The 917,831-nt window shown below is 61.3% G+C and carries 818 protein-coding genes, 6 tRNA genes, 1 other RNA gene, 3 pseudogenes and 1 riboswitch (2 of these 829 running past the window's edge); of the genes and pseudogenes, 378 read left to right on the plus strand and 450 right to left on the minus strand.

The features are described from left to right. Together J3P91_RS15500 and J3P91_RS15505 are read right to left on the minus strand one after the other, a co-directional pair. On the minus strand, window positions 1–759 hold the 5' portion of the coding sequence (locus J3P91_RS15500) for an alpha/beta hydrolase family protein (protein ID WP_434573861.1). 279 nt of this gene lie to the left of the window's left edge; 759 of the gene's 1,038 nt are visible here — the first part of the coding sequence; the start codon lies at window positions 757–759; its stop codon lies beyond the left edge, outside the window. A gap of 183 nt (window positions 760–942) precedes the next feature. Then, the gene (locus J3P91_RS15505) at window positions 943–1,551 is read right to left on the minus strand and encodes an FMN-dependent NADH-azoreductase (protein ID WP_305500692.1); all 609 of its coding nucleotides are present in this window, start codon (window positions 1,549–1,551) and stop codon (window positions 943–945) included. 128 nt (window positions 1,552–1,679) lie between these two features. Between J3P91_RS15505 and J3P91_RS15510 the strand changes: the two genes are divergently transcribed. After that, complete coding sequence (locus J3P91_RS15510) at window positions 1,680–2,588, plus strand: LysR substrate-binding domain-containing protein (RefSeq protein WP_434600960.1); 909 nt, start codon at window positions 1,680–1,682, stop codon at window positions 2,586–2,588. Further along, window positions 2,585–2,935, plus strand: a complete 351-nt coding sequence (locus tag J3P91_RS15515) for an MmcQ/YjbR family DNA-binding protein (RefSeq protein WP_434600961.1) — start codon at window positions 2,585–2,587, stop codon at window positions 2,933–2,935. Before J3P91_RS15510 ends, J3P91_RS15515 begins: the two co-directional genes overlap by 4 nt. 138 nt (window positions 2,936–3,073) lie before the next feature. On the opposite strand, the pseudogene J3P91_RS15520 reads toward J3P91_RS15515, so the two are convergent. Continuing rightward, window positions 3,074–3,495, minus strand: a pseudogene (locus J3P91_RS15520) (DUF1294 domain-containing protein). Beyond that, window positions 3,492–4,322 (minus strand): undecaprenyl-diphosphate phosphatase, encoded by an 831-nt coding sequence (locus J3P91_RS15525; RefSeq protein WP_434600962.1) that lies wholly within the window; start codon window positions 4,320–4,322, stop codon window positions 3,492–3,494. The pseudogene J3P91_RS15520 and the gene J3P91_RS15525 overlap by 4 nt, the downstream one beginning before the upstream one ends. Before the next feature lie 269 nt (window positions 4,323–4,591). On the opposite strand from J3P91_RS15525, the gene J3P91_RS15530 reads away from it, so the two are divergent. The 9 genes from J3P91_RS15530 to J3P91_RS15570 all read left to right on the plus strand — a co-directional run bounded on the left by J3P91_RS15530 (window position 4,592) and on the right by J3P91_RS15570 (window position 12,942). Beyond that, complete coding sequence (locus J3P91_RS15530) at window positions 4,592–6,226, plus strand: methyl-accepting chemotaxis protein (RefSeq protein WP_434600963.1); 1,635 nt, start codon at window positions 4,592–4,594, stop codon at window positions 6,224–6,226. Window positions 6,227–6,536: 310 nt separating this feature from the next. Beyond that, the gene (pnuC, locus tag J3P91_RS15535; protein WP_305500684.1) at window positions 6,537–7,100 is read left to right on the plus strand and encodes a nicotinamide riboside transporter PnuC; all 564 of its coding nucleotides are present in this window, start codon (window positions 6,537–6,539) and stop codon (window positions 7,098–7,100) included. Then, entirely contained in the window at window positions 7,097–7,624 is a 528-nt protein-coding gene (locus J3P91_RS15540) for an AAA family ATPase (protein ID WP_434600964.1), read from the plus strand. The genes pnuC and J3P91_RS15540 overlap by 4 nt, the downstream gene beginning before the upstream one ends. Window positions 7,625–7,930: 306 nt before the next feature. Beyond that, on the plus strand, window positions 7,931–8,377 hold the full coding sequence (locus J3P91_RS15545; RefSeq protein WP_434600965.1) for a hypothetical protein: 447 nt from the start codon (window positions 7,931–7,933) through the stop codon (window positions 8,375–8,377). A 1-nt stretch (window position 8,378) separates the two neighbouring features. Then, window positions 8,379–8,957, plus strand: coding sequence for an adhesin (locus J3P91_RS15550; protein ID WP_434600966.1), 579 nt, complete (start codon window positions 8,379–8,381; stop codon window positions 8,955–8,957). Window positions 8,958–9,017: 60 nt separating this feature from the next. Next, window positions 9,018–9,989 (plus strand): heme utilization protein, encoded by a 972-nt coding sequence (locus J3P91_RS15555; protein WP_305500678.1) that lies wholly within the window; start codon window positions 9,018–9,020, stop codon window positions 9,987–9,989. Window positions 9,990–10,126: 137 nt separating this feature from the next. Then, complete coding sequence (locus tag J3P91_RS15560) at window positions 10,127–10,807, plus strand: C39 family peptidase (protein ID WP_434600967.1); 681 nt, start codon at window positions 10,127–10,129, stop codon at window positions 10,805–10,807. A 57-nt stretch (window positions 10,808–10,864) separates the two neighbouring features. Further along, window positions 10,865–11,611, plus strand: coding sequence for a hypothetical protein (locus tag J3P91_RS15565; protein ID WP_434600968.1), 747 nt, complete (start codon window positions 10,865–10,867; stop codon window positions 11,609–11,611). A gap of 47 nt (window positions 11,612–11,658) precedes the next feature. Then, window positions 11,659–12,942: a hypothetical protein gene (locus J3P91_RS15570; RefSeq protein WP_434573842.1), complete on the plus strand. Its 1,284-nt coding sequence runs from the start codon at window positions 11,659–11,661 to the stop codon at window positions 12,940–12,942. 121 nt (window positions 12,943–13,063) lie between these two features. Here J3P91_RS15570 and J3P91_RS15575 read toward each other — a convergent pair whose 3' ends face one another. Continuing rightward, on the minus strand, window positions 13,064–14,389 hold the full coding sequence (locus tag J3P91_RS15575; protein WP_434573840.1) for a sigma 54-interacting transcriptional regulator: 1,326 nt from the start codon (window positions 14,387–14,389) through the stop codon (window positions 13,064–13,066). A gap of 341 nt (window positions 14,390–14,730) precedes the next feature. Between J3P91_RS15575 and J3P91_RS15580 the strand changes: the two genes are divergently transcribed. From J3P91_RS15580 to nhaB, 3 genes are all read left to right on the plus strand, one after another. Next, a complete protein-coding gene (locus J3P91_RS15580; protein ID WP_030142711.1) occupies window positions 14,731–14,997 on the plus strand; it encodes a hypothetical protein in 267 nt (88 codons plus the stop codon). A 188-nt stretch (window positions 14,998–15,185) separates the two neighbouring features. Continuing rightward, entirely contained in the window at window positions 15,186–16,475 is a 1,290-nt protein-coding gene (locus J3P91_RS15585; RefSeq protein ID WP_434600969.1) for a hypothetical protein, read from the plus strand. Between the two features lie 94 nt (window positions 16,476–16,569). Further along, a complete protein-coding gene (gene nhaB / locus J3P91_RS15590) occupies window positions 16,570–18,072 on the plus strand; it encodes a sodium/proton antiporter NhaB (RefSeq protein ID WP_434600970.1) in 1,503 nt (500 codons plus the stop codon). 133 nt (window positions 18,073–18,205) lie between these two features. Here the strand turns inward: nhaB and J3P91_RS15595 are convergent, their stop codons facing one another. The 3 genes from J3P91_RS15595 to gnd are packed head-to-tail and all read right to left on the minus strand — an operon-like array spanning window position 18,206 to window position 21,521. Beyond that, the gene (locus tag J3P91_RS15595; RefSeq protein WP_434600971.1) at window positions 18,206–19,027 is read right to left on the minus strand and encodes an HAD family hydrolase; all 822 of its coding nucleotides are present in this window, start codon (window positions 19,025–19,027) and stop codon (window positions 18,206–18,208) included. Continuing rightward, the gene (gene zwf / locus J3P91_RS15600) at window positions 19,024–20,544 is read right to left on the minus strand and encodes a glucose-6-phosphate dehydrogenase (RefSeq protein ID WP_434573833.1); all 1,521 of its coding nucleotides are present in this window, start codon (window positions 20,542–20,544) and stop codon (window positions 19,024–19,026) included. The genes J3P91_RS15595 and zwf overlap by 4 nt, the downstream gene beginning before the upstream one ends. After that, complete coding sequence (gene gnd, locus J3P91_RS15605; RefSeq protein WP_305500662.1) at window positions 20,541–21,521, minus strand: phosphogluconate dehydrogenase (NAD(+)-dependent, decarboxylating); 981 nt, start codon at window positions 21,519–21,521, stop codon at window positions 20,541–20,543. Before gnd ends, zwf begins: the two co-directional genes overlap by 4 nt. Before the next feature lie 273 nt (window positions 21,522–21,794). Here gnd and J3P91_RS15610 point away from each other — a divergent pair, with 273 nt between their 5' ends. Together J3P91_RS15610 and J3P91_RS15615 are read left to right on the plus strand one after the other, a co-directional pair. Next, the gene (locus tag J3P91_RS15610) at window positions 21,795–21,968 is read left to right on the plus strand and encodes a DUF6026 family protein (protein WP_305500661.1); all 174 of its coding nucleotides are present in this window, start codon (window positions 21,795–21,797) and stop codon (window positions 21,966–21,968) included. Between the two features lie 323 nt (window positions 21,969–22,291). Further along, the gene (locus J3P91_RS15615; RefSeq protein WP_434600972.1) at window positions 22,292–24,031 is read left to right on the plus strand and encodes a phosphoethanolamine transferase CptA; all 1,740 of its coding nucleotides are present in this window, start codon (window positions 22,292–22,294) and stop codon (window positions 24,029–24,031) included. Between the two features lie 212 nt (window positions 24,032–24,243). Here J3P91_RS15615 and J3P91_RS15620 read toward each other — a convergent pair whose 3' ends face one another. The 4 genes from J3P91_RS15620 to J3P91_RS15635 all read right to left on the minus strand — a co-directional run bounded on the left by J3P91_RS15620 (window position 24,244) and on the right by J3P91_RS15635 (window position 27,203). Next, window positions 24,244–24,738 (minus strand): GNAT family N-acetyltransferase, encoded by a 495-nt coding sequence (locus J3P91_RS15620; RefSeq protein ID WP_434573829.1) that lies wholly within the window; start codon window positions 24,736–24,738, stop codon window positions 24,244–24,246. 53 nt (window positions 24,739–24,791) lie between these two features. Further along, entirely contained in the window at window positions 24,792–25,913 is a 1,122-nt protein-coding gene (zapE, locus tag J3P91_RS15625) for a cell division protein ZapE (RefSeq protein WP_434600973.1), read from the minus strand. Between the two features lie 179 nt (window positions 25,914–26,092). Further along, on the minus strand, window positions 26,093–26,434 hold the full coding sequence (locus tag J3P91_RS15630; RefSeq protein WP_434573825.1) for a nuclear transport factor 2 family protein: 342 nt from the start codon (window positions 26,432–26,434) through the stop codon (window positions 26,093–26,095). A 52-nt stretch (window positions 26,435–26,486) separates the two neighbouring features. Further along, complete coding sequence (locus J3P91_RS15635) at window positions 26,487–27,203, minus strand: helix-turn-helix transcriptional regulator (protein ID WP_434573823.1); 717 nt, start codon at window positions 27,201–27,203, stop codon at window positions 26,487–26,489. A gap of 240 nt (window positions 27,204–27,443) precedes the next feature. Here J3P91_RS15635 and J3P91_RS15640 point away from each other — a divergent pair, with 240 nt between their 5' ends. Then, window positions 27,444–27,914, plus strand: a complete 471-nt coding sequence (locus J3P91_RS15640) for an LEA type 2 family protein (protein WP_434600974.1) — start codon at window positions 27,444–27,446, stop codon at window positions 27,912–27,914. A gap of 1 nt (window position 27,915) precedes the next feature. Here the strand turns inward: J3P91_RS15640 and J3P91_RS15645 are convergent, their stop codons facing one another. Then, window positions 27,916–28,839: a carbon-nitrogen hydrolase family protein gene (locus J3P91_RS15645; protein WP_434600975.1), complete on the minus strand. Its 924-nt coding sequence runs from the start codon at window positions 28,837–28,839 to the stop codon at window positions 27,916–27,918. An 84-nt stretch (window positions 28,840–28,923) separates the two neighbouring features. On the opposite strand from J3P91_RS15645, the gene J3P91_RS15650 reads away from it, so the two are divergent. Beyond that, on the plus strand, window positions 28,924–29,832 hold the full coding sequence (locus tag J3P91_RS15650) for a LysR substrate-binding domain-containing protein (protein WP_434600976.1): 909 nt from the start codon (window positions 28,924–28,926) through the stop codon (window positions 29,830–29,832). Window positions 29,833–29,835: 3 nt separating this feature from the next. On the opposite strand, the gene J3P91_RS15655 is transcribed toward J3P91_RS15650, so the two are convergent. After that, window positions 29,836–30,090: a hypothetical protein gene (locus J3P91_RS15655; RefSeq protein WP_003181187.1), complete on the minus strand. Its 255-nt coding sequence runs from the start codon at window positions 30,088–30,090 to the stop codon at window positions 29,836–29,838. A 161-nt stretch (window positions 30,091–30,251) separates the two neighbouring features. Here J3P91_RS15655 and J3P91_RS15660 point away from each other — a divergent pair, with 161 nt between their 5' ends. Next, window positions 30,252–30,569 (plus strand): DUF883 family protein, encoded by a 318-nt coding sequence (locus tag J3P91_RS15660; RefSeq protein ID WP_434573816.1) that lies wholly within the window; start codon window positions 30,252–30,254, stop codon window positions 30,567–30,569. Window positions 30,570–30,586: 17 nt separating this feature from the next. On the opposite strand, the gene J3P91_RS15665 is transcribed toward J3P91_RS15660, so the two are convergent. Next, window positions 30,587–31,618 (minus strand): Ldh family oxidoreductase, encoded by a 1,032-nt coding sequence (locus J3P91_RS15665; RefSeq protein WP_434600977.1) that lies wholly within the window; start codon window positions 31,616–31,618, stop codon window positions 30,587–30,589. A 225-nt stretch (window positions 31,619–31,843) separates the two neighbouring features. Here J3P91_RS15665 and J3P91_RS15670 point away from each other — a divergent pair, with 225 nt between their 5' ends. Next, window positions 31,844–36,646, plus strand: a complete 4,803-nt coding sequence (locus J3P91_RS15670; protein WP_434600978.1) for a dermonecrotic toxin domain-containing protein — start codon at window positions 31,844–31,846, stop codon at window positions 36,644–36,646. 191 nt (window positions 36,647–36,837) lie between these two features. Next, window positions 36,838–37,839, plus strand: coding sequence for a FecR family protein (locus J3P91_RS15675; protein WP_434600979.1), 1,002 nt, complete (start codon window positions 36,838–36,840; stop codon window positions 37,837–37,839). A 49-nt stretch (window positions 37,840–37,888) separates the two neighbouring features. Here the strand turns inward: J3P91_RS15675 and pvdQ are convergent, their stop codons facing one another. Further along, complete coding sequence (gene pvdQ, locus J3P91_RS15680; RefSeq protein WP_434600980.1) at window positions 37,889–40,237, minus strand: bifunctional acylase PvdQ; 2,349 nt, start codon at window positions 40,235–40,237, stop codon at window positions 37,889–37,891. 215 nt (window positions 40,238–40,452) lie between these two features. On the opposite strand from pvdQ, the gene J3P91_RS15685 reads away from it, so the two are divergent. After that, window positions 40,453–40,833 carry a fe2+ zn2+ uptake regulation protein gene (locus tag J3P91_RS15685; protein WP_434600981.1) on the plus strand — a complete coding sequence of 127 codons (381 nt, stop codon included), beginning with the start codon at window positions 40,453–40,455 and terminating at the stop codon, window positions 40,831–40,833. 7 nt (window positions 40,834–40,840) lie between these two features. On the opposite strand, the gene J3P91_RS15690 is transcribed toward J3P91_RS15685, so the two are convergent. Further along, window positions 40,841–41,029, minus strand: coding sequence for a hypothetical protein (locus tag J3P91_RS15690; protein WP_186631798.1), 189 nt, complete (start codon window positions 41,027–41,029; stop codon window positions 40,841–40,843). 246 nt (window positions 41,030–41,275) lie between these two features. On the opposite strand from J3P91_RS15690, the gene J3P91_RS15695 reads away from it, so the two are divergent. The 12 genes from J3P91_RS15695 to J3P91_RS15750 all read left to right on the plus strand — a co-directional run bounded on the left by J3P91_RS15695 (window position 41,276) and on the right by J3P91_RS15750 (window position 59,031). Further along, window positions 41,276–43,270: a methyl-accepting chemotaxis protein gene (locus tag J3P91_RS15695; RefSeq protein WP_434600982.1), complete on the plus strand. Its 1,995-nt coding sequence runs from the start codon at window positions 41,276–41,278 to the stop codon at window positions 43,268–43,270. 242 nt (window positions 43,271–43,512) lie between these two features. Further along, window positions 43,513–43,959, plus strand: a complete 447-nt coding sequence (locus tag J3P91_RS15700; protein WP_305500630.1) for a DUF411 domain-containing protein — start codon at window positions 43,513–43,515, stop codon at window positions 43,957–43,959. Next, window positions 43,959–44,393 (plus strand): YqaA family protein, encoded by a 435-nt coding sequence (locus J3P91_RS15705; protein ID WP_434600983.1) that lies wholly within the window; start codon window positions 43,959–43,961, stop codon window positions 44,391–44,393. The genes J3P91_RS15700 and J3P91_RS15705 overlap by 1 nt, the downstream gene beginning before the upstream one ends. A gap of 86 nt (window positions 44,394–44,479) precedes the next feature. After that, window positions 44,480–45,511 (plus strand): alpha/beta fold hydrolase, encoded by a 1,032-nt coding sequence (locus tag J3P91_RS15710; protein WP_434600984.1) that lies wholly within the window; start codon window positions 44,480–44,482, stop codon window positions 45,509–45,511. Between the two features lie 12 nt (window positions 45,512–45,523). Further along, window positions 45,524–46,486, plus strand: coding sequence for a D-2-hydroxyacid dehydrogenase family protein (locus J3P91_RS15715; protein ID WP_434600985.1), 963 nt, complete (start codon window positions 45,524–45,526; stop codon window positions 46,484–46,486). Between the two features lie 613 nt (window positions 46,487–47,099). Further along, window positions 47,100–48,671 carry a glycogen synthase GlgA gene (gene glgA, locus J3P91_RS15720; RefSeq protein WP_434573798.1) on the plus strand — a complete coding sequence of 524 codons (1,572 nt, stop codon included), beginning with the start codon at window positions 47,100–47,102 and terminating at the stop codon, window positions 48,669–48,671. An 8-nt stretch (window positions 48,672–48,679) separates the two neighbouring features. Continuing rightward, window positions 48,680–50,482 carry a malto-oligosyltrehalose trehalohydrolase gene (gene treZ / locus J3P91_RS15725; RefSeq protein WP_434600986.1) on the plus strand — a complete coding sequence of 601 codons (1,803 nt, stop codon included), beginning with the start codon at window positions 48,680–48,682 and terminating at the stop codon, window positions 50,480–50,482. Next, window positions 50,479–52,557, plus strand: a complete 2,079-nt coding sequence (gene malQ, locus J3P91_RS15730; protein WP_434600987.1) for a 4-alpha-glucanotransferase — start codon at window positions 50,479–50,481, stop codon at window positions 52,555–52,557. The genes treZ and malQ overlap by 4 nt, the downstream gene beginning before the upstream one ends. Further along, the gene (locus tag J3P91_RS15735) at window positions 52,554–55,340 is read left to right on the plus strand and encodes a malto-oligosyltrehalose synthase (protein ID WP_434600988.1); all 2,787 of its coding nucleotides are present in this window, start codon (window positions 52,554–52,556) and stop codon (window positions 55,338–55,340) included. The genes malQ and J3P91_RS15735 overlap by 4 nt, the downstream gene beginning before the upstream one ends. Window positions 55,341–55,360: 20 nt before the next feature. After that, a complete protein-coding gene (locus J3P91_RS15740; RefSeq protein ID WP_305500620.1) occupies window positions 55,361–55,714 on the plus strand; it encodes a DUF2934 domain-containing protein in 354 nt (117 codons plus the stop codon). Window positions 55,715–55,860: 146 nt separating this feature from the next. Next, window positions 55,861–58,020: a glycogen debranching protein GlgX gene (gene glgX, locus J3P91_RS15745; RefSeq protein ID WP_434600989.1), complete on the plus strand. Its 2,160-nt coding sequence runs from the start codon at window positions 55,861–55,863 to the stop codon at window positions 58,018–58,020. Between the two features lie 246 nt (window positions 58,021–58,266). Beyond that, window positions 58,267–59,031 (plus strand): PIG-L deacetylase family protein, encoded by a 765-nt coding sequence (locus J3P91_RS15750; protein ID WP_434573788.1) that lies wholly within the window; start codon window positions 58,267–58,269, stop codon window positions 59,029–59,031. 295 nt (window positions 59,032–59,326) lie between these two features. On the opposite strand, the gene J3P91_RS15755 is transcribed toward J3P91_RS15750, so the two are convergent. Further along, window positions 59,327–59,674 carry a hypothetical protein gene (locus J3P91_RS15755; RefSeq protein WP_434600990.1) on the minus strand — a complete coding sequence of 116 codons (348 nt, stop codon included), beginning with the start codon at window positions 59,672–59,674 and terminating at the stop codon, window positions 59,327–59,329. A 69-nt stretch (window positions 59,675–59,743) separates the two neighbouring features. On the opposite strand from J3P91_RS15755, the gene J3P91_RS15760 reads away from it, so the two are divergent. From J3P91_RS15760 to J3P91_RS15775, 4 genes are all read left to right on the plus strand, one after another. Continuing rightward, window positions 59,744–60,544, plus strand: coding sequence for an endonuclease/exonuclease/phosphatase family protein (locus J3P91_RS15760; RefSeq protein WP_434600991.1), 801 nt, complete (start codon window positions 59,744–59,746; stop codon window positions 60,542–60,544). 165 nt (window positions 60,545–60,709) lie between these two features. Continuing rightward, window positions 60,710–63,133: an autotransporter outer membrane beta-barrel domain-containing protein gene (locus tag J3P91_RS15765; RefSeq protein ID WP_434600992.1), complete on the plus strand. Its 2,424-nt coding sequence runs from the start codon at window positions 60,710–60,712 to the stop codon at window positions 63,131–63,133. 292 nt (window positions 63,134–63,425) lie between these two features. Next, the gene (locus tag J3P91_RS15770; RefSeq protein ID WP_434600993.1) at window positions 63,426–64,325 is read left to right on the plus strand and encodes an autotransporter domain-containing protein; all 900 of its coding nucleotides are present in this window, start codon (window positions 63,426–63,428) and stop codon (window positions 64,323–64,325) included. Between the two features lie 195 nt (window positions 64,326–64,520). Further along, window positions 64,521–66,146: an NADP-dependent glyceraldehyde-3-phosphate dehydrogenase gene (locus tag J3P91_RS15775; RefSeq protein ID WP_434573779.1), complete on the plus strand. Its 1,626-nt coding sequence runs from the start codon at window positions 64,521–64,523 to the stop codon at window positions 66,144–66,146. Between the two features lie 13 nt (window positions 66,147–66,159). Here J3P91_RS15775 and J3P91_RS15780 read toward each other — a convergent pair whose 3' ends face one another. After that, window positions 66,160–67,053, minus strand: coding sequence for a DMT family transporter (locus J3P91_RS15780; protein ID WP_434573777.1), 894 nt, complete (start codon window positions 67,051–67,053; stop codon window positions 66,160–66,162). 133 nt (window positions 67,054–67,186) lie between these two features. Here J3P91_RS15780 and J3P91_RS15785 point away from each other — a divergent pair, with 133 nt between their 5' ends. Further along, window positions 67,187–67,624, plus strand: a complete 438-nt coding sequence (locus J3P91_RS15785; protein WP_434600994.1) for an Lrp/AsnC family transcriptional regulator — start codon at window positions 67,187–67,189, stop codon at window positions 67,622–67,624. A gap of 215 nt (window positions 67,625–67,839) precedes the next feature. On the opposite strand, the gene J3P91_RS15790 is transcribed toward J3P91_RS15785, so the two are convergent. Beyond that, window positions 67,840–68,511, minus strand: coding sequence for a Bax inhibitor-1/YccA family protein (locus J3P91_RS15790; RefSeq protein ID WP_434600996.1), 672 nt, complete (start codon window positions 68,509–68,511; stop codon window positions 67,840–67,842). A gap of 124 nt (window positions 68,512–68,635) precedes the next feature. Here J3P91_RS15790 and J3P91_RS15795 point away from each other — a divergent pair. The 3 genes from J3P91_RS15795 to J3P91_RS15805 all read left to right on the plus strand — a co-directional run bounded on the left by J3P91_RS15795 (window position 68,636) and on the right by J3P91_RS15805 (window position 71,664). Further along, window positions 68,636–68,723, plus strand: a tRNA-Ser gene (locus J3P91_RS15795). Window positions 68,724–68,845: 122 nt separating this feature from the next. After that, window positions 68,846–69,703 carry an SPFH domain-containing protein gene (locus J3P91_RS15800; protein ID WP_305501228.1) on the plus strand — a complete coding sequence of 286 codons (858 nt, stop codon included), beginning with the start codon at window positions 68,846–68,848 and terminating at the stop codon, window positions 69,701–69,703. Between the two features lie 134 nt (window positions 69,704–69,837). Further along, window positions 69,838–71,664, plus strand: coding sequence for a DAHL domain-containing protein (locus J3P91_RS15805; protein ID WP_434600997.1), 1,827 nt, complete (start codon window positions 69,838–69,840; stop codon window positions 71,662–71,664). A gap of 58 nt (window positions 71,665–71,722) precedes the next feature. On the opposite strand, the gene J3P91_RS15810 is transcribed toward J3P91_RS15805, so the two are convergent. After that, window positions 71,723–71,914, minus strand: a complete 192-nt coding sequence (locus tag J3P91_RS15810; protein WP_434600998.1) for a DUF2188 domain-containing protein — start codon at window positions 71,912–71,914, stop codon at window positions 71,723–71,725. Window positions 71,915–72,015: 101 nt separating this feature from the next. Continuing rightward, a complete protein-coding gene (locus J3P91_RS15815; protein ID WP_434573770.1) occupies window positions 72,016–72,915 on the minus strand; it encodes a polysaccharide deacetylase family protein in 900 nt (299 codons plus the stop codon). Window positions 72,916–73,152: 237 nt separating this feature from the next. Here J3P91_RS15815 and J3P91_RS15820 point away from each other — a divergent pair, with 237 nt between their 5' ends. The 3 genes from J3P91_RS15820 (at window position 73,153) to J3P91_RS15830 (ending at window position 74,336) form a co-directional block, all read left to right on the plus strand. Further along, a complete protein-coding gene (locus J3P91_RS15820) occupies window positions 73,153–73,407 on the plus strand; it encodes a DUF6555 family protein (RefSeq protein WP_305500602.1) in 255 nt (84 codons plus the stop codon). Window positions 73,408–73,560: 153 nt separating this feature from the next. Further along, complete coding sequence (locus J3P91_RS15825; RefSeq protein WP_305500600.1) at window positions 73,561–73,791, plus strand: hypothetical protein; 231 nt, start codon at window positions 73,561–73,563, stop codon at window positions 73,789–73,791. Between the two features lie 119 nt (window positions 73,792–73,910). Further along, on the plus strand, window positions 73,911–74,336 hold the full coding sequence (locus J3P91_RS15830; protein WP_434600999.1) for a hypothetical protein: 426 nt from the start codon (window positions 73,911–73,913) through the stop codon (window positions 74,334–74,336). A 25-nt stretch (window positions 74,337–74,361) separates the two neighbouring features. Here J3P91_RS15830 and J3P91_RS15835 read toward each other — a convergent pair whose 3' ends face one another. Then, window positions 74,362–74,589, minus strand: coding sequence for a PLD nuclease N-terminal domain-containing protein (locus J3P91_RS15835; protein ID WP_434601000.1), 228 nt, complete (start codon window positions 74,587–74,589; stop codon window positions 74,362–74,364). Window positions 74,590–74,682: 93 nt separating this feature from the next. Further along, complete coding sequence (locus J3P91_RS15840) at window positions 74,683–74,868, minus strand: hypothetical protein (RefSeq protein ID WP_305500594.1); 186 nt, start codon at window positions 74,866–74,868, stop codon at window positions 74,683–74,685. A gap of 260 nt (window positions 74,869–75,128) precedes the next feature. On the opposite strand from J3P91_RS15840, the gene J3P91_RS15845 reads away from it, so the two are divergent. Beyond that, window positions 75,129–75,491, plus strand: coding sequence for an NUDIX hydrolase (locus J3P91_RS15845; protein WP_434573765.1), 363 nt, complete (start codon window positions 75,129–75,131; stop codon window positions 75,489–75,491). Window positions 75,492–75,533: 42 nt separating this feature from the next. Here the strand turns inward: J3P91_RS15845 and J3P91_RS15850 are convergent, their stop codons facing one another. From J3P91_RS15850 to J3P91_RS15860, 3 genes are all read right to left on the minus strand, one after another. Next, window positions 75,534–75,749, minus strand: a complete 216-nt coding sequence (locus J3P91_RS15850; protein ID WP_305500591.1) for a hypothetical protein — start codon at window positions 75,747–75,749, stop codon at window positions 75,534–75,536. A 378-nt stretch (window positions 75,750–76,127) separates the two neighbouring features. Continuing rightward, window positions 76,128–76,214: transfer RNA gene (locus J3P91_RS15855), tRNA-Leu, on the minus strand. A 193-nt stretch (window positions 76,215–76,407) separates the two neighbouring features. Then, window positions 76,408–76,481: transfer RNA gene (locus tag J3P91_RS15860), tRNA-Cys, on the minus strand. 12 nt (window positions 76,482–76,493) lie between these two features. Between J3P91_RS15860 and J3P91_RS15865 the strand changes: the two genes are divergently transcribed. The 11 genes from J3P91_RS15865 (at window position 76,494) to J3P91_RS15915 (ending at window position 89,384) form a co-directional block, all read left to right on the plus strand. Continuing rightward, window positions 76,494–76,808 carry a hypothetical protein gene (locus tag J3P91_RS15865; RefSeq protein ID WP_434601001.1) on the plus strand — a complete coding sequence of 105 codons (315 nt, stop codon included), beginning with the start codon at window positions 76,494–76,496 and terminating at the stop codon, window positions 76,806–76,808. A gap of 12 nt (window positions 76,809–76,820) precedes the next feature. Continuing rightward, the gene (locus J3P91_RS15870; protein ID WP_434573758.1) at window positions 76,821–77,660 is read left to right on the plus strand and encodes an SRPBCC family protein; all 840 of its coding nucleotides are present in this window, start codon (window positions 76,821–76,823) and stop codon (window positions 77,658–77,660) included. Further along, window positions 77,660–78,832 carry a zinc-dependent alcohol dehydrogenase gene (locus tag J3P91_RS15875; RefSeq protein ID WP_434601002.1) on the plus strand — a complete coding sequence of 391 codons (1,173 nt, stop codon included), beginning with the start codon at window positions 77,660–77,662 and terminating at the stop codon, window positions 78,830–78,832. Before J3P91_RS15870 ends, J3P91_RS15875 begins: the two co-directional genes overlap by 1 nt. 243 nt (window positions 78,833–79,075) lie before the next feature. Continuing rightward, window positions 79,076–80,299, plus strand: a complete 1,224-nt coding sequence (locus J3P91_RS15880; protein WP_434601003.1) for an MFS transporter — start codon at window positions 79,076–79,078, stop codon at window positions 80,297–80,299. 99 nt (window positions 80,300–80,398) lie between these two features. Then, window positions 80,399–80,914, plus strand: coding sequence for a sigma-70 family RNA polymerase sigma factor (locus J3P91_RS15885; RefSeq protein WP_305500585.1), 516 nt, complete (start codon window positions 80,399–80,401; stop codon window positions 80,912–80,914). Beyond that, window positions 80,915–81,880: a FecR domain-containing protein gene (locus J3P91_RS15890; RefSeq protein ID WP_434601004.1), complete on the plus strand. Its 966-nt coding sequence runs from the start codon at window positions 80,915–80,917 to the stop codon at window positions 81,878–81,880. A gap of 88 nt (window positions 81,881–81,968) precedes the next feature. Then, the gene (locus J3P91_RS15895) at window positions 81,969–84,404 is read left to right on the plus strand and encodes a TonB-dependent siderophore receptor (protein ID WP_434601006.1); all 2,436 of its coding nucleotides are present in this window, start codon (window positions 81,969–81,971) and stop codon (window positions 84,402–84,404) included. 63 nt (window positions 84,405–84,467) lie between these two features. Next, entirely contained in the window at window positions 84,468–85,640 is a 1,173-nt protein-coding gene (locus tag J3P91_RS15900) for an ABC transporter substrate-binding protein (protein ID WP_434601007.1), read from the plus strand. Continuing rightward, a complete protein-coding gene (locus tag J3P91_RS15905; RefSeq protein ID WP_434601009.1) occupies window positions 85,637–86,695 on the plus strand; it encodes a FecCD family ABC transporter permease in 1,059 nt (352 codons plus the stop codon). Before J3P91_RS15900 ends, J3P91_RS15905 begins: the two co-directional genes overlap by 4 nt. Further along, window positions 86,689–87,444 carry an ABC transporter ATP-binding protein gene (locus J3P91_RS15910; protein ID WP_434601010.1) on the plus strand — a complete coding sequence of 252 codons (756 nt, stop codon included), beginning with the start codon at window positions 86,689–86,691 and terminating at the stop codon, window positions 87,442–87,444. Before J3P91_RS15905 ends, J3P91_RS15910 begins: the two co-directional genes overlap by 7 nt. Before the next feature lie 1,160 nt (window positions 87,445–88,604). After that, complete coding sequence (locus J3P91_RS15915; RefSeq protein ID WP_305500574.1) at window positions 88,605–89,384, plus strand: TSUP family transporter; 780 nt, start codon at window positions 88,605–88,607, stop codon at window positions 89,382–89,384. Here the strand turns inward: J3P91_RS15915 and nudC are convergent. The 12 genes from nudC to J3P91_RS15975 all read right to left on the minus strand — a co-directional run bounded on the left by nudC (window position 89,352) and on the right by J3P91_RS15975 (window position 105,961). Beyond that, window positions 89,352–90,182, minus strand: a complete 831-nt coding sequence (gene nudC, locus J3P91_RS15920; protein ID WP_434601011.1) for an NAD(+) diphosphatase — start codon at window positions 90,180–90,182, stop codon at window positions 89,352–89,354. The two genes, J3P91_RS15915 and nudC, sit on opposite strands and share 33 nt — an antisense overlap. 6 nt (window positions 90,183–90,188) lie before the next feature. Then, the gene (locus tag J3P91_RS15925; protein ID WP_434601012.1) at window positions 90,189–91,001 is read right to left on the minus strand and encodes a crotonase/enoyl-CoA hydratase family protein; all 813 of its coding nucleotides are present in this window, start codon (window positions 90,999–91,001) and stop codon (window positions 90,189–90,191) included. Between the two features lie 214 nt (window positions 91,002–91,215). After that, window positions 91,216–92,706: an efflux transporter outer membrane subunit gene (locus J3P91_RS15930; protein WP_434601013.1), complete on the minus strand. Its 1,491-nt coding sequence runs from the start codon at window positions 92,704–92,706 to the stop codon at window positions 91,216–91,218. Continuing rightward, window positions 92,703–95,807, minus strand: a complete 3,105-nt coding sequence (locus J3P91_RS15935) for an efflux RND transporter permease subunit (protein WP_434601014.1) — start codon at window positions 95,805–95,807, stop codon at window positions 92,703–92,705. Before J3P91_RS15935 ends, J3P91_RS15930 begins: the two co-directional genes overlap by 4 nt. A 148-nt stretch (window positions 95,808–95,955) precedes the next feature. Then, window positions 95,956–99,051: an MdtB/MuxB family multidrug efflux RND transporter permease subunit gene (locus J3P91_RS15940; protein WP_434601015.1), complete on the minus strand. Its 3,096-nt coding sequence runs from the start codon at window positions 99,049–99,051 to the stop codon at window positions 95,956–95,958. Beyond that, window positions 99,048–100,364 carry an MdtA/MuxA family multidrug efflux RND transporter periplasmic adaptor subunit gene (locus tag J3P91_RS15945; RefSeq protein WP_434601016.1) on the minus strand — a complete coding sequence of 439 codons (1,317 nt, stop codon included), beginning with the start codon at window positions 100,362–100,364 and terminating at the stop codon, window positions 99,048–99,050. Before J3P91_RS15945 ends, J3P91_RS15940 begins: the two co-directional genes overlap by 4 nt. A gap of 190 nt (window positions 100,365–100,554) precedes the next feature. After that, window positions 100,555–101,055, minus strand: a complete 501-nt coding sequence (tpx, locus tag J3P91_RS15950; protein ID WP_434601017.1) for a thiol peroxidase — start codon at window positions 101,053–101,055, stop codon at window positions 100,555–100,557. A gap of 106 nt (window positions 101,056–101,161) precedes the next feature. After that, complete coding sequence (locus J3P91_RS15955; RefSeq protein WP_305500564.1) at window positions 101,162–101,833, minus strand: DUF3313 domain-containing protein; 672 nt, start codon at window positions 101,831–101,833, stop codon at window positions 101,162–101,164. A gap of 84 nt (window positions 101,834–101,917) precedes the next feature. Then, window positions 101,918–102,412 (minus strand): hypothetical protein, encoded by a 495-nt coding sequence (locus tag J3P91_RS15960; protein WP_434573732.1) that lies wholly within the window; start codon window positions 102,410–102,412, stop codon window positions 101,918–101,920. Window positions 102,413–102,803: 391 nt separating this feature from the next. Then, window positions 102,804–103,601 (minus strand): transglutaminase family protein, encoded by a 798-nt coding sequence (locus tag J3P91_RS15965; protein ID WP_434601019.1) that lies wholly within the window; start codon window positions 103,599–103,601, stop codon window positions 102,804–102,806. Continuing rightward, on the minus strand, window positions 103,598–104,548 hold the full coding sequence (locus J3P91_RS15970; protein WP_305500558.1) for an alpha-E domain-containing protein: 951 nt from the start codon (window positions 104,546–104,548) through the stop codon (window positions 103,598–103,600). The genes J3P91_RS15965 and J3P91_RS15970 overlap by 4 nt, the downstream gene beginning before the upstream one ends. A 3-nt stretch (window positions 104,549–104,551) precedes the next feature. Further along, the gene (locus tag J3P91_RS15975) at window positions 104,552–105,961 is read right to left on the minus strand and encodes a circularly permuted type 2 ATP-grasp protein (RefSeq protein WP_305500557.1); all 1,410 of its coding nucleotides are present in this window, start codon (window positions 105,959–105,961) and stop codon (window positions 104,552–104,554) included. A gap of 685 nt (window positions 105,962–106,646) precedes the next feature. On the opposite strand from J3P91_RS15975, the gene J3P91_RS15980 reads away from it, so the two are divergent. From J3P91_RS15980 to J3P91_RS16010, 7 genes are all read left to right on the plus strand, one after another. Next, window positions 106,647–107,237, plus strand: a complete 591-nt coding sequence (locus J3P91_RS15980; RefSeq protein WP_434573727.1) for an amino acid synthesis family protein — start codon at window positions 106,647–106,649, stop codon at window positions 107,235–107,237. A gap of 45 nt (window positions 107,238–107,282) precedes the next feature. Continuing rightward, window positions 107,283–108,116 carry an alpha/beta fold hydrolase gene (locus J3P91_RS15985; RefSeq protein ID WP_434573725.1) on the plus strand — a complete coding sequence of 278 codons (834 nt, stop codon included), beginning with the start codon at window positions 107,283–107,285 and terminating at the stop codon, window positions 108,114–108,116. Then, complete coding sequence (locus J3P91_RS15990) at window positions 108,113–109,594, plus strand: aldehyde dehydrogenase (protein WP_434573723.1); 1,482 nt, start codon at window positions 108,113–108,115, stop codon at window positions 109,592–109,594. The genes J3P91_RS15985 and J3P91_RS15990 overlap by 4 nt, the downstream gene beginning before the upstream one ends. 12 nt (window positions 109,595–109,606) lie before the next feature. After that, the gene (locus tag J3P91_RS15995) at window positions 109,607–110,092 is read left to right on the plus strand and encodes a flavin reductase family protein (protein WP_434573721.1); all 486 of its coding nucleotides are present in this window, start codon (window positions 109,607–109,609) and stop codon (window positions 110,090–110,092) included. Between the two features lie 134 nt (window positions 110,093–110,226). Continuing rightward, the gene (locus J3P91_RS16000) at window positions 110,227–110,631 is read left to right on the plus strand and encodes a carboxymuconolactone decarboxylase family protein (protein ID WP_305500549.1); all 405 of its coding nucleotides are present in this window, start codon (window positions 110,227–110,229) and stop codon (window positions 110,629–110,631) included. Window positions 110,632–110,692: 61 nt separating this feature from the next. Beyond that, entirely contained in the window at window positions 110,693–111,445 is a 753-nt protein-coding gene (locus tag J3P91_RS16005; protein ID WP_305500548.1) for a GntR family transcriptional regulator, read from the plus strand. Between the two features lie 2 nt (window positions 111,446–111,447). Further along, entirely contained in the window at window positions 111,448–112,011 is a 564-nt protein-coding gene (locus J3P91_RS16010; protein ID WP_305500547.1) for an NUDIX hydrolase, read from the plus strand. A gap of 9 nt (window positions 112,012–112,020) precedes the next feature. Here the strand turns inward: J3P91_RS16010 and J3P91_RS16015 are convergent, their stop codons facing one another. After that, a complete protein-coding gene (locus J3P91_RS16015) occupies window positions 112,021–112,314 on the minus strand; it encodes a DUF1330 domain-containing protein (RefSeq protein ID WP_434601020.1) in 294 nt (97 codons plus the stop codon). An 81-nt stretch (window positions 112,315–112,395) separates the two neighbouring features. Here J3P91_RS16015 and ribBA point away from each other — a divergent pair, with 81 nt between their 5' ends. The 7 genes from ribBA (at window position 112,396) to J3P91_RS16050 (ending at window position 119,356) form a co-directional block, all read left to right on the plus strand. Then, window positions 112,396–113,505, plus strand: a complete 1,110-nt coding sequence (gene ribBA, locus J3P91_RS16020) for a bifunctional 3,4-dihydroxy-2-butanone-4-phosphate synthase/GTP cyclohydrolase II (protein ID WP_434601021.1) — start codon at window positions 112,396–112,398, stop codon at window positions 113,503–113,505. Between the two features lie 320 nt (window positions 113,506–113,825). Further along, the gene (locus tag J3P91_RS16025; protein ID WP_434601022.1) at window positions 113,826–114,851 is read left to right on the plus strand and encodes an ABC transporter substrate-binding protein; all 1,026 of its coding nucleotides are present in this window, start codon (window positions 113,826–113,828) and stop codon (window positions 114,849–114,851) included. Beyond that, a complete protein-coding gene (locus tag J3P91_RS16030; protein ID WP_434605159.1) occupies window positions 114,848–115,771 on the plus strand; it encodes an ABC transporter permease in 924 nt (307 codons plus the stop codon). The genes J3P91_RS16025 and J3P91_RS16030 overlap by 4 nt, the downstream gene beginning before the upstream one ends. A gap of 6 nt (window positions 115,772–115,777) precedes the next feature. Continuing rightward, window positions 115,778–116,587: an ABC transporter permease gene (locus J3P91_RS16035; protein WP_434601024.1), complete on the plus strand. Its 810-nt coding sequence runs from the start codon at window positions 115,778–115,780 to the stop codon at window positions 116,585–116,587. Window positions 116,588–116,604: 17 nt separating this feature from the next. After that, on the plus strand, window positions 116,605–117,756 hold the full coding sequence (locus tag J3P91_RS16040; protein WP_434601026.1) for an ABC transporter ATP-binding protein: 1,152 nt from the start codon (window positions 116,605–116,607) through the stop codon (window positions 117,754–117,756). 40 nt (window positions 117,757–117,796) lie between these two features. Next, window positions 117,797–118,282 (plus strand): flavin reductase family protein, encoded by a 486-nt coding sequence (locus tag J3P91_RS16045; RefSeq protein ID WP_434601027.1) that lies wholly within the window; start codon window positions 117,797–117,799, stop codon window positions 118,280–118,282. A 30-nt stretch (window positions 118,283–118,312) separates the two neighbouring features. Further along, on the plus strand, window positions 118,313–119,356 hold the full coding sequence (locus J3P91_RS16050) for an LLM class flavin-dependent oxidoreductase (protein WP_434601029.1): 1,044 nt from the start codon (window positions 118,313–118,315) through the stop codon (window positions 119,354–119,356). A 209-nt stretch (window positions 119,357–119,565) separates the two neighbouring features. Here the strand turns inward: J3P91_RS16050 and J3P91_RS16055 are convergent, their stop codons facing one another. Then, window positions 119,566–121,617, minus strand: coding sequence for a TonB-dependent siderophore receptor (locus tag J3P91_RS16055; protein WP_434601030.1), 2,052 nt, complete (start codon window positions 121,615–121,617; stop codon window positions 119,566–119,568). A gap of 354 nt (window positions 121,618–121,971) precedes the next feature. Here J3P91_RS16055 and J3P91_RS16060 point away from each other — a divergent pair, with 354 nt between their 5' ends. After that, complete coding sequence (locus J3P91_RS16060) at window positions 121,972–123,768, plus strand: methyl-accepting chemotaxis protein (protein ID WP_305500532.1); 1,797 nt, start codon at window positions 121,972–121,974, stop codon at window positions 123,766–123,768. 293 nt (window positions 123,769–124,061) lie between these two features. On the opposite strand, the gene J3P91_RS16065 is transcribed toward J3P91_RS16060, so the two are convergent. Both J3P91_RS16065 and J3P91_RS16070 read right to left on the minus strand, forming a co-directional pair. After that, on the minus strand, window positions 124,062–124,259 hold the full coding sequence (locus tag J3P91_RS16065) for a YbdD/YjiX family protein (protein WP_003201656.1): 198 nt from the start codon (window positions 124,257–124,259) through the stop codon (window positions 124,062–124,064). Between the two features lie 15 nt (window positions 124,260–124,274). Continuing rightward, window positions 124,275–126,335, minus strand: a complete 2,061-nt coding sequence (locus tag J3P91_RS16070; RefSeq protein WP_434573701.1) for a carbon starvation CstA family protein — start codon at window positions 126,333–126,335, stop codon at window positions 124,275–124,277. Between the two features lie 329 nt (window positions 126,336–126,664). Between J3P91_RS16070 and J3P91_RS16075 the strand changes: the two genes are divergently transcribed. Further along, window positions 126,665–128,026, plus strand: a complete 1,362-nt coding sequence (locus J3P91_RS16075) for a cache domain-containing protein (protein WP_434601032.1) — start codon at window positions 126,665–126,667, stop codon at window positions 128,024–128,026. A gap of 31 nt (window positions 128,027–128,057) precedes the next feature. Next, window positions 128,058–128,690 (plus strand): response regulator, encoded by a 633-nt coding sequence (locus tag J3P91_RS16080; RefSeq protein WP_305500528.1) that lies wholly within the window; start codon window positions 128,058–128,060, stop codon window positions 128,688–128,690. On the opposite strand, the gene J3P91_RS16085 is transcribed toward J3P91_RS16080, so the two are convergent. Further along, window positions 128,687–129,910, minus strand: a complete 1,224-nt coding sequence (locus J3P91_RS16085; protein ID WP_434601033.1) for an arabinose transporter — start codon at window positions 129,908–129,910, stop codon at window positions 128,687–128,689. The two genes, J3P91_RS16080 and J3P91_RS16085, sit on opposite strands and share 4 nt — an antisense overlap. Before the next feature lie 141 nt (window positions 129,911–130,051). Between J3P91_RS16085 and J3P91_RS16090 the strand changes: the two genes are divergently transcribed. Both J3P91_RS16090 and J3P91_RS16095 read left to right on the plus strand, forming a co-directional pair. After that, on the plus strand, window positions 130,052–130,705 hold the full coding sequence (locus tag J3P91_RS16090) for a TetR family transcriptional regulator (protein ID WP_434601034.1): 654 nt from the start codon (window positions 130,052–130,054) through the stop codon (window positions 130,703–130,705). A gap of 88 nt (window positions 130,706–130,793) precedes the next feature. Next, complete coding sequence (locus J3P91_RS16095; RefSeq protein ID WP_434601035.1) at window positions 130,794–131,585, plus strand: transporter substrate-binding domain-containing protein; 792 nt, start codon at window positions 130,794–130,796, stop codon at window positions 131,583–131,585. A gap of 537 nt (window positions 131,586–132,122) precedes the next feature. Here J3P91_RS16095 and J3P91_RS16100 read toward each other — a convergent pair. Genes J3P91_RS16100 through J3P91_RS16110 form a run of 3 tightly spaced genes read right to left on the minus strand, consistent with a single transcriptional unit; the run spans window position 132,123 to window position 135,021 of the window. After that, complete coding sequence (locus J3P91_RS16100) at window positions 132,123–133,142, minus strand: TRAP transporter substrate-binding protein (protein ID WP_434601036.1); 1,020 nt, start codon at window positions 133,140–133,142, stop codon at window positions 132,123–132,125. Window positions 133,143–133,198: 56 nt separating this feature from the next. After that, complete coding sequence (locus tag J3P91_RS16105) at window positions 133,199–134,479, minus strand: TRAP transporter large permease subunit (protein ID WP_434601037.1); 1,281 nt, start codon at window positions 134,477–134,479, stop codon at window positions 133,199–133,201. After that, complete coding sequence (locus J3P91_RS16110; RefSeq protein WP_434601039.1) at window positions 134,476–135,021, minus strand: TRAP transporter small permease; 546 nt, start codon at window positions 135,019–135,021, stop codon at window positions 134,476–134,478. Before J3P91_RS16110 ends, J3P91_RS16105 begins: the two co-directional genes overlap by 4 nt. A 499-nt stretch (window positions 135,022–135,520) precedes the next feature. Between J3P91_RS16110 and J3P91_RS16115 the strand changes: the two genes are divergently transcribed. Beyond that, on the plus strand, window positions 135,521–135,736 hold the full coding sequence (locus J3P91_RS16115) for a phage infection protein (RefSeq protein WP_434601040.1): 216 nt from the start codon (window positions 135,521–135,523) through the stop codon (window positions 135,734–135,736). 162 nt (window positions 135,737–135,898) lie between these two features. Here the strand turns inward: J3P91_RS16115 and hpaR (J3P91_RS16120) are convergent, their stop codons facing one another. Together hpaR (J3P91_RS16120) and hpaA are read right to left on the minus strand one after the other, a co-directional pair. Next, entirely contained in the window at window positions 135,899–136,321 is a 423-nt protein-coding gene (hpaR, locus tag J3P91_RS16120) for a homoprotocatechuate degradation operon regulator HpaR (protein WP_305500516.1), read from the minus strand. A gap of 111 nt (window positions 136,322–136,432) precedes the next feature. Then, complete coding sequence (gene hpaA, locus J3P91_RS16125; RefSeq protein ID WP_434601042.1) at window positions 136,433–137,344, minus strand: 4-hydroxyphenylacetate catabolism regulatory protein HpaA; 912 nt, start codon at window positions 137,342–137,344, stop codon at window positions 136,433–136,435. A 184-nt stretch (window positions 137,345–137,528) separates the two neighbouring features. Between hpaA and J3P91_RS16130 the strand changes: the two genes are divergently transcribed. From J3P91_RS16130 to hpaI, 8 genes are all read left to right on the plus strand, one after another. After that, complete coding sequence (locus J3P91_RS16130) at window positions 137,529–138,206, plus strand: fumarylacetoacetate hydrolase family protein (RefSeq protein ID WP_434601044.1); 678 nt, start codon at window positions 137,529–137,531, stop codon at window positions 138,204–138,206. Continuing rightward, entirely contained in the window at window positions 138,203–138,973 is a 771-nt protein-coding gene (locus J3P91_RS16135) for a fumarylacetoacetate hydrolase family protein (RefSeq protein WP_434573680.1), read from the plus strand. The genes J3P91_RS16130 and J3P91_RS16135 overlap by 4 nt, the downstream gene beginning before the upstream one ends. Before the next feature lie 5 nt (window positions 138,974–138,978). Beyond that, window positions 138,979–140,439: a 5-carboxymethyl-2-hydroxymuconate semialdehyde dehydrogenase gene (hpaE, locus tag J3P91_RS16140; protein WP_434601046.1), complete on the plus strand. Its 1,461-nt coding sequence runs from the start codon at window positions 138,979–138,981 to the stop codon at window positions 140,437–140,439. A 104-nt stretch (window positions 140,440–140,543) separates the two neighbouring features. Beyond that, entirely contained in the window at window positions 140,544–141,401 is an 858-nt protein-coding gene (gene hpaD, locus J3P91_RS16145) for a 3,4-dihydroxyphenylacetate 2,3-dioxygenase (protein ID WP_434601047.1), read from the plus strand. Between the two features lie 82 nt (window positions 141,402–141,483). Beyond that, window positions 141,484–141,876: a 5-carboxymethyl-2-hydroxymuconate isomerase gene (locus tag J3P91_RS16150; protein ID WP_434601048.1), complete on the plus strand. Its 393-nt coding sequence runs from the start codon at window positions 141,484–141,486 to the stop codon at window positions 141,874–141,876. A gap of 42 nt (window positions 141,877–141,918) precedes the next feature. Beyond that, the gene (locus J3P91_RS16155) at window positions 141,919–143,223 is read left to right on the plus strand and encodes an MFS transporter (protein ID WP_434601049.1); all 1,305 of its coding nucleotides are present in this window, start codon (window positions 141,919–141,921) and stop codon (window positions 143,221–143,223) included. 11 nt (window positions 143,224–143,234) lie between these two features. After that, a complete protein-coding gene (gene hpaH, locus J3P91_RS16160) occupies window positions 143,235–144,038 on the plus strand; it encodes a 2-oxo-hept-4-ene-1,7-dioate hydratase (RefSeq protein ID WP_434573671.1) in 804 nt (267 codons plus the stop codon). A gap of 13 nt (window positions 144,039–144,051) precedes the next feature. Then, entirely contained in the window at window positions 144,052–144,849 is a 798-nt protein-coding gene (gene hpaI, locus J3P91_RS16165; RefSeq protein WP_434601051.1) for a 4-hydroxy-2-oxoheptanedioate aldolase, read from the plus strand. 171 nt (window positions 144,850–145,020) lie between these two features. On the opposite strand, the gene hpaR (J3P91_RS16170) is transcribed toward hpaI, so the two are convergent. Beyond that, entirely contained in the window at window positions 145,021–145,443 is a 423-nt protein-coding gene (hpaR, locus tag J3P91_RS16170) for a homoprotocatechuate degradation operon regulator HpaR (RefSeq protein WP_434573669.1), read from the minus strand. A 145-nt stretch (window positions 145,444–145,588) separates the two neighbouring features. Continuing rightward, a complete protein-coding gene (locus J3P91_RS16175; protein ID WP_434601053.1) occupies window positions 145,589–150,457 on the minus strand; it encodes an NAD-glutamate dehydrogenase in 4,869 nt (1,622 codons plus the stop codon). Window positions 150,458–150,888: 431 nt separating this feature from the next. Here J3P91_RS16175 and J3P91_RS16180 point away from each other — a divergent pair, with 431 nt between their 5' ends. Beyond that, window positions 150,889–151,242, plus strand: coding sequence for a hypothetical protein (locus J3P91_RS16180; RefSeq protein WP_434601054.1), 354 nt, complete (start codon window positions 150,889–150,891; stop codon window positions 151,240–151,242). A 154-nt stretch (window positions 151,243–151,396) separates the two neighbouring features. Here the strand turns inward: J3P91_RS16180 and J3P91_RS16185 are convergent, their stop codons facing one another. Next, entirely contained in the window at window positions 151,397–153,550 is a 2,154-nt protein-coding gene (locus tag J3P91_RS16185) for a WG repeat-containing protein (RefSeq protein ID WP_434601056.1), read from the minus strand. A 243-nt stretch (window positions 153,551–153,793) separates the two neighbouring features. Here J3P91_RS16185 and J3P91_RS16190 point away from each other — a divergent pair, with 243 nt between their 5' ends. The 15 genes from J3P91_RS16190 (at window position 153,794) to J3P91_RS16260 (ending at window position 174,575) form a co-directional block, all read left to right on the plus strand. Then, window positions 153,794–154,822, plus strand: coding sequence for a LacI family DNA-binding transcriptional regulator (locus tag J3P91_RS16190; protein WP_434601057.1), 1,029 nt, complete (start codon window positions 153,794–153,796; stop codon window positions 154,820–154,822). Window positions 154,823–154,967: 145 nt separating this feature from the next. Beyond that, window positions 154,968–155,750: a sugar phosphate isomerase/epimerase family protein gene (locus J3P91_RS16195; protein WP_434601059.1), complete on the plus strand. Its 783-nt coding sequence runs from the start codon at window positions 154,968–154,970 to the stop codon at window positions 155,748–155,750. Then, on the plus strand, window positions 155,743–156,723 hold the full coding sequence (locus tag J3P91_RS16200; protein ID WP_434601060.1) for a sugar kinase: 981 nt from the start codon (window positions 155,743–155,745) through the stop codon (window positions 156,721–156,723). Before J3P91_RS16195 ends, J3P91_RS16200 begins: the two co-directional genes overlap by 8 nt. Window positions 156,724–156,805: 82 nt before the next feature. Continuing rightward, window positions 156,806–158,101 (plus strand): MFS transporter, encoded by a 1,296-nt coding sequence (locus J3P91_RS16205; protein ID WP_434601062.1) that lies wholly within the window; start codon window positions 156,806–156,808, stop codon window positions 158,099–158,101. A 16-nt stretch (window positions 158,102–158,117) separates the two neighbouring features. Continuing rightward, window positions 158,118–159,095, plus strand: coding sequence for a 2-hydroxyacid dehydrogenase (locus J3P91_RS16210; RefSeq protein WP_434601063.1), 978 nt, complete (start codon window positions 158,118–158,120; stop codon window positions 159,093–159,095). 465 nt (window positions 159,096–159,560) lie between these two features. Further along, on the plus strand, window positions 159,561–161,267 hold the full coding sequence (locus J3P91_RS16215) for an ATP-binding cassette domain-containing protein (protein WP_434601065.1): 1,707 nt from the start codon (window positions 159,561–159,563) through the stop codon (window positions 161,265–161,267). A 732-nt stretch (window positions 161,268–161,999) separates the two neighbouring features. Beyond that, window positions 162,000–162,959, plus strand: a complete 960-nt coding sequence (locus tag J3P91_RS16220) for an AAA family ATPase (RefSeq protein WP_039589986.1) — start codon at window positions 162,000–162,002, stop codon at window positions 162,957–162,959. A gap of 9 nt (window positions 162,960–162,968) precedes the next feature. Continuing rightward, complete coding sequence (locus J3P91_RS16225) at window positions 162,969–163,913, plus strand: DUF58 domain-containing protein (protein WP_434573652.1); 945 nt, start codon at window positions 162,969–162,971, stop codon at window positions 163,911–163,913. Further along, entirely contained in the window at window positions 163,910–164,404 is a 495-nt protein-coding gene (locus J3P91_RS16230; RefSeq protein WP_434601066.1) for a DUF4381 domain-containing protein, read from the plus strand. Before J3P91_RS16225 ends, J3P91_RS16230 begins: the two co-directional genes overlap by 4 nt. After that, window positions 164,397–165,476: a vWA domain-containing protein gene (locus tag J3P91_RS16235; protein ID WP_434601068.1), complete on the plus strand. Its 1,080-nt coding sequence runs from the start codon at window positions 164,397–164,399 to the stop codon at window positions 165,474–165,476. Before J3P91_RS16230 ends, J3P91_RS16235 begins: the two co-directional genes overlap by 8 nt. After that, the gene (locus J3P91_RS16240) at window positions 165,473–167,206 is read left to right on the plus strand and encodes a tetratricopeptide repeat protein (protein WP_434601069.1); all 1,734 of its coding nucleotides are present in this window, start codon (window positions 165,473–165,475) and stop codon (window positions 167,204–167,206) included. Before J3P91_RS16235 ends, J3P91_RS16240 begins: the two co-directional genes overlap by 4 nt. After that, window positions 167,203–168,840, plus strand: a complete 1,638-nt coding sequence (locus tag J3P91_RS16245) for a BatD family protein (protein WP_434573645.1) — start codon at window positions 167,203–167,205, stop codon at window positions 168,838–168,840. Before J3P91_RS16240 ends, J3P91_RS16245 begins: the two co-directional genes overlap by 4 nt. A 253-nt stretch (window positions 168,841–169,093) precedes the next feature. Further along, entirely contained in the window at window positions 169,094–170,338 is a 1,245-nt protein-coding gene (locus J3P91_RS16250) for an exonuclease SbcCD subunit D C-terminal domain-containing protein (protein ID WP_434573643.1), read from the plus strand. After that, window positions 170,335–173,976: an AAA family ATPase gene (locus J3P91_RS16255; RefSeq protein ID WP_434601071.1), complete on the plus strand. Its 3,642-nt coding sequence runs from the start codon at window positions 170,335–170,337 to the stop codon at window positions 173,974–173,976. Before J3P91_RS16250 ends, J3P91_RS16255 begins: the two co-directional genes overlap by 4 nt. Then, on the plus strand, window positions 173,973–174,575 hold the full coding sequence (locus J3P91_RS16260) for a glutathione S-transferase (protein WP_434601073.1): 603 nt from the start codon (window positions 173,973–173,975) through the stop codon (window positions 174,573–174,575). Before J3P91_RS16255 ends, J3P91_RS16260 begins: the two co-directional genes overlap by 4 nt. A 134-nt stretch (window positions 174,576–174,709) precedes the next feature. On the opposite strand, the gene J3P91_RS16265 is transcribed toward J3P91_RS16260, so the two are convergent. From J3P91_RS16265 to J3P91_RS16305, 9 genes are all read right to left on the minus strand, one after another. Next, complete coding sequence (locus J3P91_RS16265) at window positions 174,710–174,967, minus strand: hypothetical protein (protein ID WP_434601075.1); 258 nt, start codon at window positions 174,965–174,967, stop codon at window positions 174,710–174,712. Beyond that, the gene (locus J3P91_RS16270) at window positions 174,964–175,149 is read right to left on the minus strand and encodes a hypothetical protein (protein ID WP_434573635.1); all 186 of its coding nucleotides are present in this window, start codon (window positions 175,147–175,149) and stop codon (window positions 174,964–174,966) included. Before J3P91_RS16270 ends, J3P91_RS16265 begins: the two co-directional genes overlap by 4 nt. Before the next feature lie 114 nt (window positions 175,150–175,263). Further along, window positions 175,264–175,389: a hypothetical protein gene (locus J3P91_RS16275; RefSeq protein ID WP_305500469.1), complete on the minus strand. Its 126-nt coding sequence runs from the start codon at window positions 175,387–175,389 to the stop codon at window positions 175,264–175,266. Between the two features lie 170 nt (window positions 175,390–175,559). Continuing rightward, window positions 175,560–175,739 (minus strand): hypothetical protein, encoded by a 180-nt coding sequence (locus tag J3P91_RS16280; protein ID WP_018611529.1) that lies wholly within the window; start codon window positions 175,737–175,739, stop codon window positions 175,560–175,562. 156 nt (window positions 175,740–175,895) lie between these two features. Further along, on the minus strand, window positions 175,896–177,071 hold the full coding sequence (locus tag J3P91_RS16285; RefSeq protein WP_434601076.1) for a lactonase family protein: 1,176 nt from the start codon (window positions 177,069–177,071) through the stop codon (window positions 175,896–175,898). Next, window positions 177,058–177,354, minus strand: a complete 297-nt coding sequence (locus J3P91_RS16290) for a DUF5629 family protein (RefSeq protein WP_434601077.1) — start codon at window positions 177,352–177,354, stop codon at window positions 177,058–177,060. Before J3P91_RS16290 ends, J3P91_RS16285 begins: the two co-directional genes overlap by 14 nt. Window positions 177,355–177,587: 233 nt before the next feature. Continuing rightward, window positions 177,588–179,168: an aldehyde dehydrogenase (NADP(+)) gene (locus J3P91_RS16295; protein WP_434601079.1), complete on the minus strand. Its 1,581-nt coding sequence runs from the start codon at window positions 179,166–179,168 to the stop codon at window positions 177,588–177,590. A 13-nt stretch (window positions 179,169–179,181) separates the two neighbouring features. Beyond that, window positions 179,182–180,174 carry an AraD1 family protein gene (gene araD1 / locus J3P91_RS16300; protein WP_434601081.1) on the minus strand — a complete coding sequence of 331 codons (993 nt, stop codon included), beginning with the start codon at window positions 180,172–180,174 and terminating at the stop codon, window positions 179,182–179,184. 204 nt (window positions 180,175–180,378) lie between these two features. Then, window positions 180,379–181,701 (minus strand): MFS transporter, encoded by a 1,323-nt coding sequence (locus tag J3P91_RS16305; RefSeq protein WP_434573625.1) that lies wholly within the window; start codon window positions 181,699–181,701, stop codon window positions 180,379–180,381. Window positions 181,702–181,894: 193 nt separating this feature from the next. On the opposite strand from J3P91_RS16305, the gene J3P91_RS16310 reads away from it, so the two are divergent. Beyond that, a complete protein-coding gene (locus J3P91_RS16310) occupies window positions 181,895–183,631 on the plus strand; it encodes an IlvD/Edd family dehydratase (protein ID WP_434601082.1) in 1,737 nt (578 codons plus the stop codon). Window positions 183,632–183,835: 204 nt separating this feature from the next. Beyond that, entirely contained in the window at window positions 183,836–184,555 is a 720-nt protein-coding gene (locus tag J3P91_RS16315) for a FadR/GntR family transcriptional regulator (RefSeq protein ID WP_305500458.1), read from the plus strand. Between the two features lie 61 nt (window positions 184,556–184,616). Here J3P91_RS16315 and J3P91_RS16320 read toward each other — a convergent pair whose 3' ends face one another. From J3P91_RS16320 to J3P91_RS16355, 8 genes are all read right to left on the minus strand, one after another. After that, window positions 184,617–186,992 carry an efflux RND transporter permease subunit gene (locus J3P91_RS16320; RefSeq protein WP_434573619.1) on the minus strand — a complete coding sequence of 792 codons (2,376 nt, stop codon included), beginning with the start codon at window positions 186,990–186,992 and terminating at the stop codon, window positions 184,617–184,619. 43 nt (window positions 186,993–187,035) lie between these two features. Then, complete coding sequence (locus J3P91_RS16325; protein ID WP_434601084.1) at window positions 187,036–188,088, minus strand: WD40/YVTN/BNR-like repeat-containing protein; 1,053 nt, start codon at window positions 188,086–188,088, stop codon at window positions 187,036–187,038. Between the two features lie 359 nt (window positions 188,089–188,447). Continuing rightward, a complete protein-coding gene (gene pepN, locus J3P91_RS16330) occupies window positions 188,448–191,105 on the minus strand; it encodes an aminopeptidase N (RefSeq protein ID WP_434601086.1) in 2,658 nt (885 codons plus the stop codon). A 13-nt stretch (window positions 191,106–191,118) separates the two neighbouring features. Further along, window positions 191,119–191,949 carry a DUF2797 domain-containing protein gene (locus J3P91_RS16335; protein ID WP_434601088.1) on the minus strand — a complete coding sequence of 277 codons (831 nt, stop codon included), beginning with the start codon at window positions 191,947–191,949 and terminating at the stop codon, window positions 191,119–191,121. Then, window positions 191,946–192,206 carry a YeaC family protein gene (locus J3P91_RS16340; RefSeq protein WP_305500450.1) on the minus strand — a complete coding sequence of 87 codons (261 nt, stop codon included), beginning with the start codon at window positions 192,204–192,206 and terminating at the stop codon, window positions 191,946–191,948. The genes J3P91_RS16335 and J3P91_RS16340 overlap by 4 nt, the downstream gene beginning before the upstream one ends. A 45-nt stretch (window positions 192,207–192,251) precedes the next feature. Continuing rightward, complete coding sequence (locus J3P91_RS16345; RefSeq protein WP_434601090.1) at window positions 192,252–193,124, minus strand: rhomboid family intramembrane serine protease; 873 nt, start codon at window positions 193,122–193,124, stop codon at window positions 192,252–192,254. Then, window positions 193,121–194,095: a metallophosphoesterase gene (locus J3P91_RS16350; RefSeq protein WP_434605161.1), complete on the minus strand. Its 975-nt coding sequence runs from the start codon at window positions 194,093–194,095 to the stop codon at window positions 193,121–193,123. Before J3P91_RS16350 ends, J3P91_RS16345 begins: the two co-directional genes overlap by 4 nt. Next, on the minus strand, window positions 194,092–194,982 hold the full coding sequence (locus J3P91_RS16355; RefSeq protein ID WP_003180647.1) for an NAD(+) kinase: 891 nt from the start codon (window positions 194,980–194,982) through the stop codon (window positions 194,092–194,094). Before J3P91_RS16355 ends, J3P91_RS16350 begins: the two co-directional genes overlap by 4 nt. A 104-nt stretch (window positions 194,983–195,086) precedes the next feature. On the opposite strand from J3P91_RS16355, the gene J3P91_RS16360 reads away from it, so the two are divergent. Further along, entirely contained in the window at window positions 195,087–196,037 is a 951-nt protein-coding gene (locus J3P91_RS16360) for a DUF1853 family protein (RefSeq protein ID WP_434601092.1), read from the plus strand. A 123-nt stretch (window positions 196,038–196,160) separates the two neighbouring features. On the opposite strand, the gene J3P91_RS16365 is transcribed toward J3P91_RS16360, so the two are convergent. Further along, entirely contained in the window at window positions 196,161–197,444 is a 1,284-nt protein-coding gene (locus tag J3P91_RS16365; RefSeq protein WP_434601094.1) for an arsenic transporter, read from the minus strand. A gap of 176 nt (window positions 197,445–197,620) precedes the next feature. Next, on the minus strand, window positions 197,621–198,178 hold the full coding sequence (locus J3P91_RS16370; protein ID WP_305500446.1) for an NADPH-dependent FMN reductase: 558 nt from the start codon (window positions 198,176–198,178) through the stop codon (window positions 197,621–197,623). A gap of 186 nt (window positions 198,179–198,364) precedes the next feature. On the opposite strand from J3P91_RS16370, the gene J3P91_RS16375 reads away from it, so the two are divergent. Then, complete coding sequence (locus J3P91_RS16375) at window positions 198,365–198,625, plus strand: hypothetical protein (protein ID WP_305500444.1); 261 nt, start codon at window positions 198,365–198,367, stop codon at window positions 198,623–198,625. Between the two features lie 85 nt (window positions 198,626–198,710). Then, window positions 198,711–199,604 carry a LysR substrate-binding domain-containing protein gene (locus J3P91_RS16380; RefSeq protein WP_434601096.1) on the plus strand — a complete coding sequence of 298 codons (894 nt, stop codon included), beginning with the start codon at window positions 198,711–198,713 and terminating at the stop codon, window positions 199,602–199,604. Here the strand turns inward: J3P91_RS16380 and J3P91_RS16385 are convergent. From J3P91_RS16385 to J3P91_RS16400, 4 genes are all read right to left on the minus strand, one after another. After that, a complete protein-coding gene (locus tag J3P91_RS16385) occupies window positions 199,570–200,184 on the minus strand; it encodes a GNAT family N-acetyltransferase (protein ID WP_305500442.1) in 615 nt (204 codons plus the stop codon). The genes J3P91_RS16380 and J3P91_RS16385 overlap by 35 nt on opposite strands. A gap of 258 nt (window positions 200,185–200,442) precedes the next feature. Beyond that, window positions 200,443–201,204, minus strand: coding sequence for a DNA polymerase III subunit epsilon (gene dnaQ / locus J3P91_RS16390; protein WP_434601099.1), 762 nt, complete (start codon window positions 201,202–201,204; stop codon window positions 200,443–200,445). Between the two features lie 87 nt (window positions 201,205–201,291). After that, a complete protein-coding gene (rnhA, locus tag J3P91_RS16395; RefSeq protein ID WP_030142629.1) occupies window positions 201,292–201,744 on the minus strand; it encodes a ribonuclease HI in 453 nt (150 codons plus the stop codon). Between the two features lie 92 nt (window positions 201,745–201,836). After that, complete coding sequence (locus J3P91_RS16400; RefSeq protein WP_434573601.1) at window positions 201,837–202,595, minus strand: class I SAM-dependent methyltransferase; 759 nt, start codon at window positions 202,593–202,595, stop codon at window positions 201,837–201,839. A gap of 65 nt (window positions 202,596–202,660) precedes the next feature. Here J3P91_RS16400 and gloB point away from each other — a divergent pair, with 65 nt between their 5' ends. From gloB to fabI, 8 genes are all read left to right on the plus strand, one after another. Continuing rightward, on the plus strand, window positions 202,661–203,428 hold the full coding sequence (gene gloB, locus J3P91_RS16405) for a hydroxyacylglutathione hydrolase (RefSeq protein WP_434601101.1): 768 nt from the start codon (window positions 202,661–202,663) through the stop codon (window positions 203,426–203,428). Window positions 203,429–203,527: 99 nt separating this feature from the next. Further along, entirely contained in the window at window positions 203,528–204,985 is a 1,458-nt protein-coding gene (locus J3P91_RS16410) for a transglycosylase SLT domain-containing protein (RefSeq protein WP_434601103.1), read from the plus strand. 265 nt (window positions 204,986–205,250) lie between these two features. Then, complete coding sequence (locus J3P91_RS16415; protein ID WP_434601105.1) at window positions 205,251–207,083, plus strand: extracellular solute-binding protein; 1,833 nt, start codon at window positions 205,251–205,253, stop codon at window positions 207,081–207,083. After that, window positions 207,080–208,933 carry an extracellular solute-binding protein gene (locus J3P91_RS16420; protein ID WP_434601107.1) on the plus strand — a complete coding sequence of 618 codons (1,854 nt, stop codon included), beginning with the start codon at window positions 207,080–207,082 and terminating at the stop codon, window positions 208,931–208,933. The genes J3P91_RS16415 and J3P91_RS16420 overlap by 4 nt, the downstream gene beginning before the upstream one ends. A gap of 4 nt (window positions 208,934–208,937) precedes the next feature. Next, on the plus strand, window positions 208,938–210,011 hold the full coding sequence (locus J3P91_RS16425) for a microcin C ABC transporter permease YejB (RefSeq protein WP_434601108.1): 1,074 nt from the start codon (window positions 208,938–208,940) through the stop codon (window positions 210,009–210,011). Between the two features lies 1 nt (window position 210,012). Next, window positions 210,013–211,032 (plus strand): ABC transporter permease, encoded by a 1,020-nt coding sequence (locus J3P91_RS16430; protein ID WP_434601109.1) that lies wholly within the window; start codon window positions 210,013–210,015, stop codon window positions 211,030–211,032. A gap of 1 nt (window position 211,033) precedes the next feature. Continuing rightward, a complete protein-coding gene (locus J3P91_RS16435; protein WP_434601110.1) occupies window positions 211,034–212,644 on the plus strand; it encodes an ABC transporter ATP-binding protein in 1,611 nt (536 codons plus the stop codon). 19 nt (window positions 212,645–212,663) lie between these two features. Next, complete coding sequence (gene fabI / locus J3P91_RS16440) at window positions 212,664–213,458, plus strand: enoyl-ACP reductase FabI (RefSeq protein ID WP_003202751.1); 795 nt, start codon at window positions 212,664–212,666, stop codon at window positions 213,456–213,458. 673 nt (window positions 213,459–214,131) lie between these two features. On the opposite strand, the gene J3P91_RS16445 is transcribed toward fabI, so the two are convergent. Then, a complete protein-coding gene (locus J3P91_RS16445) occupies window positions 214,132–215,103 on the minus strand; it encodes a sensor domain-containing diguanylate cyclase (protein WP_434601111.1) in 972 nt (323 codons plus the stop codon). 119 nt (window positions 215,104–215,222) lie between these two features. Between J3P91_RS16445 and J3P91_RS16450 the strand changes: the two genes are divergently transcribed. Beyond that, window positions 215,223–216,047, plus strand: a complete 825-nt coding sequence (locus tag J3P91_RS16450; RefSeq protein ID WP_434601112.1) for an AraC family transcriptional regulator — start codon at window positions 215,223–215,225, stop codon at window positions 216,045–216,047. Window positions 216,048–216,188: 141 nt separating this feature from the next. Here J3P91_RS16450 and J3P91_RS16455 read toward each other — a convergent pair whose 3' ends face one another. Beyond that, window positions 216,189–216,776, minus strand: coding sequence for a LysE family translocator (locus J3P91_RS16455; protein ID WP_434601113.1), 588 nt, complete (start codon window positions 216,774–216,776; stop codon window positions 216,189–216,191). Window positions 216,777–216,952: 176 nt separating this feature from the next. Here J3P91_RS16455 and J3P91_RS16460 point away from each other — a divergent pair, with 176 nt between their 5' ends. Continuing rightward, the gene (locus J3P91_RS16460; RefSeq protein ID WP_434573580.1) at window positions 216,953–218,407 is read left to right on the plus strand and encodes a TrkH family potassium uptake protein; all 1,455 of its coding nucleotides are present in this window, start codon (window positions 216,953–216,955) and stop codon (window positions 218,405–218,407) included. Window positions 218,408–218,484: 77 nt separating this feature from the next. On the opposite strand, the gene J3P91_RS16465 is transcribed toward J3P91_RS16460, so the two are convergent. Beyond that, a complete protein-coding gene (locus tag J3P91_RS16465; protein ID WP_434601114.1) occupies window positions 218,485–218,976 on the minus strand; it encodes a hypothetical protein in 492 nt (163 codons plus the stop codon). 144 nt (window positions 218,977–219,120) lie between these two features. On the opposite strand from J3P91_RS16465, the gene J3P91_RS16470 reads away from it, so the two are divergent. The 3 genes from J3P91_RS16470 (at window position 219,121) to J3P91_RS16480 (ending at window position 221,494) form a co-directional block, all read left to right on the plus strand. Further along, on the plus strand, window positions 219,121–220,203 hold the full coding sequence (locus J3P91_RS16470) for a bifunctional transcriptional activator/DNA repair enzyme AdaA (protein WP_434601115.1): 1,083 nt from the start codon (window positions 219,121–219,123) through the stop codon (window positions 220,201–220,203). A gap of 3 nt (window positions 220,204–220,206) precedes the next feature. Further along, on the plus strand, window positions 220,207–220,821 hold the full coding sequence (locus tag J3P91_RS16475; protein WP_434601116.1) for a DNA-3-methyladenine glycosylase family protein: 615 nt from the start codon (window positions 220,207–220,209) through the stop codon (window positions 220,819–220,821). Window positions 220,822–221,005: 184 nt separating this feature from the next. Next, window positions 221,006–221,494 (plus strand): GFA family protein, encoded by a 489-nt coding sequence (locus tag J3P91_RS16480; protein ID WP_434601117.1) that lies wholly within the window; start codon window positions 221,006–221,008, stop codon window positions 221,492–221,494. A gap of 141 nt (window positions 221,495–221,635) precedes the next feature. Here the strand turns inward: J3P91_RS16480 and J3P91_RS16485 are convergent, their stop codons facing one another. Next, entirely contained in the window at window positions 221,636–222,241 is a 606-nt protein-coding gene (locus J3P91_RS16485) for a tRNA-(ms[2]io[6]A)-hydroxylase (protein WP_434601118.1), read from the minus strand. Window positions 222,242–222,400: 159 nt separating this feature from the next. Here J3P91_RS16485 and J3P91_RS16490 point away from each other — a divergent pair, with 159 nt between their 5' ends. Beyond that, the gene (locus J3P91_RS16490; RefSeq protein ID WP_434573569.1) at window positions 222,401–223,264 is read left to right on the plus strand and encodes a universal stress protein; all 864 of its coding nucleotides are present in this window, start codon (window positions 222,401–222,403) and stop codon (window positions 223,262–223,264) included. Between the two features lie 190 nt (window positions 223,265–223,454). Here J3P91_RS16490 and J3P91_RS16495 read toward each other — a convergent pair whose 3' ends face one another. Then, complete coding sequence (locus J3P91_RS16495) at window positions 223,455–223,925, minus strand: DUF1289 domain-containing protein (RefSeq protein WP_434601119.1); 471 nt, start codon at window positions 223,923–223,925, stop codon at window positions 223,455–223,457. 407 nt (window positions 223,926–224,332) lie between these two features. On the opposite strand from J3P91_RS16495, the gene acnB reads away from it, so the two are divergent. Next, window positions 224,333–226,933: a bifunctional aconitate hydratase 2/2-methylisocitrate dehydratase gene (gene acnB, locus J3P91_RS16500; protein ID WP_305501222.1), complete on the plus strand. Its 2,601-nt coding sequence runs from the start codon at window positions 224,333–224,335 to the stop codon at window positions 226,931–226,933. 235 nt (window positions 226,934–227,168) lie between these two features. On the opposite strand, the gene J3P91_RS16505 is transcribed toward acnB, so the two are convergent. After that, window positions 227,169–228,449, minus strand: a complete 1,281-nt coding sequence (locus tag J3P91_RS16505; protein ID WP_434601120.1) for a serine/threonine transporter — start codon at window positions 228,447–228,449, stop codon at window positions 227,169–227,171. A 381-nt stretch (window positions 228,450–228,830) separates the two neighbouring features. Between J3P91_RS16505 and J3P91_RS16510 the strand changes: the two genes are divergently transcribed. After that, on the plus strand, window positions 228,831–229,784 hold the full coding sequence (locus tag J3P91_RS16510) for a 2-hydroxyacid dehydrogenase (protein ID WP_434601121.1): 954 nt from the start codon (window positions 228,831–228,833) through the stop codon (window positions 229,782–229,784). Here the strand turns inward: J3P91_RS16510 and tssA are convergent. Genes tssA through J3P91_RS16535 form a run of 5 tightly spaced genes read right to left on the minus strand, consistent with a single transcriptional unit; the run spans window position 229,781 to window position 237,300 of the window. Continuing rightward, window positions 229,781–230,863 carry a type VI secretion system protein TssA gene (tssA, locus tag J3P91_RS16515; protein WP_434573563.1) on the minus strand — a complete coding sequence of 361 codons (1,083 nt, stop codon included), beginning with the start codon at window positions 230,861–230,863 and terminating at the stop codon, window positions 229,781–229,783. The two genes, J3P91_RS16510 and tssA, sit on opposite strands and share 4 nt — an antisense overlap. Then, a complete protein-coding gene (locus J3P91_RS16520; protein ID WP_434601122.1) occupies window positions 230,860–234,684 on the minus strand; it encodes a type VI secretion system protein in 3,825 nt (1,274 codons plus the stop codon). The genes tssA and J3P91_RS16520 overlap by 4 nt, the downstream gene beginning before the upstream one ends. Next, complete coding sequence (locus J3P91_RS16525; protein ID WP_434601123.1) at window positions 234,681–235,442, minus strand: DotU family type IV/VI secretion system protein; 762 nt, start codon at window positions 235,440–235,442, stop codon at window positions 234,681–234,683. Before J3P91_RS16525 ends, J3P91_RS16520 begins: the two co-directional genes overlap by 4 nt. Before the next feature lie 18 nt (window positions 235,443–235,460). Beyond that, entirely contained in the window at window positions 235,461–236,792 is a 1,332-nt protein-coding gene (gene tssK, locus J3P91_RS16530; protein ID WP_434601124.1) for a type VI secretion system baseplate subunit TssK, read from the minus strand. 49 nt (window positions 236,793–236,841) lie between these two features. Then, window positions 236,842–237,300, minus strand: coding sequence for a type VI secretion protein (locus tag J3P91_RS16535; RefSeq protein WP_434573556.1), 459 nt, complete (start codon window positions 237,298–237,300; stop codon window positions 236,842–236,844). A gap of 224 nt (window positions 237,301–237,524) precedes the next feature. On the opposite strand from J3P91_RS16535, the gene tssB reads away from it, so the two are divergent. From tssB to J3P91_RS16585, 10 genes are all read left to right on the plus strand, one after another. Then, entirely contained in the window at window positions 237,525–238,085 is a 561-nt protein-coding gene (tssB, locus tag J3P91_RS16540) for a type VI secretion system contractile sheath small subunit (RefSeq protein ID WP_030142659.1), read from the plus strand. A gap of 30 nt (window positions 238,086–238,115) precedes the next feature. Continuing rightward, window positions 238,116–239,597, plus strand: a complete 1,482-nt coding sequence (gene tssC, locus J3P91_RS16545; RefSeq protein ID WP_434573555.1) for a type VI secretion system contractile sheath large subunit — start codon at window positions 238,116–238,118, stop codon at window positions 239,595–239,597. Window positions 239,598–239,881: 284 nt separating this feature from the next. Further along, complete coding sequence (locus tag J3P91_RS16550; RefSeq protein ID WP_186704839.1) at window positions 239,882–240,379, plus strand: Hcp family type VI secretion system effector; 498 nt, start codon at window positions 239,882–239,884, stop codon at window positions 240,377–240,379. A gap of 12 nt (window positions 240,380–240,391) precedes the next feature. Further along, window positions 240,392–240,835 (plus strand): type VI secretion system baseplate subunit TssE, encoded by a 444-nt coding sequence (gene tssE / locus J3P91_RS16555; RefSeq protein WP_434601125.1) that lies wholly within the window; start codon window positions 240,392–240,394, stop codon window positions 240,833–240,835. Continuing rightward, complete coding sequence (gene tssF, locus J3P91_RS16560) at window positions 240,819–242,609, plus strand: type VI secretion system baseplate subunit TssF (RefSeq protein ID WP_434601126.1); 1,791 nt, start codon at window positions 240,819–240,821, stop codon at window positions 242,607–242,609. Before tssE ends, tssF begins: the two co-directional genes overlap by 17 nt. Beyond that, entirely contained in the window at window positions 242,573–243,598 is a 1,026-nt protein-coding gene (gene tssG, locus J3P91_RS16565; protein WP_434601127.1) for a type VI secretion system baseplate subunit TssG, read from the plus strand. Before tssF ends, tssG begins: the two co-directional genes overlap by 37 nt. Before the next feature lies 1 nt (window position 243,599). After that, the gene (gene tssH / locus J3P91_RS16570; RefSeq protein WP_434601128.1) at window positions 243,600–246,143 is read left to right on the plus strand and encodes a type VI secretion system ATPase TssH; all 2,544 of its coding nucleotides are present in this window, start codon (window positions 243,600–243,602) and stop codon (window positions 246,141–246,143) included. A 33-nt stretch (window positions 246,144–246,176) separates the two neighbouring features. After that, window positions 246,177–246,590, plus strand: a complete 414-nt coding sequence (locus J3P91_RS16575) for a hypothetical protein (RefSeq protein WP_434573545.1) — start codon at window positions 246,177–246,179, stop codon at window positions 246,588–246,590. Between the two features lie 42 nt (window positions 246,591–246,632). Continuing rightward, window positions 246,633–248,642 (plus strand): type VI secretion system tip protein TssI/VgrG, encoded by a 2,010-nt coding sequence (gene tssI / locus J3P91_RS16580; RefSeq protein WP_434601129.1) that lies wholly within the window; start codon window positions 246,633–246,635, stop codon window positions 248,640–248,642. Between the two features lie 10 nt (window positions 248,643–248,652). Continuing rightward, on the plus strand, window positions 248,653–249,195 hold the full coding sequence (locus tag J3P91_RS16585; RefSeq protein ID WP_434601130.1) for a toxin-antitoxin system YwqK family antitoxin: 543 nt from the start codon (window positions 248,653–248,655) through the stop codon (window positions 249,193–249,195). A gap of 135 nt (window positions 249,196–249,330) precedes the next feature. Here J3P91_RS16585 and J3P91_RS16590 read toward each other — a convergent pair whose 3' ends face one another. After that, window positions 249,331–249,726, minus strand: a complete 396-nt coding sequence (locus tag J3P91_RS16590) for a DUF4280 domain-containing protein (protein WP_109755997.1) — start codon at window positions 249,724–249,726, stop codon at window positions 249,331–249,333. 197 nt (window positions 249,727–249,923) lie between these two features. On the opposite strand from J3P91_RS16590, the gene J3P91_RS16595 reads away from it, so the two are divergent. The 3 genes from J3P91_RS16595 to J3P91_RS16605 all read left to right on the plus strand — a co-directional run bounded on the left by J3P91_RS16595 (window position 249,924) and on the right by J3P91_RS16605 (window position 253,108). Continuing rightward, a complete protein-coding gene (locus tag J3P91_RS16595) occupies window positions 249,924–250,991 on the plus strand; it encodes a phosphotransferase family protein (protein WP_434573537.1) in 1,068 nt (355 codons plus the stop codon). Window positions 250,992–251,015: 24 nt separating this feature from the next. Next, window positions 251,016–251,783 (plus strand): SDR family oxidoreductase, encoded by a 768-nt coding sequence (locus J3P91_RS16600; RefSeq protein WP_003180553.1) that lies wholly within the window; start codon window positions 251,016–251,018, stop codon window positions 251,781–251,783. Between the two features lie 209 nt (window positions 251,784–251,992). Further along, window positions 251,993–253,108, plus strand: a complete 1,116-nt coding sequence (locus tag J3P91_RS16605) for a Gfo/Idh/MocA family protein (protein WP_434601131.1) — start codon at window positions 251,993–251,995, stop codon at window positions 253,106–253,108. Window positions 253,109–253,255: 147 nt separating this feature from the next. Here the strand turns inward: J3P91_RS16605 and J3P91_RS16610 are convergent, their stop codons facing one another. Both J3P91_RS16610 and J3P91_RS16615 read right to left on the minus strand, forming a co-directional pair. Continuing rightward, window positions 253,256–254,686, minus strand: a complete 1,431-nt coding sequence (locus tag J3P91_RS16610; protein ID WP_434601132.1) for an FAD/NAD(P)-binding protein — start codon at window positions 254,684–254,686, stop codon at window positions 253,256–253,258. Between the two features lie 151 nt (window positions 254,687–254,837). Then, complete coding sequence (locus J3P91_RS16615; RefSeq protein ID WP_434601133.1) at window positions 254,838–255,401, minus strand: helix-turn-helix domain-containing protein; 564 nt, start codon at window positions 255,399–255,401, stop codon at window positions 254,838–254,840. 91 nt (window positions 255,402–255,492) lie between these two features. On the opposite strand from J3P91_RS16615, the gene J3P91_RS16620 reads away from it, so the two are divergent. The 7 genes from J3P91_RS16620 (at window position 255,493) to J3P91_RS16650 (ending at window position 262,696) form a co-directional block, all read left to right on the plus strand. Next, the gene (locus J3P91_RS16620; protein WP_434601134.1) at window positions 255,493–256,425 is read left to right on the plus strand and encodes a DMT family transporter; all 933 of its coding nucleotides are present in this window, start codon (window positions 255,493–255,495) and stop codon (window positions 256,423–256,425) included. A gap of 210 nt (window positions 256,426–256,635) precedes the next feature. After that, complete coding sequence (locus tag J3P91_RS16625; protein ID WP_434601135.1) at window positions 256,636–259,560, plus strand: monovalent cation/H+ antiporter subunit A; 2,925 nt, start codon at window positions 256,636–256,638, stop codon at window positions 259,558–259,560. Then, complete coding sequence (locus J3P91_RS16630; protein WP_003202835.1) at window positions 259,560–259,904, plus strand: Na+/H+ antiporter subunit C; 345 nt, start codon at window positions 259,560–259,562, stop codon at window positions 259,902–259,904. Before J3P91_RS16625 ends, J3P91_RS16630 begins: the two co-directional genes overlap by 1 nt. After that, the gene (locus J3P91_RS16635; protein ID WP_434601136.1) at window positions 259,901–261,586 is read left to right on the plus strand and encodes a monovalent cation/H+ antiporter subunit D; all 1,686 of its coding nucleotides are present in this window, start codon (window positions 259,901–259,903) and stop codon (window positions 261,584–261,586) included. The genes J3P91_RS16630 and J3P91_RS16635 overlap by 4 nt, the downstream gene beginning before the upstream one ends. Further along, window positions 261,583–262,071, plus strand: coding sequence for a Na+/H+ antiporter subunit E (locus J3P91_RS16640; protein ID WP_434601137.1), 489 nt, complete (start codon window positions 261,583–261,585; stop codon window positions 262,069–262,071). The genes J3P91_RS16635 and J3P91_RS16640 overlap by 4 nt, the downstream gene beginning before the upstream one ends. Further along, entirely contained in the window at window positions 262,068–262,346 is a 279-nt protein-coding gene (locus J3P91_RS16645) for a K+/H+ antiporter subunit F (RefSeq protein ID WP_186615355.1), read from the plus strand. Before J3P91_RS16640 ends, J3P91_RS16645 begins: the two co-directional genes overlap by 4 nt. After that, entirely contained in the window at window positions 262,343–262,696 is a 354-nt protein-coding gene (locus tag J3P91_RS16650) for a Na+/H+ antiporter subunit G (RefSeq protein ID WP_434573511.1), read from the plus strand. The genes J3P91_RS16645 and J3P91_RS16650 overlap by 4 nt, the downstream gene beginning before the upstream one ends. A gap of 163 nt (window positions 262,697–262,859) precedes the next feature. On the opposite strand, the gene J3P91_RS16655 is transcribed toward J3P91_RS16650, so the two are convergent. The 3 genes from J3P91_RS16655 to J3P91_RS16665 form a co-directional block, all read right to left on the minus strand. Beyond that, window positions 262,860–263,297: a DUF3995 domain-containing protein gene (locus tag J3P91_RS16655; RefSeq protein WP_305500389.1), complete on the minus strand. Its 438-nt coding sequence runs from the start codon at window positions 263,295–263,297 to the stop codon at window positions 262,860–262,862. Window positions 263,298–263,435: 138 nt separating this feature from the next. Next, the gene (locus J3P91_RS16660; protein WP_434601138.1) at window positions 263,436–264,452 is read right to left on the minus strand and encodes an ABC transporter substrate-binding protein; all 1,017 of its coding nucleotides are present in this window, start codon (window positions 264,450–264,452) and stop codon (window positions 263,436–263,438) included. 188 nt (window positions 264,453–264,640) lie between these two features. Further along, window positions 264,641–265,090, minus strand: a complete 450-nt coding sequence (locus tag J3P91_RS16665; protein ID WP_305500385.1) for a hypothetical protein — start codon at window positions 265,088–265,090, stop codon at window positions 264,641–264,643. 778 nt (window positions 265,091–265,868) lie between these two features. On the opposite strand from J3P91_RS16665, the gene J3P91_RS16670 reads away from it, so the two are divergent. Continuing rightward, window positions 265,869–266,099: a hypothetical protein gene (locus J3P91_RS16670; protein ID WP_434573507.1), complete on the plus strand. Its 231-nt coding sequence runs from the start codon at window positions 265,869–265,871 to the stop codon at window positions 266,097–266,099. A gap of 90 nt (window positions 266,100–266,189) precedes the next feature. Then, entirely contained in the window at window positions 266,190–266,426 is a 237-nt protein-coding gene (locus J3P91_RS16675; RefSeq protein WP_434573505.1) for a DUF2789 family protein, read from the plus strand. A 146-nt stretch (window positions 266,427–266,572) separates the two neighbouring features. Here the strand turns inward: J3P91_RS16675 and J3P91_RS16680 are convergent, their stop codons facing one another. The 14 genes from J3P91_RS16680 to J3P91_RS16745 form a co-directional block, all read right to left on the minus strand. Then, window positions 266,573–268,180, minus strand: coding sequence for a methyl-accepting chemotaxis protein (locus tag J3P91_RS16680; protein WP_434601139.1), 1,608 nt, complete (start codon window positions 268,178–268,180; stop codon window positions 266,573–266,575). 173 nt (window positions 268,181–268,353) lie between these two features. Next, window positions 268,354–268,758, minus strand: coding sequence for a TraR/DksA family transcriptional regulator (locus tag J3P91_RS16685; RefSeq protein ID WP_434557518.1), 405 nt, complete (start codon window positions 268,756–268,758; stop codon window positions 268,354–268,356). 371 nt (window positions 268,759–269,129) lie between these two features. Next, complete coding sequence (locus tag J3P91_RS16690) at window positions 269,130–270,152, minus strand: ABC transporter permease (RefSeq protein ID WP_003180516.1); 1,023 nt, start codon at window positions 270,150–270,152, stop codon at window positions 269,130–269,132. 35 nt (window positions 270,153–270,187) lie between these two features. Further along, on the minus strand, window positions 270,188–271,741 hold the full coding sequence (locus J3P91_RS16695) for a sugar ABC transporter ATP-binding protein (RefSeq protein WP_434601140.1): 1,554 nt from the start codon (window positions 271,739–271,741) through the stop codon (window positions 270,188–270,190). Window positions 271,742–271,814: 73 nt separating this feature from the next. After that, a complete protein-coding gene (locus J3P91_RS16700) occupies window positions 271,815–272,738 on the minus strand; it encodes a sugar ABC transporter substrate-binding protein (protein ID WP_434573498.1) in 924 nt (307 codons plus the stop codon). Between the two features lie 53 nt (window positions 272,739–272,791). Beyond that, entirely contained in the window at window positions 272,792–272,998 is a 207-nt protein-coding gene (locus J3P91_RS16705) for a hypothetical protein (protein ID WP_434601141.1), read from the minus strand. A gap of 94 nt (window positions 272,999–273,092) precedes the next feature. Continuing rightward, window positions 273,093–274,145, minus strand: coding sequence for a Gfo/Idh/MocA family protein (locus J3P91_RS16710; RefSeq protein ID WP_434601142.1), 1,053 nt, complete (start codon window positions 274,143–274,145; stop codon window positions 273,093–273,095). Window positions 274,146–274,422: 277 nt separating this feature from the next. Next, entirely contained in the window at window positions 274,423–275,433 is a 1,011-nt protein-coding gene (locus J3P91_RS16715; RefSeq protein ID WP_434601143.1) for a Gfo/Idh/MocA family protein, read from the minus strand. Between the two features lie 29 nt (window positions 275,434–275,462). Further along, complete coding sequence (iolD, locus tag J3P91_RS16720) at window positions 275,463–277,394, minus strand: 3D-(3,5/4)-trihydroxycyclohexane-1,2-dione acylhydrolase (decyclizing) (protein WP_434601144.1); 1,932 nt, start codon at window positions 277,392–277,394, stop codon at window positions 275,463–275,465. A 149-nt stretch (window positions 277,395–277,543) separates the two neighbouring features. Beyond that, on the minus strand, window positions 277,544–278,365 hold the full coding sequence (locus J3P91_RS16725) for a TIM barrel protein (RefSeq protein ID WP_434601145.1): 822 nt from the start codon (window positions 278,363–278,365) through the stop codon (window positions 277,544–277,546). Window positions 278,366–278,398: 33 nt separating this feature from the next. Next, window positions 278,399–279,901, minus strand: a complete 1,503-nt coding sequence (locus tag J3P91_RS16730; protein ID WP_434601146.1) for a CoA-acylating methylmalonate-semialdehyde dehydrogenase — start codon at window positions 279,899–279,901, stop codon at window positions 278,399–278,401. Between the two features lie 29 nt (window positions 279,902–279,930). Further along, window positions 279,931–280,740 (minus strand): 5-deoxy-glucuronate isomerase, encoded by an 810-nt coding sequence (gene iolB, locus J3P91_RS16735; RefSeq protein WP_434601147.1) that lies wholly within the window; start codon window positions 280,738–280,740, stop codon window positions 279,931–279,933. Beyond that, window positions 280,737–281,630: a myo-inosose-2 dehydratase gene (iolE, locus tag J3P91_RS16740; protein WP_434601148.1), complete on the minus strand. Its 894-nt coding sequence runs from the start codon at window positions 281,628–281,630 to the stop codon at window positions 280,737–280,739. The genes iolB and iolE overlap by 4 nt, the downstream gene beginning before the upstream one ends. A gap of 190 nt (window positions 281,631–281,820) precedes the next feature. Beyond that, window positions 281,821–283,758, minus strand: a complete 1,938-nt coding sequence (locus J3P91_RS16745) for a bifunctional 5-dehydro-2-deoxygluconokinase/5-dehydro-2-deoxyphosphogluconate aldolase (protein WP_434601149.1) — start codon at window positions 283,756–283,758, stop codon at window positions 281,821–281,823. 312 nt (window positions 283,759–284,070) lie between these two features. On the opposite strand from J3P91_RS16745, the gene J3P91_RS16750 reads away from it, so the two are divergent. Together J3P91_RS16750 and J3P91_RS16755 are read left to right on the plus strand one after the other, a co-directional pair. After that, the gene (locus tag J3P91_RS16750) at window positions 284,071–284,994 is read left to right on the plus strand and encodes a MurR/RpiR family transcriptional regulator (protein WP_434573478.1); all 924 of its coding nucleotides are present in this window, start codon (window positions 284,071–284,073) and stop codon (window positions 284,992–284,994) included. 34 nt (window positions 284,995–285,028) lie between these two features. After that, window positions 285,029–285,640 (plus strand): glutathione S-transferase N-terminal domain-containing protein, encoded by a 612-nt coding sequence (locus J3P91_RS16755; protein ID WP_434601150.1) that lies wholly within the window; start codon window positions 285,029–285,031, stop codon window positions 285,638–285,640. 395 nt (window positions 285,641–286,035) lie between these two features. Here the strand turns inward: J3P91_RS16755 and hcnC are convergent, their stop codons facing one another. The 3 genes from hcnC to hcnA are packed head-to-tail and all read right to left on the minus strand — an operon-like array spanning window position 286,036 to window position 289,020. Continuing rightward, complete coding sequence (gene hcnC / locus J3P91_RS16760) at window positions 286,036–287,295, minus strand: cyanide-forming glycine dehydrogenase subunit HcnC (RefSeq protein ID WP_434601151.1); 1,260 nt, start codon at window positions 287,293–287,295, stop codon at window positions 286,036–286,038. Next, window positions 287,279–288,697, minus strand: a complete 1,419-nt coding sequence (gene hcnB / locus J3P91_RS16765; RefSeq protein ID WP_434601152.1) for a cyanide-forming glycine dehydrogenase subunit HcnB — start codon at window positions 288,695–288,697, stop codon at window positions 287,279–287,281. Before hcnB ends, hcnC begins: the two co-directional genes overlap by 17 nt. Further along, complete coding sequence (gene hcnA / locus J3P91_RS16770; RefSeq protein WP_434601153.1) at window positions 288,694–289,020, minus strand: cyanide-forming glycine dehydrogenase subunit HcnA; 327 nt, start codon at window positions 289,018–289,020, stop codon at window positions 288,694–288,696. Before hcnA ends, hcnB begins: the two co-directional genes overlap by 4 nt. A gap of 273 nt (window positions 289,021–289,293) precedes the next feature. On the opposite strand from hcnA, the gene J3P91_RS16775 reads away from it, so the two are divergent. Together J3P91_RS16775 and J3P91_RS16780 are read left to right on the plus strand one after the other, a co-directional pair. Continuing rightward, a complete protein-coding gene (locus J3P91_RS16775) occupies window positions 289,294–289,977 on the plus strand; it encodes a response regulator transcription factor (RefSeq protein ID WP_305500352.1) in 684 nt (227 codons plus the stop codon). Beyond that, entirely contained in the window at window positions 289,955–291,340 is a 1,386-nt protein-coding gene (locus J3P91_RS16780) for a sensor histidine kinase (RefSeq protein WP_434601154.1), read from the plus strand. The genes J3P91_RS16775 and J3P91_RS16780 overlap by 23 nt, the downstream gene beginning before the upstream one ends. Window positions 291,341–291,525: 185 nt before the next feature. Here the strand turns inward: J3P91_RS16780 and J3P91_RS16785 are convergent, their stop codons facing one another. The 5 genes from J3P91_RS16785 to J3P91_RS16805 form a co-directional block, all read right to left on the minus strand. Continuing rightward, window positions 291,526–291,774 (minus strand): DUF1652 domain-containing protein, encoded by a 249-nt coding sequence (locus tag J3P91_RS16785; RefSeq protein WP_305500349.1) that lies wholly within the window; start codon window positions 291,772–291,774, stop codon window positions 291,526–291,528. Window positions 291,775–292,007: 233 nt separating this feature from the next. Further along, window positions 292,008–293,492 carry a PAS domain S-box protein gene (locus J3P91_RS16790; protein ID WP_434601155.1) on the minus strand — a complete coding sequence of 495 codons (1,485 nt, stop codon included), beginning with the start codon at window positions 293,490–293,492 and terminating at the stop codon, window positions 292,008–292,010. Window positions 293,493–293,583: 91 nt separating this feature from the next. Further along, the gene (locus tag J3P91_RS16795; protein WP_434601156.1) at window positions 293,584–294,717 is read right to left on the minus strand and encodes an HlyD family secretion protein; all 1,134 of its coding nucleotides are present in this window, start codon (window positions 294,715–294,717) and stop codon (window positions 293,584–293,586) included. Next, window positions 294,714–296,375: an MFS transporter gene (locus J3P91_RS16800; RefSeq protein WP_434601157.1), complete on the minus strand. Its 1,662-nt coding sequence runs from the start codon at window positions 296,373–296,375 to the stop codon at window positions 294,714–294,716. The genes J3P91_RS16795 and J3P91_RS16800 overlap by 4 nt, the downstream gene beginning before the upstream one ends. A gap of 236 nt (window positions 296,376–296,611) precedes the next feature. After that, window positions 296,612–296,890, minus strand: a complete 279-nt coding sequence (locus J3P91_RS16805; protein WP_434601158.1) for a hypothetical protein — start codon at window positions 296,888–296,890, stop codon at window positions 296,612–296,614. A 422-nt stretch (window positions 296,891–297,312) separates the two neighbouring features. Between J3P91_RS16805 and J3P91_RS16810 the strand changes: the two genes are divergently transcribed. The 7 genes from J3P91_RS16810 (at window position 297,313) to J3P91_RS16840 (ending at window position 304,492) form a co-directional block, all read left to right on the plus strand. Then, window positions 297,313–298,611, plus strand: a complete 1,299-nt coding sequence (locus J3P91_RS16810; protein WP_434601159.1) for an OprD family porin — start codon at window positions 297,313–297,315, stop codon at window positions 298,609–298,611. A 170-nt stretch (window positions 298,612–298,781) separates the two neighbouring features. Further along, a complete protein-coding gene (locus tag J3P91_RS16815) occupies window positions 298,782–299,603 on the plus strand; it encodes an NAD-dependent epimerase/dehydratase family protein (protein WP_434601160.1) in 822 nt (273 codons plus the stop codon). Between the two features lie 41 nt (window positions 299,604–299,644). Continuing rightward, on the plus strand, window positions 299,645–300,550 hold the full coding sequence (locus J3P91_RS16820; protein ID WP_434601161.1) for an SMP-30/gluconolactonase/LRE family protein: 906 nt from the start codon (window positions 299,645–299,647) through the stop codon (window positions 300,548–300,550). A 56-nt stretch (window positions 300,551–300,606) separates the two neighbouring features. Next, complete coding sequence (locus J3P91_RS16825) at window positions 300,607–301,578, plus strand: TRAP transporter substrate-binding protein (RefSeq protein WP_434601162.1); 972 nt, start codon at window positions 300,607–300,609, stop codon at window positions 301,576–301,578. A gap of 77 nt (window positions 301,579–301,655) precedes the next feature. Continuing rightward, window positions 301,656–302,183 carry a TRAP transporter small permease gene (locus tag J3P91_RS16830; RefSeq protein WP_434601163.1) on the plus strand — a complete coding sequence of 176 codons (528 nt, stop codon included), beginning with the start codon at window positions 301,656–301,658 and terminating at the stop codon, window positions 302,181–302,183. Further along, window positions 302,183–303,463: a TRAP transporter large permease gene (locus J3P91_RS16835; protein ID WP_434601164.1), complete on the plus strand. Its 1,281-nt coding sequence runs from the start codon at window positions 302,183–302,185 to the stop codon at window positions 303,461–303,463. The genes J3P91_RS16830 and J3P91_RS16835 overlap by 1 nt, the downstream gene beginning before the upstream one ends. 159 nt (window positions 303,464–303,622) lie before the next feature. After that, window positions 303,623–304,492, plus strand: coding sequence for an aldose 1-epimerase (locus tag J3P91_RS16840; protein ID WP_434601165.1), 870 nt, complete (start codon window positions 303,623–303,625; stop codon window positions 304,490–304,492). 132 nt (window positions 304,493–304,624) lie between these two features. On the opposite strand, the gene J3P91_RS16845 is transcribed toward J3P91_RS16840, so the two are convergent. Beyond that, window positions 304,625–305,425 carry a sulfite exporter TauE/SafE family protein gene (locus J3P91_RS16845; RefSeq protein ID WP_434601166.1) on the minus strand — a complete coding sequence of 267 codons (801 nt, stop codon included), beginning with the start codon at window positions 305,423–305,425 and terminating at the stop codon, window positions 304,625–304,627. A gap of 207 nt (window positions 305,426–305,632) precedes the next feature. Here J3P91_RS16845 and J3P91_RS16850 point away from each other — a divergent pair, with 207 nt between their 5' ends. Next, a complete protein-coding gene (locus J3P91_RS16850) occupies window positions 305,633–306,496 on the plus strand; it encodes an MBL fold metallo-hydrolase (protein WP_434601167.1) in 864 nt (287 codons plus the stop codon). A 142-nt stretch (window positions 306,497–306,638) separates the two neighbouring features. On the opposite strand, the gene bkdR is transcribed toward J3P91_RS16850, so the two are convergent. Continuing rightward, complete coding sequence (bkdR, locus tag J3P91_RS16855) at window positions 306,639–307,127, minus strand: Bkd operon transcriptional regulator BkdR (RefSeq protein WP_003202929.1); 489 nt, start codon at window positions 307,125–307,127, stop codon at window positions 306,639–306,641. A gap of 194 nt (window positions 307,128–307,321) precedes the next feature. On the opposite strand from bkdR, the gene J3P91_RS16860 reads away from it, so the two are divergent. The 5 genes from J3P91_RS16860 to J3P91_RS16880 all read left to right on the plus strand — a co-directional run bounded on the left by J3P91_RS16860 (window position 307,322) and on the right by J3P91_RS16880 (window position 313,574). Beyond that, window positions 307,322–308,557 carry a 3-methyl-2-oxobutanoate dehydrogenase (2-methylpropanoyl-transferring) subunit alpha gene (locus J3P91_RS16860; RefSeq protein ID WP_434573443.1) on the plus strand — a complete coding sequence of 412 codons (1,236 nt, stop codon included), beginning with the start codon at window positions 307,322–307,324 and terminating at the stop codon, window positions 308,555–308,557. Window position 308,558: 1 nt separating this feature from the next. Beyond that, window positions 308,559–309,617: an alpha-ketoacid dehydrogenase subunit beta gene (locus J3P91_RS16865; RefSeq protein WP_305500321.1), complete on the plus strand. Its 1,059-nt coding sequence runs from the start codon at window positions 308,559–308,561 to the stop codon at window positions 309,615–309,617. Then, complete coding sequence (locus J3P91_RS16870; protein WP_434601168.1) at window positions 309,618–310,898, plus strand: dihydrolipoamide acetyltransferase family protein; 1,281 nt, start codon at window positions 309,618–309,620, stop codon at window positions 310,896–310,898. It begins immediately after the preceding gene. Window positions 310,899–310,916: 18 nt separating this feature from the next. Next, window positions 310,917–312,299 (plus strand): dihydrolipoyl dehydrogenase, encoded by a 1,383-nt coding sequence (lpdA, locus tag J3P91_RS16875; protein WP_434601169.1) that lies wholly within the window; start codon window positions 310,917–310,919, stop codon window positions 312,297–312,299. A gap of 255 nt (window positions 312,300–312,554) precedes the next feature. Beyond that, window positions 312,555–313,574, plus strand: a complete 1,020-nt coding sequence (locus J3P91_RS16880) for a branched-chain amino acid aminotransferase (RefSeq protein ID WP_305500317.1) — start codon at window positions 312,555–312,557, stop codon at window positions 313,572–313,574. Between the two features lie 146 nt (window positions 313,575–313,720). Here J3P91_RS16880 and J3P91_RS16885 read toward each other — a convergent pair whose 3' ends face one another. Next, window positions 313,721–314,476, minus strand: coding sequence for an ArsR/SmtB family transcription factor (locus J3P91_RS16885; RefSeq protein ID WP_434601170.1), 756 nt, complete (start codon window positions 314,474–314,476; stop codon window positions 313,721–313,723). An 82-nt stretch (window positions 314,477–314,558) separates the two neighbouring features. Here J3P91_RS16885 and J3P91_RS16890 point away from each other — a divergent pair, with 82 nt between their 5' ends. After that, the gene (locus J3P91_RS16890) at window positions 314,559–315,677 is read left to right on the plus strand and encodes a cytochrome P450 (RefSeq protein ID WP_434601171.1); all 1,119 of its coding nucleotides are present in this window, start codon (window positions 314,559–314,561) and stop codon (window positions 315,675–315,677) included. 11 nt (window positions 315,678–315,688) lie between these two features. Here J3P91_RS16890 and J3P91_RS16895 read toward each other — a convergent pair whose 3' ends face one another. Beyond that, on the minus strand, window positions 315,689–316,030 hold the full coding sequence (locus J3P91_RS16895) for an FKBP-type peptidyl-prolyl cis-trans isomerase (RefSeq protein WP_434601172.1): 342 nt from the start codon (window positions 316,028–316,030) through the stop codon (window positions 315,689–315,691). Between the two features lie 141 nt (window positions 316,031–316,171). Between J3P91_RS16895 and J3P91_RS16900 the strand changes: the two genes are divergently transcribed. Both J3P91_RS16900 and J3P91_RS16905 read left to right on the plus strand, forming a co-directional pair. Beyond that, window positions 316,172–317,236 carry a M4 family metallopeptidase gene (locus J3P91_RS16900; RefSeq protein ID WP_434573430.1) on the plus strand — a complete coding sequence of 355 codons (1,065 nt, stop codon included), beginning with the start codon at window positions 316,172–316,174 and terminating at the stop codon, window positions 317,234–317,236. Further along, window positions 317,233–317,556 carry a protealysin inhibitor emfourin gene (locus J3P91_RS16905; protein WP_305500309.1) on the plus strand — a complete coding sequence of 108 codons (324 nt, stop codon included), beginning with the start codon at window positions 317,233–317,235 and terminating at the stop codon, window positions 317,554–317,556. The genes J3P91_RS16900 and J3P91_RS16905 overlap by 4 nt, the downstream gene beginning before the upstream one ends. A 4-nt stretch (window positions 317,557–317,560) precedes the next feature. Here J3P91_RS16905 and J3P91_RS16910 read toward each other — a convergent pair whose 3' ends face one another. Further along, the gene (locus J3P91_RS16910; RefSeq protein WP_434573428.1) at window positions 317,561–317,869 is read right to left on the minus strand and encodes an RcnB family protein; all 309 of its coding nucleotides are present in this window, start codon (window positions 317,867–317,869) and stop codon (window positions 317,561–317,563) included. A 258-nt stretch (window positions 317,870–318,127) separates the two neighbouring features. Between J3P91_RS16910 and J3P91_RS16915 the strand changes: the two genes are divergently transcribed. Beyond that, window positions 318,128–319,222, plus strand: coding sequence for a DNA alkylation repair protein (locus J3P91_RS16915; protein WP_434601173.1), 1,095 nt, complete (start codon window positions 318,128–318,130; stop codon window positions 319,220–319,222). 9 nt (window positions 319,223–319,231) lie between these two features. Here J3P91_RS16915 and J3P91_RS16920 read toward each other — a convergent pair whose 3' ends face one another. After that, a complete protein-coding gene (locus J3P91_RS16920; protein WP_434601174.1) occupies window positions 319,232–321,310 on the minus strand; it encodes a putative bifunctional diguanylate cyclase/phosphodiesterase in 2,079 nt (692 codons plus the stop codon). A 96-nt stretch (window positions 321,311–321,406) separates the two neighbouring features. Further along, complete coding sequence (locus J3P91_RS16925) at window positions 321,407–321,571, minus strand: hypothetical protein (RefSeq protein WP_434601175.1); 165 nt, start codon at window positions 321,569–321,571, stop codon at window positions 321,407–321,409. A 34-nt stretch (window positions 321,572–321,605) separates the two neighbouring features. On the opposite strand from J3P91_RS16925, the gene J3P91_RS16930 reads away from it, so the two are divergent. Continuing rightward, window positions 321,606–322,247, plus strand: a complete 642-nt coding sequence (locus J3P91_RS16930; RefSeq protein WP_305500305.1) for a DUF1345 domain-containing protein — start codon at window positions 321,606–321,608, stop codon at window positions 322,245–322,247. A 54-nt stretch (window positions 322,248–322,301) separates the two neighbouring features. On the opposite strand, the gene J3P91_RS16935 is transcribed toward J3P91_RS16930, so the two are convergent. From J3P91_RS16935 to J3P91_RS16955, 5 genes and pseudogenes are all read right to left on the minus strand, one after another. Next, window positions 322,302–323,603: an ATP-binding protein gene (locus J3P91_RS16935; protein WP_434601176.1), complete on the minus strand. Its 1,302-nt coding sequence runs from the start codon at window positions 323,601–323,603 to the stop codon at window positions 322,302–322,304. A gap of 3 nt (window positions 323,604–323,606) precedes the next feature. After that, complete coding sequence (locus tag J3P91_RS16940; RefSeq protein WP_434573417.1) at window positions 323,607–324,308, minus strand: response regulator; 702 nt, start codon at window positions 324,306–324,308, stop codon at window positions 323,607–323,609. 217 nt (window positions 324,309–324,525) lie between these two features. Then, a complete protein-coding gene (locus tag J3P91_RS16945) occupies window positions 324,526–325,710 on the minus strand; it encodes a pyridoxal phosphate-dependent aminotransferase (RefSeq protein WP_434601177.1) in 1,185 nt (394 codons plus the stop codon). A 41-nt stretch (window positions 325,711–325,751) separates the two neighbouring features. Then, the gene (locus J3P91_RS16950; protein WP_434605163.1) at window positions 325,752–326,615 is read right to left on the minus strand and encodes a methyl-accepting chemotaxis protein; all 864 of its coding nucleotides are present in this window, start codon (window positions 326,613–326,615) and stop codon (window positions 325,752–325,754) included. Between the two features lie 39 nt (window positions 326,616–326,654). Next, window positions 326,655–327,377, minus strand: a pseudogene (locus J3P91_RS16955) (MCP four helix bundle domain-containing protein); the annotation flags it as partial. A gap of 178 nt (window positions 327,378–327,555) precedes the next feature. After that, window positions 327,556–327,776, plus strand: a riboswitch (cobalamin riboswitch). A gap of 97 nt (window positions 327,777–327,873) precedes the next feature. On the opposite strand from J3P91_RS16955, the gene J3P91_RS16960 reads away from it, so the two are divergent. From J3P91_RS16960 to cobM, 4 genes are all read left to right on the plus strand, one after another. Further along, on the plus strand, window positions 327,874–328,062 hold the full coding sequence (locus J3P91_RS16960; RefSeq protein WP_420764493.1) for a CbtB domain-containing protein: 189 nt from the start codon (window positions 327,874–327,876) through the stop codon (window positions 328,060–328,062). Window positions 328,063–328,073: 11 nt separating this feature from the next. Next, entirely contained in the window at window positions 328,074–328,769 is a 696-nt protein-coding gene (locus tag J3P91_RS16965) for a CbtA family protein (RefSeq protein ID WP_434601178.1), read from the plus strand. Further along, the gene (locus J3P91_RS16970; protein WP_434573410.1) at window positions 328,766–329,170 is read left to right on the plus strand and encodes a cobalamin biosynthesis protein; all 405 of its coding nucleotides are present in this window, start codon (window positions 328,766–328,768) and stop codon (window positions 329,168–329,170) included. Before J3P91_RS16965 ends, J3P91_RS16970 begins: the two co-directional genes overlap by 4 nt. A 67-nt stretch (window positions 329,171–329,237) precedes the next feature. Then, window positions 329,238–329,984: a precorrin-4 C(11)-methyltransferase gene (gene cobM, locus J3P91_RS16975; protein ID WP_434601179.1), complete on the plus strand. Its 747-nt coding sequence runs from the start codon at window positions 329,238–329,240 to the stop codon at window positions 329,982–329,984. 320 nt (window positions 329,985–330,304) lie between these two features. Here cobM and nfuA read toward each other — a convergent pair whose 3' ends face one another. Then, the gene (gene nfuA, locus J3P91_RS16980; protein ID WP_003182850.1) at window positions 330,305–330,889 is read right to left on the minus strand and encodes a Fe-S biogenesis protein NfuA; all 585 of its coding nucleotides are present in this window, start codon (window positions 330,887–330,889) and stop codon (window positions 330,305–330,307) included. A gap of 116 nt (window positions 330,890–331,005) precedes the next feature. After that, on the minus strand, window positions 331,006–333,297 hold the full coding sequence (locus J3P91_RS16985) for a fatty acid cis/trans isomerase (RefSeq protein WP_434601180.1): 2,292 nt from the start codon (window positions 333,295–333,297) through the stop codon (window positions 331,006–331,008). 155 nt (window positions 333,298–333,452) lie between these two features. On the opposite strand from J3P91_RS16985, the gene metH reads away from it, so the two are divergent. From metH to J3P91_RS17005, 4 genes are all read left to right on the plus strand, one after another. Beyond that, window positions 333,453–337,163 (plus strand): methionine synthase, encoded by a 3,711-nt coding sequence (gene metH, locus J3P91_RS16990; protein ID WP_434601181.1) that lies wholly within the window; start codon window positions 333,453–333,455, stop codon window positions 337,161–337,163. A gap of 96 nt (window positions 337,164–337,259) precedes the next feature. Continuing rightward, window positions 337,260–337,478, plus strand: a complete 219-nt coding sequence (locus J3P91_RS16995) for a DUF2970 domain-containing protein (protein ID WP_024781254.1) — start codon at window positions 337,260–337,262, stop codon at window positions 337,476–337,478. Between the two features lie 542 nt (window positions 337,479–338,020). After that, window positions 338,021–339,679, plus strand: coding sequence for a nitrite/sulfite reductase (locus tag J3P91_RS17000; RefSeq protein ID WP_434573404.1), 1,659 nt, complete (start codon window positions 338,021–338,023; stop codon window positions 339,677–339,679). Further along, window positions 339,663–340,157: a DUF934 domain-containing protein gene (locus J3P91_RS17005; RefSeq protein WP_305500286.1), complete on the plus strand. Its 495-nt coding sequence runs from the start codon at window positions 339,663–339,665 to the stop codon at window positions 340,155–340,157. The genes J3P91_RS17000 and J3P91_RS17005 overlap by 17 nt, the downstream gene beginning before the upstream one ends. 194 nt (window positions 340,158–340,351) lie before the next feature. On the opposite strand, the gene sohB is transcribed toward J3P91_RS17005, so the two are convergent. After that, the gene (gene sohB / locus J3P91_RS17010; protein WP_434601182.1) at window positions 340,352–341,383 is read right to left on the minus strand and encodes a protease SohB; all 1,032 of its coding nucleotides are present in this window, start codon (window positions 341,381–341,383) and stop codon (window positions 340,352–340,354) included. Window positions 341,384–341,609: 226 nt separating this feature from the next. On the opposite strand from sohB, the gene J3P91_RS17015 reads away from it, so the two are divergent. The 3 genes from J3P91_RS17015 to J3P91_RS17025 all read left to right on the plus strand — a co-directional run bounded on the left by J3P91_RS17015 (window position 341,610) and on the right by J3P91_RS17025 (window position 343,704). Beyond that, window positions 341,610–342,320 carry a histidine phosphatase family protein gene (locus J3P91_RS17015; RefSeq protein WP_434601183.1) on the plus strand — a complete coding sequence of 237 codons (711 nt, stop codon included), beginning with the start codon at window positions 341,610–341,612 and terminating at the stop codon, window positions 342,318–342,320. Between the two features lie 52 nt (window positions 342,321–342,372). Then, window positions 342,373–342,690, plus strand: coding sequence for an SCP2 sterol-binding domain-containing protein (locus J3P91_RS17020; protein ID WP_434573401.1), 318 nt, complete (start codon window positions 342,373–342,375; stop codon window positions 342,688–342,690). Window positions 342,691–342,840: 150 nt separating this feature from the next. Further along, window positions 342,841–343,704, plus strand: a complete 864-nt coding sequence (locus J3P91_RS17025) for a LysR family transcriptional regulator (RefSeq protein ID WP_305501220.1) — start codon at window positions 342,841–342,843, stop codon at window positions 343,702–343,704. A 113-nt stretch (window positions 343,705–343,817) separates the two neighbouring features. Here the strand turns inward: J3P91_RS17025 and J3P91_RS17030 are convergent, their stop codons facing one another. Continuing rightward, window positions 343,818–344,051: a YdcH family protein gene (locus J3P91_RS17030; protein ID WP_434573399.1), complete on the minus strand. Its 234-nt coding sequence runs from the start codon at window positions 344,049–344,051 to the stop codon at window positions 343,818–343,820. Window positions 344,052–344,268: 217 nt separating this feature from the next. Between J3P91_RS17030 and J3P91_RS17035 the strand changes: the two genes are divergently transcribed. After that, complete coding sequence (locus J3P91_RS17035) at window positions 344,269–344,790, plus strand: DUF4142 domain-containing protein (RefSeq protein ID WP_434573397.1); 522 nt, start codon at window positions 344,269–344,271, stop codon at window positions 344,788–344,790. Between the two features lie 48 nt (window positions 344,791–344,838). On the opposite strand, the gene J3P91_RS17040 is transcribed toward J3P91_RS17035, so the two are convergent. The 18 genes and pseudogenes from J3P91_RS17040 to J3P91_RS17125 all read right to left on the minus strand — a co-directional run bounded on the left by J3P91_RS17040 (window position 344,839) and on the right by J3P91_RS17125 (window position 363,962). Further along, the gene (locus J3P91_RS17040) at window positions 344,839–345,105 is read right to left on the minus strand and encodes a hypothetical protein (RefSeq protein ID WP_434573395.1); all 267 of its coding nucleotides are present in this window, start codon (window positions 345,103–345,105) and stop codon (window positions 344,839–344,841) included. Window positions 345,106–345,198: 93 nt separating this feature from the next. Beyond that, complete coding sequence (locus J3P91_RS17045; protein WP_434601184.1) at window positions 345,199–347,310, minus strand: ATP-binding protein; 2,112 nt, start codon at window positions 347,308–347,310, stop codon at window positions 345,199–345,201. A gap of 159 nt (window positions 347,311–347,469) precedes the next feature. Further along, complete coding sequence (locus tag J3P91_RS17050) at window positions 347,470–350,547, minus strand: error-prone DNA polymerase (RefSeq protein WP_434601185.1); 3,078 nt, start codon at window positions 350,545–350,547, stop codon at window positions 347,470–347,472. Further along, window positions 350,544–351,965, minus strand: a complete 1,422-nt coding sequence (locus J3P91_RS17055; RefSeq protein WP_434601186.1) for a Y-family DNA polymerase — start codon at window positions 351,963–351,965, stop codon at window positions 350,544–350,546. The genes J3P91_RS17050 and J3P91_RS17055 overlap by 4 nt, the downstream gene beginning before the upstream one ends. Window positions 351,966–351,972: 7 nt before the next feature. Beyond that, window positions 351,973–352,596 (minus strand): translesion DNA synthesis-associated protein ImuA, encoded by a 624-nt coding sequence (gene imuA, locus J3P91_RS17060; RefSeq protein ID WP_434573376.1) that lies wholly within the window; start codon window positions 352,594–352,596, stop codon window positions 351,973–351,975. After that, on the minus strand, window positions 352,596–353,213 hold the full coding sequence (lexA, locus tag J3P91_RS17065; protein ID WP_305500270.1) for a transcriptional repressor LexA: 618 nt from the start codon (window positions 353,211–353,213) through the stop codon (window positions 352,596–352,598). Before lexA (J3P91_RS17065) ends, imuA begins: the two co-directional genes overlap by 1 nt. Window positions 353,214–353,370: 157 nt before the next feature. Then, a complete protein-coding gene (locus J3P91_RS17070) occupies window positions 353,371–353,847 on the minus strand; it encodes a hypothetical protein (protein ID WP_434605246.1) in 477 nt (158 codons plus the stop codon). A gap of 231 nt (window positions 353,848–354,078) precedes the next feature. Then, a complete protein-coding gene (locus J3P91_RS17075) occupies window positions 354,079–354,351 on the minus strand; it encodes a DUF971 domain-containing protein (protein WP_434601187.1) in 273 nt (90 codons plus the stop codon). Continuing rightward, window positions 354,348–355,310, minus strand: coding sequence for a HEAT repeat domain-containing protein (locus J3P91_RS17080; protein WP_434601188.1), 963 nt, complete (start codon window positions 355,308–355,310; stop codon window positions 354,348–354,350). Before J3P91_RS17080 ends, J3P91_RS17075 begins: the two co-directional genes overlap by 4 nt. Then, window positions 355,307–356,155 carry an ABC transporter ATP-binding protein gene (locus J3P91_RS17085; RefSeq protein WP_434601189.1) on the minus strand — a complete coding sequence of 283 codons (849 nt, stop codon included), beginning with the start codon at window positions 356,153–356,155 and terminating at the stop codon, window positions 355,307–355,309. Before J3P91_RS17085 ends, J3P91_RS17080 begins: the two co-directional genes overlap by 4 nt. Next, complete coding sequence (locus J3P91_RS17090; protein WP_434601190.1) at window positions 356,155–356,937, minus strand: ABC transporter permease; 783 nt, start codon at window positions 356,935–356,937, stop codon at window positions 356,155–356,157. The genes J3P91_RS17085 and J3P91_RS17090 overlap by 1 nt, the downstream gene beginning before the upstream one ends. Window positions 356,938–357,066: 129 nt before the next feature. Further along, entirely contained in the window at window positions 357,067–358,473 is a 1,407-nt protein-coding gene (locus J3P91_RS17095) for an ABC transporter substrate-binding protein (protein WP_434601191.1), read from the minus strand. A gap of 235 nt (window positions 358,474–358,708) precedes the next feature. After that, entirely contained in the window at window positions 358,709–358,954 is a 246-nt protein-coding gene (locus tag J3P91_RS17100) for a 4Fe-4S dicluster domain-containing protein (protein WP_003180418.1), read from the minus strand. A gap of 24 nt (window positions 358,955–358,978) precedes the next feature. Then, window positions 358,979–360,718 (minus strand): fumarate reductase/succinate dehydrogenase flavoprotein subunit, encoded by a 1,740-nt coding sequence (locus J3P91_RS17105; protein WP_434601192.1) that lies wholly within the window; start codon window positions 360,716–360,718, stop codon window positions 358,979–358,981. After that, entirely contained in the window at window positions 360,715–361,467 is a 753-nt protein-coding gene (locus J3P91_RS17110) for a GntR family transcriptional regulator (protein ID WP_434601193.1), read from the minus strand. Before J3P91_RS17110 ends, J3P91_RS17105 begins: the two co-directional genes overlap by 4 nt. 105 nt (window positions 361,468–361,572) lie before the next feature. Further along, complete coding sequence (locus tag J3P91_RS17115) at window positions 361,573–362,544, minus strand: Gfo/Idh/MocA family protein (RefSeq protein WP_434601194.1); 972 nt, start codon at window positions 362,542–362,544, stop codon at window positions 361,573–361,575. 92 nt (window positions 362,545–362,636) lie between these two features. Next, window positions 362,637–362,723: pseudogene (locus tag J3P91_RS17120) on the minus strand (AraC family transcriptional regulator); the annotation flags it as partial. A 354-nt stretch (window positions 362,724–363,077) separates the two neighbouring features. Continuing rightward, window positions 363,078–363,962: a LysR family transcriptional regulator gene (locus tag J3P91_RS17125; protein ID WP_434601195.1), complete on the minus strand. Its 885-nt coding sequence runs from the start codon at window positions 363,960–363,962 to the stop codon at window positions 363,078–363,080. Between the two features lie 129 nt (window positions 363,963–364,091). Here J3P91_RS17125 and J3P91_RS17130 point away from each other — a divergent pair, with 129 nt between their 5' ends. After that, on the plus strand, window positions 364,092–365,735 hold the full coding sequence (locus J3P91_RS17130) for a GMC family oxidoreductase (protein WP_434601196.1): 1,644 nt from the start codon (window positions 364,092–364,094) through the stop codon (window positions 365,733–365,735). A gap of 205 nt (window positions 365,736–365,940) precedes the next feature. Continuing rightward, complete coding sequence (locus J3P91_RS17135) at window positions 365,941–367,563, plus strand: MFS transporter (RefSeq protein WP_434601197.1); 1,623 nt, start codon at window positions 365,941–365,943, stop codon at window positions 367,561–367,563. 63 nt (window positions 367,564–367,626) lie between these two features. Here J3P91_RS17135 and J3P91_RS17140 read toward each other — a convergent pair whose 3' ends face one another. Then, window positions 367,627–368,034: a response regulator gene (locus J3P91_RS17140; RefSeq protein ID WP_305500247.1), complete on the minus strand. Its 408-nt coding sequence runs from the start codon at window positions 368,032–368,034 to the stop codon at window positions 367,627–367,629. A 241-nt stretch (window positions 368,035–368,275) separates the two neighbouring features. Between J3P91_RS17140 and J3P91_RS17145 the strand changes: the two genes are divergently transcribed. Beyond that, entirely contained in the window at window positions 368,276–370,222 is a 1,947-nt protein-coding gene (locus tag J3P91_RS17145) for a DNA topoisomerase III (protein WP_434601198.1), read from the plus strand. 561 nt (window positions 370,223–370,783) lie between these two features. After that, complete coding sequence (locus J3P91_RS17150) at window positions 370,784–371,113, plus strand: hypothetical protein (RefSeq protein WP_305500244.1); 330 nt, start codon at window positions 370,784–370,786, stop codon at window positions 371,111–371,113. 58 nt (window positions 371,114–371,171) lie between these two features. Here J3P91_RS17150 and glsB read toward each other — a convergent pair whose 3' ends face one another. Then, window positions 371,172–372,080 (minus strand): glutaminase B, encoded by a 909-nt coding sequence (glsB, locus tag J3P91_RS17155; protein ID WP_434573347.1) that lies wholly within the window; start codon window positions 372,078–372,080, stop codon window positions 371,172–371,174. Between the two features lie 203 nt (window positions 372,081–372,283). On the opposite strand from glsB, the gene J3P91_RS17160 reads away from it, so the two are divergent. Continuing rightward, on the plus strand, window positions 372,284–372,478 hold the full coding sequence (locus J3P91_RS17160; RefSeq protein ID WP_434573346.1) for a hypothetical protein: 195 nt from the start codon (window positions 372,284–372,286) through the stop codon (window positions 372,476–372,478). Window positions 372,479–372,484: 6 nt separating this feature from the next. On the opposite strand, the gene J3P91_RS17165 is transcribed toward J3P91_RS17160, so the two are convergent. The 12 genes from J3P91_RS17165 to J3P91_RS17220 form a co-directional block, all read right to left on the minus strand. Then, window positions 372,485–373,504 carry a hypothetical protein gene (locus tag J3P91_RS17165; protein ID WP_434601199.1) on the minus strand — a complete coding sequence of 340 codons (1,020 nt, stop codon included), beginning with the start codon at window positions 373,502–373,504 and terminating at the stop codon, window positions 372,485–372,487. A 193-nt stretch (window positions 373,505–373,697) separates the two neighbouring features. Further along, window positions 373,698–375,104, minus strand: coding sequence for a saccharopine dehydrogenase C-terminal domain-containing protein (locus J3P91_RS17170; protein ID WP_434601200.1), 1,407 nt, complete (start codon window positions 375,102–375,104; stop codon window positions 373,698–373,700). A 94-nt stretch (window positions 375,105–375,198) separates the two neighbouring features. After that, the gene (locus J3P91_RS17175) at window positions 375,199–376,008 is read right to left on the minus strand and encodes a DUF3618 domain-containing protein (protein WP_434601201.1); all 810 of its coding nucleotides are present in this window, start codon (window positions 376,006–376,008) and stop codon (window positions 375,199–375,201) included. Beyond that, window positions 376,005–376,436, minus strand: coding sequence for a phage holin family protein (locus tag J3P91_RS17180; RefSeq protein WP_434601202.1), 432 nt, complete (start codon window positions 376,434–376,436; stop codon window positions 376,005–376,007). Before J3P91_RS17180 ends, J3P91_RS17175 begins: the two co-directional genes overlap by 4 nt. Beyond that, window positions 376,436–377,101, minus strand: a complete 666-nt coding sequence (locus J3P91_RS17185) for a hypothetical protein (RefSeq protein ID WP_434601203.1) — start codon at window positions 377,099–377,101, stop codon at window positions 376,436–376,438. Before J3P91_RS17185 ends, J3P91_RS17180 begins: the two co-directional genes overlap by 1 nt. 352 nt (window positions 377,102–377,453) lie before the next feature. Then, a complete protein-coding gene (locus J3P91_RS17190; protein WP_434601204.1) occupies window positions 377,454–377,954 on the minus strand; it encodes a ferritin-like domain-containing protein in 501 nt (166 codons plus the stop codon). A gap of 126 nt (window positions 377,955–378,080) precedes the next feature. Beyond that, entirely contained in the window at window positions 378,081–379,010 is a 930-nt protein-coding gene (locus J3P91_RS17195) for a ZIP family metal transporter (RefSeq protein WP_434573336.1), read from the minus strand. Window positions 379,011–379,118: 108 nt separating this feature from the next. Further along, window positions 379,119–380,000 (minus strand): manganese catalase family protein, encoded by an 882-nt coding sequence (locus tag J3P91_RS17200; protein WP_434557679.1) that lies wholly within the window; start codon window positions 379,998–380,000, stop codon window positions 379,119–379,121. A gap of 260 nt (window positions 380,001–380,260) precedes the next feature. Continuing rightward, window positions 380,261–380,638 carry a general stress protein gene (locus J3P91_RS17205; protein WP_039589227.1) on the minus strand — a complete coding sequence of 126 codons (378 nt, stop codon included), beginning with the start codon at window positions 380,636–380,638 and terminating at the stop codon, window positions 380,261–380,263. A 513-nt stretch (window positions 380,639–381,151) separates the two neighbouring features. Further along, a complete protein-coding gene (locus J3P91_RS17210) occupies window positions 381,152–381,400 on the minus strand; it encodes a metallothionein (protein WP_434601205.1) in 249 nt (82 codons plus the stop codon). A 26-nt stretch (window positions 381,401–381,426) separates the two neighbouring features. Then, window positions 381,427–381,696: a hypothetical protein gene (locus J3P91_RS17215; protein WP_434573334.1), complete on the minus strand. Its 270-nt coding sequence runs from the start codon at window positions 381,694–381,696 to the stop codon at window positions 381,427–381,429. Between the two features lie 72 nt (window positions 381,697–381,768). After that, window positions 381,769–382,278: a ferritin-like domain-containing protein gene (locus tag J3P91_RS17220; RefSeq protein WP_305500226.1), complete on the minus strand. Its 510-nt coding sequence runs from the start codon at window positions 382,276–382,278 to the stop codon at window positions 381,769–381,771. A 180-nt stretch (window positions 382,279–382,458) separates the two neighbouring features. On the opposite strand from J3P91_RS17220, the gene J3P91_RS17225 reads away from it, so the two are divergent. Beyond that, the gene (locus J3P91_RS17225) at window positions 382,459–383,286 is read left to right on the plus strand and encodes an NAD-dependent protein deacetylase (protein ID WP_434601206.1); all 828 of its coding nucleotides are present in this window, start codon (window positions 382,459–382,461) and stop codon (window positions 383,284–383,286) included. 111 nt (window positions 383,287–383,397) lie between these two features. Here the strand turns inward: J3P91_RS17225 and J3P91_RS17230 are convergent, their stop codons facing one another. Further along, window positions 383,398–384,300 carry a LysR substrate-binding domain-containing protein gene (locus tag J3P91_RS17230; protein WP_434601207.1) on the minus strand — a complete coding sequence of 301 codons (903 nt, stop codon included), beginning with the start codon at window positions 384,298–384,300 and terminating at the stop codon, window positions 383,398–383,400. Window positions 384,301–384,467: 167 nt separating this feature from the next. Here J3P91_RS17230 and J3P91_RS17235 point away from each other — a divergent pair, with 167 nt between their 5' ends. The 3 genes from J3P91_RS17235 to J3P91_RS17245 are packed head-to-tail and all read left to right on the plus strand — an operon-like array spanning window position 384,468 to window position 387,060. Then, entirely contained in the window at window positions 384,468–385,166 is a 699-nt protein-coding gene (locus J3P91_RS17235; protein ID WP_434601208.1) for a CoA transferase subunit A, read from the plus strand. Window positions 385,167–385,201: 35 nt separating this feature from the next. Continuing rightward, window positions 385,202–385,867 (plus strand): CoA transferase subunit B, encoded by a 666-nt coding sequence (locus J3P91_RS17240; protein WP_003180355.1) that lies wholly within the window; start codon window positions 385,202–385,204, stop codon window positions 385,865–385,867. A gap of 11 nt (window positions 385,868–385,878) precedes the next feature. Beyond that, on the plus strand, window positions 385,879–387,060 hold the full coding sequence (locus J3P91_RS17245; RefSeq protein WP_434601209.1) for an acetyl-CoA C-acetyltransferase: 1,182 nt from the start codon (window positions 385,879–385,881) through the stop codon (window positions 387,058–387,060). Window positions 387,061–387,294: 234 nt separating this feature from the next. Here the strand turns inward: J3P91_RS17245 and J3P91_RS17250 are convergent, their stop codons facing one another. Then, window positions 387,295–388,008 carry a FadR/GntR family transcriptional regulator gene (locus J3P91_RS17250; protein WP_434601210.1) on the minus strand — a complete coding sequence of 238 codons (714 nt, stop codon included), beginning with the start codon at window positions 388,006–388,008 and terminating at the stop codon, window positions 387,295–387,297. 327 nt (window positions 388,009–388,335) lie between these two features. Between J3P91_RS17250 and J3P91_RS17255 the strand changes: the two genes are divergently transcribed. Together J3P91_RS17255 and gudD are read left to right on the plus strand one after the other, a co-directional pair. After that, window positions 388,336–389,682: an MFS transporter gene (locus J3P91_RS17255; protein WP_434601211.1), complete on the plus strand. Its 1,347-nt coding sequence runs from the start codon at window positions 388,336–388,338 to the stop codon at window positions 389,680–389,682. A 30-nt stretch (window positions 389,683–389,712) separates the two neighbouring features. After that, a complete protein-coding gene (gene gudD / locus J3P91_RS17260; RefSeq protein WP_434601212.1) occupies window positions 389,713–391,056 on the plus strand; it encodes a glucarate dehydratase in 1,344 nt (447 codons plus the stop codon). Window positions 391,057–391,202: 146 nt separating this feature from the next. Here the strand turns inward: gudD and glgB are convergent, their stop codons facing one another. The 3 genes from glgB to J3P91_RS17275 form a co-directional block, all read right to left on the minus strand. Further along, window positions 391,203–393,437: a 1,4-alpha-glucan branching protein GlgB gene (gene glgB, locus J3P91_RS17265; RefSeq protein ID WP_434601213.1), complete on the minus strand. Its 2,235-nt coding sequence runs from the start codon at window positions 393,435–393,437 to the stop codon at window positions 391,203–391,205. Window positions 393,438–393,448: 11 nt separating this feature from the next. Beyond that, the gene (gene treS / locus J3P91_RS17270; RefSeq protein ID WP_434601214.1) at window positions 393,449–396,793 is read right to left on the minus strand and encodes a maltose alpha-D-glucosyltransferase; all 3,345 of its coding nucleotides are present in this window, start codon (window positions 396,791–396,793) and stop codon (window positions 393,449–393,451) included. Window positions 396,794–396,955: 162 nt separating this feature from the next. After that, complete coding sequence (locus J3P91_RS17275) at window positions 396,956–398,953, minus strand: alpha-1,4-glucan--maltose-1-phosphate maltosyltransferase (protein ID WP_434601215.1); 1,998 nt, start codon at window positions 398,951–398,953, stop codon at window positions 396,956–396,958. Window positions 398,954–399,161: 208 nt separating this feature from the next. On the opposite strand from J3P91_RS17275, the gene J3P91_RS17280 reads away from it, so the two are divergent. Further along, on the plus strand, window positions 399,162–399,326 hold the full coding sequence (locus J3P91_RS17280; RefSeq protein ID WP_434573316.1) for a hypothetical protein: 165 nt from the start codon (window positions 399,162–399,164) through the stop codon (window positions 399,324–399,326). 139 nt (window positions 399,327–399,465) lie between these two features. Here the strand turns inward: J3P91_RS17280 and J3P91_RS17285 are convergent, their stop codons facing one another. Next, window positions 399,466–399,966, minus strand: coding sequence for an MgtC/SapB family protein (locus J3P91_RS17285; protein WP_434573314.1), 501 nt, complete (start codon window positions 399,964–399,966; stop codon window positions 399,466–399,468). A 136-nt stretch (window positions 399,967–400,102) separates the two neighbouring features. On the opposite strand from J3P91_RS17285, the gene J3P91_RS17290 reads away from it, so the two are divergent. From J3P91_RS17290 to mapR, 3 genes are all read left to right on the plus strand, one after another. Beyond that, window positions 400,103–400,339 carry a DUF3203 family protein gene (locus J3P91_RS17290; protein ID WP_434601216.1) on the plus strand — a complete coding sequence of 79 codons (237 nt, stop codon included), beginning with the start codon at window positions 400,103–400,105 and terminating at the stop codon, window positions 400,337–400,339. A gap of 192 nt (window positions 400,340–400,531) precedes the next feature. Next, window positions 400,532–401,944 (plus strand): cytochrome c oxidase accessory protein CcoG, encoded by a 1,413-nt coding sequence (ccoG, locus tag J3P91_RS17295; RefSeq protein ID WP_434601217.1) that lies wholly within the window; start codon window positions 400,532–400,534, stop codon window positions 401,942–401,944. 137 nt (window positions 401,945–402,081) lie between these two features. Further along, window positions 402,082–403,491 carry a GntR family transcriptional regulator MpaR gene (gene mapR / locus J3P91_RS17300; RefSeq protein ID WP_305500207.1) on the plus strand — a complete coding sequence of 470 codons (1,410 nt, stop codon included), beginning with the start codon at window positions 402,082–402,084 and terminating at the stop codon, window positions 403,489–403,491. Window positions 403,492–403,604: 113 nt separating this feature from the next. On the opposite strand, the gene J3P91_RS17305 is transcribed toward mapR, so the two are convergent. Next, on the minus strand, window positions 403,605–404,351 hold the full coding sequence (locus tag J3P91_RS17305; RefSeq protein WP_305500206.1) for an SDR family oxidoreductase: 747 nt from the start codon (window positions 404,349–404,351) through the stop codon (window positions 403,605–403,607). Window positions 404,352–404,449: 98 nt separating this feature from the next. Next, the gene (locus J3P91_RS17310; protein WP_434601218.1) at window positions 404,450–405,328 is read right to left on the minus strand and encodes a Dyp-type peroxidase; all 879 of its coding nucleotides are present in this window, start codon (window positions 405,326–405,328) and stop codon (window positions 404,450–404,452) included. Between the two features lie 224 nt (window positions 405,329–405,552). Here J3P91_RS17310 and ampC point away from each other — a divergent pair, with 224 nt between their 5' ends. Next, entirely contained in the window at window positions 405,553–406,701 is a 1,149-nt protein-coding gene (gene ampC / locus J3P91_RS17315) for a class C beta-lactamase (RefSeq protein ID WP_434601219.1), read from the plus strand. A 150-nt stretch (window positions 406,702–406,851) separates the two neighbouring features. Here ampC and J3P91_RS17320 read toward each other — a convergent pair whose 3' ends face one another. The 4 genes from J3P91_RS17320 to J3P91_RS17335 all read right to left on the minus strand — a co-directional run bounded on the left by J3P91_RS17320 (window position 406,852) and on the right by J3P91_RS17335 (window position 410,610). Continuing rightward, window positions 406,852–407,400, minus strand: a complete 549-nt coding sequence (locus tag J3P91_RS17320) for a DUF4174 domain-containing protein (protein WP_434601220.1) — start codon at window positions 407,398–407,400, stop codon at window positions 406,852–406,854. A 136-nt stretch (window positions 407,401–407,536) separates the two neighbouring features. After that, window positions 407,537–408,895 carry an erythromycin esterase family protein gene (locus J3P91_RS17325; protein ID WP_434601221.1) on the minus strand — a complete coding sequence of 453 codons (1,359 nt, stop codon included), beginning with the start codon at window positions 408,893–408,895 and terminating at the stop codon, window positions 407,537–407,539. A gap of 69 nt (window positions 408,896–408,964) precedes the next feature. Further along, window positions 408,965–409,750, minus strand: a complete 786-nt coding sequence (locus tag J3P91_RS17330; RefSeq protein ID WP_045156451.1) for a sulfite exporter TauE/SafE family protein — start codon at window positions 409,748–409,750, stop codon at window positions 408,965–408,967. A 110-nt stretch (window positions 409,751–409,860) separates the two neighbouring features. After that, window positions 409,861–410,610 (minus strand): hypothetical protein, encoded by a 750-nt coding sequence (locus J3P91_RS17335; protein WP_434601222.1) that lies wholly within the window; start codon window positions 410,608–410,610, stop codon window positions 409,861–409,863. A gap of 298 nt (window positions 410,611–410,908) precedes the next feature. Here J3P91_RS17335 and J3P91_RS17340 point away from each other — a divergent pair, with 298 nt between their 5' ends. Both J3P91_RS17340 and J3P91_RS17345 read left to right on the plus strand, forming a co-directional pair. Further along, on the plus strand, window positions 410,909–412,057 hold the full coding sequence (locus J3P91_RS17340) for an aldose epimerase family protein (RefSeq protein ID WP_434573298.1): 1,149 nt from the start codon (window positions 410,909–410,911) through the stop codon (window positions 412,055–412,057). A 111-nt stretch (window positions 412,058–412,168) separates the two neighbouring features. Beyond that, window positions 412,169–412,990, plus strand: coding sequence for an aldo/keto reductase (locus J3P91_RS17345; protein ID WP_305500194.1), 822 nt, complete (start codon window positions 412,169–412,171; stop codon window positions 412,988–412,990). Window positions 412,991–413,165: 175 nt separating this feature from the next. Here the strand turns inward: J3P91_RS17345 and J3P91_RS17350 are convergent, their stop codons facing one another. After that, a complete protein-coding gene (locus J3P91_RS17350) occupies window positions 413,166–415,529 on the minus strand; it encodes a DNA polymerase II (protein ID WP_434601223.1) in 2,364 nt (787 codons plus the stop codon). Window positions 415,530–415,757: 228 nt separating this feature from the next. Between J3P91_RS17350 and J3P91_RS17355 the strand changes: the two genes are divergently transcribed. From J3P91_RS17355 to J3P91_RS17375, 5 genes are all read left to right on the plus strand, one after another. After that, a complete protein-coding gene (locus J3P91_RS17355) occupies window positions 415,758–416,198 on the plus strand; it encodes a CBS domain-containing protein (protein WP_305500192.1) in 441 nt (146 codons plus the stop codon). 70 nt (window positions 416,199–416,268) lie between these two features. Then, entirely contained in the window at window positions 416,269–416,865 is a 597-nt protein-coding gene (locus J3P91_RS17360; RefSeq protein ID WP_434573292.1) for a paraquat-inducible protein A, read from the plus strand. Beyond that, window positions 416,862–417,521 (plus strand): paraquat-inducible protein A, encoded by a 660-nt coding sequence (locus J3P91_RS17365; protein ID WP_305500190.1) that lies wholly within the window; start codon window positions 416,862–416,864, stop codon window positions 417,519–417,521. The genes J3P91_RS17360 and J3P91_RS17365 overlap by 4 nt, the downstream gene beginning before the upstream one ends. Beyond that, window positions 417,502–419,157 carry an intermembrane transport protein PqiB gene (locus J3P91_RS17370; RefSeq protein WP_305500189.1) on the plus strand — a complete coding sequence of 552 codons (1,656 nt, stop codon included), beginning with the start codon at window positions 417,502–417,504 and terminating at the stop codon, window positions 419,155–419,157. Before J3P91_RS17365 ends, J3P91_RS17370 begins: the two co-directional genes overlap by 20 nt. Before the next feature lie 17 nt (window positions 419,158–419,174). Then, entirely contained in the window at window positions 419,175–419,711 is a 537-nt protein-coding gene (locus J3P91_RS17375) for a PqiC family protein (RefSeq protein ID WP_434573287.1), read from the plus strand. A gap of 1 nt (window position 419,712) precedes the next feature. On the opposite strand, the gene J3P91_RS17380 is transcribed toward J3P91_RS17375, so the two are convergent. After that, window positions 419,713–420,342, minus strand: coding sequence for a glutathione S-transferase family protein (locus J3P91_RS17380; protein ID WP_434601224.1), 630 nt, complete (start codon window positions 420,340–420,342; stop codon window positions 419,713–419,715). 195 nt (window positions 420,343–420,537) lie between these two features. On the opposite strand from J3P91_RS17380, the gene J3P91_RS17385 reads away from it, so the two are divergent. Continuing rightward, entirely contained in the window at window positions 420,538–420,972 is a 435-nt protein-coding gene (locus tag J3P91_RS17385) for a phage infection protein (RefSeq protein ID WP_434601225.1), read from the plus strand. Between the two features lie 85 nt (window positions 420,973–421,057). Here the strand turns inward: J3P91_RS17385 and J3P91_RS17390 are convergent, their stop codons facing one another. From J3P91_RS17390 to J3P91_RS17400, 3 genes are all read right to left on the minus strand, one after another. After that, window positions 421,058–422,152: a DUF1615 domain-containing protein gene (locus tag J3P91_RS17390; protein ID WP_434601226.1), complete on the minus strand. Its 1,095-nt coding sequence runs from the start codon at window positions 422,150–422,152 to the stop codon at window positions 421,058–421,060. A gap of 187 nt (window positions 422,153–422,339) precedes the next feature. Beyond that, on the minus strand, window positions 422,340–423,314 hold the full coding sequence (gene hemB / locus J3P91_RS17395; protein ID WP_434601227.1) for a porphobilinogen synthase: 975 nt from the start codon (window positions 423,312–423,314) through the stop codon (window positions 422,340–422,342). A 152-nt stretch (window positions 423,315–423,466) separates the two neighbouring features. After that, window positions 423,467–424,165, minus strand: coding sequence for a glutathione binding-like protein (locus J3P91_RS17400; protein ID WP_434573278.1), 699 nt, complete (start codon window positions 424,163–424,165; stop codon window positions 423,467–423,469). 340 nt (window positions 424,166–424,505) lie between these two features. Here J3P91_RS17400 and J3P91_RS17405 point away from each other — a divergent pair, with 340 nt between their 5' ends. Next, on the plus strand, window positions 424,506–425,177 hold the full coding sequence (locus J3P91_RS17405) for a histidine phosphatase family protein (protein WP_434573276.1): 672 nt from the start codon (window positions 424,506–424,508) through the stop codon (window positions 425,175–425,177). A gap of 533 nt (window positions 425,178–425,710) precedes the next feature. Here J3P91_RS17405 and mnmH read toward each other — a convergent pair. Together mnmH and selD are read right to left on the minus strand one after the other, a co-directional pair. Continuing rightward, complete coding sequence (gene mnmH / locus J3P91_RS17410; protein ID WP_434601228.1) at window positions 425,711–426,814, minus strand: tRNA 2-selenouridine(34) synthase MnmH; 1,104 nt, start codon at window positions 426,812–426,814, stop codon at window positions 425,711–425,713. Then, window positions 426,814–427,848 (minus strand): selenide, water dikinase SelD, encoded by a 1,035-nt coding sequence (gene selD, locus J3P91_RS17415; protein WP_434601229.1) that lies wholly within the window; start codon window positions 427,846–427,848, stop codon window positions 426,814–426,816. Before selD ends, mnmH begins: the two co-directional genes overlap by 1 nt. Window positions 427,849–428,002: 154 nt before the next feature. Here selD and J3P91_RS17420 point away from each other — a divergent pair, with 154 nt between their 5' ends. Beyond that, on the plus strand, window positions 428,003–428,281 hold the full coding sequence (locus J3P91_RS17420; RefSeq protein WP_305500172.1) for a hypothetical protein: 279 nt from the start codon (window positions 428,003–428,005) through the stop codon (window positions 428,279–428,281). A gap of 5 nt (window positions 428,282–428,286) precedes the next feature. On the opposite strand, the gene J3P91_RS17425 is transcribed toward J3P91_RS17420, so the two are convergent. Beyond that, window positions 428,287–428,739, minus strand: a complete 453-nt coding sequence (locus J3P91_RS17425; protein WP_434573271.1) for a DMT family transporter — start codon at window positions 428,737–428,739, stop codon at window positions 428,287–428,289. Window position 428,740: 1 nt separating this feature from the next. Further along, window positions 428,741–429,238: a DMT family transporter gene (locus J3P91_RS17430; RefSeq protein WP_434573269.1), complete on the minus strand. Its 498-nt coding sequence runs from the start codon at window positions 429,236–429,238 to the stop codon at window positions 428,741–428,743. A gap of 109 nt (window positions 429,239–429,347) precedes the next feature. On the opposite strand from J3P91_RS17430, the gene J3P91_RS17435 reads away from it, so the two are divergent. After that, entirely contained in the window at window positions 429,348–430,283 is a 936-nt protein-coding gene (locus J3P91_RS17435; protein WP_434601230.1) for a LysR family transcriptional regulator, read from the plus strand. 14 nt (window positions 430,284–430,297) lie between these two features. Here J3P91_RS17435 and J3P91_RS17440 read toward each other — a convergent pair whose 3' ends face one another. After that, window positions 430,298–430,900, minus strand: a complete 603-nt coding sequence (locus tag J3P91_RS17440) for an NADPH-dependent F420 reductase (RefSeq protein ID WP_434573267.1) — start codon at window positions 430,898–430,900, stop codon at window positions 430,298–430,300. A gap of 133 nt (window positions 430,901–431,033) precedes the next feature. Here J3P91_RS17440 and J3P91_RS17445 point away from each other — a divergent pair, with 133 nt between their 5' ends. Both J3P91_RS17445 and J3P91_RS17450 read left to right on the plus strand, forming a co-directional pair. Beyond that, on the plus strand, window positions 431,034–431,978 hold the full coding sequence (locus J3P91_RS17445; RefSeq protein ID WP_434601231.1) for a LysR family transcriptional regulator: 945 nt from the start codon (window positions 431,034–431,036) through the stop codon (window positions 431,976–431,978). Window positions 431,979–432,034: 56 nt separating this feature from the next. Further along, window positions 432,035–432,625 carry a hypothetical protein gene (locus tag J3P91_RS17450; protein WP_434601232.1) on the plus strand — a complete coding sequence of 197 codons (591 nt, stop codon included), beginning with the start codon at window positions 432,035–432,037 and terminating at the stop codon, window positions 432,623–432,625. A 146-nt stretch (window positions 432,626–432,771) separates the two neighbouring features. Here J3P91_RS17450 and J3P91_RS17455 read toward each other — a convergent pair whose 3' ends face one another. From J3P91_RS17455 to J3P91_RS17470, 4 genes are all read right to left on the minus strand, one after another. Further along, window positions 432,772–433,488, minus strand: a complete 717-nt coding sequence (locus tag J3P91_RS17455; protein WP_434573263.1) for an alpha/beta hydrolase — start codon at window positions 433,486–433,488, stop codon at window positions 432,772–432,774. Window positions 433,489–433,552: 64 nt separating this feature from the next. Then, a complete protein-coding gene (locus J3P91_RS17460) occupies window positions 433,553–434,665 on the minus strand; it encodes a succinylglutamate desuccinylase/aspartoacylase family protein (protein WP_434601233.1) in 1,113 nt (370 codons plus the stop codon). 103 nt (window positions 434,666–434,768) lie between these two features. Next, window positions 434,769–435,548, minus strand: a complete 780-nt coding sequence (locus J3P91_RS17465) for an ABC transporter substrate-binding protein (RefSeq protein ID WP_434601234.1) — start codon at window positions 435,546–435,548, stop codon at window positions 434,769–434,771. 222 nt (window positions 435,549–435,770) lie between these two features. Continuing rightward, the gene (locus J3P91_RS17470; RefSeq protein ID WP_434601235.1) at window positions 435,771–436,205 is read right to left on the minus strand and encodes a rhodanese-like domain-containing protein; all 435 of its coding nucleotides are present in this window, start codon (window positions 436,203–436,205) and stop codon (window positions 435,771–435,773) included. Between the two features lie 102 nt (window positions 436,206–436,307). Between J3P91_RS17470 and ftrA the strand changes: the two genes are divergently transcribed. After that, entirely contained in the window at window positions 436,308–437,267 is a 960-nt protein-coding gene (gene ftrA / locus J3P91_RS17475; RefSeq protein ID WP_434601236.1) for a transcriptional regulator FtrA, read from the plus strand. 144 nt (window positions 437,268–437,411) lie between these two features. On the opposite strand, the gene cobF is transcribed toward ftrA, so the two are convergent. Together cobF and J3P91_RS17485 are read right to left on the minus strand one after the other, a co-directional pair. Beyond that, a complete protein-coding gene (gene cobF / locus J3P91_RS17480; RefSeq protein ID WP_434601237.1) occupies window positions 437,412–438,167 on the minus strand; it encodes a precorrin-6A synthase (deacetylating) in 756 nt (251 codons plus the stop codon). Continuing rightward, on the minus strand, window positions 438,164–438,742 hold the full coding sequence (locus J3P91_RS17485) for a histidine phosphatase family protein (RefSeq protein WP_434601238.1): 579 nt from the start codon (window positions 438,740–438,742) through the stop codon (window positions 438,164–438,166). The genes cobF and J3P91_RS17485 overlap by 4 nt, the downstream gene beginning before the upstream one ends. Before the next feature lie 436 nt (window positions 438,743–439,178). Here J3P91_RS17485 and J3P91_RS17490 point away from each other — a divergent pair, with 436 nt between their 5' ends. From J3P91_RS17490 to J3P91_RS17505, 4 genes are all read left to right on the plus strand, one after another. Beyond that, on the plus strand, window positions 439,179–439,931 hold the full coding sequence (locus tag J3P91_RS17490; RefSeq protein WP_434601239.1) for an N-formylglutamate amidohydrolase: 753 nt from the start codon (window positions 439,179–439,181) through the stop codon (window positions 439,929–439,931). A 105-nt stretch (window positions 439,932–440,036) separates the two neighbouring features. Beyond that, entirely contained in the window at window positions 440,037–441,053 is a 1,017-nt protein-coding gene (locus J3P91_RS17495; protein ID WP_434601240.1) for an arginine N-succinyltransferase, read from the plus strand. Window positions 441,054–441,114: 61 nt separating this feature from the next. Beyond that, window positions 441,115–442,149: an arginine N-succinyltransferase gene (gene astA / locus J3P91_RS17500; RefSeq protein ID WP_434573247.1), complete on the plus strand. Its 1,035-nt coding sequence runs from the start codon at window positions 441,115–441,117 to the stop codon at window positions 442,147–442,149. Between the two features lie 152 nt (window positions 442,150–442,301). Next, complete coding sequence (locus J3P91_RS17505) at window positions 442,302–443,171, plus strand: isocitrate lyase/PEP mutase family protein (RefSeq protein WP_434601241.1); 870 nt, start codon at window positions 442,302–442,304, stop codon at window positions 443,169–443,171. A gap of 141 nt (window positions 443,172–443,312) precedes the next feature. Here J3P91_RS17505 and J3P91_RS17510 read toward each other — a convergent pair whose 3' ends face one another. Then, complete coding sequence (locus J3P91_RS17510) at window positions 443,313–444,542, minus strand: acyl-CoA dehydrogenase (protein ID WP_434601242.1); 1,230 nt, start codon at window positions 444,540–444,542, stop codon at window positions 443,313–443,315. A 178-nt stretch (window positions 444,543–444,720) separates the two neighbouring features. Here J3P91_RS17510 and J3P91_RS17515 point away from each other — a divergent pair, with 178 nt between their 5' ends. The 3 genes from J3P91_RS17515 to J3P91_RS17525 all read left to right on the plus strand — a co-directional run bounded on the left by J3P91_RS17515 (window position 444,721) and on the right by J3P91_RS17525 (window position 447,302). After that, complete coding sequence (locus tag J3P91_RS17515) at window positions 444,721–445,650, plus strand: LysR family transcriptional regulator (RefSeq protein WP_434573242.1); 930 nt, start codon at window positions 444,721–444,723, stop codon at window positions 445,648–445,650. A 195-nt stretch (window positions 445,651–445,845) separates the two neighbouring features. Next, a complete protein-coding gene (locus J3P91_RS17520; RefSeq protein ID WP_305500139.1) occupies window positions 445,846–446,247 on the plus strand; it encodes a MerR family transcriptional regulator in 402 nt (133 codons plus the stop codon). Between the two features lie 155 nt (window positions 446,248–446,402). Beyond that, window positions 446,403–447,302 (plus strand): hydroxymethylglutaryl-CoA lyase, encoded by a 900-nt coding sequence (locus J3P91_RS17525; protein ID WP_434601243.1) that lies wholly within the window; start codon window positions 446,403–446,405, stop codon window positions 447,300–447,302. A 631-nt stretch (window positions 447,303–447,933) separates the two neighbouring features. On the opposite strand, the gene J3P91_RS17530 is transcribed toward J3P91_RS17525, so the two are convergent. Further along, window positions 447,934–449,643: an AMP-binding protein gene (locus J3P91_RS17530; protein WP_434601244.1), complete on the minus strand. Its 1,710-nt coding sequence runs from the start codon at window positions 449,641–449,643 to the stop codon at window positions 447,934–447,936. Between the two features lie 201 nt (window positions 449,644–449,844). Between J3P91_RS17530 and J3P91_RS17535 the strand changes: the two genes are divergently transcribed. The 4 genes from J3P91_RS17535 to J3P91_RS17550 are packed head-to-tail and all read left to right on the plus strand — an operon-like array spanning window position 449,845 to window position 455,405. Next, a complete protein-coding gene (locus J3P91_RS17535; RefSeq protein ID WP_434601245.1) occupies window positions 449,845–451,008 on the plus strand; it encodes an isovaleryl-CoA dehydrogenase in 1,164 nt (387 codons plus the stop codon). 11 nt (window positions 451,009–451,019) lie between these two features. Continuing rightward, on the plus strand, window positions 451,020–452,627 hold the full coding sequence (locus J3P91_RS17540; RefSeq protein WP_434601246.1) for a carboxyl transferase domain-containing protein: 1,608 nt from the start codon (window positions 451,020–451,022) through the stop codon (window positions 452,625–452,627). 13 nt (window positions 452,628–452,640) lie between these two features. Beyond that, window positions 452,641–453,459, plus strand: a complete 819-nt coding sequence (locus J3P91_RS17545; protein ID WP_434601247.1) for a gamma-carboxygeranoyl-CoA hydratase — start codon at window positions 452,641–452,643, stop codon at window positions 453,457–453,459. Beyond that, window positions 453,456–455,405 (plus strand): acetyl/propionyl/methylcrotonyl-CoA carboxylase subunit alpha, encoded by a 1,950-nt coding sequence (locus J3P91_RS17550; RefSeq protein ID WP_434601248.1) that lies wholly within the window; start codon window positions 453,456–453,458, stop codon window positions 455,403–455,405. Before J3P91_RS17545 ends, J3P91_RS17550 begins: the two co-directional genes overlap by 4 nt. Window positions 455,406–455,435: 30 nt before the next feature. Here the strand turns inward: J3P91_RS17550 and J3P91_RS17555 are convergent, their stop codons facing one another. Then, window positions 455,436–456,083, minus strand: a complete 648-nt coding sequence (locus J3P91_RS17555; RefSeq protein WP_434601249.1) for a LexA family protein — start codon at window positions 456,081–456,083, stop codon at window positions 455,436–455,438. A gap of 129 nt (window positions 456,084–456,212) precedes the next feature. On the opposite strand from J3P91_RS17555, the gene J3P91_RS17560 reads away from it, so the two are divergent. Beyond that, window positions 456,213–456,554 carry a DUF6124 family protein gene (locus tag J3P91_RS17560; RefSeq protein ID WP_434573229.1) on the plus strand — a complete coding sequence of 114 codons (342 nt, stop codon included), beginning with the start codon at window positions 456,213–456,215 and terminating at the stop codon, window positions 456,552–456,554. Window positions 456,555–457,042: 488 nt separating this feature from the next. Then, window positions 457,043–458,194, plus strand: a complete 1,152-nt coding sequence (locus tag J3P91_RS17565) for a M14 family metallopeptidase (RefSeq protein ID WP_434601250.1) — start codon at window positions 457,043–457,045, stop codon at window positions 458,192–458,194. A 163-nt stretch (window positions 458,195–458,357) separates the two neighbouring features. Here the strand turns inward: J3P91_RS17565 and J3P91_RS17570 are convergent, their stop codons facing one another. Continuing rightward, complete coding sequence (locus J3P91_RS17570) at window positions 458,358–458,894, minus strand: cytochrome b (protein WP_434601251.1); 537 nt, start codon at window positions 458,892–458,894, stop codon at window positions 458,358–458,360. After that, window positions 458,891–459,973: a catalase family peroxidase gene (locus J3P91_RS17575; RefSeq protein WP_434601252.1), complete on the minus strand. Its 1,083-nt coding sequence runs from the start codon at window positions 459,971–459,973 to the stop codon at window positions 458,891–458,893. The genes J3P91_RS17570 and J3P91_RS17575 overlap by 4 nt, the downstream gene beginning before the upstream one ends. A 167-nt stretch (window positions 459,974–460,140) precedes the next feature. Here J3P91_RS17575 and J3P91_RS17580 point away from each other — a divergent pair, with 167 nt between their 5' ends. Beyond that, on the plus strand, window positions 460,141–460,647 hold the full coding sequence (locus J3P91_RS17580; RefSeq protein ID WP_434573222.1) for a sigma-70 family RNA polymerase sigma factor: 507 nt from the start codon (window positions 460,141–460,143) through the stop codon (window positions 460,645–460,647). Then, window positions 460,644–461,396, plus strand: a complete 753-nt coding sequence (locus J3P91_RS17585) for an anti-sigma factor family protein (protein ID WP_434601253.1) — start codon at window positions 460,644–460,646, stop codon at window positions 461,394–461,396. Before J3P91_RS17580 ends, J3P91_RS17585 begins: the two co-directional genes overlap by 4 nt. Before the next feature lie 132 nt (window positions 461,397–461,528). On the opposite strand, the gene J3P91_RS17590 is transcribed toward J3P91_RS17585, so the two are convergent. Continuing rightward, the gene (locus J3P91_RS17590) at window positions 461,529–462,365 is read right to left on the minus strand and encodes an IclR family transcriptional regulator (protein ID WP_434601254.1); all 837 of its coding nucleotides are present in this window, start codon (window positions 462,363–462,365) and stop codon (window positions 461,529–461,531) included. A 245-nt stretch (window positions 462,366–462,610) separates the two neighbouring features. Here J3P91_RS17590 and J3P91_RS17595 point away from each other — a divergent pair, with 245 nt between their 5' ends. From J3P91_RS17595 to J3P91_RS17630, 8 genes are all read left to right on the plus strand, one after another. After that, on the plus strand, window positions 462,611–463,636 hold the full coding sequence (locus J3P91_RS17595; protein ID WP_434601255.1) for an ABC transporter ATP-binding protein: 1,026 nt from the start codon (window positions 462,611–462,613) through the stop codon (window positions 463,634–463,636). Next, entirely contained in the window at window positions 463,633–464,502 is an 870-nt protein-coding gene (locus J3P91_RS17600) for an ABC transporter permease (protein ID WP_434573215.1), read from the plus strand. The genes J3P91_RS17595 and J3P91_RS17600 overlap by 4 nt, the downstream gene beginning before the upstream one ends. 6 nt (window positions 464,503–464,508) lie before the next feature. After that, the gene (locus J3P91_RS17605; protein WP_434573214.1) at window positions 464,509–465,303 is read left to right on the plus strand and encodes an ABC transporter permease; all 795 of its coding nucleotides are present in this window, start codon (window positions 464,509–464,511) and stop codon (window positions 465,301–465,303) included. Between the two features lie 7 nt (window positions 465,304–465,310). Next, window positions 465,311–465,601 (plus strand): (2Fe-2S)-binding protein, encoded by a 291-nt coding sequence (locus tag J3P91_RS17610; protein ID WP_434573212.1) that lies wholly within the window; start codon window positions 465,311–465,313, stop codon window positions 465,599–465,601. Between the two features lie 148 nt (window positions 465,602–465,749). Further along, window positions 465,750–467,105: an FAD-dependent oxidoreductase gene (locus J3P91_RS17615; protein ID WP_434601256.1), complete on the plus strand. Its 1,356-nt coding sequence runs from the start codon at window positions 465,750–465,752 to the stop codon at window positions 467,103–467,105. Continuing rightward, a complete protein-coding gene (locus tag J3P91_RS17620) occupies window positions 467,102–468,217 on the plus strand; it encodes an NAD(P)/FAD-dependent oxidoreductase (RefSeq protein WP_434601257.1) in 1,116 nt (371 codons plus the stop codon). The genes J3P91_RS17615 and J3P91_RS17620 overlap by 4 nt, the downstream gene beginning before the upstream one ends. An 18-nt stretch (window positions 468,218–468,235) precedes the next feature. Further along, entirely contained in the window at window positions 468,236–469,297 is a 1,062-nt protein-coding gene (locus tag J3P91_RS17625; protein ID WP_434601258.1) for an ABC transporter substrate-binding protein, read from the plus strand. A 255-nt stretch (window positions 469,298–469,552) separates the two neighbouring features. Further along, window positions 469,553–470,896 (plus strand): leucine-rich repeat-containing protein kinase family protein, encoded by a 1,344-nt coding sequence (locus J3P91_RS17630; RefSeq protein ID WP_434601259.1) that lies wholly within the window; start codon window positions 469,553–469,555, stop codon window positions 470,894–470,896. Window positions 470,897–470,901: 5 nt separating this feature from the next. On the opposite strand, the gene J3P91_RS17635 is transcribed toward J3P91_RS17630, so the two are convergent. Beyond that, window positions 470,902–471,606 (minus strand): YebC/PmpR family DNA-binding transcriptional regulator, encoded by a 705-nt coding sequence (locus tag J3P91_RS17635; protein ID WP_305500095.1) that lies wholly within the window; start codon window positions 471,604–471,606, stop codon window positions 470,902–470,904. 219 nt (window positions 471,607–471,825) lie between these two features. On the opposite strand from J3P91_RS17635, the gene J3P91_RS17640 reads away from it, so the two are divergent. After that, complete coding sequence (locus tag J3P91_RS17640) at window positions 471,826–473,217, plus strand: type VI secretion system Vgr family protein (protein WP_434601260.1); 1,392 nt, start codon at window positions 471,826–471,828, stop codon at window positions 473,215–473,217. Between the two features lie 92 nt (window positions 473,218–473,309). On the opposite strand, the gene J3P91_RS17645 is transcribed toward J3P91_RS17640, so the two are convergent. The 3 genes from J3P91_RS17645 to J3P91_RS17655 all read right to left on the minus strand — a co-directional run bounded on the left by J3P91_RS17645 (window position 473,310) and on the right by J3P91_RS17655 (window position 477,206). Beyond that, window positions 473,310–473,606 carry a T-complex 10 C-terminal domain-containing protein gene (locus J3P91_RS17645; protein ID WP_434601261.1) on the minus strand — a complete coding sequence of 99 codons (297 nt, stop codon included), beginning with the start codon at window positions 473,604–473,606 and terminating at the stop codon, window positions 473,310–473,312. Between the two features lie 518 nt (window positions 473,607–474,124). Further along, window positions 474,125–475,033, minus strand: a complete 909-nt coding sequence (locus tag J3P91_RS17650; protein ID WP_434573200.1) for a 1-aminocyclopropane-1-carboxylate deaminase/D-cysteine desulfhydrase — start codon at window positions 475,031–475,033, stop codon at window positions 474,125–474,127. 133 nt (window positions 475,034–475,166) lie between these two features. Next, a complete protein-coding gene (locus J3P91_RS17655; RefSeq protein WP_434601262.1) occupies window positions 475,167–477,206 on the minus strand; it encodes an FAD-dependent oxidoreductase in 2,040 nt (679 codons plus the stop codon). A gap of 260 nt (window positions 477,207–477,466) precedes the next feature. On the opposite strand from J3P91_RS17655, the gene J3P91_RS17660 reads away from it, so the two are divergent. Together J3P91_RS17660 and J3P91_RS17665 are read left to right on the plus strand one after the other, a co-directional pair. Continuing rightward, window positions 477,467–478,597, plus strand: coding sequence for a carbon-nitrogen hydrolase family protein (locus J3P91_RS17660; protein ID WP_434601263.1), 1,131 nt, complete (start codon window positions 477,467–477,469; stop codon window positions 478,595–478,597). Window positions 478,598–478,599: 2 nt separating this feature from the next. Next, window positions 478,600–479,634, plus strand: a complete 1,035-nt coding sequence (locus J3P91_RS17665) for an AraC family transcriptional regulator (protein WP_434601264.1) — start codon at window positions 478,600–478,602, stop codon at window positions 479,632–479,634. Between the two features lie 37 nt (window positions 479,635–479,671). Here the strand turns inward: J3P91_RS17665 and J3P91_RS17670 are convergent, their stop codons facing one another. The 11 genes from J3P91_RS17670 to J3P91_RS17720 all read right to left on the minus strand — a co-directional run bounded on the left by J3P91_RS17670 (window position 479,672) and on the right by J3P91_RS17720 (window position 490,286). Next, the gene (locus J3P91_RS17670) at window positions 479,672–479,815 is read right to left on the minus strand and encodes a hypothetical protein (protein ID WP_434601265.1); all 144 of its coding nucleotides are present in this window, start codon (window positions 479,813–479,815) and stop codon (window positions 479,672–479,674) included. A 113-nt stretch (window positions 479,816–479,928) separates the two neighbouring features. After that, entirely contained in the window at window positions 479,929–480,804 is an 876-nt protein-coding gene (locus J3P91_RS17675) for a DUF2242 domain-containing protein (RefSeq protein WP_434573191.1), read from the minus strand. 218 nt (window positions 480,805–481,022) lie between these two features. Further along, on the minus strand, window positions 481,023–482,894 hold the full coding sequence (locus J3P91_RS17680; protein ID WP_434573189.1) for a SurA N-terminal domain-containing protein: 1,872 nt from the start codon (window positions 482,892–482,894) through the stop codon (window positions 481,023–481,025). Between the two features lie 223 nt (window positions 482,895–483,117). Beyond that, the gene (locus J3P91_RS17685) at window positions 483,118–483,390 is read right to left on the minus strand and encodes an HU family DNA-binding protein (RefSeq protein ID WP_008077714.1); all 273 of its coding nucleotides are present in this window, start codon (window positions 483,388–483,390) and stop codon (window positions 483,118–483,120) included. Between the two features lie 148 nt (window positions 483,391–483,538). Further along, entirely contained in the window at window positions 483,539–485,935 is a 2,397-nt protein-coding gene (gene lon, locus J3P91_RS17690) for an endopeptidase La (RefSeq protein ID WP_305500081.1), read from the minus strand. 161 nt (window positions 485,936–486,096) lie between these two features. Continuing rightward, complete coding sequence (gene clpX / locus J3P91_RS17695; RefSeq protein WP_024778305.1) at window positions 486,097–487,380, minus strand: ATP-dependent Clp protease ATP-binding subunit ClpX; 1,284 nt, start codon at window positions 487,378–487,380, stop codon at window positions 486,097–486,099. A 112-nt stretch (window positions 487,381–487,492) separates the two neighbouring features. Next, on the minus strand, window positions 487,493–488,128 hold the full coding sequence (clpP, locus tag J3P91_RS17700) for an ATP-dependent Clp endopeptidase proteolytic subunit ClpP (RefSeq protein ID WP_030140021.1): 636 nt from the start codon (window positions 488,126–488,128) through the stop codon (window positions 487,493–487,495). 92 nt (window positions 488,129–488,220) lie between these two features. After that, on the minus strand, window positions 488,221–489,531 hold the full coding sequence (gene tig, locus J3P91_RS17705) for a trigger factor (RefSeq protein WP_420764630.1): 1,311 nt from the start codon (window positions 489,529–489,531) through the stop codon (window positions 488,221–488,223). Between the two features lie 418 nt (window positions 489,532–489,949). Beyond that, window positions 489,950–490,034 (minus strand) — tRNA-Leu (locus tag J3P91_RS17710). A 58-nt stretch (window positions 490,035–490,092) separates the two neighbouring features. Further along, window positions 490,093–490,168 (minus strand) — tRNA-His (locus tag J3P91_RS17715). Between the two features lie 41 nt (window positions 490,169–490,209). Beyond that, window positions 490,210–490,286, minus strand: a tRNA-Arg gene (locus J3P91_RS17720). Between the two features lie 281 nt (window positions 490,287–490,567). Here J3P91_RS17720 and folD point away from each other — a divergent pair. Together folD and pbpG are read left to right on the plus strand one after the other, a co-directional pair. Continuing rightward, on the plus strand, window positions 490,568–491,422 hold the full coding sequence (gene folD / locus J3P91_RS17725; RefSeq protein ID WP_039589132.1) for a bifunctional methylenetetrahydrofolate dehydrogenase/methenyltetrahydrofolate cyclohydrolase FolD: 855 nt from the start codon (window positions 490,568–490,570) through the stop codon (window positions 491,420–491,422). A 358-nt stretch (window positions 491,423–491,780) separates the two neighbouring features. Beyond that, the gene (gene pbpG, locus J3P91_RS17730) at window positions 491,781–492,719 is read left to right on the plus strand and encodes a D-alanyl-D-alanine endopeptidase (RefSeq protein ID WP_434601266.1); all 939 of its coding nucleotides are present in this window, start codon (window positions 491,781–491,783) and stop codon (window positions 492,717–492,719) included. A gap of 48 nt (window positions 492,720–492,767) precedes the next feature. On the opposite strand, the gene J3P91_RS17735 is transcribed toward pbpG, so the two are convergent. Next, entirely contained in the window at window positions 492,768–492,971 is a 204-nt protein-coding gene (locus J3P91_RS17735) for a DUF6021 family protein (protein WP_305500075.1), read from the minus strand. A 100-nt stretch (window positions 492,972–493,071) separates the two neighbouring features. Continuing rightward, window positions 493,072–493,749, minus strand: coding sequence for a peptidase C39 family protein (locus J3P91_RS17740; RefSeq protein ID WP_434601267.1), 678 nt, complete (start codon window positions 493,747–493,749; stop codon window positions 493,072–493,074). A gap of 225 nt (window positions 493,750–493,974) precedes the next feature. Between J3P91_RS17740 and J3P91_RS17745 the strand changes: the two genes are divergently transcribed. Next, on the plus strand, window positions 493,975–494,139 hold the full coding sequence (locus J3P91_RS17745) for a hypothetical protein (RefSeq protein ID WP_434601268.1): 165 nt from the start codon (window positions 493,975–493,977) through the stop codon (window positions 494,137–494,139). A 65-nt stretch (window positions 494,140–494,204) separates the two neighbouring features. On the opposite strand, the gene J3P91_RS17750 is transcribed toward J3P91_RS17745, so the two are convergent. Continuing rightward, complete coding sequence (locus tag J3P91_RS17750) at window positions 494,205–494,954, minus strand: TerC family protein (RefSeq protein ID WP_434573180.1); 750 nt, start codon at window positions 494,952–494,954, stop codon at window positions 494,205–494,207. Between the two features lie 28 nt (window positions 494,955–494,982). Continuing rightward, window positions 494,983–495,246, minus strand: coding sequence for a hypothetical protein (locus tag J3P91_RS17755; RefSeq protein ID WP_305500071.1), 264 nt, complete (start codon window positions 495,244–495,246; stop codon window positions 494,983–494,985). Between the two features lie 136 nt (window positions 495,247–495,382). Here J3P91_RS17755 and nhaR point away from each other — a divergent pair, with 136 nt between their 5' ends. Further along, entirely contained in the window at window positions 495,383–496,279 is an 897-nt protein-coding gene (nhaR, locus tag J3P91_RS17760; RefSeq protein ID WP_434601269.1) for a transcriptional activator NhaR, read from the plus strand. Here nhaR and J3P91_RS17765 read toward each other — a convergent pair. Then, window positions 496,276–497,436, minus strand: coding sequence for an MFS transporter (locus J3P91_RS17765; protein ID WP_434601270.1), 1,161 nt, complete (start codon window positions 497,434–497,436; stop codon window positions 496,276–496,278). The genes nhaR and J3P91_RS17765 overlap by 4 nt on opposite strands. 144 nt (window positions 497,437–497,580) lie before the next feature. Beyond that, complete coding sequence (locus tag J3P91_RS17770) at window positions 497,581–497,718, minus strand: hypothetical protein (protein WP_434601271.1); 138 nt, start codon at window positions 497,716–497,718, stop codon at window positions 497,581–497,583. On the opposite strand from J3P91_RS17770, the gene sstT reads away from it, so the two are divergent. Next, window positions 497,717–498,949: a serine/threonine transporter SstT gene (gene sstT, locus J3P91_RS17775; RefSeq protein WP_434601272.1), complete on the plus strand. Its 1,233-nt coding sequence runs from the start codon at window positions 497,717–497,719 to the stop codon at window positions 498,947–498,949. The genes J3P91_RS17770 and sstT overlap by 2 nt on opposite strands. Before the next feature lie 186 nt (window positions 498,950–499,135). Here the strand turns inward: sstT and J3P91_RS17780 are convergent, their stop codons facing one another. After that, window positions 499,136–499,645: a DUF1993 domain-containing protein gene (locus J3P91_RS17780; RefSeq protein ID WP_434573173.1), complete on the minus strand. Its 510-nt coding sequence runs from the start codon at window positions 499,643–499,645 to the stop codon at window positions 499,136–499,138. Window positions 499,646–499,775: 130 nt separating this feature from the next. On the opposite strand from J3P91_RS17780, the gene J3P91_RS17785 reads away from it, so the two are divergent. Continuing rightward, entirely contained in the window at window positions 499,776–500,426 is a 651-nt protein-coding gene (locus J3P91_RS17785; protein WP_434573171.1) for a YceH family protein, read from the plus strand. On the opposite strand, the gene J3P91_RS17790 is transcribed toward J3P91_RS17785, so the two are convergent. Next, window positions 500,427–501,245 carry a shikimate 5-dehydrogenase gene (locus J3P91_RS17790; RefSeq protein WP_434573170.1) on the minus strand — a complete coding sequence of 273 codons (819 nt, stop codon included), beginning with the start codon at window positions 501,243–501,245 and terminating at the stop codon, window positions 500,427–500,429. It abuts the gene before it with no gap. Between the two features lie 248 nt (window positions 501,246–501,493). Between J3P91_RS17790 and J3P91_RS17795 the strand changes: the two genes are divergently transcribed. Continuing rightward, a complete protein-coding gene (locus tag J3P91_RS17795; protein ID WP_434601273.1) occupies window positions 501,494–501,862 on the plus strand; it encodes a hypothetical protein in 369 nt (122 codons plus the stop codon). A 76-nt stretch (window positions 501,863–501,938) separates the two neighbouring features. Here the strand turns inward: J3P91_RS17795 and J3P91_RS17800 are convergent, their stop codons facing one another. The 5 genes from J3P91_RS17800 to J3P91_RS17820 all read right to left on the minus strand — a co-directional run bounded on the left by J3P91_RS17800 (window position 501,939) and on the right by J3P91_RS17820 (window position 509,730). Then, window positions 501,939–503,459: a nucleobase:cation symporter-2 family protein gene (locus J3P91_RS17800; protein WP_434601274.1), complete on the minus strand. Its 1,521-nt coding sequence runs from the start codon at window positions 503,457–503,459 to the stop codon at window positions 501,939–501,941. A gap of 131 nt (window positions 503,460–503,590) precedes the next feature. Further along, window positions 503,591–504,418, minus strand: a complete 828-nt coding sequence (locus J3P91_RS17805) for an arylamine N-acetyltransferase family protein (protein WP_434601275.1) — start codon at window positions 504,416–504,418, stop codon at window positions 503,591–503,593. Between the two features lie 99 nt (window positions 504,419–504,517). Further along, window positions 504,518–505,312 (minus strand): exodeoxyribonuclease III, encoded by a 795-nt coding sequence (xth, locus tag J3P91_RS17810; RefSeq protein WP_434601276.1) that lies wholly within the window; start codon window positions 505,310–505,312, stop codon window positions 504,518–504,520. A 70-nt stretch (window positions 505,313–505,382) separates the two neighbouring features. After that, a complete protein-coding gene (locus J3P91_RS17815; protein ID WP_434601277.1) occupies window positions 505,383–507,959 on the minus strand; it encodes a bifunctional diguanylate cyclase/phosphodiesterase in 2,577 nt (858 codons plus the stop codon). 199 nt (window positions 507,960–508,158) lie between these two features. Continuing rightward, entirely contained in the window at window positions 508,159–509,730 is a 1,572-nt protein-coding gene (locus tag J3P91_RS17820; protein WP_434601278.1) for a diguanylate cyclase, read from the minus strand. A gap of 261 nt (window positions 509,731–509,991) precedes the next feature. Here J3P91_RS17820 and chrA point away from each other — a divergent pair, with 261 nt between their 5' ends. The 4 genes from chrA to J3P91_RS17840 all read left to right on the plus strand — a co-directional run bounded on the left by chrA (window position 509,992) and on the right by J3P91_RS17840 (window position 513,854). Then, entirely contained in the window at window positions 509,992–511,350 is a 1,359-nt protein-coding gene (gene chrA / locus J3P91_RS17825) for a chromate efflux transporter (protein WP_434601279.1), read from the plus strand. 155 nt (window positions 511,351–511,505) lie between these two features. Further along, window positions 511,506–512,657 (plus strand): mechanosensitive ion channel family protein, encoded by a 1,152-nt coding sequence (locus J3P91_RS17830; RefSeq protein ID WP_434601280.1) that lies wholly within the window; start codon window positions 511,506–511,508, stop codon window positions 512,655–512,657. A 283-nt stretch (window positions 512,658–512,940) separates the two neighbouring features. Continuing rightward, the gene (locus J3P91_RS17835; RefSeq protein WP_434601281.1) at window positions 512,941–513,228 is read left to right on the plus strand and encodes a helix-turn-helix domain-containing protein; all 288 of its coding nucleotides are present in this window, start codon (window positions 512,941–512,943) and stop codon (window positions 513,226–513,228) included. Window positions 513,229–513,377: 149 nt separating this feature from the next. Beyond that, window positions 513,378–513,854: a hypothetical protein gene (locus J3P91_RS17840; protein ID WP_434601282.1), complete on the plus strand. Its 477-nt coding sequence runs from the start codon at window positions 513,378–513,380 to the stop codon at window positions 513,852–513,854. 47 nt (window positions 513,855–513,901) lie between these two features. On the opposite strand, the gene J3P91_RS17845 is transcribed toward J3P91_RS17840, so the two are convergent. Together J3P91_RS17845 and J3P91_RS17850 are read right to left on the minus strand one after the other, a co-directional pair. Then, a complete protein-coding gene (locus J3P91_RS17845; protein ID WP_434601283.1) occupies window positions 513,902–514,177 on the minus strand; it encodes a hypothetical protein in 276 nt (91 codons plus the stop codon). 160 nt (window positions 514,178–514,337) lie between these two features. Further along, window positions 514,338–515,570 (minus strand): MFS transporter, encoded by a 1,233-nt coding sequence (locus tag J3P91_RS17850; RefSeq protein WP_434601284.1) that lies wholly within the window; start codon window positions 515,568–515,570, stop codon window positions 514,338–514,340. On the opposite strand from J3P91_RS17850, the gene J3P91_RS17855 reads away from it, so the two are divergent. Further along, window positions 515,569–515,712, plus strand: coding sequence for a hypothetical protein (locus J3P91_RS17855; RefSeq protein ID WP_434573148.1), 144 nt, complete (start codon window positions 515,569–515,571; stop codon window positions 515,710–515,712). The genes J3P91_RS17850 and J3P91_RS17855 overlap by 2 nt on opposite strands. A gap of 18 nt (window positions 515,713–515,730) precedes the next feature. Here the strand turns inward: J3P91_RS17855 and J3P91_RS17860 are convergent, their stop codons facing one another. Continuing rightward, window positions 515,731–516,780 (minus strand): NAD(P)-dependent alcohol dehydrogenase, encoded by a 1,050-nt coding sequence (locus J3P91_RS17860; RefSeq protein ID WP_434601285.1) that lies wholly within the window; start codon window positions 516,778–516,780, stop codon window positions 515,731–515,733. A 180-nt stretch (window positions 516,781–516,960) separates the two neighbouring features. Between J3P91_RS17860 and J3P91_RS17865 the strand changes: the two genes are divergently transcribed. Next, the gene (locus J3P91_RS17865; protein WP_434601286.1) at window positions 516,961–517,878 is read left to right on the plus strand and encodes an AraC family transcriptional regulator N-terminal domain-containing protein; all 918 of its coding nucleotides are present in this window, start codon (window positions 516,961–516,963) and stop codon (window positions 517,876–517,878) included. Window positions 517,879–517,909: 31 nt separating this feature from the next. On the opposite strand, the gene J3P91_RS17870 is transcribed toward J3P91_RS17865, so the two are convergent. Then, window positions 517,910–518,761 carry a TIGR03915 family putative DNA repair protein gene (locus J3P91_RS17870; RefSeq protein WP_434601287.1) on the minus strand — a complete coding sequence of 284 codons (852 nt, stop codon included), beginning with the start codon at window positions 518,759–518,761 and terminating at the stop codon, window positions 517,910–517,912. Next, window positions 518,758–519,978, minus strand: a complete 1,221-nt coding sequence (locus J3P91_RS17875) for a putative DNA modification/repair radical SAM protein (protein WP_434573140.1) — start codon at window positions 519,976–519,978, stop codon at window positions 518,758–518,760. The genes J3P91_RS17870 and J3P91_RS17875 overlap by 4 nt, the downstream gene beginning before the upstream one ends. 169 nt (window positions 519,979–520,147) lie before the next feature. On the opposite strand from J3P91_RS17875, the gene J3P91_RS17880 reads away from it, so the two are divergent. From J3P91_RS17880 to J3P91_RS17890, 3 genes are all read left to right on the plus strand, one after another. After that, entirely contained in the window at window positions 520,148–520,318 is a 171-nt protein-coding gene (locus J3P91_RS17880; protein WP_434601288.1) for a YhfG family protein, read from the plus strand. Beyond that, on the plus strand, window positions 520,318–520,917 hold the full coding sequence (locus J3P91_RS17885; protein ID WP_434601289.1) for a putative adenosine monophosphate-protein transferase Fic: 600 nt from the start codon (window positions 520,318–520,320) through the stop codon (window positions 520,915–520,917). The genes J3P91_RS17880 and J3P91_RS17885 overlap by 1 nt, the downstream gene beginning before the upstream one ends. 281 nt (window positions 520,918–521,198) lie before the next feature. Beyond that, window positions 521,199–523,064, plus strand: a complete 1,866-nt coding sequence (locus J3P91_RS17890) for a DUF4209 domain-containing protein (RefSeq protein WP_434601290.1) — start codon at window positions 521,199–521,201, stop codon at window positions 523,062–523,064. 185 nt (window positions 523,065–523,249) lie between these two features. Here J3P91_RS17890 and J3P91_RS17895 read toward each other — a convergent pair whose 3' ends face one another. Together J3P91_RS17895 and J3P91_RS17900 are read right to left on the minus strand one after the other, a co-directional pair. Continuing rightward, window positions 523,250–523,558, minus strand: coding sequence for a BrnA antitoxin family protein (locus tag J3P91_RS17895; protein ID WP_434601291.1), 309 nt, complete (start codon window positions 523,556–523,558; stop codon window positions 523,250–523,252). Further along, a complete protein-coding gene (locus J3P91_RS17900) occupies window positions 523,536–523,811 on the minus strand; it encodes a BrnT family toxin (RefSeq protein ID WP_434601292.1) in 276 nt (91 codons plus the stop codon). Before J3P91_RS17900 ends, J3P91_RS17895 begins: the two co-directional genes overlap by 23 nt. 176 nt (window positions 523,812–523,987) lie before the next feature. Between J3P91_RS17900 and dusA the strand changes: the two genes are divergently transcribed. Next, on the plus strand, window positions 523,988–524,974 hold the full coding sequence (gene dusA, locus J3P91_RS17905) for a tRNA dihydrouridine(20/20a) synthase DusA (protein WP_434601293.1): 987 nt from the start codon (window positions 523,988–523,990) through the stop codon (window positions 524,972–524,974). A 178-nt stretch (window positions 524,975–525,152) separates the two neighbouring features. Continuing rightward, window positions 525,153–526,079, plus strand: coding sequence for a transaldolase (gene tal, locus J3P91_RS17910; protein ID WP_305500037.1), 927 nt, complete (start codon window positions 525,153–525,155; stop codon window positions 526,077–526,079). A 162-nt stretch (window positions 526,080–526,241) separates the two neighbouring features. Here the strand turns inward: tal and rssC are convergent, their stop codons facing one another. The 3 genes from rssC to J3P91_RS17925 all read right to left on the minus strand — a co-directional run bounded on the left by rssC (window position 526,242) and on the right by J3P91_RS17925 (window position 528,941). Further along, the gene (gene rssC / locus J3P91_RS17915; protein ID WP_305500035.1) at window positions 526,242–526,724 is read right to left on the minus strand and encodes an anti-sigma factor antagonist RssC; all 483 of its coding nucleotides are present in this window, start codon (window positions 526,722–526,724) and stop codon (window positions 526,242–526,244) included. After that, window positions 526,724–527,905 (minus strand): two-component system response regulator RssB, encoded by a 1,182-nt coding sequence (rssB, locus tag J3P91_RS17920; protein ID WP_434573055.1) that lies wholly within the window; start codon window positions 527,903–527,905, stop codon window positions 526,724–526,726. Before rssB ends, rssC begins: the two co-directional genes overlap by 1 nt. Before the next feature lie 346 nt (window positions 527,906–528,251). Next, window positions 528,252–528,941 (minus strand): MlaA family lipoprotein, encoded by a 690-nt coding sequence (locus J3P91_RS17925; RefSeq protein WP_305500032.1) that lies wholly within the window; start codon window positions 528,939–528,941, stop codon window positions 528,252–528,254. Between the two features lie 201 nt (window positions 528,942–529,142). On the opposite strand from J3P91_RS17925, the gene J3P91_RS17930 reads away from it, so the two are divergent. Together J3P91_RS17930 and J3P91_RS17935 are read left to right on the plus strand one after the other, a co-directional pair. Further along, entirely contained in the window at window positions 529,143–529,763 is a 621-nt protein-coding gene (locus tag J3P91_RS17930; protein WP_434601294.1) for an HAD family phosphatase, read from the plus strand. A gap of 109 nt (window positions 529,764–529,872) precedes the next feature. Further along, window positions 529,873–530,139 carry a DUF4404 family protein gene (locus J3P91_RS17935; RefSeq protein ID WP_434573051.1) on the plus strand — a complete coding sequence of 89 codons (267 nt, stop codon included), beginning with the start codon at window positions 529,873–529,875 and terminating at the stop codon, window positions 530,137–530,139. Between the two features lie 213 nt (window positions 530,140–530,352). Here J3P91_RS17935 and queF read toward each other — a convergent pair whose 3' ends face one another. Next, window positions 530,353–531,183, minus strand: a complete 831-nt coding sequence (queF, locus tag J3P91_RS17940; RefSeq protein ID WP_434601295.1) for an NADPH-dependent 7-cyano-7-deazaguanine reductase QueF — start codon at window positions 531,181–531,183, stop codon at window positions 530,353–530,355. Between the two features lie 168 nt (window positions 531,184–531,351). On the opposite strand from queF, the gene J3P91_RS17945 reads away from it, so the two are divergent. Both J3P91_RS17945 and J3P91_RS17950 read left to right on the plus strand, forming a co-directional pair. Then, window positions 531,352–532,032, plus strand: coding sequence for a heavy metal response regulator transcription factor (locus J3P91_RS17945; protein WP_434601296.1), 681 nt, complete (start codon window positions 531,352–531,354; stop codon window positions 532,030–532,032). Further along, on the plus strand, window positions 532,029–533,381 hold the full coding sequence (locus J3P91_RS17950; RefSeq protein ID WP_434601297.1) for a heavy metal sensor histidine kinase: 1,353 nt from the start codon (window positions 532,029–532,031) through the stop codon (window positions 533,379–533,381). Before J3P91_RS17945 ends, J3P91_RS17950 begins: the two co-directional genes overlap by 4 nt. 160 nt (window positions 533,382–533,541) lie before the next feature. On the opposite strand, the gene J3P91_RS17955 is transcribed toward J3P91_RS17950, so the two are convergent. The 3 genes from J3P91_RS17955 to J3P91_RS17965 all read right to left on the minus strand — a co-directional run bounded on the left by J3P91_RS17955 (window position 533,542) and on the right by J3P91_RS17965 (window position 536,791). After that, window positions 533,542–534,786 carry a lipoprotein-releasing ABC transporter permease subunit gene (locus J3P91_RS17955; protein WP_434601298.1) on the minus strand — a complete coding sequence of 415 codons (1,245 nt, stop codon included), beginning with the start codon at window positions 534,784–534,786 and terminating at the stop codon, window positions 533,542–533,544. A 63-nt stretch (window positions 534,787–534,849) separates the two neighbouring features. Then, window positions 534,850–535,533, minus strand: coding sequence for a lipoprotein-releasing ABC transporter ATP-binding protein LolD (gene lolD / locus J3P91_RS17960; RefSeq protein ID WP_162843734.1), 684 nt, complete (start codon window positions 535,531–535,533; stop codon window positions 534,850–534,852). Window positions 535,534–535,540: 7 nt separating this feature from the next. Next, window positions 535,541–536,791, minus strand: a complete 1,251-nt coding sequence (locus J3P91_RS17965; protein WP_305500020.1) for a lipoprotein-releasing ABC transporter permease subunit — start codon at window positions 536,789–536,791, stop codon at window positions 535,541–535,543. Window positions 536,792–536,885: 94 nt separating this feature from the next. Between J3P91_RS17965 and J3P91_RS17970 the strand changes: the two genes are divergently transcribed. Next, the gene (locus J3P91_RS17970; RefSeq protein WP_305500019.1) at window positions 536,886–537,476 is read left to right on the plus strand and encodes a PilZ domain-containing protein; all 591 of its coding nucleotides are present in this window, start codon (window positions 536,886–536,888) and stop codon (window positions 537,474–537,476) included. A gap of 2 nt (window positions 537,477–537,478) precedes the next feature. Further along, the gene (locus J3P91_RS17975; RefSeq protein WP_434601299.1) at window positions 537,479–538,201 is read left to right on the plus strand and encodes a glycerophosphodiester phosphodiesterase; all 723 of its coding nucleotides are present in this window, start codon (window positions 537,479–537,481) and stop codon (window positions 538,199–538,201) included. 42 nt (window positions 538,202–538,243) lie between these two features. Here the strand turns inward: J3P91_RS17975 and sthA are convergent, their stop codons facing one another. Next, window positions 538,244–539,638: a Si-specific NAD(P)(+) transhydrogenase gene (gene sthA, locus J3P91_RS17980; protein WP_245142796.1), complete on the minus strand. Its 1,395-nt coding sequence runs from the start codon at window positions 539,636–539,638 to the stop codon at window positions 538,244–538,246. Window positions 539,639–540,005: 367 nt separating this feature from the next. After that, window positions 540,006–540,992, minus strand: a complete 987-nt coding sequence (locus J3P91_RS17985; protein ID WP_434601300.1) for an FAD:protein FMN transferase — start codon at window positions 540,990–540,992, stop codon at window positions 540,006–540,008. A gap of 142 nt (window positions 540,993–541,134) precedes the next feature. Between J3P91_RS17985 and J3P91_RS17990 the strand changes: the two genes are divergently transcribed. Further along, entirely contained in the window at window positions 541,135–542,433 is a 1,299-nt protein-coding gene (locus tag J3P91_RS17990) for an MFS transporter (RefSeq protein ID WP_434601301.1), read from the plus strand. 174 nt (window positions 542,434–542,607) lie between these two features. On the opposite strand, the gene J3P91_RS17995 is transcribed toward J3P91_RS17990, so the two are convergent. Further along, window positions 542,608–544,071 carry a glyceraldehyde-3-phosphate dehydrogenase gene (locus J3P91_RS17995; protein WP_305500011.1) on the minus strand — a complete coding sequence of 488 codons (1,464 nt, stop codon included), beginning with the start codon at window positions 544,069–544,071 and terminating at the stop codon, window positions 542,608–542,610. A gap of 168 nt (window positions 544,072–544,239) precedes the next feature. Here J3P91_RS17995 and mfd point away from each other — a divergent pair, with 168 nt between their 5' ends. Genes mfd through J3P91_RS18010 form a run of 3 tightly spaced genes read left to right on the plus strand, consistent with a single transcriptional unit; the run spans window position 544,240 to window position 550,971 of the window. Next, complete coding sequence (gene mfd / locus J3P91_RS18000) at window positions 544,240–547,689, plus strand: transcription-repair coupling factor (protein ID WP_434601302.1); 3,450 nt, start codon at window positions 544,240–544,242, stop codon at window positions 547,687–547,689. Between the two features lie 10 nt (window positions 547,690–547,699). Further along, window positions 547,700–548,266: a CsiV family protein gene (locus tag J3P91_RS18005; RefSeq protein ID WP_434601303.1), complete on the plus strand. Its 567-nt coding sequence runs from the start codon at window positions 547,700–547,702 to the stop codon at window positions 548,264–548,266. An 11-nt stretch (window positions 548,267–548,277) separates the two neighbouring features. Beyond that, window positions 548,278–550,971: a DEAD/DEAH box helicase gene (locus J3P91_RS18010; protein ID WP_434601304.1), complete on the plus strand. Its 2,694-nt coding sequence runs from the start codon at window positions 548,278–548,280 to the stop codon at window positions 550,969–550,971. 120 nt (window positions 550,972–551,091) lie between these two features. On the opposite strand, the gene J3P91_RS18015 is transcribed toward J3P91_RS18010, so the two are convergent. The 3 genes from J3P91_RS18015 to J3P91_RS18025 all read right to left on the minus strand — a co-directional run bounded on the left by J3P91_RS18015 (window position 551,092) and on the right by J3P91_RS18025 (window position 553,732). Beyond that, window positions 551,092–551,832: an S-methyl-5'-thioinosine phosphorylase gene (locus J3P91_RS18015; RefSeq protein WP_434601305.1), complete on the minus strand. Its 741-nt coding sequence runs from the start codon at window positions 551,830–551,832 to the stop codon at window positions 551,092–551,094. Between the two features lie 10 nt (window positions 551,833–551,842). Further along, window positions 551,843–552,853, minus strand: a complete 1,011-nt coding sequence (gene nagZ, locus J3P91_RS18020; protein WP_434573031.1) for a beta-N-acetylhexosaminidase — start codon at window positions 552,851–552,853, stop codon at window positions 551,843–551,845. 171 nt (window positions 552,854–553,024) lie between these two features. Further along, the gene (locus J3P91_RS18025) at window positions 553,025–553,732 is read right to left on the minus strand and encodes a TetR family transcriptional regulator (protein WP_434573029.1); all 708 of its coding nucleotides are present in this window, start codon (window positions 553,730–553,732) and stop codon (window positions 553,025–553,027) included. Between the two features lie 241 nt (window positions 553,733–553,973). Here J3P91_RS18025 and lexA (J3P91_RS18030) point away from each other — a divergent pair, with 241 nt between their 5' ends. Together lexA (J3P91_RS18030) and sulA are read left to right on the plus strand one after the other, a co-directional pair. Then, the gene (gene lexA, locus J3P91_RS18030) at window positions 553,974–554,582 is read left to right on the plus strand and encodes a transcriptional repressor LexA (RefSeq protein ID WP_434573027.1); all 609 of its coding nucleotides are present in this window, start codon (window positions 553,974–553,976) and stop codon (window positions 554,580–554,582) included. A gap of 10 nt (window positions 554,583–554,592) precedes the next feature. Further along, window positions 554,593–555,066, plus strand: coding sequence for an SOS-induced cell division inhibitor SulA (gene sulA / locus J3P91_RS18035; RefSeq protein WP_434573025.1), 474 nt, complete (start codon window positions 554,593–554,595; stop codon window positions 555,064–555,066). 72 nt (window positions 555,067–555,138) lie between these two features. Here the strand turns inward: sulA and J3P91_RS18040 are convergent, their stop codons facing one another. From J3P91_RS18040 to J3P91_RS18070, 7 genes are all read right to left on the minus strand, one after another. Continuing rightward, complete coding sequence (locus tag J3P91_RS18040; RefSeq protein WP_003183419.1) at window positions 555,139–555,372, minus strand: hypothetical protein; 234 nt, start codon at window positions 555,370–555,372, stop codon at window positions 555,139–555,141. Window positions 555,373–555,477: 105 nt separating this feature from the next. Further along, window positions 555,478–556,002 carry a DUF6586 family protein gene (locus J3P91_RS18045; protein WP_305499996.1) on the minus strand — a complete coding sequence of 175 codons (525 nt, stop codon included), beginning with the start codon at window positions 556,000–556,002 and terminating at the stop codon, window positions 555,478–555,480. A gap of 207 nt (window positions 556,003–556,209) precedes the next feature. After that, complete coding sequence (gene topA, locus J3P91_RS18050; RefSeq protein WP_434601306.1) at window positions 556,210–558,822, minus strand: type I DNA topoisomerase; 2,613 nt, start codon at window positions 558,820–558,822, stop codon at window positions 556,210–556,212. Between the two features lie 115 nt (window positions 558,823–558,937). Beyond that, window positions 558,938–559,174, minus strand: a complete 237-nt coding sequence (locus J3P91_RS18055) for a DUF1653 domain-containing protein (protein ID WP_072389007.1) — start codon at window positions 559,172–559,174, stop codon at window positions 558,938–558,940. Between the two features lie 109 nt (window positions 559,175–559,283). After that, a complete protein-coding gene (gene fadA, locus J3P91_RS18060) occupies window positions 559,284–560,459 on the minus strand; it encodes an acetyl-CoA C-acyltransferase FadA (protein ID WP_434601307.1) in 1,176 nt (391 codons plus the stop codon). Window positions 560,460–560,489: 30 nt separating this feature from the next. Then, window positions 560,490–562,637 (minus strand): fatty acid oxidation complex subunit alpha FadB, encoded by a 2,148-nt coding sequence (fadB, locus tag J3P91_RS18065; protein WP_434573018.1) that lies wholly within the window; start codon window positions 562,635–562,637, stop codon window positions 560,490–560,492. A gap of 484 nt (window positions 562,638–563,121) precedes the next feature. After that, window positions 563,122–563,559 carry a hypothetical protein gene (locus J3P91_RS18070; protein ID WP_305499990.1) on the minus strand — a complete coding sequence of 146 codons (438 nt, stop codon included), beginning with the start codon at window positions 563,557–563,559 and terminating at the stop codon, window positions 563,122–563,124. Between the two features lie 102 nt (window positions 563,560–563,661). Here J3P91_RS18070 and J3P91_RS18075 point away from each other — a divergent pair, with 102 nt between their 5' ends. Beyond that, the gene (locus tag J3P91_RS18075) at window positions 563,662–564,102 is read left to right on the plus strand and encodes a universal stress protein (RefSeq protein WP_305499988.1); all 441 of its coding nucleotides are present in this window, start codon (window positions 563,662–563,664) and stop codon (window positions 564,100–564,102) included. 168 nt (window positions 564,103–564,270) lie between these two features. On the opposite strand, the gene J3P91_RS18080 is transcribed toward J3P91_RS18075, so the two are convergent. Then, window positions 564,271–566,190: an ATP-binding cassette domain-containing protein gene (locus J3P91_RS18080; protein ID WP_434601308.1), complete on the minus strand. Its 1,920-nt coding sequence runs from the start codon at window positions 566,188–566,190 to the stop codon at window positions 564,271–564,273. 214 nt (window positions 566,191–566,404) lie between these two features. Here J3P91_RS18080 and J3P91_RS18085 point away from each other — a divergent pair, with 214 nt between their 5' ends. After that, a complete protein-coding gene (locus tag J3P91_RS18085; RefSeq protein ID WP_434601309.1) occupies window positions 566,405–568,333 on the plus strand; it encodes a transglycosylase SLT domain-containing protein in 1,929 nt (642 codons plus the stop codon). Window positions 568,334–568,578: 245 nt separating this feature from the next. Here J3P91_RS18085 and J3P91_RS18090 read toward each other — a convergent pair whose 3' ends face one another. Continuing rightward, on the minus strand, window positions 568,579–570,360 hold the full coding sequence (locus J3P91_RS18090) for an ABC transporter transmembrane domain-containing protein (RefSeq protein WP_434601310.1): 1,782 nt from the start codon (window positions 570,358–570,360) through the stop codon (window positions 568,579–568,581). 249 nt (window positions 570,361–570,609) lie between these two features. Between J3P91_RS18090 and J3P91_RS18095 the strand changes: the two genes are divergently transcribed. Next, window positions 570,610–570,789, plus strand: a complete 180-nt coding sequence (locus J3P91_RS18095; protein WP_123341965.1) for a PA1571 family protein — start codon at window positions 570,610–570,612, stop codon at window positions 570,787–570,789. Between the two features lie 165 nt (window positions 570,790–570,954). Here J3P91_RS18095 and pdxB read toward each other — a convergent pair whose 3' ends face one another. Next, window positions 570,955–572,097, minus strand: a complete 1,143-nt coding sequence (gene pdxB, locus J3P91_RS18100) for a 4-phosphoerythronate dehydrogenase PdxB (protein ID WP_434601311.1) — start codon at window positions 572,095–572,097, stop codon at window positions 570,955–570,957. Window positions 572,098–572,380: 283 nt separating this feature from the next. Here pdxB and J3P91_RS18105 point away from each other — a divergent pair, with 283 nt between their 5' ends. Further along, window positions 572,381–573,784: an MATE family efflux transporter gene (locus tag J3P91_RS18105; protein ID WP_434601312.1), complete on the plus strand. Its 1,404-nt coding sequence runs from the start codon at window positions 572,381–572,383 to the stop codon at window positions 573,782–573,784. Here J3P91_RS18105 and tusA read toward each other — a convergent pair. Next, the gene (gene tusA, locus J3P91_RS18110; protein WP_305499973.1) at window positions 573,781–574,032 is read right to left on the minus strand and encodes a sulfurtransferase TusA; all 252 of its coding nucleotides are present in this window, start codon (window positions 574,030–574,032) and stop codon (window positions 573,781–573,783) included. The genes J3P91_RS18105 and tusA overlap by 4 nt on opposite strands. A gap of 198 nt (window positions 574,033–574,230) precedes the next feature. Continuing rightward, window positions 574,231–575,304: a 23S rRNA (cytidine(2498)-2'-O)-methyltransferase RlmM gene (gene rlmM / locus J3P91_RS18115; RefSeq protein ID WP_434601313.1), complete on the minus strand. Its 1,074-nt coding sequence runs from the start codon at window positions 575,302–575,304 to the stop codon at window positions 574,231–574,233. A 172-nt stretch (window positions 575,305–575,476) separates the two neighbouring features. On the opposite strand from rlmM, the gene acnA reads away from it, so the two are divergent. After that, window positions 575,477–578,218, plus strand: a complete 2,742-nt coding sequence (gene acnA / locus J3P91_RS18120; protein ID WP_434601314.1) for an aconitate hydratase AcnA — start codon at window positions 575,477–575,479, stop codon at window positions 578,216–578,218. Window positions 578,219–578,402: 184 nt separating this feature from the next. On the opposite strand, the gene J3P91_RS18125 is transcribed toward acnA, so the two are convergent. Next, complete coding sequence (locus tag J3P91_RS18125; RefSeq protein WP_434601315.1) at window positions 578,403–580,382, minus strand: fibronectin type III domain-containing protein; 1,980 nt, start codon at window positions 580,380–580,382, stop codon at window positions 578,403–578,405. A 372-nt stretch (window positions 580,383–580,754) separates the two neighbouring features. On the opposite strand from J3P91_RS18125, the gene J3P91_RS18130 reads away from it, so the two are divergent. From J3P91_RS18130 to J3P91_RS18175, 10 genes are all read left to right on the plus strand, one after another. Beyond that, window positions 580,755–581,546 carry a lysostaphin resistance A-like protein gene (locus J3P91_RS18130; RefSeq protein ID WP_434601316.1) on the plus strand — a complete coding sequence of 264 codons (792 nt, stop codon included), beginning with the start codon at window positions 580,755–580,757 and terminating at the stop codon, window positions 581,544–581,546. A 509-nt stretch (window positions 581,547–582,055) separates the two neighbouring features. After that, window positions 582,056–583,210, plus strand: coding sequence for a non-hydrolyzing UDP-N-acetylglucosamine 2-epimerase (gene wecB, locus J3P91_RS18135; protein WP_434601317.1), 1,155 nt, complete (start codon window positions 582,056–582,058; stop codon window positions 583,208–583,210). Beyond that, complete coding sequence (gene wecC, locus J3P91_RS18140) at window positions 583,207–584,469, plus strand: UDP-N-acetyl-D-mannosamine dehydrogenase (protein ID WP_434601318.1); 1,263 nt, start codon at window positions 583,207–583,209, stop codon at window positions 584,467–584,469. The genes wecB and wecC overlap by 4 nt, the downstream gene beginning before the upstream one ends. A gap of 16 nt (window positions 584,470–584,485) precedes the next feature. Further along, complete coding sequence (locus J3P91_RS18145) at window positions 584,486–589,648, plus strand: methyltransferase domain-containing protein (protein ID WP_434601319.1); 5,163 nt, start codon at window positions 584,486–584,488, stop codon at window positions 589,646–589,648. Continuing rightward, a complete protein-coding gene (locus tag J3P91_RS18150; RefSeq protein WP_434601320.1) occupies window positions 589,641–591,341 on the plus strand; it encodes a DUF6270 domain-containing protein in 1,701 nt (566 codons plus the stop codon). Before J3P91_RS18145 ends, J3P91_RS18150 begins: the two co-directional genes overlap by 8 nt. A 34-nt stretch (window positions 591,342–591,375) precedes the next feature. Next, a complete protein-coding gene (locus J3P91_RS18155) occupies window positions 591,376–591,792 on the plus strand; it encodes a hypothetical protein (RefSeq protein ID WP_434601321.1) in 417 nt (138 codons plus the stop codon). 80 nt (window positions 591,793–591,872) lie between these two features. Then, a complete protein-coding gene (locus J3P91_RS18160; protein ID WP_434601322.1) occupies window positions 591,873–593,621 on the plus strand; it encodes a hypothetical protein in 1,749 nt (582 codons plus the stop codon). Then, the gene (locus J3P91_RS18165) at window positions 593,618–594,859 is read left to right on the plus strand and encodes a glycosyltransferase family 4 protein (protein WP_434601323.1); all 1,242 of its coding nucleotides are present in this window, start codon (window positions 593,618–593,620) and stop codon (window positions 594,857–594,859) included. Before J3P91_RS18160 ends, J3P91_RS18165 begins: the two co-directional genes overlap by 4 nt. Continuing rightward, complete coding sequence (locus J3P91_RS18170) at window positions 594,856–596,163, plus strand: glycosyltransferase family 4 protein (protein ID WP_434601324.1); 1,308 nt, start codon at window positions 594,856–594,858, stop codon at window positions 596,161–596,163. Before J3P91_RS18165 ends, J3P91_RS18170 begins: the two co-directional genes overlap by 4 nt. Before the next feature lie 128 nt (window positions 596,164–596,291). After that, complete coding sequence (locus tag J3P91_RS18175) at window positions 596,292–597,857, plus strand: methyl-accepting chemotaxis protein (RefSeq protein WP_434573002.1); 1,566 nt, start codon at window positions 596,292–596,294, stop codon at window positions 597,855–597,857. 160 nt (window positions 597,858–598,017) lie between these two features. Here J3P91_RS18175 and J3P91_RS18180 read toward each other — a convergent pair whose 3' ends face one another. Then, window positions 598,018–598,710: an alpha/beta family hydrolase gene (locus tag J3P91_RS18180; RefSeq protein ID WP_434601325.1), complete on the minus strand. Its 693-nt coding sequence runs from the start codon at window positions 598,708–598,710 to the stop codon at window positions 598,018–598,020. Between the two features lie 94 nt (window positions 598,711–598,804). On the opposite strand from J3P91_RS18180, the gene ccoN (J3P91_RS18185) reads away from it, so the two are divergent. The 18 genes from ccoN (J3P91_RS18185) to J3P91_RS18270 all read left to right on the plus strand — a co-directional run bounded on the left by ccoN (J3P91_RS18185) (window position 598,805) and on the right by J3P91_RS18270 (window position 615,365). Next, the gene (ccoN, locus tag J3P91_RS18185; protein ID WP_305499963.1) at window positions 598,805–600,229 is read left to right on the plus strand and encodes a cytochrome-c oxidase, cbb3-type subunit I; all 1,425 of its coding nucleotides are present in this window, start codon (window positions 598,805–598,807) and stop codon (window positions 600,227–600,229) included. Between the two features lie 10 nt (window positions 600,230–600,239). After that, window positions 600,240–600,848 carry a cytochrome-c oxidase, cbb3-type subunit II gene (gene ccoO / locus J3P91_RS18190; RefSeq protein WP_434601326.1) on the plus strand — a complete coding sequence of 203 codons (609 nt, stop codon included), beginning with the start codon at window positions 600,240–600,242 and terminating at the stop codon, window positions 600,846–600,848. A gap of 5 nt (window positions 600,849–600,853) precedes the next feature. Continuing rightward, window positions 600,854–601,054: a cbb3-type cytochrome oxidase subunit 3 gene (locus J3P91_RS18195; RefSeq protein ID WP_305499961.1), complete on the plus strand. Its 201-nt coding sequence runs from the start codon at window positions 600,854–600,856 to the stop codon at window positions 601,052–601,054. Then, window positions 601,051–602,004, plus strand: coding sequence for a cytochrome-c oxidase, cbb3-type subunit III (ccoP, locus tag J3P91_RS18200; protein ID WP_434572996.1), 954 nt, complete (start codon window positions 601,051–601,053; stop codon window positions 602,002–602,004). The genes J3P91_RS18195 and ccoP (J3P91_RS18200) overlap by 4 nt, the downstream gene beginning before the upstream one ends. 481 nt (window positions 602,005–602,485) lie before the next feature. Then, the gene (gene ccoN / locus J3P91_RS18205; protein WP_186636610.1) at window positions 602,486–603,928 is read left to right on the plus strand and encodes a cytochrome-c oxidase, cbb3-type subunit I; all 1,443 of its coding nucleotides are present in this window, start codon (window positions 602,486–602,488) and stop codon (window positions 603,926–603,928) included. Beyond that, window positions 603,928–604,536 (plus strand): cytochrome-c oxidase, cbb3-type subunit II, encoded by a 609-nt coding sequence (ccoO, locus tag J3P91_RS18210; protein WP_305499959.1) that lies wholly within the window; start codon window positions 603,928–603,930, stop codon window positions 604,534–604,536. The genes ccoN (J3P91_RS18205) and ccoO (J3P91_RS18210) overlap by 1 nt, the downstream gene beginning before the upstream one ends. A gap of 5 nt (window positions 604,537–604,541) precedes the next feature. After that, the gene (locus J3P91_RS18215) at window positions 604,542–604,727 is read left to right on the plus strand and encodes a CcoQ/FixQ family Cbb3-type cytochrome c oxidase assembly chaperone (protein WP_003175465.1); all 186 of its coding nucleotides are present in this window, start codon (window positions 604,542–604,544) and stop codon (window positions 604,725–604,727) included. Then, window positions 604,724–605,707, plus strand: a complete 984-nt coding sequence (gene ccoP, locus J3P91_RS18220) for a cytochrome-c oxidase, cbb3-type subunit III (protein ID WP_434601327.1) — start codon at window positions 604,724–604,726, stop codon at window positions 605,705–605,707. The genes J3P91_RS18215 and ccoP (J3P91_RS18220) overlap by 4 nt, the downstream gene beginning before the upstream one ends. Window positions 605,708–605,854: 147 nt before the next feature. Next, entirely contained in the window at window positions 605,855–606,109 is a 255-nt protein-coding gene (locus J3P91_RS18225) for a type II toxin-antitoxin system Phd/YefM family antitoxin (protein WP_434572991.1), read from the plus strand. After that, window positions 606,110–606,520, plus strand: a complete 411-nt coding sequence (locus tag J3P91_RS18230; RefSeq protein ID WP_434601328.1) for a type II toxin-antitoxin system VapC family toxin — start codon at window positions 606,110–606,112, stop codon at window positions 606,518–606,520. It abuts the gene before it with no gap. Between the two features lie 229 nt (window positions 606,521–606,749). Further along, complete coding sequence (gene ccoG, locus J3P91_RS18235; protein ID WP_434601329.1) at window positions 606,750–608,165, plus strand: cytochrome c oxidase accessory protein CcoG; 1,416 nt, start codon at window positions 606,750–606,752, stop codon at window positions 608,163–608,165. 11 nt (window positions 608,166–608,176) lie between these two features. Continuing rightward, window positions 608,177–608,716, plus strand: a complete 540-nt coding sequence (locus J3P91_RS18240) for a FixH family protein (protein WP_434572987.1) — start codon at window positions 608,177–608,179, stop codon at window positions 608,714–608,716. Window positions 608,717–608,877: 161 nt separating this feature from the next. Then, entirely contained in the window at window positions 608,878–611,328 is a 2,451-nt protein-coding gene (locus J3P91_RS18245) for a heavy metal translocating P-type ATPase (protein WP_434601330.1), read from the plus strand. A gap of 24 nt (window positions 611,329–611,352) precedes the next feature. After that, window positions 611,353–611,571 (plus strand): cbb3-type cytochrome oxidase assembly protein CcoS, encoded by a 219-nt coding sequence (gene ccoS, locus J3P91_RS18250; protein WP_434572984.1) that lies wholly within the window; start codon window positions 611,353–611,355, stop codon window positions 611,569–611,571. Beyond that, a complete protein-coding gene (locus J3P91_RS18255) occupies window positions 611,564–612,247 on the plus strand; it encodes a sulfite exporter TauE/SafE family protein (protein ID WP_434601331.1) in 684 nt (227 codons plus the stop codon). Before ccoS ends, J3P91_RS18255 begins: the two co-directional genes overlap by 8 nt. Window positions 612,248–612,528: 281 nt before the next feature. Then, window positions 612,529–613,911: an oxygen-independent coproporphyrinogen III oxidase gene (gene hemN, locus J3P91_RS18260; RefSeq protein WP_434601332.1), complete on the plus strand. Its 1,383-nt coding sequence runs from the start codon at window positions 612,529–612,531 to the stop codon at window positions 613,909–613,911. A 94-nt stretch (window positions 613,912–614,005) separates the two neighbouring features. Further along, window positions 614,006–614,740, plus strand: coding sequence for a fumarate/nitrate reduction transcriptional regulator Fnr (gene fnr / locus J3P91_RS18265; RefSeq protein ID WP_305499946.1), 735 nt, complete (start codon window positions 614,006–614,008; stop codon window positions 614,738–614,740). Window positions 614,741–614,816: 76 nt separating this feature from the next. Beyond that, window positions 614,817–615,365, plus strand: coding sequence for an adenine phosphoribosyltransferase (locus J3P91_RS18270; RefSeq protein ID WP_434572978.1), 549 nt, complete (start codon window positions 614,817–614,819; stop codon window positions 615,363–615,365). A 143-nt stretch (window positions 615,366–615,508) separates the two neighbouring features. On the opposite strand, the gene recR is transcribed toward J3P91_RS18270, so the two are convergent. The 4 genes from recR to dnaX form a co-directional block, all read right to left on the minus strand. Beyond that, window positions 615,509–616,111, minus strand: coding sequence for a recombination mediator RecR (gene recR / locus J3P91_RS18275; RefSeq protein ID WP_305499942.1), 603 nt, complete (start codon window positions 616,109–616,111; stop codon window positions 615,509–615,511). Between the two features lie 66 nt (window positions 616,112–616,177). Beyond that, window positions 616,178–617,206: an NADP-dependent oxidoreductase gene (locus J3P91_RS18280; protein WP_434601333.1), complete on the minus strand. Its 1,029-nt coding sequence runs from the start codon at window positions 617,204–617,206 to the stop codon at window positions 616,178–616,180. 288 nt (window positions 617,207–617,494) lie between these two features. Next, window positions 617,495–617,833, minus strand: a complete 339-nt coding sequence (locus tag J3P91_RS18285) for a YbaB/EbfC family nucleoid-associated protein (RefSeq protein WP_003183512.1) — start codon at window positions 617,831–617,833, stop codon at window positions 617,495–617,497. 62 nt (window positions 617,834–617,895) lie between these two features. Next, window positions 617,896–619,977: a DNA polymerase III subunit gamma/tau gene (gene dnaX / locus J3P91_RS18290; protein WP_434601334.1), complete on the minus strand. Its 2,082-nt coding sequence runs from the start codon at window positions 619,975–619,977 to the stop codon at window positions 617,896–617,898. Window positions 619,978–620,119: 142 nt separating this feature from the next. Between dnaX and J3P91_RS18295 the strand changes: the two genes are divergently transcribed. Beyond that, the gene (locus tag J3P91_RS18295; RefSeq protein ID WP_434601335.1) at window positions 620,120–620,881 is read left to right on the plus strand and encodes a substrate-binding periplasmic protein; all 762 of its coding nucleotides are present in this window, start codon (window positions 620,120–620,122) and stop codon (window positions 620,879–620,881) included. Here J3P91_RS18295 and J3P91_RS18300 read toward each other — a convergent pair. Beyond that, complete coding sequence (locus J3P91_RS18300; RefSeq protein ID WP_434601336.1) at window positions 620,839–622,575, minus strand: putative bifunctional diguanylate cyclase/phosphodiesterase; 1,737 nt, start codon at window positions 622,573–622,575, stop codon at window positions 620,839–620,841. The two genes, J3P91_RS18295 and J3P91_RS18300, sit on opposite strands and share 43 nt — an antisense overlap. Before the next feature lie 336 nt (window positions 622,576–622,911). Here J3P91_RS18300 and J3P91_RS18305 point away from each other — a divergent pair, with 336 nt between their 5' ends. Beyond that, complete coding sequence (locus J3P91_RS18305) at window positions 622,912–623,226, plus strand: helix-turn-helix domain-containing protein (protein WP_434601337.1); 315 nt, start codon at window positions 622,912–622,914, stop codon at window positions 623,224–623,226. A gap of 183 nt (window positions 623,227–623,409) precedes the next feature. On the opposite strand, the gene ffs is transcribed toward J3P91_RS18305, so the two are convergent. From ffs to J3P91_RS18335, 6 genes are all read right to left on the minus strand, one after another. Next, an RNA gene (gene ffs, locus J3P91_RS18310) (signal recognition particle sRNA small type) lies at window positions 623,410–623,506 on the minus strand. Window positions 623,507–623,811: 305 nt separating this feature from the next. Then, window positions 623,812–624,972: a zinc-binding metallopeptidase family protein gene (locus J3P91_RS18315; protein WP_434601338.1), complete on the minus strand. Its 1,161-nt coding sequence runs from the start codon at window positions 624,970–624,972 to the stop codon at window positions 623,812–623,814. 227 nt (window positions 624,973–625,199) lie between these two features. After that, window positions 625,200–627,557: an NAD-dependent DNA ligase LigA gene (gene ligA / locus J3P91_RS18320; protein ID WP_434601339.1), complete on the minus strand. Its 2,358-nt coding sequence runs from the start codon at window positions 627,555–627,557 to the stop codon at window positions 625,200–625,202. 149 nt (window positions 627,558–627,706) lie between these two features. Further along, window positions 627,707–628,558 (minus strand): cell division protein ZipA, encoded by an 852-nt coding sequence (gene zipA, locus J3P91_RS18325; RefSeq protein WP_434572960.1) that lies wholly within the window; start codon window positions 628,556–628,558, stop codon window positions 627,707–627,709. A gap of 257 nt (window positions 628,559–628,815) precedes the next feature. Next, on the minus strand, window positions 628,816–632,304 hold the full coding sequence (gene smc / locus J3P91_RS18330; RefSeq protein WP_434601340.1) for a chromosome segregation protein SMC: 3,489 nt from the start codon (window positions 632,302–632,304) through the stop codon (window positions 628,816–628,818). Window position 632,305: 1 nt separating this feature from the next. Next, window positions 632,306–632,965 carry a GntR family transcriptional regulator gene (locus J3P91_RS18335; protein ID WP_305499923.1) on the minus strand — a complete coding sequence of 220 codons (660 nt, stop codon included), beginning with the start codon at window positions 632,963–632,965 and terminating at the stop codon, window positions 632,306–632,308. 368 nt (window positions 632,966–633,333) lie between these two features. Here J3P91_RS18335 and xdhA point away from each other — a divergent pair, with 368 nt between their 5' ends. From xdhA to guaD, 4 genes are all read left to right on the plus strand, one after another. Continuing rightward, on the plus strand, window positions 633,334–634,788 hold the full coding sequence (gene xdhA, locus J3P91_RS18340) for a xanthine dehydrogenase small subunit (RefSeq protein ID WP_434601341.1): 1,455 nt from the start codon (window positions 633,334–633,336) through the stop codon (window positions 634,786–634,788). Then, window positions 634,781–637,180 (plus strand): xanthine dehydrogenase molybdopterin binding subunit, encoded by a 2,400-nt coding sequence (xdhB, locus tag J3P91_RS18345; protein WP_434601342.1) that lies wholly within the window; start codon window positions 634,781–634,783, stop codon window positions 637,178–637,180. Before xdhA ends, xdhB begins: the two co-directional genes overlap by 8 nt. A gap of 123 nt (window positions 637,181–637,303) precedes the next feature. After that, complete coding sequence (xdhC, locus tag J3P91_RS18350; protein WP_434601343.1) at window positions 637,304–638,140, plus strand: xanthine dehydrogenase accessory protein XdhC; 837 nt, start codon at window positions 637,304–637,306, stop codon at window positions 638,138–638,140. A 20-nt stretch (window positions 638,141–638,160) separates the two neighbouring features. Continuing rightward, window positions 638,161–639,465, plus strand: a complete 1,305-nt coding sequence (gene guaD / locus J3P91_RS18355; RefSeq protein WP_434601344.1) for a guanine deaminase — start codon at window positions 638,161–638,163, stop codon at window positions 639,463–639,465. Between the two features lie 184 nt (window positions 639,466–639,649). Here guaD and J3P91_RS18360 read toward each other — a convergent pair whose 3' ends face one another. Further along, window positions 639,650–640,414 (minus strand): GntR family transcriptional regulator, encoded by a 765-nt coding sequence (locus tag J3P91_RS18360; protein WP_305499918.1) that lies wholly within the window; start codon window positions 640,412–640,414, stop codon window positions 639,650–639,652. A gap of 242 nt (window positions 640,415–640,656) precedes the next feature. On the opposite strand from J3P91_RS18360, the gene J3P91_RS18365 reads away from it, so the two are divergent. Then, window positions 640,657–641,847: a benzoate/H(+) symporter BenE family transporter gene (locus J3P91_RS18365; RefSeq protein WP_434601345.1), complete on the plus strand. Its 1,191-nt coding sequence runs from the start codon at window positions 640,657–640,659 to the stop codon at window positions 641,845–641,847. A gap of 165 nt (window positions 641,848–642,012) precedes the next feature. Here the strand turns inward: J3P91_RS18365 and J3P91_RS18370 are convergent, their stop codons facing one another. Next, a complete protein-coding gene (locus J3P91_RS18370) occupies window positions 642,013–642,354 on the minus strand; it encodes a YggL family protein (protein WP_434572947.1) in 342 nt (113 codons plus the stop codon). Between the two features lie 234 nt (window positions 642,355–642,588). Between J3P91_RS18370 and dacB the strand changes: the two genes are divergently transcribed. Beyond that, window positions 642,589–644,055 carry a D-alanyl-D-alanine carboxypeptidase/D-alanyl-D-alanine endopeptidase gene (dacB, locus tag J3P91_RS18375; protein WP_434601346.1) on the plus strand — a complete coding sequence of 489 codons (1,467 nt, stop codon included), beginning with the start codon at window positions 642,589–642,591 and terminating at the stop codon, window positions 644,053–644,055. A 44-nt stretch (window positions 644,056–644,099) separates the two neighbouring features. On the opposite strand, the gene J3P91_RS18380 is transcribed toward dacB, so the two are convergent. Both J3P91_RS18380 and rlmKL read right to left on the minus strand, forming a co-directional pair. Then, window positions 644,100–646,484 (minus strand): sensor domain-containing diguanylate cyclase, encoded by a 2,385-nt coding sequence (locus tag J3P91_RS18380; protein ID WP_434601347.1) that lies wholly within the window; start codon window positions 646,482–646,484, stop codon window positions 644,100–644,102. Between the two features lie 142 nt (window positions 646,485–646,626). Next, window positions 646,627–648,897: a bifunctional 23S rRNA (guanine(2069)-N(7))-methyltransferase RlmK/23S rRNA (guanine(2445)-N(2))-methyltransferase RlmL gene (rlmKL, locus tag J3P91_RS18385; protein ID WP_434601348.1), complete on the minus strand. Its 2,271-nt coding sequence runs from the start codon at window positions 648,895–648,897 to the stop codon at window positions 646,627–646,629. Window positions 648,898–649,428: 531 nt separating this feature from the next. On the opposite strand from rlmKL, the gene rmf reads away from it, so the two are divergent. Beyond that, window positions 649,429–649,644 (plus strand): ribosome modulation factor, encoded by a 216-nt coding sequence (gene rmf / locus J3P91_RS18390; protein WP_003223300.1) that lies wholly within the window; start codon window positions 649,429–649,431, stop codon window positions 649,642–649,644. A 299-nt stretch (window positions 649,645–649,943) separates the two neighbouring features. Here the strand turns inward: rmf and J3P91_RS18395 are convergent, their stop codons facing one another. Beyond that, entirely contained in the window at window positions 649,944–650,963 is a 1,020-nt protein-coding gene (locus J3P91_RS18395; RefSeq protein WP_434601349.1) for a quinone-dependent dihydroorotate dehydrogenase, read from the minus strand. Between the two features lie 171 nt (window positions 650,964–651,134). Here J3P91_RS18395 and J3P91_RS18400 point away from each other — a divergent pair, with 171 nt between their 5' ends. Further along, on the plus strand, window positions 651,135–652,658 hold the full coding sequence (locus J3P91_RS18400; protein WP_434601350.1) for a hypothetical protein: 1,524 nt from the start codon (window positions 651,135–651,137) through the stop codon (window positions 652,656–652,658). A gap of 54 nt (window positions 652,659–652,712) precedes the next feature. On the opposite strand, the gene J3P91_RS18405 is transcribed toward J3P91_RS18400, so the two are convergent. The 27 genes from J3P91_RS18405 to J3P91_RS18535 form a co-directional block, all read right to left on the minus strand. Continuing rightward, window positions 652,713–653,150, minus strand: coding sequence for a hypothetical protein (locus J3P91_RS18405; RefSeq protein WP_434601351.1), 438 nt, complete (start codon window positions 653,148–653,150; stop codon window positions 652,713–652,715). Continuing rightward, entirely contained in the window at window positions 653,140–653,862 is a 723-nt protein-coding gene (locus J3P91_RS18410; protein ID WP_434601352.1) for an oxygen-regulated invasion protein OrgB, read from the minus strand. The genes J3P91_RS18405 and J3P91_RS18410 overlap by 11 nt, the downstream gene beginning before the upstream one ends. Further along, the gene (locus J3P91_RS18415; RefSeq protein WP_434601353.1) at window positions 653,834–654,403 is read right to left on the minus strand and encodes a secretion system protein; all 570 of its coding nucleotides are present in this window, start codon (window positions 654,401–654,403) and stop codon (window positions 653,834–653,836) included. Before J3P91_RS18415 ends, J3P91_RS18410 begins: the two co-directional genes overlap by 29 nt. After that, window positions 654,403–655,113, minus strand: a complete 711-nt coding sequence (locus J3P91_RS18420; protein ID WP_434601354.1) for an EscJ/YscJ/HrcJ family type III secretion inner membrane ring protein — start codon at window positions 655,111–655,113, stop codon at window positions 654,403–654,405. Before J3P91_RS18420 ends, J3P91_RS18415 begins: the two co-directional genes overlap by 1 nt. Continuing rightward, complete coding sequence (gene sctI, locus J3P91_RS18425; protein ID WP_434601355.1) at window positions 655,110–655,418, minus strand: type III secretion system inner rod subunit SctI; 309 nt, start codon at window positions 655,416–655,418, stop codon at window positions 655,110–655,112. Before sctI ends, J3P91_RS18420 begins: the two co-directional genes overlap by 4 nt. A 61-nt stretch (window positions 655,419–655,479) precedes the next feature. Continuing rightward, on the minus strand, window positions 655,480–655,746 hold the full coding sequence (gene sctF, locus J3P91_RS18430; RefSeq protein ID WP_434601356.1) for a type III secretion system needle filament subunit SctF: 267 nt from the start codon (window positions 655,744–655,746) through the stop codon (window positions 655,480–655,482). Beyond that, complete coding sequence (locus J3P91_RS18435) at window positions 655,743–656,930, minus strand: PrgH/EprH family type III secretion apparatus protein (RefSeq protein ID WP_434601357.1); 1,188 nt, start codon at window positions 656,928–656,930, stop codon at window positions 655,743–655,745. The genes sctF and J3P91_RS18435 overlap by 4 nt, the downstream gene beginning before the upstream one ends. 129 nt (window positions 656,931–657,059) lie before the next feature. Continuing rightward, the gene (locus J3P91_RS18440) at window positions 657,060–657,464 is read right to left on the minus strand and encodes a transglycosylase SLT domain-containing protein (RefSeq protein WP_434601358.1); all 405 of its coding nucleotides are present in this window, start codon (window positions 657,462–657,464) and stop codon (window positions 657,060–657,062) included. 56 nt (window positions 657,465–657,520) lie between these two features. Further along, window positions 657,521–658,756: a winged helix-turn-helix domain-containing protein gene (locus J3P91_RS18445; protein WP_434601359.1), complete on the minus strand. Its 1,236-nt coding sequence runs from the start codon at window positions 658,754–658,756 to the stop codon at window positions 657,521–657,523. A 335-nt stretch (window positions 658,757–659,091) separates the two neighbouring features. Beyond that, entirely contained in the window at window positions 659,092–660,255 is a 1,164-nt protein-coding gene (locus J3P91_RS18450; RefSeq protein WP_434601360.1) for a hypothetical protein, read from the minus strand. 64 nt (window positions 660,256–660,319) lie between these two features. Continuing rightward, on the minus strand, window positions 660,320–661,321 hold the full coding sequence (locus tag J3P91_RS18455; RefSeq protein ID WP_434601361.1) for an IpaD/SipD/SspD family type III secretion system needle tip protein: 1,002 nt from the start codon (window positions 661,319–661,321) through the stop codon (window positions 660,320–660,322). Between the two features lie 11 nt (window positions 661,322–661,332). Beyond that, window positions 661,333–662,412, minus strand: coding sequence for a cell invasion protein (locus J3P91_RS18460; RefSeq protein WP_434601362.1), 1,080 nt, complete (start codon window positions 662,410–662,412; stop codon window positions 661,333–661,335). A gap of 24 nt (window positions 662,413–662,436) precedes the next feature. After that, window positions 662,437–664,206, minus strand: coding sequence for a type III secretion system translocon subunit SctE (sctE, locus tag J3P91_RS18465; protein ID WP_434601363.1), 1,770 nt, complete (start codon window positions 664,204–664,206; stop codon window positions 662,437–662,439). Then, window positions 664,203–664,694 (minus strand): type III secretion system translocator chaperone SicA, encoded by a 492-nt coding sequence (gene sicA / locus J3P91_RS18470; RefSeq protein ID WP_434601364.1) that lies wholly within the window; start codon window positions 664,692–664,694, stop codon window positions 664,203–664,205. The genes sctE and sicA overlap by 4 nt, the downstream gene beginning before the upstream one ends. A 294-nt stretch (window positions 664,695–664,988) precedes the next feature. Next, the gene (locus J3P91_RS18475; RefSeq protein WP_434601365.1) at window positions 664,989–666,023 is read right to left on the minus strand and encodes an EscU/YscU/HrcU family type III secretion system export apparatus switch protein; all 1,035 of its coding nucleotides are present in this window, start codon (window positions 666,021–666,023) and stop codon (window positions 664,989–664,991) included. Beyond that, window positions 665,998–666,801, minus strand: a complete 804-nt coding sequence (gene sctT, locus J3P91_RS18480) for a type III secretion system export apparatus subunit SctT (RefSeq protein WP_434572911.1) — start codon at window positions 666,799–666,801, stop codon at window positions 665,998–666,000. Before sctT ends, J3P91_RS18475 begins: the two co-directional genes overlap by 26 nt. A 2-nt stretch (window positions 666,802–666,803) precedes the next feature. After that, the gene (locus J3P91_RS18485) at window positions 666,804–667,058 is read right to left on the minus strand and encodes an EscS/YscS/HrcS family type III secretion system export apparatus protein (RefSeq protein WP_434601366.1); all 255 of its coding nucleotides are present in this window, start codon (window positions 667,056–667,058) and stop codon (window positions 666,804–666,806) included. Window positions 667,059–667,066: 8 nt separating this feature from the next. Then, the gene (locus tag J3P91_RS18490; protein ID WP_434601367.1) at window positions 667,067–667,726 is read right to left on the minus strand and encodes an EscR/YscR/HrcR family type III secretion system export apparatus protein; all 660 of its coding nucleotides are present in this window, start codon (window positions 667,724–667,726) and stop codon (window positions 667,067–667,069) included. Then, window positions 667,719–668,642 carry a FliM/FliN family flagellar motor switch protein gene (locus tag J3P91_RS18495; protein WP_434601368.1) on the minus strand — a complete coding sequence of 308 codons (924 nt, stop codon included), beginning with the start codon at window positions 668,640–668,642 and terminating at the stop codon, window positions 667,719–667,721. Before J3P91_RS18495 ends, J3P91_RS18490 begins: the two co-directional genes overlap by 8 nt. Beyond that, window positions 668,639–669,514 carry a SpaN/EivJ family type III secretion system needle length determinant gene (locus J3P91_RS18500; protein ID WP_434601369.1) on the minus strand — a complete coding sequence of 292 codons (876 nt, stop codon included), beginning with the start codon at window positions 669,512–669,514 and terminating at the stop codon, window positions 668,639–668,641. The genes J3P91_RS18495 and J3P91_RS18500 overlap by 4 nt, the downstream gene beginning before the upstream one ends. Continuing rightward, the gene (locus J3P91_RS18505) at window positions 669,511–669,966 is read right to left on the minus strand and encodes a type III secretion protein (protein WP_434601370.1); all 456 of its coding nucleotides are present in this window, start codon (window positions 669,964–669,966) and stop codon (window positions 669,511–669,513) included. Before J3P91_RS18505 ends, J3P91_RS18500 begins: the two co-directional genes overlap by 4 nt. Next, window positions 669,950–671,236, minus strand: a complete 1,287-nt coding sequence (gene sctN / locus J3P91_RS18510) for a type III secretion system ATPase SctN (protein ID WP_434605165.1) — start codon at window positions 671,234–671,236, stop codon at window positions 669,950–669,952. The genes J3P91_RS18505 and sctN overlap by 17 nt, the downstream gene beginning before the upstream one ends. Further along, window positions 671,236–671,640, minus strand: coding sequence for an Invasion protein B family (locus tag J3P91_RS18515; protein WP_434601371.1), 405 nt, complete (start codon window positions 671,638–671,640; stop codon window positions 671,236–671,238). Before J3P91_RS18515 ends, sctN begins: the two co-directional genes overlap by 1 nt. Window positions 671,641–671,652: 12 nt before the next feature. Continuing rightward, entirely contained in the window at window positions 671,653–673,704 is a 2,052-nt protein-coding gene (locus tag J3P91_RS18520; protein WP_434605167.1) for an EscV/YscV/HrcV family type III secretion system export apparatus protein, read from the minus strand. A 23-nt stretch (window positions 673,705–673,727) separates the two neighbouring features. Next, window positions 673,728–674,834, minus strand: a complete 1,107-nt coding sequence (gene sctW / locus J3P91_RS18525) for a type III secretion system gatekeeper subunit SctW (RefSeq protein WP_434601372.1) — start codon at window positions 674,832–674,834, stop codon at window positions 673,728–673,730. Further along, entirely contained in the window at window positions 674,831–676,483 is a 1,653-nt protein-coding gene (sctC, locus tag J3P91_RS18530; RefSeq protein ID WP_434601373.1) for a type III secretion system outer membrane ring subunit SctC, read from the minus strand. Before sctC ends, sctW begins: the two co-directional genes overlap by 4 nt. Next, window positions 676,480–677,220 carry a helix-turn-helix domain-containing protein gene (locus J3P91_RS18535; RefSeq protein ID WP_434572898.1) on the minus strand — a complete coding sequence of 247 codons (741 nt, stop codon included), beginning with the start codon at window positions 677,218–677,220 and terminating at the stop codon, window positions 676,480–676,482. The genes sctC and J3P91_RS18535 overlap by 4 nt, the downstream gene beginning before the upstream one ends. A 242-nt stretch (window positions 677,221–677,462) precedes the next feature. Here J3P91_RS18535 and J3P91_RS18540 point away from each other — a divergent pair, with 242 nt between their 5' ends. The 8 genes from J3P91_RS18540 to cobA all read left to right on the plus strand — a co-directional run bounded on the left by J3P91_RS18540 (window position 677,463) and on the right by cobA (window position 689,221). Continuing rightward, complete coding sequence (locus J3P91_RS18540) at window positions 677,463–678,674, plus strand: CmpA/NrtA family ABC transporter substrate-binding protein (RefSeq protein WP_434601374.1); 1,212 nt, start codon at window positions 677,463–677,465, stop codon at window positions 678,672–678,674. Window positions 678,675–678,688: 14 nt separating this feature from the next. Continuing rightward, the gene (locus J3P91_RS18545) at window positions 678,689–679,264 is read left to right on the plus strand and encodes an ANTAR domain-containing response regulator (protein ID WP_434601375.1); all 576 of its coding nucleotides are present in this window, start codon (window positions 678,689–678,691) and stop codon (window positions 679,262–679,264) included. 378 nt (window positions 679,265–679,642) lie between these two features. Continuing rightward, window positions 679,643–680,854, plus strand: coding sequence for a nitrate/nitrite transporter (locus tag J3P91_RS18550; protein WP_305499861.1), 1,212 nt, complete (start codon window positions 679,643–679,645; stop codon window positions 680,852–680,854). Window positions 680,855–680,863: 9 nt separating this feature from the next. Then, window positions 680,864–682,534, plus strand: coding sequence for a protein kinase domain-containing protein (locus J3P91_RS18555; protein ID WP_434601376.1), 1,671 nt, complete (start codon window positions 680,864–680,866; stop codon window positions 682,532–682,534). Window positions 682,535–682,970: 436 nt separating this feature from the next. Then, a complete protein-coding gene (gene nirB / locus J3P91_RS18560; protein ID WP_434601377.1) occupies window positions 682,971–685,424 on the plus strand; it encodes a nitrite reductase large subunit NirB in 2,454 nt (817 codons plus the stop codon). Next, window positions 685,421–685,738, plus strand: a complete 318-nt coding sequence (nirD, locus tag J3P91_RS18565; RefSeq protein ID WP_434572891.1) for a nitrite reductase small subunit NirD — start codon at window positions 685,421–685,423, stop codon at window positions 685,736–685,738. The genes nirB and nirD overlap by 4 nt, the downstream gene beginning before the upstream one ends. Beyond that, complete coding sequence (locus tag J3P91_RS18570) at window positions 685,738–688,455, plus strand: nitrate reductase (protein ID WP_434601378.1); 2,718 nt, start codon at window positions 685,738–685,740, stop codon at window positions 688,453–688,455. Before nirD ends, J3P91_RS18570 begins: the two co-directional genes overlap by 1 nt. 10 nt (window positions 688,456–688,465) lie before the next feature. After that, window positions 688,466–689,221 (plus strand): uroporphyrinogen-III C-methyltransferase, encoded by a 756-nt coding sequence (gene cobA / locus J3P91_RS18575; protein WP_434601379.1) that lies wholly within the window; start codon window positions 688,466–688,468, stop codon window positions 689,219–689,221. A 145-nt stretch (window positions 689,222–689,366) separates the two neighbouring features. Here cobA and J3P91_RS18580 read toward each other — a convergent pair whose 3' ends face one another. The 12 genes from J3P91_RS18580 to ppsA form a co-directional block, all read right to left on the minus strand. Further along, window positions 689,367–689,654, minus strand: coding sequence for a hypothetical protein (locus J3P91_RS18580; RefSeq protein ID WP_434605248.1), 288 nt, complete (start codon window positions 689,652–689,654; stop codon window positions 689,367–689,369). Between the two features lie 295 nt (window positions 689,655–689,949). Then, window positions 689,950–690,141, minus strand: a complete 192-nt coding sequence (locus J3P91_RS18585) for a nucleoid-structuring protein H-NS (RefSeq protein WP_434605250.1) — start codon at window positions 690,139–690,141, stop codon at window positions 689,950–689,952. A gap of 295 nt (window positions 690,142–690,436) precedes the next feature. Next, entirely contained in the window at window positions 690,437–690,667 is a 231-nt protein-coding gene (locus J3P91_RS18590; RefSeq protein WP_434605252.1) for a nucleoid-structuring protein H-NS, read from the minus strand. A 261-nt stretch (window positions 690,668–690,928) separates the two neighbouring features. Next, complete coding sequence (locus J3P91_RS18595) at window positions 690,929–691,120, minus strand: nucleoid-structuring protein H-NS (RefSeq protein ID WP_434605253.1); 192 nt, start codon at window positions 691,118–691,120, stop codon at window positions 690,929–690,931. A gap of 352 nt (window positions 691,121–691,472) precedes the next feature. Then, entirely contained in the window at window positions 691,473–692,507 is a 1,035-nt protein-coding gene (locus J3P91_RS18600; protein ID WP_058542369.1) for an OmpA family protein, read from the minus strand. A gap of 107 nt (window positions 692,508–692,614) precedes the next feature. Further along, the gene (gene sigX / locus J3P91_RS18605) at window positions 692,615–693,205 is read right to left on the minus strand and encodes an RNA polymerase sigma factor SigX (RefSeq protein ID WP_025212681.1); all 591 of its coding nucleotides are present in this window, start codon (window positions 693,203–693,205) and stop codon (window positions 692,615–692,617) included. A gap of 91 nt (window positions 693,206–693,296) precedes the next feature. Then, the gene (locus J3P91_RS18610; RefSeq protein WP_305499852.1) at window positions 693,297–694,121 is read right to left on the minus strand and encodes a mechanosensitive ion channel family protein; all 825 of its coding nucleotides are present in this window, start codon (window positions 694,119–694,121) and stop codon (window positions 693,297–693,299) included. A 2-nt stretch (window positions 694,122–694,123) separates the two neighbouring features. Further along, window positions 694,124–694,369: a hypothetical protein gene (locus tag J3P91_RS18615; RefSeq protein ID WP_014337331.1), complete on the minus strand. Its 246-nt coding sequence runs from the start codon at window positions 694,367–694,369 to the stop codon at window positions 694,124–694,126. A gap of 65 nt (window positions 694,370–694,434) precedes the next feature. Further along, complete coding sequence (locus J3P91_RS18620; RefSeq protein ID WP_434572885.1) at window positions 694,435–695,430, minus strand: zinc transporter ZntB; 996 nt, start codon at window positions 695,428–695,430, stop codon at window positions 694,435–694,437. Between the two features lie 25 nt (window positions 695,431–695,455). Beyond that, entirely contained in the window at window positions 695,456–695,947 is a 492-nt protein-coding gene (gene rraA / locus J3P91_RS18625) for a ribonuclease E activity regulator RraA (protein ID WP_305499847.1), read from the minus strand. Between the two features lie 126 nt (window positions 695,948–696,073). After that, window positions 696,074–697,063 (minus strand): alpha/beta fold hydrolase, encoded by a 990-nt coding sequence (locus J3P91_RS18630; protein WP_434601380.1) that lies wholly within the window; start codon window positions 697,061–697,063, stop codon window positions 696,074–696,076. A gap of 220 nt (window positions 697,064–697,283) precedes the next feature. Further along, window positions 697,284–699,659: a phosphoenolpyruvate synthase gene (gene ppsA, locus J3P91_RS18635; RefSeq protein WP_305501211.1), complete on the minus strand. Its 2,376-nt coding sequence runs from the start codon at window positions 699,657–699,659 to the stop codon at window positions 697,284–697,286. A gap of 182 nt (window positions 699,660–699,841) precedes the next feature. Here ppsA and ppsR point away from each other — a divergent pair, with 182 nt between their 5' ends. Further along, entirely contained in the window at window positions 699,842–700,660 is an 819-nt protein-coding gene (gene ppsR, locus J3P91_RS18640) for a posphoenolpyruvate synthetase regulatory kinase/phosphorylase PpsR (RefSeq protein ID WP_434572879.1), read from the plus strand. A 135-nt stretch (window positions 700,661–700,795) separates the two neighbouring features. On the opposite strand, the gene J3P91_RS18645 is transcribed toward ppsR, so the two are convergent. The 4 genes from J3P91_RS18645 to J3P91_RS18660 all read right to left on the minus strand — a co-directional run bounded on the left by J3P91_RS18645 (window position 700,796) and on the right by J3P91_RS18660 (window position 704,791). Continuing rightward, window positions 700,796–701,023 (minus strand): MbtH family protein, encoded by a 228-nt coding sequence (locus J3P91_RS18645; protein WP_305499843.1) that lies wholly within the window; start codon window positions 701,021–701,023, stop codon window positions 700,796–700,798. Between the two features lie 84 nt (window positions 701,024–701,107). Next, window positions 701,108–702,520, minus strand: a complete 1,413-nt coding sequence (locus tag J3P91_RS18650; RefSeq protein ID WP_434605169.1) for an aspartate aminotransferase family protein — start codon at window positions 702,518–702,520, stop codon at window positions 701,108–701,110. 259 nt (window positions 702,521–702,779) lie between these two features. Further along, window positions 702,780–704,114: an ATP-binding protein gene (locus J3P91_RS18655; RefSeq protein WP_434601381.1), complete on the minus strand. Its 1,335-nt coding sequence runs from the start codon at window positions 704,112–704,114 to the stop codon at window positions 702,780–702,782. Continuing rightward, window positions 704,111–704,791 (minus strand): response regulator, encoded by a 681-nt coding sequence (locus J3P91_RS18660; protein ID WP_305499838.1) that lies wholly within the window; start codon window positions 704,789–704,791, stop codon window positions 704,111–704,113. Before J3P91_RS18660 ends, J3P91_RS18655 begins: the two co-directional genes overlap by 4 nt. Window positions 704,792–704,966: 175 nt before the next feature. Here J3P91_RS18660 and dsbD point away from each other — a divergent pair, with 175 nt between their 5' ends. Genes dsbD through dsbG form a run of 3 tightly spaced genes read left to right on the plus strand, consistent with a single transcriptional unit; the run spans window position 704,967 to window position 708,306 of the window. Next, window positions 704,967–706,694 (plus strand): protein-disulfide reductase DsbD, encoded by a 1,728-nt coding sequence (gene dsbD / locus J3P91_RS18665; RefSeq protein ID WP_434572870.1) that lies wholly within the window; start codon window positions 704,967–704,969, stop codon window positions 706,692–706,694. After that, window positions 706,694–707,563, plus strand: a complete 870-nt coding sequence (locus J3P91_RS18670; protein WP_434601382.1) for a TlpA family protein disulfide reductase — start codon at window positions 706,694–706,696, stop codon at window positions 707,561–707,563. Before dsbD ends, J3P91_RS18670 begins: the two co-directional genes overlap by 1 nt. Continuing rightward, entirely contained in the window at window positions 707,539–708,306 is a 768-nt protein-coding gene (dsbG, locus tag J3P91_RS18675) for a thiol:disulfide interchange protein DsbG (protein WP_305499833.1), read from the plus strand. The genes J3P91_RS18670 and dsbG overlap by 25 nt, the downstream gene beginning before the upstream one ends. Window positions 708,307–708,465: 159 nt before the next feature. Here dsbG and J3P91_RS18680 read toward each other — a convergent pair whose 3' ends face one another. Together J3P91_RS18680 and J3P91_RS18685 are read right to left on the minus strand one after the other, a co-directional pair. After that, a complete protein-coding gene (locus tag J3P91_RS18680) occupies window positions 708,466–709,278 on the minus strand; it encodes an alpha/beta fold hydrolase (protein WP_434601383.1) in 813 nt (270 codons plus the stop codon). Between the two features lie 192 nt (window positions 709,279–709,470). Beyond that, on the minus strand, window positions 709,471–722,454 hold the full coding sequence (locus J3P91_RS18685) for a non-ribosomal peptide synthetase (protein WP_434601384.1): 12,984 nt from the start codon (window positions 722,452–722,454) through the stop codon (window positions 709,471–709,473). Window positions 722,455–722,735: 281 nt separating this feature from the next. Here J3P91_RS18685 and J3P91_RS18690 point away from each other — a divergent pair, with 281 nt between their 5' ends. Then, on the plus strand, window positions 722,736–723,284 hold the full coding sequence (locus J3P91_RS18690) for an RNA polymerase factor sigma-70 (protein WP_025212663.1): 549 nt from the start codon (window positions 722,736–722,738) through the stop codon (window positions 723,282–723,284). Between the two features lie 102 nt (window positions 723,285–723,386). Here the strand turns inward: J3P91_RS18690 and J3P91_RS18695 are convergent, their stop codons facing one another. Together J3P91_RS18695 and J3P91_RS18700 are read right to left on the minus strand one after the other, a co-directional pair. Continuing rightward, window positions 723,387–724,400 carry a GNAT family N-acetyltransferase gene (locus J3P91_RS18695; RefSeq protein WP_434601385.1) on the minus strand — a complete coding sequence of 338 codons (1,014 nt, stop codon included), beginning with the start codon at window positions 724,398–724,400 and terminating at the stop codon, window positions 723,387–723,389. A gap of 68 nt (window positions 724,401–724,468) precedes the next feature. Continuing rightward, complete coding sequence (locus J3P91_RS18700) at window positions 724,469–725,245, minus strand: substrate-binding periplasmic protein (protein ID WP_434601386.1); 777 nt, start codon at window positions 725,243–725,245, stop codon at window positions 724,469–724,471. Window positions 725,246–725,567: 322 nt separating this feature from the next. Between J3P91_RS18700 and J3P91_RS18705 the strand changes: the two genes are divergently transcribed. Continuing rightward, on the plus strand, window positions 725,568–726,110 hold the full coding sequence (locus tag J3P91_RS18705) for an exonuclease domain-containing protein (protein WP_305499825.1): 543 nt from the start codon (window positions 725,568–725,570) through the stop codon (window positions 726,108–726,110). 86 nt (window positions 726,111–726,196) lie between these two features. Then, window positions 726,197–726,481, plus strand: a complete 285-nt coding sequence (locus J3P91_RS18710) for a pyrimidine/purine nucleoside phosphorylase (RefSeq protein ID WP_003183665.1) — start codon at window positions 726,197–726,199, stop codon at window positions 726,479–726,481. A gap of 100 nt (window positions 726,482–726,581) precedes the next feature. Here the strand turns inward: J3P91_RS18710 and J3P91_RS18715 are convergent, their stop codons facing one another. Together J3P91_RS18715 and J3P91_RS18720 are read right to left on the minus strand one after the other, a co-directional pair. After that, window positions 726,582–727,391 (minus strand): MOSC domain-containing protein, encoded by an 810-nt coding sequence (locus J3P91_RS18715; RefSeq protein ID WP_434601387.1) that lies wholly within the window; start codon window positions 727,389–727,391, stop codon window positions 726,582–726,584. 72 nt (window positions 727,392–727,463) lie between these two features. Then, the gene (locus J3P91_RS18720) at window positions 727,464–728,387 is read right to left on the minus strand and encodes a chemotaxis protein CheV (protein WP_214999118.1); all 924 of its coding nucleotides are present in this window, start codon (window positions 728,385–728,387) and stop codon (window positions 727,464–727,466) included. Window positions 728,388–728,847: 460 nt separating this feature from the next. Here J3P91_RS18720 and J3P91_RS18725 point away from each other — a divergent pair, with 460 nt between their 5' ends. From J3P91_RS18725 to J3P91_RS18735, 3 genes are all read left to right on the plus strand, one after another. After that, on the plus strand, window positions 728,848–729,318 hold the full coding sequence (locus J3P91_RS18725) for a hypothetical protein (protein ID WP_434601388.1): 471 nt from the start codon (window positions 728,848–728,850) through the stop codon (window positions 729,316–729,318). A gap of 233 nt (window positions 729,319–729,551) precedes the next feature. Continuing rightward, on the plus strand, window positions 729,552–730,445 hold the full coding sequence (locus tag J3P91_RS18730) for a sensor histidine kinase (protein ID WP_434574144.1): 894 nt from the start codon (window positions 729,552–729,554) through the stop codon (window positions 730,443–730,445). After that, window positions 730,442–731,101 carry a response regulator gene (locus J3P91_RS18735; RefSeq protein WP_305499816.1) on the plus strand — a complete coding sequence of 220 codons (660 nt, stop codon included), beginning with the start codon at window positions 730,442–730,444 and terminating at the stop codon, window positions 731,099–731,101. The genes J3P91_RS18730 and J3P91_RS18735 overlap by 4 nt, the downstream gene beginning before the upstream one ends. Here J3P91_RS18735 and yegS read toward each other — a convergent pair. Next, complete coding sequence (gene yegS, locus J3P91_RS18740; RefSeq protein ID WP_305499814.1) at window positions 731,085–732,002, minus strand: lipid kinase YegS; 918 nt, start codon at window positions 732,000–732,002, stop codon at window positions 731,085–731,087. The two genes, J3P91_RS18735 and yegS, sit on opposite strands and share 17 nt — an antisense overlap. A 30-nt stretch (window positions 732,003–732,032) precedes the next feature. Here yegS and J3P91_RS18745 point away from each other — a divergent pair, with 30 nt between their 5' ends. Both J3P91_RS18745 and J3P91_RS18750 read left to right on the plus strand, forming a co-directional pair. After that, on the plus strand, window positions 732,033–732,227 hold the full coding sequence (locus J3P91_RS18745) for a hypothetical protein (RefSeq protein WP_434601389.1): 195 nt from the start codon (window positions 732,033–732,035) through the stop codon (window positions 732,225–732,227). Window positions 732,228–732,340: 113 nt separating this feature from the next. After that, entirely contained in the window at window positions 732,341–732,649 is a 309-nt protein-coding gene (locus J3P91_RS18750) for a hypothetical protein (RefSeq protein ID WP_305499812.1), read from the plus strand. Between the two features lie 50 nt (window positions 732,650–732,699). Here J3P91_RS18750 and J3P91_RS18755 read toward each other — a convergent pair whose 3' ends face one another. Next, on the minus strand, window positions 732,700–733,887 hold the full coding sequence (locus J3P91_RS18755; protein ID WP_434605171.1) for a molybdopterin molybdotransferase MoeA: 1,188 nt from the start codon (window positions 733,885–733,887) through the stop codon (window positions 732,700–732,702). Window positions 733,888–733,909: 22 nt separating this feature from the next. Next, entirely contained in the window at window positions 733,910–734,449 is a 540-nt protein-coding gene (gene moaB / locus J3P91_RS18760; protein ID WP_434572850.1) for a molybdenum cofactor biosynthesis protein B, read from the minus strand. A gap of 78 nt (window positions 734,450–734,527) precedes the next feature. On the opposite strand from moaB, the gene mobA reads away from it, so the two are divergent. Together mobA and J3P91_RS18770 are read left to right on the plus strand one after the other, a co-directional pair. Beyond that, window positions 734,528–735,130, plus strand: a complete 603-nt coding sequence (gene mobA, locus J3P91_RS18765; protein WP_434572848.1) for a molybdenum cofactor guanylyltransferase MobA — start codon at window positions 734,528–734,530, stop codon at window positions 735,128–735,130. A 75-nt stretch (window positions 735,131–735,205) separates the two neighbouring features. Then, complete coding sequence (locus tag J3P91_RS18770) at window positions 735,206–735,427, plus strand: YgdI/YgdR family lipoprotein (RefSeq protein WP_025212647.1); 222 nt, start codon at window positions 735,206–735,208, stop codon at window positions 735,425–735,427. A gap of 77 nt (window positions 735,428–735,504) precedes the next feature. Here J3P91_RS18770 and J3P91_RS18775 read toward each other — a convergent pair whose 3' ends face one another. The 3 genes from J3P91_RS18775 to J3P91_RS18785 form a co-directional block, all read right to left on the minus strand. Further along, window positions 735,505–736,395, minus strand: coding sequence for a pseudouridine synthase (locus J3P91_RS18775; protein WP_434601390.1), 891 nt, complete (start codon window positions 736,393–736,395; stop codon window positions 735,505–735,507). 70 nt (window positions 736,396–736,465) lie between these two features. Next, window positions 736,466–736,786: a transcriptional regulator gene (locus J3P91_RS18780; protein ID WP_434572844.1), complete on the minus strand. Its 321-nt coding sequence runs from the start codon at window positions 736,784–736,786 to the stop codon at window positions 736,466–736,468. 91 nt (window positions 736,787–736,877) lie between these two features. Further along, entirely contained in the window at window positions 736,878–737,117 is a 240-nt protein-coding gene (locus J3P91_RS18785; RefSeq protein WP_434574141.1) for a glutaredoxin family protein, read from the minus strand. Window positions 737,118–737,305: 188 nt separating this feature from the next. Here J3P91_RS18785 and J3P91_RS18790 point away from each other — a divergent pair, with 188 nt between their 5' ends. After that, window positions 737,306–739,018, plus strand: a complete 1,713-nt coding sequence (locus J3P91_RS18790) for a cation:proton antiporter (protein ID WP_434601391.1) — start codon at window positions 737,306–737,308, stop codon at window positions 739,016–739,018. A gap of 8 nt (window positions 739,019–739,026) precedes the next feature. Here the strand turns inward: J3P91_RS18790 and J3P91_RS18795 are convergent, their stop codons facing one another. Then, complete coding sequence (locus J3P91_RS18795; protein ID WP_434601392.1) at window positions 739,027–740,235, minus strand: ammonium transporter; 1,209 nt, start codon at window positions 740,233–740,235, stop codon at window positions 739,027–739,029. A 326-nt stretch (window positions 740,236–740,561) separates the two neighbouring features. Here J3P91_RS18795 and J3P91_RS18800 point away from each other — a divergent pair, with 326 nt between their 5' ends. The 7 genes from J3P91_RS18800 to J3P91_RS18830 all read left to right on the plus strand — a co-directional run bounded on the left by J3P91_RS18800 (window position 740,562) and on the right by J3P91_RS18830 (window position 750,702). Continuing rightward, entirely contained in the window at window positions 740,562–740,876 is a 315-nt protein-coding gene (locus J3P91_RS18800) for a DUF883 family protein (protein ID WP_434572838.1), read from the plus strand. Window positions 740,877–740,878: 2 nt separating this feature from the next. Beyond that, a complete protein-coding gene (locus tag J3P91_RS18805) occupies window positions 740,879–741,268 on the plus strand; it encodes a phage holin family protein (protein WP_305499799.1) in 390 nt (129 codons plus the stop codon). Beyond that, entirely contained in the window at window positions 741,265–741,600 is a 336-nt protein-coding gene (locus J3P91_RS18810; protein ID WP_434572837.1) for a hypothetical protein, read from the plus strand. The genes J3P91_RS18805 and J3P91_RS18810 overlap by 4 nt, the downstream gene beginning before the upstream one ends. A gap of 165 nt (window positions 741,601–741,765) precedes the next feature. Next, a complete protein-coding gene (locus J3P91_RS18815; protein WP_305499797.1) occupies window positions 741,766–743,094 on the plus strand; it encodes a deoxyguanosinetriphosphate triphosphohydrolase in 1,329 nt (442 codons plus the stop codon). Window positions 743,095–743,417: 323 nt separating this feature from the next. Further along, window positions 743,418–744,044 carry a response regulator transcription factor gene (locus tag J3P91_RS18820; RefSeq protein ID WP_305499795.1) on the plus strand — a complete coding sequence of 209 codons (627 nt, stop codon included), beginning with the start codon at window positions 743,418–743,420 and terminating at the stop codon, window positions 744,042–744,044. Window positions 744,045–744,055: 11 nt separating this feature from the next. Further along, a complete protein-coding gene (locus tag J3P91_RS18825) occupies window positions 744,056–747,676 on the plus strand; it encodes a transporter substrate-binding domain-containing protein (RefSeq protein ID WP_434601393.1) in 3,621 nt (1,206 codons plus the stop codon). A 77-nt stretch (window positions 747,677–747,753) separates the two neighbouring features. After that, complete coding sequence (locus J3P91_RS18830) at window positions 747,754–750,702, plus strand: HD domain-containing phosphohydrolase (RefSeq protein ID WP_434601394.1); 2,949 nt, start codon at window positions 747,754–747,756, stop codon at window positions 750,700–750,702. Here J3P91_RS18830 and J3P91_RS18835 read toward each other — a convergent pair whose 3' ends face one another. Both J3P91_RS18835 and J3P91_RS18840 read right to left on the minus strand, forming a co-directional pair. Continuing rightward, complete coding sequence (locus J3P91_RS18835; protein WP_434572830.1) at window positions 750,703–751,185, minus strand: GAF domain-containing protein; 483 nt, start codon at window positions 751,183–751,185, stop codon at window positions 750,703–750,705. Then, window positions 751,182–752,072 (minus strand): ATP-binding protein, encoded by an 891-nt coding sequence (locus tag J3P91_RS18840; protein ID WP_434601395.1) that lies wholly within the window; start codon window positions 752,070–752,072, stop codon window positions 751,182–751,184. The genes J3P91_RS18835 and J3P91_RS18840 overlap by 4 nt, the downstream gene beginning before the upstream one ends. A 163-nt stretch (window positions 752,073–752,235) precedes the next feature. Between J3P91_RS18840 and J3P91_RS18845 the strand changes: the two genes are divergently transcribed. Then, entirely contained in the window at window positions 752,236–754,557 is a 2,322-nt protein-coding gene (locus J3P91_RS18845) for a response regulator (protein ID WP_434572826.1), read from the plus strand. Here J3P91_RS18845 and J3P91_RS18850 read toward each other — a convergent pair. The 3 genes from J3P91_RS18850 to msrB form a co-directional block, all read right to left on the minus strand. Next, window positions 754,541–755,002, minus strand: a complete 462-nt coding sequence (locus J3P91_RS18850) for a MarR family winged helix-turn-helix transcriptional regulator (RefSeq protein ID WP_434572825.1) — start codon at window positions 755,000–755,002, stop codon at window positions 754,541–754,543. The two genes, J3P91_RS18845 and J3P91_RS18850, sit on opposite strands and share 17 nt — an antisense overlap. Then, the gene (locus J3P91_RS18855; protein WP_434601396.1) at window positions 754,999–755,484 is read right to left on the minus strand and encodes a glutathione peroxidase; all 486 of its coding nucleotides are present in this window, start codon (window positions 755,482–755,484) and stop codon (window positions 754,999–755,001) included. The genes J3P91_RS18850 and J3P91_RS18855 overlap by 4 nt, the downstream gene beginning before the upstream one ends. Before the next feature lie 241 nt (window positions 755,485–755,725). After that, window positions 755,726–756,121 (minus strand): peptide-methionine (R)-S-oxide reductase MsrB, encoded by a 396-nt coding sequence (gene msrB / locus J3P91_RS18860; RefSeq protein WP_434601397.1) that lies wholly within the window; start codon window positions 756,119–756,121, stop codon window positions 755,726–755,728. A gap of 220 nt (window positions 756,122–756,341) precedes the next feature. On the opposite strand from msrB, the gene J3P91_RS18865 reads away from it, so the two are divergent. Together J3P91_RS18865 and htpX are read left to right on the plus strand one after the other, a co-directional pair. Then, window positions 756,342–757,553 carry a pyridoxal phosphate-dependent aminotransferase gene (locus J3P91_RS18865; protein WP_018603142.1) on the plus strand — a complete coding sequence of 404 codons (1,212 nt, stop codon included), beginning with the start codon at window positions 756,342–756,344 and terminating at the stop codon, window positions 757,551–757,553. 299 nt (window positions 757,554–757,852) lie between these two features. After that, a complete protein-coding gene (gene htpX / locus J3P91_RS18870) occupies window positions 757,853–758,740 on the plus strand; it encodes a protease HtpX (RefSeq protein WP_003183732.1) in 888 nt (295 codons plus the stop codon). Between the two features lie 51 nt (window positions 758,741–758,791). Here the strand turns inward: htpX and J3P91_RS18875 are convergent, their stop codons facing one another. After that, window positions 758,792–759,496 (minus strand): thiopurine S-methyltransferase, encoded by a 705-nt coding sequence (locus tag J3P91_RS18875; RefSeq protein ID WP_434601398.1) that lies wholly within the window; start codon window positions 759,494–759,496, stop codon window positions 758,792–758,794. A 105-nt stretch (window positions 759,497–759,601) separates the two neighbouring features. On the opposite strand from J3P91_RS18875, the gene J3P91_RS18880 reads away from it, so the two are divergent. Continuing rightward, window positions 759,602–760,369 (plus strand): DODA-type extradiol aromatic ring-opening family dioxygenase, encoded by a 768-nt coding sequence (locus J3P91_RS18880; RefSeq protein ID WP_434601399.1) that lies wholly within the window; start codon window positions 759,602–759,604, stop codon window positions 760,367–760,369. A gap of 203 nt (window positions 760,370–760,572) precedes the next feature. On the opposite strand, the gene J3P91_RS18885 is transcribed toward J3P91_RS18880, so the two are convergent. Both J3P91_RS18885 and J3P91_RS18890 read right to left on the minus strand, forming a co-directional pair. Then, window positions 760,573–762,246 (minus strand): DEAD/DEAH box helicase, encoded by a 1,674-nt coding sequence (locus J3P91_RS18885; RefSeq protein ID WP_305499776.1) that lies wholly within the window; start codon window positions 762,244–762,246, stop codon window positions 760,573–760,575. 498 nt (window positions 762,247–762,744) lie between these two features. Next, the gene (locus J3P91_RS18890) at window positions 762,745–763,500 is read right to left on the minus strand and encodes a spermidine synthase (protein ID WP_305499774.1); all 756 of its coding nucleotides are present in this window, start codon (window positions 763,498–763,500) and stop codon (window positions 762,745–762,747) included. A gap of 141 nt (window positions 763,501–763,641) precedes the next feature. Between J3P91_RS18890 and J3P91_RS18895 the strand changes: the two genes are divergently transcribed. Then, window positions 763,642–764,988: a class II 3-deoxy-7-phosphoheptulonate synthase gene (locus J3P91_RS18895; protein WP_434605173.1), complete on the plus strand. Its 1,347-nt coding sequence runs from the start codon at window positions 763,642–763,644 to the stop codon at window positions 764,986–764,988. Between the two features lie 134 nt (window positions 764,989–765,122). On the opposite strand, the gene J3P91_RS18900 is transcribed toward J3P91_RS18895, so the two are convergent. Together J3P91_RS18900 and J3P91_RS18905 are read right to left on the minus strand one after the other, a co-directional pair. Next, window positions 765,123–766,352, minus strand: a complete 1,230-nt coding sequence (locus J3P91_RS18900) for a winged helix-turn-helix domain-containing protein (protein ID WP_434601400.1) — start codon at window positions 766,350–766,352, stop codon at window positions 765,123–765,125. Between the two features lie 64 nt (window positions 766,353–766,416). Continuing rightward, the gene (locus J3P91_RS18905) at window positions 766,417–766,638 is read right to left on the minus strand and encodes a DUF1127 domain-containing protein (RefSeq protein WP_305499769.1); all 222 of its coding nucleotides are present in this window, start codon (window positions 766,636–766,638) and stop codon (window positions 766,417–766,419) included. A 97-nt stretch (window positions 766,639–766,735) separates the two neighbouring features. On the opposite strand from J3P91_RS18905, the gene J3P91_RS18910 reads away from it, so the two are divergent. Beyond that, window positions 766,736–767,590 carry a LysR substrate-binding domain-containing protein gene (locus J3P91_RS18910; protein ID WP_420764840.1) on the plus strand — a complete coding sequence of 285 codons (855 nt, stop codon included), beginning with the start codon at window positions 766,736–766,738 and terminating at the stop codon, window positions 767,588–767,590. Here the strand turns inward: J3P91_RS18910 and J3P91_RS18915 are convergent. Then, window positions 767,580–768,317, minus strand: a complete 738-nt coding sequence (locus J3P91_RS18915) for a sulfite exporter TauE/SafE family protein (protein ID WP_434605175.1) — start codon at window positions 768,315–768,317, stop codon at window positions 767,580–767,582. The genes J3P91_RS18910 and J3P91_RS18915 overlap by 11 nt on opposite strands. 159 nt (window positions 768,318–768,476) lie before the next feature. On the opposite strand from J3P91_RS18915, the gene J3P91_RS18920 reads away from it, so the two are divergent. The 3 genes from J3P91_RS18920 (at window position 768,477) to J3P91_RS18930 (ending at window position 771,072) form a co-directional block, all read left to right on the plus strand. Beyond that, window positions 768,477–768,938 (plus strand): MarR family winged helix-turn-helix transcriptional regulator, encoded by a 462-nt coding sequence (locus J3P91_RS18920; RefSeq protein WP_434572811.1) that lies wholly within the window; start codon window positions 768,477–768,479, stop codon window positions 768,936–768,938. 665 nt (window positions 768,939–769,603) lie between these two features. Beyond that, entirely contained in the window at window positions 769,604–770,023 is a 420-nt protein-coding gene (locus J3P91_RS18925; RefSeq protein ID WP_305499765.1) for an organic hydroperoxide resistance protein, read from the plus strand. A gap of 35 nt (window positions 770,024–770,058) precedes the next feature. After that, window positions 770,059–771,072 carry an alpha/beta hydrolase gene (locus J3P91_RS18930; RefSeq protein ID WP_434601401.1) on the plus strand — a complete coding sequence of 338 codons (1,014 nt, stop codon included), beginning with the start codon at window positions 770,059–770,061 and terminating at the stop codon, window positions 771,070–771,072. A gap of 89 nt (window positions 771,073–771,161) precedes the next feature. Here J3P91_RS18930 and J3P91_RS18935 read toward each other — a convergent pair whose 3' ends face one another. Continuing rightward, window positions 771,162–771,731 carry an elongation factor P gene (locus J3P91_RS18935; RefSeq protein WP_003226785.1) on the minus strand — a complete coding sequence of 190 codons (570 nt, stop codon included), beginning with the start codon at window positions 771,729–771,731 and terminating at the stop codon, window positions 771,162–771,164. A 48-nt stretch (window positions 771,732–771,779) separates the two neighbouring features. Continuing rightward, a complete protein-coding gene (gene earP / locus J3P91_RS18940; RefSeq protein WP_434601402.1) occupies window positions 771,780–772,913 on the minus strand; it encodes an elongation factor P maturation arginine rhamnosyltransferase EarP in 1,134 nt (377 codons plus the stop codon). A gap of 123 nt (window positions 772,914–773,036) precedes the next feature. On the opposite strand from earP, the gene J3P91_RS18945 reads away from it, so the two are divergent. Both J3P91_RS18945 and J3P91_RS18950 read left to right on the plus strand, forming a co-directional pair. Then, entirely contained in the window at window positions 773,037–773,429 is a 393-nt protein-coding gene (locus tag J3P91_RS18945) for a hypothetical protein (RefSeq protein ID WP_434601403.1), read from the plus strand. 2 nt (window positions 773,430–773,431) lie between these two features. Then, the gene (locus J3P91_RS18950) at window positions 773,432–773,914 is read left to right on the plus strand and encodes a GreA/GreB family elongation factor (protein WP_305499756.1); all 483 of its coding nucleotides are present in this window, start codon (window positions 773,432–773,434) and stop codon (window positions 773,912–773,914) included. An 8-nt stretch (window positions 773,915–773,922) separates the two neighbouring features. Here J3P91_RS18950 and cysB read toward each other — a convergent pair whose 3' ends face one another. The 4 genes from cysB to J3P91_RS18970 all read right to left on the minus strand — a co-directional run bounded on the left by cysB (window position 773,923) and on the right by J3P91_RS18970 (window position 777,457). Continuing rightward, window positions 773,923–774,897 carry an HTH-type transcriptional regulator CysB gene (cysB, locus tag J3P91_RS18955; RefSeq protein WP_003183769.1) on the minus strand — a complete coding sequence of 325 codons (975 nt, stop codon included), beginning with the start codon at window positions 774,895–774,897 and terminating at the stop codon, window positions 773,923–773,925. Between the two features lie 112 nt (window positions 774,898–775,009). Next, window positions 775,010–775,510, minus strand: a complete 501-nt coding sequence (locus J3P91_RS18960) for a universal stress protein (RefSeq protein ID WP_305499752.1) — start codon at window positions 775,508–775,510, stop codon at window positions 775,010–775,012. A gap of 67 nt (window positions 775,511–775,577) precedes the next feature. Next, window positions 775,578–776,483, minus strand: a complete 906-nt coding sequence (locus J3P91_RS18965) for a 5'-nucleotidase (protein WP_434572801.1) — start codon at window positions 776,481–776,483, stop codon at window positions 775,578–775,580. A gap of 20 nt (window positions 776,484–776,503) precedes the next feature. Next, window positions 776,504–777,457, minus strand: a complete 954-nt coding sequence (locus J3P91_RS18970) for a putative 2-dehydropantoate 2-reductase (protein ID WP_434601404.1) — start codon at window positions 777,455–777,457, stop codon at window positions 776,504–776,506. A 265-nt stretch (window positions 777,458–777,722) separates the two neighbouring features. Here J3P91_RS18970 and J3P91_RS18975 point away from each other — a divergent pair, with 265 nt between their 5' ends. Further along, window positions 777,723–778,799: a 3-deoxy-7-phosphoheptulonate synthase gene (locus tag J3P91_RS18975; protein WP_305499748.1), complete on the plus strand. Its 1,077-nt coding sequence runs from the start codon at window positions 777,723–777,725 to the stop codon at window positions 778,797–778,799. An 81-nt stretch (window positions 778,800–778,880) separates the two neighbouring features. Here the strand turns inward: J3P91_RS18975 and J3P91_RS18980 are convergent, their stop codons facing one another. Continuing rightward, window positions 778,881–779,162, minus strand: a complete 282-nt coding sequence (locus tag J3P91_RS18980; RefSeq protein WP_186610534.1) for a GNAT family N-acetyltransferase — start codon at window positions 779,160–779,162, stop codon at window positions 778,881–778,883. Between the two features lie 636 nt (window positions 779,163–779,798). On the opposite strand from J3P91_RS18980, the gene oprI reads away from it, so the two are divergent. Then, window positions 779,799–780,050 carry an outer membrane lipoprotei OprI gene (gene oprI / locus J3P91_RS18985; RefSeq protein ID WP_011335311.1) on the plus strand — a complete coding sequence of 84 codons (252 nt, stop codon included), beginning with the start codon at window positions 779,799–779,801 and terminating at the stop codon, window positions 780,048–780,050. A gap of 128 nt (window positions 780,051–780,178) precedes the next feature. Here the strand turns inward: oprI and J3P91_RS18990 are convergent, their stop codons facing one another. The 3 genes from J3P91_RS18990 to J3P91_RS19000 all read right to left on the minus strand — a co-directional run bounded on the left by J3P91_RS18990 (window position 780,179) and on the right by J3P91_RS19000 (window position 782,332). Further along, window positions 780,179–781,150, minus strand: coding sequence for a L,D-transpeptidase family protein (locus tag J3P91_RS18990; protein WP_305499745.1), 972 nt, complete (start codon window positions 781,148–781,150; stop codon window positions 780,179–780,181). Between the two features lie 226 nt (window positions 781,151–781,376). Continuing rightward, a complete protein-coding gene (locus J3P91_RS18995; RefSeq protein ID WP_024776677.1) occupies window positions 781,377–781,670 on the minus strand; it encodes a hypothetical protein in 294 nt (97 codons plus the stop codon). Between the two features lie 56 nt (window positions 781,671–781,726). Continuing rightward, a complete protein-coding gene (locus tag J3P91_RS19000) occupies window positions 781,727–782,332 on the minus strand; it encodes an arylesterase (protein WP_434601405.1) in 606 nt (201 codons plus the stop codon). A gap of 10 nt (window positions 782,333–782,342) precedes the next feature. Between J3P91_RS19000 and J3P91_RS19005 the strand changes: the two genes are divergently transcribed. The 3 genes from J3P91_RS19005 to greB are packed head-to-tail and all read left to right on the plus strand — an operon-like array spanning window position 782,343 to window position 786,062. After that, a complete protein-coding gene (locus J3P91_RS19005; RefSeq protein WP_305499741.1) occupies window positions 782,343–783,026 on the plus strand; it encodes an ABC transporter ATP-binding protein in 684 nt (227 codons plus the stop codon). Further along, window positions 783,026–785,530, plus strand: coding sequence for an ABC transporter permease (locus J3P91_RS19010; protein ID WP_434601406.1), 2,505 nt, complete (start codon window positions 783,026–783,028; stop codon window positions 785,528–785,530). The genes J3P91_RS19005 and J3P91_RS19010 overlap by 1 nt, the downstream gene beginning before the upstream one ends. A gap of 34 nt (window positions 785,531–785,564) precedes the next feature. Then, the gene (gene greB / locus J3P91_RS19015; protein WP_434572793.1) at window positions 785,565–786,062 is read left to right on the plus strand and encodes a transcription elongation factor GreB; all 498 of its coding nucleotides are present in this window, start codon (window positions 785,565–785,567) and stop codon (window positions 786,060–786,062) included. 11 nt (window positions 786,063–786,073) lie between these two features. On the opposite strand, the gene J3P91_RS19020 is transcribed toward greB, so the two are convergent. The 3 genes from J3P91_RS19020 to J3P91_RS19030 all read right to left on the minus strand — a co-directional run bounded on the left by J3P91_RS19020 (window position 786,074) and on the right by J3P91_RS19030 (window position 788,589). Continuing rightward, complete coding sequence (locus J3P91_RS19020; RefSeq protein WP_434572791.1) at window positions 786,074–786,382, minus strand: class I SAM-dependent methyltransferase; 309 nt, start codon at window positions 786,380–786,382, stop codon at window positions 786,074–786,076. 247 nt (window positions 786,383–786,629) lie between these two features. Further along, on the minus strand, window positions 786,630–787,067 hold the full coding sequence (locus tag J3P91_RS19025) for a DoxX family protein (RefSeq protein ID WP_434572789.1): 438 nt from the start codon (window positions 787,065–787,067) through the stop codon (window positions 786,630–786,632). A gap of 100 nt (window positions 787,068–787,167) precedes the next feature. Continuing rightward, window positions 787,168–788,589, minus strand: coding sequence for a transglycosylase SLT domain-containing protein (locus J3P91_RS19030; RefSeq protein WP_434601407.1), 1,422 nt, complete (start codon window positions 788,587–788,589; stop codon window positions 787,168–787,170). A gap of 235 nt (window positions 788,590–788,824) precedes the next feature. Here J3P91_RS19030 and J3P91_RS19035 point away from each other — a divergent pair, with 235 nt between their 5' ends. The 3 genes from J3P91_RS19035 to J3P91_RS19045 all read left to right on the plus strand — a co-directional run bounded on the left by J3P91_RS19035 (window position 788,825) and on the right by J3P91_RS19045 (window position 791,705). Further along, window positions 788,825–789,631 carry a TatD family hydrolase gene (locus J3P91_RS19035; RefSeq protein ID WP_434601408.1) on the plus strand — a complete coding sequence of 269 codons (807 nt, stop codon included), beginning with the start codon at window positions 788,825–788,827 and terminating at the stop codon, window positions 789,629–789,631. Window positions 789,632–789,837: 206 nt separating this feature from the next. Beyond that, window positions 789,838–791,055 carry a methyl-accepting chemotaxis protein gene (locus J3P91_RS19040; RefSeq protein ID WP_434601409.1) on the plus strand — a complete coding sequence of 406 codons (1,218 nt, stop codon included), beginning with the start codon at window positions 789,838–789,840 and terminating at the stop codon, window positions 791,053–791,055. A 287-nt stretch (window positions 791,056–791,342) separates the two neighbouring features. After that, the gene (locus J3P91_RS19045) at window positions 791,343–791,705 is read left to right on the plus strand and encodes a terminase (RefSeq protein WP_434601410.1); all 363 of its coding nucleotides are present in this window, start codon (window positions 791,343–791,345) and stop codon (window positions 791,703–791,705) included. A gap of 14 nt (window positions 791,706–791,719) precedes the next feature. Here J3P91_RS19045 and J3P91_RS19050 read toward each other — a convergent pair whose 3' ends face one another. From J3P91_RS19050 to J3P91_RS19060, 3 genes are all read right to left on the minus strand, one after another. Beyond that, on the minus strand, window positions 791,720–792,517 hold the full coding sequence (locus tag J3P91_RS19050) for an acyl-CoA thioesterase (RefSeq protein ID WP_434572781.1): 798 nt from the start codon (window positions 792,515–792,517) through the stop codon (window positions 791,720–791,722). Between the two features lie 230 nt (window positions 792,518–792,747). Further along, entirely contained in the window at window positions 792,748–793,509 is a 762-nt protein-coding gene (locus J3P91_RS19055) for a CHAD domain-containing protein (RefSeq protein WP_434601411.1), read from the minus strand. Window positions 793,510–793,604: 95 nt separating this feature from the next. Continuing rightward, entirely contained in the window at window positions 793,605–793,895 is a 291-nt protein-coding gene (locus tag J3P91_RS19060; RefSeq protein WP_014337256.1) for a hypothetical protein, read from the minus strand. 207 nt (window positions 793,896–794,102) lie between these two features. Here J3P91_RS19060 and J3P91_RS19065 point away from each other — a divergent pair, with 207 nt between their 5' ends. Next, a complete protein-coding gene (locus tag J3P91_RS19065; protein WP_305499728.1) occupies window positions 794,103–795,140 on the plus strand; it encodes a patatin-like phospholipase family protein in 1,038 nt (345 codons plus the stop codon). Window positions 795,141–795,309: 169 nt separating this feature from the next. Here J3P91_RS19065 and J3P91_RS19070 read toward each other — a convergent pair whose 3' ends face one another. From J3P91_RS19070 to kdpF, 6 genes are read right to left on the minus strand one after another with little or no spacing between them, the layout of a single operon-like run. Beyond that, window positions 795,310–796,008: a response regulator gene (locus J3P91_RS19070; RefSeq protein ID WP_305499726.1), complete on the minus strand. Its 699-nt coding sequence runs from the start codon at window positions 796,006–796,008 to the stop codon at window positions 795,310–795,312. 48 nt (window positions 796,009–796,056) lie between these two features. Further along, on the minus strand, window positions 796,057–798,708 hold the full coding sequence (locus J3P91_RS19075; RefSeq protein ID WP_434601412.1) for a DUF4118 domain-containing protein: 2,652 nt from the start codon (window positions 798,706–798,708) through the stop codon (window positions 796,057–796,059). 35 nt (window positions 798,709–798,743) lie between these two features. Next, on the minus strand, window positions 798,744–799,289 hold the full coding sequence (gene kdpC, locus J3P91_RS19080) for a potassium-transporting ATPase subunit KdpC (RefSeq protein WP_434601413.1): 546 nt from the start codon (window positions 799,287–799,289) through the stop codon (window positions 798,744–798,746). A gap of 46 nt (window positions 799,290–799,335) precedes the next feature. Next, a complete protein-coding gene (gene kdpB, locus J3P91_RS19085; RefSeq protein ID WP_434605176.1) occupies window positions 799,336–801,390 on the minus strand; it encodes a potassium-transporting ATPase subunit KdpB in 2,055 nt (684 codons plus the stop codon). Between the two features lie 10 nt (window positions 801,391–801,400). Next, complete coding sequence (gene kdpA, locus J3P91_RS19090; protein WP_434601414.1) at window positions 801,401–803,095, minus strand: potassium-transporting ATPase subunit KdpA; 1,695 nt, start codon at window positions 803,093–803,095, stop codon at window positions 801,401–801,403. A gap of 8 nt (window positions 803,096–803,103) precedes the next feature. Continuing rightward, window positions 803,104–803,193: a K(+)-transporting ATPase subunit F gene (gene kdpF, locus J3P91_RS19095; protein ID WP_003218754.1), complete on the minus strand. Its 90-nt coding sequence runs from the start codon at window positions 803,191–803,193 to the stop codon at window positions 803,104–803,106. 283 nt (window positions 803,194–803,476) lie between these two features. Between kdpF and rfbB the strand changes: the two genes are divergently transcribed. From rfbB to J3P91_RS19120, 5 genes are all read left to right on the plus strand, one after another. After that, window positions 803,477–804,559 carry a dTDP-glucose 4,6-dehydratase gene (gene rfbB, locus J3P91_RS19100; RefSeq protein WP_434601415.1) on the plus strand — a complete coding sequence of 361 codons (1,083 nt, stop codon included), beginning with the start codon at window positions 803,477–803,479 and terminating at the stop codon, window positions 804,557–804,559. After that, complete coding sequence (rfbA, locus tag J3P91_RS19105) at window positions 804,556–805,452, plus strand: glucose-1-phosphate thymidylyltransferase RfbA (protein ID WP_434574140.1); 897 nt, start codon at window positions 804,556–804,558, stop codon at window positions 805,450–805,452. The genes rfbB and rfbA overlap by 4 nt, the downstream gene beginning before the upstream one ends. After that, window positions 805,449–806,342 carry a dTDP-4-dehydrorhamnose reductase gene (rfbD, locus tag J3P91_RS19110; protein ID WP_434601416.1) on the plus strand — a complete coding sequence of 298 codons (894 nt, stop codon included), beginning with the start codon at window positions 805,449–805,451 and terminating at the stop codon, window positions 806,340–806,342. Before rfbA ends, rfbD begins: the two co-directional genes overlap by 4 nt. A 205-nt stretch (window positions 806,343–806,547) precedes the next feature. Then, entirely contained in the window at window positions 806,548–807,912 is a 1,365-nt protein-coding gene (eat, locus tag J3P91_RS19115; RefSeq protein ID WP_434601417.1) for an ethanolamine permease, read from the plus strand. A 118-nt stretch (window positions 807,913–808,030) separates the two neighbouring features. Further along, window positions 808,031–808,198, plus strand: a complete 168-nt coding sequence (locus J3P91_RS19120; protein WP_003183831.1) for a DUF2897 family protein — start codon at window positions 808,031–808,033, stop codon at window positions 808,196–808,198. Between the two features lie 160 nt (window positions 808,199–808,358). Here J3P91_RS19120 and J3P91_RS19125 read toward each other — a convergent pair whose 3' ends face one another. The 4 genes from J3P91_RS19125 to J3P91_RS19140 form a co-directional block, all read right to left on the minus strand. Further along, entirely contained in the window at window positions 808,359–809,210 is an 852-nt protein-coding gene (locus J3P91_RS19125; protein WP_434601418.1) for an urea carboxylase-associated family protein, read from the minus strand. A 15-nt stretch (window positions 809,211–809,225) separates the two neighbouring features. Continuing rightward, window positions 809,226–809,879, minus strand: coding sequence for a GntR family transcriptional regulator (locus J3P91_RS19130; RefSeq protein ID WP_434601419.1), 654 nt, complete (start codon window positions 809,877–809,879; stop codon window positions 809,226–809,228). Between the two features lie 111 nt (window positions 809,880–809,990). Then, window positions 809,991–810,326: a ComEA family DNA-binding protein gene (locus J3P91_RS19135; RefSeq protein WP_434601420.1), complete on the minus strand. Its 336-nt coding sequence runs from the start codon at window positions 810,324–810,326 to the stop codon at window positions 809,991–809,993. A 562-nt stretch (window positions 810,327–810,888) separates the two neighbouring features. Then, on the minus strand, window positions 810,889–811,935 hold the full coding sequence (locus J3P91_RS19140; RefSeq protein ID WP_434601421.1) for an acyltransferase: 1,047 nt from the start codon (window positions 811,933–811,935) through the stop codon (window positions 810,889–810,891). Window positions 811,936–812,328: 393 nt separating this feature from the next. Here J3P91_RS19140 and J3P91_RS19145 point away from each other — a divergent pair, with 393 nt between their 5' ends. Then, window positions 812,329–813,465, plus strand: coding sequence for an acyltransferase family protein (locus tag J3P91_RS19145; protein WP_434601422.1), 1,137 nt, complete (start codon window positions 812,329–812,331; stop codon window positions 813,463–813,465). Window positions 813,466–813,546: 81 nt separating this feature from the next. Here J3P91_RS19145 and J3P91_RS19150 read toward each other — a convergent pair whose 3' ends face one another. The 20 genes from J3P91_RS19150 to mtnA form a co-directional block, all read right to left on the minus strand. Next, on the minus strand, window positions 813,547–815,541 hold the full coding sequence (locus tag J3P91_RS19150) for a polysaccharide biosynthesis protein (protein WP_434601423.1): 1,995 nt from the start codon (window positions 815,539–815,541) through the stop codon (window positions 813,547–813,549). Between the two features lie 78 nt (window positions 815,542–815,619). Next, window positions 815,620–816,636 (minus strand): MraY family glycosyltransferase, encoded by a 1,017-nt coding sequence (locus J3P91_RS19155; RefSeq protein ID WP_434601424.1) that lies wholly within the window; start codon window positions 816,634–816,636, stop codon window positions 815,620–815,622. Next, on the minus strand, window positions 816,633–817,610 hold the full coding sequence (locus J3P91_RS19160; RefSeq protein WP_434601425.1) for a UDP-glucose 4-epimerase family protein: 978 nt from the start codon (window positions 817,608–817,610) through the stop codon (window positions 816,633–816,635). The genes J3P91_RS19155 and J3P91_RS19160 overlap by 4 nt, the downstream gene beginning before the upstream one ends. Before the next feature lie 31 nt (window positions 817,611–817,641). Then, window positions 817,642–818,763 carry a glycosyltransferase family 4 protein gene (locus J3P91_RS19165; RefSeq protein WP_434601426.1) on the minus strand — a complete coding sequence of 374 codons (1,122 nt, stop codon included), beginning with the start codon at window positions 818,761–818,763 and terminating at the stop codon, window positions 817,642–817,644. Window positions 818,764–818,925: 162 nt separating this feature from the next. Further along, complete coding sequence (locus tag J3P91_RS19170; protein WP_434601427.1) at window positions 818,926–820,014, minus strand: glycosyltransferase; 1,089 nt, start codon at window positions 820,012–820,014, stop codon at window positions 818,926–818,928. Further along, complete coding sequence (locus J3P91_RS19175) at window positions 820,011–820,796, minus strand: glycosyltransferase family A protein (protein WP_434601428.1); 786 nt, start codon at window positions 820,794–820,796, stop codon at window positions 820,011–820,013. The genes J3P91_RS19170 and J3P91_RS19175 overlap by 4 nt, the downstream gene beginning before the upstream one ends. Next, the gene (locus J3P91_RS19180; protein ID WP_434601429.1) at window positions 820,793–822,037 is read right to left on the minus strand and encodes an oligosaccharide flippase family protein; all 1,245 of its coding nucleotides are present in this window, start codon (window positions 822,035–822,037) and stop codon (window positions 820,793–820,795) included. Before J3P91_RS19180 ends, J3P91_RS19175 begins: the two co-directional genes overlap by 4 nt. Window positions 822,038–822,039: 2 nt before the next feature. Next, window positions 822,040–823,284: a hypothetical protein gene (locus J3P91_RS19185; protein WP_434601430.1), complete on the minus strand. Its 1,245-nt coding sequence runs from the start codon at window positions 823,282–823,284 to the stop codon at window positions 822,040–822,042. A gap of 184 nt (window positions 823,285–823,468) precedes the next feature. Continuing rightward, window positions 823,469–824,569 carry an LPS O-antigen chain length determinant protein WzzB gene (locus J3P91_RS19190; RefSeq protein ID WP_434601431.1) on the minus strand — a complete coding sequence of 367 codons (1,101 nt, stop codon included), beginning with the start codon at window positions 824,567–824,569 and terminating at the stop codon, window positions 823,469–823,471. 104 nt (window positions 824,570–824,673) lie between these two features. Next, a complete protein-coding gene (locus J3P91_RS19195; RefSeq protein WP_434601432.1) occupies window positions 824,674–824,961 on the minus strand; it encodes a lipopolysaccharide assembly protein LapA domain-containing protein in 288 nt (95 codons plus the stop codon). Beyond that, window positions 824,945–825,232: an integration host factor subunit beta gene (ihfB, locus tag J3P91_RS19200; protein ID WP_434601433.1), complete on the minus strand. Its 288-nt coding sequence runs from the start codon at window positions 825,230–825,232 to the stop codon at window positions 824,945–824,947. The genes J3P91_RS19195 and ihfB overlap by 17 nt, the downstream gene beginning before the upstream one ends. Before the next feature lie 145 nt (window positions 825,233–825,377). After that, window positions 825,378–825,656 (minus strand): hypothetical protein, encoded by a 279-nt coding sequence (locus tag J3P91_RS19205; protein WP_434601434.1) that lies wholly within the window; start codon window positions 825,654–825,656, stop codon window positions 825,378–825,380. A gap of 202 nt (window positions 825,657–825,858) precedes the next feature. Then, complete coding sequence (gene rpsA / locus J3P91_RS19210) at window positions 825,859–827,547, minus strand: 30S ribosomal protein S1 (protein WP_186704721.1); 1,689 nt, start codon at window positions 827,545–827,547, stop codon at window positions 825,859–825,861. A 119-nt stretch (window positions 827,548–827,666) separates the two neighbouring features. Continuing rightward, window positions 827,667–828,356 carry a (d)CMP kinase gene (gene cmk, locus J3P91_RS19215; RefSeq protein ID WP_434572729.1) on the minus strand — a complete coding sequence of 230 codons (690 nt, stop codon included), beginning with the start codon at window positions 828,354–828,356 and terminating at the stop codon, window positions 827,667–827,669. Next, window positions 828,353–830,560 (minus strand): bifunctional prephenate dehydrogenase/3-phosphoshikimate 1-carboxyvinyltransferase, encoded by a 2,208-nt coding sequence (locus J3P91_RS19220; protein WP_305501208.1) that lies wholly within the window; start codon window positions 830,558–830,560, stop codon window positions 828,353–828,355. Before J3P91_RS19220 ends, cmk begins: the two co-directional genes overlap by 4 nt. 28 nt (window positions 830,561–830,588) lie before the next feature. Then, on the minus strand, window positions 830,589–831,701 hold the full coding sequence (hisC, locus tag J3P91_RS19225) for a histidinol-phosphate transaminase (protein ID WP_434601435.1): 1,113 nt from the start codon (window positions 831,699–831,701) through the stop codon (window positions 830,589–830,591). A gap of 12 nt (window positions 831,702–831,713) precedes the next feature. Beyond that, complete coding sequence (gene pheA, locus J3P91_RS19230) at window positions 831,714–832,808, minus strand: prephenate dehydratase (RefSeq protein WP_305499689.1); 1,095 nt, start codon at window positions 832,806–832,808, stop codon at window positions 831,714–831,716. After that, a complete protein-coding gene (serC, locus tag J3P91_RS19235; RefSeq protein WP_434601436.1) occupies window positions 832,808–833,893 on the minus strand; it encodes a 3-phosphoserine/phosphohydroxythreonine transaminase in 1,086 nt (361 codons plus the stop codon). The genes pheA and serC overlap by 1 nt, the downstream gene beginning before the upstream one ends. A 301-nt stretch (window positions 833,894–834,194) precedes the next feature. After that, the gene (gyrA, locus tag J3P91_RS19240; RefSeq protein ID WP_434572723.1) at window positions 834,195–836,858 is read right to left on the minus strand and encodes a DNA gyrase subunit A; all 2,664 of its coding nucleotides are present in this window, start codon (window positions 836,856–836,858) and stop codon (window positions 834,195–834,197) included. A 422-nt stretch (window positions 836,859–837,280) separates the two neighbouring features. Further along, entirely contained in the window at window positions 837,281–838,357 is a 1,077-nt protein-coding gene (mtnA, locus tag J3P91_RS19245; protein WP_305499687.1) for an S-methyl-5-thioribose-1-phosphate isomerase, read from the minus strand. Window positions 838,358–838,463: 106 nt separating this feature from the next. Here mtnA and J3P91_RS19250 point away from each other — a divergent pair, with 106 nt between their 5' ends. The 5 genes from J3P91_RS19250 (at window position 838,464) to J3P91_RS19270 (ending at window position 843,428) form a co-directional block, all read left to right on the plus strand. Further along, window positions 838,464–839,795, plus strand: a complete 1,332-nt coding sequence (locus J3P91_RS19250; protein ID WP_434601437.1) for a TRZ/ATZ family hydrolase — start codon at window positions 838,464–838,466, stop codon at window positions 839,793–839,795. 60 nt (window positions 839,796–839,855) lie between these two features. Further along, entirely contained in the window at window positions 839,856–840,554 is a 699-nt protein-coding gene (ubiG, locus tag J3P91_RS19255) for a bifunctional 2-polyprenyl-6-hydroxyphenol methylase/3-demethylubiquinol 3-O-methyltransferase UbiG (RefSeq protein WP_305499685.1), read from the plus strand. 4 nt (window positions 840,555–840,558) lie between these two features. Continuing rightward, window positions 840,559–841,230 carry an N-acetylmuramic acid 6-phosphate phosphatase MupP gene (gene mupP / locus J3P91_RS19260; RefSeq protein WP_434601438.1) on the plus strand — a complete coding sequence of 224 codons (672 nt, stop codon included), beginning with the start codon at window positions 840,559–840,561 and terminating at the stop codon, window positions 841,228–841,230. Between the two features lie 177 nt (window positions 841,231–841,407). Beyond that, complete coding sequence (locus J3P91_RS19265; protein WP_434601439.1) at window positions 841,408–842,148, plus strand: YciK family oxidoreductase; 741 nt, start codon at window positions 841,408–841,410, stop codon at window positions 842,146–842,148. 353 nt (window positions 842,149–842,501) lie between these two features. Continuing rightward, on the plus strand, window positions 842,502–843,428 hold the full coding sequence (locus tag J3P91_RS19270) for a GGDEF domain-containing protein (RefSeq protein ID WP_434601440.1): 927 nt from the start codon (window positions 842,502–842,504) through the stop codon (window positions 843,426–843,428). Between the two features lie 180 nt (window positions 843,429–843,608). Here the strand turns inward: J3P91_RS19270 and J3P91_RS19275 are convergent, their stop codons facing one another. The 7 genes from J3P91_RS19275 to J3P91_RS19305 all read right to left on the minus strand — a co-directional run bounded on the left by J3P91_RS19275 (window position 843,609) and on the right by J3P91_RS19305 (window position 851,623). Next, window positions 843,609–844,379, minus strand: coding sequence for a TenA family transcriptional regulator (locus tag J3P91_RS19275; RefSeq protein ID WP_434605177.1), 771 nt, complete (start codon window positions 844,377–844,379; stop codon window positions 843,609–843,611). A gap of 79 nt (window positions 844,380–844,458) precedes the next feature. Next, complete coding sequence (locus tag J3P91_RS19280) at window positions 844,459–846,918, minus strand: EAL domain-containing protein (RefSeq protein WP_434572712.1); 2,460 nt, start codon at window positions 846,916–846,918, stop codon at window positions 844,459–844,461. A gap of 191 nt (window positions 846,919–847,109) precedes the next feature. Next, window positions 847,110–848,939 (minus strand): ABC transporter ATP-binding protein, encoded by a 1,830-nt coding sequence (locus J3P91_RS19285; protein WP_434601441.1) that lies wholly within the window; start codon window positions 848,937–848,939, stop codon window positions 847,110–847,112. Next, a complete protein-coding gene (locus tag J3P91_RS19290; RefSeq protein WP_434572708.1) occupies window positions 848,932–849,567 on the minus strand; it encodes a DsbA family protein in 636 nt (211 codons plus the stop codon). The genes J3P91_RS19285 and J3P91_RS19290 overlap by 8 nt, the downstream gene beginning before the upstream one ends. A 3-nt stretch (window positions 849,568–849,570) precedes the next feature. Continuing rightward, window positions 849,571–850,512, minus strand: a complete 942-nt coding sequence (locus J3P91_RS19295) for a rhodanese-related sulfurtransferase (protein WP_434601442.1) — start codon at window positions 850,510–850,512, stop codon at window positions 849,571–849,573. 276 nt (window positions 850,513–850,788) lie between these two features. Continuing rightward, a complete protein-coding gene (locus tag J3P91_RS19300; protein WP_434601443.1) occupies window positions 850,789–851,088 on the minus strand; it encodes a BolA family protein in 300 nt (99 codons plus the stop codon). A 13-nt stretch (window positions 851,089–851,101) separates the two neighbouring features. Then, on the minus strand, window positions 851,102–851,623 hold the full coding sequence (locus J3P91_RS19305) for a DUF2059 domain-containing protein (protein ID WP_434601444.1): 522 nt from the start codon (window positions 851,621–851,623) through the stop codon (window positions 851,102–851,104). Between the two features lie 190 nt (window positions 851,624–851,813). On the opposite strand from J3P91_RS19305, the gene J3P91_RS19310 reads away from it, so the two are divergent. Continuing rightward, complete coding sequence (locus J3P91_RS19310; protein WP_305499673.1) at window positions 851,814–853,208, plus strand: class II fumarate hydratase; 1,395 nt, start codon at window positions 851,814–851,816, stop codon at window positions 853,206–853,208. Between the two features lie 168 nt (window positions 853,209–853,376). Here J3P91_RS19310 and J3P91_RS19315 read toward each other — a convergent pair whose 3' ends face one another. After that, window positions 853,377–854,339: a DMT family transporter gene (locus J3P91_RS19315; RefSeq protein WP_305499672.1), complete on the minus strand. Its 963-nt coding sequence runs from the start codon at window positions 854,337–854,339 to the stop codon at window positions 853,377–853,379. Between the two features lie 188 nt (window positions 854,340–854,527). Between J3P91_RS19315 and J3P91_RS19320 the strand changes: the two genes are divergently transcribed. Further along, window positions 854,528–854,731: a DUF6316 family protein gene (locus tag J3P91_RS19320; protein WP_305499671.1), complete on the plus strand. Its 204-nt coding sequence runs from the start codon at window positions 854,528–854,530 to the stop codon at window positions 854,729–854,731. 134 nt (window positions 854,732–854,865) lie between these two features. Here J3P91_RS19320 and J3P91_RS19325 read toward each other — a convergent pair whose 3' ends face one another. Then, window positions 854,866–856,050, minus strand: coding sequence for a thiolase family protein (locus J3P91_RS19325; protein ID WP_434572700.1), 1,185 nt, complete (start codon window positions 856,048–856,050; stop codon window positions 854,866–854,868). Between the two features lie 106 nt (window positions 856,051–856,156). Beyond that, entirely contained in the window at window positions 856,157–857,668 is a 1,512-nt protein-coding gene (pap, locus tag J3P91_RS19330) for a polyphosphate:AMP phosphotransferase (RefSeq protein ID WP_434601445.1), read from the minus strand. Window positions 857,669–857,818: 150 nt separating this feature from the next. On the opposite strand from pap, the gene mnmC reads away from it, so the two are divergent. The 5 genes from mnmC (at window position 857,819) to J3P91_RS19355 (ending at window position 865,355) form a co-directional block, all read left to right on the plus strand. Further along, on the plus strand, window positions 857,819–859,804 hold the full coding sequence (gene mnmC / locus J3P91_RS19335; RefSeq protein WP_434601446.1) for a bifunctional tRNA (5-methylaminomethyl-2-thiouridine)(34)-methyltransferase MnmD/FAD-dependent 5-carboxymethylaminomethyl-2-thiouridine(34) oxidoreductase MnmC: 1,986 nt from the start codon (window positions 857,819–857,821) through the stop codon (window positions 859,802–859,804). A gap of 266 nt (window positions 859,805–860,070) precedes the next feature. Continuing rightward, complete coding sequence (locus J3P91_RS19340; protein ID WP_434601447.1) at window positions 860,071–861,843, plus strand: N-acetylglutaminylglutamine amidotransferase; 1,773 nt, start codon at window positions 860,071–860,073, stop codon at window positions 861,841–861,843. Window positions 861,844–861,846: 3 nt separating this feature from the next. Further along, window positions 861,847–863,592, plus strand: coding sequence for an N-acetylglutaminylglutamine synthetase (ngg, locus tag J3P91_RS19345; protein ID WP_434601448.1), 1,746 nt, complete (start codon window positions 861,847–861,849; stop codon window positions 863,590–863,592). A 163-nt stretch (window positions 863,593–863,755) separates the two neighbouring features. Then, window positions 863,756–864,946: an osmoprotectant NAGGN system M42 family peptidase gene (locus J3P91_RS19350; RefSeq protein ID WP_434572690.1), complete on the plus strand. Its 1,191-nt coding sequence runs from the start codon at window positions 863,756–863,758 to the stop codon at window positions 864,944–864,946. Window positions 864,947–865,127: 181 nt separating this feature from the next. Then, the gene (locus tag J3P91_RS19355) at window positions 865,128–865,355 is read left to right on the plus strand and encodes a YheU family protein (protein WP_305499664.1); all 228 of its coding nucleotides are present in this window, start codon (window positions 865,128–865,130) and stop codon (window positions 865,353–865,355) included. Here J3P91_RS19355 and csrA read toward each other — a convergent pair. The 3 genes from csrA to J3P91_RS19370 form a co-directional block, all read right to left on the minus strand. Continuing rightward, the gene (gene csrA, locus J3P91_RS19360) at window positions 865,352–865,543 is read right to left on the minus strand and encodes a carbon storage regulator CsrA (RefSeq protein WP_434572688.1); all 192 of its coding nucleotides are present in this window, start codon (window positions 865,541–865,543) and stop codon (window positions 865,352–865,354) included. The genes J3P91_RS19355 and csrA overlap by 4 nt on opposite strands. Before the next feature lie 146 nt (window positions 865,544–865,689). Next, window positions 865,690–866,022 carry a YnfA family protein gene (locus tag J3P91_RS19365; RefSeq protein ID WP_434601449.1) on the minus strand — a complete coding sequence of 111 codons (333 nt, stop codon included), beginning with the start codon at window positions 866,020–866,022 and terminating at the stop codon, window positions 865,690–865,692. 63 nt (window positions 866,023–866,085) lie between these two features. Continuing rightward, entirely contained in the window at window positions 866,086–866,895 is an 810-nt protein-coding gene (locus J3P91_RS19370; protein ID WP_434601450.1) for an SDR family oxidoreductase, read from the minus strand. A gap of 412 nt (window positions 866,896–867,307) precedes the next feature. On the opposite strand from J3P91_RS19370, the gene J3P91_RS19375 reads away from it, so the two are divergent. Beyond that, entirely contained in the window at window positions 867,308–867,460 is a 153-nt protein-coding gene (locus J3P91_RS19375; protein WP_018606531.1) for a DUF3309 family protein, read from the plus strand. A gap of 57 nt (window positions 867,461–867,517) precedes the next feature. Here the strand turns inward: J3P91_RS19375 and J3P91_RS19380 are convergent, their stop codons facing one another. The 12 genes from J3P91_RS19380 to ccmA all read right to left on the minus strand — a co-directional run bounded on the left by J3P91_RS19380 (window position 867,518) and on the right by ccmA (window position 878,395). Then, window positions 867,518–869,611: an LTA synthase family protein gene (locus tag J3P91_RS19380; protein WP_434601451.1), complete on the minus strand. Its 2,094-nt coding sequence runs from the start codon at window positions 869,609–869,611 to the stop codon at window positions 867,518–867,520. A 382-nt stretch (window positions 869,612–869,993) separates the two neighbouring features. Then, the gene (gene speE / locus J3P91_RS19385; RefSeq protein ID WP_434601452.1) at window positions 869,994–870,869 is read right to left on the minus strand and encodes a polyamine aminopropyltransferase; all 876 of its coding nucleotides are present in this window, start codon (window positions 870,867–870,869) and stop codon (window positions 869,994–869,996) included. A 131-nt stretch (window positions 870,870–871,000) separates the two neighbouring features. Then, window positions 871,001–871,408 carry a hypothetical protein gene (locus tag J3P91_RS19390; RefSeq protein ID WP_305499657.1) on the minus strand — a complete coding sequence of 136 codons (408 nt, stop codon included), beginning with the start codon at window positions 871,406–871,408 and terminating at the stop codon, window positions 871,001–871,003. Window positions 871,409–871,422: 14 nt separating this feature from the next. Continuing rightward, entirely contained in the window at window positions 871,423–872,625 is a 1,203-nt protein-coding gene (ccmI, locus tag J3P91_RS19395) for a c-type cytochrome biogenesis protein CcmI (protein ID WP_434601453.1), read from the minus strand. Continuing rightward, entirely contained in the window at window positions 872,618–873,091 is a 474-nt protein-coding gene (locus J3P91_RS19400) for a cytochrome c-type biogenesis protein (protein WP_434601454.1), read from the minus strand. The genes ccmI and J3P91_RS19400 overlap by 8 nt, the downstream gene beginning before the upstream one ends. Further along, window positions 873,088–873,624, minus strand: a complete 537-nt coding sequence (locus tag J3P91_RS19405; RefSeq protein ID WP_095963989.1) for a DsbE family thiol:disulfide interchange protein — start codon at window positions 873,622–873,624, stop codon at window positions 873,088–873,090. Before J3P91_RS19405 ends, J3P91_RS19400 begins: the two co-directional genes overlap by 4 nt. Beyond that, entirely contained in the window at window positions 873,621–875,609 is a 1,989-nt protein-coding gene (locus J3P91_RS19410) for a heme lyase CcmF/NrfE family subunit (protein WP_434601455.1), read from the minus strand. Before J3P91_RS19410 ends, J3P91_RS19405 begins: the two co-directional genes overlap by 4 nt. 3 nt (window positions 875,610–875,612) lie before the next feature. Next, entirely contained in the window at window positions 875,613–876,074 is a 462-nt protein-coding gene (ccmE, locus tag J3P91_RS19415) for a cytochrome c maturation protein CcmE (protein WP_434572675.1), read from the minus strand. Beyond that, entirely contained in the window at window positions 876,071–876,247 is a 177-nt protein-coding gene (gene ccmD, locus J3P91_RS19420) for a heme exporter protein CcmD (RefSeq protein WP_007939192.1), read from the minus strand. The genes ccmE and ccmD overlap by 4 nt, the downstream gene beginning before the upstream one ends. After that, window positions 876,244–876,999 carry a heme ABC transporter permease gene (locus J3P91_RS19425; RefSeq protein ID WP_434601456.1) on the minus strand — a complete coding sequence of 252 codons (756 nt, stop codon included), beginning with the start codon at window positions 876,997–876,999 and terminating at the stop codon, window positions 876,244–876,246. The genes ccmD and J3P91_RS19425 overlap by 4 nt, the downstream gene beginning before the upstream one ends. 95 nt (window positions 877,000–877,094) lie before the next feature. Next, window positions 877,095–877,763: a heme exporter protein CcmB gene (gene ccmB, locus J3P91_RS19430; RefSeq protein ID WP_434572671.1), complete on the minus strand. Its 669-nt coding sequence runs from the start codon at window positions 877,761–877,763 to the stop codon at window positions 877,095–877,097. Continuing rightward, window positions 877,760–878,395 (minus strand): cytochrome c biogenesis heme-transporting ATPase CcmA, encoded by a 636-nt coding sequence (ccmA, locus tag J3P91_RS19435; RefSeq protein WP_434601457.1) that lies wholly within the window; start codon window positions 878,393–878,395, stop codon window positions 877,760–877,762. The genes ccmB and ccmA overlap by 4 nt, the downstream gene beginning before the upstream one ends. Before the next feature lie 198 nt (window positions 878,396–878,593). On the opposite strand from ccmA, the gene J3P91_RS19440 reads away from it, so the two are divergent. Beyond that, window positions 878,594–880,165: a flagellar hook-length control protein FliK gene (locus tag J3P91_RS19440; protein ID WP_434601458.1), complete on the plus strand. Its 1,572-nt coding sequence runs from the start codon at window positions 878,594–878,596 to the stop codon at window positions 880,163–880,165. Next, window positions 880,162–880,491, plus strand: coding sequence for an EscU/YscU/HrcU family type III secretion system export apparatus switch protein (locus tag J3P91_RS19445; RefSeq protein WP_434572665.1), 330 nt, complete (start codon window positions 880,162–880,164; stop codon window positions 880,489–880,491). Before J3P91_RS19440 ends, J3P91_RS19445 begins: the two co-directional genes overlap by 4 nt. A 1,151-nt stretch (window positions 880,492–881,642) precedes the next feature. Here the strand turns inward: J3P91_RS19445 and J3P91_RS19450 are convergent. The 38 genes from J3P91_RS19450 to fliD form a co-directional block, all read right to left on the minus strand. Then, a complete protein-coding gene (locus tag J3P91_RS19450; RefSeq protein WP_434601459.1) occupies window positions 881,643–882,038 on the minus strand; it encodes a DUF2802 domain-containing protein in 396 nt (131 codons plus the stop codon). A gap of 1 nt (window position 882,039) precedes the next feature. Further along, window positions 882,040–882,525: a chemotaxis protein CheW gene (locus tag J3P91_RS19455; RefSeq protein WP_003199144.1), complete on the minus strand. Its 486-nt coding sequence runs from the start codon at window positions 882,523–882,525 to the stop codon at window positions 882,040–882,042. A gap of 72 nt (window positions 882,526–882,597) precedes the next feature. Further along, window positions 882,598–883,482 (minus strand): chemotaxis protein CheW, encoded by an 885-nt coding sequence (locus tag J3P91_RS19460; protein WP_434572663.1) that lies wholly within the window; start codon window positions 883,480–883,482, stop codon window positions 882,598–882,600. Between the two features lie 96 nt (window positions 883,483–883,578). Then, window positions 883,579–884,370, minus strand: coding sequence for a ParA family protein (locus J3P91_RS19465; RefSeq protein WP_434572661.1), 792 nt, complete (start codon window positions 884,368–884,370; stop codon window positions 883,579–883,581). 49 nt (window positions 884,371–884,419) lie between these two features. Next, complete coding sequence (gene motD, locus J3P91_RS19470; protein WP_434572659.1) at window positions 884,420–885,304, minus strand: flagellar motor protein MotD; 885 nt, start codon at window positions 885,302–885,304, stop codon at window positions 884,420–884,422. A 15-nt stretch (window positions 885,305–885,319) separates the two neighbouring features. Further along, window positions 885,320–886,060 (minus strand): flagellar motor protein, encoded by a 741-nt coding sequence (locus J3P91_RS19475; protein ID WP_305499634.1) that lies wholly within the window; start codon window positions 886,058–886,060, stop codon window positions 885,320–885,322. Next, window positions 886,060–887,196 (minus strand): protein-glutamate methylesterase/protein-glutamine glutaminase, encoded by a 1,137-nt coding sequence (locus tag J3P91_RS19480; RefSeq protein ID WP_434572655.1) that lies wholly within the window; start codon window positions 887,194–887,196, stop codon window positions 886,060–886,062. The genes J3P91_RS19475 and J3P91_RS19480 overlap by 1 nt, the downstream gene beginning before the upstream one ends. Before the next feature lie 48 nt (window positions 887,197–887,244). Continuing rightward, window positions 887,245–889,503, minus strand: coding sequence for a chemotaxis protein CheA (locus J3P91_RS19485; RefSeq protein WP_434601460.1), 2,259 nt, complete (start codon window positions 889,501–889,503; stop codon window positions 887,245–887,247). A gap of 30 nt (window positions 889,504–889,533) precedes the next feature. Beyond that, window positions 889,534–890,319, minus strand: coding sequence for a protein phosphatase CheZ (locus J3P91_RS19490; RefSeq protein ID WP_305499630.1), 786 nt, complete (start codon window positions 890,317–890,319; stop codon window positions 889,534–889,536). Between the two features lie 18 nt (window positions 890,320–890,337). Further along, entirely contained in the window at window positions 890,338–890,709 is a 372-nt protein-coding gene (locus tag J3P91_RS19495) for a chemotaxis response regulator CheY (protein ID WP_003183998.1), read from the minus strand. A 167-nt stretch (window positions 890,710–890,876) separates the two neighbouring features. After that, window positions 890,877–891,620, minus strand: coding sequence for an RNA polymerase sigma factor FliA (fliA, locus tag J3P91_RS19500; RefSeq protein ID WP_014337177.1), 744 nt, complete (start codon window positions 891,618–891,620; stop codon window positions 890,877–890,879). Next, window positions 891,617–892,447, minus strand: coding sequence for a flagellar synthesis regulator FleN (gene fleN / locus J3P91_RS19505; RefSeq protein ID WP_003184001.1), 831 nt, complete (start codon window positions 892,445–892,447; stop codon window positions 891,617–891,619). The genes fliA and fleN overlap by 4 nt, the downstream gene beginning before the upstream one ends. 116 nt (window positions 892,448–892,563) lie before the next feature. Further along, on the minus strand, window positions 892,564–893,913 hold the full coding sequence (flhF, locus tag J3P91_RS19510; protein WP_434572648.1) for a flagellar biosynthesis protein FlhF: 1,350 nt from the start codon (window positions 893,911–893,913) through the stop codon (window positions 892,564–892,566). An 11-nt stretch (window positions 893,914–893,924) separates the two neighbouring features. Then, window positions 893,925–896,054 carry a flagellar biosynthesis protein FlhA gene (gene flhA / locus J3P91_RS19515; protein ID WP_434572646.1) on the minus strand — a complete coding sequence of 710 codons (2,130 nt, stop codon included), beginning with the start codon at window positions 896,052–896,054 and terminating at the stop codon, window positions 893,925–893,927. A gap of 417 nt (window positions 896,055–896,471) precedes the next feature. Beyond that, entirely contained in the window at window positions 896,472–897,608 is a 1,137-nt protein-coding gene (gene flhB, locus J3P91_RS19520) for a flagellar biosynthesis protein FlhB (protein WP_305499626.1), read from the minus strand. A 3-nt stretch (window positions 897,609–897,611) separates the two neighbouring features. Beyond that, window positions 897,612–898,388, minus strand: a complete 777-nt coding sequence (gene fliR / locus J3P91_RS19525) for a flagellar biosynthetic protein FliR (protein ID WP_370871115.1) — start codon at window positions 898,386–898,388, stop codon at window positions 897,612–897,614. 10 nt (window positions 898,389–898,398) lie between these two features. After that, entirely contained in the window at window positions 898,399–898,668 is a 270-nt protein-coding gene (fliQ, locus tag J3P91_RS19530) for a flagellar biosynthesis protein FliQ (RefSeq protein ID WP_003184009.1), read from the minus strand. 23 nt (window positions 898,669–898,691) lie between these two features. Further along, complete coding sequence (fliP, locus tag J3P91_RS19535; protein WP_434572641.1) at window positions 898,692–899,441, minus strand: flagellar type III secretion system pore protein FliP; 750 nt, start codon at window positions 899,439–899,441, stop codon at window positions 898,692–898,694. After that, complete coding sequence (gene fliO / locus J3P91_RS19540; RefSeq protein WP_305499621.1) at window positions 899,441–899,878, minus strand: flagellar biosynthetic protein FliO; 438 nt, start codon at window positions 899,876–899,878, stop codon at window positions 899,441–899,443. Before fliO ends, fliP begins: the two co-directional genes overlap by 1 nt. Then, window positions 899,879–900,337 carry a flagellar motor switch protein FliN gene (gene fliN, locus J3P91_RS19545; RefSeq protein WP_305499620.1) on the minus strand — a complete coding sequence of 153 codons (459 nt, stop codon included), beginning with the start codon at window positions 900,335–900,337 and terminating at the stop codon, window positions 899,879–899,881. It lies immediately after the preceding gene. Window positions 900,338–900,408: 71 nt separating this feature from the next. Beyond that, a complete protein-coding gene (gene fliM / locus J3P91_RS19550; protein WP_053120288.1) occupies window positions 900,409–901,377 on the minus strand; it encodes a flagellar motor switch protein FliM in 969 nt (322 codons plus the stop codon). Between the two features lie 9 nt (window positions 901,378–901,386). Continuing rightward, a complete protein-coding gene (gene fliL, locus J3P91_RS19555) occupies window positions 901,387–901,890 on the minus strand; it encodes a flagellar basal body-associated protein FliL (RefSeq protein ID WP_434601461.1) in 504 nt (167 codons plus the stop codon). 232 nt (window positions 901,891–902,122) lie between these two features. Continuing rightward, on the minus strand, window positions 902,123–903,493 hold the full coding sequence (locus tag J3P91_RS19560) for a flagellar hook-length control protein FliK (RefSeq protein WP_434601462.1): 1,371 nt from the start codon (window positions 903,491–903,493) through the stop codon (window positions 902,123–902,125). 87 nt (window positions 903,494–903,580) lie between these two features. Further along, entirely contained in the window at window positions 903,581–903,925 is a 345-nt protein-coding gene (locus tag J3P91_RS19565) for an Hpt domain-containing protein (protein WP_434572634.1), read from the minus strand. Between the two features lie 31 nt (window positions 903,926–903,956). Then, window positions 903,957–905,663, minus strand: a complete 1,707-nt coding sequence (locus J3P91_RS19570; protein WP_434601463.1) for an ATP-binding SpoIIE family protein phosphatase — start codon at window positions 905,661–905,663, stop codon at window positions 903,957–903,959. A gap of 5 nt (window positions 905,664–905,668) precedes the next feature. Continuing rightward, window positions 905,669–905,974, minus strand: coding sequence for an STAS domain-containing protein (locus tag J3P91_RS19575; protein ID WP_434601464.1), 306 nt, complete (start codon window positions 905,972–905,974; stop codon window positions 905,669–905,671). 102 nt (window positions 905,975–906,076) lie between these two features. Beyond that, complete coding sequence (gene fliJ / locus J3P91_RS19580; RefSeq protein WP_198797723.1) at window positions 906,077–906,526, minus strand: flagellar export protein FliJ; 450 nt, start codon at window positions 906,524–906,526, stop codon at window positions 906,077–906,079. A 6-nt stretch (window positions 906,527–906,532) separates the two neighbouring features. Next, complete coding sequence (gene fliI, locus J3P91_RS19585; RefSeq protein WP_434572630.1) at window positions 906,533–907,891, minus strand: flagellar protein export ATPase FliI; 1,359 nt, start codon at window positions 907,889–907,891, stop codon at window positions 906,533–906,535. Beyond that, complete coding sequence (fliH, locus tag J3P91_RS19590; protein ID WP_434601465.1) at window positions 907,881–908,711, minus strand: flagellar assembly protein FliH; 831 nt, start codon at window positions 908,709–908,711, stop codon at window positions 907,881–907,883. The genes fliI and fliH overlap by 11 nt, the downstream gene beginning before the upstream one ends. A gap of 7 nt (window positions 908,712–908,718) precedes the next feature. Continuing rightward, complete coding sequence (fliG, locus tag J3P91_RS19595) at window positions 908,719–909,738, minus strand: flagellar motor switch protein FliG (protein WP_007958288.1); 1,020 nt, start codon at window positions 909,736–909,738, stop codon at window positions 908,719–908,721. Next, complete coding sequence (gene fliF, locus J3P91_RS19600; protein ID WP_305499605.1) at window positions 909,731–911,515, minus strand: flagellar basal-body MS-ring/collar protein FliF; 1,785 nt, start codon at window positions 911,513–911,515, stop codon at window positions 909,731–909,733. The genes fliG and fliF overlap by 8 nt, the downstream gene beginning before the upstream one ends. Before the next feature lie 15 nt (window positions 911,516–911,530). Continuing rightward, window positions 911,531–911,857, minus strand: coding sequence for a flagellar hook-basal body complex protein FliE (fliE, locus tag J3P91_RS19605; RefSeq protein WP_305499603.1), 327 nt, complete (start codon window positions 911,855–911,857; stop codon window positions 911,531–911,533). A 232-nt stretch (window positions 911,858–912,089) separates the two neighbouring features. Next, window positions 912,090–913,478 (minus strand): sigma-54-dependent response regulator transcription factor FleR, encoded by a 1,389-nt coding sequence (fleR, locus tag J3P91_RS19610; RefSeq protein ID WP_305499601.1) that lies wholly within the window; start codon window positions 913,476–913,478, stop codon window positions 912,090–912,092. 4 nt (window positions 913,479–913,482) lie between these two features. Then, window positions 913,483–914,691, minus strand: a complete 1,209-nt coding sequence (locus J3P91_RS19615; RefSeq protein ID WP_434601466.1) for a sensor histidine kinase — start codon at window positions 914,689–914,691, stop codon at window positions 913,483–913,485. A 110-nt stretch (window positions 914,692–914,801) separates the two neighbouring features. Then, window positions 914,802–916,277, minus strand: coding sequence for a sigma-54 dependent transcriptional regulator (locus J3P91_RS19620; RefSeq protein WP_305499600.1), 1,476 nt, complete (start codon window positions 916,275–916,277; stop codon window positions 914,802–914,804). A gap of 174 nt (window positions 916,278–916,451) precedes the next feature. Beyond that, window positions 916,452–916,748 (minus strand): flagellar protein FliT, encoded by a 297-nt coding sequence (locus J3P91_RS19625; protein ID WP_434601467.1) that lies wholly within the window; start codon window positions 916,746–916,748, stop codon window positions 916,452–916,454. 11 nt (window positions 916,749–916,759) lie between these two features. Then, on the minus strand, window positions 916,760–917,155 hold the full coding sequence (gene fliS, locus J3P91_RS19630) for a flagellar export chaperone FliS (protein ID WP_434601468.1): 396 nt from the start codon (window positions 917,153–917,155) through the stop codon (window positions 916,760–916,762). Window positions 917,156–917,289: 134 nt separating this feature from the next. After that, window positions 917,290–917,831, minus strand: the 3' portion of a protein-coding gene (gene fliD, locus J3P91_RS19635) for a flagellar filament capping protein FliD (RefSeq protein WP_434601469.1). It continues 889 nt past the right edge of the window; only the last 542 of its 1,431 coding nucleotides appear in the window; its start codon lies off the right edge, out of view — the gene reads right to left on this strand; its stop codon occupies window positions 917,290–917,292.

Here is a 917,831-nt window from a genome sequence, read left to right on the forward strand (position 1 = left end):
GCCGCTATAGAGCAGCACCGGCACATGGACATCGGCCAACGTGTGCCGACCGAACTTCAAACTCAACGGCGCCATCAGCAACAGCGCGCGGACCCTGGGATCGGCCACCGGATACAGGTCATCACGGTCGGCAATCAGCTCACCCTGGGTATTGCAGGCGTCACGGTCATCCGGTCGCTCCTGGCAATAACGGCGCAGGCGATTGAGGTCCGGCGTGGCCCCAGACAGGATCAACGCGGTTTCGCCACCGGCCGAATAGCCGATCACCCCCACCTGCCCGGCGTTGACGAAGGGCGCCAGCATCGGGTCGTTCAGCGTCGCGGTGATGGCTTCGGATATCTGGATCGGCCGCCCGTACAAGTTGCTCAGCGTACCGAGCCGGCTGTGATCCTGGGCGTTATCGCCGGGGTGAATCACCGCCACCACGACGAAGCCCTTGCGGGCCAGCGACGTGGCCAGATCGTGCAGGGCCAGCGGCGTGCCGGTATTGCCGTGGGACAGCATCAGCAGCGGAAACCGCCCGATGGCGATCTGTGCATCCGCCGCCGCATCGATCTGATAGCCGCCCAACAGACTGGATTGCTCCTTCGCGGTGGAGGGGTAAAACGCGATGGCATGCATCGGCTGGTGGTCCAGCGGATCAGGAAAATCCAGCTCATGAAAGCCCGCGCTCCAATGCGGATGTGGCGCCGGCGCGGCCTGCACCGAACCGAGACCGCTCACCCAGCAAAACAGCAGCAGCGCACCAAGACGCATCATCGAATAGTCCACCTTCACCCACCCACCAGGAGCCACGTCGCTCGCCGCTCCGGCCATGCACGACCTGCGCCATGTTTCCCAGCGCCAAATGCAGGAAAACCCTGCACCCCAGCCATCCGATGACGACGAGAATACAGGGTTTTCCGGAGGTTGCCCGTAGAGCTTGATGCCTCGATGCAAGCCTTACGCAGCGGCGAACTGCTGGCTGATCTGCAGCTTGGCCTCGCTGATGGCCTTGGTGCGCATGTCGTCACCGTAAGCCAGGCCTTCTGCGCGAACAAATTCGATGTCGGTGATGCCGAGAAAACCGAACATCAACCTCAGGTATTGTTCATGCCCCACACTGCTCGGTTGACCGGCGTGCAGGCCGCCCGAGGTGGAAACGATGACCAGCTTCTTGTCGCCACACAGGCCTTCCGGGCCGGCTTCGGTGTAGCGGAAGGTCTGGCCGGCCACGGCGATACGGTCGATCCAGGCTTTGAGTTGGGTCGGGATGCTGAAGTTGTACATCGGTGCTGCGATCACCACCGCGTCGGCGGCGAGGAACTCGGCCAGGGTCGACGCGCTGAGGTCAGCTTCGTGCTGTTGAGCGGCATCGCGCAATTCGGCGCTGGTGCCGGCAGCGACCAGGGTCTGCGCGGAAAAATGGCTGATGGCGTCAGCGGCCAGGTCACGATAGGTGACGTTGATAGCTGGCTCGGCGGCTTTCCAGGCTTGCACCAGTTCACGGCTCAGTTGGCGCGAAGCGGAGTTGTCGCCGAGGATGCTCGAATCGATGTGCAACAGTTTCATGTGAATGCTCTCCAAGTGTGGATCGCAACCAGGCGATCAATTGAGAACAATCCTATCGATGAAGCCAATCCGAGATAAGTCTGCAAGAATGTGATGGTTCGTTCCACTGACAGGACAATCGATTCGACATGCAAGACCTTAATGACCTGTATTACTTTGCCAAGGTGGTTGAAGCCGGTGGCTTCGCGGCCGCCGGGCGCTTGCTGGGTATCCCCAAGTCACGCTTGTCACGGCGAATCGCCGAGCTCGAAGAGCGCCTTGACGCCCGACTGCTGCAACGCACCACCCGCCAGTTGAAGCTGACCGCCGTGGGTGAACGTTACCTGCGTCATTGCCAGGCCATGTTGCTGGAAGCGGAGATGGCCGACGAAGCGGTGGCGAGCATGTCCAGCGAGCCCCGTGGGCGTTTGCGGGTGTCGAGCCCGGTGGGCCTGGCGCACCAGTTCCTGCCGGTGATCATCGAAAGCTTCCTGGCAAAATATCCGCAGGTGCAGTTGGAGATGATCCTGCTCAACCGGCGCGTGGATCTGATCAGCGAGGGCATCGACGTGGCGTTGCGCGTCCGTGACCTGGGCGACGAAGACCCGCTGCTGATGACCCGGCGCTTGCGCCAGGCCCGCCTGACCCTGGTTGCCAGCCCGGTGCTCATTGAAGGAAGGCGGATCGAAACTCCGGACGACCTCAGGCAATTGCCGGTGCTGGGAGCGCTGGAGGCGGACCGTCTGGTGCATGTGCGCCTGCTCAGTACCGCAGGGCAAAGCGTCGAGCTGGCCCTGGAGGCGCGCCTGGGCATCGACGACTTTATCGTGCGCCGCGCCTGCACCCTGACAGGTCTGGGCTTTACCCTGTTGCCGAGCATGTATTGCGAAGAAGAACTGCGCGACGGTCGACTGGTGGAGCTGTTGCCTGGATGGTCATCACCGGATGGCTGGCTCCAGGCGGTCTATCCTCACCGGCGCGGCATGCTGCCGGCGGTGCGTGCGTGGATCGATCATCTGGTGGAAGCTTTTGCACAATGTGGAGACAGGACGATATGAGCTTGAGCGAAGGGGACGTCGCGCAATTCTGCCTGGGCTTGCCGGGCGCCCGGGAAGACTATAAATGGGGCGGCGTGCGAGTATTCTCGATCGCCGGCAACAAGATGTTCGCCTTGCAGAACCTGCGGGGGGATTCGTTGGCGTTCAAGGTCGACAAGGACCTGTTTCTCGGCCATTGCGACCGCCCCGGCATTCATCCGGCGCCGTACCTGGCCAGGGCCCAATGGGTCATCATGCAAGCGCCCTACCCGCTGGGCGATGAGGAGCTGCGCAGTTTGTTGCGGCGTTCCCATCAGCTGGTGGTCAGCAAGTTGCCCAAGCGCACGCAGGTTGGGTTGTTGCTGTAGCGGCTCAGCCGGGTTGCAGCCGCTGCATACCAATGTGGGAGCGAGCTTGCTCGCGATAGCGGTGCCACAGCCAGTGAAGATGTTGGATGTACCGGCGTCATCGCGAGCAAGCTCGCTCCCACAGGGAACGCATACCGATCAGAACAACGCCAACAGATGGCCACCCAGGAACAACTGTCGATCCAGAATCCCTGGTGCAACACCACGATGAACCAGAACACCACTTGAAACGACACTTTGCGGGTCTTGTGGCGAAACATCTGCTGGGCCAGCAGTGCGCCTGGCCAGCCACCGGCGAGTTCGACCGCGTGCAGGATGTTCTCCGGCGTGCGCCAGGCATCGGCGCGTGCCTTGCGCTTGTCGCTCCAGTAAAGCAGGAACGCCACGGCACTGACGACTCCGTAAGCCGTCGTGGGCACCCACGACTCGCCCCGCAATCCGAGCAGCAGCGAGCCAAAAAGCGGCAACGCGCAAAGAATCGCAAATACCGTCAACTTGAGGCGCAGGTTCTGCACGGCCCCGCCGGTGTTACGTGCGACTCGCCTGGCCGATTCGTTCAAGGCTGGGCAGCCGTCCAGTCGACCCAGCCGAATTGCCAAGTCGCCAGGATCAACAGGCCGAACGCAATCCGGTACCAGGCGAACACCGCATAACTGTGGCTGGCGATGAAGCGCAGCAGGCCCTTGACCGCGATCATGGCGAAGATGAACGCGGTGATGAAACCGATGGCAAACACCGGGAAATCCGCCGGGACAAACAGCTCGCGGTATTTATAACCCGAGTAGACCGCCGCGCCGACCATGGTTGGCATGGCCAGGAAGAACGAGAATTCGGTGGCGGTCTTGCGCGACAGGCCGAACAGCAGGCCGCCAATGATGGTTGCGCCGGAGCGAGATGTGCCGGGAATCATCGCGATGCACTGGGCCAGGCCGACTTTCAGCGCATCCTTCCAGGTCATGTCATCCACGGTTTCGGCATGCACCCTGTGCTGGCGCCTCTCGGCCCAGAGCATCACCAGACCACCCAATACCAGTGCGGTGGCGACCGTGATCGGGTTGAACAGGTAATGGTGGATCCAGTCGGCAAGCAGTACGCCCAGTATCACGGCAGGGAAAAACGCGATCAGCAGGTTGGCGGTAAATCGGCGAGCGCCGGGCTGGGTCGGCAGGCCCAGCACCACGTCGAAGATCTTGCGCCGAAACTCCCAGACCACCGCCAGGATCGCACCGAGCTGGATGATGATGTTGAACGCCATCGAGCGTTCCCCACCGAATTCGAGCAAGTCGGCGACGACGATCTGGTGCCCCGTACTGGAAATCGGCAGGAACTCCGTCAGCCCTTCTACCACGCCAAGAATCAATGCCGAAAAGGCCGTCCACAAATCCATTCATCCCCCAAAAAAGCCTGTCGTTTCAGGCCTTGTCGCTATTCAAATGTTACGCAGGTGCACGCAGCGGCTGCACGATAACCGCGACCTTGCAAAAAAAACCAATGAAAAATCAGAAGCGACTCAGGTTTTGCGCTGCGGGGCCGAAATCCTATCAGACAAGCCCTGATAACGCTGCCGCGTTATGACCCAGGTCAATCGCGCGTAGACGTCGAGCGTTAAAGTGCCGCCGTCGTTAATGACAAGAATAAAAACCGGAGTGACAGCGTATGAATAGCTTGCGCAGTGTATCGATCAGCCGACGCCTGTGGCTCATCCTGGTCGTGGCCATCGTGATGTTGTTCACGCTGGGCGCGTTCATGCTAAAGCAGATCCACATCGATCTGTATCAGGCCAAGGTGCAGAAAACCCAACATGTAGTGCAGACCGCCAGCGGCGTACTGAGCTATTACCATGGCCTGGAGACCGCCGGTACCCTGACGCGCGAGGCGGCGCAGAAGCAGGCGCTCAGCGCGGTGCGCGGCCTGCGTTATGACCACAATGACTACTTCTGGATCAATGACCTGGCGCCGGTCATGGTCATGCACCCGACCAACCCGAAACTTGAAGGGCAGAACCTTTCGGCCATCCGCGATCCGAACGGTTTTGCCCTGTTCAACGAAATGGTCACCATCGCCAAGGCCAAGGGCGCCGGCATGGTCGATTACCTTTGGCCCAAGCCGGGCGCCGAGGCACCGGTGGGGAAAACGTCCTATGTGAAGCTGTTCGAGCCTTGGGGCTGGATCATCGGTTCGGGCGTGTACGTGGATGATGTACAGGCGGAATTCCAGTCCCAGTTGATCAAGGCTTCCTTGATCGGCTTGGCGATCACCTTGTTCATGGGCCTGCTGTTGACCCTGATTGTACGCAGCATCGTCCGGCCCTTGCAGGAGACAGTCAATGCCATGGCCAACATCGCCAGCGGCGAGAGTGACCTGACTCGCACCCTCGATACCCATGGCCAGGACGAAGTCACGCAATTGGCCAGGCACTTCAATGCCTTCACCGCCAAGCTGCGCCAGGTGGTGGGTCAGTTGCAGGTCTCAGCCAGCGAGTTGGGGCAATCGTCCAGCGACCTGGGCAACGACGCCGCCCAGGCCCAGCAGCGCAGCCAGCAGCAATCGCAACAGATGGAGCTGGTGGCCACCGCCATCAACGAAGTGACTTATGGCGTGCAGGATGTGGCGAAGAATGCCGAACACGCCGCCAGCGAAATGCGCGACGCCGAATCCCAGGCCCAGCAGGGCCAGGTGAACATCGACGGCAGCCTGCAGCAGATCGACCGGCTCTCCCAGACCATCGACCAGGCCGTGGAAGTGATCCGCACCCTGGCCAGCGAAAGCACCCAGATCGGCAGCGTGCTGGAAGTGATCCGCTCGATTGCCGAGCAGACCAACCTGCTGGCGCTCAACGCCGCCATTGAAGCCGCCCGCGCCGGCGAGCAAGGTCGCGGTTTTGCCGTTGTGGCCGACGAGGTGCGCCTGCTGGCCCAGCGTACGCAGAAGTCCACCGCTGAGATCCAGGCGATGATCGAACGCCTGCAAAATCATTCCGAAGCCGCGGTGAAAGTCATCAGCGACAGCAGCCGTGCCTCGCAACTGACCATCGAGCAGGCCGGACTGGCCGGCGCCAGCCTCAACGCCATCGGCCAGGCCCTGCGCAACCTCAACAGCCTGAACGCCTCCATCGCCAGCGCCACCCTGCAACAGGCGCATGTGGTGGAAGACATCAACCAGAATGTCACCCAGGCTGCCGGGCTGTCCCACAGCACCGCCATGGCCGCGGAACAGTCCAGCGTGGCAAGCGCCCGCCTCAAAGGCCTGAGCGAACAACTGAACGGCCTGCTCAAGCAGTTTCGGGTCTGAGGCTGGTGGTCCCACAGGGGTTTGTGTTGGCCCCAGATTTGGTGCCCACCACAAAACGCCCTGTGGGAGCGAGCCTGCTCGCGAATGCAATAGCACATTCAGCACTGATACAAGCTGACCCGCCGCCTTCGCGAGCAGGCTCGCTCCCACATTGGTTTTTGTGTTGGCCCTGGATTTAGTGCCCACCGCAAATCCCCTGTGGGAGCGAGCCTGCTCGCGAAGGCGGTAGCACAGCCAGCACCAGGATTGGAGCTCCGCCCGCCATAACGTTTACAATCCCCGCCCTCTTCGTCTTCCCCAAGGAACCGCCATGTCCGGGCTTGAACTGTTTGCCGCAGCCCTCGGCGTGATCGCTGTCTGGTTGACCGTCAAGCAGAATCCCTGGTGCTGGCCGATCGGCCTGGTCATGGTGCTGCTGTACAGCTGGTTCTTCTTCGACGTGAAGTTGTACTCCGACATGCTCTTGCAGATGGTCTACGCCGTCCTGCAACTGTATGGCTGGTGGCAGTGGACCCGCGCCGGACACAATCACCATGGTCGGCAGGTGACGTACCTGGGTACGCCCTCAGTGCTGCTCAGCCTCGCCATCGGTGCGACGGGCAGTCTGATGCTCGGGGCGGCCATGGCGCATTGGACCGACGCCGCCCAACCCTGGCTCGACGCGGCGCTGACCGGTTTCAGCCTGGTGGCCCAGTGGTGGATGGCGCAAAAGCGTGTGCAGTGCTGGCCGCTGTGGATCGTCCTGGATGTGATTTTTGTCGGCCTGTTCGTCTACAAGGGCCTGTACCTGACCGCCGCGCTTTATGCGCTGTTCACTCTGCTGGCGGTGCAAGGCTGGCGGGAATGGCGCGCCGACCCGGCCCTGCGCACATGAAAGTAGTGGTACTGACCGGCCCGGAATCCAGCGGCAAGAGCTGGCTGGCCGGGCAACTGCAGGCGCATTTCGGTGGTTTGCGGGTGGACGAATACGTGCGCCACTTCATGGAGCAAACCCAGCGTGATACCTGCCTGGCCGACATCACCGATATCGCCACCGGGCAACTCGCCTGGGAAGACGCGGCTCGCGCCCGGCAGCCGGCGCTGCTGATCCTCGATACCCATCTGTTGAGCAATATCCTCTGGAGCCAGACCCTGTTCGATGATTGCCCGGATTGGCTCGAACCCGCCTTACTGGCGCGCCATTACGATTTGCATCTGCTGCTCAGCCCCGAGCAGGTCGAATGGGTCGGCGATGGCCTGCGCTGCCAGCCAGCGCTGACGGAACGGCTGGCGTTTTTCGAGGCGATCGAGCACTGGCTGATGCGCCATCGGCAAGCGTTCCTCAAAGTCGAGGGCGACTGGGCGCAGCGGCGCGAGCAGGTGTTTGCAGCGGTTTCGCAGCTCCTCCAGGCTCGATGATGTTTCATCCCTGAAACATCACGACTGCCTCAAACCCGGATCCAGGGCCACCTCGCGGCGTTCCGGCCCTGACTGTCAAGTCACTGAAACACCGTGCCCCAGGGCTCAAATCATAGCCAAACGACAGCAGATGGCCCTTTGCAGCCCATGAGGCTGTCTCAACGATGAAACAGGTTTCGCCATGGAAACCTTACCCATCAGCCAATCCATTGAATCCATTGGTTTTCCAGAATCCGGCACAACACCTGCTCTTTCCCTTCGCAACGCTGACTAGGGCCAGCGTCCAGTGAACAAGGAAATGATGTCATGGGGACTTTCAACAGAAGCTTGACCTGTCTGTTAGTGATTGGCTGCGCCGCCGGTGCGACGCTCAGCTTACCGGTGCAGGCCGAGGGTAACGGTGTCATCGTACTCGACCGTGACGTGCAACCGGTTCATTTCGGTCGCAATGGCGGCAAAGACCCCTACCCGACCACCGTCAATGCCAATCCGTCCGTCCGGATCAACCAGGCGACCGCCAGTACCGAGCTCAGCGACAGCGAATTTGCCGGTGTCGCCAGCGGCTCGACAATCCGCAACACCATCACCCCGAACACCGGCGTGCAGGGCGTCAATGTCGTGACCAACCCCAACGGGATGCCGGGCATGAGTGCCGGCCACGGTGGCGGCAGCGGTGGCGCCATCTCGGGCACCATCAACCGCTCGCTGAGTTCCGGCCTGGCCCCTCTGGGTCGGTTGGCGGGAGGCCAGTGAGATGAATCCAACCTGGCTCATGGTTGCCCTGCTCGGCAGCTCCACCGTGCTCGCCGCCCCGGGCGTGGCGGTGGTCAACCAGGCCGACCTGGAAAATTCCGGCGGTCGTTACACCGGTAATTTCAACGTCAACCAGGCGGCCGGCGACCAGACGCAGCAGACCAACACCCGCGCCATCGCCATCGGCACCGATGCCCACGCAAGCACCGTCGTGCACCAGCGCCTCGATACGCCGGCCAACCCGTCGATGAACGCGAGCGCGCGTATCGGCGGCAATTCTTTCACCAACGGCAACGGCGTGCTGGGCGTCAACCAGTCCGCCGGGGCCAACAACCAGATGGCCAATGTCATGCGAGTGGGTATCAGCGCCCACCCGCAGAGCATGGACGACAGTGCCCTTTCCCAACAGAACGTGGCGCTGGTACCGAACTCGGGAGCAACTGACACCCCAACCGGCAGTCGCCAGGTCGCCACCAGCGACCAGGCCTTCACCGGCAGCCGAGGGGTGATCCAGGTGAACCAGAGTGCCGGGGTGGGGAACCGCATGGCCAACACCCTGAGCATCCGGGTCGCAGACTGACCCGGCGCAGTGGATAAGAACGTACCGACACTTAACCAACGACACGCAAGGAGAAACACCATGAAACCTACAATGGCGCTCAAACCATTGGTTTTCGCTCTCGCCGCTGTCATGGCAATGGCTGCGCAGGCCGGCGGAAACGGTAACGGCCACGGCAACGGTCATGGCAACCACGGCCCTCAAGGGCCAACGCTGGATCAATTGCTGTCCATCAGCGCCGGCGCTGGGGCCACGGTGCTGGACGAGCAGAACAGCGATGGCAACGTGGTGACCAACCAGGCCACCCGCAACACCGCTGAAGCCACTGATTCGCTCAACGGCAGCAACGGCAACATGGGCGCCAACATCGCCGCCGGCGACGGCAACCAGCAAGACAATGCCGCCGCCCTGGCCACCGCCGACGAAAGCTTCATCTTCGGCTCGGCTGTCGCAGCGTCCAGCGCCACACAAGTCAATAACAACAACTATGTGAAGAACAACTCGACGCAGAACAACGCCTCGCTCACCAGCGCGGGCAACAACGGCTCCGGCAACATCGGCATCAACGTGACCGCCGGCAACTTCAACCAGCAGAAAAACAACCTGGCCATCGCCGTATCGGGCGGTCGTGTCGCCCAGGCTTCCGCCGCGGCCGACCAGTCGTCCACCGGCCTTGTCGTCGACAACAAAGGCGTGCGGACCTACAAGACCGACACCCTCACCAGCACCTCTGAGGCTTCCGGCACCTTCAAGGCCAAAGGCACCGGTACCGTCGAGGATGACGGCGGCTGGGGCAACAAGGGCGGTTACGGTGGTGGTCACGATGACGACAAGTTCAAGTTCTCCGCCGTGGGCACTTTCGAACTTGCCGGCAGCAATACCCAACAGGTGCTGACTCGCGACGGCTGGAAAAATCCGGTCTACAACAACGCCACCATGACCAACTCCATGAACGGCTTCTCCGGTAACGGCGGCGCCAACGTGTCGGCGGGCGTGGGCAACCAGCAAAGCAACTCGCTGTCGATCGCTGCCGGCTGCAAGGCTTGCATGTAAAAAAGTACCACTGTGGGAGCGAGCCCTGCTCGCGAAGGCATTGGATCAGTGACCTTTGTGTTGCCTGACACACTGCTATCGCGATCAGGCCCGCTCCCACAGGGGCTTTTCCCTGGGTATCACTAGGCGTATCGACCATGCGTGCAACTGCCCTTTGCCTATTGGTTTTGCTTGCCGGCTTGACCGAAGCCGCGCAGATGCCGGTCGCCGCCCTGCCTGGCGGCATGCTGGTGTACAAACCCGTGCAAAGCGTACGCGAGCGCAAGTTCAGCGACATCGTCGAGCAGAAGACCGATTTCAGTTGTGGCGCCGCGGCGCTGGCCACTGTGTTGCGCCAGGCCTATTGGCTGGACGTCGACGAAGAACATGTCATCAAGGGCATGCTGGTCAATGCCGACCAGGATCTGGTCCGCACCCAGGGTTTTTCCATGCTGGACATGAAGCGCTACGTGGAAACCATCGGCATGCGCGCCCGCGGCTATCGGATACCACCGGAAAAACTCGCCGCGGTGACGATCCCGGTCGTGGTCCTGATGGAAATTCGTGGCTACAAGCACTTCGTGGTATTGCAGCGGGCGGACAAGCGATGGGTGTATATCGCCGACCCGGTGCTTGGCCACAAACGCTACGCCCATGACGAATTCGTAAAAGGCTGGAACGGCATTGTCTTCGCCATCGTCGGCCCCGGCTATGACAAGACCAACGCCTTGCGCAGCCCTCCGCAACCTCTGACAGCGCGCAACAAGCTGGACGGTTTTAATCCGGTCAAGGACGCGGAACTGATGGATTTCGGCTTCATCCAGAGCGACTTTTTCTAATCGCCGAACAACTGCCAATAAAAATACAAAAGGAGCAGGACGCTCCGGGAGCAACAGATGAAACGCTCATACTGGCTCACGCTGGCCTGCCTGGCCGCAACGACGTCGGGTCTTGCCCACGCCGGTTTCAAACCCATCGAAGTCCAGGACCAGGAGCTCGCCGAGCTGCGCGGTCGCTACGTCATGCCCGGACGAGTCATCAGTTTTGGCATCGTCATGAGCAGCACCTGGCGCAACGCCAGTGGCGACCTGATCGGCGCTTCCAGTTCCATGCAGATCCAGGCTGCAACGGTCAAACCGCAGTTCTACGTCTCCACGATCAAGCAGATCGGCAACGGCAGCGCCCCGGAACAGGGTGGCGGCACGATCACCGGCGGCGCCGGTCTCGGCTCGGGCCAGGGCGTAACCCAGAGCGTGCGCGCCGCGGGCGACAGCAACAGCGCGTACAACGATGTCAGCATCAACGTGAAAGAAAGCAGCCAGGCACCTGCCCTGGCGCCCGCCCAAGGCCAATTGCTCGACAAAGGCCAGACCATCAGCGGCAGCAACGCCGCCGGCAGCGTGGCGGTCACCGCCACCGGCAGCGGCGTGCAGATGGCAATCCAGGCCAACCACAACCAGGGGAGCACCCTGCAACAGGTGGCCCAGGGCGGCTTGCTGCAAAACACCCGCCTGCTGGGCAACGGCAACCTGGTCAACAACATGACCCAGCTCAACGTGGTGCTGAACAGCAACGGCCCCAGCGCCGGGGCATTGGACTGCAACCTGACGCAGCTGCGTGGCCTTCGAAACCTCGGATATTGAACTACGCTGATCTCCGATCATTGGGCTAACTAGGGACGGCATATTTCATGTATCGATCCGTATCGTTGCGCGCTGTGATGTGTTTAAGCACGATGTTTCCGGCGACCGTGCTGCAAGCGGCACCCGACGCGGACATCGAGGCCCTGAAGCAAGAACTTCTCGAGCTCAAGCAACGCTACGAGGTCCAGCAAAAAGCCCTGGCGGTACTCGAACAGCGAGTCCGCCAGGTTGAGGATCAACCCGCCGCCCCGCCGCCCAAGCGCCTGGCCAAATCTCCCGCCGACATGAAAGGCAACCAAGGCGTGGCCGGCAGCGGCGCGGCAACGGCGGGTGGCAGCGGCTACGGGCAGTCCCTGGCTGACGACTCGCAACCGGCCCAGAGCGTCTCCAACCTGTATGACGAAGCCAGCGGCTTTTTCGGCGGCGGCAAATTCAGCTTCGAAACCGGCGTGACCTACTCGCGCTACGACACCCGGCAACTGATCCTCAACGGCTTCCTGGCCCTGGATTCGATTTTCCTGGGCAACATCAACCTCGACCGGATCAAGGCGGACACCTGGACCCTGGACCTTACCGGTCGCTACAACTTCGACAATCGCTGGCAGTTCGACCTCAACGTGCCGGTGATCTACCGCGAGTCCACCTACCAGTCCGGTGGCGCCAACCAGGGCGCGGCCGGCGTCACCAGCGAAGAAACGGTGACCCGCGACCCCACGATAGGCGACGTCAATTTCGGCATTGCGTACAAGTTCATGGATGAATCGGTCAACAGCCCGGACGCGGTGGTGACCCTGCGCGTCAAGGCACCCACCGGCAAGGACCCGTTCGGCATCAAGCTGCGCCAGTCCCAGGCCAACACCAACCTGTTCGTGCCGGAAGACCTGCCCACCGGTAACGGCGTGTGGTCGATCACGCCCGGGATATCCCTGGTCAAGACCTTCGACCCGGCAGTACTGTTCGGCAGCCTGTCCTACACCCACAACTTCGAAGAGTCGTTCGACGACATCAGTTCCACCGTCAACCAGGAAGTGCCAGGCAAGGTGCGTATCGGCGACAGCTTCCAGATCGGCGCCGGCATCGCCTTTGCCTTGAACGAGAAGATGAGCATGTCGTTCTCGGTCTCGGACCTGATCCAGAAGAAAAGCAAGCTCAAGCAGGACGGCGGGGACTGGGAATCGGTGGTCTCCAGCGACGCCAACGCCGGATACTTCAACATCGGCATGACGGTGGCCGCCAGCGACAACCTGACCATCGTGCCCAACCTGTCCATCGGGCTGACCGACGATGCGCCGGACTTCACCTTCAGCCTGAAATTGCCGTATTACTTTTAAGGCAGGTCCCATGTGGGAGCGAGCTTGCTCGCGATGAAGCCCTCTCAGCCAGCATTAATGTTGACTGGAGGACCGCTATCGCGAGCAAGCTCGCTCCCACAGGTTTTGCGCAGGCGCGGCTCTAACGAATCTGATGCTTGTGCAACAACCGATAGAACGTCGGCCGCGACACGCCCAGCACGCGGGCCGCCACGCTGAGGTTATCGCTGTGGCGGTTGAGCACATCGCTCAACGCCTGGCGCTCGGCGCGGGTCTTGTAGTCTTCCAGGGTACCCATCGGTGCGGCGACGCCCTGCTGGCCTACAAGGCCAAGGTCGCGGGCCTCGATCTGCCGCCCTTCGGCCAGCACCAGGCCGCGACGGACGCGGTTGGCCAGCTCCCGCACATTGCCGGGCCAGTCGTGCATGCCCATCGCTACTAGCGCGTCCTCGCTGAAACTGCGCGGCCGGCGACCGGTTTCGTGGCTGTAGAAATGGGCAAAGTGGCTGGCCAGCATCGACAGGTCGCCATGGCGTTCGCGCAGCGGTGCCATGACCACCTGCAAGACGTTGAGGCGGTAATACAGGTCCTCACGAAAACGCCGATGCTCGATGGCCGCCTCCAGGTCGACATGCGTCGCCGCCAGCACCCTCACATCGACGGCAATCGGTTGGCTGCCGCCTACACGCTCGATGTGCTTTTCCTGCAAAAAGCGCAGCAGGTTGGCCTGCAGCTCCAACGGCAGATCGCCGATCTCATCGAGAAACAACGTGCCGCCATGAGCGGCTTCGATCCGTCCGATCTTGCGTTGATGAGCGCCGGTGAAAGCACCCTTCTCGTGGCCGAACAGCTCGGACTGGATCAGGTGCTCGGGGATCGCGCCACAATTTATGGCAATGAACGGCTTGTTACGCCGGTGCGATTGGCAATGCAGGGTGCGCGCGACCAGCTCCTTGCCCGTGCCGCTTTCACCACGAATCAATACCGGCGACTCGGCGGGGGCCAGCTTGCCCAATAATTTGCGCAGTTCGCGAATCGGCTTGCTGTCGCCCAGCAGCTCATGTTCAGGCTGATTGATGTGAACCGCGCCCCGCCCCCTCAACCGCGCCATGCCGAACGCCCGGCCCAATGTCACCTGGACGCGGGAGACATCGAACGGCAAGGTATGGAAGTCAAAAAACCATTCGCAGACAAAATCGCCGACGTTTTGCAGGCGCAGCACTTCCTGACTGAGGACGGCGATCCACTCGGCGCCGCTGCGGCGAATCAATTCCTTGACGGCCTCGGGACGCTCCAGGTGAAAAGGCTGCAGGCGCAACAAGCCGACGTCACACGTCCGGTCGCTGGCGTGTTCCAGGGAGCAGCTGTCGACGTCCCAACCGATTTCGCGCAGGCCCGGTAACAGGCGATAGCAATCATCGCAGGGATCGACCACGAGCAGACGACGCAACGCACTGGTTTCAATCACGACTGATCCTTGGCGCCAAAATAAGGAAATATGATTAGAAACAGGCGTTTGGCGAACCTGCATGTAACAGTAGCAAGAACTTGACACTTGCTTGTATCGATTAGTTATCAGGACATCAGAGAACCGGTTATAAGCGGGCGTTTCGTTAGTTCACCTCGCGGCGAATCTTTCATCCCCCTTTCAAACAAAAGTCCGAAAGCCTGGTCTGAAAGAAAATCGAAATTTATTCATCGATTGTGTGACCTGCTCCCGGGTTCGGGACATCAGTACAAGTAACCAGCCGCACGGTACGCCCAACCGACGGCAGATCATTTGATTGGGCACTATTGAGAGATAACGCCATGAACGCCCCGCTCCGTATCAACGAAGCTCTTTTGATTGCCGACCGCGCATTCCGTCCTTTCCAATGCGTGGCCTGGGCCCCACAAGACGGTAACGGCGAACTGAGCCTGACCGTCATCGACCGCACCAACACCCACATCGGCCGGACCCAGATCCCCAGCAGTGCCTATACGGACCCGGCGCAACTTGCCGACCTGTTGAAGCAGGCCCGTGCCGAGTTGAGCCAGGAAGGTTACAAGCTGCAATCGTGGTCCATGCCTGAATAATGCCCTGACAAGCCGGTTGTTTATTTGCCGGCTTGGCATTGGATTGCAAAGCCATTGTTCAGGCACGAATAGTCTTCGTGCCTGCAGGACCTGACAGTTGTGCACTGTCTGTTTCATGGATTGAATGTTGCTCTCATGCTAACACCGCCTCTTTATCCAGGCCGGTCGATGCGCAAGGAGAGCCACGCATGCCCGTTCAATCCGCATTTGCACTCCCTATACCCCGGGCTCAGGCCGGGTGCCTCGATACAGGCTTTGCCGACGGTGGTAAAGCCTGGGTTCGTTTTCCAGGAAATACCTCGACACTCACCACCGGATTGGCCGTTGACCATGCCGGCCGAATTTTATTGGCGGCGCGGGTCATGACCGCTCAAGGCAGTCGTTTCGGTCTTGCCCGGCTTACCCCGAACGGCATGATCGACAGGGACTTTGGCATCAACGGCTACGTGATCGACGCGTTTGCGCCGGGCTGCGTAGCCACCGCGGGCAAGGTCACCGAGCTGCGCGACGGTAATATCCTGTTATCCGGCCTGCACTACGAAAGCGCCGACAATACCCTCCCTGCCCTGGCGCTGTTCGATCCCCACGGTCATGCCGTCCATGGTTTTGGCGATGCCGGGCGACAAGTCGTGCGACTTTGCGGCAACCTTTCCCAGGGCATGCGCGATCCTTGGCTACCGCCCGGCGTGTCTGGGGTCGAAGCCTGTGACATGCGCGTACAGGCCGATGGCAGGATATTCATCCTGGCCAACCATCACTTCCGGACGTCCGATCACGTTGGCGTGTTGATTCGATTATTGCCGGACGGCTCATTGGATGACTCGTTCAACCATCGTGGTTTCGTGATGGTTCGGCGATTGTTGAAAAACAGCTGGCTGAGCTGCCTGGCCCTGCAGGCCGACGGCCACATCGTCGTAGGCGGTGCCATCGATTGGCCCCAGCGCGGCCTGATGGCTCGCTACGACGCCTGCGGCCAACTCGACGAGCGCTTCGGCGACGGCGGTTTCCTGTCCTTCACGGCCCAGGGACGCAGCGTGATGGTCAGCCAGGTCGTTGAAAACGCCAACGGCGATCTGCATGCTTTTGGCGGCAGTCGCGACCCCAAGCATTGTCTGTCGGTGTGCATTCCCAGGGACGGCCAACCGACGCCGGACAACGCCGAAAACCAATGCCGCCTCCTGGCAATCGGCAACCATGCCAGCCAGTGGACGGCCGCCCAGCTGCAGGCAGATGGAAAAGTCGTGACGGCCGGCGCAACCATCGGCGGCATCGACGCCGACTTCATCCTGGCTCGACACCTGCCGGACGGCAATCTTGATCCGGCGTTCGGCCAGGGCCAGGGTTGGCTGCGCACCCGACTGGGTTACAGCCTCGATACCGCGACGGCCGTGGCGGTGCAGGCCGACGAAAAAATACTGGTGGGTGGGCATTCATTACAGGGCACCTCCAGGGCCGTGTTGACGCGGTACAGCGCCTGATTTCCGACCTTTCGGCTAGCGGTAACAAGTCCTACGCTTGATATTCCTCATGGCTTACGGCAAGTTGCGCGCTTCTAAATAAAAGGAGCAGCCAATGTCCGGTCAAATGGCTCAAGCTTTTGCGCACAACTTCCTGGGGCATTCTCCACGCTGGTACAAAGCGTGCATCATCATTTTCCTGATTCTCAATGCGTTGGCGTTCTTTACGCTGGGCCCGGTCGTCGCCGGTTGGATGCTGGTCCTGGAGTTCATTTTCACGCTGGCCATGGCCTTGAAATGCTACCCGCTGATGCCTGGCGGGCTGTTGGTCCTGCAAGCCGTGGCGCTGGGCATGACCACGCCAAAAGCGCTATACGACGAACTGGTCCACAACTTCCCGGTCATCCTGTTGTTGATGTTCATGGTGGCCGGTATCTACTTCATGAAGGACCTGCTGCTGTTCCTGTTCTCGCGCCTGCTGTTGGGTGTGCGGTCCAAGGCGGTATTGGCCTTGATGTTCTGCTTCCTCTCGGCGTTCCTGTCGGCATTCCTCGATGCGCTGACCGTGACGGCGGTGATTATCAGCGCCGCGGTGGGTTTCTATGCGGTGTACCATCGCGTGGCCTCGGGCAATGACCCGCGCCAGGACAGCAGCGTAGATGAAGACCATAACCTGCCGTCACTGCACCATCAGGACCTGGAACAGTTCCGGGCCTTCCTGCGCAGCCTGCTGATGCATGGCGCCGTGGGCACCGCGTTGGGCGGCGTATGCACCTTGGTGGGCGAGCCGCAGAACCTGCTGATCGGCCATGAAATGGGCTGGCACTTCGTCGACTTCTTCATCAAGGTCGCGCCAGTGTCGCTACCGGTGCTCGTGGCCGGGCTGGCGACTTGCGTGGTGCTGGAGAAACTGCGCTGGTTCGGCTATGGCACGCTGCTGCCAGATAATGTCCGGGCGGTATTGGCCGATTATGCCGAGGAAGACAACCGTGAGCGCACCGCACGCCAGCGTGCTGCCCTCATCGTCCAGGGCCTCGCGGCGCTGCTCCTGATCGTCGCCCTGGCCCTGCACATTGCCGAGGTCGGCCTGATCGGCCTGGCAGTGATCGTCCTGATCACCGCCTTTACCGGAATCACTGACGAGCACCGACTCGGCAGCTCATTCAAGGACGCCATGCCGTTCACTGCGCTGCTGGTGGTGTTCTTTGCGGTGGTCGCGGTCATTCATGACCAGCAGCTGTTTACACCGCTGATCCAATGGGTCCTGGCCCTGCCGGCCGATCAGCAGCCCGGCATGCTGTTCATCGCCAATGGCCTGTTGTCGGCCATCAGCGACAACGTCTTCGTCGCCACCATCTATATCACCGAAGTGAAACAGGCCTTTGTTGCCGGCCACATGAGCCGCGAGCAGTTCGAGACCCTGGCGGTCGCCATCAACACCGGCACCAACCTGCCCAGCGTCGCCACGCCCAACGGCCAGGCGGCGTTCCTGTTCCTGCTGACGTCGGCCATTGCCCCGCTGGTTCGCCTGTCCTATGGCCGCATGGTCTGGATGGCGCTGCCTTATACCGTGGTGATGGGTAGCCTGGGCTGGTATGCGGTGACCTATTGGCTATAGAGCTATCGCTCGATACCGGTGATTTTTGTGGCGAGGGAGCTTGTTCCCGCTCGGCCGGGAAGCAACCGCCAGAGTGGGACCGCTACGCGGTCCAGCGGGAGCAAGCTCCCTCGCCACGAGAGCGCATGGCAGCCTAGCGCGACAGCATGTACCGCTCGATCGCCAATGCCGCACCGTCCTCGGTGTTGGCTGCAGTAACGACATCCGCCTGACGCTTGATCGCCTCTTCCGCCTGCCCCATGGCAATCGACAGCCCCGCGCGATGGAACATCGCCGGGTCGTTGCCACCGTCCCCCATGGCGGCGGTCTGTTCCAGCGGCACGCCCAGAAAATCCGCCAGGGTCGACAGTGCCTCGCCCTTGTTCGCCTTCATCGCCGTCACATCCAGGTAAATCGGTTGCGAACGCGACACCTGGGCCTGGCCCTTGAGCAGCGGATGCAAGCGCGCCTCCAGCTCCACCAGCAGATCCGTGTTGGCGCTGGTCGCAACGATCTTGTCGATGCGCTCAAGGTAAGGCTCGAAACTCTCCACTTCCACCGGCGGATACCCCAGGCCGCGGGTTTCAACCGGCACCATCGGTCCGTTGGCGTCGCGCACCAGCCAGTCGCCGTCGGCAAACACCCACACTTCGATGCCGGGCTGATCGGCGTACAGCGCCAACGTAGTCAGTGCCGCCTCGGGCGGCAAGTAGTGAACAGCCAGGAAGGTCCCGTCCGGGTGCACCAGCGTGCCGCCGTTGAACGCCGCCGTGGGCAGGTCGACGCCTAGGGCTTCGATCTGCTGCAACATCGCCCGGGGCGGACGCCCGGTGGCGAGACTGAACAGCACGCCGGCCTCGCGCAAGGAGCGGACGGCTTCGATAGTGCGCTGGTTGAGGCTGTGGTCAGGAAGCAACAAAGTGCCGTCCATGTCACTGAGCAGGAAGCGGATGGGACGTTTCAACTGTTCAGTCATCCGAGGCCATGCCAGACGCGACCATCGCGAGTCAGCAATTCGTCGGCGGCCGCCGGGCCATCCTCACCGGCCTGGTACGGCTGTACCGTTGCGTCTTCCCGCCAGGCATCGAGGAACGGCTGCACCGCGCGCCAACCGTTTTCGATGTTGTCGGCACGCTGGAACAAGGTCTGGTCGCCCGTCAGGCAATCGTAGATCAGGGTTTCGTAACCCGTTGATGGCTGCATTTCAAAGAAGTCCTTGTAGGCAAAGCCCAGCTCGATATTCGCCATGTCGAGTGCCGGCCCGGGCCGCTTGGCCAGCAGGTCGAACCACATGCCTTCGTTGGGCTGAATCTGGATTCTCAGGTACGTAGGTTGCAGTTCGTCGACCTCGGTGTCACGAAACTGCGCATACGGTGCCGGCTTGAAGCAAATGACGATTTCCGTGTCGCGCACGCTCATGCGCTTGCCGGTGCGCAGGTAGAACGGCACGCCTACCCACCGCCAGTTATCGATCATGACCTTGAGCGCAACGTAGGTTTCGGTGCTGCTGTCGGGCGCGACATTGGTTTCCTCGCGGTAACCGCTGACAGGGTTGCCGTTGATCTCACCCGCTGTGTACTGGCCGCGCACCGAATTGGCTCGAGCCTGCTCGACCGACCAGGGCCGGATTGCGCCCACCACCTTGGCCTTTTCGCCTCGCACCGCGTCGGCGCCGAACGCGGCCGGCGGCTCCATGGCAACCATTGCCAGCAACTGGAACAGGTGATTGGGCACCATGTCCCGCAGAGCACCGGTATGTTCGTAAAAGCTGCCGCGGGTTTCCACGCCGACGGTCTCGGCGGCGGTAATCTGCACGTGGTCGATGTAATGATTGTTCCAGAACGCCTCGAACAGGCTGTTGGAGAAACGGCTGACGAGAATGTTCTGCACCGTTTCCTTGCCCAGGTAATGGTCGATCCGGTAGATCTGCTTTTCACTCATCACCTTGAGTAGGCAGGCATTGAGCGCCTCGGCGGTTTGCAGGTCGGAGCCGAACGGCTTCTCGATCACCACGCGCCGGAAGGCGTCATCCTGCTCTTGAAGCAGCCCGGCCGCGCCAAGGCGGCGGACCACTTCACTGAAAAAGCGTGGCGCGGTCGCCAGGTAGAAGACCGCATTGCCGGTGCCGCTGGCGGCGATCTTCGCCGCCAGCGCTTCGTAGGTACTGTCATCGAGAAAATCACCCTGGACGTAACTGATGCCCCGGGCCAGGCTGGCCCAAAGCACCGGATCGAGCGCCTGGTCGGGGTCGCCGCCCTTGCTCGCCGCTTCGTTACGGATGAAATCCTCGAGTTTTTTTGCAAAATCCACATCGCTGATAGCGTTGTGGTCGACACCAATGATCTGCAGGCCATCCCCCAACAACCCGTCACGACTCAGGTGGTAGAGCGCCGGCATGAGCAAACGCTTGACCAGGTCTCCATGAGCACCGAACAGGAACAACGTGGTCGGTGGTGCCGGTTCTGCCTTGGATTTCCTGCCGATCGAGGTCATTTTTTCGGCGTCTCCACATGGCCGCCAAAGCCGAAGCGCATGGCCGAGAGCATCTTGTCGCCATAAGTGGCTTGCTGGCGGGAACGGAAACGGGCGAACAGCGAACTGGACAGCACCGGCACCGGCACCGCTTGCTCGATGGCCGCTTCGATGGTCCAACGGCCTTCCCCGCTGTCGGCGACCTCGCCGGAGAAGCCATCGAGCTTCGGATCGCTGGCCAACGCATCAGCGGTCAGGTCCAGCAGCCAGGACGAAACCACGCTGCCACGTCGCCAGACTTCGGCGATATCGGCCAGGTTGAGGTCGAAACGCTGCTCCGGCGGCAGACTTTCGCTGGATTTGGTCTTGAGGATGTCGAAGCCCTCGGCGAAGGCCTGCATCATTCCGTATTCGATACCGTTGTGGATCATCTTGACGAAATGACCGGAACCGGCCGGGCCCGCATGGATGTAGCCACGTTCGGCGCGGTCGTCGTCAGACTTGCGGTCACGGGTACGCGGGATATCGCCGATGCCCGGCGCGAGGCTCTCGAACAACGGGTCCAGGCGCCGCACGACTTCAGTGTCGCCGCCGATCATCATGCAATAGCCGCGCTCAAGCCCCCAGACGCCGCCGGAGGTACCGACGTCGATGTAGTTCAAGCCTTTTTCCGACAGCGCCTGGGCGCGCCGGATGTCGTCCTTGTAGTACGTGTTGCCGCCATCAATGATGACGTCCCCTGGCTCGAGCAGGTCGCTGAGCACGTTGATGGTGTCTTCGGTGGGTGCGCCGGCCGGCAGCATGACCCAGACAGCCCGAGGCTTCTCCAGGCCTGCGACCAGCGCCGGCAGGTCCGCGACGCCCGTCGCGCCTTCCTGGCTCAGGTTTTCGACAAAAGCGGCATTGCGGTCATAGACGACGGTGGTGTGCCCATTGAGCATCAGGCGCCGCGCAATATTGCCGCCCATGCGGCCCAGTCCAATGATCCCGAGTTGCATGTGCTGATGCTCCCTACTACAAATAAAGGTGTGTCAAAGGTTTAGCTCAAGGTGACTTGTGGAGGTTAGTCCAGAGCATTGCCGCATAGTTTCCGGGTAAATCGCCCGATCACAAAGGATAACGTTCAAAAACCGGCCGAAGACACGCGGACCATGAAAAATAAAAAAGTTCCATCAACGGGCAAAAGTATTCAGAATTGGTGCCGATAAAGAATTGTCGCCAAGAAACTGACGACATCTCTCTAGTTGATGTAGCCATTTGCGAGGTGAGCAATGGGCCCTGTCGTTACCGCACGTCCTCCACAAACCCTTTATGTGACCATTCGTCGCGACGAATTACGCCTGCTGAAGGAAGAGCGTGATCTGCTGCTTGATGAAGTGACGCAGTTGCGCATGCAGTTGCAACACGCACAGCTCTCACACCAGGGCCAGGCTTTGGCTCGCTGATCCTGTCCTCCGGGCAAGACACTTTGGTGACGCCGGGCAAACCGGTGTCACGACGTAAGGACACCGCAGACCCTGTGGCGAGGGAGCTTGCCCCCCCTGGGGTGCGCAGAGCCCCCTAAAAATTGGCGGTCGCTGCGCAACCGAACGGGAGCAAGCTCCCTCGCCACCAGCCCTCCAGCAGTTCCGGATGCATGGATCGCGAAAAACTCACGAAGTTTTCACACCTGGTCCGTAATAATCCCGCAATCACAAATAGTTACGGCGACGGCCCGTGCGCACCAGTCCGGTGCCGGCAGTCTCGTCGGTGAACGCTGGAGCGCTTGATGAGTGTGTTCAAACGCAGCAAAACGACTGCGAAAGGTTTCGATTGGGCCGGGTTCGGTTGGCTGTTTCTGTTCTTCTGGTATTTTTCCGGCATCACCCAACTGCTGATCCTGTCGAGCGGCACTGCCGGGTTCGCCGGGTTTCGCCAGGCCTTCGTGATGAGTGCGTTGTGGTTGGCACCGCTGCTGCTCTTCCCTGCCCGCACCCGCCTGCTTGCCGCGATCATCGGGATCGTGCTCTGGGCTTGCTCCATGGCCAGCCTGGGCTATTTCTTCATTTACCAGCAGGAATTTTCCCAAAGCGTCATCTTCATCATGTTCGAGTCGAACGTGTCCGAAGCTGGCGAATACATGACCCAGTATTTTGCCTGGTGGATGGTGCCGGCGTTCCTGGCGCATACCCTGGTCGGTTACTTCCTCTGGACGCGCCTTCGCCCGGTCTACCTGCCACGCAGCCAGGCCTGGGCGGCAGCGCTGGTCATCATGGTGGCCGTGGTCGGCTACCCGCTGACCAAGCAGACCCTGCGCACCGGCACCCTGGCCAAGGGCTTCGAGAAGTTCGAGAGCCGCGTCGAGCCGGCGGTGCCCTGGCAGATGCTGGTAGCGTACCGCCGCTACACCGAACAGCTGGAAAACATGCAGGGCATGCTCCACAGCACCAGCAAGATTGCGCCCCTGCGCAACCTTCAGGACACCATGGCCAACGAGCCGGCCACCCTGGTGCTGGTCATCGGCGAATCGACCAACCGCCAGCGCATGAGCCTGTACGGCTATCCGAGAGAAACCACCCCGGAACTGGACAAGCTCAAGGATCAGCTCTCGGTCTTTGACAATGTCATTACCCCGCGCCCCTATACCATCGAGGCGCTGCAGCAGGTACTGACTTTCGCCGACGAGGAGAATCCGGACCTTTATCTCAGCACACCATCGCTGGTAAGCATGATGAAACAGGCTGGCTACAAGACGTTCTGGATCACCAACCAGCAGACCATGACCAAGCGCAACACCATGCTCACGACGTTTTCGCAACAGGCCGATGAGCAGGTCTACCTGAACAACAACCGCAACCAGAACGCCGCACAATACGACGGCGACGTGATCGAGCCCTTCAACAAAGCCCTGGCCGACACCGCGCCGCGCAAGCTGATCGTGGTGCACCTGCTCGGCACCCACATGAGTTATCAGTACCGGTATCCACCGACCTTCAACAAATTCACCGACCGCCAGGGCGTGCCTGCCGGGGTGCGTGACGATCAGGTGCCGACCTACAACAGTTACGACAACGCGGTGCTGTACAACGACTTCGTGGTGTCCAGCCTGATCAAGGACTACGCCAAGAGCGACCCCAACGGCTTCCTGCTGTATCTGTCGGACCACGGCGAAGACGTCTTCGATTCACCGGGCCATGGCACCCTGGGCCGCAACGAGGCCAAGCCGACAGCGCCGATGTACACCATCCCGTTCATGGCGTGGGCCTCGCCGAAGTGGCGCGAAACCCATGACTGGAACTTCGCCGGCGACCTGTCGCGGCCCTACAGCAGCTCGCACCTGATTCACACCTGGGCGGACATGGCGGGCTTGAGCTTTGATGAGCTCGATCGCAGCAAGAGCCTGGTCAGCGATGACTTCAAGTCGCGGCCGCTGTTGATCGGCAACCCCTACCAGGACCAGCGCAAGGGGCTGATCGATTTCAGCCTGATGCAGCCCAAGGGCCCCGCGGGCCAGGTCGTACAAAAGTAGTCGAAAAGCCACAGCCCGCATCTGGAGTAATGCGGTTCACTTGACGCAATCCCGTGGCGAGGGAGCTTGCTCCCGCTGGGCCGCAAAGCGGCCCCAAAACCAGCCAAATGCAGAGCATCAGACACACCGCACCCGCCGGTTTACGACTGCTTCGCAGCCGAGCGGGAGCAAGCTCCCTCGCCACGGGTTCTTAAGTGAACCTCATGACGCCCCTAGAGGGGCTTGATCCAGAACAGCATGCGCCCGTGGGCCGGGTCGAACATGCCGGCGGCAAAGCCGAACTTGGCATAACTGGCCTGGGCCACGGCGTTGCCTTCCAGCACTTCCAGGGTGATCTTGCAGCACCCGCGCTGGCGGGCGATGTCTTCGACTTTCTGCAGCATCTTCTGGCTCAGGCCAAGCCCACGAAACGCCGGCATCACGGCTACATCGTGGACATTCACCAGAGGCCGGCAAGCGAAGGTCGAAAACCCCTCGAAACAGTTGACCAACCCCGCCGGTTCGCCATTGACGAATGCCAGCACACTGAAAGCGTGGGAACGCTTGGCCAGCTCTTCAGGCAGATGGGCCAGCACCTCGGCCGGCAACGAGTGCCCACCGCCCATCGGGTCCTCGGCATACCCGTTGAGCACATGGCAGATCGCTTCAGCGTGGACCGGGTTGGTGTAGCTGGCTTGCAGTACAAGGATATCCTTGGCTTCTTCCATGATCTTCCATCTCGTTTCGATAAGGCCGACGGCTTGGCGTCGGCAGGGTCGGGTCAGACGGGCTGACCAAAACGTTGCAGTTGCATTTCCTGAAGGCGACTGAGAGTACGGCGAAACGGGAATTGCAGATAGCCCTGCGTGTACAACTGGTCCATCGGCACTTGGGCCGACAGGTACAACGGCACTTTTCGGTCATAACATTCGTCGACCAAAGCAATGAAACGCCGTACGCCGTCGTCATGAATCGACAGCTGCGGCAGCTCGCGATCAGCGGCCTCGACCCGCTCGACCCCGTCTTCGGTGCCTCGGGCAATACGCCCTTCGCGTTGTTCGGCGCTCAGGCAGGGTACGTCACTGAGAAGAATGGCCTTGAAACGATCGCACAGCGCCATGAAATCCAGCGCCGAGAACGGTTGCTCGCAAAGATCGGGGTAACGGCTCCAAAGCACTGTATCGCTGGCCTGGACCGGAACGATCTGGCGATGGCCGACCTCGAGCGCCTGGTTGCAGGTTTTCTGTCCGGCGCTCAACTGGGCGAAAACCTCCGCCAACGGATCAGGCTGGGCCGGGTCACGCAGCCAATAACGCTGCTGCAAGGCACCCGGGTGCTGGCGATGATCCTGCCAGCCATTCACCGGCACGACCTGCATGTACTGCTTGATGGCCGTTATGGTCGGCAGGAAGCGCTCACGGTTGTGACCGCTGGCGTACAGCTCATCCGGCGGCAGGTTGGACGTGCTGACCACCACCATGCCCAGCTCGAACATCACCTGGAACAGGCGGCCGAGGATGATCGCATCGCCGATGTCGGTCACGAACAACTCGTCGAAGCACAACACCCGCACCTCTCGGCTCAGCTCCCGAGCCAGGGCCTGCAACGGATCTGGCGTGCCGGTGAGCTGGAACGAGCGCTGATGCACCCAGGCCATGAAATGATGAAAATGCTGGCGACGGGCCGGAACCTCGAGGCTTTCATAAAAGCGATCCATGAGCCACGTCTTGCCCCGCCCGACCGGCCCCCACAAGTAAACGCCCTTGATTGTTTTGCGGCCTTCGTGCAATGCCTGGTGGCACTGCTCCAATGCCATGATTGCCAGCTCCTGGGCTTCGTCCTGGACGAAGCCGTGGTGTTCGATGGCATGCTGCCAGGCGCTCAAGGGGGAAGTGAAAGTCATGCGACCCGGGTCCGGAAGGCGAAGGTCTGGAGTATGCCATGCAGCAGGATCCGAGAAGTATTTCATGATTCACCACAAATCCCGTGGCGAGGGAGCTTGCTCCCGCTGGGTTGCGTAGCAGCCCCAAGCTTTGCGGTCGCTGCGCAACCCAGCGGGAGCAAGCTCCCTCGCCACAAAAGTCAGGCGGAAATATCCAGCCGACTGATCTTCCCCTGCTCATCGAGCCGGAAGGTATAGCGCAACTCCAGTGGACTGCCGGGAAAGGTTCCGGAGATCAGGTTATGGACCAGCACCTTTCCGGTGCGTTGCTGCACGTTGAGGACTTCCACCCGCGGTTGGTAACGGCGCGCGGTATCTTCCATCCATTGGGCGATGGCCTGGGTGCCGACCCGGTGGTTGCCTTCATCGAACACATTGGCATCCTCGGCGAAGAAACGCGTCACCGCCGAGCTGTCGCGCGCATTCGCGGCAGCGATGTAGCCGGCAATGGCCGGGGCCAGGGAAGAGACGGGATTGGACATGTCAGGGGCTCCTTGTTGTATCGATCCGGAGCCATCCTAGAACAGCGCGGTGTCAGTTTTTGTCAGGAGTAAAACGCCCCGCCTCATCGAGATTCATCAGCGCCAACCAGGCTCGCAGCAAGTCGCTGCGCCTGCCGGGGTAGCGCTCGCCCTGGACGCTGGCTGAGGCAATCCGGTCGGTACGAAACGTCCGATAGGCACCGCGTAGCTCGCACCAGGCCACGACCACCCGCGCCTCATTGAAAAAGCCCAGGGCCAGCGGCCAGATCAACCGCTGGGTGGGGGTCTTGTTGACGTCGGCGTAATCGATATGCAACTTGGCTTGAGTGCGAATGGCCTGGCGGTAGACATTCAGCTCGACGGCGTTCTGCGGATAACCGTAACCCGGTGGGCCGGGCAATACCGTGGGGTTGTGCAAGGCATCGCGCAAACCAGGGGCCAACACCGCCTCGACCTTTGCCAAAGCGTCGGCGGCGGCCTTGCCCAGTACCTCATCGCCACGCTGGTCGACGTAGCGCAAGCCCAGCACTATGGCTTCGATTTCATCGGCGGTGAACATCAGCGGCGGGAGAAACAGGCCGCTGCGCAGCACATAACCTATGCCCGCCTCGCCCTGGATCGGCGCGCCCAGGGCAGTCAGTTCGGCTATATCGCGATAAAGCGTGCGCTCGGACACCTTCAGCTCGGACGCCAGCGTCGCGGCGGTAACCGGGCAGCGCTTGCCCCGCAAGACTTGCAACAAAGTCAGCAGCCGAGTGGTTCGCGACACGATGGCGGATCCAGGGAAAAGATGAAGCAGATTAGCAGAGGCTGGTGTCAGAAACTGTCAGCAGCCGTACCGCCGTGACATCAATCCCTGTGACGAGGGAGCTTGCTCCCGCTCGGTTGCGCAGCAGCCGCAAAAAACCGGGGCCGCTGCGCAGCCCAGCGGGAGCAAGCTCCCTCGCCACGGACTCATGCGTCGCCAGGTGATAGGGTTGTAACCAATAATCCACATGCGAGAACGTCCATGCGCAGAATCCTCGGCTTGCCCCTCATCCTCTTACTGCTCAGCCTGAGCGCCTGCGCCCTCTTCCCGCACCGCGACCCGCTGAATATCAACGTGGTCGGTATCGAGCCACTGCCCAGCGAGGGTCTGGAGATGCGCTTCGCGGTGAAACTGCGCTTGCAGAATCCCAACGAAACTGCCATCGACTACAGCGGTGCGGCATTGGATCTGGAAGTCAACGGCCGCACATTGGCGACCGGCGTCAGTGACCAGAGCGGCTCGATACCACGCTTTTCCGAAGCAATCCTGAGCATACCGGTGAGCATCTCGGCGTTTTCAGTGATCCGCCAGACCCTCGGCCTGAGCCAGACCCAGAGCCTGGACAACCTGCCCTATGTGCTCAAGGGCAAACTCGCCGGCGGCTTGTTCGGCACCCTGCGCTTCGTCGATCACGGAACCCTTGATCTACCAAATTCCGCGGCCACCTGGTGAATCATGCAATAAAGCGCACGCCCGGCTTGGCTCGCTCATCCACCACCAGCTCGAATACATCGGGCCGGGCGTAGTGCCCGACCACGTCATAGTCGTAACGCGCCCGCACCAGCTCATCGGTATCGATTTCAGCAGTCAGCAATCCGACGGAGCCCCTCAACGGCCCGGCCAGCACGTCGCCCATGGGCCCGACAATCACGCTGCCGCCAGCGATCAAGGGCCGCTCCGCCGGCCAGTTCGCCACCTCGATACCCAGCTCTGCCGGCGAGGCCTGGACCTGGCAGGCACTGACCACAAAGCAACGCCCTTCATGAGCGATATGCCGCATGCTCACCTGCCACATCTCCCGCTCATCCACCGTCGGCGCGCACCAGACGTCTATACCCTTGGCATACATCGCGGTGCGCAGCAGCGGCATCATGTTTTCCCAGCACACCGCCGCGCCCATGCGCCCGACCTGGCTGTCGATCACCGGTAACGTCGAACCGTCGCCCTTGCCCCAGATCAGCCGCTCAGTGCCGGTGGGCATCAGTTTGCGATGCCTGGCGACCAGGCCGGCGTCCGGTTCGAAGTACAGCGCGGTGCAGTACAGCGTATTGCCGGCGCGCTCGATGACGCCCAGCACCAGGCTTGCCCCGGTTCGCGCCGAAAGACCCGCCAGCGCCTCGGTTTCCGCACCGGGCACGTCGATGGCGTTGGCGAAGTAGCGGGCGAACGCTTCGCGCCCTTCCGGTAGCCGATAGCCGAGCTGGGTGCCAAAAGTCTCGCCCTTGGGGTAACCGCCCAGCAGCGCCTCGGGCATGACCACCAGGCGTGCACCGGCATCACGAATGGCATCTTCGTAGGAAAGAATCTGCGTGAGGGTTTCGCCTTTGCCGCCTGGCAGCGAGCCGATCTGCAGGGCAGCCACAATGGATTTGGGCATGGTCTTCAACTCCGTGATTTCAAGTGTTGCTGATTCTCAGGCGCCGACGGATCATGAATAAAGCCCTGTCCGCTGCTAAAAGATATGAAGCAAATGAATATCGCTGATGTAGACCTGAACCTGCTGAAGACCTTCGAAGCCCTGCACGACGAATCCAGTGCAAGCCGCGCCGCACTGCGCCTGGGCGTCACTCAATCGGCCATCAGCGCCGCGCTGCGCAGGCTGCGAGGCGTGTACGACGATCAATTGTTCGTGCGCACCGGCCGCGGCCTGGCGCCGACATTGCGGGCCAACCAACTGAAACCGGTGATCAGCGAAGCGTTGGACAAATGCCGCCAGAGCCTGGCGATGATCGATCCGGGCGCCAGCCACTACGAGGGCCGTTCAGTCATCGTCGGGCTGTCGGATGATTTTGAAATTGCCTATGGCCGGCGATTGATCGAGGAAGTTGCGCGACGAGCGCCGGGGCTGCGCTTGATCTTTCGCCAGACCCACAGCCAGATCGTCGGTCGCGCCTTGATGGAGCGCAGCCTGGACCTGGCGATCACAGCGGGGGGATTTACCGAACGGCTATTGAGTCGCCAGGTTCTCGGCGAAGGCGGCTACGCCTGCCTGGTCGACCCTGCCAGCCTGACGGAGGGCCAGCAGGGCCTGGGTATGGAAGCGTTCGTGACGCGGGAGCATCTGTTGGTTTCATCGGGCGGTTTCATCGGCATCACTGATGAAGGACTGGCCGCACTCGGTCTGCGCCGGCGGGTGAGCGCCTCGACCACTCACTTCGCCGCGCTGCCCTTCCTGCTCAAGGGCAGCCAGGCCGTGGCGACCATTCCAGACCATGCCGCCAAGGCCATCGCGGCGCTCAGCAGCCTGTCGTTGTTGCCCTGCCCGCTGGCGTTGCCGCGCTACCCGATCGAGCTAGGGTGGCGGACCCATGCGCAGCGGGACCCTGCCGCGGACAAAGTGCGCGAGGCGATCATTAAAACGTTCAGTTGAGGTTTATTTGTTCGCGGCCATCAGCCGATTGACCTCGCTGCGCACCATGTTGGCGTACTCCGGAGGCGACATGCCGTCCAGCTCGGCGCGCACCCACTCGGCCCATTTGCCCTTGCGCTTGGAGCGTTCGCCAAACAACCGCGCAGCGTCACCCTTGGCCTTGCCCAGGTTGTTTTGCCACAGCTCGAAAAGTCGGGATTTTTCATCTTCCAGCGCCGCGCGCTCGGCCAGGGGCTTGTCAGCCAGATTGAAACTCATGGGGAATTTCCTGTTGCGTAAATAGGCGCCATCTTACACCTTGCATAGAAACGTCTTAACCATGATTTTTGCCAGCGCCCCCGGGCCACGCCAACTGCTGCAACTTTTGCCCAAGCGCAACACTCCATTGTTCACTGCCATCAACCTCAAGGAGTACTTCAATGGCTCGCACAAGCGCCGCGCAAGCGAACGGAGAGCAAATCAAGGATCAAGCCTTCAGCGAACTGAAAGCGTTGATCGAAGAGTCGGAGAAGCTGCTCAAGAGCGGTGCCGCCCTGGTTGGCGAAGACGCGGAGAACCTGCGCGAGCAGATTTCACAGAAACTGCGCCAAGCCCTGGATTCGGTCGCCAGCGCTCGGGAGCGCACGCGCCCGATGGTCGACGCCACGCAGGCTTACATCGGCGGCCATCCCTGGCAGACAGTAGCGATTTCCGCGGGTTTCGGGCTCGTGGTGGGCTTGTTGCTAGGACGCCGTTAAGCCCCAGGTAAAAAAGCCTATAGCCCCGCCAACTCGCGCAGTTGGCCCAGCGTCTGCTCGTCCAGCACAATCCCTTGTTCGCTGGACTTGCTGCGCTCACGGTGTCGGCGATCCCCTGGCAACCGACGCAATCCGACACCGTGCATCTGCCTGACCAATTCTTCGCTGCGTGAAGCGAAATCCTGGCCGGCGGCCTTGCTCGGATCGATCACGATCAACAACTGTCCGGTCCAGGGAGTCTTGGCTCCCGGATGGTTGTGCCAGTCGAACTCGAACGAAAAGTTGCCCCCCGTCAGCGCGGCCGCCAGCAGTTCCACCATCATCGACAAGGCCGACCCCTTGTGACCGCCAAACGGCAGTAGCGCGCCGCCCTCCAGAATCGCCTTCGGATCACAGGTCGGCTGACCGAGGCTGTCCACTCCCATGCCGGGAGGCAATCGCTCACCTTTGCGCGCGGCAATCTGCACGTCGCCATGGGCGATGGCGCTGGTAGCGAGGTCAAAAACGATCGGCTCGCCGCCGTTGCGTGGGGCGGCGAAAGCAATGGGATTGGTACCGAACAATGGCCGATCCGCACCATGGGGCACCACACAGGTCATGCTGTTGACCACGCTCAAGGCCACCAGGCCTTCATAGGCGAACGGCTCGACATCCGGCCACAGCGCGGCGAAGTGGTGAGAGTTGCGTATCGCCAGCACCGCAATACCGGCGCTGCGAGCCTTTTCCACCAGCAATGGGCGGGCGGCGGCCAGGGCGGGCTGGGCAAAGCCGTTGCAGGCATCGACCCGGACGAACCCGGACGCAACATCCTCGACGATCGGCACGGCCTGGCCGTTGACCCAGCCGCTGTTCAACGTCGAAACATACCCGGGCATGCGAAACACCCCATGGCTGTGAGCACCATCACGCTCGGCGCCGGCGCAGTTCTCGGCCAAGGTGCGAGCGACGTCGTTCGAGGTGCCATGGCGCAGGAAAATCTGCTCCAGCAAGCTCACCAAAGCGTCAAAGGACAAGCTGCCAGAACCGGCATGATTGGATGGTGCGGACATCTGAAGCTCCATAGTGATTGTTGGAGGTAGCAACAGCGTGAAGAGGCAAGCTCGCTGATTACCGCTTCACGGCAACCATGTCAACCGCCCAAGCCCGCATCATGGTTCGACAGACTTGCAGCTTGCGTGCGGTAACTATGTACCACCTTTCTTCGTTCCATGTTGCCTAGTCTGGCGCCTCACTGACGGCTGTATCGCCTTGAGGCGCCTGATCGAGAAGCAACGATGACTATTGCAAAAACGCCCCTGCTGTTCCCCGAAATATTCAAAGCCCAGCGCCTGGATGAATTGACCATGCCCCACGGGTTGACCCAGGCAGATCTTGACTGGCTGCATCACGCTGCCCTGCCCAACTACACGCAACGCGGCGAGCAGTCACCCGCAATGACGATCGAAACGATCACCCTGGATGTCCAGGGCAAACCCTTGATCCCGCTCGCCGGATGCCTGGTGCTCAGCGCGCCGGGCGATTACCCGGCATTCCTCTATACACCGTACGGCGGCATCGCAAAGTTCGATAGCCCGGAAACCCTCGAGCACAAGCTTGATGAAATGCTGGCGACACCGCTGGAACGCAATGAGCTGTTTCGCCTCCTTTCGCTCTCCCAGCGCAACGAACTCAATGACGCATCCTTCCAGAAAACCCGCCGAACAGTCTACGGAGATCCGCTCGAGACACGATTGGCATCGATCCGAAATGCCCAGGAACTCAACGCCCGGGCAATGGTGCATGAGTTGCTCCAGGTTCCGTCGCTGGCAGCGATGCTCGACCAGATATTGCAGGAGCTGTTGGACAACTTCGATCATAAGCAGGCACGCGTCTCGCTTAGCCTCATCAAGGGCGCGGACGTCCCGTTACAGCAGTGGACCCGGAACATGCCACTGAGTGATGCAGTGCTGATCTACTTCCATCATCAAGGCTGGCCTGACGGATACGAGGCGGCTTTCACTCACCCCGCCACCGAGGAGTCGCCCGCAAACGCCTTGCACTGGCAAACCATGGTAAAGCTCACCGCAAGGAATCTGGTGCGCCATCTCACTGATCGTCTCGAGGCCTACTGGGACGCTGCGAGTCCCCTGAACATTTCACGGCGACAGTTCCTGTCCCGTGTCATCGACGACAAGCTGCGGTCAGCGATCGTTATCGAACGCGAAAAAGGCTACCTGACAGAAGCACAAAGCAGCGAGCTGCATCGCCTGTTTCGGCCATCTCGCCAGGACGAGAGGTTGATGTTCATCGAAACGGTTCGCCTCTGGGACCATGCAACCCACAGCGTCGAACTGGCGGGCTCGTTGATGATCAGCGCGAATGGCCACTACCTTTACACCCCTGGCAAAGGCATTCAGAAAGTTGACCATCATCTGGACTTCAGGGATACGTTGCTGGGCCCGCCCACCGCGGCCCCGCAAATGGACGCCCTCTATGGGCTGCTGAGCCTTGAAGAACGCAACCGTTTTCTGCGCTTCGATGCTCCGCAGGTTTCCGGCAAAGAGGTGGGCTTGCCCGTAGCCGAGTCCCTGGGCCAGGCGATCATTGCCAAACAGCTGGACAATATTCACTTCGCGCTGGAAATGTCCCGCCAGGGCGAGTTTGACACCCATGCGCTGGTGGACAAGGCGCTGGACATACGCACCCTGATCGACAACAGCCTGCTTGACCAGAAGGTAGACGGGCACTGGGGCGCGCGGCCGGCGTTTTATGGAAACCTGCGCCCCTCCAATTTCATCGCCGATGTGCTGCAAAGAAAGCTCAAGACCTATGCCAGCGTGCAAGACGCTATTGATACCGAGTTCCGGCTGTTACCCCATTCAAGCGAATCAGAGCTGCTGGGTAGCGAGCTGAGTAAGCTGCTTTCCAAGCTGTGCAGTGCTTTTTCCCTGGGCATCCGAGAGGAGGCCGAGCTGCGGCAGCTCAACGGGACGCTGTCGACCGACGTCCACAAGCTGATCAACAGCGTGTTTGCCTTCGACGCAAACTACCCCGACCGTGAACAACGCCCAAGCGTCAAAGGTTTCCGCCCGGACGTATATTCGCTGAAGTTGACCTGCACAACGGAAGGCGCCACGACCGCCGTTTCTCCGGCCAGTTGCTTCCTGCTGACCGAGCGTGGCGGGCTGGATACGCCTTTTTCCGGCACGGCAATCCTGTGGATCCCCATTTGCGGACTCAAGGTTTTTCCGTCCGTCGCCCTTGCCAGCCAACAGTTGAATCAATACCTGTCCGACTCCCGGTCGCGTTTCGATGTGCTGTCCAATCTCACGCCCGCGCAACGTAATCCCCACGCCAGCTACCAGCTCGAGGCGTTTGAACTGATCGAAGGCAACGTGCTGATGAATCGGATGACTTCGTTCAGCGAACACTTCGCGGCCGAACACGCGTATCTGCGTGCTTTAAAGATAGGGGACTGGCGACTGGCCGAGCCGGCATTGCTCGAAGGTTTGAAAGCGCTGCTGGAAAAAGGCGCCCCGACCAACCTGTCAAACGCCGAGCGCATCGCCCACTCCAACAGGTTTCAGCAAAAGCTTCCCGCCTGGCTGGGCGCCGCCTCGCTCGAGGATCAACGCCTGCATATCGAGTTGCTTGAACAATATCGAAACAGCGTAACCGAGGACAAGGACTACCTGGACGGTATAGAACCGCTACGCGCCTACGTCGAAAGAACCTTGAAAGCGCTGCTGAAAACGCGCTTCCCCGGCATCGATCTTGACCCCGCCACGCTGCTGATTTCGCCCCATCTTGCGCTGGCAGGCCCGGCAAGCAGCCTGACCGAGTTCGCGTTGAATCATCTCGACAGTCGTCAGCGACCCGGCTTCAAGATTTCATCGATGTCACAACAAAAACTCCCCGACAACTTGACCGAGACCGCCGTCAGGCAAACGCTGCTATCGCTGGGTACTTCAACCCACTACAGGGCGCATGTGCTGGAAAAGCTCTCCGACAGCGTTGCTGACATCCAGCAAAGGAAAAGCCGATTTTATCGACAACTACCCTGGCAACTGCTGCAACACGCCCACGCGCGATATTTGCAACAGGGTCTCTCTCCTGTTGCTTTCAGGCTGATCAGCCAAGTGTTCGATATGCCGGACAGCATCGCCCGGCTGGCAACGGAGGGGGGCGAGGCAACCATTCGCCCGATTGAGCTGATCAAGACGCAAGGCGCCGAAGCCGTCAAGGCGACAGGGCTTTATCTGATCGGGTCGAGCGTCGACGCAAAAGCCCCCCATATCCTGTATTCGCCTTACCATGAAGGCGACGTCTTCACCGAGCTCGCGAGCGAAGCGAGCGTCATCGCCGCTTTCAACCGGCCAGGGTCGCTTCAGGACATGCTGATTCACCGGCTTCCGGAAAGCCAGCAGGCCACGTTCCGGAACCTCTTCGCGTCCACGGCTGGAGAACTCTCGGAAATAACCCTGGCTTCGAACCCGATCTCCAGCCTCCTCAATACGTTGTTCAACGACAACAACTCATTGCTGGCAGGCATGCTGAAAACCCAAACCGATGAGACACGCCAATTCGACTGGCAAACCGTCGGGCATCTTTTCAGCACCGGCATCAAGGCCCTTGGTCGGGTATTGCCGGGCAAACTCGCCTTGATCGAGACACTCATGGACGCCTATGAAGATTTCAAAGCCTCCTCCGAGGCCTTCAAGCAACATGACTGGGGAGCAGGCTTGCATAACTTCATTTCCGGCGCGGCGGAAATGGTCTCCCTGGGCTGGCTCAATCGGGACGATACCTTCGGCCTGCTCGATCCGGTCGGTCCCGCTGCCCTGCCGCACCCTGCGCTAAAAAAACCAACTGATTGGCAGCGCCTGACCGGTGCAGCGCGGACCGACCTGCAGGCTTTCGTAGATCTCAAGGTCAGCCTGGCCGACCTGAAGAAACATGCAAGCGACGGTACTCATGAGGCCCTGGCGTCCGGCAAGCGCTACGCCCCGGTGTTCGGCAAGGTTTTTCAGGTAGCAAAGGCTGCCCACGATTGGCGCATCGTCCACCAGAATGGAGAAGGGCCGATACTCAAGCGCTCGCCCGAGTCCGGGCGGTGGACCATTGATCCAGACTCGCAGCACATCCGCTACGGCAAAGTGATGTCGACGCTGACCGATGTGTATAGCGACTTCAACGCGAAGGAGGTCCTCAATATTGAAGCACGGGGCATGAAGCAGATACGGCGGATATCCCCCTCCCGCGCCAACATGATCGAGCAAGCCCTGGAGACGGCACGGCATTACTCCTGCAACGCGCTGCAAAATCTTGAACAGGTCAAAGGCGGCGTGCCTGCGGGTTCTCGACTGGACACGTTCCTGAAGTTTTTCCTCGGTGTCAGGGCAATCGACGCTGGCCTTGTAAAAAAAATCCACAGCGCTGTCGCCCCCATCTGCCAGACGTTAGCAGATCCGTTGTGGTTGCGGCAGAACGGCAGTCGCATCGTAATCGGCATCACCAAAAGCGCCCACTATGATGCGAGTGCCTTCGTATTAGAGGGCGGCAAGGGCGGCAGGATTTATCTCACCCAAGAGTTTTTCGCCATGGTGCCGGATTGGTACAGCAGTGCCGTGCCCGATACATTCAATGTCGACGCGCACGCCCAAGGCGCAACCTTCATTCATGAACTGTCCCATCTGCTGCGCGACACACTGGATATCGTCTACCTGGCAGCCTACTTACCATTCCACGACCTCATTTTAACAGTGACTCCATTGGCACAAGAAAAAGCCGCTGAACAAAAGGACCTGCAACTCAACGGTTTTTCGTGGACCACGCCGCGCGCACGCCTGTTCACGGATTGGGACCGTGCAACCCACTCGCTCAAGAGTCTCGACCTCCTGCCCTGGCACAAAGACACCGTCAAAACAATTCTGCAGATCACCCGCACTGCAAATCTGGAGCAAGCCCGCGACGCATTCCTGAACCTGAACTCAGCGGATCGACGGATCGACGTCATATTTAAAAATGCCGACTCTATAACGCTGCTCATTTGTGAGCTGGGGCGACAATTGGATCCGCCTCCGGTGGCTACGCCATAGTGGGTACACCCTTCCTGGAATGCGGGTCGATTTGATCTTTTTTTCACGCCGCTTGTGGGACGGTATGGCTCCAGGGGGCAGCAGCGGGCTTTATCACATGAAAAACAAGGGTATTTGATGCTTAATCGCCATGTCGGTTGTTCTCGGCAGCTGCCGTCGAAGGTTAGAATGCGGCAAACCAGGAACAGCCAATGACCGAACGAATACTCTCGGAAGCCGAATACGACGCCATCAGCGATGCGGCCGCGCATTGGTGCATGCGTTTGCACGCTGATGACTGCACCGATGCCGACCGATTGGCGTTCAAGCAATGGCATGACGCCGACCCTCTGCACGCTTTCGAATACCAGGCCATGCTGGAAATCTGGGGCGTGGCCGAGCATCTGCCGCGTGTCGAATCCGCGCCGACCCCGCCAGCCCGGCGGCCACGGCCGCGTTGGAGCCGTCTGGCTGTCGCCGCCGCGGTGATCGCGCTGGGCTTGCCCCTGGCCGCGTTTACCGGTTGGAACATGGGTTGGCTGCCTGACTCGTACCAGCGCCTGGAAGCCGGCGCGAGCGTACGTCATGTCACGCTGGGCGATGGCAGCCAGGTGGAGCTCAATCTTGGCAGCGAACTGGTGTTCGCCAACTACAAGCATGAGCGTCGGGTCACGCTGAAAAAAGGCGAGGCGTTCTTCGATGTCAGTCACGACACCCGGCATCCTTTCGTCGTTCGGGCGGGCCAGGGCAAGGTGCGTGTGACAGGCACCCGTTTCAACGTGTGGATGTATCAGGACCAGGTTCGGGTCACACTGGTGGAAGGCTCGGTATGGGTGACCAGCAACATGAACGCCACTGCGGGCGGCTCGCAACTGTCACCGGGGATGCAGGCAAGCTACAAGGCGGGCGATTTCCAGCCGCAGGTACGCGAGATCGAACCCGGCGACAGCTCCCTGGCCTGGCGCAACGGCAAGCTGGTGCTGAATGACCTGGCCCTTTCCGACGCAATGCCATTGATCAATCGCTACCTCGAACGTCCCGTCATGCTGGCCGACCATGCTACCGGCACCCTGCGTGTCGGCGGCATCTACAACCTCAACGAAGTGAAGAACCTCGTGCCCTCGCTGCCCAAGGTCCTGCCGATCTATCTGACCCAGAACCAGGACGGCAACCTGGTCCTCAATTCCATCGGTCATCATCCGGCCAAACATTAAAAAAGCCGCGCCCATTCGGGTCGCGGCTTTTCTTCACGACAAAGCTGCCTTACTGCGTCGCGACCCTGCCCGCCTCATCACGCTCGCGGATGACCTTGGCCTGGTAGTTCGGATCGGCCTTGATCTGCTGTTCGGTAAAGGGCAGCGTGCTCCACTGCCGCTTCGAGAACGCCTGGGTCTGGTCCGCCGAGTAAGGCGAGGCCGGGTCACTGGAAATGGAAAACGCCAGCAGTCCCTGGGCCTGGGGGCCGCTGCCATCGAATGTCACCACTTGCAGATAGCTGGTGCCGCTGACCACTTCCCGCTTGCCGTTCGCCCCCGGCACACTCTGGATCGCGTTATAGATTCCCAGCTCCGCCGGGCCGCCGTGGATCGGCGTCTGGCGACCGCCCTGGCTGGCAACCTGGACGTCCCGCCAGCGGCTGTCCGCCGCCAGCCCTGCCGATTTCACCGACTCCAGTGAAGCCAGCATGGCCTGGCGCAGCGCCTCGGCCACCGCAGGCCGCTCGATTGCCAGGCCCCGCGGAGTGTGTTGCGGATCTTTCGGATCGAACGCGACGCGCCAGGTATCAGGCACGGCTTGCAGCGTCTTCATGATCTGCTGGAAATGCACGAAGCCGACGCCGCTGTCCAGGCTCGCCGTGCGATCCCAGGCCTTCAGGCGGGTGCATACTTCGGTCAGAGCTGCGGCATCAGCCTTCAGGTCCCCGGCGCAGAAGGCCAGCAGGTCCGGCATCAACTGGTCCGCCAGGTAAACCTTGTCGTCCATGACCATGCGCTGCAGCTCATCCACTTGCACCGGCCCGTCTTTGCCCAACTGGCCCAGTCGATCCAGCGCGAAACGTGCGCGCAACCCCAGCGGTTGATCCTGCTGGCTGATCAGTGGCGAATAACCGGACAAGGGCTGAGCGGGATTGACCATCCAGGCCGAATCGTTGGAGTTCTGCACGTAATCACGACGCGACAACTGCGGCAGTTTGTCGGCGGCGTAGATGCCCTTCTGCGCGGCCTTGGGGTCCACGCTCCAGTTGCATTCGCTGCGCGAGCCATCCAGCACGATCAGTTTCAGCCCGGCCCTCGGATCACTGCACCGCGCCAGCTTGGCCGCGTCAACGTTGGGCACCACCGAAACGTTCATGTAGAGACTTTGTCCCTGGTCGTCCACCGCCAGGGTATTGACCCAGGGAATCCCGTGGATCCGCTGGACCGACGCCTGCAGATCCTTGAGCGTGACCGCCTGATTCATGGCGTACCACTGCGCCAGCACCCGATCGTTCTCCAGGTTCGCATCCCGCAGGCTGTAGGCGAAGCGGTTGTCCCAGTCCAGCTTGCCGGGCCATTGCACCACCGGCCCGAATTGCGAGCCGTACACCACCCGCGAAACCGGCTTGATCTGCCCGTCGGCCTGCTTGACGTCCACCGTGACCACCTGCTGGCTCATCGGCACTGACTTGCCATCCAGCAGATAGCGGGTCGGGTCCTTCGGGTCGAGCTGCAGGCGGTACAGGGTGAAATGCTTGGAGGTGTCGACGGTGTGGGTCCAGGCCAGGTGCTGGCTGAAACCGATATTGATCATCGGCAAGCCGGGCAACGCGGCGCCCATGACATCCAGCTTGCCGGGAATGGTCAGGTGCATCTGATAAAAGCGCATGCCGCCCACCCAGGGGAAATGGGGATTGGCGAGTAACATGCCGCGACCGTTGAACGAACGTTCGCTGCCGATTGCCACGGCATTGCTGCCGCGGTCGAGGGCGAAGCGCTGCTGGCGGGTCGCGGCGACCTCGAAGCCGGACATCGAGGTGTCGGCCTGTGTGGTCGCCTTGGGCGGCTGCGCGCCCGCCACGGCCTCGGCGAACTGGCCGACGCCGCCTTCCACCAACAGGCGCCGGGTCAGTTTGACCAGGTCCAGCGCAGTGATTGGCCTCACCCATTCGCTGGCGCACTGTGCGGGCAAGCCCTGTGCCTTGCGCTCGGCCAGTGCGCGGTTGTAACCGGCCACGTAGCCTTCGACCAGTTGCTGCACCTGGGGCGTCTGGGCCTGCCAGAAACCGGATACGGCCTGAGGCGTGTTGAGCCAGCTGAAAAACAGGTCGCTGGCCCGGTTGGACCGCTGCTCCAGGGTGACCTGTTCGGGGCCGAAGTAACGCGAGCGCTGGCCGTTGACCGTCACAATCTCGTTGGCCAACAGGCAAAGATTATCCTGGGCATACGCGTACCCGATGCCGTAGCCCAATCCACGCTCATCCTGGGCGCGTATGTGCGGCACGCCAAAACTGGTGCGGCGAATCTCGGCGGTGGCCTGCTCCACCTCTCCTCGCGCGCTGACAACGGTACTGACACCCAGGGCCATCCCCAGCAACGCACCCGCAAGGCAAAACCTCGATAACTGCCCGGACATTCTCACGCTCACTCCTGATCAAAAACCAATACGCCTCCCTTGGGAACGAACCGGATGAAAAAAATTTAACCGCGGACAACCGCCTGACTGCGGGGCTTTGCTGATTTCCAGGCATTTTTTTCACATCGCCGCCTTCATGATTGGCCCTCCTCGTTCGTCTTATAGAGGAGAGCATTTCATGACCTTTTCTGATCAGGCTGTTAAGGAGTCTTTACATGCATAACGCACCAATGCCCATGGAGGGCAAGCCAGGATCGGCACGTATGTCAATGAGCACCACCAACAACGTCTTCGCCAAACCAACGGAACGCGGCGGCAATGACCACATCAGGCGCCTGCTCAAGAGCTACGGGCTGCGAACAAGCCTGATCCGCCTGAAGGTGATCGATGCGCTGGTCAAGGCCGCCGAAGAGAATCGGCAACTGGGGGTGCGGGGTGTGCATAGCCAGTTGCTGGGGCTGGACATTCCGTTGTCCTTCCTCAGTGTGCGCGAGGTGCTCAAGCGCCTGTGCAGCGAGGGGGTCGTAAGCCTCCATCCGGATAAAAGCTACAGCTTGCACCCGAGTGCGGTGGCCGTGCTCAACGCCAAGCAGTAGCCGGGACTCAAGGCTTGACCTTGCGCCTCATCACCCCGTTGATCACCACCACGATGACCGCCACGGCAATAGCAATGTATTGAAACAGCTGCTCGCTGATCATGCCTTTACCTTGCATCCATGACAGCCCGAGCATGATTGCCAGGACAACGAGGACCACCAGGATCGAGTATTTCAAACGTTGCGAATGAGTCATTTGCCAATTTCCTGAATATATTCGTGCTGTTTCCGCGCGCCTGCCAGGCTCGTGCCCGGTGCGATGACGAGGCCGCAAACGGATGCCCATGGTACAGCCGTCGGAGCGTTTTTGGCGCAGTTACGACAGGTCCTGAACCAACAATGTGCGCCATGGAGTTCAAGACCGCTGGCGATAGGCCGATAAAGACAAGTACGTCCGTTCCACTTGTCTCTAGAAAGCCGCCATCGTGCAAGGAATCTCTACATGCCCGCATTCCGCACCATTCAAGCCCGCTATACGCTGTTCCTGGTTCTGTTCATCCTGGTGCTGTCCATCCTGACGGTGGTCGGTATCAGCTATCTGGTCGCGCCAAAGCTGCGCCAGACCGAGGAGCAAGTGGCGCTGAACCGCATTGAAGAGGTCGCGGAACAGATCCAGGGCGAGCTGAACAAGGTGCAGGCGCAGCAGCGGAGCATCACCCAGACCATCCCGCTGCTCGACAGCGACGCCATCGACAAGGTATTGCCTGGCCTGGTGGATCAATACGGCGAATTGAAGGTGTTCGGCGGCGGGATCTGGCCACTGCCCAACCAGCGCGCCGAGGGTCGCAGCAAGTTCAGCACGTTCTGGCACCGCGACGCATCCGGCAAACTGGCGGTCAACACCTTCTGGAACAGCGACGCTGCGCCGAACTATTTCGAACAGCCGTGGCACAAGGGCGGCATGGCCACCCCTCCCGGCAAATGCGCCTGGGCCGCTGCCTACAAGGACGACGCCAGCGCCGAGCCTCGGACCAACTGCGCCATGGCGATCCAGAAGAACGGCGCGCCTTACGGCGTTTCCACCGTTGACGTGACCTTGGGCTTTTTCAACGATCTGATCGCGCGCAAGGAAGCGGAACTGAGCGCCGAGATGTTGATCGTCGAAGCCGACGGCAAGATCATCAGCAACAGCTCGCGTATCAGCGGGCCGATCGTGCTGAAGAACATCAGCGAGCTGGCGGCTACCTCGCCGTTCGCCGCCCAGGTCAAGGCCGGCCTGGCCAACCGTGACCAGCCGTTGCAACGGCTCGAGTTCGACAACAAGGGTGAGGCCAGCACGTTTTTCATGCGCCCCATCGAAGGCTCCCCATGGTTCCTCGCCACTGCCCTGCCGACCCGCCTGATCACCGCCCAGCGTGACGACGTGTTGAGCACGCTGAGCCTGCTGCAGATTCCGCTGGTGATCCTGTTGGTGCTGATGCAGTTGTACGCCATCCGCCAACTGACCCACCGCATGAAGGTCCTCAAAGGCAATATTGACGCGCTGTCCACTGGCGATGCCGACCTGACCCGACGCATCACCATCCGTGCCGAAGACGAACTGGGCGCCATTGGCCATTCGGTCAACCGGTTCATCGCCTATCTGCAAGACATGATCGGCGAAGTCACCCAGGCCACCGGCGCCATGGCCTCGGGCCTGGACAGCCTGCAGCGGAGTTCGGCCCACACCAGCGAAATCCTGATGCGCCACGCCTCGGAAACCGACCAGACCGTGACAGCCATCACCGAGATGAGCTCCACCGCTGAAAGCGTGGCGCAAAACGCCGCCGAGACGGCAGCATTCACCCAGCGCGCCAATGAGCATGCCGATCGTTCGCGGGTCGTGGTCGGTGAAGCGTCCAACAGCGTCGTGGCGCTGATCGATGAAGTCGCCAGCGCCACGCGCAAAGTCGAAGACATGCAGCAGGACGCGCAACGCATCACCGAGATTCTCGGCGTGATCGGCGCCATCGCCGGGCAGACCAACCTGTTGGCCCTCAATGCCGCCATCGAAGCGGCCCGGGCCGGCGAGCAGGGCCGTGGCTTCGCGGTAGTCGCCGACGAAGTCCGCGCCCTCGCCGCCCGCACCCAGGCCAGCACCTCGGAAATCAATGAAATGCTGACCCGCCTGACCCAGGGCGTAACCTCGTCGGTCGCGGCCATGGAAAACACCCAGGCCAGTTGCCAATCGGCGGCCGACGCCACGTCCCGGGTCAACTCGGGCCTGGATGAAATGGCCGGCTCCGTCAGCCAGATCAACAGCCTGAGCACCCAGATCGCCACCGCTGCCGAACAGCAGAGCGCAGTGACCGAGGAAATCAACCGCAGCATGGTGCAGATCCGCCATATGGTCGAGGAACTGGTGGAAAGCGGCCTGGCCAGCCAGAACAACACCCGCCAGCTGCTGGAAGCCAACAGCCGGGTGAATGCGATCATGGGGCGGTTCAAGGTTCGCTAAGAGGCATTCACCAATAACTGTGGGAGCGAGCTTGCTCGCGATAGCGGCGGCATAACCAGCATTATCGTAGCTGACCCTCCGCCATCGCGAGCAAGCTCGCTCCCACAAAAGGCACCGGCATCCCCCCGGCCACCTGCTTTGGCAAAGCTGACAATTCTGTAATCCGCGCCTCAGCCTCGTGTCAGCCGCTCGCCGCTACTCTGTTATCCTCCTTCCAAACTGTTCGCTACGAGACCATACACATGGCCCATCCCCTGCACCTGCTCGCCTTGAGTACCTTGCTCATTTCCGCCCTGGCCCAGGCCGCCGAACCGGCGACCATCGATGTGCACCGCGACGCCAATTGCGGTTGCTGCAAGAAGTGGATATCCCACTTGCAGGAGAACGGTTTCAAGGTCAACGACCATGTCGAGGCCGACATGAGCGCGGTCAAGCAACGCCTCGGCGTCGCGCCCAACCTGCGTTCCTGCCACACCGCCGAAATCAACGGCAAATTCGTCGAGGGCCACGTTCCGGCCGAGCAGGTGCTGGCATTGAGCAAACGCGACGACCTGCTTGGCGTGGCCGCGCCCGGCATGCCGATGGGCTCGCCAGGCATGGAAATGGACGGCATGAGCGATGCCTACCAGGTGATCGGGCTGAAAAAAGACGGGACGCAAACCGTGGTGGCGGACTATCCGGCCCATTGATGGGCGAGGCGTATATCGGGCTGTTCTTTGCAGCGTTTGGCGCGGCGACCCTGTTGCCGTTGCAATCCGAGGCGCTGCTGGTGGGCCTGCTACTCAGCGAACGTTACGCCATTTGGCTGCTGGTGGCAGTGGCAACCTTGGGCAACGTCCTCGGTTCCCTGGTGAACTGGTGGCTGGGTACACGCCTGGAACAGTTCAAGGATCGCCGCTGGTTTCCGGTCAGCCCGTCCCACCTGGACAAGGCCCGTCGGCACTATCAACGGTATGGCTACTGGTCGCTGCTGCTCAGTTGGCTGCCCATCATCGGCGATCCGCTGACCTTGATCGCAGGCGTGATGGGTGAGCCCTGGCGGCGCTTCCTGTTGATCGTGACGCTCGCCAAAGGCTTGCGTTATGGCGTGCTCACCTGGGCGACCCTCGGCTGGATGGGTTGAACGTTCCTGCGCTTGGGTTGCCTGTGGTTAATGTCGCCATAATCGAGCCGTTCCAGGATCGGCCGGTTGCCTCAAGGAGATTGCTCATGTCGCGTTTGACCGCCCGCTGGCTGCCCAGCCTGTTCCTCACCGCTGCCTTGCCAATGCTCGCCCAGGCCGCGAACCCACCTGAAGGCCCGGCCTATGGCCCGCAGCTTGAGGGTTTCGAGTACCCCTATACGCTCAAGCATTTTGCCTTGCAGTCCCAGGGTAAATCGCTGCAGATGGGCTATATGGACGTGCCCGCCCAAGGCAAGGCCAACGGCCGGACGGTGGTGCTGATGCATGGCAAGAATTTCTGCGCCGCCACCTGGGGCGATTCGATCAAGGTGCTCAGTGACGCCGGTTACCGGGTCATCGCCCCGGACCAGATCGGTTTTTGCACGTCGAGCAAGCCGGACCATTACCAGTACAGTTTCCAGCAGTTGGCGATCAACACCCAGGCCCTGCTCAAGGCCCTCGGCGTACAGAAGGCCATCGTGCTGGGCCACTCCACCGGTGGCATGCTTGCCACCCGCTATGCCTTGCAGTTCCCCGACCAGGTCGAACGCCTGGCGATGGTCAACCCCATCGGCCTCGAGGACTGGAAAGCCCTTGGCGTGCCTTACCGCACCGTGGACCAATGGTACGAGCGCGAGCTGAAACTCAGCGCCGAGGGCATTCGCAACTACGAGCGCAACACCTATTACGGCGGACGCTGGAAACCGGAGTTCGAGCGTTGGGTTGACATGCTCGCCGGCTTGAACAAGGGCCCGGGACATACACAAGTGGCGTGGAATTCGGCGCTGATCTACGACATGATCTTCACCCAGCCGGTCTATTACGAGTTCAAGGACCTGAAGGTCCCCACGCTGCTGTTGATCGGGACGTCCGACACCACCGCCATCGGCAGTGACATTGCCCCTCCGGCCGTGAAAGCCCGGCTGGGCCGTTACGAGGTGCTGGGCAAACAGGTCGCCGGACTGATTCCGCAGTCGACCCTGGTGGAATTCCCCAACCTGGGGCACGCGCCGCAAATGGAAGAGCCGGCGCGGTTCCACCAGGCCCTGCTCGGCTGGCTGGACAAACCCATTCCCTGATAGAGGTGTTCCATGGCGGTGCAAATAGCGGTCATCGACGATTGGCAAGACGTCGCCAAGGACGTGGTGGACTGGTCGGTGCTCGATAGCATTGGTGAAGTGGCCTTCCTGCACGATTACCCCGCCGACCGCGACACCCTCGCCGAGCGCCTGCAACGCTTCGACGTCATCTGCGTGATGCGCGAGCGCACCCGCTTCGACGAAGAGCTGCTGCGCCGCCTGCCCAACCTGAAGCTATTGCTGACCGGCGGCATGCGCAACGCCGCCCTCGACCTCAAGGCTGCCGCGACACTTGGCATCCAGGTCTGCGGCACCGAGAGCTACAAGCACGCTGCGCCGGAACTGACCTGGGCGCTGATCATGGCCCTGAGCCGCAATCTTGTACCGGAAGCCAACGCCCTGCGCGCCGGGCTGTGGCAACAGGGCCTGGGCGGTGACTTGCACGGCAAGACCCTGGCGATCCTGGGCCTGGGCAGCATCGGCACGCGCGTGGCGCAGTTCGGCCAGGTGTTCGGCATGCGTGTGATCGCCTGGAGCGAGAACCTGACCGCCGAGCGAGCCGCCGCAGCCGGCGTGCAATACGTGAGCAAACAAGCGCTGTTCGAGCAGGCCGATATCCTCTCGATCCACCTGGTGCTCAGCGAGCGCAGCCGGGGCCTGGTGGACGCCCAGACCCTGGGCTGGATGAAACCCGAGGCGCTGCTGGTCAATACCGCGCGCGGGCCGATTGTCGACGAGGCGGCCCTGATCGACGCACTCCGGCACAAACGCCTGGCAGGCGCCGCGCTGGACGTATTCGCCGAGGAACCGTTGCCGCCCGAGCACCCGTTCCGAACCCTCGACAACGTGTTGGCCACACCTCACGTGGGTTATGTGAGCCGGCAGAATTATCAGCAGTTCTACGGCCAGATGATCGAGGACCTGCAGGCCTGGGCGGCTGGCAAGCCGATCCGGGTACTGACCGCGGCTGATTGAATATCCCCTCCACTGTGGGAGCGAGCTTGCTCGCGATGGCGGTAGATCAGTTGCAGTTGTATGGCTGACACACCGCTATCGCGAGCAAGCTCGCTCCCACATTAGGCATATGAACGGCCTCTTATAGGCCATCAAAACGCCTCCATCCAGCCCGCCCCCTTATGGTGCGAAGCGCTGTTGAACCGCGCACGCGATTGAACCGTCGCGCCCTTCCTACACCCTGAATGTTTCAAACAACCTGCACTTCGTCGGTTCGTATTCCCCTGCTTCGTGTAAGACATTGCCGACAATCGACGTGATTGTCGGACAATTCGACGAACCGAACCGCAGCGCTCTAGCTTCTGACCTAGACTGCCTTTCCGTGGGGAAAACCGACCGGTCATCCGAAGGAAAAAAAGTCGAAACTTTTCACAACGGCGACAGGTCAGGTTAGAGGAAGGGCAACAACTGCTGGAGCATTCCTTGCAACGGCCCCCTCACCTGATTCGCTTCGCCGCATTGGGCAGCGCTTTGCTCTCCTTGCGTAGCGCTCGTGCGCCTGGCCGCAGGATTCGGCCAATGAAACAACAGCTCTGGCGCTTGCCGGAAACAGATCGAGAAATAGGAGTTATTTATGATCAGTGCTGCCTTGGAACCACAGCAAGTCCGCTCTCAATTACCGCCGGCGGCTGAATCGCCGACGGCACCGGTGCTGGCCACCGGAGGCAAGGCACTGCTCCCTGTCGTTCGACAGAACCCCAACCGCAAGAAGATCCTGTTCGTGACCTCGGAAATCGCCGACCTGGTCAAGACCGGTGGCCTGGGCGACGTTTCTTCCGCCCTGCCCCGGGCCATGGCCGGCCTGCATGATGTCCGGGTGCTGATCCCCGGGTATCCGCAAGTCATGAACAGCGGCAATCCGATCCATATCATCGGTGAACTGGGCGGCCACGCAGCGCTGCCGCCGTGCAAGATCGGCCGCATGGACATGGCCGACGGTCTGGTGATCTACGTCCTGATCTGTCCCGAACTGTATGCCCGCGAAGGCTCGCCCTACGGCGCCAACAATGGCCGCGACTGGCCGGACAACCACATCCGCTTCGCCCGCCTGGGCCTGGCCGCAGCCGACATCGCCGCCAACCTGGCGCAGATCCACTGGTGCCCCGACCTGGTCCATGCCCACGACTGGCCGGCCGGCCTGGCCCCCGCCTATATGCACTGGCGCGGCCAACGTACCCCGACCCTGTTCACCATCCACAACCTGGCGTACCAGGGCGTGGTCAGCCTGGCTTCCTGCCCGGAGCTGGGCATCCCGGAGCACGCGCTGCAACAGGAAGGCATGGAGTTCTACGGCAAGCTGTCGTTCCTCAAGGCCGGCATGGCCTATTCCAGCCACATCACCACGGTCAGCGCTACCTACGCCCAGGAAATCACCACCCCGGCGTTCGGCTGCGGGCTTGACGGGTTCCTCGCCGCCAAAACCCAACAAGGCCTGCTCAGCGGGATCCCCAACGGCATTGACGAGAGCTGGGATTCGGCGACCGACTCACATCTCCAGCGCCAGTTCTCCATTGGCGATTGGGAAGGCAAGGCGGTCAACGCTGCCCACGTACGCAACCTGTTCGGCCTGGATGACACCACCGGCCCGCTGTTCGCCGTGGTATCGCGCCTGGTGTATCAGAAAGGCCTGGACCTGACCGAGGCCGTCGCCGAATTCATCGTCGAGTCCGGCGGGCAGATCGCGATCATTGGCCGCGGCGAACCGGAAGAAGAACAGGCCATGCGTGAACTGGCGCTGCGCTTCCCCGGCAAGATCGGCGTGCGCATCGGCTTCAACGAAACCGATGCCCGGCGGATGTTCGCTGGCAGCGATTTCCTGCTGATGCCATCGCGCTACGAGCCGTGCGGCTTGAGCCAGATGTACGCCCAGCGCTTCGGCTCGCTGCCGGTGGCGCGCAATACCGGCGGCCTGGCGGACACCATCGAGGATGGCATCACCGGGTTCCTGTTCGACGAATCCACCGTGGAAAGCTACAAGCAGGCCCTGAGCCGGGCTTTCAAGGTATTCGAGTTTCCCGAGTTGCTCAATGCCATGCGTTGCCGGGCGATGTCGGCCCCCTTCAACTGGTCCAAGGCCGTAGAGCCCTATGCCGAACTTTATGAACAACTGGTAGCTAAATCGCTGGGAAAATCGGCCAGACAATGAGGTAACCGATGCCGTCAAGGACGCCTGAAACCTGGACCCACGGCGCGGTCTTGCTCGATTCCGAGCACACCCGCTTCGCGCTATGGGCCCCGGATGCCTTTTACGTCAGTGTCGAACTCGACACTGGAGAATCCATACCGATGCTGCCTCAGGCCAACGGCTGGTTCATGATCCAGGCCCGTTGCCCCGCTGGCACTCGTTACCGCTTCAACATCGATGGCGAGCTGGAGGTGCCCGATCCAGCCTCCCGCGCCCAGGACGGTGATATCGATCGCCACAGCGTGGTGGTCGACCCTCACGCCTACCAATGGCGACACACCAGCTGGTCCGGTCGCCCCTGGTACGACGCGGTCATTTACGAACTGCACGTTGGCGCCCTCGGTGGCTTCGAAGGCGTCGAGCAGCAACTGGCACGCCTGGCCGGGCTTGGCGTGACCGCCATCGAACTGATGCCCCTGGCGCAGTTTCCCGGCGATCGCAACTGGGGCTACGACGGTGTATTGCCCTACGCTCCCCAGGCCTCCTATGGCACGCCGGACCAGCTCAAGCATCTGATCGACAGCGCCCATGGTCATGGCTTGGCGGTCATTATCGATGTGGTCTACAACCACTTCGGCCCCGATGGCAACTACCTGCACCGCTACGCCAAGGGTTTCTTTCGCGAAGACAAGCACACACCCTGGGGCGCAGCGATCGACTTCCGGCGCCGCGAGGTCCGCGATTTCTTCATCGAAAACGCCCTGATGTGGTTGCTCGAATACCGTTTCGACGGCCTGCGCCTGGACGCCGTGCATGCGATCGAAGACCCGGACTTCCTCCAGGAGCTCGCCACCACGGTGCGCCAACAGGTCGACCCGACGCGCTACGTCTGGTTGACCGTCGAGAACGAACACAACCAGGCCAGCCTGCTGGAGCACGGCTACGATGCCCAGTGGAACGATGACGGGCACAACGCCTTGCACGTGCTGCTGACCGGCGAGACCGATGCCTATTACGCCGACTATGCCGAGCAGACCACGGAAAAGCTGGCGCGCTGCCTGAGCCAGGGGTTTGTTTTCCAGGGCCATACCAACCGCCACGGTGAATCCCGCGGCGAGCCCAGCGGCCACCTGCCGCCCAGCGCTTTCGTCTTGTTCCTGCAAAACCACGACCAGATCGGCAACCGGGCCTTGGGCGAGCGCCTGCACCAGCTGGCCCCGCCACAGGCGCTGCAAGCCGCGACCGCCTTGTTACTGCTGTCACCGATGATCCCGCTGATGTTCATGGGCGATGAAGTGGTCGCCGAACAACCGTTCCTGTTTTTCACCAGCCACCATGGCGAACTGGCGGAGTTGGTGCGCGAAGGTCGACGCAACGAGTTCAAGGCCTTTGCAGCCTTTGCCGACCCCGAGAAACGCGAGCGGATTCCCGACCCGAACGCGGCCGGCACGTTCGACGCTTCACGGCCCAACCTGGAAGCCCATCAACCGGAACAACTGGCCTGCGAAACCCTGTATCGCCAGTTATTGAAGATCCGCCGTGAGGAAATCGTCCCGCGCCTGCCCGCCGCCCATGCCCTGGGCGCGGATGTGCTGGGCCATGGCGCCGTCAGCGCGCGCTGGCAGATGGGCGACGGCAGCGTGTTGCGCATCGACCTGAACCTCAGCGACAAACCGGTCGGACACAGCGCACCGCAAGATGCGCAGATTCTTTTCGAACATCCATCGCAGGCCATGGGTCTGTTGCAACAAGGGGTCCTCACGCCCCACAGCGCGCTGGTCAGTCTGACGCAAGCGACAACCTTGCCCAATATCACTGGAGAGCGCCTATGAGCGATGCGCAACTGGAAATCCTCGCTGGCCGAGCGGGCCTGGCGGTGGACTGGATCGATGCCAATGGCCGGGCCCAGAAAGTTACACCCGCGGTGTTGCGCTCGGTCCTCACCGGCCTGGGGCATCCCGCCGGCACTGCCCAGGAAATCGACGCCAGCCTGTTGCAGTTGCAGGAAGACCAACAGAACCACCGCCTGCCGCCGCTGCTTACCGCAGACGCAGGCGTGAATGTCGACCTGAGCCGCTATTTCGAACCCGCGACCCCGTGCGAGATCCAGCTTGAAGATGGCGCGACGCTGAATCTGAAACTTGACGCCGACGCGACGCTCCCGGGGATCGTCCCGGTGGGCTATCAGCAGGTCAGCATCCAGGGCCAGCATTTCACCCTGGCGGTGGCGCCCGCCCGTTGCTACAGCGTGGCGGATGCGGTGGACGACCCGATCCCCAGGGTCTGGGGCCTGAGCGCGCAACTCTATTCCCTGCGCCGCCCCGGCGATGGCGGCTTCGGCGACACCCAGGCCCTGGAAGAACTGGCCCGGGTGGCCGGCGAACGTGGTGCCGACGCCCTGGCCATCAGTCCGATGCATGCGATGTTCAGCAGCGATACCGGGCGCTACAGCCCATATTCGCCCTCCAGCCGGCTTTTTCTCAACAGCCTGTACGCCGCGCCCGGCACCATCCTTGGCGAGCGTGCGTTGCGCACGGCCATCGACGCCACCGGCTTGACCAACCAGTTGCGCAGCCTCGAAGAGCAGCCGCTGATCGACTGGCCGGTGGCTGCCGAAGCCAAGCAGCGGGTTCTTCGCGCGCTGTACGAGGGCTTCAGCCAGGGCGAACATCCGCTGCATGAGGATTTCAGCAGTTTCCGCCACAGCAGCGGCGAGGCCCTGGAAAACCATTGCCGCTTCGAAGCCCTCCAGGCCGATCGCGCCGCTCGGGGCGAAAGCCTCGACTGGCGCCAGTGGCCGCAAGAATGGCGCGATCCGCGCAGCGCCGCGCTGGCCCGTTTCGCCGAAGAGAACGCAGATGAAATCGGCTTCTACGCCTTCTGCCAATGGTTGATTGCCCGCTGCCTGGAGCGTGCCCAGAGCGCGGCGAAGTCCAGTGGAATGGGCATCGGCCTGATCGCCGATCTCGCCGTGGGCGCTGATGGTGCCGGCAGTCAGGCCTGGAGCCGCCAGGATGAATTGCTCGCCTCGCTCACCGTCGGCGCACCGCCGGACATCCTCAACCGCTCCGGCCAGGGCTGGGGTATCTCGGCGTTCTCGCCAGAGGGGCTGGTACGCAACGGTTTCCGCGCGTTCATAGAAATGTTGCGGGCCAATTTCGCCCACGCCGGCGGCTTGCGCATCGACCACATCATGGGTCTGCAACGATTGTGGGTGATCCCCAACGACGCCCCGCCCACCGATGGCGCCTACCTCTATTACCCGATCGATGATCTGCTGCGGCTGCTGGCCCTGGAATCCCATCGCCACCGGGCCATCGTGCTCGGCGAGGACCTTGGCACCGTGCCCGAAGGCCTGCGGGAAAAACTCGCGGCCCGCGCCATCCTCGGCATGCGTGTGCTGTTGTTCGAACAGGACAATACCCACTTCAAGCCGATCCTCGATTGGCCGGATGACGCCCTGGCCACCACCAGTACCCATGACCTGCCGACCCTGAACGGTTGGTGGCACGGTCACGACATCGACTGGAACGCCCGGCTGGACCTGATCGACTCCCACACCGAGATGGACTGGCGCCGGCACCGCCAACGCGAGCGTGACGGGTTACGCAATGCATTGAACCAGGACCCGCAGAATTTTCGCGAAGAACACCGCGAAACCGACCAGGTGCTGGACGCCAGCGTGCGCTTCCTCGGCCATACCCGCGCGCCGCTGGTGCTGCTGCCCCTGGAAGATGCCCTGGGTATCGACGAACAGGCCAACCTGCCCGGCACCACCGACACCCACCCCAACTGGCGGCGGCGCCTGGCTTTGGAAAGCCGCGCGCTGCTGGATGACCCGGACGCCGCACGGCGTCTGGAAATACTCGCCTGTGCGAGACTTCAGGCGAACGAGCGTGACCGATGAACCAGACACTGATCCAACCGCTGCAGGCCACCTTGCGCCTGCAATTTCATAAAGGCTTCACCCTCGACGATGCGGTAGCGCAAGTGCCCTATTTCGCAGCGCTGGGCATCAGCCACATCTATGCGTCTCCCCTGCTCAAGGCACGGGCCGGGTCCATGCACGGCTACGACGTGGTCGACCCGACCCAGGTCAACCCGGAGCTCGGCGGAGAGGCTGCGCTAAAGCGCCTGGTCGCCACTTTGCGTGAGCACCGGATGGGCCTGATTCTCGACATCGTGTCCAACCACATGGCCGTTGGCGGCAACGACAACCCCTGGTGGCTGGACCTGCTGGAGTGGGGACGCTTGAGCCCTTATGGCGAATTCTTCGATATCCAGTGGCATTCCCCCGACCCGCTGATGGAAGGCCAGCTGCTGTTGCCATTCCTGGGCAGCGACTATGGCGTGGCGCTGCAGGAAGGCACGTTGAAACTGCGTTTTGATTCCGCGCAAGGCAGCTTCCATGTCGAGCATTACGAGCACCGTTTCCCTATCTGCCCGATGCAATACGGTGAGCTGCTCAAGCCTGCGGACGCTCTGGAGCCCGAGCAGGTCGACGCGCTCAAGGCGCTGGCCGAGCGCTTCACCACGCTGAACTACCAGACCGACGCCCACTCCCTCGCCCGCCCGCTCCAGCAAGAGCTGCGCGACCTTGCCAAACAAACGAACATCCTCAGCGCCATCGAAGACAACCTGCGCGGCTACGATTCCACCGAGCCCGCGGGGTTCGAGCGCCTGCACCAACTGCTCGAGCGCCAGAGCTACCGGCTCGCCAGCTGGCGCACGGCGGCGGACGATATCAACTGGCGGCGCTTCTTTGATGTCAACGAACTGGGCGGCCTGCGGGTCGAGCGTCCGGCGGTGTTCGAGGCGACCCACGCCAAGATCTTCGAGCTGATCGCCGCGGGGCTGGTGGACGGCCTGCGGATCGACCACATCGACGGCCTGGCCGACCCTCGCGGTTACTGCCGCAAGCTGCGCCGTCGCGTGGACTCGCTTTCGCCCTCGCGGCACCTGCCGATTTTCGTCGAGAAAATCCTCGGCGACGGCGAAACCCTGCGCCGCGACTGGACCATCGATGGCAGCACCGGTTACGAGTTCATGAACCAGATTTCGCTGTTGCAACACGACCCGGCCGGCGCCGAGCCCCTCGCCGAGTTCTGGAGCCGGCACAGCGAGCGCCCGGCGCACTTCATCGAAGAGGCCCGCCTGGCCCGCCAGCAGATTCTCAACGGCTCCCTCGCCGGGGATTTCGAAAGCGTGGCACAGGCCCTGCTGCAAGTCGCGCGGGACGATGTGATGACCCGCGATTTGACTCTGGGGGCGATTCGTCGGGCGTTGCAGGAGTTGATCGTGCATTTCCCGGTGTATCGCACGTACATCAATCCTTTGGGGCGCTCCGCCGAGGATGAAGTGTTTTTCCAGAAAGCGCTGGAAGGCGCCCGGCAGACCCTGAGCGAAGCCGATTGGCCGGTGCTCGACTGCCTGGCCGACTGGCTCGGTGGCATGCCGTGGCGCAGGCGGCCTCGCGGCAGTGAGCGCAAACGCCTGCGCCATGCCTGCGTACGCTTCCAGCAACTGACCTCGCCGGCAGCGGCCAAGGCTGTCGAGGACACCGCACTGTATCGCTCGGCGGTACTGCTTTCACGCAATGACGTGGGCTACAACACCGAGCGCTTCAGTGCCCCGGCCGAGGAATTCCATGAAGCGTGCCGGGAACGGCTCGAACACTTTCCCGACAACCTCGTCACCACCGCGACCCACGACCACAAGCGCGGCGAAGACACCCGAGCCCGGCTGGCAGTGATCAGCGAACGCCCGGATTGGTACACCGCGTGCGTGGAGCAATGGCGCATCCTCTCGCCGTCCCTGCACAGCGACCCGGCGGCCCCATCGGCCGGTGATGAACTGATCCTCTACCAGGCCCTGCTCGGCAGCTGGCCGCTGGACCTCGACCTGCAGGACCCCAAAGCCTTGGCCGAATACAGCGAACGCCTGTGGCAATGGCAACGCAAGGCCCTGCGCGAAGCCAAGCTGCAAAGCAGCTGGGCGGCGGTCAACGATGCCTATGAGCAAGCCACCCAGATGTTCCTTGAGCGGTTGCTGCTGTGCGACGAGGGCCTGCCGTTGCGCAGCGCCATCGCCGAGGCGGTCCAGGCCATCGCTCCGGCGGGCGCTCTCAACAGTCTGGCGCAAACCTTGCTGCGCATGACCGTACCCGGCGTCCCGGACCTGTACCAGGGCAACGAGTTCTGGGATTTCAGCCTGGTGGATCCGGACAACCGTCGCCCGGTGGATTTTAATGCTCGCCGTGAGGCGATACAGGGCGACAGCTCACCGGCGACGCTGGTACGCGACTGGCGCGACGGTCGGGTCAAGCAGGCACTGATAGCGCGGACGCTGGCCTTGCGCGCCGAATACCCGCAGCTGTTTCGCCAAGGCAGCTATCAACCGCTGCCGGTGCTTGGCGAACACGCCGGGCGGGTGCTGGCATTCATGCGCGAATACCAGCAGCAGCGGGCGATTGTGGTGGTCCCGGTGCACGCCGCCCGCCTGCTGGAAAACGGTGCCTTGCCCCACGTGGCTGCATCGGACTGGGGCGATACCCGGGTGTCGTTACCGTTCGCCGCCGAGGATGGAAAACTGAAGGGACTTTTTGCAAGCGCAGCAGTCACACCCCAAAGGGAGCTGATGGTCAGCGCCGCGCTGGGGGATTTCCCGGTCAATGTCTTTATTGAATCTTGAGTTTAGTCAGGAGCACTGCGATGAGTACCGACGATAAACGCATTCGTGAATTTGCCTATCAGATCTGGGAGTCGGAGGGTAAGCCCGCCGGGCAGGAAAAACGTCACTGGGAAATGGCGCGCAAACTGGCTGAAGCCGAGGCACTGGCGCCTAGCAAGCCGCCAAAAGCAGCGAGCAAGACCGCCGCCAGCAAGACTGACGGCACCAAGCCGGCACCCGCCAAGAGCGCTGCGACCAAGACCGCTGCGAAGAACACCACGCCCAAGGCCAAGCCTGCGGCCAAACCCTCCGCGGCGACCGCCGCGGTGGTCCCGCCCGCCGACAAGGCTGCCGCGAAGAAGCCACGAGCGGTGCGCAAACCACCGGCGGTCTGATCCAGCGAACTCATCGTTCTCAAGCCTGTGCTCCTTCCAACGAAGGGGCCTGCCTGTGGCATGGCGCTTTATCGTCTCGCCACAAGCGCAAGGCACGCAGTCCTGCGTGCGTCGCATCACCGAATCTGTCTTTTGCAGGAGCAACTATGACCCGTCCAAAAAAAACCACGCCGCCGCCGGTTATCGAGGCTTCGCGGATTCGTGAAGGGCTGCCGTTTCCGCTTGGCGCGACCTGGGATGGCCTGGGGGTCAATTTCGCGTTGTTCTCAGCCAACGCCACCAAGGTCGAACTGTGTATTTTTGATGACACCGGCGAAGTCGAACTCGAACGCATCGAGTTGCCGGAGTACACCGACGAGATCTACCACGGCTATCTGCCCGATGCCCATCCGGGGCTGATCTATGGCTACCGTGTCTATGGTCCTTACGATCCGGAGAATGGCCACCGCTTCAACCCCAACAAACTGCTGATCGATCCCTACGCGAAACAGCTGGTGGGAGAACTGAAATGGTCCGAGGCCTTGTTCGGCTACACCATTGGTCACCCCGACGGCGACCTCAGTTTCGATGAACGCGACAGCGCCCCTTTCGTGCCCAAGTGCAAGGTCATCGACCCGGCCCACACCTGGGGCAACGACCATCGCGTCAGCGTGCCGTGGGACAAGACCATCCTCTACGAGACCCATGTGCGCGGCATCACCATGCGCCATCCCGCAGTGCCTGAGAACCTGCGTGGCACCTTCGGCGGCCTGATGGTCGACGATGTACTCGAACATATCCGCAAGCTGGGGGTTTCTTCGGTCGAACTGATGCCCGTTCATGCGTTCGTCAATGACCAGCACCTGCTGCACAAAGGCATGACCAATTACTGGGGCTACAACAGCATCGCCTTTTTCGCCCCGGACCCGCGTTACCTGGCCAGCGGCAAGATCGCCGAGTTCAAGGAAATGGTCGCGCACATGCACGAGGCCAATCTTGAAGTGATCCTCGACGTGGTCTACAACCACACCGCCGAGGGCAACGAACAGGGCCCGACCCTGTCCATGCGCGGGATCGACAATGCCTCGTACTACCGGCTCATGCCCGACGACAAGCGCTATTACATCAACGACTCGGGCACCGGCAACACCCTCGATCTGAGCCACCCGTGTGTGCTGCAGATGGTCACTGACTCCCTGCGCTACTGGGCCACCGAAATGCACGTCGATGGCTTCCGCTTCGACCTGGCGACGATCCTGGGTCGCTACCATGACGGTTTCGATGAACGCCACAGCTTCCTCGTCGCCTGTCGCCAGGATCCGGTGCTGCGCCAGGTGAAACTGATCGCCGAGCCTTGGGATTGCGGGCCTGGAGGTTACCAGGTCGGAGGGTTCCCGCCGGGGTGGGTCGAATGGAACGACAAATTCCGCGATACCGTGCGCGCCTTCTGGAAAGGCGACGACGGCCAACTCGCCGACTTCGCCAGCCGCATGACCGCTTCGGGCGAAATGTTCAACCAGCGCGGTCGACGCCCTTATGCCTCGGTGAACTTCGTCACCGCCCACGACGGTTTTACCTTGCACGACCTGGTGTCGTACAACGACAAGCACAACGAAGCCAACGACGAAAACAACCAGGACGGCAGCAACAACAACCTGTCCTGGAACCATGGCGTCGAAGGTCCGACGGATGATCCCGAGATCAACGCGCTGCGCCACCGGCAGATGCGTAACTTCTTCGCAACGCTGTTGCTCGCCCAAGGCACGCCAATGATTGTCGCGGGCGACGAGTTCGCCCGCACCCAGCATGGCAACAACAATGCCTACTGCCAGGACAGCGAGATCGGCTGGGTCAACTGGGACCTGAGCGAGGATGGCGCGGCGCTGCTCAAGTTCGTCAAGCGCCTGATCAAGCTGCGTCTGACTTACCCGATCCTGCGGCGCGGACGCTTCCTGGTGGGCAATTACAACGAGGACATCGGCGTCAAGGATGTCACCTGGTTGGCCCCGGATGGCAACGAGATGACCGTTGAACACTGGCAGGACGGCCAGAACCGCTGCCTGGGCATGCTGATGGACGGGCGCGCCCAGGAAACCGGTATCCGCCGCAAAGGGGGCGACGCTACCTTGTTGCTGGTGGTCAACGCACACCATGACATCGTCAATTTCCGCTTGCCGGAGGTGCCGGAAGGCAGTTTCTGGACATGCATGGTGGACACCAACCAGCCGACGGTGCGCGGCCAGGAGCGCTTCGATTTTGATGCCGAATACTCCGTGACCGGCCGCTCGTTGCTGTTGTTCGAGCTGCAACGCGACGAAGAGGAATAAGACGGCAAATCGACAAAACCGCAGGGACGCGGTTTTTCTGGTCGCTCACACGACGCAGTTCGAACAAAAAAAAGCGGTTCAGATACGCAATCTGACGCGACGAAACCGCCAGCATAGTCAATACTTCCCGTACGGCGGTTCCAGGACTCGGAGCGCCGCGAATCACAGTCAGCCCTGCGGGGCGACGCCGGGCAGTCGGTCCGGTGCATGACTGAACGATTGAACAGCACAAGGACGTAGCCTCATATGAAACCCGCCTCCCGCTTGCAAGGCCGGCAGCATCCCCAGATATGGAACAGCGCGCCGCAACTGGCCGACATTCCCATCATCAGCACCCAGACACTCATACCCGCCGGCTCCCGCGCGGTCATCCTTGCCCCGCACCCGGGCGACGAGGTCGGTGCCTGCGGCGGACTGCTCCAGTTGTTGAGCAACCTGGACCATCCCATGCTACTGATCTCCGTCACCGACGGCAGCCTCGGCCATCCGGGTTCGCCATTATGGAACGATGAGCGGCTGCGCACGTTCCGCCCCCACCCTCAGGAAAGCGTCGACGCCCTGCATCGCCTGGGTGTGCCTCCCAACGGCCTGCAATGGGTGCGCGGCGGCTTTCCAGAAAAGAGCCTGGCCGAGCACGAGGAGCCACTGGCCGCGTTCATCGGTCATCATCTTCGTCCCGGTGATGTGATATTCAGCACCTGGCGCCAGGACGGCGACAGCGATCACGACACTGTCGGACGCGCCGGGGCCCAGGCAGCCGAAGCGATCGGCGCGGTGTTCAACGAACTGCCGGTATGGGCGTGGCATTGGCCCGTCCGCGAACAGAAGAGGATCCCCTGGCATCGGGCTCGCAAACTGCGTCTGGATGTCTGGACCACCGCTCGCAAGCGCCACGCCATGCATGCCTACTCCAGCCAGCTCAACGGTGAACCCGCCAACGGTATCGCGCCGCTGGTACCGCGGGTGATTCTCGACCGCATGGGCATGCCGTACGAAATCGTTTTCATCTGATCAGTTCCCCGTCCTGTGGCTAGGGCCTGTTTATCCCGGGCACCACAACCTTGTGGGAGCGAGCTTGCTCGCGATGACGGGCTGACGGCTGCGGGGATTGTTGGGTACATATCCTTTGCTGCGGTAATGGCCACTTAGGGTTCCGCCCTTACGGCGGGTCACTTTTGGAAAGAGCGCCAAAAGTAACCAAAAACGCTCTGCCCCACCACTCGGCACCTCGCCAAGGCTCGGTGTGCCCTCACTCCGGCATTGCTCCGTGGGCCCGCCGCGAAGGGCCATCCATGGCCCAGCGCGGCTAACCCGGCATCCATGCCGGGTTGCCCACTGCGCAATGCCTGCGTTCGGCCAGCGTGGTTAACGGGGCGTTCCAGATCAAGATCAGATCAAGATCAAGATCAAGATCAAGATCAAGATCAAGATCAAGATCAAGATCAAGATCAAGATCAAGATCAAGATCAAGATCAAGATCAAGGTCTAAAGCGATGCTCCTGATGGCGCAGCTCCACTGTGGGTGCGAGCCTGCTCGCGAAGAGGCCAGTCCATTCAGCATCTTCATCGCCTGAAACACCGCCATCGCGCGCAGGCTCGCTCCTACAGGATTTTGTGTTGTGCCTGGGTGCTCCGGATGGCCCGGACTCGACATTCAACAAATCCGGAACTGCCGCAGCCGTCGTCAGTCGCATGAACACATACGTCTGATTCAGGAGTGAACGTGACTGGCGATTCCAACTGGCAGGCCGAGCAACCCGCGGCGGTGGGTGCATCTGCGGCGGTTCATCGGCTGCGGGTCCTGACGGTCAATACGCATAAGGGGTTTACCGCCCTCAACCGCCGCTTCATCCTGCCCGAACTGCGCGAAGCGGTACGCAGCACGGGGGCCGACCTGGTATTTCTCCAGGAAGTGCTGGGTGAACACGACCGCCACGCGTCACGCTATGACAATTGGCCCCAGACCTCGCAGTACGAGTTCCTCGCCGACAGCATGTGGAGCGATTTCGCCTATGGCCGGAATGCGGTCTACCCCGACGGCCACCATGGCAATGCCCTGCTCTCGAAATATCCGATCCGCCAGTTCCGCAATCTGGACGTGTCCATCACCGGCCCGGAGCGGCGCGGATTGCTGCACTGTGTACTGGACGTGCCAGGGCACGCGGAAGTCCATGGGATCTGCGTTCACCTGAGCCTGCTCGAAAGCCATCGCCAACTGCAGCTTCAATTGCTCTGCAAGCTACTCGATTCGCTGCCCGAAAACGCGCCCGTCATCATTGCGGGGGATTTCAATGACTGGCAGCTGCGCGGCAACACCACCCTCGCCCGCCGCCGCTACCTGCACGAAGCCTTCGAACACCACCATGGCCGCCCGGCCAGGACCTATCCGGCGCGTTTTCCCCTGCTGCGCCTGGACCGGATCTATCTGCGCAACGCTACCAGCCATGCTCCGCAGATTCTCGGCAACCGACCTTGGACACACCTGAGCGACCATTTGCCGCTGTCGGTGGAGGTGCACCTGTAGCCGCGGTCACCGACGCTGACCTGTAAGATCTGACAGTAGCGCCCCTCATCACCCGTTGTTAGCGTGCCCCACATACAGCAAGCGTTGCGAGGCCCGTGAGCCTTCTGTAGAGCAACCGAGGCTGGATTGCGGCATGCCACGGATGCCGATGCTGAGGGAAAGCAGATGAGCTTGCGCAATCATGGCGTCAACCGGCTGTTCAATGCCTTGTGGCTGACTACACCGCTGTTGCTGGACGCATCGCCCGTCATGGCGGCATGCACCCTGACGCCGACGGCAGGCAATGACAGCTATGTCTGCGACAGCGGCACCAGCCCCGGATTGAGCGACCTGTCGGGAGATAACCGCCTGACGATGCCGGCCAATGGCAGCGGTGTGATCCAGGGAGACATCACCTTCGGCGCCGGAGCCGATTACGTCGAGATCAATCCCGACGGCATCGTGGCAGGCGACGTGCAACAAGGCTCGGGCACCGATGATTTTGTCATGCGCGGCGGCAGCATCCAGTCACTGGCCCAGGGCGATGGGCTCGATACGTTCCTGATGACCGGCGGCACCATCGTCGGCGCGTTCGAAGACGGAGACCAGGCGACAATGACCGGCGGCACCATCGGCCGGGTCGACATGAAACTCGACGATAATATTTTCGACATGTCAGGTGGGCAGATTCTTGGCAATCTGGTGACCGGCTTTGGGCGGGACACCATTATCGTTAGCGCGGGACGCATCGGCGCAAACGTCAGTGTCAGTGGCGGTGACGACCGGATTGCCGTGAGCGGGGGCGAGATCGTCGGCGAGGTTCGAGCCAGTTTCGGTAATGACCAGTTGCAGTGGAGCGGCGGCCTCATCCGCTCCGCCATCCTCATGGGCGAAGGCAACGACACGGCGCTGTTGAGCAACCTGGATAAAACCCTGCTCGCCACCACACCCAGCCTGGATGGGGGGTTGGGCCAGGACACACTGGCTTTTGTGGCCAGCACGACCGGCGATGGCGCCCGTTACCTCAACTGGGAATCGGTCAGCGTCACCCAAGGCTCGCGCCTGGACTTGGGCGACACGCTGGTCTTGGGCGACGGTATCACCGGCACCGGCACGCTGAACATCGACGCAAGCAGCCTGTTGACGGCCAGCCAGGGCAGCATTCGCCCGTTCACCGCCGGCCAGATGGCGACGCTTGAAAATGCCGGAACCATCGACCTCGGTGCAGGCAACACCCGCACCAGCGACACCCTTACCGTACAAGGCAACTACGTCGGCAATGACGGCCAGTTGCGCCTGCAGACGCTGCTTGATGCAGACGACTCGCCGAGCGACAAGCTGATCGTCAATGCCGGCACGCTTGGCGGCAGCACGGCCATCACCGTCACGAACATCGGCGGTGCCGGTGCCTTGACTGCCCGCGACGGTATCGAGCTGGTCCAGGCTCAGGGCGGCGCCGTCAGCGACAGCGGGGCTTTTTCATTGGCGCGATCGGTGTCGGCCGGCGCGTTCGATTACCGTTTGTTCAAGGGCGGCGTGACCGGTAATGAAAACAGTTGGTATCTGCGTTCGACCGTGGTCGCCGGTCCGATCGCCGTGGCCAGCCCCACGCTGCCGCCCTTGCCCGTCGCCGTGCCGGGCGCAGCGCCCATTGCGCTGTACCGTCCGGAAGTACCCGTCTGGTCGGCGTTGCCTCCCGTCGCCGCCCAACTGACCCTGATGGCCCTGGGCACGTTCCATGATCGCCAGGGCGACCAACGCCTGCTGACGGAAACCGGCGCCTTCGGGGCCGGTTGGGGTCGAGTCTATGGCAAGGACCTCGATCAGACCTGGGCCGGCACGGTGACACCGAGGTTCGACGGCTCCATCAAGGGTTTCCAGGTCGGCAACGACCTTTACAGCGCGCCGGTCTTCGACGGCCAGACCCAGCGCATCGGCTTTTTCGTTGGCCATAGCGAATTGAATGGCAACGTCGACGGCTACAACCTGGGGTTCGAAGGGCGGCGCGCCGGCAAGGTTGAACTCGACGGCGACAGTTATGGCTTGTACTGGACGCTGACCGCTCCCTCCGGTGGTTACATCGACACGGTGGTCATGGGCACCCGGTTGAATGGGGACAACCGCTCCGAACGCGGCCTCAAGCTGGATAATCGCGGGCATGCGCTGACCCTTTCGGCGGAAGCCGGCTACCCATTTGCCGTGGGCAGTGGCTGGGTCGTCGAGCCACAAGCACAGATCATCCATCAGAAGATCTCCCTGGACACCCAGGATGATGGGATTTCCAGAGTCGAATTCGATTCCGACAGCGCCTGGACCGGCCGGCTCGGTGCCCGTCTCAAGGGTCGCTACCTGATCAGCGACACGCCGGTAGAGCCGTACCTGAGGGCCAATGTCTGGCACACGTTTTCCGGCACCGACACGGTGACATTCGACGACGCCCAACGGATCGAGACCCAACAACGCAGCTCAACCGCCGACCTGGGCGCGGGCGTCATCGTCAGCCTTGCGCCTATGGTCAGCGCCTACGCCGGAGTGGACTACGGCAATAACCTCGACAGCAACCAGCAACGCAGCGTGGCCGGAAATGTCGGCGTGCGAATCAGTTGGTGATCGAGGATGGCGACTAATTGACGCCTGATAAGAGTCAAAAATAACCAACTGTAATCAGTTATTTACTGGCCACTGATTTCAGCGTGCCACTGGTCGGCCATTTTCTTGACGCACCCGCATCAGTCCTCTTGACTACAACGTACTACCCCCGGAAACACAGTCAGGGGCAGGCCTCTGGAACCCCGTTACGACGGGCTGCCAGAGGCTTGCCCCAACCCATTCGGTCGCCCCTCATTCGGGGTAGGAGAGACGCCCTGAGCGAGAGATACATGCGATTGCAAGGCAGGCCCCCATGAAAACGTCCCAGCGCCCCCAAGCTCTTCAAACTACCCTCTGCACCGTCTCCACTTCGTTATTGCTGTGCTCCTCCATGGAGCTCCAGGCCGAGCCTGCCGAGCGGCCGGCTTCCCTTTGGTATGACCGAATGCCAGCCGATGGCCAGACGGACAACGACGCCGTAACGGGCAGGAGCCCCGCCCTGCTTACCCTGCGAAGCGACAGCGGTCACACCCAACGGATGGGTTTGATCAGCGCTCGACACCAAATCACTGCCAACCATGGCGGACTGCTGGTGACACCGGCCATGAGCGATCCCGGCAAGGATGCGCTGAACCTGCAGGGCCCCAGCCTCGGCGCCTACTGGAGCCTGACCGGTCCGGCAGGCTGGCACCTGGATTTGAGCGCGAGCGGCGGACGCGTCAATGGTTACAGCCTGACCGAACAAGGCCAGCGCCAGGCCACCGAGGGCAACGCCGTCACGCTGTCGGTCGAGGGCGGATTTCCCATCGGCATCAGCGATAACTGGATCGTCGAACCCCAGGCCCAATTGATCAACCAGCGCATCACACTCGACACACCGAATGCCGGCAATGGCAACAACAAACTCAACAGCTGGAGCGGCCGCGTCGGCGCCCAACTCAAAGGTACGTACCAGGTCAACGGCCTGGGCGTGGAGCCTTACGTGCGCACGAACCTGTGGCACACGGTCCAGAGCGCCGACACCCTGAGCCTGGACAAGGTCGAAAAAATCAGCAGCAGCCGTAAGTCTTCTACCGTTGAGGTGGGCCTGGGGCTGGTGGCCCGGGTGACGCCGGTGGTGAGCCTCTATGTCAGCGCTGACTACAGCAGCGACGTCGACGACAACGACCTCAATGGCGTCATTGCCAGCCTCGGCGTGCGGATGCGCTGGTAAGTGCTCGCCGTTCACACCCGCTCCCTCGTGGCGAGAAACCGGCATCTTCGCCACGCGGGCATTGCGCTCGGCGGAGTGAATGGCATGGCCTCGCGTCCCGGCACACTTAAAAAACACCTCCATTAAGGCGTATAACGCTAAAAGCGATTCATGCCTGCCGCAGCCCATGGCTCATTTCATTGATGGAGTAACGACATGACCACAGCCACCTTCCTCGCCAATCTGTTCCCCGGTGCCGCCGACATCCCGCCAGCCTACCGCCTCGAAGGCCAGGTGGAGCAGCGTGAATACCTGGTCGATGGCGTCCTGAAGACCTGGCAGGGTCCGCTCGCCACGGTGCGCAGCCCGGTGTACCTGGCCGGCGCCGATGGCGATGAACAGGTCATTCTCGGCAGCACGCCATTGCTGGATGCCGAGACCGCCCTCACGGCCCTTGACGCTGCCGTCCGGGCCTATGATCGCGGGCAGGGCCAATGGCCGACCATGCGCGTCGCTGAACGCATCCGTCATGTCGAGACTTTCCTGGCGCGGATGCGCGAGCAGCGTGAGGCGGTGGTCAAGCTGCTGATGTGGGAGATCGGCAAAAACCTCAAGGATTCCCAGAAGGAATTCGACCGCACCTGCGACTACATCGTCGACACCATCAATGCCCTCAAGGAACTGGACCGTCGATCCAGCCGCTTCGAGCTGGAACAGGACACCCTCGGACAGATCCGTCGCGTGCCATTGGGCGTGGCCCTGTGCATGGGCCCTTACAACTATCCGCTGAACGAAACCTTCACCACGCTGATTCCCGCGCTGATCATGGGCAACACGGTGGTGTTCAAGCCGGCCAAGCTTGGCGTACTGCTGGTACGGCCACTGCTGGAAGCCTTTCGCGACAGCTTCCCCGCCGGCGTGATCAACGTGATCTACGGCAGCGGCCGGGAAACCGTCAGCGCCCTGATGGCCAGCGGCAAGATCGACATATTCGCCTTCATCGGCACCAACAAGGCCGCCAGCGACCTGAAGAAACTCCATCCGCGCCCGCATCGCCTGCGCGCCGCGCTGGGGCTGGACGCGAAGAATCCTGGCCTGGTCCTGCCCGACGTCGACCTGGACAATGCCGTCAGCGAGGCGCTGACCGGTTCGCTGTCCTTCAACGGCCAGCGCTGCACCGCGTTGAAGATCCTCTTCGTCCACGAAGACATCGCTCCGGCGTTCATCGAGAAATTCAACGCAAAGCTTGCTGCGCTGAAACCCGGTATGCCATGGGAAGACGGCGTAGCACTGACGCCATTGCCCGAAGCGGGCAAGGTCGATTACCTGCATTCGCTGGTGGCCGATGCCGTTGCCAAGGGTGCCGGCGTCATGAACCAGCACGGCGGCGAGTCCCGGGCTTCGTTTTTCTACCCGGCGGTACTCTATCCGGTGAACACCGCCATGCGGGTCTATCACGAAGAACAGTTCGGCCCGGTGGTGCCCATCGTGCCGTACCGCGACGTCAATACCGTGATCGATTACGTCCTCGAGTCCGACTTTGGCCAGCAACTGAGCATTTTCGGCACCCACCCGGCCGAAGTCGGCAGGCTGGTGGACACCTTCGCCAACCAGGTCGGACGCATCAATATCAACGCCCAATGCCAGCGTGGCCCGGACACCTTCCCGTTCAATGGCCGGAAAAACTCCGCGGAGGGCACATTGTCGGTTCACGACGCACTGCGGACCTTTTCGATCCGCACCCTGGTCGCGACCAAGTTCCAGGACAACAACAAGGCGCTGATCAGCGACATCATTCGTGAGCGGGATTCGAACTTCCTGACCACCGATTACATCTTCTGATCAGCACCGACCCTCAACTCAGGGCTGGGCGGCGCGACTTGATGCCCCAGCCCTGCTGCATGCCGGCAGCCGCCAGCAGGATCGCCGCCACACCCAGCCATTGCAGCGGCTCGAGGCGATGGCCGAAGGCAAACCAGTCAACGAAGATCGCCGCGATCGGGTAAATAAAGGATAGAGCGCCCGTCACGGCAGTCGGCAACCGTTGGATCGCGCTGTACAGCAGTACGTACATCACGCCGGTGTGAATCATGCCGAGGGTCAGCAGGCTGGCCCAGGCCTCGGGTTGCTGCGGCAAGGCCGAAAAATTCGCCCACGGCGCCAACAAGAGGATACCGGTGGCGACCTGGATCAACGCGATCAAGTGCGGCGGCGTGCCGGTCAGGCGCTTGATGATCAACGCCGCCACGGCGTACAGGAATGCCGCCCCCAGCGCCAGGGCGATGCCCACCAGGTAATCCTCACCTCCCTGCCCCTGCTCGCCGTGGGCGCTGACAATGGCCAACATCCCGAGAAACGACACCGCCAGCCAGAACAGCTTCTGCGCAGTGATCTTCTCTCCCAGGAACAGCGCGGCCAGCCCCACCAGCATGAAGGGCTGGACGTTGTATACGGCGGTGCCGATGGCGATCGAAGCGCGGGAGTATGAAGCGAACAACAACACCCAGTTACCGACGATCGCAACACCACTGAGCACCGCCAGCAGGAAAGTCGTGCGGGTCAGGATATCCCGGCGCAGGAAACCGAAACCGGCGCAGATCAGCAACAACGTGCCGGCGCCAAACACGCAGCGCCAGAACACCACATCCAGCACCGGCAGGCCGGACACCAGCACGAACCAGCCGATGGTTCCGGAAATCAGCATGGCGGCGGTCATTTCGAGCGAACCGCGGCGTAGGGTCTTGTCCATCTTCAGGCTCCTTCAGTGAATGGACACAGTATGCCGACCCGCCTGGGTGCTTCTCCATGGTTTGAAAAAGGCTAGACTGGCTTTCGACCTTTTTTATCAAGGCAACTTCGAGCATTTGCCTAACGGAGCGAAAATGACTGACGACATCGACCAGATCCTCATCAGCGCCTTGATGGAAGACTCACGACGTTCCCTGAAGGCCTTGGCGAGCCTGAGCGGCCTTTCCTCCCCCAGCGTTGCCGAACGCCTGCGCCGGCTGGAGGAACGTGGCGTGCTCAAGGGCTACACCGTCGAGGTCGATCCAAAGTGCTTCGGTTATCAACTTCAGGCCATCGTGCGCATCCGTCCGTTACCGGGGCAGTTGCAGGAAGTGGAGCGGCAGATCCAGGCCATCGGCGAATTCACCGAATGCGACAAGGTGACGGGGGAAGACTGTTTCATTGCGCGACTGCACGTGCGCTCGATGGAGCAGTTGGATGTGCTGTTGGACAAGTTGAATGTGCTTGCCGAAACCAATACGGCGATCGTCAAGAAGACACCGGTCAAGCGGCGCTTGCCGCCGATGGAGTGAGGGCTTTTGAAGTGACCGCATTTCTGTGAAAGCGAGCCTGCTCGCGAAAGCAATATCACAGTCGATGAAGATGTTGGATGTGCTGGCCTCTTCGCGAGCAGGCTCGCTCCCACAGGGGCCGGTATCCGAATACAAAAAAAACGGCGCCTTCCCTTTCGGGAAAGCGCCGTTTTTTTAATTGAACAGCTCAGGCCATGACAGCCGTCACCGCCCTATCAGTCGTCGCGACTCATCAACCCGAACAGTTGCAGCAGGCTGACGAACAGGTTGTAGATCGATACATACAGGCTGATGGTTGCCATGATGTAGTTGCGCTCGCCGCCATGGATGATGGCGCTGGTCTGGTAGAGGATGCAGACCGACGAGAACAGCACGAAGCCGGCGCTGATCGCCAGTTGCAGGCCGCTGATCTGGAAGAAGAAGCTGGCCACTACCGCACCCAGCAACACGAAGAAACCGGCGGTGATGAAACCGCTCAGGAAGCTCATGTCCTTGCGCGAGATCAGCACGTAGGCCGACAGACCACCGAACACCAACGCCGTCATGGCGAAAGCCGAGCTGACCACTTCGGCGCCGCCCTGCATGCCCAGGTAGCGGTTGAGGATCGGGCCGAGCAAAAAGCCCATGAAACCGGTCAGGGCGAAGGCCGAAACCAGGCCCCAGGCCGAATCGCGGAGCTTGTTGGTGAGAAAGAAAAGGCCGTAGAAACCGATCAGCACGACAAAGATGTTCGGGTAACCGACACGCATCTGTTGTGCGACGAAGGCCATCACACCGCTGAAAGCAAGCGTGAGAGCCAGCAAGCCATAAGTGTTGCGCAGGACGCGGCTAACCTCTAGCTGCTCAGCCTGCACGCTGTTGTTCACTGCGTAATCCTGTTCGCGCATGGCGACACTCCTCCGGGTTTGAAACATTCAGTGGCAAGGATAATAACAGACGCTCTGTAACAAGCTACGTAGAGAGTTTGACAGTGTGTTTCATTCGGGTATTATGGCGCCCGCAACGCAGTACGGAGGTGTGGCCGAGTGGTTTAAGGCAACGGTCTTGAAAACCGTCGACTGTAACAGGTCCATGAGTTCGAATCCCATCGCCTCCGCCATCTTCTAACGTCAAAGCCCTGATCATTCAGGGCTTTTTCGTGTCTGGCGTTTGAAAAAACAGTGACGGTCTTCACAAAGGAAACAGTGCATGCCATCCCCTACCCCACTCAAGGAAAGTAAAGTGACCAGCAAAACCATCGGTTCGATCGTCGCGGCAATTATCGGCGTGGTCCTGTTATGCGTGTTCTTTGGCAGCTGGTACACGGTTGATGAAACCGAGCGTGGCGTGCTTTTGCGCAACGGCGCGCTGGTTGGGGTGGTTGAGCCGGGCCTGTCGTTCAAGACGCCTTTCATCGAGTCGGTCCGCCTGATCAGCACACAGAGCCAGGTGACGTCCTATGACGACCTGCAGGCGTACAGCAAGGACCAGCAATCGGCCGAGCTCAAGGTGTCCGTGTCCTGGCATATCGCGCCTTCCGATGTGGCGAAGGTCTATACCCAGTTCAAGGACCTGGAAGGCATTCGCGACCGGATGATCAGCCGCCAGGTGCCGACTCAGGTGGAAAACGTGTTCGGCAAGTTCAACGCCGTCGCCGCCGTGCAGAACCGCGTGCAACTGGTCAATGATATTTCGGCGGCGATCAAGGCAACGATCACCGGGCCGGTGATCATCGACAGCGTCCAGGTTGAAAACATCGATTTCAGCGACGCCTACGAAAAAGCCATCGAAGCGCGCATGGCCGCTGAAGTGCAGGTCAAGACGCGTGAGCAGCAGCTCGCCACCGAGCAGGTCCAGGCTCAGATTCGGGTGACCCAGGCCCAGGCGGAAGCCGATTCGCAAGTTGCCCAGGCCAAGGCCGACGCGCTGGCCACCGAGCTGCGCGGCAAGGCTGAAGCCGAGGCGATCAAGGCGCGCGCCCAGGCGCTGGCCAGCAACCAGAATCTGGTTGAGCTGACCAAGGCCGAGCGTTGGAACGGCGAGCTGCCCACCACCATGCTGCCCAACACCGCGCTGCCCTTCATCGATCTCAACAAGTAATGCCCCTCGGCGCGGCCAGTTCTGGCCGCGCCTCCTCGCAGCACAGTGTGCCCGGAGCACATCCGTCCGCCTCGTTGACGCTACACTTTGCTCACTGACGCATCCGACGTTTGAACGTTAGCAGGGAGCTCTACGTGTACCCAGGCCAAAGCAGCTCGAAGAAACACCCCGTCTCCCTTATCAAAAAATACAAATGGCCCGCCCTGTTGGCCACCGCGCTGGTTGTGTTTTCAGCCCTGATATTCTTCCTAATCAAGTCCTACACGGGCGACACCGCGACCTTCTTCGAGTCACGCGACTTCATCCGTCAGCTCAAACAAGCCGACGCCAACTGGAACGTGAAGATTCTCAGGAAAAAAATAGGCGTCAGCAACAACTTGTCACTCGCTCCGCCAGCCGACGCGCAAAGCCGATGGGAGCAATTGGAGCAACTGAACAGTTCCGGTCCACTGGCTGCACTTTGGGCGTCGAGACGCAACGGTTACAGGGACGCGGTCAGGAACAAGACCCTGTTGGTGGAACAGTTCGAGCAGCACAATGCCAGTCTGCGCGCCTCTCTGGATGCACTTCCGACGGTAGAGGATGAAATTCAGACGCTGCTGCAACAGATGAAGGATGACGGAGAAATCGCTCGGCTAACGGCAGCCTCCAGCGTTCTCGACCTGGCGCTGACCACACTGGAATACGCGCTTTATGTCACCTCGGACAAAGCCAGCGAACTGCAAGAACAGCTAAGCGAACTCGAACATCGGATCGACCAGTTGCCCTCGCCCTATCGGCCGGCTTTCACCTCACTGACCCGGCACGTCAAGACCGTTATCCAGGAACAGCCAGTGGTCAACGATCTGCTGGATCGCATCAGCGTCATCCCCGTCGCCCAGGAACTGGACAGCATCAACGAGCTGCTCAACGAAACGCAGCGCAGGACGGCCGCGACCGATCGCAAATACCATATGTACCTGGCCGTCTGCGCCAGTCTGATGGCGCTCTTGATGATCTACCTCGCCGTACGGCTGGTGCGCAGTTCTTCGCTCATCAACCAGATCAACCATGAGCTGCAAACGTCCAACGACAAGCTGGAGCAACGCGTGCAGGAGCGTACGCGCGAGTTGAAGGAGGCCGAGCGTGAGCTGGTGGACGCGGCGCGCATGGCAGGCATGGCCGAGATCGCCACGAACGTGTTGCACAACGTTGGCAACGTCCTCAACAGCGTCAACATCTCAGCGGAGCTGGTGACGCGCAAGTTGAAGAACAGCAAGACGCAAGGGCTGGGCAAAGCGGTAAGGATGATGAATGAACATGCCACGGACCTGGGTCAGTTCATCACCGAGGATGAAAAAGGCAGGTTGTTGCCCCGGTATTTCAATGAACTGGTGGATTCCATCGCCACCGAACAGGGGTTGCTGATTGAAGAACTCGCGCAACTGACCAAAAGCATCGACCATATCAAGGAGATCGTCACGACTCAGCAGACCTATGCCGGGGCTGCGCGGCTGATCGAGCTGCTGAATGTGGCCGACCTGTTCGAAGATGCATTGCGCATGAATTCGGGTGCGCTCAGCCGACACCAGGTCACCGTGATCAAGGATTATCAGGACATTCCGATGATCATGGGCGACAAGCATCGCCTGCTGCTGATCCTGATCAATCTGATCAGCAATGCCAAGGCCGCCATGTCCAACGTCGAGCCGCCAAGGGAAATGACCCTGGGGGTCCGCATCGTCGATCAGACAACGCTCTGCGTCAGCGTCAGGGATCGTGGCGAAGGGATCGCGCCTGAAAATCAGGCGAGGATCTTCAACCACGGATTCACCACCCGCAAGGATGGCCACGGTTTTGGCCTGCACAGCTGTGCCCTGGCGGCGGTGGAGATGAACGGTCGCCTGCAGGTTGAAAGCGACGGACCGGGGCAAGGCGCCCTGTTCACTTTGGAAATCCCGTTGGAACTGGCAATTTCCTGAGACAGGTTGACTTCGCGGCGAGCGTTTATTCCCGCCGCGAAGTCAACGGAACGTCTGTCTACCTGACGTTCGCGGACGCAGCGCTGCGGCGTCTCCTGGCGGGCAACGCGGCGGCATAGGCCAACGCTTCTTCGCGCGAGGCAAAGGAACCCAACCGGTCCGCCTGGGTGCAGACCCTCCAGGGCCCGCTGTTCACGCTGAGCACGTCATAGCCGTTGATGTGCACTTTGGTCAGCATCGCAGTACTCATGATCGTCACCTCCTCAAGAAAACGGGGTTACCGCGCCTACCTTACTCCCGGTGCGCCCATAAGGGCCAACCGAGCGTCGCCATGCTGGCTCGTCAATGCCGTCAGTCAGGATCGCGCTTCCATAACCAATCCCACAGACCGGGCAGGCGCACCGGCTGGGTGGCGTCCTTGAGGGTCCGGGCCATCGCTGCGCGCTCTAGCGCCTGGCGATCGTCATAGAAAGGTTTCGCGTAGGTCTTCAATCCGGTGGCCTGGGCGCTGTCGATCAGGATCTGCAGATACTCCCGCGCATGACGGGCGGTATAGCGGTTGAGGTCATGGAAGGTCACCACCACCGGAATCACTCCATCCACCGCAGGCAACTGCCCGGCCGCGATGCGCTCACGCACCTCCGAGAGCTGGCGTAGCAGGTTTATCCGCCGGCGAGGACTCAGGGTAATGCCCCAGACCTTGCCGTCGTTGGCGCTCAGGTCAGTCAGCAAAACATGCATGCCATGCCGTTGATAGGCGGCGAAGGTGCGCTGGTCATAGCTCCAGAATGGCGGCCGGACCAGGGTCGGGGGTGCCCCGGTAACCGCGGCGATGTCGGCTGCACCGTGGGTAAGCGAAAGCTCCAGTTCATCGGGATCGAGAGATCGATGGTTGGTGTGCCAATGGGTGGCCGTGTGAAAACCCAGGACATGCCCCTCGCGCTGCTCACGTTGCAGCACCGAACGACCGATGTCGCTGCCACCGGCCCGTGGCGCGCGCGTCTGGACAAAAAACAGCGCCTTGATTCCCGGCTGCACCGGGTTGTCTGCAAGGGCGTCGAGCACGTCCAGGCTCGGGTTCCAGAAGGATGAGGCGCTGGGACCGTCATCGAATGTCAGGAGGAAACGGATCGGCGGTTGGACGCGCAAGCGTTGCTCGGTTTGCGCGGTCAGCTCGATGGGCGAGCCGATGCATCCCGACAGGCCGTTGGCAAGCAGCACCACAAGCAGTGCCTTGGCGATCTTATTCATGTCCTGCCTTTATTCAGTGCCAAACCTGCGTCGCCTTCGATCCCTGGCACCGGTGTTGAAGCCCACCTTGGAGAAGGTTAACCGGGTTTGGTTCCTCACCATAAGCGCCTTCATTCACGGCGTGTGATACATCTCACGCGGCAGCCCTGCCCGCCCCGATTTTGACCGTCCGGAAATTCGATGGAATTTTCCGAACGCCTCCGTATCCATCCGTATAGGATCAATTAGGGAGGATTTATGGGCGGTCCATCGCTTTACATCATCGACTACGTGCTCCATGGCGAGCCCAAGTCTTTCATCATTCGTGCAGAAGTGATGAATAACTCCGAAGCTTGGCACTGGGCCAGTTGCGATGCGGGTGTCGGACGTATACCCAAATTCGGCAGGGAAAAGGTCAAGCGGGTCTCCAAACCCATGGCAGAAAAATATGGCATTACCGATGTGCGCTGGCGAGCTTCCGTCGCGCCGTCATGGGTCAGGGAGTCAGGCTGAAACAGACATGAACACGTCCGGCGTACCGATTGTCCAGTCGTGCGCCGGATATCGTCCGATCAGAAATATCTCAACTACGCTTTACTGCAGCATGGCCCGCCGTCACTGGCGGATTTTGTGCTGCCCCATCCTGACCTTTAACGGAGGTGTGACATGTCTGAAAAAGAGTCCATCACCACCCTGCTGACCTTATTGGAATCGCGCCAGGCGCGGCTGACAGCCGCCTGCAAGGAAATTGCCGACTGGGTCGACCACCAGGGCGGGCACCCCGCCGCCGTAAGAATCCGCGACCGACTCAATGATATCGAGAAGGACGCCCCCACCATCCAGAGCGCGCTGTCCTCATTGAAGCCCGCGGAACCGCCACTGCCGAAGTTCCGTTAGCCATCGCCCCAGGCAGGCCTCCCCTGTTCCACGGTTGCAAAACCAATGGAACGAGCACGTCTTTTGCGCCTCGATATCGTTAGGTATCGGTGCAAAATCGTCTTGAAAGGGAGAACATCATGAATGCCAAGGTCCTGCTTCTGATCGCCTGCGCCAGCCCTGCGACTGTCCTGGCGCAAGGTTGTGAAGTCACCACCCGGTCCCAGAGCCAAGCGGTGCCGGAAATCGAAACCCGCAGTTGTTATGAGTACAAGGGTGTTCCTGCCGAAGCCATCGGCTGGTCGTGCAGTAACGAAAGCAAGGGCACGCTCAGCACCGAGAAGAAACCCGTCGAACGCTGCGCCGAGGGTTATGTAGCCACCTGCCAGGCGAGGCTGACCCAGGAGGCCCTGGCCAATCCACGTTCCACCAGCAAGGACCGCAGTGGCAGCTCGGCGAATCTTCCGGACAATGCCCAGGTCACCCGGTACTACTACGGCGCAGAACAGCTTCAGCAAGCGAAAAAGGACTGCGAAACCACCGGCGGCGAATGGAAAAACCATTGACCGGGGTGGCCCGCATGTCCCGATGTCAGCCCTTGCTGTGCTCGGGCGACGAAGGCGGATTCTTCATGCCTCGCGGCCCGGCCACACCCCAGATAATCAAGCCCAGCACCGGCAGGATGACCAGCAGCAGTGCCCAGCCTGCCTTGGTCCCGGCCGATTTGTCGCTGCGAAAGACGCTGACGATCGCCCACAGATCCAATAGCAACACGATTACCGCAACCGCGATCCAGAAATAACTGGCTAGTTCAGACATGGCCTTATCCTCTTGTCAGTCTATGGATTAGGCATGACCGCTGCGGGACCGTTCAAAGAATCTGCCTGTTACCTGCGGAGAGAGGCGATGCAGCTACGAGCGTTCATTCAGATAGGCGACCCATTGCTCATAGGCCTCATGTTGGCGCCGGACGGCCTCATCCCAGGCAGTCCCGGACATTTGATGGACACAGATCAGCGCCATCATTTCTGAGGTCGCTGTGTCGAGCTCGACTAAAAGTTCGTGGGATTTGATTTTGAAGTCTTCAACGGTGGTCATCTCTTCTCGCTCCCCCATTACCGGGACCGGATCGTCCACCCAACATTGATACGTTTTTCCGGCGCTGATTCATTTTTTGCGATGACCGGTCGATGCCGCGCAACACCGATAGCCATTGGTGAAATAAACGCAGCCTTTCATGGCTGCCCACGGTCCCAGCGGTATGAGCCGAAATACTTTTTTGAACGTGCGGATGGCGCAAGGCTCAAATATTGCAGTTATATTGCAATTTAATGACAGTCAGTAATTGGGCAACGTTTATGAAGATACGAGCGACCGTCATTTGCGAAGAAAACCGCCACATCCTCCTAGTCCGTAAGCCCAAAAGCCGCTGGGCCTTGCCTGGCGGCACCGTCGAGCGTGGCGAGACGCATGCCGATGCTGCCCTGAGAGAACTGGCGGAAGAAACCGGACTGAGCGCCGAAAACCTGCTCTACCTGATGCGGGTCAGCGATGGCGACACCGAACACCACGTCTTTGAGGCTTCGGTCAACGACTCGAAGGGCGCCAGGCCGCAGAATGAAATCAGCGACTGCCTGTGGCACCCCTTGGATGCCCTCGCCCAATTGCAGATGAAAAAGGGCATGCGGGAAATTCTCGAGGCGTTTCGGCGCAGGTTGTAAAAACCCGGCACAGCGGCCGGGTTTTGTGAAGCCCTTTGCAAACTACTTCGCCCCGCCATTCTGGCGGTTCGTCTGGGCGTCCTGATCGGAACCGGGGTTTCCCGGCGGTGGATTCCAGTCTTCCGGCCTCTCGCCAGTGCCCTGCTTTGGCTCGGATTCAGCCTGTTCAAGGCCAGAATCATGACCTTCGCCAGTCTCAGGCGTTTTTTCATCAGGTCCCGGGTATGGCGCTTCTGGACCGTTGTTGTCGATTACCATGATGTTCTCCCGTATAGAGCGCAGGATCTGCGCATACCTTTGAGAGGGTTTGCTCGGGCGGGAGGTGCTATGGCGTCGACGAGCGGACCAAAAACGGCTGGTGGCCCTGGTGCTGCTCACTTAAGAGAAACGACAAACCCGTGGCGAGGGAGCTTGCTCCCGCTCGGCTGCGAAGCAGTCGTAAACCAGCGGATGCGGTGTGTCTGATGCTCGGTGTTCAGCAGGTTTTGGGGCCGCTTCGCGACCCAGCGGGAGCAAGCTCCCTCGCCACGGGTCTGTGGTGAACAGCCATGGCTGATCAGCCGGGCTGCTTTTTACAGTTCCCGGAAACGAAAAAGGGCTTGCCTCAGCTTTCGCTCACAAACCCTTGATCTTGAATGGTGCCCGAAGCCGGAATCGAACCGGCACGCCCTTACGAGCGGGGGATTTTAAGTCCCATGCGTCTACCAGTTTCGCCATTCGGGCGGTAGCGCGGTCAAGCCGTGTGGAACTGTCAAATGTGCATCTGACAGGATCAAGGCTGGTGCAACAGAGCGGGAAATATATACATCCCTCCCCTGTGAAGCAAGGTTGGCATCGGCCTTTTCAAGACAAAACCTTTCCTTGCCTGGAAATAAAAAAGCTCTGTAGATCAATAATCTACAGAGCTTTTAAAAAGTGGAGGCCGAAGTCGGAATCGAACCGGCGTAGGTGGATTTGCAATCCACTGCATAACCATTTTGCTATTCGGCCTCAAGACGCCTGATGCACTACAACCACATCAACCGCATACAAACTGTATCGGAGCCCAGTTCGCTTACAGCGCGCTATCTCCTTGAAAACATTGAAGTTTTTTACGCTCCGATGCATTCGATGGGCGCAATTATGTACTCATTTGCCCAGGCTGACAACCCCTTGATTTCAAAAAAAAATTACCTGACGGCCAGGCCAAAGCGGCTTTTCCACGGGGTAGCGCAACGAGCTGGACCCTTGTCTCCTGCTCATCGGGAAACCATCGATTTAAACGGAACAACCTCCTTCACCCTCGGTTCATTCGTTATGTCGTCCTTGAATCAGTAAAGGAGAACCATCATGACTGAACGCCCACAACTGGTGGCGAGCCGGGCTCCGGTGCCGACGCCTTCGCATCCCAATCTCGGCAAGCCGGAGCGGCTGATGTCGCTGGCGGCCGGTTCATTGTTGATCGCCAACGGCCTGCGCCAAGGCGGCCTCAAGGGCTGGCCTCAGGTATTGCTTGGCGCGTGTGCTGCCTGGCGTGCCTATTCCGGCACGTGCCGGGTAAAACGGGCGCTGACGCATAGTCCGTTCGAGCAGACCTTCGAACAGGATCGTGACTGGGGCGGCAGCAAGGTGATTTCCCGCAGCATCACGGTTGGCAAGCCCAGGGAGGAAGTGTTCGCGTTCTGTCGCGACCCCGCCAATCTGGGTGCGCTGATGCCTTGGATCGACGCCATCGAGCAGACCGGCGAACGCACTTATCGCTGGGTCGCCCATGGCCCGATGGACAAGACGTTGCACTGCGACCTCGAACAGTGCGAGCCCAAGGAAGACCGCAAGCTGCACTGGATCGCCGGGCCGGACACACGATTCAAGCACGATATCCAGATGCATTTCAGCGATGCCCCGGGCGGGCGCGGTACGCAGATCAAAGTCATTGTCGCTTGCCAGACGCCGCTCGGCGCGGCTGGCTACGCGCTGGCGGCGGCGATTTCCCGGTTCTCGGACAAAGCCTTGTTGAATGTGCTGCGCAGCATCAAGCAGCAGCTTGAAACCGGAGAAGTCAGCACGAACAGGATGCGCCCGGAACAGACGCAGGATTTCCTCTTCGTGCACCCTGCCACACGCGCGACTCAGGCACCCGCCAATGACTCATCCACTGCAAAATCCGAACTCAACGGAGGAACCGTCTGATGCGCGCATTGACTTGGCAAGGCCCCAACAAGCTTCAGGTCGAGACGGTCGCCGACCCCTCCATCCTCAACCCTCGTGACGCCATCGTGCGGGTGATCCTGTCCTCGGTGTGCGGCTCGGATTTGCACTTGCTGGGCGGTTACGTACCGACCATGCAGGCCGGTGACATCATTGGTCACGAGTTCATGGGCGAGGTAGTGGAGACCGGCTCGGCCGTCACGCAATTCAAAAAGGGCGACCGGGTTGTCACGGTGTCGATTGTCGGCTGTGGAGAATGCGAGCACTGTCAGCGCTCGGACTTTTCCTGCTGTGACAATTCCAACCCGAACCCCACGGCGACAGACATTGCCTACGGCCAACCGGCGTGCGGCATCATCGGCTACAGCCATGCCTTCGGTGGTTATGCCGGCAGCCATGCGACCTATATCCGCGTGCCCTACGCCGACGTCAATCTATTCAGCATTCCCGAAGGCGTCAGCGATGAGCAGGCAGTGTTTGTCTCCGACGCAGTGCCTACCGGCTATTTCGCCGCCGACAACGCCGACATTCAGCGCGGCGATACGGTAGCCGTCTGGGGCTGCGGCGGCGTCGGGCTGATGGCGATCACCAGCGCCTACCTGCTGGGCGCCGAACGGGTGATCGCCATCGACCGCTTTGCCGATCGATTGCGCCTGGCCGAGGAAAAAGCCGGGGCCATCGCCCTCAACTACGAGACCACCGATGTGCATGCCGCCTTGCTGGAGCTGACCGGCGGTCGTGGGCCGGATCGCTGCATCGATTGCGTTGGCATGGAGGCCCACGGCACCGAGGTCGATTATTTCTACGACAAGACCAAGCAGATGCTGCGCCTGCACACCGAGCGCGGAACGGTGCTGCGCCAGTCGATCCGCGCCTGCCGCAAAGGCGGGACGGTGTCGGTGGTCGGGGTCTATGGCGGCCTGCTGGACAAATTCCCGATGGGCGCGATCGTCAACAAATCCCTGACCCTGCGTTCTGGCCAGCAACCGGGGCAGCGCTACGTGAAGCGCTTGTTCGAACACATTCAGAACGGCGAGCTGGACCCCTCCTACCTGCTGACCCATCCCATGGGGCTTGAGCAGTCGGTGGAAGGCTATGGGATGTTCAAGGAAAAACGCCAGGATTGTCTGCGGGCGGTATTTCGGCCGGAGTGAAGCTCGTGGCGAGGGAGCTTGCTCCCGCTCGGCTGCGCAGCAGTCGTAGATCGGCGGGCGCGGTTTGCCTGATGCACCGTGTCGGGCCATCTGGGGCCGCTGCGCAGCCCAGCGGGAGCAAGCTCCCTCGCCACGAGAGCGAGTGCGCGCCAGCGGCGGGATTGATTGTCGGCGCATTTTCCCCTTGCCCGGATCGACGCACTGGTGGATAAGACACAGCTTTGTCGCCCTGCGAATGTTTCCATGCCCCGTATAGGTCTCCCCCAGGCTTCAAGTGTCCGCCTGCTCGTCTTCCTGCTGTTCTCCATCCAGCTGGTTTCCATGGGCGCGATGGAAATGAGCGGGCCGTTCTGGCCTGTGCATTTGCGCCAGCTGACCACCAACGACGCGCTGTTCAGCTTTGCCAGCACGGCGGTGTACGTCGGCCCGATGCTGGGTATCATCCTGACCAGTGCCTTCTGGGGCCGGATCGGTGATCGTTACGGCCACAAGCTGATGATGATTCGCGCGCTGGCGGGGCTCTCGTTGACCCAGCTCGGGCTGGCATTGAGCAGCGATATCTGGACGATCCTGGTCCTGCGTTTCCTGCAAGGCGCCTTTGCCGGTTATATCGCCCCGGCCCAGGCCTATGGGGTGAGCATCGAGGCACCGTCGCGGCGGGCCAGGCTGTTTGCGCTCCTGCAGATTTCCACGAACGTCGGTTCGTTGCTCGGGGCGGTGGTCGGCGGGCTGATTCTCGATCATGCGACGTTTTTCTGGATCAACATCGTGGCCTCGGGCCTCTGCGCCGTATGTACCGTTGTCGCGGCGCTGGCGTTGCCCAACGTGGCACCAGTAAAAAAAGCACCGCTGGCAGGCAAGCCTCCCCTGCCGCCCAGGCTGTTCGACCCGGCGATCAATTGGCTGCTGGGCATCATGGGCCTGCTGCTGCTGGCGCGAATGCTGCCACAGACTTCGTTTTCCTTGTACGTGGGGACGACCTTCGAGGTCAGCAATGCCATGGTCGGGCTTTGCTACGGCTTGCTAGCCCTGGGCTTCATTCTTTGTGCGACGTCCTGGTCGCGCTACTTCGAACGGCGCAATCCGGCGCAAACGCTGCAGGCCATGGCGAGCATTGTCCTCGGCCTGGTCATCGTCACCGCCGTGGCCGGCCTGACGCGCCAGCCGGTCGTCTTCGCCCTCGCCTATTTCATCTGGGGCCTGCTGTTGGGCGCAACCACGCCAGTGCTGACGGCGCTTATCTCCAGAAGTGTCGACAACAGTCGCCAAGGCCAGGTGCTGGGGTTGGCCCAGGGCGTTTCACAGACGGCATCGATCATTGGCATCTCCCTTGGCGCATTGCTCAGCCAGGTGTATGGCCTGGAGCACATTTTCCTTTATGTCGGCCTCGCCTACGCAATCGCACTGGTGCCCTTGATGCTACTGCGCCACAAACCACTCGGAATCGCCGACAGGGCTGGCGAATAGCGACACAAACCGAAAATGCCCGTCTATCAACCTTGCGCGGCACTGAGCGCCTCCACTACTATTGGGAATAATTCTCACTATCAAAAAAATACAACAGCCATGAGCGATCCAGGGTCAGCGGTCAACGATTGTCACCTGCGCACCGTCGCAGACCTCTACAGCGGACACCATGGCTGGTTGTACGCCAGGCTTTATCGAAAACTGGGCAATGCGCTGGACGCCGCCGACCTGGCCCATGACACGTTCATTCGCATCCTCGCCTCGAAGGTGGCGGTGATCGAGGAACCGCGTGCGTACCTGAGCTGCGTCGCCGGGGGCATCCTGGTCAACTGGTTCCAGCGCAAGGCACTCGAACGCGCCTACCTCCAGGCACTGGCGACATTGCCCGAGCCCGAAGCGCCATCACCCGAACGACGCTTGCTGGTGCTCGAGACACTGCATGAAATCGACGCCATGCTCGACACCCTGCCACCCTTGGTAAAGCGTGCGTTCCTGCTGTCGCAGATCAACGGCCTGAAATATGACGACATCGCCACGCAACTCGGCGTTTCGCTGATCACCGTCAAGCGCTACATGAAACAGGCTTTCCTGCACTGCCTGATGCTGGTGGACTGAATGTCCGCCCATGACCGCCACGCCCTCGACCCGGCCATTCTCAACGAAGCCGCCGATTGGCTGATGCGCCTGAGCGAAGGCAGCGTCAACGACGCCGAACGCCTGGAGTGGGAACGCTGGCGTACCAGCAGCCCGGCCCACCGCCAGGCCTGGGCGCGGGCCGAACTGCTGCTGAGCAAGCTGCAAGGCTTGCCGCCCGCGCTGGCGATGCCGGCGCTGGACCGCCCGAGCAATCCGGCGCGGCGTGCCGCCATGGGCAAGCTGGCCGCCCTGCTCGCCCTGGCGCCATTGGCCTGGGGCAGCTGGAAGCTCAACGACTGGCAACAGTGGACCGCCGATTACCGCGCTCCGGTGGGCGAGCGGCGCGACCTGACCCTGACCGACGGCACCCGCCTGACGTTGAACACCGACACCGCAATCGATGTGTTTTTCGACGAACACCAGCGCCTGCTGCTGTTGCGCCGAGGCGAAATACTGGTCCAGACCGCAGCAGACCCATCAGCGCTCGCCCGACCGTTCCGGGTGCAGACCGACGAAGGCCGGATGCAGGCGCTCGGGACGCGCTTCAGCGTTCGCGAAGACACCGGCCATACTCGCCTCGTCGTGCTGGAAGGCGCGGTGCGCATCGAGGTCAAGGGCATCGGCGAGCAAGTGGTCGGGGCTGGCCAGAGCAGCGGTTTTACCGCCCGGGGCATCGACGCCCTGAAACCTGTCGACAAGTCGGTGCTGGCCTGGACTCAGGGCATGCTGATGGCGGACAACATGCGCCTGGCGGATTTCGTCAACGAACTGAGCCGTTATCGCAACGGCGTCCTGCGTTGCGACCCGGCGATCGCCAACCTACGGATATCCGGCGCCTTTCCCCTGAACGACAGCCGGCAGACCCTGAACATGCTCGCCCGAACCTACCCCATCCGCGTCACATCCCGCCTGGGCGATTACTGGGTCATGCTGGCGCCGGCTTGAGCCCTGAAAAAATAATCGGGCGGGGCTGATACTTTTTTCAATCCTGGCTGGCTTAGAGAGCAAACCCTCTGCACAGGATCATCCCGCCATGCCCGTTGCCCGCCCCCTGCGTTCGGATTGCAAGCTGAATCTGGCGATTCGCAGTGCCATGCTCAGCGTTGCACTTTCCACCTTGAGCCCGTGCACCTGGGCGGCACCGGACGCGCCGCTGGACAACGTTGCCAGCCAGTCCTACAACATCCAGCCAGGTCCCTTGGGTGCCACGTTGTCGGCGTTCGCCGTGCAGGCCGGCATCGCATTATCGTTTGAACCCTCCCTGACCCAAGGCTTGAACAGCCCGGGCCTTTCAGGGCAGTTCACCGCGCGTGAAGCATTTACCCGATTGTTGGCCGGCAGCGGCCTGGAACTGGTCGCCCGCGACGATGGCAGCTACACCCTGGAAAAATCCGCCGGCGACGGGGGGCTGGCCCTGGCGCCAACCACCATCAATGCCGCCGAGGTGCGCCCCGGGGATTTGCCGGCGACCTACAGCGGTGGCCAGGTGGCCCGTGGCGGCCGGGTTGGCCTGCTGGGTAACAAGGACCTGATGGACACGCCATTCAGCGTCAGCAACTACACCTCGACCCTGATGAAGGACCAGCAGGCCGTGACCGCCGCCGACGTGCTGGAGCGCGACTCCTCGGTGCGCTCTACCGGCCAGACCGGCGGCATCGTCGATTCGTTCTTCATTCGCGGTTTCCCGGTGGGCGAAGGCAACCTGGGTGAGCTGGCGTTCGACGGTGTGTACGGCGTGGCACCCAACTACCGGGTGTTCACTGAATACGCCGAGCGCATCGAGGTCATCAAGGGCCCGGCTGCGCTGCTGTACGGCATGTCGCCCAACAGCGGCGTCGGTGGCGTGATCAACATCGTGCCCAAGCGCTCGCTGGACCAGGACCTGACTCGCGTTACCGCCAGCTACGCCATGGACACCCAGGCAGGCGGGCATGTCGACATCAGCCGCCGCTTCGGCGAGGAACGCCGCTTCGGTGTGCGCATCAACGGCAGCCTGCAGGGTGGCGACACCGCGATCGACAAGCAGTCCCGGGATGTCGGCATCGGTGCGATCTCCCTGGATTACCAGGGCGACCGGTTCAGGACCAGCCTGGACCTGATCAGCCAGGAAGAACAGTGGGACGCACCCTCCCGGCCGTTTGCCATCGCCAGCGGTGTCGAGGTGCCTTCGGCGGCCAACGGGCGCAGCAACGTGACCCAGGAATGGGGCTGGTCCGAAACCCGCGACAAGTCGGCGCTGCTCAGTGGTGAATATGACCTGAGCGACAACCTGACGGTATTCGGCCACGCCGGGGGCGGCAGGTCCGATGTGGCACGACTGTCGGACCAGACCCCGACGATTCTCAACAGCGCCGGCGACACCCGCTCGATACCGGGCTACTACAAGTTCGAGGTAGAGCGCTACACGGTCGATGCCGGTGCCCGTGCCCGCTTCGAAACCGGTCCGGTCAGCCACAGCGCCACCTTGCAGGCCAGCCGCTATCGCGATGAATTGCGCCGAGGAATCAATTCTGGCGCCCCGGTCTTTTCGAATATCTATCACCCGGTGGCGCGCGACAAACCGTCCATCGCGTCGCCCGATGTGGCGAAGGTCTCGGATACCGAACTGTCCGGCGTGGCCCTGGCCGATACCTTGTCGATCCTCGATGAACGGGTCCAGGTAACGCTTGGCCTGCGCAAGCAGAGCATTAAATCAAACAACTACAACACTCTCGGGAATGTCACCAGCGCCTATGACGAAAGCGAAACCACGCCTTTGTTCGGCGCGGTGGTCAAGCCCTGGGAACATGTGTCGTTCTACTACAACTACATCGAAGGCCTGAGCAAGGGCGACACCGCGCCGGCCACTGCGAGCAACTCGGGCGAAATCTTCAAGCCCTACATCTCTCGCCAGCAGGAGGTCGGGGTCAAGGTCGACTACGGCACGTTCACCTCGACCCTGGCGCTGTTCCAGATCAAGAAGCCCGCCGGCGAATTGACCAACGGCACGGCCGGTGGCGTGTATTCGGTCCAGGGCGAGCAGCGCAACCGCGGCATCGAACTGAACATGTTCGGCGAACTGCGCGAGGGTACGCGCCTGCTCGGTGGCGTCACCTTGCTCGACGGCGAACTCACCAAAAGCGGGACCGCCGCCAATCGCGGCAACAAACCGGTGGGCGTGCCCGAAGTGCAGGCCAACCTCTGGGCCGAATGGGACACCCCCTGGGTCCAGGGCCTGACGTTGACCAGTGGAGCGATCTACACCGGCAGCCAATACGTCAACCAGGCCAATACCCAAGAGCTCGATCCGTGGACACGCTTTGATGCCGGCGCCCGCTACAGCACGGTACTCGATGGCCGGCCGACCACGCTGCGCGCCACGGTGCAGAACGTATTCGACCGCGAATACTGGTCCGGCGTGGCCTCCTACGGCGCGTTCTCCCAAGGCGCGCCACGCACCCTGTTGCTTTCAGCGACGGTCGACTTCTGATTGCGCCTCGCCCCGAACAGCGCGTGCACCGCTGGCGGGGCGATCCCTGACAAGGTTCCAACCATGCAGATTCCACTTCTGACGCGCTCATCGCTCACCGCCTGGCTGCTGGGTGCTGCCGCCCTGTTGCTGAGCGGCCTGTGTTTTTCAGGCACCTCGCCTGTCACCACAACCACCGTCACCGACTTGCTCGGCCGCCAGGTCCAGGTGCGCATTCCGGTGCAACGGGTCATCCTCGGCGAAGGTCGCCAGTTGTACCTCGTCGCGGCACTCGACACCGACAACCCGATCCGCCGCATCGTCGGCTGGCGCAAGGACCTGATCCAGTCCGACCCGGACACCTACGGCGCCTACCTGCGGCGGTATCCGGCAATTGCCCGGATTCCGACCTTCGGCGGTTTCGAAGACGGCACCTTCGACATCGAGCAAGCGATCAGCCAGCAACCGGACGTGATCGTCCTCAACATCGAGGCCCAGCACGCCACCGAAGACGCACGCTACATCGAGAAACTCGATGCGCTGGGCATTCCGGTGGTCTACGTCGACTTTCGCAACAACCCGATGCAGAACACCGAACCGACCATGCGCCTGTTTGGCCAGCTGTTCGGCGAAGAGGCACGCGCCGAGGCGTTCATCGCCTTTCGCAACCAGCAGATCCGTCGCGTCACCGATGTGATCCAGGCCCGCCAGCCGCCCCGCCCGAAAGTGTTCATCGAACGCATCGGTGGCTACACCGACGATTGCTGCCTGAGTTTCGGCAACGAAAATTTCGGCCGTTTCGTCGAGCTGGCCGGGGGCCGCAACATTGCCAGCGCAATCATTCCCAACACCTTTGGCCAGTTGAACGCGGAACAGGTGATCGTCGCCAACCCGGAACAGGTGGTGGTCACCAGCGCCAACTGGGAGGCCTTTGCGCCGGGCGGGCACTGGGTCGGTGTCGGGCCCGGTGCCGATCTGGCCGAGGCGCGGCGCAAATTGCAGTGGTACACCGCCCGCCCGGCCTATGCCGGGATCAAGGCTCAGCAAACCCAGGGCTTTCATGCCATCTGGCACCAGTTCTACAACAGCCCCTACCAGTTCATCGCCATCCAGCAACTGGCCAAGTGGTTCCATCCGGAGCTGTTCACCGACCTGGACCCCGACGCGACGTTTCGCGAGTTCCACCAGCGCTTCTTGCCTGTGCCCTATGAGCCAGGCTATTTCGTCAGCCTCAAGCCCGCGCAGGCCCAACCATGAATGGCCGTATCGAGGGGATCGCCCTGGGCACGATTTACCGCGAGCAGGTCTGGCGCAAACGCTTGATCCTGCTCGGCCTGGCCCTGTTGCTGCTGTTCAGCGTGCTGCTCGACCTGGCGCTCGGCCCGGCCAGCTACAGCCTGGATGAAGTGCTGGGCGCGCTGTTCTCTCCCGATGCCGCGGCGCCCCAGGTGCGGGTGGTGATGTGGGATATTCGCCTGCCGGTGGCGCTGATGGCCGTGGCCGTGGGCGCCGCGTTGTCCCTGGCCGGCGCGCAGATGCAGACCATCCTCAACAACCCGCTGGCGAGCCCATTCACCTTGGGCATCTCGGCGGCTGCCAGTTTCGGCGCGGCCCTGGGCTTGGCATTCGGCGTGGCCCTGGTGCCGGTGATCGCCCAATACATGGTGCCGCTCAATGCCTTTATCATGGCGATGCTCTCGGCGCTGCTGATCCATGTCTTGAGCCTGCGCCGGGGCATGACCAGCGAAACCATCGTGCTGCTCGGTATCGCCCTGGTGTTCACCTTCAATGCGCTGTTGGCGCTGGTGCAGTTCTTCGCCACCGAGCAGGCCGTGGCCGCCGTGGTGTTCTGGACCATGGGCAGCCTGACCAAGGCCACCTGGCCGAAACTCGGCGTGATCTGCCTGGTAATCCTCGTCACCTTGCCGATTTTTGCCCGCCGCGCCTGGGCCATGACCGCCCTGCGCCTGGGGGATGAAAAAGCCGCGAGTTTCGGCATCAACGTGCGCAAATTGCGCTTGCAGACCCTGGTCATGGTCAGCCTGCTGGCCGCGTTTCCAGTGGCATTTGTCGGCACCATCGGCTTCATCGGCCTGGTGGGGCCGCACATCGCCAGGATGCTGATCGGCGAAGACCAGCGTTTCTTCCTGCCGGCCTCGCTGCTGACCGGCGCGCTGATCCTGTCGGCCAGTTCGGTGGTGAGCAAGACCCTGATACCCGGGGCGATCTTCCCGATCGGCGTGGTCACGTCGCTGATCGGCGTGCCGTTCTTCATTTCTCTCATTCTGGGCGGCAGGAAACAGTCATGGTGACGATCGAGCTGCAAGGTGTCGGCGCTCGTTATGGTCGTCGGTCGATACTGGACGGGATCACTACGCCGCTGCTCACGGGTGGCGAGGTCGTGGCGGTGGTGGGCCCCAACGCGGCCGGAAAATCGACCTTGTTCAAACGCATCGCCGGCCTCATCGACGGCCCCGGCCATGTTCGCCTGGAAGGCTCGCTCCGGGGCCAGCAGGGCATTTGCTACATGCCGCAGAACCTCAACGCCAACGCCCGGCTGACGGTCTACGAATCGGTGCTGCTCGCGCGCAAACAGCAGGCGCCCGGCTGGACAGTACAAGCTGATGAGCTGGAAGTGGTGGACCGCATCCTCGCGTCGTTGGGCATCAGTGATTTGTCGTTTCGCAACCTCGGTGAACTGAGCGGTGGGCAACAACAACTGGTGTCGATCGCCCAGACGCTGGTGCGCGAGCCCGAAGTCCTGTTGATGGACGAACCCACCAGCGCCCTGGACATGCACCGCCAGGTCCAGGTCCTGAGCTTCATGCGCGCCCTCGCCCGCCAACATTCGATCATCGTGTTCATTGCCATTCACGACCTGAACCAGGCGTTGCGCTTTGCCGACCAGGTGCTGGTCATCGCCGAGGGCACCCTGCAAGGCTGCGGTCGAAGTGAAGAAGTGATCACCGAGCAGATGCTGCGCAACGTGTATCGGGTCCAGGCCCGGATCGAACTCTGTTCAAGGGATGAGCGGCACATCATCGTGGACGACGTGGTTTGAGTGGGTAGCGTGGCGAGGGAGCTTGCTCCCGCTCGGCTGCGCAGCAGTCGTAGACCGGCGGGCGCGGTTTGCCTGATACACCGTGTGCAGCAATTGGGGCCGCTGCGCAGCCCAGCGGGAGCAAGCTCCCTCGCCACGAGAGCGGGTGTGCACCCGTGTATCTTCGCAGCTTCGCCGCCGCTGTTATTTGCAGGATCAAATTCGCTACAGTCGATCCGCGCTGGCAAATACAACGCATCACCGTGGCGAGGGAGCTTGCTCCCGCTCGGCTGCGCAGCAGTCGTAGACAGGCGGGTCCGGTTTGCCTGATATGCCGTGTGCAGCAATTGGGGCTGCTGCGCAGCCCAGCGGGAGCAAGCTCCCTCGCCACGAAAGCGGGTGTGCACCCGTGTATCTTCGCAGCTTCGCCGCCGCTGTTATTTGCAGGATCAAATTCGCTACAGTCGATCCGCGCTGGCAAATACAACGCATCACCGTGGCGAGGGAGCTTGCTCCCGCTCGGCTGCGCAGCAGTCGTAGACAGGCGGGTCCGGTTTGCCTGATATGCCGTGTGCAGCAATTGGGGCCGCTGCGCAGCCCAGCGGGAGCAAGCTCCCTCGCCACGAAAGCGGGTGTGCACCCGTGTATCTTCGCAGCTTCGCCGCCGCTGTTATTTGCAGGATCAAATTCGCTACAGTCGATCCGCGCTGGCAAATACAACGCATCACCGTGGCGAGGGAGCTTGCTCCCGCTCGGCTGCGCAGCAGTCGTAGACAGGCGGGTCCGGTTTGCCTGATATGCCGTGTGCAGCAATTGGGGCCGCTGCGCAGCCCAGCGGGAGCAAGCTCCCTCGCCACGAAAGCGGGTGTGCACCCGTGTATCTTCGCAGCTTCGCCGCCGCTGTTATTTGCAGGATCAAATTCGCTACAGTCGATCCGCGCTGGCAAATACAACGCATCACCGTGGCGAGGGAGCTTGCTCCCGCTCGGCTGCGCAGCAGTCGTAGACCGGCGGGCGCGGTTTGCCTGATACACCGTGTGCGGCAATTGGGGCCGCTGCGCAGCCCAGCGGGAGCAAGCTCCCTCGCCACGATTTGAGGCAGTCGCGGCCCGGCGTTGTTATGGGTAACATAGCGGCCTTTCCCGCAGTCTTTCTGCGCCCTGCCGAATAAGCCCCATTCCATGCCTTTTGAACTCAGCGTCGACCTCTCCACCCTCGCTATCCTTGCCGTCGTCGCGTTCATCGCCGGCTTCATCGACGCCATCGCCGGCGGTGGCGGGCTGCTGACCACGCCGGCGCTATTGACCGCCGGCCTGCCACCGCACCTGGTGCTGGGCACCAACAAGCTCAGCTCGACCTTTGGCTCAGCCACGGCGAGTTTTACCTTTTACAAGCGCAAGCTGTTTCACCCACGGCAATGGACCCACGCCCTCGTCGGCACGCTGGTCGGTGCCTTGGTCGGCGCCGTCGTTGCTCATTACCTGCCCGCCGAGTGGCTGAACAAGATGCTGCCGGTGATTGTCTTTGCCTGTGGCCTGTACCTGTTGTTCGGCGGCACGCCCAAGGCGCCGCTGGACAGCAATGCGCCGATCAAGAAGACGTGGCAGTCATCCCAGGGTTTCACCTTGGGTTTCTACGACGGCGTGGCCGGCCCGGGCACCGGTGCGTTCTGGACCGTCAGCAGCCTGCTGCTCTACCCCATCGACCTGGTCAAGGCCAGCGGCGTGGCCCGCAGCATGAACTTCGTCAGTAACATTGCGGCGCTGTCGGTGTTCATCTTTTCGGGCCAGGTGGATTGGATCATCGGCCTGAGCATGGGCCTGTCGGTGATGGTCGGCGCGTTCTTCGGCGCGCGCACCGCCATCAGCGGCGGCGCGAAGTTCATCCGCCCGGTGTTCATCACCGTGGTGCTGGGCCTGACCGTGCGCCTAGCCTGGCAGCACTGGTTCAGCGTGGCCTAGACGTCGGGCGACATACAGGTCGATCAGGTAGCGGGCGATGGAGCGCGAGGCCGGCAACGGCGGCAGGTCATGGACGCTGAACCATTGGGCGTCCTCGATCTCGTCTTCCTGAGGCACGATCTCACCGCCGGCATACTCGGCATGAAAACCCAGCATCATCGAATGGGGAAACGGCCAGCACTGGCTGCCCACGTATTGGATGTTCTTCACTTCGATGCTGACCTCCTCGCGTACCTCCCGGACCAGGCAATCCTCGGCCGACTCGCCCGGCTCGGCAAACCCGGCCAGGGTGCTGTAGACACCGGTGACAAAGCGCGGCGAACGCGCCAGCAAGACCTCATCGCCACGGGTAATCAGCACGATCATGCTCGGCGAGATTCGCGGGTAATGCCGCAGATCGCATGCCTCACAGTACATCGCCCGCTCTCGCGGCACCTGTATCATGCGCTGGCCGCAACTGCCACAAAAGCGATGTTCGCGAGCCCAGGTGCCGATCTGCGCCGCATAACCCAGCACCTTGAACAGCGTGTGGTCGTCCTCGAGCATGAAGGCCCGCAGGCCTTTCCAGTTGCAGCCGGGAATCTCCAGCGAGCTATGCAGTTCCAGCAGGTAGACCGGCTCGCCGTCGAGATAGCCAATGCCGTGCTCGGCGAGAATCGACACATCCTGGCGCTTGAGCCACTCGCGGGGAAACAGTGCGCCGTTGTCGTCGTAGAGAAAGCCCTCCGGGCTGCGGGCCACGGCCCAGCCGCCCGCGAGGTCGGTGTCGAGTACTGCGGTGGTCCAGCGTGAAATCATGATCGATCAATCCAGAAATTCGGGTTTCTGTTTGCTCATATGGGCGGCCATGGCCACGCGCAGGTCATTCGATTGCAACATGGCGGCATTCCACGTGGCGACGTATTCCAGCCCGTCGTCGATGCCGTGATCACGCATGTAGCCAATCATTTCCTTGGTGCCGGCTATGGCGATCGGCGACTTGGCGGCGATCTCCCGGGCGATGCCCATCACTCCGTCAAGCAGGCTGGCGGTATCGCTGTAGACACGATTGACCAGACCAATGCTGCGCGCTTCGTCGGCACCAAAGGTGCGCCCCGTATAAGCGAGTTCACGCAGCATGCCGTCCCCGATGATCCGGGGCAAGCGTTGCAATGTGCCAACATCGGCCGCCATGCCGATGTCGATTTCCTTGATGGAGAATTGCGCATCCTCGGCCGCGTAGCGCATGTCGCAGGCAGAAATCAGGTCGATGGCACCGCCCAGGCAATAACCCTGGATCGCCGCGAGAACCGGTTTGCGGCAATTGTCCACGGCGTTGAACGAGGCTTGCAGTTCGAGGATCTTGCGCCGCAGCACACGGGCATTGCGACCGACGTCCTTGCCCAGTTCGTTCGCCACGCCGGCCAGCATCATCAGATCGATACCCGACGAAAAATGCTTGCCGGCACCGCTCAGGACCACCACCCGCACTTCGTCGGTATCGTCGATCCACTGGAAGATCTCGATGATCTCGCTCCAGAACGCGGCGTTCATGGCATTGATCTTGTCGGGGCGATTGATCTGCACATGGGCGATTTTGTCTGCAAGTTCGACGTGGAACGCTTGGTATTGCGACATGGCAGTGATCCTTTACCGGTTGAAAAGAGGCCTGAACTATACCAAGCCATCGCCAAGGGACGTAGGCAGCGCATCGGCCAAAAGCGGGACTGGCTTCGCCGAAAGCCACTGTGGGAGCGAGCTTGCTCGCGATAGCGGTGGTTCAGCCAAGGAGATGTCGCCTGGGCTGCCGCCATCGCGAGCAAGCTCGCTCCCACATGGATAGCGCTGGGTATCAGTCCGCTGCTGGCTGTTCGCTCGCCTGCAACTGCCCATCCCACCCGCCGCCCAGCGCCGCGATCAGTTGCACGCTGGCGATCAACCGGCTCTGTTGCAGGCTCAGCATGCTGCGTTCGTTGCTCAGGGCGGTGGCCTGGACGGTTACCACGTCGAGATAGCCGATCAAGCCGGCCCGGTACTGGTTCTGGGTCAGGCGCAGGGACTCGCGGGCGGCGTCCAGGGCTTCCTGGCGCACGCGGGCTTCGTCTTCGAGCACCTTGAGCTGGATCATGTAGTTCTCGACTTCGCGAAAACCGTCGAGCACGGTCTGCCGATAGGTCGCCACGGTCTGGTCGTACGCCGCGACGCTGCGGTCGACTTCCGCCGAGCGCTGGCCGCCGTCGAACAGCGTCATCGCCAGCTGTGGCCCGACCGACCAGAAGCGGTTCGGCACACTTATCCAGTTATCATAGGTACTGCTGTTGTAGCCGCCACTCAGGCTCAGGGTCAGGTCCGGATAATAGGCCGCCTTCGCCACGCCGATGTTGGCGTTGGCGGCCATCACCGAGCGTTCCGCCGAAGCGATGTCCGGACGTCGTTCGAGCAATTGCGAGGGCACCGCCACCGGGACCTGCGGCAGCGCCGGGACGTCCTCGGTTTCGGCCAGGCTGAATTCGGCCGGAGGCAGGCCGATCAGCACGGCGATGGCATTTTCGAACTGGGCCCGCTGCCAGATCAGGTCGATCAAGTCGCCCTGGGTGGTCTTGAGCTGGTTCTGCGCCTGGGCCACCGCGTCCTTGCCCGACACCCCTGCGCGGTACTGGTTTTCGGTCATTTTTAATGAGCGCTGATAGTTATCGACCGTGGTCTGCAACAAGCGCTTCTGTTGGTCGATGACCCGTAACTGCAAGTAGTTCTGCACCAGCTCGGACTGCTGGCTCAGGCGCATCGCCGCCAGGTCGGCAAAGCTGGCTTGCGCGCTGGCTTCATCGGCTTCCAGGGTGCGGCGCAACTTGCCCCAGACATCCGCTTCCCAACTCACCCCGGCCTGGGCGCTGTAGGTGTCGCGAATGCCGCTGGAAGAACTGCTCAGGCTCGAACTGCTGCTGCCGGTGCCTTGGCTGGAGCGGTTCTTGCCGACGGTAAGGTCGACCGTTGGGAAAAAAGCTCCCCGCGCACTGCGCGCCAACGCCTGGGCCTGACGATACTGGGCTTCGGCCTGGGCCACGGTCTGGTTGGATGCGTTGAGCTTTGCCACCAGCTCATTCAGCCGGGCGTCGCTGTACAGCTCCCACCAGGCGCCCCGGGCCAAGGCGTCGCCGGGGTTGGCCTGGCGCCACCCTTGGGCTTCCTTGTACTGCACCGGCGCAGCGGCCTCCGGGCGCTGGTAATCCGGGCCGATCGCGCAAGCACTGAGCAGCGCAACGCACAGCGCCAGGCTCAATACCCGCGAGCCACGGGCGGCTGCCAGCGGTGCGGCAAGGTTGAAAAGCGAACGGTCGGTCATAGCGGAGTTTCCAGGGCAGCATCGGTGCGCACCCCACGCCAGCGGTTGAAGCGGTGGCGCAGGTTATCGAGATAAAGGTAAACCACCGGCGTGGTGTAAAGCGTCAGGACCTGGCTGAACACCAGGCCGCCGATGATGGTCAGGCCCAGCGGCTGGCGCATCTCCGAACCTTCGGCACCGCCGAGCAACAGCGGCAAGGCACCGAGGATCGCCGCCACCGTCGTCATCAGGATCGGCCGCAAGCGCAACAGGCAGGCGCTGCGGATCGACTCCAACGGCGTCTGGCCGGCGCGCTCCAGTTGCAGCGCGAGGTCGATCATCAGGATCGCGTTTTTCTTCACCACGCCAATCAGCAGGAACAGACCCAGCAGCGAGATCAGGCTGAACTCGCTGCCCAGCACGTAGATCGACAGCAACGCGCCAACGCCGGCCGAAGGCAACGTGGACAGGATGGTCAACGGGTGGATGTAGCTTTCATACAGCACGCCCAGAACCAGATACACCGCCAGCAGCGCCCCGAGCACCATGAACGGCTGGCTTTTCTGGGTGGCGGCGAAAGCGTCGGCGGTCCCGGCCATTTTCGCGATGACGTCTTCGGGCATCCCCAGCTTGGCAATCGCCCGTTCAATGGCGGCCGTGCCCTGCTCCACGGTCACGCCTTCGGCCATGTCGAAGGAGATGCCCTCGGAAGCGAACTGGCCTTCGTGGCTGACCCGGTCGTCTTCCAGGCTGTTCTCGTAATGGGCAATTGCGGACAGCGGGACCCGCGCGCCATCGGCGGTAATCACCTGGACCTGTTCGAGGGTATTGGGGTCCCGGGCGTATTTGGGATTGACCTCCATGACTACCTGATACTGGTTGAGGCTGTCGTAGATGGTTGATATCTGCCGCTGGCTGTAGGCGTTGTTCAATACCGATGTGACCATGTCCATGTCGATGCCCAGGCGCTTGGCCTGGTCGCGGTCCACAATCAGGGTTACCTGCTGTGCCCCGCCACCGTCACGGGCATCGATGGCGGTAAGCTCCGGCAAGGCGCGGAACGCCGCGACGACCTTGGGGTACCACTCGCGCAGCGACGCCAGGTCGGCGCTCTGCAGGATGTAGGAATATTGCGAGGTGGTCTGCTCGCGGCCGCCACCAAATTGCAGGTCCTGGTCGGCCATCAGCATCAACTGGCCGCCGGGCACCTTGGGCATCTCCTTGCGCAGGCGCTCGATGACTTTCTGCGCGGAAATGCGGCGCTCGTTGATCGGCTTGAGGCGCACCAGCATGAAGGCATTGTTGGTGCCGTTGTTGCCGCCGATAAAACCGGCCACGCTCTGTACGGCCTCGTCCTTGAGCACCGCGCGACGGAAGATTTCCATCTTCGGTTGCATCACGTTGAACGACAGCCCGTCGTCACCGCGCACGAAGCCGATCAACTGGCCGGTGTCCTGCTGGGGCATGAAGGTTTTCGGCACCACTACATACAACGCGATGTTCACGCCAATGGTCACCAGCAGGCTGAGCAAGGTCAGGCGTCGATGGCGCAGTACCCAGTCCAGCGTGCGCGCATAGCCACGGACCATTCTTTCGTTGGCGCCCTGGCTCCAACGCTGCAAGCGGTTCTCCTGCCCTGGCACGTGAGGCTTGAGCCAGCGCGCACAGAGCATCGGCGTGAGCGTGAGGGACACGATAAGCGAGACGACGATGGCCGCCGCCAGGGTGATGGAAAACTCACGGAACAGGCTCTCGACGATCCCGCCCATGAACAGGATCGACAGGAACACCGCCACCAGCGAGGCGTTCATCGACAGCAGCGTGAAGCCCACCTCCTCGGCCCCCATATACGCGGCCTTCAGCGGCGGCACGCCCTCATCGATGTGCCGGGAGATGTTTTCCAGCACCACGATGGCATCGTCCACCACCAGCCCGGTGGCGAGGATCAACGCCATCAGCGACAGATTGTTCAGCGAGAAACCGTACAGGTACATCACCGCGAACGTGCCCACCAGCGACACCGGCACCGCCAGGGTCGGGATCAGCGAAGCGCGGAAATTGCCGAGAAACAGGAACACCACCAGTACCACCAGGGCGACGGCGATCAGCAAGGTCATTTCCGCTTCGTGCAGGGTCGCCTTGATCACCGGCGAGCGATCCATCGCCAGGTTCAGCTTGACGCTGGCGGGCAACACGGCCTGCAAGGCCGGCAACTGGGCCTTGATCTCGTTGACGGTCTCTATGATGTTGGCGCCGGCCTGGCGATTGATCACCAGCAACACGGCGGCATCGTCGTTGAAGAAACCGCTGTTGTAGCGGTCCTCGACGCCGTCGCTGACCTTGGCCACGTCCTTGAGCCGCAATACCGAGCCATCCTGGTAGCGGATGATCAGTGTTTCGTAATCCTTGGCCTTTTCCAGTTGGTCGTTGGCCTGGACTTGCCACATCCGCTGGTCGTCCTCGACCGAGCCCTTGGGCCGGCGCACGTTGCTGTTGGCAATCGCCGTTCGCACGTCGTCCAGCGCCACGCCGTACTGATTGAGCAATTGCGGCTCCAGTTCGATGCGCACCGCCGGCAGCGAACTGCCGCCGATCTGCACCTCGCCCACGCCCGACACCTGGGACAGGCTCTGGGACAGAATGGTCGAGGCCAGGTCGTAGAGCTGGCCTTTCTCCAGCACATCCGAGGTCAGCGACAGCACCATGATCGGCGCCTGGGACGGGTTGACCTTCTTGTAGGTCGGCATGCTGCGCATCCCGCTGGGCAGCAGGTTGCGCGAGGCGTTGATGGCCGCCTGCACCTCCCGGGCCGCACCGTTGATGTCGCGGTCCAGGTCGAATTGCAGGATCACCCGGGTCGAACCCTGGCTGGACCGACTGCTCATGGTGTTGACCCCGGCGATCGCGCCGAAGGAACGCTCCAGCGGCGTCGCCACGGTAGAAGCCATTACCTCGGGACTCGCCCCCGGCAGGTTGGCCTGGACCACGATCACCGGGAAATCCATCTGCGGCAGCGGCGACACCGGCAGCAAGCCAAAGCACACACCGCCGAGCAGCATGATGGCGAAGCTCAGCAGCATGGTCGCCACGGGGCGGCGGATGAAGGGGCCGGAGAGGTTCACTGGTCGCCGCTCCAGCTTTCAACCAACAGGCTCTTGTGGCGAGGGAGCTTGCTCCCGCTGGGTCGCGCAGCGGCCCCTTTTGTGAGCGCTGCACACTCAAGCGGGAGCAAGCTCCCTCGCCACGGAAAGCACCCATGGAGTCCGGACGTCATACCCGCACCTCTTTCTCCTCAGGCCGGGCAAACCGACGGCCCAGACGATCGAAGTACAGGTAGATCACCGGAGTGGTGAACAAGGTCAACACCTGGCTCACCAGCAACCCACCCACCATCACCAGGCCCAACGGCTGGCGCAACTCGGCGCCGGAGCCGGTGGCGAGCATCAGGGGCACCGCGCCAAACAGCGCCGCCAGCGTGGTCATCAGGATTGGCCGGAAGCGCAGCAACGCGGCCTGATAGATGGCCGTCTGCGGATCCAGGCCCTGGTTGCGTTCGGCATCCAGGGCGAAGTCGATCATCATGATCGCGTTTTTCTTGACGATGCCGATCAGCAGGATGATGCCAATGATCGCGATCATGCCCAGGTCATTGCCGGTGAGGATCAACGCCAGCAAAGCGCCGATGGCCGCCGAGGGCAAGGTGGACAGGATGGTGATCGGATGGATGTAACTTTCGTACAAGACCCCCAGCACGATGTACATGGTCACCACCGCAGCCAGGATCAACAGCAAAGTGCTCGACAACGATGCCTGGAACGCCTGCGCCGCGCCCTGGAACTCGGTCTGCACGCCCACTGGCATGCCGATGTCCTGCTGGACCTTTTCGATCACCTCTACCGCATGCCCGAGGGCCACGCCCGGCGCCAGGTTGAACGACATCATCACCGCCGGGAACTGGCCGATGTGGGCGATTGCCAGTTGCGCCTGACGCTCTTCGACACGGGCCAGGCTCGACAATCGGACCTGGCCGCCGTCGGTGGTCTTGACGTGGATCTGGTCCAGCGCCTGCGGCCCGATCCTTTCCCCGGCCTGGGCCTGCAGCACCACACGGTACTGGCTGGCCTGGGTATAGATGGTGGAGATTTGCCGCTGGCCGAAAGCGTCGTACAGCGCATCGGTGATGTTCGACACCGACACGCCCAGGCGTGAGGCGGCGTCGCGATCGATGACCAGGTAGACCTGCAAGCCCTTGTCCTGCAGGTCACTGGCGACATCGGTCAGTTCCGGCTGTTGGGCCAGGGCCTCGACCAGACGGCCGCTCCAGAGGCTGAGCAACTCGGCGTCCGGCGATGACAGGCTGAACTGGTACTGGGTGCGGCTGACGCGGTCTTCGATGGTCAGGTCCTGCACCGGCTGCATGAACAGGCGAATGCCCACCAGCCGGTCGAGCTGCGGTTGCAGGCGGGTGATGATCTCGCTGGCGCTGTCGTCCCGCTCGCTGTGGGGCTTGAGGTTGATCAGCAGGCGTCCGCTGTTGAGCGTGGCGTTGTCGCCGTCGACACCGATGTAAGAGGACAGGCTCTGCACCGCCGGGTCGGCGAGGATGACCTTGGCCAACTGCTGCTGGCGCTCGCTCATGGCGGCGAAGGAAATCGACTGCGGCGCTTCGGAAATGCCCTGGATCACGCCCGTGTCCTGCACCGGGAAAAAGCCCTTGGGCACGGCCAGGTACAACACCACCGTCAGCACCAGGCTGCCCACCGCCACCAGCAGGGTCAGCGGCTGATGCTTGAGCACCCATTGCAACTTGCGCCCATAGGCAGCGATCAACCAGTCGATCCAGGCACCGCTGGCCCGGTAGAAGCGGCCCTGCTGCTCTTCCTTGGGCTCGCGCTTGAGCAAGCGGGCGCACATCATCGGCGTCAGGGTCAGGGACACCACCAAAGAAATCAGGATCGCCACCGCGAGGGTGATGGCGAACTCACGGAACAATCGTCCGACCACGTCCGCCATGAACAACAGCGGGATCAGCACCGCGATCAACGACAGCGTCAGGGAAATCAGCGTGAAACCGATCTGCCTGGCGCCCTTGAGCGCGGCTTGCATCGGGCTGTCGCCCTCCTCGATGAAACGCGCAATGTTCTCCAGCATGACGATGGCATCGTCCACCACAAAACCGGTGGCGATGGTTAGCGCCATCAGGGTCAGGTTGTTGACGGAAAACCCGGCGAGGTACATCACGCCGAATGTACCGATCAACGACAGCGGCACGGCCACCGACGGAATGATCGTGGCGCTGACCCGCCGCAGGAACAGGAACGTCACCATCACCACCAGGGCAATCGCGATCAGCAATTCGTGCTGCACATCGGTGACGGAGGCGCGGATGGTCTGGGTGCGGTCGGTCAGCACGGTCACGTCGAGGCCGGCCGGCAGGTTATCGGTGATGCTCGGCAGCAGCGCCTTGATCCGGTCCACCACCTCGATGACGTTGGCCCCGGGCTGGCGCTGGATGTTCAGCAGCACGGCCTGGTTTTCGTTGGCCCAGGCGGCGAGGCGTTCGTTCTCCGCGCCGTCGACGATCTGTGCCACGTCCTTGAGCCGCAATGGCGCGCCGTTGGCGTAGGCCAGGATCAGTTCGGCGTAGTCCTTGGGCGAGGTCAGCTGATCGTTGGCGTCGAGCATCGAGACCCGCGTCGGGCCGTCGAAGTTGCCCTTGGGCTGGTTGACGTTGGAAGCGCCGATCAGGGTCCGTACATCGGCCAGGTTCAGCCCGGCGGCCGCAAGTGCCTCCGGGTTGACCTTGATCCGCACGGCCTGGCGCTGGCCGCCGGCGATGGTCACCATGCCAACGCCGCTGATCTGGGCGATCTTCTGCGCCATGCGCGTGTCCACCAGGTCATTGAGCTTGGGCAGCAGCATGGTCTTGGAGGTGATCGCCAGCGTCAGCACCGGGGTGTCCGCCGGGTTGACCTTGTTGTACACCGGCGGCGCCGGCAGATCGGTGGGCAACAGATTGGTCGCGGCGTTGATCGCGGCCTGCACCTGCTGCTCAGCGACATCCATGTTGATGTCCAGATTGAAACGCAGGGTAATCACCGACGCCCCGCCGGAACTGGTGGAAGCCATCTGGGTGAGGCCCGGCATCTGCCCGAACTGCCGCTCCAGGGGCGCGGTCACGGCGCTGGTCATGACGTCGGGACTGGCCCCCGGGTACAGCGTCATCACGCGGATGGTCGGGTAGTCGACCTGGGGCAGTGCCGACACCGGCAGCAGCCGATAGGCAATCAGGCCGGCCAGGACAATCGCCAGCATGCTCAACGTGGTGGCGACCGGGCGAAGGATGAACAGCCGCGAAAGATTCATGCGCCGCCCTTTTTCGCCTTGTCGGCCGCGGTCGGCTCAGTCGGGGCCGCGGCCGTCTTGCCTTGCAGGTGTTCGGTCGGCGTGGTCGGCACCTCCTGGCTGTCGTTGACCACTTCCACCTCGCTGCCCTCCTTCAAGCGGTCGGTGCCTTCGAGCACCACCCTGTCGCCAGCGGCGAGGCCCTCGGTGACAATGGTTTTTTCGCCATCGCTGGCACCGATCTTGAGCTTCCTGATGGTGACTTTCTTGTCGCCATCAAGGGCGTAGACGAAGGTGCCGTTGGTGCCGAACTGGATGGCTGCGGTCGGCGCCAGGACCACGCCCTTGAGGGTGTCGGCCAGCAGGCGCACGTTGACGAACTGGTTGGGAAACAGCGACTGGTCGCGGTTTTCGTAGCGCGCCTTGAATTTCAAGGTGCCGGTGGTGACGTCGATCTGGTTGTCCAGGCTTTGCAGAACACCGCTGGCCTGGAGTTTCACATCGCCACGGTCCCAGGCCTCGACCGGCAGCTTCGCCCCGCTGCGATAGCGGGCGAGCACGGTTTCGAGGTTGTTTTCCGGCAGGGTGAACACGACGCTGATGGGCTGGGTCTGGGTGATGACGGCCAGGGCCGTGGTGTCGTTGGCCGCTACCAGGTTGCCGATATCCAGTTGACGCAGACCTACGCGGCCGCTGATCGGCGCGCGGATCCTGGTGAATTCCAGGTTGAGCTTGGCGTCGTTGACCGCCGCCTGGTTGGTCTTGACCGTCCCCTGGTACTGGCCCACCAGCGCAGCGGCAGTATCGAGGGTCTGCTTGGCGATACTGTCTTCGGCGTACAGGCCGCGATAGCGCTCCAGGTCGACCTGGGCATTTTTCAGTTGGGCCTGGTTTTGCAGCAGCGTGCCTTCGGCCTGGAGCAAGGCATTCTGGTAAGGACGTGGGTCGATTTCCGCCAGCAGGTCGCCGGCCTTGACCATCTGCCCTTCTTCAAAGGCGATCTTCACCAACTCGCCGCCGACCCGGCTGCGAACGTTGATCGTATTGAGCGCGGTGACCGTGCCCAGCGCCTTGTAATACAGGGGAAAATCCCCGGTGACCGCTGGCGCCACCCGAACCGGAATCGGCCCCGTAGCCCCGCCAAACCCTGGCCGCATGCCACCCGAGCGCCCCGCGTGTCCAGCCGCGGCTTTCTGCTCTGCGCCGTTTTTCGGGTCGGTACTGGCGGGCCAGAACTTCCAGGCCAGCAGCGCGATGACCAGTACGACAAACAGGCCGAACAGCCAGCGACGGGATTTGCGGGAAACAGAGGATTGCATGGAGTGGTCAACCATTGGGCGCGTGAGCTTCTTTTACAGGAGGCTGAACGATAAGCACTGGCGGATATTTAGCAAAGCGCCTTTACCGGCAATTTACCTTGGGCTTACATTCCGCCCGGTTAGCTAAAGCCTTGAAACACAAATGAAAACGGCCTGGTCAGGCCAGGCCGTTAACAATTGTAATAAATACTTTATTTCAGAGCAGTTATTTCAAAGCAGCGAGTGCAGCGTCGTAGTTCGGCTCTTCAGCGATTTCCTTGACCAGCTCGCTGTGCAGCACGATGTCGTTTTCATCCAGCACCACCACGGCACGGGCGGTCAGGCCTTTGAGCGGGCCGTCGGCAATCGCAACGCCGTAGTTCTCAATGAACTCGGCACCGCGCAGGGTCGACAGGTTCTGCACGTTTTCCAGGCCTTCGGCACCACAGAAACGGGCCTGGGCGAACGGCAGGTCGGCGGAGATGCACAGCACTACGGTGTTGTTCAGATCGTTGGCCTGGGCGTTGAACTTGCGCACGGAAGTGGCGCAGGTCGGCGTGTCGACGCTTGGGAAAATATTCAGCACTTTGCGCTTGCCGGCGAAATCCTTCAGGGAAACGTCCGACAGATTGCCGGCAACCAGGGAAAAGGCTGGCGCCTTGGAACCGGCTTGGGGCAACTGGCCGTTGACTTGGACAGGGTTGCCTTTGAGAGTGACTTGAGCCATGAACGGATTCCTTCTGACAGGTTTGAAAATGGTGAGGCCGGAGTTAACCATGAAATGGTGCTCCGACCTATGCCTGCACACAAAAAGTCACGAGTGACCGGGCCTGCTATTTAGCCTTGAGCTGCAAATATGACTGATGCAGATCCGCCGCCCAGCCATCGATGACCCCTTTGACATCATCGGGCTTCATGACCTGGGACTCGTTCGACAACGGTTTACCCGTGCCCTTGCGCACCACCTGGGCGATTACCGCATTATTGCCACCGTCGAGAAACACCGCTTCGGTGCCCAGGGTGGTTTCCTGGTCACGAATGCCGCTGGCGGTACTGACCGCGGCGGCCACCAGGGCGATCGGAATCACTTCGTAGGGTTTCAGGCCCTCGGTCTTGCTGCTGACCGCGGTGATCGCCGCCCGCACCACCAGGACACCCGGGCCAGGGCTGGTCGCCAGCGGCAGGGACTTGCCAGCTTCACGCTTGAGCGCCTGGTCGTAGTAGCTGGTGATGCCGGCCAACGTTGCCGACGGGATCTTCACCGTCGCTTGCGGCTTGGGGTACAGCTGGGTCGGTTCGATATAGATGCGGGAGTACTTCGCCAGATCGATCTTCGGATCGACCCAGCGCATCACCTCGGCCCCCGACGGCGATTTTTCTTCCTTGAGCCGGCTGTAGTCCCCCAGGAATCCGGAATACTCGTCCGGCTGGGTGACTTTGCTGGAGCAGCCAGCGAGCGCGAGCGAGGCAATGCAAACGGTGCCGATCATGGAGGCGAACTTCATGCTGTTACTCCTGTAAGCCACACCCGACGGGGGGCGGAACTACAGGTATAGCCAATGCGCGGGGTTTTGCCCGGCCAAGCGTATTCAGCTTCGCTCGCGCGGTATAAGACTCTGCAACTGCTGAGCGAGGAAATTTGCATCGAAGACGTAGGTGTCCGGATCCTTCAACCCGTTGGTCCTGCGCCATTGCCACTGCGTTGATGGCGGCTGGCAAACCAGGGAAATGCTGCCGTGGCGAGTGGCGGTCAGGCCGATGATGGACAAGGAAATCAACCCGCCCGCGCCCATCACATCCGGCACAAACTCAACCGGTTTACCGGTAATGGACAAGGTCAGTTTTTCCGTCTTGAAAGTCGACGTCTCGGCAGGAACACTCGGCCCATGGGCGACATACGCGCCACGGCTCAACTCCAGCAGGTTCGGCGCCAGGACCGGTGCCAACCATTGCTCGATCTGCCCGTACAACGCCTCGATCCGCTCAGCCCATACCGCCGAGTGAGCCTGGTGCTGCTGCTTCTTGTGCGCTTCGCTGTCGGCGTAGTGACGGAGCATCTCGCCCAATTGCTGTACATCGTCCATGGCGCTGTTCCTTTATAAGGGGGTGTTGCGAAGCGCGATGATGACAGGTTCGCACGGCTGCGTACGCAAAAGAACCGTGCAGCCGCCTTCGCGAGCAGGCTCGCTCCCACAATGGACCGAAGGCACCAAGGATCCTGCTCCCCAGCCTCAATTGCCCCACCAGCACAGCTTTTGTGGCGAGGGAGCTTGCTCCCGCTGGGTTGCGCAGCAACCCCAAATCGTCGAATGCGTTCTGCCTGATGCACCGAGGTGCTTGGTTTCAGGGCTGCTGCGCAGCCCAGCGGGAGCAAGCTCCCTCGCCACGGTTTTGGGACGGCTGCGGAGTACGTGACTCCGTGAACCCGTGGGAGCGAGCCTGCTCGCGAAGGGGCCTCAGGCTTTATTGGATCAATTACTGATGCTGCACCTGCACCATTGAGCTCACCTGCACCCGCGCGTGCATCTGCTCCGCCCCGCCGCCCCGGCGCATGCCGCGCACCGGGCAGGCGTCGAGATAGTCCAGGCCGATCGCCAGTTTCAGGTGGCGATCGGGACGGGTCAGGCGATTGGTTACGTCGAAACTGTACCAGCCATCCCCCAGCCAGGCTTCAGCCCAGGCATGGCTCGCCAGGTGGTTTTCGTCTTCGGTGCACAGGTAGCCGGACACATACCGCGCCGGCACGCCGAGGCTGCGGGCACACGCCACGAACGCATGGGCGTGGTCCTGGCAGACGCCGGCACCGCCGGCAAACGCCTCGGCCGCCGTGCTGCTGACCGCAGTGGTGCCCGGAAGGTAGGCCATGCGATCGGCAAGGCCATTCATCAAGTCGGCCAGCGCCGAACGGTCACGCCGTGCCCCGCACCGGGCCACGGCGAAAGCGCTGAGGCTCTCATCGGCCTGGCTGAGACGGCTGGTGCGCAGGAACGGCAGCGGTGATTGGCTGTCAGGCTCCATCTCGACGGTCTGGTCGATCTGTACTTCACCGTAAGCGGTCAGTACCAGAGCCCCATGCGGCTCGTCCATGGTCATGACATGCAGGATGTTGCCGTAAGGATCGAGCTGGCTGCGCACCAGGCGTGGCAACTCCAGGTGCCATTGCAGAATGCGCTGGCGCGGGCTGTCCTTGGGCGTCAGGCGCAGGAACTGGATGCTGGTGCAGACTTCGTCGGCATAGCTGTAGGTCGTGTCGTGGCGAATGGACAATTTCATACCACCTCCAGGTAGGCATCGTGGACGGTCTGGCCCAGGTGGCGGATCTGGCCGATGAGTTCGGTCAGCCATTGATGCAGGCCCGACGCGAGGATCTCGTCGATGCCGGAATAACGCAGGCGCGCATTCAATTCCGCGGCCAGGCGCTGGGCCGGACGACCGTTGTTGCCAGGCAGGCTGGCGAGGATATGGTCCAGTTCTTCGATGCACGCATGCAGCGAGCGCGGCACGTCGGCCCGCAGCAGCAACATCTCCGAGACCTGCTCGGCGTTGGGTGCGTTACGGTAGATCTCGTTGAACGCCTCGAACGAAGACAGCGCCCGCAACAAGGCACTCCATTGGTAATAGCCGCGCGCCGAGTTGTCGCTGACCTCCTCCGACTCCTCGCCGAACATCTCGTAGCGCGCGTCCAGCAGGCGCAAGGTGTTGTCCGCGCGCTCGATGAAGGTTCCCAGGCGAATGAAACTGTAGGCGTCGTTGCGCATGATCGTGCCCGACGTCGCGCCGCGGAACAGGTGCGAACGCTCCTTGACCCATTCGCAGAAATGGCTGATGCCGTAGCGGCCCAGGCCGTTACTGGCGATGTTGCGCATCTCCAGCCAGGTGGCGTTGATGTTTTCCCACATGTCGGCGGTGATGCGTCCGCGCACGGCGTGGGCATTGGTGCGCGCGGCACGCAGGCAGCTATAGATACTGCCGGGGTTGGCTTCATCCAGAGCAAAGAAATGCAGCATGCGCTCGCTGTTGAGCGCGTCATAACGGGCGTTGTAATCGTCCAGCGTACCGGCCGCCAGCAGCGACATCGCCAGCTCGGCATGCCCGTCGCTGCGCCCGGCCTGGGGCATCAGCGACAGCGAATAACTGACTTCGAGCATGCGCGCCAGGTTCTCGGCGCGCTCCAGGTAGCGGGACATCCAATAGAGGTCCGAAGCGGTTCTTGAAAGCATGTCTTAGTCCTCCACTACCCAAGTGTCCTTGGTGCCGCCACCCTGGGACGAGTTCACCACCAGCGAGCCTTCGCGCAGCGCCACGCGGGTCAGGCCGCCCGGTACCAGGCGGGTTTCCTTGCCGGACAGCACGAAGGGACGCAGGTCGATGTGGCGCGGGGCGATGCCGCTTTCGACAAAAGTCGGGCACGTGGACAGGCTCAAGGTCGGCTGGGCGATGTAGGCCTCCGGCCGGGCCTTGAGACGGGCACGAAAATCCTCGATTTCCGCTGCGGTGGCGGCCGGCCCCACCAGCATGCCGTAGCCGCCGGAACCCTGGGTTTCCTTGACCACCAGGTCGGGCAGGTTCGCCAGCACATGGGACAGGTCCTGGGGTTTGCGGCACTGCCAGGTGGGCACGTTCTTCAGGATCGGTTCTTCGGTGAGGTAGAAGCGGATCATCTCGTCGACATAGGGGTAGATCGACTTGTCGTCCGCCACGCCAGTGCCGACGGCGTTTGCCAGCACCACGTTGCCGGAACGATAGACCGCGACCAGCCCGGGCACGCCGAGCATCGAATCGGGATTGAACGACAGCGGATCGAGATAGGCGTCGTCAAGGCGACGGTAAATCACATCCACCTGCTGGGGGCCGGCGGTGGTGCGCATATAAACGTGGTCGTCACGCACGAACAGGTCGGCGCCCTCCACCAGCTCCACGCCCATTTCCCGGGCCAGGAACGCATGTTCGAAATAGGCACTGTTGAAACGCCCCGGGGTCAGCACCACGGCGGTAGGGTTGTCGAGTGGACTTGAGCTCTTGAGGGTATCGAGCAGCAGATTCGGATAGTGGTCGATGGGCGCCACGCGCTGGGCGGCGAACAATTCTGGGAACAGGCGCATCATCATCTTGCGGTCTTCGAGCATGTAGCTCACGCCGCTGGGCGTGCGCAGGTTGTCTTCCAGCACGTAGTAGCTGCCGTCGCCGTCGCGAACCAGGTCGACACCGGCAATGTGCGCGTAGATGCCACGGTGCAGGTCCAGTCCCTGCATTGCGATCTGGTAGCCCTCGTTAGCCAGCACTTGCTCGGCCGGGATGATGCCTTCCTTGAGGATGCGTTGCCCGTGGTAGATATCGGCCAGGAACATGTTCAGGGCCTGGACCCGCTGGATGCAGCCACGCTCGACCGTCTGCCATTCGCTGGCCTTGATGCTGCGGGGGATGATGTCGAAGGGGATCAGGCGCTCGGTGCCCTGCTCGTCGCCGTAGAGGGTGAACGTGATGCCCGCGCGATGAAACAGCAGGTCGGCTTCGCGGCGGCGTTGTTCCAACAGCTCCAGCGGCGTATCCGCCAGCCAGCGCGAGAAGGCTTGGTAATGCGGGCGGCAGTCACCCTGTGCGTCGTACATTTCATTGAAAAAAGCGTGGGGCATAGCCAACTCCCAGCCGTGTCGTACACGGCATTTCTTATGACTTCGTCATTTCACCAGTCTGGCCTTGCCTTGTTTGATGAGCCTGTTCCTTGGAGCACCTCTTGGTTCTTGCGTCTTTGAGCCGTAGCAAACGCTGTGCCTAAGCGCGGGGGCATCCACACAATGCTGGAAAAAACGGCGCGCAACGCTGAAAAAGCGAAATTTCTTTTCTATTTGACGGCAAAAATCGGTTTGCAGGCTGAAACGTTTATTTCAATGCCCGGCGTCGATGCCACAAACGGGTCGAATCGGTGCAGTCGGGCGGGAAGTTGGCCCCGGATGCCCTGAAAAGGGGAAATTTATACCCACCGGCAAAAAATGGCCGGGTTTACCCAACGATAGCTCAAGCGCCGAGATTTCGCGGGAAAGCACATCGTGGCGAGGGAGCTTGCTCCCGCTGGGGCGCGAAGCGGCCCCATCATCGGCAACCATTTCACCTGTTACACCCAGTGGACTCCTTTGCTGCGACTGCGTCGCCGAGCGGGAGCAAGCTCCCTCGCCACGGGGTTCCCTGGCATCCTCAAGACCTCCTGCCCGCCCCCAGCCTTCCGTCGCCTCCCCTCGCACAAATCCTAAGTCGCCACTTGCACCAACAGTATTATGGTATACCATCATACGCACAGACACTTCCCCCACGGAGCAGCTCATGAGTTTCGAAATTCGCAAGATCGTCAGCTATGTCGAAGAAACCTTCATCGAAGGTGGCAAGGCTACCGACAAGCCGGTGACCATGGTCGGGCTGGCGGTGGTCATGAAGAACCCTTGGCTGGGCCGTGGTTTTGTCGAAGACCTGAAACCGGAAATCCGCGCCAATTGCTCCGATCTCGGCGCGCTGATGGTCGAGCGCCTGGTGGGCATCATTGGCGGTGCGCAAAAGATCGAAGCCTATGGCAAGGCCGCGGTCGTCGGCGCCGATGGCGAGATCGAGCACGCCTCCGCCGTGATCCATACCCTGCGCTTCGGCAACCACTACCGCGAAGCGGTCAAGGCCAAGAGCTACCTGAGCTTCACCAACAAGCGCGGCGGCCCCGGCACCTCGATCCAGATCCCGATGATGCACAAGGACGACGAAGGCCTGCGCTCGCACTACATCACCCTGGAAATGCAGATCGAAGACGCACCGCGCGCCGACGAAATCGTCGTGGTGCTGGGCTGCGCCGATGGCGGTCGCCTGCATCCACGCATCGGCAATCGTTACATCGACCTGGAAGAGCTGGCCGCCGAAAAGGCCCAGTGAACCCGCCGGGGCAACCACAATAAAAAAGGCATGCAGGAGCGCTCCATGATTCGGCTCACCGCTGAACTCACCCCGGCCGGCACCAGTTACCTGGCGACCGGCCAAGGCCAGCCCGTGGTCCTGATCCACGGCGTGGGCCTGAACAAAGAAATGTGGGGCGGCCAGGTCGTTGGCCTGGCCACGAAGTATCGCGTCATCGCCTACGACATGCTCGGCCATGGCGCCAGCCCGCGCCCTGCCACTGGCACCGGACTGCTCGGGTACGCCGATCAGCTGTTGGAGTTGCTGGACCACTTGCAACTGCCCCAGGCCAGCGTGATCGGCTTTTCCATGGGTGGCCTGGTGGCACGCGCCTTCGCCTTGCACTATCCGCAACGCCTGCAAGGCCTGGTGGTGCTCAACAGCGTGTTCAACCGCAGCGCCGAACAACGCGCGGGGGTCATCGCCCGCACCGCCCAGGCCGCCGAGCATGGCCCGGACGCGAACGCCGAAGCCGCGCTGTCGCGCTGGTTCAGCCGCGAATACCAGGCGGCCAATCCGGCGCAGATCGCCGCGCTGCGCCAGACCCTGGCGCAGAACGATCCCCAGGGTTACCTGACCACCTATGAGCTGTTCGCCACCCAGGACATGTACCGCGCCGACGACCTGGGCAGCATCCAGGTGCCGACGTTGATTGCCACCGGCGAACTGGACCCCGGCTCGACCCCGGAAATGGCCCGGCAACTGGCCGAGCGGATTCCCGGCGCCACGGTTGCCGTGCTCGCCGAGCAACGGCATATGATGCCGGTAGAGTCGCCGCGCCTGGTCAACCAGTTGCTGCTGGAATTCCTCGACACGGCCAACACCCGACAAAATCCAATAAAGGGGATCGTTGCATGACACTCGCACGCTTTTCGATGTGCATCGGCGGTGAATGGGTCGATGCGCTGTCCGGCAAGACCTTCGAGAGCCTGAACCCGGCGCTGGCCGAGCCCTGGGCCGAGCTGCCCGATGCCGACGAAGCCGATGTCGATCGCGCCGTACAAGCCGCACAAACAGCTTTTGACAGCCCGGCCTGGCGCGGACTGACCGCCACTGCTCGGGGCAAACTGCTGCGCCGTCTCGGTGACCTGATCGCCGAAAACAAGGAAAAGCTGGCCCAGCTCGAAAGCCGCGACAACGGCAAGCTGATCCGTGAAACCCGTGGCCAGGTCGGCTATCTGCCGGAGTTTTTCCACTACACCGCAGGCCTCGCCGACAAGCTCGAAGGCGGCACCCTGCCCCTCGACAAGCCGGACCTGTTCGCCTACACCGTGCACGAAGCCATGGGTGTGGTCGCCGCGATCATCCCCTGGAACAGCCCGCTGTACCTGACCGCCATCAAGCTCGCCCCGGCGCTGGCGGCCGGCAACACCATCGTGATCAAGCCGTCCGAGCACGCCTCGGCGACGATCCTGGAGCTCGCTCGCCTGGCCCTTGAAGCCGGAATCCCGCCGGGCGTGGTCAACGTCATCACCGGCTACGGCCCGAGCACCGGCGCCGCCCTCACCCGCCATCCGCTGGTACGCAAGATCGCCTTCACCGGCGGCGCGGCCACGGCCCGGCATGTGGTGCGCAGCAGCGCCGAGAACTTCGCCAAGCTGTCATTGGAGCTGGGCGGCAAGTCGCCCAACATCATCTTTGCCGACGCCGACCTCGACAGCGCCATCAACGGTGCGATTGCCGGCATCTACGCCGCCTCCGGCCAGAGCTGCGTGTCCGGATCGCGGTTGCTGGTACAGGACGAAATCTACGACGAGTTTGTCTCGCGACTGGTGGAGCGCGCCCAGCGCATTCGCATCGGCAACCCTCAGGAGGACGCCAGCGAAATGGGCCCCATGGCCACCGCACAGCAACTGGCCGTAGTCGAGGGCCTGGTGGCCGACGCGATTGCCGAAGGCGCGCGCCTGCGCCTGGGCGGCAAGCGCCCGCCGAACCTGGGAGACGGCTGGTTCTACGAGCCGACCCTGTTCGAGTGCGATCGCAATTCGATGAAAATCATGCAGGAAGAAGTCTTCGGCCCGGTGGCGTCGGTCATTCGTTTCAAGGACGAAGCCGAAGCCCTGGCGATCGCCAACGACTCGCAGTTCGGCCTCGCCGCCGGCATCTGGACCCGTGACCTGGGCCGCGCCCATCGCCTGGCCCGGGACGTGCGATCCGGGATCATCTGGGTCAACACCTACCGCGCGGTCTCGGCCATGGCGCCGATCGGCGGGTTCAAGAACAGTGGCTACGGACGCGAAAGCGGCATCGATTCAGTGCTGGCCTATACCGAGCTGAAAACGGTGTGGATCAACCTTTCCCAGGCGCCCATGCCTGACCCGTTCGTGATGCGCTAGGAGTCCTGAGAAATGATCGAACCCGGCATCTACAAAGAAGTCATGAGCTCGTTCCCGTCCGGCGTCACGGTGGTTACCACCCTGGACCCGGAGGGCAATATCGTCGGCATTACCGCCAGCGCTTTCAGCGCCTTGTCCATCGACCCGGCGCTGGTGCTGTTCTGCCCCAACTATGCCTCCGATACCTACCCGATCCTGCGCGACAGCAAGCAGTTCGCGATCCACTTGCTGTCCGCCGACCAGACCGCCGAAGCCTACGCCTTCGCCGGCAAAGGCAAGGACAAGGCCAAAGGCATCGACTGGCACCTGAGCGATTTGGGTAATCCGTTGCTGGGTAAAGCCACGGCAATCATCGAGTGCGAGCTGTGGCGCGAATACGACGGTGGCGATCACGCGATCATCGTCGGCGCGGTGAAGAACCTGATCCTGCCCGCGCAACCGGTCACGCCGATGATCTACCACAAAGGCAAGCTGGGCCCGCTGCCCGTGCTCGCTTGAAGGCTGCACATATCCCCTTGTGGGAGCGAGCCTGCTCGCGAAGGCGGTGGATCAGCTGGCGATGACGCGTCTGACACAGCGCTTTCGCGAGCAGGCTCGCTCCCACAGGTCCATCACTATTTTCAGGGATTCGTATGAGCAACGAAAAATACCAGCAAGGCCTGAAGATCCGCACCCAGGTACTGGGCCAGGACTACGTCAACCGCGCCATCGAGAACGCCGACGATTTCACCCGGCCGCTGCAGGAAATGGTCACGGAATATTGCTGGGGCCATGTCTGGGGCCGCGAGGGTTTGTCGCTCAAGGAGCGCAGCATGATCAACCTGGCGATGATCTCGGCGCTCAATCGTCCGCACGAACTCAAGCTGCATGTGCGCGGCGCCTTGCGTAACGGACTGAGTCGTGAGCAAATACGCGAAATTCTGCTTCAGGTCGGCATTTATTGCGGCGTCCCCGCTGCCGTAGACAGTTTCCGGCTTGCCCGCGAAGCCTTCGCCGAAGCCGACGCCGAGGCCTCCAGTCAACCCTCGGCTGTTTGAACTGAACGAGCATGGATGTTTGCCCGTTTTGCATGGACAGCCACATAACAGAGCGGACCCCATGAAACGCCTGCCACTCGACGACAGCTTCAAGGTCAATCGCAACCCCGTTACCCTGCGCGAAATCGTGCTGGATAAACTGCGAAGCGCCATCATGAACTTCCAGCTGCTGCCGGGCGATCGCCTGGTCGAACGCGACCTGTGCGACCGCCTGGGCGTGAGCCGTACGTCGGTGCGTGAAGCCCTGCGTCACCTCGAATCCGAAGGCCTGGTGGAGTTCGCCGATGCCAAGGGTCCACGGGTGGCGATCATCACCCTGGCCGACGCTGGTGACATCTATGAGCTGCGGTGCGTGCTCGAAGGCCTGATTGTCCAGTTGTTCACCCTGCGGGCCAAGGCCAAGGACATCAAGGCCCTGGAAAAAGCCCTCGAGGAAAACCGCAAGGCTCTCAAGGACGGCGAGCTGCAGCAGGTGCTGGATTCGGTCCAGGGTTTCTACGACGTACTGCTTGAAGGTTCCGGCAATCATGTTGCCGCCACCCAGTTGCGCCAGTTGCAGGCGCGCATCAGCTACCTGCGGGCGACGTCGGTGTCCCAGGAAAACCGCCGTGGCAGCAGCAACCAGGAAATGGAACGCATGGTCGAGGCGATCAAGAGTGGCGATCCGCTGGTGGCCCATCAGGCCTGCGTCGATCACGTACGCGCCGCCGCCAAGGTTGCGCTGGAATACCTCAAGCGCCAGCAGGAAGAGACCGGCAACATCCCGGAAATCACCGCACCCATCGCGTTGAAAGAACCGCGCATAGGACGCTGATCATGTTCAGCCCGAGCTTTTGTCCAAAGTGTGGCGGCACTGACTTGAGCCAGCGCCTGCCAGCGGGCGATACCCATGAGCGGCTGATGTGCGGCGGCTGCGGCTACATCCACTACGTGAACCCGAAGATCATCGCCGGCTGCATCATCGAACAGGACGGCAAGTACCTGCTGTGCCAACGCGCCATCCCGCCGCGCCCCGGCACCTGGACACTGCCGGCCGGCTTCATGGAAGGCAACGAGACCACCGAGCAGGCGGCCCTGCGCGAGGTCTGGGAAGAGACCGGCGTGCGCGCCGAAATCATCTCGCCCTACTCGATTTTCAGCGTGCCGAAAATCAGCGAGGTGTACATCATCTTCCGCGCCATCGCGCTGGAGATCACCGGCGAGTTCGGCGCGGAAACCCTCGCCTGCCAATTCTTCGCTGCCGAAGACATTCCGTGGGACAGCATCTATTACCCGGCCATCCGGCAGATCCTCGAACGTTACATAGAGGAACGCCAGGCCGGGGTCTACGGCATCTACATGGGCAACGACGACAGCGGCAAGATTCACTTCATCCGCTGACGCCTGCGATCAGGGCGCCACGCCCTCGACGATGATCACCTCGGCCCGCGCCACACCCTCACGTTGCTTCTTCGCCTGCTGATACTCCTCGCAGTGATAGCAGGCCAGCGCCTGTTCGTAGGAATCGAATTCGATCACCACGCTGCGCTGCGGCGTGGCCCTGCCTTCCATCGCTTCGCTGCGTCCGCCCCGGGCGAGCATCCGTCCGCCATACAAGGCAAACGCCGCTGGCGCGCGCTGGGTGTATTGGCTGTATTGATCGGGGTCGCTGACATCCACATGAGCAATCCAGTACGCCTTCATAGTGACCTCTGTGTTTGTTTTGTATTATGGTATACCACAAGCTGCTTCCATCCTGCACCTTCAAAACAAAGAGAGCCCGCCATGGCCTTTAACAGCATTGAGGAAATCATCGAAGACTACCGCCTGGGCAAGATGGTGTTGCTGGTGGATGACGAAGATCGGGAAAACGAAGGCGACTTGCTGCTCGCCGCCGATTGTTGCAATGCCCAGGCGATCAGCTTCATGGCCCGCGAAGCACGCGGGCTGATCTGCCTGACCCTGACCGATGAGCACTGCCAACGCCTGGGCCTCGAACAGATGGTGCCGAGCAACGGCAGTGTGTTCAGCACCGCGTTCACGGTGTCCATCGAGGCCGCCACGGGCGTGACCACCGGTATCTCCGCCGCTGACCGGGCGCGCACCGTCGCCGCCGCTGTTGCTCATGACGCGGGGCCGGCCGACATTGTGCAACCGGGGCATATCTTCCCGCTGCGGGCCAAGGAAGGCGGCGTGCTGACCCGCGCCGGGCATACCGAAGCCGGTTGCGACCTGGCGCGCCTGGCAGGCTTCACGCCGGCGTCGGTGATCGTCGAAGTCATGAACGATGACGGCACCATGGCGCGCCGGCCGGACCTGGAAATTTTCGCCCGCAGGCACGGCATCAAGATCGGCACCATCGCCGACCTGATCCATTACCGCCTGAGCACCGAGCACACCGTCGTGCGCATCGGCGAACGGGAACTGCCGACGGTGCACGGTACCTTCCGCCTGTTCACCTTTGAAGATCGCATCGAAGGCGGCGTGCACATGGCGATGGTCATGGGCGACATCCGCCGGGAAGAACCGACGCTGGTGCGCGTGCATGTGATCGATCCACTGCGCGACCTGGTGGGTGCCGAGTACAACGGCCCGTCCAACTGGACGTTGTGGGCGGCCCTGCAGAGGGTGGCGGAGGAAGGTTGTGGCGTGGTGGTGGTGCTGGCCAACCACGAGTCGTCCCAGGCGCTGCTTGAGCGTGTGCCGCAACTGACCCAGCCGCCACGGCAGTTCAGCCGCTCCCAATCGCGCATCTATTCTGAAGTAGGCACTGGCGCGCAGATTCTGCAGGACCTGGGTGTTGGCAAGCTGCGGCATTTGGGGCCACCGCTCAAGTATGCCGGGTTGACCGGGTACGACCTGGAGGTGGTGGAGAGCATTCCTTTTACCGGGTAGGCCTGCGCGCCATTCCCTGTGGGAGCGAGCTTGCTCGCGATGACAATAGACCTGTCGACATCCATGGCGACTGACAAACCGCTATCGCGAGCAAGCTCGCTCCCACAAGGTTCATGGACATAGAAAAAATCCGCTCCAGGCAGATAGCCGGTACGGCAAAACCCTTGCAGAAAGTTTGGAATACCATAATATGATATTCCATCGACCGAACGCTTCTGCCTACCCTGGCGCGGTCACTTGCAAGACCTGCTTGACCCAAAGCTCCCGATAAGTGGGCGAACAGAAGCCCACTCAATAAACACAACAATGAGGGCGTGAACATGGTGTTGAAGAAAAGTGCAGCCGCAGTTCTTTTTGCCGGCCTGCTGAGTGTCACCAGCCAGGCGACGATGGCCGCTGAAAGCGTCAACTTCGTCAGTTGGGGCGGCAGCACCCAGGACGCGCAGAAGCAGGCCTGGGCCGATCCGTTCAGCAAGGCCAGCGGCATCACCGTGGTCCAGGATGGCCCGACCGACTACGGCAAACTCAAGGCCATGGTCGAAAGCGGCAACGTGCAATGGGACGTGGTCGATGTCGAGGCCGACTTTGCCCTGCGCGCCGCCGCCGAAGGCCTGCTCGAACCTCTCGATTTCTCGGTCATTCAGCGCGACAAGATCGACCCGCGCTTCGTCTCCGACCACGGTGTCGGCTCGTTCTATTTCTCCTTCGTGCTCGGCTACAACGAAGGCAAGCTCGGTTCGGGCAAGCCAACGGATTGGTCCGCGCTGTTCGACACCAAGACCTACCCCGGCAAACGCGCCCTCTACAAATGGCCAAGCCCTGGCGTGCTGGAACTGGCCCTGCTGGCCGATGGCGTGGCGCAGGACAAGCTCTATCCGCTGGACCTGGACCGCGCCTTCAAGAAACTCGACACCATCAAGAAAGACATCGTCTGGTGGGGCGGCGGCGCCCAGTCCCAGCAGTTGCTGGCGTCCGGCGAAGCCAGCATCGGCCAGTTCTGGAACGGTCGGATCTATGCCTTGCAACAGGACGGCGCGCCCGTCGGCGTGAGCTGGAAGCAGAATCTGGTCATGGCCGACATCCTGGTTATCCCGAAAGGTGCGAAAAACAAGGCCGCCGCCATGAAATTCCTGGCTAACGCCAGCAGCGCCAAGGGCCAGGCTGATTTCTCCAACCTGACCGCCTACGCCCCCGTCAACGTTGATAGCATCGCGCGCCTGGACTCGGTGCTCGCCCCCAACCTGCCGACCGCCTACGCCAAGGATCAGATCACGCTGGATTTTGCGTACTGGGCCAAGAACGGTCAGGACATCGCGACACGGTGGAATGAATGGCTGGTCAAATGAAAATGGCGGCAGCGGCAACCCCTCGCACCGGGAGCGCCGTCGGCGCTGCCGGTCCGGCCGTGGCGCGCAAGCAGACGCCGTCGTTGATGCAACGCTGGCGCGGCGCCGGCAACCTGATTCCTGCGCTGCTGTTCCTCGGCCTGTTCTTCCTGGCGCCACTGATCGGCCTGCTGCTGCGCGGCGTGCTGGAACCCGTGCCGGGCCTGGGCAACTACGAGCAGCTGTTCGCCAACTCGGCTTACGCCCGGGTGCTGTTCAACACCTTTTCGGTGGCCGGGCTAGTGACGTTGTTCAGCCTGCTGCTGGGCTTCCCGCTGGCCTGGGCCATCACCCTGGTGCCCCGTGGCTGGGGCCGCTGGATGTTGAACATCGTGCTGCTGTCGATGTGGACCAGCCTGCTGGCGCGCACCTATTCCTGGCTGGTGCTGTTGCAGGCCTCGGGCGTGGTGAACAAGGCATTGATCGCCCTGGGCATCATCGACCAGCCGCTGGAAATGGTGCACAACCTCACCGGCGTGGTGATCGGCATGAGCTACATCATGATCCCGTTCATCGTCCTGCCGCTGCAGGCGACCATGCAGGCCATCGACCCGATGATCCTGCAGGCCGGTTCCATCTGCGGCGCCAGCCCCTGGACCAACTTCTTCCGGGTGTTCCTGCCGCTGTGCCGGCCGGGGCTGTTTTCCGGCGGGCTGATGGTCTTCGTGATGTCTCTCGGTTACTACGTGACCCCGGCGCTGCTGGGCGGCGCGCAGAACATGATGCTGCCGGAATTCATCATCCAACAGGTGCAGTCGTTCCTCAATTGGGGCCTGGCCAGCGCCGGCGCCGCACTGTTGGTGGCGATCACCCTGGTGTTGTTCTACTTCTACCTGAAGCTCCAGCCGGAATCCCCGGTGGGCGCCAGCAACGCGAGGTAAGCCGCCATGCTCCTGACTCCCAATGCCATGAGCCGACGCATGCGGTTCGGCCTGTACTTCACCACCGGTGTGATCGCCTTGTTCCTGCTGCTGCCGATCGTGTTCATCGTGCTGCTGTCGTTCGGCTCGTCGCAGTGGCTGGTCTTTCCACCGCCGGGCTGGACCTTCAAATGGTACGGCCAGTTCTTCTCCAACCCGGACTGGATGAGCGCCGCGCTGACCAGCCTCAAGGTCGCGGTGCTGACCACCGTCTGCGCCGTAGCCCTGGGCTTGCCCACCGCGTTTGCCCTGGTGCGCGGGCGTTTTCCGGGCCGGGAAATGCTCTACGGCCTGTTCACCCTGCCGATGATCGTGCCGCTGGTGATCATCGCCGTGGCGGTCTACGCGCTGTTCCTGAAACTCGGCTACACCGGGACGATGTTTGCCTTCGTGGTCAGCCATGTGATCGTCGCGCTGCCGTTCACCATCATCTCGATCATCAACTCGCTCAAACTGTTTGACCAATCCATCGAGGACGCGGCGGTGATCTGCGGCGCCTCGCGCCTGCAAGCGGTGTTCAAGGTGACGTTTCCGGCCATTCGCCCGGGCATGGTCGCCGGCGCCTTGTTCGCATTCCTGGTGTCGTGGGACGAGGTGGTGCTGAGCGTGATGATGGCCAGCCCGACCCTGCAGACCTTGCCGGTAAAAATGTGGACCACTTTGCGCCAGGACCTGACGCCTGTGATCGCCGTCGCTTCGACGCTGCTGATCGGCCTCTCGCTGCTGGTAATGGTGATCGCCGCCGCCCTGCGCCGGCGCAACGAAATCAGCGCCTGAGCGCCTAGGAGAATACGATGAGTGCCGTCAAAGACCCCGCACAGCAGAACAACAAGACCCTGGTCAGCCTGCGCAACCTGAACAAGCACTACGGCGATTTTGCCGCCGTGGACGATATATCCCTGGAGATCCAGGACGGTGAATTCCTGACCTTCCTCGGCTCCAGCGGCTCGGGCAAGAGCACCACCCTGTCAATGCTGGCCGGCTTCGAAACCCCCAGCAGCGGCGAGATCCTGGTGGATGGCAAATCCCTGGTCAACGTGCCGCCGCACAAGCGCGACATCGGCATGGTGTTCCAGCGCTATTCGTTGTTTCCTCATCTGTCGGTGCGCGACAACATCGCCTTCCCGCTGGCGATCCGCAAACTGGCCAGCGCCGAGCGCGAGCGCCGGGTCGACGCCATGCTCAAGCTGGTGCAATTGGGAGAGTTCGCCCATCGGCGCCCTTCGCAACTGTCCGGCGGACAACAACAGCGCGTGGCAATTGCCCGGGCGCTGGTCTATGAACCGCGCATCCTGCTGATGGACGAACCTCTCGGCGCGCTGGACAAAAAGCTGCGCGAAGATTTGCAGGACGAACTGCGCCAGTTGCACCGCCGGCTGGGCATCACCATCGTCTACGTCACCCACGACCAGGAAGAAGCCATGCGCCTGTCCCAGCGCATCGCGATCTTCAGCCACGGCAAGATCGTCGGCCTGGGCAGTGGCTACGACCTCTACCAGAATCCACCGAACGCCTTTGTCGCCTCGTTCCTGGGCAACTCCAACTTCCTCAAGCTCAAGGCCCAGGGCAATGCCGCGGCGACCTTCGAAGGCCAGTCACTGTCGATCCGCCTGACCACCGGCCTGCAAACCGACCAGGACGTGCTGCTGATGGTCCGCCCGGAAAAAGCCCTGGCCTTGAGTGTCGAGCAGGCGACCCAGGACACCCTGCCGGCCGGCTGGAACGAAGTCTCGGCCAAGGTCGTGGAGGTGCTCTTTCTTGGCGAAAGCCAGACCTGCAGCGTGGTCACCTCCGGCGGCACCCAGATGACCGTCAAGGCGCTGTCCGCCGCCGGCATGCCGCTCAAGGCCGGCGACCCGGTGCGGGTGCGCTGGGCCGCGGCCGATGCCTGCGTCTACACCCAATGGGCCGAGAGCGACCTGAACAAGGCCGCCGGCGCCCACTGAGAACACTGCGTCATAACCGCCTGCGTGCGAGGACTGCGAAATGATCGATGCCAACCTCTACAAACAAGTCATGGGTTCGTTCCCGTCCGGCGTGACGGTGATAACCACGCTGGACGATGACGGGCAAATCGTCGGGCTGACCGCCAGCGCCTTCAGTTCATTGTCGATGGACCCGGCCCTGGTGCTGTTCTGCCCCAACTACAGCTCCGATTCCTATCCGGTGCTGATCAGGAACAAACGCTTCGCCATCCACGTGCTTTCCGGCGGCCAGCAGAACGAAGCCTACGCGTTCGCCCGCAAAGGCAAGGACAAGGCCCAGGGCATCGAATGGACCTTGAGCGCGCTGGGCAATCCGTTGTTGAACAACGCTACCGCCATCATCGAATGCGAACTGTGGCGTGAATACGAGGGTGGCGACCACGCCATCATGGTCGGCGCCGTGAAGAACCTGATCGTGCCGCAACACACACCGGGGCCGCTGGTTTATTGCCACGGCAAGATGGGCGCCCTGCCCGTCCCCGCCTGAACCGATCGTCAACAATAAAGAGAAAGCGCCATGAAATTTTCCCTGTTCGTACACATGGAGCGCTGGGACGAAAGCGTCAGCCATCGCCAGTTGTTCGAAGACCTCAGCGAGCTGACGCTGATGGCCGAAGCCGGCGGTTTCAGTACCGTGTGGATCGGCGAACACCACGCCATGGAATACACCATTTCACCAAGCCCGATGCCGCTGCTGGCGTACCTGGCCGGCAAGACCACGACCATTCACCTCGGCGCCGGCACCATCATTGCGCCGTTCTGGCACCCGCTACGGGTGGCTGGCGAATGCGCATTGCTCGACGTTATCAGCAACGGCCGCATGGAAGTCGGGCTGGCCCGGGGCGCCTATCAGGTGGAATTCGACCGCATGGCCGGCGGCATGCCAGCTTCTTCCGGCGGCCAGGCATTGCGGGAAATGGTCCCGGTGGTGCGCGCCCTGTGGCAAGGCGACTACGCCCACGACGGCGAGATCTGGAAATTCCCCACTTCCACCTGCGTGCCCAAGCCCATCCGCAAGCCTCATCCACCGATGTGGATCGCCGCCCGTGACCCTGACTCGCACAACTTCGCCGTCGCCAATGGTTGCAACGTGATGGTCACGCCTTTAATGAAAGGCGATGAAGAAGTCCTCGACCTGAAGAACAAATTCCAGGCCGCCCTGGACAACAATCCCGACGTGCCACGTCCGCAATTGATGGTGCTGCGCCACACCCATGTACACGCCGAGGACGATCCCGAGGGCTGGAAGATCGGCGCCCAGGCAATCTCGAAGTTCTATCGCACCTTCGACGCCTGGTTCGGCAACAAGCAGGTGCCGGTCAATGGCTTCCTGGCGCCAAGCCCGGAAGAAAAATTCGCCGAGCGCCCGGAGTTTCAGCTGGAGAACATCCGCAAGAACACTATGATCGGCACCCCGAAGGAAATCATCGAGCGGATCAAGTACTACCAGGAACTGGGCGTGGACGAGTTCAGTTTCTGGTGCGACAACAGCTTGCCGCATGCCGAGAAGAAAAAATCCCTGGAGTTGTTCATCCAGCAGGTGGTGCCGGCGTTTCGCTGATCCTGTGGGAGCGGGCTTGCTCGCGAAAGCATAGTGTCAGTCAGCATTAATGTTGAATGTGCCACCGTCTTCGCGAGCAGGCTCGCTCCCACAGGGTCTGGAACACCCGCAGCCTATGTGGGAGCGAGCCTGCTCGCGAAGGCGGATTGAAGCTGAAAAAAAATGCCCGGACATTTGGATGCCCGGGCATTTTTATTCAAGCACTGCGATCAGAACGTCACGCTGGCGCTCAATCTGGCAGTACGCGGCTCGCCGACGTTGACCTGCAACTGGCTGCCGGTAGACGACGGGTAGTACTGCTTGTCGAAGAGATTGTCGACGTTCAACTGCAACGAAGTCTTTTGCCCGAACATCGGCGACTCCCAGCGCAGGAACGCGTCGGCGACGGTGTAGCTGCTGAGCCAGAAATCGTTGGCGTTGTTGGCGGCGCGTTCGCCGACATACCGCGCTCCGGCCCCGGCGTGCCAGGCGCCGAATTCGGCCGGCACGTTCAGATGGTGGCTCAGGTACAGGCTGGCGGTGTGCTTGGGAGCATCGGCCAGACGGTGACCTTCGTTTCTTGGATCATCCAGTATTTCGGTGTGGGTGTAGGCGTAAGTGCCGATCAAGTCCCAGCGGTCGGCGAGGCGGCCCGTGATGTCGAGTTCCAGACCCTGGGAACCTACCTTGCCGGCGGCTTCCGCCAGCGTCACGCCATTGACCGTGGTGGACGTCACGACGTTTTTCTTCACGATGTCGAACAGCGCAACGTTGATATTCAAGCCTGGGAGCGGATCGTACTTGGCGCCGATTTCATAGCTGCGGCCCTCTTCCGGATCGAAGGTATTGCCGGCGTCGTCAACGTCGTCGTTCGGCTTGAAGGAACGGCTGTAGTTGCCATACAGCGACAGGCTATCGGTGGCTTTGTAGACCAGGCCGAGAAATGGCACGAAGGCGTCGCCGTTGTCATCGCGATTGAGTTCGTAATCGCTACCTACACCTTGATCGCTGTATTGGTCGTAATGTTGATAACGACCACCGACTACAAAAATCCAGCGGTCATCCAAATGCCAGTTGTCTTTGAGGTACACGGAACTGGAGTTCAATTGGTTGCGCAGGTCACTGTCGGTAGTGCTGACCAAACTCGGCTCTGGCAGGTTGCCGTAAACCGGTGAAGTTATGTTGAAGCCGGGCTGGGGGTTGCCACGATAGGTCTTGCCCCGGAATTGATCCGATACCTGATTATCGATGCCGAGCAACAGGTCATGACGCTGTCCGAGCAGCTCTTGCTTACCCATGAAATCCCAACTGGCGTAACGGGTCTCATCATCGTAATGGGCGCCATTGGCCCTGCGGCGCAGAACATTTCCTGTGAGCGTAGCGGGCTGGGCAATCGCAAGACTGTAGCGGTCATTGTTCCAGCCGTAGGTCACCCGGGTTTTCCACGCTTCGCTCAACTCGTACTCGAACCGCGCGGTGGCCGTCTCGCGGATCCCGACGCTCTTGGCCCAAGGCTCGTCCAGGCGCTTGTCATAGTCGATGTCGGCCGGATGCCCATTCTTGAACACCGTGCCACGGTCAAACGGGTTGGAATATTCGTTGTACTCGTAGCTCAGGTTCAACGAAGCACGCTCACCGGTCCAGGCCAGCGATGGCGCCACCAGCGTGCTCTCATTGACGCCGTAGTTGCGCCAGTAATCCTCATGGCCGCGTTCGGCGATCAGGCGATAGGCCAACCCGGTGTCGCCCAACGGCCCGGTGGTGTCCAGGGCCATGGTGCCGCCGCCCTCGCTGTAGGCGGAGCCGCTCAGCGTGGTGCTCTGGGTGTATTCGGGCTTCTTGCTGATAACGTTGATCAGGCCACCCGGTTCCAGCGCGCCGTACAACATAGAGGCCGGGCCTTTTAGCACTTCGACTCGCTCAGTGGTGGCGCTGAAGTTGTGGCCCAGGTTCGAACGCACACCATCGCGCAGGATCGAACCGTCATCGTTGGTGCCAAAACCGCGCTTGACCAGCGAGTCCCGGGATCCCCCCAGGGTGTTGCCCTGGCTGACGCCGCTGACGAACTTCATCGCGTCGTCCAGCGAGCGCACCTGGTAGTCCGCCAGGGTCTGCTGGGTCACCACGTTGATCGACTGCGCCTCTTCCTTGATCGGTACATCGCTCTTGCTCGCCGTGCTGGCTTGCGTCGCCGTGTAGCCTTCGTCCTGAATGATCCGACTGCCTTGCACATCCGTGGTGGGCAGTTCAAGGGTGTCCTGGGCCTTCAAGGGGCTTGCCATGAAACAGCAGGACAGCGCGGGTAAAACACATTTGACGAGGGCATTGCGGTAAGCGAGGGGGGTGGAACGATTCAAGACGCTGCACTCATGGGGGGATGTGAATGAGAGCGAATATACTTTGAGAATCATTCCCAGTAAATCTTTTGTATCAAATTGATAGCGCTCTACACCCTGTAGGAGCGAGCCTGCTCGCGAAAGCGGTGGGTCTGCCAGCATTGATGTTGGCTGTACCTGCGCCTTCGCGAGCAAGCTCGCTCCCACAAAGTGATATCAAATCGCCCTGCTACCCTAAAGCTTTGGCGTCAGCGGTCGAATGTATTCCATTCAGTGATTTTTTTGCCCAGGAGCAGCGGCATGCAGACGTTAAAGGCCTTGTACGAGTCTATCGAGATGCAATTCTTCGATACCCTCACCAAAAAGCTTTCAAGCCTTTTCCTGCTGGTCGTCGTCAGTGGCCTGCTGTACTGGGTCGCCGTCAGTGCCCGGGCCGATATTCTCGTGCAGTTGCGCACGGCCCAACTGGACGCCGCGCTGCTGGGCCAGATCGAAGATCGCCTCGACAGCCTCACCCATGCCCTGCTCTTCGGCGCGCTCCTGACGTTCGGCATGATCAGCTTCATGGTCTGGTATTTCCGCCACCTCATCGTGCGCCCCGTCACTGTGATGACCAAGGCGCTGGAAGAGATCGCCAACGGCGAAGGTGACTTGTCCAAGGACTTGCCGCTGGTCACCCATGACGAGATCCGCACGCTGGCCGCCACCTGCAACCGCTTCCTGGCCAAGCAGCGCGAGATCATCAGCAACGTCCAGGCCTTGACGGTGCACATTGCCGTGGAGTCGGCCCGTTCATTGAAGAACATCAGCGACTCCAGCGACAGCGCGACCCACCAGGCGCGCTTCGCCAAGGAAGTGATGGACCAGAGCAACACCGCCGTGGGCCGTATCGAAGAAGTCTCGCGCCAGACCCAGGGCATCTCCAGCACCACCGCGCAGAACCTGAACATGGCCCGCGATTCCTATGCCGAGCTGCTGGAAGTGACTGGCAACATCAGCGAGATTTCCAGCAGCCTGGGTGAATTCGCCACGCTGGTGGACGCGCTGAACCAGCGTTCGTCGAGCATCAAATCCATCGTCGGGCTGATCCAGCAGATTTCCGCCCAGACCAACCTGCTGGCGCTCAACGCCGCCATCGAAGCGGCGCGCGCCGGGGAAAGTGGCCGTGGCTTCGCCGTGGTCGCCGATGAAGTGCGCACCCTGGCGCAAAACGTCAGCCGGGCTACCGACGATATTTCGCGCAACATCGACGCGATGCTCCAGGAGGTCAGCTCCACCCACGAGCAGACCACCCAGATCAGCCACAGCGCCCGGGAAACCCAGAAGGTAGTGGAACGCGCCTCTGGCCATTTCGAGAGCATGATCGTCGACTTCGAGTCCACCAACGGCAAACTGGCGGATATCGCCGACCACATCCAGCAGTTCGCCGACTCCAACACCGGTATCAACGAACGCGTCACCCAGATCCATGCCGACAGCCAGTCGATCGACCAGCGCATGCAGCAGTCGGCGACCGCCACCCGCGATCTGTCCGGTGTTGCCGAGAAGGTCCAGACGCTGCTGGGCCGCTTCGTGCTCGGCCACGGCAAGCTGGACGCCGCCATCACCCGCGCCAGCGAATGCCGCGACACGCTCCAGGTTCAGCTGCAGGCGCTGCAGGAAGAAGGCGTCAACCTGTTCGACCAGAATTACCAGTTGATCCCGGGCACCGATCCCAAGCAATACATGACCAGCTACACCGAACGCTTCGCCCGGGTCTGCCAGGAGGAATGCGACAAGCTGACCCGCAGCACGCCGGGCGGCAAGGTCTCGTTCATCGTCGATACGAAGGGCTATTGCCCGGTCAACAACAGCTGGGTGTCCAAGCAACCCACTGGCGACCGCGCGGTCGACCTGCCGGTGTGCCGCAACAAGCGGATCTTCAACGACCCGATTGGCCTGCGCGCGGCGGGCAACGTCCAGCGCTTCCTGCTCCAGACCTACCTGCGCGACACCGGGGAAATCATGACCGAGATCGACGTACCGTTCTTCTTTGGCGGCCGTCACTGGGGCAACCTGCGGGTGGGGTTTGATGCGGCGGTGTTGCTGGCTGACTGATCAAAGGATCAAGCCAGACAACTGTGGCGAGGGAGCTTGCTCCCGCTCGGCTGCGCAGCAGTCGCAAGACGGGTGATGCGGTCAGCCTGAAGAACCGCCGGGGCCTGCTGCGCACGCCAGCGGGAGCAAGCTCCCTCGCCACATTGGCCTTTCTGCGCACATACAATCCTGAATTCACCCCAAACAACTGTGGGAGCGAGCTTGCTCGCGAAGGCGTCAGGTCAGTCGACATCGTCCTTGACTGACACTCCGCTTTCGCGAGCAGGCTCGCTCCCACAGGGGATTACTTCAGTTCAACAGCATTTGGGGCCACCCTTGCCACCGTAGCGGGCTTCCTGGCGTTCTCGGAAGAACGCCTCGTAGTCCATCAGCGGCTTGTCGGGGTGCTTGGTTTGCATGTGCTCGACGTAGTTGTCGTAGTCGGGCATGCCGACCATCAGGCGGGCGGCCTGACCGAGGTATTTACCGAGGCGACTCAAGTCATTGAACATCGTTGCAATCCCCTATCAAGCGTCCGGCAGGGCCTGGAATGGTGCTTCTTTGTCCGTGCGTTCTTTCGTGCCCCAGGCGGCGATGCCAACCTTGAGCGCATAGAACAGGATGCTGAAGACCACGAACAGGAACAACACCGTCAGCGTTGCGTTGGTGTAGGCGTTGAACACCACGTGCTGCATCTGCTCGATGCTCTTGGCCGGGGCCAGGATCTGGCCGGCGGCCAGGGCATCGTTGTACTTGCGCGCCAAGGCCAGGAAGCCGATCGCCGGGTTGGCGTCGAACAGCTTGATCAGGCCCGCGGTGGTGGTGCAGATCAGCAGCCAGCTGGCCGGCAGCAGCGTGACCCAGACGTAGCGCTGGCGCTTCATCTTGATCAGCACCACTGTGGCGAGCATCAGCGCGATACCGGCCAGCATCTGGTTGGAGATGCCGAACAGCGGCCACAAGGTGTTGATGCCGCCCAGCGGATCGATCACGCCCTGGTACAGCAGGTAGCCCCACAGCGCGACGCAGCCGGCGGTGGCGATCAGGTTGGCGGTCCACGATTCGGTGCGCTTGAGGGCCGGCACGAACGAGCCGAGCAGGTCCTGCAGCATGAACCGCCCGGCACGGGTGCCGGCGTCTACCGCGGTGAGGATGAACAGCGCTTCGAACAGGATCGCGAAGTGGTACCAGAACGCCATGGTGTTCTCACCCGGCAGCACCGAGTGAAGGATCTGCGCGATACCCACCGCCAGGGTCGGCGCACCGCCGGCACGGGCCAGGATGGTGGTCTCGCCGATGTCCTTGGCCACCGCTTGCAGCGCGTCGGGGGTGATTGCAAAACCCCAGCTGCTGACGGTCTGGGCCACAGCCACCACGTCGGTGCCGACGATCGCCGCCGGGCTGTTCATGGCGAAGTACACGCCCGGCTCGATCACCGAGGCCGCGACCATCGCCATGATCGCCACGAACGACTCCATCAGCATGCCGCCGTAACCGATGTAGCGGGCGTTGGTTTCGTTATCCAGCAGCTTGGGCGTGGTGCCCGAGGAGATCAGCGCGTGGAAACCCGAGACCGCGCCGCAGGCGATGGTGATGAACAGGAACGGAAACAGACCGCCCTTCCACACCGGCCCGGTGCCGTCGGTGAACTGGGTCAGCGCCGGCATTTTCAGCTCGGGCATGGTCACCAGGATGCCGATCGCCAGGGCGATGATGGTGCCGATCTTGAGGAAGGTGGACAGGTAGTCCCGTGGCGCCAGGATCAGCCACACCGGCAGCACCGCGGCGACAAAACCGTAGCCGATCAGCATCCAGGTGATCTGGATCCCGGTGAAGGTGAAGGCCTTGGCCCAGACCGGGTCGGCGGCAATCTGCCCGCCCAGCCAGATCGAACCGAGCAGCAACAGCACGCCGATGAGCGAGATTTCACCGATGCGGCCCGGGCGGATATAGCGCATGTAGATGCCCATGAACATCGCGATCGGGATGGTCGCCATCACCGTGAAGATGCCCCACGGGCTCTCGGCCAGGGCCTTGACCACGATCAGCGCCAGCACCGCGAGGATGATGATCATGATCAGGAAGCAGCCGAACAGCGCGATGGTGCCGGGGATGCGGCCCATTTCCTCGCGCACCATGTCGCCCAGGGAGCGACCGTTGCGGCGGGTCGACAGGAACAGGACCATGAAGTCCTGCACCGCACCGGCCAGCACCACGCCGGCGATCAGCCAGAGCGTGCCGGGCAGATAGCCCATCTGCGCCGCCAGCACCGGCCCGACCAGCGGCCCCGCGCCGGCAATGGCCGCGAAGTGGTGGCCGAAGAGGATGTGTTTGTTGGTCGGGACGTAGTCCAGGCCATCGTTGTTGAGCACGGCGGGCGTGGCCCGGCGCGCATCGAGTTGCATCACGTTGTTGGCGATGAAGAGGCTGTAGTAGCGGTAGGCGACCAGGTAGATGGCCACGGCTGCGACGACGATCCAGAGGGCGTTGATCGGCTCTCCGCGGCGCAGGGCCACGACGCTCAGCGCACACGCTCCCAGAACAGCCACGGCAAACCAGGCGAGGTGTTTAACCAGACGGGTTGTCATTGCATGTCTCCTGCCGATATCCAATGGATTGCGGCGATTGTTTTTATAGTGTGGCCCCGGCAATTCGGAGCTGGCCCAATATCCCTGCTGGCCGTCAATAAATAAATCCGTAGTACTACGTAGATGCCCCTTCCTCCTGTGTCCCCCTGTGGGAGCGAGCCTGCTCGCGAAGGCGTCGGATCACTCAGCATTGTCGTTACCTGACACACCGCCTTCGCGAGCAGGCTCGCTCCCACACAGGCTCGCTCCCACAGGTTTTATGTTTCACCCATGGGTTTGGCATATGATGCCGCCATTCGCCTCCCCGCCGGATCCGGACAGGAGTACAGATGCTGCTCAAACACAAGATCGTCGCTCTCGGGATCCTGCCGCTGGTCCTGGCGATTGCCGTTATTGGTGCCTTGGTCATCTCGCTCAATCGCCAGTTGGGTGACCAACAGGCGCAGCTGATCGAAGACAGTATCCTGGCCAGTAAACGCGCCGAGCTGAAGAACTACGTAGAGATGGCGCAGAGCCTGATCGCCCCGTTGTACAACGACGGCCAGGGAGATGCGCGGGCACAACAGCAGGTACTGGAAGAACTGCGCAAGCTCAGCTTTGGCATCAACGGTTATTTTTTCGTCTACGACCGCCAGGGTCGCAGCCTGATGCATGCCCGCCAGTCGGAGCTGGTGGGGCAATATCTCTGGGACATGAAGGATCCTCAGGGCCTGCCCGTCATCCAGGCCTTGCTCAAGAGCGCCGAATCAGGCGAAGGCTTTCAGCGCTATGCCTGGAACAAGCCCTCCTCCGGTCAGGTAACCGACAAGCTCGCCTACGTCGTGATGCTCGATCGTTGGGGCTGGATGCTGGGCACCGGGATCTACCTGGAAGACGTCGAACGCGCCACCCAGCAGGCTCGCGCCGAAGTGGCCCAGGGCATCCACACCACCATGCAGGCCATCGCCGCCATCGCGTTGGTCGCGGTGCTGCTGGTGTTTGCCGGCGGCATCACCCTCAATGTCAGCGAGCATCGCCTGGCCGACAAGAAACTGCAGCGCTTGAACCAGCGTATCGTCAGCTTGCAGGAGGAAGAGCGCTCGCGGGTGTCTCGCGAACTCCACGACGGCATCAGCCAGCTGTTGGTTTCGATCAAGTTCCAGTTCGAACTGGCCAGCCATGTGATCGAGAACGGCCAGGAAAATGGCCTCGGCATCTTGAAGAATGCCACCGATCGACTGGGCGAAGCGATCGGTGAAATCCGCAGTATTTCCCATGATCTGCGTTCCTCGTTGCTCGATACCCTGGGCCTGCCCGCCGCCATCGGCCAACTCGCGGCCGAATTCGAACAGCGCAGTGGCCTGGAAGTGTCCTACCGAAGCAACGAATTCGACTGTCGCCTGGAAAACGGCGCCCCGGTCTCGCTGTTCCGGATTGCCCAGGAGGCGCTGACCAACATCGAGCGACACGCCGGGGCGAAACGAGTCGCCATCACCCTGTTCGGTTCGGGCCAATCCCTGCGCCTGACCGTGGTGGATGACGGGATGGGCTTCAACGTCCCGCAGGTCGAGCGTGGTCACACCGGCATCGGCCTGCGTAATATCCGCGAACGGGTCGAGCATTTTGGCGGGCGGCTGGAAATGACCTCGGTTCCGGGACGAAGCGAACTGGATATCCTGTTGCCCATGACCCTGTCGGCCACGGAAAGTTGATGCGCGTTCATTTCCACAAGAGCACCTGCCCATGACCCTGCCCCCCGCCATACGCGTCGCCCTGGTCGACGATCACTCGCTGGTTCGTGACGGCATTCGCGCGCTGCTGTCCGTCATGCCCCGCCTGGACGTGGTCGGCGAAGCGGAGAACGGCGCGCAAGCGATCGACATGGTCGGGCGCTGCCAGCCGGACCTGCTGCTGATGGACATCGGCCTGAAGGACATGAACGGCCTCGAGCTGACCCGGCTGCTGGGCAAGCAATACCCCGGCTTGAAGATCCTCATCCTGAGCATGTACGACAATCATGAGTACATCAGTGAATCCGTGCGCGCCGGTGCCAGCGGTTACGTGCTGAAGAATTCACCTTCCAAGGAGATCATTGCCGCCATCGAAGCCATCATCGGCGGCGGCACCTTCTACAGCGCCGAGATCGCCCAGCGCCTCGCCACCGACCCGAACACCGACAGCGAACTGACGCCGCGCGAGAGCCAGGTCCTGGCGAAAATGGTCGAGGGGCTCAACAACAAGGAAATGGCCCGTGAACTGGACATCAGCGTACGCACCGTCGAAACCCACCGCCTGAGCATCCGCCGCAAACTCAATATCGACAAGCCTGCGGCACTGGTGAAATACGCGATCGATCACGGACTTGTTTCCCGCTAGCGAGGGAGCTTGCCTGGCTGCCTTCCGAGCAACACCAAAGCCACTACAAACGACAGCGCCACGGCGATGGCGCCGCCCAGGTAAACCGCACCAATGCCCCAGCCACTCGCCAACAGGCCGGCCAGCGGGCTGGTGATGCCCAAGGCAATATCGAGAAAGGCGACATAGGCGCCCATGGCGAGACCGCGAGCCTGTGGTGGCGTACGCCGCACCGCCTCCACGCCAAAGCCGGGAAACGCCAGGGAATAACCGAAACCGGTGAGTGCCGCCCCCAGGTAGGCGCTGGTCGCGCTGTCGGCGCTCCAGATCAGCAGCAGCCCAACGCTTTCGATCAATACACAAACCAGTGCCACACGGGCGCCGCCAATCTTGTCCGGAAGGTGCCCGAACAGCAGGCGCGCACCGATGAACGCCACGCCGAACGCGGTGAACGCCAACGAAGCGTTGCCCCACTCCCGGGCCGCGAACAACAGGGCGATAAACGCCGTGAGAACACCAAAACCGACGCTGCAGAACGCCAACCCCAAGCCAGGAACCCAGACGGCGCCGAGCATCTTGTAGAACGGTGTACGCCGGGTCGCCGTAGGGGCGACGGCGCGCACGCCGGCGACAATCGGCAATGCCAGGAGCGGCACGAACATCGAGGCCAGGACGATGCCCACGAAGCCCCAACCGGCATTCAACCCAACACCGAGCGGCGCCCCTAGTGCGTAGGCGCCGTACATGGCGATGCCGTTCCAGGCCATGACCTTGCCGGCATGCTGCGGCCCCACCAGGCCGATGCCCCAGCCCATCGCTCCGGTGACGATGAGGCTTTCTCCGATCGCCAGCAGCACGCGGCCGCCCGACAAAAGCCAGACCGACGTAGCCGGCGCGGCAACGAACGCCAGGGAAAGCAGATAGACCAGCCCAGAAACGGCGGCCGTCACCAGCCCGGCCATGACCGCGCGCTTGCCGCCACGCAGGTCGGCAAAATTGCCGGCCCAGGCCCGTGACAGCAGCGCCGCGGCGAACTGTGCCCCGACCACCAGGCCAATCACCAGCGTGCCCATGCCCAGCGTGTCATGCAGGTGCAGCGGCAAGACCGGCAATTGCATGCCGATGGTGAGGAAACCGACGAACACGGTCAGTGTGAGCGGCAACAGCATGAGCGCCGGATTGGCCTCGACGGTTGCCCCGAGCGCCGATGCGGCGCCGTGATGAAGATTTTCTTGAGTCATGACCCTACCCATGGAAAGGAAGCGAAGTGAAGTTGAACGGCGTCTGTGCAGCCGACTAGAATGCGATCAATTAGTCGCATTCAAGATACGAATAATCCGTCGCATTGCCTATTCGCATTCCTTTCGAGGTGCATGACCTTCATGTCCGAACGCCCAAGCCCGCAAATTTCCTCGCGCAAACAGCCGAAACAGGCCCGCTCCACCGAACTCGTGGCGGCCGTCCTGGAGGCGGCTGTTCAGGTTCTGGCAAGCCACGGCGCCCCGCGTTTCACCGTGGCTCGTGTGGCGGAGCGCGCGGGTGTCAGCGTCGGGTCGGTGTATCAATACTTCCCGAACAAGGCGGCGATCCTGTTCCGGTTGCAGAGTGACGAGTGGCAACAAACCACCGCCATGCTGCGGGACATCCTCGAGGACCAGGGCAAGCCGCCTCTGCAGCGATTGAGGGATCTGGTGCAGGCGTTCATCCAGTCCGAATGCGACGAGGCGCAGATACGCATCGCCCTCAATGACGCCGCCCCGCTCTACCGCGATGCCCCCGAACATCAGACGGCGCGAACCTCGGTGCAGCAATCGGTGGACGCTTTCATGCAACAAGTGCTGCCGGAAGCCAGCGCGCAGAGCCGCGCCCTGGCCGGTGACCTGATCATCACCACGCTCGGTTCCGTGGGTAAGCGATTTTCGGCAACGCCACGCTCCGGCGAGGAAATCCGAGCCTATGCCGATGCCATGGCCGATATGTTCTGTGCCTATCTGGAGAGTCTGCGGCAGAAAGCCGTCGAGATCGCGCCAGGCTGACTGCTCGTCCCGACGATCCGGTGACAGCCCGCCGACACTTTTACTACACTCGCCCGTCTTGTCCCTCCCTTTGCGAGACGTCCGATCCATGAAAACCATAACAAGCACGATGACGTTCTGTGGCCTGCTGGCGTTCTGCGGCAGCGCCCTGGCCGAGCCAACCCCTTCGCATCTGGACAAGGTCCTGCAACAAGGTGAACTGCGGGTGTGCACGACGGGCGACTACAAGCCCTATACCTACAAGGCCGCATCGGGTGAATACGAGGGCATCGACATCGACATGGCCCGTTCCCTCGCCAGCAGCCTCGGCGTCAAGGTGCAATGGGTCCAGACCACCTGGAAAACCCTGATGCCAGACATGTTGGCCGGCAAATGTGACATCGGCATGGGCGGGATTTCGGTAACCCTGGAACGGCAGAAAAAAGCCTATTTCAGCAGCACCCTGGACGTTGACGGCAAGATCCCCCTGGTGCGTTGCGAAGACCAGTCGCGCTACCAGACCATCGAGCAGATGAACCAGCCTTCGGTGCGTCTTGTCGAGCCGGCCGGCGGCACCAACGAAGCCTTCGTGCGGGCATTCCTGCCCAAGGGCCAGCTGGCTTTCCAGGACAACGTGACCATCTTCCAGGAACTCCTGGAAAAACGCGCCGACGTAATGATCACCGATGCCTCCGAAGCGCTCTACCAGCAGAAACTCAAACCGGGCCTATGCGCGGTCAACCCGACCCAGTACCTGCAATACGGCGAGAAGGCCTACCTGCTGCCGCGCGATGACCACACCTGGAAAATGTACGTCGACCAGTGGCTGCACCTGAGCAAGGCCAATGGCAGCTACCAGAAAGTGATCGGACAGTGGCTGGCCGTCCCCGGCGCCCAGTGATGTATCTGCGAATATAAAACCTGTGGGAGCGAGCCTGCTCGCGATGGCGCCAGATCAGTCGACATTTTCCATTGACTGACACACCGCTTTCGCGAGCAGGCTCGCTCCCACAAGAACATCTTTGGCGCATGCAGATCCTGACCCAAAACAAACTGTGGGAGCGAGCTTGCTCGCGAAGGCGCCAGATCAGTCGACATTTTCATCAACTGACACACCGCTATCGCGAGCAAGCTCGCTCCCACAAGAACATCTGTGGCGCACGCAGATCCTGAGTCCCACCCAAAACCACTGTGGGAGCGAGCCTGCTCGCGAAGGCGCCAGATCAGTCGACATCTTCATCGACTGACACACCGCTTTCGCGAGCAGGCTCGCTCCCACAAGAACATCTGTGGCGCACGCAGATCCTGAGCCCAACCCAAAATTACTGTGGGAGCGAGCCTGCTCGCGAAGGAGCCAGATCAGTCGACATTTTCATCAACTGACACACCGCTATCGCGAGCAAGCTCGCTCCCACAGTCCAGGGTCTCTAAAGGGGTCTCACTGCCCCGCCCGCACCTTGGCGATTTCGGCGTACATCATCTTTACCAGCTCACCGTCCAGGGATTTGGCGAATTTATCGATCACCGGCTGCACGCGTTCGCGGAAACGATCTTTCTCGGCCGGGGTGATTTCGTTGACGGTCATGGCGCCCGCCAGCGTCGCCTTGGCCTTGTCCATGCTCGCCGCGGTGACTTCACGCTGGAACTTCTGCGCCTCGCTCGCGGCCTCGCGGATCAGCGCCTTTTCATCGTCGTTGAGGCGGTTCCAGGTTTTCTGGCTGATGATCAACGACTGCGGATTGAAGATGTGGCCCGTCACCGAAAGGTACTTCTGCACCTCGTAGAATTTGTTGCCTTCGATCACCGTGAACGGGTTTTCCTGACCATCAATGGTGTGTTGCTCCAGGCCGGTATAGACCTCCGGGAAAGCCATCGGCACCGGGTTGGCGCCCAGGGCACTGAAGGTTTCCAGATAGATCGGCGACTGGATGACGCGCACCTTCAAGCCCTGCATGTCTTCAAGTTTCGCCACCGGATGCTTGCTGTTGGTCAGGTGACGGAACCCCAGGTCCCAGTAACCCAGGCCGACCAGGCCCTTGCTGTCCAACTGCGCCGCGAGTTTCTGGCCGACCGACCCGTCGATGACCGCGTGGGCTTCCTCGGCGTTGTTGAACAGGAACGGGAAATCGAGCATGGCGAAATCCGCGGCCTGGGCAGCGAGGATGCCGGAGTTCAGCACCGTGATATCCAGCGTGCCGCCTTGCAGGGCCGAGACGGTCTGCACATCGCCGCCCAGGGTTCCGCCAGGGAACAGACGAACCTTGAGCTTGCCGCCGCTCTTTTCACTGAGCAGGTCGGCAAACTTCTGCGCGCCCTGCCCTTGCGGATGTTCCTTGACGTTCTGGAAGGCAAAACGCAGGGTGCGCTCGCGGATCTCAGCGGCGTGGCCGGCCACGCTGCCGAGCAGCAAGCCTGTTGCGCAGGCCCCGGCCAGCAAGGTTTTCATCAGTTTTTGCATGTCAGTCTCCGATCTTTATTGTTGTTGGTTTCGAGCTGCTACGGATTGCACCGGCATCAACCGGTGAAGAATTTCAACGGTCCCAGGACAAGCTGAGGGAACAGCACCAGCAGGAACAGCACCGCAAATTGCGCAAGCATGAACGGCCACACGCCACGCACGATTTCCTCGAATTCCAGCTTCGCCACGCCACAGACCACGTTGAGCACCGTGCCCACGGGCGGCGTGATCAGGCCAATCGCGGTGTTGATCAGAAACAGCACGCCGAAGTACACCGGGTCGATGCCCGCCTGGATCACCGCGGGCATCAGCACCGGCGTGAGGATGAGGATGGTCGGGGTCATGTCCATCACCGTGCCGACCAGGATGATCAGCGCCATCATCACCAGCAGCAGGAGGGTCTGGTTGTCCATGAACGGCGCCAGCAGGTCGGCCAACTGGCCCGGCAGGTCGGCGATGGTCACCAGCCAAGACGAGACCATCGCGGCCGCCACCAGCAACATCACCACCGAGGTGGTCCTGGCCGATGACAGGATCACTTCGTACAGCTGGCTGATCTTCATTTCCCGGTAGATCACCAACGACACGAACAGCGAATAGACCGCCGCGACCACCGCCGCTTCCGTGGGGGTGAAGATGCCGAACTTGAGGCCGAGGATGATGATCAGCGGCAGGCCCATCGCCCAACTGCCGTCCAGCAATGTGCGCAGTACCTCGGCACGGGAGCGCTTGGGCGCCGTCTCGACATTCTCGCGGCGGGAGATGAACCACCAGGCGATGGCGAGCCCGGCACCGAGCATGAGCCCGGGCACAATTCCGGCCAGGAACAGCTTGGAGATCGATACCCCGGAGGCCACGCCAAAAACGATGAAACCTATGCTCGGCGGAATGACCGGCGCGATGGTGCTGCCAGCGGCGATCAGCCCGGCCGAACGTCCTCGGTTGTGCCCGGCCAGCACCATCATCGGCACCAGCAGCGCTGCCAGTGCCGCGGCATCAGCCACCGCCGAACCGGATAGCGACGCCAACAGGCAGGAGGCGATGATCGCGACATAACCCAGGCCTCCGCGCTTGTGCCCCACCAGCGCCATGGCAATGTTGACGATACGCTTGGACAGGCCGCCGACATTCATGACCTCACCGGCAAGCATGAAGAACGGCACGGCCATCAACGGAAAGCTATCAGCGCCATTGAGCAGGTTCTGCGCGATGATCTGGGCATCGAACAGGTCCAGGTAGAACATCAGCGCGACGCTGACCACCAGCAAGGCAAAGGCAATCGGCATACCCAGCGCCATGCTGCCCATCAACGACCCGAGGAAAATGGCCAAGGTCATGGGCGGCTACCTTTGAGGGTGTCGTGGTTGGTTGCCGAAGCATCGCTGGCTTCGACCATCACCAGCTCGTCATCCGCGAGTTTACCGAACAGCGCCAGGTACAGTTCATACAGCAGAATGACGGTGGCGCTGACGCCGAACACCAGGCCGGCGGCGTAGAACAACGCCATCGACAGACCCGAAGCCGGCGCGACCACGTCCAGGTTGATCACCGCCTGTTGCCAGCTGCCGCTGACGATCAAGCCGCAGATATACAGCATCAGCAGATGGCTGATGACCAGGCAGGCACGCTTGCCGGCGGGCGGCAAGCGCTTGACCAGGCTGTTCATGCCCAGATGGGCGCGGTCCTTGAGCGCCACCAGGGCGCCGAGGAAAATCATCCAGACGAAGAACCAGCGCGACAGTTCTTCCGAAACGCTGATGCCGGAGTTGAACGCATAGCGCAGCACGACGTTGCCAAACACCAGCACGATCATCGCGACCATGCACAGGACAATCAGCAGCTTCAGCAGCTTGAAATACAAATCGACGACTTTTGTCATCTTGAAGACCTCACAGGTTGACCGAGCGCCGACATGCATCCGGCGCGACAGAGCGCAAACGCGTGCGCTATCGGATCGAAGCTGAAACGTCCCGGCAGATACCGGAACTGGAGGCGTGGGACGGGGCGAAAGCCATTGGACGGGAGCGCATGAGGACCTCTGTTTTTTATTATGGCCTTGCCCGGGCATGGCGAGGCTGAGTGCCAGCTAAAATGTACTACCCAGTTAATCCGGTCAATAACCTTGCGGGGCCTGAGCACGAATCAAGACGGAACTAGCGTGCGATTATCGGTCACTGGTCAGTGGATTACGGGTCTAACCCGCTGGTCACGGGGGATTTGTATCGCTGTGTATATGGGCAGCGAATTGATACGAATTCGCCGATTTCACGCCTTCCCGGCACACATCGCCGATACACCTGCGCGTTCAACTGCACACACCGGACAGCAGCACACAGGCGCTGCCACGGCCCACTCAATAACGCGCAAGGAGAATCACCATGTTCAATTTCTCGAAACTTTCATCCCTCGCAATTGCCCTGACGCTGGTTGGCGGTGTCGGCTTGTCGACGACGGCCTCGGCCAAGAGCTCCCTTTCCCATGGCCAGGCTGCGCAGCAGCTGGCTGAGGGTGGCTCTGATCGTCTGATTCAGAATCGCGTGGCTGAAGGCGGGGCTGATCGGTTGCAGGAGCTGCGTGAACGCAGCACCGCATGAAAGCGCTGTTGTGGCGAGGGAGCTTGCTCCCGCTCGGCTGCGCAGCAGTCGTCAACCTGCCAGCCGGTTTTTCCTGGAGAACCGGGTTGAATGGTTTTGGGGCTGCTGCGCAGCCCAGCGGGAGCAAGCTCCCTCGCCACGAAAAGCTCTAAGGGCAAAGGCTCAAGGCTTGATGTTTTTCAACTCATTGAGCAAACCCAGCAGTTGCTGCATTTTTTCTTCGCCGAACTGTTCCTCGATCCGCCGGTAGTTGCTTTCCATGCCTTCGCTCATGGACACAAAACACTGCTGGCCGCGCTCGGTCAGGCCAACAAAAACCCGACGCTGGTCCTGGCTGGATTTCTGCCGCCGCACCAGCCCGTCGCGCTCCAGGCGAGTGAGCACGCCGGTCATGCTGGGCTTGAGAATGCAGGCCTGATGGGCGAGCTGGTGGCTCTCCAACTCACCCTGCTGGTGCAGAATGCGGATCACTCGCCACTGCTGCTCCGTAAGATCATGCTGATTCAGCGCCGGACGAAAAAAAGCCATCGCCGCTTCGCGGGCTTGCAGCAGAGTCAGCGTCAGTGAGGGTCTCGGGTTGGCCATGTTCTAACTGTATGGATGGGCGAGTCGGCAGCTTAGTGTCGCCGGCAGGCTGCTGCAAGCGCCTCGCTTTTGTGGCGAGGGAGCTTGCTCCCTCGCCACGGGTCCATCGGTCTATTTGAACAACATGCCCGACTGCCGTTGCCGATACTCCCCCGGTGTCAGCCTGGCGTAACGCTGGAAAAACCGGCTGAAATACGCGGGGTCCTTGAAGCCGAGTTGGTAGCAGATTTCATTGGCCGAGCTGCCGGTGAACAACAGCAGCCGCTTGGCCTCCTGCATCAGGCGCTCCATGATCAAGCGCTTGGAAGGCAGGTCGGCGATTCGTCGACACACGTCGTTGAGGCGCGCCTCGGTCACGCCAATGTCCGCGGCATAACGCGACAGGGGCCAGTGCTGGAAATAATGCGCTTCGATCAACTCATTAAAACGGTGGAAGATCTTCAAGTCTTCATGCCGCGCCGGCCTGGCTTCCAGGGAGTTGGAGCACAGCCGCAGCAGGCTGATCATGATCAGCCGCGTCAAGCCGTCCAGCGCCGCGCTGCGCCCCGGCCGCCCGGCCGTCACCTCTTCGCTCAATTCCTCGAACAGGCAGTCCAGCCGCCGCACCTCCCCCGTCTGCTCCGGCCCCAACTGCGCCAGCGCGACGCAGGACGCCGGCATCTGCACGCCCGCCGGCGCCAGGCTCGGATCGGCATCGATCAATTGCCACACCAGTTGCTGACGCACCGTCAGTACGTGTCCGTCGCTGTCGGCTTCGGTAACAAAAGCGTGGGGGATGGTCGGCGGCGTGAGAAAAAACATCGGCCCTGATTCGACGTATTGCCGATCATCCAGATACACCCGCACGGTGCCGCTCTTGACGTAATGAACCTGGAAGAACCGGTCATGCCGATGGACCGGCATGTTGCGCCCAAAAAAGCCGGCCAGGTTGGCGAGCCGGTCGTAATGCACTTCGGCATCGCTGTAGCGCTGGTCGTACACCTGGCCAATGTTGATGTTCGGGATCGGCTGCCGGTCGGTCATCACGCATTACTCGTTTTTATTCTGATTCAGGCCACTGCCTGCGCTCATGCTGCGCCGAAATCGGCAGGGCAACCAGTGTCGGAAGATTCTGCCACGCTTGACGATAGTTAACATCTTAATTATAACTGTTAACACATTAACAATATCCGCAGAGCACTGGTCTCTGCCATCCCAGGAGACAAGCATGAGCCGTGCCCTGCATGACGTCGCGACCGGCACCCTGTTCGGGGTCGCGCTGAACTACCAGGGGCTGCTGAAGCAGCGCCTCGCCGAGTTCGAGCAAGCGCCTTACCAGAAGCCGCCGCTCAAGCCCGTGCTGTTCATCAAGACGCCGAACACCCGCAACCAGCACGAGGCCGAGGTGATTCATCCAGGCCAGGGCGAGCGCTTGCAACCCGGGCCGGCCTTGGGTGTAGTGATGGGCAAGTCCGCCAGCCGCGTCAGCGCCGACGAGGCGTTGAACTACGTGGCCGGCTACACGGTGGTCAATGAATTCAGCCTGCCGGAGGACAGCTACTACCGTCCCGCCGTCAAGGCCAAGTGCCGGGATGGCTTTTGCACCATCGGTCCCGACCTGGTGCCCAGCGCCAACGTTGCCGACCCCCACAGCCTGGCGGTCACGCTGTACGTCAACGGCGAGGTTCGCCAGCAGAACAACACGGTCAACTTCGTTCGTGACATCCCCCGCTTGATCGCCGAGATCAGCGAGTTCATGACCCTGCATGCCGGCGATGTCTTGATCACCGGCACGCCCGAGGGCCGGGTCGATGTACTGCCCGGCGATCGCGTCGAAGTGGACATCAGCGGCATCGGCCGACTCGTCAATACCATCGTGGCCGAGGAAACAGGAGCCGCCTCATGAAACGCGCACGCATTCACTTTGAAGGCCGGGTCCACGCCGTCACGGTCGAGCACGATAACGCCGTGCGCCTGGCCGACGGTCGGCTGCTGGCGGAAAACCAGGTGCAGTGGCTGCCCCCGGCCACCGGCAGCATGTTCGCCCTGGGCCTGAACTATGCCGATCACGCTGCGGAGTTGGCGTTCAAGCCGCCGACCGAACCGCTGGCCTTCATCAAGTCCCCCGGCACCTACACCGGCCACAACCAGATCACCTGGCGCCCCGACAACGTTGCCTACATGCACTACGAGTGCGAGCTGGTGGCGGTCATCGGCAAACCGGCGCGCAACGTCAAGCGTGAGGACGCGCTGGACTACCTGGCCGGCTACACCGTCTGCAACGACTACGCGATCCGCGACTACCTGGAAAACTACTACCGCCCCAACCTGCGGGTGAAGAACCGTGACGCCACGACACCGGTCGGTCCGTACATCGTCGACGTTGCCGATGTAGCCGACCCCGGCAACCTGACCTTGCGCACCTGGATCAATGGCGAGTTGCGCCAGCAAGGCAGCACCAAGGACATGATCTTCGATATTCCCTACCTCATCGAATACCTGTCCAGCTTCATGACCCTGCAACCCGGCGACATGATCGCCACCGGCACGCCCGAAGGCCTGGCCGATGTGGTGCCGGGCGATGAAGTGGTCGTGGAAGTGGAAGGCGTCGGTCGCCTGGTCAACACAATCGTCAGCGAAGCCGAGTTCTTCGCGTCCCGGAAAGAGGCTTGAGCAGCATGATCAAACACTGGATCGATGGCCGTGAGGTCGAGAGCAAAGACGTCTTCGTCAACTACAACCCCGCCACCGGCGAGGCCATTGGCGAAGTCGCCAGCGGCGGCGCCGAGGAAGTCGCCCAGGCTGTCGCGGCGGCCAAGGCAGCGTTTCCGAAATGGGCCAACACCCCGGCGAAAGAACGGGCCCGGCTGATGCGCAAGCTCGGCGAGCTGATCGAACAGAACGTGCCGAAACTGGCCGAACTGGAAACCCTCGACACCGGCTTGCCGATCCACCAGACCAGGAACGTGCTGATCCCAAGGGCCTCGCACAACTTCGATTTCTTCGCCGAAGTCTGCACCCGGATGGACGGTCACACCTACCCGGTCGACGACCAGATGCTCAACTACACCCTGTACCAGCCGGTGGGTGTCTGCGCCTTGGTGTCGCCGTGGAACGTGCCGTTCATGACCGCAACCTGGAAGACCGCGCCATGCCTGGCACTGGGCAATACCGCCGTGCTGAAAATGTCCGAGCTGTCGCCGCTGACCGCCAACGAACTCGGGCGCCTGGCCGTCGAGGCCGGCATTCCCAACGGGGTGCTCAACGTGATCCAGGGCTACGGCGCCACGGCCGGCGATGCGTTGGTGCGTCACCCGGACGTGCGGGCGATTTCTTTCACCGGCGGCACCGCCACCGGCAAGAAAATCATGCAGACCGCGGGCCTTAAAAAGTACTCGATGGAACTGGGCGGCAAGTCACCGGTACTGATTTTCGAAGACGCCGATCTTGACCGTGCCCTCGACGCGGCACTGTTCACCATCTTCTCGTTGAACGGCGAGCGCTGCACCGCCGGCAGCCGGATCTTCATCCAGGAAAGTGTCTACCCCCAATTCGTAGCCGAGTTCGCCGCCCGCGCCAGACGCCTGATCGTCGGCGACCCGCAGGACCCCAAGACCCAGGTCGGCTCGATGATCACCCAGGCCCATTATGACAAGGTCACCGGCTACATCAGGATCGGTCTCGAAGAAGGCGCCACCCTGCTCGCTGGTGGCCTGGAGCGTCCGGCCAATCTGCCGGCGCATCTGAGTCGCGGCCAGTTCATCCAGCCGACGGTGTTCGCCGACGTGAACAACAACATGCGCATCGCCCAGGAAGAAATCTTCGGCCCGGTGGTGTGCCTGATTCCGTTCAAGGACGAGGCCGAGGCGTTGCGGTTGGCCAACGCTACCGAATATGGCCTGGCCTCCTATATCTGGACCCAGGACATTGGCAAGGCCCATCGCCTGGCTCATGGCATCGAGGCCGGCATGGTGTTCATCAACAGCCAGAACGTGCGCGACCTGCGCCAGCCTTTCGGTGGCGTAAAGGGTTCCGGAACCGGCCGCGAAGGCGGACAGTACAGCTTCGAAGTATTCGCCGAGATCAAGAACGTGTGCATCTCCATGGGCAGCCATCACATTCCGCGCTGGGGGGTGTAGCCCAAGCCTCCTTGGCGACGATGGCGCCGTGGCGAGGGAGCCATCGGCAAGACCTGATTCAGCGTTTTGAAGATCAACAAGAACAACATTTCAGGAGAATCATCATGGGCGAAGTCGTCCTGGCTGCGAAAATCTGCCACGTTCCCTCGATGTACCTGTCCGAGCTGCCCGGCAAGCATCATGGCTGCCGCGCGGCAGCGATTGCCGGGCACAAGGAAATCGGCCGTCGCGCCCGTGAACTCGGCGCCGATACCGCCGTGGTGTTCGACGTGCACTGGCTCGTCAATAGCGCTTATCACGTCAACAGCGGCGCGCATTTCAAAGGCATCTACACCAGCAACGAACTGCCGCACTTCATCAAGAACATGGAGTACGAATACCCGGGTTGTCCGGAGCTGGGCGAGTTGATCGCCGCCGAGGCCAATGCCGCCGATATAAGAACCCTGGCCCACAACATCCCCAGCCTCGAGCTGGAATACGGCACCTTGGTGCCGATGCGCTACATGCACATGGATGTACCGGCGGAGCAGAAATTCAACGTGGTGTCGATTGCCGCCTGGTGCGCCTGGCACCGCCTGCAAGACAGCTTTGCCTTCGGCGCCGCCGTGCGCCGGGCCATCGAGAAGAGCGACCGCAAGGTCCTGGTCCTGGCCTCCGGCTCGCTGTCCCACCGTTTCTCCGACGACCGCAACGCCGAAGCCAACATCCACAACTGGACGCGGGAATTCGACAAGCAGGTCGATCTGCACGTCGTGAAGTTGTGGCGCGAAGGCCGCTGGAAAGAGTTCTGCGCCATGCTGCCGGACTACGCCGAACACTGCTTCGGCGAAGGCAAGATGCACGACACGGCGATGCTGCTGGGGCTGCTCGGCGGGCCGGACTACGCCAAACCCGCCGAAATCATCACCGAGCCCTTCGGCAGCTCCGGCACCGGCCAGATCAACGCGATTTTCCCAGTCTGAACAACAGCCGCAAGCTCAAGCTGATCGCCTCAACTTGCCGCTTGCCGCTTACAACTCGAAGCTGCCGACGCAGGAGGCCCCCATGCCCCATTTCATCGCGGAATACACCGATAACATCGAGCAGCAGGCCGACCTGCCCGGCCTGTTTGAAAAGGTCCACCTGTTGCTAGGCGACAGCGGCGTGTTTCCCTTGGGCGGCATCCGCAGCCGTGGCGTGCGCCTGGACACCTGGCGCATGGCCGACGGCAAGCACGACTACGCCTTCGTCCATATGACGCTCAAGGTCGGCCATGGTCGCGACCTGGCTACCCGGCAAAAGATCGCGGAAAAACTCTTCGAACTGATCACCACGCACTTCGCCGACTTGCAGGCCCAACGCCTGCTGGCGTTGTCGTTCGAGATGATCGAGCTGCACGAGCAGCTCAACTTCAAGGCCAACAACCTCCACGCCTTTCTCAAGGGCCAGCCCAGCTAGCCCGTCCGCCCCATCGGCCTCTCAGACAAAAAGTACAAGATAATGAGCACAGCCAATACTGCCGACACCGCCGGCACCCTCGCGCACGACCGCACCCATGCCAGCATCACCTGGCGGCTGATGCCGCTGTTGCTGGTCTGCTACCTCTTTGCCCACCTGGACCGCATCAACATCGGCTTCGCCAAGATGCAGATGAGCGCCGACCTGCAATTCAGCGACACGGTCTATGGCTTCGGCGCCGGCCTGTTCTTCATTGCCTATGCGCTGTTCGGCGTGCCGAGCAACATGGCCCTGGACCGGGTCGGCCCGCGTCGCTGGATCGCCACGCTGATGGTGGTCTGGGGCGCGTTGTCGACCGGCATGTTCCTCATCGAAAGCGCCAGCGGATTCTACGTGTTGCGCTTTCTGCTGGGCGTGGCCGAGGCCGGGTTTTTCCCGGGCATCCTGGTTTTTCTCAACCGTTGGTACCCGGCGCGGCGCCGGGCCCAGGTCACGGCGCTGTTTGCCATTGCGGTGCCGATGGCGGGCGTTATCGGCGGGCCGTTGTCAGGCGGCATACTGGAACATTTCCATGACTTCGGCAGCCTGCGCGGCTGGCAATGGATGTTCATCATCGAAGGCTTGCCGGTGATCCTGCTCGGCCTGGTGGTGCTCAAGTGCCTGCCCGACAGCTTCGAGACGGTCAACTGGCTCAGCGCCGACGCCAAGCAGCAACTGCGTGAGCAACTGAGCCACGAAGAACAGCGCAAATCCATTACCTCGTTCTCGGCCATTCTCGGCAACCCGCAGGTCTGGCTGCTGGTGGCGGTGTATTTCGCGGTGATGCTGGCGGTCAACACCCTGGCGTTCTGGATGCCCACCCTGATCCATGGCGCCGGCATCGGCAGCGATGGCAAGGTCGGGCTGCTCAGCGCCGTGCCTTACCTGGCCGGCTGTTTCTTCATGATCGGCTGCGGACGCTCCTCCGATCACCACCGCGAACGCCGCTGGCACCTGTGCGTGCCGCTGTTGATGGCGGCGACTGGCATTGCCGTCGCCGGGCTTTCCCCGGCCAATCCGACCCTGGTGCTGGGCGGCCTGATTCTCGCCGGCATGGGCGCCAGTGCCGCGTTGCCGATGTTCTGGCAACTGCCACCGGCGTTCCTGTCCAACAGCACCCAGGCCGCCGGCATCGCACTGATCAGTTCCTTCGGCAGCATCGCTTCGTTCTTCGCGCCCTACCTGATCGGCTGGATGCGCGACACCACCCAGAGCGCCAGCCTGGCCCTTTACGTCCTGGCACTGCTCATCGCCCTGGGTGGCCTGTTGGTGCTGCGCACCCGGGCAGCCATCGTCAATCCACAATAGAGACCCTTGTCATGCTCGATCAAAGCCTCATCCAGCAAGCCGCCGCGCGCCTTGACCAAGCCGAACGCTCCCGTGAACAGGTGCGGCAATTTTCCCTCGACCATCCAGGCATCACCATCGATGACGCCTACGCTATCCAGCGCGCCTGGGTCGCGCAAAAAATCAACGACGGGCGCAAGCTGGTCGGCCACAAGATCGGCCTGACTTCCCGCGCGATGCAGGTCTCGTCGAATATCACCGAACCGGATTATGGCGCGCTGCTGGACGACATGTTTTTCGATGAAGGCAGCGACATTCCGTTCGAACGCTTCATCGTGCCGCGCGTGGAAGTCGAGCTGGCGTTCATTCTCGGCAAGCCGCTCAAAGGCCCGAACGTGACCCTGTTCGACGTGCTTGATGCCACCGAATGGGTGATTCCGGCGCTGGAAATCATCGATGCGCGTATCCAGCAGATCGACCCGCAGACCAAGGTCACCCGCAAAGTCTTCGATACCATCTCCGACAACGCCGCCAATGCCGGCGTGGTCATGGGCGGCCGTGCCGTGCGGCCCACCGAGATCGACCTGCGCAAAGTGCCGGCAGTGCTCTATCGCAACGGCGTGATCGAAGAGTCCGGCGTGTCGGCGGCGGTGCTCAATCACCCGGCCAAGGGCGTGGCCTGGCTGGCGAACAAACTGGCGGCCTACGACGTCACGCTGCAGCCGGGCCAGATCATCCTGGGCGGCTCTTTCACCCGCCCGGTGGCGGCCAATCCGGGCGATACCTTCCATGTCGACTACGACATGCTCGGCTCCATCGCTTGCCGTTTCGTCTGACCGGAGACTTCTCATGGACATGCCCGTCAATACCTTCAAGCAACGCCTGCGCAGCGGTGAAGCACAAATCGGCCTGTGGCTGGGCCTGGCCGACGCCTACTGCGCGGAGCTGGCAGCCAACGCCGGATTCGATTGGTTGCTGATCGACGGTGAACACGCGCCCAACGACCTGCGCACCGTGCTCGGCCAGCTCCAGGCCATCGCGCCCTACCCCGGCCAACCGGTGATTCGCCCGGTTATAGGCGACACGGCGCTGATCAAGCAACTGCTCGATATCGGCGCGCAAACGCTGCTGGTGCCGATGGTGGAAAGCGCCGCCCAAGCCAGCGAACTGGTGCGCGCCATGCATTACCCGCCCCACGGTGTACGCGGCGTCGGCAGCGCACTGGCCCGGGCCTCGCGCTGGAACAGCATTGCCGGCTACCTCGACCACGCCGATGAGCAGATGTGCCTGCTGGTGCAAATCGAGAGCTGCGAGGGACTCGCCAACCTGGACGCCATCGCCGCCGTCGAGGGCGTCGACGGGGTGTTCATCGGCCCAGCGGACTTGAGCGCATCGATGGGCCATCGCGGCAATCCCGGCCACCCGCAAGTGCAAGCTGCCATCGAGGACGCCATCGCGCACATTCGCCAGGCGGGCAAAGCGGCCGGGATCCTCAGTGCCGACGAGACACTCGCCCGACGCTACATCGAACTCGGCGCAGCCTTTGTCGCCGTGGGCGTGGACACGACGGTGCTGATGCGCGGGTTACAAACCTTGGCCGCGACGTTCAAGAACACCCCAAGACCATCGACCGGCGGTGTCTATTGATCCAATGTTCCCCCCCGTGGCGAGGGAGCTTGCTCCCGCCAGGCTGCGCAGCGGCCTCTGGATCAGCTACCAGGATGAACCAGACACTCCGGGTCGGCAGTTCGAGGGGACTGCTGCGCAGTCCAGCGGGAGCAAGCTCCCTCGCCACAAAAGCACATCCACTCGCGGCTTCTAGCGTTTGATTGTCTTGAGGTCATCAAGCAACCCCAACAACGTCTGCAATTTCTCCTCCCCCAACCGCCCCTGCAGACGCTGGTAATTTTCCTCCATGCTCTGGCTCATCGAGTCGAAGCATGCCTGGCCCTGGGGTGCCAGGCGCACCAGCACGCGGCGCTGGTCCTGCTCGGCCTTGCGCCGCACGACCATGCCCGCTGCTTCCATGCGTACCAGTACGCCGGTCATGCTCGGCTTGAGGATGCAGGCCAGTTCGGCGAGGCGATTGATTTCCAGCTCGTCATGCTGGCTGAGGATGCGGATGACCCGCCACTGTTGCTCGGTCAACCCATGCTGGTTCAGCGATGGACGGAAAAAAGCCATGGCTGCTTCACGGGCCTGCAGCAGGGTCAAGGTCAGGGATTGCCGGGGTTTGGGCATGACATGTTTTCGCGGAAAAATAGTTAATGAGTTAACCAAATCTTATCAGCTTCACGCTGGAACACTCAGCTTTGTGCGAACTGTTTGAAAACCAATAAAAAAGCCCCGCTTCTCTCGAGGCGGGGCTTCTTCATTCAGCGGTGTATCAGTTGGCCGTGACGACCGCCTGACCGCTCAACGCCAGGTCGAGCAGTTCGCGGTTGGCGACTGCGTACATGGCGTAGTCGGTACCACTGGCGGCACGGATGTCCACCAGCATGGCGCGCCAGCGTTCGACCATCTCGTGGTGCTGCTCCAGCCACAGCGCCAGACGGGTTTCCACGTCTTGGCTACCGTCGCCTTCCTGCAGGACCGAGATGGTGATCGCCCGCTGCTGCCAGTCGATGTCATCGCGGAACGCTTCACGGGCCAGGGCCTGCCAGTTGTTTTCAACCGGCAAGGCGCTGATCTGTTGCAGGTACCAGGTGATGTCCAGCGCACTGCCCACGGCGAAGTAGGCCTTGGCCACATCGGCGGCGTTCTGGCCGGTGACGTCGGACGCCTCGATGATCGGCAGCAAGGTGTACAGGTGCGTGGTGCCGGCAACCATGCGCGCCAGCAACTCCGGCACGCCAGCGGCCACGTAGGCCTGGTAGCGGGTCTGCCAGCCTTCGCGGGTCGGGCCTTCCAGCAGTTCGTCGAGCTTGAGGCCCAACGCCGCCAGGTGCGGACCGAAGTGAGCGACGTCACGGGCAGCATTCTGCTCGTTGCGGCGGCTGCGCAGGAACCAGCGCGTGGCGCGACGGCCCAGGCGCATCAGCTCGTCCATCAGCTCCAGTTGCACGTCGGCGGAAACTTGGTGGTCCAAGGCTTCAATCTGACGGAACCAGTGCGGGAGATGGAAGATGTCCCGAACGATTACATAAGCACCGGCCACGTTCGCCGGGCTCATGCCGGTCGACTCTTTCAACCGCTGGACGAACGTGATGCCCATGTGGTTGACCAGGTCGTTGGCGATCTGGGTGCTGACAATCTCGCGCTTCAGGCGATGGCGACGCATCGCTTCGGAGAACTTGCTCACCAGCGTTGGCGGGAAAGCCGTCTCCATGTCGCGGGTCAGGTAGTCATCGTCCGGCACCAGGGAGTTGAGCAGCGCTTCCTTGAGGTCGATCTTGCTGTAGGAGATCAGTACCGAAAGCTCGGCACGGGTCAGGCCCTGGCCTGCCGCGACACGTTCGGCCAGTTGGTCTTCGGTCGGCAGGAACTCGATGGCACGGTCCAGCTTGCCACGGGCTTCCAGATCGTTCATCAGACGCTTGTATTCGGCGATCCGCACAAAGGCGCGACGCGCCGCCAGGGACAGGGCCTGGGTCTGCTTGTAGTTGTTGCCCAACACCAGGCCGCCGACTTCGTCGGTCATGCTCGCCAGCAACTGGTTGCGTTGCTTGTCGGTCATGTCGCCGGCCTGCACCACTTCGTTGAGCAGGATCTTGATGTTCACTTCGTGGTCGGAGCAGTCCACGCCACCGGCGTTATCGATGAAGTCGGTGTTGGTGGCACCGCCATGCAGGCCGAACTCGACGCGACCGAGCTGGGTCATGCCCAGATTGCCGCCCTCGCCCACCACTTTGCAGCGCAGCTCGTTACCGTTCACGCGCAGCGCATCGTTGGCCTTGTCGCCGACATCGGCGTGGCTTTCGGTGCTGGCCTTGACGTAGGTGCCGATACCACCGTTCCACAACAGGTCCACCGGCGCCTTGAGCAAGGCGTTCAGCAGTTCGGTCGGGGTCAGCTTGTCGGCCTTGATGTCGAAGCGCTCTTTCATCTGCGGCGAAATCGCGATGCTCTTCGCGCTACGCGAGAAGATACCGCCACCTTCGGACATGATGCTGGTGTCGTAGTCGGTCCAGGCCGAACGCGGCAGATCGAACAGACGCTTGCGCTCGGCGAAACTGCTGGCAGGCGTAGGGTTCGGGTCGATGAAGATGTGCAGGTGGTTGAAGGCCGCGACCAGTTGCAGCTTGTCGGACATCAGCAAGCCGTTGCCGAACACGTCGCCGGCCATGTCGCCGACGCCCACCACGGTGATGCTGTCTTCCTGCACGTTGATGCCGCGCTCGCGGAAGTGACGCTGTACGCCAACCCACGCGCCTTTGGCGGTGATGCCCATTTTCTTGTGGTCGTAGCCGGCCGAACCGCCGGAGGCGAACGCGTCACCCAGCCAGAAGCCGTAGTCGATGGCGATGCCGTTGGCGATGTCGGAGAAGGTCGCGGTGCCTTTGTCCGCCGCCACCACCAGGTACGGGTCATCATCGTCATGCCGCACGACGTTGGCCGGCGGCACCAGGGCGCCGTCCTTCAGGTTGTCGGTGATGTCCAGCAGACCCGAAATGAAGATGCGGTAGCAGGCGATGCCCTCGGCCGCGATCTCGTCCCGGCTGCCACCCAGTGGCAGGCGACGCGGCAGGAAACCGCCCTTGGCGCCCACGGGCACGATCACCGAGTTCTTCACTTGCTGGGCTTTTACCAGGCCGAGCACTTCGGTGCGGTAGTCTTCCTCGCGGTCGGACCAGCGCAGGCCACCGCGAGCGACGTTGCCGAAACGCAAGTGCACGCCTTCGACCCGTGGCGAGTAGACGAAGATCTCGAACTTGGGCACCGGCTTCGGCAGTTCCGGAATCAGGTGCGGGTTGAACTTGAAGCTGAAATACGACTTGTTCTGGCCGTTGGCGTCGGTCTGGTAGAAGTTGGTCCGCAGGGTCGCCTTGATCAGGTCCAGGTAACGACGCAGGATGCGGTCTTCATTGAGCACCTGCACATCGTCGAGGGCCGTGAGGATCGCCTGTTCCAGACGCTGTTGCTTGTCTTCCAGGTCATCGCCGCTGAGCTTGCGCGCCAGGTAGAAACGCGTCTTGAACAACCGGGTCAGCTCGCGCGCGATATCGGTGTGGTTGTTCAGGGTGCTGGCGATGTAGCCGAGGTCGAAGCCCAGGCGGATCTGCTTCAGGTAACGGGCGTAGGCACGCAGCAACGCCACGTCGCGCCATGGCAGGCCGGCAGTCAGCACCAGGCGGTTGAACGCATCGTTCTCGGCATCGCCACGGACGATGTGGACAAAGGCGTCCTGCAGGGTGTCGTTGAGCTGCTGGATGTCGAGGTCGAGGCCTTCGGCGGCGGTGAACGCGAAATCGTGAATCCAGAACTCGCGGCCGTTGGTGTGGCGCAGGCGATACGGGAATTCGCCCAGCACGCGCAGGCCGAGGTTTTCCAGGATTGGCAGCACGTCGGACAGCGCCAGCGGCGTGTCGGCGTGATACAGCTTGCAGTGCAGCTCACGCTGGCCGGACACCTGGCCCAACGGCTGGTAGAAGCTCATCACCAGCGGATTGGTTTCATTCAGGCTCAGCAGGTGTTGCATGTCCACTACGGCCGAGTGCGCGGCAAAACGCTCGCGGTAGCCGGCCGGGAAGCCTTTCGGGAAGTCCGACAGCACGTTGGTGCCCTGGGCTTCGCCGAAGCTCTCGATCACCAGGCTGGCGTAGTCGTCCTTCCAGCTGCGGCAGGCCTGCACGACTTCTTTTTCCAGCAGGACCGGGTCGATGTCGAGACGGTTTTTCGGGTCCACGCGCAGGATCAGTTGCACGCGAGCCAGTACGGATTCGGAGAAGAACGTCCAGAACTCGCAGTCCGAGGCTTTCAGGCGATCCATCAGCACTTGCTGGATCTTCTGGCGCACTTCGGTAGAGTAGATGTCACGCGGCACATAGGCCAGGCAGTAGCAGAAACGACCGTACGGGTCCTTGCGCAGGAACACACGGATCTTGTTGCGTTCCTGGATCTGCACGATCGACATCACCGTGCTGAACAGCTCGTCCACCGGGGTCTGGAACAGGTCGTCACGGGGCAGCACTTCGACCACCTGGGCCAGTTCCTTACCCAGGTGCGCCTTGGCCTGGAAGCCCGAACGACGTTCGATTTCCTCGACCTTGCGACGGATATACGGAATGACCCGCACGCTTTCGCCGTACACCGAAGAGGTGTACAGGCCCATGAAACGGCATTCCTTGATGACCTTGCCGTTGGCGTCGATTTCACGGATCGACACGTAGTCCGGGTAGGCCGGACGGTGCACGCGGCTTGGATGCGCGGCCTTGGCGAACGACAACACGGTCGGTTCGCGCAGGTAATTGACCGCGTAGTCTTCGATGCGCAGGTCTTCGGCGGTCAGGCCGGCGCGCAGCAATTTGGTCAGGCCGAGGAACGATTCAGGATCGTATTCGATGTGGCCGCCGTCGGCTTCATCGCGAACCACGAACTCTTCGTAGCCGAGGAAAGTGAAGTGGTTGCCCACCAGCCATTCCAGGAAGCTCTTGATTTCGGCTTTTTCGTCGGCATCGGTGGTGTAGGCGCTGTTGTCCAGGTTCGCGAGGATTTCCCGGACCTTGGCTTTCATCGGCTCGAAATCGGCCACGGCCACGCGCACTTCGCCCAGCACCTGCTCAAGTTCCTTGCTCAGTACATTGAGTTCAGCGGCATTGGCGCAGCGGTCGATCTCCAGGTACATCAACGACTCTTGCAGCACGTCGTCGCCCTGGGTGCCTTTGGGCAGGATTTCCAGCAACTCGCCCTTGCTGCCGCGACGCACGCTCAGGACGGTGGTTTGCAGGGTATGGATGCTGTAGCCGCGACGGTTCAGCTCGGTGCGGACCGAGTCCACCAGAAATGGCAGGTCGTGGTGCAGCACTTCGACGGCGGTGTGGGTCGACTGCCAGCCGTGACGTTCATAATCGGGGTTGTAGACACGCACCTGCGGTTGCGCGTGATCAAAGCGCTCAAGCAGGCGCCAGGCGGACAGGGTGCAGCCGGCGAGGTCGGACAACCGGCGCTGGGTAAGTTCATCGAGGGAAATGATGCCGAAGAATTGTTCAGCGAACAGCGCCACTTGTGGCAGTGCCTGTTCACTGATGTGCTGCGCCAGTGCCGCTTGCAGTTGGTGCTGGAAGTCGGCTTTGCTGGCTGCGGTGAAGAACGCCATCTGTGGTACTCCGCTTGGGCTTGTTATTGATGGTAGCGTCGCGTGCAACCCCTTTCGGGGCCGTCGGCCATCCTGTTCCTGATTCTCGGGCAGAGGAAACAGGATGACAGGTGGGTGAAGCTGGACGAGACCCGCAGGTCACATCCTTTTCCATGTAATTCCATGTCATGGACACCTGCAAAAAACACCCTCGGGTGGCCTTTGCAGGTGCACATCCGTTGCGCAGCTTAACGAGTGCGACAATGTGCCTGCTTGCAACGCTGCGACATATTCGGTCATCGGCAAGCGTTATGACCGCTCCGCATCGAACAACCCTAGCAGCCTGGAGCCCAAACGGCACCCGAAGGTGGTAATCCTGCAGAAAATCGTCCGGACTGGCAGAATTCCCTTTTTCGCCCCCGCAAGGCTCATCGAGCCAGGAGCCCTCCCCCATGCAAATGACCACCGCCCTGCTGATCGCCAACCCGTGCGACGAAGAAGAGGACAACATGGCCATGCTGTGCTGCCACAGCAACCAGGGCGACATGTTCCTGATGACCCGCTATCCCGACGAAGACGAACTGGAGATCACCCTCGACGGCGAGCCTTCGACGTTGGAAGGCGTCAAGGTCACCCTCAGCCCAACCTTGTTGAAAATCGAAATCGCCGCGGCGGATGCCGATGCACTCAACGGTGATGACGTGCTGGAGATAACCTACGACGCAAACGTGACGGATCTGGCGGAAGTCGAACTGACATTGCAGAACATCCTGAAGGGAACCGGTACTTACATCAGCCAGCTCTGAGCTCCCCGTGGCGAGGGAGCTTGCTCCCGCTGGGTTGCGCAGCAACCCCAAAACCAGCTATCACAAATCTGCCAGGGAACCCGCATCGGCCGACTTGCGACTGCTGCGCAGCCGAGCGGGAGCAAGCTCCCTCGCCACAGGGGGGGGGACGGCTTTATTCGCCGTCTTTCACCAGATTGCCATCCGCGTCATACACCAGATATTCATCGCTATCACCCGGTCCCCTTACATAATAACGGGCGTCATTGCCGTTATCCGGCACCTTCATGCTGGTATAGGAGCCCAGTTTCTTGAACAGTTTGTTGTCTTGACTGATCAACACCAGGGCAGAACCACCACCGGCCCGGGTGGCGGCTGCGTAGCGGGTCTGGAAGGCGTTGAGCCGGTCGTACTCCAGCGGAACCTTCAGCGTGCCGGCCAGGTCGATGGCACCGTAGCTGCCATCGCGCCCGACCACCGCCATGCCGTTGGAAAACGGCTCCACCTCGTCATAGGGCAACTTGATAGGCAGTCGCGCGCCCTGGCGATTGATAAACGCGAACTTCTTGCTTTTAACCTCCTGCACGAGCAGCGGTTGCTGCCCCACGAAGCGACCTGACGTGTTGTATCCCTCGGGGTTGATCCGCTTGCCGTCCAGGTTGTAGACATCCTGCCGGCTTCGATCGGCGGAGCTGGCGTAGAGGTAACCCTCGCTGTGCTCGATGCCGGAAAACTGCGCTGGCAGGATTTCCTTACCCTCCAGGGTATAGGCGCCGTAAAGGCCTTCCATGAGATCGGTGCGTTTGCCGAGACGGGCAATGAACACCTTGCCGGCCACGGTGGGGTTGACGAATTTCATCGGCAAGATGAAACGATGCTTCCTGGCATCGTAGAGCCCATAAGGGCCGTTGGTTTCTCGCTCCACCAGCAGCAGGCCATCGCTCAATGCCTCGGCGATGTACTCGAATGGCAGATCGACGAGCTTGTTGCCGCCCGCGGGGAAATAGGCGAACTGGCTGCGCAACGCCTGCCCGTCCGACTCCGGGTCGCTGGGCTTAGCGGCTGAAAACAACGTGTAGGCATCCGCCATCAGGCTGTCCTGTATCTGTACCCAACGGGGCTTGATGAGCCACTGGCCGGCCTCATCGATAAAGCCGTAGCGCTCGGTGTCTCGGTCAAGCGCGATGTAACGCGCCTGTGGCGCAAGGACGTTGTTGACCTGGCCGAATTCAACGCTGTTGTCTTCCAGCGGCTCGAGCACATGAATGACGATACGTTGCGGGGTGGCCTCGAACTGGTACTCGACCTCGGTGTTTTTCAACGGCCCCACCTGGGCGACAAGCGCTTCGGTCAGGCGCTCCAGCTGTTGTTGCACCGCCTGGCCGGTCTTGAGTTGCTTGAGATCATCCTTGGTCTGCTGCAGCGCTTGGTAATAATCCTGCAACGCTGCGATATCGCTCTCGGAGGGAAACGTCCGCGAACTGCTGCCGTTGCTGTAGAGCGCCTTGCCCGTCCCGTCCAGGCCCTGCACGACGAAGGTCGACGACTTCGGCGTGCTCAAGCGCACGGAGGCGCTCGCGTCGCCCAAGGCGGTGAGCTGGAAGGATTGACCGTCGTCCAGCGTCACTTTCGGCTGATCCTTGTCCAGTTGCACTTTCCTGAACGCCGGATAGCTGCGGTAAGCAACCGTCAGGCCGATACTCGCCAATGGCTTGTTGACATCGATCAGGAAGGCGTCATGGGACGCGATCATGTCGTCAGACTCAATTTCGGGGGGTGCCTTGAGTTCGGCGAAGGCTTTTTCGCTGCCATCACGAAAGCGCAGGCGTTGCGGCAGGTACCGCTCGGCCACTGGCTCGTCCGGGGTGCCGGCGCGCTTCCAGAGCGGATCGAGGCTGCTGGTGTCGAGCCTTGCTTCGGAGCCATCGGCAAACAGCCTCTGGGCAAAACGCAGGCCTTGGATCGTCGCCAGTTCAGCTTTCAGCTGCGCGCTGGTGAACGGGACAAACAGCGGCTCGTATTGCAACGACTGCTCGCCGGCAGACTCGCTCGTTTCGATGGACAAGCTCAGTTGCGCATCGCTCACCAACTCCAGGGACCGCAGGGTTTGCCCGGTGTCCTGAAGCAAATAATTGAGGCGCTTTTCCACCTCGGGCAACGCCAGCGTGCCGATGTCTTCCACGCCCCCTTCGTTGAGTTCCCCGGCGACAAAACCTTCGTCTTGCGGCGCGCCGCTGTGACGAAACAGGGTGTAGGACGTACCGCCTACCACCAATACGATCACACTCAATATCGACAGCAATCTCAAACGAGGCTGGGTAAGGTTCATGGTGGCTTCGGCAGTCAAGGGGCTGGGAACGTCAGGCAGCTAAACACAAGGCCTGGCGCGCTGCAAATCGCCTGCCTGGCCCGGTTCTGACAAGACCTGCCTGAAGCGCCGCCACGGCCCCGCGGCTGCGAAGCACCGTTGGTCGCTCCTGTGACGCGCCGCCCTTGACGCCCGATGAGCTTCTGGTGTCTCCTGAAACCGGTTTCAGAACCGCTAATAAATCCAATAAGCAGGTTTAAATCCGTGACTTCTTTCTCCGCCGCCCAGCGCAGCCGCGTGACCATGCTTGATGTCGCCGAGCGCGCCGGGGTCTCCAAGGCCAGTGTCTCGCGCTTCATTGGCGAAGACCGCGCCCTGCTCTCCGAAGCCATCGCCCGGCGCATCGAGCAGGCGATCGACGAGCTGGGCTACCGGCCCAACCAGATGGCCCGCGGCCTCAAGCGCGGGCGCACCCGCCTGATCGGCATGCTCGTGGCCGATATCCGCAACCCTTATTCGATTGCCGTGATGCATGGCGTGGAAACCGCTTGCCGTCGCCACGGCTACAGCCTGGTGGTGTGCAACACCGACCGTGATGACGAGCAGGAACGCCAGCACCTGGCGTTGTTGCGCGCCTACAACATCGAAGGGCTGATCGTGAACACCCTGGGTCATCACCGCGACGAACTGTTCGAGCTGCGCAGCGAAATGCCCATGGTGCTGGTGGATCGCAAGGTCGACCGGCTCGACACCGACCTGGTCGGGCTGGACAACCCGGCGACCGTCGAGATGGCCCTCGATCACCTTGACCAGCGAGGCTACCGCGACCTGCTCCTGGTGACCGAGCCATTCGATGGCACGAGCTCGCGGATCGAACGGGTCGAGAGTTTCAAGACCGGCATCCAACGGCGTCCAGCCCTGGCCGGGGCCGTGGTGGAAACCGGCGATCAACTCCTCCCGCGCATCAAGACCTTTCTCGCCCAGCCGGACCGGGGCCCCAAGGCGCTGTTCTGCGCCAACGGCATCGCCGCGCTGGCCGCCACTCAGGTATTGCGCGACCTCGGTTGCCATTTGTTCAACGACATCGGCCTGATCGCCCTGGATGACCTGGATTGGTACCCGTTGGTGGGCAGCGGCATCACCGCCCTCGCCCAACCCACCGCTGAAATCGGCGCCCGTGCATTCGAATGCCTGCTCAAGCGCTTGCGCGGTGACAACGGGCCGGTGCAGACCCTGGATTTTGCGGCGCGGTTGATTGAGCGCGGGTCGACGCTGAGGAATGGTCGGTGTTGAGGGCGCTATCGCGAGCAAGCTCGCTCCCACAGGAGATTTGCAGGTGTGCTAGATCCAGTGTGGGAGCGAGCTTGCTCGCGATGAGGCCCTCAATGCCCCCCTTTTTTTGAACAAAACTGAAACCGGTTTCAGAGGTACAACAACAATGACCAGACCACACGTTTCCATCAGCCTATCCAGCTTCGGCGCCGACCTCGTGCGCCAACGCGGCCAAGGCAGCTTCGTCGAACTGCTGGCCGCCGCCGGTGCCTCGCGCATCGAATGGCGAGAGGAACTGTTCACCCACGAACAGCCCGACGAGCTGGCTGCTGGCGCCCGGGCTCAAGGGCTGGCAAGCATCTATTCATCGCCGCTCGAACTTTGGCTGCTCGGCCAACCCAGGCCCAATCCAGCTTTGCTGATCGCCTTGCAACGTTGCGAGGCGTTCGGCTCGTCCTGGCTGAAAGTGTCCCTCGGCCACTTCACCGATTCCCATGACCTCTCGGCCCTGGCGCCAATATTGGCGACAAGCCCGGTGCAACTGCTGGTGGAAAACGACCAGACCCTGCAGGGCGGACGGATCGAACCCCTGCAGCGTTTTTTCACGGCAGTTGAAGCACAGGGGTTGCCCGTCGCCATGACCTTCGACATCGGCAACTGGCAGTGGCAGGACCAATCGGCCACCGTGGCGGCGCGCCAACTCGGGCGGCATGTGGCCTATGTGCACTGCAAGGCCGTGGCCAGACGTGACGACGGCAAGCTGATCGCCGTGCCCCCGGCGCTGGCAGACCTGCACCTGTGGGAACAATTGCTCAAGCACATGCCCGTCGGGGTGATGCGCGCCGCCGAGTATCCGCTGCAAGGCGACGACCTGGCGCAACTGACCGCTGAACATGTCGCCACCCTGTCCCGCCTCGGACAATCGCGCCGGGAGACTGTCCATGCCTGAGTTCGATGTATTGTCGTTCGGCGAAACCATGGCGATGCTGGTGGCCGACCAGACCGGCGACCTGGCCAGCGTCGACCAGTTTCACAAACGCATCGCCGGGGCCGACAGCAATGTCGCCATCGGCTTGGCGCGGCTGGGTTTCCAGGTGGCCTGGCTCAGCCGGGTCGGCGCCGACTCCCTGGGACGCTTCGTGGTGCAGACGCTGGAGAAAGAAGGCCTGGATTGCCGCCACGTGGCGGTCGATCCGGCGCACCCCACCGGATTCCAGTTCAAGTCCCGCACCGATGACGGCAGCGATCCGCAGGTCGAGTATTTCCGTCGCGGCTCGGCGGCCAGTCACCTGTCGATCGATTCCATCGCACCGCCCCTGCTCCGCGCCCGTCATCTGCACGCTACCGGCATCGTCCCGGCGCTGTCGGACACAGCCCGCGCGATGTCCTTCGAATTGATGAGCCGCATGCGCGAGGCCGGCCGCAGCCTGTCGTTCGACCCCAACCTGCGCCCGAGCCTGTGGGCCAGCGAAGCGTTGATGATCAGCGAGATCAACCGCCATGCCGCCCTCGCCCACTGGGTCTTGCCGGGCCTCGGCGAAGGTCGGTTGCTGAGCGGTTTTGACGACCCGGCCGACATTGCTGCCTTTTACCTGGACCAAGGTGCCGAAGTCGTGGTGATCAAGCTTGGCCCGGACGGCGCCTACTACCGCACCCAGCTGGACCAGGGATTTGTCGCCGGCGTGCCGGTGTCCAGAGTAGTGGACACGGTGGGCGCCGGCGATGGTTTTGCCGTCGGCCTGATCAGCGCGTTGCTCGAAGGCCGCGACGTCAGCGAGGCGGTACAGCGCGCCAACTGGATCGGCAGCCGCGCGGTACAGAGCCGCGGGGACATGGAAGGCTTGCCGACGCGCCAAGAATTATTGGCTGGATTTGAAACTGCCGATCGCGAGCAGGCTCGCTCCCACAAGAGCCGCCGCTGACCCTGTGGGAGCGAGCCCGCTCGCGAAAAAGCCACCGCAAACGCACCTGCTGAACAAAAACAACAAGCTCAGGAGTCACAACATGCAAACGCTCAATCTCGCCACCCGCCGCTGGTGGTACATCATGCCCATCGTGTTCATCACCTACAGCCTGGCCTACCTCGACCGCGCCAACTATGGCTTCGCCGCCGCGTCGGGCATGGCCGAGGATCTGATGATCACCCCGGGGCTTTCCTCGTTGCTCGGCGCACTGTTTTTCCTCGGCTATTTTTTCTTCCAGGTGCCGGGAGCGATCTACGCGCAAAAGCACAGCGTCAAGAAGCTGATCTTCGTCAGCCTGATCCTCTGGGGCTCGCTGGCGACCCTCACTGGTGTGGTGTCCAACGCGTACTGGCTGATCGTGATCCGCTTCATGCTCGGCGTGGTGGAAGCCGCCGTGATGCCGGCGATGCTAGTCTATCTGTGTCACTGGTTCACCCGGGCCGAACGCTCGCGCGCCAACACTTTCCTGATCCTCGGCAACCCGGTGACCATGTTGTGGATGTCAGTGGTCTCAGGCTATCTGGTGGAGCAATTCGACTGGCGCTGGATGTTCATCATCGAGGGACTGCCGGCGGTGCTCTGGGCCTTTGTCTGGTGGCGCCTGGCCGATGATCGCCCGGCCCAGGCCAAGTGGCTCAGCGACCAGGAAAAACAAGACCTGGAAACCGTGCTGGCGGCCGAACAGGTCGGCATCAAGGCAGTGAAAAACTATGCCGAGGCCTTCCGCTCGCCCATGGTGATCATCCTGGCCCTGCAGTTTTTCTGCTGGAGCATCGGCGTCTACGGGTTTGTGCTGTGGTTGCCGTCGATCCTCAAGGCCGGCCTGAAAATGAACATGGTCGAGGCCGGGTGGCTGTCATCGCTGCCTTATCTGGCGGCGGTGATCGCCATGCTGATCGTCTCATGGGCGTCGGACAAGGTGCAGAAGCGCAAGCGTTTTGTCTGGCCGCCGCTGCTGATCGCCTCCATCGCCTTCTACGCCTCCTATTTGCTCGGGGCGGAACATTTCTGGTGGTCCTACGCCTTGCTGGTGCTTGCCGGCGCGTGCATGTACGCGCCCTACGGTCCGTTTTTCGCCATTGTTCCGGAAATCCTCCCGGCCAACGTCGCCGGCGGCGCCATGGCGCTGATCAACAGCATGGGCGCGCTGGGCTCGTTCGGCGGCTCGTACCTGGTGGGTTACCTCAACGGCTCCACCGGCTCCACCGGCATGTCCTTCCTGCTGATGAGTGGCGCGTTGCTGCTGTCGGTGGTGCTGACCCTCGCCCTCAAGCCCGGCGCCAGTGACCGGGTCGTGTCCAAAACCGCGACGCCTCAGCCGGCGCCTGTCCGTTAACGAATCGGAAATCCCCATGAAAAAGCACGTGGTGTTGTACAAGAAACTGTCAGCGCAACTGATGGATCGCCTGCAAGCCCAGGCCCAGGTCACTCTCATCGAACACCTCGACGCCCAGGGCCTGGCGCAACTGCGCGACGCCCTGCCCAGCGCCCATGCCTTATTGGGCGCAAGCCTCAAGCTCGATGCCTCGTTGCTTGATCTGGCGCCGAATCTTGAGGCCATCGCCAGCGTTTCGGTCGGGGTCGACAACTACGACATCGATTACCTGAGCGAACGTCGGATCCTGCTTACCAACACGCCGGATGTACTGACCGAAACCACCGCCGATACCGGGTTTGCCTTGATCCTGGCTACGGCCCGACGCGTCGTCGAACTGGCCAATCTGGTTCGGGCCGGCCAATGGCAGCAAAGCATCGGCCCACGGCATTTCGGCAGTGATGTCCATGGCAAGACCCTGGGCATCGTCGGCATGGGCCGCATTGGCGAAGCCCTGGCCCAGCGCGGCCACTTCGGCTTTGGCATGCCGGTGCTCTATCACAGTCACTCGCCCAAGCCTGCGGTGGAACAACGTTTTAATGCGCGCTACTGCGAACTCGACACACTGCTGCAACAAGCGGATTTCATTTGCCTGACCTTGCCCCTGACTGCTGAGACCCAAGGGCTGATCGATGCACGGGCATTCGCGCAGATGCGCCCTGAGAGCATCTTCATCAATATCTCCCGGGGCAAAGTCGTCGACGAAACGGCAATGATCGACGCCCTGCGCAACGGGCAGATCCGTGGCGCCGGGCTGGACGTTTTTGAACGCGAGCCCCTGAATGCGGACTCGCCGCTGTTGCAGATGGATAACGTAGTGGCGACGCCGCACATGGGCTCGGCGACCCACGAGACCCGGGAAGCGATGGCGCGTTGTGCGGTGGACAATCTGCTGGCGGCGTTGGTGGGTGAGCGGCCGATGAATCTGGTGAACTCGGGGGCGTGGAAGGGCTGAGCGGTTTTTTCCACGTGGCGAGGCGCTCGTTTCCTCGCCACCGTTCCACCTACCGATTATTGACGCCTGACTGGCAATCTCCAGGCTTAAATCACGCTTGTTACTCTCGCGCCCTCTCCTTTCAAGAATGAGTAAACATCTCAAGCCGTTGAATTGGATAAGCAAAAAGGACAGTTTCAGCAGAGAGCTCGTTTTCCCACAGGCGCGTCCTACTGTTCACCAAGACCAAACCTACGCAAGCATCGGAAGTTGCACCCTAGCCCATCCATAAGCCTACTGTTATTAATTTTGCACTTGCACATAACCGTGCAAGTCAGGTGATCGCGACGCGACACTAAACAGAGGAATAAAATATCTGGGCAGCAAATGCTCTGACAAAACACCCTATGCAATTCCGACAAGAAAATTGCGCAACTGCTGATCCTCGAACCCTCTAAACAACCCGCAGATGGTCGTACGCACCCTATGCAAACATTTATTAGAACAGCCCGCAAAAAACATACGACACTTCTGTTAACGACCATCGCAACAATAATAACCCTCAAGTTAGTAGCGCTCGCCCCGCCCCTGCTTCTAGGGACCATCATCGACACGTTATATGGCAAAAGTGATGCAACGGCGAACACATTACTCATGCTAACGGCGGGCCTTGTCGCCACCGGATGCGCCCAAGCGATTATCAGCCCACTGCAAATCCATTTTCTATCAAAACTGGTTCAACAGGTTGTCATGGCCGCGTCTATTGAGTGGCTGACAAACCTGATGCGAAAGGAGTTTGCTCGATTCAACTCATGGCGAATAGGCCACTTCATAAAATCAGTCGAGCGTGGGATTAACGCTCACGAGCAACTATTGACATTTTTTGTCACCGTGGGACTGCCGTTGTGCCTGGAATTCCTGATTGTTGGCGGTGCGTTTTTTTACATGGGTGGCAGTGAAGTTTTTGCGGGAATGACCGGTTTAGGAATCATCTACCTAGCTGCTACCCACAGGATTATCAGATGGCGCAGAAAACACATTGATGCCGTCAACGAGCAGGAAGATGAATTGAGCGCTCATTTGTACAACACCCTCAATGCCGGCAAAGCAATAAAGCTGGAAAATGCCGAGCCCACCGCGATACAACCGTTAAACGAGGCTTTTAAAGGCTACGCCGACGCTGCGGTGGGCGCGGCAACCTCGGGTGGTTTTCTGAGTGCCGCCAAGATTCTGTTCGTTAGCCTCTCCACGGGTGGATTGCTGGCATGGGGGGTTATTGATCAGCTTTCGATCCAGCCCAGTATCAGTGTCGGTCAACTGGTCGCCATCTTTTCAATCGCCGGCAGCTATTTATTGAATATCGCAGCCTTGACGGACGGCTATCGAGTAACGGATCAGTTTCTTGCCGATCAGCGTCGACTTCAGAGCCTGCTTTCGCTCCCAAACTTTGACCATTGCGATCGGAAATCGGAGGTCTCTTTTCGGGAGACATCGACACTGACTCTGCTGCCATGCGGACTCACCGAAAACGACGACGTACGCCTGTCGATTACGCAAGCGCTGACTTTCATTCAGAATCAATCAGTGGCAATCATCGGTCAGAGCGGTGCAGGCAAGTCTACGTTATTGGAAGTTCTTGCCGGTCTGGACCTGGAAACGCGAAATCAGCTCAGTATCGATGGCACCCCGATTTCCCTATTGAACCCTCGCGTTCATTTGAATGCGTTGAGGTACTGCCCTCAACAACCGCGTTTTTTGGAAGGTCCCTTTGAACGCTCCGTTCTATTCGGCGCTAAATCGTCGCCTCGCCTCGACCGGGCAATACGGCGACTGCAGCTTCAAACAATCGTTTCTGACCGGACCATCGGTGAGCACGCATCGAATATTTCCGGAGGTGAAGCCAAGCGTCTGTCGCTGCTGCGTCTTATCAACAAGCCTGGACGATTCAACTTGTTCGACGAGCCTAGTGCATCAATCGAGCCCGGGCTGACCAATGCCTTATGGGACCTGCTGTTTGATATTTTCTCAAAACGCGGCTTGATCTGTGTCACCCATGATCTTGATCATCTGTTGCGCTTTGATCGGGTGATTGTCCTGCACAACGGTGCAATCGTTGACGACGGACACTGGCGGGAGCTGGTCAACAGGCCAGCAATCAAATTGTTGCTTGATGACATCAAGACCGGACCCTAGCCGAAATACGGGAAATAGACCTGAACTCCAGCTTTCTCTAGAAGCTCGGCTCCCTCGTATTAGCGGTGGATCAGGCGACATGGAGGCTGAATGGTCGGCCGTCTTCGCGAGCAAGCTCGCTCCCACATTGGGATTGGAACATAGCCGAGAGACAGGTCGGCCCTAAGGCCGCCTCGCGGTGGACGTTGATTTCGGCGCCCCGTTAACCACGCTGGCCGAACGCAGGCGTTGCGCAGTGGGCATCCCGGCATGGATGCCGGGATAGCCGCGCTGGGCCAGGGACGGCCCTTCGCGGCGGCCCACGGAGCAATGCCGGAGTGAGGGCTCACCGAGCCTGAGCGAGGTGCCGAGTGGTGGGGCAAAAGCGTTTTGCTTACTTTTGACTGGGCCGGCTTCCGGGCTTCATAAAAGTGAGCGCTGTAAAAGCGGAACCATAAGCAGCCATTACCGCAGCAACGGATATGTTCCCAGTCGACAAACCCCAGGCCAGCTGTCAGACCGCCATCGCGAGCAGGCTCGCTCCCACAATAGGATCGAAGTATGCCGTGAGAAACAGGCCGGCTGAATAAACCATCCAGGGTAGTTGTTTCCACACCACACCGAAGCCGATCACAAATCCGCACGCTCCATCAAAATCCCGTTAGTCGCCACCCCCCGCCATGCATTAAAGTATCGCCCCCAGCCCCGGCGTTATCCGAACGCCTGGGCCACCCTTTCCAGGAACAGTCACCGATGGAACATCGTGAAGCGCTGCTGGCGCTGCGAACCTTTCTTTCAACGCAGATTCTCGGCCAGGAAAAACTCATCGAGCGCCTGCTCATCGCCCTGCTCGCCGACGGCCACATGCTGGTGGAAGGCGCCCCCGGGCTGGCCAAGACCAAGGCGATCAAAGAGCTGGCCGAGGGCATCGAAGCGCAGTTCCATCGCATCCAGTTCACCCCCGACCTGTTACCTGCCGACATCACCGGCACCGAGATCTATCGCCCGGAAACCGGCAGCTTCGTGTTCCAGCAAGGGCCGATCTTCCACAACCTGGTGCTGGCGGACGAAATCAACCGTGCCCCGGCCAAGGTCCAGTCGGCCCTTCTCGAAGCGATGGCCGAGCGGCAGGTCAGCGTCGGGCGCAGTACTTATGAGCTGTCGCCGCTGTTCCTGGTGATGGCCACGCAGAACCCGATCGAGCAGGAAGGCACCTACCCGCTGCCCGAAGCACAGCTCGACCGGTTCCTGATGCACGTCAAGATCGGGTTTCCGGACGCCGCGGTCGAGCGCCGTATCCTGCAGCAGGCACGCGGAGAAGCGTTGAATGGCGAAACCAAGCCCGAGCGTCGCGTCAGCCAGCAGGCAATTTTTTCTGCCCGTAAGGAGATCCTCGGGTTGTACATGGCGGACGCCGTGGAGGAATACCTGGTGCAACTGATCATGGCCACTCGCAACCCGGCCAAGTTTGACCCGGAGATGGCCGAGTGGATCGCCTACGGCGCCAGCCCGCGGGGCTCGATTGCCCTGGACCGCTGCGCCCGGGCCCACGCCTGGCTGGCCGGACGCGACTTCGTCAGCCCGGAAGACATCCAGGCCGTGCTGTTCGACGTGCTGCGCCATCGCATCATTCTGTCGTTCGAAGCCGAAGCCGCCGGCATCGACCAGGATCGGGTCGTGCAGCGGATTCTCGACGTCGTCGCTGTCGCTTGAGCATGAATCATGAATAACCCACTGGCGCCCGTCCCGGGCATCCGCGTCAGCCTCTCGGAGCTGATCGAGATGCGCCATCGCGTGCGCGAAGTGCAGTTGTTCTCCACCCCTGGCCAGCGCAGCCCGCTGATCGGCCTGCACCATTCCAAGCTGCGCGGGCGCGGAGTGGACTTCGATCAGGTGCGGGTCTACCAGGCCGGCGACGACGTGCGGACCATCGACTGGCGCGTCACCGCCCGAACCCAGGAGCCCCACACCAAACTGTTCCATGAGGAACGCGAACGGCCGATCTTCATCATGATCGAGCAAAGCCACCGCCTGTTCTTCGGTTCCGGGCAGGTCTTCAAGTCGGTGCTCGCCGCCCAGGCCGCCAGCCTGATCGGCTGGGCCGCGCTGGGGCACAACGACCGGGTCGGCGGTCTGGTGTTCGGCAATAACAGCCACTACGAGGTCAAGCCTCGGCGCAGCAAACAAAGCCTGCTGCAGCTGCTCAACCGCCTGGTGCGCGTCAATCAGTCGTTGCACACCGAAGGCGAGTCGGACCGCGATTCCTTCGGTGTCGCCTTGCGCCGGGCCCGGGAAGTCCTGCGGCCCGGCAGCCTGGCGATCGTGATCTGTGACGAGCGCGCCCTCTCCGACGGTGCCGAGCAGCAGTTGAGCCTGCTGTCGCGTCATTGCGACCTGCTGTTGCTGCCGCTGTCCGACCCGCTGGACCACGCCCTGCCTGCCGCCGGCCTGCTGCGGTTTGCCCAGCGCGGTGAGCAATTGGAGCTCGACACGCTGAACCTGGAACTGCGCCAGACCTACCGCGCCCAGGCCGAGGCGCGCCTGGAGCGCTGGGAAATGCTGGCGCAGAAGCTGCGGATCCTGATGCTGCCCTTGAGCACTCAAGGCGACATGGTCGAACAACTGCGCGAGTACCTGAACCCCAAGCGCCCAGGGAAAACCCGATGAGCAACCTCGATCAGCTGCAGCCGCTGATGGCGCCGCCGCCCATCGGTTTCTGGCCGCCCGCGCCGGGCTGGTGGATGTTGTTGGTGTTATTGCCATTGCTGGGCCTGGGCTTGTGGCAGTTGCGCCGTTTCATTCCCGCCAAGCGCACTGACGACCGCGCCGAACAACCCCTGGATCCGGTGCGCCTGGCCGCGCTGGCCGAGCTGGCGCGGTTGCCCAAGCCCTACGACGGCGCGCCGGCCGGCGCCTGGCTGCAGCAACTCAACGGGCTGCTCAAGCGCCTGTGCCGCAACCATTATCCCTACAGCCAGAGCCATACTCTCAACGGGCGCAAATGGCTGGCCTTCCTCGACAACCGCTGCCCGGCCGCCGGCCTGACCCGCTGGATGATCCTTGTAGAAGGTGCCTACAAGCCCGAATGCAAGCTTGACGACAAAGCCATCGCCGGCCTGACGCAAGCGGTCGAGACGTGGATTCGCAAACATGTTTGAGTTCGCCTGGCCGTGGATTTTCGCCCTGCTGCCGCTGCCCTGGCTGATGCGAATGGTGCTGCCCGCAGCGGACAGTGGCGAACCGGCACTCAAAGTGAGTTTCCTCGAGGACCTCGAAGGGCTGGTCGGGCGCCGGGCCCGGGCCAATCTGCCGACATGGCGCCAGCAGGCGCCTTTCATCCTGCTTTGGTTGTTGCTGCTGATCGCCGCCGCCCGCCCGCAGTGGCTGGGCGAGCCGTTGCCGATTGCCGCCAGCGGTCGCGACCTGCTGGTGGCGGTGGATGTCTCCGGGTCCATGGATTTTCCTGACATGCAGTGGAAAGACGAGGACATCAGTCGCCTGGCGCTGGTCCAGCACATGCTCGGGGATTTTCTCGAAGGTCGGGAAGGTGACCGGGTCGGCCTGATTCTGTTTGGCAGCCAGGCCTACCTGCAGGCGCCGCTGACCTTCGACCGCCGCACCGTACGCCACTGGCTCGACGAGGCGCGCATCGGCATTGCCGGCAAAAACACGGCGATCGGCGATGCGATTGGCCTGGCCCTCAAACGCCTGCGGCAACGCCCGGCCAACAGCCGCGTGCTGATCCTGGTGACCGATGGCGCCAATAACGGCGGCGAAATCGACCCGCTGACGGCCGCCCAGCTGGCTGCCGACGAAAGCGTGAAAATCTACCCGATCGGCGTGGGTGCCGATCCGGAGCAAAGTGGCACGACCGGCTTTCTCGGTGTCAACCCAAGCCTGGATCTCGATGAAGCGACACTCAGGGAAATCGCCCAGGTCACCGGCGGCCGGTATTTCCGCGCCCAGGATGGCGAGCAGTTGCTGGCGATCAAGACCACCCTCGACCAACTCGAACCGGTGACCCAGCAGCCGACCCAGGCCCGTCCCGCCCAGGCGCTTTATCATTGGCCGCTGGCCGTTGCCTTGCTGTTGAGCATGTTGCTGGTGGTTCGTGAGCGCTGGCCGGACAACCCCTTGCAACGCCTGTTCACCCAGCCGCTGTTTCAACCCTCGCAAACCTCTGAATGGCGCCAGCGGCTCAAGCGCCTGCGACTGCGGAGGCGTCGATGATCGCGCTCTGGCCGCATTGGCTGCGTCCCGCTTTTATCTTGCTGCTGCCCCTGTTGGGCTGGCTGCTCTGGCAACTGTGGCACCGACAGAAACGCGTGGGCCGCTGGCAGATGATCCTGCCGCCGGCGTTCCATGCCGTGCTGCTCACCGGTGGCAGTGGTCGCGAAAGCAAGCTGCCGTGGATCGCCCTCGGGCTGGGCTGGCTGCTGGTGGTGCTGGCCTTGCTCGGCCCCAGCTGGACGCGGGTCGAACAGACCAGCCAGAAACCCGCCGATCCGCTGGTGGTGATTCTCGAACTGACGCCAGAGATGCTCGCCACCGACGTCCCGCCTACGCGCCTGGAACAGGCCCGGCGCAAAGTGCTCGACGTGCTGCAGAACCGCAGCGACGCGCAGACCGCGATCATCGTCTATGCCGGCAGCGCCCATACGCTGGTGCCGCTGTCCGACGACCTGGCCACCAGCGCCAACCTGCTCGAAGCCCTGGCGCCATCGATCATGCCGCAAGGCGGCCACCGTGCCGACCTGGCCGTCAACAAGGCCATGGCGCTGCTGGACCAGGCCGGGCTCGGCCACGGCCGGATCCTCTTGATCGGTTCATCCCTGAACGAGCAGGAACGCCTTGGCATAAGCCAGAGACTCGACGGTTCCGCCACTCGTTTGCTGATGCTCGGCATCGGTACGCGTGAAGGTGCGCCCGTGGCCCAGGAAGACGGCAGTTACCTGAAGGATGCCCAAGGCGCGATCCTGGTGCCGCGCCTGGACAGCCCAAGCCTCAAGTCATTTCTCGATGAGCTGGACGGCCGTTACCGTCCCGCGCACCTGGACGACAGCGACCTGCGCAGCCTGGGCCTGCTGGACGGTCCGCGCCGTCTGCGCAGCGATGGCGAGAAACTGCGCCTGGACACCTGGGCCGACCAGGGTTATTGGCTGCTGTTGCCGCTCCTGCTGCTGGCCGCCTGCGCCGGGCGTCGGGGCTGGCTGTTCTGCCTGCCGCTGCTGTTTGCGCTGCCGCAGACCAGCCATGCCTTTGAATTCGAGGACCTGTGGCTGCGCCCCGATCAACAGGGCCAGCACCTGCTCAAGCAGAAACGCCCAGCCGAGGCCGCCACCCGCTTCGAGGACAGCCAATGGCAAGGTGTCGCCCTCTACGAGGCCGGCCAGTACAGCGAGGCCGCCCGGCGTTTCGCTGAAGGCAACGATGCCCGCGCACATTACAATCGCGGCAATGCCCTGGCCCGCAGCGGCGAACTGGAGGCCGCGATCGATGCCTATGAGCAAGCGCTGGAATTGCAGCCGGACCTGCGCCCGGCGCAGACCAACAAGGCCTTGGTGGAAAGCCTGCTGAAAGAGCAGGCTGCGCCACCGGACACCGCCAAGCCCGACGAAAACCAGGACCCCGCGCCCACCGAGCAATCGCCGGATAGCGATACCCCGAACCAGTCGTCCGAGCCGGGCCAGCCTTCTTCCGAGGCGCCAGCGACGCCGGAGCAATCCCCGGCGTCCCAGGCGCCACCGACCCGCGCCGAGGACGTGCCCGGCAGCGAACTGCCCGACGAGCAGACCACCACCCCGCCACTGCGCCCGGCCGCGGGCCAGCGCAATGCCGAAGAGCAGCGCCAGGCACTGGAACAATGGCTGCGCCAGATCCCGGACAACCCGGGCGAACTGCTCAGGCGAAAATTCTGGTATGAACAGCAAAGCCACCAGGCTCAGGAAAAACACCAATGACCCGCTTCACCGCCTATCTCCTCGTCTTGCTGCTCTGGGCTGCCGGGTCCCAGGCCGCGCAGCTGACTGCCAGCGTGGACCGCAGTCGCCTGAACTCCGGGGAGACCGTCGAGCTGACGCTGGAGTCCAACGATGCCACGCTGTTCGGCAAACCTGACCTGAGCCCGCTCCAGGCACTGTTTGATGTGCGCGGTACCCGCCAGGTCAACCAGTTGACCACCCTTGACGGCGAGAATCGCGCCACTACCCGCTGGATCGTCACGCTGCTGCCGCGTCAAAGCGGCACGGTGGTGATCCCGCCGCTGCAACTGGGCGAAGTCAGCAGCCAGCCGATCACTTTGCAGGTGATCGAAAGCGAAACCCGCAACGCCTCTGGCACCCTCGCGCCGGTGTTCATCGAAGCCAGCCTCGACCAGCGCGAGGTGTACGTGCAGGCCCAGGCCATCCTGACGCTGCGCATCTACCATTCGGTATCGCTGTACGACGACAGCAGCCTGACACCGCTGCACATTCCCGATGCGCGCACCGAGCAACTGGGCGAATCGCGCACCTACGAAAAAGTCATCAACGATGTGCGCCACGGCGTCATCGAATTGCGTTACGGCATCTACCCGCAGCGCAGCGGCGAACTGGCGATCCCGGCCCAGACCTTCAGCGCCACGCTGGTTGAACCCACGGCCCAGGGCACCGCAGCACCGGGCGCCAAACCCGGCCAGTTGATGCGCGTCAGTTCCACGCAACTGCAACTGACCGTCAAGCCCAAGCCCGCCAGCTACCCGGCAGACCTCCCCTGGCTGCCGGCGCGCAGCTTGTCCTTGAGCGAAAGCTGGAGCCCGGAACCGACTCACAGCCAGGTCGGCGATTCGCTCACCCGCAGCCTGACCCTGGAGGCGGAAGGCTTGACCAGCGCCCAGTTGCCGCCGCTTCCGCCTACCGAAATCAATGGCCTGCGGCGCTACCCCGACCAGCCGGTGCTGAGCAGCCGCAGCAGCGAGCGCGGCCTGGTTGGCAGCCGCGAAGACCGCGAAGCCCTGGTGCCCAATCGTAGCGGCACCATCGAGCTGCCGCCCGTGGAAGTGGTCTGGTGGAACACCCTGGAAGACCACCTGGACCGCACCAGCCTGCCGGCCCGGACCCTGCAAGTGGCGAACAACCCGAGCCTGATGGTCGACACGCCGGCAGGCACCACTCAGATCGTCACCACTGTCGACAGCGAAACCCTTTGGTACTGGCAACTCAGTACGTTGATCCTGGCCTGCACGACGTTGCTCGGCTTCGGCCTGTGGTGGCGCGCGCGCTGGCAACCGGCGATCCTGCGTTCGGCCCAGGCCGGGCCGAGCCCACGCACACTGCTGGATGACCTCAAGCGCGCCTGCCTGGCCAACGACTCGCACGCCACCCGTCAGGCACTGGACGCCTGGGCTCGACAGCAGCCGGAAACCCTGGCCGACATGGCGGCGCGTTTCGTGCCACTGTCCGACGCCCTTGATGGCTTGAACGGCGCGCTCTACAGCGAAACCGGCCAGTATTGGCAAGGGGAAGACCTGTGGCGGGCGATCCGGACCATTCCGCCTCTGGAAGGAACGCCGGACGCTGCCAGTGATTCCAGCCTGCCGCCGCTCTATCCCAAATAACCCCGTTTTTGTCGCAGGACTTTTGTGGCGAGGGAGCTTGCTCCCGCTCGGTTGCGCAGCGACCGCAAAAAGCTGAGGGCTGCTGCGCACTGGAGCGCAAGCATGGCCCAGCGGGAGCAAGCTCCCTCGCCACAACAGCCGCGCCGGTCCATCCGACAAAGTTGGGCAGCCCCTGCCCCGCGTTTCCCAGTAAACTCTGCATTTTTGCGCCGCCTCTCCTCCCGCGGCCATCGTCTGTATTCTGGAGTCCGCCTTGCGTCTGTTTCACACCTCCGACTGGCACCTGGGGCAAAACCTCCACGGCCAGGATCGTGACTTCGAACACGCCTGTTTCCTCGACTGGCTGCTGCGTCAACTGGGCAGCGAAAAGCCCGATGTGCTGCTGATTGCCGGCGATATCTTCGACACCGTCAACCCACCGGTCAAAGCCCAGGAACGGCTGTACGACTTCATCGTCAGCGCCCACGAACAAAACGCCAACCTGACCATCGTCATGATTGCCGGCAACCACGACTCCGGCTCACGCATCGAACTGCCAGCGCCGTTGATGCGACGCTTGCGCACCCATGCCCTGGGCCGGGTGCTGTGGCTGGATGATGGACAACTGGACGTCGAGCGCCTGTTGCTGCCATTGCCCGACACCAAGGGCAAGGTCCGCGCCTGGTGCCTGGCGCTGCCGTTCCTGCGGCCGGCGGAAGTCACTGGCGCGCAGTTGGGGGATGACTACCTGCGCGGCATCGGCCAGGTCCATGAATGGCTGATCACCGCTGCCAACGACAAGCGCAAGAAAGGCCAGGCACTGATCGCCGTCAGCCATGCGCACATGGCCGGCGGCTCGGTATCGGAGGACTCCGAGCGCAGCCTGATCATCGGCAATGCCGAAGCGCTGCCCGCCAGCCTCTTCGGCCCGAGCATCAGCTACGTTGCCCTCGGCCACCTGCACAAGCCGCAGAAGGTCAACGGTGAAGAGCGCATCCGCTACAGCGGCTCGCCGATCCCGCTGTCGTTCTCCGAGATCGGCTATCGGCACCAGATCCTCGACGTCACCCTGGACGGCGAAACCCTGGTAAACGTCGAACCCCGACTGATTCCCCGCGCCGTCAACCTGCAACGCCTGGGCCCGGCGCCGCTGGCCGATATTCTGCTGCAACTGAAAGACCTGCCGGACATCGACCTGCTGGCGGACGTGCAGCGCCAGCCCTGGCTGGAGGTTCGAGTGCGCCTCGACGAGCCGCAGCCCGACTTGCGCCATCAAGTGGAGACGGCGTTGCAAGGCAAAGCCGTGCGGCTGGTGCGCATCGCCGCCGAGTACGCCGGCAACGGCAGCTCCAGCGGCGTCGAGGACGGCACCGCGCTGGTCGAACTGGACCAGTTGAGCCCGCAGGAATTGTTCAGCCGTGCCTGGCAGGACACCTACGGCAACGAAGTGGACGAACAGACCCTCAAGGATTTTGCCGTGCTGTTGCAAGACGTGCAGATGGAGAGCGAGCAGCCATGAAAATCCTCGCGATTCGCCTGAAGAACCTCGCCTCCCTCGCCGGGCCGTTTGAAATCGATTTCACCGCCGAGCCGTTGGCCAGCGCCGGCTTGTTCGCCATCACCGGCCCCACCGGCGCCGGCAAGAGCACGCTGCTCGATGCCTTGTGCCTGGCGCTTTTTGGTGCGGTGCCGCGCCTGAACAACACCGGTCGTGACGCCAAGGTGCCTGACGCCGACGGCGAGATCGCCACGGGCGATCCGCGCACGCTGCTGCGCCGTGGCACCGGCGACGGTTATGCCGAAGTGGATTTTCGCGGTATCGACGGGCGCCGCTACCGCGCTCGCTGGGAGGCCAATCGCGCCCGGGAAAAGGCCGGCGGCAAATTGCAGGCCAGCCGCCAGAGCCTGCGCGACCTGGACAATGACCAACTGCTGGCCAGCCAGAAAGGCGAATACAAGACCCAGCTCGAAACCGCCTTGGGCCTGAATTTCGAGCAGTTCACCCGCGCCGTGCTGCTGGCCCAGAGCGAGTTCAGCGCCTTTCTCAAGGCCGACGACAACGACCGCAGCGAGTTGCTGGAAAAGCTCACCGACACGGCCCTGTATACGCGTCTGGGCCGCCGCGCCTTCGACAAGGCCAAGCAGGCCAGGGAAATCCACAAGCAGTTGCAGGACCAGGCCACCGGCGTCACGCCGCTGGCCGCCGAAGCCCGCGCCGAGCTGGACCAACGCTTTAACGACGCCCAGCAACTGCTCAAGACCCAGCAGGCACAGCTCAAGCAATTGGAACAGCAGCACACTTGGCTCAGGGACCTGCGCCAATTGCAGGACGAACAGGCCAGCGCCGCCGAACAACTGCAACGGGCCCAGGCCGATTGGGCTGCGCTGGCCGACGAACGCCTGAAACTGACACGCCTGGAACAACTGGCGCCCCAGCGGCACCAATTCATCCGCCAAGCGGAATTGGATCGTCAGCTGGAGCCGCTGGCAGTCAGGATCCAGCAACTGACCCAGCAGCAAGTCGAGTTGCATGAGCAACAGGCCGAACTGGAAAAAGGCCTGGGCGTGGCGCAATTGGCCCTGGCCGCCGCCCGCCAGCAGAGTGCGGATAACGCACCGCTGCTACGCCAGGCATTCGACGAACAAAGCAGCCTCGCTCGCCTGGCCAGGGAAGCCGGCCAAGGCGCCGAACAGTTGCAACAGGTCCAGCAGGCTTGCACCGACGGCCAGCGCAGCATCGACACCCTGCTCGAACAGCAACGGCAGGTTGATGAGCGCCTGCAAAGGATCGCCGGCGAACTGGAACAAAGTACCGATCTCGCACCGCTGGGCGATGCCTGGTCCGCCTACCGCGATCGCCTGCAACAGTTGATGTTGATCGGCAACCGGCTGAACAAGGGCCAGGACGAACTCGCGCTGCTGGAACAAAGCGCCACTCGCGCCGCCGATGACCTGGCAACCCGCCGGCAAAACCTCGAAGTGCTCTACAAGGAAGCCGGGGCCGAACCGCAAGCGGTGGCGGAACAGATCCAGTTGCTCGGCAACCTGCTGCAAGACAATCGCAAGCAACTGCGTGCATTCGAGGAACTGACTCGGCTTTGGGCCAGCCAACAAGACCTGGACAAACGCAGCGCGGAGCTGGAGCGACGCCAGCAGCAAGCCTTGCAGGAGCGCGACCGGCTGGTGTCCGAAGGCGGCGAAGCCAAGGCCGAGCTGACCATTGCCGAACAGACCCTGACTGTCACCCGTGAACTGCTGGAACGCCAGCGCCTGGCTCGCAGCGAAAGCGTCGAGCAACTGCGCGAACAGTTGCAGGACAACCAGCCGTGCCCGGTCTGCGGCAGCGTCGAACACCCGTACCATCAGCCCGAAGCGCTGCTGCAAAGCCTCGGCCGATTCGATGAAAGCGAAGAGGCCAATGCGCGCAGAGCCGTCGACCTGCTCAATGAAAAAGTCATCGATCTGCGAGCGCAATACAGTGGGGTCATTGCCCAGCTCAAGGAATTCAAACAGCAGCAGGAACAACTCGCCGCCCAGCAACAAGGCCTCGCGCCAAGCCTCGAAGCCCATCCGTTGTCGGAGCAGTTGCTGGCTCAGGCGCCAGACCAGCGCGACGCCTGGCTTGCCCAGCAAAACAGCCAGTTGAACCTGCGCATCAGCCAGGACGAACAACGCCAGGCCGCCCTGCTCACCCTGCAACAGGACGCCGCGCGCCTGGCGCAGCAACTGCGCGAAGCGGAAACCGCCAGCCAGCAGGCGTCACTGCACCTGGGCAACCAGCAACAGGAAATGGCCCACGACCGCCAGCGCCTGGACGAAGAGCTCGGGCATTTCAGTGCGCTGCTGCCGGCCGATACCTTGCAGGCCCTGCGCAGCGATCCCGCCGCGACGTTCATGCGACTCGACCAGCAGATCACCCAGCGCCTGGCGCAACTGGAACAGCAACGCGAAGAGCTCGGCGAACAACTTCAACGCCAGCAAGCCCTGGAGAAAGAGCAGGACCGCCAGCAGACCCGTGTGCAACAACTCGAAGCGGCGCAGCAGCAATTCAACGCACTGAATGAACAACAGCAGACCTGCCAGCAAAAGCTCACGCAACTGCTGGGCGAACATTCCAGTGCCGAACAATGGCAGCAACAACTCGACCAGGCCCTGGAACAGGCCCGCCATGCCGAGACAGCGGCCGGTCAGCAGTTACAGGAGTTGCGCAATACCCTTGTGCAACTGGCTGCCGAGCTCCAGGCCCGGCATGAGCAGGCCCAGTTGCTTGAGGCCGAACAGCAGACGCTCGCCGCCGGCATCGCCCAATGGCGCGCTTCTCATCCGGAACTCGACGACGCCGCGCTCGATGCCCTGCTCGGCCTCGACGAGCAACAGGTCAGTCAACTGCGGCAACGCCTGCTCACCAGCGAAAAAGCCATCGAGCAGGCCCGCGTCCTGCTCACCGAACGCGAGCAGCGCCTGCACAACCACCAGGCCCAACACAACGGCAACCTGCCGCCTGAAGAATTGACCCAAGCCTTGGCGGTACTGCAGGAGCAGTTTGCCGCCAGCGAACAACGCTGCGCCGAGTTGCGCGCCGAACAGGCTGAAGACCAGCGTCGGCAGCACGCCAACCAGGTCCTGGCCCGACAGATCGAGCAGGCCTATGCCGAATACCAGCGCTGGGCGCGCCTCGACGCCTTGATTGGCTCGGCCACCGGCGACCGCTTTCGCAAACTGGCCCAGGCGTACAACCTCGACTTGCTGGTCCACCACGCCAACGCCCAGTTGCGCCAACTGGTTCGCCGTTACCGGCTCAAGCGCGGCGGCAGCATGCTTGGCCTGCTGGTAATGGACACGGAAATGGGCGATGAACTGCGCTCGGTACATTCGTTGTCCGGCGGCGAGACCTTCCTGGTCTCCCTTGCCCTGGCGTTGGGCCTGGCTTCGATGGCGTCCAGCACGCTGAGAATCGAATCGTTGTTCATCGACGAAGGCTTCGGCAGCCTCGACCCCGAATCGCTGCAACTGGCGATGGACGCCCTCGACGGCTTGCAGGCCCAGGGGCGCAAGGTCGCGGTCATCTCCCATGTGCAGGAAATGCACGAGCGAATCCCGGTGCAGATCCAGGTCCGTCGCCAGGGCAATGGGCTGAGCACGCTGGAGGTGAAATGAGCCGTGCCACGCTGTACTCCTTCCGCCGCTGCCCCTATGCCATGCGTGCACGCATGGCGTTGCGTTACAGCGCGGTCGAACTGACGATCGTCGAAGTCAGCCTGAAGGCCAAGCCCGCCGAGATGCTTGCACTCTCGAGCAAAGGCACGGTGCCGGTGTTGCAGGTCGATGGCCGAGTGATCGACGAAAGCCTGGAGATCATCAACTGGGCCTTGGCCCAACACGATCCGCAGGACTGGCAGCTACGGGACGATGCCAAGGCCCAGGCATTGACGGCAGCGTTGATCGAGGAAAACGACCAGGTATTCAAGCTTCACCTGAACCGCTACAAATACCCGGAGCGACATCCCGAATACACGCAGGAACACTACCGCAGCGAAGGCGAAGTTTTTCTGCGCAAGCTGGAAGGACTGCTTGAAACCCGGCCGTTCCTGGCGGCCAAACATCAGAGCCTGGCCGACGTGGCGGTGATGCCCTTCGTACGCCAGTTCGCCCATGTCGATCGCGACTGGTTTGCCGAGGCGCCCTATCCGCGATTGCAAGGTTGGTTGCAGAAATTCCTGGATTCCGAGCTGTTCGTAGCGATCATGGCCAAGTGAGCTACGTCGCCGTCGTGGCGAGGGAGCTTGCTCCCGCTGGCCTGCGCAGCAGGCCCATTCGGTCTACACCCAAGGCGTCTGCTGCGCAGCCGAGCGGGAGCAAGCTCCCTCGCCACAAAAGCCCGTAGATCCCTTCAAGCGGCGACGGTGCACATGCGCACCAGCGCGCAATCAACCTGAAACGGCCCAAACTCAGCCACCCTCGGCGCCGACGGCGGATTACCCACCAACACCCCCAATGCCCTGGAGGTGAGAATGTTATGGGCGATGTTGTGGTTGCACTCGATCGTCCGCGCCAACGACCCCGCCGACGCCTGCCCCAATCCAAGCAACGAAAACCCGTTGGTGATAAACGCCAGGAAGGCAATCACCCAGAACTTGCATCTGCTCATGCGCCGACAGCCCCTTTGCCTGCGCCGCGTTCGGCGGCGACAGTGGCAACCGACGCATGCAGCGACGAATCAACGAAGCCTTGGTATTGGGCGCCGACGCTGACCACCAGCACCAATGCGACGTAAAGGCCGATGGCGATGTAAGCGCCGTGTCTGGCGGAAGAAAGGATTGCGCGGGCCATGGGGTTCTCCGTGGGCATGTTTCGATGCCCACAGAATCAATCAAATAAACCGTTATGAATAGCGACGATTATGCATAGTCACCATCAGGTTTATTGATTGATGAAACCCTGAAATCAGTCGTTGACCAAGCTCAACAATCGCTCGCGAGCCACTTCCAGCTCTCCAGGAATTGGCTGGGCCGCCGAGACAATCGGAGTGGAGTAGAGAAACAGCAGCATCACTGCCAGACGCATCGCCATGGTGTCGATCCTTATTGGTAAGGAGTCAATTAACTAGCGTCAAATTTAAACACATGGCTATGTGATATCACAACGGGATTTTCTGCCCACGCACGAAGCCTGCGATCTTTTCTCTCCGCTGGCATCCAGCAGGAAATGAAAAGATCGCAGGCTTCAGGGGTCAGCGTGATTCAGTGTTGGGTCTTGTGATCCAGTGCGGCGTAGAAGTTGGCGCTCTGTTGCAGGTATTTCTCGGTGTAGCTCTGGGTGCGGTTTTTCTTGTCGCTGATTTCGATGCTGGCACTGGCTGGCAATGCCACGGTGGCAGAGATAGCGGAAGCGGCAATAACGGAGAAGAGATTCAGATTCATGGCGGTAGTCCTCGGATTCAGTTCGCTGATTTGCCCGGTGGGGCCGTGAAGCAAACTTACGCGCCGAGGCGTCTCGTCTTGAAATGCTTTGTAATACTAGCGACTATCAGTCTGGTTGATACAACGGCGAAGGCCCCGTGAGCCGGGGCCTTCAGCTTATTGACGAACCATGAATTTCAAGTCGCTCGGCGCATCCATTGCCAGCTTCTGGACGGTTTTACCCAGCAGGCCGGTCTTCGGATCACGCTCGATGACGACGATCTGGTTGCTCTTCTGGTTGGCCACCAGGACAAATTTTTCACTCGGGTCGAGGCTGAATTCCCGAGGATGGTCGCCCTCGACAGAGCGCCGCTGAAGTTCTTTCAGCGTGCCAGCCGCCGGGTCGATGGCAAACACCACCAGTTCGTTGGTGGTGCCCCGATTACTGACGTACAGGAACTTGCCGTCTCTGGACGCATGCAGCGCTGCCGCCGCTTTACCCGGCTGGGGCTTGCCGGCGGCGAGGTCGACCAGTTGACGCTGGGTAAGGCGGCCATCCTGGTAGTCGAACACCGCAACCTGGGCGGTCATCTCCATGGTCAGCCAGGCGTGCTTGCCATCGTTGCTGAACAGCAGGTGACGCGGCCCGCTGCCCGGCGGCAACTGCACGAATGCCGGATCGGCAGGCGTCAGCGGCAGCTCGGGGTTGGCTTTCGGGTCGTAGCGGTAGACAAATACCTTGTCCGCCCCCAGGTCGTTGGCAAACACATACTTGCCGTCCGGCGAAGGCACCGCCGAATGCACATGCCCCGACTTCTGCCGCTCAGGGTTGACCCGACTCGGCTGATGGCTGCCCGACTGCACCACCGGCGCGAGCTTGCCGTCCGCCCCCACTGGCAGCACGACCAAGGTACCGCCCGGGTTCTCCAGAACGGAATAATTACTCACCAGCAGATGCTGGCCGTCATGGCTCAGGCTGGAATGAGTCGGCTCGTTGCCCAGGGACTGGACCTGATTGATCAGGCTCAGTTCATGGGTCTGGGGGTTAACGGCGTAACTGCTGACCTTGCCCACCGGGTCTTTCTGGCCCGGGCCGTTTTCGTTGACCACGAACAGCCGGCTCAGGTCCTTGGAAAGGGTCAACCAAGAGGGGTTGTCCGTCTTGATCACCTGCAGTGGCTTGGCGTCGAGCTGGCCGGTCCGGCTGTCGAACTGCATGCGGTAGATGCCCTGGCTCTGGTCCGCCGTGTAGGAGCCCACCAGCAATTGATAGTGCTCGGTGGTTTCTGCCTGGACGCCCATGGCGCCCACGCTGCCGGCCATCAGCAATGGCCAGAAACTACGCATCTTCATGCTCGGAGTCCTCGTCGTCGTGGCCGCTGGTCGCCTCCACGCATTCCAGATGGTGATCGCCCGAATCACTGGTGATGACCCAATGTTTCGAGGCTGTGTCGAAAGTCGCGGCCTGCATCTGTGCCGGCGTGAAGCGCCAATGCTCGAGGGTGCGGCCGTTCATGCATTCGACGTGCAGTTGGTCCTGCTCGTCGAGGGAAAAATCGAAAGCGTGCAGCCCGTCGATGATCAGCATGTCGCAGTGTTCGAGGGCGTGCAGCAGAGTGTTGGTCGGGGCAGTCATGGCGATCAGTCAGTCATTGGGAAAGGCGGCATGATAACCCAATGTCAGAGTGGGGCTTGGGCCATAAGGTTCGAAAGCGCTTTTGGCCAGACTATCGCCATCGCGAGCAAGCTCGCTCCCACAGTGGAGATTTTCAGTGAACACAAATTTTGTATTCGCAATAGATTCCCTGTGGGAGCGAGCTTGCTCGCGATGGCGTCGGCCCATCAAACCTCAATGGAACGGTCGAAACCTCAGAGCGCCTCGCGCCCCGGCACGCCATCCACCAGCCGCAGGATCCCCAGCGGGTTGGCGTTCTTCAACGGCTCTGGCAACAGGTTGTCGGGGTAGTTCTGGAAGCACACCGGACGCAAGAACCGATCGATCGCCAGCGTGCCGACCGAAGTGCCACGCGCATCGGACGTCGCCGGGTAAGGCCCGCCATGGACCATCGAATCGCAGACCTCCACACCGGTTGGATAACCGTTGAGCAAGATGCGGCCGACTTTCTGCTCCAGCAACGGCGTCAGTTCACCGAACCGTTCGAAGTCCGCCGGTTCGCCAATGATCGTGGCGGTGAGCTGGCCGTGCAGGCCATGCAGCGCAGCGCTCAATTGCGCCTGGTCCGCCACTTCGACAAACACCGTGGTCGGGCCGAAGACCTCTTCCTGCAACGCCTCGTCACCGTTGATCAACAGGCTGGCGTCAGCCTTGAACAATTGCGGTTGCGCCTGGTTGCCTTGCTGCTCGCGACCGGCCAGGTGTTCGATGCCTGGGTGGGCCAGCAGTTTCTGCAGGCCTTTGCCGTAGCTTTGCAGCGTGCCGGCGTTGAGCATGGTTTGCGGTGCCTGGTCGCCAATCAGCGCAGCCACCTGCTGGGTGAAGGCAGTGAACTCAGGTGAGCGTAGACCGATCACCAGGCCAGGGTTGGTGCAGAACTGACCGCAGCCTTGCACCACCGAAGCAGTCAGGTCGCGAGCGACACTTTCGGCGCGCGCTTGCAACGCCTGCGGGAGGACGATCACAGGGTTGATGCTCGACATCTCGGCGAAGACCGGGATCGGCTGGGGCCGCGCGGCCGCCATGTCGCACAGGGCACGCCCGCCTTTCAGGGAACCGGTGAAGCCGACGGCCTGGATCGCCGGGTGCTTGACCAGCCATTCGCCGACGCCACCGCCGTAGATCATGTTGAACACACCGGCCGGCATCGAAGTCTTTTCAGCCGCGCGAATGATCGCATCGGCCACATGCTCGGCGGTGGCCATGTGGCCACTGTGGGCCTTGAATACCACCGGGCAACCGGCGGCCAGCGCGGCAGCGGTGTCACCGCCAGCGGTGGAGAATGCCAAGGGGAAATTGCTGGCGCCAAACACGGCCACCGGGCCGAGGCCGATGCGGTACTGGCGCAGGTCCGGGCGCGGCAGCGGCGTACGCTCCGGCAAGGCCCGGTCGATGCGCGCGCCGTAGAAATCGCCACGGCGCAAGACCTTGGCGAACAGGCGCATCTGCCCGCTGGTGCGGCCGCGCTCGCCCTGGATTCGTGCGGCTGGCAACGCGGTTTCGCGGCAGACCACGGCGACGAACTCATCACCCAAGGCGTCCAGCTCATCGGCGATGGCATCGAGAAATTCGGCCCGGCGCGCCGCGCTCAGGCTGCGGTAGGCTGGATAAGCCGCCGCGGCGGCCTTGGCGGCGGCGTCGACTTCTTCCGCCGTGGCCTGGACGAAATCATGCGGCAAGGCCTCGCCGGTGCTGGCGTCGAAACTTTGCAGGCGAGTCTGGCCGGCCGCGCTGCGGGCGCCGCCGATGTAGTTGTGGCCAAGGATCTGGTTCATCGCAAGTCTCCTTTTAAAGTGTGCCGATAGTACCTGGGTTGAACACCGCGTCTACCGGAGCAATGCCGTTGATCAGCGGTGCGCCGAATTCGGCCTGGCTGATTTCGAACACGTCCCCCGGCTGGGTGCGGATGCCGTCGGCGAACGACAGCGTCGCGGTGCCGAAGAAGTGAACGTGCACGTCCCCGGGGCGCAGGAACTGACTGTACTTGAAATGGTGGAACTCGAGGTTCTCGAGGCTGTGGCACATGTTCGCCTCGCCGCTGAGGAATTCGTTCTGCCACAGCACTTCGCCGTTGCGCAGGATACGACTGGTCCCGGACAGATGTTGAGGCAGTTCGCCCACGCGAAGTTCCGGGCCGAAGCTGCAACTGCGCAGTTTCGAATGGGCCAGGTACAGATAATTCTTGCGTTCCATGACGTGATCGGAAAATTCGTTGCCCACCGCGAAGCCCAGCCGATATGGCTTGCCGTCGTGACCGATGACATACAGGCCGCTGATTTCCGGCTCCTCGCCAGCGTCTTCGGCAAAGGGCGGCAGCGGGAACGGATGGCCGGGACGGACGACGATGCTGCCGTCGCCCTTGTAGAACCATTCCGGCTGAACGCCAGCCTGCCCGGCGGCGGGTTTGCCGCCCTCCACGCCCCATTTGAAGATGCGCATGGTGTCGGTCATGGCGCTCTCGTCGCCAGCCTGTTGGTGCATCTTGTCCCGGGCCGAGGCGCTGCCCAGGTGAGTCAGGCCGGTACCGCTGACCAGCAGGTGAGCCGGGTCCGGGTGATCCAGCGGCGGCAGGATGCGCAATTCGCTCAGCAGTTGCGCATAGTCATGGCTCGCTCCCAGGCCCAGGCCGTCGACCTGTTGCTCAAGCTTGACGCCCGCCTCGATGGCGGTCAGCGCCAGGTCGCGCACCGTCGTGGCGCCCTGCACTTCGCGCACCTGCTCGCCGTCAACTACACCGACGCGGCGTCCGCCGTTACTCAATTCGAACTGAACTAAACGCATGGGTTTCTCCCTGTAAACAAAACTTGAATATGAACGCCGAATCGCTTTGCAGGCTTTTTGTGGCGAGGGAGCTTGCTCCCGCTGGGGGGCGAAGCCCCCCTACTTTCAGGCACCGAATTCATTCAGGCAAAACACATCGCCCATATTGCGACTGCTGCGCAGTCGAGCGGGAGCAAGCTCCCTCGCCACAAAAGCTGCAACAACTCAGCTACGCGTCGCCCCGCGGGCGCTTGCCGCGAACTGGTCAGCCGGCAACACGTGCTTGCGTTCGAGCAAGCGATAGACCACGCCGGTCAACACCAGGCCGAACACCATCACGCACGACAGGAAGTACAGCCCGGACGCCAGGTTACCGGTGTATTCCTTCAAGGCGCCGATCACGAACGGGCCGATGTAGCCGCCCAGGTTGCCTACCGAGTTGATCAAGGCAATGCCCGCCGCCGCGCTGGCACCGGCGAAAAACCGCCCCGGCAAGGTCCAGAACACCGCCGTGCAGGAAAACAGTGCAAACGCCACCAGGCACAACGCCGCCAGTTGCAGCACCGGCACGGTCAACCAGGCGCTGAGGAACAGACCGATGGCGCCCAATACATACAACACGGCCAGGTGACCGTAACGGTCGTTCAGGCGGTCGGAGCTGCGAGGAATGATCAGCAGGCCAATGATGCCGAAGATATACGGCACGGAAGAGACAAAGCCGGTCACCAGGTCACTGCCGCCGAACTGCTTGATCAGCGTCGGCAGCCACAGCCCCAGGCCGTAGATGCTCAGGGTCACCGGCAGGTAGAACAGCGCCAGCAGCAGGACGCGCTTGTCCTTGAGCGCATGCAGCGGGTTGCCATGACGGGTCTGGCCGTATTCCTCCAGGTCCTTTTTCAGCTCACCGGTCAGCCAGTCCTTCTCGGACTGGTCCATCCATTTGACCTGTTGCGGGCCGTCCGGCAGATAACGCAGCACCGGCCAGGTCAACAACACCGCCGGCAGGCCGATGACGATGAACAACCACTGCCAGCCGTGCAGGCCGAGGATGCCGTCCATGCCCAGCAAGCCACCGGACACGGGGCCGGTGATCATCATCGCAATGGGTTGGGAAAGAATGAACAGCCCGAGGATCTTGCCGCGATGGCGCACCGGGAACCACTGGGTGATGTAATACAGCACGCCCGGAAAGAACCCGGCTTCGGCCGCGCCCAACAGAAAGCGCATCACGTAGAAACTATAAGGCCCCTGCACAAAAGCCATGCCGATGGTGATTGCGCCCCAGGTGATCATGATCCGGGCAAACCAGCGCCGCGCACCGAAGCGTTCCAGCATCAGGTTGCTGGGAATCTCCAGGAGGAAATAACCGATGAAGAACAGGCCCGCGCCGAGGCCGTAGGCGGCGTCGCCGATGCCGATGTCCGCGCCCATGTGCAGCTTGGCAAAGCCCACGGCGGAGCGATCCACGTACGCGATCAGGTAAAGCAGGATCAGGAAGGGAATCAGTTTGAGTGTGATGCGACGTATAAGCCGCAATTCCTGGCTCATGGGACCGGTCTCCGATTGTTGTTGTTATAGAACCTCGGGGGATTTCTCTCGCGAATGACCGCCAGGACAACCCCTCCGTTAAATCGGACTATATAGTAATACTATTTACCCAACAACACTTCCAAACGGCGTAAATTGCGCTTATGTTACGCTTCAGCTCGAACAATATAGTCATACAATAAGAGAATCGATCATGTCTGATAAGAAACCCTCCCTGCGCTCGGCCCAATGGTTTGGCACCGCCGACAAAAACGGCTTCATGTACCGCAGCTGGATGAAAAATCAGGGCATCGCCGACCACCAGTTCCATGGCAAGCCGATCATCGGTATCTGCAACACCTGGTCGGAGCTGACACCGTGCAACGCGCATTTCCGGCAGATCGCCGAGCACGTCAAGCGCGGCGTGATCGAGGCCGGGGGCTTTCCGGTGGAATTCCCGGTGTTCTCCAACGGCGAATCGAACCTGCGCCCCACCGCCATGCTGACCCGCAACCTGGCGAGCATGGACGTGGAAGAGGCGATTCGCGGCAACCCGATTGATGGCGTGGTATTGCTCACCGGTTGCGACAAGACCACTCCGGCCCTGCTGATGGGCGCCGCCAGTTGCGACGTGCCGGCCATCGTCGTCACCGGCGGGCCGATGCTCAACGGCAAGCACAAGGGCCAGGACATCGGCTCGGGCACCGTGGTCTGGCAACTGAGCGAACAGGTCAAGGCCGGCACCATCACCATCGACGACTTCCTCGCGGCCGAGGGCGGCATGTCCCGCTCGGCTGGCACCTGCAACACCATGGGCACGGCGTCGACCATGGCCTGCATGGCCGAAGCCCTCGGCACCTCCCTGCCCCACAACGCGGCGATTCCGGCCGTGGACGCACGCCGTTATGTGCTGGCCCACATGTCGGGCATGCGTGCCGTAGAAATGGTCCGTGAAGACCTGAAGCTGTCGAAGATCCTGACCAAGGAAGCCTTCGAAAACGCCATCCGCGTCAACGCTGCCATCGGCGGTTCGACCAACGCGGTGATTCACCTCAAGGCCATCGCCGGGCGCATCGGCGTGCAGCTGGACCTGGACGATTGGACCCGCATCGGGCGCGGCATGCCGACCATCGTCGACTTGCAGCCGTCCGGGCGCTTCCTGATGGAAGAGTTCTATTACGCCGGTGGCCTGCCCGCCGTGCTCCGTCGTCTCGGCGAAGCGAACCTGATCCCCCACCCGAACGCACTGACGGTGAACGGCAAGAGCCTCGGCGAAAACACCAAGGACGCGCCGATCTACGGCCAGGACGAAGTCATTCGCACCCTCGACAACCCGATCCGCGCCGACGGCGGCATCTGCGTACTGCGCGGCAACCTGGCGCCATTGGGCGCAGTGCTCAAGCCGTCCGCGGCCACCGCCGAACTGATGCAGCATCGCGGTCGCGCGGTGGTGTTCGAGAACTTCGACGAGTACAAGGCGCGGATCAACGATCCGGAGCTCGACGTGGATGCCGACTCGATCCTGGTCATGAAGAACTGCGGGCCGAAGGGTTATCCGGGCATGGCCGAAGTCGGCAACATGGGCTTGCCAGCCAAACTGCTGGCCCAGGGCGTGACGGACATGGTGCGTATTTCCGACGCGCGCATGAGCGGCACCGCCTACGGCACCGTGGTGCTGCATGTGGCACCGGAAGCGGCGGCCGGTGGGCCTTTGGCCGCGGTGAAAGAAGGTGACTGGATCGAACTCGATTGCGCCAGCGGCCACTTGCACCTGGACATCCCCGACGCCGAACTCGCCGCGCGCCTGGCCGACCTGGCGCCACCGCAGCAATTGCTGGTCGGTGGCTACCGCCAGCTTTACATTGACCATGTGCTGCAAGCCGACCAGGGTTGCGACTTCGACTTCCTGGTGGGCTGCCGCGGCGCCGAGGTGCCGCGTCACTCCCATTGACGCCCCATCCCCCGGTGGGAGCGAGCCTGCTCGCGAAAGCGTTGGACCAGCGGCATTCATGTCGCCTGACCCACCGCCTTCGCGAGCAGGCTCGCTCCCACAAGAAGTCTGCACTGACCTTAAGAAATCGCACTTAGCGACCCGCCCTCGCCGAGCCTGCTATCATGCGCAGCACCCCTCGCACACAGGATCGCGCCGCTCCCCATGGATTACCGCAAACCCTCCGACCGCAAGAGCATGCACGCGCGCATCGTCCAGGAACTGGGCATGCAGATCGTCTCTGGCCGCTTCAAGCCCGACGACAAACTGCCCGCCGAAGCCTTGCTGTGCGAAGAATATGCCGTCAGCCGCCCGGTGCTGCGCGAAGCCACGCGCGTGCTGGTCGCCAAGGGCCTGGTGTATTCGCGGCCGCGAGTGGGCACGGTGGTCAAGCCGCGTCGGGAATGGCACATGCTCGACCCCGATGTGCTGCACTGGCTGATGCAGAGCAGTCCGCAGAACGAGTTCTTCGGACTGCTCACCAGCGTGCGCAGCATCATCGAGCCGGCCGCCGCCGCCCTCGCCGCGCAATTCGCCACCGACGCCGACATCGCCGCCATCAGCGAAGCCTACCAGCGCATGGAAGCCGCCCCGACCCCGGAAGCCCTCCTGCAACCGGACCTGGACTTTCACAGCCGCATCGCCGACGCCACCCACAACGACCTGCTCGCCAACCTGTGCAACATGCTGTCGGTGGCCATCGCCGAAGCCCTCAAGCACTCCAACCAACGGCCCAACCTGCACGAGCTGGCGATGCCACGGCACAAGGCGATCCTCACCGCCATCGAGAACCGCGATGCCCTCGGCGCCCGCCATGCCACGCTGGTGCAACTGGACGATGCTCGCAGCGCGCTGAATGTGGTGCTGGGTACCGACCCTTCCTGAAGCACAGCCCAAATAAAAAAGCCGCAACCTCAGGTTGCGGCTTTTTTATTTCTGCCAGGCTTCAGTGAGCAAACAACGAATTGCCCTTCTGCCCCGCCAGCTTCTCCGGCTTGATCAGGAATCGCGCCAGCGCGGGCAGCAGCCACAGCGCACCGAACATGTTCCACAACAACATGAACGTCAGCATCAGGCCCATGTCCGCCTGGAACTTGATCGCCGAGAAGATCCAGGTGCAGACGCCGATGGCCAGGCACAAGCCGGTGAACAGCACCGCCTTGCCAGTGGATTTCAGCGTCTGGTAATACGCCTCCTGCAACGGCAATCCGGCCCGCAGGAAACTTTCCAGGCGGCTGTAGATGTAGATGCCGTAGTCCACGCCGATCCCTACGCCGAGGGCTACCACCGGCAATGTCGCGACTTTCACGCCGATGCCCATGAACGCCATCAGAGCGTTGCCCAGCACCGAGGTCAGCACCAGTGGCAGCACGATGCACAGCGTCGCTGCCCAGGAACGGAAGGTGATCATGCACATCGTCGCCACGCAGATATACACGAGGATCAGGATGGTCAGTTCCGACTCCTTGATCACCTCGTTGGTGGCCGCCTCGATCCCGGCGTTACCGGCGGCGAGGATGAACTCCAGGCCATCGCGGTTGTGCTCCTTGGCGAAGTCCTGCACCGCCGTCACGGCGCGGTCGAGCGTCTCGGCCTTGTGGTCGTTGAGGAACACCAGCACCGGCGCCAGGGAACAGCTGTTGTTGTACAGGCCGTCGGCCCGGGCAATGGAGCTGTTCAGTACATCAGGGTTGCGCGACAGGGTTTCCCATTTCAGGTTGCCCTCGTTCATGCCCTTGATCATCTGCTTGGACACAGTCACCAGGGAAATAGCCGACTGCACGCCCTCGGTGTTCTGCATCTTCCACATCAGCTCGTCGATAGGCGCCATGGCTTCGTAGCGCGAACAGCCTTCGGCCTTGGTCTTGACCATCACCACCAGCACATCGGAGCTGGTGGAATAGTTGCTGATGATGAAGTTGTTGTCCTGGTTGTAGCGCGAGTCCGGACGCAGTTCCGGCGCGCCCTGGTCGAGGTCGCCGATCTTCAGGTTCTGGCTGTACCAGAGGCCGCCGCCAAACGCGAGCACGGCCAGGGCAATCGATACCGGCGCGACCTTGGCGCTGGCAAAGTTCGACAGCAGGCGCCAGAACGGATGTTCGCGGGTCGCGTCTTTCTTGCTGCGCTCGACCGCGCGCTTGCTGATACCGACGTAGGAAATCGCCACCGGCAGCAGGATCAGGTTGGTGAACACAATCACCGCCACGCCGATGGACGCGCCGATGGCCAGTTCGCGAATCACGCCGATGTCGATGATCAGCAAGGTGATGAAGCCGACGGCATCGGCCAGGATCGCGATCATCCCTGGCAGGAATAATTGGCGGAAGGTCCGCCGCGCCGCCGTCAAGGCGTTGTCCGCCTCGCTGGACTGCAAGGCGATGCCGTTGATTTTCTGTACGCCGTGGGAAATGCCGATGGCGAAGATCAGGAAAGGCACCAGCATCGAATACGGATCCAGGCCGAAACCGGCCGCGTGCATCAACCCCAGCTGCCAGACCACCGCCACCAGGGTGGTGCTCAATACCGCAACGGTGCTGCGCATGCAGTTGGTGAACCAGTACAGCAGGATCAGGGTGATGACGAAGGCCACGCCGAAGAACAGCACCACCATGACCAGGCCGTCGATCAGGTCGCCGACCTTCTTGGCGAAGCCGACGATGTGAATCTGCACATTCGGGTTCTGCGCTTCGAACTTGTTGCGGATCTTGTCTTCAAGCTCGTGGGAAAACTTCCGATAATCGAGGGCGAGCAATTTGCCTTGGTCTTGTGGGTCGGGATAGGACTCCAGCAGCGGGATATCGATGATGCTCGATTTGAAATCGTTCGCCACCAGGCGCCCGACCTGGCCGGACTTGAGCACGTTGTTGCGCAGCAGGTCGAGGCTGTCGGCCGAACCGTTGTAACTTTGCGGGATCACCTCGCCACCGGCGAAGCCCTCCTCCGTCACTTCGGTCCAGCGCACGCTCGGGCTCCACAGCGACTTCAGGCCGGAGCGGTCGACGCCGGAGATGTAGAAGACCTCGTCGTGGATCTGGCGCAGGGTCTCCATGTACTCCTTGGAGAAAATATCGCCGTTGGTAGCTTCCACGGAAATCCGTACCGTGTTGCCCAGGTTCGCCAGGTCATTGCGGTGTTCGAGCATCTTCTCGATGAACGGATGCTCGAGGGGAATCATTTTTTCGAAACTGGTGGACGGCCGAATCAGCGTGGCCTGCCAGAACAGGAAAATGCTGACCAGCAGGCAAATGATGATCACTGCCGGGCGGTTGTTGAAAATCAGGCGCTCGAGGAACGTCGCCTTGTCTTGGTGATGACTGCTCATGGGGTCCGCCTTCTTGTTATTGTGCCCGTCTGACAGGCCCGGCTCATTTGCTCAGTTCGGCGCCAGTGGGCGTGGTAGCGCGAACGCCGCCCTGTCCCGCCAGGATCAGGTTGCCGTTGCCCGCCGCCGTGACGGCCGCCACGGAAATGCGATCCGGACGGTTGAACACGCTGAAGGTCACGCCATCGTCGGTGCTGCGAATCACGCTGCCGCCGTTGCCGACGATCACGATCGAGCCATCCGGCAACAGCGTCGCCCCCGACAAGCCGAATTCCAGCGCGCCACGGGCCGCCTTCAGCTCGACCTGCTCCCAGCTGTCGCCGAAATCCGTGGAGCGATAGAGATTGCCGCGAAGGCCGTAGGCCAACAGGGTCGAAGGCTGGGCGGTGCCGATGGCGCCAAACAGCGAACCTTCGTACGGACCTTCGAGTTTTTCCCAGGTCTGCCCCCAGTCGGCGGAGCGGAACATGCTGCCGGCCTCGCCGACGATGAACAGCCCGGCGTCCTTTACCGCGGCGATAGCGTTGAGGTGATATTGGTCTTCATTCTCGAGGCGGTCGCTGGCCTGCTCCCAGTGCTTGCCGCCATCGGTGGTCGCGTACAGCGCACCGTAGGCGCCCACCGCCAGGCCACTGCTGGCGTCCTTGAACCAGACGTCGAGCAGCGGTGCTTCACGGGTGAGGTCCTCGAACTGCTTGGTCCAGGTGGTGCCGCCGTCCTCGCTGGCGAGGATCTGCGCGTCGTGCCCCACGGCCCAACCGTGCTTGTCATCGACAAAGAAGACCGCAGTGAGCAGTTGGCGCGTCGGCACCTTGGCCTGGGTCCAGGATTTGCCCTGGTCATCGGAAAAGACGATATGCCCACGGTCACCGACCGCGACCAGGCGCTGGCCGGCATGGACCACATCGAGCATGAGGGTTTTGCTGGCCTTGGCCGATTCGACGGAATAGATGACATCAGCCGTCGACGCCGCAACCGCCAGCACCGGCGCCGACAAAACGGCAGAGCCCAGCAGCGCGAGCGCCGAGACCAGCAGCGCAACTCTGCGCAGCACTGGCGGGCGGCAGCGGCCCACAGCCATGACAGGCTCATTCATAGACCTTTCCCCCATTTATTATTGTTATGGCTTGGTACGTTGCAGTCCTGAAGCATAGTCCTGAAACCTGCAATCTAGAGCCACTTCGCAAGCTGGACCTATCCTATCGGGCTTTCGAAAGGTCTGACAATCGACGCCACGTTATCTTTTGTTAACCGTGGGGGATATCGGCCAAGGGTGAATCAGAAGACATTCGCGAGGGTGATGGATGTGGCGAGGGAGCTTGCTCCCGCTGGCCTGCGAAGCAGGCCTGATCTTGATTCGTTTCGCCAGTGAAGGCAGGTAAACCAAGAAAAGGGAGTCCTTCGGCCTCCAGCGGGAGCAAGCTCCCTCGCCACAAAAGGCAATGCGAAGCCTGGTCAAGCCAGGCTCTTGCTCACCACTTCAAACACATCGGCCGACAGCCCACCGGACGCCAGGATGCGCTCCAGCTCGCCCTTCATCAGGGCCTGGCGGGCGCTGTCGTATTTGCGCCAGCGGGTCAGTGGCGCCAGTTGCCGCGAGGCGATTTGCGGGTTGAAGGCGTTGAGCTGGATCACCAGGTCCGCCAGGAAGCGATAACCGGAACCGTCGGCGGCGTGGAAGTTGATCAGGTTCTGCCCGGCGAACGCGCCGACCAGTGCCCGCACCTTGTTCGGGTTCTTGATGTTGAACGCCGGGTGCTCCATCAACGCCTTGACCCGCGCCAGCCCGCCCGGCAGCAGGCTGCCGGCCTGGACGCTGAACCATTGGTCCATGACCAGCGGGTTGCCCTTGAAGTTCTCCGCGAACACTTCCAGGGCCTTGGCCTTTTCGGTCTCGAACGGCGAGTTGACCAGCACCGCCAGCGCCGTGAGGCGCTCGGTCATGTTGTCGGCGGTGTCGAATTGTTCAAGCGTGGCGCTCAACACTTCAGGCTTGTCGGTCAGCATCAGGTAGGACAGCGCGATGTTCTGCAACGCACGCCGCGCGAAGTGCTCGGCCTCGGCCACGTACGGCGTGCGCCGGGACAGGTCGCGGTTGGCCTCGTAGCGCAGCCACAGGGCTTCGAACAGGTTTTCGGCCAACTGCCGGCGAGCGAACTCGCGGGCGGCGTGGATCGCCTCGACGTCCGCCACTTCGCTGATTTCGGTCAGGTAGGCTTCGCTTGGCAGCGAGAGCATTTCCGCGACCATCGCCTGATCCAGGGATTCATCCGACAGCACGCTGCGCAACGCGCTGACCAGCCGAGGGTCAAGCACCAGGCTTTCGCCTTTCTGGTGCTGGCCGATCAATTCCTGCAAGACCTGCACCGACAATTGCTGGCCGGCGTCCCAACGGTTGAAGCCGTCGCTGTCGTGTTGCATGAGGAACATCAGTTGATCACGGTCGTACGGGAAGCTCAGCTTCACCGGCGCCGAGAAGCCGCGCAGCAACGAAGGCAGGGGCTTTTCAGCGATATCGACGAAGGTGAAGGTCTGCTCGGCCTCGGTCACCGAGATCACCCGGGACGTGCCGCTCGCCGCCGCTTCGCCGCTCAGGCGCAGTGGAATTTCGGCGCCATTGCTGTCCAGCAGGCCCAACTCGACCGGAATCACGAAGGGCAGTTTCTCGGCCTTGTCCGGCGTCGGTGGGCAGCTTTGGCGGAACGTCAGGCTGTAAGTCTTCGCCGCGGCGTCGTAAGACTCGCTCACCGCCAGCCGTGGCGTACCGGCCTGGCTGTACCAGCGTTTGAACTGGCTCAGGTCGACGCCATTGGCATCCTCCATGGCCTTGATGAAATCGTCGCAGGTCACGGCCTGGCCATCGTGGCGCTCGAAGTACAGGTCGCTGCCCTTGCGGAAGCCTTCGGCGCCCGACAGGGTATGGATCATGCCGACCACTTCCGAGCCCTTTTCGTACACGGTCAGGGTGTAGAAGTTGGAAATCTCGATGAAGCTGTCCGGGCGCACCGGGTGAGCCATCGGGCCGGCGTCTTCAGCGAACTGGTGGGTACGCAGGTACGCCACGTCCTGGATGCGCTTGACCGTGGCCGAGTTCATGTCCGCCGAGAACCCGGCGTCGCGGAACACCGTGAAGCCTTCCTTGAGCGACAGCTGGAACCAGTCGCGGCAGGTCACGCGGTTGCCCGACCAGTTATGGAAGTATTCGTGGGCGACGATCGCCTCGACCCGCTGGTGCGCGGCGTCGGTGGCGGTTTCGGCGCGGGCCAGCACGGCGCTGGAGTTGAAGATGTTGAGGCCCTTGTTCTCCATCGCCCCCATGTTGAAATCGTTGACCGCGACAATCATGAAGATGTCCAGGTCGTATTCGCGCCCGTACACCTCTTCGTCCCAGCGCATCGACTTCTTCAGGCTGGTCATGGCGTGCTGGCACTTGTCGATGTTTTCCGGCTCGACGTAGATGCGCAGCGCCACGGTGCGCTCGGTCATGGTGGTGAAGGTGTCTTCGACGCACCACAGGTCACCGGCCACCAGGGCGAACAGGTAGGCCGGCTTCTTGAACGGGTCTTCCCAGGTCGCCCAGTGCCGGCCGTCTTCCCCAGGGCCGCTGGCAATCGGGTTGCCGTTGGAGAGCAGCACCGGGTAGCTGTGCTGTTCGGCGACCACGGTGGTGGTGAACTTGCTCATCACGTCGGGGCGGTCGAGGTAATAGGTGATCTTGCGAAAGCCTTCGGCCTCGCACTGGGTGCAGAACATGCTGCCGGATTTGTACAGGCCTTCCAGGGCCGTGTTGGTTTCCGGATGGATGCGCACTGTGGTATCGACGGTGAACGCCTGGGCCTTGGGCTGCAAGGTCAGGTGGCTGTCATCCAGTTGGTAGTCGCCCTGCCCCAGGTCGGCGTCGTCGAGCTTGATCGAGAGCAATTCCAACTGCTGGCCATCGAGCACCAGCGGCGGCAATCCGGCGCCGCGCTCGGGGTTGCGGCGCAGCACCAGTTGCGCATGGACCAGGCTGTGGTCCTCGAACAACTCGAAGGTCAGGTGCGTCTCGTCGATCAGGTATTCGGGAGCCTGATAGTCCTTCAGGTAGATCATCTTCGGTTGTTCGGTGCGCATGGGTCGAATCCTTCTACTGATGCACGGCGAGCTGGTAGGCCGTGTATTTACGAATATTGATCACGCCGGTGTCGAAAATCAGGTATTGGCCCTTGATTCCCAGCAGCGTACCTTCGGCGATCGGGTCCTTGTCCAGATTGAAGCTGACGATCTTCGCCGGGTACTGCTGCACCGGATAACGGATCTCGATCGGTTCGACGTCCGCTATGGTCTGGATCGCCTGCAAGCCGAATCGTTCCTGCAAACCCTGCAGGCCCTGGGCGCAGCTTTCAAACAGTGAATCACGGATCTGCCGCAAGTCCACCGCCGCAGCGTCACCCTTGAGCAAGGCGCGCCAGTTGGTCTTGTCCGCCACCTGGCTGCGGAACAGGTCCTCGACGAAACCCGACTGCTGCCGGGTGGCGACCCGCAGGATCGGCAGCGCCTGGCTCGCGCCCTGGTCGAGCCAGCGGGTCGGCAGTTGCGTGGCGCGGGTGATGCCGACTTTCACGCCCGATGAGTTGGCCAGGTAGACCACATGATCGGTCATGCAGAACTGCTCGCCCCAGGCCGGGTCGCGACAGGTACCCGCCTCGAAATGGCAACGCTCGGGGCTCATGATGCAGAGGTCGCATTGCGCCAGTCTGGTCATGCAGGGGTAGCAATAACCCTGGCTGAAACTGGTCTTGGTCCGCCGTCCGCAATGGGTACAGTGGATCGCACCGAGGTATTCCAGGCGGATCCTGCTGCCGATCAACGGATTGACCGGCACCTCGACATCGCCCAGGCGAAAGGCGTATTGAACGGTCGGCCCGTCAAGGCGTGCCGACATCTTGCTGATTGCACCGCGGCCAATCTCGATCAATGGATGGCGTCCGACTTGAACAGGATATTCGGCACGACGGTGGCTTTCGACTGGCATTCCTGCGGGCCCATATAGCCGGTGCGCTCTTCTTCGGGCAGGTTCTGGATTTCCCAGGCGATCATCGCTTGCAGCGACAACTCGCGCTGCTCGGCGGTGAGCTTGTTGCCGTCGGCCCATTTACCGATTTCCACGGCCAGTTTCAGGCTGCGGTAGATGTCGGGGGTGATGTTGTTGATCATTTCGTTGAAGGAAGACATGGGTTCTCCGCGCAATTGCGCATTCTCAAAAGGCACAGGCGCCGGTCAAAGGGCCATTTTACGGCGAGCGAACAGCCCGCCCAACAAGCCCGTGAAGCAACCGACGAGCAACCCGCCGACGTGGGCCGCGTTGGCGATCTCGCCGAAACCGATCAGCGAAACCAGCCCGGACAGGCACAACAGCAACCACACCAGCATCATCACCAGCACCCCACGGGGCAAGTGATAGGCCGGGTTCGGCGCGAGCAGCTGGTAGATCCAGCAATGCCCCAGCAGGCCGTACAGCACTCCGGACAGCCCGCCGAACAGGGTCGCGCCGCTGAACAGGTACTGGGCGAAATTGGACACGAGGCTGAACAGCAGCGTCAGCCCCAGCAGGTTGATCCCGCCCTGGCGCGCTTCGATCCGGCGTCCCAGTTCCCAGTACCACATGCCATTCATGGCGATGTGCAGGAAGCCGAAGTGAACCAGCATCGGCGTCACCAGCCGCCACCACTGCCCCGCCGCGAGGCTGTCGGCCAACGGCGTGAACTGGATGTAGTCGCCGACGACGCGAAACTCGAGGAAGGTCAACCAGCGCAGGGTTTGAAGATTTTCCCCCAGCAGGGTCACGGCACTGACGATCAGGCTCAGCAGCAATATCAGGGCCGTCACCGGACTGCGGGCCAGTTGCTGGACGAACCCTGCCCGCCGGGACGTGCTGCCGGTGTCAGGCAGTTCCAGCTGTTGCTCGGGATCGCCGGCGGGAAAACGCTCGTACAACGAACGCACGTTTTCGCTGATTTCATCCGGCACCCAGAGCACCTGCTCGCCCGCCTCTTCGCTGACGCGATGAGGCACCTGCATACGCTGCAGCAGCTTGACGAAACCGCTCAGGTCCACTGCCAGGGGCAGTCGCAGGACGGCGACGACGCTCATCGCCCCATCTCCGGCCGCTCGACATCGACCCAGACGAACTTGTGCGGGTCCAGACGGGTTTCCTGGTCGAGCCGATAGGCGACCAGCTTGCCGTAGAGCACCGCGCTGTAGTCCAGGCAGGCCAGGTTCGGGCGGATCGGCGCCGGTTTGCCGCTGCGCCAATAGTGGCCGACGAACAACATCGGCTCATCGACGCCATACCGCAGCAGGTTGTTTTTTTCGTCCGGTGACAACGGTGTGCGGGCCACCGGCTCCGGCAATGCGTCGGGCTGGAAGACGATGTCGCCGTAGGTCTGCGGGTTGTCTTCCCAGAATTTGGTGCGGAAGAACGCGCGGGTCAGGCCGTCGCCGCCCGTCAGGGTCATGCCATGAGGCAGGCGCATGTCGGTGCCGCGCAACAGGCGATCGAACACTGTGCAGGCAAAACTGCCCGATTCGGCCGAAGCCTGGAGAAAATGCTCGTCGATGCAGCCTTCCGGGAACAAGCCGCGCAATGGCTCGATCAGGCCCGCGTCCCAGCAGGCGTGGACGACCCGGAAGCGCCCGGCGTCGACAAACAGCGGCAGCTCGTAGAACCACTTGAGGAAATCACTCCATTCACCCGGGTGCTGCTCGAACTGGGTCAGGGTTTCGTTGAGCAAGCGGGCATGGCGCGGCGTGTGTTCACGTACGTAGCGCTGGCCGCTGCCCGGCAATGCCGGGGTGCTCCAGCCCAAGGCATTGAACTCGTGGTTGCCCATGATGCACAGCGCCTGGCCGGCCGCGACCATGTCGTGGACGATGTGCAGCGCCTCGCGAATCCGCGGGCCCCGGTCGATGATGTCGCCGAGGAACACCGCCATGCGCGAGGGATGTCGCCAGACCCCGGCCTGCTTGCGGTAACCGAGTCGGTCGAGCAGGTGTTCCAGGGTCAAGGCGCATCCGTGCACATCGCCGATCAGATCGTAACTGCGCGCGGGATCGAGCATCAGTCGCCTCCACCCCCCAAACGACTGCCCCAGCCGAGCTTGGTCCGGCAGACTTCGTAGTAGTTGTGATCCAGCGGATGGATCAGGCGCAGCTTTTGCGCCTTCTTGCTGACGGTGATGGTGTCACCCGGCGCGCAGGTGAAATGGTTCTGGCCGTCACAGGACACTTGCGGGTAGATCTGCATATCCTTGGACACGACGATTTTCAGCTCACTGTTGCCATCGACCACGATGGGTCGCCCAGACAAGGTATGGGGGTACATGGGCACAATCACAATAGCGTCGAGCTTGGGATGCATGATCGGGCCACCGGCCGACAGCGCGTAGGCCGTGGAACCGGTCGGGGTGGCGACGATCAAGCCGTCGGCCTTCTGGCTGCAGACGAACTGGCCGTCGATGTACAGCTCGAATTCGATCATGCGCGTGGATTTGCCAGGGTGCAGCACCACGTCGTTGAGCGCATCGCCCTGGCCGATGGCCTCGGCGTGACGGCGCACCTCGGCTTGCAGCAGGAAGCGGTTTTCCACCAGGTAATGGCCGTCCAGCACCTCGGCGACCTTGATTTCAAGCTCGTCAGGGCGGATATCGGTGAGGAAGCCCAGGCTGCCACGGTTGATCCCCAGCACTGGAATGTTGTGCCGCGCCAGGGCCCGGGCGGCGCCCAGCAGGCTGCCGTCGCCACCGACCACGATGACCATGTCGCAGACCTCGCCGAGCATCTTGCGCGACGACGTCTGCAGGCCGTGGCCCGGCAGCACTTCGGCGATGGTATCTTCGAGGATCACGTGCAGGTGCCGCTCCAGGAGGAAGCGCTTGAGACGGCGAACGGTGTCCAACACCTGGGAACTGCCCAGGCGACCGATGATGCCGATATTGCGAAATTGCTCCATGAGGCTCCTGCGAGGTCTGCGACGGGCGAAAAACCCGATTATGGGCGAAACCGCGCCGTAGACAAAATCCTTTAAGCCTTCAGCGCAACGGCTATGCTCGCAACATGATCCTGTTTCCCGAATTGCTCGACCTGCCCCGCCGCCTGCGCCATCCCGAAGTAAGGGACCTGGCGTGGGTGATCGTCGCCCCGCCGATGCTCATCGACACGCCCTGGCCCCAGCGTCATCCGCTGGCGGGCAGCGGCTGGGCGCAGCAGCCCCATCGCCTGGAACACTGGTTGCGCGAACTGGACCGCGACAGCTATCCGTTGTTGCAGTGCCTGTCCCAGGGGCGCACGCGGCGCCTGGGACTGTATTACGAAAGGCTCTGGCAATTTGCCGTGCAGCATGCGCCGGGCATCGAACTGATCGCGGCGAACCTGCCAATCCGGCGCGACGGCCATACGCTGGGCGAATTGGACCTGTTGCTACGCGATAATGAAGGCGTGCATCACCTGGAGCTGGCGATCAAGTTGTACCTGGGCCCGCAGCAAGGCAACGGGCTGGATACCGCGCAATGGCTTGGGCCCGGCTGCCATGACCGACTCGACCGCAAGCTGACGCATCTGCATGAGCACCAACTGCCGATCTCGGCACGCCCGGAAAGTCGCGAGGCCTTGGCAGCGCTGGGCATCGAGTCGTTTCGCTCGCACCTTTGGCTCGGCGGCTATCTGCTCTATCCCTGGCCGGGCGAGGCCGAACCGCCGAGCGGTGCGCACCCTCGGCATTTGCGCGGCCGCTGGTTGCACCAGCGGGACTGGCCCGGATTCGTCACCCAGCGCCCGCCAGGGCGCTGGCAGCCCCTGCCCCGCGCGGCCTGGCTGGCCCCGGCCCATTACCCGGTTGACCAGGTCTGGACTGCCGGACAACTGGAGGCCTGGCGAACCGCCCTTGATCCCATGGCACCGGCGCAACTGATGGTGCGCCTGGCCGAAAATGCCGAGGGTGAATGGGAAGAAGCCGAGCGGGCGTTCCTGGTGGCGGATCTTTGGCCGGATGTGCCGGGTAATAGCTGAGGGTTGGGGTGCTTCTCAAGGCCCCATCGCGAGCAAGCTCGCTCCCACAGGGGAACGTATTGCCAGAGGAAGCTGCACTTCCAATGTGGGAGCGAGCTTGCTCGCGATTGAAGCCGACTCGGTCTAGATGGATAAGCGCACAGCCAGCGCCGCCAACGTCACCAGCAGCACCGGCACCGTCAGCACAATCCCGACCTTGAAGTAATAACCCCAGCCGATGCGGATATCCTTGCGCGCCAGCACATGCAGCCAAAGCAAGGTTGCCAGGCTGCCGATCGGAGTGATTTTCGGCCCCAGGTCACTGCCGATGACGTTGGCGTAGATCATCGCCTCCTTGACCACGCCAGTGGCCTGGCTGGCATCGATGGACAAAGCGCCGATCAGCACCGTCGGCAGATTGTTCATCACCGATGAAAGCAGCGCGGTCAACAGCCCGGTCCCCATGGCCGCGCCCCACACCCCGTAACCGGCGAAGCCATCGAGCCAGGCGGCGAGGTAGCCGGTGAGGCCGGCGTTGCGCAGGCCATAGACCACCAGGTACATGCCGAGGGAAAAGATCACGATCTGCCAGGGCGCTTCTTTCATCGCCTTGCGCGTGGATATCTTGTGTCCTCGAGCCGCCACCGCCAACAGCAGTGCAGCGCAGACCGCCGAAATCGCGCTGATGGGAATGCCCAGCGGCTCCAGGGCAAAGCAGCCCAGCAAAAGGATCGCCAACACCACCCAACCGGCATAAAAAGTTGCCGTATCGTGGATGGCGCTTGCCGGGTCTTCCAGCTGCTGCGGGTCATAGTCGCGCGGGATATCGCGACGAAACATCCACAGCAGTATCGCCAGGCTGGCCGCAACGCTGACCAGGTTCACCGGCACCATGACCGACGCGTAGCGGTTGAAGCCGATGCCGAAGAAATCCGCGGAAACGATGTTCACCAGGTTCGATACCACCAGAGGCAGGCTGGCGGTATCGGCGATGAAACCGGCACCCATCACGAACGCCAGGGTCGCCGCCGGCGAGAACCGCAGGGCCAGCAACATGGAAATCACGATAGGCGTCAGGATCAGCGCCGCTCCGTCGTTGGCGAACAATGCCGAGACCAGCGCCCCGAGCAACACCATGAACGCAAACAGCTTGCGGCCGCTGCCTCGCCCCCAACGGGCCACATGCAACGCGGCCCAGGCAAAGAACCCGGCCTCGTCCAGCAACAGGCTGATGATGATCAACGCGACGAACGTACCGGTGGCATTCCAGATGATCTGCCACACCAGGGCAATGTCCCCGACCTGTACCACGCCGCTCAGCAAGGCCAACAGCGCACCAAGGGTGGCACTCCAGCCGACGCCCAACCCCTTGGGCTGCCAGATCACCAGCGTTATGGTCAGCAGGAAAATCAATGACGCGATGAGCATGCGTTACAGCCTTGAAAGGAAAAGAAAAAACCAGCAGCAGGACGCCACTGCGCCAGCGAACGGCGAAGATAGGGAGTTTCGGATATTCGGTAAAGCAGGAATTGAACGGCTTATGCGGTCATGGATGCACTTGTGGCGAGGGAGCAAGCTCCCTGGCCACGGGTTTCACGGTGATATCAAACCTTCTTATGCTGCTCCACCCACTTGCCATAGGCATCGATGAACTTCTGCAAAAACGGCCGCACCGATTCCGACAGGTTGCCCGCCTCGTCGAACGCCGTTCCCGCACCGCTCAGGTAGGCTTCAGGTTGTTGCATGCAAGGCACGTCGAGAAAAACCAGGGATTGGCGCAAATGGTGGTTGGCGCCAAAACCGCCGATGGCACCGGGTGAGGCGCTGATCACTGCGCCCGGCTTGCCGCTCAGGCAACTCTGACCGTAGGGGCGCGAGCCGACATCAATGGCGTTCTTCAGCGGGGCCGGCACCGAGCGGTTGTATTCCGGTGTCACGAACAACAACGCATCCGCCGCGCCGACCTTCTGGCGAAACGCGGTATAGGCCGCCGGCGGCGAGACGTCGATGTCTTCGTTATAGAGCGGCAGCTCGCCGATTTCGACGATCTCCAGTTTCAGGTTGGACGGCGCCAGGTCCGCCAGGGCCAACGCGACCTTTCGGTTGATCGACGCCTTGCGCAGGCTGCCCACTAAAACCGCCACTGTGTAGACATTACTCATGAGAGGCTTCTCGACTATCGGCTCAAAGGGAGCCTGTAGTTATAGATGATCGGCACCACAATTGGACCAGTGGATCACCCAAAACCTGCCAACCGGACTATTTTTTTACTGTAGGAAAACTTACCGCACTTGACCAAGGTCTACAGAACCGCAAATCGAGTGATCTATTTTCAGAGGTTCCAAGCAATGGCAGCAGTACTTGTCGGACAATTTCACGCACGGGACGCCGAAGGTCGCGTCTATTCGGTGCATGAATTCCAAGAATCAGACCCGTCACAAGACGGCATTGGCAAGGATGTCATCACTTATAAGCTGGCCATTGGAGATCGGGTCAACAAAGTCGACGAGGACACGTTCCTGCTGGTGCAATCCGGCATCCACCTGACCCGCGAGCCTGAAACGCCACGGCAGCCTCAGGCGCCAGTCGAAACGCAGATCGCTCTATAACTGTTTGCATGAGCAGAAGTCGCACCCGTAATTGGGTTAGGATTCAGCCACTCAATGGCTTACCTGCCTAATACGGACCTCTTGCATGCGTTTACGCCACATCGAAGTGATCCAGGCGCTGCTGCAGACTGGCCACCTGGGTACCGCGGCCGAATGGCTGCAATTGCCGGTGGCCGAAGTCGAGTCGATCCTGCGCGATGCGGAGGCCCAGCTCGGTTTCATGCTGTTCGCCAGCGTGCGCGGACGCTTGCAGGCGACGCGGGAAACCCTGGAATTACGCGAAGGCATCACGCGGCTGTACGACACCCTCGAACCGATACAGCGAATGGCCGCCAGCCTGAAGCATTATCAGGCGCCGCCCCTGCGCATCATCTGCACCCCACCACTGGCCCAACAGCTGTTACCCCTGAGCATTGCCGCCCTGCGTCGGCGCCATCCGGATGCGCCGTGCACCCTGCTCAGCCAGCCGACCCGGGAAATCGTCAAGAGCCTGCTGCTGCGTGAAAGCGATTTGGGCCTGAGCCTGCACGATCCCGAACACCCCGACATCGATTGCCAGATGATCGCCCAAGGCAAACTGCAGCTGCTGGCGCCCCATGGCTGGCTGCAACCACGACAGAAATACGTGTCGGTTCAGGATCTTGCGGGCCAGTCGCTGGTCGGGCTGGAGGGGCATGATCCGCTGAGCCCGGCGTTCGACCATAAGCTTGGCGCACTGCGCCCGGCGCCGGTGGTGCAGATACGCGTGCAGACTCATCAGATGATGCGGGCAATGGTCGAGGCCGGCGAAGGCCTGGCGATTGTCGACCCGTTTACCGCCTCGGGGGCCAGGGGCGGCGACCTGGACATCTGTCCGGTATCGCCGGCCGTGCCCATCTGCCTCTATGCATTGAGCCTGAACGGTGCCACGCCTTCACCGGCGATCCAGTCGTTGCTGGAACGGATCACGGAACAAGCCGAGGCGTTGCTGAACCACTGACCGTCATGCCCAGCGGATCGTCGAACAACCGGTACCAGAACAGCGCCACCTCGGCGGTGTGCCGGTCAATGCCGCGATAACGCAGGTGATCGATGCCGCCGAGCACATAGCCGCAGCGCTCGTAAAGCCGACAGGCGCCCAGGTTGTTGTTCTGGGTTTCCAACATGATGCCCGGCAGTTTTTTCTTGCGGCTCCAGAACTGGGCCACGTCGAGCAAGGCCTTGGCCACCCCATGCCGGCGAGCCGGTGCATGCACCGCCAGCTCGTCGATATGGGCATACCCGTTCCAATTGGTGCTGACGACCAGATGGCCGACCGGTTGATCGTCCAGGTAGGCCATGAAGATTTCGCTGTCCGGGGCATCGCGAAAACTGCTGAACTCTTCAGGGTCGATGCCGTAGCACTTGCGGTAGGGAACGATCGGCGTCACCGGCCACTGGCTCACCGGCCGGCCGATCTGCGCCGTGCCATAGACGCTGACTTCGAAACTGAAATCGCTGCCCCAGATATAAGCGGCGAAGCCGTCATCGGCGACGCGCACCGACAGGCCGGGGTGCTTGGGATTCATGACCGGTTGCATACTGGGGAAGGTCCTCATTCCTTGAGACAACCAACGGCGCGAAGCCATCCATTGCCCTTGCTTGTCGAATCTTCACACGTCACGCGGATAACCATGGCCTGCCTTTACTTTAAATTGGAAAGTATTGGCGATTGCGCCGAAAACTGCATGAGGAAAGCTCTTGTGGGAGCGAGCCTGCTCGCGAAGGCGTAGGCACATTCGACAGTTGCCAATTGACCCAGCGCTTTCGCGAGCAGGCTCGCTCCCACAGATATCTCATCAACTCGCGGCAGCCTGCGCCTCGACCAATTGCGTCCACAATGCCGGGGCACCGGCGGACTTGGCGATGGCTTCCAGACGCGCGGCATGTTCGGCCAGGTCGCTTTCGCTGGCGCGGATGATCCGGGCCGGCTTGCGGTCTGCCGGCAAACGCCGGATCTCGCTCGCCTGGTTACCCGAACCTTCGCCGGTGCCATTGCCGTCAGACGCATTGCCGGCCAGGGACAGACTGGTCTGACCGCCAGTCATGGTCAGGTAGACGTCGGCGAGGATCTCGGAGTCGAGCAAGGCGCCGTGCAGCTCACGACCGGAGTTGTCGACCCCGTAGCGCTTGCACAAGGCATCAAGGCTGTTGCGCTGGCCCGGATGCCGCTCCCGCGCCATCATCAAGGTATCGAGGATAGTGCAATGCCGGGTGATGTCGGCCCGGTCGTGCTGGCCCATCAGGGCGAATTCATTGTTGATGAACCCGACGTCGAACGCCGCGTTATGGATGATCAACTGCGCGCCCTGGATGAATTCGAAGAACTCATCGGCTACCTCGGCGAAACGCGGCTTGCCTACCAGGAATTCGTTGGTGATGCCGTGCACGCCAATGGCACCCTCGTCGCTTTCGCGGTCCGGTTGCAGGTAGACGTGGAAATGACGACCGGTCAGGCGTCGACCGATCAGCTCGACACAGCCGATTTCGATAATCCGGTGACCGTCGGTCACCGGCATGCCGGTGGTTTCGGTATCCAGTACTACAGATCTGTTGGCCATCAGTGTTCAGCTCTCAAACGGGCAGTCTTGCAAAAGCGCGAATGTTAGCACGCTATTCGGTGGGATAAGCCCGGGACCGCTTTTGGATCAAGCCTGCTTATACCCCCGTACCTCATCGACCCCACGATTGGCCAACTGGTCGGCCCGCTCGTTGCCGTGGTGGCCGATGTGCCCGCGCACCCATTTCCAGGTGACGTTGTGGCGGTTGACCTGCTCGTCCAGCAGCTTCCAGAGATCAGCGTTCTTGACCGGTTCCTTCGCCGCCGTTTTCCAGCCGCGCTTCTTCCAGTTGGCCATCCACTCGTTGATGCCTTTCATTACATATTGCGAGTCGGTCACCAGCAGCACATCGCATGGCCGCTTGAGTTCTTCCAGGCCGCGAATGGCGCCCATCAGTTCCATGCGATTGTTGGTGGTATTGGCTTCGCCGCCCCAGAGCTCCTTTTCCACGCCCTTGCACACCAGCAACGCACCCCAGCCACCCGGGCCCGGATTGCCCTTGCAGGCGCCATCAGTGAAAAGTTCTACGCTATCGCTCATGCCAATCTATCCAGAAAAAATGCAAAGGCCCACCGGCCGGGACCGCTCGACGCCCGAAACCGAATGCCGGCCAGGACCATTGGAAATAAAAGTTACGGCTCGATGTGACGGCGATTGACCTTGGCCATCGGCAAGGGAATCAGCTTGCCCACCGGCTCGCGCCGCGCCTGGCGTACCGGGCGCAAGCCGACCACGATCTTGCGCGCCACCAACAGATAGAAGCCGCCGCCGGACAATTGCCAGTCACTGGCCTTGCGCTCCCAGCCGGCCAGACGGGCCTGCCACTTGGGCGACGCAAGCGGCGGACGATAGCACCCGAAGCGGCGTTTCTCCAGCGCGAAGCCCAGCAGGTTGAGCCAGTCGCCCACTCGCGAAGCCGAGATGCAACGGGCCTGGCGCAGCGCGTCGCCGGCGAATACATGACGCAGCCCCCAACTGCTCCAGGGGTTGATGCCGATAATCAACAAATGGCCACCGGGACGCACGCTGCTGGCGGCCTCGCGCAACAGGCCATGGGGCGACAGGCAGAAATCCAGGCCGTGCTGCATGACCACCACGTCGGCGGCATGCTCGCTCAATGGCCAGGCCTGCTCCTCGCAGACGATCTCCACGCCAGGCAACGGCGCGCCCAGGCGTACGTTGCGCTGCACCTGCGGGGCCGACGGTGGGGTCTGTGCCGAGGGGCCATAATGCACCAGGTAGCCGCCGAAGAACCGGCCCAACTCGTCTTCGAGCATGCGCCGTTCTTCTTCCAGCAGGAATTGCCCGACAGGGCCGGACAGCCATTCACGGGCGGAACTGATCAATGCCAGCCATTCAGGATCAGCCTGAGCGAACGCTTCATCGGTCATTGCATTCTCCAACGCGCCAGGAAGTTCTAAGATGCGCCTTTGTTTTGAGCTTGGCGAATTCAGCGATGATACAGATCAGTGCCCTGCCCGCGTTTACCGATAACTACATCTGGTTGTTACAGGATCACTCGACCCAGCGCTGCGCCGTGGTCGACCCGGGCGACGCCGCCCCCGTACGGGCCTGGCTCGACGCCCATCCGGGCTGGGTCCTGAGCGACATCCTGGTCACTCATCACCACCATGACCATGTCGGCGGTGTCGCGGCGCTGAAAAGCGCGACAAACGCCACCGTCTACGGGCCGGCCAGCGAAAACATCCCGGCGCGGGACATCGCCCTGGAGGACAACGCCAAGGTCAACGTGCTGGGCCTGGACTTCGATATTCACGCCGTGCCCGGACACACCCTTGGGCATATCGCCTACTACCATCGCGGCCTGCTGTTCTGCGGCGACACGCTGTTCGCCGCCGGTTGCGGCCGGCTCTTCGAGGGCACGCCCGAGCAGATGCACCACTCCTTGAGCCGCCTCGCCGCACTGCCCGACGATACGCTCGTCTACTGCACCCATGAATATACCCTGAGCAACCTGAAGTTTGCCGTCGCGGTCGAGCCGGCCAACCCGGACATTGCCGCGCGCCTGGAGAAAGTCACCGAGCAGCGCAGCCAGGGTGTCATCACCCTGCCGTCGACCCTGGCCCTGGAAAAGCTCACCAATCCGTTTTTGCGCACCTCTGAAACATCCGTTAAAGAAAAAGCAGACGAACGGAACGGCCAGCGTAACCAGACGGCGAGTGAGGTTTTTGCAGCCTTGAGGGCCTGGAAAGATAAGTTCTAAGCCCGCTATCAATTGATACAAAAATTCTGAATGGTTGACCTGTTGGGGTGCGCTTCCTAGAATCGGCCGACATTTTTGCCCGGAACTTACTTCCAGCCAATGTCGTCATCTATTCGCAGGTCCGTCCAGTCAGACACATTGACCCGCTTGGCTCAAGCCATCGCGGTGGCTGTGTCCGCCACGCTGGCCGGCTGCCAGAGCACCAGCCAGGTGCCGCAGGCCGATGTCGCGCATACGCCGAATATCGCCGCGCGAGCCAAGCAAAAACCCGTCTGGCTGACGGAAAAACCCAGCCCGCAAGTGCCCCAGGACGTCTGGGAACGCATGCGCCAGGGATTCCAGCTGCAGGAAACCGCCGGGGTCAACCCGCGCATCGAGCAGCAGCGCCTGTGGTTCGCCAGCAATCCTTCCTTCCTGGAAAACGCCGGCGAGCGCGGCAGCCTGTACATCCATTACATCGTCGAGCGCCTGGAAGAGCGCAACATGCCGCTGGAGCTGGCGCTGTTGCCGGTGATTGAAAGCGCCTACAACCCGATGGCCTATTCCCGCGCCAACGCGGTGGGCCTGTGGCAGTTCATCCCCTCCACCGGGCGTTATTTCAACCTGCGCCAGACGCGTTTCTACGACGGACGTCGCGACATCACAGCGTCGACCACGGCCGCCATGGATTACCTGACGCGCCTGCATGACATGTTCAACGGTGACTGGCTGCTGGCGCTGGCGGCCTACAACGCCGGTGAAGGCACGGTCAGCCGGGCCATCGAGCGCAACGAAAAGCTCGGCCTGCCCACCGACTACTGGAACCTGCCTCTGCCCAGCGAAACCCAGGCCTACGTGCCGAAGCTGCTGGCGCTGTCCCAGGTGGTACTGGCCCCCGATGCCTACGGCGTGAACCTCAACCCGATCGCCAACGAACCCTACTTCCAGGTCGTCGAGATCAACCAGCGCATGGACCTTTCAAAAGTCGCAGCGGTGGCGAACATCGACGAAGACGAGCTGTTCCAGCTCAACCCGGCGTTCAAGCAACGCACCACCGTCGACGGCCCACAACACCTGCTGGTCCCGACCTCCAAGGCACAGTTGCTGACCGCCAGCCTGTCAACCATGCGCCCGGAAGAACTGATCAGCCCGCGCTCGCTCAAGCCGGTCTTCGAAAACGCCGATGACAGCGAAGTGGAAGGTGTACGGCGCAGCTACCGGGTCAAGCGCGGCGACAACCTGGCCCAGATCGCCAAGGCCAACAATGTCCAGACCAAGGACCTGCAACGCTGGAACAAGCTCAGCGGCAATAAGCTCAAGGTCGGCCAGACCCTGGTCATGCAAGACGTCAAGGCCACCAAGGCAACCAAGGCCAGCGGCAAACGCATCAACACTGTCGTAGCCGCCAAGGGCAAGGAACAGAAGAAGCAGACCCAATACAAGGTCAAGCAAGGCGACTCGCTTTACGTCGTTGCCAAGCGCTTCAACGTCGAAATGCAGCACCTCAAGCGCTGGAACCCGCGCATGGGCAAGGCGCTCAAGCCTGGACAGATGCTGACGGTCTATTCCCCGCATTAACAGCGGAGCTCCCGTGGCGAGGGAGCTTGCTCCCGCTGGGCTGCACAGCAGCCCCAAAAGCAGCGACTCAATTCACCTGTCACACCGAGGTGCCAGGTTCACGGGTTGCTTCGCAACCCAGCGGGAGCAAGCTCCCTCGCCACAAAGGCACTCTCGCCATGGATCCAGGTAATCCAGCGCTTTGAGCCCCCGCCTTTTTCCTGCCGATACAAGCTGTTACTGTACAGGCCATAAAAGCCCAAGCCGCCTGGATCGGATCTCAGACTTGATACGTCCCCTCCTCCTGTTCCTGATCAGCCTGGCCTTGAGCTCCCCCGCCGGCGCCACCATCAGCGAAAGCCATGGCTATGCGCAGTTCGGCACGCTCAAGTACCCGGCCAGATTCACCCACTTCGACTGGGTCAACCCGCAAGCGCCCAAGGGCGGCACCTTGCGGGTCATGGCATTTGGCACCTTCGACACACTCAATCCGTATACCTTCAAGGGCAGCAGCCCGGTTTCAACGGCAAATTTCCTGCAATACGGCATCAATGAATTGAACGAGCCGTTGATGGTTGGCACCGGCCAGTACGCACCGTCCGGCGACGAACCGACGTCGAGCTACGGCTTGATCGCCCGATCCGTGGAATACAGCGAGGACCGTAGCTGGGTGGTGTTCAACCTGCGGCCGGAGGCGCGGTTCCATGACGGCGTGCCCATCACCGCTTATGACGTGGCGTTTTCCTACAGGACGCTGCTCAAGGAAGGTCATCCGCAATACCGCACCAACCTGCAGGAAGTGCTGCGGGTCGATATCCTCAACCCGCTGAAAATCCGCTTTGTCTTCAAGCGTGCGGGCAATCCCTTGCTGATCCTGCGCCTGGGGGAACTGCCGGTGCTGCCCCAGCACTACTGGAAAGACCGCGACTTCAAGGCGACCACCTTCGAGCCTCCCCTGGGCAGTGGCCCTTATCGCATCACCAAGGTGCAGCCCGGTCGCCAACTGGTCTTCGAACGGGTCAAGGACTACTGGGGCAAGGACCTGCCGGTCAATCGCGGCAAATACAACTACGACCGCATGGTCGTCGAGTTCTACCGCGACAGCGAGGTGGCCTTCGAAGCGTTCAAGGCCGGTGAATTCGATATCTACATCGAACACCAGGCCAAGAACTGGGCCAACGGCTACAACTTTCCGGCGATCAACCGTGGCGATGTGATCAAGGCGCAGATTCCCCATCAGATTCCGACCCAGACCCAGGGCCTGTTCATGAACACCCGGCGCAGCACCTTCGCCGAGGTCAAGATGCGCGAAGCCCTGGGATTGATGTTCGATTTCGAATGGACCAACCGCACGTTGTTCAGCGGTGCCTACAAACGCACACTCAGCTATTACCCCAACAGTGAATTTTCGGCCACGGGCCTGCCCGTGGGGCACGAATGGCTGCTGCTCAAGCCCTATCGCGAACAATTGCCGCCCCGGTTGCTGACCGAACCCTTCAGCCTGCCTCGCACCGACGGTCGCGGCGTTCCGCGCGAGACACTGCGCAAGGCCCTGGGCCTGTTGAAAGAAGCCGGATGGACCCTCCACGGCCAGCACTTGCTGAACGCCGACAAGCAGCCCCTACGCTTTGAAATCCTGTTGGTGAACCCGAACCTGGAGCGCATCCTCCAGCCCTACGTCGAGAACCTCGCCAGCATCGGCGTCCAGGCCCGTCTGCGCACGGTGGACCGCGCCCAGTACAAGCAGCGCCTGGACCAGTTCGATTTCGACATGATCCTGCTGACCCTGAGCCAGACCCTCAGCCCGGGCCTTGAGCAATGGCAGTACTTCCACTCCAGCCAGGTCGGGATCAAGGGCAGTAAAAACTATGCGGGCATCGCCAACCCCGTGGTCGATCACCTGCTGGAGAAGCTGCTCGCCGCCCAGACTCGCGACGAACAGGTCGCCGCCGGCAAGGCCCTGGACCGCGTGCTGCTATGGCAGCATTACTGCATTCCCAACTGGTATCTCAATTATCATCGCCTGGCGTACCGCAACCGGTTCGCCTTCGTCACTACGCCGCCCTATACCCTGGGCCTTAGCGCATGGTGGCTGAAATCTTCGGAGAAAGATCAATGAAGCCTTTACGCGCCCTGCTCCTGCAGGCCAGCGGCCTGTTATTCGCCGGACTGGCCTGTGCCGCGCCGCAACACGCCTTGACGTTGTACAACGAACCGCCGAAGTACCCGGCCGACTTCAAGCATTTCGATTATGTAAATCCGGATGCCCCCAAGGGCGGGTTATTCCGTCAGGGCGGGTTTGGCGGCTTCGACAGCCTCAACCCATTTATCAGCAAGGGCGTACCGGCCGATGATATCGGCCTGATCTACGACACCCTGGCCAAGCAAGGCCTCGACGAGCCCTTTACCGAGTACGGCCTGATCGCAGAAAAGATCGAGAAGGCCCCGGACAATGGCTGGGTGCGCTTCTACCTGCGCCCCGATGCCCGCTTCAACGACGGCCATCCGGTGCGCGCCGAAGACGTCGTGTTCAGCTTCGAGACCCTGACCAGGGACGGCGCACCGATGTTTCGCGGTTATTACAACGACGTCGCCGAAGTCGTCGCCGAGACGCCACTCAAGGTCCTGTTCAAGTTCAAGCACACCAATAACCGCGAACTACCGTTGATCCTCGGCCAATTGCCGGTGTTACCCAAGCACTGGTGGGCCAACCGCGACTTCAACAAGGGCAACCTGGAGATCCCCCTCGGCAGCGGCCCCTACCGGGTCACCGAAGTGAAGGCGGGGCGTTCGATCCGCTACGAGCGCGTCAAGGATTACTGGGGCAAGGACCTGGCGGTCAACCGCGGCTTCTACAATTTCGACGTACTGACCACCGATTACTACCGCGACAACACCGTGGCCGTAGAGGCGTTGAAAGCCGGGCAATTCGATTTCTGGCTGGAGATGGCTGCCAAGAACTGGGCCAACGCCTACAACATTCCCGCCGTCAGCGAAGGCCGCCTGATCAAGGAACAGATCCCCAACGGCAACCCCACCGGCATGCAGGGTTTTGTCTACAACCTGCGCCGCCCGATCTTCCAGGACGTGCGGGTGCGCCAGGCGTTGAGCCTGTTGCTGGACTTCGAATGGACCAACAAGCAGTTGTTCCACGGTGCCTACGCCCGCACCCGCAGCTATTTCGAGAACTCGGAAATGGCCGCGACCGGCCTGCCCGGCGAAGACGAATTGAAGATTCTCGAACCGCTGCGCGGCAAGATTCCGGAACAGGTCTTCACTGAAACCTTCCAGCCTACGGTCTGCGATGGCAGCGGCATGATCCGCGACCAGCAGCGCAAGGCCTATCAATTGCTGCAGGAGGCCGGCTGGCGCATCGTCGACGACAAGATGGTCGACGCCCAGGGCAAACCGGTGGTGCTGGAATTCCTCCTGGCCCAGACCGAATTCGAGCGGGTGCTGCTGCCTTTCAAGCGCAACCTGAGCGACCTGGGCATCGAGCTGGTGATTCGCCGCGTCGACGTGTCCCAGTACATCAACCGCGTGCGCTCCCGGGACTTCGATCTGGTGGTGGGCAGCTTCCCGCAGTCCAGCTCGCCGGGTAACGAGCAGCGCGAGTTCTGGATGTCGGCTGCCGCGGACAAGCCTGGCAGCCGCAATACCATGGGCCTGAAGGACCCGGCCGTCGACCAATTGGTGGAACAGTTGATCAACGCCGATTCGCGCAAGAGCCTGGTAGCCCATGCCCGGGCGCTGGACCGGGTGCTGCAGTGGGGCTACTACGTGATCCCCAACTGGCACATCAAGACCTGGCGCGTGGCCTACTGGAACCATATCGGCCACCCGAAAGTCACCCCGACCTACGACATCGGCACCACCACATGGTGGGTGAAGCCGGACGTCAAACCGGCCGACGAAGTGGAAAAACAAGTGATCGAGCAGCAAGTCGCCGCCCCTGTGAGCGTGGAGTAACCCGATGCTGGCTTATATTTTTCGGCGCCTGCTGCTCATCATCCCGACCCTGTTCGGCATCCTTCTGATCAACTTCGTGATCATCCAGGCCGCGCCCGGTGGGCCGGTGGAGCAGATGATCGCCAAGCTCGAAGGTTTCGAAGGCGCTACCAGCCGCATCGCCGGCGGCGGCGCGGAAGTGTCGGTGGCCGGCTCCTCCTACCGCGGCGCCCAAGGCCTGGATCCGGCACTGGTCAAGGAAATCGAGCGCATGTACGGCTTCGACAAGTCGGCCCCCGAACGCCTGTGGATCATGATCAAGAACTACGCCCGCCTGGACTTTGGCGACAGCTTTTTCCGCGACGCCAAGGTCATCGACCTGATCAAGGAAAAGATGCCGGTGTCGATCTCCCTCGGACTGTGGAGCACGCTGATCATGTACCTGGTGTCGATCCCGCTGGGGATCGCCAAGGCCACGCGGCACGGCAGCCATTTCGACGTGTGGACCAGTTCGGCGATCATCATCGGTTACGCGATCCCGTCGTTCCTGTTCGCCATCCTGCTGATCGTGGTGTTTGCCGGCGGCAGTTATTTCGACTGGTTTCCGTTAAGGGGCCTGACGTCGAACAATTTCGAGGAGCTGAGCCTGGGCGGCAAGATCCTCGATTACTTCTGGCACCTGGCCTTGCCTGTCACCGCCCTGGTGATCGGCAACTTCGCCACCATGACGCTGCTGACCAAGAACAGCTTCCTCGATGAAATCAACAAGCAGTACGTGGTCACCGCCAAGGCCAAGGGGCTGACGCGCAACCGGGTGCTCTACGGGCATGTATTTCGCAACGCCATGCTGCTGGTGATTGCCGGTTTCCCTTCGGCGTTCATCGGGATCTTCTTTACCGGCTCGCTGCTGGTGGAAGTGATCTTCTCCCTCGACGGCCTCGGCTTGATGAGCTTCGAAGCCGCCATCAACCGTGATTATCCGGTGGTCTTCGGCACACTGTTCATCTTTACCCTGCTGGGGCTGGTAGTGAAACTGATCGGCGACCTGACCTATACCTTCGTCGATCCGCGTATCGACTTCGAAAGCCGGGAGCATTGAGATGAACCTCTCCCCTCTCAATCGTCGCCGTTTCGAACTGTTCAAGGCCAACAAGCGTGGCTGGTGGTCGTTGTGGCTGTTTCTGTTCTTGTTCGTCCTCAGCCTGGGCGCCGAGCTTATTGCCAACGACAAGCCACTGGTGGTGCACTACGACGGCGGCTGGTACTTCCCGGCCCTGAAGCGTTACCCGGAAACGACGTTCGGCGGCGAATTCCCGCTGGAGGCCAACTACAAGAGCCCGTATATCCGCGAGTTGCTCGCCGCAAAGGACGCCTGGGTCGTGTGGGCACCGATTCCATTCAGCTACCAGAGCATCAATTACGACTTGAAGGTCCCGGCCCCGGCACCGCCCTCGGTGGTGAACTGGCTGGGCACCGATGACCAGGGCCGCGACGTGCTGGCGCGGGTCATCTATGGCTTCCGCATCTCGGTGCTGTTCGCGCTCACGCTGACGGTGCTCAGCTCGATCATCGGGGTGATTGCCGGTGCGTTGCAGGGCTTCTATGGCGGCTGGGTAGACCTGGCCGGCCAGCGCTTCCTGGAAATCTGGTCCGGGCTGCCGGTACTCTACCTGCTGATCATCCTCGCCAGCTTCGTCCAGCCGAACTTCTGGTGGCTGCTGGGCATCATGCTGCTGTTTTCCTGGATGAGCCTGGTGGATGTGGTGCGCGCCGAGTTCCTGCGCGGGCGCAACCTCGAATACGTGCGCGCCGCGCGAGCGCTGGGCATGCAGAATGGCGCGATCATGTTCCGCCACATCCTGCCCAACGCCATGGTCTCGACCATGACTTTCATGCCGTTCATCCTCACCGGCGCCATCGGCACCCTCACCGCCCTGGATTTTCTCGGTTTCGGCCTGCCGGCCGGAGCGCCATCCCTCGGCGAGCTGGTGGCCCAGGGCAAGTCCAACCTGCAGGCGCCCTGGCTGGGCATCAGCGCATTCGCCGTGCTGGCGATCATGCTGAGCCTGTTGGTGTTCATCGGCGAGTCCGCTCGCGATGCCTTCGATCCGAGGAAGTGAAATGAACCAGGACAATCTGATCGAAGTACGCGACCTGGCGGTGGAGTTCATCGTTGGCGAACGCCGCCAGCGCGTGGTCGAGGGCATCAGCTTCGACATCAAGCGCGGCGAAACCCTCGCCCTGGTGGGTGAAAGCGGCTCGGGCAAGTCGGTGACGGCCCATTCGATCCTGCGCTTGCTGCCCTACCCGCTGGCCCACCACCCGACCGGGACCATCCAGTACGCCGGCCAGAATCTGCTGGGCCTGAAGGAAAAGACCATCCGCCATATCCGTGGCAACCGGATCGCGATGATCTTCCAGGAGCCGATGACTTCCCTGAACCCGCTGCACTGCATTGAAAAACAGCTCAATGAAGTGCTCGGCATCCACAAGGGCCTGACCGGCAAGGTCGCCACCCGTCGCTCCCTCGAGCTGCTGGAACTGGTCGGCATCCCCGAACCGCACAAACGGCTCAAGGCGTTGCCCCACGAACTGTCCGGTGGCCAGCGTCAGCGGGTGATGATCGCCATGGCCCTGGCCAACGAGCCGGAACTGCTGATAGCCGACGAACCGACCACCGCGCTGGACGTCACCGTGCAGTTGAAAATCCTCGATCTGCTCAAGGATTTGCAGGCGCGCCTGGGCATGTCGCTGCTGCTGATCAGCCACGATTTGAACCTGGTGCGAAGAATTGCGCATCGTGTATGTGTCATGCAGCGCGGTTGCATCGTCGAACAGGCATCGTGCGCAGAGTTGTTCCGCGCGCCGCAACATCCGTACACTCGGGAATTGCTCGCCGCCGAGCCCAGCGGCAACCCGGCGACCAACGTGGTCGGCCCGCCGCTGCTGGAGGTCGAGGACCTGAAAGTCTGGTTCCCGATCAAGAAAGGCCTGTTCAAGCGCACGACGGATTACATCAAGGCGGTGGACGGAATCCGCTTCAGCCTGCCCCAGGGCCAGACCTTGGGCATCGTCGGCGAGAGCGGTTCCGGCAAGTCCACGCTGGGGCTGGCGATCTTGCGGTTGATCGGCAGCCAGGGCGGGATCCGCTTCGAGGGCAAGCAGCTCGACAGCCTGTCGCAGCAGCAGGTCCGGCCGTTGCGCCGGGAGATGCAAGTGGTGTTTCAGGACCCGTTTGGCAGCCTGAGCCCGCGGATGTGTGTGAGCCAGATCGTCGGCGAAGGACTGCGGATCCACAAGATCGGCACCGAAGCCGAACAGGAACAAGCGATAATTGCGGCATTAAAGGAGGTAGGCCTGGACCCGGAAACCCGGAACCGCTACCCCCACGAATTTTCCGGAGGGCAACGGCAGCGCATCGCCATTGCCCGGGCCCTGGTGCTCAAGCCGGCGTTGATTCTGCTGGACGAACCAACGTCGGCCCTGGACCGTACCGTGCAACGCCAGGTGGTGGAGCTGTTGCGGTCATTGCAAACCAAGTACAACCTGACGTACCTGTTTATCAGCCATGACCTGGCTGTCGTCAAAGCGCTGAGCCACCAGTTGATGGTGGTCAAGCATGGCCAAGTGGTCGAACAAGGTGATGCCCGCAGCATATTCGCCGCGCCGCAACACCCCTATACACAGCAGTTGCTGGAGGCCGCTTTCCTGGCCCCGACAACTGCCGAATAACCTGAAAGAGGAGCAACACATGGGTTTTCTCGCCGGTAAGCGCGTACTGATCGTCGGTGTCGCCAGCAAGCTGTCCATCGCATCCGGCATCGCTGCCGCCATGCATCGCGAGGGCGCTGAGCTTGCCTTCACTTATCAGAACGACAAACTCAAGGGTCGTGTCGAAGAGTTCGCGCAAGGCTGGGGTTCGAGCCCTGAGCTGTGCTTCCCGTGCGACGTGGCCAGCGATGAAGAAATCGCCAAGGTCTTCGAAGAACTGAGCAAGAAGTGGGATGGCCTGGACTGCATCGTGCACTCCGTGGGCTTCGCCCCGGGCGACCAACTGGATGGCGATTTCACCGAAGCCACCACCCGTGAAGGTTTCCGCATTGCCCACGACATCAGCGCCTACAGCTTCGTGGCCCTGGCCAAGGCCGGTCGCGAGATGATGAAAGGCCGCAACGGCAGCCTGCTGACCCTGTCGTACCTGGGCGCCGAGCGCACCATGCCGAACTACAACGTCATGGGCATGGCCAAGGCCTCCCTGGAAGCTGGCGTTCGCTACTTGGCCGGCTCCCTGGGCCCGGACGGCACCCGCGTGAACTGCGTATCGGCCGGTCCGATCCGCACCCTCGCCGCTTCCGGCATCAAGAACTTCCGCAAGATGCTGGCCGCCAACGAAGCGCAAACCCCGCTGCGTCGCAACGTCACCATCGAAGAAGTCGGCAACGCCGGCGCCTTCCTGTGCTCGGACCTCGCGTCGGGCATCAGCGGTGAAATCATGTACGTGGATGGCGGCTTCAACACCACCGCCATGGGCAACATCGAAGAGTAAATCTTCACGTTGCAATAAAACGCCGCTTGCCCTGGAAAGGCCAAGCGGCGTTTTTTTATGCCCTGCAAAATCACCTGTGGGAGCGAGCCTGCTCGCGAAGGCGGTGTTTCAGTCGCCATAGATGCTGAATGGGCTGGCCTCTTCGCGAGCAAGCTCGCTCCCACAGTGGTTCTGCGCCATCCGGAGTGTCAGGCACAACACAAAATCCGTGGGAGCGAGCTTGCTCGCGATAGCGGTGCATCAGTCGACGGGGATGCTGAATGGGCTGGCCTCTTCGCGAGCAAGCTCGCTCCCACAATGGAGCTGCGCCACTAGGAGCATCCAGGCACAACACAAAATCCTGTGGGAGCGAGCTTGCTCGCGATAGCGGTGTTTCAGTCGACGGGGATGCTGAATGGGCTGGCCTCTTCGCGAGCAAGCTCGCTCCCACAATGGAGCTGCGCCACTAGGAGCATCCAGGCACAACACAAAATCCTGTGGGAGCGAGCCTGCTCGCGAAGGCGGTGTTTCAGTCGCCATTGATGCTGAATGGGCTGGCCTCTTCGCGAGCAGGCTCGCTCCCACAGTGGTTCTGCGCCATCCGGAGTGTCAGGCACAACTCGAGACCGTGTGGGAGCGAGCCTGCTCGCGAAGACGGTGGGTCAGTTGAGGGTGATGTCGGGGGGCAGCTCAATCAGTTTGGGCTATTGCGCCGTCCCTGCTTCTGCGCATACATCGCCGCATCCGCCTCTGCCAGCAGGCTGTCGATCGACTCATGCCGCTCGGGGTCGTATTCGATCTGGCCCACGCTGAAATCGATGTCATAGCCGCGCTGCAACGTTATGTTGCGCTCGTCGAGCATTTCCCTGAGCCGTGCCATGATCGCCGTCGTCTCGACATGGGAAGCGCCGGTGAGCAAGGCGACGAACTCGTCTCCGCCCATGCGACCGATTACGTCGCTTTCACGAAAGGCAATGCGCAATACGTCGGCGAATGTCTTCAGCGCGCCGTCACCCTCGGCATGCCCGAAGCGATCGTTGATCGGCTTGAAGTCGTTGAGATCGAAAAACAGCAGTGTCGCCGGCCGCGAAAGACGGCTGCAGACACTCAGCGCGTGCTGGGCCAGCGTCATGAAGCCGCGCCGATTGGACAGCAGCGTCAATTCATCCATGCTGGCCATCTGCACGGCCACCAGCTCCTGCTCGGCCATGCTCGCCAGATCGCGCAGCAGCTCGCGCTCGTCGTCGTTGAGGGTGCGCGGCCGGGTGTCCAACAAGCACAGGGTGCCCATCTTGCTGCCATCATCCAGCCCCAGCGGATGCCCGGCATAGAAGCGGATGCCAGGTTGGCCCTTGACCAACGGATTATCGTGGAACCGCACGTCCTGTTCCGCGTCGCAAATCTCCAGGATCTCGTCCTGCAAGATCGCATGCCCGCAGAACGACACCTCGCGCGGGGTCTCACTGGCTTCCAGGCCGGCGCTTGACTTGAACCATTGCCGATTGGCGTCCACCAGCGACACCAGGGCGATCGGCACGTTGAACAGACGCCGGGCAAGACGGGTCAGGCGGTCAAACCGCTCCTCCGGTGGGGTATCGAGCAGCTTGAGCGACTGCAATTGTTTGAGGCGAACGGCTTCGTTGTCAGGTTTGCCTGGCGCAAGCATCGGTAACTCCGTTGGCGGAACTCATCAGAGTCTAGCCCAGACCGGAGCAAACTCGAACGGGCATTTTCCGGCACGGACGCATACACTCAGGCACTGCCAATAAAACAGGACATTGCCTGATGAAGCCCGCCAACCACGACGCCGCCCCACGTTTCTGGCGCGACGCGGCGCTGCCTTTCATCGAGGCCCGGGCCATCGCCGATGGGCGCAAGGTCTGTTATTCGCGTCATTCCCATGATCACTTTTCCATCGGCGCGATCACCGCCGGACGTAGCACCTACCTGCACGAACAATCGCGGTTTCAGGTCCAGAGCGGCACGGTAGTGCTGATGAATCCCGGCGACGTCCATGCTTGCAATCCGATCGACGATCAGCCTTGGTCTTATGTGATGCTGTATGTCAACACCCAATGGCTGCGGGATCTGCAACGCCGTATCGGCTTTGACCCCTCGCTGGACTTCCAGGCATTCGGCACAACCCATAGCCGTGATGTCGCGCTTTTCTCCGGCCTGTGCGGGCTCTACGAAACGCTGGTGGCTGAACATATCGATACCAGTGGCAAGCAAGTCGCCGCCGAAGTGTTTTTCACCGATCTCCAGCATCGCCTCAACCCGGCCGGACGTCCGGAGCGTGGCAGCCACCCGGCGCTGATGCGGGCGGCGCAGTTCATTCACGACCATTGCACCGAAGCCCTCAAGCTCGAGGATATCTGCGCCTTCGCGCAGCTTTCTCCATCCTATTTGAGCCGGGCTTTCAAGCGCCACTACGGCATGACACCGCATGCCTTCCTGATCAACCGGCGCATCCAGTTCGCCCGCCGTCAACTGCGCGAGGGCAAGCTGATTGCCGATGTGGCGCTGGACAGCGGGTTTGCCGATCAGGCGCACTTCCAACGGGCGTTCAAGCAACACCTGGCGGCTACACCCGGGCAATACCGCGGCTGACGTAGCCACTTGACTCCGTGGCGAGGGAGCTTGCTCCCGCTGGGCTACGCAGTAGCCCCAAAACCTGGCGACTGCTGCGCAGTCGAGCGGGAGCAAGCTCCCTCGCCACAAAAGCTCTGCCAGTTGGACACCTCGTCAGACTCAAGGCAACAACAGATACACCGCGCTCGCCACCAACAACGCCGCCATCAGTCGATTGAACAGGCGCATGGTCGCCGGGTTACCCAGCCACGTGCGCAGAAAGCTGCCCGCATAGGCCCAGCAACCCACCGAGACATAGCAGATGACCAGGTAGATCGCCGCAAACTGCCACACCAGCCGCGCCTCGCCGTCGGCCACGAAGGCGCCCATCCCCGCCACGCAAGCCAGCCACGCCTTGGGGTTGAGCCACTGCATCAACGCGCCATGGAACATCGAAGGCGCGCGCCCCTCGTCCCGGTCACCCAGCTCGCCGTTGTCCACCGCCAGTTTCCAGGCCATGTACAACAGGAACGCCACACCAGCCAGTTGCACCACACGCGTGAGCCCAGGCCAGCGCTGCAATACTTCATGCAACCCCAATCCCATCAAGACCAGCAGCAGGACGAACCCGAGGGTGGCGCCGGCGACATGGCGCAAGGTTGCGCGAAATCCATATCGGGCACCGGAGCTGAGGGCGACGATATTGACCGGGCCCGGAGTAATGGAAGCCACCAGGGCAAAGGTGGCCATGGAAAATATCAAGCTCATCACATATCTTCTTCAGTTCAGGAAAGAGGCCCCAAGGTAAAGGGGCCGCCTGCTCGGGTATTGAAGAAAACTGCCTTTGTCGTCTAGCACTTCCGCTTCATTTTTTTACGCAAATTTTACGCGGTAAGCGATTCACCAAATCGATACTGGGCAGCTATTTGAATCAGGCGTCATCCATGTCTATAGCGGTTCTGCGTCTCATCGGTTTCATCCTCGGGATTTTCCTGATCACCCTTGCGATCAGCATGGCGATTCCGCTGTTTACGCTGATGTTCTACGAGCGCAACGATGACTTGTCGGCGTTTCTATGGTCGAGCCTGATCACCTTCGTCTGCGGTGTGGCACTGGTGGCCCGTGGAAGGCCGGACCACGTCCAGATGCGTCCCAGGGAAATGTACCTGCTCACCACCGCCAGTTGGGTAATTGTCTGCGCATTCGCCGCCCTGCCGATGGTGTTCATCCAGCACATCAGCTACACCGATGCATTTTTCGAGACCATGTCGGGCATCACCACCACCGGCTCGACCATCCTGACCGGGTTGGATAGCGCATCGCCCGGCCTGTTGATCTGGCGGTCGATGTTGCACTGGCTCGGCGGAATCGGCTTTATCGGCATGGCCGTGGCGGTCCTGCCGCTGCTGCGGGTCGGCGGCATGCGGCTGTTCCAGACCGAATCTTCGGACTGGTCGGAGAAAGTCACGCCGCGCTCTCACGTCGCGGCCAATTACATCCTGTGGATCTACATCGGCTTGACCGCCCTCTCGACGTTGGGGCTGTGGCTTGCGGGAATGACGCCTTTCGAGGCGATCAACCATGCGATGTCGCTGATTTCCACCGGAGGCTTTTCCACCTCCGATTCATCCCTGGCGCACTGGCCGCAACCGGCGGTTCATTGGGTGTCAGTGGTCGTCATGATGGCCGGATCGCTGCCCTTCACGCTGTATGTCGCGACATTGCGGGGCCATCGGCGCGCCCTGCTCAAGGACCAGCAAGTCAGGGGCTTCATCGGCTTTCTGGTCGTTACATGGCTGCTGGTGGGTACCTGGCTGAGCCTTAACAGCGATCACGCGTGGTGGGACGCGGTTCGCATCGTGGCGGTCAACGTTACCTCTGTCGTCACGACCACTGGCGTGGCGCTGGGTGACTACACGCTGTGGGGCAGCTTTGCCCTGCTGCTGTTCTTCTACCTGACGTTCGTCGGCGGCTGTTCGGGATCCACGGCCGGGGGCCTGAAGATTTTTCGCTTTCAAGTCGCCAGAGTGCTGCTGATGGGCAGTTTGAAGCAGCTGATCCATCCCCGGGCGGTGATCCAGAAGAAATACAACAACCATCCCATCGACGAGGAAATCGTTCGTTCGCTGCTGACGTTCTCGTTCTTCTTCACCATCACGATCGGCGCCATCGCCCTGGGTCTGGCCCTGATCGGCCTGGACTGGACGACCGCCTTGACCGGTGCCGCCACTGCCGTCTGCAACGTGGGTCCGGGCTTGGGCAACATCATCGGCCCCGCCGGCAACTTCTCGACCTTGCCGGATGCGGCAAAATGGCTGCTGACCATCGGCATGCTGCTGGGACGGCTGGAAATCCTGACGGTGCTGGTGCTGTTCACGCCGGTGTTCTGGAAGTACTGACTCGTCGAACAGGACTGAACGGCAGACGAAAAAAATCGCGAGGCCCGGAAACAGGCCTCGCGATTTCATTCAAGCAATCAGCGGTCGTTCTTCATCGATGAACGGGTCGCGTTGCTCAAGCCCTTGGTGTTATGGGTGCCCGGCGTAGCGGCGGAAATCGCCGAGGCCTTGGTCAAGCCGCGAGTATCACGGTCCTTGGCAATGGCGGAAGTCGCCGACGCCTTGCTGGTGCGATCGGTGCGGGTGGTACCAGTGTGCTTACCGCTCAGGCCATGATCGCGAGTCCGAGTCCCGGCGTGATTACTGGCCAGTCCTTTGCCGTGGCCGCTGGAGTCGCTGGACTTGCCACCGTTGCCATTGCCTTGCCCACCGCCCACGCCGCCACCGTGGCCGCCGCCATTCCCTCCGCCATTGCCGCCACCGCCTCCATTACCGCCGCCACCGCCGTTGCCACCGCCCGCGGCATAGCTCGAACCGATAGGTGACAGGTCGGCGGGCAACAAAGCCGAGGCGCCGAACGCCAAGGCACAGACAGCTACGGCGATGAGGGATTTTTTGTGTTTGGACATGATGTCTCCGAAAGACAAAAACAGCGGGTGAACCTCTAAGACTTGAAGGTTCAATCTTTGTTCGCGGGCATCCGACCAAATGACCATGAATTCATTGTCGATTTTTCGGTGGAGTCGTCCCGGCCACGGTTCTATGCTCTGCCCATGAACCTACATCACTCGCTGCTTCCGCCCCACGCCGAGATGGTCCGCGCCATGCTCGAACGAGACACCACCTACGAGGGGGTGTTCTTCACCGCGGTCAAGACCACCGGTATTTTCTGCCGCCCTAGTTGCACCGCGCGCAAGCCGAAACCGGAGAACGTCGAGTTCTTTGCCCACGCCGACGAGGCGATGTCCGCCGGTTATCGGGCCTGCCTGCGTTGCAAGCCGCTGGATGCCGCCGCCATTGCCCCGGACTGGATCCAGGCATTGCTCAAAGCCGTCGACGCCGAGCCAGACCTGCGCTGGACCGACGCCCTGCTGCTGGAACAAGGTATCGAACCGCTGAAATTACGCCGCTGGTTCAAACAGCATTTCGGCATGACCTTCCACGCCTACCTGCGCACCCGGCGCCTGGGCATCGCCCTGGGCGGGATAAAGGAAGGCGCCTCGATCGACAATGCGGCGTTCGACTCCGGCTATGAATCGCTGAGCGGGTTTCGTGATGCCTTCGTCAAATCCTTCCACATCACCCCCGGCCGCGCCGGCCTCAGCGAACCCTTGCTGTTTACTCGCCTGACCACGCCATTGGGGCCGATGCTGGCCATGGCCGAGCGTCGCGGCCTGGTACTGTTGGAGTTTCTCGATCGCCCGGCCTTGACCAAGGAGCTGGAGGAACTGCAGCAACGCTACGGCTATACGGTTGCGCCGGGCCACAACGCGCATCTGCAACAGATCGAAAGCGAGCTGGCCGACTATTTCGCCGGCAAGCTCACGGTTTTCAACGTCCCGTTGCACATGCCTGGCAACGCCTTCGCGGCCAGGGTCTGGGCCGAGCTGCAGAAAATCCCCTACGGCGAAACCCGCAGCTACGGCGCCGTCGCCAACGCACTGGGCAGCCCTGGCGGCAGCCGCGCCGTGGGCCTGGCCAATGGACAGAACCGCTTGGCCATCGTCATCCCTTGTCACCGGGTGATTGGGGCGGATGGCTCCTTGACCGGCTATGGCGGCGGTCAGCCGCGCAAGGCGTTTCTATTACGGTTGGAGCGAGCCGCGGTGCAGGTTTCGTTGCCTTTGGCGTTTTGACTGATGGCGGCGTCTTATCAGCAAGCGAGCACTTTCCTGGCAGGCCTGGACGAAGACTGGCGGCGCCATATCGAGTCGATCGGTCCTTGCCTTCTGCAACCCAAACCGGCCCGGGATCCGTATGAGGCGCTGATGCGGGCGATTGCCTATCAGCAACTGCACGCCAAGGCCGGGGATGCGATCATTGGCCGGCTGCTCGGGCTGTACCCATCGGGGACGTTTCCCGGGCCTGAGCAGATACTGGCAACTGATGCAGCGCAATTGCGCGGTTGTGGATTTTCAGCCAGCAAGATCGCCACTCTCCAGGGTATCGCCCAGGCCACGCTGGACGGCATCGTGCCGGATTACGCCACGGCGCAGGCCATGGACGACGAAGCATTGATCAAGCGCCTGGTCACACTGCGCGGCGTCGGACGCTGGACCGTGGAGATGCTGTTGATCTATAGCCTGGAACGGCCGGATATCCTGCCTGCGGATGATTTTGGGGTTCGCGAGGGTTATCGGCGGCTCAAAGGGCAGGAAACCCAACCGAGCTCCAGACAGATGAGCGAAATCGGCCGGGCCTGGAGTCCCTACCGGACGGTGGCGGCGTGGTACCTGTGGCGGGTGCCCAAGTAATGCTGGCTGTACCAACGCCTTCGCGAGCAGGCTCGCTCCCATAGCGGACTTGTGAATCTCCCGATTCCAATGTGGGAGCGAGCTTGCTCGCGAAGGCGTCCGCACATTCAACATAAATCCAACCGGCAATAAACGCCGACCGTCTAGGCTGTACTGAACCATTTCCAATCCACCGGAGGCTCCCATGCACCTCGAAGGATCCTGCCACTGCGGCGCCGTATCGCTCAGCCTGGACAGCAGTCACCCCTACCCTTACCAACGTTGCTACTGCTCGATCTGCCGCAAGACCCAGGGCGGCGGCGGTTTTGCGATCAACCTGGGGGGAGATGCCACGAGCCTGAAGGTGCAGGGTCGCAAGCACATCTCGATCTACCATGCGCGGCTCAAGGACGAGGGCGACAAACGCGCCCACCGCAGCAGCGCCGAGCGGCATTTCTGCTCGCTGTGCGGCTCCGGATTATGGTTGTTCAGCCCTGAATGGCCGGAATTGATCCACCCTTTTGCTTCCGCCATCGACACGCCGCTGCCGGTGCCGCCGGAACGTACCCATCTGATGCTGGGTTCCAAGGCGCCATGGGTAGAGGTCGAGGCGCGCTCGGGTGACCAGCAGTTCGACCTGTATCCCGAAGAATCGATTGCCCAGTGGCATGAACGCCTGGGTTTGACCCGTTGAGATGCAGCGCGGCTTGGGGCCCTATCGCGAGCAAGCTCGCTCCCACAGGGGATTCGGGATGGACTCAGGATTTGTGTTCAAAGAGAGTCCAATGTGGGAGCGAGCTTGCTCGCGATGGCGCCGTCATGAACACCACAGTTCCTAAAGCGCAGGCACACCACTGTGGAACCGAAACTCCACATCCACTGATTCGATCAACTCGCGCTCCGCCTCGCGGACCCTCTCAATGACCTGGGCAATATCCTTGGCGTCGCCATACTGGTAGGCCAGTTTCAGGTAACCCTGAAAATGTCGGGCCTCGCTTTTCAGCAGGCCGAAATAGAACTTGCCCAGCTCCTCGTCCAGATGCGGCACCAGGGCCTCGAAACGCTCACAACTGCGGGCTTCGATAAAAGCGCCGACCACCAGGGTGTCCACCAGTTTCACCGGTTCGTGGCTGCGCACCACTTTACGCAGGCCCGAAGCGTAGCGCCCGGCGGAGAGCTGGCGCAGGGCGACCTTGCGTTTTTTCATCAGGCGCATGACCTGCTCGTGATGCACCAGTTCTTCCCGGGCCAGGCGCGACATCATATTGATCAGGTCGACATGGGAGTGATATTTGGCAATCAGACTCAAGGCAGTGCTGGCGGCCTTGAATTCACAGTTCTTGTGGTCGATCAGCAACGTTTCCTGGTCGGCCAGCGCCGCCTGGACCCAGGCATCGGGGGTGCGGCAGCCGAGGAATTCGTGGATTTCGGGAAGGATCATGAGACTCACGGGCAAAGGTAGTCGAGCGAAGGGCGCCGATTATACCGGCCTGCCCCCAGACCACCAGCCACCGCCGTTGATATGCATCAAGTCGACGGGCCGTCCAGAACAACTATAGTTGAGCAACGCCGTGCCTTTACATTGCTGGAGACGCCGATCATGCAAGCCATTCGCAGCATCCTCGTGGTCATCGAACCCGAACATTCGGAAAGCCTGGCACTCAAGCGCGCCAAACTGATCGCCGGCGTGACCCAGGCCCATTTGCACTTGCTGGTCTGCGACAAACACCATGACCATGCCGGGATGCTCAGCGTCCTGAAGGCCGCACTGGCGGCCGACGGCTACAGCGTGACCACCGAGCAGGCCTGGAACGAAAGTCTCTACGAAACCATCATCGACGTGCAGCAGGCCGAAGGCTGTGGCCTGGTCATCAAGCAGCACTTCCCCGACAGCCCCTTGAAAAAAGCCCTGCTGACCCCGGCCGACTGGAAGCTGCTGCGCCATTGCCCGACTCCGGTGCTGCTGGTCAAGACGTCGGGGTCCTGGAAAGACCGGGTGATCCTGGCCGCCGTCGACGTGGGCAATGCCGATGGCGAGCACCGCCACTTGCACTCGACGATTATCGACCATGGCTACGACATCGCCCTCCTCGCCAAGGCGCACCTGCATGTCATCAGCGCCCACCCGTCGCCGATGCTCTCGTCCGCCGACCCGACCTACCAGCTCAAGGAAACCATCGAGGCGCGCTACCGTGAGCAATGCCGGGCGTTCCAGGCCGAATTCGACATTGATGACGAGCACCTGCATATCCAGGAAGGCCCGGCGGACGTCTTGATTCCCTACATGGCCCACAAGCTCCAGGCCGCTGTCACCGTGATTGGCACCGTGGCCCGCTCGGGTTTGTCAGGGGTGCTGATCGGCAACACCGCCGAAGCCGTGCTCGATACGCTGGAAAGCGATGTGCTGGTGCTCAAGCCGCAGGAGGTGGAGGACCATCTGGTGGAGATGGCGGCAAAAGAATAAAAACCTTGGGCGATCAAGCTCTTGTGGCGAGGGAGCTTGCTCCCGCTCGGCTGCGCAGCAGACGCCTGGGTTTTTCAGGTTCAAAATTATCCGGATCAAGAGCGAGGGTCGCTTCGCAACCCAGCGGGAGCAAGCTCCCTCGCCACAAGAGCTACTGGGTACAAAGCAACTTGCCACCGATGAGGGCCTGTCAGCCGCCAATCGCATCCTTCAAGAACCCCGGCGCGATGTAGCGCTGGTAATGCGCTTCGGACAGGAGGAAAAATTCCCGATCAATGGCATCGCGCAGTTCGGGCAGCTCCCAGTCGCGAAATTCCGGCAGCAGCACCATTCCGTACGCTTCCAGGTTATTGATCACCCGTGCGCCCCGGGCGATCAACTGATAGGCCCAGCAATATTCCGACTGATGCGGCACGAAGCGGACCTTGCGCGATTCCAGTTGCTGGCGCAGCAGCTGCGGGTCGAAAACCTCGAGCTTGGCCACCATCACCTGCACCAGCAGCTGCTCGAGCCGCAACCACACCGCGCGCTTCTCCTCTTCGTTGTAGCCGTTCCAGTGAATCACTTCATGGTGGAACCGCTTGCAGCCACGGCACACCAGGTCGCCGTAGACAGTGGAACAGAGGCCGACGCAGGGGGTCTTGATGAGCTGGTTGGGCATAAGGCAACGCACACGCAAAAACAGGACAGGCCGGCATGTTAGCCCTTTGTCTAAGATTGATCACCCCTCAAACTTCCAGGCTCAACTTACCTTTAATTTTTTTTTCCCGTAGAATCAGCCAGCCTTTTAAGGCGCCAATGTCCGTTAGAAGCTGTTTTCAAAGCGTCACGAGCACAGTCGTTCCTTCAGAGCGGTGTTGGCGAAGGGTCTTTCCAGCGGGGAAAGCCCAACGCCAACCCTCATCAGCTCCCGTTCTGCAGGCGTAAAACTTTGAAAGCAGCTTCTGTGAGGAACTCCGGCAATTCTGGCGTGGAGGCCCAAAAAGCCCCCTGACGCGCATGAGTGCCGTGAGTTTCTGGATGAGCGTCCCGGACACCCATTTGGGACCACTGATGAGGGTAATAACTGTGCTTGAAGCCTACCGCAAACATATCGAAGAGCGCGCCGCACTGGGTATCGTTCCCCAGCCGCTTAACGCCGAACAAACCGCAGGCCTGATCGAGCTGCTGAAGAATCCCCCGGCTGGCGAAGAAGCTTTCCTCGTTGACCTGATCACCAATCGCGTTCCGCCTGGAGTCGACGAAGCCGCCTACGTCAAGGCCGGTTTCCTGTCCGCCCTGGCCAAGGGCGAAGCCCAATCCCCTCTGATCGACAAGAAGCGCGCTGTAGAACTGCTCGGCACCATGCAGGGCGGCTACAACATCGTGACCCTGGTAGACCTGCTGGACGACGCCGAGCTGGCTCCGGTCGCCGCCGAAGAACTCAAGCACACGCTGCTGATGTTCGATGCCTTCCACGATGTGGCGGAAAAAGCCAAGAACGGCAACGTCCACGCCAAGGCCGTCCTGCAATCCTGGGCCGACGGCGAGTGGTTCAAGAACCGCCCGGTGCTGGCCGACAAGATCAGCCTGCGGGTCTTCAAGGTCACCGGCGAAACCAACACCGACGACCTGTCCCCTGCCCCTGACGCCTGGTCCCGCCCGGACATCCCGCTGCACGCCCTGGCCATGCTGAAAATGGCTCGCGACGGCATCGTGCCCGATGAGCAAGGCAAGACCGGCCCGATGAAGCAGATCGAAGAGATGCGTGGCCAAGGTTTCCCGATCGCCTACGTCGGTGACGTGGTCGGTACCGGTTCCTCGCGTAAATCCGCCACCAACTCGGTGCTGTGGTTCTTCGGCGACGACGTCCCGTATGTGCCGAACAAGCGCGCCGGTGGTTTCTGCTTCGGCAGCAAGATCGCGCCGATTTTCTACAACACCATGGAAGACGCCGGCGCCCTGCCGATCGAATTCGATGTGTCGAACATGCACATGGGCGACGTGATCGACCTGTACCCGCATGCCGGCAAAGTCTGCAAGCACGGCACCGATGAAGTCCTGACCACCTTCGAAATGAAGACGCCGGTCCTGCTTGACGAAGTCCGTGCCGGCGGTCGTATTCCGCTGATCATCGGCCGTGGCCTGACCGAAAAAGCCCGCGCCGAGCTGGGCCTGCCGCCTTCGGACCTGTTCAAGAAGCCTGAAGCGCCGGCCGAAAGCACCAAGGGCTTCACCCTGGCGCAGAAAATGGTCGGCAAGGCTTGCGGCGTGACCGGCGTTCGCCCGGGCACCTACTGCGAGCCGAAGATGACCACCGTAGGCTCCCAGGACACCACCGGTCCGATGACCCGTGACGAACTGAAAGACCTGGCGTGCCTGGGCTTCTCGACCGACCTGGTGATGCAGTCCTTCTGCCACACCGCGGCGTATCCGAAGCCGATCGACGTGACCACCCACCACACCCTGCCAGACTTCATCATGACCCGTGGCGGCGTGTCCCTGCGTCCGGGCGACGGCATCATCCACAGCTGGCTGAACCGCATGCTGCTGCCGGACACCGTCGGCACCGGTGGTGACTCCCACACCCGTTTCCCGATCGGCATCTCGTTCCCGGCCGGTTCCGGCCTGGTCGCCTTCGCCGCCGCCACCGGCGTGATGCCGCTGGACATGCCCGAGTCGATCCTGGTGCGTTTCAAGGGCAAGCTGCAACCGGGCGTCACCCTGCGCGACCTGGTCCATGCGATCCCTTACTACGCGATCCAGAAAGGCTTGTTGACTGTCGAGAAGAAAGGCAAGAAAAACGCCTTCTCCGGCCGCATCCTGGAAATCGAAGGCCTGGAAACCCTGACCGTCGAGCAGGCTTTCGAACTGTCCGATGCCTCGGCAGAACGTTCGGCCGCAGGTTGCACCATCAAGCTGTCCAAGGAATCGATTGCCGAGTACCTGAAGTCGAACATCACCCTGCTGCGCTGGATGATCGGCGAAGGCTACGGCGATGCCCGCACCCTGGAGCGTCGTGCCCAGGCGATGGAAGCCTGGCTGGCCAACCCGGAACTGCTGGAAGCCGACAAGGACGCCGAGTACGCGGAAATCATCGAAATCGACCTGGCCGACGTCAAGGAGCCTGTGCTCTGCGCGCCGAACGACCCGGACGACGCCCGCCTGCTCTCCAGCGTTGCTGGCGAGAAGATCGACGAAGTGTTCATCGGTTCCTGCATGACCAACATCGGTCACTTCCGCGCTGCCGGCAAGTTGCTCGACCAGGTCAAGGGCCAACTGCCAACCCGTCTGTGGCTGTCGCCGCCGACCAAGATGGACGCTCACCAGCTTACCGAAGAAGGCTACTACGGCATCTATGGCAAGGCCGGTGCACGGATGGAAATGCCGGGCTGCTCGCTGTGCATGGGTAACCAGGCACGCGTGGAACCGAACTCCACCGTGGTCTCCACTTCGACCCGTAACTTCCCGAACCGTCTGGGTGACGGCGCGAATGTCTACCTGGCTTCGGCTGAGCTGGCATCCGTGGCGTCGATCCTGGGTCGCCTGCCGACCGTCGAGGAGTACATGGAATACGCCGGCAAGATCGACAGCATGGCAGCGGACGTATACCGCTACCTGAGCTTCGACCAGATCGCCGAGTTCCGTGAAGCGGCTGCCAACGCCAACATCCCGGTCGTTCAAGCGTAAAGCTTAAAGCGCACCACTGAAACGCCGCCCTTCTTGCGAGGGGCGGCGTTTTTTTATGCCTGGGGATTTGATGCAAGCTGACAGACCGCCATCGCGAGCAGGCTCGCTCCCACAGGGTTTTATGCCGGACGCAATGCCATAAACACCCAAAACCAATGTGGGAGCGAGCCTGCTCGCGAAGACGGCGGCACAGCCAACATCCCTGCCAACTGAGCCACCTTCCCACCCTGGGCTATCAGGCCAGGAGGGAATAGACCAACGCAGTGATCGCCACCAAGCCCACCGACACCACAAAGACATTCGACGCCTGGCCACGATAGCGGGCCATGGCTGGGACTTTGCGGATCGCGTACATCGGCATCAGAAACAGGATGGCCGCGATGACCGGGCCGCCCAGGGTTTCGATCATGCCCAGGATGCTCGGGTTAAGGGTAGCAACGACCCAGCACACCACCAGCATGAACGCCGCCGTCAGGCGATCGAGGGTTTCCGGCGCCGGGCGCCGGCCGCTCTTGACGATCAGGCCCTTGAGGCCTTCGCTGGCGCCGATGTAGTGCCCCAGGAATGACTTGGAGATGGCGACAAACGCGATCAGCGGCGCCGCAAACGCGATGGTCGGGTTGCTGAAATGGTTGGCCAGGTACGACAGGATCGACAGGTTCTGCGCCTTGGCCTCGGCCAGTTGTGCCGGGGACAGGGTCAGCACGCAACTGAACACGAAGAACAGCACCATCACCACCATCAGCACATGCGCGCGCGACAGGATCTGTGAGCTGCGCTCTTCAGCGTTATCGCCGTAGCGACGTTTCTGGTCCACCGCAAATGCCGAAATGATCGGCGAATGGTTGAACGAAAACACCATTACCGGAATTGCCAGCCACAAGGTATGCAGCAATGCCGAAGGCTCCGGCAGCGTCGACGCAGTGGTCAGGATCCCGCCGTTCCAATGGGGCATTAGGAACACCGCAAGGAACAGCAGCGCCACGATGAACGGGTAAACCATCAGGCTCATGGCCTTGACGATCGCCTGCTCGCCGCAACGCACCACGGCCAGCAGGCCGAGAATGAGCATCAGCGACAACACAATCCGAGGAGGCGGCTGCACGTGCAGCTGATGTTCCAGGAAACTGCCCACCGTATTGGTCAGCGCCACGCTGTAGATCAGCAGGATCGGAAAGATCGCAAAGAAGTACAACAGGGTGATCAACGCGCCGGCCTTGATGCCGAAATGCTCTTCCACCACCTCGGTGATGTCTGCCCCGTCGCGACCGGACAGCACGAAACGAGTCAGGCCCCGGTGCGCATAGAACGTCATGGGGAACGCCAGCAGCGCCAGGATCAGCAGCGGCCAGAAACCGCCGAGGCCGGCGTTGATCGGTAGAAACAGCGTGCCAGCGCCAATGGCGGTACCAAAAAGGCCCAGCATCCACGTCGTGTCGTGGCGACTCCATTGACTGAGGGTGGCTGGGGCTGTCGTTTCAAAGCGCTCTTCGACGCTGTTGGCCTGATCATTCATCCGGTCGGATCTCCGCTTTCCGGTCACATGCACCCGGCCAGGACGAGTCGGAAAACCCCGACAGGCAGCGCCCTGGCCGAAACAGGGGCGCGATTGTCCGGGATTCATGAACAGAAGCAAAGACTTAGCTGAGGAGTGGTTATCCGGAGCAGATCATGGACAGAAAAATTGTCCCCACATTCCTTGTGGGAGCGAGCCTGCTCGCGAAGAGGCCCTTCCTGTAACACCTCGCTGCCTGAACCAGCGTCTTCGCGAGCAGGCTCGCTCCCACAGGGAAATGTGCCAGCCAAAAATGAAATACAAAAAGCCCAAGCTACACCTCCCTGCGGCCCCTACAATCAGGTTGAATATCAAAATCGCCCGCGCCCACAGGAGCACAGCATGACTGCAACCGTTCTGGTACTGGTTGAAACCGTTAACGAATACCTGCCGATCCTGGAGCGCCAAGGCTATCACTTGGAACTCGCGCCCACGCCCGCCGAACGCAAGGCAGCGGTTTTCGAACACGGTGAACGGTTCAGCGCGGTGTTGACGCGCGGCCCCTTGGGCTTGACCGCCGAGGAAATGGCCGCCCTGCCCAACCTGAAGATCATCTGCGTGATCGGCGCCGGTTATGAACAAGTGGACCTGCAAGCCGCCAGCGACCGAGGCATCGTCGTCACCAACGGTGCCGGGGTCAACGCTTCATCGGTGGCCGACCATGCCATGGCGCTGTTATTGGCGTTGGTGCGCGATGTGCCTCGATCCGACGCAGCCCTGCGCCGGGGCGAATGGCCGCGAAGCACGCGCCCTTCCCTCGCTGGCAAGCACTTGGGCGTGCTGGGACTCGGCGCCGTGGGCATGGCGATTGCCAAGCGGGCCGCCCTCGGTTTCGACATGAACATCAGCTACCACAATCGCCGCGTACGCAGCGACGTGCCCTACGCCTTCTGCGCAACGCCCACCGAACTGGCCAGGGTCTCGGATTTTCTGATTATCGCCACGCCCGGAGGGCTGGACACCCGCCAGTTGATCAACAAGCAAGCCCTCGACGCCCTGGGTCCCAACGGATTCCTGGTCAACATTGCCCGCGGCAGCGTGGTCGCCACGACCGAGCTGATCTACGCCCTCGAACATCGGCGAATTGCCGGGGCTGCGCTGGATGTATTCGACCATGAACCCGAAGTACCCGACGCCCTGAAGCATTTGTCCAACGTCGTGCTGACACCTCACGTGGCTGGCCTGTCGCCGGAAGCGACACGCGCCATGGTGGAGTTGGTCGGCGATAACCTGAACGCGTTTTTTTCCGGCAAACCGGTGCTGACGCCAGTGGAGCTACCCGACGCGCAGCATTAGAGGACCCCGAGTAACGTCCACAGCCGTCGGGACTCGGCATCGGCACTGATCAGTTCTCCCAGCAGCTCGCTCAGCGGCTTGTTGCCCCACTCCACACCGCGCCGGATCAGATAAGGCACGGGACTGTGGGGTTCGGTGCGCGCCAGGTAACCGGCGATGACCAGCAATTGTCGATAGGCCTCCTCACGATTGGCCGGTTCCTGGAAGACCTGGGCAGGTGCCGCCGTCGGCGGGGAGGTCGGCGTCGTTGCCACCGTGGGCGTTTGCGCGGGCACGACGGCGGGTTGCTGTGGATGCATCGCGATGAACTCCTTTACCAATGCCAACATGGCTTGCATCACGTCCTGCAAGGATTTGTAGCCCGGCGCCAGGTTACCCAGGTAGGCGTCGCTCCAGGCTTCGAGCCGTTGCAAGTGTTGCAGGCTCAACATCAGGCTGCCCTGGCGGTGCAACCAAAACGACAACGGGGTGTTGCGAATCAGTTCGCTGAGCTTCTTTTGTTCGTTGCGCGCCGCCTCCGCCGAGGCCTTGGCATTCTTGCTGTCGTTGCCCAGCACTTGCTGGCGCTGCAGGCGCTGCCAATCGTCCAGGCTGAAACCCGCGAAGGCTGGGTCACGACCATCAAGCAACGGCACCCGCGTCAGCAGCACTTCGCTGTAGCGACGGGCCAGCCATTCCAGCGGAATCACCCGCCACGATTGATCGCCATCCTCGGCAAGGGGATGCAGGTGTTCCGGATAGCGCTCGCACAGCCCCGCCACCAGTGCCAGGCTGCCGGGCAAACCTTCCAGCCCGGCCAGGTGCAGCCAGGCCTCCCCCAGCCAGGCGCTGATCATTAGGTCCTTGCTGCGCTCAAGCAGCAACGTGGTCGCGAGCCGCTCCAGGTCCGGCCAAAGCGCGCGCTTGATCGAAGACTGCCACACGCCGGTAGGCAGGCTGGTGTCGTCTTCCCTACGCAATTCGCGTAGCTGGTCGTACTCCGTTTCGTAACGCAGATCCTGGCCACAGGGCGACTCGGCGCTGATCGGTTCGAGCAGTTGGCTGACCAATTCGGGCAACGGGGTTATCGGCAAACTCACAGGCCCTCCTCACGGGTGGCAATGGCAGGCCTCGACGCAGGCGCGAGGAAAGGTGACCGCGGCGCCTGTGTCGGCAACGGCGGGATCGACAGCGGCAATTTGGAACCCTGGCTCATCAGCGACAGGCGCACGAACATCAAGGTCTGTTGCGCCGTGCGGGCTTGGGTCTGGGCGGTCACCGGCAGTTGCAGGGCCAGGGGAAAATCGGTGTAGTCGACATTCGGCTGGCGTTGGACCGAGCCCAGCGAACGCACCAGGCGCAGCAACGACCATGGCCCTTGGTATTCCCAGCCGGCTTCGAGGTCGCGCACCACCAGGTTCGGTTGCAACGGGTCGTTGGCCGGGCGCTGGTAGCCGTTGCGGGCCCAACGCAAGGTCAGACGCACGGGCTGGCCGACCATCCAGCGCAGGTTCTGCTGGCCCTCACCGGGGTAGTTGATCTGCTGGTTGCCGGCGTCCAGGCTCCAGGCGATGACCTGGTCGGCGCCGCGCTCTTCCTCGCGGTCGGTGCGCCAGCGCACGTCCATCTCCACGCCCAGGATGCCGCTCTTGTCCCGCACGAACAGCGGCCCGAGCCAGACACCGGCCTGCTTCAAGCGGTTGAGGAAATCCTCGGCCGCCAACCGCTCCGGCGTCTGGCTCAGCGTCAGCCCGGCCTGGGCCAGGGGCACGCGTGTCTCGATCAATTCCAACAGGTGCCGGACCCGTGCCGGGTCGGCATCACTGGCCCGCACGTCCTGGGAAAACGGGAAGCGACCCGCCAGGTACTGGTCGAAATAATTGGCCAGGTCATTCCAGGCCATTGCCGCCTGGTTCTGTTGCAGGTACAGGCAACGCTGCAGCGCCCCCTGCTGCAATGCGACCGTGCGCCGAGCCAGGTCGCCGCGCCCACCGGACAGGCTGGAGGTCTGCAAGATCTGCGCGCAGGACGCGGTGTCCATCGCATTGAAATCCCGACTTACCAATTGCTCCAACTGGGCAGCCGAACTGGCCGGGTTCTGATTCTTGTACTTGAGCAGTTCGTCGTTGAGGGCCATGAACCGCGCCACCTGGTCATGCTCCAGGGCGGACAGGTCGTCCTGCTGGACGATCAGCCATTCCAGTGCAGGCATGCGCTGTTCGGCGATCTGCAGCATGGCACTGAATTGCTGGTTCAGGTTCAGCTTCAGTTCCTGTGGATCGTTGGCGCCATACAGCTGCAAGCCGAAGTTCTTCGAACCGTCCCAACGCTCGATATCGGCGCGCTGGCTGAATAACGGCTGGGCATCGATTTCGGCCAGGCCATTGTTGATCTGCGCCAATGCCCGGCGATTGAGCAGGCGCTGGAAACGTATCGCCAGGTCGCCCCGGTGCACGTCCATGAAGGCTTTCTGCAGCGCCACGGCTTGGGCGGTCTGTACGTTGAAGCCCAGGCCCGGCGACGGCTCGTCGCTTTCATCCAGGCTCAACCACATGGCCCGTGCCGCGGCGCTTTCGGCGGCCTGCATCAGCGCGTCACGGTAATCCGGCGGGATCCGCGACAGCTCTTCGCTGGCATAGCTCTTGTAGCTGGCGAAATAATTCAGGGCGACGCTGAAATCATCACTGCCATCGCCCTGGCCTATTGAATCCGGATTGCCGGTCGACGGATCCTTCTGCATCGCCAACGCCACGAAATCCCGTTTGAACAGCGCTTGCACCGCGCCGTCCAACGCCGTGACATGGTCCTGCAACACCAGCAAGCCACTGCCCTGCTGCACCAGCAGATTGTCCCGGGAACCACTCTGGACGATCCACTGGTCGCGAAAACTTTGCTGCAACTTCGCCGCCTGGCTCTCCAAGTCCTGTGTGATATCCGGGCCAAGCAAAGTGCTGTGGCTGACCTTGTCCAGCATCTGGGTGTAGCCAGGCACGAGGTCCTGGCCCTTGCCCCGCCCCCAGGCGGAGTTGGTCAGGCTGACCAGCGTCTGCAGGTCATCGATCAGCGCCATCAGGTCTTCCAGCTCACTCAAGGAGTTGCCGCTGCCTGCCTCCAGTCCTTGCAGGTGCAACTTGAGATAACCGGCCTGGCGAACGAAGTTGTCCGCCAGGAAGTAATGGTCCAGCCAGCGTTGCATCAGGCCGGTGAAATTATCGGTAATCACAGGGCGCGCGGCGTTCAGGTCCAGCCCTTGCAAATCACTGTTTCGCGCATCGAACAGGACCCGGTTGTAAAACTGTGGGCGACTCAAAGTCCCGGTGTTCAGGCCCAAGGACAACGCGGCGTTGCTCAACTGCACCAGTTCGTCCAGTGGCGCCTTGGGGTCGTTCACCACTTGGCTGAACATCTGGTTGTGCTGCTCGAGGCGTGCCGCCAGATCCACCAGCGCCTTGGCCTTCAGGTAGCTTTGCCACTGCGCCGGATCGTCGTTCTCGACGTTGCCCCGCCGCTCGGTGTTGCGGATGGACTTGAGCTGTTCCAGGTCGGAATCGAGCAAGTCTCGCAGCGGTAGTATCCAATGGTGCCGGGCGGTCAGGCGCAAGCCATCCTCCAGCTGCGTGTCCACGGAGGAAAACCAGGAAGTAGGGAAGACGACCGAGACATAACGCCAGCGCGGGGCTTTCTCCAAGACGTTCCAGTAGTTCTGCACGTTATGCCGGGTCGGCTCCAGTTGCGGCTGGTCCGGGTCAACGACAATGTGGTTCTTGTGGGCACTGAGGACCAACCGTGACAGTCCCTCGGCGTTTTCCACCGAATCGCGCCAGACCCAGACCATGCCTCCCAACCAGACCAGGCCCACCACCAACGCCACCGCGCCGGCCAGCCGATGACCACGTTGGCGCACGCGCAGCAAGCGAGGCACCGGCTGGGCCAGGCCGCGTTCGGCCATAAGACGTCGCGACCACAATTGCCGGGCAAACACCGTTTGCCGCTGGCCATCGTGATGGGCGGCCAAACTGTCGCCGCTGACGGCCGGTGCCTGACTGGCGGTGAAGTACACGCCGCGAAATCGCGGCGCTTCGCCTTGGGCGTTGCCCTGGAATACCGGCTCCAACAATATCTGCAAGGTTCGTCGCAAGCCTTCGAAGCGTTCCGGCAAGCCATAAAGATCGGTGCTCAGCTGTCCCGACAACGCACCGATCTCGATGATCGATTGCGCCAGTGCGGCGTTGATCTCATCCAGCGCCTGGTCACTCCAGTGCGACTGCCACGCCGCATCCGGCAAATAAGGCGACGACCAACCCAGCATCGACTCCCGCGCCTTGGCAGGCAGCGCGCTGACCAATTCCTGGAACCCGGGCAACTCTTCCATCCCGGTGATCACCACGTAAACCGGCAGGCTCAGGCCAAACCGTTGCAGCAAATCGATAAAAACCCGTCGGACCTTGAGGCTCAGCTCAGTGGTGTGCTCGATGTCATCGAACTTGCTGAACGGTACTGTCCAGATCACCCCGTCCAATGGCCGCTTGCTGCGCAGCCGCAACAGCAGGCCCAGCAGTCTCCACCAGTTGCCCCGTTGCCGGTTCATGCCTTCATCGGGCAGGAACAACGCCTGGGGCACTACCAGCAAGGCGCCTTCGGCATCGCAAAACCAGCGCCCGAACCAGCCCGCCTTATCCGTGGGTTGCAAACGCCATTGGCTGCACAGCTGGGCGCCGTCGGTTTCGTTGCCGAGCATCATCAGCCAAGGCGTCTGATAGCGGTCGCGGGTGCCCTGCTCCTGCTCCATCTGGCGCACCGCCCCGTAGAAATTGCGGACCGCCGCGCCGCCCTGGGTTCGCAACCACCAGACCGCTGCCGCGATCACCAGCACCACGACAATGGCGAGCAGCACCAAGGCGACGATGCTCAGGGTGTTCATGAATCCTGCTCCTGGACTGACGACTCGTTCAGTTGCAATACCGGTTCGAGCTCCAGGCGGATGTCACGCCAGAAGACCTGCCCCAGGCCAGTCAACAACAGCACCATCGCCACGATCGCCAACCCCAGGCGAAAGCCGTCCGGCAAGGATTGCTGCGCGGGCATACGCGCGGGCGTCGCCGCCGCAGACATCGCCAGGCGCTGGCTGACGTCGACGTAATCGGGTTCGTGCTGCCAGGCAAAGGTGAACAACGCCACGCGCCATTTTTCGTGCTGGACCTGGCCAGGCTCGCCGCGCAAGCGCCCTTGGAATCCCAGGATCAGGCATTGCAGGTAGACATTCGCCAGGTCCCGAGTGCCCGGCATCTGCTCATCCAGCAGTTTCTTGATCGCTGCGGGCAAGCGCTCGCCGGCCTGGCGGCTGGCGTACATGCGTGACTCGAGGGGATGCTGCTGCCAGGCCAGTTGGCCGGGCCAGGTGCTGAACAGCAAGGTCTCGTCCACCAGCGCGACGAAGGCATAGACCAGTGCCTTGACCTGCTCGGAAGCGGCATCGCCGACGGTGGCATAGGCCACCCGCCAGAGACGCTGGGCGCCGCGACCGGAAAACTCCACGACCCGATTGACCAGCACCGCAGGGTCGCTGTCCTTGGGCAAGTCTTGCCATTCCTGGGACCACTTCAACCAGGCTTGACGAAACGCACTGCTCAGCGGCGCCTCGTGCAGACTCCGAACCACCCCGCCACTTCCGTCAGGCATACGACTCCCCTTTTGCGATCAGGCATTTTCACTGGCTTGCGCCACGAACAACACCACTTGCCACGGGCTGCTGGCCTGGGCTGAGGCCGGCGCCACGATGTGCAGCGGCAATTGCCCGTCGAACCATTGCCCGCTCGCGGCCACCACAAACAAACGGGTGTCGTCACCGACGCTGTAGGCCACCTGCTCGTTGCGGCTCATGGCCTGGTGCGGCAAACCACTCATGCGCTGGCGGCTCAGCAGCGCAATGTGGGGCGCCGACGCGATGATCGCGCCGCGCAACCATTCCGCCGCCGCTTGTTCGCCGGCGCCGTTGGGCATGCGCAAACCGATCACCAGGCGTTGATTGGGCTGGTCATCAGGCAACTGGATCGAGAAGACCTGCTCGTTGCGCTCGAATGCCAGGCTGCGGTAGCCGGCGCGGACCAATTCCAGGGTGGTTTCCAGCCAGTCGAGCAGCGGCTCGTAGCCGCGCTGCAAATCGAGAAAATCCAACGGCGCGAAAGCCGGGACGCCCGCCAACGGGTCCAGCGCCGACCAACTCCCGGCCAGCCCCAGCAGCAAACCGTAGAGCGCCTGGGGCGTCGCCACCCGGGTATTCAGCATCCCTTCGAGCTCCGGCAAGCGCGCCCACAGGGCCGTCAATTGCCGACGGATCTCCATGGCATCGTCCTGGTTGCCAGCCGCCTGGGCCTGACGCAAGCGACCGGCGAGAAACATGCACTTTTCCCTGGCCCTCGCGCACACCCCGGCCACCCGCCGACCAAGGGCCGACTCCGGCAGCAGGATCGGCGTTGGCGGCGTATACGGCACGCGCCAGAAACCGCCGCCTTCCTTGCGGATGCGCAGCAATGGCAAGCAGATCGAATCAGCCTTGCTCAATTGCGTGCACAACCTCGGGTTGGGCCGCCAGACGGTGATCGACTCGGGAAATTCGCCGCTGGTGAGGTCTGGCAAAGCCTCGCCGACCACCGATTGCAAACGTCCCTTGAGCGGCAGCAACTGCCCGGCACGCCACAGCGGGCTGACCGCCAGGTACACGGTCACGGTGGCGTCGTCGGTCTTGTCGATCGCCTCGCTGACGTCCAGTTCCAGGGTTGGCCCGACACCGGCCAGCAAATTGACCGGCAAGCCGTCCGGCAAGGTGCCTTGCAATTGCAGCAGGCGTACCTGGCCGGCACTCAGGGCCGAAGGATCGACTTCCAACTGGCTGACGCCCCAGAACCAAGGGTTGCAAGCCCCGGCAAAATGCGCGGCGAGGGCCTCGGCGCGCAGTCCTTGCAACTGAAAATGCTGGGGCAACAGTTGCATGCCCTCGTGCCAGCACACCGCGTCAGGTAACAGGCTCATACGACTCCCTTCGACATCCCAAATTGCCGCGCGAGGCGGCCGCGGTCACTCAAGGCTGCTTGTGCCGATCATCATTCACGAGGGTCATCTCGCGACTGTCGAACTTCAGCCAGGCCTCGTGCTGATCGTCCAGCCGAAGCCGGTGGGCTCCCGGAGTGTTATAGCTGGCGAAGACCAAAAGTCCAGCGGCGCGCCGGCCCTCCAGCGGGAAGGGTTGGCGGTCGATGAATTGCCCCGGGACCAGCTCCAGCCCCCACACCGACATGAGCTGACGATAGTCACGCTGGAACTGTTCGCGCTCGGCAAACCACTGGCTAGCGGTGATGCCCGAGAGTTGCTTGAGCAGGTCCGGGTCGTTTACCGCAATGAAATCCACGGCGATCGGCGTGTCGTCGTTGGCCCGAGGCGCGACGTCCAGGGTCAGGCTGTCGAGGTCGACGCTGGGGGCAAAGAGCGAGCAACCGGTGAGTGCCAGGCTCAAAAAAAATCCATGAAAAAACCCACGCAAAATGAATCTTCCTTTTCTCAGCGGTCAAAAATTGTTTTTGCTTGCATTTTTATAGACCTGTTCTAGCGTCTTGGATAGTTCGACCCACACAGTCGAATGGACCAGGTTCGTCAAGGGAATGACAGGTTTTCTGCCGTCCATTTGCAACCTGCGGATCAGCAAGGGAATGCGATGAGCGGGACTCCCGATGCATTGCTTCCACACCTGCATCGGAGTCGGCCACCATGGCAGAAAGTACCCAGCACAAGCTCGACAGAGTCCGTCCTCCCCGCGTCCAGATCACCTACGACGTGGAAATCGGCAACGCCATCGAGAAAAAAGAACTGCCACTGGTCGTCGGCATTCTGGCCGACCTCTCGGGCAAGCCACTGGAGCCGCTGCCCAAGCTCAACGAGCGGCGCTTCACCGAGATCGATCGGGATAATTTCAACGAGGTGCTCGCCTCCATCTCCCCCCGCGCCACGCTGCAGGTGAACAACACCCTCAGCGGCGACGACAGCAAGCTCAATATCGAACTCAACTTCCGGCACATCGACGATTTCGACCCGGTAAAGGTCGTCGAGCAGGTCACGCCGCTGCGCCGCTTGTTCGAAGCCCGGCAGCGCCTGCGGGACCTGTTGACCAAGCTCGACGGCAACGATGACCTGGACAAGCTGCTGCGTGACGTGATCGCCAACACCGAAGGCCTGCAGGAGATCAAGTCGGCCCGGCCCCAGGACGCGACGCAAGAACTGCCCACCGTAGCCGCCAACGATGACCCTGCCCCGGCCGAACCACAGGCCTGATCGCGCGCCTCATTCAAGGGAGATAAAGCCATGCCTGCTTCATCCAGCGCTCAAACCAGCGAGAGCACGACCCAGACCCTGTCCTTGCTGGACAAGATCATCGCCGAAGGCCGCATGGCCCACGACGACAGCCAGCAAGACTACGCCCGCGACATGCTGGCGGAGTTCGCCACCCAGGTCCTCGACGAAGGCATGGCCATCGACAAGGACACCGTGGCCATGATCAACGACCGCATCAGCCAGATCGACGAGCTGATCAGCGCCCAGCTCAACGAAGTCCTGCACCATCCCGACCTGCAAAAACTCGAGGCCTCCTGGCGCGGCCTGCACCTGCTGGTGCAGAACACCGAAACCAGTACCCGGCTCAAGTTGCGCCTGCTCAACGTCACACAGAAAGAACTGCAGAACGACCTGGAGAAAGCCGTCGAATTCGACCAGAGCGCGTTGTTCAAGAAGATCTACGAGGAAGAGTACGGCACCTTCGGCGGGCACCCGTTCAGCCTTCTGGTGGGCGACTACACCTTTGGCCGGCATCCGCAGGACATCGGCCTGCTGGAAAAACTCTCGAACGTCGCCGCCGCCGCGCACGCGCCGTTCATTGCCGCCGCCAGCCCGCGGCTGTTCGACATGACCAGCTTCACCGAACTGGCGATCCCCCGGGACCTGTCGAAAATTTTCGAAAGCCAGGAGCTGATCAAGTGGCGCGCCTTCCGCGAAAGCGAAGACTCGCGTTATGTGTCCCTGGTGTTGCCGCAGTTCCTGCTGCGCCTGCCGTACGGCCCGGACACGCTGCCGGTGGAAGGCATCAATTACGTCGAGGACGTCAACGGCACCGACCACAGCAAATACCTGTGGGGTAACGCCGCCTGGGCACTGTCGCAACGCATCACCGAGGCCTTTGCCAAATACGGTTGGTGCGCGGCGATTCGCGGGGCCGAGGGCGGTGGTGCGGTCGAAGGCCTGCCGGCCCATACCTTCCGCACCAGCTCCGGGGACCTGTCGCTCAAATGCCCGACCGAGGTGGCGATCACCGACCGTCGCGAGAAAGAACTCAATGACCTCGGCTTCATCGCCCTGTGCCACAAGAAAAACAGTGACGTGGCGGTGTTCTTCGGTGGCCAGAGCACCAACAAGGCCAAGGTCTACAACACCAACGAGGCCAACGCCAACGCACGGATCTCGGCGATGTTGCCGTATGTGCTGGCGGCCTCGCGTTTCGCCCATTACCTGAAGGTGATCATGCGCGACAAGGTCGGCAGCTTCATGACCCGCGACAACGTGCAGACCTACCTCAACAACTGGATCGCCGACTACGTGCTGATCAACGACAACGCGCCGCAGGAGATCAAGGCGCAGTACCCGTTGCGCGAGGCCCGGGTGGACGTGACCGAGGTGGCTGGCAAGCCCGGGGCCTATAAAGCGACGGTGTTCCTGCGGCCGCACTTCCAACTGGAGGAACTGACCGCCTCGATCCGCCTGGTGGCGACGCTGCCGCCGCCGGTAGCTGCCTGACCACGGCGTGGCTGTGTGACTGTGTGGCTGTGTGGCTGGAGAGCTTTTGTGGCGAGGGAGCTTGCTCCCGCTGGGGCGCGAAGCGGCCCTGTTTTTTGGGACTGCTGCGCAGTCCAGCGGGAGCAAGCTCCCTCGCCACAAAAAGCTCCATTGCCACAAAAGCGCTCCAGCCACAAAAAGCGCTCCAGCTACAAAAGCTATCTAGCCACAGCAAGCACCTTGGCCACGGTTAATTCATCGGTATCGGGCACTACCTCATTCGTCTTCTTCAGGAGTTCCAAACAATGGACGCAATCATTCTCGACCTCGGCGGCGACATCAAGGGCGACAGCCTGCTGGAGGGTTTCACGGACAAGATCGAGGTCATGTCCTACAGCCACAACGTGGCGATGCAGGTCACCAACGACGTCAGCAACTCGGAGCGCACCTCCGGCCGCCCGCACATCGGCGAGTTCACCCTGACCAAATTCATCGACAGCTCAACTCCGTCGCTCAACGAATATTGCTGCGCCGGTAAGCCGATCCCGCAAGCCGTCGTCACCATCGGCCGCAACGCCGCCGAAGGCAGCGGCCAGATCATGCCGTTCATCGTCTACACCCTGACCAACGTCGTGCTGTCCAACGTCAGTGTCAGCGGTGGTACCGGTGGCAAACCGGTGGAAACCCTGTCGCTGAACTTCACCAAGATCAAATGGGAGCTCACCGCCCAGAAAGATGACGGCACCAAGGAAGGCACGGCCGGCACGACCTGGGATTTGGCCGCCAACAAAATGACCAAGTAGGGACGCCGCGCCATGGCTGGCTTCGGGCTGCGCCCGCCCCTGTTCGAACGTTTGGCAAGCCCGGCAGACGATGCCGGGCGGGTGTTCGATCGACAGGCATTGCAGGACTCGGTGCATGCCGAACTGTCACGCCTGTTCAATACCCGGCGCGGCCTACGGGCGCTGACCGAACCACCGAGCATCCTGGACTACGGCATCGCCGACTGGACCGCGCTGCAACAGCAGCGCAGCGATGACCGTCGTCAACTGACCCGGGAAATTCGCCAGGCCATCACCCACTTCGAACCGCGCCTGCGCCTGGGCGAGGTAGAAGTCTGCCCGGTGCCGGGCCATCCGCAGCAACTGTGCATACGGCTGTCGGGCGAACTGCGTGGGGACCCGCACCCGTGGCCCGTGGCGTTTGTAATCGAGCACGCCGGCGACGGCCTTGAGGTGCGCCATGAGCGACTCGATTGACCCGCAACTGTTGGATTACTACCAACGCGAATTGACTTGGCTGCGCCATGCCGGAAGCCTTTTCGCCGAGCGTTACCCCAAGGTTGCCCGGCGCCTGGAATTGTCCCCCGGTGAATGTCCCGATCCCCACGTCGAACGACTATTGGAAGGCTTCGCGCTGCTGGCCGCGCGCTTGCAACGCCGGCTGGATGACGACTACGCCGAATTCAGTGATGCCCTGCTCGAACAACTTTACCCGTTGGCCATGCGACCCTTGCCATCGTGCGCCATCGTGCAGTTCGAGCCCGACCCGAGCAAAGGCAACTTGAACGAGGGCTATCCCCTGCCCCGCGACACGCCATTGTTCGTCACCACGGACAAAGGCCAGAGCATTCATTTCCGCACCACTGCTGCAGTGCATCTATGGCCACTGCAAGTGAGCGAAGCGTTGCTGCTGGGCAGTGACGAGGCCCAGGCGTTGACCGGAGTAGTCCAGGCACGCTCGGCCTTGCGCCTGGAGTTGCGTTGCCTGGGAAAAAGCCAATGGTCGACGCTGGGCATCGATTCGCTGCGGGTGCACCTGGCGGCGTCACCGATGATCAACGCCGGGCTGTACGATCTGCTGGGCGCTCACGCCATCAAGGTCTTGGCCGGCGCGCCGGGAAGCGTGCCGGAACCGTTGGCGGGTTTGCCACGCATCGTCGGTTTCGCCAGCGACCAAGCCTTGCTGCCGGACGAGGACGGCGTGCACCCAGGCATGCGCCTGTTGGCGGAGTATTTCGCCTTTGCGGACAAATTCGGCTTTTTCGACCTGCCGCTGGCCGGCGCCCACAGCGACAACGCTTCTTTATACCTGTACATCGCGTTCGACCGGGCACCAACCAGCCGCTTGCCGCTCCAGGCCAGCGACATCGCCCTGGGCTGCGCTCCGGTGATCAATCTGTTTCCCCGGACCTCCGAGCCGCTGCGCCCGGACGGCACTCGCAGCGAGTATCGGCTGGTGGCCGACAGTCATCGGGAAAACAGCGTCGAGATCCACAGCATCCGGGGCATGCGCGCCATCTCCAGCCAGGGCGTGCGCAAAGTGCCGGCCTATTACGGCAGCCAGCATGGCAACGAGCAAACTTGCTACTGGCATGCGCGCCGGGTCAGCGGCATGAGCCCGAACCGACTGGGCACTGACGTGATGGTCAGCCTGGTGGACACCCGCTTCGACCCACTGGCCGAATCCCGGGATTACAGCCTCACCGCCGAGCTGCTGTGCACCAACCGCCACCTGGCCCAGAGCCTGCCGGCCGGCACGCCATTGGGTTTCGAGCGCCCCGGACCGGTGGCCTGGGCGCGCCTGCGCAATCCTCCCAGCCCGCAGAGCCTGCCGCGCCTGGACGGTGAGTCGCGCTGGCGACTGGTGTCGCAACTGACCCTCAATCATCTTTCACTGGTGGAAGGTCACCAGGCGCTGGACGCATTGCGCGAGATTCTCGAATTGCACAACCTGCGGGACGAGGCCAGCGCGCGCCGCCAGATCGAAGGCGTATCCGGACTGACCTGTGAGCGGGTCATCGCCCATGTTGGCGAGGATGCCTGGCGCGGGTGGCGCAACGGCTTGGAGGTGCGCCTGCAACTGGATCCGCATCACTTCGTCGGCAGCAGCGCCGTGCTGTTCTCCGGCGTGCTGGCGCAATTCTTTTCTTTGTATGCCACCGCCAATCGATTTGTGCGCACCGTGCTGGTCCAGTCCGACAAGGAGGTGAAGACATGGCAACCCCAAGCCGGCAAACCCCTCGCGCTCTGAACCTGGGCGAACGACTGCGGCGCGACCCACAACGCTTCGAATGGCTCCAGGCCCTGTTGCTGCTCGAACGCGAACATCCCCAGGCCGAGCCCCTGGGCAGCGGCACCGCGCCACAGGCCGAGGCCGTGCGTCTGCGTGGACCGCTGACGCCACTGTTCGCCGCCAGTGAGGTCGAAAGCCTGGGCCAGGAACCCGGCCTGCCGCCCACGTTGACCACGCCGATCTTTGGCCTCGGCGGCCCGGACGGCCCGCTGCCCTACGCCTACCAGGAATGGCTGCAACAACGGGCGCGGGCGAAGGACCATGCCCCGGCGGAATTCCTCGACCTGTTCCAGCACCGCCTGCTCAGCCTGCTGTACAAGGTGATGCGCAAACATCGCATCGCCCTCGGTTTCACGGCGCCAGGCGCGTCCGCCGTACACGCGCAACTGCGCGCGTTGACCGGCCTGCTGCCCAAGGCCTTGCAGGAACGCCAGGCCGCACCCGACTCGGCGGTCCTTGCCTGCACCGCGCTGTATGCCGATGGCCGGCGCTCCCTGGAGGGGTTCGCGGCGATTGTCCGTGAACAGTTCGGCTTGCCTGTGGAGCTGAGCGGTTATGAAGGTGGCTGGCGTGAAATCCCGCCGGCCAGCCGCAGTTGCTTGCAGCCGGACGGACGCAACCTGCGCCTGGGCCGCAACGCAGTCGCCGGCACTCGGGTCTGGGACGAACATGCCGGCGTGCGCCTGACGCTGGGACCGCTGAGCGCGCCCCAAGCCAGCGACTTGCTGCCCACTGGCGAAATCCATCCGCTGCTCGCCAGCCTTTATGCGCTGTATTTCGGCCCGGACCTGGATTGCACATTGGTCCTGCTGGTTCGTGGTGCCGGCCCGTTGCAGTTGAGTCGCCAGACTGCGCCACGGCTGAATTGGAACGGTGGCCTGCAACGCCAGCCGAGCCTGGCCGTGCAACGCATCGAAACCCGCCTTCGCCAGCCGGAGATCGCCTGAAATGGAACTGGCCAGCCTGATCGGACGCCTCAATCCGGACAATCGCCGAGCCCTGGAACGGGCCGCGCAACGCTGCCTGCAACGCAGCCACCACTACGTCGAAATTGAACACCTGCTGTTGGAACTGCTCGACATCGAAGGCGGTGACTTCGCCTGCCTGCTGCCGCGTTTCGGCCTGGAGCGTGACGCGGTGGCCGCCGAAACCAATAAGGCCCTGGACCTGTTCAAATCCGGCAGCACCCGCACGCCCGCCCTGTCGGCACAAACCATCGGCCTGCTGGAGGACGCCGTGGTCCAGGCCAGCGTGTTGGGCCTGGACAGCATTCGCTCCGGGCTATTGTTGCTGGCGTTGTTGGACCGTGACGAACGTCGCAGCCTGCTGCTCAACAGCGCCTCGTCCCTGCTGCGCATTCCCCGCGATGCCCTGCGCGCCCATCTGTTGGAATGGACCGAAAGCTCCCGCGAGCATGTCGGCGGCGTGCGCCCGGCCAAACCCGGCGAAGCACCACCGAAACAGGACCCGGTGCTGGACCAGTACACCCAGGACCTGACCGCCGATGCCCGGGACGGCCGCATCGACCCTATCGTCGGCCGTGACGGCGAGATCCGCCAGTGCATCGATATCCTGCTCCGACGCCGGCAGAACAACCCGATCCTGGTGGGCGCACCGGGCGTCGGCAAGACTGCTGTAGTGGAAGGCCTCGCCCTGCGCATCGCCGCCGGGGATGTGCCGCCGTCCTTGCAGGAAGTCACCCTGCGCGTGCTTGACCTGGGCCTGTTGCAGGCCGGCGCGGGCGTCAAGGGCGAGTTCGAACAGCGCCTCAAGGGCGTCATCGACGCGGTACGCAGCGCGGAAAAACCGATCATCCTGTTCATCGACGAAGCCCATACGTTGATCGGCGCCGGTGGTGCGGAAGGCGGCAGCGACGCGGCCAATCTGCTCAAGCCAGCCCTGGCCCGGGGCGAACTGCGCACCCTGGCCGCCACCACCTGGCTGGAATACAAGAAATACTTCGAGAAAGACCCGGCCCTGGCTCGGCGGTTCCAGTTGGTGCAGGTCGAGGAGCCGGACGAGCTCACCGCCGTGGAAATGCTCCGGGGCGTGGCGAGCAAACTGGAGCAGCACCACGGCGTGCAGGTGTTGGATGCTGCCATCCACGAGGCGGTGAAGCTGTCCCACCGCTACATCTCCGGACGACAGTTGCCGGACAAAGCCATCAGCGTGCTCGACACCGCCTGCGCCCGGGTCGCCCTCGGCCAGCACGACGTACCACCGCCGCTGGAAAGCCTGCGCCACCGGCAGAACAGCCTCAAGGATGAAGTCGAACGGCTACGCCGGGAACAGGCCACCGGGCTGGATCATCGCGAGCGCATCACCTTGCTGGAAAGCGAATCGACCAGCAACGTGCAGGCCATCCGCGAGCTGGAAACCCGCTGGGGCGAAGAGCGCGAAGCCGTGCGCGAACTGCTCGACACCCGGCGCGAACTGCTCGCCTTGAGCGAACGTGCCGACAGCGAAAAAGCCGACACCGAGATCGATAATCGCATCGACCACCTGGCCGCCGAACTGCTGCGCCTGGAGGCGGGCCTGGATGCCATTCGCCAGGACGATCCGCTGGTGCCCGAACAGGTCGACAGCAAGACCGTCGCCGCCGTGATCGCCGGCTGGACCGGCATCCCGGTGGGCAAGATGCTCGCCGATGAAGCCCATGCCGTGCGCACCCTCGGCCAACGCATGGGGCAGCGGGTCATGGGCCAGGGCACCGCGCTGAACACCATCGCCCAACGCCTGCAAGCCTACCGCGCCGGCCTTACCGACCCGCAGAAACCGGTCGGCGTGTTCCTGCTGGTGGGCCCAACTGGCGTGGGCAAGACCGAAACCGCCTACGCCCTGGCCGATGCCTTGTATGGCGGTGAGCGCAACCTGATCAGCATCAACCTCTCGGAGTACCAGGAAGCCCACACCGTCAGCCAACTCAAGGGCGCCCCGCCCGGCTACGTCGGCTACGGCAGCGGCGGCGTGCTCACCGAAGCGGTGCGCCGCAAGCCCTATTCCGTGGTGTTGCTGGATGAAATTGAAAAAGCCCACCCGGACGTGCTCGAGGCCTTCTACAACGTCTTCGACAAAGGCCTGATGGAAGACGGTACCGGCCTGGTGGTGGACTTCAAGAACACCGTGATGCTCGCCACCAGCAACGTCGGCGCCGAACTGCTTTTGGACACGCCAGTGGCGCAACTGGGCAGCGACGCCTTCAACGACGCCTTGCACAAGGTCCTGCTGCAAGCGTTCCGCCCGGCGTTTTTGGCGCGCATGACGGTGGTGGCGTACCGGCCGCTGGATGAAGCGACGCTGGAAGGGATTGTGTTGGCGAAGTTGGAGAAATTGCGCGGGCGCTATAAGGCCGCGACTGGAAAGCAATTCGAATTCGATGCAGGGATCGTCAAGGCTGTGTTGGCCAAGTGCAGCGCGGCGGGGGCACGGGATGTCGAGAATGTGTTGATGACGCAGGTGACGGGGAAATTGGCGGAGTGGGTGTTGGAATGAACATACCTGAGCGGCAGCAACCGGAGAATTAAAATGATATCGGATGAAGTAAAACAAAAAGTGCGAGTCGAATTACTTAGAAGGGAAAGGGCTTACCAGCATACCGCTGCCGCGGGCATTGTATTGTATGACGACGATAACTATGGCGAGATTCATTTTGGTCACAGTGGCTACATCCCCCCCGGCAAACACAACTTTACGGTTTACGACCATCGGTACCTTGCTGGAAAAAGCAAAAATGACGCCGAGGTGACTGTATTCAATGAAGCCGGCTGGGAAATCATCTACTGGAAGCAACGGAAGATCAAACCGAGTGAGATGTATATCTACATCGTGGGCCCTCATGACATGTGCAAACAATGCAAAGCACTCAAGTCCAAATTCGCCATGTCATTCGGAATAAAGTTTGGATCTATAAAAAAAGAGTACGCACAAAAAACAAACTGACCGCATCAACCCGATATCCCGCGATTTATATCCAGGTATTTTATGCCCCGCTCCACTGACAGCAACACCACCCTCTCCCTCACCGCCACCTCGCTGTCGGCGCTGTATCCCGATTCGCTGTCCGGCGAAGAACGCCTCAATGCCTTGGGCTCGCACATCCTCAACGGCATCAACGACGGCGCCTCGCTGGACCTCACCACAGCCGTCGCCAGCCACGTGACCACCACGCTGCACAAGGACGCCTTGCTGCGCCCGCTGGATTGGCTGGTGGCCGAGATCCGCCAACTGCCGGCCGACGCCACCGCCGAGCGCTATCAACTTTTACTGCGGCCGTGGCTTTGGTGGTTGAGCCTTGCCAGCAACAACCGGGTGTTCCAGAACCTCGCCACCTCGGACATCGTCACCACGATTTTCAAGGCCCACGGTTTCACCGATTTCCAGCTCAAGCTCAGCGGCAGCTACACGCCGCGCGAGTACTGTGTGCAATACGGCGAAACCGACTTGGCATTCATTTCCCGTCTGTTGGAAGAAGACGGGATCTTCTGGTTCTTCAGCCACGAACAAGGCAAGCACACGCTGGTACTGGCTGACAGCAACGACGCCTTCGCGCCCATCCCCAATGGGCCGACGGTGAATTATCTTGGGCAGAAACTGGGCGAGCGCGAACTGCACGGCATCCGCTCAGGGCAGGTATGCCTGCAAGCGGTGGCCGGGGTGTACCAGGCCACCGATTATGAGTTCACCACACCGACCACCTCGCTCTTCAGCCAGGCCGAAGCCGTGGCCGGGCCGAGTTCGATGTATGAGCACCCGGGCGGCTACACCGCCAAGGCCCAGGGCGACGCGCTGACCAAACAGCGGGTGGACGGGCTGCGCAGCCAGGAGAAACGTTTCGTTGGCGAAAGCGATTGCCGCTGGCTGGTCCCGGGGTATTGGTTCACCCTCGCCGGCCATGAAGACACGACGTTGAATATCGATTGGGTGGTGACGTCGGTCAGCCATGAAGCTAGCCACGACAGCTATCGCAACCGCTTCGAAGCGATCCCCAAGGCCACCGCCTACCGACCGGCTCGCATTACGCCCAAACCACGCATGCATACCCAGACGGCACTGGTGGTGGGCAAGGCCGGCGAAGAAATCTGGACCGATGAGTACGGCCGGATCAAGTTGCAGTTCCCCTGGGACCGCACCGGCAAGAACGACGAGACCTCCTCCTGCTGGGTGCGTGTGGTCTTGCCCTGGAGCGGCAAGGGCTTCGGCATGCAGTTCGTGCCGCGCATCGGCCAGGAAGTCATCGTGACCTTCATCGACGGCGACCCGGATCGGCCCCTGGTCACCGGTTGCGTCTACAACGGCGACAATGCCCTGCCCTATGCGCTACCGGCGAACCAGACCCAATCCGGGATCAAGACCAACTCGTCCAAGGGCGGCGGCGGTTTCAACGAGTTGCGCTTCGAAGACAAGAAAGACGCCGAGGAGGTGTTTCTCCAAGCGCAAAAGGACTTCAACATCAACGTGCTCAACGACACCACCGCCACCGTCGGCCACGATGAAACCCTCACGGTGCAGAACGCCCGCACGCGCACGGTGAAGGACGGCGACGAAACCGTTACCCTTGAGAAAGGGAAGCGCAGCGTGACCATCCAGACCGGCAGCGACAGTCTCGACGTGAAGGACGCACGCACCGTCACCGTGGGCTCGGACCAGACCCACAGTACCGGCGGCAATTACGATCACAAGGTCACCGGCAATTACAGCCTGACGGTGGACGGCAACCTGACCATCAAGGTCAGCGGCACCCTGACCCTGCAAAGCGGCGGCAGCTTCGCCATCAAGAGCGGCGCGGACCTGGCCGCCCAGGCCAGCACGTCCATCAGCCAGAAGGCCGGCACCGCCTTGAGCAATCAGGCGGGTACTTCGCTGGAAAACAAGGCCGGCACCACCCTGACCAACGATGCTGGCATCAGCCTGGTGAACAAGGCGGCCGCCGAACAGACCGTGGACGGCGGCGGCATGCTGACCATCAAGGGCGGCCTGGTGAAGGTCAACTGAGGAAGCGGCCATGGCCTCGAAAAAACTGGACGTCGAGCGTGGTGACAGTCAACTGAATGGGCAACTGATCGATGGCAAGCTCGACGGCCCCTTGCAGATTGAAGAAGCGCAGCGCCCACAAGCGAAACTCAACTACAGCCAGGGTGAACTGGAAGGCACCAGCACGTTGTATCACCCCAATGGCAAGGTCTCGGCCGTGTTGCCGTTCGTCAAAGGCAAACTCCAGGGAATGGCAAGCTTCTACGCGGCCGAAGGCGGCTTGCAACGCCAGGCCAGTTACTGCCGCGGGTTGCTGCACGGTGAGGCGAACAATTATTTTCCCGACGGGAAACTGGCCGAAGCCGAGTTCTATCGCGACGGCGTGCGTGACGGCCATTATCGGCGCCTGCACCCCAACGGCAGCCCGGCAGTCGAGGCCCGCTACCTCAACGGCCAACTGCTGGAACCGGCCCAGGCCTACGCCGAAGACGGCCGGCCACTGGACGCCGAGGGCAAGCCGATCTCCCGGGTGCGCTGGTGGTTCAGGCGCTGGAATGACCCGGCGCAGGCCTGAGTTTTCTGCCTTACCCCTTTCCCTTGTGGGAGCGAGCCTGCTCGCGAAGACAACAGTTCAGTCAACATCGAGCCCAACCGAGTTGGCACTTTCGCGAGCAGGCTCGCTCCCACAAGAGTCATCTTTTTAGCGCTATCAAGGAATCAACATCTGCACCTGCCCCGGCACGACGATCTTGATCACCCCGGCCCAGGTACACATCAACGTGCTGTTGGCGTCGATAGCCGGCATGTTGCCGAGCAACAGGGTCGGTGCGCCGCCGGGGATCCACGGGGTCGCGGTGGCCGGAATGCATGGCATGGGCGTCAGCACGCCCAACGCCGCCGCAGTGGCCGCGGCCACCGTCGGATTCGCCAGGCTCTGGCACATGCCGAACGTGGTGATGTTCACCAAGGGAATATGATCCATGATATTGGCCGCCGGCATCCCGCCGGTCAGCAGACGATTGACCGGCAGCACATTGAGCACCGCCGGCGCCACGCCGAAGCTGCATTGCAGGGTCGCGGTACCACAGACTTGCGGACATCCCATCGCGGTTGCTCCTTGGAGGCGACAGTCTCCAAACCTTAGCTCGCAAGCGCCCGCTGCGCACGGACGCCATGCATCAAGGCCGCTGATTATCCAGCAACACGCTAACCTATAAGACCCCGGCGTGCTTGTGACGCCTCCCACGCGCCATTAGATTAGCCAATGATCGATGGCCTCCAAAATAAGCAGAAGGGATAAGCATGGCAGTGACTGATCAGTCCACCCGCGTGCGCGACGGTGAAGAACTCGATGCCAACCTGATCGACCCGTACCTCAAGGCCCACATTCCTGGCTTGACCGGCACGCCGGTGATCAGCCAGTTTCCCGGTGGCGCGTCGAACCTGACGTACCTGCTGGAATATCCCGAGCAGGAGTTCGTCCTGCGGCGTCCGCCGTTCGGCCACAAGGCCAAGTCGGCCCACGACATGGGCCGTGAGTTCCGCATCCTCAATCAGTTGCGCGAAGGTTTCCCGTACTGCCCGAAAGCCTACGTGCATTGCACCGACGAGGCGGTGATGGGTGCCGAGTTCTACGTGATGGAACGGGTCAAGGGCATTATCCTGCGCGCCGAGCTGCCACCGGAACTGGGCTTCGACGCCGCCCGCACCGAAGCACTGTGCAAGAGCTTCATCGACCGGCTCGTCGAGCTGCACCGCGTCGATTACAACGCTTGCGGCCTGGCCGACCTGGGCAAACCCGAAGGCTACGTGGCGCGGCAGATCCGTGGCTGGAGCGAGCGCTACGAAAAAGCCCTGACCCCGGATGCGCCCAAGTGGGAGACGGTCAAGGCATGGCTCAACGACAAGATGCCTGCCGACCATCCAACGTCGAGCATCGTCCACAACGACTACCGCTTCGACAACGTGATCCTCGACCCGGACAACCCGATGCAGATCATCGGGGTGCTGGACTGGGAGCTGACCACCCTTGGCGACCCGTTGATGGATTTGGGCAACAGCCTCGCCTACTGGATCGAGGCCGGCGATCCAGCACCGGTGCAATTGATGCGCCGTCAGCCAAGCCACGCGCCGGGCATGCTGACTCGCCGCGAATTCGTCGATTACTACGCCGAGCGCGCCGGGATCCGCATCGACAACTTCGACTTCTACTACACCTACGGGCTGTTCCGCCTGGCCGGCATTGTCCAGCAGATCTACTACCGCTTCTTCCATGGCCAGACCCAGGACAAACGCTTCGCGCAGTTCGTTCAGATGAACAAACTGCTGGAGCAGATGAGCCTGCAGGTCATCAGCAAATCCACGCTCTGAGCGCACCTATAACAAGGAAACAGCATGTCCAAGACCCAGTTGTTCGACCTCGACGGTAAGATCGCTTTCGTTTCCGGCGCCAGCCGCGGCATCGGCGAAGCTATCGCTAAACTGCTGGCCCAGCAAGGCGCCCACGTGATCGTTTCGAGCCGCAAGCTCGACGGCTGCCAGCACGTCGCCGATGCGATCATCGCCGCTGGCGGCAAGGCCACCGCGATCGCTTGCCACATCGGCGAAATGGAGCAGATCAGCCAGGTGTTCGCCGGGATTCGCGAGCAATTCGGGCGCCTGGACATCCTGGTGAACAACGCCGCCACCAACCCGCAGTTCTGCAATGTGCTGGATACTGACCTGGGCGCGTTCCAGAAAACCGTCGATGTGAACATCCGCGGCTATTTCTTCATGTCGGTGGAAGCCGGCAAGCTGATGCGCGAGAACGGCGGCGGCAGCATCATCAATGTCGCGTCGATCAATGGCATCTCGCCGGGGATCTTCCAGGGCATCTATTCGGTAACCAAGGCCGCGGTGATCAACATGACCAAGGTCTTCGCCAAGGAGTGCGCGCAGTTCGGCATTCGTTGCAATGCCCTGTTGCCGGGCCTGACCGACACCAAGTTCGCCTCGGCACTGGTCAAGAACGACGCCATCCTGAAGACCGCCCTGGCGCAGATCCCCCTCAAGCGCGTGGCCGACCCGAGCGAAATGGCCGGCGCGGTGTTGTACCTGGCCAGCGATGCGTCGAGCTACACCACGGGTGTGGCGTTGAATGTGGATGGTGGGTTCTTGTCCTGAGGATATTTCCCTTGTGGGAGCGAGCCTGCTCGCGAAGGCGTCAGGTCAGTCGACCTCAATGTTGACTGAACTATTGTCTTCGCGAGCAGGCTCGCTCCCACAGGAATCAGTACCGAGAACAAAATGAATATTTATTCCATGATTTGCAATTAGCGAATATTTATTCCATAAAGAGCCTTCTGAAAATAACAATTCAAAGGGCTCTTCTCATGCGCGAACTCGGCATCGGTCTGATTGGCACCGGCTTCATGGGCCGTGCCCATGCCTTGGCATTCCACAATGCCAAGGCAGTGTTCGACCTCCCCCTGAACCTGACACTGGCCGCCCTGGCCGACGCCGATCCGCAACGTGCGCGCCAATGCGCTCGGAGCTGGGGATTCGAAACGGCCCACAGCGACTGGCAACGGTTGATCGACGACCCGAAGGTTCATCTGGTCGCCATCACCACCCCCAACCATCTGCACTTCCCGATGGCCATGGCCGCGCTGGCTGCGGGCAAACCGGTGTATTGCGAAAAGCCCCTTGCGGTGTCCCTGGAACAGGCCGAGCAGATGCACCAGGCGGCCAAGGCTGCTGGCGTGGTGACACGCGTCGGCTACAACTATCAGCACAACCCGATCATCCGGTTGGCGCGGGAAATGATCCAGCGCGGCGAGCTGGGGCAGATCGTCAGCTTCCAGGGGGAATTCAGCGAGGACTTCATGGCCGACCCGACCTCGCCATGGTCCTGGCGCTGCGAAGCCGAGCATGCCGGCGGCGCCCTGGCTGACCTGGGCAGCCATTTGCTGGCCATGGCTCGTTACCTGCTGGGCGCTGTCGATTCGGTGTGTGCCGACAGCCAGACCGTCCACAACCGGCGTCCGGCCAGCGCCGGCGCGATCGAACAACGGGTCATTGCGGTTGACGATCAGGTCCAGGCGCTGCTGCGCTTCACCAGCGGCGCCCGGGGCACGGTGAGCAGCAGTTGGCTCAAGCACGGCTACAAGAACCACTTGAGCTTCGAGATCAGCGGCACCCTCGGGACGCTGGCCTTCGATCAGGAACGACTGAATGAATTGCGCCTGTGCCGCGCCGGCCAGGCAGGTTTCCAGCGACTATTGGCCGGCCCCGACCTGCCGGGCTACGCCGCCTTCAGCCCGGCGGCCGGGCACCAACTGGGGTACAACGAATTGAAGACATTGGAAGTCCAGGAGCTGGTCATGGCCCTCGCGGGCGATGGCGGCAACGGGACGGATTTCGAAGAAGCCTGGGAAGTGGAACGACTGGCGGCGGCAATACGCGTGGCGGCGCGGGAGGAGCGTTGGGTACAAATGCAGTCGCAATGAAACTCGCTTCTGTGGCAAGGGAGCTTGCTCCCGCTGGGTTGCGCAGCAACCCCAGAGAATTGGGAGGTAGTTGACCTGACACACCGAGGTGAATGGTTTTAGCGCTACTTCGTAGCCCAGCGGGAGCAAGCTCCCTCGCCACGGTGCTCAGTTTTGAGCTTTTAGTTCAACCAACCGCGCGGCCAGCGTCTTGGCCTGGCTCGCGACATCCGTCACGGCGGTGCTTTCCCACCACATGCCGCGCAATGGCGGGCCCATGGCGAACAGGCGCTCGGCGGGGTTGCCTTGAGCGTCCAACACCGCGCCGTCTGCACGCGCGGCGATGCCCAGTGCCAAGGGACCGGGCTGGACCAAACCTCGTGCCAATAACTGCTGCGGCAACGGTCGCGCAACCCGGCGCCAGTCGTATTCGATACCACTGGAGTTGATCAACGCGGCGCCCTGCACCACTTCCAGTCCAGCCTCGCCCCGTCGGCGAATGTTGATTGCCACTGATCCTTCGCCAGCCGATACCAGCCCCTTGTACGACGCCGCCTGAATCCGCAACCGCCCTTCCCCATGCAGACGCGCCACCAGTTCCGCGCTCAACGGTGGCGAACGATGGTGGTGGCTTTCCCACCACGGCCGCACATGCCGGACGAACTGTCGACGTTGCACGTCGCTGGCCTGGTTCCACAAACGCCCGATGTGCGCGCGCACGGTATCCAGCGGCGCCTGCCAATCGATCCCCTCGGCCTCGGCTTTACGGCACTGCTCGCGCAGCGCACGCATCAACTGCAATGGCGAACGCAAGCTGTGATCTTCGGCGAGGAAATCCACCCAGGCCGGTGGCTGGCGACGCACGTGAGGCAACAGGCCATGGCGGGAAAACACTTCGATCGGCCCACGGTGCCCGGCCTGCTCCAAAGACACCACGGCATCGACCATGGTCAGGCCCGAGCCGATGACCAGCACTGTGGACTGCGGATCGAGCTGGCGCATCGCGGCCACGTCCCAAGGATCCAGCGCCGCGGCATTCAAGCCGCTCGATTCAGTCTGCGGGGTGCGCGCCGCCGGGAACATGCCGGTGGCCAGCACCGCAAAACGGCCATGCAAGACCTGGCCGTCGCCCAGCGCCACCATCACGCCACCGTCGGCAAGCCGCAGGTCCACGGCTTCCCCGCGCACATGCTCGGCGGTCGAACCGTGTTGTGCGCCCGACTCGCGCGCTTCGGCAAGGCGTTGCTGCGCGTAAAGGCCGAATATGCCGCGAGGCGGGAACAACTCACTAATGGGCACGTGTTGCTGATCCGACTCGGGCCAGCCGCCGGCTTCGATGAACGTGGTGAGCCATTGGGTCAAATCGTCGGCGTTGTCCGGGTCGACACTCATGCGCGCCGCGTTACCGTTCAAGGTGTGGCCCAGCTCCACCGCGCTGTAGGCCTCGCCCCGGCCCAACTCGCTGCGCGGCTCGACAATCAACACCTCGCGCCGGCCCGGCAGCCGCAGCAGCTGCGCCGCGAGCATGGCACCGCTCAGGCCACCGCCGATGATCAGCACATCGGCGGAACGGGAAATCGAGGTTGGCACGTCAGTCATCGAACGCTTCCGTCATGAAAACAGCGGTTATCGTTCGCGGCTCAAGGCCCTGACGGGGCGCCGAAGCAACGGAACGACGAGATGCTACCTTACTGCCATCGCCTGATGCTCCGGAAGCGTTCTTTGGTAGCACTCGCGATGCAACGGAAGTTCAGATCACCACATTGCGCACAAACCGCGCCGCCACCAAATCGTTGTTGCGATAGGCATGGGGCTGGTTGCTGGCAAACATGAAAAATTCACCGGCCTCGATTCGACGCTCCTCGCTGCCCAGCAGTAGCGTCAGACACCCTTCGAATACATAAAGCTGCTCGCTCCAGCCGTCCGCGTCGGGCTCCGAGACATAATGCTCGCCGGGCTCCAGGCGCCATTCCCAAAGTTCCACTTCGCGATTGGCGGTGGCCTTGGCCAACAGTACAGCTTTGCTGCCTGGAATCACGCCGGCCCAGGCCAGCTCATTGATACGGCTCGGGTCGCGGGCATCGGGAGCCTGGATCAAATCGCTGAAAGCCACTTCCAGCGCTTCGGCGACGCGGTCCAGGGTGGTCAGGCTGACATTTTTTTCGCCAGCTTCGATGGCGACCAGCATCCGTCGACTGACCCCGGAACGTTCTGCGAGCGCGGTCTGGCTGAGCTGCGCGGCGTGCCTCAGGCGTCGGACGTTCTGGCTGACGTGTTGCAGGACCGATGCCCGCTGGCTGTTTTCTTTGTGCACTATATTGCTCATCTGCCGGGGTTGCGCATTATACTGCCCAACATATTCGTTCGGGCGCATTGTGCGTCCACCTCAAGTGGCGCGCAAGATCATGGCATTGGTGAACTCCCCGCAAGCTTCCTCCCGTTTCTCACGGTTCAGCAAGGCCGAATGCGTGCTGGTGCTGATCACCATGATCTGGGGCGGAACGTTCCTTTTGGTGCAGCACGCCATGACCGTCAGCGGACCGATGTTTTTCGTCGGCCTGCGCTTTGCCGCTGCGGCGGCATTCGTTGCGCTGTTCTCCTGGCGGCACCTGCGCGACCTGACCTGGTTCGAACTCAAGGCCGGAGCCTTCATCGGTGTGGCGATCATGCTCGGCTATGGCCTGCAGACGGTCGGCCTGCAAACCATCCCCAGCAGCCAATCGGCCTTCATCACCGCCCTCTACGTACCCTTCGTGCCGTTGTTGCAATGGCTGGTGCTGGGCCGCCGGCCAGGGTTGATGCCGAGCATCGGGATCATGCTCGCGTTCACCGGGCTGATGCTGGTGTCCGGCCCGGCCGGCGCGTCACTGAATTTCAGTCCGGGGGAAATCGCCACCCTGATCAGCGCCATCGCGATCGCCGCCGAGATCATCCTGATCAGCGCCTATGCCGGCCAGGTCGATGTGCGCCGGGTGACCGTGGTGCAACTGGCAAGCACGGCGGTGCTGGCGTTCCTGATGGTGGTGCCGACCCAGGAAGCGATCCCGGATTTTTCCATGTTGCTGCTGGCCAGCGCCGTGGGCCTGGGCGCCGCCAGCGCGGCGATCCAGGTGGCAATGAACTGGGCACAGAAAAGCGTCTCGCCGACCCGCGCCACACTGATCTATGCCGGCGAGCCGGTGTGGGCCGGTATTGCCGGGCGCCTGGCCGGCGAGCGGTTGCCGGCGATTGCCCTGGTGGGCGCCGGGTTGATTGTGGCGGCGGTGATCGTCAGTGAGCTGAAGACTCGAAGCAAAGCCGTTGTCGAAGTGGGCAAGGTGCTTGAGCGCGAGCAATAGGTATTCCTCACAACCGACTGATGCAGATCGAGCAAAATCCCGTGGCGAGGGAGCTTGCTCCCGCTGGGCTGCGCAGCAGCCCCAAAAGCCCCACCTGAAACAACGCTAGGATATTTCCGCCTACCTTGTAGGATTCTGCGACACCCTGGCGGTTGGTGATCGGGAATACGCCACGTATGATCCCGGACAACCTTTGCCGAATAGAAGCCTATGTCACTGATAGTTCTATTGCTTTTGCCCTTTATCGGCAGCTGTGTCGCGGCGCTGTTACCGCATAACGCCCGTAACGCCGAATCGCTGCTGGCCGGCCTCGTAGCCTTGGCCGGCACTGTTCAGGTGGCCTTGTGGTACCCGCAGATTGCCGATGGCGGCGTAATCCGTGAACAATATGATTGGCTGCCGAGCCTGGGCCTGAATTTCGTGCTGCGCCTGGACGGTTTTGCCTGGCTGTTCTCGTTGCTGGTGCTGGGCATCGGCACGCTGGTGTCGTTGTATGCCCGCTATTACATGTCGCCGGACGATCCGGTGCCGCGTTTCTTCGCGTTTTTCCTGGCGTTCATGGGCGCGATGCTCGGGCTGGTGATCTCCGGCAACCTGATCCAGATGGTGTTCTTCTGGGAACTGACCAGTCTGTTCTCGTTCTTGCTGATCGGCTATTGGCATCACCGCGCCGACGCCCGACGCGGTGCCTACATGGCGTTGATGGTGACCGGTGCCGGCGGGCTGTGCCTGTTGGCCGGGGTGATGCTGCTCGGCCATGTGGTGGGCAGCTATGACCTGGACAGGGTCCTGGCCGCCGGCAACCTGATTCGTGACCACGCCCTCTACCCGATCCTGCTGCCGCTGATCCTGATCGGCGCCTTGAGCAAAAGTGCTCAGTTCCCCTTCCACTTCTGGCTTCCCCACGCCATGGCCGCACCCACACCGGTATCGGCGTACCTGCACTCGGCAACCATGGTCAAGGCCGGTGTCTTCCTGTTGGCGCGGCTGTGGCCGTCATTGTCGGGCAGCGAGCAATGGTTCTATATCGTCGGCGGCGCGGGGGCCTGCACCCTGGTGCTGGGCGCCTACTGCGCGATGTTCCAGAACGACCTCAAGGGCCTGCTCGCCTACTCGACCATCAGCCACCTCGGGCTGATCACCCTGCTGCTGGGTCTCAACAGTCCGCTGGCGGCGGTGGCGGCGGTGTTTCATATCCTCAACCACGCCACGTTCAAGGCCTCGCTGTTCATGGCCGCCGGAATCATCGACCACGAAAGCGGCACCCGGGACATCCGCAGGCTCAGCGGCCTGGTGCGACTGATTCCGTTCACCGCCACCCTGGCGATGGTCGCCAGCGCGGCGATGGCCGGGGTGCCGTTGCTCAATGGTTTCCTGTCCAAGGAGATGTTCTTCGCCGAGACGGTGTTTATCTCGGCCACCGCCTGGGTCGAACTGGCGTTGCCGATCATCGCGACCATCGCCGGCACCTTCAGCGTCGCCTACTCCCTGCGCTTTACCGTGGACGTGTTCTTCGGCCCCACCGCCACCGACCTGCCTCACACGCCCCATGAACCGCCACGCTGGATGCGCGCGCCAGTCGAGCTGCTGGTATTCACCTGCCTGTTGGTGGGGATTTTCCCGGCCCAGGTGGTCGGCTCGTTGCTGGCCGCCGCCGCACTCCCCGTGGTGGGCGGCCCGCTGCCCGAATACAGCCTGGCGATCTGGCATGGGCTGAACGCGCCCATGCTCATGAGCCTGGTGGCGATGGCCGCGGGCATCGTCCTGTACCTGCTGCTGCGCAAGCAATTCAAGCAAGGCCAAATCAAGCATCCGCCGCTGATCGGCCGCCTCAGCGGCAAGCGCCTGTTCGAACGCTGCCTGGTGCTGATGATGCGCCACGGCCGTCGGCTGGAGCGCAAGATCAGCACTCGACGCCTGCAGGCGCAACTGTTCCTGCTGGTGCTGGCGGCGCTCCTGGCCGGGTTGATCCCGATGCTGCACAGCACGCTGGTCTGGGGCGATCGGCCGAAGATTCCCGGCTCCGTGGTGTTCGTCACCCTGTGGGTACTGGCAATCGCCTGCGCCCTGGGCGCGGCCTGGCAAGCCAAGTATCACCGTCTCGCGGCGCTGACGATGGTCAGCGTCTGCGGCCTGATGACCTGCGTGACCTTCGTCTGGTTCTCGGCACCGGACCTGGCCTTGACGCAACTGGTGGTGGAGGTGGTCACCACGGTGCTGATCCTGCTGGGGCTGCGCTGGTTGCCCCGACGGATCGAGGACGTATCGCCCCGGCCCAACAGCGAACGGCGCGCGCGCATCCGACGCCTGCGGGACCTGCTGCTGTCCGGCGCGGTGGGCGGCGGCATGGCGCTGCTGTCCTATGCCATGCTGACGCGCCAGACCCCCAACGACATTTCCTCGTTCTACCTCAGCCGCGCGCTGCCTGAAGGCGGCGGCAGCAACGTGGTGAACGTCATGCTGGTGGACTTCCGCGGCTTCGACACCCTGGGGGAAATCACCGTGCTGGCGGCGGTGGCCCTGGCGGTGTTCGCCCTGCTGCGGCGCTTCCGTCCACCGAAGGAAAGCATGCAACTGCCGGCACAACAGCGGCTGCTGGCGCCGGACGTGGTCACCGACCTGGTCAACCCGCGCCACGCCAGCGATACCGCGCTGGGCTTCATGATGGTGCCGTCGGTGCTGGTTCGCCTGTTGCTGCCGATTGCCCTGGTGGTGTCGTTCTATCTGTTCATGCGCGGCCACAATCAACCCGGCGGCGGCTTCGTGGCCGGGCTGGTGATGTCGGTGGCGTTCATCCTGCAATACATGGTCGCTGGCACCCAGTGGGTCGAGGCGCAGATGAGTCTGCGACCGCTGCGCTGGATGGGCACCGGGCTGCTGTTCGCCAGCGCCACGGGGTTGGGGGCGCTGGCGGCGGGTTATCCGTTCCTGACCACGCACACCTGGCATTTCGAATTGCCGCTGCTGGGGGATATTCACCTGGCCAGCGCGCTGTTCTTCGACATCGGCGTCTATGCCGTGGTGGTCGGTTCGACCCTGCTGATTCTCACTGCCCTGGCCCACCAGTCAGTGCGCGCCCACAAGCCGGGCCTGCACGCCAAACCCGTCGCCCCTCTCAAAGGAGCCAACGCCTGATGGAAGAAGTCATCGCAATCGCAATCGGCGTATTGGCCGCCTCCGGTGTCTGGCTGGTGCTACGGCCGCGGACCTTTCAAGTGGTCATGGGCCTGTGCCTGCTGTCGTATGGCGTCAACCTGTTCATCTTCAGCATGGGCAGCCTGTTCATCGGCAAGGAGCCGATCATCAAGGACGGCGTGCCCCAGGACCTGCTGCACTACACCGATCCGTTGCCCCAGGCCCTGGTGCTGACCGCCATCGTGATCAGCTTCGCCATGACTGCCTTGTTCCTGGTAGTCCTGCTCGCGTCCCGGGGACTGACCGGCACCGACCATGTGGACGGCCGGGAGCCGAAGGAATGACGTTGACGCCACACTTGATCGCCGCGCCCATCCTGCTTCCGTTGCTGACCGCCGCGGTGATGCTGATGCTCGGCGAGAAGCACCGCCCGCTCAAGGCGCGGATCAATCTGTTCTCCAGCCTGCTGGGCCTGGGCATCGCCGTGCTGTTGTTGCGCTGGACCCAGGAGCAGGCGCTGCCCGCGTCCATTGGCGTCTATCTGCCCGGTAATTGGCAGGCGCCGTTCGGCATCGTGCTGGTGGTCGATCGACTGTCAGCGCTGATGCTGGTGCTGACCGGGATCATCGGCGTCTGCGCGCTGCTGTTCGCCATGGCCCGTTGGGACCGGGCCGGGGCGAGTTTCCATGCGTTGTTCCAGATTCAGCTGATGGGGCTTTATGGGGCCTTCCTCACGGCGGACCTGTTCAACCTGTTCGTATTTTTCGAGGTGCTGCTGGCGGCGTCCTACGGCTTGATGTTGCATGGATCGGGCCGGGCGCGGGTGTCGTCGGGGCTGCACTACATTTCCATCAACCTGCTGGCCTCGTCGCTGTTCCTGATTGGCGCAGCCCTGATCTACGGCGTTACAGGGACCCTGAATATGGCCGACCTGGCCCTGAAGGTGCCCCTCGTGCCGGAAGCCGACCGCGGCCTGCTGCACGCCGGCGCGGCGATCCTGGCGGTGGCGTTCCTGGCCAAGGCCGGCATGTGGCCGCTGAATTTCTGGCTGGTGCCGGCCTACAGTGCAGCCAGTGCACCGGTGGCGGCACTGTTTGCGATCATGACCAAGGTCGGCGTCTACACCATCCTGCGGCTGTGGACCTTGCTGTTTTCCGGGCAGGCCGGCGCCTCGGCCTATTTTGCCGCTGACTGGCTGGTCTACGGCGGCCTGGCGACTATCGCCTGCGCGGCCATCGCCATCCTCGCCGCCCAACGCCTGGAGCGCATGGCCAGCCTGAGTATTCTGGTCTCGGCCGGCATCCTGTTGTCAGCCATCGGCTTTGCCCAGCCAAACCTGGTGGGGGCTGCGCTGTTCTATCTGGTGAGCTCGACCCTGGCGCTGTGCGCGCTGTTCTTGCTGGCCGAGTTGATCGAGCGTTCACGCTCGGCCAATGATCTGCCGCTGGAAGACGATCTCGACAGCCTGCCGCGCCCACTGGAATCGCTGCAACCGCCCAAAGGCATCAACCTCGACGACGAACAGAAAGCCGTAGTCGGCCAAGTGATCCCCTGGACCATGGCCTTCCTCGGCCTGAGCTTCATCGCCTGTGCGCTGCTGATTATCGGCATGCCACCGCTTTCGGGCTTCATCGCAAAACTCGGGCTGCTCAACGCGTTGCTCAACCCCCAAGGACTCGGAGCAAGTACCGACAGGCCCGTCTCTGCCGCCGCCTGGGGCCTGTTGGCGCTGTTGATCCTGTCCGGGCTCGCCGCGCTGATCGCCTTCTCGCGCCTGGGCATCCAGCGCTTCTGGACGCCACAGGAGCGGCCGTCGCCACTGTTGCGGCCGTTCGAATGCGTGCCGATCATCGCGCTGCTCGGCCTCGGAATCGCCCTGACCTTCAAGGCCGAGCCGCTGCTGCGCTACACCCAGTCCGCCGCCGATGCCCTGAACACACCTGAACATTATGTGATGGCGGTGCTTGGCACCCGCGCCGTACCCAACCCGCAAGTCGACACCGCAGTGCAGGCGGTGCAGCCATGAAGCGGCTGTTTCCCGCACCCTGGTTGTCACTGGCGTTGTGGCTGCTCTGGCTGCTGTTGAACCTGTCCGTCAGCGCCGGCCACCTGCTGCTGGGCGCGGCGCTGGGCTTCCTGGCGCCACTGATGATGCGTCCACTGCGGCCGCGGCCCATTCGCATCCGCCGGCCCTGGGTCATGCTGCGGCTGTTCCTGCTGGTGGGGCGCGATGTGCTGGTATCCAACCTGGCCGTCGCCTGGGGCGTACTGAATGCCGGACGCCGCCCGCCTCGCTCGCGTTTCGTCAAGGTGCCGCTGGACCTGCACGACGCCAATGGCCTGGCGGTGCTTTCAATGATCACCACGGTGATTCCCGGGACGGTCTGGTCGGAGCTGGCGCTGGACCGCAGCATCCTGTTGATGCACGTGTTCGATCTGGAGGACGAAGGCGCATTCATAGCGCACTTCAAGGCCACCTACGAGCGCCCGTTGATGGAGATTTTCGAATGAGCCCGTTGCTGTCCAATGCCATCCTGCTGAGCCTGTTCCTGTTCTCCCTGACCATGGTCCTGACCCTGGTGCGCCTGTTCAAAGGCCCCTCGGCGCAGGACCGGGTCCTGGCCCTCGACTACCTGTACATCGTCGCGATGCTGATGATGCTGGTGCTCGGCATCCGTTATGCCAGTGACACCTACTTCGAGGCCGCGCTGCTGATCGCCCTGTTCGGCTTTGTCGGCTCGTTTGCCCTGGCCAAGTTCCTCTTGCGTGGCGAGGTGATCGAATGAACGTCGAGCTGTCAATGTGGGTGGAAATCTCAGTGGCGATCTTGCTGGTGGCCAGCAGCCTGTTCGCCCTGCTCGGGGCAATCGGGCTGGTACGGTTGAAGGATTATTTCCAGCGCATGCACCCCCCTGCCCTGGCGTCGACGCTGGGCGCCTGGTGCGTTGCCCTTGCCTCGATCATCTACTTTTCCGCGATCAAGTCCGGGCCGGTGCTGCATGCGTGGTTGATACCGATCCTGCTGTCCATCACGATGCCGGTGACCACCCTGCTGCTGGCCCGGGCGGCACTGTTCCGCAAGCGTATGGCCGGCGATGACGTGCCGGCGGAGGTAAGTAGTCGCAAGAACGACTGACAAACCGGCTTTTTGTGGCGAGGGAGCTTGCTCCCGCTGGGGTGCGCAGCAGCCCCTGGATCTGTCACTTCGGTGAGTCAGGCTGATTGGTGTTCAGTCTTTTTTGGGGCTGCTGCGCAGCCCAGCGGGAGCAAGCTCCCTCGCCGCGGGGTTGTGGTTGTATTCAAGCCCACGCCACCGTCAGCAACCCCGCCCCCAGCACGACACACAACGGTGAATAGACCCAGGTGTCGAGCCGGGCAAACGTCGAGCCCTTGACCTCCTTGAAGAAGCCCACCAGGTTCGACTCGCCAATGGCCCGGGCGAACATCAGCAAGGCAATCGCACTGATCAGCCATTGCAAGGCGCGATGAGTGACGGGCGGCGAAATCAGCCCGACCCGCAGGCACACCAGCAGCGCAATCATCAACAGCGCCAGGGCCACCAGCAGCGTCAGCCATCCTGACGGGTTGAACGCCGGTCGCAGCGTGTCGCCCTGCTTCACCGGAACCTGCGGTACCACCGCCAGGGCTGCCCAGCGCCCACCCAGGGCCCAATACAAATGAAACAAGCTGATGGTCGCAAACACTGCGACCAGCGACCGAGCCAATAAAAGCGTCATTCGCCAGCCTCCTGAAAAAGGTTGAACAATCATCCTAGCTTGAATCTGACATTTCGCTGGACGGGCTCAGGTTGCCAGGTTCCAGCGAATGACGATTTGCCCGGGATCAACCGTTCAACAGGCTGGCATCACCAAGTTCTACAGCCCCGCCGCGACTTTGTCGGCGACGTCCTTGGGCAACCAGGCCTGCCAGACCTGTGGGTGGGCCTTGAGGAACGCCTCCGCGGCTTCGCGGGGCGGCGTGCGTTTCTCGCTCATGTCGGCCAGGGCCTTGTTCAGCGGCTCGATAGGCAGGTCCACCTTGCTGAAGAACTCGGCGATGTCCGGGTGCTGCTTCTGGAACGGCACGGACACACCGATCGACAGCTTCGAGGCCAGGGAGCGAGTCGGTTTCGGGTTCGGATTGTCGGCGTCGGTCAGGGTCTTCCAGGCCTCGGCATCGAATGCCGGTTCTTGCAGTTGCACCAGCTTGAAACGCCCCAGCAACGGCGTGGGCGACCAGTAGTAAAACAGGATCGGCTTGCCACGGCGGATCGAAGAAGTAATTTCCGCATCAAGCGCGGCCCCGGAACCGCTGCGGAAATTCACGTAGCTGTCGGAAAGACCATAAGCCTTGAGTTTCTGCTTGTTGACGACTTCGGACGTCCAGCCGATGGGGCTGTTGAGGAAGCGCCCCTTGTCGGGGCTTTCAGGATCCTTGAACACATGTTTGTAGCGCGCCAGGTCCTCGACGCTGCGCAGGTCCGGGGCCAGCGGCTTGATCCCCTTGGCCGGGTCGCCCTTGATGACGTATTCCGGCACCCACCAACCTTCGGTCGCGCCCTTGACCGTATCGCCCAGGGCAACCACCTTGCCCTCGGCCTCGGCCTTGACCCACACCGGGCTGCGCCCCGCCCACTCTTCACCGATCACCTGGATATCGTTGTTGGCCAGGGCGGTTTCCAGGGTAATGGTGGTGCCCGGTAACGTGTCGGTCGATAACCCGTAGCCTTTTTCGACGATGATCCGCAGGATGTCGGTGATCAGGCTGCCACTTTCCCAGTTCAGGTCGGCAAAGTGGATCGGCGCCGAAGCAGCAGCGGATGCCGGAAGTGGCGAAACCAACACAGCGAGGGTAGTGGCGCAGCCAGCCAGCCACTGTCGAACTCGTTTCATGCTTGATACCTCATGCCGGACACAGCAATAACCGAACGGCGTTGCGAAGCGAACGCAAGCCTGTGAATAGTTCAGTCATTTGACTGTAGCCAAGGTTCCAGCAACAGCCTTTTAAAAACTGTTAAAGGTATGAGGAAGGCAGAAAAAGATTCAGACCCATGCGCCATTTCCCAATGGGCGCGGACTGACTATTCGCTGGCCTTGAACGTCACGAGTTCGCCCTTGCGCCATTTGGCGGCCTTGGCGGTGACCGCTTTCAGCGTCTTGGTCAAACCTTCCTGCAACTGTTCGTGAGCCGCGAAGACGGTCAACACGCTGTGGCCTTCCTTGAACAGAATCGCATGGCCATCGGCAGTCGTGACGAAGGCATAGTCACCGAGGCCATAGACCGTCAACTTGATTTCACGAAAACGGATTTCAAACTTGCCACCCTCGCGACTTGGCAATACCGCCGCGCGAAAATGATCACCGACCTTGAGTTCAAGCCGAGGCTTGTCATCAACCACCAGCGCCGATTCCGTATCGAGCTCGGCAACATAGATGCCCTCGGCGGTTTGTTCGGTGATATAGACAAAACGTGACTGGAATTGCTTGACCAGCTTTGCCCGAAGGTCACCCAGTACAAATAACGCGTGCATGTCGAGATTACTTACTGCCAAGGAAACATCCCCATCTTTGAATGGCCCACCCTGAAAGACGGACCACGAGAACCCGCAAGGTCGCAATGACCTGAAGTTGAATTCGAATTGAACGACGCGCCCAGACCCAAGCGAGAGAAGACTAATGGATTGCCACTCTCGCTGCCTTTCCCCGTGATCGTCAGAGGCTGAAGGAAAACGCCACTCTGCGCATCGGAAAAGGTGGGACTACTAACTTTAGGGAAATTTCTCAGTTAAAAAAGCATTTTTCTGACATCGAGTGCAAAAAAAATTGCTTTAGATAGGCACAGCCGTCCACACGGCGCCGTCGATTCTAGAGCAGCCGATGGCGCGCAGACTACTCGAAACAACCGGCAATTCGTCGGTAAACCATGAAAAGGAATTCACATGGGTACTTCCCCAACGTTGCTCCGCCCCCTTGATTCGCGTACTGCCCAAGCATATGAGCGCCCTGGTGCCGAGAACCACCTCGCAACGGCCCTGATCCTGCCACGATACCGAGTCGTGCTGGCCGGGACGTGTTTTTTCCATATCGAAGAAACGGCGACCGGACGTGTAAGAGGTTTCCGCGCCGATCATAACGAAGCCTGCTACCTGGCCAGGCGCCTCGAACAGAGCGCTTGCGTTTTATCCGCACCCCGTCCATGACTTAACTCAGCCGCCGACCGGCAACTGCTGCCATACTGGCCGCCCAGCGCAGGCCGCCATCCATTGGCGGCCTGCGCACAATAAAATGACTTTGAAGGGAAGGCGCGACGTGACGGAATTGGATATCGGCGAATTTTTCATCCGGGGCGAAGCCAGAGAGGTCGAAGGCGAGTTCCAGGCCGTCATTGTGATGCGCGCCAAATCACCTTCCAACGCTGTCACTTACCACCAGGTGGAGAAGGATCGCTGGTTCAAGACTACGGAAATTGCTGCCGAAGCCGCCAGGGATGCGGCAAGGGCATTGAAGCTCGCCGTGGATGAAGGTGCGTTGAAAGCTTGAAATTGATCGAACTCCTGACGACTGCCTGGCCTCAGATAAGGGAAGCAACCGAGGCGCCATGACGGCGGCAGTCCAGAGGAGTCCTGCAACATGGAACAACCATCACACGAGCTCAAAACCCTGTTTGATCAATTGGGCCTGCCTTCGGAAGGCAGTGCCATCGACGACTTCATCATGGCACACCCGCTGGATCCGAACACCAAGTTGGTCGATGCGCCTTTCTGGTCGGACCAGCAAAGAGACCTGCTGCGTGAATGGCTACTCGCCGACGGTGAGGAAGCAGTGCTGGTGGATCAACTGAATGTGCGCTTGCACGACGGTAAATAACCCAAGAGCATCGCCAGACCGCTTTCGTGGCGAGGGAGCTTGCTCCCGCTGGCCTGCGCAGCAGGCCCATGATTTGCGACTGCTGCGCAGCCGAGCGGGAGCAAGCTCCCTCGCCACAAGAGCTCTTCGCACCGTTGCGTTGAGGCTCAGCGCGGCTTCTCAGGCTTGTAGCCCAACCGCAATCCCCCCCAGTGACGCCCCTTGAGCATGATCGGTACCGACAGGTCATGCATCAGTTCCCCGGTGTCACGCGTATAGGTTTGCAGCAACACCGGCTGTTGGTGGCTGCCGCAGCGAATCCCGGTGCGATCGGAAAACTTGCGCTTGGTGCGGTTGCTCAGCGTGTCCACCTGGGGATCGCCGGTCAGTGGCTGGCAGAAGGCGTTGTTGTGGGTCGGCACGTAGCCTTGCTGGGTACAGGCGATTGCAAACACCAGGCCTTCATGCCGGGCGAGTAGCGGTTCCTGGATGGCCGGCAGTACCTGATCGGTGTAGCGGTCAAAACGGGTCTGGAACTTGGCCGGGTGGGTATTGGGGATGGGCTGGTAGTTGCGGTCGAACAGGTCTTCGAGGCTGATACGGCCCTGATCGACATCCGCTTCGAACTGCGCGGCAATCCGGCTCGCGCCTTCGCGGGCCAGGTCATAGACCCGCTGGTGGTAATCATCGAGGCCCACCTCGGCCAAACGCTCGCTGATGGTTTCGGCCTGGCCTTCCATCTGTACGGCAGCCTCGGCCAGGCGCTGGGTCTGTTGATCGCTGATCGCCAGATCGCTGCGCATCTGCTCGATGGCATGGAACAGACTGTCGAGCTGCTCGCGGTTGGTATCGGTGCCTTGGGCGATAGCGCTGACCTGGGTTTCGACACCCGCGGCGAGCCGGGCAATGTTCTCCAGGTGTTGGCCGGTGTGCTCGACTTGCTGCACGCCGCTGTCCAAGTCGCCAGCCAGTTGTCGGATCTGTTCAACCACCTGCGCAGTGCGCTGCTGGATATCCGCCACCATCACCCCGACCTCGCCGGTTGCCGCGGCAGTGCGCCCGGCCAGGCCGCGGACCTCGTCGGCCACTACCGCGAATCCGCGGCCATGCTCACCGGCCCGGGCCGCTTCGATGGCGGCATTGAGCGCCAACAGGTTGGTCTGGCTGGCGATCGATTGAATCACCAGGCTCACGCGCTGGATTTCGTCGCTGCGCACGCTCAGCGCTTCGATCAACTCACGGCTGTCATTGGCGCGCTGGCTGAGCTGATGCATGCGGCTGATGGATTCCACCAGTTCGCTGCGCCCGGCGACACTGCTGCGATGGGCCTCGCTGGCCGCGCCCAGCGCCTGCTGGCTGAGGTGCGAGGTGGCCTGCTCGGTCGCGATCATCGCCTCGGCATTGCTGACGATCTGCGCCGCGGCGCCCAGCTGCGACTGGACCTTGCCGGCCAATTGCTTGACCGAATAGGCCACCCCCGCCGCCGACAGAGCGTTATGGCTGGTGGTGTAGGAAAGATCGCGGGTCAGCTCGGCCAGGCTGTCGCTCGCCGCTGGCGCGGGAGTACTGGCCAGGCGTGAGCGCAGACGTGGCAACCAGACGATGAGCAGCGCCAGCGGCAGGCCCAGATACAACGACCAACCGCCCAATGTCATGCCGCAAAGCAGCAAAACCAGCGCGACGCTTTGCAAAGTCGGCGCAACCCAGCGCGCCGTGCCACCCGCCGCGGGCACCGAGGCCGACGCTGCCGCCGCCAGAGATCCGTCTGTCGCCATGTTTGTCACCCACATTTATCATTGTTATGCACGCATTAAACGCCACTACAAGGCCATTATCCATGGTCCATTAGTCGTGTTTTTTGCATCAGCTCAATGAGCATAGGCGAACAGGCGAAAGCAAAAAGATCGCAGCCTCCGAAAGAAGGCTGCGATCTTTTTCTGGAACGGAATCAGGCCTGACGCTGGTGCTTGTCGATCTGTTCGTGACGTTCCTGGGCTTCGATGCAGTACTTGGTGGTCGGGCTGATCAGCAGGCGCTTGAGGCCGATCGGCTCGCCGCTGTCGTCGCACCAGCCGAAGCTTTGGTCGTTGATGCGGTCCAGGGCCTGCTCCAGTTGCGGCAGCATGCGTTGGTCGCGATCGATGGCGTTGACCAGCCAGGTGCGCTCTTCTTCCACGGAAGCGGCGTCCGCCGGGTCGGCCGGGGTGTCCAGGCTCTCAATGGCGATTCGGTTCTGTTCGATGCGCTCGTGGGTTTCGACCTTCATGTTCTGCAACAGCTTGGTGAAGTAAGCCAGTTGCTCGGCATTCATGTAGTCATCCGCCGGCATGGCCAGCAACTTTTCCTTTGTCATTGATATCTCTATAAAAAAACGTGCATTAAGGCGAATTATGGAGCGTCCCGCACCGGACTTGGTACGAAAGGCGCCTGCGTGACTTCTCGTACCCGTCCTGAGCCGCCACGCTCACCGGGAAGGCGCCGTTTATTCCAAGCGCCACCCGGCACTCAATTTACGAGGGGCGGCAGTCTAAGGCCGAGTTGGGGTGTCAGCAACCGAAAACATGGGGAAAATGTCCGACAACCGCTTCAAATGCTGCCTCGACAGGCTTCTACCGGCCATCGGAGTGCGTTTATAACAAGAAATTCGCTTCAATGGCTGTATTAAGAAGACAAATGGCAACGCCACGCGGGTCAGGCGTGGCGCTTTGTCGCATCGGCAGTGACCTAGCGCTTGAGTTTGCGCTTGTTGCGGTATTGGTCGATGACCACCGCGACCACGATGATCAGCCCCTTGATGATGTCCTGGATATAGGCGTCGACACCGACAAAGGTGAAGCCGCTGGCCATCACCCCGAGGATCAGCGCGCCGATCACCGTCCCGGTGATGCGCCCCACCCCGCCAGCCAGGCTGGTGCCGCCGATCACCGCCGCGGCAATCGCGTCCAGCTCATAAGACATGCCCATGCCCGCCTGCCCGGTCGCCGCACGCGCCGAAGCCACCACGCCGGCGAGTCCCGCCAGCAGCCCGGCGATGCTGTAGACGATCACCAGATGACGCTTGACGTTGATGCCCGAGGTCCGCGCCGCCTGCATGTTGCCGCCGATGGCGTAGGTGTATTTGCCGTACTTGGTGTAGCGCAAGGCGATGTGAAAGATCACCGCCACCACCAGGAAGATGATCACCGGCATCGCGCCATGACCGATGGCCGTGTACGAATCAGACAGCATGCTCACCGGCTGGCCTTCGGTGTAGTAACGCGCCAGGCCACGGGCCGAGACCATCATGCCGAGGGTGGCGATGAACGGTGGGATGCCGGTAAGGGCGATGATGCTGCCGTTGATTGCGCCGGCCAGCAAACCGACCCCCAGCCCCGCCACCACCGGGATCCACACCGGCAGGTCGGTCAGGGAAGGAAACACCGCCCGGGCGAAATCCGAAGTCTGGGCCAGGCTGGCGGCAATCATCGCCGACAGCGCCAGTACCGAGCCGGACGACAGGTCGATGCCGGTGGTGATGATCACCTGGGTCACGCCGATGGCCAGCAGGCCGATGATCGACACTTGCAGGATCATCAGCACCAGGCGTTGCGAATTCATCAGGAAACTCTGGTCGCGCATGATCCAGCCGAACATCTCGAACACCAGCCCGATGCCGATCAGCACCAGGAAAATGCTCAGTTCCGTCGGCAACCGTCGACGCGTCCTGGCCGGTGCGGCCGCGGGTTTGTTTTCCAGTATCGCGTTCATAGCCATTTACCTTCGTTATCTGGGCGGACGGGCAATCAGGACAGGCCCGACGCCAGTTGCATGACTCGTTCCTGGGTCGCTTCGCTACGGTCGAGGGTGCCCATCAGGTCACCTTCGTGCATCACCATGACCCGGTCGCTCATGCCGAGCACCTCGGGCAGTTCCGAGGAAATCATGATGACCGCCATGCCTTCGCTGGCGAGGTAGGAAATGAGTCGGTAGATTTCCGCCTTGGCGCCAACATCGATGCCGCGGGTCGGCTCGTCGAGGATCAGGATGCGCGGGTTGGTCATCAGCCAGCGGGCCAGCAACGCTTTCTGCTGGTTGCCGCCGGACAAGGTGTCGATGCACTGCTCGAGGGACGGCGTCTTGACCCGCAATTTCTTGCACATTTCTTCGCACAGCGCGCGCAGGGCTTTTTGCTGGATGAAGCCGTTGCCGACGTAATGGGGCAACACCGCCATCTCCATGTTTTCCAGCACCGACAGGCAGGGAAACAGGCCGCTGAGCTTGCGGTCTTCGGTCAACAGGGCGAAGCCCTTCTCGATCGCCATGTGCGGATCGGTGATGCGCACCGGCTCGCCGTCCAGCTGGATCTCGCCGCCGGTGGCCGGGGTCACGCCAAAGATCGCCTCGGCGACATTGGTCCGGCCCGAGCCCATCAACCCGGCGATGCCGAGGATCTCGCCGGCATGCAGGTCGAACGACACGCCTTTGAAGATACCGTCCAGGCTCAGGTCGCGTACCGACAGCACCTTATCGCCGATGGGCTTGTCCCGCTCGGGAAACAACTGGCTCAACTCGCGCCCGACCATCATCGAAATCAGGCTGTCGCCGTCCATGCTGTCGGCCCGTTGCAGACCGATGTAGGCACCGTCACGGAACACCGCCACCTCATCGGCGATGGCGAACACTTCATTCATCTTGTGGGTGATATAGATGATGCCCTTACCCTGGGCCTTGAGGTCGGCGATGATCGAAAACAGATGCGCGACTTCCGTCTCGGTGATGGCCGAGGTCGGTTCGTCCATGATCAGGATGTCCGAGTCATACGAAACGGCCTTGGCGATCTCCACCATCTGCCGCTCGGCGATGCTCAGGTTGCCCACCTGCTCCTCGGGGTCGAGCTTGATTCGCAGGCGCTCCAGCAAGCGCGCGGTGCAGCGGTGCATCTCACCGTGGTCGATCATGTGCAGGCCGTTGAGCTGCTCACGGCCGATCCAGATGTTCTCGGCGATGCTCATGTGCGGCATCAGGTTCAATTCCTGGTGGATCATCGCGATCCCGGCCTGCAAGGCCGCCAGCGGGGTGTCGAAAGTGATCGGCTTGCCGCGCAGGCGCAGCTCACCGGCATCCGGCTGGTAGATGCCGGCGATGATTTTCATCAGCGTGGACTTGCCTGCGCCGTTTTCGCCCATCAAGGCCAGCACCGAGCCGGGGCGCACCCGCAGTTGCACGTCGGACAGGGCCACCACGCCGGGAAAACCCTTGCTGACGTTGACGACTTCCAACAGGTACGGTTCGTCAGGTAATGCGCCCGGCTGGAAAGTCGCCGCCGGGGCGCTCGTAGCAGTCGCTGATGCGAACATGGTCAGGTACTCCCTCGGCAAGATCGGCGCGGCGACCTTGCCTGTTTATTGTTGTGATGGAACGGGTGGGACGTCACTTGAACTGATCGACGTTCTCCGGCGTGATCAGGCGATAGGGCACCACGACGGATTGCATCTTCTCGCCCTTGGCCATTTTCACCGCCGTGTCGATGGAGCCATCGGCCTGGCCCTTGGCGTCCTGGAACACCGAGACCGCCATCTCGCCTTTCTTGATGGCGTTCAAGCCATCCGGCGTGCCATCGACCCCGGCAATCAGGACGCTGCCCTTCTCTTTGCCAGCGCCCTTGAGCGCCATGGCAGCGCCGATGGCCATCTCGTCGTTGTTGGACACCACGGCCTGGAAGTCGCGGCCCTGGGTCAGCCAATCGTTGACCAGGGTCATACCCTTGTCCCGCGACCAGGTGCCGGTCTGTTCCTGTTCGATCTTGATGCCCGGGTACTTGGCCAGCACTTCCTTGACGCCCTTGGTGCGGTTAGTGGTGGAATTGTTGGCCAGGTCGCCCAGCAAGATCACGATGTCGCCCTTGCCGCCCATCTTGTCGGCCAGGTATTGCATCTGCATGCGCCCGGCTTCCAGGTCATCGGAGGCCACGGTGACCACCCCTTCCGGTAATTTCAGATCGTCCGGGCGGCGGTTGACATACACCAGCGGGATGCCGGCGGCGACCGCGGCCTTGGTGATGCGCTGGGTCGCGGCGGTGTCCACGGGGTTGACGATGAGCGCATCGACCTTCTGGCTGATGAAGCTTTCCACCTGGCTGAGCTGCTTGACTACGTCACTGCGGGCATCTTCGAATTGCAGGGTAACGCCGTCCGGCAGGGACTTGGCTTTCTTGTCCATGGATTCGCGCAGGTAGGTCAACCAGGTGTCATCGAACTGGGACATGCTGACGCCGATCTTCAGGTCCGCCAGGGCAACGCCGCTGGCGAACATCAACGACAGGGCCAGCGAGGCAATACGGGTCTTGGTCTTCATGAACGGTCTTTCTCCACATTTTTGTTGGTCTTATGGATAAGGCGTGACGGACTTCAGGAACGCGGCAAACGAACGATCGGTGCGCCGGGCATGCAGCACACCACGGCACCCTTGCGCTGGATGCACAGGGATTCGAAAAAAGGAAGGATTGCGGACAGGCGCAAGGGCAGTGGCAGTGGCAGGTGAAACGTAGAGCGGTTGAAGGTTTTCATCGACGGTACCTGGCTGTGTTTCTTGTTTTTGTTTAGTTCGTCGTTCATTCAAGCCGAGCCTGGATAAACGCGAACAGGGTTGTCGGTCACCTGGAATCGACTTTATTGGAAAATATTTTCCATATCAACATATTTTAGAATTTTATTCGTTTTTTGTTCCATGTCCTACGGGGGTGGATAAACACACCACCACGCCTTGCTCAGCACTTTGCCTGGCAGCGTCCAGAACGCGCGTCGTGGCCAAGGCATCGCGGGCCGCCACCGGCAATGGGCCGTTGCCCTGCAACGCGGCTTGGAGGCGCTGGTAGAATTCCAGCCAGCATCCCCGCTCCGAGGCGACCCGCTCGCGCTCTGCGTCGTGTTCGAACCAGCCCCAGCGGCGGTGCTCCTCTGCGCCCCAGCGTTCGCCTTCGGTAGCCGGGCTCAACCCCGCCAATGCCAAGGCTTCCTGCCCGTCGAGGCCTTCGACGGTATAGCAGCCTTCGCTGCCGCTGACCCGGAAACGTGGGCGTGGAGCGTTTTGCACGCAATTGCCGCTCAAGTGGGAAATGACGCCACCGACATGGGTCAGTGACATGAAGAAACCGTTATCGAACGCGTGGCCCGGCTGTCGATAATCGAGCTCGGCGTAAACCCGCATCACCGGACCAAACAATTGCAGCGCCTGGTCCACCAGATGGCTGCCCAGGTCCCGCAGGAATCCCCCGCCACTGCCCTTACCCACCGAGGTCGGCGAGTAACGCTCGACGCTGGACTCGAAGCGAATCACCTGCCCGAGGGCGCCGGACGCGAGCAATTTGCGTACCGTGAGGAAATCCGAATCCCAGCGCCGGTTCTGGTAGACGCTCAACGGCACGTTGCGGCGTTCGGCGGCCAGCACCATCGCTTCGGCCTGTGCGGCGTCTAAGGCAAAAGGCTTATCGCTGACCACCGCCACGCCGTGCTCGATCACCTGCATCACGATGGCCGGGCGACCGTCCAAAGGGATAGACACGACCACCGCCTCGACACCCGCCGCCACCAACTGTTCGAGAGTGTCGAACGCCTGGACCTTCGGGTAATCGCTGGCCAGCTGCTGGCGCCGCTCGGCGGAGCGGGTCACCACGCCGATGAAGGTAGCCCCCGGCAGGCTGCTGATCAGCGGCGCATGGAAAAAACGCCCGCCCTTGCCGTAGCCTACTAATCCGATTCGCATGAAAGCTCCTTATCTGTATAGGGCGCCGGCGCCTGTGGGAGCGAGCCTGCTCGCGAAAGCGTCAGGCCCGCCAGCATCAATATCGCCTGACCCACCGCCATCGCGAGCAAGCTCGCTCCCACAAATTTGACCGAGTACTCTTGGGATAACACAGTCGACCGTGGGAGCGAGCTTGCTCGCGATAGCGTCGGGTCAAGCTGGATTGTGTGACCTGACACACCGCCTTCGCGAGCAGGCTCGCTCCCACAGTTTGATTGCATGCCCAAAGGGCATGTGCTCAGCCGTAGAACCGAGGCCGTTCGGGCAGCTCGACCTTGACGATCTGCCCGCTCTGCTGCGCTTCAATACACGCGTCCGCCGCCACCGCCGCGGCGAACCCATCCCAGGCCGAGGGGCCGCCCACCTGGCCGGCGCGCACGCCGTCGATGAAGGCCTGCAGTTCGACGTCGTAAGCGCCGATGAACCGGTCTTTCCAGTCCATCAGGATCGCATTGGAAAGCTTGGCGCCGCTGCGCAGTTGCACCTGGGACGGTTCTGGCAGCCTGGCGATGCCGGTCTCCCCCACCACTTCACACTGGATGTCGTAGCCGTACTGGCAATTGACGAACACTTCGACGTCGATGCGCGTGCCCTTGGCGGTTTCCAGCAGGACGATCTGTGGATCGCGCAAGTGCACCAGGGCCTTGCTGGTCTTGCGTGGAAACACGACCTGCACCGAGACGTAGTCGTCGGCGAGCAACCAGCGCAACACGTCCAGCTCGTGAATCAAGGTGTCGGTGATGGCCATGTCGGTCTTGTAGTTTTCGCCCACGCTGGGGTTGCGGTGGGCACAGTGCAGCATCAACGGCTCGCCGATCTGCCCGCTGTCGATCACCGCCTTGAGCGCCCGATAACCTTCGTCGTAGGGGCGCATGAACCCGACCTGTACCAGGCGCTTGCCTTGGGCCACTTCGGCTTCGACAATCCGGCGACAACCTTCGGCGGTAACGGCCAACGGCTTTTCACAGAACACCGGCTTGCCGGCCGCGATGGCCGCCAGCACGAATTCTTCATGACTTGGCCCCCAGGACGTAACGAGGATCGCCTCGACGTCCGGCGCCTTGATCAATGCATGGCCGTCGGGATAGACCTCGGCGGTCAACTTCAGGTCGGCCACCACTTTCGCCGCTTGCACCAGGTTGATGTCGGTCACCGCGACGACCTGGCTGTTGAGCAACGTCTGGCTGCAACGACGGATATGGTCCTGGCCGATGGCCCCGGTGCCGATGACGCCCAGCTTCAAAGACATGTGGAACTCCTTTCGTAGGGTTGGGGCAATCAGTATTGACGGGCCTTGGCCAGTCGTTCGTTGAGGGTCTTGGCGACGGCATCGGTGCGGGCGCTGGTTGAGACTTGCGCCACGCCGACCCGCCACCACGACAGGTACTTGTGGATCATGGTCTTGGGCAGGACCTTGATGTCGATCAGCGTCGAGACCGTCTGGAGTCGGGCGTCGGCCAGCGCGGCGTGCAGCTCCTCCAGTGTCTTGACCTTGTAGGTCTTGCAACCGTAGGCCGACGCGCTCATGGCGAAATCCACCGGCACGAAGGCGCCGTCGAGCCTGCCCGTCTCGGGGTTGCGGAAGCGGAACTCGGTGCCGAAGCTGTCCATGCCGTGTTCCATCTGCAGGTTGTTGATGCATCCGAACGTCATGTTGTCCAGTAGCACCACATTGATCTTGCGGCGCTCCTGGATCGAGGTGGCAAGTTCGGAGTGCAGCATCATGTAGGAGCCATCGCCCACCAGCGCGTAGACCTCTTTGTCCGGCTCGGCGAGCTTCACGCCCAGGGCGGCATTGACCTCGTAGCCCATGCACGAATAGCCATATTCGACGTGGTAGGTATTCACGCCCTTGCTGCGCCAACTGCGCTGCAAATCACCCGGCAGGCTGCCGGCGGCGGCGACAATGACGGCATCATCGGCCAGGGTTTCGTTGAGGGTGCCGAGCACGCGGCTCTGGGTCAGGCAGGATCCGGTGAGCTCGATGAACTCGCGAAACACCGCCGGGTCCATGTGGTCGTTGATTTCCGGGACGAAATCCTTGGCCTGGTAATCCGCCTGGTAGACCCGGTCCACTTCGGCGTCGAGTTGGGCCTTGGCATCGGCGATCTGCCCGCCCCATTCGGCGCGATAATCCCCCATCGCGGCCGACAAGGCCTCCAGGCCCGAACGGGCGTCGGCCAACAGTTGCACGCCGTCGAGTTTCAAGGCATCGCACGGGCTGATGTTGAGGTTGAGAAACTGCACCTCGGGATGCTGGAATAGCCATTTCGACGCGGTGGTGAAATCACTGTAGCGGGTGCCAATGCCGATGATCAGGTCCGCTTCCTTGGCCAGCAGGTTCGCCGCCAGGCAACCGGTTTCGCCGACGCCGCCGACGTTCAATGGATGACTGGAGACCACGGCGCTTTTGCCCGCCTGGGTTTCGGCGAAGGGGATGTCGAAACGCTCGGCAAAGGCCTGCAACGCGGCGTTGGCCCCCGAATACCTGACGCCACCACCGCAGATGACCAACGGCCGGCGCTTGCCCTTGAGCAGCGCCAGGGCATCGCCGAGCATCGCCTCGGTGGCCGGGCGACGGTCGATGCGGTGGACACGTTTTTGCAGGAAATAATCCGGGTAATCGTAGGCCTCGGCCTGTACATCCTGGGGCAGCGCCAGCGTCACCGCGCCGGTTTCAGCCGGGTCGGTCAGCACGCGCATCGCCTGGATCGCGGCGGTCATCAATTGCTCAGGACGGTTGATGCGGTCCCAGTATTTACTCACGGCCTTGAAGGCATCGTTGGTGCTGATGCTCAGGTCGTGGAACTGCTCAATCTGTTGCAACACCGGGTCCGGCTGGCGACTGGCATAGACGTCGCCGGGCAACAGCAACAAGGGAATGCGATTGGCCGTGGCGGTGGCCGCGGCGGTCAGCATGTTCGCCGCGCCAGGGCCGACCGAGGAACTGCAGGCGTAGATCCTGCGCCGCAGATGCTGCTTGGCAAACCCGATGGCGGCATGGGCCATGCCCTGCTCGTTGCGGCCCTGATGGACCACCAGGTCGCCGCTGTCCTGCTCCAGCGCCTGGCCCAGGCCCAGCACGTTGCCGTGGCCGAAAATGGTAAAGACCCCGGCGACGAACTTGCTCTGGACGCCATCGACCTCGATGTACTGGTTATCGAGGAATTTCACCAGGGCCTGGGCCATGGTCAGTCGTGTTGTGGTCATGCTTGCACCTTTTCAAACGCAACTCGGTCAAGTGTGGGAGCGAGCTTGCTCGCGATAGCGGTGTATCAGGCAACTGATATGTTGAATGGGCTGATGTCATCGCGAGCAAGCTCGCTCCCACAGGGGTTCCCCATCGTTTTGAGATCAGGTCAGGCCTGTGAGCTTTGCAGGTGGCTCATACTCGCCCCCAGCGCCTGGCGGATATCGGCCAGGTCATGGACGCTCTCGGCAAACGGCTCGAAGGACAGGTAGCCTTCATAACCGCCCGCGCGCAGCGCCTCGATCTGCGCGGCATTGCCGAGAATGTCAGCCTCGCCCACCAGCACTCGATGACCGTCGCGAATACTCGCCAACGGCGCCTGCGCATCCTCGACGCCGGAGATGTGCACCAGCCCGGTCAGTTCGGGGAAGAACTCCTGCTCGCCGGCCAGATGATGGTGGAAGGTGTCGTGCACCAGGCGGAACACATCCAGCCCGCCAATGCTCTTGATCGCTTCCACCGCCGTGCGCTTGCGCCGCAGCGAGCACTCCTCGAACCCCAGGGGTTCGATAAAACCGTAGATACCGAAGGCCCGCAGGATCGGCGCCAGTTCACTGAGGGCGGTACGCAGCCCCGCCGCACGCTCGGCTTCGCTGCGCGGGTCGGCGCGATCGTTGAGCGGGCACATCACCAGCCCCTCGGCGCCACACTCGCGGGCGTAGTCGGCCAGGCGCACGGCCTGGGCGCGGCGCTCCTCGTTCCAGACATCGAAGGGGTACAGGGCGTTGATCGACAGCACCTTGATACCGCGGGCCTCGCACAACTCACGGACGCGGGCCGGCGGCATGCCGTCTTCGATCTCGACCCCCTCGAGGTCGTTGCGGATCTCGATGGCATCGGTTTTCAACGCCAGGGCCAAGTCGATGAATGCGGGCAGTGACAGGCGTGGGGCAACCATTCGGTTCAAGGCAAAACGCAGGGGCTTGTTCATTGTTGTTCTCCCTCCGGCATTCATGGAAATGGATTATTGAGCAGTGGGCATGCTGAATTCGGGACCCTTGGCGATGCTGTCCGGCCAGCGCTGCATCACGCTCTTGTAGCGACTGTAGAAGCGCAGGCCTTCTTCGCCATAGGCATGGTGGTCGCCGAACAACGAGCGCTTCCAGCCGCCAAAGGAATGCCAGGCCATGGGCACCGGAATCGGCACGTTGATGCCCACCATGCCGACCTTGATGCTGTGGGCGAACGCCCGGGCGATGCCGCCGTCGCGGGTGAAGCACGACACACCGTTGCCAAACTCATGGGCGTTGATCAGCGCCACCGCCGTGGCGAAATCCGGCACACGGACGATCCCCAGCACCGGGCCGAAAATCTCTTGCTGGTAAATGCTCATCTCGGCAGTGACCTGATCGAACAGCGTCGCCCCGACAAAGAACCCCTGCTCCGCCCCCGGCACTTTGAAACCACGGCCATCGACGATCAAGCGAGCGCCCTCGGCCACGCCGGCATCGATGAACCCTTCGACCTTGGCCTTGTGCTCGGCGGTGACCAGCGGCCCCATGTCAGTTCCGGGCTGTTGGCCGTTGCCGACCTGCAACTGGTCGATGCGCGGCAGCAGGCGAGCGATCAGTTCGTCGCCGACCTCGCCCACCGCCACGGCAATGGAAATCGCCATGCAGCGCTCGCCGGCCGAGCCGTAGGCCGCTCCGATCAAAGCGTCCGCCGCCTGGTCGAGGTCGGCATCGGGCATGACGATCATGTGGTTCTTCGCCCCGCCCAGGGCCTGGACGCGCTTGCCGTTCGCGGTGCCCTGCTGGTGGATGTATTCGGCGATGGGCGTAGAGCCGACAAAGGAGATCGCCTCGATGTCCGGGTGTTGCAACAGCGCATCCACCGCCACTTTGTCACCCTGGACCACGTTGAACACGCCGTCCGGCAGGCCGGCTTCCGTCAACAAGCGGGCCATCAGCAAACTGGCGGACGGGTCGCGCTCCGAAGGTTTGAGGATGAAGCAGTTACCGGCGACCAGCGCCAGGGGAATCATCCACAGCGGCACCATCACCGGGAAGTTGAACGGCGTGACCCCGGCACAGACGCCCAGGGGCTGGCGCAGGTTCCAGTTGTCGATGCCACCGCCGATGTTGTCGCTGAAATCGGTCTTGAGCAGGCTCGGCGCACCGCAGGCGTACTCGACGATCTCGATGCCCCGGGTGACTTCGCCGTGGGCGTCGGAGAGTACCTTGCCGTGCTCGCGGCTGATGATCTGCGCCAACTCGTCGTGGTGACGGTCAAGCAGTTCCTTGAACTTGAACATCACCCGGGAACGGCGCAACGACGACTGCTCGGACCAGCTGGGAAAGGCCGCCAGCGCCGAAGCCACCGCTGCCTCGACGGTACCCGGTTCGGCCAGCGCCACCCGGGCCTGTACCGTGCCGGTAGCGGGATTGAAGACGTTGCTGAACCGCGCGGAGTCGTTGCTGTGCACCTGACCGTTGATGTAATGGCCTATTACCGGGGTGTCGCTCATTGTCCTGGTCTCCGTTGGAATGTTCGAATTCAGAGGTCGAGCAGCCAGCTATGCTGCGGATCGTTATGGAATTGCCAGACCCGCTTCGGACCGGCCATGACGTTCAGGTAATACGACTCGTACCCGTAGGGCACGCTGACCGGGTGGTAACCCTTGGGCACCACGACCAGATCGCTGTTTTCCACGGCCATGGCCTGGTCGATGCTGCGATCGTCGGTGTAGACCCGTTGGAACACGAAGCCCTGGGAAGGGTTGACCTGGTGGTAATAGGTCTCTTCGAGGAAGCTCTGGTGCGGCAAATCGTCGGTGTCGTGCTTGTGCGGCGGATAGCTGGACGAATGTCCCGACGGCGTGCGCACTTCCACCACCAGCAGCGAATGGGCCGGCTCGCTGTCCGGCAGGATGTCGCAGACGTAGCGGGTATTGGCGCCCTTGCCGCGCACGCTGCGCTTCATGCTCTCGGGACGGATCAGCCGTGGGCCGTACGCATTCGGCGCGCCGCCCGGCGCGGCGCACACCGCCACTTGCACATCGCTCAACGCGGTGATCTGGGCCTGGCTGCCGGGCGGCAGATACGCGGCGTAAGGGGATTTATCCTCGAATACCGACTGGCGATCGCCGAGGTTGTCCCAATCGAAGGCGCCCTGCCCCGGTGCTTCGCCCTTGAGGTTGATGCGGCCGCTGAGCAGTACCACGCACAATTCCCGCTCTGCGGCGGCCACCGGCAGGCTTTCGCCAAGGCTCAAGCGGTAGGCGGCAAAACCGACGTATTCCAGCGCGTCGCGCGGCAGTTCAACCATGGTCCGGTCGCTGGGATTGCTCTTGATTAGCAGGCTCATGGCGCAGTTCTCTCCTGCAACAGGGCACGCAAGGTGTCGTAGCCCTTCTTGGCATAGATATAACTCGGCGCCACCGCCGGGTCCTGCTCGGCTTCCACCACCAGCCAGCCCTGATAATCGGCAGCCAGCAGGACATCGAGCAACGCGGCGAAGTCGATATCGCCATCTCCAGGCACGGTGAACGTGCCGTTGATGATGCAGTCGGGAAAGCTCCAGAGGTTGTTGCGCGCCAACTGCACCACGGGTTTGCGCACGTCCTTGAAGTGCACATGGCAGATGCGCTCGATGTGTTTGCGCAGCACCTGCAGCGGTTCGCCGCCGCCCATGTAGCAATGGCCCGAATCGAACAACAGGCCGACCTCGCTGCCGGTCAGCGCCATCAGCTTGTCGATGTCCGAAGGCGATTCAACGTAGGCGCCCATGTGGTGGTGGTAGGCCAGGCGCACGCCTTGGGACAAGGTGAAGCGGGCCAGCTCGGTGAGCTTGTCGGCATAGGCCTGCCAGGCCTCGTCAGTGTGAAAGCGTGGCCGCTCGATCAACGGAATGCGCTGGCCCTGGATCGAATCGGCCACTTCGCCATAGACCAGCACCGTTGCGCCGTTCTGCGCCAACAGCTCGACATGGCTGGCGATGGCGTCGATCTCCTCGGCCGCCGAACGACGCGCCAAGCGACTCGAATACCAGCCGGAGACCAGCGCCAGGTCGTAAGGGCGCAACACGTCGCCGACGCCCTTGGCGTCCTTGGGAAACTTGCCATTGAGCTCGAAACCTTCATAGCCGATTTCCTTGCCTTCGCTCAACGCCGTGCTCAACGGCGTCTCGCCGCCTAACGATGGCAAGTCGTCGTTGCTCCAGGAAATCGGGTTGATGCCAATTCGAATAGCGGGCATGGCTGCACCTTTTATTGTTGTCTCTAATGTTCAACCGATCACCTGTGGCGAGGGAGCTTGCTCCCGCTCGGCTGCGAAGCAGACGCAAAAACCAGTGGCTACGGTTTACCTGTCGCATCGGGGTAGCTGACTTCGGGACTGCTTCGCAGTCCAGCGGGAGCAAGCTCCCTCGCCACAAAAGCCCTGTATCTCAGGCACGCGCAGCACGCCAGGCCTCGATCAATTCCACAAACCGGTCCTGCACATCCCGGATCAGCGTTTCATCATCGATCTCCCCGGCCAGCCAGGCCCGGCTCGGTTCCTGGAAGATCGTGCGGCCCACGGCGAACCCACGGCAGGTGGTGCTCCGACGGGCCTGGCGAAAGCCTTCGGCCAACGCGGCGGCAGGGGCGTTGAGGCCCAGCAGCACCACGCCACGGCAATACGGGTCGCGCTGTTGAATCAGCTCGTCGAGCTGCTGCCACTCCTCCGCGCCCTGGGCTTCGATCTTCCACCACGCCGGGAAGATACCCAGGTTGTAGAGGCGCTTGAGGGCACGATAGAGCACGTCCGGGTGCGGTGATGGATGATCCTTGGGCGGTATGACTTCCAGCAACAACTCATGGCCGCTGGCCTGGGAGGCCTTGTACAACCCCATCAATTGCGCCTCTTGCTCCAGGCGCAGCAGCGGTTCGTCGTCAGGATGAAATTGCACCAGGCATTTGATGATCTGCTCTTGTGGCCAGGCAATCAGGTTGCTGCCGATGGAACGGCCGTGTTCGAACGCCAGCGGCCGTGAACCTTGCACCTCCACCGGTCGCGCCACCCACCAGCCGCGCCCGGTGGCAGCGTTCAGCGAATCCTGGCCGAAACGCTGGTCGGCCAGCAGACCGACGTCGGCCTCGATGCCCTGGTGCCGCAGGTCGGCTTCGACCCGCGCCACGGCCTGGATGAATAATTGCTTGAGCTCGCCAATGCTGCTCAACTCGCGACCGCCCTTCTGGGCCAGCTCCACCAATTGTCCGCGATGGTCGAAGGCAAAGATGAACAACTGTTTCCAGGCCTTGCGGGGCACGCTGACCTGGTGCAGCCGTTGCAGCACGGCATCCTGATCGGGCCGGGTGATCGGCACCGGGCTTTGAAATAGATAGTCGAGCTCGGCCCGGGTCGGCATCGCCGGGGCGCAGGCATGGCGCGACACCACCAGGCCGCCGCAGGCATTGGCCAACTGGCAGCAGCGTTCATCGCTGGCATCTTCCAGCCAGCCGGCAAGAAAGCCCGACATGAACGCATCACCGGCGCCCAGTACGTTCAAGACTTCGACTCGAACACCCGGGTAAATCGCACCGTCTTCGAGCCGGGCCGGGATGGCGCCATGGATCACCGTGCAGCCCTGGGGGCCGAGCTTGACCACCAGGGTCGCCGCCGTCAGCGAGCGTACGGTGCGCAGCGCGGTCAGCAGGTCTTCGCTACCGCCGGCAATGAGGAATTCTTCTTCGGTGCCAACGATCAGGTCGAAACGCGGCAGGATGCCTTGCACATGCTGGCTGACCTTCTGGTCGGCCACGAACCGGGTCTCTCCGTCAGCCTTGGCCGCCAGGCCCCAGAGCACCGGCCGATAGTCGATGTCGAGGACGCGCTTGACCTGGTGCTTTTGCGCGTAGTCCAGGGCCTGGATACTGGCCTGGTAGACGCCATCGGTGGAGAAATGCGTGCCGGTGATCAGCAGGGCCTTGCTGGCGGCAATGAAGGTTTCGTCGATGTCTTCGGCGCGCAGCGCCATGTCGGCGCAATTTTCCCGGTAGAACACCAGGGGAAAGGTTTCCCGGTCCTTGATACCCAGCAGGACCATGGCCGTCAGGCGTTCGGGATCGACCTTGATGCCACTGACATCGCAGCCTTCGCGGGCGAGGGACTCCACCAGGAAGCGCCCCATGTGGTCGTCCCCGACCCGGCTCAGCATCGCCGACCGGAGCCCCAGGCGTGCCGTGCCGAAGGCGATGTTGGCAGAGGAACCGCCCAGGTACTTGGCGAAGCTCGAAACATCTTCCAGGCGCGCGCCGACTTGCTGCGCATAGAGGTCGACGCCCAGGCGCCCCAGGCAGATCACATCCAATTGACGCCCACTGGCAAAACGAGTCTGGCCCATGCTGGCTCCTGTTATTTTTATCAGCCTGCGTTTGTCGCCGACACCGGCGCCAACGCTGTTGGTGAATGCAGACTAAAACGAGCCGAGGGCAATAATCAATAATTATTCTATAAATTTTTTACGTGGAATATTTTTTCCAATACGCTACAACCCAGGCGAACCAGACACAGTGCATCGTTTCAGCACTGCTGCAACATTTGTTCGCCCATGATTTTCCCCGCGCCTACGCTGTAGACTGCGACCAGCCAACCTATTGTCGAGGGCCGGCCTTTTTCCGGGCCGCCCTATAAGAACAAGCCAGAAGGATTTTCTATGACCCGCCCCGATGATCTGCCGGCGCCGACCGAGAGCGCGTCCGAACCCGCCCTCCCGAGCCCGCCGATCAATGCCGAGCGCCTGTTGCAACTGATCACCGATGAATACGAAAGCCTGCCGCGCCAGCTCAAACGCATCGCCAGCTACATGAGCCAGCAGAGCGACCGGATCATGGTCGATCGCATCAGCGACATCGCTCGGGAATGCGAAGTGCACCCTTCGGCCATCGTGCGGTTTTCCCAGCGCTTCGGCTTCAGCGGGTTCAGCGAAATGCAGGCGCTGTTTCGCGAGGCGTATACCCACAAGACCACCCCGGTGCAGAACTACCAGCAACGCATTCGCAGCATGATCGCCAACAAGTCGCAGAAGGCCAGCGCCGGCGATCTCGCTCGAGAATGCGTCAACGCCACCCTGTCGGGCATCGAGCGCCTGGGGCTGGAACTCGACGACGAGGCGTTCGAAAAAGCCGTCGACCTGGTGGTCAACGCCGACAACATCTACGTCGTTGGTGTGCGGCGCTCGTTCGCGGTGGCCGATTACCTGGTCTATAACCTTCAGCACACCAACAAGCGTATTCACCTCGTGTCGGGCCTGGGCGGCAGTTATCGCGAGCAGATGCGCAGCGTCCGGGCCAATGATCTGGTGATCGCCATCAGCTTTACCCCGTACGGCAAGGAAACCCAGCACTGCCTGCGCATCGCCCAGCATCACCAGGCCAAGACGCTGATCATCACCGACAGCAACCTGTCGCCCCTGGCCAAGCGGGCCAATGCGGTGCTGCTGGTGAACGAAGGCAGCTCGTTCGCCTTTCGCTCGTTGAGCGCCACCCTGTGCCTGTGCCAGGCGCTGTTCATCGCCGTGGCCTACCGGCTTGAACTCAAGGTTGATGAAATCCACGAACAGGTCGGATTCGAAGATTGAGCCCGGCCTGAAACAAACCGCTGAAGGAGAAGCCATGAAGCTGATCGGCATGCTGGACTCGCCCTATGTACGACGCGTCGCCATTACCGCCAAGCGCCTGGGCATCGCCCTGGAACACCAATCGGTTTCGGTGTTCAGGCATTTCGAGCAATTCCAGGGCATCAACCCGGTGGTCAAGGCCCCGACCCTGGTGCTGGATGATGGCTCGGTGTTGATGGACTCGACCTTGATCATCGATTACCTGGAAACCTTGGCCGGGCCCGGGAAGAGCCTGATGCCGAGCGATCCGGGGCAACGGTTGCAATCGTTGCAACTGATCGGGTTGGCATTGGCGGCGTGCGAAAAATCGGTGCAGATCTATTACGAACGCACTTTGCGCCCAGCACAAATCCAGCATGAGCCGTGGCTCGCGCGGGTGTCGGGCCAGTTGCTGGCGGCATATGGCGAGTTGGAAAAGGCATTGGTGAAACAACCATTGCCCACCGATGGCTCGCTCGACCAGGCCGGCATCAGCGTCGCGGTGGCATGGACTTTCACCAACCTGTTGGTGGCCGATCAGGTGCAAGGCAAGGCTTTCCCGCAGATCAGCGCGTTTACCGCTTATGCCGAAGGCCTGGAAGCGTTTGTCAGTACACCGGTGGAGTAACCTCCCATAGTACAAAACCTGTGGGAGCGAGCTTGCTCGCGATGACGGCACACCAGTCACCATCGATGTCGACTGTCCTGATGCTATCGCGAGCAAGCTCGCTCCCACAAAGGACTTGTGCTTGACGAAAAACCTGCGACCAGCCGAAAAACAATGTGGGAGCGAGCTTGCTCGCGATGGCGCCAGCGCATCAACATTGATGTCGACTGACACGCCGCTTTCGCCAGCAGGCTCGCTCCCACACAGGACTTGTGCTTGACGAAAAACCTGCGACCAGCCGAAAAACAATGTGGGAGCAAGCCTGCTCGCGAAGGCGCCAGTGCATCGACATTGGCATCGACTGACACGCCGCTTTCGCGAGCAGGCTCGCTCCCACACTGGGTTCGACCCGGCTCTCAGGCCGGTTGCATTTTCCTCGGTTCTGCAACCGCCGCCACTTCAAACCGGTCCGCCAGGAACGGTGTGATGTCCAGCGGCAACGGCTCGTCGTTCACCAGTTTGTCCAGCAGCACCCCGGTGATGGCCGAGGTCAGGATGCCGGTGCGAAAATGCCCGCAGGCGTTGAGGTAGCCCTCCACGCCGCGCATCGGCCCAAGGATCGGCAACTCATCCGGTGAGCCGGGACGCAGGCCGGCCCAGGTGCGTTTCAGGTTGATGTCGGCCAGTTGCGGGATACACCGCACCGCGCCTTGCACCAATCCCTCGATTTCAGGGTAGGTGGTGGTCACGTCGAACCCTTTGTCTTCCGTGGTGCTGCCGATCAGGATCTCGCCGTTGTCCTTCTGCGCCACATAACAATCGCTGGTGGTCAGGCATCCGCTGAGGATTTTCGGCATGCGCTCGGTCAGCAGGATCTGCCCCTTGACCGGTTTGACCGGAATCCGCACGCCCGTCGCCTGCTCGCTCAAGTCCGCCGCCCAGGCGCCGGCAGCATTGATCAACGTCCGGCAGTTGAAGTTGCCGGCTTCGGCGGTTTTCACCCCTGTCACCCGACTGCCATTACGCAACACGTCAGTCACATCGGTGTTGAAGAACAGATCAACACCATTCTGCCGCGCGCCCTCGGTGTAGGCGTCGGCCAGGCGGAATGGGCTGACCTGGTGGTCGCAGAGAAACTCCAGCGCGCCCAAGGCCTCATGGCTGACACTCGGCTCGGCCTCGCGCAACGCCGCCTGGTCGAGCCAGCGCACCTGATCAGCCAGGTGGGGAATGCAGGCGACAATGTGTTCGGCGTAGGAGCGGTCCTCATCGTCATAGATCACGAACTTGAGCCCGGTCTCTTCAAACTTGAAATCCATGCCGTGACGCTCGATCAGTTCCCTGTGCAATTGCGGATACATCGCATTGGACTGCAAGGCGAAATCGAAAAACGAGTCGGGCAGGATATGCGGCGTGCTGGCATCCACCGCCACGGCGGCGCCTTGGGCCTGGCGCTTGCGGTTGGCCGACATCATGCGGAAAAAAATCACCCCACAGCCCAGCCCCACCGATTCGCCGATGGCCCACAGGCCGCCGGCGGACGCGCGGGTGGCGTTGCCTGGACGCTTGGCATCGATCAGGGCGATCTTCAGGTGCTTGCGCTTGGACAGTTGATAGGCGCAGGACGCCCCGATCACCCCACCACCGGCGATCACTACGTCATAGTGCCTGATCATGGGATAGCGCCTCCGGGTCGTCGTTCTGGAACGCAGAGAAAGGAATCGGATCGATCGGAAAACGTGGCCGTAGCCAGCCCACATCGGTCCGTCCGGTAGCTTCGCGCAGGCGGTCGCTGCAGTAGCCGACACACAGGCGACCCTGGCAATCGCCCATGCTCACCCGGGTGCGCATTTTCAGGCTGGCCATGTCTTGCACGCCCTGTTCAAGGGCGCGGTCGATGTCCGCGCGGGTGGCGTGTTCGCAACGGCAGATCACCGTATCGGCGGCTGGCAGCGCGGTTTGCCCGGCGCCGCGCCGGGTGTAGCGATCAACGGCGGCGCGAAAGCGAATGATCCGGTCCAATTGGACCTGATAGCGCCTGCGGCGCCCTAGCGCCGTGGCCTCATCCAGGACATTACGCTGCAGCAGGACCGACAACGCCGCGATGCGCCCGCTCAACATGGCCGCTTCACCGCCGCGGATCCCGCCCATGTCGCCCGCCAGGTGGATATGCGCTTCGCTGCTGCGCTGCCAGGCATCGGACACGGCGCGCAGGTAGCCGTCCTCGCTGAAGCCATGGTCAAGCCCCATCTGCTGGCTCAACTGCGTGCGCGGAATAAACCCGTAGCCGACCGCCAGCGTCTCGGCCGACAGCTGTTCGGCCTGTCCGAGGTCCGGCTTCCAATCGGCGGAGTAAGGCGCAACGGTCACGCTGCTCAGTTCACCCGCGCCCTCGGCGCGCACCACGCCCCAACCATAGCGCACCCGGATGCGGTGCCGCTTGAGGTACGCCAGCATGCCCAGGCCATCGAGAAACAATTGCGGTTTGTTCAATAACGCCAGGCTTTCCTTGGCGATCCTGCCGAAGGCACAGGCTTCGTAGACACCCGCCACGGTGACGCCCGAGGCGTGCAGCTGGCAGGCTACCAAGGGCAGCAACGGGCCGGTGCCGGCAATCACCACCGGGCTCGGCGGCTTGACCACGCCACTCTTGATCTGCAATTGCAGGCCACCGAGCATCATCACCCCCGGCAGTGTCCAGCCGGGGAACGGCACACTACGTTCATGACAACCGGCTGCCAGGATCAACTGGGAATAGGCCACTTCCCGCAAGCGCTCGTCGCCGTCCAGCAGCATCAGGGCCCGGACGCCCTCGGCACCGATGACCCGACTGCCCAGTCGCACATCAATCAGGCCGGCGTTGCGCTGGAATTCCCCATGGAGCTTTGCCAGGGCCTCACTGTAGCGCGCCCCGAGGTAGTCCAGGCTCACCCCATCGCGCAACGGCCCGCGGTACACCACGCCGCCCACGCGTGGCGCTTCTTCGAGCAGCGTGCAACGCAGACCATTGGCGGCCAGCTCGATGGCCGCCGCCATACCCGCCGGCCCGCCGCCGACAATCACCGGATCGAGGTTCATGGCGCCTCCGTTGCGGCGATGCGATTGACCCGGGTTTCGATCTGCATGCCCGGTCGCACCAGCGTCTGGCAGGCCCGTCGCTTGTGGCGGCCATCGATCCTGACGAGGCAGCATTGGCAAATGCCCATGCCGCAGTAGGCACCGCTCACCTGGCCGTGGTCGTTGCGGGCCACCTGGCGTTGGCCCATGGCCTGGATGACGGTGAGTACGGTCTCACCCTCGGCGGCGTCGACAGTCTGGCCGTCCAGGCGAACGCTCATGTCGGCCCGTTTCAGCGGTTGAATATCGAATTTACGGCGTAGAACATTCTGGGAGTTGATCATGCGACTCATCCTTAAGGTTCAGTAGGTCTCGGCTCCTTGCGCCACTTGCCACCAGCTTCTCGTCAGTGCCCGCCAGCGACAGCGCGGCGGAACACAGCGAGGGACGCAGCATGATGGTGCGTGCCGGAATATGTTAGGGATTATTTGTGACGAAGTATTGATCCAGGCCAGGGAATGCATTTGCCGGCGCCCATGAACTTTTTTTCAGAAAGCCGACAGGTAATCTTTGGCAGAATGCTGCGCAATGGCTCCACTTCCCAACCGGTAACGCCCATGAACCGTATCCTGACCATCGAAGACGACGCCGTGACCGCCCGTGAAATCGTCGCCGAACTGACCCGCAACGGCCTGGACGTCGACTGGGTCGACAACGGCCGCGAGGGCCTGGAGCGGGCGGTCAGCGGTGACTATGACCTGATCACCCTCGACCGCATGCTGCCTGAACTCGACGGCCTGGTGATCGTCACCCAGCTGCGCAGCATGGGCGTGGCCACGCCGATCCTGATGATCAGCGCCCTCTCCGATGTCGACGAGCGGGTGCGTGGCTTGCGGGCCGGTGGCGACGATTACCTGACCAAGCCGTTCGCCACCGACGAAATGGCCGCCCGGGTCGAAGTGCTGCTGCGCCGCAACAACGGCGCCCGCGAGCCGGAAACCGTGCTGCGGGTGGCGGACCTGGAGCTGAATCTGATCAGCCGCGAGGCCAGCCGCAACGGCCAGTTACTGAGCCTGCTGCCCACCGAATACAAGTTGCTGGAATTTCTGATGCGCAACAGTGGCCAGATCCTCTCGCGCATGATGATTTTCGAAGAAGTCTGGGGTTATCACTTCGACCCGGGCACCAACCTGATCGACGTCCACATCGGTCGCCTGCGCAAGAAGATCGACCCGCCGGGCCTGGAACCGCTGATTCGCACGGTACGAGGCTCCGGCTATGTCATTGCTGAACCCCGCTAAGGGCTGGCGCTCCTCCAGCAGCCGCCTGCTGGCGCTGTACAGTTCGCTGTTCGTGATCTGGAGCGCGATCCTGATGGGGGTCATGTATTACGAGGTGTTCGGCTACCTCGACAGCCTCGCCAAGCATTCCCTGATGCAGCGCCAGCACCTGTTCGCGCGCATCCATGGCGAACAGCTGGAAGACGCGCTCATGGCCAGCCTGTCGCTGGATGAACGCGGCGTCGACGCCTACGGCCTGTTCGACCCGCAGCTGCGCCATCTGAGCGGACCGATCCAGCGCATCCCCGCCGACCTGCCGCTGGACGGCAAGATCCATATGCTCGGTGGCTGCGTCGACTCCGACGACCCGATGATCCCCTCCGACAGTTGCGACGCGGTCGCGACCCGGACCCAGGACGGCCGCTGGCTGGTATTGGCGCGGGACAACGGCTCGCTGTTCGCCGTGACCCGCATCATCCTGCACGCGCTGCTCTGGGGGGTCTCGTTGACTATCCTGCCGGGCATCGCCGGCTGGCACCTGTTGCGACGTCGACCGCTGCGGCGTATCCGCGCCTTGCAGGCCAGCGCGGAAGCCATCGTCGCCGGCGACCTGACCCATCGCCTGCCGCTGTCGAGCCGTCGCGATGAACTGGACATGCTGGCAGCCATCGTCAATGCCATGCTCGATCGCATCGAACGGCTGATGAATGAGGTCAAGGGCGTCTGCGACAACATCGCCCATGACTTGCGCACCCCGCTGACGCGCCTGCGTGCCCAGCTTTATCGCATCCAGCAGGAGGCCGCGGACGGCTCCCCGGAAGCGTTGCAGATGGATCAGGTGATCGCCGAGACCGATACGCTGATGGCGCGGTTTCGCGGTCTGTTGCGGATTTCGGAACTGGAGGACCAGCAGCGCCGCTCCGGTTTCGTGCGTCTGGATCCGTTGCAGTTGTTGCACGAACTGCATGACTTCTATCTGCCGCTGGCCGAGGAACGCGAGCTGGTGTTCAAGCTGGAAGTGCCCGACACCCTGCCCTTGCTCAACGGTGACCGGGCATTGTTGTTCGAGGCGGTGTCGAACCTGTTGAGCAACTCGATCAAGTTCACCCCATCGGGCGGCGAGGTGATCCTGCGGGGCGTCGACCAGGGCGACAGCAGCCGCATCGAAGTGCTCGACTCAGGCCCTGGCATTCCCGAGGCGGAACGCAAGGCGGTGTTCCGGCGCTTCTACCGCGCCGAGGGCAGCAGCCAGCACGGCGGCTTCGGCCTGGGCCTGTCGATCGTCGCGGCGATTGTCACGCTGCACGGGTTTACGCTGGAGGTGGATCGCAGCGAGCTGGGCGGGGCGCGGTTGGCGCTCGATTGTCGGGCGACGCTGCTTTGATTACGCAGTCCCATTGATGACGCGGTCTCCGTGGCGAGGGAGCTTGCTCCCGCTCGGCTGCGCAGCAGTCGCAAGCTGTTAAACGCGATGTGCCTGGGGACTGCCGATTCGACAGGTTTGGGATCGCTGCGCGGTCCAGCGGGAGCAAGCTCCCTCGCCACGGGGGATCGCGTCGGGCTTAAGAATCAGGCCGGATCGCTGCGATGCAGCGGCGTGTTGTACAGCTCATAACGCAGTTCATCGATCAGCTTGTTCAAGCCTTCCTCGGAGCGGATGCTGTCGACGCTCATGCCGCTCACCACCAGGTCGACCTCGCCGCTTTCCTGGCGGTACAGGCGAATGGTCAGGGTGCCGTCGCCGTTGAGGCTGCATTCACAGGCCAGTGGCGCAAAGCTTTGCTCGAGACGGGTACGTAACGGAGCCAGATGGGTCATCTGTGTACCTCAGCTTCGAAGTCGCAAATGACCGGTGGCCGGCCTCCTGGCTCCCATAGACGTCCTGTGGATCTCACACTTGAAGGGTTTGCTGCACATCGGGGCGTATTCCTTGACTGTTTCGTGGGGACGCGGCGTTCAACAGCAATGCCGCACCCCTCCAGCCTAGGGAGGTTATAGCCTGCGCAGAACCTGAATTTGCACCAGAATACCAGGTGCATTTGCACTGGCTATCATGGTGCCTTTATCCGCCATTCGTTCGCGAACAAGCCCCGCTCCCGCGCCCAGACAATCGCCTCGCTACGACTATGAACGTCGAGTTTCGAATACAGCGTCGCCACGTGATTGCGCACGGTGTTGGGGGCCAGTTTCAAGCGCGCGGCGATTTCCTTGTCGGCCAGGCCCTCGCAAATCAGCCCCAGTACGTCACGTTCGCGGGCGGTCAGCTCAGTGAACGACGTCGTGGGGGTCTGCGCATTGATACTCTTCACGTTGGCCAGTTTTTCGATCAGCGTACGGCTGAACCACGACGCGTCCTTCATCACTTCTTCGATGGCCGCTACCAGCTCCAGCTCCGAGCGCTTGCGTTCGGTGATATTCATCAGCACCAGCAGGAAACATGGCTTGCCCTGGATGATGACGGTATCGGCCGCCACTTCGCAGTCGATCTGCTCCCCGCCTTTCTTGTGCACCTTGACGTCGACCCTGGACACGGTGGCAGTCTTTTCCAGGCGCCCGAACAACGTCGCCGCCGCTTCCTTCTCGAGGAAGCCGATCTCCTCCACGGTCTTGCCCAACAGCTCTTCGCTGGCATAACCCGTCGCCTGGAGGAAGGCCTCGTTGATTTCCGCCAGTTGCAGCTCGGCGCTACAGATCAGCGTCGGCACCGGTGACAGCCGGAACGACTTGGCAAAACGCTCCTCGCTCTGGCGCAGCGCCGTTTCGGCCTTGCGCCGCGGCTCCATGTCCATGAACGAAAACAGCATGCAGTCTTCATCGTGGAGGTCCAGCGGCTGGCCAGCGACGATCACCTGTTTGTTGGTGCCATCGGGCAAGCGCAGTTCGGCCTGCATCTGCGGGATGGTCGCGCCCTGCCCCAGGCGCTCGACGGCCAGATCGCGCTTTTCGGCAGCCTCGAGCACATCCAGTTCATACACCGAACGCCCGATCACCTCTTCGCGGCTGTAGCCAGTCATTTCCAGGAAACCCGCGTTGACCTTGATATAGCGCAAATCGCTGAGACGGCAGATCACCGCTGGTGCCGGGTTGGCGCCGAAGGTTTTCTCGAAGCGCTGTTCGGCGCTGGCCCATTCCGTGGCATCGCTGAGAATCAGCACCAGGTATTCCGGCTCGTCGTTGCGGTCGGTCAGCACCATGCTGCGGATGCGGTGCACCCAGGTGCGGTCCGGATCGGCCACGGGCGTGACCTCCACCAGCACATCGCTGAATTCGTCGCCGCGAGCGACGCGGGCGATGGGATAGTTGTCTTCGGGGAGCGAATGGTTGTTGCGATAACGCAAATTGAAACGCCGGGCGTACTCCTTGGCGTTGGCGCCCAACTCGCCAAGCTCCTCGACTCCGTGCATGGTCAAGGCCGCTTCGTTGGCCCAGGCAATCGTCTGGTCGACTTCGATCAGCATCACGCCATCCGATAGCCCGGCGATGATCTGCAGCAGTTGGCGGCGATTGGTATCGGTGCTCGGGACTTCCAGATTCATTGGATCTCCGTGGGGGTCAGAAACGCATGGAGGTTACGACTCCTGCACGAGTGACGCGTTCCCTGTGCAGGAAACGGCTTTCTTCTGCGGGTCATTGCTGTTCGGCGGCCGTGTCGATGCTCACCACCACCGACATCCCCGGCCGCAGGCGTTCACTTTCGGGCTGGTCCGGATCCACGGTGATGCGAACCGGAACGCGCTGGGCAATCTTGACGAAATTGCCGGTGGCGTTGTCGGCCTGCAGCAGGCTGAACTCGGAACCGGTGGCCGGGGAAATGCGTTCGACATGCCCCTGGAAGCGGCGATGGCCGAGGGCATCCACGGTGAAGCTTGCCGGCTGACCGACCCGTACCTTGTCCATCTGGGTTTCCTTGAGGTTGGCGATCACCCACTTCTGGTTCGGCACCAGCGCCATCAACTGCGCTCCGGAATTGACGTAGGCGCCCAGGCGCACGCCGATCTGCCCCAGCTGACCGTCCCGTGGCGCCAACACGCGCGTGTTGGACAGGTCAATGCGCGCCAGTTGCACCGCCGCCTCGGCGCTGGCGACAGCCGCTTCCAGGGAGCCGCGGTTGACGATGACGGTTTGCCGGTCCTGACGGGCAATTTCCAGGCTGGCCTGGGCCTGGGCGACGGCCGCGGTGGCTTGGGCGCTGGCGGCGCGACTGATATCCAGTTCACGCCTGGACACCGAACCGTCCTTTATCAACGCCTCGTTGCGGCGCAGGTCGGCGGCGGCTTTGTGGGCCTGGGCCTGGCTGTCGGCCAGCGCGGCCTGGCGCAGCTTGATGCTCGCCTCGGCGCTGTTGCGCTGCTGTACGACGTTGGCCAGGGCCGCCTGTTGCACCGCCAGCTGCGCCAGCGCCTGGTCGAGCCGTTGCCGGTAGATGCGGTCATCCAGGCGCACCAGCAGATCGCCGGCCTTGACGAACTGGAAGTCCTGCACCGGGACTTCATGGACGTAACCACTGAGCTGCGGCCCGATAATCGTCACCTGCCCGCGCACCAGAGCATTCTCGGTGGTTTCCACGGCGCTGCTGAACGGCGGCAATTGCCAGGCATAAAGCACCACCAGCACGCCGACAATCGCCACTGCGGCGAATCCGAGGGATGAAAGCACCCGCACTCGCAGAGAGCGCGGTTTTGTCGCCGGAGCGGCAGGAGGCGCCTGGTCTTCCGGCGTATCGGCGATGGCGTTGGTGGTCGTGGTGGTCGGCTCGGTCATGGAGAAGTGGCACCGCTGGGTTGTGTCGAAGGGGCAGGCGCTGCGGCGGCGGGCTGGGTGGTGCTCATCAGCCACAGGGCACGAATGGAAATCCAGATCATGGTCAGCACGGCGATCACCGCGATCAGCATGAACACGTCGTTATAGGCAAGTATGTTGGCTTCGCGGGTAGCGGCCGTGGCGAGGCTGCGAAGGCCTTGCAGGTGACGCAGGCCCGGATCGGCAATCAGCGAACCCACCGCCGAACCGCCGCTGTCCACCCGCGCGGCGACGCGAGGGTCGAACTGACTCAGGTTCTCCACCAGATGGCTGGAATGGAATTTCTCGCGTACCACCTGGAACGTGCCGAGCACCGCGGCCCCCACCAGGCCGCCGAGGCTCTGGCAGATCCCGAACAGCACGGAAAAACTCACCAGGTTTCGCGGGTTGGTCAGCACATTGCGCACACCCAGGATCATCGTCGGCCCGAGGAAGAACGTGCTGCCGAATGCCAGCAGGAACTGGCTGAAATACATGTTTTGCGGACGGCTCAGGTTGTTCGAATAACTGTCCATCACCGACCCCGTGGCCATCAACGCCAGGGAAATGATCAGCGGCATGAACAGGTGCGCCGGGTTGATCGTCAGCGCACTGGTCACCAGCCCGGCGATACTGCCGATCAGCATCACCACATAAAGGCTGTGCATCTGCTGGCTGCTCATGTTCAGCGCTTGCAGGAAACCCACCGCCCCGGTGGACTGTTCCGAGGTCACCATGCGGATCAGAATCACCGCCAGGGCCAGGCGGATCATCACCCCGCTGCCGAGCCAACGCGTCATCAGCATCGGGTTGCTGCGGTTATGTTCGATCGCCAGGCCTGCCATGATCAGCACGATGGAAGCCGCCGAGGCCACGCCGATCCATGGCGCTTCCAACCACCAGTCGATGCGCCCCAGCGACAACACCGCGCACAGCAAGGCGACGCCGCTGGCGAGCACGGTGAAGGTCAGGAAGTCGAGTTTTTCAAAGGTCTTGAAGCGATCACCCGGCGGCAACTTGAGCAGCAGCACGCAGCCCAGCGACAGCAGCGCCATGCCCAGCTCGAACAGGTACAAGCCGCGCCATTCGGCGGTTTGCAGCAGGTCTTCAGAGAACAGCCGGGCCATTGGCAGCGCCAGCTGCGAAGTGCCCAAGCCCAACACCAGCGCCTTGAGCCGCCACTTGGCCGGGAAAGCCTGGACCATGTAATACAGGCCCAGGGAGCTGAGGGCCGCACCCACCATGCCATGGGCCGCACGCACGGCGATCGCCGAGTTCAGGTCGTTGACGAACAGATGGCCGAAGGTCACCAGGGCGTAGAGCGCCAGGAACACTTCGGTGAACGCGCGCAAGCCGAACTGCTGGCGGAACTTCACCAGCAGCAGGTTCATCGAGACGTTAGTCATGACGTAGGCCGCGGGCAACCAGGCCATCTCCGCCGTGGTGGCGCCCAGGGACCCTTGCAGATAGGGCAGATTGGCGATCACCAGCGAATTGCCCAAGCCCCCGGTCAATGCCACCAGCACGCCCACCAGCGCGTAGGCAAGCCGCTTGGGCGTGGGATGCAACGGCGTCGAGGGCGAACCGGGCAGCGTCGGCCGTTCGTGCGGCTGCCAGGCGCGCGGGGTGTAGTGATCCATTCAAAAACCTTGCGGGAACATAGCGATAATAGGCCGCTGGAAACTTTCCAGATGCCTGTTCGACGACAAGGACCGCCAAGAAGTGCCGCAGTCGCTTTCGTGGCGAGGGAGCTTGCTCCGGCTGGGCTGCGCAGCAGCCCAATCACTGGCAACTTGGCGACAATGATGCAAGGTGTTCAAGAGGGGCTGCTACGCAGCCAGCGGGAGCAAGCTCCCTCGCCACGGATCGTGATGGTTCAGGCGTCGCTAGCAGGGCCCGCCGCCTTCGAGCGGGCGCGATCCTTGGCGGCCTTGGCCTCGGCGGCCAGGCACTCCAGGCAGAACTGCTCGGCGTAAGACATGAGGATTTCGGTGGTGTCGCCCTTGATCGTGCGCGAGCCCGCAAGAATGTAGCGCATGCGTTTTTCAGTGATGCCGATGCGCAAGGCAATCCAGGCCGGCGTCTGGCCGATGCGGTCGACGAGTTTGTTGGCATATTCGGTGGAATGGTTGTAACGCTCGGCGTTGGGAAACATGAGGAGGGTCCATGGAAGGGAATCAAAGCAGGGCGGCAGGTTACTCCTTTTTGCGCTGGCAGCCTGTTTTTGTGCCTGTTCGATGACTGGAAACGCCGCCGATGCTTTGTGGCGAGGGAGCTTGCTCCCTCGCCACAAAAGCTTTATAGGCAGGCCCATTCGACTAATGTCTTAGACCAGTCATCGCACAACCCGATCTGCTCGCAGCTATTCTTCAGACCGCGGCATGCCTCACAGCGAAGCCCTTCCAGCCTAAGGTGCGCCCATAACCCCACGAGATGCCCACCCATCAGCGGCTATCGGGAAGCAAAATTCGCAGTAATGGCCAGTTGACAAGAATCACCCGCCACCAAATAATCCCTGCCATGTTGTACGACGACGTATAACAGATAAAAACAACAAAAAAGCAAGGGAGCGTCAGAGTGAGCACACGTGTCCGTTTTTCGCCCAACAACCGTCCAACCCGTCCTTTTTCCCCATCGAATGTCGCCCTGGGCCTGATCAGTTGCAGCAGCCTGGCCATGTTCCTGCCCATGACCGCCAGCGCCGCAGGTTTTGTCGATGACGCCAAAGCCACGCTGAATCTGCGCAACGCCTATTTCAACCGCAACTTCGTCAACGGCGCCGCCGCCCAAGGCAAAGCCGAGGAATGGACTCAAAGCTTCATCCTCGACGCCAAGTCCGGTTTCACCCAAGGCACGGTCGGCTTCGGCGTGGACGTGCTCGGCCTGTACTCGGTCAAGCTCGACGGCGGTCGCGGCACCGCCGGTACCCAGCTGCTGCCGGTGCACGACGACGGTCGCCCGGCCGATGACTTCGGCCGGTTGGGCGTGGCCCTCAAGGCCAAGGTCTCGAAGACTGAATTGAAAGTCGGCGAGTGGATGCCGGTGCTGCCAATCCTGCGTTCCGACGATGGCCGCTCCCTGCCGCAAACCTTTCAGGGCGGCCAGGTCACTTCCACCGAGATCAACGGCCTGAGCCTCTATGGCGGCCAGTTCCGTGGCAACAGCCCGCGTAACGACGCGAGCATGGAAGACATGTCGATGAACGGCCGCGGTGCCTTCACTTCCGACCGTTTCAACTTCGGCGGCGGCGAATATGCCTTCAACGAAAAACGCACCCAGGTCGGTGTCTGGTACGCGGAACTGTCCGACATCTACCAGCAGCAATATTTCAACCTGACCCACAGCCAACCCATGGGCGACTGGACCCTGGGCGCCAACCTGGGCTACTTCACCGGCAAGGAAGACGGCAGCGCCCTGGCCGGCGACCTGGATAACAAGACCGCGTTCGCCATGCTCTCGGCCAAATACGGTGGCAACACCTTCTATGTCGGCCTGCAGAAAGTCGGCGGCGATGATGCCTGGATGCGCGTCAACGGCACCAGCGGCGGCACCCTGGCGAACGACAGCTACAACTCCAGCTATGACAACGCCAAGGAAAAATCCTGGCAACTGCGCCACGACTTCAACTTCGCCGCTGTCGGCGTGCCGGGCCTGACCCTGATGAACCGCTACATCAGCGGTGACAACGTGCACACCGCTACCGTCGACGATGGCAAGGAATGGGGCCGCGAGACTGAGCTGGCGTATACCGTGCAGAGCGGTGCGCTGAAGAGCCTTAACGTAAAATGGCGTAACGCATCGATTCGTCGCGACTTCAGCACCAACGAATTCGACGAGAACCGGATCTTCATCAGCTACCCGATTTCGCTGCTGTAACGGAAGGATTCAGCCTGGGCGCATCCCATGGCAATCTACGGCAAGGACGCCGTTCCAGAGCGGTTCGTCGATCAAACGTTGACAAGGCAGCAGAAGGATAAGGATATTCGCCCTCGGTCGTACGACAACTTATAACAACTGTACCTCTCACTGTTTGCTCAGGTAATGCCATGACCACGACACAGATTCGCCACCCTTTCAATCGCTTGCTGTTGACCGGCGCCGCCGGCGGCCTTGGCAAAGTCTTGCGCGAACGCCTCAAGCCTTACGCCCGCCATATTCGCCTGTCGGACATCGCCAACATGGCATCGGCCATCGACGAAAGCGAAGAAGTGGTGCCCTGCGACCTGTCGGATAAACAGGCCGTGCACCAATTGGTGGAAGGCGTCGACGCCATCCTGCATTTTGGCGGTGTGTCGGTCGAGCGTCCGTTCGAAGAGATCCTCGGCGCCAACATCAGCGGCGTGTTCCATATTTATGAAGCGGCGCGCAAGCACGGCGTCAAGCGCGTGATCTTCGCCAGTTCCAACCACGTCATCGGCTTCTACAAGCAGGACCGGACCCTCGACGCCCTCTCCCCTCGCCGTCCGGATGGCTACTACGGCCTGTCCAAGTCCTACGGCGAAGACATGGCCAGCTTCTACTTCGATCGCTACGGCATCGAGACCGTGAGCATCCGCATCGGCTCGTCATTCCCGGAACCACAGAACCGCCGGATGATGAGCACCTGGCTGAGCTTCGACGACCTCACCCAACTGATCGAATGCTCGCTCTACACCCCGAAGGTCGGCCACACCGTGGTCTACGGCATGTCCGCCAACCGCGACGTCTGGTGGGACAACAGCCATGCCGCGCACCTGGGCTACCAGCCCAAGGATACGTCGGAAATCTTCCGCGCCAAAGTCGAAGCCCAGCCGATGCCGGCCGAGGATGACCCGGCCAGGATCTACCAGGGCGGCGCCTTTGTTGCTGCCGGCCCGTTCGACAACTGATTCGCCTGTTTCATGGGATACACACGAACCAAGGAATCGCCATGCAAGCCGAATTGATTGTCGACGCACGCAATGCCGTCGGGGAAAGCCCCGTGTGGGTCCCCGAGGAAAATGCCCTCTATTGGGTGAACATCCCCAGCGGCGGCCTGCAACGCTGGAACGCCAGCACTGGAAAAATCCAGGGCTGGGAAGCACCGGAAATGCTCGCCTGCATTGCCCGTCACCAGGACGGCGGCTGGGTCGCGGGCATGGAAAGCGGTTTCTTCCGTCTGCAGCCCAATGACGATGGCAGCCTGGACAGCGAGCTGTGCGCCAGCGTCGAGCACAGCCGTACCGACATGCGCCTCAACGATGGCCGCTGTGATCGCCAGGGCCGTTTCTGGGCCGGCAGCATGGTGCTGAACATGGGCGCCAACGCCGACGAAGGCCGGATGTACCGTTTTGACGCCGGGCAAAGCAGCCCGGTCGAGCCACAGCTCAGCGGTTTCATCGTGCCCAACGGCTTGGGTTTCAGCCCCGACGGACGGACGATGTACCTCTCCGATTCGCACCCGTTGATCCAGCAGATCTGGGCCTTCGACTACGACATCGACAGCGGCACCCCGTCCAACCGGCGCCTGTTCGTCGACATGATGCCCCTGGCCGGTCGCCCGGACGGCGCGGCGGTGGATGCCGACGGTTGCTACTGGATCTGCGCCAATGACGCCGGGCTGATTCACCGTTTCACCCCGGACGGACGCCTCGACCGTTCGCTGGAAGTGCCGGTGAAAAAACCGACCATGTGCGCCTTCGGCGGCAGCCAGCTCGACACCCTCTTCGTCACCTCGATCCGCCCGGGTGACGACAATGATCCGCAATCCCTGGCCGGTGGCGTGTTCGCCCTCAACCCCGGCATCAAGGGCCTGGCTGAACCGGCTTTCGGAGGATGGAAACACGCCGCGAACTGATCTGCTTTGCCGCTTCACATCGATAGACATAAAAACAACAACACTGGAGATTGACCATGAATTTCAAACGCACGCTTTTGATCGCGGCCTTGCCCTTGGCCTTTCTGGCCCAGGCGGCACACGCTGAACTTACCCTGAAAATCGCCGACATCCACCCCAAGGGCTACCCGACCGTAGTCGCCGAGGAGTCCATGGGTAAAGCCCTGGAAGCCGAGAGCAAGGGCGAACTGAAGTTCAAGTTTTTCCCAGGTGGCGTACTGGGTTCCGAAAAAGAAGTCATCGAGCAAATGCAAGCCGGCGCGATCCAGATGTCCCGGGTCAGCCTGGGCATTGTCGGCCCTGTGGTGCCGGACGTGAACGTCTTCAACATGCCGTTCATCTTCCGCGACCAGGCGCACATGCGCGCCGTCATCGACGGCGACGTGGGCGACGCGATCCTCGACCGGATCACCAACTCCGAATTCGGCCTGGTGGCCCTGGCCTGGATGGACGGCGGCACCCGCAACCTCTACACCAAGAAACCGGTGCGCAAGCTCGAAGATCTGAAGGGCATGAAGATTCGCGTCCAAGGCAACCCGATGTTCATCGAGACCTTCAACGCCATGGGCGCCAACGGTATCGCCATGGACACCGGCGAGATCTTCAGCGCCCTGCAGACCGGCGTGATCGACGGCGCGGAAAACAACCCGCCGACCATGCTTGAGCACAACCACTACCAGAACGCCAAGTTCTACAGCCTGACCGGCCACCTGATCCTGCCAGAGCCGATCGTGATGTCGAAAATCACCTGGAACAAGCTCACGCCGGAGCAACAGGACATGGTGAAAAAAGCCGCCAAGGCAGCCCAGGCTGAAGAGCGCGTGCTGTGGGACAAGAAGTCCGCCGCCAGTGAAGAAAAACTCAAGGCCGCCGGCGTCGAGTTCATCACCGTCGACAAAAAACCCTTCTATGACGCCACCGCGCCGATCCGGGCCAAATACGGTGCTCCGTACGCCGATCTGATCAAGCGCATCGAGGCTGTCCAGTAAGACCCTCTTAATCTGTACTCATGAAAAGGCTGGGCGCGCCTGCGGTTAAAAGGCGCGCCCAGTTACGGTGGAACCCGATGAAGAATTTGCTGCTGCGTATCAACGACACGATTTACATGACTTGCATCTGGGTGGCCGGCCTCTCTGTCCTGGCAGTTGCGCTGATGATTCCCTGGGGTGTGTTTGCCCGTTACGTGCTCGGCTCAGGCTCGAGCTGGCCGGAGCCCACCGCGATCTTGCTGATGATCGTATTTACCTTCATTGGTGCTGCTGCCAGCTACCGCTCCGGCTCGCACATGGCCGTGGACATGGTCACCAGCCGCATGCCCCCGCACTTGCAAACCCTGGCTTCGGTGTTCACCCAGCTGTTGATGGCGGCGGTATGCATTTTCATGACTGTCTGGGGCGCCAAGCTGTGCATGACCACCTGGAACCAGTTCATGAGCGCCATCCCCACCCTGCGCGTCGGCATCACCTACATGCCGATCCCGATCGGTGGTTTCCTGACCCTGATTTTTGTCCTGGAAAAACTCTTGCTGGGTGATCAAAGCAAGCGTCGGGTCGTGCAGTTCGACCTGGTTGAAGAAAACGAAGGTGCCGCTTAATGGACGCTCTGATTCTGCTGGGCAGTTTTTTGTTGTTGATCCTGATCGGCATGCCGGTCGCCTACGCGCTGGGCGCTGCCGCCCTGATCGGGGCGTGGTGGATCGATATTCCGTTCCAGGCCATGATGATTCAGGTAACGGGCGGGGTGAATAAATTCTCGTTGCTGGCCATTCCGTTCTTCGTCCTGGCCGGCGCGATCATGGCCGAGGGCGGCATGTCCCGCCGATTGGTGGCATTCGCCAGTGTGTTGGTAGGCTTCGTGCGCGGTGGCCTGTCTTTGGTCAACCTCGTGGCCTCGAGTTTTTTTGGCGCGATCTCCGGCTCCTCGGTGGCCGATACCGCCTCGGTCGGCTCGGTGCTGATCCCGGAAATGACACGCCGGGGCTATCCGCGTGAATACGCCACCGCCGTCACCGTCAGTGGTTCGGTACAAGCGCTGCTGACGCCGCCCAGCCACAACGCGGTGCTGTACTCCCTCGCCGCTGGCGGCACCGTCTCCATTGGTTCGCTGTTCATGGCCGGCATCGTCCCCGGCATCATGATGAACCTGTGCCTAATGGCGCTGTGCCTGGTTTTTGCGAAAAAGCGCAATTACCCCAAGGGCGAAGTGATTCCGCTCAAGCAAGCGTTGAAGATCTGCAAGGAAGCCATGTGGGGCATGATGACCCTGTTCATCATCCTTGGCGGCATTCTCTCGGGTGTGTTCACCGCCACCGAATCGGCCGCGATTGCCGTGGTGTGGGCATTCTTCGTCACCATGTGTATCTATCGCGACTACAAGTGGAGCGAGTTGCCGAAACTGATGCACCGTACGGTACGCACCATCTCCATCGTGATGATCCTGATCGGCTTCGCCGCCAGCTTCGGCTACATCATGACGCTGATGGAGATTCCGGCGAAGATCACCACCGCGTTCCTGACACTGTCGGACAACCGCTACGTGATCCTGATGTGCATCAACGTGATGTTGCTGCTGTTGGGCACCGTGATGGACATGGCGCCGCTGATCCTGATCCTGACGCCAATCCTGATGCCAGTGATCGTGGGCATCGGTGTGGACCCGGTGCAGTTCGGCATGATCATGCTGGTGAACCTCGGTATCGGCCTGATCACGCCACCGGTGGGCGCGGTGTTGTTCGTCGGTTCCGCCATCGGCAAGGTCAGCATTGAAAGTACCGTGAAGGCGCTGCTGCCGTTCTACGCCATGCTGTTCCTGGTGCTGATGCTGGTGACCTACGTTCCTGCCATTTCGTTGTGGCTGCCGCATCTGGTGTTGTAACCCCAACAGTGAGCAAGCCCTCTTGTGGCGAGGGAGCTTGCTCCCGCTGGACTGCGCAGCAGGCCCCTCCGGTGTCAATCGGGGCGTCTGCTTCGCAGCCGAGCGGGAGCAAGCTCCCTCGCCACAAAAGCTTTCAGCCCTTACAAAAAAGACGCCGCCATGACACCACCTCTCCTTCATCTCGAAGACGAACTCACCCGCCTCACCCTGGCTCCGCACCTGGGCGCCAGTCTCGTTGAATGGACATTGCGCAGCACCGGTGCGCCGTTGCTGCGCCCGCCCGCACCGCAAGCACTGGAAAACCGCCTCCCGGGAAAACTCGGCTGCTTCCCGTTGATCCCCTGGTCGAACCGGATCGCCCAAGGCGGTTTCGACTGCCCGGGCGGCTGGCTCGCCCTGGAAGCCAATAGCCCCAACGACCCCTTTCCGATCCATGGCAGTGCCTGGCAGCAGCCCTGGCAGATTACCGAACGAACTGATCAGGAAGTCTTGCTGCAGCTGGACAGCCAAACCCCGTTCGCCTATTGCGCCAGCCTGCGGATCCGCTTGAGCGGCGGCCAACTCCAAATCGCCCTGCACGTCACCCACATGGCCGAACAGGCCGCCTGGCACGGGTTGGGCTTGCATCCATATTTGCCACGCACCGCCGGCACTCGCCTGCAAACTCGTGCCAGCGAAGTCTGGATGTGCGACGTCTCGAAACTGCCAACGGAACTGAGGGATATTCCCTCGGAGTGGGATTTCCAGCAACTTCGGTCATTGCCCGACACCCTCGTCGACAACGGCTTCGGCGGCTGGGACGGACGATGCCTGATCCAGCAACCTGACTTGGGCTACGAACTGGAATGTCGCGCCAGCGGCAGCGAATATTTCCTGCTGTACTGCCCCGTCGGTCTGGATTTCTTCTGCATCGAACCGGTCAGCCATCCGGTCAACGCTCATCATCTGCCAGGACGGCCGGGGTTGCGCTTGCTGGAGCAAGGGCAGTCGGTGGCGTTGGGGTTTTCGATGCAATGCCGAGAACTATAGGCGCGCCAATCCCCGTGGCGAGGGAGCTTGCTCCCGCTGGACTGCGCAGCAGGCCCCTGCGGTGTCAATCGGGGCGTCTGCTTCGCAGCCGAGCGGGAGCAAGCTCCCTCGCCACAAAAGCCTTCTCCTGCGCTAAGCCCGCAACAACATGAACCCCGCCACGGCCAGACACACCCCGGCAAACCCCACCTGCAACCCCCGCGCCGGAAGCTTCGCGGAGAATCGTCGCCCCAAAGTCATTCCGACGATGCTCGCCGCAATGAACGCCGCCCCTACCCGGTCGATGCTGACCCCGGCATGAAACGCGCCCACCACGCCGATCAACGAAATCAGGCTGATGACCATCAAGGAGGTGGCGACAATGCCGCGCATCTGCACGTCGGTCAGTTGCTTGAACGCCGGGACTATCAGGAAACCGCCACCCACGCCCAGCAGGCCCGAAACCATGCCCGTGACCGCGCCCAACGCCGACAGCGTGGCGGTGCAGCGGGCGGTCCAGGCCAGGCGCCCGGTCTGCTGATCCAGCATGCAGTTTTTCTGGCCCCAACTGGCTGCGCCGTGGTCGCTGGGTCCCGGCTGCGGGGTTTCCCGGCGCAGCATGCGCGCCGCCACCAGCACCATCAGCAAGCTGAACAGAATCATCAGGATTTTTTCCGTGAGCTGGTGGGCGAAATAGACACCCACCGGCGAGAACACCGCGCCCAGCAGCGCAATGAGCAACGCAGCGCGGTAACGCACCAGCCCATGGCGCAACCCATCGATGGCGCCGACAGCTGCGGCGCTGCCCACCGCAAACAACGCCACCGGCGCGGCCTGGGTCATGCTCCAACCCAGGCCCAACACCAACGCCGGCACGGCCAGAATTCCACCGCCCGCCCCTGTCAGGCCAAGGATCAGGCCCATGATCACACCAAAAAAACTTGCCAGTAACATAACCGTCTCTCAAGCCGCGCACACCTGTTGTCAGGTGTGATCGCATTTGCAGGACGCGGTGGCCCTCACTTAAGCTGCGGACCATATGTTGTAAGTCCCAAGCGTTGCAACCCGCTATTCATAGATTGGTATAGGAAGAGCGAGCTTGCTCCCGCTGGGCCGCGTAGCAGCCCCTTTCATGAGTTCTTCCCGCACAGGTTCGTTGTCATGCCCGCGCAGATCCAAAGCTTCCTCGACCCCGCTTCAAAGACCTATACCTACGTGGTTTATGAACACGCTGGCGGGTCCTGTGCGGTGGTCGACCCGGTGCTCGACTACGACCCGGCGTCAGGCCGCAGCGGCACGGAGCAGGCCGATCGGGTGATCGCTTTCGTGGCTGAACACCAGTTGACAGTGCAATGGCTGCTGGAAACCCACGCCCATGCCGATCACTTGTCCGCCGCTCCTTACCTGCGGGGGAAACTGGGCGGCAAGATCGCCATCGGCGAATCCATCCATCAGGTACAGAGTGTCTTCAAGACGCTGTTCAATCTCGAAGCGCAATTTGCCGTGGATGGTTCACAGTTCGATCACCTGTTCGCGGCCGACGAATCTTTTTTTATCGGCAACCTCAAGGCCACCGCGCTGCACGTTCCCGGCCACACCCCGGCGGACATGGCCTACCTGATTGATGGCGATGTGATCCTGGTGGGTGACACGCTGTTCATGCCTGACGTGGGCACTGCCCGCTGCGACTTCCCTGGCGGCGATGCCCGTCAGCTCTACGCTTCGATCCGCAAGCTGTTGGCCTTTCCTGCCGGCGTTCGACTCTACGTTTGCCACGATTATCCGCCGGAGGGCCGCGAGCCCCAGTGCATGAGCACCGTGGGCGAGCAGCGCCAGCACAACATCCATGTTCGCGACGGCATCGACGAGACCGCGTTCGTGGCCATGCGCACCCAGCGCGACAAGACCCTGGGCATGCCGACGCTGCTGTTGCCGGCGATCCAGGTGAATGTGCGGGCAGGCCACTTGCCGCCGGCGGAGGGTAATGGCGTGACCTATCTGAAGATTCCGATCAATCAGCTTTAGCAGCTTGGGGCCGCTGCGCCCGAGGCGTCGGACCGGCCCAGCGGGAGCAAGCTCCCTCGCCACGGTGGTGGGTCTGCTTGTCAGATGCTGAATGTGCCGACGCCTTCGCGAGCAGGCTCGCTCCCACAGGGATTGGGGTGACTCAGGTACCCAGCGTCAGCCCGTTGGCCGGAAGCGGCAACGCGGTCTTGTAGCGCACCTGCTTGAGGGCGAAGCTTGAGCGGATGTTTGCCACCCCGGGGACTTTGGTCAGGAAATCCATCATGAACCGCTCCAGCGACTGGATGGTCGGCACCAGCACACGGATCAGGTAATCCGGGTCGCCCGCCATCAGGTAGCACTCCATCACTTCCGGCCGGTCGGAGATCGCTTCTTCGAAATGCTGCAGCGCCTCTTCCACCTGTTTCTCCAGGCTGACATGGATAAACACGTTGACGTGCAGGCCCAGCAGGTCGGCATCCAGCAGGGTGACCTGCTCGCGAATCACTCCCAGCTCCTCCATCGCCCGGACCCGATTGAAGCACGGCGTCGGCGACAGGTTGACCGAACGGGCAAGGTCGGCATTGGTGATGCGGGCGTTTTCCTGAAGGCTGTTGAGAATGCCGATGTCGGTGCGATCCAATTTGCGCATGAGACAAAATTTCCTGTTTCTTATCGTTGTGCAGATTTTTTATCTGCAAATCATCTAAACAGCAAGCTAACAGAGAAAAAAATTCTCCTACGTCGAGCCTATGATTGTTGTAGGACAATTTCCCACCTACCCAGGGAAATTCGTCAGCTAGCGCGCCCACTACAAGAAATTCACAAGATCGAGCGTAGAAAGCCATGAACCCAGCGTACGAACCGCTACGCCTGCACGTCCCCGAACCTTCGGGCCGTCCCGGCTGCAAGACCGACTTCTCCTACCTGCATCTGACCGATGCCGGCACGGTGCGCAAACCTCCCATCGACGTCGAACCCGCCGACACCGCCGACCTGGCGCGCAGCCTGATCCGCGTGCTCGACGACCAGGGCAACGCCTTGGGCGAATGGGCTGAAAACGTCCCCGTCGAGATCATGCGCAAGGGCATGCGCGCCATGCTCAAGACACGCATCTACGACAACCGCATGGTCGTCGCCCAGCGCCAGAAAAAGATGTCGTTCTACATGCAGAGCCTTGGCGAGGAAGCCATCGGCAGCGCCCAGGCCCTGGCCCTGAACATCGACGACATGTGCTTCCCGACCTACCGCCAGCAAAGCATCCTCATGGCCCGCGACGTGCCGCTGGTGGACCTGATCTGCCAACTGTTGTCCAACGAGCGCGATCCGCTCAAGGGCCGGCAGTTGCCGATCATGTATTCGGTGAAGGACGCCGGTTTCTTCACCATTTCCGGCAACCTCGCCACCCAGTTCATCCAAGGCGTGGGCTGGGGCATGGCCTCGGCGATCAAGGGCGACACCAAGATCGCCTCGGCCTGGATCGGCGACGGCGCCACCGCCGAGTCGGACTTCCACACCGCCCTCACCTTCGCCCACGTCTACCGCGCCCCGGTGATCCTCAACGTGGTCAACAATCAGTGGGCGATTTCCACCTTCCAGGCAATTGCCGGCGGTGAAGCCACCACTTTCGCCGGACGCGGCGTCGGCTGCGGCATCGCCTCCCTGCGGGTCGATGGCAACGATTTCATCGCCGTCTACGCCGCGTCGCGCTGGGCCGCCGAACGGGCCCGCCGCAACCTCGGCCCGGCCCTGATCGAATGGGTCACCTACCGCGCCGGCCCGCACTCCACATCTGACGATCCTTCGAAATACCGCCCCGCCGATGACTGGAGCCACTTCCCGTTGGGCGACCCGATCGCGCGCCTCAAGCAGCACTTGGTGAAGATCGGCCAATGGTCCGAAGAGGAACACGCCGCCGTCACCGCCGAACTCGAAGCCGAGGTGATCGCCGCGCAGAAAGAAGCCGAGCAGTACGGCACCCTCGCCGGCGGGCAGATTCCGAGCGCCGCGACCATGTTCGAGGACGTCTACAAAGAGATGCCGGAGCACTTGAAGCGCCAGCGTCAGCAGTTGGGGATCTGACATGAACGATCACAACAACAATATTGCGTTGGACACCGCCATGACCACTACCACCATGACCATGATCCAGGCGCTGCGCTCGGCCATGGACGTGATGCTCGAGCGCGACGACAACGTCGTGGTGTTCGGCCAGGACGTCGGTTACTTCGGCGGCGTGTTCCGCTGCACCGAAGGCCTGCAGAACAAGTACGGCACCTCGCGGGTATTCGACGCGCCGATTTCCGAAAGCGGCATCGTCGGCGTGGCCGTGGGCATGGGCGCCTATGGGCTGCGGCCGGTGGCCGAGATCCAATTCGCCGACTACGTCTACCCGGCGTCGGACCAAATCATTTCCGAAGCCGCGCGCCTGCGCTATCGCTCGGCCGGCGAGTTCACCGCGCCGATGACCCTGCGCATGCCCTGCGGCGGCGGCATCTATGGCGGCCAGACCCACAGCCAGAGCATCGAGGCGATGTTCACCCAGGTCTGCGGGCTGCGCACAGTCATGCCGTCCAACCCCTACGACGCCAAGGGCCTGCTGATCGCTTCCATCGAAAACGATGACCCGGTGATCTTCCTTGAACCCAAGCGCCTGTATAACGGCCCGTTCGACGGTCACCATGACCGCCCGGTAACGCCGTGGTCCAAACACCCGCAGGCGCAAGTGCCCGACGGCTACTACACCGTGCCGCTGGACGTCGCCGCCATCACCCGTCCGGGCAAGGACGTGACGGTGCTCACCTACGGCACAACGGTCTACGTCTCCCAGGTAGCAGCCGAAGAAACCGGGATCGACGCCGAAGTCATCGACCTGCGCAGCCTGTGGCCGCTGGACCTGGACACCATCGTCAAATCCGTGAAGAAGACCGGCCGCTGCGTGGTGGTCCACGAAGCCACCCGCACCTGCGGTTTCGGCGCCGAACTGGTTTCGCTGGTGCAAGAACACTGCTTCCACCACCTGGAAGCGCCCATCGAGCGTGTCACCGGTTGGGACACCCCCTACCCGCACGCGCAGGAGTGGGCGTATTTCCCTGGGCCGTCCCGTGTGGGCGCGGCGTTGAAACGGGTCATGGAGGTCTGAATGGGCACGCACGTTATCAAGATGCCGGACATCGGCGAAGGCATCGCGGAAGTTGAACTGTCGGTGTGGCACGTCAAGGTTGGCGACATGGTGGTCGAGGACCAGGTGTTGGCCGATGTCATGACTGACAAGGCGATGGTGGATATCCCTTCGCCGGTGCATGGCCGGGTCATCGCGCTGGGTGGCGAGCCGGGTGAAGTCATGGCGGTGGGCAGCGAGCTGATCCGCATTGAAGTGGAAGGCGCCGGCAACCTGAAGGAATCGGCGCAATCGGCGGCACCGGTGGCCAAGCCTGAGCCCGTCGCGAAGCCTGCACAGGCTTCCAGACCCGAGCCTGTGACGGAAAAACCCGTCGCCGCGCCCCGCCCGGCCCAAGCGGCACAGGCGCCGGTGGCCCGCGATCCCGACGAGCGCCCGCTAGCCTCGCCGGCCGTGCGCAAACACGCTCTGGACCTGGGTATCCAGCTGCGCCTGGTCCAGGGCAGCGGCCCCGCCGGGCGGATTCTGCACGAAGACCTGGAGGCTTATCTGGCCCAGGGCCCATCGTCCCAGGCCAAGGGCGGTTCGGGTTATGCCGAACGTCACGACGAGCAGCAGATCCCGGTGATCGGCATGCGCCGCAAGATCGCCCAGCGCATGCAGGAAGCGACCCAGCGCGCCGCCCATTTCAGCTACGTCGAGGAAATCGACGTCACCGCCCTGGAAGAATTGCGTGTTCACCTGAATGAAAAACACGGTTCCAGTCGCGGCAAGTTGACGTTGCTGCCGTTCCTCGTGCGCGCCCTGGTCGTGGCGCTGCGTGATTTCCCGCAAATGAACGCCCGTTACGATGATGAAGCCCAGGTCATTCACCGCTCCGGCGCCGTGCATGTCGGCGTCGCCACTCAGAGTGACGTCGGCCTGATGGTGCCGGTGGTGCGCCACGCCGAGGCCCGCAGCCTTTGGGACAGCGCGGCGGAAATCTCGCGCCTGGCGACAGCGGCCCGCAACGGCAAGGCCAGTCGCGACGAATTGTCCGGTTCGACCATCACCCTGACCAGCCTCGGCGCGTTGGGCGGCATCGTCAGCACGCCGGTGCTGAACCTGCCTGAAGTGGCGATCGTCGGCGTCAACAAAATCGTTGAGCGGCCCGTGGTGATCAAGGGCCAGATCGTGATCCGCAAGATGATGAACCTTTCCAGCTCCTTCGATCACCGGGTGGTCGACGGCATGGACGCGGCGCAATTCATCCAAGCCCTGCGTGGCCTGCTCGAACAACCCGCCACTTTGTTTTTGGACTAATCATCAATGGAGCAGGCAATGCGGACTCAGAACACCAAGCTGCTGATCATCGGCGGCGGTCCTGGCGGTTACGTGGCGGCGATCCGCGCCGGCCAACTGGGCATTGAAACGATCCTGGTGGAAGGCCAGGCGTTGGGCGGGACTTGCCTGAACATCGGCTGCATTCCGTCCAAGGCGTTGATCCATGTCGCCGAACAGTTCCACCAGACCCGCCACCACAGCCAGGGCTCGGCCTTGGGTATCTCGGTGTCGGCGCCAACCCTGGACATCGGCAAGAGTGTGGAATGGAAGGATGGCATCGTCGACCGCCTGACCACGGGCGTCGCGGCGTTGTTGAAGAAGAATAAGGTCCAGGTCATTCGTGGCTGGGCCAAGGTCATCGATGGCAAGACCGTTGAGGTCGGTGATACGCGCATCCAGTGCGAACACCTGCTGCTGGCCACCGGCTCGAAAAGTGTCGAGCTGCCGATGCTGCCGATTGGCGGGCCGATCATCTCATCGACCGAAGCCCTCGCCCCCACCTCGGTGCCCAAGCATCTGGTGGTGGTCGGCGGCGGCTACATAGGCCTGGAGCTGGGCATCGCCTATCGCAAGCTCGGCGCCGAAGTGAGCGTGGTCGAGGCCCAGGAGCGGGTCCTGCCGGCCTACGACGGCGAGCTGACGCAACCGGTGCACGAGGCGCTCAAGCAAATGGGCGTGAAGCTGTACCTCAAGCACAGCGTCGAAGGCTTCGATGCCCAGGCCAGCACCTTGCAAGTGCGCGATCCCGACGGCGACACGCTGAACCTGGAGACCGACCGCGTGCTGGTGGCGGTCGGACGCAAGCCCAACACCCAGGGCTGGAACCTCGAAGCGCTGGACCTGGCGATGAATGGCTCGGCGCTGAAAATCGACAACCGGTGCCAGACCAGCATGCGTAATGTCTGGGCCATCGGTGACCTGAGCGGCGAACCGATGCTCGCTCACCGGGCCATGGCCCAGGGCGAAATGGTCGCCGAGCTGATTGCCGGCGAGCATCGGGAATTCAACCCGATGGCCATCGCGGCAGTGTGCTTCACCGATCCGGAGGTGGTCGTGGTCGGCAAGACGCCGGACGAGGCCAAGGCCGCCGGAGTCGATTGCATCGTGTCGAGCTTCCCGTTCGCCGCCAATGGCCGGGCCATGACTCTGGAATCGAAAAGCGGTTTCGTCCGGGTCGTGGCCCGCCGGGACAATCATCTGATTATCGGTTGGCAAGCGGTCGGTGTCGGCGTGTCGGAGCTGTCCACGGCGTTTGGCCAATCCCTGGAGATGGGCGCGCGGCTGGAAGACATCGCCGGCACCATCCACGCCCACCCGACGCTGGGCGAGGCCGTGCAGGAAGCGGCGTTGCGGGCATTGGGGCATGCGTTGCATCTGTGACTCAGGAGAATTGATGGTGTGAGCGAGGGCCCCTTCGCGAGCAAGCTCGCTCCCACATGGAATTGCGTTCGCATGAACGACCGAGATCACCTGTGGGAGCGAGCTTGCTCGCGATTTTCAAGAGCACCATCATTTATCTGTCTGCCCCTTATCGAGCGGGCTGCGAAACACCCCCGGAATGAAGTATTGTTGTCCCCATTAAAAACGTCAGAAGCCTTGAACCGTTTCGACGGTTGTCAGGAAATAGAGGGTGTCATGGGTAACGAGAGCATCAATTGGGACAAACTGGGCTTTGACTACATCAAGACCGACAAACGCTATCTGTCGCACTGGCGCGACGGCGCCTGGGACGCGGGCACCCTGACCGACGACAATGTGCTGCACATCAGCGAGGGTTCCACTGCCCTGCACTACGGCCAGCAATGCTTCGAAGGCCTGAAGGCCTATCGTTGCAAGGACGGTTCGATCAACCTGTTCCGCCCGGACCAGAACGCCGCCCGCATGCAACGCAGCTGCGCCCGCCTGCTGATGCCACATGTCGACACCGAGCAGTTCGTCGAAGCCTGCAAGCAAGTGGTCCGCGCCAACGAGCGCTTCATCCCGCCGTATGGCACCGGCGGTGCGCTGTACCTGCGCCCGTTCGTGATCGGCGTGGGTGACAACATCGGCGTGCGCACCGCGCCCGAGTTTATCTTCTCGATCTTCTGCATCCCGGTAGGCGCTTATTTCAAGGGCGGCCTGACCCCACACAACTTCCTGATCTCCAGCTTCGACCGCGCGGCCCCGCAAGGCACCGGCGCGGCCAAGGTCGGTGGCAACTACGCCGCCAGCCTGATGCCCGGCTCCCAGGCCAAGAAGGCCAGTTTCGCCGACTGCATCTACCTGGACCCGCTGACCCATTCGAAAATCGAGGAAGTCGGCTCGGCCAACTTCTTCGGCATCACCCACGACAACAAATTCATCACCCCCAACTCCCCTTCGGTATTGCCGGGCATCACCCGCCTGTCGCTGATCGAACTGGCCAAATCGCGCCTGGGCCTGGAAGTGATCGAAGGCGACGTGTTCATCGACAAGCTGTCGGAGTTCAAGGAAGCCGGCGCCTGCGGTACCGCAGCCGTGATCACGCCGATCGGTGGGATCAGCTACAAGGACAAGCTGCATGTGTTCCATAGCGAAACCGAAGTCGGCCCGATCACCCAGAAGCTCTACAAAGAGCTGACCGGCGTACAGACCGGCGACGTGGAAGCACCCGCGGGCTGGATCGTCAAAGTCTGACCCGAACACCTCGGTAGCAAAGGCTTGTGTAAGAGCGAGCCCGCTCGCGAAAGCGGTGGGTCAGCTTGCAGATATGTTGGATTTGCAGGCCCCTTCGCGAGCAGGCTCGCTCCCACAGGGATTGCCGGTGTCCAGAAATCCTGAATTCACCTCAAATCCACTGTGGGAGCGAGCTTGCTCGCGATGGCGCCTGTGGGTACGACATCGACTTCCGCATTGACCCCGAACCGCCCCGCCATTTCCCTGCGTCCGCAGGCCGTCAATGTCAGGGCCCGGCTGTCCAGGTCCTGCCGTACCCATTTGCGCTTGATCGCCAGTTGCAGCAACGCCGCGCCCAGGGCTCCGCCCAGATGCGGTCGGCGCATGCTCCAGTCCAGGCACGGGCAGGCGAACCGGCGGCGTTGAAGCATCAGCGTAGAAACGTCCATGCCCAGCCCTTCAAACAGCGCTTCGCCGGATTCACTGAGCCGATAGCCCCGCCCTTCCACCTCCACCAGCCACCCGGCTTCCAGCAAGCGATCATGCAACCGCACCGCCAGCGTACCGGCCATGTGGTCGTAGCAAGTGCGGGCGAACTGCAAGCGATCCGGCGTGCGCGGCGTGAAGGTCGGCCTGGCGCCCTGGCCAATCATCATCAACGCCTCCAGAGCCTCGGCTACGCGCTGGTCGGCGAGGCTGTAGTAACGATGGCGCCCCTGGACGTGCAAACGCACCAAGGCAAGGTCCTTGAGCTTCGCCAAGTGCGCACTGGCGGTGGAAGCGCTGACCTCGGCAATCGCCGCCAACTCCGTGCTGGTGCGGGCGTGGCCGTCCATCAGCGCGCAGAGCATTCGGGTACGGGCCGGTTCGGCAATCGCTGCGGCCACCTGGGACACGCCCATGTCATGGTGTTCTGCGTTCATATTTCGCTCCCGGACGAATCAAGCCATGCATCGACTGGAGATAGTAGCAACACTTTCTCCACCACGAACGAGGCTGCGCTTCATGGACCCGATCACCGCCGCGACTCACGCTGATCCCTACCCTTACTACGCCAGCCTGCAAGACAACGGAGGATTCGGTTTCGACGCGCATCTGAAACTCTGGGTCGCCAGCAGCGCCGAGGCGGTGTGCGCGGTACTGCATCATCCCGATTGCCATGTGCGCCCTGCTGACGAGCCGGTGCCCAAGGCAATTGCCGATGGCCCCGCCGGCCAAGTGTTCGCACACCTGATGCGGATGAACGAAGGCGAACGGCAGCGCTGCCCGAGGGCGGCGATCGCGCCGCGGTTGCAGGACATCGATCCGCGCCAGGTCGAGGCATTGGTCAGGGCACGCTTGCTCAGGGAGGGCGCCGCAGGTCTGCACCAGGCGCAGTTCGTCGGGCCGGCCAGCGTGGTGGCGGCATTGCTGGGTTTCAACCCGGCGGAGAGCCGCCTGATCAGCGAATTGACCGCAGACTTCGTTGCCTGCCTGTCACCCCTGAGCCAGGCGAAGCAGCTTGAAGCCGCGCACCGGGCCAGCGAGCAATTGACGAGCCTTTTCCAGGAACGGATCGAGGCGCAGGACACTCCCTTGCTGAGCCTCATATGCCAGGACTTCGAAGGCGCCGCCCCGGACAGCCGGATCGCCAACCTGATCGGCCTGCTCTCGCAAACCTACGAAGCCACGGCGGGCTTGATCGGCAATGGGCTATTGGCGTTAGCTCGCGACCCCGCTTTACATCAACAGGTTCGGGACGATCCCAAACTGATCGGCGCGTTGCTGGCTGAAGTGCAGCGCTTCGACCCGGCGGTGCAGAACACCCGGCGCTTCATCGCCATGCCCTGCGAAATCCTTGGCACTGCGCTAGAACCGAGAGATGTGGTACTGGTCCTGCTGGCTTCAGCCAACCGCGACCCGCAGCTCAACCCGCAACCGGACGCGTTGCTGTTGGATCGCGCCAACCGCCGCAGTTTCAGCTTTGGCAGCGGCCGCCATGAATGCCCTGGCCAAGACTTGGCCATGAATATCGCTCGGGCCACCGTGGAAACAATCCTTGAGCACAATCCACGCCTGGACCGGTTGGCCTGGAGCTATCGCCCCTCGATCAACGGACGCACCCCGCTATTCAGCGACCGCTAAACACGGCGCCATCAATCATCGCGGGTCAGCACTTCCAGCAGCTCGATTTCAAAAACCAGGTTGCTGTTAGGCTTGATGTGAGCGCCCATGGAGCGCTCACCATAGGCCAGATGGGCCGGCACCAGCAGCTTGCGCTTGCCGCCGACTTTCATCCCCATCAGGCCGATATCCCAGCCCTTGATCACGCGACCGGTACCGATCACGCATTGAAAGGGCTTGCCACGACTGTAGGACGAATCGAACTCGGTGCCGTCCTCGAGGGTGCCGCGATATTGAGTGGTAATCAGCGCTCCTTTGACTACGCTTTTGCCGTCGCCCGGTTCCAGGTCGGTGATTTGCAGCTCTTCATTCATGGCGTTATTCCCGTGTGATCCAGGCGCGGGGTTTTCGCAGAAATCCGCGCGACAGGCAACCTTTTGCGGCAAAGGGGAACCGCAACGGCCACTTCGGTTCACATGGGTATCGACCCTGCATTTTCAGATAAGGACCTTCTGATGATCGACTCTCGTCCGCTCCACGGTTTCATTCCGCCTTATATCCTCAATCGCATCATTGCCCATGGCTCCGAACAGCAACGTTCCAGCGCCCTGGGCACCCTGACCCACGTCAAGAATCTGCGCCACAACCCTGGCCCGCCGAGCAATCCACCCGCCACGGCGAAACTGCCCAGACCCGGCAAGGCCGGTCATCCACAGCGCAGCGTGCACGACGCGCAGAACACCATGGAGTTGCCCGGCCAGCCGGTACGCCTGGAAGGCCAGGCGGCCAGCGGCGACCCGGCGGTGGACGAAGCGTATGACGCCCTCGGCGCCACCTATGAGTTTTTCTGGAAAGTGCTCGGGCGCGACTCCATCGATAACAAGGGCTTTGCATTGGTCGGCAGCGTGCATTACGGCCAAGGTTATGAGAATGCCTTCTGGAACGGCGCGCAGATGGTGTTCGGTGACGGTGATGGCGAGATCTTCCAGCGTTTCACCCGCTCCCTGGACGTGGTGGCTCATGAACTGGCCCATGGCGTCACCGAAAGCGAAGCCGGCCTGATCTATGCCAACCAGTCCGGAGCGTTGAACGAGTCGATCTCCGACGTGTTCGGCGTGTTGGTCAAGCAATTCGTATTGGGCCAGACCGCCGACCAGGCCGACTGGCTGATCGGCGCCGACCTGCTCACCGACAGGATCAACGGTGACGGCCTGCGCAGCATGTCCAACCCTGGTACCGCCTACGATGACCCGCTGCTGGGCAAGGATCCGCAACCGGGGCATATGCGCGAATTCGTCATCACCCGTGAAGACAACGGCGGCGTGCACATCAATTCCGGCATTCCCAACCGGGCCTTTTATCTGGTGGCAACAACCCTGGGCGGATTTGCCTGGGAAAAGGCCGGGCGGATCTGGTATGACACCTTGTGCGACAGACAATTGGCCAACGACGCCTCCTTCAGTGCGTTCGCCCGCCTGACCGTCGAGCATGCCCGCCAGCGTTTCGGTGAGCGGGAAGTGCAAGCGGTGCAGGATGGCTGGGCCCAGGTGGGCGTCGACCTGAACGAGGAGAACGGATGAAAACCCTTCCAGACCTTGACGATAAAGCCGTGGTCAAGCTGTCACGCCAAGGTGGCGTGGCGGCCATCCATGCCCTGACCCGCCCCCGGGAAATCGAATTCGCCCAGTGCGATATCAACCAGCGCTCGCGCATCTGCTCGGTGCTGGAGGGCTGCCTGCCGCTCACGTCCTCCACGCCGGGTCGGGGCGACCAAAGGTATTTCCAGATCGAGGTACGTTATCGGGCGAACGATCAGGATGACGAGATGGTGCTTCAGGTGCCCGAGGACCGGGCACCTGGCGAGCTTGTCCACTTGTGGGACAAGGGCGAAGTGCTTTGAGGGTCTAGCGTGTAGCGGGAACGATCTTGACGATGGCGCCGGACACGGTTTCGATCAGCAGGTACTTGTCGTCGATCTGCACCCATTGCTGCTCGTCGGTCGGCTGTTCGAGTTTCTTCTGTTTCCAGTCCTTCATGGCCCTGTCCGCGCGCTGATAGTCTGCCGGTACCCGGTCATTTTCCACCAGCCGGCGGCCATTGCTCGGCGAATGCTCAAGGGCGTCGCCGGTTTTCTCGACCGCTTGCGCAACGGGCCCAAAGGCTCCGAGGCCGGCGATCAGGACCAGGCTGGCGATCAAGGTTGGTTTACGCATAAAAAACTCCAGTTATTCAAGGTACTGAATCTGGGACTGCATTGGCGGCGAATCATTCCTTTTTCCATGAACCGCATCCCCGTGGCGAGGGAGCTTGCTCCCGCTGGGTTGCGTAGCAGCCCCAATCCAGACGGCGCGGTCGTTCAATGACATTGCATTTACCGCGCTTACGACTGCTGCGCAGCCGAGCGGGAGCAAGCTCCCTCGCCACGGGTCCGCCATGGCATAGTGGCGAACTCCTGGACCACGGACCTCGCCATGACCTCTTCAGCCCCCGCCCTCAAGGAAATCTTCAACGCCGCGCGCCTTGAACACATCGCCAGCGAAATGCGCGCGGTGTACCCGGCCTTCGATGCCAAGGCGTTCTTGAACCTGGCCAACGACGGATTGGCCGAATTGTCGGTCATGCAGCGCATGGCGCGGGTCAGCGAGTGCCTGCATGAGGTCCTGCCGCTGAGTTACGAAGCCTCGCTGGAGGTGTTGCGGGCCGTGGCCCCGCGTGTGAACAGCATGTTCGTCAGCATGTTCCTGCCGCACTATGTCGCCTCCTACGGTCGGCAAACCTTCGAGCTGTCGATGGACGCGCTCAAGTATTTCACCCGGTTTGGCTCCGCTGAGTTTGCCGTGCGGCATTTCCTGCGCGACGACCTGACGCGCACCCTCGGGGTCATGCATGACTGGGCGCTGGACGCCAACGAGCACGTCCGCCGCCTTGCCAGCGAAGGCTGCCGGCCGCGCTTGCCTTGGTCGTTTCACCTGGAGCCGATCCAGGCCAACCCGGAACTCGCCGCAGGAATCCTTGATGCGCTCAAGGCCGACGACAGCCTGTACGTGCGCAAATCCGTCGCCAATCACCTGAACGACGTGACCAAGCAGCATCCCGATTGGGTCCTGAAGCGGATCGAAGGCTGGCCATTACACGATCGCCATAGCGCATGGATTGCCCGACACGCGCTGCGCAGCCTGATCAAGCAAGGCAATCTGCGGGCGCTGGCGGTTATCGGCGCTGGCGCCAGGGCGCAGGTGGAAGTTTCCGAGCTGCAAGTGACGCCAGCGGTGATTCGCCTGGGCGAGCCCATCACCTTGTCGTTCAAGGTGCAGTCCACGGCCGGACAAAGCCAGCGCCTGGTGATCGATTACGCGATCGACTATGTGAAAGCATCCGGCGGCACGTCAGCCAAAGTGTTCAAGCTCAAGACGTTCGACCTGCCCGCCCTGGCTTCTGCCAGTCTCAGCCGTTCCCAGCAGATTCGCGAGCTGACCACCCGCCGGCACTACGCGGGCCGGCATGCGGTCCATCTGCTGATCAATGGCGAACGGCTGGGCAGTACCGCGTTCGAGATCGTTCCCTGAACGATCGCCTCAGGCCATCTCGACGCGTCGGGCCTGACGAATGTCCTTCAGGAAGTGTTCGGCCGGCTGCGGATGCCCCAGCAGATACCCCTGCAGCGAATCGCAGCCCAACTGGGTGAGGAAGTCCTGTTGCACATCGGTCTCCACGCCTTCGGCAACGATCCGCAAGCCCAAGGCCTGGCCGAGGGCGACGATGGCCGAGACGATAGCCGCGTCGTCACTGTCGTGCTCAAGGTCTCGCACGAAACCGCGGTCGATCTTCAGCTCGTTGGCCGGCAGGCGCTTGAGGTACATCAGGCTCGAATAACCGGTGCCGAAGTCGTCGATGGACAGGTCCACACCCATGTCCGACAGCTGTTGCAGCACCGTCATGCTCGCGTCCGCGTCGCTCATGGCAGTGGTCTCGGTGATTTCCAGGGTCAGGCTGTTCGCCGGCAGATGGTGCGTCTCCAATGCCTTGGCCACGCTCTGCACCAGGCCCGTATGGCAGAACTGCAACGCTGACAGGTTCACCGCGATACGCCAATCGGTGTAGCCCAACACGTACCATTCACGCATCTGCCGGCAGGCTTCGTTCAGCACCCATTCGCCGATCGGGATAATCAGCCCGGTCTTTTCCGCCAGGTCGATGAAAGTGTCGGGCATCAGCAGGCCCTGGGTCGGATGGTTCCAGCGCAGCAGTGCTTCGGCGCCCACCGGGCGGCCGTTCGCCGCATCGAACTTGGGCTGGTAATGGAGGCTGAACTGGCGCTGTTCGACCGCGATGCGCAAATCCTGCAGCAGTTGCAGTTGTCGGCGGGCGTTGCTGTTCATCGAGGCGTCGAAAAAGCTGTAGCCATTCTTGCCGGCACCCTTGGCGTGGTACATCGCCGCATCGGCATTCATCAGCAATTCATCGGCGCTCTGGCCATTGCCAGGGTACAGCGCGATGCCGACGCTGGCGGAAATCTGCAGGTCATGGTCGGCGACCCGGAACGTGCGACCGATCAGCCCGACCTGACGCGCGGCCAGGCGCAAGGCGTCGTCCGGCTCGGCCAGTTGCACCAGCAGGACAAACTCGTCACCACCGATCCGCGCCAGGGTGTCCTGGCTGCGCAGGTCTTCACGCAGGCGCAGCGCGACGTCCCGCAGCAACAAGTCACCCATGTGGTGGCCAAAGGCATCGTTGACCGGTTTGAAGCCGTCCAGATCGATGAACATCAGGGCGAAACAACCGCCCTGCTCTTGCACCCGGTGCATCGCCTGGCCGATGCGATCCGCCAGCAAGACCCGGTTGGGCAGGCCGGTCAGGGGGTCGTGCAGGGCCAGTTGGGTCAGTTCGCGATTGGCCTGGGTCAAGGACCTGGCCAGTTCCGCGGTACGGGCTTCCAGGCGTGCATCGAGGATCGAAGTCAGCAAGGCAATCGCCAGCACCGCCAAGGTGGTGATCAGCACCAGGTTATCCAGGCCCTTACCGCTCAAACCGTCCAGGGAACCGCAGAAACTGCCTTCGCTGAACTGCGCCGCGGCCATGCCGGTGTAATGCATGCCGACGATGGCAGCGCCCATCACCACGGCGGCACCGGCGCGAGCGAGACGTACATGAGGCGTGTTCTGGCGCAGGTGAAAGGCGATCCATAACGCCGCCGCGCACGCCACCACGGCTATTACCAATGAGGCGCCGAACAGCGTCGGGTCATAATCGATACCCGGCTGCATCCGCAAGGCCGCCATACCGGTGTAGTGCATGGCGCTGATGCCAGTGCCCATCACCAGCGCGCCGAACACCAGCTGCCAGGCCCGCAGTTGTGGCTGGCTGACCAGCCAGAGGGCAAAGCCGCTGGAAAGGATGGCGATCAGCAGCGACAACGCAGTAATCGCCACATCGTAGCCAAGCTCCACCGGCAAGCTGAACGCGAGCATGCCGATGAAATGCATGGACCAGATGCCCACCCCCATCGCCAAGGCACCACCCGCCATCCAGAAATGCACGGCCCGACCCTGGGCAGTGGTTATGCGTCCGGTCAGGTCCAGCGCGGTATAGGACGCCAGGATCGCGACAAACAGGGAAATCGAAACAAGGGCGGGGGAATAGCTGCCGATGAGCATGGATTTTTCTCGTGGCCAAAAGGCCGAACTGCTTCCATGCCTGGTTGAAAAGTCGGCGATTGTACACAATTGGTACGGCGGTGCACGAACCAAGCATCAAAAAGCCATCATCGGCGGAATATTTGCGACGAAAGACACCTCGTCATCACGATCAAGCTCGTCCATACACAAATTCATGTGGGAGCGAGCCTGCTCGCGAAGGCGGCAGTCGCCGCAAATGAAGAACCCGAGCCTGACTGCTTCGGCTAAGATCTGATTCATACTCCCCGGCATCCCCCCGCCACAGTGAGCTCCCATGCCTCGCCTCACCCGCACTCACCCGCGTCTTTCCTGCGCCACGGTCATCGGCCTGGCGGCGGGCCTGCTGATCCCCGCGGATTCGATCATCGGCAAGGTCCTGATCGGCTGGAACGTCGGGGTCTGGACCTACCTGGCGCTGATGTTCTGGCTGACGGTGCGAGCCAAGGCACCTGACGTCAAGCGCATCGCCGAAATCGAAGACGAGAACGCCGGGCTGGTCCTGCTGATGGTCTGCATCGCGGCCTTGGCGAGCCTGGCAACCATCACCTTCGAACTGGCCGGCAGCCGCGACCTGCAAACCGCAGGCAAGCTGCTGCATTACGGTTTCACTGCATTGACCGTGATCGGTTCATGGCTACTGATCGGGGTAATTTTCAGCGTGCACTACGCGCGCCTGTATTACACCTGGTCCGGCAAGGAGCCCGCCCTGCGTTTTGCCGAGGGACTGACCACGCCGAACTACTGGGACTTCCTGTACTTCTCTTTCACCATCGGCGTGGCGGTGCAGACTTCGGACGTGGGTGTTGCGACGCGGCAGCTGCGCAAGATCGTGTTGGCGCAGTCGTTGATCGGGTTTGTATTCAACACGGCGATCCTGGGGTTTTCGATCAATATTGCGGCGGGGTTGTTTGGCTGAAGGGGGGCCACTTTGTGGCCCAGCGGGAGCAAGCTCCCTCGCCACAGGAGGGGATCAGCAGGTTGGGGGTAGCCAGAGCCGGAAGCGTGCCCCGCCCAGCGGCGAGGCTTCGACCGTCAGGGTGCCGCCCTGGGCTTGCAGGGCGCGGCGGCTGATCGCCAGGCCGAGGCCGAAGCCGCCCGTGGCGCGATCACGGCTGCGGTCCAGCCGGTAGAACGGCTCGAATACCCGCTCACGCTCGCTGTCGGGAATGCCGATGCCGTCATCGTCGACCCAGATTTCGCAGCCTTGCTCGCTGACCAGCACCCCCACCTGGATGCGTTTTTCGCAATAGCGCATCGCATTGCGCAGCAGGTTCTGCAAGGCCCGGGCGGTGAGGCGCGGGTCGAGCTCGAAATGCTCCAGCGCCCCGTGCAGCAAAACGTCGATCACCACCTCCGGCGCCGCCAGGTCCTCATCGAGGCTGCCGAGGATGCTGTCGATGAACTCGTCCAGCGGCACTTCGACCCGCTCCGGCAGGCGCTCGGGGTTCTGCAGGCGGCTATAGGACAACAGCTCCAGCACCAACTCATCCAACTCACGAATGTGCGCCACCAGCCCTTGCAGACGCTCGCGGCTGGGCGCCGGCAAATCCTCGGACAAGGCCAGCGCCAGGCCGAAATCGAGCCGGGTCAAAGGCGTGCGCAGCTCATGGGATACGGCATTGAGCAGGTCGCGCTGCTGATTGAGCAGGTTCTCGATATCGCCCGCCATGGTGTCGAACACATGGGCCAGGCTGCCGATGTTGGAGCGCGGCGCGATATGCGTGCGCTCACCCAGGTGGCCCTTGCCGAAACGCTCGGCGGTGCGCTTGAGCCGCTCCAGGTCGCGCCAGTGCGGCCGCAGCCAGAGCAGCAGGCAGCCGAGCATCGTCGCGCCGATCAGCACGTTGATGCTCCAGTACAGCCAGCTGACATCAGCCGGATCCGGGGGAACGATCATCTTGACCGCGGTGCGCCCATCCAGCGGCGCGGCCGCCAGGGTTCGCCAACCCCAGTCGCCGATGCGCACCACATTCTCACCGCGCTGCAGACGCGCCTGCTCGGCGGCGGTGAAATCCGCATCATCGGTGGCGGCGAGCTCGATGTGCAGCGGCTCGAACTCCTTGTCCATCTGCGCTGCCAGCGCCGGCCATTGCGCGCTGGGCACGGCGCGAAACTGCTTGGCCATCAAAGTTTGCAGGCCACGGGAATAGTCGAGGTTGTAAGTCTGGAAGCGCTCATGGAACAGGCGGATCACCAGTTCCGGCATCAGGTAGATCGCCGCGCTGTAGGAGACGATGGTCACAAGATAGAGGCGAATCAGCAGTTTCCACATCGATCAGCATTCCCACTCGGAACGGCTGAACAGGTAACCCTTGCCCCACACGGTCTTGATCTTGCGCGCCTCGCCGGCGTTGTCGTCGAATTTGCGCCGCAATTTGGAAATGGCCACGTCCACCGAGCGATCGGTGCCGTTGAATTCGATGCCGCGCAAGCGCTGCAAAATCTGGTCGCGGCTGAGCACCTCGCCGGAATGCCGGGCCAGCACCACCAGCAGGTTGTACTCGCCGCTGGACAGCTCCACCGGCTGCCCGCGCCAGGTGACGGTGCGCTCGGACAGATCGATGCACAGGTTGCCCATGACAATACGGTCGTTGACCGTTTGCGGTTCAGCGAGGCTACTGCGCCGCAGCAGGGTGCGTACCCGCGCCAGCAATACCCGCGGCTCGCAGGGCTTGGTGACGTAGTCATCGGCGCCCATTTCCAGGCCCAGCACCTGGTCGTGGCTGTCATCCCGAGCGGTGAGCATCAGGATCGGCAGGGTCGCCGAATCGGCGCGCAGCAGACGGCAGACCTGCAAGCCATCCAGGCCCGGCAGCATCAGGTCGAGGATCACCAGGTCCGGCGGATTGGCCCGTGCCCGCTCGCGGACGTGATCGCCACGGTTGAGGACGCTGACCTGATAGCCGTTGCGCTCCAGGTAGCTGGAGATCAGTTCGCAAAGGGCGGCGTCGTCTTCGACGAGGAGGATGTTGGGCATGGGGTGGTCCAGAAAATACGGTGGCGCCTGGGCGGGACTCATTGCGAGCAGGCTCGCTCCCACAGGGGTTTCGGTACGCAGCAAAAACCGTGTGGGAGCGAGCTTGCTCGCGATGGCGGTCCCACAGGCGCAAGAAATCTCAAGCCACCTAGGATATACGCCGGCGCCCGTGGTCGAGCAAAACCCTTACACAATTTCACATAGCGTCTACAAAACTTCACCAATCGACCTGCAGCAAGGCCGCCGCACACTCGACGATCCGGAGGCACGCATCCGCCAATTGCACTTGGTCGACCACCAGGCCGATCCGGATATGCCCTGCCGCGCTCGGCCCGAACGCCTCGCCCGCCAGCACCGACACGCCGTAGTCGTCCAGCAGGCGCTCGGCAAATGCCTGGGCGGCGAGACCCGTCTGGCGCACGTCGACCATCACGAACATCCCGCCATCAGGCCGTACCGGCCTGAGGCCCGCACGCCCCTCCAGCGCCGCGCATACCAGGTCACGGCGCTGGCGATATTCCTCGCGCATCCGCGCCACTTCAGGCAGATCCCGCTCAAGGGCAACCTGGGCGGCGCGCTGGACGAAGTCCGGCAGGCCGAACAGCATGCACAGCGACAGGTTCGCCAGATGCCCGGCAAGGGACTCGGGGCCGATGGCCCAGCCGATGCGCCAGCCTGTCATGGCGTGGGATTTGGACAGGCTGTTGAGGGTGGCGGTGCGCTCGGCCATGCCCGGCAGGCTGGCCGGGCTGATATGTTCGCCGTCGTAGAGCAAGTCGCTGTAGACCTCATCGCTGATAAGCCACAGGTCATGCTCGATGCACAGTTGCGCCAACGCTTGCCAGGTGGCCAGCGGCAGGCTGGCGCCGGAGGGATTGTTGGGGCTGTTGAGCAGCATCACGCGGGTACGCGGCGTGATCAGCTGGGCCACGTCGGCCGGCTCTACCCGAAAAGCGTTTTCCGGACGCACCGTCACCGGGACCACTTTCGCCCCGCAGGCGCCAAAGACCGCTTCGTAGGTGACGTACATCGGTTCGGCGACAATCACCTCGTCGCCGGGGTCGAGCAGGCACTGCGCGACCGCGAAGACCGCACACTGGGCGCCGGGCAGCACCGTAACGTGCCCGGCGCCCACCGGCTGGCCGCAACGTTGCTGGTGGCGCCGGGCGATGCTGGCGCGCAACGCATGCAGTCCACGGGTATCCGAGTAATGCGTGTCCCCCGCCCGCAGGCTCGCGACGGCGGCCTCGACAATGGCCGGAGGCGTGTCGAAATCCGGATCGCCCACCGACAGCAACAGCACCTCCCTGCCCTGTTCGCGCATGGCCAGCGCCCGGTCATGGATCTGCCAGGCGGCGGCACCGTCGCCGGTGATGCGTTGGGTCAAGGCTGAAAAGCGCATGCATTGCTCCTGTTCGCGCGGTATCCAGCTTCAACCCTATCTCAAATAACGAAGCGCGCCACCGTCGCATTCAAACCCACCGCCAGGCGCGACAGTTCGTGAGTGGCGTCGCTGGTCTGTTGCGCGCCGCTGGCCGATTGGGTCGCCAGGTCACGGATGTTCATCAGGTTGCGGTCCACTTCGCGGGAGACCTGGGCCTGTTCTTCGGATGCGCTGGCAATGACCAGGTTGCGCTCGTTGATCTGGTGGATCGACTGGGTGATCTGTTCCAGCGCCACGCCGGCACCACGGGCCAGTTCCAGGGTGCTTTGGGTGCGCTGGTTGCTTTGCTGCATCGACTGCACGGCCTCGCCGGTGCCGTTCTGGATGCCGGCCACCATTTTTTCGATTTCCTGGGTCGATTGCGCGGTGCGATGGGCCAAGGCACGGACTTCGTCGGCCACCACCGCGAAACCACGTCCGGCCTCCCCGGCCCGGGCCGCTTCGATGGCCGCGTTGAGGGCCAGCAGGTTGGTCTGTTCGGCGATGGCGCGGATCACGTCCAGCACCTTGCCGATGTCGCGCCCCTGGACCGCCAGGCCCTCGACCATCGCGGCGGTGGCTTGTACGTCATGGGTCATGGTCTGGATCGCATCGACGGTCTCCACCACTCGCGTGCGCCCTTCCCGGGCCGCCTGGGTTGACTGGTTCGAGGCTTCGGAAGTGGACACCGCGTTGCGGGCAACCTCCTCGACCGCGGCGGTCATCTCATTGACGGCGGTGGCCGCCTGCTCGATTTCGCTGTGCTGCCTTTGCAAGCCGCGGGAAGACTCCTGGGTGACGGCACTCAACTCTTCAGCGGCGGCGCCCAGTTGGGTGGCGGAACCGGCAATCTGCTCGATGGTCTGGCGCAGGCTGCCCTGCATGGCGCCCAAGGCCTGGAGCAATCGCGCAGGTTCGTCCTTGCCGTCGTCGATGATGACGGTGACCAGATTGCCGCCGGCTATGGTCCGGGCTGCTTCGAGCGCCCGATTCAGGGGGGTGACAATACTGCGGGTCAGGAGCAAGGCCAGCAGCACGGTTGCCAGCGCGGCGATGACCGAGACGACGATAATGCCGGTGATGGCGCTGCTGTAGTAGCCGTCAGCCTTGGCCGATGCTTCGCCGGCGCTGGCCACGTTGAACTCGATGAGTTTGTTGAGCTGTTCGCCCATCAGGTCGGTGCCTTCCTTGATCCGCGTATTGATATGGGCGCGCAGTTGATCAAGCTTGTCCTGACGCGACAGCTGGAGCATTTCCTGCTGGGCCTCGAGATACTTTGCAAGCGTCGCGGAAAAAGTCTTGTACAGCTCGGCCTCTTGCGGGGTGGCTGGCAGCGCCGCATAGCTGTTATTGGCCTTGTGCAGTTTTTCCACCAGCACACCGATGCGCCCGTCGGCCTCGTTCAGGCTGGCCGGGTCACGGTTCACCAGTATGCGAAACGAGAGGATCCGCATACGCAAGACGCTTTCCATCACACTGGCCAGATGGCTGACGCTGGGCACCTGGGTCTGTTCCATGTCCACCGAAGCCTGGCGAATGACGGACATGCGATTGGCGGCGAACACGCCGAGGACGACGACAAGCAGTGCGATGACAGTGAAGCCGAGAAAGGCTCGGGGGGCGATATTCAAACTGCGTAGGGACATGGGGAAGCCTCGGGTGATGGTCGAGCCTCCATGCCGCCAGCGTATCGTTTGGGATAATTGTGTGTACGCCTACCTCGTTATCGGCCTGACTTGCGGCTTTTGCAGGGCGAGATGAAAAATAATCCACCGCATCGGTGGCGCGAAGCCGCGATTGACGCCCCGGCCTCGCCCATGGTCTCCTGTCGGCCTAGTTACGGGTGCCCTTCACAGGGTGAAACGGGAAACCGGTGAATCGTGTGCTTTACTCCAAGGCCACGTCAGTCCGGTGCTGCCCCCGCAACGGTAAGCGAGCGAAGCGTCGAATCCACTGTGCCTTGGCATGGGAAGGTGACGCTTGCAGGCAAGGCTTTGGCCCAGCCCCTCGCGAGCCCGGAGACCGGCCCATGACTCAAGCTCAACAAACCCGCGGTGGGCGGGCGCTGTTCGAATTCTGGCGAGCCCTCGCCCGGGTTTTCATTGCGCTCGCTTCCCCGCCGACAAACCCGAGGGAAGCGCCATGTCGACCATCAGCAGCACCGCCCGCACCACCAGCAGCACTGTCACCCTGAGCCAGCGCCTGAGCGCGGCGGTCCTCGCCTCGATCCTCGGTGCGGGCCTGGTCTACTTCGCCGGTTTCTCCCACATCGAAGCGGTGCACAACGCGGCCCACGACACCCGGCACAGCGCCGCGTTCCCGTGCCACTGAGACCTGACGACATGATCAAGCGTATCGCCCGGACTGCCGGTTTCAGCGGGCTGCTGGCCGCCCTGCTGTTGACTCTTCTACAAAGCCTGTGGGTCTCGCCGCTGATTCAGCAAGCCGAAACCTACGAAAAGGCCCCGGCCAGCGAAGTCCATGAGCATGCTTCGGGCGCTGCCCACAGCCACGACGCCGAAGCCTGGGAACCGCAAGACGGCTGGCAACGCCTGCTCGCCACCACCGGCGGCAACCTGGTGGTCGCGGTGGGTTTCGCCCTGATGCTGGCGGGCCTGTACACCTTGCGCGAGCCGACGCGTACGTCCCAGGGCTTGCTTTGGGGCCTGGCCGGTTACGCCACCTTCGTCCTCGCGCCAACGCTTGGCCTGCCACCGGAACTGCCTGGTACGGCGGCGGCTGAGCTGGCCCAGCGGCAGATGTGGTGGATCGGCACGGCGGCGTCCACGGCGGTAGGCATCGCCCTGATTGCCTTCGGCCGGCAGTGGCTGCTGAAGCTGCTGGGTGTTGCGACGTTGCTGGTGCCTCACGTCATCGGCGCGCCGCAGCCTGAAGTCCATTCGATGCTGGCCCCCGAGGCGCTGGAAAGCCAGTTCAAGATCGCCGCGCAACTGACCAATGTCGCGTTCTGGCTCGCCCTGGGCCTGATCAGCGCCTGGCTGTTTCGCCGTGGCGCCCAGGCTCGCCACGACGCATGAATAGCGGGCCGATCCTGGTGGTCGGCCTGGGCTGCCAACGCGGTTGCCCGGCCAGTGCATTGCGGGCATTGCTTGAGCAGACGCTGCTGGCCCATGGCATTGCGCTCGATAATGTACAGGCCTTGGCCAGTATCGATCTCAAGCACGACGAACCGGGCCTGCTGGAGCTGGCCGAGCAATTGGCGCTGCCACTGACCTGCTTCACTGCCGAGCAGTTGGCGGGTTATCAAACCCAGCTCAGCCAGCGTTCCCGGGTCGCCTTCGAGCGTACGGGCTGCCACGGCGTCGCCGAAAGCGCCGCCCTTGCCCTGGCCGATCAACTGGGCGATTCGCCCGCGAGACTGCTGATTACCCGTCAGAAAAGTGCGCAAGCCACTCTGGCATTGGCGGCAGCTTCGTAACCCTCGATAATCGCCGCCGGAATCATGAGCGCTGCTCATGCAAGGCCCTTTTCTACAGGAACCGGTCATGACCGTTTACTTCATCGGTGCCGGCCCCGGCGACCCGGAACTGATCACCGTGAAAGGCCAGCGCCTGATCCACCGTTGCCCGGTGATCATCTACGCCGGCTCCCTGGTGCCGGCGGCCGTGCTCGAAGGCCACAGCGCCGAACAGGTGGTCAACAGCGCAGAGCTGCACCTGGAACAGATCGTCGAACTGATCAGGATCGCGCATCTGAACGGCCAGGACGTGGCCCGGGTGCACTCCGGCGATCCAAGTCTGTATGGCGCGATCGGCGAGCAGATCCGCTGCCTGCGGGAACTGGACATCCCTTTCGAAATCGTTCCGGGCGTCACCGCCACCTCAGCCTGCGCGGCCCTGCTCGGCGCCGAGCTGACGCTACCGGACGTGTCCCAGAGCGTGATCCTGACCCGCTACGCGGACAAGACCGCGATGCCCGCCGGGGAAGAACTCGCCAGCCTGGCGCAGCATGGCGCAACCATGGCAATTCACCTGGGCGTCAATCACCTGGAAAAAATAGTCGCGGAACTGCTGCCCCACTACGGCGCGGATTGTCCGATCGCAGTGATTCACCGGGCCACGTGGCCGGATCAGGATTGGGTGGTGGGTACGCTGGAGGATATCGCCGGGAAGGTCCAAGCCAAGGGCTTTCGACGTACGGCGCTGATACTGGTGGGGCGTGTATTGGGCAATGATGTGTTCAGCGAATCATCGCTGTATCGCGCCGGGCATGCGCATCTGTACAGGCCCTGACTCGTCGATATGGCTCAGTCGGAATCCCTTGTGGGAGCGAGCCTGCTCGTGAAAGCGGTGGATCAGCCGGCAACGATGTCGAATGTGCCGGCCCCTTCGCGAGCAGGCTCGCTCCCACAGGGATCGGCGGCGCCTCTAAGATGGCATGCTGACCCTAGAAGCTTTTGTGGCGAGGGAGCTTGCTCCCGCTGGACCGCGAAGCGGTCCCTTGGCGACTCACGCGTCAATCACGGAAGACGCGCGGGTTGCCTTGCGATTGCTACGCAATCGAGCGGGAGCAAGCTCCCTCGCCACAGTGTTCTGCGCGCAACTGGCACCTATCAGTAGTAGGCGTTTTCTTTCTGCGTGTGGTCGGTCACGTCGCGTACGCCCTTGAGTTCCGGGATGCGCTCGAGCAAGGTGCGCTCGATGCCTTCCTTCAAGGTCACGTCAGCCTGGCCGCAGCCCTGGCAACCGCCGCCGAACTGGAGCACGGCGATGCCGTCTTCCACCACGTCGATCAGCGACACCTGGCCGCCGTGGCTGGCCAGCCCCGGGTTGATCTCGGTTTGCAGGTAATAGTTGATGCGCTCGTTGACCGGACTGTCGGCGTTGACCATCGGTACCTTGGCGTTCGGCGCCTTGATGGTCAGCTGGCCGCCCATGCGGTCGGTGGCGTAGTCGACCACCGCATCGTCCAGGAAAGCTTCGCTGAACGAGTCGATGTACGCGGTGAAGCTCTTGAGCCCCAGCGCGGTATCTTCGGGTTTTTCTTCTCCCGGCTTGCAGTAGGCAATGCACGTCTCTGCGTACTGGGTGCCGGGCTGGGTGATGAAGATGCGGATCCCGATACCCGGGGTGTTCTGCTTGGACAGCAGGTCGGCCAGGTAATCGTGGGCGGCATCGGTAATGGTAATGGCGGTCATGGAAACTCCTCGCAGGCTTGCCGGCAGTTTACGCCAATCATCGCGCCGGACAAAGTCCCAGTATTTTTGTCAGGAAAGCAGCCGACCGCGCAAGGGCGCTCCGTCGGCTACTTTGCTCAGAGGTTCTGATAACGATTCATGTCCAGCACGCCCGCTTCCAAGGGGTCGGTTTGCTCGATGTATCGGCTCAGATCGTGGAAATACCGCCAGAACTGCGGATGACTGCGGCGAATCCCCCAGCGCTCGACGATTCGCTCGAAAGCCGCCGCATCCTGCGCGTTCTCCATGGCATCGACAAACGCCGGCACTTGCCCCGCCGGGATATCGAAAATGAAATTCGGATAGCTGCTGAGCACGCCCGGATAAACGGTCAGGGTGTCCAGCCCTGGCTGGTAGCGCAGCGCTTCACCCAGCAGGAACGCCACGTTGCTGTGGGCGCGGTTGCGCAGCAGGCTATAGACCTCGCGCCGACCGTCCAGGGTTTCGACGCGTAGCATCGTCGCTTCCGGCAGTTGGTCGATGACCCTGAGACCCGCCGCCGGACGCGACACCAGGCGACTCAAAGCCTGCTCGGCATCCTGCAGCGCCGGATCGATATTGGGACGCGAGCAATACGCTCCCGCACAGCGGTTGATCGGGTCGGGGCGCGCGTTCAGCTCGCCATAGCGAAGCAGCAACTGCCGGGCGAAGTCGCGCTTGGGGTCTGCTTCGTCGAGCTTGAGCGCAGTCGGCTTGTCGTCGTCGATGGCCTCGTAATCCAGCCACATCTTGAATTTCCCACCGGCCTGGTACCAGTCGTCGAGGTAACCTTCGCGGGAATCGGCCGGCATCAGGCGCAGGAAGTTCTGTTCCGCGCCGTTGCGGATCAGGTCGAAATACAGCCGGGTCTGGGCCTGGTGGGAGACATTGCCGAACACGTCGAAATTCACCGCCAGTTGATAATAGGTGCGCTCCAGCAGCGGGAAATCGAACAGCCACAGCGTCTGCGGCACCTCGCCAATCAGGCCCTTGGTGACCGCGGCGCTGTCGAAATGCCGGAAGATGCTCAGCAGCGCATTGTCATTTCCCGCCCACAGCGTCGACCAGCCCGGAGCCGGGAGCTCGGCGTAGCTGTCGCGGCGCAGGGCTTCGTACGCGTTGCGCTTGTCGCGGTAATCGAGCCACAGGCTGACGACGCTGCCGACGTCATCGTTCTGGCCCGGCATCGCCAGCAACGGCGTCGCCTGGCCGCGATAGTTGGGGTCGGTGATGTACAAGTCGTGCTCGGGTGCCTGGAACAACGCCCAGAAGTTATCGCGAATGACGTCCGTGGCGATCTGGCCCCGGCACACCGAGCCACGGATGAACGTGCGCACGAAATACTCGGCGTTATCGAGCATGAACTGATAGCGGGCCTGGGCCGGAATCGCCTCGAAGGTGGAAAACGGATTGGCCCGACGCTCCGGCCCGTAGCCCGGCAATGAGCTGACCTGCCAGTTACCGCTGTAAAACAGACTCTTGATCCGCGCAATCTTCGCCGCGCTCAAGCCGTAAGTGATGTGGGTCTTGTGGACGATCACCCCCTGCACCGGCCAGAGCCGGTAATAGATGCGGGTGCCGGGGTCGTCATTCGGACGGCGAGTGTTGATCAGGTCGATCGGCTGGCCGGTCGGCGTGCGCGAGCGCACCCACTGGAAGAAATGCCCCGGCTCGCCGCCCTTGAAATAGATGTGGGCCAGGAAGAGGTGCTCGAACAGCCAGCGACCGACCAGGCTTTCCCGGGCGCCGGGGGCATTGAGCAGGTTTTCCCACTGCACCACCTGCAAGGCTTCGGCGGCGCTTGGCGCCAGGGCCTGCTGGTCGATGGGCGCGCCGGCGGCCAGCCAGCGCTGTAGCGTCTGGTATTGCTGGTCGGTCAGGCCGGTGACGGCCAGAGGCATGCCTTCCTTGGGATGAACAGCCGCGTAGGCGTCGAATTGGTCCGGCGTCGGGCAACTGTTGTCGCGGCTCAAGCCCAGTACGATGTCTTCCGGCAGCTTGGCGTTGGGCTGCAAGGGCGTGTTGTGTCCCAGCTCGAGCATTTGCGCCATCAGTGCCGCCTGGCTGCCCTGGGCATCGATGACCGAGTAAAAGCCCTTGCGCTGCCAGGCCCGTTGGCCGGAGGCATCATAGAACAGGCGGGTCGGGTCGGCGGCCTGGCGGCGCTCGCCGTCGTACACCGGCAGCTTGCTCGCCCCCCGCAGCGCACCTTCGCCGCTGCCCAGGTTCAACTGGCAGGCGGAGTCGTAACAGGCATGGCAGGCCACACACTTTTCCGTGAAGATCGGCTGGATGTCACGAGTGTAGGAGATCGCGGGAGCGGGATTCCCGGCGGCTGCGCTAGAAGACAACAGCAGCAACAGACTGCCGAACAAGACGCGGTACGGCATGTCTCGGGTTCCTGGAAAATTATCCGGCGATTCTACCGGGCCAGCATGGCCTTGCAAACATGAGCGATATTCATGCAAAAGCCCTCCATGATCAAATCCTGCACAGGTTTGCTATCATTCCGGCCTTCGTAATGGTCTTTTTTCCAGGTAGTCCTATGTCTGATCGCAGCGCTCGCCTTTATCTTCTCCAGCAGGCCCTCAAGGAACGCATCCTGATCCTCGACGGCGGCATGGGCACGATGATCCAGAGCTACAAGCTGGAAGAGCAGGACTACCGTGGCAAACGCTTCGCCGACTGGCCGAGCGACGTCAAGGGCAACAACGACTTGCTCGTGCTGACCCGCCCCGACGTGATTGGCGCTATCGAAAAGGCCTACCTGGATGCCGGCGCCGACATCCTCGAAACCAACACCTTCAACGCCACCCAGGTGTCCCAGGCCGACTACGGCATGCAGGGCCTGGCCTACGAGCTGAACCTGGAAGGCGCGCGCCTGGCCCGCAAGGTGGCCGACGCCAAGACCCTCGAAACCCCGGACAAGCCGCGCTTCGTCGCCGGCGTGCTCGGCCCGACCAGCCGCACCTGCTCGCTGTCGCCGGATGTGAACAACCCCGGCTACCGCAACGTGACCTTCGACGAGCTGGTGGAGAACTACACCGAAGCCACCAAGGGCCTGATCGAAGGCGGCGCCGACCTGATCCTGATCGAGACCATTTTCGACACGCTCAATGCCAAGGCCGCGATCTTCGCCGTGCAAGGCGTCTATGAAGAGCTGGGCCTCGAGTTGCCGATCATGATTTCCGGCACCATCACCGACGCCTCCGGCCGCACCCTCTCCGGCCAGACCACCGAAGCCTTCTGGAACTCGGTGGCCCACGCCAAGCCGATCTCCGTCGGCCTGAACTGCGCCCTCGGTGCCAGCGAACTGCGCCCGTACCTGGAAGAACTGTCGAACAAGGCCAGCACCCATGTGTCGGCGCACCCCAACGCCGGCCTGCCCAACGAATTCGGCGAATACGACGAGCTGCCGGTGGACACCGCCAAGGTCATTGAAGAATTCGCCCAGAGCGGCTTCCTCAATATCGTCGGGGGTTGCTGCGGCACCACCCCGGCGCACATCGAAGCTATCGCCAAGGCCGTCGCTGGCTATGCTCCACGGCAGATTCCCGAGATTCCCCGGGCGTGCCGCCTGTCGGGCCTGGAACCGTTCACCATCGATCGCAGCTCGTTGTTCGTCAACGTCGGCGAGCGGACCAACATCACCGGCTCCGCCAAATTCGCCCGGCTGATCCGCGAAGACAACTACACCGAAGCCCTGGAAGTGGCGCTGCAACAGGTCGAGGCCGGCGCCCAGGTGATCGACATCAACATGGACGAGGGCATGCTCGATTCGAAGAAGGCCATGGTGACCTTCCTCAATCTGATCGCCGGCGAACCGGACATTTCCCGCGTGCCGATCATGATCGACTCCTCCAAGTGGGAAGTCATCGAAGCGGGCCTCAAGTGCATCCAGGGCAAGGGCATCGTCAACTCCATCAGCATGAAGGAAGGCGTCGAGCAGTTCATCCATCACGCCAAGCTGTGCAAGCGCTACGGCGCCGCCGTGGTGGTGATGGCCTTCGACGAAGCCGGCCAGGCCGACACCGAGGCGCGCAAGAAGGAAATCTGCAAGCGCTCCTACGATATCCTGGTCAACGAGGTTGGCTTCCCGCCGGAAGACATCATCTTCGACCCGAACATCTTCGCCGTCGCCACCGGTATCGAAGAGCACAACAACTATGCCGTGGACTTCATCAACGCCTGCGCCTACATCCGCGATGAACTGCCCTACGCGCTGACCTCCGGTGGCGTGTCCAACGTGTCGTTCTCGTTCCGCGGCAACAACCCGGTGCGCGAGGCGATCCACTCGGTGTTCCTGCTGCATGCGATCCGCGCGGGCCTGACCATGGGCATCGTCAACGCCGGCCAACTGGAGATCTACGACCAGATCCCGGTGGAACTGCGCGACGCGGTGGAAGACGTGATCCTCAACCGTACACCCGAAGGCACCGACGCCCTCCTCGCGATCGCCGACAAGTACAAGGGCGACGGCAGCGTCAAGGAAGCGGAAACCGAAGAATGGCGCGGATGGGAAGTGAACAAGCGCCTGGAGCACGCGCTGGTCAAGGGCATCACCACCCACATCGTCGAGGACACCGAGGAATCGCGCCTGTCCTTCGCCCGCCCGATCGAAGTGATCGAAGGCCCGTTGATGGCCGGCATGAACATCGTCGGCGACCTGTTTGGCGCCGGCAAGATGTTCCTGCCCCAGGTGGTCAAGTCCGCCCGCGTGATGAAGCAGGCCGTGGCGCACCTGATTCCGTTCATCGAAGCGGAAAAAGGCGACAAGCCAGAGGCCAAGGGCAAGATCCTGATGGCCACGGTCAAGGGCGACGTCCACGACATCGGCAAGAACATCGTCGGCGTGGTGCTGGGGTGCAACGGCTACGACGTGGTCGACCTCGGCGTGATGGTGCCGGCGGAGAAAATCCTTCAGGTGGCCAAAGATGAGAAGTGCGACATCATCGGCCTGTCCGGCCTGATCACACCGTCCCTGGATGAAATGGTGCATGTGGCGCGGGAGATGCAGCGCCAGGACTTCCACCTGCCGCTGATGATCGGTGGCGCCACGACCTCCAAGGCCCATACCGCCGTGAAGATCGAACCCAAGTACAGCAATGATGCAGTGATTTACGTCACCGACGCCTCCCGCGCCGTGGGCGTGGCGACGCAGTTGCTGTCCAAGGAGCTCAAGCCGGCGTTTGTCGAGAAGACCCGCCTGGACTACATAGACGTGCGCGAGCGCACCTCCAACCGCAGCGCCCGCACCGAGCGCCTGAGCTACCCGGCGGCCGTGGCGAAGAAGCCGCAGTTCGACTGGAGCAGCTACCAGCCCGTCAAGCCGACTTTCACCGGCGCACGGGTGCTGGACGATATCGACCTGAACGTCCTGGCCGAGTACATCGATTGGACGCCGTTTTTCATTTCCTGGGACCTGGCCGGCAAATACCCGCGCATCCTCACCGACGAAGTGGTCGGCGAAGCGGCCACCGCGCTGTACGCCGATGCCCGGGCGATGCTGCGCAAGCTGATCGACGAGAAACTCATCAGCGCCCGTGCCGTGTTCGGCTTCTGGCCGGCCAACCAGGTGCATGACGACGACCTGGAAGTCTATGGCGACGACGGCAAGCCACTGGCGCGCCTGCATCACCTGCGCCAGCAGATCATCAAGACCGACGGCAAGCCGAACTTCTCCCTGGCCGACTTCGTCGCACCCAAGGACAGCGGCGTGACCGACTATGTCGGTGGCTTCATCACCACCGCCGGCATCGGTGCCGAAGAAGTCGCCAAGGCCTACCAGAACGCCGGCGACGACTACAACTCGATCATGGTCAAGGCCCTGGCCGACCGATTGGCCGAAGCTTGCGCCGAATGGCTGCACCAGCAGGTGCGCAAGGAGTATTGGGGCTATGCCAAGGATGAGCGCCTGGACAACGAGGCGCTGATCAAGGAGCAATACACCGGCATCCGCCCTGCCCCCGGTTACCCGGCCTGCCCGGATCACACCGAGAAAGCCACCCTGTTCCGCCTGCTCGACCCCGAGGCCAGCGAACTGAAAGCCGGACGCAGCGGCGTGTTCCTCACCGAACACTACGCGATGTTCCCGGCGGCGGCGGTCAGCGGCTGGTACTTCGCCCATCCCCAGGCGCAGTATTTCGCCGTGGGCAAGATCGACAAGGACCAGGTCCAGAGCTACACCGCGCGCAAGGGCCAGGACCTGAGCGTGACCGAACGCTGGCTGGCGCCGAACCTGGGCTACGACAACTGATCAGGCGCCTCTGAAAAGATCGCAGCCGAGGCGCGCTGCGATCTTTTCCCCGGGGTTGTCTATGCTTGTCCCAAACCCATGGCAGACGAGGGATTTATGGACGATCCAGTCGACAACAAGCCGCCGACCCTGTTGCAGATGATGCACAGCGTGCTGGCCGCCGCTTTCGGCGTGCAGAGCGGCAAGAACCGCGCCCGGGATTTCACCCACGGCAAGCCGAGTCACTTCGTGATACTGGGAATCGCGTTCACGGTGATCTTCGCCTTGACCCTGTTTGGCATCGTCAAGCTGGTGGTGCATCTGGCGGGGTTGTAAAAATAGCCAACGGCACCCCGCCCCATGTGGGAGCGAGCTTGCTCGCGATGGCGATGTGTCAGTCGACCTCATGGTGACTGAACCACCGCCATCGCGAGCAAGCTCGCTCCCACAGTTTTCACCACCAGGGCTACCGTTTATTGATGACTGACCCAGAACACCGCCGTGCCCACCACCAGGATAATCAGGAACAGAATGGCCCAGGCATCAACGGTACTGTCGCTTTTCCTTGCTTTGGTCGGATTACTCATTGCATCGCCTCTTGTCGGTTTTGTAGGTGATTGCATAGGGACTCGACCACAGTTAAGACGATGATTGCCCGTACGACAAATGTGGGTTAGCCAATAATCGAAGGCATTAGTCGATTTGGTTCTTTACATATACTCAAACATCACTTTTGCGCATAACTCAAAACAGGTATCTTGCACCGGCTCCTCTAGGAGTGCGCGGCCGTGCGCGCAGAATTGCCGAGGCAGAACCCGATTTCAGCGAGCCAACCTGCAGCTGTTTCTGATCGGCCCAAGCCTGAGAACGAGACTTATATGTACGTATATGACGAGTACGATCAGCGGATCATCGAGGACCGCGTCAAGCAGTTCCGTGATCAGACCCGACGCTATCTGGCAGGCGAGCTGAGCGAAGAAGAATTCCGCCCTCTGCGCTTGCAGAATGGCCTGTATATCCAGCGCTTCGCCCCGATGCTGCGCGTGGCGGTGCCTTATGGCCAACTGACCTCGCGCCAGGTGCGCAAGCTGGCCCAGATTGCCCGCGACTATGACAAGGGCTATGCCCATATCAGTACCCGGCAGAACGTCCAGTACAACTGGCCTGCCCTGGAAGACGTGCCCGAGATCCTGGCGGAACTGGCCACCGTGCAGATGCACGCGATCCAGACCAGCGGCAACTGCCTGCGCAACGTGACCACCGACCAGTTTGCCGGCGTCGCGGCCGACGAACTGATCGACCCGCGCCCATGGTGCGAGATCGTTCGCCAATGGACCACGTTCCACCCGGAATTCGCCTACCTGCCGCGCAAGTTCAAGATCGCCATCAATGGCTCGACCTCGGACCGCGCGGCCATCGAAGTCCATGACATTGGCCTCGAAGCGGTCTACAACGCCGCCGGCGAGCTGGGCTTCCGCGTGCTGGTGGGCGGCGGCCTGGGGCGTACGCCGGTGGTCGGCGCGTTCATCAACGAGTTCCTGCCATGGCAGGACCTGCTGAGCTACCTCGACGCCATCCTGCGGGTGTACAACCGCTACGGGCGTCGCGACAACAAATACAAGGCGCGGATCAAGATCCTGGTCAAGGCCCTGACGCCTGAAGTGTTCGCCGAAAAGGTCGAGGCCGAAATGGTCCACCTGCGTGGCGGCCAGACCACCCTGACCGAAGCCGAAGTCCATCGCGTGGCCAAGCATTTCGTCGACCCGGCCTACAAGGCGCTGGACAACCAGGACGCCGAACTGGCCGCCCTCGACAAGGAACACCCGGGCTTCGCGCGCTGGCGGACACGCAACACCCTCAAGCACAAGAAACCGGGCTACGTCGCGGTGACCCTGTCGCTGAAGCCGACCGGTGTCGCACCGGGCGATATCACCGACAAGCAGATGGACGCCGTGGCCGACCTGGCCGACCGCTACAGCTTTGGCCAGCTGCGCACGTCCCATGAGCAGAACATCATCCTGGCGGACGTTGAACAGAGCCAGTTGTTCACCCTGTGGGGCGAGCTGCGCGAGCAAGGCTTCGCCACGCCGAACATCGGCCTGCTGACCGACATGATCTGCTGCCCGGGCGGGGATTTCTGCTCGCTGGCGAACGCCAAATCGATCCCGATCGCCGAATCGATCCAGCGCCGCTTCGACGACCTCGACTACCTGTTCGACATCGGCGAGCTGGACCTGAACATTTCCGGCTGCATGAATGCCTGCGGTCACCACCACGTCGGTCATATCGGCATCCTCGGCGTGGACAAGAAAGGCGAGGAGTTCTACCAGGTCTCCCTCGGTGGCAGCGGCAGCCGCGACGCCAGCCTGGGCAAGATCCTCGGCCCGTCGTTTGCACAGGACGACATGCCGGATGTGATCGAGAAGCTGATCGACGTGTACATCGAACAACGTACCGAAGACGAGCGTTTCATCGACACTTATCAACGTATCGGCATCGACCTCTTCAAGGAACGCGTCTATGCAGCGAATCATTAAGAACAACGAGGTCATCGACGAAACCTGGCACTTGCTGCCCAAGGACGCGACCTTCGATGGCATTTCCAACTGCGACGACCTGATCGTGCCTCTCGCCCTTTGGCGCGACCATGCCCATGCGCTCAAAGCCCGTGATGGCGGCCTGGGCGTGTGGCTGGATGCCGACGAAGAAGCGGAAGAAATCGGCGATGACGCCAATCAGCTCCAAGTCATTGCACTGAACTTCCCGGCCTTCACCGACGGGCGCAGCTACTCCAACGCACGCCTGTTGCGCGAACGGTATGGCTTCAAGGGCGAATTGCGCGCCATTGGCGATGTGCTGCGCGACCAGTTGTTCTACATGCGCCGCTGCGGTTTCGACGCCTTTGCCCTGCGTGCCGACAAAGACCCCTATGAAGCCCTCGAAAGCCTCAAGGACTTTTCGGTGACCTACCAGGCGGCCACTGACGAACCGTTGCCACTGTTTCGTCGTCGCTGATAGTTGAAGTATGAAAAAGCCCTGATCCGGGTGTACCGGGTCAGGGCTTTTTGTTGGTCTCGACTTCGAAACCTCTGTGGGAGCGAGCCTGCTCGCGAAAGCGGTGGATCAGCTTGCATCCATGGCGAATGCACCGCCGTCTTCGCGAGCAGGCTCGCTCCCACAGGGGACAATGTTGGTGCGACTTCAGTGGATTACCAGAACCGCTGCTGCGTCAGGCGGCCCCACCAGCTCAGCAGCACCCGGTCCACCGAACCGCTGGCCGCCATGCCGATGCGCTCCTGCAGGCTTTTGCGTTCGGCATAGTGCAGGTGATAGAGCTCGGCACCCTTGGCCCGTTCGGCCAGGTATTCATCGCTGGTCTTGAGCTCGTCCACCAGCTGTTTCTCCAGCGCGGCGACACCGAGCCAGACCTCGCCGGTTGCCACTTCATCGATAGCCAGCTGCGGGCGGTAGTTGGACACGAAGTTCTTGAACAATTCATGGGTGATGTCCAGGTCTTCCTGGAATTTTTCCCGGCCCTTCTCGGTATTCTCACCAAACACCGTCAATGTGCGTTTGTACTCGCCGGCGGTCAGCACTTCGAAATCGATGTCGTGTTTCTTCAGCAGGCGATTGACGTTGGGCAATTGGGCCACGACGCCGATGGAGCCGAGGATTGCGAACGGGGCGCTAATGATCTTCTCGCCGATGCACGCCATCATGTAGCCGCCGCTGGCTGCAACCTTGTCGATGCACACCGTCAGCGGCACGCCGGCCTGGCGGATCCGCGCCAGTTGCGACGAGGCCAGGCCGTAGCTGTGGACCATGCCGCCACCGCTTTCCAGGCGCAGGACCACTTCGTCCTTCGGGGTCGCCAGGGTCAGCAGCGCGGTAATTTCGTGACGCAGGCTCTCGGTGGCGGAAGCCTTGATATCGCCATCGAAGTCCAGCACGAATACCCGGGGCTTGGCCGCCGGTTTGTCTTTCTGTTTCTTCCCAGCCTTCTCGGCCTTGCCTTCGCTCTTGCGCAGCGCCTTGAGCTGGTCCTTGTCCAGCAGCGTCTGCTCCAGACGCTCACGCAAGCCCTTGTAGAAATCGTTGAGCTTGCTGACTTGCAACTGCCCGGCCGACTTGCGCCGTCCCTTGCTGCGCAACGCAGCAAAACTGGCCATGACCACCAGAATGGCGATCACCAGCGTCACCGTCTTGGCCAGAAAACCGGCGTATTCGACAAAAAACTCCACAGCGACTCCTTAAATGCAATGCGCCACTGAACGCAGGCGCGTAACGGTCCCAGCATACCCATGCGCCTGCCCCGCTGCCAGCCATGAAACCTGCTGTTACCGTAACGCGGGTGAGTCCGGACGGGCCTGTAACGGTCATTTCAAACGAGCGTATGTTTTTTCGTTGACAGCCCTCCGCCATCCTCATAACCTCGCCAAACCTTCAACGTACCGGGATGACGCGGACGTGGGCAGCATTTATCTGATACGACATGGCCAGGCCTCCTTTGGTGCGGATGACTACGATGTCCTTTCGCCCAATGGCATACGCCAGGCCCAAGTGCTCGGCGGCCACCTGGCGGAGCTCGGCATCGTGTTCGATCGCTGCCTCTCGGGCGACCTGCGTCGCCAGCAGGACACCGCTATCGGCACGCTGGGCGCGATGTCCGCTGTCGGGCTGCCGGTTCCCGAGGTGGAAATCGACGCGGCGTTCAACGAATTCGATGCCGACGCGGTGATCCGCGCGCTGCTCCCGGACATGCTGCCCCAGGAGCCCGAAGCGCTGCATATCCTGCGCAACGCGGCGCAGAACCGCGGAGAGTTCCAGCGCATTTTTGCGTTGATCGTCGAACGCTGGCTCAGCGGCCAGTATGACCCGCCCGGGCTGGAGAGCTGGCTGGGTTTTGTCGAGCGGGTCCAGGCCGGCCTGCACCGCATCCTCGAAAAGGCCGACAAGACCCACAAGATCGCCGTGTTCACCTCCGGCGGGACCATCACCGCCCTGCTTCACCTGATCACCCAGATGCCTGCCCGGCAAGCTTTTGAGCTGAACTGGCAGATCGTCAACACCTCGCTCAACCAACTGAAATTCAGAGGCCGCGAGGTGGCCCTGGCTTCCTTCAACAGTCATGCGCATCTGCAACTGCTGAAGACCCCGGACCTCATCACCTTCCGCTGAGGCCGGATTACTTGCAGACCCTTGCTGTACCACTCAAATAAGGATCGAAACAATGACCTCCGTAGCCGACGCCGTAAAAGCCATGCAAGCCAAGTTCAACCCAGCCGCCGCTGCCGGCCTGGACCTGGTATTTGGTTTCAATATCACTGACGAAGACAAGCAGTACGCCCTGATCGTCAAGGATGGCACCTGCGACATCCAGGAAGGCGCGAACCCCGACGCCAACTGCACGCTGGTCCTGGATAGCCAAACCCTCAAGGATATCGTCAGCGGCGAAACCGACGGCATGCAAGCCTTCATGGGCGGCAAGCTGCGCGTTGAAGGCGACATGATGCTGTCGATGAAGCTGTCCGAGCTGTTCCCTTCCTGAGATCGGGTCGCGCCCTGGCTGTAACCAGATCCCGCCCTTGTGGCGGGATTTTTGTTTTTCGCGAGCAGGCTCGCTCCCACAGGGATGAGGATGGTATCGGATAGCTGGGCCAGCTCTTACAATGCCCGCTCCACCCGCTTCGGCCCGACCATGGACATCGACCTCGCCCGTACCTTCCTGGAAATCGTCCGCCACGGCAGCCTCGCCGCTGCGGCGCAAAAACTGCACGTCACCCAGACGGCGATAACCGCCCGGGTCCAGAAGCTCGAAAGCCAGCTCGGCTGCGCGCTGTTCGTGCGTAACCGTGCCGGTGCGCGACTGACCGCCGATGGCGAAGCCTTCGTGGTCTACGCCAACCAGCTCGTACAGACGTGGGAGGCCGCCCGCCGCGACTTGCCGTTGCCTGAGGGTTATCGCAATGTCTTGCATCTCGGTGGCGAGGTCAGTTTGTGCAATCCCCTGATGCTTGCCTGGGCGGGGGAGCTGCGCCAGAAAATCCCTGGCCATGCCCTGCGCATGGACATCCGCGACGGTGAAAAACTCTTGCAGCAACTGGAGCTGGGTCTGCTGGATGCGGCGGTGGTCTATCAGCCTGAGTACTGGCCGCGATTGCAGGTGGAGCAGTTGCTGGAGGAAAAACTCATCCTGGTGCGCCTGGCCGCTCGCCCCGAGCCCTACGTGTACATCGACTGGAGCGCGGACTTCCGGCGCCAGCACGACACGGCGCTTCCGGACAAGGCCAAGGCCGCCGTGACCTTCAATCTCGGTCCACTGGCGTTGCAATATATTCTGGAAAACGGCGGTAGCGGCTACTTCCGCACCCGGGTCGTGCAGAGCTACCTGGACAGCGGCATTCTGGAGCGGGTGCCCAAGGCGCCGGAGTTCAACTACCCGACCTACCTGGTGTATTCCAGGGACCGCGATTCGGCGGCATTGCAGCAGGCGTTCGAGGTGCTGCGGGGGATCGTCAAGGCTGGCAGTGACTGGTCCCAGCGTTGGGATCCGCTGGGCTGACAGATCAGGATGGGGCCGCTTCGCGGCCCAGCGGGAGCAAGCTCCCTCGCCACACAAGCGCTTACTGTCAGAAGGCCCTTTGCAGAACAAAGGGCCCGTACAACCTGGTTGGACTACGCCCGCATCAATTCGGCGATCTTGTCCTTGGTCTGCAAGCGTTCTTTCTTGAGTGTCTCCAAAGCAGGATCGGACAGCGTGACGGGCGGCTTCTCGGCATTCACGACCTCGGCGTCGATTCGCGCATACTTCTTGAGCAATTCGTCGAGCGTCGGATCCTCGCTACGCTTTTGCTGGATGTGGTCTTTTGTGCAATCAAGATCCTGGCAAAGATCATGGGACACCGGCATGGAGCACCTCCTTTGGTTGGTTCGGTGGCGAGTGCTTTTCATGGCACTGCCTGTCACCAGCATGGCCTTGCCGGTCGGCTTCTGTCGACCGCCAATCCGACCAGCGGCGACCGTTCGTCGTGCCGCGCCGCGCTCCGATCAAACCTTCGGCCCCTTCCCGCTCTCCATTGAACAGTGACCACAAGAACACTCGTACAACCTGTGTGGAGACTTACCTATGGACAGATTTACCCTGCGTCAACTCGGCCTGGCAGTTGCCTTGAGTACCAGCATGGGCATGGCATGGGCCGCGACGTCCAACGACTTTGTCGATAACGCGGCGGCCAATGGCATAGCGGAAATCGAAACCAGCAAACTGGCGCTGCAAAAAAGCCAATCGGCGGACATCAAGGAGTTCGCCAACAAGATGATCACCGACCACACCAAAGCCAACGAAGAGCTGAAGGCGCTGGCGCAAAAACACGACATCGAAGTACCGGATGACACCACGCTGATGAAAAAGGCCAAGGCCAAGATTCTCGATGTGCGTGACGAGTCCTTCGACCCAGCCTTCGCCAATAACCAGGTGATGGCCCATGAAGAAACCATCGCCCTGTTCAAGAAGGAAGCCGAGACCGTCACCGACGATAAGAAGCCCGGCAATACCGAACTCAAGGCGTTTGCCCAGAAAATGCTGCCCGACCTGCAGCATCACCTGGAAATGGCCAAGAAGCTCCAGGCCGCGCATCCTAGTAAATAATGCAGCACGCATGAAAAAGCCCGACCATCGAGTCGGGCTTTTTGTTGGCTAGCTGTCGGCGGTATCGATGTCGGCGTCGGTCTTGTCGCCGGGGCCAGGTCGATCCGGCTCTGGCTTGAAGCCAGGGCTGTAGGTGTTGTCGTTGTCCTGGTGATGTTGTTTCTGATCGACCTCGCTGGCAGCGCTGTGAGCCTGGTGCGTTCCAGCCGGACCGGCGGGCGGGTTGCCCGGCGCTTGGGGATCGACGGCCGGATCGTTACGCGAAGACTGGGTCTGCGTCTGGCCTTGTTGCTGGGTATTTGCAGGATCGCTCATTGGACACCTCGTTCATGACAGGGCCGGTTCAATCGACGGCCTTGGTTATTCGAAGGTGGCAAGGCGGCTGGGTTCCATTCTTTTGCAGCATGCTCAGCCGCCCAGTACCGACCTGACCATCCGGGTCAGCGCATCCGGGCTATAGGGTTTACTCAGCAGATGGGTGTCAGGACTCAACTGATGATTGCGCGAGATGATGTCGCGGGTGTGCCCTGACGTGAACAACACCGGCACCGGCGGGGACTGGACCTTGGCCCAGGCGGCCAGGTCGGAGCTCTTGATCAGCCCGGGCATGACCACGTCGGTGAAGATCAGGTCGACCGAGATGCCCTCCAGTAACAGTTTCATGGCCTCGTCGCCATTCGCTGCGGTCAGGGTCCGATAACCCGACAGCTCGAGCAATTCCACCGAGGCACTGCGCACGTCATCGTTGTCCTCGACCACCAGGACGGTTTCCTGCAAGCCCGACTGATGCGTGCGGTGGTGCGTCTGCTCCTCCGACTCGGGCCTATGGCTGCGCGGGAAGTACATGTGCACCTGGGTGCCTTCTCCCGGATGGCTGGAAATCTCGATATGGCCGCCGCTCTGCTTGACGAACCCGAACACCATGCTCAACCCGAGTCCGGTACCGTGGCCGTCGGTCTTGGTGGTGAAGAACGGCTCGAAAACCTGCTTGAGGACTTCAGGCGCCATGCCCGCGCCACAATCGGTCACCGACAGCCGTACGTAATCGCCAGCCGCAACACCTTTACCGGCGCATGATGACTCATCCAGTGCGATATTCTCGCCAATCAGGCAGATAGTCCCTTCGCCGCCCATGGCATCGCGGGCGTTGATCGCCAGGTTCAACAGGGCATTTTCCAATTGGTTGCGGTCGACATGGATGCACCAAGGCTCATCCGGCAACGCCACCTCGATCCGGATGGTTTCCCCCAGTGCCCGTTGCAACAATTCGCCCAGGCCATCGTAGATGCGCCGTGGGTTGTAGACGGCCGGGGACAAGGGCTGGCGCCGGGCAAAAGCCAATAGTTGCGATGACAGCTTGGCGCCTCGCTCCACGGCTTCGATGGACGCCCCGACCCGCCGTTGCACGTTGGGATTGTCGGGTTCGTGGCGAGCCAGCAAATGCAGGTTTCCACCGATCACCTGGAGCAGATTGTTGAAGTCGTGGGCCACGCCCCCCGTAAGCCCGCCGATGGCCTCGAGCTTCTGCGATTGGCGCAACTGTTCTTCAGCCGCCAGCCGCGCCTGTACTTCATCGGCGACGCGTTGTTCCAGCTCGCGGGTGAACTTGAGCAACGACGCTTCGGCAGTCTTGCGCTCATTGATGTCGATCAGCACACCGGGAAAACGCAGGGGCTTGCCCAACGCATCGAACTCGCAGCGGCCGCTGGCCAGCACCCAGAGGTATTCGCCCTCACCACGGCGCACACGGTATTCAGCGCTGTAGGGCGCGCCCGTGCGCACCGTCAGGTCGACACGTTGCTCCACGTCGGCAAGATCATCCGGATGGATGCGCTGGCGAGCGATCTCGATGGGCAGTGCATCCAGCGAACATTCGGACGGATAGCCGAACGTACGGGCGAAACGCTCGTCGCCGGACAGTGTGTCGGCCGGGATATCCCAGACAAACGAGCCCAGCAACGGCCCGGCCGAAAGCGCCAACTGAATACGCTCGTTGACCGCACGGTAGCTGCGTTCCGCCTCTTGTCGGGCCCGCTCGCTGAGCACCAGTTCGGTGGTTTCCACGACGATCGCCAGGACGCCAGCCGGCGAATGATCATCGTCGGGCACCGGGCTGTAATAGAGGTCCATCCAGACGTCTTCGGGCTTGCCGTCGCGCAGCAATACCAGTTCCTTGCTGCGGTAGGACAAGGTGCCGCCAGCCAGGCACACGTCGAGTACATGGCGATTGAATTCAGCGACTTCCGGCCAACCCAGCTCCACCGCGCGCCCCAACAGGTACGGGTGACGGCCACCGGCAAACTCGGCATAGGCATCGTTATAAATCATGAAGCCCTGGCGGCCCCACAACATGACCATCGGCAAGGGCGAAGCCAGCATCAACTGAACAGCGCTGCGCAGGCTGGCGGACCAGTGCTCGATCGCGCCCAGATCGGTGCGACTCCAATCGTAGGCCCGGATACGTCGGGCCATCTCACCGTCCCAACCGGGACACCCGTTACTCTGGGATAAGAACTTCATGGAACGACTCTCACCTCAAACTACCAGCAGGGAAGCGGCATACCACAAGTCCCTTGTGCTAGTGCTTCGAGCGCGGGGTGGGCAATTGGTTCATGCAGAAGCCTCTGCGCCGGTCCTGTCTGGTCCGGGGGACAGGGTGAACACTAAGGGTGTGGGTGTTCAGCGGAAATCGCGGCTGCGCACATTGATGCCCGCCAGCAATCCAGTCAGGTCGCTCAGGCGCCCGGCGATCAGGTGCCGAACCTCGCCGACACTCTCCCAGCGCCCGTCCACCCGAAGCAATTGCGAACCCACCAGAACCTTGCGTTGACGCTCGGCCAGGTCGCGCCAGACCACCACGTTGAGATTGCCGAATTCATCTTCCAGGGTGACGAAGGTCACGCCACTGGCCGTGCCCGGGCGCTGGCGGCCGGTGACCAGCCCGGCAACGCTGACGTTGCGACCGTGTTCCACCGCTTGCAATTCCCGCGAACTGCGGCAGCGCCGGGCGCGCAACTCAGGACGCAACAAGGCCAGCGGATGCGGCCCCAGCGTGGTGCCCAACGTGGCGTAGTCGGCGAACAGGTTCTCCCCCACCGTGGGCGTCGGCAAGACCACGGGCGGTTCCTCCTCGCTGGGCAAACCGGCGAACAGGCCCAGTTGTTTTTGCACCCCGGCGATTTCCCAGCGGGCACGGTGACGATCGCCGGCCATACCGCGCAACGCGCCGGCGTCGGCCAGTTGTTCCATGGCCCGGGCATCGAGTCGAGCCCGTTCGGCAAGGTCCGCCACATCGCTGAAAGGCCGCTGTCTGCGAGCCGCCTCGATACGGCGGGCATCGTCTTCACGAAAGCTCTTGATCAGGCGCAAGCCCATGCGGATCGCCGGCTGCCGGCCCTCCAGGGGTTCGAGGCTGGATTCCCAGTCGCTGGCGCGCACGTCCGTTGCACGGATCTGCAACTGATGCCGGCGGGCATCCTGGAGGATCTGGTCCGGGCTATAGAAACCCATGGGCCAACTGTTGATCAGGGCGCAGGCGAACGCCGCCGGTTCGTGGCATTTGAGCCAACTGCTGGCGTAGGTCAGCAAGGCGAAACTGGCGGCATGGGATTCCGGAAAGCCGTAGTTGCCGAAGCCCTTGATCTGCTCGAAGATCTGCGCGGCGAACTCGGGCGTGTAGCCGTTGTTCTTCATACCTTCCGCCAGGCGCTCGCGATGCGGCTCAAGGCCGCCGTGACGTTTCCACGCGGCCATCGAGCGACGCAACTGGTCCGCCTCGCCGGGCGTGTAGTCCGCCGCGACAATGGCGATCTGCATTACCTGTTCCTGGAACAACGGAATGCCCAAGGTGCGACCCAGCACTTTTTTCAGTTTTTCCGAAGGATAAGTGACGGGCTCTTCGCCATTTCGTCGCCGTAGATACGGATGCACCATGCCGCCCTGGATCGGTCCCGGCCGTACGATCGCCACCTCGATCACCAGGTCGTAATACTCCTTGGGCTTGAGCCGGGGCAACATCGCCATCTGCGCTCGGGATTCGATCTGGAACACGCCGATGGTGTCGGCGCGGCTGATCATCTCGAACGTCGCCCGATCGTCCTTGGGCAATGACGCCAATGTATACCGCACACCCCGGTAATGCGCGATCAGGTCGAAACAGCGGCGGATCGCGCTGAGCATGCCCAGGGCGAGAATGTCCACCTTGAGCAACCCGACCGCATCAAGGTCGTCCTTGTCCCACTGGATGATGGTGCGCTCGGCCATCGCGGCGTTTTCCACCGGCACCAGGGTGTCCAGCGGTTGCTGGGAAATCACGAAACCGCCGGGGTGTTGGGACAGGTGTCGGGGGAAGCCGATCAGTTGCCGGGTCAGGCTCAGCACCCGGCGCAACACCGGGCTGTCCGGGTCGAAACCACCCTCGCGCAAGCGGTCCAGGGGCGGCGCTTCATCGCTCCAGCGCCCGCAGCAATCGGCCAGCGCATTGACCTGGTCCGGCGGCAGGCCCAAGGCCTTGGCCACATCGCGCACCGCCCCGGCGCCATGGTAACTGCTGACCACCGCCGTCAACGCCGCGCGATGCCGGCCGTAACGCTGGAACACATACTGCAAGACTTCTTCACGGCGCTCGTGTTCGAAATCGACATCGATGTCCGGCGGCTCATTGCGCTCGCGGGACAGGAAGCGTTCGAACAACATGTCCGTCCGGCTCGGATCGATTTCGGTGATGCCCAGGGCGTAGCACACCGCCGAGTTGGCCGCCGAGCCTCGACCCTGGCAAAGAATGTGGCGGCTACGGGCGAAACTGACAATGTCCTGCACGGTGAGGAAGTAGCTGTCGTAGCCCAACTCGGCGATCAGCTCCAATTCCTTGTCGATCTGCACGCGCACTTTGTCTGTCGCGCCGTTCTCCCAGCGCTCGCGCAGGCCGCGCTCGGTCAATTCCCGCAGCCAGGACGCCGGATCGTGGCCATCAGGCACCAGCTCGCGAGGGTATTCGTAGCGCAACTGGCCGAGGTCGAACGTACAACGCCGGGCGATTTCCAGGGTTTCGTCGAGCAAGGCGCGTGGGTAGAGATCGGCCAGGGCCTGCAAGCTGCGCAGATGGCGTTCGCCGTTGGGGTGCAGGCGCTGGCCGGCCTCGGCCACGGTGACGTGGTGACGGATGGCGGTCATGGTGTCTTGCAAGGCACGCCGACCACGCACATGCATGTGCACATCCCCCGTGGCGACGGCGGGAAGGCCCAGGTGTCCGGCCAATGCGAGCAAGTCCGCCAGCCGCTGGCGATCGTCCTGGCCGCAATGCAACTGCACGGCCAGCCATAGTCGCCTGTTGAAAACCTGTTGGAGCCAGCGCCCCTGCTCCTCGGGCGCCTTGCCTTCGGGGATCCACAGCGCCAGCAAACCCGGCAGAGGTTCGTCGAAGTCTTCCCGGACGATGCGATAACAGCCTTTCTCGCTACGCCGCCGGGCGCGGGTGATCAGCCGGCACAAGGTCTGGTAACCCTCGAGGTTTTCCACCAGCAACACCAGTTTCGGACCGTCCTCGACCTGGATTTCGCTGCCGACGATCAGTTGCAGTCCAAGCTCCCTGGCCGCCTGCCAGGCCCGGACGATCCCGGCCAGGGTGCATTCATCGGTAATCGCCAGGGCCGCATAACCCTGCTCCTTGGCGCGGCGACACAATTCCAGGGCGCTGGAGGCGCCGCGCTGGAAACTGAAGTTCGACAGGCAATGCAGCTCGGCGTATTCGATGCTCATGCGAACCAGCCCTGCAGCCACAACGGCCCGCCCTCGCCCACCGGTCGGTAGGCCCAGCCGCGTTGCCCGGCGCGGGTTTCGATCAGGTAATAATCGCGGCGCACGTCGGCTCCGTCCCACCAGCCGGACTCGATGCGCTCCGGCCCCATGAGGATTCGCGCCTGGCCCTCAGGTAACGCCTGGGGCTCGCCGAGCAGCCAGCCGGGACGCTGGATTTCCTCGCGCAGCGGGCATGCCTGTTGCCGCGGCTGGGGAATCATCTGCCAGGCGCACTCGGGTCGATGATCGTCTCCGAATCCCAGCCCCAGCACGGCGTCATCCCCCAGGCGCGCCCGCAGCCGTTCGCGCAGTTGTTCCCAGGGCAAGGACTGTTGGGGACGCTCGTCGAACAACTCCAGGCGCTGGGGCACGAAGCTCGGCAGGTTGTCGGCACACAAGCGAAATCCGCGCACTGGCGCCTCGACCTGTACCTGTTCAAGACGACCACGGGCCAGTTCGAACAGCATCGAAGGCTCCCGCTCGGCGCTGAGCAGACCGACCTTGATCACCGTGTCCGGCAGACCGGCGTGTTCCAGATGCAAGTCGAAGCGCTGTACACCGCTGTCGCGCCCACACAGGAAAGCCGACAGGTCACCGGTCAACCGGCGCAGCGGAAACAGCAGTGCCTGATGGGACTGCACGTCGTAATTGAGTTCGATGCGCACATCAAAACGGTCCGGAGGCAGGTAGAACGACAGCGCCAGGGTACGACTGCCCGTCAGCGCGTCGAGGTGCTTGAGCACATCGGCCTCGAAGCGCCGCGCCAGGGTGTGCCGAGGCAAGGCCCGGATCTGATCCAGGCGGCGCAGGCCCATGCGCGACAGTGCCGTGGCGACGTCGGCGGCCAGACCGATGCGGTCCACCGGCATTTGCCCCAGGTACGCTTGCAAAGTTTCGCCATCGGGCACGACCAGAGCGTCATGGGCATTGGCCAACATCCGCGCCGCCACGGGGTTGGGGGCGGCGACGATGCGATGACGGAAGCCCAGTTCAGTCAGCTCGGCCCGCAACCGAGCCTCGAACACCGGCCAGGGCCCGAAGAGCCCCAGGCTCGATTCGATCTCGAACAGCACCGTGCGCGGGTAATGCACGCTGACCTGGGAACTGAAGCGGTAGGCCCAGGCCGCCAGGAATTGTTGCCAGTGCTCGATCTGCGCCGCGTCGTATTCGGCCGTGGCGAACCCTTTGCTCAGGGCCTGGGCGGCGGTCATGGTCTGGCCGGGCCGCAAGCCCAGGGCGCGCGCCGGCTCATTGACCGCTTGCAACACCCGGCGCTGGGCCGGACCGGTCAACAGCGCCAGGGGCTCGTCGGGATCGGGGCGCTGGCGCAGCGCGGCGTCCAGCGCCAATTGCGGGAAGAGGATACAGACCCAGCGCATTGCAACCTCAATGCCCCGTGTGCGTGGTGAACGCAATCGGCGCCGAACGGGCCAGTCCACCCCGGGACTTGAGCACCCGCAATTGTGCCGGGCGGGCATCGATGGCGATGCGCAAGGCCGCCGGGGATGGGTTGATCGCTTCCTGGATCGAGCGCCAGGCGAACGCCAGGGTCTGGCCGGTTTCCGCCGCGACCTGCAAGCGACGCAGAGCCCGGTCATCCGCCTGGCGCGGCCAGCACAGCACCGCGCCGCAACTGCCCGAACGCAGGCATTGTTCGGTGGCCCACAAGGCATCCCGTGGGTCGGCCTGGATGATCGACAACTGGCGCAGGTCCACCCCGGCATTTCGCCAGGCCTGGGGATAGGGCACGAACGGCGGCGCCACCAGCACGATGCGTTCCCCCGCCGCCGACAGCCGCGCCAGGGTCGGCCACACCAGTTGCAACTCGCCCACGCCCGGCGCGCCGATGAGGATTTCCGTCAACGCCGCGTCCGGCCAGCCACCACTGGGCAATGCCGCGTCCAACGCTGCATGACCGGTGGGCTGCGGGCTGGCGGCCGGCGGCGCAGGCCGGCCCCTCCAGACCTGGCCGCCATTGAACAGCGTGTCCAGCGCAACGACGGCGCCCATCAGCCTTGTCTCACCAGGCCACAGAACACGCCTTCGATCGCCAGGTCCTGGTCGGCTTCGACGATGATCGGCTGGTAGGCCGGGTTGCGTGGCAACAGGCGCACGCGCTCGCCGACTCGCTCGAAGCGCTTGATGGTCACTTCACCGTCCAGGCGTGCCACGACGATCTGCCCGTTGGCGGCCTGGGGCGTACGTTGTACACCGACCAGATCGCCATCGAGGATACCGTCCTCGATCATCGAATCGCCCTGGACCCGCAACAGGTAATCCGGCGCCTTGGTGAAAATCGCCGGGTCCAGCAACAAGCGGCTGTGGACCTCGGCATCGGCGCCAATCGGCAGGCCGGCGGCCACCCGACCCAACACCGGCACGTCCAGCAGCTCGGGGCGCGGCGGCTGGTTCAACAGCCGGATGCCTCGGGCCTGGTGCGGATTGACTTCGATGAAACCGGCTTCGGTCAACGCCAGCACATGCTTGCGCGCCACGCTGCGGGAGGCAAAACCGAACGCCTCGCTGATTTCAGCGAGGCTGGGAGGCTGGCCCTGCTCGGCGATGCGTTCGCGGATGAAGGTCAGAATGGCGGTACGGCGGGGAGTGAGAGTCGTCATGGAGTACATTTGTACTCCTGTCGGTTTTGCCTGACAAGCGCCGCCAGTCAGTTCATGGGGTGGCTGACGAGCCTGATTCTGGTGGGTTTTGCATTTCCCTGTGGGAGCGAGCCTGCTCGCGAAGGCGGTGGGTCAGCTTGCATGGATGTTTGAAGGTGAACACCTTTCACAAGGAAATACTCTTTCCCCAAGAAAAGGATAAACCCGTGGCGAGGGAGCTTGCTCCCGCTCGGCTGCGCAGCAGTCGTAAAAAACCTGCTGTTGTCCGGATGAATCCTGCTGAATGGTTTTGGGGCTGCTGCGCAGCCCAGCGGGAGCAAGCTCCCTCGCCACGGGGTTCATCGTCGTCTTTGAACAACATTCCTCCCGAGTAGGAGAATTTTTGCGAGGGCTTCAACACATTCAACATCCATGCGAGCAGTCCCACCGCCTTCGCGAGCAGGCTCGCTCCCACAGTTAGATCGGGGTATAGCTGAAGAGATGCCGCCTCGCTTTTGATCTTGATCTTGATCTTGATCTTGATCTTGATCTGGGGCGCCCCGTTAACCACGCTGGCCGAACGCAGGCATTGCGCAGTGGGCACCTCGGCATGGATGCCGAGGTAGCCGCGCTGGGCCAGGGACGGCCCTTCGCGGCGGCCCACGGAGCAATGCCGGAGTGAGGGCACACCGAGCCTAAGCGAGGTGCCGAGTGGTGGGGCAGAGCGTTTTTGGTTACTTTTGGCGCTCTTCCAAAAGTGACCCGCTGTAAGAGCGGAACCATACGCGGCCGTTACCAAAAAAAATGGAATATGTACCCAATCAGACCGCCTTCGCGAGCAGGCTCGCTCCCACAACGAATCTCCTACAAAAAATCTGCGAACAGTTGGATTCAACTAAAAACCCGCCAGATAAGCCCAGGGAAAAATCCCCCGCTCGTGCCCATCACTGAACACCAGCTGAACCCCATACCCCTGGTCATTGACCTCAACCACCCGCACCCGGGCATCGACCTGAACCGTCAGCCCTTGCAGGCGAAACGCCCGGCATTGGGCGCATGGGCATTGCCTGCGTAGCTCGACATGGTCCAGCCGTTGCTCGCGACCATCGGGCCAACTCAGCCGCAACTGGCCCTTGTCCCGGGAATTGCCGATCGTCAACGGACTCATTGCAACTGGCCCAAGGCGATGCGAACGGCCTTGCGCACTTCAGGGTCGCCATCGTCCCGGGCTGCCTGCAAGGCGGGGATCGCTCCCGAATTGTCCAACTCGCCCAACGCCAACGCCGCTTCCTTGCGCAGATTGCTGATCCGATGGCCCAGGGTTTCGATCAGTGCCGGCAACGCCTGGACATAACGCAAGCGGCCAAGACTGCGGGTGGCGCGCAGGCGCACTTGCCAGTAATCATCATCCAGGGCATCGATCAGGGCCGGGCCGGCGTCGGCGTGACCCACTTTGCCCAGCGTGGTGGCGGCCTCTTCACGCACCGTCCAGGCCGGGTCGCGCAAGGCCTGGCGCAGCGCCGGCAAGACTTGCGCATCCGCAGCCAGGCCCAGGGCGCCGGTGGCCGCGCGGCGCACTTCGCTGTCCGGATCGGCGCTGGCGAGCCGGGCCAGGGCCGGCAGAGCCTCAAGCTGCTTGAGCCAGCCCAGCACGCCAACCGCCTCGCGACGCACGCCGGCATCGGCGTCGACCAGGGCCGCGATCGCAGCCGGTGCGGCAGCGCCCAGGCGCAACTCGCGCAAGGCCCGGAACGCAGCGATGCGCACGCGGGCATCTGCGTGGGTGGTCCAAGGCAATATCACCTCCCCCGCCGCCTCGCCCTTGAGCAGGCTCAGGCTCTGGGCAGCCGCGGCCTGCACGGTCGGGGAGGGATCGGTCAGGGCCTGGCACAGGGCCGCGACCACCGGTGCGTCCTCCCAGGCTTCGAGCAAGCGCGCGGCTTCGGCCCGCACCTCGGCGCTGGGATCCTCGGCCAAACGGTCGACGAGCCACAGCAGGCCTTCGGGTTCCTCCAGGTCAGCCAGTTCGATCAGGGCGATGCGGCGCACCCCCGCGTCGTCGTCCGTCAGGCGTGGTTGCAGGGCAAGAATGTCATCGTTGTCGGTGTTTTCGAATAGAGAAGTCATAGGGCAAATCGCGGCAAGGAGGTTTCAGGAGGAAGCCCGAGGGGATTGAGGCGCGGCAATTGCCGGCCGTCTTCATGGCGCAGCAGCTCGAGGCAATGGCGTTTCAATCGGGAAAACTCAGGGCGGGTGACCAGGTCGGTGGTTCGTGGCCGGGGGAAATCAAGGCGCAGGTCCTCGATGATCCGGCCCGGGCGCGGGCTCATCACCAGCAAGCGATCAGCAAGGAACAACGCCTCGTCGATGTCGTGGGTGACGAAGACAACGGTGGTGCGGATGCGCGTCCAGATGTCCAGCAGCAGCTCCTGCATGTTCAACCGGGTCAATGCATCCAGCGCGCCGAAGGGTTCGTCCATCAGCAACAAACGCGGGCGGTTGACCAGCACCCGGGCGATCTCCACCCGTTGCTGCATGCCGCCGGACAGTTGGTCCGGCCAGTGTCCGGCGAAACCTTCCAGGCCCACCAGGGCAAGGATTTCATCGGCAGCCCGGTATCGTTCAAGCTTGCCCTGGCCGCGCATCTTCAAGCCGAAAGCGACGTTGTCGCGCACACTGCGCCACGGAAACAGGGTGTGCTGTTGGAACACCATGCCGCGCTGGGGCGACGGCCCGGCCACCGGCAGCGCATCGACATTCAGCGTGCCGGCACTGGGTCGCAGGTGCCCGGCGAGCGCGCCGAGCAACGTCGATTTGCCGCAGCCGGACGGCCCGAGGATGCAGACGAACTGGCCGGCCTCGATCTGGCAATCCAGCCCCTGCACTGCTTCGAAAGCCTGGGCGCCCTGGCCCAGGACAATGGATAACTGGCGGATATCGATCCGCCCTTCAGGGGTTTGCATCGCGCTCATCAGGCTTTTCCTCGGGGTCGGTGCCAAGGCGTGAACAGCCCGCCCAGGCGCTTGATCAACAAACTGCTGCCCATGCCCAGCACGCCGATCAGCAACATACCGACGACGATGTCGGGGTAGTTCTGCACGGTGTATGACGCCCAGGTGTAGTAGCCGATGCCGTACTGGCCGGCGATCATTTCCGCCGTCACCAGGCAGAACCAGGACGTCCCCATGCCGATGGCGAGGCCGGTGATGATGCTCGGCGCCGCGCCCGGCAGGATCACCTCCAGCAGGATCGCCCGGCGCCCTGCCCCCAGGCTTTTCGCCGATGCGACCAGTCGCCGGTCCACTCCTTCGACGCCGTGCACGGTGTTGAGCAGGATCGGGAACAGCGCACCGGTGAAGGTGATGAACACCATCGACAGTTCCGACGAGGGAAACATCAGGATCGCCAGCGGGATCCAGGCCACCGCCGGAATCGGCCGCAGCACTTCCAGCGGTGGCAGCAACAGGTCTTCGGCCCACCGGGAACGGCCGATGGCCAGGCCCAGCGCCACGCCCACCAGCAACGCCGCGCCATACCCGGCAAAGACCCGGCCCAGGCTGCTGCCCAAGTGCCGAACGAGATTGCCCGACTCGCCCAGGCCGAGCGCGGCCTCGATCACCGCCAGCGGGGCCGGGACGTTGGCGAATGTCACCAGGCCGAGGTCCCAATGGCCGTTGGCGGCGAGCTGCCAGAACAGCAGGCAGAGCAACAAGGAAGCGGCTCGCAGGAGCCAGCGTTTGGGTGATGGGTACACAAATCTATCCTCCGCAATGGACCCTGTGGGAGCGAGCTTGCTCGCGATAGCGGTATATCAGGCACTTCAACTTCAACTGACCTGACGCCATCGCGAGCAAGCTCGCTCCCACAGGGGTCGGTGTCAGGTTTATCGGGCGGCGACTGCCTGGGTGGTGGCTTCGGTAAAATCCAAGACCTTGCCGCCCTCGGCCGTGGCAAATTGCTCAGCCTGCCCTTTCAACAGGAACGCGCTGAGTTGGCCCTTGGCATCGCTGGCGAACCACGCCTGCTCGGCCAGCAGCTTGATCCCGCTGTCGCTGGCCTGGGCGTAAACGGCGCGGATGCCCTTGCCTTCCTGTTTGAGATTCGCCAGCGCGGTGAAGGCCGATTGCGCCGAGGCGTAATGACGCACTGTCGGCTCGCCGCGTACCCAGATCTGCGCCACATGGCGGGGATCGGTAATGGGCTGGCCGGTCAAGGCATCGGGGTTGCCAAGGGGCGTCTGGGCGTAGTTGCCCAGTTGCGCGGCGTAATCGAGGTTCGACGCCTTGAACGCGGCGCGGATGTACTGATCGTCGATGAAGGTGTTGAGGTCCAGGCCGCGATCAGCTTTCTTCAGCAATTTGAGGGTGTCGATCGCGGTGCCGACGGCTTGCCGGTATTCGGGTTTCCAGGTCAGGTCGCGGGTCTGTACGCCCAGCGGCCCGTGGAACAGGTAATTGACCTCGGCATCCACCCCGGTGACCTTGGCGATCAGCTCGCTGTATTTCTCAGGCTCGGCGGCCAGCAATTGATTGGCCTCGATGGTCGCGCGCAAATAAGCGACGACGATTTCCGGGTACTTTCTGGCATAGGCCTGATCCACCAGCGCGCCGTGGAAAGTCGGCGTCCTGGCCTGGGCACCGTCGTAGATCTTGCGGGCGAAACCGCGGCTGGGGAACAGTTCGGCGAACGGTACAAAATCGGCGTGGGCGTCGATCTTGCCAGCTTGCAGCGCCGAGCCGGCGACCTCCGGCGGCTGGGCGATGATGTTCACGTCCTTGAGCGGATCCCAGCCCTGGGCCGCGACGGCTCGCAGCAACATGCCATGGGCGGTGGAAGCAAACGGTACGGAAATCGTCTTGCCCTTGAGCTCGGCGAGGGACTGCACGCTCGAGGCGCTGGGCACGACAATGCCGTTGCCGCTGCCCTGGGTGCTGCCCGACAGCACGCTGATGAACAGGCTGTGCTTGCCGGCGGTCTCGAACGCCACGCCGTTGAACGCCCCAGGGAAGTCGGCCATGGCGCCGAAGTCGAGTTTGCCGGCGACCATCTCGTTGGTCAGCGGCGCGCCGCTGGTGAAATTTTTCCACTGGATGTCGTACTCGGCGTCCTTGTACGCGCCGTCGTGGGGCAGGTATTTGTCCAGCAGGCCGAGCTCGCGGATCAACAACCCGCCGGCGGCGCAGTTGATGGTGGTGTCCTGGGTACCGATGGCAATGCGGATGGTTTCTGCCTGGGCAGGCAAGGTCAATGAAGCCAGTACCAGACCGGCCAGCGCTGCACGCAATAACATGGGTGTGTCCCCTCGAATCATTGATTGGATGTTCGTCTCCGCCACGATCAGGGCGCGGTGGGAAACGAGGGGTGTTCTGAATGGTGCGTCCGGGGGTGACCGGATGGCTTTTGTGGTGCTAGGGCGGGCCTCATCGCGAGCAAGCTCGCTCCCACAGGTTCAGGGTGTACATAGCAACCGCGACTGGCCTCGATCCCCAGTGGGAGCGAGCCTGCTCGCGAAGGCGTCTATTCAGTCACCGCAGCAAATAAGGAATCTCCACTTTCACCGCCCCCGTCGGGCAGTCCTTTTCACAGGGCATGCAATACCAGCATTCATCGAACGCCATGTAGGCCTTCTGGGTGGCCGGGTTGATCGCCAACAGGTCCATCGGGCAGACATCAACGCAGACCGTGCAGCCCTTGTGGGCGATGCATTTGTCCTCGTCCACGGTGACGGGGGCATTGGAGCGGAAGAAGATTTCCTGGGGTTGATAGGCCATGGGCGTTCTCTCTGGGTGTAGGGCTCACGCCGCGTCGGCACCGAGCCGAAGCCGGTCGTAGGCCTGCAGTTCGTCGGCATCGAGGGCGATGATGTAGGGCTCGACGGCTTTCTTGAACGAGGTCATCGCGCCGTCCTCGCCTTTCTTTAAATGGCAATGGCAGAACCAGTCGCTGTCGTTGCGTTGCGGATGATCGACCCGGTAGTGGTACAACCCCCAACGGCTTTCGGCGCGAAACAGCGAGGCGCGGGCGGCCATCTCGGCGCAATCGCGGATCACGCTGACTTCCATGGCGCGCATCAATTCGTGGGCGTTGTGGGCCTTGAGCTGATCAAGGTCGCGCTGAATATCGCTGAAGCGTTGCAGGCCGATCTGCATTTTTTTGCTGACCTTCGGCGGTTGCAGGTAATCGTTGACGAAGCGGCGCAGCTTGTATTCCACCTGGGCCGGCGGCAGGCCATGCGCACGGTCGAGCGGCGCGTAGACGCGGTTTTTTTCCTGCTCGATCTGCTGAGTATCCAGTGCCGAAAAATCCTTGCCAGCGATAAAGTCCGCCGCGTTCTGGCCGGCAAACCAGCCGTAGGTGAACGCGCCGAGCATGTAGTTGTGCGGCACTGCCGCCATGTCGCCCGCCGAGTACAAACCCTTGACCGAGGTCTCGGCCCGCTCGTTGACCCACACTCCAGAGGCCGAATGACCGCTGCAGAAGCCGATCTCGGAAATGTGCATCTCCACCATCTGCGTGCGGTAATCGGTGCCCCGATTGGCGTGGAACTGCCCGCGACTGGGGCGCTCGTTGCTGTGCAGGATTTCCTCGATGTTCTGGATGGTTTCCTCGGCCAGATGATCGAGCTTGAGGAACACCGGACCGTTGCCGCCTTCGAGCTCCTGATGGAACTCCCACATCATCTGCCCGCTCCAGTAGTCGCATTCGATAAAGCGCTCGCCCTTGTTGTTAGCGGTGTAGCCGCCCAGCGGGCCGGTGACGTAGGCGCACGCCGGGCCGTTGTAATCCTTGATCAAGGGATTGATCTGGAAGCACTCCAGGTTCGCCAGCTCGGCCCCGGCGTGATAGGCCATCGCATAACCGTCGCCGGCATTGGTCGGGTTCTCATAGGTGCCCATCAGGTAGCCGGAGGCCGGCAACCCCAGGCGCCCCGCCGCGCCGCAGCAGAGGATGACGGCCTTGGCCTTGATCACATGGAAGTCGGCGGTGCGGCAGTCAAAACCCATCACACCGTTCACCGCGCCCTCCCCATCGGTCAGCAACCGGGTGCAGACCAGCCGGTTGGTGATGCTGACTCGCGCCCGTTTCAACTGGCGATAGAGGACTTTCTTGATGTCGTGACCTTCCGGCATCGGCAGCACATAAGCGCCCATGTGGTGAACCTTTTTCACCGCGTAATCGCCGGTTTCGTCCTTCTCGAACTTCACGCCCCAGCGGTCCAGTTGCTCGATCGTTTCGAAGCTGTGGGTGGCGTAGGCGTACACCGCCGCCTGGTTGACGATGCCGTCGTTGGCGATGGTGATTTCCTTGGTGTACTGCTCGGGCGTCGAATGGCCCGGGATAATCGCGTTGTTGAGCCCGTCCATGCCCATGCTGATGGCGCCGCTGCGCTTGACGTTGGCCTTGTCGACCAGCAACACCCGTAGGTCGCGGTTGCGCTCCTTGGCCTTGATCGCCGCCATGGGGCCGGCGGTGCCGCCGCCGATGACGACGATGTCGTATTCCTGTTCGAGGATATTCCTGGAGCTCTGGGTCATGCCTGCGTCCCTTTTTGCCGGTCGATCCGCAAGCGATACTGGAAGGCATCGCCACGGTAGTAGAGGTATTCGAAATCCAGCGGCTGGCCGCCGGCGTCATGGGTCAGCCGTTCGATGCGCATGACCGGCGAGCCGGGCTCGACGTCGAGTGCCTGGCACAAGTCGCTGTCGGCCAGCACCGCATCGATGGCAAGGTCGGCGTGACCGAGGGCCAGGCCACAATCGTTTTCCAGGATCAGGAAGATGTCGCGGGTCACCAGGTCGGCTTTTTCCAGACGCTCGCCGAGGGCCTTGGGCAGGTAGGTGATTTCCAGGGATACCGGCTCGCGGTTGATCAACCGCACCCGTTTGATCTGCGCGACCATTTCCCCTTCGGTCAACTTCAGGCGCTCGGCCACGATTTTGTCGGCCGCGATGAACTGGAAACTGAGCAAGCGGTTGATCACCTCAAAACCGCGACCGGTCATGGACTCGGCCAGGCCCTGCAGTGTGCTGACGTTCTGGAAGGTCTTGGGCTTGGCGACGAACGTGCCTTTGCCGTGGATCTTGAAAATCAGCCCTTCCTTTTGCAGATCGCCCAAGGCCTGGCGCACGGTGATGCGACTGACGCGAAACAGCGCGCCGAGCTCGCTTTCCGAGGGCATCTGGCTGCCTTGCGGGTATTCACCGTCAAGAATGCGCGCGCGCAGCACGTCGCGCAGTTGGGTGTGCAGCGGCACGCTGCTGAGGGAAAGAACGTTGTCGGACATGGCCCCGATCACTTGTCATAACGAGCTATGACAAGATCTTAAGAAAACTGTCCGACGCTTGGGAAATACTCTTTGAGCATTAGGTTATGCCCGCGTGGGCTCGCTTCAGCAGCGCTGGAGGATGCGGTCCATCACCCAGTCGGTCTTCAAGGCCTGTTCGGCAACGGCCGGATGCTGCGATTCGCCACGGATATGAGCATTCATGCCGAGTACATGGTGCCACTGAATATGCTCAGGATGATGAGGAATGTCGAGGCTGACGGAGGTGTCCGTACACAGTTGCAGCGGCTGATCATCGAACACCGAAAAACTGATCCGCCCTTGACTGCCGATCACTTCCACACGGTCCTCACGTCGGTCAGCAACGAAATTCCAACAGCCCATGCCCGTGGCACCGGAGGCGAAACGCCAATTGGCCACGACCGCATCTTCCGCCTGGTACAAGCCGTTCTGGCGAGCGGCGAAACCCGTTACCTCGACAATGTCCCCCAACAGGAACTGGAACAGGTCCAGGCCATGGCAGGCCAGATCAGTGAAATAACCTCCCCCTGCAATCGCCGGATCGGTACGCCAATTGACCGCTCCGTTGATATCCACCGACGACGCGGGCTTGGTCAGTGTCCAGGTCAAATGCCGGATGTTACCGATGCAGCCTTGCTCGATCCATTGCTGCACTTTGCGAAAACGCGGCAGTGAGCGCCGGTAATACGACACAAACAGATGCACCCCTGCGGCGTTGAAGACTCGCTGCATTTCCCGGCTCTGCGCGACATTGAGGGCCATGGGTTTTTCAACGCAGCAATGCTTGCCTGCGGCCGCCACCAGCAGGCTATAGCTGAAATGGCTGTCGGGCGGCGTCGCAATGTATACCGCATCGACATCGGGATCATCGACCAATGCCTGCGCGTCGGTGTAGAACCTGGCGATACCGTGGCGTTCAGCATAATCGGACACGGCCTCTAAACGTCGCCCCATCACCGCAACCAGTGCAGAACCGGGCGCCTTGTAGAAGGCCGGCCCACTCTTGCGCTCCGTCACGCTGCCACAACCGATCATGCCCCAGCGTACCGTTTTCATCGTTTGACTCATGGAATCGAGGCCACCGGGCTCCGCAATGAAGCCCCTCACAAAAGGCAGGAGTTTAATCAGACTCGGCCTGAATGTCGTGGCTACAACGTTTGCCCCTCATTGCGAAACGCACTCGGGCTCATGCCGGTCCAGCGTCGGAACGCCCGGCGGAAACTGCGCACATCGCTGATGTCATTGCCGACATGGGGCCCTCTTGGCTGCGCCTTTCTTGTTGTAGGGCAACACTAAGGCACGCCAGCGCGTCGGCTTGAGGTCATTGGGGGCCATAAAAGGGGGCTTGGGCGGCCAGCCCATTCGCTAAGCCCCCCTGTGGCGAGGGAGCTTGCTCCCGCTGGGGTGCGAAGCAGCACTGAGCCTGCCGCCCGGAAAACGGCCGATCGAGATTGAGCAACCAGCACTGCCCTTTGTGGGAACGAGCTTGCTCGCGATAGCGGTCTGTCCGTCACCTATGTGTTGAGTGTGCCGACGTCATCGCGAGCAAGCTCGCTCCCACAGTTTTTTTGGGGGGCTGTTGCATGAGCTCAGGGAAGCAACAACACCTGCTCGCGCTCGCACAACTGCACCACGTAATCCCACAACACCCGCAACCGGACGGACTTGTGCAGCTCGCGGCGAGTGCTGATCCAATAGCTGCGGCGGATGGTTTCGTCCGGCAGCAGCGGCACCAGCGTCGGATCGCTGCTGGCCATGTAGCACGGCAGCACGGCGATCCCCAAGCCCGAGCGCGCAGCCTGTTGCTGGGCAATGACGCTGGTGCTGTGGAACACCACGCGAGGGTTTCGGCAAAAGCTGTTGAGGAACATCAGCTCCTGGCTGAACAGTAGGTCATCGACGTAGCCGATCCAGGCATGGCGGGCCAGATCCTCGCGACTGCGTAACGGTGGCGAACGGTCCAGGTAAGCCCGGCTGGCGTAGAGCGCCAGGCTGTAGTCGGTGAGCTTGCGGGTCACCAGCAGGTCGGCCGCCGGGCGTTCGAGGTGAATGCTGATTTCCGCCTCGCGGTTGAGGATGCTGACAAACCGCGGCACGGCCACCAGTTCCACTTCAAGCCCCGGATAGCGCTGGAACAAGCCGTCCATGCGACTGGCGAGGAACATGATGCCCAGCCCTTCCGTCACGCCGAGGCGGATCTTGCCGAGGGGCGCGCTGGATTGGGTGATGTCTTCCTGGGCGAGCAACGCGACGTTCTCCATGGCCTCGGCATGCTTGAGCAGCGCTTCTCCGGCCGGAGTCAATTCATACCCTTGGGCGTGCTGGACAAACAACGCAGTGCCGAGGCTTTTCTCGATCGCCTCGATGTGCCGCGCCACCGTGGCATGGGTGGTGTTGAGCCGTCGCGCGGCCGTCAGCAGGCGGCCGCTGCGTTGCAGTTCGAGGAAGTAGCGCAGGTCATTCCAGTCGAACATGAGCCATCCTTGAATCGCCTGAAGTCATGACTGTTCATAAACGCACAGCCGCTGCGCAAAAACTAACATTCTTTTGACGAAAACTAACAACTAGGATGAATCCCACAAGAACAAAAAATGAGGTCGCGAATGCAACCTGTCGTCGATGAATACGATTACGTAATCGTGGGCGCCGGCCCTGCCGGCTGTCTGCTGGCGAACCGGCTTTCGGCCAGTCCGCAACACCGGGTGCTGTTGCTCGAAGCCGGCGGGCGGGACAATTATCCGTGGATCCACATCCCGGTCGGCTACCTGTTCTGCATCGGTAACCCACGCACCGACTGGTGCTTCAAGACCGAAGCGCAACCCGGCCTGCAAGGGCGCGCCTTGAGTTATCCGCGCGGCAAGGTGTTGGGCGGCTGTTCGTCCATCAACGGCATGATCTACATGCGTGGCCAGGCGGCGGACTACGACGGCTGGGCCGCCGAAGGCAATGTCGGCTGGGGCTGGAAGGATGTGTTGCCGCTGTTCCGGCAGAGCGAAAATCACTTCGCGGGGGATTCCGAGCTTCACGGCGCAGCCGGGGAATGGCGAGTCGAACGCCAGCGCCTGTCATGGCCGATTCTCGATGCCTTCCGCACCGCCGCCGAACAGAGCGGCATCCCCAGCGTCGAGGATTTCAACGGTGGCGACAATGAAGGTTGCGGCTACTTCCAGGTCAACCAGAAAGCCGGGGTGCGCTGGAACGCGGCCAAGGCCTTCCTCAAACCGATTGGCAATCGCCCCAACCTGACGGTGCTGACCGACGTCGAGGTTGATCGGGTGTTGCTGTGTGACAACCGCGCCGACGCCGTCAGCGCCCGCTGGCAGGGCAAGAACATGAGCTTCAGGGCGCGCAAGGAAATCGTCCTGTGCGCCGGCGCCGTCGGCTCGCCGGGCATCTTGCAGCGCTCCGGGATCGGCCCGCGCAACCTGTTGCAGCGTCTGGGCATCGGCGTTGTGCATGAACTGCCCGGCGTCGGTGGCAACTTGCAGGACCACTTGCAACTGCGGCTGATCTACCAGCTGGAAAACGCCCGCACCCTGAACCAGATCGCCGGCACCCTGTGGGGCAAGATGGGCATGGGCCTGCGTTACCTGTACGACCGCAGTGGCCCGCTGTCCATGGCCCCCAGCCAACTCGGCGCGTTCGCCCGTTCAGGACCGGAACAGGCCTCGGCCAACCTCGAATACCACGTACAACCGTTGTCCCTGGAACGTTTCGGCGAACCGCTGCACAGCTTCCCGGCGTTCACCGCGTCGGTGTGTGACCTGCGCCCGATGAGCCGTGGTCGCGTGGACATCCGCTCGGCCGATCCTCATGAGGCGCCGTCGATCCAACCCAATTACCTGAGCCATCCCGAGGACCTGCGGGTCGCCGCCGACGCCATCCGCCTGACCCGCAGAATTGTCGCCGCGCCGGCCCTGAGTGCTTTCAAACCGGTGGAATATCTGCCAGGCCCGAGCCTGCAGACCGAGGAAGAACTGCATCAGGCCGCCGCCCGCATCGGCACGACGATTTTTCATCCGGTGGGCACCTGTCGCATGGGCCAGGACGGCGAGGCGGTGGTGGATGCGCAACTGCGCGTCCACGGCATCAAGGGCCTGCGCATCGCCGACGCCTCGATCATGCCGCGCATCACCTCGGGCAACACCTGCTCGCCGACGCTGATGATCGCCGAGAAGGCCGCACGGATGATGCTTGAGCCGGCCACCGTGGGCGCTACGCTGCAGAAGGAGCCCGCCACGGTCTGAAAATCGCCGAGTTCCATGTGGGAGCGAGCTTGCTCGCGATAGCGGCGGAACATTCACCACATCGGTGACAGACAGACCGCCATCGCGAGCAAGCTCGCTCCCACAGGGGAAATGAGTAGGCCAAGGAAGTGCGTCAAATCAGGAGACGCCCCAACCCGGCGTCGACAGTGGAACAACAAAAACAATCACTGTGAGGGATACCGCTATGTCTGAACATGTTCAGCCCCTGGAAGCCACGCGCAGCGCAGGCACCAGTCAGGAAACCCAGAAAGTCATCTTCGCCTCGTCCCTGGGGACGGTGTTCGAGTGGTACGACTTTTTCCTCTACGGCGCCCTCGCGGCGGTGATCAGCAAGCAATTCTTCGCCGGGGTGAACGACACCACGGCGTTCATTTTCGCCCTGATGGCTTTCGCCGCCGGTTTCATCGTGCGGCCCTTCGGGGCGCTGGTGTTTGGTCGGCTGGGGGACATGATCGGGCGCAAGTACACGTTCCTGGCAACCATCGTGCTCATGGGCCTGGCGACCTTCTGCGTCGGCCTGCTACCCAACTACGCGAGCATCGGCATCGCCGCGCCGATCATCCTGGTAGTATTGCGCATGCTCCAGGGTCTGGCCCTGGGCGGTGAATACGGCGGCGCGGCGACCTATGTGGCCGAGCATGCACCGATGGGCAAGCGCGGCTTTCATACCAGCTGGATTCAGTCCACCGCGACACTGGGCCTGTTGCTCTCGCTGCTGGTGGTGCTCGGTTGCCGTTACTTCACCGGTGACCAGTTCGAAGTCTGGGGCTGGCGCATTCCGTTCCTGCTGTCGATCCTGCTGCTGGGCATCTCCACCTGGATCCGCCTGAGCCTGCACGAGTCGCCGGCCTTCCTGAAGATGAAAGAAGAAGGCAAGTGCTGCAAAGCGCCGATCCGCGAGTCCTTCGGCAAATGGGAAAACCTGAAGGTGGTGCTGATCGCCCTGTTCAGCATCAATGCCGGGCAAGCGGTGACCTTCTACGCCGCGCAATTCTACGTGCTGTTCTTCCTCACCCAGTTTCTCAAGATGGACCCGGCCCTTGCCAATAGCCTGCTGATTGTCAGCGTGGTGATCGGCGCGCCGTTCTTCATCTTCTTCGGCTGGCTGTCGGACAAGGTCGGGCGCAAACCGGTGCTGATGATCGGCCTGCTGCTGGCGACGGCGTTGTACTTTCCGATCTTCAAGACGCTCGCCCATTACGCCAACCCGGCCATCGACCTGGCGAGCCGCCAGGCGCCGATCACCGTCGTCGCCGACCCGGCCACCTGCACCTTCCAGTTCGACCCGGTGGGCAAGGCGCGTTTCGACAGCCCTTGCGACAAGGTCAAGACCTTCCTGGTCAAGCAAGGCCTGCCCTACACCAGCGTCGCGGCACCGGCCGGCAGCACCGTGCAGGTCAGCGTCGGCGACGTGAAACTTGAAGGCTACGACGAAGCCGCCCTGCGCGGCGCGGTGACCCTGGCGGGCTACCCGCAACAAGCCGATGCCCAGCAGATCAACCGGCCGATGATCGTCGCCCTGATCGTGGCGCTGATCATCATTTCGGCGATGTGCTACGGCCCGCTGGCGGCGCTGATGGTCGAACTGTTCCCGACCCGCATTCGCTATACGTCGATGTCCCTTCCGTACCACATCGGCAACGGCTGGTTCGGCGGTTTCCTGCCAACCGTGTCGTTCGCCCTGGTGGTCTACACCGGGGATATTTTCTACGGCCTGTGGTACCCGGTGGTGATCACCGGCGTGAGCCTGGTGGTGGGGATGATCTGCCTGCGGGAAACTCGCAACGTGGACCTCGATACCAACTGAGCACCCATTGGACCCTTTGTGCCGAGGGGGTCTATCCCCTCGCCACAGGTGCTGTGGTCACTTTCAGTGTACCGAGTGGCTCTTGACCGTGCTCTCCACCAGATCGAGCATCTGTCCCAGCGCCCACGGCTTGGCGATGAACGAGGCCTGGTGCTTGATCCCCGCGCTTTCCGGCGTCTCGAAGCCCGACATGATCAGCAGCGGTATCTGTGGCCAGCGGTCCCCGGTCAGGTTGGCCAGGTCCGCTCCATCCATCGCCCCGGGCATGGTGATATCGGTCAGCAGCAGGTCCACATAGTCGGCGCTCTCCTCCAGGAACGTCAGCGCCGAATCTGCGCTTTCCCGAGGCTCGACGACAAACCCTTCCTCTTCCAGGATTTCGCACAGAAACTCCAGGATGGTCGGATCATCCTCAACGACGAGAATCAAACGTGTGGTCGCCTGTCCGTTGCCCTTCGGCATCGAATTCATGAAAGTGACTCTCCTTGATTCCATTAGCTTGCTTTGCGGTTTCAGCCGCTCTGCAAGTTATGAGCGACGCCCTTGCGAGAAATTCATTCTGCTTGTGCAGACAACCGCCGGGCGTTGCGCCAAACGGCCCGTTGCAACGCAGCGCAACGTTTTATCTGTATATCCATACAGATAAAGCTTGCCGCGACGCCGATCCCTGACCATGCTAGCGCCCCATGAAACCTGCTTAGGAAGAGGCGTTATGCGGCTGTACCTGTGTGAAAAACCGTCCCAGGCCAAGGATATCGCCGCGGTACTGGGCGCCACGCGACGCGGCGACGGCTGCTGGCTGGGCGCGAACGTCACGGTCACCTGGTGCATCGGTCACCTCCTGGAGACGGCCCCGCCCGACGCCTACGATGCCCGCTACAAGCGCTGGGTGCTGGCCGACCTGCCCATCGTGCCGGCGCAATGGAAGATGACCGTCAAACCGAAAACCGCCGGCCAGTACAAAGCGGTCAAGCGCTTGCTGGGCGAGGCAACCGAACTGATCATCGCCACCGACGCCGACCGCGAGGGCGAAATGATCGCCCGCGAGCTGGTCGAGCATTGCCGCTATCGTGGGCCCATCCAGCGCCTGTGGCTGTCGGCGCTGGACGAAGCATCGATCCGCAAGGCCCTGGCCGCCCTCAAGCCCGGAGCGGAAACCTTCAACCTCTACCACTCGGCCTTGGGCCGCTCTCGGGCCGACTGGCTGATCGGCATGAACCTGAGTCGCCTGTTCACGCTCCTTGGGCGTCAGTCCGGCTATCAGGGCGTGCTGCCGGTAGGCCGCGTGCAGACACCGACTTTGCGGCTGGTGGTAGACCGCGACCGTAGCATTGCCGATTTCGTCCCGGTCGCCTACTGGGCCATCGACGTGCGACTGAGCCACGCCGGCACGGCCTTCACCGCCCAGTGGCGCGCCGATCCGGATGCCTGCGACGACCAGGAGCGCTGCCTGAACCAGGCCCTCGCTCGCGATGCGGCACAAGCCATGGGCAATGCCGCTACCGCCAGGGTGATCAAGGTCCGCACCGAACGGCTGCGTGAGGCCGCGCCGCTGCCGTTCGACCTGGGCACGCTGCAGGAGGTCTGCTCGAAGAAGCTCGGCCTTGGCGCCCAGGAAACCCTGGACATTGCCCAGTCGCTCTACGAAACCTACAAGCTCATCACCTATCCGCGCAGCGATTGCGGTTTCCTGCCCTTGAGCCAGCACGGCGAAGCACCCGCCATTCTCGCCGCCCTCGCCCAGGCCGACCCGGGCCTCGCGCCGCTGCGCGAGCACCTGCAACCGCAACGCAAATCCCGCGCCTGGAACGATGCCAAGGTCAGCGCGCACCACGGTATCATTCCCACGGCCGCGGCGAAGAACCTCGACAAGCTCGCCGGCAAGCAACGGGCCGTCTATACGCTGATTCGCGCGCGCTACCTGGCGCAGTTCCTGCCCAACCATGAATACGACCGGACCCAGGCCGACTTCGATTGTGCCGGCCAGGCCCTGCGAGCCGTCGGCAAGCAGATCATCGACCCCGGCTGGAAACGCGCCCTGCCCGAAGCACTGGCGCCCGCACGCGGCCGCGAAGCCCCCGCGCCACAAACCCTGCCGCCGCTGGCCGAAGGCCGCGATTGCAATGTGGACGAGGTGATCCCCAAGGATCTGTGGACCCAGCCGCCCAAGCCGTTTACCGAGGGCGACCTGATCAAGGCGATGAAAAATGTCGCCAAGCTGGTGGAGGACCCGCTGCTCAAGCAGAAGCTCAAGGACACCACCGGCATCGGCACCGAAGCAACCCGAGCCTCGATCATCCAAGGTCTGCTCGATCGTGGTTACCTGGTAAAAAACGGCAAGGCCCTATCCGCCACTCCAGCGGCGTTCAGCCTGATCGACGCGGTGCCTCGGGCGATCGCCGACCCCGGCACCACAGCCATCTGGGAACAGGCCCTGGACATGGTGCAGAGCGGTGAGATGAGCCTGGAAGAATTCGTCACGCGACAAGCCGCCTGGATGAGCAAGCACGTCGCCCGCTGCCAAGGCATGAGCCTGACCATCAATGGCCCGGCCAGCCCCGCCGGACGTGGCTCGGCGCCGTGGAAGAAAAAACGCAAACCAGCCAAGCGCAAGGCTGACGGCGCACCGCGCAAAGCGGGCAAGGCCAAGGCCACCTGAACCCACTGAGTCCCTTCGTGGCGAGGGAGCTTGCTCCCTCGCCACGGCAAACCAATCTCAGCCGGTTTTTCATACCCAAACCATTTTGTCCGACAATATGTAGTGACCAAAGATAATCACTACAAAACCGTTGACGCCTCCGATTTGCCCTTGCATGATGCAGACGTCTCCCCGATCGGGAGTACGGTAAATGTTTGAGCAAGCTCGTCTGACCGCCGAGCTGTTTTTTTGATAAGGGACTGCCCACAAGGCAGATTGAAGGTGCTGACCTGGCAAGACCGTCCGGTAACAAGGACGAGAAACGCTGGCGATCAATCCTCATGACGCATGGGCTCGACTGTCAAAAGTCGACACTGACCTGAAGATTCTTCGCTGTTTCTCATCGTTGTAGCGCATTTGCGTAGCAGCCCTTCGATAACACTACACAACCGATGCACGACCCCGTCGGATTCGACGGACGAGCGCTGACGACCTGTTTTCGGTAGCAGGCAGGCAATTTACCGAACAGCGAAGTTTTGCGAACCACCAGACAGATCAACCAAATGGTCAAGGGGCTTACACATGAATCTGAATAATCAACCATCTATTGATGAACTGGCTCGCATGTTCGCAGCACACAAGGACACCCTGGATAGCCATATCCTGTGGATCAGCAAGACTGGCCAGGTCCATATGGACTGCCTCTCGCCTTTCACCCAGGAAGAAGAATTCGAGAAAAGCCAGGAAGACCTGTGCGCCCGGCTGAAGATGTACCGTCGCGGCCAAGGCTACGTCGGCAAGAAAGCCGCCGCCGACAAGGACTTCATGGGCCGCGTGCTGCAAACGCTGACCCAGGCCTGGCAGTCGGTGCAGAACTCTGCCGAGGTCCGGGTCATCGACCGCCTCTGCTGACATTCCACTAACACAAAGGGCCCGCTCCTGCGTCAGGAGCGGGCCCTTTTTTTGGCTTCTAGAAAACCGACCAGCCGATCCGTTGGCTGAGCAGTTCCAGCGCGGCCATGCCGGCCAGGGAGTTGCCAGCGGTATTGAGTTCCGGCGACCAGACGCAGACGCTGAACTGCCCGGGCACCACCGCCACAATCCCGCCGCCCACGCCGCTCTTGCCAGGCAGGCCAACGCGATAGGCGAAGTTGCCGGCCTCATCGTACAAGCCGCTGGTGGCCATGATGGAGTTGACTTGCTGGGTCTGGCGAGCGCTAAGGATCTGCTCACCGCTGTGCTTGCAAAAACCATCGTTGGCCAGGAAGCAGAACGCGCGGGCCAGGTCGATGCAGTTCATTCGCAGCGCGCAATGGCTGAAATAGCTGCGCAATACCGCTTCCACGTCGTTATGGAAATTGCCGAAGGACTGCATCAGATAAGCCATCGCTGCGTTGCGGGCGCGGTGCTGGTATTCCGACTCGGCAACCTTGCCGTCTACCATCACCTGGGGATTGCCCGACAACCGTCGGACGAAATCGCGCATCGACAACGCCGGGGCGGCGAAGCGTGACTGGTTGATATCGCAAATCACCAAGGCACCGGCGTTGATGAACGGATTACGCGGCCGGCCGCGCTCGAATTCCAGTTGCACCAGGGAATTGAAGGGCTGGCCAGACGGCTCATGGCCCAAGCGCTCCCAGATGGCTTCGCCGGAATGCTCGATGGCCTGCACCAGGCTGAAAACCTTGGAAATACTCTGCACCGAGAACGGCGTCTCGGCATCGCCCGCGCAATAGATCTCGCCATCGTTGCTGTACACGGCAATGCCGAGTTGATTGGCCGCCACGGTGCCGAGGGCAGGAATATAGTCGGCCACCTTGCCCTGACCAATCAGGGGGCGAACCGCATCGAGGATCTCGTTCAACAGTGCTTGCATGTGCGCAGGGGTCCGGTCATTCCCCGTTCGAGTGCGGGGATACAGACGCTAGACGCTGGTGGGTGGGGTCAGAGCACACTGAGTTGCCCGAAAAAAACCGTGGCCAGGAGCAAGCTCCCTCGCCACAAAAGCAATGATGCGAGGGCGCTTGTGGTGAAATCCTGCGGTCTATAGTCAAGAATCAATCCGCAGGGAGGTAACCGATGCGCCAGATTATGCAAAAGGAACCCTGGTGGGCCGCGCCGCCCCGGCCTGGGCAGGATGAAAGTGAATTGGAATGGGGCTGGCTGGTGGTCTACAGCGAAGGCGAGCCGCGTTTCGAGTTCATCAAGGAGCGTCCCACGGACGAACAGATCCGTCAGCGCAAAGGCTGCCGGGTCACACTCGGGTCCGAGTGACCGCGCTCATGGTTCGATGACAGGCAGGAACACCGGTCGGTTGCTCAGGTCTGCCGCCACCAGGCTATCGTCGATTTGCCCAGCCAGGTAGTACACCGCCGCCATGACGCCGTTGAGGGGATGCTTGAGCGATTCGAACCACGCTTCGTCGAACGCCGCGCTCAGGCTTTGACGGATCTGCGCTTCCATTTCCGGCCGTTCGCCCTCATGGATGATTGCCCGGATGCCCGCCACGCCTACCGAAATCAGCGCCCCTGCCGCCTCCCCGGCGACAGCCGCCGCCGCACCGGTCGCTCCTCGCGTGGCGAACTGCGCCTCGATTTTTTCACTGGTACGTTGCGCCACCGTGGCAATCACGGCGTCCGACGGACCGGAACCGGTGTCGGCGGCTTTGTCGACATGATCGATCAGCGCCGCATAGGCCGGCAGTGTATTGAGCGGTTCGGTGTGGACCATTTCGTACAACGTTGCGTTGCGCGTCGCTGGCGGTCCCAGGTTGATGGCCGTAATTGCGTGCAGGCGCCGGTTCATCAGTTCGGGCGGGATTCGGTGCCGTTGCGCAATGACCTGGACCTGTTGGTTGAGCAGGCGCAGGTAATAGCCCGTCGCGTTGGCCCGGATCGCCTCGGGATCGATTTCCACCGCCACCGGTTCCAGCACCTGCTCGCGATATTGTTCCTGCAGGTAACCCGCCAGGCGCCTGGACGACGAGTCCGCATCGCCCTTGGCGCTTGCCGAATACCAACTGACCTTCACGGCCAGCCACTCCTGGGTCCAGTAGCTACTGAACCAGGGGATGAATGCAGCCTCGGTGCGCTCGTAGACCAGCACTCGCCAATGTTCCATCGATCCGCGCGCATAGAGTTCGGCTTGCTCGGTGGCGCTTTTCGACGCGGCGATGATCTGCCGGTCCGCCTGCCGCCAGGTGTCCGGCGCAATCACCACCGGGGCGACCTGTTGGCCGCGCTGCGACGTGGCGCACCCCGCCAGAACGAGCATCACGGCCAGCATCAGCGAACGCCGCACGATTGCGCCACCTTGGATTTTTCTCAACCATGACTGAGTGTAGGCCGTCAGACAAATCAATGTGGGAGCGAGCTTGCTCGCGATGGCGGCGTATCAGTCGATGTCAACTTTGCTGACACACCGCTATCGCGAGCAAGCTCGCTCCCACAGGGTCTGCCACAAGCTCCCTCGCCACGAATCGCGGTCGTGTCAGTTAAAACCGGGTGAAGTGCTCGAATTGCCAAGCATCCGCCGCGCCGTCCTCGGACGGTTTATGCGAAGTGCCACTCGGCGTCCAGTCGGTGCGCTGCCCCACCAGAGTGCCGAGGTAGGGCCTGGCGACCTCCAGCGCCCGCTCATGGTCCAGCTGTTCCGGCTCGACGATGCCACGATCCGGATGCTCAACCGCCCAGACGATGCCAGACAGCACGCCTGCCGCCACCTGCAGGGTGGTGGCACTGTTGAAAGGCACCAGCGCGCGAGCTTCGTCAATGCTCAGCACCGAGCCAAACCAGTAGGCATTCAGCTCATGCCCCATGAACAACACCCCCAGCGCATCTGCCCCGCCGCTGTCGATTTCGCCGTTGAGGATGCGCTGCCGGGCTTGGGTTTGCCAGCCGCGACCGATCAGCTCGTGGACCGAGAGCAAGGCGTCATTGCAGGGGTGATAGGCGTAATGCAGGGTCGGGCGATAGATCAGTCGACGCTGGTCCTTCACGGTAAGCAGGTCGGCTGTGGAAGCGGTTTCATGATGGGTGATCATCAGCCCCAGGCATGGCCCGCCCAACGGCGTCCAGGTCTTGACCAGCATGCTGGCGCTCTGGCGTGCCAGGTAGATCGCATTGCGACTGCCGAAGCGATGGCGCCGGGCAGACGCTGGCCAGGTTCGCTCATGGCTGCCCCATGCCAGCTCCGCCGGTTGGCTGCCTTCACTGATGAAGCCCTCCACTGACCAGGTGTTGACGAACTCGTCGTCCTCCTTGGGTTGCCGGGAACGCTGGGTATCACGCTCGGCAAAATGAATCACCTTGATCCCCAATTCCATGCATAACCTGGCCCAATCGACACCGGCGCGGCGCTGAGGTATCGGATGCCCCAACTGCACCGCCAGCTCCACCAGGCCGGCCTTCAGCAAGTGGGTGATCAAGCCCGGATTGGCCCCGTGAGCGACCACCGCCGTCGGCCCTCCGGCCAATTTCTTGCGCAGGCTCAGGACCTGATAACGCAGCGCGTAATTGGTGCGATGGGAAAAATCCAGGTGCGGATCGTCGTATCCGCCGGTCCACGGTTCGACGCAGGTATCCAGGTACAGGGCGCCCTTGGCGCAGGCATATTCGATAATTGCCAGGGAGCTGACTTCCACCGAAAGATTGACGATGAAGTCACCGGGTTTGACCCAGCGATCCAGCGTCTGCGCGAAGGTTTGCTCGGTCAATGCCTTGCGGACAAAACGGATCCCCCGATCCTTGAACCAGAGGTTCTGGTCGATCACCGGCGCGATCACGGTGATTTGCCTGACCTCTATATGGTCCTGCCCCAGTACCAATGGCAAAGTGGCCCGGGCGATGGAGCCGAAACCGATGAAGACCATGTGGCCGCTGAACGCAACCTGATGGTTCATGTGCCGCCTCCTTGACGGTATAACCGGACGAACAAGGCTGCCGCCACTCTCGACAGATAAGGCGCGGGCCACCCCGCGCCGTATCATTGCCCGTTTACGAGGTACCCAGGCCGCCAGACAGATCCGCGCCGGAATGCGCATGCCCGGTGGCCGGCGCAGCGCTTGGCTCGTCACGGTGCTCGGTGGTCTTGCTCACCGTATCACGGACCGTTTCGTAGCCGTCGCGGGCCTTTTGCTTGGCCTTGTCGGCCAGGCCGGCACTGGTCTTGCCCATTACCCGCTGTTCGGTCGACGTGCTGGGTAGGGCTGCTCCGAGCATGGCGCCCAAGGCGATACCCGCTGCCGCCATCATCAGCGGTTGCTCCTTGAGCAGGCGGCTGAACTGATCGCCCAGATCCTGGGAACCGTGGGCCAGGCGGTCGCCTGTCTGCGTGGCGCTATGCCGTGCATTACGGGCGCTCGCCCCCAGGCCATCAGCCAGATGCGACGCCTTGTCCTTGAGCTGATGAAACCCTTCGCGCAAGGAGTTGGTGGTGTCATGCAGATGACCGCGGGCGCTGTCCAGGCCACCGGACAACCCCTCGCTCCAGCCATTAGTGTCCTGGTCGGGCCCAACGCGATAGCCGACCCGGGGCGGGTGGTTCTGGCCGAGCATCAGCCAGCACAAGCCAACCGTGGTCAGCACGGTTGGCACCGGATTGTTGCGCACCGTCGTGCCCAGGTTGCCGAAAAATTCGGCGCCATTGCCTTTCACCAGGCCCAGGGCCTGATCAAGCATCTGCCCTGGCGTGAACTTGCTGCCCAAGGCATCGACGATGTGGCTGATATGGGCGCGCTGTTCGTCGATCTCGCGCTCGATGGTCTCCGGGCTCTTCTCCGCTTCAGTCTTCAATTCATCCTTCATGAGGCTTTCCTCCGCAGGGCTTCCTGGTCTTTGTGCATGGCATCGAGCGTTCGGTCAGGCTTGAAATGGGAAGGCTCGAATTGCTTCTTGCCGGACTGGACCATGACAAAACCGATGATCATCACCACCACGCCGACAATCAGTGCGGCCAGCCAGGGCGCCATCATCGTGCTCAGGCCATACACCACCGCCATCAGGAGGATGATGAAGCCGGCCATCAGCACCATCGCGCCCCCGGCCACCCCGGCGATACCTGCCTTCAGGGTGTTGAGGCTCGCCTGGAATTCAGCCTTGGCCAGCGCCAGCTCCTTGGTAAAGAGCGAGGGGACTTCGTGGGTCAGTTGCCGCAGCAAGCCCATGACCGAGGCATCGTTTTCGGGCGTCGAGGCGCCGGCGGGACGCTGGATATCCGGGTCTGGTCGATTCATCACAATTCTCCTCTGGTATTGGCCGAGCCCGGCAGCGAGCCGGTGGCGGAATCACTGGGATGGTCCTGAACGCTGGGTGAAGTCGGGGTTACGCCGGTGGCGAGGCCGCCGCTTGTTGCTGCTCCCGGACCGATGGGATCAGGCACGGGGTCAAAGGGTTGCGCGTCGAAGGGCTGGGCGCCGAAACCTTCGGCGGCTGGATCCGACTCCGTGGAGGCAGGGCTTTGCACTTCGGTGGTGATCGGCGAAGTGCCGGCCTTTAGGAAACGCGAAAGCCCGAACCCCACCGCAATACTGCCGGCGAGGAACAGGCCGGGGTTATCCCGCGCCAGGCGAGAGCCATCGTGCAGCAGCTCTTCAGCGCTCTTGTTGCGCAGTTTGCTGGCCAGGCCGCTCATGCTGTCGGCCATGTCCGCCAGATAATGCGACAAGCCAAGGGTGTCGTTGGCTTCAAGCTCGGACATCGCGGACTTCGCGCCACGCGCCAGTGCATCGATCTGGTCCGCCGCGGTATCGCGGTACTGGCCGAAATGCGCATCGGCCTTTTCGCGGGCGCTGCCGATGGCTTCGTTAACGTCCTCCTTGATGTGGTTCAGGGATTCTTCAGGTCGTCCCTGGTTTGCGTTACCGCTTTGTCGCTCGGTGTTGTTGTCCGGGATAGTCATGTCTGTCCATCGCCTCCGTGATGAAAAACTCAACATCAGGCAAGCGCCGAAACGTTGCCTGGATAAGTGCCTCTCAGAACAAGTGACGGGACGCGCGGGAGCGTAGTTCCAACGAGTTTTATTGTCAGACGCTGTGCGGTCGTTGGGGGCGTTTGGCTGGGTTTCGCTTAAAAAAAAGGCATTGGGGATGAACTCCAATGCCCGATTCAACACTGCACCCGTGGCGAGGGAGCTTGCTCCCGCTGGGTTGCGCAGCGGCCCTGAAAACTCCTGCGTCTATACAAAAACCTGGGCCTGCTGCGCAGTCCAGCGGGAGCAAGCTCCCTCGCCACGATAGCTCGTCAGTTCGGCCTCAGGTTTCCATCGTCGCCGCCTGGTTGCCGCCCTGCTCGGCGATTTTCGAAAGTTTCTCGTCGGTGGCTTTCTCTTCCTTGAGCGTCGCCAGCAACAAACCGACCACTTCGTCGCCCAGGTTCAAGTGCTTGGCCATGGCGATCAGCGTGCCGTAGCTGGCGATTTCGTAGTGCTCGATCTTCTGCTGGGCACCGATCAGCCCTGCATCGAGCACTGCGCCTTTTTCGATTTCTTCGATCAGCTCCTTGGACTCTTCCACCAGCCCTTCCATGGCAATGCATTTCATGCGCTTGAGCTTGATACCCGCCACTTCGACAAGGGTGTCGATGCGTTCGATCTGGCCTTGGGTTTCTTCAAGGTGATCGTTGAAGGCTTGCGCCAGCAAGGGGTTGGTGGTGGCTCGGGCCATGCGTGGCAAGGCACGAGTGATCTGCTTTTCGGCGCTGTAGACATCGGACAGTTCGTGAATGAACAGGTCCGTCACGGTTTTTCTGGCCATCTCGGCATCCTCCTTCGGGTTGAAGTGGTGAAGCGCCGCTTCACCTGTCATCAACACTGACCCGGAGCAAAATGCGGATGTTCAAGAAAATCCGTGCACGCCTGGACAGAGGGTTCCGGGTGCGCTTTAACCCAGCGCGGTATCGAGGAACATCATCACCGCAAAGCCCATCATCAGGCCCAGGGTCGCGGGTGTCTCGTGACCGTTGCGATGGGTTTCCGGAATGACTTCATGGGACACCACGAAGATCATCGCCCCCGCCGCCAGCCCGAGGCTGATGGGGTAAGCCACGGCCACGCCCGAGGACATGCCCAGGCCGATCACCGCGCCCAGCGGCTCCATCAATCCCGAACCGACCGCGATAAGCGCGGCCCGCAGGGTGCTGATCCCGGTCACACGCAGCGCCATGGCAATGGCCAGGCCTTCGGGGATGTCCTGGATCGCGATAGCGGTGGTCAGGGGCAGGCCGACCTTGAGGTCGCCATTGGCAAAGCTGACGCCGATGGCCATGCCCTCCGGCAGGTTGTGCAGGGTGATCGCGAGGACAAACAACCACACCCGGTTGATGCGCTTGGCCTCGGGACCGCGGCGCCCACTCAGCTCATGTTCGTGGGGCACGAAGCGGTCGAGCCCGACCATCAGCGCGACGCCCAGCGCCAGGCCGATAACGACCACCAAGGCAGCAAGCAACTGGTTGCCGCAAATGATCTGCGCAGCCTCGATCCCCGGCAATATCAGCGAAAAAGAGCTGGCCGCGAGCATCATCCCGGCAGCGAAACCGAGCATGATGTCCTGGGTACGCGACGAGATATCGCGTAGCACCACCGCCATCATCGCCCCCAGCGCGGTAGCGGCAAAACCGGATATCCCACCCAATGCCGCATAGCCGAGGTGTTGGCGATCGGCCCCCACCAAGGCGTTGTAGCCGCTATACAGCAGCAGTACGGCGACCAGTGCCAATCCCAGCCAGAAGCTCACGCCCAGCAGCAGGTTGTTTTGCACAGGATCAAGCCAGGTACGCCAGGGCGATCGGATCCGGGAGGTGGGCTGGTCCATCAAAGGTCCTTGTTGATTTGGCCGTGCAATACCCGACCGCCGAGCGCATTGGCAGAACGATCAGGCGGAATTTTCGGGCGGGGGGGGCAAGGCCCCCTCGCCAACTTCTTACAGTTTGTCACCTTGCATCCCCGAACCCAAGTCGGCGCCCGTGGTGGGATTGCTTTCAGGATTGGACATCGTCCGCGCCTTCATGTCCATCAACAGTGCCTCGTCCTTTTCACTCAACTGCACGCTGGCCAGGCCATCGCCGCCGTCGACCGCTGGCGTCGGATTCTCGACGTATTCCCAATCGTCGCCCTGGTTCCATGGGCCGCGCACGGTAGGTTCACCCTGGGACATGTTGAAATACACGTTGGTGAACTCCGGCATGCCTGGCAGCTTACCTTGCGGGAAGTTGGGCTGGATGGAATGCAGGGCTTTTTCGAACGACAGCTGGTGGGCGATTTCCCGGGTCATCAAGAAGCCCAGGGCTTCTTTCACACCAGGATCATCCGTGACGTTCATCAGCCGCTCGTAAACGATTTTCGCCCGGGCCTCGGCGGCGATATTCGAACGCATGTCCGCCGTCGGTTCGCCGATCGTATCGATGTAGGCGGCGGTCCATGGCACACCGGCCGAGTTGGTCAACGGCGAGCCGGCGCCATACAGCACACTGGTGATGTGCGAGTCATTGCCGGCCCCGTTGATTTCCCGGTACAGCTGGCCCTCCTGCTCGACGCCTTCAGCCATTTTGCCCTTGGCACCCTTGTTCAGCATGACGATGATCGAACCGATCACCTCCAGATGGCTGAGCTCTTCGGTGGCAATGTCCATCAGCAGGTCCTTGCGGCCCGGATCATCTTCGGACAAGGCCTGGGTAAAATAGCGCGACGCCGCCGCCAACTCGCCCTGGGCGCCGCCAAACTGTTCAAGCAACAGATTGGCCAGTCCTGGATTGGGCTCAGCGACACGCACGGTATATTGCAGTCGTTTGTTATGTACGAACATGGTAGAACTCCTCGATCAGGACACTCATGAGAACACTGCCGGCGGCAGGCCCATGAAAGTCAGAAGAAGTTAAACGGATAAGATTTGTTTTTTATTCAAGGCAGAAGACGAATGGTAGTTTCAATCAACAGAAACTCATCCACGTCTTAATATAAGTGAACAAACGGAGCCGGGCATGACATGACCGACGCTATTTAAATCGATAGTGGCCGGAACAGACCCCATGCCAACGGCATGGGGCCTGCAGAGACCACGGGACATTACGATTTGCGACCGCCACCGTGGCTGTTTTCACCGCCTTTCTTACCGGCTTCAGAAGCTTTTTCCCGGTCGTTGGCAAAGTTGCCACCCGACGCCTGGCCACCTTTGCGGCCCGCTTCAGAAGCCCGTTCAGGGTCATTGGCAAAGTTGCCACCCGAGGCTTGACCACCTTTGCGGCCGGCCTCTGCGGCACGTTCCGGATCGTTGGCAAAATTGCCACCCGACATATGGCCACCCTTACGGCCGGCCTCGGCTGCGCGTTCCGGATCGTTGGCGAAGTTGCCACCCGATGCCTGGCCGCCTTTCTTGCCGGCTTCCGATGCTTTCTCACGATCGTTAGCGAAATTGCCAGGGTTGTTATTGCCTGTATTTGCCATTTCATTCACCTCGTTAGTTGCTATTTGCGAACCCCGTTGGCTCGTACTTATTCGGAAAACCTGAACCGCTCAAGGTTTTAAGAAAGTGCTTCAAACGGCGACGAACGGTCATCGTCTTATTTATATACCGCTGCGCTTGGCATGTATTGAAATCGGCTATCGCACAAGCGGCGGTCAATTAGCACAAGTAAATACTTTACTTCCAGAAACCTTATGTAGGAGCGAGCTTGCTCGCGATAGCGATATACCAGTCAATCCAGATTGAATGGCCTGACACGATCGCGAGCAAGCTCGCTCCCACATTTGATTGCCATAAAAACAGTGCGTGTCTTTCCACGCTGTCCGCCAAAGGCCGGATGGCGCCAGCACCCCATTGCACCGGTCTCGTCACCCAGGCCGCGCGCCGTTCCAGGAAGCCAAAACTCGCGAGCTGCCGGTGTTGTCTTGCACCACCGCACTGACCGGCTTGCGGTGTCCGGGCACCCTGTCGCCGATGCCCGGATAAAGCGATGTTCAAGGTGAAATCGGATCGCTGGCCGGGAACGTTTCCTCCAGCGCTTCATCCAGTTGGTTATTGGTAATGTCCCGCTCGCCGACCTTGCCACTTTGTTCGCAATGACAATCCGCCGCCGGACATGGCTCGCCATTCGGGTGTTGTTCCGCGCAGGCCTGGCTGCAATAGGCCTCGCCGTCATGATTGAACACCCGCTCGGGATCTACCTGGCAATGGCAGCCGGGGCAGCCACACTGCAGTTCGCTCATGTTTGTCCTCCTGGGGTCCGCTGTCGTCAGGATCCCACCAGTAATTGAACTTCAAGGTTGGCCGCCGCGACCCCGTGCTTCGCTACATACACTTCGTCGGTCCAGCCTTTGGTCAGGTTGCGATAAGTCTGCGTGCCAAGGGCCGCTCCGCTGTTCCATTCAATGACATCGCCAATGTCGACATCATTGGCGGGCCCAAGCTCAAGTACCGTATGGCCGTCTTCTTCCGCCACATAGACGCCCACCCTGGCACTCTGTCGATTGATGGCCCTAACCTCACCGGTGGTCTGCTTCATACCTGTCCTCTTTGCGGTTGATGGCAGGTTTGGCGCGGCCGAACCGTGCCGGGCCGCGCCTCGCATTGCACCTCAGCGCTTGGCTTCGGTATGCGGATTGGCCGAACGCTCAAGGAACGCCTGGGTGATTTCCGGCAGATGATCGCGCAGCCATTCAGCCATGGCGATTTCCTGCGGCAGAATCTGCTCGCAGGCCTTTTGCGTTTCCACATCGCCGGCCACTTTCGCCGCTTCGATCAGCACCGTGTACGAAGCAATTTCCAGGTTCTCGAAGACGTAGCCACTCATGGCGCCCTTGACCACTTCGTCGCTCATCGCCATGCCACCCATGGCTTGACCGAACGCCATCAGCTTGCCGGCCATGTCCTTGAGCATCGACGGGCTACCGCCCAGGCGCTGGATGCATTGTTCCACCAGCTTCTGCTGGCCGAGCGTCTCTTCGATGTGCTGTTCGATCCGCGCCTTGAGCACCGGGTAGTGCTCCAGCCGCTCGGCCTGGGCCTTGAGCATCTTCTCCGCTTGCTGTTCCATGGCATGAGCGTCGTTGAGCCAATCCAGCAGGTTCTCTTTAGGGGTTGCCATTTACCTTCTCCTTAATCAGTGTTCGTCGACGCACCGCAGTGCGAGAGCGCTGAAATACCGCACATAAGGTGGATGTCGCGCGCGTCGGGAAAGTTTGAACAATCACCTTCGGCGGGCGACGAAAGGCGCTTGGCGAAGCCGATGCTACCCTCAAGGAATCCAGGCCAGCGGAGTACACCCATGCCCGACGATCTACACCGTGACCCCGTCGAACAATTGCAGGAATACCTGACCGGGCGGCGCTTCCTGGTGCTGACCGGAGCGGGCATCAGCACGCCGTCCGGCATACCCGATTACCGGGACAGCGACGGCGTGCGACGGGGCAGGCAACCGATGATGTACCAGGAATTCCTCGCCAGGCCAGAAGCGCGACGGCGCTACTGGGCGCGAGCGATGCTGGGCTGGCCACGCTTGCGCCAGGCACGGCCGAACCAGGCCCATGAGGCCTTGGCGGCCTTGCAGGGCCAGGCGCGCATCAGCGGCTTGATCACCCAGAATGTCGACGCCTTGCATGACCGGGCCGGGAGCCGCGATGTCATCGAACTGCACGGGAGCCTGCATCGGGTGCAGTGCCTGGACTGCGGCCAGCCGAGCGAACGGCAGCAGATCCAGTTGTTGATGGAGGACCAGAACCCGTACCTGGCCGGTGTCGATGCGGTGCAAGCGCCCGACGGCGATACCTTGCTGGACCCGGCCTTCGAGGCCCGCTTTCAAATCCCCCGTTGCCCGCATTGCGATGGCGAACGCTTGAAACCCGACGTGGTGTTCTTTGGTGAAAACGTCGCCGCCGCTACCGCGACTCGCGCCACCGAGGCAGTCGGGCAGGCGGATGGATTGCTGGTGGTGGGTTCATCGCTGATGGCGTATTCGGCCTTTCGCCTATGTCGGGCGATCAAGGATCAGGGCAAGCCGCTGCTGGCGATCAACCGCGGCAAGACCCGCGCCGATGAGCTGTTGGATCTGAAGGTTGAAGTGGCTTGCGAAGACTTGTTGCCATTGCTGATCTAACACCGCCATCCACTGTGGGAGCGAGCTTGCTCGCGATAGCATTGGATCAGTTGCATCAATGTTGGCAGACACACCGCTATCGCGAGCAAGCTCGCTCCCACAGGGATTGGGTTATGCCGAAGGTAACTGCGCGCCCATATCCTGATCCCTGAGCATATCGAACATCGCCTGCGCCGCCGCCGACAATTCATGACCCGGCTTGGTCAGCACGCCGATGGCCCGCTCTATTACCGGATCGCTGAGGGTGATGCAGCGAGCGCCCAGCTCGTGCATCTGGCCGACACACAGGGCCGGTACGGCGCTCACGCCCAGGCCGCTGGCAACCATCCGCCCGACTGTCGCCAATTGATGGCTTTCAAACTCGACCGGCAATTTCATGCCGCGAGCCTGCAGATGCTCTTCGAGCATCACCCGTACCGTCGAGGGTCGTTGCAAGGTGATGAACGGCTGCTCCAGCAGCATTTGCCACCGGATCTCGCCGAGCTTGGCCAACGGCGAATCCAGCGGCACCACCGCGACGAAGCGATCGAGGTACAACGGCGTGAACGCCAGCGATGAACTTTGCATCGGCTCGAACGCAACGCCCAGTTCCACGTGACGATCACGGACCATTTCCAGCACCTGTTCGTTGATCACGTCGTTGACCGTGACGTTGACATTCGGGAACCGGGCGCGGAAGGTCTTGAGGATCGGCGGCAGCAGGTTTCCGGCAAACGAGGGCATCGCCGCCAGCGTCACGCGACCGCGCTGCAAGGTGAAGCGCTGGCGCATTTCATCCTCGGCGTTTTCCCAGTCGGCCACCAGGCGGCGTGCCAATGGCAGCAGTGATTCACCTTCGGGCGTCAACGCTACGTTACGGGTGTTACGACTGAACAGGCGACCGCCGAGCCCTTCCTCCAGGGCCTTGATCGTCAGGCTCAGGGCCGATTGGGACAGATGCAGCCGCTCGCCGGCGACGGCGAAGCTCAGGCTCTGGGCCACGGCGAGGAAGGCGCGGATTTGCTTGAGGGTCATGGTCGCTGCGCTCCCAGGGGCAAGCAGTGAGTTCCAAGCTGCAAGTGAAGGGCAGCAACTATTGAGTTTTATCAATCAATCACACGTAAAAATCAACTTAACAAATATATGACTTGGCGCAACACTGCATTTCATTGCGACCCCACTCAAGAATAAAAGAGGTGTCTATGGCAGGTTTCGACAAACGCGTGAGCTCCTATGAGGAAGCGCTTGAGGGCTTGAAGGACGGCATGACTGTCATTGCCGGCGGCTTCGGCCTGTGTGGTATCCCGGAAAACCTGATCGCCGAGATCAAGCGCAAGGGCACCCGCGATCTCACCGTGGTTTCCAACAACTGCGGCGTCGACGGTTTCGGCCTCGGCGTGCTGCTGGAAGACCGGCAGATCCGCAAGGTAGTCGCCTCCTACGTGGGCGAAAACGCCCTGTTCGAGCGGCAGCTGTTGAGTGGCGAAATCGAAGTCGTGCTCACCCCCCAAGGCACCCTCGCGGAAAAAATGCGTGCGGGTGGCGCGGGCATCCCGGCCTTCTTCACCGCCACTGGCGTCGGCACGCCAGTGGCGGAAGGCAAGGAAGTGCGTGAGTTCCATGGCCGCCAGTACCTGATGGAAGAGTCCATCACCGGTGACTTTGCCATCGTCAAAGGCTGGAAGGCAGACCATTTCGGTAATGTGGTCTATCGCCATACCGCGCAGAACTTCAATCCGCTGGCCGCCACGGCGGGCAAGATCACCGTGGTCGAAGTCGAGGAAATCGTCGAGCCCGGCGAGTTGGACCCGGCGCACATCCATACGCCCGGCATCTACGTCGACCGGGTCATTTGCGGCACGTTCGAAAAGCGCATCGAACAGCGCACCGTGCGTAAGTGATCCCCTGCCCCCGGCCCGAATGAAGGAATAACACCATGGCACTTTCCCGCGAACAAATGGCTCAGCGCGTCGCCCGCGAAATGCAGGACGGCTACTACGTGAACCTCGGCATCGGCATCCCGACCCTGGTCGCCAATTACATTCCCGAAGGCATGGAAGTCATGCTGCAATCGGAAAACGGCTTGCTCGGCATGGGCGCGTTCCCCACCGAAGCCGAAGTCGATGCGGACATGATCAACGCCGGCAAACAGACGGTCACCGCGCGCATCGGCGCTTCGATCTTTTCTTCGGCCGAATCCTTCGCCATGATCCGTGGCGGCCACATCGACCTGACCGTACTCGGCGCGTTCGAAGTCGACGTCGAGGGCAACATCGCGTCGTGGATGATTCCCGGCAAGCTGGTCAAGGGCATGGGTGGCGCGATGGACCTGGTGGCCGGTGCCGAGAACATCATCGTCACCATGACCCATGCGTCCAAGGACGGTGAGTCGAAACTGCTGCCGCGCTGCAGCCTGCCGCTGACCGGCGCCGGTTGCATCAAGCGCGTACTGACTGACCTCGCCTATCTGGAAATCCAGGACGGCGCCTTTATTCTCAAGGAACGTGCCCCAGGCGTAAGCGTCGAGGAAATCGTCGCCAAGACCGCCGGTAAGCTGATCGTGCCGGACCACGTACCTGAAATGCAGTTCGCTGCCCAGTGAGGAGAGATTCGATGCAAGAAGTCGTGATTGTCGCCGCTACCCGTACCGCCATCGGCAGCTTCCAGGGTTCGCTGGCTGCCATTCCCGCGCCGGAACTTGGCGCCGCGGTGATCCGTCGCTTGCTGGAACAGACCGGTCTTTCCGGCGAGCAGGTCGATGAAGTGATCCTCGGCCAGGTATTGACTGCTGGTTCCGGACAGAACCCGGCGCGCCAGGCGTCGATCCTCGCCGGCCTGCCCCATGCCGTACCAGCACTGACCCTGAACAAGGTCTGCGGCTCGGGTCTCAAGGCGCTGCACCTGGGCGCCCAGGCGATTCGCTGCGGCGATGCCGAAGTCATCATCGCCGGCGGCATGGAGAACATGAGCCTGGCCCCGTACGTGTTGCCAGCGGCCCGCACCGGTTTGCGCATGGGGCACGCGAAGATGATCGACAGCATGATCACCGATGGCCTGTGGGACGCGTTCAACGATTACCACATGGGCATCACCGCCGAGAACCTGGTGGACAAATACGGCATCAGCCGCGAGGCGCAGGATGCTTTCGCCGCGGCGTCCCAACAGAAAGCCGTCGCCGCCATCGAAGGTGGGCGTTTCGGCGATGAGATCACGCCGATCCTAATTCCCCAGCGCAAGGGCGATCCGGTGGCCTTTGCTACTGACGAACAGCCCCGCGCCGGTACTACCGCTGAATCCTTGGGCAAGCTCAAGCCGGCGTTCAAGAAAGACGGCAGCGTCACTGCGGGCAATGCGTCCTCGCTCAACGACGGCGCCGCCGCCGTGATCTTGATGAGCGCGGAAAAAGCCAAGGCGCTGGGCTTGCCGGTACTGGCAAAGATCAGTGCCTACGCCAACGCCGGTGTCGACCCGGCCATCATGGGCATCGGCCCGGTCTCGGCCACCCGTCGCTGCCTGGAGAAGGCCGGCTGGTCGCTGGATCAACTTGACCTGATCGAAGCCAACGAAGCCTTCGCCGCCCAATCCCTGGCTGTCGCCAAGGAACTGCAATGGGACATGGACAAGGTCAACGTCAACGGCGGCGCCATTGCCCTGGGCCATCCGATCGGGGCATCGGGTTGCCGGGTGCTGGTGACGCTGTTGCATGAAATGATCAAGCGCGACGCCAGGAAAGGCCTCGCGACACTGTGTATCGGCGGTGGCCAGGGCGTAGCTCTCGCGCTGGAACGGGCGTAACCGGCAACAGGCAAAACGGTGGCTGCGCGGACCCACGATATCCGCGTGACCACTGGCAGCAGACCGGCGCAACTTTGGTTGCGCCGGTTTTTTTTGCCTGCACCGGCCCCGTGGCGAGGGAGCTTGCTCCCTCGCCACGGGGGATTCGCCATGGCGCCGAATTCGGCAGCGCCTGCGATCGAATGTGGGAGCGAGCCTGCTCGCGAAGGCGACAGACCAGGCGACGCGGATCTTTCAGGTCCCCGCGCCAAACCGGTCGCGGCTGTTGGTCAGGTGCAGCCACATGGCGGCGCGGGCGGCGTCGGGGTCCTGGCGCTTGATGGCGTTGAAAATCGCCTCGTGCTCCAGGTTCGCAAACTGCGCCAGCTTGCCCAGGTCCGCCTGGCCGCGTTCGGCCATGTTCACCCGGGTGCGGGGGATCATCGCGCTGCCCAGGTGCTGCATGATTTCGACAAAACAGCTGTTATCCGTGGCTTCGGAAATCAGCAAATGAAAACGCCGGTCAGCCTCGACGCAGCTGTCGTTGTTGTTGAGCAAGCGCTGGTAGTCGTCCAGCGCCTGGCGCATCTGCTGCAATTGCTCCTCACTGCGGCGCTGGGCCGCCAGCGCCGCAGCCTGGGTTTCCAGGCCCAGGCGCAATTCGAGAATCCCGCGCACGCCCGCTGCAGTATCGACGTTGAGCCTCAGCCCCTGCTCTCCCGTCTGCTGCAGCACAAAAGTACCGATGCCATGGCGAGTCTCCACCAGTCCCGAGGCCTGCAATTTGGAGATCGCCTCGCGCACCACCGTGCGGCTGACCCCATGCTCGCGCACGAAAGCACCCTCCGACGGCAATTTCTCTCCGGGCTTCAACTGCCCCAGCAGGATGCTCTGGCTCAACTTCGCCACCAGGTCATGGGCCAGGTTGTGGGTGCGCTTGCGCAGAGGCGTTTGAGTGTCTTGCTGCATGTGCCACGGGTTCCTTGAAAACAGGCTCGTCGATCCTACCATCCGCCGCGTCGGAGTTGTTTGTCGATGCAAGCCAACTTGTATGACAACACTAAATATCACGCTGATTTAATCCTGGAAAGCTCACCAGGCATTTGTTGTCTCAACGCCTGACCAATCCGGCATAACCTCGTCAAAGCCAACAAACACAGCATAAGGATCGACCACACCCAATCCAATCGTGCTCAAAAACTGCTTGTCAGACAAAAAAATCAACTTGTATGATGTCCATCAACATCGGCACCTGCACGATGCCCCGCATAAAAATAAACAGTGGGAGAAAATCCAGTGAACTCATCCAGCCTCAAGGCAGATGCCGGCGCGGATCCGGTGCTGTCCTCGGCCATATCCAAGGTCAAGCGCCACATCCTGCCGCTGTTCGTCATCATGTTCATCGTCAACTACATCGACCGTGTGAACATCGGCTTCGTCCGTTCCCATATGGAGCACGACCTGGGCATCGGCGCAGCCGCCTATGGTTTTGGCGCCGGCCTGTTCTTCATCGGCTACGCGCTGTTCGAAGTCCCGTCCAACATCCTCCTGCAACGCATCGGCGCCCGTATCTGGTTGACCCGCATCATGCTCACCTGGGGCCTGGTGGCGGCAGGCATGGCCTTCATCCAGAACGAAACCCACTTCTACATTCTGCGTTTCCTGCTGGGTGTGGCCGAAGCCGGTTTCTTTCCCGGCGTGATCTACTACTTCACGCGGTGGCTGCCCGGCGTCGAGCGCGGCAAGGCCATCGCGATTTTCCTCAGCGGCTCGGCGATCGCTTCGCTGATATCCGGCCCGCTGTCGGGGCTGCTTTTGCAGATCAACGGCCTGGGCATGCACGGCTGGCAGTGGATGTACTTCATCGAGGGGATGTTTTCGGTCTGCCTCTGTGTGTTCGTCTGGTTCTGGCTGGACTCCAAGCCTCACGACGCCAAGTGGCTCAGTCGCGACGAGCAGGATGCGCTGGTCAAGGCCATCGACGATGAACAGGCGGCCCGTGAAGCGGCGACGCCGATCAAACTGTCGATCGGCCAATTGCTCAAGGACCGCCAGATCATCCTGTTCTGCCTGATCTATTTCTTTATCCAACTGACCATCTACGCGGCGACCTTCTGGCTGCCGAGCATCATCAAGAAGATGGGCGAGCTCAGCGACCTTCAGGTCGGGCTGTTCAATTCGATTCCCTGGTTGCTGTCGATCGTCGGCATGTACGCCTTCGCCTCGCTGTCGGCCAAATGGAAGTTCCAGCAGGCCTGGGTTGCCGCTGCCCTGTTGATCGCTGCGGCAGGCATGTTCATGTCCACCACTGGCGGGCCTATCTTCGCCTTCGTCGCGATCTGCTTCGCGGCCCTGGGTTTCAAGTCCGCCTCTTCGCTGTTCTGGCCGATCCCCCAGGCCTACCTGGACGCACGGATCGCCGCCGGCGTCATCGCACTGATCAACTCGGTGGGCAACCTCGGCGGATTCGTCGCCCCGACTACTTTCGGCCTGCTTGAGCAGCACACCGGCTCGATCCAGGGCGGGCTCTATGGCCTGGCGGCCACATCGATCATTGCCGCGATCATCGTGTTTGCCGCGCGCAATACGCCCAGGCCGATAACCATCAAGCCTTCCACCGACCCGGCTACCAGTCACGCCTGACCACAACAATAACTCAAGGATCCGTACACGATGACTACCCAAGAAACCAGCAAAGCCCCGATCATCACCAGCATGCAAGTAGTGCCCGTGGCTGGCCACGACGGCATGTTGCTCAACCTCAGCGGTGCCCACGGCCCGTTTTTCACCCGCAACATCGTGATTCTCAAGGACAACGCCGGGCATACTGGCGTGGGCGAAGTGCCCGGCGGTGAGCGCATTCGCCAGACCCTCGAAGACGCTCGCTCACTGGTGGTCGGCAGCCCCATCGGCACCTACCAGAAAATCCTCAACAGCGTACGCCAGGCCTTTGCCGATCGTGATGCCGGCGGTCGCGGCCTGCAGACCTTCGACCTGCGTATCACCATCCACGCCGTCACCGGCCTGGAAGCTGCGTTGCTCGACCTGCTCGGCCAGCACCTGGATGTGCCGGTCGCCGCCCTGCTCGGCGAAGGCCAGCAGCGCGATGAAGTGAAGATGCTCGGCTACCTGTTCTACGTCGGTGATCGCCAGCAGACCGACCTGCCCTACCGCAGCGAACCGCAGGCTGAAAATGACTGGTTCCGCGTACGCCACGAAAAAGCCCTGGATGCGGACGCGGTGGTACGTCTGGCCGAGGCGGCCCACGCGCACTATGGCTTCGAGGATTTCAAGCTCAAGGGCGGCGTGCTCAGGGGCGATGAAGAGATCGAAGCGGTGACGGCGTTGGCCGAGCGTTTCCCCCAGGCGCGCATCACCCTGGACCCGAACGGCGCCTGGTCACTCAAGGAGGCCATCCGCCTGTGCCGTGATCAGCACAAGGTACTGGCCTATGCCGAAGACCCTTGCGGTGCCGAGAATGGTTATTCGGGTCGTGAAGTCATGGCCGAATTCCGTCGCGCCACAGGCCTCAAGACCGCCACCAACATGATTGCCACCGACTGGCGCGAAATGGGTCACGCGATTACGTTGCAGTCGGTCGACATTCCCTTGGCGGACCCGCATTTCTGGACGATGCAGGGTTCGGTGCGGGTGGCGCAAATGTGCAATGAATGGGGCCTGACCTGGGGCTCTCACTCCAACAATCACTTCGATATTTCCCTGGCGATGTTTACCCACGTCGCGGCCGCCGCACCGGGCGACATCACCGCCATCGACACTCACTGGATCTGGCAGGATGGCCAACGGCTGACCAAGGCGCCCTTGCAGATCCGCGGTGGCTGCGTGCAGGTGCCGAAGAAACCGGGGCTGGGGATCGAGCTGGACATGGACCAGTTGGCCAAGGCTCATGAGTTGTACAAAGGCATGGGACTTGGCGCGCGGGATGATTCGTTGGCGATGCAGTATCTGATCCCAGGCTGGACATTCAACAACAAGCAGCCGTGCCTGGTTCGCTGAGAGGCTGAGGACTTTTAGCTCAGCACTGTGGGAGCGAGCCTGCTCGCGATAGCGGAGTGTCTGTCAGCACTTTTGTGACTGACTGACCGCCATCGCGAGCAAGCTCGCTCCCACATTGGATCAATGTGATCCAAATGAATCCGGGCCTATCCCTCCGGTCGCAGGATCAGCACCGCCAGCGGCGGCAGGTTCAGTACCAGCGACAGCGCCTGGCCATGGCTGGGGATCGCCTCGGTGGAGGCGCCGCCGCCATTGCCATAGTTGGAACCGGCATAGGTGTCGGCGTCGCTGTTGAGCAATTCCACCCAGCGTCCGCCAAACGGCACGCCGACCCGATACGCCTCGCGCGGCACCGGCGTGAAGTTGGCGACCACCAGCACCGGCCGGCCATCCTTGCTCCAGCGCAGCCATGCATAGACACTGTTGACCGCATCGTCACCGATCAGCCATTGGAAGCCTTGCGGCGCATCGTCCTGGTCATGCAGCGCCGGTTCTTCGCGATAGAGCCGGTTCAGGTCGCTCACCAATTTCTGCACGCCCCGGTGCTCGGGGTATTGCAGCAGGTACCAGTCCAGTTGCTGGTCGTGGTTCCACTCGCGCCATTGGCCAAACTCGCAGCCCATAAACAACAGTTTCTTGCCGGGATGGCCCCACATGAAGCTCAGGTAGGCGCGCAGGTTGGCGAATTTTTGCCAGCGATCACCGGGCATCTTGTCGATCAGCGAGCGTTTGCCGTGGACCACTTCGTCATGGGAAATCGGCAAGACAAAACGCTCGGACCAGGCGTAAACCAGGCCGAAGCTCAGTTCGTTGTGGTGATGAGCGCGGTACACCGGGTCCTGCTGGATGTAATGCAGCGAATCGTGCATCCAGCCCATGTTCCATTTGTAGGCGAAACCCAGGCCGCCCTGCTGCGTGCTCTGGCTGACACCCGGCCACGCCGTGGACTCCTCGGCAATCACCAGCGCGCCGGGCGTCTCCAGTGCAACCACGTCGTTGAGGTGGCGCAGGAAGTCGATGGCTTCCAGGTTCTCCCGTCCGCCGTGGCGATTGGGTACCCACTCGCCGGCCTTGCGCGAATAGTCGCGATACAGCATCGAGGCCACCGCATCCACCCGAAGGCCGTCGACGTGGAAATGCTTGAGCCAATGCAACGCCGAGGCCAGCATGAACCCATGGACTTCGGTGCGCCCGAGGTTGTAGATCAGCGTGTCCCAATCCTGGTGGAAGCCTTCCAGCGGGTTGCCGTATTCATACAGCGCGGTCCCGTCGAACTGGGCCAGGCCGTGGGTATCGGTCGGGAAATGCGCCGGCACCCAATCGAGGATCACGCCGATATTGGCCTGGTGGCAGGCGTTGACGAACGCGGCGAAATCATCAGGCGAACCAAAGCGCGCCGTCGGCGCGAATTGCGAAAGGGGTTGATAGCCCCACGAGCCGCCAAACGGGTGTTCCATGATCGGCATCAGTTCGATGTGGGTGAAGCCCAGGTCCTTGACGTAGGGAATCAACCGCTCGGCCATTTCATGCCAGTTGTACTGCCGGGAAACCTCCCCCGCCTCGTCGATTTCGCACTGCCAGGAACCGGCGTGCAACTCGTAGATCGACAGCGGCGCGCCTGGTAACTGACGCTCGCGTCGGCTTTGCATCCACTCGTCGTCTTGCCACTCGATTTTCAACGGCGCGGCGACCTTCGATGCCGTGTCCGGCGGCATCTGGGTGGCCAGGGCCACCGGGTCGGCCTTGAGCGGCAGGATACCGTGGGCGCCAAGGATTTCGTATTTGTAGCCTTCGCCCGGACCGAGCCGCGGGATGAAGATCTCCCACACGCCGGACGGATAACGGATGCGCATTGGATGCCGGCGCCCGTCCCAGACGTTGAAGTCCCCCACCACCGACACACGGCGCGCGTTCGGCGCCCAGACCGCGAAGCGCACACCGTCGACGCCATCGACCGTCTTCAGTTGCGCACCGAGGCACGCGCTGAGGTCGCGGTGATTGCCCTCGGCGAACAGGTAAAGATCCATCTCCCCCAGCAGCGGGCCGAAGCTGTAGGGGTCTTCGGCAACCTGCTCGCCGCCCGCCCAACGGGTGCGCAGCAGGTACGGCTGTGCGCGGTCGAAATGGCCGACGAACAGGCCCGGCGTTTCGGTGGCCTGCAATTCGCCCAGCTCCTCGCCGCCGTCACGGGCGAGCACATTCACGCTCAACGCACCGGGCAGGTACGCGCGGATAAATTGCCCGCCCGCCCCGTCGCCATGCGGGCCCAGGATCGAGAACGGATCGTGGTGTTCGGCGCGCACCAGCGCGTCGATGTCGTGGGGGGCCGGCAACAATGCCTCTTTGGCCTGCCCCTGGGTTTCCTTGTTCGAGACGCTCATGATTCTCTCCACTAAATCGGTCCGGCTAAATCGGAAAAGGGTTGCAGCCCACTCAACAGCCCGTACAGACCGTGCAACGGCACGGGCAGCCAGGCGGGGCGATTCTCGGCTTCATAAGCCACTTCATAGGCCGCCTTCTCCAGGCCGAACAACGCCAGCGCGGCGTCCTCGCCTTCAGGATCCTTCCACTCATGGGCAAGACTAGCTGCCGCCAGCCGATACGCCTCGACAAATGCCTGGCGGGCCTCAATCAAATAGCGGTCGGCAACCCGTTTGCGCGCCGCATCGGCGTCGGCCGTGGTGTCCACGGTGTGCAGTTGGACTGCCATCGCTGCCGCGTAATCGAAGGAACGCAGCACGCCGCTGACGTCTTTGTACGGGCTGTGCTTGCCACGCCGCTCATGCAACGGCCGCGCCGGCTCACCCTCGAAGTCGATCAGGTAGGCGTCGCCCTTGATCACCAGCACCTGCCCCAGGTGCAGGTCGCCATGCACCCGGATACGCAAGCCACCGGCGGCCTTGCCGGCCAGCTCCTGGACATGGGCCAGCACGGTTTTCCTGTGTTCCAGCAAGCGTGCGACCATGGCTTGGTCCGCCGGGTTCAATTGCCCCTGGTTCTGCTTGAGCAGACGCAAGGCATTTTCCACCTGGGCGACGACGTCCTTGCCGATCGCCTGGGCCTCTTTGGCGCTGGTGGCCTGCGGCGCGAAGTCCGGGTTGTCGGTGGACTGGGCGAGCACCTTGTGCATTTCCCCCAGGCGCTGGCCGAGCATGCCGGCGAAGTCCTTCAGCTCGCCCAGGGCGTTGTAGTGCTGTTCCTGTTCGGACACCGCGTCCGCCAGTTCGTCGCGCAAGGCGCGCTCGAGGTTGTTCTGGGTCCATTCCCACGCATCACCCTGATTGCTCAGGTAACCCTGGGCGATCATCAGCAGCGCATCCTCGCCCCTCGCGTCGCGGCGAATCACCGAACCCAGCAGCGGCGAAATATTGCTGAAGCCGGCAGCGGTCAGGTAAGCACTCATCTCCAGTTCCGGGTGCACGCCCGACGCAACCTTGCGGATCAGCTTGAGTACCAGGCTGCCGCCAACCACCACCGAACTGTTGGACTGCTCGGCGGACAGGTAGCGCACCTCCGGCTCGGCGCCAAGGTTCAGCGCCGCCAGGCCTGCGGTGGGTTCAAAACGCAACTCGCCATCGGCGCACGGCAATACCGTGTTGGCCTGGATGCCTTGCATCACGGCTCGCACGAAGCTCTCCAGGGTGAACGCATCGGTAATCAGCCCGACCTGACGCCCCCGGCGGACCCGCGACAAGGCCAGTTGCTGGGGCAGCGCCGCGCCCACCTGGTCCTCGGCCAACAGACCGAATGGCAGTTGATAGCGCAGCGTCTGACCGGCGCTGGTCACGTCGATTTCGCTCAGCAGGACAGGGCGTTGCGGATCACCGAAACGCACGCCGTAGACGATATCGACTTTCTCGATGGCGCTGTCCTTGCCGGCGAACCAGCGACGGTTCTGCAGCCAGCTTGGCAGAATGCTCTGCTCCAACGTCGTGCGTGACGGCGCCTCAAGCAATTCTTCCAGGCGCTTTTTCAGTACCAGCGTGGTGAAGTCCGGCAGGCTCTGGGCAGGTTCCACATGCCAGCTCGGCATCTGGTTTTCCGCCGCCAGGGCGAACCAGTAGAAGCCGTACGGCGCCAGTGTCAGGAGAAAATTCAACTGGCCGATGGGCGGGAAGGCATTACCCCCGAGCATCTCCACCGGGACCATGCCGGCATAGGCCGACAGGTCCAGCTCCGCCGCCTGGGCGCTACGTGAAACGTTGGCCACGCAGAGGATGATTTCATGCTTGCCATCCGGGCCGGTGTATTCCCGGGTGTAGGCAAGGATCCGGCGGTTGCTCGGCGACAGCATTTTCAGCGTGCCCCGGCCGAAGGCCTTGGACTGCTTGCGCACCGCGAGCATCCGGCGGGTCCAGTTGAGCAGCGAATGCGGATCGCCGGCCTGGGTCTCGACGTTCACCGAGAGGTAGCCGTACTGCGGATCCATGATCGGCGGCAGCACCAGGCTCGCCGGGTCGGCGCGGGAGAAACCGCCGTTGCGGTCGATGGACCACTGCATCGGCGTGCGCACGCCATCGCGGTCACCGAGGTAGATGTTGTCGCCCATGCCGATTTCATCGCCGTAGTACAAAGTCGGCGTACCGGGCATCGACAGCAGCAAACTGTTGAGCAGTTCCACACGGCGACGGTCGCGCTCCATCAGCGGCGCCAGGCGACGGCGAATGCCCAGGTTGATCCGCGCCCGGCGATCGGCCGCGTAGTAGTTCCACAGGTAGTCGCGCTCCTTGTCGGTGACCATTTCCAGGGTCAGCTCATCGTGGTTGCGCAAGAAAATCGCCCATTGGCAATTGGCTGGAATCTCCGGAGTCTGGCGCAGGATGTCAGTGATCGGGAAACGATCCTCCTGGGCCAGCGCCATGTACATGCGCGGCATCAACGGGAAGTGAAACGCCATGTGGCATTCGTCGCCATTGAGGCCTTGAGCGTCGACATCGCCAAAATACAGCTGGGTGTCTTCCGGCCACTGATTGGCCTCGGCCAGCAGCATGCGGTCGGGGTAATTGGCGTCGATCTCGGCGCGGATCAACTTGAGGACATCATGGGTCTCGGGCAGATTCTCGTTGTTGGTGCCGTCGCGCTCGATCAGGTACGGAATCGCGTCCAGGCGCAGGCCATCGATGCCCATGTCGAGCCAGTAGCGCATCACCGACAACACGGCCTTGATGACCTGCGGGTTGTCGAAGTTGAGGTCCGGCTGGTGAGAATAGAAGCGGTGCCAGAAGTACTGGCCGGCCACCGGATCCCAGGTCCAGTTGGACTTCTCGGTATCGAGGAAAATGATCCGCGTGCCGTCGTACTTGTGATCGTCATCCGACCAGACGTAAAAGTCCCGCGCCTTCGAGCCTTTCTTGGCCTTGCGCGCGCGCTGGAACCAGGGGTGCTGGTCCGAGGTGTGGTTGATGACCAGCTCGGTGATGACCCGCAGGTTGCGCTTGTGGGCCTCGGCAATGAAGCGCCGCGCATCGGCCATGGTGCCGTAGTCGGGGCTGACGCCACGGTACTCGGCGATATCATAACCGTCATCGCGCCGGGGCGAAGGATAGAACGGCAGCAGCCAGATGGTGTTGACGCCCAGGTCGGCAATGTAGTCCAGCTTCTCGATCAGCCCGGGAAAGTCGCCGATCCCGTCATTGTTGGAGTCGAAATAGGATTTGACGTGAACCTGATAGATGACCGCGTCCTTGTACCAGAGCGGGTCGTTGATAAAGGTGGCAGACCGGGGTTTCTTGGCCATTTGCAACTCCTGAAAATTCGATAAAACCGCTGGACTGGCTGGCGATATCTACGTGGCGAGGGAGCTTGCTCCCGCTGGGCTGCGTAGCGGCCCTCTGAGATCACGACTGCTGCGCAGCCGAGCGGGAGCAAGCTCCCTCGCCACGAAAGCCGTTCTCGCGCCTCACGCCACGCTGATCCGCCAGATCCCGAACGGCTGGTATGCCGGGTCAATCCGCATGAACTGGTACTTGCCGTACCAGGTCCAGCGGTGGCCGTTCATCAAATCCTCGCCCTGGGTCTGGGCATCGTCCGGCAGGCCCATCTCCCACAACGGCAACTCGAAATTGGCTTCCTGGACGTTGTGCGGATCGAGGCTTACCGCCACCAGGATGAAGTTGCTGCCATCCGGCGTGCGCTTGCCGAAGTACAGGATGTTGTCGTTCCAGGCGTTGTAGATCTTCAGGCCCAGGTGCGTATGCAGCGCCGGGTTCTGGCGGCGGATACGGTTGAGCTGAGCGATCTCGGCGATGATGTTGCCCGGCGCGGTGAAATCCCGTGGCCGGATTTCGTACTTCTCCGAATCGAGGTATTCCTCCTTGCCTGGCACCGCTGCTGATTCGCAAAGCTCGAAGCCCGAATACATGCCCCACAGGCCCGACCCCATGGTCGCCAGCGCGGCGCGAATCAGAAAACCGGCGCGCCCCGACTCGTGGAGGAACGCCGGGTTGATATCCGGTGTATTGACGAAAAAATTCGGCCGATAGCATTCGCGCAAGGGCGACTCATTGAGCTCGGTGAAATAGGTCGCCAGTTCGGCCTTGGTGTTGCGCCAGGTGAAATAGGTGTAGCTCTGGGAATAACCGACCTTGCCCAGCCGCGCCATCATCGCCGGCGTGGTGAAGGCTTCCGCCAGGAACATCACGTCTGGGTACTGCGCGCGCACATCGGCGATCAGCCACTGCCAGAACGGCAACGGCTTGGTGTGGGGATTGTCGACGCGGAATATCTTCACGCCCTCGTTGACCCAGCCCACCACAATGTCGCGCAGCTCGGTCCACAGGCTCGGTATCGCATCGGCGGCGTAGAAATCGACGTTGACGATGTCCTGGTATTTTTTCGGCGGGTTCTCCGCGTATTTGATCGTGCCGTCCGGCCGCCAGCTGAACCAGCCCGGATGCTGCTTGAGCCAGGGGTGGTCCTGGGAACACTGGATGGCGAAGTCGAGGGCGATTTCCAGGCCGTGATCGGCTGCGGCGGCCACCAGGCGGCGGAAATCCTCGCGAGTGCCCAACTGCGGGTGAATCGCCTCGTGCCCGCCCTCCTCGCTGCCAATGGCGTAAGGGCTGCCCGGATCGTCGGGGCCGGCGGTCAGGGAGTTGTTCGGACCTTTGCGGAAACTGCGCCCGATCGGGTGGATCGGCGGGAAGTACAGCACGTCGAAGCCCATGTCCTGGATCACCGCCAGGCGCGAATGCACGTCGTTGAACGTGCCGTGGCGGCTGGGATCATCGGTGATCGAGCGAGGGAACAACTCATACCAGCTTGCGAACTCGGCCCGTTCGCGTTCCACGTCCAGCGGATATTCGGGACTGATGCTCAGGTAAGGCCGATGGTCGGCCAGCGACATCAGGTCCGCGCTGCGTGGTTCAAGGAACAGCGCGACCTGTTCTTCCGGCAACAGACTCGAAAGCTGCTGGTGCAACTCGGCCAGCTGTTCGCTCAATTCCCCATCGCTGCGCTCGGCAGCCTGTTGCACATGATTGCGCCCTTCCTGCAGCTCCAGGCTGATGGGGACCCCGGCGGCGAATTTTTTTTCCAGCTCGTAGCGGAAGCTGGCGAACTGATCAAACCAGGCCTCGATGCAAAACACGTAGCGGCCGACGGCCGGTACGTTAAATTGACCGCGCCAGCTGTTGTTGCCCAGCTCGGTCATCACTTTGCTGTTCCAGATATCGTCTTCCAGCGCACGCCAGCGGATCCGCACAGCCAACTTATCGTGGCCATCGGCAAACACCTTGCTGGTCACCGTCACGTCCTGCCCCGCCAGGGCCTTGGCGGCAAACTGCCCGCCATCGATCACCGGCATGGTGTTTTCAATCGCAATACGTGGCAATAACAACGCCTGGGACAACGGCAGATGCGGGTTGTACGCCAGGTCATTTGGCTGTTCGGCAGTCATCGAGCATCGCTCCTTCTACGCCCCATGGACGCACTTGTGGCGGTAAAGGCCCAATGGGTCCCTGATTTAACTCACTTAAGCTCCGAACCGGACCGGCGACCAAAAGTTCAGCACGATTTACTGGCCGGCACCGGGGAATCAAACCCGTCGGGCCATGGTCAACCAGACAAGCACGACTCAAGCCACATCCACCCGGAGGCCCGATCGAATGACCATTCCCATCCCGGCCGAAACACCCGATCCGAACATCGACGACCCAACCCTGCCGCCACCCGGTCCGGATCCCGAGCCGATTCCAGAGAAGGACCCACCGCTGGACCCGCAACCGCCTTTGGGAGATCCGCCGAGCGAGGCGCCGCCGGAGCGGGTTTGACTCGACAGATCAGTGATAAACCTGTGGGAGCGAGCCTGCTCGCGAAAGCGGTGTGTCAGTCAGCATAGGTGGTGCTGATTACTCCGCCTTCGCGAGCAGGCTCGCTCCCACAGAATTCCATGCCCAGTCCGGCGAATGGTTACAACTTTTCGTCCTTTTCCAGCGCCCGAACAATCATCGGCATCACACTGAAAATCGCCAGCGCCAGCACCGTACTGAGCAACGCTGTCGCTTCCCGGCCCAATCCGGCGGCAACGCCGATGGCGGCGGTCATCCACAGGCCGGCGGCGGTGGTCAGGCCTTTTACGTGGCTTTCGTCGCCATTGTCGTTTTTCAGGATGGTGCCGGCGCCGAGGAAGCCGATGCCAGCGACGACGCCCTGAATCACCCGGCTCATCGCGTCGGCCTGGGAGCCGGACATCTGCGGCACCAACACGAACAGCGCGGCGCCCAGCGCCACCAGCATATGGGTGCGCACGCCGGCGGCCTTGCCCTTGTGCTCACGCTCGAACCCAAGGATGCCCCCCAGCAGTGCAGCCATTACCAGGCGCACCGTCACCCGTGTCATCTGCTCGGTATCGGTGATGTCGGCGAATTCAGCTTGCAGGGTTATCCAGACTTCATCCCACCACGATTCCATGGACCTTCCTCTCTTCACTCGATAAATGATGGACCACAAGCGATGCGAGACGTGCGACCGACCGCTGATCAGCCGCAACGAACCCTGCCGGCGGCACGCCACCTAACGTTCAGACATTGAAGGAAGGAGCATCAACATGACTGTACGAATCGATGACAACCGGACCTGCCACTTCGACACCCCCAACGGCCAGGAACAGCGACCGGCGAGCGAGTTGACGATCATTACCGACCCGGACAAGGCCATGTCAGCCGTGGAGCTCAATGGCGGGCGGGTCTACCTGACCGAGGCGGAAGTGGACGCCCTGACCGTGGCCGGAGCGGCTGACGGACGGCGGAACCTGAAGGCGACTGACAGCGACTCAGTGATCTGACTCCACGCTGGCGAGGGAGCTTGCTCCCTTGCCACTGAGCGTTGTTCGGTCATTGCCGGGTGCATCAAAGTGTCGCAGGGCCGGGGGCGCGGGGCATCTGATCCGGTTTTTATCCCGCTACCTGAGTCTGTTATGCAAACAGTTCGATGGTCATAGTGCGCCGGCCAGATAGCGGCTGATGAGCGACCGACCATGAGCGAAAGAATCCCCGCCCAGTTGATACAGACCTTCGACCCCGCACCCACGAGAATCAGGGCCAGGACTACCGACAACCTGATCCACACCCGTAGCTTCAGCGGTTTGTTTCGTACCCTGCGCATCAGCGGTGCCGGCGTCCTGTTCCTGCTGTTCTTCGGCACGGTTTGGCTGGACTGGAACGGTCGCCAGGCAGTGCTCTGGGATCTTTCCGAGAGCAAATTCCATATTTTCGGCGCGACCTTCTGGCCCCAGGACTTCATCCTGCTCTCGGCGTTGTTGATCATTGCCGCGTTCGGCCTGTTTGCGATTACCGTGTTCGCCGGGCGTGTGTGGTGCGGCTACACCTGTCCTCAGAGCTCATGGACCTGGATCTTCATGTGGGTCGAGAAGATCACCGAAGGTGAGCGCAACCAGCGGATCAAGCTGCAAGCCGCGCCGTGGGGCGTGAACAAACTGCTGCGACGCTTGGCCAAACATACGTTGTGGCTGGCCATCAGCCTGCTCACCGGCCTGACGTTCGTAGGCTACTTCACCCCGATCCGGCCGCTGGCGGAAGAGCTGCTGACCCTGCAAATGGCTGGCGTCAGCCTGTTCTGGGTGGTTTTTTTCACCGGGGCCACTTACCTCAACGCCGGCTGGCTGCGCGAAGCCGTGTGCATGCACATGTGCCCTTATGCGCGATTTCAAAGCGTGATGTTCGACAAGGACACGCTGGCCATTTCCTACGACGTGGCCCGTGGCGAAATTCGCGGCCCGCGCAAACGCGATGCGGTCCCGGCCAACATCGGGCTGGGCGACTGCATTGACTGCCAGATGTGCGTACAGGTCTGCCCGACCGGCATCGATATTCGCGACGGTCTGCAAATGGAGTGCATCGGCTGCGCGGCCTGCATCGACGCCTGCGATTCGATCATGGACAAGATGGGCTACGCCCGTGGCCTGATCAAATACACCTCCGAACGTCAGCTGCAAGGCGGCAAGACTCACCTGCTGCGACCACGGCTGGTCGGCTACACGGCGGTACTGATGGTCATGATCGCTGCGCTGGCCCTGGCACTGGTGGAGCGGCCAATGGTGTCGCTGGATGTGAGCAAGGACCGTGGCCTGTTCCGTGAGAACAGCCAGGGCCAGATCGAAAACATCTACAGCCTGAAGATCATCAACAAGACCCAGCAAAGCCAGGCGTACCAACTGTCGCTGGTGGACAGCGACGGTTTCGTCCTGCAAGGCAAGACCCAGTTGAGCCTGGCACCCGGAGAAATCGTCGACGTGCCGGTGTCGGTGGCGATGCTCAGCGAACGGCCCCGGAGCGGGTCCCAGGAACTGACATTCAAGGTCGCCGACAGTGATGAGCCCGATATTTACAGCGAAGCAAAAAGCCGTTTTGTAGCACCGATGAATCGGTGAAGCCTTAAGATGTGCCTTGTGATCGCGATGGCGGAACGCCAGACGACCTCAGCGTTGAATGTGCCGGCCTCATCGCGAGCAAGCTCGCTCCCACATTTAAAAACGCGAACCACGCGTTATTCCAAACCGGGCCTGCCATGAAACGCTACGAAAAATTTGCCGACGATATCGCCGAACTGATCCGCTCCGGCATGCTCGGGCCGGGCCAACGGGTGCCGTCGGTGCGCTACGCCAGCCAGACCTACGGCGTCAGTCCGTCCACCGTGTTCCAGGCCTATTACCTGCTGGAGCGACGTGGTCTGATCCGTGCCCGGCCGCGCTCCGGCTACTTCGTCAATCATCACGCGCCGAGCCCGTTCTGCGAGCCGGTCGCCAGCAGCCAGGTCCACGAGTCCACCGAGGTCGACGTCAGCGAACTGGTATTTTCGGTGCTCGACTCGATCAAGGATCCGACGACCGTACCGTTCGGCTCGGCATTCCCCAGCCCGACGCTGTTTCCCCTGCAACGCCTGTCCCGCTCGTTGTCCAGCGCCACGCGGGACATGGATCCGCGCGTAGTGGTCACCGACATGTCGCCGGGCAACCCTCAACTGCGCCGCCAGATCGCCCTGCGCTATATGGTCGGCGGGCTGATGCTGCCCATGGAGGAACTGCTCGTCACCAACGGCGCCCTGGAAGCATTGAACCTGTGCCTGCAAGCCGTGACCGAGCCGGGCGACCTGGTGGCAATCGAGGCGCCCGCGTTCTATGCCAGCCTGCAAGTGCTCGAACGGCTGAAACTCAAGGCCGTGGAAATCCCCGTCCACCCACGCGACGGCATTGATCTCGATGTGCTGGAACAGACGCTGGCGCGCCATCCGGTCAAGGCCTGCTGGTGCATGACCAGCTTCCAGAACCCGATTGGGGCGACCATGCCCGAAGCGCGCAAACAGGCCCTGGTCGAACTGTTGCGTCGCTACCAGGTGCCGTTGATCGAGGACGATGTCTATGCCGAACTCTACTACGGCCAGCAGGCTCCCAAGCCGGCGAAAGCGTTCGACACCGAAGGCCTGGTGATGCACTGCGGCTCATTCGCCAAGAGTCTGGCCCCGGGCTACCGCATCGGCTGGGTCGCCGCCGGGCGCTACGCCCGCAAGATCGAGCGGCTCAAGCTGATGACTTCACTGTGCGCCTCGATGCCGGCCCAGGCCGCCATCGCCGATTACCTGCAACATGGAGGCTACGACCGTCACCTGCGCAAGTTGCGCTACGCCCTGGAAGAACAGCAAAGCGCCATGCTCGCCGCCATAGCCCGGTATTTTCCGGCGCAGACTCGGGTGAGCCAGCCGGCGGGTGGGTACTTCTTGTGGCTGGAGCTGCCGGAGCAGATTGATTCGCTGAAACTGTTCCAGATGGCTCTGGCGCAAGGCATCAGTATCGCACCGGGGCCGATCTTTTCAGCGACCCGGCGCTTCAGGAACTGTATTCGCCTGAACTATGGCGGGCCCTGGACCGATGTGTCGGAAAAGGCCATGGAAACGTTGGGGCGGATTATTCGATCGTTCTGAGTGCGATGTTGCCCTTAGGATTGCTATCGCGAGCAAGCTCGCTCCCACAGGGGATCGCATTCCAATGTGGGAGCGAGCTTGCTCGCGATGGCGCCAGAACAGGCAACCCAGGATCAGCGCCCGCCCCCCAGCTCCACAAACGTCCCGGTCGCATACGAAGCCTTGTCCGACAGCAGCCAGATAATCGCCTCGGCCACTTCGTCCGGACGTCCGCCCCGGGCCATGGGGATCGCCGATTCCAGCTTGCTGACCCGCTCCGGATCGCCGCTGAGGGCATGGAAATCGGTGTAGATGTAGCCCGGGCGGACCGCATTGACGCGAATACCTTCGCCAGCGACCTCCTTGGAAAGGCCGACCGTGAAGGTGTCCAACGCGCCCTTGGAGGCCGCGTAGTCGACATATTCACCCGGTGCGCCCAAGCGGGCGGCAACCGAGGAAACGTTGACGATGCTGCCGCCCTGCCCGCCATGCCGGGGCGACATGCGCAGCACCGCCTGCTTGGCGCACAACATCGGCCCGAGCACGTTGGTCTTCAGGATCTTGAGCATGCGGAACTCGGACATTTCATCGAGTCGGGACTTGTGGGCAACCGTACCGGCGTTGTTCACCAGGGCGGTGACGCGGCCCAGCTCGGTGTCCACGCGGTTGAACAGGCCGACCACTTCGTCCTCGATGCTCACGTCGGCCCGCACCGCAATGGCCTGCGCGCCCTTGGCACGGATCTGGGCGAGCACATCCTGGGCAGCGTTTTCATCCGACTGGTAGTTGATGCAGATCCGATAGCCCAGGTCGGCCGCCAACAACGCCGTGGCCGCCCCGATCCCACGCCCGCCACCGGTGATGACGATGACTTTATCCACGCTTGCTCTCCCGTTTCCAGGCAAATACGTCGGGCCCAAGGATAGCGTTGACTCGACGATTTGCACAACGCGACCGGCCTGTCGGGGCGGGACGCTGCTTAGCGGGCGAGAGCCCGCAGGTCCAGGCGCCCGTCCAACTGCGGCGGGCACCAGTAGTAACCACCGGTAATCGGCCGGCTCATGCGATACAGGCCATCGGTAATACCGTCCTCCAGACCGCTCATGCGCCGCAATTGCGCCTCGAAGGCGTCCAGGGAAAAACCGAACGCCAGGAACATCAGGCCAGCGCGGTCACCTTCGATCCAGGGCATGGAACGGCGTACGACAAAAGCCTCCGGAGCAAAGCTTTCCTGGGCCGTGCGCTTGACGTGGGCAGACTCAGGCGCATCTTCAAGCTCTTCGTTATCGCTCAGGCGCCGGCCCATGATGTTGTCTCGCTCATGGGGCTGCATCGAGGCGAAACCGTCCAGGTCATGCTGCCATTGCTGGATCGCAGCAAAACTGCCACCGCGCAGCCCGTCGTTGCCCTGGGCCAGGGCGGCGGCCACGGCCGCTTCGTCGTGAGGGTTTTCGGTGCCATCTTCGTAGCCGGTCAGGTCGTGGCCGGTCATGTGCCGAAAGGTTTCGTTCATCTGCACCAGACGCAGTGCCGGCGCCAATGCCGATTCGATGGCGCGACTGCGGTGCATCAGCTCGCCGCGATCTTCGCCATGCAACCAGCACCAGAGCGCGTGCTGGGTCGACGGGTTGTCCACGCCGACGCCCGCCAGCGCCGGGAACGCGCGCAAGCCCTCGACCTTGGCGCCCAGCGCCTGGACCAGCGACTCGCCAAAGCCGACTACCACGCGGCCATCCAGTTGCAGCAACAGCTTGTCGATCGCAGCCGGCAGTGCCTCGACCGATTCCAGGGCAAAAAACAGATGACGGGCCTGAGGCGGAACAGGGGTGGCGAGAATGCCGGGCTGGTAGTAACTCATGGGAACTCCTTTGGAAAGAGCCGCGAGTTTACCCGGCGGCCGCCGCTTTGTGTGGTTTGGCTTGAGGCCGGTCGCGTCAGGCCGCCGGGCTTTTTGTAGGAATGCTCCCGCATCCTTGTGGGACCATTCTGAACCTGGCCTCTACTCGATGGCCTCGGATTGCCCGACAGCGGAAAACGTCCTAGATTGACCGCCCTCAAGGAGAGCTAACGAGAGCGGTCCAGATGCACATTGCCAAATCGATACTCGCCGGGACTTTTGTCCTGGCCTGCGGGACGACCCCGGGCTTCGCCCAGGAGCGCATTGAAGACACGGTCAATGCCGTTATCCAACCCTTGATGAAAGAGCAGGACATCGCGGGCATGGCCGTGGCGATCACGCACAACGGCCAGCGCCGGTTCTTCAATTATGGCGTTGCCTCCAAAGATACGAAAAAAGCCGTCACCGAGCAGACCCTGTTCGAAGTCGGCTCGATCAGCAAGACCTTTACCGCGACACTCGGCGCCTACGCCCAGGCCCAGGGCAAACTGCAGCTGTCAGACCTCGCCGGTCGCTATGCCCCCGAATTGCGTGGCAGTGCCCTTGAAAACGCCCGCCTGCTCGATCTCGCCACCTATAGCGTGGGCGGCCTGCCGTTGCAGTTTCCCGACGATGCCGACCATCCCGACCGGATGTTCGGCTACTACAAATCCTGGAAACCGCTCTACCCGGCCGGCACCCAGCGGCTCTATTCGAACCCGAGCATCGGCTTGTTCGGCTTCCTGGCGGCCCGCAGCCTGGGTCGACCGTTTGATGAGGTGATGGAACAGACGCTGATGCCCGGGCTGGGCCTCAAGCACAGCTACGTACAAGTGCCACAAGATCAAATGGGAACCTACGCCCAAGGCTACGCCAAGGATGGCAAGCCTGTGCGGGTCGGGCCTGGCGCGCTGGCCTCCGAAGCCTATGGGGTGAAGATCAGCTCAGCGGACCTGATCCGGTTTGTCGAGGTCAATCTGCAACCCGGGAAACTGGACGCGGACCTGCAGCGAGCCATTGCTACGACACAAACAGGTTTCTACAAGGTTGGAGGGATGCACCAGGGGCTGGGCTGGGAGTTCTACCTACCTCCGCTCACCCTCGATGGCCTGCTCGCCGGCAACAGTCCACAGATGGCTTTGACGCCGCAAAAGGCCGAGCCGCTCACCCCGCCGCGCCCCGCGCCCGACGGCGCCTGGATCAACAAGACAGGGTCGACTAACGGTTTCGGCGCATACGCAGCGTTCGTCGCTGGAGAGGACTTGGGAATCGTGATGCTGGCGAACAAGAACTACCCGATTGAAGAACGGGTGAGAGCCGCGCACCAGATCCTGATGGCATTAGAAGCGCGCTGAGGTGCTTTTGTGGCGAGGGAGCTTGCTCCCGCTGGGTCGCGAAGCGGCCCCAAATCTGTCAGACGATGAGCCCGGAAAAAGCATAGGGCTGCTGCGCAGCCCAGCGGGAGCAAGCTCCCTCGCCACGGGGGCTCTCATCGCTTTCAGGAATCAGTCATCCAACGGTTTCGGCGCAGCCGCAGGCTTTGTTGCCTTGCCCGGCTTGGTGCCTTTGGCGTCCTTGGCCGGCTCGGGTTCCGGCGCTGGCGGTGGGGTTGGCGCCGTGGCTTGTTTTTCCGTCTCAGGCAGCTTGTCGACGGTATCGAACAGCGCCTTCAATTCGATCGCGCCGGAATGCTCAAGCTTCTTTTCCCCGTCCTTGCCTACCAGGATGATCTTGGTCTGCGCTCCCGCTCCCAGCTTGAGGGAACGGATCAACGCCATGGTGCTTTGCGGGTCGAGGTCTTTGGCATCACGCTGGCCGATGGTATTGAGCACGGTATAGAGCACCATGTTGCGCTCCGAGAAACCCTGCTTGCCCGCCGGCTCGTCCAAGGCTTTTTTCAGGCTGACCCACGCAGGATCGACAGAGCTGGGCGCGATGACAATCACGGGCCGGGACTTGCCCACCTCCGCCACCAGGGGTGAGTCGCCATCTGCAGCGAACAACGGGCCGGCGATGGCCAGCAAGGTAGCGAAGGTCAACGACCGAATAAGCATGCGCCTCTCCTTTTGATAATTACGCTGTACTGATTGCACATGGCGGCGATTGTTCCGCGAGAGTCGCCCGATACCGCTATTGCCTGCCCTGAAGCTTAGGCCAACGGACTCATAGCGCAACCACTGCAGGCCGGCTTCAGAGGCCAAACGGGAAGGTGTCTTCCTCGCGCTCCAGCGTGTGCGGCGTGGGCAGCGGAGTGACGGCTTCGGTCTGCTCGAACCAGAGCCAGGCATCAAATTGCTCGGCCAGTACCGCTTCGAAATAATGACTCTGGCGTTCGGTTTCAGGGCGGTAGATCACCCCGATAGCGCGTTCGAGCAGCGGCTCGGACAGCACGTCCAACAGCGCTTCGTCCGGGTCGGTCCGCCAGTCCGTAAGCGATGCGCGCACACCCGCCAGTGAAAACTCCCGCTCCCAACTGCCGGCCAGCGCCGGCACCACCTGCTTGATTTTCATCGGCGCGTCCCAGTCATCGGCTGCCGCCACGCTGCCACGGTCGGTGCCCATGCCCAGCAATACCGCGTCGCGGCCATAAGCCATGCGGCACAACTGGCCGATGTTGAACTCACCCTCCCAGCCCATTCGTGTCGCGGCGGCGTTGCCGATGTGGGAGTTATGCGCCCAGACGATCGCTTTCGCATCGGGCCCGCGATGCTCCAGCAGGCTTTGCAGGGTGTCGAACATGTGCCGGTCGCGCAGGTTCCAGGACGACTTGCCGCCGCGATACATGGCGCGGTAGTACTGTTCGGCGGCGCGCACGACGCGGGCGTTCTGCACCGCGCTGAAGAAGCTCTCGTCATCCTCGATCAACGGATCAAGGCGCTCGGCGAGCAGCGTGTTGAGCTGTTCGACCACGGCGTCTTCGCATGTCGCCAGGTTGCCGCGCTCGGTGAAATGGCCATACAGCGCCGGGTCGTCGTGCCAGGGAGTCAGACAGCCATAACGATGGCGGGCGTCACGGGCCAGGTGGGGATGGCTCTTGTCGAGGTAATCGAGTACCTCGTCGATGGAATGGCGCAGGCTGTAGACGTCCAACCCGCGAAACTCCACGCGATGAGCGTCAGGCTGGCCGAGATTGTAGCCGCGCAACCAACGGACAAAGTCCTGGACATCGGTGTTGCGCCACATCCAGCTGGGAAACCGGGCGAACGCATGCTGTTTCCAGGCCGAAGGCCCCAGGTCGCGCACGCAGCGGTCGATCTGTCCGGCATCGGGCCAGTCGGCTTCGACCGCGACAATGCCGAAGCCGTGACGCTCGATCAGGTGCCGGGTAATAGCAGCGCGGGTGCGGTAGAAATCATGGGTGCCGTGGCTGGCTTCGCCAATCAGCACGACCTTGGCATCGGCGAAGCGATCAAACATTTCGCCAAAGCTCGGGCTGTCCTCGGCAGGCAGCGGTTCGGCGTGACGGCGCAGGATGTCGGCGATGTCGGTGCGCGGTTCGGCGCGACGACGGCGCAGGCGTTGCAGCAGATCTCTGGCTGGGCTGTTCATGGATCGAGGCCTCATCAGTACCTTGTTTACAGGTATGACTATGCCGAGGCAGCCATGACTCCGACCAAATCAGAACGCGAGTTTGAAACCGATCATGGCCAACATCACCGCCAGGCAAGGGCGCAGGAGCTCGTCGGAAATGCGTCCCGACAAGTGGCTGCCCAGATAGATGCCCGGCAACGAACCGATCAGCAGAAAGCCGAGGATGTGCCAGTCCATGTTGCCCATGCTTGCGTGGCCAAGGCCCGCGACCAGGGTCAACGGCACGGCATGGGCGATTTCGGTGCCAACCAGGCGCTTGGTGACCAGGAACGGATAGAGGATGAACAGCGCGACGGTGCCCAGGGCGCCGGCGCCGATGGAAGTCAATGCGACCATCGTGCCCAGCACCAGGCCGGTGATGACAGTCAACAGGTTGAGCCGCGAGCCACTGGGGTTGTAATGGCCGCCGGCGCGGTCATGGGCAAACTGCAGCAGGCGCTTCTTGAACAGGATTGCCAGGGCGGTGGCGAACAGCACAAAGCCCAGGGCTTGCTTGATGACTGCGTTCATCGCGTCGGGAGAACTGTTCAGGCTGCTGAGAAACCACAGGGTCAGCCCAACCGCCGGCACACTGCCCAAAGTCAGCCAACCGGTGATGGCCCAGTCGATATTGCGGTTTTTCGCATGGACCAGAACGCCGCCGGATTTGGTAATGGCGGCGTACAGCAGGTCAGTCCCCACCGCCGTCGCGGGGTTGATGCCGAACCACAATAAAATGGGCGTCATCAGCGATCCGCCGCCAACGCCGGTCATCCCGACGATGAAACCGACCACCAGTCCCGCTACGACTAAACCGACATTACCGAAATCCATCAAACCCGTCTCAGCGCGACCGCATGAAAAATCTGGCCGCGAGCATAGCGATTTTTCTTATAACTCCCTATATCGATGTGATCTATGTTTATTCCATTTGCACGACGCAGCTACTGAACAGGCAGGAAATTGAGAAACAGCAGACTCTGCGCATAATTCAAGCCGATTCGCCGATAGCGCTCGTCCAGCATCTGGGTCAGCAGGTCGAGGCGCGCGACGATCTTCCCGAACTCCACGGCAAAGCTCAGGTTGCTGCCCTCCTCCGAGATTTCATTGGAGAACAGCATCGGCGTGCCGTCCTTGTTCTGCCGCTGGCCCAACAGCCACGTGGCTTTCTCGATGTTGCGCGCCGCGTTGCTGACGAAGCGCGGATCGATGGTGTCGGTCATGTAGAACTCGAGACGGTTGCCATGAGCCGTCACCAGCATGCTGCCAATGGCATAGATGAACGCTCCGACCCGGTCACCGAGAAACTCGGGACTCATCGCATAGCTCAGGGCTGCCAGGTCCTTCCTGTTGCCCAGGGCCGGCAACGGTTGCTGCTGTTCAATCGCCTCGCGCACTTGCTTGACGGCGATACGGGCATCGAGAAAGCCGGATTTGCGCAGTTCTTCCGGGTTGCGCAGGTAGAGCTTGTGCATCAGCAGGTAAAGGCTCTGCAGGTTGTCATGCATCGACAGCGTGGCCATGCGGTCGACGCTGGTCTGCAAGAACTCCTGGGGCCTGGCATTGCTGAACTGGGTAACCATGTCCCGGCCTTGCTGATGGCTGCATCCGCCGCTGAGCATCAGCAACAGGCTCGCCAGCAGCAAGCCGCAGCGACGTGGCAAGACCCTCACGGAATGTAAGACAGCGGCCATCGAATCTCGGTCTGGGCATGGGGAAGCGGTGGGGAATCGCCGTTTCCTGGCCATGGATAGAGCGGCAAAAACCGTAAAAGTGCGGTAACGGCCGTGAGAGTACACGTTTGGCCAAGGTTCGCTCCGCTCAATTAGTCTTACTTTTTAATTGATAAATCTCAATTTATAGCTATAAATCCCTTCTCTACCCTCAAATAGAAAGACTACTGAACAGAAAAACCTTCATCGCTGTCCGACAGGTAACGGACTCGACCACGTTAAAAACAACAACAAAACAACAGGAAAGGAAGGTCACACCATGCTTGAATCCAGACATCTGCTCACGGCCCTCGGAGTCTCTCTGATGATTGCCACCTCTGCCCAGGCCGCCGGCCTGACCAATGAACGCGTTGCCTTCGGCAAGACCAACGACGGCACGCCGGTTGAAAAATACGTACTGCGCAACAGCCACGGCGTCGAGGCGACCGTCATCACTTACGGCGGGATCCTCCAGTCACTGATCGTGCCGGACAAAAACGGCATGACTGCCGACATCGTGCTCGGCTTCGACGATGTGCAGGGTTACCAGAAGAACGGCAACGTGTATTTCGGCGCGACCATCGGTCGCTTCGGCAACCGTCTGGCCGGTGGTGCGTTCGAGCTGGATGGCAAACGCTACCAGGTGCCGCAGAACGACAAGGACAACTCCTTGCACGGTGGGCCGCAAGGCTTCGACAAGCGTGTCTGGAAGGCCGAGCCGAGCAACGGCAAGGACTCGGTAGGCGTGACCCTGACGTATCTGTCGGCGGACGGTGAAATGGGCTTTCCCGGCAACCTGAAGACCGACGTCACCTACAGCCTCAACGACCAGAACGAATTGCGCATCGACTACAAGGCCAGCACCGACAAGCCGACCGTGCTGAACCTGACCAACCACAGCTATTTCAACCTGGCCGGCGCCGGTAATGGCGACATCCTCAAGCAAGTCGCGACGCTGCACGCGTCCCGCTACACACCAGTGACCGCCAAGCTGATCCCCACCGGCGAGCTGGCGCCAGTAGCCGGCACCCCGATGGATTTCACCAAGCCCACGCCCATTGGCACGCATATCAAGGCTGATCATCCGCAGCTGAAATTTGCCGAACCGAAACAAGGCGGCTTCGATTTCAACTGGGTACTCGACGCCAAGGGCGACGTGAACAAACTCGCCGCCGAGGTCCAGGATCCGCAGTCCGGACGGCGCCTGCAGCTCTACACCAGCGAGCCGGGCGTGCAGTTCTACACCAGCAACTTCCTCGACGGCACGATCAAGGGCAAGCAAGGCAAGGTCTACCCGCACTGGAGCGCGTTTACCCTGGAAACCCAGCATTATCCCGATTCGCCAAACCAGCCGTCCTTCCCTACCACGCGACTTGATCCGGGCCAGACCTACACCCAGACCATGGTGCTGAAGTTCTCTGCCGAGTAATCCTGCCACCAACCGATCGTTCCTGCCTTTTGCGCGGGAACGATCAAGGTTGGAACGCCTGGTCTATCCTGCTGCCACACGCTGTATCGACCAGCACGACAGGAGATGTGCATGAGAACTGTGGAATTGGCCGGCGTATCCGTACCGGTAATCGGCCAGGGCACCTGGCGGATGGGTGAGGAACCGTCCCATCACAAGAAAGAAGTAGCTGCCCTGCGCCTGGGCATCGAACTGGGTATGAGCCTGATCGACACGGCCGAAATGTATGCCGAGGGCGGCGCCGAGCAGGTCGTTGGCGAAGCGATCACCGGGCTACGCGACCAGGTGTTCCTGGTGAGCAAGGTCTACCCGCACAATGCCAGCCGCAAAGGCATTCCGTTGGCCTGCGAGCGCAGCTTGCGGCGCCTCGACACCGATTATATCGACCTCTATTTGCTGCACTGGCGCGGCCAGTACCCACTGGAGGAAACCGTCGAAGCGTTTGAGCGCCTGCGCGAAGAAGGCAAGATCGGCCGCTGGGGCGTGTCGAACTTTGACGTCGACGATCTGGAGGAGCTGGCCTCGCCGGTCTGCGCTACCAATCAAGTGTTGTACAACCTGCAAGAACGCGGCATCGAATTCGACCTGCTGCCCTGGAGCCAGCAACAGCGTATGCCGATCATGGCCTATTGTCCGGTCGGCCAGGGCGGGCATTTGCTCAAGGACCACACCCTGCAACAGATCGCCGAACGCCACCGCGCGACGCCGGCACAGATCGCCCTCGCCTGGCTGCTGCGCCAGGACAACGTCATCGCCATCCCCAAGGCTGTGCAAGCTGAACACGTGCGCCTGAACGCCGAAGCGGCGAATCTGCAGCTTGAGCCTCAGGATCTGGCGGCATTGGACCTGGTGTTCCCGCAGCCACAGGGCAAGCAGCGGTTGGCGATGGTCTAGTCCACTCGACCGCCGTGGTGATGAGCGCGCCCTTATTCCAGAGGCGCGCTCTTGTGGCGAGGGAGCTTGCTCCCGCTCGGTTGCGCAGCAGCCGCCAGAAACTCAGGGCCGCTACGCAGCCCAGCGGGAGCAAGCTCCCTCGCCACAAGGGCATCCCTGCGGCCAATAATGTCGATCAGAACAACCCCATCTGCCCACCGATCAACGTTGAAAAATCATCATCCACAAACGGCAGGATCGCATCCGCCACCGGCTGCAGCTGCTTCGTCACGTAGTGGTCATAGTCAATCGGCGCGCTACGGGTTTCCAGCGGCTCGGGGCCGGCGACGGTGATGACGTAGCTGATCCAGCCGCCATTCTGGTATTGCCGTGGCCGGCCCTGGCGCTCGTTGAACTCGTCGGCCAGCCGCGCGGCCCGCACATGTGGCGGCACGTTGCGCTCGTAGTCGTCCAACGGACGACGCAAGCGCTTGCGGTAGACCAGGCGTTCGTCGAACGCGCCGGCCAGGGTCTGCTGGACATAATCGCGAACGTAATCCTGATAGGGCTGGCGATGGAAGATCCGTCCATACAGTTCCTGCTGGAACTGCCGGGCCAGGGGCGACCAGTCGGTGCGCACGGTCTCCAGGCCCTTGTAAATGATCTCGTCGCTGCCGTCGGCACGGGTCACCAAACCGGCGTAGCGCTTCTTGCTGCCCTCCTCCGCGCCGCGGATGGTCGGCATCAGGAAACGCTTGAAGTAGGTTTCGAATTGCAGCTCCAGCGCGCTTTCCAGCTCGAACTCTTCACGTACGTGATCACGCCACCATTGGTTGACGTGAGCGACCAGCTCCCGGCCGATCGCCGCGGCTTCTTCCTGGCCGCGGGGGCGGCGTAACCAGACGAAGGTCGAATCGGTATCGCCATAGATCACCACATGGCCCCGCGCTTCGATCAGTTGCCGGGTACGCTGCATGATCTGGTGGCCGCGCAAGGTGATGGACGACGCCAGGCGCGAATCGAAGAAACGACAGCCACTGGAGCCAAGCACGCCGTAGAACGCGTTCATGATGATTTTCAGTGCCTGGGACAGCGGCGCGTTGTGTTCGCGCTTGGCGGTTTCCCGGCCGTCGGCAACCCGCGCCACGATGGCCGGCAGGCAGTGCCCGGTGCGCGAGAACCGCGCCCCGCGAAAACCTGGCACCGACTCGGTGTCGTCCGGGTGGCGCAGGCCTTCGATCAAGCCCACCGGGTCGATGAGAAAGGTGCGGATGATCGATGGATACAGACTCTTGTAGTCCAGCACCAACACCGATTCGTAGAGCCCCGGCTGGGAATCCATCACAAACCCGCCAGGGCTGGCCTCCGGCGGACGCTGGCCGAGGTTCGGCGCGACGAAACCCTGGCGATGCATCAGCGGCATGTACAGATGCGTGAACGCCGCCACCGAGCCGCCGCTGCGATCCGCCGGCAGGCCGGTGACGCTGGCCCGTTCCAGCAAGAACTTGAGCAGCTCGGTCTTGGCGAAGATGCGCGTGACCAACTCGCAATCCTTGAGGTTGTAGCGAGCCAGGGCCGGTTTATCCTCGGCGAACATGCGGTTGATTTCGTCCATGCGCTGGTACGGGTTGTCGATGGACTTGCCCTCGCCCAACAGGGTCTGGGCGACGTTTTCCAGGCTGAACGAAGGAAAACTCCAGGTCGCCGAGCGCAAGGACTCGATCCCATCGATGATCAACCGGCCAGCCGCCGAGGCAAAAAAATGGTTGTTGCGCGCGCCGTGCTCGCGCCATTGCATTTCTTCCCCGCCACGGCCAAGACGCAGCGGCACGGCCAGGCGGCGGGCGTGTTCATGCAACACGCGCAGATCGAACTGCACCAGGTTCCAACCGATGATCGCGTCGGGATCGAAGCGGGCGAACCACTCGTTGAGTTTCTTCAACAGCGCCGCGCGGGACTCGCAGTATTCCAGCTGGAAATCCACCTCACGATCATCGCCATTGGGCGGCCCGAGCATATAGACCTGGCGCTCGCCGCAGCCCTCCAGGGCAATCGAATACAAATCGCCCTGGGCGGTGGTTTCGATGTCCAGGGACACCAGCCGCAGCGGTGGCCGGTAGTCGGGCGCGGGTTTCATTTGGGCATCCAGGAGCAAGCCATCGGTTGAGGGCGTGCCGCCGAACCAGACCGGTGCGGTGATGAAGCGCTCCATCAGGTAGCGTTCCGGCGGCCGGATGTCGGCCTCGAATACATCCACGCCAGCCCGCCGCAATGTCGTGTCCAGCCGCATCAGTTGCGCATGTTGCCGACAATACAGGCCGAGCACCGGGCGGTGCTCGAAATCCAGCAGGTCCAGGGGCCGCAACTCGACATCCTTCTCGCCCTGCAACAGCGCCTCGACCTGGCCACGCTGGATCTGCGGCACGAACGCCACCGACGTCTGCACCGGCAGGCGCACGCGCCGGGGACCGGCATCCGTCGCCAGCCAGAACTCGACTTCGGTGCCCGCCGGGGTATCGCGCCAATGCCGGGTCAGGACGAAGCCCTGCTGTAGATCCACCGCTGAAACCTCGAATTTTGCGTGTTACGCATTCTACCTGACCTGGGGACTTCACCTGCCCTTGGATCTGCTTTCGTGGCGAGCCACGACAGCGCGCCACAATAAAATCTGTGGTTTTTCACCATCCATGACGGTTTTGGACGGCTGACTGCCGCTTTACCGCTTGCTCTGCGCCGTTGGGTCTACGATTCTTGAACCACCCGCACAAACAACACCCGAGGCTTCCCCATGAAAACCGTCGCGCAGTTGCTCCGGATAAAAGACGAGAAAAACCAGCAAGTGCACACCATTTCCCCGGACGACATGGTCTTGCAGGCCCTGATGCGCATGGCCGAGAAAAATGTCGGTGCCTTGCTGGTGGTCAAGAACGATGAAGTGCTGGGCATCATCAGCGAGCGCGACTATGCGCGCAAAATGGTCCTGCACGGGCGCTCTTCGGTGGGCACGAAAGTCAGCGACATCATGGTTTCGCCCGTGATCACGATCGATCCACACCAGAACGTCGAGACCTGCCTGAGCATCATGACCGAGAAACACCTGCGGCATTTGCCCGTGGTGGAAAACGGCAAGCTGGTCGGCCTGTTGTCCATCGGTGACCTGGTCAAGGAAGCCATTGCCGAGCAGGCGGACCTGATCAGACAACTGGAGCAATACATTCGCGGCGAATGATTGGCTCGGGCGGGTTGCTCATTCTCGACTCACTTCTATATTGAAGGAGTTGCCCCCGCCGAGCATCCTCATGGCCGTTACCGACCGACTGATCATTTGTGAGCATTGCGATGCAGTGTACGAGCCGGTTGCGCTCGCCCCGCATCAAAAAGCCTCGTGCGTGCAATGCCATGCAGTGATCCAGCGCTACAACGGCCTGACCATCGAACAGCGCCTGGCCCTGACCATCACGGCAGCGGTGCTGTGGGCCTTCGCCAATGTCTATCCGGTGATGAGCATCCGCCTCCAGGGCCTGAGCAACAGCGCGACCCTGTGGGATTCGGTCGTGGCCCTGAGCCAGGGACCCATCACCTTCATCGCCCTGGTGGCCGCGGTCGCGATCATCATCGCTCCGGCGTTCCAGTTGGCGCTGCTGCTCTGGGTGCTGGGCTACGCCCATTCCAACCGACGCGCCCCGGCCTTCAACCTGTGCATGCGCAGCCTGGAAACCCTGCGCCCGTGGAGCATGCTGGAGGTGTGCTTGCTGGGAGCCCTGGTGGCTGTCATCAAGCTTGCCGGGTTGCTGGATGTGCTTCCCGGTATCGGTCTGTTCGCCCTGGCGGCCTTGAGTCTGTTGATGATCCGCATTGCCGGTCGCGATGTGCGCGACCTGTGGAACACCCTGTGAACGCCGCAACGCCGGGCAATCCGCCCCGCGCCAGCGATCTGAACCTGTGCCTGTGCCACAGCTGCGGCCTGGCTTGCGACATGACCGACGAACCCGACACCTGCCCACGCTGCGATGCCGCCCTGCACCGGCGCAAACCCGATACCCTGACTCGCACCTGGGCCTACATGCTGGCGGCACTGGTGTTCTACATCCCGGCCAACCTGCTCCCGGTCATGAACACGCAGATGCTCGGCGACGGTGCGGACAGCACCATCATCAGCGGTGTTCTCGAGTTCTGGCAGAGTGGTGCCTGGGACATCGCGCTGATCATCTTCATCGCCAGCATCGCGGTGCCGGGGATCAAGTTCGTCGTGTTGACGTTGCTGCTGGTGACCGTGCAACGGCGCAGTACCTGGGCCCAGGTGCAGCGCGCCAAGCTGTATCGGCTGGTTGAAGTCATCGGCTACTGGTCGATGCTTGACGTGCTGGTCGTGGCCCTTGTGGCGGCACTGGTCAAGTTCCAGGCCTTGAGCGACATCGAACCGCGACCGGGGATCCTGTTCTTCGGCCTCGTGGTGCTCTTTACCATGCTGTCGGCCATGAGTTTCGACCCGCGGCTGATCTGGGACACCCAACCATCCGAGGAGGTCATGGATGAAGTCACAAGCCACTGACGGACAACCCGCACCGGGCCGTGCCCATGTCTCCACCCGCCGCTGGACCGTGTCGCTGGTGTGGATCGTGCCGATCATCGCGGTGCTGGTGGGCGTGTCCCTGGTGGTCAACAACTGGCTGCAGGAAGGCCCGACCATCACCATCACCTTCAAGACAGGCGAAGGCCTGACCGCCAACAAGACCCCGGTCAAATACCGCAATGTGGTCATTGGCCAGGTCACCGACGTGCAACTGAGCGACGATCAGAAAAACGTGACCGCCACGGTCAAGCTCGCCAAGACCGCCGACACCTTCACTCATGAAGATTCGGTGTTCTGGGTGGTCCGGCCGCGGATTGGCGCGGGCGGGATCTCCGGGATCGACACCTTGCTGTCGGGAGACTTCATCGGCGCCGACGCCGGTCATTCGAAAGTGCGCGCCAAGTCCTTCACCGGCCTGGAGGCTCCGCCACCGATCACCTACGGCGAACCGGGCAAGCGCTTCACCCTGCATTCCCAGGACCTCGGTTCGCTGGACATCGGCTCGCCGGTGTATTTGCGCAAGATTCCGGTGGGCCAGGTGGTGTCCTACGCATTGGACGCCGATGGCAAAGGCGTCAATATCGAGGTGTTCATCAACGCGCCAAATGACGCCTACGTCACCGAGAACACCCGGTTCTGGAACGTCAGCGGCGTCGACGTGAACGTCGGCGCCAACGGTTTTGCGGTCAAGACCGAGTCGCTGTCCGCCCTGCTCGTCGGCGGCATTGCATTCCGGGCCCCGGAATACAGCCCCAACGACACGCCCGCGGCCGAAGACAAGGATTTCGAACTGTTCGCCGACCAGCAAAGCGCCCTGGCCCCGCCCAGTGGCAAGGCGCAGTACCTGGCCTTGCGCTTCGACCAGGCCTTGCGCGGATTGCGCGTCGGCGCCCCGGTGGAATTCCTCGGGATCGAGATCGGCCGGGTGGTCTCCATGAACCTGGACTTCGACGAAAAGCAGCGCACGTTCCCGGTCAACGTAGGAATCGTGATCTACCCGCAACTGCTCGGCAAGGCCCACGAGAAACTGCTCAAGTCATTGAACTATGACCCGGAAGACGAAGCCGCCGCCGCGCGCCTGGTCGGCAGCTTCGTCGAACGCGGCCTGCGCGCCCAGGCCCGCAGCGGCAACCTGCTGACCGGGCAGTTGTACATTTCCCTGGATTTCTACCCCAAGGCCGAGAAAGTCGCGTTCGACCTCGCCGCGCGCCCCCTGCGGATCCCGACTATCCCGGGCAGCCTCCAGCAGTTGCAGGAACAATTGCAGACGGTAGTCGAGCGCATCAACAAGCTGCCGCTGGAAAGCATCGCCAGCAACCTGGACGGTAACCTCGTGGAGCTGCGCAAGGGCCTGTCGCAATTCAACAGCAAGACCCTCCCGGGCGTGCAAAGCACCTTGCAGGACGTAAGCAAGACCTTGCAGTCGGCGAACTCGACCCTGGCGGAAGATTCGCCGCAGCGCGAACAATTGACCCAGACGCTGGATGACCTGGGCCGAATGTCGCGTTCGCTGCGCGAGCTGTCCGATTACCTGAGCCGACACCCTGAGTCGCTGCTTCGTGGTCGTCCGAAAGATGCTCCGGCGCAGAACCTTACCTTTCCGGTGAAAGAATGATCACAGGAGCACGCCCGATGCCGCTGATGCTGAAATGTTCGTTGATCGCCCTGGCGCTGCTGCTCGGTGCCTGTCGCAGCGATCCCATTCACTACCACACCCTGAGCCCGGTCCAGCCGGCGGGTCAGGCGCGTGCAGGGGTGGATATCCAGATCGAACAACTCAGCGTCCCGCCGCAAGTGGATCGCACCCAGATGGTGATTCGTCAGGGCGACAGCGGTCTGGCGATCCTGGAAACCGAATGGTGGGGCTCAAGCCTGGCGGATGAACTACGCAGCAGCCTGGACGAGCAATTGAGCAACCCCGGGGCCCCCAGGCGGCTGTTGCGGGTGGAGGTGCAACGCTTCGACTCAATCCCAGGCCGCTATGCGCGCATGGACGTGCAATGGCGCTTGCGTAGCCATGGCAACGAAGCTCAGGCCCTTACCTGCCGCAGCAGCCTGCAGACACCGGCCGGCGGCAGTATTGACGACCTGGTGAAAGGCCATCAGCAGAACGTTCGACAGCTTGCAGAACTCGTCCGCCAGGCCGCCTCGCGCAATGCGTGTCCCTGATTCATTCGGGCCAGTGCAATGAAAGCACTGGCGCGACTCGCGGATGGCGGTCGATGCGCTCCAGCAGGGCGTAGAACTCAGGACGGGCACTGCGCATCGCTTCGCGGGTTTCGACCCACTTGGTAATCACCGCCGCCAGGATATCCAATGCACCGGGCTCGGCACCGCCGAGGAAAGGGCTCGCAGGAAACTGGTCGGCAAACAACGCCCAGTTGCGATACAGACGTTGCTTGGTGCCCGCCACCAATCGCTCCCGAGCAGCGTCGTCGGCGTCGGGCAGCCAGCGCTGCGGAAAATCGATGATGCCGATCGGTGTATAGCAATTGGCGGCGATATACACCAGGCCGCGTATGACCTGCGCACGTTGGGCCGGATCATCCGGCAGCAGTTTCGATTCCGGAAAAGACAGCCCCAGGTGAATCAGGATCGCCGCCGCCTCGGTGAGCACCGAGCCGTCCGGCAATTGCAGGGTCGGGACCTGCTTCTGTGGATTCAGGGCTTCGAGTTCCTTCGCCGCATCGTTGTCCTCGGTCGAATAGGTATCTACCCGGCGGTAAGGCACGCCGCAAACATCCAAGGCGACCTCCACGGCAGAGGAACCGGATTGGCTGTGGCCGAATAACTGATACATGGACTGGCCTCCTTCAAAAGGGATTCAGGTCGGTAGAGCGCACCGGTGCCCCAGTGTTCCATCAACCTGGCTGACACCAACCCGGCGAGCTATCACCGCCATCGATGTTCACCATCACGTCAATGAAGTTCTCACGATCGGTGCCCGGCGCAACAATGGCCCCACACAAACCAACGCACCCCGGAGCACACCATCATGAAACGCCAAATCATCCTCAGCCTCGCTTTCTCCGTTCTGGCAGCCAACGTATTCGCCGCCACTTCCCAGCCCGTCGTTGCCGAAGGCGGCTCTGACCGACTGATCGAAAACCGTGTTGCCGAAGGCGGTGCCGATCGCCTGCTGGAACGCCGCGTTGCCGAAGGTGGCTCCGACAAGCTGATCGAAAACCGTGTTGCCGAAGGCGGTGCTGACCGTCTGCTGGAACGCCGCGTCGCCGAAGGTGGCTCCGACAAGCTGATCGAAAACCGTGTTGCCGAAGGCGGTGCTGACCGTCTGCTGGAACGCCGCGTTGCCGAAGGTGGCTCCGACAAGCTGATCGAAAACCGTGTTGCCGAAGGCGGTGCCGACCGTCTGCTGGAACGCCGCGTTGCCGAAGGTGGCTCCGATAATCTGACCAAGAACCGCGCATGAATTGTTACCACCGTGCTGCAAGATCCTTCAAGCCATCACAGTAGAAGCCCGGCCTCATCCGCCGGGCTTTTTCATGGCCGAAGATTCAGCGCCCCGAAGCCCGCGTCATGCACCGCTGATACCGCTCGTCCACGCGCTTGGCAAACCATGCAGTGGTCAGCTTGCGAGTGATTTTCGGACTCTTGAGCACGATGCCCGGCAACACCGCCCGAGGTAGCGGCTTGCCCTCGGCCTTCTCAGCTAGTTCGAACACCCGCTTGTAGAGCTTGCTGTCCTCGAACGCCAGGCTGTCGCCCAGTTCCAGCTGATCGCGGATGGTCGGGTTGCGCATGCCCAATGACTTGCCCAACGTGCGCACCGCCAGCTCCGTGCTGCCGGGCATGATCGAATCAGGCAGGATCAAATCACCGTCCAGGGCCAGCGTAATGCCCGAAGCGCGACTCACCGCATGCTGGAAGGCCGCGTTGCGACTGGCATACCAGCCAGCATTAAAATCGGCGAAACGGTACAGCGGCTCGGTATAACTGACGGGATACCCCAACAAATGCGCGATGCCGAAATACATCCCTCCGCGACGACTGAACACTTCCCGACGAATCGAGCCATCCACCGTGTAGGGATAATCGCGCGCATTGGCTTGGGCAAAGGCGATGCTGACCTGCATCGGCCCGCCCGTATGCACCGGGTTGAACCCATCGAACAGGGTTTTGCCGAGCGGCACCATGCCGATGAAATCATCAAAAATTGCGCTGAGTTCCTTCTCGCTGCGCGCCGCGTTGAGGCGGTCGCTGTAGCTTTTGCCATTGGACGAGCGCACCTGGAGGGCGCCGCTCACCAGAAACCCGGGGATGCGTAGCTTCGCCGCCCGGCGATCGATTTCCTGCCGGGCGATCTTGCCCAGCCCCGGCACGGCGGGATCGGCCTGGAAGGTCGACTCCTGCTCAGTCACCGCCAGCACTGAACAGATGTTCTGGGTCGTTGGCGGGATCTGCTGCGCCGCAAAGGCCACGTAGATGTCCGTGGCCCAACCTTCCCGATCGGCGGTCTTGGCCGGCAATAAGCGCGCGATCTGCGCCTTGACTTCGGCAGGCTGGCGCTCAGGCTCCTGGGCCTGACGGCTGCCGCAGCCGGCCAGGGCCAGCAATGCGGCAAGAGTGATCATCAATCGAGTGAAATGCATGGTGCTCCATCAGTTCCCTTGTTCGGGAGCAACCATACGATCAAAAACCTGTGGAGGCTACTGATGCAAAGCGAGCACAACCTTGTGGGAGCGAGCTTGCTCGCGATGGCGGTGTGTCAATCACCCCAAATGCTCGATGATGGACCGCTATCGCGAGCAGGCTCGCTCCCACAGGAGTAGTGCTGGGTCAGATCCCGCTCAGCGCCAGATCCATCGCGAAGTAAGTGAAGATCAGGTCCGCCCCTGCCCGCTTGATCGCGCCGAGGCTTTCTCGCACGACTCGGGCTTCGTCGATGGCGCCGGCCTGTGCGGCGAACTTGATCATCGCGTACTCGCCGCTGACCTGGTAGGCCGACAATGGCAGGTTCGAGGCCTCGCGGATGTCGCGGATGATGTCAAGATAGGCCCCGGCCGGCTTGACCATCAGCCCATCGGCGCCCTCCTGCTCGTCGAGCAGCGACTCGCGCAAGGCTTCGCGGCGATTCATCGGGTTCATCTGGTAGCTCTTGCGATCGCCTTTCAACGCGCTGCCGCCGGCCTCGCGGAACGGCCCGTAGAGCGCGGAGGCGAACTTGGTAGAATAGGCCATGATCGCCGTCTGGCTGAAGCCCGCATCATCGAGCGCCCTGCGAATGGCCTGGACTTGCCCGTCCATGGCCGCCGACGGCGCGATGACATCCGCGCCGGCGCGTGCCGCCGCTACCGCTTGTTTGCCCAGGTTGATCAGGGTTCGGTCGTTATCGACTTCGTGACCGTGCAGCACCCCGCAGTGGCCATGATCGGTGTACTCACAAAAACAGGTATCGGACATCACGATCATTTCCGGCACGGCGTCCTTGCAGATTCCGGCCATGCGCGAAACCAGGCCACGCTCGCTCCACGTGTCGCTGCCGTCGCTGTCCAGATGATGGGACACACCAAAGGTCATCACCGCCTTGATACCGGCACGAGCATACCGCTCGATTTCCCCGGCCAGCTTCGATTCCGGGATACGCACCACGCCGGGCATGCTCTTGATCGGCACGAAATCGTCGATTTCCTCTTCGACGAAAATCGGCAGTACCAGATCATTCAAGGCCAATTCGGTTTCCTGGAACAGGTTGCGCAGGCTTGCATTGCGACGCAGACGGCGTGGACGGGCTGCGGGGAACTGACTGGACATGGGACTCCGGAGGCGAAATGGGACACCAGATAAAGCTTATGCCCTGACCAGGCAGGGCACAAACGCCGACTCATGAACAGAGTGTTACCGGACAGGCAATAATCCACTCACAACGTCAGCGAGCCGTTGCTGCACGTCACCCGATTAGCGGGTCATTCCGGAATCTTCAAGCCGCGCGCCACCGCCGGCCGCGCCAGGAAACGTTCCAGCACCCGCGTCACGTTCGGGAAGTTCTGGATACCCACCAGATCACCGGCCTCATAAAAACCAAGCAGGTTGCGCACCCATGGGAACGTGGCGATATCGGCGATGGTGTAGCGCTCGCCCATGATCCAGTCGCGTCCTTCCAGACGGCCATCGAGTACCTTGAGCAGGCGTTTGCTTTCCTCGACGTATCGGTCGCGCGGCCGTTTGTCCTCGTAATCCTTGCCGGCGAACTTGTTGAAGAAACCCAGCTGACCGAACATCGGACCGATGCCGCCCATCTGGAACATCAGCCACTGGATCGTCTCGTAGCGCGCCGCCGATTCCTGCGCGAGCAGCTGGCCGCTCTTGTCGGCCAGATAAATCAGGATTGCTCCCGATTCGAACAACGCCAACGGCCGATCTCCCGGCCCGTGGGGGTCAAGGATCGCCGGGATCTTGTTGTTGGGGTTGAGCGAGAGGAACTCGGGGGACAGTTGGTCATTGTTGCCAAAGTCCACCTTGTGCGCCTCGTAGGGCAGACCGATCTCCTCCAGCATGATCGACACCTTCACGCCGTTGGGGGTCGGCAGGGAATAGAGCTGGAGCCATTCAGGGAACTGGGCGGGCCATTTCTGGGTGATGGGGAAAGGGGTCAGGTCGGGCATGGCATGGGTTCCATGGATCAGTCGGAAAGCCCAAGCATAAATCAGCTGAGCAGGCTTTGGGGCCTTTGAACACAAGCCTTGGCTCTTGAGGGACAGCGCCTCTTTCTTAATTCCGCAACATCCTGTCGCTAACATTCGCTGCGTCCCTTGGCGGGACGCCGCTACAGTGCCCGGCATCAACCAGGATCGCCCCCAGGATCGAACCAAAGAAGCAGCGGGGACTCTGAGAGATGCCCCGAGCAATCAAAGCGGCCATAACGACAGGGAAAACACCCGGAGCCAGAGGCTTTGCGGTGCCGGGGTTTGTCAGCCTGAATCGAGAAGACAAAGACGTATATCGATGATCAACCCACTGAAGTTCGCCCAGTTGAAACGCCGTCCGTGGCTACTGCTACCGACGCTGCTCGTGACCTGTGGGCTGGTGCTGTCGCTGGAATCCAGCGTCAGCAGTGCCCAGCCCGTCGACGGCGTGCAGACGCTGGTGTTCCTGCGCCACGCGGAAAAACCGGTCGGTGGCCTCGGCCAACTCAATTGCCAGGGGCTGAACCGCGCCATCGACCTGGCCACCCTGCTGCCAGAAAGATTCGGTGAAGCCGACTACGTGTTCGCGGCCAATCCGACCCGTAACGTTGAAGAGGGTGAGCTGGATAACTCCTACAGCTACATTCGCCCCTTGATGACGATCAGCCCCAGCGCCATCAAGCTCGGCCTGCCGGTAAACATCGAGTATTCAGCCAACGACACCAGTGACCTGGCTGATGAATTGATGCAGGACAAATACCACAACTCCACGATCTACACGGCCTGGTCCCACGGCTACCTGCCTGAACTGATCAACAAGGTCGCGGGTGAAGCGGTGGGCAAGCGGCAGACCATCACCGACGACTGGGCATCGAGCGATTTCGACTCCCTGTACGTACTGACCCTGACCTGGCACAACGGCAAGGCCAGCCTCACCAGCCAGAGCTACAAGCAAGGCCTGGATAACGGGCAGAAGACCTGCCCGACGTAATCTGCCAAGGATTACTGTGGGAGCGAGCCTGCTCGCGAAGACGGCAGCACATGCAACATTCCCGTCAACTGACCCAGCGCTTTCGCGAGCAAGCTCGCTCCCACAAGAAATCGGTGGTGGACGCAGAATCTGTGAGCAGCCGCAGATCCATGTGGGAGCGAGCCTGCTCGCGAAGACGGCAGCACATGCAACATTCCCGTCAACTGACCCAGCGCTTTCGCGAGCAAGCTCGCTCCCACAAGAAATCGGTGGTGGACGCAGAATCTGTGAGCAGCCGCAGATCCATGTGGGAGCGAGCTTGCTCGCGATGGCGGCGTCACGGACGAAGAAGATGTTGAATATGCTGGCCTCTTCGCGAGCAGGCTCGCTCCCACAGGAAATCGGTGGTGGACGCAGAATTTGTGAGCAGCCGCGAGCCCTTGTGGGAGCGAGCCTGCTCGCGAAAGCGGTGCATCAGTCAATGATGATGTGACTGACTGGATGTCTTCGCGGGCAAGCCCGCTCCCACAGGTTCTTTGCTCAAGACTTGAGTTTTATCCTTCCCGAGCGGCGCGTTCACGCAGATATTCCAATACCGCCGCCTGCTCCCCGACAAACTCGATGCGCCCGCCCTTCTTTTCCCGCTGGAATACATACATCGGGTCGTAGTACTCGCGCAGCAAGCCTTCGATCCAAGCGCGATGCAGGTCGACGGCGCCGCTGGCGGCCTGTTCGGCCAGGGCGGCTTCCATGATGCCCAGCAATCGCCGATGGCGATCGCCACCCAGGCGTTTGTGGATGTTGTCCAGGCTCGCCAGCAATCGTTCGCCAAACAGCGAAAACCCTTCGTCGCCATGGACCTCGACAAACTCGGCGCAGAGGTTGATCACGTAGTCGCGCAGGATCCGCTCGACCCGCCGCTCCAGGCGGTCTTCCAGCCAGACCATCGGCACCTGCTGCATGCGCTGGTACAACGGCAACGGCAAGGCGCAACTGCCGACCATGCGGCTTTCATCCTCCAGCACGAATTGCTCGATGCCGGCGGCACGCTTTTTCAGCACATCCACCGCCAGCAGGTTTTCGAAATCGATATTGGAAGGCTGCCCGGTCGCCCGCTTGCCGAAGCTCGAACCGCGATGATTGGCATAGCCTTCCAGGTCCAGGCCGTTATTGAGTTGCGTCAACACCTCGGTCTTGCCGGTGCCGGTCATGCCGCCCAGCAGGACCAGGTCGCACTGAGCGACCGCCTGGTCGATAGTGCCGAAGAGGAACGTACGCATCGCCTTGTAGCCCCCGCCGACTCGGGGATATTCGATGCCCGCCTCGTCCTTGAGCCATTGCTGGACGATCTGTGAGCGCAAGCCACCGCGAAAGCAGTACAGCAGGCCATCAGGATGGGCCTGGGCAAATTCGGCCCAGGCCTGGATGCGTTGGGCCTTGGTCTCGCCGCTGACCAGTTGATGCCCCAGGACAATGGCGGCCTGTTGCCCCTGCTGCTTGTAGCAGGTCCCGACGCGTTGCCGCTCGATGTCAGTCATCAACGGCAGGTTGACCACGCCGGGAAACGCGCCCTTGAGAAATTCCACCGGCGCGCGAGTGTCCATCATCGGGCGATCATTGAGGAAAATATCGCGGTAATCGGTGATGTCGTTGGGCATCAAGACACCTCGACCGCGTGGTTCTGTCGCTCGACCAATTCACCAATCGGTTCCAGCGCCAGACCCAGTTCAACGGCGACCCGCAGGAACTCGCTCTCCCCTTCGGGTGTGACGGCAATCAGCAGGCCGCCACTGGTCTGCGGGTCGCACAGCACCCGCTTGTGCAGCTCCTGGACGCGACCGACCTTGCTGGCGTAGCTGTCATAGTTGCGCAATGTGCCGCCCGGTACGCAGCCTTGATCGAGGTAGTACTCGACGCCTGGCAGGCGCGGCACCGCGTCGTAGCGGATACGCGCGGTCAGTTGGCTGCCATCGGCCATTTCCACCAAATGCCCGAGCAAGCCGAAACCGGTGACATCGGTCATCGCCGTCACGCCATCGAGCTTGCCGAAACGGCTGCCGGGCTTGTTCAGCGTGCACATCCAGTCTCGGGCCAGGCCCACGTCGGCGGCGCGCAGCTTGCCTTTCTTTTCCGCCGTCGTGAGGATGCCGATGCCCAGGGGTTTGGTCAGGTACAACCGGCAGCCCGCGGTGGCGGTGTCGTTGCGTTTCATGTGGCGCTTTTGCACAAGGCCCGTCACTGCCAGACCGAAAATCGGCTCGGGCGCATCGATCGAGTGCCCGCCCGCCAGGGGGATGCCTGCCTCGTCGCACACCGAGCGGCCACCGCGAATCACCTCGCGCGCGATTTCCGGGGCGAGCACGTTGACTGGCCAGCCGAGGATCGCAATCGCCATCAGCGGATCACCGCCCATGGCATAGATATCACTGATGGCATTGGTCGCGGCGATGCGACCGAAGTCGAACGGATCGTCAACGATCGGCATGAAGAAATCGGTGGTCGAGACCACGCCGCGCTCCTCATCGATGGCATAGACCGCCGCATCGTCCCGGGAAGCGTTCCCGACCCACAGGTTGGGATCAAGGTTTTGCGCACCGCTGCCGGCCAGGATCACTTCCAGCACCTGGGGCGAAATCTTGCAGCCGCAACCGGCACCGTGGCTGTACTGAGTCAGGCGAATCGGCTCGCTCATGGGCATACCTCTCGTAAGTCAAGGTGGCCGATTCTAGCAGCAACGCCAGCCGTTCACTGCCGGTCACGACCAGTCGGCACTCATCCGACGGAATTTTTCTGTTGCCAACAGACTCACTTGTTCAATAGCCGAGCCTTCATCCGGGAGATTGCCGATGGACTTGAACCCACGCGTGGACACCCACCTTGATTACGGCCTCGACACGCTGTTCGGACGCGAAACCAAAAGCGTCGACTGCCAGTTCGATGTCAAGCGCCTCGACGACGGCGAGCCGCCATGGTTCGCCCTGCATGTACGCCCACCGCTGCCCGAAGACCTGGCAAAAGCCCAGATCGTGGTGTTCAGCGTCGAAGGCCGGCGCATCAGCGGCATTGTCCGACGTACCGAGCGCCTGGCTGATGACAGCCTGCAACTGGACGTCGAACCGGACTGAGCCGTTCAGCTCTGCCGCGTACTGCTGCGATACATGAACACCAGCGCCAGTGCCAGGCAGGCCATGGCCAACAAGCGGCTGGCGGACAGTTCGACGGGGGGATTGCCCAGCCAGCCAAAGTTGTCGATCAGCATGCCCATGGCAAGTTGCCCGACGATGACCGCGACAGTTGCCACGGCTGTGCCGACTCTCGGCACCGCGCCGACCATCACGATCATGTACACCACACCAAACAATGCGCCGCTGAGCTGCCATTTCGGCACGTCCAACAGGCTTACCGCATGGGCCGGCTCGAAAAACACGATCAACAGACCGGTCACCACCGTGCCTACCGCAAAGGTCAGCAGACTGCTGCGCAGTACGCCGACCGTCTCGCCCAGACGCCCGTTGATGGCAGCCTGGACGCTCAATACCGCGCCGGCGGCGACAACCACCAGCAATAACAGGATTACGCTCATATCAACCTCGGGCAATCAGGACAAGGGCCACGACAATCAACGCCAACGCCAGCCAGCGCTCGCGGTTGACACGCTTGCGGCTCGCGCCGAACCAGCCGAAATGGTCGATCAGCACGCTTTTGCCGACCTGTCCGGAGAGAATCGCGATCATGGTCATGGCAATGCCGATGTGCGGGGTGGCGAGCGTCAATACCACCACGTAGATCGGCCCCAGGAAGCCACCGATCAATTGCCAGCGCGGCAACTCATTCAGAGCCGGGCCTCGTTGCGGACCGCTGAGCAACAACAGCAGGAACAACAGCGCCGCGCCAACGCCAAAGATGCTTAACGTTGCCCACAGATGCCCGACCTGGAGACCGAGCGGCCCGAGCAGACCGGCCTCCACCGATAGCCCCATGCCCGCCACGATCACCAGGGGTAGCAGGAGCCAGCGCAGGAAAGTCCGGGGTGGCGCGGCATCCGCTACCGCTGCGGCGGAGGGGGTGGATGTTGATTGCATGAGATAAACCTGCCTGAAAAGAAACGACGGGCATTATCGGCTGGCGCTGTTGTGCGATAAATGGGAGCATTCTGACAACTCTTTTGCGTAACACGCACAGCGGATTCCCATGCACGGTCTTGATGAACTGGGTTTCAAGGCACTCCGATTGTTCGTCGCGGTGCTCGATCACGGCAGCTTCTCGGAAGTCGCGCGGCGCGAGGGGTTGGCGCCCTCATCGATTTCCCGGCAGATCCAACTGATGGAGCAGGCGCTGAACCAGCAGTTGCTGTATCGCCATACCCGCGCCGTTTCGCCCACCGAAGCCGGCCGCCTGCTCGGGCACCATGCACGCTTGCTGCTGGTGCAATTGGAGGAAGCCGAACAAGCCTTGCAGGAACAGCGCAGCGAACCGGCCGGACTCGTGCGGATCAACGCCCCGGTAGTCTTCGGACAGCGCCACCTGACGCCCTGGCTGGGACAACTGTGCGAGCGCTACCCGAAGCTGCAGTTGGATCTCCAGCAGACCGACAGTTACGTCGACCCGCTGCAGGAAGGTGCCGATCTGCTCTTTCGCATCGGCTCGTTGCACGATTCGAGCATGCAGGCGCGGATCATCGCTCCACACCGTTTCCAGATCGCGGCCAGCCCCGCCTACCTGGCCCGCCACGGCGCTCCACACAAACCCGAAGACCTGGCGGCCCATCAGTGCCTGGCCTACAAAGGCGTAGCCGGGCAACAGCGCTGGTTTTTCCGCAAGCCAGGTCAAGCCTGGATACGCTACAGCGTGAGCGGGCCGATCACCGGCAACCACGCCGACACCCTGACCCAGGCCGCCGAACAAGGCCTGGGCCTGGTGATGTTTCCGTCATGGCTGATCGGCGAAGCCGTGCGCAACGGCACGCTGGTACCGGTCCTGGGCGATTACGAAGCGTCCAACAGCCTCGAACCCCAGCAAATCGCCATCCTCTGGCCCGGCAGCCGACGCCTGTCAGTGAAAGTGCGCACGGTGATCGATTTTTTCCTTGAGTGTTTCGGCGAAGTGCCCTACTGGGATCGTCCTTGATCGCCCGGGGTGGCTCAGTCGAACTTGACCAGATTCAGCACCGGCAACGGGCCGCCGGGGAATTGCGTCAGGTGCGCTCCGGCGCTCAGCGGGCCGAGGTCCACGGCGAAGAATCCCAGCCGCTCGATCAACCCGGCCACTTCCACACGCGCCTGTTGGTCATCGCCGGTCAGGAACAGCACACGCTTGCCACCCTCGGCAGCCGGATCAGCCTCGAGCAATTTCGCCAGCATGTGGTTGAATGCCTTGACCACCCGCGCGCCGGGCACCCACTCGCTGAACACCTCGGTGGAGGTCCGCCCGTGCAGATCGATGGCCTGGAATTCCGGCACCTTGATGGCATTGTTGGCGTCGATCACGATCCGCCCGGCGAAATCCGGCAAACCTGCCAGGGCTTGCGGCAACTTCTGCCAGTTGACGGCCACCAGCACCATGGGTTGCGCGGCAGCTTCCTGCACGGTGCCGGCACGTACGGTCGGGCCCAGTTCGGCGACCAGCTCGGTCAGGCTTTCCGGCCCGCGACTGTTGGAAATGACCACGTTGATGTCTTGGCGAGCCAGGGCCCGGGCGAATGCGCTGCCGATGGCGCCAGCGCCGATAATGCCGATGGTGTTCATGTGATGTCCTCAATGGTTGGAAAAACCGTGCGGTGATGTCCGCCGTTGAGGTGCATATTGCGCTTGCCATTGCACCCTGATTAGTCGGTAATGGCTTGAATTATCTTCAAGCATTACTATCAGGTCCCATCAAATGGAAACCCTCGCCAACCTCGAATGTTTCGTGCGCAGTGCCGAGACCGGCAGTTTTTCCGCTGCCGCCAGGCTGCTGGCGCTGACGCCCGCCGCCGTCAGCCGCAACGTGGCGATGCTGGAGCGAAACCTGGGTGTACGCCTGTTCCAGCGTTCGACCCGCAAGCTTTCCCTGACCGAAACCGGCGAACATTTCCTCGCCAGCATCGGCGGCAACCTTCAAGCCCTGCAGGTTGCGATTGGCGCGGTGAGCGCCGAACGTGGCGAGCCGGCCGGCCTGTTGCGGGTCAGCCTCTCCCCCAGCTTTGGCATGGCTCACGTCTTGCCGTTAATGCCTGCTTTCCTCGGTCGATATCCCCTGATCCGGCCGGAATGGCATTTCGAAAATCGTCGGGTCGACTTGATTGCCGAGGGTTTCGACGCGGCGATTGGAGGCGGTTTCGAATTGACTCCCGGCGTGGTGTCCCGGACTTTGGCGCCAGCCCACCTGATTGCCGTCGCCAGCCCGCAGTACCTGGCCGTTCATGCCCAGCCCCAGCATCCGGAGCAATTGGCCGATCACGCTAACATCGTCCTGCGCTCCAGCCTGACCGGCCGTGTGCGCCAACCGATGATGCGCAACAGCGCCGGGCTCGAGTGCGCGGTGTCGTTGCCGGAGTCGATCACCTTCAACGATCCGGTCGCGATGCGTGAATCTGCCTTGCTGGGCCTGGGCGTTGCGCTGTTGACGGTGCCGGATGTCTTGCCCTGGCTGGAGCGCGGCGAGCTGGTGCGGCTGCTGCCGCAATGGTATGTCGACCTTGGCGCGATCTCGCTCTATTACCCGAGTCGTACGCTGATGCCCGCCAAGACCCGCGTCTTTGTCGACTTCATTACCGAGCACTTCGAACGTCGGGCGCTGGCGCGGCGCTTCAGTGCCGTCGGTGTTAACGTATCGAACCCATGACCGACAAGGACGACTCGTGTTCCAGTTTCAAGCCAACCAGCCCATGGAGCGTTTTAATGTCATTGCTGAGTAAACCAGCTGCCGCCCTGCTACTGGCAGCGATCACCAGCCTGGTCGCATCCCCGGCCCTTGCCGCCCAGCCCAAGAAACCCGTGGCGCAAGCACCGGCCCAGAAGGTTTCGCTGCTGGGCGGCAAGTTCAGCTTCACCCTCCCCCCGGGCTTCACGGCGACGCCCTTGTTCGCAGGGGACGTGGCGCAGGGAACCGCCGGGGCGAGCGGTACGATGTACAGCAATGCCACCCGCAAAACGGTGGTGATCACGGCGGAGAACACCCTGGTCGACGGGGCGAATGTAAACGATAACGACGCGGCCTTCCTGGACACGACCTTCGCCGATTTCGCCGTCCAGAAGACCAAGGCCCTGCCGGATGCCAAAATCCTCGGGGAAAAGAGCCTGACCCTGAAAGCCACCGGCCTCGGCCTGCGCCAGCTCGACACCCGGGCCACCCAAGGTGGCGGGCCCACGTTGGACACTACCCTGATAGGGGCTTCCGGCACACGCATGGCCGTGGTGCAGATCATCTCCAGGGCGAGCGACCAGGCCGGTCATGAGGCATTGGTCAAGCAGATCGCCAGCGGAAAGTGATGGGCCTGTGCGGTGTGCCTGGTGGACCCCATTGCTGCATTCGCGAGCAGGCTCGCTCCCACAGAGAAATTTGGCGTACTCGAAAACAGAGGCTCACCGCCATCGAAGTATAGGAGCAGGCTCGCTCCCACAGGGATCCGGCTGGATCAAGGGTTGAGCCGCTCCAGCCAGGCCCGCAGGTCCTTCACCTCCTGCGCGCTGATGTTGTGACCAAGCCCCGGATACGCGTGGAATTCCGGTTCCAGGGCCAGGGTCTTGAGGAACGTGTCAGCGTCGGTGCCGTCGTGGTAGGGAATGATCGGGTCCACCGTGCCGTGGCCTATGAACACCGCCAGATCCCGGCGCGATTCATCGGGCGTCAGTTCGGCGCGCAACACCGAAAGAACTCGCCCGCCCATCGCGGCAATGCCGCCGACGGCTTCGGGGTGTCTCAGGGCTACCTCGTAGCTCATCATCGCGCCTTGACTGAAACCCACCAGATAGACGTTGCTCGCATCGGTCGGGTATTTGGCCCGAGCCTTCTCGATGAATTCCAGGAGCATCTGGCCGCTGGCCTTCAGGTCTGACGTGTCACCTTCATAGGCGCCCTCGCCTTTCCTGGCAAACCATTGGTAGCGCCCCGGCTCCATCGACTTGGGTGCCCGCACCGAAAGGTAGTTGTAGTGCTTGGGCAGTTCGTCGGCGAGCGTCAGCAGGTCTTCTTCGTTGCTGCCCGAACCGTGCAGGAAAATCACCAGTGGCCGGTTCCTGGCCTGTTCATCGGCGCGGGCCAGGTAGTTGAGTGGCAAGTCGGTATGCAGCGACGGTTGGGCCTGCGCTCCGGCAGACACCAGCAGCAGAAACAGGGCGAACGCTTTGAACATCGGTCTTCCTCCAGCATTGGATAACCGCACGGTGACGACCGTGCGGTGAGGTAGACAGCACTTATCAGTCGTTGATCAATTTCCCCGCCCGAATCGGCTCACGCCCGGCGACTTTCGCCTGCCAGATGCCCGGCTGGGTATAGCGCCCGCGATCCAGGGCGAACAATACGCCGCTGGTGCCGGCGTGGACCGTGGTCACTCGGTCGTTCAACGGATCGACCACTTCGAACAAAGCATCGCCCCGCTCCACCCACTCGCCAGCGTCGCGCAGGAAGCTCACCACGCCATGGTGCGGGGCAAACAGGTATTCGGTGCCTTCGAATGGAAAACCCTCGCAGCATTGCGCCGGCGCGGCCGGCCAGTCACCGCCGATGAGTCCCTGTTCGGCGAGAAATCCGAGGATGGCCTCGCAACTGGCCCGGGCCTGCTCCACCCGGGTGTCGCCCATGCTGCCCAGTTCCAGCGTCGTCGCCAGGTTGGCCGCCGGAATGGCCGCTTGCGGAAAGATCCTCGCCAGGCGCAACCAGGGCGTGGAACAGGACTCATCGAACGAGCTGCCGCCGGAATCCTCGCACAACAACGCCACACCGGCCCTCAGCCGCGCGGCCAGCGAGCGCCACTGCGGCCATTGTTGCGGCAACGCGTACAAGTGAATGGCGGCCTCGAAATCGCAGTGCAGGTCGAGAGTGACGTCGGCGTCGCAGGCATGGCGAAGCAACAGCCGATGCATGGCTTCGAGTTGCGAAGGTGGCGCGGGTAGTTCGTCGAGCACCTCGGCCATGGTTTGCCGGATCAAGGTGACGTTGGCAGCCGGATCGTCGCCCAGACGAGCCCCGATGCGCTGCGCCACCGGGGCGCTGAGTTCGACGAAGGAACGGTTGAAATTTTTCCCGCTGCCCAGCTCGAAACGCCCCATGTGGGCACTCTGCAGATGCTGGTCCAGGCCGATGGGATTGGCCACCGGCACCAGTTCGATCACGCCTTTGAGCAGGCCGCGGGACTCAAGGTCGCTGAGCCGCTGTTTCAGTTCCCATGCCGTGCGCATGCCCGGTAGTTCATCGGCGTGCAGGCTGGCCTGGATGTAGGCCTTGCGCGGGCCATGGCCGAAACGAAACACGCTGAGCCGGCGCTCCGTGCCCAGGTGGCTCCACGGCAGGGTATGGTCGATGCGTTGCATTGGCACTCCAGATATCGGTTCTCGACAGGCTCAGGGTAAAACAATCGCCCATGAAAAAGGTGGCCGGCCGGGTCAGCGGCGGGCCACCTGTTTCCTTCAGCGATTAATGCCCATAGACGTCAAAAGCGAAATATTTGTCCTGCACTTTCTTGTAGGTGCCATTGGCGCGGATTTCGCTGATGGCGGCGTTGAACTGGTCCGCCAGGGCCTTGTCACCCTTGCGCACCGCGATGCCGGCGCCGCCGCCGAAATACTTGGCGTCTTCATAGGTTGGCCCGACGAAGGCAAAGCCTTTGCCGGCGGCGGTTTTCAGGAAACCTTCGTCGAGGTTGACCGAGTCGGCCAGCATGGCGTCGAGGCGACCGGCGACCATGTCCAGGTTGGCTTCCTGCTGGGAGCTGTAGCGCACCAGGTTGATTCCCGCCGGCACCAGCACTTCGGTCGCGAAGCGGTCATGGGTACTGGCGCGCAACACGCCGACTTTCTTGCCCTTGAGTTCGGTCAGCGGGTCCTTGACGTCCGTACCTTCCTTCATCACGAAACGCGCCGGGGTGTGGTAGTACTTGATGGTGAAGTCGACGTTTTTCTTGCGGTCATCAGTGATGGTCATCGACGACAGGACCGCGTCGATCTTCCTCACCTTCAGTGCCGGAATCAGCCCGTCGAACTCTTGCTCGACCCAGGTGCATTTGACCTTCATCTGCGCGCACAGCGCGTCGCCGATATCCACATCGAAGCCGGTCAGCTTGCCATCAGGGGTTTTCATCGAAAAAGGTGGATAACCGGCCTCGATCCCGAGGCGGATCGGCTTGGCGTCTTCGGCCACGGCCGACAGGGAGAGTACGGACAGTGCCAGGGCACCGAACATGACAAGCTTCTTCATTTTTGCTCCTGAGTGCGCAGGTTTTTTTGATCGTTATGGGCAGATTCGGAAACAGCGTTCGATCAGCGAGAACCGAAGTGAGCGGGAGTCTAGAGGGGCACTCGGGAGCGGAATTGCGTATAGGCGACAAATAGTTATAAAGATGGAAAGCATTTGCAAAACCGAAAGCAATCAGCCCTTGTGGCGAGGGAGCTTGTTCTCACCACAAGGAGGACGCACCGTTCAACAATCGCAGCTGACCGCCTGCTCCGTCACGCGCTCCACGGAACCGGTCAGGCGGAAACCTTCGTCGAGCCAGCCCATGACACCACCGATCATTTCCTTGACCGGGTACCCCAGGGTCGCCAGGCGCACCGCAGCCTTGTTGGCGCCGTTGCAATGCGGCCCCGCGCAATAGACCACGAACAGGGTGGCCTGGGGATAGGCCGCAAGCGCCTCGGCGGTCAGCGTGCGGGTCGGCAGGTTGATCGCCCCGGGCACGTGCCCGCGTGCGTAGGCTTGCGGCCCGCGCACATCAACGAGGACAAAATCGATCTCAGCGGCGTCCTGGCTGGCACGTACGTCGGAACAATCGGTTTCGAACATCAGGCGCCGGCTGAAATGCTGCAGGGCAATGTCGGACGGGGCGGCAGGCACTTCGCGAACAGGGCTGGTCATCGTTTTTACTCCAGGGACGGATAAGGGCTTGGAGAGACTTTATCCACCCGCCGCCAACCGCTACAGTGGCGTACAAGACACTCTGTGGGAATTTTCCGCCAAATGCAGCCTACCCCTGGCCTCGTCGCGATTCTCGCCTACGACGGGCTGTGCACGTTCGAATTCGGCGTCGCCGTCGAGATATTCGGACTGGCACGGCCCGAGTTTGATTTTCCCTGGTATGAACACCGCATCGTCGCTGTCGACGACGGCCCGATGCGCGCAATGGGCGGCTTCCGGGTATTGGCCGATGGCGGCATGGAGCTGCTCGACAGCGCGCGAACCATTATCGTGCCGGGCTGGCGCAGTCGCAGCGAACCGCCCTCCGATGCCCTGCTCAAGGCCTTGCGACGAGCCCATGCCCGTGGCGCTCGCCTGTTGTCGATCTGCTCGGGGGCTTTTGTCCTGGCGGCCACCGGGCTGCTCGACGGCTTGGGCGCCACCACGCATTGGCGCTACACCGACGAACTCGCCGACAGCTACCCGACCATCGAAGTCGATCCCGACGTCCTTTACGTCGACTCCGGCCAGATCATCACCTCGGCTGGCAGCGCGGCCGGCATCGATGCCTGCCTGCATCTGGTGGCGCGGGATTTCGGCGCCCAGGTCGCCAATGCCGTGGCGCGCCGGCTGGTCATGCCGACCCAGCGCACCGGTGGCCAGGCGCAGTTCATTCCCTCGCCGGTCAGCCGCACGCCGCGCAGCGATTTGTCCGGCGTCATGCAATGGGCCCGGGAACGTCTCCACGAGCCGCTGGGAGTGCGCGACCTGGCCAGTCACGCCGCCATGAGCGAACGGACCTTCCTGCGTCGCTTCACCCAGGCTTGCGGCCTGTCGCCCAAGGCCTGGCTGCAACATGAGCGCCTGGCACGGGCGCGGGAATTGCTGGAAAGCACGCAAGACAACACCGACAACATTGCCCAGCTGTGTGGCTATCGTTCGGTGGAAAGTTTCCGGGTAGCGTTTCGCAACGTGGTAGGGCTGGCGCCGTCGGTGTACCGGGAGCGGTTTGGGCGAGGGTGACGACGTCTTCGAGGTCCTCCGTGGCGAGGGAGCTTGCTCCCGCTGGGTTGCGCAGCAACCCCGATGCACAAGATGGCTAATGTCTTGCGCCTGCTTCGCAGTCGAGCGGGAGCAAGCTCCCTCGCCACGGGTTGATCCGCACCATCAGGGTTTGCGCAACAAATACGTATCCATGATCCACCCGTTCGCCTGTCGCGCCGCCTTGCGGGTGCGTTCGATGTCGTCGGCCACGTCCCCCAGCCGTCCGGCAATGAGCAATTCATCCGCCATTCCCACGTAGGCGCCCCAATAGATCTGCGTATCAGGATCGCTGACCTGGCGATACGCATCCTCGGCATCAAGCATCACCACCGTGCTCGCCGCATCGCCAACCTGCCCCGCCGCCAGCCTGCGCCCCGTGGTGATCTCCAGCGAGCCGCCGATACTGTTCAACGGCACCTTGTGTCGCGCCGCGAGGGCCTGGACGCTGGTGATCCCCGGAACGACATCGAACTCGAAGACGCAGCGCCCCGAATCAAGGATCGCCTGCAGGATGCGCAGGGTGCTGTCGTACAGCGATGGGTCGCCCCACACCAGGAAACCGCCACGCTGCCCGTCAGACAATTGCTCATTGATCAATCTTTCGAACGTTGCCTGCTTCGCCCGGTTAAGTGCCTCGACACTGGCCGTGTAGTCCAGATCCTCGCGCTGGCGCTCGGGACTGCCGGCTTCGACAAAACGGTAGGTGCGATCAGTGATGTAGCGGCGACAGATGTCGCGACGCAGGTCCAACAGCGCGTCCTTGCCGGGCCCTTTGTCCATCAGGAAAAACACATCGACCTGATTCAGGGCCTTCACTGCTTGCATCGTCAGGTGATCGGGATCACCGGCACCGATGCCTATCACCGACAATCTCTTCATGCTTGCGGCTCCCGGCCAGGCCCCTGGGTGCGAAATCGCCACACCCCGTTGAAACGCAACTCAGTGACGGAAAGCGATTCGATGTCGATCCGGTGGAACATGCCCAGCGGGCAACCGAGTACGTTCAGCAGGGCAGCGCGAATCACGAACGGATGGGTAACGGCCAGCCAATGGCCCGGAGTGTGTTGCAGCGTCGTCAGCCAGTCGCCGACCCGGCGACATACCCCGCTGACGGACTCGCCGCCGTGGGGCGCGGCGTCCGGGTCGTCACGCCAGGCTTGAAGGCATTCCGGCTCCGTCTTGAGCAACTCATCGACAGACATCCCGCGCCAACGCCCGAAATCACAATCGGCCAACGCCTGGACCACCTGCGGATCGTCGCCCAACAGCGCCGCGGTCTGGCGGGTGCGCAGCTCTGGCCCGCAAAGCAGGCGGCGGACGTTCCGGTATTCATGGCCGATCTCGGCACGCGTCGCCAGCCAGCCGGCGTCCAGCGGTTCGTCCAAGCCGAAACGTGCATCTTTCTGGGCGGCGGTGCGGGCATGGCAGATCAGGGTCAGGCGAGTGGCTTGCACGTTGGATACTCAGGCTGTCGGACGGCTCAACACAGCAACCCTCCCGTATTTTCTTGTACAACACCTTATATGAAATCAAATAACCCGGACAAAAAGGCGGTATGTCTGACACAGACGGGAGCGATAGCTGACATACATTGGCGTTCCAACCAAACCCTTGCCCTACAAGGCCTCTACATGACTTGAGGCTTTTTAAACGGAAAGTAAAAACCTCTGGACACGCGGCACCTGCTGCCCAAATACTATTTTCGGCGCTAGAAAAGAAACCAGCACTCATCCCGGCAAGGAGCACGGATGCCTCTCTTCAGAGACCCGATCACTGATCCATGCCTGGCTATGATGCTTTCGGTACACAAGATCATATGTGCCCTGTATGGCCGGGCGCCGCCCGACGCCTTGCCCCAGGCGCTGTCACCAGCCGAACTTTGTGAGCACTATGCGTGAATCCATTGAATGTGCCGAATCGGGCCTCTATACCAAGCCTGCTTTCCGGTTGCTGCGTGAAGACTCCGAGCATCCATTGTTGCTGGTTTGCGAGCATGCCAGCCGCTACATTCCTGATGCACTGAAAGACCTGGGCCTGGATGAAACCGCCGCCCAGGAACATATTGCCTGGGACATCGGTGCGCTGGCCCTGGCCGAGCGGCTGTCCGAAACCCTCGGCGCCACCTTGCTGTCGGCCAACTATTCAAGGCTGTTGATCGACCTGAACCGTCCGCTTCACGTCGCCGACAGCATTCCGGCGCAAAGCGAGATCTACCAGATTCCTGACAACCAGTCCTTGGATGAAGCTACGCGCGCGTATCGCCAACGGTACCTCTTCCATCCATTCCATGATCAATTGCGCGCCTTGATCGACCGACGCCTGGCCGACAACCGGACCGTGCGAGTGGTCGGCATCCACAGTTTCACCCCGGTGTTCTACGGCCAGCCGCGGGCCCTTGAGGCCGGGGTATTGTTTGGCGAAGCCCGGGAATATGCCCAGCGCATCGTCGACGGGTTGGCGCGCCATTCGCTGCGGGCCGCCGGCAATCAGCCCTATAAGGTCAGCCCGTTGAGTGACATGACGGTTCCAGTCCACGGCGACGGCCGCGGCCTGGATTCGGTGCTGATCGAAGTACGCAACGACCTGTTGCGCAGTCCCGAATCGGTGCGGACCTGGAGTGCCTATCTCGCGCCGCTGCTGTAACGCGACAGTGTCAAATCTCTGCTACAAGCTTCAACGCGTGGACATCGACAGTGATCGTCAGGCCCGGCACCTCTCGGCGGGCTCTTTGAAACAGGAGTGTTATCCATGCTGGCTTTACGTCCAGTTCAGTTAACCGATTTGCCGCAGTTGCAGCAGCTGGCCCGCGACAGCCTGGTGGGCGTCACCTCGCTTCCCGACGACACTGATCGCCTGCGGGACAGAATCCTCAGCTCATGCGCCTCGTTCGAAACCGACGTGCAACGCCCCGGTGCCCAGAATTACTTTTTTGTCCTGCAGGACCTGGGGTCGGGCCGCCTGCTGGGCTGCTCGGAAATCGTTGCGGCCACCGGTTGCGACGGGCCGTTCTACAGCCTGCGCAACCGGCCGTTTTCCAGCGAGTCCCGGGAATTGAACATCCAGCATGGCGTACCGGCACTGTCGCTGTGCCAGGACCTGAATGGCCAGACGCTGCTGCGCGGCTTTCATATCGACGCCGCACACGTGCACACGGCGCAATCGCAATTGTTGTCCCGCGCCCGGCTGATGTTTATCGGCGCCCATCCCCAACGCTTTGCCGACTCGGTGATCACAGAGATCGTCGGGTACAGCAGCGAGGAAGGCCAGTCGCCCTTCTGGGATGCCATCGGCCAGCACTTTTTCGACCTGCCCTACACCGAAGCCGAACGACTGTGCGGCCTGCAGAGTCGGACCTTTCTCGCTGACCTGATGCCGCAGTACCCGATCTATGTCCCTATGTTGCCGCCCCAGGCCCAGGCTTGTATCGGCCGGATCCACCCCGACGGCCAGGAAGCCTTCGACATTCTCGAACGCGAGGGTTTCGAAACCAATAATTACGTGGACATCTTTGACGGCGGGCCGACGATGCATGCCCGGGTCGCGAACATCCGCTCGATCATTCATAGCCGCTCGGCCGTCGTGCGTCCGAGCCAGCAGGTTGACGCCACGGGGCGCTACCTGGTGAGTAATGATGGCCTGGGTAATTACCGGGCCATCATCGCCGACCTGGACCTTGACGCCGAAGGCTTCGTGCGCCTGTCCCCTGACATGCTGGCAGCGCTAGACGTTGCCGACGGTGACCGGATTCGGATGGTCAGCTTATGAGCTGCATACGATCCCGCATCGTGCGGCAGCGTCCCGCCCGGCCTGTAGAAGGAGGCGCTTCGTGGTAGTCCGCCCGGTTGCCCTGACCGACTTGCCCGCATTGATGGACCTCGCCCGTTGCGCCGGCCCTGGGTTCACCAGCCTGCCGGCCAACGAGGAGCGCCTGGCGCACCGGGTACGCTGGGCCCAGCGCACCTTCGCCGGACAGGTCGAACGGGCGGACGCCGACTATCTGTTCGTGCTCGAAGACGACGACCGTCAGGTAGTGGGTATCAGCGCTCTCACTGGCGCAATCGGACTGCGCGAGCCCTGGTACAACTATCGGCTCGGGGTCACGGTCAGCTCGGCGCCCGAGCTGGGCATCCAGCGGCATATTCCGACGCTGTTCCTCAGTAACGAGATGACCGGGCAGTCGGAAATCTGCTCGTTGTTTCTTCATCCCCAGCACCGTCGCGGCCATAACGGGCGGCTGCTGTCCCTGGCGCGCCTGCTGTTCGTGGCGGAGTTTTCCGGGCTGTTTGGCGATAAGCTGATCGCGGAATTACGCGGCCACGCCGATGAACAAGGTTGCTCGCCGTTCTGGGACAGCCTGGGACGACACTTTTTCCAGAAGGACTTCAGCCACGCCGACCAGTTGTCCAGCATGGGCAACAAATCCTTCATCGCCGAGCTGATGCCCCGCCAACCGCTGTACACCTGCCTGCTCACCGAACAGGCCCAGGCCGTGATCGGCAAGGCTCACCCCAACACCGAGCCGGCCTTGAAGATCCTTGGCGATGAGGGTTTTGCCCATAAAGGGTACGTGGATATCTTCGACGCCGGCCCGGTGATCGAAGCGCCGGTATCGAACATCCGCAGCGTCCGCGACAGCCAGTCGCTGACGCTGACCATAGGCACCCCGGACGAACGGGCGCCGGTCTGGCTGATTCATAACCGGCGCCTGGAAAACTGCCGCGTCACCAGCGCCCGGGGGCACCTGCACGGCCAGGGCCTGGTGGTCGATCGCCTGACCGCCAAGCGCCTGCAAGTACAACCGGGTGACACGGTGCGCGCCGTGCTGCTGTTCAAACAGGATCGCCAGGCGGTGGCGGCATAGCGGCGCGGCGCCTGCCATATCTCATGGGATCGACTTCGGCCAGCCTGTCCCTGTAAATTCGTCATCATCCTTGGCCGTCCCGCGTGATAGCTTTCCATCCTTAGGCGTTGACACTTTTGCTCAAGCCCTTCCATTCCATTGGTGGAACTCATATGTCCAGGCTTTCCCATCAAGATTTGCGTCGAAATTTCCGCCAATTGCTGGCTTCCACAAATTGCTACCACACAGCTTCAGTGTTCGATCCGATGTCGGCGCGCATTGCCGCCGACCTGGGTTTCGAGGTAGGCATCCTTGGAGGCTCGGTGGCGTCACTGCAAGTATTGGGCGCGCCGGATTTTGCCCTGATCACCCTCAGCGAATTTGCCGAGCAGGCCACCCGCATCGGACGTGTCGCGCAACTGCCGGTGATCGCCGACGCCGACCACGGCTACGGCAACGCACTGAACGTGATGCGTACCATTATCGAGCTCGAACGCGCCGGCGTGGCGGCGTTGACGATTGAAGACACCTTGCTGCCGGCGCAATTTGGCCGAAAGTCCACCGACCTGATCAGCGTGGCCGAAGGCGTCGGCAAGATTCGCGCGGCTCTGGAGGCGCGGGTCGACTCGGAAATGGCCATCGTCGCCCGCACGAACGCGGGGATTCTGCCGGTCCAGGAGATCATCAGTCGCACCCGGCAATACGAGCGCGCCGGCGCGGACGGCATTTGCATGGTAGGCGTGCAGGATTTCGAGCATCTGGAGCAAATCAGCGAGAACCTGAACGTACCGCTGATGCTCGTGACTTATGGCAACCCGCTGCTGCGCGACGATAAACGCCTGGCTGAACTGGGCGTGAGGATCACGATTGACGGCCACGGCGCGTATTTCGCCGCGATCAAGGCTACCTACGACAGTCTGCGGGAACAGCGTCAGATCTTCACCCAGGCGTCAGACCTCAGCGCCACGGAACTGACCCACACCTACACCCAGCCCGAGGAATATATCCGTTGGGCCGAGGAGTATATGAGCGTCAAGGAGTGAGCTGATTCGTTGACCTGGAGGCCGCCATCGCGAGCAAGCTTGCTCCCATAGGGGCTTGCGGTGAGCGCCAATAATGCGCCCACCGATGAACCTCTGTGGGAGCGGGCCTGCTCGCGATAGCAGTCTCAGCGTGAACGAGCTTCAGCGCCCGCTACGCAACATCTCCTTCGGCACATATTTGCCGATCTCGAACTTGCCGATAGCCGCCCGGTGGACCTCATCCGGACCATCAGCCAGGCGCAGCGTGCGCTGCATGGCATACATGTAGGCCAGCGGGAAATCGTTGGAAACCCCGGCCCCGCCGTGGATCTGGATCGCCCTATCAATGACTTTCAAGGCCACGTTCGGCGCGACGACCTTGATCTGGGCGATTTCGCTTTTGGCCACTTTATTGCCGACCGTATCCATCATGTACGCCGCCTTCAAGGTCAGCAGGCGCGCCATGTCGATTTCCATTCGCGAGTCGGCGATCTTGTCGATGTTGCCACCCAGGCGCGCCAGCGGCTGGCCAAACGCGGTGCGACTGATGGCGCGCTGGCACATCAATTCCAATGCGCGCTCGGCCATGCCGATGGAGCGCATGCAGTGGTGAATCCGGCCCGGCCCGAGGCGACCCTGGGCAATTTCAAAGCCGCGTCCTTCGCCCAGCAAGACGTTTTCGTACGGCACCCGCACGTTATCGAACAGCACTTCGGCGTGGCCGTGAGGTGCATCGTCATAGCCGAACACCGGTAGCGGCCGGACAATTTTTACCCCGGGGGTGTCCACCGGCACCAGGATCATTGAGTGCTGGGCGTGACGAGGTGCGTCGGGATTGCTCAGGCCCATGAAGATCAGGATCTTGCAGCGTGGGTCACAGGCGCCTGAGGTCCACCATTTCTTGCCGTTGATGACCCATTGATCGCCGTCACGCTCGGCACGGGCAGCCATGTTGGTGGCGTCCGACGAAGCAACGTCCGGTTCGGTCATGGCAAAGGCCGAACGAATCTCGCCCCGCAGCAGCGGTTCGAGCCAGCGCTGCTTTTGTTCCTCGTTGGCGTAACGCACCAGCACTTCCATGTTGCCGGTGTCCGGCGCCGAACAGTTGAACGGCTCCGGGCCCAGCAGCGAACGCCCCATGATCTCCGCCAGCGGTGCATATTCCAGGTTGGTCAGGCCGGCCCCCAACTCGGACTCGGGCAGGAACAGATTCCACAACCCTTCGGCTTTGGCCTTGGCCTTGAGCTCCTCCATGATCGCAGTCGGCTGCCAACGGTCGCCTTCAGCCACTTGCCGTTCGAACACGGCCTCGGCCGGGTAGACATAGGCATCCATGAACGCCGTGACGCGCTCACGCAGTTCCTGAACCTTGGGGGAGTAGGCAAAATCCATGGGCAGCACCTTCTTGGCAGAGGTTGTTTTTAGGTCATGAAATCGATGCTAGTTCAGCTACGAAAATTTACCTAACCTATTCTCGGCGTGTATTAACATTCATCACCGATATATGGTTCACTGATTCGCATCGCCTTCCGGCACCTCACAACAAGCCCAAGAACAAGAGTGCAGCGCCATGAATCTGAGCAAGGTCGACCTCAACCTTTTCATTGTCTTTGATGCGATCTACACCGAAGCCAACCTGACCCGGGCCGGGCAGATCGTCGGCATCACTCAACCTGCGGTGTCCAACGCCCTGGCGCGTTTGCGCGAGACGTTCAACGACCCGCTGTTCGTGCGTACTGCCCAAGGCATGGTGCCCACGCCGATGGCCCAGAATATTATCGGACCGGTGCGCAACGCCCTGTCGCTGCTCCGGGTGTCGGTGCAGGAAAGCCGGATCTTCAACCCGCTGCAAGCCGTCAAGACCTATCGCATCAGCATGACCGACCTCACCGAGGGCGTGATCCTGCCGCCGCTGTTCCAGCGCCTGCGCCGCCTGGCGCCGACCGTGGCCATCGAGAGTTTCCTGTCCAAGCGTCGGGAAACCACCAAGGAGCTGGCCGCCGGGCGCCTGGATTTCGCGGTTGATGCTCCACTCAATACCGATCCGCAGGTGCGCCACGTCAAGCTGATGGAAGATCGCTACGTGTGTGCCATGCGCAAGGGCCACCCGTTGGCGGGCAAGGAAAAACTCAGCCTGGATGATTACCTGGCGCAGACCCATGTACATATCTCCAGCCGCCGCAACGGCCTCGGTTATGTCGACCTGGCATTGGGCAAGATGGGCATCCAGCGCAAGATCGCCCTGCGCTCGCAGCATTATCTGATGGCTTCCCAGGTGCTCCAGCAGACCGACATGGTCATGACCGTTCCCGAACGTTTCGCCCGTCGCCACGATCTGCATGCGTTCCTGTTGCCCGTCAATGATGTGCCGCCGGTGGAAACCCATCTCTACTGGCACGAAAGCACCGACCAGGACCCGGCCAACCGCTGGATGCGCGAGCAGATGATCGAGCTGTGCCAGCAGGTGACGGCGCATGAGAAGAAGCTTGATAAGGTTTAGCCGATCAAACGGGTCTGATCCCAAATTGTGGGAGCGAGCTTGCTCGCGATGGCGGCGGTTCATTCAACATTGATGCAAGCTGATCCACTGCTATCGCGAGCAAGCTCGCTCCCACAGGTTTGCAGGGGGCCTGCTTGACGTGAACGTTAACCTGCCATTAGCTTAGCGCCAACCCCTTTCGTTTCGAGCGCTTCCATGAGCAGCCAGACCTACAGCATCTCCGACCTCGCCCGCGAATTGGATATCACCACCCGCGCCATCCGCTTCTATGAAGAACAGGGTCTGTTGCGCCCGGAGCGCCGTGGTCAGGAACGTATCTACTCGCCGCGAGACAAGGTCAGCCTGAAACTGATCCTGCGAGGCAAGCGCATCGGTTTCTCTCTCGCCGAGTGCCGTGAGTTGATCGAACTCTACGACCCCAGCAGCGGCAATCAGAAACAACTGCACAGCATGCTGGCGAAAATCGCCGAACGGCGCGAACAGCTCGAACAGCAGTTGCTGGATATCGAACAGATGAAGCTGGAGCTCGACACCGCCGAAGAACGTTGCATCCAGGCGCTGGAGCAGACGATCAAAGGCGAGGAAGTCGTCCAGTAATACGACACGTCCCCTGTGGGAGCGAGCCTGCTCGCGATGGCGATATGACTGGCAACATCGAATTGACTGTCATACCGCTATCGCGAGCAGGCTCGCTCCCACAAGGGTTCGTCATTGGTCCCGGATAGTTGGCAACTCACCACAGGTCAATCCCCATGTCCCTCCCCTCCTTTGTACGTTTGATCGAAGTCGGCCCCCGCGACGGCCTGCAGAATGAATCCCAACCCATCAGCGTGGCGGACAAGGTGCGTCTGGTTGACGCCCTGAGCGATGCGGGCCTGGGTTACATCGAAGTCGGCAGTTTTGTCTCGCCCAAGTGGGTGCCGCAGATGGCCGGTTCGGCCGAGGTATTTGCGCAGATCCAGCGCAAGCCCGGCGTGATCTATGGCGCCCTGGCACCGAACCTGCGGGGTTTCGAGGACGCACTGGCGGCGGGGGTCAAGGAGGTCGCTGTATTCGCCGCGGCGTCCGAAGCGTTTTCCCAGCGCAACATCAATTGTTCGATCAAGGAAAGCCTGGAACGCTTCGCACCGATCATGGAGGCGGCGAAGCACAGCGGCGTCAGCGTGCGCGGCTATGTGTCCTGCGTGCTGGGCTGCCCCTATGAGGGCGAGGTCAAGCCCGAGCAGGTCGCGTGGGTCGCACGGGAGCTGTACGCCATGGGCTGTTACGAGGTGTCCCTCGGCGACACCATCGGCACAGGCACCGCCGGTGCAACGCGCAGGATGTTCGAGGTAGTCGGCGCGGACGTGCCCCGGGAAAAACTGGCGGGACATTTCCATGACACCTATGGCCAGGCCATGGCCAACGTCTACGCCAGCTTGCTGGAAGGTGTCGCCGTGTTCGACAGCTCAATCGCCGGCCTGGGCGGCTGCCCTTATGCCAAGGGCGCCAGCGGTAACGTCGCCACGGAAGACGTGCTGTACCTGCTCAACGGCCTCGGCATCGAGACCGGCATTAATCTGGATGCACTCGTCGCCGCGGGCCGGCAGATCTGCGACGTGCTGGGTCGCTCGACCGGTTCGCGCGTGGCCAAGGCGCGCTTGGCGCGATGAGGTGTTACCGCCCCGCTTGTAACGGGGGCGAAACGAGTAACACGGAAACAATTTGTCTGGAATCGTCGTGCCGAGTTTTCAGCCAAATAACCTAATCCATTGATTTAAAAGGATTTCTAAAAGTTGGCACGGCACCTGCTATATCTCCAGTACAACAAGAATAAAAAAAAGCGACAAACCCAATAAAAACAAGACGAAACGACTCTGACATAACAAAAACAACACGGCAGAGACGCAGCTAACAGATTTTTTTGGAGAAGATGTGCTTTTCAGGGTGCTTCCAGGAGCAACCCGCAACCGGGCAGAGAATAATAAAACTACCTCCAGGTAGCTCCCGAATCGGTTGGATCGCAAGGCGAAAAAGCAGATCAGCGCTCAAAAAAATACGTTTGCTCTTGATCCCGGATGGGGATCGCCAAAAACAGCGGTAAAGGGTCACGGCTGCCAAAAACAACAACAGGCCGCCCCTCAATAATAAAAAAAGAGCACGCGACGACAAAATTAAAGGGGAGCTTCGGCTCCCCTTTGTGCTGTCTGGGGTTTGGTTTCCTTCCATGGGCTCAGAAGGCGATGTGTCACACCATGGCAGCTTGAATGACACACCGCTTTCGCGAGCAGGCTCGCTCCCACACTAGGATTGTGGTTGGCCCTGGTAATTGCGCAGCTCTTCGATGCTGATTTCGCGCATGCGAAATTTCTGGATCTTGCCGGTAACCGTCATCGGGAACTGCTCGACAAATTTGAAATGACGCGGTGTCTTGAAGTGAGCGATGCGTTCCTTGCACCACGCTTGCAACTGCTCCTCGGTGACGCTGTGGCCGGGATGGAGTTTGATCCAGGCCACGATCTCTTCACCGTAGCGCGGGCATGGAATGCCGATCACCTGCACATCTGCCACTGCGGGATGGGTGAAAAAGAACTCCTCCAGCTCCCGGGGATAAACATTCTCGCCGCCACGGATGATCATGTCCTTGTTCCGTCCGACGATACAGACGTAACCCTGCTCATCCATGCTCGCCAGGTCGCCGGTGTGCATCCAGCCCTGCGCATCGATCGCCTCGGCCGTGCCCTTGGGGTTGTTCCAGTAGCCGAGCATCACGCTGTAACCGCGCGTGCACAATTCGCCGATGGTGCCGCGAGGGACAACCTCGCCGTTCCCGTCGATGATCTTGCTCTCCAGTTGCGGCTGGGTACGCCCAACGGTGGTGACGCGCAACTCCAGTTCATCCGTGGGACCGGTCTGCAACGACACCGGGCTGGTTTCCGTCATGCCGTAGGCAATCTGCACTTGGGCCATGTGCATCTCGCTGATGACCCGCCGCATCACCTCGATCGGACAGGTGGCTCCGGCCATGATCCCGGTGCGCAGGCTGGACAGGTCGAAATCCCCGCGCTGCGGCTGGTCCAGCATGGCGATGAACATGGTGGGGACGCCGTACAGCGCGGTGGCTCTTTCTTCGGCCACGGTCCGTAGCGTCAGCAACGGATCGAAGGCATCGTTGGGGTAGATCATGGTACTGCCGTGGGTCATGCACCCCAGGTTACCCATGACCATGCCGAAGCAGTGATACAACGGCACCGGGATCACCAGACGATCGTCGGCGGTCAGGCCGAGGCTTTCACCGACCATGTAACCGTTGTTGAGAATGTTCCGGTGACTGAGGGTCGCGCCCTTGGGAAATCCGGTGGTGCCGGAGGTGTACTGGATATTCACCGGCTGCTCGAAATGCAGGCTGCCCTGGCGCTCGGCCAATTGCCCAGGCGAGATGGCTGCACCGAGGTCGGCCAGCTGCGACCAGGGCAGGAAGCCTGAAGGCGGCTGGGAATCGAGGCTGATCACGCCGCGCAGATCCGGCAAGCATTCGCTTCGCAGTTGGCCGATCGATTGCTCTGCCAGTTCCGGCGCCAATGCCTGCAACATGGCGTGGTAATCCGAAGTCTTGAAAGCCCCCGCACACACCAGCCAGCGGCATCCGGACTGCTTGAGCACATACTCCAGTTCCGAGGCCCGATAGGCCGGGTTGATGTTGACGAGGATCACGCCGATCTTCGCGCTGGCAAACTGGGTAATGCACCACTGCGCGCAATTGGGTGCCCATATGCCTAGCCGATCGCCGGTTTCCAAACCCAGCGCGAGCATGGCCCGGGCGTGCAAATCGACCGCCGCGGCCAATTCGCGCCAGCTGTAGCGCAATGATTGGTGGCGAACCACCAGCGCTTCGCCGTCAGGAAAGTCGGTCACCGTCTGGTCAAACGCCTCGCCGATGGTTTGGGCCAGCAAGGCCTTGGCCTGGGAACCGCAGGTATAGCTGAGTTGCGTATGCGAACCGGGTTGATCCATGACGCCCCCTGTTGTCTTTATTAGTGGGTGTATCGGTGGAATCTCACGACTTCGAAAGCTGTTCAAGCGGCCTTACTCTGGCCCAAGTTGACGTTAACGTAAAGAGCGATTGACAGCCATGGGTCGCGCGCTTACGTTAACGTAAAGGTGAGAGCGCTCCCGCCGCTCCCCGCACCCGACAAAAAATCCAAAAGGTGTCCCATGACCTACCCATCCCTGAATTTTGCCCTCGGCGAAACTATCGATATGTTGCGCGACCAGGTGCAATCCTTCGTCAAGGCAGAGTTGGCGCCTCGGGCGGCGCAGATCGACATCGACAATCTGTTCCCCGCCGATATGTGGCGCAAGTTCGGCGACATGGGCCTGCTGGGCATCACCGTCCCGGAAGAATATGGCGGCGCTGGCCTGGGTTATCTGGCCCATGTGGTGGCGATGGAAGAAATCAGCCGCGGCTCGGCCTCGGTCGCCCTCTCCTACGGCGCCCACTCCAACCTGTGCGTCAACCAGATCAATCGCAACGGCAACCATGAGCAGAAAACCAGATACCTGCCCAAGCTGATCAGCGGCGAACACATCGGCGCCCTGGCCATGAGCGAACCGAACGCCGGCTCCGATGTGGTCTCGATGAAACTGCGCGCAGACAAACGCGGCGACCGCTACGTTCTCAACGGCAGCAAGACCTGGATCACCAACGGGCCTGACGCCAACACCTATGTGATCTACGCCAAGACCGACCTGGAAAAAGGCGCCCACGGCATTACCGCGTTCATCGTCGAACGCGACTGGAAAGGCTTCAGCCGCAGCAACAAGTTCGACAAGCTCGGCATGCGCGGCTCCAACACCTGTGAGCTGTTTTTCGACGACGTCGAGGTGCCGGAAGAAAACATCCTCGGCGTACTCAATGGTGGCGTGAAGGTCCTGATGAGTGGCCTCGATTATGAACGCGTGGTCTTGTCCGGCGGCCCGACCGGAATCATGCAGGCCTGCATGGACCTGATCGTGCCCTATATCCATGATCGCAAGCAGTTCGGCCAGAGCATTGGCGAATTCCAGCTGATCCAGGGCAAGGTTGCGGATATGTACACCCAGCTCAACGCCAGCCGCGCCTACCTGTATGCGGTGGCCCAGGCCTGCGAGCGCGGCGAAACCACGCGCAAGGACGCCGCCGGGGTGATTCTCTACAGCGCCGAACGCGCGACGCAAATGGCCCTCGATGCCATCCAGATCCTGGGCGGCAATGGCTATATCAATGAATTCCCGGCCGGGCGCCTGCTTCGTGACGCCAAGCTGTATGAAATCGGCGCCGGCACCAGTGAGATCCGACGGATGCTGATCGGCCGCGAACTGTTCAACGAAACCCGCTAACGGAGCTGACCATGGCCACGCTGCACACTCAGCTCAACCCACGCTCACCGGAATTCAGCGCCAACCGCAACGCAATGCTCGGCCAGGTCGAGGCGCTGCGTACCTTGCTCGCCCACGTCCAGCAAGGCGGCGGAGCCAAGGCCCAGGAACGGCATACCTCACGGGGCAAATTGTTGCCCAGGGAACGCATCAATCGCTTGCTCGACCCGGGTTCGCCGTTCCTGGAGATCAGTCCGCTGGCGGCTTACGAGGTGTACGGCGAAGACGTTCCGGCCGCCGGCGTGATCGCCGGGATCGGCCGCGTGGAAGGCGTCGAATGCATGATTGTCGCCAACGACGCGACCGTCAAAGGTGGTTCGTATTACCCGCTGACGGTGAAAAAACACCTGCGCGCCCAGACCATCGCCCAACAGAACCGCCTGCCCTGCATCTACCTGGTGGATTCCGGCGGTGCCAACCTGCCGCGACAGGACGAGGTGTTCCCCGACCGTGAGCATTTTGGCCGGATCTTCTTCAACCAGGCCAACATGAGTGCCCAGGGCATCCCGCAAATTGCCGTGGTCATGGGTTCCTGCACCGCTGGCGGCGCGTACGTGCCGGCGATGGCGGACGAGGCGATCATGGTCCGCCAGCAGGCAACGATTTTCCTCGCCGGCCCGCCGTTGGTAAAAGCGGCGACTGGAGAGGTGGTCAGTGCCGAGGACCTGGGCGGCGCCGACGTGCACTGCAAGATTTCCGGTGTCGCCGACCATTACGCCGACAGCGACGAACACGCCCTGGCGCTGGCCCGTCGCAGCGTGGCCAACCTCAACTGGCGCAAGCTCGGTGATGTGCAGCAACGCGCGCCCATCGCCCCGCTGTATTCGAGTGAGGAGCTGTACGGCGTGGTTTCGGCCGACGCGAAGCAGCCATTCGACGTGCGGGAAGTGATCGCACGTCTGGTGGACGGCTCGGTGTTCGACGAGTTCAAAGCCCTGTTCGGAACGACCCTGGTGTGCGGTTTCGCCCACTTGCACGGTTACCCGGTCGCCATCCTGGCCAACAACGGCATCCTGTTCGCCGAGGCCGCACAAAAAGGCGCGCACTTCATCGAACTGGCCTGCCAGCGCGGCATACCGCTGTTGTTCCTGCAGAACATCACCGGCTTCATGGTCGGTCAGAAATACGAAGCCGGCGGCATCGCCAAACACGGCGCAAAACTGGTGACCGCGGTGGCCTGCGCCCGAGTGCCGAAATTCACCGTGATCATCGGCGGCAGTTTCGGCGCCGGTAACTACGGCATGTGCGGCCGCGCCTATGACCCGCGCTTTTTGTGGATGTGGCCGAATGCGCGGATCGGCGTGATGGGCGCCGAACAGGCGGCCGGCGTGCTGGTGCAGGTCAAACGCGAACAGGCCGAACGCAGCGGCCAGCCGTTCAGCGCAGTTCAGGAGGTCGAGATCAAGCAACCGATCCTCGACCAGTACGAAGAACAGGGGCATCCCTACTATTCCAGCGCGCGGCTGTGGGATGACGGCGTCATTGACCCGGCGCAGACGCGCGATGTGCTGGGCCTGGCCTTGTCCGCGTCGCTGAACGCGCCCATCGAACCGAGCCGCTTCGGCGTGTTCAGGATGTAACCGGGGAACGCCCATGAATCATTACAACACGCTCCAATTGCAGATGGACCCGCGCGGCTTCGCCACCTTGTGGCTCGACCGCGAGTCGAAAAACAACGCGTTCAACGCCGAGATGATCCGCGAGCTGATCCTCGCCCTGGACCAGGTCGGCAGCGATCCGACCCTGCGCTTCCTGCTGATCCGTGGTCGTGGCAAACACTTCAGCGCCGGCGCCGACCTGACCTGGATGCAGCAATCGGCCGAACTCGATTACCACACCAACCTCGACGACGCTCGGGAACTGGCGGAGCTGATGTACAACCTGGCCAAGCTGAAGATCCCGACACTCGCCGTTGTCCAGGGCGCGGCATTCGGCGGCGCGCTGGGTTTGATCAGCGCCTGTGACATGGCCATCGGTGCCGATGATGCGCAGTTCTGCCTGTCCGAAGTACGCATCGGCCTGGCGCCGGCCGTGATCAGCCCATTCGTGGTGCAGGCCATCGGCGAACGGGCGGCACGGCGTTACGCCCTGACGGCTGAACGTTTCGGTGGGCAACGGGCGAAGGAAATCGGTTTGCTGGCGGACAGTTACCCGGCCGAGACCCTGGATGATCAGCTCGGCAAGTGGATCGACAACCTGCTGCTCAACAGTCCGGCGGCCATGCGCGCCAGCAAGGAACTGCTGCGCGAAGTCGGCAACGGTGCGTTGACCCCGGCGTTGCGGCGCTACACCGAAAATGCCATCGCGCGGATACGGGTCAGCCCCGAAGGCCAGGAAGGCCTGCGGGCGTTCCTGCAAAAACGACCGCCGAGCTGGCAAGCCGAGTCCAACCACAAGGAGCCGCGTCGATGAGCGCCCCTGCCCTCACTACCCTGTTGGTCGCCAACCGCGGCGAAATCGCCTGCCGCGTCATGCGCACGGCCAAGGCCATGGGCCTGACCACCGTTGCGGTGCACAGCGCCACCGACCGTGACGCGCGTCATAGCCGGGAAGCCGACGTGCGTGTCGATCTGGGCGGCAGCAAGGCCGCCGACAGCTATTTGCAAATCGACAAACTGATCGCTGCGGCGCAAGCCAGTGGCGCCCAGGCTATCCACCCAGGCTACGGTTTTCTTTCCGAGAATGCCGGGTTCGCCAGGGCCATCGAAAATGCCGGGTTGATCTTTCTCGGCCCACCCGCCTCGGCCATCGAAGCCATGGGCAGCAAGTCCGCCGCCAAGGCCTTGATGGAAACCGCCGGCGTGCCGCTGGTACCCGGCTATCACGGTGAAGCCCAGGATCTGGAGACGTTCCGCGCCGCCGCCGAGCGCATCGGTTATCCGGTGCTGCTCAAGGCCACGGCAGGCGGCGGCGGCAAGGGCATGAAGGTCGTCGAGGAGGTCAGCCAACTGGCCGAGGCATTGGCCTCCGCGCAGCGCGAGGCGCAGTCCTCGTTCAGCGATGCGCGAATGCTGGTGGAAAAATACCTGCTCAAGCCACGCCACGTGGAAATCCAGGTGTTCGCCGACCGGCACGGCAACTGCCTGTATCTCAACGAACGCGACTGCTCGATCCAGCGTCGCCATCAGAAGGTCGTGGAGGAGGCATCGGCGCCGGGCCTGAGCCAGGAATTGCGCCGGGCGATGGGCGAAGCCGCCGTACGGGCGGCCAAGGCGATCGGCTATGTCGGCGCGGGTACGGTGGAGTTTCTGCTGGATTCGCGAGGCGAATTCTTCTTCATGGAAATGAATACCCGGCTGCAGGTCGAGCATCCGGTGACCGAAGCGATTACCGGGCTCGACCTGGTAGCCTGGCAAATCCGCGTCGCCCAGGGCGAGCCATTGCCGATCACCCAGGAGCAGGTGCCGCTGCTGGGTCACGCCATCGAAGTACGTCTGTACGCCGAAGATCCGGCCAATGATTTTCTTCCCGCCACGGGGCGCTTGTCGCTGTATCGCGAGTCGGCCGAAGGCCCAGGTCGCCGGGTAGACAGTGGTGTTGACGAAGGCGATGAGATCTCGCCCTTCTACGACCCGATGCTCGGCAAGTTGATTGCCTGGGGGGAAAACCGTGAACAGGCACGTTTGCGGTTGTTGGCCATGCTCGATGAGTTCGCCATCGGCGGGCTGAAAACCAACATCGGTTTTCTCCGCCGTATCATCGCTCACCCCGCCTTCGCGGCGGCGGAACTGGACACCGGTTTCATCCCGCGTTACCAGGCGCAATTGTTGCCGGAGCCGGGCGAACTGGACGACGATTTCTGGCGCGCTGCGGCCCAGGGTTTCGCCTTGAACCTGACGCCACGTGTCCGCGCCGATGACAGCAACTCGCCATGGGCCGCTACCGCCGGGCTGCGCCTGGGGCTGCCAGCGGAAATCACCCTGCACCTGAGTTGCGATGGCCAGGACCGCGCCGTGACGCTGGATGTTGCTGGTCGCGGCGCCGAGCTCAGGGGCGAGCACTTGATCATCGAGCACAACGGTGTGCGCCGCGAACATCGAGCCATTCGCCACGGCGACAGTCTCTACTTGCAATGGAAGGGCGATCTGTATCGAGTCGACTCCTACGACCCGCTGGCGGCGGCCGAGGCCAGCCACAGCCAGCAGGGCGGCCTGGTCGCCCCCATCAATGGAAGCATCGTTCGGGTGCTGGTGAGCGCTGGCCAGGCGGTGGAAGCCGGCGCGCAACTGGTGGTGCTGGAGGCGATGAAAATGGAGCACAGCATCCGCGCGCCCAAGGCTGGCGTGATCAAGGCGGTGTATTGCCAGGAGGGAGAGATGGTCAGCGAGGGCAGCGCGCTGGTGGAACTGGAAGAATAGACATTCGGCCCGGTTTCCGGGCCGATCCAGTCAGAATCTGATGGTTGCCTGTACGACCACGCCGATGATGCGGCATTGGTCGGTAAACAGGGTTTTCGGATAAGTCGGATTGAGCGGAACCAGGTAACGCTGCCCGCTCTCTTCCATCAACTTGCGGAAAGTCGCTTCGCTGCTGCCTGGCAATCGGGCAATCACCAGTTTGCCGGGCACCGCTTCGATCGCCTGATCCACCAGGATCGACATGCCCTCGGGAATGCTCAAGCCGCTTGGCGCCGTCATCGCATCCCCCATCACCACCAGCCAGAACGCGTCGCCCCGTGCATGGTAATCCGTCAGCTCATAGCGCGGCTGGCCGTAGTCCGCGACATTCTCTTCGCGAACGAGACCGATGTCGCGCCAGTCACTGACCGGGTAGCGAAAGTACGGGTTGTACTTCTGCGCCAGGGCCATCCCCTCGTCGGTGGAAGTGTCCGGCTCGCGGATCACCATTGCCACCTCGAGGAACTCCAGCCCCAGCTCCTGCAGCACCCGGTTCATGTCTCCAAGACTGGGTTGTCGGCGCTTGGTCAGCCAATGGCCGACCCCACCCTGAGACATCCCCAGACGCTCTGCGAGCACCACTTGCGTGATGTGCTGCTCCTTCATCCTGGCCTTGACCAACTCTATCCATTTATCCATGAGCGGCACGATACGTGGCTGACGCCGTCCAGCAAAACACAAGTTGTAGTATTTAAATTATCGTCACAATTACGCCGAGTACTAAGCTGGGATCAGGATTTCCAAACCCGCACGGAGAAACTCGACATCATGGACAAGCCCAACAACGATGAGCCCGCAGCCCCCTCGAACAACCCATTTTCGTCGCTTCAGGATTGTCCGGCGGCCAAACGCGCCCTGGACCACTACCTGAAACCGGATATTGCCGACAACCCGGCGGAACATCGCTTCTTCGACGTCAACCGAAACATCAGTGGGGAGGAAGCCCTGGTTCATGCTTGCGACCTGCTACGTTGTGCAGCCGCTACCGCCCACGAATCCGCCAGCCGATTGAACGGCCCGAGCCGTGACCTGGCATTTTCGGTGGTGCATATGATCGACCTGGTCAAGGTCATGCTCGACCGGACCCTGGACGGCTACCCGGCACGCTAGCCGCAACGCTTGAAATGACGCCGCGAACGCGGGCCACGAGAAATAATTTCCAATTGAGGCAATAAAAACATTTGACTTGCAAATGATAATGATTATTATTGCATCAGCTGGTCGCGAGATCAGTCGATAGCCCAGAGGACCTTAGGTCGGACCTCTGGAATATCTCCTCATCAGGCTAATCACGGTTTTTGACCCGGCTTTTTGCCGGGTCTTTTTTTGCCGATTTTTCGGCTTATGGCTTCAGGCTAATGAAGTCTTTGGATGCTGCTGATTCGATGACGGCGATGATAGCAAACGCACTTCGCTCGCCAAAGCATCTGCGCTGCAACAGAGTAAATGAACGACAGTCAGCACTTGAGAATCATTCAGCGACTGTCTAATCTGCTTCTGCGTCCAGGGAGGGCGCCCCCTTCTTTTCATGGCGCTAATCGTCCCGGTTCGCCCGTCCTGCGTGTAAAGTAACGGCCACAAGATCCTCTACCGGAACCGTGACCGTGGCTAAATCTTCCTTTGATATCAGCGCCAACTTCGACAGTGGCAATATTGACGTCGTGGACATCAGCAGCCCGTTGCAGTCGCTGCTGAAAATCAGGCCAGACACCCGAAGCGCGCATTTCCAATGGTTTCATTTCAAGGCCAGTGGCCTGCACGTCGGCCAGGAATATTCCTTCCGCCTGCTCAACGCCAGCCAATCGTCCTACAACAAGGCGTGGACAGGCTACCAAGCCGTAGCGTCCTACGATCACGTCAACTGGTTCCGTATTCCTACGCAATTCGAGGGCGATGCCCTGCGCTTTCATCTGGAAGCCGAACAGCCCCACGCCTGGTTTGCCTATTTCGAACCCTACAGCCGCGGCCGTCACGACTGGCTGATCGAACAGGCGCAGCACAAGGCCGGTACCGAACTGCTGGCGACCGGCAAAAGCGTCGAGGGCCGTGATATTCAATTGCTGCGCAAAGGCAGCGGTGCCGAGGGCCGACGCAAGATCTGGATCATTGCGCAGCAGCACCCCGGCGAGCACATGGCCGAGTGGTTCATGGAGGGAGTAATCGAACGTCTCCAGCACCAGGACGACGCCCAGCTGAACCGTTTGCTCGCCAAGGCCGATCTGTACCTGGTGCCGAACATGAATCCGGATGGCGCGTTCCACGGGCACCTGCGCACCAACGCGATGGGCCAGGACCTCAACCGGGCCTGGCAGAGCGCCAGTCCGCAAATCAGCCCCGAGGTCTATTTCGTACAGCAGCAGATGGAAAAGTACGGCGTCGATCTGTTCCTCGATGTCCACGGTGACGAAGAGATACCCCACGTCTTCACCGCCGGTTGCGAAGGCAACCCTGGTTATACGCCACGCATCGCCGAACTCGAAGAGCGCTTTCGCAGCCGCCTCAAGCACCAGACCAAGGACTTCCAGACCGCCCATGGCTACACCCGCGACGAACCGGGCCAGGCCAACATGACCTTGGCCTGCAACGCCGTCGGGCAAAAATATGATTGCCTGTCCCTGACCCTGGAAATGCCGTTCAAGGACCACGACGACCACCCGAACCCACGCACGGGCTGGTCCGGCAAACGCTCAATGCAACTGGGCAAGGACGTGCTGAGCACGGTCGAGGACATCATCGACGAATTGCGCTGAGATTCCCCGGCGCCCCGCTCCCCGTGGCGAGGGAGCTTGCTCCCGCTGGGTGGCGTAGCCACCCCGAATGGCTCGATGCAGTTTTTCAGACATATCGCGTCAGCCGGTTTTACGACGGCTGCGCCGCCGAGCGGGAGCAAGCTCCCTCGCCACGGGTTATGCGTCATTCCTTGCCGCGCAACATGCTGCCCAACACCTCATCCCGGCGCACCCACCCATGGAACAGCGCCGCCGCCAGATGCACCAGCACGGTCAGGAACAACAGATAGGCCAGGTAGCCATGGGCCTTGCGCAGCCACGCAAAAGTCTGGGCATCCGCTGGCAGGATGGAGGGCAACCGCAGCGATTCGCTAAGCATCACCGGGTCGCCTGCTGCCGAAATCATGCTCCAGCCCAACAGCGGCAGGATCAGCATCAAGGCGTACAGCAAGACATGCGAGGCCTTGGCCGCCAATACCTGCCACCCCGGCAGATCGGCTGGCAGCGGCGGCGTACGGCGAGTGAAGCGCACCACCAGGCGCACGATCACCAGCAACAGAATCGCGATGCCCAGAGGTTTGTGCAGCTGGAGCAACCATTCGTGGCGCTCGGACACCGAGGCGACCATGCCTGCGCCGATAAACAGCATGGCGATGATCATCAGGGCCATCAGCCAGTGCAGCAGCCGGGCCAGCGGTGCGAAGTGTCGAGGGGCGTTCATTGACGGGACTCCTGGGTAGCGGGCAATTGGCTGACTTCGCTGGTGCGCCGCAGATAGGAACTGGCATAGGCTGCCGAGCGGGCGGCCAGCAGCGGATCATCCGAGCCTTCGATGCCACTGGGCAGGATCAGCGGGTCATAGTTGATGTCGCGGCAATCCCCGTTGTCCTGCGCCTGGGCGCGCTCCAGTACCAGGGTACCGGCGTTGAGCACCTTGCGGTCGCCGGGCCAGGCCTTGCTGGCGTCGTTGACCGGGTCGCCCGGATTGGCCAGGGTAATGTTCAGCTGCCAGCGCAGTGGCCCGGCAGCCAGGCGTTTCGTCAGGTCCTGCTCAAGGAAGTCAGCGCCTTGGGGCGGCGTGGTCTGAGCCGCGTCCTGGCGCGTTGGTACTACCGCCCAGCGCACCGCCTGGCGCTCCCCCGAGGGGTTCACCAGATAGAACGCGTTAATCCCGTTATAAGTTTCGGTGGCATAGCTGGCCGACGGTTTTGCGGTCTTGATCCAATGCAGGAACGGCATCGCCTCGGGATGCGCGGCAAAAAATGCCGGCATCGCCGCGGGGTTCGGTTTACCCGTGGCCGGATCCGGCGACTGGGCCTGTTGGAGCTGGAAGAACGCCTCGGGCGTCCCCACCGGGAAAACCGGCATGCTGTTCATGCCCGTGCGCCATTGCTGGCCATCGGACTGGGTAAAACGCAACGCCAGGCTGCGGATCGGCACGCTGCCATCGGGTGCGTAGGGGTTGCCGCTGGGCAGTGCAAAACGGCCCACCACCGGCGTCCGCGCATCGTTGAACACCTGCGCGCTGGAGTAGGCTCGCGCCTCGCCGCTGTTCTCAAAATAGCCCGCAACACAGACACCTTTGGAGTGATTGCGCCGAAAACCCGGATGAACCCCGTTATTGGTTTCCAGCACGTTGACCAAGGCCTTGGGCGTCAGCCGTTGCGGGTCCAGGGTACCGTTCACGTAAGCGAATGCCCCGGCCAGCGCCGCGACGACCGCGGCGATGCCGGTCAGGCGCAACGCCAGGCTGGCAGCGCTCAACGGCGGCCGACTCGATTCAGAAGAAGGGTCAACCATTTGCAGACTCCAGGGCTCACGGCCATCTGTGAAAAGGACCTGTCAGACGAAAGCCCGACGGGTTTATTCCCACGTCGCGTATTTAATTTTCCTGCGCTGGAATAATCTCGTTCCCGGGTCGTCTTTCCAGTCCCAACTCAGCGATTGCCCAACGAAGCTGCCCGCCCATGAACGAACTCGACGACCAGTTGCGCCTGCTCATCCCACGGCTACGACGTTTTGCCGTGTCGCTGACTCGCAACCCCAGCAATGCCGATGACCTGGTGCAGGCGTGCCTGGAGCGGGCCTTGTCGAAATGGACCGACAAGCGCCCGGACGGCGACCTGCGGGCCTGGCTGTTTTCGATTCTCTACCGGCAGTTCCTCGACGCCCATCGCCGCTCCCGACGTTATGCGCGGATGCTCGAACTGTTCACCGGCCGCGACGATGCGCACCCTTCGGCCGAACGCAGTGTCATCGCCCAATCGTCACTCCAGGCCTTCGATCAACTGCCCACCGAGCAACGCGCGCTGCTGTTATGGGTCTCGGTGGAAGGCTTGAGCTACCAGCAAGTGGCCGACATCCTGGACGTGCCGACGGGCACCGTGATGTCGCGTCTGTCCCGTGCGCGCCAAGCGTTGCGTCAACTCAGCGAAGGCGAAATCGCCCGCCCTGCCCTGCGGATACTCAAATGATCAGCATGCCCCCCAGCGACAGCGACCTGCACGCCTATGTCGATCGACAGCTCAGCGAAGACGACCAACGCCAGGTGCAGATCTACCTCGACAGCCATCCCGATGTCGCCGCGCGGGTCCGCGGATGGCAGCAAGACACCCAGCATTTGCGCGCGGCCATGAGCGCGGCCCTGCAGCAATCACACAACCCTGGCCTGGATCCAGCGATCATCCGGCAACGCCTCAGGCATCGGTCCCGACGCCAGCTGGCCAGTGCGGCGGTGCTGGTGCTGGCGGTCGGGGTCGGCGGATTTGGCGGATGGCAGGCACGGCAGATGACCCTGCTCAGCGCCGCAGCACCCATGGCTGATGCGCTGCAGGCCTACCGCTTGATTGCCCAGCAGGGCGTCCTGCCCGCCGACTACCAGACGGGCGACGAGCAAAGCATGCAAGGCTGGCTCGACCGCTACTTCACCCAGGCCGACCGCCTGCCGGATCTCTCGGCGGCGGGCTTCAAGCCGGTCAGCGGACGATTGCTCAGTACTGACCAAGGCGCCGCGGCGATGGTGGTCTATCAGGACCCGAGCGGCCTGAAGATCAGTTTCTACGTGCGCCCACCTGGCCCGAAAAACTACCTGCTGCCCCGTGGCAGCCGGCGCGACGGTGAATTGCAGGCCGAATACTGGTCCGGGCCGGGATACAACTATGCGATGGTCATCCCGAGTGATATGCCGGCGGCGCAGAAGCTCAAGCAAACCCTGAAATTCTAACAGCGCCAACCCCTGTGGGAGCGAGCTTGCTCGCGATGGCGGTGGTTCAGTTGGAAATAATCTCGACTGACCCACCGTTATCGCGAGCAAGCTCGCTCCCACAAAGGATATAGGCCGTTCTTGGGTTTGTACTCACCCCTGCCTGAACACCTGCGAAGGCCTGCGCAGCAGCGGGTCGAACGGGTTGATGCGCGGACCGATCGCCGCGGCTTCGCGCTTGAGCATCTCCACCACCGTCGGCAGGCGATCCGGCCCGAGCCGGTCGCTGATGGTCGCCACGCTCAGCGCTGCGACGGCCCGGCCTTCACGATCGAGAATGGGCACCGCGACCCCGGCCATGCCTTGCAACACACCGGTGTTGCGTCCGGCGTAGCCGAGTGTCCGCACGTTCTCGACCTCGGTGCGCAGGAAGACTTCATCGTACAAATGAAAATCCTTGAGCCGCGGCAGGTTGTAATGGATCACCGTGTCGCGCTCTTCCTCTGGCAGGAATGCCAGGATCGCCAGGCTGCCCTGTCCCACGCCCAGTGCCACGCGACCGCCGATGTCGCCGGTGAACGTGCGAATCGGAAACGGCCCCTCGCTGCGATCCAGGCAGATGGCATCGAAACCGCAGCGCGCCAGCAGAAACAGCGAATCCCCCAGCGACGCCGACAGCCGCAACATGGCGGGCCTGGCCAGTTCACGCAGGTTACCGGTATTGCCGGCGCGGGCAGCCAGGGCAAAGAAGTCCAGGCTGAGCCGATAGCGTTTGCTGCGCGCATCCTGCTCGACCATGCCCTCGTCCATCAGGTTGCGCAGCAAGCGGTGCGTGGTCGGCTGGGACAGGCCGATGCGCTGGGCCAGTTGCGTCACGCGCTCACCGCCTTCAACGGTCTCGCCCAGGCTGCGCAGCACCGCGAACAGCCGTGAGACCGAGCCGACCCCAACTTCACCTTTATCTATATTCCGCTGAGTGGAATCAGGCATGTCATTTCTCTTCAGATAATTTACTCACCGGATGAAACTGAAAATAGTCGCCGTCTCAGTGAAATAGTCCATTGAGCCCATCCTATTCTTCGTCCTACTCTGCGTCCATACAGGGGCGATTCGAACAACAGCGGCAGCCGACTTGATCTCGAGCGCCAACGCACCCCGCGACATCCTTTCGTATCTGCCCATACAAAAAAGCGCGCCTCGCGGCGACGCATAACAATCTCAGGTGGAGCGCAGTCATGGCTTTCGTGCAACTTGAAAACTTGAGCAAACGTTACGGCGACCTCGACGCTGTGGTCGCCACCAACCTCTCGGTGGAAAAAGGCGAGTTCGTCTCCCTGCTGGGGCCTTCAGGTTGCGGCAAGACCACGACCCTGCAAATGATCGCCGGCTTCGTCGAAGCCAGCAGCGGGCGCATCCTCCTCGACGGTCGCGACATCACTCACGCCAAGCCGGCCAGCCGGGGCCTGGGCGTGGTGTTCCAGAGCTACGCGCTGTTTCCCCACATGACCGTCAAGGACAACGTTGCCTTCGGCTTGCGTATGCGCAAAGTGCCGAGCACCGAATTGCAGACACGGGTCGATCGGGTACTCAAGCTGGTGCGCCTCGACCAGCACGCCGAGCGCTACCCGCGGGAACTCTCCGGCGGCCAGCGCCAGCGTGTGGCTTTGGCCCGGGCGCTGGTGATCGAACCGCCAGTGCTGCTACTCGACGAACCGTTGTCCAACCTCGACGCCAACTTGCGCGAGGAGATGCAGTTCGAGATCCGCCGCATCCAGCGCGAGGTCGGCATCACTACGTTGATGGTGACGCATGACCAATCCGAGGCGCTGTCGATCAGCGACCGGGTGGTGGTGATGCAGGCCGGGCGCATCACCCAGATCGACGCGCCCTACACGCTTTATGAACATCCGCGCACCGAGTTCATTTCCGGTTTTGTTGGCAAAGCCAACCTGCTCCCGGGCCAGCGGGACAGCGCCGGCGTCGTGCAAGTCTGTGGCGCCGGTCAAGGCGAGCTGACCCTGAGCCTGCGCCCGGAGAAGATCGATCTGTGCGCCGCCGGCGCGGGGCGGCTGCAAGGCGCTGTCACCAGCCGTTTTTTCCTCGGCAGCCAATGGCTGTACGGCGTCGGCACCCACCTGGGCGAGCTCAGCGTGGTGCGCCGCAACGACGGCTCGGCGCCCCTGACCGAAGGCACCGCCGTCGGCCTGGACTGGGATCCGGCGCTGCTGCGGGTGCTGAGCGTGGACGAGGTGTCGGCATGAAGCTGATCGATGCCATCAAGCGCGGCCGCCAGGGTTACCTGATGTCGGCCCCGGCCCTGGCCTTGTACCTGAGCCTGCTGGTCATTCCCCTCGGGTTGACGCTGGTGTTGTCGTTCAACGTCTTCGACTACGGCTCGGGCATCAACAGCGAGGCCTACACGTTCGAGCATTACACCAGCCTGCTGGGCGATCCGTACTTTTATGAAATCTTCCTGCGCACGTTGTGGATCAGCGCCCTGACCACCGTGCTCTGCGTGCTGATCGGCGTGCCCGAGGCCTACATTCTCAGCCGCATGGGCGCGCCCTGGCGCTCGATTTTCCTGATTCTGATCCTCACGCCGCTATTGATCTCAGTGGTGGTGCGGGCCTTCGGCTGGAGCCTGCTGCTCGGCGCCGACGGCCTGGTCAACCAGACGTTGCAGGCCCTTGGCGGCTCGCCGATGAAGCTGCTCTACACGCCGTTTGCCGTGGTCATCGCCCTGGTCCATGTGATGTTGCCGTTCATGATCATTCCGGTGTGGACCTCGTTGCAAAAACTCGACCCGGCCGCCGAACAGGCCGCGCTGTCCCTGGGCGCGAGCCAGTTCACGGTGATCCGCAAGGTCGTGTTGCCGCAGATCATGCCCGGCGTGCTGTCCGGCACCCTCATTGTGTTCGGCCTCGCCGCCAGTTCTTTCGCGATACCCGGCCTGCTCGGCGGGCGTCGCTTGAAGATGGTCGCCACGCTGATCTACGACCAGTACCTGTCGGAACTCAACTGGCCCATGGGCGCGGCCATTGCCGTCGCGCTGCTGCTGCTCAACCTGCTGATCATGCTCTCGTGGAACCGCATGATCGAAGGCCGCTACAAGAAATCATTGGGGTAATTCTTCATGTCCAGGAACGGTCCTTTCGCCCTGTTGTTTCACGCCCTGGTCGTGGTGTTCATGCTGGCGCCACTGGTGGTGGTCTGCCTGGTGGCCTTCACCCCGGAAAACACCCTGAGCCTGCCCACCACGGAGTTTTCCCTGCGCTGGTTCCGTGCCGTGTTCGAGCGCGCGGATTTTGTCGATGCGTTCTACAACAGCCTGGTCCTGGCGTTCTGCGCGGCGTCGCTGGCGACATTGATCGCGGTGCCGGCGGCGCTGGCAATCACCCGGCTGGAGTTTCCTGGCCGGGATTTTTTCAACGGCCTGTTCCTGTCGCCGATCATCATTCCGCACCTGGTGCTGGGCGTCGCGTTACTGCGCCTGTTTGCGCTGATGGGCGTGAACGGCAGTTTTACCTGGCTGATCTTCGCCCACGTGCTGGTGATCACGCCCTATGTGCTGCGCCTGGTGCTGGCGTCGGCCATCGGCCTGGACCGCAGCGCCGAACAGGCTGCGCAATCGCTGGGCGCGGGGCGCTTCACCCTGTTCCGGCAGATCACCTTGCCGATGATTCTGCCGGGCGTGGCCGGAGGCTGGTTGCTGGCGTTCATCAACAGCTTCGATGAAGTCACGCTGTCGATCTTCGTCACCTCGCCGGCCACGCAAACCCTGCCGGTGCGCATGTATGTGTACGCCACCGAATCCATCGACCCGATGATGGCGGCGGTGTCGGCGCTGGTTATCGGGCTGACTGCATTGACGATGATTCTACTCGATCGGGTCTATGGCCTGGATCGGGTCCTGGTGGGCAAACAATGAGGGCGCCATGGCTCTGCTGAAACGACTGGCCGAGCGCGATCGCCCGGCCCTGGACTTCACGCTCGACGGCTTGCCTGCCAGCGGTCTGCTCGGCGATACCGTGCTGACCGCCGTGCTGACCTGCGCTGAGCACTTGCGCGGCAGCGACTTCAGCGCGGAGCCCCGGGCCGGTTTCTGCCTGATGGGCGCTTGCCAGGATTGCTGGGTCCGATTGGGCGACGGCCGCCGCGTGCGCGCCTGCTCGACGCTGCTCGAAGCCGGCCAGCAGATCAGCCGCGAACCGGGGCGCAAGGTATGAATGACTTTGGCAGACGCGGCCTCTTCGCGAGCAGGCTCGCTCCCACAGAAGAGCCGGCATCATCACAACCCCATTGTGGGAGCGAGCCTGCTCGCGAAGGCGGCATCAGCCACTCCACCGATCTCCAAGCATCGCCAACGAGGTGGCCATGAACCCCATAGCCATCATCGGCGCCGGCCCCGCCGGCATCCGCGCTGCGCAAACCCTGGTTGCCCATGGCGTGTACCCGGTCCTGCTGGACGAGGCGGCACGCGGCGGCGGTCAGATCTACCGGCGCCAGCCGGCCAACTTCACGCGCACGCCGGCCCAGCTCTATGGCTTCGAAGCGCACAAGGCCAGCGCCCTCCACCAGACCGTGGATGAATTGCGCGAGCAGATCGACTATCGCCCCGACACGCTGGTGTGGAACGCCGAGGGCGGGATGCTGGATACCTTGCATGAAGGCCGCGCCGCGCGCTTGGCGTATGCCAGCGTGATCGTCGCGACGGGCGCCACCGACCGGATCCTGCCGGTCCCTGGCTGGACGCTGCCCGGCGTATACAGCCTGGGCGCGGCGCAGATCGCCTTGAAGTTCCAGGGCTGCGCCATCGGCGAGCGAGTGGTGTTCGCTGGCAGCGGGCCGTTGTTGTATCTGGTGGCGTACCAATACGCCAAGGCCGGCGCCAATGTCGTCGCGGTGCTCGACAGCTCCCCCTTGAGCGCCCAGGCCCGCGCCCTGCCCGGCCTGCTCGCACAACCTGCCACCCTCGCCAAAGGCCTCTATTACCGTGCCTGGCTGACGGCCAAGGGCATCGCCGTGCAGCAAGGCGTCAGCCTTTCGCGCATCGACGGCGAACGCCGGGTGCAGTCGTTGTCATGGCAAAACGGAAAAGGCCAGCACCGGCTCGATTGCGATGCGGTGGCCTTCGCCCACGGCTTGCGCAGCGAAACCCAGCTGGCCGATCTGCTCGGTTGTGAATTTGCCTGGAACCCGCTCAACCGAGCCTGGTTGCCGCAGCGCGACCGCGCCGGGCGCAGCAGCTCGCCAGGGGTCTACCTGGCCGGCGATGGCGCCGGGATCATGGGCGCCGATGCCGCCGAGATGGCCGGCGAACGGGCAGCCCTGGCATTGCTCGAAGATCTCGGCTACCAGGTCGACCCGCAACGCTGCGCCCAGCTGGAACAATCCCTCGAACGCATCGGCCGTTTCCGGCAAGGCCTGGAGCGCGCCTTTGCGTTTCCCGAGGACTGGGCGGACCGCGCCGCTGATGGGCTGATGATTTGCCGCTGCGAAGAAGTCAGCGTCGGTGACATCCGGCAAATCGTGGGTGAAGGCCATTGGGAAATCAACCGGGTCAAGGCCCATTGCCGGGTCGGCATGGGCCGCTGCCAGGGGCGGATGTGCGGTGCCGCGGCGGCGGAAATCATCGCTCGGGAAAGTGGACGCAACGTTCAGGAAATCGGCCGTCTGCGGGCACAGGCGCCGATCAAGCCGGTCCCGTTTGGCCTGGAGGTCGAGTCATGATCGAAGTGGATGCGCTGGTCATCGGCGGCGGTATCGTCGGCGCCTCGGCGGCGTTGTTCCTGAGCCAGGCCGGGCGGAGCGTGGCGCTACTGGAGCGGGACTTCTGCGGTTCGCATTCCAGTGGCGTGAATTACGGCGGCGTACGGCGCCAGGGGCGGTCATTGTCGCAACTGCCGTTGTCGCAACGCGCGCATGAGCTCTGGGCGCGATTGCCGCAACTGATCGGCATCGACGGTGAGTATCAGCGTAGCGGTCATCTGAAGCTGGCCCGCAGCCTCGATGACCTGCGTGCGTTGCATGATTATGCCGCGAGCAGTCATGGTTTCGGCCTGGATCTGCAATTGCTGGATCGCGATGAACTGCGCAGGCGGTTTCCCTGGGTCGGCGATGTCGCGGTCGGCGCTTCGCTGTGCCCGGACGACGGTCACGCCAATCCGCGCCTGGTCTCGCCGGCATTTGCCCAGGCGGCTCGCAGGCATGGCGCAAAGGTTTACGAACAATGCCCGGTCAACCAGGTGACGCACGACGGCCAGCGCTTTGTCGTGCGCACCGAGACAGGCCTTGAACTGCGCGCGCCATGGCTGCTGAACTGCGCCGGGGCCTGGGCGAGTCGGTTCGCCGCGCAGTTTGGCGAGGCCGTACCGATGCACGCCGGACACCCGGCCATGCTGGTCACCGAGCCGCTGCCGGTGGTGATGGACGCCAGCACTGGCGTGGAGGGCGGCGGCATTTATGCGCGCCAGGTCGCCCGGGGCAATTGCGTGTTGGGTGGCGGCCAGGGTTTCGCCCTCGATGACGCCCGCGCCCGCCCCGGCCAGAGCGCCGTCATCGAGATCCTGCGCCAGGCGGTCGAACTCTACCCGTTCCTGGAGGGCGCCCAGGCGATTCGCACCTGGAGCGGCACCGAAGGTTACCTGCCCGATCGCCAACCGGTGATCGGCCCGAGCAGTACCCAGTCCGGTCTGTTGCATGCGTTCGGCTTTGCGGGCGCCGGTTTCCAGATCGGCCCGGCGGTGGGCCAGGCGCTCACTGAGATCATCTGCTGCGGCGCATCAACGACGCCGCTGGATGCGTTTTCCATCACCCGGTTTCACTCCATCTCCGTTGCTTGATAGAGGAAGGTCGCGCCAATGAATAACGTCAAACGCAGTGCACTGTTCGGTTTCTGCTCGCTGGGTTCCGCTTGCCTGGGCGCCCTGCTCCCGGTCACCCAGGCGTTGGCCGAGCCGACGCTTTACCTGGGCATGAACGGCGGCACCATGGAGCGGCTGTATGCCGACAAGGTCCTGCCGGCCTTCGAGAAAGCCAACAACGTCAAGGTAGTGATCGTGCCGGGCACCTCGGCCGACATCCTCGCCAAGGTCCAGGCCAGCAAGGGCAACCCGCAGATGCACGTGATGTTCCTCGACGACGGCATCATGTACCGCGCCATCGCCATGGGGCTGTGCGACAAGCTTGAAGACAGCCCGCCCCTGGCGCAGATTCCGGCCAAGGGCCGGATCAAGGACCAGGCCGTGGCTGTCAGCCTCGGGGTCACCGGGCTTGCTTACAACACGCGGCTGTTCAAGGAAAAAGGCTGGAACACGCCCACCTCGTGGATGGACCTGGCCGACCCGCGGTTCAAGGACAAGGTGGTGTTCCAGTCCATGGCGTCGTCGACCTTCGGCCTGCACGGTTTCCTGATGTTCAACCGGATCCAGGGCGGCAGCGAAACCGACGTCGAACCGGGTTTCAAGGCCTGGCCGAACACGATCGGACGCAACGTGCTGGAGTACATTCCCAGCTCGGCGAAAATCTCCGAAATGCTGCAAACCGACGAAGCCGCGCTGTTCCCGCTGACGCCGACCCAGGTGACCGCCTTGAAACTCAAGGGCATGCCAGTCGAGTATGCACAACCGAAGGAAGGCGCAGTGGTGCTCAACGTTGCGGAATGCGCGGTGGCCCACAACAGCGAACCCGAACTCGCGCAGAAACTTGCCGCGTTCCTGCTGACGCCTGAAGCCCAGGCCATTGCCCTGGAGGAAGGCGACCAGATCCCGTCCAACCCCAACACCCCGACCACTGACAAGACTCGTGGCCAGGTGGAAGCGATGAAGCAATACCTGGAAACCGCGATCGCGGTGGATTGGGACCAGGTCAATGAGCAACGTCCGGCCTGGAACGCGCGGTGGAATCGCAGCATCGAGCGCTAGGCAACAGGCGCCGGTCTTTTTGTTTATCATGCGGGTCAACAACGCCAACGAATTCGGCGCTTGAACCCTGTGGCGAGGGAGCTTGCTCCCGCTGGGCTGCGAAGCAGACCCCGAACCTGGCACCTCGGTGTGTCAGGATGATGGAGTTGCAGCTTTTGGGGCTGCGCTGCAGCCCAGCGGGAGCAAGCTCCCTCGCCACAGGTTCGGTGCCGATTTCGATATTTGCGCTCTTCTCAGCCTATATGCGACCCGCCCATGCACGCCCTCACCCAACTGCGCACCGGCCAGCTGTCAGGCATTACCCGACTGAAGCTCTCATGCGGCCTGACAGAGTTTCCCCGGGAAATTTTCAACCTGGCGGACTCCCTCGAAATTCTCGACCTGAGCGGCAACCAGCTCGATACGCTGCCCGACGACCTGTATCGGCTGCCGTACCTGCGCGTGCTGTTCTGCTCCGACAACCGCTTCACTGAATTGCCCGAATGCCTGGGACGCTGCAGCGCGTTGACCATGATCGGCTTCAAGGCCAACCGCATCGAGCATGTGACCGCCGCGGCTTTGCCGCCACTGCTGCGCTGGCTGATCCTGACCGATAACCGCGTCAGCCAGTTGCCGGATGAACTGGGCCATCGCCCGCACCTGCAAAAGCTGATGCTGGCAGGCAATCGTCTTCAGCAACTGCCCGAGAGCCTCGCCCAGTGTCATCGCCTCGAATTGCTGCGCATCGCCGCCAATCAACTGACCGAATTGCCGTCCTGGTTGTTGGAGCTGCCGAGCCTCAGTTGGCTGGCCTACGCCGGGAATCCCTTGGAAGCCCAGGCCGAGGCCGCCGCGCTGCATGCCGCCACGCCTGTCGACTGGCTGCAACTGAGATTGCAACACACTCTCGGCGAAGGTGCTTCGGGGGTGATTCATCAAGCGCTGTGGCAAGCACCGGGCCGCCCCGCGCGAAACGTCGCGGTCAAGCTGTACAAAGGCCAGATGACCAGCGATGGCTCGCCACTGCATGAAATGCATGCCTGCATCACAGCCGGCAAGCATCCGAACCTGATCGAAGTATTGGGCCAGGTCAGCGGTCATCCCGAGCAGCAGGTCGGGCTGGTGATGGCCCTGATCGGACCCGATTACCGCAACCTGGCCGGGCTGCCGAGCCTGGCGTCCTGCACCCGCGACGTCTACGACGACGAGCTGCGGCTGAGCGCAGCGGCGGCCTTGCGCATCGCCCAAGGCGTTGCGTCGGTGGCGGCGCACCTGCATCGCCAGGGCATCACCCATGGGGATCTGTACGGCCACAATATCCTCTGCAACGACCAGGGCGATTGCCTGCTCGGCGACTTCGGCGCGGCGTCTTTCCATGCCACGGCTGACACGCCGCAAACGCGCGCCCTGCAACGCATCGAGGTGCGGGCGTTCGGGATTCTGCTGGGGGAGTTGCTGGCGCGGATCGAGCCGGCGCTCGCGGATGAGACGCTTGAGCGGTTGCGACAGCTGGAGACGCGCTGTTGTCAGCCGGACGTACTGGCGCGGCCGGGATTTGACGAGATAGCTGGCTTGTTCGGCGACCGTGGCGAGGGAGCTGCCTCCCTCACCACAAGGTAAGTCGCTTAACCGGCCAGGCCGACAAACATGTCCTGCACATCGTCATGGTTGTCGAGGCCTTCCAGGAACGCCTCGACTTCGGCCATCTGCTCGTCGCTCAGGCCGCTGACCGGGTTTTTCGGCTGATAGCCCAATTTGGCCGACAGCACGGTGAAACCCTGCTCCGGCAACGCTTTCTGAACGGCGTCAAGGTCGGCAGGTTCGGTGATAAAAAGCGTCGCCCCGTCTTCGCCCGGCTCGAAATCCTGGGCACCGGCCTCGATGGCGGCCATTTCCGGATCGGCGTCAGGGCTGTCCGGCGCAGCTTCGATCATGCCGACATGGTTGAAATCCCAGGCGACCGAACCGGAAGCACCCAACTGGCCCTTACGGAACGCGACACGGATTTCGGCGACGGTACGGTTGATGTTGTCGGTTACACACTCAACGATCAGCGGCACCTGATGGGGCGCGAACCCTTCGTAGGTCACGCGATGATACTGAACGGTTTCACCGAGCTGGCCGGAGCCTTTCTTGATCGCGCGCTCCAGGGTCTCGCGGGGCATCGAGGCCTTTTTCGCCTGTTCAACCACCAGGCGCAGGTGCGCATTGGTAGCGACATCGGCGCCGTTACGCGCCGCGATGGTGATCTCCTTCACCAGCTTGCCGAAAATCTTGCCTTTGGCGTTGGCAGCCGCTTCTTTGTGTTTAACCTTCCACTGTGCGCCCATTACTCACTCTCTTGTCTGACGCGCCGAGACATCTGCCGGCCGGCGCTGTGGCGCCAAGTTTATACGGCCTAAACCGGCTGATCGACCAAAAAATCGCGCTGGCCAGATCGACATTTTCACAATCTGATGTAGGGGATTTCTGAAAGTGCCGTTCGGGTACACCTTAGTGCACAGCGGTTTCGTACCCTCAGCGCCCTCTCCCAGTAAATAAGAGCTGCGATGCGCAACGACACGGATTATTCCTTCAGCCTCACACTCACCGAAAGCAACCTGCAGCTTCACGTCCAGAGATTCGGCGGCCGAGAAGCCCTCAACCAGCCTTTTCGGTTCGACCTCGACTTGCTTGGCCTGACGCCGCCGATCGACCTCGACATCATTCTCGGCCAACAGGCGTTCCTGCACCTCGGTGCCGAGTCGGGCGTGCATGGGATCATCGCCAGCGCCAGCCTGACCTCCCACTCCCGGCAATGCGTAGGCTATCGCCTGACACTGGTGCCTTACCTGCAGAGGCTGGAGCAGAGTCCGCGACGCCGGGTATTTGGCCGACTCAGCGCAGTCCAGGTGCTGCAACACTTGCTAAAAGAACACCAACTGCCCACCCACAGTTACCGGTTTGAATTGCCACACGGGCACTACCCATGCCGGCCGTTCTGTGTCCAATACGACGAAAGCGATCTCGAACTGTTGCAACGGCTGTGTGAGGAAGAAGGCATCCACTATCACTTCGAGCACGCCCCTACCGGCCATGTGGTGGTATTTGCCGAAGATGCGACAAGTTTCCCTGATCAGCCGGTCGGGTTGAACCTGCATCAGGAGGAAGGCCAGCGGCCAACAATAGCGCGACTGTACCAGCGCCATCACCTCACGCCACCGGCGTTGCCGGCCAACGCCAGGGATCGGGCGCCGGTTGCGGTTTTTGAAACCTCGGCAGCTAACCACCCGTTCATCGGCCCCGCGCTGGAAACCGCCTGGCACAACGTTGCACATACCCAGCAGGCGGGTCGCCGTACCCTTGAGCGGCTGCGCTGCACATACAGCGACATCCACGGCCAGAGCCGCCAGCCAACCCTGCGCAGCGCCGCCATCGTACAGATCGAAGGCCATCCCATATCAACGTTCAACGATCAATGGTTGGTTACCGAGATCACGCATCGCGGGCGGCAGCCTTCGATCCTCGACGCCCCGTCTTCCTTCCTTCCTGCGTCCCGACACTATCGCAATCGGTTCCTGGCGATCCCATGGTCGACGGTGTTCAGGCCGGCCCTCAAGCACCCGAAGCCGCGCATCGCCGGCAGTCATCTTGCCTATGTGCACGGTCAGCATGGGCATGGCCAGGTTAACGTCAGCCTTTGGACCCGGGAGGGCGAAGTCATCACATTACCTCTGTCGCGGTTGACCTTGCATGACTGCCAGGTACCGCCGGCTGGCAGCCAGGTGCTGGTGACTTTTCTCGACGGCGATCCCGACAGGCCAGTGCTATGCCCCGGAATATTCAGCCTTCCGGGCGCCGGCGACGTCGGCGGGCCAATCGTCGGCCCTTCCACACCGCCCGCTCGTGATACTGGATTATTGCTGGATTGGCTGCTGAGTCCTCCTGATCCTACCCGTTGAACGCCCGGGCTGCTGGCGGCGGCTCCCCTTCGATAATGCCCACCCGATGCGTCAGTACCGCCCCGGCTCGGTCGCGAAAAGTTATAAAGGTGTCAATTGATTTTATGGCCGTCTTTATCCAGTAAATCTCCATCGGGATACAACACGCTGCCATCCGGATATTCAGTTTGGCCGTTGGCAAAAACAATACGTCCGTCAGGATATTTCACTGTTCCGTCATCGTACTGAATAATTCCATCCGGTCGCGTCACGGAATTGTTTTCTGCATTAATCACACTGTCATCGGCTAAAGAAGTTGATCCGTCTTTGTTCTGGACACTTCCAGGCGCTTTGATGAGGTTATAGATGGCGAGAGGATCAACAGCGACATTAAAAACAGGCCAAGGCATTGGTGCGGATGTCGGCTGGGGCGTTGGATTAGGCTTGGGCTGGGGAGGCGCTGGTGGTGCGTCGTTTGGCTTGGGCCTGGGTATTGGCCGAGGGGCCGGCTTGGGTGCGGGTTTTGGCACTGGCCTCGGGGCCGGTTTGGGCACTGGTTTAGGCGTTGGTTTGGGCACTGGTTTAGGCGTTGGTTTGGGCACTGGTTTAGGCGTCGGCGGAACGACCGGCTTGGGGGCTGGTTTCGGCCTCGGCCTCAAGGGCGGCCCTATTGCCATCAACTTTCTTGCGATGCCTTTGCGGCCGTCTCTACCACATGACTTATTCATCTTTAAATTCCTTTTAGAAACAAGTACGACCCGGCCAAGCCGAATCGTCAATTCGCCAATCCTGCGAACTTGCGGACAACAATAAATAAATCACCCGCCCCCTACAAATTATAAAAAGCGTACAAATATTATTTCAGCCAAACCCGGCACTCCTCAACAGCATTTGCTACCGATGATGCCCAAATGTAATCAGCGGTCGATCACTCAAACCCGCGGCGACCTTGCAAGCCACCGGTATGAACAAAAATCAAGCGAGTGCCGGCGCCAAAGACCCCGGCCTCGATCCGGGCCTTGAGCAGCATCAGCGCCTTGCCGGTATAAAGCGGCTCCAACTCGATAGCGCTGGTAGTCTCGATGAACTCGCGGAGCTCGGTATCCACCCGGGCAAAACCGCCACGAGTGCCGTCCAGCAACTCATAACGCGGATTGCCCATGCCCGCCTCTGCCAGAATGCTTTCAACATGTTGCAGCACCCCATGGTCTTCAGGCACCGCCAGGACACCATGAACCGGATGCTCGCCCGCTTCAGCCAGAACCAGCCCCGCCAGCGACGTCCCGGTGCCGCAGGCCAGCCACCAACCGTGATAATCCTCCCAACCTAACGTGGCCAATTGGCTGCGGGCGGCCGTTACCCAGGACATGCAGCCTTGCGCGCCGGGCAACCCCGAGCCCCCTTCAGCTATCGGCCATAAATGCGGGTATTGTGCCTGCCAGGGAGCCCAGAACCCCGGCTCATGCCGCTCTCGATACCCGCCGTAACCCAACCAGTGCAAGGTCATGCCGAACGTCTGTAGATCAAGCGTCGTAGGCGTCTCCCGGGGATGGCCGCGCAATAACCCCACCGTCTGGAAACCGAATCGCTGCCCCGCCGCAGCCAACGCATGCAAATGATTGGAATAGGCGCCGCCGAGGCTCATCACGCCCTCCGCGCCGTTGGCATGGGCAGCACGCAGATGATGAAGCAGCTTGAACCATTTATTGCCGCTGATGAGCGGATCGATACGGTCCAGGCGCAAGACCGCCACCTCGATACCGGCCCGCGCCAGCCAGTCGAGGTGAAGGAGTTCGAGGCGCGGTTGAGGATGCCAGTCGAGGGCAGACAAAAGCATTGCAGCAGACCGGATGGGAAGGTGCCGGGATCTTATCAGCTTGGTGGCGGCCGGTATGAGGATCCGGATACACCATCCCTTATGGGAGCAAGCTCGCTCCCACAAGGGCAAACCTTTCCCGGAAGGTTGAGCGCTACAACTGCGCCGCCAACCGCGAGCCCTGGTTGATCGCGCGCTTGGCATCCAGCTCCGCCGCCACATCCGCGCCGCCGATAAGGTGGACAGTCTGCCCCGCCGCCTCCAGGCCTTCCTGCAACTCGCGCAACGGATCCTGGCCGGCGCAAATAACCACGTTGTCGACGGCCAGCACTTGTGGCTCGCCCGCTTCGCCGATGCGAATGTGCAGGCCTTGGTCATCGATCTTCAGGTATTCGACGCTGTTGAGCATCTGCACCTGTTTGTTCTTCAGGCCGGTGCGATGAATCCAGCCGGTGGTCTTGCCCAGCCCGTCGCCGACCTTGGACTTCTTGCGCTGCAACAGGAACACCTGCCGCGCCGGTGCATGAGGTTCGGGCTTGATTCCAGCCACGCCGCCGCGAGCCTGCAACTGGGTGTCGATGCCCCACTCCTTCCAGAACGCCTCACGGTCCTGGCTGGTGGCAACCCCCTGATGAACGAGAAACTCCGACACATCGAAACCGATCCCGCCGGCCCCGATCACCGCGACACTGCGGCCCACCGGCTTGCGTTCAAGGATCACGTCCAGGTAGCTCAGCACCTTAGGATGCTCGACACCCAGGATCGCCGGTACGCGCGGGGCGATGCCGGTAGCCAGGATGATCTCGTCAAAACCGCCGGCCACCAGTTGCGCCACATCGACCCGGGTATCGAGGCACAACTCGACGTGGGTAGTCTGCAGCTTGCGTTTGAAATAACGCAGGGTTTCGAAGAACTCCTCCTTGCCCGGAACGCGCTTGGCGACGTTGAACTGGCCGCCAATTTCGCTGGCCGAATCGAACAGCGTCACTTGATGACCGCGTTCGGCCGCCACGGTGGCCGCGGACAATCCGGCAGGACCGGCGCCCACCACGGCGATTTTCTTCACCTGGGTTACGGGCAGGTAATTGAGTTCGGTTTCATGGCAAGCCCGCGGGTTCACCAGGCAACTGGTGAGCTTGCCCCCGAACGTATGGTCGAGGCAGGCCTGGTTGCAGCCGATGCAGGTGTTGATTTCGTCTGCGCGGCCAGCGGCGGCCTTGTTGACGAACTCCGGGTCCGCAAGGAACGGCCGCGCCATGGACACCATGTCGGCGTCGCCTTCGGCGAGGATCTGCTCGGCCACCTCAGGGGTGTTGATGCGGTTGGTGGTGATCAACGGAATACTCACCGAGCCGCGCAGCTTGGCGGTGACTTTACTGAACGCCGCCCGCGGGACCTTGGTGGCGATAGTGGGAATACGCGCCTCATGCCAACCGATACCGGTATTGATGATAGTTGCGCCGGCCTGTTCGATGGCCTTGGCCAACTGGACGATTTCATCCCAGGTACTGCCACCCTCAACCAGGTCGAGCATGGACAGGCGAAAGATAATGATGAAATTCGGCCCCACCGCTTCGCGTACGCGGCGCACGATTTCCACCGGCAGACGCATGCGGTTTTCGTAACTCCCACCCCAGCGGTCGGTACGGTGGTTGGTATGCGCAGCCAGGAACTGGTTGATGAAATAGCCTTCCGAGCCCATGATTTCGACACCGTCGTACTCGGCCTTTTGAGCCAATACCGAACAGGTGACAAAATCGCGGATCTGTTTCTCGATGCCCTCTTCGTCCAGCTCCTTGGGCTTGAACGGGTTGATCGGCGCCTGGATCGCGCTTGGCGCCACCTGCTTGGGGCTGTAGGCATAACGTCCCGCGTGGAGGATCTGCATGCAGATCTTGCCCCCCGCTTCGTGCACGGCCCGCGTGACGACCTGATGCTTGAGGGCCTCTTCCTCGGTGGTCAGCTTGGCCGCGCCGGAGTACACGCCACCTTCATCGTTCGGCCCGATTCCACCGGTGACCATCAGGCCGACCCCACCCCGGGCCCGCTCGGCGAAGTACGCCGCCATGCGCTCGAAGCCGCCGGGCTTTTCTTCAAGGCCGGTGTGCATCGATCCCATCAGGGTACGGTTGCGCAACGTGGTGAAACCCAGGTCCAACGGGGCCAGCAAATGCGGGTAATGAGGGGCGGTCATCGGTAACTCCACGGGCGATCACGGAAAAATGCGGAAGCTCTGCGGCTTCCATCAGTCATGACCGACAGCGTAAGAGTCGGGATGCGAGCGCTCAATGGCCGTAACTGACAACTTGATGATCGAAATGCACAGAGCCCACGCCGGCAGACGGTTCCCGAAGTGCACGCACGCGCCCTTTCGCTAAACCGTTGTTTTACCGTACCCTGCCGCGTGACTTCTGATGAAAATCACGAACCTGTACGCGGCCATCGACTGTCCCCATGCGCAAATTTCTGTACCTGCTGTTCTCATTGGCCCTGACAGCCGCCCTGATCACTTATGCACTGTGGACAGCAGACCGTCCGGCGGGCCATTACCTGTCAGACCTGCGGATCAACCTGGCGGTCGACCGGGGCACGCCGGCCAATCGAGGCAACCTGCTGGGCATCCAGCCGGAATTGTTCCCCACCGACTACCAGAGCCCCGAACGCCTGCATCGCAAGCTGGCGGCGTACCTGCAGACTGCCCGCGACCAAGGGTTCGTCAACGAAAAAACCGTCGTGGTCCTGCCCGAGCATATCGGCACCTGGCTGATGGTCAGCGGCGAAAAGGACGAGGTGTACCAGGCCACTACCTTCAAACAGGCCATGAACTGGCTCGCCATCAGCAATCCGCTGGCCTTTATCCGCGCATTGGCGGAGGCCGAGGGCGACAGCCGGCTGGACGATGCGTACCTGCGCATGAAGGCGGACAGCATGGCCCATGACTACCAGGCACTGTTCGGTGGACTGGCCAAGGAGTTCGGCGTAACGCTTGTGGCCGGCTCCATCGTACTGCCCGAGCCCAGCGTCAGCGAAGGCGAGCTGAAAATCGGTGGTGGCGCGTTGTACAACAGCAGCCTGGTGTTCGGTCGTGACGGCCGGCCGATCGGCCAACCACAACGCCAGCGACATCCGGTGTTTGACCAGCAGGACGTGCTTGGGGCCGAACGGCCGGACGTCACCCACGTCATTGACACGCCGGCCGGGCGCCTGGGCGTGCTGATCGGCAGCGACAGTTGGTATCCGCTTCATTATCGACAACTCGACGAACAAGGGGCCCAACTGATCGCCGTGCCCGCCTTTGTCATCGGCCGCGACGCCTGGAACAAGCCTTGGGCCGGCTATAAAGGCCTGTCCACGCCAAGCGAAGTGAGCCTCAAGCCCGGTGAGGTGAGCGAGGGGCAGGCCTGGCGTCGGCTGACGTTGACCAGCCGGTTGCCCATCAGCCAGGCCCGCGGCGGCGTCAGCGTATTCTTGCGTGGGCAGTTCTGGGACAAAGGCAGCGCTGGCCAGAGCTTCATCAGCCACAACGGCGAGCAATTCACCGATGGTGAAGCCCGTGGCGCACGCCTGCTGAACTTGTGGCTTTAGATATGCAAAAGCCTATGCGCCTGGGTGACCTGTCCGTAGGTTTCGTCCATAGCCTGGCGGACGCAGTGGCCAGTCACGGCCATGACCCACAGCCATTGCTCGAACAATACGGCCTCGATGCCGCGCGCCTGGCTGAGCCCGGGGCGCGCCTGTCGATCCCGCGCTACATGCGCCTGGGCCATGCCGCCATCCAACTGACACAGGATCCGGCCTTGGGCCTGCGCATGGGCCAGCTCAGTCGCCTGAGCCAGGCCGGGCTGGCCGGCGTCACCGCGGCCCAGGCGCCCACCGTACGCGAAGCCGCACGCTGCATGATCCGCTTCGAGCCGCTGTACGGTTCCAACTACCGTGGGCAATCGAGTCTTCACGAGGACGCCCGGGGCGCGTGGCTGCGGTTCTACTCCATCAGCCCGTATAACGCCTACAACCGCTTCGTCGTGGACTCGATCATTGCGGGCTGGCTCCAGCAACTGTCCAGCGTCTGCGACGTGGTGTTGCGGGCCGAACGTATCGAAATCGAATTCGAGGAGCCAACTTACCTCGAAGCCTACCGCTGTCTCGGCGAAGGCCCGATCCAGTTCGCAGCCGAGCAGAACCAATTGCGCCTGGGGCTGGAAAGCCTCGCCCTGCGCAACCCACAGCATTGCCCGAGCACCTGGCGCCACCTGGTTCAGTTATGTGAACGGGAACTGGAACAGCTGACTCGCACCCGCACCCTGCGCGAGCGAATCATTCAATTGCTGGGGCCGCTGCTCAACGGCGGACGGGAGCCGAATCTGGAAGAAGTGGCGATGCGCCTGAAGCTGCCGACCTGGACGTTGCGCCGTAAGCTGGCGGAAGAAGGTACGCAGTTCCGGGCGATCCTCAACGACACTCGCCGAGACCTCGCCATGACGTACATCCGCGACACGGAACTGGCCTTTGGCGAAATCGCTTACCTGCTGGGGTTCGCCTCGGCCGAGGCATTCCAACGGGCTTTCAAGCGCTGGAACAACCAGACGCCGGGAGAGTTCCGGCGTAGCCGTAGAGCGACTTGAAGACCAGGCTCCCGGCCTGCACTGTAGTGTCTGCTACCTACAGTTCCGTGGCGTCTTCGGCAGGTTCCAGGGGGTCCAGCTCATAAGCCTGATATTCGAGCAGCTCTTCCTGATAATCGTCCATTGCCTGTCCTTCCCAATAATCGTTGAAACCGATGCCTGATGGCCTTGGAACCAGCATAAAGCTGCTTGATGAACAAAACATGAAGCCAAGGCTTCATGAATTAAACGTAGCACAGCATTGGGAATTTAATCAGCGCAGGTGTGGCAAGGCGTTACCGCCCGACCACAGGCTCAGGATGCAGGAAGCGGCTGGATCGGCTCGGTTGGCGCCGGCAGGGAACTGGGCGGTGGCGGAGTAATGCTCTCTGTCGACGGGGGTGCGTAGGACTCCGGCTCGCTGGGAGCGATTGGCGCAGGCTCGGCAGGTGGCGCGACCGGCTCGGAAGCGGCCGGTGCGGTTTCGACAGGTGCTGGAGCAGCCTCTTCGACCGGCGCAACGGGAGCAGGAGTCGGCTCGGGTGCCGGGATTGTCGCGGGCGCTGGAGTTGCGGCGGGAGCCAGGGCAGCCGGCTCCACCTTCGGCTCTGGAATGCCCAGTTCGGCTTTCGGTTTGTCGACGTTTCCAGCGGCTTTTTTCGCTTCGGGAGGCAGGAACACCTCCACCAGCGCAAAGAAACGCTCATAGAATTTGGCTGCGGACACCGTTTCGCTGGCGACCTTGACCATCGAATCGTCCGACGAGCCAATCGGCATCGACACCGACCCCAATACACCCACGCCCAGGCTGGCGGAGTTATTGGTCTTCTTCAGGGCATACCGGTCCTGTAGAGCGTTGGCAAAGATCGTGGCGCGGTGGCCCGGACCGCCATCTTCGGCACAGACCAGGTTGAAACTGATCTCCATGTGCGTGTCGCCGGTCTGCTGGAAACTCTTGTGGCCGCTGACCAGCTTCGGATCGCTGCTGGTGATGATGTACCCCTGGCTCAGCAGCGCACGACGTCCTGCTTCACAAGTCGCCACGTCAGTCACCGGATAGGTACGCGAGAACGTGCCCGAATCATCGAAGTTCTCGTGCTCGTAAATGGCCGCTTTCTTGGAAGAGCAACCGGTCGCGACGACCAGCAGCAATGCCAGCCCAACGGTGCGCATGTGAAATGATCTGAACATTGAACATCCTGAGGAAAACAGTCCGGGGCGTATTGTGCAACAGAATGCGGCCGGACAGCTTGGGTAATCTTGTCTCAAACGGCTTACAAGTCTACGGGGGGATGCCAGCGGGAAAAAGAAGCAATCCTGATGAATCGACGAACATCGCCGTCGTGGCAATACACGGATACAAAAAGACCCCGACCTTTCGGCCGGGGTCTTCAAGGTCACGCATCAAGTCAGAAGCGCTTGATGTCTGCCTCGCTTTCCAATTGCTTGCGATAAGCCGCGAAGTCCTGCTGGCCGACACGGGACGCCAGGTACCGACGGTATTCGGCCTTTTCTTCCTCGGTCGGAGCAGCACCTTCGTTGACGCCGTTCAAGCGCAGGACCGTCACGCCGCCGTCAGGCAGGGTCACGCTGGCGAATGTCGGCTTGTCCTTCGACTCAGGCTTGGACATGCGGAACAGCGCCTGCAGCACCGCAGGGTCGATACCTTCCTGGCTGCGGGTCGCCGCCTCGACGACTTTCCAGCCTTGACCGTTGACAGGCTTGTCCAGCGCCGTCTTGCCATCGCGCAGGCTGGCAATCAACTCATCGGCCTGAGTCTTGGCGGCAGCGCTGGCATGTTCCTTGGCCAACTGGGCGCGGATCGGACCGGCCACGGTTTCCAGCGGAAGCTGCTGAGGCTTGCGATGCTCCTTGGCACGCAGCACCACGACGGTTTCCGGATCCAGCTCGATGGCGGTACTGTTGGCCCCCTCCTCCAGCACTTCCGGGCTGAACGCAGCGGTGATCACGGCACGGTTGGCCGCGATCCCTTCGCCGCCTTCACGACCGAAAGGTGCCGACGTATGGACGGTCAGCTTAAGGTCCTGGGCTGGCTGGGCCAGGTCGGAAGCCTCGAACGAAGCGTCTTCCAGTTGCTTGGTCGCCTCGACGAACCGCTGCTCCACTTGCTGGGTCTTCAGATCGCGGGTCAGCTTGTCCTTCAGGCTCGCAAAAGTCGGAACCTCAGGCGCTTCGACACCCAGCAGCTTGATCAGGTGCAGGCCGAAATCGGTTCGCACCGGTGCCGAGACCTGATCCTTGTTCAACGCATACAGCGCCTTTTCGAACTCCGGATCATAGACACCTGGACCGGCATAACCGAGATCGCCGCCGTTGTTGGCTGAGCCCGGATCCTGGGAGAATTCCTTCGCCAGCGCCTCAAACGACTCGCCTTTGGCCAGTCGAGCCTGGATTTCCTCGATCTTGGCCTTGGCCTGGGCTTCGGTGACCTTGTCGTTCACTTCAATCAGGATGTGCGCAGCACGACGCTGTTCGGAAAGATTGGCGATCTCTTTCTGGTAAGCCGCCTGCAGATCTTCATCCTTGACGCTGACTTGATCGAAGAATGAAGCCTTCTTCAGCTCGAGATAGTCGATGACTACCTGATCAGGCGTCATGAACTCCTTGGCGTGCTGGTCGTAGTAAGCCTTGACCTCATCGTCGGTCAGCTTCACGGCCGCCGGATCCGCCTTGACGGTGAGCGTAGCGAAATCACGGGTCTGCTTTTCCAGGCGGGCGAATGCCAACACCTGGGCATCGGTGACAAAACCGCTGCCAGCGAGACCGGCACGCAATTGGCCAATGAGCATTTCCTGCGCCAGCATCTCGCGGAACTGCAGTCGGCCATAACCCAACTGGCGAATCACCTGGTCGAAACGCTCAGGACTGAATTTACCATCGACCTGGAATTCCGGCGTTTGCAGGATCACCTGGTCCAACGCGGCTTCGGAGAAAGCGAATTTCGCATCGTGTGCGCCTTGCAGCAACAGCTTGCGATCGATCAGCCCTTTGAGCGCCGAGTCACGCAGCATCTTCTCGTCCAGCAGGGAGGCGTCGAAATCCTTGCCCAGCTGTTGCATGAGCTGACGGCGTTGCATATCGACCGCCTGGCTCAGCTCGTTCTGGCTGATTTTTTCGCCGTTGACCTTGGCCGCGTCATTGCTGTTGGTGGTGGCTTGAAAAATAGCTTCGAAACCGGTCAACGCCATCAATGCGACGATGATTCCGATGATGGTCTTGGCAATCCAGCCTTGTGAATTGTCCCTGATATTCTGCAGCATGCGTCCCCCAGAAACGGTTGAACTTCAAAATTAGGCAACCGTGGAGCGTGGGTAGAATCCGGATAGAAGAAAGGCGCATCCGAGGATGCGCCTTCTCGTAACTGGCGGAGCGGACCGGGCTCGAACCCGCGAGCCCTGGCGTGACAGCCCGTTTGTGCCGGCTGCATTACCGCTCCGCTGCCAAGCCAGGCATGACCCCGACCCGGATAAACTCAATGAAACCTTAGTTGACGGCTTCTTTCAGCGCTTTACCAGCTTTGAAGCCTGGCTTTTTGGCAGCGGCGATTTGCAGCGTCTTGCCAGTCTGCGGGTTGCGACCAACACGAGCTGGACGATCGGTAACGGAGAAAGTACCGAAACCCACCAGAACAACAGAGTCGCCAGCCTTGAGAGCGCCAGTGACGGATTCGATTACAGCGTCCAGCGCACGGCCAGCAGCAGCTTTCGGGATATCAGCGGATGCAGCGATAGCATCAATCAGTTCCGACTTGTTCACTCTAAGTCCCCTTATATCTATTTGAGATGATTCTAAGTTTTTTTGGTGAAAGCAAAAACGAGTGCTGAATGGCCTGCAGACACTTAAGAGCCGCTTTATAACAAGGGCTCTAAAAAACTGTCAAGGAAGCCCCCCAGGCAAATGCGTATTAATGCGTGCTAATTCTTTCCTTAGAGTCAGACTCTCGCTTTTCTTCCTTTGCGACAATCTCCGGAGCCACATCCGGCAAGGGCTCCGGCGCGTATTGCAGCGCAATTTGCAGGACTTCGTCAATCCATTTAACCGGTTTGATCTGAAGATCCTGCTTGATGTTGTCGGGAATTTCCTTGAGATCACGGACATTCTCTTCCGGAATGATCACAATCTTGATCCCGCCACGGTGAGCTGCCAGAAGTTTTTCTTTCAGGCCGCCAATCGCCAGGACCTGGCCACGCAGGGTGATTTCACCGGTCATGGCGACATCCGCACGCACCGGAATGCCAGTCAATGCAGAAACCAGGGCGGTGCACATGCCCACGCCGGCGCTCGGTCCATCCTTGGGTGTAGCCCCCTCCGGCATGTGGATATGCGTGTCCCGCTTCTCATGGAAATCCAAGGGAATACCCAGGCTGCGCGCACGGCTGCGCACCACCGTCAGCGCCGCGGTGATCGACTCCACCATGACATCGCCAAGGGAACCGGTTTTTATCAATTGGCCCTTGCCCGGAACCACGGCGGCCTCAATGGTCAGCAACTCGCCGCCGACCTGCGTCCACGCGAGGCCGGTCACCTGACCGATCTGGTCCTGTTGCTCGGCGAGCCCGTAGCGGAACTTGCGCACACCGAGGAAGTGCTCCAGCAGGTCGGATGTGACCTTGACCGCGAAGCGTTTTTCCAACGCGTGCTCCTTGACCGCCTTGCGGCAGACCTTGGCAATCTGCCGCTCGAGACCACGCACACCGGCTTCCCGGGTGTAGTAACGAATAATGTCGCGAATCGCCTCCTCGTCAAATTCCAGCTCACCCTTTTTCAGGCCGTTGGCCTGGATCTGCTTGGGCGAAAGGTACTTGACGGCGATGTTGATCTTCTCGTCTTCGGTGTAGCCCGGCAGACGAATCACCTCCATCCGGTCCAGCAACGCTGGCGGGATATTCATTGAGTTGGAGGTGCACAGGAACATCACGTCGGAGAGGTCGTAGTCGACTTCCAGATAGTGATCGTTGAAATTGTGATTCTGCTCGGGATCGAGCACCTCAAGCAACGCGGACGCAGGATCACCGCGCATATCGCTGCCCATCTTGTCAATTTCATCCAAAAGGAACAGCGGGTTGCGCACACCCACCTTCGTCATCTTTTGAATCAATCTTCCTGGCATGGAACCGATGTACGTGCGGCGATGACCACGAATTTCCGCCTCGTCACGCACGCCGCCAAGCGCCATTCGCACAAATTTGCGGTTGGTGGCGTGGGCGATCGATTCCGCCAGGGAAGTCTTACCGACACCCGGAGGACCGACCAGGCACAGTACCGGGCCACGAATCTTCTTCACGCGTTTCTGCACGGCGAGGTATTCAAGGATGCGTTCCTTGACCTCTTCCAGGCCGTAATGGTCCGCATCGAGGATGTCCTCGGCACGCGCCAGGTCCAGGCGGACTTTGCTCTGGGCTTTCCACGGCACCTGGACCAGCCAGTCGATGTAGGAACGCACCACGGTGGCTTCGGCAGACATCGGCGACATCTGCTTGAGCTTGTTCAGCTCGGCCTGGGCCTTGGCGAGCGCATCCTTTGGCAGGCCAGCGGCATCGATGCGCTTTTTCAGCTCTTCGATTTCGTTGTGACCTTCGTCGCCATCGCCGAGTTCTTTCTGAATGGCCTTCATCTGCTCATTCAGATAGTACTCACGCTGACTGCGCTCCATCTGTTTCTTGACGCGACCACGAATGCGTTTTTCAACCTGCAGCAGGTCGATTTCGCCATCGAGCAATGCCAGTACGTGCTCGACACGCGCCGACAACTCGATAATCTCGAGGATTTCCTGCTTCTGCTCGATCTTGAGGGCCATGTGGGCCGCCATCGTATCGACCAGGCGTCCTGGTTCGTCGATGCTGTTGAGCGACGACAGGACCTCGGCAGGCACCTTCTTGCCCAACTGCACATACTGTTCGAACTGCGACAGCAGGCTGCGGACAAAAACCTCCGACTCACGCTCCGGCGCCTCGACTTCGTCGATCAGCGACACCTCGGCACGGCAATGCCCGTCTACTTCGCTGAAACGCTCGACCGCCCCGCGCTGCTCGCCCTCGACCAGGACCTTGACGGTGCCATCAGGAAGCTTGAGCAGTTGCAGGACCGTTGCAATCGTACCTACGCGATAAAGTGCGTCTTCACCGGGATCATCGTCGGCAGGGTTTCTCTGAGCGATCAGAAGAATCTGCTTATCACCCGTCATCGCGGCCTCGAGGGCTTCGATGGACTTCTCGCGCCCCACGAACAGCGGGATAACCATGTGCGGATATACCACGACATCGCGCAATGGCAGGAGAGGCAATTCGATGGTTGTCTTCATGATTTCGCCTCTACGGCGGCCGTAAGGCCGTGAACAGATGGAAGTAAGCTTGAAACCAAGATGGGGGCAGCCTTCAAAAAAAACAAGCGCTAAGACACGTCTAAAACGCGCTAATAGCAAAGGGGCCCGAAGGCCCCTCCTTTATTCCGACAGCGGGACACTTATGCGTCCGGCGCAGCCTTGGCAGCCGGCTCACTGTTTTCGTAGATATACAGTGGCTTGGACTTGCCTTCTATGACGCTTTCGTCGATGACGACTTTACTCACCTCGGACTGCGAGGGGATTTCGTACATCGTATCGAGCAATACGCCTTCGAGAATCGAACGCAACCCACGGGCACCGGTTTTACGCTCCAGGGCACGCTTGGCGACGGATTTCAGCGCGTCGGAACGGAATTCGAGGTCTACGCCTTCCATTTCGAACAGCTTGGCATATTGCTTGGTCAGGGCGTTTTTCGGCTCGGTCAGAATCTGCATCAACGCAGCTTCATCCAGCTCGTCCAGTGTCGCCAGGACCGGCAGACGACCGACGAATTCCGGAATCAAGCCGAACTTGACCAGATCGTCAGGCTCGACTTCACGCAGGGATTCACCGACCTTCTTGCCTTCTTCCTTGCTGCGAACCTCGGCGTTGAAGCCGATGCCGCCACGGGTGGAACGGTTCTGGATGACCTTTTCCAGGCCGGAGAACGCACCACCGCAGATGAACAGGATGTTACGCGTGTCGACCTGCAGGAATTCCTGCTGCGGGTGCTTGCGACCGCCTTGGGGCGGAACGGAAGCGACCGTGCCTTCGATCAACTTGAGCAACGCCTGCTGCACGCCCTCGCCGGAAACATCCCGGGTGATGGACGGGTTGTCGGACTTGCGGGAAATCTTGTCGATTTCATCGATGTAGACAATGCCCATCTGGGCCTTTTCCACGTCGTAGTCGCACTTCTGCAGCAGTTTCTGAATGATGTTCTCGACGTCCTCACCCACATAACCCGCCTCGGTGAGGGTGGTTGCGTCGGCGATGGTGAACGGAACGTTCAGCAAACGGGCCAGGGTTTCGGCAAGCAGGGTCTTACCCGAGCCTGTCGGGCCGATCAGCAGGATGTTGCTCTTGCCGAGTTCGACTTCGTCATTCTTCTTGTCACGCTGGTTCAGACGCTTGTAGTGGTTGTACACCGCTACGGCCAGTACCTTTTTCGCGCGCTCCTGACCGATTACATACTGGTCAAGGATGCCGCTGATTTCTTTGGGCGAAGGCAACTTATGCGCGCTGCTTTCGGCCTGGGCTTCCTGCACCTCCTCGCGGATGATGTCATTGCACAGGTCGACGCACTCGTCGCAAATGAAGACCGAGGGGCCGGCAATCAATTTGCGTACTTCATGCTGGCTTTTGCCACAGAAGGAGCAATAGAGCAGTTTGCCGTTGTCCTCGCCGTTGCGGGTGTCAGTCATTCGATCGATCCAAATCCGATAGGCTTGCAACACAAGATGAAGGCAATTGCGGGCTTTTTCAAGCCCGCAGATGATCGGACCTGCCGATCAACCTTATTTTGAGCTGCTTATTTTAAGCGGGGCGCTGGCTGATCACTTCATCGATCAGACCATATTCACGTGCGGCTTCAGCGCTCATGAAATTGTCGCGATTGGTATCGCGCTCGATTTCTTCAAGCGTGCGCCCGCTGTGCTTGGCCATCAACGTGTTGAGGCGCTCGCGGATGAAGAGGATTTCCTTGGCATGGATTTCGATATCAGATGCCTGGCCTTGGAAACCGCCCAGCGGCTGGTGAATCATCACGCGGGAATTCGGCAGGCAGTAACGCTTGCCTTGGGCACCGGCGGTCAGCAAAAACGCACCCATGCTGCACGCCTGACCGATGCAGGTCGTCGAAACGTTAGGCTTGATGAACTGCATGGTGTCGTAGATCGACATTCCCGCCGTCACCGAACCGCCCGGGGAGTTGATATAGAGATGGATGTCCTTGTCCGGGTTTTCGGCTTCAAGGAACAGCAGTTGTGCACAGATCAGGTTGGCCATGTAGTCCTCTACCGGACCTACCAAAAAGATCACTCGCTCCTTGAGCAGACGCGAATAGATGTCATAGGCACGTTCGCCACGGGCGGACTGCTCGATAACCATAGGGACCAGGCCGCCTGCGGCCTGGATGTCAGAGCTCTGCTGATAAAAAGAATTGCGGGACATGTCTCGCAGTCACTCCCAAATAGTTATGTCTTGAATACGCATAAGCCAGCGCGAAGGCTGGCTTATGGTGTGTATTTCTTACCGCAGAACCATCAATCGGCTTGTGGAGCTTCCACCGGCTTGACCGCTTCTTCGTAAGAGACCGCTTTGTCGGTCACGCTAGCTTTCTGCAGAACAGTATCCACAACTTGCTCTTCCAGCACAACCGAACGGACTTCGTTCAGCTGCTGCTCGTTCTTGTAGTACCAGGACACTACCTGCTCAGGCTCTTGGTAAGCCGAGGCCATTTCCTGGATCAGCTCGCGAACGCGGGCTTCGTCAGGCTTGAGTTCGAACTGCTTGACGACTTCAGCGACGATCAGGCCCAGTACGACGCGGCGCTTGGCTTGCTCTTCGAAGAGTTCGGCCGGCAGTTGGTCCGGCTTGATGTTGCCACCAAACTGCTGAACGGCCTGCACGCGCAGACGGTTTACTTCGTTGTCCAGCAGAGCCTTCGGCACTTCGATCGGGTTGGAGGCCAGCAGACCGTCCATGACCTGGTTCTTGACCTTGGACTTGATGGCCTGACGCAGCTCGCGCTCCATGTTCTTGCGAACTTCGGCGCGGAAACCTTCCAGACCGGTTTCCTTGATACCGAACTGGGCGAAGAACTCTTCGTTCAGCTCAGGCAGCTTAGGCTCGGAAACGCTGTTGACGGTCACGGTGAACTCGGCGGCTTTGCCGGCCAGGTCCAGGTTCTGATAATCCTCTGGGAAGGTCACGTTCAGAACGCGCTCTTCGCCAGCCTTGGCGCCAACCAGGCCGTCTTCGAAGCCCGGGATCATGCGACCGGAACCCAGCACCAGCTGGGTAGCCTTGGCGGAACCGCCAGCAAACACTTCACCGTCGACCTTGCCGACGAAATCGATGTTCAGCTGGTCTTCGTTCTGGGCGGCACGATCAGTGGCTTCGAAACGGGTGTTCTGCTTGCGCAGGATGTCGAGCATCTTGTCCAGGTCGGCATCCGAAACGTCAGCGCTCAGGCGCTCGACGGCAATGGACTCGAAACCGGCGACGGTGAACTCGGGGAACACTTCGAACGTGGCAACGAACTCGAGGTCCTTGCCTTTTTCCAGCACTTTAGGCTCGACGGAGGGAGCGCCAGCCGGGTTCAGCTTCTGCTCGACCACCGCTTCGTAGAACGAAGACTGGATCACGTCGCCCACGGCTTCCTGGCGCGCATCAGCTTCGTAACGCTGACGGATCACGCTCATTGGCACTTTGCCTGGGCGGAAACCTGGGATTTTGGCCTTTTGGGCAGTCTGCTGCAGACGCTTGTTGACCTGAGTCTCGATACGCTCAGCTGGCACGGTGATGCTCATGCGGCGCTCAAGAGCAGAAGTATTTTCAACAGAAACTTGCATGGATATTCCTCGTTGCACAGACGTTGGCCGGGCGTTTCCGACCCCAGAATCAAGGGCATGCATTCTAGTAGGTCAAACTCAAGAAGTCACCCTACTGAAAACACGCAGGAAACAGACGCCGAATTTATAAGCAGGGCCATGGTTCATGCCCCGCCCGGTTTGCTAATACAGTTGATCACCGCCAAGGCTCTGCGCAGCACCTTCCTATATAGAAGCACCGCAACCGCGCGCTTGGCATGCAGCCTTTTATAAAAAGACCGACGGGCATGCCGAGTATCATCGCGAAACACAATCGCGAACACTCCCGCCGCGCGCCCGCCCCAAGGACCGACGCCGACACGTAACCGGTGAAAACAAAAACGGCGCAGCCCCTTCTCAGGTTCTGCGCCGTTCTCTGCTAATTAAATAGCGACTTGTATGGTGCGGACGGAGAGACTCGAACTCTCACACCTTGCGGCGCTGGAACCTAAATCCAGTGTGTCTACCAATTCCACCACATCCGCGTATCAAGCTTTTAAAGCAAAGGCGCCAGATTGTTAGATCTGGCGCCTTTCTAGAATATGGGGTGGACGATGGGGATCGAACCCACGACAACGGGAGTCACAATCCCGTGCTCTACCAACTGAGCTACGCCCACCATATTGCCTTGTAGCGTTACTTGTGCCAAAGCTGCCTAATTGGCGCACCCGGCAGGACTCGAACCTGCGACCATCCGCTTAGAAGGCGGATGCTCTATCCAGCTGAGCTACGGGCGCCTTTTTAATCTGTATTCTTGGACGATTACAAACTAAGTGCTTTCAGTTTTGCCGAGTTTAAACTACCAACTCCGCTCAACCTTCTTAACCAGTGCTAGGCTGTGCCCGACAAGTGCGACGAATGTTATAGACGGCCCGATAGGTCGTCAACTCTTTTTTAAAAAAAATTCATTTAATTAAAGGGCTTAGGGGAATTTGCAGACCAAGCGCCTTTGCCCTCACGCCTCGGCATGCGAGAATGCGTTCTCTTTTTTTCCCCTCTCGATGGTTAACCACGCGCAATGACTGCACAACTTATCGACGGCAAATCGATCGCCGCCAGCCTGCGCCAGCAGATCGCCCAACGAGTCACCGAGCGCCGCCAGCAAGGCCTGCGCACGCCCGGCCTTGCGGTGATCCTGGTCGGCAGCGATCCTGCCTCTCAGGTTTATGTCTCGCACAAGCGTAAAGACTGTGAAGAGGTCGGCTTCCTTTCCCAAGCCTACGACCTGCCTTCCGAAACCACTCAGCAAGCGCTGGCCGATCTGATCGACCGCCTCAATGACGATCCGAACATCGATGGCGTGCTGCTCCAGCTACCGCTGCCCGAACACCTTGACGCCTCTAAACTGCTGGAGCGTATCCGCCCGGACAAGGACGTCGACGGTTTCCATCCTTATAACGTCGGTCGCCTCGCCCAACGCATCCCATTGCTGCGCCCGTGCACGCCCAAGGGCATCATGACCTTGCTGGAAAGCACTGGCGTGGATCTTTACGGGCTCGACGCCGTGGTCGTGGGCGCCTCCAACATCGTTGGCCGGCCGATGGCCATGGAATTGCTGCTCGCTGGCTGTACCGTCACCGTGACCCATCGCTTCACCAAGGACCTGGCGGGCCACGTCGGCCGGGCTGACCTGGTGGTGGTGGCCGCTGGCAAGCCGGGCCTGGTCAAAGGCGAATGGATCAAGGAAGGCGCCATCGTCATCGACGTCGGCATCAACCGCCAGGACGACGGCAAGCTGGTGGGCGATGTGGTCTATGAGACCGCCCTGCCCCGCGCCGGCTGGATCACGCCGGTACCCGGCGGCGTAGGACCGATGACCCGGGCCTGCCTGCTGGAGAACACCCTTTATGCGGCCGAGACGCTGCATAGCTGATTAGCCGTTTCAACTCAGCCACAAACCCTGTGGGAGCGAGCCTGCTCGCGATAGCTTGGGATCAGCCAATATCAATGCTGGCAGAGACACCGCTATCGCGAGCAGGCTCGCTCCCACAGTATTTTGTCATCTGATCCTTGATCGGCGGACGTTGGCCCGTGCAGAGCGCCCCCCGACTCTGCCAATTTACAAATTTTTCAGATTCGATTCGCCAGAATCGCCTTCATTAAACTTTATTTATTGATGCGCCCCGACGGCACAGGCATATAGCGCTGCCGTCGCCCATACTCCTAAAATGCGGCGCTTTTTCAACAAGCCGCTGCTCGACAGCACCTTCAACTCCATCGAGTCTACTCGCGTGAAAATCCGTCTTTCGATCCTCAGCCTGTTTTTCCTTCTCACGGGCACCTTCATCACGCAGAACATCAGCGCGCAGGAAACCATTGCCCCGCCACGAGACACTTCAAAACTGCAGGTCGCCTCCGGCAGTGCGATCCTGCTGGACCTGCAGACGGACAAGGTGGTCTATTCGAGCAATCCGGACGTCGTGGTGCCGATCGCATCGGTGACCAAGTTGATGACCGGCCTGATCGTCCTGGACGCCAGGCAGAACCTGGACGAATACATTTCCATGACCATCGCCAACACGCCGGAAATGAAAGGTGTGTTTTCCCGGGTCAAGCTCAACAGCGAACTGTCACGCCGGGACACGCTGCTGATCGCCCTGATGTCGTCGGAGAACCGCGCCGCCGCCAGCCTCGCCCATCATTATCCGGGCGGCTACGCGGCGTTCATTGCGGCGATGAACGCCAAGGCCAAGGCGCTGGGCATGTCCAGCACCCACTATGTCGAGCCCACCGGCCTGTCCATTCACAACGTCTCGACCGCCAGGGACCTGACCAAGCTGTTGATCGCCGCTCGCAAGTATCCATTGCTGAGCGAATTGAGTACCACCAAGGAAAAGACCGTGACGTTCCGCAAGCCGGCCTACAGCCTGGGCTTTCGCAACACCGATCATCTGGTCCACAAGGCCAACTGGGACATTCAGTTGACCAAGACCGGCTTCACCAACCAGGCCGGTCATTGCCTGGTGCTGGTGACAAAAATGGGTAATCGTCCGATGGCGCTGGTGATTCTCGACGCGTTCGGCAAATACACTCATTTTGCCGATGCCAGCCGTATTCGCAGCTGGGTCGAGACAGGCAAAAGCGCCAGTGTCCCGGCCGTGGCCTTGCAATACAAGGCCGCCAAGAACCTCAAGAGCCGCCAGAGTGGCGTGGTAGAAGCGTCAAAATAATTCGGCTAGGCGCAAACAGATAGCCCCGACTCGTCGGGGCTATTTTTGTCAGGGCTTGAGGTTACCCAGTGGGTCATAGGCTCTCGAAGAAGGTGGCTCCTCATCCTCCTCGTCCCGGGGCGCCTTGGCCGGCCCTACCGGGTCCACTTGCGGATCGTCGAGATCCGGCGAGTCCGGATCGAACCCCAAGTCATCATCACCGGATGAATGCTCGGAAGAATGCGGCCCTGAAGGTGTTTTCGACTGTGCCATGGTTGCCTCCTTGAATCATGGCCCGGAGATTCCAGGCCTTGACGATAAGAACCCGAGGCATGCGAGGTCGTGCCCGAAAGCTGACGAACGGGGACGCGACTCAGCGTGCGGAGCCCAACGCCTTGGTGGCCCGCGCGGCGGCCTGCTCCTGCCCTGCCCCGGCTAACTCGTCGGCCGCCTTCAACCAGCGCTGGGAGTCAACGTTGGCCGGAAGTTGCGTGGGCTGCTGTATCAACACCGCCCAACCGCCCGCGCCCTTGAACGCCGATTCGAATGCATCGAAACTCATCAACGACCGCCGATTCATCCCCGACCGCAGCAGCACGGTACGTTTTTGTCGGTTGTAGCCAGCCAGGATCGCGTAGCGTGGCCCGGACCAGAACGCCGAACCCTCGGTGTAGCGCAACAGCACGGGATAACCCGCCGCCACCTGTTCGAGCAACGCCGCGAGCTCCTGGTCGAGGGGATAGACGACCAGTCCGTATTCACGTGCCAGGATTTGCAGACTCTGCTGCAAACGCGCCTCGCCACCGGGCAGGTGTAACGGTTTCTCCAGCAACCCGGGCGTGATGACCGTTCCTTGCAAGGTCAACAGGGCGGCCAATGATTGCGGCGCGCCCTGATACATCTCGCCGCGAAAGAACGGCACGCTGTTGAGTTCGACCCGCTCGGGCAGACGCTTTATCTGCGGCGATACGCCCCCCGCGCACCCAACCAGGACAGCGGCACAGGTCAGCGCCACTACCAGTGATCGAAAAGATGAAATTACCGACACCATTAATGACTCTCTTGTTCAGGCAGACCCGGCATCCGGGCCGGGCTTGGGCCGACGATCATAAAGTGCGCGCCCGCCTGGGTATAGCCACAAGCAAGAGTTTCACAACCGCGATAGAACGAACCGATCCGTCGCCACTGCCGGCGATCGACGGCCCGTAACACTCGAGCGGCTAGACTGTCCATTGTAATGAGTGCATTGCCCGAGTCCGGGCTGAAGGAGGCACAGATGAGCCTGACGACGACTATTCTGATGCTGGTATTTGGCTGGCTGAGCGTAGCGACGGCCATGTTGTGGGGCGTACTGCGGATCGCCCGGCGCCATCACCACGCACCTCCCCCTCAAGCGAAACAGCCCTCCAAACCCGCCAGGCGCCACGCCACCGCACACTGAGATTATCGCCGCGCATGAAAAAGCCGCCCGGGCCTTGGACCCGGGCGGCTTTTGTCTGCCTGGTATCAGGCTTTGTCGACGAGCGCTTTCTCCCTGGCGCGTCGGGACAACATGTTCAACACCTCGATCGCCGCCGAGAAGGCCATGGCCGCGTAGATATAGCCCTTGGGCACATGGGCACCGAAACCTTCGGCGATCAGGGTCATGCCAATCATGATCAGGAAGCCCAGGGCCAACATGACCACTGTGGGGTTGTCATTGATGAACTTCGCCAACGGCTCGGCGGCCAGCAGCATCACCAGCACCGAAACCACCACGGCGATGATCATGATAGGCAAGTGTTCGGTCATACCCACCGCGGTAATGATGCTGTCGATGGAAAACACCAGGTCGAGCATCAGGATCTGACCGATCGCAGCAGCGAACCCGAGGGTCACGCCAGAAGTGGCCGACTTGGGATCGTTCGGCGCCGGGTCCATGCTGTGATGGATCTCGGTGGTCGCCTTCCACAACAGGAACAGGCCACCGGCGATGAGGATCATGTCCTTCCAGGAAAAGGCCTGGCCAAGGATTTCGATCACCGGTTCCGTCAACTGCACAATGAACGCGATGGTGCTCAGCAGGCCCAGGCGCAGGATCAGCGCCATGCCGATACCGATCCGCCGCGCCTTGGCGCGATGCTGTTCGGGCAGCTTGTTGGTCAAGATCGAAATGAAGATCAGGTTGTCGATGCCAAGCACGATTTCCATGACGACCAGGGTGGCCAAGGCAATCCAGGCGGTGGGGCTGGCGGCAAGCTGTAACAGATAATCCATGGGTCAGTCCTGACTCGATATGACGGGGTTAGATGGTCTTGGTGGAGGATTCGGATTCTTCAGCGTCTTTCTCCGGCTCTTTTTTGGGGCTTATCAGCCCACCGGTAGCCTCGCTGATGGCCTGTTCGGCAGCCTTGTGAGTATCGTCGATTGCCTGCTTGGCCGTTTCGACTGCTTGTTCCTTAAGTTGCTGGGCCAACTGCTGGGCGCTTTTTTCCGCTTGTTCACAACCCACGAGCGCTATCGATGACAGCGACAGGAAGGCTGCAAGACCCAAGGATTTATACGTCATGGACAGTGCCTCTTCAAAAAATGGATGGAGCACAAAGATGGCTCACCGATGGCCCGGCATTCTAGAGAGGCTGATACTTCAGGAAAATTCGTATTTTCAGCGGCTATACTTCGGTTTTTACGAATCGGCGAAAACCATGCTCAATTATCGACAGCTGCATTATTTCTGGGTGGTGGCAAAAACCGGCAGCATCGTGCGCGCCTGTGAGCAATTGAACCTGACCCCGCAAACCATCAGCGGGCAGATCTCCCTGTTCGAACAGACCTACAACATCAAATTGTTCCAGCGCGTCGGGCGCCAGTTGGAGCTGACAGAAGCCGGTCGCCAGACGTTGCCTTACGCCGAACACATATTCCAACTCGGCGGTGAATTGGAATTGATACTGCGTGCCCAGCCCAACGAGCAGCAGACACTTTTTCGGGTCGGGGTGGCGGATGTCGTGCCCAAGTCCATCGTCTATCGGCTGCTGGCCCCGACCATGGAACTGAGCGAGCCACTGCGTATCACCTGTCGCGAGGACAAGCTCGAACGGCTGCTGGCGGACCTGGCAATCCAACGCCTGGACCTGGTGATTTCCGACAGCCCGATGCCGACTCACCTGGATATCAAGGGCTACAGCCAGAAGCTTGGAGAATGCGGGATCAGCTTTTTTGCCACCGCCGCGCTGGCCGATCGTCATGGGCGGAATTTTCCCCATGGCCTGCATGACGCCCCGCTGCTGATCCCGGGACCGGAAACCGTCGTACGCAGCCGCCTGCAACGCTGGTTCGCCGAACAGCAGATCCAGCCGCGGATTGTCGGCGAGTTCGACGACAGCGCGTTGATGCAGGCATTCGGCCAGTCAGGCAGCGGGATTTTTATCGGTCCCAGCGTGATTGCCGAAGAGGTCAAGCGGCAATATGGGGTGCAGGTCATCGGCCAGACCGAGGCAGTGAGCGAGTCGTTCTACGCCATTTCCGTGGAACGCAAGGTCAGCCACCCTGGCATCGTCGCGATTGCCGAAGGGGCACGCCGCGAGCTGTTCAGCGCCTAGCAATCAGCGCAGGCATTGCGGGGCTTGAACGTCATCAGCAACAGCGCCAGCAGGATCGATACCAGGATGAATCCGGCCGCCGCAAAACCGACGCTGCCCAGGCCCAGGGTATCGATGACCCGACCGCCCACCAACGCCCCCAGGCCAATGCCCAGGTTGGCCCCGGCGATGTTCAGCGAAGCAGCAAACGCCGGCGCTTCAGGGGCCGCTTTCATCAGCCGCACATGGCTGACCAGGAACAGCGCCGCCTGGGTCACGCCCCAGATACCCATCGCGGCGGCCAACCCCAGCGTCGAATGAATGCTCGGCACCAGCGCCACCATGCCGCCGGTCATGAACAGGCAGAACACCATTGAGGCAATCAGCGGATGCCGGTCTACCGCGCGACCACCCAGGGAGTTGCCGAGCAGGCCGACAGCCCCGAAGCCCATCAGGCACCAACCCACGAGCGTACCGTCGAACCCGGCCAGGCGTTCGAGGATATCCGCCAGATAGGTATAGGCGGTAAACATGCCGCTGAATACCAGGATCGACAGCAGCACATGCCCCTGCATCAAGGGGCTGCGCAGAATCTTGAATTGCGAGCGAAAACTCACTTGATGCTGGTGCAGATTGGTTTTCGGCAGGTAGATAAACAGCAGCAGCGCCTTGGCAAACGCGATGACCGCCAGGATGGCAAAAGCGCTGCGCCAGCCGAATGCGTCGGAGATCAGGGTGCCGACCGGAATGCCGAATACCGTGGCGCAGACGATGCCGAAGCCGATCCGCGCGATGGCTCGCCCGGCAAACTGCGGCCCGACGATGTCCACTGCGGTTTCACTGGCCAACGCCCAGAATACCGGCAGACCCAAAGCCGGGACCAACCGGGCAATGGCCATGACCCAGATGTTCGGCGCCAGCGCCGCCAAAGTGTTGGCCAGGCCGAACATCACCAGCACGCTGATGAACAGCCGACGCCGTTCGACACGGGCAAACCACGCGGTCAGGAACGGCCCGAACGCCGCGACAGTAAATGCGAACAAAGTCACCAGCAGCCCAGCCTGAGGGATGGTGACTTGCAGGTCCCGGGCGATGGCTGGCAACAGGCCGACAATGATGAATTCCGTGGTCAGCACCGTGAAGCCGGCGGCGGACAACAGGAAGATGGGCAACAGCATGCAGAACTCCAACAAAACGACGACACCAGCGTTAGCCCAAGGGCCCGCTGGAAAACAAATGAGGTGAGAGTGGCAAAGCCTAACAGATTGGGGCCGTTAGAAAAAAGCAGATAAACAGGCAGGTGACGGATCGTCACAGGTCCGTCAGATTTTTCGCCGGGCTGTGATAAAGTCCGCGACCTGCAAATGCTCCACACTCTTTTCGGTCCCGATCATGTGGCCTGCCCGCTTGTTGCCCTGATTGACGGACCGTTGCACATAAAAAATCAGAGATACCGTCATGACTGCTGTGTCCTCTTCCCTTCTGCACCGCTTCAAACGCACCAGCCTGGTGACGCAAATTGTCATCGGCCTGATCGCCGGCATTGTCCTGGCGTGGCTGGCCCCTGACGTGGCGAAATCCACGGCGTTCATCGGCAAGGTCTTTGTGTCGGCGCTCAAGGCCGTGGCGCCGATCCTGGTGTTCGTGCTGGTCATGGCGTCGATCGCCAACCATAAGCACGGCCAGGAAACTCATATCCGTCCAATCCTCTTCCTTTATCTGCTGGGCACTTTCGCTGCGGCCGTGGTCGCGGTCATTGCCAGCACGCTGTTTCCCTCGAGCCTGGTGCTGAGCGCCCAGGACGTTGCCGTTACCGCGCCCGGCGGGATCAGTGAAGTGCTGCAGAGCCTGTTGCTCAGCGTGGTGGACAACCCCGTTCGAGCGCTGATGGACGGTAATTTCATCGGCATCCTGGCCTGGGCCATCGGCATGGGTATTGCCATTCGCCATGCCGGCGAAACCACGCGCACCGTACTCGAAGACTTGTCCAATGGCGTGACCGTGATTGTTCGGCTGGTCATCCGCTTCGCCCCGCTGGGTATTTTCGGCCTGGTAGCCTCGACCCTGGCCACCTCCGGCTTTGGTGCGCTGCTCGGTTACCTGCACCTGTTGACCGTGCTGATCGGCTGCATGCTGTTCGTGGCACTGGTGGTCAACCCGCTCATCGTGCTCTGGAAACTGCGTCGCAACCCCTTCCCGCTGGTGTTCACCTGCCTGCGTGAAAGCGGCATCACCGCGTTCTTCACGCGCAGCTCGGCGGCCAACATTCCCGTGAACCTGGAGCTGAGCAAGCGCCTCGGCCTGCACGAAGATACCTACTCGGTCTCGATCCCGCTGGGCGCCACCATCAACATGGCCGGGGCCGCCATTACGATCACCGTGTTGACGCTGGCGGCCGTACATACCCTGGGCATCGTGGTGGATGTGCCCACGGCCGTGCTGCTCAGTGTCGTCGCCGCCATCTGCGCCTGCGGCGCGTCCGGGGTCGCCGGCGGTTCGCTATTGTTGATTCCCCTGGCGTGCAGCCTGTTTGGCATCCCCAGCGAAATCGCCATGCAAGTGGTCGCGGTCGGGTTCATCATCGGCGTGCTGCAGGATTCAGCTGAAACCGCGCTGAATTCGTCCACGGATGTGCTGTTCACGGCGGCGGCTTGCCTGGGTGAAGAAGAGCGGGCGCGGCGTACTGCGTAATTGTGTGGTGGATGTACTGTCCTCATCGCGAGCAAGCTCGCTCCCACACTGAATTGATGTTTGTCGCAAGAACCCTGTGGGAGCGAGCTTGCTCGCGATAGCGATGGAACAGACGCTGCGGAACAGGCAGCCACAAAAAAGCCCGGAACGGCTCACACCGTCCCGGGCTTTTTTATGCTCGCGGGTTTAGAACGCGCCCATGTAATCGCGCTTGCCTACTTCTACGCCGTTGTGACGCAGCAGTGCATAAGTGGTGGTGACATGGAAGAAGAACTGCGGCAGGCCGTAGGTCAGCAGGTAGGTTTGACCGCTGAAGCGTTTTTCCTTCGGGGTGCCCGGACGGGTGACAATTTCAATGCCTTCCTTGCCATCGATCTGCTCGGGGCTGATGCCGTCGATGAAGGCCAACACCTTGGCGATCAGCGCTTGCAGCTCGGCGAAGGTGGTCTCGCTGTCGTCGTATTTCGGCACTTCGATCTCGGCCAGGCGCGCGGACACGCCCTTGGCGAAGTCGACGGCGATCTGCACCTGACGCACCAGCGGGAACATGTCCGGGAACAGGCGTGCTTGCAGGAAAGCGTTCGGATCGATGTTTTTCGCGGTGGCGTGGGCTTCGGCCTTGTTCAGCACATCGCTCAGGGCGTTGAGCATCTGTTTGAAAACCGGGACGGAGGCGGCGTACAAGGAAATGGTCATGGCGATCTCATGCGGGTGATAGAAGGAAACGAATCAAACGTGGGCGATTATAGCCACGCCTTGTTGCGCTCCTTGTCTTTTATTACGCAAGGATTAGGCTAGGCGGCTTCCACGGCATAGGGAACGCGCAATGAGCATCGAAGAACAAAGCCAGGCCGAAGAACCACGGCTCAACAGCACGGAAATCCGCATCCTTGGCGCCCTGATCGAAAAACAGGCCACCAACCCCGAGACTTACCCTCTCACCCTCAACGCGCTAGTGCTGGCCTGCAACCAGAAGACCAGTCGCGAACCGGTGACGAATCTCAGTCCGGGCCAGGTCGGCCAGAGCTTGCGGGCCCTGGAAGGCCGCGGTTTTACCCGGCTGGTCATGGGCAGCCGCGCCGACCGCTGGGAGCATCGGGTCGACAAGGCGCTGGAGCTGGTGCCGGCCCAGGTGATCCTGATGGGATTGCTGTTCCTGCGCGGCCCACAGACCGTCAATGAACTGCTGACCCGCAGCGGCCGCATGCATGATTTCGAAGACACCGAGCAGGTCGTGCATCAGCTTGAGCGCCTGATCGCCCGAGGCCTGGCGCTGCTGGTGCCACGCCAGGCCGGCCAGCGTGAAGACCGCTACGTGCACGCCATGGGCGACCCCGCGGACATCGAGGCCATCCTCGCCGCCCGCCAGCACCCGGTAGAACGCGGTGGCGCCGGCAGCGGCGTGTCACTGGAACGCCTTGAAGAGCTCGAAGCGCGGATCGCCGCGCTGGAGGAGCGTCTGGCGCGCCTGGAGTAATCAGGACCGGGCGAAAGCCACGGCCTTGTCGAATTGCTCCAGGTTGGGCCGCACGCCCGTGTACAGCACAAACTGCTCCAAGGCCTGGATCGCGATCACCTCCAGCCCGGTGATGACTCGCTTGCCTTCTGCCCGGGCCCGGACGATCAAGGGCGTTTCCGACGGAATCGCCACCACATCGAATACCGTCTCGGCTGCGACGAGGGCATCGGGCTCGAACGCCAGGTGGTCCGCTTCAGGACCGCCGGCCATGCCGATCGGCGTCACGTTGATCAGCATTTGTGGCCGGCGATCGCCCAGCTCGGCTTGCCATTCGTATCCCAGCGAGTCGGCCAGGGCTCGGCCGGTGGTTTCGTTGCGGGCGACGATCAGGCCATTTTTATAGCCGCCATCGCGCAAGGCACTGGCGACCGCCTTGGCCATGCCGCCGCTGCCGCGCAGGGCGAAAGTCGAATCCTTGGGTACCGCATGGGTCTGCAGCAACTGGGCGATGGCAATGTAGTCGGTGTTGTAGGCCTTCAAATGGCCGTCAGTGTTGACGATGGTATTGATTGACTGGATCGCGGCCGCGGAAGGATCCAACTCATCGACCAAGGCGATGCAGGCCTCCTTGAACGGCATCGACACGCCGCATCCGCGGATGCCCAGGGCGCGAATGCCACGCACCGCACCCGGCAGGTCGCGACTGCTGAACGCCTTGTAGTAGAAGTTCAGGCCCAGTTGTTCGTAGAGGTGATTATGAAAGCGCAGGCCGAAATTGCCCGGGCGCCCCGATAGTGACATGCACAGCTGGGTGTCTTTGTTGGGGTTCATCTGCATGCTCGTCTCCTTGAAACACTTTCGGAAAAACGCGATCGCCGTACCGACCGGTCCTGTTCGATGCTCAGACCTCGGGCGCAGCGCAGCGACTCGCCATCCGCTGCAAAAAAATCAGCCACAGACCTTACACAATATTTACCCAACGGCGGTGCAAATCCTGGGAAAATCGCTGTCAGAGCAAGTATCCCCGCGCCCCTTATCGGGTCTGTCGCAGGCCACAGGCGCCGGGGCCGGAACGAGGAAACGCCATGAAACGCAAACTTCCCATTATCGCCCTGCTCGTGGGGGCACTCACGGTCACCGGCCAGGCATCCGCCCATGGTCGCGGTGGTTGGGAGGGTCCCGCGGTGTTTGGTGCGATCGTCGGCTCGGCCATTGTCGGCTCTGCGCTCATCAGCCGCGACCGACCGGTTTATGTCCAGCAACCGGTGTATGTCCAGCCACAACCGGTCTACGTGCAACAACCTGTCTATGTGCAACAACCGCCACCGGTCTATTACGCGCCGCAACCGGTATACATCGAGCGCCCGGTCTACTATCGCCCGGCGCCGGTGTATTACGGGCCACCACGGGGCTATTACTATGGCCCGCCGCGCGGCCATTACGGTCGCTGGTAGTCCGTTCAGGGGGCATAAAAAAGCAGCCGGTGATCGATGATCACCGGCTGCTTTTTTTACTCTTTCGATCGCCAGATCAGACGTGCTCGCTGCTCTTCAGCCGCACCGGGCCGTGCTCTTCCGGCGAGTGGGCGAGTTCCGCCACCACTGGAATCTCGTTGCCGTCGCAGTCATGCAATTTTCCGTCGCTGAAATAGTCGCCTTCACGCAGTGCAGCCAGGTCCTGGTAGCGCAGCACCCGCTCGGTACCGGCGGCAAAAACTGACTGCTGGTCGGAGTTGCCGGTAGTGAAATGGTTGAACGCCAGGTTCAGGATAATCGCCATGATTGCCGAAGAACTGATCCCCGAATGGAAGATCGTCGCGAACCAGCTGGGAAAATGGTCGTAGAAGTTCGGTGCGGCGATCGGGATCATGCCGAAGCCAATGGAAGTGGCGACGATGATCAGGTTGACGTTGTTGCGGTAGTCGACCTTCGACAGGGTTCGGATACCACTGGCGGCAACCGTACCGAACAGCACGATACCAGCACCACCGAGCACCGAGGTGGGCACGGCGGCGATCACCCGCCCCATGAACGGCAGCAGCCCGAGCACCACCAGAAATATCCCGCCAGTCGCCACGACAAAACGGCTCTTGATGCCGGTCACCGCCACCAGCCCGACGTTCTGGGCAAAGGCACTCTGGGTGAAGGAGCCGAAGATCGGGGCGATCATGCTCGACAGCATATCGGCTCGCAGACCATTGCCCAGACGGCGGGAATCGACCTTGGTGTCGATGATTTCCCCCACCGCCAGGATGTCAGCGGAGGTTTCCACCAGCGTCACCATGATCACGATACACATCGACAGGATCGCGGCGATGTGGAAAGTCGGCATGCCGAAGTGGAACGGCGTCGGAAACCCGAACATCGGGCCTTCGCTGACGGACGAAAAGTCCGCCATACCGAGGAATACCGCGATGACGGTGCCGATGACCATCGCCAGCAGGATCGACAGGCGGGAAATCGTCGCACTGCCCATTTTGCTCAGTACCAACACCAGTACCAGGGTCAGCGCAGCCAGGCCGATGTTCGCCATGCTGCCGAAATCCGCGGCGTGGCTGTTGCCGCCCATGGCCCAGCGCGCCGCCACCGGCATCAGCGTCAGGCCTATGGTGGTGATGACGATGCCGGTGACCAGCGGCGGGAAGAACCGGGTGATGCGCGAGAATACTGGAGTGATCAACAAGCCGATCAGGGACGCCGCGATTACCGCACCAAGGATGGCCTGGAAGCCCCCTTCCCCGCCGGTTCCAACGATCGCCACCATGGTCGCGACGCCGGAGAACGAAACGCCCTGCACCAGCGGCAACTGGCAGCCAAAGAACGGCAGGCCAAGCGTTTGCAGCAATGTCGCCAGCCCTCCCGCGAACAATGACGCCGCGATCAGCAGACCGATGTCCGCCGGCGACAAGCCGGCCGCCTGGCCGATGATCAAGGGCACCGCGACGATGCCGCCGTACATGGTCAACACATGTTGCAGGCCGTAAGCCATATTCGCGCCGACGCCAAGGTTTTCGTCCTCGGGCCGTGGGAGTGAAACATGGGGCGTTTTCATGGTTCGGGGGTTCCCTGTTTTTTGTTATGCGCACACTGTATTCAAAACTTAGGACAAATGTCTATAGAGTTGTATACAACTTGTTGCGCATTGATCACGGACAAGGTTGCAAATCCCGAACCAGATTGCATTCAACTTCGCGTTATCAGTCCTTCCAGCGCCGGCCGCAGCAGTTCCCGTGGCGGCACCCGCAGCCCGAACTCCGTCTCCAGCAGCTCAATCAATTCGTCGGCGTCCATGATTGTGCGTCGCTCGCTTTCGTGCCCGATCCGGTGCACGGCATAGCTGTTGCCGTTGAGGGTCTTGCGCAACCCGTCACCCGTGCGGGCGACCATCAACCGGTCCTTGAACTGGGAATCCGGATGGCTGCAGACGTACCAGTTGCCGACGATGTAATCGATCTCTTCCTGGCGCTGCAGGTCGAACAGGTACATCGGCCGCCATTCGCCCCCTACGTTGGCGCGCAGGATGTAGCCGTCTTCAGTGGTCTCGATGCGGTATGGCTCGTGAGGAGTCGCCTGGACCTCGCGATTGTCCAGCAACAGTGGCGCGGTCGGCACCATGCCACCGAAGCCGACATCGGTTACATAGCGCACGCCGTCAAGCGTCACCAGGCTCAAGCGATGGGTGCGTGCGGTCCAGGCGCCTTCAGGTGCGTTCATCACTACTCGCCCGGTAATGCCGCGGGCCTCGAAGCCCAGGTCCTGCAAAAGGGCCAGGAATAACTGATTGAGCTCGTAGCAATAACCGCCGCGCCCTTGCTCGAAGATTTTTCGTTCCACCGACTCAAGGTCGATCGGCACCGGCTGCCCCAGCAGCGTCGCGAGGGTTTCGAAGGGGAACTCGGCCGTATGACGCCACTGCAACTGGCGCAACGAATCGAGCGTCGGGGGTGGCGCCGTGTCGAAACCCAGGCGCCGCAAATAACGAGCGCAATCACTCAGTCGAGGTTGGTTCATGGGGTGTCCTTTCCTGTTCAGGTGCAGGGCTTGTGCAGGCACCCCGCCGTTGGCACAGGTATAAGGCATTTCCCCTGGGTGGACAATGATTTGGCGACTTCAACGGCGCTTGCGCGAAGACAGACGAATCCACGTCGGGGCATGGTCGCTGGGGTGTGGCTGGTTTCTGACCCAGGCATCCACCCCCGCCTCGCTCAGGTAGGCACTGGCGGCAGGGTTGAGCAACAGGTGGTCGATACGTAGCCCGGAGTTTTTTTGCCAGTGCTGGCGGAAATAGTCCCAGAACGTATAGATCCGCTCTTGCGGGTAGAGATGTCGCAGCGCATCCGTCCAGCCCTGGTCCAGCAGGCGCTGGTACCGCTCGCGGCTTTCCGGCTGCAACAGGGCATCCTTGAGCCAGGAGCGTGGGTTGTAGATGTCGAAGTCAGTGGGCACCACGTTGTAGTCGCCCGCCAGCACCACCGGGTGATCGCTGGCTTGTAGCCCCTGGGCATAATCGATCAGCCGCTCGAACCAGGCCAGCTTGTAGTCGAACTTCGGACCAGGCTGCGGATTGCCGTTGGGCAGATAAAGGCAACCTACCAGGACGCCATGCACGGCCGCCTCGATATACCGACTGTGGCTGTCTTCCTCTCCGCCCGGCAGGCCGCGCCGACTCTCCAGCGGTTGCGCATCGCGGGCCAGGATCGCGACGCCATTCCAGGAAGCCTGGCCGTGCCAGATCGCCCCGTACCCGGCCGACTCAAGCTCCGCCGCCGGAAAATCCTTGTCCGCCGCCTTCAACTCCTGCAAGCAGGCGATGTCGGGTTTCTCCCGCTCCAGCCACTCCAGCAGGTTGGGCAGCCGAGCCCGGATACCGTTGATATTGAAGGTCGCGATTCGCAGCTTTTTCATGGGCAGGCAACTCGAAAAACCAAAGTACTAGCTGTGACCGATGACAAGCCGCGGAGGTTGCAACAACCGCTCAGGAGCCGGTTTTCGACAGGGGCGGAGCGCTTTCCAGCAGATGCGCGAACGCCTGCTTGTCGATGGGGCGGCTGAGAAAATACCCTTGCACTTCGTGGCATTCATCCGAGCCCAGCGTGCCCAGTTGGGCCAGGGTTTCGACACCTTCGGCGGTGACCGTCAGGCCCATGGCCTTGCCCAGGTTGATGATCGCCTGGACCACGGCGCGGTCGTTGCTGCTGTTGCTCATGGAGGCGATGAAGCGCTTGTCGATCTTGATGCCATCAAACGGATAGGTGCGCAAATAACCGAGCGACGAATAGCCGGTACCAAAATCGTCCATGTTCAGGCGCACCCCCAGTTCCTTGAGCGCATTCATGACCTGGAGCGCACCGTCCACATCGTTCAGCATGACGTTCTCGGTGATTTCCAGCTCCAGGCGACTCGCCGGGAAGTGGGTTTCGATCAATACCTGGCGCACGTCCTCGACCACATCGCTGCGTTCGAATTGCGCAGGCGAGAGGTTGACCGAGACCATCAGCTCGCCCGGCCAGGTCAACGCGGTTTCGCAGGCCTCGCGTAACACCCAACGCCCAAGCGGGACAATCAGGTCGGTTTGCTCGGCAAGCGGGATAAACGCGTCGGGGCCCAGCAAGCCTTGGGTCGGATGTTGCCAACGGACCAGCGCCTCGACAGCGACGATGGTCTTGCCATCCACGGTATAGCGAGGCTGAAAATGCAGGACAAACTCATTTTTCTTCAATGCCTGGCGAAGGTCGCTTTCCAGCTGGCGACGATGCTGGATCTGGTCGTTCATGTGCGAGGCGAAGTAGCACCAGGTCTTCTTGCCCTCGGATTTGGCCTGGTACAGGGCGATGTCGGCGCAACGGATCAACTCGCCCGGCACATAACCTTGGCGCCGGCTTACGGCAATGCCGATGCTGGCGCCTATGTGCAATGAGTGGGTCTCGTAATGGATCGGTTGCTGCAGGCTGTCGATCAGCCGTGCGCAAAACCGGTCGATTTCGGTGGAGTGCTCCACTGCGCTGAGTACCACCACGAATTCATCCCCACCCAGGCGCGCCACCAGATCGTGCTCTCGGGTGCAGTCGCGCAGGCGCTGGGCCACTTCCAGCAGCACCGCATCGCCGGCCGGGTGGCCCAGTGAATCGTTGATCGGCTTGAAGTTATCCAGATCCACCATCAGCAAGGCCAGCGGTACGGAATGCTCCTTGGCAAGCAATGCATCGTCCAGGTGCCGGGCCAACTTGTTTCGATTCGGCAGGCCGGTCAGCGCATCGTGCATCGACAGATGCTGGACCTGGGCGTGGGCGGCCACTTCATCGGTGATGTCGCTGGCGGTACCGCGATAGCCCGTTACCACGGCCCTGTCGTAGATCGGCCGCGCCGATACCCGACAAAATCGCAACTGTCCGGAATGGTCGCGGTAGGAACACCGCAGGTTGCTGGCATTCTGTTCTTCGACCAGTTTGCCCAGCCACAAGGCAATCGGCGTGGTGTCGCAATACAGCAACTGTTCGATGTCCTGTCCCAGCCATTGCTGATCGGAAAAACCGGTAACGGTGTTGAAACGCCCCGACAGATAGGTGATGCGCTGCTGGCTGTCGATTTCCCATATCCAGTCCGACGCCGCCTCCGCCACGGCACGGAAGCGCTCTTCGCTCGCCTGGAGCGCCTGCTTTGAGGTTTCCAGGCTGTCGTAGCTGGCGTCCACCTGTCGAGCGGTACGCATGGCATAGCGGAAAAAATAAGCGGTGAGCAACGCCAGGATCAGCAACGCCCCGCCCAATGGCGGAACCAGAGACCACAACAATTGCTGGCCTGGCCGCTCCAGCCGGGATACCAGGCTGTAACCGGTGCTATCCAGCGGTACGGCTGGCTGACCGGTCGCCAGCGCCGTATCTTTCACCAGGTTCAACTCGTTCAGGCCGTAGCTCTTGCCTACCTTGCGAAGCTTGACCGGCGTTAGCTGGTCGACAAAAAGCAGCACCGACGTCCCCTTGGCCTCGACCTGAGGACGTTCGTCGTTGGGCAGGATCACCGAAGCCGTGACGATGGCCGGCCAGCCTTCGAACAAGGTGTAGCGGATCATGGGCCGGGTCAGGTCCGGTTGCGCCTGGAGCTGATCGACAAGGTCCCTCAGCGGTGTATCGATATAGGCCGTCGCCTCTGCCTGGACATTTTGTCCGCGCACCACCGCATATTTGGTGCGTTCACGGTCGATGACGAACACCCCTTCGTATTCATCGTTGGTGAACAGGGTCTTGCCGATGTTCTGCTCGGCATAGGCCCATTGCACATCGACCTCGCCGTTAAGACGCTCATAGCCGGTGGTCCAGTAGGCGTAACTGGCCATGTAGTTTTTCGACGCGGTGATGCGATTCTCGAGCGCGCGCTCGATGTAGAAGTGGGTCTTGCCCACATCGTCCGCGTCCAGCTTTTGCGCGATGTTGAACAGCGCGGCGACAGCCATCAGGACACCCATTACGAACAGCACGCCGACCGCCACCACCAGGCGACGGGTAATCGGCGTATGACGCGTGACGTCAGGGGGGATATCGGCAGAGGTGTCCATTGACCTGCTCCTGTCCTTCGGCGTTGGCTTCGCCGTGCAAACTTCACTGCATGAACTGCGTTTGACCCTTGGGTTTTCTTAACCTTAGCAGCCGCTGCCGCGTCAGTTGGCGAGCCTACAGAGTTTGGCGAAAAGGGCTACGCGTCGCCTATGCGTTGAACAATGGACCTTGATCCGCCGCCGATGATTCCGACGAATCTCAGCGATCGGAACGCTCCAGCGCATCGAACGCGTCTTCCCTGGACAACGCCGCGACACAGTTGCGACCGCTGTGTTTGGCCTGATACAGCGCCGCATCGGCTCGCTGGATGAAGACTTCCGTACTGTCCAGGCTGCTGGGCACGAAGGCATGGCAACCCAGGCTCACCGTCAGGTAGCCGGAGGGGGCAGCCGAATGGGTAATCTGCCTGTCGATGACGCGGCGGCGGATCTGTTCGGCCAATGCCATGGCGCCGTGCAGGTTGGTATCGGGCAGCAGGACAGCAAACTCTTCGCCACCATAACGCACCGCCAGGTCGGCCTTGCGATGACAGCAGTCCTTGAGCACCTTCGCGACCTCCGCCAGGCAATGATCACCCGCGACATGCCCGTAGGTATCGTTGTAGCGCTTGAAAAAATCGATGTCGAGCATGATCAGGCTCAGGGGGCTGCGCTGGCGGGCGCCTCGGCCGAACTCGATGCCCAGGGCCCGCTCGAACAGCCGGCGGTTCGCCAGCCCGGTCAGGCTGTCATGAGTGGCGATCAGTTCCAGCGCTTGCTGGGCCTTGCGCAGGTCCGCTTCTATCCGCTCGCTGTTACGCACCTGATGCACGAAAACCCAGCCAAACAGACAGATACCCAGCACCACCAAGGCCACGATCAGGCTCGATTGCACCGCCCGGTCATACCAGCCCGCCAGGATCGCTGACTCGGACATCGCGGCAACGACTACCAGTGGGTAGGCTTGCAGATGCCGATGGCCATAGAGCCTGACGATATTATCGGTGTCGGAGCGGATCATCTCATCGCCGGAAGCCCCCACCACAGGATCGTGCTGGAAAATATGATGCCGCGCCATGGACGCACCAATCAGCGCCTCGTCGAAGGGCCGGCGCGCCAGCAAAGTCCCATCGGACAACGCCAGGGCCATCTCGCCTTGGTCATCGAGATTAAAACTCTTCAGGAACTGGTCGAAATACGACATCTTGATCCCGGCCATCAGCACGCCCTGGAAATTGCCTTTGCGGTCATTCAGCCGACGGGAAACGGGGATGATCCATTCGCCGTTCTGCCGGCTGCGGATCGCCGGGCCGATATGGGCGACGAGCGAGGCATTCTCCTGGTGAAACTGGAAATACTCGCGATCCGCGATACCGGATCCCCGGTGCAGCTTTTCAAACGAGGTGATGATCCACTGGCCGCTCTTGTCGAACAGAAACAGGCCATGCAGTTGTTCCAGAGATAACACGCGCCGGGCGAATGTCTGTTGCAGGCGCGCGCGCACGGCCGGGCCGTAGCCATCGATCTGGATCCCGTCTGCCAGGCTGCCGAGCACGAGATCGGCCTGCAGGAAAGTATCCTGGGCCTGCTGGGCCATGGCACGGGTAAGGTTGGCCGAAGCAATCCGCGCCGATTCCAGGTCGTGACGACGAGATTGCTCCAATTGCAGATAGAGCAAACCGCAGAGGCACAGGCAAACCGCCGCAATAAACGCCACCGCAGCCTTGAGCAATGGCAGGCGCTTGAGGGTGCCGCCGGGCGCATGGAGCGGATCGTTGATGGGGATAGGCAAGCGAATTCCTGAAGAGGGCAAAGCATGAGCAAAACGCTCAAAGCCCCCAATATTCGTGAGCTTAGCGTACCGCTTGGAGGCCGGCAATTTGCCAGTGGGGCGAAGTCGATGGATGGCGCTGTGGATCCAAAATCCTCCTCATCATTTGGCAATTCTGCCGCCCCTTGGCGCGTTTTTTTACACGCGAGCCTTACCGGGGGCTATCTAAAACGTGTCTCGCCCCATAACGTAGGTGGCCTTTATATCAAGGCCCCGCGGACCATGAGCACTCCGAACCAGCACACTGTAGAACAGGTACAGGCCAGACCGTCGACCGTCAGCCTGCGAGAGGCCTTCTGGTTCTGGCTGAAACTGGGTTTCATCAGCTTCGGCGGACCGGCGGGCCAGATCTCGATCATGCACCAGGAATTGGTGGAGCGTCGGCGCTGGATCTCCGAGCGTCGCTTCCTCCACGCCTTGAACTACTGCATGCTGCTGCCCGGCCCCGAGGCCCAGCAACTGGCGACGTACCTGGGCTGGCTGATGCATCGAACCTGGGGCGGAGTAATCGCCGGGGCGTTGTTTGTCCTGCCCTCGCTGTTCATTCTCATCACATTATCCTGGCTATACGTCGCCTTTGGCGAAGTGCCGGTGGTGGCCGGCATTTTTTATGGCATCAAGCCCGCCGTGACGGCGATCGTCGTGCATGCCGCGCACCGGATAGGCTCGCGCGCGCTCAAGAACAACTGGCTGTGGGCAATCGCCGCCGCGTCGTTTACGGCGATCTTCGCCTTCAACGTACCCTTCCCGCTAATCGTACTGGGGGCGGCGGTCGTCGGTTACTTCGGTGGTCGCTGGGCACCGGCAAAGTTCAGCCTGGGCGGTCACGATGCCAGGCACAAGTCGTTCGGCCCGGCCCTGATCGATGACGATACACCGACCCCGGAACACGCTCGTTTCAGTGCCACCCGCCTGGCCCGACTGCTGATCGTCGGGGCGCTGCTGTGGATTCTGCCGATAGGCCTGTTGACCGCGATGTTTGGTTGGGAAGGAACCTTGACGCAGATGGCCTGGTTCTTTACCAAGGCGGCACTGCTGACTTTCGGCGGCGCCTATGCGGTTCTGCCCTACGTGTATCAAGGCGCCGTCGGACATTTCGGCTGGCTGACACCGACCCAGATGATTGACGGCCTGGCCCTGGGCGAAACCACTCCGGGACCGCTGATCATGGTAGTCGCGTTCGTCGGTTTCGTCGGGGGTTACGTGACTCAGGTGTTCGGCCCCGAACAGGCGTTTCTGGCGGGCGCGGTTGCGGCCACGCTGGTGACCTGGTTCACCTTCCTGCCCTCGTTCCTGTTCATCCTGGCTGGCGGTCCGCTGGTGGAATCGACCCATGACGAGTTGAAATTCACCGCGCCACTCACAGCGATCACCGCGGCGGTGGTGGGGGTGATTCTCAACCTCGCCTGCTTCTTTGGTTATCACGTGCTCTGGCCCAAGGGCTTCAACGCAGCACTGGACTGGCCATCGGCAATTCTTGCAGTCGCGGCGTTCATTGCACTGTTCCGCTATAAACGCGGCGTCATCCAGGTATTGCTGGCCTGCGGCCTGGCCGGGCTGGCGGTGCATCTGCTGCGCTAAGAGAGACACTTGAGTCGGATCAGCGGCCCATGCCCGGGGCCGCTGACGGCAAGAAAATTGAACGGGCCTCTGCCACCTGCGAACTAACCAAGTTCATGGCCCGGCCGGTGCGGCCAGGGCACAACCTGAACAGAAATGGCACAGGTGATCCATCCATGGACTCAAGCTCCCTCGATATTTTTACCGACACCCAGGTACTGGGCATTTCCATCGCCAATTGGCTGCTGGCACTGAGCGTGATGACGGTGAGTTTCATCATCGCCAGGGCTGGCGTCGGTTTTCTGTTGAAAAACGTGCGTGCCCGGGCACAAAAACCCGACGCTTATGTCAGCCACATCGCCGTCGAAGTACTGTCCAGTACCAGCAATACTTTGTTATTGCTGGCCTCGATCCTGATCGGCGTTGGCGTATTGGACTTGCCGGAACGCTGGCTGAGTCGAGTCAGCAGCCTCTGGTTCGTGGTGGCGGCCCTGCAAGTGGGATTATGGGCAAACCGAGCGATCGCCCTGGCGTTGATGCATTATTTCGCCCGCCACAGCCACTCCGACATCCATCAGAAAAGCGCCTTGGCCACCCTGAGCCTGTGGGGTGCGAAAGTATTTCTCTGGGCGGTGGTGCTCCTGGCGATGCTTTCCAACCTGGGCGTGAACATCACGGCGTTCGTTGCCAGCCTCGGCGTGGGCGGCATCGCCGTGGCGCTCGCGGTGCAGAATATCCTCGGGGACCTGTTCGCTTCGCTGTCGATTGCCGTGGACAAACCTTTCGAAGTCGGCGACTTCATCGTCGTCGGCTCCCTGGCCGGGACCGTGGAACATGTCGGCCTAAAGACCACGCGAATCCGCAGCCTGGGTGGCGAGCAGATCGTCATGGCGAACGCCGGCATGATCAGCTCCACCATCCAGAACTACAAACGCCTGCAGGAGCGCCGTATCGTCTTCGAATTCGCCCTGCCCCAGGAATGCTCGACAGAGCAACTGCGGCAAGTGCCCGTCATCGTCGAAAAGATCATCAAGGCCCAGGAAAAAACCCGCTTCGACCGCGCGCATTTTCGTGGTTTCGGCGAAAGCGCACTGGAGTTCGAAACGGTCTATATCGTGCTGGACCCCAGCTACAACGTCTACATGGACATCCAGCAGGCGATCAATCTGGGCATGATGGAAGAATTCGCCAGGATCGGCGTGCGCTTCGCCATGCCGTCACGCGCGGTGCATGTGGCTTCGTTGCCGGATGCGGTTGAGCGGATGGCCAGCAGAGGCAACGAGAGGACCCCCACGCAAAGCACCCCCTCGTTTCGGGCGCAACACTGAGTCCACGCAGACGTTGGAGATTGCCGTTACAACTCACCAGATGAATAGGGGAGCTGCGTCCTATAGCATTGTCCGCCGCTAAGCCAATGGCGTACATTAGCTATGATTTTTATTGAAACCCCAATATTTACCCGGCGGGTCAGGGAGTTGATAGATGACAATGATTTTTCAGCGCTGCAGATAACATTGCTTCGCAACCCCTGCGCTCGAAAAACGAACAGCAAGACTTGACGGCTGATCAACGCAAGGCGTTGAAAATGATCGTCGAGCAATGGAGATAACCATGAGCAGATTTTTCGATGAGCTGATGGAAAGCGTGCAACAGATGGATGAGATTGTCCGAGGAGAGCGCCAGCCGTCCCGGGAATTCATCGTCGATGCGCTGCAGGTGAAGGAGATACGAAAAGCCACCGGCCTGACCCAAGCCAAGTTTGCAGCATTGATCGACGTTCAGTTGGGCACGCTACGCAATTGGGAGCAAGGGCGGCGCGAGCCAACCGGTCCCGCGAAAGCTCTGTTGCGCGCCATTCATAACGACCCTGAACACGTCATCAATGCCCTCGCCATATAGGTCACCAGATTCGAAAGGATACTCGCATATGGCTGCGAAACGCCCGAAATCAGCTCGCTGCGCAAAACGAAACCGCGCCATGACCCAGCGCAACTGAGCCCCCCACTCCATCAGCTACGCTCAACCTATCACCACGACAGGGAATCGACATGAGCAAGGCAGACGAACTCGCGGCGAAGCTGAGGCAGGCCCAACGAACCCCAGCCGACATCGACAACTGCGCCGACCTGGCCATCGAATACTGGCCCGGCCAGGTCTATGACTTGTACCGTCAGATCGAAACGTGGCTCGCGCCGTTGTGTGAGGCGGGCCTGGTTATCCGGCGCAATCCGACCCACGTCTTCGAGCGCCACTCCAGCGGTTCGACGTACAACTACGCCATTGACCAATTGGTGATCGAGGGCAACCACCGGCGCATCTCGCTCGATCCGATCGCCCGCTTCTCCACTAGCGCAGAGGGATGCATCGAAATCCATATGCAAGGCGTGAAGCACTGCGTCCTGCGCACCGTGGGCGAGCATGGCGAATCGCTTTGGCAGCTACGGCCGGCCGGGCAACACACCGAACCCCTGGCGCTGGATGAAGGGGCTCTTCTCTTGATCATCGAGGAAGGGTTGGGGCTTTAAAGCAAATGGGCGACCTATTGAGTCGCCCATTTCTGTAGACGGGAAGTTCAGCCGGCAGCCGATTCAAACGCTGCATCGGGCCCGCTTTGCACGGGATTGCCAGGCGTAGCCGTTTGCCGGCCGACCAGGACCGCCAAGGCGTTATCGATCTCGTCAGCCGCGCCTTGAGCGTGCTGGGCTTCCGCCCAGCCCCAGTAGCGCTCGGACACCAGCCCGCCCACAGCCTGCGCGCAAAGTTCATCACAACTGACGCCCATCTTGCCCGCGGCCGCAATGACAGCCAGGAGCGCCTGCTCCAATTGGGAAATTCTTTCAGTAGACACAACTAACCAACTCGGTAGGTAACGAGCCTGAAGCTTACCAAGATATCAATATGCCACCAAACTGTAGGCGCCCAACGGTCTCGTCCAGCTTCGGTTGCCCGATAACATCAGGGATTTTTTTCCCCTGCTTATGGATCAACGAAGCCTGCATTGGTTTCGATCAGTTTGACTCTCGCACCGCGCCATATGTCGCGTCGCTCGACGCTTGCGAAGACTTGCGAGCCGCGGCACGGGCCGCCAGCATGGTCAGCACCGCCGCAACGACCAACACGGCCGCGCTGGTTTCAAACGTCGCCCGATAACCGCTCAGGTCGAACAGGACGCCACCCACCGTGGCACCAGACGCAATGGCGAGCTGGACGATCGCCACCATCAATCCGCCGCCGGCCTCGGCATTTTCCGGCAACGTCCTGGCCAACCAGGCCCACCAGCCAACAGGCGCCGCCGTTGCCACCAGCCCCCAGACACCCAGCAGCACCGCCGTCATTACCGCTGACCCGCCGAACGCAACCAGCGCAAGAGCGATTGCAGCCATCAACAACGGGATGACGATGAGGGTCCGATACAGGCCGTTCCTCAAGAACGAACCGATCAGGAAGGTTCCGAGCAAACCGGCCAAGCCAATCACCAGCAACATGAACGACAACAGCGACACGCTCACCTGCGTCACCGTTTCGAGGAAGGGACGCAGATAGGTGAACAACATGAACTGGCCCATGAAGAACGTGCTGACGGCCAGCATGCCCAACGCAACCGGTGCCTGGGTCATCAGTTTGAAAGGATTGCCGCTGTCCTGCTTCACCCGCGAGGGCAGCGAGGGCAGGCTCAACAGCAACCACGCCAGGGCGAGCGCGGCGACGGGGACGATGCAGAAGAACGCCCCACGCCAACCGATGATTGCCCCCAGGAAGCTGCCCAATGGCGCAGCGACTACCGTCGCCAAGGCATTGCCGCCGTTGACGATGGCCAATGCGCGGGGGACCTTGTCCGCCGGCACCAGGCGCATGGCCGTAGCCGCCGACAGCGACCAGAAGCCGCCAATCGCAACGCCGATCAAGGCGCGGCCGACCATGAACGTCACGTAGTCGGGGGCCAGCGCAGCCACTGTGCCGGAAACGATCATCAGCAGTGTCAATGCCGAGAGCAGCCATTTGCGGTCGACCCGGGCGGCAATCGAGGCGATGAACAGGCTGGTGACCAGGGCGAAGGCGCCGGAGACGGCGATGCCTTGGCCGGCCTGCCCTTCGCTGACATGAAGGTCCGCCGCTACCGGTGTCAGCAGGCTGACCGGCATGAATTCCGAGGCGACCAGCGCGAATGCAGCCAACGACATGGCAAGCACCGCGCCCCACGCAGGCTTACCCTGCGGGGTGGGCGATAAAGTATGGATCATGGATAACAACCTGAAATTTATGAAAGGGCTCGAAACCCTTGGGCGAGCGAACTCGCTCGCGATGACGACGGCACAATCCGCACACAGGCGACTGGAGCACCGCCATCGCGAGCAGGCCCGCTCCCGCATCAATCGGGCCTGAACGCTTTGCGGCTTACATTCAACCGGCCAACGTAGCGTTGTCGATCACAAAGCGATACTTGACGTCGCCCTTGAGCATCCGCTCGTAGGACGCGTTGATCTGATCCGCACGAACCAGCTCGATGTCGGCAACGATGCCGTGCTCAGCGCAGAAATCCAGCATTTCCTGAGTCTCGGCAATCCCACCGATCATCGAGCCGGCAATGGTTCGACGCTTCAGGATCAAGTTGAAGACATTGGGCGACGAATGAGGCGTCGCTGGAGCGCCCACCAAGGTCATCGCGCCGTCGCGCTTGAGCAATACCAGGAAAGCGTCGAGGTCATGGGGCGCCGCCACGGTGTTGAGGATGAAGTCGAAGCTCTTGGCGTGGGCGGCCATTTCATCAGCATTACGCGACACGATGACTTCATCGGCGCCCAACTGCCGGGCGGCCTCGCGCTTGGATTCCGAAGTAGTAAACGCCACGACATGCGCGCCCATCGCGTGAGCGAGCTTGATGCCCATGTGCCCCAGGCCACCGATACCGACCACGCCGACTTTCTTGCCCGGCCCGGCGTTCCAGTGACGCAATGGCGAATAGGTGGTGATGCCTGCACAAAGCAGTGGCGCGACGGCGGCCAATTGCTCTTCGGGGTGACGGATGCGCAGCACATAACGCTCATGCACCACGATGTTCTGCGAGTAGCCACCCAGGGTCCAGCCCGGTTCATCCGGCGTCGGGAAGTTGTAGGTACCGATCATGCCGTCGCAGTAGTTTTCCAGGCCGCTTTCGCAGTCCTCGCAGTGCTTGCAGCTGTCGACAATGCAGCCGACGCCGACCAGATCACCGGTCTTGAACGCGGAAACATGGGCGCCCACCGCCGACACGCGGCCGACGATTTCGTGGCCAGGGACGCAAGGGAACTGAGTGCCTGCCCACTCGGCGCGCACCTGGTGCAGGTCCGAGTGGCAGATCCCACAAAAGGCGATGTCGATTTGCACGTCGTGCGCGCCGGGTGCGCGGCGATTGATTTGCATCGGTTCAAGGGGTTTGTCGCCCGCGTGGGCGCCGTAGGCTTGTACACGCATGAGATGACTCCTTGTTGAGTTGAATTCGACTGGCAGTTTCAGGGACCGGCGCCATTCGCCGGTAGAACATTTCGCTGAAGTTCTTGCCCGATCCTGTGAGCCTGCTTATTTGCCGTAGGCAGCGCTTCGCTTGGCGAGTTAAGGTTCTGCCTATAACTATCACCCCGACAGACAATCGACATGACCAGCCACGGCAAATCGCCGCAAAAGATGCTCGCGGACCTCATCGCTCCCCGGACCACAGAATCGGGGGACGTCGAAACGTCGATGCCCGGCCTCTGCCTCTTCCGGCGCGACGCCCCTGCCCCGCCCGCGACCTGCATGATCGAACCGAGCATCGTCCTCGTCGCCCAAGGGATGAAGCAGGTCTGGATTGGTGGCCAGGCGTATGGTTACGACACCGGGCGATTCCTGATGACTTCACTGGATATGCCGGCGAACTCCGAAGTGATGGTCGCGAGCCCGGAACAGCCATGCCTGGGCCTGGTCCTGAGGCTGGATTTGCGCATGGTTGCCGATCTGGTCGCCCAAGGCGGGCTGGCGCCGCGTCTTGAGCGCCCGGTCGGGATTGGTGCGGGCATCGGCACCAGCACAGCGGACTTCCTGGCGCCGTTCGTACGCCTGCTGGCATTGCTGGATGAACCCGAGGCGATCCCCATCCTGGCGCCGCTGATCCAGCGCGAGATCCATTACCGGCTACTGATGAGCGACCAGGCGGCGCGGCTGCGCCAGATCGCGTCCGTCGACAGCCAGGGCTACCGGATCGCCAAGGCCATCGACTGGCTGAAGTTGAACTACGCCGCGCCAATCCGCGTGGATGACCTGGCGGCGCGGGTGCAGATGAGCGCCCCGACCTTTCACCATCACTTCCGCCAGCTCACGGCGATGAGCCCCCTGCAATATCAGAAGTGGCTGCGGCTGAACGAAGCAAAACGGCTGATGCTCAACGAACACCTGGACGTGGCCAGCGCCGCCTACCGAGTGGGTTACGAAAGCCCCTCGCAGTTCAGCCGCGAATACGCCCGCCTGTTCGGTGCATCGCCCAAGCGGGACATTGCGGCGTTGCGCAGGCCGGCAAGTGCGAGCAAGGGTATTTGACTACTGTGCCGGAGCCATCGTGGGCGCTGTCTTATCCCTGTGCCCCTACCGCAGCGCCTACGACAATCCGCTTACCCATCTTCTCCCCCACCTCCAACGCCTGCCCATCCCTCTGCTTCCCCTGCCGCGCCTGCCCCACCAGTAAAGGAATCAATTCCCCCTCGGGCAAATGCTTCCAGAACCGCCCGGGCATGTGCTGGCGCAACGCGGTCGGGTTGAGCCTCGCCGGGTTGAAGATGTGCCTGTAATAGGTGCGCCACAACTCGGCGCCGGGGTCTTCGGCGTGGCGGGCCCATTGTTGCCATTGCGCGGGGCAGTGGCGCTGGTAATCCAGCGATTGGCCGTCGAAACGAATACCGTCGCGAGGCGTTGCAATCAGCCAGCGTTGCCGACCGAGCCGCTCGGCAAAATGACCGCTCGCGCTTTCGAGGATGTCGTGCGCCGGCTGGTGGAACGCCACCAGGTCCAACTGCAATTGTTCTGCCACGGCTGGCGGCAAGGGAATGAAGCGCACGAAGGCGTGCAAGTGATGAGCCTCACGACTGACCTGCTTGATGCGCCGTTGCAACTCGCTACCCAGGCGATCGCCCGCGAGCATGGCGGTGCGGTCGCCATGCGCTACGCGCCAGAGCACTTCGTACAACAGGTTCCAGCGCTGTTCGCCGTGATAACGACTGGCCTGTTGCAACTGGCTCAACAACGCTGCCGGGACGCGAGTGCGGAACGGACCCGGGCCTTGCGGCAAGGGCGTCGGCATTGCCAACAGATCGGCCATGGGGCCCTGGGCCCAGGTCACGTCACAGGGGTCTATTCCATGACCAAGCAACGTCCGGGCCTGGTCGCGCCAGATGGCGAAATCGTCATCGCAATCCAGCGCGATCATCCCCACAGCCCCATTTGCACAGGCCTTTGCGGATCGCGCAAACGTGCCCGCAGCAAGCCACTGCGCGTTTGCGCGTCAGCGGGCCGGTAATCGCTGGTCACAATGAAGGGGCGGGCCTTTTCCAGCACGCAGCGCAACTGCACCAGATCGTCATACCGAATCCGCCGCTCCCTGCGCAGCGTCACCAGGCGCTGCACGCTACGCAGGCCGATGCCGGGAATGCGCGCCAGCAGGGCCGGCTCGGCACGGTTGAGGTCGAGTGGAAACACATCGCGATTAGCCAGCGCCCAGGCCAGCTTCGGGTCGATGTCCAGGTCCAGGTTGCTGGACGTGTTCAACAGTTCGCCCGCCTTGTAGCCGTAGCCACGCATCAGGAAGTCGGCTTGATACAGCCGATGCTCACGCAGCAACGGCGGCGCGGCGAGCGGCACACTGGCGGGGCTGTCGGGAATCGGACTGAAGGCGGAATAGTAGACCCGCCGCAAACCATAGCCCTGGTAGAGCGACTCGGCGTTGCTCAGGATGGCATGGTCGTCGGTGGCATCCGCTCCCACGATCACCTGGGTGCTCTGCCCGGCCGGCGCAAAGCGCGGCGCCCGCGGCTCGCCAGCCACCGCCTGCTGACCGTCATGGATGGTGCCCATGGCCTGACGAATCGTGATCAATTGCTTTTCCGGCGCGAGGCGCTTGAGGCTCACCTCGGAGGACAGTTCGATGTTCACACTCAGGCGATCCGCTAGCCGACCCGCCTCCTCGATCAATAGCGGATCGGCATCGGGAATGGTCTTGAGGTGAATGTAGCCTCGGAATTGATGCTCCTCCCGTAGCAAGCGCGCCACGCGAACCAGTTGCTCCATGGTGTAATCGGCCGAGCGAATGATGCCGGAACTCAGGAACAGCCCGCTGATACAATTGCGACGATAGAAATCCAGCGTCAACCGCACCACTTCCTCCGGCGTAAAGCGCGCCCTCGGCACGTTGCTGGAACGACGGTTGACGCAATACTGGCAGTCGTACAGACAGAAATTAGTCAGCAACACCTTGAGCAGCGAGACACAGCGCCCATCCGGCGTGTAACTGTGGCAGATCCCCATGCCATCGGTGGCCCCAAGCCCATCGCGACCACGCGAACTGCGCTTGGGCGCCCCACTGCTGGCACACGACGCGTCATATTTGGCGGCGTCTGCAAGAATGCCGAGCTTGGCGATGAGCTGCATGGAGAATTCCCGAATACTGGATGCATGAACAGTATTTGGAGATACGCCGATATGCAAGCCCCGTTGGTCAATCCGTTTGCCGATGGACGACTGAGCCCGACCGCGACATAGGCCTTGCCGGGGCGATGGGCTATAATTCGCCAACCAATGCGATTCGAGGTCCACCCCGATGGGCACTGTCAGCCTGGAAACAAAAAAGGCCTACGCGGCCAGGACTCGCCGGTCCAACTACGCGGCCAGCCTGCGCCTGGAAGGGTTCAAGGTGTCTGCGCAAGACAGCGAAGACAAGCTGCCTTCCCGTGAGGAAGTCTTGAAGACCTTCACCAAGACTCGAGCCTGATGCCCGACAAATACGGCGTCGGCGAAGACGCCTATTGTTACCCGGGCTCCACGGTCCTGCGCAATAAACTCGATATCCGCGATGAACAGACCTTGAGCGAAGCCGAACAACAGCTCTCGGCCATCGCTGCGAGCCATGTCGAATTCAACCCTCCTCCTTACAGCCTGCCTTATTTGCAGAATATTCATCGAGCGCTGTTCTCGGACCTGTTCGAATGGGCCGGAGCGCTGCGGACCGTTGGCATGGCCAAACAAGCCACGCGTTTTTGCCAACCTGAATACATGGAGAAGGAAGCCAACAAGATATTCGCCAACCTGGCGGCGTCGAACTGGTTCGAGGGACTGAGCAGAACAGAACTGATCATCGCCGTGGCAGATGCCTATTCCGATATCAACATCATCCACCCATTCCGCGAAGGCAACGGCCGCGCCCAGCGCATCCTGTTCGAACACCTCATCATGAATGCCGGATTCGAGATCAGTTGGTGGGGGATCGATAAAGACGAATGGATCGACGCCAATATCGCGGCTTATAACTGTGTGCTGGGCCCCATGGAGGCGGTTTTTGAGAAGTGCATTGGGGAAATGATTCAGACCTGAGCCGCGGACAGTTGCACTTCATCACTGATAAACTGCGCCGATCCGCCCTTCTGATTCTATCGTGTGTAATAGGTGTGCAATCAAACACACCCCGCCCGTACACCTCTCCCCCCGCTCGACTGGACTGAAGCTGACTGGACAGATCAGCGGTAAAGTAGCTCCAATTCCTGGCACTACCGACTGGCATTAGCCACGGATCTCCTTGAGGCCCTACTTGGCACCTAGCCACCATCGAGATTTGGGATAAGCTGAGCCCATCAAAATCGCCTGCGAGTGAGCACGTGGCAGATAAGGATCAGAAAGAAAAGCAACCGTTGATGGACGTGGCGACCCTAGATGATTTCGCCCATATCAACCCCACATCAATACTCGCTATGAGCAATTCACTTCACTTCCACACGCTTGAGCGAACGTTTCAGGAGGCTGTCCAAGCGGCTGAAAAAACCGGAGATGATGCAGCGGTGAGGGCGTACAGGGTTTTGGTTGTCATCTGCAGCTATCACTTCAATCCCAACCGAGCTGATGCCTTCACGCCTCAACTCATCATGGACGGCAGGAGGTCGCTAATCCCTAGTGATTACATAGGTGAGCAACAAAAAGTTCTTACTGAGATCGCCGAACAGATTGACCACCCGTTGCTTCGAGCACGGATTGCTGACAGTTGTTGGTACAGCAGCAGAAAGCTTCATAAGATGGCGGAGCTTGCCTCAAGCTCATACTTGGACGCCGTAGAATCCTTCTTCAAGAAAGAGCTACTCTACCAGTACGAGTCTGACTTTGAAGTGCCATCGAAAGTAGTTGATATCATCGAGCGAGCATTCTCCATTTATGCATCCACGGGCAAACGGAAGAACATCCCAGAAAGTGCTAAAGAAACATTTTCCCTGACATATAAAACGGCTAGAGACAATCTAAATTTAGTAGCCTTTCATAGACTTTCGTCTCTTGGCCAGTCTTACGGACTACTGGAGTGGCGAGAGATAGCCACTGAAGCTGAGAAGATGGCAACTGCTGCAAAAGACAAGCAGTATGCTGAAGCGGTGAAAAGAGTTTGGCTTCATGCGGCTCACGCTTACTCTAAACTTGGAGACAAGGAAGCCTCGATCAAATGTAAAGTGTTCGCGGTCGATCAAACATTGCGAATGCGCGACGGGGTTGGATCAGCAATGGCAAAGGCATCTTGGACACGAGATGCTATTGGTGAGATTCGCTCAATTGGAGGTATGCAGGAGCGGATCGACGAACTCAAAAGAGAGTTACAGAATTATGAAAATGATTCGCTATCGGAGCTCGGAGAGTTCAGCATACCCATTGATCTTACAGACGAACGCCAAGCAACTATAGACCAATTCGAAGATCTAGAAATTCACGAAATGCTTTTCCTCTTAGCCTTCAGTTCGCGCCCCCCGGAGAAGATAGCTCTTCACAAAAATTGCCTTCAAAAAAAGAATAAATATTTTCTATCTTCAATAATGGGCAAAAGCTATTCCGACGAAAAAGGAAAAGTAATAGCCCAGGCACCGTCCGCGGACCTATCAGATAAGCCATCGGAGGAGTGGTTTGATCATGAGAGCCTCATAGAAATTGGCCTCCATTATCATATTGAAGCCGAGGCGTTTATCAAACCAGCTTGCATGACGATGTCTGACTACCAGACCATTGATGAAAGGCACTTAGAGCCTATCGCTCAGCACAGCGCTTTTGTCCCACCTGGACATGAATCAATTTTCGCCCTGGGATTCGCGAGAATGATTCAAGGCGACATGGTGACTGCTGCCCACACCTTGATTCCACAACTGGAGAATTCACTTAGGCATATACTAAACAATCGCGGCTCCAACACCGCAAAACTTAACACAGACCTTACACAAGAAGACCAGTCGCTCAGTCAGCTGTACTCAAATCGAAAAGAAGAGCTTGAGCAAGCCTTCGGCCCAGACATCACCTATGCAATCCATCTGCTTTTCAATTTGAAAGGCGGGCCGATGTTAAGGCACGAGATGGCACATGGAAAACTCACTGCAGGACAATGCTATACAACCGCCTGTATATATGCATGCTGGCTAATTTTCCATATCACATGCGCCCCGCTTATCAAGCATTGGGAGCCACATGTAGCCAAAGCGATTCAAGAAGTTACTCATTAAATTAAACCACACCTACCTGTTGCGAACTCGCAATACATCATTGCGCGTTCGCACACCTGCCCTACAAAAGCGCACTAAGAAAAAGGGGACGGATCTATTTATACGGCGACCGAGACAAATCCAATCAGCAGACCCCAAAAAGCCGCCTCATCGGCGGCTAATATTTTGGAATCATATTTTAGCGCCTAAGCCTTCAGTTCTTCTGGCTTATGCGTCTTAAGCCAATCGGCCAAGGCGGCGTTCATCCGTGTTTGCCAGCCCGGCCCTGAAGCTCTGAATCTCTCCAGCACGTCGGCATCGAAACGAACATTGACGTGCTCTTTGGTGGCTGCCGACTTTGGCCGGCCACGCTTCGGCTTGAGCATTTCCTTTGCCTGAGCTCCACCAAACAACCCCACAAGCACCTCGCTGGCGGGTTTGGCCTTGGCAAAGTCCTCGGTCGACCATTCAGGGTTTGCCGTGTCGACCTTCTCAGGACTGGGTTTCTTGGTCATAATTTTTGACCTCCCGTTTGTTGGCTTTACGAAAGCTGATGACGTGGACCGCGTCACTCCGTGGTGTAAACACTACGACATGCAGCCGATCCCCTATGTATCCCATCGCCCGATAACGACACTCACCGTAGTCGAATCGATCATCCTCCAGGATCAATGCGGTAGACCATTCAAAGCCCCGCACGAGGGCAAACGGGAGTCCACGTTCTTCCACGTTGCGAGCGTCTTTGGCTGGGTCATAGGTAATCTGCATGAAATTATCGTATCCACAATAATTCATCAACACAAGGTGCGCGTCGAACCCTAACCGAGCATGCAATCCGTCTGATGTCGCCGAAGATTGAGTGGCGAGGCTGGAGAACCCGCCAAGTACCCGACAAGCAACCCTGATAAACTGCGCCCCATTCGCCCCGATGACTCAGATCTCCAATGCCTCTACAACCTGCTCCACTCTCCCGCCGCTTTTCTGTTGCCCCCATGATGGATTGGACTGACCCCCATTGCCGGTACTTCCTGCGCATCCTCTCCAAACATGCCCTGCTCTACACCGAGATGGTCACCACCGGCGCCCTGCTCAACGGTGATCACGAGCGTTTCCTGCGTCACCACGAAGCCGAGCACCCGCTGGCCCTGCAATTGGGCGGCAGCGTTCCCGCCGACTTGGCCGCCTGCGCCCGAATGGCCGAGGAACATGGCTACGATGAAGTCAACCTGAACGTCGGTTGCCCCAGCGACCGGGTGCAGAACAACATGATCGGCGCTTGCCTGATGGGGCATCCGGAGCTGGTGGCCGATTGTGTGAAGGCCATGCGTGATGCGGTGTCGATTCCAGTGACGGTGAAGCATCGGATTGGAATAAATGGTCGAGACAGCTACGAACAATTGTGCGATTTCGTCGGGACAGTGCGTGAGGCCGGGTGCGGCAGTTTTACCGTGCATGCGCGAATCGCGATTCTGGAGGGGTTGTCGCCCAAGGAGAACCGCGACATTCCACCGCTACGTTATGACGTGGTGGCGCAGCTGAAAGCTGACTTCCCTGAGCTGGAAATCGTCCTCAACGGCGGCATCAAGACGCTGGAGGCGTGTCATGAACACCTGCGGACGTTCGACGGGGTGATGCTCGGACGCGAGGCATACCACAACCCTTATCTGCTGGCCGAAGTGGACCAGCAATTGTTCGGCAGCACCGCGCCGGTCATCAGCCGCGCCGAGGCCCTGGCGCAATTGCGGCCTTATATCGCCGCCCACTTGGCGGCTGGCGGCGCCATGCATCACATCACCCGGCATGTGCTGGGGCTGGGCACGGGGTTTCCGGGGGCGCGGCGGTTCCGGCAGTTGTTGTCGGTGGACATTCACAAGACCGAGGATCCGTTGGCGCTGCTGGATCAGGCCGGGCAGTTGCTTGAAGGGCGCTAACCATCACTTGCTTTGAACCTGCGCGCTGTTTTGGCATCGTATCTACCGATAGTTGCCCCGGCCTTTCAAACAGCCGTTTCCGGGTTGTTGCCGCTGGGGCCATCGATACCTCTTCACGCCCTTGAGTGGCTGCCGGCCCTCGGGTAATGTCAACGGACCCATAGGACAGAGCACGCTCATGACTTCCAAGCTGGAACAACTCAAGCAGTTCACTACCGTCGTGGCCGATACTGGCGACTTCGAAGCCATCGCCCGCATCAAACCGGTGGACGCCACTACCAACCCTTCCCTGCTGCTCAAGGCTTCGGCCATTCACGGTTATGCCGAACTGCTGAACGCCTGCGTGGCGGACTGCAAGGGCGACGTGGGCCTGGCCAGCGACCGTTTTGGTGTAGCGGTCGGGCAAGAAATCCTCAAGGTGATCCCGGGGCGCATCTCCACCGAAGTGGATGCACGCCTGTCGTTCGATACCGAGGCCATGTTGAAGCGCGCCCATCGCCTGGTCGACCTGTACGAAAAGGCCGGTGTGGGCCGGGATCGCGTGCTGATCAAGATCGCCTCCACCTGGGAAGGCATCCGCGCCGCCGAGCAACTGGAGCGCGAAGGCATCCAGTGCAACCTGACGCTGCTGTTCTCCTTCGCCCAGGCCGCGGCCTGCGCCGACGCCGGGGTGTTTCTGATTTCGCCATTCGTGGGCCGTATCTATGACTGGTACAAAAAGGCCAATGGCAATGACTACACCGGGGCCGACGATCCCGGCGTGCAGTCGGTGACGCGCATCTACAACTACTACAAGGCCAATGACTACAAGACCGTGGTCATGGGCGCCAGCTTCCGTAATCTCAACCAGATCGAGCAACTGGCCGGCTGCGACCGCTTGACCGTCAGCCCCGAACTGCTGGAAAAACTGGCCGCCGACGAGGGCAAGCTGGAACGCAAACTGGCGCCTGGCCAGGCCGGGGAAGCGCGCCTGAGCCTCAATGAGGCGCAGTTCCGCTGGTTGTCCAATGAGGATGCCATGGCAACCGAGAAACTGGCTGAAGGCATTCGTCAGTTCGCTCGGGACCAGGAGAAGCTGGAAGCGCTACTGCAAGCCAAGCTTTGAGCTGAACCGGCGGCATGAAAAAGGGCGAACCTGGATGGGTTCGCCCTTTTTTGTTCTGTTTGGCTCAAGAGATATGGCGGATCGACAAACGCCATCGCGAGCAAGCTCGCTCCCACAGTTTCTGACCGAGTCCAACCTTGATCCCTGTACAACATCCAGGAATCAGGGCCGCTCCAACGCACTCACTAGGTCATGGAACGCTTCACGATTGGAGTCGTTCAGCCCCATGAGGATCTTGTGCGCTTCAAGCACCTTGATCCGCACGTCCTCTTCGGACTGGTCCTGATCAGGCAGATCATCCAGGCATTCCGGGCATGGCACCGGATCGCCGACGATGTTGAACACCTGATCGAAGCCCATCGACTGCAGCAAACGGGTAATGTCGTTGTGGGTGGTGACAACGGTCGGCAGCAGGCCAACCTTTTGCCGCGACAGGATCGACAATTTGGCCAGCAGGCCCAGGGTAGTGCTGTCGATGCTGCGGGTTTCGGTCAGGTCGATCACGATGGCGTTGAAGTTCAACGCGGTGAAGATCTTCTCGATTGTCGCATCCAGCGCCGAACACAGGGTCAGGCGCACTTCACCGACAAACTTCAGGACGAAGGTGCCGTCCTGCTCGGCGAACTGGATTCTACCGGTACTCATCAAAGATTCCTGCTCAACACTAACAGGGCGATATCATCCGGCATCTCCCCTAGCGTGGCTAATCCAAACACTTGCCGCAGGCCTTCCAGGCTGCCGCCCGCCGCACTTACCCGTTCAGGCAAGGCCGCTTCTTTCTCTTTGAGTGTAGGTTCCGACAAAAGGTCCAGAATGCCATCAGACATCAGCGTCAGGCTGAAAGCCGGAGGCAGTTCCAGCACGTGATCTTCATAGGTGGCCTCGTTGAACAGGCCTACCGGCAAGCCACGCCCTTCCAGGTAACGAACACTGTCAGGTGTGTACAACACGGGCAACGGCAGGTGACCGCCGATGCTATACGTCAACAAACCAGTCTCCTCGTCGATGACTCCACCGACCATTGTGACGTGTTTGCCCAGCTTACAACTGATCAGGCCTCGGTTGATATGCCCAAGGACCTCCGAAGGCTTGAATTCGGGCAACGTACCATTGCGCTTGGATTCGAACAGCAGGCGCGTGGTCATGAACTTCAGCAGTACGGTCACGAATGCCGACGAAGCACCGTGTCCGGAAACATCCGCCAGGTAGAAAGCCACTCGGCGCTCATCGACCCGGAAATAATCGACAAAATCCCCCGACAGGTACAACGACGGGATGATCTGGTGGGCAAAACGGAAACCGTCGACGGTCCAGGGGCTGACCGGCAGCATGTTCATCTGCACCTGACGCCCGGCGTTCTGGTCTTCCTGCAACAGGTTCAGGCTGGCTTCCAGCTCACGGTTGGCCGTTTCCAGCTTCTCGCGATAGCGCTGGTTCTCGACCAACAGGCGCGAGCGGTCCAGGGCTCGACGCACCGAATGCTCGAGCACGGCAAGGTCTTCGAGGGGCTTGATCAGGTAATCCGCCGCGCCCAGGCGCAATGCCTCGACCGCGTCGTTCATCACCCCCGCGCCCGACACCACGATCACCGGAGTCTGTGACGACAGCTCGGTGACCTGGCGAATGAGTTCGAGTCCGCCCATCTGCGGCATGCGCAGGTCGCAGATGACCAGGTCGGGCTTGTCCTGCTCGAATACCTGAAGACCCTGCTGGCCGTTGCTGGCCTGCAGGACGCTGAAACCACTGTCTTCCAAGTAGGCTGCGAGGCTGGCTCGCACCACTTCGTCATCATCGATTATCAGCAGCGTGGCACTGGTTTTTGGCATGTGGGCAAACGGCGCCAGAATTAGGTTGGCGTAGGGGGCTGGGCAACTGGGCCTGGCACGCACTACTGGATTCGCTTTCTAGCCTCTCTGTCGTACAGGTTTCAGGCCTTTGCCCTACACGCATATACATCAGAGGTGCCCTTCTAAGGCGCAGACGGTACTCCCATCCGCGGGGCGTTTCAAGCTCATGCAGATAGCCCGCTCGAGCTCTTTATTTGTCAAAGCACAGAGAGTTATAAGAACCGAGCGAAGCGTAACTCAATGGAAGGTTGATCCCGGCCCTGGACAGAAGCCAAAGCACGAAAGGCGGCCTTTCGGGCCGCCTTTCGCATTCAACCGGCCGAAATCAGAAATCGTCTTCGACCTGGCCATCCTTGACCTTGAATTCACGGTTCTGCAGAAAGGCGTTGCGCAAGAACACATACTTGTCGCCACTGACCATTTTCTCGGCCGACAGCAGGCTGGCGCGGGTGTCGACGATGTTCAGGCCCCAAATCGAATTACGCACCGAGACGTTGTCGATGTAGGGGTATGGGGTGGCGTAGCTGTCGACCAGCTTGGCCGGCGCATCACGCAGAGTGCTCGGCCCGAGCAGTGGCAGCATCAGGTAGGGACCGCTGCCCAGCCCCCAATATCCCAGGGTCTGGCCGAAATCTTCGTCGTTGCGCTGCAGCCCCATCTGGGTCCCGACATCGAAGAAGCCCAGCAGGCCGAACGTCGTGTTGAAGATCAACCGGGCAGTATCGACCCCGGCGGCAGCCGGCTTGGCTTGCAGCACATCGTTGGCCAGGTTGCCGACGTCACCGATGTTACGAAACATGTTGTGGATGCCGTCCTCGAGGAACTGCGGCGTCACGTACTGGTAACCCTGGGCCAGCGGCTTCAGCGCGTAGGTGTCGATGGTGTCGTTGAAGGTGAATATCGGACGGTTGATGCTTTCCCAAGGATCTTCTTCCGTGGCGGCGTGAGCGGCGAACGGCACCAGCAGAACGCTGGCAGATAGACACAGCTGAGCTAGACGATGGCTCCAGCGCATAGGGAAAAACTCCTTGGATTATTCAGGCAAGGGCGCCGAGCCCAGGCGGTAAGGTGGCTAGTATAAGGCGGAACGCGTGGATAGGCAGCACAGAAAAAGGAAGCTCTCCGTAGGAATTTTCCATACGGGTCGCCTTCATCCCACTGTAACCGGACTGTCATCGTGCCTCGTTAGGCTGCGGGTTATTTCAAGGACGTCCACATGCCCCGCGCCGAAGCCAAGCCCCTCCCCGCCCCCAGCCTGACGGCCGTCCTGTTTGGCCTCAGCGGATGCCTGGTTGATTTCGGCTCGCGTGCTCGCCAGCCAGGGATTGTGCCGGCCGAGCACACGCAACTTACACCCGGGGCGTTGGAAAGCCTGCAACGCCTGCGGCAGCTCGACATCCCCTGCGCCTGGCTTGACGAATTGCCGCCCGCCATCAGCCACGGGTTGGCGGCCTCACTGCCGGCATGGGTGAAATCTCCGCAACTTCCTGCAACAAATAATCCGTGGCCAGCGCCCCATGCCTGTTGGCAAGCCCTTATGGCGCTGGATGTCAGGCAACTGGATGGCTGCGTATTGGTCAGCGGCGAACCGACGCTGTTGCAGTCGGGGCTAAACGCCGGTCTATGGACCATCGGGCTGGCATCCTGCGGCTCGCTGTGCGGCCTTACGCCCGCCGAATGGCAAGCCTTGAGCCAGCAGGAACGGGAAATCAAACGGGCCAAGGCCACCGTGCAATTGTTCGGCCTGGGCGTGCATTCGGTGATCGATCACTTGGGCGAACTCGATACCTGCCTGGCCGATATCAGCCTGCGTCGCCTCAAAGGCGAGAAGCCGTGACCAGGATCATGCAGGGCGCTTGAGTGTGGATTACTCTTAAGGCAAGCCATGGACTTTTGACGCTGCGTCGCGGTCCATGGCAGTGCCTATCAATAAAGGGAGTACGCCAATGCCTGCCCGCCGCGAATTGCAAGAACAACTGAATGCCCTGCGCGAGCAATTGGAACAGAACCCGCCGCTGTCTGAGTCAGAGCGCGAAAACCTGCACCAGTTGATGGCGCAGATCGACTCTGAGATCCAATTGGAAAACCAACTTCAGGACAACAACCTGGTCGACGGCGTGAACCTGGCCGTGGAACGTTTTGAAGTGGACCATCCAACGATCGCCGGAACACTGCGCAATATCGTGAATACCTTGGGCAGCATGGGGATCTAAGCCGGTCAAACGCAAAAAGCCCTGCTATCGCCAGCAGGGCTTTTTAGTATCTGCGAATTGAAATGCAATCCACTGTGGGAGCGAGCCTGCTCGCGAAAGCGGCGCGAAAGTCAGCACATATGTTGAATGAATGACCGCCTTCGCGAGCAGGCTCGCTCCCACAAGAGTCCTCCCACAAGGTCTCTTCCACAAGAACTCTTCAGGAAGGAAATTTTATTGCCGAACCAGACGCTGGTTTGGCAGTTGCACATCCTCGGTGCTGCGATACGGATTGATATCCAACCCACCCCGGCGCACATACCGCGCGTACACCGTCAATTTCTCCGGCTTGAGCAAGCGTTGCAGGTCGAGGAAGATCCGCTCGACGCACTGCTCATGGAAGTCCGAATGCTGGCGGAAGCTGACGATGTAAGCCAGCAGGCTGGCGTGGTCCAGCGCCGCGCCGCGATACTTCACCGCCACGCTGCCCCAGTCCGGCTGGCTGGTTACCGGGCAGTTGGACTTGAGCAGATGGCTGTGCAGGCTTTCCTCGACGATACGCGATGCATCGCAACGCAGCAGCTCCGGACGCGGGTGCTCGTAGGAGTCGACAGTGATGTCCAGGTCGTCAACGCAGACACCGGGTAATTCAACGATGCCTTCGCTCTCGACATCCTTGAGGTTGCGAATCCGCACGCCTACCGGCTTGCCCGCCGCGGCCGAAAGGTCCTGGCGCAGCGTGGCTTCCAGGCTCGCGCTGTCGTTGAATGCCGTCTGGTTCAAGGAGTTCAGGTACAGCTTGAAGGATTTGGATTCGATGATATTTGGCGATTCCGCCGGGATCGCGAATTCACCGATGGCGACAACCGGCTTGCCGGACGGCAGCAGCCATGACAGCTCGAAACAGTTCCAGAAATCCACGCCCTTGTACGGCAAGGTCTCGGCCGTCAGGCCCAGTTCCGCCCATTTCGCGGTGCGCGGGATCGGAAACAGCAGTGACGGCGTGTACGTGGCGATGTATTCGCTGGATTTGCCCAGCGGCGAGTGTTCGGCTGCGGGATGCATAACGGAAACCTGACTGAAGAATCAGCGGATTCTACCAGCCTTTACGGTTTCCTTGAGCGCTTGCTCCGCCAACTGGCTTACAGTTGCATTACAACTTTGTCAGCTTGCCCCATGACACCATGCACCACGGTATAACGCCCACGTTCAAACACAGCCTTGAGCCCTACCATGAAACTGCTGATCGTCGAAGACCAACTGAAAACCGGCCAGTACCTGCGCCAAGGCTTGAGCGAAGCTGGGTTCAACGCCGATCTGGTGGCTGATGGCAGCACCGGCCAGCAACTGGCCGTGAGCGGTGAATACGCGCTGTTGATTCTTGACGTGATGCTACCCGGCCGCGATGGCTGGCAGATTCTGCAAGCGGTGCGCGGCGCCGGGCTGGACACGCCAGTGCTGTTTCTCACCGCGCGGGATGCGATAGAGGATCGTGTGCATGGCCTGGAACTGGGTGCCGATGATTACCTGGTCAAGCCCTTCGCCTTTTCCGAACTGCTGGCCCGGGTGCGCAGCCTGCTGCGCCGAGGCAGTTCGGCGGCCCAGGAAACCAGCCTGCAACTGGCGGACCTGCGGCTGGACTTGATCCGGCGCCGGGTAGAGCGCGGTGGCAAACGCATCGACCTGACCGCCAAGGAATTTGCCCTGCTGGAGATGCTGCTGCGGCGCCAAGGCGAAGTATTGCCAAAGTCGTTGATTGCCTCACAAGTCTGGGACATGAATTTCGACAGTGACACCAATGTCATCGAGGTGGCGATCCGGCGTCTGCGGATCAAGATTGACGACGAGTTTCCCGACAAGCTGATCCACACCGTGCGCGGCATGGGCTATGTCCTTGAAGAGCGCAACCTGTGAGTCGCCGATGGTCGCTGAGCAATCGGTTGGCGCTGCTTTTCGCCGCCTGCACCGCCATCGTGTCGTTGTTCGCCGGCGTGCTGTTCAGCCGCGGCAGCGAGGCGCACTTCATCGAACTGGACCAGCAGTTGCTCGAGGCCAAATTGACCGGCGTGCGCCGCGCCCTGCAAGATGGCCCCAACCCCCAGGCGCGCCTGGCGGACGAGTTGAGCCGCCAGCCGGACCTTGCCTTGCGCATCAAGGACCGCGATGGCGTGCGCTGGCATGACAGCTCGATCCGCCTGCCGGTTCAGGTGCCTGAACGGGCCGGCCTGTCGACCCTCAACGACACCGACAATGACTACCGCGTATTAAACGCGCCGCTGGATCCCAATCGTGCGGATTCGCCCCAACTGACACTGCTGCTGGACATCACCCACCACCAGCATTTCCTGCAACGCATGCAGCGCCTGATCTGGCTGACCGTCGGCCTCTCGGCGCTGGCGACCGCCCTGCTTGGCGCCTGGGCCGCCCGGCGTGGCTTGCGTCCCCTGCGCCGCATGGGCGCCATTGCCAGCAGCGTCTCGGCACGTTCGCTCAATGCTCGACTGCCAGAACAACACATGCCCGCCGAACTGGCGGAACTGGCCCACAGCATCAACGACATGCTTGGACGCCTCGACGATGCCTTCCAGCGCCTCTCCGCATTCTCCGCCGACATCGCCCATGAACTGCGTACGCCGCTGTCGAATCTGCTGACCCATACCCAGGTCACGCTCACCCGCGAACGCTCGTTGGGCGACTATCGCGAAGCCCTGCACAGCAATCTCGAAGAGCTGCAATGGATGGCACAACTGGTCAACGACATGCTTTACCTGGCCAAGGCCGACCATGGCTTGCTGGCCGTCCAGCACGAACCACTGGAGCTGGCGCTGGAAACGGACCTGCTGCTGGAGTTTTTCGCGCCGCTGGCCGAAGACGCCGAGGTAAAGCTGAGCCGCGAAGGGAACGCACGTATCGAGGGCGACCGCAGCATGCTGCGCCGCGCGCTGTCCAATCTGCTGGACAACGCCCTGCGCTTCAGCCCCGGTGGTGGCGAGGTGCGGATACGGATTGTCGACGGGCAGCAGACTGTGCGCATCGACGTGGAAAACAGTGGCGGGGAAATTCCGGCGGCGCTGCTGCCGCGCCTGTTCGACCGTTTTTACCGCGCCGACCCGGCTCGCCAGGAAGGCAGCAGTGAACACGCCGGGCTGGGGCTGGCCATTACCCGCTCGATCATCCGCGCCCATGGCGGGGATATCCGCTGTGAATCGGCCGATGGCTGGACGCGGTTCGTGGTGGAGTTGCCAAAGGCCGGTCAGCCCTGACAAAAAACCCTGTGGCGAGGGAGCTTGCTCCCGCTGGAGTGCGAAGCGCTCCCAAAAAATCTGAAAGTCTGCACATCATCCATAATAAGCCCGCCGCTTTTGGGGCTGCTGCGCAGCCCAGCGGGAGCAAGCTCCCTCGCCATGGGGGCTTCCGGCGTTATCAGGAATACCGCAACGCCTGTGCAGGTTCGATCTTCGCCGCGCGCCAGGCCGGGTATACGGTGGCGAGGAAGCTGAGGATGAACCCGGCGGAGCAGATCAGCACCACGTCGCCACGCTGCAGTTCCGACGGCAGGTTGCTGACGAAGTACACGTCGGAACTGAAGATATGCTGGCCGCTGACCCGTTCCAGCCAGCCCACCAACGCGCTGACATTCAATGCCGCAATCACCCCCAGCACGCCGCCGATCAACGTGCCCACCACGCCGATCACCGTGCCCTGGACCATGAAGATTGCCATGATCTGTCGCGGCGTCGCGCCGATGGTGCGCAGGATCGCGATGTCCGCGCCCTTGTCGTTCACCACCATGATCAACGTGGCGATGATGTTGAAAGCCGCCACCGCGACGATCATCAACAGCAGCAGGCCGATCATGGTTTTTTCCATTTTCATGGCGCTGAACAGGCTGCCCTGGGTGTGGGTCCAGTCGTCGGCCTTGTAGGCCGTGCCAAGCCCGCTGGCGATGTCACCGGAGACTTTCGGCGCTGCGTACAGATCTTTCACCGCCAGGCGCACGCTCTGTACCTGGTTCGGTTGCCAATGCTGCATCTGCGCGGCGTCGGCCAGGTGAATCAGCGCCATGGATCCGTCCAGCTCGGCGCCGACCTTGAACACCCCCACCACATTCAGCCGTTGCATCCGCGGGGTGATGCCCCCCGGCGCGGTGCTGACTTCCGGCACGATCAAGGTGACCTTGTCGCCGACATTCAAGCGAAAGCGCCGCGCGGTGATCTCACCGATCACCACGCCAAACTCGCCGGGTTTCAAGGCATCGAGACGCCCCTGGACGATGTGCTGGGCGACGATCGAGACCTTGCCTTCCTTGGCCGGATCGACGCCGCTGATCTGGATCGGCTGCATCGAGCCTTTATGGCTCAGCATCCCTTCCATCTCGGTGAACGGCACCGCAGCCGTCACTTCAGGATTTTTTAATGCCGCGGCGGCCACCGGTTGCCAATCGTCGATCGGGTTGACGCCGACGATAGTGGCGTGAGGCACCATGCCGAGGATGCGCGAGCTCATTTCGCGCTGGAAGCCGTTCATCACCGACAACACGACAATCATCGCCAACACGCCAAGGGCGAGGCCGATCATCGAGGTCATGGAAATGAACGAGACAAAACGATTGCGGCGCTTGGCGCGGGTATAGCGCGTGCCGATGAAAATCGATAACGGTCTGAACATTCGCTGGGCACCGTATGATAATAAAAGACCCGGCGCCGTCATCAGCTACCGGGTTTCGGTCGGTCAGATCGGCGTCAGGCAACCTTCCTGCAAATGCAGGACGCGGTCCATCTGTCGAGCCAGGTTCATGTCGTGGGTCACCACCAGGAACGCCGTGCGCATCGAGGTGCTGAGTTCCAGCATCAAGTCCTGGATGCCTTGCGCGGTGTGGGAGTCGAGGTTGCCGGTCGGCTCGTCGAGCATCACCAGCCCAGGCTTGTTGACCAGGGCCCGGGCAATCGCCACGCGCTGGCGCTCGCCGCCGGACAGCTCGGCCGGCTTGTGCTCCAGGCGATGGCCCAGTCCCACGCGCTCCAGCAACGCCGTAGCTCGCTGGCGGGCTTCGGGAATTGCGGTGCGGCCGATCAACAGCGGCATGCAGACGTTTTCCAGCGCGGTGAACTCGGGCAGCAGATGGTGGAACTGGTAGACGAAGCCCAGGGAGCGGTTACGCAACAGGCCGCGGGCCTTTTCGTTCAGCGCCGAAAGCTCTTCGCCCGCCAGCCAGACGCTGCCGGCGGTCGGCGTATCGAGGCCACCGAGCAAATTCAACAAGGTACTTTTGCCGGAGCCGGAAGTCCCGACGATCGCCACGCGCTCACCGGGATGCAGCTCCAGTTGCAGGCCCGACAACACCACCACCGATTCCGGGCCTTCCTCGTAGGACTTGCCCAGGTTGCGGCAGCTCAAGATTGCTTTTTCACTCATGCCCGACTCACTCATAACGTAACGCCTCCGCCGGCTGGGTGCGCGCGGCACGCCAGGCTGGGTACAGGGTGGCGAGGAAACTCAGGATCAACGCGGCGCCGCAGACCATCAACACGTCATCGGCCTGCAACTGCGAGGGCAGGTAGTCGATGAAGTACACGTCGGCGTTGAGAAACTTGTGCCCGATCAGCCCTTCGAGGGCGGCAATCGCGGCGCTGACATTCAGTGCGGCGAACATCCCGACCAAGGCGCCTACAAACGTGCCGATGACGCCGATGACGGTGCCCTGGACCATGAAGATCCGCATGATCTGCCCCGGCGTGGCGCCGAGGGTGCGCAGGATGGCGATGTCGCCTTTCTTGTCGTTCACCACCATCACCAGCGTGGAAATGATGTTGAACGCCGCCACGGCGACGATCAGCAACAGGAGCAAGCCGATCATGGCTTTTTCCATTCGGATCGCCTGATACAGGTTGCCGTGGGTGCGGGTCCAGTCGCGGGCGTAATAACGGTCTTCGCCGAGCTGCTGGGCGATGTTCCACGCCACGCGCGGCGCCTGGAACAGATCATCGAACTTCAACCGCAGGCCCTGGACCTGATCCGGCTTCCAGCGATGCAGACGCGCGAGATCCTGAAGGTTGGTCACCCCCAGGTAACCGTCCAGCTCGCCGGCGCCGACATGGAAGATGCCGACCACGGTGAAGCGCTTCATGCGCGGGAACATGCCGCCTGGAGTGACAGTGACTTCCGGCGCGACAAACGTCAGCTTGTCGCCGATGGCCACGCCGAGCTTGGTCGCCGCCTTGTCGCCGATCACGATACCGAAGCTGCCCGGCGCGAGGTCGTCGAGTTTGCCCTGCCGCATGAAGTTGTCGATGATCGACACCTGCCGCTCCAGCCCGGGATCGATGCCATTGAGCAAGACCTTGGAGACCTTGCCGTCGTTGGTCAGCAACCCCTGCATCTGGGTGAAAGGCGCAACGGCCAACACCTGCGGGTTCTGCTTGACCTTGGCGGCCAGGCTTGGCCAGTCGCTGATGGCTTCGCCGGTTTCGAGGGTCGCGTGGGGCACCATGCCCAGCACGCGGGTGCGCATTTCATGGTCGAAGCCGTTCATGACCGACAGCACGACGATCATCACGACCACGCCGAGGGCCAGGCCGATGATGGACGTCAGGGAAATGAACGATACGAAATGATTGCGACGCTTTGCACGGGTATAACGCGTGCCGATGAATACGAAGAGAGGTCTGAACATGTCGGGGCTTGTTCGGAGGGAAAAGGAACGTCCTTGTGGCGGGGGTCACAAACCAGCTTTACACTCAGACCACCGCCGCTACCATGGGTTCGCCATGTCGACATTAGATGAAGAAGATCGCCGCGAATACTACCGTATCGAGGACACGATCGCACTGGAAATTCGGCCCCTGTCCATTCCTGAAGCAGCCAGCCAGGAAGTGTTGCAGGATGAGTCCCCACTGTTCAACCTGCTCAGCGAGCTGCACCTGAGCGAGTTCGAATCACAACACCTGTTGCGCCAGATCAGCGAGCGCGAGCGCAGCATCGCGGCCTACCTCAAGGCCATGAACAAACGCATCGACCTGCTCAGCCAGGTCATCGCCGTAACGGTGCTCGGCGAAATCGGCGATCCCCAGCCGGTGATCATTTCCGAAGGCGGCATCGATTTCCAATACCCCAGCGCCATTGCCGTCGGCGCGCACCTTTCGGTCAAGCTGGTGCTGATGCCCCAGGCCCTGGGGCTGTTGTTGCGTGCCCGCGTCACCCATTGCGACCCCAAGGGCAACGGTTATGACGTAGGCACCGAGTTTGAGCACCCGACCGACGCCCAGCGCCAATTGCTGGCCCGCTACATCCTGCAGAAGCAGGCGCAGGAACGGCGCCTGGCCCGGGAACTGAACGAATCTGGCATCGATAAGGAATAACCGTGACCCTCATTTATGGCCACCGCGGCGCCAAGGGCGAAGCACCGGAAAACACCCTCACCGGTTTCCAGGAATGCCTCAAGCACGGCGTACGCCGTTGCGAGCTGGACCTGCACCTGTCCATGGACGGCGAGTTAATGGTCATCCACGACCCGACCCTCAAGCGCACCACCGATCGCCGGGGCAAGGTGGTCGAACACACCGCCGCTGAACTGGTGACTTATGACGCGCGCAAGGGCGGCCCGGGCTGGATCAAGCCGTGCCCGATTCCACGCCTGGAAGAGTTGTTCGAGAAGTGTGATTTCGAGCACTGGCAACTGGAGGTGAAAAGCGCCTCACGCACCCGCGCCGCCGCCACCGTGCTGGGCATCCGGGAAATGGCCCAGCGCTTCGGCCTGCTGGACAAGATCACCATCACTTCCAGTTCCCGGGAAGTGCTCAAGGCCGCGCTGGACCTGACTCCGGGCATTTCCCGTGGGCTGGTCGCCGAATACGCCTGGCTCGACCCGTTGAAAGTCGCCCAGAGCTATGGCTGTGAGATTCTGGCGCTGAACTGGACCCTGTGCACGCCGGAACGCCTGATCAAGGCGCAGCGCCAGGGGCTGCATGTGTCGGTGTGGACCGTCAACGAGCCCGCGCTCATGCGCAGGCTCGCCGACTTTGGCGCTGACAGCCTGATTACAGACTTTCCCGGTTTGGCCACTGCCACCCTCGAGAATTGCTGAAATCGGTCTCCCCGGCCGGCTCAGGCCACCGGCCGGAGCCGCTCAAAAAAGCCGGTTGAGCCCGTCGTAGGCCGCTACCCGATAGGCTTCGGCCATGGTCGGGTAGTTGAACGTGGTGTTGACGAAGTACTTCAACGTGTTCAGCTCGCCCGGCTGGTTCATGATCGCCTGGCCGATGTGGACGATTTCCGAGGCCTGGTAGCCGAAGCAGTGCACACCCAGCACTTCCAGGGTCTCGCGGTGGAACAGGATCTTCAGCATGCCTTGCGGCTCGCCGGCGATCTGCGCACGCGCCATGCTCTTGAAGAAGGCCTTGCCCACCTCGTACGGCACCTTGGCCTGGGTCAGCTCCTGCTCGTTCTTGCCGATCGAGCTGATCTCCGGAATGGTGTAGATGCCGGTCGGCACGTCGTTGACGAAGCGCCAACTGCCGTTGTCGACGATGCTGCCGGCGGCCGAGCGGCCCTGGTCGTGGGCGGCACTGGCCAGGCTCGGCCAGCCGATCACGTCACCGGCGCCATAAATGTTCGGCACGCAGGTGCGGTAGTTCTCGTCGACTTCGATCTGGCCGCGACTGTTGACCTTCACGCCGATGTTTTCCAGGCCCAGGGTGTCGGTGTTGCCGGTGCGGCCGTTGCACCAGAGCAAGGCGTCGGCCTTGATCTTCTTGCCGGACTTGAGGTGCAGGATCACACCGTTGTCCACGCCTTCGACGCGCTCGTAATCTTCGTTGTGGCGCACGGTGATGTTGTTGTTGCTGAAGTGGTAGCTCAGGGCCTGGGAAATTTCCGAGTCCAGGAAGCTCAGCAACTGCCCACGGTTGTCCACCAGTTCCACCAGCACGCCCAGGCCGCTGAAGATCGAGGCGTATTCGCAACCGATCACGCCGGCACCGTAGACGATAAGTTTGCGCGGGGTATGCCCCAGGCTCAGGATCGTGTCGCTATCGTAGATACGTGCGTGGTTGAAATCGATGTCTGCCGGGCGATACGGACGCGAGCCAGTGGCGATGATGATGTGCTTGGCCACCAGTTTCTCGACTACGCCATTGCCGCAGACCACTTCGACCGTTTGCTCGTCGGCGAAGCTGCCCGTGCCGAAAAACACGTCCACACGGTTGCGGGCGTAGTAGCCGGTACGCGAGGCCACTTGCTTGGAAATCACCTTCTCGGCGCTCTTGAGCACGTCCGGGAAGGAGAACCAGCGCGGCTCGCCGATTGCCCGGAACATCGGGTTGGTGTTGAACTGCATGATCTGCCGGACCGAGTGGCGCAAGGCCTTGGACGGGATGGTACCCAAGTGGGTGCAGTTGCCGCCGACCTGCCGACGGCTGTCGACCATCGCCACCTTGCGCCCTGCCTTGGCGGCGTTCATTGCCGCACCTTCCCCCGCCGGGCCGGAACCCAGTACCACCACGTCGTAGTTGTAGACAGCCATGCGTACTCCTCAGAACAGGCCGCGATGCCAACGTTGGCACCGACGGCTAAATCATGCCGGCCGGCGGCATGAAGGAACAATTTGGGACCGGTTCACGCGCCCGGCCACAGTCTATAGAAGCGTCAACGCCGCGCACATTACCCCTTGGTCGCGTCGTAGGCTAGTTTTGCCTGCGCTATTTCGCCACAGGTGGGCTTTCATAACCCTGTCAGCATTGCGTGACAATCATCTCAAGTTCAACTGAATCATCGTGGCGAGGGAGCTTGCTCCCGCTGGGCTGCGCAGCGGCCCCTTTTGTGAGCGCTTCGCACTCAAGCGGGAGCAAGCTCCCTCGCCACGAGCACAGCGCTGAACAAGCTCATCGTCATCATTGGGTTTTTCCGCCGACCATCCGTTCAAACGCATCGTTTGTGCGTACGACGAAACGCTCTCCATCGCGCAGCACAAAAAATACTCCGATGCCGTGCTCCTGGGCATAGTCCCAACCCTCTTCGGGACCGAGAATCAGCAACAGCGTCGATAGTCCATCGGCCAACATCGCTGAAGGATGAATTACCGTGACTGACGCCAGGTTGTGTAGGACCGGCGCCCCGGTGCGCGCATCAAAGGTGTGGGAGTAACGCTTGCCGCCCTGCTCGAAATATTTACGATAGTCGCCCGACGTTGAAACCCCGTAGCCGTTGACCTCGATGACACGCTCAGCCATTTGCCGATCGTTCCGAGGCTCTTCCAGGGCGATGCGCCAGGCCGACCCATCCGGCTTGTGCCCGGCAGCCTTGAGCTCCCCGGTGGCTTCGGCCAGGTAGCTGTCGATGCCCAAAGCCTGGAGCTTCGCGGCGATGCGGTCGATGGCATAACCCGCCGCGATGCTGTTGAAATCGACTTCCACCGCGGCGTCCTTGCATAACCGGTCGCCTTCGATCCGCAAGTAGCCATGGCCAACCTGTCGTCGCGCCAGGGTCAGGGCCTCGGCGCTGGGCACCGCCTCTCGCCGGGATTGCGGGCCGAAGCCCCACAGGTTCAGCAAAGGCTCCACCGTCAGATCGAACGCGCCATGGCTTTGCGAAGATAGCTGCTCACCCACCCGGACAAGTTCAAGCACCGGTCCCGGCATGGTCAGGCAACTGCCGCCAGGCAGCGCATTGAAGCGCTCGATTTCCGAATCGCTGCGATAGGTGGAAAACAGCCGATCCACTTCAGCGAGAATTTTTCCCACCTCGGCCTGCACCACGTTCGGACCGGGCGTGGCGGCATGCCTGACGTACTGGACGGAATAACGGCTGCCCATGGTCGGGCCATCGAAGCGTTCCAGGTTATCGCCCCGGCCGCAGCCGGACACAACGCCGGCCAGCATCACAAGCCCAATCCATCGTCCAGTTAACAAATCTTCATCTCCCCACAAAACCACGCCGGCCATTATGGGCTACAGCGCATGCAAAAAAACCCTGTGGGATTGCAGCGCTTTCATACAAGATTGCCAGAGTGAGTACCTACACATGCCTTCCAACACGAGCAACGGCAAGGCGATTTTTCGCGTTGTCAGCGGCAACTTCCTGGAGATGTTCGACTTCATGGTCTATGGCTTCTACGCCACGGCCATCGCCAAGACGTTCTTCCCGACCGACAGTGCCTTCGCCTCGCTGATGCTGTCCCTGGCGACATTCGGCGCCGGGTTCCTGATGCGTCCGCTGGGCGCGATCTTCCTTGGCGCCTACATCGACCGTCACGGCCGGCGCAAAGGCCTGATCATCACCCTCGCGATGATGGCCGCCGGCACGGTGCTGATCGCCTGTGTACCGGGTTACGCCACGTTGGGCGTGGCGGCGCCGCTGCTGGTATTGCTGGGCCGATTGCTTCAGGGCTTTTCCGCAGGCGTGGAACTCGGTGGGGTCTCGGTGTACCTGGCGGAAATCTCTACGCCGGGGCGCAAGGGCTTTTTTGTCAGTTGGCAGTCCGCCAGCCAACAGGCCGCCGTGGTCTTCGCCGGTCTGCTGGGGGTTGGCCTCAATCACTGGCTGAGCCCGCAGGAAATGGGCGAATGGGGCTGGCGCGTGCCGTTCCTGATCGGTTGCCTGATCGTACCGGTCATTTTTGTAATTCGCCGCTCGCTGGAAGAAACGCCGGAATTCCAGGCGAGAAAACATCGCCCTAGCCTGGCGGAAATCGTCCGCTCCATTGGCCAGAACTTCGGCATTGTCCTGGCCGGCATGGCACTGGTGGTGATGACTACGGTGTCGTTCTACCTGATCACGGCCTACACGCCGACATTTGGCAAGGCTGAGCTCAACCTGTCTGACCTGGATGCGTTGCTGGTCACGGTGTGTATCGGCTTGTCGAATTTCTTCTGGCTGCCAGTCATGGGCGCGCTTTCCGACAAGATCGGGCGCAAACCCCTGCTGCTGGCTGCGACAATCCTGGCGATCCTGACCGCCTACCCGGCGCTGTCCTGGCTGGTGGCGAACCCCAGCTTCAGCCATTTACTGATCGTCGAGCTGTGGTTGTCGTTCCTGTATGGATCGTACAACGGCGCCATGGTGGTCGCCCTGACGGAAATCATGCCGGTTGAAGTGCGTACAACTGGCTTTTCCCTGGCCTATAGCCTGGCGACGGCGACGTTCGGCGGGTTCACGCCGGCGGCCTGTACCTATCTGATCCATGTGCTGGATAACAAAGCGGCGCCGGGGATCTGGCTCAGTGGCGCGGCGGTGTTGGGGTTGATCGCGACCTTGGTGCTGTTCAAGGGTAATCGGCATGAGCTGCGCACGGCGCAGGCCTCTGTAGTGGGCGGTGCCTGATAAATCGTCATCGCGAGCAAGCTCGCTCCCACAGTTGACCGAGTTGTTGCTGATGTATGCGGTCCAATGTGGGAGCGAGCTTGCTCGCGATGAGGCCCGCCCAAACACAGCAAAACCCAGACAAAAAAAAGCCCCGACAAGTCGGGGCGTTTTTTACCAGCAGCTAAAGCTTACTTAGCGCGGGAACGCAGGCGGATTCACATCAGCCATGTCTTCCATTACGCGAACTACCTGGCAGCTGTAGCCGAACTCGTTGTCATACCAGACGTACAGGACAACACGGTTGTCCTGGACGATGGTCGCTTCGGCGTCGACAACGCCAGCGTGGCGCGAACCGACGAAGTCAGTGGACACCACTTCCTGCGAGTTGACGAAGTCGATCTGCTTGTGCAGGTCGGAGTGCAGCGCCATGTAGCGCAGGTACTCGTTCATCTCTTCACGAGTGGCGGCTTTCTCAAGGTTCAGGTTGAGAATGGCCATCGACACGTTCGGCGTCGGCACACGAATGGCATTGCCGGTCAGTTTGCCAGCGAGCTCAGGTAATGCCTTGGCGGCAGCAGTGGCGGCACCGGTTTCGGTGATGACCATGTTCAACGCGGCGCTACGACCACGGCGATCGCCCTTGTGGAAGTTGTCGATCAGGTTCTGGTCGTTGGTGTACGAGTGAACGGTTTCGACGTGACCGTTGATGATGCCGAACTTGTCATTCACGGCTTTGAGCACCGGCACGATGGCGTTGGTGGTGCAGGAAGCGGCGGAGATGATCTTGTCGTCAGCGGTGATTTCGGTGTGGTTGATACCGTGAACGATGTTCTTCAGCTTGCCCTTGCCAGGCGCGGTCAGGACAACGCGGTCGATACCCGGGCAGGCCAGGTGCTGGCCCAGGCCATCGGCATCACGCCATACACCGGTGTTATCCACCAGCAGGGCGTCCTTGATGCCGTACTGGGTGTAGTCCACCTCGGTCGGGTTCTTCGCGTAGATCACCTGGATCAGGTTACCGTTGGCGGTGATGGTGTTGTTTTCTTCGTCGATGGTAATGGTGCCGTTGAAGGAACCATGCACCGAGTCGCGGCGCAGCAGGCTGGCACGCTTGGTCAGGTCGTTCTCTGCGCCCTTGCGCACGACGATGGCGCGCAGGCGCAGGCCGTCGCCACCACCGGTTTTCTCGATCAGGATACGCGCCAGCAGACGGCCGATACGACCGAAGCCGTACAGGACCACGTCGGTACCTTTACGAGCCGAAGCGTTCTGCTGACCAACCACGTCAGCCATTTCTTCGCGCACGAACTGTTCGGCGCTACGGCCATTGGCTTCGTTACGGAATTTGAACGCCAGCTTGCCCAGGTCCACCGAGGCCGCGCCTAGCTTGAGCTCGCTCATCGCCTTGAGCAGGGGGAATGTTTCGTGGACGGAGAGTTCGCTGTCGTCGGAAGAACGGTGGCGAGCAAAGCGGTGGGCCTTGAGGATCGCGATGACAGACTGGTTGATCAGGCTGCGGCCATAGATCGAGCTCACCACGTTGTTATTGCGGTAGAGCTGACCGATGAGAGGGATCATCGCTTCTGCGAGTGCTTCACGATCAATCCATTCACCAAGACACTGGTCGGGCTTCTGAGTCACGGTAACCTTCCACATGTAGGGGCTGAAAAAAGGGGCTACATTATGCCGCCGAGTCATCGGCGGAGCAATGCGCGCCCGTCGCGCCGTGGTTTTGCGTTCCTGCAGCATAGTCCGCGACTGACAGAAGCCCCCTTCCCCCGCTACAATTGTCGACTTTGTCGCAACGCTGGAGCTCAACCTTCCGTGCCCGTTCTGCGTCTTCCGCTTCTCCCTGCCGCGGCAGGTAAACAGCACTGGGGCAACCTGCCCGGTGCCGCCCTGAGCCTGGCCATCGCCGAGGCTGCCAGCGCTGCAAAGCGCTTTACCCTGCTGCTGTCCGCCGACAGCCAAAGCGCCGAGCGGCTGGAACAGGAGCTGGCTTTCTTCGCCCCGGATTTGCCAGTGCTGCATTTCCCGGACTGGGAAACCCTGCCCTACGACCTTTTTTCGCCGCACCAGGACATCATTTCCCAGCGCATCGCCAGCCTTTACCGGCTGCCGGAGCTCAGTCATGGCGTTTTGGTAGTGCCGATTACCACAGCCCTACATCGCCTGGCGCCGACCCAATTCCTGCTGGGCAGCAGCCTGGTGCTGGACATCGGCCAGAAGCTCGACGTCGAGCAAATGCGCACCCGGCTTGAGGCCAGCGGCTATCGCTACGTCGATACCGTGTACGAGCACGGCGAGTTCACGGTCCGCGGCGCGTTGATCGACCTGTTCCCGATGGGCAGCAAACTGCCCTATCGCATCGACCTGTTCGATGACGAGATCGAGACCTTGCGCACCTTTGATCCGGAAAACCAGCGTTCCATCGACAAAGTGCAGTCGATCCGCCTGCTGCCGGCCAAGGAATTCCCCCTGCAGAAAGACGCGGTGACGCGTTTCAAGGCGCGGTTTCGCGAACGCTTCGACGTGGACTTCCGGCGCTGCCCGATCTTCCAGGACCTGAGCAGCGGCATTACCCCGGCCGGTATCGAGTATTACCTGCCGCTGTTCTTTGAAGAAACCTCCACCCTGTTCGATTACCTGCCCCAGGATACCCAGGTATTTTCCCTGCCCGGCATCGAGCAAGCGGCGGAAAACTTCTGGAATGACGTGCGCAACCGCTACGAAGAGCGGCGTGTCGACCCGTCCCGTCCTCTATTGCCACCCGCCGAGTTGTTCCTGCCGGTTGAAGACTGCTTCGCCCGCCTCAAGAGCTGGCCGCGCGTGGTGGCGAGCCAACAGGACGTGGAAACCGGCGTCGGTCGCGAACGCTTCCCCGCCAGACCGCTGCCGGACCTGGCGATCGAAGCCAAGGCCACGCAACCGTTGGCGGCCCTGGCCGGTTTCCTCGACCAATTCCCTGGCCGCGTGCTGTTCACCGCCGAGTCCGCCGGCCGTCGCGAAGTATTGCTGGAGCTGCTCGAACGCCTGAAGCTGCGACCGAAGACTGTCGACAGCTGGCCGGATTTCGTCGCTGGCAAGGAGCGCCTGGCAATCACCATCGCGCCGCTCAATGACGGGCTGGTCCTGGATGACCCCGCCCTGGCACTGGTCGCCGAGAGCCCGTTGTTCGGCCAGCGGGTGATGCAGCGTCGCCGTCGCGAGAAGCGCGCCGACGCTGCCAACGACGCGGTCATCAAGAACCTCACCGAACTGCGCGAGGGCGCGCCGGTGGTGCACATCGACCATGGCGTGGGCCGCTACCTGGGCCTGGCGACCCTGGAGATCGAAAACCAGGCCGCCGAATTCCTCACTCTGGAATACGCCGAGGGCGCCAAACTCTATGTGCCGGTGGCGAACCTGCACCTGATCGCCCGCTACACCGGCAGCGACGATGCGCTGGCGCCGCTGCATCGCCTGGGCTCGGAAACCTGGCAGAAAGCCAAGCGCAAGGCCGCCGAACAGGTGCGCGACGTGGCCGCCGAATTGCTTGACATCTACGCCCGTCGCGCCGCGCGCGAAGGCTACGCGTTCGCCGACCCGAAAGCCGATTACGAAACCTTCAGCGCCGGCTTCCCGTTCGAGGAAACCGTCGACCAGCAGACCACCATCGAAGCCGTGCGCGCCGACATGCTCGCGCCCAAACCGATGGACCGATTGGTCTGCGGCGACGTCGGCTTCGGCAAGACCGAAGTGGCGATGCGCGCCGCGTTCATCGCCGTGCACGGCGGCAAGCAGGTGGCGATACTGGTGCCGACCACCCTGCTCGCCCAGCAGCACTACAACAGTTTCCGCGACCGCTTCGCCGACTGGCCGGTGACCGTGGAAGTGATGAGCCGCTTCAAGTCGACCAAGGAAGTGAATGCCGCCGTGGCCGACCTGGCCGAAGGCAAGATCGACATCGTCATCGGCACGCACAAACTGCTCCAGGACGACGTGAAATTCAAAAGCCTCGGGCTGGTGATCATCGACGAAGAGCACCGTTTCGGCGTGCGCCAGAAAGAACAGCTCAAGGCCCTGCGCAGCGAAGTCGACATCCTGACCCTGACCGCCACGCCGATCCCGCGCACGCTGAACATGGCGGTGTCGGGCATGCGCGACCTGTCGATCATCGCCACGCCGCCGGCCCGTCGCCTGTCGGTGCGTACGTTCGTGATGGAGCAGAACAAAAGCACGGTCAAGGAAGCGCTACTGCGGGAGCTGCTGCGTGGCGGCCAGGTCTATTACCTGCACAACGACGTGAAGACCATCGAGAAATGTGCCGCCGACCTCGCCGAGCTGGTGCCGGAAGCCCGTATCGGCATCGGCCACGGACAGATGCGCGAGCGCGAACTCGAACAGGTGATGAGCGACTTTTATCACAAGCGTTTCAACGTGCTGATCGCCTCGACAATCATCGAGACCGGCATCGACGTGCCAAGCGCCAACACCATCATCATCGAGCGCGCCGACAAGTTCGGCCTGGCCCAGTTGCACCAGTTGCGCGGCCGGGTCGGCCGCAGCCACCACCAGGCCTATGCCTACCTGCTGACGCCGCCGCGCCAGCAGATCACCCCAGACGCGGAAAAGCGCCTGGAGGCCATCGCCAACACCCAGGACCTCGGCGCCGGCTTCGTGCTGGCCACCAATGACCTGGAAATCCGTGGTGCCGGCGAATTGCTCGGCGACGGCCAGAGCGGCCAGATCCAGGCCGTCGGCTTCACGCTGTACATGGAAATGCTCGAGCGCGCGGTCAAGTCGATCCGCAAGGGCGAGCAACCGAACCTCGACCAGCCCCTGGGCGGCGGGCCGGAGATCAACCTGCGGGTGCCGGCGCTGATCCCGGAAGACTACCTGCCAGACGTCCATGCCCGGCTGATTCTCTACAAACGCATCGCCTCGGCCACCGACGAGGAAGGCCTGAAGGACTTGCAGGTGGAGATGATCGACCGCTTCGGGCTGCTGCCGGAGCCGACCAAGAACCTGGTGCGCACCACGCTGCTCAAGCTCAAGGCCGAGCAGCTGGGCATCAAGAAAGTCGACGGTGGGCCCAACGGCGGCCGCATCGAATTCGAAGCCCAGACGCCGGTCGATCCGCTGGTATTGATCAAGCTGATCCAGGGCCAGCCCAAACGCTACAAGTTCGAAGGCGCCACGATGTTCAAGTTCATGGTGCCCATGGAACGCCCGGAAGAGCGTTTTAATACCGTGGAGGCGCTGTTCGAGCGCCTCACTCCGACCACTGCTTGAAGGACGCCCAATGCGCCTGTTTCGCTCCTTGACGTTGTTGATGACCCTGGTCGCCCCCCTGGCCTTCGCCGACGACCTGTATCAGGTGGAAATGATCCTGGTTCGCCAGAATGCCGAACCGGCCATTATCAGTCGCGCCGCGCCGGAAGACTGGGACGCCGGCGCACAACGCCTGCCTCCGGACAGCCAGCGCACGCCAGCATTGGGCAACATCGTCGAGAAACTCAACGCCAGCGGCCAATACAGCGTACTGATGCACAAGGCCTGGCAACAGAACCTGGGCGAACAGGGCAGCAAGGTCGCCGTCAGCGACGGCACCGAACAGTTCGGCCAGTTCCCCATCGAGGGCACCCTGGAGCTGAAACTGGGCCGCTTTACTGACGTCGACGCCGACTTCTGGGTCAACCAGATCGACGCCAATGGCCTGGTCACCGCCAGCGAACGCCTCAAGCAACAGAGCCACACCAAGAACGGCCAGCTGAATTTCCTCGATAACGGTCACCTCGGCCTGCTGATCAAGATCACCTCGCTGACCGCGCCCGCGCCACGGCAGGCGCCCGAAGCGATTCCGGACTGACCGGCGCGCCTATGCCCTCGCCCCTGAGCAAACCCCTGGCACCCTCCTGGGTCAATCGATTCAAGGAACAAAGCCTGGAGCGCGGACGCCGATATGCGCTGGAAAATCGCGCCAGGATCGTCGAGACCGGAGACAGCACCATCATCGCCAGTTGCGAAGGCTCTGGCGGCAGCGTCTATCGTCAGACCATTCGCCTCAAGGAGTCAGCCAAGGGCACGCTGATCCTGCTCGAAGCGGCCTGCTCCTGCCCGGTGCGCATCAACTGCAAACATTGCGCGGCGGTCTTGTTGCAGGTCCAGGAAACCCTGGCCTACCCAGCCGCCGAGAAAGACGCGCATCTGCTGGAAAAACTCCAGACCGTGCTCGACAACCGCAGCCCCAAGGCCCCGCCGCAGGTGCTCGTGGACAACGTGCAACCGGTGCCGCGCCTGTGGCTGGCGAGTATCGAGTTCAGCGCCTTCGAGCCACGCAACGGCAAGATGCAGCGCTACATCCAGCACCGCGCAGCCCTGTCCTTCAGCTATCTGGACGAATACGTCAGCGGCCAGCGCAACACCGACGTACTGATTCGCCAGGAAACCCAGACGCTGCGAATCAAACGCCAGACCGATGTGGAACAGTCCTACCGCGAACAACTGCGAATCCTCGGTTTCAAGGTCGCCACCCGGCAAAGCAAGGCGCTGCCGGAAAGCGCCGGCGAGCTTTACGAGATGGTCAACGACAGTGCCTGGTTGACCTTTACCCTCAATGACCTGCCAAAACTGCGCAACCAAGGCTGGGAGCTGCAGATCGACGAAGACTTCGGCTTCGACCTGACGGCTGTGGACGAGTGGTACGCCAGCGTCGAGGAAACTCCGGAGCGAGACTGGTTTGATCTGGAACTGGGGATCATCGTCAACGGCGAGCGCTTGAGCCTGCTGCCGATCCTGCTGAACCTGATGCGCTCGCACATCGAGCTGTTCAACCCGGAACGCCTGGCCCGGCGCCGCGACGACGAACTCATCCTGGTCAACCTGCCGCACCGTCCCAATTCGGAATTCGGCCCGCAGCAAGTCGCCCTGCCCTATGGACGCCTGAAGCCGGTGCTGGCGACCCTCGGCGAGTTTTACCTGCAAGAACCCGGCACCAGCAAACTGCGCCTGAACAGTGCGGACGCCCTGCGCCTGAACCCGCTGCAAGACATGCCGCTGCGCTGGGAAGGGGGCGAACACATCCGTGGCCTGGCCCAGCGGCTGCGCGACATCAAGGACTACGCCGCGGCGGCACCGGAAGGCTTGAACGCAACGCTGCGGCCCTATCAGCTCGAAGGCCTGAGCTGGATGCAATCGCTACGACAACTGGAGGTTGGCGGCATTCTCGCGGATGACATGGGCCTGGGCAAAACCCTACAGACCCTGGCGCACATTCTCAGCGAAAAAAACGCCGGCCGCCTCGACAGGCCGTGCATGGTGGTGATGCCGACGAGCCTGATTCCCAACTGGCTCGATGAAGCCAGCCACTTCACCCCGCAGCTCAAGGTATTGGCCTTGTACGGTGCCGGACGCAAGAAACATTTCGAGCGGTTGGCCGATTACGACCTGATCCTGACCACCTATGCATTGCTGCCCAAGGATGTCGAGCGCCTTAAAGCGCAACCGCTGCACGTATTGATCCTGGATGAAGCCCAGTACATCAAGAACCCCACCAGCAAGGCCGCCCAGGCCGCCCGTGAGCTCGATGCCCGACAGCGGTTGTGCCTGTCCGGGACACCGCTGGAAAATCACCTGGGTGAATTGTGGTCGCTGTTTCATTTCCTGCTGCCGGGCTGGCTCGGCGACATCAAGGATTTCAACCGCGACTACCGCGTGCCGATCGAAAAACGCGGGAGCGCCGTACGATTGCAGCACCTTAACGGTCGGATAAAACCGTTTCTGCTGCGCAGGACCAAGGAACAGGTCGCAACCGAATTGCCGCCCAAGACCGAGATCATCCATTGGGTCGAACTCAGCGACGCCCAACGGGATGTCTATGAAACCATGCGCCTGGCGATGGACAAGAAGGTGCGTGACGAAATCACCCGCAAAGGCGTGGCGCGCAGCCAGATCATCATCCTCGAGGCGCTGCTCAAGCTGCGCCAGGTGTGCTGCGACCTGCGCCTGATCAGCGACGCCGCCCTGCCAGCCCGAGGCAGTGCTTCGGGCAAGCTCGACAGCCTGATGGAGATGCTCGAGGAGTTGTTTGAAGAAGGTCGGCGGGTGCTGCTGTTTTCCCAGTTCACGTCCATGCTGGCGCTGATCGAAGACGAACTGAAAAAGCGCGGTGTGGAATACGCCATCCTGACCGGCCAGACCCGGGACCGCCGCACTCCGGTGAAGGAATTCCAGAGCGGCAAGCGTCAGATCTTCCTGATCAGCCTGAAGGCCGGCGGCGTGGGTCTGAACCTGACGGAAGCGGACACGGTGATTCACTACGACCCGTGGTGGAACCCGGCCACCGAAAACCAGGCGACCGACCGCGCTTATCGCATCGGCCAGGAAAAGCCGGTGTTCGTCTACAAGCTGATAGCCCGGGGAACCGTGGAAGAAAAGATTCAACTGCTGCAGAAGGAAAAATCCGACCTCGCGGCCGGCGTGCTGGATGGGCGCGTGGCCGGGGACTGGAAACTGCAGAACGAAGACATCGAGGCGTTGTTCGCACCGCTGCCGGATAAGCTGGAGAAGCGCTGAGGTTCGTTTATGCCTGTGGGAGCGAGCCCGCTCGCGATGGCTACTTCACAGCCACTCTCGTAACAACGGTTAACCGCTTCGCGAGCAGGCTCGCTCCCACCCTGCGTCAAGATGACCGGATCAGCCTGCCGCCAGCACCCGCGCCAGGGTCGACTTCACCTTCCCCATCCCGTCATGCAGCGCCTGCTCGATCTCGGCCATGGTAATCACCGCCGTGGATTTGCCTGCCGCGGGATTAACCACCAGGGCCAGGCACGCGTAGTCCAGCTCCAGCTCGCGAGCCAATGCTGCTTCCGGCATGCCGGTCATGCCGACGATGTCGCAGCCATCACGCTCCAGGCGGGCAATTTCGGCCACCGTTTCCAGGCGCGGCCCCTGCGTGCAGGCATAGACACCGTGGCTGCTGTAGCCGCAGCGTTCGGCAGCCAGGGCGGCAATCAACTTCTGGCGCAGCGACTCCGTGTAGGGATAGCTGAAATCGATATGAGTAACCGCTTCCAGGTCATCGGCAAAATACGTGTGCTGGCGGCCACTGGTGTAATCGATCAACTGATGGGGCACGCAGAAATGTCCGGTGCCCATCGCCGCGTGGATCCCGCCCACGGCGTTGACCGCCAGGATGGCCTCGGCACCCGCCTGCTTCAGTGCCCAGAGATTGGCGCGATAGTTGACCTGGTGCGGCGGAAAACGATGAGGATGGCCATGACGGGCCAGGAACAGCACCTCACGCCCGGCATATTCGCCAATCTGCACGTCGGCCGATGGCGCGCCATAGGGTGTTTCCACCGCCAGGGACTGGCGAATGGTCAGGCCTTCCAGCTGGGTCAGGCCTGTGCCGCCGATAATTGCGTAAACGGTCATACAAACGTCCTTAATCGATCAGTTGGGCGGCTTTTAATGCGCCGATCGCTGTCAGCCAGCGTGGATCCTGGCGATACTCGGTACTGGCGAAGGCTTGGCCACGCATGCGGGCGATCCGCGCTGATGGCTTGATCTTCAAGCGTTGGGCGGCGCTCAATGCCAACTCTGCGGCCGCGCGATCGTTGCACACCAGGCCCATGTCGCAACCCGCCGTCAATGCGGCCTCGATACGACTCGCGGCATCACCCACCACATGGGCCCCGGCCATTGACAGGTCATCACTGAAAATCACCCCGTCGAACTGCAACTCGCCCCGCAGGATGTCCTGCAGCCAGCGTCGGGAAAACCCGGCCGGGCTGGCATCGACCTGCGGATAGATCACATGGGCCGGCATCACGGCGGCAAGCTGCTTGCTCAGCCTGGCAAACGGCAGCAGATCGTTGGCGCGGATCTGTTCCAGGCTGCGCTCATCATTGGGGATGGCCACATGGGAATCCGCCTCGGCCCAGCCGTGGCCCGGGAAATGCTTGCCTGTGGCGGCCATTCCCGCGGCGTTCATGCCCCGGATAAAGGCACCGGCCAGCAACGCGGCGCGTTCGGGATCGCCCTCGAATGAACGAGTGCCGACGACGGCGCTGCGCTGATAATCAAGATCCAGCACCGGGGCGAAACTCAGATCGAGGCCGACCGCCAGCACTTCGGTGGCCATGATCCAGCCGCATTGTTCGGCCAGGTATTCGGCATTCGGATTATCGGCAACGGCCCGCATCGCCGGCAGACGCACGAACCCTTGGCGCAGGCGCTGGACACGCCCACCCTCCTGGTCAACCGCCAGCAACAGGTCGGGACGAATGGCGCGGATCGCCGCACTCAGCTCGCGCACCTGGCGCGGATGCTCGATGTTGCGAGCGAAGATGATCAAGCCGCCCACTTCGGGCTGACGCAACAGATGGCGATCCTCGGCCGTCAGCCAGGTACCGGCGACGTCCACCATCAACGAGCCTTGCAGGCCAGCAGTCATAGCAATTCCTTAATAACGATGGATGCGCACGGCGACGCATGCACGATGACGCCGCCAGGCTCCAGGCCTGGCAGGTCGCGCATCGGCGATGAAATTTGATACGAACTCAAAGGGAGAATCGGCATGGGCGGCTAGCTTAGCGGATGTAAGCAGCCGCGCCCACCCGTGACCTTACGCCTTGGCGAGCGCCGGGGCGGTTTTGCTGCGAGGACGCAGTTGCGCTGCGGCCATTGCCTCATCGGTGACGCCGCTTTCGGCACGCATGCCGGCGGCCAGGAATGGCACCATCAGACGCATGACCTGTTCGATGGATGTATTCACGCCGAAATCGGTTTCCGCGATGGCCCGCAGCGCCTTGATCCCAGACATGCTGAACGCAGCGGCGCCAAGCATGAAGTGCACGCGCCAGAACAGTTCGATCGGTGGTATGCGTGGCGCGGCTTCATTGACCAGCAGCATGTAGCGACGGAACACTTTGCCGTACATGTCTTCCAGGTAGCGCCGCAGGTGACCCTGGCTTTGACTGAAGGCCAGGCCCAAAAGGCGCATGAAGATGGAAAGATCATTGCCGCTGCGTGGCTGGACCACGAGGGCCTGCTCGACCAGGATCTCGAGCAGCTCTTCCAGGGTGGGCTTGACGTCAGGCTTGGCCTGACGACGTTCCAGTTCACGGTCGAGGCTGATACAGAACGGCCCGAGGAAACGTGAGAACACCGCCTGGATCAGCGCCTTCTTGGAACCGAAGTGATAGTTCACCGCAGCCAGGTTCACCCCGGCCTTGCTGGTGATCAGACGCAAAGAGGTTTCGGCAAAACCTTTTTCCGCGAACAACTGCTCGGCAGCATCGAGAATGCGTTCAACGGTTTCCGACTGGGCCATGGCTACTCCGCCTGACAAACACTTGTTTGAAACATACGTTTCAGCCCTGGACTTGTCAAGCCTGCCGGGACGTTTTGCGAACGCTCGGTCAGCTATTTAACCACACCTTCATCCGGGCTGTAGCCCTGCCCTTCATAGCGGCCGAAACGACCGTCGAGCGGCGCACGAAAAAAGGGGCATTGCCAAGCGGCTCGCACTGTATATAATCCCAGTCACTGTATAAAAAGACAGAGCGATCGATATGCTAAAGCTGACGCCACGACAAGCAGAGATTCTGGCCTTCATCAAACGTTGCCTCGAAGACAATGGCTACCCGCCGACCCGTGCGGAAATCGCTCAGGAACTGGGCTTCAAGTCGCCCAACGCGGCGGAAGAACACCTCAAGGCATTGGCCCGCAAGGGCGCGATTGAGATGACGCCCGGTGCCTCGCGAGGCATTCGCATCCCGGGCTTCGAAGCCAAGGCTGACGAAACCACCCTGCCGATCATCGGTCGTGTAGCCGCTGGTGCCCCGATCCTCGCCCAGCAGCACGTTGAGGAATCCTGCAACATCAACCCTTCGTTCTTCCACCCGCGGGCTGATTACCTTCTTCGCGTGCATGGCATGAGCATGAAGGATATCGGCATCTTCGACGGCGATCTGCTGGCGGTCCACACCACCCGTGAGGCTCGCAACGGTCAGGTCGTGGTGGCGCGCATCGGCGACGAAGTCACCGTCAAGCGGTTCAAGCGCGATGGCAGCAAGGTCTGGTTGATGGCCGAAAATCCTGAGTTCGCCCCCATCGAAGTGGACCTGAAAGATCAGGACCTGGTCATCGAAGGCTTGAGTGTCGGCGTCATTCGCCGCTAAAGGAGGCTTTATGCAATTCCCACACACACCACAGCACGCGCAGCTTCCGCTGTTCGAGGCATTCATGGCCCAACCGCTGGTTCCAGTGCTTAAAGAGGTCATCGAATCGCCTTGGGGCGTCGAACCCGAGGCCTTCAGCGAATTGTCGTTGCGTGGTGCGGCCGGGAATTGCCTGAACCTGCTTGCGCCGATTCTGCGAGAGCTGAGCCAGGACCAGGACGCTCGCTGGCTGACGCTGATCGCGCCACCCGCCAGCGTTACCCAAGCCTGGTTGCGGGATGCCGGCCTTAATCGTGAGCGGATCCTGCTATTGCAACCGCGCGGCGCACAGAGCGCCCAACAATTGACGTGCGAAGCGTTGCGTCTGGGCCGCAGTCATACAGTGGTCAGCTGGCTCAACCCCTTGACCGCGACAGCTCGCCAACAGTTGATCAGCGCCGCACGCACCGGGGACGCACAAAGCCTGAATATTCGATTGGGCTAAGACAAACGCAGGGCTTCTCCAGGGCAGAGAAGCCGGAACAGCTACCGGACCGTCAAAAGTCGCCGAACAGGATCAATGAAGAACCCGTGGCCCCTCTTCCTTGTTAAATTCGCCTTCAACCAGGCGGCCGGCCATCTGGACACCCACGCTCAGCATCGCCTTGGCGACCTCAACGTGTTGACCTTGCAGGAATACCTTGGCGTCCTCAGAGAAGTTCAGGGTAACCAAAGACCCCTCGTCTTCGGCCCGGCGCAGCTCGATGCGGCCATCAGGAAGCTCGACAATTTCTAGAAAGGACGTAGGCATAAAAGTCTGTTCTCCACGAAAGGCGGGGATTATATAGTCATCGGCCAGGCTTCGCTCGGGATCTTGACCAAGCGTCGTTAGCGAACGTTACGGGACGAACTGAACTCAGCACTCGTTCAACCCTTCGCGAAAGCGAATGGCCAGGTTCTTGAGATTCTGCCGCCAGCTCTCCAACTCTTCCCGATTCAGCTCTTGCTCTGGCTCTTCTTCGTCAAGATTGACCGCCACGATCAGCGGCTGGGTCACGTCGCCCTTGGGCTTGCGCGGGGCCCGTGGTGGCTGGAACAGCGCCTGGTGGGCCGCCAGCAATCTGGCCAGCCAGGTTTCCGGGTTCTGCGCCAGCTCGACCATTTCGGCCAGCTCCGGAATTGCGATGGTTTCCAGCACCTCACGAGTCAATACCAGCTCGGCCCGTGACGCATTCGCCTGGGGCAAGCGATAAAAACCGGCAATTTCGTGGCACAGGCCCAACAACGCACCGTACAGATGAAACAACGCTGATTCGCGTCCCGCCTGGATCAGCGCAGGGGAATTCATTGCACGCCCATCCTCCGCCCGCGCTAGCGCTTCAAGCGAAAGGCCGGCGAAATAAATTTTCTGATTGGTGCGGGTATAGAGTTCGTGGGCCATGGCGGCATCTCCCCAACGAAATAAAAGCGTCACGCAGGTGCGACAGTGTCGTGGATCAACCGAGGCCACTGCAAGCCAAAAACAGCAAGGCCGCATGAAAACCCATAGGTTATCATGCGGCCTTTTTTGCCTGAAGTGTAAGACGACGACCACTTCGGCGAGTGAGAGCAAGCTCCTTCGCCATCAAAGGCCCTCATGCCATGCCGATCAGCGCTTGTCTTCGACGGTCCACTTACCGCCGTCATAAAACGCCTTCCAACCGGTAGGCTTGCCGTCGACCTCGGTCTGCACGTATTGCTCTTTGGTCTTACGGCTGTAGCGAATCACCGCCGGGCGGCCGTCCGGATCTTTCTGCGGTGCATCGCAAAGGAAGTGATACTTAGGATCGATTTCGTCCTTGTGCGGGACAATCTCCATTACCAACGGCGCACGGGTTTCACGGTTTTTCGGGAACTGGCTCGCCGCCAGGAACAGCCCGGATGCACCATCGCGCAAGATGTAGGTGTCATTGACCTTCTCGCACTTGAGCTCGGGCATCTTCACCGGGTCCATTTTTGGCGGTGCCGCATCGCCACTCTTGAGTAGCTTGCGGGTGTTCTTGCAGGTCGGGTTGGTGCAACCGAAGAACTTGCCGAAACGACCGGTCTTGAGCTGCATCTCGCTGCCACACTTGTCGCACTCCAGGCTCGGGCCTTCGTAGCCCTTGATGCGATAAGTGCCCTCTTCGATCTCATAACCGGCACAGTCCGGATTGTTACCGCAGATGTGCAGCTTGCGCTTCTCATCCAGCAGGTAGGCGTCCATCGCCGTGCTGCAGATCGGGCAGCGATGCTTGCCGCGCAGCACCAGGGATTCCGATTCACCCTCGTCGTCCGCGGCGATTTCGTCGCCCGGCACCAGGTTGACTGTGGCTTTGCAGCGTTCTTTGGGCGGCAGGCTGTAGCCCGAGCAACCGAGGAATACGCCGGTCGAAGCGGTCCGGATTTGCATCGGACGCCCGCAGGTCAGGCATGGGATGTCGGTCATGACCGGCTGGTTGGCGCGCATGCCGCTGTCAGGGCTTTCGGCCACTTCGAGTTTTTTCTTGAAGTCGCCGTAGAACTCGTCGAGGACGTTTTTCCAGTCGCGCTCGCCCTGGGCCACATCGTCGAGGTTCTCTTCCATACCGGCGGTGAAGCCGTAGTCCATCAGGTTCGAGAAACTCTCGGACAGACGCTCGGTGACGATGTCACCCATCTTTTCCGAATAGAAACGACGGTTGTGCAGCGCCACATAGCCGCGATCCTGGATAGTGGAAATGATGGCTGCGTAGGTCGAAGGACGACCGATGCCGCGCTTTTCCATTTCCTTGACCAGGCTGGCTTCGGAGTAACGGGCCGGCGGCTTGGTGAAGTGCTGGGTCGGATCAAGCTTGATCAGCTTCATCACGTCGCCCTGGGCCATGTCCGGCAGGACGTCGTCATCCCCAGGCTTGGTGATTTGCGGCATGACGCGGGTGTAACCGTCGAACTTCAGGATGCGGCCCTTGGCGCGCAGCTCGAAGTCGCCAGCACCGACGCTGACCGTGGTCGACAGGTATTGCGCCGGCAGCATCTGGCAGGCCAGGAACTGGCGCCAGATCAGCTCGTAGAGACGCTCGGCATCGCGCTCCATGCCCGACAGCTTGCTTGGCTCGGTATTGGCATCGGACGGACGAATCGCTTCGTGAGCTTCCTGCGCGCCTTCCTTGCTGCTATAGACGTTCGGCGTCTCCGGCAGGTACTTCTTGCCGAACTCGCTTTCTATATAAGTGCGCGCCATCGTCACAGCATCGGCCGACAGGTTGGTCGAGTCGGTACGCATATAGGTGATGTAGCCGGCTTCATACAGACGTTGGGCCATCATCATGGTTTTCTTCACGCCAAAGCCCAGGCGATTGCTCGCGGCCTGCTGCAACGTGGAGGTGATGAACGGCGCCGACGGCTTGCTGCTGGTCGGCTTGTCTTCGCGCTTGACGATGCTGTAGCTGGAAGCCTTGAGCTTCTCCAGTGCAGCCATGGCCTGGGCTTCGTTGAGCGGCTTGAAGGCTTCACCCTTCTCGCGGGCCACGTCGAAGCGCACAGTCGCGCCCTTGGCCGTGCCGAGGTCGGCATGGACTTCCCAGTACTCTTCAGGGATGAACGCCCGGATCTCGCGCTCGCGCTCCACCACCAGCTTCACGGCGACCGACTGCACACGCCCGGCCGACAGGCCACGGGCGATCTTGGCCCACAGCAGCGGCGAGACCATGTAGCCCACCACGCGGTCGAGGAAGCGCCGCGCCTGCTGGGCGTTGACCCGGTCGATATCCAGCTCGCCCGGCTGGGAGAAGGCTTCCTGGATGGCCTTCTTGGTAATTTCGTTGAACACCACGCGCTTGTAGCGGCTGTCATCCCCACCAATGGCTTCGCGCAGGTGCCAGGCAATGGCTTCCCCTTCGCGGTCCAAGTCCGTCGCGAGATAGATGGTGTCGGCATCCTTGGCGAGCCGACGCAGCTCTTCGATGACCTTTTCCTTGCCCGGGAGGATCTCGTACTTGGCTTTCCAGCCGTGTTCCGGATCGACCCCCATGCGTGAGACCAGCTGCTTGCGCGCCTTGTCTTTCGGCGACAGCGCCGGCGCTTCACCGGCAGCAGCCTTGCCGCGCTTGGCGACTGGCTCCTTGCTGGCGCTAGCCGAACCGCTGGTGGGCAGGTCTCGGATATGGCCGATACTCGACTTCACCACGTATTGGTTGCCCAGATACTTGTTGATGGTCTTGGCCTTAGCCGGGGATTCCACAATGACCAGCGATTTGCCCATGGATCAGAAAATTCCTGAATTCTAAAAAGTGAAAGGCGGTTGGCGCCTGACGCGGCACCGCTATATATAGTGGCTGCAAGGTGAGGTCAAGGGCAGGCTCGCCCTCATGTTGGCCTCAAGGCCTGGAAAAAATGCTCTCCTCGGCCTGCACCAAAGCAAAGCGTGGCACCTGTTCGCCGTCAACCTCGACGGACTCCTGGAACATGCTCAACGGACGCACCCAGAAGCCGTAATCGCCATACAGGGCTTGATAGAAGACCACTTCTTCCTCGGTCTCGGAATGCCGCGCAATACTGAATACGCGGTACTGCGGGCCTTTGTAATGTTGGTAGAGCCCAGGTTGTATCGGCATGCTTTGGCCCTCGCTGAATCTTTCCAAAATAAAAACAAAATTTTTCTTGTTGAAAACCCAGAAAAACAAAAACCGGGGCACTTGGCCCCGGCTTCCATCGACGTGACGCTTAGATGCGCTCGAAGACGGTGGCGATGCCTTGGCCGAGGCCAATGCACATGGTGGACACTCCAAAAGTGCCGCCGTTCTGCTTCATGACGTTGAGCAGCGTGCCGGAGATACGCGCACCGGAGCAGCCAAACGGATGACCCAGGGCGATGGCGCCGCCGTGCAGGTTAACCTTCTCGTTCATCTTGTCGAGTATTTTCAGATCTTTCAGCACTGGCAGGGCCTGTGCGGCGAAAGCTTCGTTAAGCTCGAAGAAGTCGATGTCGGAGATGCTCAGGCCCGCGCGCTTCAAGGCTTTCTGCGTGGCCGGTACTGGACCATAGCCCATGATTGCGGGATCCACACCGGCGACGGCCATCGAACGAATCACCGCCATCGGCTGGATACCCAGGTCCTGGGCACGCTGGGCCGACATCACGATCATGCACGAGGCACCGTCGGTGATCTGCGACGAAGTACCGGCTGTCACGGTGCCGCCCTTCGGATTGAAGGCCGGCTTGAGGGCCGCCAGGCTTTCCAGGGTGGTTTCCGGACGAATGGTTTCGTCGTAGTCGAACAGCTTCAGGAAGCCGTTCTCGTCGTAGCCCTGCATCGGGATGATTTCATCCTTGAACTTGCCTTCCACGGTCGCCTTGTGGGCGAGCTGGTGGGAGCGCACGCCAAAGGCGTCCTGCTGCTCGCGGGTGATGCCGTGCATCTTGCCGAGCATTTCCGCGGTCAGGCCCATCATGCCCGAAGCTTTTGCCGCGTACAGCGACATGTGCGGATTCGGATCGACGCCGTGCATCATGCTCACGTGGCCCATGTGCTCGACACCGCCGACGACGAATACATCACCGTTGCCGGTCATGATCGCCTGGGCGGCGGTGTGCAGCGCGCTCATGGACGAACCGCACAGGCGGCTGACGGTCTGGCCGGCCGCGGTGTGAGGGATCTGGGTCATCAGCGAAGCCATGCGGGCGATGTTCCAGCCCTGCTCCAGGGTCTGGTTCACACAGCCCCAGATCACGTCCTCGACCTCGTTGGGGTCGACCTTGGCGTTGCGCTCCAGCAGCTTGCTGATCAGGTGCGCCGACATGTCCTCGGCACGGGTGTTGCGGTGCATGCCGCCCTTGGAGCGGCCCATCGGCGTACGACCGAAGTCGACAATCACGACGTCTCTAGGATTCAAGCTCATAAATGTTCTCTCGCTCTAGTCGTTGGGCGCTTAACCGAAGAAACGCTGGCCGTTCTTGGCCATTTCACGCAGCTTCGCGGTCGGGTGGTACAGCGCGCCCAGATCAGCGTACTGGTCAGCCAGGGCAACGAACTCGGCGACACCGATCGAATCGATGTAGCGCAGCGCACCGCCACGGAATGGAGGGAAACCGATACCGTAGACCAGACCCATGTCGGCTTCGGCGGCGGTTTCGACAATGCCGTCTTCCAGGCAACGCACGGTTTCCAGGCACAGCGGGATCATCATCCAGTTGATGATGTCCTCGTCGGTGACTTCGCGTTGCTCGTAGACGATCGGCTTGAGCACTTCCAGCACCGACGAATCGGCGACTTTCTTCTGCTTGCCGCGTTTGTCGGTCTCGTAGGCGTAGAAGCCCTTGCCGTTCTTCTGGCCAAGGCGCTTGGCTTCATAGAGCACGTCGACAGCCGAACGGCGATCGTCCTTCATACGATCCGGGAAGCCTTCGGCCATGACATCGCGACCGTGGTGGCCGGTGTCGATGCCGACCACGTCCATCAGGTACGCCGGGCCCATCGGCCAGCCGAATTTTTCCATGATCTTGTCGATGCGCACGAAGTCCACGCCGGCGCTGACCAGCTTGGCGAAACCGCCGAAATACGGGAACAGCACGCGGTTGACCAGAAAGCCCGGGCAGTCGTTGACCACGATCGGGTTCTTGCCCATTTTTTTCGCGTAGGCCACGGTGGTGGCGATCGCCTGCTCACTGGACTTCTCGCCACGGATGACTTCCACCAGCGGCATCATGTGCACCGGGTTGAAGAAGTGCATGCCGACGAAGTTTTCCGGACGCTTGAGGGCCTTGGCCAGCAGCGAGATGGAAATGGTCGAGGTGTTGGAGGCAAGGATCGTATCTTCCTTGACCTTGTCTTCGACTTCAGCCAGTACCGCCTGCTTGACCTTCGGATTCTCGACAACGGCTTCGACCACCAGGTCGACATGGCCGAAATCGCCATAGGACAGCGTCGGGCGAATGCCGTTGAGCACTTCGGCCATCTTCGCGGCGGTCATGCGACCTTTGTCGACACGGCCGACCAGCAGCTTGGCAGCTTCGGCCAGGCCTTGTTCGATGCCATGTTCGTTGATGTCTTTCATCAGGATCGGCGTGCCCTTGGACGCCGACTGGTAGGCGATACCACCGCCCATGATGCCAGCACCCAACACAGCCGCCTGCTTCACGTCGCGAGCGATTTCGTCGTAGGCCTTGGCCTTTTTCTTCAGCTCCTGATCGTTGAGGAACAGGCCGATCAGGCTTTGCGCAGCCGAGGTCTTGGCCAGCTTGACGAAACCGGCGGCCTCGATTTCCAGGGCCTTGTCGCGACCGAAATTCGCGGCTTTCTGGATGGTCTTGATGGCTTCGACCGGCGCCGGGTAGTTCGGGCCAGCCTGACCGGCGACGAAGCCCTTGGCGGTTTCGAAGGCCATCATTTGTTCAATGGCGTTGAGCTTGAGCTTTTCCAGCTTCGGCTGGCGCTTGGCCTTGTAGTCGAACTCGCCACTGATGGCGCGCTTGATCGTCTCAAGGGCCGCTTCCTGGAGCTTGCCAGGTTCGACCACGGCATCCACGGCGCCGACTTTCAGCGCGTCTTCGGCACGGTTTTCCTTGCCAGCGGCAATCCACTCGATGGCATTGTCGGCACCGATCAGGCGCGGCAGGCGCACGGTACCGCCGAAGCCCGGGTAGATGCCCAGCTTGACTTCCGGCAGGCCGATCTTGGCGGAGGTGGACATGACACGGTAATCGGCCGCCAGGCACATTTCCAGGCCGCCACCCAGGGCGATGCCGTTGATGGCCGCAACCGTTGGCACGCCAAGGTCTTCGAAATCGCTGAAGATACGGTTCGCTTCGAGGTTGCCTGCGATCAGTTCGGCATCGGGCAGCTTGAAGTTGTCGACGAATTCGGTGATGTCGGCGCCGACGATGAACACGTCCTTGCCGCTGCTGACGATCACACCCTTGATCGAAGCATCTGCCTTGATAGTGTCCACGGCCTGACGCAGTTCGTTCAGGGTTAGACGGTTGAACTTGTTGACGGACTCACCCTTGAGATCGAACTTCAGTTCGACAATGCCACTTTCAAGAGCCTTAACCGTGATGGCTTTACCTTCGTAAATCATCAACTGATCTCCACGATATGGAAGCTGAACAGTACACGTTGAACGCTGACCGCTGGTTCGGCATGGACATTACCGTCGATGCTACGCCAATCCGCCAGGCACACCCGCCAACGCGATCGTCGGGTTCTGTAGGAACGTTCTGAAAATACAAACGCTCAATTCATACGCCCGTTTGATTTGGGTACGTCACCTTCACGGAATTTCCGTCAATTGTCAATCGCCCTAAACAAGCGCTTGAACGCGACTTTACGGTCATTTCCGTACCCTGCGGATCCGCAACACGACGCCGCATGGGCAGCCATTCATAGAATCAATAATTAGAAAAGTCGCCCTAATTCCGAGCGCGCCGTATTCAACCGGCTAAGCTGGTGACAAGACGTTTGAGCCGAATGAAGAAAGGACGTTCGAATGAACGCCCCGAGGAGATGGTTTACCGGCCTGCCTGGCCAACCCGCCCGATGAATCTGTCGGGCTTTTTTACGCCTCAAGCCAATGCGTTGAGCACTGCGGATATATCCTGCAAAACACTCGCCTCGCCCTTTTCGCCCCAGTACAAGGTGATCATCTGCTTGTCGGCTTCGATTTTGTAAACGTTGGCGGGCAGCTTGTGGAAATGCGCCAGCAGCGACTCGTCCAGACAGGGCTCGCGCCACTGATTGACCCACACGCCAGGGGCGCTCTGCCAGTAGCTCCAGAGGGCCGGCTGCTTGCCACGTCGGGGCCGGTGGTACTGAGCGCAAGGGTTGGGCGGCGGCTGACTGAGCCAATGGGGCCACTCCTGGGAAGCCAGTTGCATGGCCAGGCCGAGGCGTCGCGCCTCCATGCGCAGGGCCATGCGACCGCTCTGAACACGCGATGGCCGCAACCATGCCAAGGGGCTCAATACCACCAACAGGATTGACACCACTATCCAGACCGTCATATCTGTACTCCCGAATTCTGATGAGCCCGTTGACCCGCATCGCCGTCAATGCGCTTGAAACCAGCCATACTTACCGTATCGCCATTCTCTGGAGTGCTTTTCATGTACTACGAACACGTCCTAGTCGCCGTCGACCTTACTGAAGAATGCGATCCTGTCGTCAAGCGAGCCCTCGCTCTCTGCGAAGGCCGGGACAACAAACTGTCGCTGGTGCATATCGTCGAGCCGATGGCCATGGCCTTCGGCGGCGACGTCCCAATGGACCTTTCCCAGTTGCAACAGCAACAATTTGACCAGGCCAAGGAACGCCTTGATCGACTGATCGTGAAATACCCGGCATTAAAAAAGGAAAACAGTCACCTGACCTACGGCCAACCGCGCCAGGAGATTCATCACCTGGCCAAGGAGCAGGGCTGCGACCTGATCGTTGTCGGCAGCCATGGCCGCCACGGCCTGGCGCTGCTGCTGGGCTCCACTGCCAACGACGTATTGCATGGCGCGCCATGCGACGTGCTGGCGGTGCACCTGGTCAAGCGCTCGTAAACGGCAAACCGGAGGGAGCGAGCCTGCTCGCGAAAGCGCCATGACAGCCGACGTTCAAGTCGCCTGATACACCGCTTTCGCGAGCAGGCTCGCTCCCACAAGGGCAAGCGTTTCGAACAAAAATCCCGGTACTCATCGCTGAGTGCCGGGATTTTTTACGTCAACGGATCAGGCGTCCAGCTCAGCCCAGCGCTCGACCAGCGCATCCAGCTCGGCCTGCAACTGCTCCAGGCGGGCAATCACCTTGGCGGTTTCGGCCGCGGGTCGCTGGTAGAAACCGGCGTCAGCCATCTCGGCCTCCACCGCTGCAATCTGCTGCTCCTTCGCCTCGATATCGCCAGGCAATGCCTCCAGCTCACGCTGCAGTTTGTAGCTGAGCTTCTTTTTCGCAGGGGCAGGCGCGGCAGTGGCGGCAACCGGAGCCGGCTCAGCCTTGACGACCGCCGAATTCAGGTCGGCCTTGCCGGATTTGCTCTCGGTCACCCCCAGGAGACGTGGCGAGCCTCCCTGGCGCAGCCAGTCCTGGTAACCTCCGACGTACTCGCGAACCAGCCCTTCGCCTTCGAAAACCAGGGTGCTGGTGACAACGTTGTCGAGGAAGGCCCGGTCGTGGCTGACCATCAGCACGGTGCCGTTAAAGGTCAGCAACACCTCTTCCAGCAGTTCGAGGGTTTCCACGTCCAGGTCGTTGGTCGGCTCGTCGAGCACCAGCAGGTTCGCCGGCTTGCTGAACAGCTTGGCCAGCAACAGACGAGCGCGCTCGCCACCCGACAACGCCTTCACCGGGGTACGGGCGCGCTGCGGGCTGAACAGGAAATCGCCGAGGTAACTCAACACGTGGCGGCTCTGGCCGTCGATATCGATGAAGTCGCGACCTTCGGCCACGTTGTCGATCACGGTTTTTTCCAGATCCAACTGGTGGCGCAACTGGTCGAAATAGGCGACATCGATTTTTGTCCCCTCTTCCACCTTGCCGCTGGTCGGCACCAGACCGCCAAGCATCAGCTTGAGCAAGGTCGTCTTGCCGGTACCGTTGGCGCCCAGCAGGCCGATCCGATCGCCGCGCTGCAGAACCATGGAGAAGTCCTTGACCAGGAACGGGCCACCCGGGTGGGCGAAGCTGACGTTCTCCAGCACCATGACCTGCTTGCCCGACTTGTCGGCGGTTTCCAGCTGGATATTCGCCTTGCCGGTGCGCTCGCGTCGCTCGCTACGCTCAACGCGCAAGGCCTTCAGGGCGCGTACGCGCCCTTCGTTACGGGTACGTCGGGCCTTGATGCCCTGGCGGATCCAGACTTCTTCCTGGGCCAGGCGCTTGTCGAACAGCGCATTGGCGGTTTCTTCCGCCGCCAGCACTGCTTCCTTGTGAACCAGGAAACTGGCGTAGTCGCCGTTCCAGTCGATCAGGCCGCCGCGATCCAGTTCGAGGATGCGGGTCGCCAGGTTCTGCAGGAAGGAACGGTCGTGAGTGATGAACAGCACCGCGCCCTGGAAATCCTTGAGGGCCTCTTCAAGCCAGGCGATGGCGCCGATGTCGAGGTGGTTGGTCGGCTCGTCGAGCAGCAGCAGGTCGGGTTCGGACACCAGGGCCTGGGCCAGCAGGACGCGGCGACGCCAGCCACCGGACAGCTCGGCCAGGGTCTTGTCGGCCGGCAGTTGCAAGCGGCTCAGCGTGCTGTCGACCAATTGCTGCAGGCGCCAACCGTCACGGGCTTCGAGGTCGTGCTGGACATGCATCAGCTTGTCCAGGTCGGCATCGGTGACGATGTTCTGGCTCAGGTGATGATATTCGGCCAACAGCGCGCCGACACCGTCCAGGCCTTCGGCGACCACATCGAATACCGTCCGCTCGTCGGCTACCGGCAGTTCCTGGGGCAATTCGCCGATCTTCAGGCCTGGCGCGCGCCAGACCGAGCCGTCGTCGGGCTTCTGGTCGCCCTTGACCAGCTTCATCATGCTGGACTTGCCAGTGCCGTTGCGGCCGATGATGCACACCCGCTCTCCACGGGCGATCTGCCAGGACACCTTGTCCAACAACGGCATCGCGCCGAAAGCAAGGGACACATCGCTGAATTTGAGCAGGGTCATGAGCTTCTCCAAAAACCGGGCGCGCATTCTACCTGAGAAGAGGCCTCAAAAGGTCCGCCAATTTCGCCTCCGAAGCACTCTGCACAACAATTGTTGCGAACTTGCGCGAACGGCCCTGCAAAGCTTTCGCCGGTTGCTGGCAAAAGGCTAAGCTACAGACAGTTACCCCGGGCTTCCCCCCGGGCTTGTCTTGTTTTTTCTGCCCGGACGTATCATGCGCAGTCGCCTTTTCAGTGTCTTATCTTGTTTGTTTGTGTGTGCCACTGCCGTTCAGACCGCCCAGGCGGTGGATATTTCCACCCAGCGCCAGTATTACGATGAGGCCAAGCGCGCCCTGGCCAAAGGTGATTCCGGCCCCTATTTGCGCTACAGCCAGGCCCTGCGCGATTATCCGCTGGAGCCCTACCTCGCCTACGATGAGTTGACCGCTCGCCTGAAAAGCGCGAGCAATGCCGAGATCGAGAAATTCCTCGCCGAACATGGCGACCTGCCCCAGGCCAACTGGATGAAGCTGCGCTGGTTGCGCTGGCTGGCCGAGCGTGGCGACTGGGCGACCTTCGTCAAGTATTACGACCCCAAGCTCAACTTCACCGAACTCGATTGCCTCAATGCTCAATATCAACTGAGCCATGGCCTCAAGGCCGAAGGCTACGCCAACGCCGAGAAACTCTGGCTTACCGGCAAATCCCAGCCGGCGGCCTGCGATGCGCTGTTCGGCATGTGGGCGGCCCAAGGCCAACTGACTGAACAGAAACGCTGGGAGCGCGCCAAGCTCGCCGCCCAGGCGCGTAACTATCCGCTGGCCAACAGCCTGGTGAGCGGCCTGACCACCCTGGCGCCTCGCGGCAGTCTGTTGATCGACGTGGCGCAGAAGCCCGAACTGCTCAACCAGCCTTCGCGCTTCGCGCCCGCCGATGAACCGATGTCCGATGTCGTGAGCCTCGGCTTGCGACGCCTGGCACGCCAGGACCCGGAAAGAGCCATGGCGTTGCTGGACGGGTATGCCAGCACCATGCATTTCTCTCGAGACGAGAAAGTGGCAATCGCCCGGGAAATCGGTCTAACCCTGGCCAAACGCTTCGACAGCCGCGCCCTCGACGTGATGACCAAATACGACCCGGAGCTGCGCGATGACACTGTCTCGGAATGGCGTTTGCGCCTGCTGTTGCGCCTGGCCCGCTGGGAAGATGCCTATCAGTTGACCCGCCGCCTGCCCGAGTCGCTCTCCACCACCAACCGCTGGCGTTACTGGCAGGCCCGCAGCCTGGAGTTGGCGCAGCCGCAGAATCCGCAAGCGGTGACGCTCTACAAGCAACTGGCCCGGGAGCGTGACTTCTACGGCTTCCTCGCGGCCGACCGGTCCCAGTCACCCTATTCGCTCAACAACAAACCGCTGGTGATGAGCCAGGCGCTGATCAACAAGGTGCGCAACACCCCAGGAGTGCGCCGCGCGCTGGAGTTTCATGCGCGCGGACAGATCGTCGATGGCCGCCGCGAGTGGTATCACGTCAGCCGTCATTTCAGCCGGGACGAAATGGTTGCCCAGGCGAAACTGGCCTATGACCTGAAATGGTACTTCCCGGCCATCCGCACCATCAGCCAGGCCAAATACTGGGACGACCTGGATATCCGCTTCCCGATGGCCCACCGCGACACCCTGGTACGCGAAGCGAAAATCCGCGGCCTGCATCCAAGCTGGGCGTTCGCTATCACCCGCCAGGAAAGCGCATTCATGGACGATGCCCGCTCCAGCGTCGGTGCCAGCGGCCTGATGCAGTTGATGCCAGGCACCGCCAAGGAAACCGCCCGCAAGTTCAACATTCCCCTGGCATCGCCTCAGCAGGTGTTCAACCCGGACAAGAACATCCAGCTCGGCGCGGCTTACCTGAGTCAGGTGCACAGCCAGTTCAACGGCAACCGGGTCCTCGCCTCCGCCGCGTACAACGCCGGCCCTGGCCGCGTGCGTCAATGGCTGCGTGGCGCTGACCACCTGAGCTTCGACGTCTGGGTCGAAAGCATCCCTTTCGACGAAACCCGCCAATACGTACAGAACGTGCTGTCCTACTCGGTGATCTACGGCCAGAAACTCAACTCGCCACAACCGTTGGTGGACTGGCACGAGCGGTATTTCGATGATCAGTGAGTATTAGCGAGAAGCTGTTCCTGAGAAGAAAAAAATGCCCGCATCGAAAGATGCGGGCATTTTTTTTTGGTCGGTTACTTGGTCGGTTACTTGGTCGGTTACTTGGTCGGTTACTTGGTCGGTGCTGGACCTTGTGGGAGCGAGCTTGCTCGCGATGCCGTCGGCACCTTCAACATGGATGCAAGCTGACCCACCGCTATCGCGAGCAAGCTCACTCCCACAAGGGATTCGTGTAGACGCTGCGCTCAGTCGGCTGCCGACTCCAAGCTAACGTTGAACTGCAACGCCGCCAACCGCGCATACAGCGCATTACTCGCCACCAACTCCTGATGAGTGCCCACGGCGACCACCCTGCCCTGGTCCATCACCGCGATCCGGTCGGCATTTTTCACCGTGGCCAGGCGGTGGGCGATGACCAGGGTGGTGCGGTTTTTCATCAGGCTGGGCAGGGCTTGCTGGATGAGGTGTTCGCTTTGTGCATCGAGCGCGCTGGTGGCTTCGTCCAGCAGCAGGATCGGCGCGTCGATCAGCAATGCCCGGGCGATGGCCAGGCGTTGGCGCTGGCCACCGGACAAACCCAGGCCGCCATCACCCAGATGGGTCTGGTAGCCATCGGGCATTTTCTCGATGAAGTCATGGGCGTGAGCGATCCGCGCCGCTTCGCGCACCTGTTCGTCGGTGGCTTGCGGATTGCCGTAGCGAATATTTTCTTCCACCGTGCCGAAAAACAGTGCCGGGCTCTGCGAGACCAGGGCGAAGTGACGACGCAGGTCCAACGGGTCAAGCAAGGTCAGCGGCACACCATCGAGGAATATCTGCCCCTGCACTGGATCGTAGAACCGCAGCAGCAGGTCGTACACGGTGGATTTGCCCGCCCCGGACGGACCGACCAGCGCGACGGTTTCGCCAGCGTTGACGCTCAGGTCCAGGCCATCGACCGCATAGCTTTCCGGCCGCGACGGGTAGGAAAACCGTACACCTTCAAGGCGCAGGTCGCCGCTGACCCGCTGCGGCAACGTGACAAGGCCCGTCGCCGGCGGCTGGATGATGTTCTCCGAACGCAGCAACTCGGCAATTCGCTCAGCGGCGCCAGCCGCCCGCTGCAGCTCGCCGATCACTTCGCTGAGCGTACCGAAAGCGCTCCCGACAATCAGGCTGTAGAACACGAATGCCGCCAGCTCACCGCCGGAAATGCGCCCGGCGATCACGTCCATGCCACCGACCCAGAGCATTACGCCCACCGCACCCAGTACCAGAACGATCACCAGGGTAATCAACCAGGCGCGCTGGGCGATGCGCTTGCGGGCAGTGTCGAAGGCCTGCTCCACGGTAGCAGCGAAACGGTGCTCGTCCTGGACCTGGTGGTTATAGGCCTGCACCGTCTTGATCTGGCCGAGGGTTTCGGAAACGTAACTGCCGACATCGGCGATGCGGTCCTGGCTTTCGCGGGACAGGCTGCGCACTCGCCGGCCAAAGACCAGGATCGGCGCCAGCACCAGCGGCAACGCAACCACGACGATGCTGGTGAGCTTGGGATTGGTGACGAACAGCAGCACGATGCCTCCGACCACCATCAGCGCGTTGCGCAGAAACAGTGACAACGACGAACCGATCACCGATTGCAGCAGCGTGGTGTCGGCTGTCAGGCGCGACTGGATTTCCGAACTGCGGTTGTTTTCGTAGAACCCGGGATGCAGATACACCAGGTGGTTGAAAACCTGTCGGCGGATATCGGCCACCACCCGCTCGCCAATCCACGACACCAGGTAGAAACGGGCAAACGTACCGACCGCCAACCCCGCCACCAGGACCATGAACAACCCGATCGATTGATTGAGCAGATGTGGCGAGCGCGTCATGAAACCCTGATCCACCAGCAACCGGATACCCTGCCCCATGGACAAGGTAATGCCGGCGGTGACGATCAGGGCCAGCAACGCGCCAACGACCTGTTTGCGGTAAGGAGCGATGAAGCCGCTGGCCAGGCGTATGGCACGGCGTTGTCGGGAAGAAAGCATCGAGAGCATCCGATAATGCAACGGGAAAGGAGTCGGTCAGGGACACCGAAACGCAGCGGAACCAATTTGAATCAGGATGAGTCAGGTTAAATATGACCGCCAAGATTAGCCCCTAAATGTTATCGGTCTAAAGTCTGGCTGGAAATGCGTCGGCGTTTCTGGTTGAGTGGAGCTGTCGCCGTGAACCTTCAAGGAGTGTCATGGCTCGGTCACCTGGCGACATTACTATAGGCACGCAACCTGATGAGGAGACAGGCCATGTCCTTGCAACACAGCAGCGAAGACAAGATTCAAGTGATCCGCACGCAACCGGACCAGTCCTTGGGCTGCTCGTTCATCGATGCCCAAGGGCGCGAAGTACCGATCACCGAAGACATGATCCAGAAAGCCTGCAGCGAACTGGAAAAACGACTGGTCAAACCTGCCGAACAAAAGTGATACAGCCCCGTCTTCAACTGGACCCGACCTTGATGTCGGGTTTTTTATGCCTTTGATTTTCCGGCTTGCGGGGTGAAGGAGCTTGCTCCGGCTGGACAGTTGCAGTCGGCGACTGCTTCGCAGCCGAGCGGGAGCAAGCTCCCTCGCCACAAAGGCGCTCTACGCTCAAGCGATGGTGGCTCCCAGGGCTGCCACGATATTTTCCAACGTCGGCGATTGCCCTTCGATCCGCACCTTCAAGCTATCGATTTCCCGGCGTGGCGGATAATGCTTGCGCAAGGCATCAAAAGCGCTACGTTGCTCGCTGTCGGTGCCGATCAGGCTGCGGCGAAAGTCCGCGTCGTCACGGCGCGGGTCGTACACGCTCCGGCACAACGCCGCCAGGGCCCAGGCCGGGTCGGTGGCGGCATCCAGCGTGAGGCCGGCGAGCCACGGCCGAGGCAACAGCTCGGCCAGGCTGACTTCCACCGGCCGCTGCAGGAATCCGCACAAGGCTTCATAAATCTGCGCCGTGCCACGCTGGCGACCGTCAAGGCTATAACCGGCGATGTGCGGCGTGGCGATCACGCAGAGGTCGGCCAGATCGACGTCGACTGTCGGCTCCCGCTCCCAGACATCCAGCACCGCTTGCAGATCTTCACGCTCCAGCAGCACCTCGCGCAGCGCCATGTTGTCGATGACCGGGCCGCGCGCGGCGTTGATCAACCAGGTCCCCGGCTTGAGGTTGTTCAATCGTTGCTCGTCGAAAAGGTGCCAGGTCGGTTGCTCGCCATCGCGGGTCAGGGGCGTGTGCAGGCTGATCACATCGCACTGCTCGATAATCTGCTCCAGGCTCAGGTAATCGCCGCCTTCGGCAGCCTGACGCGGCGGATCACAGACTTTAACGACCCAGCCCAGGTCTTTGAGTACCTTGATCAATCGCCCGCCCACCTGCCCCGCACCGACGACGCCAAAGGTGCGCTGCGCAAGATCCGCACCTTCGATTTCCGCCAGGGTCATGAGACAGCCCAGCACATAGTCCACCACACCACGGGCGTTACAACCCGGGGCACTGGCCCAGCGGATGCCGGCTTCGGCGAAATATTCCAGGTCCAGGTGATCGGTGCCGATGGTGCAGGTGCCGACAAAACGCACCTTGCTGCCTTCCAGCAGCGCCCGATTGACCTGGCTGACCGAACGCACCAGCAGCACGTCAGCCTGCTCGACCAACGCCCGGTCGATGCCCCGCCCCGGCACCCGGCGGATTTCACCAAAACCTTGAAAAAACGCATCGAGCAGGGGAATGTTTTCGTCGGCAACGATCAGCATGGCAAAGCTCCTTTGGCGGGATGGGCAGTGTAGGCGTTCCGGTTGCTTCGCGCATTACCAGGAGCGAGCAGTACCATTGTGGCGAGGGAGCTTGCTCCCGCTGGCCTGCGAAGCGGGCCCAAAATGCCAGCGACTGCTGCGCAGCCGAGCGGGAGCAAGCTCCCTCGCCACGAAAGCTGCCGTACTGCCCGATTACAAATCCCCAACACAGGTTTTTTCCTGACCAATGCGTCAAGGCGTAGAATTCGCCGCCTTGCGCTTAATATTTTCGGATGCTTGCCCTGTGAATCCTGTGATCGACACCGCCACCACTCTCTCCCGCCCGGCCCGGGTGCGCCTGGAGCTCAAGACGTTGCTGGCCCTGGCCCTGCCGATCATGGTGGCGCAATTGGCGACCACCGCCATGGGCTTTGTCGACGCGGTGATGGCCGGCCGGGTCGGGCCGCGGGATCTCGCGGCGGTGGCGCTGGGCAACTCGATCTGGGTTCCGGTATTCCTGTTGATGACCGGCACGCTGTTGGCTACCACGCCGAAGGTGGCCCAGCGTTTCGGTGCCGGTACCTTTGAACAGATCGGTCCATTGGTGCGTCAGGCATTGTGGCTGGCACTCGCGGTGGGGCTGATCGCAACGTTGGCGCTGCTCAGCGCCGAACCGATCCTGCATGTCATGAAAGTCGATCCCGAACTGATCGGCCCTTGCATGGAATACCTGCGCGGCATCGGCAGCGGTCTTCCGGCGGTGGCGCTCTATTACGTGCTGCGCTGCTTCAGCGACGGCCTGGGGCGTACGCGACCGGCGATGGTGCTGGGGCTGTGCGGGCTGGCCCTGAACATTCCGCTCAACTACATCTTCATCTATGGACACCTGGGCGTCCCCGCCATGGGCGGTGTCGGCTGCGGCTGGGCCACGGCCATCGTGATGTGGTTCATGGCGGCGGGCATGGCCGCCTGGACACGCTGGGGCCCGATCTATCAATCGAGTCAGCTGTTCAGCCGCTTCGACTGGCCGCAATGGTCGGTCATCAAGCGCCTGCTCGGCATCGGCCTGCCAATCGGCATCGCGGTGTTTGCCGAATCGAGCATCTTCGCGGTCATCGCCCTGCTGATCGGCAGCCTCGGCGCCACGGTGGTGGCCGGACACCAGATCGCCCTGAATTTCAGCTCGCTGGTGTTCATGATCCCCTATTCCCTGGGCATGGCCGTGACCGTACGGGTCGGCCAGGCGCTGGGGCGTAGCCAGCCTCGGGAAGCGCGCTTTGCGGCGGGTGTCGGCATGGCCACGGCCCTGGCGTACGCCTGCCTGTCGGCGAGCCTGATGTTCGCGTTGCGCGGGCCTATCGCGGCGATCTATACCGCCGACCCCGTGGTGATCGAAGTGGCCTCGATGCTGATCGTCTACGCGGCGCTGTTCCAGTTTTCCGATGCCATCCAGGTCACGGCGGCGGGCGCGTTGCGCGGTTACCAGGACACCCAGGTGACGATGATCCTGACGCTCTTCGCTTACTGGGGCATCGGCTTGCCGGTGGGTTACGCCCTGGGCCTGACCGACTGGCTCGGCACCGCCAGCGGCCCAAGCGGATTGTGGCAGGGTTTGATCGTGGGATTGAGCTGCGCGGCGTTGATGCTGTCGATCCGACTGACGCGCAGTGCCCGTGGGCAGATTCGCCTCAGTCGCTCGACGGGTTAAGCGAGCTTCTTGCGGATCCAGTAGCGGTAGGTGCCGTCCACTTCGTCCTGGCTGACCAGTTCGTGATCGAGAAACACGCAAAACTTGGGGATATCACGGCGCGTCGACGGGTCGGTGGCAATTACTTTCAGCAGTCCGCCGGGGGCCAGGTCACGGATATGCTGATGCAGCATCATCACCGGCTCCGGACAGTTGAGGCCGGTGGCGTCCAGCGTGCCGTCGACCGGCGTTTCGTTCATTTCACTCATGATCTACTCCTGAAACTGGCCGCTATTGTCGCGCAATGCCGGCGTTCTTAACAGATCTACATCAACCCTGTGGCGAGGGAGCTTGCTCCCGCTCGACTGCGAAGCAGTCGTCGCTTTTAGGAGCCCAGCAGGACATTGGGGTTGCTTCGCAACCCAGCGGGAGCAAGCTCCCTCGCCACAAAAGCTCGCTTCTTACTTTCAGCGAGACTTCGGCTTCTTGCTATCCAGCCGCCGCAGATGGCACGTCACTTCCTCACGGTCGTGATACAGCTGCTTGCAGCCAATCTCGACCTTGATACCCTGGGCCTTGAAACCCTCGGCGATGCGTTCGAGCAGACGCTTCACCTCGGCGTAACGCTGCTTCATCGGCAGTTTCAAGTTGACCACCGCCTCACGGCAATGCCCCTCGCCAATCCACTCTTCCAGCATCGCCGCATTGCGCGCGGGTTTTTCGACGATGTCACAGACCATCCAGTCCACCGGCTGCTTGGGCTTGAACGTGAAGCCGTCCGCCATCAAGTGCTGCACCAGGCCCGTGTCCATCAGGCTTTCAGCCATCGGACCGTTGTCGATGGCCGTCACCAGCATGCCCCGGTTGACCAATTGCCAGGTCCAGCCACCCGGCGCGGCGCCGAGGTCCACGCCGGTCATGTCGCTGTGCAGCCGCTCGTCCCATTGGTCACGAGGAATGAAATGGTGCCAGGCTTCTTCGAGCTTGAGGGTCGAGCGGCTCGGCGCTTCCCGAGGGAATTTAAGCCGCGGAATACCCATCGGCCACATTGCCGAATTGTCAGCTTCCGCCAGGCCAAGGAACACTTCGCGACCACTTTTGAACGTCAGCAGCAGGCGCGGCTTGTGCGCATCGTCCACCAGCTTGCCGGCGCCACTCAAGGCCTTGCGCAACGGGCCTTCGAATTTCTTGCAGAAGTTCGACAGCTCCTTGCCGTCGTTGGTATCGACCACTTCCAGCCACAGGCTGCCGCACGTCGGGAAAGCCGCCAGATGGGCGAGGATAACGCTGATGCGGTCGGTCTCCGGCAACTCGATGAACGAGCCACGCGCCCACTGGCGCGGGAAAATCAGCTCGGCAAAGCGCTGTCCACGCATCAGCCGCTCGGCGCCGTCTTCTTCAGTGCAGACGAATTCGGCGCACGCGCTGGCCGGCTTGGCCTTGGCGTAGCCGGCCACGTTCAGCCGCGCGGCATGTTCGGCGATCTCGGAACAGACCTCGCCTTCGAAGCCCGGTCGGCAGTGCATAAAAAGCGTGTTCATTGAAACTCCGTAGCAAAGCCTGTCACGAAAACCGCCGCATGATAGCGGAGTTCGGAACCGCGAACCTGTCCATAGAGTCCAGTGATTAGTCATACGCTCAAAACAGGGCTAGGTTAAAGGCTCTGTCCGTTCCGTCAGTCCGTAGCCGTGCGGACTCAAAGGAGTGATTTCAATGCCGTCCCTCGATAGCCTGAAAACCCTTAAAACATTGCAAGTCGACGCCAGGACTTATCACTATTTCAGCTTGCCGGACGCCGCGCGAAGCCTCGGTGATCTGGATAAACTACCGATGTCCCTCAAGGTGCTGCTGGAAAACCTGCTGCGCTGGGAAGATGAAAAAACCGTCACCGGCGCCGACCTCAAGGCCCTGGCCGGTTGGCTCAAGGAGCGCCGCTCCGACCGCGAAATCCAGTATCGCCCGGCCCGGGTGCTGATGCAGGACTTTACTGGCGTGCCCGCCGTGGTCGACCTGGCCGCCATGCGCGCCGCCGTGGAAAAGGCCGGAGGCGATCCCCAGCGAATCAACCCGTTGTCACCGGTCGACCTGGTGATCGACCACTCGGTAATGGTGGACAAGTTCGCCAGCCGCCAGGCCTTCGAGCAGAACGTCGACATCGAAATGCAGCGCAACGGCGAACGTTATGCCTTCCTGCGCTGGGGCCAGAGTGCCTTCGACAACTTCAGCGTGGTGCCACCGGGCACCGGCATCTGCCACCAGGTGAATCTGGAATACCTCGGTCGCACCGTCTGGACCAAAGAGGAAGACGGCCGCACCTACGCTTTCCCGGACACGCTGGTCGGCACCGACTCTCACACCACGATGATCAACGGCCTCGGCGTGCTCGGCTGGGGCGTCGGCGGGATCGAGGCGGAAGCGGCGATGCTCGGCCAACCGGTATCGATGCTGATCCCCGAGGTTGTCGGCTTCAAGCTCACCGGCAAGCTGCGCGAAGGTATCACCGCGACCGACCTGGTGCTGACCGTCACGCAGATGCTGCGCAAGAAGGGTGTGGTGGGCAAATTCGTCGAGTTTTATGGCGACGGTCTCGCCGACCTGCCCTTGGCCGACCGCGCCACCATCGCCAACATGGCCCCGGAATACGGCGCCACGTGCGGTTTCTTCCCGGTGGACGATGTAACGCTGGATTACTTGCGCCTGTCCGGGCGCCCCGCGGAAACCGTGAAACTGGTGGAAGCCTATTGCAAGGCCCAGGGCCTGTGGCGCCTTTCTGGCCAGGAACCGGTGTTCACCGACACGCTGGAACTGGACATGGGCAGCGTCGAGGCCAGCCTCGCCGGCCCCAAGCGTCCCCAGGATCGGGTCTCGCTGCCGAATGTCGGCCAAGCCTTCAGTGATTTCCTCGGCCTGCAGATCAAACCCACCAGCAAGGACGAGGGCCGCCTGGAAAGCGAAGGCGGCGGAGGCGTCGCGGTAGGCAATGCCGACCAGGTCTGCGAAGCCGAGTACGAATTCGATGGCCAGACCCATCGCCTGAAAAACGGCGCGGTAGTGATTGCCGCCATTACCTCTTGCACCAACACCTCTAACCCCAGCGTGATGATGGCCGCCGGGCTGGTGGCAAAAAAAGCCGTGGAAAAAGGCCTGACGCGCAAGCCCTGGGTCAAGAGCTCCCTGGCGCCTGGCTCCAAGGTCGTGACCGACTACTACAATGCCGCGGGCTTGACCGAGTATCTCGACAAACTCGGCTTCGACCTGGTGGGCTACGGCTGCACAACATGTATCGGCAACTCCGGCCCTCTGCCCGACCCCATCGAAAAAGCCATCCAGAAAGCCGACCTGACCGTGGCTTCGGTGCTGTCGGGTAACCGCAACTTCGAGGGCCGAGTGCATCCGCTGGTGAAAACCAACTGGCTGGCCTCGCCGCCATTGGTGGTCGCCTACGCCTTGGCCGGCACCGTGCGCATCGATATCAGCAGCGAACCGCTGGGCAACGATCGAGACGGCAATCCGGTCTACCTGCGCGACATCTGGCCGAGCAGCAAGGAAGTAGCCGACGCCGTGGCCCAGGTCGACACCAGCATGTTCCACAAGGAATATGCCGCCGTGTTCGCCGGTGATGAACAGTGGCAAGCCATCGAAGTGCCGCAGGCGGCTACTTATGTCTGGCAGGACGACTCGACCTACATCCAGCATCCGCCATTCTTCGACGACATCGGCGGGCCTCCTCCGGCGGTCAAGAACGTCGAGGGCGCACGCGTCCTCGCGCTGCTTGGGGACTCGGTGACCACCGACCATATCTCGCCAGCCGGCAATATCAAGGCAGACAGCCCGGCCGGCCGTTACCTGCGCGAACAAGGCGTGGAGCCGCGGGACTTCAACTCCTACGGCTCGCGACGGGGCAATCACCAGGTGATGATGCGCGGCACCTTCGCCAACATCCGTATCCGCAACGAGATGCTCGGCGGCGAAGAAGGCGGCAATACGATCTATATCCCCAACGGCGAAAGAATGTCGATCTACGATGCGGCCATGTTGTACCAGGCCACCGGCACGCCCCTGGTGGTCATTGCCGGGCAGGAATACGGCACCGGTTCGAGCCGGGACTGGGCGGCCAAGGGTACCAACCTGCTGGGCGTAAAGGCCGTGATTGCTGAAAGCTTCGAGCGCATCCACCGCTCCAACCTGGTGGGCATGGGCGTGCTGCCGCTGCAATTCAAGCTCGATCAGAATCGCAAGAGCCTGAACCTCACTGGCAGGGAGACCCTTGATATCCTCGGGCTGAGCGATACCGAGCTGACGCCGCGCATGAACCTGCCCGTGGTCATCACCCGCGAGGACGGCAGCCAGGAGCGGATTGAAGTGTTGTGCCGGATCGACACCTTGAACGAAGTGGAATATTTCAAGGCTGGCGGGATCCTGCATTTTGTCCTAAGGCAAATGTTGGGAGCGTGAAAGATTCCTGACGAAATCCGGAAGGCAGCCAGGTTTTAATAAGCTGCCTTCCTTGGAATCCGACCGACGGAATCCGTCGCCCCAACTGCTGCTATAACTTCACCGAACAGGCCAGATTATCTTTGGCACAATTTTCGCTCGCTCAGTCGCGGGTTGAAAATTTCCGGGTAACTTGAAGTCAAGTTCAAGTGTGGGTTTGCACCGATGCCGGCTCAGAGGCGTTCCCAAAAATATCCAAGGCGCGAACCTCAAATAGGTGAACGCCAGCGGATAAAGGATGGTATTGCCGGTAAGTACCGCGCTGAGTATTGAGGAGCTCCTTGTCGAGGTAGACGGCATAACCCCACATGCAGACGTCGTCTGTTGATTCCTCCCACGTCAGGACGGCCAATCCAGGCGCTGAAAAAGTTACACGAAAGTTGCGCGGCACACTGGGCGGAGTGACGTCTTCAGGACCACCAATGATTTTGCCAACTAATGCTGGCTCGGAGGTATTACCAAAAGCATCCACGGCCACGACTTCAAATAAATGGAAACCGGGTACCAGATCGACGGCGGTGTACCGATCAAGCGTTGTACTGTCGACATATTCATGATTGTTGTAGATGACATATCCATACATACCGATATCGTCCGTTGATTCATCCCAGGCCAGCGTAGCTGAATCGGGGGTTGAAGAAATAATCCGTAACCTGCCCGGAACGCTCGGCGGTGCAGTGTCCGTCTGCTCAAAGGTAAGAATAGTGGGCTCGGAGAATTGTCCATTTAACCAATTTAGAGTAATCAGCGTGATTGAATACTCAGTCCCCGGAACTAAATTTTCCAGTTGCTTTTGATAGTGAGGCTCCAGAACCGGATCCAGATATTCGTCATCAACTTTGATGACCACACCCAGAGCCCCGGTTCCTGCATGCTCGAATGACCAGTTGATTTCAACTGAAGTTGACGACGTGTGAACGATATCTATGTCGATCGGCGGCGTTGGGCGGGGCTTGGACGCCACCCCAGTGGTCTGGAACCAAACCTCACTTGGAACGGAGACGTTTCCAGCCTCATCCTCCGCACGCACAGTGGCGAGGTACCAGACACCGCGTTTCAGTTGGGTGAATGTTGTTGTCGTGAGCGATACGTTCTTAGTTACCAGATTGCAGCGTATCTTGTAACCAGTTACACCTTTATTATCGCTCGACGGTGCCCACGTCAGCGTCGCCGAAGTGTCCGTTATATTACTCAACACTGGGATCCCGGGCTGATTCGGGGGAAGAATGTCGTCGACCACTGCTTCCAAATTACTCGCTTCGGAAAAATTATCACCCAGCTTGGCACGAACCGAAAACTCTAAATGCAACGGGACGGGGCCTGAGGTTACGTCCGCCAGTTTGAACTTGAAACTCAAACGACCCGGACCTGTACTAAAGGCGTGGCCGTTTATGGTCCCCTCATGCGACGGAAAATTCCAGTAGTATGGAGCCCACGCCAGCCTGCCGACTCCGTTACGTTGGCTGAATTTCAATATAGGTGGACGCAACAACGTCTTAAATTCCAAAGAGGCGAACCTGGAAGCACGCTTTGTTCCAGTCTTGATAACCGCCCCTATTCGAACGTGGTAGACAGCAAGATCCTTGAGATGGGATATTGTGTAAGTCAGCTGTTTGGTCTCTGCTCTGAGAATGCCATTGAGATAAATCAGATAAAAAATTTCGCCGCTGTGGCTCTCTGATGCCCCCCAACTGAGTTCTGCACTATTGTGTGTCACTCCACTAGCCTTGAACGCCCTCGGCTTGGTAGGAGGCACTCTATCGTGGGTCACCACAAGAATGGACTGCGGGGTCCGTGGTGGATTGCCGTCACCTCTGTATGGCGTGACTTGATAAACGTATTCAACCTCTGGTGTCAGGCCGCTATCAATGTATTCACATAACGTAGTATTGACCGTTTCCCGACCTGGGCAGCTAACTTCGTAGCCAAGCAGATCCGAGGAATCGACAGGAGGATCCCACGTTAACCATGCCTCGCAATAAGTTTTCCCTGGGTTATGAAGGTTACGAGGTTGTGTCGGGTCTGCAACCAATGTCGCAATGGTTTCCTGAATCTTCGGTACGCCTCTCCCACGTTCAGCGCTGTGGCGTGGAAGAAAGGGACTCGCTTCGTCGGTGCTGTTCATATTTAATCTCCGCTGAGCTTGGAGTTTCCATTGCGCAAAAGCGTCCATTGCCGTCCCAGCTGACATTGCCGGAAATCCAGGCGATGCTTGACTGGCAACACCGCGCCGGCAGGGTTCTCTCTTGGCTGAAGTAAGCATGCTTTTCTCGTGCATCGAAACTGTCAGAGTTGACAGTTGTGGATGCTGCCGACGAAGCTCCATATGGCAAGACTGTGATATCAAGCGCGCCAGGCATGGCCTCCGAACATTTGGGCGAGAAATCGCCCCCTACGAAAATTCCGTTACTTCAAAGTCGATGTTTTTGTACTCATCTGCTTATAAACTCGCGCCCCTGATAGCCTCTCACTGCAGAATTTTCCCTCAAGGACGTTTATGCCCGCCCTACCCTGGCCGTACCTGGCCCTTCTCTCGATCGGTTATGGCCTGGCCCTCGCGTACGGCCATCTGGCCTGGACTGCCATCATCTCGGTCGCGCTGCTGCTGTTCGCCGGGTACGCGGTTCGCCAGCGGCAGACGCCGGTCGGGCAGTTTCTCGGGCATTGCCTGTTCATCGTCCTGGCGGTCGCGTTGGCATTGCATTGGATGCCGGGTTTCTTCAACGGCCGGGCGATCGCGGCGCAACGTTTGAGCGATGACGCCGTGCGATTTGCGATGTATCTGAACCAGGACAAGCCCCTGATCGGTTTCTGGCTGTTGCTGGCGTGCCCCTGGATCGTTGGCCGCCGCTCGTTTCGTGGCGCTGTCTACGGCACGGCGCTGGGGCTTGCGCTAAGCGCGATAATGGCCTTGGGCGGGGCCATGTTGCTGGGCATGATCCATTGGGCACCGAAATGGCCGGACCAGGCCTGGATCTGGGTGCTCAACAATCTTTTATTGGTGACCTTGGTCGAGGAAGCACTGTTTCGTGGCTACATCCAGGGCGGCCTGAGCCGACGCTTCGAACATCTGCGCCATGGCGACAACCTCGCATTGCTGCTGGCCTCGCTGCTGTTCGGCCTGGTACATGCCGGTGCCGGCTGGCAGTGGGTATTGCTGTCGGGGCTGGCCGGGATCGGTTACGGCCTGGCTTATCGGTTTGGCGGCCTGGGCGCGGCGATAGCCACACATTTCGGCCTCAACCTGCTGCATTTCGCCCTGTTTACTTACCCGATGCTGGCGGGTTGACGGCTAAATTTTCAATAGCGACGCTAGCCGTGTCCAGCACCGCGATAAGCTTTCCGTACGCCTAATGGCATTTGTAACTTCATTTTTCGCAATGGCATAAGCTTTCAGGCGTGACGGGGCTCCCAAACAGCCCACGTGAAGCGCTCGCCGGGAATTTATGTGACCCTGCCCCGCTCACAGGGGCTGGCCTGCTCCCCACCAAAGGCCTGTCAAGTGAAATAACATGAATTTTACTAGATGGCACACAATGCCTGAAATGGTATCCTTTCGCTGCTTGGAATTCTCCCACACTGAATGTAGGCGATTCCGAGAGTACTGGAGAATTTTCATGGCCACGGAGTGCGCTAAAGCCACACCTCTCGTCTTCTCCCCATACGCAAGCCAACGCACCGTAGCGTATTGCGGTGTGCCGTATTCGCCCGTCTACCTTTGGAATGGATATCTGATCGCCTGCCCAAGCATCGCATCCTGACATCGGTACACCGTTGTACTGTCAAGAAGTGTTCAATATGCCCCTCAAGACCCTGTCTATTTTCGGAACCCGGCCCGAAGCCATAAAAATGGCTCCCTTGGTACTCCAGCTGGCAAACGACCATCGTTTCGACTCCAAAGTCTGTGTCACCGCCCAGCACCGCGAGATGCTCGATCAGGTACTTGAACTGTTCGATCTGACGCCGGATTTTGACTTGAACCTCATGAAACCTGGGCAGACATTGACCGACGTGACGACCGCGGTCATTCAAGGTCTCAAATCCATCCTTGAAGAATTCAAGCCCGACGTGGTCCTTGTCCACGGGGACACCGCAACGACTTTCGCCGCCAGCCTCGCCGCCTATTACCAGCAGATCCCGATTGCCCACGTCGAAGCAGGCCTGCGCACCAACGATCTCTATTCTCCCTGGCCGGAAGAAGGCAATCGACGCCTGACAGGCAGTCTGGCGAAGCTTCACTTCGCGCCCACCGAGACTTCGCGTCAAAACCTGCTGAAGGAAGGAATTGCCTCCTCGGCCATTTTCGTTACCGGCAATACGGTGATTGACGCGCTGCTCAGCGTGGTCGAGCGCCTGAACAACCCGGCCTCGGCGCTGCTGGGGCAATTTGATGAGCAGTTTGCGTTCCTGCCCCGAGACAACCGCATGGTATTGATCACAGGGCATCGGCGTGAAAATTTTGGTGGCGGCTTCGAGCGCATTTGCCAGGCGCTGGCCAACACCGCCCGGAAATTTCCAGATGTCGAGTTTGTTTATCCCGTGCATTTAAACCCGAACGTTCGCGAGCCCGTGCAACGGCTGCTGGCAGATATTGGCAACGTACACCTGATCGAGCCGCTGGATTATTTGCCATTCGTGTATCTGATGACCCGCTCGTACCTGATCCTCACGGATTCTGGAGGCATCCAGGAAGAAGCCCCGGCGCTGGGCAAACCTGTCCTGGTAATGCGTGACACTACCGAGCGCCCCGAGGCCGTGGATGCCGGCACGGTCAAGCTGGTAGGGACGGAAGTCGAGTCAATTACGCATCAGCTTAGCGAACTGCTGAGCAATGAAGCGACGTACCAACAGATGAGCTTCGCTCACAACCCCTACGGCGACGGCACGGCATGTGCCAAAATTCGTGAGGCACTGATGGTTCTGGTCGTTCAACAAAACGAGACTGCTGCATGAATTTTCCACGTGTGTCTGTCATTGGGCTCGGCTATATCGGCCTGCCTACAGCGGCAATTTTTGCCTCGCGCAAGAAGCAAGTGATTGGTGTCGATGTCAATAAGCGCGCCGTTGACATCATCAACCGCGGCGAGATTCATATTGTCGAACCCGAACTGGACATGCTGGTTCACGCAGCGGTCACCGAAGGCTTTCTGCGGGCGACTACCGTCCCCGAGCCCGCCGATGCGTTTTTGATTGCCGTACCGACTCCGTTCAAGGAAAACCACGAGCCGGACCTGGGTTACATCGAAGCGGCCAGCAAATCGATTGCCAAGGTGCTGAAAAAAAACGATCTGGTTATCCTGGAATCGACCTCCCCGGTCGGGGCGACCGAGCGCATGGCCGAGTGGCTTGCCGAAGCACGCCCGGACCTGACCTTTCCGACCACGCACGGTGAAGATTCCGATATCCGCATCGCTCATTGCCCCGAACGTGTGCTGCCCGGCCACGTCCTGCGCGAACTGGTGGCCAACGACCGCATCATCGGCGGGATGACACCCAAGTGCTCACAAGCCGCAGTCCGTCTCTACCAGACCTTTGTCGAAGGCGAATGCATCATCACCGACACCCGTACGGCCGAGATGTGCAAGCTCACCGAGAACAGCTTTCGTGATGTCAATATAGCGTTCGCCAATGAACTGTCGATGATCTGCGCCGAATTGAAGATCGACCCTTGGGAACTGATTCGCCTGGCCAACCACCATCCACGAGTCAATATCCTGCAGCCCGGCCCCGGCGTGGGGGGGCACTGCATAGCAGTCGATCCGTGGTTTATCGTCAGCAAGACTCCCGAGCTGGCACGCTTGATCCGCAGCGCCCGCGAGGTCAACGACGAGAAGCCGCGATGGGTTATTCAACAAGTAAAATTGGCCGTAGCCGATTACTTGCTCCGTCATCCAGCCAAATCCGCTCGCGACATTCGTATCGCTTGTTATGGCTTGGCATTCAAACCGGACATCGACGATTTACGGGAAAGTCCGTCTCTTAATATTGCTCGGCAGTTAGGCGATGAGCTGGGTGTGGAGTTGCTGTTGATTGAGCCCAACATTGAGGAGTTGCCCGAAGACTTGAACATGCACCAATTCGTGGGTGTTGCCCACGCGCTGGACAGCGCTCATGTCCACGTGTTGCTGGTCAAGCACCGTGAATTCACAACAATGGCCAAGATGCGTGACGAGGCCGTTGTGATCGACGCCGCTGGCGTGTTTGCAGCTTGAGAAGGGAATTAGAAAGATGAATAGCGTTCAACTCCCCCCGCAGCCGGAAGGCCCTACGGCACTGGCAGACATTCACGACCGTGTCATGGAGGCTTACTACGGGAAGTTGGGCGAGCATTTCATGCGCGAAACCCAGGCGCGCATTCACTGGATCTGTGCGCAGGTCGCGGGAAAGAAAGTGCTCGACGTCGGTTGCTCACAGGGCATAGTACCGCTATTGCTGGCCCGCGAAGGCTGCGAGGTCGTTGGCGTCGACACCAGCCCTCAAGCCATTGAGGAAGCCAAGTCATACCTAGCAGCCGAGCCGACTCATGTGCAGGCCAAGATTCGCTATGTGAATGCTGACTTTTTGTCGCTGGACATTGAAGACGCAGCGCCTGATACCATCGTGATCAGCGAAGTACTGGAACATCTGGTCCGCCCGGAAATATTCGTGGAGAAAGCCGCAGCGCTGCTCAAACTTGAGGGGCGACTCATTATCACCGTGCCATTTGGTGTAAATGACTTCATTGACCACAAGCACACCTTCTATCTGCTTGAGCCTTTCCGTTTGTTGAACGAGCACTTGCATATCACCGATATCAAGGTGCTGGGCAAATGGCTGGGCATGGTCGCGATAAAGAAAAGCGATGAGACAGCACCTCGCGAAATGCAGTTGGATGTTGCCCAGATCCGGAACCTTGAAAAAGCCTTCGAAGGCATCGAGCGCAACCTGCAAGACAGTTTGTCCAGCGCGAGTAAGAACCTGGCCGAAGCCAACAAGAAATACCGGGCGGCTACCGAGCAAATCGCCGAGCTCAAGCTACAAGCACAAAAAGCCGAGGAATTGACAAAACAGAACCGCGCGCACGAAGCGAGTCTTTCCGAGCTGGCCGATATCAAGCCGCGCTTGGAGGAAGCCAATAAAAAGTACCGTGCGGCTACCGAGCAAATCGCCGAGCTCAAGCTACAGGCGCAAAAAATCGAAGAACTGAAAAAACAGAACCAGGCGCAGGAAGCGAGTCTTTCCGAGCTGGCCGATATCAGGTCACGCTTGGAGGAGGCCAATGAAAAATACCGTGCAGCCACCGAACAAGTGCAACTGCTCAAGCAGGAAGTTCAGACGCTGACCGCCCTGAACCTTCAACTGCGCGAACAAGTCGCTGAGGAGCAATCGGGTCGTCATCAGGCCGAGACCGCGCGAATCAGCACCACCCACGATGCCGAACAGCAACGACATGCGCACGAAGCAATCCAGGCGCGCCTGGAACAGGACATCGATACCTTGCTGGTGCAGGTTGATGACCTTTCCCAGCGTCATGAGCGTGAAACACAAGAGCTCAACGCCCAGTTCGAAACCGAACGGGCGGCCAGGCAGCAACTGGAATTAACCCTCAACGAACTCGAGCACCACGCCCAGGAAGCCCTGTTGCAACGAGAGGAGCTTGCTGCAGTTCTGGAGCAACAGGCTGCTGCCATGGAAGATCTGCATCAACATCCGGCAGCCGTGGAAGAGCTTCGTAAACAGAATGCCGAACTGCAACAACGGGTGCAACTGGAAATATCCAGCCGCGAAGCCTCCAACCAGAAATATCGCGAGGTCACGGGCACGCAAATCCCGCGCTTGAAGGCCAACGTGGAGAAACTGCTTGAGCAAACAGTCGCTCAGCGGCAAAAAATAGAAGAGCTCAGCGACAATCTGCATCGCGCCAACGCCAAACGTCATCTGGCAGAGCAGCGCCTGATCAAAACTCGCTCAAGCATTACCTATCAACTTGGTTATCAGTTGAAGATCAGCGCTAGCTCACTGGGTGGGTTCGTGCGACTGCCAGGCACATTGTTCAAATTGTATCGCCAGGCTGGTAAAACCGTCAGCAACACGCCCGCGAAAGCTATCGGTTTTGACGACCAGACAGCAACGCTACCCACCCCACAACACACCGTCCTGCCTGTCGCACTCGAGGACACCGCGCATGTGCGCGACGTGTTGCTTAATCACAAGCAAGGCAACGCAACGTCCTTGAAAGTTGCCTGCATCATGGATGAGTTCACCCACGGTTCGTATCGCCATGAATGCAACCTGCTGCAGCTGACACCGGAAGACTGGCAGACACAACTGGAACAGTTCCAGCCAGAGCTGTTATTCATCGAATCCGCCTGGCGCGGCAAGGATGATCTGTGGGGCAGCAAGGTCGGCCATAACAGCCAGGAACTGCAAGACATCCTGAGCTGGTGCAAAGAGCACAAAGTGCCTTCCGTCTTCTGGAACAAAGAAGATCCGGTCCACTTCGAGACTTTTCTTTCCACGGCCAAACAGTTCGATTTCGTGTTCACCACTGACATCGACTGCATTCATCGCTACAAAGGCGCACTGGGCCACGAACAGGTGTACCTGCTGCCGTTCGCCTGCCAACCGGCAGTGCACAATCCGGTTGAACTTTACGAACGCAAGGATGCGTTCTGCTTCGCGGGTGCCTACTACGCTCGATACCCTGAGCGCACCCGCGACCTGGGTAACTTTGTCAACGAACTGCCTCGCTTTCGGCCACTGGAAATCTTTGACCGGAATTTCGGTAAAAACGACGCCAACTATCAGTTTCCTGCGCATTATCAGCCGTACATTGTTGGGACGCTGAGCTTTGAGCAAATCGACCTGGCCTATAAAGGCTACCGCTATGCGATCAATCTCAACTCCATCAAACAGTCGCAATCGATGTTCGCCCGCAGGGTATTCGAATTACTCGGCTCCAATACCATTACGGTCAGTAACTTTTCGCGCGGCATGCGCCTGCTGTTTGGCGACCTGGTGATCACCACCGACAGCGGCCCGGAAATGCTGCGGCGCCTAGAGACCCTTGCAGGCAACGAACGAGACAGTGACAAGCTACGCTTGGCTGCCCTGCGCAAAGTAATGCAGGAACACACCTATGCGCACCGTCTCGGCTACGTAATGAGCAAGGTGACTGGCAAGCATCGAGAACAGCACCTGCCTCCCGTCTGCATCATCGCCCGCGCCGCCAACAGCCACGAAATCGACGCACTCAACGAACACCTTCAACGTCAACGCTATACGAATTTGTGCATGCACATCATTGTCGACGACGCTATCGACGAAGCCGTCATCGTAGATCCCCGAGTCAAACTTGTTTCCTATAAGGAACTGAAAGAGATCCGCTTGGGAGAAATTGCCGGCGATGCGCCATGGTTCACCGCCATGATCAGCGAGGACTACTATGGCCCGAACTACCTGCTCGATCTGATACTGGCGACGCGTTACAACCGAGCCCAAGTGATCGGCAAAGGAGCCCATTACATCCGGACCGAACAGGCCGTTGAATTACAAAACCAGGACCTGGTCTATCGCAGCCTGGACAGTGTTCCTGCGCGCGCAGCATTGATCAGAACGACGTTGATTGCCGAACAGCCAGCAGGACAGTGGCTCGAAACGCTTTCCACGCGGAACTATGAATACGAACATTCGCTGGCGATCGATGCGTTCAACTATTGCAAAAACGCGGCGGGTACCGATCAGCAGCGAGTGACCGAGGTTGTAGACGATCTTGAGCTGTACACCGGCATCAGCGTCGAGGAGTTACAGCAGCGCGCCGAAGCCATCGAACCGTTGAAGGTCAATCATTCCTGCGAGGAAATCTGCGGCCGTGACCTGGCCAAGATGTTCGGACCGATTCGCAGCAAGCAATTGGAAGAGTCCTTCGACGCCGACATCTGGTGTTTTACCTCTACGCTCGCCGACGGCAAGCATGAGTATCACTACGCCAAGCAGGAACTGCCTGTTGCGGCGCTGGCCAGGAATGAACGACTTGAACTGTTCCTTGATGCTACCCCTGGCCTGAATATCCAATTGGTGGTTCTGTTCCTTGATGCCCAGAAACAGCGTATCAGTCACATCCTGCAGCATGCCAATCGCAATCAGACCAGCGATATTCTGCCGGAGGCCGCCTTCGTTCGCCTGGGTATCCGCATCTATGCCAATGGCAGCGCGGGCATCAAGGCGCTCGCGCTGGGGCACCGGGATCTGCAACCGTCGGAAATCCTTTCTACCTCCAGACACCTGCTGATTACCAATCACTACCCTTCCTATGACGATCTTTATCGCAACGGTTTTGTCCACACTCGTGTCACGGCCTATCAGGAACACGGCATCAATGTGGATGTGTTCCGCCTGCGCAAAAACGAATCCATCAGCTATCACGAGTTTGAAAACATCGATGTCATGACCGGCTCCCAGGCAACCCTGGCGAAAATGCTAGGATCGGGTGCCTATAAGACCATCCTGGTGCATTTTCTCGACTCAGACATGTGGGAAATCCTCCATCAGCATCTCGACACCACCCAGATCATTGTCTGGGTGCATGGCGCCGAGATTCAGCCGTGGTGGCGCCGCGAATACAACTTTGCTACGGAAGAGCAACTAGCTCTGGGCAAACTGGACAGCGAAAAACGCATGAATTTCTGGCGCAACTTGCTGCAGGCCCCTCCCGCCAACCTGAAGCTGGTGTTCGTTTCCCGCTATTTCGCCGAAGAGGTAATGGAAGACCTCGGCTTCCGTATACCGGAAAGCCAATACGAGATTATTCATAATCCAATCAACACCGAATTGTTCTCCTACGTGGAGAAGCCGGTAGAGCAGCGTAAGAAAATTCTGTCGATTCGCCCGTATGCCTCGCGCACTTATGCCAACGACCTAAGTGTCAAAGCGATCCAACGGCTCGCTGAAAAGCCTTGGTTCAACGAACTGGAGTTTCGCATGATCGGCGACGGACCGCTGTTCGAAGAAACCTTGGCCCCCTTGCGACAGTATCCGAATGTGCGAATTCAGAAAGGCTACTTGAAGCAAAACGAGATCGCCAAGCTGCACAAGGAATATGGGGTTTTCCTCTGCCCTAGCCGAATGGATACTCATGGTGTTTCGCGTGACGAGGCGATGTCCTCAGGCTTGGTAGCCATCACCAATAGCGTGGCGGCCATTCCTGAATTCGTCGATAAGGAATGCGCTTTCCTAGCCGAAAGCGAGTCTTTTGAAGGCCTGAGCGAAGGTATCGAAGCGTTGTTCTTCGATGCACAGCTTTTTGCCGAGAAATCTTTTAATGCCAGACAGCGCGTAGTCAAACAAAGTGACAAAGCAGTTATTTCCCAATCCGAGCTCAACCTCATCAGAACAATGAGTGGCCATGAATAAGCAATTGCAACATTTTATCTTCACAAACTTTGGCATCGGCATCAAGGATGAGCTGTGGTTGACTTACCGCCTGGAGATTTTCTTAAACACCGTATTTCCCTCGCTTGCCAATCAAAACAACAAGAATTTCGAATGGATTATATTCGCCGACATCAACCTTCCCATCGTCCATTTGCGCCGTCTGCAAGAGGCGATCCTGAAAAGCCAGCTCACTGCCAGGATTATTCACGTAGAGGATTATTCGCTGGTCAGCAAAGAAATCTCAGGGATACTGAATAATGTTTCTGCTGATATTTTGATCACTTCTCGAATCGATGATGATGATTGCATTCATCAGGACGTCATCAGGCTCATTCAAGACAGCGCCGTGAACGCGGAAAGCGCAGAACAGGTCTTGGTCATCTCCTTGAACAACGGAATCGAGTTTCTGCCATCCGACAATTGTTATCGCGCCGTCAGGTACGACACCCTTGCTCTTGCCCTGACGTTGGTAGACCGCTCACCAGGCACTAAAGAAAAGAGCATTACCCAATATGCACATCATCTCGTTGTAAAAACCTTGCAGAAACAAGGAATACCTTCAAAACACATATCGATAAATAAACCCTACCCACTTTACCTCTATACAAAGCATCCGCTAAGCGACTCATATTTTTTTGGCGCCCGAGCCAGAATTTTAGGCGATACAGAAAAAAAAATCGGCTTTGACCCCACGTTATTTAAAAATTACGGGCTTACACGACAAAGCCTGGATTACCTCGGCGCCATGCTGCGTCAATCGCCGATAGGAATGCCGCATAAATACCTGGAAAAACTCGGCAACATACGTAACCAGATAAAACATGAAAATCAGAATACTTCTGAACAATCCATTCAAAACCTGAAATTTTTAACGGCTCGAAAAGAACGCCTGGAGCGTCGGGCAGTGCGACCGAATCCGACAAACGGAAAAAAAGAAAAAATCCGGGTGGCCATTTTAGGTTCTTGTGTGACCCGGGATCTTTTTGAATTTCAAAAAGACGCACTGGAGAACTTCGAAGTCTGCTTTTATATGGCTCGATCCTCAGTTATTTCTTATATGGGAATGCCGAACACCGATCCAAGAATAAAAATCTCGGGGGAGGCCTTCGAGGACAAGCGGGCGCGCTATGATCTCAATAAGAATCATTGGGCTGAATTGGAGCAGTCTCAACCTGATATCGTATTGATTGATTTCATCGATGAACGGATTGGTCTCATACAACACAACGGCTCCATTTTCTCGGCGAGCGGCCCAACGATCAAAGCATTCGAGCGTGCCAACATCGACTTTGAAATCAAGCGCCCCTGGAGCGCCGAAATCAAGACGCTTAGAGAATGGGCAGTCCCGGCATACCTGGAAAAAGTCTCATCGATTTGTCAGAACATTTTTGTGCATAAAGCGGTTTGGGCAAACACCTATCGTGACAAAGACAACAACATTGCGTCATTTGAAAGCTCGGAATTTGCGAAACTTATAGAGCTTAACAACGAAATCCTGAATAACATGATTGTCCCTCTCGAAGACTCTCCCACCGCCGTGGAACAAATAGGAGGTATAGAATCTGGATTGATTGCCGGCGGAGATCATAAATGGGCGTTTTGCCCTTATCACTACACCAGCGCTTACTACAAAACCGTAGCAAAACAACTACTCGCAAGAACCATGCACTGATGATACTCACTTTAATATTCCACCGAGCCGACACATGAAAGCAATCCTAGCAATAATTACCGTAGCACTGAGTATGGTTGCATGCGGAAACTCCGAAGACGCTACGAAGGGCGGTAGCGCGTCCCTAAAAACCAGTAGCCTGGCGCTCCCCGATGGAACCAAAATCACCTTGAATGGCACCGTAGCCAAGGTAGTCAGCAAACCAAACGATAAAGGTGCCTTGAAGTTGCACGAGATAAAATTCAATACCACTTCCAAAATCGCGGAAAGCTCCGTGTACAAGGAGCTGTCGAAGCTCGGCTATACGCGCAAGGTCATCGAGGACTCCCGAAACAGTTTCAAAATTCATTACTATAAGAAAGACCAACCTGTCATTGGCAATGTCTATCAAGAACAACCTGGCGCAAACAGTCAGGCTTCGCAGTTGTCCATGTACTGGCAGTCGATCTGACGACGAAACGGCCATGACCCTGATCGTGGCCGCTTCCAAACAGGAGCCTCGGAATGGTTGACAACAATGTTTGAATGCAAATGACAACTCTGCAAAAACACATCAGGTCCACACTGGGCTGGCATTACTCACTTGGCCGCAAGTTCATGGGCGTAACGCCTTGTTCTACGCTTACGGTACAAGCAGCAAATTTTTTCGCTCAAATTTTATTAATACTTACGTTTTTTCTTCCTATAAAAGTTTTGATACTGCTGGGCTCCGATGGCGTCCCTCATTATTTTCCTCTGTACCTGAAAAACATTAAAAAAACCCATCTCATCGTTGCGCTCAGCCTTCTAGCACTTTTATGCTATGTATCTTATCTGGCTCTGGAGCTCATCGCAGCCATCTATTCAAAGAAAGGCGCCGGAAAATTATTAAAAAAAAATGGCAAGCTAATCCTGTTTGAAAACCAGCATTTACTTGCCACCCAAGCCTACGCAAAATTTACCCGTGGGCTTTCCGCTGCCACTTTCACTCTGATTTCCTTTTTGGCGCTGCTGTATATTTACAAACTGCTTTTCGTTGCCGCTACTGCCTATGCAGCCTTCGCCACTTTTCTCGTCGTTGCCACATACAATAACACCCCCTCCATCAGGAAACTTCTCAATCAATATCACGCCGTTGCCTTGAACATGATCTGCTCGATTGGTTTCCTCATCATCTTTTTCTGCATGATTCTGGACTTTCTCTACCTTTCTCCGCCAAAGATTTTTCCTGCGCTGATCTCTTTGCTTTTGATTCGCCAAGGGCTGTCCAGACTTAACGTCTTCATGCAAGACATCATCGCGCTGCGCTCGCAGCATCGCCAAATCAATGCATTGTTCTTCCACAACCAGCAATTGGTTTTAAGTACCGGAACCCATTCCGAACATGTAAAGTTTTTTCTGAATGAAGAACGGCGCAATCACTGGATTCCGGAAGCACTCCGCAGCGCCTTGGCAACTGACCTTCCAATGATCTCGTCCAGATGGCATCAGCTAGGCCGCAACGACATCTACGCTTTTGAAGCCGATTTTTTTTCCGACACGGACAGTACCACCCGAACGTTTCTTTTCAAGCTTTTCGGCCGTTACAGCGGCTCACTTGCGGAACAGGAATATACGTTACTTCAACAAATCCCACAGGCGCCGGCGCCTACCCTTCTCGGACATACTAAAGTTGGAGACCTGCGGTGCCATGTATTTGAATTGGATGGCTACCGTAAACTCGCCCGCCGAGAAATCGGTGATGGAGTCATCACGATAAATAAGCGTCTCCTCGCCATCGCCCCGCCTGAGGCGCTGACAAAGCGCTTTGCCAGATCTCATCAATATTTTGAACAACGGCTTTCTTACGAAATATTGGAGAATTTGCATATTGTCGCCACCGCAGAGCAAATGCCCGACCTAACAGAATTTATCAAGCAGCATGAAAAGGTGATACAGATTCTTTCTTCGCTACCCAGGCAGATCATTTCGCAGGACACCACCTCGGATACTCTATTGATTAACGAGGCGGGGCTTGTCATTGTCAGCCATTGGGCCAGTTGGAAAATGGAAGCCATCGGGTCCAATTGGCCTATTGGAGAACAAAAAAAATTGCAAGAAGCCCTGGAAGATATAAGAGCCCAACGGCCTGATCTCAACAACATCCCCGCTGCGGCAGTCATTTTGTGCGCCCTGGCCTATGCATTCGAACGCCTGTGCCACCGAACCAACTATAGCGACGCCATTAGTTTGTTACCTGACATGCTTGAGCAATTAGCACTCATCAGAACTCCCAGTATCGAACAGGGACAAGTACCGTGACCCGCATCGCCATGATCGTCTGGAATGAATTCCGCAACGATGCCCGTGTATTGAAAGAGGCCCAGACGCTGCAATCCGCCGGCTATGCCGTCACCGTGTTTGCCCTGCACACGCCGGGGGTCACGTTAGAGAAAGAAACGTTGCAGGACGGCATCGATGTCGTGCGCGTCGCGCGCAGTCCGCTCTGGAAGCTGCGCAAGCCCAAGGCTGGCCCGCCCGCCGCCGCCTCGGCAGCCAACGGCGCCATAGGTCGTTTAAGCCCCATCCGACAAGTATTGCGAATTGCCGCGCGGTTATGGACACATGCCGGTCTGCTTGCGCGCATCGCCAGGCATAAGGCGGCGGTCGTTCACGCCCACGACGTCAACACTTTGCCAACGGCGTGGCTGGCGGCCAGGCTAAGCGGAGCGCACCTGGTCTATGACGCGCATGAAATCAGTACCAGCCGCGAGGGTTACAACAGTTTCCGCGGGCTGGTAGCGAAGGTCGAAAGCCTATTGATGCCTCGGGTCCAGGGCAGCATAACCACCACTGATGCGCGGGCGAAGTTTTTCGCCCGGGCCTACGGCGTCCCGCGCCCGGTGGTGCTGCAAAACCGGCCACGTCTAACCGTGAGCCCGGATAGCCAGCGGATTCGCCATGAGCTGCAGTTGCAACACCCTTGGCCCATCATTGTTTACCAGGGTGGTTTGCAACAGGGCCGTGGTCTGGAACGATTGGTACGTATCGCGGCCTCGGTAGACAACGCCTACTTCGTGTTCATCGGCGGCGGCAGGCTGACTGCGCCATTGACCGCCCTGAGCCGTGAACTCGGGCTGACTGAACGGGTGTACTTCATTCCCACGGTGTCGCTCGCCGACCTGCCCAGTTACACCGCATCCGCCGATATCGGCGTACAACCCATCGAAAACACCTGCCTCAACCATTTCACGACCGACTCTAACAAGTTGTTCGAGTACTTGATTGCCGGCCTGCCGGTCGTCGCGACAGACCTGCCGGAAATTCGCCGTGTCGTGAAAGCCTATGACATAGGTCTGCTGGTGCGTGAAAGCGATGACGAACAATTGGGCGAAGCAATCAACCGTTTGGTCAAGGATTCACAATTGCGCATGAAGTTGGCCGCCAATGCCAGCGCAGCAGCCCTGCAATTGAACTGGGAGCAACAGGAAATGCGACTGGTGGACCTTTATAGCTGCGTACTCAAGGGCCGGCCTTATAGCAATGGCGTTCACCCATGACAATGCGTGTTTTACTATTGAGTTTCTATTACCCGCCGGATCTGGCGGCGGGGTCGTTCAGAGTCGAGGCCTTGGTAAAGGCGTTGCTCTCGCAAAATGAATGCAAGCTGCACATTGATCTGATCACCACCCAACCCAATCGGTATCAGTCGTACTGCGCACCGGATGTATGCGAACCCGAGTCGCCACAGCTATCGATCAAACGCATTGCCCTGCCCCCTCATCAGAACGGCATGACTGACCAGGCCAGAGCCTTCCTCACCTATGCCTGGGGCGCTTACAAGACTGCCAGCGGCAAAGATTACGATCTGGTAGTAGCCTCCTCCTCGCGCTTGATGACTGCTGCGTTGGGTGCATTGATTTCCCTGAAGAGCAAAACGCCTCTTTATCTGGACATACGCGATATCTTCGTCGATACCTTGCCCGAATTGGTCCCGGGCGCGGCCGGCAGAGCCATGACCTTTTTTTTCTCTTGGGTGGAGCGCCTTACCATTCACCAAGCCACTCAGGTCAACCTGATTTCACCGGGATTTCTGAGTTACTTCAACGAGCGATATCCGAACAGGACTTTTTCCACCCACACAAATGGTGTCGATGAACTTTTCCTGAAACCTCCGAATGACATTGTTGCCCCAGATCCGGCAAAAACCGAGTTGAAGATTGTCTATGCAGGCAATATCGGCGCCGGCCAAGGGCTGGAATACATCGTTCCGGCGATGGCCGAACAGCTTCAGGGGATCGCTCATTTCGACATCATCGGTGATGGCGGTGCCGCCAGTAAGCTTCGACAGGCCCTGGAAAGAAAAAACATTTCAAACGTCAAGCTCATCGCTCCGACCAAACGATCGGATCTGCTTGAGCATTACCGCAAGGCAGACATTCTTTTCCTGCATCTGAATACATTCAAATCGTTTCGACGGGTCTTGCCTTCCAAGCTTTTCGAGTATGCAGCCACCGGCAAGCCCATACTGGCGGGCCTGGCGGGCTACGCAGAAAAATTCACCAAGTCCAGGATCGCCAATGCAATGGTGTTTGAACCCGGCGATATCGACGGCGCGATCACTGCACTGAATCGACTGGACTTGGCGCCTGTCAAAAGAGCCACGTTCGTCACGGATTACTCCCGGGTTTCGATCCAGCAACGCATGGCGCTGGATGTGCTGCGTACGCCTGGACTGAACGATGGACGGGCACAATGGTACCTGCGCCTGAAGCGCTGGTTGTACATCCAGATTGACTGGGTCGGAGCGACTTGCCGCTATCCTGTCGTAGCCGAGGTCCTGACGGCTTCGATGCTCGGTTGAGGTCGAGTTTTTTCCAGGCGTCTAGAGGTACTGCTCGGAAAAAGGCCAGGATCTTCCCCGGGAAAAAGCTCTTTAATAATTACCCAATCCTGCCGACAACCTTTCAAAGCCTTGCGGACTACACCACCATGCGTAACAACCAACCTATTACACAACGCGAAAGGACCTTCCCGGCCCAGCAGAGATTGATTTCCACCACCAATACCAAGGGTGTGATCACCTACTGCAACGACGCGTTCGTTGAAATCAGTGGGTTCTCGAAGGAAGAGCTGATCCATGCGCCGCACAACCTGGTACGCCATCCCGACGTTCCGTCGGCCGTGTTTGCTCACATGTGGGACACGCTGAAACAAGGCTTGCCATGGATGGGCATCGTCAAGAACCGCTGCCAGAACGGTGACCATTACTGGGTCAACGCCTACGTCACGCCTGTATTCGAAGGCAATCAGGTGGTCGGCTACGAATCGGTACGGGTCAAACCCAGCGCCGAGCAGATCTCCCGGGCCGAAGCGCTCTATCAACGCATCAACCAGGGCAAGGCCGCGGTACCCGGCAGCGACAAATGGCTGCCGATCCTGCAGGACTGGCTGCCATTCATCCTCGTCAGCCAGTTGAGCTTCGTCGTCGGCGCGTTCCTCAATTCTTCCTGGGGTTTTGCCCTGGCTGCGCTGCTGTCGGTGCCGTTGGGGTTGATGGGCCTGCAATGGCAGCAACGCGGGATCAAGCGCCTGCTGCGCCTGGCCGAACAGACCACTTCCGACCCGTTGATCGCGCGGATGTATACCGACAGCCGCGGTGTCCAGGCACGCCTGGAGATGTCGATTCTCAGCCAGGAAGCGCGTCTTAAAACCTGCCTGACCCGCCTGCAGGACACCGCCGAACATCTCAACGCGCAAGCGCGGCAATCCAATTCCCTGGCCCACGACAGTTCCACTGGCCTGGAGCGTCAGCGGGTGGAAACCGAACAGGTGGCCACCGCCGTCAATCAGATGGCCGCGACCACCCAGGAAGTCGCCAGCCACGTGCAGCGCACCGCCGATGCCACCCAGGAGGCCAATCGCCTGACCAGTCGCGGTCGTGACATTGCCGGAGAAACCCGTGAAGCCATCGAACGCCTGTCGGTGGTAGTGGGCGAGACCGGGCAGACCGTGACCCAGCTGGCCAAGGACAGCGACGAAATCGGTGGTGTGGTCGACGTGATCAAGGGCATCGCCGACCAGACCAACCTGCTGGCGCTCAACGCCGCCATCGAAGCGGCCCGTGCCGGTGAAATGGGCCGCGGCTTTGCCGTGGTGGCCGACGAAGTAAGGCAACTGGCCCAGCGCACCAGCGAATCCACCGGGCAGATCCATGCCCTGATCGCCAAGCTTCAACAGACCGCCAACAACGCCGTACAGACCATGGATGCTGGCCATCGCCAGGCCGAAGAAGGCGTGGCGCGGGTCATGGAAGCGGACCAGGCGCTGGTCGGGATTAGCGAAGCCGTGGCCCACATCACCGACATGACCACGCAGATCGCGGCTGCCACCGAGGAGCAGAGCTCGGTGGCCGAGGAGATCAGCCGCAACATCAGCAACATCTCGGAACTGGCCGACCAGACCTCGGGACAGGCCCACAGCTCGGCGCTGCTCAGCGAAGAACTGACTCGAACGGCCAATACCCAGTATTCGTTGGTGGAGCGGTTCAACCGCTGATTTAGATTGGAAGACTGAAAACCCGGACAGCGAAAGCTTCCGGGTTTTTTACGCTCTGAAAGATCGCTTTCGCGAGCAGGCTCGCTCCCACCCTGGATTTGCAGCGTTCACTCCCCCTGTGGGAGCGAGCCTGCTCGCGAAGAGGCCGGAACAATCAGCATCAGCCTTGAAAAAGAAACCCAGCCACTCTCTGCGCCGCCGCCTCCAGATGCTGCTCGTGACTGAATCCCGAAGCCTTCAGCGGCTTCAAGTCATGATCCCCGGCCGCCAACCACAGCACTTCGATGCCAGGTGACAAGGCATAACCTTCGACCGCCTCGCGATTACCCAGCGCATCCCGCTCGCCCTGGACAATCAACGCCCGGGTGTTCAACGTCGCCAAATGTTCGACCCGCGGTTTCTCCGGTTTGCCCGCGGCATAGAAGGGATACCCGAGGCACACCAGCGCATCGGCACCCAGCTCATCGGCCACAAGGCTTGCCATGCGCCCGCCCATGGATTTGCCGCCAATCGCCAGTCGCCCAGCGACATAGGGTCGCACCGTGGCGTACACCTCACGCCAGCATTCCAGCAGCTTAGGCGCCGGGTTGGGTGGACGTTTGCCCCCGTCCACGCGCCGTTGGGCCATGTAGGGAAACTCGAAGCGCAACACATTGACGCCTTGCGCGGCAAGGCGCGCGGTCATTTCGTTCATGAAGCCGCTGTCCATCGGCGCACCCGCACCATGGGCTAAAATCAGCGTCGGCAATTCGGCGCCAGCACCGGGTTTCGCGGCTGTCCACAACCAGCCGTGCTCGGTCACACATCGCGCCCATTGATCCCCGTCAATACTGGCCTTGTGCTGTTTGTCCATGCTTGCCTCGCTTTCAGTCTGCCTATAACTCCAGGCGAAGATCGCTGCACTGCCCTGCGCAGGCGCACTTCGGCTGAACCGTGGATGGGGAACCATGAACACTTCTATCAGTACCGCCTACAACTACAAGGTGGTCCGCCAATTCGCCATTATGACGGTGGTGTGGGGCATCGTCGGCATGGGCCTCGGGGTTTTTCTCGCGGCCCAATTGGTCTGGCCACAACTCAACTTCGATTTGCCCTGGACCAGCTTCGGCCGCCTGCGCCCACTGCACACCAACGCGGTGATTTTCGCCTTCGGCGGCTGCGCCCTGTTCGCCAGTTCGTTCTACTCGGTGCAACGCACCTGCCAGACCCAGCTGTTTGCGCCGAAACTCGCCGCGTTCTGCTTCTGGGGCTGGCAGCTGGTGATCCTGCTGGCGGCCATCAGCCTGCCACTGGGCTACACCAGTTCCAAGGAATATGCCGAGCTCGAGTGGCCAATCGACATCCTCATCACCATTGTCTGGGTCGCCTACGCCATCGTGTTCTTTGGCACCGTGGCCAAACGCAACACCAAACACATCTACGTCGGCAACTGGTTTTTCGGCGGTTTCATCCTGACCGTGGCGCTCCTGCACATCGTCAACAACCTGGAACTGCCGGTGAGCCTCACCAAATCCTACTCGGTGTATGCCGGCGCCACGGACGCGATGGTGCAGTGGTGGTACGGGCACAACGCCGTGGGCTTTTTCCTCACCGCCGGTTTCCTCGGGATGATGTATTACTTCGTGCCGAAACAGGCCGAGCGCCCGGTGTATTCCTATCGTTTGTCCATCGTGCACTTCTGGGCGCTGATTACCCTGTACATCTGGGCCGGCCCGCACCATCTGCACTACACAGCGCTGCCGGATTGGGCACAGTCGCTGGGCATGGTGATGTCGCTGATCCTGCTGGCGCCCAGCTGGGGCGGCATGATCAACGGCATGATGACCCTCTCGGGGGCCTGGCATAAATTGCGCAGCGACCCGATCCTGCGCTTTCTGGTGGTATCCCTCGCGTTCTACGGCATGTCGACCTTCGAAGGCCCGATGATGGCGATCAAGACCGTCAACGCCCTCTCCCATTACACCGACTGGACCATCGGCCACGTACACGCCGGTGCACTCGGCTGGGTGGCGATGATTTCCATCGGTGCGCTGTACCACATGATCCCGAAAGTCTTCGGCCGGGCGCAGATGCACAGTATCGGCCTGATCAACGCGCACTTCTGGCTCGCGACCATCGGTACCGTGCTGTACATCGCCTCGATGTGGGTCAACGGCATCGCCCAGGGCCTGATGTGGCGTGCGGTGAACGAGGACGGCACGCTTACCTACTCCTTCGTCGAAACCCTGGTGGCCAGCCATCCCGGCTTCATCGTGCGGTTGGCGGGCGGGGCGATCTTCCTCGCCGGCATGCTGCTGATGGCCTACAACACCTGGCGCACCGTGCGGGCCTACCAGCCAGCCGAAGCCGCCGCTGCCGCGCAGATGGCTTGAGGAGTCCGCCATGAAACACGAAACAATCGAAAAAAACGTCGGCCTGCTGATGCTGCTGATGGTCCTGGCCGTGAGTGTCGGCGGCCTGACCCAGATCGTGCCGCTGTTCTTCCAGGACGCGACCAACAAACCGGTGGACGGCATGAAGCCCTACACCGCCCTGCAGCTCGAAGGCCGCGATATCTATATCCGCGAAGGCTGCGTCGGCTGCCACTCGCAGATGATCCGTCCGTTCCGCGCCGAAACCGAACGTTACGGGCACTACTCCGTCGCCGGTGAAAGCGTCTGGGACCACCCCTTCCTGTGGGGTTCCAAGCGCACCGGACCGGACCTGGCCCGGGTCGGCGCGCGTTACTCCGATGACTGGCATCGCGCCCACCTGTACAACCCGCGCAACGTCGTCCCCGAGTCGAAAATGCCGGCCTACCCATGGCTGGTGACCCAGGCGGTCGACAGCAGCCACACCGAAGGCAAGCTGCGCGCCATGCGCACCCTCGGCGTGCCGTACAGCGACGACGACATTGCAGGCGCGACAGCCTCGCTCAAGGGCAAGACCGAGATGGACGCACTGGTGGCCTACCTGCAAGTGCTCGGCACTGCCATCAAGAGCAAGAGGTAAGCGCGATGTTCCTTGAAATGAGCACTGGAATGATCCGCGGCCTGGGCACGGTCGTGGTGTTCGTGGCCTTCATCGGCCTGACCCTGTGGGTATTCAGCAGCAAGCGCGGCCCGGAATTCGCCCAGGCGCGCCTGCTGCCGTTCGCCGACGAGCCGCCCGCTGACGCTACCCCCCAAGACCCCGCACCAAGGAGTACCCGGTCATGAGCACTTTCTGGAGTACGTGGATCTGCGTACTGACCCTCGGCAGCCTCATCGGCCTGACCTGGCTGCTGATCGGCACCCGCAAGGGCGAGACCAAGGGCAGCGTCGACCAGACCATGGGGCACAGCTTCGACGGCATCGAGGAGTACGACAACCCCTTGCCACAATGGTGGTTCCTGCTGTTTGCCGGCACCCTGGTGTTCTCCGTCGGCTACCTGATCCTGTATCCCGGCCTGGGCAACTGGAAAGGTATCCTGCCCGGCTACGAGAATGGCTGGACCGGCGCCCACGAATGGGAAAGGGAAATGGCCAGGGCCGACGCCAGGTTCGGGCCGATCTTCGCCAAATTCGCCGCAATGCCGGTGGAGGATGTCGCCAAGGACCCGCAAGCGTTGAAGATGGGGGGCCGCCTGTTCGCCTCCAACTGCTCGGTCTGCCATGGCTCGGATGCCAAGGGCGCCTTCGGCTTTCCGAACCTGGCCGACAGCAACTGGCGCTGGGGCGGTAATGCCGAGACCATCAAGGCAACCATCATGGGCGGTCGCATGGCGGCGATGCCGGCCTGGGGGGAAGTACTCGGGGACGCCGGGGTCAGGAACGTCGCCGCCTATGTGCGCCACGACCTGGCTGGCCTGCCTCTACCGGCCGACAGCGGTGCCGACCTGCAAGCCGGCCAGCAAGCCTTCAACACCACTTGCGTGGCTTGCCACGGCGCCAACGGGCAGGGCACCGAAGCCATGGGCGCGCCGAACCTGACGCAACCGGCCGGCTTCATCTACGGCACCAGCCTGGCCCAGTTGCAGCAGACCATCCGCCATGGCCGTCAGGGCCATATGCCGGCGCAGAATGAACTGCTCGGCAACGACAAGGTGCAACTGCTCGCCGCCTACGTCTACAGCCTTTCCCACGGCGCCGGTACCGAGCGCCTGCAAGCTGAACGCGAAGGCGAATAAATCCTGTCCACTTGATCAGCCGCATTCATCCGGATGCGGCTGATCCATGTCATTGCGCGACGCATTGTCGCACCCTTCCAAGGTCTTCCTTTCGGTTCGCTGCAATCGCGTCTAAGCTTGCCCCAAAGCATGTGGGCGACTGCCGGGACCTGGTCGAGCCGACCCGATGTGTTTGCCGCTCGTTCGACAAAAACCCCGCGAAGTCAGGTAGATACCGACGGTTGCGAGGACACCTGGGCACCCCCCGAACGCAGCGTTTGAACACACCCCGTTACAACCGACCCGCCCCCCTCGCCTCGTACATTTGACACGACAATTTGTCGGGGGCGATTTTTGTCCCTACGCGGCGCATGGAAAGGCCGCAGAATCAGCGTTGGAAAGCATTGACGCAGGTCATGGCGCGTTGCAATGACCCCCCGCTTTCTCCATACTTGCGGCCGATTTTTATCCTAATAAAATACCCAAACCGTGGAACCTTAGAATGAGCACAGCAATCAGTCCGACTGCTTATAACTATAAGGTAGTCCGCCAGTTCGCCATCATGACGGTGGTCTGGGGGATCCTTGGCATGGGGCTCGGTGTCTTCATCGCCTCGCAACTGGTCTGGCCGGAGTTGAACTTCGATCTGCCATGGACGACATTTGGACGCCTGCGCCCGCTGCACACCAACCTGGTGATCTTCGCCTTCGGTGGTTGTGCGTTGTTTGCCACCTCCTACTACGTCGTGCAGCGAACCTGCCAGACGCGACTGATTTCCGACAGCCTCGCCGCCTTCACCTTCTGGGGTTGGCAAGCGGTGATCGTCGGCGCGATCGTGACCTTGCCAATGGGTTTCACCACCACCAAGGAATACGCCGAACTGGAATGGCCCCTGGCTATTCTGCTCGCCATTGTCTGGGTGACCTACGGTCTGGTGTTCTTCGGCACCATCGTCAAGCGCAAGACCAAGCACATCTACGTCGGCAACTGGTTCTACGGTGCATTCATCGTCGTGACCGCCATGCTGCACATCGTCAACCACGCGTCGCTGCCGGTCAGCTTCTTCAAGTCCTACTCGGCCTACTCGGGCGCGACCGACGCGATGATCCAGTGGTGGTACGGCCACAACGCCGTGGGCTTCTTCCTGACCACCGGCTTCCTGGGGATGATGTACTACTTCGTGCCGAAACAGGCCGAGCGTCCGATCTATTCCTACCGCCTGTCCATCGTGCACTTCTGGGCGCTGATCACCCTGTACATCTGGGCCGGTCCGCACCACCTGCACTACACCGCGCTGCCGGACTGGGCGCAATCCCTGGGCATGGCAATGTCGATCATCCTGCTGGCGCCAAGCTGGGGCGGCATGATCAACGGCATGATGACCCTTTCGGGCGCCTGGCATAAGCTGCGCACCGACCCGATCCTGCGCTTCCTGGTGGTATCCCTGGCGTTCTACGGCATGTCGACCTTCGAAGGTCCGATGATGGCGATCAAGACCGTCAACTCCCTGAGCCACTACACCGACTGGACCATCGGCCACGTACACGCCGGTGCGCTCGGCTGGGTCGCGATGATCTCCATCGGCGCCATCTACCACATGATCCCGAAACTGTTCGGTCGTGCGCAGATGCACAGCACCGGCCTGATCAACGCGCACTTCTGGCTCGCCACCATCGGTACCGTGCTCTACATCGCCTCGATGTGGGTCAACGGCATCACCCAGGGCCTGATGTGGCGCGCGATCAACGACGACGGCACCCTGACCTATTCGTTCGTCGAAGCACTGCAAGCCAGCCACCCCGGTTTCATCGTCCGTGCCCTGGGCGGCGCGTTCTTCGCCAGCGGCATGCTGCTGATGGCCTACAACGTGTATCGCACCGTTCGTGCCTCTGACCCGGTTGAAGCAGAAGCCGCCGCCAAGATCGCCGTAGTTGGAGCTCACTGATGAAGCACGAAGCAGTAGAGAAGAATATCGGCCTACTGGCCTTCTTCATGGTCATCGCCGTCAGCATTGGCGGCCTGACCCAGATCGTTCCGCTGTTTTTCCAGGATGTCACCAACAAGCCGGTCGAAGGCATGAAGCCGCGCACCGCCCTTGAACTGGAAGGCCGCGACGTCTACATCGCCAACGGTTGTGTCGGCTGCCACTCGCAGATGATCCGTCCATTCCGTGCTGAAACCGAACGCTACGGTCACTATTCCGTTGCTGGTGAAAGCGTCTGGGACCACCCGTTCCTGTGGGGCTCCAAGCGCACCGGTCCGGACCTGGCCCGCGTCGGTGGTCGCTACTCCGATGACTGGCAGCGTGCGCACTTGTACAACCCGCGCAACGTAGTGCCTGAATCGAAGATGCCGGCCTACCCGTTCCTCGTAGAAAACAAGCTCGACGGCAAAGACACCGCCAAGAAAATGGAAGTCCTGCGTGCACTCGGCGTGCCCTATACCGACGAAGACATCGCCGGTGCAAGGGATGCCGTGAAAGGCAAGACTGAAATGGACGCGCTGGTGGCCTATCTGCAAGGCCTGGGCACCATCATCAAAAGCAAACGGTGATCTGGATGGATATCGGGATGATTCGTGGCCTGGGCACCGTCGTTGTGATGGTGGCCTTTATCGGCCTGGCCCTGTGGGTGTTCAGCCCCAAGCGCAAGTCGGAGTTCGAAGACGCGACCTTGCTGCCGTTCGCGGATGATCCCGAAGCCATCAAGCACGTCGAGCAAGCTTCTAGGAGTAACAAAGAATGACTACGTTCTGGAGTCTGTACGTCACAGTCCTCAGCCTGGGAACGATCTTCGCCCTGACCTGGCTGCTGCTGTCGACCCGCAAGGGCCAGCGCAGCGAAGCCACCGAGGAAACGGTTGGCCACTCCTTCGACGGGATCGAGGAGTACGACAATCCGCTGCCGAAATGGTGGTTCATGCTGTTCATCGGCACCATCGTGTTCGCCCTTGGTTACCTGGCGCTCTACCCTGGCCTGGGCAACTGGAAAGGCCTGCTGCCAGGCTATAACTACCTGGACACCGAAAAGCAGACCCCCTTTGCCAACGGCCAGACCGGCTGGACCGGTGTGCACGAGTGGGAAAAGGAAATGGCCCGCTCGGATGCCAGGTTCGGTCCGATCTTCGCCAAGTTTGCCTCCATGCCGATTGAAGAAGTCGCCAAGGACCCGCAGGCCCTGAAGATGGGTGGCCGCCTGTTTGCCTCCAACTGCTCGGTCTGCCACGGCTCCGATGCCAAGGGCGCCTACGGCTTCCCTAACCTGACCGACGCCGACTGGCGCTGGGGTGGCGAGCCAGAGACCATCAAGACCACCATCATGGGCGGTCGTCATGCCGTCATGCCGGGCTGGGCTGCCGTGGTTGGCGAACAAGGCGTCGCCGACGTGGCTGCGTATTTGGTAACCGGCCTGCACAGCCGCAAACTGCCGGAAGGCGCCAAGGCCGATCCGGCCAACGGCCAGAAGCTGTTCGCCGCCAACTGCGTGGCCTGCCACGGCCCCGCCGGCAAAGGCACGCCCGCCATGGGCGCACCCGACCTGACGCACCCGGCCGGTTTCATCTACGGTTCGAGCTTCGCTCAGTTGCAGCAGACCATCCGCTACGGTCGCCAAGGCCAGATGCCGGCCCAGGCCGATCTGCAGGGCAACGACAAGGTCCACCTGTTGGCTGCCTATGTCTACAGCCTGTCCCACGGCGAAAAGGCTCCGGCTGCTGACGCTCAGTAAGGCAAGCAACTGATACACGAAGGCCCCGCCAATCACATTGGCGGGGCCTTTTTTGTCCACAGGGAAACATGCTGCACCTGTTCACCCTTGCTTGCATCCGGCGCCGGTAGTAACGTGCCTACATTCACACTCAATGGGGACGCCGCCGTGTCCATCACCACCATTTCCAGCCGCGAGTTCAACCACGACACAAGTGGTGCCAAAAAAGCTACCCGAGAAGGTCCAGTCATTATCACCGACCGTGGCAGGCCGGCCCATGTGCTGCTAAGCATTGAGGAGTACCAGAAACTGACCGGCGCTGGCACCAGCATCGTCGAGTTGCTGGTCATGCCCGATGCGCCGGATATCGACTTCGATCCCGAGCGCGCCGTCATCACGCCCCGCTCGGTGGACCTGTCCTGAATGTTCCTACTCGATACCAACGTCATCTCGGAGCTGCGCAAGCCTCAGGCCGATAAAAACGTACAAGCCTGGGCGCGCAGTGTCCCCGCTCCCAGCCTGTATGTTTCGGCCATCACCGTATTGGAACTGGAAACCGGGATCTTGCGCTTTGAGCGCAAGGACCCGGCGCAAGGTAGCCGTTTGCGTGCATGGCTGGATAACCACGTCATGCCCGCGTTTGCCGGCAGGATCCTCGCGGTCGACCGCGCCGTGGCCCTGCGTTGCGCCCGCCTGCATGTCCCGGACCGCAGCAATGAGTGCGATGCGCTGATCGCCGCCACGGCGCTGGTCCATGGGCTGACCGTGGTGACCCGCAACGTGGCGGATTTCAGAAGCAGCGGCGTGGCGCTGATCAACCCATGGGTTAGCTAGCCAGGTAACAGATGCGTGCGCCGGAAACCATGACATGGCTATAGTCAATTGATCTGGGTCATGAGTTGTTACATCCGCTACACCATTCGGCGCCGACGCCCAACGCGACCAAAGGTCGCAGCCTTGAGCCAGAGCGACAGGCGTATCATTGCGCCATTGCAACACCCTTTCTGACCGCGGTCGGCACGTACTGGCCTCGGCATTTTTCCACTGCCGTGGGATGCAATTGATGAGCAACCAGATTCCGGTACATGACGTTACCCCGCCTGCCAAGGACGCCAACAAAAGCGTCGACCTCTATGCCTCTCGGGAAAAAATCTACACCCGCGCCTTCACTGGCCTATTTCGCAACCTGCGCATGGTCGGCGGCGCGGTTCTGTTCCTGCTGTATTTCGGTACCGTCTGGCTGAACTGGGGCGGTCATCAGGCTGTCTGGTGGAACCTGCCGGAACGCAAATTCTTTATTTTCGGCGCGACTTTCTGGCCACAGGACTTCATCCTGCTCTCGGGGCTGCTGATCATCGCAGCCTTCGGCCTGTTTTTCATTACCGTCTATGCCGGTCGGGTCTGGTGCGGCTATACCTGCCCACAAAGCGTATGGACGTGGATTTTCATGTGGTGCGAAAAGGTCACCGAAGGCGACCGCAACCAACGCATCAAGCTCGACAAAACGCCCATGAGCGCCAACAAATTCCTGCGCAAGTTCGCCAAGCACAGCCTGTGGCTGCTGATCGGTTTTGTCACCGGCATGACCTTCGTTGGCTACTTCACCCCGATCCGTGAGCTGGTCTTCGAGTTCTTCACCGGCCAGGCCGATGGCTGGTCGTATTTCTGGGTCGGTTTCTTCACCCTCGCCACCTATGGCAACGCCGGCTGGCTGCGTGAGCAAGTGTGCATCTACATGTGCCCGTACGCCCGCTTCCAGAGCGTGATGTTCGACAAGGACACCCTGATCGTCTCCTACGACCCGCGTCGCGGTGAAGCCCGGGGCCCGCGCAAGAAAGGCATCGACTACAAGGCCCTGGGCCTGGGGGACTGCATCGATTGCACCATGTGCGTCCAGGTCTGCCCTACCGGGATCGACATCCGCGACGGCCTGCAAATCGAATGCATCGGCTGCGCAGCCTGCATCGATGCCTGCGACAACATCATGGACAAGATGGACTATCCCCGCGGCCTGATCAGCTACACCACGGAACACAACCTCTCGGGGCAGAAAACCCATAAACTGCGCCCGCGCCTGATCGGTTATGCCCTGGTGCTGCTGGCCATGATCAGCCTGTTGGTGACCGCGTTCTTCATGCGCTCGCTGGTGGGCTTCGATGTCAGCAAGGACCGGGTGCTGTACCGCGAGAACGCCGAAGGCCGGATCGAGAACGTCTACAGCCTGAAGATCATGAACAAGGACCAGCGTGACCATACCTACGTGCTGGAAGCCACCGGTTTGCCGGATCTGAAGCTACAGGGTAAACGGGAGATCAAGGTCGCGGCCGGTGATATCTACAGCCAGCCGGTAGAGCTGTCCAGCGCACCCGAACAATTGCCGTCCAGCACCAATGAGGTGACCTTCATCCTCAAGGATGCCGATGACGACAGCGTCCATGTTGAAGCCAAGAGCCGGTTCATCGGCCCACAGACTCGTTGAGAGAAATGCACATGCCTGCAGCAACCGCCACCAGCCCTTGGTACAAGCACCTCTGGCCGTGGATCATCATCGGGATCCTCGCTTGCTCGGTGACCCTGAGCCTGACCATGGTGACCATCGCGGTGAAGAACCCGGACAACCTGGTCAATGACAACTATTACGAAGCCGGCAAGGGCATCAATCGCTCGCTCGAACGCGAACTGCTGGCCCAGACCCTGCAACTACATGCCAACGTGCAACTGGACGACCTCACCGGTGAAGTGAGCCTGCGCCTGAACGGCAACAGCCGGCCCCAGACCGTAGAGCTGAGCCTGATCTCCCCAACGCAGCCGGAGAAAGACCGCAAGATCGTGTTGACCCGCAACGACAGCGAACCAGGACGCTATGTCGGCCAACTGGCGGACAAGATCGAAGGTCGGCGTTTTGTCGAATTGCTGGGTGTGGAACACGATCGGACCTGGCGCTTGTTCGAAGAAGAACAGATCACCCACGGCCAGGACATCCAGCTTGGCGACGAGCCGCTGCAAGGCGCTGAAGACCTGAAAAAGTAGACCGCTGTTGTGTGGCGAGGGAGCTTGCTCCCGCTGGGCAGCAAAGCGGCCCCTGTTTTTAATCCAGCAATCCTCAGGCGTATTGTTGTACTCAGACTGCGACTGCTTCGCAGCCGAGCGGGAGCAAGCTCCCTCGCCACAAAAGGTTTTCACGCGACAACATGACCACTCCACAGCCCTGCTACCACTGCGCCCTGCCGGTACCTCCCGGCAGTCGCTTCACCGCCGTTGTCCTCGGTGAGACCCGCGAGCTGTGTTGCCCCGGTTGCCAGGCGGTGGCCGAAGCGATCGTTGCCGGCGGCCTTGAGCACTATTACCAACACCGCAGCGAAGCGTCGGCCAACCCGCAAACCCTGCCCGTTCAATTGACCGACGAACTGGCGTTATACGATCGCCCCGATGTGCAGCAATCGTTCGTCCGCCATGAAGGCGAGCTGGCCGAAACCACCCTGCTGATGGAAGGCATCAGTTGCGCCGCCTGCGGCTGGCTGATCGAAAAGCAACTGCGCAGCCTGCCGGCCGTGGCCGAGGCGCGGTTGAACCTGTCGAACCACCGCCTGCACGTACGCTGGGCCGACGCGCAACTGCCGCTGAGCACGTTGCTCGCCGAACTGCGCCAGATCGGCTACGCCGCGCACCCGTACCAGGCCGATCAGGCCAGCGAGCAGCTCGCCGCCCAAAACCGCCTGGCCCTGCGTCAATTGGGCGTGGCCGGGCTGCTGTGGTTCCAGGCGATGATGGCGACCATGGCCACCTGGCCCGAATTCAACATCGACCTGAGCCCGGAGATGCACACCATCCTGCGCTGGGTCGCACTGTTCCTCACCACGCCTATCGTGTTCTACAGTTGCGCGCCGTTTTTCAAAGGTGCGCTGCGAGATTTGCGCACCCGCCACCTGACCATGGACGTTTCGGTGTCCTTGGCCATCGGCAGCGCCTACATCGCCGGGATCTGGACCTCCATCACCGGGGTGGGCGAGCTGTACTTCGATGCGGTCGGCATGTTCGCCCTGTTCCTGCTCGCCGGCCGCTACCTGGAACGCCGGGCCCGGGAGCGCACCGCTGCGGCCACCGCCCAACTGGTCAACCTGCTGCCAGCGTCGTGCCTGCGCCTGGACGAGCGCGGCCAGAGCGAACGCATCCTGCTCAGCGAACTGCGCACCGGTGACCGGGTGCTGGTCCAACCCGGAGCGATCCTGCCCGCCGATGGCACGATTCTCGACGGCCAGTCCAGCGTCGACGAATCGCTGCTGACCGGCGAATACCTGCCGCAACCGCGCCAGGCAGGCGACGCGGTAACGGCAGGCACGCTCAACGTCGAAGGCGCCCTGACGGTCGAGGTACGGGCGTTGGGACAGGACACGCGGTTATCGGCCATCGTGCGCCTGCTCGAACGGGCCCAGGCCGAAAAGCCACGATTGGCGGAAATTGCCGACCGCGCCGCCCAATGGTTCCTGCTGTTCTCCCTGGTCGCAGCGGCGGCCATCGGCCTGTTGTGGTGGCAGCTGGATGCTTCGCGTGCGTTCTGGATAGTCCTGGCGATGCTGGTCGCGACCTGTCCTTGCGCGCTGTCCCTGGCGACACCAACCGCCCTGACAGCTGCCACCGGAACCCTGCACAAACTCGGCCTGCTGCTGACGCGTGGTCATGTGCTGGAAGGCCTTAACCAGATCGACACGGTGATTTTCGACAAGACCGGCACCCTCACGGAAGGTCGCCTGGCGTTACGCGCCATCCGGCCATTGGCCGCCCTCGACGGTGATCAGTGCCTGGGCTTGGCCGCGGCCCTGGAAAACCGTTCGGAACACCCCATCGCCCGAGCTTTTGGTCGCGCACCGTTGGCCGCCGAACAGGTACAAAGCAGCCCAGGGCTGGGACTCGAAGGCCTGGTCGCCGAACAACGCCTGCGCATCGGCCAGCCCGGTTTTGTCTGCGAACTGAGCGGCTCGGCCGTACCGCCGATGCCGGACGAACCCGGACAATGGCTGTTGCTGGGCGACGATATCGGGCCACTGGCCTGGTTCGTCCTCGATGACCGCCTGCGCGCTGATGCGCCGGCGCTGCTCGCCGCCTGCAAGGCGCGGGGCTGGCGTACGCTATTGCTCTCCGGCGACAGCTCGCCGATGGTGGCCAGTGCCGCCGCCGAGCTGGGCATCGACGAGGCCCGCGGCGGCTTGCGTCCGGACGACAAGCTGGCCGTGCTCCAGCAGTTGCACCAGCAGGGTCGCAAGGTGCTGATGCTCGGTGATGGCGTGAATGACGTGCCGGTGCTGGCGGCGGCGGACATCAGTGTCGCCATGGGTTCGGCCACCGACCTTGCCAAGACCAGCGCCGACGCAGTGCTGCTGTCCAACCGCCTCGATGCCTTGATTCATGCATTCGGCCTGGCCCGGCGTACCCGCCGCGTGATCATTGAGAACCTGGTCTGGGCAGGGCTGTACAATGGCCTCATGTTGCCGTTCGCCGCCCTCGGCTGGATCACGCCGGTGTGGGCCGCGGTCGGCATGTCCATCAGTTCGTTGACCGTGGTGCTGAATGCCTTGCGGCTGACCCGCCAACCGCAAGCGCAGGTTGGCGAAACCACGCCCGATACCCGTCCGCTGCCGGCCTGAGCCGCGCGGGCATGGAGTTCCGAGATGCCAGCTCTCTACGTGATGATCCCGGCCGCACTGTTGATCGTGGCCGTCGCCGTCTACATTTTCTTCTGGGCCGTGGACAGCGGCCAATACGATGACCTCGACGGTCCGGCCCATAGCATCCTGTTCGACGACCAGGACCCGAACCACAAGGCGGCCGTCGAGGAAGCCAGCAGCGCGGACCACAAGCCGGACGACAAGGCGCCGCCCCATGCTTGACCTGGCGCCAATGCTGGTTTCCGCCGTCATCCTCGGCCTGCTCGGTGGCGGGCATTGCCTGGGCATGTGCGGCGGGCTGATGGGCGCCCTGACCCTGGCGATTCCCAAGGAACAACGCAGCCGCCGCTTGCGACTATTGCTCGCGTACAACCTGGGACGCATCGTCAGCTACGCCGCGGCCGGCCTGCTGATCGGCCTGGCCGGCTGGGCCGTGGCGAACAGCCCGGCGGCGATGATCCTGCGCGTGCTGGCCGGTTTACTGATGATCGTCATGGGACTCTACCTGGCAGGCTGGTGGAGCGGCCTGACCCGTATCGAAAGCCTGGGCCGTGGCTTGTGGCGGCGTATCCAACCCATCGCCAACCGCCTGCTGCCGGTGTCGAGCCTGCCCCGGGCCCTGCTGCTCGGCGCGCTGTGGGGCTGGCTGCCCTGCGGACTGGTCTACAGCACCCTGCTGTGGTCCGCCAGCCAGGGTAACGCGGTGGACAGTGCACTACTGATGCTCGCCTTCGGCCTGGGCACCTGGCCGGTCCTGCTCGCCACCGGCCTCGCGGCAGAGCGCGTCACGGCGCTGCTGCGCAAACGCAGCGTGCGCATGGCCGGCGGATTGCTGGTGATTGTCTTCGGCATCTGGACACTGCCGGGGCCGCATCAGCATTGGCTCATGGGGCATTGAACAAGCTCACAGACAATGAGGAATGCCCGGCAACCCTGTGACGAGGGAGCTTGCTCCCGCGGGCCTGCGAAGCAGGCCCCAACAAGCTTCAGGCAGAACGCATTTGCTGATATTGCGTCTGCTGCGCAGCCGAGCGGGAGCAAGCTCCCTCGCCACGGGGTTTGAGTTGTCTGGACTGGCATCATCATTGAGAACCCCATGTCCCGTTGACGCAAATCAACACGCCCCTTCCCTTCGCCTCATAGACTTCAAGCATGCCAGCCTAACCGGGGAATGCCCGCATGCTCGACGCCATTCGTTGGGACTCAGACCTGATCCGCCGCTACGACCTGGCGGGACCGCGCTATACCTCGTACCCGACCGCGGCCCAGTTCGCCGGCCAGGTGGGCACGTTCGACCTGCTCCATGCCCTGCGCGACAGCCGCAAGGCCCGCAGGCCTTTGTCGCTTTATGTGCACGTGCCGTTCTGCGCGAACATTTGCTACTACTGCGCCTGCAACAAGGTCATCACCAAGGACCGCGGCCGCGCCCATGCCTACCTGCAACGCCTGGAGCAGGAAATCCAGCTGATCGGCTGCCACCTGGACCCGGCCCAGCGCGTGGAACAGTTGCACCTGGGCGGTGGCACGCCAACCTTCCTCAGTCACGACGAGCTGCGCCAGTTGATGGCCAGGCTGCGCGAGAGTTTCAACCTGATGGACGATGACTGCGGTGACTACGGCATCGAGATCGACCCGCGGGAGGCGGATTGGTCGACCATGGGTCTGCTGCGGGAATTGGGTTTCAACCGGGTCAGCATCGGCCTGCAAGACCTTGACCCTACCGTGCAGCGTGCCGTCAACCGCCTGCAAAGCCTGGACGAAACCCGTGCGGTGGTCGAAGCCGCCCGGACCCTGCAGTTTCGCTCGATCAACATCGACCTGATCTATGGCTTGCCCAAGCAGACCCCGGAAAATTTCGCTCGCACCGTCGAGGAAGTGATCAGCCTGCAACCGGACCGTCTCTCGGTGTTCAACTACGCCCACCTGCCGGAGCGCTTCATGCCGCAGCGGCGCATCAACAGCCAGGACCTGCCGAATCCTGTGCAGAAACTGGCCATGTTACAAGGCACCATTGAACAGCTGACCGCCGCCGGTTATCGCTACATCGGCATGGACCACTTCGCCCTGCCCGATGACGAACTGGCGATCGCCCAGGAGGAAGCGACCTTGCAGCGCAACTTCCAGGGCTACACCACCCACGGCCATTGCGACCTGATCGGCCTCGGGGTCTCGGCCATCAGCCAGATCGGCGACTTGTACTGCCAGAACAGCAGTGACCTGAACCAATACCAGAACGCCCTCGCCGACGGGCAATTGGCAACCAGCCGGGGCATTGTGTGCAATGCAGACGACAGGCTGCGACGCGCGGTGATCCAACAACTGATTTGCCATTTCAGCCTGGCATTCGCCGAGATCGAGCAAGTCTTCAATATCGATTTCCGGGGGTATTTCGGCTCTATATGGCCGCAACTACAGGCGATGGACGACGACGGGCTGGTTGAACTGACGGCTACGCACATCAAGGTACTCCCTGCCGGACGTCTGTTGGTGCGTTCGGTTTGCATGGTATTCGACGCGTATCTGCAGCAGCAGAATCGGCAGCGTTTCTCCCGCGTCATCTGAGCGCGACAATTTGACGGCAATACCGCACTGGCCGGTGTTTGCGTGCTGAGTTACCCTTACGGCTTATGTGTGTTTTCCCACAAGGATTTAAGAAATGTCCGAGCCAGTCAAATCGCGCGCTCATAACCAGGCCCATTGCAAGGATTGCAGCCTGGCCCCTCTGTGCCTGCCACTTTCGTTGAATCTGGAGGACATGGACGCGCTGGACGACATCGTCAAACGAGGCCGCCCGTTGAAAAAAGGCGAGTTCCTGTTCCGCCAGGGCGATGCCTTCGATTCGGTCTACGCCGTGCGCTCGGGCGCCTTGAAGACCTTCAACCTGAGCGACGGTGGCGAAGAACAACTCACCGGTTTCCACTTGCCCAGCGAGCTGGTCGGCCTGTCGGGCATGGACACCGAGACCCATCCGGTCTCGGCCCAGGCGCTTGAAACGACCTCGGTGTGCGAAATTCCGTTTGATCACCTGGACGAACTGGCCTTGCAACTGCCGCAACTGCGTCGTCAACTGATGCGCGTGATGAGCCGGGAGATCCGCGACGACCAACAGATGATGCTGCTGCTCTCGAAGAAAACCGCCGACGAGCGCATCGCGACCTTCCTGGTCAACCTCTCGGCGCGTTTCCGCGCCCGTGGCTTTTCGGCCAATCAGTTTCGCCTGAGCATGTCGCGCAACGAGATCGGCAACTACCTGGGCCTGGCGGTGGAAACCGTGTCCCGGGTGTTTACCCGTTTCCAACAGAGCAAACTGATCGCCGCCGAGGGCAAGGAAATCCATATCCTTGACCCGATCCAGCTGTGCGCCCTGGCCGGCGGCTCGGTCGAAGGCTGATGCGCCTGCGCGGCTGAGGCTTTTGCCGCCGCCGCGCTATACTGCCGCGTTTGCAGCCAGCCAGGACACCTCGACGATGGTCTTCGACTCCTTCGACATCAAATCCCTGATCCGCCCGGTAATCGACTTCCCCAAGCCAGGCGTGATCTTTCGCGACATCACCCCACTGTTCCAGTCCCCTACCGCGCTGCGGCTGGTCATGGACAGCTTCGCCCATCGCTACGTCGAGGCCAGCTTCACGCACATCGGGGCGATGGACGCGCGCGGCTTCCTGATCGGCTCGATCCTGGCCTATCAGTTGAACAAACCGCTGGTGCTGTTCCGCAAGCAAGGTAAATTGCCGGCCGACGTGTTGGCCGAGGGTTACCAGACCGAGTACGGCGAGGCTTTCCTGGAGGTCCACGCCGATAGCCTGTGCGAGGGCGATTCGGTGGTGATGTTCGATGACCTGATCGCCACCGGCGGCACGCTGATCGCCGCCGCCAACCTGATCCGCCGCATGGGCGCCAAGGTCCATGAAGCCGCCGCGATCATCGACTTGCCGGAATTGCTCGGTTCCCGGCGGCTGGAGGACATGGGAATACCGACGTTCTGCCTGACCCGGTTTTCGCTTAGCGAAAAATAATCCCCGCGAACAAAACATCTATCCCTTGTGGGAGCGAGCCTGCTCGCGAAGGCGCTGTGTCAGTACATGATTTTTTGACTGATCCACCGCTTTCGCGAGCAGGCTCGCTCCCACAGTCCACAGGGAGGACTTTTGTAGGGTGGTTACAGAGCGATCGGCTTGCGCCCGGCAAACGAATGCGCCAGCGTCCCGCCATCCACCAGCTCCAGCTCGCCACCCAATGGGACGCCATGGGCGATGCGGGAGGCAACCAGGCCCTTGTTGCCCAGCAACTGAGCGATGTAATGGGCGGTAGCTTCGCCTTCCACCGTAGGGTTCGTCGCGAGGATGACTTCGGTGAACGTGCCCGCCTCTTCGATGCGCGCCATCAGTTGTGGGATGCCGATGGCCTCCGGTCCCAGGCCGTCAAGCGGCGACAAGTGACCCTTGAGTACAAAGTAGCGGCCACGGAAACCGGTCTGCTCCACCGCGTAGACATCCATCGGCCCCTCCACCACGCAGAGCAGGCTGTCGTCCCGGCGCGGGTCGGCACACTGCGGGCAGAGGTCGTCTTCGGTGAGGGTGCGGCATAAGCGGCAATGCCCTACCCCTTCCATGGCCTGGCTCAAGGCCTGGGCCAGGCGCGACCCGCCGCTGCGATCACGCTCAAGCAATTGCAACGCCATGCGCTGGGCGGTTTTCTGACCCACACCCGGCAAGGTTCGCAGGGCATCGATCAGTTGGCGGATCAAAGGGCTGAAGCTCATGGAGGAAACGTCCGACATAACAACGAGACGCGGTTTATACCCGCGCCTCCGTTTAGCGTCAAATACTCAATCCTTCGACACGCGTATCACCAATTTGCCGAAGTTGCGCCCTTCCAGCAGGCCGATGAAAGCCTGAGGCGCGTTCTCCAGGCCATCCACCACATCTTCGCGGAACTTGACCTTGCCATCGCGCACCCACGGCGCCATCGCGCTGATGAACTCCGGCTGGCGGTCGCCGTAGTCGTCGAACACGATGAAGCCCTGGATCCGCACGCGTTTGGTCAGCAACGTGCGTTGCAGTTGCGGCAAGCGATCCGGACCGCTTGGCGGCTGATGTTCGTTGTAGGACGCGATCAAGCCGCAAAGAGGAATGCGTGCCTTGGCGTTGAGCAACGGCACCACCGCGTCGAAGACCTTGCCACCGACGTTTTCGTAGTAGATGTCGATGCCCTGGTCGCAGGCCCGGGCCAGTTCGTCGGCGAAATTCGCACTCTTGTGATCGATGCAGGCGTCAAATCCCAACTCGTCGACCACGTATTTGCATTTTTCACTGCCACCGGCCACGCCCACCACCCGCAGCCCCTTGATCTTCGCCACCTGGCCGACCACCGAGCCCACGGCGCCCGATGCCGCCGCGACCACCAGGGTCTCGCCTGCCTTGGGTTGGCCGATGTCCATCAGTCCCATGTAGGCGGTCATGCCCGGCATGCCCAAGACCCCGAGCGCCATCGAGGGGCTGGGTAGCCCGGACGGGATCGGGATGACGTTGCGGCCATCGCTGATGCAGTGGCTCTGCCAGCCCGTAGCGCCGACCACTAGATCACCTTCCTGGAATTTCGGGTGCATCGATCGCTCCACACGACTGACGGCGCCACCGGTCATCACTTCGTCGATTTGCACCGGCGCGGCGTAGGAAGGCGCGTCACTCATACGGCCACGCATGTAGGGATCGAGCGAAAGGTACAGCGTCTTTAGCAGGATCTGCCCGTCTGCCAGGTCCGGCAGCGTCACGTCTTCAAGACGAAAGTTTTCCGGGGTTGGCGCACCTTGGGGGCGCGAGGCCAGGACGATGCGCTGGTTGGAAATCAGTGACATGGAGGCGGTCTCCTTGTTCGGTGAGTGGACACGTATAGGGAGCAGACCATTGCCGAGGGGGCGGCGTTCGATGTTTGTTCAGTTGGTCCGCAGTGTGGCCTTCGCGAGCAGGCTCGCTCCCACAGGGTTCGTGGGTGAACACACATCTTGTATTCATCACAATCCACTGTGGGAGCGAGCTTGCTCGCGATAGCGATCTGGCATCCACCGCTATCTCTGAAGCAGAAACAAAAATGCCAGGCGCGATGCCTGGCATTGTATGTAGCCCATCCCGAGCGGGATGGCGAATCAGAACGGCAGCTTCATGCCCGGCGGCAGTTGCATGCCGGCGGTCATGCCGGACATCTTGTCCTGGCTGTTGGCTTCGATCTTGCGCACCGCGTCATTGACGGCGGCGGCAAACAGGGCCTCGAGCATTTCCTTGTCGTCTTCGCTCAAGCCCTCGACCACGCTCGGGTCGATGCTGACGCGCTTGATGTCGTGGCGACCGGTCATGACCACGGTCACCATGTCGCCGCCGGACTTGCCGGTGACTTCGGCGTTGGCCAGCTCTTCCTGCATCTTGGCCATTTTTTCCTGCATCTGCTGCGCCTGCTTCATCAGGCCGGCCATGCCACCTTTCATCATGGGAATCACCTCGAAAGTACGTGGATAAACACAGCGCCCGGCGTTCAGGCCGGCGCTTTCAATTATGAGCTCTGGGTAACCGGGGCCTCGACAGGTTCGATAGTATCGTGACGGACCACGGCGCCGAACTGTTGCATCATCTGCTGGATGAACGGATCGTTGTGGATCGACTCCTCGGCTTCGCGCTGGCGGTCGGCACGCCGGCGGGATGCGGCCTGGGCCGGGGTTTCCTGCTCGGGCTTGATCAGCTCGATGGTCAACGTCAGGGTGCGCTGGTGATATTGGTTCAGCGCATCGTTCAGGCGACGTTGCTGGGTCGCGTTGAACAGCGCGCTGTGGGCCGGATCCAGGTGCAGCAGCCAATGGTCGCCGTCCACCGAAATCAAGGTGCAGTTGGCGGCGATGCTGCCGGTCATGCCACTGATCTGCAGCTTCGGGAACAACTCCAGCCATTGCAGCGCCAGCCCGGTGGCCGGCATTGCCGCCGGTTCCGGTTCGGGCTCCGGCGCGGGCTCGGCGGCGTGCTCGCTGGCCAGGTCGTCCAGGTAGCTGTAGGCCGAGTCCATGTCCGGCTCGATGTAGTCCTCATCCAACGGTGGCTCATCGTCCAGGTCGATGCCCGGCGTGGCGACAGTAACGTCAGCCACCGTCGGCTCAGGCATCGGCGCGGCCACCCACTCGGGTGCATCGGGCACCACGCTGTCAGGCGTGGGCATAGGCATCGGCGGCAGCTCAGGCTGCTCGGCGACGGTTTCCAGCACCGGTTCCACGGCAGGTTGCTGGACGATTTCTGGCTCGACCGGGTCATTCCAGGGCAGGTCGACAATGGCTTCGGCGACCGGCTCGGATGGCGCCTCGACAGCCGGCTCAGGCTGCGACTCGACGACAGGCTCGGGTGTAGCGACGACAGCTGTCGGCTCGGCCACGGGCGCCACCGCTGCCGGGGCAGAAGCCGCTGCCGACGCAACAACGGGCGTGGCAGCCACTGGCTTGGCGGAATCAGCTGTGGCCTGGCTGATTCCCACTGGCTTTAGCGCTTGTCTCGGCGCGTCCGGCGTATCGGCCGGCCGGAACGCGAGCATGCGCAGCAGGACCATTTCGAAGCCGCCACGCGGATCCGGGGCCAAAGGCAGGTCGCGTCGACCGATCAGGCCCATCTGGTAATAGAACTGCACGTCTTCGGCCGGCAGCGCCTGGGCCAATGCCAGTACGCGATCGCGGTCCCCGTGACCGTTATCGACACCCTCGGGCAAGGCCTGGGCGATGGCGACACGGTGCAGTACGTTGAGAATTTCCGAAAGCACGCCATTCCAGTCCGGCCCCTGCTCGGCCAGGTGACGCACCGCTTCAAGCAGCGCCTTTGCGTCACCTTCTATCAGCGCGTGCAAGACGTCGTAGACCTGGCCGTGATCGAGGGTACCGAGCATGGCGCGCACATCGGCAGCCATGACCTTGCCCTCACCAAAGGCGATCGCCTGGTCGGTCAGGCTCATGGCGTCGCGCATCGAACCATCGGCAGCGCGGCCCAGCAGCCAGAGCGCGTCGTCCTCGAAGGGTACGTTCTCGACGCCCAGGACGTGCGTCAGGTGCTCGACCACCCGTTCCGGCGTCATGTTCTTCAGAGAAAACTGCAGGCAGCGCGACAGAATCGTTGCTGGAAGTTTCTGCGGGTCGGTGGTGGCCAGGATGAACTTGACGTAGGGCGGCGGCTCTTCGAGGGTCTTGAGCAGCGCATTGAAGGAATGGCTGGAAAGCATGTGCACTTCGTCGATCAGGTAGACCTTGAAGCGCCCACGGCTCGGGGCGTATTGCACGTTGTCGAGGAGCTCGCGGGTGTCTTCGACCTTGGTGCGGCTGGCGGCGTCGATCTCGATCAGGTCGACGAAACGACCTTCGTCGATTTCCCGGCAGACCGAACAGTCGCCGCAGGGCGTCGAGGTGATACCGGTTTCACAGTTCAGGCATTTGGCAATGATCCGCGCAATGGTCGTCTTGCCCACGCCACGGGTGCCGGTAAACAGGTAGGCATGGTGCAGCCGCTGGCTGTCCAAGGCGTTGATCAGAGCCTTGAGCACATGGGTCTGGCCGACCATTTCGCGGAACGAGCGCGGACGCCATTTACGTGCAAGAACCTGATAACTCATCGAAAACCGTCGCAACGAAGGAACATAAGCGGCTAATGCTAGCGGAGCAGGGCCGAAATTGCATCCGGTGTGCTCGTCTAATCTGACTAAGCTTGAGTTGGGGCTCGGTTGTCGACGCGGTTTTGCACAGTCAGGAGAGTTTATGCGCTCAGCCATGGGGGCTTTGCTGTTGCTGGGTACAGGATGTTTCGCCGCCGAAGTGCCCTTGCGCTTCGCCATTACCGATGGCTGGGCCATGCCCATGGTACAGATCGAACGGGGCCGTCCGACCCAGGGCATTCTTCCGGACGTCATGACCAGCCTGGCAACTCAGGTCGGCATACCGGCACAGTTTCATGTCCTTGCCCGCGCGCGATTGGACAGCGCCATGGAACACGGCGAAATAGACATGCGATGTTACGTCTCGCCCGACTGGGTGAAGGATAAAGGGGGCGATTACCTTTGGAGCGTCCCGCTGTTCTTTCAGCGCGATGTGCTCGTTGGCTCGGCCAGCGCCCCCGCCCGAGTGACCCCCGCAACACTCGCCCAGCAGTCCATCGGCACAGTGCTCAGCTATCGCTACCCGACGCTGCAACCCTTGTTCGACAACGGCCATCTGCGTCGTGACGACGCGCGCAGCCAGGACCAGGTGCTGGCGAAACTGCTGGCCGGCCGCTACCGCTATGCGGTCAGCAATCAATGGGCACTGGACTGGTTCAATCAACGGCATGGCGCCGACCGGCAACTGCATGAGGTTGCCATCCTCCAGGAACAGCAACTGAGCTGTTATGTGCGCAATGATCCGGACATCCCGGCGCAACGCATTCTGCGCACCTTGCTGAAGATGAAGATGTCCGGGGAAATCGACGCGATCATCCAGCTTTATACCGGCCGCAACGAAGGGTCGCAAGCCGCCTCCCCTTGACTGCCCGGGTGGGCCTGCCACTGCGGTGGCGAGATGAAGTCCCTTACCCAGCCCGGTATCTCGTCGGCCGGCATGGGCCGGGCGATGAAGTAACCTTGGGCCACTTCGCAGCCCAGGCGTAGCAACAATTGCCCATGTTCGAGACTGTCCAGGCCTTCCGCGACCACTTGCCGGCCGAACGCCCGGGCCAGGCCGATCACTGCCTCGGTCAATGCCAGGTCGTCCCGGTCGTCGAGGATGTCGCGCACGAACGTCTTGTCGATCTTGATGGTTTGCGTGCGCAAGTGCTTGAGGTCATTGAGCGAGCAATAACCCGTACCGAAACCGCCCAGTGAAAACCCTACGCCCAAGGCTTGGCACGCTTGGAGGCAGGCACTGACATGGGCCAGATTTTCCACGGCTACCGACTCGACGATCTGCAGATCGAGCATCCGCGGCGGCACCGTCGGATGCTGTTCCAGCATGCGTTGCAGCCGCTCGACGAAATCCGCCCGCTGGAAATGCCGCGCCGAAATATTGATGCTCACCGGCCAGCCCTGCCCCGCCTGCTGCCATTGCTGAAGCAGCGTCAGGACCTGGCCCATGACCCATTCGCCGATCTCGACAATCAGGTCGGTCTCTTCAACCAGTGGCAGGAATTCGCGCGGCGGCACCAGGCCTCGTTGCGGATGCTTCCAGCGCAACAAGGCTTCGAGACCGACTACCGCGCCGTTGCGCATATTGACCTTGGGCTGGAAATGCAGCCGCAACTCATCGCCGGCGAGTGCCTGCCGCACCCGATCGACAATCTGGTAAGTGGCCCGCACTTCCTTGTCCCGGGATACGTCAAACAGATGGAAACGATTGCGGCCGCTCTGCTTGGCGACATACATCGCTTGATCGGCGTGGCGCAGCAACGTATCGGCGTCTTCGTTATCCCACGGTGACAACGTGACACCAATACTGGCGAAGACGTTGATACTCTTGCCGTCGATCGCATAGGGCAGGGAAACCGCAATCAGTACCCGGTTCAATGCGGCATGCAGTTCGTCCATTCCAAGCACATGACGCAGCACCAGTACGAACTCGTCGCCAGCCAGGCGCGCCACCACATCCTCGCCGCGCACAATGCTGCGCAGCCGCCGGGCCACTTCCACCAGCAATCGGTCACCGCTGGCATGGCCATAACCGTCGTTGACGGCCTTGAAGCCATCCAGATCGAGCATGCACACCGCCAGGGGCAGACTTTCCCCCCGCGAAAAGTCCAGGGCCTGGTCCAGCAGCTCGGACAGATAGGTGCGATTGGGCAACCCGGTCAGCACATCATGCCCGACACGCCATTGCAACGAGTGCAACAACCGGCGCTTTTCGCTGACATCGAAGCGAATCGCCAGGTAGCGCTCGATATGCCCGGTCGTTTCGTCAGCTACCGGTACCAGGGTGGTATCGACCCAATGCAGCGTGCCGTCCTTGGACCGATTGCAGATTTCACCTTTCCAGACGTTACCCAGGGCGATGGTGCGCCACATCGCAGTGAAAAATTCGCTGGGGTGCTGGCCCGAGTTGAGCAACCGGTGGTTGGACCCCAGCAGCTCATCGCGCCGGTAGCCAAACAGGGCGCAGAATTGATCGTTGACGTAGGTGATGCGCCCGCTCAAATCGGTTTCGGAAAAGATCGCGGCGGCGTCGACAGCCCTGCGGTACTTCTTATCCATCGAAGCAGTCATCCATGAGTCAGGCTCGTTTGTCGCGCGCGGTTGCACCGCCCCCGGACGGGCGAAAATCAACTAGGCTCAAATACCTTGAGAAAGCTGGAGCACGGACGCTGGCGGTGCGACCTGTATGCTCCAGGCCCCGCCTTGTGTCGCTGCAAAGAAGCGCGAGCCCCGGTCTTTTCACACACCCGGCTTCTGAAGCAGGTCACCAAATCCCCATGCCAAAGGCCGATTCTACGAAACACATCACATTTTGCAAAGCAAGGTGATGGAACGCGCGGTTGCCTAATGCGAAAATCTATCGTTAAGTTCTTGATTCTGAATGGGAATTAAGCGATGCAAATTTCAAGTCTGGGCTCGGCCATCAGACGCTACCGCAAAGTAGCGGGGCTTACTCAGGCTGAACTTGGCGAAAAGACCGGTTTTGACCCCAAAACCATCAGCCGCTTCGAGACCGGCACCTACACGCCCAGCGTCGAAGCCTTGTTCCTGCTGGCCAACGCGCTGGACGTACAGCCCAAGGCTTTTTTTGCCGACATGGGCGAGGAAGATGAACAGCGGGCATACCTGTTCAATGTCATTCACAAAGCCACTTCGAAGGATCTCGGGAAGCTGATTGCCGCGGTTGAGCAGGCGCTGGGCAAGTCTTGAGGTGGATATGAAAAAGGAGCCCAACCTGTCGTTTTTCGACGGATTGGCTCCTTTTTTCATTCGATCGTCGAGCAGACCAAAGCGTGGGACAGCCGACCGCGACGATCTATATGGATCAACAGAAAAGGCTAGGTAGTATTCGGCAAACCTTGCGAACGAAGGCCTGAGGCGTTATGGAGGCAACCCCACCAGCCACACCCCGGCACACAATGTTCCCGCTGTGGCTGCTTCCTTCCGGATCTGACCAGGTTCACGGGTAATCGTTGCGGGGGGACCGATGGGGTCACCATAACGACGCCCGCCTGACGGCGAGCCGCGCCATTGTACCTATCTGACAAGAAGTTACAACCGTTCGTGCGGGATTAAAAACTGAAGGTGGTCAAGTACTTGCCTTGGGTACAAAGCGATGAGGTCGGCACATTCGGCATGGATGCCGGCTGCACGGACGCTATCGCGAGCAAGCTCGCTCCCACAAGGGATTGGCGCCTGGACGCTGACCTACGGACACACAGCAATTACTGTGGGAGCGAGCCTGCTCGCGAAGGCGTCGGTACATTCGAGACAGGGGCAGCCCCCTTCCACGGACTACAACAGCACCTCATCCGCCCGGCCACCCTCCTCCTGGATCACCAGATGGATGAAATGCAGCTTGGTGATCACCGCCGCCGGCACGACGAACGGGTAGAAATCCGGCTGGCCCATGCTGCGCGAGAGTTCGTTGAGCATGCCGGCCAGTTCGATCCAGGCGTTGACGAATGACAGGAACGCCGCGCCGCCGGTGTGCTCGGGGTCGAACAGGGTTTCGGGGGGAAATGGCTGGTAGTCGAAATCCATTTCCCGCGCGCTCATGCCAAAGCCCAGCGCCGTATCCACCGCGTCCATCATGTGCAAGTAATGAGCCCAGGTTTCGGCCCAGTCCTCCCACGGATGCATGGTGGCGTAGGCGCTGACGTAACGGGACTGCCAATCCACCGGCGCGCCTTGCTGGTAGTGCCGCTCCAGGGCTTCGGAATAACTGGCGCGCTCGTCGCCGAACAGCTCGCGGAAAGGTTCCAGCCAATGGCTGTCGGCAATAAGGCGATCCCAGTAGTAATGACCCACCTCATGGCGAAAGTGCCCGAGCAAGGTGCGATATGGCTCGCGCATCTGCTGACGCACGTGTTCGCGGTGAGCATCGTCGGCCTCTTTGATATCGAGGGTGATGAGCCCACTGGCGTGCCCGGTCATAGGCGGCTTGCCGTCGAGGTCGACGCCGATGAAATCGAAGGCCAGGCCAATATTCTCGTCGACGGTCTTCGGAAGGACCGGCAAACCGAGGGTGATCAGTTGCGCTACCAGTCGACGCTTGGCGGTTTCGACCTTGCGCCAGCGCTCGGGATTTTCCGGGACCGACAGGTCGGGAATCGTGCGGTTCAGGCTGCAAGCGATGCACAGCGTGTCTTGCGCGTTGGCAGGCAGCAGCCAGTTACACGACGCCGGGGTATCGAGATTGGCGCAGCGACGAAACAGTCCCGCCTGCGGATCGACATCCAGGGTCCAGGTATCCGGTTGCGCGCCGGGTTGCAGGGACGAAAGGCGGCTTTGCTCCGGCTGATAGCCCAGCGCCGCCAGGCAGGCCAGGCACTGGCTGTTGCGAAAGAACAATGACTGGCCGCAGCGACACGGCCAGATCTTGCTGTTGCGTGATCGGTCGCCCAGGAACGGCGCAGCGATGCGTGAGCTCAGTTGTTCGAAGAAGCGGTACATGGCGATCTCTCCCTGGAGCCTGCAAGACTAGATCACCCTGCGTGCATGATCGTTCCCACGTTCTGGCCATGGACCACAACCCGTGGCGAGGGAGCTTGCTCCCGCTCGGCGGCGCAGCCGTCGTAAACCGGCTGATGCGCTCCACCTGGAGGGTGCGTCGTTCCGGTTGGGGCGGCTGCGCCACCCAGCGGGAGCAAGCTCCCTCGCCACAAGAGCGGGCTGCCCACTCACACTGTGATGCCATGCCCCTTCAAGAAATCGACGAAGGCTTGTTCGTCGAGCACCTTGAGCCCCAGCTCATTGGCCTTGGCCAACTTCGAACCGGCGCCCGGCCCGGCCACCACGCAATGGGTCTTTGCCGACACGGAACCGGCCACCTTGGCGCCGAGGCTTTCCAGCTTGTCCTTGGCGACGTCGCGACTCATCAATTCCAGCGAGCCGGTCAGCACCCAGGTATGCCCCGCTTCAGGCAAACCCTCGACGACTTTTTTCTCGCTCTGCCAGTGCATGCCGAAATCCCGCAGTTGCTGCTCTGCGGCCACGGCCAGCTCGCGGTTGGCAGCGTTGGCGAAGTACTCCCGCACGGCGTTGGCCTGCTTTTCCGGCAATGCCTGGCGCATGTCCAGCCAGTCGGCATTCATGACCGCTTCGAGGGAGCCGAATTTGTCCGCCAGTTTTTGCGCCCCGCCCGGTCCGACCGAAGGGATGTGCAGCTTGTCGAGGAAGCCGCCCAGGGTGGTGCTGGCGGAAAACTCGGCGCCGAGTTCGCCCTGGTCCTGAATCTCCAGGCCATGACGCAGCAAATCCTTGATGACCTGGCGATTGTGCGGATCCTCAAAAAAGCTGTGGATCTCATGAGCGACTTCCAGGCCGACATCCGGCAAGTACGTCAGCACTTGGGGCAAGGCCGCCTGCACGCGCTCCAGCGAACCGAGGGAGCGGGCCAGGACCTTGGCGGTTTCCTCGCCCACGTCTGGAATGCCGAGGGCATAGATGAAGCGCGCCAGGCTCGGCTTCTTGCTGTCGACGATAGCCGCCAGCAGGTTCCTGCTCGACAACTCGGCGAAACCTTCCAGATCGACCACTTGCTCGAACGTCAGCGCGTAGAGATCGGCTGGCGAGCCCACCAGACCTTCATCCACCAGCTGCTCGACGCTTTTTTCACCCAGGCCTTCGATGTCCATCGCCCGGCGCGAGACAAAGTGGATGATCGCCTGCTTGAGTTGCGCGCCGCAGGCCAGCCGACCGACGCAGCGGTACACCGCGCCTTCGCTGACGGTTTCGCGGCCCTTGCTGCGTTTGATCAGTTGCGTGCGCTCGACATGGGAACCGCAGACCGGACACTGTTCAGGCACCTGCACCGCCCGGGCGTTGTCCGGACGACGCTCGGTGACGACCTGCACCACCTGCGGAATGACGTCGCCGGCGCGGCGAATGATCACCGTATCGCCGATCATCAAGCCCAGCCGCGCCACTTCGTCCATGTTGTGCAGCGTGGCGTTGGCCACGGTCACGCCAGCCACCTTGACCGGCTTGAGCCGCGCCACGGGGGTGACGGCGCCGGTGCGGCCGACCTGGAACTCCACGTCCAGCAACTCGGTGAGTTCTTCGCTGGCGGGGAATTTATGTGCGATGGCCCAGCGCGGCTCCCGTGCCCGAAAACCCAGCTCGCGCTGCGAAGCGATGCTGTTGACCTTGAACACCACGCCGTCGATTTCGTAGGGCAACGAATTGCGCCGCTCACCGATGTCGCGATAGTAGTCCAGGCATTCGTCGATGCCGTGGGCCAGCTTCAGCTCGCGGCTGACGGGCATGCCCCAGGCCTTGAGCTGCTTGAGGTTGCCGATGTGGGTATCGGCGATGTCCGAGGTCACCTGGCCGATACCATAGCAGCAGAACTCCAGGGGACGGTTGGCGGTGATCCTCGAATCCAGCTGGCGCAAGCTGCCCGCCGCGGCGTTGCGCGGGTTGGCGAAAGTCTTGCCGCCCGCCTCCAGTTGCGTAGCGTTGAGCCGCTCGAAACCGGCCTTGGACATGTACACCTCGCCACGCACTTCCAACACCGGTGGCCAGCCGCTGCCCTGCAGCTTGAGAGGGATATTGCGCACGGTGCGCACGTTGACACTGATGTCCTCGCCCGTGGTTCCGTCACCGCGCGTCGCGCCGCGCACCAGCATGCCGTCCTGATACAGCAGGCTGACGGCCAGACCATCGAGTTTCGGTTCGCAGCTGTACTCCACCGCCGCGCCAGCGCCGAGCAAATCGCCCGTGGGCAAGTCCAGACCTTCCGTCACCCGGCGGTCGAACTCACGCATGGTGTTTTCATCGAAGGCATTGCCCAGGCTGAGCATCGGGATTTCATGACGCACCTGGCTGAACGCCGACAGCGCCACGCTGCCGACCCGCTGGGTCGGGGAATCGCTGGTCACCAGCTCCGGATGCTGCTCTTCCAGGGCCTTGAGTTCGTGGAACAGGCGATCGTACTCGGCGTCCGGGATGGTCGGTTCGTCAAGGACGTGGTAGCGATAGTTATGCTGGTCCAGCTCGGAGCGCAGCTCCAGGATGCGGGTTTCGACGGCGTTCATGGTGTTCTCTCATAAAGCAAAAGAGCAGCCTGGGCTGCTCATTTTTTCAAGACTTTCTGGGAGGGTTCGCCCTCCAGCGGGAGCAAGCTCCCTCGCCACAGCAAGCTCCCTCGCCACAAAAAGCCCTAGCCATAAAGACTCTGGCGACTTCAGCGCTTCTGGGTCAGTGCCCGGCGCTCGAACTCGACGATGCGCTGGCGGTAATGCTCGATGGTCTGGGCGGTCAGCACGCTGCGCTGGTCATCCTTCAATTCACCGTTGAGTTCCTGGGCCAGCTTGCGAGCCGCGGCCACCATCACATCAAAAGCCTGTTTTGGATGGCGCGGGCCTGGCAGCCCAAGGAAGAAGCTCACCGCCGGGGTACTGAAATGATCGATGTCGTCCAGATCGAACACGCCTGGCTTGACGGCGTTGGCCATGGAAAACAGCACCTCGCCATTGCCTGCCATGCTTTCGTGGCGATGGAAAATATCCATTTCGCCGAAACGCAGGCCACTTTCGAGGATGTTCTGCAGCAACGCCGGGCCCTTGAAGCCGGCTGGATCGCGGCAGATCACACTGATCACCAGCACTTCTTCAGCCTGGGCCTGGTCCTTGTCACCGTTGGAACCGGAGGCCTTGCTCTCGTCCGGGAAATCACCGTCGCGGCTGCTGAAGCCTGGACCGCCATCAAGATCCAGGTTCAGGTTCAGGTCGCCCTGGGACGGCTCGCTGTTGCGCTTGCCGCGCTTGGAGCCCGACTCACGTGGCTCGCGCGCCGGCGCGCTCATGGACGGCAGGTCGTGTTCGTCCAGCTGCGGCTCCTTGTGGGTATCCAGCACCCGGGGCGGGCCCAGCAGTTCGGCACTGTCATCTTCATCCGGCAGGTTCGACAGGCTGCGATCCAGGCGAAACTTGAGTTTCCCCTTGCCGCCGCGCATGCGACGCCAGCCGTCGAAAAGAATACCGGCAATGACAATGATGCCGATGACGATCAGCCACTCGCGCAGACCGATTTCCATGTAATCCCGTGCCTCTATAAAAATGCTGATAAATAAGGGGCTTAGCTATTTGCAAACCGCTTTAAAACGTGGCGCCAACTCTATGTTCTGAATGGCGTTTTGCCCACGCACACGAAAAATTGACATTAAACTAGCACGACCAAAGACAACTTTACACCGTCTGTCGCATTGGCTTATGCCCAATCTGTGAATTGAGTGACAAGCCAAAAGGGTAAATAGGCCTACAACGCCCTACGCAAAGCGCCTACAGACATGCTTTACGCATCAACCATCGCCATGGCCTCTTCCACATCCACCGCCACCAGTCGCGAGCAACCCGGCTCATGCATGGTGACGCCCATCAACTGATCGGCCATTTCCATGGCGATTTTGTTATGGGTGATGTAGATGAACTGCACCGTTTCAGACATTTCCTTTACCAAGCGTGCGTAACGGCCCACGTTGGCGTCGTCCAGTGGCGCATCGACTTCGTCGAGCATGCAGAACGGCGCCGGATTCAACTTGAAAATGGCAAAAACCAGGGCCAATGCGGTCAGGGCCTTTTCGCCACCGGAAAGTAAATGAATGGTGCTGTTCTTCTTGCCGGGAGGACGCGCCATGATTGTCACCCCAGTATCGAGTAGATCTTCGCCCGTCAGTTCCAAATAGGCACTGCCGCCGCCGAAAACTTTCGGGAAAAGTGCCTGCAAACCGCCGTTGATCTGATCAAAGGTATCCTTGAAGCGATTGCGGGTTTCCTTGTCGATCTTGCGAATGACGTTTTCCAAGGTCTCCAGCGCCTCCACCAGGTCATCGTTCTGGGCGTCGAGGTAGCGCTTGCGCTCGGACTGCTGCTGATACTCGTCGATGGCGGCCAGGTTGATCGCGCCCAGGCGCTGGATGCGCGCGGCAATGCGTTCGAGTTCTTCTTCGGCCTCTTTCTCGTTGGCACCTGCCACGAGGGTGGCGAGCACTCCGTTGAGGTCGTAGCCGTCCTCCAGCAACTGGTCCTGCAAGGCTTTGCGGCGGACCGTCAGGGCCTGCCATTCCATGCGCTGCTGCTCCATCTGGCCGCGAATCAGCTGGGATTGCTGCTCGGCCTGGCTGCGGCGCTTCTCCGCGTCGCGCAGTTCGCGGTCGGCGTCCTCCAGCGCGATCTGCGCGGTCTTGAGTTCTTCGTCGACGCTCATGCGTTTGTCGAGCAATTCCTCGAGTTTCAGGCGCAGCTCCTCCAGCGGCGCCTCGCCCTCCTCCAGGTTGAGGCTCAGCTGTTCGCGCTTTTCGGTGAGCCGTTCGGATTGCATTTCCAAACGCTCCAACGCCTGGCGCGTGGAATCGTACTGGGCCTGGAGCGAGCCCAGGCGCACTGCCAGCTGATGGGCATGATCCTTGTGTTGGCGCGCTTCCTGGCGCACCCGATCGAGGCGTTCGCGCAAGCTGTCACGCTGGGCCAGGAGCAATTCGCGTTGTTCGGTGTCCAGCGCCATGGCGTCGAGGGCTTCCTGCAGTTGCAGGCGCGCCTCGCCGATCTGTTCGTGCTCCAGCGCTCGCTGCTCGCCCAACTCGGCGATTTCTTCATCGAGACGGGTGCGCCGCAGGGCCAGTTGTTCAACCTTGGCCTTGCCTGCGGACAGCTGCGCCTTGAGTTCGCCCTGCTGGCGCGCCTCGTCCTGCAACAACCGGCGCAGGTGTTCGCGACCGTTTTCCTGCTGGCGCTGTTGCGCCCGCAGGTTCTGCAATTCGGTTTCCAGGGCTTCGACGCTGGCCTCGCGCTCTTCGCGCTCGGCAACCAGACGCTGGATTTCCTGGCCACGGGCGAGCATGCCGCTTTCGGCCTCGCCGGCCCGGCGCACCCGCAGGAAATGCCGGCCGAGCCAATACCCGTCACGACTGATCAGGCTCTCGCCGACGGCCAATTGACCACGCAAGGCCAGCGCCTGCTCCAGGCTATCCACGGGTTTGACCTGACCCAACCAGGGCGACAAGTCAACCTGGGCCTCGACTTTGTCCAGCAGGCTTCCAGGGATCCGCACGCCATCGCCAGCCGGACTGAGCAGGCGCAAATCGCCTTGGGCAAACCCCGAGAGATCGAAGCCGGCGAAATCGTCCACCAGCACCGCTTGCAGGTCGGCGCCCAGCACGGTTTCCACCGCCAGCTCCCAGCCCGCGTCGACTTTCAACCCCTCGGCCAGACGCGGGCGTTCGGCCAGATGTTGGTCGCGCAACCACTCGGCCGTGCCGGTGCCGGGGTCCAGCGCGGCCTGCTGCAAGGCTTCCAGCGAGGCCAGGCGGCCGTTGAGGCGCTGCAGTTCGCCCTGGGCCTGCTGCTGGTTCTGCAAGGCCAGTTGCAAGGCTTGGCGCAGTTGTTCCAGCCGCTCGACCTGGGCGTCTTCGCTGGCCTGCAAATCTTCCAGGGTCGCTTCGCTGGTGGCGAGCTGCTCGCTCAGGTCGAGGATCGCCGCGTCTTCCGGATCCGCAGCGAGCAACGCCCGCTCTTCAGCCAGGCGCCGTTGCCGTTCAGCCAAACGCTCCATGCTGGTTTCGAGCTGCTGGATGCGCGACTGCTGCACCTCGGCCTGGCGCCGCGGTTCGGCGGAGGTCAAGTTGAAACTGTCCCACTGCTCCTGCCAGCCGTGCATGGTCAGCTCGGCTTCTTCCAGGGCTGCCGCGGCCTCTTCGGCGGCGGCGCTGGTGATTTCCTGTTCCGGCACAAGACGGTCAAGCTCTTCACCAAGGGTCAGCAACAAGGTGCGGTCGTGGCCCAGGTGGGATTCGGTTTCCAGGCGCGCGCGCTCGGCTTCCTTCAAATCGTCCTGCAACTGGCGCAAACGCTGCTGGCCGTGCTGGATACTCTGTTCGACCCGGGCAATGTCGCCACCCACCGAATAGAAGCGTCCCTGCACCAGATTGAAGCGCTCGGACAGTTCGTGGTGCCCGTCGCGCAGGCGCTCGATGGCGGCATCGGCATTGCGCTGCTCGGCCACCAGTGCTTCGAAACTGACTTCCTGGTTGCCGATGATCGCCTCTCGCTGGCCGACCTGTTCGTTCAACGCCTGCCAGCGCAAGGCCGACAGCTGGGCCTTGAGCTGGCGCTCTTCGCCCTTGTATTCCTGATACTTCTTGGCGGCCTCGGCCTGGCGATGCAGTCGTTCGAGCTGACGTTCGAGCTCCTCGCGCAGGTCGGTCAGGCGCGCAAGGTTCTCGTGGGTACGGCGGATGCGGTTTTCGGTTTCCCGGCGCCGCTCCTTGTACTTGGAGATGCCGGCGGCTTCCTCGATGAAATTACGCAGGTCTTCCGGCTTGGCCTCGATCAGCTTGGAGATCATGCCCTGCTCGATGATCGAGTAGCTGCGCGGGCCCAGGCCGGTGCCGAGGAAGATGTCAGTGATGTCGCGGCGACGGCATTTGGTGCCGTTGAGGAAATAGCTGTTCTGGCTGTCGCGGGTCACTTTGCGACGAATGGAGATTTCCGCGTAGGCCGCGTATTCACCGATCAACGTGCCGTCGGAGTTATCGAACACCAGTTCGATACTGGCCTGGCTCACCGGCTTGCGACTGGTGGAGCCGTTGAAGATGACGTCGGTCATCGATTCGCCGCGCAGGTTCTTGGCCGAGCTTTCGCCCATCACCCAGCGCACGGCGTCGATGATGTTCGACTTGCCGCAGCCATTGGGCCCGACCACCGCCGCCATGTTACTGGGGAAGTTCACCGTGGTCGGGTCGACGAAGGATTTGAACCCCGCCAGCTTGATGCACTTGAGCCGCACGTCAGGCCGCCGTCAGGGCCGAAACCACCAGATCGCAACTGCGCTGGGCATAGGCCGTCAGCACGATGCGGATCTGCGGCAGATCGCGGGCCAGCACCGCAACAAGCAGGCGCTGGAACAGGTCGAGGAATTCGCTCATTTCAGCCTTGCGCTGTTCAAGTGCCAGGAAGTAGGCGCGACTCATCGCCGGTTGCAGGTTCTCGACGGTCTCTTGCAGATACGGATTGTCGGCAAACGGATAGGCCGCGCGCATCACGCTGAAGCTTTCATCGACGAAGGTGCGGATGTCCTGGCGCTCGTAAGCTTGCTGGAGGCGTTGCTGGATCGCCACGAACGGGGCCATGTCGGCCTGTTCCTTCCAGCCATGAGCCACCGCGTTGCCCAGCAGGATGTAGAGCTCGCTCATCAAGGCGCACAGGCTGCGCACCTTGTGCTCGGTAAGCTCGGTGACGTGGGCGCCACGGCGCGGCAGGATAGCGATCAGATGACGCCGCTCGAGGATCAGCAAAGCCTCGCGGACCGAGCCGCGACTGACATTGAGCGCCAGCGTGACCTTCTGCTCCTGGATGCGCTCTCCCGGTTTCATTTCGCCGCGAATGATGCGTTCGGCGAGGTAATGGGCGATTTGCTCGGCGAGGCTGTCCGGGGCCTTGAACGTCATGGTTGTCCTTCAAACTCTTCGATCTGCACAAGCGGCGCAGTGTAGCGCACTCGATACGTCATGGCGCAGGGCCTGCACCGGGTTTTTGGCACGATATAAGCAAAAACTTCAGGAGTTTGTACCGAAACAAAAAACTGTGGGAGCGAGCTTGCTCGCGATAGCGGTCTGTCAGCTTGCATCCATACTGAATGTAACGCCGTCATCGCGAGCAAGCTCGCTCCCACAGGGCTCTACAGTGTCCATAGGTCATTGTGTATCGACAAAACAGCTTTTCTTGACCTTTAAGTCAGAAAATCGTTGACCGAAAAGTCAGAACTGCTAAATTCAGCCCACGTCGATACAACAATAATGAATCTGCGAGGCCTTCCGTGATCCAGTTTTTACTCAACCAGGAACTCCGTAGCGAGCACGCCCTGGACCCGAACCTGACCGTGCTCAACTATCTGCGCGAGCATGTTGGCAAACCCGGCACCAAGGAAGGCTGCGCCAGCGGCGACTGTGGCGCATGCACCGTGGTGGTGGGCGAACTGGAAACGGACGCGAACGGTAGCGAGCGCATCCGCTACCGCAGCCTCAATTCGTGCCTGACCTTCGTCTCGTCGCTGCACGGCAAGCAACTGATCAGCGTCGAAGACCTCAAGCACAATGGCCAGTTGCACAGCGTCCAGCAGGCGATGGTCGACTGCCACGGCTCGCAATGCGGTTTCTGCACCCCGGGCTTCGTCATGTCACTGTTCGCCCTGCAAAAGAACAGCGAACAACCCGACGCCCACAAGGCCCACGAAGCCTTGGCCGGCAACCTGTGCCGCTGCACCGGCTACCGGCCGATCCTGGCGGCGGCCGACCAGGCCTGCTGCGGCAAACAACCGGACCAGTTCGACGCCCGCGAAGCCCAGACCATCGCCCGCCTGAAAGCCATCTCCCCGACCGAAACCGGCGAGCTCAACAGCGGTGACAAGCGTTGCCTGGTGCCGCTGACCGTGGCCGATCTGGCCGACCTCTACGACGCCTATCCGCAGGCGCGGCTACTGGCTGGCGGCACCGATTTGGCGTTGGAGGTCACGCAGTTTCACCGCACCCTGCCAGTGATGATCTACGTCGGTAACGTCGCCGAACTCAAGCGCATCGAGCGTTTTGAGGACCGTTTGGAGATCGGCGCCGCCACCGCGCTTTCCGATTGCTACGAGGCACTGAAAACCGAATACCCGGACTTCGGCGAATTGCTGCAGCGTTTCGCCTCGCTACAAATCCGCAACCAGGGCACATTGGGCGGCAACATCGGCAACGCCTCGCCCATCGGCGACTCCCCGCCCCTGCTGATCGCCCTCGGCGCGCAGATCGTGCTGTGCAAGGGCCAGACCCGCCGCACCCTGGCCCTGGAAGACTATTTCATCGACTACCGGGTAACTGCCCGCCAGGAAAGCGAATTCATCGAAAAGATCATCGTGCCCCGAGCCAGCGCCGAAAAGACGTTCCGCGCCTACAAGGTTTCCAAGCGCCTGGACGATGACATTTCCGCAGTGTGCGCGGCGTTCAACCTGCGTCTTGAAAACGGTCTGGTGGAGGACGCGCGTGTCGCCTTCGGCGGCATGGCCGCAACACCCAAGCGTGCCAGGCACTGTGAAGCCGCACTGATCGGCGCGCCGTGGAACGACAGTACCGTCGAACGCGCCTGCGCGGCCCTGGCCGAGGATTTCACGCCGCTGTCGGACTTCCGTGCCAGCAAGGAATACCGTCTGCTCAGCGCCCGCAACCTGCTGCGCAAATACTTCATCGAGCTGCAAACGCCGCACATCGAGACTCGGGTGACCGCTTATGTCTAACCATCACGCCGTAGAGAAGACCCAGGCCGAACTGGCCGAGCTGTTCGCTCGTGACCTGACCACGGGCGTGGGCCGCAGCGTCAAGCACGACAGCGCCGCAAAACACGTGTCCGGCGAGGCCCAGTACATCGATGATCGGCTGGAATTCCCCAACCAGTTGCACGTCTATGCCCGGCTGTCGGACCGCGCCCATGCGCGGATCCTGCGTATCGATACCACGCCCTGCTATGCCTTCGAAGGGGTGCGCATCGCCATTACCCATCAGGACATACCCGGCCTGAAGGACATTGGGCCGTTGTTGCCCGGCGACCCGCTGCTGGCGATCGATGACGTACAGTTCGTCGGCCAACCGGTACTCGCCGTGGCGGCCAGGGATCTGGAGACCGCACGCCAGGCAGCCATGGCCGCGATCATTGAATATGAAGACCTCGAACCGGTGCTGGATGTGGTCGAGGCGCTGCGCAAGCGGCACTTCGTGCTCGACAGTCACACCCACCAGCGCGGCGATTCGGCCACGGCGCTGGCCACCGCCGAACATCGCATCCAAGGCTCGCTGCACATCGGCGGCCAGGAACACTTTTACCTGGAGACCCAGATTTCCTCGGTGATGCCCACCGAAGACGGCGGCATGATCGTCTACTGCTCGACCCAGAACCCCACCGAAGTGCAGAAGTTGGTGGCCGAAGTGTTGGGCGTGTCGATGAACAAGGTCGTGGTGGACATGCGCCGCATGGGCGGCGGCTTTGGCGGCAAGGAAACCCAGGCCGCCAGTCCGGCCTGCCTGTGCGCCGTCATCGCGCACCTCACCGGCCAGCCGACCAAGATGCGCCTGCCCCGGGTGGAGGACATGCTGATGACCGGCAAGCGCCATCCTTTCTATATCGAATACGACGTTGGCTTCGACGACACCGGACGCCTGCATGGCATCGCCTTGGAACTGGCCGGCAACTGCGGTTGCTCGCCGGACCTGTCGGCCTCGATTGTCGACCGGGCGATGTTCCATGCCGACAATGCCTACTACCTGGGCGATGCGACCATCAACGGCCATCGCTGCAAGACCAACACCGCGTCGAACACCGCTTACCGTGGTTTCGGCGGGCCCCAAGGCATGGTCGCCATCGAAGAGGTGATGGATGCCATCGCCCGGCACCTGGGGCTCGACCCGCTGGCGGTGCGCAAGGCCAACTACTACGGCAAGACCGAGCGCAACGTCACGCACTACTACCAGACCGTCGAGCACAACATGCTCGAGGAAATGACCGCTGAACTGGAAGAAAGCAGCCAGTACGCCGAGCGCCGCGAAGCGATCCGCCGCTACAACGCAGGCAGCCCGATCCTCAAGAAGGGCCTGGCGCTGACGCCGGTGAAGTTCGGCATTTCCTTCACCGCCAGTTTCCTCAACCAGGCCGGGGCTCTGATCCACGTCTACACCGACGGCAGCATCCACCTGAACCACGGCGGCACGGAAATGGGCCAGGGGCTCAATACCAAAGTCGCCCAAGTGGTGGCCGAGGTGTTCCAGGTGGAAATGGACCGCGTGCAGATCACCGCGACCAATACCGACAAGGTCCCGAACACCTCGCCCACCGCCGCGTCCAGCGGCGCCGACCTGAACGGCAAGGCCGCGCAGAATGCCGCCGAAACCATCAAGCAACGCCTGGTGGAATTCGCCGCGCGGCAATACAAGGTCAGCGAAGAAGACGTGGAATTCCATAACGGTCACGTGCGGGTGCGCGATCACATCCTGACCTTCGAGGCGCTGGTACAACAGGCCTACTTCGCCCAGGTCTCGCTGTCGAGCACCGGGTTCTACAAGACCCCGAAAATCTACTACGACCGCAGCCAGGCCCGTGGCCGGCCGTTCTATTACTACGCCTTCGGCGCCGCGTGTGCCGAGGTGATCGTCGACACCCTCACCGGCGAATACAAGATGCTGCGCACCGACATCCTCCACGACGTTGGCGCCTCGCTGAACCCGGCCATCGACATCGGCCAGGTCGAGGGCGGTTTCATCCAGGGCATGGGCTGGCTGACCATGGAAGAACTGGTGTGGAACGACAAGGGCAAGCTGATGACCAATGGCCCGGCCAGCTACAAGATCCCGGCCGTGGCCGATATGCCGTTGGACCTGCGGGTGCGACTGGTGGAAAACCGCAAGAACCCCGAAGACACGGTCTTCCATTCCAAGGCCGTGGGCGAGCCGCCGTTCATGCTCGGCATCGCCGCGTGGTGCGCCATCAAGGACGCCGTGGCGAGCCTGGGGGATTATCGGCAGCAACCGAAAATCGATGCGCCGGCGACGCCGGAGCGGGTGTTGTGGGGGTGTGAGCAGATGCGTGGGTTGAGGGTGGTCAAGGCTGAGGAAGCTGAAGCCGAAGTGGCTTCGCTCTAGACCGCGGCGCGGCCAATCGCGAGCAAGCTCGCTCCCACAAGGGATTTGTGAACACCGATCCAATGTGGGAGCGAGCTTGCTCGCGATGAGGCCGGAACAGACAACAAAGATGTCGAGGTGAATATGTACAACTGGATCAGCGCCCTCGCCGACCTGCAAACCCGCGGCGAACCCTGCGTGCTGGTGACGATCATCGAGGAGCTCGGCTCCACCCCGCGCAATGCCGGCTCGAAGATGGTCATCAGCGCCCGCCAGACATTCGACACCATTGGCGGCGGTCATCTGGAATACAAGGCGATGGAGATTGCCCGGCAGATGCTTGCCAGCGGCCAGCAGAACACCCATCTCGAGCGCTTCAGCCTCGGCGCCAGCCTGGGCCAGTGCTGCGGTGGCGTTACCGTGTTGCTGTTCGAACCCATGGGCCAGGTCCAGGCGCAGATTGCCGTGTTCGGAGCCGGTCATGTCGGCCGCGCCCTGGTGCCGCTGCTGGCGAGCCTGCCTTGCCGGGTGCGCTGGATCGACTCGCGGGAAGCGGAATTTCCTGAGCAGTTGCCCCACGGCGTACAGAAAATCGTGACTGAAGACCCGCTGGACGAAGTCGATGAGCTGCCCGCCGGCAGCTACTGCATCGTCATGACTCACAATCACCAGCTCGATCTGGAACTGAGCGCCGCGATCCTCAAGCGCAACGACTTTGCCTACTTCGGCCTGATCGGCTCGAAGACCAAACGCGTCAAGTTCGAACATCGCCTGCGTGATCGCGGCTTCGACAGTGGCGCCCTGCAGCGTATGCGCTGCCCGATGGGCATCGGCGAAGTCAAAGGCAAGCTGCCCGTTGAAATCGCCATCTCCATCGCCGGCGAAATCATCGCCACCTACAACGCAGATTTCGGCCAGCACACCTCCCGCGCCGAACCCATCGCCAGGTTGCTGCCGGTTTCGCGCCGCAGCCAGCGTTAATCCCGTTATCGAGAATTCCCATGCCCCTGACACGCAAAGCCTACCGCGCCGCCCTGCTCCACAGCCTCGCCGATCCGGCCGAAGTCGGTATCGAGGCGTCCTATGAGTATTTCGAGGATGGCCTGCTGGTAGTGGAAAATGGCCTGATCAGCGCTATCGGCCACGCCAGCGATTTGTTGCCGACCCTTCCGGCGGATATCGAGATCACGCACTACCAGGACGCCTTGATCACTCCCGGCTTCATCGACACCCATATTCACCTGCCGCAGACCGGCATGGTGGGCGCCTATGGCGAGCAGTTGCTGGATTGGCTCAATACCTACACGTTCCCCTGCGAAAGCCAGTTCGCCGACCCGGCCCACGCCGAGGCGGTAGCGGACATTTTCGTCAAGGAACTGCTGCGCAACGGCACCACCACAGCCCTGGTATTCGGCAGTGTGCACCCGCAATCGGTGAATGCATTTTTTGAGGTAGCCGAGAAACTCGACCTGCGGATGATCGCCGGCAAGGTCATGATGGACCGCAACGCGCCGGACTACCTGGTCGACACAGCCGAATCCAGCTACACCGAGAGCAAGGCGCTGATCGAACGCTGGCATGGCAAGGGTCGCCTGCATTACGCCGTGACCCCGCGCTTCGCGCCGACCAGCACGCCGGAGCAACTGGCCCTGGCTGGCCAGTTACTCGGCGAATACCCGGACCTGTACATGCAGACGCACATCAGCGAGAACCTGCAGGAAGTGCAATGGGTCAAGGAGCTGTTCCCCGAGCGCAAAGGCTACCTGGACGTCTACGACCACTACCAATTGCTCGGCGAGCGCTCGGTGTTCGCCCATGGCGTGCATCTGTGCGACGAAGAATGCGCACGCCTGGCACAAACCGGTTCGGCCATAGCGTTCTGCCCGACCTCGAACCTGTTCCTGGGCAGTGGCCTGTTCAACCTGCCGATGGCCGAGAAGCACAAAGTCAATGTGGGCCTTGGCACCGACGTGGGCGGCGGAACCAGTTTTTCGCTGCTGCAAACCCTGAACGAAGCCTACAAGGTCATGCAGTTGCAAGGTGCGCGACTGAGCCCGTTCAAATCGCTGTACCTGGCCACCCTTGGAGGCGCCCGCGCCTTGCGCCTGGAAGACCGGATCGGCACGTTGCAGCCGGGCACGGACGCGGACTTCCTGGTGCTGGACTACAACGCCACGCCGCTGTTGAGCTATCGCCTGAAGCAGGCCAAGGACATGGCCGAGCGGTTGTTCGTACTGATGACGCTTGGGGATGACCGGGTGGTGGCGCAGACTTATGCGGCAGGCCGGCTGGTGCACCAGCGCTAACTTTCAGCGCCTGCCAGACCGCTTTCGCGAGCAGGCTCGCTCCCACAGGGTTGCCTGACCCCAGAAGCCAGATTGGTGTCCAACTTTTTGGAGACAGTCCAGGATCAGTGTGACCAACACAAATCCACTGTGGGAGCGAGCCTGCTCGCGAAGGGCGCGCCTCGGCATCGCTGACTCAACTCAATCAGAGCTTGGCCGTCGACCGCCCCGGCTTCTTGCTCTGCAACAAATGCGAAAACACCGCATGCAAGTCATCCGAAGCACTTTCTTCGTCGAGGTTGAGCTTGCTGTCGATGTGATCCATGTGATGCATCATCAGGTTCACCGCCAGGGCTGCGTCACGGGCCTCGATGGCGTCGATCAGCTGGGTGTGTTCGTCATAGGAACAGTGGGAACGGTTACCGCTTTCGTACTGGGCGATGATCAACGAAGTCTGTGATACCAGGCTGCGCTGGAAGCTGATCAGCGGCGCGTTTTTTGCCGCCTCGGCCAGCTTGAGGTGGAACTCGCCCGACAACCGGATACCGGCGCCACGGTCCCCCCGGGAAAAACTGTCGCGCTCGTCGCTGACCATTTGCCGCAGCTCGGCAAGCTGTTCGGCGCTGGCGTGCTGTACCGCCAGCTCAGTGATTGCCTTCTCCACCATGCGCCGGGCAAAGAATACCTGGCGTGCCTCTTCAACACTCGGGCTGGCGACCACCGCACCGCGATTCGGGCGCAGCAGCACCACGCCTTCATGGGCCAGGCGCGACAGCGCGCGACGAATGATGGTGCGACTCACCCCGAAAATCTCCCCAAGCGCCTCTTCGCTCAACTTCGTGCCAGGCGCCAGACGCTGTTCGAGGATCGCCTCGAAAATGTGTGCGTAGACAATATCGTCCTGGGTTCCGCTGCGGCCGGCTTTGCCTGCTCGCGGTTGTTTCTTGAGGGGTTGCAACTGTTCGTTCATGGGCACTCGAGTCGGGAGAACTGCGGCGATTTAACCGTGACTGTAATACGGCACAGCGGGTCGCTGGCAAGTATCGCGTAATAAACACGGCGATTGTACACAACCTCTGATGGCAACACGACTGTACGGCTCTTTGCGGGCATGGCTGTATTGCAATCGGCAACTGCGTTGAGTTTAGGCTTGATCCGGCAATCCGTGGCTCCGCCAGTCCAGCCAATCTACAACAAGGACAACCGCTCACCATGACCGAAATCAGCACCGCGCCACTTCGCCCCCTGGCCGATACCTCGCCCTCGGCCATCGTCGCCGGTTTCATCGCCATGATGACCGGCTACACCAGCTCACTGGTACTGATGTTCCAGGCCGGGCAGGCGGCGGGGCTGACCAGCGGGCAGATTTCATCATGGATCTGGGCCATCTCCATCGGCATGGCGGTGTGCTCCATCGGCTTGTCGCTGCGCTACCGCACGCCAATCACCATCGCCTGGTCAACACCCGGCGCAGCCTTGTTGATCACCAGCCTGGGCGGCGTGAGTTATGGCGAAGCCATCGGCGCGTACATCACCTGTGCGGTGCTGGTGACGATCTGTGGCCTGACCGGCAGCTTCGAGCGCCTGGTCAAACGCATTCCGGCTTCGCTGGCGGCCGCGCTGTTGGCGGGAATCCTGTTCAAGATCGGCAGCGAAATATTTGTCGCCGCGCAACATCGCACCGGCCTGGTGCTGGGGATGTTCTTTACCTATCTGATCGTCAAGCGCCTGTCACCCCGCTATGCGGTATTGGCCGCGCTGCTGGTCGGCACCGCCTTGTCGGGCTTGCTCGGGCTTCTCGACTTCAGCGGTTTCGCCCTGGAAGTGGCGACACCGGTCTGGACCACGCCAGAATTTTCTTTGGGGGCCACCATCAGTATCGGTATCCCGCTGTTCGTGGTGGCGATGACCTCGCAGAATATGCCCGGCATCGCCGTGCTGCGCGCCGACAGCTACAACGTACCGGCCTCGCCATTGATCACCAGCACCGGCGTTGCGTCGCTGTTGCTGGCGCCATTTGGTTCCCATGGTATCAACCTCGCCGCCATCAGCGCGGCGATCTGCACCGGGCCACATGCCCATGAAGATCGCGACAAGCGCTACACGGCGGCCGTCTGGTGCGGGATTTTCTACGGCTTTGCCGGGGTCTTCGGCGCCACGCTGGCGGCGCTGTTCGCTGCGCTGCCCAAGGAGTTGGTGCTGTCCATCGCGGCATTGGCGCTGTTCGGCTCGATCATCAACGGCCTGAGCATCGCCATGAGCGAAGCGAAGGAACGGGAAGCGGCGTTGATTACCTTCATGGTCACGGCGTCGGGGTTGACGCTGTTTTCCATCGGCTCGGCGTTCTGGGGGATTGTCGCGGGGGTGGTGACTTTGCTCATCCTGAACTGGCGGAGTGCCTGAATATTGAAAGCTTCGCGAGCAGGCTCGCTCCCACATTGGGTCGGTGTTCACACATCCCCGGTGGGAGCGAGCCTGCTCGCGAAAGCGGCCTGAAGGACAATAATTACCCAACCGACAGGCACAAAAAAACCGGCACCCAAACGGGTTGCCGGTTTTTTCAGACCATCAAGCCTTGTTGATAGGCTTTTCCGGATACCAGACATCCATCAGCGGGCTGACTTCAACACTGGTCAGCTCAGGACGGGCCTTGAGCCAGGCTTCAACGGCAGCGCGCTGCTCTTCGGTCACCGAGCCACGCTTCTGCAGGCAGACCAGACCATAGTCGTCACCGCCGACATAGCCCAGGCCATTGGCTTCCATGGCTTCTTTCAGGAAAGCGTCGAGGAAAGCGTCAATAGCCTCATCGGCCAGATCTTCTTTGAAATCCAGGTTCAGTTCGAAACCCAGCTCTTGAAATTCATCCACGCACAGCTTTTTGCGCAGACGCTGGGAACGGTTAGTCGCCATTGGAACAATCCTCATAAGTAATAACGGCCGGCACTTTACCAGTTTGGTGCGTCGATTGCCCGACTGATCGGGCAAGTCCGCCTACCGCCGGTAAAAAAATACCGCTTCGCTGGGCTTGGGCACGGCACAAGCCGTTGCGCCTTGGGGCATAATGCCGACACTTTCATGACCGTTGAGGGCGTTCATTTTCATGTCCTCGTTCTTTTCCCCCTCGCCTGTAGGGTTTTATTTCACATGATCAAATCTTTGCGCCCATTGCTTCTGGCCAGCCTTCTTCTTCCTTTGGCCCTGCCTGTCACCACTCAAGCCGCCACCATCAACACCGCCCTGTCGCCGAATGTGCAAAAGGCCCTGAAAAACAGCAAACTGCAAGACAACGCCCTGTCCCTGGTGATGGTACCGCTCAACGGCCCCGGCACCCCGACGCTGTATAACGCCGATGTCTCGGTGAACCCGGCGTCCACCATGAAGCTGGTGACGACCTACGCAGCCCTGGAAATGCTCGGGCCGAACCATCAGTGGAAAACCGAGTTCTACACCGACGGCACCCTCAGCGGGGGCATTCTCAACGGCAACCTGTACCTCAAGGGCGGCGGCGATCCCAAGCTGAACATGGAAAAGCTCTGGCTGCTGATGCGTGACCTGCGGGCCAACGGCGTGCAGCAGATTACCGGCGACCTGGTGCTGGACCGCAGCTTCTTCATCCAGCCGCAATTGCCCGAGTTCAACGACGACGGCAATGACGAAAACAAACCCTTCCTGGTCAAGCCCGATTCGCTGCTGGTCAACCTCAAGGCGCTGCGCTTCGTGGCCCGCAATGACGCTGGCCGGGTGCTGATATCGGTCGAACCGCCCATCGCCAGCATCCGCATCGAGAACGTGGTCAAGGCCGCCAACTCCAAGCAATGCACCGGTGGCGTGCGCTACAACCCGGTGGCCCAGGCGGACGGCAGCATGACCGTGACCGTCAGCGGCCAACTCGGCGAGGGTTGCAGCTCCCAGACCTACCTGTCGCTGCTCGACCATGCCACCTACACCGCTGGCGCCGTGCGAGCGATCTGGAAGGAGCTGGGCGGCAGCATCCAGGGCAGCGACCGCCTGGCCGCGACGCCTAAGAACGCCAAACTGCTGGCCCGGGCGTTCTCGCCGGATCTGGCGGAGATCATCCGCGACATCAACAAATACAGTAACAACACCATGGCCCAGCAACTGTTCCTGAGCCTGGGCGCGGAGTTTCGCAACGAGGCCGACGGCGACGATGCCAAGGCTGCGCAGCGGGTGGTGCGCCAGTGGCTGGCCAAGAAAGGCATCACCGCGCCGCACCTGGTGATGGAAAACGGCTCCGGCCTGTCCCGCGCCGAACGGGTCAGCGCCCGGGAAATGGCGGCGATGCTGCAGGCGGCATGGCGCAGCCCGTATGCGGCGGAGTTCATCAGCTCGATGCCCATCGCCGGCACGGACGGCACCATGCGCAAACGCCTAAAGACCACCGCCATGGCCGGCGAAGCGCACGTCAAGACCGGTACGTTGAACACAGTCCGCGCCATTGCCGGCTACAGCCGGGACATCAATGGCAATACCTGGGCGGTCGTGGCGATCCTCAACGATCCGAAGCCATGGGGCGCCTCCTCCGTGCTGGACCAGGTGCTGCTGGACTTGTATCGCCAGCCGAAACTGCCGCAGACGGCGTCGGTGCTCTGAGCCAGCCCCAACACAAGGCCGGATGGGTCTTGGGGTGAAGTTGGCTATCCCAACTGCACCTCGACCCGATCCCGCCCGGCCTGCTTCGCCGCGTACACACCTGAGTCGGCGCGCAACAGTAGCGCGTCGGCACCTTCGCCGACGCGCCAGCTGGCGATGCCAAAACTGGCGGTGATGGTACCAATGTCGTCGATCGGCGAACCCCGCAGGCCGTCCCATAACCCCAACGCCAGGGTGTAGGCACTTTCATTGTCCGTATCCGGGCAGAGCACCACGAACTCTTCACCGCCCAACCGGCAGAATACGTCCGTGCGGCGCAACCGTTGGGTGATGCGCTGGCAGACCGCCTGCAACACCCGATCACCCACCGCATGGCCATGCTGGTCGTTAATGCGCTTGAAGTGATCGATGTCGAGCATGATGACCGCCAGCTCGCCGGAGCCACGTTCAACCCGGGCCATCTCCGAAGTCAGGCGCTCCTGGAAATACCGTCGGTTGCGAATGCCGGTCAAGGCGTCGGTGATCGACAGTGCCCGCAGTTCTTCTTCCACGCGCTTGAGGTCGGAGATGTCCGAGACATAGCCGTGCCACAACACACCGCCGCCAGGCAATTGCTCGGGCGTGGCCTCTCCGCGTACCCAGCGCAGACCGCGCTGCGGCAGTTGCACCCGGTACTCTTCGCGCCACGGGCTCAATGTATCCGCCGAGATGCGGATCGAAGCACGCACCCGAGCGCTGTCCAGCGGATGGATGCGCGAAAACACCGCTTCGGCGTGCCGTACCAGCACGTCAGGCTCCAGTTCGTAGATGTCGCGGATGCCGTCGCTGGCATAGATCACGCTGAACTCACCGGTAAAGTCCATCTTGAACTGATAGATGCCGCCGGGGACATGGGCGCTGAGTTTTTTCAACAGCAGGTCCCGTGCGGCCAAGGCTTCGTGGACGCGCTTGCGTTCGGTGACGTCGATGCAAATTGCCAGGTGCCCGACCCACAACCCTTGGTCGTCGAGCACGGGCGTGGCCAGCATGTTGACCGTCAGGTGGCTGCCGTCGCGGCGCACCAGGGTCCACTCCCGAGCCTGTTGGCCGCCCTGCTCACCGCCTTCGAGCAGCATCGCATGGCACGTCGGGATTGGCTTGCCGAAACGCACGGCCAGCTGTGCGGCCCGATGCTGCAGCTCACGCGGAACGTGAAGACTTTCCAGGGTCATGCTCTGCAGGACATCGCAGCTGCGGTAGCCGAGCATCTGCTCGGCGCCGGCATTGAATGTGGTGATGACACCGCGCAGGTCGGTGGCGATGATCGCGACTTGCGTCGCGGCGTCGAGCACGCCCTTCAATTGGCCGTGGGTGCCGCGCAGTTCCGATTCCCGGGCATGCAGTTCCCGGGTGCGCTGTTCTACCAGCGCCAAGGCCCGCTGTCGCTGGCTGACCAACGTATACAGCAAGACGCTGAGCATCAGGCTGAGCAGCCCGCCCAACACCGTGACGCTCACAACGCTGGAATGATTGTTCGACAGGAACGCGAGACTGGGCCGCAACTCCACGCGGAAGTCATGATCGGCCAGGCGCAACATCCGGACCGCCGACAGCTCGCTTTTACCCGGTCGGTTGGATGTTTCGAACAGGACTTCCCAAGGGGTATCGTGGGCGGAATCAATCACACGCATCGTCAGACTGTCATCCTCCGCCTCCGGCAGCCCATCGGCGACCAACTGGCGCATGCTGATGGCCGCCACCACGTAACCGAACGGCTCGCTGGTCAGAGGCTTGAGAACGGGCGCCGCCAGCATCACACCTCGGGCAAAGGCCGGATCGCTCCCGATCAGATCAATGGGCTCGGAAACTACCAGGGCGTTACGCTGGCGCGCCCGTTCCAGCGTGGCACGGCGCAGGGGATGCGAAAGCAGATCCAGGCCCAGCGGCGCGCCATAGGATGGCTGGCTCTGGATATACAGCAGCGGCGCGTATTCATTCCGCTCAGCGGCCTGGCGCAGGATCCCGGCCTCGTCTCGTTCACGAACGGTAAAGGTAGTGGATACTTCGGCTCGTGCCTCTTGCTCGAATGCCTGGCGCTCATCCCGCAGCACCCGTGGCGCCCAGGCAAAGGCCCGGGTACGCCGCAAGAGTGCTTCGGTATAGCCATGGAATTCGGCGCCAGACACTCCCGCGGAGTTGGCAAAGAACCGCCTCAGACTGTCGAGACGTTGCTCCTGGTCCTGGAAACGCTCTTCGAGGCGGCTATAGCGTTCTTCGGCGAGCAATTCGAAGCGCTGGCGCAATTGCTGGTTGAACTGCTTCAACGTGCCCCAGGCCAACAAACCGGTCAGCAACAGGCCTGCCATCAGGACGACGCAAGCCACGAGCCATGCTGAAACATCTTCGCTGATAAAGCCCAGGATCCTGGGACGCACCTGATGTAATGCCATAAACATGACTCAGAAAGGACCAGGCATTGGTCCAGCCCCGGTCACACACTAAGTTATAGCTATTTGCCATTACTTTTGCCAGTCCCAAAAACGCCTGCAAGCCTTGAATTTCAAGGCTTGCATGGATCCAATCGACCGCCGGTCAGCGCGCCATGATTTTCCAGGCGCGGTGAATCTTGCTGTTTCGGGCAAAATCCGGGTCGATGGTCCCGGCGGTGATTTCCTCCACGGCGTAACGCTCGCAGAGGTTGTCCTCGAGCTGGAACTTGCGGAAGTTGTTGGAAAAATACAGCACGCCACCCGGCGCCAGGCGCGCCATGGCCAGATCCAACAGCTGGACGTGGTCGCGCTGCACGTCGAACACGCCTTCCATGCGCTTGGAGTTGGAGAACGTCGGCGGATCGATGAAGATCAGGTCGTACTCGTCGCGACTGGCTTCAAGCCAGGCCATGACATCGCCCTGCTCCAAGCGGTTCTTGTCGGAAAAACCATTGAGCGACAGGTTGCGCCGCGCCCAGTCCAGATAGGTTTTCGACAAATCGACGCTGGTGGTGCTGCGCGCGCCACCCTTGGCGGCATGGACGCTGGCGGTCGCGGTGTAGCAGAACAGGTTGAGGAAGCGCTTGCCGGCGGCCTCTTTCTGGATCCGCAAGCGCATTGGCCGGTGATCGAGGAACAATCCGGTGTCGAGGTAGTCGGTGAGGTTGACCAGCAGCTTCACGCCGCCCTCGTTGACCTCGGTGAACTTGCCCTGGGCGCTCTGGCGCTCGTACTGCTTGGTGCCGCTCTGGCGCTCGCGGCGCTTGATGACGACGCGGCTCTTGTCGACATTCAAGGCTTGGGGAATGGCCGCCAGCGCATCGAACAACCGGGCCGAGGCCTTTTCCGGGTCGATGGACTTCGGCGCGACGTATTCCTGGACGTGCACCCAATCGTGGTACAGGTCGATGGCCATGGAATATTCCGGCATGTCGGCATCATAGACCCGGTAGCAGTCGACGCCTTCACGCTTGGCCCACTTGCTCAGCAGCTTGAGATTTTTCTGCAGGCGATTGGCGAACATCTGCCCGCCTTCGCTCAACCGCGCCTGCTCGACCACAGGGGCTGGCGCCGGGGCCGGTTTGATCGGGTTGCCATTCTTGTTGTACTGGCGCTCTTGCGGTACTTCAGGGGTTTGATCGTAGACAGCCTGTTCACGCTCGGCCTGGCGTTGTTCCGGGGTGCGACGCTCGCCAGTGACGAACTGATCCGGAAGCACCTTGATCAGCAGCAACTTGCACGGCAAGGCGCCGTTCCAGAACGAATACTGCTTGTGGCTGCGAATACCCATGCGCTTGCCCAGGTCCGGCGCGCCAGTGAACACCGCGGCCTCCCAGTTCAGGCAGGCCTGGCGCAGGCGTTCACCGAGATTCTGATAGAGATAGAGCAGGCTCGCTTCGTCGCCCAGGCGCTCGCCGTATGGCGGGTTGCAGATCACCAAGCCCTTCTGGTTCTGGTCCGGGCGCGGCTCGAAGGTGGCGACTTCGCCCTGATAGATCTTGATCCACTCGCTCAGGCCCGCACGTTCGACGTTGTTGCGGCCCGGCTGGATCAGCCGTGGGTCAGCTTCGTAGCCGCGAATCCACAACGGTGGCTTGGCCAGCCCGGCGGCGGCGCGCTCGCTGGCTTCTTCGTGGAGTTTTTTCCATAACGCCGGCACGTGGCCGAGCCAGGCGGTAAAGCCCCATTGCTGGCGACGCAGGTTCGGCGCCATGTCGGCGGCGATCATTCCGGCTTCCACCAGGAACGTGCCGACGCCGCACATCGGATCCGCCAGCGCCCCGCCTTCGGCGGCAATGCGTGGCCAACCGGCGCGAATCAGGATGGCGGCGGCGAGGTTTTCCTTCAGCGGGGCGGCGCCCTGCTGCAAGCGATAGCCACGTTGGTGCAGGCTATGGCCCGAAAGGTCGAGGGACAGGATTGCTTCGCCACGGTCCAGGCGCAGGTGGATGCGCAGGTCCGGGTTGAGCTTGTCGATGGATGGCCGCTCGCCCGACGGCGTGCGCAGCTTGTCGACAATGGCGTCCTTGACCTTCAAGGCGCCGAAATGCGTGTTGTCGATGCCCGAGCCGTGACCGCTGAACTCGACCGCCAAGGTACCATCGGCGAGCATGTGGTCTTGCCAGTCGACATCCAGCACGCCGTGGTACAGGTCTTCAGCGTCCTTCATCGCGAAGCGCTTGAGCACCAGCAATACGCGGTTCGCCAGGCGCGACCACAGGCACAGGCGATAAGCCGTTTCCATGTCGGCGATGCCGCGAACGGCCGAGGTGTGCTCGCGCGCCTCTTCAAGGCCAAGCCCGACGGCTTCCTCGAGAAGCAGGCCTTCGAGGCCCTTGGGGCAAGTGAGGAAGAGTTCGAAACGATCGGACATGGGATTCCAGAGCCTTTGGCTAAGTGGGCCGGGCAACGCATTGCCGGGCCGGGTTCAATCAGGTGCTTTTCTCAAGAGCACCCGCGTGGCACGAACGTGTGCCGTTCCGTACTCGCCGCTCAGGTTCAAAGAGCTTAGATGCGAGGACAGATAGAAAATTCTGTGCAACAAATTGTGAAAAGTTGTCCCTTTCGTCGAATAGTACCCGAGTGCAACGGGGGGACATTCTCATTCGACATCGGCGACCGCCCTTCGGCGCAGGGCTGATCATACAGGGGTCTGACGCAAAAGCGGGCGCCGAACATGATGTTACTTATCGCACTAACATCTTTCTTGTTACGTGCTTATGACAAAACGATCATTCCATCCATGTGACGCTTTGGTTAGAACTCACCACAGGTTGACGTCGCAACGGCGTCAACACCCTTGGCTCGTCACGCCGGCAACGAGCCACCAACGGCAGAATGATTCTGCCCCGGCCTCGATAGAGGTCGACGCTAAGCAACAGTCAACAAGTGAGGGCAACACCCTATGAGAAGACTTAAGCGTGATCCGTTGGAAAGAGCATTTTTACGCGGTTACCAATATGGCGTTGGTGGTAAATCCCGTGAGCTTTGCCCCTTTACTCTACCGTCGGTACGTCAAGCCTGGATCAACGGCTGGCGAGAAGGACGCGGCGACAACTGGGACGGTATGACCGGCACTGCGGGTATCCACAGACTCAACGAACTTCACGCCGTCGGCTGACACAGGGCCCTGATAATCAAAAACCCGACAATCTGACATTCAAATCGTTTTAACCACGCACGTCCCATCCGGGCGGCGGGCTACGGCCCAGAGGGCTCCCTTGAGGAGCCCTTTTTAATGGGCTTCCCAAAACCCCGTGGCGAGGGAGCTTGCTCCCGCTGGGTTGCGCAGCAGCCCCATAAAAGCTGACGGGTATCAGCCTGGCACACCGCGGTGATGGGTTTGGGACTGCTGCGCAACCCAGAGGGAGCAAGCTCCCTCGCCACAGGGGGTCTGCTTCGCCTTCAAGAAAGGGTTAATCAACCCAACGCCGCAATCGCATCCACCGACTCGCGAATCAACGTCGGGCCCTTGTAGATGAACCCGGAATAAACCTGCACCAGGCTCGCCCCTGCCGTGATTTTCTCGGCGGCATGCCGGCCTTCGGTAATACCGCCCGCCGCGATGATCGGCAAGCGTCCCGCCAATTCGCCGGCCAGCACTTTCACCGTGTGGGTGCTCTTGTCGCGCACCGGAGCGCCGGACAGGCCGCCCGCCTCGTCACCATGCTCCAGGCCTTCTACACCTTCGCGGCCCAGCGTGGTGTTGGTGGCAATCACCGCATCCATGCCGGTCTCGATCAAGGCCTGGGCCACTTGGGCGGTTTCTTCGTCGCTCATGTCCGGGGCAATCTTGATGGCCAGCGGCACATGCCTGCCGTGCGTCACCGCCAGTTCCGCGCGACGTCGCGCCAGGTCGGCCAGCAGTTGCTTGAGCGAATCGCCGAACTGCAGGCTGCGCAGCCCTGGTGTGTTCGGCGAACTGACGTTGACGGTCACATAACTGGCGTGAGCGTAGACCTTGTCCAGGCAGATCAGGTAATCGTCGACGGCGCGCTCCACCGGCGTATCGAAGTTCTTGCCGATGTTGATCCCCAGCACACCCTTGTACCTGGCAGCAGCCACACGGGCCAGCAGATGATCGACGCCCAGGTTGTTGAAGCCCATGCGGTTGATGATTGCCTCGGCCTGCGGCAAACGAAACAGCCGTGGCTTGGGATTGCCCGGCTGCGGACGCGGCGTCACGGTGCCGATTTCAACGAAGCCGAACCCCAGCTGGGCGAACCCGTCGATGGCCGCGCCATTCTTGTCCAGGCCAGCGGCAAGGCCGACCGGGTTGGGAAATTCCAGGCCCATGACTGTCACCGGCAATTTTGCCGGGGCCTTGCACAGCAACCCGTTGAGCCCCAAACGTCCACCCGCGCCGATCAGGTCCAGGGACAGATCATGGGAAGTTTCCGGGGAAAGTTTGAACAGCAGTTCACGGGCCAGGGTGTACATGGGCGGCTTTGACTCGATCAGAGAAATGAGTCGGCGATTATAGCCGGGCCGGAATAGGCCAGGCGAGCAACCCTGTCAATAGAGCGCTATTTGATAGTCCAGTCCCCCGGAAGCGCTTGATGCTTGAACAGCCATAACAGCCACGCGCCCCTCAATCATGCAGGATGAAAAATGATCCCATCGACTCCAGGCTTGATTACTTCATCTTTCCACCGATCAGGCGTCAACGCGAACGGTCCGACTACCAACGCCACGAACAAGCTTCACACGACTATAGAAATGGGCGATTGCAGCAGGGCCCACAGCGAGCTGCTCGAACACTTGAATGAGCCCGATCAGCGAATGGATCGACTGCGGGTGGACAACATCGTCCCGATACTGACAAGCGTCAACGATGAACTTGCCGATCTCATAGCGCAAAGCATGGAAAATGCTCCGATCAAGGTCCAGGAGCTGGTTCTTGACATACAAGCGTTGATGCAGGGCGTCCCCGACCGAATAAAAGACCGGAGCGACTACATCGTCCTGAATATCGAGAGTCCAGAGCTGTTCGATAACTCGATACACTCCGCAGAGCCCGAAACACTCATACAACGCGCCAAGATCCTCATGGATTATCTCGGCGAGCAGTTGGGCAAACTGGCCAGGAACGAATTCGAAGGCGACCTCGGACGCTGGGCCAGCAACCTGACCATTTCCACTGTGCGCACCGGGCTGGTTACCGGCACCTTGACGGTGCTCAGGCAGCTCATCGGGTTCACCGTGGAAAAAGCCTTGCAATCCAATGCCGCCTCGCCTCTGACTCGCAACGTTATCGGTGGGATAGCCCTGGCGATCGGCCCGGTACTGAACACCCTCGGCGCGATCCGGGACGAATGCAACGGAACTGCAAATGCAGAAACTCGCCTGGCTCGCCTCGCCGCATTCGCGCTGTCGATAGCCGCTTTCGCTGCCGCGATATCGGTACCAACCGTGCTGCCGGCATTGGCCTCCTTCGGTCCACAAATGGCCTTCTATACTTTTGCCCAGGACCTGGTGAACCTGTTTTGCCCGACCAAAGACAACACAACGGCCAACGCCAACGGCACGGCAGCCACCGGTGCGCTGAACGGCGCCCTTCAGTTCCTGTCCTTTACAGGCATGAACTACACCGCACCGCATTCCGGACCCGGATACGCGATGGCGCAAAGTCGCGAGCCACTACCGCCCGAGACGGAAGGCCTGGCCTTTCAACTTGCATCCTGGGCGGAACAGCAGGCGGGTATGACTCTCGATGCCAATCTATCGGTCGAGGCCCGGGCCAACCAGATCGTCGAGTCCCTGGTCCCGGTATTGGGGCACGATGTATTGCGGGGTGTTTTCAACGCCGGCGCCGAGGTCGCCGGGCAAGTGCTCGGGGGTGAAGTGACGCATTTCTTTCAGCCGAACGCTTCTGAAAAAGGCTACCGGCTTGATCCCCTCGCCCTACGAACCCCTACCACCGAGCAAGCGCTTGACCAATTGCTGTCCACCAACGCGATACGAACCTCCATGGGCCAAACGCTCAATGGCATTTTGATCTCGACGTCCCGATACTTTTCGACCCTGCCAATCCCGAAAGAAACGGTGGACCATATCGCCAATCTGTTGATTGCTGCCTTATTTTTCGTTGCGCGTGGGAGCAGCGTGTATATCAACCAACGCTCAGCGCCGTAACAACTTCTTCCAGAAAAACGCCTGCGCCTCGCTTCTCGCCAAGGCGCATGGCATTTACCACTCAGTCTTTTCCCAGGCCTCATCCCCCATCGGCTGGAATACCTGCCGCATGAAGTCCTTGGTGAACAGATCCATCGAGAACGCCAGGCCATTGGCGCCCGCGACTTCCTCATACAGGCATGAGTCCTTCAGCCCCCCATCCACCAGTCGAACCAAGACCTTCTGAGTAACCCCCAGCAACTCCTTGGCGGTGGGATACGCACGCGTCTCTCCATCTGCACCCAGTCGCGTGCGGATGAACTCGTAGATCGCTTTCTCCCCTTCCCCCTCCATCGCCAGCAGCAATTGATACAGCTGCTCGAACTGCGGATCCGAAGACGGGCTTTCTACCGCCGGCTGGCGAGCGGCAAGCAGCCGGGATTCCAAGGCCTCGACCGGCAGGCAGGCACTTGAATCCGGCACGCCGGCACCGGTCATTGCTTCAATTTTCACGGTGAACCTCGGCTTCTTCAGTGGGTGACGAATCTGCGGGTTGCTCGGCAAAACTCGAGCACAAGTCGATGAGCATCTGTCTCGATGTCTGGTCCAGGGCGCGGGCTGCCTCAGGCAGATTGGCGACTTTCGCCAACAGCCTTGGCTCCAGCCTTTGCCGGGCAGCTTCGACGTCAAACTCCAGCAGTTGGTCGGCGAGCCGCAGCACATAACGCTCTTGAGCGTGGTATTCCAGGCTCAGTCTGCCGGACCAGCGTTCACGCAAGTGTCCCAGCAGTTCGTTGCCTAGCGAACGGCAATGCAACGGCAGCAGCAAGTACAGTACCGGGTCAGAATCGTCTGGTAGCTGTGCCTGAAGCCAACGCTCAAGCATTTCATCCAGCCAGTGCGGGCTACTCAAAGCTTGCGAGAGCATCTCACCCGCCGCCCGGGACAAGTCCTTGCGCAATTGGAACGCCAAGGTTTGCGCCTCCAGCAAAGCTTCGGCCAGATGCCCGGTCGCGCGCAGGATGCCCTCGGCATAGCCCTGCTGGAACGCATTCGCGTGTACCACCTCGACGTCGCGGTGTGCCTGCTCGATGTACTCGCGCGCCCGACGCTGGGCCTCACGTTGCAAGGCGTGGCGGCGACGCGCAGCGACGATGTCCTCGCGCGCCAGGTACGCATCGCTGCTGGCAGGCAGGTCAGTCAGGGTTCGGATGGAGTCGAGCATGCTGCACCGCCAGGAAAAAAAGAGCTGGATCAGGTTTGGAGAGCGGCCATTGCCTGTGCAGGTGAACAACCGGCTCGGTGAATTGCAGGAGCAGGCGTTCCAGCAGCATGGGCGGAACCTGCCCGCTCCAGCTGCTTAGCGCGTTGAGACCGGCGGCATCGACCTGCTCCACTGAAACAGGCGAACCATCGTGCATCAGTGCGCCGCCACTACCGAAACCGTAGCAGGCGAACCGGCGGACCGGTTCCGCCAGGCGCAGCAGCGCCGCGCCGCGCGCCAGGCCGGGCATCAAGCGAGCGGCCCCGATCAACCTGGCGATGTAGGGCAGTTGTTGCCAATGACGAACCCATTGTTGCGCCACAGCCGTCAGCGGCGCCGGCGGTACCGCCGACCTTTGCAGGGCCAGCCCCTCCAGCACCATCCGATTGAGCAAGCTGCGCACTTGAGGCCCATCGAACCCGGCCGGGAGAACCAGCCGTTGCCGGTGCAGGTAGGCCAAAGGTTCGTCCTGGATCGCCTGCAAGCATTCATTGAACGACATCACCGCACCCTGCGCCTGACGACAGGATAGGCCAAGGCCGCGCCACCGATGGCCAGCGCAGCGGTTATCCCGATCAGCCACCAAGGCCAGTTCGACCGCCCTTGCGTGACCGCCACCGACGGCGCGACATGCTGGACAGGCGCGCGCCTGGACAGCACCACCGAAATGTTTTCGTAGCCGACCGCCGCAAAGCTGTTCTTGAGAAAACGCTTGATATCGGTAATCAGCAGTTGCGGTTCGACATCGCGCTCATGCAGGACCATCGCAGAAAGATGAATGGGCGGCGCGGCACGCCCGCCTTCCCCGGCATCCAGGTCGTAACTGACGTGCACCCGGGCGGAAACCACACCTTCAAGTACGCCCAACGATTGTTCGATACGCTGCTCCAACGCTGAATACAGCCGGGCTTTTTCCGCCCGGGGCGAGGCCACCAGAGCATCTGCGGGAAACATCTCGGCCACCTGCAGGCGTGGTCGCGACGGTAACGAATAGAGGTTGAGCAAATCGACCGCGGCCGCGAAGTCGCGCTGATCTATCTTCACTGCATAACCGGTTTTTCCGCTATCGACTTTAACCGCCACGACGTTGTTACGCTGCAGCACCGAAAGCACTTCGTTGGCCTGCTGCTGGTCCAGGCCTTCGAGCAGGCTGGGCTGTCGACACGCCGACAATGCGAGGCACAACAGGATCAGCCACGCGCCTGGCTTCATGATGCACGCAAAAGGGTTTCAGCCGTGCCTACCGCTTTGCGTACCAGCACGTTGAGCAAATTGATGTCGACGTTGTACTGCCCTGTCAGTTCCTGCAACTGTGCGAGCACTTCCGGGTCGGTGACATCGGCGCGCTGGGTCAACTGGTTGATTGCCGAAACTTCCTGCCCGCTGTTGACCGCCGAGCCGGCAAACGCCTCGATCAGTCGTGATTCAAGTGAAACGACCGGGACTTCTCCGGGGCTACGCAACTCGCTGAGGGATGACTGGGCGATGAGCGAAGGGGAAAGGTTCTGGATGGACATAGGTGCACCTGTGCAGGTGGCCATTGCCGTGGGGACAATGGCCAATGAAGAAGAGAACGCCTCAGCGCGCCGCCTGGATGATCGCCATGTCGATGTCCTTGAAGCCCTTGACCGTGTTGGTCTGGGCGTTTCGGAACACCGTGTACGATGAAAATGCGGCCTGGTATTCGGCAAGTTTCGTAGGATCGGAGGCATCCTTGGCGAGCTCTTTAAGGGCATCATCCAGGATTGTTTTGAGTTTTACGGCGCCAGACTCAAATGCGGCCGCTTGCTGGCCTAGAAAATCATCGTGAAATTCAGGAACCCTTATGGGCAAGGTATCGTTCATTCTTCACCTACTCTGTTTGTCTGGGAAAAATGCCAGGACGAAGCACTCGTCTTGACGTAGCCCTGCGGGCCGGTTTGAAACGACTTGCCCTTTAGCGCGTCGTCCTTCAGCTCGACTGTGAAATGCACATGACGATTACCCCACTGCCGGTAAAACTCATCGACGAACCCGCGCGCGGCGGCCAGCTCGTAGTCCTGCAGGTTGCCTGCGACGGCGAACGTGACGCCGCCCTCGTGCTCGGTCCGCTCGAAACCCAATGCAAGCCGTTCGAGACCACCTTGCGCCGCGTCGGCAAGCAGCGCGTCGTCCTGCATCTGCACCACGATGTCGCGGGCATACGGCGCCGCCGCGAGCAGCACTTCAAGTAACCCTGCCTGCTTTTCCGGTGTGAGCACATTGCGTTGCGCGCCGAGCAGCAGACGCGGCACCGAGGGGTCCTTGAGATCGAGGAAATGCCAAGCCAGTTGCGGATCGTGATCGACCAACAATTGCTCCAATCGACGGCGCTCCTGATCGATCAGCAACACCTGACCGGCCAAAGTGTCGTGACGCGTCAGTACCTGCCGACTCCAGCCGGCATCGCGTTCGGAAGCGACAAAGACATAGACCGAACCATCACGGCCGCGCAACACTTGCGCCTTCGTACTGGCCCCAGCGATCAATGCGTGGGTATCCGCCTCGGGCGTCGGCTCCGGCAGTCCCCAGAAACTTGTGGCGATCACCGACACAAGCAGCGCCAGCCCGCCGGCCGCCCAGCGCATCGACGGCGCAGTCCAGCTTGCGAAAGCGTCCTGATGAAGCGGCTCGCTGCCCGGCAGGGTGAAAAGTCCGGGAGCCCAGGACTGGTTTTCGGGACGCAAGGCAATTTCCAGGCCCCCCATCCAGACCCGGACCTGGAAGGCACAATGGCGTACCTCCACCGAATCGCCCAGCAGCCGCACCGGCGTTCCATCGGAAGTGGCCTGATCGGCCAATACCTCGAAATTGCATCCACCCTGTTCCAGCGGCACGTAGATCGTACTGACGGGAACGCTGGCGCAACGCGTTTCGTTCCCCAGCACCTGCGCAGGCCCGACCACAAACAAGGTCGAGCCTTCGCCCAGCGGGAACTCGGCACCCTGCAACGGACCGTTGAAGATCCGCAGGATATAGCGCTGTAGAACGGTGGCCGTCGGGACTGTCACTGTTGAAATTCCGGCGCAGACAAGTGAGCAAGCAGGGTAGGAAATCCGTCCGTGGACTTCCTGATGGGATTCTGTCGATCACGGCCTGCGCAGGATCAGAATTACCGACCCGCCGGGTCATTGGCACCGTCATTCCCGGGCTTGGGTGAACACTTGATAGCGCTGCCAGACCTTGCGCGCATAACGTATCCGCGCGGCCTGACGGTCGGGAGAGTTTCCCGCGTTGTAGGCGCCGACCGCCGTCCAGTTATAACCGTAACGCTTGATGAACCCGGCGAGCACCGATGCGCCGACCTCCACCGACAGGCAAGGTTCAGCCAGCAACCGTCGCTCGGTAATACCCCGCGCACGCAATCGGTGCAGGTGGATGCTGTTGATCTGCATCAGGCCGATATCACGCGTGCCATTGCCATTGCGGTTGATTACATCGGAGCGCCAAGAGGATTCGACGTCGGCAATCGCTTGCAGCAGCTCGGGCTCGATCGCATGCGCCTCGCCCGCCTTGCTCCAGCAGAAGGCGTGCGCCTGAGGCATGCTCACTATCAGACCCAGGTAAAGCGGCCAACGTAACCAGCGAGCCCCGCGCCGGCTCATGCCAGACAGCGCTCATGGACATGACGGCTGCCTCCCGGTTGCAGGTTCCGATACGCCCAGGCACCCACCGATTCGCCATCGCGCCCAAGCTCAATTCGAGCCTGCAAGGCTTGCGCCCGGACACACCCTGGATCATGTTGCAGGCACTTGTCGATACTCCGCGCAGCTTGATCGCTGCGCTGCCAGGACCAGTGGTGCCAGGCATGGAAATAGTGGACATCCGCCTGGTCGACCGACAACAGGCAGCGCCGGAATAACACTTGGGCCGCCTGATCGCAACCGCGCAGGCTGGTCAGCAGCGCCAGACGCGTCAATGCCGGGACGCTGTAAGGGTCCAGCGCCAACGCCTGGGAAACCGCCGAATGCGCTTCTTCGATGGCCCGCTCCGGCTCACCCAGTCCGATCATTACCTGCCCCAGCCAGACATCGGCCACACCGCACCAGGGCGGCGCATACCCGGCATCGAGCTTCAGGCAATGGCCGAACAACACCAGGGCGTCACGCAGACTTTTCGCAGTGTGTTGCTGTAAGCAGCACAGCCCATTGAGATAGGCCATCGCCACCGGATAAGACCCACAACGATCACCCACGGGGCGCAAGCCGGGCACACGCTGAGCAACCAGACAAGTCAGCGCGCCCAGCGCCTCCCCTCGGTCGAGGGCGTCCAGCGTTTGCCCATGCAGCAGCGCCTGGTCACCGCCACGAATCAATTCGACCGACCAGTGTCGCTGTTCACCCAAGCTGATATGACGCCCGCTCAGGCAATAATCTGCCGACAGTCGCCCGGCCAGCGACCGTGAATCCGCCGATACCAGGGCGGACGCGATCAGCCCCGAGGGAATGACGTGCAGCGCCTCGCCGAATGCCGTGGTCAGTTGACGGATCATCAGGTCCTGCAGATCCAGCGCCGCCATCTCATCCAGGTGACGAAAAGGCAAAACCGCCAGCGACGGCGCTATCACCCTCGGCTGGTTCGGCACATCGAGCTCAACCACGCAACCGGTGAATCGATAACCCTGGCCGTAAACCGTCGCAATGTAATCCTTGTCCTCCCTGAACAATTTGCGCAGCGCATAGATACAACGGGTCAACGACTCCTCCGCCGCATCCATTCGCGGCCAGACATGGTCTAGCAGGTAATCCTTGTGGACGACCGTACCCGCCGACCGCAACAACTGGCGCAGCACCTGCAACTCTTTGGGTGGAACGTGAACTCCTTGTCCCTCTCGCATCAGCGTTCCATCGCTTTGCAATAACCAGCGGTCAAAAACATATGACTGAGCCGGTGTTTGATCAGTTGTACTGTCCATACACTAGCATTTCTCCATAGAAAGTTACTGAAGCGCGATCGAGCCCGGGGTGTGATCGGGCTCGGGAGACGAGCTGCGTGACTATAGGAAGATGTTTAGGAGGAGTCCGTAGGAGCTGGATGCTGTAGACGTAGGAAACCGCGACACGAACTGTGGGACCAAAACCTACCTGAGTTGCATCATCTTCACGCCTTCGGCACAACCAGCAGCACCTTGCAAAAATAATGGACGCAACATTAACCCCTTTCACAACACCATCAAGTTAGCTTCAGCGTGTACGGATTTTCCGACCTGGATTTTTCGGGTATGACTCGGATGGAATCAGCTTCATTGACTAACGTGTACAACACACCATCGTTTCTTCCTAAAACCAGCTCGTTCATCGTTCCGCCACCCTCCAGTGTTTTGATGACATCACTCAATCCAAAAGAGCGAGCATGGTTAAGGGGATGATCGGCAACGTTGACACGTGCATGCAGGTGCAACGTAGCGGTCACATCAGCAGGCGGAAAGTGGAAATACAACTGGACCTTATCGACATTGGCGTCAACATCGTAAGTCTCGGCCAAATGGCTGAGCACGTGCCGCTGCAACGCCTTCAACATTCCGATGTCTTCAGCACCCAAATCAAGAATCGAGGCCAGATACTTAACATCGGTACCTGCTTCTATGTCTGATAGCGTGCGCTTGTTATCGGTGTGATCGGCCTTGACCTGCGACTCTGCAAAACCAGTGGCGACGCCCATCTTTTCGATGAGTGACAGATTTTGATTGGGGTGAATGGCATAAGCGCCCAGGCATATACCGTTTCGCCGGTCCTTGAGCTCGGTGGGACTTGCGGAGAGAGCATTCAAATCAATATAAGGTGCATTCGGAAAAATCAGGAAGCCGTTGGAACCCGAACTCACGGGCGGCAGATAGGAAAAATATTCAGGACGACTTAAAAATATATCCAAGTCCTTGCCTGGGATCAGATCAAGAACATTCCTCAAGAAACTGGTGACACCTGAAATCTGATGATAAGTATCCCGCAGCGCGTTCAGACTATGCTCGTCAACGTTGAGTTTGGTGCACTCCGGCACCTGATATTTTACTGTCGCAGGGCCTTCATGGAATCTGAATACCCCATACTTATCCCCCGCCTGAGGGTCCGAAATATATAAACCGGTCTTGAGATTGATATGACCCTCTGGACTTCTATGGGCAAAAATTATCGATGATTCCTGAGCCTGGGCTTTGGCCACATGATCAAGGTTCAGATCAATCCCATATTTATCAACGATGCTTTTGAACTCTCGCGACGAGTTCTTCACAACCACCAATTTTTCGCCGAGACTGCCCTGCTCGTTTTTTTGCGCCAATGGGCCAAGACCCATCAGGCTAGCTGATCGACTAAAATTTACGCTACCTAACGTCATCATACTTCCTTGCAATTTAACCAATTAATTAAACAGCTTTGCATCAAACAAACTGCGCTGATGCAATTCAAGGACCCAACATCGCCTTCAACATCTCCGCAAACTGATTCAAATGCGCCGACAACGTCTTGTTGAAATTATCGTGATATGAATTCGCGTTCGAATATTTCTGCGTCAAGGACTGCAGCATGTTTTTCATGCGTTCTTCCTGGGCGTTGAAGCCGGTTTGCCAGGCGTTGAACCTGGCGGTGTCCCACGTTACGGTGCCGCTGGACGGCAAACTGCCGGTCATACTCCAAAGCGGGCCTGTATCAATGACGACGCACCAGGTGCCATCGGCATTTTCCTTCAGACATTGCGGGGGCAGGCCCAGCGCCTTCAGCCACTTCTCTGCCTCTTCCTTGCTGGCTCCTTCATCACCTGGTTTCGGAAAAAGAACCGAGGCAGACTCCGGATGGGTGTACTTGGCGATAAGCTCAGTCAATGCGGCGTGCAATGCGCCCGCATTCAACTTGACCTCCTTCCCGTCGTTCGCCCCTTCGACCCAGTCCTTCATCATCGCAGTGATTTTCGAGTTGAACTCGGCGAAAAAGTCCGAGTAGGCCTTGATGATATGTTCATAGCCGGCAAGGTAGCCGTTCTTGATCAGGTCGATCAGGTCACGCAATTTCTTGAAGAAGTCCTCGGGTTCCTCGGTATTGAACGCACCGATTTCCGGCGGGGTCCGCTGTTCATACAGGTTGTTCAGAATCTTGTCCTGCATGTCTGCCAGTTGCTGAAGCTGCCCCTCGCTCAGGGACGCCGTCTGGATGCTGTAGGTCATCACGGCGAAACACTGCTGCAGTTGCTGCGCCCACATTTCGTAGCGCGCCCCCTTGGCCTGCCCGGTCGACCCCTCGAGTGCACGATCGAGACGTCGATCGAGTTTTTTTACCGAACGTTCCAGCGAGTCCGCCAGATCAAATCCCGGCCTGACGGCGGCGGGCATTTCGGGGGGTGTCGGTGGCGGGGCTGCGGTGTTCGGTTCGGTGAGTCGCTGGTTGGTTGGGGTGGACCCTTGAATGATCATCTGATTGACTCCTAGGCCGTCAGGGCACGAATGACATCGCTGCGCGATTGAAAGAGCTGCATCACCATCTCCATCAGTTTTTGCACCAGCGCCGCTTCCGCTGCGTCTTTCTGCCCAACCTCATCGCCCAAGGTCTTTTGGCTGGTCTGGGCGCTCTGCATCAACACCTCCTTTTCCCGCGCCGCGTGCTCGGCCATGCGTACCGTGTTCGCCACGACCTGGCTCATGCTCATCGACATGGCGTTGAGTGCGCGTCCGATTTCCAGTTTCTTCTCGATGCCCTTGCCCCCCATCTGGCTCAACCAGTCGGAGGTTTGGCCGACCTTCTGGGCCTTGAGGATTTCGCCGTCGAACCAGGCCTGTTCCTGCGGCGTTAGTGCCGAACCCTTGGGTTTGAAATCGACTGTCGTCGGGCGACCGAAGTCATCGAGTGTCTTGATCTTGTAAGTGGCATCCGGACTCCAGTCATTGCGCTCGCGCTCAAGCTTGAGGTCGCGCTCAACGTTGCCGGCATCCAGCGTGTTGCGCTTGTTCAGGTCGATATCCGCATGCTTGAGATTCTGGCCCTGGAAAGTCTTGACCATGGCGAAGCCTGCGATGGCGCCGGACACGACCGCGGACGTGATGGCGCTGTTGAGCGCCGCCCGGCCTGACTCGACGATAGCCGCCCCCTGGGCTTTGGCCGCCTCGGCGGCCATGACGCCGAAATGGCCGCGTAGCTGCGCGTTGGCGACCCGTGCGATGTTCAACGCGATAATCGCGGCCACCAGAACGTTGGCATGTTTCTCCCAGGCGCCCGGGTCAAACACCAGGTCGTTGCGCACGTCTTCGCCGACCATCGACAGGGCTTCATCGAAGTCCTTTCGATCGGATTCAGTAGGCTGAAAGGCGGCGATCCGGTTTTCCAGTTCCGTAACCGATGGCGTCGGAAACTGGCTGTCCTGGAGTACCTGCTTCGCGGTGATCCTGTCGAGCATCGGCGAACCCGCGAGGGACTTGTCCCGCGAAGGTCCGCTCGGCCCTGTGTCGTTGGACGAGTCGTGGTGAACGGCAGCGGGAACGATCCCGACCGTGGTGGTAATGAGGGTCATGATGGGTTCCTGTCGGATGGAATGTCAGACGTGCCGGGCCATTTGCAGGCTGACGGAATGGCTTCGCTGCAGGTCGGCAAACAGCTGTTCGATCTGGCGTGTTCGGGCCTGCATCGCCTGGCCGTAGTCATCGACCACCTGAGTGAGGTAGGTGGTGATTTCCTCGCTGATGGCCATGCGCACCCGCACATCGGCGAGGTGCACGGCCGCCTGGGCCTGGTGCTGGCCGCTCTTGATCTGTAATCCGCCTTGCACCGCCACGCTGCCGAATTCGGTGATTGCCTGGGTGATCTCCAGGTTGGCGGCATAGCGCGCCAGCGTTACCGGATCGGCGCCGTTGGTAATGACGCTGCGCAGTTGCGTCAGCATCTGGGTCAGTGTATTGCCGACCGAGGTTGCCACTTGCTTCATCGCCTGCATCGCCGCGGGTGCGGCCTGGGCGACCATCGAGGCAAGTTTCGAGGCAACGGCGCTGAGCATCGGCCCGATCACCTGCGCCCCGACCACGGCTACCAACGCGACGGCGGCCAGCGTCGCGACGATCCCCTGGATCATGCCGGCGATCTGCGCGATTTCCTTGGCCTTGTCCTCATCGACGCCCAGGCCGACCAGCAACCTGGTGTAGAGCTCGGTGAACAGCTTGATGGCTTCCTGCATGACGATGGTCAGCGGCTTCATGACTTCGCCCATGAACGACACACCGGTTTTATCCTTGATTACCGAATCGGCGATCATCACGGCCGCGCCGACCACGCCCACCGCGATCAGCACCGGGTTGGCGGTCAAGACGCCGGCGGCGATAGTTGCAATGGCCAATATCGCCCCGACGATCTTGCCGATGCAGCCCATGGTTTTCTGCAACGCCTCGGCCTTGCGGACTTCCTCCAGGTATTTTTCCGACTCACGTTCCATGTGGGCCTGGAGCCTGGTCTGCAGCTCGTGGAAAAGCTCCTGGTTAAGCTCCTCCTTGTTTTGCGCCGACTCGCCGAGCAGCTCGATGATTTGCAAACGGCTCAACAACGCTTGCGCCCCACTGGAGAGGGCTTTTTCGTCGGCTTGCCGAGCGCCTGGCGTGTTGATGCCGGAGGCATGCACTTTTGCGCTTGTTTCGCTCACCGCCTTGGCACAGGCGTTGGCCACTTCGATCAATTTCAGATGAGCATCGGTTGCCACCTTGAAGGCTTGGGTGTGGCTCGCCAACTCGCCTTTGAGCTGGTCGCGACGCGCCAGCTCCCGAGTATATTCCGGCGATTGCGGGTCGAGCTTCGTCAGCCGGGCCTCGCTTTCGTCCAGCCGTCCCTGGGCATGCGCGACCCGTTCACGCAACTGCTCGAGGTGTTCCTGGCTACTGCCGACGTCGCCCTCGGCAACTTCCATCGCCTGGACGGCAGCGGTGTATTCGGCGGACAGTTTTTCATGCCCTTGCTGCCTGGCTCCGGCCATGCTCTGTAGCATTGCCAGGCGACTCTTCAGCTTCTTGACGTCGACCTCGCCGATCAGCTCGTTGATCATCGCCATCAACAACGTGAACAGATCGCCGCTGGTATCCGGCTTGCCGCCGTCGACGCGCGGAGGCGGCGCTTGCAGTACGGGTTTGCCTGCGTTGGCACCAGGCTGACCGTCGCGGCCTTCGTACTTCACCGACATCAGGCGTGCCAAGGCGTCCTGCCCGGCCTTCTGGTAATCCACCGTTCGTGCGGCCTTGGCGGCGGCCTCGGCGTATTTTTCAAAGGCCTCGCCACGGCTCATGGGGCCGTGATGCCCCGGGTGGCCAGTCGTCCTTATTTCGCTCATGTGCAGCCCTCCGGACCTTGCTGTTCCATCATGTGAGCCAACGTGTCGAGATATACCCTGGCTTGCTCGTGCAGCTCGTCTTGCGTGGTTTGTTCCAGTACATACTCGAAACACAACCGGGCCTTGCCGACCTTGCCCAAGGCCAGGTGACACTGGCCGGTGTACAACATGGGCCGGTAGTCGTTCTTGCCCTGGGCGAAGGCAATCGCATACAGGTCGATGGCTTTCTGGTGGTTCTGCTTGAGTTGGTGCACCGCAGCCAGTCCCATCCAGTAATGGCTGTTGTAGAAGTCGTAGATGCACAGGAAGTGGAAGAACTTCTCGGCATCGTCCAGCCGCCCCTGTTCATAGAACTGGAAGGCAAAGGCATACAGACTGTCCATGTGTTCGTCGGTGATGCCTTGCACATCCTTCAACGCCGCGCCGCCGAGCACGGCGTCGACGACATCCAGGGCTACCTGCTCGTCTTGTTTGTTGTCGCGACTCATCCGCCACACTCCTGAGAAAACGCCAGCGTTGCTGACCGATGCATTGAGCCAAAAACGCTGAAGGGCCCGCTGCCAGATTGCGCTCATGCAACAAAAACCAGACCGACGAGACTGCTCTTGTGCCAAGCCGCTGTTGTGGCGAGGGAGCTTGCTCCCGCTGGGCTGAGCAGCAGCCCCCTCCAAAAAGCGACTCAATCGGTCTGAAGCACCGCGCCGCCAGGCTTTGGGGCCGCTTCGCGCCCCAGCGGGAGCAAGCTCCCTCGCCACAAGGGCCGTGCCTGGCTTTGCTTGGTTTCAAGCCTGCTCGACCTGTTCGAGCCAGATCAGCAGGCGCAGCACTTCCTCGACTTCCTGCACCTGGAGGAAGCTGTAGCGCTGGTGGGTCTTGAAAATCCGTCGGGCCAGGGCGATGTCGTTGACCACCGGCACGCCCACTTCCTTGGCATATGCCCGCACGGCCAGGGCGCGCTGGTTGGTTTCCATCAGCGAGATGAACGGCAGCAAAGTGATTTCCGGGCGGAAATACACGCCGATGGCGATGTGGGTCGGATTGGCGATGATCATGCGCGAGCTGCGCACATCGGACTTGACCTGCTCCGACAGCAGTTCCATGTGCAGGTCGCGGCGGCGCCCCTTGATCTGCGGGTCGCCATCCTGCTCCTTGTGCTCACGCTTGACCGCATCCTTGTCCATCATCTGGTCTTTCATGAACAACCAGTACTCGCTGAGGGCATCGAGCACGACGATCAGCAGGACGCAGGCCAGGAAGGCCACCACCAGCACCAGCAGCAAGTGCCCCCAGATAGCGAACAGCTCAGGCGCCTGGACGAACAGTTGGGCAAACAACAGCTGCCGTTGAGTGATCCAGACGATCCACAGCGCCATGGCAAAACTGCCCAGGTACAACAACGCCTTGAACGTGTCCTTGACGGTGCGCAGGCTGAAGAGTTTCTTGAAGCCATTGACCGGGTTCAACGCGTCCAGATTGAGCTTCAACGCTTCGCTGGCCAGGGCAAAACCGCTTTGCAGCAGCGCGGGCAGCGCACTGGTCAGCACGCAAACCAGCAACAACGGCAACAGCGTCTTGAGGCCGAGCAGCACCAATGTCGCTGAATAGGCTTGCAGATCCGCCTGAAAATCGCTGGCGATGATGCGCCGGTAAACCTCCATGATCTCGATTAGCGAGCTGTTGAGCACCATGTAGGCAATGCCGCACAGGGTCAGGCAGGTGATGACCAGGTCCTTGGCCTTGAACGTCTGTCCTTTGCGCGCCGCATCCCTGAGCCGCTTGGCGGTGGGCTTTTCAGTCTTCGACGCGCTGGACGACATGGCTTGCCTCTCCGCCGTCCAGATAGTGCGCCAACCCATCGGCCTGCATGCCCATGCGCAGCACCTCATCCGGCAGATGCACGCCGAAATACAGCATCAGGACTACCAACGCCACCAGGCTCTTGACCGTCAACGATACGGAAAAGGCGTTCATCTGTGGCGCATAACGCGAAAGCAAGCCGAGCAAGGCCTCGCTGACCAGCAACGTCGCCACCACCGGCGCGCTGATGACCAGCGTCTTGCTCACCAGCGCATCCAGCAAATCCAGGACGGCAGGCAGGATCACCTGGCAGTGATTCGCCGGCGCACAGATGCGATAGCTATGACTGACGGTCTCAAGCATCAACAACATGCCGCCACCTTCGAGATAGACCGCCGCGGCAAACAACTGGAGAAAATTCGCCAACTCCGAAGTGTCGACACCGTTGGCCGGGTCCACCGTGCTGCTGAGCATCGCGCCGCGCTGGTTGTCAATCAGGTTGCCCATGGCATGCAACACCCAGAACGGCCAGCACAGCAGCACGCCCAACAGCACACCGATACCCGCCTCGCGCAGCATCAGGGCGAAGAACGCCAGGCTGTCGAGGGCCGGCGCGGGCACGCCGACGTAGCGCCAGAACCCCAGCGCCACCAGCACGATCACCGCATGGCGCGCCACCCCGGTCAGCACACCGCTGTTGAGAAACGGCAACATGAAAAAAATCGGTGCCAGGCGAGCCACGCCCAGTGTTGCGGCGGCAAACCCGGCATAGAGTTCGAAGAACAGCGTCATGGACATCGCTAATCCAACGCCAGGCGGATGACTTCGCGACTGAAATCGAGCAGGGTTTCGCCGTACCACCCCGAGAGCAGGAACAGGCACGCCGCGACTGCCAGCAACTTGAAGCCGAAGGGCAGCGTCTGTTCCTGCAACTGGGTCACGGTCTGGATCAACCCGATCACCAGCCCGACTATCGTGGCGACGATGATCGGCCAGGCCACCATGAGCAGGATCAAGTACAAGGTCTTGTTACCGGCATAAACCAGATCATTCATGGCCGCGCCTATGCCAGCAGCGTCAGGTATTGCTTGACCAGGCCGGTCGACAGCAACGCCCAGCCGTCCAGTGCGACAAACAGCACCAGCTTGATCGGTACGGAAATGATCACCGGACTCATCATCATCATGCCCAACGCCAGCAGGATGCTGGAAATCACCAGGTCCACGATCACAAAGGGCAGGTACAGATAAAAACCAATCTTGAAGGCACTTTTGATCTCGCTCAGCGCATAGGCCGGCAGGAGCGAAAACAAAGACGGCGTCAGTTCTTCATTGGCCGGCGGGTCTGCGTCGGTTCCATCCTGGACCGCCTGGGCCCGCTCGAAAAACAGCGCCAGTTCCGGGTCGGTGTACTTGCGCAGGTAATCCTTGTAGCCGCCCAGGCCGTTCTCGGCGAAATTCACCACCGACTCGATATCGGTAAACGCCACCGCTTCGGTCTTGTAATAGTCGTGACCCTGCTTGACGACCGGCGTCATGACAAAAATCGCCAGCATCAGCGCAATTGCATTGAGGGCCATGTTCGACGGCACCTGCTGCAAGCCCAGGGCGTTGCGCACGATGACAAAGACAATGGAAAACTTGATGTAGCAAGTGCCTGCCGCCACCAGGAACGGCAGCAGCGAGGCGAAGGCCAGCAAGGCGATCAGCGAAACATCATTCATCGCCACGGTCCCGATAGACGTCCAGCAGTTCAACGCCAAGTTGTCCGTCCAACTGCACCAGCTCCCCACGGGCAACAGGCTTGCCGTTGGCACGGACCTCGATGTTTCGCGCGACGTCCCCGGGCAGAGGGATCAGTTGCCCGTCGCTGATCTGCGCGAGCATGGCCAGATCGGTTGCATGGGTGGCGAGGACGAATTCCAGGCGCACCGGGAGCGCCCCCAGGTCGATCTGCGCGCCGGGCCCCGACGTTTCTTCCGGGCAGGCATCAGCCAGCGTTGGTTGCATGCGTAAACCCTCCTGGGTCAAGGTGAAAGTGCCAAGGCATTGCTGTATTAACAAGCACTGCCGGGTCAGCCGGTTGATGCGCAGCACATCACCTTGAGCCAGGCGCAGGCGACTGGCGAGGCTCAGGTGGCTGATGCCCAACACGAACGTCAGTCGCAACGGCAGATCGCCCAGCCACGCATCCGCCTCCAAAGGGCCACAGGCAGTGCCGGGCGTCGGTAGCTGCTGCAACCACAGGCGTCCCCGCGGCGTCGCGATCCAGGGCAAGGGGTAAGTGGGTAATCGCGTCGGGGCGACGCATTCGATGTCGCACAGCTCCCGGTAGCCCAGTTCGTCCACGTCCGGCAACAAGGGCCGTGGCACCGCTCGAAACAAGGCGACGATACTCGGCAACGGGCATTCGGCCGTCAGCAACGGCTGCAGGGTGGGGATCGAGTGATGCAGCCAGTCGTGGGCCATGATCAGTCCTTGCCAGCCGCCGCCCTCGCCTTGCGCGCGGAATCGCAGATAGCCGCGGCGCTGCGGCATCTGCTCCAGCCCCGCGTCCCGCCCGGCATGCCGCCAGCGTTGAATCGCTTGGGCATGAGCGTGCGCCGAAGCGTCGACGCGGCGCAGCTTCAGCGCGCTCATGCCGAATGCTCCGCCGATTCATCCTGATCCTCATCCGGCGATGGCTGCGACCCTTGGCGCTGCTGTTCGCCACCACGTTCAGCGAGTCGCCAGGCCGGCTCGCGGGCCAGCTCGAAAGGCTCTTTGAGCTGCTCGAACACCAAGGCATTGCTTGGGCTGAGCGTCAGGTTCCGAGTGGGCTCTTCGGGCCCGCGGCTGATGACCACCTGACCACTGGCCGCGCCTTTGTTGAAAGGGATCTGCAACAAGCCCCGGTCTGCCGATGGCAGTGCTTCAACCAAGGCGTCGGTTGTCGAGGACGGCATGGGCGGCAGCGGGCGCTGCACGGAAACAACCGACGACGCCTGGCGCGGGGCTTGAAGACTCGTCGGCAGTTGGGGTATCTGTTCGGCGCCGATGGGGGCGGTTGGCGTATCACTGGCGAGGGGACGGTTCATCGGCTCGGGCAAAACTGCAAGCGCTGTCGGCATTACCCTGTCGACGACAGACGCCGTCGGCTCCGGACGTTGTGGCAACGCCTGTTGTACCGGTGTAGCAGACAACAAAGGCTTTTCCGAAAAAGGCATGGCTGCCCGGAGATTCGGCTGAACGGCGTCTGGTTCGATGTCCATCGTCGTCTGGACAATCGATGCAGCGCCGTCGAATTGCACTTCCACGCTTCGCCGGGCAGCGACTGTCGTGTGCCAGGCCATTGCGCCACGGGGTTCGGCAGGTCCCGGCCGTATCAGCAAAGCCATCAGATCAAGGACACCTTGCGGCAGCTCGTCCAGCTGCACCGGAACCAGCTCGGTCCGGTGCTCATCGCTCGAACGCCGGTCGGCGGGATCCTCGACCTGGATCGGTCGAGTGGGAACCACGGATATCTTGCTCATCGACGAACTCCGATCATCTCTTCCAGCTCCCGCTCTTCCCGGCGCGCCGCTTCAAGCCGTTGCGCGTGCACCAGTCGCTGGACTGAATCCACATATTTGTCGTGTCGGCGCTTCAATGAACGCAGCAGCTCACGTTGCCCGAGCAATTGTTGCTCGACCTGCCGGCACTGCTGCTCGACGCGGTCACGCTCGACGCGCAACACGTCGATCCGCCGGCGGATCACCGCCTGGGTGCGCAGCAGCGCCAACAGTTGTCCGTGGTCCAGCACACAATCGTTCACCCGATGGCTGACCAGCAGGCCCTGCAGCGCAGCCTCCTGTTCGTCGAAACCGGAGCGTTCTCGCAGCAGCGGCTGCAACTGACGCTGGGCGCGCACCACCGCCAGTTCGCCGCGTTGCCGGCGAAACAGACTGAAGGCCAGCAAGCGCCGTCGATCATCCAAGGAGTTCATGCAGGCTCCGCAGTGCTTCGTCCGGCGCGCAATATTCGGCTGTCGGTTGGCGCAGCCACCGGTCAAGCGCGTCGCGACGTTGCAGCGCGTGGTCGTTGGCGGCGTCGGCACCCGGACTGTATTCACCCATGTCGAGAAAAACCTGCAACCGTTCCAGGCGCGCCAGGATCTTGCGGGCCGCCACGGCCAACTGCCGGACCTCTGGCGAGGTGACTTGCGTCGCCACCCGACTGGCGCTGCGCAGAACATCGATTGCCGGATAGTGCCCCTTGGCCGCCAGGGCACGGCTGAGGTAGACATGGCCGTCAAGAATGGAGCGAATCTCCTCGGCGATCGGGTCCGGCTCGTCGTCACTTTCCAGCAACACCGTGTACCAGGCGGTAATGCTGCCCGAGGCGGTCACGCCGGGTCGTTCCAGCAGGCGCGGCAAGGCATCGAACACCGAGGCCGGATAGCCGCGCCGCGCCGGTGCTTCGCCAGCCGCCAGGGCCAGATCGCGCCGCGCGCGGGCGTAGCGCGTCAGCGAGTCCAGCAGCAACACCACGCGTCGGCCCTCGTCGCGAAAATATTCGGCGATGGCGGTGGCCAGCAACGCTGCGTTGCAGCGATCCACCGAGGAGAAATCCGAAGTGGCGTACACCACCACGCAACAAGAGCGCTTGGGCGACTGGCGCAGGTGCTCGATGAACTCGGTCACTTCGCGCCCGCGCTCGCCAATCAGGCCGACCACGAAGACGTCTGCGTCCGTGTGCTCGATCAGCATGTCGATCAGGGTGGTCTTGCCGGAGCCGGCGGCGGCAAAAATGCCGATGCGCTGGCCCACTCCACAGGTCAGCAAACCGTCGATGACCCGAATGCCGGTTCGCAAGGGTTCCACGACTGGCCGCCGCTGCCGGTACGACGGCGGATCGGCATCCACCGGGCAGTCGCGCTGGACGGTCAACGTCGCCGGCGCCAGGCGCTCGACCACGACGCCCTGCGGATCGACCACGCTGCCAAGCAAGGCGTCGCTACAGGTCAGTTGCAGGGACGAGCCCGTCGGCACGATCATCGATTCCCGGGACAGGCCCTTCGCATCGCCGAGCAAACTGAGCAGCACCGCACCGGGCTTGAAGCCGATGACCTGGGCCCTGGCGGCGATGTCGGGCGAGCGCCAGTGTCGACGCACCTCACAGATCTCGCCAATGACCACCTCGCTCAGCGCCGCCTCGATCAAGGGACCGCTCAGGCGCAACGGATGGGCCGCCCGTCGTTCCAGCCGGGAGTGGATCAACGGAGGATTTCCAAGAGGCTTCCAAGGCCCTGCACAAAGGAATCGAGCGCCTGGGCCAGATGCTCGGCATCGCTCAGGGCCTGGGCATTGGCCAGCAAACGCAACTCCAGCCGCCCCTCGACTTCGCACAGGTGCAGTTGTCCGGTACGGGAAAACGGGTTGCCTTCGAGCAAGAACTGCAGCAGATCGAAAGCACAGTAATTCAACGACTGTGGCATCGCTTCGGCGACCGCTGCCCAGAGCCACACATCGCCTTCGACGACAGCCAGGCTAACATCGGGCAGATTGCTTAATTGCATCGTTATCGTGCCGTGGCTGTCGAAGTGCCCTATCTGACTGTCCACGCAACCGCTGTGACGCAGTGCTTCGCGCAACAGGCCGGCAATATCCATCGGTATCATGTGCAGAGTTCCTTAGAGCGTCTTGATGACATTGACCGAGACGGTCTCGGAAACTTCGCCGAACGACATGACGTCCAGCTCCCGAAAACGCCCCTCGATCAGCCGCTTGATGTAGCGCCGTACGTCGACCGAACACAGCAGCACCATGTCCTTGTGGGCGATGTGCAGGCTGTCCAGGCCGACACTGAGTCGGTCCATCAGCTCTTCCGACTCGGCCGGTTCCAGGTTGAGAAAATGGCCGCCCGAGGTCTGCCGGACCCCACGGCGTACCACGTCCTCGAATTCCGCCGACAACAGCAACACCGGCAACTCGTTGCCCCGGGCAAACTTGTTGCTGATATAGCGGGCCATCGCGCCGCGAACGTGCTCGACCAGCGCCAGTACGTCTTTCTCCCGGGAGGCCCAAAGGGCCAGTGCCTCCAGGATGAGCTTCATGTTGCGTACCGAAATGCGTTCGCCGACCAGCCGTTGCAGCACTTCGGCAATCTTCTGCACCGTGACGTGGCGATAGACTTCCTTGAGCAGATCGGGATACCGCGTTTCCATTTCGTCGAGCAGGTGCTTGGTTTCCTGCACGCCGAAAAATTCCTGGATGTTGCGCGCCAGCAACGTGACCAGGCAGCGGTAGCATTCTTCGTCAGCCGGTCGCAGGTGGTAGCCCAACTGTTGCACCCGCTCCCGGTCGGCGGCGCTGACCCAGACCCCGCCGAGGCGATTGCTGTCGTCGCCGCGCACCAGGGCAAAACCCAGCGGTTCGAGCTCGGGGGAATAGTCCAGCAGGCGCCAATGGTCGAAATGGATATCGAACTGTTCGGCGCGCACTTCATTGATCAGCACCGCCACTTGATGCGCCGGCAGCGCCTCGCTGGCCCGTAGCCGCGGCTCCGGAATGCGCAGCCCGTAATCGACGAAGAACTGGCTGCGAAAGCGCGCCGCCCAGCGGTTCTTTTCCAGTTCCTGCAGGCGTGCCGTGGGCACCAGCAGCATCAGCGCGATGGTTTCTGTCGCGATATTCTCGACATCATCGAGCAACCCCGATTCGCCCTGGACCGAACCCTGTTCGGCGGGTTCGGCGCGGCTTTCGTCCGCACCCGCCTGGCGCAACGAGCGGCGATGGCGCACAAACACAACCAGCCCCAGCACACTGGCGATCGAGAGGAATGTCAGCAACGGAAAACCGGGCAACAGGCCCACGCCCACCGCCAACAGTGCGGTTACGCCCAGGACGAATGGGTTGCCGAGCATCTGGGCGAGCATGTTGCGCCCCAGGTTGCTGTCGTCACCGTTGACCCGGGTGACGATGAAACCTGCGCCAATGGCGATCAGCAGCGCGGGTATCTGTGCGACCAGGCCGTCGCCGATGGTCAGCAAGGTGTAGGTCGACAGGGCCGTGGACATGTCCATGCCCATCTGCCCGACACCAATGGCCATGCCGCCGATGAAGTTGACGAAAATAATGATGATGCCGGCAATTGCGTCACCCTTGATGAATTTCATCGCTCCGTCGAAAGAACCGTACAACTGGCTTTCGCGCTCCAGCACACTGCGTTTTTCCCGCGCCTGGGTCGCATCGATGGCACCGGCCTTGAGGTCGCCGTCGATGCTCATCTGCTTGCCGGGCATGCCGTCCAGGGAGAAACGTGCCGCCACCTCGGCGACCCGCTCCGAGCCTTTGGTGATCACGATGAACTGGACAATCGTGACGATGGAAAAAATCACGAACCCCACCACCAGGCTTTCGCCGATCACGAAGTCGCCGAACGAGGCGATGATCTCTCCGGCATCGGCCTGGCTCAGGATCAGCCGGCTGGTGCTGATCGACAGCGCCAGGCGGAACAGCGTGGTCAACAGCAGCAATGCCGGGAACGTCGAGTAGCTGAGGATGCGTTCGATGTAGAACGAGCCCATGAACACCAGCAGAGAAATGACGATGTTCAGGCCGATGAGGAAATCCACCAGCACTGTCGGTAGGGGGATGATCAGCATCGCAATAATCATCACCATCAACGTCAGGATCAGTAGCTCGGGCCGGGCACTGACATTGCGCAGAAAGACGTTGAGCAGCGAGGCCGGGGGGCGGGAGGACATCATGGTTGGGGCTCGCTGCGGTGCTGCTCGATGCACTCGTGGGCATGGGCAACATCGGCCAGGCGCGTGAACTGCAAGGCCAGGCGCTGCGGCGCGGCTTCGTCAACGAACAGTGGCGCGGGCAAGCGCAGGCAGAGCCGGCGCACGGCTTGAAGCAACATCGAGCGTTCACGGTGGGAACTGAGCAGCGCCTGCTCGCCCACTGTGCCGAGCAACAGTTGGTCGAGATCATCTGGGCAGGTCAACACGCCGAGCAGGAACACCAGCCAATCGGCCTCGTGGGGGTTGTGCCGGCAGATGAGTCCATCGTCGAGCACGGCACCGACGAACAGCTGGTCGGCCGAGCGCAGGCGCTTGATATCGGTCACCCTGGCAAAAAGCAGGCCGAACTCGATGCGCGAGCAACTGGGGTCCTGGGCACTGATGTCGGTCAGCAATGCGGCCTCGATGAAGGCCAGCACATTCATGCGCTGTGGCGCGCCGTACAGGGCAATCCAGTCCTGGTAGCAACCGAGCGGGCCTTCGTCGGACTCGAGGAAATCGCGGTAGGTCTCGCGTAGCAGGCTGGCCCGCACCGCCATGGTCGAACCAAACATTCGCGCCTTGAGCGCCGCATTGATGCCGGCGTTCATGCGCTTGGGATCAGCCTGGGTAACCACCGTCTGCTTCAGCGCCGTGAGTCGCTGCCGCGTGGAGGCTTCGAGTGTGCGGCGGCGCAACAACGCTCGCAGCACCAGCACCAGATCGCTGTCATCGGGAAACAGGCTGCGTGCCATCTGCAGCAACCAGTCGACAGGTTTGTCCGCCAGCCGGGCCAGGCTCAATACCTGGCGCGCCTTGGGCACGGTATCGTCCTCGAGCACTCGTTCGAAGGTATCGGCCTGGGTGCCTGACTTGAGCTCGAACAACCGTCGGCCACGGAACTGCGCGAGCGCCGCCGACAGCTCGTCGCTGATCTGCACGATGCGCTGCGCCACCGCGGCCGTCGCGCTGTCGTCCGGGCCCGTCTCGACGTCGACTGACGGCTGGCGGTGCTCTGCGGCTTTCTCGGCATTCAAGCGCGCCTGGGCGGCCCGTCCACCTGGGGATATCGGCGTCAGGATCATTTCTCCGACATCCGGAAGTACATCCGGCGCACCCGTTCGTGCAGCTCCGGGCTCAGCACTTCTGCGCCCTGCTCCAGCGTGGCCGACTCAAGGGCATCGACGATCTCCTTGGGCTGGATCAGGAACACCCGAACCGTGTTCGCCGAGCGGCTCTGGCGATAGCTGAACAACCTGCCGATCCAGGGAATCGAACCCAGCACCGGGATGCGTCCGATCTGCTCGCCGTGGTCATCGCGGGTGAACCCGCCGACCAGCAGGCTCTTGCCTTGTGGCACCCGCGCCACGGTGCTGATACGCGTGCGCCCGACCGTCGGCAAAGCCCCTTGCTGTTCGCCCTGGCCGGGGTTCTCCACCTCGTTGCCGTCCTCGATATTGAGCAGCATCTCGATTTCATCCGACTGGGCGAAACGCGGCAGAACGCTCACCAGCGTGCCGTAGGTCACATGCTGAAGATCGACGCTGCGCTCGCCTACCAGCGGCGCGTAGAACGTGCGGTTGTTATCGAAGATTGCCGGCACGTTCTCTTGCGTCAGGATGACCGGGCGCGAGACGACGTTGGCCCGCTGGGTACGCTCCAGCGCCATGACCTGGGTGACGAACGAAACACCGTCCAGGGTGGTGGCCGAACCGGCGTTGAGCGATGCACTGAACTGGCCGCCCGACTTCAATGCGCCTTGCCAGTTGATGCCCAGTTGATTGAGCTCATCCTTGTGCAGGTCGATGATCCACAACGACAACTCGACGTGTCGTTTCGGCGTGTCCAGGGCACTGACGAGATTTTCGATGAAGTGGACCTGCTCCGGCAGGCCCTTGACCAACAGGCTGTTGGTGTCCGGATAGGCCACCACCCGAATGTTGCCGGCGGCCAGCTCCCGCGCAATGATCCGCGGTGCCAGCAGGTCCTGGTCCGAGGAGGCGTTTGCCAGTCCCTCCAACGGGAACTGCGGCATCGATCCACGCGCTTGTTGCGCGGGGGCTTGCGCCACTACCGGCTCGACCCCACGCTTCTCGCCCTGCAATAACTGCTCGATCACCGTGGCCAGCCCGGGGACGGTGACCTTGTCGTCACGCAGTTCATACTTGCGGTCACCGACGAAGGTGTTGCGCACATGGATGACGCCGATCTGCTGCTTGCCCAGCAGCAGCTCCGAGCGCTGGTTGTCCATCAAGCTTGCGGCTTGCGTCACCAGGTCGACATAGATCGGCGGCCCCGACACATGGAAGGTCCGTAAACCGTCGTGGCGCAACGGATAACGCGGATCATCCAGTCCGGAACGCCCGAGGAATGCCTGGAGCCTGGCCACGGTCAGGGTTTGCAGCGACATCATCGAGCTCTTGAATTCCGCAGCGTCATACAGGTAGATCGCCTGGCCATCGCTGTACCAGATCAACCCCATCTGCGCACTGACTCGCTCGAAAGTCCGCTGCGGCGTGCGCAGGGCGAACGTCCCGCCGATCCGCTTGACCGCTGCGGCCTTGCTGACAATCACCGGCTTGCCCAAGGCTGCGGAGAGTTCGCTGAAAAATGTCCGCGCGCTCTGCTCTCGGGCTTCGAACGTATAGACATCGGCCTGCGCGGCAACGGGCGCAAGCACCGCGATGCCCAGGCAATAGACGAGAAGAGCGGTAAGGGACAATCGGCGTTTCATCGGTTCACTGGCCTGGGCAAGTAGGTAATGTCAGCCAGGCTGCTGGGCGTAAAACCCACCAATTGACGAATCTCCCGAGAGAAATGCGAAGAAGAGGCAAAGCCGAACTCCAGCGCCACGTCGGTCAGGGAGCCGTCCTGCAGGCTCATGTCCAGCAATGCCCGGGCCGTACGCCAACCACGCAGGGCCGGTTTGGCCGCGCTCCCCAGGGCCTGTCGGCAAAGCCTGCGAAAATGCGAAACCGAGACGCCGTAGCGCTGTGCCAGGGTGTTGAGCTTTTCGCTGTGAGTGCCCTGCTCCAACAGAAAACGCACCAGCCCGTAACTTTCCTGGTGACGCAACAGGTTGGCCACCGCGTGATAGGCCTCGGTGCCGCGCATCGCCTGCTCGATGTACCAGCGTTCGAGGCGCTGCGGCGAGCGGACGATTTCTTCGTTTACCGGCAACAGCGCCCACGGCGCAACATCAGCCTTTTGCCCGGAGAAGGCAGCGCTCATGTCGAAAAAAGCCAGCAGCTTCACCAACGGCGCTTCGTCAATCGGCGTGACGTGCAGTTCGCCGCCGTGAAATTGCAGCGAATCGCTCAGCACCAGCAGCCCCTCCCACCCGGACGGCAGTGTCTGACCGAGGCCCGGCTGCCCCGCGTTCAGTTGAACCGGGCCCAGGGCAACACGCAGGTGCAGCACTCGCCCGCGCAGATCAGGCGAGGCCGGGAAGCAAAACGATTTTTCCTGCACATCCGTCTCCTTGCCAGGTGGCGATGAAAGGAGCGACAGGATGCAAGGCACGCCGTCCGCAATCCTGATGGGAAGGTGATGACGCGCGAGCTGGCATATGCCTTGCACCCTTTGTGTTCATCGGCACCCATCCCAATGGCGGAATGAGTGCCACACTGTTTCAAGGACAACGGCGTCGTCCTCCGGCCTTGCTCTGGCATCGGTCCGGGCACGGCGCTTTTTTATGCGGAAGGTGATGCGCGATGAACGAAATTCCAGCCACCCCCCTGGCTTGGGTCAATGGCAGCGATGCCCCGGAAAAGAGCGCGGTCAACCTCGGCTTCATGGCCCTGAGCGACTGCGCCCCGGTGGTCGTGGCCGCCACCCAGGGCTTCGCCCAGCCCTACGGCTTGACGCTGAACCTCAAGCGCCAGGCCTCCTGGGCCAACCTGCGGGACAAACTGGTCAGCGGTGAAATCGACGCGGCCCACAGCCTGTACGGCCTGGTTTATGCCGTGCACCTGGGCATCGGCGGCGTCGCGCCGACCGACATGGCCGTGCTGATGGGGCTGAACCAGAACGGCCAGAGCATCAACCTGTCCCATGGTTTGCAGGCGCAAGGCGTGACCAGTCCTGAGGCACTGGAGCAGCATGTGCACCAAACTCGCCCGAAACTGACCTTCGCCCAGACCTTTCCCACCGGCACCCATGCCATGTGGCTCTATTACTGGCTCGCCGCCCAGGGCATCCATCCGTTGTCGGATGTCGACAGCGTAGTGGTGCCACCGCCGCAGATGATCGCGCACCTGCAAGCCGGGCGCATCGATGGTTTCTGCGTCGGCGAGCCCTGGTGCGCCAGCGCCGTGAAGCAGAACCTCGGCTTTACCCTGGCGACTACCCAGACCATCTGGCCCGACCACCCGGAGAAAGTCCTGGGTTGTACCCGCGCGTTTGTCGAGCAATACCCCAACACTGCCCGCGCGCTGGTGATGGCCATCCTCGAAGCCAGCCGCTTCATCGAACAAAGCACTGAAAACCGCCGCAGTACCGCGCAATTGTTGAGCGCCCCGGAATACCTCGACGCTCCGCTCGATTGCATCGAGCCGCGCCTGCTCGGGATTTATTCCGATGGCCTGGGCAACAGCTGGCAGGATCCCCACGCCATGCGCTTTCATGGGGACGGCGAGGTGAACCTGCCGTACCTGTCCGACGGGATGTGGTTCATGACCCAGTTCCGGCGCTGGGGTCTGCTGCGCGAAGACCCGGACTACCTGGCCGTGGCCTGCCAGGTCCAACAGCTCAAGCTGTATCGTGAAGCCTGCGCGGCGCTGGGCGTGACGTCGCCTCGCCAGGACATGCGCAGCAGTCAACTGATCGACGGCACGACCTGGGACGGCTCGGACCCGGTCGGGTATGCCCGCAGCTTCAAACTGCACGCCTTGAGCGATGCGGCTCCCCTTCTCGCCAGCCGCTGACAGGAGCCTCGATTATGCTGCGTATCCTGCTGATCAACGACACCGCGAAAAAAGTCGGGCGTCTCAAGGCGGCCCTGATTGAAGGCGGATTCGAAGTGATCGACGAATCCGGATTGACCATCGACCTGCCGGCGCGCGTCGAAACGGTGCGTCCGGACGTGATCCTGATCGATACCGAGTCACCCGGGCGCGACGTCATGGAGCAAGTGGTGCTGGTCAGTCGTGACCAGCCACGACCGATCGTCATGTTTACCGACGAGCACGACCCGGATGTGATGCGGCAGGCGATCAAGTCAGGCGTCAGCGCCTACATCGTCGAAGGCATCCATGCCGCACGCCTGCAACCGATCCTCGACGTGGCCATGGCCCGCTTCGAAAGCGACCAGGCCCTGCGTGCGCAACTCCTGGCCCGGGACCAGCAACTGGCCGAACGCAAGCGCATCGAACTGGCCAAGGGCATGCTGATGAAAATGAAGGACTGCAACGAGGAACAGGCCTACACCCTGATGCGCCGCCAGGCCATGAGCCGCCAGCAGAAGCTGATCCAGGTGGCGGAGCAGATCATTGCCATGAACGAGTTGCTCGGCTGAAAGCCTTGTAGCGCCTGGCCAGACGCCTTCGCGAGCAGGCTCGCTCCCACAGGTTCGGAGAACACTCTGATTCCATGTGGGTCTGGGTGAACACAGCATTTGTGCACCCCACCGATCGACTGTGGGAGCGAGCCTGCTCGCGAAGGCCTCCCCCGAACCTCGCAGGTTGGCACAGATCTCGCTTAAACAACCCCACAGGTAACCAACGGCGGTTGCCCCACCTACGACAAAGACGTCGCAAACCCTCCTCGCCTCTCTGGCGATCCGGGTTGCGGCGTTTTTTTGTTTTGGCCCCGCGGGGCCGGTGGTGCGACCACAGACGGCGCACTGCTCAAAGCACTGACTCATTTCTCGAGACTTTTACAGCTGAGGTGCGCGATGAATTCAAGCTTCTGGAAATCCGGCCACACCCCGACATTGTTCGCGGCCTTCCTCTATTTCGACCTGAGCTTCATGGTCTGGTACCTGCTCGGCCCATTGGCGGTACAGATCTCCGCCGACCTGCACCTGACCACCCAGCAACGCGGCCTGATGGTCGCGACGCCAATCCTCGCCGGCGCCGTGCTGCGCCTGTTCATGGGCCTGCTGGCGGACCGCATTTCACCGAAGACCGCCGGCATGGTCGGCCAGGTGATCGTGATCGGCGCGCTGTTCTGCGCCTGGAAACTGGGCATCCACAGCTACGAACAAGCCCTGCTGCTGGGCCTGTTTCTGGGCGTGGCCGGCGCTTCGTTCGCCGTGGCCCTGCCGCTGGCTTCCCAGTGGTATCCACCACAGCACCAGGGCAAGGCCATGGGCATCGCCGGTGCCGGTAACTCGGGTACCGTGCTTGCCGCGTTGATCGCTCCGGTGATGGCGGTGGCCTTCGGCTGGACCAACGTGTTCGGCTTCGCGGTGATCCCGCTGGTGATTACCCTGGTCCTGTTCGCCTGGCTGGCCAAGAACGCACCGGAGCGGCCCAAGGCCAAATCCATGGCTGACTACCTCAAGGCCCTCGGTGACCGCGACAGCTGGTGGTTCATGTTCTTCTACAGCGTGACCTTCGGCGGCTTCATCGGCCTGGCCAGCGCCCTGCCCGGCTACTTCAACGACCAATATGGCCTGAGCCCGGTGACCGCCGGCTACTACACCGCGGCCTGCGTTTTCGGTGGCAGCCTGATGCGGCCCTTGGGTGGCGCGCTGGCGGACCGTTTCGGCGGCATCCGCACCTTGCTGGGCATGTACACCGTGGCGGCTGTCTGCATCGCCGCGGTCGGCTTCAACCTGCCGAGTTCCTATGCGGCGCTGGCCCTGTTCGTCTGCACCATGCTCGGCCTGGGGGCGGGCAACGGCGCGGTGTTCCAACTGGTGCCACAACGTTTCCGTCGCGAGATCGGCGTGATGACCGGGCTGATCGGCATGGCCGGCGGCATCGGCGGCTTCGCCCTGGCGGCGGGCATGGGCGCGATCAAGCAGAGCACCGGCAGCTACCAGCTGGCGCTGTGGTTGTTCGCCAGCCTCGGTGTGCTGGCCTGGTTCGGCCTGCACGGGGTCAAGCGTCGCTGGAGGACCACCTGGGGTTCGGCAGCGGTCACCGCGGCTCGGGTATAACCTGCAACCATGAGCCTGCAACTGAGTTTTGCCGAAGCCAGCGCCACGGGTCCCCGAGAGGAAAACCAGGACGCCCTGCGCCTGGTCACTCCCGCCCCGACCCTGGCCGCCAGCAAGGGTTACCTGTTCGCCATCGCCGACGGCGTGAGCCAATGCGCCGATGGCGGATTGGCCGCGCGTTCGACCTTGCAGGCACTCGCCCTGGACTACTATTCCACGCCGCAGACCTGGGGCGTGGCCCAGGCGCTGGACCGGCTGCTGCTGGCGCAGAATCGCTGGCTGCAAGCCAACGGCGGCGGTCAACCGCTGCTGACCACGGTCAGCGCGCTGGTCCTGCGGGGGCGGCGCTTCACCCTGGCGCACGTCGGCGATTGCCGGGTCTACCGATGGCACGCCGACCATTTGCAACGGGTCAGCGAAGATCACGTCTGGGAACAACAGGGCATGCAACATGTGCTCAAGCGTGCCTTGGGGCTGGATCAGCATTTGATACTCGACTTCCTCGACGGTGAGCTGCGTGAAGATGAAACCTTCGTGCTGCTCAGCGACGGCGTCTGGGCGGTACTGGGAGACACGGCCATTGCCGGCATCCTGCGCGACCAGCCGGACCTGGATCGCGCGGCGCAGACGCTGGTCAACGCCGCGCACCTGGCCGGTAGCCAGGACAACGCCAGCGCGCTGTTGGTGCGGGTCGATGCGGTGGGCGAAGCGAGCATCGGCGACGCGCTGATCCAACTGCAACAGTGGCCGCTGCCCCCTGCACTGAAGGCTGGCCAGGTGTTCGAAGGCTGGCAGATCGAAAGCCTGCTCGGCCAGAGCCAGCAGTCGTTGCTCTACCGGGTACACGATGGTCACGGCCAATCCTGGCTGTTGAAAACCTTGCCCGTGCAGCTACGGGACGACACCCGCGCCGGCCAGGCGCTGTTGTCGGAGGAATGGTTTCTCAAGCGGGTCGCGGGTCGGCAGTTTCCGGAGGTGCATGGCGTCCCCCAGCGCCAACATCTGTACTACGTGATGCGTGAATATTCGGGCGTGACCCTGGCCGAGCTGTTCAACCAAAGCGGTCCGTTGCCCCTGGCTCAATGGCTGGAGCTGGCGCAGCGACTGGTGCGCGCGGTGGGCCTGTTGCATCGAAGACAGATCTACCACCGCGACATCAAGCCGGAAAACCTGCACCAGGGCGACGATGGGGAGTTGCGCTTGCTGGATTTTGGCCTGGCGTACTGCCCCGGTTTGTCCGAAGACCAGGCCAACGTTTTGCCTGGCACCCCCAGCTACATAGCGCCGGAAGCCTTCGGCGGCGCCGCGCCGACGGCGCAACAGGATTTGTATGCGGTCGGCGTGACCTTGTATTTCCTGCTGACCGGGCATTACCCCTACGGCGAAATCGAAGCCTTCCAGCGACCGCGCTTTGGTGTGCCCGTGAGCGCCAATCGTTATCGACCGGACCTGCCCGAATGGCTCGGGCAAAGCCTGGAACGCGCCGTGGCGGCAGACCCTGCGCAGCGCTTTGAAACGGCTGAAGAATGGCTGTTGCAGCTGGAACAGGGCGAGCGGCGAAGCTTGAGCGTAAGGCCCCGGCCATTGCTTGAGCGGGAGCCGCTGAAGGTCTGGCGGACGTTGGCACTGGTGTCGTTGGTGGTGAATGTTGTGTTGTTGTTCTTGGTGTTTCACTCATAACCACCGTGGCGAGGGAGCTTGCTCCCGCTCGAGCGCGCAGCGGTCGCCGTTTTTTTGGGTCTGCTTCGCAGCCCAGCGGGAGCAAGCTCCCTCGCCACAAAAGCCTTCTCGCCAGCCCTGCCACGCTCCATTACCGGGCAACACGCTTTGATTCGGTGCAATAAATCCCCCCGCAACGCGGCCAATCCGCGCCTCCTCCAGTAAATCCAAGCCCTCGCGCCACTTGGCACAACCACTGCATAACCTCTTCCACCATACATAAAGCAACGCCTCCAACGATGAAGGCGGTGCTTCCCGAGAGAACGGGACCAGGACAAAGGCGTCCTCGCTAGTTTGCTAGCGAGACGCCTTTTTTTGTTTTCGAAAAAATTGCCGAGCCAGCCCGAACGCCGTGATGAAACGTGACGAAACCGGTCTGGGCTTGCGGAGAACCCTGATGAAAAAACTCAAACTGGTAATGATCGGCAACGGCATGGCCGGGGTTCGCACCCTCGAGGAACTGCTCAAACTGAGCAACGAGCTCTACGACATCACGGTCTTCGGCGCCGAGCCCCACACCAACTACAACCGCATCCTGCTCTCGCCCGTGCTGGCCGGGGAACAGACATTCGAAGAAATCGTGCTCAACGACCTGAGCTGGTACCTGGACAACAACATCAAGCTGCTGCTCAACCGCAAGGTGGTGGAGATCGACCGGGTCAAGCGCCGGGTCATCGCCGAAGACGGCAGCGAAGCCGAATACGATCGCCTGCTCATCGCCACCGGCTCCACGCCGTTCATCCTGCCGATCCCTGGCAACACTCTGGATGGCGTGATCGGCTACCGCGACATCGCCGACACCCAGGCCATGATCAATACGGCCAAGACCCACAAACACGCGGTGGTCATCGGTGGCGGCCTGCTCGGCCTGGAAGCCGCCAATGGCTTGAAACTGCGCGGCATGGACGTGACCGTGGTGCACATCGGCGAATGGCTGCTGGAACGCCAACTGGACAAGACCAGCGGCCAGCTGCTGCAAACCGCCCTGGAAAACCGTGGACTGAAATTCCGCCTCAGCGAGCAGACCCAGGCCTTGCACGACGCCGGCAACGGCCGGGTCGGCTCGGTCCAGTTCAAGAACGGTGACATCATTCCCGCCGACCTGGTGGTGATGGCTGCCGGTATCCGGCCCAATACCGAACTGGCGGAAAAATCGGGCATTCCGTGCAATCGCGGAATCCTCGTCAACGACACGATGCAAACCTATGACCCGCGCATCTACGCCATCGGCGAGTGCGCCAACCATCGCGGCACCGCCTATGGCCTGGTGGCGCCGCTGTTCGAGCAAGCCAAGGTCTGCGCCAATCACCTCGCGCAACTGGGCTTCGCCACTTACAAGGGTTCGGTGACGTCAACCAAGTTGAAAGTCACCGGCATCGACCTGTTTTCCGCCGGCGACTTCATGGGCGGCGAAGGCACCGAGACCATCACCCTTTCCGACCCGATCGGTGGCGTCTACAAGAAACTGGTGATCAAGGATGACGTGTTGGTGGGTGCCTGCCTGTACGGTGATACCGCGGACGGCGGCTGGTATTTCCGCCAGATCCGTGAGAACCACGGCATCAGCGAGATCCGCGATCACCTGATGTTTGGGGAAAACGCTTTAGGCGACGTCGGCCACCAAGGCCAGGACAAAGCCATGAGCATGGCCGACACCGCCGAAGTCTGCGGCTGCAATGGCGTGTGCAAGGGCACCATCGTCAAGGCGATCCAGGAACACGGCCTGTTCAGCGTCGATGACGTGAAAAAGCACACCAAGGCCGCGAGCTCCTGCGGCTCCTGCGCCGGCCTGGTGGAACAGATCCTGATCAACACCGTCGGCGGCGCGGCGGACGTGAAGCCAAAAAGCGAAAAAGCCATCTGCGGTTGCAGCGACCTCAACCATGGGCAGATCCGCCAGGCGATCCGCGACCAGCACCTGCTGACCATCGCCGGGACCATGGGCTACTTGAACTGGCGCACGCCGAACGGCTGCGCCACTTGCCGTCCGGCCCTGAACTACTACCTGATTTCCACCTGGCCCGGCGAAGCCCAGGATGACCCGCAGTCGCGCCTGATCAACGAACGCGCCCACGCCAACATCCAGAAGGACGGCACCTACTCGGTGGTCCCACGGATGTGGGGCGGCGTGACCAACCCATCCGAGCTGCGCCGCATCGCCGACGTGGCCGACAAATACAACGTGCCCATGGTCAAGGTCACCGGCGGCCAGCGTATCGACCTGCTGGGCATCAGGAAGCAAGACCTGCCCGGCGTCTGGAAAGACCTCGACATGCCGTCCGGCCACGCCTATGGCAAATCCATTCGCACCGTGAAGACTTGCGTGGGCAGCGAGTTCTGCCGCTTCGGCACGCAGAATTCCACCCAATTGGGCATCGAGCTGGAGCACGACCTGTTCAACATGTGGTCGCCGCACAAGGTGAAGCTGGCGGTCTCCGGTTGCCCACGCAACTGCTCGGAAGCTGGCATCAAGGACGTCGGCATCATCGGCGTAGATTCCGGCTGGGAGATGTACATCGGTGGCAACGGCGGGATCAAGACCGAAGTCGCCGAGTTTTTCGTCAAGCTCAAGACCGCCGAAGAAGTGCGCGAATACAACGGCGCCTTCCTGCAGTTGTACCGCGAAGAAGCCTTCTACCTCGAACGCACCGTGCACTACATGCAGCGCGTCGGCATGGAACACATCAAGAAAGCCGTGCTGGAAGACCCGGAGCGGCGCAAGGCCCTGCACGAGCGCCTGAAGTTTTCCCTGTCGCTGGAGCAGGACCCCTGGAAACAACGGCTGGAACAACCGCAACTGAAAAAAGAGTTCGAGGTCATCCCCGTGAAGAACCTGGAGGTACTGGCATGAACTGGCTGGATATCTGCGCGCTGGAAGACATCAACGCCTTGGGCTCACGCATCATCAACGGGCCGAAAGGCGATATCGCGATTTTTCGCACCAGCGACGATGAAGTATTCGCACTCGACGACCGTTGCCCGCACAAGGGCGGTCCGCTGTCCCAAGGATTGATCTACGGCAAGCGCGTGGCCTGCCCGCTGCACAACTGGCAGATCGATCTGGAAACCGGTGAGGCCCAGGCCCCGGACGTGGGCTGCGCCCATCATCATTCGGCCCGCGTCGAGAACGGCCGGGTGATGCTGGCCCTGCGGGACGCAAGCTGATGAACCGCCAGACGACTGCCTCGACCTGCTGTTATTGCGGGGTCGGTTGCGGCGTGCTGATCGAACATGACGGCGAGCGTATTCTCGGCGTCAGTGGCGATCCCACCCATCCGGCCAACTTCGGCAAACTGTGCAGCAAGGGCTCGACCCTGCACTTGACCGGCGACCTCGCCGCGCGCGCCCTCTATCCCGAACTGCGGCTGGGCAAAGGCCTGGCCCGTGGCCGTACCGATTGGGACAGCGCCCTGGACCATGCCGCCAACGTCTTCGCCGAGACGATTGCCGAACACGGACCGGACAGCGTGGCCTTCTACATCTCCGGCCAACTGCTGACCGAGGATTACTACGCCTTCAACAAACTCGCCCGGGCGCTGGTCGGTACCAACAACATCGACAGCAATTCCCGGCTGTGCATGTCTTCCGCCGTGGTGGGCTACAAGCGCAGCCTGGGCGCCGACGCGCCACCGTGCAGCTATGAGGATCTGGAGCTGAGCGACTGCGTGATGATCGTCGGCAGTAACATGGCCTACGCCCATCCCATCCTGTTTCGTCGGCTCGAAGAAGCCAAATCCCGCCGGCCGCAGATGAAAGTCATCGTCATCGACCCTCGGCGCACCGACACCTGCGACCTGGCAGACCTGCACCTGGCGATCCTGCCTGGCACCGATGTCGCCTTGTTCCACGGGATCTTGCATCTGCTGCTGTGGGAAGACTGGGTCGACCGCAGCTTCATCAAGGCCCACACCGAAGGCCTGGCGGACCTGAAGAACCTGGTGCGCGACTACACCCCCGCCATGGTTGCCCAGCTGTGCGGGATCAGCGTCGAGCAACTGCACCAATGCGCCGAGTGGGTCGGCACCTCGCCAAGTTTCCTCTCGTTGTGGTGCATGGGCTTGAACCAGTCGACTGCCGGCAGCGCAAAAAACAGCGCGCTGATCAATCTGCACCTGGCCACCGGCCAGATCGGCCGACCGGGCGCGGGACCGTTCTCGCTGACCGGCCAGCCCAACGCCATGGGCGGCCGCGAAACCGGCAGCCTGTCCAACCTACTGCCGGGCCATCGCGAAGCCGGCAATCCGGAGCATCGCGCCGAGGTCGCCAGCTATTGGGGCGTTGAGCAACTGCCAAGCACCACCGGCTTGAGCGCCATCGAATTGTTCGAGCAGGTTCGCAGCGGCAAGATCAAGGCCCTGTGGATCGCCTGCACCAACCCGGCCCAGTCGATGCCGGACCAGGCCGCCGTCCGCGAAGCCCTGCAAGCCTGCCCGTTCGTGGTGTTGCAAGAGGCCTTCCGGACTACCGAAACCGCCGCCTTTGCCGACCTGCTGCTGCCGGCGGCCAGTTGGGGCGAAAAAGAAGGCTCGGTCACCAACTCCGAACGACGCATTTCCCACGTTCGCCGGGCGATAAACGCACCGGGTGAAGCTCGGCCGGACTGGGCGATCACGGTGGATTTCGCACAACGACTGGAGAAACGCCTGCGCCCCGGCCAGCCCAGCCTGTTCGCCTTTGAAACCCCGGCCCATTTGTTCGATGAATACAAGCCACTGACCCGTGGCCGCGACCTGGACCTGTCCGGCATCAGCCATGACGTGATCGACCGCCTCGGCCCTCAGCAATGGCCCTTCCCGGAGGGCGCCACGGTCGGAACGGCGCGCTTGTACGGGGACGGGATTTTCCCGACTGACAGCGGCCGCGCCCGATTCGTGGCCGACCCTTATCGCGCCGCCAAGGAATTGCGCGACGCACGCTACCCCCTGACGCTGAACACCGGTCGGCTGCGCGACCAGTGGCACGGGATGAGCCGTACCGGTACCGCCGCGCAGTTATTCGGCCATGTGAACGAAGCGGTGCTCAGCCTGCATCCCGACGAATTGCTTCGCCATCGCCTGCAGTCTGGCGACCTGGTCAGCCTCAAGAGCCGTCGCGGCAGCGTGATCGTGGCCGTGGACAGCGACGACAGCGTGCGCCCCGGCCAGGCCTTCCTGCCCATGCACTGGGGCGACCGGTTTCTCAAGGGCGGGGTCAACACCCTGACTCAACCGGCATTCGACCCGTTGTCGAAACAGCCGGAACTCAAGCACAGCGGCGTACGCCTGGAACCGGTGAACCTGCCCTGGCAGCTTTTCGCTCTGGTTGAAGGCAATGTTCAACAGCATCTGGAGGTGTTGCGTCCGCTGTGTGAGGCGTTTGCCTACGTCAGCCTTAGCCTGACCGGCCGCGACCGTCCCGCGTTGCTGATACGCGCTGCCAGCGCCGTGGCGCCCGAACCGCAGCTTTTGCAGGCGATCGACGAACAGCTGGGACTGATCGAAGGTCCGGTCCTGGCCTATGACGACCCGCGCCGCGCCATTGGCAAGCGGGTACGGATCGAAAACAGCCGCATCACCGCCATTCGCCTGGCCGGCGAAACCCTGGCCCGGCACTGGTTGCAAAACCTCTGGTTGGAAGGGCGCGCCGACGACCAGTTGCGGCGCTGGCTGCTGGCCCCCTTGAGCGCACCGCCGGGTAACACCGGCGCCGCCACGGCTGGTGGGAAGACGCTGTGCAACTGCATGAATGTCAGCCAGCGTGCGGTTTGCGCGGGCATCGAGCGCGGCCTGGATTTGCAGGGCCTGAAAAAAGAACTGGGCTGCGGCACGCAGTGCGGTTCCTGCGTACCGGAAATCAAGCGCCTGCTGGTTGCCACCGCGCAACCGGTCGCCGCTATCTCGTGAGGAAAACACTATGAACGCAAAAGTCTGGCTGGTAGGTGCGGGTCCTGGCGACCCTGAATTGCTGACCCTCAAAGCCGTGCGCGCCCTGGGCGAGGCCGACGTGGTGTTGATCGACGACCTGGTCAACGACGCGGTGCTGGAGCATTGCCCCAGTGCGCGCATCATCGCCGTCGGCAAGCGCGGCGGCTGCCGCTCCACTCCCCAGGCGTTCATCCACCGGCTGATGTTGCGTTATGCCCGCCAAGGCAAATGCGTGGTGCGCCTCAAAGGCGGCGACCCGTGCATCTTCGGCCGGGGCGGTGAAGAAGCCCAGTGGCTGCGCGAGCACGGTGTCGAGGTGGAGCTGGTCAATGGCATCACCGCCGGTCTTGCGGGCGCGACCCAGTGCGACATCCCACTGACCCTGCGCGGGGTTGCCCGGGGCGTGACCCTGGTAACGGCTCACACCCAGGACGGCAGCAGCCTGAACTGGCAAGCCCTGGCGCAAAGTGGCACGACCTTGGTGGTGTACATGGGCGTGGCGAAACTGAGCGAGATCCGCGAGCAACTGCTGGCCGGCGGACTGGCAGCGGACACGCCGGTAGCGATGATCGAAAACGCCTCCCTGCCCCATCAACGTGACTGCCGCAGCGACCTGGCCTCGATGGAGACCGATGCCGTCGCGTTTCAACTCAAGAGCCCGGCGATCCTGGTAATTGGCGCGGTGGCCGGTGCAGCCGAACTGGCTGCCTCCCCGCCGGTCTTCGCCCAGGCATCAGCCCAGTAACAGACAACCCCTTACCCAACGTGGGAGCGAGCCTGCTCGCGATGGCAATCTACCGGCAACCTCAATGGCGACTGACACACCGCATTCGCGAGCAGGCTCGCTCCCACAGTTAGATCGGGGCAAAGCTGAAGAGACAGGCCGCCTATCAGACCGCCTCGCTCTTGAACCTGAACCTGAACCTGATCTTGATCTTGATCCTGATCTTGATCCTGATCTTGATCCTGATCTTGATCCTGATCCTGATCTTGATCTTGATCCTGATCTTGATCTTGATCTTGATCTTGATCTTGATCTGAAACGCCCCGTTAACCACGCTGGCCGAACGCAGGCATTGTGCAGTGGGCATCCCGGCATGGATGCCGGGATAGCCGCGCTGGGCCAGGGACGGCCCTTCGCGGCGGGCCCACGGAGCAATGCCGGAGTGAGGGCACACCGAGCCTAAGCGAGGTGCCGAGTGGTGGGGCAAAGCCTTTTTGGTTACTTTTTTGGCGTCTGAAAAAAGTGACCCGCCGTAAGGGCGGAACCCTAAGCAGCCGTGACCGCAGCAATGGATATGTACCCCGTCAACAAACCCCAGGCCGACTGTCAGGCCGCCATCGCGAGCAAGCTCGCTCCCACAATAGAATCGGGGCACGTCCGGTAAAGATATGCCGGTTGAAAAGCCGCATTCGCGAGCAGGCTCGCTCCCACAGTTAGATCGGGGTAAAGCTGAAGAGACAGGCCGCCTATCAGACCGCCTTGATCTTGATCTTGATCCTGATCCTGATCTTGATCTTGATCTGAAACGCCCCGTTAACCACGCTGGCCGAACGCAGGCATTGTGCAGTGGGCATCCCGGCATGGATGCCGGGATAGCCGCGCTGGGCCAGGGACGGCCCTTCGCGGCGGGCCCACGGAGCAATGCCGGAGTGAGGGCACACCGAGCCTTGGCGAGGTGCCGAGTGGTGGGGCAAAGCCTTTTTGGTTACTTTTTTGGCGTCTGAAAAAAGTGACCCGCCGTAAGGGCGGAACCCTAAGCAGCCGTTAAAGCAGCAACGGATATGTACCCAGTCAACTAAACCCTGGCCGACTGTCAGGCCGCCATCGCGAGCAAGCTCGCTCCCACAATAGAATCGGGGCACGTCCGGTAAAGATATGCCGGTTGAAAAGCCGCATTCGCGAGCAGGCTCGCTCCCACAGTTAGATCGGGGTAAAGCTGAAGAGACAGGCCGCCTATCAGACCGCCTTGATCTTGATCTTGATCTTGATCCTGATCCTGATCTTGATCTTGATCTGAAACGCCCCGTTAACCACGCTGGCCGAACGCAGGCATTGTGCAGTGGGCATCCCGGCATGGATGCCGGGATAGCCGCGCTGGGCCAGGGACGGCCCTTCGCGGCGGGCCCACGGAGCAATGCCGGAGTGAGGGCACACCGAGCCTTGGCGAGGTGCCGAGTGGTGGGGCAAGCGTTTTTGGTTACTTTTTTGGCGTCTGAAAAAAGTGACCCGCCGTAAGGGCGGAACCCTAAGCAGCCGTTACCGCAGCAACGGATATGTACCCCGTCAACAAACCCCAGGCCGACTGTCAGGCCGCCATCGCGAGCAAGCTCGCTCCCACAATAGAATCGGAGTACGACCGGTAAAGATATGCCGGTTGAAAAGCCGCATTCGCGAGCAGGCTCGCTCCCACAGTTAGATCGGGGTAAAGCTGAAGAGACAGACCGCCTATCAGACCGCCTTGCTCTTGATCCTGATCTTGATCTTGGTCTTGATCTTGATCTGAAACGCCCCGTTAACCACGCTGGCCGAACGCAGGCATTGTGCAGTGGGCATCCCGGCATGGATGCCGGGATAGCCGCGCTGGGCCAGGGACGGCCCTTCGCGGCGGGCCCACGGAGCAATGCCGGAGTGAGGGCACACCGAGCCTAAGCGAGGTGCCGAGTGGTGGGGCAAAGCCTTTTTGGTTACTTTTTTGGCGTCTGAAAAAAGTGACCCGCCGTAAGGGCGGAACCCTAAGCAGCCGTTACCGCAGCAACGGATATGTACCCCGTCAACAAACCCCAGGCCGACTGCCAGGCCGCCATCGCGAGCAAGCTCGCTCCCACAATAGAATCGGAGTACGACCGGTAAAGATATGCCGGTTGAAAAGCCGCATTCGCGAGCAGGCTCGCTCCCACAGGTTCCAGGTTTTTCCAGCCCGGCCACTGATCCACCAAATCGCAGGCAAAGAAAAGCCCGGCCTGAGCCGGGCTTTTCCAAAGCTTTGGGCTAATTACTTAGCTTGGGCTTCAACCTGCGCTTCTACGCGACGGTTAACTGCACGACCAGCTTCAGTGGCGTTGTCGGCAACTGGGCGGGATTCGCCGTAGCCAACAGACTGAACGCGGGACGATTCAACACCGTACTGGTTGGTCAGAACCTGCTTGACGGCGTTTGCACGACGCTCGGACAGCTTCTGGTTGTAAGCGTCAGGACCGACGGAGTCAGTGTGACCTTCAACAGTGGTGCTGGTGGATGGGTACTGCTTCATGAAATCAGCCAGGTTCTTGATGTCGCCGTAGCTGTTTTCTTTAACGACCGACTTGTCGAAGTCGAACTTGACGTCCAGCTCAACACGTACGACTTCAGCAACAGCTGGGCAGCCATCAGCGTCAACGGTTACGTTGGCTGGGGTGTCAGGGCACTTGTCGACGTTGTCGCACACGCCATCGTTGTCGCTGTCGGAGCAGACTTCAGCAGGTGCTGGAACTGGAGCAGCGGCTGGCTTGGAACCGCCACCGAAGTTCACACCGATACCAACGCTAGGCGCCCACTCGGTGTCGCCCTGGTCGATGTTGTACTGAGCTTCAACGCCGGCACGGGCGTAGAAGTTGTCAGTGAAATACAGCTTGGCGCCGCCACCAACGTTGGCGAAGGTAGAACGGTTACGACCGTTGCTGCCATTCTGGTCGATGCTCTGGTCCGAGAAACCGGCAGAGACGTAAGGACGCAGCATGTCGCCTGGGTTGTTGAAGTGGTACAGAGCGTCCAGAGCGGTGTTGGCGCCCTTGACGTTAGTGCCGTCGTCGGTACGTGCGTTGTGCACTTCGTCGTAGGCCAGACGCAGTTCAACGTCGTCGGTCAGGAAGTAACCAACCGAACCGCCAAACAGGTTGCCGTTGTTCTTGAAATCACGAGCGCTGTCGAACATTTCTTTCTTGGCGAAGCCTTCGATTTCAACTGCGCCTTGGCCTTGTGCCAGAGCGCCGAACGAAGTGGCAGCAATCAAAGAACCAATGGCAAAGCCCAAGGTGTTTTTCAGTTTCATCCGTTAAATCCCCATCTGGTGATTGTGAAGCAGTCCCGCAAACCGGGGGACAACTCGGCGGCAAGTCTATCAGAACTTGCCTACACGTAAGAGATATTTGCGCCGAACTAAGTTTCGGCAATGCCTGCAAATTTCTCACGCAGCTTATCGAGCGCGCGCTTGTAACGCATTTTTGTCGCGCTCAAACCCATATGCATTATGTCTGCGATCTCCTGGAATTCCAGTTCTGCGACAAATCGTAGCACCAGAATCTCCCGATCGATCGGGTTCACATAAACCAGCCAGCGGTCGAGCCCACCCTTTTCCTCGGGCTTGGGCGCCTTCTCTTCAGACGCTTCCTCGAGGGGGTCCAGGCTCAAAGCGTCCATCAAGCGACGCTTTCGCCGTTCCTTTCGATACTGCGTGATGCATTCGTTGTAGGTGATGCTGTACAGCCAGGTCTTGAACTTCGATTTCCCCTCGAAGTTCTTCAACCCGTAAAGCACCTTCAACATCACCTCCTGACAGACATCATCAGCATCGCGATCGTTCCCAAGATATCGTGCACAAACGTTAAATAAAGTTCTCTGGTAACGGCGCATCAACTCTTCATAGGCGCGCGTGACGTGGAACAGCTCCGTATGCGCGCGCGCGACCAACTCCTCATCAGAGAGATCACGGGGGTCGTAGCGCGTGGATAGCGATTGGGGTTTGTTCAAAACAAGTCGGGCCGACAGTCTAGGTCAATGTGCGCCGCAACCCGCCGTGGCGGGCATTTTGCGGCGGCATACATTAGCAGGATTTGCCGGGTTAGCGGCTACTCACATGCTGCTCCAGCAGGATCCGATTAGACAGCGATACCAGTTCGCCCTCCTCGGTCAGCAATGTGGTTTTCACCGTGCCGATCTCTTCGATCTGGCCTTCGACCTCGCCAACACGCACTTGTTGCCCAACCTCATACAATTCACGCACATAGATTCCCGCAAGAATCTGACCGGCGATTTCCCGGCTCCCCAACCCCATTGCCAGCGCGACTGCCAGACCAACGGTAATCAGGACGATCACGATCACGTGGTTGAGCAGGTCCGTCTTGACCTCCAACTGGCTGATCGCAACCGAAATACTGATGATGATCACCAGGCCCTGGGCGATACGCCCAACGCCCGAGGCATAGTCCAGCCCGACGCCCTCGGCCGCGCCACGCACCAGCCCGTTGGCCAGTTGCGCCAGCAGTACACCCACCAGCAGCACCAACGCGGCACCGAAGACCTTTGGCAGATAGAGCGCAAGCATGTCGAGCGTAGCCGAGACCCGCTCCAGCCCCAGGGACTCAGCCGCCGAAACCAGAAAAATAAGGAGGACGAACCAGTAGACGATCTTGCCCACCAGCGTCGAGATCGGAACCTGGATGCCGCCCCGCGACAGCAACTTGGTCAGGCCGGTACCGCCCATCAGGCGGTCAAGGCCAAGTTTGGCGAGCAATTTTGAGAGCAGCGTGTCGAGGAGCTTGGCCACCACGAAACCTAGCAACAGCACCACCAGGGCGCCAAAGAGGTTGGGGATGAAGTTAGCCACTTTGGTCCACAACGCAGTCATTGCCGTGACGAGGCTCTGGGTCCAGAGATCAAGTTCCATATTCAGTCAGCCTTATCAGCGGTGCGAGTAACGGGTTTGCGACGGGAGACCGGCGAGACATGGGCCGACCCGTTGTTCAGAGCGATCATCAGCGCGGGCAGCCAGCGGCCCAGCAGGCTGAAAAGATCACCGGCGCCAACCTGACGGTTGGCGGTTTTGAGTACGCGTCCCAGGCATGCGTCGTCGTCCCGGCTGGACGGCGAGGCCTTGAGCATGTCGCGCAGAGACTGTTCAAACGGATCGTGCATACGCGCACCTCTCGTGATGTCTGTGGAAGACGCGATCAGATTTCGTCGGGTCACATGAAGCCTCGTCACACCCAGCGCAAACGGCGAAACAGCCACCACTGCCCGAGGGCCACGCACAGCATCAACAGGCAGGCAACGAGGAAACCGTAGGGGCTTTCCGAAAACGGAATGCCGCCGACATTGATCCCCAGCAGCCCGGTGAGAAAGCTCATCGGCAGAAAGATGCCGGTGATGATGCCGAAGCGATACATCGTACGGTTCATGCGCACCGAAAGACGCCGGTCCTCGGCCTCCAGCACAAGCCCCACGCGCTCCCGGGTCAACTCCAGCTCTTCCAGGTAACGGGTCAGGCTGTTGTTCAATTCATTCCAGTAGTCGCCGTCGTCCTCGACGAACCAGGGCAATTTGATCCGTGACATCTGGCCGAAGATATCCCGCTGCGGGGCCAGGAATCGCTTCAGTCCGGCCGCCCTTCGACGGATATGCAAAATGGCGTCGTGCTCGGGAGTGTACCGTTCGTCGGTATCGAGTTTTTCCTCCTCGCCGTCGACGATTTCCGAGAGACAGGTGACCAGGTCCTGGACTTTGTTGGTCAGGTATTGCGCCATATAAAGGATGAGTTCCGAAGCCGTCTTGGGCCCCTTGCCCTCGGCCAGTTCCGCCAGCAACTCATCGGTGGCGCGCAACGGGCGCAAACGCAGGGAAATCACCCGCTGGGCCGAGGCGAAGATGCGCACCGAGACCATGTCTTCCGGTTCCGCGCCCGGGTTGAGGTTGATCCCGCGAAGAAACAGCAGCAGCTCGGCATTGGGCAGCGGCAGCAGGCGCGGCCGGGTGTTCTCTTCCAGCAACAGGTCGCAATTGAATTCGCTCAGGCCGCTGGATTTGCGCAACCACGTGTGGGTTTGCGGATGACTGCGGTCCCAATGCAGCCACAGGCTTTCATGAGCCTGCAACTGCAAGTCGTCCAGTTCGGTCCGGGCTATCGAACGCGCGCCGCCTTTACCATCCAGCACCAGGGCATGCACCAATCCCCACTGCGCGTTTTCTTCCTCGAACATCCTCATCCCTTATGGCTGTAGCGCTTCATTCAGGCATTTTCAGCGGGCTCGGCGAAACAATCACGCCGTTGTTGTCCGCATAGACATACTCGCCCGGGCGAAACGTCACGCCAGCGAAGGTCACCGGTACATTAAGATCACCAATGCCGCGCTTGTCGGTTTTCATCGGGTGGCTGGCCAGGGCCTGGACCCCGAGGTCGGTCTGGGCAATGACGTCGACATCGCGGATGCAGCCGTAGATCACCAGCCCTTCCCAGCCATTCTTCGCCGCTTTCTCGGCCAGCATGTCACCCAACAGGGCCCGCCGCAGCGACCCGCCACCGTCGACGACCAGCACCTTGCCCTTGCCTTCGAGTTCAACCTGTTCCTTGACCAGTGAATTGTCTTCGAAGCACTTGATGGTCACGATTTCACCACCAAAGGAGTCGCGGCCACCGAAATTGCTGAACATCGGTTCCAACACCTGCACCAGGTCCGGGTAGGTATCGCACAGGTCGGGCGTGAGGTAATGGTTCATCGGGCAGCTCCTGCAAGGGTTGGACGTCTGGCTGAATGAATAACCGTTTGTGACCGAAATAACGTAGCGCGTCATATCTTAGCCGCAAGCCGACCAGAGCGGAATGCCCTTGTCAGAGCCTTCCCCTCAAACCGCTTCGGCCAGGCGAGGCTGTTCTGTCGACAGCGGCGCGCGCTGATCTTCCAGCCAGCGCGCCACCAGCGGCCAGACCTCGGCTTGCGCGGCTTTGCTGACAAGCATTTCGACATGACCGAAATCCTCACCGAAGCCCTGCGCCCGGCCCAGGCAGACAAACTGCTTGCGCTCGGAACCGATCTGCTCGAAAAGTTTTCGACACGCCCAGGTCGGATCCTGCTGATCGCCGGCGGCACTCACCGCCAGTACCGGCACTTGCACGTCCGCAAGGCCAGCCCACCAGTTCTTCTCGGCATCGCCGAAACGCCCGAACAGGCCATACCAGCGCATGCTCTCCAGAGCCAGGCCGATAGGCTCGTCTTCCGGGCCGCGTTTGAGCCTTGGGCCGGACAATTGGGCAAAACGCTTGAGAATGAAGCGCCCGCTCCACTCCACCGGGGGGATTTTCAAGGGCCAGTACGTGCGGCTGACCTGGGTGCCGAAAAAAGCTGCCGACGCCACGGCGGGCTCGCCCAGGTAATGGCCGCCCAAGGCTGCCGCCAGGGTGATGCCACCCAACGAATGGCCAATCCAGTGGGGCACTTGCCCGCTTTGCTCGCGCACAAAGGCGCCGATGGCCGGCAGATCGTAACGGGCGTAGTCCGCGACCCGGTTATTGCGGTAGCCCTGGTTGCGCTGGGATAACCCATGGCCACGCATCTCGGGAATCCAGACATCGAACCCCAGGCGCACCAGGTACGCCCCAAGCCCCAGGCCCTTGGGCGAATACCAGAAGCGCCGGTTGGAAAAACTGCCGTGGAGCAGGATCACCGGAACACCACGGACCTCGCCGGCATCGGCCATGCCCAGGCGGGTAACGGCCACTTCGACGCTGTAGTCCGGGCTGTTGCCAGGTTTCAGGCGATACACATCTTCGCTCAGATCACCGCGTCGCTCGGCGCTGATCAGGGCGACAGGAAATAGGTTGCTGCTGCTTTGCATGATCTTCTTGCACAAAAAAGGGCGGCGTCCTGGTGGAGCCCGCCCTGCTTCAAATCAAAAGGGGTCCGGGAGATTGGTCGCCCGCGAACCTGTGGGAGCGAGCCTGCTCGCGAAGACGATGGGTCAGAACCCGTATCGGCTGACACTCCGCAATCGCGAGCAGGCTCGCTCCCACAAGGCATTCCCCGGTTTACATCACCAGCGAAGCCCCTTCACTCAATCAGACCGCAGCCTGACCCTCAGCCAGGAAGAACCAGGTTTCCAGCACGGAGTCCGGGTTCAACGAAACGCTCTCGATGCCCTGCTCCATCAGCCACTTGGCCAGGTCCGGGTGGTCGGAAGGGCCCTGGCCGCAGATGCCGATGTATTTACCGGCCTTGTTACAGGCGGCAATCGCATTGGCCAGCAGCTTCTTGACCGCCGGGTTACGCTCGTCGAACAGGTGGGCGATGATCCCGGAGTCGCGGTCCAGGCCCAGGGTCAACTGGGTCAGGTCGTTGGAACCGATGGAGAAGCCGTCGAAGAACTCAAGGAACTCTTCGGCCAGGATCGCGTTGGACGGCAGCTCGCACATCATGATCACGCGCAAGCCGTTTTCGCCACGGGCCAGGCCGTTTTCCGCCAGCAGGTCGACCACCTGGCTCGCTTCGCCGAGGGTGCGCACGAACGGCACCATGATCTCGACGTTGGTCAGGCCCATCTCGTTACGCACGCGCTTCAGAGCCCGGCATTCGAGCTCGAAGCAGTCACGGAACGACTCGCTGATGTAGCGCGAAGCCCCGCGGAAGCCCAGCATCGGGTTCTCTTCTTCCGGCTCGTAGAGCTTGCCGCCGATCAGGTTGGCGTACTCGTTGGACTTGAAGTCCGACAGGCGCACGATGACTTTTTTCGGCGAGAACGCCGCCGCCAGAGTACTGATGCCTTCCACCAGCTTCTCGACGTAGAAACCGACCGGATCGTCGTAGCCGGCAATGCGCTTGTCGACGCTATCCTTGATTTCCTGCGGCAGGCCGTCGTAGTTCAGCAGCGCCTTGGGGTGCACGCCGATCATGCGGTTGATGATAAACTCCAGGCGGGCCAGGCCCACGCCGGCATTCGGCAACTGCGCGAAGTCGAAGGCGCGGTCCGGGTTGCCGACGTTCATCATGATCTTGAACGGCAGCTCCGGCATCGCGTCCACGGAGTTCTTCTTGATGTCGAAGCCCAGCTCGCCTTCGAAGATGTAGCCGGTATCGCCTTCGGCGCAGGAAACAGTGACGCCCTGGCCGTCCTTGAGCAATTGGGTGGCGTTGCCGCAACCAACAACCGCCGGGATGCCCAGCTCACGGGCGATGATTGCCGCGTGGCAGGTACGCCCGCCGCGATTGGTGACGATGGCGCTGGCGCGCTTCATGACCGGTTCCCAGTCCGGGTCGGTCATGTCGGAAACCAGTACGTCGCCGGCCTGGACCTTGTCCATCTCCGAGACGTCCTTGATGATCCGCACCTTGCCCGCGCCAATGCGCTGGCCGATGGCCCGGCCTTCCACCAGCACGGTGCCGGTTTCCTTGAGCAGGTAGCGCTCCATGACGTTGGCCTGGGTGCGGCTCTTCACGGTTTCCGGGCGGGCCTGGACGATGTACAGCTTGCCGTCGTCACCGTCCTTGGCCCACTCGATGTCCATCGGGCACTTGTAGTGTTTCTCGATGGTCATCGCCTGCTTGGCCAGTTCACTGACTTCGGCGTCGGTCAGGCAGAAGCGCGCGCGATCAGCCTTGTCCACATCAACGGTCTTGACCGAACGACCGGCCTTGGCCTCGTCGCCGTAGATCATCTTGATCGCCTTGCTGCCGAGGTTGCGACGCAGGATGGCGGGGCGGCCGGCTTCCAGGGTGCCTTTGTGGACATAAAATTCGTCCGGGTTCACCGCGCCCTGCACGACGGTTTCACCCAGGCCGTAGGCGCCGGTGATGAACACCACGTCACGAAAGCCCGACTCGGTGTCGAGGGTGAACATCACACCGGCGGTGCCGGTTTCGGAGCGGACCATGCGCTGCACGCCGGCGGACAGGGCGACCAGCTTGTGGTCGAAGCCCTGGTGCACGCGGTAGGAAATCGCACGGTCGTTGAAGAGGGAAGCGAAGACTTCCTTGGCGGCCCGGATGACGTTTTCCACGCCACGGATGTTCAGGAAGGTCTCCTGCTGACCGGCGAACGAGGCGTCCGGCAGGTCTTCAGCGGTGGCCGAGGAGCGGACGGCGACGGCGATGTCGGGATTGCCTTCGGACAGCTTGGCGAAAGCAGTACGGATCTCGGCGTTGAGTTTCTCGGGGAACTCGGCTTCCATGATCCATTGGCGGATCTGGGCGCCGGTCCTGGCCAGGGCATTGACATCATCGACGTCGAGGGCGTCGAGCGCATCGTGGATCTGCTGGTTCAGGCCGCTCAGTTCCAGGAAATCACGATATGCCTGGGCGGTCGTGGCGAAGCCACCTGGCACCGAGACACCGGCGCCGGCGAGGTTACTGATCATCTCGCCCAGGGATGCGTTCTTGCCCCCCACATGCTCTACATCATGGACGCCGAGCTTATCGAGGGAAACTACGTACTCTACCAAGGTGATCTCTCCACTGACTGTGTTGGAAAAGCTCAAGTACCGGCAGCTCCAGGGAGCAATCGCCGGCGATATGGCCTGGACCTGGAAAATAAGTGAGAATGCGGGCCACGGGCGGCCGGCAAATCGCGCCTATCATATCCAAGAATCGTTACTAGCTCACTAGCTTAAGGCCCAAGGCGCAAATGAAACGATCCGCTTTCTTTATCTCCGACGGCACCGGCATCACGGCCGAAACGCTGGGCCAGAGCCTGTTGGCGCAGTTCGAAAACATAACCTTCACCAAGCTGACACGGCCGTATATAGACAGCGTCGACAAGGCGCGGGCCATGGTACAGCAAATCAATAAAGCCGCCGAAACCGACGGTTTTCGCCCGATCATCTTCGATACCATCGTCAATCAGGACATCCGTGAGATTCTCGCAACGTCCAATGGTTTCATGATCGACATTTTTTCCACGTTCCTGGCGCCGCTGGAGCAGGAACTGAGCGAACACTCCTCCTACTCGGTCGGCAAGTCCCATTCCATTGGCCACAACTCCAACTACATGGAGCGGATCGAGGCGGTCAACTTCGCGCTGGACAACGACGACGGCGCCCGCACGCATTATTACGACAAGGCCGACCTGATCCTAGTGGGTGTGTCGCGCTGTGGTAAGACGCCGACGTGTCTGTACATGGCGATGCAATTTGGGATCCGCGCGGCCAACTATCCGCTGACCGAAGACGACATGGAGCGGCTGCAACTGCCCAACGCCTTGCGCGCCCATCAGCACAAGCTGTTCGGCCTGACCATCGACCCGGACCGGCTCACCGCGATCCGCAACGAGCGCAAGCCCAACAGCCGCTATTCGAGCTATGCCCAGTGCGAATTCGAAGTGCGCGAAGTCGAAAACCTGTTCCGGCGGGAGAATATTCCCCACATCAACTCCACGCATTTTTCCGTGGAGGAGATTTCGGCGAAGATCCTGGTGGAGAAAGGGGTGGAGCGGCGGTTCAAGTAATCTAGACGCCCAAAACCAAAACCTGTGGGAGCGAGCTTGCTCGCGATAGCGGTGGACCAGCAACATTAATGCCGGCTGACTCTCCGCTATCGCGAGCAAGCTCGCTCCCACAGGGGTGTTCTCAGAACTTCTGTATCAATGGGCCACAGTCGCCTGCTCTTCCATTTTCTTGCGCAAGCTCAACGGGCGCATGTCGGTCCAGACCTCTTCGATGTAGGCCAGGCACTCCTTCTTGAAGCCGCTCTTGCCCACGGTCCGCCAACCTTCCGGAACGGCCTTGTAGTCCGGCCAGATCGAATACTGCTCTTCGTGGTTGACCACCACCTGGAAGAGGATGTCCTCGCGGTCGAATACTGAAGTCATGGTGTTTCTCCGTCGTTGCTCAAGGTTCGCCGCGCCATGGGCGCAGCCAAGGTATGAAAAGGAACGTACCGGGCCGGATGAAAATTAGGCGTCGGCCACGGCAGCCTCCAGGGCGCGCCGGAACAACTCGGCCACGCGGTCGATTTCCACCGCGGTAATGATCAGTGGCGGCAGGAAACGCACCACGCCACCCTGCCGTCCACCCAGTTCCAGGATCAGGCCGCGCTTGAGGCATTCACGCTGCAACCGCGGCGCCAGCCGTGCGTCCACCGGAGGATGGCCCAAAGCGTCCGGCTTGCCCACCGGGTCCACCAGCTCGACGCCGAGCATCAGGCCGCGACCGCGGATGTCGCCCAATTGCGGAAAATCCCTCTGCAGGATATGCAGATGCTCGCTCAAGCGCTCGCCCATGGCGGCGGCGTGGGCCGGCAGGTTGTGTTCGACCAGGTAGCGCATCACCGCGCTGCCCGCCGCCATCGCCATCTGGTTACCGCGGAAGGTCCCGGCATGGGCGCCCGGCAACCAGGTATCGAGCCAATCGCGATACACCACCACCGCCAGTGGCAGGCTGCCGCCAATGGCCTTGGACAGCACTACCACATCCGGAATGATGCCGGCGTGCTCGAACGCGAACATCTTGCCGGTGCGACCGAAACCACTCTGGATTTCATCGACGATCAGCGCCACCCCGGCCTGCTCGGTGATTCGCCGCAAGCCGCGCAGCCAATCGAGATCGGCCGGTATGACCCCGCCCTCGCCCTGCACCACCTCGACGATCACCGCCGCCGGTAACTGCACCCCGGCCTCGGGATCGTTCAGCAGGTTTTCCAGGTAATGCAGATTGGCCTTGACCCCCTCGACGCCACCGAGCCCGAACGGGCAGCGATAATCGTAGGGGTATGGCATGAACTGCACGCCGTTGCTGAGCAATGCCCCCAAGGGCTTCTTCGGCCCCAGGCTGCCCATCAGGCTCAGCGCGCCCTGGCTCATGCCGTGATATCCGCCCTGGAACGACAGTACGGTGCTACGCCCGGTGGCGGTGCGCACCAATTTGAGTGCCGCTTCCACCGCGTCGGTCCCCGTGGGGCCGCAGAACTGGATCTTCGCCTCGGCGGCGAGGCTCGCCGGCAACAGGCCGAACAGGTCCTGGACAAACCGGTCCTTGACCGGCGTGGTCAGGTCCAGGGTATGCAGGGGCAACTCGTCGGCGAGCACCTGCCGGATCGCCTCGATCACGACCGGGTGGTTGTGCCCGAGGGCCAGCGTGCCGGCGCCGGCCAGGCAATCGATGAAGGTCCGGCCTTCGACATCCTCGACGTAAAGGCCCTTGGCGCGCTTGAGGGCCAGGGGAATCCGCCGTGGATAGCTGCGGGCATTGGATTCCTGCCGGCTCTGGCGGGCCAGCAACGGTGATTCGTTGAATTGATAGAGCGTCTCGCCCGACGCGGGACTGACCCGCGCTGGCGCTGCTTCGACAGAAGGATTGGCGACTGACATTTCTCGACCCCGCGATGAGTGACCAAACGGCACACCGGACAGGTGCGCATTCAAGGCGCACATGCAGGTTTCCTGTTGTGGAAACGCATCAGCGAGGCAAGGATTTACTATCACCCTATCCCGTGGCGAGGGAGCTTGCTCCCGCTGGGCTGCGCAGCAGCCCCCTCAAGCCAGAGCACGCGGTAGATCAGATTGACCGAGGTGAAAAGTTTGGGCCCGCTGCGCGGTCCAGCGGGAGCAAGCTCCCTCGCCACGAGATCTACTGGCCCGAAGAGACTTGCACTGGCACGGTCAGTTCAACCCGCAGCCCGTCCGGGCGGCTGTCGAAATGCAGGCCGCAGCCGCAACGCTGGACGATAGCCTGGACGATCGCCAGGCCCAGACCGCAGCCGGTGCTGTGGCCGTTGCGCCAGAAGCGTTGGGTCAGGTGCTGGATATCCTCGGCGGCGATTCCGTCGCCATGATCACGTACCAGGAAACGCACGCGCTGGCCGATCATCTCCAGGCTCAGTTCGACCTCGGTATCGGCCGGGGTGTGGCGCAGGGCGTTCTCCAGCAGGTTGCGCAACGCGGCGATGGCCAGCACCGCCGGCATTTGCACCGGCGCATCGGACAGCGGCGGCGATAGGTGCAGCCTGATCCGCTGGGGCGCGCCGCCGGCCGCATCCTGGATCGCCAGTCGCGCGACCTGCTCGGCGTTGCATTGCACGCCATCATCAAACGAAAGGCTGCCCTCGACCCGCGCCAGCAGCAACAGTTGCTCAAGGGTACGGTGCAAGCGGTCGGCGCCATCCTCTGCCCGGGCCAGGGACTGATCACGCGCAGCCCCCTCGGTCATGCGCGCCACTTGCAGGTGGGTCTTGATGGCCGTCAGCGGGCTGCGCAATTCATGGGCAGCGTCACCGGTCAACCGGCGCTCGCGCTCGATGGTCTTGCCGATACGCTGGAACAGCTGGTTCTGGGTTTCCAGCAGGGGCCGCAGCTCGCTGGGCAGCGGATGGATCTGCAGGGGTTCGAGGGAGTCGGCGTTACGGCGCATCAACGCATCACGCATGCGATTGAGCGGCGCCAGGCCCTGTCCGATGCCCAGCCACAACAGGCACAGGCAACCGAGCAACGCCACGCCGACCGGCACCGACGCTGCCAGCAGCACCGACAGGTTCAACGCTTCGCGTTCGATCTGGCGATCGGCCGTGGTAATGCGCAAATCGCCTCGAACCAGGGTAAAGCTGCGCCATGGCGCACCGTCGATCATCTGATCATGGAAGCCTGTCTTCTCGGCTTCCAAGGCCTGTTCCGGGTTACCGTGGCTGCGCGCCAGGATCTCGCCGCGCAAGGAACTGACCTGACAGGCCATACCGCCCGGGATGCTCAACTGCTCCGAGCTCAAATGCGTGCCTTCACCTTTGCTGGGCACCGGCGGCAGTTGCTCCAGCAACCCGGCGACCATCCGCGCCGAAGCCACCAGGCGCTGGTCGAGGGAAAACATCATCTGGTTGCGCAGGTCGCTGAGCATCCAGGCCGCGGCCAGGGCCCAGATCAGGGTGAAGGCCGCGCCGAGCGTCAGGCTCAGCCGCAGTCGCAGGCTCATCACTTGGAGGATTCCCCGCCATCCGCCGGCCCCAGCCGATACCCCAGGCCACGCACGGTCTCGACAATGCCGTTGCCCAGTTTGCGGCGCAGATGGTGGATATGCACGTTCAAGGCGTTGCTTTCCAGCTCGTCACTGAACCCATAGACACTGTCCTTGAGTTGCTCGGTGGATAACACACGACCGCGACTGTGCAGCAGCGCCTGCAACAGCGACTGCTCGCGGCGCGAGAGGTCCACCGGCTGGCCGCCCAGCGTGGTTTCGCGGCTGCTGGGGTCGTAGGTCAGGCGACCGTGCTCGATCAGGTTGACGCTGCGCCCCGCCACGCGCCGCAGCAAGGTATGCAGGCGTGCCGCCAGTTCCCGCAGATCGAAGGGTTTGAGCAGATAATCATCGGCCCCGGCCTGCAGGCCGTCGACCCGATCGGTCACCGAGTCACGCGCGGTGAGGATCAGCACCGGCGTCTCCAGGCCTTGCTGGCGCAATTGCTTGAGCAGCTTGAGACCATCTTCATCGGGCAGGCCAAGGTCGAGCACCATGACATCGAATTCGGCGACACCCAGCATCGCCCGCGCCGCCGAGGCGGTGGCGACGTGTTCGACGGTCAGGCCTTGAGCGGTGAGCCCGGCGACAATGCCGCTGGCGATCAACTCGTCGTCTTCGCAGACCAGTACACGCATGGTAAGCCCCGTGGAAAAAGGTACATTAGGCCGCCGGCCGATTAAGTCGACATTATGCGACGAGTACGCCAGGCATGGGTGATCTTCGCTGTAAACCGGCCGTCGCCGGGTTAATCGACGGTTAATCGCCAGCCACCAATGTGCATTCCACTTGCTTCGTTCTAAGGCTTTATCCATGCGTCGATTGTTTTTGCTGTGTCTACTGCTGATCTCGGGTCTGGCCCAGGCCGCCAATCCTTTCGAGACCAAACCCGACTTCCTGCCGGTGGAAAAGGCCTTCGTCTTTACCTCCGAACGCCTGGACTCGGGTGAGACCCAGTTGTTCTGGCAGATCGCCGACGGTTACTACCTGTATCAGCAACGGCTCAAATTCGACGGCCTGGCCGACGCGCAGAAGCCCAGGCTGCCCGAGGGCGAAGCGCACAGCGATGAGTTCTTCGGCGACCAGCAAGTCTATCGCCAGGCACTGGAGCTGAAGATTCCCGCCGGGGCCACCGGCAAGATCAAGGTCGGTTTCCAGGGTTGTGCCGACGCGGGCCTCTGCTATCCGCCCCAGACCCAGGTGGTCGACCTGGGCGGCGACGCACCGGCCACGGCCAGTGGCGAGGCGCAGGACCAGGCCCTGGCCAGCGGCCTGCAACAGCGCGCGCTGGGCTGGAGCCTGCTGGTGTTCTTCGGCCTGGGGCTGCTGCTGGCGTTTACCCCGTGCTCGCTGCCGATGCTGCCGATCCTGGCGGGGCTGGTGGTGGGCAGCGGCGCCGGGCCCCGGCGCGGCCTGGCACTGGCCGGCAGTTATGTCATCAGCATGGCGCTGGTGTACGCCGCCATGGGCGTGCTTGCTGCGCTGTTGGGCGCCAATCTACAGGCACTGCTCCAGCAACCCTGGCTGCTGGGCACTTTCGCCGCGGTATTCGTGGTGTTGGCGCTGCCGATGTTCGGTTTCTTCGAACTGCAACTGCCAGCCGCTCTGCGTGATCGATTGGAAAATGCCGGCCGCCAGCGCCGCGGCGGCAGCCTGGTGGGCGCCGGCATTCTCGGGGCGTTGTCCGGCCTGCTGGTCGGCCCCTGCATGACCGCGCCCCTGGCCGGCGCGCTGCTGTACATCGCCCAGAGCGGCAACGCGCTGCATGGCGGGTTGATCCTGTTCACCATGGGGGTCGGCATGGGCCTGCCGCTGCTGTTGCTGGTGACCGTCGGCAATCGCTTCCTGCCCAAGCCCGGTGCCTGGATGAACCTGCTCAAGGGCGTGTTCGGCTTCCTGTTCCTGGGCACCGCGCTGCTGATGCTCCGCCCGGTCATCGATGGCTCATTGTGGATCGGACTGTGGGGCGCGTTACTGGTTGTCGCCGCCTATTGCGCCTGGCGCCAGACCCAGGGCTTCGGTCGCGCCGCCTATTTGTGGGGCAGCGTATCGCTGCTGTTCGGCCTGTGGGGTAGCGTGCTGGTGATTGGCGCGGCGGGCGGCAGCGACGATCTGTTCAGGCCGCTGCAGGTCTACAGCGGCGCCAGGGGCAGCGCCACCGTCAGCGCCCACGATGCCTTCGTCACGGTCAGCGAGCCCGCCGCCCTGCAGCGCGAACTGGACGCCGCCAAGGCGCAGGGCCAATGGGTGTTGCTCGATTACTACGCCGACTGGTGCGTGTCCTGCAAGATCATGGAAAAACAGGTCTTCGGCCGCGCCGAAGTGCTCGACGCCCTGAAAGGCGTACGCCTGCTACGCCTGGACGTCACCGCTGACAACGCCGCCAGCCGTGAGCTGCTGGGTCGCTACAAAGTGCCGGGGCCGCCGAGCCTGTTGTGGATCGGTGCCGACGGTGAAGAGCGCCGCAGCCAGCGGATCACCGGAGAAGTGGACGCCGAGGCGTTCCTGGAACGTTGGAACATGACCCGGAACGCACGCTGATGCTGACGTTTACCCTGGGCACCTTTGCCATCGCCCTCAATCATCTGCTGCTGATCAGCGCACTGGCCTTGGCGACTTTCGTCGGCTGGCGCGTGGCCAAGCGCGGCGGCGAGAACCCCGAGTCGGTGCTGTTCGGTCTGTTTCTGCTGGGGCTGCTTGCCGCGAGAATCGGCTTCGTCGCCGCGTACTGGAACCATTACCGGGACGACCTCTGGCAGATCGTCGATCTACGCGACGGCGGATTCCTGGCCTGGCCTGGCATCATCGCCCTGCTGGTCGCCGCGCTGCTCTGGGCGCGTCGCCGACCGGCCCTGCGCAGGCCCCTGGGCTTCAGCGTCGGCAGCGGTCTGCTGTTCTGGCTGGTGGCGACGATGTCGCTGACGATCTACGAGCAAGGCACCCGGCTGCCGGAGATCGAGCTGCGCAACGCTGAAGGCGAAACCGTGAACCTCGCCGACTACCAGGGCGGCCCCTTGGTGATCAACCTGTGGGCCACCTGGTGCCCGCCTTGCCGACGGGAAATGCCGGTCCTGGAGGAGGCGCAAAAACAGCGCCCGGACCTGACGTTCCTGTTCGTCAATCAGGCCGAAAGCATGCAAAGCGTCAGCACCTACCTCGCCACCCAGGGCCTGAGCCTGACCAACGTGCTGTTCGACGGCAGTGGACGCCTCGGCCAGGCCGTCGGCTCCATGGCCTTGCCGACGACCTTGTTCTACAACGCCGAGGGTCGCCTGCTGGGCAGCCACCTGGGCGAACTGTCGGAAGCGAGCCTGGCCCGCGCCCTGGAAAATTTCGAAACGCCGGGTTCCACCACGGCGATCCACCCCGCGACAAGGAAATTGCCATGCCCCGCCTCCACCACCTGCTGACCCTGGCCTTCGCCGGCGCACTGCTACAAGCGCCGCTGCTTCAGGCCGAAGAGCTGCCCGCGGCGATCAAGAAGATCGAAGCCAAGGGCGCGAAGATCGTCGGCACCTTCGACGCACCGAACGGCTTGCGCGGCTACGCGGCGCAGTACCAGAGCCGCGGCATGACGCTCTATCTGACGCCGGACGGCCAGCATGTGCTGCTGGGCAACCTGTACGACGCCGATGGCAAGGACCTGAGCCTCGAACCCCTGAAAAAGCTGGTCTACGATCCAATGTCGAAGGAGATCTGGGCGAAGATGCAAGCCAGCAGCTGGATCGCCGACGGCAGCAAGGACGCACCGCGCACCGTGTACCTGTTCAGCGACCCGAACTGCCCGTACTGCAACATGTTCTGGGAGCAGGCGCGGCCGTGGGTCAATGCCGGCAAGGTGCAGTTGCGCCACATCATGGTGGGCATCATCCGCGAAGACAGCCCGGGGAAATCAGCCGCATTGCTGGCCGCCAAAGAGCCGGAAAAAGCCCTGGCGGACCACGAAAAGGCCGGCAAGGGCAGCCCGCTGAAACCGCTGAAAGAAATACCGCCGGCGATCCAGGCCAAACTGGACGCCAACCAGCAGTTGATGGATGAACTGGAGCTGTCCGCGACCCCGGCGATTTTCTACCTGGACGACCAAGGCGACCTTCAACAGCAGCAAGGCGCGCCCTCGCCGGACAAGCTGGTGAAGATTCTCGGGCCGAAATAAACCCCCGGCCACCTGTGGCGAGGGAGCTTGCTCCCGCTGGGTTGCGCAGCAGCCCCAAAAAAGCATAGGCAATCAATCTGAAGAACCGCAGCAAGAGAACCAGGGGCTGCTGCGCAGCCCAGCGGGAGCAAGCTCCCTCGCCACGGGTTTGAGCAGCAATCAATGCCTGTGTTTCAGGAACCCCAGCAACGCCTCGGTCACAAACGCCGGGTTCTCCAGGTTGGAAATATGCCCCGCCTCGGGAATCAGCACATGCTCGCAGCCGATCAATTCAGCCATCTCCAGCGCCTCGGACGGTGGCCGTGGCTTGTCCTGGTCACCACACATCACCAGCGTGCGCTCGGCGTTCAACTCACGCAATTGCCCCAGGATGTCGTCCCGACCAAAGATGATCCGCCCCAGCGGCACGATGCTGTCGCGCAGGTGGTCGGCCGGCAATGCCGCCAAGGTGGCGCGGAACTGCTGGTAGAGCGCTGATTGCGGGTCGATGCCGGGCCGGAAGAAAATCGGCACGACGATGTCCAGCAACGGCTCCGGGATGCTACCGCTGGCCTCGATCTTGTCGAACAGCGAAAAGTAGTACAGACGGGTCGGCTCCGGTTCGACGCCCACATAGGTGTCCATCAATACCAGCGATTGCACGCGTTTGGGCGCCGCCAGCGCCAGGCGCGCGCCCCACATGCCGCCCACCGACAGCCCCACCAGGCTGAAGCAGTCGATGCCCAGCTGATCGAGCAACGCCAATGCCTGGCGAGCCAGATCGTTCAGCGAGGACGTATTCTCGGGCAAGCGCCCGGACTGGCCGTGGCCCCACAGTTCAGGGACGATGACCCGATAGTGCTTCGACAAGGCGTCAATCTGCGGCGTCCACATGCTGCGGTCCCACAAATAGCTGCTGCCGAGCAGCACCACCGGGCCCTGGCCCTGGTCGAGGTAATGGAGCGGTTGTCCGTCGATCGTTGCGAAGGGCATGAGTGAATTCCTTGATTGAGTCCGGAAAAACCTTCGGGAGACTGGGCCGCGATGAGCGGGTCGTCAACTTTGAGTTTTGCGTTGTTCATGCAAACGCCATCGCGAGCAGGCTCGCTCCCACACGGATCATGTTGACCAATCCACTGTGGGAGCGAGCCTGCTCGCGAAAGGGTCCTTATAGACGCCGCAAAACTACATTCCTTCCAATTCCGCCATCAAATCATTCAGTCGATCGACTTTCTCCTCGGTGATTTCACTGGCCCCCAGCCCTGCGATGTATTCGGCCAGTTCCTGCACCGTGCTGCACTCGAACATGGCCCGGAGCGGCACGTTGCGCTGCAAGGCTTTTTGCACGCGCGAGGCGATCTGTGTGGCCAGCAATGAGTGTCCGCCCAGCTCGAAGAAGTTGTCGCGTACGCCCACCCGCTCGACCTTCAGCACCTCGGCCCAGATGTCCGCCAGGGTCTGTTCCAGCTCATTGCTTGGGGCCTGGTAATCCTGGCTTTGCAACTGGCCGATCTCCAGGGCCGGCAAGGCCTTGCGATCGAGCTTGCCGTTGGCGTTCAGGGGCAGGCGGTCGAGCCACAGCCAGTGCAGCGGCACCATGTATTCCGGCAATTCGCTGCGCAGGCGCTGCTTGATGCGATCCAACCGCTCGGTCGGGCTCAGCGTCGCGTCGGCGGCGACCAGATAACCCACCAGATGTCTGCCATTGGCGCCTTCCTGCACGCCCACTGCCGCATCACGGACTTCGGGCTGTTCATGCAGCCGCGCTTCGATTTCCCCCAGCTCGATGCGATAGCCGCGAATCTTCACCTGGTGGTCGATCCGCCCGACATATTCCAACACCCCATCGCTGCGGCGGCGCGCCAGGTCACCGGTGCGGTACAGCCGGTCGCCCGGCGCCCCGAACGGATCGGGCACGAACACCGGCGCCGTGCGCAGCGGATCGCCGACATAACCGCGCCCGACCCCGGTGCCGGCAACGCACAACTCGCCCACCGCGCCCAGCGGCACCAGTTCCAGCGCACCGTCGAGCAGGTACAGGCGGTTATTGTCGGTCGGCGTGCCGATGGGCAGGTAGCTGCCGCGCGTCGAAGCCAGGTCGACCCGGAAGAACGCCACGTCATCGGAACATTCGGCCGGACCGTAGGCATTCACCAGGCCGATGTCCGGATAACGCAACAACCATTGATGGGCCAGTTCCGGCGGCATTGCCTCGCCGGTCGGAAGCATCCAGCGCAGGCCTTCCAAGCCGATGCGTTCCTCGGCGAGCATTCCCTGGATCAACGATGGCACGCTCTCCAGCACGCTGATGCCCTGGCGTTTTACGTGCTCCAGCAGCCCTTGCGGGTCGTGGGCGATGGCATTGGGCACGATGTCCACCCGAGCACCGAACAGCGGCGCGGCAAGGAACTGCCAAACGGAAATGTCGAAGCTCTGCGACGCCGTCTGGGCAATCACGTCCGTCTCGTCCAGCGCCAGGTAAGGCACCTTGCTGAGCTGGTTATTGAGCATGCCCCGCTGCTGCACCATGACGCCTTTGGGCAAGCCGGTGGAACCGGAGGTGTAGATCACGTAGGCCAGGTTGTCCGGCCCGCTGTAGAGGCGCGGATTGTCCCGCGACACATCGCTGGCCTGAACGGTTTCCCAGACCAGCAGCTTTGGCCGGCCGGCGCAGGCGAACTCTTCCAGCAAGGCCAGCGCCTGTTCATGACAGGCCTGGGTGCAGACCAGCAACGGCGTGCGGCTCAGTTCGATGATACGGCTCAGGCGCTGGCTCGGCAGGCTCGGATCAAGCGGCAGGTAACCGCCGCCGGCCTTGAAGCTGCCGATGATCATGCCCAACAGGTCGAGATCGCGTTCGGCCAGCAGCGCCACCGGTTGGTCAAGCCCGACGCCAGCGGCGACCAACGCATGGCCGAGGCGATTGCTGCGCTCGTTCAGCTCGGTGTAAGTGCAGCGGGCCTCCAGGCAACTGGCGGCGATGCGTTGCGGATGGGCCGCCACCTGGGCCTCGAACAGCTCGGCGTAACTGCGCTCCAGCGGATAGGCGCGCTCGCTCTGGTTGCAGCCTTCGATCAGGAAGTCCTGTTCCGCGCTGCCAATCAGCGGCAGCTCAGCCACGTCGCCGTGAAAACCTTCCATCAAGGCGAGCAACAATCGCTTGAACTCGCCCAGCAGGCCCTGGACGGTGGACTCATCGAAATAGCGCTGGTCGTAAGACAGGTGCAGCCCCAGGTCATCACCCGGATAGCAGACCGCCGTCAGCGGGAAGTTGGTGTGGGTGCGGCCCGAGTCCGAGGTGGCATTGAGACTCTGGGCACGATCCAGCACCGAGACTTCCACCGGTGCGTTCTCGAACACGAAGAGGCTGTCGAACAGCGGCTGGCCCTTGGGCAGTTCGCTGACTTCCTGGATGCTCACCAGCGGCAGGTATTCGTACTCGCGCAACTGCATGTTGCTGTCCAGCAAGCCGTTGAGCCACTGACGCACGCTGCAACGCTGGTCATCGCCCGGGAACTGCACCCGCAGAGCGACACTATTGATGAACAAGCCCACGGTGCGTTGCATCTGCGGCAATTCCACCGGGCGCCCGGCCACGGTGACGCCGAAGAGTACGTCCCGATCGCCGCTGACCCGGCGCAATACCAGGGCCCACGCGGCCTGGGCGAACGTATTCACGGTCAGTTGATGGGCCTGGGCCAGTTCTCGCAGTCGCGCGCCGTCCCGAGCGTGGAGCCGGGTGTAGCAGTCACCGACGACCATGCCGCCACTGTCACCGGCGTGTTCGCGCAGGAACGGGCGATCGGCGGGGATCGGCGTGGTCCGCTCGAAGCCTTGCAGATTCTGCTTCCACCATTGCCGGGCTTCAGCCAGGCCCTGGCGTTGCAACCAGCCGATGTAGTCGCGATAGCGCGGCGGCACGGCCAGCCGGGGCTCGCGATGTTCACCGAGGGCGGTGTAGATCTCGAAGAAATCATCCATCAGCAGTGAACGGCACCATGCATCGATCAGGATGTGGTGGTTGCTCATCAAGAACCAGTAGCGCGCCGCGCCGACCCGGATCAATCGCAGGTGAAACGGTGCCTCGTTGAGCAGATCGAAACCGGCCTCGCGCTCGCGCTTGAGCAGCGCCTGGAGCTTGGGCTCCTGATCGTTCTCAGGCACGTGCAGCCAGTCGAGGTATTCCACCGGCGTGCGCCCGGGCTTGTGGATGATCTGCAGCATGTCTTCGCCGACGTTCCAGCAGAACGAAGCGCGCAAGGCTTCGTGGCGGGCAATCACCGCCTGCCAGGCCTGGGCGAAACGCTGTGGGTCCAGCTCGCTGTTGATGCGGTAGCGGTCCTGCATGTAGTACAGGCCCGTGCCCGGCTCGAGCAGGGTGTGCAGCAACATGCCTTCCTGCATCGGCGTCAGCGGGTAGACATCCTCGATCTGCCCGGCCGGCACCGGCAGGTTGTCCAACTGTGCCTGGGTCAGTTTTGCCAGCGGGAAATCCGACGGCGTCAGGCCGCCCGCCTCGTCCGCCAGGCAATGTTCGATCAGCCGCTGCAACTCGTCGAGATAGGCCTCGGCCAGCGCGACGATGCTTTCACGGTCATGCCGCTCGGCGCTGAAGGTCCAGCGCAACAGCAGTTCGCCGCCGCTGACCTGGCCGTCGACACTCAACTCGTTCGGCAGTGGCGCGTCAGGGTCATGAATGGCGCCAAGAGGCGCATCCAGCGGTTGGAACAACGCGTCCTGGCCGAGCGTATGGTCAAGCTGACCGAGGTAATTAAAAGTGATCGCCGCTTGCGGCAAACCGGCCATCGCCTGGCGTGTGCCGGTGTCCGCCAGATAACGCAGCACGCCGTAGCCGAGGCCCTTGTGGGGCACCGCGCGCAGTTGCTCCTTGATGGCTTTGATCGACGCGCCGACATCATCGGCCGCTGGGCTCAGGCGCAGCGGATAGACACTGGTGAACCAGCCCACGGTGCGCGTCAGGTCGACGTCATCAAACAGCGCCTCGCGGCCATGGCCTTCGAGCTGGATCAGCGCCGATTGCTGATTGCCTTGGCGGCACAGCACGCGGGCGAGCGCCGTGAGCAGCAGGTCGTTGACCTGGGTGCGATAGGCGCTCGGTGCCTGCTGCAACAGTTGCCGGGTACGCTCGGCGTCCAGGCGCACGCTGACGCTTGCGGCGTGTCGCTCCTGCCGCCCGCCGCCAGGGTTCGCGCAAGGCAGCGTAACGTCCGGCCCGCTCAGTTGGTCGCGCCACCAGTTCAATTCCTCGCGCAGGGATTCGCTGCCGGCGTAGGCCTGCAACCGCGCAGCCCAGTCACGCAACGGGCTGGTCTTGGCCGGTAGCCGCAGCGTTTGCCCGCCGGCAGATTGGCGGTAAGCCGTCTGCAGATCGTCCATCAATACCCGCCATGAAACCCCGTCCACCACCAGGTGATGGATGGCGATCAGCAGGCGCTGCCGACTGTCCGGCAAGTCCGCCAGCACGGCGCGCAGCAACGGCCCGCTCGACAGCTGGAAGCCAAGCTGCGCCTGGGCAAACAGCGCTTCGCAGGCTTGTGTGGACTCCACCGAAAGATGCTGCAGCAACGCCCCATCGAACAAGGGCTGGTGCTCGGCGCGCCAATGCCCGTTGGTATTGGCGAAGCCAAGGCGCAAGGCATCATGCTGCTGGAAAACAGCCTGCAACGCCTGCTCCAGGAGCTGTGGTTCGAGACGCGTGGTCGGCTCCAGCAGCAACGCCTGGTTCCAGTGATGACGGTTGGGTATCTCGCTGGCGAAGAACCAGTGCTGGATCGGCGTAAGTCCCGACTCACCGCTCAGCAGCCCTTGCTCGACACTCACCTGCTTGCTGCGGGTGGCGATGGCGGCCAGGGCCTGCACGGTCTGATGCTGGAACAGGTCTCGCGGCGTGAAGTGAATGCCCTGCTGCCGGGCACGGCTGACGACCTGGATCGACAGGATCGAATCGCCGCCCAGCTCGAAGAAGTTGTCGTTGAGGCCAACCTGTCCGACGTTCAGCACCTCGCACCAGATCGCTGCGAGCGCTTGTTCCAGGGCATTGCTCGGCGCCACGTACTGCTGGCGATTGAGCTCCGGATCGGGCATCGGCAAGGCGCGGCGATCGAGTTTGCCGTTGGCGGTCAGCGGCATGCTCGCCAGCAGGATCAGGTGAGTCGGCACCATGTAGTCCGGCAATTGCGCCTTGAGGTGCTGCTTCAGCGCTTCGCGCAGGGCCGCTTGCGCCGTGGCGTCCTGCTCGGCGATGTCGCTGGCCAGATAAGCGGCCAACTGCTTGCCGCCCGGCATGTCGAGGGCCAGGACCACCGCTTCGCGCACGGCAGCGTGCTCCAGCAGGCGGTTTTCGATTTCCCCCAGTTCGATGCGGAAACCGCGAATCTTCACTTGATGATCGATTCGTCCCAGGTACTCCACTTGGCCGTCGGCACGCTGGCACACCAGGTCGCCGGTGCGGTACAGCCGACCGCCATCGGCGGCAAACGGATCGGCGACGAAGCGCTCGGCGGTCATGCCCGGACGCTGGTGATAACCCTGGGCCAGGCCGGCGCCACCAACGTACAGCTCACCCGTCGCGCCTGGCGGCACCAACGCCAGGTCCGCGTCGAGAATGTAGGCCCGTCGGGCGCCGATCACGCTGCCGATCGGTACACTGCCCGCGCCCTCCTCCAGTTGTTCCGGCGCCAGGCTCGCCAGCGGCATCACCACCGTCTCGGTCGGACCATAGGCGTTGAAAAACAGGCTCGGGCTGAACGCGGCGCGGATGCGCTGCAGGTGTTCGCCGGTCAACGCTTCGCCACCGGTGATGCACATGCGCACCGGCAACGTTTGCCCCTGGGTCGCCAGCCATTGCGCCAACTGGCTGCCATAACTCGGGGTAAAGCCAAGAATATTGATGCGGTGCTCACGGATCAGCCCGCAAATTTCCTGAGCATCCCACTGGCCCTGGGCGCGCAGCACCACGTGAGCGCCGCTGAGCAAAGACACCAGCAGGCGCTCGGTGGCCGCGTCGAAATTGATCGAATAGAAATGCAGCTCGCAGTCGTCCGGGCGCATGCCGAAACGGCGGATCACCGCCTGGCAATGCATGGCGATTTCACCGTGGGACACGACCACGCCCTTGGGCTTGCCGGTGGAGCCGGAGGTGTAGATCAGGTACGCCTGGTGCTGCGGCAGATTGATCAGCGACGGCGACTGGTCCGGGTACTGCGCCAACGCCTCGCTGTCGTCCTCCAGGCACCAGCGCTGCACGCCCGGCGGCAATGGGCCGAGGGCCTGGAACATGGTCCGGTCGCTGAGCAGCAGACCGACGCCACTGTCTTCGATCATGTAGTGCAAGCGGTCCAGCGGGTATTCCGGATCCAGCGGCACGTAGGCGCCACCGGCCTTGAGGATCGCCAGCAGGCCGATGACCATTTCCAGCGAGCGCTCCAGCGCCAGGCCCACCCGTACCTGCGGCCCGACGCCCCGCTCGCGCAGCATCCAGGCCAGACGATTGGCGCGGCGTTCGAGTTCGGCATAGCTCAGGGTCTGCCCGGCGAACGTCAGCGCGGCTGCGTCGGGACGCGTCCGGGCCTGTTCTTCGAACAGCACGTGGAGGCATTGATCGAGGCGATGCTCACCGGGCTCGACGCCCAGGCTGTCGAGCATTTGCTGCTGCTCGCCGACGCCAAGCAACGGCAGTTCGCTCAGCCGCCGAGCCGGATCGACCAGCAACGCCTCCAACAGGTTGCGCCAATGACCGGCCATGCGGGCGATGCGCGGCTCATCGAACAGATCGGTGCTGTAGGTCAGGCAGCAACCCAGGCGCTGATCGAGGTCGGTGACTTCCAGGTTGAGGTCGAACTTGGTGGCGCGGGCGTCGTTGACCAAGTAATCGACGCTCATGCCGGCCAACGTGCGGCTCTGTTGGAATTCCCAGCGCTGGACGTTGCACATCACCTGGAACAGCGGGTTGTATGCGGCACTGCGCGGCGGTTGCAGGGCTTCGACCAGATGATCGAAGGGCAAGTCCTGGTGGGACTGGCCTTCGATCACGGTGTGGCGCACCTGCTCGAAGAGTTCGCCCACCGACATTTGCCCATCGAGCTGACAACGCAGCACCTGGGTATTGAGGAACGCGCCGATCAGTCCTTCGCTTTCCGGGCGGATGCGGTTGGCCACCGGCGCGCCGATGCGCAGGTCGGTCTGGCCGCTGTAGCGATAGAGCAGCACGGCCAGGGCGGCGGTCATGGTCATGAACAGGGTCAGGCCACGTTCGGCATTGAAGGCGCGGACCCGCGCGGCCAACTCATCGCTGAGGTCGAAACGGAACAGTTCGCCACGATGACTTTGCACCGGCGGACGCGGGCGATCGGCGGGCAGCTCCAGCAAGGGATGTTCGCGGCCCAGTTGAGCGGTCCAGTAGTCCAGTTGACGCTGGCGTTCGCCGGATTCCAGCCATTGGCGCTGCCAGACGCTGTAGTCGAGGTATTGCACCGGCAACGGCTCCAGCGGCGACTCGCGATCATCGACGAAGGCCTCATACAGCGCGCTCAGCTCACGGGCGAAAATGTCCATCGCCCACCCTTCGGTGACGATGTGGTGCAAGGTCAGCACAAAGTAATGCTCATGCTCGGCGGTCTTGACCAGGCAGGCCCGCAGCAGCGGCCCGGTTTCCAGGTCGAAGGGTTCGTGGGCCTCGCTGTCGGCCAGTTGCCGGACCCGTTGCTGGCGCATGTCGGCGTCGAGCATCGAGAAATCCTTCCAGCCCATGCGCAGGCCCGTCTCGCCGTGCACCTGTTGGCGAGGCACGCCATCGATGCTCGGGAACGTTGTGCGCAGGGTTTCGTGGCGCAGGATCAGGGCCTGCAACGCCGCTTCAAAGCGTCCGACATCCAGCACCCCGCGCAACCGCGCCATGCCGCCGACGTTGTAGGCCGGGCTGTCCGGCTCCATTTGCCAGAGGAACCACATACGCTGTTGGGAATAGGACAGCGGCACCGGTTGGCTGCGGTCGACTTTCTCGATCGGCGGCTGGCGGTTGGTCTGGCCGCTTACCTGAATCAACCGCACCTGTTCAGCGAAGGCGCCCAACTCACTGGCTTCGAACAACGCGCGCAGCGGTAGCTCGACATCGCAGGCCTGGCGGGTGCGGGAAATGATCTGGGTCGCCAGCAACGAATGGCCGCCCAAGGCGAAAAAGTCATCGCGCAAGCCAACGCGCTCCAGACCCAGCACGTCGCGCCAGATGCCGGCGACCCGCTGTTCGAGGGCGCTGACCGGCTCGACGTGCTCGCGCACTTGCCACTGCGGCTCGGGCAAGGCGCGACGGTCGAGCTTGCCGCTCGGACTCAGGGGCATGACGTCCAGGCGCAGCAATTGCGCAGGCACCATGTAGTCGGGCAATTCGCCGACGAGGGCGTTTTTCAGGCGAGCAGCCTGGACGGTTTCATCTTCATCGACATCGACCGCGGTGTAGTAGCCGATCAATTGCGCACCGGCCGCGGTGTCACGTACCAGCACCGCCGCTTGGGCGACGCCCTGCTGGGCGAGCAGTCGCGCTTCGATTTCCTGCGGCTCGACCCGGAAACCACGCAGCTTGACCTGCTGGTCGAGGCGACCGAGGTATTCGATGACGCCGTCAGCGCCCCAGCGCGCCCGGTCGCCGGTGCGGTACAGGCGCGCGCCGGCCGAACCCAGCGGGTCGGCGACAAACCGCTCGGCCGTCAGCCCCGGTCGTCCCAGGTAACCCCGGGCCAGGCCGAGGCCACCGATGCACAATTCACCCGGCACACCGACCGGCACCGGATTGAGGTCACTGTCGAGGATGCGGCAGAGCACATTGGCCAGCGGACGACCGATCGGCGAGCGCTCGCCATCGGCCTCGCTGCAGTGCCAGTGCGTGACGTTGATAGCGGTTTCGGTCGGGCCGTAGCGGTTGTGCAGCTGCACCGCCGGCAGTTGCGCCAGCACCCGGTTGCGCAACTCGGCCGGCAACGCTTCGCCGCCGGAAAAGATCCGCCGCAAGCTCGTGCAGCGGGCGCTCAACGGCTCCTCGATGAACAGGCTGAGCAGCGGCGGTACAAAATGCAGCGTGGTCACGCCAAACCGCTCGACCAACTGCGCGATACGGTGCGGGTCGCGGTGCTCGCCGGGGCCGGCCAGTACCAGTTGGCAGCCGTTGATCAGCGGCCAGAAGCACTCCCACACCGACACGTCGAAACTGATCGGCGCCTTTTGCATGAGCACGTCGGTTTCATCCAGCCCATAGGCGGCCTGCATCCATTGCAGGCGCTCGGCCAGGGCGGCATGGGTGTTGCCGACGCCCTTCGGCTGACCGGTCGAACCGGAGGTGTAGATCACGTACGCCAGATGCTCACCATGCAAATGCAGCCCCGGCGGATTGCTCGGCCATTGCTCCAGATACAGGGCGTCCATGGCGATGACGCTGACGCCTGCGCAGGCCGGCAAGCGGTCCAGCAAGGCGGTTTGGGTCAGCAGCAGATCGACGCCGCTGTCACCCAACATGTAGGCCAGACGCTCGGCCGGATAATCGACATCCAGCGGCACATAGGCGCCCCCCGCCTTGATGATCGCCAACACGCCGATCAGCAACTGCGGCGAACGCTCGGCGGCAATCGCCACGCAGACGTCCGGGCCGACGCCTTTGTCCCGCAGGTAATGGGCCAGGCGATTGGCCTGGGTGTGCAGCTCGGCATAGTCCAGCGCACCGCCGTCCCACTGCAACGCGGTACGTTGCGGGGTGCGGCGGGCCTGTTCGTTGAGCAGTTCCGGCAGCCACTGGCTGGCCGGCTCGCAAGGCGCCGAGCCCCATGGCAGCTGTTGCGCGGATTCAGCGTCGCTCAACAGCTGCACGTCGCCGATCGCCTGTTGCGGGTTGCTGCAAACCGCCCGAAGCAGGCTGCAAAAGTGTTCGGCCAAGCGGGCGATAGTCGTCGCCTCGAACAGCTCGTCAGCGTAATCGAACGACAGCGTCAGCCGTCCGTTGCGGTCCTCTTCGCTATGCAACTGCAAGTCGAACTTGGCTTCGCGGCTGTGCCACGGCAACTCATCGGCCAACAGCCCCGGCAGGCGCCGCAACGCGCCGAGGTCGCGCTGCTGATGGTTGAACATGACCTGGAACAGACCTTGGTCCCGCGCCTGTGGGTACGCTTCCAGCAGTTGTTCGAAAGGCAGGTCCTGATGCGCCTGGGCGCCCAGCGTGGCTTCCCGGGCCTGGGCCAGCAGCGCGGCGAATGGCTGGCGCGAATCGGTTTGCGCGCGCAGCACCTGGGTGTTGATGAAGAAGCCGATCAGGCCCTGGGTTTCCCGGCGCGGGCGGTTGGCGTTGGGCACGCCGATGCGGATGTCGGACTGGCCGGTGTAGCGCTGCAGCAGCGCCTGGAATGCCGCCAGCAAGAACATGAACGGCGTGGCGTCATGGGCCTGGGCCGTCCGGCGCAGGGCATCGCCGAGGTCCTTGTCCAGGCGCAGGCTGTGGCGCGCGGCGCTGCGCTGATGCAGGGCGCTGCGCGGATGATCGGTGCTCAGCGCCAGGGTCGGATGCTCATCGCCCAGTTGCTGTTTCCAATAGGCCAGTTGGCGCTCGGCTTCACCTTGCCCGAGCCATTGGCGCTGCCAACTGCCGTAGTCGGCGTAGTGCAACGGCAACGGCGCCAACTCGGCGACCTGTCCCTGGGACGCCGCGGCGTAGAGCCGTGAGAACTCCTCGATCAGGACGTTCATCGACCAGCCATCGGCGATGATGTGGTGCATCGTCACCAACAGTTGATGGTCGTCCTGATCCAGGCGCAACAAGGTGACCCACAGCAGCGGACCCTTTTCCAGATCGAACTGGGTGGCGGCTTCGTCTTCGCGGATCTGCCGCGCCCGCGCTTCGCGCTGGTCAGCAGGCATGTCGCAAAGATCGATCACCTGAAGATTGAACTCGCCGGCCGGATCGATTTGCTGCAAGGCCACCCCATCGCGTTCCAGGAACCGCGTGCGCAGGGACTCATGGCGCTCGATCAATTGCTGGAAGCTGGCGCGCAAGGCGTTTTCGTCCAGCTCGCCGCGCAGGCGGATGGCGCCGGGAATGTTGTAGGCACGGCTTGCCGGATCCAGCTGCCAGGTTAGCCACAAGCGGTTTTGCGCCAACGATTGCGGCAGCGGCTCGTGGCGTGGCAACCGGCTGATGGCGCCCTGGGCCTGGCCGCCGTCCTGCTGCAGGTTCGCCACTGCCGCGGCAAAAGCGCCGAGCGTTGGGGCTTCGAAGAGCAGGCGCAGGTTGAGCTCCAAGCCGAGGGTTTCGCTCAGCCGCGCAATGACTTGGGTGGCGGCGATGGAATTGCCGCCCAGCAGGAAGAAATGATCGTTGCCCTGGACCTGGTCGACCTGTAACTGCTCGCACCAGATCTGGCCAATCAGCGTTTGCAGCTTCGATGAAGCGCCCGCCTCACGGGTTTGCACCTCGACCGAGGGAAACAGCGCATAGCTGTCGAGGCTGCCGTCAGCCAGTCGTGCCCGGCAGGCCGAACGCTGCAGCTTGCCGCTCGAAGTCTTCGGCAAGGCCCCCGGGTTGAGCAGCACCACCACGCTCGGGGCTTGCTGGCAGGCATCGGCCACGGCCTGGCGAATCGCTTTGATCAAGGCCTCGGCCGGGAGGATTTTCTGCACACTGCGGCTGATTTCCGCGGCAATCCCGATCCCCTCTTCGCCGCCGTTGTCGACCGCGAATGCAGCGACCCGTCCCTTGCGCACCACCTCGACTTCGCGTTCTACGGCTTGCTCGATGTCCTGTGGATAAAGGTTATGCCCGCGCACGATGAGCAAATCCTTCAGGCGCCCCGTGATGAACAGCTCGCCTTCGCGCACAAAGCCAAGGTCGCCGGTGCGCAGCCAGGTGCGGCCGGCATGCTGGACGAATGTCCTGGCGCTGGCCTCGGGGTTGCGCCAGTAACCGTGGGCAATGCTCGGCCCGGCGGCCCAGACTTCGCCGACCTGACTGTCGGCCAGCGGCTGTAGCGTGGCGGGCTCGACGATCAGTACCGCATGGTCCGGCTGGCTCACGCCGCAACTCATCACTGCACTGCCCTGCCCCGGCTCGGCGCGGTTTTGCGCCAGTGCCGCGTCATCCATTCGCATCGCGGGGATGCCTCGGCCACGCGGCGTGCCGGCGACGAACAGGGTGGCTTCGGCCAAGCCATAGGAAGCCATGAAACTGTCCGGCGTGAAGCCGCACGAGGCAAATTTTTCGGCGAAGCGCTCCAGGCTGTCGAGGCGAATCGGTTCGGAGCCGGAATAGGCCACGCGCCAATGGCTCAAGTCGAGGCGCTCCAGGGCCGATTCACTGACCCGCTCGCTGCACAGCCGGTAGGCGAAATCCGGGCCGCCGCTGATGGTGCCGCCGTACTCGCTGATCGCTTCCAGCCAACGCAACGGTCGGGCGAGGAAATACGCCGGCGACATCAGTACGCACGGCACTCCGCTGAAGATCGGTTGCAGCAAACCGCCGATCAGGCCCATGTCGTGATACAGCGGCAGCCAGCTGACAATGACGTCGTCGGGATTCACGTCAATGCCGAAGCCATGCCGGATCAGCGCTTCGTTGGCCACCAGGTTGCCGTGGCTCACCTGCACCCCCTTGGGCAACGCAGTGGAGCCGGAGGTGTATTGCAGGAAGGCGATGTCATCGTCTTGCAGGTTCGGCGCCCGCCATTGGCCGGCGTGGGCCGGATCGAGGGCATCGACACAGAGTACCGGCGGTGCCGATTCGATGGCCTGCAGCGTGTCGCGCACCTCACTGCTGGTGAGCAATAGCCGCGGCTGGGCGTCGGCGATAATCGACAGCAGACGCTCCTGATGGTGGCGGCGGGTGGACTCGGGTGGGTAGGCCGGAACGGCGATCACGCCGGCGTACAGGCAACCGAAAAACGCCGCGACGTAATCCGGGCCGCTGGGGAATAGCAGTACGGCGCGATCACCCAGTTCCGCCTCGGCCTGCAAAGCGGCGGCGATGGTCCGGGCGCGCAAGTCCAGGTCGCGATAACTCAACACGACGCCCTGCTGCGGGGTGTCGGCAAGAAAGCGCAAGGCCACCCGGTCCGGCGTCAACGCGGCGCGGCGCTGGAGGGCATGGGCCAGGGTGCTGGGGAGTTCGAACGCGTCGGTCATGTGGGGTTCCTGCCTGGATTCGGCTTGCAAGTGGTCACCCTTGGGAACGGATTACACCGGCAAATAATTAGTCGCAGGCCTTGCCTCCGCGCATCCGGACGATCATCGGTCGGCGCCACGCCGCGGCAACGGGTCGCAGTTTCCAGGCTGGACTTCCGCCTATCAATAATTCTTCTTCTCAATTGACAACGATTATCATTAAGCCTAATTTGGCGCTCGACATGTAGGACGGATCCGATGCACGGGTCGTCCCGCTAACTATTTGCAGTAAGGTGAATTCCATGACGGAACAAGTATCCACAAGCAGGTGCGACTCACCGCTACTCCAGGCCTTCGTCGACAACCGGATGATCCTGGTCAAGATCGCAGCGCGTATCACCGGTTGCCGCTCCCGCGCGGAAGACGTGGTCCAGGATGCGTTTTTCCGGTTGCAATCGGCGCCCCAGATCACCTCGTCCTTTAAGGCTCAACTCAGCTACCTGTTCCAGATCGTGCGCAATCTGGCGATCGACCACTACCGCAAACAGGCGTTGGAACAGAAATATTCGGGGCCGGAAGAAGAAGGGTTGAACGTGGTGATCCAGGGTGCTTCGCCAGAAACGTCGCATATCAACTTTTCCACCCTCGAACACATTGCCGACGCGCTGACCGAGCTGCCCAGCCGAACCCGTTACGCCTTCGAGATGTACCGCCTGCACGGCGTACCGCAGAAAGACATCGCCAAGGAACTGGGCGTCTCGCCGACACTGGTGAACTTCATGATCCGCGACGCCCTGGTGCATTGCCGCAAGGTGTCAGGGGTGCGTGGGGATACGTTCGCCCGGCGGTGAAATCCGCATTGGGTTGCTGTCCTCATCGCGAGCAAGCTCGCTCCCACAGGGTTCACGACCAACCTGTGGGAGCGAGCTTGCTCGCGATGGGGCCTTGAAGCCCTACACCAACGAACACCGGTCAAAAAACCGCTCGCGCCCCAGGATCATCAGCGCCGCGCGCTTGTGCGGGAAATCGAATTCCTTTTCACAATGAAAACACTGGTTATGCAGATGCCCGATCATCCGCGCATTGTCGGCCCGAGGCTCGGCCACCACGCGCTGGGTACGCGGATCGTCGAGAAACAGGTAATGCACCAGCGCCGATAGCCAGCTTGCGACCTTGTGCGGACCTCGATGCTGCTCTTCGCCCACGAGCATGTGAATGCCGCGGTCATAGGCGTGAGCGTCATAAAACGGTGCGATTCGATCCTCCTTGGCCCAATAGGCTTCGAAGTAGGCGAATGGCTGCTCATCGAAACAACCGATCAAGGTCAAGACCCGAGGGTCATGCTCAAGCCTGGTCAAGTACTCGCGGTGCTGTTCCAGGCTGCCCTCCTCCTGCCAGAAGCTCGCCACCCTGGGGCTGTTCTGCCAGCGGTTGAATCGCGTCAGGTCTTGCTCGATTTCAAGCGTGCGCAAAGACACCCAGGCCCCTAGTCGCGCGTCGAAACGGCGATACACCTCGCCGCGCGGCTTGATCGGGCGACGTGGATGGCGCTTGCCATCGGTGACGATCATCTGTTGCGGATAACTGCCGCTGAACGACTCTCCCAGCCAGGGCTGCGGCAGTTGCCAGAACAGCGTGCGTTCGCAGATGTATTCGTCGCTGAGTTTCCCACCCATCAACAAACCGCTGAGCAGGGCCTCACCGGGACGCTCATTGAGGTGCCAGACCAGGCGCTGACATTCGGGATCCCTGGCAAACAGCCAATAGCAGGCCGCCCAGAGTGCCGGGCCGACCGGCCGGTCGCTGCTTTCCTGCAAATGGACGTGCAACTGGGGACCGCGCTCCAGGCGCAGGCGGATCAGCGGCGCGCCTTCGAGCATCAGGCTCAGGTGGCGTTCGGTTTCATCGGCACCCAGGCTGCGCCCGCCGGGCAAGGGCAATAGGGTCGGCTGATTGAGGTTGGACATGCGAGCTCACGTTTTCGTCGGTGGTCAACGTGTGACGTGAGCCAGGCAAATAAATTTAAGGTCCGGTTTCAATGGACGTGGGTCGGCACCAGCTCGATCCGGTAGGGCTGGAAGATTTCCAGCAACTGGCCGTCGTCCCGCAACTTCTGCAATATCTGGGCGAACGCTTGTGGGGAAATGGGCGCCTGGGGCCGAATCAGTGCGTAATGATGGTAAATCTGGTCGATGCGTTCGGATACCAGCAACTGCGAGGCCACTTGCGGATTGCGCAACACGTAATCGCTGAGGTAGGAACGGGTCACCAGGGCAATGTCCGCGCGTGTGCGCAACACCATCTGCAGGTTGCTGTCGTGGGAATAGGTCAACGTGGCGTTGTATTGGCCAATGAGGAACTTGGGATCGGCGTTGAATTCGGCAAACGCATAGTGATAACCGCTGAACAGGGCCAGGCGCTTGCCCCTGAGATCGGCGAAATAGCTCTGCTGGCGATCCGGCTGGCGTTGGGCGACGAATATCTCCGCATCCTCCAGGCCCATGTCTACCGGAGTATGGGGCACATCCTGCCAACCCCAGTCGGGGTTTTCGAAAATCGCCATGTCGACCCGGCCCTGCTTGAAATCGTTGAACCGGCGCGGAATCGAAGTGGGTACCAGCACGAATTCATAATCGGCCTGTGACCGGTTCAAGGCTTCCACCAATTGCGGTAACAGACCGGTGTCGGCGCCGTTTTCGGGACGAACGGTATAAGGCGGGAAATGCGCCGCGCCGATCCGGACCACTTGTGCAGCTTCAGCTGACACGGTCAATAACATGGCCAGGACGGCCAGCAAGGTACGTGAGGTCATCCCCATCGGCGAACACGTCAAGATAACCACTCCCCCAAAGTCCCCATCACTCTTCACGCTAGGCGGTTTCAACCGCTTAGCCAGCCGCACGGTCAATTTAAAGCAGCGGCTCGATCATTGTTCTTCTTTCATCCGGTCGCGCGGGGCAATTTAAGCTGGCCAAGGCAACCAAGCAAGCGCTCGGACAGCGAACAGCCATCTTCCATGCAGGACAACCTCCATCAGGCCGGTCTGGTCGCTCGCGCGTCATCAGGGACTAGGCGGATGCTTCGGGTTTGACTACGCTCAAACCCATCTGCACGCCGATACCGGGAACCTTGCAATGCCTTACTGGCTGGTGATTGATCTGGAAGCCACCACCGACGAAGGTGGCTGGCCGGTTACCGAAATGGAAATCATCGAAATCGGCGCCACTCTGGTGAATCGGGATGGGCGCGAGGTGGATCATTTTCAGCGCTTTGTACGGCCGCTGAGGCGCCCGTTGCTGACCTCTTTCTGTCGCACGCTGACGCATATCAGCCAGGCCAATATCGACGGCGCCGCACCGCTGACCGAGGTCTGGCCGGCATTCGAACACTGGCTGGCGCCTTATCGAGCGAACCTCGAAGGCTGGGTCAGTTGGGGAGACTACGACCGCAAGCAGTTGCTTCAGGAATGGCAAGGCCAGCACTTGCACAGCGCGCTCGGCCAGGTACCGCACATGAATCTCAAGCAGCGCTTTGCCAAGGCCCGTCGGCTGGAGCGACCGCTGGGGCTCAATGCGGCGTTGCAACTGGCCGGCCTGCAGTTCTGCGGCCAACAGCACCGTGCATTGGAGGACGCCCGCAATACGGCGCGATTGTTGCCGCTGGTGCTGACGGGCTGAGCGCCCTGCCAGCGCGACAGATGACGACTGTTGTGGCCTTGTGCATACTGGCCGGCCTTTTTCAGCCCTTTCTCGAGGAATCGCCCATGTTCAAAGTCAACGAGTACTTCGACGGCACCGTCAAGTCGATCGCCTTCGGCACCGCCGAAGGTCCAGCGACCATCGGCGTCATGGCACCGGGCGAATATGAGTTCGGCACTGCGCAGCGGGAAATCATGCATGTTGTTTCCGGCGCCCTGACCGTGAAACTGCCCGACAGCACCGATTGGGAAACCTTCGCCGCCGGTAGCCAGTTCAACGTCCCGGCCAACAGCAAGTTCCAGCTCAAGGTAGCCGTCGACACGGCTTACCTCTGCGAATATCGCGGCTGAGCCGTGGCGAGGGAGCTTGCTCCCTCGCCACAAAAGCGCCTGCGTGATAAATAAAAATGCCCGTGTCCAGCGACACGGGCATTTTTTATTCAGGGATCTTCTATTCCAGCACTTCGACCGGCATGCCGACCTCAAGTCGGCCATTGCCATCGTTGACCAGATTCTGGCCGAACATCGCACCATCCGGGGTAGAACGGTACTGTTGCAAAGTGGCGAAAGGCTCGCGCTGCGGATCGCGTTCGCCGGTTTGCGGATCGACCGTGGTCATGATGCAGCGTGAACACGGCTTGACCACCCGAAACTCCACCTCGCCGATACGAAGACGCTTCCAGCCGTCTTCGGCGAACGCCTCGCTGCCCTCGACCACCAGGTTGGGACGAAAGCGCAGCATTTCCAGCGAGCGGCCAACTCTGCCCGATAAATCCTCCAACGAGGCCTGGCCGATCAATAACAAGGGAAAACCGTCGGCGAAGGCCACCTTGTCGTCATCCTTGCCGTAGCCGGCTGCCGTGGTACGAGCCAACTCCACCGGCACATGGACCAGCCGGGTGCGATTGCCGATGAACTCACTGACCCAGGCAGCCGCCGCGTCACCGGCATCCGGCACACGCAGAGTATCGCGCCAGATGATCACGCCACGCCGTTGTTCTTCGAGAGAAGGCGGCAGCGGCACCTCGATGGCGCCGTAGCCCGGCGCGCTGAGTGTCAGTCCGCCCGCCGCGTTCCACAACGCCGAAAGCTGGCTCAGCTTTGCCACGGCCCGCTGGGTCAGGAAGCGCCCGCTGGCCTCATCCACCAGCATCCAGCGTCGATCACCGTCGAGCCCGAGCTTGTCCAGGCCGATGCCCTGCAGCGGCTGCCCCTTGCCGGACTTCAACGGATACCGATACAGCGCGCTCAGCCGCAACATGATCAACTTTCCCTGATGACGAAAGAGCGCAACCTTATACGAGCGAGCCGGTGAAGCAAACCTCGATCAGCCTCAGCCGAGCATCAACCGCTGGCGCACCACGTCGACCAGCTTGTCCGGCTGGAATTTGGAAAGGAAGTTGTCACAGCCAACCTTCTTGACCATCGAATCGTTGAAGCTGCCGGACAGCGAGGTATGCAGCACCACGTAGAGCCCACGCAGGCGTGGATCGTTGCGGATTTCCGTGGTCAGGCGGTAGCCGTCCATCTCGGGCATTTCCGCGTCGGTGAAAATCATCAGCAACTTGTCGGTCATCACTTCGCCGGTGTCGGCCCAGGCCTTGAGCATGTTCAGTGCCTTCAAGCCGTCGCTGGCGATGTGCATCTTCACGCCCAACTGGCCCAAGGTGTCACGCAACTGCGAGAGCGCGACATTGGAATCGTCCACCAGCAGGACTTCTCGACCGCGGGCTCGTTCCAGCACCGGATCCTCGAGCTTGTCCCGTGAGACCTTGGCGTTGTAGGGGACGATTTCGGCGAGGACTTTCTCCACGTCGATGATTTCCACCAACTGGTCGTCGACCTTGCTGATAGCCGTCAGGTAATGCTCGCGCCCGGCACTGGTCGGAGGCGGCAGGATGGCTTCCCAGTTCATGTTGACAATGCGGTCCACGCCCCCTACCAGGAACGCCTGTACCGAACGGTTGTACTCGGTGACGATGATGGTGCTGTTAGGTCCCGGCACGAGCGGACGCATGCCGATGGCCTGGGAAAGATCGATCACCGGAAGGGTCTGGCCACGCAGATTGACCACGCCGCAGACGAACGGGTGGCGCTGGGGCATCAAGGTCAGCTTCGGCAGTTGCAGCACTTCCTGGACCTTGAATACGTTGATGGCGAACAATTGGCGCCCCGCCAGGCGAAACATGAGAATTTCCAGGCGATTCTCACCCACCAATTGGGTTCGTTGATCTACTGTGTCGAGAATGCCGGCCATCGATGACTCCTGGGCTTGTTCGGATGAATCTGTAAAGACGCTATCGGCGGTATGCGCCGGATCTTGACCCCGACATTAAATACCGCCGCGGGCATTGATGTCACATAGACATCATGCTTTACTGGCCTTCCGTTTACATCCGTTTTTTCCGCTGCGCGACTTCCGTTGACGCTGTAAGTTCCCCTGCCTAAGGGATTCCCCTAGGCACAATCAGATCTAACCTGATATTCCCGATATCCAATAGCCATTAATGTGACGCCATTCTCATTGCTGAACGGAGTCAGGCGTTTGTGCGCGACTGCAGAACAACGGATTTCCAGTCTCCCAACCGATTTCAGTGCAATCGTTTGCGAGGCCGAGTTTGCGATCCGCAAGGCACCTTCGTTCGTACCGGCCATGAGACACAGCCGTTCGCCATACGCGATCTGCTTTCGCCTGACATGATGTTGTGGAGATAAGCATGCCGAACGATCGCAACAATTGGAGCCAGCGCCTTCCCGAGTTCCTGACTGAAGCCGAGACACTCTTGGCCAAGTCGGAGGAATGCCTGAGCCATCTGGAGCTGATCAACAACGATAAGGATGCCATCGACTGCATGCTCAGCACGTTGCTGAAGCTGGCAAACAAGGCCGACGCTCTCGCATTGGAGGCCGTTTCGGAGTTTTCGCTGCATATCCATGGCTTGCTCAGTCATGCGCAACACCACATGGAGCTGCACGACCAGGCACTGGTCGCGCTGAAAGATTGCTTTACCCTGATGGCCTGGCAGTTGGAGCTCGTCGACCACACCACCGGCAAACTGAGTCTGGACAACACTGAACAGACTTCCCTGATCGAAGCATTTGCCTTCCAGGTCGGCCAGAGTCCCTGCGAGGCGGTGCCGACGCCGCGCCCGATGGCGTTGGTTCCTTACGCACAAAAACAAGCGTGAGCTGGTAGCAGCCGACCAACATCATGTGCCTGGCCCGTCGTGCTTTGCCGCCGCCAAGCCGGGCGCGACCAACGAAATCCGAAGTGGTACTATGTCTCGCGTCAGTCGCCTCGGACAGCGGCGCAAGAAGCCGCCAACCGAAGCCGTCCCCGACCTGAAACATTTACCCGACCCGGCCCGTCAGATGCGCTGACTGGCCTGCCCGCAGCGAACATTCATTGGCTCCATCCGTTATGCACGCCAGCTTCAAGTCAATCATCACCTGGCCACCGTCCCGAGAAAACGCCCGCCGGTTCACATTGCTGCTGTGTATCTGCTCGACCCTCGGTTGCCTGCTGGCCTACTTGTTGGCCCATCCGCTGCCGTTGGGCTTGCTGGTACTCAATGGCGCGGCGCTGGCCTGTGTCTGGATCCACTATCGACTATCGCGCAAGTCCATCAAGTTCCAGCCGCAGGAACTGGCCGACCGACTGCTGGAGGTCCAGGAAAACGAGCGTCACCGGCTCAGCCGCGAACTGCACGATGACATTGGCCAACTGCTGACCGCGGCAAAACTGCAAAGTGAATGGCTCAAGCGCCGCCTGCCGGAAGACTTGCAGGGCCAATGCAGCGTACTGAGCGACACGCTGGACGAAACCCTGAACAAAGTGCGTGATGTCTCGGCGATCCTCAATCCCAGGCAGCTGACCAGCCTTGGGCTCGAAGCCAGTCTCCGCGCTCATCTACTCAAGACATTGGCCAATACGCCGGTGAAATGGAGCCTCGATTGTCAGCAGCGCATGACCGGCATCCCGGACGAAATGACCGTCGCCGCCTTTCGGATCACCCAGGAGGCCGTCACCAACATGTTGCGCCACGCCCAGGCGAGCAATCTGCTGGTGCGCCTGCAACGCCTTCCTGAAGGGCTGACGTTGCTGATCAGCGATGACGGCCAGGGATTCGTCCCGGCCAGCCACCCCGGCCGCGAAGGACAGCGCGGCATGGCCGGCATGTCGGAGCGAGTCGAACAGTTGGGCGGCACCCTCAAGGTCACCAGCGAGGCCGGCAAAGGCACGCATATCGAAGCTCGCATTCCCTGGGCACCGCGTGCCCTTGAGCGGGCCAGCAAGAATAAGGTTCTCCATTGACTTGTAATTTGCTTCTGGTAGATGACCACTCGCTGATCCGGGCCGGTGTACGCGCCCTGGTCCTGGATCTCCCTGGCTACGCCGTCGTCGGCGAAGCCAGTGACGGCGCGCAATTGCCGGAACTGGTAGAACGCCTCAACCCCGATATCGTGCTGCTGGATATTTCCATGAAGGATACCGGCGGCCTGGAAGCCTTGCAGCAACTCAGGAAGGTACGCCCCCAGAGCAAGGTGCTGATCCTGTCCATGCACACTGACCCCGCGCTGATCATGCAGGCACTGGAGTCAGGGGCCCATGGCTACCTGCTCAAGGACACCACTGCCACCGAGCTGGCGCACGCCCTGGACGCGTTGCGCAACAACGAACGCTACCTGAGCCCGGCCATCGCCCATACCGTGATCAACCAGGCGCTGACCCGCGTTCAGAAACATCAGCCCGATCCAGCCCAGAACCACAACCTGACGGCGCGCCAGCTGGAGATCCTGCGGCTGATCGTTCGTGGCAAGTCCACCCGGGAAATCGCCAACGGCCTGAGCCTGAGCATCAAGACCGTGGAAACGCACCGGGCCCAGATCATGAAGCGCCTGCAGATCCATGACGTGGCCGGACTGGTACTGTTTGCGGTCCGCGAACAGATCATCAGCCTGGATGATTAAGCAGCGCCGCACCCTCCAGCAATGGCGAATCCGACGGCAGGTGCACCCGTAGCGCTTTCGGGCGCACGGTGAAACGTAGATCGTCGACCTGCAACGGCTCGCCATCCAGATTGATGTCCAGGCCCTGCGCCACCTTGATTTCCACCCAGGGCAAACGCGCTCGTACGAACATGTTGTCTATGCCCAGGCCACCGGCCAGCAGATCCTTGAGCGTACTGACAACCTCTTGAGGCGCCGGGAGGATGCTGATATCGAGCAAACCGTCGTCGGCGAACGCCTGCGGACAGAGCAAATGCCCCCCACCCGCCTGCCGACCATTGCCGATGCCCAGCGCCAGCAAGTCGCCGCGCCAGTGAAAATCGGGGCCCTGCAGTTCGCCATAGGCTGCGCTCAACTCACTGAAACGCGACAGGCCGGTAAACAGATAAGCGGCGCCCCCAAGGACTTTCTTCAAGTCCTCGGAGGTATTGGCGGTCACCTGGCTACCGAAGCCGCCCGTCGCCATGTTCAGGAAAATACAGCCGCCGACCTCGCCCACATCAATCGCCCTGGGCGTGACATCCAGCAGCTCCAGGGCCTGGTCCGGCTCCAACGGGACGCCGGCCGCCCGGGCAAAATCGTTAGCAGTGCCCAGGGGGAGCAACACCAGGCTGGCATCACCAGGCCGCTGGACCATCGCCTCGGCGATATCGCGCAGGGTTCCGTCACCGCCACCGGCGATCAATCGGGTGTAACCGGCATCCAGTGCTTCGTCGACGCATCGCCGGGCATCCCCTGCTTCCCAGGTCAACCGTACCGCCAGGTCCCAGCCCTGTTTGCGCTTGAGCATCACTGCCGCGCGAACCTCTTCGTTGAGCGCTTGCTTGCCGTGCAGGATCAGTAGCGCCTTGCCTTTGCTCATCGTTGTCTCCGTCATTGGAAGGTTCAGGAAATGGGACCGCTCATTCAGCCGAAAAAGCCCGGCGCTGCTCAATTTATACAAAATAAGACCCAGCACCTCGAAGGAGGCGGCGGACTGCCTCTTCTCGGCAACCCTTCATTCAAGGACTTCTCCTACAAGATCTGGCGAATCAGCTCAATTGACCCTCCAGCCGTATTGGAACACCTTGGCATTCTGTTGCGCTGAATCGAAAAAACACCCAATAGACAAGGATGAATAACCCATGGATGGATACATCAAGGCCCGCAGGGGCAGGACCAATCATTTGAAGGCTCATGGACACAGCGGAGGAACGCCTCATGCCCGGCCATGAATTCAAATTGTCCCCCCGGCAATTTGGCCCGCTCAGGAGCGAGCGGGCCGATAAGCAAAACGAAGGCAAAAGTTGCATTAATCCCGTAGGAGGAATTGATTTGGAACCGCGCGTCGTTGAACTGGAAACTCACCTCAAATACATTCGCAGGGACATGGATGAAATCCGTACCGATGTGAAAGCGGTCCGACACCGGCTCGCCTATCTGGCCGGTGCAGCCGCAGTGGTGGTCGGCCTGCTGGGCTGGGTGGCGAATAGCCGCTTCGATCAGGTGGTGACGTTGCTGTCGCGATAAAGGCCGGCATAAGGCACGGTTACTCACTCGGGCGGACAACGTTGCCAGGATTAATCCAGCACTTCGCTCAAGGGAATGAAGCCCACTTCATCACCCTGGACCAGTGTTCGCCCTTCGAGGACTTCGACCAGCCCCTCGGCCCAGGCGGCGCTGCGCAGGACACCTGAGCTCTGGTTGCGGTAGATGATCGCCTGACCGTTTTTAATGCGACCTCGCAAATACTCTCGGCGAGAGCCCGCCTTCGGCCAGGTGAAGCCTGCAGGTATCTTGAACTTGAGGGGCGCCACTGACTGAACGCCCTGGCGCCGCAGCAGGTAAGGCCGAGCCAACAGCGCAAAGGTCACCAGCGTAGAAGCGGGATTTCCCGGCAGGCCTATTACCGGCAGGCCTCGGAAGTGGCCGAACGTCAGCGGCTTTCCAGGCTTGATAGCGAGCTTCCAGAGCGTCAATTCGCCTTCTTCGCGCAATGCAACGCCGAGAAAATCTGCCTCCCCCACCGATACGCCGCCGGTGGAAAGAATCAGGTCGACATCCGACAGCCCGGCCAGACAGCGACGCGTAGCGGGCAAATCATCGGGCAGGATACCTGCGTCGACAACATCGCAACCCAGGCGCTGCAGCCAGCTACAGAGCAGGACACGATTGCTGTTATAGATCTGACCTGGACCCAGGGCCTGGCCAGGCTCCACCAGCTCGTCACCTGTCGACAGCACCGCAACGCGTACTTTGCGCACCACTGGCAGCGATGCACACCCCAAGGATGCCGCGAGCCCGAGTTCGATCGGACCCAGGCGGGTGCCGGCGTCGAGGACTCGCTCCCCGATGGTTGTTTCCTGTCCTTGAGGTCGAATGTTCTGTCCGCTGACCATGGGCTGGGTGAATCTTACCCGCTGATCATCATCGACAATGGCGTTTTCCTGCATTTCGACGCAATCGGCACCCGGCGGGACCGGCGCACCCGTGAAGATACGCGCGCAGGTACCCGCGGCGAGAGCGTCTGGAGCCTGCCCGGCGAAAACCCGCTGACCGACGACCAACGCCTCGCCGCTCCAGTCATTCAGGCGCAAGGCGTAGCCGTCCATCGCACTGTTGGGCCAGGGCGGCAGGTCAAGTGTCGAGACCAGGTCCTCGGCCAATACTCGCCCCTGCGCCTCAGCCAGCGGCACGCGCTCATGCTGAGTGATGGGCGTGGCTGCCGCCATCTCGAGCAACCGCTCCAGCGCGACCTCGACGGCCATCAGGGCGCCGGCCTTGCCCGGTTTACCCACGGGATTCACAAGGGGCAGCCTGTTTCAGATGGGCGACGAAATTACACGGCCGATGGCGCGCGTCCAGTTGTTCGGCCAGGATCCCGTCCCATCCGGTACGCACCGCATTGGTCGAACCCGGCAAGCAACAGACCAACGTACCGTTGGCCAGGCCGGCCAGCGCCCGGGACTGAACGGTAGAAGTGCCAATGTCCGCCACGGATATCTGCCGGAACAATTCACCAAAACCATCGACCTGCTTGTCCAACAGGCACGTAACGGCCTCGGGCGTGCTGTCGCGACCGGTGAAACCGGTGCCACCGGTGATCAACACCACTTGCACCACGTCGTCGGCGATCCAGGTGGCGACTTGTGCGCGGATCTTGTAAAGATCATCTTTAAGCAGTACCCGGGCCGCAAGGTTATGCCCCGCCTCCGTGAGGCGGTCGACAAAAACCTGTCCCGACGTGTCGGTTTCCAGAGTTCGGGTATCACTGACAGTCAGCACCGCGATATTGAGCGGTACGAAAGGTACATCAGCCTTGGCTTTCATAGGCTCGTCCAGTTGTAGGGGAAACAGCCCGGTGTTATATCACAGCGCCCCATTTTTTCGCCTGTGCGGAGACACATCATGACCTCGAACGATCCCTTGCCAGCCTGCTCAATCCTGCTCCTGGCGGGTGGCCGCGGACAACGCATGGGAGGCCAGGACAAAGGCCTGCTGGAATGGCAAGGCGAACCGTTAATTGCCCACCTTCATCGGCGGACCCGGGCCCTGAGCGACGATCTGATCATCTCTTGCAACCGCAACCCGGAGCGCTACGCATTGTATGCCGATCAGTTGGTGCATGACGCCGAAGGGGATTTTCCCGGGCCATTGGCAGGCATCCGGGCGGGTCTCAAGGTGGCGCGACATGCGTATCTGCTGGTACTGCCTTGTGATGTTCCGCAAATCGACTCAAGCCTGCTCGACAGCATGCGCGAAACGGCAAGCCGCCATCCCGGCAAGCCGTTGATGGTGCGTCAGGGTGAGCATTGGGAGCCGTTGTTATGCATCATCCCACGGGGCCTGGCAGCAGACTTTGAAAGGGCCTGGGACGAAGGCGAACGCAGTCCCGGCCGCATCATGCGCACACTGCATGCCGTCGCCTTGCAATGCCCGGCCAACGATGCCCGGCTGGCGAATCTCAATACGCCGGAACTGCTGGCCCGGCATACAGGCGTGTCAGATTGACACTAGCCAGGAACTAACATGCGATGTATACGTCTTACGGTCAGTAACTTGAAGAATCCATTTCGGAGAAACACCATGACTCAACGGACCCTCGCCACTTTCATGCTCGCGCTGGGCCTCGCCACTCTCGCCGGGTGTGCATCGCCAACAGTGATTACCCTGAATGACGGTCGCGAAATCCAGGCCGTCGACACGCCAAAATACGACGAAGACAGCGGCTTCTACGAATTCGAGCAACTGGACGGCAAGCAGACTCGCGTGAACAAGGACCAGGTTCGTACCGTTAAAGACCTGTGATCTTCAGCGTTACAGCCAGATAGAAAAAAGCCCGCAAGCATTGCGGGCTTTTTAATGCCTGGCGGAAAGTGCGATGGCTACCAGCGCAGGGCAATATCACTCTCGAAGACCCGCTCCTGACCCGTGATCGGATCGATGAAACCTAATCTCTTGGCCAACAGCTTGAGCGGGTTGGCATAGTCATCCTGGGCATCTCTAATCACATCGGGATAAAACGGATCGTTGCAGATGCCAGCCCCCAAGGCACTCATATGCACCCGCAGCTGGTGCTTTTTCCCGGTAACCGGATACAGGCCGTACCGCCACAGGTCGCCGTTCCTCTCAAGCACTTCCATGGCCGTCTCGGTATTGGGCTCGCCTGGCCCCTCCTGCATCCGAAAAAAAGGCTCGCCGTCGATCATCCGGCTTCTGTGCACACACGGAAAAGCCACTCCGGGCAATGCGGGGGCAATGGCTTCATAACTTTTTTCGATTCGCCGCGTCGGAAACAACGATTGATAAGCCGAACGCGTCTGCGGATTGGCTGAGAACAAGACCAGCCCGGCCGTATGCCGATCAATACGGTGCAAGGGCACCAGATGGGGGTTGTCCAGGCGACGGATCAAACGGCGCAGCAATGTCTGCTCCACGTATTCCCCCGCCGGCGTGACAGGCAGGAAATGCGGTTTGTCCGCCACCACCAGATGCTCGTCGACGTAGAGAATCGACTCCACCACCGGGATCGGTTTTTCATCGGGCACTTCGCGAAAATAGTGGATCCGCATGCCTTCGCGATAGGGCAGGTCAACACCGATCGCCCGCCCCTCCCCGTCCAACACCCGCCCCCGAACAATCCGATCCAGCCACTGCTCGCGGCTGATCGTGCTGAAATGCTCGCAAAGACATTCCAGCACCGTCTGCCAGGAGCCAGGCGGCAAGTACAGTGTGCTGGCCTGATGGTGCGCGGCGGAAAATGATGAACCGGACATTAAAAACTCTTGAGCGTTACGGGACCGGTATTATCCGCCACTCGCACAAGCCGGCACAGTGCTGATTGGCTCACGCGCGAATTGATGTCGGTTTTTCCGCTGCCTCGGTGAACTCCTTCAACCAGCGCAGCACCTCGACTGCCTCCCAACGTCCCGGGTCGTACAACGCATACAACAACCCCTGGTAACCCACCACGTCCAGTTGCTTGTGGTAACCGGCACGCTGGAACAACGCTTCGATCTCGGCAAAACAGGTGTTGAAATGCAGCTTGTTGAAGGGTGTCTTGCCTTCGGTTACCAGACCATCCAGGCGCAACTCCAGGACCGCCTCGCGCACAACGTCCGCGGACATCCTGTTCACGCTGTTTTTCAATTGTTCGACATTGACCAAGGGACGCACTCCGGATTGCTGTATGGGCATACAGTAACCGAAGAATGTCATTTCGCCAATGGCGATGCATGGACTCAGGCGATGGAAGGTATCAACGCAGAAACGCCGCAACCCGGTCAGGGTCATCGAAGGGCCAATCCAGCTCCGCCCCTGTATCGATCCGACGGAGCACGGGGATGCGCAAACCATAGGCTTCGGACAAGGCCTCGCTTTCGGCGATATCCACCAGTTCTACCAAGAGGCCATGCTCGACGAAAGGCATCAGCACGCCCTCGGCAACTTCACACAGGTGGCACCCCAGGGTTCCGAACAATTGGCATTCAGGCGGCATGGCAGGTAGACCCGAAAAATAGACGGTCATTCTAGGCTCGCTCCACGTGGCCGTCGAGCGGCGTACCGTGGCTCATCATGTTTCAGTAAAACGCTGACGCAAATCATTGAGCCCAAATGTCTTTTCGGCAATGCTCGACGTATTTTCTCTCCTAAGCTGGATGTCAGCGTCTTGAAACGGAGCTCCTCTTGTTCGCCAACCTGCTGATCATCCTAGCCTCGTCCCTGGTAGTCATCGCCCTGTTCAGGCGATTACGCCTGCCACCGGTGCTCGGCTACCTCTGTGTCGGGCTGGCCGTCGGCCCCACTGCCCTGGATTGGGTGAACGACAGCGAGGAATTGCCAGACCTGGCCGAGCTCGGCGTGGTCTTCCTGCTGTTCTCCCTCGGGCTGGAATTCTCGTTGTCGAAGATGCTCGAACTGCGCCGGGTCGTGTTCGGCCTCGGCAGTTTGCAGGTGGTGTGTTCGGGGGCGCTGCTGGGGGGCCTATTGGTGATCTGTGGCGCCCCGGCGCTGGCGGCACTGCTTCTGGGCGCCGGGCTGGCCTTGTCTTCCACAGCCATCGTCAGCAAGGAGTTGACCAGCCTGGGAGAAATTTTCAGCAGCCATGGCCAGAACGCTATCGGTGTGCTGCTGTTCCAGGATGTCGTCGCCGTATTGCTGTTGACCCTGGTGCCGGTCTTTGCGGGCAGCAGCGAGCACGCCTGGTATTGGGCGCTGCCCGTGACGCTGGGCAAGACACTGGTACTGTTTGGCGGTCTGCTGCTCGCCAGCCGCTGGTTGCTGCCACGGCTGTTCCACGAAGTGGCCGCGTCCCGGTCCGCCGAGCTGTTCGTGCTGCTGGCGCTGGTGATCGTACTGCTCACCGCATGGCTGACGCACCTGCTCGGCCTGTCACCGGCCCTGGGGGCATTCCTGGCCGGCATGTTGCTGGGAGAAAGCCATTACCGGCACCAGATCGAGGCCGATATACGTCCATTCCGCGACATCCTGCTGGGGCTGTTTTTCGTCAGCATCGGCATGCTGATCGACCTTCGACTGTTCATCGACGATGGCCTGCAGATACTCGGATTGACCCTCGGGTTGATGATCATCAAGGGCTGCGTGGTCGCCGCACTGGTCAAGTGGCGCGGCAGCGACGGCGAAACCGCGTGGCGCAGCGGCTTGGCCCTGGCTCAAGGTGGCGAGTTCTGTTTTGCCCTGATGGCATTGATGCAGCAGAACCGCCTGATGCCCGCCGACATCGGCGGCCTGCTGTTGGCCGCGACATTCTGCTCGATGCTGCTGACCCCGCTTTTGCTGCGTGCAGCGCCGGCGATTGCCGCGCGCCTGCACCGCAAACCCAACCAGGAAGCACAACTGGACCAGATCAGCGAACTCAATGCAGGCTTGTCGGGTCATGTGGTGATCTGCGGGTATGGTCGGGTGGGCCAATCCATCGGGCGGTTCCTGCGCCGCGAAGGCCTGGCCTTTGTCGCCCTCGACGACGACCCGGTGATCATTCAGGAAGCCACGGTCGATGAGCGTTGCGTACATTACGGGGACTCACGCCGGGCAGACCTGCTGGCCGCCGTCGGACTGAGCCGCGCCCGGCTGCTGGTCATTGCGGTCGACAAGACGGACATCGCGCTGACCGTGCTCAGGGCAGCCCGACGCGTCAACCCGCAGGTACCGATCCTGGTGCGCACTCGGGACGACAGCCAACTGGCCGAACTGCAGGCCGCCGGAGCGACCGAAGTGGTCCCGGAACTGCTTGAATCGAGCCTGATGCTCGCCTCTCACGCGCTGGTCATGCTCGGGCTGCCGGAGCAGCGGGTCCGGCATCATGTGGATCAGGTTCGTCACGAACGCTATGGCCTGCTGCACGGGTTCTATCCCGGTAACCAGGACAAGGAACCGTAGCGCAGTGTTCAGTCCTGACTGACGGCACCGATCTTGTGGATCGACAGATCGGCGCCGTAGTACTCCTCTTCCTGGGTCAGCCGCAGGCCCAGCACAAACTTGATCGCACCATAAACCGCGAACCCGCCAACCAGGGCAATGACGACGCCCAACGCGGTGCCGACCAGTTGACTGACCAGGCTGACGCCCCCCAGGCCACCCAAGGCTTGCTGGCCGAAAATGCCGCAGGCAATGCCACCCCAGACGCCGCACAGGCCATGAAGGGGCCAGACCCCGAGCACGTCGTCGATTTTCCACTTGCCCTGGGCCGCGGTGAAACACCAGACAAACAGCCCGCCCGCGATGGCTCCGGTCGCCAGCGCCCCCACCGGATGCATCAGGTCGGAACCGGCACAGACCGCCACCAACCCGGCCAACGGGCCGTTATGCAGGAAGCCGGGGTCGTTGCGCCCGATGATCAAGGCCGCCACGGTCCCGCCGACCATTGCCATCAACGAGTTGACCGCCACCAACCCACTGACTCCAGGCAACGTCTGGGCACTCATCACGTTGAAACCGAACCAGCCGACAATAAGAATCCACGAGCCCAACGCCAGGAACGGGATGCTCGAAGGCGCGAACGCCACCAGGCGCCCGTCCCGGTAGCGACCATTGCGCGGTCCGAGCAACAGTACCGCGGCCAATGCCAGCCAGCCGCCCATGGCATGCACGACCACGGAGCCGGCAAAGTCATGGAAACTGGCGCCGAAACGGGCTTGCAGCCAGGCTTGCAGGCCGTAGTTGCCATTCCAGACCAGGCCTTCGAAAAACGGATAGATGAACGCTACGATCAGCACCGTGGCGCACAACTGCGGTACGAACCGGGCACGCTCGGCGATTCCTCCGGAAATAATCGCCGGGATCGCGGCGGCAAAGGTCAGCAGGAAGAAAAACTTCACCAGGCTGTAGCCGTGGTCGGCGCTGAGCACCGCCGCCGGCTGCAAGAAGGTCACGCCGTAGGAAATCCAGTAGCCTATGAAGAAATAGGCCAAGGTCGACACTGCGAAATCGCTGAGAATCTTCGACAACGCATTGACCTGATTCTTTTGCCGGACGGTGCCTACTTCAAGGAACGCGAAGCCGGCGTGCATGGCCAGAACCATGACCGCACCGAGCAGGATGAACAGCGTGTTGGAGCTGTGGACCAGATTGTCCACGGCGCTTTGCAGATTTTCCATGGTGTTGGCAGACCTGAGAAAGTTGAAAAGGCACCAAAGCGGTTCAATCGAGCGGCCGACGCACCAAGTTGAAACGCCTCATTCCCCTGCGAGCCGCTTTGGTGCACGAAAACCGCTGTCAAGACGTTGCGCAGCGTGGTGCTTCGCGGGTTTTGATTATTTGAGTTAAGGTTCTGCGGGCTTTTGCCCAGCTTCAGCGCACCGGCGCATGCTGACGCACCAGTACATGGCGGATGCCAGAGCAAAAGTTGTACCAGCAGTTTCACTGAACCTTCCGGCAAGGCTCATACTCGAACGCTTCAGACGTCACTTACGGAGATGCACCAATGGCCAGAACCCAGGCAAAGACCGCTCAAGAAACCTTGAAGGAAGACTTCCAGACGCTGGTCAAGGACACCGAAAGGTTACTGGACCACACGGCGACCCTGGCCGGTGATCAGGCTGACGAATTGCGCAGCCAGATCCACGAAACCCTTTTGCGGGCCCGTGAAACCCTCCAGCTGACCGAAGACTCGGTACGCGAGCGCGGTCAGGCTGCAGTGATTGCCACCGAAGAATATGTGCAGGCCAATCCTTGGCAATCGGTCGGCATCGCTGCGGGCGTGGGCTTTTTGATCGGACTGCTGGCGACACGGCGCTAATGATGGGCATCGACGAATCCGGCTCGCCCGAATCGGGCACGAAGCCTACCGCGCGGCGCCTGGGCGCGGCATTCCTCGGCTTGCTGCACAGTCATGTCGAACTGTTCGGCATCGAATTGCAGGAGCAGAAGGCCCGTACCGTCAGCCTGTTGTTGTTTGCCGGGCTCGCGCTGGTTTTCGGTTTGCTGCTGCTGGTGGGGCTGTCCGCACTGGTGCTGATTCTGGTGTGGGATACCTATCGCCTCGCGGGAATCATCGGCCTCTGCCTGTTTTACCTGCTGGCGGCGTTGTTCTGCGGGCTTCGGCTCAAGGCAGCGATTTTTGATGAGTCCTCGCCTTTCCATGCCACCCTCGAAGAACTCGCCAACGACCGGGAGCGCCTGTTGCCATGAGTCGGCCCGATATTCCCCAAGCCCGTACCCGGCAGGAGATGCGCAAGGCGCTGGTGCGCCTGCGCATGGAGATGCACCGCCAGGAAATTCGCCAGGAAACCCGGCAACTGCTGCACCCGCTGCAACGGGTGCGCGGCTTTACGCAAAGCTGGCATGAGGGCTTCGGCCTGAAGCATGCGTCACTCTGGGGCGTTGCCGCCGTGTCCTTGCTCGGCTTCCTCGGCGGCAAGCGGACCCGAAGCGGACGCTCAGGTGGCTTTTCGCGACTGATCCGGCTGGCAACCGCGCTGCTGCCGCTGATCAAGCTGGCCAAGACAGTACGCAAACCCTGACGGCCGTGTCCGCGGACCGACCCTGAACGGGCCTTTCCATTGGAACGGCCCGATTGACCCGTCCGTGCAACACCCGGGTACAACAGGTCGATACCTGTGGCCCTTGCAGGACGCGTCCCGAACCGGGAAGCTAGGGCAACGACTCACCAAACGGAGCAACTGGCCTTGGATTGGCACACCCTGCTGACTCGCGAACGCCTGGGCAAACCCCTGCACAGTCCGGAAGAACTGGGCCGCAGCCCTTTCCATAAAGACCACGACCGCATCATCTTTTCCGGCGCATTCCGTCGCCTCGGGCGCAAGACCCAGGTGCATCCGGTCTCCAGCAACGATCATATCCACACGCGCCTGACCCATTCGCTGGAAGTCAGTTGCGTCGGGCGCTCCCTGGGCATGCGCGTGGGAGAAACCATCCGCGGCGCCCTGCCAGACTGGTGTGAACCCAGCGACCTGGGCATGGTGGTGCAATCGGCCTGCCTGGCCCACGACATCGGCAACCCGCCGTTCGGCCACTCCGGTGAAGACGCCATCCGCTACTGGTTTCAACAGGCGGCCGGACGAGGCTGGCTGGATGCCATGAGCGAGGCCGAGCGCAATGACTTTCTCAATTTCGAGGGTAATGCCCAAGGATTCCGGGTCCTCACGCAGCTCGAATACCATCAGTTCGACGGCGGCACCCGGCTGACCTACGCGACACTTGGCACTTACCTGAAATATCCCTGGACTGCCCGCCACGCGGACTCCCTGGGCTACAAGAAGCACAAGTTCGGCTGCTATCAGAGCGAACTGCCGTTGCTCGAGCAGATTGCCCACAAGCTCGGCCTGCCGCAAATCGAGGACCAGCGCTGGGCAAGGCATCCGCTGGTCTACCTGATGGAGGCCGCCGACGATATCTGCTACGCGCTCATCGACCTGGAGGACGGCGTGGAAATGGAGCTGCTGGAATACCCGCAGGTGGAATCGCTGCTGCTGGATCTGGTCGGCGATGACCTGCCGGAGACTTATCGGCAGCTTGGCCCGCTGGATTCCCGGCGGCGCAAACTGGCGATCCTGCGTGGCAAGGCCATCGAACACCTGACCAACGCCGCCGCCCGGGCGTTCGTCGAGCAGCAGGAGGCATTGCTGGCAGGCACGTTGCAGGGAGACCTGGTGGAACACATGCATGGCCCGGCCAAACGCTGCGTCTTGAACGCCAAGGACATGGCCCGCAAGAAGATATTCCAGGACAAGCGCAAGACTCTGCACGAAATCGGTGCCTACACCACGCTGGAAATTCTGCTCAACGGGTTCTGTGGTGCCGCCCTGGAACAACACGGCGGCCGTACACCCTCGTTCAAGAATCGGCGCATCCTCGATCTGCTGGGCAACAACGCGCCAGATCCTGACGGCCCCTTGCACAGCGCGTTCCTGCGAATGATCGATTTCATCGCCGGCATGACCGACAGCTATGCCAGCGAAATGGCACAGGAAATGACCGGTCGCACTCGTCAATGAGCTCAGCGCCGCCTTTATCGGCGGCTCACTCAACAGCAGATAAACAAACTTTTCTAAACCTCGCTATCTCTACGAAATGAGCGAAACAAGCTACTGACGGACTACGCGTGCCTGATTAAAAGTTAAACACCTTGCCTTGAATAGAATATAAGACGCGCTCGTCCCACTCCATTCGCCTACCAACAACCTAAATACTTCGTAGTACCTTGCCTCTTTTCTTGTAGGAAACTTCCGAAACTGGAAATGTAGCCCCGTCTCCTCGTACGACCCTGACTTAACTGGGCTAAGGTGCGCGCTTTATTCAGTTCGCAGGGGATTTATTCATGAACTCCGTTTTCATTGTCGACGATCATCCGGTCATCCGCCTCGCCGTTCGAATGCTGCTGGAGCATGAAGGTTATAAAGTTGTAGGAGAAACCGACAACGGCGTCGACGCGATGCAAATGGTCCGTGAATGTATGCCGGACCTGGTCATTCTGGACATCAGCATTCCCAAGCTTGATGGGTTGGAAATTCTTTCACGCTTCAACGCAATGACCGCCCCGATCAAGACGCTAGTGCTCACGGCGCAATCACCGACGCTGTTTGGCATCCGCTGCATGCAATCTGGTGCCTCCGGCTATGTGTGTAAACAGGAAGACCTCAGTGAACTGATCAGCGCAATTAAGGCCGTACTGTCCGGCTATAACTATTTCCCGAGCCAGGCGTTGACGCCCCTGCGTCATGATGATCCGCGCAGTATCGAGCTGGATCTTTTCAAAAGCGTCAACGATCGCGAATTGATGGTGCTGCAACTTTTCGCGCAGGGCCGTACCAACAAAGACATCGCCAAAGGCATGTTTCTCAGCAATAAAACCGTCAGCACGTATAAAAAACGCTTGATGCAGAAACTCAAGGTCAAGTCCCTGGTAGATCTGATCGAGATGGCCAAGCGCAACGCACTGGTTTGAGAAATAACAGCATGTACAGATGTCTACGCGAACTTCTTCTGCTGTCGTGCGCAGGACTCTATGCCGCGACCCTCATGGCCGCCCCGCAGTTGCCCGAGCGCTATACGCTGCTGAGTCGGGCGACGGCGGATCCCATGCAGATCAGACTCGACGCTCCCCATCGCGCCTGGCTGCAAGGTCGTCAGGAGCTGGTCCTGGGTACATCCGCACCGGATTATCCCCCGTTCGATCTTTCCACCAGTGGCCGCGATTATGAAGGCATGACTGCCGATTACGCGGGTGTCGTCGCCCAGGCGACCGGTTTGCCCATGAAGGTATTGCGCTTCAGTTCCCGTGGCGACGCGATTGCCGCGCTCGAAAGCGGGCAAATCGACTTGCTCGGCAGCGCCAACGGTTTCGAGGCCAGCAATCCGGGCATCGCCCTGTCGAAACCCTATGCAGTAGACCAGCCCGTCCTTGTTACCCGGACGGGCGACAGCCCGTCCCTGACCGAAGATCTCGAAGGGCTGCGGCTGAGCATGGCCTATCACTACCTGCCCCTGGATGAAATCGGAAAACTCTATCCCAAGGCGCAGATCACCACCTACACCTCCTACCAGAACGCCATCAATGCCGTCGCCTTCGGCCAGGCCGACGTATTTCTCGGCGACACCGTTTCTACCCACTATCTGATCAACAAGGGCTACCTGAGCAACATCCGCATGGCCAGCTTCGGAAAACACGAAACCTACGGTTTCAGTTTCGCGGTCCGCCGGGACAATGCCCTGCTGCTGGAAATCCTGAACGCCACGCTGAGCCAGCTCCCGATTACGGAGCAGACGGCGATATCAAAACGCTGGAGCGCCGGCAGCGACCTGTACCTCACGGACCAGCGGATACAACTGACTGACCGCGAGCAACGTTGGCTGACGAAGCATCCCGTCGTTCGCGTGGCCGTAAACGAAACGTTCGCGCCGTTTACGTTCTTCGATCCGGACGGTGATTTTCGCGGTATCAGCGCCGACCTGCTGGAACTGATCAGGCTGCGTACCGGCCTGCGCCTGGAGATCCAGCGGCGCCAGACTGACGGCGAAATGATCTCCGCGGTGGTGAACGGCGAGGCCGACATGATTGCCGCGCTCCTGCCCAGCAGCGAACGGCAACAGTTCTTGAAGTTCAGCCGTCCCTACCTCGACAGCGCCTTTGTCCTGCTGACCCGCAAGCAATCCGACACGCCCGCGACCCTCGACGAGCTCGCCGGCAAGCGTCTGGCAATCGCCGCGGGCAATCCCATCATCGACTGGCTGCGCAGCGAATATCCGCATATCCAACTGGTCGAGGCCGCCGACTCTCTGCGGGCCGTCGATATGCTTGCCCAGGGTGAGGCCGATGGCAGCGTCAGTTCGCTGGTCATGGCCAATTATTTCCTGTCTTCCCACACGCTGCGCGACACATTGCAGATCAGCAGCACCGTAGGCACCCGACAAGCCCTGTTCTCGTTGGCCAGCGCAACGAACTCACCAGAGTTGAGCTCGATCCTGGACAAGGCCCTGACCAGCATCGAACCCGCCGAACTGGGGGTCATCAACAACCGCTGGCGAGGGCATATCTCGGCGGCGGAGCTTACCTGGCGCACCTATCACCGGCTGTTCCTGCAGTTTGTCGCAGGCGCCGGCCTGTTGTTGCTGCTGTCCCTGGCGTGGAATGCCTATATGCGGCGGCAGATCAGGCAACGCCAGAAGGCGGAGCTGGCGCTCAACGACCAGCTTGAATTCATGCATGCCCTGCTCAACGGCACCCCCCATCCGATCTACGTGAGGGACCGCAATGGGCTTCTGCAAAGCTGTAACGACAGTTACCTGGAATCGTTCAACGCAACACGCGAAGAAGTAATCGGCAAGGACGTCGCGGCGGTATCCATGAGCAATGCTTTCGAAGCGCAGGAATATCGGGCGGACTACCAGCGTGTCATGGCCGAAGGCACCGCCTTGATCACCGACCGGCCGCTGCACATTGGCGCTCGGAAGCTGACGATCTATCACTGGATCCTCCCCTACCGTAACGCCGCGGGACACGTGCAAGGCATCATCGGTGGCTGGATCGACATCAGTGAACGGCGCCAGCTTGTCGAGGAACTGCATGCCGCCAAGGAACAGGCCGACGCCGCCAATCGCGCGAAAAGCACCTTCCTGGCGACCATGAGCCATGAAATCCGTACGCCTATGAACGCAGTGATCGGCATGCTGGAACTGGCCCTCAAGCATGCCGACAAGGGACAGGTCGACCGTTCGACCATAGCGGTCGCGTACGAATCGGCCTCAGGCATGCTGGAGCTGATCGGCGATATCCTGGACATTGCCCGCATCGAATCAGGCCACCTGACCCTGGCCCCTGAACGAGTGAATGTCAGCGCCTTGCTGCGCTCGGTGGTCCGGGTATTCGAGGGACTGGCCCGGCAAAAGAATCTGCTGTTGTCACTGCAAGTAGAGCCCGCCGACGACAAACACGACGTCCTGATAGACCCGTCGAGATTCAAGCAGGTGATCTCGAACCTGATCAGCAATGCCTTGAAATTTACCGAACAGGGCGAGGTGAAGGTCCGCGCCAAGCTTTCCCGAACCGCTCACGAAAATACGTTGCGGATGCAGATAGAAGTCAGCGACAGCGGCATTGGCATCAGCCCGGAGGACATGCAGCGCCTGTTCGAACCGTTTGCCCAGGCCGACAACAGCAGTCGGATGGCCCGCAAAGGCGCGGGGCTGGGCCTGGTGATCAGCCGCCAGTTGTGCCAGATGATGGGCGGTGAGTTGTCCCTGGACAGCCAACCGGGCGTCGGTACCCAGGTCCGGCTTACCCTGCAGCCGAGCATCCTGCCCGAAACGACGATCGGCGTCCCGGCTGAGCCTGCGGTCGAAACGGCCACGGCCCGATTGAGCGTCCTGGTGGTGGATGATCACCCGGCCAATCGTTTGCTGATGACGCAGCAACTGGAATACCTCGGTCATCGCCACTCCCTCGCCAACGATGGCGCGCAAGGACTCAAGGCTTGGCATGAGGGTGATTTCGACCTGATCATCGCCGACTGCAACATGCCCGTCATGAGCGGTTACGAGCTTGCCAGGGCCATCCGCCGGTACGAGGCCGAACATCAATTGCCGCGCTGCACCATCCTCGGGTTCACCGCCAATGCGCAACCCGAGGAGAAGCAGCGCTGCAAGGAGGCCGGAATGGACGATTGCCTGTTCAAGCCGATCAACCTGAGCACCCTGAGCCAATGGATGAATACGATCAAACCCGCGAGCCTCCCAGCCGTGTTCAACGTCCAGAGCCTGCACATGCTCACCGGTGGCGACCCGATCTCCGTCCGGCGGCTGCTGGCGGAACTGCTCAGCAGCAACCGTTCCGACCGCCAGGAGCTGCTCCAAGCCGCCCGTACCGGCCCTTCCCAAGCGCTCGCCGAAACGGCGCACAAGATAAAAGGTGTCGCCCGTATCGTGCAGGCAAATGGGCTGATCGAATTGTGCGAGGCTCTGGAAATCGCCTGTCATCAGGAGCAGGCACCCGGACAAATCGACGACTGCGCGAAAGCGCTCCACCGGGCGATGACCGAACTGGAACAGGCGCTGGAAACGGAGATCGCCAAGGCAGGATAATCCAGTGTTTACTATGCTGTTGGCTCAGCAGTGCGTATCAGGGGGCGATCTCCCCCCGAACACTTGGAGTGACGGATATGCCCAGCGCACCGCGTCCGGAAAAACGCCGGTTTCCCCTGCACGTCCATATCAGCGTGATGTTTACCCTGCTCCTGCTGCTGACCGGCGTCGTGCTGGGCGTCTTCAACTACCGGCAAACCACCCAGATCATCCTGTCCAGCAGCGAAAAGCTGTTCAATCGAATTGAACAGGACGTACGCCTGGACCTGTACGACACCTACGAACCGATCCGTCATCTGCTGGGCCTGCTGGCCGATTACCCGGCGACGCGTGCGCCTGGAATGGCGCAACGGCTGGACCTGCTCGTGCCCTTCAGCCAGGCGCTGCGAGACAACCCGAACCTGGCGTCGCTGTACCTGGGTGACAGCAAGGGCGAGTTCTTCATGGTCCGGCCGTTGCGCACCGATGCCTTGAGGGCCGCGATGAAGGCACCGGTCGGCGCGCTGTATCAGGTCTGGACCGTGGAGCGCGCCGGCAACGAAGGCCTGGTTCGCTCGCAATCGCTGTTCTATGACCGGGACCTGAACCTTCTCAGCCGCCTGCAACATCCTGACGAAACCTACGATCCGCGCAGCCGGGGCTGGTTCCGTAGCGCCTTGAGCAGCCCTGAACAGATCACCACCGAACCCTACGTGTTCTTTTCCACCCGAAACATCGGCACTACCCTTGCGCGGCGCAGCGGCGCGCAGGCCGTCATCGGCGCTGACCTGACCCTCGCCGCCCTGTCCCAGACGTTGGCCAAGCACAAGGTGAGCGCCGGCACAGAAATTGTCCTGATCGATCCCCAAGGCAACGCGGTGGGCTATCCGGACAGTCCCCGGTTGATCGCCGACATTCAGTCGTCCCGCCTGATCAAGGCGCGTGACCTTGCCCCGGCCATCGCCGCTGCGCTCGATGACCACACTGACACGCCACGCCTGGAAGCGGCCGGACGCCAATGGATCGTTTCCCGCAGCCACATGCAGGAGGGCGGGCCGCAGGGCCTGGAGTTGGCCTTGCTGGTGCCGGAGGACGAACTGCTCGCCGATGCCTATCGCCTGCGCTGGCAAGGCGCGCTGATCACCCTCGCCACGTTGCTGATGTGCCTGCCCCTCGGCTGGCTGACCTCGCGAATCCTGGTCAAGCCCTTGCGCGCACTGGTCAAGGAAGCCGACGCCATTCGCAGCTTCGACTTCAACTATCCGGTGTCCCGCCGTTCTCCGGTGCTGGAGGTCGATCAACTGGGTGTTTCGATGGCCCGCATGAAAGAAACCCTGGCGAGTTTTTTCGAGATCACGGCCAGCCTGCGCGCTGAAACCCGCTTTGCCCCGCTATTGGAGCGGGTGTTGTTCGAGACGGTGAAAATCGGCCAGGCCCAGGCCGGTCTGATCTATCTACGCGAACACGACGAGGAGCAAGTCAAGCCCTACGGGCTGGTGATCGATGGAACGCCTCGGGACCTGCAAGCCTTCGCCCTGCGAGGCTACGCACTGAATGGCGCGGACAGCCCGCCGTGGTTACAGGAACTGGCCACCGCGGAAACCCTGGTGTCCTCGCTGGGCTTCGAGCAGGCTGCCGATTTGCGCAGCGTCCTGCTGGAACTGGATGCCCCGCGCGTGCACCTGATCGGTATCCGCTTGCGCAACCGCCATCAGGAAACCGTCGGCATCTTGTTGCTATTGATCACAGACAGCGGCGCCGAAGCCGACCTGGAGAAACTCCAGCCGGACCGCATTGCCTTTCTCCAGGCCGTTTCCGGCACCGCGACGGTGAGCATCGAAAGCCAGCGCCTGCAAGCCAGGCAAAAGCAGTTGCTGGATTCATTCATCCAACTGCTCGCCGGGGCGATCGATGCCAAGAGCCCTTACACCGGCGGCCATTGCCAGCGAGTGCCAGCCCTGACGCTGATGCTCGCCCAGGCCGCGGCCGCCAGCCGGGCACCGGCGTTCGACGCCTACCGGCCAACGGACGATGAATGGGAAGCGCTGCACATCGCTGCCTGGCTGCATGACTGCGGCAAGGTCACCACACCCGAGTATGTAGTGGACAAGGCCACCAAGCTGGAAACCCTGAACGACCGGATCCATGAAATCCGTACCCGCTTCGAGGTACTCAAGCGCGACGCCTGGATCGATTACTGGCAGGCCCTGGCAACCGGTGGCGAATCGTCAGCCCTGGCCCGCCAGCGCGACGCGACGCTGGCCGCCCTCGATGATGACTTTGCCTTTGTCGCACGCTGCAACCTGGGCTCCGAAGCCATGGCCGAGAGTGATTTGCAGCGTCTGCAACGCATCGCCCAGCGCACGTGGACGCGCACCCTGGAAGATCGCCTGGGAGTTTCCTGGGAGGAAAGCCGACGCCAGGCGCGCACACCCACGCCGACGCTTCCGGTGACTGAATCGCTGCTGGCGGACAAACCCGAGCATTTGATCGAGCGGCATGCAGCCGAGCTGATTCCGGCAGACAACCCATGGGGCTTCCAGCTCGATGTACCGCGCTGGAAATACAACCGCGGCGAACTCTACAACCTCAGCATCACGCGCGGCACACTGACCCGCGAAGAACGTTATGTGATCAACCACCACATGGTGCAGACGATCCTGATGCTCAGCCAGCTGCCCTTCCCCAGCCACCTGGAAAACGTTGCGGAAATCGCCGGCGGCCATCACGAGAAAATGGATGGCACCGGTTATCCGAAGCGACTCAAGCGCGAGCAGATGAGCCTGCCGGCTCGAATGATGGCGATTGCCGATATCTTCGAAGCGCTGACCGCAGCGGATCGCCCGTATAAAAAAGCCAAGAAACTGAGTGAAGCCCTCGGCATCATGGCCACCATGTGCCGCGACGCCCACATCGATCCCGAGCTGTTCCAGCTGTTTGTCGACGAGCGAATCTACTTGCGTTATGCCGATGAGTTCCTGGACCCGAGCCAGATCGATGAGATCGACCCGGGCAGTTTGCTGGTCAAGGCTGGGCTGAAGGCGTGATCAGCAATCGGTCAGCCGCAGGAAGATTGCCGCCAGTTGCTCGATGCCGGCCTGGTCATGCTCGGTGAAGCGCGCCGGTTTCGGACTGTCCAGGTCCAGCACGCCGATCAGGCGTCCCTCTTTGACCAGCGGCACCACCAGTTCGCTGTTCGAGGCGCTGTCGCAGGCAATGTGCCCGGGAAACGCGTGGACATCTTCGACACGCTGGGTTTGGCGAGTCGCCGCCGCCGTGCCGCAGACACCACGACCGAAGGGAATGCGCACACAGGCAATCTGGCCCTGGAACGGCCCCAGCACCAGCTCCTCGCTGCGGTTGAGGTAGAAACCGGCCCAGTTCAGATCATCCAACTGACTGAACAGGAAAGCCGAGAATTGCGCGGCATTGGCGATGAAGTCGCGTTCATCCGCCAGCAACGATTGCAGCTGTGCCGACAACAGGCCGTAGCCTTCGAGGCCGTCCCCGGTACGGGTCAAATCGATCATGCCTTGTGCTCCAGGAGTTTGAGGCCCACCCAATAACGGGCAAATTGATAGGCGCAACGTCCGTTGCGGTTGCCACGTCCGGTTGCCCAGCGCACCGCCTGCACGTCCAATGCTTCGTCACGCTGCCAGTCGAGCCCGGCCTTGGCCGCCAGCTCGCCGATCCAATGCTCTACCACATCGAGGAAGTGCTCCTGGGTAAATGGATAGAACGACAGCCACAACCCGAAGCGGTCGGACAAGGCGATCTTGTCTTCCACCGCCTCGCTGGGGTGCAGCTCGCCGTCGACCCGTTTCCAGTTCTCGTTGTCGCTTTCCTTTTCCGGTACCAAGTGACGGCGGTTCGAGGTGGCGTACAGCAGCACATTGTCCGGCGCCTGCTCCAGCGAACCGTCGAGCACGCTTTTGAGCACGCGGTAGTCGCCTTCGCCGGACTCGAACGACAGGTCATCGCAGAACAGCACGAAACGCTGGGGCAGTTTTGCCACCTGCTCGACTACCCGGGGCAGATCGGCCAGGTGGTCACGCTCGATCTCGATCAAGCGCAGGCCCTGCCCGGCATGTTCAGCCAGCAAGGCACGCACCAGCGACGACTTGCCGGTGCCGCGCGAGCCCCAGAGCAAAGCGTGGTTGGCCGGCATGCCATCGATGAACTGGCGGGTGTTGCGGCCCAGCTGTTCAACCTGGCGGTCGACACCGATCAGGTCCGACAGGCGCATGTCGAGGCTGACCGTCAACGGCATCAGGAAGCCGCTGCGCCCGTCGCGTTGCCAGCGGGCGGCCAGGGTCTGGCTCCAGTCGATGTCGGGCCGCGGGGCGGGCAACAAGGGCTCGATACGGGCAAGCACCGCATCGGCGCGCTCAAGAAAAGCATTCAATCGGGCGTCCACGTCTTTTCCTCGGACAAGTTCACGGTAATGATGACGCTACAGCGACGAAACGACGAGGCCAGCGGCGGGTCTGTTTCAGACAATGCAAACCGGCCGCACCGGTATTCGGAAATGATCAGCTATGCTTGACCGGCGAAGGGAAACGTAAGTGGTTCACCATCCCATGGACATCAGATTCACCCAACGGCTGTCGTACAAACAGGCTCGACTGACCGTCATGGTGGGTTTCGTGCTGGGCACCTTCCTAAGCCTGGTACAGATCGGCATCGATTATGCCAGCGAAGACGCGTCGATCAACCGTGAAATCCTCTCGTTGCTGGAAATCAGCCACAACCCGGCCTCGCGCATCGCCTATAACATCGATGCCGAGCTTGCCCAAGAACTGGCCCTGGGCCTGTTGCGCTCGCCGGCCATCGTCGGCGCCGAACTGATCGATAACAACAATACGGTGCTGGCCAGCGTCAAGCGACCCGAGCTGCAAAGCAGTTACCGATTTATCAGCGACTCGCTTTTTGGCGCCCAACGACAGTTCGAAGACCGGCTCTACCTGAATCATCTGCCGGCCGAGTCCCTCGGCGTGCTGCGACTGGATGTCGACACTTATGCGTTCGGCAGCCGCTTCCTGCGCCGGGCCGAGGTGACGCTGCTCAACGGTTTCGCCCGCAGCCTGATCCTGACTGGCCTGCTGCTGGCGCTGTTCTACGTCATGCTGACCAAACCCTTGGTGCGGGTTATCCGCGAACTCAGCAGCCGCGACCCGGGCAGCAGCGAACAGCGCCCGCTGGAGTGTCCTTCCGGCCACCAACACGATGAAATCGGCGTGCTGGTATCGGTCGCCAACCAGCAGTTCGAGAATGTCTCCACTGAAATCCAGCAACGGCGCGCGGCTGAAAATCGTCTGACCGATTACCTGGCGCAACTGGAGAATATCGTTTCGGCGCGCACGGCCGAGCTCAAGGCCATCAATGCCCGGCTCAGCCAGTCCAACGAGGAGCTGGATATTGCCCGGCGCACCGCCCTGGACATGGCTGACGCGCGCTCCGCGTTCCTGGCCAACATGAGCCATGAGATCCGCACCCCCCTCAACGGCTTGCTCGGGATGATCGCCCTGTCCCTGGATGGCCCGTTGACGGCCGAGCAACAGCAACAGCTGTCGATAGCGCATGACTCCGGCAAGGTATTGGTCGAACTGCTCAACGACATTCTCGATCTGTCCAAATTCGACGCCGGCCAACTGGAACTCGAACGTATCCCGTTCGACCTTGGCGCGCTGGTCGAAGACACCGCCAACCTGCTGTCGCAGAACGCGGCGCCAAGCGTCGAACTGGCGTGTCTGATCGACCCGCAGTTCCCGGCCCAGGTACTGGGCGACCCTACCCGCGTTCGCCAGATCGTCAGCAACCTGCTTTCCAACGCGTTGAAGTTCACCCGTTTCGGTCGGGTCGATGTGCGCTTGAGTCACTATGAAGGCGGCGTGCGGGTCGAGGTCTGGGACACCGGCATCGGCATTCCCCAGGAGGACCAGGCGCGGATTCTCCAGCCGTTCACCCAGGCCGGCGCGGGCATTACCCGCCAGTTCGGCGGCACCGGGCTGGGCCTGGCACTGACCTACAACCTCTGCGAGGCGATGCAGGGCCGGTTGACGATCAGTTCCGAGGCGGGCTTCGGAAGCCAGTTCTGCGCCGACCTGCCGCTGCCCGCCCACAGCCCGGCCGCGCCCGTCGAGACCTTGCGGGGCAACGTGGTCGCCATCACCACCGCCAACAGCGGGCTGGCCGAATTGCTGGGCATGTTGCTGCCGGTCTGGGGACTGGACTACATACAACGCACCGTGGACGACGGCTTGCTGGGGCTCAAGCCGGACATCCTGATCACCGATTGCCCGGAATGCCTGTTCAATTTACGCCCGACCTTCGACGCCCCGATCCTGCTCGTCACCGCCTATGGCAGTTTCATGCCCAGCGAAGAAGCCGCCGCCCTCGCGCCTTTGCTGCAGCAGGCCCGACCGCTGGCGCGCCACGCGCTTTACCAGATCCTGCGCCGGGCCCTGCAAAGCGAGGCGACGACCATCAACGACGCGCAGATCGAAGCACTGGCGCCCTCGCGGCGTGGCCGGGTGCTGCTGGTGGAGGACAACCCCGTCAACCAACTGGTGGCCAAGGGCATGCTGGTCAAGCTGGGCTGTGAGGTAGTGGTCGCGGCCCATGGCGCCGAAGCCCTGGACCAGCTCGAACAGCAAGCGTTCGACCTGGTCCTGATGGACTGCAACATGCCGGTCATGGACGGTTACGAAGCCAGCCGGCAGATTCGCCGCAGCGGCCGCTGGCCGGACCTGCCGATCGTCGCGCTGACGGCCAACGCGATGCCCGAGGAACGCGAACGCTGCCGGGCCGCCGGCATGAGCGATTACCTGTCCAAGCCGTTCCGTCGCGAGGAACTGGCGGCATTGCTGGACCAGTGGGTGCCGACTACGTCAGCCCTTTGATCTGCTTGAGCAGGTGATCCAGGCCATCGCGCAACTCGCCCACGCGATCCAGATCGATCCCGCTGTCGCATAGCAGGCGCGCCTTGAGCGGGCCGACCTGCTCGCGCAAGGCGCGGCCCGCATCCGACAGGCTCAAATGCACCTCTCGCTCATCCTGGACCGAGCGTTGGCGGCGGATCAGACTCAGTTGCTCCAGGCGCTTGAGCAACGGTGTCAGCGTGCCGGAATCCAGCAGCAAACGTTCTCCAAGCGCCTTGACCGTGGGCTGCTCCGGGGTGTTGTCCTGCCATTCCCACAGCACCAGCATCGCCAGGTACTGCGGATAGGTCAGGCCAAGCTGATCGAGCATCGGCTTGTAGCCACGAATCACCGCCCGTGATGCGGCGTACAGCTTGAAGCACAACTGGCTGTCGAGCTTCAGCGAATCGACTGACAGGTCGCTCATTTGAGCAGGGCTTCGATCTCGCCGGTGAGATCCTCGGGCTTGGTGGTCGGGGCGAAGCGCTTCACCACCTGGCCGTCCTTGCCAATCAGGAACTTGGTGAAATTCCACTTGATGCCCTTGGACCCCAGCACACCGGGCGCCCGCTGCTTGAGTTGGACAAATAGCGGATGGGCGTTGGCCCCGTTGACATCAACCTTCTTGAACAGCGGAAAACTCACGCCGAAGTTGAGCTCGCAAAATTCGGAGATCGCCCCTTCGTTGCCTGGTTCCTGCTTGCCGAACTGGTTGCAAGGAAAGCCCAGCACCACCAGGCCCTGGTCCTTGTAGGACTGCCACAAAGCCTCAAGACCTTTGTACTGCGGGGTGAAGCCGCATTGGCTGGCGGTGTTGACCACCAGCACGGCCTTGCCGGCGAAATCGGCGAGCGTCTTCTGCTCGCCCTTGATGGTGGTGCAAGGAATGCTCAGCAGATTGTCGGTCATGGCACGGCTCCAGAGGGAAGTTGGATGCCGAAGATAGCGAGCAATTAAATTGTGTGCAATTTAATTGTCGTTAATGCGGAATCAAGGCTCCCGTGGCGAGGGAGCTTGCTCCCGCTAGGCGGCGCAGCCGTCTTAAGCCCGGCTGGCACGATCAACCTGAAAAAACTGCGCCAGGTTGTTATGGGGCGGCTGCGCCGCCCAGCGGGAGCAAGCTCCCTCGCCACGAAGGACTGCGCAACGCTTACTCGCGAGGGACCAGATCCAGGCACACCGAGTTGATGCAGTAACGCAGGCCAGTGGGCGGTGGGCCGTCGGGGAAGACATGGCCCAGATGCGCGTCGCATTTGGCGCAGACCACCTCGGTGCGAATCATGCCGTGGCTGACATCTCGCACCTCCACCACCGCGCTACCTTCGATCGGGGCGTAGAAACTCGGCCAGCCGCAGCCGGAATCGAATTTGGTCGTCGAATCGAACAACGGCTCGTTGCAGCAAATGCAGTGGTAGATGCCATCGGTCTTGGTCGCGTTGTATTTGCCGGAAAATGGGCGTTCGGTGCCTTTGAGGCGACAGACGTTGTACTGCTCCGGGTCGAGCATCTCACGCCATTCTTCAAGGGTTTTCTGCAACTTTTCCATCGTCCTACCTCGGCAATTGAAAAAGCCCGATCCGACGCTTTTCCGCAGATCGGGCGGCACGTATGATTGCGCCTCGTCAGGCGCCAGTCTGGCAGTCACGTCATGCGCATTCAAATGGATTGTGGCGCATCTACCGCGTCCGGCCCGGGCACAGACGCAGGATCCCCAGTACGGTAGTTCATACGCCGCCTGGATCGTTCATTTTCGGGAACACATCGCCATGCAGGTCAGCAAATCGAACAAGCTCGCCAACGTCTGCTACGACATTCGCGGCCCGGTGCTCAAGCACGCCAAACGCCTGGAAGAGGAAGGCCATCGCATCCTCAAGCTGAACATCGGCAACCCGGCGCCCTTTGGTTTCGAAGCCCCCGATGAAATTCTCCAGGACGTCATCCGCAACCTGCCGACCGCGCAAGGCTACAGCGACTCCAAGGGCCTGTTCAGTGCGCGCAAGGCCGTGATGCAGTATTACCAGCAGAAGCAGGTCGAAGGCATCGGCATCGAGGACATCTACCTGGGCAACGGCGTGTCCGAGCTGATCGTGATGTCGATGCAGGCCTTGCTCAACAACGGCGACGAAGTGCTGGTGCCGGCGCCGGATTATCCGCTGTGGACCGCCGCCGTCAGCCTGTCCGGTGGCAACCCGGTGCATTACCTGTGCGACGAGCAGGCCAACTGGTTCCCTGACCTGGCGGACATCAAGGCCAAGATCACCCCGAATACCAAGGCCCTGGTGATCATCAACCCGAACAACCCGACCGGCGCGGTGTATTCCCGCGAGGTGCTGCTGGGCATGCTCGAACTGGCCCGCCAGCACAACCTGGTGGTGTTCTCCGACGAGATCTACGACAAGATCCTCTACGATGACGCCGTGCACGTCTGCACCGCCTCACTGGCACCGGACCTGCTGTGCCTGACCTTCAACGGCCTCTCCAAGTCCTATCGTGTCGCCGGCTTCCGCTCCGGCTGGATCGCCATTTCCGGCCCCAAGCACCACGCCCAGAGCTACATCGAAGGCATCGACATGCTGGCCAACATGCGTCTGTGCGCCAACGTGCCGAGCCAGCATGCAATCCAGACGGCGTTGGGTGGCTACCAGAGCATCAACGACCTGGTCCTGCCCCAGGGCCGTTTGCTGGAACAGCGCAATCGCACCTGGGAACTGCTCAATGACATCCCCGGCGTCAGCTGCGTCAAGCCGATGGGTGCACTGTATGCCTTCCCGCGAATCGACCCGAAGGTCTGCCCGATCCACAACGACGAGAAATTCGTCCTCGACCTGCTGCTGTCGGAGAAATTGCTGGTCGTCCAGGGCACGGCGTTCAACTGGCCATGGCCGGACCATTTCCGCGTCGTGACCCTGCCGCGGGTTGACGACCTCGATCAGGCCATTGGCCGCATCGGCAATTTCCTCAAATCCTACCGTCAATGATCCAGACGGGAGTGCGGGGCGTTCGCCTCGCGCTCTGTTTGATTCAGCAACATATCCATTTTCCTGCCTCCGCAGGTTTCTGACGCGGGGACTCGTTGTCCGATGGACGACGAGACGCAACGTTCACGGGGCGCAGCGGCCATATTTCTTTTCCGGCGCAACTTTCAGAAAAGTCTTTCAAACAATGAGGACCGCTGTAGGACACAGTTTGAAATAGAAGGCGAGTTGAATAGCCTGCGGCAGCACCTTATATACCCCGCATAACGCTACATCTTTAGCATGAGGAGATTGCTACCACCATGATGCGCATCCTGCTGTTCTTGGCCACTAACCTGGCGGTCGTGCTGATTGCCAGCATCACCCTGAGCCTTTTCGGCTTCAACGGGTTCATGGCGGCCAACGGGGTTGATCTCAACCTCAATCAGCTGCTGATCTTCTGTGCGGTGTTCGGTTTTGCCGGTTCCCTCTTCTCGCTGTTCATCTCCAAGTGGATGGCGAAGATGAGCACCGGCACCCAGATCATCAGCCAGCCGCGCACTCGTCACGAACAATGGCTGCTGCAGACCGTCGAGCAGCTGTCCCGTGAAGCCGGGATCAAGATGCCGGAAGTCGGGATCTTCCCGGCGTACGAAGCCAACGCCTTCGCCACCGGCTGGAACAAGAACGACGCCTTGGTCGCCGTCAGCCAGGGCCTGCTGGAACGGTTTTCGCCAGATGAAGTGAAAGCTGTGCTGGCCCACGAGATCGGCCACGTCGCCAACGGCGACATGGTGACTCTGGCGTTGATCCAGGGCGTGGTGAACACCTTCGTCATGTTCTTCGCCCGCATCATCGGCAACTTTGTCGACAAGGTGATTTTCAAGAACGAAGAAGGCCAGGGTATTGCCTACTACGTGGCGACCATCTTCGCCGAGCTGGTCCTGGGCATCCTTGCCAGTGCCATCGTCATGTGGTTCTCGCGCAAACGCGAGTTCCGCGCCGATGACGCCGGTGCGCGACTTGCAGGCACCAGCGCCATGATCGGCGCCCTGCAGCGCCTGCGCGCCGAACAAGGCCTGCCGGTGCACATGCCCGATACCTTGAATGCCTTCGGCATCAACGGCGGCATCAAGCAAGGCCTGGCTCGCATGTTCATGAGCCACCCGCCGCTGGAAGAGCGAATCGACGCACTGCGTCGTCGCGGCTAACCGCCAACTGATACAAGAAAGCCCGCAGCGATGCGGGCTTTCTTTTGCCTGCTAAGTCAAAAGCGGCAGCGGGCCCGTCCGGGACGGGGTCATTGAGCGCACCCCACGACTGGACACCAGATATACCCGCTCATTCAGCCGCTTCACGCCCGCCTGCAAGAACTTCCGACTCTCGCCCAGCACATCCTGCTCCTGCAAGACTTGCAATTGCCACGCCCTGCCCAGCAACCGCTGCACCTCTTCATGTTCTACCGAAAACGGCGGCCCAGGCATCTCGTCCTGGTTGTAGTCCAGGGTAATCAGCAGCCCGACGCAGTCCGGCATTATGTTCTGCAGATGAGCCGCATAGCGCTCGCGCATCGGTGCAGGCAGGGCGATCAGTGCCGCACGGTCATACAACGTCGCGCAATCCGCGACGTCCAACGACGTCAACGCAAAGACATCACCGCAGCGGATTTCGATGGCACCAGAACGAAATACCTTGAAGGCGCCCTCCTCACTCACGTTTGGCTCAAGCTGATGCTCCTGGAAAAAATCAGTGACGGCCTTTTCCGATAGCTCCACCCCCAGCACGGAAAAACCTTGTTGCGCCAACCACAGCAGATCCAGCGTCTTGCCGCACAAGGGCACCAATACTCGAGTTTCTTCAGGCAATCCCAACTGGGGCCAGAAACGCTGCAAGTAAGGGTTCACTTCCGGCAGATGAAAACCGATCTGGTTGGTTGACCAGCGCTTGTGCCAAAACTCGGGGTCCATTGGAATCGCTCCATAAATTCGATCAAAACGGGTTAAAACTTATATTAGATTTCGATCGTTGACCTGACCGAAGATGAACCCATCTTAACGCTCAGGAGCCCGTCCATGCTGCCCAGCCTGTTTATCTCCCATGGTTCACCGATGCTTGCCCTGGAACCCGGGGAGAGCGGCCCGGCCTTGGCTCGCCTGGCCACGCAAATGCCGACGCCCAAGGCCATCGTGATTGTGTCCGCCCATTGGGAGAGCAATGAACTGCTGGTCAGCGCCAACCCGCGACCGCGTACATGGCATGACTTCGGTGGCTTCCCGAAAGCGTTGTACGAAGTGCAATATCCGGCGCCAGGCGATCCCCTGCTGGCAACGCAGGTCGCCGAACTGCTCAATGCAGCGCAATTGCCGGCACGCCTGGAGACAGGGCGGCCATCGGACCATGGCGTCTGGGTGCCGCTGTCGTTGATGTACCCCGAGGCCGATATTCCCGTGGTACAGGTTTCCCTGCCCAGCCAGCGCGGCCCGACACTGCAGACGCAGGTCGGCCGGGCCCTGGCAGGACTGCGCGAACAGGACATCCTGCTGATCGGTTCCGGCAGCATCACGCATAACCTGGGGGATCTGGACTGGAACGCCGGCCCTGACAGCATCGAGCCCTGGGCCAAGGCATTCCGCGATTGGATAGTGGCGCAACTGGCGGCCAACGACGAGTTCGCGTTGCATGATTACCGCCGCCAGGCCCCCAATGCGGTGCGCAGCCATCCCAGCGACGAGCACCTGCTGCCGCTGTATTTTGCCCGGGGGGCGGGTGGTAAATTCAGCATTGCCCATGAAGGGTTCACGATGGGAACGTTGGGGATGGACATTTATCGGTTTGATTGACCGGCAGACCGAGTCGCTCCAATTCGCGAGCAGGCTCGCTCCCACACTGGATCTTCGGCACCCAAAAAACCTGTGGGAGCGAGCTTGCTCGCGATTGGCTTCAACACCGCGCTCCCGGCAGGAACACCAAATGACAGGCAAAAAAAAATCCCCGAACCAGTCGGGGATTTTTTTCATGCTCGATCAATCAGCCTGCGGGCCGATCAATCCTCGCGGTAACGACGCAGCTTGAGCTGCTTGCCAGCCACGCGAGTGTCCTTGAGCTTGGTCAGCAACTTCTCCAGGCCTTCTTCCGGCAGTTCCACCAGGCTGAAGCTGTCACGCACCTGGATGCGACCGATCGCTTCGCGGGCCAGGCCGCCTTCGTTGAGGATCGCGCCCAGCAGGTTCTTGGCGGCAATGCCGTCACGAGCACCCAGCGCGGTACGGCAGCGGGCACGGCCTTCGCCCAGCGGGATCGGCGCGCGACGCTCGCGATCACCACGGTCCGGACGATCACCGGTACGCTCGGGACGATCGCCACGCGGCGCGCTGTTCGGCACCAGTGGACGTTCCTTCTCGATCGCCGCCAGGGTCAGCGCCTGACCGTTGGTAGCCTTGCGCAGCAGGGCAGCGGCCAGGGCACGCGGGGTGCAACCGATGTCGGCGGTCAGGCGATCGAGCAGATCACCGTGGGTCGATTCGGCGTCAGCCACCAGCGGCGACAGGCTGTTGGTCAGTTTCTTGATGCGGGCATCGAGAACGGCCTGGGCGTCCGGCAGGCGAACTTCCGCGACCTTCTGACCGGTTACACGCTCGATCACTTGCAGCATGCGGCGCTCACGCGGAGTCACCAGCAGCAGCGCGCGACCTTCCCGACCGGCACGGCCGGTACGGCCGATACGGTGGACGTAGGATTCCGGATCGTACGGCATGTCCACGTTGAACACGTGGGTGATGCGCGGAACGTCCAGACCACGGGCAGCAACGTCGGTCGCCACAACGATGTCCAGACGGCCATCCTTGAGGGAATCGATCACGCGCTCGCGCTGGTTCTGGGCAATATCACCGTTCAGCGCAGCGGCTTTGTAGCCTTTGGCTTCCAGGGCGCTGGCCAGGTCCAGGGTCGCTTGCTTGGTGCGCACGAACATGATCAGGGCGTCGAAGTCTTCCACTTCCAGCAAGCTGAGAACGGCGGAAGTCTTCTGGTCAGCGTGAACCAGCAGGTGAGCCTGCTCGATCGCGGTAACGGTCTGGGTCTTGGTCTGGATCTTCACGTGTTGCGGATCGCGCAGGTGGCGCTCGGCAATGGCACGGATCGATTGCGGCAAGGTGGCCGAGAACAAAACAGTCTGGCGAGTCGCTGGCAGGGCCTTGAAGATGACTTCCAGGTCATCCATGAAGCCCAGCTTGAGCATTTCGTCCGCTTCATCGAGAACCAGGTGGTTCACGGTAGCGAGGACTTTCTCGTCACGACGCAGGTGGTCGCAGAGACGGCCCGGGGTGGCGACAACGATCTGCGCGCCATTACGGATTGCTTTCAGTTGTGGGCCCATCGGGGCGCCGCCGTAAACGGCCACAACGGTAACGCCAGGCATTTGCTTGGAGTAGGTTTCGAAAGCGGTTGCTACTTGCAGCGCCAACTCACGGGTTGGCGCCAGGATCAGGGCTTGCGGCTCGCGCTTGGCAGGATCGATGCGATGCAGGATCGGCAGGGCGAACGCAGCGGTTTTACCCGTACCGGTTTGCGCCTGGCCAATCATGTCGTGGCCGGCCATGATGATCGGGATCGATTGCTGCTGAATAGCCGAAGGTTCTTCGTAGCCAGTCGCAATGACGGCAGCAAGAATGTTCGGGTTGAGATTAAAAGCGGCGAAGCCGCCGGTTTCCTGGGTCATGGGTCTGCCTCTAAGTGCATCCGCAAAGACCCATGCTCCAAAGCTGCGCATGCCGTGTTGAGACTCAAGAGTCGCCCTGGCTGCTTTGTCGGCGGGGATTTGCGAAAACGAATGAATGAAAAAGAACGTCGTGGAAGCATCCGTTGTGCGGACATGCAACCGAAGCTGGCTTCGGGGAATTGCGCTACCGTGACGCGGCCCGGCTAAAGGCCGGCGCGCACTATACCGGAATTCGTTGAAAAAGGGAGATTTTTTTATCGACGAAGGGTGTGGTGGGGCTCTGTGCAGCAGGCGTTGAGGGCGTTAGCTAAAACGGTTCACCTTTGGATGGCTAAGCCCCTGTGATGAGCTCCCTGTGGCGAGGGAGCTTGCTCCCGCTCGGCTGCGAAGCAGACGCCTGGGTTGATATCTGGAATCGAAGGGGCCGCTTCGCGGCCCAGCGGGAGCAAGCTCCCTCGCCACGGGGGAACCCAACCAAAAGAATGCTGGAAAATCCGATCAAGTCGCCGGGCGGATCGCCTTGATCAACGATTGCAACGAATAACCCAGCCGCGGCGCGAGCCCTTCGGCACGGGCCACCAGACCTTGCATGTCCAGTGCCTGGTCCAGGTCCGCCGGCACGATCAGGATGACGTTGCCCTCCTTCACCGGCAACTCCCAGTAGTGCCGGTGATACAAGCCGCGCAAGAGCGCCGCGCCTAGCGGCTTGCCATCGTCGGTGGCCCACTGGTTGATCACCAGCCAGCCGCCGGGATTGAGGCGCTTCTGGCAGTTTTCCAGAAATCCCCAGGCCAGGTGACCGACGCCGGGACCAACATCGGTATAGAGGTCGACGAAAATCAGGTCCGCCGGCTCAGCCGTTTCAAGCAGCTCCAAGGCATCACCGACGCGGATGTACAGGCGCGGATCATCGTCCAGCCCGAGGTATTCGATGGCCAGGCGCGGCACGTCGGGGCGCAGTTCGATGGCCTCGACATCTTCCAGCGGCAGGAACTTGAGACAGGCCTGGGTCAGCGTACCGGCCCCCAGCCCGAGGAACAGCGCGCTCTCCGGTTGCTCGTGGCACAACGCACCGATGAGCATGGCGCGGGTGTAGTCATATTCGAGCCAGCTCGGATCAGCCGTGAACACGCAGCTCTGCTCGATCGCATCGCCAAATTCGAGAAACCGGTAATCGGCCACTTCGAGTACGCGGATCATGCCGAACTCGTCGTGCACCTCGGCGAGCAAATGCTCGACGCGCTCCTCTGTCATTTCCTCTCCTGATGTTGCCGTGCTGGCTCAAGCCCGCGCAAACGGGGCAAAGGCGCGATTGTCGGCGAAGCGAGCGGAACAGGTCACGCACTAATTTGCTGATAACATGAGCACCCGAGCGTAAATCACCTAGAGATCATGATGAGCCAACCCTGGAGCCCTGACAGCTGGCGCGCCCTGCCGATCCAGCAACAACCCCGCTACCCCGACGCGGCGCATCTGCTGCAGGTGGAGCAGACCCTGGCCAGTTATCCGCCGTTGGTGTTTGCCGGTGAAGCCCGGGAATTGCGTCGTCAGTTTGCCGAAGTCACCCAGGGTCGGGCATTCCTGCTGCAGGGCGGCGATTGCGCCGAGAGCTTTGCGGAATTTTCCGCCGCCAAGATCCGCGACACCTTCAAGGTGCTGCTGCAAATGGCGATTGTCATGACCTTCGCCGCCGGTTGCCCGGTGGTCAAGGTCGGGCGCATGGCGGGGCAGTTCGCCAAACCGCGCTCGGCCAACGATGAGACGATCGATGGCGTGACACTACCGGCCTACCGGGGCGACATCGTCAACGGCATCGGCTTCGACGAGAAAAGTCGCGTGCCGGATCCGGAGCGGCTTTTGCAGTCCTATCATCAGTCCACCGCGACCCTCAACCTGCTGCGGGCGTTCGCCCAGGGCGGGTTCGCCGATCTGCACCAGGTGCACAAGTGGAACCTGGACTTCATCGCCAACTCGGCCCTGGCGGAAAAATACAGCCACCTGGCCGACCGCATCGACGAAACCCTGGCATTCATGCGCGCCTGCGGCATGGACAGCTCGCCGCAACTGCGCGAAACCAGTTTTTTCACCGCCCACGAAGCGTTGTTGCTCAACTATGAAGAAGCCTTCGTACGCCGTGACAGCCTGACCAACGATTATTACGACTGCTCGGCCCACATGCTGTGGGTCGGCGATCGTACCCGCCAGCTGGACGGAGCGCATGTGGAGTTCCTGCGGGGGGTGAACAACCCGATCGGGGTCAAGGTCGGCCCGAGCATGAACCCTGACGACCTGATCCGCCTGATCGACGTGCTCAACCCGGATAACGACCCCGGTCGACTGAACCTGATCGCGCGGATGGGCGCCAACAAGGTCGCTGATCACCTGCCGCAACTGTTGCGCGCCGTGCAGCGTGAAGGCAAGCAGGTGCTGTGGAGTTCCGACCCGATGCACGGTAATACCATCAAGGCCAGCAGCGGCTACAAGACCCGCGATTTTGCGCAGATTCTTGGCGAGGTGAAGCAGTTCTTCCAGGTGCATGAAGCCGAAGGCACCTACGCCGGCGGGATTCATATCGAGATGACCGGGCAGAACGTCACCGAATGCATCGGCGGCGCCCGACCGATCACCGAAGATGGGTTGTCGGATCGTTACCACACGCACTGCGACCCGCGGATGAATGCCGATCAGTCGCTGGAACTGGCGTTCTTGATTGCCGAGACGTTGAAGCAGGTTCGGCGGTGATTCAGTAGGGGCTTCTTCGCCTGCTCAATCGCTTCGCGAGCAGGCTCGCTCCCACAGGTGATTGGCTGCGGACACAAAAGCCGTGGTCACCATAAATACCTTGTGGGAGCGAGCCTGCTCGCGAAGAGGCCAATTCAGCCACCATCAACCCGCGCCAACGCCACCGCCAACCGCACCCCACCCTCCCGCTGGCAATTGAGCTGCACCCGCTCCAGTCCCAACCAGTCAGCCATGCGCCGCAGATTCATCGCCAGCGCCTGCATGCCCTCCTCGTCAAGCCCCGGCTCTTCTTCATGCACGGCATGCACGGCCAGCCGCCCCAAGGCCCGCTCCGCACGAAGATCGACCCGCGCCGCAATCCGCTCATTGTGCAAAAACGGCAAGACGTAATAGCCATACACGCGCTTGTGCACTGGCGTGTAGATTTCCAGTCGATAGCGGAAGTCGAACAAGCGCTCGGTGCGGCTGCGCTCCCAGACCAGCGAGTCGAACGGCGACAGCAAGGCACTGGCAGCGACCTTGCGGGGGATTTTCACGGTGGGTTGGCACCAGGCCGGCTGCTTCCAGCCCTGCACCTGACATCGCAACAACTCACCCGCCTCCTCCAACTCGGCCAGTCGAGCGCGGGTGTCGGCCGGATCCAGGCGGAAGTAATCACGCAGGTCCTTCTCGGTGCCGACGCCCAAGGCCTGCGCCGCATGCAGGAGCAACGCGCGTTGGGCCTGGGCTTCGTCCGGCTGCGGTTGGCGCAGGACCGACTCGGGCAGCACCCGCTCAGGCAGATCATAGAGCCGCTCGAACCCACGCCGCCCGGCTACGGTGACTTTGCCCGCGGCGAACAGCCATTCCAGCGCATGTTTCTCGGCGCTCCAGTCCCACCAGGGACCGGCCTTCTCCTGACGTGTGGACAAGCTGCCGGCGCCAAGCGCGCCCTGCTCCTGAACCGCCTGAAGGACCCGATGAATCACGTCCTGCTGCTCATGACCAAACCGCGCCAACTGCTGGTAAATGCCTTCGCCACGGGCCGCCCGCGCCATGCGCCAACGCATCAGCGGATACATCGCAACCGGCAGCAACGAAGCTTCATGCCCCCAATATTCAAACAGCGTGCGGCGGCGCCCCTGGCTCCAGGCTGCCTGATCGAGCAAGTCGCGATTGTAGTGACCAAGGCGGGAGAACAGCGGGAGGTAATGCGAGCGCACCAGCGCATTGACTGAATCGATCTGCACGACGCCGAGGCGCTCGATCAGACGGTTGAGGCGCGCGGGTTGCACCGAAGCTGGCGATGGCCGCCCATCGAATCCTTGGGCGGCCAACGCCAGGCGTCGGGCCTGTTTGAGGGTAAAGGACACAGTCGCGGGCATGGAGATCTCCTTGTCTGCTCGCAACCTACCTCACCATTAAGCGGTTTGTGTAGGGAAGGATGGCTCATTTGTGCATCGGGTCATCCCAGAATGGCCGAACCACTTCCTTTTCAACATCGGCACGGCTGACACCTATGTCCTTGAGCGCCTCATCGCTCATCGAGGCGAGCAGTTCACGCTCGTGGTGCAATTCGTACCAGCGGCTAAACTTGTGCAACAGCGCGCTGAGCGAAAAACCGTGGGATGAGAATTTATCAATCAGCAAATAACCTTTTTGACCTTTCATCGTGATGTCCTCCGTTGGGGATGGCTCTAGTCTCGCGCCAGGGATAAGATCAATCCAACGAATGTTTCTTATGCAATACATCTCGGAGATTGATCAATTGTCGAGTTACCCGAGCATCGATACGGAAGTGCTGCGGACCTTCGTCGCCATCGCCGACCAGGGCGGCTTCACTCGCGCCGGGGAGCTGGTCAACCGTACGCAATCGGCCGTCAGCATGCAGATGAAGCGCCTGGAAGAGGACGTCTTGCAGCGCCGCCTGTTCGAGCGCGACGGGCGGCAGGTCAAGCTCACCGCCGAGGGCCAGGTGTTGCTGGGTTATGCCCGGCGGATCCTCAAGCTGCACAGTGAAGTGTTCAACACGCTGCGCGAACCGCACATGGTCGGCACGGTCCGCATCGGCACGCCGGACGATTATGTGATGCGCTTTTTGCCGGGAATCCTGCAGCGCTTCGCCCAGTTCTATCCACTGATCGAAATCGAAGTGCACTGCGAATCGTCCAAGCAACTGCTGCTGCGCCAGGATCTCGACCTGTCCATCGTCACTCGCAAACCAGGCGACGAGATCGGTCAGTTGCTGCGCAAGGAACGTTTTGTCTGGGCCGAGGCGGCCTGCTTCAACACTCATGAACAAACACCGCTGCCGCTGGCGATGTTCAACAGTGATTGTTTCTGTAGGCAATGGGCGTGCAATGCGCTGGACGCCATGGGGCGTGATTATCGCGTGGCGTACAACAGCTCAAGCCTGTCGGCGATCATGGCGGTGGTCGGCGCGGGTCTGGCGATCACCGCGCAACTGGAGAGCCTGCTGACCCCGGACATGCGCGTTCTCGGCGAGGCCGAGAACCTGCCGGAGCTGCCCGAGGCCAGCATCATGTTGATCCGCAACCTGCACAATCCGTCGCCGATCACCGAGTGCCTGGCCGAACACATCGTCGAAGGTTTCAAACTTTAAGCAGGAGCAACACCGCGCACAGCACCAGGAAACCGCAGAACAGCCCGCGCAGCAATCGCTCCGGCATCGCGTGGGCGACCTTCACCCCCCAACTGATGCTCATCAGCCCACCGAAAGCCAGGGGCAGCCCGATCCACCAGTTCACCTCATGGTGAAATGCATACGTGGCAAGGGTCACGCCGGTGCTGGGCAAGGCCAGCGCCAGGGATAACCCTTGGGCGACGACCTGGGAAGTGCCGAACACGCTGGTGAGTATTGGCGTGGCGACAACCGCCCCGCCTACACCAAACAGTCCGCCCATGGTGCCCGACGCAGCCCCCAGCACGGCTAGCCAAGGCCAGCCGTGGCGCATCTGCGCCGAAGCCGGCGCCGTCGCGGCGAACATGCGGATCAGGTTGTAGGCCGCCAGGACCACCAGGAACACCACAAAACCAATCCGCATGCTTTGCGCGTCAATGCCCACGGCCCAGATGGAGCCAAGCCACGCGAAGCAGAAGCCCATGGATGCCAGCGGCAGGACATGGCGCATTTCGATACGATTACGCTGGTGATAACGCCACAGCGCCAGCATCACGTTGGGGACGACCATCACCAATGCCGTACCTTGGGCGAGGTGCTGATCCAGGCCGAACCATACACCCAGCACTGGAATCGCGATCAGCCCGCCACCAATGCCGAACAATCCCCCCAAAGTGCCCAGCGCGGCGCCCAACAGCAAATACAGCATGACCTCGATCACAGACGACTCTCCCCTTAATCAGGGCGCCTATCCTACCCAGTTGGTGGTCACCAGGAAACGTAACGGCTGATCAATACGTCAGAATTATCTGGTGCATTAAAGGCTTGTCCGCTAGATTCGTAACGATCATTGATGAAAGGTTTTGCCATGACTACCCAACACGACACCCCCGATCCTTGCGAAGCCCTGCTGCTGGAAAACCAGGTCTGCTTCGCCCTGCACTCCACGTCGCTGTTGATGACCAAGGTCTACAAGCCGCTGCTCCAGGCGTTGGGCCTGACCTATCCGCAGTACCTGGCGATGATGGTGCTGTGGGAACAAGACGGGCTGACCGTCGGCGAAATCAGTAACCGCCTGCTCACCGACCCTGGCTCCCTGACCCCGCTGCTCAAGCGCCTGGAGGCCGAAGGCCTGTTGAGTCGCACCCGCAGCCGTGAAGATGAACGCGTGGTCATTGTCGAGCTGACCGAACAGGGCCGCGCCCTGCAGAAAAAGGCCCTCGACATCCCCCAATGCATCCTCGCCGCCAGCGGCCAGACGCTGGAGCAACTGAAAAAACTGCAACATGACCTGCAGGAACTGCGCGGGCATTTGCAGGACAGCCTTTGATTTTCTGACGCAGGCAATCCCTCTGGGAGCGAGCTTGCTCGCGAAGGCGCCGGCACCTCCAACATCGCCGCCAACTGAACCACCGCTTTCGCGAGCAGGCTCGCTCCCACATTGACCTTCACTGATCACAAAAATCCGTGACCACCACCAATCCCCTGTGGGAGCGAGCCTGCTCGCGAAGGCGCCGGCACCTCCAGCATCGCCGCCAACTGAACCACCGCTTTCGCGAGCAGGCTCGCTCCCACATTGACCTTCACTGGTCACAAAATCCTTGGCCACCACCAATCCCCTGTGGGAGCGAGCTTGCTCGCGAAGGCGCCGGCACCTCCAGCATCGCCGCCAACTGAACCACCGCTTTCGCGAGCAGGCTCGCTCCCACATTGACCTTCACTGGTCACAAAATCCGTGACCACCACCAATCCCCTGTGGGAGCGAGCTTGCTCGCGATAGCGTTGGCCGGACTGCCAGACCTCGTACATCAAAAAAGTTCAGCCCCCCCTAAACCGCTCTAAATCAAGGCTTTTAGCCATCCAGGGTTGATTTGTTCAGACCCATCTCAAAAATTTATATTGCGCGCAAAATATTTGCGCATTACATTCTCTCCACACCTACTTAGCGCGCAAACATTTAGCGCAACAAACCAACCATAAAACGAGGCGTCCACCATGAAAACTCTCTACACCGCAATCGCAACCTCCACCGGCGGCCGTGACGGTCGTGCCATCTCCAGCGACAACATCCTCGACGTCAAACTTGCCACGCCCAAGGAACTCGGCGGTGCGGGCGGTGCTGCGACCAACCCAGAGCAACTGTTCGCCGCCGGCTACTCGGCCTGCTTCATCGGCGCGCTGAAATTTGTCGCCAGCCAGAGCAAACGCAAGATCCCGGACGACGCCTCGATCACCGCTCACGTCGGCATCGGCCAGATCCCCGGTGGTTTCGGTCTCGACATCGACCTGCACATCAGCCTGCCAGGTCTTGACCAGGCCGACGCCCAAAGCCTTGTGGAAGCCGCTCACCAGGTTTGCCCGTACTCCAACGCCACCCGCGGCAACGTTGATGTTCGCCTGCACGTAACCGTCTAAACCCCTACCCCGGACCGACCTTCAAGGAGATTCACATGAACACCCTCAGCAAAGCCCTGACCGGCACCCTTCTCGCCCTGAGCATCAGCAACGCTTTCGCCGACGGCATCGTCGAGCACAACACCCAGGCGTTCCTTGACGCACTGAATGCCGGCACCGGCAAACCGCTGGAGCAGCTGTCGCCAAAAGATGCCCGTGCCGTACTGGTCGGCGCCCAGGCGGGGGTTAAGTTGACGCTGCCCAAGGCCGACGTCAGCGAGAAAACCATTCAGGTCGATGGCCAGTCGATCAGTCTGACCATCGTTCGTCCGGCCGGGGTCAAGGGTGAGCTGCCCGCGTTCATGTTCTTTCACGGCGGTGGCTGGGTACTGGGCGATTTCCCCACCCATGAACGACTGGTTCGGGATCTGGTGGCGGGTTCGGGTGCCGTTGCGGTGTTCGTCAACTACACACCATCGCCCGAGGCGCATTACCCGGTAGCGATCAACCAGGCCTACGCCGCGACAAAGTGGGTGGCCGAGAATGGCAAACAGATCAATGTCGATGGCAAGCGCCTGGCCGTAGCGGGCAACAGCGTCGGCGGCAACATGGCGGCGGTCGTCGCGCTGATGGCCAAGGACAAGGGTACGCCGGCGATCCGCTTCCAGGCATTGTTGTGGCCGGTGACCGACGCCAGCTTCGAGACGGCGTCCTACAACCAGTTCGCCGAAGGGCACTTCCTCAGCAAGAACATGATGAAGTGGTTCTGGGACAACTACACCACCGATGCCGGGCAGCGTAACGAGATCTATGCCTCGCCATTGCGGGCAACTGCCGCACAACTCAAGGGCCTGCCGCCGGCGCTGGTGCAGACCGCCGAGGCTGATGTGCTGCGCGACGAAGGTGAAGCCTACGCGCGCAAACTGGATGCGGCGGGTGTACCGGTTACAGCCGTGCGCTACAACGGCATGATCCACGACTATGGCTTGCTTAACGTTGTGAGCCAGGTGCCGGCGGTGCGTTCGGCGATGTTGCAGGCGTCCGAGGAACTCAAGCAACACCTGAAGTAATGGTGGAGCCACAGAGCCCGGATCGAAAATGAAGGAAATAAAAAGCCCGACTCAATGGTCGGGCTTTTCTTTCATACAGAAAGCTTCGCTTATTTAGCGCGGCCTTTGTAGGAACCGCCTTCGCGGGTATCGATCTCGATCATGTCGCCGATTTCGATGAAGTCAGCAACCGACAGTTCGGTGCCGTTCTTCAATTTGGCAGGCTTCATCACCTTGCCGGAAGTGTCACCGCGAGCGGAGCCTTCGGTGTAGTCAACCTGACGCACGATAGTGGTCGGCAGCTCCACGGAAACCAGGCGCTCTTCGAAGAATACGGCTTCGCAGACGTCGGTCATGCCTTCTTCAACGAATGGCAGGACGCTTTCGATGTCTTCGGCGTTCAGTTCGTACATGGTGTAGTCAGTGGTGTCCATGAACGTGTAGGTATCGCCGCTGATGAAAGACAGGGTCGCCTCTTTACGGTCCAGGATCACGTCGTCCAGCTTGTCGTCCGCACCGTAGACGGTTTCGGTCTTGTAGCCGGTCAGCAGGTTTTTCAGCTTGGTCTTCATGATCGCGCTGTTACGACCCGACTTGGTGAATTCAGCTTTCTGAACCAGCCAAGGATCGTTGTCGATACGAATCACGGTACCGGGTTTGAGTTCTTTACCAGTTTTCATTGCGAATATCCGAATTTGGATGGGATTTACAAAAATCTAGGCCGCGTATCATATCCAATTTCGGTAAAACTTCACCAGCGCCGTGGCAAGATCGGCTCGAGAGGCCTGTTTCTGGCACCACGCCTGGGCATGTTCGGCGAGCACCTGGTGTTGCTCGCAGGCGGCGCTCCAGTGCTCTGCCACGCCTTGGCCGGCGTTCCAGGCCCGCCAGAGACCGCTGATCGCTTTTTCCGCAGCCTCCGGGAGCCCCTCGGTATACAAGCGGAGAAACGCCTCGAGTTTTTCCAGGTGGACGTCTTCTTCCTGTTGATAGATATGCCAGAGCAGCGGCCGGCCGGCCCACTGCGCGCGCACGAAGGAGTCTTCGCCACGCACGGCGTTGAAATCACAGCACCACAACAGTTGGTCGTATTCATCCTGGCGCACGAAAGGCAGCACCTGTACGGTCAGGGCGCCACGGCGATGCACGGCACCGGCTTTCAGGCCGTCGATTCCAACCCAACGCTCCACATCGGCGAGAATGCGGCTCTCCGGAACCAGCACATGCGACGGACGAGCATCCGTCGCCAGCGCATCAAACCAGCTGGCCAAACCGTCGTTCTCATAGGCAAACAGCGAAATCAGCCGCGCCCCTGACTCGCGCTCGACACCCAATCCTTGCAGGAAAGCCTTTTGCGCCTCGCCATCCTGCTGAAATTCTCGACGACGCCCCAACAAACCGGCCTCCCGCAGCAAGCCACCCGTGCCCTCCTGAAAGCCCGGAAAAAAGAAATATTTCTGCACATGTTTGTACTTCACCGACGGCAAACCGTGACAACCGATCACCCAGTCCTCGGCGCTCAGGTAATCGAGGTTCATCCACAAAGGCGCCGCCGGACGCTCGGCCATCGCGTCCATGTAGGCGCTGGGCAACTGGCAGGCAAATGCGGCGATCACTACATCGGCAGCTTCGGTGGGCTGCCAGTCCTTGGGCCAGTGACGCACCTGTACGCCTTGCTGCCATTGCTCGGTCAGCGTGACATCGATAGACGGACATAACCGCTCGAAGGCGCGCAGGTCGTCGACCCACAGCCGCACCGCGCATTGATGCTCGGCGACCAATTGCCGAGCCAGGCGCCAGGTGACGCCGATGTCGCCATAGTTATCGACGACGGTGCAAAAAATATCCCAACGCACAGTCATTCCCGACTCCCTGTGGCAAAGCCTGATTGTCCCGCATTAAAGCCGTGAAGCAGAAGGGCCGACGGCGATTAATCTTCATGCGACAATCAGCGCATCCTCCATGTTCATCGCCAGGAAGCAGACATGCCCGACCACTCCTCTCCCCGCCTCACAACGTTGCAACTGACGCTGGGCATCGCCTTGGGTTTGTGGCTGGGATTCCTTGCCATCGTGCTGACGGGATGGCTGCTGTCCAGGTTTCTGTTCGATGAGCAACTGGCCCCGGTGGCCGCCGCGGTTCATCAATTGGCGCAGCCGCCGGCAGCACCGCCAGCCCCGGAGCCGACCCCAACGTCAACCCCAATGTTCGAGCAGTATCAACAGAACCTGCAGAAGAACGAGCAACGCCAGGCCCTCGACCAGGCCCGCAGCAACCCTCGCAACCTGTCCAACCCAAAGTGTCAATTCTGGCTCCAACAGGACCAGAACGCGCCTAGCGAGAAAAGCCGCGCCAATGTCCTGCAATTCTGCGAATGAACATGAACAAACAGACCGTCCACCAACTGATTCTCGACAAGCTCAGGATTGACCTCGATATCGCCGAACGCGCCGCGCAGACCGCCTACGAAACCGCGACCCACGAGGAAAATATCGCCGAAAACAAATACGACACCCTGGGCCTGGAGGCTTCGTACCTTGCGGCCGGGCAAGCCAGGCGCGTGGAGGAAATCCGCCAGGCACTGGTGCTCTGCCAGAACCTCGCGCTGAGACCTTACGATGAAGAACGCGGCATCCAGGTCGGCACATTGATCGGGCTGGAAGATGAGGAGGGTCGCCAGCAGTGGCTGTTCCTGGGACCCGACGCGGCGGGGCTGAAGGTCTCGCTGGTGGGGCAGCCGATTACCGTCATCACCCCTCGCTCACCGCTGGGACGAGGCCTGTTGGGCAAATTCGAAGGGGATGAAGTGGAGATCGTCGTGGCAGGCGCCCGGCAACAGTTCGCTGTCACCGAGGCGATCTAGAGGTCTGCTTAATGCACCGGCAGTTCGACGCCGTCGAACAGTTCTTCGAGTTCCTGCTTGTTGTGGCACTGGATGGCCTTGGCCATGACTTCCCGGGTCAGGTGCGGGGCAAATTTCTCGATGAAATCGCACATGAATCCGCGCAGGAACGTACCGCGGCGGAAACCGATCTTGGTCACGCTGGATTCGAACAACTCGCTCGCATCCAGAACCACCAGGTCATTGTCGAGCTTGGTGTCGACCGCCATCTTCGCGACGATACCCACGCCCAGTCCGAGGCGCACATAGGTCTTGATGACGTCGGCGTCGGCAGCGGTGAACACCACTTTCGGGGTCAGGCCGCGATGGCTGAAGGCTTCGTCGAGTTTCGAGCGACCGGTGAAACCGAACACATAAGTCACGATCGGGTATTCGGCCAGCGCTTCGAGGGTCAGCTTCGGCAGCTTGGTCAGCGGGTGCCCCTGAGGCACGACCACGCAGCGGTTCCAGCGATAGCACGGCATCATCACCAGGTCCCCGAACAGCTCCAGGGCCTCGGTGGCAATGGCGAAATCGACGGTGCCGTCAGCGGCCATTTCGGCGATCTGCATCGGCGACCCCTGGTGCATGTGCAGCGCCACGTCAGGGTATTGCTTGATGAAATTGCTGATAACCGGCGGCAAGGCATAACGCGCCTGGGTGTGGGTGGTCGCGATGGACAGGGTGCCTTTTTTCTCGTTGGAGAATTCCTGGGCGATCTGCTTGATGCTTTCGACCTTGCGCAGGATCTCGCCGGCGGTGGTGATGATGCGTTCACCGGCGGGAGTGACGCGAGTCAGGTGCTTGCCGCTGCGGGCGAAGACTTCGACGCCCAGCTCGTCTTCCAGGAGGCGGATCTGCTTGCTGATGCCAGGTTGCGACGTGTAGAGGCTTTGAGCGGTTGCGGAAACGTTGAGGTCGTGGTGCGCCACTTCCCAGATGTAGCGCAGTTGTTGAAGCTTCATATGTATCCCTCAAAGCAGTTGGACGTCACGGGCATCAGCGACGGTGTATATAACTATATGAATGGTCGCACCAATAAATCTAGAACTTTTTATAAAAAGCCATCATTTAGCCTCAAGCTTCGCCCTGGCGCCTGCGCTGGACCAGCGGCACCAGGTAGACCGGCACGCGGGATAACTGCAATACCCGCGCGGCGGTCCTGCCCAACGGCGTCTCGCCGCTCGCCCCCTGGCAATGACTGCCTACGATCAGCAAATCGACGGAGAGTTTCGCAGCCTGTTCAAGAATGACCTGGGAGGGGTCGCCCTGGAACACCCGAACCGACTTGATCAATTTCAGGTCCTGCTGCCCCTCGCCCAACTCTTCGCGAAAATTGTCGAGGACCCGCTGCTCGATGTTAGCCATCACCGTACTCAGACCCTGGCGATGAAATTCGTTCAACGCCTGCTCGTCGAGATAGCTCTGCAACACCGATTCGGCGAACAGCCCCATCGGCTCTACCGCATGCACCACATACAACTCGGCTTCAAACGTCCGTGCCAACGCCAAGGCATGCTGCATCACATACGGGGCGTACAGCCCCAGGTCCGTGGCATACAGCATCGAACGAATCATGTGACCTCCTCGAGTGCCAGGATGGCGGAGATTGATTCAGCTTAGCAGCGCCCCGGGGAACGGGCGCTCAGGGCTTCACTTCGTTACTGATGCCGTGGGGCACATGCCCGGTGGCGACCACTTCCCGGGCAAGTTCGCAGTGCCCGGTCTGGTCGTCGAAAAACACGTCGGCGGCAAATGCTTCGAGGAAGGCGGACTTGGTCAGGCCGCCGAGAAACAGCGACTCGTCCAGGCGGATGTCCCATTCGCGCAACGTGCGGATGACCCGCTCATGGGCCGGCGCCGAACGGGCGGTGACCAGCGCGGTCCGGATCGGGCAGGCGTCCTCGGGGAATTCGCGTTGCAGCGCATTGAGCGCCGCCAGGAACCCCTTGAACGGCCCTCCTCGCAGCGGCTCGCGCGCGGCCTGGCGTTCGCTGGCCTGGAACGCCTCCAGGCCACCAGCCTGATAGACGCGCTCAGACTCGTCGGAAAACAGCACCGCGTCGCCGTCAAAGGCGATGCGCAGCTCTTCGCTGGCGGCGCGGCTGGCACCGCCCGAAAGGATCGTCGCCGCGGCAAATCCGGCATCCAGGGCACTGCGTACATCTTCAGCGTGAGTGGAGAGAAACAGATCGCAGCCGAACGCCTTGAGGTACGGGTATGGGCTGCGACCGCCGACAAACGCGGCACGGGAAATCGCCAGTCCATAGTGGTGAATCGAGTTGAATACCCGCAGGCCGGTGTCGGCGCTGTTACGCGAAACCAGGATGACCTCGACGCGGGCACGGCCCAGGTGCTCATTGAGGTTGAGCAGTTTCTGCACGAGCGCGAAGGCATCCCCCGGTTCAAGGACTTCATCCTCGTGTTCGATCTGGTATTGCCGATAGGCTTCGACGCCCCCCGACAGGTACACCTTGTGGCTTTCGCTCAGGTCGAAAAGCGCTCGCGACGAAATCGCCAGCACCAGCCTGTCATCGATATTGTTTGCCATGCTTCCCCCGTTTCGTCCGATCAGCGGTTGCGTCGATCGATGAACGCCAGTGCCTGATACAAGGCTTCGATTTTCGGCAACTCGCACCCCGCCGCCCTGGCCCTCGCCAGTGGCCGAGCGTAGATCGCCTCCAGCTCCAACGGGCGCCGTTGGGAATAGTCGTGGTACATGCTGGGCCAATAGTCGGGCATTTTTCCGGTCATCGTGAACAGATATTCCGCGTAGCCTGGCGCGATCTCATGACCGCAGGCTTGTGCGCCACGCACCACTTCAGCCATCAGCGCCTGGATCAGTCCACGACTGTGGTCGTCGGCCATCAACGGCGTGGTGCTCGCGCCAAGCAGAACCGAAAGGCCGTTATAGGGCACGTTCCACACCAGTTTCTGCCAGCGTGCCTGCCCGAGGTCTGGCATGGCCTGGGAATCCAGGCCCGCAGCCCGGAACAGCCCCGCTCCCTCCTCGACGATCGCCATGCGTGCGGCCTGATCCGTCCCAGCACCGCTGTGGTAACCGATGTTGATTGCCCCGAGCGCCTGGTGGGCAATGACGCCCGGGCCGAGCCGATTGACGCAGATCAGGCACAAGCCGCCAAGCAGGTGCAGTGAATCGGGTAACAGTGGTCGCAGTTCCTCTTCGACATCGAGGCCATTCTGCAGCAACAGGACTTTCGCGCCGTCGGCCGCGGCCTGGATGATGGCTGGGGCCAGGTCGGCATTGCTGGTGGTCTTGGCACCGACCAGCAGCCAGTCGCAAGGCGGCATGTCGGCCGCCGAGCGATAGGCCTGGGCCGGCTGGAGCGTCAGCGCGCCATGCACCGCGCTGTCGACCCGCAGGCCAGCCTCGGCCACGGCGGCAAATTCGCTGCGCAGCAGAAAGTGAACGTCGTAGCCGGCACGAGCCAGCATCACGCCATAGAACCCGCCAATCGCGCCGGTGCCGATCACCCCGATCCTCGGTTTACCGCCTGCCTGCATCACACGACTCCTCTGGTGAACAATCCCTGCACACTATCGGCGCGAGCGGCCAGGCATGCAAACGTCCTTACACCCGGTTACCTATTCCTTCGCGGGCCGACTCGATCACGGTTACCCGGAAAATAGGGGAGTAAACCCGCCCCTGCCCATTGTCGAGCCACCTCTTAACGCGCTAAGGTTCGGCTCCCCGCCGCGCTTAAATCCGCTGTGCACCGCCGCGCGGGGATCGCTGGCGGCCGGCACCCGTGACCTGACGAGTAACACGATGGCTGATTTACCGATCAATGACCTTAACGTCGCCTCCAACGAGACCCTCATCACGCCTGACCAGCTCAAGCGCGATATCCCCCTGAGCGATGCTGCGCTGCGCACCGTGACCAAGGGCCGGGAAGTCATCCGCAACATTCTCGACGGCACCGACCATCGCCTGTTCGTGGTCATCGGGCCCTGCTCGATCCATGACATCAAGGCCGCCCATGAATATGCCGAGCGCCTGAAAGTGCTCGCGGCGGAAGTCTCCGACACCTTGTACCTGGTGATGCGGGTGTATTTCGAAAAGCCCCGGACCACCGTCGGCTGGAAAGGCCTGATCAACGACCCTTACCTGGACGACTCCTTCAAGATCCAGGATGGCCTGCACATCGGTCGCCAGTTGCTGCTGGACCTGGCCGAAATGGGCTTGCCCACCGCCACCGAAGCCCTGGACCCGATCTCCCCGCAATACCTGCAGGACCTGATCAGCTGGTCGGCCATCGGCGCGCGCACCACCGAATCCCAGACCCACCGCGAAATGGCTTCCGGCCTGTCATCTGCAGTGGGCTTCAAGAACGGCACCGACGGCGGCCTCACCGTGGCGATCAACGCCTTGCAATCGGTGTCCAGTCCTCACCGTTTCCTGGGCATCAACCAGGAAGGCGGCGTTTCGATCGTCACCACCAAGGGCAACGCCTACGGCCACGTCGTGCTGCGTGGCGGCAACGGCAAGCCGAACTATGACTCGGTCAGCGTCGCGCTGTGCGAGCAGGCGCTGAACAAGGCGAACATCAAGCCGAACATCATGGTTGATTGCAGCCACGCCAACTCCAACAAGGATCCGGCATTGCAGCCGCTGGTGATGGAAAACGTCGCCAACCAGATCCTCGAGGGCAACCAGTCGATCATCGGCCTGATGGTCGAAAGCCATTTGAACTGGGGCTGCCAGGCGATTCCGAAGGATCTTGCCGATTTGCAGTACGGCGTCTCCATCACCGATGCCTGCATCGACTGGAGCGCCACCGAAAAGACCCTGCGCGGCATGCACGCCAAACTCAAGGACGTGCTGCCAAAGCGTCAGCGCAGCTGATCGGGCTTTATCCCCCAAACTTCAACACATAAAAAAACGCCGGGCTTCTCAGTCCGGCGTTTTTTATCGGGAATCATTGCGTCAGAGCTTCGCCGCGTGCCGCTGGTGCCGCTCCATGTAGCGCTCCACATAGGAGCAGGACGGGATTACCGTGTAGCCCATTTCTTCAGCATACTTCAACGCCTCTTCGGTCAACTTCGCAGCAATCCCCCTGCCACGCAGCGCGTTAGGCACGAAGGTGCGATAGATGTCCAGCGTCTGTTTGCCCAGGTCCATGTAGGTCAGATAGGCACGATGACCGTCCACAATGGTCTCGAACTGATGACCAGCCTGGTCATGGTGGATGGAAACCGCCTCGCTCATCACTACTCCTCGCGGGTCTGAATGCCGACCCCTACCTTACCGATGTTTTTCCGGCGAAGGAACATCTACGCCACCCCGTGCCTGTCTGGTCACCGAGCGCAAAAAACCAATCGCTCAAACCCGAGCACGTCGTGAATAGTAGGCACCAATGACGCAAATGCTCAAGGCACGCCTGTCACCGAGGTGTTAAACCCCGACGGGTTTATCGATTGAGCGACACGGTCGCGCGGTAGTCGCCCAAGGCGCAATAGGTGAACATCGCCAGTTGTTGAGTCTTGGACGAGCGCCGATTGTTAAAGTCACCGTCACCGGCAATAAAAAGATGCCGGGACGATTGCACAAAAAATGAACAAAACTCTAAGGGAATCAATAAACAGCGACTTTAGCGCAGGCCTGTGAGTTGTCGCGTCAACGGAACTTTTCTTCATCGCCGTGCTCCATTCCGGGGCTTGGCGCTGGATATTCTTCAAACACCGCTCGGAAAAGTTGCTTGAAAAAGAATCACCGCCTACAATTTTTTTGCTTCTTGCGCTACGTCAGTTTACTTACTACAAGTAATGAGTAGTATGTACGCCGGCTAACTCCTCACTCTGGGGAGACAGTCACTAAATAGAAAGTCCTTTGAAGGGGAACACGATGAACAACGTTCTGAAATTCTCTGCTCTGGCCCTGGCCGCAGTTCTGGCTACCGGTTGCAGCAGCGCATCGAAAGAAACCGAAGCACGTCTGACTGCCACCGAAGACGCAGCAGCTCGCGCCCAAGCTCGTGCAGACGAAGCCTACCGCAAAGCTGATGAAGCTCTGGCTGCTGCTCAAAAAGCACAACAGACTGCTGACGAAGCTAACGAGCGTGCTCTGCGCATGCTGGAAAAAGCTAGCCGCAAGTAATAGTCCTTCGGGATTGTTATCGAGCCGACCCATTACTGGGTCGGCTTTTTTATTGCCCGGAGTTTTCCCCGGCGATAAAAAACCCGCCGACATCCTTGGATGTGGGCGGGTCAGGTTGGCGCGTCGCCCTATTGCGTCAGGTCGATCGGCGCGCTCGATACCATCGGTGCCGAGGCACTCGGAACAGCGATCTCTATCGGCAGGCCGTCTTCAGCGGCCACCACGTCACGCACCACATCCCAGTTCATGCGCAAGTTGCTGGTGATGTCCTCACGCTTGAGCATCGCGTTGATGACCGCGGTGTGTTTATCCACCACCGACGGGTTGCCCTTGTCGTCCAGCGGAGTGTGGGCTTCCAGGTAAACCTTGCCGCCACTCAGGCCCAGTTTGTACGGGTCGTTGATGATCCGGACCGAAGTCCCCACCGGCACCATGCCGGCCATCTCCAGCACGTTGTTGTTGAACATCCGGAAGCAGCCGTGGCTGGTACGCATGCCGATGCCGAATTTCTTGTTCGAGCCATGGATCAGGTAACCCGGCGTTCCCAGCGTGAACTTGAACGGGCCCAGCGGGTTATCGGGGCCTGCCGGAACCACATTTGGCAAGGGATCGCCGTCGGCGGCATGTTCAGCCTTGATCGAGGCCGGCGGGGTCCACGTCGGGTTTGGCGTCTTGGCGATGATGCTGGTGTGGGCGATGGGCGAGCCCCAACCTTCGCGACCGATTCCCAGCGGGAAGGTGTAGACCACGTTCCGCCCCTTGGGGAAATAATAGAGGCGGTATTCCGCGAGGTTGATCACGATGCCTTCGCGCGGGCCCGGTGGCAGGATGAAACGGGTCGGCAAGACGATTTCAGTGCCAGCACCCGGCAACCACGGATCAACGCCCGGGTTGGCGGCGACCATCTCGGTGTAACCCAGGTCATAGGTGGTGCCCAGGTCAGCGAAGGTGTCTTCGTATTTGGCCTTGATGACCTGCACCTGGCCGATGATGTCTTCACCCGGTGGCGGCAGAGGCAACTCCAATGCAGCAACGGGACCCGCCATACACAGGGCGGCAAGAGACAGGCAGCGGGCGACGGCAGGCAAGCGCGGCAACATCCGGGAAATCCTTCGCAGATCGAACAGAGGGTATGAAAACGCGATTGTACACTGCGTCCCGTTATTTCGGGGAGAGCGGCGCCGATGCGTCCGATGTGTAGCAGTCATCAAGCTGGTGAGCCCTTGTGGGAGCGAGCTTGCTCGCGATAGCGGTGGGTCTGTATGCACTGTATTGAATGTGCCGGCCAGATCGCGAGCAAGCTCGCTCCCACACTGGTCGCGCTGATCACAACTCGAACCGCAGCTCCGGCCAGATCGGCGAGGTACCGCGCTTCTGCGATTCCAGGATCGCCCGGCACAAGGAGCAGAGGCGATGGTCCTGGAAAATCCTGCGGTCGACGGCCGACCAGCGTGGCTGCGCCGGCAAAAGACTGCCGCAAAGGGTCCGGTCGGCCGAGCCGCCGAGCTCCAGCTGCCGGGTCACCAGATGCACCCGCACTTCCTGGCAGGCGAACAGATCCAGCTGTTCGTCAGGCTCGATCAGTTGGTAGGCAAACAGGGACCAGGCGGGACGCGGCATCGGGGGCTCCAAATCGGGGGCGCCACATTAGCCGAAAGACCGCCTGTAGAAAAGCGTCAAAGCAGCGGTTTCAGCGTCGGCCAGACATTTTCCAGCAACTTGCCCTGGGCCGCGACGGACGGGTGCAATCCGTCGCCCTGCATCATTCCCTGGACGCCGCCGACATCCTTGAGGAAAAACGGCACCAGCGGGACGTTTTTCTCCTCGGCCAAGGTGCTGTAGACCTTCGAGAAAGCCTCGGTGTAGCGTCGCCCATAGTTCGGCGGCAATTGCATGCCCAGCAAAAGCACCTTGGAACCGCTGGCGCGGGAGCTGTCGATCATCGCTGCAAGGTTTTGTTGCAATTGTGTTGGCGGCTGTCCACGCAGGCCATCGTTGCCTCCCAACTCCAGGACCACCAGCTCCGGCTTATGGGCTGCAAGCAGCGTCGGCAGGCGCGCCAAGCCGCCTGCGCTGGTGTCGCCACTGATCGATGCATTGACCACTTTGTCGTCGAAACCCTCGGCCTTGAGCCGTTGTTCCAGCAACGACACCCAACCTTGGCGGGTATCCAGGCCGAAAGCCGCGCTGATACTATCGCCAACGATCAGGACTGTACCCGCCGCTGCGTTCTGGACCATGCACATCAAGGCCAGGCCGGCACTCAAAAACCACACTCGCATCGGATTCTCCATGGGCTCAAGCATTCTCACCGCGAAGGACCTTAGCAAAGTGGTTCCCAGCGCGGAAGGTGAACTGACCATCCTGCACGAACTCAGCCTGGAACTGAACAAGGGCGACAGCCTGGCCATCGTCGGCGCGTCCGGTTCCGGCAAATCCACGCTCCTTGGGCTGCTGGCCGGCCTCGACTTGCCCAGCAGCGGTGAAGTGACCCTCGCAGGCCAAGCCCTCAGCGCACTGGACGAAGACCAGCGCGCCCGGGTTCGCGCCGAACACGTCGGTTTCGTTTTCCAGTCGTTCCAACTGCTCGACAGCCTCAACGCGCTGGAGAACGTCATGCTGCCGCTGGAACTGGATGGCCGCAAGGATGCCCGTGAGCGCGCCACGCAACTGCTGCAACGGGTCGGCCTCGGCCAACGGCTGACCCACTCGCCACGCCAGCTCTCGGGCGGCGAACAACAACGCGTCGCGATTGCCCGCGCCTTTGCCGCCGAGCCGGACGTGCTGTTCGCCGATGAGCCGACCGGCAACCTCGACAGCCACACCGGCGAACGCATCAGCGATCTGCTGTTCGAGCTGAACAAGGAACGCGGCACCACCCTGGTGCTGGTGACCCACGACGAACGCCTGGCCCATCGCTGCCGGCGCCTGATCCGACTTGAAGCCGGCCTGATGGTCGCGCCCCTGGAGCCTTGATGGCACGCTTGCCCCTGTTGCGCCTGTTCAGCCTTGCCCTGCGCCAGTTGCTGCGCGATGCCCGCGCCGGCGAGTTGCGCGTGCTGTTCTTCGCCCTGCTGGTGGCCGTGGCGGCGAGCACCGCCATCGGTTACTTCGGCGCCCGCCTCAATGGCGCGATGATGATGCGCGCGACCGAATTTCTCGGCGCCGACCTGCTGCTCGAGGGCAGCTCCCCTGCCCGCCCGGAGCAGATCCGCAGCGGCACCGAACTGGGCCTGGAACATGCCCGGGTGGTGGAGTTTTCCAGCGTTGTCGCCACCGACAACGGTATCCAGCTGTCCAGCGTCAAGGCAGCCGATGACATCTATCCCTTGCGCGGGGAACTGAAAAGCGCCCCGGCGCCCTTCGCCCCGGAAGAGACCGGTGGACGACCAGCCCCCGGGGAGGCCTGGGTCGAAGCACGGCTGCTGACGGCGCTGGACCTGAAGATCGGTGACAGCATCGATGTCGGCAACAAGACCGTTCGCCTCAGCCGCGTGCTGACCTATGAGCCGGACCGCGCCGGTAATTTCTATAGCCTGACCCCGCGCGTCATGATCAACCTCAAGGACCTGGACGCCACGGGCGTGGTGCAACCCGGCAGCCGGGTCAGCTATCGCGACCTGTGGCGCGGCCCGGCGTCGGCGCTGCAAACCTATCGCGACCTGGTCAAGCCAGGTCTTGAGCCGAACCAGCGCCTGCAGGACGCTCGCGACGGCAATCGCCAGATCGGCGGCGCCCTGGGCAAGGCCGAGCGCTACCTGAACATGGCCAGCCTGGTGGCGGTGCTACTGTCCGGCGTTGCCGTGGCCCTCTCCGCCAACCGTTTCGCCACTCGACGCTTCGATGCCAGTGCATTGCTGCGCTGCCTTGGCCTGTCGCGCCGGGAAACCATGGTGCTGTTCAGCCTGCAACTGGCCGTGCTGGGCCTGTTGGCGAGCATCAGCGGTGCGCTGCTGGGCTGGGTGGCCCAGTTGGGATTGTTTGCCTTGCTGCATGACTTGCTGCCCACCACCGTCCCCCCGGGTGGCCTGTTGCCGGCGATCGCCGGGATCGGCACCGGGCTGGTGGCACTGGCGGGTTTTGCCTTGCCGCCGCTCGCTGCACTGGGCCGGGTCCCACCGTTGCGCGTACTGCGTCGGGACATGTTGCCGATTCCCTCCAGTAGCTGGGTGGTCTACGGTGCGGCCCTCGGTGCGCTCGGGCTGATCATGTGGCGCCTGAGCCTGGACCTGGTGCTGACTTTCGCGCTGCTCGGTGGTGGGGTGGTTGCCGCACTGGTGCTCGGCGGACTGCTGTTGCTGGTGCTGCAGAGCCTGCGTCGGATGCTGGCCCGGGCCTCGCTGCCCTGGCGGTTGGGACTCGGTCAGCTGTTGCGCCATCCCTTGGCGGCAGCCGGCCAGGCCCTGGCGTTTGGCCTGATCCTGTTGTCCATGGCCTTGATTGCGCTGCTGCGCGGCGAGTTGCTGGACACCTGGCAAAACCAGTTGCCAAAAAACGCCCCGAACTATTTCGCCTTGAACATCCTGCCCAACGACAAGCAGGCCTTCACCGACAAGCTGATGGCGTTGTCAGCGCAGTCGGCCCCGCTCTACCCCGTGGTACCGGGACGGCTGATCAGCATCAACGGCGAGCCGGCCAAGGAGTTCGTCACCAAGGATTCGGCCGGTGACCGTGCGCTGCAACGCGACTTGAGCCTGACCTGGGCGGCGGAGCTGCCGGCGGGCAACGTCGTCACGGCCGGGAACTGGTGGCCGCAACAGCCACCGGACGATATCCCGGGGGTTTCGGTGGAAGGCAAGGTGGCCGAGAACCTCAAGATCAAACTGGGCGACCGCCTGGTGTTCAACGTCGGCGGCCTCAACCGGGAAGCCAAGGTCACCAGCCTGCGGGAAATCAACTGGGACAATTTCCAGCCGAACTTCTTCATGATTTTCCAGCCCGGTACGCTGAAGGACCTGCCGGCGACCTACCTCACCAGTTTTTATCTGGCTCCCGGCCATGACCAGCAGATCGTCGACCTGTCCCGCGCCTTCCCGGCCGTGACGATCCTGCAAGTCGAGGCGTTGCTCGAACAACTGCGCAGCATCCTGGCCCAGGTGACCCTGGCCGTGGAATACGTATTGCTGTTTGTGCTGGCGGCGGGGATGGCGGTGCTGTTCTCCGGCTTGCAGGCCACTCTCGACGAAAGGATCCGCCAAGGCGCGCTGCTGCGTGCCCTGGGCGCCGAGCGGCCGCTGTTGACCAAGGCCCGGCGCATCGAATTCGGCCTGTTGGGTGCGGTCAGCGGTTTGCTCGCGGCCCTGGGTTCGGAACTGGTCAGCCTGGTGCTCTACCGTTATGCCTTCGACTTGCCGTGGCATCCGCATCCATGGCTGCTGGTATTGCCGCTGGTGGGCGCGTTGCTGATCGGTGCGGCGGGCGTATTTGGCACTCGCCGAGCGCTCAACGCCAGCCCACTGACAGTGTTGCGCGAGGGTTGATAGACTTCGGGCCTCGCCATCACCAGAAGTTGCCATGAGCCGCTATCGTCCACCCCGTACCGCCGGCACCGCGCTGATCACCCCCGAGGGTGAAGCGCGGATGCGCGCTGAACTCCATGAACTGTGGCATGTGCGCCGCCCCCAGGTGACCCAGTCGGTCAGCGAAGCGGCGGCCCAGGGCGATCGCTCGGAAAATGCCGAATACACCTACGGCAAGAAAATGCTGAGGGAAATCGACAGTCGCGTGCGTTTCCTCACCAAACGCCTCGAAGCACTCAAGGTCGTCAGCGAAAAGCCCAGCGACCCGAACAAGGTGTATTTCGGCGCCTGGGTCACCGTGGAGGATGAGGACGGCAAGGAATCGCGCTATCGCATTGTCGGGCCTGACGAGCTGGACCTGAAGCAGAACCTGATAAGTATCGACTCGCCCCTGGCCCGCGCCCTGATTGGCAAGACGCTGGACGCTGAAGTCAGGGTCCAGGCGCCAACCGGAGAAAAGCTCGTCTACATCGTCGATATCAGCTATCCGTAGCCCGACTCGCCTCAACGGCGAGTGATCAGCCCCTGCCGTGCAACACGGGTCAAGTGCCGGATCATTTCGGCAGCGTCCGCCGCCCTCGGTGACTGGATTACCGCCAGGTCGAAACTGTCATTGGCGAAACGCGCCAGCGATTCACCGTCTTCGACAAACTGGATCAGGAAAGCCGCGGGGCCGTGGCTGCGTCGCGGCCAGCCGTCGAGATAACGCAACAGCGTAGGCTGATGGGTACCGCCCAGGAGAATTTTCGGATTGCGTTGCAGCAGGTTCGCCGTGATCGGCGCCAGGCGTACGAGGGGGCTGGGTGCGTTCATTGTGTCGTGTCTCTGCCTCAAAAGTCTGCATGGCAGGTGAGAGGCAACACCGAACCAGCGCTTTAGCGGTATTTCGAAGCCTTGTTTCATGGCTTCTGTCGATGACTGGATGAGTCACCTGGCGCCCCGCAAGTAGCTGTTTAAATCGGCGCATGAGCGGCATCCTAGAGAAGCTGACTGGCCAGTGTCAAGAATCGACGCGCACAAAAAAGGCCTGTACTGGACGGGCCTTGTTGTCTTGGGCGAGTTATCGACGGGCGATGGCGTTATCTGCCGACAGCTTGCCTGCACCTTCGATCAACACCGCGATACTGCCGGCCAGCAAGGCCAGGGCAAACTCATAACCGTTGTTGGCCATGAACAGACCGTTGCCGATGTGCACGGAGAAAATCGCCACCAGTGACAGGAAGGCCAGACCCAAAGCCGCCGGGCGCGTCAGCAGGCCGATGATCAAGGCCAGCCCGGCGAAAAACTCGGTGCCACCGGCCAGGGTTGCCATCAGGTAGCCAGGCGTCAGGCCGATGCTGTCCATCCATTGCGCCGTGCCCGCCAACCCATAACCGCCAAACAGCCCGAACAGTTTCTGCGAGCCATGGGCGGCAAAAATGACCCCGACGACGATGCGCAGGACAGTCAGGCCGTAGCCGGCGCGGGAAAACAGAACCTTGTTGATGAAAGTGCTCATGAGGTGCATTCCTTGGGAGAGATGTGTGTGGCCGCCATATTAATCAAATAATTATGAGTAAAAAGCGCAAAAAACCCACCAAACCAATCTATAAATTAGATTATTTGGTCGAAGCCACTTTCCGCTCTTGCGGCTCCAGGGATTCACGCTCTCGATCAAACGCCAGGTAATACTTGTTCACGCTATTAACGTAGCTGACGGCGCCCATGCCCACCTGCTCCATGGCTATTCGCTCGACCTGGAAAAACCACTGGTCAGGGTTCAAGCCTCGCCGCCGGGCCTCGGCTCGCATGCCTTGGACGCGTTCCGGCCCCATGTTGTAGGCCGCCAGGACAAACGCCATGCGTTCGCGCTCGTTTAGCTTGGGGCTGGAGAAGAATTTGCGGCGGATCATGGCCAGGTATTTGGCGCCGGCCTGCACATTGGCATCCAGGTCCTGGATGTTGTTGACCCCGACCCGCTGGGCCGCGGACGGCGTGATCTGCATCAGGCCGGTGGGCCCGCTGCCGCTGCGCGCGTTGGGTTGCAAAGCTGACTCCTTGAACGCCAGGGCCGCCAGGTTGAGCCAGTCCATGCCCTGGGCCTGGGCATGTTTTTGCAGCACCGGCCGAAGTTTTTCCAGGCGTTGGCGATTGGCCCGGGCCAGCGGATAGTGAACCTGGTACAAGCGTCGGTAGATACGCAGGAATGCAGCGTCCTGGTTGTCGGGGACTTTATAGGTGGTGAGGAATCGATCAATGCTCGCCCGCAGCATGGCGGCGTCGCGGCGGACGAACCAATATTCATCGCTCGGCTCGCCGATGAGCACCTGGCGGTCGAAACGCAACTTGGGCAGGATCTTGCCCCAGCGTTCGGCAATGGGTTGTTCGACGATGGTCAAGTGGAAGATCCCGCCCTGGACCATCTCCAACACGTCTTCCACCGCCAGGGTGGGATCGACCCATTCGATTTTCACCGGCGGCAACTTGAGCAACGCCAGCTTCTGGTTGATCTGGCTGACCGCATCCCCCGCCGCGCTGCCGTTGGGCAGCGCCAGGGTCTTGCCAGACAATTGCTCCACGCGCGAATAACGCTTTTCGCCCTTGATCCCCACCAGCAGCAACGGCACATCCGTGCGTATCGGCTCACTGGCGCTCACCGCATGGCCGGCTTGCGGCTCAAGCAATTCGCCTGGCGCCACCAGATCCCCTTCCCCGCGCTGCAGTGCGCCGAGCAACTGATCCTTGGCCTTGGGAATGATTTTGAGGGTGATTTCCTGGCCATCCCGGGCATGACCATTGAGGTACTGTTCGAAGGCCCGCAAGCGATGGTATTCGACACCGATGGGCTGGCCCTGGACTTCACCGGAGCTGTTGCGGCTCTGGTTGACCAACACCTTCAGCACCCGGCTGCTGCGGATCTGCGCCAGGTCACGCACGGTGCCCGGCGCCACCACTTGCAACGGTCCGGGCAGGCGTGCTTCGGCCGCCATTGGCAACAGCAGCGAACAACACAGCAGTAGCAATACCTGGGGACGAACCATCCACACTCCGGAAGGATGTTGCCGAGCCAACCCGGTGGCAAACCGTGGTTGATTCGGCAAAACAGAGCACCGTGGGGCGCTGAAAAGTGCGAAAGACTGGCACAGCGATGGCATTGATACCACCCCGACCTGTCTCGTGGCCTCAACAGACAGCCGCAACTCATTGTAGTTCTTGGCTTTTCTTATAAATCTACAGCTCTGGTATGCTTTCTGGCCTTTGGGCCGAGGTAGCACCATGCAACTCATCGATATCGGCGTCAACCTGACCAACCCCAGTTTCGCCGAAAAACACCAGGCGGTGCTTGAGCGCGCCTATGCCGCCGGGGTCTGCCAGTTGGTGCTGACCGGCACCAGCATCGAGGGCAGCGAACAGGCCTTCGAACTGTGCCAGCAGCTCGACGAGGACGGGACGCGACTGTTTTCCACCGCCGGCATCCACCCCCACAGCGCCAGCGACTGGACAGCTGACAGCGCCAGGCATTTGCACGAGCTGCTCAAGCAGGACCGTGTGCGCGCGGTGGGTGAATGCGGGTTGGATTTCAATCGTGATTTCTCGCCCCGCCCGCAGCAGGAAAAAGTCCTCGAAGAACACCTCGCGCTTGCCGTGGAGTTGCAAATGCCGGTGTTTCTCCATGAGCGCGACGCCGACCAGCGACTGCTGGAAATTCTTCGGGATTTTCGCGACCGATTGCCCGCCGCTGTGGTGCATTGTTTTACCGGTGAGAAAAAAGCGCTGTTCAGTTACCTGGACCTGGACTTGCACATCGGCATTACCGGGTGGATCTGCGATGAGCGCCGAGGCACACATCTGCATCCGTTGGTGCGGGAAATTCCCCGCGGCCGGCTCATGCTCGAAAGCGACGCCCCGTATCTGCTGCCCCGCACCCTGCGCCCAAAGCCCAAGAACGGTCGCAATGAGCCGGCCTATCTGACAGACGTATTGCGTGAAGTGGCCTTGCACCGGGGCGAAAGCGAGGAAGACCTGGCGGCCCACAGCACGGCGTGCGCGCGGGCGTTTTTCGGCTTGCCTAGCGTTTCTTGATCGTACCCCCCTGTGGGAGCGAGCCTGCTCGCGAAAGCGCTGGATCTGCTTGCAAAAGTCTTGCTGGCAGACCGCTTTCGCGAGCAGGCTCGCTCCCACCAGGGCTTGGTGACATCCATTGACCCACATCAAAACCCCGCCCCCTGACTAGCAGCAGAATACTGGCACCTTGCCAAAACTGTTTCCGCTATCAGAGAAGACCTTCCATGGGTGCCTGGCTTAGCAATATCTCGCTGAAGTACAAATTCTGGGCGGTCAATGCGGTCGCGTTTGTCACCACATTGCTGTTGGTGCTTTATGCCATGCACCTTGAACAGCAGGTCCGAGGGGTCAGCCTGGGCCAGGTGTTCGGCGAACGCTTCAGTCAATATGCCGTGGCAGTATTCGTGCTGATGCTGGCGATGTTGGGAGCATCGCAGCTATTGATCCGCTTTCTCCTCAGTCAGCTCAACACGTTGAAAGACGTGATGCTGCATGTGGAGAAAAGTGGTGACCTGTCCGCCCGCGTGCCTTTGGCCTGCAAGGACGAAGTGGGCCAGATGGCCGCTGCGTTCAATGCCATGCAGGCCGGCTACCAGCGGGTGGTCGACACCGTTGCCAGCACTGCTCGACAGCTGGATAGCGGCGCGACGCGCCTGGCTTCGAGCATGAACGATGTGCGCCAGGGCATGCTCGGCCAGCAGAGCGAAACGGATCAGGCCGCCACGGCCATCAATGAGATGACCGCCACGGTCTATCACATCGCCCAGCACGCCGGCGCCACCCGCGACCTGTCGAAAACCACCGATATCCTGGCGGGTAACGGACGGCAAGTGGTCAGTCGCGTGCAGCAATCGATCACCGGGCTTTCCACTGGCGTGCAGCAGACCGCCGAGATGATCCAGCGCCTGGCCGAAGACAGCCAGAAGATCAACGGTGTGGTCAACGTGATCCACAGCATCGCCGAGCAGACCAACCTGCTGGCACTCAACGCCGCCATCGAAGCGGCGCGAGCCGGCGAGATGGGCCGGGGTTTCGCAGTCGTGGCCGATGAAGTCCGCAACCTCGCCAAGCGGGTCCAGACCTCGACCGACGAGATCACCGCCATGGTGTCGGCCTTGCAGGCAGGCACCCGCGATGCGGTGGAGTTCATGCAGCAAAGCTCGCACAAGGCTGACGACTGCGTGCAACAGGCTTGCGAGGCCGGCGACGCGTTGCTGCAGATCACCGAGGCGGTGGCGCAGATGCGCGAGAGCAACACGCAGATCGCGGTCGCCGCCGAACAGCAAAGCCAGGTGGCCGAAGACATGAATCGGGCGGTGGTGAGCATCCGCGACGTGACCGAAAATACCGTGCGCCAGACCGTGGATTCGGCCACCACCAGCGATGAGCTGGCGACGCTGGCGGGTGAGTTGAACAGGGCGATTGGGCAGTTGAAGCTGTAATTCCGGATCTGCTGCACAGCTCTTGTGGCGAGGGAGCTTGCTCCCGCTGGGCTGCGCAGCGGCCCCAGGATTTTACGGTCGCTGCGCAACCGAGCGGGAGCAAGCTCCCTCGCCACGAGAGCGGATTCTGCTCATGAAGAAAGTCTTTATCATCAGGACACGGAGATTCACAACAGCCTTATGCCTATGACGCCTATCGTTGCGATAGCCAACCGTGATTCGCCGCCCTGCCCGGCCCGGCCTATTCTTGGGTTATTCGGATTTCACGGACTCAAGGATAAAGCATCATGGGCAAACGTCACCCCAACCTTCCGGCCTGGCAATGGCGCGCCTACCCCGAGAATCACCGCCACCCGACCAACCTGGTGTTGCATCTGATCGCGGTGCCGCTGTTCATTGTCGCGTTTCTGTTGATCGTATCGGGCGTCTTCAGCCTGAGCCTGGGCGATGTCGCCATCGGCGTGATCGGTGTACTCGCCGCACTCGGATTGCAGCGCCATGGCCATGGTCTCGAGGCGCAGGCCTCAGAACCTTTCAGCGATCGCAAGGACGCCATGTCGCGCCTGCTGGTGGAACAATTCCTGACCTTCCCACGCTTTTTCCTCAGCGGCGGATGGTGGCGCGCCTGGCGGGATCGCCACCATCACTGAATCGCCGTAACGCCTCAGCCGAAAATCGTCACCGTCTGCCGGCTCATGGCGATCAAGCGGCCATCGGCGCTCCAGAACTTCGCCGCGACATGGCCATACCCATCCTGGGCGTGCTCGATCTCGGCCAGGTACTGGCACCAATCCAATGTCGTGAGCTCAAGCAATGGCTGGACGAACTCGATGGTCCAGGTCAGCGTGCTGCCCGGCGCCATTTGCGTAAGATGGGGCAACAACGCTGGGGGCCAGGCGTCCACCAAAGCCAGGATATGACCTTCGTTCAGCGACTCCTCTTTCACATCACCACGCAAGCGCACCCAGCCGCCCATGCTTCGGGATTTGTTACCGGAAAACGGCAGGCCGCCGACGCTCCAGCGCATCGCCAGGTGCCGCATGAATTCCGGTGTCCCGCCTTTGATGTAGGGCAGTTCCTGGCATTGCTCGACGTCCTTGAACGGTGGCGCGGAATCAGCCTGTACCGCCACCACCGAGGTTCGCGATGCGCCAAAGCTGCCTTGCACCACGGTCACCACCTGGCCTTTCTGCACAGCGCGCCCCAGCACCTGGCTGACAGCCTTGCCCTCACGCAATATATCGACCTCGAAACTGACTGGGACATCCGGTTCGACCGGGCCAACAAAGGTGATCGCCAGCGACCGCACCGGGCGATCGGCCGGAACCCGGGCACGCATCGCCTCGTATTGCAGCGCCGCTACCAAGCCCCCAAAACTGGCCCGGCCCTGACCCCATTCAGGTGGAATGGTGACGGCGCCTGGCTGATGACGCACGGCATCGATCAAATCGGAAAAGCGCATGGCAACCTCGAAGAGATGGGAAAACGATGATGGATATTAACTATCCCGAGCTGGCAGTACAGCGCTCATTCCGGCCAAAGAGGCTGACAGAAAAGCCGTGTGTTCTGAATACGCCTTGATTCCCTGTGGGAGCGAGCCTGCTCGCGATGACGGTGGGTCAGTTTGCATAAGGATTGACTGATACACCGCTATCGCGAGCAGGCTCGCTCCCACAGGGATTATGGGTAGATTCAGGATTTCTCGAAGCAGCTGACGATGAGTTTATCGAGTACCCGGTCGGACTTGGCCTCGGCCTTTTCCATGGTGATCCGCCAGACCGGTACGCAGGCCCGCAAGTCGGCTTCCTGCTCGGCACGCGCCAGCCATTGCCAGCAATCATGCCAATCGCCCAACGCGCCTTGGGCGGCCTTGAGTCGGGGCATGGCCGCTTCCGGCAAGCGGTCGAGTTCGGGATAGGCTTCGATGGCATAACGCACGCGCTTGATCAGCAGGCGCAGTCGGTGGCGGTCATGAGCCGGATCGCGCAAGGCTTCGCCGAGCTTTTTCCATTGTTTGTCGAGGCGCTTTTCGACACGTTTGCGCAACCCCGCAAGCAGACCCTGGCGCTGGGCAGCGCGGATGAAGCGTGGGAACGCATCGAGGATCATCAGCAAATGCGCCAACTCCGGACTGCTGGCCACGGCGGGATAGGCCTCCGCCATTTGCAGCTGGCGTCGCTGCGCGGCCTCGGTCTTGCCGTGCTGCTGAAGGTAAGCTGCCAGCACCTCACGGTCGCGCAAGGGGGTGGTCAGGCTGCCGACTGCCGATGCGGCTGCCTCCAACTGCTCGACGCCGGGCAACCCGTGCAGCGGACGCAGCAGGCTGCGCAGACGGCGGACGGTGGTCCGCAGGTCATGCAAAGCTTCGCTGTCGGTATGGGCATCCAAGCGGGCCTGACAGGCCAGCAGGCGAACTTCCAGGCCCAGAATCCGGGCCACCAGCCGATCGATCATCGGGCGTACTCCGTACGCAGCTTCGATTTTCGAGCCACAAGCCGCAAGAAAAAGCAGTTTCGCTTCTGCTTACAGCTTGCAGCTCGCCGCTGTGTTTATCGCCCCGCGCGGGATTCGCGAATGTAGAAACGCGCCTTCTCGGCTTTCTTGGCGCAGCCCTCGAAAGCTTCGAATTGCTGCTGGGTCTTGGCCCCGGTCAGCAATGAAAGAGCCTTGGAGTAGCTGACGGTGCCAGCGAAGCCTTCGGCCTTGGCCAGGTCAAGTTCGCGCCAGGCGCTGTCGAGCTGGCTGCCGCAGCTGTCGCGGTAAGCGGTCTTGCCGGCACAACCGGCCAAGGCCAGAACCATCAGGGACGCCACCAGGGGCAGGCAGATCCGGGCTTTCATCGATAACACCTCAAGTCAGGTCAACAGTCGTGCTGGTAAGACGGTTTCGCCGGCAAAAAGTGCCTCGGCGCGGCCGCTATATTCAAGTGGGCACGAGCATACGCAAATGCTGCTGCGACGTGTCAAAAAACGACGCCTGCGCCACAGCGATTGAGCCGGCCCGTCGATGAGTGCATTGTTGAGGTCTGTTCTACAAGAGGCCTGCTCATGACAAAACGTGTCGCATTGGTATTGGGCTCGGGCGGCGCCCGGGGCTATGCCCATATCGGAGTGATCGAGGAAATCGAACGACGCGGCTATGACATCGCCTGTATCGCCGGTTGTTCCATGGGTGCGGTCGTAGGGGGGATCTACGCGGCGGGCAAACTCGAAGACTACCGCAACTGGATCGAAAGCCTCGACTACCTGGATGTGCTCCGGCTGGTGGATGTCAGCTTTCGCCTTGGGGCCATTCGCGGCGAAAAAGTCTTCGGGCAGATCCGCAAGATCGTCGGCGAGCTCAATATCGAAGACCTGCGCATTCCTTACACGGCGGTAGCCACCGACCTGACCAACCAGCAGGAAATCTGGTTTCAGGAAGGTTGCCTGCACCAGGCGATGCGCGCCTCGGCGGCGATTCCCAGCCTGTTCACCCCGGTGATGCAAGGCAACCGCATGCTGGTGGATGGCGGCTTGCTCAATCCGCTGCCGATCGTGCCGGTGGTGTCGAGCCATTGCGACCTGATCATCGCGGTCAACCTCAACGCCACCAACCAGAAGCAATACCGGTTGCCCGTGATCCAGCGCCCCGCCGCGTTCCGGCGACGCTTCGACACTCTGGTCAGTTCCCTCGGCTCAAGGCTGCCGTTTCGCCGCAAACAAGCCGAGCAACTGTTGCTGTTGGAACAGGAAGCGTTGAAGGCCGAGGCGGCCGACATCAACCCGTGGCTTGATTCGGCCGAGCCGGAAGGCCAGCAACCGGCCGCCGCGCCGGAAATCGAAGGCGCGCCGAAATCCGCCACCGGCTCTTTCATCATCGATAACGTCGGACCGGCCTCGTTGCTCGATCTGATCAACCAGAGCTTCGAGGTGATGCAGACGTCGCTGGCGCAATACAAGATCGCCGGCTACCCGCCGGATGTACTGATCAACGTGCCAAAACGGGTGTGCCGGTTCTTCGAGTTCTACAAGGCGCCGGAACTGATCGCGCTGGGACGGGAGATAGCCAGCGATACGCTGGATCGGTATGAGAGCGAGCAGAGCTAATGGTCGCAAGACTACCGGTGGCGAGGGAGCTTGCTCCCGCTGGGCTGCGAAGCGGCCCTAAAACCTGAACACTCGGTGTGTCAGGAAAAATCATGTCTGAAGTTTTTGGGGCTGCTTCGCAGCCCAGCGGGAGCAAGCTCCCTCGCCACAACAGCACTTGGCTTGAAACTCAAGCACCACCCTCCTCCAACAACCGATACCCCACGCCCGCCTCCGTCACGATGAACCGCGGCCGAGTCGGGTCGTCGGCGAGTTTCTGCCGCAGGTGACCGATGACGATGCGCAGATAATGGCTGTCCTCGACGTGGGTCGGGCCCCAGATGTCCTTGAGCAATTGTTGCTGGGTGATGACCCGCCCCGGATGCCGCGCCAGTTGCGCCAGCACCGCGTATTCCTTGCGGGTCAGGGCTACTTCGGCGCCGTCCAGCAGGACCCGGCGATAAGCCAGGTCGACCGTCAGCGGGCCGAACGTCAATGCCGCCGACGGTGCCTCGCCCGCCGGCGCCTGGCGCAGGAGCGCGCGCACGCGGGCGAGGAACTCCTGGATGCCGAAAGGCTTGGTCACGTAGTCATTCGCACCGTTGTCCAGCGCCTCGACCTTCTGTGCTTCGCTGGCGCGTACTGACAGGACCAGCACTGGCACGGCAGACCATTGGCGAAACTCGCGCAGTACCTGCTGGCCGTCCATGTCGGGCAGGCCAAGGTCGAGCACCAGCAGATCAGGCTTGTTCAACGCCGCCTGGGCCAGGCCCGCTGCGCCGGTCTCGGCTTCGAGCACCTTGTAGCCTTGCGAGGTCAGGCTGATCCGCAGGAACTTGCGGATCTGCGGTTCGTCATCGATGACCAAAAGGGTCGCGTTCTGGCTCATGGGGTCCGTTCATTTCCGTCAAGTGGCGAGAGCATAACGCAGCGCCAGTCAGGCTTCATCGTCCATGCCCGGTTGTGCCTGCAAGGGCAGGTGCAAGGTGATGCAGGTGCCGCGCCCATCGAGCCCCTCGTCGACGCTGATCCGCCCGCCATGGGCGCCGACCATGCCCTGACAGATCGCCAGCCCCAGCCCGGTGCCCTGCCCCCCACGGTCGCCGCGCGCAGCGGTGTAGAACATGTCGAAGATTTTCTCACGCTCCGGCTCGGGAATTCCGGGCCCTTCATCGGCCACGGCGAAGCGTACTTCATCAGTCGTCGCTGCGGCGCTCAACAGCAACCGACCATGGGCCGCCGAAAACCGCGCGGCGTTTTCCAGCACGTTGACCAGCGCCTGCTCGATCAGCGCCGCATGGACATACAACAGCGGCAAGCCGGTTGGCACTTCGATGCTGACCGCCAGTGGCGCCAGTACCGCCCGCAACCGGTTCAACGCACTGGCAACGATATCGGCCGGCGATACCCAATCACGCGCCAGCTTCAGCGCACCGTGGCCGAGGCGGGTCATGTCGAGCAGGTTCTGGATATAACGATCCAGGCGCTCGGCTTCGTCGCGGGTGCCTTCGAGCAATTCGCGACGGTCCTGCAGCGGGATCGCCTCGCCCAGCGCCAGCAGGCTGTCGATGCTGCCGCGCATGGAAGTCAAGGGCGTGCGCAAATCATGGGAGACGGAGGCCAACAAGGCGCTGCGCAATTGCTCGGTTTCGCCGTGCAGCCGCGCCGCTTCCAGGTCCTGCGCCAGCTGCGCCCGGGCCAGCGCCTGGGCCAGCGGCTGGCTGAGCGCCGCCAGCAAACGGCGACGCTGACCGCTCAACGGCTTGCCGTCTTTCAGGCAGACTCCCAACAGGCCCAGCGGGCCACCCTCGGACGACAAGGGCCACCACCACCAGCGCCCGGACGGCAGCGTCGCGGTGCCGGCGCCGGCCGGCTGATCGTGCTGCCAGGACCAGTCGGCGGCAGCGCGCTCGGCCTCGGTGAAGGTCAACGGTTCAGCCGTCTCGACGTGCCAGCCGTGCTGTGCGTCGCGCTTGAGCAGGCACAGTTGCAAATCGCCCTCGCTGTTGAGGTGCTGCACGGCGGCGCTGATCACGGCCTGGCGATCGGTCGCGGCCGTCAGCTTGCGCGACAGATCGAGCAGCTCAGCGGTTTCCTGCTGGGTGTCGCGCAGCGCCTGCAATTGCCGACGCTGGCGCGCCGCGAGGTTGCCGGTCAGGGCAGCCATCAAGAGGAAAAACACCAGCGTCAGTACGTCTTCTTCGCGCTGGATCGTCAGGGAGAAATTCGGCGGGATGAACAGAAAGTCATACGCCAGGAACGACAGCGCCGCACAGGCCAGCGCCGGGCCGAGGCTGCTACGCACCGCCACCAGCAACACCGCCATCAGGAATACCAGGGAGATATTGGGCAACGCAAGCAACCCGGAAACCCCCCAGGCCAGGGCACTGGCGGCCAGCGTCGCCACCACCGCCAGCGCATAGTCGAACCCGGTCTGGACGGTGCCCGGACGCAGGCGCGGCGGCGGCGGTGTTTCATCGCCGGCCAGCACGTTGATCTCCAACCCACGGGCATCGCGCAACAATCGCGAAGCCAGGCCGCCGCCGAACAGGCGCCTGCGCAAACGCTGGCGGGACTGGCCGACCAACACCAACGTGGCACGCCGTTGCACCGCGTGCTGGATCAGCGTCCTGGCGACTTCTCCCGCCCGCAGCAGCACCACCTCCCCGCCAAGGCGTTCCGCCAGTTGCTGGGCGCTCTGCAGACGCTGGCGCGAGGACTCGTCCCGTGCCGTGCCGTTGTCTACATGCACCACGCTCCAGGGCAGATGCCGGCGCTGGGCGACCCGGCTGGCGTGGCGCACCAGCCGTTCGGCCTGGTGATCAGCGTCCACGCCCACCAGCAACCGGCCCTGGACCGCCGGAGCCGACTGGCCCAGTTGCCGGTAACCCTGGGCCAGGTCGTTGTCCACTTGCGCGGCAGCGGTCTGCATGGCCAGCTCACGCAGGGCGGTGAGATTGGTCTGGGTGAAAAACGCATCGATCGCCGCGCGGGCCTGTTCCGGCACATAGACCTTGCCGTCGCGCAGACGCTCCAGCAGTTCGCGCGGTGGAAGGTCGATCAGCAGCAGCTCATCGGCTTCCTGCAAGACCCAGTCCGGCAAAGTCTCGCGCACCTGCACACCGGTGATGCCACGAACCTGATCGTTGAGGCTTTCCAGATGCTGGACGTTGACCGTGGTGAAGACGTCGATACCGGCGGCGAGCAGTTCCTGGATGTCTTGCCAGCGCTTGGCATGGCGGCTGCCGGGAGCGTTGCTGTGGGCCAGCTCGTCCACCAGCGCCAGGCTCGGGCGAGCGGCAAGCAGGCCGTCGAGATCCATTTCCTCAAGCATCACGCCGCGGTATTCCGAACGCACCATCGGCTGTTGCGCCAGGCCATTCAACAAGGCTTCGGTCTCGGCGCGCCCGTGGGTCTCGACGACCGCGGCGATGACGTTCGTTCCTTGGCGCAACCGGGTATGGGCCGCTTGCAGCATGGCGTAGGTCTTGCCCACGCCTGGGGCGGCGCCGAGGAAAACCTTGAGGCGGCCACGGTCGTTGCGTGGCAGGTTGGCTAGCAGTGCATCGGCGCGGCCGGAGTCGCTCATGCTATGTCTCTTTCAGATTTGATCAAGATACCTGTTTACAGGTTTTCCAGGGCCAGGTTCAGCGCCAGCACATTCACCACGGGCGGGCCCACCAAAGGCCGCTCGATATGGCTGTCGAGCAACTGCTGCAACGTCGATACCGGCAAGTTGCGCGCCGCGGCGACACGCGCCAGTTGATAGGCAATCGCGGCCGGAGGCAAGTGCGGATCCAGGCCGCTGCCTGAAGTGCTCAGCAGCGCCAGGGGCACCGGTCCCTGGCCGGGCACTTGCAGCCTGCCGGCGTCATCGATGACCCGGGCGGCCAGCGCCGGGTTGCTCGGGGAAAAGTTGCTCGCGCCGCTGGCGACCGTGGCGAAGGCGCCGGCCGAAGGGCGCGGATGAAACCAGGCATCGCCGGTGAAGTCCTGAGCGATCAACCGGGAACCGCGGACCTTGCCGTCGGCATCATGGATCAGACTGCCGTTGGCCTGCTCCGGAAAAGCGATTTGTGCCACGCCGGTGACGAACAGCGGGTAGGCGATGCCGGTGATCAGGGTCATCAGCAATAACAGGCTCAGGGCCGGGCGAATCATGGTGAACATTTCAAATCCTCAGTTGAAAACACATCTGTGATGGATGTCTTCAGGCTCAAACCAACCCCAACCCCGTCAGCAACAGATCAATCGCCTTGATCCCCACGAACGGCACCGCGATCCCGCCGAGGCCGTAGATCAGCAGATTGCGTCGCAGCAACGCGGCCGCACTCGCCGCCTGCACTCGCACGCCACGCAAGGCCAGAGGGATCAGCACGACGATGATCAGGGCATTGAAGACGATGGCCGAGAGGATCGCGCTCTGTGGACTGTTCAGGTGCATGACGTTCAACACGCCGAGCTGTGGATAAATCGAAGCGAACAGCGCCGGCAGGATCGCGAAGTACTTGGCGATGTCATTGGCGATGGAAAAGGTTGTCAGCGCCCCGCGGGTTACCAGCAATTCCTTGCCGATCTGCACCACGTCCAGCAACTTGGTCGGGTCGCTGTCGAGATCGACCATGTTGGCCGCCTCCCGCGCCGCCTGGGTGCCGTCGTTCATCGCCATGCCGACATCGGCCTGGGCCAGGGCCGGGGCGTCGTTGGCGCCGTCGCCGCACATGGCGACCAGCCGGCCATCGTTCTGTTCGTGACGGATGCGCGCCAGTTTTTTCTCCGGCGTGGCCTCCGCCAGCACATCATCGACACCCGCCTCGGCGGCAATCGCGGCAGCGGTCAGCGGGTTGTCACCGGTGACCATGACGGTGCGGATGCCCAGCTTGCGCAGCTCGGCAAAGCGCTCGCGGATGCCGGGCTTGACCACGTCCTTGAGGTGAATGGCACCGAGCAATCGGCCGTCCACGCAAACCAGCAACGGCGTGCCGCCGCTCTGGGCGATCTTGTCGATTTCCCGCGCCAGTACCGGCGGCAGCTCGTTGCGTGGCAGGCCGATGAAACTCAGTAAGGAATCCACCGCGCCCTTGCGATAGACGCGCCCCTGATGATCCACGCCGGACAACCGCGTCTCGGCGCTGAATGGCACTGCCGTCAGCGCGTCCAAAGCCGGCTCGGGCTGGGGATGCAAGCCGCGCAGAAACTCGACGATGGATTTGCCTTCGGCCGTATCATCGGCCAACGAGGCGAACAACGCGCCTTCAGCCAGTTCCCTGGCGCTCACCCCAGGAGCGGCATAGATCGCCGCACAGCGACGGTTGCCAAAGGTGATGGTGCCGGTCTTGTCCAGCATCAGCACGTGGACATCGCCCGCCGCCTCCACCGCGCGGCCGGATTTGGCGATGACGTTCAGGCGCACCAGACGGTCCATCCCGGCGATGCCGATCGCCGATAGCAGCCCGCCGATGGTGGTGGGAATCAAGGTCACCAACAGTGCTACCAGAAACACCAGCGGCAGGCTGCCATTGGCGAAATGGGCGAACGGCTGCAGCGTCACCACCACCAGCAGGAAGATCAGCGTCAGGCCGATCAGCAGGATGTCCAGCGCCACTTCGTTCGGGGTTTTCTGGCGCTTGGCGCCTTCGACCAGGGCAATCATGCGGTCCAGGGTGGATTCGCCGGGATTGCTGGTGATGCGTACCAACAACCAGTCGGAGACCAGCCGCGTATTGCCGGTGACCGCCGAGCGATCCCCGCCGGATTCGCGGATGACCGGTGCCGACTCCCCGGTGATCGCCGCTTCGTTGACCGCCGCGATGCCCTCGATCACCTCCCCGTCGCCAGGGATCATTTCCCCTGCGGCGACACGCACCACGTCACCTTTGCGCAAGCGGGTGGCGGGAATCACTTCAAAGCCATCCGCCGTCTGGCGACGAGCACTCAGGCCTTCGCTGCCGGCCTTGAGGCTGTCGGCACGGGCCTTGCCACGACCCTCGGCCAGGGCTTCGGCGAAGTTGGCAAACAACACGGTGAACCACAGCCACAGGGCGATCTGCGCAGCGACGAAAGTCGGCACGGCGTCGTCGGGAACCAGGCAGAGCACGGTGGTGAGGATCGCGGTCAGCTCCACCACCAGCATCACCGGCGCGCGGTGCAACTGGCGCGGATCGAGCTTGACGAAGGCTTGCACCAGCGCTGGCCGCCACAGCGCCGACAAACGGGTTTGCGGTTGTTCCGGCGCCTTGGCGACGACGGTTTTGCTCATTGGCATATTCATCATCTGTTCCTCAGAAACCCATGCTCAGGTGTTCGGCGATCGGCCCCAGGGCCAGGGTCGGCAAGAACGTCAGGCCACCTACCAGCAGGATGGTCACGGTCAGCAGGGTCACGAACAGCGGGCCGTGGGTTGGGAAGCTGTTCTGGCCGATCGGTGCGGTCTTCTTCAGCGCCAGGCTGCCGGCCAACGCCAGCACCGGCAGGATGTAGCCGAAACGGCCAATCAACATGCCCAGGCCCAGCACCAGGTTATGGAACGGCGTGTTGGCGCCGAACCCGGCAAACGCCGAACCGTTGTTCGCCCCCGCCGAGGTGTAGGCGTAGAGCAGCTGACTGAAACCGTGAGCACCAGGATTGCTCACCGCCGCGGCGGGACCGGGCAGGCTTGCGGCAATCGCGCCGAGCACCAGCACACTCACCGGCATCACCAGCAGCGTCACTACCAGCAACTGCACTTCCCGGGCGCCGAGTTTCTTGCCCAGGTATTCCGGCGTACGACCGATCATCAACCCGGCCAGGAACACCGCGATCAATACGTTGAGCAGCATCCCGTAGAGCCCGGCGCCAACACCGCCGAAAATCACTTCGCCCAGCATCATGTTCACCAGCGCGACCATGCCACTCAGCGGGTTGAGGCTGTCGTGCATCGCATTGACCGAGCCGTTGGACGCCGCCGTGGTGGTCACCGACCAGAGCACCGTGGCCGTGGTGCCGAAACGTGACTCCTTGCCTTCCAGCGGCGCGGCCTGTTCAACTGCCGCGTTATCAAGGGCCGGGTTGGGTTGGAATTCCGCCCACAGCGACGTAGCGCCGCCGATCAGGAACAGCGCCAGCATGCAGGCAATGATCGCCCGGCTCTGGCGCAGGTCCTTGACGTAATGGCCGAAGGTGAACACCAGTGCCGCCGGGATCAGGATGATCGATGCGACTTCAAACAGATTGCTCCAGGCCGTCGGGTTCTCGAACGGGTGCGCCGAGTTGACACCGAAAAAACCACCGCCGTTGGTGCCCAGTTGCTTGATCGCAATCTGGCTGGCGGCCGGTCCCAATGGAATCACCTGGTCGACGCCCTGCATCGTCACCCCGTGCACATACTGCGCGAAGGTTTGCGGCACGCCCTGCCACACCAGAAACAGCGCCAGCAGCAGGCACAGCGGCAACAGTCCATAGAGGGTGGCACGGGTCATGTCGACCCAGAAATTGCCCAACGTCGTGGCGGACTTGCGCCCGATCCCACGACACAGCGCCACCAGCACGGCCAGGCCGGTGGCGGCGCTGACGAAGTTCTGCACCGTCAGACCGACCATCTGGCTCAAGTAACTGAGGGACGCCTCGCCGCTGTAGGACTGCCAATTGGTGTTGGTCACGAAACTGACCGCCGTATTGAAGGCCTGGGTCCATTCCATGCCGGGCAGGTTTTCCGGGTTGAGTGGCAAATCCCCCTGCAACAACAGGATCGCAAACAACAGCACAAATCCCGCCAGATTGAACGCGAGCAAGGCCAGGGTGTACTTCTGCCAACTCTGCTCGGCAGTCGGATCAACGCCGGCCACCTTGTAGCAACCGCGCTCCACCGGCTCAAGAATCGGCGACAGCCAGGTACGCTGGCCCTCCATCACCCGGTAGTAAAACCGTCCCAGAAACGGCGCCGGAATCAGCACCAGGGCAAAAAAGCCGAGGATCAGCCCGAAGTCATAACCGTGCATAACCGCTCCTAGTTCCGATCCGCGCGCAACAGCGCAACCAGCAGATAAATGAACAGCGCCACTGCCAGCAGCAATGACACCCCGTCCAGAACACTCATGGGATTTCTCCGTGGTACGGCGTCATGCCGTGTGTGGGGGGGATTGTCGGCAGGGAGGGTGTAAAGGCGCGAGATCGAGGCAGGGGGTGGGGGATAAAGAATCTGTAAAAAATGGGTAATCGGGGTGGACTCGCAAGCCCGCCTCCGACGGCGTCAGTTATTTTCCCATCGACTAGGCTCTACAAATCCCGAATCGGGCCGACACTTCTATTGCGCTACCCGACTCATGCCGACAAGCTACGGTTCATGCGTCATCGACTTACTGGGAAAAGGCTGGACTCATATGCGTATCCTCATCACCGGCGGTGCCGGTTTCATAGGCTCTGCCCTGATTCGCGAGCTGATCGAGCACTCTGATCATGAAGCCCTCAACCTGGACAAACTGACTTACGCTGGTAACCTCGAATCGCTTGTCGGCGTTGCCAGCAACAGTCGCTACGAATTCGTGCAGGCCGATATCGTTGACCAGGCGACCGTCAGCGCGGTCCTGGCGCGTTTCCAACCCCAAGCGATCATGCATCTCGCCGCGGAATCCCATGTCGACCGATCCATTGACGGGCCATCGGACTTCATCCAGACCAACATCGTCGGCACCTACAGCCTGCTCGAGGCCACCCGCGCCTATTGGCAAACCCTTGCCGAGCCGGAGAAAAGTGCCTTTCGTTTCCATCACATCTCGACCGACGAGGTCTATGGCGACCTGCACGGCGTTGACGATCTGTTCACGGAAACCACTCCCTACGCCCCAAGCTCGCCCTACTCCGCCAGCAAGGCAGCCTCCGATCATCTGGTCCGCGCCTGGCATCGCACCTATGGCCTTCCGGTGTTGCTGACCAACTGTTCAAACAACTATGGACCGTTCCACTTCCCGGAGAAGCTCATTCCTCTTGTCATCCTCAACGCCTTGGCTGGCAAGCCTCTGCCGGTATATGGCAACGGCCTGCAGGTGCGTGACTGGCTATTTGTCGAGGATCACGCTCGGGCGTTACTCAAAGTGGTCACCACGGGCAAGGTCGGCGAAACCTACAACATTGGCGGGCACAACGAGCAAAAGAACATCGACGTGGTTCGGGGCATCTGCCAGTTGCTGGAAGAGCTCGCACCGCAAAAGCCTGAGGGCATCGCTCACTTTGCCGACCTGATCACCTTCGTCCAGGACCGTCCGGGTCACGATCAGCGATACGCCATCGACGCCGGGAAAATCGAGCAGGAACTGGGCTGGGTACCGCAAGAAACATTCGAGTCCGGCCTGCGGAAAACGGTCAAATGGTATTTGGAGAACCTCGAATGGTGCCGTCGCGTTCAAGACGGCAGTTATCAAGGCGAACGCCTTGGATTCATCAATAAAAAGGAGCTGCTCGCATAATGAAAGGCATTGTATTGGCGGGTGGCTCGGGCACGCGTTTGCATCCCATCACTCTTGGCGTATCGAAACAGCTGTTGCCGGTTTATGACAAACCGATGATTTACTACCCGATATCGGTATTGATGTTGGCTGGCATCAGGGAAATATTGGTTATTTCCACTCCTCAGGATTTGCCGCAATACCGGAATCTACTGCAGGACGGCAGTCAGTTCGGGGTCAAGTTCAGCTATGCGATCCAACCGTCACCGGATGGCCTGGCCCAGGCCTTTCTGATTGGCGAAGAGTTCATCGGCACGGATCCGGTGTGCCTGATTCTTGGCGACAATATCTTCCATGGGGCGTACTTCGGCGCACAGCTGCAACGGGCAGCCGAACGTCCCTCTGGCGCGACAGTGTTCGGTTATTGGGTAAAAGACCCGGAGCGCTTCGGAGTGATCGATTTCGACAGCAATGGCTGTGCCTTGTCGATTGAGGAAAAACCTCAGAAGCCAAAGTCCAACTACGCGGTTACCGGCTTGTATTTCTACGACAACGACGTGATCGACATTGCCAAGGCAGTCAAGCCCTCGCCACGTGGTGAGCTGGAAATCACTGACATCAACAATGCCTATCTCCAGCGTGGTGACTTGCAAGTAGAGCGCTTCGGTCGCGGCTTCGCCTGGCTCGACACCGGGACTCATGACAGCCTCCTCGATGCCTCGCAATACGTGCAGACCATCGAACATCGCCAGGGACTGAAAGTGGCCTGTCTCGAAGAGATCGCTTATCACAATGGCTGGATCAGCCGCGAACAGCTGCTTGAGCGCGCCCGTTATTTCGGCAAGATCGGCTACGGTCAATACCTCGCCCAAGTAGCGGGAGAGGAGAGCAACTCCGTCGGTCTGCGGCCATGAAAGTGCTTATCTGCGGCCAACATGGCCAGCTATCCCGTGAGCTGCAGCGGCGGCTGCGCAACGTCGGGGAATTGATCGTCTTGGGGCGCGACCAACTCGACCTGGCACAGCCGCAGTTGATCCGCCAAACGGTCCGAAACCTCCATCCGGACCTGGTCATCAACGCTGCTGGACACACAGGCGTCGACCAGGCGGAAAGCGAGCCAGAGGCAGCCTTCGCTCTTAATGCCGTAGCGCCCGGCGTCTTGGCAGAGGAAGCGTTTGCGCTCGATATACCGCTGATTCACTACTCCACTGACTATGTATTTGACGGCAATAAAACCGAGCCTTACAACGAAGATGACGCACCCAATCCGGTCGGCGTTTACGGCAAGAGCAAACTGGCAGGTGAGCAAGCCGTTTCTGTGGTCAACGGTAAGCACCTGATTCTTCGAACCAGCTGGGTATATTCGTCCTATGGACGCAATTTTCTACTGACCATGCAGCGGCTTCTTCAGGAAAAATCCGAGTTGCAAGTCGTGGATGACCAGATAGGTGCCCCAACGTGGACGGGCTCAATCGCTGCCAGCACCCTGGCGCTCATCGAAGGGTGGCAACGCGGAACAGCAAAATGGGGGACCTATCACCTGACCGCTCAAGGCCAGGTATCCTGGTTCGGGTTCGCCCAGGCTATCGGCGATACGTTGCAACGACAGGGCAAACCTTGCGCAACTTTGCTGCCTATTTCCTCCAGTGAGTATCCAGCGGCAGCGGTACGTCCGCTTAATTCAAGACTTGATTGCAGCCGGTTGGAGCGTGATTGGGCAATCAGCCAGCCCCACTGGAAAGCGGCGCTGCTTGAATGCCTTGATGACCAGACCGAGCTTTTCTCGAAGGGCGCCCGTTTGTAAGAGCCAGTGGTGCCACAAGTCTGCACGAGATAACGGCAAGCCGTGGCTCCAGGGCGCTGAACTGGGGCACCGAATACCACAATTCGGTGTGGAACATCCCCGATACGACCTGATTCGACCCATTACGACCGCGACTGCCTTACTGGCACGCCCACTGCACTGCCCTCTCCCCAGCGCTTTTGCTATTTATCGAGGGGAGCCACCGATGAACACACAACTCAAACCCACCCTGGGCACCCTGCACTTATGGGGCATCGCCGTTGGCCTGGTGATTTCCGGTGAATATTTCGGCTGGAGCTACGGCTGGGGAGTCGCCGGCACGCTGGGCTTTCTGGTGACGTCGTTCATGGTCGCGGCCATGTACACCTGCTTCATCTTCAGCTTTACCGAACTGACCACCGCCATTCCCCACGCTGGCGGACCGTTCGCTTACAGCCGTCGAGCCTTTGGCGAAAAAGGCGGCTTGATCGCCGGCCTGGCAACCCTGATCGAATTTGTCTTCGCACCACCGGCCATTGCCTTGGCCATCGGCGCCTACCTGAATGTGCAATTCCCGGCGCTCGACCCGAAACACGCTGCCGTCGGCGCCTACATCGTGTTCATGGGCCTGAACATCCTCGGGGTGAAACTGGCCGCGACCTTCGAGCTGATCGTCTGCGTGCTTGCCGTCGCCGAGTTGCTGGTCTTCATGGGCGTGGTCGCGCCTGCGTTCAGTTTCAGCAGCTTTGCCCTGAACGGCTGGGCCGGTTCCGACGTGTTCGGCGCCCCGGCCATCGCCGGCATGTTCGCCGCCATTCCCTTCGCGATCTGGTTCTTCCTCGCCATCGAAGGCGCGGCCATGGCCGCTGAAGAAGCCAAGGATCCGAAACGCACGATCCCCAAGGCCTATATCAGCGGCATCCTGACGTTGGTGTTCCTGGCCATGGGCGTGATGTTCTTCGCCGGTGGCGTCGGTGACTGGCGCACCCTGTCAAACATCAACGATCCCCTGCCGCAAGCCATGAAAACCGTGGTCGGTGAAAGCTCCGGCTGGTTGCACATGCTGGTCTGGATCGGCCTGTTCGGCCTGGTAGCCAGCTTCCACGGCATCATCCTCGGCTACTCACGCCAGTTTTTCGCCCTGGCCCGCGCCGGCTACCTCCCCTCTTCCCTGGCCAAACTGTCACGCTTCCAGACCCCGCACCGGGCCATCATCGCCGGCGGCCTGATCGGCATCGCGGCAATCTACAGCGACGGCCTGATCAACCTCGGCGGCATGACCCTGACCGCGGCGATGATTACCATGGCCGTGTTCGGCGCAATCGTCATGTACATCATGAGCATGCTCAGCCTGTTCAAACTGCGCAAAACCGAACCGAATCTCGAACGCACATTCCGCGCTCCCGGCTATCCGATCGTACCGGGGATCGCCCTGGCACTGGCGGTGGTGTGCCTGGTGGCGATGGCCTGGTTCAACACCCTGATCGGGCTGATCTTCCTGGGCTTCATGGCGGTGGGTTTCGTGTATTTCGTGATGACTGCCCAACTGCGCGCAGATGCGCCGGCCGATGCGATGTTGACCGGGCTATAAGGTGGACCCGGGATAACCGGCGTAGTATGGAACCACTGCGAACAGCCTTCGCTCATAAGTGGTAGGGGCAATGGCCAGCGAATACTCGCCTGGCCATTGCCCACTCAAGGAGAACCCTATGCCCTGGTATGCCTGGTTAATCCTGATCGTCGCCATCGGCTCGATCGTTGGCGGCCTGATGATGCTGCGCGACACCGCCAACAAAGTGGAACTGACGGATGAGCAACGTAAACGTGTTGCCGAGCGTAATGCGGAAATGGATGCGAAAGAAGCCAAGGATCGCTGATTCACACCGCTTTCGTGGCGAGGGAGCTTGCTCCCGCTGGGGCGCGAAGCGGCCCAAAAAACCTGCTGGCAAGGCGCGTGAGGCTAATCGAGTTCCGGGCCTTCGGGGCCGCTGCGCAGCCCAGCGGGAGCAAGCTCCCTCGCCACAGAGGCAGCCGCAGTTACTTCTCCCAATCCGCCTTGGCAATATGCAACCCATGCAGCCCCTTGTAAGCCGCCCGCTCCGGCTGACTCCAGCCCTGCAGCAACGACTCCTCCAACCGATAGATCTCCACCCCCAGCGGACGACAAACGCTTAAAGGATCCTGGGCATCCGGCCCCCACATCGCCAACGACAGGTCGCCCCCAGGACATGTCGACAGCGCACACAACAAATCAATCTCAGCGAAAAACTCCAGGTAATCGCCCTTCTGCGCAGGACAGGCCTTCATGAAATACATGTCGTCATGATTCAGCCCGGTGCATTGGAAAATATTCAACACATCGTGCACATCGAACTCGGTCAAACCATGAGGCAACACCGCCCGGGTCAGATTCGAGTGACAATGATGGTGGAAATCCTCACCGGTCAGCATCTTGTTCACATAAGGATCACACCGCGTCCCCAGCAAATCATGCAGGCGCCCGCCGTGCTCGTCGATGCCGTAGCCGGCCAGGCTATCATCCGTGATCGTGACCAGAGGCCGCAGAAACGGCAAGTTCGACCACAACCGATCGTGGGTACTGACATGCGCGCCCTGAAGTTGCCGAGTACGCGCAGCCCATAGGCGCTCCCGCGGATCATGGGCATTCCAGACGTTGAAGTCCCCCACTTGCGGCCCCACCGGCGTGGTGACACGAAATACATGCCCGGCCGGCACATGCCAAGCGCGACCGGTACGGATCGGCACCTCGAACTGCTCGATCAGCGTGCGCTTGTCTTGATCGGTGCGGATGCGCTCGTAGAAGGGTTTGTCTATTTGCAAGGCTGAGCCTTTGCTGGGTTGGTAGGCGGCTGGGTAGTTTTTGTGCATGGCGAGGTCCTTTTATCATTGAGGTGTGGCGGACGCCAACAATTGGAGAAGCAACTGTTCGGAATCGTCGAGATAAAGGTTCATACCCTCCAACGCCGCGAGCTTGTTGCCTTCAGCCAACCAGTCATGGATCTGCCGATCTCGGGCGAGCCAAGGCGCCTGGAAACGGGCCTCATCGGGAGCGGAACAAAACACCAGGCGCAGTTGGGCAACCACGTTGGTGAAAAACGCATCAAGCAAAGGACTGCGCATCAACCCGACGATGTGCTGATGGAACGCCAAACCGTGCGTCCCGACGGCACGCCAATCCTCGCGCTCACGAGCCAGTTCAGCCGCTTCAAGGGCTTCGAGCATCCGGTCGGACTGGTACTCGCTCAAAGGCTCGCTGACAACGATGGCCTGTAGCTCCAAGGTACGACGGACCTTGAACAGATCCCGCACGTCATCGCTACCCAACCTGCGGACCATCACCCCTTTGTTACGCGCATAGCGGGTGAGCCCTTCCTGGCCTAGACGGTGCAAAGCTTCGCGAATGGTGTTGCGTGATGCGTTGTAAGCCGATACCAGATTGTTTTCTACCAGCGCCATGCCTGGGATCAGGCGACCGCCGATGATATCGGCACGCAGTTCGAGGGTGATCTGGTCGGCCAAAGAAAGAGTGTCGGTCATGGCACGCCTTGGATTGTTGAACAATCGATTGCCATTAACCAACCATTTCTCGTGCCAAGATCCGACAGACATAAAAAAGGCCAGTCGATTCGACCGGCCTCCTTCGTTACCTCAGTTCACTTGCAGCTTGTCGCGATTCCTGTCGAGAATCGCCTTTCCGATCCCCTTGACCTCTAGTAACTCTTCTACCGATGAGAACGGCCCATTACTGTCACGATACGCAACAATCGCCTCAGCTTTGCCCTTGCCAACCCCGGACAGCTCCCGCTGCAGCGTCGCAGCATCTGCCCCATTGAGATCTACCTTGGCGCTTTGCGTTGTGGCCGGTTGCTCCACCGTTTGTGGCGCAGCCATCGTCAGAGGCTTGGCCGCTGGGGCCGCAATAGAGGCGATCGAGGTGCTGGCGAGAAAGGCAAAGATCAGCGAGTAGAAGTAGCCTGTACGCATAAAATGACGCTCCATGACATCGTTGAGAGAGAAGCAGCTTTTCCGAAGCTGCTCCCCAAACTTAGGCGAAGGAGGCAGGTTGTCAAAAATCGGAGTGTTGCAGGAAGCGTAATACTCATAGCTAAGCGCTCTATGGTCACAGTAAACCGATGCCCCACCTGGAGTAGGTGGGGTATGGATCACACTTGGTAGATGAGTTTTACGGATCGCAGAAAAACCTCACAACCAAGGCAAACACGAGCGAGGAAAGATAGCCTATAGGAGTAGAAAAACTTCCTAACTTTTTGAGGGAACAGCATATCTACGCTGCCGGAGTTAAGTTTCCACAAAGCAAAAAAATAATTAACGCAAGATGTGAACAGCCATTCTCTAGAACCTCATGAAAATGTTCTGACAAGCACGTCAAATATATAGAAAAATTTAATTCGTATCCCGCGCAAGCTTAACGACGCTTCTTATATAAGCAAAGCAAACCGGTGATGAAAACTTTGTAAGAAATCCATAACACCATGCATCTGCACCCAACGAAGCCAAGCCTAACCCCGACATCCAACCCGCCAAACTAAAAACCAATTATCCGCCCAAATTTAAAACGCGCCAGCAATGACACGAATATATAGGAAAGAAAAAAAACAATTAATGAAATTATAGGAAACTTCCAAACAAGCTCCAGAAAACCACCATCAACATAACAACAAAAAAAGTCAGCAACAAGATCCAAAAAAATCACATGAACAAGATAAATCCCAAAACTCGCATTACTTATACTAATCACAAACAGCTTAAACCAATTAATATTAACTAAAGAAAAGCCGCCACTAACATATTTTATAAAAACAAACCAACCAGCAGAGCCAAATATAACGGTCGGTGAGAAATTAGACGTAAAATCAGCAACCAACACACCCCTATTTTCCAACGTCAGCAAGAAAGTGAAGTAGCTAGTCATAAACGTTGACAGAACAATAACAACAACAGACGAGAAGGCATGAATTATATTATAGCTTCGTTTTCCAAGTAGATAGCCAAGTACAAAATAACCCATGTATCCGGTGGCGACAGACAAGTCAAGCTGGCTCCTCAGCGAGTAATATTTCTGTAGCAATGGAAGAACTGAAACCGCACAAAACCAAACCCCACAGTAAAAGATCAAAAGCGAGAGATCACTACCAATCGAAATCTTGCGCATCATTGGCAGAAAAAGATAACAACCGATTAGCGCATACATAAACCATAGATGATAACTCACAGGAAAAAAAAACATTTGCAAAACGCCGCCAAAATCCACATATCGCTGACTTTGATAGTAGATTTTCCATAAAACATAAATGACAGTCCAAAACGCCAAAGGAATTGCAATCCTACTGAACCGTTTAAAAAAAAATTTGGTTGCAGGCTCATCGAGATTCAATAGCAAAAAACCTGATGCCATAAAGAACAATGGCACGCAAGGACGCACTATAGCCTCATACAAATTGACCACCGCCCAATTTGAAGGACCTATCGTATTTAACTGATAATGATATGGCGCCGCGACATGTAGAAGGACCACCATTACAATCGCAACTAATTTAACCAAATGGATCCAGAAGTGCGTCTCATTATTCAATTCTGCGGCCCTTTATGTTTAAGCGGCATGCACCAAAGATTAGAAAACAGCAAGCAAAAATATTAACAGGTCGACACACTAACGCAGCGGATAGAAGACTACAAGATCCTTACACATGAGAATGAAAAAAATTTTCATCGCAGGTTGCTTTTTATTAGGGCGGTTTCGACTACCTTTTTTGAGGCACGCATGGCAATAGCTTTTATCCATTGAACGCTCCCTCCGCTTGTCATGCTCGTACACAGATACGTTAATATCGCATTGACAATAGCGACTCCAACAGAGTTTTTAGGTAGAATTGACAATTGATGCCGAACCCTGTGTATCATCTGGATGACTAACACAAAAAATCTATAGCAGGCGCAGTGATTGCGTCGATAATGAGCCAAAACAATGGACTTTGAATACAATCCGGAAACAATAATAATTTCCTCAACAATAATTCTATTGTTTATTATTTTCTCTTACTTATGGAAACATAAAATTGAAAGCGCTGAGATCCCTCACCAGTATAAGTTCATCAACGGTCTTCGTGGGCTAGCAGCAATATTTGTATTCATTAATCATGCACCATTTGCCCTCACAAATCTTGGAATTAACAATCAAATATTTTCCTCTTGGGGCCAGATATATCCCAATCTCGGCTCGTTCGGAGTGCAGATCTTTTTCTGCATTACCGGCTTTCTATTTTTTGATAAAATAATGAGTTCTGAAAAAATAGACTGGAACTCATTCTTCATTTCACGATTAAAAAGAGTTACACCTCTATATTATTTCTCATCCGCAGTAGTTCTATTAATCGCCCTTTCATTTACTACGCAAACGGTTTTCACAAAGGAAACCTTATTAACACTTGCAGGCATTAGCACTTTCAACTTTATTGACAACCCCCTCAAAATAGGCAATATCTCACTGATACCTTTAAGCTCTGTGACTTGGACATTAGTTCACGAATGGAGATTCTATGCCGCACTGCCAATAGTGGCTATATGTTATCGCAGCAAATATAAGTACGTGGCTCTGACGGCTGCTTTAACTCTCGCCGCGATAGACTTAGGAACCTCCGCAGTAGTTTGCTGGGCTTATTTTCTAACGGGAATAATCACAGCAGCTGTTCATAAGAAAAAAATCAACTACATGTTAAAGTTTTTTGCAGCCATTGTTGCCGCGATTACATTTGTAGTTACTTGCGGGGTATTGGAGATACCAGGTTACGGCTATATGAGATTTGCAATAACATCATTATTTTTTGTATGCATTACTATCTCAAACCCTCGCATACTCCACTTCCAATTCCTGAACAGACTAAGCGATATCAGTTATAGCATATACTTAATGCACTTACCTATAATATACATTGCGTTCAAATGCGCATCCACCTTTGTTGACTTATCTCAAATAGACAAAATTACTTTTTGGACAATCAATATAATAACTGTACCCGTGATTGTTGCCGTATCCACCTTAACTTTTGTGCACATAGGAAAAAAATATATGAACCCTCAAAAAAATATGATGACCGTTAAATAGACCAAGGGCCGCCCGCTCCTTGGTACGTATTGCGAACGCGGAAAGAGGTCGTGTCCGTCATGACGAGGCCTCTCAATAGGCTTAAGGGTCTAGACGCCGTTGCTGATAGATATAATCAACTATTTCACCGTCAGGTGTATAGCCGCTGACAGTTTCCCTTAGCATCTGGCGCACTAAGCTGTAGTCATCATTGCTAACCGCGGCAATAAGTTCAGCAAGTTTAGTCTTTAAAGTGTCCCAAGGAATAAAATCTTCATTCGCGCGCATTATCATAGGGTGCTGGGTTGCAGCCACATTGTCGCCTATTAGAAGCTCTTCATATAGTTTCTCACCAGGACGCAAGCCAGTAAATTCAATGGAAATATCGCCGTGGATGTTTTTCTCCGAGCGAACGCTAAGTCCAGATAAATGCACCATTCGCTCAGCTAGTTCAACAATTTTCACCGGCTCCCCCATATCTAAAACAAATACATCCCCACCCTGCCCCATAGAGCCAGCCTGAATTACTAACTGCGCGGCTTCTGGTATCGTCATGAAATATCGAGTAATTTTGGGATGCGTAACAGTGAGAGGTCCACCAGACTGTATCTGCTTATGGAACAAGGGAATGACCGAACCAGAGGAACCTAAAACGTTCCCAAACCTGACCATGGTAAATCTTGTTTTGTTTAGCCGAGATATATTAGCTCCATCTTCAAACATAACCGGAGCCGCTTCCCGACTTAGTGCTTGGAGAGTTAACTCGGCTAAACGCTTTGTACTGCCCATTATATTAGTTGGGCGCACAGCCTTATCGGTAGAGATAAGAACAAAATTTTCCACTCCGGCTTGCACCGCTGCTTGAGCCGTGTAGAGGGTACCCAGGACATTATTTAATATACCTTCGGCAATATTGTGCTCCACCATTGGCACATGCTTATAGGCAGCAGCATGATACACGGTATTCACATGCCAAGATTTCATAACATCTAAAAGCTTTGATTGGCTCCGCACCGAACCGAGAATCGGTAGCAGTTTAATTGATAACGACTCCCTCGAAACGCGTTGCTCTAGCTCAGTTAAAATACTGTATAAATTAAATTCGCTGTGTTCTAACAATAAAAGCGTGGTCGGTTGTAGTTCTACAATTTGCCGACACAGCTCAGATCCTATAGACCCACCTGCACCAGTAACGAGAACCACTTGATTCTTGATGCAATGCTCAAGTAGCTCGTTTTGGGCAGGTACAGGATCGCGCCCGAGCAAGTCTGCAATATCGACTTCTTGAATGTCATCAACCTTAACTCGGCCACTCGCTAGATCCATGAAACCTGGTACGCTACGAACATGGAGAGGGAATCCTTCAAGAAAACTTAAAATCTCTCTCCGACGAGCCCTATTGGCGGATGGAATAGCTAATAGTATTTCTTGGGCCCCCGTCGCTTCAATCATTTGCTGAACATGCTTGGGCTTATAAACCTGCAGGCCAGAGATGATCCTATCAGCAATACTGCTATCATCATCAATAAACGCAACTGGCCTCATTACTCGTCCCATCCGTAAAGCCGCGACAAGCTGGTTTCCCGCCGCGCCAGCTCCGTAAACGGCTACTCGAGTTAAACCATTATCTCTATTTGAAAATGGAGCATATTGAGCGGCGGAGAACCAATCGCCTAAAAAATACTGCCTCATAGCGAGTCGCAGACCACCAACCATTATTAGACTTAGCCACCAATAATTAAATATGATGGACCGAGGGACTACATTCTCATGATTGCTATACCAGAATACCACTACACCGAGAGTGAGCGAGGAGAGTGAAACCGCTTTTATAATGGCCACAAGCGCATCATTGCCAAAGTAGCGCATCACCGCACGATACATTCCGAATTTCACAAATAACGGTAGGGCAACAATAGGCGCACTTATGAAAAGCCATAGGTGCTGGATAAAAGGATTGATCAGTTCGTCCACGCCTAAACGCACAACAAACGCCATCCACAGCGCCATCCAGACCAGAAGAACATCAGTGCCAACTTGAAGCAATCGTTTCTGTCGGCGCGGCAAGCCTAGAAGCAACTCTCGTATCTTATCCATTAACCCCCCAACCACTTTAACTACGCCCTTAGCCCATATTGCAACAATTATATCTGAGCACCTTTTTTTTGGCCGGAGTCATTTATGCTCGAGGTCACCGGCGTTGAATTTGGCGGCTATCAGTATGAGTGGGATATAAGTAACAAGTAAAGCGAATACTCCATCCACGACACCAACCGTAACGAGATATGCGATGGGCAATAACCATACGATATTAATAACTGCTATCGCCAAAGTAACTATTTTATGGCTACCGAATCGACGCGAAGCAAATTGATAGGCATGACTACGATGAGCCTCATAGACCTTGTCCCCTCTTAATATCCGGCGCAAGAGTGTAAATGTCGCATCGACAATAAACACCCCTAACAGTATCAGCCAAACCCACAAAAATTTAGCAGAAGCGGCAAAAGCTTGCAGAGATAACGTTGCGAGGATGACACCTAAGAACCCACTTCCCGCATCCCCCATAAATATTCGAGCCGGCGGAAAATTCCAATATAGAAAACCTATAACGGCAGATCCCAAGAACAGCGGAGACCAAATCAAATACTCGAATCCACTGATATAGTACAGGAAGGCCGCGCCAAGGCACGCTGTGATTGCTTCAATACTAGCAAGGCCATCTATGCCATCCATAAAATTGTATAAATTCAACAACCAGACTATATAAAACAGCGCAAATATATAAGCAAGAATACCTAGATCAAAATTCAGGCCAAATAGAGTAAGAGGCGGTAAGCTTCCGTTCCAATAAAGCACCCAGCAACCTGACAAAAAATGTCCGACAAGCCTCCATCGTGCCGCTATATGACCGTGATCATCGAAAAACCCTAATAATGCGACGGCTCCACCTGCGCCAACAACTGAAACAGTGTGTTCCCAAGATATAAAGCCGCCGAAATGAAGTATGGGCAGGCATAATAGAAAACTTAAGACAATAGCTACCCCTCCACCACGAGGGGTGGGGACGGAGTGTGAGCTACGAAGATTAGGAATATCTATAAGGCTATGAGACATAGCATAATTTCGGAGCTGTTTAGTCAGCCATAAAGAACAAAGACAGACTACGGGCAAAATCAGCCAAGCGCTCATCGGCTTGTATTCCCTTTAAAATGGATTACAGTTTTTCTTAGCGCCTCGTTTAAAGCAACGGGTGGTGTCCACCCCAAAAGCTCGCGATTTTTTGTAATATCTACTTGTAAATTACCGCAAAGCCTATCGGAAAGACTTTTTTTACCGACTATAAAAAAAAGCACTTTGATAACGTTTACTGGAAAAGGGAACAATCTACTACTTCTCCCTAAGGCATAAGCGATTCTTTTCAATAGTTCAGAGGTTGATACATCTTCGCCATCGCTAATCAAAAAAGTTTCATTGGCCGCTGCGGGGTGCCCCAAGCAGTGAAAGATAAAATCGACCAGGTTGTCTAAAGCGACAAAGCTCCTTTGGTTACGAATCCGGCCAAACGGAAGTGGTATCCCCTTGTCGATCACGTTCATCATTGTCAAAAAATTTGCTTTAACTCCTGGACCATACACCAAGGTAGGCCTAATAATCACAACCTGCATTGATGTTTCAGCTGCAATTTTTTTGAGTCCCAACTCAGCTTCGTATTTTGAAATACCATATTCGTCCACCGGATTAGGGGGGGAGTCAGCTCTATAAGGCTTATTAAGCGGCGAGCCCTCACCATTCACTTTGATAGAGCTTATAAAAATAAACCGTTGTACTCCGCATGCGGCCGCTTGAGACGCAAGCTGCAACGTTCCGGCGACATTGACTTCTCTATACAGAGCCATGGAGTTGGCTCTCGTGGAATTCATGATATGTACACGTGCTGCGGAATGCACTACGAGATCCACTCCTTCCAGCGCTTGACTCCAACATTGCTCAGAACTCAGGCCGTTAATTACTGCGGACTCAATCGCAGGCCCGAATTTTGCGCTACTGTCACGAGTGGACACCCGTATATTGAACAGACTACGTTGGGACAAATCATTAAGAATTGCTCTTCCAACAAATCCGGAAGCTCCGGTCAAAAGCACTGTTTTTTTTGAAGAATCCATAACTCACCATGAACGGCGTATAAAGAACTACTTAAATGAAGTAGCCCATTAATCGGTCATTGACCAAACGAGCATCATATTTTTGCTGTGCTAAATTAAAACTCTGCAGGCCCATGATCCTAATTTGCTCTGGATTATCCACAAAATATAACATTTTTTCCGCCAGTGCCTGTGAAGACCAAGGCGGTACGAGAAAGCCATTGACTCCATCATTAACAGTATCTCGACAACCAGGCACATCAGTCGTGATGACCGGGCGACCGATAGCCATCGCCTCCTGAGTGCTCCTTGGAACCCCCTCTCTGTAAGAGGGGAGTACAAATACACTTGCGTTATTTATCCATGCCGTAACGTCATCCACGTGGCCTTGGTGGTCTACTAGGCCCTCCTTAATAAGTGCCTTCAACTCGTCCTTTGATAGACTGCCAGGATTGGTCTCATCCAGTCCACCTAGCATTATGAACTTAGATTCCGGTGATGTTTGTTTAACAAGCCTCGCTGCATGAATAAACTCATTTATGCCCTTGTCGGCGAGTAAGCGTCCAACAAAAATAAAGCTCACCGGATCTGTTGGAGGGGGAGTGTACGGGTAGTCTGACAACTTCAAACCTATCCCTCCCAAAACGTCTATCTTTGGTACTTTCAGCCGATACCGAGCAATGAGATCAATCGGATCATCATTATTTAGAAAGATTACTCGCTCCAAGAAGGGAAAAGAAATTCTGTATAGCGTTACCTGTACATGCTTCAGAATTTTATTTCTGATATGACTACCACCCGGACGCTCTGTAAACACGTACCCGAGCCCCTCCAACATTGCTATGCGTCTTTTTACGCCAGCAACAACGGCCGCGAGCGTGCCAAAAATGACCGGCTTAGAGAAGTAGCTGAACACCAAGTCTGGTGAAATATGCCTCAGAATTTTAGATAATTTATATGTATTAATTATATCGGTTAAAGGATTTAACCCAGCACGGCTAAACATATAATTAACCGGTTCCGCCCCTAGAGCCCGGACCCTCTCTCGAGTATCCGGATTGAAGTCTAGAGCTAAAGCAAAAACCTGATGGCCCTTTTCGACTAAAGCACTAATCAAATCTGCTCTGAATCCTAGAACACAAGCTGCTGTGGTTCCGATTAAAACTATTTTCATCAAATTATCCAAAAATCCTGGCAGTTAATCAAAAAGCACCGATCAACCAGTACGGCCTTCACCAAGCAAAAACTCAGGGGAGCCCCTTCTCTACGGGCGAAATGACAGCTACATAGCCGCCCATATGGTCCCACAACGAGAATATCAGCTATTGTGCCTGAATCAATTCTGATATAGCTGCAACCACTTGGCAACAATTGTCTCAATAGAGTAATTTGCGATAATTCTTTCCTTGGCACGATAGCCCAGTGATCGGGCGTCAGCCGCATCCAGCTTTAGCGCCGACTCCATAGCAGTGGCCAGATCCTTAGGGCGGCCAGGAGCAACCAAAATCCCTTGCTCGCCCACTACCTCCCTGACCCCGCCGCAGTCAGTAGCAACTACGACCCTCTCAGCGGCCATAGCCTCAGCTACCACAAGCCCGAATCCTTCCCATGCCGACGACAAAACGTAAACGTCAGCCGAGCTGTAAAACAGCTCAACATCCTGCCTCATCCCCCAAAATTTTACTCTATCACCTATATTAAGCCTTTGGCTAAGTAAGATAAGCTCCTCCATCAGCTCACCATCGCCAATTATCCAAAGAGTTAAATTTTTGTTGTTTTGATATACAACACTAAAAGCGACAAGTAACCCAGGATAATTCTTTGCTTCAACTAAACGCCCCACAGCTAGTATGACTTTATCCTCATCCCCGATGCCTTCTGCTCTCCTGATACACGAGCGAACTTCAGGCTTAAAACTAAACTTATCGATATCTATGCCGTTGGGAATAGCGAGCATATGACCACGCCTAACTGCTCCTTTACGCTCGAAGGCATCGACTGCCCCTTGGCTCACGTTAGTAGTGATACTGGCTATAAAGTTTGTTATACGGTACGCAAACATACGAAGACGACCGCCTTCGTTATTACTATGGGCTGTACAGATTAGTCGCGGCACGCGGACGATCAGTCTAGCTATACGAGCAACAATGTTAGCGTGATACATATGCGAATGCATCACATCAGGCTTAAACTGACGGACTAACGATTGAACACGAAATATACAACGAATGAAGCTTAGGCCAGACTTAGTACAACCTAACCCCAGAGTTGTGATACTCATACCCGGAGAAATTAAGGCGCCGCGACCTGTCATGTAAGCAATCAATACCTCGTGACCTTTTTGTGTTAGCCGCTCAGCTAGGTCAAGTACTTGTCGCTCTGCGCCACCTACATCCAAGCTCGTAATAAGAAATAATATTTTCATGACAACCTTTTCAGCAGCATGTAAAAATAGCACTGAGCGGAACGTATGAGGTATTTAGCTTTGTACAGGGGGTTACTTTCGCGATTTATCTGCGCCCAATAGAAAACTAAAAACCCATTTGGATTCTTGCGCAAATTTGAAGAAAAATTCTTAGAATATCCATCTTCTAAATAATCGCACAAATACAATATAGTCTCCGAAAAAAACCAAACCGCTCCTTCGTCTGCAATCTGATTCCAAATATATAATTCAGGTACAAATTTTTCGCCAGAAAACACAGGGAAAGGATACTTTAAAAAACATGCCGTTTTGAACAAGTACGCTAGATCCCCTTTGAATAAATGTCCAGCTTCAGTCGGTGCCAGAACCAGCGGCAAATTATCAGACTTTATTTTTTCCCCTACCAGACGCATGTCAAAATATGCTTTTCGGTAACATAAACCTACTACCGAACTGTTCTCGGGAGGTAAAGCACCGGTAATGACCTCTATGGCTACAGGCACTAAAGCATCATCACTGTCTACTACTAGCACCCATGAACCACGTGCGTACGTCACCCCTTTGTTTAGAGCAATGTGCTTTCCGCTATTAACTTGGCTAATGATTCTAACGTCGAAGCCAGCCAAGTGGGAATATTCGTTCAGCAATTCTAAGCTGCCATCGCAGCTACCATCGTCCACGACCACCCACTCAAAATTCATTGACGTTTGAGCGCGCAAACTATTGAAAAGCCTGGGTAGCGTATTCTCTCTATTGTATGTAGCCGTAAGTATCGTAATCACACGTCATTTCCGTTCGCAGGTTTCATGGCAAGATGTAAGACTACCCAAATCAATACTATAAACAAAAAAAACTCGGCTACTACAAACCCCACCACAGCCCCATGAACACCATGCCAAAATGATAACAACGCCGCGAGCACCAGTGAGGCGACTGAAAAAAACATCATAAGGAAGCTCATTATTTTGTCTTTCCCCATGGGAATGAGCATACATAGGCTAAGAGCTTGATTAGCTAATCTGAAAGGAATTATCCAGACAAATATCTTCAATATGCCGCTTGCGATTAAAAACTCTTTACCAAGCACCAACTGTATTATGAAATCTCCCAAGCTAAATATCAATCCAGCAAAAAGACTCCCCAACAAGAACATTGCAATCACAATAAGGAACGAAAGGCGAAGAGTCTTAGCTTCAGAAGAAATAAATTGACGATTTAAATATGGAAAAAAACCTATAAGAATAGGATTTACAAAACCGACAAAACCACGAATTATTTTCTCTGCGGGGACATAAGAAGCTACCGCAGCTGCGCCGGAGGTCGCCCCCACGAGAGACGGCCCCGCGCTCAACAGTATATTATTTGAGCTTTTATAAATGAATACGTGAAACCCGATTCTAAGTTGCTCAACTCCACCGCGAAGCATCAGCCTAAGACTACTGACATAATTAGCACACATAATATTGCCAATGAGTGTATTGGCTAACCCGAACGCTGCCATGATTCCGAGAGCCAGAACGGCATCCGAACTATTGTTAACAAACAGATACAGGCAAAACAGACTGGAAAACCGGATAATTACCTCTAACGTAATTACCAAGCTAATTTTTTCAAGCCCCTGAAAAAACCAAAAAGGACTGAAGCCGAACGCCAAAAAGTAAAGGTAACCAGCCAAAACCATTTTACTATCAAAAACCGGTGATCCTTTGACAAGGTAGGCTAGAGCGCCCAGTGTAGTTACTGCAGTCACAATAATCAGTTTCGCAGATAGTACTTCACAGAAAAGCTTAGACAATTCAGTAGTATCGTTCCGAGCCAATGCTATTTGGCGAGATCCGCTTAAGGAGAATCCATATTCAACGACCAAGGAGCATAATAACGCTACCGACTGAATGAGGACAACTTTCCCATATTCTTGGACTCCTAATGCTCGAGCCAGGATAGGAATTTCAAGTATAGGTATCAGGTATGCGCTCAGCTGGGCAAAAAATAGGAACCCCATATTTTTAATAAGATACTTCATAGTCAGTTATTTGCCTGAGCCACAGAAACTGGCGCCGAGTCAGTGTATGCACTCTCCCTACCCAAACGAGAGAGCCAAGACAACATAATGGCCCAATATCCCCACTCCGACATCTCTGAACTTAGAGGATGAAAAAGCAATACAAAACAATAGCAAGCGGCGCCTAAAATTGCCGCCAGTTTATAATAAGACGTTGCCTTGAGGGTTGCCCCTCCAAACCACTCTCGCATAGAGAACAACAATGGAGGAGTAATTACGATAATAAGCAGCCCGATTTCACCAAAAATGCCGAGATCGCCAAGTATCGCTAGATACACATTATGGATCACCATTGGTAGCCCATTTACAAGCGAAGTGGATGTCTGAAATCCGCATCCAATAGGGAGGCATCTTTCTGCGTTCAGCACCCCATCAATGATCATTTTTGATCTAATGGGATCACCTTCAAATAGTCTATTAATGACCAACAGAGAGTTGTTATCAAAAAAACTATAGATAATATCTAAATTAAACATCGCCAGCAGACCTGCACAAAACAAAATCACCGCTATGCTGGAAAGAAATTTTGCCGTATTAACTACAAACATCAACGAAGAGTACGCCGCTATTATTATCGCGAACCAGAGAAAACCTGTACGACTAGAATCTGCTAGCAATAAAAAAACAGAAACCAATATTAGACTTGCCGGCACTAAATTTTTATAGGTAACACCACTAAGAAGCTTTGCTATAAGAAAGGAAACAAAAAAAGCGTTTGTTTTCCAAAGCACCCCTGGGTAAGCGAATACGCTACCTTGGCGTCCATCTCCCAACTGGATATAATATTCTGTAAAGATGTATTTACACAAAACAAAAACCGTGAATCCCATTACCGTCGATATCGCGGCGATATCATATAGATGTTCTATTTTCAAGTGACTACAGTTGACACATAACACTATCAATAGAGCATAAATCAATAAAATCTTTAACGCTTGATAGGCCGTGTATGGTTCAAAGTTAACTATGCTGACGAGCAAAAGGGCAAAAATCAATAGAGCAAATCCAACTGTTGCGCTGAGAAATGTTAAATCCTTGAATACCTTACTCAAGCCTCCAGTAGTAACGCCTACCAGAAAAACGACACCCCATAAAGCCCAATAACCCAAAGGAGTGATGACATTCCGAAGATCACCAAGTGTCACAAGAAGACAAGCAGATAGAACAATATAGAATGGAATCCCTCTCTCAATTACCATACTGTTCATACTCCAGCCACACAGCAACCATCCAACCTAGGCACAACACGTTTTTTGTTAGGCATCCCTTTGATTACCACACACACCTAGTACCTCAGTACATATCCGAAATTTTACAACTTTCAAGGGGCTGTTAAGTCTTTGGACAAGATTTATTCCCAATCTTTCCCGCATAGCAGCCCCCTTAAATTTATCAGCATTTTTTACTTTTACTGGTCTCTGTAAGATATTTAATAATAGAGATCAGAAAACCCAGCATCAGCCCCAGTATCAACCCCAGCGCTATAATTAGATTTTTCTTAGGTTGAACAGGAGTATCAGGTCGACTCACTTCACCGTCTTGTCTGTACACCCATACATCGGAAGACTTAACTTCAAGACTCTTGTAAAACTCATATTTTATTTGAAGATCTCTCAAATCTTTCACAAATGGGTCGTCTGATTGACGTTGCTCTAAATTTTGAATCTCAGCCTTTAGCGCTTTGGAGCCACGCATATAAAGGACTTGCCCGTCCAAACTTCCCGCTAATTCGACAGTAGGACTACCCGTGATTATAGGCGGCTTATCCAAGCCGATTTGTTCGGCTACACGCAACGCTTCGCGTAACTTGGCTATCGAGTCTTGTCGGCGCCGCACTCCGCTTTCCCGAATGGAATTTATTTGTTGCAGTAGATTCCGCGCTCTAACTTGACATTCCGTGGTGACATTCTTTATTAATTCGTCTTTCGCCATCTCGCTAGCGCGCTCAACGTAAAGCTGTACCCATTTGCTAGCTAAATCCGGATCCAAAGCCTGTACGGCAATCGCTGATTGATCTCCTGCGTCTCTGGCCGGAAGCGTTACAACCAACATTTTAGAGAATCGGGAATAGAGAGCATCCTTTGCTCCTTTTCGTTCTTCATCCGAGAGGGATGGTAAATATACACTGTCGAAGAACTCGCGACGTAGGGACTCAGAATTGAGTATCCGGAGAAAAATGGTATATACATCTTTTATAGTAAGAGGAACGAGATCGTATTCGGGGGTCCGACCATAATTAAAGTTTGCAATATCATTTTGCGTTGGTGGTATGGTAAAAAGTTTTGCCTCGTAGACTGGCTTTGCTGTAAACGCATAAGCCGCAGCAAAAATTGTTGACAGAAGAGCGACAGATAATATCAGCCATTTTTTCCGCCAAACTGAATGAACCAACGCTTGTAGATTAATTTCTACGTCACTCCCTGCCCCAGATGTGCCGCTTTGCATACCCCACTCGCCCTTCTCTTTATGGCACTCACCACGGGTGAGGTGCACGTTGCCCTTAATTTACGTTTTGAGGAACCCTTATTTCGCATCGGCTGCTAGCTACTGTCATGCCTATGACCGAGGATATAATTTCAAGCAGATTATAGGACTATTTAGTGTCCTGATCTTCGAAAACTTTTATTTTGTCTACCTAGAGCCATCGCGACAGCTACGCTAGCTGGCCCAATAAACATACCTATCAAGAAAGAAACGACAATATAGAGAGATATTGGGAGCGAGGCGGTAGTGAAGCTAAAAAAGTTCAGCTCTAAGCGCTGTTGATTTTCCAACACAAAAACAAGTGTTATCGCGATGATGGATGATAAAAAGAAAATCATAGCTATACGTTTTATTAATCGCATTTTACCCTCCAAACTAAACGACTCAATTTTCCTCCTCATTCACCCGATCCCTAAGCTCCTTCCCCGGCTTGAAATGCGGAACAAACTTCCCATCCAGGCTAACCGACTGCCCGGTCTTGGGGTTGCGCCCCACTCGCGGCGCGCGGTAATGCAAGGAAAAGCTGCCAAACCCGCGAATCTCAATCCGGTCCCCGGTCGCGAGGCATTGGGACATCTGTTCAAGCATGGTCTTGATGGCCAGCTCCACATCCTTGGACGAGAGCAACCCTTGATGGGTGACAATTCGTTCGATCAACTCCGACTTCGTCATGTTTTTCCCTTCTTTTTCAAGCAGCTAGGAAAATCGCTTCGAAGGTTTTAGCATGCCCGGAAGAATTTGAACAGCCCGGCTATTGACATATCTTCTGTACGTCGTAGGCGCCCTTTTTTCGTGCAGAGCAAAGAGAATCTGTAAATCAGCGACACATGACCAACATGGTACGGGTCACATAACCTGCCGGGTTGAAGCCAAAGGGGTATTGATCTTGGTCTTTTGCGTCGTCAGACCGGGTTATCACCTTGTAACCCGCGCCCTTGCACTCCTTGGCGGCCCGCTTCTGGCACTTCTCCCATCCGGAGCCCAACCCAGAGCAATCGATCTCGATGCCGCTGACACCGCGCACTGCGTGGGTCTTGGCGCTGGTAGCACAACCCGCCAGTATCAAAGCCATCGCGACCAATAAGAGCTTGTTCATTCAGATCCTTAGACAGGTCGACAGAGCACTTCCCAGGATATATTTGATTTACTTCATAAAAGAGACAGCGTGACGGGTCGGTTGGTTTCGCTATGCCTCGAAAGATCATAGCGTTGAGCCACCCATGACGCTTAGCTGTGGAGAAATCGCAGGCACAAAAAAGGGCGACCGAAGTCGCCCTTTTTCTATGGTCTGACAGAACTCAGTTCTGCTTTTCCATCTGTGCACGCAGCAGGTCGCCCAGAGTGGTAGGACCAGGAGCATCAGTAGCTGGCTTCTCGCGCAGGCTCTGGATTGCTTCTTTCTCTTCAGCATCGTCTTTCGACTTGATGGAGAGCTGGATTACGCGGCTCTTGCGGTCAACGCTGATGATCTTGGCTTCTACTTCTTCGCCTTCTTTCAGGACGTTGCGCGCGTCTTCAACGCGGTCACGGCTGATTTCGGAGGCTTTCAGAGTCGCTTCGATATCGTCGGCCAGGGTGATGATGGCGCCTTTGGCGTCAACTTCTTTCACGATGCCCTTAACGATTGCGCCTTTGTCGTTCTCTTGAACGTACTCGGAGAACGGATCGCTTTCCAGTTGCTTGATACCCAGGGAGATGCGCTCGCGCTCTGGGTCAACCGACAGGATAACGGTGTCCAGCTCGTCGCCCTTCTTGAAGCGGCGTACGGCTTCTTCGCCCACTTCGTTCCAGGAGATGTCGGACAGGTGAACCAGGCCGTCGATGCCGCCGTCCAGACCAATGAAGATACCGAAATCGGTGATCGACTTGATGGTGCCGGAGATTTTATCGCCCTTGTTGAACTGGCCAGAGAAGTCTTCCCATGGGTTGGACTTGCACTGCTTGATGCCGAGGGAGATACGACGACGCTCTTCGTCGATGTCCAGAACCATGACTTCCACTTCGTCGCCGACTTGTACGACTTTCGAAGGGTGGATGTTCTTGTTGGTCCAGTCCATTTCGGAAACGTGTACCAGGCCTTCAACGCCTTCTTCCAGCTCAGCGAAGCAGCCGTAGTCGGTGAGGTTGGTAACACGAGCGGTAACGCGAGTGCCTTCTGGGTAACGGGCTTTGATAGCGACCCATGGATCTTCACCCAGTTGCTTGAGGCCCAGGGAAACACGATTGCGCTCGCGATCGTACTTCAGAACCTTGACATCGATCTCGTCGCCAACGTTGACGATTTCCGAAGGATGCTTGATACGCTTCCAGGCCATGTCGGTGATGTGCAGCAGGCCATCGACGCCACCCAGATCGACGAATGCGCCGTAATCGGTGAGGTTCTTGACGATACCCTTGACCTGCTGGCCTTCCTGCAGCGATTCCAGCAGAGCTTCACGCTCGGCGGAGTTCTCGGCTTCCAGGACACTGCGACGGGAAACGACAACGTTGTTGCGCTTCTGGTCCAGCTTGATGACCTTGAATTCCAGCTCTTTGCCTTCCAGGTGCGTGGTGTCGCGCACTGGACGGACGTCAACCAGGGAACCTGGCAGGAACGCACGGATGCCGTTAACGTCGACAGTGAAGCCGCCTTTAACCTTACCGTTGATAACGCCCTTGACCACTTCCTCAGCTGCGAAGGCCGCTTCCAGAACGATCCAGCATTCAGCACGCTTGGCTTTTTCACGGGACAGCTTGGTTTCACCAAAGCCATCTTCAACCGAGTCCAGCGCAACGTGAACTTCGTCACCGACGTTGATGTTCAGTTCGCCAGCGTCGTTGTAGAACTGCTCAAGCGGGATCAGCGCTTCAGACTTCAGACCAGCGTGAACGGTTACCCAGCGAGCCTGGTAATCGATATCAACGATAACGCCGGTGATGATGGAGCCTGCCTGAAGGTTCAGGGTTTTCAAGCTTTCTTCAAAGAGTTCCGCAAAGCTTTCGCTCATTTTAATTCCTGTTGATTAGGGCGAAGTAAACGCCCATCTCCACACCCCAGACGATGTGGGTTAGTTTCATATAAAAGAAGCGCCGCAGGACTATGACTGGTCCCCTGCGGAGCTTCCTGTCACCCGGCGATATCGCGAAGCGCGATCTCGCTCATGATGCGTTGCAACACCTGATCAATGGACAACTCCGTGGAATCCAGCTGAATCGCATCGGCCGCCGGCTTTAGCGGGGCTACTGCGCGCTGGGTATCACGCTCGTCGCGTGCACGGATCTCATCTAGCAGACTCGACAGACTAACATCCTCGCCTTTGCCCTTCAACTGCAAATATCGGCGGCGAGCCCGCTCCTCCGCGCTGGCGGTGAGGAATATCTTCAGCGGCGCATCCGGAAATACCACCGTGCCCATGTCGCGGCCATCGGCCACCAGTCCCGGCGGCTCCTGGAACGCCCGTTGACGCTGCAGCAGCGCTTCGCGCACCGCCGGCAGCGCGGCCACCTGGGAGGCCCCGGCGCCAACGCTTTCGGTACGGATGACGTCGCTGACCTCGTCACCTTCCAGGATGATGCGCTGCAACTGGCCATCGGTGGCGGCGATGAACTGCACGTCCAGATGGGCGGCCAGGGCCTTGAGCAACTCCTCGTTGGTCAGGTCGACGCCATGGTTCTTGGCGGCGAAGGCCAGCAAGCGATAGAGGGCACCGGAATCGAGCAGATTCCAGCCCAGTTGCTTGGCCAGCATGCCGGCGATGGTGCCCTTGCCCGAGCCGCTTGGGCCATCGATGGTGATGACCGGTGCCTTGATGTTCACGACTGTGCCTCTTGTGCTACTCGAATACCGACCTGCGCGCACAACGCCAGGAAGTTCGGGAAAGACGTGGCGACGTTTGCGCAGTCATGGATGCGGATCGGCGCGCTGGCGCGCAGGGACGCAACACTGAAGGCCATGGCGATGCGGTGATCACCGTGACCATGGACTTCGCCACCGCCAATCTGGCCACCATCAATGATGATGCCGTCCGGTGTCGGTTCGCATTTGACGCCAAGGGCCAGCAGGCCGTCGGCCATCACCTGAATGCGATCCGACTCCTTGACCCGCAGCTCTTCGGCGCCGGTCAGCACTGTGCGGCCTTCTGCGCACGCCGCCGCCACGAACAGCACCGGGAACTCGTCGATCGCCAGGGGAACCAGCGCCTCGGGAATCTCGATGCCTTTGAGTTTAGCCGCTCTTACGTGTAAGTCTGCAACGGGCTCGCCACCCACTTCACGCTGGTTTTCCAGGGTGATGTCGGCGCCCATCAGGCGCAGGATGTCGATCACGCCGGTACGGGTCGGGTTGATCCCGACGTGTTCGAGTACCAGGTCGGAGCCTTCGGCGATCGACGCGGCCACGAGGAAGAACGCCGACGAGGAAATATCGCCCGGCACTTCGATGTGGGTCGCGGTCAGCTTGCTGCCCGATTCGACAGACGCGGTAGCGCCGTCAACGCTGACCGGATAACCGAAACCACGCAACATGCGCTCGGTGTGGTCGCGGGTCGGCGCCGGCTCGGTGACGGTGGTCTTGCCTTCGGCATACAGGCCGGCCAGCAGCAGGCAGGACTTCACCTGGGCGCTGGCCATCGGCATGGTGTAGGTCAGGCCCTTGAGCTTGTTGCCGCCGCGAATGGTCATCGGCGGGCGACCGTCAGCCGCGGTCTCGATCACCGCACCCATTTCCCGCAGCGGGTTGGCGACGCGGTTCATCGGACGCTTGGACAGCGAGGCATCACCGGTCAGGGTACTGTCGAAGTCCTGGGCGGCCAGCAGGCCGGACAACAGGCGCATCGACGTGCCGGAGTTGCCCAGGTAGATCGGGCCCGGAGCGGGCTTCAGACCGTGCAGGCCAACACCATGGATGGTTACGCGGCCGTGGTGTGGCCCCTCGATGACCACGCCCATGTCGCGGAACGCTTGCAGCGTTGCCAGGGCGTCTTCGCCCTCGAGGAAACCTTCCACCTCGGTCACGCCCTCAGCCAGGGAGCCGAGCATGATCGAGCGGTGGGAAATCGATTTATCGCCCGGTACACGAATCCGCCCACTCAGGGAGCCACCAGGTTGTGCCAGGAAAATCAGATCGTTGGAGTTCATAGCGTCCACATAGGCCCGACGGGCCAGGATTTTACTGAAATGCTCGCGGGCCACCCTGGCGCGCGTGAAAACGCCCAGCAATTGGTGCCCGTCCCCTGCATCGACCGCGTCGCGCAAGGCGTCGAGGTCGCTGCGAAATGTATCGAGTGTGCGCAGGACAGCTTCGCGGTTGGCGAGGAAGATGTCGTGCCACATGACCGGGTCGCTACCCGCGATTCTCGTGAAATCGCGGAAACCGCCGGCAGCGTAACGGAAGATCTCAAGATTTTCATTGCGTTTGGCCAATGAATCCACCAGACCGAACGCCAACAAGTGCGGCAAATGGCTGGTAGCGGCCAATACTTCGTCGTGTCGCTCGACCTGCATGTGCTCGACATCGGCCCCCAGCTCGCGCCACAGACGGTCCACCACCGACAATGCCGCGGGATCGGTCTGGTCCAGCGGCGTCAAAATGACCTTATGACGACGGAACAGCTCGGCGTTGGATGCCTCTACCCCGCTCTGCTCGGAGCCGGCAATCGGATGACCGGGCACGAAGCGCGCCGGCATGCCGCCGAACGCCTCGGTCGCCGCCCGCACGACATTGCCCTTGGCGCTGCCGACATCGGTGAGAATCGCTTGCCCGAGGTCCATGCCGGCCAACCGGGCCAGCAGTTTCTCCATGGCCAGGATCGGCACCGCCAGCTGGATCACGTCAGCCCCTTGGCAGGCGACCAGCAGGTCATCCTCGCAGCGATCCACCACGCCCAGCTCGACGGCGAGCCTGCGCGATTGCGGATCGAGGTCGACCCCCACGACTTCCCGGCACAGCCCGCTTTCACGCAGGCCCTTGGCGAACGAACCGCCGATCAATCCCAGGCCGACCACCACCAGGCGACCGATCATAGGTGTCGCAGGTTGCAGCGAGGTGACATCAACCACGAGCCAGGACCTTGCTCAGCGCCTCCAGGAAACGGCTGTTTTCCGCCGGCAGGCCGACGGTGACCCGCAGGTGATTCGGCATGCCGTAATTGGCCACCGGACGGACGATCACGCCTTCGCGCAGCAAGCCTTGGAACACCGGCGCGGCGACGCAGCCCACGTCGACACAAATGAAATTGCCCTTGGAAGGAATCCAGCTCAGCCCCAGCTCACGGAAGCCGGCTTCCAACTGCTGCATACCGGCCTCGTTCAAGCGGCGGCTTTCGGCCAGGTAGGCCTCGTCTTGCAAGGCCGCGCAGGCGGCGGCCAGGGCGAAGCTGTTCACGTTGAACGGTTGGCGCACGCGGTTCAGCACATCGGCCACCACCGCGGTGGAGAGGCCGTAACCGACCCGCAGCGACGCCAGGCCATAGGCCTTGGAGAACGTGCGCGACACCAGCAGGTTCGGATACGCGGCGAGGAAATCCAGGCCGTCGGGCAGGTCGCTGCCCTCGGCGTACTCGATGTAGGCCTCGTCCAGCACCACCAGCACGTGCTCGGGCACGTCCTGCAGGAAGTCGTCCAGGGCCTGGGCATCGAACCAGGTGCCGGTCGGATTGTTCGGGTTGGCGATGAAGACCACGCGGGTATTGGCGTCGATGGCGGCCAGCATGGCCGGCAGATCGTGCCCCCAATCCTTGGCCGGAACCACATGGGCATCGGCACCAACGGCCTGGGTGGCAATCGGATAGACCGCAAACGCATGCTCGCTGAACACAGCGTTCAGGCCAGGCGCCAGATAGGCACGAGCGACCAATTCGAGAATGTCGTTGGAGCCGTTACCCAGGGTCACCTGGCTCAGCTCGACGCCGCAGCGCTCGGCCAGCAGGCTTTTCAAGGCAAAGCCATTACCGTCGGGGTAGCGGGTCAGCTCGGCCAGTTCATCGCGGATCGCCGCCAATGCCTTGGGGCTCGCGCCCAGCGGGTTTTCGTTGCTCGCCAACTTGACGATGCGGGCCGGATCCAGATCCAGCTCGCGAGCCAGTTCGTCCACAGGCTTGCCTGGAACGTAAGGCGAAAGTTGTTGCACGCCTGGCTGCGCCAGTGCGAGGAAGTTGCCACTCATTGCTATCCGCCCTTAAAGAACTGCCTTGGGGTAGGAACCCAGCACCTTGAGTGCCACTGCTTCCTGACTGATTTTCTCCAGCACACCTTTGACCAGCGGATCGCGGTGGTGGCCGACAAAATCGATGAAGAACACGTAGGTCCATTTACCGCTGCGCGACGGACGGGTCTCGATCCGCGTCAAGTCGATCCCATTGTCGTGGAACGGCACCAGCAATTCGTGCAACGCGCCCGGCTTGTTGCTCATGGAAACGATGATCGAGGTCTTGTCGTCGCCGGTCGGTGGGACTTCCTGGCTGCCGATCATCAGGAACCGAGTGGAGTTGTCCGGACGGTCCTCGATTTTCTCGGCCAGGCGCGTCAAGCCGTAGAGGCCTGCCGCCATATCCCCGGCGATGGCCGCCGAGTTCCACTCGCCCTTGACCCGCTTGGCCGCCTCGGCGTTGCTCGACACTGCCACTCGCTCGACATTCGGGTAATGCGCGTCCAGCCATTTGCGGCACTGGGCCAGGGACTGGGCGTGGGAATAGATGCGGCTGATGCTGTCGGTCTTGGTGCTCTCGCCCACCAGCAGGTGATGGTGGATCCGCAGCTCGACTTCGCCACAGATCACCATGTCGTGTTCGAGGAAGCTGTCCAGCGTGTGGTTGACCGCGCCTTCGGTGGAGTTTTCCACTGGCACCACACCGAAATTCACCGCGCCGGCGGCCACTTCGCGGAAGACTTCGTCGATGGCCGCCATCGGCTTGCTGATCACCGCGTGACCGAAATGCTTCATGGCGGCAGCCTGGGTGAAGGTGCCTTCCGGCCCCAGGTACGCAACCTTCAGCGGCTGTTCGAGGGCCAGGCACGAGGACATGATTTCGCGAAACAGCCGCGCCATCTCTTCGTTGCCCAGCGGGCCTTTGTTGCGCTCCATGACGCGCTTGAGCACCTGGGCTTCGCGCTCCGGCCGGTAGAACACCGGCACTTCGCCTTCAGCCAGGGAAGCCATCTTCACCCGGGCGACTTCCTGGGCGCAGCGTGCACGCTCGCTGATCAGTTCCAGGACTTTTTCGTCCAGGGCGTCGATGCGCAGGCGCAGCGCCTTGAGTTCTTGCTCAGACATCAGCCGTGTTCCTTCTCGAACTCTGTCATGTAGGCGACCAGCGCATTGACGGCGTTGATGTCTACAGCGTTGTAGATGGAGGCGCGCATGCCGCCGACCGAGCGGTGGCCCTTGAGGTTCAGCAGGCCGCGCTCGTCGGCGCCGGCCAGGAACGGCTTGTCGAGACGGTCGTCCGCCAGGCGGAACGGCACGTTCATCCACGAGCGGTCGGATTTGTTGATCGGGTTGCTGTAGAGGCCGCTGGCGTCGATGAAGTCATACAGCGTGCGCTGTTTCACTTCGTTGAGCTTGCCGATGGCTTCGACACCGCCCTGCTCTTTCAGCCACTCGAACACCAGGCCCGACAGGTACCAGGCCAAAGTCGGCGGGGTGTTGTACATCGAGCCGTTGTCGGCCGCGACCTTGTAGTTGAGCATGGTCGGGCACAGGGAACGGGCGCGACCGAGCAGGTCTTCGCGGATGATCGCGACCAGGATGCCGCTAGGGCCGATGTTTTTCTGGGCGCCGGCGTAGATCATGCCGAAACGGGAGATATCCACAGGACGCGAGAGGATGTCCGAGGACATGTCGGCCACCAGCGGCACGTCACCGGTTTCCGGGATCCAGTTGAATTCCAGGCCACCGATGGTTTCGTTCGGCGCGTAGTGCACATAGGCCGCGTCCTTGGACAGGTTCCACTCGTTCTGGCCGGGGATCGCGAAATAGTCGTAAGGCTTGGCGGTGGCGGCAACGTTGACGTGGCCGTAGCGCGACGCTTCTTCGATGGCTTTCTGCGACCAGATACCGGTGTCGATGTAGTCGGCCTTGCCACTTTCCGGCAACAGGTTCAGCGGAATCTGCGCGAACTGCTGGCTGGCGCCGCCCTGTAGGAACAGCACTTTGTAGTTGGACGGGATGTTCAGCAGATCACGCAGGTCCTGCTCGGCCTTGGTCGCGATGGACACGAACTCATCGCTGCGATGGCTCATTTCCATGACGGACAGGCCCTTGCCATGCCAGTCGAGAAGTTCACCCTGGGCGCGCTTCAGGACCGCTTCAGGAAGCGCCGCCGGGCCGGCACAGAAGTTATAGGCTCTCTTGCTCACATCCAATCTCGCTCTGATCTGGTGGTCACTTAAATCTCTGATTTGCACCGCTCCCACAGGGCCTACCGCTCACTCAAGGCATGGATGAATCCGTGGCGAGGGAGCTTGCTCCCGCTGGGCTGCGCAGCGGCCCTCTTTGTTGTGAGCGCTTCGCACTCAAGCGGGAGCAAGCTCCCTCGCCACGATAAATCAAACAAGCCTCAAGAGAGGGGCAGCCCCATAGGGAATGTGCAGTGTCGCAAATTTTCAAACGGAACAAACAACAAGGGGGCGAATCTTCATCCGCCCCCTGTGTGTCCGCTTAGTCCTGCGGTTCTTCTTCGTCTGCGGCGGCATCGAGCTGTTGATCGCCGACGGCGTCATCGACATCGGCACCGAGGGTGCCGTCGAACGCCACGCCTTCCTCGCCTTCCAGCTCCTCGCCTTCGACTTCCGACGGCTCCTGGACCCGTTCAAGCCCGACCAGCGTTTCGTCGCTGGCGAGTTTGATCAGCGTCACGCCCTGGGTGTTACGCCCCAGGCTGGAGACCTCCGCGACACGCGTGCGCACCAGGGTGCCCTGATCGGAGATCAGCATGATCTCTTCGCCATCGAGCACCTGGACCGCGCCGACCAGACGGCCGTTACGCTCGTTGCTGACCATGGCGATCACGCCCTGGCCGCCACGCTTGTACTCGGGGAACTCACTGATGGCGGTACGCTTGCCGTAGCCCCGCGCGGAAGCGGTGAGGATCTGGCTGCCTTCTTCCGGAATCAGCATGGAAATCAGCTTCTGCCCTTCCGGCAGGCGCATGCCGCGAACACCGCGAGCGGTACGGCCCATGGCGCGAACGTCGGATTCCTTGAAGCGCGTGACCTTGCCGCCGTCGGAGAACAGCATGACTTCGCGCTCGCCGTCAGTGATGGCAGCGGAAATCAGCACGTCGCCTTCGTCCAGCTCCAGCGCGATCAGGCCGACGCTGCGCTGACGGCTGAAGGATTCCAGCGGAGTCTTCTTCACGGTGCCGTTGGCGGTTGCCATGAAGATGTAGTGGCCTTCGGTGTATTCCTCCACCGGCAGCATGGTGGTGATGTATTCACCCTCATCCAGCGGCAGCAGGTTGACCAGCGGACGACCACGGGCGGCGCGGGATGCTTCAGGGATTTCGTAGGTCTTGAGCCAGTACACCTTGCCCTTGCTGGAAAACAGGAGCAGCGTGGTGTGGCTGTTGGCGACCAGCAGGTGAGCGATGTAGTCCTCGTCCTTGACGCCAGTCGCCGACTTGCCCTTGCCGCCGCGACGCTGGGCCTGGTAGGCGGCCAGCGGCTGGGTCTTGGCGTAGCCACCGTGGGAAATCGTCACCACGCGCTCTTCTTCCGGAATCATGTCGCCCAGGGTCAGGTCGAGGCGCGCATCGAGGATCTCGGTGCGGCGCACGTCGCCGTACTCGGCGCGGATCACTTCCAGTTCTTCGCGGATCACTTCCATCAGGCGCGTGGCGCTGTTGAGGATGCGGATCAGCTCGCCGATCTGGTTGAGGATCTCCTGGTACTCGGCCAGCAGCTTCTCGTGCTCCAGACCGGTCAGGCGGTGCAGGCGCAGTTCCAGGATGGCTTGCGCCTGTTCCGGGGACAGGAAGTACTTGCCTTCGCGCAGACCGTATTGCGGGTCAAGGTTTTCCGGACGGCACGAGTCGGCGCCGGCGCGCTCGACCATCGCCACCACCGCGGTAGATTCCCAAGGGGTGCTGATCAGCGCTTCCTTGGCTTCCGACGGGGTTGGCGAGGCCTTGATCAGGGCGATGACCGGGTCGATGTTCGACAGGGCAACGGCCTGGCCTTCCAGGATGTGGCCGCGTTCGCGAGCTTTACGCAGTTCGAATACGGTCCGCCGGGTGACCACTTCGCGACGGTGACGCACGAAGGCTTCCAGCAGGTCCTTGAGGTTCAGGATCCGCGGACGGCCGTCGATCAGCGCGACGATGTTGATGCCGAACACGCTTTGCAGTTGGGTCTGGGCGTAGAGGTTGTTGAGGATCACCTCCGGCACTTCGCCACGGCGCAGCTCGATCACGACGCGCATGCCGTCCTTGTCGGACTCGTCACGCAGCTCGGTGATGCCTTCGAGTTTCTTTTCTTTCACCAGCTCGGCGATCTTCTCGATCAGGCGGGCCTTGTTCAGCTGGTACGGCAGCTCGGTGATGACGATCTGCTGGCGGCCACCGACCTTGTCGATGTCCTCGACAGTCGAGCGGGCGCGCATGTAGATGCGGCCGCGACCGGTGCGATAGGCCTCGATGATACCGGCGCGACCGTTGATGATCGCCGCCGTCGGAAAATCGGGACCGGGGATGTATTGCATCAGCTCATCGACGGACAGCTCGGGGTTGTCGATGAGGGCCAGGCAACCGTCGATGACTTCACCGAGGTTGTGCGGCGGGATGTTGGTCGCCATGCCAACGGCGATACCGCTGGAGCCGTTGACGAGCAGGTTCGGGATACGCGTCGGCATGACCGCCGGGATCATCTCGGTGCCGTCGTAGTTCGGCACCCAGTCGACGGTTTCCTTGTGCAGGTCGGCCAGCAGCTCGTGGGCCAGCTTGGTCATGCGCACTTCGGTGTATCGCATGGCCGCGGCGTTGTCGCCGTCCACCGAACCGAAGTTGCCCTGGCCATCCACCAGCAGGTAGCGCAGGGAGAACGGCTGGGCCATCCGAACGATGGTGTCGTACACGGCAGTGTCGCCGTGGGGGTGATACTTACCGATCACGTCGCCGACGACACGGGCGGATTTCTTGTACGGCTTGTTGAAGTCGTTGCCCAGTTCGCTCATTGCGAACAGCACGCGCCGGTGCACGGGCTTCAAGCCATCGCGCGCATCCGGCAGCGCCCGCCCGACGATCACGCTCATCGCGTAGTCGAGGTAGGACTGTTTCAGCTCGTCTTCGATATTGACCGGGAGGATTTCTTTGGCCAGTTCGCCCATGAGAAGCCTGATTCCTTTTTCTGGTGAAACCTCGCTACATCCAGATGGGATGAACGAAGCTCGCCGCTGCAGGACAAGTGCCGTGCAGCGACTTACGACAAATCAACGAGTTATGCCATGGATCTGCGCAGTAAAGGCCACCTCGCGAGGCAGCCTTGGAAACCGCCGGATGTTATCACAAGAGCCGCCACGCACCTATCCCCCTGATGCGCATGGTGCGTAGTTAGTTGACCGATGACAGGCTGGAACGGGACGAGAGGGGCTCAGAGGCGCTGAAACGCAGATTTTGTGGCTGGATTTGGATTTTTTCTGACTTTGCCGGCCCTATCGCGAGCAAGCTCGCTCCCACAATGGAGCCATATCGCAATCAAATGTGGGAGCGAGCTTGCTCGTGATGGGGCCAACTCAGGCGCCGAAAGCCTTCAATGCAACCGCTTGCGGCACATCAATTGGGCCATCTTGGCCGTATCCGGCCGCTCGACGATGCCCTTCTCCGTCACGATCGCATCGATCAGGTCCGCCGGGGTCACGTCGAACACCGGGTTGAACGCATCGGCATCAGCCCCGACCCGCTTGCCGCCGACTTCCAGCAGCTCGCGCCCGTCGCGCTCTTCGATCGGGATGTCATCACCGCTGGCCAGGTTCATGTCGATGGTCGAGCTCGGCGCCACCACCATGAAACGTACGCCGTGGTGCATGGCACAGACCGCCAGCTGGTAGGTGCCGATCTTGTTCGCCACGTCGCCGTTGGCGGTGATGCGGTCGGCGCCGACGATGACCCAGGTCACGCCCTTGGTCTTCATGATGTGGGCAGCGGCGGAATCGGCGTTGAGCGTCACCGGAATGCCCTCGTTCGCCAGCTCCCATGCCGTCAACCGTGACCCCTGCAGCCATGGACGGGTTTCGTCGGCGTAGACCCGTTCGACCATGCCCTCCAGAAACGCCCCGCGAATTACCCCGAGGGCCGTTCCGAAGCCGCCGGTGGCCAGGGCCCCGGTGTTGCAATGGGTCAAGATGGCCTGGGCGTTGCCCTGATGTTTGCGGATCAGGTCGACGCCAAGCTGGGCCATGGTCAGGTTGGCTTCGCGGTCACTTTCATGGATCGCAATGGCCTCGGCCTCAAGGACCGCCAGCGGTTCGGCATGCTCCTTCAAGCGTCCCAACCGGTCGCGCATGCGATCCAGCGCCCAGAACAGATTGACCGCCGTCGGCCGGGAATCGGCCAGCAAGGCGAAATCCGCTTCCAGCGCCGCTTGCCAATCGCCGCCCTCGGCCATCCGCGCCCGCGCCGCCAGCACCACGCCATAGGCGGCGCTGATGCCGATGGCCGGCGCACCGCGCACCACCATCGAACGAATGGCCTCGGCCACACCGGCCGCGCTGGTGTAGGCGATCCAGTTTTCCTCGAACGGCAAAACACGCTGATCCAGCAGGTAAAGAGCGCCATCGCGCCAATCGATGGCCTTCACCTTCTCCGCAGCCAACAGTCGATCGCGCATCCCTCACCCCGCACTCAAGAACAAAAGCCGCCGATTATAGCGATCCCTCCGCGAAGACGCTCGGGTATACTTCGTCATCCTTTATAACCCATGGAACCGTTCCACGATGCCCAAGCCTGCCGTTGCGCTCGACTTATTATTGCTGCCGACCTGGTTGGTGCCTGTCGAACCCGCCGGTGTCGTGCTCAAGGATCATGGCCTGGGCATTCGCGACGGTTGCATCGTGTTCATCGGGCCACGGGCCGAAGCCATGCAATGCGCCGCCACGGAGGTTCGCGAACTGCCCGGCATGCTGCTCAGTCCGGGCCTGGTCAATGCCCACGGTCATGCGGCAATGACATTGTTCCGTGGCCTGGCCGACGACCTGCCGCTGATGACCTGGCTCGAACAGCACATCTGGCCCGCCGAGGGTAAATGGGTCGACGAGGCTTTCGTCCGCGACGGTACTGACCTGGCGATCGCCGAACAGATCCAGGGCGGCATCACCTGTTTCTCCGACATGTACTTCTATCCCAAGGTGGCCAGCGAACGCGTGCATAACAGCGGCATCCGCGCGCAGATCGCCATTCCGATCCTCGACTTTCCGATCCCCGGCGCCGCCAGCGCCGACGAAGCCATTCGTCAGGGCATCGAATTGTTTGGCGACCTCAAGCACCATCCGCGGATCAAAGTCGCATTCGGCCCTCACGCCCCGTACACCGTCGGCGATGAGAACCTGGAAAAGATCCGCGTGATCGCCGAGGAACTGGACGCGGCCATCCACATGCATGTTCATGAAACCGCCTTCGAAGTGCAGCAGGCTGTGGATAACACTGGCGAGCGGCCGATGGCCCGGTTGGCGCGCGTTGGCCTGCTGGGGCCGCGCTTCCAGGCGGTGCACATGACCCAGGTCAGCGACGAGGACCAGGCGCTGCTGGTAGAACACAATTGCAGCGTGATCCATTGTCCGGAATCGAATCTGAAGCTGGCCAGCGGTTTCTGCCCGGTGGAACGCCTGTGGCAGGCCGGCGTCAACGTCGCGGTCGGCACCGATGGCGCGGCGAGCAACAACGACCTCGATCTGCTGGGCGAAACCCGCACCGCCGCCCTACTGGCAAAGGCTGTCGCCGGTTCGGCCACGGCCCTGGACGCGCACCGGGCGTTGCGCATGGCCACGCTCAATGGCGCCCGCGCGCTGGGCATCGAGGCGATCGTCGGCTCGCTGGAAGTCGGCAAGGCCGCCGACCTGGTGGCCTTCGACCTGTCCGGCCTGGCGCAGCAGCCCATCTATGACCCGGTGTCGCAACTGATCTACGCCACCGGCCGCCATTGCGTGAAACATCTCTGGGTGGCCGGCAAGCCGTTGCTGGAAGATGGCCGCCTGACGCGCATGGACGAATCGCAACTGATCGCCACCGCCCAGGACTGGGGCCGTCGGGTCAGCGGCCAGAACGAATAGCACACCCCTTGAGCCACGGCTCGGGGCAAATGATTTTTCAAGTTTTTCGAGGAACTGCACATGAGCAACGTCGACCACGCTGAAATTGCCAAGTTCGAGGCCCTGGCCCATCGCTGGTGGGACCGTGAAAGCGAATTCAAGCCGCTGCACGACATCAACCCGCTGCGCGTCAACTGGATCGACGAGCGCGTCGGCCTGGCCGGCAAGAAAGTCCTCGACGTCGGCTGTGGTGGCGGCATCCTCAGTGAAGCCATGGCCCTGCGCGGCGCTACCGTAATGGGCATCGACATGGGCGAGGCGCCGCTGGCAGTGGCGCAACTGCATCAATTGGAGTCCGGCGTCAGCGTCGAATACCGGCAGATCACCGCCGAAGCCCTGGCTGAGGAAATGCCCGGCCAGTTCGACGTGGTCACCTGCCTGGAAATGCTCGAACACGTACCGGACCCGTCATCGGTGATCCGAGCCTGCTTCCAGATGGTCAAGCCTGGCGGCCAGGTGTTCTTCTCCACCATCAACCGCAACCCGAAGGCGTACCTGTTCGCAATCATCGGCGCCGAATACATCATGAAGCTGCTGCCACGCGGCACCCACGACTTCAAGAAATTCATCCGGCCTTCGGAGCTGGGCGCCTGGAGCCGCATGGCCGGGCTGACCGTCAAGGACATCATCGGCCTGACCTACAACCCGCTGACCAAGCACTACAAACTGGCCGCCGATGTGGACGTCAACTACATGATCCAGACCCTGCGCGAGGAATAAGTCGATGCGTCTCAAAGCGGTTCTCTTCGACATGGACGGCACGCTGCTCGACACCGCGCCAGACTTCATCGCCATCTGCCAGGCCATGCGCGCCGACCGTGGCCTGCCGCCGATGAACACCCAGCACATCCGCGACGAGATTTCCGGCGGCGCCCGGGCGATGGTCGCAGTGACGTTCTCCATGGACCCGGAATCGCCGGGTTTCGAGGAGTTGCGCCAGGAGTTCCTCGACCGCTACCTCAAGGGTTGCGCGGTCCACAGCCATCTGTTCGATGGGATGGCCGAAGTACTGGCCGATATCGAGGCGGCGAATCTCATCTGGGGCGTGGTCACCAACAAGCCGGTGCGCTTCGCCGAGCCGATCATGCAGCAGTTGGGCCTGGCCGAGCGGTCGAAAGTGCTGGTCTGCCCCGACCATGTGAAAAACAGCAAACCGGACCCCGAGCCGCTGATTCTCGCTTGCAAGATGCTCGACCTCGACCCGGCCAGCGTGCTGTTCATCGGCGACGACCTACGGGACATCGAGTCCGGCCGCAGCGCCGGGACCAAGACCTGCGCGGTGACCTATGGCTACATCCACCCGGACGACAACCCCAAGCACTGGGGCGCGGATGTGGTAATCGACCATCCCCTGGCGCTGCGCGAAGTGCTGGATAACGCGTTGTGCAGTTGCTGACCTCGTTCGGCGAAATTGCTCTTGTGGCGAGGGAGCTTGCTCCCGCTGGACCGCAGCGGTCCCGAGTCTGGCGACGACTTCGTCGCCGAGCGGGAGCAAGCTCCCTCGCCACGAAAAGCTCATCTGCCATGACGACTCTGCGTGACAAGTACGTGCTGCCATTTGTTGAGGTTTTTTATGTTTGACTACTCCGCCCGCCCCGACCTGCTCGAGGGCCGGATCATCCTGGTCACCGGTGCCGGTCGCGGTATTGGCGCCGCCGCCGCCAAGGCCTATGCCGCCCATGGCGCCACCGTGTTGTTGCTGGGCAAGACCGAAGCCAACCTGACCCAGGTCTATGATGAAATCGAGGCGGCTGGTCATCCGCAGCCAGCGGTGATCCCCTTCAATCTCGAAACCGCCTTGCCCCATCAATACGATGAACTGGCGGCAATGATCGAGACCGAATTCGGCCATCTGGACGGCCTCCTGCACAACGCCTCGATCATCGGCCCGCGCACGCCGCTGGAACAGCTTTCCGGCGAGAACTTCATGCGGGTGATGCAAGTGAACGTCAACGCCATGTTCATGCTCACCAGCACCTTGCTGCCGTTGCTCAAACTGTCCAAGGATGCATCGGTGGTGTTCACGTCCAGCAGCGTCGGTCGCAAGGGCCGGGCCTATTGGGGCGCTTATGGCGTGTCCAAGTTCGCCACCGAGGGGCTTATGCAGACCCTGGCCGACGAAGTCGACACCGTAGCGCCGGTGCGCTCCAACAGCATCAACCCCGGCGCCACCCGCACCAGCATGCGCGCACAGGCCTATCCGGGAGAAAATCCGCTGAACAACCCGACGCCCGAAGAAATCATGCCGGTGTACCTGTACCTCATGGGCCCGGACAGTACCGGCGTCAACGGCCAGGCTTTCAACGCGCAGTAAGCGCCAGACTCGACGTCGCGGCGGTTTGCCGTCGCGGCGCGCCTCTCTTCGATCCCCCGGCCAGGCGAAACGCCAAAGCCCTGCCGCCCGTTGCTCACGCTACGAGCCTGCAACTTATTGATTCGTCGACAAGTTTTATCACTATGAACTGAATGGCACGACTTTCGCTCTAATCCATTCAAACACGCCGTGTCCGGCGAGTCGGGACATTGGGACGAGACCTCCGCCAGCACAGCGAAGCGGACTAGACTCAACTCAGTGTCCTTCGGGACTGATGGATCAGTACGACGCGCAGCCCAGAGCCGCTTCACCCCCGCCGGTCAGGACCGATTCAGTTCAGGGGCTCACGCCATATGAAAACGCCCACGCAGACCAATGCTATTGATTTCGACAGCGCCAAGTTGCAGCGCCTGGGCCTCACCCAGCCGTCGGCGCTCGTGACGCGGCCGATCAGCCTGACGCAGCTGCGCCAGCAATTGGGCCAGCAGTTGCAGACCAGCCTGGAGCCGCAAAGGATTCTCGGTTTGTTCTTCCGTGAAATCCAGCGGCTGGTGCCTCTGGACACACTGGTTTACCAGCACAAACCCAGCGATCTGCGCCTGGAGTTTGGCCAGCGCGGGCACCACAACCTCAGCTACAACCTCAGCCATGAGGGCGAGCATCTGGGTGAGCTGGTGTTTCGGCGCAACCAGCGCTTCAGCAGCGCGGAACAGAGCGACCTGGAGTCAATCCTGTCGGCGCTGTTTTTCCCGCTGCGTAACGCACTGCTCTACCGCGCCGCCACCCAGAGCGCCCTGCGCGATCCACTGACCGGCACCGGCAACCGCATTGCCATGGACCAGACGCTGGAGCGGGAAATCGACATGGCCAGGCGGCATATGCAGCCGCTGTCGTTGCTGATGCTGGACATCGACCATTTCAAACGCATCAACGACAGCCATGGGCACGGGGTCGGCGACGAAGTACTCAAGGCCGTTGCCGACTCGATCAAGGGCCAGTTGCGCAATGTGGATATGGTGTTCAGATTCGGTGGTGAGGAATTCCTGATCCTGCTGGCCAACACCAGCCGGGAAGCGGCAGCCATGGTCGGTGAACGACTGCGTTATGCCGCCCAGGCCCAGGATTATTTTGCCGACGGCACGAGGATCGAATTGACGGTGAGCCTGGGCTGCGCGACGTTGCTGCCGGGCGAGTCCGCTGAAAGTCTCGTGCGCCGGGCGGACAATGCGCTGTATGTAGCCAAGCGCGAGGGGCGGAACCGGTTGGCGATGGCGGGCTGAAACCAGGCCTCTCTGCTGGCCGACACACCGCTTTCGCGAGCAGGCTCGCTCCCACCCAGCACCGCAAAACCAATGTGGGAGCGAGCCTGCTCGCGAAGAGGCCGGACCAGTCAACGCAAGGTTGTCAGGCAGACCGCTATCGCGAGCAAGCTCGCTCCCACAGGGTGAAGCTATCGGGTATCAGTTACTGGCCAGCGCCAGCCGTTCACGGCCAGCCGAGGCTTTTTCGCCAGCGCCCGAGTGTTCCAGCTGCATGCACCTTTCCAGAAACAGATACATGTAGTCGTAGCTCTTGCAAACGGCCTGGCGCAGTTCCATCTGGAGCGCCTTGCTCGGGTTCATACCCGCCAGCGTACAGATGATTTCCAGCGCTTCCCACGGGTGGGCATCGTCATACTGGGCATGCATCTTCAGCCACTTCATGGCCCGCTTGCGATCTTCCTCGGCGAACGCCGACGCATAGACACCGGTAGAGCAGACCAGTGCCGACCACTCCCCGGTCGCCCCCTCGATGGCGTAATTGGTCGCGGCAATAGCCACGATCAGCGAGTCCGCCGAACTGGTGTGCCAGCACCAATGGCTCAACGCATGAAGCTCAGGCGGCACCTGCTGCGCCTGCAGGTCTTCGAGCGTCACGCCGTGAGCAGCGCTCCAGTTGACCCAATAATCGGCATGATTGAGCTCGACACGAATGTTGCGCATCAACCAACGACGCGCCATGTCCTCGCCGGGGTGGCGGGCGAAGCGGGTCTTGGTGAGGTTCTGTGCCATGTACAAGGCGAACTGTTCGACGACCGGCCAACCACCGATGAGGTAGTGGCGCATGGTCTTGGCGCTGAGCTTGTTGTCGCGCATGCGTTGATACAGTTCGTGTTCGACAACCCGGCGCTTGCTCTCGCTGCAGTCGGCAATGAGCTGCTGTGCCCATTGTGGATAACTGGCGGCGTCCATGAGCGGGCCTGTTCGGTTGAATGTGTCGATCACTGTCGGGCTCCTTCTGATTGTGATTTTTTTCGGATCAACAAGAGGTTCAGCGAAACGTGCCGGGGGCCTTGAACAACAGTGGCTGAGGCCTGGCCGGCCGGCATTGCAACGTGTCACAAGTAAACAGTTGTGGACGCTCGATGACATAACCCTGGGCGAAATCCACGCCGATTTCCAACAATGCCTGTTCGATCTGAGTCGTTTCCACGAACTCGGCAATGGTGCGCTTCCCCATGACATGGCCGATGTGATTGATCACCTCGACCATTGCCCGGTTAATCGGGTCGTCCAGCATATCCTTTACGAAACTCCCATCGATCTTCAGGAAGTCTACAGGTAAATGTTTCAAGTAAGCGAATGAAGACATTCCGGCACAAAAGTCATCCAGCGAGAAGTAACAACCCAAGCTCTTGAGTTCGTTTATAAAACGAATCGCGCTGCCCAGATTTGAAATGGCACTGGTCTCGGTGATTTCAAAACAAATCATTTCCGGGGGAATCGAGTAGGCAGCGAACTGTTTACGCAGGAAATCCAGGAACGCCTGATCGCCAATGGTGGTGCCTGACAGGTTGATCGCACACATGGCCAACGGACCTTGCCGCGACTCATTCAGGCATTGGCGAATGATCTTGAATACGTTCTCCACGACCCAACGGTCCAGCGAGGTCATCAAGCCGTAACGCTCCGCCGCCGGAATGAAGCTGTCCGGCAGGATCATTCGCCCTGCCTCGTCATGCAGGCGCAACAGGATCTCGATATGCCCGCCATCGTGGTCACCCGGGCCCAACGCGGCGATTTCCTGGGCGTAGAGGCAGAAACGGTTTTCCTCCAGCGCCATGTGCAAGCGCTGCACCCAGGCCATTTCGCCAAAACGCAGGGACAACTCCGAGTCGTCGGCATGGTAGACCTGGACCCGGTTGCGCCCTTTCTCCTTGGCCATATAGCAGGCCATGTCCGCGGCCCGCAATGAGGCTTCCAGCGTCGTCGGGCTTTGGGCGATGTGCACCAGGCCGATGCTCACGGTGGTCACGAATGGCCGGCCTTTCCAGACAAAATGCAGGTTCTGCACAGTCTGGCGCAGGCCCTCGGCGATCTTTTCCGCCGCCTCGGGCGAGCAGTTTTCCAGCAGGATGCCGAACTCGTCCCCGCCCAGCCGGGCAAGCGTGTCGTTTTCCCGCAGCCCCGATTGCAGCAAGGCACAGATGTGTCGCAGCAACTCGTCGCCCGCCGCGTGGCCGCAGGTGTCGTTGACCAGCTTGAACTGGTCCAGGTCGAGAAACATCAACGCGTGGCGCCCGACCTGGCGCGTGAGGTTGTGCAGGGCCTGCTCGAGGCGGTATTCAAATTCCCGGCGGTTCGCCAGGCCGGTCAGGGCGTCGTGGGTAGCCTGCCATGACAGGTTGGCAATGTACTGGCGCTCCTGGGTCATGTCATGCAGCACCAGCACCGCGCCGCTGACTTTGCCGGCATGACGGATCGGCGCCCCCACCAGGGTCACCGACACCGTGCTGCCGTCGAGTCGCTGGATCAACTTGGAATGCTCGCTGCCGCCGCCGAGTCGTCCGCTGAGGATGTGCTCGATCAAGGTCAGGCCTTCGGTCTGGGCATTGTCGTCGAGCAGGTTGAACAGCGCCGCCAGGGGCAGCCCGGTGGCGTGTTCGGCTTTCCAGTGGGTCATCGCTTCGGCAGCGGGATTCATATACGCAATGGCGCCTTCGACGTCGGTGGTGATCACGCCATCGCCAATCGATTGCAGGGTGATCTGCGCCCGCTCCTTCTCCAGTTGCAGCGCATTGGCGAAGACCTGCCGCTGCGCCAGTAATTTGTGCGTGCGCAATAGCGCCAGCACGATCAATCCCAGCGCGGTGGCAAAATTGGTCACCAGCAACAGGCGCAGGATAAATCGCGATCCTTCGCCCAGCGCGTCGCTGAATGCCTTCGCGGCAGGGGTAACGGAATCGTTGATGGCGAAAATCTGCGCTTTCCAGCCGCGGACATCGGCCTCGGAGGCTTCTCCCGCCGTGATGCTGCGATGCATCTGCCGGGCGACGTTATCCAGTTCGGTCAGGTAACCATCGCCAACCGTCCACAGATCGATGGCTTCTTCCAGATAGCTGAAATGGCGAAAGTTGAGGTACAACCAGATCAGGCTGGCCACGTCGTCCGGATGATTGCCGCCTTGGAGAATCCCGACCCGCGCCGCTTCGAGATCCGGCGGCTGGCGATCCAGGGCCACGCGTAGATCGTGTCCACCCTCGGGCACGGCGATGGCTTGCTGGTATTTGCGAAAGATCGCCTCGTCACGGCTGTCGGCGTAAAGATTGAGGTAATAGATGGCGTCTTTCTGGCCCTTGGACCAAAGGCTCTCCCCCGCCACGTAGCCGCGAACTGCGGATAGGACATAAAGGCTGACGCCTCCTAGCAATGCTTGAAATAGCACGACGGCGATAAAGGGCCAGACGATGCCCAACAACCGAGGCGTTCCGAGAGTCCGCTTTTGCTTCATGAGGTCCCTTGCACAGGCATTGCCAATAGAGCACCCGCGAGAATTCCGTTCCTGACTCAACAGCCTAGGCTAGTTTTCGACCCTTCGAAGGACTGGATGTTCGGATCGCCCGGCTCAGGATGGAGATTTGGAAAAATCGACGGATTTGGCTGATTTTTTTCCGATACTAAGCACAGAAAAGTGCACGAAACTCAAGGTCGCTGTATTTGTTGCAAATGACCGTAGAGCCGGGCGTACAGGCCACCCTCGGCAATCAGCTGCAAGTGGTCGCCGTCTTCGGCGATCTGCCCGCCGTCGAACACCAATACCCGGTCAGCCTGTTTCACCGCCGACAACCGATGGGCGATGATCAACGTGGTGCGCCCGCTCAGGAACCGCGCCAACGCCTGGTGAAGGTTGTATTCCGTAGCCGCGTCCAGCGCCGACGTAGCTTCGTCGAGAATCACCACGCGCGGATCGGCCAGGACCATGCGGGCGATCGCCAGTCGCTGGCGTTGCCCGCCCGACAGCCTTACGCCGGAACGCCCGACGATGCTCTCCAGCCCCATCGGAAGCGCCCGCACTGTTTCGTCCAGTTGGGCAATCGCCAGGGCTCGCCAGCAAGCCTCATCGCTGCGCTCGCGGCCCATGGACAGATTGGCGCGCACCGTGTCGTTGAACAGCGCAGGATGTTGCAGGACCACCGCGACATGTTCGCGGATGGTTTCCAAGCCGATTTCCTCTTGGGTGGCGCCACCAAAGCGGATGCTGCCGGACTGTGGCGTGTAGAGCCCCAGCAGCAGTTGCACCAGGGTACTTTTGCCGCCCCCGCTGGCCCCGACGATGGCGACCTTTTCCCCCGGCGAAATGGACAGGTTCAATTGGTCGAGCACCTTTTCCTCGCCATAACCGAAGCTGAGCCCCTGGATGTCGATGCCCACGGTGTCGCGCCCCTTGAAGGGATCGACGCCACCGCTGTACTGGGGCTCGTCGGCGCGGGCCAGCAGTTCGTTGATACGGTTCAATGCCCCACCCGCCGCGTAGTAGGCGTACTGCAAATTAAGCAGTTGCTCGACCGGGCCGATCATGAACCACAGGTAGCTGAACACCGCGAGCATCTGGCCGATCGACAGGTCGGAGAACAGCACGGTAAGCATGGCCGCCGCGCGAAAAATATCGATGCCGAACTGGAACAGCAAACCACTGGCGCGGTTCGAGGCGTCGGTTTTCCACTGCGAGCTCACCGCGTAGTCGCGCACTTCCCGGGCGCGCGTGCCCAGGCGTCCAAGGAAAAACCCCTGGCGATTGCCGGCGCGCACTTCCTGGATCGCATCCAGGGTTTCGGTCAGGGCCTGGGTGAAGCGCGAGGTGCTGTCATTCTCCAGCTTCTTGAGGTGCTTGACCCGTTTGCCCAACTGCACCGTGGCGTAGATCACCAGCGGGTTGAACAGCAGGATCAGCAGTGCCAGTTTCCAATGCATCCATACCAGGATGCCCGCGGTGCCTACCAGGGTCAGCATCGCCACCAGGAACCGGCTCAGGGTTTCGCCAACAAATTTGTCGAGGGTGTCCAGGTCGGTGACCAGGTGCGTCGTCACCGTGCCGCTGCCCAGGCTTTCGTATTCGCCAAGGGAAATCCGCTTGAGGCGCTCGATCAACCGGATGCGGATGCGATAGACGATGTCCTTGGCGAGACTGGCGAACAGCCGCGCCTGCAACACGTTGAACAGCAATGCGCCGCAGCGCAGGGCCAGGGTCACCAGCAACATCAATCCGATGTAGCCGGCAGCGCTCTGCCAAGCGCTCGGCAACGCCTGGTTCATGACCTTCAATGCCGCGTCGCCGTGGCCCAGCAGCACTTCGTCCACCAGCAGCGGCAGCAACAACGGAATCGGCACGCTGCACAACGTCGCCAGCACGGCGACGCCGTTGGCGATCCACAGGGCTTTTTTGTGCGTAAGGGCCAGGTGACGGATTTCCGTCCAGCTCAACCGGTCGATGCGCCGCGAGGTCGATGCGTCATCATCGGGCAGGTCAGGCACAGGCCGCACGCTCCAGCCAGCGCCCCAGCAATGGCGACAGCTGGTCCAACGGTTGGTAGCCGTTGGTCAGCAAGGCCAACTGGCCGTCCCGTTCGGCCAGCATCGTAGGGAATCCGGCGATGCCAAGGTCTTGCACCCAGGTGAAGTCGGCGGCGGTGGCGGCATGCTGGTCGGCGCGGTCGAATGCCGCGGCAAACTCGATGCGTGGCAGCCCGGCCTGTTCGGCCAGTTCCACCAGGACGCTGGCGTGGGTCACGTCGCGGCCTTGTACATAAAACGCCTGCTGGATCAGCTTCAGTAACTGCCAGGCCAGGTCCGGCGCCAGGCTGCGGGCCGTCACCAAGGCGCGGCATGCGGGTTCGGTGTCGTAGACAAAACCGTCCGGCAACGCGCCTTCAAGCTTGAACGGCTGGCCGGTGGCCTGGGTAACGGCCTGCCAGTGTTCGAGAATGTAGCGTCGGGTCGTCGGCTCGAGAGCCGAACCGCTGCCGGTGCGCAAGCCGCCCACCACCAGGTGCAACTCCACGCCCGCCGCCTGCGCCTGCTCGGCCAACGCTTCGGCCACGGGGGCGAAGCCCCAGCACCAGGAACACATCGGGTCCATCACATACAGTAGGCGCGACGCCATGGCTCAAGCCTCGGAAGATGATTGCCTGTAGTTGTAGCCGATCGGATGCGGCATGTTGCGCGCCTTGGCCAGTTCGATCTGCTTTTGCCGGTCGATGGCGCTGCGGCGGGTCTTTTCGCTCAGCTTGTCCCAGCAATGCGGGCAACTGATGCCTGGCGAATAATGCTCCGAAGCACGATCCTCTGCGCTGATCGGGGTGCGACAGGCATGGCACTGATCGTAGTCGCCTTCGCTGAGATCGTGGCGCACGGTCACGCGGTTGTCGAAGACAAAGCAGTCGCCGCGCCATTTGGTTTCTTCCTGAGGCACCTCTTCGAGGTATTTGAGGATCCCGCCCTTGAGGTGGTAGACCTCTTCGAAACCCTCATTGAGCATGAAGCTCGAGGCTTTTTCACAGCGAATGCCACCGGTGCAGAACATCGCGACTTTCTTGTGCCGGGCCGGGTCGAAGTTGGCTTTGATGTACTCGGGAAACTCGCGGAAGCTGGCGGTCTTGGGATCGATAGCGCCTTCGAAGGTACCGATGGAGACTTCATAGTCGTTGCGCGTGTCGATCAGCAGCACTTCCGGATCGCTGATCAGCGCGTTCCAGTCTTGCGGTTCGACATAGGTGCCGACCCGCTTGTTCGGGTCCACGCCTTCTACGCCGAGGGTAACGATCTCTTTCTTGAGCTTGACCTTGGTGCGGTAGAACGGCTGCTCGTCGCAGTACGACTCCTTGTGGTCGATGTCGTCCATGCGCGGGTCGTTCTTGAGCCAGGCCATCAGCCCGTCGATGCCTTCGCGGGTGCCGGAAACGGTACCGTTGATGCCTTCCTCGGCAATCAGCAAGGTTCCTTTGATGCCGTTGTCGAGCATCGCCTTGAGCAGGGGCTCACGCAGCTCGACGTAATCTTCCAGGGTGACGAACTTATACAGTGCCGCCACGACAATCGGTGGTGTCATGGGTATCTCTCCAGGTGGCTACCCTCGCAAAGGGTGAACCGGATGCGAAAAAAAACGCGCCGGGGTGAGCGGCGCGTTGCGGATTCTAGCAAAAACCATGTGGCTTTAGGAGCGAGAGCCTTTGTGGCGAGGGAGCTTGCTCCCGCTGGGGTGCGCAGCAGCCCCCGAAAGCTGATCGGGATCAGCCTGACACACCGCGTTGATTGGCTTTGGGGCCGCTTCGCAGCCCAGCGGGAGCAAGCTCCCTCGCCACGAAAAGCTCATTTGCGTCAAATATCAGTGCTTACTGCCACCGGCACAGGTCGGCGATGCCGGGGCTGCGTCGACCTGGGCCCATTCTTCAGGCGTGTAGGTGTGCAGCGCCAGCGCATGGAATTCGCCCATCAGTTCGCCCAACGTGCCGTAGACCTTCTGGTGTCGCTTGACCCGATTGAGCCCCTCGAACTGCTGGCTGACCACCACTGCCTTGAAGTGGGTCTCAAGCCCACGGCTGTGCATGTGGCTTTCATCGAGCACTTGCAGGTGCTCGGGCTGCAGCAGCCCGAGGGTCGATTCAATGCGTTGTTGCATGCTCATGCCAGGGCTCCGCTTATGGCTTTTTCTTGGCCGGGGCGGCGGTTTTCGGCTCGAGCTCGGCGGTCATGTCGGCCAGTAGCTTGTTGACTACCGGCACCGCGCTTTCCAGCTTGGCCTGGGTCAGTTGCGCCGATTGCTGGGTCAGCTGCGGCATTTTTTCCAGGACTTTCTTACCCAGGGGAGACTGATAGAAGGAAACCAGGTCCTTGAGCTCCGATTCGCTGAAATTGGAAGTGTAGAGCTTGACCATGTCCGGCTTGAGCTTGTTCCAGCCGATCGCCTGGTCCAGGGCGGCATTGGCCTTGGCCTGGTACGTTTCCAGGGTGGCTTTTTTCGACTCGGGAGCCTTGGTCTGCTCAAAGCGCTGGGCAAACATCTGCTGTACCTGCATGTACACCGGGGTACCCAGCTTGTCAGCGTGCGCCAGGGTCAGGAACGCTTCGGCACTGGCGTTGTGGCTGGCGGTATCGGCAAGAACAGGGCCGCTGGCACACACCAGAGCAACTGCGGTACAGATGGCACGAAGACGGGTCATCGAGTTTCCTTTTCTAACAGGCGAGGTAAAACCCCAAGGGCGACCATTCTGCGCCTAAAAAACGCCGGGGCTCAACCCTGTACTTGGCTCGACTGATTGACGGGCCGAACCGGCCAGCCCTAGATTGAGGGAACCGGTGACGCCCGTCAGGGCCTAAACTGCGCATTCAGCCCTACAGGAGTTTGACCCGATGAGCCGTATCGAAACCGACAGCCTTGGCCAGGTTGAAGTCCCGGATGAAGCCTATTGGGGCGCCCAGACACAGCGCTCGATGATCAACTTTGCCATTGGCAACGAACGCATGCCGCTGTCGGTGCTGCATGCCCTGGCGCTGGTCAAGAAAGCCGCCGCGCGGGTCAACGACCGCAATGGCGACTTGCCCGCCGACATCGCCCGCCTGATCGAACAGGCGGCCGACGAGGTGCTGGCCGGCCAGCATGACGATCAGTTTCCCCTGGTGGTCTGGCAGACCGGCAGCGGAACCCAGAGCAACATGAACGTCAACGAGGTGATTGCCGGGCGCGCCAACGAGCTCGCGGGCAACCCCCGAGGCGGCAAGAGCCCGGTGCATCCCAACGACCATGTCAACCGGTCCCAGAGCTCCAACGACTGCTTCCCCACCGCCATGCACATCGCCGCCGCCCAGGCCGTGTACCAGCAATTGCTGCCGGCCATCAGCGAGTTGTCCGGCGGCCTCGCGGAACTGGCGGCGCGCCACATGAAACTGGTCAAGACCGGCCGCACCCACATGATGGATGCCACGCCGATCACGTTCGGCCAGGAACTGTCCGCCTTCATTGCCCAACTCGACTACGCCGAGCGGGCGATCCGCGCTTCGTTGCCGGCGGTCTGCGAGCTGGCCCAGGGCGGCACGGCGGTGGGTACCGGGCTGAATTCGCCGCATGGTTTCGGCGAAGCGATTGCCGCTGAACTCGCGGCGCTGTCCGGGCTGCCGTTTGTCACCGCGCCGAACAAGTTCGCCGCACTGGCAGGTCATGAACCGCTGACCACGTTGTCCGGCGCGTTGAAAACCCTGGCCGTGACGCTGATGAAAATCGCCAATGACCTGCGCCTGCTGGGCTCCGGGCCACGGGCGGGATTTGCCGAAGTGAAATTGCCGGCCAACGAACCGGGCAGCTCCATCATGCCTGGCAAGGTCAACCCGACCCAGTGTGAAGCCTTGTCGATGCTGGCGTGCCAGGTATTGGGCAATGACGTGGCGATCGGTTTTGCCGCCAGTCAGGGACACTTGCAGTTGAACGTGTTCAAGCCGGTGATCATCCACAACCTGCTGCAATCAATCCGCCTGCTGGCCGATGGCTGCAGCAACTTCCAGCAGCACTGCATCGCCGGCCTCGAACCGGATGCCGAGCAGATGGCCGCGCACCTGGAGCGTGGTCTGATGCTGGTGACGGCGCTGAATCCGCATATCGGCTACGACAAGTCAGCGGAGATCGCCAAGAAAGCCTACGGCGAAGGGCTGACGCTACGGGAGGCAGCGGTGCAGCTGGGGTACCTGACCGACGAAGAGTTCGACGCCTGGGTCAGGCCGGAGAACATGCTGGAGGCAGGTGGCCAGGGCTGAGTTGTGCGTTGATCAATAGCCCGCCATCGCGAGCAAGCTCGCTCCCACAAGGAATTTGTGTGAACCGCGCTATCGCATCCACCCAAGCTCCACTGTGGGAGCGAGCTTGCTCGCGATGAGGCCGGCAGGCTCGACATCACTGTGCCTGACAGCCCGATCCCACAAGGGCTAACGCCCCAGCGCCAGGCGTTCGCGCCGGGCCCTGAGCCCGGCGATGAGCGATGGCCCCAGCGCCACCAGCGCCGACCCCAATACCACCAGCACTGCCCCACCGTAACCCAGCAGATTGATCTGCTCGGCATGCACATAGTCGGGCCACCACCAGGCAGCCATCGCCACGGCCGCGAAGGTCACCAGCGGCGTGATCGCCAGCGTCGCGCTGACCCGCGAGGCTTCCCAATGCGCCAACGCCTCGGCGAACGCGCCATAGGCAATCAGCGTGTTGAGACAGCAGGCCAGCAATAGCCAGCCTTGCAGCGGGCTCAGTTGCAACGCTTCCAGTGGATGCACCCACGGCGTGAGCAACAGCGCGCAGAACAGGTAGATCACCATCATCACTTGCAGTGAATTCCACACCGTCAGCAATTGCTTCTGGCCCAGGGCATAGAACGTCCAGACAGTCGAGGCCAGCAACACCAACAGAACGCCGGCGGTGTACTCGCTCAGGGATGTAAGCAATTCGACGAGGCGCTGATTGAAGAACAGCGCAAAACCGATCAGCAGCACCAGCAAACCAATGCCCTGCCCCACGCTGAAACGCTCCTTGAATACAAACAGACTGGCGACCAGCAACATGATCGGCCCCATCTGCACCACCAGTTGGGCGGTGCCGGGGCTCAGGCGGTTCAGGCCCATCAGGTACAGCACATAATTGCCCACCAGCCCCAGCACCGCCATGCCTACCAGCCAACCGCCACGGGGGCCGAGCACCTTGCGGCTGGGCAGGCGTCGGGTTGCCGCCAGGTAGATGAACAGCAGGCCACCGGACACCGTCAGCCGAAACCAGGTCACCGTTACCGGATCCATCACCTGCAGCACTTGCTTGAGCTTGATCGGCAGGATTCCCCACAACAAGGCGGTCAGCAGGGCGAGGAACAGGCCGTAGACCCAGCGACCGGACGATATGTGCATGCAACCCTCGAAGCCAATACATGAACGAGCATTCTAGGTCCGAATCGCTCGGCAACACAGGGACAGTTGGCGCTGCGACGCTGATGGAATTGTAAGGGTCGTAGCCGTCGATCGGCTGGACAGGCGCAAAACGGCGGCACCACATATGCTCAATTGAAACGACCACGCAGCCCCCAATGGAGACCGAAATGCCTGGAACGCGCGCCGAAGATACAGATGCTCCCAAGACGATTTACCGCAGCAGCGATCGGATCGTCCGGGAAAATGGCAAGTTCTATTTCGATACGCGCGAAGGCACCCAGGAAGGTCCGTTCGAAAGCCGCGAGGCTGCGGAGCGGGAGATAGCAGCGTATATCCAGCGGATGCTGCAGCTGACCAAGGTTGCCAGCTAAGCAGAAAAACCCGTGGCGAGGGAGCTTGCTCCCGCTGGGCCGCGAAGCGGCCCCCTACGGTTTACCCCAGGAAAAAAGCGGCGACTGCTTCGCAGCCGAGCGGGAGCAAGCTCCCTCGCCACGAAAGGCTGCGTTTATCTGACCGCCTCGAACAACCCCGTTGCCCCCATCCCGCCGCCCACGCACATGGTCACGACGCCGTAGCGCAGGCTGCGCCGTTGCAGCTCCCGCACCAGATGCCCAACCTGCCGCGAGCCGGTCATGCCGAACGGGTGACCGATGGAAATCGAGCCGCCGTTGACGTTGTATTTCTCGTTATCGATCTCCAGCCTATTGCGGCTGTACAGGCACTGGGATGCAAACGCTTCGTTGAGCTCCCACAAATCGATATCGCCGATCTGCAAACCCTTGGCCTGGAGCAATCTGGGCACCGAGAACACCGGGCCGATGCCCATCTCGTCCGGCTCGCAACCGGCCACGGTAAAGCCACGGAAAAATGCCTTGGGCTTGAGCCCCAACGCCAGGGCTTTTTCCAGGCTCATCACCAGGGTCATCGAGGCGCCATCGGATAACTGCGAAGAGTTGCCCGCCGTCACCGAACCGTCTTCGGCGAACACCGGTTTCAGCCCGGCCAGGCTTTCATAGGTGGTATCGGGGCGGTTGCAATCATCGCGATCAACCACCCCGTCAACGATCTGCACCGCACCGGTGGTCTTGTCCTCGACCCGATATTTCACCGCCATCGGCACGATTTCATCGTCGAACAGCCCGGCTGCCTGGGCCCGGGCAGTGCGCTGCTGGCTCTGCAAGGCGTAGCGGTCCTGCTCATCGCGGCTGACCTGGTAACGGCGCGCGACGATCTCGGCGGTCTGGCCCATGGGGAAGTAGATCCCCGGCACCTGTTCCTTGAGCAAGGGGTTGATCAGGTTGTCAGTGTTGACGCTTTTCATCGTCAGGCTGATGGATTCCACGCCACCGGCGACGATGATCTCGCTGCAGCCGGAGGCGATCTGGTTGGCGGCGATGGCGATGGCTTGCAGGCCCGAGGAACAGAAGCGGTTCAGTGTCATCCCGGCCGTGCCGATGCCCAGCTGCGAGAGCACCGCTACGTTGCGCCCGATGTTGTAGCCTTGGGCGCCTTCGTTGGAACCGGCGCCGACGATGCAGTCCTCGACGCTGGCCGGGTCGATATCGTTACGCGCCAGCAACGCGTTGACGCAATGGGCCGCCATGTCGTCCGGGCGGGTCATGTTGAACTTGCCGCGAAAGGACTTGGCCAGGCCGGTCCGTACGCTGTCGACGATCACCACTTCACGCATGGCGGTTACCTCATTGTTGTTATCGGTTCAGGAGTGGATTCGAGGATAAATCCAGCCCATAACCGAACGCGACAATCATTCACCCCGCGTATGCGCCGCCATCGGCCTATTTCTTTTTGCGCGCCTGCCTGGCGGAACGTTCGAACGCGGCCTCCAGCGCGTCGTTGAGCGTACGCAATACCTTGACCCGGGCCCAACGCTTGTCGTTGGCTTCCACCAGGGTCCACGGCGATATCTCGGTGCTGGTGCGATCGACCATGTCGCAGACCGCCGACCGATAGGCATCCCACTTGTCACGGTTGCGCCAATCATCCTCGGTGATCTTGAACCGCTTGAACGGAATTTCCTCGCGTTCCTGGAAGCGCTCCAGTTGGGTCTCCTTGTCAATGGCCAGCCAGAACTTCACCACCACCACGCCGGCATCGGCCAGTTGTTCTTCGAAGTCGTTGATTTCACCGTAGGCTCGCAGCCAGTCGGCACGGCTGCAAAAACCTTCGACCCGCTCCACCAATACCCGCCCGTACCAGGAGCGGTCGAACATGGTGAACTTGCCCCGCGCCGGAATGTGCCGCCAGAAACGCCACATGTAGGGGTGGGCGCGCTCTTCCTCGGTGGGCGCGGCAATCGGCACGATGCTGTACTGACGCGGGTCGAGCGCCGCGGCGACCCGGCGGATCGCCCCGCCCTTGCCGGCCGCGTCGTTACCTTCGAACACCGCCACCAAGGCGTGCCGGCGCATGCGCTTGTCCCGCAGCAGCCCGGCGAAGCGGGCCTGCTCGGTGATCAACTGCTCCTCATAATCGGCCTTGTCCAGGCGCAGCGTCATGTCGAGGCTGTCGAGCAAGGTCACTTGATCGTCCAGTGCCGGCAATGCTGCCACGCTGACTTTTTCCGGACTGATCTTCGGTCGGTCCAGGGCCTGGCGCAGGCCTTCGAGTAAAATCTGCCCGACCGCGAGGCTGCGATAACAGGCATCCACGCCTTCGATCACATGCCAGGGCGCATAGTCGCGACTGGTGCGGCGCAGCACGCGCTCGCCGTATTTGACGAACTTGTCGTAAGTCTGGGACTGCTGCCAGTCCAAGGGGCTGATCCGCCAGCTGTGCAGCGGGTCGTCCTTGAGACTTTTCAGGCGGGCCTTCATCTGTTTCTTGGAGAGGTGGAACCAGAATTTGAAGATCAGCGCACCCTCATCGCAGAGCATCTTCTCCAGACGCTCGGCGCCGTTGATCGCCTGGTCGAGCCGTGGGTCCTTGAACTCGCCATGCACCCGCCCCTGGAGCATCTGGCTGTACCAGTTGCCAAAAAAGATTCCCATCCGTCCCTTCGCCGGCAGCATCCGCCAATAGCGCCAGGCCGGCGGCCGCGCCAGTTCCTCGTCGGTCTGCTGGTCGAAGGTGCGCACCTCGATCAGCCGCGGATCCATCCACTCGTTGAGCAATTTAACCGTCTCGCCCTTGCCCGCGCCTTCGATGCCGTTGATCAGGATAATGACCGGGAAGCGGCCTTGCTGATGCAACTCGTACTGAGCTTCGAGCAATGCTTCACGCAATGCCGGCACCTCGGCGTCATAGGTTTCTTTGTCGACGACGTGACCGATTTCAGCGGATTCGAACATGGACAGCTCCTTCCAGGAATGGGGCAAGACTAGCGGATTGGATACGCCGCTGCGCAGCAGATTCCCTTCAGACGTGCCCACGCTTGCCCTGGATCAGGCATTGCCGCGCTGATCGGCTAGAATGGCGACCTTGTTTTCACCGAGCCAGCCATGACGCCCATCCAGCACCACGCCCAACTCGACTGGGATGACCAGGGTCGCCCCCGCTCCCGGGTATTCGGCGACGTGTATTTCTCCGACCAGTCGGGCCTGGAGGAAACCCGCTACGTGTTCCTTGCGCAGAACAACCTGGCCGAGCGTTTCGCCGCGCTGGCGGAGCACGGACGACTGGTGATCGGCGAAACCGGATTTGGCACCGGGCTGAATTTTCTCTGCGCCTGGCAGTTGTTCGAAGAATGCGCACCGACCGGTGCGCGCTTGCATTTTGTCAGCGTCGAAAAATTTCCCCTGTGCCCCGAGGATCTGCGTCGAGCCCTTGCCCTGTGGCCGGAGCTCAAGTGCCAGGCTGATCAATTACTTGAGCAGTACGTCGCGATTCACCAGGGTTTCCAGCGCATGACCCTGGCGGGCGGGCGAGTGACATTGACCCTGTTGATTGGCGATGCCCTGGAGCAACTGCCGCAGCTGGACGGACAGATCGACGCCTGGTTCCTTGACGGTTTTGCCCCGGCGAAAAACCCGGATATGTGGACCGCCGAGCTGTTCGCCGAACTGGCGCGGCTGGCAGCGCCCGGCGCCACCCTCAGCACCTTTACCAGCACCGGTTGGGTGCGCAGGTTGCTCAATGCGGCGGGCTTCAAGATGAAGCGCACCCCGGGCATCGGCCACAAGTGGGAAATTCTCCGTGGGGTATTTCTCGGCTGGCCGGACCAGGTGCCCAAACCCGCCCCGGCCAAGCCCTGGTATGCCCGCCCCGCCCCGCCGGCTGGCGAACGCCATGCGCTGGTGATCGGCGGCGGCCTGGCCGGTTGCGCCAGCGCGGCGAGTCTCGTGGCTCGCGGCTGGCGAGTGACCTTGCTGGAGCGTCACGCCGGGTTGGCCGAGGAAGCGTCCGGCAACCCCCAGGGCGTGCTGTACCTCAAGTTGTCGGCCCACGGCACGGCGTTGTCGCAGATGATCCTCAGCGGTTTCGGCTACACCCGGCGCTTGCTCGAAAACTTGCAACGGGGCCTCGACTGGGACGGATGCGGAGTCTTGCAGCTGGCCTTCAACGAGAAGGAAGGCCAACGTCAGCGCCAACTGGCCGAGGCGTTTCCAGCGGGTCTGCTGCGAATTGTCGATCGCGCCGAAGCCGAGGCGCAGTCCGGCATCGGCCTGGCCTGTGGCGGCCTGTTCTATCCCGAAGGCGGCTGGGTACACCCGCCAGCCCTGTGTCGCTGGCACGCCTCGGCTGCTGCGATTACCGTGCAGCCACATCGCGAAGTGCTTGAACTGCGACGTGTCGACGGCCAATGGCAGGCTTGGGACGGCGAACGTTGCCTGGCCAGCGCCCCAGTGGCAATCCTCGCCAGCGCCGCCGAGATCAAACGCTTCGAACCGGCGGCCGATCTACCCCTCAAGCGCATTCGCGGGCAGATCACGCGGCTGGCGCAAACCACCCGCAGCCAAAGCCTGGCGACGGTGGTCTGCGCCGAAGGCTATGTGGCGCCGTCGCGAATGGGCGAGCACACCCTGGGCGCCAGTTTCGATTTTCACAGCGATGACCTGACCCCCACCGCCGCCGAGCACGCCGGCAACCTGCAGATGCTCGAAGAAATCTCCCACGATCTGGTGGACCGCCTGAACGCCGACACCCTCGATCCGCAACGCCTCGAAGGCCGCGCGGCGTTCCGTTGCACCAGCCCCGATTACCTGCCGATTGTCGGACCGCTGGCTGACAGCCGGGCGTTCGTCGAAACCTACGCGGCCCTGGGCAAGGATGCGCGCCAAGTGCCGAACACACCCTGCCCCTGGCTCGACGGCCTGTACGTCAACAGCGGGCACGGCTCCCGAGGCCTGATCACCGCGCCGCTGTCGGGCGAACTGATCGCCGCCTGGCTGGACAACGAACCCCTGCCACTGCCGCGAAGCGTCGCCGAGGCCTGCCACCCGAACCGGTTTGCCTTGCGGGCGGTGATTCGGGGCAAGGCCAATTAACGACTGGTCCCCCTTTCCTCTGTGGGAGCGAGCCTGCTCGCGATAGCGTTAGATCAGCCGAGATAGTCGCGCCTGACACGACGCCATCGCGAGCAAGCTCGCTCCCACAGAGATTGCGTCGGTCTGAATGACCGGCGATCCCCACCCGTCGGCTTATAACGCATCGATATAAAACTCAGAGCAATCCCTCCGGTCAGTTTCAGAGTACCCGCCATTTCGGTGTGTACGGCTTGACCCCTCCCCAACGGAAAAACCGGTAAGGACTTATGTGCGGATTAGCTGGAGAGTTACGTTTCGATCAACAACCTGCGGACCTTGCGGCCGTAGAGCGCATCACCCATCACCTGGCCCCTCGCGGCCCTGACGCGTGGGGTTTTCATAGCCAGGGGCCGATCGCCCTCGGCCACCGGCGCCTGAAAATCATGGACCTGTCCGATGGTTCGGCCCAGCCGATGATCGACAATCAACTGGGCCTGTCCCTGGCATTCAACGGCGCGATCTACAACTACCCGGAACTGCGCAGCGAACTCGAAGGCCTGGGCTACACCTTCTACTCTGGCGGCGACACCGAAGTGTTGCTCAAGGGTTATCACGCCTGGGGCGAAGCCCTGCTGCCCAAACTCAATGGCATGTTCGCCTTCGCCATCTGGGAACGCGACGCCAAGCGGCTGTTCATTGCTCGCGACCGTCTCGGCGTCAAGCCGCTGTACCTTTCGCGTACCGGCCAGCGCCTGCGCTTTGCCTCGGCGCTGCCGGCCCTGCTCAAGGGTGGCGACATCAATCCGGTGCTAGACCCGATCGCCCTCAATCATTACTTGAATTTCCACGCGGTCGTCCCAGCGCCACGCACCTTGTTGGCGGGCATTGAAAAACTGCCACCGGCGACCTGGATGCGCATCGAAGCGGACGGTCGCACCGAGCAGAAAACCTGGTGGACGCTGCCCTATGGCCCACGGGCCGATGAACAGAACCTCAACCTGGAAGACTGGATCGATCGCGTGCTCGACAGCACCCGCGAAGCCGTCGCCATCCGCCAGCGCGCCGCCGTCGACGTGGGCGTGCTGCTCTCGGGCGGTGTCGATTCGAGCATGCTAGTCGGCCTGTTGCGTGAAGCGGGCGTGGAAGACCTGTCCACCTTCTCCATTGGTTTCCAGGACGCCGGCGGCGAGCGCGGTGACGAGTTCCAGTATTCGGACCTGATCGCCAAGCACTACGGCACCCGCCATCATCAGTTGCGCATCGATGAGAAAGAAATCATCGAACAACTGCCGGCTGCGTTTCGCGCCATGAGCGAGCCGATGGTCAGCCACGACTGCATCGCCTTTTACCTGTTGTCGCGGGAAGTCGCCAAGCACTGCAAGGTGGTGCAAAGCGGCCAGGGTGCCGACGAACTGTTCGCCGGTTACCACTGGTATCCGCAGGTGGACGGCGCCAGCGACCCGTACGCCGCCTATCGCGCCGCGTTCTTCGACCGCAGCTATGAAGAATATGCCGCGACCGTGCAGCCTGAATGGCTGACGGCCAACGACGCCGCCGGTGACTTCGTCAAGGAGCACTTCGCCCAGCCGGGCGCCGATGCGGCCGTCGACAAGGCCCTGCGCCTGGACAGCACCGTGATGCTGGTGGACGACCCGGTCAAGCGCGTCGACAACATGACCATGGCCTGGGGCCTGGAAGCGCGCACGCCATTCCTCGACTACCGGCTGGTGGAGCTTTCGGCACGGGTGCCGGCGAAATTCAAGCTGCCCGATGGCGGCAAGCAGGTGCTCAAGGAAGCGGCCCGCCGGGTGATCCCCAGCGAGGTCATCGACCGCAAGAAAGGTTACTTCCCGGTCCCGGGGCTCAAGCATCTGGAAGGCAATACCCTGGCCTGGGTTCGCGAACTGCTGCTAGACCCGAGCCAGGATCGCGGCTTGTTCAACCCGACCATGCTCGACCGTCTGCTGACCGACCCCAACGGCCAGCTCACGCCTTTGCGCGGCTCGCGGTTATGGCAATTGGCGGCGCTGAACCTGTGGCTCAGCGAGCAAGGAATCTGACTGATGAAACCCCACCCGACCCTTCACAACCAACGTCTTTTGCGCGGCCAACCACCGTCCTACGAACGCTTGCAGGCGCGCCTGGCCGAAGATGGCAGCGAACTGGGCGCCGCTCCGATCGCTGTGCATTGCGGCTGGGGCCGCTTGCTCATCGGCCATACCTTTCCGGACCCGGCGACCCTGGCCCAGGAGCTGCTCAACGAGCAGCCCGGCGAGCGCGACATCGCCTTGTACGTCGCCGCGCCCCAGCAAGTGCTGGGGCTGGAACCGGCGCACCTGTTCCTTGACCCATCGGATACCCTGCGCCTGTGGTTCAGCGATTATCGCCAAGCCACGCGAGTGTTTCGCGGCTTCCGGATCCGCCGCGCCCAGAGCGACAGCGACTGGCAAGCCATCAACCAGCTCTACCAGGCTCGCGGCATGCTGCCCATCGATCCCGAGCGCCTGACCCCGCGTCACCAAGGCGGCCCGGTGTACTGGCTGGCCGAAGACGACGACACCGGCGCGGTGATCGGCAGCGTCATGGGCCTCAACCACCAGAAAGCGTTCAACGACCCGGAAAACGGCAGCAGCCTCTGGTGCCTGGCGGTGGACCCGCAATGTTCGCGGCCCGGCGTCGGCGAAGTGCTGGTGCGCCATCTCATCGAGCATTTCATGAGCCGTGGCTTGAGCTACCTGGACCTGTCGGTGCTGCACAACAATCGCCTGGCGAAAAATCTCTACGCCAAGCTCGGTTTCCGCAACCTTTCGACCTTCGCCATCAAACGCAAGAACGGCATCAACCAGCCGCTGTTCCTCGGGCCGGGGCCCGAGGCGCAATTCAACCCGTACGCGCGCATCATCGTCGAGGAAGCGCACCGGCGTGGCATCGAAGTGCAAGTGGATGACGCCGAGGCCGGGCTGTTCACCCTGGTGCATGGCAGCCGGCGGGTTCGCTGCCGGGAATCGCTGAGCGACTTGACCAGTGCGATCAGCATGACGCTGTGCCAGAACAAGAGCCTGACCCACAAGGTGCTGAAAAACGCTGGCCTGAACCTGCCGGCGCAACAGCTGGTGGGCAATGCGGACGACAACCTGGCGTTTCTCGATGAACACGAGCGCGTGGTGGTCAAGCCGCTGGACGGCGAACAGGGCCAGGGCGTGGCGGTGGACCTGCGGACCATCGAGGAAGTCCAGAACGCCATCGAAACGGCCCGGCGCTTCGACAGCTGCGTGCTGCTGGAGAGCTTCCACGAAGGGCTCGACTTGCGAATTCTGGTGATCGGTTTTGAAGTGGTGGCGGCGGCGATCCGGCGCCCGGCAGAAGTGATCGGCGACGGCCAGCACACCATCGGCGCGCTGATCGAGGCGCAGAGCCGGCGGCGGCAGGCGGCTACCGGGGGCGAAAGCAAGATCCCGATGGATGCCGAGACCGAGCGAACGCTGAGCGCGGCCGGGTATGCCTATGACAGCGTGCTGCCGGCGGGTGAGCATCTGTTTGTCCGACGCACCGCGAACCTGCATACCGGCGGCGTGCTGGAAGACGTCACCGCGATCCTCCATCCGACCCTGGCCGATGCAGCGGTGCGCGCCGCGCGGGCGCTGGACATCCCGATGGTCGGCCTCGACCTGCTCGTACCGGCGGCCGATCAACCGGAGTACGTGTTCATCGAAGCCAACGAACGCGCCGGCCTGGCCAACCACGAACCGCAACCCACTGCCGAGCGCTTTGTGGACCTGTTGTTTCCCCATAGCCAGGCAGTGGTCTGACTCAAATCTCTCCGTGGCGAGGGAGCTTGCTCCCGCCCGGCCGCGAAGCGGTCGCTCAGGCCCCAAGGTCTGAAAAGAAGGACCGCTTCGCGGCCCAGCGGGAGCAAGCTCCCTCGCCACAAGGTTCCCCTATGCAAAACTTAACGTTCCGCGAGGAGTTTCCATGATTAGCAAAATTCCCGAACCGGATCTCGCATACCTGCAGAAAGTCCTGTTGGAAATGCTCGCCATTCCCAGCCCGACCGGCTTCACCGATACCATCGTGCGGTACGTTGCCGAGCGACTCGAAGAGCTGGGCATCCCTTTCGAAATGACCCGGCGCGGCACGATCCGCGCCACCCTCAAGGGCCGCAAGAGCAGCCCCGACCGGGCCGTATCGGCTCACCTGGACACCATCGGCGCCTCCGTTCGCGCCATCAAGGACAACGGCCGCCTGACGCTTGCGCCGGTGGGTTGCTGGTCGAGCCGCTTTGCCGAGGGCAGCCGGGTCAGCCTGTTTACCGACACTGGGGTGATCCGTGGCAGTGTGCTGCCGCTGATGGCTTCCGGGCACGCGTTCAACACCGCCGTGGATGAGATGCCCATCAGTTGGGACCACATCGAACTGCGCCTGGACGCCTACTGCGCCACCCGCGCCGATTGCGAAACGTTGGGGGTGGGCATCGGCGACTATGTGGCGTTCGACCCCTTGCCGGAGTTCACCGAAAGCGGCCATATCAGCGCCCGTCACCTGGATGACAAGGCCGGGGTCGCCGCGTTGCTGGCGGCGCTCAAGGCGATTGTCGACAGCGGCGAGGAACTGTTGATCGACTGCCACCCGCTATTCACCATCACGGAGGAAACCGGCAGCGGCGCGGCGGCCGCGCTGCCTTGGGACGTGAGCGAATTCGTCGGGATAGACATTGCACCGGTCGCGCCAGGCCAGCACTCCAGCGAACACGCCGTGAGCGTGGCGATGCAGGATTCCGGAGGCCCGTACGACTACCACTTGTCGCGACATTTGCTGAAGCTGGCCAAGGAGCACGAACTGCCGGCGCGCCGCGATCTGTTTCGCTATTACTTCAGCGACGCCCATTCGGCGATTACCGCCGGGCACGACATCCGCACCGCCCTGCTCGCCTTTGGCTGCGACGCGACCCATGGTTACGAACGCACCCACATCGACAGCCTGGCCGCGCTGAGCCGCCTGCTCGGTGCCTACATTCTAAGCCCGCCGGTGTTTGCCAGCGACGCCCAACCGGCCCAGGGATCACTGGATCGCTTCAGCCATCAGATCGAGCACGATGCGCAGATGGAAAGCGACACCCGCGTGCCGTCGGTGGACAGCCTGATCGGGCAGCGCTCGGATAGCTGAACCAAGCCCTTATCGATTCTTACGATGCTTTCGCGAGCAGGCTCGCTCCCACAAGGTAATTACGCCATCCAGGTGGGAGCGAGCCTGCTCGCGATGAGCCCACATGGTTCTACAGAACTCAGGCTAGCCGCAGCAGCGCATCCACCGTAGCATCCGCTCTATTGTTTTGCGGAGCCCCACCATGCTGATCCCCTACGACCAACTCGAAGTCGATACGCTCACCCGCCTGATCGAGGATTTCGTCACCCGTGACGGTACTGACAATGGCGACGATACCCCGCTGGAAACCCGCGTCCTGCGGGTCCGGCAGGCCCTGACCAAAGGCCAGGCCATGATTGTCTTCGATCCCGAAAGCGAACAGTGCCAATTGATGCTCAAGCACGATGTGCCCAGACATCTGTTCGATTAACCGACCTTGCGGTCGGACTCGGCCTTTTTTCTCTGGATCCTGTCGTAGACCTCGGAACGATGAACCTCCACGTGCCGGGGCGCTTCTACGCCAAAGCGCACGGTTCCGCCGCTGATCGACAGCACGCGGACGGAAATCTCATCACCGATGGAAATCAACTCACCTACGGTACGGCTTAATACGAGCATGGTCTTGTCCTTAAGAGTGATTGGACATTGACCATGCACGGCCTGTTTTCCGAGCACAAGATACCGACGGGAATTCAGTAAACCCCTACAAACAACTGTCCGTTGGCTGAAGGAAACGTCCTGCAAAACCACGCCGAAACGGCAGTTTACGGCCCCGAAAAACGTGGACCGAACAGAATCACGCTGGCCCCCAAGACACAGAGGGCCACGCCGACCCAGTCGGAACCCAGCGGCCGCACCCGTTCCACTACGGCCAGCCAGCCGATCGAGGCGATGATGTAAATGCCACCGTAGGCGGCGTAGGCGCGACCGGCATAAGTGGCTTCGATGCGCGTCAGCAACAGGGCGAATAACGCAAGGCTGAGCAGTGCCGGCACGATCCACCAGGCACTCTTGCCTTGGCGCAACCACATCCAGAAGGCGTAGCAGCCAGCGATCTCGAACAGCGCGGCGAGAAAAAACCACAGGTAATTGAGCATTGCTATGTCCATCAGGAAGGCACGAATGGCGCCATCCTGAGGACACCCGGCAATCAGGTCAACTCAGCCCTGCCGTGCCTTGGCGCGCATCTTGTCGGCCATGGCGGTCATTTCGTCGTACAGCAGTTGTGGATTTTTCTGTTTGAGGCCCCAGGCCATGCGCCCCTGCTCGTGGGGCAGGATCATGAATTCGCCCTGGGCGACATGCTGGTAGATGTAATCGGCAATGTCCGCCGCGGTGATCGGCGAGCTTTCCAGCAGTTTGCCCACCTGGGCCTTCATGGCCGGGGTCGGGCCACGGAACGAGTCCAGCAGGTTGGTCTGGAAGAACGACGGACATACCACATGCACGCCGATTTCCTGCTGGGCCAGCTCGACCAGCAGACTTTCCGACAGCGCCACGACGCCGGCCTTGGCCACGTTGTAGTTGCTCATGGCAGGCCCCTGCATCAGCGCCGCCATGGAGGCGATGTTGATGATCTTGCCGCGGCTTTTTTCCAGCAGTGGCAGGAACGCCTTGCAGCCCTTGACCACCCCCATCAGGTTGATTGCGATCTGCCAGTCCCAATCCTCCAGCGAGAGCTCGCTGAAAAACCCGCCCGAAGCCACGCCAGCGTTATTGACGATAATATCGATGCCGCCAAGCTTCTCCTCGCAGGCCTGGGCGAATGCGGTGAGCTGGCTGTAGTCGCGCACGTCACAGCGCTGGACGAAACCCTCGCCACCGGCATCGCGCACCAGCCTGAGGGTTTCCTGAAGGCCGGGCTCGCTGACATCGGACAGGGCCAGGTGCCAGCCTTCACGGGCCCAGCGCAGCGCGATTTCGCGGCCCAGGCCGGAGCCGGCACCGGTGATCATCATGCGATTTTGCATAGGGAAACAGCCTTGTTGTTCCGGGAGAGATGGGCCGAGTGTAGCGAAGGACCCGAACAGACCCATGCACCATCAGATTGCTGAATGGCGAGGGCAAACCGTGGAAGGTTGAGGCACCTCGGCGAGGGAGTGCTCTGGCTGGGCGGGCTGGCGTTCCAGCGCGGAGCGGCCTCCATGATGCCGCCTCGTTAACGGAGTCGGTTTCAATTAAAGGGCCGCTACGCAGCCCAGCGGGAGCAAGCTCCCTCGCCACGGGGTTTCAGTGCTCTTGTGTTTTACGGTCAACAATAAAAACTTTTGAATTTTTTACAGGACGTTACGGTCGGACTTAATAAGCCGCCCGGATTCAACGCACGCGCGCTGGCAGTTGAAATTTACATCACTCCAGAACTGACCAATAAGGAAATCAACAATGGGCACTATTCTTATCATCATCCTGATCCTCCTGCTGATCGGTGGCCTTCCGGTCTTCCCGCACTCCAGAAGTTGGGGTTATGGCCCGTCCGGTATCATCGGCGTTGTGCTGGTCGTGCTGTTGATCTTGTTGTTACTTGGCAAGATATAAAACACCAAGCGTAAAAAAAGAGGCCTTTGAGGCCTCTTTTTTTATACATCGCGATTATCAGTCCGGCTTGCCGTCAACAACACCGGCGGTGTTATCCAGCAGGCTCTTGGTCGCGGTTTGCAGGAACGCCTCGAGCTTGAGTTTCATCTCTGCGGTGTCAGGTGCGTCCGGGATGATCTCGGCATGCGGATTGGCCCCCAGCTGATAGCGGAACAGCTTCGCTGGCATGGCCTTTTCTTCCGGCAGCACCAGAATCGTGTCGTCGCGAATGATCGCGGTGGTCTGGTCGCTGCCCGACGGCTTGATCACGCCAAACCCGGTGTCGCCTGACGGCAGGTTCAACAGGTCACGGCCCCAGCACTGGTTACGCACCTGCCCGCCGAGCCGTCCCATGATGGTTGGAACGATATCGACCTGGGTGCCCACGGTGTGGCTGCGCTGGCCGAATTTTTCCTGGATGCCCGGGCCGATCAGCAACATCGGCACGTTGAAGCGGCCAAGGTCCATTTCGGTGATCTGGCGCTCGTTGCCGAAGCCATGGTCGCCAACCACGACAAACAGGGTTTCCTTGAAGTAAGGCTCCTTGCGCGCCTTCTCGAAGAACTGCCCCAGCGCCCAATCGGAGTAACGCATGGCGGTCAAGTGTTCGTTCAGGCGACCACGGTCCGTGACCGGCTCGACCGGCAACGGCGTCGGCAGTGCGTAAGGCGTGTGGTTGGACAGGGTCTGCAACAAGGCATAGAACGGCTTGCCGTTCTCGCGCGCCTTGAGCTCGATCAGGCCACGGTCGAACATGTCCTGGTCGGACACGCCCCAGGTCGGGTCGGAGAACACCGGGTTCACATAGTCATTGCGCCCGATGAACGTGGTCATGCCCTGGTTGCTGAAGAAACCCGACTGGTTGTCCCAGGCGAAATCGCCGTTGTAGACATACACATCGTCGTAGTCACGCGCGCTGAGCAGTTGCGGCAGGCCCGAGAGTTTGTGACTGCCTTCCGGTGTCTGCATCAGGTATTCAAAACCCGGCAGGTTCGGGAAACACGCCATGGTGGCGAACATGCCCTGGTGGGTGTGGGTGCCGTTGGAGAAGAAGCGGTCGAACAGCAGGCCTTCCTTGGACAGCTTGTCCAGGTATGGCGTGATGTTACCCGGCGCGCCCAGGGCGCCCACCGAGTGACCGGCCATGCTTTCCATCAGGATCACCACCACGTTCTTGATCGGCAGTGTCTTGTCGGCCGGCGGCGTGTAGTCGCGTCTTACCGCGGCAGTCCCGGCGTCGACGAGCTTGTCGTCGGGCATCACCAGCATGTCGCGCACGGTCTGCTGCGCCAGCGACGACTCGAGGGTTGCCTTCCAGACATTGTCACGGTGTTCGGACATCCGGCTCTTGGCCGCCGCCACCAGCGAAAGCGTACCGTTGAGGCCCAACTGGTTGGCGAAGTTCGAATCGGTGGTATAGACGTCGCCCCAACGCAGGGGCGGGCCTTGGCGCAAGGTGCCACGGGCGGCGGCGACGGCCACCACCAGGCAGACCAGGAACACCGCGACGCGGCCATACCACGGGGCGATCTGGCGGGTGCCGATGGTGCCGCCACTGAACGGCCCGCGTGGCCGGGTAGCGCGATCTGCCCCCTTGAAGGCCAGGGCAAGTATCAGCGTGCCGCCGGCCCAGGCCAGCAGGTAGCGCACCACCGGGAAACCGTACCAGAGCATGCTCATGACGGTTTTCGGGTCTTCCTGCACATATTGGAAGACCAGGCCGTTGAGGCGCTGGTGGAACTCGCGGTAGAAGTCCATTTCCATCAAGCCGAGAAACAGCGCGATGCTGGACGTGACGGTCAGCCAGAAACGAAAGAATCCACGTGCCGCCATCGCCCGTGCGCTGAACAGGGCCAGCAGCAGCGGGATGCACAGGTAGACCACCAGGCGCAGGTCGAAACGCAGGCCGTTGGCGAACGCTTCGACGAAGGTAGAGGCCGGTGTATCAAGGATCATCTCGCGGTTGTAGACCAGCAGCGCAACGCGCAGCAGGCTCAGCATGACCATCATCACCAACGCACAGAGCAACGTGTAGGCCAGGTGCGATTTGACGGTCGGTTGCAGCAGGCGATGCGTGGTGCGCTGCTGACTCAGGGCGTCCGGGATTGCCATGTCGTTTGAGGACCTATTGGAGTTGGAGTGACAAATAGAACAACGGCGCGCCCTCTGTTGGCCAGATATCAGGCCCGGGGCTTGCGCAAGTGCGCGAATGTCGCACGAACGGCGATGGCATTGCCATTAAATAACCGCTGGCGACAGAGCGCGGGGGATTGTCGACAAGACTTGGTGAAAATTTCGTTCAATGAATATCTGGAAACACAAAAGCACCCCAGCGCCCTTGTGGCGAGGGAGCTTGCCCCCGCTGGGCTGCGAAGCGGCCCCCAACACACGCTGAGGCAACTGGGTGTGTCAGGTAGATCCAGGAGGCCGCTTCGCGCCCCAGCGGGAGCAAGCTCCCTCGCCACAGAAGCATCTCGCCTCAATTGCCGGGGCTTCAGTCGTTGCTCGGCTTGTTGATCGCCTGCAGCACATATTGCGGCATGGCGAACGCGCCCAGGTGAATCTCGGGGTTGTAGTAGCGCGTCACGATACCGCTGCCAATGAAGCGCTCGCGCAGGGTTTCGCGAGAAAGCTTGCGGTGAGCGGTATCAGTCGCGCCCCAGGCGAAGGTCATGCCGCCGCCGATGTAGGTCGGCACAGCGGCCTGGTAGAAATGCCAGTCGGCGAACAGGCCGTGCAAGCGTCCGGCGGTGGTCTGCACTTCGCCCAGTTGCATGAACGGCGTGCCGTTCTGGGTCACCAGGATCCCGCCTTTGTTCAGGCAGCGATGGCAAGCCTGGTAGAAGTTTTCCGAGAACAGCACTTCGCCCGGGCCGATCGGGTCGGTGGAATCGGAAATGATGACGTCGAATTTCTCCTGGGTGGTGGCGACGAAACGCATGCCATCGTCGATCACCAGGTTCAGCCGCGGGTCGTCGTAGGCACCCTTGGAGTGGTTGGGCAGGAACTCCTTGCACATGTCCACCACCGTGCCATCGATCTCCACCATGGTGATGTGCTCGATGCCGACGTGCTTGGTCACTTCACGGAGCATGCCGCCGTCACCGCCACCGATGATCAGCACGCGCTTGACTGCGCCATGGGCGAGGATGGGTACGTGGGTGAGCATCTCGTGATAGATGAATTCATCGGCTTCGGTGGTCTGGATGACACCATCCAGGGCCATGACCCGGCCCATGCGCGGGTTTTCGAAAATCACCAGGTGCTGGTGCTCGGTGCGCACTTCGTGCAGCAGCTTGTCCATGCGAAAACGCTGGCCATAGCCTTCGTAGAGGGTTTCCAGGTAGTCGCCGGTCGGGGTGGTCGTCATGGTCAGGTGCTCCGATCAATACGCGTTGGCCAGTGAAGGCTCGCAAAGGCGCGCATTCTACGACGCTGGGGATGACAGGTCGAACCTTCTGGTGGCAAGGGAGCAAGCTCCCCCGCCACCATGGCCCAGGCTTAGTGAAACTTCTGTCCGAGCCCCGCCGGTACGCCTTCGATAGTGGTTTCTTCCCACGGGCCGTTCGGGCTGACGGAGCGGCTCCAGCCGTTGTTCCAACGATAATAGGTTCGCTGGCGATAGAACGTGTTGGGCTGCTTGTCCAGCACATAGACCCCGAGCTTGGCGTCCCAGTGGCTGTTGCCGCCCGGTGGTGGGGCGAAACTGGCGGATGTGCGCGGCAGCGGCTTGGCCGGTTTGTTCGGGGTCACGGGTTTGCCGGGCGCGGTCGACGGGCCTGGTTTGGTGGTCGGCGTCGAAGGCGGAATCGGTGGCAATGGCGCCGAAGGCTCCGGTGGACGCTGGACCGCACAAGCGCTCAGGCCCAGGACGAGGGTGAGCAGGGTCATACGAGCGATGGCGGTCATGGTGCGAATTCCTGTCATTGGTCCGGACTGTCGATAATCAATTGTTGTAGCGCCGTGGTGCTGCTCGCCAGGGGCTGGCTGCGACCGATCCACTCGCCGGCGGTGGGTTGGCCGGCTCGGGAGATGCGCGCCACCAGTTGGACTTCAGGGAAGTTCGACAGTTTCAGCTGCGGCATCATCGCGTCAGCGTCACCCAGCTCGACGCTGGCCGGCAGGTCGGCGACGGTCAGGCGCCTGGCCGCCAACGGCGCGGGCGGGCCGGACACGGCGCGAGCGAAAATGAACACGCTGTCGCCCGGCTGCACCTTGGCTTTGAGGGCCGGATCGAGCTCGACACGGACCTTGAGCAGCGCCGTAGCCTTGGCGACTGGCGCCTGGGCAACCTTGCCGCCATTGGCTTGCAGCTTCTCGGTGGCGCGAGTAATGCCCCCCTGCAACGCCTCCCGCGACTTGTCGCCTTCGGGCAACTGCGCCAGCAGGCGGCCCCAGTAATCGATCGCCTCCTGATAGCGCTCGCCTTCGAACGCGGCGATGCCCAGCAGGCCGAGGCTGGTGACTTCCTTCGGATCGAGCTTCAGCGCCTCGTCGGTGAGGGCCTGGACCTTGTCCGACCACTTCTTGCCATCGGCAAAATACTGCGCCTGGGCCCACTGCCCGAGCAGCTCGGGCTGGCGGCCGGCCAGCGCGACGGTACGTTCGAAGATCTTTGCCGCATCCGCCGGCCGATCCTGCGCCATGTAGGTCCGCCCGAGGAAATACAAACCTTCGGCGGAATCCGGTTGTGCCGCCACCGCGCGCTCCAGGCGCAAAGTCATTTCTTCCATGGACTTGGGCGCCTGGGCGAATTCACGGGTCAGCTCGACCTTGTCGCTGGCGCCGAAATGCAGGTACAGCGCCAGGCCCAATACCGGCACCAACACCGCCGCGAGCAACGGCAACGGCTTGCCCAGTCGCGATTCGCGCGGCGCCTCGGCGCCCTCGGTGTCGGCGAGCAATTCACGGGCGGCCTCGGCGCGACCGGTGTCCAGTTGCGCGGTGTTGAGCACGCCCTCCTCCCGCTCGGCCTGCAGTTCGGCGACGCGCTCCTGGTACAGCGCCACGTTCAGCGCAGTACGGTCTTCTTCCAACTGGGCGCGACGGCCACGCAACACGGGGATCAACAGAAAACTCAGGGCAACCAGGAGAAGCAGACCTGCGGCGAGCCAGAAATCAATCATGCTTGGTTTTATCCAACAGTTGGTCGAGGCGCTGGCGCTCTTCGACAGAAAGCGTGTCCGGGGCGGCGGTGCGCTGGACCCGGCGGCGACGCACGATCACCGCGATGACGACGAAACCACCCAACAGCAGCCCGGCGGGGCCGAACCAGAGCAGCGCGGTCTTGGAAGACAGCGCCGGGTTGTAGCGCACGAACTCACCGTAGCGATCGACCATGAAGTCGATGATCTGCTGGTTGTCCTTGCCCTCGCCGAGCATGCGGAAGATCTCCTTGCGCAGGTCGGCGGCAATCGGCGCGTTGGAGTCGGCGATGTCCTGGTTCTGACACTTGGGGCAACGCAGTTCCTTGGTCAGTTCGCGAAACCTCTCGCGCTCTGCATCGTTGGCAAATTCGTAAGTGTCGATGGCGGCGTGGGCCACACCCGCCAGGCTCAAGCCGAGGATGGCGGCAATTAACCAGCGCTTCATGGCTTGGCCTCGTCCACCAGTGCCTGATATTTGCCGGCCAGCTTCTCGCGCCAGACCTGTTCGTCGATCACCCCGATGAACTTGTCGCGAATAATGCCCTTGGCGTCGATGAAGAAGGTTTCCGGCGCACCGTAGACGCCCAGGTTCAGGCCGAGGGTGCCCTCCTCGTCACGGATGTCCAGTTGATACGGGTTGTGGAACTCGGCCAGCCACTTCAAGGCATCGGCGTTGACGTCCTTATAGTTGACGCCGTAGATCACCACGCCGTTCTGGGCCAGTTTGTTCAGCACCGGATGTTCGACCCGGCAGGAAATGCACCAGGTGCCCCACACATTGACCAGCGCCGGCTTGCCCAACAGGTCGGCGCGAGTCAGGGTCTTGTCGCCTTGTACCGATGGCAGGGAGAACTCCGGGAACGGTTTGCCGATCATCGCCGAGGGCAATTCGGACGGGTTCAGGTAAAGCCCGCGGTACAAGAACACCGCCATCACCAGAAACAGCGCCAGCGGCAACACCATCAACCAACGTTTCATGCTGTGGCTCCCGTCACGCCCAGGGCTTCGCGCACCCGGGTTTTCACTTTGACCCGATAGCGTCGATCCAGCGCAGCCAATACGCCGCCCAGGCCAGTGAGCAGGCCACCGAACCAGATCCAGCGTACGAACGGCTTGACGTGGACGCGTACCGCCCAGGCGCCATCACCGAGGGGTTCGCCCAGCGCCACGTAGAGGTCGCGGGTGAAACCGGCGTCGATCCCGGCTTCGGTCATCACCGAGTTCTGTACGGTGTAGAGGCGTTTTTCCGGGTGCAACACGGTGATCTCCTGGCCGTCGCGAATGACCCGCACGGTGCCCTTGTCGGACGTGAAGTTCGGACCTTCGAAATGCCTGGCGCCCTCGAAAACGAACTGATAACCGCCCAGGTCCATGGACTCGCCCGGCGCCAGGCGCAGGTCGCGTTCGGCGCTGTTCTGGCTGGACAGCACCACACCGAGGGCGCAGACGGCGATTCCCAGGTGGGCGAGCTGCATGCCCCAGTAACTGCGGGTCAGGGTCGGCAGGCCTTTGACCAAGCCTTTGTGGCGAGTCTTGTCGAAAATATCCCGCACGCCTGCCAGCAATACCCACGCCGCCAGCACGAATGTCGCCAGCACTGCCCAGTTGAAATCGCCATAAGCGATGCCCGCCACCACGGCCAGGACGGCGGTGCCGAGCAGCACCGGCGTGAGCATGCCCAGCAGCCATTTGACCGGTGTGTCCTTCCAGCGCACCAGCACACCGATCGCCATCACCACCATCAGGATCGCCATCAACGGAATGAACAATGCGTTGAAATATGGCGGGCCGACCGACAGCTTGGCGCCGGACAACGCATCGAGCACCAGCGGATACAACGTCCCGAGGAGGATCATCGACGCCGCCACCACCAGCACCAGGTTATTGCCCAGCAGCAGGGTTTCCCGGGACCAGAGGTTGAAGCCTACCTGGCTTTTCACCACCGGTGCACGCAGGGCGAACAGCGTCAGCGAACCGCCGACCACGAACAGCAGGAACATCAGGATGAATACGCCACGCTCGGGGTCCGAGGCGAAGGCATGCACCGAGGTCAGCACGCCGGAGCGCACCAGGAAGGTCCCGAGCAGGCTCAGCGAGAACGCCGCGATCGCCAGCAGCACGGTCCAGCTCTTGAACACGCCGCGTTTTTCAGTGACGGCCAGGGAGTGGATCAGCGCCGTGCCGACCAGCCATGGCATGAAGGAAGCGTTCTCCACCGGGTCCCAGAACCACCAGCCGCCCCAGCCGAGTTCGTAATAGGCCCACCACGACCCGAGGGTGATGCCGATCCCGAGGAAGGCCCAGGCGACAATGGTCCATGGCCGCGACCAGCGCGCCCACGCGGCGTCGAGGCGACCACCGAGCAAAGCGGCGATGGCGAACGCGAAGGCCACGGAAAAGCCGACATAGCCCATGTAGAGCATCGGCGGATGGACGATCAGACCGATGTCCTGAAGCAACGGGTTGAGGTCGCGGCCATCCATCGGCACTTGCGGCAGGATGCGCTCGAACGGGTTTGACGTGAGGATCAGGAACAGCAGGAAACCGATGCTGATCATGCCCATCACCGCCAGCACCCGGGCCAGCATCACTTGCGGCAACTGTCGGGAGAACACTGACACCGCGAAGGTCCAGCCGGCAAGGATCAATGCCCAGAGCAGCAACGAACCTTCGTGGGCACCCCACACCGCGCTGAACTTGTAGTACCAGGGCAAGGCGCTGTTGGAGTTGCTGGCGACATAGGCCACGGAAAAATCGTCGGCCATGAACGCGTAGGTCAGGCAACCGAACGCGAACAGCATGAACGCAAACTGCCCCCATGCCGCCGGCTGGGCGAGGCTCATCCACAAGCGGTCGCCACGCCAGGCACCGAGCAACGGCACAACCGCCTGGACCAGGGAAAAACACAGGGCCAGGATCATCGCCAGATGGCCCAGCTCAGGAATAAACAGACCGGCATTCATCGATCAACCCTCCTTCACGGGAGCGGGAGCGGGCGCCGACTGGCCGCTGTCTTTCAGGGCCTTGGTCACTTCCGGCGGCATGTATTTCTCATCGTGCTTGGCCAGCACCTCGTCGGCCACCACCACGCCATCGGCGTTGAGTTTGCCCAAGGCAACGATGCCCTGCCCTTCGCGGAACAGGTCCGGGAGGATCCCGCGATAGGTAATGGTCACGGTCTTGTTGAAGTCGGTGACGTTGAACTTCACGTCCAGCGAATCACCGGAACGCACCAGCGAGCCCTGCTCCACCATGCCGCCAGCGCGGATGCGCGTATCCTTGGGCGCTTCGCCATTGGCGATCTGGGTCGGGGTGTAGAACAGGTTGATGTTCTGTTGCAAGGCGCTGAGGGCGAGGCCGACCGCCGCGCCGACGCCGACCAGGATCGCCAGGATGATGACAAGACGTTTTTTGCGCAGCGGATTCACTGACCGTTCTCCCGACGCAGACGACGCGCCTCTTGTTGCAGATACCGCTTGCGGGCCAGGATCGGCGCCGCCACGTTGAGGGCCAGCACCGCCAGGCAGATGCCATAGGCTGACCAGACATACAGGCCGTGATGGCCCATGGCGAGGAAGTCGCCGAATGACGCGAAACTCATCGAGCGGCCTCCAGGTTGTTCTGTACTTCGGCTTTCACCCAACTGGCACGGGCTTCGCGCTTGAGCACTTCGAGGCGCATGCGCAGCAGCAGCACAGCGCCGAAGAAGCAATAGAAACCCAGCACGGTCAGCAACAGCGGCAGCCACATCTCGACCGGCATCGCCGGTTTTTCGGTGAGGGTGAAGGTCGCGCCCTGGTGCAGGGTGTTCCACCACTCCACCGAGTACTTGATGATCGGGATGTTGATCACGCCGACAATCGCCAGCACCGCGCAGGCCTTGGCCGCGCTGTCACGATTGCTGATGGCGTTGCCCAGCGCAATAAGACCGAAGTACAGGAACAGCAGGATCAGCATCGACGTCAGTCGTGCATCCCAGACCCACCATGAACCCCAGGTCGGCTTGCCCCAGATTGCCCCGGTGACCAGCGCCACGGCGGTCATCCAGGCACCGATGGGCGCTGCGCATTGCAGCGCGACGTCGGCCAGCTTCATCTTCCACACCAGCCCGACCACACCGCAGATCGCCAGCATCACGTAGACCGACTGGGCGAGCATCGCTGCCGGAACATGGATATAGATAATGCGAAAGCTGTTGCCCTGCTGGTAGTCCGGCGGCGCGAAAGCCAGGCCCCAGACCAGGCCGATGCCGATCAGCAACAGGGCGGCGATACTCAACCAGGGCAGCATCTTGCCGCTGATGCCGTAAAACCACTTGGGTGAGCCGAGCTTATGAAACCAGGTCCAGTTCATTGCAGTTTCCATCACGGTTGCGGCTCGTCTTCACGAGCCGCCAGGTCAGCCTTCGCTTCCAGTGGAAGTGGTCAATTCCTGACCAGGCCGCATTATTATTCGCCGACGCTGATCTTCAGGCCAGCGGCTATTGCAAAGGGTGTCAGGGTTATCGCCAGGGCGGTCAGGCTCCCAAGCCACAGCAGATAACCGGTTGCCGGCAGGCCTTGCAGCGCCGCTTGCAAGGCGCCACTGCCGAGGATCAGTACCGGTATGTACAGCGGCAGGATCAGCAGCGCCAGCAACAAGCCGCCACGCTTGAGCCCTACCGTCAGCGCCGCACCCACCGCGCCGAGCAGGCTCAGCACCGGCGTGCCGAGCAACAGTGACAGCAGCAGCACCGGCATGCACGCGGCGGGCAAGCCCAGCATCATCGCAAGCAGCGGCGAGAGCAGCACCAGCGCCAGGCCGGAAAAAACCCAGTGTGCCAGTACTTTGGCCAAAACCAGAAGGGCCAGGGGGTGCGACGAAAGGACCCACTGTTCCAGGGAGCCGTCTTCGAAATCACTGCGGAAAAGCCCGTCCAGCGAGAGCAGGACCGACAAAAGCGCGGCCACCCACACCAGCCCTGGCGACAAGGTTTGCAACAATTGAGTCTCCGGACCGACCGCCAGAGGGAACAGCGCGATGACGATCGCAAAGAACACCAGCGGATTGGCCAGTTCAGCCGGACGCCGACATAGCAGGCGTGCTTCACGGGCAAGCAACAGGCCAAAGACGCTCATACTGCCCAGTTCCCCAGGTCAATGCTGCGATAGCCGGCGGGCATCCGGGTCAACGTGTGATGGGTCGTCAACAGCACCATGCCGCCGCTCTCGCAATGCTGGGCCAGGTGTTCTTCGAGCTGCGCGACGCCCTGCTTGTCCAGTGCGGTGAAGGGTTCGTCGAGAATCCACAGCGGCGGGCTGTCCAGGTACAGACGGGCCAGGGCCACGCGGCGCTGCTGGCCGGCCGACAGTGTGTGGCTGGGCACATCCTCGAAACCCTTCAGACCTACCGCCGCCAGGGCCTGCCAGATCGCCTCGCGACCGGCCGGCCGGTGCAAGGCGCACAGCCAGCTGAGGTTTTCTTCCGGCGTCAGCAGGTCCTTGATACCGGCGGCATGGCCGATCCAGAGCAGGTTGCGGGCCAGTTCGCTGCGCTGGCTGTCGAGGGGCTGGCCGTTAAGCAGCACCTGGCCGGCGGTGGGTTGCATCAACCCGGCCAGCAGGCGCAACAGGCTGGTCTTGCCGCTGCCGTTGGGGCCACTGACTTGCACCATATCGCTACGCGAGAGTCTCAATTCGAGATTTTCGAAAAGCAGCCGCAGGTCTCGCTCGCAGGCGAGGCCGATGGTTTGCAAGAGAGGACTGGTCAAGGGATCGCGGGCCTTATACGGTTCAAGTCGGCAGTGCAGCGGCCGTTAAAGTGATGCAGCATAGATGCATTGACGGCCCGTTCCACAGAGCTGCGTCAAACAATTGCAAGATTTTCGCCGCTCTCTGGAAGGCGGGCGGCATTATACATGTGAAGCCTCGCTCCAAAGAGCGCTGATTTCCCCAAGGTAAGACCGCAGATGACAGGCGACATGAACATCCCGCCGCTGCCCCAGCCCACGGCAACGACACGCATGCCGGCGGTGACTGGCGAGCTGCTCAAGTTGCTGGCGCCGGCCGAGGGGCTGATCGGCCCGGGCCAGACAGCCAAGGCCGAGGTGTTGTCACTCAAGCAGGCGGACCAGGCCTTCCATCTGTTGCTCAAGCTGACCCTGGAAAGCGGCCGGCAGGCCACGGTGCAGGCCACCAGCGCCCAGCCGTTGCCGCAAGGTACCAGCCTGGCCGTGACCCAGCCGTCCGCCAGCAACCTGGCGATCACCGTGCAACAGGCGCTCGCGTCCAGTGTCGCCACCCTGACCCGCATCGACACTGCGCAATTGCCCGTGGGCACCTTGTTGCAGGGTAAAGTCCTGACCAGCCAGGCGCTGCCGCAGTTGCCAGGGCAAGCGGCGGTATATCGCTCGCTGGTGAGTTTGCTCAACACCGTCCAGGCCGGCAGCACCCTGGACATCGACAGTCCACAGCCATTGCGCATCGGCACGTTATTGAGCGCTCAGGTGCAGGATGCGCAGACCTTGAAGTTCGTCCCCCTGAGCAACCGCCAGGAGCAATTGGCGGTCAGCCAGCAACTGGTTACGCAGGTGAGCCGCCAGGGTTCGCTGGACAGCTTGCTCACTGCCCTGCAAAACCTTCCCGCCAGCGACGACGCCGGCCCCGAGCTGCGCGCGGCGGTAACGCGCCTGTTGGCCGGTCTGCCAGACGTCCAGCAACTGAGCACACCCAAGGGCCTGGCCCAGGCCATGGTCGCCAGCGGCATGTTCCTGGAGAGCAAACTCCTCGCCGGGCAACCGCCGAGCCTCGCCCCGGACATGAAAGGCGACCTGCTGAAACTGATCGCCCAACTGACACCGGCCCTGCCCGCATCCACCAATCTCAGCGCCATCATTGCCGCCAACACCCTGGCCCAGGCGCTGCCCAGCTTCGTGCGCAGTGCCTTGGGGATGCTTGGCCAGGTCAGCGCCAAGCCGCAACCCACGAGTTTTCCGCTGCCCTCACGCCTGCTCAAAGGCCAGGACGAAGAAGGCGATCTGGAGCACCTGTTGCGTCTGGCCGCAGCCGCTGTCTCGCGCCTGCAAAGCCATCAGTTGTCGAGCCTGGAGCAGACCGGGCTGACCGACGATGGCCGGCTGATGAGCACCTGGCAGTTGGAGATCCCGATGCGCAACCTGCAGGACATCGTGCCATTGCAGGTCAAGTTCCAACGCGAGGAAACCCCTGCCCGGGAGCAGCCGGACGAGCGCCGCGAACCACGCGAAGCGAAACAGCAATTGTGGAAGGTCGAGCTGGCGTTCGACATGGAACCGCTGGGGCCGTTGCAGATCCAGGCCCAGTTGCTCGGCGGCAGCCTGTCCAGCCAGTTGTGGGCGCAAAGGCCGTACACCGCGAGCCTGATCGAAAGCAACCTGACCGCCCTCCGTGAGCGTCTGGTGACGTGCGGGCTGAACGTCGGCGATCTGGATTGCCACCTCGGCACCCCGCCCCAAGGGCCCAAGACCCGACTGGATCAACGCTGGGTGGACGAAACCGCATGACAACCCACACCGAACCCCGCCAGGCCATCGCGCTCAAGTACGACGGCCACCACGCCCCCACCCTCACCGCCAAGGGGGACGAAGCCCTGGCCGAGGAAATCCTGCGCATCGCCCGGGAAAGCGAAGTGCCGATCTATGAAAACGCCGAATTGGTGAAATTGCTGGCGCGGCTGGAGTTGGGCGACAGCATCCCCGAGGAGCTGTATCGCACGATCGCCGAGATCATTGCCTTTGCCTGGAACCTGAAGGGCAAATTCCCCCAAGGCTTCGACCCCCACGCGCAGGATGTCGAAAAGGACGTGACGGACCGCGGGGATGATTACTGACCAGCGACAACGCTACCCCCGTGGCGAGGGAGCTTGCTCCCGCTCGGCTGCGCAGCGGCCGCAAAAGCCTGGGGCCGCTGCGCGACCCAGCGGGAGCGGGGTCTGGGTGGGAATGACTATTTCTGAACGCCAGAAAAACCTGTGGGAGCGAGCCTGCTCGCGAAGGCGTCCGGTCAGTCAACATCTCCATTGACTGTCACACCGCTTTCGCGAGCAGGCTCGCTCCCACACAGACGTCACGGACCGCGGGAATGATTACTGACCAGCGACAACGCTACCCGTGGCGAGGGAGCTTGCTCCGCTCGGCTGCGCAGCGGCCGTAAAAAGCCTGGGGCCGCTGCGCGACCCAGCGGGAGCAAGCTCCCTCGCCACGGGGGCGGGGTTGGATTGATTATTTCGAACGCCAGAAAAACCTGTGGGAGCGAGCTTGCTCGCGAAAGCGTCCGGTCAGTCAGCATCTTCATTGACTGTCACACCGCTTTCGCGAGCAGGCTCGCTCCCACACAGACGTCACGGACCGCGGGAATGATTACTGACCAGCGACAACGCTACCCCCGTGGCGAGGGAGCTTGCTCCCGCTCGGCTGCGCAGCGGCCGCAAAAAGCCTGGGGCCGCTGCGCGACCCAGCGGGAGCAAGCTCCCTCGCCACGGGGGCGGGGTTGGACTGATTATTTCGAACGCCAGAAAAACCTGTGGGAGCGAGCTTGCTCGCGAAGGCGTCCGGTCAGTCAGCATCTTCATTGACTGTCACACCGCTTTCGCGAGCAGGCTCGCTCCCACACAGTCACGGACCGCGGGGATGATTACTGACCAGCGACAACGCTACCCCCGTGGCGAGGGAGCTTGCTCCCGCTCGGCTGCGCAGCGGCCGCGAAGGCGTCCGGTCAGTCAACATCTCCATTGACTGTCACGCCGCTTTCGCGAGCAGGCTCGCTCCCACACAGACGTCACGGACCGCGGGAATGATTACTGACCAGCGACAACGCTCCCTCGCCACGGGGGCGGGGTTGGATTGATTATTTCGAACGCCAGAAAAACCTGTGGGAGCGAGCTTGCTCGCGAAGGCGTCCGGTCAGTCAGCATCTTCATTGACTGTCACACCGCTTTCGCGAGCAGGCTCGCTCCCACAGGGTTCAGGGGGAGAAATAGCTTCAGCCGCCCTTGTGCAACTTGCTCATCAATTCCGCTTCGGCCTGGGTCAGACCACACGCCTGGGTCAGTTCGTCGACGCTGGCGCCCATGCCGACCAGGCGGGCGGCCTGGGCGAAGGACAGGCTGGAGGGGTCGCGCTGTTCCAGCTGCGCCAGTTTGTCCGGCAATGGCCCGACCACGGCACGCAGCTCATGGAGCGCTTCGCCCATGCGCACGGTGCCGTTCTGATAGTCGTCGACCCGCTTGGCCAGGTCGCGGATGCGCTGATCGCGCAGCGCATCGCCCTGGGCCTGCTGAGCGGCGATCTGCCGCTGGCCGCGTATATAGGACACGAACATTGCCAGCGTGCCTGCCCAGAAAAGGAACAGGACAATGACTGCTACCTCAAGAATCAAATCAGATACTCTCCAGTTCCGACCACTCTTCTTCGCTCATCATCTTGTCCAGTTCAACCAGGATCAGCAACTCGTTGTTCTTGTTGCACACGCCCTGAATGAACTTGGCGGACTCTTCGTTACCGACGTTCGGCGCGGTTTCGATTTCCGACTGACGCAGGTAAACCACTTCGGCGACGCTGTCGACCATGATGCCAACCACTTGCTTGTCGGCTTCGATGATGACGATCCGAGTGTTGTCGCTGATCTCGGCGTTCATCAGGCCGAAGCGTTGACGGGTATCGATCACGGTGACCACGTTGCCACGCAGGTTGATGATCCCCAGCACATAGCTTGGCGCACCTGGAACCGGGGCGATCTCGGTGTAGCGCAGCACTTCCTGAACGCGCATCACGTTGATGCCGTAGGTTTCGTTATCGAGCTTGAAGGTCACCCATTGCAGAATCGGATCTTCAGAACCCTTTTGAGACGACGCCTTATCATTCATACCCTGACCCCTCGAAAAACCGCCTGTGGCGGTGTGTGTTCTGTCCGGCGGCGCCCTGCGCCCCCGGTTGTCTTATTTCGGTTTCTGGACCGGCTTGCTGCCGCCCAGGTGTTTTGCCCCGCCGCTGGCGATCAGCTCCGCCAGTTCGGAAACGTCCAGCAAGGCGCACATGTGTTCGATCACCGTACCGGCCAGCCATGGCCGTTGTCCTCGATGGCTGCGCCATTTGATTTCGTTCGGGTCCAGGCGCAGCGAACGGCTGACCTGATGCACCGCCAATCCCCACTCGTAGCCTTGCACTGAAATCACGTATTGCAGGCCCTGGCGAAAATCATCGCGATAACGGTCCGGCATGACCCAGCGCGCGGTGTCCAGCACCTTCAGGTTGCCGGCCTGGCTCGGCAGGATCCCGAGGAACCATTCCGGCTGGCCGAACAACGGCGTCAATTCCTGCCCCGCCAGGGAATAAATCGATCCCAGGCACACCAGCGGCACCGCCAGGGTCAACCCGGCCACATCGAACAACAGACACTCGAACGGCTCGGCGGCCCAGGCCGGACGGTCGTCGCCCTGCACCGGCGGCGGTGTGTTGCTCGGCGGCGGCAAGTGGATTTCCACTACCGGCGTCACCAGGCCCTGCAACAACGGTGCAACGGTCGAGACCGGCGCCAGGATCGGCGCGGGCGCTTCCATCACGGCCACCTTCGGCTTGACGAGCGGCGCCTCGACCGCTGCGGCAGTCATGGAAATCCGTGCATCACGGGCCTGCTCTTCGAGCACGGCCGCCTGGAACTCGTCCAGTACAGCTTCAGCTTCGGCTTCGACGACGGGCTCGGGCAACGCCTCGGCCGCGCTCGGCGGCGCTGGCAATTCTTCGGTCGCTTCCTGCAAGAGCCCGTCCAGGTAGGACTGCAAGGCCAGTTGCGGACGCGAGGTTGTCTTGATCGGGCGGTTCATGAGAACTGTGCGCCACTTGAAAAGGTTATCGGCATGGATACGTCAGGACTTGAGCGCCCGCAAGCAAGCACAACGGCTGTGGAAAATTTCGTCACTTCAAGCCACCTGCTGCGGAACGAGCTGCTGGGCCAGCAGATGCTTGAGAAGCGCGCGATAGGCCAGGACGCCACGGCTCTTGCCATCGAATTGCGAAGGGGTCACTCCGGCGCGGCTGGCATCGCGCAGACGCGTATCGACCGGGATATAACCTTGCCAGATGTCGTCCGGGTACATATCGCGCAGCACGCGCAGGGTACCGAGGGACGCCTGGGTGCGACGGTCGAACAGGGTCGGCACGATGTTGAACGCCAGGGATTGCTTGCGCGAGCGGTTGACCATCGCCAGGGTGTTGACCATGCGCTCCAGGCCTTTGACAGCCAGGTGCTCGGTCTGCACCGGAATCACCAGTTGCTGGCTCGCGGCCAGGGCGTTGACCATCAGTAGCCCGAGCAATGGCGGGCTGTCGATGATTGCGTAATCGAAATCCTGCCACAGCTGCGCCAGACTCTTGGCGATCACCAAGCCCAGACCGCCCTGCCCGGGCGACTGGCGCTCCAGGGTGGCCAGGGCCGTGCTCGATGGCAGCAGGGAAATCCGCTCGTCACTGGTAGACAGCAACAACTGGCCCGGCAAGCCCTCGGGCACGCTGCCCTTGTGCAGGAACAAGTCGTAGTTGCTGTGCTCCAGGCTATCGGGATCGTAGCCGAAATAGCTGGTCATCGAGCCGTGGGGGTCCAGATCGACGATGACCACGCGCTTGCCCGCCTCGGCCAGCAAACCGGCTAAAGCGATGGAGGATGTGGTTTTGCCCACACCACCTTTTTGATTGGCGACTGCCCAGACTCTCATTCGGATCGTTCCTCCCGGTCGAAACGGGTTCGACCGAGAAATAGCTCGGTTATAAAGCCGGTGACGGAGAATTGACGGCGTTCTGTCTTTCCGGCGACTTGACCGGGGTCGGTGCAGTTTGTGTGCCAGCCCGCTTCAATGCCGCATCGGGTTTTGCATTGGCGGTGCCGGTACCGGTCAGGCTGCGCCGGACATCAAGGTTGCGCGAGACCACCAGCACTACCCGCCGGTTGCGCGCGCGCCCTTCGGCGGTGGCGTTGTTGGCCACCGGCTGGAATTCGCCATACCCCACCGAGGCCAGGCGCCCGGGATTGACGCCCTGCATGGCAAGCATGCGCACAATGCTCGCCGAACGGGCCGACGACAGCTCCCAGTTGGTCGGGTACTGCGCGGTGCGGATCGGCTGGTCATCAGTGAAACCTTCGACGTGGATCGGGTTGTCGAACGGTTTCAGGATCGCCGCGACCTTATCGATGATATTGAACGCCATGTCGCTGGGCATCGCGTCGCCGCTACCGAACAGCAGGCTGGAATTGAGCTCGATCTCGACCCACAACTCATTGCCGCGCACGGTCATCTGGTTGGAGCTGATCAGGTCGCCGAACGCCGCGCTGATGTCGTCGGCAATGCTTTTCAACGGATCGCTGCCACCGGCAATGCCAGCATCAACCTGCTCGCTGTCCTTGACCAACGGCTTCGCCGGGGTCGTCGTCTTCGGCCGTTCGTCGCCGATGGGAATCGGCTTGAGAGCACGGTCCGAGTCAGTGAAAACGCCAATCAACGCTTCGGAAATGACCTTGTATTTGCCCTCATTGACCGAGGAGATCGAATACATGACCACAAAAAAGGCAAACAGCAACGTGATGAAGTCGGCGTAGGAAACCAGCCAGCGTTCATGGTTGACGTGTTCTTCACGATGTCTGCGACGCGCCATCTTCCATATCCTCCATCAGTCCATGAAGCCCTGGAGCTTCAACTCGATGGAGCGCGGGTTTTCACCTTCGGCGATCGACAAGATGCCTTCCAGCAGCATTTCGCGGTAGCGCGACTGGCGCAACGCGATGGACTTGAGCTTGGCCGCGATCGGCAGCAGCACCAGGTTGGCGCTCGCCACGCCATAGATGGTAGCGACGAAGGCCACGGCGATGCCGCTGCCCAGCTGCGACGGGTCGGCCAGGTTGCCCATCACATGGATCAGGCCCATCACCGCACCGATGATGCCGATGGTCGGCGCATAGCCGCCCATGCTTTCGAAGACTTTCGCCGCTTCGATGTCGCGACTTTCCTGGGTGTAGAAATCCACCTCCAGGATGCTGCGGATCGCTTCCGGCTCGGCGCCGTCGACCAACAATTGCAGGCCCTTGCGCGAGTAGCTGTCGGGTTCGGCGTCGGCCACCCCTTCCAGCCCCAGCAAGCCTTCCTTGCGGGCGGTCAGGCTCCAGTTCACCACGCGGTCGATGCCGCCGGCCAGGTCGACCCGCGGCGGGAACAGAATCCACACCAATACCTGCATGGCGCGCTTGAAGGCGCTCATCGGCGACTGCAACAGCGCAGCGCCTACGGTGCCACCGATCACGATCAACGCGGCCGGGCCATTGGCCAACGCGCCGAGGTGACCGCCTTCCAGGTAATTGCCACCAATGATGGCGACGAACGCCATGATGATGCCGATCAGGCTGAGCACGTCCATTACAGGCACGCCTCGACCAGATGTTTACCTATGTCGTCCAGGCTGTAGACCGCGTCGGCCAGGTCGGCCTTGACGATTGCCATGGGCATGCCATAGATCACGCAACTGGCCTCGTCCTGGGCCCAGATCGCGCTGCCGCCCTGCTTGAGCAGGCGCGCGCCCTCGCGACCGTCAGCGCCCATGCCGGTGAGGACCACCGCCAGAACTTTGTCGCCGTAGGACTTCGCCGCGGAACCGAAGGTAATGTCCACGCAAGGCTTGTAGTTGAGACGCTCGTCACCTGGCAGGATTTTCACCGCGCCACGGCCGTCGATCATCATCTGCTTGCCACCCGGCGCCAACAGCGCCAGCCCCGGCCGCAGGATGTCGCCGTCCTCGGCTTCCTTGACGCTGATGCGGCAGAGTTTGTCCAGGCGCTCGGCAAACGCCTTGGTGAACGCCGCAGGCATGTGCTGGATCAGCACGATGGGCGCCGGGAAATTCGCCGGCAGTTGGGTCAGGACCCGCTGCAGCGCCACCGGGCCGCCGGTGGACGTACCGATGGCAACAAGTTTGTAGGCCTTGCGCTTGGGTGCCGGCGACGCTGCGCTGGCCGGTGCCGAACGCGCCGGCGCCGGTGCCGGAGCACTGCGTACCGGGGCCGGATTGAAGCTGCTCGACGAGGAAGAAGACGCGGGCGCGGACGTCGGCGCAACAACCGGCGCGGGCGCCGGTGCGCTGTAGGCACTGACCCGGCGATTGCTGCGGGAAATGCTGTGGACTTTCTCGCACAGCAACTGGCGGACCTTGTCCGGGTTGCGCGAGATGTCTTCGAAATTCTTCGGCAGGAAGTCGACCGCCCCGGCGTCCAGCGCATCGAGGGTGACACGGGCGCCTTCATGGGTCAGGGACGAGAACATCAACACCGGGGTCGGGCAGCGCTGCATGATATGCCGCACCGCCGTGATGCCATCCATCATCGGCATCTCGTAGTCCATGGTGATCACGTCCGGCTTGAGCGCCAGCGCCTGATCGATAGCCTCTTTGCCGTTGGTCGCCGTACCGACGACCTGAATGCTGGTGTCCGCCGAAAGAATTTCCGAGACGCGGCGGCGGAAGAACCCCGAATCGTCCACCACCAGGACTTTAACTACCATAAACACTCCGTTAGACGAGGCGCGGCGCCAGGCCGCACCCCTCCAGAATCAAATACGCCGGGCGGCGTAGCGCTTGAGCATGCTAGGCACATCGAGAATCAACGCGATGCGGCCGTCGCCGGTGATGGTGGCGCCGGACATGCCCGGGGTGCCTTGGAGCATCTTGCCCAACGGCTTGATGACCACTTCTTCCTGGCCCACCAGTTGGTCGACGACGAAGCCGATCCGCTGGGTGCCCACCGAAAGGATCACCACGTGGCCCTCGCCCTGCTCGACATGAGCGGCGGAGCTGACCAGCCAGCGCTTGAGGTAGAACAGCGGCAGCGCCTTGTCCCGCACGATGACCACTTCCTGGCCGTCGACCACGTTGGTGCGCGACAGGTCGAGGTGGAAGATCTCGTTGACGTTGACCAGCGGGAAGGCGAAGGCCTGGTTGCCCAGCATCACCATCAGGGTCGGCATGATCGCCAGGGTCAACGGGACCTTGATGACGATTTTCGAGCCCTGGCCCTTGGTCGAGTAGATGTTGATCGAGCCGTTGAGCTGGGAAATCTTGGTTTTCACCACGTCCATGCCCACGCCACGACCCGACACGTCGGATATCTCGGTCTTGGTCGAGAAGCCCGGAGCGAAAATCAGGTTGTAGCACTCGGTGTCGCTCAGGCGATCGGCCGCGTCCTTGTCCATTACGCCGCGTTTCACCGCGATCGCCCGGAGCACGTTCGGGTCCATGCCCTTGCCGTCGTCGGAGATCGACAGCAGGATGTGGTCGCCCTCCTGCTCGGCGGCCAGGATCACCTTGCCGCTGCGGACCTTGCCCGAGGCCTCGCGCTCTTCCGGCGACTCGATGCCGTGGTCGACCGCGTTGCGCACCAAGTGGACCAGCGGGTCGGCCAGGGCCTCGACAAGGTTCTTGTCGAGGTCGGTCTCTTCACCCACCAGTTCCAGGTTGATCTCTTTCTTGAGCTGGCGAGCCAGGTCACGAACCAAGCGCGGGAAGCGCCCGAAGACTTTCTTGATCGGCTGCATCCGGGTCTTCATGACCGCGGTCTGCAGGTCAGCCGTGACCACGTCGAGGTTCGACACGGCCTTGGACATCGCTTCGTCCTGGCTGTTGAGGCCCAGGCGCACCAGGCGGTTACGCACCAGCACCAGTTCGCCGACCATGTTCATGATTTCGTCCAGGCGCGCGGTGTCGACCCGAACGGTGGTCTCGGCTTCGCTCGCCGGTTTCTCCGCAGGGGGCGCAGACGGCGCACGGGCTGGTGCCGGCGCTGCGGCGGCGGCAGGCTTGGGTGTCTCGGCCTTCGGGTCCGGTGCCTTGGCAGCGGGCTTGGGCACGGCCTTGGCGGCCGGCGCAGCAGTGGCGGCGGCAGGCGCGGCGGTGGCCGTCCCGACTTCGCTGAACTTGCCCTTGCCGTGCAATTCGTCGAGCAGTGATTCGAACTCGTGGTCGCTGATCAGGTCGCCACCGGCGGCGGCCGCGGTTGGCTTGGCCGGGGCTGGCGCAGCAGCGATGGCCGAATCCAGCGCATCGACGGCAAAGGTGCCCTTGCCGTGCAACTGGTCGAGCAACGCTTCGAATTCGTCGTCGGTGATGTCGGAGTTATCCCCCGCAGCCTTTGGCGCGGCCGGGGCCGCCGGGGCGGCAACGGCATCAGGAGCGAACTGGCCTTTGCCGTGGAGCTGGTCGAGCAACGACTCGAACTCGGCGTCGGTGATTTCATCACTGCCGGCGGCAGCGGCGGCTGGCGCCGCAGCGGTTGCGGCGGGTGCGGCCGGAGCCTCGGCCTGGGCCTTGACGGCACTCAGCGAGTCCAGCAGCGACTCAAATTCGTGGTCGGTAATGTCACCCGATTCCTCGGCAACCGGCTCTTCAGCAACAGGCTCGGCGACCGGCGCGGCTTCGTCAGCCGACTGCGGCTCCGCCAGGCGCGCCAATGCAGCAAGCAGCTCAGGCGTGGCGGGGGTGATCGGCGAACGCTCGCGCACTTCGCTGAACATGCTGTTGACCGCATCCAGCGCTTCGAGCACGACGTCCATCAATTCCGAGTCAACGCGACGCTCACCCTTGCGCAGGATGTCGAACACGTTTTCGGCAATGTGGCAGCACTCCACCAGCTCATTGAGCTGGAGGAAGCCGGCGCCTCCTTTTACAGTGTGGAAACCGCGAAAAATTGCATTGAGCAGATCCGCATCATCTGGTCGGCTTTCCAGCTCGACCAGCTGTTCGGACAGTTGCTCTAGAATCTCGCCGGCCTCAACCAGGAAATCCTGAAGGATCTCTTCATCGGCGCCGAAGCTCATTAATGGCTGCTCCTAAAATAGGGCTAAAACTCAAAATCCAAGGCTGGACAACAAATCGTCCACATCGTCCTGACCGGACACAACGTCTTCTCTTTTATCGGCATGAATCTGCGGACCTTCACCCTGAGAGAGATGTTTTTGTGGATCTTTTTCAGCAAGTATCGCCGCACGGTCGTGTTCGATGCCGGCAAAGCGATCAACCTGGCTGGCCATGAGCACCAGTTTGAGCAAATTGCTTTCCACTTCGGTAACCAACTGGGTCACGCGCTTGATCACCTGGCCTGTCAGGTCCTGGTAGTCCTGGGCCAGCAGGATGTCATTGAGATTGCTCGCCACGGCGCGGTTTTCGCTGCTGCTGCGCGTCAGGAAACCGTCGACCCGACGGGCCAACTCGCGAAACTCCTCGGCACCGACTTCGCGACGCATGAAGCGCCCCCAATCGGTACTCAACGCCTGGGCTTCCTCGCTCAGGCCGTTGACCAGCGGAGTAGCGCTTTCCACCAGGTCCATGGTGCGGTTGGCCGCGGCTTCGGTCAGCTTGACCACATACCCCAGGCGCTCGGTGGCGTCGGTGATCTGCGAGACTTCCTCGGCCTGTGGCATGTTCGGATCGATCTGGAAATTGACGATCGCGCTGTGCAGTTCACGGGTGAGCTTGCCGACTTCCTGGTACAGCCCGCGGTCACGGGTCTGGTTGAGCTCATGAATCATTTGAACCGCGTCACCGAAGCGGCCCTTTTCAAGGCTGTCGACCAGTTCGCGGGCATGTTTTTTCAGGGTCGATTCGAAATCGCCCATTGAAGATTCGTTGTCCATAGCTCCCCCGTGGCGCCGTTAACCGATGCGTTCGAAGATTTTTTCGATCTTCTCTTTCAACGCCTGGGCCGTGAAGGGTTTGACCACATAGCCGTTTACACCGGCCTGGGCCGCTTCGATGATCTGCTCGCGCTTGGCTTCGGCGGTGACCATCAGCACCGGCAGGTGCTTGAGTTTTTCATCGGCGCGCACGTGGCGCAGCAAGTCGATACCGGTCATGCCGGGCATGTTCCAGTCAGTCACCAGAAAGTCGATGCTCCCGCTGTTGAGGACTGGAATGGCAGTGGTGCCATCGTCAGCCTCGACCGTGTTGGTGAACCCGAGGTCACGCAACAGGTTTTTTATGATCCGCCGCATCGTTGAGAAGTCATCAACGATGAGGATTTTCATGTTCTTGTCCAATTCGACCTCCAAGCAGTCTTAAACGCGCCCAGCACCTGGACGCGCCATTTCAATCAATCCGGCACAACACTCGACAACGGTATGGAGTCCCACGGATGGAGACTGGCCCGGCACATGCCATGCCAGCCCCGCTCGCAGCGTCCCCACACTGCCTGTCAGCGCGCTCGCCACTCCCCCAAACGCCCCCGCAAGCGGGCCGCGCACTGGCTGTGTAACTGGCTGACCCGCGATTCGCTGACCCCCAGGACCTCACCGATTTCCTTGAGGTTCAGCTCTTCGTCGTAGTACAGCGCCAAGACCAGTCGCTCACGCTCCGGCAAATTGGCAATCGCATCCGCCAGCGCGCTCTGGAAACGTTCGTCTTCCAGGTCACGCGACGGCTCCATGTGAGCACTCGCATTGTCCTCGTGCAGCCCTTCGTGCTCGCCGTCCTGCAAAAGGTCGTCGAAACTGAACAGGCGGCTGCCCAAGGTATCGTTCAAAATCCCGTAATAATCATCGAGACTCAACTGGAGTTCGGCCGCAACTTCGTGATCTTTAGCGTCACGCCCGGTTTTAGCTTCAATCGCGCGGATTGCGTCACTGACCATACGGGTATTGCGGTGCACCGAACGCGGCGCCCAGTCGCCCTTGCGGACTTCATCGAGCATCGCTCCGCGAATCCGGATACCGGCATACGTTTCGAAACTGGCGCCCTTGCTCGCGTCGTATTTGTTCGACACTTCGAGCAGGCCGATCATGCCCGCCTGGATCAAGTCTTCGACCTGGACGCTGGCCGGCAAGCGTGCCAGCAAGTGATAGGCGATGCGCTTGACCAACGGCGCATAACGCTCGATCAGTTCGTACTGGGCGTCCCGTGCCGATTTTTTGTAGAGATGGTTGTAACCGCTGGCTGTCATAACACGGGCCCTGCCGTTTGTTGCACGAGACGCTCGACGAAAAATTCCAGATGCCCGCGAGGGTTGGCCGGCAGCGGCCAGGTATCGACCTTCTGGGCGATAGCCTTGAACGCCAGCGCGCATTTGGAACGTGGAAAAGCTTCATAGACGGCACGTTGCTTCTGGACAGCCTTGCGTACGCTTTCGTCGTAAGGCACTGCGCCGACATATTGTAGGGCGACGTCCAGGAAGCGATCCGTGACCTTCGTCAACTTGGCGAACAGGTTGCGTCCTTCCTGCGGGCTCTGGGCCATGTTGGCCAGGACGCGGAATCGGTTCATGCCATAGTCGCGGTTAAGCAGTTTGATCAGGGCGTAGGCATCGGTGATGGAGGTCGGTTCGTCGCAAACCACCAGCAGGACTTCCTGGGCGGCGCGGACAAAACTGACCACCGAGTCACCGATACCGGCGGCCGTGTCGATCACCAGCACATCGAGGTTGTCGCCGATGTCGCTGAAAGCCTGGATCAGGCCGGCGTGCTGCGCCGGCGTCAGGTGAACCATGCTTTGGGTACCGGAGGCGGCCGGCACGATGCGAATCCCGCCAGGCCCCTGGAGGAGCACGTCGCGCAGTTCGCAGCGGCCTTCGATCACGTCCGCCAGCGTGCGCTTGGGGGTCAGCCCCAGCAGCACGTCGACGTTCGCCAGGCCCAGGTCGGCGTCCAGCAGCATGACCCGTCGGCCAAGCTCTGCCAGAGCCAGGGACAAGTTCACTGACACGTTAGTCTTCCCGACGCCACCTTTGCCGCCGGTCACCGCGATCACCTGTACGGGATGCATGCTGCCCATGTTCGTTCTTTACCTTGTCTTACTTAGACGGAGGCCACATTACTGGCTGCGCGTTCGCATACGGAACAATGCATGGCAGACCATCGATGTAGGTACAAAAAATATTCATGATTACCTCAGCCGACCTGCTTGGTCGGGCTGTGGTAGATGTCAGCGAACATGTCAGCCATGGCTTCGTCGCTGGGTTCTTCCTGCATTTGCACACTCACGGCACGACTGACCAGTTGATGACGGCGCGGCAGATGCAAATCATCCGGGATCCGCGGCCCGTCGGTCAGGTAGGCCACCGGTAGTTCATGACCGATCGCCAGGCTCAACACCTCGCCCAGGCTTGCCGTTTCGTCCAGCTTGGTCAGGATGCAGCCGGCCAGCCCGCAGCGTTTGTAGCTGTGGTATGCGGCGGTTAGAACCTGTTTCTGGCTGGTGGTTGCCAACACGAGATAATTTTTTGACTTGATGCCACGCCCGGCCAGGCTTTCCAACTGCATGCGCAGGGCCGGATCGCTGGCTTGCAGGCCGGCGGTGTCGATCAGCACGACGCGCTTGCGCAGCAGTGGTTCCAGCGCCTGGGCCAGCGATTGGCCCGGATCCACATGGGTCACCGACACATTGAGGATCCGGCCCAGGGTCTTGAGTTGCTCCTGGGCGCCGATGCGGAAACTGTCCATGCTCACCAGGGCGATGCTCTGGGCGCCGTACTTGAGTACATAACGGGCGGCGAGCTTGGCCAGGGTGGTGGTCTTGCCCATGCCGGCCGGGCCGACCATGGCAATCACCCCGCCCTCTTCCAGCGGCTCGACTTCCGGCGTGGCGATCATCCGCGCCAGGTGCGCCAACAGCATGCGCCAGGCCTGGCGAGGCTCTTCGATATCGTTGATCAGTGCCAGCAGGTCGCGGGACAACGGGCCGGACAAGCCGATGCGTTGCAGGCGACGCCACAGGTTGGCCTGGGCCGGACGGCTGCCTTGCAGCTGGTTCCAGGCCAACGAGCCAAGCTGGACTTCCATCAGCTCACGCAGGCTGTTGAGTTCAAAGCGCATCGAGTCCAGGGCACGTGGGTCGACACCCGCGGCTGGCGCGGCTGGCGCCGGTACCGGACGACGCGGCTCGGCCTGGGCTGGCTCGATCAGCGGTTCGGCAGCGGTCAGCGGCAGGCCGGCCGTCAATGGCTGGCCGGCGAACAATTGACGATTGGTCCCCGCGCTGCCTTCGCCTTCGCTGCTGCGCAGGCTCAGTTCGGCCTGGGCGCTGGCGATGCGCGACTGGGTCTTGCGCAGCTCATCCTCAAGCTCCATGTTCGGAACCCGTGGGGCCAGCGCCGACAATTTGTAATCCAGGGCAGCCGTCAGCTCGACACCGCCGGCGATCCGGCGATTACCGATGATGGCTGCTTCAGCGCCCAGCTCGTCACGTACCAGCTTCATGGCCTGACGCATATCGGCGGCAAAAAAACGCTTCACTTGCATAAACCACTACCTCAGCCGTTGGGCCCTACTGTCGCAACGATGGTCACTTGCTTGTTGTCCGGTATTTCCTGGTACGCCAGCACATGCAGCCCCGGGACCGCGAGGCGACCGAATCGCGAGAGCATCGCGCGAATCGGACCGGCCACCAGCAGGATCACCGGTTGGCCTTGCATCTCTTGCCGCTGGGCTGCTTCGATCAACGAACGCTGCAGCTTCTCGGCCATGCTTGGCTCCAGCAGAACACCCTCTTCCGAGCCTTGTCCTGCCTTCTGCAGACTATTGAGCAATATCTGTTCCAACCTTGGCTCCAGAGTGATCACAGGCAGCTCAGACTCAGTGCCTACAATGCTTTGGACGATTGCGCGGGATACGCCGACTCGCACCGCAGCGACCAACGCGGCGGTATCTTGACTCTTCGAAGCGTTGTTGGCGATGGCTTCGGCGATACTGCGAATGTCGCGCACCGGGACCTGTTCGGCCAACAGCGCCTGCAACACCTTGAGCAACTGCGACAGCGACACCACGCCCGGCACCAGCTCCTCGGCCAGTTTTGGCGAGCCTTTGGCCAGTACTTGCAGCAATTGCTGGACTTCCTCGTGGCCGATCAGCTCGCTGGAGTGCTTGTACAAAATCTGGTTCAAGTGGGTCGCCACCACGGTGCTGGCGTCTACCACGGTATAACCGAGCGATTGCGCCTGGGCCCGCTGGCTGATTTCGATCCACACCGCTTCCAGGCCGAAAGCCGGATCCTTGGCGGTAATACCGTTGAGCGAACCGTAGACCTGTCCTGGGTTGATCGCCAGCTCGCGGTCAGGATAGATCTCGGCTTCGGCCAGGATCACGCCCATGAGCGTCAGGCGATAGGCGCTTGGGGCCAGATCGAGGTTGTCGCGGATATGCACGGTGGGCATCAGGAAGCCCAGGTCCTGGGACAGCTTCTTGCGCACGCCCTTGATCCGGGCCAGCAATTGACCACCCTGGTTGCGGTCGACCAGTGGGATGAGGCGGTAGCCGACTTCCAGGCCGATCATGTCGATCGGCGTCACATCGTCCCAACCCAACTCCTTGGTTTCCATGGCCCGCGCCGGCGATGGCAGCAGTTCCTGCTGACGCTTGACCTCTTCCAGCGCCTGGACCTTTTGCCCGTTCTGCTTTTTCCAGAACAGGTAGGCGCCACCAGCAGCCAGGGCAGCCATGCTCAGGAACGACACGTGGGGCATGCCCGGCACGATACCCATCACCGCCATCAGGCCGGCCGCCACGGCCAGGGCCTTGGGCGAAGCGAACATCTGGCGATTGATCTGCTTGCCCATGTCTTCGGAGCCCGAAGCACGGGTCACCATGATCGCGGCAGCTGTGGATAACAACAGTGATGGCAATTGCGCCACCAAACCGTCACCGATGGTCAGCAAGGCGTAGACCCTGCCAGCATCACCGAACGTCATACCGTGCTGGAAGATACCGACGGCCATCCCGCCGATGAGGTTGATGAACAGAATCAGCAGGCCGGCGATGGCGTCGCCACGCACGAACTTGCTCGCACCGTCCATGGAACCGTAGAACTCGGCCTCCTGAGCCACGTCAAGACGACGAGCCTTGGCCTGGTTCTGATCGATCAGGCCGGCGTTGAGGTCGGCGTCGATCGCCATCTGCTTGCCGGGCATCGCATCGAGGGTGAAACGCGCGCTCACCTCGGAAATCCGCCCGGCACCCTTGGTCACCACGACGAAGTTGATGATCATCAGGATGGCGAAAACCACGATACCGACCACGTAGTTACCGCCGATCACCACTTCACCGAAGGCCTGGATCACCTTACCGGCGGCAGCGTGGCCGTCCTGGCCGTGGAGCATGACCACGCGAGTGGACGCCACGTTCAGCGCCAGGCGCATCAGCGTCGCCACCAGCAGGATGGTTGGAAACACCGCGAAATCCAGCGGCCGCAGAGCGTATACGCAAACCAGCAGTACCACGATGGACAGCGCAATGTTGAACGTGAAGAACACGTCGAGCAGGAACGGCGGTATCGGCAGCATCATCATGGCAAGCATGACCAGCAGCAACAGCGGCACACCCAGATTCCCCCGGCTGAGGTCGGCTACGTTGCTGCGTGCGGTGCTGAATAACTGAGAGCGATCCACCAATATTCCCCGTTCCTGTGAAGCAAACTTTTGACGCCCGGAGGGGGCGCAGACGGGGTATTGCAAGAAGCTTTCCAACTTTTGCAAAAGCTTGGAATAGAAAGGCCGAAGCGACTTCAACCCTGTGGGAGCGAGCCCGCTCGCGAAAGCGGTTTGTCAGTCGGCGCCTGTATCGACTGGATCGGCGCATTCGCGAGCAGGCTCGCTCCCACAGGGTAATACGGTTCACTTGAGAAGAAAGGGTACCCGTGGCGAGGGAGCTTGCTCCCGCTCGGCTGCGAAGCAGTCGCAAACCGGCGGGTGCGGCGTGTCTGATGCCCCGCATCTGGCGGGTTTTGGGGCCGCTTCGCGGCCCAGCGGGAGCAAGCTCCCTCGCCACGGGTTTGTCGATGCCCTAAGGGAATAGCATCGGCTGAATTAGGAATCGCGCCGCAAATCCGGCGGGATCGGCAGGTCCTTGAGCGGTTCGGGACGCTTGCCCTTGCCGGCGCGGTGCTGGCGGATCTGGTAGACGTAGGCCAGCACCTGGGCCACAGCCAGGTACAGACCTCCGGGAATTTCCTGATCGAGTTCGGTGGAGTAGTAGATCGAGCGCGCCAGCGCCGGCGATTCGAGCAGCATCACTTCGTTGGCAACGGCGATTTCGCGGATCTTCAACGCCAGGAAATCACTGCCCTTGGCCAGCAGCACCGGCGCATTGCCTTTTTCAGGATCGTATTTGAGCGCCACCGCATAGTGGGTCGGGTTGGTAATGACCACGTCGGCGTCGGGAATCGCCGCCATCATGCGCCGCTGGGAGACCTCGCGCTGCAATTGGCGAATCCGCTGCTTGACCTCCGGCTTGCCCTCCGCGTCCTTGTGCTCGTCGCGCACTTCCTGCTTGGTCATCATCAGCTTCTGCTTGCTCTGATAGAGCTGGATTGGCACATCGATGGCGGCGATCAGGATCAAACCGCAAGACATCCACAACGTGCTCCATCCCACCAGCTGCACGCTATGAATGATGGCCTGTTCCAGCGGTTGATGGGCGATGCGCAGCAGATCGTCGATGTCGCCCTCCAGCACCACCAACGCGACGGACAGGACCAGCAGGAACTTGCCAAAAGCCTTGAGCAGCTCCACCAGCGCCGTGGTGGAAAACATGCGCTTGATGCCGGCGGCCGGGTTCATCCGGCTGAACTTGGGTGCCAGGCTGCCGGCGGCGAAGAGCCATCCGCCCAGCGAAATCGGGCCGATGAATGCCGCCAACAATAAAAAGATCAGCACGGGCTGAATCGCCAGAAGCGCGATCTTGCCCGAATGCAGCAAGTACTGCGTCATGGCGCCAGGGCTCAGCAACACTTCCCGGGGCAAGGAAAAATTCAGGCGCATGATCTCCAGCAGTTCCAGCGCCAGATCGCCGCCATAGATCAGCAAGCCGCCAGCGCCGGCAAGCATGATCGCCAGGGTGTTGAGCTCCTTGGAGCGGGCGATCTCGCCTTTCTCGCGGGACTCCCTGGTGCGTTTCTCCGTGGGGTCTTCTGTCTTGTCCTGACCGCTTTCGCTCTCAGCCATGGTTCAGCGCGCCTGTGCCATGTCGCGTAGCAGCTGCAAGGCCTGGGTGGCCAACGGCTGATACTGGTTGAGAATATCCCCCAGGCTGACCCAGAAGATCACCATGCCCAGCACCAGCGTGAGGGGGAAGCCGATGGAAAAAATGTTCAGCTGCGGCGCCGCGCGGGTCATCACGCCAAAAGCGATGTTGACCACCAGCAGCGCGGTGATGGCTGGCAATACCAGCAGCATCGCCGCCCCCAGGACCCAGCCGAGCTTGCCGGCGATGTCCCAGAAATGATTGACCAGCATCGCACTGCCCACCGGCATTGTGGTGAAGCTCTCGGTGAGCACTTCAAACACTACCAGATGCCCGTTCATGGCGAGGAACAGCAATGTCACCAGCATCGTCAGGAACTGCCCGATAACCGCGGTGTTGACGCCGTTGGTGGGGTCGATCATGGAGGCGAACGCCATGCCCATCTGGATCGAAATAATTTGCCCGGCCACCACAAACGCCTGGAAGAACAGCTGCAGTGAAAACCCCAGCAGGACACCAATGAGGATCTGCTCGGCCACCAGCATCAGCGCACTGAGGTCAAGGGCATTGACCGGCGGCATCGGCGGCAGTCCGGGCGCGATGACAACGGTGATTGCCACGGCCAGGTACAGGCGCACACGGCCTGGCACCAGGGTCGTGCCGAAGACCGGCATGCTCATCAGCACGGCGGTGACGCGAAACAGCGGCAGGATAAACGACGCCACCCAGCTGCTGATCTGGGTGTCCGTCAGTTCGAGCATCGACATCGGGTCAGCCGATCAACTGGGGAATACTGCCGTACAGCTGCAGGATGTATTCCATGAAGGTTTGCACCAGCCACGGACCGGCGACGATCAGCGTCACCAGCATCACCAACAGGCGCGGCAGGAAGCTCAGGGTCTGTTCGTTGATCTGCGTGGCGGCCTGGAACATCGCCACCAGCAAGCCCACCAGCAGGCTCGGAATCACCAGGATGGCAACCATCATGGTGGTCAGCCAGAGTGCTTCGCGGAACAGGTCTACCGCTACTTCAGGCGTCATATCGTGCTACCCGCGCAAGTGGTCTAAACACCGCCGAAACTGCCCGCCAGCGTACCGATGATCAAGGCCCAGCCATCCACCAGCACGAACAGCATGATCTTGAACGGCAATGAAATGATCAGCGGCGACAGCATCATCATACCCATCGCCATGAGGATACTGGCGACCACCAGGTCGATGATCAGGAACGGGATGAAGATCATGAAACCGATCTGGAAAGCCGTTTTCAGCTCGGACGTCACGAACGCTGGCACCAGGATGGTCAATGGGGCCTGGTCGGGGCTGGCGATGTCGGTGCGCTTGGACAGGCGCATGAACAGCTCCAGGTCGCTGCTGCGAGTCTGGGCGAGCATGAAATCCTTTATCGGCACCTGGGCCCTGGCCACCGCGTCCTGGGCGCTGAGGGTTTCGGCCAGGTAGGGTTGCAGCGCATCACGGTTCACCCGGTCGAAGACTGGCGCCATGATGAACATGGTCAGGAACAACGCCATGCCCGTGAGGATCTGGTTCGACGGCGTCTGCTGCAAACCCAGGGCCTGGCGCAGGATCGAAAAGACAATGATGATCCGGGTGAAACTGGTCATCAGCATGACGAACGCCGGGATGAAACTCAGCGCGGTCATGATCAGCAGGATCTGCAGGCTGACCGAATACTCCTGAGCCCCTTCGGCGTTGGTGCCCAACGTGATCGCCGGAATCGACAACGGGTCGGCGGCAAACGCCAACGGTGCAGCCAGCAACAGGGCCAGCGCCAACAGAATGCGCAACGGCATTACTTTTTATCCTTCTGATCTTTACCCAGCAGTTCCATGAGCCGCTGGGCAAATTCGGGGGTGGCCTGCTCGGTGGCGGGCACCTGGACCGGCTCCTTGAGAACGTGCAAAGCGGTGATCGTGCCCGGGCTCAGGCCGAGCAGGATCTGCTCGTTGCCAACTTGCACCAGCACCAGCCGATCCCGCGGACCGAGCGCGCGGGAACTGATGATGTCGATGACCTGGCCTTTGCCGGCAGGCCCCGCCTGTTGCACGCGCCGCAGCATCCACGCGAGGAAAAAAATCAACCCGAGCACCACGAGCAGGCCCAGCACCAACTGCGCCAATTGCCCGGCCATGCTGCCGCCACTTGCCGGCGCAACCGCCGCCGTGGCCGCGGGCTCGGCCGCCAGCACGCTGAACGGCAGCATCAAGGCTGCGGCGAGAAAGCCTTTCATTCAGCGCAGCTTCTTGATGCGTTCGCTCGGGCTGATCACGTCCGTCAGGCGAATGCCGAACTTCTCGTTGACCACCACCACTTCGCCATGGGCGATCAGGGTACCGTTGACCAGTACGTCCAGCGGTTCACCGGCCAGGCGATCCAGCTCGATCACCGAGCCCTGGTTGAGCTGCAACAGGTTGCGGATGTTGATGTCGGTGCTGCCCACTTCCATGGAAATCGACACCGGGATGTCGAGAATCACATCCAGGTTCGGCCCGTCGAGGGTGACTTGCTCATTGCTTTTCGGCACGCTGCCAAACTCTTCCATCTGCATGCGATTGGAAGCGTGGTTGCCGGTATCGGCGGCCAGCAGCGCATCGATATCGGCCTGCCCGGCGTCGCCGGTTTCTTCCAGGGCCGCAGCCCATTCGTCGGCCAGCGCCTGGTCATCCTGGGTATTCATATCGTCAGCCATCATGTTTCCTCGGCGGGCAAGAATCGGTAAAAAACTAGAAATCCGTTACAAACTTAAGCGATTGACAGCACTCAGCGGCGTTCGATCGGCTCGATCACTTGCAACGCGAGGTTGCCTTTGTGAGAGCCCATCTTGACCTTGAAGGCCGGCACGCCATTGGCGCGCATGATCATGTCTTCCGGCATCTCGACGGGGATGATGTCCCCCGGCTGCATATGCAGGATGTCCCGCAGACGCAGCTGGCGCCGGGCAACCGTCGCGCCGATCGGCACGTCGACATCCAGCACGTCCTGGCGCAACGCATTGATCCAGCGCTCGTCCTGGTCGTCGAGGTCCGACTGGAAACCGGCGTCGAGCATTTCGCGCACCGGCTCGATCATCGAGTACGGCATGGTCACGTGCAGGTCGCCGCCGCCACCGTCGAGTTCGATGTGGAAAGTCGACACGACAATGGCTTCGCTCGGACCGACGATGTTGGCCATTGCCGGGTTAACTTCCGAGTTGATGTACTCGAAGTTGACTTCCATGATCGCCTGCCAGGCTTCCTTCAAATCGATGAAAGCCTGCTCCAGCACCATGCGCACGACGCGCAGCTCGGTCGGCGTGAATTCGCGGCCTTCGATCTTGGCGTGACGGCCGTCACCGCCAAAGAAGTTATCCACCAGCTTGAACACCAGCTTGGCGTCGAGGATGAACAGCGCAGTGCCGCGCAACGGCTTGATCTTCACCAGGTTGAGGCTGGTGGGTACGTACAGCGAGTGCACATATTCGCCGAATTTCATCACCTGCACGCCACCGACGGCCACGTCGGCCGAACGGCGCAGCATGTTGAACATGCTGATGCGGGTGTAACGGGCAAAACGCTCGTTGATCATTTCCAGGGTCGGCATGCGTCCGCGAACGATGCGATCCTGGCTGGTCAGGTCGTAGCTTTTGACGCTGCCCGGTTCAGCAGCGTTTTCGGTCTGCACCAGGCCGTCGTCGACACCATGCAACAGCGCGTCGATTTCGTCCTGGGACAACAAGTCCTGCACGGCCATGTCGTGTTCCTACTGCAATACGAAGTTAGTGAAGAGCAACTGTTCGATCACCACTTTGCCAAGCTCTTTCTGAGCCACTTCCTGAACGCTGGCCGTGGCTTTCTGACGCAGCATTTCCTGGCCGACCGGAGTGGCCAGGGTGTCGAAACTCTGTCCGGAGAACAGCATCACCAGGTTATTGCGAATCAGCGGCATGTGCACCCGCAGCGCTTCCAGGTCAGCCTGGTTGCGGCCCAGCAGGGTGATGCTCACCTGCATGTAGCGCTGGCGACCGTTCTGGGTGTAGTTGGCCACAAATGCGGGAGCCATCGGCTCGAAAATCGCCGGCTGCTTGCCCACTGGCGCGGTTTCCACCACTTCTGCCGGCTTGCTCTGAGCGCTGTGCATGAAATACCAAGTCGCCCCCACGGAAACACCCATCGCCAGGAGCAAACCCACCACGATCAAGATGATCAGCTTAAGTTTGCCTTTGGTTGCGGGGTCTTTTACAGCTGCTGCTTCACTCTTCGCCATGCCAATAATCCGTCGCTAATCGGGGGTTTCACTGTTGCACGGCTTGGCTGGAGCAAGTGTTATGCCAGAAGTGTGTCAGGGCTAAGGATGATGGTCGCTTGCGCTCTTCGGCACCGCATAAACCAATGTGGGAGCGAGCCTGCTCGCGATGGCGCCGGGTCAGCCCCGCAAGGGTGGGTGACAGTGCGCTTTCGCGAGCAAGCCCGCTCCCACAGGGAAATACCGCGTTGGATCAGGCGTAGTAGTCGACTGCGCTGGTGCCGATGACGCTGGTGGTGTTGGCCGCCACTTCGCCAACGCTGGCCGGCAACTCTTCGTCCACCGAATCCACTCGGCCGCCAGAGGAAGAGCTCGTGCGACCAGCCTGGGCCTGCTGCTGGGCTTGCTGTTCCTGACCCTGGGAGCCACGCGACTGATCCGACACGCTGACGTCGACCTGGCCCATGCCCTGCTGGGCAAAGCTGTCGCGCAGGCGATGCATCTGGCCTTCGAGGGCTTCACGGACGCCGGAATGGGCGCTCATGAAGGTGACCTGGGTCTGCTGGTCGGGGACCATGTTCACGCGAATATCCAGGCGCCCGAGCTCGGCCGGCTGCAGTTGGATATCAGCCGCCTTGAGATTGACGCTCGACAGGTACATCACCCGGTTGACCACTTCTTCGGTCCAGCCGCTCTGGTTCATGGCGATGGGCTGGTTGACCGGGACCGCGTTGGCGGTTTTTGGCGTAGCCGCCTGGGTCAATGCCGCCAGGCGGTTGGCGAAATCATCTACCCGCGTGTCGCTGGAGGCTGCGGTCAGATCCTTGAGGCCTTCGTTGAGCAAGCCACTGAACGCCTTCTCACCGCCCTGGCTGCCGGCACTGGTACTGTCCTGGTCGGCTTGTACATTGAGCATGCTCGCCATGCCGGCCGCGAACGTCTGGGCCGACGTCGGCTCGCCATCGACGGACGCTGGCGCCGTTGCCTTGGGCTGCGCCTGGCTGGAAGCGGACACATGGCCGCTCTGCTCCATCGCCAATCGCAACGCCGGCAAGGCGTCGAGCGGATCGGCCTGGGGGTCGAATTCCGGATCGGTCACCGGTGTCGGCGTGGCCGGCGTGGCCGAGGCCACCACGGGAGCCGCGACTGCCGCGACGACTGGCGCCTCGGTCGGGCTCACCACAGGCGCGGGCAGCGCCTCGGCAATGACTTCAGGCACGATTACCCCGGGCAGCAAGGCCGGGTCGAGTGTCGGATCGACTGGGGCGGCGTCGGCTACAGGCGTCTCGGCCGTATCGCTATCGTCCTGCGCGGGCTTGTCGTCGGCCGTGGCCGGCTTGTCGGCGGGCAAGGGTTTGCCGCTATCGGCAACCGCCGGCTCAGGAGCGGCAGCCGTGTCGCTGCCTGCATCCTTTTTGACGGTGTTGTCGGAGGCCTTGTCGCGCACCGGCTTAATCTCCGGCTCAAGGGCCGTCGAGGGTTTGACGGGGGCCTGCTTGGCGAAGACCTGGGCGAAACTGGAGGCTTTAGTCCCGGCGTCCGGGCCAGCCGCCAACGGATTGACGGCGGCCTGCGGCTTGGCCTGGGTAACGGCCTGAAGGAGTGTATTAGGCGTAACGGGCATGAAATGGTCTCCGCTGCACTGGGATCTTTGATGCAGTCGAGACAGGACAATGCAAGGGATGGGCCAACGCGCCGAACAACAACCTTTTTAACAGTGAAAGCCTTCGCGCTCTTCCTTGCAAAGCTTTCGAACGTAGGTAAATTCGCTGTTGATCTCGCTGACCAATTTTTCGATTCCACCCAGCGAGGGCTGCTTGGCGCGTTGTTCCAGCTCGCCGCACAGTTCAGCCAGGCGGATGGCGCCCATATTGCTGCTACTGCCCTTGAAACTGTGGGCGGTGGCGCTCAATTGCTCCGCGTCCCTGGCCTCAAGCAACACACGCAGGCGTGCCTCGGAATCGTTGAGGAACGTATCCAGCAATTCCGGATACCCTTCCTCCATGACTTCCTTCAACGTGCTGAGCACGTCCCGATCCAGATGAATCTCGCTCACTTGTTCGCTCCTTGATCAAGAATGACCCCGATTATGCCAGAGCCTCCCAGAAAAACTCCACGCGCGCACTACGACCATCGTCGGACCAACTGGCCTCGTGGCATAGCTGGCGCACCAGGCTTACACCGCGCCCGGACAACCGGTCACGATCCACAGGCCGGGCCAGCACACGGCTGACATCGAACCCCTGGCCGCTGTCCTCGACCTCAATGACCAGGCGCCCACCCTCCCCTTGGGGAGTCACGTGGAGATGCATGCGGATATGGCCGCTGTCCAGCTCATCCAGACGGATGCCGCGCTCCGTATAATAGCGGGCAAACCCCGCCGCATCACGCTTGAGACTCGAATCGAGCCCCAGTACGCCGTGTTCCAGCGCATTGGAATAAAGCTCTGTCAGGACACTGTACAAGGCGCCACTCTGACCCCTGAGCCCATGGACCTCAAGCAATAACTGCAACAGGTAAGGCATCGGGTTGAAACGCTTGAGCGTCTGCGCACGGAACTCGAAGCTCACCGACCAATCCAGCGGACTCGACTGGCCGCTATCGGAATAGACCGGTGGTGGCGGGCTGAGTTGCGTCGGCGCGACCAGCCGCACCTCGACCATGCTGAAGTCGTCGCGGGCCTCGCCGCGAAAATCACCGAGGGCCTGCTGGATATCTTCGAACAGTCGATCGGGCTCGCGGTTGGCCGCAAACACCTGCTGCAACCTTTCCACGCCAAACGGCTGATCATCGCGGTCGCTGGCTTCGATGACGCCGTCAGACAACAGGAATACGCGGTCACCCACCGACATCGGATGCACTTCAGTGCGATCATCAAACAGTTGCGGCGTGAGCACGCCCAACGGCAAGTGCCGCGCCGGCAACGGCGTACGCACGCCACTGAGGCTGTCATGCAGGTAACCATCGGGCATGCCGCCGTTCCAGACTTCGACGGTGCAGCGCTGGAAACTCAGGCACAGCAGCGTTGCGCAACAGAACATGTCCACTGGCAGGATGCGCTTGAGCTTGGCATTCATCTCCCGCAGGATCTGCGCCAGGCCGTAGCCTTTCGCGGTCATCCCGTAGAACACTTCAGCCAGTGGCATCGCCCCGACCGCCGCCGGCAAGCCGTGGCCGGTAAAATCCCCAAGAAGGATGTGCATGTCACCAGCCGGGTTGAAGGCGGCCAGCAGCAGATCGCCGTTGAACAAGGCATAGGGCGATTGCAGGTAACGGATATTCGGCGCGCTCAGGCAACCGGAGTGAGCGATCTTGTCGAACACCGCCTTGGCAACCCGCTGCTCGTTAAGCAGGTAGTCGTGGTGCCGGGCGATCTGGTCACGCTGCTCGACCACCGTGGCCTGCAACCGACGCAAGCGGTCCATGGCCTTGATCTTGGCGGCCAGGATCACCTGGTTATAGGGCTTGGCGAGGAAATCATCACCACCAGCCTCCAGGCAACGGGCCAACCCTTCGCTTTCGGTCAACGAGGTGAGGAAAATGATCGGAACCAGTTGGTCCCCGGCCAGTTGCTTGATCTGCTGCGCGGCCTCGAAGCCATCCATGACGGGCATCATCGCGTCCATCAGCACCAGGTGCGGACGCTGCTCCCGGTAGACTTCGACCGCCTCGGCGCCATCCGCTGCGGTGAGCACCTGATGGCCTTGACGGCGGACGATAGTCGACAACAGCAGCCGGTCGGCGGCGCTGTCTTCGGCAATCAGGATCGTCAGCGGCTCCGGCGACGATTGCATGGTAATCAACTGATATCGAACAACTTGTCGAAATTGGAAATCGCGAGGATTTTCTTGACGTCGCTGCTGCTGTTGACCACTCGGATATCCGACTCGTCGCCACCGGCATGATCGCGCAACAGCAGGAGCATGCCCAAGGCAGAGCTGTCGAGGTAGGTGGCCTTCTTCAAATCCACCACGATAGACTCGGGCTTACTAACGAGTCTCTCGTAGGATTCACGAAACTCCTGATGCCGCCCGAAATCGAAGCGACCTTCAATCGCAATCGTCAATTTTTTCCCATCTTCGGACACTTCAGTTACGACAGACATATTCACTTCCTTGTCGTGGACATATGTGTACAAGGTGTAGCATCAGGTAGAGGTCTGAGCAAGGAATCAAACCCTCCAACCGACAGAATTCCGCTTTCATGATCAATACGGATCATGGCGCGGCAGACGCTGAGACAGTTCATCGAGCAATTTCTGCTCGCGCTTGTCTTCCAGTTGCCGAGCCTCATCGATATAGCGCTGTACAAGTTTGCGTAGCCCTTCGACCCGGGCGAAGGCTTCCTGCCAGCTCTGGCGAGCCTTTTCCAGGTTGTTCTGGTGCCAGACGAGGCTTTGGCGCTGCTGATCGATCGCGGTGCCCAGCTGTGCGAGGAACCCCTGGTAGCCCAACAGCCATTGCCCGGAAACGCCATGGCTGCCGCGGGCGATCCACTGCTCCTGGTATTCGAGGCGAAAATTCTCCAGGTCGGCCAGCTTGCTTTCGGCAACGGCCACTTGCCCCTGGAAATAAGCCAGCCGCTGAACGGCAGTCTTTTCGGCTTTTTCCGCCATGTCCACCACCGGCGCCAGGCGCGCCGCACGACTCGTGGCCATGACCGGTTATCCGCCCGCGACGGGGGCGAAGATGGTTTGCAGGTGCGCTTCGCTGGCGGCCATACCGATGTTGTCGTTCAAGCCTTGGCGCAGGTAGACCGCCATGGCCGGATAAAGATTGATGGCCATGTCGGTTTCACGATCACCGCCAGGCACGTAGGCGCCCACGCTGATCAGGTCGCGACTCTGCTGGTAACGTGACCAGTATTGCTTGAATTGCTGGGCGCGCTTCATGTGCTCGGCGCTGATGACCGACGGCATGACCCGGCTGATCGATGCTTCGATATCGATGGCGGGGTAATGCCCTTCTTCGGCCAGGCGCCGGGACAGCACGATGTGGCCGTCGAGTACGCCTCGGGCCGAGTCGGCGATCGGGTCTTGCTGATCGTCACCCTCGGACAGCACGGTATAAAAAGCGGTGATGGAACCGCCGCCCTTCTCCGCGTTACCGGCCCGTTCCACCAGTTTCGGCAACTTGGCAAACACCGAAGGCGGATAACCCTTGGTGGCCGGCGGCTCGCCGATGGCCAGGGCGATTTCCCGCTGGGCCTGGGCGAAACGGGTCAGCGAATCCATCAGCAACAGGACGTTCTTGCCCTTGTCGCGAAAATACTCGGCGATGCGCGTGCAATACATCGCGGCCCGCAGGCGCATCAACGGCGCATCGTCCGCCGGCGACGCCACCACCACGGAACGCTTGAGCCCTTCTTCGCCGAGAATGTGCTCGATGAATTCCTTCACCTCGCGGCCCCGCTCGCCGATCAGCCCCACCACGATGATGTCGGCTTCGGTAAAGCGGGTCATCATGCCCAGCAACACACTCTTGCCCACACCGGTACCGGCGAACAGGCCCAGGCGCTGACCGCGACCGACCGTCAACAACCCGTTGATACAACGGATGCCCACGTCCAGCGGCACGCTGATCGGGTCACGCTTGAGCGGGTTGATTGTCGGGCCGTCCATCGGCACCCAATCCTCGGCCTTCATGCCGCCCTTGCCGTCCAGGGCCCGCCCGGCCCCGTCCAGCACTCGGCCGAGCATGCTCATGCCCATGGGCAGCCGACCGGTATCGGCCAGCGGAACCACGCGGGCACCAGGGGCTATTCCGGCGACACTGCCCACCGGCATCAGAAATACTTTGCTGCCGGAGAAGCCCATCACTTCGGCTTCGACCTGCACCGGGTGATAACTGTCATCGTTGATCACCATGCAACGGCTGCCCATGGCGGCGCGCAGGCCTTCCGCTTCGAGGGTCAGGCCGACCATACGCAACAGGCGCCCCTCCAGGATTGGCTGGCCGGCCAGTTCAGTGGCCTCGGCGTAGCTGCCCAGGCGCTTGCCGAAGCTGGTTCGGTCAAGGCGCATTACGGCCGTCCACTTCCAGAGCAGTCAGTTCGGCCGCGTCCGGATCAACGATGGCGGCGGTCTCGGGTTCGTCCGGCAACTCCAGGCTCAAATCGGCCGGAGCCGGATGCAGGGCCTGCTCGTGCAATTGGTCGAACAGCTTGGCCATGACCTGGCTGATGCGTGTTTCGATTGTCGCATCTATGCGGCTGTGCTCGGTTTCCACCCGGCAACCGCCGGGCAGCAAGGTCTCGTCCTCGACGATGCGCCAGCTTTCCTCGTGACGCTCGCGCAAGGCCTTGACCAGCTCGAAGTCCTGCGGATTGATGTACAGCCGCACATTTCCGACGCCCAAGGGCAGAAGCTTGAGGGCCTCGCGCATGACATGCTCGATCTGGCTCGAATCGATGGCCAGCTCGCGCTGGATCACTTGTCGAGTGATGTGCTGCACCAGCCCGACCAGGGACTTCTCGATCTGGGTGTCCTGCTCGGCGATGGGCTCGAACAGGTTCAGCATCAGCGATTCCAGCGCCCGCAGCTTGGCCGTCAGCGCCACATCGGCTTCCTGGCGGACCTTGATCGTGGTGCTGTGGAAGCCTTCCTTTTCGCCGATGGCGAAGCCTTCGTTGTAGGCCTCCTGGCGAATGCTCTCGACTTCTTCGAGGGTCAGCGGCTGGACTTCCTCCAGCGGCACCTCTTCCATTTCCGGCAACTCTTCCACCGGTTCTGGCTCAGGCTCGGGCACATGGGGATCGAAGCTGGGCAGCGACCAGACGTCGAAACCACCGACGTCGCGGGCGCGGATCAGGTCGCTGGGTGAATCATCGCTCTTGGCAGACATAACGACCTTAGATCATCTCTTCGCCGCCCTTGCCACCGAGCACGATTTCTCCGGCTTCGGCCATACGGCGGGCGATGGTGAGGATTTCCTTCTGTGCGGTTTCCACATCGCTGACGCGCACCGGGCCCTTGGCCTCGAGGTCGTCGCGCAACAGTTCGGCCGCCCGTTTGGACATGTTCTTGAAGATCTTCTCCTTGACGCCTTCGTCCGAGCCCTTGAGGGCCAGCACCAGCACATCGGAGGACACTTCGCGCAACAGTGCCTGAATACCGCGGTCGTCGACATCGGCCAGGTTGTTGAACACGAACATGAGGTCTTCGATCTGACCGGACAGGTCTTCGTCGACTTCGCGGATCGAGTCCATCAGTTGACCTTCGATCGAACTGTCGAGGAAGTTCATGATGTCCGCCGCGCGCTTGATACCGCCCAGGGTGGTGCGCGAAGCATTGGAGTTGCCCGAGAACTGCTTCTCGAGAATCTGGTTCAATTCTTTCAGGGCCGCCGGCTGCACGGTGTTCAACGACGAAACCCGCAGAATGATGTCGAGGCGCACTTTGTGGTCGAAGTTGCCGAGCACCTCACCGGCCTGGTCCGGATCGAGGTATGCAACGACGATCGCCTGGATCTGCGGGTGCTCGTAACGGATCACGTCGGCGACCGCGCGCGGCTCCATCCACTTCAGGCTGTCCAGGCCGCTGGTGTTGCCACCCAGCAGGATCCGGTCGATCAGGCCGTTGGCCTTGTCCTCGCCCAGGGCCTGGGTGAGCATCTTGCGCACGTAGTCATCGGAACCGACGCCCAGGCTGGTCTGATCGCCGACGATGTCGACGAACTCGCTCATCACCTGCTCGACCTGCTCGCGGTGCACATTGCCCATCTGCGCCATGGCCACGCCGACGCGCTGGACCTCTTTCGGTCCCATGTGGCGCAGCACCTGGGCGGCGTCCGTCGAACCCAGGGACAGCAGCAGGATCGCGGCTTTGTCGACCCGGGACAATTTGGCAACAGCGGCTCGATTATCACTCATCTGCGTTAATCCACTCTTTCACGACCTGGGCCACACGACCCGGATCCTCTGCCACCAGACTCTTGATGGCGTTCAACTGAGCGTCATAGCCTTCGCTCGGGCTTGGCAGCAGAATGCTCTGCGGCCCGCCGAGGCTGACGCGATCGTTGGCCAATTCGCCATCCAGGCCGCCCATGCCTCCCAGCTCTACATCGCCCAAGCCTGCCAGCTGCTTGTTCTTGCCGCCACCGGTGATGTTGTTGAGCACCGGACGCAGCACACCAAATACCAGTATCAGGATGAACAACACACCCAATACCTGCTTGACCACATCCCAGAACCAGGGTTGCGAATAAAACGGGATGTCGGCGATTTCTTCACCGCGCTCCAGGGAGAACGGTACGTTGATTACGCTGACGCTGTCGCCACGGCTGGCGTCGAAACCGACGGCGTCCTGCACCAGGCGAGTGAAGCGCGCCAATTCGTCGGCGCTCCATGGCGCGCGGCTGGTTTCGCCGTTGGCCGGGTTGACCTTGACCTGATCGTCCACCACCACTGCGACCGACAGGCGATTCAAACGGCCCTGCTGCTGCTTGGTGTGGCTGATGGAACGGTCGAGCTCGAAGTTCTTGGTCGATTGCTGACGCTTGTCGGCCGGGTACGGCGCGAGCATCGGCTGGCCGGTGGCCGGGTCCATGATCTGCTGGCCATTGGCGTCGATCAGCGGCTGGCCTGGCTGCACCATGCCTGCGGCGGCGGTAGCGCCACCGGTGGTTTGCGGCGCGCTGGCCGGCGCTGGTGGCTGGTTGCTCAGGGCACCCGGTACACCTTGCGGGCCATTGCTGGCGGTACGTTGTTCGTTCACCGACTGCTCGCTGCGCAACGCCGGTTGATCCGGGTTGAACTGCTCGGAAGTCGATTCGACGGCGCTGAAGTCCACGTCCGCCGAGACTTCGGCCTTGTAGCGGCCGTTGCCGAGGATCGGTTGCAGGATGTTGTGCACCCGCTGGGTAAACATGCCTTCCATGCGGCGGCTGTAATCGTATTGCTTGCCGGCCATGGTCAGTTCGGAGTTTTCCGCCTGGTCGGACAACAGGTTGCCCTTCTGGTCGACCACGGTGATCTGCGACTTGCTCAACTCGGGAACGCTGGTTGCCACCAGGTTGATAATGGCAACGACCTGGCCTGGCTCAAGCGAGCGGCCGGAATACAGTTCGACCAGTACCGAGGCACTCGGCTTGCGCTCATCGCGCACGAAGACCGAGCTTTTCGGAATCGCCAGGTGCACGCGGGCACCCTTGACGTTGTTGAGGCTGGAAATGGTCCGCGCCAATTCGCCTTCCAGGCCGCGACGATAACGAGTCGCTTCCATGAACTGGCTGGTGCCCAGGCCCTGGTCCTTGTCGAGGATCTCGAATCCGATGTTGCCATCGGTCGGTGTCACGCCAGCGGCGGCGAGCTTGAGGCGTGCGCGCGCGACGTCGTCGGCCTTGACCAGCAAGGCGCCGGAATTGGGTTCGACGGTATAAGGGATGTCGGCGGAAGCCAGGGTTTCCATGACTTGTTTGGCATCCATGCCCTCCAGGCTGCCGTACAGCGGACGGTAGTCCGGCTGCTGGGACCAGAGGACCACGGCAAAACCAATCGCCACGCTGGCAGCCAGGCCGACCAACAGGCCAACCTGACGCAGCATGGTCATCTCGGAGAGGTTTTCCAGGAAAGACAGACCGAACAACGGCGGTTTGCCGTCTACCGGAGTTGCCTTGGCTGGAACGTTATCAACGGCTGCTTCTGCCATGACTCAATAGTTTCCTTAGACCGGCATCTGCATGATGTCTTGATAGGCTTGAACCAGCTTGTTGCGTACCTGGGTCAACGCCTGAAACGAGACACTGGCTTTCTGCGAAGAGATCATTACGTCCGTCAGGTCGACGCCACTTTTGCCAATCTCGAAAGCACTGGCCAACTGGTTCGAAGCCTGCTGGGTATCGTTCACTTTATTGACGGCCTGACCGAGCATGTCGGAAAAGCTGCTGCCGGCCACTTGGGGCACCGCGACCGATTTAGGCTGGGCCATGGCGTCCATCTGCATGGAGCGCATGTCCAGCATCAACCGATTAAATTCAATACCTTGGCTCATGATCTATTCTCTCTGGCGGCCCGCATTTTTTTGACACTTACTCAGCGGGTACATAGGTATTAGCAACAAGGGTGCCAGCTCCGTGGCCGTCGGAAACAAATGCGCGCGCGGATCCTTCCAGGCTCCTGTGGGAGCGAGCCTGCTCGCGATAGCGGTGTGTCAGCCGGCGCCCGCGTCGCGAGGACCATTGTCTTCGCGAGCAGGCTCGCTCCCACAGGGTTTGTTTAATGGTTTAACTGGCGAAGAGATAAGCCTCTACATCCATCCCGGCATCACGCATCTGCGCCAGCTTGTAGCGCAGGGTCCGCGGGCTGATACCGAGGCGTTCAGCCGCCTCCTTGCGTCGGCCGCGTTCGGCGCGCAAGGTGTCGATGATCATCTGGAATTCGCGACGGCGCAGGTCATCTTCCAGGGCGCCCGCCGTTTCCCCCATCACTTCCCCGGGAGGAATCTGCGCCGGGGCGGACTGCAACACCGGCAAAGGCGCGCAGGCCACCGGGCCGGCCAGGCAGAAATCTTCCGGCTGGATCAAGCCGCCCTGCTGCAGGATCAGCGCCCGCTGGATGGCGTTGTCCAGTTCACGGACATTGCCCGGCCAGGGATAGGCGATCAGACAGGCCTGCGCCTCGGCGGACAACCGCGCCGCCGCGTGCTTCATTTTATTGACGTGTTTGGCCAGCAGGCGCTCGGCCAGCGGCAGGATATCGGCGGTGCGCTCACGAAGTGGACGCCAGGCCAGCGGAAAAACCGACAGTCGGTAATAAAGGTCTTCACGAAAGCGCCCCGCCGCTACTTCCCCGGCCAGGTCGCGGTTGGTCGTCGCCACCACGCGAATGTCCAGACTGATGGGCTTGCGCGCGCCGACCCGCTCCACTTCCCGCTCCTGCAATACGCGCAGCAGCTTGGCTTGCAGGCCCAGCGGCATCTCGGAAATTTCATCCAGCAGAATGGTGCCGCCATCAGCCTGCTCGAACTTGCCAGGCTGGGCCGCGATAGCGCCGGTAAACGAACCTTTCTCGTGGCCGAACAGCGTCGCCTCGAGCATGTTGTCGGGAATCGCCGCGCAGTTGATGGCAATGAACGGTTCGCTGGCGCGCCGGGATTGCTGATGGATATAGCGGGCCAGGACTTCCTTGCCCGTGCCGGACTCGCCGGAAATCAACACGGTTGAATCGCTGCGGGCCACCCGTGCGGCCAACTCCAGCAACTGTGCACTGGCCGGCTCGATGGCCACCGGACCCTCGCCCTCGACAGCGGGGCTGCCCAAGGCATGGCGAGCCACCAGGTCCAACAGGGCCTTGGGCTCGAACGGCTTGACCAGATAATCCGCCGCCCCTTGGCGCATGGCATCCACCGCCCGCTCGACGGCGCCGTGGGCGGTCATCAACAGGACTGGCAGTTGCGGCTGGCGTGCGCGCAGCAGGCCGAGCAATTGATGGCCGTCCATGCCCGGCATATTGACGTCGCTGACCACCAGGCTAAATGGCTCACGGGCCACTGCGAGCAATGCCTCTTCCGCCGAACCGACAGCGGCATAATCATGCCCGGCCAACAGCAGCGTATCGGCGAGTGCTTCGCGTAGCGCCCGATCATCTTCAACCAGTAGAACCTTGGTCGCCATTTGCTCACTCCACCCCTTGCGCGCTGGAGAACAGCGGCAAGCACACCGTCGCGCACGTACCGCGCCCCAGCCGCGAGCGCAGCCGCAATTCGCCCTGATGGGCACGCGCCACCGCCTTGACCACGGTCAGACCCAGGCCGGTTCCAGTGGTCTTGGTGGTAAAAAATGGCTCGCCCAGACGTGCCAGCACGGACGGCTCGATACCGCTGCCGCTGTCGCTGACACACAGGCGCAAGGTGTTGTCGCGGGTATACAGGTGCACTTTCAGACGGACATCAACGTCACTGGCCTGAATCGCGTTTTCAATAAGATTTAATACCGCGCCCACCAGCGTGTCACGGTTGCACAGCACCTCGCCCGCATGGCTGTCGCACTGCCAGCGGATCGACACGCCCTGCACATGGGTCGATGCTGCGGCCTGCAAAGACTGCAGCAGCACCTTGGGCGCGACGCGGTCGGTCAACGGCAACTCGCCACGGGCGAACACCAGCATGTCGCGCACCTGGTGTTCCAGCTCATGCAAGCGCTCCTTCAAGCGGCCGGCAAAGCGTTGCTGGGTTTCCATCGGCAGTTGCTGCTCGGTCAGATGGCTGGCATACAACAAGGCAGCGGACAGCGGCGTACGGATCTGATGGGCCAGCGACGCGACCATCCGCCCAAGGGAAGACAGACGCTCGTGGCGGGCCAATTGGTCCTGCAAGTGACGGGTTTCGGTCAGGTCGTTGAGCAGCACCAACTGTCCGGGCTCGGCATCCAGCGAACGGGTCGAAATGGACAACCGTCGACCATCCTTCAGGGAAACTTCGTGGCCGTCGTCTTCGCGGGGCGCGAAGCAGCGAGCGATGACGTGCCGCCAGAGCTGGCCTTCCAGAGGCAGGCCAAGCAGCTCGCACGCCGCCGGGTTGGCTTCGCGCACAAAGCCGTGGGCATCGATGACAATGACGCCGCCGGGCAGGAGGTCGAGCAGGTTCTGCAGCCGGTTGGCCAGGCGTTCTTTTTCCGCCAACTCCTGCATGCGTTGGGCACTGACCACCGCCAACTCACCCTTGAGCTCGGTAACCCGCGCTTCCAGCAGGCTGTAGGAGTCGGTCAACTGGCTGGACATCTGGCTGAACAGCGAAAACGCCTGCTCAAGTCCAAGCCGGCCAGCCTGTTCGGCGGACGGCATATGTCCCGGCTCGGGGACAGAAGACATCAGGGCGGCTTGGGTCATCGTGCTCTCTCGCTTGGCTGACCGTCAGTTAAACGGAACGTTGAGAGAGCTGTAGCAATACCCGTGCCGAAAAAAAACCGCCTGAAAATCAGGCGGTTGCAAAACAGGCGTCAATCATCCGCCTGTTCATCTCCTTCGCGACGGCTCATGCCGTACTTGCGCATCTTTTCCACCAGGGTGGTTCGACGAATGCGCAAGCGCTCTGCCGCGCGGGCGACGATGCCGTTGGCGTCGTCCAGAGCCTGCTGGATAAGCCCTTGCTCCAGGCCGCCCAGGTAATCCTTGAGGTCCAGGCCTTCCGGCGGCAGCAAGGCATTGGTGGTGAAATCCGGCGTATGGCCGTTGATCGCCACCCGCTCCTCCAGGTCGCTGCGCAGACTGTCGACCATCTGCTCGTCTTCGTCATCGACGTAGCGGAATTTCTTCGGCAGCTCATTCACGCCGATCACACCGTAGGGGTGCATTATCGCCATGCGTTCCACCAGGTTGGCCAGCTCGCGGACGTTGCCCGGCCAGCCGTGACGGCAGAGGGACATGATCGCCGCCGAGTTGAAGCGGATCGAACCACGCTTCTCATGCTCCATGCGCGAGATCAGCTCGTTCATCAACAGCGGGATGTCTTCGACCCGCTCGCGCAGCGGCGCCATTTCGATCGGGAATACATTGAGACGGTAATAAAGGTCTTCGCGGAAGCTGCCGACCTCGATCATGGTCTCGAGATTCTTGTGAGTCGCGGCGATGATCCGCACATCGACGCTCTGGGTCTTGTTGCTGCCCACGCGCTCGAAAGTGCGCTCCTGCAAGACGCGCAGCAGCTTGACCTGCATCGGCAGCGGCATGTCGCCGATTTCGTCGAGGAACAGCGTGCCGCCGTTGGCCAGTTCGAAACGCCCGGCGCGGCTGGTGATCGCGCCGGTGAACGCGCCCTTCTCATGACCGAACAATTCACTTTCGAGCAGCTCGGCGGGAATCGCCCCGCAGTTGACCGGCACGAATGGCGCTTCGCGGCGCTTGGAATGGTAATGCAGGTTGCGCGCGACCACTTCCTTGCCGGTACCGGATTCGCCCAGGATCAGCACGCTGGCGTCGGTGTCGGCCACCTGCTGCATCATCTGGCGCACGTGCTGGATGGCACGGCTGGTGCCGACGAGGCTGCGGAAAAGGTTGGGTTCGCGATGCCGGCCGCGCTCACGCGCCTGGTCGTACATTTCGCGATAAACCTGGGCGCGGTGCAACGAATCGAGCAATTTGCTGTAGCTCGGCGGCATTTCCAGGGTGGAAAGCACCCGGCGGCGCTGGTCTTCCGGCAGGTCGAGAGAAGAATTTTCGCCCATCAGCAAAACTGGAAGGAACTCATCCCAGGTCGAGAGTGTCTTTAGCAAGCCCAAAAGCGACGCGGGAGCATTTACCGTCCCGATCAGGACGCAAATGACTTCACGACTGGACGACAGAGAGCCGACAGCCTGCTGCCAATCATGGCTACCGCAGGGTAAATTTTCTTCGCCAAGAAAATTCAGGATCACCGCCAGGTCGCGGCGGCGGACGCTATCGTCATCGATCAGGAGAATTTTGGTTTCACGCCACATGCAATAGCAACTTCCCTAGTCAACTCAGTGCCCGGAATTTGGGGGCAAGCTAGACGCTTGCAGACTTGTCATGCCTGTAGACGCCTGAAATCTGTAAACAGCCACTAGTTAAGTCAAAAAATCGTGCACAGTCAAATTTATGGCGCACTTTGTTCGGATTAACTGAAAATTAAATCAGCCGAACAAGTGATAAACCTTCGCCGCGCTTTGCGCCTGATGAATCTGCGACATTTCGCTCACGATTGCCTGACGCTCGCCCGTTGCCGCTTCCAGCAACTGGCGATAGACCCCCAGCAGTTCTTCAAGATTATTACGCAACGCCGCCTCGTCCACCTCGGACTCGCTCAAGACGTCCTCCATGCAGGAACGGCATGCCAGGTCCAGTTGACCAATGGCTTCCCAATTACGCTCAGCCAAGGCACCAACCAGGGCATCACGGGTTTGTTCGATTCGCTGCAGGACAAGACTCATGAGAGCACTCCTTAGAATTGCGGACCAGGTGCGGCAATGGCGTCCCAGCCTTCCTTGACCGTGCGAAGCAGATCGGCGACTTCGTCGAGGATCTTCGGATCGGCCTTGACGTTGGCTTCGGCCAGACGTTTCATCATGTAAGCGTAAAGAGCATCTAATTCAGCGACCGACTCGGCCTGGTTTTCCAGGTCCAGGCCTTCACGCAAGCCACCGACGATGCCGATGGCCTTGCTGATCAGAATGCCTCTGCTTGCAATATCCTTGCGCTCCAGGGCGCCCTTGGCCTGGGCGATACGGTCCAACCCGCCTTCCATGAGCATCTGCACAAGACGATGGGGACTGGCTTCGGAGGTTTGCGCCTGGGCGCCAATCTTCTGGTATTGGCGAAGGGCCAACATCGGATTCATGTTCTACCTCATCAAAAAACTTCGGTTCGTATAAACAGCGTATCGACGCTGCGCCAAAAAACTTTAGACCGAAAAGCCGAAAGCCCGGAGCGTTGTCAAAACGTTGCCGGGCTTTTTTTTGCATCGGTGAAAAATCAGCTGTTTCTCTGTTGCGCCGTCATTGCCTCGAACATCGAAGTGATGTTGCTGGCAGTGGCCTTCAGCTTGCCGACCAGGGTGTCCATATCGTTGTACTTTTTAGTCAGCACAGCGGTCAGGGTCTCGACCCGCCGATCCAGAGCCTCCTGATCGCTCTTCAGGCGGGTCTGGGTCCTGGTCAGCGTCGTGGTCCGCTGATCCAGGATACCACCCCTCTCGCTGAAGGGTTCGATCGCCTTGCCCATGCGCTCCAGCAGGCCGTTGGTGCCCGTGAACAACGTCTGGACTTCACCGCTGAGCTTTTTATCGCTCATCGCTGCGCTGAATTTGACGCCATCGAAGGTCAACGCACCCGTCTTTTGATCGGTGGTAACACCCAACTGGGCCAGCGACGTCAGCGCGTCGCCAGCGCCGGTTTCAGACAAGGGCGTTCGAATCGTCGCCAGCAGCGAGCGGGGCAACGCATCGCCGGTCAATTTTGCCGGCACCGTCAACTTCCCATCGGCATCGAGCGACGGCTTGGTCAGTGCGGTAATGC

The organism is Pseudomonas sp. Z4-7 (assembly GCF_051131965.1).
Classification (GTDB): Bacteria; Pseudomonadota; Gammaproteobacteria; order Pseudomonadales; family Pseudomonadaceae; genus Aquipseudomonas.

What these genes read in the sequence shown, in the direction of transcription:
- mnmH (WP_434601228.1), bottom strand. Translation starts at nt 426,814, where the DNA reads ATGCCCAACGACATCACCGATTACCGCGATATTTTCCTCAATGATCGC.
- J3P91_RS18045 (WP_305499996.1), bottom strand. Translation starts at nt 556,002, where the DNA reads ATGGCCCACGAACTCTATACCCGCACCAATCAGAAAATTTATTTCGCC.
- J3P91_RS15665 (WP_434600977.1), bottom strand. Translation starts at nt 31,618, where the DNA reads ATGTCCGCACCATCCAATCATGCCGGTTCTGGCAGCTTGTCCTTTGAC.
- J3P91_RS17955 (WP_434601298.1), bottom strand. Translation starts at nt 534,786, where the DNA reads ATGTTCAGACCGTTATCGATTTTCATCGGCACGCGCTATACCCGCGCC.
- J3P91_RS16900 (WP_434573430.1), top strand. Translation starts at nt 316,172, where the DNA reads ATGATCGACTCTCGTCCGCTCCACGGTTTCATTCCGCCTTATATCCTC.
- J3P91_RS17735 (WP_305500075.1), bottom strand. Translation starts at nt 492,971, where the DNA reads ATGGCACAGTCGAAAACACCTTCAGGGCCGCATTCTTCCGAGCATTCA.
- araD1 (WP_434601081.1), bottom strand. Translation starts at nt 180,174, where the DNA reads ATGCGTTTAGTTCAGTTCGAATTGAGTAACGGCGGACGCCGCGTCGGT.
- J3P91_RS16920 (WP_434601174.1), bottom strand. Translation starts at nt 321,310, where the DNA reads ATGCTCATCGGCAGCTATTCCCCCGCCCTTGTTTCGATTTCCCTGTTT.
- sicA (WP_434601364.1), bottom strand. Translation starts at nt 664,694, where the DNA reads ATGAGTCGCGACAACAAACAAGACGAGCAGGTAGCCCTGGATGTCGTC.
- recR (WP_305499942.1), bottom strand. Translation starts at nt 616,111, where the DNA reads ATGAGCTTCAGCCCTTTGATCCGCCAACTGATCGATGCCCTGCGAACC.
- J3P91_RS15820 (WP_305500602.1), top strand. Translation starts at nt 73,153, where the DNA reads ATGGGCGGTCCATCGCTTTACATCATCGACTACGTGCTCCATGGCGAG.
- J3P91_RS18485 (WP_434601366.1), bottom strand. Translation starts at nt 667,058, where the DNA reads ATGAATGATCTGGTTTATGCCGGTAACAAGACCTTGTACTTGATCCTG.
- J3P91_RS16715 (WP_434601143.1), bottom strand. Translation starts at nt 275,433, where the DNA reads ATGTCTTTGAAGCTGGGCGTCATCGGCACCGGGGCCATCGGCCAGGAC.
- fleN (WP_003184001.1), bottom strand. Translation starts at nt 892,447, where the DNA reads ATGGGCAGCATGCATCCCGTACAGGTGATCGCGGTGACCGGCGGCAAA.
- J3P91_RS17895 (WP_434601291.1), bottom strand. Translation starts at nt 523,558, where the DNA reads ATGACCAAGAAACCCAGTCCTGAGAAGGTCGACACGGCAAACCCTGAA.
- J3P91_RS19280 (WP_434572712.1), bottom strand. Translation starts at nt 846,918, where the DNA reads ATGAAGCAAAAGCGGACTCTCGGAACGCCTCGGTTGTTGGGCATCGTC.
- pepN (WP_434601086.1), bottom strand. Translation starts at nt 191,105, where the DNA reads ATGCGCACCGAACAACCGAAGATGATCTACCTGAAGGACTATCAGGCT.
- J3P91_RS16620 (WP_434601134.1), top strand. Translation starts at nt 255,493, where the DNA reads ATGGCATTGGTGAACTCCCCGCAAGCTTCCTCCCGTTTCTCACGGTTC.
- wecC (WP_434601318.1), top strand. Translation starts at nt 583,207, where the DNA reads ATGAATTTTCCACGTGTGTCTGTCATTGGGCTCGGCTATATCGGCCTG.
- J3P91_RS18295 (WP_434601335.1), top strand. Translation starts at nt 620,120, where the DNA reads ATGCGCTCAGCCATGGGGGCTTTGCTGTTGCTGGGTACAGGATGTTTC.
- J3P91_RS17425 (WP_434573271.1), bottom strand. Translation starts at nt 428,739, where the DNA reads ATGAGCGTAATCCTGTTATTGCTGGTGGTTGTCGCCGCCGGCGCGGTA.
- hcnC (WP_434601151.1), bottom strand. Translation starts at nt 287,295, where the DNA reads ATGATCAGGCACTATGACGTAGTGATCGCCGGTGGTGGGGTGATCGGG.
- glgA (WP_434573798.1), top strand. Translation starts at nt 47,100, where the DNA reads ATGATCAGTGCTGCCTTGGAACCACAGCAAGTCCGCTCTCAATTACCG.
- J3P91_RS16985 (WP_434601180.1), bottom strand. Translation starts at nt 333,297, where the DNA reads ATGCCGTACCGCGTCTTGTTCGGCAGTCTGTTGCTGCTGTTGTCTTCT.
- J3P91_RS19075 (WP_434601412.1), bottom strand. Translation starts at nt 798,708, where the DNA reads ATGAGCGACTCCGGCCGCGCCGATGCACTGCTAGCCAACCTGCCACGC.
- J3P91_RS19005 (WP_305499741.1), top strand. Translation starts at nt 782,343, where the DNA reads ATGGGCTCAAGCATTCTCACCGCGAAGGACCTTAGCAAAGTGGTTCCC.
- nudC (WP_434601011.1), bottom strand. Translation starts at nt 90,182, where the DNA reads ATGATTTCACGCTGGACCACCGCAGTACTCGACACCGACCTCGCGGGC.
- J3P91_RS16745 (WP_434601149.1), bottom strand. Translation starts at nt 283,758, where the DNA reads ATGGGCCAGACTCGTTTTGCCAGTGGGCGTCAATTGGATGTGATCTGC.
- J3P91_RS19410 (WP_434601455.1), bottom strand. Translation starts at nt 875,609, where the DNA reads ATGAATGCCGGTCTGTTTATTCCTGAGCTGGGCCATCTGGCGATGATC.
- J3P91_RS16945 (WP_434601177.1), bottom strand. Translation starts at nt 325,710, where the DNA reads ATGCGCTTTTCAGCCTTGACCCAACGCATCACCGGCGACGGTGCCGCC.
- J3P91_RS17770 (WP_434601271.1), bottom strand. Translation starts at nt 497,718, where the DNA reads ATGACGGTATCTCTGATTTTTTATGTGCAACGGTCCGTCAATCAGGGC.
- J3P91_RS18690 (WP_025212663.1), top strand. Translation starts at nt 722,736, where the DNA reads ATGACGGAACAAGTATCCACAAGCAGGTGCGACTCACCGCTACTCCAG.
- J3P91_RS15840 (WP_305500594.1), bottom strand. Translation starts at nt 74,868, where the DNA reads ATGACCACCGTTGAAGACTTCAAAATCAAATCCCACGAACTTTTAGTC.
- fliH (WP_434601465.1), bottom strand. Translation starts at nt 908,711, where the DNA reads ATGTCTGCCAAGAGCGATGATTCACCCAGCGACCTGATCCGCGCCCGC.
- J3P91_RS18370 (WP_434572947.1), bottom strand. Translation starts at nt 642,354, where the DNA reads ATGGCGACTAACCGTTCCCAGCGTCTGCGCAAAAAGCTGTGCGTGGAT.
- mtnA (WP_305499687.1), bottom strand. Translation starts at nt 838,357, where the DNA reads ATGCGCGATCGACTGTTGGCTGCGGAGAAGGTGAAGGCCATCGATTGG.
- iolD (WP_434601144.1), bottom strand. Translation starts at nt 277,394, where the DNA reads ATGACCACAACACGACTGACCATGGCCCAGGCCCTGGTGAAATTCCTC.
- J3P91_RS17755 (WP_305500071.1), bottom strand. Translation starts at nt 495,246, where the DNA reads ATGACGTATAAATCCTTGGGTCTTGCAGCCTTCCTGTCGCTGTCATCG.
- tpx (WP_434601017.1), bottom strand. Translation starts at nt 101,055, where the DNA reads ATGGCTCAAGTCACTCTCAAAGGCAACCCTGTCCAAGTCAACGGCCAG.
- J3P91_RS17080 (WP_434601188.1), bottom strand. Translation starts at nt 355,310, where the DNA reads ATGACTTCTCTATTCGAAAACACCGACAACGATGACATTCTTGCCCTG.
- J3P91_RS15910 (WP_434601010.1), top strand. Translation starts at nt 86,689, where the DNA reads ATGGTGACGATCGAGCTGCAAGGTGTCGGCGCTCGTTATGGTCGTCGG.
- J3P91_RS17420 (WP_305500172.1), top strand. Translation starts at nt 428,003, where the DNA reads ATGGACTTGAACCCACGCGTGGACACCCACCTTGATTACGGCCTCGAC.
- J3P91_RS19025 (WP_434572789.1), bottom strand. Translation starts at nt 787,067, where the DNA reads ATGAGCACTTTCATCAACAAGGTTCTGTTTTCCCGCGCCGGCTACGGC.
- J3P91_RS18005 (WP_434601303.1), top strand. Translation starts at nt 547,700, where the DNA reads ATGCGCCTGTTTCGCTCCTTGACGTTGTTGATGACCCTGGTCGCCCCC.
- gudD (WP_434601212.1), top strand. Translation starts at nt 389,713, where the DNA reads ATGACTACCCAAGAAACCAGCAAAGCCCCGATCATCACCAGCATGCAA.
- J3P91_RS16475 (WP_434601116.1), top strand. Translation starts at nt 220,207, where the DNA reads ATGGCGGCGTCTTATCAGCAAGCGAGCACTTTCCTGGCAGGCCTGGAC.
- J3P91_RS17040 (WP_434573395.1), bottom strand. Translation starts at nt 345,105, where the DNA reads ATGAGCGATCCTGCAAATACCCAGCAACAAGGCCAGACGCAGACCCAG.
- J3P91_RS17780 (WP_434573173.1), bottom strand. Translation starts at nt 499,645, where the DNA reads ATGACCATTTCCTTGTACGCCGCCTCCGTCCCGGTTTTCAAACAGATG.
- fliA (WP_014337177.1), bottom strand. Translation starts at nt 891,620, where the DNA reads ATGACAGCCAGCGGTTACAACCATCTCTACAAAAAATCGGCACGGGAC.
- J3P91_RS17360 (WP_434573292.1), top strand. Translation starts at nt 416,269, where the DNA reads ATGGCCGTTACCGACCGACTGATCATTTGTGAGCATTGCGATGCAGTG.
- J3P91_RS18670 (WP_434601382.1), top strand. Translation starts at nt 706,694, where the DNA reads ATGCTGACGTTTACCCTGGGCACCTTTGCCATCGCCCTCAATCATCTG.
- J3P91_RS17750 (WP_434573180.1), bottom strand. Translation starts at nt 494,954, where the DNA reads ATGGATTATCTGTTACAGCTTGCCGCCAGCCCCACCGCCTGGATTGCC.
- acnA (WP_434601314.1), top strand. Translation starts at nt 575,477, where the DNA reads ATGCCGTCCCTCGATAGCCTGAAAACCCTTAAAACATTGCAAGTCGAC.
- J3P91_RS16130 (WP_434601044.1), top strand. Translation starts at nt 137,529, where the DNA reads ATGAGCCGTGCCCTGCATGACGTCGCGACCGGCACCCTGTTCGGGGTC.
- lolD (WP_162843734.1), bottom strand. Translation starts at nt 535,533, where the DNA reads ATGAGTGAAAAAGCAATCTTGAGCTGCCGCAACCTGGGCAAGTCCTAC.
- J3P91_RS17135 (WP_434601197.1), top strand. Translation starts at nt 365,941, where the DNA reads ATGTCTGAACATGTTCAGCCCCTGGAAGCCACGCGCAGCGCAGGCACC.
- J3P91_RS16180 (WP_434601054.1), top strand. Translation starts at nt 150,889, where the DNA reads ATGCAAATGACCACCGCCCTGCTGATCGCCAACCCGTGCGACGAAGAA.
- J3P91_RS16445 (WP_434601111.1), bottom strand. Translation starts at nt 215,103, where the DNA reads ATGCTTGCGCCAGGCAAACCTGACAACGAAGCCGTTCGCCTCAAACAA.
- J3P91_RS16465 (WP_434601114.1), bottom strand. Translation starts at nt 218,976, where the DNA reads ATGTCCAAACACAAAAAATCCCTCATCGCCGTAGCTGTCTGTGCCTTG.
- lon (WP_305500081.1), bottom strand. Translation starts at nt 485,935, where the DNA reads ATGAAGACAACCATCGAATTGCCTCTCCTGCCATTGCGCGATGTCGTG.
- J3P91_RS18745 (WP_434601389.1), top strand. Translation starts at nt 732,033, where the DNA reads ATGGGACCGCTCATTCAGCCGAAAAAGCCCGGCGCTGCTCAATTTATA.
- ccoG (WP_434601217.1), top strand. Translation starts at nt 400,532, where the DNA reads ATGAGCGAAAGAATCCCCGCCCAGTTGATACAGACCTTCGACCCCGCA.
- tig (WP_420764630.1), bottom strand. Translation starts at nt 489,531, where the DNA reads ATGCAAGTTTCTGTTGAAAATACTTCTGCTCTTGAGCGCCGCATGAGC.
- J3P91_RS19270 (WP_434601440.1), top strand. Translation starts at nt 842,502, where the DNA reads ATGAAAACGCCCACGCAGACCAATGCTATTGATTTCGACAGCGCCAAG.
- J3P91_RS17245 (WP_434601209.1), top strand. Translation starts at nt 385,879, where the DNA reads ATGCAAGAAGTCGTGATTGTCGCCGCTACCCGTACCGCCATCGGCAGC.
- fadA (WP_434601307.1), bottom strand. Translation starts at nt 560,459, where the DNA reads ATGAGCTTGAATCCTAGAGACGTCGTGATTGTCGACTTCGGTCGTACG.
- J3P91_RS17645 (WP_434601261.1), bottom strand. Translation starts at nt 473,606, where the DNA reads ATGCCTTGGCCTGTTTTTAATGTCGCTGTTGATCCTCTCGCCATCTAT.
- J3P91_RS18885 (WP_305499776.1), bottom strand. Translation starts at nt 762,246, where the DNA reads ATGACCCAGGAAACCGGCGGCTTCGCCGCTTTTAATCTCAACCCGAAC.
- fliN (WP_305499620.1), bottom strand. Translation starts at nt 900,337, where the DNA reads ATGGCTGACGATATGAATACCCAGGATGACCAGGCGCTGGCCGACGAA.
- J3P91_RS16355 (WP_003180647.1), bottom strand. Translation starts at nt 194,982, where the DNA reads ATGGAGCAATTTCGCAATATCGGCATCATCGGTCGCCTGGGCAGTTCC.
- J3P91_RS16650 (WP_434573511.1), top strand. Translation starts at nt 262,343, where the DNA reads ATGAACGTCGAGCTGTCAATGTGGGTGGAAATCTCAGTGGCGATCTTG.
- J3P91_RS16640 (WP_434601137.1), top strand. Translation starts at nt 261,583, where the DNA reads ATGAAGCGGCTGTTTCCCGCACCCTGGTTGTCACTGGCGTTGTGGCTG.
- J3P91_RS19020 (WP_434572791.1), bottom strand. Translation starts at nt 786,382, where the DNA reads ATGAACGCACCCAGCCCCCTCGTACGCCTGGCGCCGATCACGGCGAAC.
- zapE (WP_434600973.1), bottom strand. Translation starts at nt 25,913, where the DNA reads ATGACTTTCACTTCCCCCTTGAGCGCCTGGCAGCATGCCATCGAACAC.
- J3P91_RS18970 (WP_434601404.1), bottom strand. Translation starts at nt 777,457, where the DNA reads ATGCAGGCAGGCGGTAAACCGAGGATCGGGGTGATCGGCACCGGCGCG.
- J3P91_RS16065 (WP_003201656.1), bottom strand. Translation starts at nt 124,259, where the DNA reads ATGTTCAATGACTTGAGTCGCCTCGGTAAATACCTCGGTCAGGCCGCC.
- pap (WP_434601445.1), bottom strand. Translation starts at nt 857,668, where the DNA reads ATGTTCGAATCCGCTGAAATCGGTCACGTCGTCGACAAAGAAACCTAT.
- J3P91_RS18195 (WP_305499961.1), top strand. Translation starts at nt 600,854, where the DNA reads ATGTTCCTTGAAATGAGCACTGGAATGATCCGCGGCCTGGGCACGGTC.
- J3P91_RS15735 (WP_434600988.1), top strand. Translation starts at nt 52,554, where the DNA reads ATGAACCAGACACTGATCCAACCGCTGCAGGCCACCTTGCGCCTGCAA.
- J3P91_RS16195 (WP_434601059.1), top strand. Translation starts at nt 154,968, where the DNA reads ATGACCAGACCACACGTTTCCATCAGCCTATCCAGCTTCGGCGCCGAC.
- J3P91_RS18255 (WP_434601331.1), top strand. Translation starts at nt 611,564, where the DNA reads ATGCTTGACCTGGCGCCAATGCTGGTTTCCGCCGTCATCCTCGGCCTG.
- hpaR (WP_434573669.1), bottom strand. Translation starts at nt 145,443, where the DNA reads ATGCCCAAACCCCGGCAATCCCTGACCTTGACCCTGCTGCAGGCCCGT.
- J3P91_RS15895 (WP_434601006.1), top strand. Translation starts at nt 81,969, where the DNA reads ATGCCCGTTGCCCGCCCCCTGCGTTCGGATTGCAAGCTGAATCTGGCG.
- hcnB (WP_434601152.1), bottom strand. Translation starts at nt 288,697, where the DNA reads ATGAACCTCGATCCGGTGATTGTCGGCGGCGGGCCGGCGGGTATGGCG.
- J3P91_RS15750 (WP_434573788.1), top strand. Translation starts at nt 58,267, where the DNA reads ATGAAACCCGCCTCCCGCTTGCAAGGCCGGCAGCATCCCCAGATATGG.
- J3P91_RS19000 (WP_434601405.1), bottom strand. Translation starts at nt 782,332, where the DNA reads ATGCGAGTGTGGTTTTTGAGTGCCGGCCTGGCCTTGATGTGCATGGTC.
- J3P91_RS17745 (WP_434601268.1), top strand. Translation starts at nt 493,975, where the DNA reads ATGAGCCTGACGACGACTATTCTGATGCTGGTATTTGGCTGGCTGAGC.
- J3P91_RS17180 (WP_434601202.1), bottom strand. Translation starts at nt 376,436, where the DNA reads ATGAATCGACCAGACCCGGATATCCAGCGTCCCGCCGGCGCCTCGACG.
- J3P91_RS18875 (WP_434601398.1), bottom strand. Translation starts at nt 759,496, where the DNA reads ATGGACCCCGAGTTTTGGCACAAGCGCTGGTCAACCAACCAGATCGGT.
- ccmB (WP_434572671.1), bottom strand. Translation starts at nt 877,763, where the DNA reads ATGAGCGTCTTTGGCCTGTTGCTTGCCCGTGAAGCACGCCTGCTATGT.
- J3P91_RS16095 (WP_434601035.1), top strand. Translation starts at nt 130,794, where the DNA reads ATGAAAACCATAACAAGCACGATGACGTTCTGTGGCCTGCTGGCGTTC.
- J3P91_RS17020 (WP_434573401.1), top strand. Translation starts at nt 342,373, where the DNA reads ATGACCTCCGTAGCCGACGCCGTAAAAGCCATGCAAGCCAAGTTCAAC.
- J3P91_RS17495 (WP_434601240.1), top strand. Translation starts at nt 440,037, where the DNA reads ATGCTGGCTTTACGTCCAGTTCAGTTAACCGATTTGCCGCAGTTGCAG.
- J3P91_RS18825 (WP_434601393.1), top strand. Translation starts at nt 744,056, where the DNA reads ATGTACAGATGTCTACGCGAACTTCTTCTGCTGTCGTGCGCAGGACTC.
- ccoN (WP_186636610.1), top strand. Translation starts at nt 602,486, where the DNA reads ATGAGCACAGCAATCAGTCCGACTGCTTATAACTATAAGGTAGTCCGC.
- motD (WP_434572659.1), bottom strand. Translation starts at nt 885,304, where the DNA reads ATGGCGCGTCGCAGACATCGTGAAGAACACGTCAACCATGAACGCTGG.
- J3P91_RS17640 (WP_434601260.1), top strand. Translation starts at nt 471,826, where the DNA reads ATGCGCAACGACACGGATTATTCCTTCAGCCTCACACTCACCGAAAGC.
- rraA (WP_305499847.1), bottom strand. Translation starts at nt 695,947, where the DNA reads ATGAACCATTACCTCACGCCCGACCTGTGCGATACCTACCCGGACCTG.
- J3P91_RS16795 (WP_434601156.1), bottom strand. Translation starts at nt 294,717, where the DNA reads ATGACCGAGCCGACCACCACGACCACCAACGCCATCGCCGATACGCCG.
- J3P91_RS17930 (WP_434601294.1), top strand. Translation starts at nt 529,143, where the DNA reads ATGCCCCGCGCCGAAGCCAAGCCCCTCCCCGCCCCCAGCCTGACGGCC.
- J3P91_RS15915 (WP_305500574.1), top strand. Translation starts at nt 88,605, where the DNA reads ATGCCTTTTGAACTCAGCGTCGACCTCTCCACCCTCGCTATCCTTGCC.
- J3P91_RS16305 (WP_434573625.1), bottom strand. Translation starts at nt 181,701, where the DNA reads ATGAGCCAGGAATTGCGGCTTATACGTCGCATCACACTCAAACTGATT.
- J3P91_RS16400 (WP_434573601.1), bottom strand. Translation starts at nt 202,595, where the DNA reads ATGACCGATGAAGCGTTCGCTCAGGCTGATCCTGAATGGCTGGCATTG.
- J3P91_RS17045 (WP_434601184.1), bottom strand. Translation starts at nt 347,310, where the DNA reads ATGAAGTTCTTATCCCAGAGTAACGGGTGTCCCGGTTGGGACGGTGAG.
- J3P91_RS18475 (WP_434601365.1), bottom strand. Translation starts at nt 666,023, where the DNA reads ATGTCGTCCAGCGCGTCGAAGACTGAAAAGCCCACCGCCAAGCGGCTC.
- J3P91_RS16385 (WP_305500442.1), bottom strand. Translation starts at nt 200,184, where the DNA reads ATGCAACCGGTCATGAATCCCAAGCACCCCGGCCTGTCGGTGCGCGTC.
- J3P91_RS19350 (WP_434572690.1), top strand. Translation starts at nt 863,756, where the DNA reads ATGATTAGCAAAATTCCCGAACCGGATCTCGCATACCTGCAGAAAGTC.
- J3P91_RS16730 (WP_434601146.1), bottom strand. Translation starts at nt 279,901, where the DNA reads ATGAGCGACACCCCGGTAATAGGCCATTACATCAACGGTCAGGTGCAC.
- J3P91_RS18915 (WP_434605175.1), bottom strand. Translation starts at nt 768,317, where the DNA reads ATGCTGTATTTGCTGTTGGGCGCCGCGCTGGGCACTTTGGGGGGATTG.
- J3P91_RS17835 (WP_434601281.1), top strand. Translation starts at nt 512,941, where the DNA reads ATGAGCAGATTTTTCGATGAGCTGATGGAAAGCGTGCAACAGATGGAT.
- ccoO (WP_434601326.1), top strand. Translation starts at nt 600,240, where the DNA reads ATGAAACACGAAACAATCGAAAAAAACGTCGGCCTGCTGATGCTGCTG.
- hpaH (WP_434573671.1), top strand. Translation starts at nt 143,235, where the DNA reads ATGCTCGATCAAAGCCTCATCCAGCAAGCCGCCGCGCGCCTTGACCAA.
- J3P91_RS16205 (WP_434601062.1), top strand. Translation starts at nt 156,806, where the DNA reads ATGCAAACGCTCAATCTCGCCACCCGCCGCTGGTGGTACATCATGCCC.
- folD (WP_039589132.1), top strand. Translation starts at nt 490,568, where the DNA reads ATGACTGCACAACTTATCGACGGCAAATCGATCGCCGCCAGCCTGCGC.
- J3P91_RS17815 (WP_434601277.1), bottom strand. Translation starts at nt 507,959, where the DNA reads ATGGACACCTCTGCCGATATCCCCCCTGACGTCACGCGTCATACGCCG.
- cobF (WP_434601237.1), bottom strand. Translation starts at nt 438,167, where the DNA reads ATGAAGAGATTGTCGGTGATAGGCATCGGTGCCGGTGATCCCGATCAC.
- J3P91_RS16480 (WP_434601117.1), top strand. Translation starts at nt 221,006, where the DNA reads ATGCACCTCGAAGGATCCTGCCACTGCGGCGCCGTATCGCTCAGCCTG.
- J3P91_RS17580 (WP_434573222.1), top strand. Translation starts at nt 460,141, where the DNA reads ATGAACGAACTCGACGACCAGTTGCGCCTGCTCATCCCACGGCTACGA.
- J3P91_RS17615 (WP_434601256.1), top strand. Translation starts at nt 465,750, where the DNA reads ATGAACCCCATAGCCATCATCGGCGCCGGCCCCGCCGGCATCCGCGCT.
- J3P91_RS16590 (WP_109755997.1), bottom strand. Translation starts at nt 249,726, where the DNA reads ATGGGATGTCCGCAAGTCTGTGGTACCGCGACCCTGCAATGCAGCTTC.
- J3P91_RS16910 (WP_434573428.1), bottom strand. Translation starts at nt 317,869, where the DNA reads ATGCGTAAACCAACCTTGATCGCCAGCCTGGTCCTGATCGCCGGCCTC.
- J3P91_RS18555 (WP_434601376.1), top strand. Translation starts at nt 680,864, where the DNA reads ATGAGCCTGCAACTGAGTTTTGCCGAAGCCAGCGCCACGGGTCCCCGA.
- J3P91_RS16265 (WP_434601075.1), bottom strand. Translation starts at nt 174,967, where the DNA reads ATGAGCAGATGCAAGTTCTGGGTGATTGCCTTCCTGGCGTTTATCACC.
- J3P91_RS18930 (WP_434601401.1), top strand. Translation starts at nt 770,059, where the DNA reads ATGAACACCCTCAGCAAAGCCCTGACCGGCACCCTTCTCGCCCTGAGC.
- J3P91_RS15640 (WP_434600974.1), top strand. Translation starts at nt 27,444, where the DNA reads ATGCGCAGAATCCTCGGCTTGCCCCTCATCCTCTTACTGCTCAGCCTG.
- J3P91_RS16085 (WP_434601033.1), bottom strand. Translation starts at nt 129,910, where the DNA reads ATGACTCAAGAAAATCTTCATCACGGCGCCGCATCGGCGCTCGGGGCA.
- J3P91_RS16610 (WP_434601132.1), bottom strand. Translation starts at nt 254,686, where the DNA reads ATGACTGACGTGCCAACCTCGATTTCCCGTTCCGCCGATGTGCTGATC.
- J3P91_RS17520 (WP_305500139.1), top strand. Translation starts at nt 445,846, where the DNA reads ATGAGCAGCCAGACCTACAGCATCTCCGACCTCGCCCGCGAATTGGAT.
- J3P91_RS19495 (WP_003183998.1), bottom strand. Translation starts at nt 890,709, where the DNA reads ATGAAAATCCTCATCGTTGATGACTTCTCAACGATGCGGCGGATCATA.
- J3P91_RS17140 (WP_305500247.1), bottom strand. Translation starts at nt 368,034, where the DNA reads ATGAATTCGATGCCGAAGGGCAACGGACAGGCGACCACACGTTTGATT.
- J3P91_RS15695 (WP_434600982.1), top strand. Translation starts at nt 41,276, where the DNA reads ATGCCCGCATTCCGCACCATTCAAGCCCGCTATACGCTGTTCCTGGTT.
- J3P91_RS18865 (WP_018603142.1), top strand. Translation starts at nt 756,342, where the DNA reads ATGCAGGTCAGCAAATCGAACAAGCTCGCCAACGTCTGCTACGACATT.
- J3P91_RS16270 (WP_434573635.1), bottom strand. Translation starts at nt 175,149, where the DNA reads ATGGCCCGCGCAATCCTTTCTTCCGCCAGACACGGCGCTTACATCGCC.
- flhB (WP_305499626.1), bottom strand. Translation starts at nt 897,608, where the DNA reads ATGGCTGAGAGCGAAAGCGGTCAGGACAAGACAGAAGACCCCACGGAG.
- fliR (WP_370871115.1), bottom strand. Translation starts at nt 898,388, where the DNA reads ATGCTCGAACTGACGGACACCCAGATCAGCAGCTGGGTGGCGTCGTTT.
- J3P91_RS18280 (WP_434601333.1), bottom strand. Translation starts at nt 617,206, where the DNA reads ATGTCACTGATTTCCAACCAGCGCATCGTCCTGGCCTCGCGCCCCCAA.
- J3P91_RS15670 (WP_434600978.1), top strand. Translation starts at nt 31,844, where the DNA reads ATGACTATTGCAAAAACGCCCCTGCTGTTCCCCGAAATATTCAAAGCC.
- J3P91_RS16865 (WP_305500321.1), top strand. Translation starts at nt 308,559, where the DNA reads ATGAACGATCACAACAACAATATTGCGTTGGACACCGCCATGACCACT.
- J3P91_RS16685 (WP_434557518.1), bottom strand. Translation starts at nt 268,758, where the DNA reads ATGACAAAGGAAAAGTTGCTGGCCATGCCGGCGGATGACTACATGAAT.
- rfbB (WP_434601415.1), top strand. Translation starts at nt 803,477, where the DNA reads ATGCGTATCCTCATCACCGGCGGTGCCGGTTTCATAGGCTCTGCCCTG.
- J3P91_RS15970 (WP_305500558.1), bottom strand. Translation starts at nt 104,548, where the DNA reads ATGCTTTCAAGAACCGCTTCGGACCTCTATTGGATGTCCCGCTACCTG.
- J3P91_RS15900 (WP_434601007.1), top strand. Translation starts at nt 84,468, where the DNA reads ATGCAGATTCCACTTCTGACGCGCTCATCGCTCACCGCCTGGCTGCTG.
- ccmD (WP_007939192.1), bottom strand. Translation starts at nt 876,247, where the DNA reads ATGAGTTTCGCGTCATTCGGCGACTTCCTCGCCATGGGCCATCACGGC.
- J3P91_RS16550 (WP_186704839.1), top strand. Translation starts at nt 239,882, where the DNA reads ATGGACGCAATCATTCTCGACCTCGGCGGCGACATCAAGGGCGACAGC.
- ccoP (WP_434572996.1), top strand. Translation starts at nt 601,051, where the DNA reads ATGAGCACTTTCTGGAGTACGTGGATCTGCGTACTGACCCTCGGCAGC.
- J3P91_RS15675 (WP_434600979.1), top strand. Translation starts at nt 36,838, where the DNA reads ATGACCGAACGAATACTCTCGGAAGCCGAATACGACGCCATCAGCGAT.
- fliO (WP_305499621.1), bottom strand. Translation starts at nt 899,878, where the DNA reads ATGAAAGGCTTTCTCGCCGCAGCCTTGATGCTGCCGTTCAGCGTGCTG.
- J3P91_RS15555 (WP_305500678.1), top strand. Translation starts at nt 9,018, where the DNA reads ATGAAACCTACAATGGCGCTCAAACCATTGGTTTTCGCTCTCGCCGCT.
- J3P91_RS19125 (WP_434601418.1), bottom strand. Translation starts at nt 809,210, where the DNA reads ATGCACAAAAACTACCCAGCCGCCTACCAACCCAGCAAAGGCTCAGCC.
- J3P91_RS17505 (WP_434601241.1), top strand. Translation starts at nt 442,302, where the DNA reads ATGTCCAGGCTTTCCCATCAAGATTTGCGTCGAAATTTCCGCCAATTG.
- J3P91_RS16185 (WP_434601056.1), bottom strand. Translation starts at nt 153,550, where the DNA reads ATGAACCTTACCCAGCCTCGTTTGAGATTGCTGTCGATATTGAGTGTG.
- J3P91_RS17620 (WP_434601257.1), top strand. Translation starts at nt 467,102, where the DNA reads ATGATCGAAGTGGATGCGCTGGTCATCGGCGGCGGTATCGTCGGCGCC.
- rpsA (WP_186704721.1), bottom strand. Translation starts at nt 827,547, where the DNA reads ATGAGCGAAAGCTTTGCGGAACTCTTTGAAGAAAGCTTGAAAACCCTG.
- J3P91_RS17190 (WP_434601204.1), bottom strand. Translation starts at nt 377,954, where the DNA reads ATGGCCAGAAAAACCGTGACGGACCTGTTCATTCACGAACTGTCCGAT.
- J3P91_RS17885 (WP_434601289.1), top strand. Translation starts at nt 520,318, where the DNA reads ATGCCCGACAAATACGGCGTCGGCGAAGACGCCTATTGTTACCCGGGC.
- J3P91_RS16340 (WP_305500450.1), bottom strand. Translation starts at nt 192,206, where the DNA reads ATGTCTTCCTTCAACGAAATGATCAACAACATCACCCCCGACATCTAC.
- J3P91_RS16960 (WP_420764493.1), top strand. Translation starts at nt 327,874, where the DNA reads ATGTCGACCATCAGCAGCACCGCCCGCACCACCAGCAGCACTGTCACC.
- J3P91_RS18925 (WP_305499765.1), top strand. Translation starts at nt 769,604, where the DNA reads ATGAAAACTCTCTACACCGCAATCGCAACCTCCACCGGCGGCCGTGAC.
- J3P91_RS19135 (WP_434601420.1), bottom strand. Translation starts at nt 810,326, where the DNA reads ATGCGTACAGGCTACTTCTACTCGCTGATCTTTGCCTTTCTCGCCAGC.
- J3P91_RS16625 (WP_434601135.1), top strand. Translation starts at nt 256,636, where the DNA reads ATGTCACTGATAGTTCTATTGCTTTTGCCCTTTATCGGCAGCTGTGTC.
- J3P91_RS19570 (WP_434601463.1), bottom strand. Translation starts at nt 905,663, where the DNA reads ATGCAATCGTCGCCGGAGCCGCTGACGATCCTGATTGCCGAAGACAGC.
- J3P91_RS15865 (WP_434601001.1), top strand. Translation starts at nt 76,494, where the DNA reads ATGCACTACAACCACATCAACCGCATACAAACTGTATCGGAGCCCAGT.
- J3P91_RS19380 (WP_434601451.1), bottom strand. Translation starts at nt 869,611, where the DNA reads ATGGCAATCCCGGACGCCCTGAGTCAGCAGCGCACCACGCATCGCCTG.
- J3P91_RS16710 (WP_434601142.1), bottom strand. Translation starts at nt 274,145, where the DNA reads ATGCGAATCGGATTAGTAGGCTACGGCAAGGGCGGGCGTTTTTTCCAT.
- J3P91_RS18785 (WP_434574141.1), bottom strand. Translation starts at nt 737,117, where the DNA reads ATGCCGCCTGAATGCCAATTGTTCGGAACCCTGGGGTGCCACCTGTGT.
- J3P91_RS16045 (WP_434601027.1), top strand. Translation starts at nt 117,797, where the DNA reads ATGATCGATGCCAACCTCTACAAACAAGTCATGGGTTCGTTCCCGTCC.
- J3P91_RS18995 (WP_024776677.1), bottom strand. Translation starts at nt 781,670, where the DNA reads ATGCCGCGTCCCGCCTGGTCCCTGTTTGCCTACCAACTGATCGAGCCT.
- J3P91_RS18240 (WP_434572987.1), top strand. Translation starts at nt 608,177, where the DNA reads ATGCCTGCAGCAACCGCCACCAGCCCTTGGTACAAGCACCTCTGGCCG.
- J3P91_RS17635 (WP_305500095.1), bottom strand. Translation starts at nt 471,606, where the DNA reads ATGGGCGCACAGTGGAAGGTTAAACACAAAGAAGCGGCTGCCAACGCC.
- J3P91_RS17460 (WP_434601233.1), bottom strand. Translation starts at nt 434,665, where the DNA reads ATGCAACGCATCGACCATACCCTGCCGTGGAGCCACCTGGGCACGGAG.
- J3P91_RS15770 (WP_434600993.1), top strand. Translation starts at nt 63,426, where the DNA reads ATGAAAACGTCCCAGCGCCCCCAAGCTCTTCAAACTACCCTCTGCACC.
- J3P91_RS18545 (WP_434601375.1), top strand. Translation starts at nt 678,689, where the DNA reads ATGCTGCGTATCCTGCTGATCAACGACACCGCGAAAAAAGTCGGGCGT.
- kdpF (WP_003218754.1), bottom strand. Translation starts at nt 803,193, where the DNA reads ATGAGTGTTCTGGACGGGGTGTCATTGCTGCTGGCAGTGGCGCTGTTC.
- J3P91_RS19300 (WP_434601443.1), bottom strand. Translation starts at nt 851,088, where the DNA reads ATGAGCATGCAACAACGCATTGAATCGACCCTCGGGCTGCTGCAGCCC.
- J3P91_RS18795 (WP_434601392.1), bottom strand. Translation starts at nt 740,235, where the DNA reads ATGGAAAATCTGCAAAGCGCCGTGGACAATCTGGTCCACAGCTCCAAC.
- J3P91_RS19480 (WP_434572655.1), bottom strand. Translation starts at nt 887,196, where the DNA reads ATGGTAGTTAAAGTCCTGGTGGTGGACGATTCGGGGTTCTTCCGCCGC.
- J3P91_RS16930 (WP_305500305.1), top strand. Translation starts at nt 321,606, where the DNA reads ATGCCTCGCCTCACCCGCACTCACCCGCGTCTTTCCTGCGCCACGGTC.
- J3P91_RS19390 (WP_305499657.1), bottom strand. Translation starts at nt 871,408, where the DNA reads ATGACCGCCATCGCTCGTATGACCCTGCTCACCCTCGTCCTGGGCCTG.
- J3P91_RS18180 (WP_434601325.1), bottom strand. Translation starts at nt 598,710, where the DNA reads ATGGACAAACAGCACAAGGCCAGTATTGACGGGGATCAATGGGCGCGA.
- htpX (WP_003183732.1), top strand. Translation starts at nt 757,853, where the DNA reads ATGATGCGCATCCTGCTGTTCTTGGCCACTAACCTGGCGGTCGTGCTG.
- J3P91_RS17540 (WP_434601246.1), top strand. Translation starts at nt 451,020, where the DNA reads ATGGCCACGCTGCACACTCAGCTCAACCCACGCTCACCGGAATTCAGC.
- J3P91_RS19180 (WP_434601429.1), bottom strand. Translation starts at nt 822,037, where the DNA reads ATGAAGTATCTTATTAAAAATATGGGGTTCCTATTTTTTGCCCAGCTG.
- J3P91_RS15755 (WP_434600990.1), bottom strand. Translation starts at nt 59,674, where the DNA reads ATGTCGAGTCCGGGCCATCCGGAGCACCCAGGCACAACACAAAATCCT.
- iolE (WP_434601148.1), bottom strand. Translation starts at nt 281,630, where the DNA reads ATGCCCGCTATTCGAATTGGCATCAACCCGATTTCCTGGAGCAACGAC.
- J3P91_RS19460 (WP_434572663.1), bottom strand. Translation starts at nt 883,482, where the DNA reads ATGAACCGCCCGATCAAGACAACCTCGCGTCCGCAACTGGCCTTGCAG.
- J3P91_RS16320 (WP_434573619.1), bottom strand. Translation starts at nt 186,992, where the DNA reads ATGAGCAGTCATCACCAAGACAAGGCGACGTTCCTCGAGCGCCTGATT.
- J3P91_RS15585 (WP_434600969.1), top strand. Translation starts at nt 15,186, where the DNA reads ATGCCCGTTCAATCCGCATTTGCACTCCCTATACCCCGGGCTCAGGCC.
- sstT (WP_434601272.1), top strand. Translation starts at nt 497,717, where the DNA reads ATGACTGCTGTGTCCTCTTCCCTTCTGCACCGCTTCAAACGCACCAGC.
- J3P91_RS17400 (WP_434573278.1), bottom strand. Translation starts at nt 424,165, where the DNA reads ATGCCCGACCTGACCCCTTTCCCCATCACCCAGAAATGGCCCGCCCAG.
- tssB (WP_030142659.1), top strand. Translation starts at nt 237,525, where the DNA reads ATGGCAGAAAGTACCCAGCACAAGCTCGACAGAGTCCGTCCTCCCCGC.
- J3P91_RS15645 (WP_434600975.1), bottom strand. Translation starts at nt 28,839, where the DNA reads ATGCCCAAATCCATTGTGGCTGCCCTGCAGATCGGCTCGCTGCCAGGC.
- malQ (WP_434600987.1), top strand. Translation starts at nt 50,479, where the DNA reads ATGAGCGATGCGCAACTGGAAATCCTCGCTGGCCGAGCGGGCCTGGCG.
- J3P91_RS16430 (WP_434601109.1), top strand. Translation starts at nt 210,013, where the DNA reads ATGAACCTCTCCCCTCTCAATCGTCGCCGTTTCGAACTGTTCAAGGCC.
- J3P91_RS17800 (WP_434601274.1), bottom strand. Translation starts at nt 503,459, where the DNA reads ATGAAAACGCCCCATGTTTCACTCCCACGGCCCGAGGACGAAAACCTT.
- fliL (WP_434601461.1), bottom strand. Translation starts at nt 901,890, where the DNA reads ATGGCGAAGAGTGAAGCAGCAGCTGTAAAAGACCCCGCAACCAAAGGC.
- J3P91_RS19250 (WP_434601437.1), top strand. Translation starts at nt 838,464, where the DNA reads ATGCCCAAGCCTGCCGTTGCGCTCGACTTATTATTGCTGCCGACCTGG.
- J3P91_RS17380 (WP_434601224.1), bottom strand. Translation starts at nt 420,342, where the DNA reads ATGTATCAGTTATTCGGCCACAGCCAATCCGGTTCCTCTGCCGTGGAG.
- J3P91_RS16870 (WP_434601168.1), top strand. Translation starts at nt 309,618, where the DNA reads ATGGGCACGCACGTTATCAAGATGCCGGACATCGGCGAAGGCATCGCG.
- moaB (WP_434572850.1), bottom strand. Translation starts at nt 734,449, where the DNA reads ATGAAAGCCAAGGCTGATGTACCTTTCGTACCGCTCAATATCGCGGTG.
- J3P91_RS16220 (WP_039589986.1), top strand. Translation starts at nt 162,000, where the DNA reads ATGGAACATCGTGAAGCGCTGCTGGCGCTGCGAACCTTTCTTTCAACG.
- J3P91_RS18300 (WP_434601336.1), bottom strand. Translation starts at nt 622,575, where the DNA reads ATGGATAAGAAGTACCGCAGGGCTGTCGACGCCGCCGCGATCTTTTCC.
- hpaR (WP_305500516.1), bottom strand. Translation starts at nt 136,321, where the DNA reads ATGGCCAACCCGAGACCCTCACTGACGCTGACTCTGCTGCAAGCCCGC.
- J3P91_RS17405 (WP_434573276.1), top strand. Translation starts at nt 424,506, where the DNA reads ATGATCAACCCACTGAAGTTCGCCCAGTTGAAACGCCGTCCGTGGCTA.
- tssC (WP_434573555.1), top strand. Translation starts at nt 238,116, where the DNA reads ATGCCTGCTTCATCCAGCGCTCAAACCAGCGAGAGCACGACCCAGACC.
- sctF (WP_434601356.1), bottom strand. Translation starts at nt 655,746, where the DNA reads ATGAACGATACCTTGCCCATAAGGGTTCCTGAATTTCACGATGATTTT.
- J3P91_RS18705 (WP_305499825.1), top strand. Translation starts at nt 725,568, where the DNA reads ATGCCTTACTGGCTGGTGATTGATCTGGAAGCCACCACCGACGAAGGT.
- J3P91_RS19055 (WP_434601411.1), bottom strand. Translation starts at nt 793,509, where the DNA reads ATGATCGATCGGCTGGTGGCCCGGATTCTGGGCCTGGAAGTTCGCCTG.
- J3P91_RS19010 (WP_434601406.1), top strand. Translation starts at nt 783,026, where the DNA reads ATGGCACGCTTGCCCCTGTTGCGCCTGTTCAGCCTTGCCCTGCGCCAG.
- J3P91_RS18950 (WP_305499756.1), top strand. Translation starts at nt 773,432, where the DNA reads ATGAACAAACAGACCGTCCACCAACTGATTCTCGACAAGCTCAGGATT.
- J3P91_RS15560 (WP_434600967.1), top strand. Translation starts at nt 10,127, where the DNA reads ATGCGTGCAACTGCCCTTTGCCTATTGGTTTTGCTTGCCGGCTTGACC.
- J3P91_RS17925 (WP_305500032.1), bottom strand. Translation starts at nt 528,941, where the DNA reads ATGCGCTGGAGCCATCGTCTAGCTCAGCTGTGTCTATCTGCCAGCGTT.
- J3P91_RS19150 (WP_434601423.1), bottom strand. Translation starts at nt 815,541, where the DNA reads ATGGATAAGATACGAGAGTTGCTTCTAGGCTTGCCGCGCCGACAGAAA.
- J3P91_RS16800 (WP_434601157.1), bottom strand. Translation starts at nt 296,375, where the DNA reads ATGGATCACTACACCCCGCGCGCCTGGCAGCCGCACGAACGGCCGACG.
- J3P91_RS17535 (WP_434601245.1), top strand. Translation starts at nt 449,845, where the DNA reads ATGACCTACCCATCCCTGAATTTTGCCCTCGGCGAAACTATCGATATG.
- J3P91_RS18890 (WP_305499774.1), bottom strand. Translation starts at nt 763,500, where the DNA reads ATGACAGAGGAGCGCGTCGAGCATTTGCTCGCCGAGGTGCACGACGAG.
- J3P91_RS16775 (WP_305500352.1), top strand. Translation starts at nt 289,294, where the DNA reads ATGAACCGTATCCTGACCATCGAAGACGACGCCGTGACCGCCCGTGAA.
- J3P91_RS16605 (WP_434601131.1), top strand. Translation starts at nt 251,993, where the DNA reads ATGCGCGAACTCGGCATCGGTCTGATTGGCACCGGCTTCATGGGCCGT.
- J3P91_RS19355 (WP_305499664.1), top strand. Translation starts at nt 865,128, where the DNA reads ATGCTGATCCCCTACGACCAACTCGAAGTCGATACGCTCACCCGCCTG.
- pdxB (WP_434601311.1), bottom strand. Translation starts at nt 572,097, where the DNA reads ATGCTGATCGTTGCCGACGAAAACATTCCCCTGCTCGATGCGTTTTTT.
- fliE (WP_305499603.1), bottom strand. Translation starts at nt 911,857, where the DNA reads ATGAGCCAAGGTATTGAATTTAATCGGTTGATGCTGGACATGCGCTCC.
- J3P91_RS17130 (WP_434601196.1), top strand. Translation starts at nt 364,092, where the DNA reads ATGCAACCTGTCGTCGATGAATACGATTACGTAATCGTGGGCGCCGGC.
- pheA (WP_305499689.1), bottom strand. Translation starts at nt 832,808, where the DNA reads ATGTCTGAGCAAGAACTCAAGGCGCTGCGCCTGCGCATCGACGCCCTG.
- rlmM (WP_434601313.1), bottom strand. Translation starts at nt 575,304, where the DNA reads ATGAACACGCTTTTTATGCACTGCCGACCGGGCTTCGAAGGCGAGGTC.
- J3P91_RS15815 (WP_434573770.1), bottom strand. Translation starts at nt 72,915, where the DNA reads ATGAATAAGATCGCCAAGGCACTGCTTGTGGTGCTGCTTGCCAACGGC.
- J3P91_RS16365 (WP_434601094.1), bottom strand. Translation starts at nt 197,444, where the DNA reads ATGCTCATCGCGTCATTGATTTTCCTGCTGACCATAACGCTGGTGATC.
- J3P91_RS19205 (WP_434601434.1), bottom strand. Translation starts at nt 825,656, where the DNA reads ATGAACAAGCTCTTATTGGTCGCGATGGCTTTGATACTGGCGGGTTGT.
- J3P91_RS16885 (WP_434601170.1), bottom strand. Translation starts at nt 314,476, where the DNA reads ATGAACGCAGAACACCATGACATGGGCGTGTCCCAGGTGGCCGCAGCG.
- J3P91_RS15940 (WP_434601015.1), bottom strand. Translation starts at nt 99,051, where the DNA reads ATGAATCTTTCGCGGCTGTTCATCCTTCGCCCGGTCGCCACCACGTTG.
- J3P91_RS16310 (WP_434601082.1), top strand. Translation starts at nt 181,895, where the DNA reads ATGTCTGATAAGAAACCCTCCCTGCGCTCGGCCCAATGGTTTGGCACC.
- J3P91_RS16005 (WP_305500548.1), top strand. Translation starts at nt 110,693, where the DNA reads ATGAAACGCCTGCCACTCGACGACAGCTTCAAGGTCAATCGCAACCCC.
- J3P91_RS15740 (WP_305500620.1), top strand. Translation starts at nt 55,361, where the DNA reads ATGAGTACCGACGATAAACGCATTCGTGAATTTGCCTATCAGATCTGG.
- J3P91_RS16150 (WP_434601048.1), top strand. Translation starts at nt 141,484, where the DNA reads ATGCCCCATTTCATCGCGGAATACACCGATAACATCGAGCAGCAGGCC.
- J3P91_RS17765 (WP_434601270.1), bottom strand. Translation starts at nt 497,436, where the DNA reads ATGCTGTTGCCCATCTTCCTGTTGTCCGCCGCCGGCTTCACGGTGCTG.
- J3P91_RS17235 (WP_434601208.1), top strand. Translation starts at nt 384,468, where the DNA reads ATGGCAGGTTTCGACAAACGCGTGAGCTCCTATGAGGAAGCGCTTGAG.
- J3P91_RS16835 (WP_434601164.1), top strand. Translation starts at nt 302,183, where the DNA reads ATGGACGCTCTGATTCTGCTGGGCAGTTTTTTGTTGTTGATCCTGATC.
- J3P91_RS15850 (WP_305500591.1), bottom strand. Translation starts at nt 75,749, where the DNA reads ATGGTAATCGACAACAACGGTCCAGAAGCGCCATACCCGGGACCTGAT.
- J3P91_RS18440 (WP_434601358.1), bottom strand. Translation starts at nt 657,464, where the DNA reads ATGCCTCAGGCGCACGCCTTCTGCTGGAGCAAGGCGGGCGAGGCGCAT.
- J3P91_RS19625 (WP_434601467.1), bottom strand. Translation starts at nt 916,748, where the DNA reads ATGAGTCTTGTCCTGCAGCGAATCGAACAAACCCGTGATGCCCTGGTT.
- rlmKL (WP_434601348.1), bottom strand. Translation starts at nt 648,897, where the DNA reads ATGTCCGATCGTTTCGAACTCTTCCTCACTTGCCCCAAGGGCCTCGAA.
- J3P91_RS17150 (WP_305500244.1), top strand. Translation starts at nt 370,784, where the DNA reads ATGAATCTGAATAATCAACCATCTATTGATGAACTGGCTCGCATGTTC.
- J3P91_RS16275 (WP_305500469.1), bottom strand. Translation starts at nt 175,389, where the DNA reads ATGGCGATGCGTCTGGCAGTGATGCTGCTGTTTCTCTACTCCACTCCG.
- J3P91_RS16410 (WP_434601103.1), top strand. Translation starts at nt 203,528, where the DNA reads ATGTCGTCATCTATTCGCAGGTCCGTCCAGTCAGACACATTGACCCGC.
- J3P91_RS15510 (WP_434600960.1), top strand. Translation starts at nt 1,680, where the DNA reads ATGCAAGACCTTAATGACCTGTATTACTTTGCCAAGGTGGTTGAAGCC.
- J3P91_RS17680 (WP_434573189.1), bottom strand. Translation starts at nt 482,894, where the DNA reads ATGCTGCAGAATATCAGGGACAATTCACAAGGCTGGATTGCCAAGACC.
- J3P91_RS16000 (WP_305500549.1), top strand. Translation starts at nt 110,227, where the DNA reads ATGAGCAACGAAAAATACCAGCAAGGCCTGAAGATCCGCACCCAGGTA.
- J3P91_RS19065 (WP_305499728.1), top strand. Translation starts at nt 794,103, where the DNA reads ATGACAAAACGTGTCGCATTGGTATTGGGCTCGGGCGGCGCCCGGGGC.
- J3P91_RS19310 (WP_305499673.1), top strand. Translation starts at nt 851,814, where the DNA reads ATGAGCCGTATCGAAACCGACAGCCTTGGCCAGGTTGAAGTCCCGGAT.
- J3P91_RS18130 (WP_434601316.1), top strand. Translation starts at nt 580,755, where the DNA reads ATGCCCGCCCTACCCTGGCCGTACCTGGCCCTTCTCTCGATCGGTTAT.
- J3P91_RS17600 (WP_434573215.1), top strand. Translation starts at nt 463,633, where the DNA reads ATGAAGCTGATCGATGCCATCAAGCGCGGCCGCCAGGGTTACCTGATG.
- hemN (WP_434601332.1), top strand. Translation starts at nt 612,529, where the DNA reads ATGCTCGACGCCATTCGTTGGGACTCAGACCTGATCCGCCGCTACGAC.
- J3P91_RS16110 (WP_434601039.1), bottom strand. Translation starts at nt 135,021, where the DNA reads ATGACAAAAGTCGTCGATTTGTATTTCAAGCTGCTGAAGCTGCTGATT.
- J3P91_RS19325 (WP_434572700.1), bottom strand. Translation starts at nt 856,050, where the DNA reads ATGCGTGAAGTGGTGATCGTCGACAGCGTACGGACCGGCCTGGCCAAG.
- J3P91_RS16905 (WP_305500309.1), top strand. Translation starts at nt 317,233, where the DNA reads ATGAAAACCCTTCCAGACCTTGACGATAAAGCCGTGGTCAAGCTGTCA.
- J3P91_RS17785 (WP_434573171.1), top strand. Translation starts at nt 499,776, where the DNA reads ATGAGCATCGAAGAACAAAGCCAGGCCGAAGAACCACGGCTCAACAGC.
- J3P91_RS17250 (WP_434601210.1), bottom strand. Translation starts at nt 388,008, where the DNA reads ATGCAGCAAGACACTCAAACGCCTCTGCGCAAGCGCACCCACAACCTG.
- J3P91_RS15965 (WP_434601019.1), bottom strand. Translation starts at nt 103,601, where the DNA reads ATGAAATTGTCCATTCGCCACGACACGACCTACAGCTATGCCGACGAA.
- J3P91_RS17440 (WP_434573267.1), bottom strand. Translation starts at nt 430,900, where the DNA reads ATGAACACCATCGGCATTATCGGCGCTGGCGCCATCGGCAGCGCATTC.
- ubiG (WP_305499685.1), top strand. Translation starts at nt 839,856, where the DNA reads ATGAGCAACGTCGACCACGCTGAAATTGCCAAGTTCGAGGCCCTGGCC.
- J3P91_RS18055 (WP_072389007.1), bottom strand. Translation starts at nt 559,174, where the DNA reads ATGCCGATACAACCTGGGCTCTACCAACATTACAAAGGCCCGCAGTAC.
- J3P91_RS15545 (WP_434600965.1), top strand. Translation starts at nt 7,931, where the DNA reads ATGGGGACTTTCAACAGAAGCTTGACCTGTCTGTTAGTGATTGGCTGC.
- lexA (WP_305500270.1), bottom strand. Translation starts at nt 353,213, where the DNA reads ATGTACTCCATGACGACTCTCACTCCCCGCCGTACCGCCATTCTGACC.
- J3P91_RS15810 (WP_434600998.1), bottom strand. Translation starts at nt 71,914, where the DNA reads ATGAGTACTGCGATGCTGACCAAAGTGCACATCAACGGCTATGACGTG.
- J3P91_RS17115 (WP_434601194.1), bottom strand. Translation starts at nt 362,544, where the DNA reads ATGAAAACGGTACGCTGGGGCATGATCGGTTGTGGCAGCGTGACGGAG.
- J3P91_RS18615 (WP_014337331.1), bottom strand. Translation starts at nt 694,369, where the DNA reads ATGCACGATCCGTTTGAACAGTCTCTGCGCGACATGCTCAAGGCCTCG.
- rnhA (WP_030142629.1), bottom strand. Translation starts at nt 201,744, where the DNA reads ATGAGCGATAGCGTAGAACTTTTCACTGATGGCGCCTGCAAGGGCAAT.
- J3P91_RS16815 (WP_434601160.1), top strand. Translation starts at nt 298,782, where the DNA reads ATGACCACGACACAGATTCGCCACCCTTTCAATCGCTTGCTGTTGACC.
- J3P91_RS17390 (WP_434601226.1), bottom strand. Translation starts at nt 422,152, where the DNA reads ATGCATTTCACTCGATTGATGATCACTCTTGCCGCATTGCTGGCCCTG.
- J3P91_RS17240 (WP_003180355.1), top strand. Translation starts at nt 385,202, where the DNA reads ATGGCACTTTCCCGCGAACAAATGGCTCAGCGCGTCGCCCGCGAAATG.
- J3P91_RS16595 (WP_434573537.1), top strand. Translation starts at nt 249,924, where the DNA reads ATGGCAGTGACTGATCAGTCCACCCGCGTGCGCGACGGTGAAGAACTC.
- J3P91_RS19130 (WP_434601419.1), bottom strand. Translation starts at nt 809,879, where the DNA reads ATGACCGACACTCTTTCTTTGGCCGACCAGATCACCCTCGAACTGCGT.
- J3P91_RS18085 (WP_434601309.1), top strand. Translation starts at nt 566,405, where the DNA reads ATGCGCAGTCGCCTTTTCAGTGTCTTATCTTGTTTGTTTGTGTGTGCC.
- J3P91_RS18715 (WP_434601387.1), bottom strand. Translation starts at nt 727,391, where the DNA reads ATGTTGCGGCTGAGCGCGCTGTATCGGTATCCGTTGAAGTCCGGCAAG.
- nhaR (WP_434601269.1), top strand. Translation starts at nt 495,383, where the DNA reads ATGCTCAATTATCGACAGCTGCATTATTTCTGGGTGGTGGCAAAAACC.
- J3P91_RS15960 (WP_434573732.1), bottom strand. Translation starts at nt 102,412, where the DNA reads ATGGACGATGTACAGCAATTGGGCGAGATGCTCCGTCACTACGCCGAC.
- J3P91_RS17625 (WP_434601258.1), top strand. Translation starts at nt 468,236, where the DNA reads ATGAATAACGTCAAACGCAGTGCACTGTTCGGTTTCTGCTCGCTGGGT.
- J3P91_RS19620 (WP_305499600.1), bottom strand. Translation starts at nt 916,277, where the DNA reads ATGTGGCGTGAAACCAAAATTCTCCTGATCGATGACGATAGCGTCCGC.
- J3P91_RS18445 (WP_434601359.1), bottom strand. Translation starts at nt 658,756, where the DNA reads ATGCGAGAGGGACAAGGAGTTCACGTTCCACCCAAAGAGTTGCAGGTG.
- J3P91_RS16585 (WP_434601130.1), top strand. Translation starts at nt 248,653, where the DNA reads ATGGCCTCGAAAAAACTGGACGTCGAGCGTGGTGACAGTCAACTGAAT.
- J3P91_RS17790 (WP_434573170.1), bottom strand. Translation starts at nt 501,245, where the DNA reads ATGCAGATGAACCCCAACAAAGACACCCAGCTGTGCATGTCACTATCG.
- mnmC (WP_434601446.1), top strand. Translation starts at nt 857,819, where the DNA reads ATGACGCCCATCCAGCACCACGCCCAACTCGACTGGGATGACCAGGGT.
- J3P91_RS17225 (WP_434601206.1), top strand. Translation starts at nt 382,459, where the DNA reads ATGCCCGACGATCTACACCGTGACCCCGTCGAACAATTGCAGGAATAC.
- J3P91_RS19040 (WP_434601409.1), top strand. Translation starts at nt 789,838, where the DNA reads ATGGGTGCCTGGCTTAGCAATATCTCGCTGAAGTACAAATTCTGGGCG.
- J3P91_RS18270 (WP_434572978.1), top strand. Translation starts at nt 614,817, where the DNA reads ATGGTCTTCGACTCCTTCGACATCAAATCCCTGATCCGCCCGGTAATC.
- rssB (WP_434573055.1), bottom strand. Translation starts at nt 527,905, where the DNA reads ATGCCAAAAACCAGTGCCACGCTGCTGATAATCGATGATGACGAAGTG.
- J3P91_RS16420 (WP_434601107.1), top strand. Translation starts at nt 207,080, where the DNA reads ATGAAGCCTTTACGCGCCCTGCTCCTGCAGGCCAGCGGCCTGTTATTC.
- metH (WP_434601181.1), top strand. Translation starts at nt 333,453, where the DNA reads ATGTCTGATCGCAGCGCTCGCCTTTATCTTCTCCAGCAGGCCCTCAAG.
- J3P91_RS15620 (WP_434573829.1), bottom strand. Translation starts at nt 24,738, where the DNA reads ATGGAAGAAGCCAAGGATATCCTTGTACTGCAAGCCAGCTACACCAAC.
- rmf (WP_003223300.1), top strand. Translation starts at nt 649,429, where the DNA reads ATGAGAAGACTTAAGCGTGATCCGTTGGAAAGAGCATTTTTACGCGGT.
- J3P91_RS15660 (WP_434573816.1), top strand. Translation starts at nt 30,252, where the DNA reads ATGGCTCGCACAAGCGCCGCGCAAGCGAACGGAGAGCAAATCAAGGAT.
- J3P91_RS17840 (WP_434601282.1), top strand. Translation starts at nt 513,378, where the DNA reads ATGAGCAAGGCAGACGAACTCGCGGCGAAGCTGAGGCAGGCCCAACGA.
- J3P91_RS16075 (WP_434601032.1), top strand. Translation starts at nt 126,665, where the DNA reads ATGCTGCTCAAACACAAGATCGTCGCTCTCGGGATCCTGCCGCTGGTC.
- nirB (WP_434601377.1), top strand. Translation starts at nt 682,971, where the DNA reads ATGAAAAAACTCAAACTGGTAATGATCGGCAACGGCATGGCCGGGGTT.
- J3P91_RS17110 (WP_434601193.1), bottom strand. Translation starts at nt 361,467, where the DNA reads ATGTCCGACAACGTTCTTTCCCTCAGCAGCGTGCCGCTGCACACCCAA.
- J3P91_RS17030 (WP_434573399.1), bottom strand. Translation starts at nt 344,051, where the DNA reads ATGCCGGTGTCCCATGATCTTTGCCAGGATCTTGATTGCACAAAAGAC.
- J3P91_RS16380 (WP_434601096.1), top strand. Translation starts at nt 198,711, where the DNA reads ATGCGTTTACGCCACATCGAAGTGATCCAGGCGCTGCTGCAGACTGGC.
- J3P91_RS18230 (WP_434601328.1), top strand. Translation starts at nt 606,110, where the DNA reads ATGTTCCTACTCGATACCAACGTCATCTCGGAGCTGCGCAAGCCTCAG.
- J3P91_RS17525 (WP_434601243.1), top strand. Translation starts at nt 446,403, where the DNA reads ATGTCCCTCCCCTCCTTTGTACGTTTGATCGAAGTCGGCCCCCGCGAC.
- J3P91_RS19060 (WP_014337256.1), bottom strand. Translation starts at nt 793,895, where the DNA reads ATGAAAGCCCGGATCTGCCTGCCCCTGGTGGCGTCCCTGATGGTTCTG.
- J3P91_RS17805 (WP_434601275.1), bottom strand. Translation starts at nt 504,418, where the DNA reads ATGAACCAACCTCGACTGAGTGATTGCGCTCGTTATTTGCGGCGCCTG.
- J3P91_RS16490 (WP_434573569.1), top strand. Translation starts at nt 222,401, where the DNA reads ATGCAAGCCATTCGCAGCATCCTCGTGGTCATCGAACCCGAACATTCG.
- J3P91_RS15825 (WP_305500600.1), top strand. Translation starts at nt 73,561, where the DNA reads ATGTCTGAAAAAGAGTCCATCACCACCCTGCTGACCTTATTGGAATCG.
- J3P91_RS18380 (WP_434601347.1), bottom strand. Translation starts at nt 646,484, where the DNA reads ATGGCATTACATCAGGTGCGTCCCAGGATCCTGGGCTTTATCAGCGAA.
- J3P91_RS15890 (WP_434601004.1), top strand. Translation starts at nt 80,915, where the DNA reads ATGTCCGCCCATGACCGCCACGCCCTCGACCCGGCCATTCTCAACGAA.
- J3P91_RS16025 (WP_434601022.1), top strand. Translation starts at nt 113,826, where the DNA reads ATGGTGTTGAAGAAAAGTGCAGCCGCAGTTCTTTTTGCCGGCCTGCTG.
- sctE (WP_434601363.1), bottom strand. Translation starts at nt 664,206, where the DNA reads ATGAGCGAAATAAGGACGACTGGCCACCCGGGGCATCACGGCCCCATG.
- J3P91_RS18315 (WP_434601338.1), bottom strand. Translation starts at nt 624,972, where the DNA reads ATGTACCGCTTCTTCGAACAACTGAGCTCACGCATCGCTGCGCCGTTC.
- J3P91_RS17310 (WP_434601218.1), bottom strand. Translation starts at nt 405,328, where the DNA reads ATGAGTTACTACCAGCCCGGCATTCTCGCCACCCCTGTTCCGCCTCAG.
- fabI (WP_003202751.1), top strand. Translation starts at nt 212,664, where the DNA reads ATGGGTTTTCTCGCCGGTAAGCGCGTACTGATCGTCGGTGTCGCCAGC.
- J3P91_RS18415 (WP_434601353.1), bottom strand. Translation starts at nt 654,403, where the DNA reads ATGTCGTTCAATGAATGCTTGCAGGCGATCCAGGACGAACCTTTGGCC.
- J3P91_RS15705 (WP_434600983.1), top strand. Translation starts at nt 43,959, where the DNA reads ATGGGCGAGGCGTATATCGGGCTGTTCTTTGCAGCGTTTGGCGCGGCG.
- hpaA (WP_434601042.1), bottom strand. Translation starts at nt 137,344, where the DNA reads ATGACCGACCGGCAGCCGATCCCGAACATCAACATTGGCCAGGTGTAC.
- J3P91_RS16925 (WP_434601175.1), bottom strand. Translation starts at nt 321,571, where the DNA reads ATGAATCAGATCTTAGCCGAAGCAGTCAGGCTCGGGTTCTTCATTTGC.
- zipA (WP_434572960.1), bottom strand. Translation starts at nt 628,558, where the DNA reads ATGGAAATCGGTCTGCGCGAGTGGCTGATCGTCATCGGCATCATTGTC.
- J3P91_RS16520 (WP_434601122.1), bottom strand. Translation starts at nt 234,684, where the DNA reads ATGAACACCCTGAGCATCGTCGCCTTGGTGCTGCTCGCCATTGTCGTG.
- J3P91_RS16255 (WP_434601071.1), top strand. Translation starts at nt 170,335, where the DNA reads ATGAAAATCCTCGCGATTCGCCTGAAGAACCTCGCCTCCCTCGCCGGG.
- J3P91_RS17170 (WP_434601200.1), bottom strand. Translation starts at nt 375,104, where the DNA reads ATGAACCATCAGGTTGCGTTCAGCGGCCACATGGTCTTCATCGGTTTC.
- ccoN (WP_305499963.1), top strand. Translation starts at nt 598,805, where the DNA reads ATGAACACTTCTATCAGTACCGCCTACAACTACAAGGTGGTCCGCCAA.
- J3P91_RS15775 (WP_434573779.1), top strand. Translation starts at nt 64,521, where the DNA reads ATGACCACAGCCACCTTCCTCGCCAATCTGTTCCCCGGTGCCGCCGAC.
- J3P91_RS16315 (WP_305500458.1), top strand. Translation starts at nt 183,836, where the DNA reads ATGGATTACCGCAAACCCTCCGACCGCAAGAGCATGCACGCGCGCATC.
- J3P91_RS18490 (WP_434601367.1), bottom strand. Translation starts at nt 667,726, where the DNA reads ATGAATGATGTTTCGCTGATCGCCTTGCTGGCCTTCGCCTCGCTGCTG.
- J3P91_RS16750 (WP_434573478.1), top strand. Translation starts at nt 284,071, where the DNA reads ATGACCCGCCCCGATGATCTGCCGGCGCCGACCGAGAGCGCGTCCGAA.
- J3P91_RS19575 (WP_434601464.1), bottom strand. Translation starts at nt 905,974, where the DNA reads ATGTCTGTCGTAACTGAAGTGTCCGAAGATGGGAAAAAATTGACGATT.
- J3P91_RS16485 (WP_434601118.1), bottom strand. Translation starts at nt 222,241, where the DNA reads ATGATCCTTCCCGAAATCCACGAATTCCTCGGCTGCCGCACCCCCGAT.
- J3P91_RS18505 (WP_434601370.1), bottom strand. Translation starts at nt 669,966, where the DNA reads ATGAACTCCTTGGATGATCGACGGCGCTTGCTGGCCTTCAGTCTGTTT.
- J3P91_RS19445 (WP_434572665.1), top strand. Translation starts at nt 880,162, where the DNA reads ATGACAACCCACACCGAACCCCGCCAGGCCATCGCGCTCAAGTACGAC.
- J3P91_RS18880 (WP_434601399.1), top strand. Translation starts at nt 759,602, where the DNA reads ATGCTGCCCAGCCTGTTTATCTCCCATGGTTCACCGATGCTTGCCCTG.
- J3P91_RS19370 (WP_434601450.1), bottom strand. Translation starts at nt 866,895, where the DNA reads ATGCAAAATCGCATGATGATCACCGGTGCCGGCTCCGGCCTGGGCCGC.
- J3P91_RS18025 (WP_434573029.1), bottom strand. Translation starts at nt 553,732, where the DNA reads ATGGCCCAGTCGGAAACCGTTGAACGCATTCTCGATGCTGCCGAGCAG.
- dnaQ (WP_434601099.1), bottom strand. Translation starts at nt 201,204, where the DNA reads ATGGCCAACAGATCTGTAGTACTGGATACCGAAACCACCGGCATGCCG.
- J3P91_RS17990 (WP_434601301.1), top strand. Translation starts at nt 541,135, where the DNA reads ATGCCTTCCAACACGAGCAACGGCAAGGCGATTTTTCGCGTTGTCAGC.
- J3P91_RS18965 (WP_434572801.1), bottom strand. Translation starts at nt 776,483, where the DNA reads ATGGCAAACAATATCGATGACAGGCTGGTGCTGGCGATTTCGTCGCGA.
- zwf (WP_434573833.1), bottom strand. Translation starts at nt 20,544, where the DNA reads ATGACCTCGATCGGCAGGAAATCCAAGGCAGAACCGGCACCACCGACC.
- ccoG (WP_434601329.1), top strand. Translation starts at nt 606,750, where the DNA reads ATGAGCAACCAGATTCCGGTACATGACGTTACCCCGCCTGCCAAGGAC.
- J3P91_RS18550 (WP_305499861.1), top strand. Translation starts at nt 679,643, where the DNA reads ATGAATTCAAGCTTCTGGAAATCCGGCCACACCCCGACATTGTTCGCG.
- J3P91_RS15790 (WP_434600996.1), bottom strand. Translation starts at nt 68,511, where the DNA reads ATGCGCGAACAGGATTACGCAGTGAACAACAGCGTGCAGGCTGAGCAG.
- J3P91_RS16830 (WP_434601163.1), top strand. Translation starts at nt 301,656, where the DNA reads ATGAAGAATTTGCTGCTGCGTATCAACGACACGATTTACATGACTTGC.
- J3P91_RS17050 (WP_434601185.1), bottom strand. Translation starts at nt 350,547, where the DNA reads ATGAGCATCGAATACGCCGAGCTGCATTGCCTGTCGAACTTCAGTTTC.
- J3P91_RS17105 (WP_434601192.1), bottom strand. Translation starts at nt 360,718, where the DNA reads ATGACCCAGAGCTCCAGGAATATCCTCGAACAGGAATACGACATCGTC.
- J3P91_RS17965 (WP_305500020.1), bottom strand. Translation starts at nt 536,791, where the DNA reads ATGTTCAGACCTCTCTTCGTATTCATCGGCACGCGTTATACCCGTGCA.
- ngg (WP_434601448.1), top strand. Translation starts at nt 861,847, where the DNA reads ATGAAACCCCACCCGACCCTTCACAACCAACGTCTTTTGCGCGGCCAA.
- J3P91_RS16090 (WP_434601034.1), top strand. Translation starts at nt 130,052, where the DNA reads ATGTCCGAACGCCCAAGCCCGCAAATTTCCTCGCGCAAACAGCCGAAA.
- J3P91_RS19145 (WP_434601422.1), top strand. Translation starts at nt 812,329, where the DNA reads ATGGACTTTGAATACAATCCGGAAACAATAATAATTTCCTCAACAATA.
- J3P91_RS15985 (WP_434573725.1), top strand. Translation starts at nt 107,283, where the DNA reads ATGATTCGGCTCACCGCTGAACTCACCCCGGCCGGCACCAGTTACCTG.
- J3P91_RS17145 (WP_434601198.1), top strand. Translation starts at nt 368,276, where the DNA reads ATGCGGCTGTACCTGTGTGAAAAACCGTCCCAGGCCAAGGATATCGCC.
- J3P91_RS19290 (WP_434572708.1), bottom strand. Translation starts at nt 849,567, where the DNA reads ATGGCGTCGCGCCTACTGTATGTGATGGACCCGATGTGTTCCTGGTGC.
- J3P91_RS18040 (WP_003183419.1), bottom strand. Translation starts at nt 555,372, where the DNA reads ATGCCTACGTCCTTTCTAGAAATTGTCGAGCTTCCTGATGGCCGCATC.
- J3P91_RS19045 (WP_434601410.1), top strand. Translation starts at nt 791,343, where the DNA reads ATGGGCAAACGTCACCCCAACCTTCCGGCCTGGCAATGGCGCGCCTAC.
- tssI (WP_434601129.1), top strand. Translation starts at nt 246,633, where the DNA reads ATGCCCCGCTCCACTGACAGCAACACCACCCTCTCCCTCACCGCCACC.
- J3P91_RS18850 (WP_434572825.1), bottom strand. Translation starts at nt 755,002, where the DNA reads ATGAGCGACCTGTCAGTCGATTCGCTGAAGCTCGACAGCCAGTTGTGC.
- J3P91_RS17345 (WP_305500194.1), top strand. Translation starts at nt 412,169, where the DNA reads ATGAGAACTGTGGAATTGGCCGGCGTATCCGTACCGGTAATCGGCCAG.
- dusA (WP_434601293.1), top strand. Translation starts at nt 523,988, where the DNA reads ATGCCTCTACAACCTGCTCCACTCTCCCGCCGCTTTTCTGTTGCCCCC.
- J3P91_RS16070 (WP_434573701.1), bottom strand. Translation starts at nt 126,335, where the DNA reads ATGACAACCCGTCTGGTTAAACACCTCGCCTGGTTTGCCGTGGCTGTT.
- kdpC (WP_434601413.1), bottom strand. Translation starts at nt 799,289, where the DNA reads ATGTTCACCATGATTCGCCCGGCCCTGAGCCTGTTATTGCTGATGACC.
- J3P91_RS18960 (WP_305499752.1), bottom strand. Translation starts at nt 775,510, where the DNA reads ATGATTCGTTCGATGCTGTATGCCACGGACCTGGGGCTGTACGCCCCG.
- J3P91_RS16245 (WP_434573645.1), top strand. Translation starts at nt 167,203, where the DNA reads ATGACCCGCTTCACCGCCTATCTCCTCGTCTTGCTGCTCTGGGCTGCC.
- J3P91_RS17545 (WP_434601247.1), top strand. Translation starts at nt 452,641, where the DNA reads ATGAATCATTACAACACGCTCCAATTGCAGATGGACCCGCGCGGCTTC.
- J3P91_RS17330 (WP_045156451.1), bottom strand. Translation starts at nt 409,750, where the DNA reads ATGGATTTCGGTAATGTCGGTTTAGTCGTAGCGGGACTGGTGGTCGGT.
- treZ (WP_434600986.1), top strand. Translation starts at nt 48,680, where the DNA reads ATGCCGTCAAGGACGCCTGAAACCTGGACCCACGGCGCGGTCTTGCTC.
- ihfB (WP_434601433.1), bottom strand. Translation starts at nt 825,232, where the DNA reads ATGACGAAGTCGGAGTTGATCGAACGAATTGTCACCCATCAAGGGTTG.
- J3P91_RS16450 (WP_434601112.1), top strand. Translation starts at nt 215,223, where the DNA reads ATGAAGCCCGCCAACCACGACGCCGCCCCACGTTTCTGGCGCGACGCG.
- J3P91_RS15655 (WP_003181187.1), bottom strand. Translation starts at nt 30,090, where the DNA reads ATGAGTTTCAATCTGGCTGACAAGCCCCTGGCCGAGCGCGCGGCGCTG.
- J3P91_RS18610 (WP_305499852.1), bottom strand. Translation starts at nt 694,121, where the DNA reads ATGGAACTTGATCTCTGGACCCAGAGCCTCGTCACGGCAATGACTGCG.
- J3P91_RS16035 (WP_434601024.1), top strand. Translation starts at nt 115,778, where the DNA reads ATGCTCCTGACTCCCAATGCCATGAGCCGACGCATGCGGTTCGGCCTG.
- J3P91_RS17945 (WP_434601296.1), top strand. Translation starts at nt 531,352, where the DNA reads ATGAAACTGCTGATCGTCGAAGACCAACTGAAAACCGGCCAGTACCTG.
- J3P91_RS18365 (WP_434601345.1), top strand. Translation starts at nt 640,657, where the DNA reads ATGACCGAAATCAGCACCGCGCCACTTCGCCCCCTGGCCGATACCTCG.
- J3P91_RS18775 (WP_434601390.1), bottom strand. Translation starts at nt 736,395, where the DNA reads ATGTCCGGTTCATCATTTTCCGCCGCGCACCATCAGGCCAGCACACTG.
- J3P91_RS16455 (WP_434601113.1), bottom strand. Translation starts at nt 216,776, where the DNA reads ATGAGCTTGATATTTTCCATGGCCACCTTTGCCCTGGTGGCTTCCATT.
- J3P91_RS17075 (WP_434601187.1), bottom strand. Translation starts at nt 354,351, where the DNA reads ATGAGTCCGTTGACGATCGGCAATTCCCGGGACAAGGGCCAGTTGCGG.
- J3P91_RS17210 (WP_434601205.1), bottom strand. Translation starts at nt 381,400, where the DNA reads ATGAGCGAACTGCAGTGTGGCTGCCCCGGCTGCCATTGCCAGGTAGAT.
- J3P91_RS16105 (WP_434601037.1), bottom strand. Translation starts at nt 134,479, where the DNA reads ATGACCTTGGCCATTTTCCTCGGGTCGTTGATGGGCAGCATGGCGCTG.
- J3P91_RS17900 (WP_434601292.1), bottom strand. Translation starts at nt 523,811, where the DNA reads ATGCAGATTACCTATGACCCAGCCAAAGACGCTCGCAACGTGGAAGAA.
- J3P91_RS17570 (WP_434601251.1), bottom strand. Translation starts at nt 458,894, where the DNA reads ATGAACGCCCCTCGACACTTCGCACCGCTGGCCCGGCTGCTGCACTGG.
- J3P91_RS17285 (WP_434573314.1), bottom strand. Translation starts at nt 399,966, where the DNA reads ATGGAATCGTGGTGGGATGAAGTCTGGATAACCCTGCAAGCTGAATTC.
- J3P91_RS19050 (WP_434572781.1), bottom strand. Translation starts at nt 792,517, where the DNA reads ATGCGCTTTTCCGATTTGATCGATGCCGTGCGTCATCAGCCAGGCGCC.
- ligA (WP_434601339.1), bottom strand. Translation starts at nt 627,557, where the DNA reads ATGAACGCCGTCGAAACCCGCATCCTGGAGCTGCGCTCCGAGCTGGAC.
- J3P91_RS16995 (WP_024781254.1), top strand. Translation starts at nt 337,260, where the DNA reads ATGGACGATCCAGTCGACAACAAGCCGCCGACCCTGTTGCAGATGATG.
- J3P91_RS16080 (WP_305500528.1), top strand. Translation starts at nt 128,058, where the DNA reads ATGACCCTGCCCCCCGCCATACGCGTCGCCCTGGTCGACGATCACTCG.
- J3P91_RS17320 (WP_434601220.1), bottom strand. Translation starts at nt 407,400, where the DNA reads ATGCTTATTCGGTCGTTGACCTTCGCTACCTTGCTGGCCATCGCCGGC.
- J3P91_RS17455 (WP_434573263.1), bottom strand. Translation starts at nt 433,488, where the DNA reads ATGTTCAAAGCGTTCGCCCTGTTTCTGCTGCTGGTGTCTGCCGGAGCG.
- J3P91_RS19425 (WP_434601456.1), bottom strand. Translation starts at nt 876,999, where the DNA reads ATGAACTGGACCTGGTTTCATAAGCTCGGCTCACCCAAGTGGTTTTAC.
- J3P91_RS16015 (WP_434601020.1), bottom strand. Translation starts at nt 112,314, where the DNA reads ATGAAGGCGTACTGGATTGCTCATGTGGATGTCAGCGACCCCGATCAA.
- J3P91_RS18800 (WP_434572838.1), top strand. Translation starts at nt 740,562, where the DNA reads ATGGCCAGAACCCAGGCAAAGACCGCTCAAGAAACCTTGAAGGAAGAC.
- J3P91_RS16425 (WP_434601108.1), top strand. Translation starts at nt 208,938, where the DNA reads ATGCTGGCTTATATTTTTCGGCGCCTGCTGCTCATCATCCCGACCCTG.
- J3P91_RS16375 (WP_305500444.1), top strand. Translation starts at nt 198,365, where the DNA reads ATGGCAGCAGTACTTGTCGGACAATTTCACGCACGGGACGCCGAAGGT.
- J3P91_RS17465 (WP_434601234.1), bottom strand. Translation starts at nt 435,548, where the DNA reads ATGAAGAAGCTTGTCATGTTCGGTGCCCTGGCACTGTCCGTACTCTCC.
- J3P91_RS19490 (WP_305499630.1), bottom strand. Translation starts at nt 890,319, where the DNA reads ATGGACAACGAATCTTCAATGGGCGATTTCGAATCGACCCTGAAAAAA.
- rfbD (WP_434601416.1), top strand. Translation starts at nt 805,449, where the DNA reads ATGAAAGTGCTTATCTGCGGCCAACATGGCCAGCTATCCCGTGAGCTG.
- J3P91_RS17610 (WP_434573212.1), top strand. Translation starts at nt 465,311, where the DNA reads ATGGCTCTGCTGAAACGACTGGCCGAGCGCGATCGCCCGGCCCTGGAC.
- J3P91_RS18680 (WP_434601383.1), bottom strand. Translation starts at nt 709,278, where the DNA reads ATGCCCTTCGCAACGATCGACGGACAACCGCTCCATTACCTCGACCAG.
- J3P91_RS17590 (WP_434601254.1), bottom strand. Translation starts at nt 462,365, where the DNA reads ATGCCTGATTCCACTCAGCGGAATATAGATAAAGGTGAAGTTGGGGTC.
- J3P91_RS18410 (WP_434601352.1), bottom strand. Translation starts at nt 653,862, where the DNA reads ATGCTCGACTCCATCCGAACCCTGACTGACCTGCCTGCCAGCAGCGAT.
- csrA (WP_434572688.1), bottom strand. Translation starts at nt 865,543, where the DNA reads ATGCTCGTATTAAGCCGTACCGTAGGTGAGTTGATTTCCATCGGTGAT.
- J3P91_RS17185 (WP_434601203.1), bottom strand. Translation starts at nt 377,101, where the DNA reads ATGACTATCCCGGACAACAACACCGAGCGACAAAGCGGTAACGCAAAC.
- kdpA (WP_434601414.1), bottom strand. Translation starts at nt 803,095, where the DNA reads ATGCACGGTTATGACTTCGGGCTGATCCTCGGCTTTTTTGCCCTGGTG.
- J3P91_RS17290 (WP_434601216.1), top strand. Translation starts at nt 400,103, where the DNA reads ATGACTGTACGAATCGATGACAACCGGACCTGCCACTTCGACACCCCC.
- J3P91_RS18895 (WP_434605173.1), top strand. Translation starts at nt 763,642, where the DNA reads ATGAGCCAACCCTGGAGCCCTGACAGCTGGCGCGCCCTGCCGATCCAG.
- J3P91_RS18845 (WP_434572826.1), top strand. Translation starts at nt 752,236, where the DNA reads ATGGACATCAGATTCACCCAACGGCTGTCGTACAAACAGGCTCGACTG.
- J3P91_RS15615 (WP_434600972.1), top strand. Translation starts at nt 22,292, where the DNA reads ATGAGTGTGTTCAAACGCAGCAAAACGACTGCGAAAGGTTTCGATTGG.
- J3P91_RS17470 (WP_434601235.1), bottom strand. Translation starts at nt 436,205, where the DNA reads ATGACCAGCCCTGTTCGCGAAGTGCCTGCCGCCCCGTCCGACATTGCC.
- J3P91_RS16225 (WP_434573652.1), top strand. Translation starts at nt 162,969, where the DNA reads ATGAATAACCCACTGGCGCCCGTCCCGGGCATCCGCGTCAGCCTCTCG.
- J3P91_RS16575 (WP_434573545.1), top strand. Translation starts at nt 246,177, where the DNA reads ATGATATCGGATGAAGTAAAACAAAAAGTGCGAGTCGAATTACTTAGA.
- sctC (WP_434601373.1), bottom strand. Translation starts at nt 676,483, where the DNA reads ATGAAACGCCGATTGTCCCTTACCGCTCTTCTCGTCTATTGCCTGGGC.
- J3P91_RS15980 (WP_434573727.1), top strand. Translation starts at nt 106,647, where the DNA reads ATGAGTTTCGAAATTCGCAAGATCGTCAGCTATGTCGAAGAAACCTTC.
- J3P91_RS19195 (WP_434601432.1), bottom strand. Translation starts at nt 824,961, where the DNA reads ATGAGGAGGAAAATTGAGTCGTTTAGTTTGGAGGGTAAAATGCGATTA.
- J3P91_RS15905 (WP_434601009.1), top strand. Translation starts at nt 85,637, where the DNA reads ATGAATGGCCGTATCGAGGGGATCGCCCTGGGCACGATTTACCGCGAG.
- J3P91_RS18990 (WP_305499745.1), bottom strand. Translation starts at nt 781,150, where the DNA reads ATGTTGCCGCGCTTGCCTGCCGTCGCCCGCTGCCTGTCTCTTGCCGCC.
- J3P91_RS19265 (WP_434601439.1), top strand. Translation starts at nt 841,408, where the DNA reads ATGTTTGACTACTCCGCCCGCCCCGACCTGCTCGAGGGCCGGATCATC.
- J3P91_RS17630 (WP_434601259.1), top strand. Translation starts at nt 469,553, where the DNA reads ATGCACGCCCTCACCCAACTGCGCACCGGCCAGCTGTCAGGCATTACC.
- fliM (WP_053120288.1), bottom strand. Translation starts at nt 901,377, where the DNA reads ATGGCCGTGCAGGACTTGTTGTCCCAGGACGAAATCGACGCGCTGTTG.
- J3P91_RS18145 (WP_434601319.1), top strand. Translation starts at nt 584,486, where the DNA reads ATGAATAGCGTTCAACTCCCCCCGCAGCCGGAAGGCCCTACGGCACTG.
- J3P91_RS17985 (WP_434601300.1), bottom strand. Translation starts at nt 540,992, where the DNA reads ATGCTGGCCGGCGTTGTGTCCGGCTGCGGCCGGGGCGATAACCTGGAA.
- J3P91_RS17670 (WP_434601265.1), bottom strand. Translation starts at nt 479,815, where the DNA reads ATGCTGGTTCCAAGGCCATCAGGCATCGGTTTCAACGATTATTGGGAA.
- J3P91_RS16460 (WP_434573580.1), top strand. Translation starts at nt 216,953, where the DNA reads ATGTCTATAGCGGTTCTGCGTCTCATCGGTTTCATCCTCGGGATTTTC.
- J3P91_RS18095 (WP_123341965.1), top strand. Translation starts at nt 570,610, where the DNA reads ATGTCCTTGCAACACAGCAGCGAAGACAAGATTCAAGTGATCCGCACG.
- glgB (WP_434601213.1), bottom strand. Translation starts at nt 393,437, where the DNA reads ATGAGCGTCTCGAACAAGGAAACCCAGGGGCAGGCCAAAGAGGCATTG.
- gloB (WP_434601101.1), top strand. Translation starts at nt 202,661, where the DNA reads ATGATACAGATCAGTGCCCTGCCCGCGTTTACCGATAACTACATCTGG.
- J3P91_RS17430 (WP_434573269.1), bottom strand. Translation starts at nt 429,238, where the DNA reads ATGCAATCAACATCCACCCCCTCCGCCGCAGCGGTAGCGGATGCCGCG.
- J3P91_RS15945 (WP_434601016.1), bottom strand. Translation starts at nt 100,364, where the DNA reads ATGGTTGACCACTCCATGCAATCCTCTGTTTCCCGCAAATCCCGTCGC.
- J3P91_RS15990 (WP_434573723.1), top strand. Translation starts at nt 108,113, where the DNA reads ATGACACTCGCACGCTTTTCGATGTGCATCGGCGGTGAATGGGTCGAT.
- J3P91_RS17605 (WP_434573214.1), top strand. Translation starts at nt 464,509, where the DNA reads ATGTCCAGGAACGGTCCTTTCGCCCTGTTGTTTCACGCCCTGGTCGTG.
- hcnA (WP_434601153.1), bottom strand. Translation starts at nt 289,020, where the DNA reads ATGATCAACTCCCAGAATGTTCTACGCCGTAAATTCGATATTCAACCG.
- J3P91_RS15700 (WP_305500630.1), top strand. Translation starts at nt 43,513, where the DNA reads ATGGCCCATCCCCTGCACCTGCTCGCCTTGAGTACCTTGCTCATTTCC.
- J3P91_RS17325 (WP_434601221.1), bottom strand. Translation starts at nt 408,895, where the DNA reads ATGAACAGCCCAGCCAGAGATCTGCTGCAACGCCTGCGCCGTCGTCGC.
- J3P91_RS19155 (WP_434601424.1), bottom strand. Translation starts at nt 816,636, where the DNA reads ATGAGCGCTTGGCTGATTTTGCCCGTAGTCTGTCTTTGTTCTTTATGG.
- J3P91_RS16040 (WP_434601026.1), top strand. Translation starts at nt 116,605, where the DNA reads ATGAGTGCCGTCAAAGACCCCGCACAGCAGAACAACAAGACCCTGGTC.
- hpaD (WP_434601047.1), top strand. Translation starts at nt 140,544, where the DNA reads ATGGGCGAAGTCGTCCTGGCTGCGAAAATCTGCCACGTTCCCTCGATG.
- J3P91_RS18125 (WP_434601315.1), bottom strand. Translation starts at nt 580,382, where the DNA reads ATGAACAGCACCGACGAAGCGAGTCCCTTTCTTCCACGCCACAGCGCT.
- J3P91_RS15835 (WP_434601000.1), bottom strand. Translation starts at nt 74,589, where the DNA reads ATGTCTGAACTAGCCAGTTATTTCTGGATCGCGGTTGCGGTAATCGTG.
- J3P91_RS15690 (WP_186631798.1), bottom strand. Translation starts at nt 41,029, where the DNA reads ATGACTCATTCGCAACGTTTGAAATACTCGATCCTGGTGGTCCTCGTT.
- hemB (WP_434601227.1), bottom strand. Translation starts at nt 423,314, where the DNA reads ATGTCCAGTCAGTTCCCCGCAGCCCGTCCACGCCGTCTGCGTCGCAAT.
- J3P91_RS18070 (WP_305499990.1), bottom strand. Translation starts at nt 563,559, where the DNA reads ATGACGGTCTGGATAGTGGTGTCAATCCTGTTGGTGGTATTGAGCCCC.
- J3P91_RS18920 (WP_434572811.1), top strand. Translation starts at nt 768,477, where the DNA reads ATGACTACCCAACACGACACCCCCGATCCTTGCGAAGCCCTGCTGCTG.
- J3P91_RS18855 (WP_434601396.1), bottom strand. Translation starts at nt 755,484, where the DNA reads ATGACCGACAATCTGCTGAGCATTCCTTGCACCACCATCAAGGGCGAG.
- J3P91_RS17340 (WP_434573298.1), top strand. Translation starts at nt 410,909, where the DNA reads ATGCTTGAATCCAGACATCTGCTCACGGCCCTCGGAGTCTCTCTGATG.
- J3P91_RS16940 (WP_434573417.1), bottom strand. Translation starts at nt 324,308, where the DNA reads ATGCCCAACATCCTCCTCGTCGAAGACGACGCCGCCCTTTGCGAACTG.
- J3P91_RS18730 (WP_434574144.1), top strand. Translation starts at nt 729,552, where the DNA reads ATGCACGCCAGCTTCAAGTCAATCATCACCTGGCCACCGTCCCGAGAA.
- J3P91_RS16055 (WP_434601030.1), bottom strand. Translation starts at nt 121,617, where the DNA reads ATGGCAAGCCCCTTGAAGGCCCAGGACACCCTTGAACTGCCCACCACG.
- J3P91_RS15580 (WP_030142711.1), top strand. Translation starts at nt 14,731, where the DNA reads ATGAACGCCCCGCTCCGTATCAACGAAGCTCTTTTGATTGCCGACCGC.
- J3P91_RS18090 (WP_434601310.1), bottom strand. Translation starts at nt 570,360, where the DNA reads ATGCTCTCGATGCTTTCTTCCCGACAACGCCGTGCCATACGCCTGGCC.
- J3P91_RS19070 (WP_305499726.1), bottom strand. Translation starts at nt 796,008, where the DNA reads ATGAGCCAGAACGCGACCCTTTTGGTCATCGATGACGAACCGCAGATC.
- cobM (WP_434601179.1), top strand. Translation starts at nt 329,238, where the DNA reads ATGACCGTTTACTTCATCGGTGCCGGCCCCGGCGACCCGGAACTGATC.
- J3P91_RS17995 (WP_305500011.1), bottom strand. Translation starts at nt 544,071, where the DNA reads ATGTGGAAGGTTACCGTGACTCAGAAGCCCGACCAGTGTCTTGGTGAA.
- J3P91_RS17055 (WP_434601186.1), bottom strand. Translation starts at nt 351,965, where the DNA reads ATGCGCTGGGTCTGTATCCTCTTCCCGCAATTGGCGCTGGACGCCGCG.
- eat (WP_434601417.1), top strand. Translation starts at nt 806,548, where the DNA reads ATGAACACACAACTCAAACCCACCCTGGGCACCCTGCACTTATGGGGC.
- J3P91_RS15875 (WP_434601002.1), top strand. Translation starts at nt 77,660, where the DNA reads ATGCGCGCATTGACTTGGCAAGGCCCCAACAAGCTTCAGGTCGAGACG.
- J3P91_RS19275 (WP_434605177.1), bottom strand. Translation starts at nt 844,379, where the DNA reads ATGGACGCCGCCAGTTATCCACAATGGGCACAGCAGCTCATTGCCGAC.
- J3P91_RS17025 (WP_305501220.1), top strand. Translation starts at nt 342,841, where the DNA reads ATGGACATCGACCTCGCCCGTACCTTCCTGGAAATCGTCCGCCACGGC.
- dsbG (WP_305499833.1), top strand. Translation starts at nt 707,539, where the DNA reads ATGCCCCGCCTCCACCACCTGCTGACCCTGGCCTTCGCCGGCGCACTG.
- J3P91_RS17280 (WP_434573316.1), top strand. Translation starts at nt 399,162, where the DNA reads ATGACCATTCCCATCCCGGCCGAAACACCCGATCCGAACATCGACGAC.
- J3P91_RS17005 (WP_305500286.1), top strand. Translation starts at nt 339,663, where the DNA reads ATGCAGCGAATCATTAAGAACAACGAGGTCATCGACGAAACCTGGCAC.
- flhF (WP_434572648.1), bottom strand. Translation starts at nt 893,913, where the DNA reads ATGCAAGTGAAGCGTTTTTTTGCCGCCGATATGCGTCAGGCCATGAAG.
- J3P91_RS18450 (WP_434601360.1), bottom strand. Translation starts at nt 660,255, where the DNA reads ATGATGACGTTAGGTAGCGTAAATTTTAGTCGATCAGCTAGCCTGATG.
- J3P91_RS17230 (WP_434601207.1), bottom strand. Translation starts at nt 384,300, where the DNA reads ATGACCCTCAAGCAAATCCGCGCCTTCCTCGCCGTGGCCCAGAGCCTG.
- J3P91_RS15565 (WP_434600968.1), top strand. Translation starts at nt 10,865, where the DNA reads ATGAAACGCTCATACTGGCTCACGCTGGCCTGCCTGGCCGCAACGACG.
- J3P91_RS17085 (WP_434601189.1), bottom strand. Translation starts at nt 356,155, where the DNA reads ATGAGCGCGATGCAAACCCCTGAAGGGCGGATCGATATCCGCCAGTTA.
- J3P91_RS16030 (WP_434605159.1), top strand. Translation starts at nt 114,848, where the DNA reads ATGAAAATGGCGGCAGCGGCAACCCCTCGCACCGGGAGCGCCGTCGGC.
- J3P91_RS16210 (WP_434601063.1), top strand. Translation starts at nt 158,118, where the DNA reads ATGAAAAAGCACGTGGTGTTGTACAAGAAACTGTCAGCGCAACTGATG.
- J3P91_RS18820 (WP_305499795.1), top strand. Translation starts at nt 743,418, where the DNA reads ATGAACTCCGTTTTCATTGTCGACGATCATCCGGTCATCCGCCTCGCC.
- xth (WP_434601276.1), bottom strand. Translation starts at nt 505,312, where the DNA reads ATGAAAAAGCTGCGAATCGCGACCTTCAATATCAACGGTATCCGGGCT.
- J3P91_RS17675 (WP_434573191.1), bottom strand. Translation starts at nt 480,804, where the DNA reads ATGTTCAGATCATTTCACATGCGCACCGTTGGGCTGGCATTGCTGCTG.
- J3P91_RS16965 (WP_434601178.1), top strand. Translation starts at nt 328,074, where the DNA reads ATGATCAAGCGTATCGCCCGGACTGCCGGTTTCAGCGGGCTGCTGGCC.
- J3P91_RS18620 (WP_434572885.1), bottom strand. Translation starts at nt 695,430, where the DNA reads ATGTTCGAGGAAGAAAACGCGCAGTGGGGATTGGTGCATGCCCTGGTG.
- J3P91_RS18660 (WP_305499838.1), bottom strand. Translation starts at nt 704,791, where the DNA reads ATGCGTGTACTGGTCTGCGAAGACGACGAGTTGATCGCCAGCGGCATT.
- J3P91_RS17560 (WP_434573229.1), top strand. Translation starts at nt 456,213, where the DNA reads ATGGACAAGCCCAACAACGATGAGCCCGCAGCCCCCTCGAACAACCCA.
- J3P91_RS15530 (WP_434600963.1), top strand. Translation starts at nt 4,592, where the DNA reads ATGAATAGCTTGCGCAGTGTATCGATCAGCCGACGCCTGTGGCTCATC.
- J3P91_RS18645 (WP_305499843.1), bottom strand. Translation starts at nt 701,023, where the DNA reads ATGACTTCAGTATTCGACCGCGAGGACATCCTCTTCCAGGTGGTGGTC.
- queF (WP_434601295.1), bottom strand. Translation starts at nt 531,183, where the DNA reads ATGCATCCCGCAGCCGAACACTCGCCGCTGGGCAAATCCAGCGAATAC.
- J3P91_RS17875 (WP_434573140.1), bottom strand. Translation starts at nt 519,978, where the DNA reads ATGCAGCTCATCGCCAAGCTCGGCATTCTTGCAGACGCCGCCAAATAT.
- J3P91_RS19160 (WP_434601425.1), bottom strand. Translation starts at nt 817,610, where the DNA reads ATGGATTCTTCAAAAAAAACAGTGCTTTTGACCGGAGCTTCCGGATTT.
- nirD (WP_434572891.1), top strand. Translation starts at nt 685,421, where the DNA reads ATGAACTGGCTGGATATCTGCGCGCTGGAAGACATCAACGCCTTGGGC.
- J3P91_RS18155 (WP_434601321.1), top strand. Translation starts at nt 591,376, where the DNA reads ATGAAAGCAATCCTAGCAATAATTACCGTAGCACTGAGTATGGTTGCA.
- J3P91_RS16655 (WP_305500389.1), bottom strand. Translation starts at nt 263,297, where the DNA reads ATGACGCTTTTATTGGCTCGGTCGCTGGTCGCAGTGTTTGCGACCATC.
- J3P91_RS19220 (WP_305501208.1), bottom strand. Translation starts at nt 830,560, where the DNA reads ATGATCGGTCGCCTGGTGGTGGTCGGCCTGGGATTGATCGGCGGTTCG.
- J3P91_RS16660 (WP_434601138.1), bottom strand. Translation starts at nt 264,452, where the DNA reads ATGAAACGAGTTCGACAGTGGCTGGCTGGCTGCGCCACTACCCTCGCT.
- J3P91_RS15630 (WP_434573825.1), bottom strand. Translation starts at nt 26,434, where the DNA reads ATGTCCAATCCCGTCTCTTCCCTGGCCCCGGCCATTGCCGGCTACATC.
- J3P91_RS16200 (WP_434601060.1), top strand. Translation starts at nt 155,743, where the DNA reads ATGCCTGAGTTCGATGTATTGTCGTTCGGCGAAACCATGGCGATGCTG.
- bkdR (WP_003202929.1), bottom strand. Translation starts at nt 307,127, where the DNA reads ATGCGCAAATTGGATCGCACCGACATCGGCATTCTCAACAGCCTTCAG.
- J3P91_RS16325 (WP_434601084.1), bottom strand. Translation starts at nt 188,088, where the DNA reads ATGAATGAGCCTGTCATGGCTGTGGGCCGCTGCCGCCCGCCAGTGCTG.
- J3P91_RS16175 (WP_434601053.1), bottom strand. Translation starts at nt 150,457, where the DNA reads ATGGCGTTCTTCACCGCAGCCAGCAAAGCCGACTTCCAGCACCAACTG.
- J3P91_RS18700 (WP_434601386.1), bottom strand. Translation starts at nt 725,245, where the DNA reads ATGACCTCACGTACCTTGCTGGCCGTCCTGGCCATGTTATTGACCGTG.
- J3P91_RS17655 (WP_434601262.1), bottom strand. Translation starts at nt 477,206, where the DNA reads ATGACCGCCCCTCATTACCCGCATTTGCTGGCCCCGTTGGACCTGGGT.
- J3P91_RS19485 (WP_434601460.1), bottom strand. Translation starts at nt 889,503, where the DNA reads ATGAGCTTCGGCGCCGATGAAGAGATCCTTCAGGATTTCCTGGTTGAG.
- tssE (WP_434601125.1), top strand. Translation starts at nt 240,392, where the DNA reads ATGGCTGGCTTCGGGCTGCGCCCGCCCCTGTTCGAACGTTTGGCAAGC.
- J3P91_RS15570 (WP_434573842.1), top strand. Translation starts at nt 11,659, where the DNA reads ATGTATCGATCCGTATCGTTGCGCGCTGTGATGTGTTTAAGCACGATG.
- J3P91_RS18650 (WP_434605169.1), bottom strand. Translation starts at nt 702,520, where the DNA reads ATGTCAGTCGCCAATCCTTCTGTCGAAGCAGCGCCAGCGCGGGTCAGT.
- J3P91_RS16525 (WP_434601123.1), bottom strand. Translation starts at nt 235,442, where the DNA reads ATGCCTGACGGAAGTGGCGGGGTGGTTCGGAGTCTGCACGAGGCGCCG.
- pvdQ (WP_434600980.1), bottom strand. Translation starts at nt 40,237, where the DNA reads ATGTCCGGGCAGTTATCGAGGTTTTGCCTTGCGGGTGCGTTGCTGGGG.
- J3P91_RS18455 (WP_434601361.1), bottom strand. Translation starts at nt 661,321, where the DNA reads ATGATCATTCAAGGGTCCACCCCAACCAACCAGCGACTCACCGAACCG.
- ampC (WP_434601219.1), top strand. Translation starts at nt 405,553, where the DNA reads ATGCACATTGCCAAATCGATACTCGCCGGGACTTTTGTCCTGGCCTGC.
- J3P91_RS15525 (WP_434600962.1), bottom strand. Translation starts at nt 4,322, where the DNA reads ATGGATTTGTGGACGGCCTTTTCGGCATTGATTCTTGGCGTGGTAGAA.
- J3P91_RS17665 (WP_434601264.1), top strand. Translation starts at nt 478,600, where the DNA reads ATGCAAAAGCCTATGCGCCTGGGTGACCTGTCCGTAGGTTTCGTCCAT.
- J3P91_RS17860 (WP_434601285.1), bottom strand. Translation starts at nt 516,780, where the DNA reads ATGCGTGTACAAGCCTACGGCGCCCACGCGGGCGACAAACCCCTTGAA.
- J3P91_RS18770 (WP_025212647.1), top strand. Translation starts at nt 735,206, where the DNA reads ATGACTCAACGGACCCTCGCCACTTTCATGCTCGCGCTGGGCCTCGCC.
- yegS (WP_305499814.1), bottom strand. Translation starts at nt 732,002, where the DNA reads ATGAGCAAAGGCAAGGCGCTACTGATCCTGCACGGCAAGCAAGCGCTC.
- J3P91_RS16235 (WP_434601068.1), top strand. Translation starts at nt 164,397, where the DNA reads ATGTTTGAGTTCGCCTGGCCGTGGATTTTCGCCCTGCTGCCGCTGCCC.
- J3P91_RS16630 (WP_003202835.1), top strand. Translation starts at nt 259,560, where the DNA reads ATGGAAGAAGTCATCGCAATCGCAATCGGCGTATTGGCCGCCTCCGGT.
- J3P91_RS18685 (WP_434601384.1), bottom strand. Translation starts at nt 722,454, where the DNA reads ATGACCGACGCGTTCGAACTCCCCAGCACCCTGGCCCATGCCCTCCAG.
- fliS (WP_434601468.1), bottom strand. Translation starts at nt 917,155, where the DNA reads ATGAATCCGATGTTGGCCCTTCGCCAATACCAGAAGATTGGCGCCCAG.
- J3P91_RS16260 (WP_434601073.1), top strand. Translation starts at nt 173,973, where the DNA reads ATGAGCCGTGCCACGCTGTACTCCTTCCGCCGCTGCCCCTATGCCATG.
- J3P91_RS15515 (WP_434600961.1), top strand. Translation starts at nt 2,585, where the DNA reads ATGAGCTTGAGCGAAGGGGACGTCGCGCAATTCTGCCTGGGCTTGCCG.
- J3P91_RS19305 (WP_434601444.1), bottom strand. Translation starts at nt 851,623, where the DNA reads ATGACCCGTCTTCGTGCCATCTGTACCGCAGTTGCTCTGGTGTGTGCC.
- J3P91_RS17595 (WP_434601255.1), top strand. Translation starts at nt 462,611, where the DNA reads ATGGCTTTCGTGCAACTTGAAAACTTGAGCAAACGTTACGGCGACCTC.
- treS (WP_434601214.1), bottom strand. Translation starts at nt 396,793, where the DNA reads ATGGCCAAGAAACCCCGGTCTGCCACCTTTATCAACGACCCGCTCTGG.
- ribBA (WP_434601021.1), top strand. Translation starts at nt 112,396, where the DNA reads ATGGCCTTTAACAGCATTGAGGAAATCATCGAAGACTACCGCCTGGGC.
- J3P91_RS19295 (WP_434601442.1), bottom strand. Translation starts at nt 850,512, where the DNA reads ATGACACCACCGATTGTCGTGGCGGCACTGTATAAGTTCGTCACCCTG.
- J3P91_RS17215 (WP_434573334.1), bottom strand. Translation starts at nt 381,696, where the DNA reads ATGAAGCAGACCACCGGTGAGGTTAGGGCCATCAATCGACAGAGTGCC.
- J3P91_RS18805 (WP_305499799.1), top strand. Translation starts at nt 740,879, where the DNA reads ATGGGCATCGACGAATCCGGCTCGCCCGAATCGGGCACGAAGCCTACC.
- sctW (WP_434601372.1), bottom strand. Translation starts at nt 674,834, where the DNA reads ATGATCCTGACGCCGATATCCCCAGGTGGACGGGCCGCCCAGGCGCGC.
- fliI (WP_434572630.1), bottom strand. Translation starts at nt 907,891, where the DNA reads ATGCGCCTTGACCGAACCAGCTTCGGCAAGCGCCTGGGCAGCTACGCC.
- J3P91_RS17935 (WP_434573051.1), top strand. Translation starts at nt 529,873, where the DNA reads ATGCCTGCCCGCCGCGAATTGCAAGAACAACTGAATGCCCTGCGCGAG.
- J3P91_RS16890 (WP_434601171.1), top strand. Translation starts at nt 314,559, where the DNA reads ATGGACCCGATCACCGCCGCGACTCACGCTGATCCCTACCCTTACTAC.
- lexA (WP_434573027.1), top strand. Translation starts at nt 553,974, where the DNA reads ATGCTAAAGCTGACGCCACGACAAGCAGAGATTCTGGCCTTCATCAAA.
- J3P91_RS16155 (WP_434601049.1), top strand. Translation starts at nt 141,919, where the DNA reads ATGAGCACAGCCAATACTGCCGACACCGCCGGCACCCTCGCGCACGAC.
- iolB (WP_434601147.1), bottom strand. Translation starts at nt 280,740, where the DNA reads ATGAGCCTGCTAATCAAGAGCAATCCCAGCGACCGGACCATGGTTGAA.
- oprI (WP_011335311.1), top strand. Translation starts at nt 779,799, where the DNA reads ATGAACAACGTTCTGAAATTCTCTGCTCTGGCCCTGGCCGCAGTTCTG.
- gnd (WP_305500662.1), bottom strand. Translation starts at nt 21,521, where the DNA reads ATGCAACTCGGGATCATTGGACTGGGCCGCATGGGCGGCAATATTGCG.
- J3P91_RS18720 (WP_214999118.1), bottom strand. Translation starts at nt 728,387, where the DNA reads ATGGCCGGCATTCTCGACACAGTAGATCAACGAACCCAATTGGTGGGT.
- J3P91_RS15540 (WP_434600964.1), top strand. Translation starts at nt 7,097, where the DNA reads ATGAAAGTAGTGGTACTGACCGGCCCGGAATCCAGCGGCAAGAGCTGG.
- J3P91_RS18695 (WP_434601385.1), bottom strand. Translation starts at nt 724,400, where the DNA reads ATGTCCAACCTCAATCAGCCGACCCTATTGCCCTTGCCCGGCGGGCGC.
- J3P91_RS19365 (WP_434601449.1), bottom strand. Translation starts at nt 866,022, where the DNA reads ATGCTCAATTACCTGTGGTTTTTTCTCGCCGCGCTGTTCGAGATCGCT.
- sctT (WP_434572911.1), bottom strand. Translation starts at nt 666,801, where the DNA reads ATGTCCATGACGCTGTTCTTCGAACTCTATGCCGGGTTTGCCGCCGCA.
- J3P91_RS16705 (WP_434601141.1), bottom strand. Translation starts at nt 272,998, where the DNA reads ATGAACGACGAACTAAACAAAAACAAGAAACACAGCCAGGTACCGTCG.
- hpaI (WP_434601051.1), top strand. Translation starts at nt 144,052, where the DNA reads ATGGACATGCCCGTCAATACCTTCAAGCAACGCCTGCGCAGCGGTGAA.
- J3P91_RS19030 (WP_434601407.1), bottom strand. Translation starts at nt 788,589, where the DNA reads ATGGTTCGTCCCCAGGTATTGCTACTGCTGTGTTGTTCGCTGCTGTTG.
- msrB (WP_434601397.1), bottom strand. Translation starts at nt 756,121, where the DNA reads ATGGAAAAGTTGCAGAAAACCCTTGAAGAATGGCGTGAGATGCTCGAC.
- tusA (WP_305499973.1), bottom strand. Translation starts at nt 574,032, where the DNA reads ATGAGTGAAATGAACGAAACGCCGGTCGACGGCACGCTGGACGCCACC.
- J3P91_RS16240 (WP_434601069.1), top strand. Translation starts at nt 165,473, where the DNA reads ATGATCGCGCTCTGGCCGCATTGGCTGCGTCCCGCTTTTATCTTGCTG.
- J3P91_RS16010 (WP_305500547.1), top strand. Translation starts at nt 111,448, where the DNA reads ATGTTCAGCCCGAGCTTTTGTCCAAAGTGTGGCGGCACTGACTTGAGC.
- J3P91_RS16690 (WP_003180516.1), bottom strand. Translation starts at nt 270,152, where the DNA reads ATGAACGCGATACTGGAAAACAAACCCGCGGCCGCACCGGCCAGGACG.
- J3P91_RS17575 (WP_434601252.1), bottom strand. Translation starts at nt 459,973, where the DNA reads ATGGTTGACCCTTCTTCTGAATCGAGTCGGCCGCCGTTGAGCGCTGCC.
- J3P91_RS19315 (WP_305499672.1), bottom strand. Translation starts at nt 854,339, where the DNA reads ATGCACATATCGTCCGGTCGCTGGGTCTACGGCCTGTTCCTCGCCCTG.
- J3P91_RS18395 (WP_434601349.1), bottom strand. Translation starts at nt 650,963, where the DNA reads ATGTACACCCTGGCCCGTGAACTGCTGTTCAAACTTTCCCCGGAAACT.
- J3P91_RS18835 (WP_434572830.1), bottom strand. Translation starts at nt 751,185, where the DNA reads ATGATCGATTTGACCCGTACCGGGGACGGCCTCGAAGGCTACGGCCTG.
- J3P91_RS17850 (WP_434601284.1), bottom strand. Translation starts at nt 515,570, where the DNA reads ATGATCCATACTTTATCGCCCACCCCGCAGGGTAAGCCTGCGTGGGGC.
- J3P91_RS15870 (WP_434573758.1), top strand. Translation starts at nt 76,821, where the DNA reads ATGACTGAACGCCCACAACTGGTGGCGAGCCGGGCTCCGGTGCCGACG.
- selD (WP_434601229.1), bottom strand. Translation starts at nt 427,848, where the DNA reads ATGAGCGAGCCGATTCGCCTGACTCAGTACAGCCACGGTGCCGGTTGC.
- J3P91_RS17855 (WP_434573148.1), top strand. Translation starts at nt 515,569, where the DNA reads ATGGATAACAACCTGAAATTTATGAAAGGGCTCGAAACCCTTGGGCGA.
- J3P91_RS19465 (WP_434572661.1), bottom strand. Translation starts at nt 884,370, where the DNA reads ATGAGAGTCTGGGCAGTCGCCAATCAAAAAGGTGGTGTGGGCAAAACC.
- J3P91_RS16860 (WP_434573443.1), top strand. Translation starts at nt 307,322, where the DNA reads ATGAACCCAGCGTACGAACCGCTACGCCTGCACGTCCCCGAACCTTCG.
- J3P91_RS17385 (WP_434601225.1), top strand. Translation starts at nt 420,538, where the DNA reads ATGAAACGCCAAATCATCCTCAGCCTCGCTTTCTCCGTTCTGGCAGCC.
- J3P91_RS19615 (WP_434601466.1), bottom strand. Translation starts at nt 914,691, where the DNA reads ATGACCCAAGCCGCCCTGATGTCTTCTGTCCCCGAGCCGGGACATATG.
- J3P91_RS17100 (WP_003180418.1), bottom strand. Translation starts at nt 358,954, where the DNA reads ATGGCCTATCAACCCCAGGAAATCTTCTTCCGCTCCAATGCCCCCGTC.
- J3P91_RS15955 (WP_305500564.1), bottom strand. Translation starts at nt 101,833, where the DNA reads ATGAAGTTCGCCTCCATGATCGGCACCGTTTGCATTGCCTCGCTCGCG.
- J3P91_RS17830 (WP_434601280.1), top strand. Translation starts at nt 511,506, where the DNA reads ATGGACTCAAGCTCCCTCGATATTTTTACCGACACCCAGGTACTGGGC.
- J3P91_RS18150 (WP_434601320.1), top strand. Translation starts at nt 589,641, where the DNA reads ATGAATAAGCAATTGCAACATTTTATCTTCACAAACTTTGGCATCGGC.
- fliG (WP_007958288.1), bottom strand. Translation starts at nt 909,738, where the DNA reads ATGAGTGATAATCGAGCCGCTGTTGCCAAATTGTCCCGGGTCGACAAA.
- J3P91_RS18460 (WP_434601362.1), bottom strand. Translation starts at nt 662,412, where the DNA reads ATGACCCTCATTACCACCACGGTCGGGATCGTTCCCGCTGCCGTTCAC.
- glsB (WP_434573347.1), bottom strand. Translation starts at nt 372,080, where the DNA reads ATGCAAGCACTGTTGAACGAGATCCTCGATGCGGTTCGCCCCCTGATT.
- J3P91_RS17585 (WP_434601253.1), top strand. Translation starts at nt 460,644, where the DNA reads ATGATCAGCATGCCCCCCAGCGACAGCGACCTGCACGCCTATGTCGAT.
- J3P91_RS17200 (WP_434557679.1), bottom strand. Translation starts at nt 380,000, where the DNA reads ATGTTCGTACATAACAAACGACTGCAATATACCGTGCGTGTCGCTGAG.
- J3P91_RS19165 (WP_434601426.1), bottom strand. Translation starts at nt 818,763, where the DNA reads ATGAAAATAGTTTTAATCGGAACCACAGCAGCTTGTGTTCTAGGATTC.
- J3P91_RS16680 (WP_434601139.1), bottom strand. Translation starts at nt 268,180, where the DNA reads ATGGCGACAGACGGATCTCTGGCGGCGGCAGCGTCGGCCTCGGTGCCC.
- J3P91_RS16895 (WP_434601172.1), bottom strand. Translation starts at nt 316,030, where the DNA reads ATGAATGAAGAGCTGCAAATCACCGACCTGGAACCGGGCGACGGCAAA.
- J3P91_RS17000 (WP_434573404.1), top strand. Translation starts at nt 338,021, where the DNA reads ATGTACGTATATGACGAGTACGATCAGCGGATCATCGAGGACCGCGTC.
- mupP (WP_434601438.1), top strand. Translation starts at nt 840,559, where the DNA reads ATGCGTCTCAAAGCGGTTCTCTTCGACATGGACGGCACGCTGCTCGAC.
- J3P91_RS18335 (WP_305499923.1), bottom strand. Translation starts at nt 632,965, where the DNA reads ATGACGTTCAAGGCCCCGGACAGCCTCGCCGAGCAAATCGCCCATTAC.
- J3P91_RS15880 (WP_434601003.1), top strand. Translation starts at nt 79,076, where the DNA reads ATGCCCCGTATAGGTCTCCCCCAGGCTTCAAGTGTCCGCCTGCTCGTC.
- topA (WP_434601306.1), bottom strand. Translation starts at nt 558,822, where the DNA reads ATGGGCAAATCGCTGGTCATTGTGGAATCCCCGGCTAAGGCCAAGACC.
- J3P91_RS16050 (WP_434601029.1), top strand. Translation starts at nt 118,313, where the DNA reads ATGAAATTTTCCCTGTTCGTACACATGGAGCGCTGGGACGAAAGCGTC.
- ccmI (WP_434601453.1), bottom strand. Translation starts at nt 872,625, where the DNA reads ATGATTGATTTCTGGCTCGCCGCAGGTCTGCTTCTCCTGGTTGCCCTG.
- fliQ (WP_003184009.1), bottom strand. Translation starts at nt 898,668, where the DNA reads ATGACGCCTGAAGTAGCGGTAGACCTGTTCCGCGAAGCACTCTGGCTG.
- J3P91_RS16285 (WP_434601076.1), bottom strand. Translation starts at nt 177,071, where the DNA reads ATGAAGATGCGTAGTTTCTGGCCATTGCTGATGGCCGGCAGCGTGGGC.
- J3P91_RS17435 (WP_434601230.1), top strand. Translation starts at nt 429,348, where the DNA reads ATGCACGGTCTTGATGAACTGGGTTTCAAGGCACTCCGATTGTTCGTC.
- J3P91_RS15550 (WP_434600966.1), top strand. Translation starts at nt 8,379, where the DNA reads ATGAATCCAACCTGGCTCATGGTTGCCCTGCTCGGCAGCTCCACCGTG.
- J3P91_RS18305 (WP_434601337.1), top strand. Translation starts at nt 622,912, where the DNA reads ATGCAAATTTCAAGTCTGGGCTCGGCCATCAGACGCTACCGCAAAGTA.
- J3P91_RS19440 (WP_434601458.1), top strand. Translation starts at nt 878,594, where the DNA reads ATGACAGGCGACATGAACATCCCGCCGCTGCCCCAGCCCACGGCAACG.
- J3P91_RS15975 (WP_305500557.1), bottom strand. Translation starts at nt 105,961, where the DNA reads ATGCCCCACGCTTTTTTCAATGAAATGTACGACGCACAGGGTGACTGC.
- J3P91_RS16435 (WP_434601110.1), top strand. Translation starts at nt 211,034, where the DNA reads ATGAACCAGGACAATCTGATCGAAGTACGCGACCTGGCGGTGGAGTTC.
- J3P91_RS17865 (WP_434601286.1), top strand. Translation starts at nt 516,961, where the DNA reads ATGACCAGCCACGGCAAATCGCCGCAAAAGATGCTCGCGGACCTCATC.
- J3P91_RS16345 (WP_434601090.1), bottom strand. Translation starts at nt 193,124, where the DNA reads ATGAGCGTCGTCGCCGTCCTGCGACTGCCCCTGGCAGTGGACCTGAGC.
- earP (WP_434601402.1), bottom strand. Translation starts at nt 772,913, where the DNA reads ATGACTGTGCGTTGGGATATTTTTTGCACCGTCGTCGATAACTATGGC.
- J3P91_RS18630 (WP_434601380.1), bottom strand. Translation starts at nt 697,063, where the DNA reads ATGCAAAGCAGCAGCAACCTATTTCCTGTCGCCCTGATCAGCGCCGAG.
- sulA (WP_434573025.1), top strand. Translation starts at nt 554,593, where the DNA reads ATGCAATTCCCACACACACCACAGCACGCGCAGCTTCCGCTGTTCGAG.
- J3P91_RS16790 (WP_434601155.1), bottom strand. Translation starts at nt 293,492, where the DNA reads ATGAATCTGGAAGTCCCGAGCACCGATACCAATCGCCGCCAACTGCTG.
- J3P91_RS15830 (WP_434600999.1), top strand. Translation starts at nt 73,911, where the DNA reads ATGAATGCCAAGGTCCTGCTTCTGATCGCCTGCGCCAGCCCTGCGACT.
- J3P91_RS16850 (WP_434601167.1), top strand. Translation starts at nt 305,633, where the DNA reads ATGCCCGCGCAGATCCAAAGCTTCCTCGACCCCGCTTCAAAGACCTAT.
- J3P91_RS17515 (WP_434573242.1), top strand. Translation starts at nt 444,721, where the DNA reads ATGAATCTGAGCAAGGTCGACCTCAACCTTTTCATTGTCTTTGATGCG.
- J3P91_RS15765 (WP_434600992.1), top strand. Translation starts at nt 60,710, where the DNA reads ATGAGCTTGCGCAATCATGGCGTCAACCGGCTGTTCAATGCCTTGTGG.
- J3P91_RS18710 (WP_003183665.1), top strand. Translation starts at nt 726,197, where the DNA reads ATGTTCAAAGTCAACGAGTACTTCGACGGCACCGTCAAGTCGATCGCC.
- tssK (WP_434601124.1), bottom strand. Translation starts at nt 236,792, where the DNA reads ATGAGCCTGTTACCTGACGCGGTGTGCTGGCACGAGGGCATGCAACTG.
- ccoP (WP_434601327.1), top strand. Translation starts at nt 604,724, where the DNA reads ATGACTACGTTCTGGAGTCTGTACGTCACAGTCCTCAGCCTGGGAACG.
- dacB (WP_434601346.1), top strand. Translation starts at nt 642,589, where the DNA reads ATGATCAAATCTTTGCGCCCATTGCTTCTGGCCAGCCTTCTTCTTCCT.
- J3P91_RS19455 (WP_003199144.1), bottom strand. Translation starts at nt 882,525, where the DNA reads ATGAATGATAAGGCGTCGTCTCAAAAGGGTTCTGAAGATCCGATTCTG.
- speE (WP_434601452.1), bottom strand. Translation starts at nt 870,869, where the DNA reads ATGACGACCACCCCGACCGGCGACTACCTGGAAACCCTCTACGAAGGC.
- J3P91_RS17175 (WP_434601201.1), bottom strand. Translation starts at nt 376,008, where the DNA reads ATGAAGGATGAATTGAAGACTGAAGCGGAGAAGAGCCCGGAGACCATC.
- greB (WP_434572793.1), top strand. Translation starts at nt 785,565, where the DNA reads ATGAGCCGCTATCGTCCACCCCGTACCGCCGGCACCGCGCTGATCACC.
- J3P91_RS16785 (WP_305500349.1), bottom strand. Translation starts at nt 291,774, where the DNA reads ATGACCCATCTGGCTCCGTTACGTACCCGTCTCGAGCAAAGCTTTGCG.
- J3P91_RS16510 (WP_434601121.1), top strand. Translation starts at nt 228,831, where the DNA reads ATGACTGCAACCGTTCTGGTACTGGTTGAAACCGTTAACGAATACCTG.
- ftrA (WP_434601236.1), top strand. Translation starts at nt 436,308, where the DNA reads ATGCAGCCTACCCCTGGCCTCGTCGCGATTCTCGCCTACGACGGGCTG.
- J3P91_RS16470 (WP_434601115.1), top strand. Translation starts at nt 219,121, where the DNA reads ATGAACCTACATCACTCGCTGCTTCCGCCCCACGCCGAGATGGTCCGC.
- J3P91_RS15785 (WP_434600994.1), top strand. Translation starts at nt 67,187, where the DNA reads ATGACTGACGACATCGACCAGATCCTCATCAGCGCCTTGATGGAAGAC.
- J3P91_RS15715 (WP_434600985.1), top strand. Translation starts at nt 45,524, where the DNA reads ATGGCGGTGCAAATAGCGGTCATCGACGATTGGCAAGACGTCGCCAAG.
- J3P91_RS16215 (WP_434601065.1), top strand. Translation starts at nt 159,561, where the DNA reads ATGCAAACATTTATTAGAACAGCCCGCAAAAAACATACGACACTTCTG.
- hpaE (WP_434601046.1), top strand. Translation starts at nt 138,979, where the DNA reads ATGATCAAACACTGGATCGATGGCCGTGAGGTCGAGAGCAAAGACGTC.
- J3P91_RS16755 (WP_434601150.1), top strand. Translation starts at nt 285,029, where the DNA reads ATGAAGCTGATCGGCATGCTGGACTCGCCCTATGTACGACGCGTCGCC.
- ccoO (WP_305499959.1), top strand. Translation starts at nt 603,928, where the DNA reads ATGAAGCACGAAGCAGTAGAGAAGAATATCGGCCTACTGGCCTTCTTC.
- J3P91_RS15710 (WP_434600984.1), top strand. Translation starts at nt 44,480, where the DNA reads ATGTCGCGTTTGACCGCCCGCTGGCTGCCCAGCCTGTTCCTCACCGCT.
- J3P91_RS16060 (WP_305500532.1), top strand. Translation starts at nt 121,972, where the DNA reads ATGCAGACGTTAAAGGCCTTGTACGAGTCTATCGAGATGCAATTCTTC.
- dnaX (WP_434601334.1), bottom strand. Translation starts at nt 619,977, where the DNA reads ATGAGTTATCAGGTTCTTGCACGTAAATGGCGTCCGCGCTCGTTCCGC.
- J3P91_RS19035 (WP_434601408.1), top strand. Translation starts at nt 788,825, where the DNA reads ATGCAACTCATCGATATCGGCGTCAACCTGACCAACCCCAGTTTCGCC.
- J3P91_RS17160 (WP_434573346.1), top strand. Translation starts at nt 372,284, where the DNA reads ATGCGCCAGATTATGCAAAAGGAACCCTGGTGGGCCGCGCCGCCCCGG.
- pnuC (WP_305500684.1), top strand. Translation starts at nt 6,537, where the DNA reads ATGTCCGGGCTTGAACTGTTTGCCGCAGCCCTCGGCGTGATCGCTGTC.
- J3P91_RS16935 (WP_434601176.1), bottom strand. Translation starts at nt 323,603, where the DNA reads ATGTGGAAACTGCTGATTCGCCTCTATCTTGTGACCATCGTCTCCTAC.
- J3P91_RS19560 (WP_434601462.1), bottom strand. Translation starts at nt 903,493, where the DNA reads ATGCCCGTTACGCCTAATACACTCCTTCAGGCCGTTACCCAGGCCAAG.
- J3P91_RS17970 (WP_305500019.1), top strand. Translation starts at nt 536,886, where the DNA reads ATGTCGACATTAGATGAAGAAGATCGCCGCGAATACTACCGTATCGAG.
- J3P91_RS19405 (WP_095963989.1), bottom strand. Translation starts at nt 873,624, where the DNA reads ATGAAACGTTGGTTGATGGTGTTGCCGCTGGCGCTGTTTCTGGTGATG.
- rssC (WP_305500035.1), bottom strand. Translation starts at nt 526,724, where the DNA reads ATGAGTACCGGTAGAATCCAGTTCGCCGAGCAGGACGGCACCTTCGTC.
- chrA (WP_434601279.1), top strand. Translation starts at nt 509,992, where the DNA reads ATGAGCACTCCGAACCAGCACACTGTAGAACAGGTACAGGCCAGACCG.
- fnr (WP_305499946.1), top strand. Translation starts at nt 614,006, where the DNA reads ATGTCCGAGCCAGTCAAATCGCGCGCTCATAACCAGGCCCATTGCAAG.
- J3P91_RS18285 (WP_003183512.1), bottom strand. Translation starts at nt 617,833, where the DNA reads ATGATGAAAGGTGGCATGGCCGGCCTGATGAAGCAGGCGCAGCAGATG.
- J3P91_RS17220 (WP_305500226.1), bottom strand. Translation starts at nt 382,278, where the DNA reads ATGGCAACCCCTAAAGAGAACCTGCTGGATTGGCTCAACGACGCTCAT.
- J3P91_RS18245 (WP_434601330.1), top strand. Translation starts at nt 608,878, where the DNA reads ATGACCACTCCACAGCCCTGCTACCACTGCGCCCTGCCGGTACCTCCC.
- J3P91_RS16280 (WP_018611529.1), bottom strand. Translation starts at nt 175,739, where the DNA reads ATGAATCTGAATCTCTTCTCCGTTATTGCCGCTTCCGCTATCTCTGCC.
- J3P91_RS16290 (WP_434601077.1), bottom strand. Translation starts at nt 177,354, where the DNA reads ATGACTGCCCCGACCAACACTCTGCTGCACGCCCTCGAACACTGCGAC.
- J3P91_RS19475 (WP_305499634.1), bottom strand. Translation starts at nt 886,060, where the DNA reads ATGGACGTGCTCAGCCTGATCGGCATCATCATGGCGTTCGTCGCCATC.
- J3P91_RS18905 (WP_305499769.1), bottom strand. Translation starts at nt 766,638, where the DNA reads ATGAAAGGTCAAAAAGGTTATTTGCTGATTGATAAATTCTCATCCCAC.
- J3P91_RS18360 (WP_305499918.1), bottom strand. Translation starts at nt 640,414, where the DNA reads ATGAACGAACAGTTGCAACCCCTCAAGAAACAACCGCGAGCAGGCAAA.
- nhaB (WP_434600970.1), top strand. Translation starts at nt 16,570, where the DNA reads ATGTCCGGTCAAATGGCTCAAGCTTTTGCGCACAACTTCCTGGGGCAT.
- J3P91_RS16825 (WP_434601162.1), top strand. Translation starts at nt 300,607, where the DNA reads ATGAATTTCAAACGCACGCTTTTGATCGCGGCCTTGCCCTTGGCCTTT.
- dsbD (WP_434572870.1), top strand. Translation starts at nt 704,967, where the DNA reads ATGCGTCGATTGTTTTTGCTGTGTCTACTGCTGATCTCGGGTCTGGCC.
- sthA (WP_245142796.1), bottom strand. Translation starts at nt 539,638, where the DNA reads ATGGCTGTCTACAACTACGACGTGGTGGTACTGGGTTCCGGCCCGGCG.
- J3P91_RS18900 (WP_434601400.1), bottom strand. Translation starts at nt 766,352, where the DNA reads ATGCCCGCGACTGTGTCCTTTACCCTCAAACAGGCCCGACGCCTGGCG.
- J3P91_RS18810 (WP_434572837.1), top strand. Translation starts at nt 741,265, where the DNA reads ATGAGTCGGCCCGATATTCCCCAAGCCCGTACCCGGCAGGAGATGCGC.
- J3P91_RS18500 (WP_434601369.1), bottom strand. Translation starts at nt 669,514, where the DNA reads ATGAGCAAGATATCCGTGGTTCCCACTCGACCGATCCAGGTCGAGGAT.
- J3P91_RS17375 (WP_434573287.1), top strand. Translation starts at nt 419,175, where the DNA reads ATGCCGCTGATGCTGAAATGTTCGTTGATCGCCCTGGCGCTGCTGCTC.
- J3P91_RS18750 (WP_305499812.1), top strand. Translation starts at nt 732,341, where the DNA reads ATGCCCGGCCATGAATTCAAATTGTCCCCCCGGCAATTTGGCCCGCTC.
- tal (WP_305500037.1), top strand. Translation starts at nt 525,153, where the DNA reads ATGACTTCCAAGCTGGAACAACTCAAGCAGTTCACTACCGTCGTGGCC.
- J3P91_RS16780 (WP_434601154.1), top strand. Translation starts at nt 289,955, where the DNA reads ATGTCATTGCTGAACCCCGCTAAGGGCTGGCGCTCCTCCAGCAGCCGC.
- J3P91_RS16725 (WP_434601145.1), bottom strand. Translation starts at nt 278,365, where the DNA reads ATGAACAAGCCCCTGCGTTTTGCCTTGAACCGAATGGTTGCCCCACGC.
- J3P91_RS16360 (WP_434601092.1), top strand. Translation starts at nt 195,087, where the DNA reads ATGATCCTGTTTCCCGAATTGCTCGACCTGCCCCGCCGCCTGCGCCAT.
- J3P91_RS16845 (WP_434601166.1), bottom strand. Translation starts at nt 305,425, where the DNA reads ATGTTACTGGCAAGTTTTTTTGGTGTGATCATGGGCCTGATCCTTGGC.
- clpP (WP_030140021.1), bottom strand. Translation starts at nt 488,128, where the DNA reads ATGTCCCGCAATTCTTTTTATCAGCAGAGCTCTGACATCCAGGCCGCA.
- J3P91_RS15995 (WP_434573721.1), top strand. Translation starts at nt 109,607, where the DNA reads ATGATCGAACCCGGCATCTACAAAGAAGTCATGAGCTCGTTCCCGTCC.
- J3P91_RS15930 (WP_434601013.1), bottom strand. Translation starts at nt 92,706, where the DNA reads ATGACCGACCGTTCGCTTTTCAACCTTGCCGCACCGCTGGCAGCCGCC.
- fliP (WP_434572641.1), bottom strand. Translation starts at nt 899,441, where the DNA reads ATGCCGTTGCGCATTCTGTTGGCGCTGGCCCTGTTGCTGGCTGCACCG.
- J3P91_RS19120 (WP_003183831.1), top strand. Translation starts at nt 808,031, where the DNA reads ATGCCCTGGTATGCCTGGTTAATCCTGATCGTCGCCATCGGCTCGATC.
- ccoS (WP_434572984.1), top strand. Translation starts at nt 611,353, where the DNA reads ATGCCAGCTCTCTACGTGATGATCCCGGCCGCACTGTTGATCGTGGCC.
- J3P91_RS16115 (WP_434601040.1), top strand. Translation starts at nt 135,521, where the DNA reads ATGTTCAATTTCTCGAAACTTTCATCCCTCGCAATTGCCCTGACGCTG.
- J3P91_RS15780 (WP_434573777.1), bottom strand. Translation starts at nt 67,053, where the DNA reads ATGGACAAGACCCTACGCCGCGGTTCGCTCGAAATGACCGCCGCCATG.
- J3P91_RS17660 (WP_434601263.1), top strand. Translation starts at nt 477,467, where the DNA reads ATGCGCAAATTTCTGTACCTGCTGTTCTCATTGGCCCTGACAGCCGCC.
- gyrA (WP_434572723.1), bottom strand. Translation starts at nt 836,858, where the DNA reads ATGGGCGAACTGGCCAAAGAAATCCTCCCGGTCAATATCGAAGACGAG.
- J3P91_RS19400 (WP_434601454.1), bottom strand. Translation starts at nt 873,091, where the DNA reads ATGAAGCGCTGGTTAATTGCCGCCATCCTCGGCTTGAGCCTGGCGGGT.
- J3P91_RS17795 (WP_434601273.1), top strand. Translation starts at nt 501,494, where the DNA reads ATGAAACGCAAACTTCCCATTATCGCCCTGCTCGTGGGGGCACTCACG.
- tssH (WP_434601128.1), top strand. Translation starts at nt 243,600, where the DNA reads ATGGAACTGGCCAGCCTGATCGGACGCCTCAATCCGGACAATCGCCGA.
- J3P91_RS15505 (WP_305500692.1), bottom strand. Translation starts at nt 1,551, where the DNA reads ATGAAACTGTTGCACATCGATTCGAGCATCCTCGGCGACAACTCCGCT.
- J3P91_RS19185 (WP_434601430.1), bottom strand. Translation starts at nt 823,284, where the DNA reads ATGAACAGTATGGTAATTGAGAGAGGGATTCCATTCTATATTGTTCTA.
- J3P91_RS18755 (WP_434605171.1), bottom strand. Translation starts at nt 733,887, where the DNA reads ATGGCCGTCGAGGTCGCGCTGGAGCGGTTGCTCGAGATGGCGGCAGCC.
- xdhC (WP_434601343.1), top strand. Translation starts at nt 637,304, where the DNA reads ATGTACAACTGGATCAGCGCCCTCGCCGACCTGCAAACCCGCGGCGAA.
- clpX (WP_024778305.1), bottom strand. Translation starts at nt 487,380, where the DNA reads ATGACTGACACCCGCAACGGCGAGGACAACGGCAAACTGCTCTATTGC.
- J3P91_RS19170 (WP_434601427.1), bottom strand. Translation starts at nt 820,014, where the DNA reads ATGAAAATATTATTTCTTATTACGAGCTTGGATGTAGGTGGCGCAGAG.
- J3P91_RS16100 (WP_434601036.1), bottom strand. Translation starts at nt 133,142, where the DNA reads ATGCAAAAACTGATGAAAACCTTGCTGGCCGGGGCCTGCGCAACAGGC.
- sctI (WP_434601355.1), bottom strand. Translation starts at nt 655,418, where the DNA reads ATGTCCATCCAGAACCTTTCCCCTTCGCTCATCGCCCAGTCATCCCTC.
- J3P91_RS18980 (WP_186610534.1), bottom strand. Translation starts at nt 779,162, where the DNA reads ATGAGCGAGGCGGTTTCCATCCACCATGACCAGGCTGGTCATCAGTTC.
- J3P91_RS17355 (WP_305500192.1), top strand. Translation starts at nt 415,758, where the DNA reads ATGAAAACCGTCGCGCAGTTGCTCCGGATAAAAGACGAGAAAAACCAG.
- J3P91_RS18170 (WP_434601324.1), top strand. Translation starts at nt 594,856, where the DNA reads ATGACAATGCGTGTTTTACTATTGAGTTTCTATTACCCGCCGGATCTG.
- J3P91_RS16495 (WP_434601119.1), bottom strand. Translation starts at nt 223,925, where the DNA reads ATGCCCAACCAGCTCATCAAGACCCCCTGCGTCGGCCTCTGTTCCACT.
- J3P91_RS18540 (WP_434601374.1), top strand. Translation starts at nt 677,463, where the DNA reads ATGAACGAAATTCCAGCCACCCCCCTGGCTTGGGTCAATGGCAGCGAT.
- J3P91_RS18570 (WP_434601378.1), top strand. Translation starts at nt 685,738, where the DNA reads ATGAACCGCCAGACGACTGCCTCGACCTGCTGTTATTGCGGGGTCGGT.
- wecB (WP_434601317.1), top strand. Translation starts at nt 582,056, where the DNA reads ATGCCCCTCAAGACCCTGTCTATTTTCGGAACCCGGCCCGAAGCCATA.
- J3P91_RS16695 (WP_434601140.1), bottom strand. Translation starts at nt 271,741, where the DNA reads ATGTTCGCATCAGCGACTGCTACGAGCGCCCCGGCGGCGACTTTCCAG.
- glgX (WP_434600989.1), top strand. Translation starts at nt 55,861, where the DNA reads ATGACCCGTCCAAAAAAAACCACGCCGCCGCCGGTTATCGAGGCTTCG.
- tssF (WP_434601126.1), top strand. Translation starts at nt 240,819, where the DNA reads ATGAGCGACTCGATTGACCCGCAACTGTTGGATTACTACCAACGCGAA.
- J3P91_RS15685 (WP_434600981.1), top strand. Translation starts at nt 40,453, where the DNA reads ATGCATAACGCACCAATGCCCATGGAGGGCAAGCCAGGATCGGCACGT.
- lpdA (WP_434601169.1), top strand. Translation starts at nt 310,917, where the DNA reads ATGCGGACTCAGAACACCAAGCTGCTGATCATCGGCGGCGGTCCTGGC.
- nagZ (WP_434573031.1), bottom strand. Translation starts at nt 552,853, where the DNA reads ATGACTGCTGGCCTGCAAGGCTCGTTGATGGTGGACGTCGCCGGTACC.
- J3P91_RS18080 (WP_434601308.1), bottom strand. Translation starts at nt 566,190, where the DNA reads ATGACCCTGCTCAAATTCAGCGATGTGTCCCTTGCTTTCGGCGCGATG.
- imuA (WP_434573376.1), bottom strand. Translation starts at nt 352,596, where the DNA reads ATGGGCGCCGTCGTTGCGCTGGACACGCTGTTCAATGGCGGCCAGGTC.
- J3P91_RS17555 (WP_434601249.1), bottom strand. Translation starts at nt 456,083, where the DNA reads ATGGATAAATGGATAGAGTTGGTCAAGGCCAGGATGAAGGAGCAGCAC.
- J3P91_RS18160 (WP_434601322.1), top strand. Translation starts at nt 591,873, where the DNA reads ATGACAACTCTGCAAAAACACATCAGGTCCACACTGGGCTGGCATTAC.
- J3P91_RS17550 (WP_434601248.1), top strand. Translation starts at nt 453,456, where the DNA reads ATGAGCGCCCCTGCCCTCACTACCCTGTTGGTCGCCAACCGCGGCGAA.
- J3P91_RS19375 (WP_018606531.1), top strand. Translation starts at nt 867,308, where the DNA reads ATGGGCACTATTCTTATCATCATCCTGATCCTCCTGCTGATCGGTGGC.
- J3P91_RS18495 (WP_434601368.1), bottom strand. Translation starts at nt 668,642, where the DNA reads ATGAGCGCGCTGAAGCTGCGCCGCGTCGACGCTTCGGCGCACGCTCAT.
- J3P91_RS16700 (WP_434573498.1), bottom strand. Translation starts at nt 272,738, where the DNA reads ATGAAGACCAAGACCCGTATTGCCTCGCTGGCCCTGTCGTTGATGTTC.
- J3P91_RS16915 (WP_434601173.1), top strand. Translation starts at nt 318,128, where the DNA reads ATGACCTCTTCAGCCCCCGCCCTCAAGGAAATCTTCAACGCCGCGCGC.
- J3P91_RS17205 (WP_039589227.1), bottom strand. Translation starts at nt 380,638, where the DNA reads ATGGCAAATACAGGCAATAACAACCCTGGCAATTTCGCTAACGATCGT.
- J3P91_RS16635 (WP_434601136.1), top strand. Translation starts at nt 259,901, where the DNA reads ATGACGTTGACGCCACACTTGATCGCCGCGCCCATCCTGCTTCCGTTG.
- J3P91_RS18420 (WP_434601354.1), bottom strand. Translation starts at nt 655,113, where the DNA reads ATGAAGCCAGGCGCGTGGCTGATCCTGTTGTGCCTCGCATTGTCGGCG.
- J3P91_RS15610 (WP_305500661.1), top strand. Translation starts at nt 21,795, where the DNA reads ATGGGCCCTGTCGTTACCGCACGTCCTCCACAAACCCTTTATGTGACC.
- J3P91_RS17095 (WP_434601191.1), bottom strand. Translation starts at nt 358,473, where the DNA reads ATGTTATTGCGTGCAGCGCTGGCCGGTCTGGTACTGGCTTCATTGACC.
- J3P91_RS18075 (WP_305499988.1), top strand. Translation starts at nt 563,662, where the DNA reads ATGTACTACGAACACGTCCTAGTCGCCGTCGACCTTACTGAAGAATGC.
- J3P91_RS18935 (WP_003226785.1), bottom strand. Translation starts at nt 771,731, where the DNA reads ATGAAAACTGGTAAAGAACTCAAACCCGGTACCGTGATTCGTATCGAC.
- J3P91_RS16950 (WP_434605163.1), bottom strand. Translation starts at nt 326,615, where the DNA reads ATGCAGGGCAGCCTGCGCCAGACCATCGAGCAGATTGCCGGTTCCGCC.
- J3P91_RS18975 (WP_305499748.1), top strand. Translation starts at nt 777,723, where the DNA reads ATGGCTGATTTACCGATCAATGACCTTAACGTCGCCTCCAACGAGACC.
- J3P91_RS18725 (WP_434601388.1), top strand. Translation starts at nt 728,848, where the DNA reads ATGCCGAACGATCGCAACAATTGGAGCCAGCGCCTTCCCGAGTTCCTG.
- nfuA (WP_003182850.1), bottom strand. Translation starts at nt 330,889, where the DNA reads ATGACCGCCATTACCATTACCGATGCCGCCCACGATTACCTGGCCGAC.
- J3P91_RS17035 (WP_434573397.1), top strand. Translation starts at nt 344,269, where the DNA reads ATGGACAGATTTACCCTGCGTCAACTCGGCCTGGCAGTTGCCTTGAGT.
- guaD (WP_434601344.1), top strand. Translation starts at nt 638,161, where the DNA reads ATGCCCCTGACACGCAAAGCCTACCGCGCCGCCCTGCTCCACAGCCTC.
- ppsR (WP_434572879.1), top strand. Translation starts at nt 699,842, where the DNA reads ATGAAACGATCCGCTTTCTTTATCTCCGACGGCACCGGCATCACGGCC.
- hisC (WP_434601435.1), bottom strand. Translation starts at nt 831,701, where the DNA reads ATGAGTGGCAACTTCCTCGCACTGGCGCAGCCAGGCGTGCAACAACTT.
- J3P91_RS17125 (WP_434601195.1), bottom strand. Translation starts at nt 363,962, where the DNA reads ATGTTCGACTGGAATGACCTGCGCTACTTCCTCGAACTGCAACGCAGC.
- J3P91_RS16505 (WP_434601120.1), bottom strand. Translation starts at nt 228,449, where the DNA reads ATGAATGATCAGGCCAACAGCGTCGAAGAGCGCTTTGAAACGACAGCC.
- J3P91_RS17510 (WP_434601242.1), bottom strand. Translation starts at nt 444,542, where the DNA reads ATGGATTTTGCCTACTCCCCCAAGGTTCAGGAACTGCGTGAGCGCGTC.
- fliJ (WP_198797723.1), bottom strand. Translation starts at nt 906,526, where the DNA reads ATGGCCACGAGTCGTGCGGCGCGCCTGGCGCCGGTGGTGGACATGGCG.
- J3P91_RS15885 (WP_305500585.1), top strand. Translation starts at nt 80,399, where the DNA reads ATGAGCGATCCAGGGTCAGCGGTCAACGATTGTCACCTGCGCACCGTC.
- J3P91_RS16600 (WP_003180553.1), top strand. Translation starts at nt 251,016, where the DNA reads ATGTCCAAGACCCAGTTGTTCGACCTCGACGGTAAGATCGCTTTCGTT.
- J3P91_RS18175 (WP_434573002.1), top strand. Translation starts at nt 596,292, where the DNA reads ATGCGTAACAACCAACCTATTACACAACGCGAAAGGACCTTCCCGGCC.
- J3P91_RS17490 (WP_434601239.1), top strand. Translation starts at nt 439,179, where the DNA reads ATGCGTGAATCCATTGAATGTGCCGAATCGGGCCTCTATACCAAGCCT.
- J3P91_RS16880 (WP_305500317.1), top strand. Translation starts at nt 312,555, where the DNA reads ATGGGTAACGAGAGCATCAATTGGGACAAACTGGGCTTTGACTACATC.
- J3P91_RS16675 (WP_434573505.1), top strand. Translation starts at nt 266,190, where the DNA reads ATGGAACAACCATCACACGAGCTCAAAACCCTGTTTGATCAATTGGGC.
- J3P91_RS17370 (WP_305500189.1), top strand. Translation starts at nt 417,502, where the DNA reads ATGAAGTCACAAGCCACTGACGGACAACCCGCACCGGGCCGTGCCCAT.
- J3P91_RS16230 (WP_434601066.1), top strand. Translation starts at nt 163,910, where the DNA reads ATGAGCAACCTCGATCAGCTGCAGCCGCTGATGGCGCCGCCGCCCATC.
- J3P91_RS19340 (WP_434601447.1), top strand. Translation starts at nt 860,071, where the DNA reads ATGTGCGGATTAGCTGGAGAGTTACGTTTCGATCAACAACCTGCGGAC.
- J3P91_RS16665 (WP_305500385.1), bottom strand. Translation starts at nt 265,090, where the DNA reads ATGCACGCGTTATTTGTACTGGGTGACCTTCGGGCAAAGCTGGTCAAG.
- J3P91_RS18830 (WP_434601394.1), top strand. Translation starts at nt 747,754, where the DNA reads ATGCCCAGCGCACCGCGTCCGGAAAAACGCCGGTTTCCCCTGCACGTC.
- J3P91_RS18515 (WP_434601371.1), bottom strand. Translation starts at nt 671,640, where the DNA reads ATGATACCGATGGATATTGCCGGCCTGTTGCGCGAAGCACTGCGTCAC.
- J3P91_RS16135 (WP_434573680.1), top strand. Translation starts at nt 138,203, where the DNA reads ATGAAACGCGCACGCATTCACTTTGAAGGCCGGGTCCACGCCGTCACG.
- J3P91_RS16840 (WP_434601165.1), top strand. Translation starts at nt 303,623, where the DNA reads ATGACACCACCTCTCCTTCATCTCGAAGACGAACTCACCCGCCTCACC.
- fleR (WP_305499601.1), bottom strand. Translation starts at nt 913,478, where the DNA reads ATGGCGACCAAGGTTCTACTGGTTGAAGATGATCGGGCGCTACGCGAA.
- J3P91_RS16370 (WP_305500446.1), bottom strand. Translation starts at nt 198,178, where the DNA reads ATGAGTAATGTCTACACAGTGGCGGTTTTAGTGGGCAGCCTGCGCAAG.
- J3P91_RS15595 (WP_434600971.1), bottom strand. Translation starts at nt 19,027, where the DNA reads ATGACTGAACAGTTGAAACGTCCCATCCGCTTCCTGCTCAGTGACATG.
- J3P91_RS19320 (WP_305499671.1), top strand. Translation starts at nt 854,528, where the DNA reads ATGCCTGGAACGCGCGCCGAAGATACAGATGCTCCCAAGACGATTTAC.
- J3P91_RS17650 (WP_434573200.1), bottom strand. Translation starts at nt 475,033, where the DNA reads ATGCTTTTGTCTGCCCTCGACTGGCATCCTCAACCGCGCCTCGAACTC.
- J3P91_RS15650 (WP_434600976.1), top strand. Translation starts at nt 28,924, where the DNA reads ATGAAGCAAATGAATATCGCTGATGTAGACCTGAACCTGCTGAAGACC.
- J3P91_RS18015 (WP_434601305.1), bottom strand. Translation starts at nt 551,832, where the DNA reads ATGACCGTTTACGCAATTATCGGCGGCACAGGCCTGACCCAGCTGGAA.
- fliF (WP_305499605.1), bottom strand. Translation starts at nt 911,515, where the DNA reads ATGGCAGAAGCAGCCGTTGATAACGTTCCAGCCAAGGCAACTCCGGTA.
- J3P91_RS17870 (WP_434601287.1), bottom strand. Translation starts at nt 518,761, where the DNA reads ATGATCGCGCTGGATTGCGATGACGATTTCGCCATCTGGCGCGACCAG.
- J3P91_RS15925 (WP_434601012.1), bottom strand. Translation starts at nt 91,001, where the DNA reads ATGTCGCAATACCAAGCGTTCCACGTCGAACTTGCAGACAAAATCGCC.
- tssG (WP_434601127.1), top strand. Translation starts at nt 242,573, where the DNA reads ATGGCAACCCCAAGCCGGCAAACCCCTCGCGCTCTGAACCTGGGCGAA.
- J3P91_RS18600 (WP_058542369.1), bottom strand. Translation starts at nt 692,507, where the DNA reads ATGAAACTGAAAAACACCTTGGGCTTTGCCATTGGTTCTTTGATTGCT.
- mapR (WP_305500207.1), top strand. Translation starts at nt 402,082, where the DNA reads ATGAAACGCTACGAAAAATTTGCCGACGATATCGCCGAACTGATCCGC.
- cobA (WP_434601379.1), top strand. Translation starts at nt 688,466, where the DNA reads ATGAACGCAAAAGTCTGGCTGGTAGGTGCGGGTCCTGGCGACCCTGAA.
- kdpB (WP_434605176.1), bottom strand. Translation starts at nt 801,390, where the DNA reads ATGAATATGCCAATGAGCAAAACCGTCGTCGCCAAGGCGCCGGAACAA.
- J3P91_RS18400 (WP_434601350.1), top strand. Translation starts at nt 651,135, where the DNA reads ATGATCCCATCGACTCCAGGCTTGATTACTTCATCTTTCCACCGATCA.
- J3P91_RS18010 (WP_434601304.1), top strand. Translation starts at nt 548,278, where the DNA reads ATGCCCTCGCCCCTGAGCAAACCCCTGGCACCCTCCTGGGTCAATCGA.
- J3P91_RS17450 (WP_434601232.1), top strand. Translation starts at nt 432,035, where the DNA reads ATGTCATTGCTGAGTAAACCAGCTGCCGCCCTGCTACTGGCAGCGATC.
- J3P91_RS16805 (WP_434601158.1), bottom strand. Translation starts at nt 296,890, where the DNA reads ATGTTTCCCAACGCCGAGCGTTACAACCATTCCACCGAATATGCCAAC.
- J3P91_RS17195 (WP_434573336.1), bottom strand. Translation starts at nt 379,010, where the DNA reads ATGGACCAGCCCACCTCCCGGATCCGATCGCCCTGGCGTACCTGGCTT.
- J3P91_RS15845 (WP_434573765.1), top strand. Translation starts at nt 75,129, where the DNA reads ATGAAGATACGAGCGACCGTCATTTGCGAAGAAAACCGCCACATCCTC.
- J3P91_RS17335 (WP_434601222.1), bottom strand. Translation starts at nt 410,610, where the DNA reads ATGGCCGCTGTCTTACATTCCGTGAGGGTCTTGCCACGTCGCTGCGGC.
- J3P91_RS16645 (WP_186615355.1), top strand. Translation starts at nt 262,068, where the DNA reads ATGAGCCCGTTGCTGTCCAATGCCATCCTGCTGAGCCTGTTCCTGTTC.
- J3P91_RS18945 (WP_434601403.1), top strand. Translation starts at nt 773,037, where the DNA reads ATGCCCGACCACTCCTCTCCCCGCCTCACAACGTTGCAACTGACGCTG.
- xdhB (WP_434601342.1), top strand. Translation starts at nt 634,781, where the DNA reads ATGTCTAACCATCACGCCGTAGAGAAGACCCAGGCCGAACTGGCCGAG.
- J3P91_RS16970 (WP_434573410.1), top strand. Translation starts at nt 328,766, where the DNA reads ATGAATAGCGGGCCGATCCTGGTGGTCGGCCTGGGCTGCCAACGCGGT.
- J3P91_RS17275 (WP_434601215.1), bottom strand. Translation starts at nt 398,953, where the DNA reads ATGACTGCCGAACAGCCAAATGACCTGGCGTACAACCCGCATCTGCCG.
- cysB (WP_003183769.1), bottom strand. Translation starts at nt 774,897, where the DNA reads ATGAAGCTTCAACAACTGCGCTACATCTGGGAAGTGGCGCACCACGAC.
- mobA (WP_434572848.1), top strand. Translation starts at nt 734,528, where the DNA reads ATGACCTCGAACGATCCCTTGCCAGCCTGCTCAATCCTGCTCCTGGCG.
- fadB (WP_434573018.1), bottom strand. Translation starts at nt 562,637, where the DNA reads ATGATTTACGAAGGTAAAGCCATCACGGTTAAGGCTCTTGAAAGTGGC.
- J3P91_RS16820 (WP_434601161.1), top strand. Translation starts at nt 299,645, where the DNA reads ATGCAAGCCGAATTGATTGTCGACGCACGCAATGCCGTCGGGGAAAGC.
- J3P91_RS16295 (WP_434601079.1), bottom strand. Translation starts at nt 179,168, where the DNA reads ATGAACCAGATCCTTGGCCACAACTACATCGGCGGCGCCCGCAGCGCG.
- J3P91_RS17530 (WP_434601244.1), bottom strand. Translation starts at nt 449,643, where the DNA reads ATGGATCAACCCGGTTCGCATACGCAACTCAGCTATACCTGCGGTTCC.
- J3P91_RS17880 (WP_434601288.1), top strand. Translation starts at nt 520,148, where the DNA reads ATGGGCACTGTCAGCCTGGAAACAAAAAAGGCCTACGCGGCCAGGACT.
- J3P91_RS18215 (WP_003175465.1), top strand. Translation starts at nt 604,542, where the DNA reads ATGGATATCGGGATGATTCGTGGCCTGGGCACCGTCGTTGTGATGGTG.
- J3P91_RS17740 (WP_434601267.1), bottom strand. Translation starts at nt 493,749, where the DNA reads ATGGTGTCGGTAATTTCATCTTTTCGATCACTGGTAGTGGCGCTGACC.
- J3P91_RS17445 (WP_434601231.1), top strand. Translation starts at nt 431,034, where the DNA reads ATGGAAACCCTCGCCAACCTCGAATGTTTCGTGCGCAGTGCCGAGACC.